The sequence below is a fragment of the Nonomuraea sp. NPDC048882 genome, assembly GCF_040649755.1.
Classification (GTDB): domain Bacteria; phylum Actinomycetota; class Actinomycetes; order Streptosporangiales; family Streptosporangiaceae; genus Nonomuraea; species Nonomuraea maheshkhaliensis.
Genome location: NZ_JBEZGB010000001.1, coordinates 113690 through 1036435 on the forward strand (window position 1 = coordinate 113690; position 922746 = coordinate 1036435).

A 922746-nucleotide genomic window follows, 5' to 3' on the forward strand; every position below is an offset into this window, starting at 1 on the left:
GCCGGTCGGACCGGAGCCGCCAGGCTCGGCGTCGCCCTGTCCGCCGTGCCAGTCGGCCAGCCGCCCGCCCCTGCCGACGGCGCGCAGCCGCTGCTCGACCCGGTCACGGGTGCCGGGCGTGGTGACGATCAGGACCTCGTCCCCTTCGCACAGGAGCGTTCCCGGCTCGGGTACGAGCGTGTCACCGTCGCGGACGATGAGGGTGACGATGGACGGTTTCGGCAGCCGCAGCTCGAAGATCTCCACGCCGTGCAGCCGCGAACCGGGCGGAATGGTGAGGGTGAGCAGCTCGGCGGCCAGGACGTCGAGCGGCGCGGACTCGATGTCGACCTCCCTGGCCTGGTGCGGCGCGGCGATGCCGAGCACGCGGGCGAGCAGCGGCAGGGTCGGCCCCTGCAGCAGCGTGAACAGGACGACCAGGACGAAGACGATGTTGAGCAGCTGATGACTGCCCGGCACCTCGGCGACGATCGGGTAGGTGGCCAGCACGATCGGCACCGCGCCGCGCAGCCCGGCCCAGGAGATGAAGACGTGGTCGCGCCAGCCGGTGCGAAAGGGGAACAGGCTGGCCAGTACGGACGCGGGCCGGGACACCAACAGCAGGACCGCGCCGATGATGACGGCGGGCAGCAGCACGCCGGGCAGCTCGTGCGGGGTGACCAGCAGGCCGAGCATGACGAACAGGCCGATCTGAGCCAGCCAGCCGATGCCGTCGGCGAAGGAGCGCGTGGCGGCGCGGTGCGGCAGGACGGCGTTGCCGAGCACGAGGCCGGCCAGGTAGGCGGCGATGAAGCCGGAGGCGTGCACGAAGCCCGCCGCGGCGAAGGAGATGATGCCCAGGCCGACGGTGGCCAGCGGATAGAGGCCGGTGGCGGGCAGGGCCACGTAGCGCAGCGCGAGGGTGCCGGCCCAGCCGCAGGTCAGCCCGATCGCGGCGCCCGCCGCGAGTTCGAACGAGATCTGCCCGGCGATGGAGAGCGGATCGCCCAGATTGTCGGGGGCGGCGGAGAACACCAGCACCAGGATGACGGTGGGGGCGTCGTTGAAGCCGGATTCGGCCTCCACGATGCCCGCGACGCGGCGGGGCAGGGGCAGCACGCGCAGGACGGAGAAGACGGCGGCGGCGTCGGTGGAGGAGATGATCGCGCCCAGCAGCAGCGCCAGTTGCAGGTTCATGCCGAGCAGGTAGTGCGCTCCGGCGGCCGTGATCACCACGCTGACCGTGACGCCGACCGTCGCCAGCAGGGCCGACGGCAGCAGCAACCGGCGGATGTCGGCCCACCGGGTGCTCAGCCCGCCTTCGACGAGGATGATGGCCAGCGCCGAGGTGCCGAGAGTCTGGGCCAGCTGGGCGTCGTCGAAGTCGATGCCGAGCACGTCTTCGCCGAGCAGCACGCCGAGAGCCAGGAACAACAGCAGGCTGGGCAGGCCGAGCCTGCTGGCGGTGCGTGCGGCGGCGATGCCGGCGAGCAGCACCATCCCGCCGGCCAGTAACACCCCGTACAGCTGCAGCAGACTCATCGTAAACCCTTACGTGACGGCGGAAAGTGTCTGGATCTGTGACGATACGGGGCATAGCGTCGCATCGGCACTTACCGGATCACGGTGTCGTGGATGCGATGCCGGCGCGCGGACGGCGTGACGTCGGCACCATCCCGGGGCTGTACCCATCGGGAGTGGAAGTGATGTCCACGGTTTTGGCCAGGTACGGTCTCGGAAATGATCGGGATGCGGGCGCGGTCCATGCGTACCGGGACAGGACGTGAGGTGGCCGGTGGAGATCGAGCAGACGGCGTTGCCAGGGATCGGACTACGACATTTGTTCGGGACGAGCTCCGGGCGGCGCATCGGGGTGGTCTCCTACCGCACCGGCCGCCGCGACCTGGTGATCTACGACGCCGACGATCCTGACCAGGCGGGCGCGGTCGTCGTGCTGAACGACGACGAGGCCGACGCCCTGGCCGAACTGCTCGGCGCGCCGCGCATCGTCCGGCGGCTCGATGAGCTGCACCACCAGGTGGAGGGGCTGGTCAGCGAGAAGCTCCCGATCCCGGCCGATTCCCCGTACGCCGGCCGGCCGATGGGCGACGCGCGGGTGCGCAGCCGTACGGGCGCGTCGATCGTGGCGGTGGTGCGCGGCGCGCAGATCGTCTCCAGCCCGGGGCCCGAGTTCACGCTGGACGCCGGCGACGTGATCGTCGTCGTGGGCAGCGAGGAGAGCGTGCAGGAGGTCGCGGACATCCTGACGCACGGGTAGACACGGAGGGACGGGGGGCACGGGTCCTGGTCGTGCCGGCGCCGCCTCGCATCCGTCCTACGATGTGCTGCGGCCGACACCCGACGTACGACGACCAGGAGTGCTTCATGGAGCTGGACCTCGGCGCCGTCAGGACCTTTCTCGCCGTCGTCGAGGACGGGCACTTCACCGACGCGGCCGCCCGCGTGGGCATGAGCCAGCAGGCCGTGTCCAAGCGGATCGCCAAGCTCGAATCCGACCTGGGCGTGGCCCTGCTGCTCAGGTCCCGTGCCGGGGTCAGGCCGACCGAGGACGGCGCGGCCTTCCTCCCGCACGCCAGGGCGCTGATCAGCATGGCCGACCAGGCCGCGGCGATGCTGCGGGCGCGCCGCCGCGCCCTGCGCATCGACGTGCTCGGCCGCGACACGGCCTCCATGGACCTGGTCAGGGCCTTCTACGAGGCGGGCGACGTGGACGTCGACATCGTGGTCTCCCGTGGCGCCGGCTCGCGGGGGTCGATGCTCGCCGACGGCTCGGTCGACGCGGCGTTCGGCCGCGCCATGGAGCCGCTCGCTCCGGGGATCCGGCGCGTCCCCGCCTGCCTGGAGCCGATCCCGGTCCTGGTCGGCCGCCGGCACCGGCTGGCCAGGCGCAGGCGGGTGCGGATGGAGGAGCTGTCGGGCTCGACGGCGTGGATGCCGGGCAACGCCGCCCACGACAGCGAGTGGTCGGACTTCTACCGGTTCCTCAGCGCCGAGTTCGGGGTGCGCATCGACAGCTCGGGGCCGTTCTTCGGGCGTGATCACATCGCGGAGCGGGTGGCGGGCTCGCCGGACGTCGTCACGTTCGGGAACAAGCGGCAGTATCCGACGCCTCCTGACGTCGTCGAGATCCCGATCATCGATCCCACGCCGGTGTACCCGTGGTCGCTCATGTGGCACGAGGCGAACCGGCATCCGTCGCTGCCGCTGCTCATCGCCTACGTGAAGGACCGCTTCCGCCCGTACTCCGCCGGGACCCACTGGCTGCCCGGCCCGGACCGCGCCTTCTTCCCCGTTTCGTGATCGATCGGGCGGCTCGGGCCGTGGGGGCATGGACATCGCGCGGTCCGGCGGGCTCAATGGTGCTCGGGACGCAGGTTCGGCGGAGGGGGCCGGGATGCCGTACGACGGAGATCAGCGGGTCGAGCCGGCTCCGGCATGGGCGGACGATCTCGACGCCTTACGCGGGATGGCCGCGCTGCTGGCCACGGAGCTGCGCTGCTCCCCCGCCGACCTGGACGCGAACCGGGCAGGCCTGCTGGCCCCCCGGCAGCGGCGCCGGTTGATCCGGCGCCTCGCCCGCCACGTGGCCGGGCTGGTCCTGAGCGGCGCGGTGGTGCTGGTGCTGCTCGTCATCCCCTTGGTGTCCGCCCTGATCAATGTGGTGACCGGCGCGCCGCGCACCGGCGACAGCCTGTTCGTCCTCTTCTTCTTCGGCCCGACCATCGTGCTCCTCCTCATGGGCATGGCCGCGGGCCTGCCCCAGAGCCAGGCCCGCGACCTGCTCGACGTGCTGCGCGCGGCGGCACCCGTCCAGCGGGTGGTGGGTGAGGTACGCGACGGGGACGGCGGGCGGGAGGTGCGGCTGGGCCCCTTGACGTACTCGCTGACGGCGAGGGTGGACGCGGGGCTGCTGGCCCCGGGGCGGTACGCGGCCTACCACGTCGGCTCCCCGTTCGACTCACCCATCCTGCTCGCGGCCGAACTGCTCGCGGCCGAGACACCCGACTGAGCGCCGGCACGGTGCGAAGCCCGGCACGGTCTGAGCCCTCGTCACTCCCGGAGCAGTTCGGCGAGCACGGCCGCCTCGCTGATCTCCGCCTGCTTGGTCGCGGTGAGCAGGGTCAGCACGCCGCCCTGCGCGAGCTCGCGCAGGTGCGCCAGCGCGGCCGCCCGTCCCGGCTCGGTGAGCTCCTCGCGGTAGCGGCGGCCGAACTCGGCGAACAGGTCGGGGTCGTGGTGGTACCAGGTACGCAGCTCCGTCGAGGGGGCGACCTCCTTGCACCACTCGTCGAGGTGCGCCCTGTCCTTGCTCAGCCCGCGCGGCCAGATCCGGTCCACCAGCACCCTGGTACCGTCGTCGTCGGCCGGCTCCTCGTAGACCCGGCGCACCCGGACTCTGCCGTCATGATGCGCCTCTTCCCGCCGGGGCCCGCCCGCCGTCGTTCCTCTCATGCCCCGACGCTACGCCGACGGACGTCAAGCCGAGTTCAGAGACTCCTCCGCGACGATGCAGCTCCCTGACAAGGGGGTCACCGTACGGCCTCACTTGGGATGGATCTCCTGTGGCGATCGGCTGACGCTGTCGGCGAACCAGCGGGTGATGGTCGTGGGATGGGTGATGGCGGTGCCGACGACGACGGCGTGCGCGCCCGCCTCCACGGCCGCGGCGGCCTGCTCAGGCGTGTGGATCCGGCCCTCGGCGATCACCGGGACAGGCAGGTCGTGGCTGAGCGCGGCGACCAGCTCAAGGTCGGGGCCCGCCCCGGGCCTGGAGTACGGCGTGTGCCCGGCCAGCGTCGTCCCGACCACGTCCGCGCCCGCCTCGGCGGCGGCGACGCCCTCCTCGTAGGTGGAGACGTCCGCCATGACGAGCCTGCCCGTACGGTCGTGCACGGCGACGACGATCTCCGCGAACGTCCGGCCGCCGGGGCGCGGCCGGAGGGTGCCGTCCACCGCCACGATGTCAGCCCCTGTTTCGGCGACGGCGAGGGCGTGATCCAGGGTCGGCGTGATGAACACCTCGCCGTCGCCGTCCTTCCACAGACCGATGAGCGGCAGGTCGAGCGCGGCCCTGATGCGGCGCAGGTCCTCGATCCCCTGAGCCCGGATCCCAGCGGCCCCACCGGCAGCGGCCGCCTGCGCGATGCGGCACATGGTGCCGGGGTCACGCATCGGCTCACCGGGGTAGGCCTGACCCGCCTCCGCCGGGCCTGCGGCTGTGGCCGTGGCTGTGGTGGTTGCCCAGGGCGTCGGTGTGGTGGTCAGGGCCAGGAGGGCGGCGGTCGCGGAGAGGGCGGCGGGCACGATCGGGACGTCGCGCAGGGCGGGCAGCGTTTCGGCGGCGATGGCCGCGCGTACCGGCTGCCACCAGGGGTCGCCGCAGCCGGCGACGCCTCCCCCGATGACCAGATCTCCGGGTCGATGACGTTCATCAGCCCGCCGATCGCCTGGCCCAGTGCGGTCCCGCCGGTGGCCAGGACGTCCGTGGCCAGCGGGTCACCGGCGGCGGCGAGCCGAGCAACCCCGGCGAGGTCGGTGGCCCGCGTCCCACCCCTGCGGCGGTACTCGGCGAGCAGCGCGGGGCCGGACGCGACCGCCTCCACGTGTCCTGTGCCGCCGCATGGGCAGGGCGCGCCGGCCGCCGCCGGCACGGGCATGTGGCCCGCGTGCCCGGCCACGGAGCGCGGCCCGTACCGTACCTTTCCGCCGAGCACGATGGACGCGCCGACACCGGTGCCGACGGCGACCAGCAGCACGTCCGCGCACCCGGCTGCGGCGCCGCGCCACTGCTCGCCGAGGGCGTGCGCGTGCACGTCGTTGCCGGTCGCGACGGGCAGGCCGCCGAGCCTGCGGGACAGGCCGCCGCGCAGATCGGTGCCCGCCCAGCCGGCCAGGGCGCTGGTGGCGGAGACCACCACCCCGCGTTCCGGGTCGATGACTCCCGCGCTGCCGACGCCGACCGCGGTAATGCTCCCCCATCGGTCGCCGGCGACGGAACGGACGAGCTCGGCGGCGGTGTCGAGGATTGCCTCGCGTCCCTCTGCGGCGGGGGTCGGCCGGGTTGCGGTGACCAGCACGACACCGGACGGATCGACCAGCCCGGCAGCGGTCTTCGTCCCACCGATGTCCACCCCGACGGCGGCCTCCATCCCCTCAACGACCCCTGCGACCGGGCCGGCCGCACGCCTCATCTCTGGGGCCTTCACAGCGGCGTCCTTCCTCCGCTCTTTTCGGAGCTCACGTCAGACGGGCGCATTCCGGGCACAGCGTCGGGGGGCGGGGTCATGGGGGTGATGCCGAGGGCGGCGAGGGCGGAGGTGCCGCGTTCGGCGTGGTCGCCGCCTGCGAGCAGCAGGGTTCGTGCGGACTGATACGGGCAGCCGGCGGCGGCGAACGCGTCCGCCGTGGCGACCAGCGCTTCCCCGTCGCCGCCGAGCAGGGCCTGGGCTCGGTGCACGATGGCGGAGGCGACCGGGTTGCCCGCGACGAGGTCCCCTGCCTCGGTCAGCCGGACGCGGGCGTCGGGGCTTCCGGCGAGTACGGCCGCTTCGGCCCGGAGCGCGACGTACCAGTGGAGCCAGATCCAGGTGACCCACTTCCACACCTGGTGGGGCTCAGGAGCCATCCGCTCCAGCGCTTCCGCTGCCTGTCCGTGGTGCAACAGGAGTATCGCGTCGAAGACCGCCCCGTAGCCGTAGGTGTGCTCCGGTGGGGTGCCGAGCAGTTCCAGGACCTCCTGCCATTCGCGCCGGGCGTCGTGGTCGCCGCGGAGGCCATGGATCATCGCCACGCCGGCCGCCGCCGGGGACAGTATCGACCGGGAGGGGCTGCCTGCCCGCCGCCATGAGTCGAGGAACCGGACGCTGCCGGTGAGCACCTCGCCGACGTCGCCCGCCAGAGCGTCGACCATCAGCAGCCGACAGGTGGCGCGGTGGCCTGCCTCCGCCAGCGACGGATGCTCGGCCAGCCGGCGCGCCCACTGGCGGGCGCCGAGCACGTCCCCCGCACCCAGACCGGCCTCGACGGCGATGCCGAGCGCGTCGATCATCTCGTGCGTCGCGGCCGGGGAGATCATCTCGTGGGTGCCCGACGACGACATCGGCTCGCGGGTACCGGTCGGCGAGAGCACCTCACGGGTGCGGCCCGGCGAGAACACCCCGCGCGTACTGGCCGGTGGGATCGGCAGGGACGACAGGAGTGCGATCCGGTGCCGGGCCGTGGCCGCTGTGGCGAACGTGTCGCCGGCCCAGCTCTGGGCGCCGGTGAGCGCGTCGAGTGCGGCCGACTCGGCGAGCGGGTCGCCGGTCTCGCGGGCCAGCTCGACCGCCCGCTCGGCGCGCGCGTTCGTCTCCTGTACGGCGTTGCCCGGCGGCCCCTGGGCGGCCCCGAACGCGTCCGTGAGCACCGCCGCCTCAGCCAGCGCCAGCGCAGCCCGCACGGCCGGATCCGCTCCGGCCAAGCTCTCGTAGGCCGCACCCGCACTGGCCGGACCCACGCCAACGAGACCCGCACCGGCCGAACCCTTGTCAGCCGGGCCCTCGCCGACCGCACGCCCACCGGCCGGTTGCTCGGTGACCGTCTTCCGGGCCTCGGCGATCAAGGTGAGGGCTTCGTCGCGGGTCGGGAGCCGGGTGAACGTGCTTGAGAAGCGGAACGCGATGGTGGCGGCGGTCGCCAGGTCGACGGCGGCGCCCGCCGTGTCCCCCGCCTCGCGGGCGGCCGTCGCGGCGGCGCGGCGCAGGCGGTACATGTCGTCGCCGGCGGTCCGGCAGCCGGCCACGGCCGCGGCCTGGCGGAGCATCGAGGCGGCGACGGCGGGGTCGGCCGCGAGTTCGGCCGCCTGTTCGTAGCGCCGCTGGGACTCACCGGTCAGGTTGCGGGTGAAGGTCAGCTCCGCCAGGCGCCGGGCCAGGTCGCAGGCGCCGGCGCGCTGCTCCGGCTGGTCGGCGGCCCATGCCAGGGCCGCGCGGAGGTCGTCGGCCACCAGGTCGAACCTGGCCCGCCAGTCCTGCCGCACTACGGCCAGTCCGGCGGCCTGGGCCAGGCACCAGCGCAGGTGCCGGGTTCGGGCGTCGGCCAGCTCGCCGGTCTCGGTGAGGCGTTCCGTTCCGTACTGGCGGATGGTCTCCAGCGCGCGGTACTCCGTGCCGGCGGCGGAGGCCGTCACCGTGAGCAGGCTCTGCTCGGCGAGCCGGGCCAGTCCGTCGGCGACCAGGCCCTCCTCCGCTCCGGTCACCTCGGCCACCGCTATGACGGTGAACGGCGACACGAACACCGACACCCGCCGCAGCAGCGCCCGGTCGGACGGCTCCAGCAGGGCATGGCTCCAGTCCAGCGCCGCCCGCATCGAACGGTGCCGCTCGTCGGCCCGCGAGCCGCCGGTGAGCATCCTGAGCGGATGGGACAGGGCCGCGGTGATGCCGTCCAGCCCGAGGGTGGGATACCGGGCGGCGGCCAGCTCGATCGCCAGCGCCATCCCGTCCAGGCGCTCGCAGATCACGGAGATCCGCTCCCTGAGCGACACACCCGGAACGTAGTCCGGCGCCGGATCATCGATCCTGGGATCCAGCCTGCGGGCCGGCTCGGGATCGGTTCCGGGGTTCGGGGCGGGGGTGAGGGTCAGGGGGTGGCCGGCTGCTGCGGCTCGTTCCAGGAACAGGGCGACCGCGTCCGAGCTGCCGTCGGTGCTCAGCGAGAGGCGCGGGACCGGATACACCCGTTCGAACGGGACCATCAGCCGCGCCCGGCTGGTGGCCAGGACCGTCACGCGGGGGCAGGCCGCGAGCAGTCGTTCGAGGAACAGGGCCACCCCGTCCACCACCTGCTCGCAGTTGTCCAGGATGAGCAGGGCGTGCCGGTCGCCCAGGGCGGCGAGGACGGACTCGGTGAGGTCGCGGCCGGGCTGTTCGCCGAGGCCGAGCGCGCCGGCGACCGCGGTGGCGATCATGCCGGGGTCGGCGACCGGCACCAGGTCGACGAACCAGACGCCGTCGGGGTGGTCGCCGGCGGCGTCCGCGGCCACGGCCAGTGCGAGCCGGGTCTTGCCCACCCCGCCTGGCCCGACGGCGGTGACCTGGCGGTGGGTTCTGATGAGTTCGGTCAGCTGGGCCCGCTCGTTCACCCGGCCGACGAACGAGGTCAGCGGGGCCGGCAGCACCGGGGCCGGGCGCGAGGGGCCGGAGCCGGGCGGCTCGGGTGCGCGCTGGGCCAGCGCCCGCCGGTCCGGCGCCTCCAGCTTGCGCAGCAGTGAGGAGACGTGGCTCTCCACGGTACGGACCGAGATGCACAGCCTGGCCGCGATCTCGGCGTTGCTGAGATGGGCACCGACCAGCTCCAGGACCTCGGCTTCACGAGGTGATATCTCCACTTCTGCCAGCACCGTCCTAGTTTGCCGTATCCGGCACTGACACTCCCTTCGCCCCGCCCCCGCCGCACGCCCCCGTGCATCCGTGGCCCCCATCCGTGGCCCCCACCCGTGGTGCGAATCCGTGGTCGATTCCGTGGTCGGTTCCGTGGTCGCCACGGATGTGGGACTACCGGCCCGGACGCCAGGCTGAGGACACGAAGACAGCGGGCCGGCGGCGGCCCCCGACCGCAAGGAGCGACCATGACCACCTCGTCCCCCCAGGGCATCAAGACCGTGCTGCACCCCGTCTCCGACCTGGCGAAGGCCAAGGCCGTGTACGCGGCCCTGCTCGGCGTCCAGCCGCAGACCGACGCGTCCTACTACGTCGGCTTCGATGTCGCCGGCCAGCACATCGGCCTGGTGCCGAACGGCGGGCCGCAGGGCATGACGGCGCCGGTGGCGTACTGGCACGTCCCGGACATCGAGGCGAAGCTGGCCGAGCTGACCGCCGCCGGCGCCACCGTGCGGGAGCCCGTGCACGAGGTCGGCGGCGGCCGGGTGACGGCTACCGTGACCGACCCCGACGGCAACGTCCTCGGGCTGCTCCAAGACCGCTAAATGCCCCCATATCACGACAAATCTGGAAGGACCAATCATGACCACCATGTTCGCCTCCGTCACCCTGGAGACCCCCGACCCCGCGGCCGCGGACGCCTTCTACGCGGCGTTCGGCCTGAGCCCGTACGTGAGCGTGCGCGCGTCGGACGCGCCGGCGGCCGGGTTCCGCGGATTCGCGCTGTCCCTCGTGGTCTCCCAGCCGGGAGACGTGGACGCCCTGGTCGGCGTCGCGCTCGACGCCGGCGCGACGACGCTGAAGCCGGCCACGAAGGGGTTCTGGGGGTACGGCGCCGTCGTCCGCGCCCCCGACGGCACGATCTGCAAGATCGCCACCTCGAAGAAGAAGGACTCCGGGCCCGTCACCCGGCGCATCGACCAGGTCGCGCTGCTGCTGGGCGTGGCGGACGTCAAGGCCAGCAAGCGCTTCTACGTCGATCGCGGCCTGGCCGTGGCCAGGAGCTTCGGCGGCAAGTACGTCGAGTTCGACACCCCGTCCTCGGCCGTCACGCTGGCGCTCTACCCGCGCCGCGCGCTCGCCAAGGACACCGGCATGCCCCAGGAGGAGGGCACCGGCTCGCACGGGATCGTGATGGGCGGAGCCGCCGGTCCCTTCACCGACCCCGACGGTTTCGTCTGGGAAGCGGAGACGGAGTACGCCCTCTGACGTGCGGTGATGTCTTCCGGGCTCGCCAGTGGGTAGGTGACCACGCGTTAGCGCGCTCCCCCCGCAGGCAGGGCCGGACGCCGTGCCCGCCGATCGGAGGGAACTTGAGATGACATCACCGGCTGACGGGCGGCCCGACGCCGAGCGGCGGATGCTGGGCGGGGCGCCGGGTGAGCCCGCGCTCGGGCGCGGGCCCGCCCCCGACGGCTACTCGCGCCACGACTACCACCATCCGGCCGCCGGCTGGGGTGCGTCGCGCAGCGTGGCGCACGTGTTGCGGCGCGCGGGCGAGCCCGTGGAGGGCCTGCGCGCCATGCTCGTGATGAACCACGAGGACGGCGGGTTCGACTGTCCCGGCTGCGCGTGGCCGGACGACCCGAGCGGGCTGCGGCTGGACATCTGCGAGAACGGCATCAAGCACGCGACCTGGGAGCTGGCGCCGGCCAACGCCGATCGTGACTTCTTCGCCGCCCACACCGTCGCCGAGCTGTCCCAATGGAACGACCACGACCTGGAGGCCGTGGGGCGGCTGGCCGAGCCGATGTCGTACGACCCCGGCAGCGACACGTACCGGCCCATCTCGTGGGAGGACGCGTTCGCCCTGGTCGGCGAGGCGTTGCGCGGGCTGGACAGCCCGCATCGGGCCGCGTTCTACACCTCGGGGCGGCTCGGCAACGAGGCGACCTTCCTCTACCAGCTCTGGGTCCGCGAGTACGGCACGAACAACCTGCCGGACTGCTCGAACATGTGCCACGAGGCGAGCGGCCGGGCGCTGACTGCGGCGATCGGCACCGGCAAGGGCACGGTCGACCTCAACGACTGGGAGCAGGCCGACGCGATCTGGCTGATGGGCGACAACGCCGCGACGAACGCGCCGCGGATGCTGACGTGGCTGGCCGAGGCCGACCGGCGCGGCGCGCAACTCATTCACGTCAATCCGCTGATCGAGGCGGCGTCGCGGCGGACGATCGTGCCGCACGAGTTCATCGACATGGCGACCTTCCGTACGACCAGGACCGGCACGATGAACGTCCAGGTGCGCATCGGCGGCGACCTGGCCCTGATGCGCGGTGTCGCCAAGGCCGTGCTGGAGCGGGCGGAGCAGTCACCCGAGGTCCTCGACCGCGACTTCATCGCCCGCTACACGCACGGCTTCGAGGAGTACCGCGCGGCCGTGGCCGCCACCCCCTGGGCGGACCTGGTCAGCGGGTCGGGCGTGGAGGAGCAGGCGATCCGCCGGCTGGCCGACTCCTATCTGTCGTCGGAACGGGTGATCATCGCCTGGTGCCTGGGCCTGACGCAGCACGAGCACGGCGTGGACACCATCAGGGAGATCGTCAACGTGCTGATGCTGCGGGGCAACCTCGGCCGCGAGGGGGCCGGGCCGTGCCCCGTCCGCGGGCACAGCAACGTGCAGGGCAACCGCACCTGCGGCGTCGACAACCGTCCCGGCGCGGCGTTCCTCGACCGGCTGGCGGAGGTCTGCGGGATCGATCCGCCGCGCGAGCCCGGTCTGGGCACCGTGGGCACGATCGAGGCGATGCGCCGGGGCGAGGTGAAGGTGTTCGTCGCGCTCGGCGGCAACTTCGCGCTGGCCACGCCCGACCAGGCGTACACGTTCGAGGCGCTGCGCGCGTGCGACCTGACGGTGCAGGTGAGCACCAAGCTCAACCGCAGTCACCTCGTGCACGGGCGGCGCGCGCTCATCCTGCCCTGCCTGGCCAGGACCGACGAGGACCACCAGGCCGGCGGGGTGCAGGGTGTCACGGTCGAGGACTCGATGTCGATGGTGCACATCTCGTACGGGATGAAGCCCCCGGCCTCGCCGCACCTGCGCTCCGAGTGCGCGATCATCGCGGGCATGGCCAAGGCGACGCTGCCGGGCAGCCGGACGCCGTGGCAGGACTACGTGGACGACTACGACCGGATCAGGGACACGATGGCCCGGGTGCTGGACGGGTTCGAGGACTTCAACGCGCGCGCCCGCCATCCGCACGGCTTCCGCATCCGGCAACTGGCCCGCGAGCGGGTCTTCCTGACACCGTCGGGACGGGCCGAGTTCGCGTGCCCGCCGCTGCCCGGCGACACCGATCCCGGCGAGGGGCGGCTGCTGCTGACCACGGTGCGCTCACACGACCAGTTCAACACCACCATCTACTCCAACGACGACCGCTACCGGGGCGTCAAGGGGCTGCGCACGATCGTGTTCATGAACGAAGGCGACATGCGCGAGCGCGGGCTCGGGGAGTTCGACCTGGTCGACATCACCAGCTTCTCCAAGGACGGATCGCGGCGGACGGTGCACGGCTACCGGGCCGTCCGCTACGAGATCCCGCCGGGGTGCGCCGCGGGGTACATGCCGGAGCTCAACGTGCTGTGCGGGATCGCCGACGTCAGTACGCAGAGCGCGCAGCCCGTCACGAAACACCTGGTCGTGGAGGTGACGCCCGCGCGCGAGGCCCCGGCACCGGCCGTCTGACGGCGGCGTTCCAGCTCGGGGCGGCGTGTCGCCGCCCCTGTCAGGGCTCCGCCGCTGCGAGGGTGAACGTGGCCACGGCGCAGGCGACCAGCAGGATCACGCCGACGGCGAGGACCCAGCCGGGACCGGCCAGGACGGTCATGGCCACGCCCAGGACCAGCGTGACCCCGGCGAACGCCGCGTGCCGGCGGCGCGGGACCACACCGGCGGCGGACCGTCCGGCGGGCTCGGCGGCGGTGGGGGCGGTGGGGGCGGCGCCGTGGTCGAGGTCGCCGCGCAGGAAGAGCCGGAACAGCAGGAAAAGCGCCGGAAACAACACGACCACCCCGATCACGGCCGTGACGACCACGGCCGTCAGGGTCGAGTGCCCGGCCGCGGCCTGGTCGAGCGTGAGCCCGCGCAGCACGTACGGCCGCTGCGCCAGAGCCCACCCGGCGACCATGGCCGCGACGGCGAGCGCCGCCGAGGCGCGGGCAGGGCCGAAGCGGTGCCGCCAGACCAGCGCCAGGGTGGCCAGGCCCGCCAGGCCGGAGACGGCGACCATCACCGCGCCTCCGTCGCTGGTCAGCCCGGCGGACAGCGCGGGCGCGTCGTACCGGACAACGATGAGCCCGGCCAGGGCGATCGCGCCCGCGCAGCCGCCCGCGACGAGGGCGCGGTCACGGAAGGCGAGCTCCAGCGACTTGGACCCCAGCCGGTCGGCGTCGGCGGCCAGGTAGACGGCCGACAGGTAGGCGCCGGCGGCGACGGCGAGCGCGCCGATGAGCACCGAGGTGGGGTTCAGCCAGCTGGTGACCAGGTCTCCCGCGGCGTTGCCGACGGGGACGCGCCCCGAGGCGATCCCGCCCGCGACCGTGCCCAGCGCGAACGGCGTCAGGATCGAGGAGAGGGCGAACAGGTACTCGACCGGCCGCTCGCCGGGAGCGCCTTCGAGCTGGCCGCGCAGCGCGTAGGAGGCGCCGCGCAGGATGATCCCGACGGCCGCGATGAACAGCGGCACCGCCAGCGTGGACATGATCGAGCCGAACGCGACCGGGTACGCCGTCCAGCACACGACCAGCACGAAGACCAGCCACACGTGGTTGGCCTCCCAGACGGGCCCCATCGCGTGCCGCGCGTAGTGTCGCAGGTCGTCGCCGCTCCCCCGTCCGCCGGCCAGCAGCGTCCACAGGCCCGCGCCGAAGTCCGCGCCGGCCAGCACGGTGTAGGCGGCGAGTCCGGCGAGGATGAGCAGCATCGGGATCTCAGTCATGGTGCTCCTCCAGCGGCACACGGCTGAACCGGTGCAGCAGCCACCAGACCCCGCCAGCGAGTCCCAGGTAGACGACGATCAGTGTGCCGTAGCCGATGGGGATGCCGGACGCGCCGGTCACCGCCTGGCCGGTGCGCATCACCCCGTACACGACCCAGGGTTGCCGCCCGACCTCCGTGGTGACCCAGCCGGCGAGGAGGGCGACGACCGACAGGGGCCCGGCCGCGACGACCGCGCGGTAGAACCAGGGCGAGCGGGGCAGCCGTTTGTGGCGCAGCCGTACGTAGAGGAAGACCGCGCCGAGCAGGGCCAGCAGCGTGCCGATGCCGATCATGCTCTGGAAGGCGATCCGGACCACGTTGACCGGCGGGAGGTCCTGCGCCGGCACCGTGTTCAGGCCGATGACCGTCGCGTCGGGGTCGTGGAAGGCGAGCAGGGACAGCAGCCGCGGGATCTCGATGCCGTAGACGACCTCGGAGCCGTTGTACCAGCCCAGCAGGTGCTCGGACGCGCCGCGCGTGGTCCGTCCGAGTCCTTCGAGCGCGGCCAGCTTCACCGGCTGGTGCCGGGCGATCTCGCGCGCGGCCCAGTCGCCGATGACGATCTGCAGCGGCGCGGCGACCGCCGCGGCCGACAGCGCGACCGTCAGGGCCGTGCGGTGGTAGCGGCTCCAGCGGCCGCGCAGGAAGCCCCACGCGTACGGGACGGCGATGAGGAAGCCGGCGACGATGTACCCGGCGAAGTACATGTGCACGAACTCGTGCCAGAAGAACTCGTTGGCGAACAGCGCCGCCCACGGGCGCGCCTCGACGGCCCGGCCGTCCCTCAGCACGAAGCCGCCTGGATGGTTCATCCAGCCGTTGACGGAGATCACGAACCACGACCCCGTGATTCCGGCGGCCACCACCGGGATGCCCATGAGGAAGTGCGTACGCGGACGCAGCCGGTCCCAGCCGTAGACGTAGATCGCGATGAAGATGGCCTCGATGAAGAACGAGAAGCCCTCCATGGTGAAGCCGAGGCCGAAGACGTTGCCGAAGCTCGCCATGAAGCCCGGCCACAGCAGCCCCAACTCGAAGCTGAGGATCGTGCCCGTCACGACGCCGATGGCGAACAGCGCCAGCATCACCTTCGACCAGCGCCGGGCCAGCGTGCGGTAGAGCTCGTCGCCGGTCCGCAGCCAGCGCCACTCGCAGAACAGCACCATCGCCGGGAAGGCGATGCCGAAGCACACCAGCGGGATGTGCACGACGAACGAAAGCGCCTGCATCTGCCGCGCCTCGAACAGGTACTCCTGGTCCACTGCCGCGAACGCGCCCGCGACGGCCGTGATCATCCGCATTCCCCCTCGCTGTGTGCCTGGCCGGCACGCGGGGGAGGTCAGAGCTGCGTACGGCCCCGTTTCCGCAGGTTACGCCGCAGGTAGGGGTGAGAGGGCGTTCTCGCGTGGTGTGTCGCGGTTCCGCTCAGCCGGACTGCGGGGCTTCGAGCGGGACGCGGCCCACGCCGCCCAGGATGCCGCCCTTGTCCAGGCCGGGGACGACGATCGGGTCGTCGTTGCGCCAGTCCTGGACCGGCACGAGGCCGGGTTCGAGCAGCTCCAGCCCGTCGAAGTAGGAGCGCACCATGGCGCGGTCGCGCCAGTGCAGCACGCCGGAGGTCGTGCGCCGGTAGACCTCCTCGGTGCCGGCCTTGCGCTCGCCGGAACTCTGCCCCTCCTCCACGTACGCGTGCGAGATGATCAGATGGCTGCCCGGCACCAGCGGCTCGCGCAGCGTCCTGACGATGCCGGCCACCTCGTCGTCGTCGGAGAGGTAGTGGAACAGCGCGACGGCCAGAACCGCCACCGGCTCGTTGAAGTCGAGGTGGCGGGCGGCGGCGTCGAGCAGGCCCTTGGGGTCGTGCGCGTCGCCTTCGACGATCACCGTGTGGGGGTCGCCGGTCAGCAGCGCACGGGCGTGGACCAGCACGACCGGGTCGTTGTCGGAGTAGACGACCTTGGCGTCGGGGATGATCCGGTGGGCGACCTGGTGCACGTTGTCCTGGGTGGGCAGGCCGGTGCCGATGTCGAGGAACTGGCGCACGCCTGCCTTGGCGGCCGCCTCCACCGCGCGGACCAGGAAGCCGCGGTTCGCCCGCGCCATCTCCCGTACGTCGGCGCCGCCCTTGCTGCTCAACTGCAGGATGCGCTCGGCGGCTTCACGGTCGGCGGGGAAGTTGTCCTTGCCGCCCAGAAAGTAGTCGTACATCCGGGCGACGGTGGGGACGTTCGGGTCGATCTTCCCCGCGGGTCGCTCACTCTCGGTCACGCGTCACCCTTCTCTGCCTTATGACCGCATCTTAGGGGGAATCGCCGTTCTGTGATCGGATCTTTCGCGGTCTTCCTCCCGGTTTTCCCGCCGGCCCCCAGGCGTTCAGGACGGGACCACCGAGACGGGCGCGACGCGATGGGCCGCTTCGGCGGAAGGCGGTGTCACACCTGTGATAGAGTTCTACGTGTTGCAGTTATGGCACCCATAGTGACTTTGCGCGCCTGACAGATGTGATCTGCAGGCGCGTTTTTCGTTTACCGGTCTTCTCCGGATGGGCTCATCGCGGCGACACGAGATCCGCGCGGTGCGGATTCTCTCGTTCCTGCAATTTCTGAAGGAGATCGACATGGCTACTGGAACCGTGAAGTGGTTCAACTCCGAAAAGGGCTTCGGCTTCATCGCGCAGGACGGCGGCGGCGCCGACGTCTTCGCGCACTACTCCAACATCGTCTCGAACGGTGGCTACCGCGAGCTGACCGAGGGTCAGAAGGTGTCGTTCGACGTCGTGCAGGGTCAGAAGGGCCCGCAGGCGGAGAACATCGTAGCCGCCTGATCGGGCGAGCAGCATGAGGGCGGGCCCGCTCCCTTCGGGGGGCGGGCCCGTTCTCGTACCTCAGCGGGACGTTCTCGTTCCTCCAGCGGGCCGCTCCAGGGGCCCGGCGGGCAACCGAAAGGTCTGCTTACCGGCACTTCTCGGCCGGCTCCGCCGGGCCAAGGTATGAATTCCACCAGTATCTGATGGTTTCGGTCGCTTTATCTCCCGGTAAGGACCATAATCAAGCCAATGAGGCCCTATCAAGCCGCCACCCGGCGCCAGCTGCCTACCAGCCCCTTCAAAGTCCCCGACGTACCCCCGCCGCCGCTGGAGCAATTCGTCACGGGCGACCGGGTGAGTCACGACAAATACGGCCTTGGCCGCGTGATCGCCGTGCACCAGGACGTCGCCGTGATCGTCGACTTCGGCTCGGAGACCTACCGGCTGACCGCACCGTACGCCAAGCTCGAGAAGCTGTAGTCACCGCGCGCGACCACTGAACGCCGTCGGCACCGCGCGATCCGCAGGCGCGGTGGCCAGCGCACCGCAGGCGACGGAGCCGGCGCAGGCGCGGTGATGCAGTGATGTCGTGGTGCAGTGATGTTCGTGATGCCGTGCGATTTGAGCTCCGAGCGAGCGAAAGGCGGGCACGGGCCGCAGCTCGCACCCGCCCCCAGTCGTCCTAGCCGCAGTGCTCGGACGGACTGTCGTAGACGTTCGTCCCGGCCTTACCGCCCCACTTGACGCACTGGCCGGCCGCCGAGGCGCGCACCGGGCCCGCGTAGTAGGCGAAGTTGCCGCTGTCGGTGACCCGAGCCTTGCCCTTGACCTCCAGGTACGCGCTGGTCGCGCTGGCCGTGCCGATCGAGGTCTTCTTGATCGTGGCCACGCAGTTGTAGCCGTTGGCCGTGTTGTAGAGCAGGTAGACCGTGCCGGCCGAGCCCAGGGCGGCCGAGTCGATCACCTTGTAGCCGCTGCCGCACACCGATTCCGGCGTGTGCGGGTTGGTGGGTCCGCCGCCGCCACCAGTGACGTACTGCATATACGTGTTCCAGTTCCAGTTGCCGCCCGGGTCCGTGTGGTCGGTGCCCGGGACCTGGCTGTGGCCGACGATGTGCGTACGGTCCTTGGGGATGCCGTACCGGTCGGCGATGTTGCGGGTCAGCGCGGCCGAGGAGCGGTACATCGCGTCGGTGAACCACGACGCGTCGTTCACGAAGCCCTCGTGCTCGATGCCGACCGAGCGCCGGTTGTAGTCGCCGGCGTGGAAGGCCCGGTCCTTCTCCCGCACCATCTGGGTGACGGCGCCGTCCGACGAGCGCACCACGTAGTGGGAGCTGACCTTCGCGGCCGGGTTCTGGAACCAGGAGATCGTCCCGGCGTAGGAGCCCTGCGCCACGTGGATGACGATCCGGTCGATCGTGTCGCTGGACGGGCGGCTGGACACCGCGTAGTTGGCGCTGTTGGCCGCCACCCACGCGGCCTGCGGGTAGTCGACCGCGGCGGCGGCGAGCGTGCTGGGGCCGTCCAGGTCCTTGGCCTTGGCGTACGCGCCGCGGTCGGGCTCGACGGTGCGCGGCTTGACCGTGACGCTCTCGCCGCCGGTCGTGGTGGCGCGCACGCCCTGCGCCATCAGGTCGTAGACGGTGTCGGCGTACAGGCGGGCCACGTCGGGGGAGGTGGCGCCGCCGTAGCGGGCGACGGCTCCGTACCAGCGGGCCGGGTCCTTGCGGGCGGCGGCGTCCAGCCCGGCCTCGTCGGCGTAGGCGCGCAGCACGGCGGCGCCGCCGGCGATGTTGGCGGCGTCGTCGCTCTTGAGCGCGGAGACGGGCCGCTCGGTGAGCTTGGCCGCGCTCTCCAGCGTGCGGGAGGTGACGAGGTGCATCACGCCGTAGCCGCCGCTGGCGCTGGGCTCGCCGGCATGTCCGTCTAAATGGGTCTCGGCGTAGGCGAGGGAGACCAGCAGGTCACGCGGCACCTCGTACGTGGCCGCCGCCTTGGCGAACGCCCCTGTCACGGGCTCCGCGGCGGACGTGGCCGCGGCGGGATGGCCGATCAGCAGCGAGGCGGGGATCAGCGCGCCGGTCAGCAGCACGGCTGAGCGGCGCAGTCGGGCTCGCACAGTGTTCTCTCCTCAGGAAGGAAGGGGGTGTCGTTCGGGAACGCCGGTGCGGGGGGCGCGCCGGCGCGTTTCGATCCGACGCTCCGCACCCGGGCGCGGAGTACGCGCGGGCGCGGCGCGCTGTCAATCGCAGTGCGGTGTCAGTCGCAGTGCGGTGTCAGTCGCAGTGCGGTGTCAGTCGCAGTGCTCGAACGCGCTGGTGTACGTGCTCGACCCGGCCTTGCCGCCCCACTTGACGCACGTGCCGGACGCGGAGGCCCGCACCGGCCCCGCGTAGTAGCCGAAGTTGCCGCTGTCGGTGACCCGGGTCTTACCCTTGACCTCCAGGAACGCGCTGGTCGCGGTGTTCTTGCCGAGCGAGGTCTTCTTGATCGTGGCCACGCAGTTGTTGCCGTTGCCCGCGTTGTAGAGCAGGTAGGCGGTGCCGGCTGAGCCCAGGGCGGCGGAGTCGATCACCTTGTAGCCGCTGCCGCACACGGACGCCGCGGTGTGCGGGTTGGTGCCGCCGCCACCGCCGCAGCTGTTCTTCGAGGTCAGCGTCTGGTTCGGGTAGCCGAACGTGACGCCGTTGAAGACGGCCTTGCGGATGTTGGCCGGGTAGCTGGCGCCGTTGCGGATCTCGAAGTGCAGGTGCGGGCTGATGTTGTTGCCCGGCTTGCTGGTGTTGCCGAGCGTGCCGAGCTTCTGGCCCTGGCGGACCTGGGTGCCGGCGCTGACGGAGCGCGCGTTCAGGTGCGCGTAGTACGACGTCCAGCCGCCCCCGTGGTCGAGCTTGACCAGGTTGCCGTAGCCGTTCGTGGAGCCCTGGTGGGCGGAGATGACCACGGTGCCTGCCGCGGCGGCCACGACGGTGTCGCCGAGGTCGGCGTTGGCGGTGCTGCCGCGGTTGAAGTCGATCTCGTACGAGCGGTGCGCGCTGCTGCCGCTGGAGTTGCCGGTCCAGCTCTGGCCGCAGGGGAAGGGCAGCTGGAAACTGGGCGCGGCCAGGGTGGAGACGTCGGGCACGTCCACCTGGTCCTGCGGGTTGTTCTGGTCCTGCCCCGGGCCCGTGGTCGGCGTAGCGGTCGTGGTCGCGCTCGGCGTTGGAGCGGGCGTCGGGGCGGCGGTGGCGGCCTGTCCGGCCATGAGCCCGCACGTTAAGACGAACCCCACCGTAAGCACCCTGCTGGCTCTCATAAGGATCCTTTCCGTACGGCTCCGGCGACGAGGCCGGCCCGGAGCCGAGCATGATCAAATGGATCTCAGGACGTGCGCTTGCTGGGGGTCAAGATTGCGAGTACGGCATACAGAGAACATCCAAAATCGGTATAAAGACGAAGCCAGCCCGAACGAACAACCCGGCAATGGTTGCAATACCTCCAGCTGAGGAGTAGGTGCGGTCATAGTGGTTGATCAGCCAACCTTCGCGGTCCTGGGCCCGTTACAGGTCAGGGCCGCGGACCAGAGCGTGCGCATCGCGGGCACCAAGCCGCGGCTGCTGCTCGCCACGCTGCTGCTCGACGCGAACCAGGTGGTCGCCTCCGACGCCCTGATCGAAGTGCTGTGGACCGGCAACCCGCCCTCGTCCGCCACGGCCAACCTGCGCACGTACGTCAGCTCCTTACGCGGCGTCCTCGGCGCGGTGGAGGCGCGCATCGCCGCCCATCCGTCCGGTTACGCCATCGAGGTGGAGGCGGAACGGCTGGACCTGCTGCTGTTCGAGGACCTGGTGGCCAGGGCGCGGGCGAGCGCGCGTACCGAGGAGGCGGCCGCCCGGCTGCGCCGGGCGCTCGCGCTGTGGCGCGGCACCCCGCTCGGCGACCTGCCCGCCAGCCCCGTGTGGGACGCGCGGCTGCGCTCGCTCACCCAGGCCAGGCTGGCCGCGGCCGAGGAGCTGATCGCGGTCAAGCTCGCCGCCGGCGAGCACACCTCCGCCGTCGAGGACCTGCGCGAGCTGATCGGCGAGCACCCCTACCGCGAGGACCTCTGGCAGCGGCTCATCCTGGCCCTGCACCACACCGGCAGGCGAGCCGAGGCGCTGCACGCCTACACCGCCGTCAGACGGCAGCTCATCGAGGATCTCGGCGTCGAACCCGGCCAGGACCTGCGCGAGGCGCACGCCCTCGTCCTGGCCGGAGAGCGCGTCCTGGCCGGAGAGCGCGTCCTGGCCGGAGAGTCCATGCTCGCCTCCATGCCCGTGCCCGTAGCCGTGCCCGCGTCCGTCGCGGGCCCTCCCCCGCCCTACCAGTTGCCTGCCGACATCCCCGACTTCACCGGCCGGGCCGCGGCCGTCGCCGCCCTGACCAGATCGCTGTCCGCCCAGGAGCTCGCGCCCGAGGGGCCGCCGTCGATCGCCATGGTCGTCGGGCCGCCCGGGGTCGGCAAGACCGCGCTGGCCGTGCACTGCGCCCACGCCGTACGGGGCGGCTACCCGGCCGGGCAACTGCACCTGTGTCTCGGCGGCACCGACGCGACCCCCGCCGACCCGGCGGAGCTGCTGGCCGAGGCGCTGCGCGCGCTGGGCGTCGGCGACGCCGCGCTGCCGCCCACCGTGCACGAACGCTCCGCGCTCTACCGCTCCTTGCTGGCCGAGCGGCCGATGCTCGTCTTCCTCGACGACGCGGCCGACGCCGCCCAGGTCCGCGCCCTGCTGCCCGGCAACGGCTGCGCCGTCCTGGTCACGAGCCGCCGCCGGATCACCGAGCTGCCCGGCACGCGGCTGCTGGAGCTGGACGTCCTGCCGCCCGAGGAGGCCGAGGAGCTGCTCGGGCGCATCGTCGGCCCGTCGCGGCTGGCCGCAGAACGGCAGGCGGCCCTGGCCATCCTCGACTCCTGCGGCCACCTGCCCCTGGCCGTCCGGGTCGCCGGCGCCCGCCTGGCCGGCCGTCCCGGCTGGCCGCTCAGCGTGCTCCAGCAGCGCCTGGCCGACGAGTCCAGCAGGCTCGACGAGCTGCGCGCGGGCGACCTGGAGGTACGCGGCTCCTTCGAACGCAGCACCCGCCGCCTGACCAGCGAGGCGGCCACCACCTTCCGCGCGCTCGGCCTGCTCGGCCCCGCCTCCGTGCCGGGCTGGGTGGCCGACGCCGTGCTCGGCCGGCACCGCAGCGAGGCCGTCGTGGACTCCCTCGTGGACGCCAACCTCGTCCGCCTGGACGGCACCGACGCCCTCGGCCAGCCCCGCTACCGGCTGTACGACCTGATGCGCTGCCAGGCCAGGCAGCAGAGCGGCGGCGAGGCGGAGCGGCAGGCGCTCGCCCGCGTGCTCGGCGGCTGGACCAGCGCCACCGGTCACGCCACGGCCCGCCTGCCCACCACCCTGTTCAGCCTGACCCCCGAGGAGCCGGCCCCCTGGAGCCTGCCGGACGAGACTCTGGCCCGGCTGACCTCCGACCCGCTGTCGTGGTTCGAGGCCGAGCGCCAGTCGCTGGTGGAGGCCGTGCAACTGGCCGCCGGGACCGGGCTGGCCACCTCCGCGTGGGGGCTGGCCGCCGCCCTCGTCCCCTACTTCGACCTGCACTGCCGCTTCGAGGAGTGGCAGCTCACGCACCGGCTGGCGCTCGACAGCGCCCGCGCGGCCGGCGACCGCCGCGGCGAGGCCGCCATGCTCCGCGGTCTCGGCCAGGTCTGCCTCTACCAGGACCGCTACGCCGAGGCCTGCGACATGCTCCAGCGCGCCCGGACGATCTTCCGCGAGCTGGGGGACGTACGCGGCGAGGCGATCTCGATCTGCGGGCTGGGCGCGGCCAGCCAGTTCTCCGGCGAGCACCTGCGGGCGCTCGGGTCCTTCCGGCACGCCCTGGCCATGTTCCTGGCCGTCGGCGACCGCAGCGGCGAGGCGTACGCGCGGCAGGCGATCGGGCGCATCTACCTGTCGCTGCAGGACCTGCGCCAGGCGTCCAGGTGGCTGTCCGAGGCGCTGCGGCTGGCCAGGGAGCTCGGCGACGCCCACCGCGAGGGCTGCGTCTCGATGCACCTGGGCCGGCTGCACGACCTGAAGGCCGACGCCGACGAGGCGATGCGCTGCCAAGGGCGGGCCCTGGACATCTTCGAGACGCTCGGCGACCGGCACTGCGGGGCGTACGCGATGCAGAGCCTGGGCGGCCTCCAGGTGGCCAGGGGCGAGCGGTCCGACGGCTCCGACCGCCTGCGGGCCTCGCTGGCGGTCTTCCAGCAGCTCGGCGACCGCAGCGGGGAGGCGGCCTCGTTCCAGACGCTCGGCGAGCTGTACCGCTCGGCCGGGCGGACCGCGCTGGCCTCCAACTACCTGCACCGGGCCGTCGAGCTGCGCCAGGAGCTGCGCGAGGGCGCCGGTCTGCGATGACGGCGCCCGGGGTCGCGTACGGCGCCGGCGCGAAGGCGGCGTGCTATGCCGGCGCGGAGCCGGCGTGCGATGCCGACGGGCGGTGGCGCCTGCCGGAGGGCCACCGGAAGCCGACGGGAGGTTACGTCAGGATCGTCCTCACGGCTCTGTACGCTGCCCCTCCGTCTCGCTACCGTAGGGATCGACAGCGGCCGGTCAGGCCGCTTCCGGCTCCTCATCTCAGGGGAGGGTGCACGTGCGGGAATTGACGTTCGCCACACAGAGACTGCCCGGGGTGAGCGTGATCTCCGTCGCGGGTGAGATCGACGCCATCACCGCCGGTCAGCTCGACCGCTACCTTCAGGCGAGCCGGCGCGCGCCGCACGAACATCTGGTCATCGATCTCAGCGACGCGCAGGTGCTGGGCAGCGCCGGTCTCCGGGTCCTGCTCAACACGCACGCCTTCGCCCGCCAGCACGGCGGAAGCCTGCGGCTGGCCGCGCCGCATCCCAAGCTGGCCAGCATGATGCGGATCACCTGCGCGCACACCGTGCTGAGCGTCCACGACTCGGTCGAGCAGGCCGTCCTGGCCGCGCTGCAGTCCGGCGAGCCCGCCGCCGCCGCGCAGGTGTGAGCGGCTACAGGTCCCGTACGACACGTCCGGACGCGTCCGGCCGGGAACACGCCAGACCCGCCGTCCCGGGGCGGATGTCATCCCGGTCCGGCGGGTCAGCGCACTGGCGTGGCAGCGAGCGTCCCTGACGAAGGTCAGTCCAGCTCTTCCGGCCACCACCAGTTACCGTCGTCCCACTTGTCCGGCTTGACCTCGTCCTTGACCGGCACTTCCTTGACCGGCACTTCCTTGACCGGCTTCACCGTCTTCACCGGAGTCGGCTTGACCGCCTCGTGATGACGCTCGAAGTGGTGCCTCGGGTTGCGGTTGCGCGAGTGGTTGCGGTTGTCGACGATGACGTCGATCCGCGGCGGGCGGTAGTGCGGGTTGCGCAGGATCGGCTTCTCCCGCGGGACGTACCTCGGCCTGTAGACGGGCTTGCTCGGCGCCGGCGGGCCTCCGGCCTGGACCGTGGAGAAGCCGGCGTTCGCGCTGGCCACCCCCATGCCCAGAGGCAGAAGCATGGCGGTGGCGGCCGCACCTGTCAGAGCTAGCGCCGCGAACAGCCCATGGCGCGGCGCGCGCGATTGCGGAATTCTAGTATTCACGTGCTCTCGTTTCCGTTCATGGATATTTCGGCCAGAAGCCGGCGTCCGCTTAATTCGCGGGCGCCCAGACGGAAGCAGACGTACCCATGCAGATGTTCTCAGTTACCTCCTTAAACCCAAACAACCCGTCAAAGCCCACAGACCCCATTCGTTGCGAGCGTCCCGCAGCGCCACGAACCGCCACTCTTGTCGCCCAGCGCATCGCCACTCGGGCGGGCCTGTCGTGCGCGTCGTCAGGCCGGGTCAGGCCGGGTCGTGAGGCGTGAGGCGTGAGGCCGGGTCAGCCGCCGGTCGACTCGCGGGCGACCAGGGAGAACGGGCTGACGAACTCGCGCGGCGCCTGCCTGGCCTTGCCCTTCTCCGCCATCCGCTTGACCAGGAACCCGACGGCCGTGCCGGCCATGAGCGCGTGGTCGGGGTCGATCGACGACAGCGACGGCACGCTGTAGGCCCCTTCGGCGATGTTGTCGAAGCCGATGACCTTGACGTCGTGCGGCACCCGCAGCCCGCTGTCGGCCAGGCCGCGCAGCGCGCCGATCGCGACCGTGTCGGTCACGCAGAAGACGCCGTCGAACCCGGCCTCCGACCCGGCCAGGCGGCGCGCTGCCGCCGCCCCCTGCTCCATGGTCAGCTGCTCGATGGGGGCCACGAGCCGCGGGTCGAACGGGATGCCCGCCTCGTCGAGCGCCTCGCGGTAGCCGTCGTAACGCAGGCTGGAGACGTCGACCTCGCCCCGCTGCGGGCCGTCGATGAGCGCGACGCGGCGGCAGCCCCGCTCGACGAGGTGACGGGTCGCGGCCCTGGCGCCCGCGCTGTTGGGCATCGCCACGTGGTCCACGGGCCCGTCGAAGATGCGCTCCCCCAGGATCACCACGGGATGGTCGACCCTGAGCAGGTCGGTGTCGGCCGGGCCGAGCCCGACCGTGCTGAGGATGAGGCCGTCGTAGAGCCGGTTGCGGGACAGGGCGAGGGCGGCGAGCTCGCCCTCGCGTGAGGCGCCGGTCTGCTCGATGGCGACCCTGAGGTGGTGTCCTGCCGCCACCTTGATGATCTCGGCGGCGAGCTGACCGTAGTAGGGGCGGTCGATCTCGGGGACGGCCAGGCCGATCGTCCCGGTACGCCCGGTGCGCAGGTTGCGGGCCGCGACGTTGACCCGGTAGTCGAGCTCGTCGATGGCCCGCAGCACGCGCTCGCGCGTCTCGCTCTTGACGTGCGGGTGGTCGTTGATGACGTGGGAGACGGTCATGGGCGAGACTCCTGCGGCCTTCGCCACGTCCTGTATCGTCACCACGCCAGCATCCTTTCACGCCCCCGGAACCCGCCCGCCCCAGCGCCGCTCTGCCGTCATTTAGGCGCGAATATCGGCCTTTTTTGCAGTAAGTTGCGATTTGTGATGTTGCGAGAGCTTTCATGAGTGCCCACGACATCGAGGTGATGCGGCAGGCGGTGCTGCGCTTTCTCGGCTCGCTCGACCCGGAGCGAAAGGCCGCGGCGACGGCGGCGTTCGGCTCGCCCGAGCGTACCGAGTGGTTCTACCTGCCCGGCCCCCGTCCGGGGCTGCCGCTGGTCGAGATGACCTCGGCCCAGGAGGAGCTGGCCCTCGCCCTGCTGGAGATCGGCTGCGGCGCCGGCGGCGCGCGTACGGCCATGGGCGTGATCGAGCTCGAACGCGTCCGCCGCCGCCTGGTGACCGGCGTGGACGAGATCGACGGCGACCGCTACTGGTTCCGGGTGTTCGGCGATCCGGCCGGCCCGGCCCCGTGGATGTGGCGGATCAACGGCCACCACCTCGCCGTGCACGTCACGGTCGTCGGCGACGCGATCACGGTCACGCCGAGCTTCCTCGGCGCCGAGCCGGCCATGGTGCCGTCCGGGCCGCAGCGGGGCCTGCGGCTGCTCGCCGAGGAGGAGGAGCTGGGCCGGGCGCTGCTCGCCGACCTCGCGCCGCACCAGCGTTCGATCGCGATCACCAGCGCGGTCGCTCCCGACGACGTCCTGACCCGCAACGACCCCGCGGCCGACGCCGCCCTCATCCCCTCCGGGCTCCCGTACGCCGACATGCAGGACTCGTCGCGGGGCATGCTCGAACGGCTCGTCCGCCGCTACTTCGACCGCGCCCCCGGCTGGTACGGCGAGACCTGCTGGCAGGACGCGCTCGACGCCGGGCTCGACAAGGTGACCTTCGCCTGGATGGGTTCGGATCAGCGCGGTCAGGGCCACTACTACTGCGTGACCGGGCCGACGTTCCTGCTGGAGTACGACAACACGCAGGACGAGGCCAACCACGTCCACTCCGTATGGCGCGACCTGCGCCACGACTGGGGCGGCGACCTGCTGGCCCGGCACTACGCCGACCACCACTGACCACCGCTTCGGTCAGAAAGGCCGACCCGGCGCAGTGGCAGGGCCCAGCCGCGCGGCACGCCGGGGGCGGCGGCGGGCAGGTGCAGCCGCCCCCTGGCCGCCTGCCAGGAGGCGACGATCACGAACGTGACGCTGACCAGCAGCGCCCACGCCCCGAACTTGGCCGGATGCACCAGTTGCCAGGTCTCCCGCTGGTACGGGTACTGCCAGGCGCCGAGGTAGGTCGCCAGGTTCTCGGCCACCCACAGGAAGAACCCGATGAGCGTCAGCGCCAGCGCCAGCGGCATCTGGTAGCGGTGCGCGCCCACGGTGAAGTGCACCACCGTCCCCCAGGTCACCAGGACGAGCAGGACGGCCAGCGGCAGCCGCAGGTCGATCCACCAGTGCTGGCTGACGAAGTTCACGTAGATCGCCACCGCCACCAGAGTGACCGGCACGGTGCGGTAGGCCACCAGGCGCAGCGAGAAGATCCGCCAGGCCGCGCAGACGTAACTGCCCACCGCCGCGTAGAGGAACCCGCTGTAGAGCGGCACCCCGCCGAGCTTGGTGTAGGCCGGCTCCGGGTAGCTCCACGACCCGAGCCGTACCTTGATCAGCTCGAAGGCCAGCCCGACCAGGTGGAACCCGGCGATGACGGCCGTCTCACCGCTGCTCTCCCAGCGCAGCGCGCGCAGCGTCACGGTGACGGCCACGGCGTAGATCAGCAGCGCGTCGTAACGCGGAACGGGCAGCGGCACGACGGACGAGGCGGCCAGACCGGCGAACATGGCCACCGCGAACACGCACGACCTGGCCTCGGCCCAGGCGAACCGGAACAGCTGCGCGACGAAGAACCTCACGCCCATATCCGACCATCCGCACCCTGCGAGAATTGCTCGGGTTTCGGGGAGGTCCTGTGAAGAAACGGACTCCGGATCGCGCCCCGTAGGAAAGCCTGAAGAAATCCGTAAACGGCCTGCGCCATGCTGGAGCCCTCCACCTCGGAGAGACCTTCACCTCACAGACAAGGAACAACGGACATGGCGAGCAGACTGGTGGTCGGCACCTTCGTGACCCTCGACGGCATCATGCAGGCGCCCGGCGGGCCCGGCGAGGATCCCTCCGGCGGCTTCGAGCACGAGGGCTGGCTGCCCCCGTACGTCGACGAGGGGTTCGGCCGCATCATGGGCCCGCTGCTCGACCGCGCGGACGGCATGCTGCTGGGCCGCAGGTCGTACGACATCCTCAGCGCCCACTGGCCGAACGTCCCGGACGAGGAGGGCGGCGCCAAGATCAACGGCATGCCGAAGTACGTCACCACGCGCACGCCGATGACCGCTGCCTGGCGCAACACCGAGGTCCTGGTCGGTGAGGCCGCCGAGACCGTGGCCGAGCTCAAGCGGCGCACCGACGGCACGATCCTCGTCCAGGGCAGCAGCGACCTGCTTCGCACCCTGCAGAGCGCCGAGCTGGTCGACGAATACCACCTGCTGGTCTTCCCCGTCGTCCTCGGGCGGGGCAAGCGGCTGTTCGCGGAGGGGGCCACGCCGGCCGGGCTGAAGCTGACCGGTTCGAGCGCGACGGAGGCCGGCGTCGTCTACGTCACCTACGAGTGGGCGGGCAAACCGTCCTACGGCACCGTCGCCTGAGCCGCCCCACGGCGCGCTCTACAGGCTGTAGAGTAAGCCGGGACATCGGACGGAAGGGTGGATCGTGCTGCGCTGGTTTCGACTCGTGGCGGTGGCCGAGGCGTGCTCGTGGGCGGGGCTGCTGGTCGGGATGTTCTTCAAGTACGTGACGGAGACCGGCGAGCTCGGGGTGAAGGTGTTCGGGCCGATCCACGGGGCGCTGTTCGTGCTGTACGCGGCCGGGGTGCTGCTGTCGGCGCGGGAGGCGGGCTGGAGCCGGGGCACGGTGGTGCTGGGCCTGGCCTGCGCGATTCCGCCGTTCACCTCGGTCTGGTTCGAACGCCGGATGGCGGCACGCACGGCGGTGGCGGCGGCCCCCGCCGCCTGACCGGAACACGACCCTCCGGCGGCGGCCGGCGCCTGACCAGTCCGCACCGACCGGCCGGCGCGGTGCCGCCCGTCCGGGCGAACGCCTCCGCCCGCCGGTTCCGGGTGCTAGAACATCTGGGACACGGCCACGATGATGGCGATCAGTGTGATCGGGCCCATCACGGCGGTCGAGACGACGATCGCGCTGCGGCCGGGCAGGACGCGGGCGAGCGCTCCCGAGGCGGCTCTGCGCACCGGCGCCGCGCCCGGCAGCACGAACAGCCCCAGCGTGAACAGGCCGGCGGCCAGGCTCTCGGCGTGGCCGGCGTTCAGTCGTCCGGCCATGTGGAGCAGCCCTCCTGCGGCCAGCCCGAACGCCACCGACAGCAGCAGGTGGCCCACGGTCACGAGACCGGCCGTGGACAGCGGCGGCCGCTCCTCGGCGAAGTAGTGGTCGGCGGCGCGCAGCACCAGCGAGAGCGCCGCCGCCCCGAGCCCGCCGGAGACCGGGTTCATCACGGTCAGCGCCATCAGCGTCACGAGCATGAGCACGCCGACGAACCCGCTGCCGTGCACGAACCGCCGCAGGTCGAACGGCTCCGCGGGAGGCGCGGGCCGGCGCCACCGCGCGGGCCGTTCGGACTGCTCGGACTGCTCGGACTGCTCGGACCAGTCGGAGTGCAGGGTCGGCGCGGGGACGAGGGACCGCTCCTCCTGCGGCCTGGCGTAAGTGACCGGCGGCAGCAGGTCGGAAAGGGTGTCCATGGCCTGGGTGCGGTCAGGGCGGCGCGGCGCGCCGCTCGCCGGGTCGAGCGCCCTGGCCGTGCGCAGCAGCTCGCGGGCGTCGGGCCGGGCGGTGTGATCGACCTGGAGGGCGCTGCTCAGCCACCCCCGCAGCCAGGCCGGCGCCTTGTCGATCTGCGAGCGCCCTTCCATGGTGTTGTAGCAGACCGACTCGAACGTCCCCGTGCCGAACGGCGGCAGCCCCGTGGCGGCGAAGAACACCGTCGAGGCCAGCGAGTGCACGTCGGCCGCCTGGGTGACGTGGGAGGCACGGATGATCTCGGGCGCCAGATAGCCGGGCGTCCCCACGACCATGCCGGTCGCCGTCAGCCGGGCCGCGTCCACCAGGTGCGCGATGCCGAAGTCGATGACCAGCGGCTGGCCGCCGACCAGCATGACGTTGGACGGCTTGAGGTCGCGGTGGATCACCCCGGCCTCGTGGATGTCCACCAGCGCCTGGGCCAGCCCCTGGGCGAGCGTGACGACCTCGTGCGCTGCCAGCGGGCCCTCGGTCAGCACGGTGTCCTCCAGCGTGCGGCCAGGGGCGAACCTGGTCACCACGTAGGGCTTGCCGCCGGCCAGCTCGGCGTCGATCACCTCGGCGACGAAGCGGCTGCGGACCCGCCGCATGGTCTCCACCTCGCGGAACAGCCGGTCGCGCGCCTTCAGGTCGGCCGCGACGTGCGGGTGCAGCACTTTGATCGCGACTTCCCGGCCCGCCGCGTCGAGACCGAGGTGGGCGACCCCCATGCCGCCCTCGCCGATCTTCCGGATCATCCGGTACGGGCCGAGTTGTTCCTGTGTCTGAGCACCCATTCCCGACTTCATCCTCCGTGTTCCCCCGGAACGCCGCGGTCCCGCCTCTCGGGACGGCCCGGACATTCTCCCGTAATGCATCCCCCGAGATGCACAGTAAGCGAAGATCTGCCCGGGTGCGGCGGGCTTGGCGAAGCCGGCCCCACCGAAGGCCCCGTCAGAAGGGTCCGCCCGACCTGTCCGCCCGACCTGCCCGCCAGAAGGGCCCCGTTCAGCCGGCGTAGGGGAAGTTGGCGCGGAAGGTGCCGTGCGGGTTGTGCCGGCGTTCGAGCTCGCGCAGGCGCCGGAGTGCGGCGGGAGCGAAGGCGTCGGCGGGCGTCTCGCCGGCGCTGAGGAACGTGAGGGGTTTGCGGCCGCTCACCGGGAGCGCGCCGGCGAGCGCTTGCTGCTTGACGGCGATGGCCGCGGCCGTCGCCGGGTCGGCCGGCACGCCGAACAGGTAGAGCGCGTACGGCTCGGTCAGCGGGCCGTGGGGGCTGTCGGACGGACGGGCGAACGCGCCGCCCAGATGGCGCAGCTGCACGTTCATCAGCGGCGCGATCGGGTCGGCCAGCAGGGTCTTGGCCACCGCGTCGTCCAGCTCGGTGAGCAGTTCGGCACGCGCGGCGCCTGGGCTGGGCTCGGTGGGCTCCGCGGTGATGGCGCCGAGCTCGGCCACCGTCATGGTCCGCCTGCTGTCGGCGAGGGGGCGGGGCAGCCGGTCCAGCGGGGCGAGCAGGTCGCGGGCCGCGTCGTCAGGGCCGAGGTAGGTGGCGTCGACGGCGACGAGGGGGTCGGAGCCGGGGAAGTGCAGCAGGTCCAGCCAGAGGGTCAGCTCGTCGGGCGCGGTCGCGGTGATCCGGCGGTAGGCGTCCATCACGTCCTGGGCGAGCTCGGCCGGCCACATCATCCGGCCGCCGTACAGATGCGGCGCGGGGTGCAGGGCGAGCTCCAGGGCGGTGACGACCGCGAACGACCCGCCGCCGCCGCGCAGGGCCCAGAAGAGGCCGGGGTCGGTGTCGCCGGTGACGCGCCGCCGCTCGCCCTCCGCGTCCACGACGTCGAACGCGGTGACGCTGTCGGCGACCCAGCCGTGCCTGCGGCCGAACCAGCTGAGCCCGCCGCCGAGCGCGACCCCGGCGACGCTGACGACCGGGGAGCTGCCGGGCAGGCCGGTCAGGCCGTGCGCCGCCGCGGCGGCCTGAAGGACGCCTGAGGGCACGCCCGCGCCGACGCGGGCCCGCCGGGCGGCCGGATCGATCTCGACGGAGTCCAGGCGGCGGGTGCGCAGCAGGATGGCGCCGCCGAGGCTCGTCGTGGCGCCGTGGCCGTTCGGCTGGGCCGCGACGGCCAGGCCGCGGGCGCGGGCGAAGCGGACCACGGCCGCGACGTCGGCGGCGTCGGCCGCCTCGACCACGGCGGGAACGAGGTGTTCGACGGCCCGGTTCCAGGGGCGCCCGGCCTCGTCGAACCCGTCATCCCCTGGGAGCAGCACCCGGCCGCTGACAAGGGTGCGCAGGTCGTGCAACGCGTCGGTCATCTGTCATCCCATCGTGAATTGGGGGGAACGGGGCAACGGGGGAACGTCGCCGTGCGGGTGGGCGCGTTCCATGGTGGTGGGTGAGAAGGCGCCGATCAATGTGATTCTGTGCGGGAATCGTCAAGCCGGCGCGCCGGACCGGGGTGCCTTCCCCGTCGGGACGTTCCGTGAATTAGGGGCCCGGCTGTAACGGCGGGCACTGGCAGGAGGGCGGGCGCTGCTCACGATGGGTGGCGGAATCCAGCACCCAACGGAAGGTGAAATCGTGCGTCTGCTCGCCGGGTTGACGATGAGTACCGTACTCGCCGCCGGGCTTCTGGCGGCCCCGCCCGCCCTGGCCGCCGCCGCCCAGGCTGTCCCCTTCTCCGCTGACTCGGGCGACTCGTGCCGCCGCGGGTTCACGGAGGGTCAGATCGAACGGTACGACGGGCCGGTGATCCGGCCCCGCGTCGACGTCGAAGGGTTACTCTCCGACGAAGCCACCCCGACCATCTGCACGCCCGACGACCTGCACTCCCTGGCCACCTTCAGCGCCTACCGAGGCAGCGAACTGATCGACAGCGTCACGCAGAAGGCGGACGACGCGCAGGTCAAGTTCGCGTTCTCGCTGTCCGACAGGGGGTCGGTGCGCACCATCGACCGGGTGGTCGTGCAGGTGTGCCGCCGGAGCAACTCGCCGATCGGGATCGGGTACTGCGGCAAGGCGCAGGAGTACAGGATCCCGTAGAGCGCCGGTCGGGTGACGAGCCCTCTCCCCTCCCGGGGAGGGGGCTCGCCTGTCTCCATGGGGGGGTGTCCATGGGGTGCTGCCCCATGCAGGCCGGCGTCGGGTCGCCGCACCGTGGTCGCCGCACCGTGGTCGCCGTTCCGTGATCACCGGGGTGTGATCGCGTAGCCTGGGGCGCATGGTGCGCTTCGCGGTCGGGCTGCCGAACCTCGGCGAGTTCGGGGATCCTCAGGTGTTGGTCGAGCTCGCCGTGGCGGCCGAGGAACGGGGCTGGGACGGCGTCTATCTCTGGGACCACCTGCTCTACCACGACCGCGACTGGCCCGTGGTCAACCCGACGGTGGTGCTGTCGGCCGTCGCGGCCCGTACCAGCCGGATCAGGATCGGCGTGCTCATGACGGCGCTGCCCCGGCGGCGGGTGCAGATGGTGGCGAAGGAGACCGCGACGCTGGACGTGCTGTCCGGAGGGCGGCTGGTCGTCGGCGCGGGTCTCGGATCGGTCGACGCGGAATACGCCGATTTCGGGGAGGACCCCGATCTGAAGGTCCGTGCCGCCAAGCTGGACCGGGGTCTGGAGGAGCTGACGCGGCTGTGGAAGGAGCTGCCGCCGTCGCCGGTCCAGCGCCCGCGCATCCCGATCTGGTGCCCGGGGCGCTGGCCGACCAAGGTCGGCTTCCGGCGGGCGGCCCGGTGGGACGGCGCGATGCCGACCTTCCACGAGTACGGGCAGGAGCTGCCACCGGTGCCCGTCTCCGAGTTCGCGCGGGTGGTGGACTTCCTGGCCGAGCAGCGGGGCTCGCTGGACGGCTTCGACATCGCGTTGGAGGGCCGTGCGGCGGACGGGCTGGTCGACGGGTACGCGGCGGCGGGCATGACGTGGTGGGTGGAGGCGATGGGCTGGTGGCGCGGCGGCGTCGAGGACGCCCGAGCCACCATTGCCGCCGGCCCGCCACGCTAGCGCCGGCTCCGCCACGGTAGCCGAGCGGCCCAGGCGGCCGGGCCAGGCCGGACGGTCCCAGGTAGGCAGATCGGGCCGGGCGGGTAGACCAGGTGGGCCCGGCGGTCAGTGGGCTCTGGCGGTGGTGCCTCGGGGGACGAGGACCGGGGTCGGTGCCGGGCCGTGCTCCGTCTCACCCCTGCCGACGAGGTCCATGAGGCGGCGCGTGACCTCGGCGCCGAAGGCGAACACGTCGTGGCTCATGGCCGACAGCGGCGGGTGGGTGAGCCGGCAGAGCTGGGAGTCGTCCCAGGCCAGCAGGGACAGCTCGGCGGGCACGGGCACGCCCATCTCGGTGGCCACCGACAGGCCGGCCACGGCCATGATGTCGTTGTCGTACAGGATCGCGGTGGGCCGCCGGGCGGAGGAGAGCAGCGCGCGGGTGGCGCGGGCGCCCTGCTCGCCCGAGAAGTCGGTGGTCAGGATGCGGGCGGGTTCGAGTTTCAGGTCCGCGACCGCCTGGGTGAACGCCTCGCTGCGCAGCGCCGTGTGCCCGAGCCTGGCGGGACCGCCCACGCGGGCCAGGCGCCGGTGGCCGAGCGCCGCCAGGTAGCGGACGGCCTCGGTGACGGCCGCGGCGTCGTCGGTCCAGACGGACGGCAGCCCGCCGGTCAGTGACGGATGCCCGACGGCGATCACCGGCAGGCCCAGCGCCGCCACGGCGGCGACGCGCGGGTCGTCGAGGGTGAAGTCGACCATGATGGAGCCGCTGATCTGCTTGCTGCGGCTCCATCCGTCGAGCACGTCGATCTCCTCCCGCACATCCCGTACGAGCCGCAGCAGCAACGAGTGGGACCGCTCGGCCAGCACGCTCTCGATGCCGGAGACGAACTCCATGTAGAACGGTTCGAGCCCGAGCATGCGGGCCGGCCGGGCGATGACCAGGCCCACGTTGCTCACCTGTGTGGTGGCCGACGAGAGCGACCTGGCGGCCTGGTTGGGCAGCCAGCCCAGCTCGCGGGCGGCCTCGCGCACCTTTTTCCGCGTGGCGGCGGAGACGCCCGGCTTGTCGTTCATGGCCAGAGAGACCGAGCCCTTGGACACCCCGGCCAGCTGGGCGACCTCGGCGATCGTCACCTTGCCCGCCGGCCGGGCGGCGCGCGTCATGGCCGGGCGGCCTCCTCCGCCGCGTTGACGCTGAACAGCGCCGCCCGCACCGCGGCCTCGTCGATCGCGTCGATGCCGCCAGGGCCGCCGGTTTCGCCGGTGCCGCCGGTTCCGTCGACGTCGCCCGCCGCCCCGGCCCCGTCGGTTCCCCGGGCGTCCAGGCCGGTCACGGTGATCGTGACGGTCTCGCCGGGCAGCAGCGTGACCAGCCCGCGGTCCGCCACCGCGCCGGGACCGAGCCGGTCGGCCTGCAGCAGCAGGTCGCGGACGAAGGCGCGGGCGGTGATCACGACGCCGAGCGTATCGCCCGAGGGGTCGAGCCGCAGGTCGAGGTCGGGCGCCGGGTAGGCGAAGTCCTTGTCCGGGCGGCCGAGCACGACGTCGCGCAGCCCGTCCGCCTCCGCCACCAGCAGTTCCTCGCTCGCGTCCTTGAACTCGGCGACCGTCAGGGGCAGCAGCGCGACCGTGCGCGCGGGCACGTCGAACGGCACCCGTTCCTCCGCCAGCGCCGTCCCGTCCGCGCGCAGCCTGCGGACGAGTGCGCTGCCCTGCCACGGCTCGGGCGACTGGTTGTCGACGGCGAGCACGCGGGCGTCGTCCCGATGCTGGAACGTCAGCAGCCGGTCGGCGTACAGGCGGCGCAGCTCGTAATAGAGCGGCTTGGGCCGGGCCTGGCCGTCGACGGCGGCCCACGAGGTGACCGGCCAGCAGTCGTTCAGCTGCCAGACGACGGTGCCCGCGCAGAGCGGCCAGTGAGAGCGCCAGTGCGCGACGCCGGTCGCGATGGCGCGGGCCTGATTGACCTGGGTGAGGTAGTGCCAGTGGTCGAAGCCGGCCGGCGAGGTGAAGTGGTGGGCCAGGCCCCGGTTCAGCTTGCCGTTGCCGTCCTCGGCCTTCTGGTGGTGCAGCATGGCGGGCGAGGAGGCGTCGAGCTGGTCGTCGCCGAGCCATTCGCGCAGCGTGGCGTGCGCGGGCGGCGCCTGCCAGCCGAACTCGGCGGCGAAGCGCGGCACGTCGTCGAGGTAGCCGCTGTAGTCGCGCCGGTTCCACACCTCCCAGGAGTGGGACGGGCCGTGCGCCGGGTCGTTGGGATGACGGTCCCATGAGCCGGACCAGGGGCTGCCCGCCTGGTACGGGCGGGTCGGGTCGAGGTCGGCCACCACGCGCGGCAGCAGCCCGAGGTAGTAGCCCTCGCCCCAGCTGGCGCCGGCCAGCTCCCGCTCCCAGCCCCAGTCGCGAAAGCCCCACAGGTTCTCGTTGTTGCCGTTCCACAGCACCAGACTGGGGTGGGGGGCGAGCCTGACGACGTTCTCGCGCGCCTCGGCCTCGACCTCGCCGCGCAGCGGCTGCTCCTCCGGGTAGGCGGCGCAGGCGAACAGGAAGTCCTGCCACACCATCAGGCCCAGCTCGTCGCAGGCGTCGTAGAAGGCGTGGTCCTCGTAGATGCCGCCGCCCCAGACGCGGACCAGGTCGACGCCCGCCTCGGCGGCCTGGGTGAGCCGGTGCCGGTAGCGCTCGGGGGTGAGGCGGGCGGGCAGGGCGTCGTCGGGGATCCAGTTGACGCCGCGGGCGAAGATCGGCCGGCCGTTGACGCGGAAGGTGAACGCGGTTCCGTGCTCGTCCTGGGTTCTGTCGAGCTCGATCGTGCGGAAGCCGACGCGCCGCCGCCAGGTGTCCAGGACCTGACCGGTGGTGGCGTCGGACAGGACCACCGCGCACTCGTACAGGGGCTGGCCGCCGTGCCCGCGCGGCCACCACAGGTCCGGCGCGGGGATCTCCAGGACCGCGACGGCGCTGCCCGCGCCGGCGGGGACCGTCTGGGTGGCCGTCTGGCCTCCCGCCTCGATCGTCAGCGTCAGCTCGCGGCCGGCGCCGGTCTCGGTGCGTTCCAGCTCGACGTGCGCCTCGATCCTGCCGTCGCCGCTGCCGGTTCCGCCGGTGACCGTGACCAGCGGCCTGACCTGCGCCAGGCGGGCGGTGCTCCAGTTCTCCAGCCGGACGGGCCGCCAGATGCCGGCGGTGACGAGCGTGGGTCCCCAGTCCCAGCCGAAGCTGGCGGCCATCTTCCTGACGAAGTTGAACGGCTCCGCGTAGGCGTTCGGCCGCGCGCCCAGCCGTTCCTGCTGCGCCTCGGCCTCGGTGTACGCGGAGGTGAACAGCACCGACAGGACCGAGCCCTCGCGTACCCGCCCGGTCACGTCGAACCGGTACGAACGGTGCATGTTCCTGGTCCGGCCCAGCTCCTCCCCATCCAGCAGCACCCTGGCGACCGTGTCGAGCCCGTCGAAGACCAGGTCCGTACGCTCGAAACCGGCCGGCGCCGCCGCCAGCGCCGTCTCGTAGCGCCAGTCGGCCCGGCCGACCCAGGCCACCTCCAGCTCGTTGAGCCCCGCGTACGGATCCGGGATCAGCCCCGCCGTCAGAAGGTCCGCGTGCACGCAGCCGGGCACCCGGGCCGGCACGGCCTCGTTCGTGAGCCGGCCGGCGGCTGCCTCACCACCCGCCAGGCGGAGCGTCCATCCCGAGTGCAACGACGTGCTCTGCTTCGCCAAGTCCTGCTCCTCAATCACGAGAATGGGGCAAATGTCCCGATAAGTCCTGATCAACGTACCGAGCCGCCCCTGAACCTGTCTAGACCGTTTCAGTCCAGCACGGAACCCTGGCCCAAGACACCCCCGTGCGCCGGTCCCCTTGACGCGCTTACCCGGTAAAGCGAATAACGGCCGCTACCCCACCCACACCCCAGCCCGCGCGGCGGCCAGCGCCGTCTCCGCCGCCCGCTCGGCCGCCGCCTCGTCCAGGGGTTCCCCGGTGTTCAGCAGCGCGTAGTACAGGGGCGCGGAGACGCCGGCGATCACGCGCCGGGGATCGGTCCCCGGGGGCAGCTCGCCCCGTTCGACGGCGTCCGCGACGCACCCGGCCCACTCGTCGATGCGCACGGCGTAGAAGCGGCGCAGCGCCATGGCCGCCTGCTCGTCGCAGAGCGAGGCGGCGATGAGCGCCTTGAACAGCCGCCCCTGGCGCGGATCCGTCAGGGTTCTGACCACCAGGCGGGCGTTCTCCCGCAGGTCGTCGCGGACGTTCCCGGTCCTGGACCGGGGCAGGGACTGCGCGGCCATGTCGTCGAGGAGGTCGGCGGCGAGCACCCCCGGGCTGCCCCAGCGGCGGTAGATGGTGGTCTTGCCCACCTCCGCCACCCGGGCGATCTCGGCCAGGTCGAGCGCGTCGAACCCCTTCTCCACCAGGGTGTCGGCGGCGGCCCGCAGCACGGACTCGCGCACGCGCGCCGTACGCCCACCGGGACGGACGGCCCCGCGCGGCGGCACGTCGTCGGCCATACAGGACTCCTTATCGGGACTCTAGTTCCATTAGTAGCCATCACAGTGCTACATTCACCCTAACGGAACCAGGGACCCGTTAAGGGCCGTCCCTGCGTCCGGCGACTCCCCCATGTCCAGGAAGGACGTCCCGTCATGTCCACCCTCGCCTCCGCCGACGGAATCACCCCCGCACCACCACGGCTCACCGGCCGGCTCAAACTCGTCCTCGCGGTCCTGCTGGTTGCCCAGTTCACGCTCGCCGTCGACTTCTCGATCCTGAACGTCGCCCTCCCCCTCATCGGCGACGGCCTCGGCTTCTCCCTGGCGAACCTGCAGTGGATCGCCACCGCCTTCGCCCTGTCGGCGGCCGGGTTCACCCTGCTCTTCGGCCGGGTCGGCGACCTCGTCGGCCGCAAGCGGATCTTCCTCGCCAGCCTCGCCCTGCTGGGCCTGGCCTCCCTCGCCGGCGGCCTCGCGCCGACCCCCGAGGTCCTCATCGCCGCCCGCGTCGCCCAGGGGCTCGCGACGGCCGCCGCCACCCCGGCGGGCCTGGCCCTGCTCACCACCGCCTTCCCCGAGGGACCGCTGCGGCAGAAGGCGCTCGGGCTGAACGGCGCCCTGATGTCGGCCGGGTTCACCACCGGCGCGATCCTCGGCGGCGTGCTGACCGACCTGCTCTCCTGGCGCTGGGCCTTCTTCGTCAACGTGCCCGTCGCGCTCGCCGTCCTGCTGGTCGCGCCCGCCGCCATCAAGGAGTCGCGCCCGGCCGACCGGCCCAGGATCGACCTGCCCGGCGCGCTGTCCGTCACCCTCGGCCTGCTCGCCCTGGTCTACGGCCTCACCCAGGCGGGCGAGCACGGCTGGACCCATCCCGCCACGCTCACGGGCCTGCTCGCCGGCGCCGTCCTGCTGGTGGTCTTCTACGCGGTCGAGAGCCGGGCGGCGCAGCCGCTCATCCCCCTGCACGTGCTGAAGAAGCGCACCGTGGCCTGGGGCAACGTGCTCGGCCTGCTGGCGTTCGTGACCGAGACGTCGCTGGTGTACCTGCTCACTCTCTACATGCAGAAGACACTCGGCTTCTCCGCCCTGGCCGCCGGGGTCTCCTTCGCCCTGCTCGGCCTCGGGACGGTGCTCGGCGGCCTGCTCGCCCCCAGGGTCATCGGCCGCACCTCCGCGCGGGCCGCGCTGATCGGTGGCGGGCTGCTGCAGGCGGCCTTCACCGCCGCCCTGCTCCTCCTCGGCGGTACGCCGGCCTCGCTGTGGCTGCAACTGCCCGCCACCTTCCTCGGCGGGGTCGGCAACATGCTGGTCATCGTGGGCTTCATGGTCACCGCCACGGCGGGGCTGCCCGATCGCGAGCAGGGGCTGGCCACCGGGCTGGCGTCGATGTCCCAGCAGGTCGGCATCACCATGGGCACGCCGATCATGTCGGCGATCGTCACCGCCACCACGGCGGGGGTGGTCACCGCCGGGGCGGTGCTGGACGGCGTCAGGGCCGCCGTCGCGGTCAACGCCGCCCTGGTCCTCCTCGGCGTGCTCATCGCCGCCGTCGCCCTCGGCGGGGCGGGCGACAGGGGCGCGACAGCGACGCGTTAACGTACATCTGTAGGCTATCTTTGCCGTCGGAACCACATCGAATGGGGAGAATTTTGACGATTGACCCCGCTGCGACGCTCGAAACCACCCGCGGCTGCCCGTACGCCCCACCCGAGCAGCACCTGCGTCTTCTGCGGGAGCAGCCGGTCGCCAAGGTCACGCTGCCGACAGGCGGCGAGGCCTGGGTCGCGGCCCGCTACGACGACATCAGGACGATCCTGACCGACCCGCGCTTCACCGCCGACCGCCGCCATCCGAGCATGCCGCGGCTGGCCGAGGACACCGGGAGCGGGCTGGCCGAGTCGCCGCTGCCCAAGATGATGCTGGAGATGGACCCGCCCGAGCACGGTCCCGCCCGGCGCGCCGTGGTCGGCGAGTTCACCGTCCGGCGCATGGCGGCGCTGCGCCCGCGCATCCAGCAGATCGTGGACGAGCACCTGGACGCCATGCTCGACGGCCCGAAGCCGGCCGACCTGGTGCGCGCCCTGGCGCTGCCGGTGCCCTCGCTGGTGATCTGCGAGCTGCTCGGCGTGCCGTACGCCGACCACGACTTCTTCCAGATCCACTCGGCGCAGCTGCTGAACCGCCGGGCCACGGAGGACGAACGCCGGCACGCCATCCTGGAGCTGGCCGTCTACCTGGACAAGCTGATCAAGACCAAGGAGCAGGAGCCCGCCGACGACCTGCTCGGCCGGCAGATCGCCAAGCAGCGCGAGAAGGACGGCGCGGTGGACGGCCCGGCGCTGCTCAGCCTGGCGTTCCTGCTGCTGATCGCCGGGCACGAGACCACGGCCAACATGATCTCGCTCGGCACGTACCAGCTGCTGCGCGACCCGGAGACGCTGGCCGCGCTGCGCGCGGACCCGGCCAAGACGGTGAACGCCGTCGAGGAGATGCTGCGGTACTTCACCATCGCCGAGTTCGCCATGGTGCGGGTGGCCACGGCCGACGTCGAGCTCGGCGGCACGGTCATCCCGGCGAACTCCGGGGTGTTCATGCTGGCCAACGCCGGCAACCGCGACCCGGAGGTGTTCGCGGACGCGCAGCGCTTCGACATCGACCGCGGCGCGCGCAACCACCTCGCCTTCGGCTACGGCGCCCACCAGTGCCTGGGACAGAACCTGGCCAGGGTGGAGCTGGAGATCGTCTTCGAGACGCTGCTGCGGCGGGTGCCCGGCCTGCAGCTGGCCGTTCCCGAGGAGCAGCTGGCGTTCAAGGAGGACTCGACGGTGTACGGCATGCACGAGCTGCCGGTCACCTGGTGATCCTGTCCCTTCGGGGTGAGGAACGCTAGTTTCAGCTAGTTTCCGATAGCTGTCGAAAACTCGCGGCACGTATGCCCTGCACAGCAACATGAGCTAGAGCCGGCCCTCCGAAACATTTCGGAGTCTCGTTGACACCTTTCGGAGGGCTTTCCACACTGATCGCCAACGCCCCCACCCGGGAGGGAGAGCTCTGGTGATCATCAGCTTGGCCCGCTCCACAATGCTGCCGCGAGTCGCCGCACTGGCGGCCGCGACGACGCTCTTGTTCGCCGGAGCGGCACCGGTGGCGGCGAACGTGACGGTGGACGTGACGGTGGACGCAGCGGCGCCGCCCGCCCTGGCCGCCGGGACGCACGGAGCCGCCCGGACGCACGGAGCCGGCGCGACCACAGGCGCCTTCGCGGACGCGGGTGACGAGAACGAGGGCGCCGACTGCGTGGTGCCCGGCCTGCCCGACGCCGGCTCCCTGCCGTCGAACTCCCGGCTGCCCGACCCGTTCAGAAAGCTGAACGGGTCGCGCATCACCAGCAGAGCCGACTGGCGGTGCCTGCGCGAGGAGACCAAGCGGCTCGCCGAGAAGTTCGTCTACGGCGAGAAGCCGCCCAAGCCGTCGAGCGTCACGGGGACGGTCACGAGCACCGGCATCACCGTGAACGTGAGCCACAACGGCAGAAGCGCCGGTTTCTCGGCGAGCGTCTCGCTGCCGAGCGGCACCGGCCCCTTCCCCGCCGTCGTCGTCATCGGCGGGTTCGGCGCGGACACGGCCGCCATCAGGGCCGCCGGCGCCGCCGTCATCAGCTACGACCCCTACGCGGTCGGCCGGGAGGGCACGCCGCGCAGCAACAAGCAGGGCGCCTTCTACACCATCTACGGCTCCTCCAGCAGCACCGGACTGCTGCTCGCCTGGAGCTGGGGCGTGAGCCGGATCATCGACGTCATCGAGCAGTCGGGTGGCGACCTGCTCAAGGCGGACGCCACCGGCGTCACCGGCTGCTCGCGCTTCGGCAAGGGCGCCTTCGTGGCCGGCGCCTTCGACCAGCGCATCGCGCTCACCATGCCGATCGAGTCGGGCAGCGCCGGCGCGCCGATCTTCCGTGGCATCCCCGGTGAGGGCGCCCAGAGCCTGAGCAGCGCGTACGGCGAGCAGCCGTGGCTGGGCGACGCGTTCGGCTCCTTCACCGGCAGCCCGGCCCGGCTGCCCGTGGACACCCACCAGATCGTGGCCATGGTCGCGCCGCGCGGCCTGTTCGTCATGGACAATCCGCAGATCACCAACCTCGGCCCCAGGTCCGCGAGCGTGGCGGCGCTGGGCGGGGCCGAGGTGTACAAGGCGCTCGGGGCGGGCGAGGACATCACGTACTGGTCCGACGTGCAGGACGGCAGCCACTGCGCCAACCGGCCCGAATGGCGGACCCCGCTGCAGCAGCACATCCAGAAGTTCCTGCTGCGGACGGGCAACGCGCCCGGCGCCATGCGGATCTCGTCCAGGGCGGCCGGCAACCTGGCGGAGTGGCGCGACTGGCAGACGCCCGCGCTCGGCGGCGGCTCCGGCGACACGACCGCGCCGAGCACGCCCGGCACGTTGGCCGCGTCCGGCGTCACCGCCACCGGCGCCACCCTGACCTGGGCCGCCTCGACCGACGACGTCGGCGTCACCGGGTACGACGTCCTGCGCGCGCCCGGCGCGAGCGGCGGCACGTTCACGCAGGCCGGCTCCTCGGCCACGACCTCGTTCAGCGACACGGGGCTGACGCCGAACACCACCTACCGCTACCAGGTCAGGGCGCGGGACGCCGCGGGCAACGCCTCGCCGGTCTCGAACACCGTCCAGGTCACCACCCAGCCCGGCCCCGCCACCGGGGGCTGCACGGCCCTCGCCACCGTGCAGACCCAGTGGGCCACCGGGTACGTCGTCCAGCCCCTGACCGTCACCAACACCGGCACGTCCGCCATCAGCGGCTGGACGGTCACCTTCACGCTGCCGGCCGGGCACACGCTGACCGGCTCGTGGAACGTCACCGCCACCGTCAGCGGGCAGAACGTGACCTTCAGGAACACCGGCCACAACGGCTCGCTCGCCCCCGGGGCGGCCACCACCAGCGTCGGCTTCCAGGTGAGCCGCCCGAACGGCGACACCACCCTTCCGTCCGGGTACGCCTGCACCTGACCATCCCCCGCGCTTCCGTTTTCCGGACCTCCCGGCCCGCCCGCCCGCGGGCCGGTGGGTCAGCTGGTGACGGTCACGTCGCGCAGCAGGAAGTAGCTCATGGAGTCGGCCTGCATGTACAGGTGGAACTTCTCGGCCCTGGCCTTGGCCGTCTTGTCCGCGGTGACGATGGTGACGACCACGTACTTCTTCGTGGGGTTCGTCCGGATCGCCCCGTAGGCGAACGTGGAGAAGGTCATGTCGCTGCGGATGTTCACCGCGTTCGAGGAGAGCTTGGCCAGCCGGGTCGCCGCGGCCTTGGCGGCCTCGTCCGTCGGGAACATCATCATGACCTGCACCGCCTTGAGGTGCCCGCGATAAGCGGTGTAGGCGACCTGGACGGCGCGCGTGCACTTGTTCTTGGCCAGCACGCCCCGCCCGTCCACGGGGTCGCAGCTGTCGTACGTCCAGCCGGCGACCTTGGCGGCGGAGAACCTGATCCCGGTCACGTTGAACTTCCAGTCGCCGAACTCGGTGTGCGCGATCGGCGAGCCCGGCTGGGCGCGGCCGGAGGCGGGCGGGGTGGCCGTGGGGTCGGTGGCCGGCTCCGACTGCTCGCCCGACGGCTCCCCCGACGGCTCGCCGGAGGCCCCGGCGGACGCCTCGTCCGCGGGTCCGCCCGACGGCTCGCCATCGGCCGCCTCGCCGGCCGCGTCACCGGACCCGTCGGAGGGGGCGTCGGACTGCCACGGGGCCGTGGTCGGGAACGAGGTCGCGCTGCTCGGCAGGGCGGCGGGGGTCTCCGGGGAGCCGAGGTAGGTCACCGCGCCCACCGTGCCGCCGGCCAGCAGGATCAGGCCCAGGCCGATGGACAGGCCGATGACCAGGGTGTTGCCGCGCCGGGGCGCCGTGCCGTAGTCGTGCTGGGGCAGCCCGTAGAGGTCGGCCTGCCCGTACTGGGTCGCCTGCCCGTAGGCATCGCCCCGCCCGTAAGCATCGCCGTGCCCGTAGGAGTCGGGCTGTCCGTGCTGGGCCGGTCGGCCGTATCGGTCCTGGGGTTCGTACGGGCCCGCCTGCCCGTGCCGGCCCGACCGGCCGTACTGGTCCCCCGGGTCGTACGACCCCGCCTGCCCGCGCCGGCCGTAAGGATCCTCCCGCTCATACGAGCCCGCCTGGCCATGACGGCCCGATCGGCCGTACTGGTCCGGCTGCTCGTACGGGCCCGGCGGGCCGGGTAAGCGGGGTGTGCCGAAGTCGGGGGGCGGGCCGCCCTGACGGGGCTGTGGGCCGTTGCCGGGCCGCCCGGGGCTCTGACCGGCCGACCGGGGCCCGTGGCCCGGCCATGGGGCGGCGGGACCAGGTTGCGGCCCGCCGTCCGTGGAGCCCTGCGAGGCCCTGGGATCTTGCGGATGTTGAGGTGGAGGGTAGGTCATGGCCCCATTGTGGGGCGGCGATCCGGCCTAGAACCGGCTCCACGGCAGTCCGGCATCAGAGTGAACCAGGCCCGCGCGGCCGTACGTACTAGAGCGATACCCGCACGCGACGGCGGTGGGAGATGCGGCGAGCGGCCGAGAGCACGGGAGGAATCCCGGCGATCCGTCCCGGCCGCCCGGCGCGGGTCAGGAGTTGCAGCCGCAGCTGCAACCGGCGGCACATGAGCAGGACGATCCGTGTCCGCAGGAGCAGGAGTTCTTCGTGGTTGCCGTCATGCCGCATTTATTGCGCGAAGTGAGGGCCGGCTAACTCTCCGCGAAGCGACAAACCCCCTCCCTTCCCGCGACAAGCCCCTGCACACCGCCGTCCTCCCCCATCCGGGCATCTCGCGGTCATCGTGACCGGAGGCGTCCCGTGTGAGGGCAGGACGCGCGGGCAGGACACGCCTCACGGCCCGCCGACGCGGGGGCCGACGCGGGGGCCAACGAGGGGGGATCCGTCATGAAGGGAAACGTCGGCAGAATGCGCGCGGTCGCGTACCGGAAGAGCCTTCCGGTGGACGACGGCGAGAGCCTGGTGGACGTCGAGCTGCCCGTCCCCGAGCCGGGACCGACCGACCTGCTCGTCCGGGTGGAGGCCATCGCGGTCAACCCCGTCGACTACCAGACGCGCCGGGACGTCGACCCGGGCGGCGAACCCAAGGTGCTCGGCTGGGACGCGGCGGGCACGGTCGTCGCGACCGGCGACCGGGCCGAGCTGTTCGGGCCCGGTGACGAGGTCTACTACGCGGGCGCGTTCGACCGTCCCGGCTGCGATTCCCAATACCACGTCGTGGACGAGCGGCTCGTCGCCCGCAAGCCCGCCACGCTGACCTTCACCGAGGCCGCCGCGCTGCCCCTGACCTCCCTGACCGCGTGGGAGGGCCTGTTCGAGCGGCTGGGCCTGCGCCACGCTCCGCTGGAGCGGACCGGGGCGCTGCTGGTCACCGCGGCGGCGGGCGGCGTCGGCTCGATGGTGGTGCAGCTCGCCGGGACACTCACCTCGCTCACCGTGATCGGCACCGCCTCGCGTCCCGAGACCGTGGAGTTCGCCAGGCGCATGGGCGCCCATCACCTGGTCGACCATCACGAGCCGCTGCCGCCGCAGGTGGCCGAGGTGGCGCCGGACGGTCTCGATCTCGTCTTCAGCACCGCCGGCACGGACCGGAACCTGCCGGCGTACGCCGAGATGCTCAGGCCGTTCGGCGGCATCGTCGTGGTCGACGACCACGACACGCTGCCCGTCGGAGTGCTGCAGTCGAAGTCGATCTCGCTCCACTGGGAGCTGATGTTCACCCGCTCGCTCTTCCGCACGCCCGACCAGATCGCGCAGCACCACATCCTGACCCAGGTCGCCCGGCTGGTGGACCGGGGCGTGCTGACCACCACGGCGACCAGGGACCTGGGCCGGATCGACGCCGCCCACCTGCGCGAGGCGCACCGGATCATGGAGTCAGGCACGGCCGTCGGCAAGGTGACGCTCACCGGTTTCGGCGACTGACCGGCCCTCCCGACGAGGCCGGCCCGCACAAAGCCGGCCGGCCCCACGAGGCCGGCCCGCACAAGGCCGGCCCGCGCAAGCGTCAGTCGACCTCCACGGCGGCCTGGGCGAACTGGGCCGAGTACAGCCGGGCGTAGGCGCCCTCCGCCGCCAGCAGCGACTCGTGCGTGCCCTGCTCGACGATCCGCCCGTTCTCCATGACCAGGATCAGGCTGGCGTCGCGGATGGTGGACAGGCGATGGGCGATCACGAAGCTGGTCCGCCCCTCGCGCAGCGAGCTCATCGCCCGCTGGATGAGCACCTCGGTCCTGGTGTCCACCGAGCTGGTCGCCTCGTCCAGGATGAGGATGGCCGGCTCGGCCAGGAAGGCGCGGGCGATCGTGATCAGCTGCTTCTCGCCCGCGCTGACCGTGTTGCCCTCCTCGTCGACGACGGTGTCGTAGCCGTCGGGCAGCGTGTGGGCGACGCGGTCCACGTGGGCGGCCCGCGCGGCGGCCTCGATCCGCTCCTTCGTGGCGTCCTCGGCCCCGTAGCCGATGTTCTCCGCGATGGTGCCGCCGAACAGCCAGGTGTCCTGCAGCACCATGCCGATGTTGGCGCGCAGCTCCTCCCTGGACATCTCGGCGATGTCGACGCCGTCCAGCGTGATGCGCCCGCCGGTCACCTCGTAGAAGCGCATGACGAGGTTGACCAGCGTCGTCTTGCCGGCGCCTGTCGGGCCGACGATGGCCACGGTCTGGCCGGGCTCGACGGTCAGCGACAGGTCGTCGATCAGCGGCCGGTCGGGCGCGTAGCGGAAGGACACGTTCTCGAACGCGACCCGTCCCCGCACCTGGGCGGGCCTGGAGGGCTCGGCCGGCTCGGCCGACTGCTCGTCGGCTTCGAGCAGCTCGAAGACCCGCTCGGCGGAGGCGACGCCCGACTGCACGAGGTTCGCCATGCCGGCCACCTGGGTCAGCGGCTGGCTGAACTGCCGCGAGTACTGGACGAACGCCTGCACGTCGCCCAGCGAAATGGAGCCCGAGGCCACCTTGAGCCCGCCCACCACGGCGACCAGCACGTAGTTGAGGTTGCCGATGAACATCATGGCCGGCTGGATCATCCCGGAGATGAACTGGGCCTTGAAACTGGAGTTGAACAGGTCCTGGTTGTGCTCGGCGAAGGTGTCGGCGGCCTCCTTCTGCCGGCCGAACACCTTGACCAGCGTGTGGCCGCCGTACATCTCCTCGATGTGGCCGTTGAGCTTGCCGGTGGAGGACCACTGCTTGATGAACTGCGGCTGCGACCGCTTGCCGATCACGGCGGTGACGTAGACCGACAGCGGCACCGAGATCAGCGCGATGAGCGCGAGCACCGGCGAGATCCAGAACATGACGACCAGCACCGCGATGACCGTCAGCAGCGAGGAGATGAGCTGGCTCATCGTCTGCTGCAGCGACTGGGCGATGTTGTCGGTGTCGTTGGTGGCGCGGCTGAGGATCTCGCCGCGCGGCTGGCCGTCGAAGTAGCTCAGCGGCAGCCGGCCCAGCTTGGCCTCGATCCGCTCGCGCAGCCGGGACGCGGCCCGCTGGACCACGATCGTGGTGAGCCTGAACTGCACGATGCCGAGCAGCCCCGCCAGCACGTAGACCGCCAGCACCCAGCCGAGCACCTGGGCCAGCGCGGTGAAGTCGATGCCCTGGCCGGGCACGACGCTCATCGCCGAGACCATGTCGGCGAAGGTGTCCTGGCCGCGGGCGCGCAGCCCGGCCACGGCCTGCGCCTTGGTGCTCCCGGCGGGCAGCTGGGCGCCGATGATGCCGGAGAAGATCAGGTCGGTGGCGTAGCCGAGGATCTTGGGGCCGGACACGGTCAGCGCCACGCTGGCCGTGCCGAGGGCCAGGATGACGGCCAGCATCGCCCGCTCGGGGCGCAGCAGGCTGACCAGGCGGCGCAGGGTGCCGCCGAAGTCGAGGGCCTTCTCGGCGGGCCCGCTCAGCATCCGGCCTGGGCCGAATCCTGGCTGGGGACGGCGCGGGGGCGCCTGGGTGGTCACGCCGCGGCCTCCTGTTCGGTGAGCTGAGACAGCACGATCTCCCGGTACGTCGGGCACGTGCTCATGAGTTCGGCGTGGTCGCCGCTGCCGATGATCCGGCCTTCCTCGATGACGAGGATGCGGTCGGCGTCGCGGATGGTGTTCACCCGCTGGGCCACGATGACGATGGTGGCGTCGGTGATCTCCTCGGCCAGGGCGGCGCGCAGCCGGGCGTCGGTGGCGTAGTCGAGGGCGGAGAAGGAGTCGTCGAAGAGGTAGATCTCGGGCCGGTGCACCAGGGTCCTGGCGATGGCCAGGCGCTGGCGCTGGCCGCCGGAGACGTTCGTGCCGCCCTGGGAGATGGGCTCGTCCAGGCCGCCGGGCATCGCCTCGACGAACTCGCGGGCCTGGGCCACCTCCAGGGCCCGCCACAGCTCCTCGTCGGTCGCGTCGGGCTTGCCGTAGCGCAGGTTGGAGGCGATGGTGCCGGAGAAGAGGTAGGGCGACTGCGGGACGAGCCCGACCGCGCGGGCCAGTGCGGCGGGGTCGAGGTCGCGCACGCTGACGCCGTCGACCAGGACCTCGCCGGAGGTCGCGTCGAACAGGCGGGGGATGAGGTTGAGCAGGGTCGTCTTGCCGCTGCCCGTACTGCCGATGATCGCGGTCGTCCGGCCGGGCCGGGCCGTGAAGGTCACGTCGCTCAGCACCGGGACCTCTGCGCCCGGGTATTGGAAGGCCACCGAGCGCAGCTCCAGCTCGCCTATCTGGCGGTCGGGGGTGACGGGCGTGGCCGGCGGGTGGACGGTCGGCTCGGTGCCGAGCACCTCCTCGATGCGCTCGGCGCAGACCTCGGCCCGCGGGATCATCATGAACATGAACATGGCCATCATCACCGACATGAGGATCTGCATCAGGTAGGAGATGACCGCGGTCAGCGCGCCGACCTGCATGCTCCCGTCGGCGATGCGATGGCCGCCGAACCACACCACGGCGACGCTGGAGAGGTTCACCACGAGCATGACGGTGGGGAACATCAGCGCCATCAGCCGCCCGACCCGCAGCGACACGTCCGTCAGCTGCTCGTTGGCCACCGCGAAGCGCTCGCGCTCGTGCCGGTCGCGGACGAAGGCCCTGATCACCCGGATGCCGGTGATCTGCTCGCGCAGCACCTGGTTGATCCGGTCGATGCGCTCCTGCATCGTACGGAACAGCGGCCGCATCAGCACCACGATGGTGCCCACGACGGCAATCATCAGGGGCAGCACGACGAGCAGCAGCGAGGACAGCGTCGTGTCCTGATTCAACGCCAGCACGATCCCGCCGACGCACATGATCGGCGCCGCCACCATCATCGTGAACGTCATGAGCACGAGCAGCTGGATCTGCTGCACGTCGTTGGTGGTCCTGGTGATCAGGGACGGCGGCCCGAACCGGCTGACCTCCTGGGCGGAGAAGTCCTGCACCCGGTGGAAGATCGCGGCCCGCAGGTCGCGGCCCAGGGCCATCGAGGTGCGGGCGCCGTAGTAGACGGCGACGATCGAGCAGACGATCTGGACCAGCGTGACGGCCAGCATCACCATCCCGACGCGCATGATGTAACCGGTGTCGCCCTTGACGACGCCGTCGTCGATGATGTCGGCGTTGAGGGTGGGGAGATAGAGCGTGGCCAGCGTCTGTACGAACTGGAAGAGGACGACGAGCGTGATCTCTTTCCCGTACGGCTTGAGCTGGGCCCGCAGCAGGCGGAGCAGCATCAGTGGGGGCTTTCTGTCAAAGGGGTGAGATCGGGCCGCGCGAGCAGCCCGTCGAGCAGCACGGAGACGATCTCCTCGTCGTCCATGCCGGCCAGGTCGTCTCCGCCGAGGCCGCCGAGGCCGTGGTGGACGGTGACGGCGACCAGCATGAGCAGCAGTTGTGCCGTGGCGCCAGGAGAGCGGCGCAGCCGCTCGCGGTCGGGCTCGACCAGGGCCACGATGGCTTCCATGATCTGCCGGCGGCTCTCCAGCATGCGCTCGCCGAACTCGGGGTCGTCGGCCAGCAGTGTCTTCGGCGCGGTGTACAGCTTGGCGTTGGCGTGCATGCCCTTACGCAGCATCGACACGGCCGCGCACAGCCGCGCGCGCAGCTCCAGTGTGGTGCCGACGGAGGCCAGGGCGGCCACCGCCGGCGCCGGGTCGAACGCGGCCATCAGGGCGGCGCGCAGCAGTGAGATCTTGTCGGGGAAGACGCCGAAGATCGTGCCCTCGGCCACGCCGGCGGCCTCGGCGATCTGGCGGGTGGTGACGGCGGTGCCGTGTTCGCGCAGGAGCGGGACGGTGGCGGCGATGAGCGCGGCCCTGCGGTCTTCAGGCGCCATGGCCGGCACCCTTCGCCTTCTGGTCATGGGGACGAATCGTAATGAGCGAGTACTCACTCGTTCAAATCGTTTTCGCGTGTATCGCCGTGCGCGCAGGGGGTCCCGCGTTAAAGTGACCAGGTCAGCGGGCTGATCGTGGGGGGAATGCCGATGCTGGACGTGGTGGGTTCCGGGGCAGAACTGACGGAAACGGACCGACAGGACCTGGCCGCCGCCGGGGTGGCCGGGGTCACGATCGTGTGGGCCGACAACAACGGCATCCCCCGCTCCCGTACGGTGCCGGCCGGCCAGTACGGCGCCGCCGTCGAGCGCGGGGTCGGGATCACGCCGCTGTTCGCGGTCTTCGACTCCCACGACGGCATCACCTTCGAGCACGCCCCGCTGGGCACCCCCTCGGGCGACATCCGGCTGATGCCCGTCGCCGACCGGCTCGTCCGGCTCGCCGGGCAGCCCGGGTTCGCGTGGGTGCCGGGGCGGCAGGTGGCGGCCGACGGCTCCGCGTGGCCGTACGACCAGCGAGGCGTCCTGGAACGGCAGGTCGCCAGGGCCGCGGCGCTCGGGCTCGACCTCCTGGCGGGCTACGAGATGGAGTTCCACCTCAGCCGGGCGAGCGACGAAGGCGACGGCGACGTGCGTCCCGTCTACGACGGCCCCTCCTACGGCCCGGCCAAGATGCTGGCCGTGGACGCCTTCGCCGACCAACTGCTGCGCGACCTCGACCGCAACGGCGTCCCCGTCGGCCAGTTCCACGGCGAGTACGGCCCCGGGCAGTTCGAGTTCAACATCGCCCCCGCCGACCCGGTCACCGCGGCCGACCGGCAACTGCTGGCCCGGCAGACCGTGCACGCGGCGGCCCGCGCCCACGGCCTGCGGGCCGGCTTCGCCCCGTTGGTCACGCTCGGCCAGGTGGGCAACGGCTGGCATCTGCACACGTCGGTGTCCCGCGCGGGAAGCAACCTGCTGTCGGGCGGCGACGGCCCCGGCGGCATGACCGCCGAGGGTGGCGCCTACCTGGCCGGCCTGCTGCGCGACCTGCCCGCGATCGTGGCCGTCACCGCGCCGAGCCTGTCGTCGCTGCAGCGCAGGCGGCCCGGCTACTGGTGTGGCGCCTACACCTTCTGGGGCATCGAGAACCGGGAGGCGTCGCTGCGGTTCGTACCGGCCACTCCCCTGCTCGGGGCCCGGCACGCCAACGTCGAGCTCAAGCCGTCCGACGCCTCCGCGAACCCCTACCTCGCGCTGGCCGCCGTGATCGCGGCGGGCGTCGCCGGCGTCGAGGACGGCCTCACGCCGCCCGATCCGGTGCAGGAGGACCCCGGCGGCTGGAGCGAGGACCGGCGTGCGGCGCAGGGCATCCGCCGGCTGCCCGTCACGGTCGAGGAGCAGCTCGCCGAGCTGCGGGACAACGAGCGCATCCGCGCGGCGCTGGGCGAGGAGCTGGTCGGCGCCTTCATCGCGGTACGCGAGTCCGACGCCGCCCGCGCCGCAGGCCGGGACGCGGCGGACGTGGTGCGCTCGTACCGCTGGCTCTACTGACGACGCCGACGGGGTGGCGCACCCCTACTGACCAGTGGGGTGCGCCTCTTCCAGGTCAGTGCGGGTGGGCCTCTTCGAGGGGCAGCCCGGCCAGCCTGGCCTCCAGGGCGGCGGTGAAGTTGCGGCAGGCGGGCAGTTCGTCGTGCGGGCAGCCGAGCGCGTGGGCGACGGCCTTCCTGGCGATCTGGGCCCTGGCGATCTGCTCGTCGAGCTCGGCGAGCTTGCGCCGGATCAGCTCCCGCCAGTCGTCGCCGCGCGTGTGCGTGGCGAGGAACTCCTTGCACTCGTGCAGCGTGAACCCGCAGTCGCGCAGCAGCAGGATCGTGCCGACGAGTGCCGTGGCCGACTCCGGGTAGCGGCGCTGCCCGGAGATTCGCGTGGGGGCCGGGATCAGGCCGAGCTCCTCGTAGTAACGCAGCGCAGAGGTGGCGACGCCGGTGCTCCTCGCCAGCTCGCCGATCGTCAGATGCCGTTCGCCCATGCCGCTTCCGAGCGTACGCCAGGAGGTGAGTCCGAACACTGCGGGCCGACGAGGAGCGCTCGCACATGCGCACCCGGGTGCTGGGTGACGGCGAGGCGGCGCTGACCCGGGGTGGCGATCTGGCAGGGCTGACGCCGGCGCCGCTCGGCCCCGGGCCCACCACGACGCTGATGATCGTTAGCCAGGACGACTTCGGATACATGGGGGCCAGTGGCGGGCTCATCGGACACTCCGAGGAGACCCCCGCCTTCAGACGGAGGAGGAATTGGTCGAAGGACGCTGCGGGGCGTTGGTTCGTGTCCCTGCTGATCGAGGAGAAGATCAGCCCGCTGCCGCCCGTCACGGCGATGGTGGGGATCGACGCCGGGATCACCGTGCTGGCCACCCTGTCCACCGGTGAGAAGGTCGTCAATCCTCGTCACGAGCGCCGCGACCGGCGCAGACTCGCCAAGGCTCAGCGGGCGCTGGCTTGTACCCACCAACGTGCCGTGCCGTACACACCCAGGGCGACGCCGAACTGTTCCCGCACACCCGGCACAAGGTGCGTCCCGCTGGGGCGCGGGCCGGTGCGTGCTGCTCGGTGACGCCGCGCACGGGATGCCGCCCTTCATGGCACAGGGCACGAACCAGGCGCTGGAGGACGTGGCGACCCTGGTGAGCTGCCTGGACACCGTGCCCGATCCGTCCCGGGTGGTCGGCGTCTACTCCGCGAAACGGAAACGGCGCGCGGCCCTCGCCTCCACGATGGCCACGCACGGCCTCGCGGTGTCGGGTCCGCGGGCGTTGATGCAGAGCGAGTACGTGATGCGGATGAACGCCGCCGCCTCACCCCGCCTGGCCACCCGCGCCTTCGGCCACCTGCTCAGCACCCTCAGCAACCGGCTCTGACACCTTCTCGGACTGTCCCGCGTCGAGGTGACGATCTACGATGCGGGCATGCGACTGGTCGATATCCGGATTTATCCGGTTAAGTCCGGGGCTGGGTTGCCCGTAGCGGACGCCGCCGTGGAGCCATGGGGGCTGGCCGGTGACCGCCGGTGGGCGGTCGTCGATGAGGCGGGTGCGCACATCTGGCTGGGCGACTACCCCCGGATGGTCTCGGTCCTGGCACGCAACCTCGACGGCGGCGGCCTCCTGCTCTCCGCCCCTGGACGGCCCGATCTGGAGGTCCCCCAGGCCACGGGCGAGCCGGTCCCCGTGAAGTTCAGCGGGCTGGATCGCGCGGTCGCCGCCGATGACGCCGCCTGCGCCTGGTTCACCGAACTGCTCGGCCGGCCCGCCCGGCTCGTCTGGCTGGACGATCCCGGCCGCCGGGCCATCGACCCCGCGCACGGCGGCCTGCCCGGCGAGGTGGTCAGTTTCGCCTGGGACGCCCCGCTGCTGCTGACGTCCGCCGCCTCGCTCCGCCTCCTGGACGAGCAGATCGGCGGCGACGCGCCGCTCGACATGGCGCGGTTCCGGCCGAGCGTGGTCGTGGACGGCGGCGAGCCGTACGCCGAGGACGCCTGGAAGGAGGTCAGGATCGGCGAGGTGGACTTCCGCGTCTCGGAGGCGTGCGACCGATGCGCGGTCACCACCATCGACCCGGCCACCGGCGCCAGGGGCAAGGAGCCGCTCAGGACGCTCGCCCGGCATCGCCTCCGGGACGGCAAGACGTGGTTCGGCATCCGCCTCGTGCCCAGGGGGCCCGGCCGGATCCGGCTCGGCGATCCGGTGACCGCCTGAGAGGACGGCGGCCGGGGTCAGGCGGTGGCCTGGTCGAGGAGTTCCAGCAGGTGCTGGTACGGCTTTCCGGTGGCCCGGGTCATGCCGAGCTCGCACGTACGGTTCACCGAGGCGTGCGCCGCGAAGTCCCCGGCCGTCACGGCGGCGGCCTCGGCGCGGGTGGCGGAGGCGGTGAGCTCGGGGTGGAGCAGGCCGCGGTCCCCGGCGAAGGCGCAGCACTGCCAGCCCTCGGGGATCACCACCTCGTCGGCGACCGCTCGCGCGATGCTCGCGATGGCGGCGTCCAGGCCCAGCCGGGTGGAGGAGCAGGTGGGGTGCAGGGCCAGCGACGGCAGCCGGCGGGCGGCCGGGAGGTGGGGCAGGAGGTGCTCGGCGGTGTAGGCGACCGCGTCGAGCACCTTCAGATCGGGGACGAGGTGCGCGTACCCCTCGGTGCACGAGGCGGCGTCGGTGACGACCGGGACACTGCCGTCCCTGGTGGCCCGCGCGAGGGCGTCGCGGACGCGTCCGGCCATCGTCTCGTGGCCGTCGGCGTACCCCTTGGACGACCAGGGGGTGCCGCAGCACAGGCCGGCGATCTCGGCGGGCACGCGCAGCGTGATGCCGGCTCGGGCGGCCAGGCGCTGGAAGGCGGTCATGACGCCGGGCCCGTCGCCGGCGGGGGCGAACATCGTGTTCAGGCAGGAGGGCAGGTAGACGGCGTCGGGATCGGCGGCGGGGACCGGGCGGCGCCGGGTGCCGCCCCTGGGCAGGTCGCGGGTCCACTGCGGCACCGTCTCCGAGCCCGCCAGCGCGCGGGTGGCCCGGCTGCCGGCCTCGGGGAGGGCGGGCGGGGTCGCCGCGGCGGCGTCCAGGGCCAGGTTCATCGCGCGGGTGAGGCCGTCCCAGTGCTTGGCGGCGCTGTTCCAGCCCTGCTTCGCGGCACGGCCGTGGCGTTCGGCGCGTAGACGTTTGGTCAGGTCGCCGGTGTTGATCAGGACGGGACAGGCGGTGGCGCACATGCCGTCGACGGCGCACGTGTCCACGGCGTCGTAGCCGTAGTCCGCCTCCAGCGCGCGGACCAGGGCGTGATCGCCGGCCGCCTCGGCGGCGGCCATCTCCCGGCGCAGCACGATGCGCTGGCGCGGGGTGGTGGTCAGGTCGCGGCTGGGGCAGACGGGCTCGCAGTAGCCGCACTCGACGCAGCGGTCGACCTCGGGCTCGACCGTGACGACCTGCTTGAGGTCGCGCAGGTGGGCGTCGTCGCGGTCGGTGAGCACGACGCCGGGGTTGAGCGTGCCCGCCGGGTCGCACAGGCGCTTGATCTCACGCATGACGTCGTAGAGCTCGTCGCCGTACTGGCGGCGGACGAACGGGGCCATGACACGGCCGGTGCCGTGCTCGGCCTTGAGCGTGCCGCCGCGGCCCAGTACGGCCTCGACCATGTCCTCGGTGAAGTCGGCGTAACGCCGCAGCTCGGTGCCGAAGCGCTCGTTCAGCATGAAGTGCAGGTTGCCGTCCTTGGCGTGGCCGAAGATGACGCTGCGCTCGTAGCGGTGCTTGGCGAACAGCTCGGTGAGGTCGTCGCACAGGTCCGCGAGCACGGGTACGGGGACGGCCACGTCCTCCAGCAGGGCGGTGGTACCGCTGGGCCGGGCGCCGGCCACGGACGCGTACAGACCCTTGCGGATGTGCCACAGCGCGGCCCTGACGCCGGCCTCCCTGCCGAGCCGGGCGGGGACGGACAGGCGCAGCCCGGCGAACGCCCGCTCGGCGGCGCGCTCGCGCTCGGTGAGCAGGTCGGCGTCGGACTCCTGCCACTCGACCAGCAGCGCGGCGTGCCCGGCGACGTCGAGGGAGCGCAGCACGTCGTCGGCCTTGGGGTCGGTCTGGGCCACCCGCAGCGACTCGGCGTCCAGCAGCTCGACCGCGGCCGGCCCGGCGGCGACCAGTTCAGGCATCGCGGCCATCGCCTCACGCAGGGTGGGCAGGACGAGCAGGCCGGTGGCGGCCAGGCGGTGCGCGGGGACCGTGCGGAAGACCGCCTCGGCGACGAAGCCGAGCGTGCCCTCGCTGCCGATGATCAGGTGGGCGAGGATCTGCGCGGGCGAGTCGTGGTCGAGGAGGCTGTTGAGGCCGTACCCCATGGTGTTCTTGAGCGAGAACTGGGCGGTGATACGGCGCACCGACTCGGCGTCGCCGCGCACGCGGTCGCGCAGCCGGGCCAGCCCGTCGGCGAGCGCGGGCTCCAGCGCCCGCAGCCGCTCGTCGGCGTCGGGGGCGCCGGTGTCGATCACGGTGCCGCTGGGCAGCACGACCGTCATCGACTCCAGCGTCCGGTACGTGTTGGCGTGCGTGCCGCAGGTCATGCCGCTGGAGTTGTTGGCCACCACGCCGCCGATCGTGCACGCCGACTCGCTGGCCGGGTCGGGGCCGAGCTTGCGGCCGTAGGGGGCCAGGCGGGCGTTGACCTGCCGCAGCACCGCGCCCGGCTGGACGCGGACGCGTTCGCCGCCGTCCAGCACCTCGATGCCGCGGAAGTGCCGGCGCGTGTCCACCAGCAGGTGCTCGCTGACGCCCTGCCCGCTCAGGCTGGTGCCGCCGGAGCGGAAGGTGAGCGGCAGGCCCGTCCGCAGCAGCGCGGCGACCTGCTCGGCGCTCTCCGGTACCAGGACGGCCTGCGGGGTGAGCAGGTAGTGGGAGGCGTCGTGAGCCATGCCGAGCCGGTCGCCGGCCCGGGTACGGGCGATTCCCGGCACGGCGGCCTCCACCGTGTCCAGGACTGCGGAATCCGGCGCTTTCATCACGTTTCCTACTCTTTCATCGGCACGAACGGCGACGAGCTCCGGCTCAGCGGTGCGGGTCTATGTGGATCTTGGGGCCGGGGCCGGCGCCGGGCGGGCGGTGGCCGGCCAGGACCCCGGGGGTCTCGGCCAGGCCGACCGTGGCGGCCACCAGCGGCCTGGCGTCCACCGAGCCGTCGGCATAGGCGGCCGCCGCCGCGGCCAGTCCGGCCGAGCCGCCCAGGATACCCACGGCCGTGACGTCCTTGAGCAGCAGGTCACGGGTGTCGAGGGTGCTCGGCGTACCGGCCAGGCCGATGTAGACCACGCGCCCGGCCGGCTCGACCAGGTCGAGGGCGAGCGCGGGTAACTCGGGCGCGTTGGAGGCGTCCACGACCGCGTCCCACGCCGGCGGCGGCAGCTCGGGCCTGGTCCAGACGCCGGCGAAGCCGAGCGAGGCGGCCAGGCGCAGCCCTTCCCGGTCGCGGCCCATCAGGTGCGTCTCGATCCCCTGGGCCCGCGCGAACAGTGCCGCCAGCAGGCCGATCGTGCCGGTCCCGAGGATGAGCAGCCGCTGACCTTTGCCGAGCGCGGCGGCGCCGACGGCGCGCAGGGCGTTGCCGCCGGGCTCCACCAGCGCGCCGAGCGCGGGGTCGAGCTCGGCGGGCAGCGGACGCAGGGCCGTGACCGGTACAACGAGCCGTTCGGCGAGGGCTCCGGCGAAGCCGCGGCTGATGCCGACCTCGGCCAGGTCCGCGCACACGTGGTGGCGGCCGGTCCGGCAGCGTTCGCAGTGCCCGCAGCCGAGCATGGTGTCGCCGGTGACCCGGCGGCCCAGCCACTCGCGCGCCACGCCCGCGCCGGTCTCGGTGACGATCCCGCACCACTCGTGGCCGGGGCGCAGCGGATACCAGGAGCGGCCGGTACGCAGGTAGCTCATCTCGCCGCTGAACAGCTCGACGTCGGTGCCGCACACGCCGGCCCGCTCCACGTCCACGACGACCTGTCCAGGCCCGGCGACCGGCGGCTCGACGTCGTGCACCGCGGCCTCGCCGGGGCCGGTGATGACCAGGGCGCGCACCTAGCGGGCTCCCACGACCCGCTGACGCTGGCTGCCCAGGCCGTCGATGCCCAGCTCCATCACGTCGCCGGGCTGGAGCCAGAGCTGCGGTTTGTGGCCCATGCCGACGCCGGGCGGGGTGCCGGTGTTGATCAGGTCACCCGGCTCCAGCACCATGAACTGGCTCAGGTGGTGGACGAGGAAGTACGGGTCGAAGATCATCGTCGCGGTGCTGCCGGTCTGGCGGCGGGTGCCGCTGACGTCCAGCCACATGCCCAGGTTCTTGACGTCGGCGATCTCGTCGGGGGTGACCAGCCACGGCCCGGCCGGGTTGAACGTCTCGGCCGACTTGCCCTTGCTCCACTGGCCGCCGCGCTCCATCTGGAAGGCACGCTCGCTGACGTCGTTGACCACGCAGTAGCCGGCGATGGCGGCGCGGGCCTCCTCGACGGAATCGAGGTAGGAGGTACGCCGGCCGATGACGATGCCCAGCTCCACCTCCCAGTCGGTCTTGGTGGCGCCGCGCGGGATGCGGACGTCGTCGTACGGGCCGATGAGCGTGTTGGGCGGCTTGGTGAACAGGATCGGCTCGTCCGGCACGGCCTGGCCGGTCTCGGCGGCGTGGTCGCTGTAGTTGAGCCCGATGCACAGGATCTGGTGCGGCCTGGCGATCGGCGCGCCGATCCGCTCACCGGCGAACGCGCGCCGCTCCCCTGTCGCCACCCGCTCGGCGAGCAGCGCCGGGCCGCCCGCGGCGAAGAATCGCTCGTCGAAGTCGGGGGTGACGTCCGAGACGTCGACGTAGTGGCTGTCGTCCACGCGGACGACGGGCTTCTCGGCGCCGGGCGGGCCGATGCGCATCAGGTACACGAAGATCTCCGCTGTCAGGAGTGCGGCGGGGTCGGCGAGGTCGGGCGAACCGGGACCGCCGCGCGACTGACGCCTGGCTCGTCCACCGTTTCGGGCATGTTCCGCACCTTAGACCACGGTTCAGGAAGCCGGAATACGGGGGTGATTCAGGCGAACCGCACCTCGGCGCTCACGAGCGCGCCGCCTTCGGCGTCGAGCACCCACAGCCGCGCCCCGTCCGGCTCGGGCCGCCCGGCCAGCCTGACGGGGGTCCCGAGATGGACGGGGGCGAGGGCGCGCATGGAGTACGTCGCCGGGGTCCGGCCCGGGTTTCTGCGCAGGGCGAGGTCGAGCAGCAGCATGCTGGTGAGCGGGCCGTGGACGAGCAGGCCCGGCTGCCGCTCCACCTCGCGCGCCCACGGGTCGTTGTAGTGGATGAGGTGGCTGTTGTAGGTCAGCGCGGAGTAGCGGAACAGGTGCACGGGGCCCAGGTCGAGCGGCTCGTCCCAGGCCAGCTCGGCCGGCTCGGGGCCCGGCTGGGGGCGGGCTGGGCCGGTGGGGCCGAGGAAGACGTCGTGCTGGCGCACGGTCACGGCAGGGCCGTCCGGCCCGGCGATCGTCCTTTCGATGGTGACGAACACGAGCCTGCCGCTGCGGCCCCGCTTGTCGTCCATCCGGTCGAGCGTGGCGGTCAGGTCGAGCGTCTCGCCGTAGCGGATCGGGCGGTGGAAGGTCATCTCCTCCCCCGCGAACAGCCGGCGCGGCAGGTCGATGTCGGGCACGACGCCGTCGCGGGCCGGGGTGCCGTCGGGACGCAGCGCGTCGAGCGCGAGGTCGGGCAGGAAGTAGAGCCCGTGCCGGCCCGGCGGCAGCACCCCGCCCTCGACCGGCTCGGGGTCCTCGCGCGCGAACGTGTCCCGATAGGCCCGCGCGGGCCACAGGCGGATGGTGTCGGTCCGGGTGATCGTGGTCACAGAGCTCTCCCGTGCGGGACGTCGGTCCGGATGGTGGTCACAAGGCCCTCGCGTGCGACACGCCCAGTCGCAGGACCCCCGTGCCGGATACCGGTCGCAGGGCCCCCTGTGTCGGACGCCCGGTCACAGGTTTCTCCAGGTCCAGCGGCCGGCGAGCAAGGTGCCCGCGACGGGCATCGTGCGGAGGTCGTCGCGGTCGGCGGTGGTCGGGTCGCGGTCGAGGACGACCAGGTCGGCGGGGTCGCCGACGGCGAAGCCGGTGCGTCCGCGGGAGGCGGCGGCCAGGGCCGCGCCGTGTGGCAGGCGCTGCTCGGGATGCCACGGCTCGCGCTCGCCGCGGCTGCGGCTGATCGCGGAGGCGACGGCCTGCCACGGGTCCAGCGGCGCGACGGGGGCGTCGGAGCCGAGCCGCAGGGCGACCCCGGCCTCGTGCAGCGAGGCGAAGGCGAAAGCGCGGCCCGTCCGCCCCTCCCACAGCCGGTCGGCGACGTCGCGGTCGTCCATGGCGTGCTCCGGCTGGACGCTCGCTACGAGCCCGAGCCGGGCGAAGCGGGCGAAGTCCTCGGCCCGGACGAGCTGCGCGTGCTCGATCACCCCCGGCCGCCCCAGCTCCTCGAACACGTCGATGACCTGCGTGTTCGCCCGGTCTCCAATGGCGTGCACGGCGGCCTCGATCCCGCCGGGCCAGGCCAGGACGAGCAGGTCGCGCAGCTCCGCGGCGGTGTAGCTCTCGATGCCGCACGCGTGCGGGTCGCCGGGGTCGAGCCCGGGGTACGGGTCCCAGCACAGCGCGGTCCTGGTGTTGAGCGAGCCGTCCACGACGACCTTCAGCCGCCCGACGGTCACCAGCCCACCGGGGTCCAGCGGCGCGCCGGTGCGCAGGCCCCGCGCGAGGGCGTCGTCCAGCCGGTCGGGCCAGATGGACGCCTCCACCCGCAGGCTCGTCACCCCGCCCGCGACCCGCTCGGGCCACAGCCGGACGTTGTCGGCGTGCTCGAAGTCGACGATGCCGACGACCCCGCGCCGGGCCGCCGCCCGCGCCGCGTCGCGGTAGTCGGCCACCGTCAGCGAGCCCTCCGCGTCCAGGCCGGGCGAGTCGATCCAGTCGCCCTCGCGCAGCACCCCCGACTCGTCCACGCTCACGCCCATCCGGGCGGCGGCGGCCGAGTTGATCCAGCCGCAGTGCAGGTCGCCGCTGACGAGGACGACCGGGGTGCCGGGGGCGGCCTCGTCGAGGGCGCGCAAGGTGGGCCGGTCGGGCCAGAGCGCGTCGCGGAAGCCGTACCCGGACAGGACTCCCCCTGCGGGCACGGGCGTGCGGGCGAGCGCCGCGCGGACGAGGGCGGCGGTCTCGGCGGCGCTGGTCGCGCCGGACAGGTCCACGCGGCGGCTCTGGACCACCCACTGGGTGAAGTGCACATGTTCGTCCCACAGGCCGGGCCCGAGGTGGCGCCCGCCGAGGTCCACCGGCTCGGCGCCGGGGGCGGGCACCGTGCCTGCCGGACCGGCCGCGACGATCCGCCCGCCGCGTACGTGCACGTCGGTGAGGGTGTCGTCACCGTAGCGGCGGGCGTCGCGCAGGAGCAGCCCGTTCGTGTCCGTCGCCGCGCCAGTCGTCGTGTCCATCGTCGTGTCCATCGTCGTGTCCATCGTCACGCCCGTCACCGCGCCATCACCATGCCTGCCCTCGCGTCCGTCATCCCCGGCTCTCAGATCGCGCCGGCGGCGCGTAGCGCGGCGATCTCGTCGGGGCCGTAGCCGGCCAGTGCGCCGAGGACCACCTCGGTGTCCCGGCCGAGCTCGGCCGCAGGCCGCCGTACGTCCGCCGGCGTGACGCTCAGCTTGATCGGCTGGCCGAACATCCGTACGGGCCCGAAACCGGGATGATCGACGCTCACCACCATGTCGCGTTCGGCGGTCCCCGGGTCCTCGACCACGTCCTTGATGGACTTGACCACCGTGAGCGGCAGCACCTCCCCGGCCATCCGCTCCAGCTCCTCACCCGTGCGCCCGGCCAGCCACCGCGCGATGACGGGCCGCACCCTGCGCTCGTAGACGCCCTCGTCGAAGCGCTTGCGCATGGTGTCGATCTCGGGGTCGGCGGCCAGGCCGGGTTCGCCGAACAGCTCGCACGCCAGGCGCCAGAACTTGTCGGTGTAGGCGCCGAAGAACACGTGCCCGTCCCGGCACGGGAACAGCTCGTACGGCCGCACCCACGGATGCCGGTTGCCGGTGTGCCGGGCGACGTCGCCGTCCACCGTGTAGTTGACGACCGCGTTCTCGGTGAGCGCGATGACGCTGTCCACCTGGGCGACGTCCACGAGCTGGCCCTGCCCCGTGGCCTCCGCGTGGCGCAGCGCCAGCAGCGTCCCGGTGACGGCGAACAGGGTCGCGGCGAGGTCGCCGAGCACGGTGCCGACCCGTACGGGCGGGCCGCCGGGGTCGCCGTTCATCGACCACAGGCCGCCGGCCGCCTGCGCGGTGCTGTCGAACGCGGGCCGCCGGCTGCGCGAGCCGGTCTGCCCGTACCCGGAGATGGCCGTGTAGACCAGGCGCGGGTTGACCTCGGCGAGGGTGTCGTAGCCGACGCCGAGCTTGGCCATGGTGCCGGGGCGGAAGTTCTCGACGAGGATGTCGGCCTTGGCGGCGAGGTCTTTGAGCGCCGTACGGCCCGCCTCGGTGGACAGATCGAGCGTGATGGTCAGTTTGCCGCGGTTGTACTGGGCGTAGTAGCCGCTCAGCTCCTTCTCCCCCGCCCGCACGTACGGCGGGAAGCCGCGCGTGACGTCGGGGTCCCTCGGGTTCTCCACCTTGATCACGGTCGCGCCGAAGTCGGCCAGGATCTGCCCGCAGTACGGCCCGGCGAGCACGCGGGACAGGTCGAGCACCACGACCCCGGACAGCGCGCCCGGCTGCTCCGGAAGCCCTGGAAACATCTCAGCGGTCACTGTCTCTCCCTGATGTCGTGTCGTCATCGCCCGGCGGCGGCGAGTGCGGTGGTGACCCGTGACGGCAGCCCGGTACGGCCCAGCCGGGCGCCGATCCAGCGCGCCACGGCGGCGAGCGCGTCCAGGTCGGCCCCGGTCGCGATCCCCATGCCGTGCAGCAGCCAGACCAGGTCCTCGGTGGCCAGGTTCCCGGTCGCGCCGCGCGCGTACGGGCAGCGCCCGAGCCCGCCGATCGAGGAGTCGAACTCGCGCACGCCCGCGTCGAGCCCGGCGACCACGTTGGCCAGCGCCTGCCCGTACGTGTCGTGCAGGTGCAGCGCGAGGTCGCCGGCGGGGACGCCGAGCGCGGCCAGGTCGCGCACGATCGCGTGCACGTGGCCCGGCGTGGCGACGCCGATGGTGTCGCCGAGCGCGACGGTCGCGCAGCCGGCCTCGAAGAGCGCGGCGGCGGTGGCGGCCACCACGCCCCGGTCCACGGGCCCCTCCCAGGGGTCCCCGAAGGCCATCGAGACGTAGCCGCGCACGCCGAGCCCGTGCCCGCGCGCCTCCCGGGTCACCTCCGTGGCGGTGTCGAGTGCCGCCTGCCTGGCGGCGTTGAGGTTGGCGCGGGCGAAGCTCTCCGTCGCGCTCACGACCACGGCGACGTGGCGGGCGCCCGCCTCGACGGCCCGTTCCAGGCCGCGCCGGTTGGGCACGAGCGCGACGGTGCGCACGCCGTCCAGGTCGGCGAGGGCGGGCAGCACCTCGGCGGCGTCGGTCAGCTGCGGGATCCACGCCGGTGGGACGAAGCTCGTCGCCTCGATGTCGCGCAGCCCGGCCGCGGCGAGCCGGCGGCACAGCTCGATCTTCGTCCTGGCCGGGACGACGGCCGGCTCGGCCTGGAGCCCGTCGCGCGGCCCGACCTCGTGGACGCGCACCCGCTCGGGGGCCCGCTCCATGCGCTCGACGATCGGCCGGGGCCGCCAGCGCTCGCCTGGCGGCGTGCTCACGCGCGTTCACCCCGCAGCGACGCCAGCACCTCGCGGGCGTACTCCTCCTGGATCTTCCCGTCCCGCACCAGCCGCTCCGCGACCCGCGGCACCTCGTCGGGCGTGGCGCCGGCGGTGGCCGCGATCGTCCTGGCGTGCAGCCGCATGTGCCCGTGCTGGATGCCTTCGGCGGCCAGGGCGCGGCAGGCGGCCAGGTTCTGCGCCAGGCCGACGGAGACGATGATCTCGGCCAGCTCCGCCGCCGAGGTGACGCCCAGGATCTTGAGCGCCGCCTGCGCCACCGGGTGCGCGCGGGTGGCCCCGCCGACGAGGCCGACCGGCATCGGCACCTCCAGCGTGCCGGTGAGGTTGCCGTCGCGGTCCTTCTCGAAGCGCGACAGGGCGGTGTAGGCGCCGTCGCGGGCGGCGTGCGCGTGGCAGCCCGCCTCGACGGCGCGGGTGTCGTTGCCGGTGGCGAGGACGACGGCGCTGATGCCGTTCATGATGCCCTTGTTGTGGGTGGCGGCGCGGTACGGGTCCGCCTCCGCGAACGCCGCGGCCGCCACGATGTCGTCCACGACCTGGGGGCCGCCGAGCAGCTCCGCGTCGAAGACCGCCCGCGCCCGTACGAGCCGGGTGTCGGCCTTGTTGCTCAGGATGCGCAGCAGCGGGCGGCCGCCCGCGCGCTCGGCGAGCACCGGTGCGGCCGCCTCGGCCATCGTGTTGACGGCGTTGGCGCCCATGGCGTCGCGCACGTCCACCAGCAGGTGCGCGATCACCTGCGCGCCCGCGCGGGTCTCCAGCACTCGGGCGGTCAGGTCGCGCGCGCCGCCGCCCAGCCGGACGAGCACGGGGTCCTGGGCGTCGGCCAGCGCCAGGATCTCCTCCCTGGCCTCCAGGACGCGGTTGCGCGCCCCGTGCGGGTCGGTCACGTCCACGACCTGGATCTGCGCGATCATCACAGGACCGGTCCCCGAGGCGTGGAAGCCGCCGTGCACGCGGGCGATGCGCGCGGCGTTGCTCGCGGCGGCCACCACGGACGGCTCCTCGGTGACCATCGGCACGAGGCGGTCGCGCCCGTTCACGGTCACGTTGGTGGCCACGCCGAGCGGCAGTCCGATCGTGCCGATGACGTTCTCGATCATGTGGTCGGCCTGCTCCAGGGCGAGGCCGCCGGTGTCGAGCGCGCTCAGCGCCGCGGCCGGCACGCCCGCGCCGTCCGCCACCAGGGCGCGCCGCTCGGCCACGCTCCTGTCCTTGATCCCGGAGATCCGGCTGTTGACCGCCACGTGTGCTCCTCGTCGTCCGGTGGACGCGCCGCGGGACCGATCACCGCGCGACGCCGCTGGTCCCGTCAACGTAGGCCGGGCCCGCCCGGCCGGGCCATGGGTGTTCACCCCAGCCCTCCGGGCTCTTCGTGTGCCGATGACCTGTGGGCCGCGCTCATCAGCTCCCGCAGGCGGACGGCCAGGGAGATGCGGAAGAAGCGATCGTCCTCGCGCCAGCCGGGGCCGAGCAGGGCGTCGAGGCGTTCGAGGCGCTGCAGGATCGTGTTGGGGTGGAAACCCAGCGTCCTGGCGGCCCTGGTGGGGCTGGCGTTGCAGCGGGCGAAGGCCCGCAAAGTGGCCTCCAGCTCGGTGCCGCGTTCTGCGTCGTAGTCGAGCACGGGGCCGATCAGCCGGGTCACGTACGAGGTCAGCGAGCGCGCGTCGGCGTCGAACACGCTCACGTACGGGAGGTAGTCGTCCGTGCCCGCCACCTCGTCGTCCACCCCGATCACGGCGAGCAGCCGGCTGGTACGCAGGGCGAGCGTGAAGCACTCGACAAGCCCTGCCACCGCCTCCTCGACCGGATCACCGGCCCCGGCCGGCTCAGTGGGCGGCAGCACCACCGCGAGGACCGGGCCGCCGGCGTGGCGGGCGATGTGCTCCCTGAGGGCGTGCGGGGCGGCGCCGGGCCGGCGCGAGTCCAGCAGCACCACCACGGCGTCGTGGCTCAGCCCCGCCAGCCCGGCCGCGCCGACGTGCCGCCGCGCCGCCGCCAGGGCGCGGGCCCGCCGCTCGCCGGGGACGACGTAGAGCTGCACGGTGTCGAGCCGGGACAGCTCGACGCCGAACGCGCGGGCGCGGCGCTCCAGGTCGTCGCGGCGGCCCGGCTGGCCGTCCAGGATGTCCGCGACGAGGTCGGTGAGCAGCCGGCCCTCGGCCCGCGCCACGGCCTGATGCTGCAGCTCCAGCAGGGAGCACACCTGGGCGGCGCGCTCGATCGTGCGGCGGTCGACCGGGCCCAGCTCGAAGTCACCAGGCCCGAACAGCAGCGCCCCGAAGTCCTGCGCCCCCGCCCGCATCGCGCCGACGGCGGCCACCTCGTGCTCCGCTCCAGCGAGCATCTCGCGGTCCGCGCCGGCGAGCACCTGGCAGTGCCCGGTCCGCGCGCCGGCCGCGACGGCGGCCCGTACCCGCGGGGGAAGCTCCACCGGGCCGCCCGCCCGCGCGCTCATGAACGGCGCGGCGGGCCCCGACGCGGCGATGACGCGGTCCTCCGCGTCGATCACGGTGACGCCGCGCCCCAGGGCCGAGGAGAGCGCCCGTACGAGCTGGCCGAAGCCGCCGCCGTCCAGCACGACCTGGATGAGCTCCCGGTGCACCGCGCCGGCGCGGTCCCGTTCGGCCAGGTGCTCGGTGAGCCGCTCCAGCGCCGCGCGCGCCTCCTCCTCGGAACGCCACAGGTCGCGCAGCGTGTGCGCGGTCCGCAGGACGACGGAGGCGTGGTCGGCCAGCGCCGACAGCAGCGCGATCTGGTCGGGGGTGAACGAGCGTTCCTCGCGTGTCGCCACGAACAGCACGCCGAGCACGTCGTCGCCGGACACCATCGGCACGCCCAGGATGGAGACGACGCCCTCCAGCTCGACGGCCCGGTCGATGTCCGGAACGCGCCGGTCCGCCAGGTATTCGCTGTAGCGCGGCACCCAGCGGGGCATCCGCAGCTCGATGACCTCGCCGGCCAGGCCGTAGCCGGCGGGCACGTTCAGGTGGCGGAACTCGCCGCTGTAGGCGCCGGCGGTCGTGCGCACGTTGAGCTCCCTGGTGCGCGCGTCGTACTCCGACAGGTACGTCACGTCGCAGCCGAGGATCTCGTGCGCCCGCTGGACCAGCCGTTCGAGCAGCGCCTTGCCGTCGCGTGCCGCGGCCAGCTCGCGGGCGCTGGCGAACAGGGCGGCCAGCTCGTGCTCGCGGCGGCGCAGCCGTACGTGCTCGCTGTGGGCCCGGTGGACGTGCTCGCGCGCCTGCTCCTGGCGTGGGGCGGGTACGCCCAGCGTCTCCAAGGCGGCGCCGAGGTCGCGGGGGCTGACGGCGCCGTCGCCGGTGACGGCGCCGAGCACGGTGGCGAGCGCCTCCGACCGCGCGGAGACGCCGTCTACGGTGGCCGGCGCCGAGATGTCGTCGCGCACGTTTCCTGCCTCCTCACGCGGCGGTCAGACCGCCTCCTCCCGGTCGAACGGCTCCCCCATGACCGGCACGGCGGCCAGCAGCTCGCGCGTGTACGGATGCCCGGGCGCGGACAGCACGCTCTCGGTCTCCCCCGACTCCACGATCCGGCCGTGCCGCATGACGCTGACGGTGTCGCACACGTACCGGACGACGGCGAGGTTGTGCGAGATGAACAGGATGGTCAGGTCCAGCTCGGCGCGCAGCTCGCGGAGCAGGTTGAGCACGATCCCCTGCACGGAGACGTCGAGCGCGGAGGTGATCTCGTCGGCGATGACGACGTCCGGCTCGGCGGCCAGCGCCCTGGCGATGGTGACGCGCTGGCACTGGCCGCCGGAGAAGGCCGAGGGGAGGTCGCCGGCCCGCTTCGGGTCGAGGTGGACCAGCGACAGCAGCTCCTCGACCCGGCGTTGCCTGTCCGCCTTGGACGGGCGGCGGCCGGTGGCGCGCATGGCCTCCGCGATCGAGGCTCCGACGGGCATCCTGGGGTCGAGCGCCGCGTACGGGTCCTGGAAGACGAGCTGAACGCGCCTGCGGGCGGCGCGCGCGACGGCGGAGCTGCCGGCGATGTCGGCGCCGTCCAGCCGGATCGTGCCGGAAGAGGGTCTGACGAGCCCCACCGCGGCGGCGGCCAGGGTGGACTTGCCCGAGCCCGACTCGCCGACGAGCCCGTGGATGCCGCCGGAGGCGACGGTGAGGTCCACGCCGTCCACGGCGACGTGCGCGCCGGCGCCGTGCCCGTACCGCACGCTGATGCCGGCGAATTCGAGAGTGCTCACGCTCGTGCCTCCTCGGCGACGCCGCCGCTCTCGTCGATGACGGGCAGCGGGCGGGATCGGTCGGTGCCCATGTGCGGCACGCACGCCACCAGAGCCCGCGTATACGGGTGCCGCGCCTCGTCCAGCCGCGCCGCGGCCACCTCCTCGACGATCTGCCCGTCCTTCATCACCAGCACCCGGTCACAGAACCCGCTGACCAGGGCGATGTCGTGGGAGATGAACAGGATGGCGCTGCCGGTCCGCCGCCGCGCGTCGCGCAGCACGCGCAGCACCTGGCGCTGCACGGTCACGTCGAGCGCGGTCGTCGGCTCGTCCGCGATCACCAGCCGCGGCCGGCCCATGAGCCCCATCCCGATCATGGCCCGCTGGCGCATGCCGCCGGACAGCTCGTGCGGGTACTGGCGGGCGCGGCGCTCGGGGCGCGCGATCCCAACCGAGGCGAGCACGTCCCTGGCCCGGCGGCGGGCCGCCGCCCTGGGGACGCCGTCGTGGGTCCTGCTGACCTCGGTGAGCTGCCGCCCGACGGTGAGCGAGGGGTTGAGCGAGGTGAGCGGGTCCTGGAAGACCACGGCCAGCTCCAGGCCCAGTTTGCGGCGGTCGGCGGTGCGCGGCGCGGCGGTCATGTCGATGCCCTGGAAGCTCAGCCTGGTGGCGTCGATCGTGGCCTCGGGGCCGAGCAGGCCGGCGATGGCCATGGCGGTGACCGACTTGCCGGATCCCGAGGCTCCGACGATGCCGACGGTCTCGCCGGGCCTGATGGTCAGGCTCACGCCGCGTACCCGCTCGACGAGGTCGCCCCGCCGGTCGGGGAAGCTCACCCGCAGGTCCTCGACCTCCACCAGCGCGTCCGGGTCGCCCGCAGCGCGTGCGCGCGCTTTGCCCGCCTTGTACGGCTTCGAGGGCGTCCTTGAAGCGGACTCGCCGGTCAGCGAGCCGATCGCGTTGAGGATCAGACCGGTGAGAATGATCGCGATGCCGGGGCCGAGCGCCGCCATCGGGTTGACGTAGATGCGCGCGATGCCCTCGCGCAGCAGCCGGCCCCAGTCGAAGTCAGGGGCCTGCACGCCGAGGCCGAGGAACGACAGCCCGGCGAAGGACAGCAGCGCGGTGGAGGCGTACGCGGCGGTGTTGACCAGCATCGGCGGCGCGATGTTGGGGATCACGTGGCGGACGATCACACCGATCGGCCCGACGCCGACGATCCTGGCGGCCCGGACGAAGTCGCGCCCGGTCACGGAGGAGGCCAGCGTGTACGTCAGCCGCGCGATCGACGGCACCCCCGCGAACCCCACCGCCAGCATGGCGCCGCTCGCGGTCGCGCCCCAGATCACCGAGAAGAACAGCGCGAGCAGCAGCCACGGGAACGACAGCAGGATGTCGATGAACGCGCTGACCAGCCGCCGCAGCGGCCGGGGCAGCACGGTCGCGACCACGCCGAGCACGATCCCGCCGGCCACGGCGACGGCCGTGGCCCCGAGCGCGAGCAGCACCGACAGCCGGGCCGCGATGAGCACCCGGGCCAGCACGTCGCGGCCGAGGTCGTCGGTGCCGAACGGATGCGCGGCGCTCGGCCCCTGGACCCGCTCGGCCACGGAGGTCGCGGAGGCGGCGTCGCCCCACACGTACGGCGCCAGCACGATGACGAGCAGCAGCGCGAGCACGCCGAGAACGGTCACGACGCCTTGCGGGCCGCGCAGCCCGCGCGGGAGGCCGGAGCGCACGATGTCAGCCCTCCATGATCGACGAACGGGGGTCGAGGGTGGCGAGAACCAGGTCGATGAGGAGATTGAGGCCGAGGACGAGGGCGGCGTAGACGAGGACGACCCCCTGGATCATCGGGTAGTCCTTCGCCGTGATCGACGAGACGATCGTCGACCCGAGCCCGGGGATGACGAACACGGCCTCGATGAGCACCGTGCCGGCCACGAGTCCGGTGAGGATGAGGCCTCCGGTCGTGAGCGCGGCGGTGATCATGTTGGGCAGCGCGTGCCGCAGGTAGAGCAGGCGCGCGGGCAGCCGTTTGCCGCGCGCGGTCGTCATGTACGGGGTCTCCAGCACGGCCAGCATCTCCACGTGCACGATGCGGGCGAGATAGGCCAGGGGCCCGACGGCCAGGGCGGCGACCGGCAGCACGGCCTCGGCGGCCCCGCCCCATCCGGCCACCGGCAGCGCGTTCAATGTGACGCCGAACAGCGCGATGAGGCCGACGGCGAGCAGGAAGTTCGGGACGGCGATCAAGCCGCTGAGCACCCAGGAGACCCCGGCGCCCGCGGCGCGCCTGCGACCGCCGCGCGCCGCGACCGCCGTGGCGACGCCGATGGGCACGGCGCCGAGCGCGGCCACGAGGAAGGAGAGCACGGAGAGGGCGAGCGTGGTGGGGAAACGGTCGGCGAGCGTGTCGGCCACCGGGCGGTGGGAGCGCAGCGAGACGCCGAGGTCGCCGTGGAGCAGGCCGGTCAGGTAGCCGGTGAACTGCCGCCAGGCCGGCTGGTCGAGGCCCAGCTCCGCCCGCGTGCGTTCGACCAGCTCGGGGGTGGCGCTGGGGCCGAGCGCGGCGCGAACGGGGTCGCCGGGCACGAAGTGCACGACGAGGAACGTGGCGACCACGACGACGGCGAGCGAGACCAGCGCCCGGCCGAGGCGGCGCAGCACGAACGAGGCGCGTGGCGACAACCTCGGGAGGGCGTGGCGATCCCCCCGGCGCGCCTGGTCCGGCCCGGCGGGCGCGGCCGGTCCTGCTGCCGGTCCTGCGGGCGTCGGCCCAGTTGACGGGCCTGTGGGGGTGGCCGGAGAGATCGCCATGGTGTCACCTCACCCCAGCATCCTGATCGTGGTGGGCGCGACGAAGTTCGGCTGCTCCAGCTCGACGCCCGACAGGAACGTACGCTGCTCGTTGTCGGCCAGCGGGAACACGTCCGTCCGCTCGACCAGCGCGGCCTCGGCCTGCTGCCACAGGTCGCACGTCGTCTCCGGCGTGGCGGTGGCGGCCTTCTTGGCCAGGGCCTCGTACTCGGGGTTGTCGACGAACATGAAGTTGTTGCCGCCCTTGTCCGGGGTCGCCCCGGCGAAGAACGTGGTCACCGTCACCGGCCCGCCGGGCGCGATCTGCACGAAGCCGGTGTCCCAGTCGAAGGTCTGGAACAGCTGCTCCGACCAGGCGTTGGCGTCGTTCGCCGAGAGCTTGGTGGTGACCCCGAGCTTGTCCCAGGTCTGCTGGACGAGCTCGGCGGCGGGGGCGTGCGTGCCCGTGGCCGCGTCGTAGATGAACTTCACGGTCAGCGGCTTGCCGTCCTTCTCCCGTTTGCCGCCCGCGCCGAGCCGCCAGCCGGCCTGGTCGAGCAGGGATCCGGCCTTGGCCAGGTCGGTGGCGGGAAGCGTCCACTTCGGGCCGCCGGCCACGCACAGGAGCGGGTTCTTGACCACCAGCGACTTGGAGTCCATCGCGGAGCCGTCGCTCACCACGTCGCCGATCGCCTTGCGGTCGAGCGCCGTGACGAGGGCCTGGCGGACGAGCGGATCCGAGGTGGGGCGCTCGGCGCGCTCGTTGAACAGCATCTCGCCGACCGGGTTGCGCACGCCGACCGAGCCGAGTTTGGCGCCGTCGAGGCGCTTGCGGTCGGTGCCGAGGACGACGGCCGCGTTGATCTCGCCGGAGAGCAGCAGGTTGGCCGCGGTGCTCTCGTCGGTGACCACGCGGATCTCCAGGCTGTCCGGCAGGCCCTTGGTCTCGCTGGTGACGCCCTTCGGGCCCCAGGCGTAGTCCTTGCGCTTGGTGTAGGAGTAGGTGGAGCCGGGGGTCGAGCCGCCCAGGGTGTACAGGCCGGTGCCGTCGGTCGTGGTCTTGAGCTTCGCCGGGTCGGCCAGGCCCGCCCCGCACACCATCTCGACCGTCCCCGTGTTGGCGAGCAGGAAGGGGTCGTTCTCCTTGGTGGTGACGGTGAGCGTGTTGCCCTCCGCCTTGGCCGAGACGCCCTTGTGGATCTGGGAGCCGTAGTAGAAGGTCGCGTGCTTGGGGTCGGCGTGGTAGTTGATGTTGTCGGCCGCCGTCTGCGCGGTGAACGGCTTGCCGTCGGAGCAGGTGACGCCGTCGTGCAGGGTATAGGTGATCTTCTTCTCGCCCAGCTCCCAGCGGGTGGCCAGCCAGGGCTCGAACTTCCCGTCGGGGGTGGAGTAGACGAGCGACTCGTACGCGTACCCCACCATCTCGCGGGCCGCGAGTGAGACGCCGGTCAGCGGGTCGAGGTGGCCGGGGTCGGCGGAGATCGCCTTGACGAAGACGCCGCCGGAGACGTACGTCCCGGCCCCCGTCTGCCCGGCCGGAGCGGCGGAACCGCCGCTCTGCGCGGAGCCGCACGCCGTCAGGCCGGTTGCGGCCAGGATGACGGCGACTGTCGCGGACGCCTTGCCGTGTCTGCTCATGTCGGTTCCTTTCGTCCGATGTGGGCCACCGGCCCCGCGGCCTTGACCGCGACCTTGAGCGTGGGCTGCGTCACGTACGTCACCGGCGTCTCCAGCACGTCGATGACCTCGACGCGGGCGGGGTCGGCCCCCGCCTGCACGGCCTTGTCGATCGCCGCCCTGCTGGCCTCCTCGATGGCGGCCACGCGGTCGGCGACCGCGCACAGCCGGTCCGCCCGGCCGCCGGCCAGGGCGATGGCGGCGCCGACCGCGTTCGCGACCGCGCCGCGCTCCGGCCTGACGACCTCGCTGGCGCCGAGGACCCGGTCGGGGACGAGGAACTCGCCGCCGCCGACCACCACCAGCGGCAGCCCGGTACGGCCGAGCGACATGCGCTCGACGGCCGACTCGATCCGGTCGTGCGCGACGGCCAGCGCCTCCGCGAGCCCCTTGCGTACCGGGCGGTCCAGCGGCGGCAGCTCCCTGCCCGCCACGACCGCGCCGGCCGTGGCCGCCGCGTCGGTGAGGGTCGGGGTGGAGCCGCCGAACAGCAGCGCCTCCTCCGCGATGCGGTAGCCGACCGAGTCGGTGCCCGGCGTGCCCGCGGCCACGTCCACGATGGTGCCGCCGCCGACGCCGAGGCTGAGGATGTCCGGCATGCGGAAGTTCGTCCGTACGCCGCCGACCTCGCGGGGCAGCGTCGACTCCCGGGGGAAGCGGCCGACCAGGACACCGAGGTCGCTGGTGGTGCCGCCGACGTCGATGACGATGGCGTCGTCCGCGCCGGACAGGGCGGCGGCGCCGCGGATCGAGTTCGCGGGGCCGGAGCCGATCGTCAGCACGGGGTAGCGGGCGGCGTACTCGACGGCCATGAACGTGCCGTCGTTCTGCGCGAAGAACGTGGCCGCGTCCAGCCCGTGCTCGACGACGACGGTCGTGAGCGCGGAGGTGATGTCGCGCGCAACCGCGTAGAGCGCGGCGTTGAGCACGGTCGCGTTCTCGCGTTCCAGCAGGCCCAGTGCCCCGATCTCGCTGCTGAGGGAGATCGGCACGTCCACGCCTACGTGGTCCTGGACGAGCGCCTCCACCTCCAGCTCCTGCTCGGGGAAGGACGGGCTGAAGATGCCGCACACGGCGACCGCGTCGAAGCGGCCCTCCAGCTCGTCGAGCAGCCGGCGGACGGCGTCGCGGTCCAGCTCGGCGATGGGGTAGCCGTCCACGAGGTGCCCGCCGCCGGCCAGCACGTACCCGGCCAGGACCGCCTGGCGCAGGTCCGCCGGCCAGCCGGCGAGCGGCGGGTGGACGGTGGAGGCCGGCGCCCCGAGCCGGATCACGGCGACCCGGCCCAGGTCGCGGCGGCGCACGATCGCGTTGGTGGCGTGCGTCGTGCCGAGCATCACGCGGGAGACCGCGTCCCGGTCGGGGCCGAGCTGGTCCAGCACGGAGGCCAGGCTCGACCTGATGCCGCCGGTGACGTCGCCGGTGGTGGGGCTCTTGGTCCAGGCGATGACCTCGCCCGACGGGGAGATCACCACGGCGTCGGTGTTGGTGCCGCCGACGTCGATGCCGACGGACAGGTCGGTGCGGGCGTTCATCGGCGTCCTCCGTCGAACGGGACGTAGTCGAGGTCGTATCCGAAGGCCCTGGGGCCGGTCAGCTCCAGCCCTCGCTCGGTCCGCCACAGCGGGTCGCACGCCCACGCCAGCACGCTGACCCGCTGGCCGAAGCGGAGCAGCTCGGTGGAGATCGCCTCGCCGGTCTCGGAGTCGACCACGGTGATGAGGTCGGGGACGCTGGCGACGACGACGCCGTCCTCGATGATCACCAGGTTCTCGTTCTGGATCTCGACCCGGGCGAGGCGGCCGCGGTCGGAGCCGACGCCCTCGACGGTCACCGACCCGCGGGTGAAGCCGCCCTCGGTGTTGCGCTCGACGTCGATCACCTTGCCGGAGACGACGACCGTGGCGGCCAGCTCGGCGGCCAGCTCGGAGACGGGCTCGGACGCGGCGAGCAGGCGGCGGCCGACCTGGACGGCGCGGCTCACCGTGCCCTCGATGACGGCGCCGGGGGCGGTCTTGGCGGTGAGCACGTAGTGGGCGCCGAGCGAGATCGCGCCGCTGGCCACGGTGATGGCGCGGGCGTGGCGCTCCAGCCAGGCGAGGTTGATCGTACGCAGCACCGAGACGTTGCCGATGGTGTCGGCCATGACGGCGAACTCGCTCGGCAGCCCGGCCACGTTCATCGAGATCATCGTGCCCTGGGGGAAGGCGCGGCCCATGCCGTCCGCGTCGAGGACCTTGAGCCCCATCCCCGCGGCCCAGCCCACGGGGGCCACACCGTTGCTGCCGCCGATCTCGGCCGCCATCACCGCCGTCATCGGGCGGCCCGTGATCCGCTCGACCTCGCGGACGATCGTCTCCGTCTGGCCCTCGGCGGGCAGCATCTCGATGCCGACGGACGGCGCCCCGATCGCCGACAGCACGATCACGGCGTCGTCCTCGGTGAGCTCGCCGACGGTGACGACGGGCACCGGGCCGTGCTTCTCGATCGCCGACTCGACGGCCAGCTGCTCGGTCTGGACGGCGCCGCCGCCGCCCGTGCCGAAGACGGCGGCGCCGGCCGCGAGGGCGGCGACGTCGGCCGCGGCGATCTCGCGCAGGCGCGCCGGCGCGGTGGTCCCGGTGGTCCCGGCGGTCGCGGCGGTCGCGGCGGTCGCGGCGGTCGATCTCGGAGACGCGGCGGTCGAGCGCGGGGACGCGACTGTCGAGCGCGGGGACGCGGTCGCGGCGGGCGGGTGCGCGGAGGTGGTCGTGGCGGCGGGCGGGTGCACGGGCGCGCCGCCGCCTCCGGTAGGCAGGTCCTGGTCGGGCATGTCTTGAGGCTAGGGAGCCGGGTCAAACCCAACAATGTGCCGAGCACCCAGAGAAACACGCCAGACTGTGCTCATGGAACAAGCCAGGCTGGCGGACATCGTCGCCCAGGGCGAGCGCATGGGCATCCGGTACGTCGCGGGCGATCCCGAGGGCGTCGCGGTGTCGGGCGTGCAGATCGTGGCCAAGGACGACCTGCGGCAGGCTTCGCCGGGCCGGCTGGTGATCGTGGCCATGCCTCATGGGGCGGTGCCGCGGCCGTACCAGGTGGACATCGCGATCAGGCACGCGATCGGCGCGCGCTGCGCCGGCATCGTGTTCGCCGGCGACTTCCCGATCGCCGAGACCGCCCGCGCGCTCGCCGAGCGCGGCGGGCTGCCGGTGCTGATGAGCGCGGTGACGCCGTCCGAGCTCGCGGTGCTGCTCGACCGCGCGATCCGCGGCGGCGCCGAGGAGGCGCTGTCCAGGGCCGAGTACGCCATCGCACGGGCCACGGCGGCGGCAGGAGACGCCCCTGGACGGCCGATGGAGGCCGTGCTCGACGAGGTCGGCGCGGCGCTCGGCGCCCGGCTCACCCTCGTCGAGGACCCGGGCGTGCCGTGGTCGGAGCCGCACGCCGTCTGCGTGGGCGAGGTGCCGGTCGGGCGCCTGGTCGCCGACCACGACGACGCGTCCGTCACGGTGGCGCTCCCGGTGATCGCCGCGATGCTCTCCCGCATCCTGCAACGGCAGCTCCAGGCCAGGTTCGGGCCGGTACGCTCGCGCGCCGACCTGATCGTCGAGCTCGTCTTCGCCGAGTCGGCGCGCATCGACCGGCTCGCCGTCGAGGCCACCCGCGCCGGGCTGCCGGTGTCGCTCTCCCACGCGGTCGCCTGGCTCATCCCCACCCACCGCCACGATCCCGAGCAGCGCCCGCCCGCCGTGCTCGCGTCCTCCGTCGAGCTGCACGCGCTGCAACTCGTGGACCGGCGCGACGAGGTGTGGCACCTGGCCACCTTCCACGACGACATCGTCATGGTGGCCTCGGAGGAGGCCGGCGCCGCCGACCACCAGCGGCGGCTGCGCGACGTCATGGAGGCCGTGGCCGCCCACGCCCGCTCGGTCGCGGGCGAGGAGTGGGCGTTCACCGTGGGGCTCGGCACGCCGCAGAGCGGCGCGGCCGGGCTGCGGCAGTCGGCGACGGAGGCGCACATCGCCGCCGACGCGGCCGTCGCCGGCGGCCGGGCGGGCGGGATCGAGGTCACCGACGTCACCGGGCTGCGCCGGGTGCTGCTCGACTTCTACGCCTCGCCGCTGAGCCGGTCGCTGCTGGACGACATCCTGGCCCCTCTCGACGCGCTCGGGCCTGAGCGCGCGACCATCGCCATGCGCACGCTGGTCGCCTACCTGGGTCATCGCAACTCGCTGGCGCGGGCGGGTGCGGAGCTCAACCTGCACGCGAACGCGGTCAACTACCGCGTCAGGCGGATCGAGCAGACGCTCGGCCTCGACCTCAACGAGCCGGACGTGCGCTTCTCCGTCGAACTGGCCTGCCGGGTCCGTCTCGCCGCCTCGGGCCGCTGACCCGGCTTGTCACGTTCGGGCCGCTGACCGGCTCGTCGCGTTCGGGACGCCGGCCCGGCGGCTCGTCGCGTTCGGGACGCCGACCCGGCGGCTCGTCGCGTTCGGGACGCCGGCCCGGCTCGGCGCGAGTTCGCCGGCTCTGTTCACGCTTCCCTCATTCGCCTGGTAGAGGTTGAGACCCATGCACGGACACACTGCGCGCGACCCCGAGACCGAACGTTCCCGCCGCTGGCTGCTGAACCGGGCGCTGCTGCTCGGCGGCGCCGCCGCGGTGGCGGCCATGACCGGCTGCTCCCCGAGCTCGCCCGGCGGCGCCCCGGCCAGCGCCGCCCGCTCCTCCGGCGCGCCTCCCCCAGGCGGGGCCGCGCCGAGGCCCGGCGAGCTCTCCTACGACGACTTCGTCGGCGTCACCACCGACGGCAAGGTGGTCGAGGACCTGTACGCGATCCACTCCACGGGTGTGTCGACCGCCGCCCTCGTCAAGGCGGCCAAGGCGTTCCTCAAGGGCCTGCCCGCGGCGCAGCGACGGGAGACGCTGTACGACGTACGCGCCGACGAGTGGCTGACCTGGAGCAACCTCGACGGCTTCGACCGCAAGGGCGTCCGCATGGGCGACCTGACCAAGGCCCAGCGCGCCAAGGGCTACGCGGTGCTGGAGGCGGCACTCTCCGCCGAGGGGCTCACCCAGACCCGCAACATCATGAAGCTCAACGCGTTCCTGGGCGAGCAGGCCGGCGGCGGCAGGGAGACCCTCACCGAGGGCCACTACTTCTTCACGGTCATGGGCACGCCGTCCGCCACGCAGCCATGGGGCTTCCAGTTCGAGGGCCACCACCTGGCCGTCAACTGCTTCGTGCTCAAGGACCAGGTGGTCATGACGCCGACGTTCATGGGCTCGGAGCCGACGTCGGCCACGTACCGGGGCGAGCGGATCACCGTGTTCACCAGGGAGACCGAGGCCGGGCTCGCGCTGCTGCACGCGCTCACCCCGGAGCAGCGCGCCGAGGTGATCTCCACGACGGAGGTGAAGCGCGGAGCCAACATGAAGGCGGGGGCGGGCGCCGACAACCTCCGGCTCCCCTACGCGGGCCTGGCCGCCTCCCGGTTCACCCCTGAACAGCGGGACACCCTGCTCGACCTGGTCCGCGTCTACGTCGGCTACCTGGACGAGGGGCACGCGGCCGTACGGATGAAGGAGGTCGAGGAGCACCTGGACCAGACGTACTTCTGCTGGCTCGGCGAGACCGGCGACGACTCCGCGTTCTACTACCGCGTGCACAGCCCCGTCGTGCTCATCGAGTACGACGCCCAGGCCCCCATCGCGTACGGCGACGACCGCGGCCCCGGCGGGGAGCCGACCCGGCAGCACATCCACACGGTCGTCCGCACCCCCAACGGCAACGACTACGGCGCCGACCTGCTCCGGCTGCACCTGGAGACCGACCACGGCTCCTAGAGTGGAGGCGAGGAGGGGGTTGCCGTGGACGTCGCCGAGCTGGGCTCGTTCCTGAAGTCACGCAGAGACCGGCTGGCCCCGGAGTCGGTCGGTCTGCCGCCCGGCACCCGGCGGCGGGTGCCGGGCCTGCGCCGCGACGAGGTGGCGCGGCTGGCCAGCCTGTCCGCCGACTACTACACCGAGCTGGAGCAGGGTCGCGGGCAGATCCCGTCCGAGCCGGTCCTGCACGCGCTCTCCCGCGCCCTGCGCCTCGGCCCCGACGAGACCGACCACCTGTTCCACCTGGCGGGGCGGCCCGCACCGTACGCGGCCCGGCCCCCGCACCTGCAGTCCGCACTGCGCCAGCTCATGGAGCGCCTGGAGGACACCCCCGCCATGGTGATCACCGACCTGCACGAGGTGGTGGTCCAGAACCACGCCGCGCAGGTCCTCGTCGGCCCGCAGGCGGGGCTGACCGGGGTGCGGGCGAGTTTCCTGCACCACTGGTTCACCGTCCCGGCGACCCGTGATCTCTATCCTCCCGAGGACCACGCGTACCACTCCAGGCTGCTCGTCTCCGACGTCCGCGCCGCGGTCGCCCGCCGCGGCCCCGCCGACCGGGCGAGCGGCGAGCTGGTCCGCCATCTGCTGGCCACGAGCGAGGAGTTCGCCGGGTTGTGGCGGGCGCGGGAGGTCGGGGCGCGGCACGAGGAGTACAAGCGCATCGTCAACCCGGCGCTCGGCGTGCTCAAGGTCACCTGCAACAGCATCGTCACGGCCGACGCCGCGCAGCGGCTGCTCTGGTTCGTCCCCGACGATCCGCAGGCTGTGCCCGCCCTGCACGCCCTCGACCCGGCCGACGTGTGGCGCGCCACCCCGGGCCCGGCCTTCGGCCTCCTCGGAAGCTGGGGTTGAGCACCCCAGGCTGAGGGCGTTCCCCGGTCCCCCTCCAGGGGCAGTCTGGGAGAGGCGGCGCGCGGGGGCCCTGCCTTTCTTCCACCAGGAGCTTCCGCGATGGGACCATCCGCCACATCCACGGCAGCCGAGGAGGAAACCGTCATGCGCGCAGCGCTCGCCACCGGGGTGAACGCCCCGCTGTCACTCACCGAACGCGACGTCCCCGAGCCGGGGCCGGGCGAGGTGCTGATCAAGATCACCGCCTGTGGTGTCTGCTACACCGACCTCAGCCTCGTACAGGGACATTTCCCGTTCGCCCGCTTCCCGATCGTCCCGGGCCACGAGATCACCGGCACGGTCGCCGCGCTCGGCGCCGGCGTCCCCGGCCTGTCCGTGGGCGACGCGGTCGGGGCGCAATTCCTGTACGACTCGTGCGGTCACTGCGACTACTGCGTGTCCGGCGAGCAGATCCTGTGCCCGTCCAAGCGCATCACCGGCATCGTCACCGACGGCGGGTACGCCGAGTACGGCCTGTTCAAGGGCGGCTACGTGACCCCACTGCCACCCGAGCTCGACCCGGTGGCGGCGGCGCCGCTGCTGTGCGCGGGGCTGACCGCGTTCAACGGCCTGCGCAGGGCCGGGGCGACGCCGGGTTCGCGGGTGGCGGTCATCGGCGCCGGCGGCGTCGGCGAGCTCGCCGTACGCTACGCCGTCGCGATGGGCGCCCGCGTCGCGGTGATCGGCCGCCGGGCCGACGGCGCGGCGATCGCCAAGGAGCTCGGCGCGGACCTGTACGTCGCCACCCGCGACACCGACCCGGCCGAGGCGCTCAAGGCGTGGGGCGGCGGCGCGGACGTCATACTCAACTCCGCCCCTTCCACCGAGGCCGCTGCCGCGACCCTCGGAGGGCTCGCCCCCGACGGCACGCTCGTGCTCTGCGGCTACGACGCCGCACCGCTCACCCTTCCCGTTCAGCCCATGGTGCTCAACCGGCTGCGGGTCATGGCCTCACCGTCGGGCTCTCCGCACGACACACGCGACACGCTGGCCTTCTCGGCACGGCACGGCATCCTGCCCCGCGTCACGCCCATCACCCTCGACCAGGCCCCGGAGACTTTGGCCTCCATGGCGGCCGGCTCCTCGGGCGGCGGCCGCCGCGTCATCTCGTTCGGCTGACGTACCGCGCGGTCACCGGGCGGTGTCGGGGGGAAGTGGTGCGCGGTGGTCGGCGCGCAGGCCGTCGAGGGAGATGCGCAGCAGCCTGTTCCACATCTGCGGGCGGCACTCGTCGGTGATCTGGACGGCGTGGCCCAGCGAGACCAGCAGGAGCAGCAGGTCATCAGTGGTCACGCCGGGGCGCAGCAGGCCCATGGCGCCGGCGCGGGCGCACAGGTGCTCGATGACGAGGCGAAGCTGGTGGATGCCCTCCAGATCGGGGTCGGCCCAGGTCAGCGCGAAGTTCTCCATGATCGCGCGGTGGCGGGCGTAGCCGGTCAGGGCCTGCTGGTAGAAGGTGGTCAGTGCCGCCCAGGGGTCCCCGGCCTCGATCGCCGCCTGGCGTGCTGATTCCGCCCATTTCGCGAAGTCCCTGCGCAGGACCGTGTGAACGAGATCTTCCTTCTTCGGGAAATGCCGGTAGAGGGTGCCCATGCCCACCCCGCTGCGGCGGGCGATCTCGCGTACGTCCACCGCGACGCCCTGCTCGGCCAGCACTTCGGCGGCGGCCTCGACGATCGCTTCCCGGTTACGGATCGCGTCCACGCGCGGCGGGCGGCGCCGGGCGGTGTTCTCCGGTTCAGCCACTGCCATAGGGCCGAGCATACCTTCTTATCCGGAGCGCATGCTCCGCCTTGTGCTACTTTGAGGAGCAAGTGCTCCGGATAGCAGAAGGGGATGCCATGTCCGACTCGTCCACGACCACCGCAGCCGAGGCTCCCGGCAACTGGAATGACCGGATCATCGCCGAGTTCCGAGCGAACGCCGGGTACGTGTCCTGGAGCAGCGAAGAGGACTTCGCCGCAGGCCGGCCCATCCCGCCCCGGATTCCCGGGTTCGACGAGCGGGGCATGCCGCTCATCCTGGTGCACCACACCGGGGCCAAGACCGGGCGCGAGCGGATCAGCCCGCTGTTCTACCAGCCGGTCGGCGACGGCTGGGCCATCTTCGGCACCCACGGCGGCAGTCCGCATCATCCGGTCTGGTACCACAACCTCATGGCGAATGCGCAGGCCACCGTCGAGGTGGGCACGGAGAGGGTGCCGGTCGTGGCCCGGCTCGCCGAGGGCGCGGAGCGCGAGCGGCTCTGGGCGCAGGAGGTGGCGCTCGTCCCGAAGTTCGCCGAGTTCGAGGCGGTCGCCGGCAGGCAGATCCCGGTCGTCGTGCTGGAGCGGGTTCACACCCCGCCCCTCCCCGAGCGCTGACTCCACGGCCTGCCAGGTTCGGCAACAGCGGTCGGCCGGCATCAGGCTCATCCGGAATCGGCGACCCGGTCACGCCTGAGCTCTTTGCAACTCACCATCACTCTGAATTCTTGTGGGGGAAGAATAGATTCCCGTTTACCGACGACGCCGTGTGCCGGAAGGCCGGCGGGGAAATTAACAGCTGGAGACGCCCCCCGTTTTTTGGTGAATTCATCGGGAGGCATCACATGAAAAGTGACACTTTCACTGCTTCGTCGGCTCCATTGCAGCTCGACGCCGGTGAGTCGAGCGAATTCATGGACATCGAGACGTCCAACGCGGACCAGACGGCACTGATACGAGTGACGACCTTCCCTGCCGACGGCCGCAAGGATGGCGGCAGGCCGCCGCTGATCCGTCTTAAGGCCGACGCGGGACCTACGGTGGAGGTCAAGGAATTCCCCGAGGAACAAGAGGTCATCGGCGCCGAGAACCGTACTGCGGGCTCGGCGACGTGGATGCGGAAGAACTCCGGCGTGTACCTCGTACGCGTCACACTCGCCCGCCCGGAAAGCAGTTGGCGCATTCAGATCGTCAACGACGGTCCGGATGACCGTATGTTCCACTTCATGAGCTTCGGAGACGCCAGGATTCGGGGTGAGGGCGACTGGCCGGACTTCGACCTTCGCTACTGCGGCTCCTTCCCGTGCGCGTGCACGCGCCACGATGGAAGTACCACGAGAGCCTGCACCTCATGCGGACACAGCAGCGAGGTCGCATGAGGCTCTGAGGTGCCCCGAACCTTCCGGACTCGGACCCAGGTCAAGGCCGTCGCGATGTCGGGCGATGGACGTTCGCCGGCTCGATGAGGCAGGTGTTGAGGGCACCCCGGGGTGCACATGACGAACGCGGCTCCTGATGATCGTTGGTTGTCCACGCCAGTCGATCAAGAACAGGGGCCGCGTTCGCGTGCCGTCATCCCCGATCGAGGTGCTCTCGCGGCCACTTGGAGCACCTCACCGTCGCCAGCCGCCTGCCCGCCGAGCCGCTCGATCCGCCCACGCTTGGCCGCCAGCACCCTGGGACGACTGTTCGCCCGCCCGGACGGCCACCCAGCAGACGGACTCCGACTCCTCGGTTTCACCACACGAGAAACGCATCGGCCCCGGTCGGGGAGTCGAACGCCTATGGATGAGATTTGAATCGAGCGGGCTTGAGGATCGCCGGCGGCCATGTCATAGAGTGGAGAGAGCGAACGGTAATCCGGCTGGTCAATTCACTTGTCCGGCAGCCGACCGCCGTTCAACCGTCGTTTATGCGCGCGCAAAATCCTCACCCTTTCCGGAGCAGTCGCCCGTACCAAGGTGGACATCGCCTTTCGAGAGAGGAGAAGCGCATGGCACGCATGACACGCATGGCTCGCCGCACCCGATCGATCATTCTCGGAGCCGCCCTCGTCGCCGGGACGGCGCTCTGTCCGATCGCAGCACACTCATCGGCCGGCCCGATCGCGGAGACAGGCGCCGCACCAGCGGTGATGGAGCCGCCGGACGACGGCCGCTCCTGGTATCAGAAGGGTCACGCCACCGGGCTTTCCGAAGGTTACCAAGAAGGGGAAGTCCGCGCCCGGGAACACTGCTCGGATGTCATGGGCTGGCCGAATTGGCCGCCGGACGCCTACGGCGTCGGATATGCCGATGGCTACATGCTCGGATGGGGAAGAGGACTTGAGGACGGGATGGCGAAATACTGCCGGCCCGCATAGGCCGTCGAGCGGCTGACGAAACGGCCCTGCCACTGCCAGGCCCCGAGAGTGGTTGACCGCGCCCAGCGTCATTTGGACCATTCGGCTGGACCGGCACCACATCACCGCCGTCCGATTCGCGCCGCCCTTCGCTTCACATCGCCGCCGCCCGCTGCGCGTCACGCGAGGTTACGCCACCTGCGAACCTCACCCGCATCACCTCGTGGCGGGTGATTGAGTGCTGGCATGAACGTACTCATTCTTGGCGGGACGGCTTGGCTGGGGCGCGAGGTGGCGCGGCAGGCGGCCGGGCGTGGTCACGCGGTGACGTGCCTGGCGCGCGGCGAGAGCGGCCCCGTGGCCGACGGCACGACGCTGGTGGCGGCGGACCGGCGGGCCGCGGACGCGTATGAGCAGGTGCGGCGTCAAGACTGGGACGCGGTCGTGGAGGTCTCGTGGCAGCCGGGCCAGGTGCGCGGCGCCTTGGCGGCCCTCGGCGAGCGGGCGAAGCACTGGGTCTACGTGTCCTCCGTCAGCGCCTACGCCGATCACGGGGTGCCCGGCGCCGACGAGTCGTCGCCGTTGCTGGAGCCGACCGACGTCGACGAGGCCGACAGGGAGCTCTACGGGGAGGCGAAGGCCGCCTGCGAGCAGGCTTCGGCCGAGGCGCTGGGCGACCGGCTGCTCATCGCGCGGGCCGGGCTGATCGGCGGGCCCGGCGACCACAGCGGGCGCTCCGGCTACTGGGTGGCGCGGGCCGCCCGTGATCCGCACGCGCCGCTGCTCGTGCCCGACTCTTCCGGCGATTCCACCCAGGTGATCGACGCACGCGACCTGGCGGCCTGGCTGCTTGACTGCGCCGAGACCGGCACCACCGGCACGTACAACACGGTCGGGCCGCAGGTGCCGTTCGGCGAGTGGATCGAGCTGTGCCGCACCATCGGGGGCCACACCGGGCCGGTGGTCACCGCCGATTCGGCGTGGCTGCTTGAGCAGGGGGTCGCCGAGTACATGGGGCCTGAGTCGCTGCCGATGTGGCTGGTCGAGCCCGGCTGGGAGGGCTGGTCGTCCCGTTCCGGCCAGGCCGCCCTGTCCGCCGGCCTGCGCCACCGCCCCCGGGCCGACCTGCTCACGGACCTGCTGGCGTGGGAGCGCGAGCAGGGGCTCGACCGGGAGCGGCGGGCGGGGCTCAGCGCGGGGCGGGAGCGGGAGTTGCTCGCCCTCCTCGGCGGTGGGCGCTGATAACCGGGAAGGAGTGCTCGCTTCTTCGGCAGTGGGCGCTGAGCACGCGGGAAGGAGTGCTCACTCTCCTCGGCGGGGCGCTCTGACGAGCGGGAAGCCCGAGGTCGTCTGAGCAGGTCAGCGTCATGCTGGGCGCTGTTTCTCGCGTGCCGCTGGGGGCAGTGGCGAGGTCGAGGAGGTGCCTGTGACTGCAGCCGACCATGCGGAAACCCGCAGCCACCTACAGCCGCGTGCTTGCCGGCTACACGGTGACTTGGCGCTTTGCGGTGACCCGGCGGATCGCGGTGACCCGGCGCATCGCGGTGACTGGTGGCAGCACGGCGATTCGGGGCAGCTTGGTGGTTACGGGCGATGCCGTGACTCCGCGCTATGCCATCGGCCTGTGCGACGCCGTGACCTCGTGCGACGCCATTACCTCGTGCGACGCTGGCAATGCCCTGCGCGATACCGCCGTCATGGCGGGTGGGATGGTCCGGGGGATGTGTGGGGGCGGCGGATGGCCCAGCGGAGGGTGTTGTGAGGCTGCCTGAGCCGCGTGGGCCGCTCACGTCGTTGCTGTTCGAGCGGCTGGCCCATCCACCGGAGCCGTACCCGTACCGGACGAACGGGCGAACGGCGGGTGCGCAGTTCAGCGCCGGGCACGCGCAGGACGGGCGGCCGGGTCAGGCGCGGTTCACGGAGCAGCACTCGCGGCCGCCGCACGGGCACCTCAGCGACCGGCGCTCGGCCGACGGGCGGGGGTCGCATGCGTACGCGCACCTCGCCGGGTGGCACGGGGCGGAAGGGTGGCCGTCGCCGTTGCAGGTCGCCGATGGTGGTCTGGCGGATGACGACTTCCAGTTGGCCCTGTTCGCCTGTTACGAGCTGCACTACCAGGGCTTCGAGGATGTGGACGACCGCTGGGAGTGGCACCCGTGGCTGCTGGCCGCGCGGGCCGTGCTGGAGGAGCGGCTGGAGGAGGCGCTGGCTCGGGCCGTGCCCCGGCCGCCGCTCGACAGGCCGGAAGGGGTGCGGCGGGCGCTCAACGAGCTGACCGCCGACGACGAAGGACCTTCCCTGTCCACGTTCCTGGCCCGTCAGGCCGATCGTGAGCAGTTCCGGGAGTTCGTCGTCCATCGGTCGATCTACCACCTGAAGGAGGCCGACCCGCACACCTGGGCGATCCCGCGCCTGCGGGGCGCGGCGAAGGCGGCGCTGGTGGAGATCCAGGCCGACGAGTACGGCGGCGGCCGGCCGGAACGCATGCACTCCGAGCTGTTCCGCGCCACCATGCGCGGCCTCGGCTTGGACGACTCCTACGGCGCCTACCTCGGGCGGGTACCGGGCGTCACGCTGGCCATCTCGAACGCCATGTCCCTGTTCGGCCTGCACCGTCGCCTGCGCGGCGCGCTGGCCGGGCACCTGGCCGCGCTGGAGATGACCTCCTCCCTGCCGAACCGCCGCTACGCGACCGGCCTGCGCAGGCTCGGCGGCGACGACGCCGCTGCCCGCTTCTACGACGAGCACGTGCAGGCCGACGCCGTGCATGAGCAGATCGCCGCCCATGACCTGTGCGCGAACCTGGACGCCGACGAACCCGCGCTCGCGGAGGACATCCTGTACGGCGCTGCCTGTGCCCTGGAGCTGGAACGCCTGTGGGCCGGGCACGTTCTCGACCGGTGGGAGCGGGGAGTCAGCTCTCTGGTCGAGGTACCGGCTGAGAAGGTGCCTGCGCGAGAGGGGTGCGATGCCGCCTCAAAACAGTGACGCCGCGATGAACCGCGATGGCGTGGCTGGGAACGACGATGGCGCGGCGATGGATCACGAGGGCGCGGTGATGGGCAACGATGACGCCACACCGCACTCGGGCGCAGGCTCAGGCCTGGACTCGGGCTCAGGGTCAGGCTCGGAGTTGAATCCGGGGCCGGGCACGGCGGCGGGTTCCGGCCGGGGGACGGTGACGGGTTCCGGCCGGGGGACGGTGACGGGTTCCGGGGGAAGGGCAGAGACGGGGGCCGGGGTGGGGGTGGTGACGGTGACGACGTGTGAGGATGGGCCGTTGCTGGTGCGAGGGGCGTTCGAGCTGGTGACTCAGGACGGTGAGTCCATTCCGGCCGGGCGGGCGACGGTCGCGTTGTGCCGGTGCGGGTTGTCGTCGGTCAAGCCGTTCTGCGACGGGTCGCACAAGGCGGCGGGGTTCAAGGCGGCGAGCGAGCCCGACCTGCCGGCCTGACCCGGTGACCGGCCCTCCCGACCCGGACGGTCCACCTCCTGCCGGTCCATCTTCCGGGCCGACTGTGTGTGCAGGTCGCGGCGGAGCCTGCGTACGGAGTGGGCCGCGCGGTGCAGTCTTCGGCCCGCGTACGGCACCCCGCCGCGCAAACAGGCGGCCAGGGCGAGCCAGCTGCAGGTTGCCCGTTCCAGCACCCAGATCGGGGCGCACAACGCGGCCGTGGCGGGGAAGATCCGGCTGCCCCCGGCTCGGCGACGGCCGACCTCGGCCAGGCCTACAGTCAAGGCGGCGCCGGCGGCCAGTGCGGTGTACTTGCGGCGTAGCAAACACGCGGCCACGGCGGGCAGCACGGAGAGGAACAGCGCCATGCGAACGGGCTGGGCCAGGTCGTCGTAGGCCTGCCGGACCCGTTGGTCCCAGAAGCGGGCGGCGTCGGGAGGCAGGCGGCGCACGTACAGGTCGAGCGGGCGGATCTCCCTGCCGCCGTGAGCCCTGACGGTGCGGATGAGCTCGAGGTTCTCGAAGAGAACGTCGCCGTCGTACCCGCCGCCCATCCGCTCGGCGAAGGAGCGGCGCAGGCCGAACGTCCCGGGGTAGTCGGCGCCGAGGCTGCGGTTGAGCAGCGTTCGGGCGGTGTCCCAGAGGGCGTGCCAGGGCAGGTGGGTGAAGTGGTTCTGGGGGCGAACGAGGTCGGCGCCGGCGAGGAGGGAGTTCATTCTGGCGAGGGTGTGCCGGTCGTACCTTACGTCGTCGTCGGCGATGATCACGTGCTCGGCGCGGGCCAGGCGCAGGCCGGTGATGACGCCGTTGACCTTGCCGTTGGCGAAGCGGAGGTCGGGAGCGGGGCGTACGTGCTCGGCGAGGCCGCGCCAGGCGGCGGCGTGCCGTTCGAACAGCGGCGTGGCGGAGCCGTCGACGACGATGATCCGCACGTGCCGGCTGAGGAACCGGAGGTAGGCGGTCAGCTCCGCGAGGCCGGAGTCGTCCTCCCAGCGCAGCGGCAGCACGTAGTCCAGATCGCGGTTCGAAGCACGGTCCGAATCGGAGTCCGAATCGGAGTCCGAATCGGAGTCCGAATCGGAGTCCGAAGCGCGGTCCACATCGCCGCCCACGTCCTCGTCCACATCGCCGCGCCTGCCCGCCTGGGGTGGCGCTAAACGGCTGGCTGTAACCGGGGTTCTGGACCGGCCCGTTTCTGGTGACGGTGTCCGGACATGCCGGTGGATGGTGAGGTCCGAATACCGCTGGCTCGACGTCGTGGGCGGCTGCGATGCTGCTCGCCGGCGACGTTGACACCTGCGGAAGGACCTGATCGTGACCTCCTCCTCTTCGATCGACCACGCGGCCCGGTTCCGGGCCATGCATCACGGTGCGGTCCTCGTGCTGCCCAATGCCTGGGACGCGGCCTCGGCCGCCCTCGTCGAGGCCGCGGGAGCCCAGGCGATCGCGACGACGAGCGCCGGCGTCTCGTGGGCGAACGGCGCCCCCGACGGCTCCGGGCTGGGGCGGGAGGCGATGGTCGGCGCGGTCGCGCGGATCGTGGCGGCGGTGCGCGTGCCGGTCACCGCGGACATCGAGGGCGGGTACGGCGACGTCGCCGCCACCGTGCGCGCGGTGATCCAGGCCGGCGCGGTGGGCGTCAACCTGGAGGACTCCCCCGGATCTCCCCTGCTTCCTGCCGCCGAACAGGCCGCGCGCATCGCCGCCGCCCGGGCCGCCGCCGACGCGGAGGGGGTCGACCTGTTCGTGAACGCCCGCACCGATGTCTACTTGGCGGGTGTCCCGGGGGATCAGGTGGCCGAGGTGGAGGAGCGGGCGCGGGTCTACGCCGAGGCGGGGGCGGACGGGCTGTTCGTGCCCGGGCTGCTCGACCTGGACGTCATCGCCCGTCTGGCCAAGGGACCGCTGCCGCTGAACGTGATGGCCGGCCCGGGAGCGCCGCCGGTGGCCGAGCTGGCGGCGGCCGGGGTGGCCAGGGTGAGCGTGGGCTCGGCCATCGCCCAGTCCGCGTACGCGGTCGCCGCGCGGGCCGCGGCCGAATTGCTGGGGGACGGCACGTTCGACACGCTCGCGGACGGCCTCGCCTACAGCACGCTGAACGACACCCTGCGCTGACCGGCCGACCCCACCACCCACCACGCCGAACGGCGCCGCGCGGCGAGCCGGTCGGCCCCCGCGCGCCACGCCCCCCGGCTTTTGCGGGGGGTTGATCGGGGGCACGACCCCTCCGGAGGGCTGCGGGGGGTTGATCGGGGGCACGACCCCTCCGGAGGGCTGCGAGCTGGAGGTTCGATGCGTCTCGACACGCTGTTCGTCAACGGCCGGTTCACCACCCTGGACCCCGACCTGCCGTACGCCACCCGCCTAGGCGTGTTCGGCGGCCGGGTCGCCGGGCTGGACGACGAGCTCGACGGCGTGGGCGCGGACGTGGTCGTGGATCTGGGCGGGGCGCCGGTGGTGCCGGGGTTCAACGACGCCCATCACCATCTGAGCCTGCGCGGCCAGCGGATGCGTGAGCTGGACCTGCGCGTGTCCACCCTGGACGAGTTGTACGCGCGCGTGGCCGAGCGGGCCGCCACGCTGCCGGAGGGCGCATGGGTGCGGGGCGGCGGCTACGACCAGTACAAGCTGGGCGCCCACCCCGACCGCGAGGCCCTGGACCGGGCGGCGGGCGGGCGGCCGGTCTGGGTGCAGCACACCTCGTGCCACATGGGCGTGGCGAGTTCGGCGGCGTTCGCGCTCATGGGGTTCCCCGGGCTGGAGGACGTGCCGGACGTGCCGGGCGGTTCGGTGAGCCGCGACGAGCGCGGGCTGCCGGACGGGCTGCTGGCCGAGCAGGCTCAGGAGCTGGCTCTGCGGCTGCTGCGGCCGCTGGCGCACGAGGAGTTCGTGGCGGGCATCGGGCTGGCCTCCAAGGCCGCCGCCGCCGAGGGCCTGACCAGCTTCACCGAGCCCGGCGTCGGCGTGGGCCTGGCGGGCAACGGACCCTGGGACATCGCGGACTTTCAGGACGCCGTGCGGCGCGGCCTGCTCCTGCAGCGGGCCACGCTCATGCCGGGCTCGGCCAACCTGCACGCCGTGGAGGCCAGGTTCGGGCTGGATCTGGGCGTACGCACCGGCCTCGGCGACGAGTGGCTGCGGATCGGCCCGGTGAAGCTGTTCTCGGACGGCTCCATGATCGGCAGGACGGCCGCCATGTGCCACGACTACGAGGGCGAGCCGGGCAACCGGGGCTACCTCCAGGAGGAGGAGACGGCGCTGCGTACGTTCATCCTGCACGCCCACGACTCGGGCTGGCAGGTGGCCACGCACGCCATCGGCGACGCGGCCATGGACGTGGTGCTCGACGCCTACGCCGAGGCCCAGGCGCGACATCCGCGCCCCGACGCCCGGCACCGGATCGAGCACTGCGGCCTGACCACCGACGCGCAGGTGGCCAGGATCGCCGAGCTCGGCGTCATCCCGGTCCCGCAGGGCCGGTTCGTGACGGAGCTCGGTGACGGGATGCTGGCGGCGCTCGGCCGCGAACGGATCCGCGGCTGCTACCGGCAGCGCTCGTTCCTGGAGGCGGGGATCGTGCTGCCGGGCAGCTCCGACTGCCCCGTGGTCGAGGGCGCGCCGCTGCTCGGCATCCACGACCTGGTCAACCAGACGACCGCGGCCGGGGCGCCGTTCAACCCGGACGAGGCGCTGACGGCGGAGCAGGCGCTGCGGGCGTACACGACGGGTTCGGCGTACGCGGTGCGCGAGGAAGGCCGCAAGGGCACGCTGGCCCGCGGCATGCTGGCGGACTTCGCGGTGCTCTCCGACGACCTGCTCGCGACCGATCCCGGGCGGATCGGGGAGATCGTGGTGATCGCCACGGTCGTGGGCGGCCGGCTGGTGCATGACCTGCGGTGACGGCGGTAGTGTCGGACCCGGCCTGGGCGGCGAACCTGGAGGATCTACGCGAATGGGGCTGGACATCGTCAGTCGGCCGTCCGACTCGCCGTACATCGACCGGGTCTGGCGCAGCCGCAGTGACGACGTCAGCCGGATGACGGCGGTGGCGGCGGCGAGCTGGGACCTGGTCTTCTGGGAACGGCACGGCGAGGTCAGCGCGGCCGTCGTCGGCCCGGAGACCGCGGCGAGCCCGGCTCCGGTGCCGGAGGAGGCCACGTTCTTCGGGATCACGTTCGCGGTCGGCACGATCATGCCGCATCTTCCGGCCGGGCGGCTGGTGAACTCCGCGGCGGAGCTCGCCGGCACCACGCGCCGGTCGTTCCACCTGAAGGGGTCGGCCTGGCACCTGCCCGGTTACGACGACGCCGAGGCGTTCGTACGGCGGCTGGTGCGCGAGGAGATCCTGGTTCGCGACCCGCTGGTGGCGGCGGTGCACCGCGCGGGATCGCCGGAGGTGTCTCGGGTGTCGGAGCGCACCGTGCAGCGGCGCTTCCTGGCGGCGACCGGGCTCACGCGTGGCGCGGCCCGCCAGATCGACCGGGCCAGGCGGGCGGCGGTGCTGATCCAGGCGGGCGTGCCGGCCCACGACGTGGTGCACCGGCTCGGGTACTTCGACCAGCCGCATCTGGCCCGCTCGCTGACCCGTTTCGTCGGCCGTACGGCGACGGAGCTGAGCCGCGGCGAGGGGTTCCCGGCCGAGCCGCTGTCACTCCTGTACGCGACCTGAGCTCTGCGGGTACGTAGCGGAGCCCTCCGACCTCGGCTGCCCCGACCGCGGCCTGGGCTCCGGATCGGCTGCCGTACGCGACCCGAGTCCCCGTCGGACAGACGGAAGGCCGCCTTCCCGCGGGCGAAGCGGGGAGGCGGCCTTCCGGGCTCCCGTGGCCTAGGCGGTGGTGGTGGCGACCTCCTGCTTGGGCGCCGGTCCCGTCCCCGGCTCCGGTTCCGCGATGTCGAGGCTGTCGCGGAGCTGGGCGGGCTTGAGGAAGATCGCGGCGATGAGCCCGACGACGGCGATGGCCGCCGAGACGAGGAAGATGTGCCCCGTGGCGTCCCCGTACGCGGCGCGGACGATCTCCCTGACGGGCTCGGGCAGGGCCGCGATGTTCAGGCTGCCGCCGGCCGCCGCGCTGTCCCCCGTGACCGGGATGCCGGCCTTGGCCAGGCCCTCGGTGATGTTGGTCGCGACCTGGCCGGCCAGGATGGCGCCGAGCACCGAGACACCGACGGTGCCGCCGAGCGAGCGGAAGAAGGTGACCGCGCCGCTGGCCGCGCCGATCTCGCGCAGCGGGACCGTGTTCTGGATGACCAGGACGAGGTTCTGCATGGACATGCCGACGCCGACGCCCACCGCGAGCATGTACGCCGAGACCAGCACGAGCGGCGTCTGGTGGTCGAGGGTGGCCAGACCGGCGAAGCCCGCCAGCAGGACGATCAGACCGGCCAGGATGTACGGCTTCGTCTTGCCGCTCTTGGAGACCATCCGGCCGCTGATGGTCGAGGAGAACAGCACGCCGACCATCATGGGGATCGTCAGCAGGCCGGCGGTGGTGGGCCCGTACCCGCGGCCGATCTGGAAGTACTGACCGAGGAAGACCGAGCCGCCGAACATGGCCATGCCGACCGCGAGGCTGGCCAGGATGGCCAGCGCGGGGGTGCGGCGCCGGATGACGTGCAGCGGCACGACCGGCTCCTTGACCACGGACTCGACGAAGACGGCCGCGACCAGCAGCAGCGCGCCGCCGCCCGCCATCGCCGCGGTCTGCCAGGACAGCCAGTCGAAGGAGTTGCCGACGAACGTGACCCAGATGAGCAGCACGCTCACGCCCAGGGCGATGAGGGTCGCGCCCCAGTAGTCGATGCTCACGTCGGAGCGGCGCACGGTCGGCATGTTCAGGGTCTTGGCCAGCATCGCGAAGGCGGCGACGGTGAACGGCACGGCGATGAAGAAGCACCAGCGCCAGCCGAGCCAGGAGGTGTCGGCGATGAGACCGCCGATCAGCGGCCCGCCGACCGTGGCCACGGCCATGACGGCGCCGAGGTAGCCGTTGTAGCGGCCGCGTTCCTTGGGCGAGATCATGGCGGCGATCACGACCTGGGTGAGGATCTGCAGCGCGCCCATGCCGAGGCCCTGGATGGCTCTGAAGGCGATGAGCTGGCCGGTGTTCTGGGCGAAGCCGCAGGCCAGCGAGCTGACCATGAAGATGACGATGGCGATCTGGAGCAGCAGCTTCTTGTTGAAAAGGTCGGCGAGCTTGCCCCAGATGGGCGTTGAGGCGGTCGAGGCCAGCAGGGATGCGGTGACGACCCAGGTGTACTGCGACTGGTTGCCCTCCAGGGCGCCGATGATCTGCGGCAGCGCGACCGAGACGATGGTGGCGCTGATCATGGCGACGAACAGGACGAGTAGCAGGCCGCTGAGGGCTTCGAGGATCTGGCGGTGGGTCATCGGCTCCGCCGCCGCGGACGGCGCTGCCGGCTGGGCACTCACACGCAACCTCCGATCAAGGGGGAAATGGATGCAACCTGGACACCATACATGCTCATGTGGCAACTTTGCGCATTGAGCATTTATTCCCCTTGGGTAAGCTTGGACACATCATGGGCATGACAGCAGGGCTGCGCGAACGCAAGAAGGCCGCGACCAGACAGGCGGTGCACGAGGCCGCGCTGCGGCTCACCGTCGAGCACGGCCTCGACAACGTCACCGTCGAGGCCATCGCCGACGCCGCCAACATCTCCCGCCGTACGTTCTCCAACTACTTCGACGGCAAGGAGGACGCGCTGCTGTACGGCGAGGCGCAGCGCCTCGGCACGCTGGTCCGGCGGGTACGCGAGCAGCCGCCCGACCAGTCCGCCTGGCGGGCGCTGCGCGGCGCGCTGGACAGCCTGAACGAGGAGAGCGGCGTCGCCGATCGCGCGCTGCACGTGCGCACCCGGCTGGCCATGAACCACCCCACGCTGCTGGCCCGGCAGCTGGCCTACCGGGTCCGGCTGGAGCAGGAGCTCAGCGCGGCGGTGGCCGGGCGGGAGCAGGCGGGCGACGCGGGGCCCGAGCTGCTCACCGCCGCGTTCCTGACCGCGCTGCGGGTCGCCGGGCAGTGGTGGTGCGCCGAGCGGGAGACCCGGTCGTTGCACCAGCTGAGCGTCCTCGCCCTGGACCAGATCGCCCAGCCGTTCACCTGACCCCTGACCTCGCCGAACCGAGCCAGGCCGGACCAGCGGAGGGCGGAGGGCGGAGGGCGGAGGGCGGATCTAGCGGGACGGCAGGGTGGTCAGGGTCTTTCTGCCGTCCGTCACGGTGATCCGGAAGTCGTCGGCGCCGGAGGCCAGGGCGAGTTCGTCGTCACCGTCGCCGTCGTAGTCGCCCGTCGCCAGCGGCCTGGATCCGGTCGTCGCGGCGAGCCGCTCGCCCTTACGCAGGCCGCCGGTGGCGCCCCAGAAGGTCAGGATCGTCCGGGACCCGCCACCCCAGGCGAGGTCGTCGCGGCCGTCGCCGTCGAAGTCGCCTGCCACCGCCGGGCCCGCGGTGCCCCTGAATGTGCCGGTGCGTCCGTCGCCGTAATAGACGGTCAGGGTTTCGGCGACGGAGGGCGGCTCGTTCTCGTAGCCGGGCTCGTCGTTGCGGCTGCCGTCGTCGCCGACGGCCACGTCTCTCAAGCCGTCGCCGTCGAAGTCGCCGAACGCGGCCGACATCCCCTTGTTGAGCCTGCGCCCCTGCTTGGCGAGCCCGCCGGACTCTGGGGTGAGCAGCCAGCCGGAGGTCTGCTCGCCGTCGTCGCCCTCGTACACGAGCAGGGCGGTGGCGTGGCCCGCGCCGATCCGGTCCACGCTCATCCGCCAGAACTCCGAGCCCGTCGGCGACGGCTGCACGCTCCGCCTACGCGGGGCGCCGTCGCGGGCGAACGGGCCGTACAGGACGGCGAGATTCGTGTCGGAGCCGCCGGGCGCGGGCGGGCTGGACATGGCCACGTCGGCGGCGCCGTCGCCGTCGAAGTCGCCCGCGACGGCACGGTAGTTGCCGACGTCGCTGGCCACGGGGATCGGCACCGGGGTCGGCGTCGCCGTGGCCACGATGCCGCGCGGCCCGCCCCAGAAGATGTGCGGGCCCATCCGGCGCTCGCTCTCGACGCCGCCCGGCCGGCCGTAGGCGAGGACGTCGCCGAAACCGTCGCCGTCGAGGTCGGCCCTGATGCCGTCGTCGATCAGCCAGGGGTAGAACATCTCGGAGGTGATGAGCGTACGCCTGCGGGGGTCGAGGCCCTGGGGCGAGCCGTGGACGATGGACAGGTAGCGCCGGTCCTCGCGCGGCAGGTCGATCTGGACGACCAGGTCGGCGCGGCCGTCGCCGTCGACGTCGTCGGCGCGCCGCGCACCCGGTGAGGTGGGCGGCGCATCCGGGGAGACGGGCGGCGCGGACGTCGCCGGAGTGGAGGTGGCGGGCGCCGGAGTGGCCAGAGGGCGAGGTGTCGTCCCGGGACCGCAGGCGGTGACCAGCAGGGCCAGCACCGGCCAGATCATCACCTTACGCGGCACGACAACAGCCTAGCCGCCGCCCCGCCGCGTGCACGGGTACGCGGCGGAGCGCCGGGTCACCAGTCGCCGCGGTAGAGCTGGCCGCGGATCGCGCCGCCGGGGAACGCGGCGGTGTGCAGGTTCACGTACCAGTTCTTCGGGTTGTTCCAGATGCGGCGCGAGGTCGCGTCGTCGGTCTTCACGCTGCCGGCGATGCCGTTGACGCTGGGCGGCAGGCCCTTGTCGGCGGCGAAGAAGGGCACCACCACGGGCCCGTTCTTGCCCTTGGGAGCCCGGTGGATGTGCGCGCCGACCGGCGCCCCGATCCGCTTCCATGCGGAGGCGAACCACACCCGGTCGCCCTCCGGCTGCACCAGCCAGCCGGCGCGGCCGTTGTGGTCGCCGACCTTCATGCCGGGCGCGGGCACCTCCTGCCGGCCGTTGGCCTGCGTGGTGAGCGTCTTGCCGAAGCCGTGGGACAGCACGGACTCCAGCTCGACCGGTCGGATCCGGTACAGCTGGGCGCGTACGGCCCCGCCGGCGAACTCGGCGTTGTGCAGGTTGGCGTACCAGTTGCGCGGGTTGTTGAGGATGCGCGCCAGCAGGTTGCCGTCCTTGACGAGGACCGTGCCCTTGACGGCGTGCAGGGAGGCGGGCAGCGCCTGGCCGATGAACGGGATCCTGACGTCGCCGTTCTCACCGGCCTGGCCCCGGTGGATGTGGAAGCCGCTGGGGGCGGACACCTTGTTCCAGCGGATGGCGTAGTCGACCCGGTGACCGTGGATCCGGAACACGGCGAGTGCGCTGCCGTCCGGATCGCCGACCTTGGTCCCCTGGGCGGGCACCTCGTTGTCGCCGTCGAGCGAGGCGGCCAGGTAGATGGGGGTGATGGCCTGCGCGGACACGGGGCTGAGCGCGGTCGCGATCAGTGCCGTGGCGGCGGTCAGGCCGGGAAGGACGAGGGTGCGCTTGGTCATGGTTACCCTTTCGGTGCTCTCTGGGCCTGGTACGGCTGCCTGGCTCGCCGGGTTCAACCGCCCCCTGTGACCGGGGCGGCTTCCCAGAGCGCCGGGAGGGGTGGCGCGTGCCGTTCATCAGGGCCGGAAGAGGGCTAGGCGGCACCGCGGCGGGCAGGGATCTGCGGTATGAACGTCCCGCTCGTGCTGGCCGTCGTCGCGCTCTTCGCCGGCGTCGTCGTGGCCCTCAGCCAGAAGGCGTGGCCCGTGGCCCTGCTGTGCGCCGCGCTGATCCTGGCGGCCCTGTCCGACGCCGGCGTGATCGCCGGTTGAACGCATCGGCCCGAGATCATTGATGGCCTCTGTAAACGATATCTATGGTTGCCCGGGTTGATCATTCTTTGAACCGGAGCGTTCGCATGCGGGTGGTTGCCGGCTTAGTCGTTGCCGGCTTAGTCGTTGCCGGCTTAGTCGTTGCCGGCTTAGTCGCCGGTGTGGCGCCTGCCGCACCATCGCCCAGCAGGAAGGCACCCGCCGTCGCCGCCGCCCCGGCCGCCACGCCCGCGCCGGAGGCGGTCAGCAGCCCCCGCCTGCTCACGCTCCCCACCGCGGCTCCCTTCGAAAGATCTTGACCCCATCCTGCCGCCGGGCAGGACCTCGGCGGGCCGGATTTCGTGATCGACGTCAGATCGGGCCCGACGTACGATGACGTGATCGTCGCGGCTGCGAGGAGGACCGATGAGTCCCGTAAGACCAGTCATGCGCACCACTTTCGCCCTGCTCACGGCCCTGGCCGTCACCCTCTCCCCCGGCACCGCCGCCGCCGCTCACGGGCAGCCGGGCGCCCCGGGGCTGACGGTCAAGGAGAGCCGGTTCCAGGTCAAGGCGGTCGGCCCCGGCTTCGTGCTGAGGCTCACCCCGCGCAGCCTCGACGTGCGGGTGGACAAGGACAGGTTCGGCGACCCCGCCACCGGCAACCCGATCGTGCGGCAGACGATCGACCTCACCGGGCTGACGCTGCGCCCGTTCGAATGCCGCAACGGCACGTACACGATCAGGACCGGCACCTTCAAGCGCACCTGGCGCGTCTCCCAGACCGCCGTGCGGCCGCCGCCCTACCCGCCGGGGTTCGCCGCCGGCGCGCCGGGCATCTTCACCCCGTTCCTGGGCGAACTGGACGGCACGGCGACCGACGCCGACGGCGCCACGGTGCGGTTCCTGATCTCCGACCTGGTGCAGGAGGTGCTGACCCCCGGCTCGTTCGCCGCGACCGCGCCGATCCACGGGTTCTTCGTGGACGAGCGGGGCCGGGTACGCGACCGCATCTCGCTCGTCGGCCGCTTCAACTCGGGCGCCGACGGACGGAACGCGGTCTACGGGATCGAGGACCGGGGCACCTGCCGCCAGCTCGCCGACCTGCCCTACGGGCCGGGCAGCAAGGGCGCCGTGGTGACGGGACCGCTCTTCGTGCTGCCGTTCAGCGCGCCGGTCACCGTGCCGAGGCACTGATCGCGACCCCGGCATGGCGGATTTGGCAAGGGTAGCCTAACCTTATCCCCATGACCGAGGAGATCTCTCTCCGCGGCGCGGAGCTATCCCTCAGTTACCACGGCACCACCGTGGTCGAGGACGGTCGCATCACCTTGCGGCCCGGCCACGTGACCGCCCTGGTGGGCCCGAACGGCAGCGGCAAGTCCACGCTGCTGCGCGCGCTCGCCAGACTGCACCGCCCCGACGGCGGCACCGTGACGCTGGCCGACGGCACGAGCGCGCTCGGCCTGCCGGCTCGCGACTTCGCCCGGCGGGTGACGCTGCTCTCGCAGAGCCGTCCCACGCCGGGCGGCGTCCAGGTGCGCGACGTCGTCGGGTACGGCCGCCATCCGTACCGGCGCCGCTGGAAGGCCGGTGACCCCGGCGGCGCCGCCGCCGTCGCCAGGGCGATGGAGCTGACCGGCGTCACCGCCATGGCGGAGCGGCCCGTGGACGAGCTCTCGGGAGGCGAGCTGCAGCGCGTGTGGCTGGCCACGTGCCTGGCCCAGGACACCGGCGTCCTGCTGCTCGACGAGCCGACCACGTTCCTCGACCTGCGTTACCAGGTGGAGCTGCTCGAACTGATCCGCGACCTGGCCGACGAGCACGGCGTGGCGATCGGCGTCGTCCTGCACGACCTCAACCAGGCCGCCGAGATCGCCGACCACGTCGTCCTGCTGCACCAGGGGCGCGTCCGCGCGGACGGGCCGCCCGCCCTGGTCCTCACCGAGGACCTGCTCACCGACGCGTACGGCATCCGCATCGAGGTCAGCGCCGACCCGGTCACCGGAACCGTCATCACCCGGCCGATCGGCCGCCACAACACCGGCGGACGCCAGGACAACAGCGTCTCCGCCACGACATGACAGGAAGCACCATGCGCAGAGCCTTGACGGCTGCCCTGACGACCGCCGCCGCCATGGTCGTTCTCGCCGCGTGCGGCACGACCGAGGCCCCCGTACCCGAGCAGACCGCCGCGAGTGGCACGCCTTCCGCCACCGCCGCTCCCGTGACCGTCACCGACAGCCGCGGCAAGCAGGTCACGCTCGACCGCCCGGCCACCCGGGTGGTCAGCCTGGAATGGGGTGAGACCGAGATGCTGGCCGGTCTCGGCGTCATGCCGGTCGGGGCGGCCGACGTGAAGGGCTACGCCACCTGGGACACCGCGGTCAAGCTCGACGCCTCGGTCAAGGACGTCGGCGACCGGCAGGAGCCCAGCGTCGACTCCATCAGCGCCCTGCAGCCCGACCTGGTGCTCATGGAGTCCGACGACGCCGGGCTGATCGAGCAGCTGGAGAAGTTCGTGCCGGTGCTGGTGGCCAAGGGCAGCGACGCCTCCGACAACCTCAAGCGCATGCGCGACGACCTCAACATGATCGCCACCGCCGTCGGCAAGACCGACGTGGCCACCAAGCAGCTCGCGGACTTCGACGCGGCCCTGGCCGCCGGCAAGCAGAAGATCGAAGCCGCGGGCGCGGGCGGCAAGTCGTTCGTCATGGCCGACGGCTGGAAGCAGGGCAGCACGATCTCCGTTCGCCTGTTCGGCAAGGGCGCGCTCGTCTCCGACGTGGCCGAGCAGCTCGGGCTCAAGAACGGCTGGACCGGCAAGGTCGACAAGGACTGGGGCCTCGGCACCACCGACGTCGAGGGCCTGAGCGTGCTCAAGGACCCCGACCTGCGCTTCTTCTACAACGCCTCCGACGGCGAGGACGTGTTCACCGACGGGCTGCAGGACAACGCCATCTGGAAGTCGCTGCCGTTCGTCGAGAAGAAGCAGGTCGTCAAGCTGCCTGACGGCATCTGGACCTTCGGCGGGCCCCTGTCCTGCCGGCAGTTCGCCGACGAGCTGGTGAAGGCGTTCTCGGCTTGAGCACGGACGTCCTGACCCCGGCGGCGCCGCCGGACACCCCGCTCCGGCGGATCGGCGCTGCCGGGGTCGTCCTTCTCACCCTGGCGGCCACCGTGCTGGTGGCCGCCGTGCACGTGACGCAGGGCACCTCCTCGGTCGGCGCGCTCGACCTGCTGGCGCTGCCGTTCGGCGGCAGTGACGAGGCCGCCCGCGTGCTGCTCGCCTCCCGGCTGCCCCGGCTGCTGGCCGGCGTCTGCGTCGGGCTCGCGCTGGGCGTGGCGGGCTCGCTGCTGCAGACGATCGCCCGCAACGCGATGGCCTCGCCGGACACGCTGGCCGTCAGCGCGGGCGCGTACCTGGCCGTGGCCGCCGCCGCGGCGTTCGGGCTGGTGCTGCCGGTGCCGGTGTCCGGCGGGCTGGCCCTGTTCGGCGGGCTGGCCGCGGCGGCCCTGGTGCTGGCGCTGTCGGCGGGCGGGCGCAGCGGGACCACCCGGCTGATCCTGGCCGGCTCCGCCACCTCGCTGGCACTCTCCTCGCTGACGAACCTGGTCATGATCCTCTTCCAGCAGGAGACGGTCGGGCTGTTCGCCTGGGGCAGCGGCTCGCTCGTGCAGAGCGACCTGAACGCCGTCACCCAGCTCGGCCCGGTGATCCTGGCGGCGCTGGCCGCCGCGATGCTGGCCGGGCCCCGGCTGGACATCCTCGGGCTGGGCGACGACACCGCCACCGTGCTCGGCGTGAACGTCCGGCGGCTGCGGCTCTGGCTGACCCTGCTGGCGGTGCTGCTGTCGGCGGCGGCGGTGACCATCGCCGGGCCGATCGGCTTCGTCGGGCTGTGCGCGCCGGTGATCGTCCGGCTGCTGCCCAGGTCCATCCCCGCCCTGCACAGGAACCGCACCATGCTCCCCCTGTCGGGGCTGGTGGGCGTGCTCATCGTGCTCGCCTCCGACATCCTGCTGCGTGCCGTGCTCGGCGCGCAGGCCGGCGTCGAGGTGCCGCCCGGCGTGGTCACCACGGTCATCGGCGCGATCGTCATGGTGTGGCTGGCCCGCCGTTACCGCGACGCGGGCCCCACCAGGCGGCCCCCTGCCGTGCGCACCGGCGCGGGCCGCTCGCGGACGGCGTTCCTCATCGTGGTGGGCGTCTGCGCGGCGCTGCTGGCGGGCGCGCTGGTGCTGGGCCTGCTGGGCGGGGACCGCTGGCTGCTCACCGGCGACGTCGCCAACTGGCTGCAGGCGCGCAGCGGGCGGGCGCTGACCTTCGTGCTCGACCAGCGCTGGCCTCGGGTGATGGCCGCCGCCCTGGCGGGCGCCGCGCTGGCCGTGGCCGGCGCGGCCGTGCAGGCCGTGTGCCGCAACCCGCTGGCCGAGCCGGGCGTGCTGGGCGTCACCGCCGGTGCCGGGGTCGGCGCGATCGGGCTGATCACGCTGGCGCCGATGGCCGGGATCTGGATGATGTCCCTGACCGCGGGCCTGGGCGCGCTGCTCGCCTTCGCCCTCGTGTACGGGCTGGCCTGGCGCGGCGGGCTGAGCTCCGACCGACTGGTGCTGATCGGCCTGGCCGTGCAGGCCGCCTGCACGGCGATCACCATCCTGATCATCGTCCAGTCCGACCCGTGGAACACGGCCAAGGCCCTGACATGGTTGTCCGGCTCCACGTACGGGCGCATGCCGGCTCAGCTGATCCCCGTCACGCTGGCGCTGCTGATCGTGGTGCCGCTGCTGGTCTGGCTGCGCCGCGACCTCGACCTGCTCTCCCTCGACGAGGACACGCCGCGCGTCCTGGGCGTGCCCCTGGAGCCGGTACGCCTCGGCGCGCTGGCCGGGGCCGTGCTGCTCACCTCTACGGCGGTGTCGGCGGTCGGCGTCATCGGCTTCGTCGGCCTGGTCGCCCCCCATGCGGCCCGCGCCCTGGTCGGCGCGCACCACACCCGGCTGCTCCCGGTGGCCGCGCTGCTCGGCGCCCTGCTGGTCAGCCTGGCCGACACGCTCGGGCGTACCGTGATCGCGCCCGCGCAGGTGCCGGCGGGGCTAGTGACGGCGCTGATCGGCACGCCGTACTTCATCTACCTGCTGTGGCGGGCGCGGGCCGGCGGCGAGGCCGCCTGAATTTCAGGTCCGCAGGAACTCCAGCAGGTCGGCGTTGAACCGCTCCTTGGTGCCCGGCACGTTGGCCAGCCCGTGCGAGCCGCCCTCGTAGACCTTGTACGTGCACGTGGGAATGATCTTCGATGACTTGGCGCCGGCCGCCGCGATGGGCACTATCTGGTCGTCGTCCCCGTGCACGACCAGGGTCGGGATGTCGAACTTCCTGAGGTCCTCGGTGAAGTCGGTGTAGCCGAACGCGTCCACGCACCGCACCGCCGCCTGGATGTTCTGGTGCATCGCCATGAACCAGAAGGCGTCCTTGTTGCCCTGGGTGACCCGGTTGCCGGGCCGGTTCGCGCCGAAGAAGGTCTCCGCGGTGTCGCGCCAGAACTGCGCGCGCTCGGCGATGATCCCCTCCTTGATGGCGTCGAACACCGTGTCGGGCGTGCCCTCGGGGTTGTCCGCCGACTTGACCATGACCGGCGGGATGGCCGCCAGCAGCACCGCCTTGGCGACCCGGCCGGTGCCGTGCCTGCCGATGTAGCGGGCCAGCTCGCCGCCGCCCATCGAGTGCGCGACCAGCGTGACGCCCCGCAGGTCCAGCTGGGTGATCAGGTCGTCGAGATCGTCGGCGAAGGTGTCGAAGTCGTAGCCGTCCCAGGGCTGGGAGGAGCGGCCGTGGCCGCGGCGGTCGTGGGCGAGGCCGCGGAAATGGTTGTCGGCGACCATCTTCAGCTGGTCGTCCCACGCGTCGGCGTTCAGCGGCCAGCCGTGGCAGAAAAGCACCGGGGGGCCGGATCCCCAGTCCTTGTAGTAGATCTCGTTGCCGTCGCGCGTGGTGACGTAAGGCATGGTCGTGCTCCCCCGTGCTCGGTGGTCGTGCCCTGTCCACGAGCGCGATACCCACCCCCAAGCGAACGCCTACCGCACGTCTCCCCAAAATCGGGTATCCAGCCCTTTACCGGACGCTGTGCCTGGCCGTGGCAGGGCTATACGATCTTGTTGATCGGTACGCCCTTGTTGATCCGTACGCCGACCCGAGGAGCCACGTGGGCTTATTTCCTGAAACGAGCCAGTGGGAGTTGCTGACCGCCGCCGGGCTGAGCGGAGACTTCCAGGCCGCCTGGATCGAAGGCGACGACGTCGAGACCATCGCCGCCGAGGCCGGCTGCGACCCCGGCGACACGTTCGACTGCGACCTGACCACCGCGCTGCGCTGGAGCGGGATCGGCTCGCGCGCCACCGTCGCCTGGATGGGCCCGCACGCGCCCGGCTGGACGTTCGCCCTCGTGCTCGGCGACGCGGATCCCAGCCTCGGCCTGTCGGAGCGGCGCGTCTTCGACCTGTGGTACGCGCGGGAGATCGACGAGTTCTCCGGCCCCTGCGCCCTGTACGAGGAGGAAGGGCTGGACGATCTGCAGCTCAACGACGACCTGGGCGACGAGGACGACCTCGAACCCCACCTGATCGCCATCGGGCGGATCACCGGCCGCTTCGTCGATGCCGGCTGGCTCGCCGAACGGCGGACGCTGCGGCGGGTGGTGTCCTCATGACGCACGAGGCACAGTCGCCCCTGACATGTGAGGCACAGTCATCCCTGACGCACGAGGCTCAGTCGAGCCTGACGCATGAAGCGCAGTGGCCCCTGCTCGCGGCGCGTGGGCTCGGCGACCTGTTCGCCGGGATCTGGATCGAGGGCGACCCCGCCGACGTCGCCCGCCTGCTCGGCGCCGACCCGGCCGCCGGGGTCGCCTGCGGGCTCGGCTCGGCGATGCGGTCGTACGAGCCGTACGCGTTCAAGGAGCTGCTCTGGATCGGCGAGCACTCCCCCGGCTGGACCCACGTCATCACCATCGCAGGACCGCCGCCCCGCACCGACCTCCCGGCCGCCGACGGGCGCCGGTTCGTACGGGTGGTGTGGGATCGTCACGGTATCGGCGTGCACGATCTGTCCTACTCGGACGGGACCACGGCCGGGGAGCTGAGCCCTCGGGACATCGCCACGCCCTGGGCCTTTCGCGAGCACGCCGACGGGCTCGCGCCGAGCCGTCCCGGCCTGATCGACTTCCATACGACGGGGCCGGCCAAGCCGGTGGGCAGCCTGGGGTTGTGGCTGGAGAACTGGCTCGTGGTGGCGGGGCGGCTGTCGGGGCGGTTCATCGACGCCCAGTATCTGGACGCGACCCGGCTGCTGTGCCGCGTCCCGCTGTGACAGTGGTCAGCGACCTGCGGGAGCGCGGCTCACGGGCTGCTTCCGGGTGCCGGGTCAGCGGGGCGGCGGGCGTAGGGAGGGCGGGTTGAGCGTCTCGCCGGTGACGTGGGCGGCGTCGTCCGAGCACAGCCAGACGACGACGGCGGCGACCTCGTCCGGCTCGCCTGCGGCCACCGCGTTGACCCGGATCCCCGAGCCGGCCAGCTCCCGTGCCGTCGCCCGGGTCAGCGCGATCCCGGCGGGACCTGGCGCCAGGTTGACGATGGAGCCGCCGGGGCGCATCGACGCGATCTCGTACCGCATCACCAGCGCCGGCCCGCACGCCCGGCCGCCGTTCGCCCCGGCGTCAGTCCAGGCGGCGTCGTTGCAGGCAGTGTCAGCGCAGGTGGCGTCGTTCCGAGCAGCATCAGCGCAAGCGGCATCAGCGCAGGTGGCGTCGTTGCATGCGGCGTCGTTGCATGCGGCGTCGAGTCGGCCGAAGGCGCCGAGGGTCTGCTCGACCAGCCGCCGTACCGCCACCTGGTCGGTCAGATCCGTGCGGACGGCGATGGCATGACCACCGGCCGCCGCGATGCGCGCGGCCTGCTCCTCCAGCGGCCCCGTGTCGGCGGCGGCGAGCACCACGCCGGCACCGGCCCTGCTCAGCGCCCACGCCACCGCCACGCCCGCACCCGTACCCGCGCAGGTGACGAGAACGGTGCGCCCACGAAGCGGCTCGCGCGCCACGCCGTCCACCACCCCGCGTGCCACCTCATGTGCCGCTTCCGGCACCGCCTCGTACGCCATGGAGATGATCCTCGCCCTCGGCTCGTCCGCTGGACTCCGTCTGAACCTCCGTCTGGACTTCCGTCGCCGACGCTAGGAGGCGGGCCGCCGCGCCCGCATCAGTGAAGTCGCCAGTCTGGCGGCCCGAAAGGCGTTGTCACCGGCACCGCGCGCTTTCTATGCTCGCCGTGTGCTGGGGAGAGACGGCGAGACCGCGCTGCTCGACTCCTTGCTGCGGCGGGCGCGCGAAGGGCGCGGTGGCGGGGTCGTCCTGCATGGGGAGCCCGGCATCGGGAAGACCGCGCTGCTGTCGTACGTCGAAGAGCGGGCCACCGGCTTCCGAATGCTCCGCGCCGTCGGCGTCGCGCCGGAGGCCGACCTCCCGTACGCGACCCTGCACCAGCTCCTGCTCCCCGCCCTCGACGCGGTGGACGAGCTGCCCGGCCCGCAGGCGCAGGCCCTGAGCGTGCTGTTCGGGCGGGCGCACGGCACGCCGCCGGACCCCTTCCTAGTTGGATTGTCCGCGTTGTCGCTGCTGTCCCTGTGGGCCGGCGAGCGGCCGGTGTTGTGCGTCATCGACGACGCGCACTGGGCGGACCAGCCGACGCTGAAGACGGTGGCGTTCGTCGCGCGGCGCCTGGACAACGAGCCCGTGGTGGTGGCGCTGGCCGCGCGCGCCGACGAAGGGCACGACACCGATCTGCCGGCGCTGCGCCGCGTACCCCTCATGGGTCTCAAACCGGACGCGGCCAGGGCGCTGCTGGCCGGGCGGCGGCTGAGCGACGGCGAGCAGCGCCGGCTGCTGGCCGTCACCGGCGGCAACCCGCTGGCCCTGCTCGAACTCGCCGGCCGGGAGTCGCACCCGGACGGGGCGCAGCAGCCGCCGGCCATGACCGACGAGCTGCAGCGCTCGTTCCTGGCCAAGGTCATGGACCGGCACACCGCGGAGCTGCCGCTGCTCCAGCTGATCGCGGCCGACGGCTCGGGCAGCGTCGACACCGTCGAGCGGGCCGCCGCCGCGCTGCGAATCCCGTCCGACGCGCTGCACCGGGCCGAGATCGACGAGCTGCTCACGTACGACGGGACGCGGCTGGTGTTCCGGCATCCGCTGATCCGTTCCGCGATCTACCACAGCGCCTCCGTGCACCGGCGCGCGGCCATCCACCGGGCGCTCGCCTCCGCCTTCGACGGGCAGGCCGACCAGCACCGGCGCGCCTGGCACCTCGGGCAGGCGGCCGTCGGGCACGACGAGCGCGCCGCCGGGGAACTGGAACGCTCGGCCGAGCACGCCGCCCTGCGTGGTGGTCCTGCGGCGGCCATGTCCGCGCTGTCTCGGGCCGCCGAACTCACCGCCGACGGCCCGCGCCGCGGACGCCGGTTCTGGGGCGCCGCCCTGGCCGCCGTCCAGGGCGGGCTCACCGCCGCCGCCACCGACCTGCTCGACCGTGCCGCACGCGAGCCGCACCTGGAGGAGGCCGACCGGATCGCCCTGGCGGCGGTGCGGGCCATCGTGGCGGAGTTCGCCGGCTCGACCGAGGACGCGCTGGAGCTCATCCGTCCCTGGATCCCGCGCGCGCTGCGCATCGACCGGCGCCTGTTCACCCCCACCATCGCGATGTACGGCGATCTCGGCCTGCGCGCCAACCGCCCGGAAACCTGGGCCGACCTGGCCGGCTGGCTCGGCGAGGTCCCGCTGAACGAACCAGAGGACGAGGTCCTGCGCCTCCTCCACCGCCTCAGCCTCCGCCGCACAGGCCACCTCCTCCGGCAACCGTCCTCCGGGCGTGCGGCGGGGTCCGACGAGGGCGAGGGCTCGACCAGCCTGGGTACGGCGGGGGCTCAGAGTGACCATGGCGGGTTCGAGGCGATCACCGATCCGGCCACGCTCACCCTGGCCGGAGGCGTTGCCCGGCAGCTCGGTGAGCATGAGCTGGGCCGGCGGCTCTACCGCGAGGCCGGGCGGCTGGCCCGGGCCGGTGGGTCGCTGGGTGCGCTGGCGTGGAACCTCGAATACCAGGCCGCCGACGAGCTCGCGCGGGGCAGGTTCGGGCTGGCAGAGGCTCATGCCGAGGAGGGCTGCCAGTTCGCCGCCGACGCCAGCCAGCCGAACACCGCCTGCCGCAACCGGGGGTTACTGGCCCTGTGCGCCGCACTCAAGGGACGGCCGGACGCCGCGCGGCTGGCCTCCGAGGTGCTGGCCGAGGCGAGCGACCGCAAGCTCTGCGACGCGATGGCGTATGCCAGGCGGGCGCTGGGGCTGATCGAGCTGGTGGCCGGCCGGCACCGCGAGGCTGCCCGGCACTTCGAGTCGATCGGCGACTGGACCGCCGATCCGCCGCCCGACCTGGCCATGGGGGTCCTTCCCGACCTCGTCGAGGCCCTCGTACGCGCCGGCGAGAACGACCGCGCCAGCGACGCGACAACCCGCTACGAGAAGTGGACCGGCCACACCCCCGAACTCGCACCGCCTACGACCGGCCCCGAACCGGCGGCGGCGAAATTCGTCGTCGCAGCGGACCTGGTGGTGGTGCCGGAGGTGGCGGCGCTTGTGGCTCGTTGCCGGGCGCTGGTCAGCACCGATGGTGGCGCGGACGGTCACTATGCCGAGGCGCTGCACCTGTACGCGATGGCCGACTCGCCGTTCGAGTGCGCCCGTACCCGGTTGTTGTGCGGCGAGCAGTTGCGGCGGGACCGGCGGCGCAACGAGGCCCAGGTGCACCTGCGGGAGGCCGCCGACAGCTTCCGCCGCATGGGCGCACACGCCTGGGCCGAGCGGGCGGAGGGCGAACTGCGCGCCACCGGCGAGTCGACCCGCCCCAGGACCGCCGGAGTGCCGTCACGTGGGAGGACCATCACTCGGGCGGCGCACGCGGACGCCGATGAGGCGGCACGGGCGCGGGCCGGCGCTGAGACCGCACACCCGAGAGCTGCCGGCGGGCCGACGCCGGTGGAGGTGAACGGGGAAGCGGCGTCTAGGGAGGCGGCGTCCAGAGCGGCTGCTGACGGGGATGCGCTGGGCCTGTTCACCCCGCAGGAGTTGCGGGTCTCGCTGGCCGTCGCCGAGGGGCTGACGAACCGTGAGATCGCCGCCCGGCTGTTCCTCAGCCCGCGCACCGTCGACTACCACCTGCGCAAGGTCTTCCAGAAAGCCGGCATCACCTCCAGGGCCGAGCTCATCCGCCTGGTCCTGGCCGAACGCCTCGCCTCGTGACCAGACGAACGCCTCGCCTTGTGGCTGAACGATCGCCTCGCCTCATGACCGGCCGAACGCCTCACCCCGCGAACCAGGACCGGCGACTTCACTGATTCGGCCGTGGTGCCCTGTTTCCTAACGTCGGTGACGTCACGATCCCCCGTACGTCAGGAGTCCGGTCATGACCGCCCCCGACCCCCATCCCACCAGAACCCGCCCTGTACTCCGATTCATCTGGCACTACGTCGAGATGGTCATCGCGATGTTCGCCGGAATGCTGCTGCTCGCCCCGTTATGGGGCCTGGTGCTGCCCCCAGACACAGGGACGGACGTGGACGTCCTGGTCATGGCCGCCGACATGGTCATCGGCATGGCGGTCTGGATGCGGGTGCGCCGCCACCACTGGGCCGCCGTCGCCGAGATGGGGGTGGCGATGTTCGCGCCGTTCCTGATCCTGCTCGTCCCCTACTGGTTCGGCGTGCTGGCGGGCCATGTGGTGATGTCGGCCGGCCACGTGCTCATGTTCGTCTTCATGGCGCTGGCCATGCTGCGGCGGCGTGAGGAGTACACGCGCCACTCCCACCGCCTCACCGTCAACCCGAAGTGGGCGAAAAGGGCGGCGGTGGTGCTGGTCGCGCTGCTCGTCCCGGGGGCGGTGGCCGCGGTGAACACGATCGGCAAGTTCGCCGACCTGTACGAGCGGCGCGAGGGCACCGTGTCGGTCAAGCCCGTGCCGCGCACGCACGACCCAGCCAAGCCCACGGTGGCCCTGCTGACCAGTAGCGAGGGCACGAACGTGGCCGACCTGCTGGGCCCGTACGAGGTGCTGGCGGGCACCGGCCGGGTGAACACCTACATCGTCGCGGCCGGCCCGGGGACGGCCCCCTTGACCGGCGGGCTGGACCTGGTGCCCGACCTGACGTTCCAGCAGCTGGCGGGCGTGCTGACCGATCACAACGACAGCCTGGACGCCATCATGATCCCGGCGCTGCAACAGCCGCCCGCCGCGGAGCACGCCGCGATCAACGACTGGCTGCGCCGCCAGTCGGCCGCGGGGACGCTGACGGTCAGCGTCTGCAGAGGCGCGCAGGCGTTCGCGGAGAGCGGGCTGCTCGACGGCAGGACGGCCACCTCGCACTGGCTGCGCCTGGCCGGGCTGCGCGCCGCCTTCCCCCAGGTGAAGTGGGTGGCCGGCACCCGGTACGTGGACGACGGCAACGTGATCAGCACGGCCGGCGTGCTGTCCGGCGTCGACGGCGCCCTGCGGATCCTCGAGCGGCTGGTCGACGGGGACACCGCGCGAGCGGCGGCGGACCGGGTGCACTGGCGGCACTACTCCCCCGGCACCGCCGGGAGCATCCCCGAGTCGGCCGTGGAGCCGCTGGACGCGGTCGTGGGCATCAACTCCTCCTACCTGACCGGGCCCTCGACCATCGGCGTCCAGGTCGTGGAGGGGGTCGGGGAGCTGGAGCTGGCCTCGGCGTTCATCTCCTACACCGAGCACGCCATGGTCGGCAGGACACTCGCGATCGGCGAGGCCACGGTGCGTTCCCGGCACGGGCTGACGTTCGTGCCCCGCGCGTCGACCGCCGCCGGGGTGGGCCGGCTGCTGGTGCCCGGCCTGGACGCGTCCCGCCGCAAGGTCGCGGGGACGGGTGGCGAGGTGCGGCCCGAGTACCTGCACACGACGGAGGAGTTCGCGTTCGACCCGGTGGTGCGCGACATCGCCCGTACGTATGACGTGCGCACGGCGCTGTGGACGGCGAAGACGCTGGAGTACCCGGTGATGGACGTCGAGCTGCGCGGCAGCGCCTGGCCGTGGGTGGCGACCGCGGTGCCGCTGGTGCTCGCGCTGCTGGGCGCGGCGGCGGCGATCGGTTCCTTCGCGCTGGTACGCCGCCTCCGCGCCCGCACCACGACCCAACCCGCATGACACGCCCGTACGACCCAACCCGCGTGACACGCATTCCCCGCCGGCCGGCGGATCCGGGCGGCGGGGAAGGAGGCCATATCTCTCCGAAGGGGAGGTAAGCACTCACCCCGCCCCGACGAGCCGCCCCCGCCCCAACCCCTCCCCACGGCTATAACGGAGCCGCATCGATCGGCACCACGAGGGCCCGGGGGACCAGGATGATCAGAGTGGGACGGATGGCCACGGGAGCGGGCCTGCTCGCCGCCCTGTTCGTGCCCGGCCAGGCGACCGCCGAGCCCGACCGGCCCGCGATCCCGCCGGCTCCCGTGCTGGGCCTGGCGCTGGACGGCAAGTCGTTCTCGCTGCGCGACGCGTTCGCGATCCTGGACGGCCGCCCGATCAACGCCCGCCTCGCCCCCGACGTGGCCGAGGCCATGGACAGGACGCGAGCGGGCGCGCTGGCCGCCCTGGACAGCCAGCGGGTGTACGGGTGGAACCAGGCGCTCGGCCCGCTGAAGGACCGCCCGCTCTCGCCCGAGCAGGCCGAGCAGTTCCAGCGCAACGTGCTGCGCTCCCACGCGGCGGGCGTCGGCGAGCCGCTGCCGGACGACGTGGTCAGGCTGGCCCTGGTCATCAAGGCGAACCAGATGGCCAGGGGCACGGTCGGCGTCCGCCCGGCGGTGCCTCAGCGGCTGCTTGCCATGATCAACGCCGGGGTCGTGCCCCGGATGCCGGGGATCGGCTCGCTCGGCACCGGTGACCTGCAGCCGCAGGCGGCGGCGGGGCTGGCGGCGCTCGGCGGGGAGGCGCCGGTGCGCTACCGGGGCATGGAGGGGCCGGCCTCCGCGATGTTGCCGAGGGCGGGGCTCCCGCGCGACTTCACGTTCCAGGCGGGTGAGGCGCTGCCGATCGTCAGCGGCAGCACCGTGGTGGCCGCCTTGCTGATGCAAGCCGTGCACCGGGCCACCGCGCTGGCCGACCAGGCGGAGGGGGCCTTCGCCCTGTTCATGGAGGCGACCAGGGCCGAGCGGGGGTCGCTGGACGCGCGTACGCACAGGGAGCGTCACATCCCCGAGGAGAACGCGGTCGCCGCGCGGCTGCGCGCGATGGTGGCGGGCTCGGGCTGGATGACGGAGGAGGGCCGCAGGCGGCTCGACCCGGCGAACTACGAGCCGCGCATCCAGGACGCCGTGTCGGTGCGGGCCGCGCCGCACATCCTGGCCGGGCTGCGCCAGGTGCTCGCCGAGGCCCGCCAGGCTCTGGTGCGGGAGGCCAACTCCTCGACCTCCAACCCGCTGATCTTCCGGCGCGAGAAGGGCCGCGGGTACGAGTTCGTGATGGGCGGCAACTGGGACGGCTCCGTCATGGGTCATCTCGCCGACAGCCTGAACGCCGAGCTCACCGACGTCGGCGTACTGTCGGAGGGGTTGTCGGGACGGCTGCTGTCGCCCAGGTGGAGCTACGGCCTGCCGGCCAACCTCGCGGGCGGGAGCGTCGGGCTGAACTCCGGGATGGTGCAGGTCCAGACGGTGGCCGCCGCCCTGGTCCCGGAGATGCAGGTCAGGGCGACCCCGGCGGGCACGCTGTCGCGGCCGGTCAAGGACGGCCAGGAGGACCACAACACGATGGCCATGGCCTCGGTACGGGACCTGCACGAGAACCTCGACCGGCTGGAGATCATCCTGGCGGTGCAGTACCTGATGGCGGCCCAGGGCATCGACCTCATCGCGGCGAAGATGGCGGGGCTGCCGCTCGGCCCGGTCACGCGTACGCTGCACGCGGAGCTCAGAAGGTACGTGCCGCCGCTGGCCGACGACCGCTACATGACTCCTGATCTGGAGCAGGTGATCGGGCTGGTGCGCGGGCGGCGGCTGGTCCCCGTCATCCCCCGCCCCGTCGTCCCGCGTCCCGCGCCCTCCGCCGCGACGCCCGGCCCGCGCGACCCCGGCGTCAGCGCTGCGGCGGCCCGGCGTCCAGCCGGAACAGCGCGCTGAACATCGGCCACACCAGCTTGGCCATCTCGGCCGGGGTGCGGGGGCAGCCGTGCTGGAGCCAGTCGGCGGCCACCCCGATGATCGCCCCGGCCGTGAACGCCGCCGGCACGTCGAGCGGCGTCTCCCCGGACGGCCCGGACGATTGCGGCAGCTCCCCGGACGGCCCGTCGAAGACCGTGCCGCTCGTGTGCACCTGGCCCAGCCGCTCGCGCACCCCCGCCGTGGCCCGCCGCCGGATGTGGTCGACGACTCTCGCACTGCCCTGCGGCCCCAGCAACGCCCGGTAGAGCCCCGCGTGCTCGGCCAGCGCGGCGAAGAACGCCTCAAGCGACCGGGTCGCCTCCGACTCGGGATCGGCCATGCCGGGCGCCGGGCTGGGCAGGGACTCGATCAGCCGGTCGATCATCGCCGTGCACGCGGCCTCGGCCAGCTCGTGCACGTCACGGAAGTGGTCGTAGAAGGTCGACCGGCTCACGCCGGCCCGCTCGGCGACGTCGGCGACGGTGATCCTGGACAGGTCCTGCTCCTCGACCAGCTTGATCAGCGCGCGCGCCAGCGCCGCGTGGGTGCGGCGTACGCGCCGATCGCCCGAAGGGGCGCGGTCGTCTTTCGTGGTGCCCACACCGTTCACCCTACCGCCTACCTACATGTGCAGGTTTTCCTACAGATGAAGGGTAAAGTGAGCCCAACACGACGCGAAAGGACCACATCCATGCCGACACGTGCCGGCCGGGCCGCCCCGCACCATCGGAGCGGGACGGCGTGACCCCGCCAGGGAGCATCCTGATCGTGGGCGCCTCGGCCGCCGGCCTGAGCACCGCCGAAGCGCTGCGGCGGCACGGCCACGAGGGCCGCCTGACGCTGCTGGACGCCGAGCCGCACCTCCCCTACGACCGGCCGCCGCTGTCGAAGCAGGTCCTGGCCGGCACGTGGGAGCCGGCCAAGGCCCAGCTCCGCTCGCCGGCGCAGCTTGAGGCGCTGGGTGCCCGGTTCGTCCGGGGCGAGCGCGCGGTCGCGCTGGACGCCGGGGCGCGCTCGGTCACCACGGCCTCGGGCCGCGTGCTCCGCGCCGACGCCGTGGTGATCGCCACCGGCCTGACCTCCCGCCACCTGCCCGGCCAGTACAGCCAGAACGGCCAACACGACCAGGACGGCCATGACGGGCAGAGCGGCCAGGACGGGCCGGCGGGCGTGCACACGCTGCGCGGCCTGGACGACGCCCTCACCCTGCGCACCCACCTGACCGGCGCCACGCGGCTCGTGGTCGCAGGCGAGGGCGTGCTCGGCGCGGAGATCGCCGCCACCGCGCGCGGCCTGGGCCTGGACGTCACGCTCGCCGGCCTGGGCCACACCCTGCTCGGCGACCAGCTCGGCGACGTGATCGGCGCCCTGCTCGGCCGCCTGCACGCCGATCGCGGGGTCCGGCTCCGGCTCGGCGCCGCCGTCGAGTCGCTGACCGGCGCGAACGGCCGGGTCACCGGGGTACGGCTGGCCACCGGCGAGCTGCTGCCCGCCGACGCGGTGGTGGTGGCCATCGGCTCCCGCCCGGCGACCGGCTGGCTGGAGGGAAGCGGGCTGAGCCTGGGCGACGGGGTGGAGTGCGACACGCGCTGCCGCGCCGCCGAAGGCGTCTACGCCGTGGGCGACGTGGCCGCGTTCGAGCACGAGGGGCTGGGCCGGCGGCTGCGGCTGGAGAACCGCACCAACGCCACCGAGCAGGCCCAGGTGGTGGCGGCCAATGTGCTCGGCGCCGACCGCCCGTACACGCCGGTCCCCTACTTCTGGACCGACCAGTACGACGTCAAGCTGCAGGCGCACGGCCTGCCCTCCCCGGACGCCGAGGTGAGCGTGACCGAGGGCGACCCCGAGCAGGGGCGTTTCGCCGCCGTCTACCGCGAGCGCGGCGAGATCACCGGCGTGCTCGGCTGGAACATGCCCAAGCAGGCCCGCGTCCTGCGGCAGCGCTCGCTCGGCGCCTGGCAGCGCCCACAGCCCCTCTCATCCGCATGACCGCCGTCCCGCGGACGGCCGATCATCTGTCGCACACGAGGAGATGCCGAATGACTATCGACGAGCAGGTCCTGAACTACCCGATCCCGGCCGCCGCGCCGCTCGACCCACCCACGGAGTGGGCGGAGCTGCGCGGCACCTGCCCGGTGGCGCACGTCCGGCTGCCCAGCGGCGACCAGGCCACGCTGCTGACCCGGTACGACGACGTCAAACAGGTGCTGGCCGACCCGCGGCTGACCCGCCAGCTGAGCGCCCCCGACGCGGCCCGGCTGACGGCCGAAGGCGGCGGGGTGTTCAACAGCGAGGTGTCCCAGATCATCCCCGACTCCGGCGAGGAGCATCTGCGCTGGCGACGCCTGGTCGGCAAGTGGTTCACCGCCAAGCGTATGGCGGCGCTGCGCCCTCGGATGGCGCGGATCGCCGAGGACCTCATCGACGAGATGGTCGAGCGCGGCGCTCCCGGCGACCTCAGGGCCGGGCTCGGGTTCCCGCTGCCGGTGTACGTCATCTGCGACATGCTCGGCGTGCCGGCCGAGGACAGGGAGCGCTTCTCGTACTGGTCCGACACCCTGCTCAACCTCACCCGCTACCGCCGCGAGGAGATCGAGGCCGCGCAGACGGAGTTCTTCGCCTACATGTCCGGCCATGTCTCGGCCAAGCGGGAGAACCCGGGCGAGGACCTGCTCAGCGAGCTGATCGCGGCCGGCGGCCCCGACGACGGCGGCCTGTCCGACCTGCAGATCCTGGTCACCGGCATGGCGCTGCTCGTCGCCGGGCACGAGACCACCGCCAACATGATCGGCAAGATGGTCTCCATGCTGCTGGCCGACCGTACCCGCTGGGAGGCGCTGCTGGCCGATCCGGCGCTGATCCGCACCGCGGTGGAGGAGACGCTGCGCCTGGACGCCAACTCCGGCTTCGGCCTGCCGCGCTACCTGCCCGTCGAGACCGAGGTCGGCGGCACGGTCCTGCCCAAGGGCACGACCGTCATCTGCAGCATGGCCGCCGCCAACCGCGACGAGAGCGCCTTCGAGGCCGCCGCCGAGATGGACCTGACCCGCAGCCCCAACGCGCACCTGTCCTTCGGCTCGGGGGCGCACTCCTGCCTGGGGCAGTCGCTCGCGCGTACCGAGCTGCAGGTCGTGCTGGAGGTGCTGCTGCGCCGGCTGCCCGACCTGGAGCTGGCCGTGCCGGTGGCGGAGCTGGAGCGCGTGGAGGGGCTCGCCGTCGGCGGCCTGCGCACCGTGCCCGTCCGCTGGTGAATCCGATCGATCACAGGGGAGTTCCCGCATGAAAGTCACCGTCGACGAGGACAAGTGCTGCGGCGCCGGCCAGTGTGTGCTGCTCGCGCCCGAGGTGTTCGACCAGCGCGAGGATGACGGCATCGTGCTCCTGCTCGACGCCGAGCCGGGCCCGGACCGGCACGCCCTGGTCCGCGAGGCGGCCGCCGTCTGCCCCGCCGCCGCCATCGAGGTGACCGAGGACGCCTGAGCGCCGGGGACCGGCGCCCTGAGGGCGCCGGAACCGTCCCGACCTGAAAGTTTCACTCGCGGAAATGCCGGGTGTCATGTCCTGACCGGGCATGACACCCGTTCCTCCGGTACGGCCGCGCGGCGCTTCGTTGACGCTTGGAAAGCGCTTTCCTACTCTCACAGGAGTTCTCCACCGGCCCGCCCCTCGCGCACCCGCGTGCACGAGGGGCCGCACACAAGGAGTCGAATGTGAGCAGGACGATCCTGACCCGGATGGCGGCGGCGATCGTCGCCGCCCTGGCCGTCGCGGGCGGCATCGGCAGCGGCCCCGCCGCCACCGCCGCCGTCTCGGACACGAACGCGACCGCCGCCGCCTGGCCGACGCCGAGCGGCCAGCGGGCGGTCGGCGCCACCATCAACGTGTCGGGCACGCTCGACGGCGGGATGGTCCGTTATTACGGCACCGGCGACCTGGGCAGCGGCGGCCAGGACGAGGGCCAGGACCCGATCTTCAAGCTGGCGAACGGGGCCGTGCTGAGGAACGTCATCCTCGGCTCCCCCGCCGCCGACGGCATCCACTGCTCCGGCACCTGCACGCTGCAGAACGTCTGGTGGGAGGACGTCGGCGAGGACGCGGCCACGTTCAAGGGCACCTCGTCGTCGCAGACGATGACCATCGACGGCGGCGGCGCCCGCTCGGCAAGCGACAAGGTCTTCCAGCACAACGGCCCGGGCACGATGTACATCAGGAACTTCGAGGTGAGCAACTTCGGCAAGCTCTACCGCTCGTGCGGCAACTGCTCCACCCAGCACAAGCGCAACGTCGTCATCTCCAACGTGACGATCACCGCCCCTGGCAAGTCGCTCGCCGGGATCAACACCAACTACGGCGACACCGCCCGCTTCTCGGGCGTCACGATCGTCGGCGACTCCAGCAGGAAGATCGTGGTCTGCGAGAAGTACCGGGGCGTGACCAGCGGCGAACCCACCAAGATCGGCTCAGGCGCCGACGGCGTCAACTGCCTCTACTCCAGCTCGGACATCACCTACCGCTGACCCCGCCGGGAACGGCGGCGCCTCCCCCAGGGCCGTGAGCGCGACCACGCTCACGGCCCTTCTCTGTCGAAGGGAGGCGGAGACTTGGCGCAACTTTGAGTCACTTGACTTAAGGTAAGCGACGTGACTTAGATACCATCGAGCCGGCGTCCATCAGGCGTCGGGCCACCACTCGACAGGGGGAACGACCGTGACCGGAGCACCCGAATACCCCTTCCGCAATCCCACCGCGCTGGAGCCGCCGCCCGAGTGGGCCGAGCTGCGCCAAGGCTGCCCGGTGGCGCCGATCCGGCTGGCCAGCGGTGACGAGGCGCTGCTGCTCACCCGGTACGACGACGTCAAACAGGTCCTGTCCGACCCGCGCTTCACCCGGCGGCTCGACGCCGAGGACGCGGCGCGGGTCACCGCGAACGAGTCGGGCGGCGTGTTCGGCGGCACCCTCACCGGCGCGAGCACCATGACCGGCGAGCACCACCGGGCCTGGCGGCAACTGGTGGGCAAGGCGTTCACCGCCAAGCGGGTGACCGCGATGCAGCCCAGGATCCAGGCCATGACCGAGCAGCTCGTGGCGCGGATGGTCGAGGCGGGGCAGCCGGCCGACCTGGTCTCCTTCGTCGGGTTCCCGCTGCCGGTGTGGGCGATCTGCGACCTGCTGGGGGTGCCCGACTCCGACCGGGACCGGTTCGCGTACTGGTCGGACACCATGCTGAGCATGACCAGGTTCACCCAGGAGGAGATCGACGCCGCACAGGCCGAGTTCGACGCGTACCTGGTCGCGCTGGTCGAGGCGAAGCGGGCGGAGCCGGGCGACGACCTGATCAGCGAGCTGCACTCGATGGTCGAGGGACTGGACGGGCGGCTGACCGAGCGGCTGCTGAGGGGCACGGCCAAGGGGCTGCTGGTGGCCGGGCACGAGACCACCGCCAACATGATCGGCAAGATGATGTCGATGCTGCTGGCCGATCCGGCCCGCTGGCAGGCGCTGCTGGCCGACCGCGCGCTGATCCGGCCGGCGGTGGAGGAGTCGCTGCGCTTCGACGCCAACCCCGGCTTCGGCATGCCGCGCTACCTCAGCGAGGAGGTGGAGGTGGCCGGCGAACGGCTGCCGGGCGGCACCACCGTGATCTGCAGCATGGCCGCGGCCAACCGGGACGAGCGGCAGTTCGAGCAGGCCGCCGAGATGCGACTGGACCGCTCGCCCAACCCGCACCTGGCCTTCGGCGTCGGCCCGCACTCCTGCCTCGGCCAGGCGCTGGCCCGCACCGAGCTGCAGACCGTGCTGAAGGTCCTGCTCGATCGGCTGCCCACGCTGGCGCCGGCCGTCCCCGCCACCGGGTTGCGGCGCCGCGAGGGCCTGATCGTGGGAGGGTTGGAACAGGTCCAGGTCCGATGGTGAGATCTTGGCGTCGGTCGGCTGCTCGGACGGGCCCGGCGTTGGGACAGGTCCGGGTCCGATGGTGAGGCGTCGTGGCAGATGAGCAGGGCAGGGGGCGGAGGCCGGTGGTGAGCGGGGCCGGGAGGGGCGAGCGGGCGCAGGAGACGCGGGAGGCCATCCTCGACTCCGCCGAACGGCTGTTCGCCGAGCACGGGGTCGGCGACGTCTCCAACCGCCAGATCGCCCAGGCGGCCGGGCAGGCGAACAACTTCGCCGTCGGCTACCACTTCGGCGCCAAGCCCGATCTCGTACGCGCGATCGTGCGCCGCTACACCACGGAGACCGAGGGACGGCGCCTGCGCATGCTGGCGACGCTCGACGACTCGGGTGACTCCGGCGACCTGCGCGCGTGGATCTCGTGCCTGGTGCGCCCGGCCACCGACCACCTCGACGCGCTGGGCGTGCCGTGCTGGCGGGCCCGGTGCCTGGCGCAGTTCGACACCGTTCCCGGCCTGCGCCGGATCGTCGTCGACGAGTCCGTGGCCACGCCCTCGATGCGGCGGACGCTTGAGGGCATGTTCCGCCTGCTGCCCGAGCTGCCGGAGGAGGTGCACCGGGAGCGCAGTGACATGAGCCGCCTGCTCGTCGTGCACACGCTGGCCGAGCGCGAACGGGCGCTGCACGAGGGCGACGGCACGGCGCGGAGGAGCTGGGAGGCCACCGCCACCGGGCTCGTGGACGCGCTGGCCGGTCTGTGGCCGGCCCCGGTGACGACGGAAACGGGCTGACGGGCAGCGTCGTTTCGCCGTGATGTGCGGTGCCGGGCGGGAGTCAGTGTGCGGTGGACTCCTGGTCATTTCCTGTGTGAATTCTGACAGCTCTGACGTGGGACAATACTTGCGCACCGCCTTACAAGTCGGCCTTTTTCCCAGTTATGTGCTTTAAAGTAAGGCGCCGTCCGTCCGGGCCGATCAGTAAGGAGCATTAGCGCGCATGTCCGTCACTCCTCTCGACCCGGCCGGCGGGGGCGACGTCCGGCGGGTGCGGGGCAACGACTACCGGGTGCTCCAGCCGCCCGAGCTCCTCACCCCCGAACTCCGGGTGAGCGTGATCATCCCCGCCTATGGCGCCCAGGAGAAGCTGGACCTGGTGCTGCAGGGCTTGGCGCGGCAGACGTACCCGGCGGAGCTGACCGAGATCATCGTCGTGGACAACGGCAGCTCGCCCCCGCTGCGGCTGCCGGAGGGCACGGCGGCCCGGCTGATCGTCTGCGACCGGCCCGGCCGGGCCAACGCGCGTAACGCCGGGCTGGCCGAGGCCACCGGCGACGTCATCCACTGGCTCGACTCCGACGTGGTGCTCACGCCCGGCGCCGTCGAGGCGCACATGCGCTGGCACCACGCCGCCCCCTACCTCTCCGTGACCGGCTACATCCGTTTCACCTCCGCGCCGCTGCCCGCCGAGCTGCCCGAGGACCTGGAGGCGGCGTTCGAGCCGGCGGAGCCGCACACCTGGCTGGTCGGGCTGGTCGAGCGGACCAACGGTCTCATCGGCCACACGGCCCGGCCGTTCAGCCTGCACGTGGGCGGGGCCACCTCGGTCGGCCGCCGCCTCGTCGAGGCCGCCGGGCCCATGGACGACGAGCTGATCCTCGGCCAGGACACCGAGATGGGCTACCGCCTCGCGCAGGCGGGCGCGGTGTTCATCCCGGAGCCGCGGGCACGCGCGTACCACCTCGGCCCGACCATGCGCATGCGCGAGCAGCAGCGCATCGACCGGGTCAGCCACGCCTTCGTCGCCGACCGCATCCCCGCCTACCAGTGGCTGCGCACGCATCCGGCGCGGCAGTGGAAGGTGCCGTACATGACCGCGGTCGTGGACGGCACGGCCGGCTACGAGGCCGTGCGCGCCAGCGTGGACGCCCTGCTCGCCGCCACGGTCGCGGACCTGTCGGTGGTCGTCGTCGGCCCCTGGGACACGCTCGACCGCGACCGGCGCGCCCCGCTCAAGGACCCGAACCTGGACCTGGTCCTGGTGCACGGCCACTACGAGCACGAGGCCCGGGTACGCCTGGCGACCACCGAGGAGCTGGACCCGTCCACGCCCTTCGTGCTGCGCCTGCCCGCGGGATGGGCGCCCGGCGAGGACAGCCTGGCCCGGCTGCTGGCGCTGGCCCGCAACGAGGCGCTCGGCCTGGTCGAGGTGCTGCTGCGGGAGTCGCCCGAAGGGGTCGTCTCGGCCCGGCTCGAACGGGTGTCCGCCTTCGCCCGCGCCCGGCTGGTCGCCCGGCCCGAAGAGTCCCTCGACGACGTCGTGGACGAGGTCTCCGGCGCGCGGTGGGTGGACGCCGAGACGTACGACTTCAGCGACGAACCGGGCGAGCTGGTGGGGCGGCGCTCGGCGTACAAGGCCAGGGTGCGGGCCGAGACCGAGGCGGCCCGGCTGGCCAAGGAGGCCGAGCGGCTGCGTGAGCAGGTGGCCAAGTGGCGGGACGAGGCCGCGCGCTGGCGCAAGAGCACGGTGGAGCTGCGCAGGGAGGTCGGCACGCTGCGCCGCGAACTCCACGCCGCCCAGCGCGACCAGCGGGCACGGCGCGGCATGCGCGCGATCCTGGCCGGCCGGATGAAACGCGCCCTCGGCCGCAGAACCCGCAACTGACCGGCCCCGTCCCGGTTGATCCCGGGGCAGGTCAGCGCGCCTGCGGGAGGTGGCGGGGCGGGCGGCGGAGCATGGGAGGATGCTGCACGGCAACCGGGTGCCCGTCCTGAGCCTGGCGCTGGCCTCGGGGGCGGTCGACGCCTTCACCTTCCTCGCCCTCGGCCAGGTCTTCACCTCGAACATGACCGGCAACCTGGTCCTGCTCGGCGTCTCGGCGGGCCACGGCCGGCTGGCCGACGCGGTCGGCTCGGTGGTGGCGCTGATCGCCTTCACCTGCGGCCTGGGCGCCGCCTTCCGCTTCCTCGGCCGGCTCACCGGCTGGTCGGCCCGCATCAGGGTGGCCGTCGGCGTCGAGCTGGTGCTGCTGACCGGCCTGGCCGTCGCCTGGGCACTGACCCAGGTCTCGGGTTCGGAGGTCGCCGATGAGGTGCGGCTGGTGATGATCGCCGCCGCCGCGGTCGCCATGGGCGTGCAGAGTGCGGTGACGCATCGGCTGCACACGTTCGTGGGCTCGACGACGTTCATCACGGGGGCGCTGACCAGCTCGCTCTTCCGCCACCTCACGCCCGGCACCGGGGAGCCGCACCTGGCCGGGCTGATCGCCGTGCTGCTCGCCGTGGTCTGCGGGGCCGCCGCCGCGACGATCTGCGTGTGGACGCTGCCCGCCGCCGCGCCCGTGATCGCGCTCGCGGGCGTGACCACGACCCTGGTCGCCAGCGCCTTCGTCCGGCCGCCGCGGGCGACCCCGCCATGAGCCGGCGGGCGGGCACACCGGGACCTCACCGTCCGGGGATGAGGCAGGGATTCGTACGAGGAGGATGCTGCGTAGGTGACTCCTCCGCTCCCTGAAGGGAGCGGCTTCTCGCTAGGCCGCTTCCGCAGCGTCGCGAAGGGCAAGCCCTGCCCTCAGGATGTTCTTGGCCGCGTTGACGTCGGCGTGCGCGGTGTGGCCGCATGCCGTGCATCGGAAGACGGCTTGGGTGAGGCGGTTCTCCTTCGCGCAGTGCCCGCAGCGCGAGCAGGTGCGGGAGGTGTTGGCAGGGTTCACCGCGATCAGCTCTCGACCGGCGCCTTCAGCCTTGTGCGACAGGATCGTCAGGAACACCCCCCAACCCGCGTCGTGGATGCTTCGGTTGAGTCCGGATTTCGCGGACCCGCCGTTGGGCAGGTAGCCGCCGTCGTCCTCCGGCTTGGGCGTGGCACGCCTGGTCATGCCCGCGACGTTCAGCGCCTCGTGCACGATCACGTCATACTCGCGAACCAGGCGCAGGGCGGCCTTGTGCGCGCCGTCCAGGCGCTGCCGTCGCACCGTGGAGTGCAGCGCGGCCACGCGTGCGGCGGCCTTGCGGCGACGCTTGCTGCCCCGCTTCTTGCGGGCCAGGTCCTGCTGCGCCGCGGCGAGACGGTCAGCGGACATGGCCAGGTGACGCGGGTTGGCCACGTGTTCGCCGTCGCTCGTGGTGACCAGCGAGGCGACGCCCATGTCGATCCCGTTGACCGCGCCGGTCGCGGGCAGCGGCTCGGCGGGTACGTCCTCGCACGACAACACCACGTACCAGCGGGAGCCCTCCCGCTTGACGCTGATCGTCTTCACCCGGCCCTTCACGGTCCGGTGCTGGTGGACGCGGATGTTGCCGATGCCCTGCAGCCGGACGTAGGTGGCGGTGGGGTGCTCGGGCTGGGAGCCCCAGCGGCAGCCGTCGCCGTCCTTGGGCCACTCGACCGTGTCGAACCAGCCGCGCCCCTTAAAACGGGGGAAGCCCGGCGTGCGGCCTTCGCGGACGCGCTTGAAGAACGCCGCGAACGCCTTGTCCAGGCGGCGGAGCGTGGCCTGCTGGGAGGAGAACGACCAGCGACCCTGACCGCCGGGGTTGTCGGCGCGGATGTGCTTCAACTCGCCCGACTGGTCGCCGTAGCGGACCGCGACACCGGCCTTGGCGTAGGCGGTGCGCCGGTGCTCCAGCGCGGCGTTGTACAGCTGCCGGTGATCCTCCAGACACTGCGTGAGCGCGGCGGCCTGCTTGCTGGTGGGGCGCAGCAGGAACGTGAACGACCTGCGCACTCCCACCTCCAACGTTCGGTAACGAGACGACCACGGTATCGGCCGGTACCGACAAACCCGGAAGGACAGCTGTGAAGCGCGGACCTGACTGGTCAGGGCACGCTCGGGCCTTGGCGGCCCTCCCGCTCCCGATTCCCCCGACGGCTAAAGCCGCCGGTCCCCTCGGGAGAATTTGATGGGAGTATCCCTGGTTCGCCGCCTGGGACCTGGCCTTCCACGCGGTCGCGCTGGCCATGGTGGACCTCGACCTGGCCAAGCACCAGATCGAGGTGCTGCTCGGTGAGCGGTACCTGCATCCCAACGGCCAGGTGCCGGCGTACGAGTGGGCGTTCGGCGACGTGAACCCGCCCGTGCAGGCGTGGGCCGCGCGCTTCATCAACAGCATGGACCGCGGGCTCGACGGTCACAGCGACCTGGACTTCATCGAGCGGGTGTTCCAGAAGCTGCTGGTCAACTTCACCTGGTGGGTCAACCGCAAGGACCCGGACGGCCGCAACGTGTTCCAGGGCGGCTTCCTCGGCCTGGACAACATCGGCGTGTTCGACCGCAGCGCGGCGCTGCCGACCGGCGGGACGCTCGACCAGGCCGACGGCACGGCGTGGATGGCGTTCTACACGCAGACGATGTTGCAGCTGGCCGCCGAGCTGTCGGACCGCTCGCCCGCGTACGAGGATCTGGCCGTGCGCTTCGCCACGCACTTCCTGCGCATCTCCGCCGCGACCGACCGGATCGGCGAGGTGAAGGAGGAGATGTGGGACGAGGCGGACGGGTTCTTCTACGACGTGCTGCGCCTGCCCGGCGGTGACGCCGTCAGGCTCAAGGTGCGTTCGCTGGTGGGGCTGCTGCCGCTCTGCGCGACGACGGTGTTCACGCCGCGCCCGGACGAGAGCGACGCCCGCCTGTACAACCGGGTCAGGGAGTTCGCGCGCCGCCATCCCGACCTGGCCGCGGGCATGTCGGCGGCCGACCGGCCCGGCGTCGGCGGCCGGCGCATGCTGTCGCTGCTGGACGAGCGGAAGCTGCGGCGGGTGCTGGCGCGCATGCTCGACGAGGAGGAGTTCCTGAGCCCGTACGGGATCCGCTCGTTGTCGCGGCACCACGCCGCGCACCCGTACACGTTCCACGTGGGCGAGCAGGAGTACCGGGTGGCGTACCTGCCGGCCGAGTCGGACAGCGGGCTGTTCGGCGGCAACTCCAACTGGCGCGGCCCGGTGTGGTTCCCGGTCAACGCCCTCATCGTCCGGGCGCTGCAGCACCTGCACGCCTTCTACGGCGACGACTTCACGGTGGAGTGCCCGACGGGCTCGGGCAACCGGATGACCCTCTACCAGGTGAGCGAGGAGATCTCCGCCCGCCTGGTCCGCCTCTTCCTGCGGGACGCGGGCGGGCGGCGGCCGGTGTACGGAGGGCAGCGGACCTTCCAGGAGGATCCGCACTGGCGGGATCTGATCCAGTTCCACGAGTACTTCCACGGCGACGACGGCGCCGGCCTGGGTGCGGCGCACCAGACGGGGTGGACCGCGCTCGTGGCCGTCCTGCTGATCATGAAGGACCGGCTCTCCGCCGCCGACGTTTACTGACGGATTTACAACAACCGGGAAAATCCCCATAAATCCGGATAAGTCAGGTGACTGGGTCGAACCTGGATACCCGCTCACCACTCCATCCCCCGCACCGCCTTGCCTCCCTTTAAGATCCTGTTGAACCTTGCATGGAGGTTGACTTTCGGACATCCTTAAACGAATGGAAAACACGCCCAAAACCCCGGCAGAAACTTCTCGGCGCCGCTCTCCGTTCAGCGGATAAGGAAACGGAACCTGTGAGGAAATGTGCGCGTCACTCCATCCCTCAGATCCCTCTTCACGCTGACCGCGTCCCTGACCGTCGCCGTCGTCACCGCCGCCGCGGCGCCGGTCCCTGCGGCGCAGGCCGCGCCGCCGGCCGACGACGTCAAGCCCGTCCGCGTCGTGATCCTGGTCGACGAGTCGGGCAGCCTGTCGGGCGCCGACGTCGCGCGTGAGCGCGCCGCCGCCCAGCTCATCGCGCTCAGCGAGCTGTCGCCGCGCTCGCAGGTGTCCGTGGTGGGCTTCGGCAGCTCCAACGGCCCAGGGCAGTCCGCCGTCGACATCGTGTGCCCGCTGACCGGGGTGCAGACGGCCCAGGACCGCGAGTCGCTGAGCCGGTGCGTGGAGCGGTTACGCCGCAGGGAGGGCTCAGACGGCAACGACACCGACCACGCCGCCGCCCTCGACCAGGCGCTGAGCATCATGAACGAGCCCGACGACCAGCAGCGCTCGAAGATCGTGTTCCTGCTGACCGACGGCGTGCTCGACGTCGCCCGCAGCCCTCAATACGGCGCCGACGCCGAATCCCGCAACCGCAACGCCCAGAAGCAGATCGACAGCGGCCTCAAGGACGCCGAGCGGGCGAAGGTGCAGATCTGGCCGCTCGGCTTCGGCTCGGCCGACAAGTCCAGCCTCGACGCCTTCGCCGCGGGCGGCTGGCGGGAGCCGTGCGGCGGCCAGGAGTCGGCCACGCCGCGCGCCCGGGTGGTCGCCGACTCGAAGGACGTCGAGCGTTCGCTGCTGGAGGCGTTCGCCTACGCCAGGTGCGCGGGCATCGGCGACTCGGTGACCGACTCGCTCGACTCGGGCGCCACCGTCGACCTCCACGTCACCATCCCGATCATCGCGACCGACGGCTCGATCGTGGTGGTCAAGCGCGACCGGCGGGTGCAGGTCACCTACTTCGACCCCCAGGGCACCCAGGTGCCCAAGCAGGGCGAGCAGAACGAGTCGACGTTCCAGGCCGCGGGCGAGGCCGGCCCGGTGGAGTCGCTGCGCATCCGCAACCCGGTGCCGGGCCAGTGGCGCATCCAGCTCAAGTCGCCGCCGGGCGTCGACCGCCAGGACGTCAGCGCGACCGTCGTGTGGCAGGGCGCGCTGCGGGCCTCGATCTCCCTGAGCAACCCGCGGCCCCGTCCAGGCGAGCAGGTGACGGTGCGGCTGCGCCTGCAGACCAGGACGGGCACGATCTCCGACCCGGGGGCGCTTGAGGGCCTGCGCTTCTCCGCCAGGCTCACCGGCGAGGGCTTCCAGGAGACGCCGATCGAGCTCGGCGACACGGGCGGGGGCGCCGACCGGGCCAAGGACGACGGCGAGTTCTCCGGTCAGGTCGCCGTCCCCGGCACGGCCACCGGCACGCTGTCCTTCCTGGGCAAGGTGACCGGGCCGGGCGTGGCGGGCGACGAGCGTCCGTACGAGACCAGGATCGCCGGTCCGGCCGACCGGCTGCGCGGCCAGGTGCGGCTCGAAGCGGCCACCGTCGAGCCGGGCGGGGAGGTCTCCGGCACGGTCGGCGTCACCAACGACGGCGAGCCCGCCCGGCTCGGCCTGCGGCTGCTCGACGCTCCCGGCACCGTGACCCTGTCGGCCCAGGAACTCCAGGCGCCCGCGGGCACGTCCGAGCACGCGTTCACCCTCCGGGTCGGCTCCGGCGCGGCCGAGGGGCAGGTCGGCGGCCAGGTGCAGGTGGTGGACGCGGCCGGGCAGGTGGTCGCCGAGGACTTCGTGCAGGTCGAGGTCCAGCGGCCCACACCGATGTGGCTGCGGGCGCTCCAGGCGCTGCTCATCCTCCTCGTCGTGGTGGCCGCCGGGCTGGCGTTCCTGATGGTCAGGCGGCGCAGGCGGCAGCGCGCGGCCGACCCGAGCGAGCTGACGCTGCACCTGTTCGAGCGGCCGGGCGAGCCGTACATCAGCCGGCTGCAGGCGCCGCTCGGCGAGGGCCCCGAGTTCGGCTTCGACGTCACCGGCGGGCGGCTCGTGCGCACGTACGGCACCGGCTACACCGTGCGGCGGGGCGAGGGCAGGTCGGTGCTGGTGACCGACCCGTCGGGGCGGCGGCTCGACCCGCTCTTCCCCGGCCGGCCGATCGCCCTGCCCGGCGAAAAGGTCTTCTACCTGGGCGTTGACGACCGCCGGGCCCAGGGCGCCGAGCAGCCCGCGTACGGCCCGGCCGAGCAGCAGCAGAAGCAGACCAGTACCCGCAGACCGATGCCAGGCGACGACCTGTTGTGAGGGGCGCATGAGGATCTTCGATCCGATGATGTTCGTTGGACTCGGCGGCACCGGCTGCCGGGTCGGGGTGGAGTTGGAACGCTGGCTGCGCGACGAGCTGTGCGGCCCTGACGGCATGGACCTGATCAGGAACTTCAGCTGGCAGAACTACCAGCCGTACGAGCTGCCCTCCTGCCTGCAGTTCGTCTACGTCGACCTCAACGAGGACGAGCTGAACCGCACCCGGCGGCGGGTGGTGCCGACCGAGAAGGAGTTCCCCGCGGCGGCCCGCACCGCCCATCTGATCCACGACGTGGTGCCGAAGTTCGACTCCTACCCGGAGGTGGCCCGCAGCCTGCGGGCCACGCTGGGCGACCACGTGAAGGACTGGCTGCCGCCGCGCGAGCAGGAGCCGCTGGTGGCGCCGCTGATGCGGGGCGCGGGCCAGCTGCCCACGGTGGCCAGGGCGGCCCTGTTCGAGCGGATGCGGCACGGCGTCGGGCCGGTCATCCAGGGCGTCGAGGACGCCATCGGCGCGATCAGCAACTCCGGCGGCGAGCTGGCCGCGCTCGGCGGCCGGCTGCGGCGGCGCTGCGACGTGTTCGTGGCCTACTCGGTCGCGGGCGGCACCGGCAGCGGCATCTTCTACGACTACCTGCACCTCATCGGCGACGCCTTCGCCCGCAGCGGCATCAGGGCGCGCATCCACCCGCTGGTCGTCATGCCGTCGGCGTTCACCGAGGGCAAGGGCGGCGGGCGCCGGGCCAGGCTCAACGCCGGTTCGAGCCTGCTGGACCTGTTCCGGCTGGTGGACGACCAGAACGCGCCGCACGCGGGCACGCAGGTGGACGAGCAGGGCATCGTCGGCGAGCTGGGCGTGCGCTACCCCACCAGGGGTGACGTGCGGCTGGCGACCGGCACGGTGCAGACCGCGTTCCTGTTCACGATGCCACCCGGCGTCCAGCGCGACGACCTGCACCGCTCGATCGCCTCGCTGGTCGTCTCGCTGGCCGGCACCCGGCCGAGCACCGCGGCCGATGCCGCCGGCGGCATGGAGGACCGGGGAGAGTCGTCCTTCGCCGACGACTTCATCAACCGAGCCGTTGAGCGCGATGTGCCCGCGGCCTCCGGCATCGGCAACCGGGGCGTCTCGACGGCCTTCGTCTCCTCCATGACCGTGCCCGTGGAGGAACTGGCCGACCTGGTCAGCTCCCGGCTGCTGGCCCGCGCGGTGACACAGCTCGACGCCGTGCCGCCGGGCGCGGCCGAGACCAACGTGGACGAGATCCGCCGCATGTTCACCACCACCAACCTGGAGCCGCTGCACACCCGCGCGCCGCTGCCGCCGCCCGAGGCCCGCCCGGCCACGGGCGCGGCCGACATCCAGAAGTCGCTGGCCAACCGGATGCGGGAGATGCAGGACAACCTCGTCTCCCTCGAACGGGCGCTCAGCCGCAGCGTGCCGCTCATGGCCCAGGAGATGGACGTGCGCAGGGGCGCGATGGAGGGGCTCGGCCACGTCGACCCGTTCCGGCTGCGGCGTGTGGTGGTCGGCCTGCCCGGCGACGTGCACGAGGCCGACCGGCTGGGCTTCGCCGGGCTGCTCGACCACCGCAGGGCGCAGCCGCGCAAGCCGTTCGAGGGCATGAGCGAGGCTCCCCCGCAGCCCGGGCCGATGCGCGACCGGCTGCTGCGCAAGGTGCAGTGGTCCGACCCCGTGGTGCAGGCCTGGCTCGCCGCTCAGGACGCCTGGTACCTGTGGAGCAGCCAAGCGCTCTGGCACCGGGCCTGGGCCGACCAGATGCCCCGCTGGGAGCCGCGGCGCAAGCAGCTCCTGCGCGAGGTGCGCGAGTTCACCCAGGTGTTCGTGGAGCACGCCGAGAACGACCCCGAGCGGTTCGCCCGCCGGGCGGGCGAGCTGTACGAGACGCGCGTGGGCGTCTACCACCTGCTGCCGCCCGCCGGGGCGGAGGCGTTCTACGACGCGGTCGTACGCCGCTTCGTGGACGTCTTCGTCGCCCGGCAGATGCTGCGCCCGACCGACACGGAGGCCGGCGTGGTCAACGCGCTGATCGGCCCCGAGGGCTGGCGGCACGCCTACGACCTGGCCTGGCGTACGGGCACGCCGGCCGACGCGCTCAACTGGGTGCGCGAGCGGCTCAAGCTGGAGGTCAAGAAGCTGTTCAAGGATCGCGACGAGGCGTCCGCGCTGGGCGAGCAGCCGCTGCTGCCCTCGCTGGCCGACATCCTGGCCCAGGCCGCCACGGGCGGCGGCGACGACCCGCAGGTGCGGCAGTTCCAGCTCAAGCTGGCCGACCTGGTGCCGGGCGGCTTCACCCCCGACGGCACGGGCGAGCTGAAGGTGCTGGTCTCCTACCCGGCGCCGGCCAAGGACCTCAACCTGGAGCGGTTCCTGCGCGACCGGATCGACCTGCCGGGCACGCCCGACTACCGCAACATCGACGCCGACTCGGTCACCGTCGTGCAGCTGCGCACCTCGATGAGCGTCACCCAGGTGCGCGAGCTGCGCGAGGTGCTGCACAGCTGGGCCGAGGCGCTGCACGACGAGCGCCCGCAGGACTACCTGAAGTGGCGCCAGCGGCTCGGCTACGACTTCGGCTACCTGGCCACCACCGAGGAGCACCGCGTGCGCATCCTGCACCGGCTGCTCTGCCTGCTGTGGAACGGGCAGGTCAGCGTGGTCGAGGGCGAGACGAGCTCGCCGGCGCGGATCAGGATCGACATCGAGGGCGGCTCGATGACGCTGCCGCTCACCGGGTACGGCAAGGCGTCGTCGTGGCCGAGCATGTTGCGCGCGTACGAGCAGTGGGTGCTCAGCGGCGACGAGGAGTTCCGCAGCCTGATCAGCGCGCAGCTCATGGACGCCACGCCGAACGGCCTGGCCGGCACGCTCAGCCTGCCCCATCCGCTCTACCACGAGGTCACCCGCATGGCCGCGGACCAGCTCGGCCTGCTGGAGATCATGGCGCCCAAGCTGCCCTCGGGCGCCCGCAACCGGGCCGACCAGCTGATCGCCTTCTGGGCGCACACCCTGCCGTCCGCGCTGGACCTGCCGTTCGAACGGGTCGCCGAGGCCGTCGCCTACAACCTGCGCGACCTGGACGCGCTCGTCGAGGAGTGAGCATGGTCGTCGTGCTCGACCTGCGCAAGGGTGAGCCGGACCGGCTCGGCGCCCGGGTCCTGGTGGTCGCCGACACCGAGCGGCTGGCCGCCGGTCAGCGGGTGCTCCAGGACGTGTTCAGCTCGCGCCTGGTCCGGTCGGTGCTCGTCGTGGCGGTGGGGCCGCAGCTGCGGCTGCCGCCGGCGCTGGACGGCGAGCGCCGGCGGGTGCTGTGGGTGGGCGACCCGCGCGGCATCCTCTGGGACGCCGACACCGGCGAGGCGGCGCTCGGGCCCGAGGTCAGCTCCGAGGCCATCCTCATCGACCTGCTCAGCCAGCCCGAGGTGTTCGACGAGGTGGTCTCGGGGCTGGGCGACATCCCGTACGGCACCGCCTCCCCGGGATGGCGCATCGTGGCCGGGCGGATCGACCCCGAGGTGCTCTCCCAGGCGTTCCGCGAGGTCTCCGAGCGCTTCCGCGGGCCCGCCCAGCAGGACACGGCCACCTTCAGCTCGCCGCTGGCCACCGCGCTGCCGGTGCTCAGCGGCACCGTCGACCTGCCCGCCGACCTGCTCGACCCGCTCGTCCCCGACGGCCCGCTCGACCGGATGCACCGCCGCGCGGCCGAGCAGATCGACCGGGCGGCCAGAGCGCTGGAGGAGCTGAGCTACTTCAGCCCCGCCCCCGCGCGGGCGGCCATCGTCGGCGAGGTGATCGCGGCGGGCAAGGCGCTGGCCGAGTTCCGCGACACGGTCGCGCGGCTGTTCGCCGACGTCGACCACTCCGACGAGGGCGCGAAGGAGACGCTGGCCGCGCACGGCGTCAAGTTCGCCACCCCGGCCGGCATGGGCGCCACCGAGATCGTCGCCGAGCTGCGCGCGGACGTGGAGTCGGCGCTGGCCGAGCGCAGGAGCCTGACGCGGCTGGTGTCCCGGCTGCGCCTGCTGGCCGACCACAGCGCGCCGATCGGCAGCGCCGCCTTCGTCGCCGACCTGTGGCGGATCTGCCCCGACGAGCTGCTCAACGCGCTCCACGCGCCCGCCGACTTCCCCGCCACGCTGCTCGACCGGTTCGTCTTCTGGCGGCATTCGCGGGCGTGGTGGCGCGAGCAGCTGTCGCTCGGCCCGGCCCGTACGGCGCTGGACGAGCTGCGTTCACGCCTGGAACGGGTGGCGGCCAGCGAGTGGATGCTCGGCCAGGCCCGTACGCACACCTCCGACGCCGCCCGCACCCTGGCGGCGGCGCTGAACGACGCCTGCGGGCAGGTGGCGGGGACGCTGATGGACTGGAGCCGGGCCGAGGCCGGCCAGGCCGCCGCCAGCCCGGCGCTGGACGAGGAGGTCACCGTGCGCCTGCGCGACCGGGGCGGCCAGCTGCGCGAGGTGATCACCGGTGACCTGCTGGACGCGGTGACGGGCTGGCTGGAGCCCGGCTGGACCGCACTCGAACACGGCGGCTACCGCGACGTCCAGGCCGGGCTGGATCGCCGGATCGACGAGACGCTCCGGCAGTACCGCTACCACCTGGTCCACCGGGGCGTGCAGGAGCGGCCCGACTTCGGCACCGGCGACGCGGGCCGCCAGGAGCTCGTGGACGCGGTGTGGCGGCAGTCCCAGCAGGTGGTGCGGGCGCTGCGGGCGCAGCCGGGCGGCCAGATGTTGCAGCTGTGCGGCGACCGCGACCTCGCGGTGCTGCTGCGGCAGGCGTCCGCGGTGCGGTTCGCGCCCAGGGCGGTCAGGGGCCAGGGCAACCCGCCCGGCGTCGTGTGGACCAGGTCCGGCCAGTACGCCGGCACCCTGCGGCTGGTGCCGCTGCGGCCGGGGACGGTGGAGGAGAACTGGAGTGGGGATGGAACCTGAGCCGCTGAGCTTCAACACCCCTGAGGGCGATCCGGTGACCTGGGAGGTGGAGGCGGAGCCGTGGCACGACCCGTTCGAACGCCGGCTCACCCTCGTCGTCCAGGGCACCCGCCTCGTGCAGCGGCGGGTCCCGCGCGCCGAGGGCCGTGACCGCGAATACCTCTACGACCTGCTGGAGAACGAGGCCCGCATGGGCGCCAGGCTGCTCACCCGGCTGCGCGGGGACTACCCGCCCGAGCTGCCCCGGCTGCTCGGCTACAGCCTCGACGCGGAGGAGCCGTTCGTGCTCCTGTCGGACCGCAGGGGCGAGCCGGTCACCCGGTACTACGGCGCGCTGCTGATCGCCGAGCAGCGGGGGCTGCAGGTCAGCCTCTTCCGCGCCGTGCGCATCCTGTCGGCCTGCGGCATCGTGCACCGGCGCATCGACCCGTCCACCGTGCGCTGGGACGGGACCACCGTGCAGCTCACCGACCTCAGCCACGCCACCCTGGCCGGCACCCGGCGGCTGCGCCTGGGCGAGGCCCCCTACGCCTCCCCGGCGCAGCGCGAGGGGGTGGGCGTGGCCTCCACCTCCGACGACCTCTGGAGCGCGGGCATGGTGCTCTACCGGACGATCACCGGCCGCGACGTGGCCGACCGGCCCGACCTCGCCGCCACCCCGGCGCTGCAGGCCGTCCACGACGTCTTCTCCGGCGCCCCTCCCACGGCCGGCGAGGTGCTGGCCCGGCTGCGGGCGCCCGACCCGATGCAGTCCATTCCCGTGGAGCAGGATCTGGCGCTGGAGGAGGGCCGGGTCGCCTTCGACCGGGCCCGCGAGGCGCGGCGCGATCCCTCTGACGCCACCGCCGCCTCGGCCGCCCCGGCCTTCGACGACCGCACGCGCGTCCAGCCGGCGCCGACCGGCGACGAGCCGCGGCGCACCTGGCTGACCCGCTGGCTGCCGCTGGCCGTGCTGCTCGTCCTGCTCCTCGTCCTGTGGCTGTTGGCATCCTCCTCCGCCTGAAGGCGGGGATTCCAACGACAACTACCCCACGAGGAGGAGGTCGTGTTGAGGTTCGCGGTTCACCGGCCCGCCCAGCGGCGAGCCTCCCCGCGCGGCGACGGCATGCCCTGCCGCCGTATCCCTGATGTTCTGGGCCGCGTTGACGTCGGCGTTGTCCTGATGCCCGCAGGCGAGGCAGCGGAATCGAGATTGGCTCTGTCTCGACTCCGCCGCGCGATGCCCGCAGGCGTTGCAGGTCTGCGAGGTGAAACACGGGTCGATCGTGCGGACACGGCCGGGAGCTTTGTGTTCCAGCCGCTCGACCAGCCGTCCCCAGCCGGCGGCCAGGACACCCCGGTTGAGCCCGGCCTTCTGGCGCACGTTGCGGCCCGGCGCATCGAGCGTCCCCTTGGCCGAACGGGTCATACCGACGATCTTCAGGTCCTCGACGGCGATCACATCGAAGCGGCGGGCCAGATGGGTGGAGGTCTTCTCCACCCAGCCCTTGCGGCGGTCGGTTTCGCGGGCCTTCAGCCGGGCGACGGCCGCCTTGACCTTGGCCCTGCGGCTGGATCCGCGCTGTGCCCTGGCCAGCCTGCGCGAACCCGCCCGCAACCACGCGAACTCCGCCCGAGCCTCCGTCAACTGACGGCACTGCTCGGCGAAACCCGGCGCGCCCTTACAGCCCGGCTTCCAGCGCGCGTGCTGCTCCACCGCCAGATTCCACACGAAACGGGCATGCCCGCAATGCTCCAGCAGCACCCGCTCCTGCGCAGGCGTGGGCTGAAGCCGATAGCGAGACACGCCGATCAATCTACCGATCAACACCGACAGAACCGGGAGACAGAAGTGCCCCACCGTTACGCGTTTCCTCCCCGCCCTGAAGGAACGGAGCTTTCACCCTGCTGGTACATGGTGAACCGGTGATCCTCTGCCCGATCTGCCTGCACGAGTTCGACTGGAGCGAGGACGAGCTCTACGAGCGCACCCCCGCGGGCCGCTACCAGCCGCTCTCCCTGGAGAACGTGACCGGGGCCCGCCGCGAGGACCTGCTGCGGGCCGCCCACGTGCGCTGCCCGGCCCCCGTCGCCGACCCGGGCCTCGAACACCACCTGCCCTACACCTACGTCCGGCACGGCAGGCCGCTGGTGATCGGCCTGGTCGGCGGGCCTGAGACGGGTAAGACGCACCTGCTGGCCTCGATGATCGGGGCCATCGAGCAGGGCGGGCTGCGTCCGTACGGGCTGACCACGGACGCCGTGGACATCGAGCGGCACGCCCAGTACGTCGACTCCTACGTCAACCCGCTGGTCGTCGAGCGGGAGGCCCTGTCGCGCACCGCCCACAGGTCCACCGCGGAACCCGTTGACGCGCTGCTGGTCAACGACGGCACGCACACCACGGCGGTGGCCTTCTTCGACATCGCCGGCGAGCAGTTGCGCAGCGCCACGCACGAGGCGACCAGGTTCGTGCCCGCCGTCGGCGGGCTGCTCTTCGTGATCGACGCCGCCACCAGGTCGGCCAGGCTGGGCGACGACTCCTTCCGCGCCGTGCTGGACCGGCTGCCCAAGTCGGGCGGGCGGCTCGACGTCCCGGCCGTCATCGCGGTCACCAAGAGCGACGCCGTACGCTTCCAGGACCCGGTCGACACCTGGCTGTACGCCGACCCCGACCGGCTCGACCCGGCCGACGTCCTGAAGGAGAGCAGGGACGTCTACGCCTTCCTGCACCGGCGGGGCGCGCAGGCGTGGCTCAGCCCGTACGACAAGTGCCGCAAGTGCACCCTGCACTTCGTCTCGGCCACGGGAGGCACCGCGGCCGACGGGCGCTTCCCCAGGGGCGTGCGCCCGCGGCGCGTCCTTTCGCCCCTGATCTCGCTGTTCGCCATGACCGGCGTCCTGCGCGGCTATCCCGAGGTGGGGACATGATGGGGCGTTATTCGAGCATCGACTGGATCCAGTTCGAATGGGACAACAAGCGCACGGGTCTCGGTCCCGTCCGCTCCTCCCTGCCGGAGACCGCGGGCTGGTACCACCAGCTCGGGCCCTGGCTCGACCCAGGGCCCGCGCCCGGCGTCAGCGTCTGCCGGCTCGTGGTGGACGGCCGGGTGGTGGTGCTCGCCCGGACGCGGACCGGCGGGTCGGACAGCAGGCGGACCATCCAGGTGCAGGCGTACCTCGGCGGCTCGGCCTCGCTGCCCTCGCCGATGCCGAACGTGCGCCAGGCGCTCGCGCTGGCTCCCGGCTGGGCCTCGCTGCTGCCCGCCGACGACGTGCCGCTCGACCTGGCCCGGATGATCGAGCCGTACTCCGAGGCGGGGGCGGCGCTCGACCGGCAGGCGCGGGCCGGGGCGGCGGCGCTCGCGCCGATCGTCTCCGAGGCGCTGCGCTCCCGGGGCAGGACCGCCCTGTCGGTGGCGTCGGGCGGGGACGCCGTCGTGCAGCTGTGGGGGCTGGTGGACATCCTGGACCTGCTGCTGGGGCACTATCCCGAGACGTTCTCCACGTACGAGAGCGACGATCTGCAGCAGGGGGCCGAGGTCGTCTTCCTCCAGGGCTGGCCGGGGCCGTCGTCGCGGGCCTCACGCCGGGCGCGGGTCGATCTGCGGGCGCCGGACCAGGCCGACCGGTACGGGGACATCGCGGCGATGGCGGTGGCGGCGTACGCGCGCAAGCAGCTGGTGGCGGTGATCAGGAGGGCGGGGATCACGGACGCGACGCCGGTGGAGGAGCGCATCCGGCTGCTGGAGACCGTCACCTACGACCCGGCGACCACCGACCGGTCCGAACCCGCGACACCCACGCGCCGCGCCGACCCGGCGACGCCCGCAGGTGGGGGCGCGTCGGCGGACACGTGGGCGCCCCGGCCGCCGGCGCGTGAGAGCCCGTACCCGGCGACGCGGACACCGGCCTCCGGCGCGCCCTCTTCGCCGCCTTCGGCCGGTTCGGCCGCTTCGTCTCCCCCGGCATCGGCCCCGGCTTCGTCACCGTCGCAGCCGGCGTCCCGGCCCGCGGCCGCCCGGTCCCAGCCGGCGCGAGCCGCCCGGTCCGGCGACGCCGAGCCCAGGAAGGTCCCGGCGACGAGCCCGCCGGAGGCCCAGACGGAGGCCCAGACGGAGGCCCAGACGGAGGCCCAGACGGAGGCCCAGACGGAGGCCCAGACGGAGGCCCAGACGGAGGCCCGGCAGCAGGAGAAGCGGGCGCAGGGGGCGCGGGGGCCGGCCGGGCGGGACGTCTTCGAGCTCTTCCAGGCCGACCTGGCCGAGGCGAGGACCGTCAAGGAGGCCATGGAGATCCTCACCGACGTCCGCGTCTGGACGGCCACCCGCCAGCCCTCGGAGGTGCGCAACCGGATCCCCGACCTGATCCCCGATCTGGAGCGCCTGCTGCCCGACAACCACATCAACCCGATCCTGCGCGACCTGCTGACCCCGGACGCCCCGCAGAAGAAGGGCCGCGGTGGGTCCGACTGGCTCGAACCCCGGTGGCTCATGGTCGCGGTGGCGCTGGCGCTCGTGCTCGTTCTCCAGATCGTTATCCTGTTCCGCTGACGCGAGTCCCCGGACTCCCCCGTAATCCCGCGTATTCCCCGTATTCCCGCGTGGCGGGGGGCGGTCACGGGGCCGAGAACCCACGAGTGAATCTTCAAATACCGTCACTGTCGGTGAGAGATGGGCAGTTACGGTCACGAACCGTATGTTGACAAAGAGTCAACCCACCATTCGCGATGAATCTTCGCATCTCTACCTTGAAGTACATCTGCCCCGTAGGCATAGTGGAGCAACCACAGGCGCACTCGGTCGTGGCGGGCAACCTCGGGGGGCGGAACCAAGGTCCACGACCGCCCAGCGACGCGCGTCACACGTCGAGAATTGGACACAAGGATGAGCTCGCCCCCGCCGATCCGTACGAAGCTGCTCAGGATCCTCCTGCTTCCGCTGGTCTCCATGGTGGCCCTCTGGGGGTTCATCGCCTACTCCAGCGTCGAAGAGATCATCACGGTGTCGCAGAACCAGAACCGGTGGGAGGCCATCGGTGAGCCGGTGCTGCAACTGATCGTCGAGCTGCAGAAGGAGCGCCAGCTCTCGGCGGAGGCGCCGGACGGCACCGCGGACTTCCGGCCGCTGGCCGACCAGCGGCGGATCACCGACACCCAGGTGACGCGGTTGCGTGAGATCATCGCCACCGTGGACGTGGACGGTGACGACAGCGAGACCCCGGCCCAGGTCCAGAGCATGGTGCAGGCGCTCGACGGACTGCAGGCGCTGCGGGCCTCGGCCGACGGAGGCGTGCTGGCGCCGCCGCTGACGATCATCCAGGCGTACGACAACCTGATCGCCACCGCCAACCGCCAGTTCACCGACCGCGACGCGCTGAGCGACGTGTCGTCCTTCCGCGGGGTGCGCGGCATGGCCGCCTTCTCCGCCACGGCCGAATACCTCGGCCGCGAGCACGCCGTGCTCACCACCACGATCGTGCACCGCAACATGACCCCCGCCGACCGAGGCGCGTTCGTGGCCGCGACGACCGCCCGCCGGCTCGTCTTCGCCAACGCCGAGCGTGACGCGGGGCCCGAGCTGCGCGCCGACTACGACCGGCTGGTGGCCAGCGAGCCGTACAAGCGGCTGGTCGCCGTCGAGGACATCCTGTTCAGCTGGGACACCGACGGCGCTCCGCCGGTCGACCCGGCCGCGTGGCGCAGGGACACCGAGGCGATCATCGGCGGGATCAACCGGGACACCCAGACCGAGCTGGCCAGGGTCGCGGCCGAGGCCGAGGCGCAGAAGACCGGGGCGTACTGGCGGATCGGCGTGGTCCTGCTGATCGGGCTGGCCGTGGTCGTCGCGTCGCTGACACTGTCGTACCGGTTCGGGCGTTCGCTGATCGACGAGCTCATGCGACTGCAGGGCTCCGCGGTCGAGCTGGCCGAGCAGCGGCTGCCGCGGCTGGTCGAGCGGCTGCGCCGGGGCGAGGACGTGGACCCGGCCACCGAGGCGCCGGGCCTGCCACCGGCCGAGACCGCCGAGGTCGACCGGGTGGTGCACGCCTTCTCCGCCGTACGCCGCACCGCGGTCGAGGCGGCCGTGGGCCAGGCCGCCCTGCGCAAGGGCGTCGGCCAGGTCTTCCTCAACCTCGCCCGGCGCAACCAGGCGCTGCTGCACCGCCAGCTCGCGCTCCTGGACACCATGGAGCGGCGGGTGGACGAGCCCCAGGTGCTGGAGGACCTGTTCAAGCTCGACCACCTGACCACCCGCATGCGGCGGCACGCGGAGAACCTGATCATCATGTCCGACTCCTCCCCCGCCCGCCGCTGGCGCGACCCCGTGCCGGTGTTCGACGTGGTGCGCGCGGCGGTGCTGGAGGTCGAGGACTACACCCGCGTCACGGTCACCCCCATGCCGAACGCGCCGCTGCTGCTCGGCGCCGCGGTCACCGACGTCATCCACCTGATCGCCGAGCTGGTCGAGAACGCGACCGTCTTCTCCCCGCCCAACACGACCGTGCACGTGCGCGGTGTGACGGCGGCCAACGGGCTCGCCCTGGAGGTCGAGGACCGGGGCCTGGGCCTGAACGACGCCGTGCTCAGCGAGCTGAACGCGCGGCTGGCCGACGTGCCCGAGTTCGACCTGGCCGACACCGACCGGCTCGGGCTGTTCGTGGTGTCCCGGCTCGCGGCCCGGCACGGGATCAAGATCGTGCTGCGGCGGTCGCCGTACGACGGGACCACCGCGATCGTGCTGCTGCCCGCCACCCTGCTCGCCGGCGCCGAGCCGCCGGCCATCGCCGCCGCTCCCGGCACCGGCCGGCCGGTGCGGGCGCTGAGCATGGCGCCGTCGGACGGGCGGGGGCGCGGGGTGACGATCGCGCCGGAGCCGGACCGCGCGACCTGGTTCGAGGCGGCTCCGGTGAACCCGCCGCATCCGGCGGAGTCCGGCCCGGTGCTCACGACCGGCCCGATCAGCGTCGCCGACGCCCTGCGCGCCGCCGACCCGCTCAGGGCCAGCGACCCGATGCGCACCGACCCGCCGGCGACCTCCGACCGGCCCCGCCCGGCCGACCCCGGCCCCGCCGCCCCTGGCGGCGCGGACCCGGCGCGGGCCACCGGCCCGACTGGAATGGCCGGGGCCGGGGAGTTCGGGAACGGCTCCGTTCCCGCGCGCGGCCCGGCTCCCGGAAACGCCACCGAGCAGCCGCGCAGGCCCGTTCACGGCCGGGTGCCGGGCAATGCGACCGTGCCTCCTCAAGGCGGACCTGGAGGCGGCGACGGCCCCTCCAGGACCGCCGGCCCGCCCACCGGCTGGAGCGTCACCGTTCCCGCCCAGGAGGCGGATGAAGATCTCGACGGCCTGCCGATGCGGATCCCGCAGGCAAGCCTCGCTCCCCAGTTGCGCGTCGACGCCCGCCCCGAACGCGGGGCACGGGCCGGACGCTCGCCTGAGGAGCTCGCACAGCTCATGTCGTCCATGCAACGGGGCTGGCAGCAAGGGCGCCGCCAGGCCAAGCAGGAGCGAGACATGCAGAACGGAAAGGACGACCAACCCCATGCCTGACCCCAGAAGTGAACTGAGCTGGCTGCTCGACGACCTCATCCAGCGCGTCCCCGGTGTCCGGCACGCCATCGTGCTGTCCGCCGACGGGCTGTCCATGGGCAGTTCCCGCGCGCTGACCAGAGAGGACGCCGAGCACTTGTCCGCCATCTCCGCCGGCAGCCACAGCCTCGCCATGGGAGCGGGGCGGCACTTCGGCATGGGCGGCGTACGGCAGACGATCATCGAGATGGACGAGGGCTTCCTGTTCGTCACCGCCGCCGGTCAGGGCGCCCGGCTCGCCGTGATCGCCACGGCCGACGCCGAGCTGGGCATGGTCACGTACGAGATGGCCCTGATGGTCAAGCGGGTAGGCGAGCACCTTTCCGCGCACCCGAGGGGAGCGGCACCGGCACCGGCCTGGAACGGCGTGAGACCATGACCGGGGAGGATCCCGGGCCGCTGATCCGGCTCTTCGGGCTGACCGGCGGCCGGGCGCGGCCGCAGGGGGAGGCGTTCGACCTGGTGGCCATCGTCACGACGGCCGCCGACGCCGGCGATCCCACGGACCTGATCCCCGAGCATCGCGCCGTGCTGGCCCTGTGCCGCAGGCCGACACCTGTCGCGGATGTCGCGGCGCACCTCAGGCTGCCGCTGAACATCACCCGGGTGATCCTGGGCGACCTGCGGGGCGAGGGGCTGGTCACCATCGACCGGCCGCGCCCCGCCGCCCAGACGATCGATGAACGCATCTACAGGGAAGTGCTGCATGGACTACGCAGCCTCTGAGCCGGGGACGACCGCGGTCGCCTCGGCCTTGGCCATCAAGATCCTCATCGCGGGCGGCTTCGGTGTCGGCAAGACGACCCTGGTCGGCACGATCAGCGAGATCCGGCCGCTGCACACGGAGGAACTGCTGAGCGACCGGGGCATCGGCGTGGACGACACCTCGGGCGTGGAGTCGAAGACCACCACGACGGTGGCTTTGGACTTCGGCCGCATCACCATCAGGGAAGGGCTGTGGCTCTACCTGTTCGGGACGCCCGGGCAGGACCGGTTCTGGTTCATGTGGGACGAACTGGCGCTGGGGGCGCTCGGCGCGGTCGTGCTCGCCGACACCCGGCGGCTGCAGGACTGCTTCCCCGCGGTGGACTATTTCGAGCAGCGCGGGATCCCGTTCGTGGTGGCGGTGAACTGCTTCGACGGCGCCCGCCGGTACGATCCTGGCAAGGTACGGCGGGCGCTGGGGCTGAACGAGGTCATCCCGATCGTGCTGTGCGACGTACGGCAGCGCGCGTCGGTCAGGGACGTGCTGACGACGCTGGTCACGTACGCGGTGAAGGGCCTCGGCGCCGGGGTCGGCTGAGCGCGGTTCCCGCGCGAGCCGGGGTCACCGGCTGAGCGGGCACCTGTGTGAGCGGGGGGGCACCGGCTGAACGGGGCGACTGCCCGATCCAGGGTCAGCGGCTGAGTGCGGCGGCGCGCAGTGCCTGGGCGAGCCGGGCGACGGGTTCGGGCAGCGGGCCCGGCAGCCTGGCCAGCAGGAGGCGGCGCTGCTCCCTCGGCCCCCCGCGTACGGGCAGGACCCGGACGCCGGGCGGCACGACGGCGGCGAGCATGGCGGGCACCGTGGTCAGCCCGCAGCCGGCCGCCACGAGGCTGAGCTTGGCCAGCCAGTCGCGGGCGGAATGGGCGATCTCCGGGCGCTCGTCGAGGCCCGGCCACGCGCCCATGCCGGTGCTGTCGCCCGCCCCTCCGGTGGCCGCGCTGCCTGGACCGGCGATCCAGCGCTGCCCGTGCAGGTCGGCGGCGTCGATGTAGTCGCCGCGGGCGAGGGGATGGGTGTCAGGAACGGCCACCCGCAGGGCACGCTCGGTGAGGGTACACACCTCCAGCGCGGGCGTCTCGGCGTCCGGCGGCCGGAACGGCGGCGCGGAGCCGAGCAGCGCCAGATCGAGCGCGCCGGCGCGCAGGGCGCGGACGAGCGCGGGCGAGCCGCCCTCCCGTGTGGTGACGGTGATCCCGGGATGGCTCTCGCGCAGGGCGGCGAGCGCGCGTGGCACCAGGACGGCGCCCGCGCTGGCGAACCAGCCGAGGCGGACCGTGCCGAGATCGCCGGGCAGGCCGGCCAGCTCGCGTGCGCCCGCGTCGACCTGGTCGACGACCACGGCCGCGTGGCGCAGCACGACCCGGCCCGCCGGGGTCAGCCGGACGCCGTCGTGGCGGCGTTCGAGGAGGGGCGCGCCCGCGGCGCGTTCGAGCGAGGAGATCTGGCGAGAGACGGCGGACTGCGTGTAGCCGAGGGCGGAGGCCGCCGCGGTGAGCGTGCCGCGCTCGGCCACCTCGCGGAACACCCGCAGGGCGGTGAGCGAGGCATCGGTGAGGGCCATGACGATTACGCATACCACAGGTGATGAACTCTCGTTGGACGCATGCCCTCCTGTGTCCTTAGCTTGTCCACCATGACGCGAACCACAACGAAACCCCCCAGGGTCGCCCTGGTCACCGGCGCGACGCAGGGCCTCGGCCTGGCCCTGGTCGAAGGGCTGGCCCGCCGCCTGACCCCGGCCGACACCGTCTACCTGACCGGCCGCGACGCCGGCCGGGTCGCCGCGGCCGCCGAGCGCCTGTCCAGGGAGGTCGGTACGGGGGCTCGCGTGCGCGGCGAGCTGTTCGACGTCACCGGGCAGGAGACGGCCGCGCGGCTGGCCGACCGGCTCAGAGAACGGCACGGCGGCGTGGACGTCGTGTTCGGCAACGCCGTCATGCGCATCGGCCCGGGCGACGACCCGCGCACCCTGATGGACGAGTACACCGAGGTGAGCAACTTCGGCACCACCCGGCTGCTGCGCGCCTTCGGCCCCCTGGTGCGGGACGGCGGGCGGCTGATCGTGGTGGCCAGCTCCCTGGGCACGCTGCACCACCTGGCGCCTGTGCTGCACCGCCACTTCGACGGACTGACGTCGCTGGAGGAGGTGGACAAGCAGGTGGCGGCCTGGCGCGACGCCGTCAAGGACGGGAGTGCCCGGGCCGGCGCGTGGCCCGCCTTCGTCAACATCCCCGCCAAGATCGCCCAGGTGGCCGCCGTACGGGCTTTCGCCGGCCTGCGTCGAGCCGAGGACGCCCGGCGGGGCATCCTGGTGGCCGCCGTCTGCCCCGGCATGATCAACACGCCGACCTCGGGCCTGTGGTGGGACGTCTCCGCCGCCGCCTCCCCCGCCCGGGCCGCCGGGCCCCTGCTCGACCTGGCCCTGGACCCGGTCGATCCGGCCCATTACGGGCAGCTCGTCCGCTACGGCAAGGTCCTGCCATGGAGCCCGTGAGCCGCAGGACGGCTCCTCCGCGCCCCCGCGGCCGCCGAACCGGTACCGCTCACAGGTAGGGGCCCGCGCCCGGACCGGCCGGCGGGCGGTCCTGGGGGCCGGTGGGCGGCGGGCCGGCCAGTTGCTGGAAGCTCAACCCGATCTTGATGCCCTGGAAGACGCCCTCCAGCCAACCGACGAGCTGGCTCTGCGCGATCCGGATCTCCGCCTGGCTGAGCACCTCGGACGACGGGGGCAGCAGGCGTTCGAGCTCGTCCCTCAGCTCCGGCGCGACCGCCTCGCCGATCTCCTCGACCACCCGCGCGTGGATGTGCCGTAGCTGGTCGCGGGCGTGCTCGTCGAGGGAGAGCCCGCGGGCCTCGTCCAGCAGCGAGCGCGCCATGGTGCTCACGCGCAGCAGTCTGGCCGGCTCCTTCACGCGCCCGAGCTCGGCCTGCGCAGCCTCGCGCGCGTCGGCAGGCCGGGCAAGCCCGCCCGGCCTGTCCGGCGGGCCGGGAACAGGTGCTGATGTCATGTCGGCGTCCTGTGGGTCGCTGATCGCTCGCAAGCGCGGTCACGAAGGACCCTGCCCACGTACGCGCCGCTCACGCCACGTGATCGTCAGCCGACTCTGCGCGCGTCGCCCCTGACTCCCGCGCGCTCGGCTCGCTCGGCCTCCAGCCGGCCGATCCTGCTCGGTCCCGCCGCGCCGGCGCCCGCGAGGCAGGTGGGCGCCACCTGCTTCATGGTGCCGGTGTGGACGAGCGCGTCGGCGACGTACCATTCCCGGTCCCTGTGGATCTTGTCCCACAGCCGGGTCGGCCCGTACAGCCCGACGATCTCCTCACGGGCGATCTGGCAGGAGATCCGCACCGTGGTGCCGTTCCGCAGCTGGCCGACGATCGCGTACGCGGTGCTCGGGCCCGTGCGGATGTTGAGCATCCGGCCGTCGGTCGCGACCGTCCCGTACTCGGCAGCGAGCGCGGGCGGCGCCGCGATCACTCCGGCGAGCAGGGCCGCCACCGCCGCGGTCCCGGCGACCCGGGCGGCCCGCCACGACCTCGCAGTACCCATCGGACGACTCCTCTCCAGTCCTCCACCATCGACACTCCGATCATTGACTCTCATCAACAAGTCCGTCATGTCGGCAAAAGGCACCACAGGGCGCTGTCCCCCATCCGGCCCGCGCCGCCCGACGGCGTGACCGCCACCGTGGTGCCTCGGTCCGCGCATCAGGCCTCAGGTGAGGCCGATCAGGTCGGTGTAGCCGTCGTCCCACAGGTCTTCGAGCCCGTCGGGCAGCAGCAGCACCCGGTCGGGCCGCAGCGCGTCCACGGTCTCCGGATCGTGCGTGACCATGATCACGGCCCCGCGATAGGCGCCCACGGCGGCCAGCACCTCCGCCTTGGACGCCGGATCGAGGTTGTTGGTGGGCTCGTCGAGCAGCAGCACGTTGGCCCGGGAGCTGACCAGCCCGGCCAGCGCCAGCCGGGTCTTCTCGCCGCCCGACAGCACCCCGACGGGTTTGTCCACGTCGTCGCCCCCGAACAGGAACGACCCCAGCACCGTCCGTACCTCCCCGTCGCTCAGCTGCGGGGCGGCCTCGGTCAGGTGCCGGCCGACCGTGCAGGCGGGGTCCAGGGTGTCGTGCTCCTGGGCGAAGTAGCCGAGCCGCAGCCCGTGGCCGGGCACGACTCTTCCTGAGTCGGGCCGCTCGTGCCCGGCCAGCAGCTTGAGCAGCGTGGTCTTGCCCGCGCCGTTGGGGCCGAGCACCACCAGCCTGCTGCCCCGGTCGACGGCCAGGTCGATGCCGTCCAGCACCGGCACGCCCCCGTACGACTTGGTCAGGCTGATCGCGCCGAGTGGCATCCGGCCGCTGGGGGCCGGGTCGGGCAGCCGCACGCGGGCCACCTTCTCGGCGCGGCGGACCGGCCGCGTGCCTGCGAGCATGCGGTCGGCGCGGCGGGCCATGTCCCTGGCGCGGACCGCGGTGGCGGACCTGGCCCGCATGCGGTCGGCCTGCGTCCGCAGCGCGGCGGCCTTGCGCTCGGCGGCGGCCCGCAGGCGTGTCCTGCGCCGCTCGTCGGCCTCGCGGTCGGCCAGGTACGCGTGCCAGCCGGTGTTGTGCACCTCAAGCGCGCCCTGCTCCACGTGCCAGACCCGGTTGATCACGTCGGCCAGCAGGCCGGTGTCGTGGCTGATGAGCACCAGCCCGCCGGAGTAGCCCGTCAGGTAGGAGCGCAGCCAGGCGACGGAGTCGCCGTCGAGGTGGTTGGTGGGCTCGTCGAGCAGCATGACGCCGGGCTCGCCGAAGAGCACCCTGGCCAGCTCGACCCGGCGCCGCTGCCCGCCGGACAACGTGCCCAGCCGCCGGTCGAGCAGGCGGTCGGGCAGGCCGAGCCCGGCGGCCACGCGAGCGGCGCCCGCCTCGGCCGCGTATCCGCCCCGGGCCTGGAACTCGGCCTCGGCGGCGGCGTAGCGGGCCATCGAGCGTTCGTCGCCCGACTCGGCCAGCGCGCTCTCGGCGGCCCGCAGGTCACGCAGGGCCAGGTCGAGGCCGCGGGCCGACAGGACGCGGTCGATGACGGTGAGGGAGGGGTCGGCGGCGGCCGGGTCCTGCGGCAGGTAGCCGATCGGGCCGGTGCGCACGATCTCGCCGGTGGCGGGCTGGAGCCCCCCGGCGAGGATCTTCATCAGGGTGGTCTTGCCGGCGCCGTTGCGGCCGACGAGGCCGACGCGGTCGCCGGGGGCGACGTGGGCGGTGACGCCCGACATGAGGAGGCCGGCGCCGGCGCGCACGACGATGTCACGGAAGGTCAGCATGGGATCTCGCTCCGGAACTACTAGAGGACACACGGGTGGCGGGGAGGCGTGTGTCCTGGCTAGGAGGTTCGGGGCGTAGACATGCCGTCAGTGTACGGACGGGCCGCGACGGCCCGCCACGCGATTTTCGTCAACGGTGCCCGTGCACCGCCCGGTCCGCGCCGGCGAGGATGGCGCCGTACTGGATGGCCACCAGGTGCCGGATTGGGATCGTCTCGTCGGCCGCGTCCGCCTCGGCCTCCGCGCACCACCGGTCGTACGTCTCCGCCAGCTCCCGCGCGCCGTCACGGACGGCCCGGGTGCCGTTGCCCACGGCCAGCTCGCCCTCAAGGGTGCGCAGCAGCATGCCGCCGAAGCGCAGCCGGACGCTGTGCACGGTGTCCCGGCAGGAGGCCAGCTCGGCGACCGTGGCGGGCCGCTCGTGCTCGGGCGCCCCGGCCCGGCCGCTGTGGGTGTCGGCCATCCCGGCCACCATGGGGATGAAGCACCGGCTGGCGCGCAGGAACGGCGAGCCGGTGACCAGGTCGGGCGTGACCGCCGACAGCACCCGTTCGAGCACGTCGGAGGTGTCCCGCAGCTCGGCCGCGTGCGCGTGCAGCAGGTCGCGGTAGCGGGTGGACGTCGGCGTGGTGTCGTCGGCGGCGGCGTCGGTCCAGTAGGGGATCTCGGCCGTCAGGCCCAGCGTGCCGTACTTCTTGATGTAGGAGTCGCTGGCGGCGCCGCCGATGTGCTCGACGGGGTCCTGGCCGAGCGCCTCGAAGTAGTCGTAGGCGTCCTCCATCGTCGGGGTCAGGTAGACGGCCTGCTCCAGCTGCTTGACCGACGGGTGCTCGGGCTCCCCCGCGTGCAGCGGCACGCCGTACCGGCCGGGCAGGGTTTTGAGCACGTCCTGGAGCTCGGGTTCCGGGCGGTTGAGGTAGTAGAAGACGCCGCCGGACTCGCCGTTGTGCAGCGTGGTCATGAACGCCGGCCGGACGTCGTCGATCAGCCGCATCAGCGCCAGCGTCTCGGGGAGCACGCGGTCGAAGTAGGCCCTCTTGTACGCGAACGGGAACGTCCACTCGACCTGCTCGTCACCGGCCGGCCGGTAGAAGTGCCTGCCGTAGTGGGTCTTGGTGAAGGGCCCGGCGAACCAGCCCTCGTTCAGCCGGGTGCCGTCCGGGTCGAGGCAGCCCACGATGTGCCAGGTCAGGCCGGTGGCGCGGCGCAGCTCCGCGTCCCGGCACAGGCGGCCGGCGAGGTGGGTGACGGTCAGGCCGCCGATGGGCTCGTTGGGGTGCGGCCCGGCGGCCACGATGGCGTGGCGGGGGCCGTCGCCGACGGTGAGGCAGAGCATGGGGTCGCCGAGCCGGGAGGTGCCGACGCGGCGTAGCGTGGCCACGTCGGGATGGCCGGCGGCGAGCCCGGCGAGGTGGTCGTGCACCTCGTCCACGGTGGCGAACCGGTCGAAGTCGGGAACGGTGTCGAGTTCTTCATCAAGGCGGTCGAGCACATCCCAGTGTGCGCATGACCGGCGCTGGTCGGCATCGTGGAGAAGCTCAAGGTCAAGCCCTGCTCCTTGTGGTCACCGTCAATGGTTGAATAAGGGCGCTCGTCGCGATAAGGAGTGGAATGTCGGTATTTGACCTGGCTGCTGGTCCGGTGCCCGACGCCTCGATGACGATCCCGTACCACCCGCCGCTGCGGCTCGTGCTCGAAACCCTGGGCGGCGACGCGCTCTCCGCCGCCTACGTGCCCGACGGAGCCGCGATCACGCTCGGCGAGCCCATCGTGCACGACCCCGACGACCCCCTCGACGAACGGCCCGGCGGCGTGCTGCTCGCCGTGGGCGCGCGGGTGGCCGACCCGGCCACCCACGACCTGCTGCGCCGAGCGGCCCGCCTGGAATACCACGCCGTGGTCGTCAAGGACAGGGGCGCCGACCTGGCCCCGCTCATCGAGTCGGCGCGGGCGGCCGGCATCGCGCTGCTCATCGCGCCGGAGGACCTGCCGTGGCGCCAGCTCGACGCGCTGCTGACGGCGGCGGTCTCCGGCCCCGGCGCCCCGGCCACCACCTATTCGAGCGTCGCCATCGGCGACCTGTTCGCGCTGGCCAACGCCATCGCCGCGACGATCGGCGGAGCCACCAGCGTCGAGGATCCGCAAGGTCACGTGCTGGCCTACTCCAACCTGCCCGGCCAGCAGATCGACGAGATCCGCCGGCAGGGCATCCTCGGGCGCAAGACGCCGCAGCGGCCGACCAACCGCAGCGAGTACACCCGCGTCTTCAAGGCCGGCGTGCCCGTGTGGTTCGAGAGCATGGGCCCGGGTCACATGCGCCGCCTGGCGACGGCGGTGCAGGCGGGGCCGCAGCTCCTCGGGTTCATCTGGATGCTCGACGGGGATCCGCCGCTGGTGCCCGACGCCGTACGGCTGCTGGAGGACGCGGGGCGGACGGCGGCGCTGCACCTGCTGCGTGCCCGCATCCCCAGCAACCCGCAGCGCTGGCACAGCTCCGAGACGCTGCGCGCGCTGCTCGACGGCGCCACCAGCGAGTCGGCCGCGGCCGTGCGGCTGGGCCTGCCGGCCGGGTCGCCGGTGTGCATCGTCGCCTTCGCGCCGGTGCACGGGCCGGCCGCCGAGGCGGGGACCGCGCTGGCGAGCATCGCCGACCTGGTCAGCCTGAGCTGCGAGTCCTGGCATCCGCAGGCCGTGTGCACGACGAGCTGGGGCCGGGTGTACGCGCTGCTGCCCGTCCCGCCGGGCACCCCCGCCGAGCGGCTGGTGCAGGTGGCGACCGGCGCGGCCGAGGCGGTGCGCAAGTCGATGCGGATCCCGCTGCACGCCGGCCTCGGCCCCGTGGTCGCGGGCCTGGGCGAGGCGCGTTCGTCCAGCAGGCTCGCCGAGCGCGTCCTGCGCGTGCTCGGCGAGACCTCGGCCGCCGCCGCGGCGGTCGCCACCGACGAGCAGGTACGCAGCCGCGTCGCCCTGTACGACCTGGCCGAGCGCGGCGGCGTGGCCGCCGAGCAGCTGCTGCTCCCGGTGCGCCGCATGCTCGACTCCGACAGGACCCAGTCCACCACGCACGCCGTCACCCTGCTCGCCTATCTCGACGCGTTCGGCGAGGCGGCCAGGGCGGCGGCCGAGCTGTCGGTGCACGAGAACACGCTGCGTTACCGGGTGCGCCGGCTGCAGGAGCTGTTCGAGGTCGATCTGGCCGACCCGGCCGAGCGGCTGGTGATCTGGCTCCAGCTGAGCCTGCTGCGGCTGCGCGGCGAGCTGTAGCGCGCCACAAGCGGACCACGAGCGGTGAGCTGTGGCGGCCCACAACGGGCGGCGGGTGAGATGTCCGGTTTCGACGATGAGGGCGCTCGGCCCCGGCCTCTAGCGTTCGTCGCATGCCTTCACTGCTGCTGCGCAACGCGCGGATCGGCCTGGGCGGCCCGATCCGCAACGTCCTGATCTCCGACGGCCGGATCACCGAGGTGACCACAGAGGTGCCCGCCGTCGAGCCGGCGGTCGAGTCGGTGGACGTGGCGGGCGGGACGTTGCTGCCCGGCCTGTGGGACTCGCACGTGCACATGCTGCAATGGGCGCAGATGCGGCGCCGGGTGGACGTCAGCGGCGCCCGTACCGCCAGGGAGGCCGTCGAGCTGGTGGTCCCGCACGACGGCTTCACCATCGGCTACGGCTTCCGCGACGGCCTGTGGCCGGACGCGCCGCACAAGTCGCTGCTGGAGGCGGCGGCGCCGGGCCGGCCCGTCGTGCTGCTCAGCAACGACCTGCACACCGGCTGGTTCAGCCCCGCCGCACTGGCCTCCATCGGCAGGGGCGAGCACGAGACGGGCGTGCTTCGCGAGCACGAGTGTTACGAGGCGATGGCCGCGCTGCCGCTGCCGCCCGAGCGGGAGCTCGACCGGTGGGTGGCCGAGGCGACCACGGCCGCGGCGGCGCGGGGCGTGGTCGGCGTGCTCGACTTCGAGTTCGCCGACAACGTCACCGACTGGAGCCGCCGGGTCGCCGAGCAGCGGATAGACGTGCGGGTCGCCTGCTCGATCCCGAAGGACCGGCTGGAGGAGGCCGTCAAGCGGGGCCTGCGCACCGGGGAGCCGGTCGCCGGGTCAGGCGGGCTGCTGGAGGTGGGCCCGGTGAAGATCTTCGTGGACGGCTCGCTCAACACCAGGACGGCCTACTGCGACGACCCGTACCCGGGCACCGGCGCCCGCGGCCTGCTGGAGACGCCGCCGGAGGAGCTGGCGAGCACGATGGGCCTGGCCTGGGCGCACGGCCTGCGTCCTGCCGTGCACGCGATCGGCGACCTGGCCACCAGCATCGCGCTGGACGCGTTCGAGCAGGTCGGCTGCCCCGGCCGGATCGAGCACGCGCAACTCCTGCGGCCGGGCGACTTCGCCAGGTTCGCCAGACCCGGGCTGGTCGCCGGCGTCCAGCCCGCGCACGCGCCCGACGATCGGGAGGTGGCCGAGCTGCACTGGCCGGGCCGCACCGGCCGCGCGTTCGCCTACGCCGGCCTGCTCGCCGCCGGCGCCACGCTCGAACTGGGCTCCGACGCGCCGGTGGCGCCGCTCGACCCCTGGGACGGCCTGGCCGCCGCGGTCGCCAGGACCGACGACGAGCGCGCGCCGTGGCATCCGGAGCAGGCCATCCCGCTGCCCGACGCGCTCGCGGCGGCGGCCAGGGGACGGCGCGGGATCCGCGCGGGCGACCCCGCCGACCTGGTGATCACCGCCGGTGACCCGGCCGAGGCCGACCCGGCCGCGCTGGGCGGCGTGGAGGTGCTGGGCACGCTGCTCGGCGGCCGGTGGACGTACCGGCAACACGGCTGAAACACGGGGTTGACGGCGCTGTTCCAGGTCACAAAGCCGCGGCGCCCGGTTGAACCATTCCAACAATGAACCGCAGGCAGTGCTGTGGGACGCTCGTCCCCAAGCACGGGCCCCCATCCACGGAGGTGTCAGCAGGTGTCCGTCAAGAAAGTTCTCGGAGCCGCCGCGTTGGCCGTCGCGCTGACGGCCTGTTCGGCCGGCTCCGGCGGAGCCGGCACCCCTCAAGGGGAGAAGTCCTTCTCGGTCGGCGTCACCACGTACTTCCTGTCCCACCTGACGCCCGGCAGGTCGGTGGCCAGCAACGTGGACTACGCCCTGTTCACGCCGCTGACCACGGTGGACGCGACCAGCGGCAAGGCCGTGAACGCCGTGGCCGAGTCGATCGAGACCGACGACAACGTGACCTGGACGATCAAGATCAAGCCGGGCTGGACGTTCCACAACGGCGAGCAGGTCACCGCGCAGTCGTTCGCCGACTCGTGGAACGCGACCGCGTACGCCCCCAACGCGTTCGAGAACAACTTCATGTTCGCGCCGTTCAAGGGCTACGCCGAGCTGAACCCGGCCGACGGCAAGCCGTCTGAGAAGACGCTGTCCGGGGTCGAGGTGGTCGATCCGGCCACGCTGAAGATCACGCTGGGCAAGCCGATGTCGCTGCTGCCGTACGTGCTGGCCCAGACGGCCTTCGCCCCCATGCCGAAGGCGGCCTTCTCCGACCTGGCCGGCTTCGACCGCAAGCCGATCGGCAACGGGCCGTACCAGTTGGACGGCGAGGGGCTGTCGGCCGGCGTGACGAAGGTCGCGCTGCGCAAGTTCGGCGCCTACAAGGGGCAGGCGGGCAACGCGGACCGGATCGAGGTCAAGTCGTACCAGGACGAGGGCGCGGCCTACCGCGACCTCCAGGCGGGCGCGCTCGACATCAGCCTGGTCACCGGCAACAACCTCACCGACGCCGCCGCCCGGTTCAAGGACCGGCTGGTGCGGGTGCCGTTCCCCGCGGTCATCTACCTGGGCTTCCCGCTGTGGGACAAGCGCTTCTCCGACCTGAAGGTACGCCAGGCGTTCGCCCACGCCATCGACCGCGAGACCATCGTCAAGTCGCTGCTGCGCGGCTTCGGCCAGCCCGCCAAGGGGCTGGCGGGGGCGAGCGTGCCGGGCGGCGGCGCGGCCGACTGCCCTGCCTGCACCTACGATCCGGCCAAGGCCAAGGCGTTGCTGGCCGAGGCCGGCGGCTGGAGCGGCCCGCTGAAGCTGTGGACGTACCAGGACCCGGTGAACACGGTGATCCTGGAGGCGGTCGGCAACCAGCTGCGGGCCAACCTCGGCATCGAGGCGGTGACGACGCAGACCCAGCCGGTCGACCAGCTCTACCCGAACCTGGCGGCGAAAAAGATCGACGGCCCGGTGCTGCTCTACATGGGCGCCGGCTACCCCCACCTGTACGCGCTGGCCGACCAGCTGTTCACCAAGACCTCGGCGTCGAACGTGACCGGCTACGACAGCCCCGAGTTCGCGAAGCTGATGGCCGACGCCGCGAAGGCGGGCCAGGACGAGGCGATGGGCCTGACCCAGCAGGCGGCCAAGGTCGCCATGGACGGGCTCCCGCTCACGCCGCTGTTCCAGCCCGTCGGCGGCCTGGCCTACTCCGCCAGGGTGAGCGGCGTGAAGCCGGAGTTCCTCGGCGCCGCGGTGCTGGCCGCGGTCAAGGTCGGCTGAGGCGGGGACGTGGGGAAGTACGCGCTGCACCGGCTGCTCATGGCGCTTCCCGTGCTGCTGGGCACCACCTTCCTCATCTACCTGGCCGTCTACGCCCTGCCGGGCGACCCGATCCAGGCGCTGGCCGGGCCCAACCGGGCGCTGTCGCCCTCGGTCGAGCAGGCGCTGCGTGAGCGGTTCCACCTGGACGACCCGCTGCTCGTGCAGTACGGGAGCTACCTCAAGGGCCTGCTCTCCGGCGACCTCGGCACGAGCTTCGCCGGCCGCCCGGTCTCCGAGGTCATCGCGGCCAGCTGGCCGGTGACGTTCCAGCTGGGCGTGACGGCGTGGCTGTTCATGACGGTTCTGGGCGTGCTGCTCGGCACCGTGGCCGGGCTGCGGCGCGGCAAGCTCACCGACGCGCTCGTGCTGGGCGGCACCACGGTCGTCATGGGCGTGCCGTTCTTCGTGGTCGCCTACGTCGCGCAGATCGTGCTGGGGGTCAACCTGGGCTGGCTGCCGGTCTCGGGCACGGACGCGGGCTGGCCGCTGGCGTACGTGCTGCCCGGCCTGGTCCTCGCCCTCTACGGCCTGCCGCAGGTGGCCAGGCTGACCAGGACGAGCGTGCTGGACAACCTGAACGCCGACCACGTCGACACCGCGACCGCCAAGGGCCTGCGCCCGCGCGCGGTGGTGGTCAGGCACGTCGTGCGCAACTCGCTGATCCCCGTCGTGTCGCTGCTCGGCGTGAGCCTCGGCTACCTGCTCAGCGGCACCGTCCTGATCGAGGGCATCTTCAACCTGCCGGGCCTCGGCTACCAGATCTTCACGGCGATCCCGCAGCACGACGGGCCGGTCGTCGTGGGCGTGGGTACCCTGCTCGTCCTCGTCTTCCTGCTGGTGAACCTCTTGGTGGACCTTCTCTATGGCATCCTCGACCCTCGTATCCGCCTCGGCTGAGGCTCCGCCCGCCGGCCGGCCGGGACTGCTCGCCAGGCTGCGCCGCCGTCCCGCCTTCGCGATCTCCGGTGCCATCGCGCTGGTCGTCTGCGCGATGGCGGCGGTGCCGCAGGCGTTCGCCGGCTGGTTCGGCAGCGGGGACCCGCGCAAGTGCGACCTGGTCAACAGCGGCCTGCCGCCCGCGCCGGGGCATCCGTTCGGCTTCGACATCCAGGGCTGCGACCTCTACAGCAACGTCGTGTACGGCGCTCGTTCCTCCGTCCTCATCGCGCTGCTCGTCACGGCCGGGATGATCGTCGTCGCCGTGCTGCTGGGCAGCCTGGCCGGCTACTTCAGAGGCTGGGTGGACGCGGTGATCAGCCGCGTGATGGACGTGTTCTTCGGCTTCCCCGCGCTCGTCGGCATGATCGTGCTGCTCCAGGCGGCCAGCACGCACAACGAGTGGACGGTGTCGGCGGTGCTGATCCTGTTCGGCTGGCCGGTGCTGGCCCGCGTCATGCGCGGCTCGGTGCTGGAGACGGCCACCAGCGAGTACGTGGCCGCCGCCCGCGGCGTCGGCGCCGGCACCGCGCGCATCCTGCTGCGCCACGTCCTGCCGAACGCACTCGGCCCCGTCGCCGTGCTCACCGGGCTCAACGTGGGCGGCGTGATCGCCTCGGAGTCGGCGCTGACGTTCCTCGGCGTCGGGCTGCAGACCCCGGCGATCTCGTGGGGCGTGCAGCTCAACACCGCGCAGCAGTACTTCGTCACCTCCCCGCACCTGCTGATCTTCCCGTCGATCTTCCTCACCGTCACCGTGCTCAGCTTCGTCCTGCTCGGCGACTCGCTCCGCGACGCCTTCGACCCCCGCCTGCGCCAGGAGGTGGCCCGCCCGTGACCCGTCTGGAATCCCTGCCCGGCTACGACGCCGGCGCGCCCCTGCTGGCCGTCTCGGACCTGCGGGTGCGCTTCGGCGCCACCACGGTGGTCGACGGCGTCGGCTACGAGGTGGACGCCGGTCAGACGCTCGCCGTGCTCGGCGAGTCGGGCAGCGGCAAGAGCGTGACCGCTCGCGCGATCATGGGCCTGGTCCGGCCGCCGCGCGGCGCCGTCACGACCGGCTCGGCGCGGCTGCGCGGGGTGGACCTGCTCACGCTGGCGGAGGAGGAGCGGCGGCGGCTGCGTGCCACCACGATCGCGATGGTCTTCCAGGACGCGCTGTCGGCGCTGAACCCGGTGCTCAGCGTCGGCTACCAGATCGCCGAGCTGTTCCGGGCGCACCAGGGGCTGTCGCGCAAGGAGGCGGCCGGGAAGGCCGTCGAGGTGCTCGACCTCGTCCGCATCCCGTCCGCGGCGCGGCGGGCCCGCGACTATCCGCACCAGTTCTCCGGCGGGATGCGCCAGCGCGTCGGCATCGGGCTGGCCATCGCGCTGAACCCGCAGGTGATCATCGCCGACGAGCCGACGACCGCGCTCGACGTGACCGTCCAGGCGCAGATCATCCGGCTGCTCGGCGAGCTCCAGCGCGAGCACGGCACCGCGCTGGTGCTCATCACGCACGACATGGGAGTGGTCGCCGGCATCGCCGACCGGGTCGCCGTCATGTACGCGGGGCGGGTGGTCGAGCAGGGCGCGGCGGCCGAGGTGTACGCGCGGCCTGCGCACCCGTACACCGAAGCCCTGCTCGGCGCGATCCCCCGGCCCGAGCTGCGGGGGCGGCGGCTGGCCGTCATCCCGGGCGCGCCGCCCGACCCGGCGCGGCCTGATCCGGGCTGCCGGTTCCGGCCGCGCTGCGGGTACGCCGGCGAGGCGTGCGGGCAGCAGCCGCCCGCGCGGGAGATCGGTCCTGGCCGGCTCACGGCCTGCCACGAGTGGGAGCGGGTGACCACGTCATGACGGCTGAGACGGTGCTCGACGTACGCGACCTGGTCAAGCACTTCCCCGTCAGGCAGGGCGCGCTGCGGCGGACCGTGGGCCTGCTCAAAGCCGTGGACGGGGTCTCACTGGAGCTCCGCAAGGGCGAGACGCTCGGCATCGTCGGCGAGTCGGGCTGCGGCAAGTCCACCCTGGCCAAGCTCCTGACCGCGCACGAACGGCCCACCTCGGGCCGGGTCACCGTGCTCGGCAGGTCACTGCACGACCTGCGCGGCGGCGAACTGCGCCGGGCCAGGCGGCACGTGCAGCTCATCTTCCAGGACCCGTACACCTCGCTCGATCCGCGCATGACCGTCGCCGCCACCGTGCGCGAGCCGTACGACGTCAACCCGGACCTCGCGCCGCGCGGCGACCGGGACCGGCTCGTGCACGAACTGCTGGAGGCGGTCGGGCTCAACCCCGACCACGGCGGCCGCTATCCGCACGAGCTCTCCGGCGGGCAGCGGCAGCGGGTCGGCATCGCCCGCGCGCTCGCGCTGCGGCCCGAGGTGCTGGTGTGCGACGAGCCCGTGTCCGCGCTCGACGTGTCGGTGCAGGCGCAGATCGTCAACCTGCTGGAGGAGCTGCGCGAGCGGTTCTCGCTGGCGTACGTGTTCATCGCGCACGACCTGAGCGTGGTGCGGCACCTGGCCGACCGGGTAGCCGTCATGTATCTGGGCAAGGTGGTGGAGACCGGGACTGAGGCCGAGGTGTACGAGTCGGCGGCGCATCCGTACACGCGGGCCCTGCTGTCGGCGGCGCCGGTGCCGGACCCGGCCGCGCGCGGCACCCGGCAGGAGATCGTCCTCGACGGGGAGCCGCCCAGCCCGGTGGACCCGCCGTCCGGGTGCTCTTTCCATCCGCGCTGCTTCATGGCGGAGGACTCCTGCGCGCGCTCGGCGCCCGTGCTTGAGCCCGTCGCCGCGGCCGGGCACCTGGTCTCCTGCCACCTGGCCCGCCGCCCCGGTCCCTGAGGTCGGGCGCCCGGTCCTTACGCGTGGCGGCCGCAATTCCCGCGTACCCCTGTGAAATACCAGCTTTCGGTAAAGCCTCCTCTCTTCTATCTTTACCGTGACCGAAGGTCGCGAAGGAGATGTGGACTGTGAAGAGACTTGTCGAACGTACTCCCCTGCGAGCAGGCGTCGTCGCGGCGGTCGCTCTGGCCGGTGGCCTGATCACCACCACCCCGGCCGGCGCGGCCCCCACGACCGGCCTGAGCGCGGCCACTTCGGTGACCGTCCAGGCCGAGACCGCCGCGCTCGCCCGCCCGTCGAACGGCCGGATCCTCTACCACCGCATCGGCGGCGGCGTGAACCAGCTCAAGATCAAGAACGGCACGTCGCGGGACGGCGTCGTCGCCCTGGTCAGGGGCAGCACCAAGGCGATCAGCATCTACGTCCGCGCCAAGTCCACCGCGACCATCAGGGACGTCAGGGACGGCACGTACCGGATCTACTTCACCACCGGCTCCCGGTTCAGCGTCTCCAAGGGCAGGTTCGGCCGCAACGCCGTCTACCAGCGCTTCAACGACCGGCTGCGGTTCCGCTCGCCCGGCACGCGCTACACCATCTACACCCTGACCCTGCACCCGGTCCGCGGCGGCAAGGCACGGACGAGCGGCGTCAACCCGAAGGACTTCCCGGCGTAGAAGGTGTTCCACGCCGGGGCTTGAGGTTCGGCTCTTCGGCGCCGGGGATCCGGGCTTCGGCGCCGCGGAATCGGTGCGCCACTTCGGCGCCTCGGAATCGGTGCGGCGCGGACCTGCGGCTCAGCGCCAGGGATGCGGGCGGCGGCGCGGACCTTCGGCTCAGCGCCGGGGGCCGTACCAGTGCGACGCCGCTGCGGCCGCCTGCGCCGGCAGGTCCGCGCCGGCGTCGCCTGCCCACGCCACATACCCGTCGGGGCGCACCAGGACGGCCGCCGGGAGCCCCTTCCGCGCCGGGCCCTCGTGCCGGACGACCATCGTGTCTCCGGCCGGCACCGCCTTGGCGACGTCCGCAGAGCCGGTCGCGTCCACCAGCACCGGACGCCCGTCGCGCAGGAGCTCGTACAGGCGGCCTCCCTCACACGGCACGTCCGGCATCCTGCGCCCGGTCCACGGGTGGGCGCCGCGTGCTCCCGCCGGGTAGCCGATGCCGAGGCCCGTCAGGCGTCCGGCCACGAGCCGCCGGGACGGGCCGAAGCGCAGGATCAACCGGATCATGACGGCGCGCAGCGCCCGGCGGATCGCGGAGCGGCCCAGCACCAGCCGGTTGAAGTTGTCGGTCAGCGCCAGCACCTGCGCGCCGACCGGGTGCCGCTCGCCCTCGTACGTGTCCAGCAGCCCCTTCGGGCCGTGCCCGCGTACGGCGGCGGCCAGCTTCCAGCCCAGGTTCATCGCGTCCCCGATGCCGGTGTTCATGCCCTGACCGCCCAGCGGCGAGTGCACGTGGGCGGCGTCGCCGGCCAGGAACACCCGGCCCTCGCGGTATCGCCTGGCCTGCCTGCGCTCGCTCAGGAACCGCGTACTCCATCGCTGCTCGCGCATGCCGAAGTCGGTGCCGGCGATCCGGTCGAACGCGTCGCGCATCTCCTCCATCGGCAGCGGCACGTCCAGCGGCACCTGCTCGCGCAGCCGGTCCCAGGCGATGGCGCGGAACCACCCGTCGCCGAACGGGATCATGAGCACCACGCCCTCACCACTGGCCGCCGCGAACAGCGCGTCCTGCGGCGGCTCGGTCACCCGCACGTCGGCGAGCAGGATGTGCGTCGCGTACTGCTTGCCGGCGAAGTCGATCCCGGCCTGCTCGCGCACTTTGCTGTGAGCGCCGTCGCACCCGACGACGTAACTCGCCGACTCGGTGCGGCCGTCGGCGAGCTCGACCATGACCCGCTCGGCGTCCTGACTGATCCCTGCGACCTCGGCACCCCTGACGATCTCCACGCCCAGCTCACGGGCGCGCGCCTCCAGCAGGCGCTCGGTACCGCTCTGCGGCACGATCAGCACCATGGGGTAACGGGTCTCCAGCGTACGCAGATCGAGCACGGCGCCGGGGGCGGGCTGCAACTCCTGCACGGGCCGGCCGAGCGGCACCAGATCGTCCGCCAGTCCGCGGGCGTCGAGCAGTTCGAGCGTACGGGCGTGCACGGCGAACGCCCGCGTCAGATTGGACTGCTCGGCCCGCCGCTCCAGCAGCCGGCAACGCACACCGGCCCGAGCCAGCTCGCACGCCAGCATGAGGCCGGTCGGGCCGGCGCCTATGACGATCACGTCGGTGGTGTTGTTCATCGGACTCTTCCCTCCGGGATTCGATGCCACCACGATGCGATCGGAGCCGGGGCCCTCGAATCGGTGAAGTACACAGTGGCCGTAACCAGTGCACCGGCCCCGCCTGCCGACCACCGGAGCTACACCGGCCCGACATCCCGGCCGCCAGCGATGCACCGACCTTGGCATGTCGGCCCCAGCCATGTGCCGACCTGGAATCCCCGCCATCAAGGGCACTCCGACCCGGCATCGCCGCCGTCACCGGACCGACGTCCCACCGTCAACGGAGCACCGTGACGGCCGGGCAGCGGTGACGGACCGGTGAAATCACGGATGCGAGCCCTCCGCCCCTGGGCGCAGAGTCGTCCGATGCGGCATGACGAGACGGTTATCCCCGTGGCCGGTTCCCTGGTCCGGGCCTATCGAGCAGGCACAGGCCCCGACCTGGTACTCCTGCACGGCGGCGAACCCAGCGAAGCCGGCGGCACCGGCTGGGCCGGCGCGGTCAGCCCAGCCGACACGATCGGCGGAACTGGCTGTGGCGGCGGGACCGGCCTGGCTGACCTTGCCGGAGAACCAGTGCTGACCGGCGAGACCAGTGGCTTGCCGGCAGGCGCGCGGTCGGCGTGGGAGCCGGTGTGGACGGCCTTGTCCGGGCGGGCGCGCGTGACAGCGCCCGATCTACCCGGCTTCGGCGGCACACCCCTGGGACAGGTCGTGCCGACACCGGCCGGTTACGCGGCCTGGCTCGCCTGCTTCCTCGACGCCTGCGGCATCGGCCCGGTCCGGCTCGCGGGCCTCTCCCTCGGCAGCGCGATCGCCCTGCGCGCCGCCCTGGACATGCCACAGAGGATCACCCGACTGGCCCTGTGCGACCCGTGCGGGGCCGAGCCAGCAGAACTCACCTGCCCGGTCCTGCTGACCCGCGGACTCCCTTGCCGAGTCCCCGACGTCCTGGTGACCTTCCTGACCTCAGCCTCCGATCAGCACGAACACGACATAAAGGCACGAACGCGTCTCCCCTGAACCGCCCGAACACTTAGCAACCAGCCCAAATCAGTCCGGAGCCCTCAGCGACCGACCCCCAGCACACCAGGGCCCTCAACAACCGACCCCGAGCGCACCACGACCCGCAACCACGGGCCCCAACCAAAAACCATGATCCTTGACCGCCCCAACCAGACCAGACAGCTCTCAGCGACCGGCCTCCAGCAGGCCAGGATCCTCGATACAGAGCCGTACCAGCTCCCCCCGCGACGAGATCCCCAGCTTCACGAACACCTTGTGCAGGTGGTAGTCCACAGTGCGCGGGCTCAGGAAGAGGTGCGCCGCGATCTCCCGATTGGTCCCTCCCTCCCCTACCAGCCGCGCGATCTGCGACTCCTGCGGCGTGAGATCCGCGGCCGTACTGGGATCCCGCTTGCGCGCGCTCTCACCGGTCGCCTGCAACTCGGCGCGGGCCAGCTCAGCCCAGGGCGCCGCGTCCAGCCGTTCGAACGTCTCGGACGCCGCCCGCAGGTGCCGTCGCGCCTCGGCCCGGCGACGACGACGGCGCAGCGCCTCACCGAACAGCAGCGCCGTCCTGGCCGCGTCGAACGGGCGCCCGGCCCTCGCGTGCAGGGAGAGGGCCTCCGTGAAACTGGCCTCGGCAAGACCGGCGTCATCACCCGCGACCAGCCCACGGCACCGCGACACCAGCGCATGCGCCCACGGCGACCCGGCCGGTCCCGCCCAGCTCTGGAGCCGTTCCAGGGCGGCCGTCGCCCGGTCCTGGCGCTCCATCCGTACGGCGGCCTCGACGAGATCGGCGGCGGCGAAGATCTTCACCAGCGGATGCCCCTCCCCCGGCCCGGCGTCCGCCATGGCGCTCAGCCGGTCGAACGCGTCCGCCATCCGGCCCTCACCCAGATCGAGCAGCGCCAGCGCCCAGGCCGCGATCCCCGCAGGTGGCCCGAGCCGCTGCCCGATGGCCTGAGCCAGCGCGGCACCCGCCTCCGTACGGCATTCCTCGGCCCGGCCCTGGACGGCGGCGATCCAGGCGAGCACGGAGCGGTGGTGCGCGGCGGTGTTGTCCTGGCGGGTGTCGAGCGACAGCCGCAGCCCTTCGGTGGCGGTGGCGCGAGCGGCCGCGAACCGCCCGGTCCACATCTGCAGCGCAGCAAGCGGCCCCAGCACCAGCGGCAACACGCTGACCGCGCCGGCCGCACGGGCGCGTACGGCCGAGGTGGTGAACAGAGCGAGCGCCGCAGCGTCCTCACCGATGAACATCGCCGCACCCGCAGCCAGTGCCAGACTCTGCGGATCAGCCCTCTCCTGCGCCAGCGCCCGCCCTTCCCGTAAGGACGGCGCCGCCCGCTCAGCGTCCCCACCCAGCAGCGCCGCCAGCCCGACAAGCAACAGCGCCCCCGCACTCACCCCATCATCCGGCACCCACCCCCGGCGGCCGGCAACCAACGCCTCGACGTCCACCACCCTCGCCCCGGGGCCCTCCGCCGTGACGGAGCCCTCGGCCGGCGAACCGGCTGGGCCCGCTTCCCTCGGCGGCGCCCCACCGGCGCCGGGGGCGTTGGCCGGAAGCAGGGAGGACAGGCGTCGGCCGGCTTCGGCGAGTTTGGGGAGGTCGGCGGCGGTCCAGGCCAGGCGGCCTGCCTCGGTGAGCATGACGGCGGCCTGGATCGGGTCCAGTTCGGTGATCGGCTCGGAGCCGGCGACGAGCGTCGCGTATGCCACATCGGGCCGCCCGCACAAGCCCTCGATCGCCCCGCGCAGATGCTCCCCCTGCGCCCGGAGCAGGGGTTCGGAGGCGTACGCCGCCGCCTCGTCCAGCAGCGAACGGGCCCGGTCGGGCTGGCCGCCGAGCCAGGCGGCCTCTGCGGCCAGCGTGAGAAGCCGGCCACGGGACTCCGCTTCGGCGGTGAGGGCGGCGGCGCGGTGGAAGGCGCTCGCGGCGGCGGCATGACCGCCGCGCCGGGTGGCTCGCCGGGCGGACTGCTCCAGCTCGGCGGCCGCCGCCTCGTCCTGGCCGGTAGCGGCGGCGGCCAGGTGCCAGGCGCGCCGGTCGGCGTCCCCGTTGCCGTCGAGCACGGCGGCCAGGGCCTGCTGTACGGCGCGGCGCTGCAGGAACGTCGCTCCCCGGTAGACGGCCGAACGTACGAGTGGATGGCGGAAGGCCATGATGTCGCCCTCCACCCGCAGCAGCCCGGCCACCTCCGCCTCATCGAGCGCGTCCGGCGCCACCCGCAGCTCCTGGGCCGCGCGCAACACGAGGCCGATGTCGCCGCTCTCCTCGGCGGCGGCCACGAGCAGCAGCGTCTGCGCCGCGGGCGCCAGCCGGCGCACCCTGTCCAGGAAGATCTGCTCGACCACCTCGCCGACCGGCAACCGCTCGGGCAGCGGCCGTACGCCGGCAAGCTGCTCGGCCGAGAGCGAGCCCGGCAGTTCGAGCAGGGCGAGGGGGTTGCCCGCGGTGCTGTCCACCAGCAGTGCGGCCACCTCGGGAGCGAGCGCCACGGACGTACGCTCGGCCAGCAACGCCCGCGCCGCCTCGGGCTCCAGCCCACGGAGTCGTAACTCAGGCAGCCCAGCAGCCGAACGCGAGGCCCCGGTCCTGATCCCAAAACCCGATGACGGGCCCGGCGACCCGGCAAGCGGATGCGACGGCCAGGTGAGCGAATCCGGTGCTCCGGTGAGCGGGTGTGGGGAGATGGTGTCGTCGCGGACTGCGAACAGCAGGGCGACGCCCTCGGCCTCCAGGCGTCGGGCCACGAACGCCAGCGCGTCCGCGGACGGTCCGTCCAGCCAGTGCGCGTCGTCGACCAGGCACAGCAGCGGCCCGTCCTCGGCCACCTCGGACAGCAGACTGAGCACCGCGACCGACACCAGGAACCGGTCCCCCTCCACCGGCGGCCCCAGTCCGAACGCGCCGCGCAGCGCCGCGGCCTGGCCGGCCGGGACCGCCGCGAGCCGGTCCGCGACGGGGCGCAGCAGCTGGTGCGCCGCCGCGTACGGGAGCTCGGACTCCGACTCGACCCCGCCGCCACGCAGCACCCGCATACCGTCGGCCCGTGAGGCGGCGAAGTCGAGCAGCGCGGACTTCCCGACGCCCGCCTCACCACGCAGGACAAGAACGCCGCTGCGCCGATCGCGAGCGCCGTCGAGCAGCTGGGCAATGATCCCGCATTCCCACTCCCGGCCATGCAGCATGCCCCGATGGTACGACCGCCACAGCTCACGACCAGGGGACCGCAACTCCCCCAGCCGGAAGTCCCCGGGCCCGGATCTCGCCGACCCACCGCCCGGCTGGCATCGGAGGGAGCGGCGCCGACGCCTCTTTCCCCGGCCCGAGCCCCGGTGATCACCCGGGCACGGGCTCCTCGGTTGGGGGCAAGGTCGCGGTATGCCGGTAATGCCGTACACTGCGGCAAATGCTTCTGGCCCCCGCCCGGCTGGCCTGGCTGGACGCCCTGCGGGGACCGGCAGCGCTGGCCGTCACCATGCACCACGCCGGATGGACGTTCATCCCGGGCGTCTGGGCGGAGGTGGATCGCAGGATCGATCTCGGCACGTGGGGCGTGTTCGTGTTCTTCCTGGTCAGCGGCTACATCATCCCCGCCTCTCTGGAACGGCGCGGCGACCTGCGCGCCTTCTGGACCGGCCGGGCCTTCCGGCTCCTGCCGCTGCTCCTGACCGCGTTCTGTCTGGCGTTCCTGCTCGTGGCGGCCGGATCGCTCCCGTCGCCTCCTGGGCTCGGTGAGCGGCCGCCGCTGCTCGTCGCGCTGGGCAACCTGACGATGATGCAGGAATTACTGAACCTGCCCGCGGTCATCAGCGTCACCTGGACGCTCTCGTACGAGATGGCCTTCTACCTGCTGTGCGTGGCGTTGTTCGCGGTGCGGCAGGCGCACAGGTCGGCGACGATCGCGATCGTGCTGGCGCTGCTGGCCGTGCCGCTCGGGCTGCTGCTGCCGAGGGCCGTCATCGGCGGTGGCGCCGATCTGACCGCCGCGCTGCTCGGCCTCGCCGTCATCGCCGCCATCGCCCTGACCGTGCTGGGGCGCGGCGCCGCGCGTACGGCGGGCGCGGTCGCGGGCGGGCTGCTGGGGCCGGCGCTGGTGATCCTGGGCAGCAGGGGCGGCACCTGGCAGGGGGTGATCATCCTGGCGACGATGTTCGCGGGGACGGCGGTGTACCGGGCGGAACAGGGGACGATCTCCCGGCCGGCCGCCACGGTCGCCGTGGCGGCGGCGCTCGGCTGCGGGCTGCCCGCCAAGGGCGACCCCGCCTGGGCGCCGGCGATCGTGCTCGCCTTCGGCGCGTTCGCGCTGGCGTACGCGCTGCGCCGGCGCCGCTTCCCGCGCTGGCTGGCGGGCCTCGGCGTGATCAGCTTCTCCGTCTACCTGCTGCATCCCCTGCTGCTGTACGCGAGCCCGAACCTGCCGGTCTTCTTCCTCATCCTGATCCCGCTCAGCCTGCTGACCTATCGCGTGATCGAGCTGCCCGCCCAGCGGCTCGGCAAGCGGCTCATCTCAAGCCGACGCGGCGATCCGGCCAAAGCCTGACTCATCGCACATGCCCCGCCGCGTCCGTGAGCGCCGGCCTGTGCTGCGCAGTCGTTCAGGTGCGGGCGCCCTTGCCGCTCAGGTAGCCGACGACCATCTCGCCGACCATGCGCCGCTGCCTGGCCCGATGCTCGGCGGCGGTCATGTCGCGCCCGAACAGCGCGCCGAACGTGTGCTGGTTGGCCACCCTGAACACGCAGAACGCACTGATCATCATGTGCACGTCGATCGCGTCGGCCTCGGTGACGAAGTCGCCCGACGCCTGGCCCGCGTCCAGGATGCGCTCGATGAGGTCGAGCACCGGCGTGCCCAGGTTGGCCAGCACCTCGGACTTGCGTATGTGCTCGGCGCGGTGCACGTTCTCGATCGCCACGAGCTGGATGAACTCGCGGTGCGCGTCGTGGTGGTCGAAGGTCAGCTCGGCCAGCGTGCGGATGGCCTCGACCGGCGCCAGGTGCTCCACGTCCACCGTGCGCTCCGCCGCGCGCACCTCGGCGTACACCTTCTCCAGCACCGCGATGTAGAGCCGCTCCTTGCTGCCGAAGTAGTAGTAGATCATCCGTTTGGTGGTGCGCATGCGGGCCGCGATCTCGTCGACCCGCGCGCCCGCGTAGCCCTCGCGGGCGAACTCGCGCTGCGCGACCTCGAGGATTTCCGCTTTGGTACGGTCGGCGTCCCGCTGGCGTTCGGCGGCGGCGGGGGGCGAGGTCATTGGCTCATCATAGATCCGCCCGCGGACCCGACGGCGAGCCGGCCGAGGGTGCCGGCCGAGGGTGCCGGGCCCGTTCCCGCAGCTCAGGCTTCCTGCTCCAGCTCGGCCAGCACGCTTTGGGCGACGGCGAACGCGGCGTTGGCCGCCGGGACCCCGCAGTAGACGGCGCTCTGCAGCAGCACCTCGCCGATCTCGTCGGGGGTGAGCCCGTTGCGTACGGCCGCGCGCACGTGCATGGCCAGCTCGTCGAGGTGCCCGCGGGCGACCAGCGCGGTGAGCGTGACGCAGCTGCGGGTACGGCGGTCGAGCCCGGGACGGGTCCAGATCTCACCCCAGGCGTAGCGGGTGATGAAATCCTGGAAGTCCCTGGTGAAATCGGTCGTCCGGGCCACGGCGCGATCGACGTGGGCGTCGCCGAGCACCTCGCGCCGTACCCGCATGCCGGTGGCGGCGGGCAGGTGGGCGAGGAGGGCCTGGGTGACGCGGGCCGGCTGGTCGACGTTCGCCAGGTGGGCGGCGGCCGGGAGCTCCACGAGCGTGGCGCCGGGGATGCCGTCGGCCAGCTCCCTGGCGTGCGGCGGCGGCGTCGCCGGGTCCTCGCGGCCGGCCACGATCAGGGTGGGCACGGTGATGGCGGCCAGCTCGCCGCGCAGGTCGTAGGCGCCCAGCGCGTCGCAGCAGGCGGCGTACCCGGCGGGGTCGGTGGTGGCCAGGTCGTCGAGGAGCTGGTCGTTGAGAGCCCGGCCGTTCCGGGGTTCGCCGGTCAGGGTCGCGTCGTTCGGGATCCCGGGGTCCGGTGTCTGTGCGAACCAGCGGCCGGGGGCGGTTTGCAGCAGTGGTGCGGTGCCCTGGGCGCGTACCAGGGCGGCTCGTTCGTGCCACGCCCGGGGGTCGCCGAAGCGGGCGCTTGAGCAGATCATGGTCAGGGAACGCAGCCGTCCCGGATGCCGGACCGCCAGAATGGCGCCGATCGCGCCGCCGATCGAGACCCCCGCGTAGTGGAAGCCGTCCATGCCCTCGGCGGCGGCCGCCTCCAGGACCAGCTCCGCCAGGTCGTCGATGGTGCTCGCCTTGGCGTCGGCGGGCGAGTCGCCGTGGCCGGGCAGGTCGTACCTGAGCACCCTGAAGGTGCGGGCGAGCGCCTGGAGCTGCGGTTGCCACAGGCGGGTGGAGGTGCCGAGCGACGGTCCGAGGATGAGCGGCTGCCCCTGCTCGGGGCCGTCCAGCCGGTAGTGCAGCATCAGTGAGGTGCCTCGTCCTGGTCGTGGGTGGGAGGGTGCTGGAATGAGAGAGCGCGATCCACGAGGGCGGGGGCAGGGGCGGCGTCGCCGGTGACGGTCAGGTTCGCGCGCATGCGCTCCGGGTGTACGCGGAGGTCGGCGACCAGTTCGGCGGTGTCCCTCGTGGCGCCCGCGACCAGGCGCAACGCCTCGCGCAGCGGCTGCCATTCGGCGTGCCAGGCGCCGGAGGGGCGCTCGTCCTCGGCGGCGAGCGAGCCGTACAGGATGGCGGCGAGCGCGGGCACCTGGCGGGCCGCGGCGGCGATCATCGTGGCCCGGACGGGGTTGTGCTTGTGCGGCATGGACGACGAGCCGCCGCCGACGCCCTCGGAGAGCTCGCCGATCTCGGTACGCGACAGGACCAGCACGTCGGCCGCCGGCTTGCCCAGCGCCCCCGCGGTGAACGCCAGCGCCCCGGCCAGGTCGGCGATCGGCGTGCGCAGGACGTGCCAGGGCAGCGGCGGCTCGGCCAGCCCCACCTCGGCCGCGAACCGCCCCGGCAGCCGCAACGCCACCTCCACCGCCTGCGCCCCTGAGTCAGGATGCTGGAAAGGGGCGAGGGTGCCCGCTGCGCCGCCGAGCTGGGCCGGGAGGGTTCGGCGGGCGGCGGTGAGGCGGGTGCGGGCGTCGGTGGCCAGCCGGTGCCAGCCCGCCGCCTTCAGCCCGAACGTCGTGGGTACGGCCTGCTGGGTGAGCGTCCTGGCGGCCATCGGGGTGTCGCGGTGCTCGGCGGCCAGCGCGGCGAGCCGGTCGGTCGTCCGTTCCAGATCGGCCAGTACAGGCCCCAGTGCGCGGTACGCCACGAGCATGAGAGCCGTGTCGACGATGTCCTGACTTGTCGCCCCACGATGGACGTACTCCCCGAAAGGGGCGGCCGCCGTGCGGAGGTCCGCCACGAGGGGGATGACGGGGTTGCCGCCGGAGCGCGCCCGCACCACCAGGTCCTCCAGACAGAACGCCTCCACGCGGGCGGCAGCCGTCACCGCGTCCGCCGCCTCGGGCGGAACGAGCCCGAGCGCCGCCTGCGCCCGGGCCAGCGCGGCCTCGGCGTCCAGCATCGCCCGCAGCACGGCGACGTCACCGGTCGCCTCGACCCCGCCCCGCATCGGCGAGAGCAGCCCGAGATCCGCCCCCGCAGGCGTGGAGGCCACGTCGCGCCCCGCCCCCGCGCCCGGTGGGTCGGGGTCAGCCGAAGTCAAGGAAGACCGTCTCCTTCTCTCCCTGGAGGTGGATGTCGAAGCGGCGTACCCCTTCCCGTTCCTCCACCGCCACCAACGTCCGGCCGCGCTCCGGCGGCAGCGAGTCGAGGAAGGCGTCCCGTCCGAGGTAGATACGCGTGTAGAGATGGCGCAGCAGCCCGCGCGCGAACACGCACACACTGATGTACCCGTTCGCCGGCTCCACCGTACGCAACGTCCAGTGCCCGTCCCGATCGGTGGCCACGCGGCCGAAGCCGGTGAAGGTGACGCCGTCGCGGCCGAGCACGGCGGCGCTGGTCGGGTCGCGGCGCAGCGTGCCGGGCGCCCCGCGCACCCGTCCCTGCTCGTCGGCCTGCCAGAACTCCAGCAGCGCGTCCGGCACGGGCTCCCCCGCGCCGTCGTAGACGTAGCCGTGCACGGCGACCCCTCCGAGGGCGATGTCGCCGCCGCCGGGGAAGGGCAGCGCGTACCCGTAGAACGGGCCCACGGTCTGTGAAGGGGTCGGGTTCATCGGCCTTCCTCCATCCAGGTCGCGGAAGGGCCGTCGAGGACGATGTCCCACCGGTAGCCGAGCGAGAATTCCGGCACCGACAACTCGTGCGCGTACGACGCGACCAGCCGCTGCCTGGCGCTCTCGTCGGTCACCGACTGCAGGATCGGGTCGTACGCGAACAGCGGATCCCCTGGGAAGTACATCTGGGTGACGAGCCGCTGCGTGAACGAGGTCCCGAACAGCGAGAAGTGGATGTGCGCCGGCCGCCAGGCGTTGACGTGGTTGCGCCACGGATAGGCGCCGGGCTTGATCGTGGTGAAGCGGTAGGAGCCGTCGTCGCCGGTCAGGCAGCGGCCGACGCCGGTGAAGTTGGGGTCGAGCGGCGCGGGGTGGTCGTCACGCTGGTGCAGGTAGCGTCCCGAGGCGTTGGCCTGCCAGATCTCCACGAGCTGGTTGCGTACCAGCCGCCCGCCGCGGTCGAGCACGCGCCCCTGTACGGTGATCCGCTCGCCCAGCGGCTCGCCCATGTGCTGTTTGGTGAGGTCGTTGTCCGCCGGCACCACGTCGGTGACACCGAAGACGGGCCCCGACAGTTCGACGGCCTCGGGGTCCTTGATGGGCACCAGCGGCTGCCGGGGGTGGCGCAGCAAGGTGCTGCGGTAGGGGGCGTAGTCGCGTGCGGGGTGGTCGGCCGCCGTGCCCGCGAGCGCGGCGATCTCCTGGTCGATGTCGGACTGCTGGAGGGGTTCAGACATTCCGCTACCTTTCGAGTACGACGGCCAGCCCTTGACCGACGCCGATGCAGAGGCAGGCGAGCCCGGTGCCCGAGCCGGCGGCGGCCAGCCGGTGGGCCACGGCGCCGGTCACGCGGGCTCCCGAGGCGCCGAGCGGGTGGCCGATGGCGATGGCGCCGCCGTCGGGGTTGACGATGGCCGGGTCGAGGTCGGGCAGTTCGGCCAGGCAGCCGAGCACCTGCGCGGCGAACGCCTCGTTCAGCTCGGCAGTGGCGAGATCGCCGAAGCGCCGGCCCGCCTTGGCCAGCGCCCTGTTCGCCGCCTCGACGGGGCCGAGACCGAAGTAACGCGGTTCCAGCGCGCTGACGCCGCTCGCCACGATCCTGGCCAGGGGCTCGCGCCCGCGCAGCCCCGCCTCGTCGGTCAGCAGCAGCGCCGCCGCGCCGTCGTTCAGCGGGGAGGAGTTGCCCGCGGTGACGGTGCCGCCGTCCTTGCGGAAGGCGGGCTTGAGCTTGGCCAGCGCCTCAAGGGAGGTGTCGTGGCGGATGCCCTCGTCGCGGGTGACGGACGCGATCGGGACGATCTCCCGCTCGAAGGTCGCCTTGGCCGCCTTCTGGTGGCTGGCCAGCGCGAACGCGTCCTGCTCCGGGCGGGTGATCCCGTGCTTGTCGGCGATCAGCTCCGCGCCCTCGCCGAGCGCGACCGTGTGCTGGGCGGGCATGGCCGCGTTGACCAGCCGCCACCCGAGCGTCGTGGAGACCAGCTCCTGGCCGCCGGCCGGGAACGCGCGTTCGGGCTTGGGCAGCACCCACGGGGCGCGGGTCATCGACTCCACGCCGCCGGCGATCACGGCCGAGGCGTCGCCGAGCGCGATGGCCCGGTAGGCCTGGATGATGGCCTCCATGCCGGAGCCGCACAGCCGGTTCACGGTGACGCCCGGTGTGGTGATCGGCAGGCCGCTCAGGATGGCGGCCATGCGGGCGACGTTGCGGTTCTCCTCGCCGGCGCCGTTGGCGTTGCCGAGCACGACCTCGTCCACGGACTCCAGTTCGTTACGCGTGACCAGCGCCGAGACGACGTGCGCGGCCAGGTCGTCCGGGCGGATCCCGGACAGGGCGCCGCCGTAGCGGCCGAACGGCGTGCGTACGGCGTCGGCGATGTAGACGTCCTTCATGTCGCGATGACCTCCGCGTCGGTACGATCGTGCGTCCCCTGCCTGCTCACCGTGCCGGTGCCGTCGCACGTCCACTTCCCGTTCACGCGCGCACCTCCGCGCCGGTACGGTCGCGCAGGTCGTCCAGGCTCACTCCCGGCGCGCGTTCCACGAGCGTGAGCCCCTGGTCGGTGATGTCGAGGACCCCGAGGTCGGTGATGACGCGGTGGACGCATTCCTTCCCCGTCAGCGGCAGCGTGCACTCCTCGACGATCTTCGCGGAGCCGTCCTTGGCGTTGTGCTCCATGATCACGATGACCCTGCGGGCGCCGTGCACGAGGTCCATGGCCCCGCCCATGCCCTTCACGAGCCGGCCGGGCACCATCCAGTTGGCCAGGTCGCCCTGGGCCGAGACCTGCATCGCGCCGAGCACCGCCACATCGATGTGGCCGCCGCGGATCATGCCGAACGACAGCGAGGAGTCGAAGAACGACGCGCCGGGCAGCACGGTGACGGTCTCCTTGCCGGCGTTGATCAGATCGGGGTCGACCTCTTCCTCGGTCGGGTAGGGGCCGACGCCGAGGATGCCGTTCTCGGAGTGGAGCACCACGTCCACGCCGGGCGGCAGGTGGGAGGGGATGCGGGTGGGCAGGCCGATGCCCAGGTTGACGTAGTCGCCGTCACGCAGCTCGGCGGCGGCCCTGGCGACCATCTCGTCACGGGTCCAGCTCATCGGCCGACCGTCCCCGGGGTGATCGTGCGCTTCTCGATGGATTTGTCGGCGGCCTGTTCGGGGGTGAGAACGATGACCCGCTGGACGAAGACGCCGGGCAGGTGCACCTCGTCGGGGTCCAGCTCGGTCAGCTCCTCGACCTCGGCGATCGTGATCCGCCCGGCCATGGCGGCGAGGGGGTTGAAGTTCCTGGCGGCCTTGTGGAAGACGACGTTGCCGTGCCGGTCTCCCCTGGCCGCGCGGACGAGGGCGAAGTCCGTACGGATGCCGTGTTCGAGCACGTACTCGCGGCCGTCGAACTCGCGCACCTCCTTGGCCGGCGAGGCGAGCGCGACGCTGCCGTCGGGGTTGTGCCGCAGCGGCAGGCCGCCGTCGGCGATGGGCGTGCCGACGCCCGCCGGGGTGTAGAAGGCGGGGATGCCGCTGCCGCCCGCGCGCAGCCGCTCGGCCAGGCTGCCCTGCGGGGTGAGCTCGACCGTCAGCTCACCGGCCAGGTATTGCCGGGCGAACTCCTTGTTGTCGCCGATGTAGGAGGCGGTGACGTGGGCGATGCGCCCGGCCGCCAGCAGGACGCCCAGGCCGCCGCCGTCCACCCCGCAGTTGTTGGACACGACGCCGATGCGGCGCACGCCGGTGTCGTAGAGGGCCTGGATCAGCACGTTGGGGATGCCGCTGAGGCCGAAGCCGCCGACGGCGAACGACGCTCCGTCGTGCACGCCGGCCAGCGCCTCCGCGGCCGTGGCGAGCACCTTGTCTCTCCGCACGACGCTCCGATCGACACGTGTTCGCTCTGCGAACTTTTGTTCACTAAAGTATCCCTGTCAGTATCTGTACGGGTGGCGCGCCTGTCAAAGGTCGTCCCTGAACGTCTCGGCGACCCGGAACCGGCGGAGGAACCCATGGAGCAGGCGTCGGAGCGGCCCGCGGAAGCCGCGGGGACGCTGGAGCGCGGGCTGGCCGTGCTGCGCGCCGTGGCCGCCGACCCGGCGCGGCCCGCCCGCGCGACGGACCTGGCCCGCGCGACCGGCCTGGCCAGGTCCACGGTCGACCGGGTCGTGAGCACGCTCGTCCACCTCGGCTACCTGCGCGCGGACGGCCGCGACGTGCGGCTCGCGCCGCGCCTGATGGAGCTGGGCGAGGCGTACCTGGCCGGCGACGGGCTGCGCGACGCCCTCGCCCCGCCGGCCGTGCGGCTGGCCGAGGAGCTGGACGAGTCCGTGTCGCTGGCCGTGCGGGACGGCGACGGGGTGCGTTTCGTCGTGCAGGTCACCCGGCGGCGGACCATGTCGGTCAGCTTCCGCGTGGGCGACGTGCTGCCGGTCGATCGCTGCGCGGCCGGGCTGGCGCTGCTCGATCCGGACGCGCCGTGGGCCGAGGACGACCAGCTCATCGAGCCGGGGCTGATCGCGGTGGCGGTGCCCGTGCGCGACGGTTCCGGCGCCGTGGTCTGCGCGATCAGCGTCGTGAGCCACACCAGCAGGCACACGGCGGCCGGGCTGCGCGACCACTGCCTGCCCGCGTTGCGCCGGACGGTCGAGCAGATGGAGGCGATCCTGCGCGACTGCTCACCCCTGCCCCTGCCTCTGCCTCCGGCGCGCCTCGAAGCCGAGCGTGGGGCGGTGGACGGTGCCGCCAAGCGGGAACTGGGCATGGGGTTCCTGCAGTCGCTGGCGCGCGGGCTCGCCGTGCTGGTCGCGCTCGGGTCGGCGCGCGGCGGGCTGACGCTCGCGGACTGCGCCAAGGTCACGGGCCTGCCCCGGGCGACCGTACGGCGTGCGGTGCAGACCCTGGAGCGCCTCGGCTACGCCACCGCCGCCGGCGGTGGCCGGTTCACGCTGCTCCCCCGCGTGCTGGAGTTCGGGTACGCCCACCTGTCCGGGCTGACGTTCGGCGAGATCGTCCAGCCGCACCTGGCCGACCTGGTGGCCCGGGTCCGTGAGTCGGCGTCGGTGGCGGTGCTGTCGGGCGACGACGTGGTGTACGTGGCCAGGGTCCAGACCGTGAGCCTCATGAGCGTCAACCTCACCGTGGGCACCCGGCTGCCCGCGTACGCGACCTCCATGGGGCGGGTGCTCCTCGCCGAGCTGCCCGAGGAGCGGCTGGCGTCGATCGTGCCGCGCCGTCTGTCGGCCAGGACCGTCGCCTCGCGCTCCGAGCTGCGGGCGCTGCTGCGCCGGGCGGCGGCCGACGGGTATGCCCTGGTGGACCAGGAGCTGGAGGAGGGCGTGCGGTCGATCGCGGTGCCCGTACGGGACCGGACCGGGCGCGCCGTCGCGGCCGTGAACGTCGCCACCCACGCCGGCCGCGCCACCCCCGCAGCCCTCATGAACGACGTGCTGCCCGCCCTCAGGGAGACGGCCGCCAGGATGGAGGCCGATCTTGCTTACACGCGGGCGGCGGTGGACGGGTGAAGCTCAGGAGAACGTGATCGGCGGACCGCCGCCGGGCGGCCGTCCGCTGGCTAGAATCCGGGGCATGAAAGCCGCAGTGCGCGCCAAATACGGCCCGCCGGACGTGGTGAGCATCGCTGAAGTGGATCGGCCGGTCGTCAAGGACGGCGACGTGCTCGTCAAGGTGCACGCGACGACGGTCAACCGCACGGACTGCGCGGCACGCGCGGCCAAGCCCTTCATCTGGAGATTCATCACCGGCCTCGTCACGCCGAAGGTGCCCGTCCTCGGCACCGAGTTCGCGGGCGAGGTCGAGGCGGTCGGCCGTGACGTGACCGCCGTCAAGCCCGGCGACCGGGTCTTCGGCTACAACGACGACGGGTTCGGGGCCCACGCTCAATACATGACGGCCTCGCCGAAGGTCGCGCTGGCGCTCGTCCCCGAGGAGCTCTCGTACGAGGAGGTCGTGGCCGGCACCGAGGGGTCGCACTACGCGCTCAGCCTCCTGCGGTCGGCGCGGATCACCGCCGGGAAGAGCGTGCTCGTGTACGGCGCGACCGGCGCCATCGGCTCGGCGGCGGTGCAGCTGCTGAAGAACGAGGGCGCCGACGTGACCGCCGTCTGCGCGACCGAGCACCTCGACCTGGTCGCCGAGCTGGGCGCCGACCGGGTCGTGGACTACACGACCACCGACTTCACCAAGGACGAGCGCACCTACGACGCCGTCCTCGACGCGGTCGGCAAGACCACGTTCTGGCGGTGCCGGCGGCTGCTCAAGCCACGCGGGATCTTCGTCGCCTCCGACGTGGGGCCCGGGTCGCAGAACCTGTTTCTAGCGCTCGTCACCCCGCTGCTCGGCGGCAGGCGGGTGCACTTCCCCATCCCCAAGGACGATCCGGGGATGGCGCAGTACTTCAAGGAGCTGATCGAGGCGGGGACGTTCCGGCCGGTGATCGACAGGCGGTATCCGCTGGACGAGATCCTCGAAGCCCACCGATACGTCGAGTCCGGGCGGAAGGTCGGCAACGTGGTGATCACCGTGTCGCATCCCGAGGAACCCGCCCCCTGAGCCCTGTGCCGCGCGGGCGGCCCGTGGTGCCGTGTGGATGGTGCGGCGGGCCGCTCTGCGGGCTCTTGACGTGCAGCTTCTTCTCGGCCAGGTAGCCGATGTGGAACCCGATCGCGGTACGGCTCAGCCCCAGGTCGGGCAGCCGTTCCATGATCTCGGGGACCGTCGGGCTGCGCGAGGTCGAGGGGTCGCGCAGGCGCGGCTCACACAGCGCGACCAGGATGCGGAAGTATTTGGCGTCCCCCACCCCCGTCCTCCCCGCCACGCCGGACGACGAACGCCCGGAGGCAGCGGCCGAACCACCCGGCGGCGGTGGGCGGGGCGGGAAGAGGCGGCGGGCGATGCTCGTCGGGGGTATCGCCGTGGGAGCCGCGGTCGTGGCCACCGCCACCACCGTGGGCGTCGCGATGGTCCAGCGGCCCGGCCCGCCCGGCGGCACCCCCTCCCCCGGCGCCACCGCGACCCCGTCACCCACCGGCGCGGACGCCGGCCGCTGGCTGCGCCCGGGCTCCGACGTCCCGGAGCGGTATCGCGCGCTGATCGTCGGGCCGGCTGGGCCCGCAGGTCGCCGACGTGCCCGGCGATCCGGCGATGAACCTGGCCGCGCTCTTCCGCAGCGGCGTCGACCCGGTCAAGCGCGCCGGCGGCGTACCGCCGAAGTGGCGCGACTACACGACCAAGGTCGCGCGCTACATGCGCGACTACGAGCCTTCGTGAGCCCGCGCGCGGGGCGGGAACAGTCGGGAGCAGGCGGAAGCGCGAGTATCCTTCGAGCGCTTCAGCTCGCTCTATATTGGGCACAGTTGTCCACACACCTTCGCGACACGCTCATCCGGGCTCGCGCGCGGGTTCCCAGCCTTATTGCACTATGCAATGATAAAGACGGCGAACCACCAGGAACGGAGGGGTGGAATGGCGAGCGCCGACCGTACCGGCTTCTCCTGGATCGTCACTCAGCGTGACAACACGGCTGTGCTGAGTCCCGCGGGAGAGCTGGATCTGTCCACGATGGGAGAGTTCCGTGACGGGCTCACCCACGCCATGGAGTGCACCCGGCCGCCCCTCGTGGTGGTCGATCTCCAGGATGTCCCCTTCTGTGACTCCTCGGGGCTGAACACGCTGATCTGGGCCGCCAACACCGTCGAGGCCGCCGGCGGCACCTTCAGCCTGAGCGGGGCCCAGCCGCGGATCACCCGGCTGCTGCGCCTGACCGGCCTCGACAAGCGCTTCTCCCTCTGCGACACCTCGTCCGGCTCCTAGCCGCCCACGGTCGCGGAGCCCCGCGAGGGTAAGGCTGCCCCTACCATCGCCCAGGGTGCGGCCTTCATGGTGTGCTCCGAAGGGCTTGGCCAGACTGATCTTGAAAGTTTGGCCGAGCGCCCGATTGACTGGAGCGACCCCCATGCGTGTTCAAGTGAACGGCACCTCCCTCTTCGTGGACGTCGAGGGCACCGCCCTGGAGCCCGACGGCTACGCGATGCGGGAGAAGCCGACCCTCCTGCTGCTGCGCCCGCCTGGAGGTGTTCGACCGCTCGGGCCACTTCATCCCGGACACCGAGGGCAACCGGTTCTTCCCCCTGCTGCGCTCCTTCATCACCGGCTGACGTCCCCGGAGCGGCAACGACACGTGGGCGGGGGCAAGGCGACCGAACCGGTATGGCGCGCCCCGGCCATGAACCCGCCCTGAACGCGACCGCGTACATCGTGGAAATCGGCATCCCCGGAGACCACGATGACCATCCGCCGGCTTTCTCTCGCACCCCTGGCCCTCGCTCTCGCCCTCGCCGCCGCCACCTCCGCCTGCAGCGGGCCGGGCGGTGAGCGGCCCGCCGCGGCTCAGCTCGCGAAACCCACGGGCCTGGTGACGGTCGCGCAGGCCAAGAACCTCCTCAAGCGCTGGGACGACGGTGTCAAGCGGGCGGAGCTGGCGGGCGGCACCGACTACGGCGCGGTCGAGGCGGGCCTGGCCGCCCGGATCGACAAGGCGAACAGCAGGCTGCGCGAGATGCTCGGCGAGAGCGTACGCACCTCGCACGCCACCATCGTCAAACCGCGCTTCGCCATCCCCGCCAAGGGGGCCGCGAACCCGCCGTGGTTCATGGCCGACTTCGCCCGTAAAGGCGAGAAGGGGTGGAACCAGCTGATCTTCCAGCAGACGTCCGGCGGCTGGAAGGTGGTGGCGATGTCCGGCACATCGGCCGGGGCCAGGCCGCCGGTCGCCGCCCGCGACGAGCACGGGCTGGCGACCGTGCTGCCCGCCGGGGAGCGTGGCGGGCTTACCGCCTCGCCGCAGGAGATCGTCCGCGCGCACGCCCGCGTGGAGGCCACGCTCGACCAGGACGAACGCGCGCGCGGCCTGTTCAGGTCGGACGCCCAGCCGCGCCGGCTGGGCCGGGCCAAGCTGGCCCTGCGGGAGCAGGCGCGCGGCCAATGGACCATGACCCGGCAGTGCCGGCCCACGTCGGGGCCGTTCGCGCTGAAGACCGCCGCCGGGGGCGCCCTCGTCTGGTACGGGGTCACCTCGAAGGAGAGGTTCGTGGCCCGGCCCGGCGCGGGCCAGCTCGCGTTCACCGACCGGCCGACGGCCGCCGTGACCCACGGCAGGCGCTACACCAAGCGGGTCACCGTGACGTCCGCCGCCTTCTACCTCGCCGTCGTCCCCAAGTCAGGACGGATCCGGGTCCCCTCCGAGACCGCCGGTTACCTGGGCGCCACCGGGTCGTGACACGGGCCCGGGGCGGCCGTCCGTCGTCGTGCGGGGCCTGGGGTGCGGGAGACTTGGGGGGTGAGTTCCGAGAACGACGGCCGGCCCAGCCCTCCCACGACGAGCGCGTCCATCGTGGTGCTCACGCTGGCGCGGCGGATCGAGACCGAGCTCAACGCCGCCCTCGCGCCGCTCGATCTCACGGTGCGGCGGCTGGGGCTGCTCGGGCACATCGCGGCGGTGCCCGGCATCTCGTTCAGCGATCTGGCCCGCATGTCGGGCATCACGGTGCAGAGCGTGCACGCGGCGGTGAAGTCGCTGGCCGGGGCGGGGCTGGTGCGCGACAACACCGCCCGCGCGGGCTCCGCCTCCACCATCGAGATCACGCCTGAGGGGGCGCGGCTGCTGGGCGCGGCCAGGGAGGCGGTGGGGCGGGTGGACGAGCTGATGTTCGGGGCCGCCGCCGACCCGATCCAGCGCAAGGTCGGCGAGACCATCCGCGCCGCCTTCGCCCCCTGATCCGGCGCCCGGACGGATGCGACGGCGCCGGTCAGGCGAGCGGCTCGTCGGCGAGGTACGGCGGCGCGGGGTCGTACTGCATGACGCGGCGGACGGCGCGGGCGTGCTCGCGGCCGTGCAGCCGCCCGACGAGCCACAGCGCGCTGTCGATGCCAGCCGAGATGCCCTGGCTGGTGAGCAGGCCGCCGTCCACGACATACCGGGCATCCCGCACGACCGTGACGTCCCCGCGCGCTTCGAGGTCGTCCTCGCGGCTCCAGTGCGTGGCCACCCGCCGCCCGCGCGCGAGCCCGGCGGCGTGCAGCAGGAACGTGCCGGTGCAGACGCTCGTCACCCAGTTCGCCCGGGCCCCGGTCTTGGCGATCCAGGCGACGACGTCCGGATGGTCCGCCTCGACCGTGCGCGTGCCGCGCCCGCCGGGGACGAGCAGCACGTCCAGCGGCGGATGGTCGCCGAGGGTGTGGTCGGGCAGCACGCGCATGCCCTTGGCGCAGCGCACGGGGCCGGGGTTCTCGGCGATCAGCACCGCGGTGTCGCCGCCCTCGCGCAGTTGCGCGGAGACGGTGAACACCTCCCAGGGGCCGGCGAAGTCGAGCTCTTCCGCCTGGTCGAAGATGAGAAGTCCGTACGTGGTCACAGGTCGCCTCCCATGGCGGTGGAGTGGAATCGGTCCCGGTAGTCGGAGGGGGCGACGCCGACCCGGCGGTGGAACGTCCGGCGCAGGGTCTCGGCGGTGCCGAAGCCGCAGCGGCGGGCGATGGCCTCGACCGGGTCGTCGCCCTCGGTGAGCGCGCGCTGGGCCGCCTCGATCCGGACGCGCTCGACGTACGAGCCGGGCGGGACGCCAAGCTCGGCGGTGAAGCGGCGCTGCAGGTGGCGCGGGCTGAGGCCGGCCCGCTCAGCGAGGTCCCTGATGTCGTGCCTGGCGCCGGGGTCGGCGTGGATGGACGACACGGCGGCGCGTACGGGGTCGCTGGCCGGCTGCCTGGACCACAGCCCCACGCTGAACTGCGACTGGCTGCCCGGCCTGCGCAGGAAGAGGACCAGCCGCCTGGCCACGCCGTGCGCGACGTCGCGGCCGAGGTCGTCCTCCACCAGCGCGAGGGCGAGGTCCATGCCGGCGGTGACTCCTGCCGACGACCAGACGCGCCCGTCCCTGACGAAGATCGGGTCGCTGTCGACGGTGACCTCGGGGTGCTCCGCCGCCAGGCGTTCCGCGCGGGCCCAGTGGGTGGTCACCCGGCGTCCGTCGAGCAGGCCGGCGGCGGCGAGCAGGAACGCCCCCGTGCACACCGAGGTGGCCCGGCGGGCTCCCGCCCCGGCGGCGGTGATCCAGGACAGCAGCGCGGCGTCGTTCCTGGCCTCGTAGACGCCGGGGCCGCCGGCCACGACCAGGGTGTCCACGCCTTCGGCGGACAGCGTGGCGGGCCCGTGGCCGGCGTGCACGGGCAGGCCGCTGCTCGCCCGGACCAGGCCGGGGGCGGGGGCCAGGAGCTCGCAGGTGTAGGCGCCGGCCTGGTGGAAGACCTCGTACGGGCCGGCCAGGTCGAGTGACTGGAATCCGTCGAAGACGACGAAGACGACGCGGCGCTGTTTCACCTTTCCAGCTTGTGGGCGGGCCGGAGATGGCGTCAACGACCGCCACCCCACAGATCGCGCCATCGCGATCACCCCCTTCAGGGACCCTGAAGGTGCTGTGTTAGGCTTCAGGCCACCTGAAGGTTGGAGGGAGAACGATGGAACACCTGCTGCTGTCGGTGCACGTGCTGGCCGGCATCCTGTTCGTGGGCGGCTCGGCCATCGCGACGAGCCTGTTCCCGCGCTACGTACCGGTGGCCGCACAGGTCACCGCACCGGTGACCCCGGTCGCCGATGACAGCGTGGACGACGGGCGGAGCCGGGCCGTGGCTCTGGCGCTGCACCGCATCACCCGCGGCTACAGTCTCGGCGGCCTGATCGTGCCCGCCGCCGGGCTCGTCCTGGCCGTCGTGCAGGGGCGTACCGGCGAGATCTGGATCATCCTCGCCGTCGTCCTCACCGCCGCCGCCGGCTTCCTGCTCGCCGTGCAGATCTATCCGCGCCAGCGCGACGCCCTGGCCACCCCCGGCGACCGCGCGAAGCTGCGGCCCCTGTCGATGACGGCGGGCTTCTACAACCTGCTGTGGACGATCGTCGTCGTGCTGATGATCGTGCGTCCCGGCGCGGGCGAGGGGGCCTGATGTCCGTCCGCGCGCTGCGGATCGCGGCCGCCTTCGAGACCCTCTCCCTGGCGGTCCTGCTGACCAACCTGGCGACCGTGCACGAGCCGGCGGTGGCCTCGCTCGTCGGCCCGGTGCACGGCGCGGCCTATCTGGCCGTCATCGCCGTCACCGTGCTGATCCCCGGCAGCGCCGTGACCGGCGCCCGCCGGCGCGCCGTCGTCCCGGTGATCGGCGGCCTGCTCGCCCTCTGGCGGCTCCGCACGTCCGCACACTAGGCGCTATTTCTAGATTTCTAGACAAGCAAGGTTTCGGATCCTACGTTCGAGGAGGTTCGCCGACCGCGCTCCCCGGATGAGGTGACGTCCCATGCCCCTGGACCAAGCGACGACCGCGCTGCTGGAGCAACTGGCCGCGATGGGAGGCCCGCCGCTGCACGAGCTCCCGCCCCAGGAGGCGCGCGCCGTCAGCGCCGGGCTGAACGAGCTGAGCGGCAAGGGCCCCGACGTGGCCCGGGTCGAGGAGGTCACGATCCCGGCCGAGGACGGCGGTTCGTTCCCGGCCCGGATCCTGGTCGCGAACGGCACCCCGCGCGGCGTCATCGTCTACTACCACGGCGGCGGCTGGGTCATCGGCTCCATCGACGAGTTCGACACCCTGGGCAGGGAGCTGGCCGTGCGCACCGGCTGCGCCGTCGTGCTGGCCGGCTACCGGAAGGCCCCCGAGCACCGTTACCCGGTCGCCGCCCGCGACGCCTACGCCGCGCTGCTCTGGGCCGCCTCCGACATGCCGGGCCTGCCGATCGTGGTGGCGGGCGACAGCGCGGGCGGCAACCTGGCGGCGGTCGTGGCCCAGCGGGCCAGGGACGAGAACGGCCCGGCCATCGCGCTGCAGGTGCTGGTCTATCCCGCCACCGACAGCGACCTGGACAACGGCTCCTACCGCGATCCGGACAACCAGCTCCTGCTCACCCGCGACGCGATGGTCTGGTTCTGGGACCACTACGCCCCCGACCCCGCCTCGCGGGCCAACCCGGACGCCTCCCCGCTGCGGGCGGCCGACCTGTCCGGCCTGCCGCCGGCGCTGGTGCTGACCGCCGAGTACGACGTCCTGCGCGACGAGGGCGAGGCGTACGCCGAGCGGCTGCGGCAGGCGGGGGTGCCGGTGGAGTTCCGGCGCTTCGAGGGCCAGATGCACGTCTTCTTCACGCTGGTGAACGTGCTGCCGGCCAGCGCCGAGGCCCTCGACCTGGTCGCCGCCGCCGTCGGGCGCAGCCTCAAATGAGCGAACGGGCCCGGCCTCAGTGCGCCGGGCCCGCCCGTTCGGTCGTCAGGAGAAGAGCTGGGTGAGCTTCAGGAACAGCTCGTAGACGCCGTACGCGAACGGCACCCCCACCCAGAGCCACGCCACCACCTTGAGCCAGGTGTGCCCCTCACTCATATCGCCTGTCCCTTCTCCTTCACCTGCGGGTCGAGCCGCTGCACGGGCTTCTCGTGGAATCTCTCGTGCACCGGCCGGATCAGCTCGTTGGCGAGGAAGCCCACCACGAGCAGCCCGATCATGATGAACAGCGAGGTCGTGTAGAGGTCGGGCCCCGCCCGGCCGGCCGCCTTCTGGCCGTCGGCGATGGCGTTGATGATCAGCGGGCCGAGCACGCCGGCGGTGGACCAGGCGGTGAGCAGGCGGCCGTGGATGGCCCCCACCTGGTAGGTGCCGAACAGGTCCTTGAGATAGGCGGGCACGGTCGCGAACCCGCCGCCGTAGAAGGACAGGATGCCGATCGCGCACAGGATGAACAGCGGCCTGGAGCTGTCGCCGGCCAGGGCGATGGCGAGGTAGAGCAACCCGCCGACGCCCAGGTAGACGCGGTACATGTTCTTGCGCCCGATCAGGTCCGAGGTGGAGGACCAGACGAAGCGGCCGGCCATGTTGGCCAGCGACAGCAGCGCGACGAAGCCGGCCGCCGCGCCCACGGCGACGGGCGCCTGCGTACCGGCGAAGAAGTCCCTGATCATCGGCGCGGCCTTCTCCAGGATGCCGATGCCGGCCGTGACGTTGCAGCACAGCACGACCCACAGCAGGTAGAACTGCGGGGTGCGGATGGCGTTGGCGGCGGAGACGTCGGCGCTGGTGATCAGCGGGCGCGCGCTGGCGGCCGCGGGCGGGCTCCAGCCCTTGGGCCTCCAGCCGTCGGCGGGCACGCGGACGAGGAGCACGCCCATCGACATGAACACGGCGTAGACGACGCCGTGCACGAGGAACGTCGTGGCGATCCCGCCGGTGTCGGTGCCGAAGGAGGACAACATCTGCGCCGACCACGGCGAGGCGATGAGCGCGCCGCCGCCGAATCCCATGATCGCGATGCCGGTGGCCATGCCCGGCCGGTCGGGGAACCATTTGATCAGTGTCGAGACCGGCGAGATGTAGCCGATGCCGAGCCCGATGCCGCCCACGAAGCCGTAGCCGAACACCACCAGCCAGTACTGCCGGGTGGCCACGCCCAGCGCCGACAGCAGGAAGCCGGAGGAGAAGCAGGCCATCGAGACGAACATCGCCCAGCGCGGCCCGTTGCGCTCGACCAGCGTGCCGCCGAAGGCGGCCGACAGGCCGAGCATGACGATGCCGAGCTGGAACGGGAGCGCGCTCTGGGTGCCGGAGAGCCCGAGCGAGGATTCGAGCGGGGGTTTGAAGACGCTCCACGCGTACGCCTGCCCGATGGCCAGGTGCACGGAGAGCGCGGCGGGCGGCACGAGCCATCGGCTCCAGGTGGGTGCCGCGATGATACGAGAACGACTGAGGAATCCTGCGGAGCTAGCGAACCTGGTCCTGTCTGCCACGCACCACGGGTACCACATACGGTATGCAGTATTTGAAACCCGTACAAGTTTTACGGCGAGCGGTCAGTTCCCGTCGACGAACGGCTCCTGACCCCGTGATCATTCATGAGCGGTGCGACCGCCTGACCTGCCCCGGCCCGGCGGCGTCCTAGGGAAAACCCTAGGTCACCCCCCGTGGCGACACCCGCGCGCCCGGTGGCAGGGTGCCGTCTGCGGGCTCGGGAACGTTCCCCGCGCCCGCACCGAGACGACACCGGGTGGGTGGACGACATGACCGAGCCAACGAGCGGGGTGGCGAAACAGGAGCTGCAGGACTTCCTGCGCACCGCGGACAAGCTGACGCTCGACGACCGCAAGCTCCTGGTCCAGCAGGCGCTGGTACTGATCGAGCAGAACTACGTGCACCTGCCGCTCAAGGCCGCGATGCACGCCGTCAACCCGGTGCAGCGGCTGCGGCTGCTCGCGGCACGGCTGAGCCGGCAGACCCCGGCGACCATGGGCCCGGAATGGCGCTTCCACGCCGAACTGTCGGAGATCTTCCACTCCGTACGCGACCTGCACACCAACTACCTGCTGCCGTCCCCGTACGCCGGCAAGATCGCCTACCTCCCGTACCTGATCGAGGAGTACTACACCGGCGACGAGCGCCACTACGTGGTCACCATGACCGTCGAGGGCTTCACCGCGCCCGGGTTCGGGCCGGGCGTGGAGGTCACCCACTGGAACGGCGTCCCGATCGACCGGGCGGTCGAGCGCAACGCGGCCAGGTTCGCCGGCAGCAACCCGGGCGCGCGGCACGCCCGCGGCCTGCAGTCGCTGACGATCCGGCCGCTGCTCCTGCACGTGCCGCCCGAGGAGAGCTGGGTCGTGCTCACCTACGTCGGCGCCGACGGGATCCGCAGGGAGCTGCGCGAGAGCTGGCGGGTCAGCGACAACCAGCCGTCGTTCGTGGACGCGGACCAGCTCAGCGTGGCCGCCACGGCCCAGGGCCTCGACCTCGGCGCGGACGAGATCGGCCGGGCCACGAAGATGTTGTACGTCCCCGAAGCCGTCACCCCGCTGGAGACGCTGGGCGGCGCCGAGCTGACCGCCGAGCCCGCCGGGCCAGGCGCGGACCTGCCCACGTCGATGCCCGGCTTCTTCCGGGCCAGGAGCGTCGTCACCCCGTCCGGCGTCTTCGGCCACCTGCGCATCTTCAGCTTCAGCGTCAACGACCCCGACGCGTTCGTGCGCGAGTTCGTCCGGCTGGTCGAGCTGCTGCCGCAGGACGGGCTCGTGGTGGACGTACGGGGCAACGGCGGCGGGCACATCTACGCGGCCGAGTTCCTGCTGCAGACGCTCACTCCGCACCCGATCACGCCCGAGCCGACCCAGTTCGTCACGACGGCGCTGAACCAGCGCGTCTGCGGGCAGCACAAGGAGAACCCGACCGGCGAGATCGACCTCGGCCCCTGGTGCCCGTCCATGGAGCAGGCGCTGGAGACCGGCGCGGTCTACTCCGGCAGTTTCCCCATCACCCCCGCGGACGGGGCCAACGCCATCGGCCAGCGGTACTTCGGCCCGGTCGTGCTGATCACCAATGCCCTCTGCTACTCGGCGACCGACATCTTCGCCGGCGGCTTCCAGGACCACCGGATCGGCCCCGTCCTCGGCACCGACGACAGCACGGGCGCGGGCGGCGCGAACGTGTGGACCCACGCGCTGCTCAAGCTCCTGCTCGAACTGCCCTCCCCCGCGCCCGGCAGCCCCTACCGGCCGCTTCCCCGGCAGGCGGGCATGCGGGTGTCGATCAGGCGCACGCTGCGGGTGCACGACCTGGCCGGCACGCCCGTCGAGGACCTCGGGGTGGCGTCGGACCACCGGCACCGGATGACCCGCGACGACGTCCTGCACGGCAACGCCGACCTGCTCGCCCGCGCGGGCGAACTGCTGGCCGGACGGCCGGTGCGGCGGCTCGACGTGCGGGTCACCGGTTCCGGCCTGACGCTGTCGACCCGGCTGATCGACCGGGCCGACGTGTACGTGGACGGTCGGCCGGCGGTGTCGGTGGACGTGACAGGACCGGACACGGAGGTGCCGGTGCCGGGGGCGGCGGGCGCGGGCGTCGTCCGGGTGGAGGGCTTCGAGCACGGCGACCTGGTCGCCGCCCGGACACTCAGGCCGAACGACTGACCGAACATCTACGACAGGCGGCTGACCGCGCCCGGGCTCCAGCAGCGCCATCGGAGGGCCACGGCCTTCCGCGCCTCGGTGCCGGCCGGTCAGCGAGCCCGGCCGGTCAGCGGGCCCGGCCGGTCAGCGGGCCCGGCCGGTGGGCTGGGGGCCGGTGGACATCGCGTGATCGGCCTCGGCGACGAGCGGGCTGTCGCGGAAGCGCTGCCAGCCCGCCCGCAGCCGGCGCAGCTCGGCGCCGACCCGGGCCGAGGCGGTCAGCCGGACGTCGTCGCCGAACCCGAGCGCCGTGACGGCGGCCTGCTCAGCGTCCCCCGCGCGCAGGTAGGCGTTGGCCGCCCGCAGGCCGATCAGCACGCGGGTGCGGGTTTCGACGGGACGGCGGGCGTTCATGGAGGCGGTGAAGTGGCGGGCCGCGGTGGCGTGATCGCCGAGCTGGGTGAGAGTGAGCCCGATCTGGTGCTCCAGAGATTCGTGCCGATAGTTGCCCCAGCCCGCCTCCTGTGGGGAGCCGGCCCGTTCGAGCTGGTTCTCCGTACGGCGCAGCAGGTTGAGCGCGTCCCAGCGGGTGCCGGCCGCCGCGTGCGCCTCGGCACGCATGCCGGTGATCCAGGCCAGCGTGCGCCTGGGGCCGTGCCCGCCGAGGGCGGAGGCGGCGGCGTCGGCCAGCGCCAGCGCCTCGCCGTCGTGGCCGAGCTCGGCCGCCTGCACGGCCATACTGCGTAACGCCGTCGCCCGTAACAGCAGGTCGCCGGCCTCGTCGGCGAGCCGCACGGTGCTGATGTAGTAGCGCTGGGCCAGCGCGTTCGCGCCGGCGTCCATGGCCATGTACGCGGCCAGGTAGCCCAGCTCGGCCGCCGCGGCGAACAGGTCCGGCCTGGTACGCCCGCTCGCCTCGCGCAGCAGCGGCGTGATCTCGCGCGACAGGTAGGCGGCGACCGCGACGCGGGCGTGGGCGCCTCCGAACCGGTCGTCCAGGTCGGCGAAGGCGGCGGTGGCGGCCCTGATGCGGGCCACGTCTCCCGCGCCCGGGCGGCCGGACGGACCGGGGACGCGGGCGTGCCGGGCGCTTCGGGCGGACGTTCCGGAAATGCCGGACAGGTTCGACAGGCTGGACAGGGCGGCGAGCGTGAACGTGCCGGCGGTCAGTACCGTACGGCGGTTGAGCAGGTCGTCCTCCCCCAGCGTGGCCAGCCGCGCGACCGGGTCGCCGCGCCACGGGTCGTCGGCCGGGGGCCCGGACCCGGGGTCCGGCCAGCCGAGGTGCGCGGGGCCGAGGTCGGGCCGGCCGAGCCGGCGCCGGAACGCCTCCACGGCCGCGTGCACCGCCTCCGGCCTGGGCACGGTGCCGGTCAGCCAGTGCCCGACGGCCGAGCGGTCGTAGTGGATCCGCTCCCCGGTCTCGGCGGCGACGGCGTTGACCTGCTGCGCAGTGGCGGCGTGGGTCCAGCCGGCCTGTTCGATGAGCGCGGCGAGGGCCCGGTTCACGACGGGACGGGTGCGCCGTGGCGGCATCGCATCTTCACATCGCTTCACATCGCGGTGCTCTCGACGATGCGCCGTACGGAGCGCACCGTCAATAGTGCGGACCGTGACGTGGCGGCCCGGTCGAGGCCGGAGGAGAGGAAAGACGGCATGACACTCAGGGACGGCGGCGGCGGGGCTGCGCACAAGGAGGGGGCGGCGGTCGATGTGGCGCACGCCGAGTTGCTGGCCGCGCTCGCGGGCCGGCCGCTGGTCACCGTCGACCGGTACAGCACCGCCCTGCGCACCGGCTACACCGGCCCGGCCCCCGTCGAGTCGCTGCGGCCCGCCCTGGGCATCGGCTGCTACTCGGCATGGGACCCGGCCCTGCCCGGCATGGTGGTGGCGGCCGAGGACCGTACCAGGACGCGTTCCGTCGCCGAGCGGCACGGCTGGTTGCGCCGCGTGCGGCACGACGCCGCCCGGCACCTGGTCAAGCTCGACCGCCCGCCCGTCATCGCCAGCAGGTGCGCAGGCGCCCGGCTGTCGGAGCTGGCCGGCCCCGGGGCCACGGTGGCGGCGATCGGCGAGGGCGTGCGGGCCACGATCGAGGCCAGGCACCTGCTGGACGACCTGCTGCGCGCGGCCGGGGTGCCCGCCGTGGCGCGGATCCGCTGCGTGCCGGCCGAGCGGCTGCCCGGCCTGGCCGAACTGCGCCGCGCGGTCGGCACCAAACGGGTCGTGGTGCAGGCGGGCGGCCTGGCCGGCGGGCGCGGCACGGTGATCGTGTCGGGTGACGCCGACATGTATCGTGCGGCCCGGCTGCTGGGGCCGTACCGGGTGGCCGCGTACGTGGACGGCTGGCCGTGCGCCGTCACCGCGCTCAGCGTCCCGGACGGCGAGGGCGGCGTCAGCGTGTACGTGGACCGCCCGTCCCACGGCGCCACCGGCGTCCCCGAGCTGGGCGTCGGCCCGCTGTGCCCGGCCGGGCGAGATTGGTCGCGCCCGTGGCCGGTGCCGGCCGCCGCGCTGCTCATCGAGTGCGCCGAGCGCATCGGTGTCTGGGGCTGGCGCCGGTACGGCGTCGCCGGGCTGTTCAGCGTGCACGCGCTGCTCACGCAGGGTGAACGGGTCCTGGTCTCGGCGATCAAGTGGCGGCACGACGAGAGCGCCGAGGTGTCGGCGGTCAACCAGCAGGCCGTGGGGGTGCCGCCGTTCACGCTGGCGCACCTGGTCGTGATGTTGCGCGGCCGGGTCGGCTGGCTGGCGGATCCGCAGGAGTTCAACCAGCTCAGCCTGCTGCGGGCGACCGAGCGCGGCGGGCCGTTCTCGGTCCGGGTGCGCCATCGGCACGAGGCCCCGGTACGGGTGGCGGCCGGCCGGGGTCCCGGCGTCTACCGGCTCGACCGCGACGACCGCCTGCGCTGGGCCCGCCCCGCCGCGAGCCCGGCCGAGGCCCGCGCCGACCAGGGCGAGTTTCTGCTGGCGGACCTGCCGGGCCCCGATGTCGTCTGTCATCCGGGGGCCGACCTGGCCACCATCGAGGCGGTCACGGACGGCGCCACGCAGCCCTTCCACGGCCCCGCCAGCGCCTCCCCGTTCACCCGCCGCGTGGCCGCCGCCATCGAGGACCTCTGCCACCCCTGCGACCCGTGACACCGACCCAAGCCCAGGCTGATGGCGTGTGACGTCAGCGCGGGCCCTGGAGAGCCGGCGCGCCTTCGTGGAGGTCAGCACGGGTCCATGGAGGCCGGGCGCGCCTTCGTGGGGGTCAGCGCAGGCCGTTTCAGCGGGAGGTCAGGACGCCGGCCAGGGCCTCGAAGGTCTCCACGGGGGTGCCGGGAGGCGGGGAGACGCGCAGCACCGGCTCGCGCAGGTGCAGCGGCGCCCGGGCCACCGGCACCACGCCGACCAGCAGGGACGCCTCGGCCGCCCGGGCGGCGGCGCGGACGGCGGTGTCGTCGGGCGGCGGCTTCAACGTGACGAGGGCGGAGGGCTCGTCCAGCGGCTCCGCGACCCGCCAGCCACCCGCCCCGTCGAGCAGCCCGCGCGCCGTGCGGCCGAGTCCGGCCAGGTGGTCGTGGATGACGGACGGGCCGAGCTCGTGGTGTTCCCGCACGGCCACCCCCAGCCCGACCCTCGCCGCGACGGCCGCCTCGGAGGTCTCATACCGAGCCGCTCCCGGCACAGGCCGAGGCTCATCCCCCACGGCGCCCCACGGCTCCGGCTGCTCGTCCCACGGTGAGCCAGGGTCGTTCCAGACATGGCCGGCGAGGGTCGGGGCCGGGGTGTCCATGGTGGCGGTGAGGCCGGGGACGATGAGGAAGCCGACCCCGCGCGGCCCGGCCAGCCACTTGCGCGACGTCCCCACGTACGCGCTCGCCCCCGCCCCCCGCACCTCCACGTGCCCCAGCGACTGGCAGACGTCCAGCACGAACGGCACCCCGGCGGCCCGGCACAGCGCCCCGGCCGCCTCGGCGGGCTGCACGACGCCATGGTGGGAGCCGAGGTGGGAGAGCACCACCAGGTCCAGCCCGGACCGCAGGCGGGCGCGCAGCCCGTCCGGGTCGAGCCGGCCGTCGGAGTCCACCGGCAGCTCGATCAGCCGCCACCCGCGCCGCTCGGCCAGCCGGCGCAGCAGCATGAACGTGCTGCCGTACTCGGCGCGGGTGCACCCGATCCGGCTGCCGGGCCCGAGCCGCCAGCCGCCCAGCAGCGCCGCCATCGCCTCGGTCCCGCTCTCCAGGAAGGCCACGTCACCGGCCTCCGCGCCGGCCAGCGCGGCCAGGTCCGTCCGGGCCCCGGTCAGGTCGGGCGCCGCCCGGTAGCCGCCGATCTCGCGTTCGCGCCGCAGATGAGCGATGACGGCGTCGAGCACGCGGTCGCTGGGCACGTTGCAGCCGGCCGCGTCGAGCAGGCCGGCGGGCGTCACGCTCCGTGCCGCCCGCCACGCCGCGCCGACGTGCCCGATCGCCGGCGAGGTCGTCACGCCTCGGCCAGGACCAGCGTGAAGTCCCCTGCCGGATCGGTGTAGCGGCGGCCGACGCGAAAGCCGGCCGCGGTCAGCTCAGCGCGCAGCCCCTCGGGCCGGAACTTGGCGCTGATCTCGGTCCTCATCTCCTCCCCGGCCTCGAACGACACCGCCAGCCCGAGCGCATCGACCCGCACCCGCATGGCCCGGGTCGCCCGCAGCCGCATCTCGATCCACTCGTGCCGCTCGTCGAAGACGGCCACGTGCTCGAACGCCTCGGGCTCGAAGTCCGCGTCCAGCTCGCGGTTGATCACCCGGAGCACGTTCCGGTTGAACTCGGCCGTCACCCCCGCCGCGTCGTCGTACGCGGCCACGAGCCGCCCGGTGTCCTTGACCAGGTCCGCCCCCAGCAGGAACGTGTCCCCCGGCCGCATCGTGGCCCGCAACTCCTTCAGGAAAACCGCGCGGGCGGCCGGTTCGAGGTTGCCGATCGTGCCACCGAGGAAGGCGACCATGCGCCGCCCCTCGCGTGGCAGCAGCGCCAGGTGGCGTTCGAAGTCGGCGCACACCGCGCGCACGTCCACGCCGGGGTAGCGGTCGGCCACCCGCCGCGCCGCGGCCTCCAGGGTGACCGCGTCCACGTCCACCGGTGTGTAGCCGCGCAGCCGGCCCGCCGTGGCGAGCGCGTCGAGCAGCAGCACGGTCTTCTCGCTGGTCCCCGACCCCAGCTCGACCAGTGTGTCGGCGCCGCAGGCGGCGACGATCTCGGCCGAGCGCGCCCGCAGGATGGCCAGCTCGCGCCGGGTCGGGTAGTACTCGGGCAGCCGGGTGATCTTCGAGAACAGCTCGCTGCCCACGGCGTCGTAGAACCACTTGGGCGGCAGCCACTTGGGCGAGGACGTCAGGCCGCTGGTGACGTCGTGTTCGAGCGCCTGGCGCAGGTAGTCGCGGTCGAGATGGTTGATCACACGCACGGTGGAGTGGCTGACGGGCACGAGGCCTCCTATAGAGAGATCACAACGGCTGGACGTTCACGTCACCGCCGGTGACGGTCAGCAGGCTCCGCTCGGGCACGGCCCGCCAGTCCGGCAGGTCGTCGAGCGGCTCGCTGGCCACCAGCACGCCGTCGTCGAGTTGGCGAAGGAACAGGGTGTCGCCCCAGACGGTCGCGACCACGGACGCGCCGTCGCAGGCGAGCAGGTTGAGCCGGGCGGCGGGGTCCTTCTCCCCGGCCCGGACGACGACGTCGGCCAGCGCCTCCCCCAGGCCGGCGCCGGCGCGACCGCGCTGGAACACGGCGGCGGCCACCCAGGCGGCGTCGCAGGTGCTCTCGGCGCCGTCGGCGAGGTCCTTGACCGCGTCGCGGGCGACGCGGCCGTTGTGGCTGAGCAGCCACCTGCCGTCGGCGAACGGCGCGGTCGCGGTCTCCTCGACCGGCATGCCCACGGTGGCCGAGCGCACCGCCGCCAGCAGGCAGGTCGAGCGGGCCACCGAGGCCAGGCCGGGCAGGTTGGCGTCGGTCCAGATGGGCACGGCGCGCCGGTAACGCACGGGCTCGGGGCGGGCGGGGTCGTACCAGCCCATGCCGAACCCGTCGGCGTTCACCAGGCCCGCGCGCTGGCGGCGGGGCTGATACGACTGCCTGAGCAGCCCGTACCCGGGCTCGTCGATGAGCGAGGAGAGCGGGCGGGCGGCGCCCAGCCAGGCGGCGTGCCGGCACATGTCAGACCAGCTCCGAGCGAGCGCACCGGAAACCGGTGAAGATCTGCCTGCGGATCGGATAGTCCCAGTTCCTGAACGTGGTCCGCACCGCCGCCGGATCGGCCGCCCACGAGCCGCCGCGCAGCACGCGGTATTCCTCGCCGAAGAACACCTCGCTGTACTCCTTGTACGGGAAGCTGCGGAAGCCCGGATACGCCTGGAACCAGGAGGAGGTCCACTCCCACACGTCCCCCACCATCTGCTCGGCCCCGTACGGCGAGGCCCCGCCCGGATAGGCGCCCAGCGGCGCGGGCCGGGCGGCGCGGTGGCCCAGGTTGGCCAGCGAAGGCCCCGGATCGTTCTCGCCCCACGGGTAACGCCTGGCCCGGCCCGCCTCCTGGTCCCAGCCGCACGCCTTCTCCCACTCGGCCTCGGTGGGCAGCCGCTTGCCGGCCCAGCGGGCGTAGGCGTCGGCCTCGTACCAGGAGACGTGCTGGACCGGCTCGTCCATCGGGACCGGCTCCGTGCGGCCGAAGCGGCTGCGGTGCCAGGTGCCGCCGTCCTTGGTCCAGAACAGCGGCGCGGTGATGCCCTTGCGCTGCCGCCACTGCCAGCCCTCAGGGGTCCAGAAGCGCTGGTCGTCGTAGCCGCCGTCCTCGATGAAGGCCGCATAGGCGGCGTTGCCGACGGGGAGCCGGTCGATCCAGTAGCCGGGCAGGTCGACCCAGGTGGCGGGTCGTTCGTTGTCGTAAGCCCACGGGAGCGTGTCGGTGCCCATGAGGAAGCGGCCCGCGGGCACGTGGACCTCGTCGGGGCCGCCGGGGCGCCCCGGCGGCAGCTCGCCCTCGCGGACGAGGCCGGGCTGCCCCGACAGTTGCAGCGTGGCCAGCATGGTCTCGTCGTGCTGGTGCTCGTGCTGGATCACCAGGCCGAACACGAAGCCGTCGCGGTGCAGCGGCGACGGGCCCTCCAGGTCGACCCGGTCGAGCACGTCGAGCACCCGGCCGCGGACGCCCTCGATGTAGCGGCGGGCCTCCGTGGGGCCGAGGAACGGCAGGCTGGGGCGGTCTTTGCGCGGCGTCTTGAACGCGTCGTAGATGTCGTCGATCTCGGGGCGCAGCGGCGTGATGCCGCCGGCCTCGCGCAGCACCCACAGCTCCTCGTAGTTGCCGACGTGCGCCAGGTCCCACACGAGCGGCGACATGAGCGGGGAGTGCTGCTTGATCAGCAGGTCGTCCTCCGCCTCCGTGTAGGCGAGGGAACGGTCGCGCACCGCGATGAGCTGCGCGGCGATGCGTTCCTTGAAGTCGTTCATAGCCATCCTTCGTTCGGTCCTTCGAGCCAGGGCGTGCCCGTGGGCCCCGGCTCCATCAGGTCGGTGGCCGGGGAGCGGCCCGTCGTCACGTGCCGGTCGGCGAACGCGGCCACCTCGGCCACCAGGCCGGGCTCGGCGCCCAGGCGCGGCAGGGCTTCGAGCGCGGCGCGGAAGCACGTCTCGGCCGCCCGGCGCAGCACCGGGTCGGCCAGCCCGCACCGCGCCGCCCGCTCCCACACCTGCGCGCCGGTTTCCTGGTCTCTCGCTCCTTCCGGCGGTTCCAGGTACGGCTCCACCGCGGCCATCGCGGCGTCGGCGGCCCGGTCGTCGGAGATGAGCGCGTGGGTCACCGCCACGCACACCGGCCAGGCCGCCGGGTGCTGCGCGTCCAGGTAGCGGATCTCCAGCCAGCCCCGCGGGCGTACCGGCGGGAACAGGGTGGTGGCGTGATAGGCGAGGTCCTCGGCGGTGGGCGGGCGCTGACCCTCTCCTCGGCCGTTCCCCGACCGGCCGCGCTCCAGCCAGTCGCGGAACGTCGAGCCGTCGCGAACGGGGCGGTAGCGCTCCTCGTCTTCGCGCACCAGCATGAGCCGGGCGTCCAGCAGGTATTCGGCCCAGTCCGCGGCCGGGTCGCCGCCGGCCGGGACGAGGGCGGTCCTGCTGGGGTCGAGGTTGTTCCACACGGCCTGGCGGCCCGACATCCAGCCGCACGGCCGGCCACCGCTCAGCGGGGAGTTGGCGAAGGCCGCCAGCAGCACCGGGCCGAGCGCGTGCGCGCGCTCCCACCGGGTCGCGGGTTGCGCGCCCAGGTCCAGGTTGACCTGGATGGACGCGGTCGAGCACATCATCAGCGCGCCGTACGGCCGCCCGAGGAAGGCGGCCATCGCGTCGTAGCGGGGGCGGTTGAGCTGGCGGCGCGCGGGGCGTACAGGATCGAGGCCCACCCCGCCCAGGACCAGCCCGGACGCGCGCAGCCCCGCCCTTACGGCGGCCATGTCGTCGGCCAGGGCGGCGAGCGCGGCGGGCAGCGGGCCCGCGGGACCCGACAGTTCGAGCTGGCCGCCCGGCTCGAACGTCACCCGGCTCCCGCCCGGCAGCAGCGCGGGCAGGGACCCCTCGACCTCGGCCAGCGCCACGTGCCTGGCGGGCTCGGCCCGGTCGAAGACCAGAAACTCCAGCTCCACGCCCACCCGGTCGGAGGTGGCGGGCTGGAAACAGCGGCGCGCGAAGTCCGCCACCTCCGAGGCATCGCGCAGCGGCGTGCTCTCGGCCGTGACCCCGATCATCGTCTTCCCTTCGCCGGCGACGCAGGTCACGACTACAGATCCGCGAGGCGCGCGATCGTTACAGACGAATTTCCGTGTAACGGATGCGGCCCGCCGGGCACTAGCTCTTATGGAGCAGGGACCATCGGAGTGCGACGCGGTGCTCGCGTCGCTCACCGACTACCTCGACGACGCGCTCCCGCCCGGCCGGCGCGCGGGCGTGGCGGCGCATCTGGGGTCGTGCCCGGGGTGCGCGGCCTGGCTGGCGCAGCTCCGCGCGACGATCGCGGCGCTGCGCTGCCTGCGTGACGGCGTCGTGCCGCCGCCGGTGCTGGCCGCGCTGCGCGACAGCTTCAGCAGGTAGGAGCTCCGGGAAGCGGGAGAACGTTCGGGCAGGAGGGCGTGAAGGCGCGAGAGACCACGAGCGGATGGAGGCGTGGCGGGCAGGAGCGGATCGAGGCAGGCGTGGATGGAGGCGTGGCGGGCCCGATCGGCGGGGCCACCGCCTCGGTCAGCCGCTGTGCCGCTCGCGGAAGGCGGACATCAACCGGTCGCGGACGCCGGTGGGCAGCTTCTCCGGGGGCTGGTCGCCCAGGACCCTGATCGTGGCGCGAAACTGCTCGAAGTAGCGCTCGCAGTGCTCGCAGCAGGAGAGATGTGCCCGTACGCCGTCGTGTGACGGCCGGTCGAGGGCGTCTTCAAGGTAGGCGGTGAGGAGTTCCACCAGTTCGTCGCAGGTGAACCGCTTCACGACGTTGACCGCCCTTGTCTCTGAGATGAACCGTTTCACTTATTGTCGCCGCTGAACGGACCGGATGGGGGCCGTCAGCCGTTCCGGTTACTGTTCGGCCTGCGTGACCGAGCCGTAGTAGTCGGCCAGCCAGCCGCGCACCGCCGTACGGGCGCGGTGGAGCAGCACCCGCTGGTTGGCCGCGGAGATCTCCAGGATCTCGCACACCTCGTCGGAGGAGTAGCCCTCCACGTCACGCAGGGTGATCACGACCCGCTGCCGCGGCGGCAGCCGGCCCAGGGCCTCGGCCGTCAGCGCGCGCACCTCCGCGGCCAGCGCCTCGCCCTCGGGCGAGGGCCAGGCCGCCCCCGGCTCGCCCCAGCCGCCGCCGTCGGGGAACGACACTCCGTCGGGGAACGCGACGCCGTCGGCCTCGAAGGCGCTCCACGGCAGGGTGCGGCTCTCGCGCATGCCGCGCTTCTTCGCGGTGTTGACCAGGATGCGGTAGACCCACGTCTTGATCGAGGAACGTCCCTCGAAGCGGTCGATCCCGTCGATCACCGCCAGCCACGTGTCCTGTACGACCTCCTCGGCGGACGGGTCGGTGGACACGTAGGATCTGGCGACCCTCAGCATGCCCCTCGACCAGGTGTCGAGCAGCGCCGCGAACATCGTCTCGTCGCCCGCGCGCAGTGCCGTGACGACGACGTCGTCCGGTGGCAGCCTCCCGCCCGCGAAAGCCCCCACGATCGCTCCCCCTCCGGTCGGACGCTGGGACAACTTCTCACCTCAGAACCAAACCGGGAGTCCGGTGTCTTCCTCGGTGGAAGGACTCGCTCAGGCTAGACTCCACCACTGACGTTTCCCCGATGGACGGGGCATAGCCATCCCCGGTGCGTATTGCCGCAAAAACGGGCAAACCGGTAGACGGAGGAATAAGCCCCGGCGAACGGGTGAGGAGCATCGCATGCGGTCCGAGAGACTGCTCTACGCGGCGAACGGGGTCGATCTCCGGGTCGCCGACGTCGAGCTGACCGGCGGTGAGCGCGTGGAGCGGCCCTTCATCCGCACGCCGAGTGCCGCCGGGGCGGTCGTCTTCCACGGCGGGCGGGTGCTGCTGCTGTGGCGGCACCGGCCCATCACCGGCACGTGGGGCTGGGAGATCCCGCTCGGCGAGATCGGGCCGGAGGAGGAGCCTGAGCAGGCGGCGGCACGACACGTCGAGGAGCAGACGGGCCTGCGGCCGGGGCCGCTGCTGCCGCTGATGCGGATCCGCCCGGCCGGCGACGTCGCCGACTGCGAGCACATCGTCTTCGCCGCCCACCAGCCCGAGCCCGCCCCGGCCCCGGTGACCGCCCCCGAGGCCCGCGACGACGCGAGCCAGGACGGCGGCGGTGAGGGGCGGGAGCGGGCCGAGTGGGTGCCGATGCTGCGGGTCCAGGGGCTGATCGAGGAGCAGGCGATCACCTCGGCGACCACGTCGGCCGCCCTCCTGCACTTCCTGGCCGACCTCCTCCAGGCCCGCACGGCTCACTGAGGGGCCCGCTGAGGGGCCGTTCAGGCTGTCACCGTTGATCACCCACCGGTTCCTGTGCCGGCTCCGCGCTCTCCGCCCGCTCTGGAGCGGCCCGCAGGCGGTCGCGGCGGTTGGCGAGCAGGCTTGTGATCGTCACGACGGTCAGGACGGAGACGATCACCCCGAGCGAGGCCAATGTCGGGATCTCCGGCACCTGGGCCCACACGCCGTGCGCCCAGTGCAGCAGCAGCTTGACCCCGATGAAGGCGAGGATGACGCTGAGCCCGTGGTTCAGGTGGCGCAGCTTGGTCAGCACGCCCTTGAGCACGAAGTACAGCGCCCGCAGCCCCAGCAGCGCGAACGCGTTCGTGGCGAACACCAGGAACGGGTCCTCGGTGACGCCGTACACGGCCGGTACGGAGTCCACCGCGAAGACGATGTCCGTGGCCAGGATCGCCACCGCCGCCAGCGCCAGCGGGGTCAGCGCCAGCCGCCCCTTCTCGCGTACGGCCAGCCGGGAGCCGCGGTAGTCCTCGGTGACCGCGACGAAGCGCCGTACCAGCCGGACCGTGCGCATGGAGGAGATGTCCACCTCCTGCTCGTGCCCGGTCATGACGTCCCTGAGGATCTTGCCGGCGGTCAGGATGAGGATCACGCCGAACAGCAGGAACGCCCACGTGCCGCTCTGCAGCGCGGCGGCGCCCAGCCCGATGAAGACGGCGCGCAGGACCAGCGCCCCGACGATGCCGTACAGCAGCACCCGCCTGGCCAGCGCCTGCGGCACCGCGAAGGCCGCCAGCAGCAGCATGAACACGAACAGGTTGTCCACCGACAGCGACTTCTCCACCACGAACCCGGTGAAGAACTCGGCCGCCACGACACCCCCGTGGCCGGCCCACAGGTAGACGCCGAAGAGCAGGGGCAGCAGCAGGTAGAAGACCGACCAGCCGACCGCCTCGCGCATCCGTTCCTCGCGCGGGCGGCGGGTGAGGATCAGGTCCAGCGACAGCAGCAGCACCAGGGCCGCGACCGTGATGGTCCAGAGAGCCGGTGAGGCGATGGTGGGCAGCGCGATGGCATGCGGAATCGTCCCCGCGGACATGGGTACCTCCCTCGAACGCACTTCTCGTTCGAGGTCTCCTTCACCCATGATCAGGCGGCCGCCCGGGGACGCGCGGGACGTCCGTACTGACCGGGTCGGCACTTGGGAAGTACTCCCCTCGCCGCTTCAGAGTAGATGAGATCCGGACATCGCGACACCCCGGCCGTCCCGGACGGCGGCGATCACGCGTACTCTGGTGCTGCCGTCAGGCTCGCGTGGGCCGGGCGTCACGTCGCTTTCGCCCGCGCCGGCGGCCGGGCGGCTTGACGGGCCAATTGAACGACTTTTTAAATTCCTTCATGGGACGCATCGCTGGGGTCACCGCCGCCGAGACGCGCGAGCGGCTGCTGCGCGCCGCCGCCGACGCCTTCGCCGAGCACGGCTACGACGGCACGCGCGTGGCGGACATCGCGGCGGCGGCGGGCGTGAGCAACGGCGCCCTCTACGCGCACTTCGGGTCGAAGGCCGAGCTGCTGGTGGCCGCGTTGCGGGCGCACGCGCGGCGCCGGCTGGAGAGCCTGTTCGCCGCCGACCCCGACCGGTCGGCCACGGACCTGCTCCTGGCCCTCGGCCGCGCCCTGCCCCGCGACCGCGACCCCGACGGTTACCTCATCGTGGAGGCGCTGGTCGCGGCGCGCAGGGACGAGAGCGTGGCCGGCCCCATGCGCGACTACATGAGCGAGCGCGCGGAGTGGATCTCCGACCTGCTGCGTGCCGGGCAGGGCGACCGCGAGATCGACCCGGGGCTGTCGCCCGCCGCGCTGGCCCACTTCTGCCTGCTGCTCGCGATGGGCAGCGCGGTCGTCACGCCGACGCTGCATCACGTGGACGACGCCGAGTGGACCGCGCTGCTGGCCCGGATCATCGCCGGGCTGGCCCCTCTGGACCGGCCCGCCGAGAACGGGCCCGCGTGCGAGCTTTCTGATGAGAACGTGGGCAGGCTCGTGAAAACCTACCTGGACGAGCCCGCTGAGCGGCTCGCCGACCCGACGGAGATCGCGTGAAACTGAACATCGACCCCGAGCGCTGCCAGGGCCACGGCCGCTGCTACGACCTCGCCCCCGAGTTGTTCGGCGAGGACGACGAGGGCTACGGGCGAGTGCTCGGCGACGGCCTCGTGGCCCCCGGCCAGGAGCGGGACGCGCGCCTGGCGGTGGTCAACTGCCCGGAGCACGCGATCGACGCCGGCTCGGCCTGACCCGCCGCGGAATCAGCGGTCCGCGCGCGATGGCGAGGCCGTCGAGGTGCGGACGATGAGGTCGGGCTGGAAGACGACCAGCCGGTGCTCGTGCCCGGCCGGCTCGTTCGCCTCTTCGAGCAGGAGCTGCGCCGCGGTGTGGCCGAGCTGCTCGCGCGGCTGGCGGATCGACGACAGCGGCACGGCCGCCGCGGCGGCGAAGTCGATGTCGTCGTAGCCGATGATGGCCAGATCCTCGGGCACCCGCAGGCCGCGCTGCGTCATCTCCTGCAGCACCCCGATCGCGACCAGGTCGTTGGCACAGAAGACCGCTGTGGGCCGCTCGGCGGCGGGCAGGCCGGCGATCTCCTGACCGGCCAGCCTGCCGGTGGCGACGGTGAGGTCGGGCAGGGGGATCACGGTGAGCGCGTCGCCGGGGCCGAGCACGCTCGCCAGGCCGTCGTGGCGCTCGCGCACCTGGCGGACGGTGAACGGGCCGCCGGCGTAGGCGATGCGGTGGTGCCCCTGCTCGCGTAAGTGCCGGCCGGCCAGCCGCCCGCCGAGCACGTCGTCCACCGCGACGGCGCAGCCCTGGCTGTAGCCGGCCGAGCTGTCGAAGCGCACCACCGGGATGCCGCGGGCGACGAGCCGGCGCAGCCGTTCCTCCTCGCCGCGGTCGTTGACCGGGGTGATCAGCACGCCGAGCGGCCGCTGCTCCTCGAACGTCTCCAGCAGCCCCGCCTCGCGGCCGGCGTCCTTGCTGCTGGTGAAGACCATCACGGTGAGGTCGGCGCCCTGGGCCACGCCCTCGACGCCGCGCAGCACGTCGATCACGAACGGGTTAGCCAGGTCGAGCGCCACCAGCCCGATGGTGCGGCTGCGGCCCGCGCGCAGCTGCCTGGCGGAGCCGTTGCGGACGTAGCCGAGCCGCTCGATCGCCTCGCGCACCCTGCGCAGGGTGTCGGGCGCCACCAGCTCCGGGCGGTTGAGCACGTTGCTCACGGTGCCGACGGAGACCCCGGCGAGCCGGGCGACCTCTTTGATGCTCGACATCGTCCCTCGCCGCGAGCCTTGTCGTCGCTGCGATCATAGCGCAGCCGGTCCTGACCGTCATGGAACGGTACACGACCGGACGGCCGCCGCCCGTGCCCGGTGCCGCACCTACAGTGATCTTCTTCGGTTCCGCTTGACCGGCGTGGACATCCATGCCTAGATCAAGTGCATCCGTCCCGCCCCACCCCCCGGAGGACCCGCCGCATGGCCTCGGCTGGAACGCGTACGCCGTGCTGACCCCGCCCCCCGACCCGGCCGTGGAGCGCAGGCGGCGCCGCGGGCTGGTGCTGCGGATCTCCACCGTGCTGGCGGGCGTCCTGCAGCTGGCCCTGGCCGGTTTCCTGATCACGCTGCCGGGCGGCTCCACCACGCTCGACCCCTTGCCCGGCTCCGAACGCGACCGCCGGCCCGAGGCCGTCCGCGTGCCGATGGCCGCCGCCACTCCGCGCCCCGCGGCCTCCAGTGCGCGTCCGTCCGCGCCGACCGCGCCGACCGCGCCGGCCGCGCCCACCACGCGTCCGACGTCGTCCCCGTACGGGTGGACGTCCCGTCCGAGCCCGGCCACCTCGCCGACGACCGTCCCCACGGGAACCGGCCCCACCACGACGGCCGATTCCGGCTCGACAACCGTGAGCCCGGCCGGCCCGGCCTCCACCAACGCCCCCGGCGCCTCCGCGCCGCCCGCCACGCGCCGCCCCGGGCCCGCCCGCAAGCGCGGCTACGTGCCGCCGGAACCGGCCCTCAGCCCGGCGCCGCGGATCGTCTCCACCTTGGCGCCCCTGGTCAGGCAGCCGAGACCGCGCGCCACCAGGACGACGCTCCCCGGCAGCGTCCCCGGAAGCGCGTCCGACCAGACCGGGTACTAGCCGGGGGTCGCACCGGCTCCACCCGCGGCTCCACCCTTCGGAGGTGCCGCTCCACCCACCGCCGTTCCTACCGTTCGAGGCATGGACAAACGGTTCGAACTGGTGAAGTGGCTGCTGGACGCCACAGGGGGAAAAGTGAACGGAAAATTCCTGATCACGCTCGTCGTCGTGGGCCTGGTGGTGGTGGCCGGGTTCATCGCGTTCCGCCTTATCTTGGTGGAGATGATTCTCAGCCTGAGGGACTCCCGCTAGGACATGCGCGACGTGTGGGCGCGGGTCGCGCGGCTTCTGGCCGCCGACGACCCCGAGACGGGGCGGCTGGCCAGGGTCCTGATCAGCTTCGCGCTGGCCTGGTCACTGGTGGTCGCCGCGCCGGTCCGCGCCCCAGTGCCGGTCTGGTCGGCGCTGGGCGTGGCGATGGCCTGCTGGCTGGCGTTCGTGCTGCTCGACGGGCGCCGGCCCCGGGTGGCCGTGGGGCTGCTCGGGGCCGGGTCCGCGGTGGCCTCGGCGGTGACCGGGTCGGAGTCGGCGGCGCCCACGGTGTTCATGTTCGCCATGCTGCTGCTGTTCGTGGCGCACCTGACGCCGAGCGTCAAGGCCGTCGTCGCCGTCGCCGCCGCCGATCTCGTGCTGATGACGGGGAACATGATCTGGTTCGGCCAGTCGTCGCGCTCGATCGCGGTGCAGGCGGCGGTGGTGGTCTGCACGGTGCTGTTCGCGGCGCAGCGGCGCCAGTACCGGCGCGCGCTGCAGGACCGGGCCAGGGCGCTGGCGCTGGACGAGCGCGCCCGCATCGCGAGGGAGCTGCACGACGTGCTCGCCCACTCGCTCGGCGCGCTGGGGGTGCAGCTCGACGTGGCCGAGGCGCTGCTGACGGAGCGGGGTGACGTGGCGGGGGCGGTGGCCAGGATCAGGCGGTCGCGCGGGCTCGCCCGTGACGGGCTGGTCGAGGCGCGGGCGGCGGTGGCGGCGCTGCGCGAGGACGTGCCGCCGCTGCCGGACGCGCTCAGGCTGCTGGTGACCGAGCATCGCCGTGATCACGACGTACGGGCCGAGCTGCGGGCGACGGGCCCGCGCCGCCCGATCACGCCGGCGGCGGAGGTCTGCCTGCTGCGCACGGCGCGCGAGGCGCTCACCAACACCGCCAAGCACGCGCCGGGCCACCCGGTCACGCTCGACCTGGCATACGGCGACCAGGCCGTCCGCCTGACGATCCGCAATCCCCTTCCGCCCGCTTCACCGCCGGCCTCACCGCCGACAGGGGATGATCCCATGGAGCCCGCAGCGTCCGGGTACGGGCTGTCCGGCATGCGGGAGCGGGTCGCGCTGGCGGGCGGGACGCTGCACGCCGGGCCGGTCGGCGGGTTCTGGGAGGTACGGGCGGAGGTGCCGGAGTGAGAGTCCTGGTCGTGGACGACCAGCAGGCGATGCGCGAGGGTCTGGTGGCCCTGCTCGGGCTGGTCGACGGCGTGGAGGTGGTCGGCGACGCGGCGCAGGGCGAGCGGGCGCTGGCGTTGGTGGCGGAGCTGGCGCCGGACGTGGTGCTGATGGACCTGCGCATGCCCGTCATGGACGGCGTGGAGGCGACCAGGCGGATCGTGCGCGACCATCCGGGGGTGGCCGTGGTGGTGCTGACCACGTACGACGACGACCGGTCCGTCGACTCGGCCCTGCTGGCGGGGGCGCGCGGCTACCTCACCAAGGACGCGGGGCGGGCGGAGATCGCGGCCGCGCTGCGTTCCGCCGTCGCCGGGCAGTCCACCTTCTCCGCCGCCGCGGCCAGGAGGCTGGTGGAGGCGCTGTCCAGGGGCGTGCCCGAGCCGGTGACGGAGTGCCCGGACGGGCTGACGGCGCGGGAGGTGGAGGTGCTGCGGCTGATCGCGCGCGGGCTGAGCAACGCCGAGATCGGCGCCCGCCTGTTCATCGCCGGGACGACCGTCAAGACGCACATCAACAACGCCTTCGCCAAGATCGGCGTACGCAACCGCACCGAGGCCGCGAACTACGCCCGCGACCGGCTCACCTGACGCCGGGGCGGTGGGGTGGGCACCGGTAGATTCATTTGTCAGGACATGCCCGACCTGAGGAGCCCCCGTGACCATCCCCCACCTGACCGGCGTCCATCCGGCCTGGCTGCCGCCCGAGGCGTTCCTGGCGATCGGCTCGCGCCGCACGCTCATCGTGGCCGACGAGTCGGCACTGGCCGGAACTGTCCGGATCGAGGTGGCCGACGCCTGTGCCCGCCACGGCGGCGCCGTCGTGGCTCCGGGAGAGGCGGCCGACCTGGTGTTCGCCCTCACCTCGGCCGGCCCGCTGCCGCCCGCTGCGCAGGAGGTCGCCGGGCAGGCGGTCGCCGGGCCGGAGCTCGGCGCCGAGGGTTTCCTGCTGGCCCGCCAGGACGGTGTCACGGTGGTGCTGGCCGACGACCCGGCGGGCCTGCTGTACGGGTTCTTCGAGGTGGTCAGGCAGGGTGAGGCCGCGTTCGGTGCGCCACGGCCGGCCGAGCCGCACCGGCCCGCGCTGCGCCGGCGCATGCTCGACCATTGGGACAACATCGACGTGCATCCGGTGATGGGCCAGGTCGAGCGCGGCTACTCGGGCGGCTCGATCTTCTGGCGGGACGGCGTCCTGCACGAGGACCTGTCCCGGGTGCGGGTCTACGCCCGGCTCCTGGCGGCGACCGGGATCAACGCGGTCGGGATCAACAACGTCAACGTGCACGCCACCGAGGCCCGCCTGCTCACCGACCGGCTCGCCGAGGTGGCCGCCATCGCGGCGGAGTTCCGTCCGTACGGCATCCGCGTGCATCTGTCGGTCAACTTCGCCTCGCCCGTCGCGCTCGGCGGGCTGGACACCGCCGACCCGCTGGACGAGCGGGTGCGGGAGTGGTGGGCGGGCACGACCGACCGCGTCTACAAGGCCATCCCCGACTTCGGCGGTTTCGTGGTCAAGGCCGACTCCGAAGGGCAGCCGGGGCCGTTCGCGTACGGGCGCAGCCACGCCGACGGCGCCAACGTGCTGGCCGACGCCCTCGCCCCGCACGGCGGCGTCGTGCACTGGCGCGCCTTCGTCTACAACCACCGCCAGGACTGGCGCGACCGCTCGACCGACCGCGCCCGCGCGGCCCACGACCACTTCGCGCCGCTCGACGGGGAGTTCAGGGACAACGCGATCCTCCAGGTCAAGCACGGCCCGCTGGACTTCCAGACGCGCGAGCCGGTCTCGCCGGTGATCGCCGCCATGCCGGGCACGCGGCTGGCGGTGGAGCTGCAGGTGACGCAGGAGTACACCGGCCAGCAGCGGCACGTGTGCTACCTGGCCCCAATGTGGAGCGAGGTGCTGGGGTTCCGCTTCTGGGGTCCTGACGGGCGTGCGGTGGCGGACGTGACCACGAGCGGCGGCCTGGTCGCGGTCTCCAACGTCGGCGACGACCCCTACTGGACCGGCCACCCCCTGGCCCAGGCCAACCTGTACGCCTTCGGCCGCCTGGCCTGGCAGCCGGGCCTCGGCCCGGCCGCCGTCCTGGACGAGTGGATCGGCCTGACGTTCCCGGTGGACAGTGAAGCGCTGCGCGACACGCTGCACGCGGTGATGGACGACTCCTGGCGCACGTACGAGCGCTACACCGCCCCGCTCGGCGTCTGCTTCATGGTCCGCCCCGGCCACCACTACGGCCCCGACGTGGACGGGTACGAGTACACGCAGTGGGGCACGTACCACTTCGCCGACCGCGACGGCATCGGCGTGGACCGCACCCGCGCCACGGGCACCGGCTACACCGGCCAGTACCCGGCGCCGTGGTCGGAGGTGTACGAGTCACTGGCCGAGTGCCCCGACGAGCTGCTGCTCTTCTTCCACCACGTGCCGTACGGGCACGTGCTGCACAGCGGCACCACGGTCGTCCAGCACATCTACGACACCCACTTCGCCGGCGCCGAGCAGGCGGCGGCGATGCGGGCGCGCTGGGCGGAGCTGGACGGGAGCAAGACGGTCGGCGCGGCCCTGCACGCGCGGGTGAGCGAGCTGCTCGACGAGCAGGTCCGCTCGGCGGAGGAGTGGCGCGACCAGGTCAACACCTATTTCCTCCGCAAGTCGGGCGTCCCCGACGCACACGGCCGCCGCATCTACTGACCGCTCGGCGGCCGCATCTACTGACCGCTCGGCGGCCGTGTCTCCTGACCGCACGGCCGCCGAGCGGTGAACCGCCGCTACTGACGGGTGAACCGCTGCTGGACCTCGGTGATCATCGGGCCGGCGTTCCACAGGAGCGTCGCCGTGAGCACCGAGGCCAGCAGGGCCAGCGCCACCTCGGAGGCGAACAACGTGACGCCCGCCGCCACGACGAGCAGGCAGGCGTCGGCCAGGGTGGCCCGGGGGAAGCGGCCCAGCGCGTAGGCGGCCAGCCGGGCCACGTCCACCGCCCTGAACGCGAACAACGACGTGATGACCAGCGCGTTGGCCACCCAGAGCGTGGACCCCGCCGCGACCGCGACCAGCAGCACCGCCCACCAGCCCGGCACCCCGGCGGCGGAGAAGTTGGCCACGCTCGTGCCCACGACGGCCATCCAGGCCAGCCACGGCGCCCAGATCTTCAGCACGCCGGCGAAGTTGAGCCGGTAGCCGCGCCAGAACGCGCCGGCCGGGCGCAGGTCCGCCAGCTCACGGCTGCGGTGACGCAGCGCGTACAGGGCGGCCGACAGTGCCGGGCCGGCGGGGAGCAGGCAGGCGGCGGCCAGCGGCACGTTGCCCGCGGACCGGTCGAGCAGCACGAGCGCCACCAGCCCAGGTACGGCGGTGAGCAGGATCAGCAGCTCGACCACGAGCAGGGTGTAGACGAACGCGGCGACCCGTGAGAGCGGTCCGGTGCCGAACCGCCGTGCCGCTCCCACGTCGCTCATCGTCCGTCTCCTTCAGGGCCGGGCATGCGATTCAGCCCTTTCGCGGAGAATAGCGGGATCAGCTGCCGTGCTCCTTCTTGAAGCGCTCGTAGGCGGTGTTGACGAGGTTGAGGTAGGAGGTCGAGTTCTTGGCCTCCAGCTCCTTGACGTAGGCGTCCCACTCGCTGAGGTCGCGCTCGCCCAGGATGAACTTGAGCGTGTTCTGGGTGACGTGGTCCTTCAGCGGCGTCTCCCACAGCGAGGCCTGCTCACGCTCCTCCTCGGTGAACGGCGCCGCCGGCTCGACCGGCCACGGCTTGCGGGTGTTCATCACCTTCTGGAACTCCAGCTCCTCCTCGGAGAAGGTGGATTCGAGCAGCGCGGTCGGGCCGCCGTAGGCGAACACGCCGTTGCCGAAGCCGAAGTCCTTCTGCAGGTGCTTGGCCGCCCCCGGGTTCAGGCCGACGTAGTCGACGTCCTTGGCGAGCTTGTACTTGCCCGAGGCGTCCTTCGTGAACGTCGTCCCCTCGACGCCCCACTTGCCGAACTCCTGGCCCGCGTCGGAGTACCAGAGCCAGTCGATGAACTGCATCATGGCGACGAAGTTCTTGCTCTCCGTGGCCTTCTTGGAGATCATGATGCCGTTCTCCAGCCGGGTGGCGATCTTGTACTCGCCGATCGGCCCGAGCGGGACCGGAATCTTGACGATCTTGGCCTCGGGGATGTTCTCGGTCAGCGGGCCCCGGTAGTCGTTGATCAGCGTCTGCGCGTTGGTGCTGATCACGAAGGACTTGCCGGAGACGAACTTCTGCTTGGCCGCGTCGTCCTGCTGGGTGAAGCTCTCGGGGTCGAGCAGCTTCTCCTTCACCAGCTTGTTCAGGTACTCCAGCGTCTGCTTGTACTGCGGCATCGCTCCCGTGTACGCCCACTTGCCGGCCGTGACGTCCCACATGGCGTGCTGGTACTCCCAGCCGCCCTTGGTGCCGTACGCCTGGGCGATCAGCTTGAGGATGTTGCCGCCCGGCGTGGGCACGCCCCAGCGGTCGGTCATCGGGTAGAGGTCGGGATACTCGGCCTTCATCGCCTTGAGCATGGCGTAGAAGTCGTCGAGGGTCTTGGGGATCTCGATCTTGAGCTTGTCCAGGATGTCGGTGCGCACCGCGAAGGAGTAGTCGACCCAGATGTTCTGGTGCAGGCCGGGCAGCAGGTAGACGCGGCCGTCCGACTGCATGATCGAGTTCAGCTCGGGCTGGAGCTGCCACTTGGCGACGCGGTCCTTGAAGTTCGGCATCAGGTCGAAGTAGTCGCTGACCGGCAGGACGGCGCCGGAGGCGACGAACGCCTCCTCCTGCGGGTGGTAGGTCTTCGGGATGATCAGCGGCGCGTCGCCGGCGCCGATGATCAGGGCGCGCTTCTTCTCGTAGTCGCTGAGCGGCACCGTCGTCGGGGTGATGGTGACGTTGGTGCGCTTGGAGAGCTCCTGCCAGAACAGCCAGTCGTTCTTGATCGGGTAGAACGGGTGGTTGTTGTAGAGCATGCTGAACGACACCGGCTCGGTGGCCTTGAACTGCTGGCCGACGCCGTAGCTCGCCATCGCGCCTGCCTTGTTGGCCGACATGTCCGCGCCCTTCGCGGGGGCCTCACCGTCGCTGCCGCAGGCGGTCAGTGCGAGGGAGGCGAAGGCGCTGAGGCCGATGATCGCCTGACGCCGCGAGATGTCACGCATGTGGGGGGATCCTTTCCCGTGATTCTGCTGGGTGGGGGGCGGAGGGAGGTCAGCCCTTGACCGCGCCGAGCATGACGCCGGAGACGAAGTAACGCTGGACGAACGGATAGACCACGAGGATGGGCAGGACGGTCAGGACGATCGTCACCGCCTGGATGTTGGCGGCCGCCTGCGTCACCTCGGTCGCCGCGGCGCCGTAGGAGTCGGAGCCGGTGGCGCCGGCGATGAGGTTGCGCAGGTAGACGGTCACCGGGAACAGGTCCGCCTCGTTCATGTAGAGGAACGCCTGGAACCAGGAGTTCCAGAACGAGACCGCGTAGAAGAGGATCATCGTGGCGAGCACCGCCTTCGACAGCGGCAGCACGATCTTCCAGAGGATGCCGTAGGTGTTGAGGCCGTCGATCGCCGCCGCCTCCTCCAGGTCCTGCGGCAGGCTCTCGAAGAACGCCTTCATCACCAGGAGGTTGAAGACGCTGATGGCGTTGGGCAGCACGATGGCCCAGATCGAGTTCTTCATGCCGAGACCGGTGATCAGCACGTAGTTCGGGATCAGGCCGCCGGTGAAGAACATGGTGAAAACCGCGATGCCGATGAGCGCCTTGCGGCCTTTGAGGTGCTTCTTGGAGAGCACGTACGCGTACGAGGTCGTCATCACGATCGCGATGAACGTCGCGACGACCGTGTAGACCACCGTGTTGCGGTAGTTCGTCCAGAACGTCGGGTCCGACGCCACGATCCGGTACGTCGTCAGGTTGAACCCCTTGGGGATGAGGTTCACCTCGCCCGCGCTGATGGCGCTCTGGCTGCTGAACGAGCGGGCCAGGATGTTGACGAACGGATAGAGCGTCACCACCACGACGCCGGTCAGGATGAGGCCGTTGAACCACTGGAAGACGCGGTAGCCCCGGGTCAGCTCGTGCGTTGTCACCACAGGCTCGTCCCAACTGTGCGGCGGGAGATCACGTTGGCCGAGAGGATCAGGACCAGCCCGACCAGCGCCTCGAACAGGCCGATGGCCGCCGCGTAGCTGAAGTTGCTGGACTCCAGGCCCATCCGGTACAGGTAGGTGGAGATCACGTCGGCGGTCGGATACGTCAGGGGGTTGTACAGCAGCAGGACCTTCTCGAAGCCCACCGCCATGAACGTGCCGATGTTGAGGATCAGCAGCGTGACCGCCGTCGGCCGGATGCCCGGCAGCGTCACGTGCCAGATCTGCCGCCAGCGGCCGGCGCCGTCGATCCTGGCCGCCTCGTAGAGCTGGTCGTCGATGGTCGTCAGCGCCGCCAGGTAGAGGATCGTGCCCCAGCCGACCGTCTGCCAGACCTCGGAGCTGACGTAGATCGTCCGGAACCAGCCCGGGTCCTGCATGAACGAGATCTTCTCGCTGCCCACGAAGTCGAGGAACGCGTTGATCGGCCCGTCCAGCGAGGTCATCTGCATGACGAGGCCGGCCACGATCACCATCGACAGGAAGTGCGGCAGGTACGACACCGACTGCAGGAACCGCTTCAGCGTGCGCCGCCTGACCTCGTTCAGCAGCAGGGCCAGGATGATCGGCAGCGGGAAGCAGAAGATCAGGGTCAGCGCGCCGAGCACCAGGGTGTTGGTGAACACGTTCCAGAACGTCGGGTCGTTCAGGAACAGCTTCACGTAGCGCAGGCCCACCCATTCCTCGCCGAAGATGCTGCCGCCCGGCTCGAACTTCCTGAAGGCGATGACGTTCCCGATCATCGGGGCGTACCGGAAGATCAAGAAGAACAGCAGCGGCAGGATCGCCAGCGAGTAGAGCTGCCAGTCGCGGCGGAAGGCGGCCCGCCACGAGCCGGCGGGCCTGCGCCTGCGCCGGCGCGGCGCCGGTCTCTCCTCGCGCGGCACCGGCCTGGCCGCGTCCAGCGTCTTGGGTGTGGTCATCCTCGGCCCTCCGGTGAGTCGCGGTCGATGTGCGCCGGCACTCGCAGTTGCCGCAGGTGGCCGACCTCGCGCTCGGCGCCGGTCAGGCGCAGCGGCAGGCTCGCCTCGAACGCCGCGCTGGAGCGGCCGAGGCGCAGCTCGACGTCGCCCGGCTCGACGATGCGCCGGCCGCGCGTGCCGGTGAACGAGGTGACGTCGGCGGGGACGGTGAAGCTCACCCGCGCGCTCTCCCCCGCCTCCAGCGGGACCCGGGCGAAGCCGATCAGCCGGACGACGGGCCTGGTCGTCTGCGCCACCGGGTCGTGCAGGTAGAGCTGGACGACCTCCGCACCGCCGCGCGCACCGGTGTTGCTTACCGTGACCTCGACGCTCACCTCGCCGTCCACCGGCCACTCCGCCGATTCGCCCGCGACGCGGGCGCCGCTCCACTCGAAGGTGGTGTAGCTCAGGCCGTGCCCGAACGGGTACGCGGGCGTCGGGTCCACGGACGACACCTGGGTGCGCAGGCCGAGCGGCGGCGACAGGTACGTCGAAGGCAGGCCACCGGCGTCGCGCGGGACGCTGACGGGCAGGCGGCCCGACGGGTTCACCGCGCCGGTCAGCACCTCGGCCAGTGCTTGGCCGCCGCGCTGGCCGGGGAAGAAGCCGTACACGACGGCCGCGGCCGCCTCCAGCTCCTGGCCCAGCGCGTACGGGCGTCCGGCCAGCAGCACCAGCACCACCGGCGTGCCGGTCGCCAGCACGGCCCGGACCAGCTCCGCCTGCACGCCCGGCAGGCGCAGGTCGGTGGCGTCGCAGCCCTCGCCGGACGTGCCGCGCCCGAACAGCCCGGCGCGGTCGCCGACGGCCACCACGCACACGTCGCTCGCCGCGGCCAGCTCGGCCGCCGCGGCGATGCCGGAGGTGTCGTCACCGGTGATGCCGCAGCCCGGCGCGTACGCCAGGCCGGGGACCAGCCCGCCGAGCGCCTCGCGCAGGGACGGCAGGTCCAGGCCCAGACCGTGCTCGGAGTGCGGGCCGACGTGCGCGGGGAAGGCGTAGCAGCCCAGCATCGCCATGGGGTCGTCGGCGACCGGGCCCACCAGCGCCACCCGGCGGCCGGGGGCCAGCGGCAGGACCTGCCCGGTGTTGCGGACGACGACGATCGCCTCGCGGGCCAGGCGCAGGGCGAGCTCCCTGCTCTCCTCGTCGTCCAGCCTGACCTGCTCGGCGGGCCCGGGCAGCGGCTGCCAGCCCGCGTCGAGCAGGCCGAGCTCAGCCTTCTGCGTCAGCACGCGGAGCAGGGCGCGGTCGATCAGCGCCTCGTCCACCGTCCCCGCCTTGACCGCCTCGACGAGCGGCGCGCCGAAGGTGTCCACCGTGGGCAGCTCGACGTCGATCCCGGCCCGCAGCGCCAGCCCCGCCGCCTGCCCCGCGTCGGCGGCGACCCGGTGCAGGCGCTCCAGGAACCGGATCGCGAAGTAGTCGGCGACCACCGTGCCGTCGAAGCCCCATTCGTCCCGCAGCAGCCCCGTGAGCAGGCTCTCGTCGGCCGCCACGGGAACGCCGTCGATCTCGGTGTAGGAGTGCATGACCGACCGGGCCCCGCCCAGGCGCAGCGCCATCTCGAACGGCGGCAGCACGACGTCGGCCAGCTCCCTGCGGCCCATCGGGACGGGGGCCAGGTTGCGACCCCCTCGGGAGGCGGAGTAGCCGGCGAAGTGCTTGAGCGTGGCCACCACCCCGGCGCTCTCCAGGCCGCGCACGTAGGCGGCGCCGAGCAGGCCCACCAGGTACGGGTCCTCACCGATCGTCTCCTCGGTGCGGCCCCAGCGGTAGTCCCTGGTCACGTCCACCACCGGGGCCAGGCCCTGGTGCACGCCCGCGGCCCGCATCGACCGGCCGATCCGGCCCGCCACCTCCTCCAGCAGGTCGGGGTCGAACGAGGCGCCCCAGCTCAGCGGCGCCGGATACACCGTCGCCCGCCAGGCCGCGAAGCCCGTCAGGCACTCCTCGTGCACCTGGGCCGGGATGCCGAACCTGCTGGCCGCGACGATCTCGGCCTGCGAGGCCGCCAGCGACCTGGCACCCGCCACCGGATCGACAGGCGCGGTTCCGAAGGGCCTGGTCAGCTGGCCGAGCCCCTGCCTGATCGCGTCGTCCCACTCGGGGCCGCCGCCCATGTCGGTCTGGTGCGGGGCGACGCCGCCCCCCGATGCGTCGGCGCCGACCCACACCCCGACGAGCTGGGCGACCTTCTCCTCAAGAGTCATGAGCGGAACGAGCGCTCCGGCCCGCTCCGCGGGTGACAGGCGCGTGTCCCGCCACCGTTCGCTCTCGCCTGAGGTCGAGCTCGCGTCGATCGGTATCTGGCCCCTCATGCCATCCCTTCGGCCGAACGACGGCGCCTGTCCGCGGCGGGAGCGGGTGGTGTTTGCGCGGGGGTGACGCCGAAAGTTTTCAGGTAAATCCATTTAATATTGCGGCAACATAAAGGGCTAGTCAGGGTGTGTCAAGAGTGCCGCCAACCTGCTGTGTTACAGGTTGGTTCGTTTCAGTCCAACCGCAGCTCACGGCGGGTCGGGGCGCGCGATCAACGTAAACTTGCCCGAAACTTTCGGAACCGCGGGACGCGCCGTTCTCACTCACGGGAACGATCCGGCCACGGAGGCGATGCGGCCTCGGGAGCCGTCCGGTTGCGGGGGCGAGGCGACCGGGGAAGCCGCCAGACCACGGACGGGATCCGGTCGCGGATGGAGCCCAGCCCGTGGGGGCCGCTCAGGCTATGGGAGCTAGGAAGTCGCCTTCCGGAAATGTCCGGCAGCCCGGAAATGTCCGGCGGCCTCGTCTGGCCGGCCGAGAGCCGCGGCCAGGTGGCCGAGGTACAGGGCCACGGGGCCCAGGGTGACCAGCCCGCTGCCCGCGCCGGCCAGCTCCCCTTCGGCCGGCAGCAGTCGTTCGCGGAGCCGTTCGAGCAGGAGGCGCCCGTCGGGGTCGAGCGGCCGCTCGGCGGTGGCCAGCACGGCCACGGCGTGCAGGCAGGTCCGCGCCTCCAGCAGCAGGTCGGACGGCGAGTCGGGCACCGCGCGGGCAGCCTCGGACGCCTCCTCGCGACGCCCCTGGGCGAGCAGGATCAACGGCCTGGCCCACCTCTCGTACGGCCCCCAATCGGCCCCGGCCAGCTCCACCACCCCGGCCGGCCCTTCACCCCTCCGGAACCCCGCCCCGGCCGGCCCCTCCCCCGGCCAGAACCGCACCCCGTCCGCCACTTCCAGGCAGAGGAGGGCGAGCGGCAGGATGCCGTCCTCCACGCCGGGCATGCCGGTGCCGCCGAGGCGGGCGGCGGCCGTGCGGTAGGCGGTGCGTGCCTCGTCCGTACGCCCTTCCACGGCGAGGCGGAGGGCGGCGTACCAGGTGGTGAAGACCCCCACCAGCGGCAGGTCATGACGCTCGGCGAGCCGGTCGGCGGCCTCAGCGTGCCGATCGGCCGCCTCCAGGTCGGCGAGCGCGGCACTGGCCTGGAGCAGGACCAGCCGCCCCAGCACCTCGAACGGCACCATCCCGTCGTCACCGGCGGACAGCCGGAGCAGCGCGGAGCCGATCGCGGCGCGCTCAGGCGCGAGCCCCGCCCGGTGGAAGCTCTGCATGTAGCGGCCGTTCAGCGCGTAGGCGAGCAGGGTGCGATCGTCCGACCTCCGCGCGATCTCCTCGGCCTCGCGCGCCGCCCGCACTCCGCGCTGCCCGGGGTCGGCGCGCCGTTCCATCGCGACGGTGACGAGCAGCCGGGCCCGCTCGCTCTCGTGCCCGGGAGGCAGGGCGGCCAGCGTGCGCTCGGCGGCGTCGACGAGCCGCGCGGACAGGGCCGGGTCGTCGTTGGCGGTCCAGATGGCGGGCACGTCGAACGACCCGATGACCTTCGCGGTCAGCACCGGATCCCCGATCGCCTCCGCCGCCCCGACCGCCTCGGCCCGGTAACGCCGCGACTCCTGCAGTTCCCCGCTCACCGCCAGCGCCCGCCCCAGCCCCATCACGGCCACCAGCCGCTCCGACACACCCCCGTCCCCGACACCATCGTCCGTCCAGGCATCACCGCCACGACCGCCTGGAACGGCCTGCGCGTCACCACCACGAACGCCCCGAACCAGTGGGACCTGCTCCAGAGCTGCCAGCGTCTCGCGCCACAGGCGGGCCGCCTCGTGCGGGGCCGACCTGCGTTCGGCGCGCTCGGCCGCCGCACGGGCGTAGCGGGCCGTACGGGCGGCGCCGGCCCGGCCCTGGGCGCGCAGGCAGTGGTGGACGATGGTCTCCACGTCGCCGGGACGCAGGCGTTCGACGATCCCGGCGGCCGTGGCGTGCCAGCGGGCGCGGCGGGCGTGCGGGACGTCCTCGTACAGCGCCTCGCGCACCAGGGCGTGCGCGAACCGCGACCGGTCGGCGTCCCGCTCGACCAGGAAGCCCGCGAGCAGGGCGGACTCCACCGAGTCCAGCACCCGGTCCTCCTCCGCTCCCGTCAGCGGGATCAGCACGTCGAGGTCGACCTCCTCGCCGAGCACGGCGGCCTGGCGCAGATGCGTGCGGGTGACGTCCGGCAGCGCGGCCAGGCGGTGCCGGATGACGTCCCGCACCCCGGCCGGGACCGCGTGCAGGGCCTGCTCGCCCTCGCTCTCCCACACCCTCGTGAGCTCCCGGACGAAGAACGGGTTCCCGCCGCTGCGCGCGTGGATCGTGCGGGCGTCGCCGTCGCTCATCTCACGGCTGGCGACGGCCCTGACCAGCTCGGCTACCTGCCCCTCGGTGAGGCCGCCCAGGTAGATCCGCACGGGTTCGGCCCGCGCGACCCGTCCCAGCGTCTCGGCCAGCCCAGGTGAGATCTCGGTCGCCCGGTACGTGCCCACGACGAGCACCGGAGCGGGGCCGAGGTCGGCGGCCAGCATGGTGAGCAGGGCCAGGGTCTCCTCGTCCGCCCAGTGCAGGTCGTCGAGGACGAGGAGCAGCGGGCGGTCGGCGGCGAAGGCGGCGAGGGAGGAGACGATCGCCCGATGCCGCCTGAACCGAGCAGCCTGCGGATCCCCTTCCGTTTCCGCAGCAGCGGTGGGGGTGGTGTCCGTCGGGGCGGTCGTGGCGGTCAGGTCAGCGTGGATCTGAGCCCATGGCCAGGCGGCGGGCGCGCCCGGGAGTTCGGGGCTGGCGCCCCACGCCGTGTGCCAGCCGCCGTCCTCAAGCCGCCGGGCGAGCGTCCGTACCAGCGCGGTCTTGCCGGCGCCCGCCGCCCCGGAGACCAGCACCAGCCCCGAGCGCCCCGCCACCACACCTGCCGCAGCCCGCTCCAACTCCCCCAGCTCCGCAACCCGCCCCACGAACGGCCGCCCACCGCGCCCCGGCTCCACGACCTCCTCCGCGAACGGACCCCCGGGAGACTCCACCCCACCCGGCTCCGCGAACGGGCGGCCGCCGGAGCCCAGCGCACTGTTCGAGCGCGGGTGGTGGTCGGGCGGACCGGCCGTGAGGTGGGGGGACTGGGCGAGGATATCGGCTTCGAGGTGGCGCAGGTCCTCCCCCGGGTCCACGCCGAGTTCCTCGCGGAGCACCTTCCTGGCCCGCCGCAACGTCCCCAGCGCATCCCCTTGCCGGCCCGTCCGGTACAGCGCCAACGCCAGCAGCCGCCAGCCGTCCTCGCGCAACGGGTGGCCGGTCACATGGGCCTCAAGGTCGGGGATCGCCTCGGCCGCCCGGCCCGAGCTCAGTGCCGCAGAGGCGCGGCGTTCCACGGCCAGAAGGCGCAGCTCGGACAGCCGAGCGGCCTCGCCGGCGGCCCAGCCCTGGTCGGCGAACTCGGCGTACGCGGGCCCCCGCCACAGCCCGAGCGCGACGTCGAGCGACTCGCGGGCCTGCTCGGCGGGCAGGTCGGCGGCCTGTGCGAGCAGGGATTCGAAGCGCAGGGCGTCCACATCGGAGGGGTCGGTGCGTAGTGCGTAGCCGGGAGGTGAGGTGATCAGGAGGCGGGAGGGGGCGCGGGGCGGGCGGTCGGGTTCGAGCGCCTTGCGCAGGTCGGCGACGAAGGTCTGCAGGGCTCCGAGCGCCCCCGCGGGCGGAACGGCCCAGAGATCGTCGATCAGCCACGACACCGGCACCACCCGCCCCCTGGCCACCAGCAGCCGGGCCAGGACGGATCGGTGCCGCGGCCCCTTGAGCCGGATCGGGCCCCGGTCATCACCGGCCGTCAACGGGCCCAGCACCCCGAATGTCACCATCGCCGTCCAACCTATCCGCCCAGCTGAAGCCGACTAACCACGCACCGGCCGACTGCATGGCAGCCGTCGAGACTGGTCGCAACCGGCCGAGAACGGGCGCTCGCACGAGCCGAGTCGCACGACGGCCCACCGGTGCACGGGCGGGGATCAGTCGAGACCGAGGCGAGGGGGATCGGGCTGATCTCGTGCTGACTGGCTGCTGAGTGGGGGCGGGCAGGGTGGGGCGCGTACCGAGACGAATTCGCGACGGCGAGGAGAGCCGACATGTCACTCACCATTCCGGGGTTCGCCGGGAAACGCGTCACCGTGGCCGACGATGTGGCGCTCAACGTCGCGGTCGGCGGGTCGGGCAGCCCGGTCGTGCTGCTGCACGGCTTCCCGCAGACGCACCTCATGTGGCGGCACGTCGCCGCGGACCTGGCCGCCGACCACACCGTCATCTGTCCCGACCTGCGCGGGTACGGCGACAGCGACAAGCCGCCGGCCGACGTGGACGGGGCCACTTACTCCAAGCGCACCATGGCCGCCGACGTCGTCGCCCTGGCCAAGGCGCTCGGATACGACCGGTTCGCGCTGGCCGGGCACGACCGAGGCGCGCTGGTCGCCATCAGGGCCGGGCTCGACCACCCCGGCGCCGTCACCCACCTGGCCTCGCTGGACGTCCTGCCCACCCTGGACACCTGGGACGTCATGCACGGCCGGGCGGCGGCGGTCGGCTTCCACCTGTATCTGATGGCGCAACCCCCGGGCCTGCCCGAGAGGATGATCGCCGCCGAGGCGGACGCGTTCTTCGGGCACTTCCTCGACCTGTGGGTCAAGGACCCGGACGCGATCCCGGCGGACGTGCGCGCGGCGTACCTGAAGGCGTCCCGGGAGGCGGTGCCGTCGATCGTGGCCGACTACCGGGCCACGGCGACCATCGACGTCGAGCACGACGAGGAGGACCGGCGGGCGGGCAGGAGGCTGGGCATGCCGGTGACGGTGCTGCAGCAGGACTGGGGGTCGGCGCTCGGGTTCGACGCCGCCGAACGGTGGCGGGCCTGGGCGTCCGACCTGGAGCACCGTACGGTCGGCTGCGGTCACTTCATGGCCGAGGAGGCCCCGGCCGAGGTGATCGCCGCCCTGCGGAGCCTGCTCGCACGGTGAATGTCCGATTGTTGGAGCTGAAGGCCTGCGCGCGGCCGGAAGCGGTCGCGCGCAGGCCGCACCGCTAGCCGGTCGTGGGCTTCACCTCGTCGTATTCGACGGCATAGTCCTGCTGCGAACGATCCTTCAGCGCGAACGCCGCCACAATGCTGATCACCGAGCAGATCGCCATGTAGACCGCGATGGCGAACGAACTCTGGTACGTCGCGTACAGCCAGACCGCGATCAGCGGCGCGGGCCCGCCGGCCGTGAGCGAGGCGAGCTGGTAGCCGAGCGAGGCGCCGCTGTAGCGCAGCCGCCCGGTGAAACTCTCGGCGATGAACGTGGCCTGCGGCCCGTACTGGATGTCGTGGATGGGCGCGGCCAGCACGATGGCCAGGAAGACCAGCGACGGGACACGGGTGTCGAGCAGCGGCCAGTAGATGAACGACCACACCACCATGAGCGCGGCGCCGATGATGTAGAGCCGCCTGCGGCCCACCAGGTCGGAGATGTAGCCCCAGAACGGCACCGTGACCAGGGAGACGAGGCCGGCCACGATGACGTACGTGTAGACGTCGCTGGCCTCGAAGCCCAGCGTCTTGGTGGCGTACGTGAGGATGAAGACGGTGAAGATGTAGAACGGCGCCTGCTGACCGGTGCGCAGCAGCGCGCTGAGCACGATCTCGCGCCAGTTCTTGGCCAGCACCTGCCGCACGGGCACCCGCTCGACCTTCTTCTCGGCGACGAGCTTGGCGAAGACGGGCGTCTCCAGGATGCCGAGCCTGATGTAGAGGCCGACGGCCGCCATCAGGATGCTGAGCAGGAACGGGATGCGCCAGCCCCAGTAGGGGTCGATCGGCTGGAACACCTGCAGCGCCAGGTAGCCGAGCACGAGCCCGACGGGCACGCCGAACTGCGGCCAGCTGCCGAGGAAGCCGCGCTTGCCGCCGCGCGACTTGCCCCATTCGGTGGCGAGCAGCACCGAGCCGCCCCACTCGCCGCCGACGCTGATGCCCTGGAGCAGGCGCAGGACGGTGAGCAGGATGCCGCCCCAGATGCCGATCTGCTCGTACGTGGGCACCAGGCCCACGAGGGCGGTGGCGATGCCCATGCTCAGGAGGGTGATGATGAGGGTGGCCTTGCGGCCGATGCGGTCGCCGTAGTGGCCGAAGATCGCCGCGCCGATGGGCCGGGCGGCGAAGCCGCCGAAATAGGTGCCGAGGGCGAGCAGCAGGCCCGTCGTGGGGTCGCTTGTGGGGAAGAACAGCTCCGCGAAGATGGTGCTGGCGGCGAAGCCGTAGAGGAAGAAGTCGTACCATTCGATCGAGGTCCCCACGGCGGAGGCGATCACCGCCCGGACCAGTTGCCGTCTGTTCTGCTGACCTGTCGCGTCGAGTCCTTGCTGGTCAACCATCTACCGCTCCTGGGGTAGGTCGCGCGTTAACGGTGACGGTACATCAAGGATCACCGACGGTCACGAGGCGAAGTGATCGCGAATCGGCGCCACGCGCGCGCCCGCGCGCGACGCATTCGCGACCGGATCGCGACGGGATCGCGACGGGATCGGCGGTACGCGTGCGCTCGCGGGCGATGCGGGTCGTGCCTGGTTGCAGGGGGTGTCCGGGGGTAGCGGGAGGGCTCTGCCGCTTGAGGAGGACCTAGCGATGCGTCCGCGTTCCATCCCGTGTTCCAGCCCGCGTCCCGTCTCGCGTCCCGTCCCGCGCCCGGTCCCGCGTCCCCTCCCGCGTCCCCTCCCGCGTCCCGTCGTCTCCGCTCTGCTCGTCGTGGCCCTGGCGGCCACCGGCTGCGCGAAGGCGGAGCTGGACGACGCCAACCGGATTCCGCAGAACGACGGGGCCAACGCCGACGTGGGCGACAGCCTGCGCCTGCGTAACGTCTTCCTGCTGCGCGGCGCCGGTCAGGACGCGTCCGCGCCACCGGAGGCCCTGTTCGGGGTGCTGATCAACGAGGCCGGGCAGCCCGACCAGCTCGAACGGATCACGGTCGAGGGAGGCGGCTCGGTGCAGCTCGCCGGGCCGCTCGCGCTGCCGCCGAACCAGGCGGTCGGGACCGGCAACCAGCCGCTCGGCACGGTCAGCGGCGTGCGGGCGGGGACGGTGCCGATGACGTTCACGTTCAGGGAGGCCGAGCCGGTGCGGATGATGGTGCCGGTCAAGACCCGGACCGGTCACTTCGCCGATCTGCCGGCCGCCCCGCCGGCCCAGCCGTCCCCGACGACCCCGGCCACCGCCCCGCCCTCACCGTAAGCCGAGTGAGTCGGTCAGCGTTCTGGCCGCCTGGGTGACGAGTTTGCCGTATTCGGCGCGCAGCGCCTCCGGCATGCGGCTGGCCGGGGTGGAGACGCTGAGGCTGGCGACCGGCCCGTCGGGGCCGAGCACGGCGGAGGCGACGGCGGCGATGTCGGAGCGCCACTCGCCCCGGTTGTCGGCGTAGCCCCGCGCGAGCACCGCGTCCAGCTCGGCCCGCAGCGCGTCGGGGTCGGTGATCGTGGTGCCGGTGTAGCCGAGCAACGCGCCGGCCGGGCGGTGCAGGTGGGCCAGGACGGCCTTGCCGTTGGCCGAGGCGTGCAGGGGCAGCCTGATGCCGAGCGGCAGCACGATGCGCAGCGGCTTGTCGGTCTCCAGCCGTTCGATCAGCACGACCGCGTCGCCCTCGGGCACCATGAGGTGGATCGTCTCGCCGGTACGCTGGCGCAGCTCCTCCATGACCGGCATGGCCGCGTCGCGCAGCCCCAGCTCGGTCGTACGCGCGATCTGCAGCGCCTTGCTGGTGACCTGCCAGCGCGTGACCTCGCCGCCCGCGGGCCTGATCCAGCCGGCCTCGTTGAGCGTCTTCAGCGAGCGCTGCACCGTGCTCTTGGGCAGGCCGAGCCCTCTGGCCAGCTCGCCAACCCCGATCGGCTGGCGCGCGGCGACCTCTTCGAGCACCCGGAGGGCGTTGATCACGTTCTGCATCATTGACTCCTCTACGGGCTGATTTTAATGTTAATGAACCGCACGGCGGCACACTGTGCCGTGTGATGGCACGGAAGGTGGAAAACCAGTGGGCCGGCACTTCCTGCAGATCCCCGGGCCGACGAACGTTCCCGACCGGGTGCTGCGCGCCATCGCCCAGCCCACCATCGACCATCGGGGGCCCGCCTTCGCCCTCCTGGCGAACGAGCTGCTGGAGCGGCTGAAGGGCGTGTTCGCGACGAGCGGCCCCGTCGTGGTCTATCCCTCCTCCGGTACGGGCGCCTGGGAGGCGGCGCTGGTCAACACGCTGTCGCCGGGTGAGAAGGTGCTGGCGTTCGAGACCGGGCACTTCTCCTCACTGTGGTGCGAGATGGCCGCCCGGCTGGGCCTGGTCGTGGACCTGGTGCCGGGCGACTGGCGTCACGGCGCCGACCCCGCCGCGCTGGCCGAGCGCCTCACCCCCGACGTGGCCGCCGTGATGGTGGTGCACAACGAGACCTCGACCGGGGTACGCAGCCGCGTCCCCGAGATCCGCGACGCCCTCGACCGGGCCGGTCACGACGCGCTGCTGCTGGTGGACACGATCTCGTCGCTGGGCTCGATGGACTACCGCCACGACGAGTGGGGCGTGGACGTGACCGTCGGCTGCTCGCAGAAGGGGCTGATGCTGCCGCCGGGGATCGGCTTCAACGCGGTCAGCGAGAAGGCGCTGGCGCGCCGGGGCCGGCTGCCGCGCTCGTACTGGGACTGGGATCCGATCATCGCGTCCAACCGGCAGGGCTTCTTCCCGTACACGCCGCCCACCAATCTCCTGTACGGGCTGCGCGAGGCGCTCGTCATGCTGGAGGAGGAGGGCCTGGCGGCGGTGTTCGCCCGGCACGACCGGCACGCCGAGGCGACCAGGCTGGCCGTGCGCGGCTGGGGGCTGGAGGTGCTCTGCGCCGACGAGCGCGAACACTCCAGCTCGCTGACCGCCGTACTGATGCCCGACGGCCACGACGCCGACGCGGTCAGGCGGCTGATCCTGGAGCGCTACGACATGTCGCTCGGGACGGGCCTCGGCCGGCTGGCCGGGCGCGTCTTCAGGATCGGGCATCTCGGCCACTTCAACGACCTCATGCTGGCCGGCACGCTGAGCGGGGTCGAGATGGGGCTGCGCGAGGCGGGAGTGCCGATCAAGGAGGGCGGCGTCAGGGCGGCGCTGGCTCACCTGGAGGGCGGCCGATGAGCCTGGGGCGTCCGGCAGGGCTGGGGCGTTCGGCGGACCCGGCGCGCCCGGCCGGCAGCCTGGCCCGCGAGCTGGCCCCGATCCTGTCCGGCGACGTCAGGGACGACCCCTACACCAGGCATCTCTACTCCTCCGACGCCAGCATGTACGCCATCGAGCCGCTGGCCGTCGCCTTCCCCCGCCACGCCGACGACGTGCAGGCCCTGGTCGCGGCCTGCGGCGAGCTGGGCGTGCCCATTCTGCCGCGCGGGGCGGGCACCAGCCTGGCCGGGCAGACCGTGGGCGCGGCCGTGATCGTGGACTTCTCCCGGCACATGAACCGCATCCTGGAGATCGACGGCCGCACCGCCCGGGTGCAGCCCGGCGTCGTCCAGGACCAGCTCAACCGGGCCGCCCGCAAGCACGGGCTGATGTTCGGCCCCGACACCTCCACCAGCAACCGGGCCACGATCGGCGGGATGATCGGCAACAACTCCGCCGGCAGCCACTCCGTCCTGTACGGCTCCACCATCGACCACGTGCGTGAGCTGCGGGTCGTGCTCGCCGACGCCACCACCCCCGACCTGGCCACCGACGCCCGGCTGACCACCGCGGTCGCCGAGGTGCTGGACGGGCTCGACCTGTCGGGCTTCCCGCGTTTCTGGCGGCACTCGGGCGGCTACCGCCTCGACGCCGCCGCCGGCGGCGACCTGACCAGGCTGATGGTCGGCTCGGAAGGCACCCTGGCCGTGGTCACCGAGGCCACCGTGGACCTGGTGGAGCTGCCCAGGGCCAAGGCCATCGCGGTCGGCCACTTCACCTCGACCCCGGCCGCCATCGCCGCCACCGCCGACGCCCTGTCCTTCGGCGCCGCCTCGGTCGAGCTGCTGGACAAGGCCATCCTCGACCTGTCCAGGCAGCGGGTGGACTACGCGGGCCTGGGCGACATCCTGGAGGGCGAGCCGCAGGCGCTGCTGTTCGTGGAGTTCTTCGGCGACGGGCCGGCCGAGGTGGCCGACCGGGTCGGCAAGCTCGCCGCCACCTGGAAGGCGAACGGCCACGGCTACCACACGCTCAAGGCCGTCACCGCGCGGGAGCAGTCGGCGGTGCTCAAGGTGCGTAAGGCGGGGCTCGGCCTGCTGATGGCCTCCAGTGTGGGCAGCCGCAGGCCGCTCGCGTTCGTGGAGGACACGGCCGTGCCGCCCGAGCGGCTGGTGCCGTACGTGGAGGAGTTCGCCCGGATCCTCGACCGGCACGGGCTGAGCGCCGGCTTCTACGGTCACTGCTCGGTCGGCTGCCTGCACATCCGGCCGTTCGTGGACCTGCGCGCGCCCGGCGGGGTCGAGACGATGCGGGCGGTGGCCGAGGAGGTCGCCGAGCTGGCCGCCAGGCACGGCGGCGTCAACTCCAGCGAGCACGGCGACGGGCTGGCCCGCTCCGAGTTCAACCGGCGGCTGTTCGGCGACCCGATCTACGAGGCGATGCGGCAGGTCAAGCAGATCTTCGACCCGCACGGCCGGCTCAATCCCGGCAAGATCGTGGACGCGCCGCCGATGACCGACCACCTGCGCGACCTCGCCAGGCCCGAGCCGAAGCCCCTGGCCACCACGCTGTCCTTCGGCCCGGGAGGCATGCACGCGGCGGCCGACCGGTGCATGAACATCGGCGTGTGCCGCAAGGACGACACCGGCGTCATGTGCCCGTCGTACATGGCCACCCGCGAAGAGGAGCACTCCACCCGCGGCCGCGCCAACGCCCTGGTCAAGGCGCTCTCGTCGCCCGATCCGAAGCGGGAGCTGGGCGGCGAGCGGCTGCACGGCATCCTCGACCTCTGCCTGGAGTGCAAGGCGTGCCAGTCGGAGTGCCCGCTCGGGGTGGACATGGCCGCGATGAAGAGCGAGTTCCTGCACCAGTACCAGCAGGAGCACGGCGTGCCGCTGCGCTCGCGGGCCTTCGGCGCGATCAGGACGCTCAACCGGCTCGGCTCGGCCACCGCGCCGCTGTCGAACTGGCTGGCCGGCACCGTACGCGGCCCGCTCCGGCTGAGCCCGCGCCCGCTGCCCCGATTCCGGCGTGACAACCTGCTGCGCTGGTTCGCCCGCCGCCCCGAACGCCACCCCGACCGCCTTTCCGACCGCCGCCCCGAGCTGGCGGGAACGCGCGAGGTCATCCTGCTGGCCGACTCCTTCACCACCTTCACCGAGCCCGCCGTCGGCCGCGCCGCCGTCGAGCTGCTGGAACGCGCGGGCTACCGGGTGCGCCTGGAGTCCAGGGGCTGCTGTGGGCGCTCCAGCATCTCCAAGGGCCTGCTCGACCAGGCACGGACGATGGCCGCCAACCTGGTCGGCCGCCTGGCCGGCTCCGACGCCCCCGTCGTCGGCCTCGAACCGTCCTGCCTGCTCACCCTCAAGGACGAGTACGCCGCCCTGCTCCCCGGCGACCCCCGGGTGGCCGCGGTCGCGGCCAGGGCCAGGCTCGTCCCCGAACTGCTGGTGGAGGCCATCGACGACGGCTCGCTCGTGCTCGGGGACGCGCTCAAGGATCGCCGGATCCTGCTGCACGGCCACTGCCACGAGAAGGCCGTCACCGGCACCACCGCCACGCACGCGCTGCTGTCCAGGATCCCGGGAGCGGAGGTGACGGAGATCGACGCCGGCTGCTGCGGAATGGCCGGATCGTTCGGCTTCGAGGCCGAGCACTACGACCTGTCCATGAAGATCGGCGGTCTCCGGCTCTTTCCGGCGATCGCCGCGTCCTCACCCGACACCCTGCTCGCGGCCACGGGGGTCTCGTGCCGCCAGCAGATCGCTCACGGCGCGTCCCGCACCGCTGTTCACCCGGTCGAGCTGATCCATCGGGCGGCCGGGCTGCCATAACACGTTCGGGGGAGATCGGAGTACGCAGTGTCCGCAGAGCTCCTGTCCATTCTCGCCCTCATCGTCATGTTCGTCGTGGCCACCCTCTTCCCCGTGAACCTGGGAGCACTGGCCCTCGTCGGCGCCTTCCTGGTCGGCACGCTGGCCGCCGGCATGGAGACCGACCAGATCCTCGACGCCTTCCCCGGCAGCCTCTTCGTGATCCTCGTCGGGGTGACGCTCCTGTTCGCCATCGCCACCAACAACGGCACCGTGGACTGGCTCGTACGGGCCGCGGTGCATCTCGTACGGGGGCGGCTGGCGGCCATCCCGCCCGTCGTCTTCGTCATCTCCGCGCTGCTCACGGCCGTGGGGGCGCCGGCGCCCGCCGTGGCGGCGATCCTGGCGCCGATCGCGTTCGGGTTCGCGGCCGACTACCGGATCCATCCGATGCTGATCGGGCTCATGGTCGCGCACGGGACGCAGGCGGGGGCGTTCTCGCCGATCAGTGTGCTCGGCGGGATCGTGAACGGCGTCACCGACGAGGCGAACCTGCCCGGGAACAACCTGGTGCTGTTCCTGTCCAGCTTCGCCTTCAACACCGCGGCCGCGGCGATCGTCTTCTTCGTCTTCGGCGGCCGGGACCTGCTGCGGCGCGGCTCCCTCGAATCCCTGCCCGGCACCACCCCCGCCCCGGCCGCTCCGTCCGGGCCTGCTTCGTCCGGGCCTGCCCCGTCCGGGAGCACTTCGTCCGTAGCCGGCTCGGAAAGCACCTCCGGCGGTGGCGGGGTGGGCACCGCCACGACCCAGGACACCGCGACCGGCGGCGGGCTGCGGCTCACCCCGCACCAGGCGCTCACGCTGACCGGCATCGTCGGCCTCTGCGTGGCCGTGCTGGCGTTCAAGCTGGACGTCGGCCTGACCGCCGTCACCGTCGCCGTCATCCTCTCGCTCACCTCCCCCAAGACGAACAAGGGCGCCGTCGAGCGGGTGGCCTGGCCGACCGTGCTGCTGATCTGCGGCGTCGTCACGTACGTGGGCGTGCTGCAGGAGATCGGCACCGTGGACTACGTCGGCTCGGCGGTGGCCGCGATCGGCATCCCGCTGCTGGTCGCGCTGCTCATCTGCTACGTCGGCGGCGTCGTGTCGGCCTTCGCCTCGACCGTGGGCATCCTCGGCGCGCTGGTGCCGCTGGCCGTGCCGCTACTGTCGCAGGGCAGCCTGGGGCCGATCGCGATGATCGCGGCGCTGTCGGTGTCGTCGGCCATCGTGGACGTCAGCCCGTTCTCGACCACGGGGGCGCTGCTGGTGGCCAACGTCAGGGGTATGGAGAGGGACGACTTCTACCGCAAGCTCCTGGCCTACGGCGCCGTGGTCGTCCTGGTCGGCCCGGTGGCCGCCTGGGCCGTCCTGGTCGCGCCCGGCTGGCTGGGCTGACTCGCGGGTTCGCCCGGGAGGTGGGCAGGCCCAGGCTCCGGGAGAAGGGCCTATCGCGTGGGCTCCGGGGGAGGTTTCATCGTAGGCACAACCCGATCGTGGAGGCAGACCGTGGCATTTCAGCTCATCGTTCTCTACAACCACCCCGAGAGCGCCGAAGCCTTCGACAAGCACTACGACGAGACGCACGCCCCGCTGGCGGCCCGGCTGCCGGGGCTGCGCTCGTACACGGTCACGCGTCCCGCCGCGGCGGGCGACCAGCCGCCCGCCTACCACCTGGTCGCGGTGCTGACCTTCGACGACGAGGCGGCGTTCGGCGCGGCCATGGCCGGAGAGGAGGGCAAGGCGGCCGTCGCCGACCTGGCGAACTTCGCCGGGGCGGGCGCCACGATGCTCACGGGCCCCGCCGGCGTGGTGGTCTGACGCCACGATGCTCACCCGGGTTCACCCGGGGTTCCCCCCGGCCCGCGGGGGCGATGGTCTGACGCGGGCCGGGAGACCGGCGGCCCCGCGAACTCAGTTGATCGAGGGGGCGGGTATCGGCACCCGCCCCTTGTAGGGGTCGACGCGGCTGAGCGCGCCGCGGGCGATCGCCTTCACGTCGGAGTCCGAGAACTCCTCCGCCAGCGCGATGCCCAGCGCCACGAACAGCTCCCGCGTCTCCGCCACCGTGGGCTGGGCGCTGAGCCGCGGCGCCCGGCCCAGCTCCAGCAGCCGGGTCTGGTCGAGGCTGTTCTCCAGTTCGACGTTCCACGGGTGGTAGTGGTCGCTGTCGCGCGGGATCGCCAGCCCGGGGAACTCGGGGCCGCGCTGGGTGATCACGAGGTGGGTCGAGGTGAGGTCGCAGCGGAACAGCGAGAAGGTGTCGGCGAGCCCGATCTTCAGGTCCAGCAGCCGGCTGTTGCGCTGCTGGTACCAGCAGGCCGCCAGAATGGTGGAATAGACGTCCTTCCGGGTGTCGAGCGGCGTCCAGCCTTTCTCCTCGGCCCCGTCGGACGACAAACTCTGGTGCAGCTGCGTGTACGCCGCGCACAACGTCTCATTCGTCGGGTCGAGCAATTCGAGCAGAAACCGCATCCGCCGCCGCGTGGATTTCGCGCGCTCCACGCATTCCGGCAGGGTGACCCCCCGGATGTAGGTTCCGGTGCCACCCTTGAACAGCCACAGATCGCTGTCCTTACGCGCCTCGGCCAGTAACCGGGTGATGGCCGCCCCGTTCAGCGACTTGACGGAATCGCCGCTGGACAGCAGTTTCCACATGCCGTCGGTCGCCCGCGTCACCGCGGCGATCTGCTCGGCGACCCGGGCCTGCCGGTTCCTGTCCCTGATCCACACGTACGCGAGCAGCGCCAGGACCGGCAGGATCAGCTTGTCGGACTGACCGTCCTCGAACACCTCCAGCAGATCGAGGATGCTGACGGCGGCGGCCACGAGCAGCACGATGCCGAGGTCGAGGTTGGACATTGCGTTGCGGAGCCGCGTCGTTACCGTCGTCATAGCTTGTCGTTTAACCGGCCGGACGCTTCCCGTCAAGCGTTCATCACCGTCCGGCACCGCCCGCCGCCCGTTGAAGCGGCAATGGGGCGATTTTCTCGCGGAAATGACGGCCGCCACTTCCACCGCCGTTTCCGCCCTCGTTTCCACCGTCGCTCCCGCCCTCGTTTCCGCCGTCGCAGAGTCACCACAGAGTCACCCCAGGGCCGGCGCAGGGCAGTCGCACACTCTGACCCGCCGTTTGGTAGCCTCCGTTGCTCTTGATGTGATGCGATGGAAGCCGTAGCGGGGCGGTCGATCGAAGCAGGGGTGTGATGACGGAGTCGCCCGAATCGCGGGACGACAGTACGGGAACCCGGCGCGGGCGCAAGCCCATCCGGCCGGATCCCGAGTCCGGCCCCGTCGCGCTGTTCGCCCATCGTCTCTGGGAGCTCAAGGAACGGGCCGGCGACCCGTCCTTCGCCGACATGGCCTCCCGCCTCGGGGCGGCGGCCTCGAAGTCGTCCCTGGCGGCGGCGGCCCGGGGCAGCGCGCTGCCGAGCTGGGAGACCACCTGGGAGTTCGTCCGGGTCCTGGCGGTCGACCGGCTGGGCGGCGACCCGGAGGAGGTCAGACGCGAGTGGCGGACCCACTGGGAACAGGCCGCCAACCTCGGCTACCGGGACGACCTCCTCGCCGGGCAAAGCGGAAGCGCCGCACCTGACCATCCCGTCCACGGGCCGCCGCCGTCCACCGGCGCGCCCGCGCGGGAGCACACCCCCCTGGCATCCGAGCACCGGCCTCCGTTCACGGACCGGGAACCCTCGTCCGGGGAGCCGCAATCTCCGCCCGCCGGCCACCTGCCCCCGTCGGCGGACGACCGGGCACCTGGGTCCGATCACGAATCGTCGCCCGCCGACGGTCCTCGGCCCGCACCCGCCTCCCCCGGTCGTCCCGCGTCGGGCAAGCGGCTGACCGTGCTGGCGGCCGTCACCGGCGTGGTGGGCGTGGCGGCGATCCTCATCGGATGGGTGCTGCCGCTCATCACGGGCGACGCCAGGACCGGGACCGGCACCGCGACCAGCCCGAGCCCGTCCGCCCCCCAGTCCCTCACGCCGTTCGACGACTCGAAGTTCGAGAAGGACGTGACCTACCCCGACGGCACCGTCGTCCAGGCGGGCGAGTCCTTCGACAAGACCTGGCGCATCCGCAACGCGGGCAATGTCCCGTGGCACGGCCGCTACCTGACCCGCATGAACGACACCCCGTGCAAGGCGCCCAAACGGGTCGGGATCGGGCCGGTCGCCCCGGGCGAGTCGGTCGACATCACCGTACGCGTGCGCGCCGCTGACTCCCCCGGCCGCTGCAAGATCTACTGGAAGATGACCGACGAGGACAGCACTCCGCTGCTCGCGGGCAAGCGGCCGATCTTCCTCGACGTCACCGTGGCCTGACTCTCACATTCCATGGCCACCGCGGCCGCATGCGCCGGTCAGGGCCAGCTCGGCGCCGGTCGGGGCAGGGGGTTGGCGCCCTCGGGGCGCAACCCGTCGAAGATGATGGCGAGGTAGCGCCGCCACAGGTCCGGCTCCGGATTCGCCAGGAACCCGATCGCGTGCACCGGCGCGCAGATGAGCAGCAGCACATCGGTCCCGGTGATGTCGGCCCGGACGGCGCCCGCGTCGCGGGCCCGGTCGACCAGCGATCCGATGCTCGCGTGGAACTCGTTGCGGAGTTCGCTCACCTCGGAGTCGCCCTCGGCGACCGTCTGCAGGAACGCCAGGTCATGTTGCCGCTGCCCGCCCGCGGCCACGGTCAGGAACTCCAGCAGCGCCGCCCCGGGATCGGCCGAGTCGAGCAGTCGCCGGGCGACGGCGGTGAGCGCGGCGAAGTGATCGCCGACGATCGCGGCGATCAACTCCTCCTTCGTGGCGAAGTGGGCGAAGACGGTGCCCTTCGCCACACCCGCCCGGCGGGCGATGTCGGCCATCGAGGCTTCTATGCCCCGCTCCGCGAACTCGTCCGCGGCCGCGGCCAGGAGGAGCTCGCGGTTACGTGCCGCGTCCGCGCGCAGGGGGCGGCGATCAGGCCTAGTCACAGGCGAGATTCTAGCAAGTTGACCGAGAGGTCATGTTGTGGATAGGTTCACGAAGTCAACTTGACCCAGCGGTCATTTTACGACCACTGGGGTCAGCGGGTCCGATCTCAGGAGAGTCACCGATGGAACTGCACGGCGCCACCGCACTCGTCACCGGCACGAACCGCGGCATCGGCCACCACTTCGCCGTCGAGCTACTGCGGCGCGGGGCGAAGGTCTACGCCACCGCCCGCCGTCCCGAACTCGTGGACGTCCCCGGCGCCGAGGTGCTGCGCCTGGACATCACCGACCAGGAATCCGTCGAGGCGGCCGCCGCCGTCGCCACCGACGTCGACCTCCTGATCAACAACGCCGCGTTCACCGCCGGCGGGAACCTCGTGACAGGCGACCTCGACGCCATCCGGCTGACGATGGACTCGAACTACTACGGCACCCTCGCCATGATCCGGGCGTTCGCTCCCGTGCTGGCCCGCAACGGCGGCGGCGCCATCCTCAACGTCCTGTCGGCCGTGGCCTGGACCACCGTCGACGGCAACACGTCCTACGCCGCCGCCAAGTCGGCGCAGTGGGGCCTGACCAACGGGGTCCGGGTGGAACTGGCCGGCCAGGGAACGCACGTCGCCGCCCTCGTCCCCGGGCTCATCGCCACGGAGACGTTGCGGGACTTCGCCGCGAACGCCGGAGTCGAATTCCCCGAAGGCACGCTGCTGGACCCGGCCGACCTCGTCCGGCTCGCCCTGGACGGGCTGGAGGCCGGGGAGATCGAGATCCTCGACCGGATCGGCGCCGAGGCGAAGGCGACCCTCACCGGCCCGCCGCGCGCCTTCAGCCTGGAAGCCGCCGCGGCCGCCTGACGCGGCCGCCACGCCCAAGCCGTCCCGCCCACCGCTTGGACCAGCCGACGTGTCAGGGCAGGGACGGTGTGTCAGACAGGGCCGGCGCGGCAGGCGGCGCGTCGGTCCAGCCGACCTCGATCAGCGTCTTCCGGTACGACCACTCCGCGGACGCCTTGCCGCCGGACGTGCCCAGCTGGTCCTGTGCCAGCAGCACCATCCTGCCGGTGTCGACGATCATCCGCACCCTGGTCGACGGCGCCCGCTTCGCCTTCCCGCCCGGCCTGTCGATCACGAGGGCGGCACCGGATCTGCCCAGTTCGTCCTTGGCCTCGCCGTGGACGCGGGCGCCCGGCAGGGACAGCAGGGCCTGGTAGGCCGCGGCACGGACCTGCTTCGGCGCGGGAATGTCGTGCAGGAGCATCGGCAGGGTCTCCTCGACCCAGGCGGTCAGGTCCATCTCCCGGCCGACCCGGCCCGCCTTCATGAGCCACGCCTTCAGCCGGGCCGGGTCGGCGGGCAGGCGCTGGATCTCGTCGTAGGTCAGCCGCTGCCCGGCGAACTCGAACTGGTCACGGCCCTTCGGCGCCGCGGTCAGTGAGCCCCTGCCGGGCGGGGTGGACAGCTTCACCGTCTTGCCGTCGAGCGTTTCGCTCCACGTGGAAGGGGAGCCGTCGCGCTGCCACGCCTTCCGGTCCGCCGCGGTCTTGGGCCGCACCCCCAGGAGCCGACCACCGAACCAGGCCCTGCCGTCGGGGGCGTTCCACCGTACGCCGACGAACCGCTCGACCAGCGAATAGGGGTGCGCTCTGGTGCCGAATCGCCCAGGATGGGTTTCCGTCATCAGCGTTCTGGTGTGCCAGTAGGCCCCCTCAGGAGGCGTGGCCGCGACGGCCGGCGGCGTGCCGAGGACGGCGGCGCCCGCGGCCAGGGCGACACCCAGAGTGATCAGCCGCCGGGTCGGCGTGGTCGTGGACGTCATCGGTTCGCTCCATCGATTCGAAGTCACAACCATGCACACAGCTGAGCCGTGCGAACGGTTGCCCGCGAAATGTTCGCACGAGCGGGCAACCGTCACGAGGGACGAAGTGTGTTAGGAGGCGTGAGATCGGACGGAGAACCGTGAGTGACCTGGAACATGACTTCGGCGCTTTCGTGGCCGCGCGTGCCACGAGCTTGTTACGGGTCGCCTACCTCGCCTGTGGTGACGCGACGGAGGCCGAGGATCTGCTGCAGACGGCGCTGGAGCGTACCTACCGCAAATGGGATCGGGTGGCCCGCTACGACAATCCGGATGCCTACGTGCGGCGCGTCATCGTCAACGCCGCCATCAACCGCGCCCGCCGCCGGGCCATCCTCACCATCATCCCCATGCACAGCCCGCCGGAGACGGCGATCCGGGCGGGCGACCCCGACCTGTTCCAGGTGCTCATGGGCGCGCTGCGCGCGCTGCCGCCCCGCCAGCGTGCGGTGATCGTCCTGCGGTACTGGGAGGACCTCACCGAGACGCAGACCGCCGAGGTGCTCGGATGCTCGGTCGGCACGGTCAAGAGTCAGGCGTCGAAGGCCATGGCCAAGCTCCGTTCGGCGCTCGGCCGGGAAACACTGGAAGGAGCGATCACCGATGCCCACGCTTGAGGAGGAGATCCGCCGGCTCATGGCGGAGGGGACGGCGGGACTGCACGCCGCGCCTGACCTGACGGGCCGGGTGGTGCGCTCCACCAGGGAGAGGAGGCGCAGGGTCAGGATCGCGGCGGTGGCCGCGTCCGTGGCCGCGTGCGTGGTCGTCACCCCCGCCGTCGCCTTTTTCACCATCGGTACGACTCCCACGGCCGGTGAGCGGAGCACGTTCGCCACGGCACCGGATCCGCCCGCCATCGACGACACCCCGCCCATGCCGTCGGCCCCGCCGAGCCTCGGGGACCTGGGCGACGGCAGGGAGTTCGGGCGGATGAAGGTGGGATACCTGCCCGACGGGCTGGAGTGGTCGGGCCGGTCGGCGGACTGGGGCGACACTTACCAGGTCACCTACGCCTACCGGGGCGACGAGAAGGGCTCCTACCGGCTCGTGATCATGGTGTACGAGGGGAGCGCCGTCCAGGAGGTCGAGCAGCGGATCACCGCGTACCGCGACGAAGCGGACGGCAAGGCGGTGACCGTCGGCGGCCGGAGCGGCTATCTGGTCGTGCAGCACGTCGGCGAGGACGGCATGAAGGGCACCCCCACCCTGTTCCTGCGGACGAGCGACAGCCAGTGGGCCGAGATCGGCTTCAGCCCGGTGTACGCCGCGGAGTACTCCGGCGCCGAGGCGGTCAACGCCGAGTTGCTGCGGATCGGGCAAGGGCTCACCTCCACGTTGTGAGCGCGTTGTTGAGCACGTTGTTGAGCACGAGGGCCGCCGCGTGCGGCCACCGGCCTGAACGGTGGCCGCCCCTCATGGCGGCGGGGGTCAGCGGTAGGCGTCGGCTTGGAGGGTGTAGAGCTCGGCGTAGAGGCCGTTGTAGGTCATGAGGGTGTCGTGGTCGCCTTGTTCGGTGATGTGGCCGTGGTCGAGGACGTAGATGCGGTCGGCGTAGCGGACGCTGGCCAGGCGGTGGGTGATGAGCAGGACGGTGCGGCCGTCGGCGTGGGTGCGGATGCGTTCGAAGAGGGCGTGTTCGGCGCGGGCGTCGAGGGCTGCGGTGGGTTCGTCGCAGATGAGCAGATCGGCGTCGCGGTGGAAGCCGCGGGCGACGGCGATGCGCTGCCATTGGCCGCCGGACAGTTCGCAGCCGTCTTTGAAGCGGCGGTCGAGCAGGGTGCGGTAGCCGTGGGGGAGTTCGGCGATGACCTCGTCGGCGCCGGCGACGGTTGCGGCGGCGTGCAGGGCGCTCTCGCCGCGGTCGGTGCCCATGGTGATGTTGTAGCGGGCGGCCAGGGGCCAGCGGGTGTGGTCCTGGGCGATGACGGCGGTGCGGGTGCGCAGCTCTTCCGGGCTGACCTGGGACAGGTCGGTGTCGTCCCAGCGCACGGTGCCGGTGCCGGGTTCGTACAGGCCGGACAGGATCTTGGCCAGGGTGGTCTTGCCCGAGCCGTTCTCCCCCACGAACGCGATCACCTCGCCCTGCTTGATCTCGACCGACACACCACTGAGCGCCGGGGACTCGGCTCCCGGGTAGGTGAAGGTGATGTCCTCGGCGGTGATGCGCTCGAAGGAGTCGGGGACGGGCAACGGCCTGGGGCCCGTCAACCGTCTCTCGGCGTCGGCGCAGAAGTCGAGGAAGTCGGTGAAGTAGAGGCCCTGCTCGTAGAGGCGGTTGGTGGCGTACATGAGGCTGAGCAGCGACGACTGGCCCGAGCGGATGGCGAGTACGGCGGTGCCTGCCACGGCCAGCGGGATCGCCCCGACGGTCAGCAGCACGCCGAGCGCGACGTAGACCAGGCCCGTGCCTAGACCGCCGAGCGCCTCGCCCACCAGCCTGGCCGTCATCTGCCGCCGGGCCAGGCGCAGCATGACCTCCTGCTCCGCGCGGGCGACGGTGTCGTAGACGCGCAGCAGGAAGCCGCGCATCGTGAACGCGCGCACCTCGGCCGCGTTTTCGCGCTCGGCGAGCAGGCCCGCGAGGATCCACTTGCGGCGGCGGGCGGGGATCAGGGAGTACATCGTCGAGTAACGCATCCGCGCGCTGCGCACGGCGGCCCAGGCGTCGGGCAGCACGGCCAGCAGCAGGAGCGGCAGCAGCACCGGGTGCAGCACGCCCAGCACACCGGCCGCCGCCGCGATGCCGACGCCCGCGGTGACCACGCCGACGGCCGAGCCCACCACCGGGTCGGCCACGGACACGCCACGGCTGCCCGCGCGTTCGAGCGCGTCGTGGAAGTCGGGGTCGTCGTAGGCGACCAGCTCCACCTGGCTGGTCAGGCCGTAGAGGCGCTCCTCGGTGTGGCGGGTGATCTGCGGGGTGAGGCGGGACTGCGCCCAGCCCGCGCCCGCCTGCGTCGCCGTGCGCAGCACCGCCGCGCCCGCCACCAGCGCCAGGCTGGGCAGCGCGGCCACGACGCGGTCGGGGGTCGGGCCCTCGCTGAACAGCGCCGTCAGCACCCCCGTGGTGGCCAGCAGACCGAACGCGGTGAACACGCCGCCGAGCAGGTTGAGCGCGACCGTGGCCAGCGTGTCGCGCGGGCTCGCGGCCCAGGCCATCCGCAGCGCCTGGCCGACGAGCGAAGGGAGCCTGCCCGCGATGGTCAGGAAGCCGACCTCGGCCATCTTGTCGGTGTGGGCGTTCCAGCCGGTGAGAGCGATCTCGCCGAACTCGAGCGGCTCGGGCTCCTCGTTCTGCATGCATCGAGTCTGCACGCGGCCACTGACAGTTCCGCAAGCCACGGTGTCGCCAGTGCGCCATATCACCGTGATAGGGGCAATCTGACAGCTCTTCGGGAGGACGGAGCGCGCATACCGTTCACAGCACCCCCCACTCCCCCAGGAGGATCCGTGTCACGACCGCTCCGCCTCATGCTCAGCGCCCTGCTGTCCCTGGCGTTCCTGCTGGTCACCGCGCCCGCGCAGGCCACCGCGCTGGTCACGGTGCTCAGGTACGACGCCGGCCGGGCCGCCGAGTTCAGCGCCACCGTGGACCAGGCCGCGCAGGTGTGGAACTCCAGTGTCGCCAACGTCCGGCTGGTCAGAGGCACGCCCGCGCACTTCGTCGTGCTCGCCGACAACGGCTGGCCCAGGGCCCTGCCCACCAGCCTGGGACGCGGCACGATCTGGATGGGCCGGCAGGCCGTCGACCAGGGCTACTACCCGCTGCGGATCGCCACCCACGAGATCGGCCACATCCTGGGCCTGCCCGACCGGCGGACCGGGCGCTGCACCGACCTGATGTCGGGCTCCAGCGCGCCCGTGAGCTGCACCAACGCCAACCCCAGCGCCGCCGAGCGGGCCGAGGTCGACGGCAACTTCGCCGGTGGGACGCCGCTGGTCGAGTTCGGCAGGATCCACACCGACCGGTGATCTACGTGAGCCCGTGCCCCTGCGCGAACAGCGGCGCCTTGCCGTCCCCCGCGTTGATCGGCTGCTGGGACGAGGCGCGCATCCACGTCATCGGCAGCCGCCCGGTCGGCGGGACGAGCCCGAAGAGCACGTCGGCCACGCCCTGCCCCTCGGTGCCCGGCAGCCAGGCGGCCACGGCGGCGTTCCAGCCGGGCAGCTCGGCGGCGATGTCGAGGGGGCGGCCGGAGACGAGCACCACGACGACGGGCACGCCCGAGGCGCGCAGGGTGGCGATGGTGTTCAGGTCGGCGGCGTCCAGGCCGAGCCCGCCGGGCCGGTCACCCTTGGTCTCGGCGTACGGGGTCTCGCCGACGACGGCGACGGCCACCCGGTAGGAGCCGTCGATGCCGCTGCCGTCCCTGCTGTAGGTGACGGTGGCGGCGGACCCGACGGTGTTCCTGATGCCTTGCAAGATCGTGGTGCCGGGGGTGATGGCGCCGGACGAGCCCTGCCAGGTGATCGTCCAGCCGCCGCTCTGGTTGCCGATGTCGTCCGCGTTCTTGCCCGCCACGAAGATCTTGCCGCCGGTCCTGGCGAGGGGCAGCACGCCGCCGGCGTTCTTCAGCACGACCTGCGACCTGGCCACGGCCTCGCGGGCCAGGGCCCGGTGCGCGGCGCTGCCCACGCTCGCCGTGTACGAGCGGTCGGTGAGAGGCTTTTCGAACAGGCCGAGCTCGAACTTCTTGGTCAGCACGCGCCGTACCGCGTCGTCCACCCGTTCCGTGGTGACACGTCCGGCCTGCACCTCGGCGCGCAGCAGGTCGATGAACCTGCGCCATTCGACCGGCACCATCACCATGTCGATGCCAGCGTTGACGGCGGTGCGCACGTCGAGCGCGGAGGTGCCGGGGACGCCGTCGATCTGGTCGATGCCGTTCCAGTCGGAGACCACGAACCCGCCGAAGCCCAGCTCCTCCTTGAGCACCGTGGTGATCAGGTAGCGGTGTCCGTGCAGCTTGACGCCGTTCCATCGGCTGAACGAGATCATCACCGAGCCGACCCCGCGCCGTACGGCGGCGGCGAACGGCGGCAGGTGCACGGCCCGCAGGTCGGCCTCGGACAGCCGGGTGTCGCCCTGGTCGGCGCCGCCGGTGGTGCCGCCGTCGCCGACGTAGTGCTTGGCGGTGGCCATGACGGAGGCGGGCCCGTCCAGCCTCTCGCCCTGCAGTCCGGTCACGATGGAGGCCATCGACGCGGGCAGGTCGGGGGTCTCGCCGAACGACTCGTACGTACGCCCCCACCGGTCGTCGCGAGCCACGCACAGGCAGGGCGCGAAGTTCCAGTCGATCCCGGTGCCGGACACCTCCTCGGCCACCGCCCGCCCGATCCGCTCGGCCAGGCCGGGGTCACGGGTGGCGCCGAGGCCGATGTTGTGCGGGAAGATCGTGGCCCCGGCCACGTTGTTGTGACCGTGCACGGCGTCCACGCCGTAGACGAGCGGGATGCCGAGCGGCGTCGCCAAGGCGGCGTTCTGGTAGCTGTCGTACATGTCCGCCCAGCCGGCCGCCGTGTTGACCGCCGGCGCGGAGCCGCCGCCCGACAACACCGAGCCCAGCCGGTACGCGGTGACGTCGGCGGCACCGGCCGAACCGCGCTCGGCCTGGGTCATCTGGCCGAGCTTGTCGTCCAACGACATCCGGGACATGAGGTCGGCCACCCGGGCGGGCACCGAGAGGGCGGGGTCCTGGTAGGGGAAGGCCGCCCTGGCCGTCGCCGGTGACGGGGAGACCGCCCCGGCCGGTGACGGGGAGATCGCCCTGGCCGATGGTGGGAAGGCGGCCGTAGCCGTCGCCGGCGGCATGACCAGGCCGGCCGCGACGAGCGTGAGCACCGCCGCCACCCTCGTCCATCTGCTGCTCGGGTTGCTCATCGCAGGCTGCTCCAACCGGCTCGAAGGGGCGGTCCCAGGGGCACTGTAAGCTCCCCTGCCCGAGTTTCCCGGCCCGGCCCGCCGCACCGCCCGGCGCGGTGACCGGCACCGGCGGAAACGGGCCGGGAGCCGGTGAAACTTTCACCGCCCCTTGACCCGGCCGCGCGCCCCTTCCGCGGCGAGCTGTTGCACGGGCCTTTAAGCGGCCATGGGGTTACCGGAACCCGCCCCCGGCTAGGTCCGCAGCGTCAGCTCGATCAGCGCGAAGGTCAGCGCGGAGATCAGCGCGGAGAAGGAGTGGCGCATGGCGTACGGATCTCTGGCCGGCTTCGGCGGCGGCGTGGCCGTGGCCGCGCTCGCGGGCGGGCACCCCTGGCTGGTCGCCGTCTGCCTGTCACTCGTGCTGGCTGGGGCCTTCCTGGTACGCGCCGGCTTCCGGCGCGGCCGGGGCCCGATGTCCCGCTGACGAAACGGGCAGGACCAACGAAAGGGCCAGGACATGGTCGCACCCAGGAAGCTCACCGCCCGCTACGCCGGATCGGGAAGGCTCCTCGTCCTCGGCGCGCTCGCGGTCGCGGCCTGCTCGGCCTGGGCCGTCACCCAGCTGGCCACCCTGACAGGAGCGGCCGGCCACCTGCCCATCGTCTGGCTCACCGCATTCCTGCTGTTGTGGTGGCTGCCGCTGTCCTGGCTGGAGCGGCCGGTCAAGGTCCCGCCCGGCGCGCGGGAGCGGATCGACGCCCTGCGGGTGACCGTGCAGATCCCCGTCTACAACGAGGACCCGGAGGCGCTGCGCGCGTGCCTGCGCTCGGTGCTGACACAGAGCCGGCCGGTGAACCGGGTGCGGGTGGTGGACGACGGGTCGGCGCTCGCCGGCGAACCCGTCCGCTACGACGACGTACGCCGCGACTTCGAGTGCGAGGCCATGCTCCGCGGCATCGAGACGACCTGGGACCGTACCGGCAACCGGGGCAAGCGCTTCGCCCAGATGCACGTGCTGGCCGAGGACGACGGCGACGTCTTCCTCACCCTCGACAGCGACTCCGTGCTCGACCGGCACGCCGTCAGGGAGGGCCTGGCCCCGTTCGCCGATCCGCGGGTGCGCTCGGTGGCCGGGCACGTGCTGGTGCTGAACCGCACCGCCGGCCTGCTCACCCGGCTGACCGGCGTGCTGTACCTGCCCTTCACCAGCGGCCTGCGCAGCGCCCAGTCGGTGCTGCGCCGGGTGACGATGAACTCGGGCGCGCTGGCCTTCTACCGGGCGGACGTCGTCCGCGCCTGCGCCGGCGCGTACGAGAACGAGAGCTTCCGCGGGCGGCCGATGCAGATGAACGACGACTCCCTGCTCACCTTCTACGCCTCGCTGTCCGGGCACACGGTGCACCAGCCGTCGTCCATGGTGTTCACGCTGGCGCCCGAGCGGTTCGGCCACTACGCCAAGCAGCAGCTGCGCTGGATGCGCGGCACCGCCGTGCGGCACCTGTGGTGGCTGCGGTACCAGCCGCTGACCGGGCCGGTCTTCTGGACCACGGTCGCGGAGTACCTGCACCTGCTGCTCGCCCTGGCCGTCCCGGTCGTGCTGGTCGCCGACCCGGCGTACCGAGGGCGGCTGGGAGAGCTGGCCCTGGCGGCGGCGCAGGTCGGGGTGGCGATGAACTACCTGATGGCGCTGCGGCTGTTCACCGTGCGCCGCTCGGACGAGAGCGCGGGCGCGCGGCTGCTGGCGTTCGCGCTGGCCCCGCTGGCCTCCGTCTGGCGGTCGCTGGTGCTGCGCCCGATGTACGTCTACGCGCTGCTGACCTGCCGGCGGGTCAACCGCTGGGGCACGCGCGGCTCGGTCGAGGTGTCGCTCGGCGCGGCGGCGTAAGTCAACCCCTTTCCTGACAAGATCGCGCGTTGTATGTTCGATCCGAAAGAAAGTTTCGGCCATGGAGGAACTGTGGGCAAGAAGTTTCAGATTCTGGCGTTACCGCTGGCTGTCGCGGCCATGACAACGGCCGTGACAGTGGCGCTGACTGGGCCGGCCCAGGCCGCCGACGGGTACGACCGATGCCAGGAGGGCTACTACTGCATGTTCTCCGGCCTCGACGGCACCGGGGACATCATCCAGATCCAGGGCAACACGCCCGACCTGGCCGCGCTCGGCATGGCCGACCGGGGCAAGTCCGACTGGAACCGTACGGGCTCCTGGATCCACCTCTACTCCGAGGCCGCCTACGGCGGCTGCACGGCGGTGACCAGCCCGCGCGGCAAGGGCAACTTCTACATCGACTTCCGCGACTTCTGGGACTCCGTCCGCTTCGACGGCCCGAACGGACCTTCCTGCGGGATCACCCTCAAGGGCTCGGTGCCCGACTCCCACGGCTGACCGGCATCACCCGGGGCGGCCGGGCCCTGACAGCGGCTCGGCCGCCCTCCCGGTTTCTCGCTCATTTATTCGGATTCTCATTGACTCGGTGGGAAATTTCCGAACATAGTGACGTAAAACCGAGGAGTTGTAGCCATGTCATCACCGCACATCGCCGTCTACGGCGCCACCGGCCACACCGGGCGCCTTGTGGCGGCCGACCTGCGCGCCCGAGGCCGGGACGTCATCCTGGCCGGCCGCGACGGCGGCGCGCTCAAGGCCCTGTCCGACGAGCTCGGCGGGGCGCCCGTGCACCAGGCCGCGCTCGACGACCCCGCCGCCTTACGCGAGCTGGCCGGCCGGGCGGCGGTGCTGATCCACTGCGCGGGCCCGTTCACGCACACCGGCAAGCCAGTCGCCACGGCCGCCGCCGAGGCCGGCTGCCACTACGTGGACCACGCCCTGGAGCAGCACCACACGAAGTGGATGTTCGACACCATGACGGAGCCGGCGCGGGCGGCGGGCGTCACCATGGTCACGGCGATGAGCTTCTACGGCGGGCTGGGCGACCTGCTGGCCGGGGCCGTGGCCGCAGGGACGGCCGGGATCGAGCGGGTGGTGACCGCGTACGCGGTGAGCGGCTGGCGGCTGACCAGGGGCGCCAAGGCGACCGCCGAGCTGCTGTTCGCCGACACGCAGCGGATCACGTTCGCCGACGGGGTCCAGCGGGTCGGGTACGTCGAGCCGCGCAACGCCGTCTTCCCGTTCCCGCCGCCGCTGGGGCCACGCACGATGATCGCCCCCGTACCGTTCTCCGAGGTCGTCACCGTGCCCAGGCACGTACGGACGGCACGGGTGGAGGCGCAGCTCACGGCGGCGACGTTCGAGGAGGAGCAGGCGTTCACCAGCGAAGACGCCGACGCGGCCACCCGGGCGGGCTCCGAGTTCACGGTCGCCGTGCAGGTGATCACCGAGGGCGGCGGCCGGGCCGGGCAGGCGCGCGGGCGGGACCTGTGGCGCATGAGCGCCCTGACCTCGGTCGAGGCCGCCGTCCGGCTGGCCGACGGCCTGGGCCCCGGCGAGCCGGGTGTGTACGCCCCGGCCGAGGCGTTCCCCGCCGAGCCGTTCCTGCGCGACCTGGAACGCCTCGGCCTGCTCACCCTGACCCTTGGGGAGCGGCGATGATCCTGGTCACGGGAGCGGCCGGCGGGCCGCAGGGTTCGACCGGGCGGCACGTCGTGGACCTGCTGCTGCGCCGCGGCGAGGCCGTGCGCGCCTTCGTGCGCACCGACGATCACCGGGCACGGGAGCTGCGCGAGCTCGGCGCCGAGGTGGTGGTCGGCGATCTGTGCGAGATCTCGTCGGTACGCCCTGCCATGCGCGGGATCAGGCGGGCGTTCTTCACCTACCCGGTGACGGCGGGCCTGCTGGAGGCCACCGGCGCGTTCGCGGCGGCGGCCAGGGAGGAGGGGGTCGAGCGCGTCGTCGAGGTCTCCCAGCTCGACGCCTCCCCCCAGGCGGGCACGCCCAGGATGCGCCGCCACTGGGTGTCGGAGCAGGTCTTCGACTGGGCCGGGGTGGGCGCGGTGCACCTGAGGGCGGCGGTGTTCTTCGAGAACCTCGCCGTCGTGGCCGCCGCGGCGGGCCGGCTGGCGCTCCCCCTCGGCCCTGCGGACACGTGGATCCCGCTGGTCGCGGCCGAGGACGTGGCCAGGGTCGGCGCGGGGCTGCTGCTCGATCAGGCCCCCGCCGACCCGGTGTGCCTGGTGACGGGACAGCTGGCGACGGCCGGTGAGGCGGCGGACGCGCTCGGGGTGACGTACGAGAACGTGCCGCCCGAGGAGTGGGAGGCGTGGGCGGCGGACGTGTACGGCGACGCGGTCACCGTCGAGCACCTGACCCACCTGTGGGCGCTCTTCCGCTTCATCGGCGCCGGCGACCACCCGCTCTACCGCGTCACAGAAAGCATCGAACGGCACGGCGGCCGGCCGCCGATGACGATCCAGGAGTTCGCGAAATAGACGAAAGACCCCCGGCCGGAGCGGCCGGGGGTCCCTGGTGTCACTGCTGGGTGGAACGTCAGCCGGTGAAGCCGACGGCCGTCCAGTCGTAGTACTTGTAACCGCGGGCGCCCCAGTTCGCCACCGTCTTCTTCGTCGCGAAGATCTCAGGCCGCTGGTACAGCGGGATGGTGTGCACCCGGTCCCAGATCAGCTTGTCGGCCTCGTTGGCCTTCGTGATCGCCGCGGCCGGGTCCATCTCGTCCACGGCCGCCTGGATGGCGGCGTCGACCTCGGGGTCGCTCATCTTGGGGAAGTTGCTCTCCGAGCCGGTCTTGTAGATCTGCGGCAGCGAGCCCAGCGGCAGCGGCGTGCCGATCCAGGAGAACGGCACCAGGTCGAAGTCGCCCTTGATGATGAAGTCGTTGAAGAACTTGTCCACGGGGACCGGGCGGATCGTGACCTTGATCCCGGCCTCCTTGAGCATGGCCTGGGTGAGCTCACCCTCCGTCTGCGAGACGGGCGTCGCCGTCGGGATGACGAAGGTGAGCGCGAGCTCCTTGCCGTCCTTCTTGCGGTACTCGCCCTCCTGCTTCCAGCCGGCCGTGTCGAGCAACTGCTTGGCCTTGTCCAGGTTGTACTTGCCAAGGTCGCCGGAGTTGTCGACGTAGCCCTTGTGGTTGTTCATGAAGACGTGGTTGCCGAGCGTCTGCAGCGGCCACTCCATGTCCTTCAGGTCCGACTGCGTGATCACGTCACGGTTGATCGCGTACTGAACAGCCTGGCGAACTTCCTTCTCCTTCAGGAACTCGCTCTGGTTGTTCACCGTGATGTGGCGCCAGTTCGGGCTGAGAGCCTTGCGGATCTCGGCGCCCGGCACCTCCTTGGCCCGCTTCAGGTCGGCCGGGGCGCCGGCGGCGATCTCCGCGGCGTCAAGCTCGCCGTTGGCGAAGGCGTTCACCTCGGCGGCCGGGTCGGGGATGGCCCGGTAGATCAGCTTGTCGAGCTTGGCCTTCTGGCCCCACCAGTTCTCGTCGCGCACCAGGGTGAGCGTCTTGGTGCCCTCGTCGAGGGACTCCACCTTGAACGGACCGGCCGTGACCGGGAGCTTCTGCAGGTAGTCCTTCTCGTACTTCTCCGGCGTGTCGATGTGCTCGGCCGGGAAGAGGTGCGAGGTGCCGCGGTTGAACAGGCCCTGCCACTCCGAGTACGGCTTCTTGAAGGTGATGACCGCGACCTTGTCCGTGTCACCCTTGGCGACGGACTCGATCTTGTCCCACCCGTCGGTGGAGGCCGGCTTGAACTTCTTGTTCTCGCCGTTGTTCGCCTTCCACGCCGCCTCAAGGTCCTTCCAGGTGATCGGCGTGCCGTCCGACCACTTGGCCTTGTCGTTGATCGTGTAGGTGATGACCTGCTTGCCCGAGGACATGTCGTTCTTGACGTCGGTGACGTAGTCCTTGTTCGGGGTGAACGTGGCGTTCTCGTCCGCCATCATCAGCTGCGGCATGATCGGGTCCAGCATCGTCGCCGTGTCGGCCTGGTTGCCGTCGACGTGGTTGCCGTTCCACTGCGTGGGCCACTGCCCGATCGCCAGGGTGAGCGTGCCGCCGTCCTTGACCTGCGCGTACGGGACGGAGTTGATGCTGATGATCGGGGTCTCCGTCATCTGCTGCTGAGCCTGCTTGGACTGCTCGGCGTTCGGCTGCTTGTTCTCGGTGCCGCCGCCACCGCCACAGGCCGCGACGGCCATGGCCAGGACCGCCAGCCCAGCGGCCGCACGGTAATGAACCTTCACTCTTCCTCCTGATTTTCCGAGGCCGTGATGACCTCGATCTCCTCCGCGTAATGGCAGGCGGCACCGTGGTCCACGGCACTCGTCAGCCGGGCAACCGAGGGCTCTTCGTCCACACACCGCTGCTGCTCGGCCTCGCTCAGCCGGGCGAACTTGGGGCATCTGGTGCGGAACCTGCATCCCGACGGCGGATCCGCCGGGCTGGGCAGGTCACCTTCGAGCAGGATCCGCTTGCGGGTGCGTTCCATCTCGGGGTCGGGCAGCGGGATCGCCGACAGTAGCGCCTGCGTGTAGGGGTGCGCCGGACGGTCGTAGACGTTCTTGACCGCCCCGATCTCGGCGATCCGGCCCAGGTACATGACCGCCACGCGGTCGGCGAGATGCCGTACCACCGCCAGGTCGTGCGCCACGAACAGGTAGGACAGGCCCAGCCTGTTCTTCAGCTCCTCCAGCAGGTTGATCACGCCTGCCTGGATGGACACGTCGAGTGCCGAGACCGGCTCGTCCAGCACCAGCAGCTTCGGCTCCAGCGCGAGCGCGCGGGCGATGCCGATGCGCTGGCGCTGGCCGCCGGAGAACTGCTGCGGATAACGTTCCGCGTGCTCAGGCGCCAGCCCGACGAGCCGCAGCAGCTCGGCGACCTTGCCCGCCACGTCCTCCTTGACGCCGTGCGCGCGCAGCGGCTCGGCGATGATGTCGCCGATCGGCATGCGCGGGTCGAGCGCGGCCATCGGGTCCTGGAAAACGATCTGCAGGTCGCCGCGGAGCGCCTTGCGCGCCGCCTTGTCCAGTTCGGCGCTGTTCTTGCCGAGCACGACCACCCGGCCGCCCTGCGGCGGCTGGAGCTGCATGATCTGCTGCAGCGTGGTGGTCTTGCCGCAGCCGGACTCCCCGACCAGGGCCAGCGTCTCGCCCTGGGCGATGTCGAGGCTGATGCCGTCGACGGCGTACACCGTGCCGACGCGGCGCTTGAAGACCGCGCCCTTCATCAGCGGGTAGTGCCTGATCAGCTGATCGAGCTCCAGCACGGTCGGCCGCTCGGCGCGCGGCACGCGGACCACGTCGCTCGGCGGGATGACCGGCACCGGGAACACGTCGGCTCCGGTCAGGTTCTTGTGCTCGATCTCGTGCGCGCGGATGCAGGCCACGTGCCGCCCGCCGCCGAAGGCCGTCAGCGGCGGCTCCTCGTCGTCGCACATGTCCACCTTCATCGGGCAGCGCGGCGCGAACGGGCAGCCGGGCGGCAGCGCCGCCGGCGACGGCGGATTGCCGTCGATGGGCACCAGCGGCCCCTCCTCGCCGTCGACCCTGGGGATCGAGGCGAGCAACCCCATCGTGTACGGCATCCGCGGCCGGTAGTAGATGTCCTCGACGGGCCCCTGCTCGACCGGGCGCCCCGCGTACATGACGAGCACCCGGTCGGCCATGCCGGCGATGACGCCCAGGTCGTGGGTGATCATCACGATGCCCGCGCCCGTCTCCTGCTGCGCGGTCTTGAGCACCTCCAGCACCTGGGCCTGGATGGTGACGTCGAGCGCGGTGGTCGGCTCGTCGCAGATCAGCAGGTCGGGGTCGTTGGCGATGGCCATGGCGATCATCGCGCGCTGCCGCATGCCACCGGAGAACTCGTGCGGGAACGCCTTGGCCCGCAGGCTCGGGTTGGGGATGCCGACCAGGTCGAGCAGTTCGACGGCCCGCTTGGCGGCCTTATCCTTGCCCATCTTCTGGTGGATGCGGACGGCCTCGGCGATCTGGTCGCCGATGGTGAAGACGGGCGTGAAGGCCGACAGCGGATCCTGGAAGATCATGCTGATCGCCTTGCCGCGCACCTTGACCAGGTCGTCTTCCTTCATGCCGAGCAGTTCCTGCCCGTGCAGGATGACCGAGCCGTCCACCACGGCGTTCTTCGGCAGCAGGCCCATCACGGCCAGCGAGGTCACCGACTTGCCCGAACCGGACTCGCCGACGATGCCGAGCACCTCGCCGCGCTCGACCTCGTAGCTGACGCCGCGCACGGCTTCGATGCCGCCGGGGAAGGTGACGGTGAGGTCCTTGACCTCCAGAATGCTCACGTGTTGCTCCCCGGGTCGAGTGCGTCGCGCAGGCCGTCGCCGATCAGGTTCACGCTGAGCACCAGGGCGACCAGCAGGCCGGCGGGGAAGGCGAACAGCCACGGATAGCCGGTGGCGTTGCCGGAGCCGGTCGCGATCAGCGTGCCCAGCGAGACGTCGGGCGGCTGGATGCCGAACCCGAAGAAGGACAGCGCGGCCTCACCGATGATCGCGCCGCTGACGTTGAGCGTCGCGTCGATGATGAGCAGAGAGGACAGGTTGGGCACGATGTGCCGGAAGATGATCTTCCAGCGGGGGATGCCCATGTAGACGGCGGCCAGGACGTACTCCCGCTCGCGGAGCGAGAGCGTCATGCTGCGCACGACCCTGGAGGTGATCATCCAGGAGAACGCGGCGAGCAGCGCCACGAACCAGAGCCAGGTGCCCTCGCGCAGTCTCGGCGAGATGATCGCGATGACCAGGAAGCTCGGCAGGACCAGCAGCAGGTCCACACCCCACATGAGCACCCGGTCCACCCATCCGCCGAAATATCCGGCGAACGCGCCGACGATGGCCGCCAGGCCGGTCGAGATCAGCGCCACCAGCAGGCCGATGATGATGGACTTCTGCATGCCGCGCAGCGTGACCGCGTACATGTCCTGGCCGATCGAGGTGGTGCCCCACCAGTGGTCACCGCCCGGTGGCGACAGGAAGGACATGAAGTCCTTCTCGGTCCACTCGTACGCGCCGAAGTACGGCCCGACGTAGGCCAGCCCGACCAGCAGGACCAGGGCGACGAACCCGTACCGGGCCTGGTTGTTGCGCAGCAGGCGCCTGAGGACGACTTTCGAACGCATGTCAGCTCACCCGGACCCGAGGATCGAGCGCCGCGACCAGCAGGTCCGACAGGAAGGAGGCGAACAGGATGCAGACCGCGGCGAAGAAGGTGACCGCGGCGACGGAGTTGACGTCGTTCTGGTTGATCGAGTCGACCAGCCAGGCGCCCATTCCGTGCCAGGCGAAGATCTTCTCGGTGAACGTGGCTCCCGTGAACATCGTCCCGAACGCGAAGGCGAAGTAGGTGGCCGACGGGATCAGCGCGGTGCGCAGCGCGTGCTTCGTCAGCGCCGTCCGCCGCCGCAGCCCCTTGGCCATGGCCGTGCGGACGAAGTCCTGGCCCAGCACGTCCAGCATCATGTTGCGCTGGATCCGGCTGTAGAAGGCGATCGAGCCGAGGCTGAGCGAGATCGTCGGGAGGATCAGGTGGTTGAGCCGGTTGACGAACTGGTCCCAGCCGGACAGCCGCGGGTTGTACTCGCCGGTGTACTCGATCAGCGTGAACCCCAGCCCTCTGTTCAGGTTGTACGTGGCGATCGCCAGCAGGGTCGCCAGCACGAACACCGGGATGGCCATGATCACGAAAGAGCTGACCCCGATTAACCGGTCGCTGAACTTGTACTGCTTCACCGCGGAGACCGCCCCCAGCACCACCCCCAGGGCGAACCCCAGGACCGTGCCGATCAGTAGGAGGCGCAGGCTGACCATGATGCGCCGGCCCATCTCGCCGTTGACCGAGCCGCCGTTCCAGGTCTTGCCGAAGTCCCCGGTGACGACCCCCTTGGCCCAGGTGCCGTAGCGCACGAGCACGGGGGTCTTGTCGTTCAGGTTGTAGGCGTCAAGTGTGGCGTCGATGACCGCCTCGGGCACCGGCGGCTGCCGGCCCTCGTACGCGGCTCGCGGGTTCATGGTCGTCGCCGCGAGCATGTACGCGAGGCTTGCCGCGATGGCTACCAAGATCACATTTATTGCCAACCTGCGGAGCAGGTACTTGCCCATTACTCTCCGTTCGCGCTGATCGAGGGCGCGAACTCACAGGCGGAGCAGCGCCCCCTCAACGTAAACCCGTCCCACGTCGTGAAATTCACATGTCAGCGGGATGGCGATCAACGCGAACAATATAAGAAAAGGGATAACAGGCAGAAACGGAGCCATATAACGGTCAGGTCACTCACAAAAGATCGACGAGCCCTGTCAGACGAGTTCACTTCCTGGCCTCGACCTGCGGAAATATCGCCTACCAGATCCCCTTTCGGACGTCTCGCAGATGCCCTGTGTCACAGGATCCGTACACGAATGAGGACGAACCGGCGTGATCCACACCATATTCGCTGAGGGGTGAGTGCGCGCCGTCAAACGCCGCCCCGGCTCTCCCGCCCGCAGGCGGTGTCCTGTCCGTCATGGCATCCACTTGCCGCCGGCCACGTCGATCGTCAGGCCGGTCAGCCAGGAGGAGGCGTCCGAGGCGAGGAAGGCCGTCACGTTGGCCACGTCCAGCGGCCGGCCGAGCCGTCCGAGCGGGTGCTCGGCCAGCACGCGCTCGGCGAACTCCGGCGGCATCCGCCCCTCCAGGCGCTCCGTCATGATCGTCGAGGGCGCGACGTTGTTGACCCGCACACCGGCCGGGCCCAGCTCGTACGCCAGCTGCCTGGTCAGCGCGATCACCCCGGCCTTGGCCGCCGTGTACGCCACCGAGGCGGGGGTGGGGGTGCGGGCGGCCAGGGACGACATGGTGATGATCGAGCCCTGTCCACGCTCTCTCATGCTCGGCAGGAAGGTCCTGATGACGAGGAACGTGGAGGTGAGGTTGGCGTCCACGGTGGCGTGCCAGTCCGCCGCGCTCGTCTCGTCGATCGGCCGCGGCCGGCCTGTGCCGCCGCCCGCGAAGACCGCCAGCACGTCCACCGGGCCCAGACGCCGCTCGACCTGCTCGCGCATCGACTCGACCGCGGCCTGGTCGGTGGTGTCGGCCGGCACCCCGATGGCCCGGCCGTCCGGGACCTCGTTCACGGTGGCCTCGATGGCGGCGGGGTCACGGCCGTTGACGGCGACACGCATGCCCTGAGCGGCCAGCACCCGTACGGTCTCGCGCCCGATGCCACCCGAACCACCGGTGACCAGCGCTACCTTGCCCTGCAAATCCGGAAACATCATGCCTTCACGGTGCCGGTCGGGGCCCGCCACCGGCATCCCGCCCGAGGCGCGTCCCCGCCTCCACCTCCCGTGGTGCACGCCCCTCCCCAGACATACCGCCCTGGTCGTACGGCCCCCGGCCCGGCTACGAACGAACCCCCGCCACGGGAGCAACGGCCTGGCTTGTATCAGAGGCGGCACCCAGGCCGAGCTGGAGACCAAAGGCCCGAGCCGGAGACCGAAGGCCCGAACCGACTCGCGGCCCGCCGCTCGGGCCAGGGGGCGGGCCAGTCACGTCGCGATCCGGGACTACGGCGCAATCCGGGCCCGATCTCACGTCGCGGGCCAGGGATACGTCGCAACGCGCGACCGACCTCATGTCGCAAGCCTGGCAAACCTCGCGACCCACGGCCAGCCTCACGTCGCAAGCCTGGCAAACCTCGCATCGCGCGCCCGATCTCACGTCGCAAGCCAGACATACCTCGCATCGCGCGACCGACCTCACGTCGCAAGCCGGGGATCTGTCACCACCTGCGACCAGTCTCACGTCGCGGATCGCAGGAAGTAGTCGTCGTCGCCCACCTGGCCGCCCTTGAGGGCCACCTCCAGTCCGTCGCACGCCGGATCGTCCGCGGTCAGCACGCACACCGGGCCTCCCACCGCGAGCGTGCCGATCACGTCGAGGGCGCGGGCGCCGAGCGCGGCGACGACCTGGCCGGAGGTGTCGCCGCCGGCCACCACCAGCCGCCGTACCAGCCCGGCCTGCACCATCGCGGCGGCCACCCGGCCGAGCAGCTCACCGATCCCGGCCGGATCGCGGGCCGGGCCCCTGGTCGACTGCACGATCGTGTGGCAGCCGGCGCGCAGGCTCTCTTCGGCCTGGACGATCGCGTCCTGACCTGCGGAGACGTCCACCACCTTCCAGCCAGCCCGCTCCGCCGCGCCGATCTGTCGGACGGTGACCGGCGACCGGCTCCCGGACACGACCAGCACCGCCCCCGCCTTCGCCGTCGCTCCCGCCTTCGCTGTTGGCCTCGCCACCGGCCCCTCTGTTGGGCTTGCCATCGCCTCCGGCCCCGGCCCGGCCTCCAACCCCGCCATCACCACTGACCCCGGCTCGGCCTCTGCCTCCGGCATGGCCTTCGACCCCGGCCCGGCTTCTGGCGGTGCCGGTGGGTGGGCCGGTGGGTGGGCCGGTGGGTGGGCCGGTGACTGGGTGGGGTGGGGGGTTAGAGCTGAGGCGAGGGCGTAGCTCAGGCCTCCTGAGCCGGCGCAGAAGAGCACGTCTCCACGGGCGGAGTCGGTGAGGAGCAGGCGGCCGAGGGCGCGGAGGTGCTGCTCGGTCGAGGCGTCCGCGATGAAGGCGGCGTCCCGGCTCCGCGCCCGGTACGCCTCCTCCGACGCCCCCGCCGGCAGCAGGCCGGTGCGCCCCGCGCTCTGCTCCTCCAGACGTACCCGCAGGTCGGCCTCGGTCGCGGGGGTGACGGGGTGGTCGCGGGCGGGCGGATGCCGGTCGAGGCGGACGACCTCGTCCCCGGCCTGGACGAAGTGGTTGCCGTACACCGTGTAGCGCCCGAACTCCGGCTGCGCCGCCAGCACCGGCACCGCGCGCCGGGCCAGCCCTTCCCGGTGCAGGGCCGCGATGACCGCGCCGATGCTCCCGTGCGCGGGCGAGGAGTCGAACGTGGAGCAGATCTTGTACTGGACGGCCAGCGGCCCGAGCGCCGCCACCGCCCTGAGCGCCGGGAGCGCGACCGCCACCGGGTCGGCCGACGCGCGGGCGGTGGTGGCGACGCCGATGACGTCGTCCCGATCGTGCAGGTGAGCCACGTCCGTGACCAGCGACCCGCTCAGCCCGAACCGCCTGAATTGCCACAACGCGTCGGTCGCCCCGGTGAAGTCGTCAGCCACGAAAGCGATCAACGTCATGACACCGGTTTCATCTCGTCACCACGCCGCCGAAGTGTTCGAGGGCTCTGGACAGTTCCGGCGAGTCGACCTCCGTCAGCGGCACCCCCGCGGCGGTGGCGGTCCAGGCCTGGCGGATGCTGGTGATGCCGGCCGCAGGTCCGTCCGGGTGGCCGAGCACTCCCCCGCCCGCCAGCACCAGCAGGTCGTCGGTCCCCGTACGTTCCCGTGTGACCGGCGCCGTTCCCGCCCACTGCGCCGACGACAGCACCGGCAGGCACGGGAAGCCGCCGAGCAGCGGCGCGCGCACCGCCCCGACCATGGCCGCCACCTCGTCGTCGCTCACGTAGAACTTGCTGTGGAACCCGCCGCAGTGCAGGTGGTCGACGCCGGTCAGGCGGGCCAGCTTCTGGTACGCCGCCGGCCCGATCCCGAGCCCCGGATGCCGGGCCAGCGCCCCGATGCCGGTGACGTGGGCGTGGATCGGCACCCTGGCGTGCCGCCGCAGCATGGCCACGGCCGGGAAGCCGACCACGTTGAGGTTGACCATGACGCAGGTTCCGCCGGCGGCTACCACCATGTCGTGGTGGCGCAGCATCCGGTCGGGTTCGTCGCTGATGTTGAAGGCGTACATCGGCCGCCGCCCCGTACGCCGCTCCACCTCGTCCAGCGCCCCCGTCACGGCCCTGACGCGCTGGGCGAGCGGGGCGGGCGGGCAGTCGGCGTTGACCTCGTCGTCCTTGATGAAGTCGGCCCCGGCCAGGCCCAGCTCCAGCACCAGGTCCACGTAGTGGGACGGGCGCAGGCCGACGTTGGGCTTGACGATGGTGCCGATGAGCACGCCCTCCGGCCGCCCGGTCAGCCGTCGGGTGCCTTCGACGGCGTACGCGGCCGGCAGGTACGCCCGCCCGAATGCGTCCGGCAGCTCCAGGTCGACCAGCTTGAGCCCGGCCAGCTCGCGCAGTTCGTACAGGTTGCCCGCGACCACCGGGAACAGGTTCGTCAGCGACGGCCCGGTGTTGTCCAGCGGGAAGCCGATCCGGACGAGGGCGGCGTGCAGCGGCCCCGACCCACGCGTGCCGGGCAGGGCCTCCCCGATCGGCGCGGGGATCTCCGTCATGCCGAGCACCACGGCGCTGTGGCGGGCGCGCAGCTCGTCGGTCTCGCCCGCGACGCTGACGAACGTGCCGGTGCTCTGCTCGCCCGCGATGGCGCTGACCGCCTGCTCCAGCGGCAGGCGGGTGACCACTCGGTACGTGGCCACCGTCATCTCACGCATGCAGCTCCTTCGCCAGGTGTTCCATGGCCAGCGGAGGGCTGGCCAGGATGGGCACCGGTGACTCGACGGCCCCGGCGACCCGCGCCATCGACGCCTGGGCCAGCACGATCACGTCCACCTGCCCGCTCAGCTCGGCCAGCGCGGCGCCCACGCGGGCGTCGTGGGTGGCGGCGTCACCGCTCATGAGGGCCTCGAAGGCGCCCTCGCACAGCCTGGCGGTCAGCTCGATCTCGGCGCCGGCCGCCGCGGCGCGCCTGCGTACCAGATCGGCGGTGGGGTCGAGGGTGGTGGGGAGAGTGGCGCACACGCCGATGCGGCGGCCGAGCGCCACGGCCCTGTCGGCCATCGGGCGATCCACCCGGGTCACCGGCACGCCGGTCAGCGGCTCGGACGCCTCCACGGCCGCGCCGATGGAGGAGCAGGTGACCAGGATGTGATCGGCCCCGGCTTCCTCGGCCGAGCCGATGTGGCCGGCGACCCGGCGCGCGGTGCTCGGCGTGAGGTGGCCGGCGGCCACGGTGTTCTTGATCAGGCTGTCGTCGACGATGTTGAACGTCTCGACGCCCGGCAGGTGTTTCGCGCACAACTCGGCGAACACCGGCACGAGCGTGGCCGAGGTGTGGATGAGTCCCAGGGTTGTCGTCATGGTCTGTCTCCGTGAGGGGTGTGTCCTGGTGGCGTCCTCAAGGGCCGCGCCTCTGTCAAGGGTGTGTCCCGGCCGTGTCGTCCGGCCCCGTCGTCCGGCCCCGTCGTCCGGCCCCGTCGTCCGGCCCCGTCTGGCGCGGGCCCGTCGTCATGGCCGTTGCATCTCGGGTTGGGTGAACAGGTCGTGCCAGACCTGGAAGTGGTCGTCGCTGGCCTGCCCGGCGGCGTCCTCGTCGCCGGCCAGCAGCGCCTCGTACAGGGGCCGGTGGGCGGCCAGCGAGAGCTCCTTGTCGCGCGGGTGGGTCTTGAGCCGGTCGCGGCGCTGGCGTACGGCGCGGAACAGCACGCCGGTCATCGCGTCGGCGAAGAAGGTCAGGGCGGCGTTGCCGGTGGCGTGCAGCAGCGCCTGGTGGAAGGCGAAGTCGGCCCGGTCGATGTCCTCGGCGGTGGCGGCGGCCTCCATGTCGGCCAGGGCCTTGCCGACGTGGCCGATCGCGACCGGGTCTCCCTTGCGCGCGGCCTCCCTGGCGGCCTGGCGTTCCAGCGCCACCCGTACGGAGTGGAGGGACTCGATGCTGAGGTGGCTGGCCGACAGGGCCAGGTCGAGGGCGAATTCGAGCCCTTGCGGGGCCAGCCGGCGCACGTAGGTGCCGGAGCCCTGGCGCCGGCTCAGCACGCCGAAGCCCTCCAGGAGTCGCAGGCGGTCGCGCAGCGCGCCGCGGCTGACGCCCAGCCGCTCGGCCAGCTCCCGTTCCGGCGGCAGTCTGGCGCCTTCCCCGAGGTCGCGGATCAGGTCGGACAGGGCGTCGGAGAGCGCATCCGACAGGGAGCCGGAGGCGAAATCGGCGGCGGCGACGTCGGAACCGGCGCCGGCTCCAGACGGGGAGCCAGGGCCGGTGGCGGGGTCGGTGGTCATGGTGGGTACCTCGGCGCGATTGGTCGTACCACTTGCCGGAAAGGTACTACCAATATCCCGAAAAGTCACTTCATCTGATGAAAAAGCAACTTCATCAGATGAAAGCCTAGGAATTCCAGCCCGCTCGGGATAGCGTGCGGTGCCGTGGCAAACGATCCCCAGAGGGACTCGGCCCGGCACGTCCAGGTCGTCCAGGCCCTCGGCGCCCGCATCGTCGGCGGCACGCTGCCCCCGGGCACGTCCATCCCCATCGAGGAGGAGCTGGTCGGCGAGCTCGGCGTGGGCCGCTCCGCCGTACGGGAGGGCGTGAAGGTGCTGGCCGGCAAGGGCCTGCTGGAGACCAGGAGGAGCGCGGGCACGATCGTGCGCCCGCGCGAGTCCTGGAGCCTGCTCGACGCCGACGTGCTGAGCTGGCGCTTCGAGCCCGAGCCCACACCGCGCGACATCCGGGTGCTGGCCGACCTGCGGGTCGCGCTGGAGCCGGGCGCGGCGCGGGTGGCCTCCGAGCGGGCCGACGCCGCGGCCGTGCGCCGCATCGACGAGGCCATGGAGGCGCTGTACGCCACCGCCGACGACCCCGAGCCGTTCATCGAGGCCGACCTGGCCTTCCACAAGGCGGTCTTCGCCGCGGCCGACAACGATCTGCTGCTCTACATCTACGACATGATCAGCATCGCCCTGCGGTCCGTGCGCCAGGTGCACACCCGCTCGGTGGCGCACAACAAGGAGACGCTGCCCGGTCACGAACGCGTGGCCCAGGCCATCGGGCGACGCCACCACAGCGAGGCCGAGGAGGCCATGCGCACGGTGGTCGAGGTCGCCCGCGCCGACGCCGAGCAGCACGTACGCCTCTGCTGCTGAACGCCCGGCCGGAAGCCGCTGGAACAACCCGCGGGAACCGGCCGCAAGCCGCTGGAACTACCCGCAAGAAAGGGCTCCCTTGGACGTCCTCCTCGACGTCGACGGCCCGGTGGCCGTCGTCACCCTCAACCGACCCGCGAAACTCAACGCCGTCACCCCGGACATGGCCGCCGCGCTGCGCGCCTGCCTGTCGCGGATCGACGCCGACCCCGGCCTGCGCGTAGCGGTGCTCACCGGAGCGGGCGAGCGCTCGTTCTGCGTGGGCAGCGACATCCGCGAGCTCGACGAGTACGCCACCGCCTGGGAGTTCCGCAACCGCGGCGACTACGGCGACGCCGTCCGCGCCCTGCGCAAGCCCATCGTCGCAGCCGTCAACGGCTACGCCTACGGCGGCGGCCTGGAGCTGGCCATGGCCTGCGACATCAGGCTGGCCGCGGAGACGGCCACGTTCGCCGCACCGGAGATCAAGCTGGGCTGGATCGGCGGCAGCGGCCAGTCGGCGCTGCTGGCGCACGCGGTCGGGCCGAGCAACGCGGCCACCATGCTGCTCACCGGCGACCCCATCGACGCCGCCAAAGCCCGCGCATGGGGGCTGGTCACCGACGTGCATCCGCGCGAGGAGCTGCTGAAGGCGGCCAAGGAGCTGGCGGCCACCATCGCCAGGCGCGCGCCGATCGCCGCCCAGACGGCCAAGGCCAACCTCAAGGCCGCCTACTCGATGCCGCTCGACCAGGCCATCCAGTACGAGCGCGACCTGCAGACCGTCTGCTTCGCCACCGCCGACGCCGCCGAGGGCAGGGCCGCCTTCGCCGCGCGCCGCGAGCCCGCGTTCGAGGGCCGCTGACATGGGCGTGCTCGACGGATACCGCGTGGTGGACCTGTCCATCGCGATGGCGGGCCCGCTGGCCGCGATGCGCCTGGGCGACCTGGGCGCGGACGTGGTCAAGGTGGAGCCGGTCAGCGGCGAGTGGCAGCGGCACGCCCCCGCCGGCGGCGCCACCGGCAGGCGGGTGAACGCTTCGTTCCTGTCGCTCAACCGCAACAAGCGCAGCCTGGCCGTCAACCTCAAGGCCGACGCGGGCCGCGAGATCGTGCACCGGCTGGCCGCCACGGCGGACGTGTTCCTGCAGAACTACCGGCCCGGCGTGGCCGAGCGGCTCGGCATGGACCACGAGACGATCAGCGGGCTCAATCCGCGGATCGTGTACGTCTCGATGTCCGGCTACGGCGAGAGCGGCCCCTACACCTCGCGCCCCGGCCAGGACCTGCTGCTGCAGGCCATGAGCGGCGCCATGCTCAGCACCGGCCGCGAGGGCGACCCGCCGGCGCCCGCCGGCTCCTACGCCATCGACGCCATCACCGCCTACAGCGCGTTCGAGGGCGCGCTGGCCGCGCTGCTGCACCGCGAGCGCACCGGCGAGGGCCAGCGGGTGAGCGTCAACATGCTGGACGCGGCCGTCGCCGTGCAGATGCAGGAGCTGTCGATCTACACGGTCGGCGGGGTGCCGCAGCGGCGCGGGCGCGAGCCGCACGGCCACACCTACATCCGCGCCCCGTACGGCGTCTTCGCCACCAAGGACGGCTACATCGCGCTCGGCATGCCCAGGCTGGACGGGCTGGCCGTGGCGCTGGACCTGCCGGAGCTGGCCGCGATGGACGGCGACGCCGACGGCCACACCAGGCGCGACGAGATCACCGCGCTGGTGGCGGCCCGCCTGCCCGCGCGCACGACGGCGGAGTGGCTGGAGATCTGCGCCCGCCACGACCTGTGGGCGGGCCCGGTCTACGGCTACGCCGACCTGGTCGAGGATCCGCAGGTCAAGCACAACGGCTCGTTCGTCACCTACGAGCACCGCACCGAGGGCACGGTCACCACCCCCGGCTTCCCCTACGGCTTCAGTGCCACCCCGCCCGAGGTCCGCAGGGGCGCGCCGCTCGTGGGCGAGCACACCAGGGAGCTGCTCGGCGAGCTCGGCTACTCGGCCGGTCGGACGGAGGAGCTGGTGGCGGAGGGCGTGCTGGCATGCGAGGACTGACCTGGGACCATCCGCGCGGGTACGCCCCGCTGGACGAGCTGACCCGGCTCGACCACACGGGCGCGAACCCGTACGGGGCCGTGCCGGAGCCGATCGAGTGGGACCGGCAGCCCTTGGAGGGGTTCGAGTCCGAGCCGATCGCGCGGTTGTGCGAGACGTACGACGTGCTGGTGATCGACCATCCCGGACTGGGCGCGGCACTGGACGCGCTGGTGCCGATGGAGGAGCTGTTCGAGCCGACGGAGCTGGCCGAGCTCGCTGGGCCGGCCGGGCTGCGGTTCGCGGGCCGTTCGTACGAGAGCTACCGCCTGGACGGCCGCCAGTGGGCGCTGCCCCTGGACGCCGCCACCCAGGTGGCCGCCGCCAGGCCCGGCGTGCGGCTGCCGCGCACGTGGCCGGAGGTGGCCGAGCTGTCCGCCGGCACGCGGACGGCGCTGTGCCTGGGCGGGCCGCACGCGTTCCTGATGTTCTGCGCGCTGTGCGGCCCCACTCGTCCGGGGGACTTCCTCGACGAGCGGGCCGGTGAGCGGGCGCTGGAGCTGATGGCCGAGCTGCTGGCGCTGTCGGACCCCGAGGTGTCGCTGCTCAACCCGATCGGCGTGCTGGACGCGATGACGGCCGGCCGGGTGGACTTCTGCCCGCTTCTGTACGGCTACGTCACCTATCCCCTGGCCTTCGGCGACGCGCCCGCCTGGCCCGGCCACCCGCCGGGCAGCGTGCTCGGCGGCACCGGGCTCGTGGTCTCGCGGCAGCGCCTCAGTGCCAATCTCAGTGCCAATCTCAGTGCGAATTCCGGGGCCGGCTCCGGGGCGAACCGCGACGCGATCCGCGCGCACCTGCTGCGCCTGGTGTCGGAGCCGGTGCAGGCGGAGCTGTTCCCGTCGGCCGGGGGGCAGCCGGCCGCCCGCTCGGTCTGGACCGAAGGCGGCACCGGCTTCTACCGCGACACGCTCGCCACCATGGAGGCCGCCTGGATCAGGCCGCGCTTCCCCGGCTACATCGCGGCGCAGGAGCGCTCGTCGGCGCTGATCCGCGACGGGCTGCTCGCCCGCACCCCCGCCCGCGACCTGCTGAAGACCCTGCACGAGGAATGGAGGACCCCTTGACATCCTCCCCCTCCCAAAGAAGGGGGATTCCCACGGTCGCCCGTGAGGCTTCCTGCTTCACTGCCGGTCGCCCGCCCGAGAAAGGAAATTCTCGTTGAGGTCTTACACCAGCTCCACAGGCGTTTTGCCTCTCCGCCAGCCCGGCGGCGAGGGTGTTCCTGATCGTTCGTCCGGCGGCTTGGTTGTCGCCACCGCCGAACAGATTAACGGATCGTGCCGTGTCGCGCGGCGTTTTGACGCCGGTTCGCCTGACGGCGAATCGGCTGCCTCTGTCCTGCTCCGCAGGGGTCCAATTCCTCCCCCGCCTGAAGGCGGGGGTTTCCTCGGAGGTATCTGATGACCACGGCGCTCGTCACCGGCGCCGCCGGGGCGCTGGGCCGCGCGATCGTGCGCCGCCTGGCCGCCGACGGCCACCAGGTGGCCGCACTCGACGTCGACGCGGACGGCCTCGACGGCGCACTCAACCTGAAGACCGATCTGCGCGACCCGGCGGCGATCGAGGCCGCCTTCACCGAGACCGCGGCCAGGCTCGGCCCGGTCGGCATTCTCGTCAACAACGCCGCCGTCTATCCGGCCCGGCCGTTCCTGGAGGTGGCGCCGGAGGAGTACGACGAGGTCGTCGCGGTCAACCAGCGCGCCTACTGGCTGTGCGCCCAGCACGCGGCCAGGCAGATGCTCGGCCAGGGCGGCGGGGCGATCGTCAACGTCGCCTCGATCACCATGCACGGCGGCTGGCCCGACCTGGCCGCGTACGTCTCCACCAAGGGCGCGGCGGCCGCCTTCACCAGGGCACTGGCCCGCGAGCTCGGACCGAGGGAGATCCGGGTCAACTGCGTCTCCCCCGGCGCGTTCCCGACCGCGGCCGAGGAGATCCACGAGGACCTGGAGGCGTACAACCGGATGGTCCTGGAACGGCAGGCGCTGCGGCGGCGCGGCACTCCCGAGGAGCTGGCGGCCGTGGTGTCGTTCCTGACCGGGCCTGACGCCTCGTTCGTCACCGGCCAGTGCCTCGAAGTCAACGGAGGGTGGGTGATGGCATGACGCGGGACCGCAGGCGGCTGGCCGAGCTGACGGGCGATCTGAGCGCGGCCGGCGGGGTCCGGCTGGTGACGCTGGCCGACGGCGTGGAGCGCGGGGTCAGGGCGCTGGAGTTCCGCACCGGGTCGGGGCTGGCGTTCGACGTGCTGGTGGACCGGTGCATGGACATCGGGCCCGCCGAGCACGCGGGGCGCTCGTTCGGCTGGCGCTCCCCCACCGGCTTCCGTCATCCGGGGCTGCACGAGAACAACGACGAGGACGGGCTGTCGTGGCTGCGCTCGTTCTCGGGACTGATCGTCACGGCCGGGCTGGACCACACGCTGTTCGGCGGCGACGTGCCGGCCGACGGCTACCGGTATCCGCCGCGCGAGTCCGTACGGCACGGGCTGCACGGCCGGGCCGGCAACCTGCCCGCCCGCCTGAGCGGCTACGGCGAGCGGTGGGACGGCGAGCGGTGCGTGCTGTGGGCCGAGGGCGAGGTGCGCCAGGCGGCGGTCTTCGCGGAGAACCTGCGCCTGGTGCGCCGGATCGAGGCCGATTTGGGCGGGAACGAGATCCGCCTGATCGACACGGTGACCAACGCCGGGTTCGAGCCGGCGCCGCACATGTACCTGTATCACATCAATCTGGGCTGGCCGCTGCTCGACGAGGGCGCCAGGCTGGAGGCCGACATCCGCGAGACGCTCTGGCAGAGCGACAGCGTGGCCGAGCAGAAGGCCGATCACCTGACGTTCCCCGGGCCCGTGCCGGGGTTCGTGGAGCAGGTGTACGAGCACGCGCTCGTCCCCCGCCCCGACGGCCTGCACCGCGTGGCCGTGGTCAACGAGCGGCTGGGCATGCGGGTGGCCGTGGAGTGGCGGGCGGAGGAGTTCCCGTACTTCTTCGAGTGGCTGAACCTGCGCTCGGGCAACTACGCGGTCGGGCTGGAGCCGTCCACGCACCACGTGTCGGGTGACGCGGCGGCCAGGCGGGACGGCAGCATGATCTGGCTCGGCGCGCAGGAGTCGCGGACGTACCACACGACCTTCCGGGTGGAGGCCGCATGAGATGACGGCCCCCGCCGGGGTCTACCCCTCCAGCCGGTACGCCCTGCGCGCCGTCCCGGCGAACACCTCGGCCCGCTCCGCGTCCGACAGGCCGGCGCAGAGCTCGTCGGCGGTCGCGGCCACCTGGCCGTACTCCGCCGCGAGCAGGCAGACCGGCCAGTCGGAGCCGAACATCACCCGTTCAGGCCCGAACGCCTCCAGCACGACCTCCGCGTACGGCCGCAGGTCGGCCACCTGCCAGCCGGTCCAGTCGGCCTCGGTGACCAGGCCGGACAGCTTGCAGTAGACGTTGGACCGGGCGGCCAGTTGTTCGATCCGGCCGCGCCACGGCTCCAGCTCGCCGGCGGCGATCGGCGGCTTGGACAGGTGGTCGAGCACGAACGTCAGCTCGGGCAGCGCGGTCACGGTGTCGATGGCGGCGGGCAACTGGTGCGGCAGCGTGAGCAGGTCGTAGGCGAGCCCGGCCGCGGCCACGGCGGCCAGCCCGCGGCGAACGTCGGGCCGGTTGAGCCAGGCCGGGTCGGGCTCGGACTGCACGCCGTGGCGCACGCCGACCAGCCCGCCTGGCAGCGCGGTCAGCTCGGCGAGCGCGTCGGCGGCGTCGGGCGCGGTGAGGTCGGTCCAGCCGACGACCCCCGCGACCAGCGGCGACCCGGCGGCCAGGGCGAGGAACTCCCTGGTCTCGGCGGCGTCGGCCACCACCTGCACCAGCACGGTGCGGCTCACGCCGGCCGCCGCCGCGGGCCCGGCGAGGTCGTCGAGGGTGAACGTGCGCCGCACGGGCGCCATCTTGCGCTGCTCCAGCCAGGCGTGCGGGCGGGCGGACAGATCCCAGACATGGTGGTGGGCATCGATACGACTCATCCCAAGACCTCCAATGTTTCCCAGAAATTACGCGAACTATAGACAGAAAACCAGGACAAGCGTAGAGATACATCCGACGTATGGCGACCCCCGATCTCGGGCGAGTGCGCCAGAACCCCCCATCGGAACAGGAGCGACCGTGACCGATCACGGGACCATCAGGACCCTCAGGACCGGCGACACCGACGACGGCTACACACGACGAGGCGTACTCGCGACCGGGCTCGGCGCCGCGGCCGGATCCCTGCTCGTGAACGGCGTCGCCGCCAAGCCCGCGCGGGCGGGCACGCGGGGCAACCCGCTCACCCTCTGGTACACCCGCCCGGCCGCCCAGTGGCTGGAGGCGCTGCCGGTCGGCTGCGGCCGGCTCGGCGCCATGGTCTTCGGCGGTGTCGAGACCGAGCGGCTGCAGCTCAACGAGGACGGCATCTGGGCCGGCGGGCCGCACGACTACGACAATCCCGAGGCGCTGGCCGCCCTTCCGCAGATCAGGCAGTGGGTCTGGGAGGACAAGTGGCAGGCCGCGCAGAACCTGGCCGACCAGAAGTTCCTCGGCCGGCCCAGCGAGCAGGCGCCGTACCAGGTGCTGGGCGACCTCACGCTGACCTTCCCGGGCCCCGCCGAGTTCACGGACTACCGGCGCGAGCTCGACCTCACCAGGGCCGTCACCACGGTCACCTACGTCCGTGACGGCGTGCGGCACACCCGTGAGGTCTTCGCCAGCAACCCCGACCAGGTCGTCGTGGTCCGGCACACGGCCGACAAGCCCGGCTCCGTGACGTTCACGGCCGCCTTCTCCAGCCCGCAGGCCACGACCACGTCCGCGGCCGGCCGCGCCACGATCGCGATCGACGGCGTCAGCGGCGACACCCAGGGCATGAAGGGCGAGGTCCGCTTCCGTGCCCTGGCCGAGGCGAAGGCGAAGGGCGGCACGGTCGGCACGGACGGGGGCACGCTGTCCGTCGAGGGCGCGGACGAGGTCACGCTGCTGATCTCCATGGGCTCCAGCTACCGCAGCTTCAAGGACGTGGGCGGCGATCCCGCCGAGGTCGCCGGCCGGCATCTGACGAAGGCGAGCGGGCGGCCGTACGAGGTGCTGCGACGCCGGCACCTGCGCGACTACCAGGAGCTGTTCGGCCGGGTCGAGATCGACCTGGGCACCTCGGAGGCCGTCGCGCTGCCGACCGACGAGCGCATCGCCCGCCAGAAGCTCGACACCGACCCGCAGCTGGCCGCGCTGTACTTCCAGTACGGCCGCTACCTGCTCATCTCCAGCTCCCGCGCCCCCGGCCACGCCGCCAACCTGCAGGGCGTCTGGAACGACTCGCTCGCGCCCGCCTGGGAGTCGAAGTACACGATCAACATCAACTGCGAGATGAACTACTGGCCGGCCGCGCCGGGCAACCTCATCGAGTGCATGGACCCGCTGTTCGACCTGATCAAGGACCTGGCCGAGACGGGCGCGCGAACCGCGAAGACGCACTACGGGGCCGCCGGCTGGGTGGCACACCACAACACCGACGGCTGGCGCGGCACGGCACCCGTGGACTTCGCCTTCTACGGCGTGTGGCCGACCGGCGGCGCGTGGCTGTGCCTGACGTTGTGGGAGCACTATCTCTACACCGGTGACGAGCGGCGGCTGCGCGAGCACTTCCCGCTGATCAAGGGCTCGGTGGAGTTCTTCCTCGACACGCTGCAGACCGATCCCAGGACCGGCTACCTGGTGACGAACCCGTCGCACTCGCCCGAGGTCGGCCACCACGAGGACGGCGGCGAGAACGTCAGCATCTGCGCGGGCCCGACCATGGACATGCAGATCCTGCGCGACCTGTTCGGGGCCTTCGAGCAGGCTTCCGAGGTCCTCGGCACGGAGGCCGGCCTGCGGGCGCGGGTCAAGGAGGCGCGGGCGCGGTTCGTGCCGAACCAGGTGGGCCACCTCGGGCAGATCCAGGAGTGGCAGGAGGATTACCGGGGCGACGCGGCGCTGTCGCGCAGCCGGCACATCTCGCACCTGTGGGGGCTGTTCCCCGGCCACCAGATCGACCCGCGCCTGTCGCCCGAGCTGGCCGCGGCCGCGCGGCGGACCCTGGAGCTGCGCGGCGAGGCGGGGGCCGGGTGGTCGCTGGCCTGGAAGATCAATTTCTGGGCGCGGCTGCTGGACGCGGCGGAGGCGTACAAGCGGCTGTCGAACCTGCTGATCCCGGCCCGTACGGCGCCCAACATGTTCGACCTGCATCCGCCGTTCCAGATCGACGGCAACTTCGGCGGCACCTCCGGGATCACGGAGATGCTGCTGCAGAGCCACGCCGACCAGGTGCACCTGCTGCCCGCGCTGCCGGCCGCCTGGCCCGCCGGGTCGCTGCGCGGGCTGCGGGCGCGCGGCGGGTTCGAGGTGGACCTGGAGTGGGCGGGCGGCGCGCTGCGCCGTGGCCGGATCCGCTCCGATCTGGGCCGCGAGCTGACGCTGCGCACCGCGGGAGCGGTGACGGTGACCGAACGCGGGCGGCCGGTCAAGGTCGAACGCCCTGAGGCGGGCGTCGTCGTCTTCGGCACCCGGCGCGGGGCGACGTACGAGGTGGTGCCGTCGGCCTGAGCCGCCCCTACGGCTGGGCGGAGGGCCGGACCCTGGGACGGGTGCGGGAGGCCTCGCCACGGGCGTGGGCGGCGAACAGGCGGGCGGCCTCCTCGGGGTCGCCCGCGGCCAGCGTGGCCACCAGGTCGTCGTGGTGGCCCGCCATCGCCGTCCAGTCGCCGTCGTAGAGGGGGTTGCCCACCACGTGCAGGCTCCAGAGGTTGGACTCGATCGTCCGCCACAGCCGCAGCAGGAAGGAGTTGCCGCAGGCCGCGCAGACCCGGCGGTGGAAGGCGAGGTCCGCGTCGCGGAAACCGCCGATGTCGCCGTCCTTGGCGGCCTTGCGCATGGCCATCACATCGGCCGCGAGCTGCCGCAACGTGTCGGGCTGGATGCGGGCGGCGGCGCCGCGTGCGGCATACTCCTCCAGCAACACCCTGATGTCGCGGACCTCCCTGGCCTGCTCGTCGGAGATCTCCGCGACGTAACTTCCCCGGTTGGGATAGGAGATGACCAGCCCCTCGTGCGCCAACCGCTTGATCGCCTCCCTGGCCGGGGCCTGGCTGGTGCCGACCCGCCGGGCTATCTCCGCCTCCACCAGCCGCTGTCCGGCGAGCAGCTCGCCGGAGACGATCCAGCCGCGCAGGAGCGCGTAGACGCGGTCGGACAGCAGCTCTCTGGGCAGCAGCCGGGCCGCGGGCGGGGCGATCTGCTGCTCCTGCCAGATGCGCGCCACCGTGGACTGCGACAGCCCGAGCTGGGCGGCCATGGTCCTGGTGGAGGGCACGGCGGCGCCTTCGGCCGCGGCGGCGATCACCCGTTCGGCCTCGGCCCGCTCCGCGCTGCGCGGGCGGCCGGGTCTGGGCGCGTCGGCGAGCCCGTCGAGGCCGCGCTCCACGAAGCGGGCCCGCCATTTCGCCACCGTCGCCGGGCTCACCGCCAGGCTCGCGGCGATCTCCTTGCGGGACAAGCCTTCGGCGCAGGCCAGCACGATGCGGCTGCGCAGCGCCAGCCCTCCCTCCGGCGTGCGTCCCGCCCACTCCCGAAGCGTCGCCAGCTCCTCCGCGCCCAATGTCAGCCGGTTGTCGGCTTCACGTCCTGCCACGGGTCGATCTTAACGTACTTATGACTCAGCAAGGCACCGTACACATATTTGTAGCGTCACGTTTCCCCTTGACGGGCCCATGTGACCAACGTATTAAATAATCGCTAATCGAGTAACGACCCATTAAAAGGCGTCGCAGATCTCGCCCCCTTGGAGGTGCGATGCGTTCCCCCCGTCCATCCCTCGTCCTACCGGTTCTCGGCTGCGTGCTCCTGCTCACCGGCTGCGGCGGGGGCGGCTTCGCCGGCGACTCCCAGGCCCAGCAGAGCGAGGGCGGCCAGGTCACCCTCCGGATGCTGGTCAACATCAGCCCCAACCTCACCCAGGCGTACTGGGACGGGCTGGTCAAGCCGTTCGAGCAGGCCAACCCCGGCATCGACGTCAAGATCGAGGCGCCGACCGGCAAGGGCGTGGCCGACACGCTGCCGCAGCAGCTCGCCGCCGGCAACGCGCCCGACGTGGTGGAGACGCTGATGGCGGACGAGACGCTGGCCAAGCAGATGCTCGACCTGACCGATCAGCCGTGGGCGAAGGACACCCCGCTGGCCGAGCAGGCCAAGCTGGGCGGCAAGATCTACTCGGTCGGCGTCGGCGTGCAGGCCCAGTCGCTGGTCTTCTACAACAAGGCCGCCTTCGCCAAGGCCGGGATCGAGCAGCCGCCGACCACGTTCGACGAGTTCGACGCGGCCATGGCCAAGCTGAAGAAGTCCGGCTACCTGCCGCTGCAGACGGGCGGCGACTTCCTCACCGGGCTGCAGGTGCTGCAGCTGTCCAACCCCAGCCGGGCCCAGACCCATCCGGCCTGGCAACAGGACGTCAAGGCGGGCAAGATCAAGGCGGGCGAGTCGCTGCTGCCCTACCTGGAGCGCTACCGCACCTGGATCGACAAGGGCTACGTCGACAAGAACGCGCTCGGCATGAAGTACGCCGACGCCGAGACCCAGTTCCTGTCCGGCAAATCCGGCATGTACGTCATGGGGAGCTGGTTCACCGCCACCGAGGCCAAGGCCCAGAAGGACTTCGAGATCGGCGTCTTCCCCGCCCCCGTCGACAAGGGCCAGACCTACCCGGGCCCGCAGGGCGCGACGCTGGCGGCGCCGTACATGATCCTCAAGTCCACGCCCCAGAAGGACGCGGCGCTCAAGCTCGTCCAGTGGCTGGTCACCGATCCGGCGGCGGTCAAGAGCCAGCTCGCCCAGGACGGCAACTTCCGCACCGGTGTCGAGCGCGAGTTCACCCCGCTGGAGAAGCAGGTGCAGGAGATCCTCGACCAGGCCCCGCAGGGCGTCCCCCAGGGCGAGGGCTACGGCGACGCCACCCTGCCCAAGGGCTTCAACTCCGCCTGGAACACCGAGGTCCAGGGCCTGTACGTGGGCAAGTCGCCCAAGGACGTGGCCGAGGGCGTCGACCGCTGGCTGGCCGGACGCGCATGACCCGGCTCGCCGACGAACGCAGCACCCCGGCCATGAGGCCGGCGGAGGAGTTCTCATGACCCTCACCAGGCAAGCGCCCCCGGTCACCGGGGCCGCGGCCCCGGAGCGGCGCAGACGTCACGACGGATGGGCCAACGCCCTCATGGTGGCGCCCGCCACCGTCCTCTACGTCGTGATGCTGATCATCCCGGTCGGCCTGGCCCTCTACCTGAGCCTGACCGACTGGGACGGCTTCAGCGCCGACCCCGCCTTCGTCGGCGCCGCCAACTACGTCAAGCTCCTCGACGACCCCGAGCTCCAGCGCGCCTCCCTGGTGACGCTGCTGGTCGCGGCGGCCGGCACGGCCGGGCTCAACCTGCTCGGCCTCGGCTTCGCCCTCCTGGTCAACGGGGCATCGAAGGCCAACACGTTCTTCCGGATCGTGCTGTTCTACCCGCACGTGCTCAGCGCCCTGGTGGTCGGCTTCCTCTGGTCGGCCATCCTGGGCACCACCGGCGCGGTCAACAACCTGGTGACGACGTGGGGCGGGCAGGTCATCCCCTTCCTGTCCGACCCCGTCTGGGCCACGGTCACCATGATCGCGGTGCTGGTCTGGGCCGGGTTCGGCGTCAACGTGGTGCTGTACCTGGCCGGGCTGCAGGCGGTGCCGCACTCGCTGATCGAGGCGGCGCGGATCGACGGCGCCACCCGCGCGCAGGTGTTCAGGAACGTGACACTGCCCGCGCTGGGGCCGTCCGTGACGGTGAACATCGTGCTGTCGCTGGTGACGCTGCTGAAGACGTACGACCTGGTGGTCTCGCTCACGGCGGGCGGGCCGGCCGGTCAGACGCAGACCGTCGCCTACCTCATCCTCTGGAACTCCTTCCACGACGCCCGCCTCGGCTTCGGCTCGGCACAGTCGGTGATCCTCATGCTGGTCACGGCGGTGCTGGCGTTCGTGGTGACGAAGCTGCGCAGGCGCGGCGAACTGGCGGTGCACCAGTGAGAAAGACCTTCCTGTGGGCGAGCGCCGCCTTCATGCTCATCCCCCTGTACGTGCTCACCGCGAACGCGTTCAAGGGCCAGCAGGACATCCTGGCCAACCCGTTCGGCCTCGGCGGCCTGACCCTCGAACCGCTCGGCAGGGCGCTGACCAACCCGCAGTTCAACGTGGTCAAGGGGTACGCGATCACACTGCTGTTCGTGGTGGCGGTCAACGTGCTGTCGGTGGGGCTGGCCGCCCCGGCCGCGTACGTGATCGCGCGCAGCCCGAAACGCAGGTTCCGCGTGCTCATGCTGTTCTTCCTGGCCGGCACGTTCATCCCGGGCCAGGTGCTGGTCATCCCCGTCGTGTACGTGCTCAAGACCCTCGGCCTGATGGGCACCATCCGCGGCTTCGTGCTGTTCGAGACCACGCTCACGATCCCGTTCTCGATCTTCCTGTATGCCGGCTACATCGCCACCATCCCCGCCGTCCTCGACCAGGCGGCGGCCGTGGACGGGGCGGGCAGGCTGCGCACGTTCTGGCAGATCGTCTTCCCGCTCATGCGGCCCGCGGTCGCCACGATGGTCATCCTCAACACGTTCTCGGTGTGGAACGACTTCGTGAACCCGCAGATCATCCTCGGTCCCGGCAGCGGCCTCTACACCGTCACCACCGGCGTCTACGCGGCGGTCAGCCAGTACTCCACCGACTACACGGTGGTCTTCCCGACGCTGCTGCTGGCCATCGCCCCGCTGCTGATCTTCTTCGTCTTCATGCAACGGCACATCATCAGCGGCCTCACGGCAGGAGCTACGAAAGGGTGAACATGCGCGAGATCAAGGCGACCGTGCCCCTCGGCGTGCCGCCGGCCTGGGCGGTCCTGGAGCGCCGGCTGTTCGACGCACTCGACGAGGCGTGGCGGGCCTTCTCCGCCCGCTACTGCGGGCCGGACGGACGGCTGATCTACCACGGCCCGGCCGCGGACCGCGACGGCGCCGACGACTTCTACGAGGCGTTCTTCAACTGGCCCGCGCTCTACCAGCTCGGCGGCGCCGACGACCTGCTCGACGCGGCCAAGCACCACTGGGAGGGCGTCACCACACAGCTCACCGAGCTGGGCTACCTGGTGGAGGAGTACGAGCGCGGCTACGACTGGTTCCACCAGGGCGAGTCGATGCTGCTCTTCTACGGCATCTGCGCCGCCGACCCGCGCGACGAGCGCTTCCGCGAGCGCGCCCGCCGCTTCGCCGACCTGTACCTGCCCGGCTCGGCCAACTACGACGCCGAGCACGACATCATCCGCGCCCCGCACAACGGCGCCGGCGGCCCCCGCTACGGCCTGCAGTGGGAGTGGGCCTCCTACCACACCGACCTGACCAGCATGCGGCCGTTCGGGCTGCCGCTGCGCGACCTGCCGGGCATCTCGTCCTGGGAGGACCTGGGCGACCCCAGCAACGCCGCCCGCATGGGCGCGGCGATGAGCGAGCGCATCGGCCGCGGTGACGTGGCCGTCAACCTGGCCGCGACCAGCCTGGCCGTCAACGCCTGGCTGTACGACGGCGACGAGCGCTACCGCGACTGGGCGCTGCGCTACATCGGCGCCTGGCAGCGCAGGGCCGAGGCCAACGGCGGCGTCATCCCCGACAACGTGGGCCCGTCCGGCGTCGTCGGCGAGCTGCACGACGGCCGCTGGTACGGCGGCAACTACGGCTGGCAGTGGCCGCACGGCCTCTACAGCGTCGGAGCCGCCGCCGCCGTCGCCGCGGTCAACGCCCACCTGCTGACCGGCGACGACGCCGCCCTCGCCATCGGCCGCGACCCGCTGGAGGCCGTGTACGAGCGCGCGATCCAGGCGGGCGTCACCGAGACCGAGATGAGCATCAGCGACCGCTGGCTGGCGGAGCTGGGCGACGAGGCCGGCAAGCCGACCATGCTGGTGCCCAACCGGCACGACGACGACGGCTGGTTCGACTTCCAGCCGCCGCAGCTCGGCCTGCCCGTCTGGCTCTGGCACATGAGCCTGGCCGGGGGCGACGCCGACCGGCTCGACCGGGTGCGCAGGGGCTCCGGCTACGACTGGACGGCCGTGCGGCCGTTCCGCAACAAGGAGGAGGCCGGGCACGAGGCCCCGTGGCTGGAGTACCTGCGCGGCGCCAACCCCGGCTTCCCCGAGCACATGCTCACCACCGCGCTCGGCCAGGTGCAGCGCCGCATGGCGCTCATCGACGCCGACCAGGCCGACCTGGCCACCATCCACGTGCACCACTGGCAGCGGCTCAACCCCGTGGTCACCGAGGCGCTGCTGCAGCTCGTCACCGGCACCCCGCAGGTGCTCTACAACGGCGGCCTGCTGCCGGCCCGGCTGGCCTACTTCGACGCCGACCGCCACCGTCCCGGGCTGCCCCAGGACGTGGCCGCGCTGGTCGGCTCCGTCCGCCCCGGCGGCGTCGAGGTCGAGCTGGTCAACCTCAGCCTGACCCGCACCCGCAGGGTCGTGCTGCAGGCGGGCGCGTTCGGCGAGCACCGCATCGACCGCGCGACCGTCACCCGGGCCGGCGACGGCTATCCGGGCGACCCGCGCGGCTACACCCCGCCTCCCATCGCCGAGACCGAGCACGACGTGCCCGTCGAGGGGCCGCGCCTGCTCGTGGAGCTGCCGCCCGGCCGCCGCATCCGGCTCGACCTGCACACGACCGCGCGCGTCCGCACGCCGTCGCACCAGCACTACTGAGGAGTTACATGGACGACGCCATCTGGGATCTCCCCGTTCGGGGGTCGCTGCCCGCCGCACCCGATCCCGCTCTCGTGGCGGGGCTGTCCCGGATCAGCTCGGCCACCGCCTGCGCCAAGCTGCACGCCCAGGGCATCAGGCGCACCTTCATCGAGGGGCCGCGCCCCATCGCGCCGGGCCAGAAGCTGGCCGGACGGGTCCGCACGCTGCAGTTCATGCCGCAGCGCGAGGACATCGCCTCCGGGCTCGGTCAGGAGTACGTCGAACGGCACACGGCCCTGTGGCACGTGCTGGAGGACATCCGGCCCGGCGACGTGCTCGTGGTGCAGGCGTACGGCAGCGCCTACACCGGCTGCTTCGGCGACATGCTGGTCCGCTACTTCAAGCGCAGGGGCGGCGCCGGCATCGTCGTGGACGGCCGGATCAGGGACCTGCCGCGCGTCAGCGGCCTCGGCGTGCCCATCTGGTGCACGGGCGCCACCCCGCACTACGCCTCGCAGGCGGAGCTGTTCCCGTGGGCGTACGACGTGCCCGTGGCCGTCGGCGGCTCGCTCGCGCTGCCCGGCGACCTGTGCGTGGCCGACGACGACGGCGCCGTGGTGGTGCCGCTGCGGCGGGCCGCGTCGGTGCTGGAGGCCGCGGCCGACCACGAGCAGTGGGAGCTCTTCAGCCGCGGCCGCATCGAGGAGGGCGCGACCCTTTCCGACTACTACCCCCTCACCCCCGAGACCCGCGCCGAGTTCGAACGGTGGCGGGATGTTAAGGAGAGCCAGTGATCCTCAGGTCCATAGGCGCGGTGGTCTTACTGCTGGGCGGCTTGACGGCTCCTACGCCGGCCACGGCCGCCGCCAAGACCTGCGACTTCTACGTGTCCCCGTCCGGCGGCGAACGCGCCGACGGCAGCGAGAAAAGGCCGTGGAAGTCCATCGAGCAGGCCCGTGACCAGCTCAGGACGAAGAAGAACCTGACGAACTGCGACGTCGTCGTCAACGTCAAGGCCGGCGACTACGTGGTCGACAAGACCATCGAGTTCACCGAGGCCGACTCGGGCCGCGACGGCCACAAGATCACCTATCGCAGCGCCGACGGGCCGGGCAAGGCCCGCCTGCTCGGTGCCAGGCCGCTGACGGGCTGGCAGAAGTACAAGGACAACATCTACAAGACCAAGGTCGACCGTACCTTCTACACCCTGTTCGAGGACGGCGCCCGCGCCACCACCGCCCGCCACCCCAACCGCACCGCCGACGACCTGTGGTCGCCCTACCTGTTCTCGGTGACGCCGGAGGCGGAGTACCAGGCCCAGCACACCTGGCTGTTCTTCGACCCCAAGGACATCCCGCAGGAGTGGGACCCCGACTTCGACAAGAACTCCCAGATCGTGGTCTGGTCGGGCGGCTCGTGGAGCTGGTTCAGCGACACCATCCCGCTGGGCGGCGCCGACTTCCGCAAGAACTTCTTCACCTTCAACTACTCCTCCCGGTTCGCGCTGGTCAACAGCCGCAGCGGCTCGCGTTACTTCCTGCAGAACACGCTGCGCTTCCTCGACCAGCCGGGTGAGTACTACTTCGACTTCGCCAACAGCGAGGTCTACTACTGGCCGAAGACCTCGATCGACAAGGTCATGGCGCCCACCGTCAAGACCCTCGTCTCGCTCAAGGGCTCCTCGCCGGACCAGCGGGTGCGCAACCTCGCCTTCGACGGGCTCGCCCTGCAGTACTCCGACTTCGTCGACTGGTACCGGTACGGGTGGAACGACGCGGGCGACTCCGGCGTCGTGCACAAGTACCCCGTCTACGACCGGCAGATCGAGCTGCCTCGCAACCGGTTCGGCATGATCACGCTGGAGAACACCCGCGACATCGACCTGAGCAGGCTGAGCATCTCCGACAGCGGCTACACGGGCGTCTTCATGCTCTTCGCCAACGAACGGGTCAAGGTGAGCGACAGCCTGCTGGCCAACCTCGGCGGCGACGGCATCAAGGTGGAGGGCGGCTATCCCGGCGAAGGGGACATCTCCGGCCACCACACGATCACGAACACGTACATCGACCACGTCGGCGAGCTGGTGCCCGGCGACGCGTCCGGCATCGAGCTGATGAGCACCGGCCACAACACGGTCAGCAACGTCGTGGTCAAGCACAGCGCCCGCTACGGCATCAGCCTGGAGGTCCGCCCCGAGATCGCCAACGCCGACAACTACGCCCGCGGCAACCGCTTCTCCTACATCCGCCTGGAGGAGACCGGCCTGGACAGCGGTGACATGGGCGCCTTCTACACCTACGGCGTGCACAACATCGAGCCGCACCCGATCGACAACTACGTGGACCAGATGGTGATCGGGGACGTGATCAACGACCCCGCCGGGCAGATGCCCGACTCCGGGACGCGCGGCGTGCACATGGACGCCGGCGGCTGCGGGTTCGCCATCAGCAACGTGCAGGTGGGCAAGGTCAGCGACCAGAAGTACCAGGCCTACCAGTGCAACGAGGTGAGCAACTCCGACTGGCAGGACGGGTTCGACAGCTCGAAAATGGAGTACGACAAGATCGGCGTCACGAGCGCGTTCCCGTACCCGATCCCGGCCTGATTCGTGGGGGCGCCGGGCCGGCCCGGCGCCCCCGTCCCACCGGCGACCCCCCTGTCAGGAACGGCTTCCTGGAGCGCCCGTGAACGACCCGACCCGGCACGATCTCCCTCCGTCTGAGCCGCCCCACACTTTTCCGCTGACGCGCCGTGGTTTTCTCTCGCTCGGCGTCCTCGCCCCCGCCTTCCTGGGTGCTGTCCCGGGCCCGGCCTCTCCCGCCGTCTCGGCCGGCCGGTTCGCCCGGCCGCCGGTGGGTGTGCGGCCGATGGTGCGGTGGTGGTGGCCGGACGGGCACGTCGATCCGGCCGAGATCCGGCGTGAGGTGGACCAGCTCGCCGACGCCGGCTTCGGCGGCGCGGAGATCGCGGCCGTGCACCACAGCATCCGCGACAAGTCCCTGCTCGACCCGGCCGGACACGGCTGGGGCACCCCCGCGTGGAACGCCGGCGTCGAGGCCGCGCTGGACCAGGCGGCCAGGCGCGGGCTGTCGATCGACCTGACCATCGGCCCCTCCTGGCCCGCCGCCGTGCCCACGATCACCCCCGGCCACCCAGCGGCGGCCAAGGAGCTGGCCCACGGATCCGTCGCGGTGGCCGCCGGCGCCACCTACGCGGGGCCGGTCCCGCCGCCCGCCATCGATGGCGAGCCCGTCCGTGAGCTGCTGCTGGTCCAGGCGGCCAGGATCGAACCGGCCCATTCCACCCGCGACGAGACCGGCCTCGACCCCTCCTCCGTCACCACCGTCCCGGTGAACGGGGACAACGTCACGTGGACCGCGCCCGCCGAGGGCGAGTGGCTGCTGATCTCCTACTGGCAGCGCGGCACCGGCCAGCGCCCCGAGTCCGGCCCGCACACCGCGCCCGAGTCCTACGTCGTGGACCACTTCAGCCGGGCCGGCACCCAGGCGGTGATCGACTTCTGGACGTCCGAGCTGCTCACCCCTGCCGTGCGCGGCCTGCTGCGGCGTTCGGGCGGGGCGCTGTTCGAGGACTCCATCGAGATCGAGAGCGACGCGCTGCCGTGGACGCCGGACCTGCCCGCCGAGTTCGAGCGGCGGCGCGGGTACGCGCTGGCGCCCTATTTGCCGGTGGTCATGCTGGCGGACGAGGACCCGGTCTTCGCCTACGATCCCGTCCTGACCCGGCACGCCCGCAAGGACTTCTGGGACACGGTCTCCGAACTGCTCAACGAGCACCACTTCATCCGGCTGCGCGACTGGGCGCACTCGCTGGGGCTGCGGCTGCGGGCGCAGCCGTACGGGCTGCGGACCGACGCCATCGAGGCGGCGGCCATCCTCGACGTGCCGGAAGGCGAGTCGCTGGGCTTCAAGAACCTCGACGACTACCGCTGCCTGGCCGGAGGCCGGGATCTGGCGGGCGGTGAGGTGCTGTCCTGCGAGGCGGGGGCGTACCAGGGCGGGGCCTACACGACGACCTGGCGCAAGCTGCTGCTGACGATGAGCGGGGCGTACGCGGCCGGGCTCAACCAGACGGTGCTGCACGGCTTCTCGTACGCGAGCGCGCCGGGGGCGGCGTGGCCGGGGTTCGCGGCGTTCACGCCGTACGACGGCAAGGCGGGGTACGCGGAGTCGTGGGGGCCGCGCCAGCCGACCTGGACCCACATCCACGACATTTCCCGATATTTCGCGCGAATTCATTTGATCATGCAACAGGGAGTGCCGCGCGTGGACGTGGCCGTGCTGCGGCAGACCGGCTACACCAAGACCGGGATCGGCGCCTCCTGGTTCACCGCGAGCGGCGTGCCCACCGGGTGGACCCACCAGTTCGTCAGTGGCCCCCTGCTCGACCTCCCCACGGCCCGGGTCAGGGAGGGGCGGCTGGGCGGGCCCGCGTACAAGGCGCTGTTCGTCGAGGGCGACCGCTTCTACGCCGGCGAGTGCACGATGACGCTCGCGACGGCCCGGCGGCTGCTGGAGCTGGCTCGCGCGGGCCTGCCCGTCGTCCTGCTCGGCGACTGGTCGGCGGCCTCGGTGCCCGGCGTGCCGCGCGACGGCGACGACGACGAACGGCTCCGCGCCCTCGTCGCGTCGCTGACCGCCGAGCCCACGGTGCGGACGATCGCGGCCCAGACGGACGTGCCCGCCGCGCTCGCCTCGCTCGGCGTGCGTCCCGACGTCCGGTACGCGACGCCGTCCACGCTGCTCACCCTGCGCCGGGTGGACGGGGAGGTGGACTACTACTACCTGTGCAACGGCAGGCACCAGGAGAACGTGAAGCCTCCCGTCGCCCCGATCGACCACGAGGTCACGCTGGCCCGCGCCGATCGTGACGGGGTGCCGTACCTGCTGGATCCGTGGACGGGACGGGTCACGCGGGTCGCGCTGTACGCGGACGACGGGGACGAGGGGGTGCGCCTGCGGGTCGCCCTGCGCACCGGCCAGGCCCGGATCATCGCCATCGCCCGCCCCGGCCTGTTCAGCACGCACCCCTCGCCCGGATCGCCCGGATCGTCGGCTTCGTTCAACACGTCGGGCTCGTCCGGCTCCGGCCCTTCCGACTCGCCCGACTCGCCCGACTCGTCCGACTCGCCCGCCGACAGGACGATGGGTGCCCGTACGCACGCCACCAGCACCGACGCCGACCAGGTGACCTTCTCCCCCGCCGGACGCCTGCTCGTCCGCGCCGCCCGGCCCGGCACCTACACCACCACCCTGTCCGACGGCCGCACCGTCACCACCGTCATCGGCCCCGTCGCCGCCCCCGTCGAGCTCACCTCGTGGCGGCTGCGGGTCGAGTCCTGGGGCCCCGGACCAGCGGGAACGGCGAAGACGGTGCACACGGTGCGCCTCGACCGCCTGGTCCCCTGGCCGGAGATCCCCGAGCTGGCCGACGCCTCGGGGGTGGGGACGTACACGGCGCGGCTGGACTGGGACGGCTCGCCGGCGTACCTGGAGCTGGGCGAGGTCACCGACACCTGCCGGGTCACCGTCAACGGCCGCCGGCTCGACCCGGTGGACCAGCTCCACCCGGTGATCGATCTCGGCTCCCGTCTCCGGCGCGGCTCCAACACCGTCGAGGTGGAGGTGGCGACCCCGCTCGGCAACCGGCTCAGGGTGGCCGATCCGGAGGTCTACGGCGGGCTGACCCGCCAGCCGTACGGTCTGCTCGGCCCGGTCAGGCTGGTGCCGTACGGGGAGGCCGCCGCCGGCTGAACGGACCGCCGGATCAACCTTTCGCGCTCCGAACGGGGCCGGCCGGATCGACGCTTCGTAATCGTGACGGCCGAATCGCGTGACGTTTCCCGGTCCGGCCGCACGGTAATGTTGACGTTTCGCGGCCGGACGCGCGCATTCGGTAACGCATGGCGCGTGCTTTCTTCCCCGAACCGACCGTATCGAGCCCTCCGCGTGGAATAGCCGCGAAAGACGGAATGGCCGGCCGAAAACCGGCCATTGCCGTCTCCATACGGGTTGCGGGCGGTCTGCTCACCCCCTAATGTTTCTGACACATCTTCACGTGCTCGGAAAATCCGGTGGTTAAGAGCCGGCACAGGTAAGGGCCCGGCGCAGAGTCCGCATCATGGGGGCATGAATGGCACTCGGACCAGACGCGGTCGCCGCCGCGACGGCGAGGTCATGAGCGTACGGGCCTGGCCCGGAACCCGCGTACGCCTCAAGGTCGAGGCTTCCGCCGAGGAGGGTACCCAGGCACCCGACTGAGGAGAGTCCAGTCGGAAGGGATTTCGGCGACACCACAGAACCGGCGAATTAACCGCGCGTTGATACGCAGGAAAATGTCGTTTCATTCAGGAGGTTTGCAGTTCTCATGGCTTCGTACTACGAGCAGGTCGGCGCTTCGACCATTCGCGACGTGGTCGACCGCTTCTATGTGGTCGTGCTTGACGACGCCGAGCTCAAGCCGTATTTCGACGGCGTCGACATGGTCCGGCTCAAGCGGCACATGGTCATGCTGCTGTGTTCCGTCCTCGGTGGCCCGGAAGTTTACGAAGGCCACGACCTGGGCGACGCCCACCGCGGAATGGGCGTCACCGGCGAGCATTACGAGCGGGTCGGCCAGATCCTGGTCACCGTGCTGCGCGAGGACTTCGGCGCCGACGACGGCCTCATCGAGCATGTCGCCACCGTGCTGGGCCAGGTGCGCGGCTCCATCGTGGAAAAGCCCGTAGGGGCAGCGGGATAAGTGGACACGCAAGCCCTGAAGGGCAGCTGGCAGCTGGTCGCCCAGTCGGGTGACCAGGTGCCGCTGTTCTTCTACTCCGCCTTATTCCTCATGTACCCGGAGACCCGCGCCCTGTTCCCGGTGTCCATGGCCACCCAGCGCGACCGGCTCGTCAACGCGCTGGGGCACGTCGTCAGCAACGTCGACCGGGTGAACGAGGTGGTGCCGTTCCTCCAGCAGCTCGGCCGCGACCACCGCAAGTTCGCCGTGGTCGCCCAGCACTATCCGGCCGTCGGGCAGGCGCTGCTCGCGACGCTGGAGCACTTCCTCGGCGACCGCTGGACGCCGGCCCTGGCGCGTGACTGGACGGCGGCGTACGGGCTGGTCGCGAAGGTGATGACCGAGGCGGCCGAGGAGTCCTCAGCCGTCACGCCTCCCTGGTGGGAGGGCGAGATCATCCTGCACGAGGAGCGCGCGCCCGGCATCGCGGTCATCCGCGCCCGCCTGAACTACCAGTACGCCTTCCGCGCCGGCCAGTCCGCCTCCATCTCGGTCGCGCTGCGGCCGAAGCTGTGGCGCTTCTACTCCTTCGCCAACGCCCCGCGCCGCGACAACACGATCGACCTGCACGTACGCGTGGTCGACGGCGGCGTGGTCAGCACCGCCCTGGTCCACGGGGCGCAGCGCGGTGACATCCTCAAGGTCGGCGCCCCGGTGGGCGACCGGCTGACGCTCGGCCAGAACCAGTCCAAAGAGCTCCTGCTCATCGCGGGCGGCACCGGTCTGGCGCCGCTCAAGGCGCTGGTCGAGCAGGTGGCGTACGAGGGCCCGCCCCGGGGCGTCCGCCTCTTCGTCGGCGCCAGGACCTCCCGCGAGCTGTACGACCTCGAGGCCCTGTCCAAGATGGAGGCCGAGAACCCCTGGCTGAGCGTGGTGCCCGTCGTGTCCCGCGACGCCTTCTACAGCGGTGAGCACGGCCATGCCGTGGACGTCGCGCTGAAGGCGTGGCGCGGCCAGGACGTCTTCGTCTGCGGCTCCGAGGAGATGGTGCAGAACTCCGTCGCCCGGCTCCTCGACGCCGGCGTGCCGCCCGAGCTGATCCGCTTCGACGAGTTCACCACAGCTGGAGGTAGGGAGCCGTGACGGCAGAGACGCCATGGGGAGAGCGCCCGTCGAACGACCAGCGGCGCCTCACCCCTGATCGCGTGCGGAACAAGGACTTCTCCCGCACCAAGCTCGGGCACCGCGGATACAGCGAGGACGAGGTACGGGCCTTCCTGTATCGCGTGGCCGACGACATCGCCACCGGCGACATGGAGAAGGCCGACCTGCGCGCCGAGGTCGAACGGCTGAAGAACTGGTACAAGGAACGCGGCACCGACGTCGACAACTCCGGCGCCAAGAAGCTGAACGTCGACGCGGTCAACCTGCTGTCGCGCGCCCAGCAGACCGCCGACGCCCAGATCGCCGAGGCCGAGGACTACGCCCGCCGCCTGGTGGGCCAGGCGCGCCACCAGTACGAGCAGATCCTGCACGAGGCGCAGCAGCGGGCGGAGGAGGCCGGCAACCAGGCGGTCAACGTCTACCGGTCGAGCGGCGCGCAGCAGTCGGCCGACGCCGAGGAACTCGAACGGCGGATCGCCTACCTGCGCACGTTCGCGGAGGTCACGCAGGTCCAGTTGCGGGCGGTGCTGGAAGGGCTGACGAACGAGGTGAACAAACTCGGCAAACTCCCGGACACGGGCCGGCCCGCCGCGTACTCCTCATCGGGCCAGGACTGAGCCGGCACAGCCTCACGCGGCCTGGACGGCCCGGCTTCACCTCGCGCGGCCCTGAAGGGACCGGTGGACCGTAAGCTGTGCTCGTGAGAGCCGGGGTGGGACGAGCATGGTGACGCGCAACGACGTGGCGCGCCTGGCGGGCACCTCCCCCGCCGTGGTCAGCTATGTGATCAACAACGGGCCCAAGCCCGTCTCCGAGGCGGCCAGGCGACGGGTGCTGGCGGCGGTGGCGGAGCTCGGCTACCGGCCCAACGCGGTGGCCAGGTCGCTGCGTGCCCGCCGTACGTGGACCATCGGCGTGATCGCCTCCGGCAACACCGGCGGCACCAGCCCGTTCTTCAGCCAGTTCACCCGGGCCTGCGAGGAGGTGGCCTGGCAGCGGGGCTACTCGGTGCTGCTGGGCAACTCCGCCGAGGACCCGATGCGGGCGGAGGGCTACGTCAGGCGCTTCATGGAGCACCAGGTGGACGGGCTGGTGCTGATGCGCGTACCCATCACGCCTGAGCGGGCCGAGGAGATGCGGGGCCGCGTCCCGGTCGTCACCATCGACCATACGGCGCCGCCCCACTTCTCCCGGCTGGCGGTGGACGACGAGGAGGGCGGCTACCAGGCCACCCGCCACCTCGTCCAGCACGGCCATCGGCGGATCGGCTACATCGGCGGCCCTCTCGACATCACCCCCGTCCGCCTCAGAGCCATCGGCCGGCGACGAGCCCTGCGCGAGTCCGCCCTCCTCCCGCCCGGACCGGCGACGAGCCCGCTCACCCCGGCCGAACCGACGGCGGCCGACCTGAGGGCGGACGACCTGATCGCGGAGGGGGAGTTCAGCCTGGAGGGCGGCTATGACGCGGCGCTGCGCCTGCTCTCCTCGGCCGAGCGCCCCACGGCCCTGTTCGCCTCCATAGACACCCAGGCCATCGGCGCCATGCGCGCCGCCGCCGACCTCGGGCTCCGGGTGCCGCAGGACGTGGCGGTGGTGGGGTTCGACGGGGCGAGGGAGGCGGCGTACACGGTGCCCGGCCTGACCACGATCAGCCAGCCGATAGCCGAGATGGCCCGCCGCGCCACGGAAACCCTGGTGGCGGCGATCGAGAAGGAGAACGAGGAGCCCCTGACGGAGATCTTCTCCGCCACCCTGGTCACCCGAGGCTCCTGCGGCTGCCCGGAACCCCGCCTCCACCGCTGAACCCCACGTCCATGCCGCCCCGATCCCGGCCGAAGACTGCTCAGTGAGAGGCGATCCGGCCCCGCGGAGCGACGAGCCGCCTTCGCGGGAAAACGTCGGTCGATCGAGGTAATCTGCCTGTCGTAGTGATGCGGCCCGACGGGCTTCCGCGGATCGGCTGATCTCCGGACACGCCCCCATACCGCACGAGTCTCTCGTGCTGCCTGGGGGTAGGTCCGTGACGGCGTTTCGGCACTCCGCCGAAAGCCTGGTCAAGCTCGTGACCAGTGCTTCGATCCCCGAGCGGCGGCTCAGCGAGGCCATCGCGGAGCACCTCGGGAGGACCGCGCACATCAGCCCCTCCCCCGCGGAGTCGCGATCCTGGGACCGCAGCCTTCCCGTGCTCGCACGTGACCTGCTCGACGCCGGGCTGGGCGCGGTCGAGATGCTCATCGAATACCAGCTTCCGCTGACCAGCAAGCGCGCCGACGTCGTGCTCGCGGGCGTGAACCCGCACACCGGGCGCGACGCCTACATGGTGGTGGAGCTCAAGCAGTGGAGCCAGGCTGAGCTGTACGAGGACGATCCCGAGCTCGTGCTGGTGGAGGGATGGCCGGGCGCTCCCCGGCTGCATCCGGCGCTCCAGGTGCAGGGCTACTGCGATTACCTCGCCGACTTCACCGAGGTGCTCGATGGGCGCGACGACGCCCTCACCGGTGTGGCGTACCTGCACAACGCGGCCGACCCGGACGTACGGGATCTGTACCCGGCGGCGGGCGATGGGCGGGCCCGGATGTTCTCCAGAAGCCGGCGCGCGGACTTCCTCCGGTTCCTGCGTGACCAGTTCGCGCCGCGACCCGGCACCGACGCCGCCGACCGCTTACTCGAAAGTGCGATCCGTCCGTCGAAGCGGTTGCTCGCGCTCGCGGCCCAGGAGATCAAGGAACGGGAGCAGTTCGTCCTCCTCGCCGAGCAGCGTCTGGCCTACGAACTCGTCCAGCACGCCGTCGAGCGGGCACGGCGGGCGGGTGCCAAGGAGGTCGTCATCGTCACCGGCGGGCCGGGCAGCGGCAAGAGCGTCATCGCCCTATCCCTGCTGGGCGAGTTGTCGCGGCAGGGGCGAGCCGTCCTGCACGCCACCGGGTCCCGTTCGTTCACCGAGACGCTGCGACGGGTGCCTGGCAGGGGATCGTCGAAGGTGAAGAGCCTGTTCAAATACTTCAACGGCTTCACGAAGGCCCGTCCCAACGACCTCGACGTGCTGATCTGCGACGAGGCCCATCGGATCCGGGAGACCTCGCAGACCCGCTACACCGCCGCCCATCTGCGCGGCGACCGCCGCCAGATCGACGAGCTCATCGACGCGGCGCGGGTGCCGGTCTTCCTGCTCGACGAGCATCAGGTCGTACGGCCTGGGGAGATGGGCACCGTCGCCGAGATCAGGGCGCACGCGCGGGCTCGCGGGGTGCGCGTCCAGGAGATCTCCCTCGGCGAGCAGTTCCGCTGCGGCGGCAGCCGCGCCTACGAGAACTGGGTGCTGCGCCTGCTCGGGCTGGGACCCGGCCTCCCCGAAGTGTGGACGGGGGACGATCACTTCACGGTCGCCGCGGTCGATTCGCCCCGGAGACTCGAAGACCTGCTCCGCTCGAAGCTGGACGCGGGCTACTCCGCTCGGATGACGGCCGGTTTCTGCTGGCCGTGGAGCGAGCCGCGCAAGGACGACACGCTCGTCCACGACGTCAGGATCGGCGACTGGACCCGCCCCTGGAACGTCAAGGGCGACCGAGCCGTGGGCCAGGCTCCCGCGAGCGCGCTGTGGGCGACCATGGACGGCGGTTTCGAGCAGGTCGGCTGCGTCTACACGGCTCAGGGCTTCGAGTACGACTACAACGGCGTGATCATCGGGCCCGATCTGGTCGCGCGGAACGGCCGGCTGATCACGGTCAGAGCGGCGAGCAGGGACCCGGCTCTCACTCGCGGCACCGATGACGAGGAGGCCGACCGCTTGATCAGGAACACCTACAAGGTCCTGCTGACCCGCGGAATGCTCGGCACTCTCCTCTACTCGGCCGACGCCGAGACCCAGACGTTCCTGAGGCGGCTGCTGCCCGCCGCATAGCTCAGCACCACTGTCAGAAGCGGCCCGACGGGCTTCCGGTGATCCGGACACGCCCCCACACCGCACGAATCACTCGTGCCTTGGGGGTATCGCATGGCCAAGCCACCCGCACCCGCCTACGTGGGGTCGGTGGACCAGCTCTTCGCCGCGTTGACGGCGCCCACCTCGGAGATGGAGAAGGCGTTCACCGCCTCGCTCGCCGAGGCGACGAAGCGTCAGACGGGGCGACCGGCGACCAAGAGCCAGCTGCGGGCGTGGACCAACAGCGTGTCCGCGCTGGTCCGGGACCTGCGCGACGCCGGGCTCGGCCGGATCGAGGTGATGCTCGAATATCCAATGCCCCACAACAGGCGCAGTTCGGCGGACGCCGTGCTCGCCGGCACCGATCGGCGCACGGGCAAGGATCTGTTCGTGGTCGTCGAGCTCAAGCAGTGGAGCGAGGCCGAGCTGTACGAGGAGGACGAGAAGCTGGTGGTCGTGCCGGGCAGCCGGAACGAGTACGACACCCATCCCGTCATCCAGGTGTCCGGCTACCGCCGCCGGCTCGTGGAGAACTGCAGCGCGCTGGACGGGGATCCGCAAGCCGTGGAAGGCGTCGTCTACCTGCACAACGCGACCCGGCACAGCGTGCGCGACCTGTTCAAGCTGGCCCTGGACGAGAACGTGCGGCTTTACACGAAGACGGAGCGCAGCGCGTTCATCGACTACCTCAGCGGCCGCTTCGGTGACGGCGAAGGACGGCAGGCGGCGGAGCGACTGCTCAACGGACGGGTCCAGCCGAATCAGCCGCTGCTCAAGAAAGCCGCGGAGGTGCTCAAGGGCCGGGACGCCTTCATCCTCCTCGACCAGCAGCAGACGGCGTTCGACATCGTTCGCCACGCGGTCGAGAGCGCCTTCGCCGCGAACACCAAACGCGTCGTGACCATCACCGGCGGTCCCGGCAGCGGCAAGACCGCGGTGGCCATGGAGCTCCTGCGCCACATGACCCAGGACAAGCGCAAGACGTGGTACGCCACCGGGTCCAGGGCCTTCACCGAGACGATGCGCCGCTTCGTCACGGGCGGCGACAAAGAGCTGCGGAACCTCTTCAGGTACTTCAACGACTTCGCGCAGGCGCGCCCCAACGAGGCCGAGATCCTGATCGCCGACGAGGCTCATCGCGCCCGGCTGAAGTCCTTCGACCGTTTCCGCAGGGAGAAGTGCAGTGACAACCCGCAGATCGAGGACCTGATCAACGCCGCCCGGGTGCCTGTCTTCTTCCTCGACGAACATCAGGTGGTCAAGCCCGGTGAGGTGGGCACCCTGGCCGCCATCAAGGCTCACGCCCAGCGGCTGAACGTGCGCCACCACCACATCTCGCTCGAAGGTCAGTGGCGGTGCGGCGGCAGTGTCGCCTACGACCTGTGGGTCCGGCGGCTGCTCGGTCTCGGTGGCGAGGACGCGGAGTGGGACGGCGACGCCCTGCCCGAGCCGTGGGAAGGGGACGAGAATTTCGAGGTGATCGTGGCCGAGTCGCCGGCCCACATGGAGTCCGTGCTCGGGGCCAAGCTCGCCGACGGCTGGACCGCGCGGATGACCGCCGGCTACTGCTGGCCGTGGAGCAAACCGAACGCGGACAAGAGCCTGGTCCCCGACGTGAAGATCGACGGCTGGGAACATCCCTGGAACGCCAACAGCACCTCCAGGGTCGGGCAGGCGCCGCCGAGTCACATCTGGGCGACCTCCCCGGGCGGCTTCGGCCAGGTCGGCTGCGTCTACACCGCCCAAGGGCTGGAGTTCGACTGGGCCGGCGTGATCATCGGGCCCGATCTCCTCGCTCGCGGCGGGCGGATGGTCCCCGACCGCGCGGGCAGCCACGACAAGGATCTGACGAAGTCGACCGTGACCCACGAGCAGTTCGACCGGCTCGTCCGCAACACCTACAAGGTGCTCCTGACCCGAGGGCTCGCGGGGGTGGTGCTCTACGCGGTCGATTCCGAGACCCAGGAGTTCCTACACAAGCTCGTGGACGGGCCGCCGGCCTGACCGGCTGACCGGAAAGGGCCTGCGACGTCGGTCAGGCCGGAGTGGTGGCGGAGATGATGCGGTGGACGATCTCCTGGGCCACTCGTTCCGCCGGCGCGGCCGTGGTGATGCGGGTGCGGCCGCCTCCTGCTGCGAAGCTGCTGGTCCCGTCCGGCTCCACCGTCACCCGGCCTTCCGGGCTGAACGTGAACAGGTCCGGTGCGAGCAGGGTCAGCACCGTGATCGGGTCGTGCGGGCAGTTCCACTCCTCGTTCCAGAACCGCCACCACTGCTCGATCTCCGCCTTCAGCGCCTCCCCCAGCGGCCCGGCCGCGGCGATGGCGGCGACGTCGGTGGCGTCCAGCCGGACGGTGGTGGTGATCTCCAGGCCGGTCACCGTGATCGGCGCGCCGGAGCCGAAGACGACGGCCGCCGCCTCCGGGTCGCACTTGAGGTTGTGCTCGGGCTCGGCGACGTCGAAGCGGCCGCCCATGATCCACAGGTGCCGTACGTCGCGGGCGAAGGTGGGAGCGGAGGTGATCGCCTTGGCGATGTTGGTGAGGGGGCCGACCGCGACCACGTCCACCTCGCCGGGCGCGGCGGTGACCCGGTCGACGAGGTACGCCACCGCGTCCCCCGGGTCGGCGGTCTCCGTGTCCAGGTCGCTGAACAGCCGGCCCTCGTGCCCCGCCCACCAGACGGGCCTGCCGGTCAGGGTCTCGGCGGCGCCGGGGACGACGGTCAGGGAACGGCCGGCCAGGCTGGCCAGGCGCTTGGTCAGGCGGGCCCTGAGCAGCGTGTCTCCGTACACGGTGGTGGCACCGAGCAGGTCCGCCTCCGGCGAGCCGAGCAGGACGGCGAGTGCCAGCGCGTCGTCCACGTCGGAGCCGATGTCGGTGTCGAAGACGACGTGGGTGGGGGTCCGGGCAGTCATGGAGACCTTTCGTGGAATGAGTATGGGTGGTCGAGTCAGCGTTGCCGTCCCCGCCGGGACGCTACTTGAGGCCGGTGGTGGCGATGGACTGGGTGAAGTGGCGCTGGAAGCGGAGGATGATCAGCAGCGGGATGACCGTCAGCACGATCGAGCCGGCGAAGAGCTGACCGTAGTCGATGGTGAACTGGCCGCGCATGTTCGCCAGCGCGATCGGCCCGAGCTGGTGGTCGGTGCCGGTGCCGATGAGCAGCGGCCAGACGTACGACTGCCACTGGAAGATGAACAGCGTCAGGCCGGCGCTCACCAGGGCGGGCCGGGAGAGCGGCAGGTAGATCCGGGCGAACACCCCGAACCAGCCCAGGCCGTCGATGCGGGCGGCCTCCACCAGGTCGCCGGGGATGGCGAGGAAGAACTGGCGCAGCAGGAAGATGGCCAGGCCGTGGCCGAGGCCGGGCAGGATCAGGCCGGCGTAGGTGTTGGTGAGGTCCCAGTCGCGGAAGAGGGTCGCCAGCGGGATCGCGATGGCGTCGAACGGGATGAGGAAGCTGAGCACGACGATCGCGAACAGCGCCCCCTGTCCCTTGAAGCGCAGCGCCGACAGGCCGAACGCCGCCGCGGCCGAGATGAGCAGGCCGGCCGCCACCGTGACCAGGGCGACGAAGAGGGAGTTGAGAATGGCGCGGCCGAAGGTGCCGGTGGCCAGGGCGCCGTAGTTGGCGAGCGTGGGCGAGGCCGGTACGAGCGTCTCCCACGACAGCCGCGAGATGTGCTGGAAGATCTCCGACCCGCCGCGCAGCGAGCTGGACAGCGCCCACAGCAGCGGCAGCGCGAAGGCGAGCCCGATGGCCGTGGCGAGCAGGGTGTAGAGGCGTCTGGACACGGGGGCTCAGTCCTTCCCGCGCAGGAGCCGGAACTGGACGACGACCACGGCGAGGACGAGCAGCACCAGCAGCATCACCTCGGCCTGGGCCAGGCTCAGGTCTCCCACGGTGTAGGCGCGGGTGAAGATGTCGTACATGGTCACGTTCGTGGAGCCCTCCGGGCCGCCGTTGGTCAGCATCTGTACGGGAGCGAAGACGAGGAAGTTCGCCACGGTGTCGGCCACCAGCACGAACGCCAGCGGCCGGCGCAGCAGCGGCAGGGTGACGTGCCAGAAGCGGCGCCAGGCGGAGGCGCCGTCGATGGCGGCGGCCTCGTACAGGGAGATCGGGATGTCCTGGAGACCGGCGATGAGGAACATCATCCAGTAGCCGACACCGATCCACGACAGCAGCACGATCAGCGACCACAGGGCCTGGCCGGGTGAGGTGAGGAAGGGCTGCGGCGGGAGGCCGAGCACGGTGAGCAGGGAGTTGAGCAGGCCGTCGGGGCGGTAGGCGACGCTCCAGACGGCCGCGGAGACGGCGGGCGGGACGGCGATCGGCAGGATGACCAGCACGCGCAGGAACCGCACGCCGGCGAAGCGCCGGGTGAACAGGACGGCGAGGGCGAGGGCGGCGGCGATCTGCAGCGGGTTGACGATCACGCTGAACAGCAGGGTGACGCGGACGCTCTGCAGGAACGTGGGGTCGGAGAAGAGCGTGGCGTAGTTGCGCAGGCCGACGAAGTAGGTCTCGCCGGTGAGCAGGCTGGTGTGGTTGAGGCTGCTGACGAACGCGATCCCGGCCGGGAGGAGGCGCAGGACGAGCAGGGCGACGAGGGCGGGGGCGAGGAAGGCCAGCGCGACCGCCGCCGGGCGGTCGGCGAGCCGGGGCCTCCTCGGGGCGTCGGGTCGCCCCGGGATGGAGGACTGCGGGGTGGGGGGTGGGGTGGTCATCGGAGCTGGGCCCAGGCGGTGGTGGCCTCCCGCGCGGCCTGCTCCAGCCGCGGCTTGGGATCGGCGCCGTTGCGGATGTCGGCGAACGTCTTGGTCATGATGTCCTCGAACTGGATGTAGCCGACCGAACGGGGCCGCGCCACGGCCGTGTGATCGGCGTCGTAGGTCAGGATCGCGCCCGCGCCTCTGCTCTTCTCGCCGGCGAGGGCGTCGAGGGTGGGGACGTACTTCTCGAAGGCCGCCCGGTTCGCCGGGATGATCGGGCTGGCCTTGGTGGTCAGCAGGTTTCCCTCGGGGTCGAGGGCGGCGTACTCCAGGAACTCGCGGGCCAGCCGCTGCTTCTTGGAGGCCGGGTTGATGCCCCAGGACCACGAGCCGGTCGGCGTGACCTGCTTGCCGCCCTCGAAGTAGGGGTACGGCGCCACCCCCCAGTCCAGGTTTTCGGCCGCCCCGAACGTGCCGACGTCCCACGGCCCGCCGGCGAAGAAGGCGACCTTGCCCTCGGTGAACAGCGGCGAGGTCTGGAACGAGCCGACCCCGCGTGGGGCGAGCCCGCCCGCGAACAGGTCCCGGTACCAGGTCATCGCCTTGAGCCAGCCGTCGGTGGTCAGGGCGGGGGTGAGCATGTCGGCGCCGGTGATGCCGGATCCGCCGCCGAGCGACTCGGGCAGGCTCTGGAGCTGGTAGTACTGCTCGATCTGCTCGGGGATGAGCGCCCACTGGGCTCCGCCCCTGGCCTGCGCCTGCTTGCCCGCCTCGACCGTACGCTCCCAGGTCCAGCGCTCGGCGGGGTCGCTGGACGGCGGGGTGACGCCGGCCCGCTTCAGCAGGGTCTTGTTGTAGAAGAGGAACTGGTCGGAGGTCCAGATGGGGACGGACCAGAGCTTGCCCCTGAACTCGTTGACGTCGTACTGGGCGGGCAGCGCCGCCTGCTTGACGCGCTCCTTCCAGTCGCTGAGGTCCACGAGGAAGCCGCGGGCGGCGAGGGCGGAGACGCGCGGCTGGTCGACGGTGTAGACGTCGATGGTCTCGTCCTCGGCCGCCAGCCGCTGCTGGAGCGTGCTGTTGAGCTGGTCGAACGGGATCTGCGTGTACGCGATCCGGGCCCCGGGATGCTTGGCCTCGAAGCCGTCGATCACCGGCTGGAACGTCTTGGGATCTTCCGGGCCGAGGAAGCTGAGCGTGTTCGCGCCGGCGTCTCCCGATCCGCATCCGGCCGCCGCGAGCACGGCCAGGAGGCTCATGAGGGCCAGGCTCTTCTTCATGGCTGCTCCTTCTGGCCGCTGACCAGGTCGTTCCCGGAGTCTACACGTGTCACTTCAGGCGTGGCCGACAGCATGCCACGAAGGTGCGGGCACAGACAAGGCTCATCACCCTTGACCGATCTTGTCAGCAGGTCTACATATATATTCAAAGCCAACTATCCATTCGCGCATAGAGAGGCCGAATGTGAAGGCAAAGATCCCGGTTCTCGTGACGGCGGCGGTGACCGCGCTCGCCTTAGGGACGCCGCCCGGCACGGCGTCCGCGTCCTCCTCCGCACCCCAGCGACCTGCGACATCACCGCCCTCCCCCACCTCCCAGACGACGGCCGCCTCCGGCGGCGGCCCCCGGTTCTCGGTCCCCGGGCGGGGCGGCGGGACGTGCGTGGACGCGCCGCTGACGATCACCTTCCCCAGCACCTTCCCGGGCGGCGCGCCCGCGCTCGGCGCCTCGGGGGCGATCGAGATCCGCCGCGCGGACGGCACGCTCGCCGACCGCGTCGAGGCGGCCACGGCGAAGACCGACAGGAAGAACATCGGCGCCGCCGTCTCGGACACGGGGCTGCCGCACGACTTCTCGTACGAGTCGATCATGATCGACGGCACGCGGGCCTCCGTCTACCCGCACCACCCGCTGGAGTACGGCGAGGAGTACTACGTCACCGTCGATCCCGGCGTCTTCCCCGGATGGGACGGCGTGCGCGACCCGGGCGACTGGCGGTTCAGGACCAGGAAGCGCCCGCCGCACGGCGACCCCCGCCGCCTCAAGGTCTCGGCCGCGGGCGACGGTGACTTCTGCACCGTGCAGGGCGCGATCGACGCCGTGCCGACCGGGAACCGGCGGCCGGTGACCATCGACGTCAAGCCCGGCGTCTACACCGAGATCGTGTACGTCCGCGAGGACCGGCCGCACCTCACGGTGAAGGGCGCGGGCGCGGGACGCACCGTGATCGCGTACCCGAACAACGACCTGCGCAACGGCGACAAGGCGCTGGCCGACGGCGGCCCGGCGGACGTGTGCCCGCGCCGCGTGCTGGAGACCTCGGACCTGCACAACTGCTGGCGGCAGACGTTCGGCGTGGACGCGGCCGACTTCCGGCTCGCCGACCTCACCGTGCACAACACGACGCCGGACGGCGGGTCGCAGGCGGAGGCGTTCCGCGGGAACAACGAGCGCATCGTCCTGGAACGGGTGGATCTGCGCAGCAATCAGGACACGCTGCGGCTCCAGGGCAAGGGGTTCGTCACCGACAGCCGCATCAGCGGTGACACGGACTTCATCTGGGGCACCGGGACGGTGTTCATCCAGGACTCGGTGCTGGAGTCGACCGACTCCGGCTACATCACGCAGAGCCGCAACGACGAGACGCGGCCGGGGATCGTGCTGGTGCGCACGCGGCTGACGCAGGCGCCCGGCGTGCCGGCGGGGTCGGTGATGCTCAGCCGGGCCGCGGTGTGGCGGTTCACCCACAGCCAGGCGGTGTTCATCGACACGAAGATGGACACCCACATCGCGCCGGTGGGCTGGCAGATCGACCCGAACGACTGCGCCCAGGCCCAGTCGGCCTCGTTCTGGGAGTACCGCAGCACCGGCCTGGACGGCGAGCCGGTCGACCTCTCGCAGCGGCTGCCCTGCTCCCGGCAACTCACCGACGCCGAGGCGGCTCAGTGGAGCGACCCGGCGTACGTGCTGGGCGGCTGGAACCCCGAATCGGCGGACGGAGCGGCGAAGTGACGAACGGACAGAACACCCCGGAGGCGGGCATAAGTGCGGGCGCGAGCGCCGGTGCGGGCGGGGACGCGGGCGTGAGTGCGAGCAGGCGCAGGGTGCTGGGGGGCGTGCTGGGCGGGATCGGCGCCGCTCTGGTCACCACCGCCGCGCCGGCCGCGGCGGCGCAGGCCATCGAGACCGGAGCCGGCAGAACGGGCACCGGCGGCAAGCCGGCCCCCCGCCCGGTGGCCCCGGTGAACCAGGAGGCGGCGGCCAGGTTCGGCCCCGAGTACAAGACCCTGCCCCCGGCCGTCGCCGGCGTCGACATCGAGCCGCTGATCGGCATCGCGTCGGCCGGCGACATCGAGGCCAGGCGCGCGGCCATGGCCGGCTACATCTGGAAGGGCGCCGGCCCGCCCAGGACCCTGCCCCGGGTCGAGACGGGCGTGGCCGCCCCGGCGGAGCTGAAGGACCTCACCGGCGTGCGCCGGATCGACCTGCTGACGGTCCCGCTCAGGTATCAGGTCACCGCCAAGGTGTACGACCTGCTCCCCCGCACGGGCTGGAACCGCCGCCTGGCGCTGTACCACAACGGCCACGGCGAGCCGCCCGAGACGATGATCCGCACCACGCAGGCCCTGCTCGACCGGGGTTACCGCGTCATGGTGTACGCGATGCCGTTCCACCACTGGAACGCGCAGGGCATCGAGGACCCGAACAATCCGGGCACCATGCTGCCACCGCCCTCGCACCGCGAGCTCGTCCCGTGGGAGACGGCGGAGTTCTCCACGCTGACCTTCTTCCTGGAGCCGCTCACGGTCACGCTCAACCACACGGAGCGGACGTACCGGCCGGAGTCGGTCGAGATGATCGGGCTGTCCGGCGGCGGCTGGACGACGACCGTCTACGCGGCGCTCGACCCCCGGATCACCCGCAGCTACCCGGTGGCGGGCTCGCTGCCGTTCTTCCTGCGGCCGGCCTCGCCGAAGCCGAGCCCCACGATCGGCGATTTCGAGCAGACGAAGGCCGCGTTCCCCGGCTTCTACGCCTCGAGCTCCGACGACTTCCTCGACATGTACGTGATGGCCTCGATCGGCGCGAACCGGAGCCAGGTGCAGATACTCAACCGGTTCGACGAGTGCTGCTTCAACGGCGTGAGCCACCGGGTCTATCAGGCCCCGGTGCGCGACCGGGTGCGGCTGCTGGCCGGCGGGCGGCCCGAGCGGGGGCGGTGGGACCTGCTGGAGGACGCCACGCACGACGACCACACGATCTCGCCGCACGCCCTTTCCTTCATCCTCTGGGATCTTGACACGGCAAATGTCACAACCTAATATCGGAATATAGATACAGTATTGAATAGTTATTCACGCTCGGGAGGGCCCATGGCGGGCAGGACGTTTTCCCACCGGCGCAGAGTGATCGTCGACACCGATGCCAAAAACGAGGCCGACGACCAATTCGCCATCGTGCACGCGCTGCTCTCCCCGAGCCTGGATATTCGCGGGCTGGTGCCCGCGCATTTCGGCAACCGTCGCTCCAGGCGGAGCCTGGAGGAAAGCCGCGAGGAAATCGAGCTGCTGCTGCGGCTGATGAAGCTCGACGGCCGGGTGCCGGTGGCGGACGGGGTGCCGTACGCGCTGCCCGACGCCGGCACCCCGGTCCGCTCCCCCGGCGTGGACCTGATCATCGAGGAGGCCCTGCGCGACGTGGCCGAGCCGCTCTACGTCGCCTTCCTCGGCCCCCTGACCGACATGGCCGCGGCTCTGCTGCTCGAACCGCGCATCGCCGAGCGGGACGTCACCGTGATCTGGATCGGCGGCGGCGGATACGACGGGCGCGGCCCGCAGGACGGCAGGCCCGAGTTCAACCTGTCCAACGACATCGTGGCGGCCAACATCGTCTTCTCCTCGGCGGTCAAGGTCTGGCAGATCCCGGCGCCGACGTACCGGATGATGGCCGTCGGCTACGCCGAGCTGGACGAGAAGGTCGCCCCGTGCGGCGAGATCGGCGAGTACCTCGTCCGTCAGCTGGTCGAGTGGAACGAGCGGCAGCACGGCGGGTCGATCGAGTTCCGCGTGCTCGGCGACTCCCCCGCGATCGGGCTGATGCTGCACCCCGACTGCGGGACCTGGGTCGAGCGGCCCGCGCCGAACTTCCGCTTCGACGGCGGCCTCGACTTCTCCGCCGCCAACCGCCCGATCCGCACGTACGACTCGATCGACGCCCGGTTCATCCACGAGGACTTCTTCGCGAAGCTGCGCGCCTTCGCCGGGCGCCAGGCACATCACACGACAGGAGGCGATGCACCATGAGTGCGCTGACGTTCGGCGCGGGGATATGGGCGTTCGGGCAGATCGTCGACAGGTACGCCACCGACGGCTACGGCCCCGCCAGGACCATGACGGAGATGCTGGACCTGGCGGCGTCCGTGGACGGGCTGGAATGCCTGGACATCAACGTGCCCTTCGCCGACGGGATCTCCAAGGCGTCGGAGCTGGCCGGGGCGCTGGCCGAGCGCGGGCTGCGGGCCAGGGCGATCACCCCGCACCTCTACACGCGGGAGTTCGTGAAGGGAGCGTTCACCAACCCCGATCCGGCGGTGCGCCGGCGCGCCGCCGAGCGCGTGCACGAGGCCGTCGCGGTGGCGCGGGAGCTGGGCGCCGACTACGTGAAGTTCTGGCCCGGTCAGGACGGGTTCGACCTGCCCGGCCAGGCCGACTACGCGCGGCTGTGGGAGCTGACCGTGGACGCGCTGCGCGAGCTCGCCTCCGCCCATCCCGACGTGCGGTTCGCCATCGAGTACAAGGCGAAGGAGCCGCGGGTGCGCATCACGCTCGCCGACGCGGCCCGTACGCTGCTGGCCATCGACGAGTCGGGCCAGCCCAACGTGGGCATCGTCATGGACTTCGGCCACTCCCTGCTGGCCGGGGAGACGCCGGCCGAGGCGGTGCAGCTCGTGCACCGGCGCGGCAAGCTCGTCTCGGTCGAGCTGAACGACAACTGGCGCGGCTGGGACGACGACCTGCCGGTCGCCTCGGTGCACCTGTTCGAGACCATCGAATACCTGCTCGCGGTGCGGCGGATCGGGTGGAGCGAGCCGGTGCTGCTCGACCAGTTCCCGTTCAGGGAGGATCCGGTACGCGCGCTCTCGCAGAGCATCAGGACCATCCGCGCGCTGGAGGAGGTGTGCGACCGGATCGACCTGGACGCGCTCAAGGACGCCCAGGAACGGCAGGACGCCCTCGCGGCGCAGGCGCTCCTCTGGTCGGCGATCGGGATGGCACGTGCGACCTAGCGACACGACGATCACGACACCCGCCGACCCGGCCTCCGGCGGCACGGCGGCCACGGGAGCGCGGACGGGAAGCGGCGGGTTGCGGCCCGATCAGGACGCCATCGGCGAGTGGCGCCGGCTGCGCGAGCGGCTGGCGCACTCCGACCGGGCCGCCTCCGCCGCCGCCCTGGCGGCGCTGGCGGCCGGGATCCGGCGTACCGTCATCGGCACCATCAGCGGCGCGGGCCTCGGCCACGCCGGCGGCGACCTGTCGGTGACGGACATCCTGGCCACCCTGTACGGCGCCGTGCTGCGCGTCGATCCTGCCGACCCGGACTGGCCCGAGCGCGACCGGTTCATCCTGAGCAAGGGACACTGCTCGGTGGCCCTCTACACCACGCTCACGACCTGCGGTTTCTTCCCCGCCGAGCGCCTGCGGACGTTCGCGGCCCCGCTGTCGCCGCTCAACGGCCACCCGAGCCGCAGGGCGGTGCCCGGCGTCGAGACCAGCACGGGCCCGCTCGGCCACGGGCTGCCCGTCGGCGTGGGCGTCGCGGTGGGCCTGCGACTGCGCGGCTCGGCGGCCAGGACGGTCGTGGTGCTGGGCGACGGCGAGCTGCAGGAGGGCAGCAACTGGGAGGCCGCCATGACGGCCGGGCACAGGAAGCTGGCCTCGCTGACCGCCGTGGTGGACCGCAACGGGCTGCAGCAGGGCGCGCGCACCAGCGCGACGAACGACCTGGAGCCGCTGGCCGACAAGTGGCGGGCGTTCGGGTGGGAGGCGGTCGAGGTGGACGGTCACGACCATCTGGCGCTGCTGGACGCCGTCACCGCGCCACGCGCCGGCCGGCCGCGCTGCGTGATCGCCAGGACCGTGAAGGGACGAGGGGTGTCGTTCATGGAGGATCGGGTGGAGTGGCATCACCGGGTGCCGGACCCCGAGCAGACCCGCCTCGCGCTAGAGGAACTGCGTTGATCGTCGAGGAGCGGCACGACTGCAGGGACGCCTTCGCCGAGGAGCTCGTCCGGCTGGCCCGCGCCGACAGCCGGATCGTGGCCGTGTGCAACGACTCGGTGGGGTCGAGCAAGCTGGGCGGCTTCGCCGCGGAGTTCCCGGACCGGCTGGTCAACGTGGGCATCGCGGAGCAGGACATGGTCGGCATCGGCGCCGGACTGGCCAACGCGGGGCTGGTGCCGTTCGTGTGCGGGGCGGCGACGTTCCTGACCGCGCGGGCGCTGGAGCAGATCAAGGCCGACGTGGCCTACAGCGTGGCGAACGTCAAGTTGTGCGGGATGAGCCCCGGGCTCTCGTACGGGGCGCTGGGGCCCACCCACCACTCGACCGAGGACCTGTCGTGGCTGCGTGCCATCGCGGACCTGCCCGTGATCGTGCCCGCCGACCCGGCCCAGACGCGGGCGGCGATCCGGTGGGCGGCGCGGACGCCGGGGCCGGTGTTCCTGCGGATCGGCAGGTTCCCGGTGCCGGACGTGTCGCCGCCGCAGGGCCCCGCCTTCACCTACGGCCGGGCGGTGCGCCTGCGCGAGGGCGTGGACGCCACGATCGTGGCGACCGGCACGCTGGTGAGCCGGGCGCTGGAGGCGGCCACGCTGCTGGCCGAGCACGGGGTGCAGGTCAGGGTGGTGAACGTGTCCACCATCTCCCCGCTCGACCGGGAGGAGATCATGGCCGCGGCGCGGCAGACCGGGGCGGTCGTGACGGCCGAGGAGGCGGTGCCCACCGGCGGGCTCGGGGCTGCGGTGGCGGAGGTCGTGCTGGAGACGCGGCCGGTGCCGATGCGGCTGCTCGGTCCCCGTACGTTCGCGCCGACCGGGGAGACGGAGTTCCTGCTGGAGTACTACGGGCTCACCGCGGCCGGGATCGCCAGGTCGGCCTTGGAGGTGCTGGGCCTTGACCAGCACATCTGACGGGGCCGCCGATCGAACCGACGGCGGGATCGCCGGTCAGGGCGCTGATCCGGGCGCCGGCCGAGCCGCCCGTGGCGGGGCCTTCGTGCTGGGGGTCGACCAGGGCACGAGCGCGACCAAGGCGATCCTCGTCGACACCTCGGGCGAGCCGGTGTCCGTGGCCTCGGCCCCGCTCTCGCGGCGGGATCCGGGCCCAGGACGGGTCGAGCAGGACGGCGAGGAGCTGTGGCGCGGTGTCCTCGACGCGGTGGCGAAGTGCCTGGCCGGGCTCCCGCCGGGCGGCCGGGTCGCGGCGGTCGGGCTGAGCGTGCAGCGCGAGTCGGTGCTGCTCTGGGACCGCGCCACGGGCGAGCCGCTGGGACCCCTGGTGAGCTGGCAGGACCGCAGGGGCGCCGAGCTGTGTGCCCGGCTGGCCGCCGAGGGCGCCGCCCGGCGGGTCCGCCGGATCAGCGGCCTGCCCCTGGACCCGATGTTCTCGGCGGCGAAGGCGGCCTGGCTGCTCGACCGGCACGACCCAGGCCGGGGCCGCGCGGCGCGGGGTGAGCTGTGCCTGGGCACGGTGGACTCGTGGCTGCTGCACCGGCTGGGCGGCGGGCACGTCGCCGAGGTGGGCTGCGCGTCCCGTACCCAGTTGCTCGACGTGCGGCGGCGGGCGTGGAGCCCCGAGCTGCTCGCCCTGTTCGGCGTGCCGGTGGAGGCGCTGCCCCGCGTGGTCGCCTCCACCGGGGAGCACGCCGGCGCGGGCGGGCTGCATCCGTCGCTGGCCGGGATCCCGGTCTCGGCGGTGCTCGGCGACTCGCACGCCGCGCTGTTCGCGCACGCGGCGGGGCGGCGGGGCCGGGTCAAGGTCACGTACGGCACCGGCTCGTCCGTCATGGGCCTCGCGGAACCCGAGGCGGCGGCCGGCGAGGAGTTGTGCCTGACGATCGGATGGGACGACGGCGAGCCGGCGTACGCCCTGGAGGGCAACGTCCTGTCCACCGGCGCCACGATCACCTGGCTGGCCGGGGTGCTCGGCACGGAGCCAGGCGAGCTGGCGCGGCTCGCGGCCCGTGGCCGCCGGGGTAGGCTGCACATCGTGCCGGCGTTCGGTGGCCTCGGCGCACCGTGGTGGGACGACCGTGCGCAGGCGGTCATGACGGGCTTCGGCCTCGACACCCGCAGGGAGGACATGGCGAGGGCGGCGATCGACTCGATCGGCCTTCAGGTCGGCGACGTCGTGTCGGCCATGGAGCGCGCGGCCGGTCCGGTCGAGGAGCTGCTGGCCGACGGCGGGCCCACCGCCAACGCCGACCTGATGCAGTGGCAGGCCGACGTGAGCGGGCACGCGGTGCGGGTCGCGCGGCGGCCGGAGCTGTCGGCGCTCGGCGCCGCGCATCTGGCCGGGGCGGCATCCGGTGTATGGTCCCGCCGGGAGCTGTCCGGGCTGCCCCGCCACGGCCGGCGCTACACACCCGTTCTCGCGGTGTGCGAGCGGCGCCAAGCCCTAGCACAATGGCACTCGGCAGTGGCCCGGGCTCGCCACCGGACCAGCAAGAGCGGCGGAGCCGAAGCGGAGGCCAGCGATCGTGGGAGCTGAAGGTCAGTTCGAGAAGGGCCGTGCCGTCGGCGAGCCCGTGAGATACAGCGGCCGCCGGCTCAGCCAGGAGTCCGAGCGCATGCGGCTGCTGGTGCGCGTCGCCCGGCTCTATCACGAGCACGGCGTGCGGCAGCCGCAGATCGCCGCGCAGCTGCGCATCTCGCAGCCGCGGGTGTCGCGGCTGCTCAAGGAGGCCGCGGAGATCGGCATCGTGCGCACGGTGGTCGTGGTGCCCAGCGGCGTGCACGCGCTGCTGGAGGAGGACCTCGAACGCAAGTACGGCGTGGAGCAGATCATCGTCGTGGACGCGGCGGGCGAGAACCACGACGTGGTGGCCGCGCTCGGCTCGGCCGGGGCGACCCACCTGGACGCCACGCTGATCGGCGGCGAGCACCTCGGCATCTCGTCGTGGAGCGCGAGCCTGCTGGCCACCGTGGAGGCCATGCAGCGCCGTCCTGTGCGGGTGGCCGAGGAGGTCGTGCAGCTCATCGGCGGTGTGGGCAAGGGCTCCGCGCAGGTGCAGGCGACCAGGCTGGCCGCCCACCTCGCGGATCTGACCGGCGCCGAGCCGGTCTTCCTGCCCGCGCCCGGGCTGGTCGGCTCGGCGGTGGCGCGGCAGGCGCTGTCGGACGACCATGTGGTACGTCAGGTGGTCGACGCGTGGTCGCGGCTGACGACCGTGCTGGTGGGGATCGGCAGCCTCAACCCGTCGCCGCTGCTGCAGGAGAGCGGCAACGCGATCTCCGAGGACGAGCTGGAGACGCTGCGCGGGCTCGGCGCGGTGGGCGACGTCTGCCTGCGCTTCTTCGACGCCGAGGGGCGGCTGATCGACTCGCCGCTGGAGGAGCGCATTCTCGGCATTCCCGCCGCCGACCTGCTGCGGGTGCCGCGGCGCATCGCCATCGCCGGGGGCCGGCGCAAGACGGCCGCGATCAGGGCCGCGCTCAAGGGCGGCTGGGTCAACACGCTCATCACGGACGTGGGCGTGGCCGAGGAGCTGCTCAAAGACTGACCCTGTCTCATCCGGCGCCCGTCCTGGGCGTCCCCCAGGACCGGGTGCCTATCCATCGAGGCCGTCGTGCGCCGCGCACGGCGGCCTTCTTCGTGCCATGAGACGGCTCGGTTGTTTACTGGCGCGTCATCTGCCGGGAAACCGCTCTTGACACTGACATGCGTGTCGTTCACGATGTGATGAATCCACTCCATTCATGGCTGAATAAAAATTCTCACCTAGCGACAGCGTGGGTCCGGAGTGTGCCGAAAGACGGCACAGCCCTGCCTTTTTCCGGGGCGGAAAGCGAGCGTTTCGATGACCGAGGCCCTTGGCTTCGATCCCCAGCAATCAGCATTCAGCCGGCGCACTTTCGTGCGTTCGGCCGCATTGGCCACGCCCGGAGTCGCGTTGGCCGGAATTCCGGGCACGGCCGGCGCGGAGCCGGCGCCGAGCTCCACCCCCACCCCCGCGCCAAGCGCCCAGGCGGCGAAGAAGATCCCCGCCTTCCCCGGGGCCGAGGGCGCGGGCATGTTCACCACCGGCGGCCGGGGCGGCGCCGTCTACGAGGTGACCAACCTCGACGACGACGGTCCCGGCTCGCTGCGCGCGGCCTGCGCCAAGTCGGACGGCACGATCGTCTTCCGGGTGGCCGGCACCATCAAGCTCAAGGGCGGGCTCGACGTCACCGGGTCGAACCTCACGATCGCCGGCCAGACCGCCCCCGGGCACGGCGTCACCGTCACCGGCAACGAGACGCAGATCAAGGGCAACAACATCATCCTGCGGCACCTGCGCTTCCGCGGCGGCGACGAGCTGGGCACCCCGATCGACACGTTCGGCGCCCGGGGCGTGCGTGACCTGATCATCGACCACTGCTCGTTCAGCTGGGGCGTGGACGAGTGCTTCTCCGTCTACGGCAACACCAACGTGACCGTCCAGTGGTGCGTCATCTCCGAGGGCCTGACGAACTCGGTGCACGACAAGGGCCGGCACGGCATGGGCGGCCTGTGGGGCGGCGACACGATCACGTACCACCACAACCTGCTCATCCACCAGAACGCGCGCAACCCGCGCTTCAGCTTCGAAGAGGGCATGGCCCTGCTGGTGGACCACCGCAACAACGTGATCTACAACCCCGGCATCACCTCCTGCTACGGCGGTGAGTGGTCCAACGGCATCAACCTGGTGGGCAACTACTACAAGCCGGGCCCCAACACGCTGCCGAAGATCGCCAGGGAGATCGTCGCCCCGGGCCGGTTCGGCCAGTGGCACGTCAGCGGCAACGAGATCGCCGGCCACGCCGACATCACGGCCGACAACACGCTCGGCATCACCTACCCGATCGGCGGCATCACGCTGCTGCCGCAGCCGGTGGAGTTCCAGAACGGGATCACCGAGCAGACCCCGCAGCAGGCGTACGCGGCCGTGCTCGACCAGGCGGGCGCCACCCTGCCGCGCCGGGACGCCATCGACGCCCGGCTGGTCAACGAGGCGCGCACCGGCACAGGACGGCACATCAACTCGCAGAAGGACGTGGGCGGCTTCCTGCCCTTACCGTCCGAGGTGGCCGCGCCGGCCGACACCGACAAGGACGGCATCCCGGACGAGTGGGAGACCGCCCAGGGCCTCGACCCGGACGACGCCGCGGACGCCCAGGCGCTCGGCGGCGACGGGTACACGAACCTGGAGCGCTACCTGAACTCGATCCAGCGGGCCGGGGCGCCCAACCCCGAGGTGGCGATCACCTCACCCACGATCGACCAGGTGTTCGCAGCGAACAAGGACAAGCAGCAGGTCACGGTCACGGCCGAGGCCACGGCCGCCGGGGGCGCGAGCATCGCCAGGGTCGAGTTCTTCCACGGCGACGAGAAGATCGGCGAGGCGACGGCGGCGCCGTACCAGGCGACCTGGCAGGGCGTCACCGACGGCACCTACTTCCTGACCGCCAGGGCCACCGACAGCACCGGCTCGGCCACCACCTCCTCGCTGGTGCCGATCCACGTCAACCGCACCAGGACGCACTCCGGGTGGCAGGTCAAGGACATCGGCGAGGTGCCGATCCCGGGTAACACGGCGCTCAAGGACGGCGTGTTCACCATCAAGGGATCCGGCAAGATCGCCGGCTGGAAGGACTCCTTCCACTTCGCCTACAAGGCGGTCGGCTTCAGCAAGCGCGGCGAGGTGCTGGAGATCACCGCCCGGGTGGACGACGTGAGCAAGAACCATGTGGACGCCGTGGCCGGGATCATGATCCGGCAGGACCTGGAGCCCGACTCGCCGTTCATGATGGCCGGCATCGGCTACGCGGCCAGCAACGAGGACGGCTCGCGCAGGCGCGCCAAGGCGATCAGGGTCGCCTCCCACGGCACGACGCCGAGCGTCGGCGTGTTCCCGCCGGCCGGCGACGATCCGCTGGACGACAAGCCGTACTGGCTGCGGCTGGTCTGCCGGAGCCTGCCGACCGGCGGCGACATCGAGTTCGAAGCCTTCCTCTCGGACAACTCGCTCAACTGGGACCGCATCGGCTACGAGCGCATCGTCATGCGGACCGGCCGGTTCTACGTCGGGCTCGCCGTGGACGGCAACCAGGAGGCGAACGGCGTCCACGTCTACACCACGGCGACCTTCCGCCAGGTCAAGGTCAATCGTTAGACCCGAACGGAGCACCACCCATGACAGAGCACGTGTTCACGAGGAGGAGCCTGCTCCGCGGCGGCGGCCTGCTGATGCTGGCCACAGCCTCCGGCTGCAGCTTCTTCGACACCAGCCCGGACTCGGGCTCCGCCGGCGCCGCGCGGGCGGCCGACCTGTCCGCCAAGGAGGCGCCGGCGCTGGCCGAGCTGGTCAAGGCCGGCAAGCTGCCGCCGCTGGAGCAGCGCCTGCCGAAGAACCCCCTGGTCGTCAAGCCACTGCGGGAGCCCGGAGCCTACGGTGGCACGTGGAGCTCGGCGATGGTCGGCGAGGACGACATCGACTGGCTGTACTACACGCTCGCCTACGAGCCCGTCGTCCGCCTCAGACCGGGCACCAACGGGCAGAAGGGCCCGGACGACATCATCGCGAACGTGGCGGAGTTCGAGGTGAAGGACGGCGGCCGCGAGTACGTCTTCCGCCTGCGCGAGGGCCTGAAGTGGTCCGACGGCGAGCCCTGCACGGCCGACGACCTGCTGTTCGCCTTCGAGGACGTGGCCGTCTACAAGGACCTGCACACGACCGGCGTCTACGACCTCTACCTGGAGAACGGCAGCACGGACGAGCTGGTCAAGGTGGAGAAGCTGGACGAGCGGACCGTCCGCTACGCCTACAAGGAGCCGAAGGCCGGCCTGCTGTTCCAGCTCGCGGTCTCGACGCTGGAGCGGGGCGGGGCGTCCGGGTTCCTGCTGCCCAAGCACTACCTCAAGCAGTTCCACAAGAAGTACAACCCGGACGCCGACAAGCTCGCCAAGGAGCAGCAGCTGGAGGACTGGACGCAGCTGTTCATGAACAAGAACGACGTCCCGCACAACGCCGACATGCCCACGCTGCACCCGTGGAAGATCTCCAACGCGCTCGGCCGGGGCACGGCGGTGGTGGCCGAGCGGAACCCGTACTACTGGAAGGTCGACGAGCAGGGGCGCCAGCTCCCCTACATCGACCGGTTCAGGGCGGAGGTCCTCGGCGACGTCGAGGTGGAGCTGCTGAAGATCATGAACGGCGAGATCACGATGCAGACCCGCAACTTCAACACGCCGGAGAACAAGCCGCTGATCGCGCAGAACGCGGCCAAGGGCAAGTACCGGATCTTCGACGTGCCGAGCCGGCTCAGCAACACGATGATCATCCAGTTCAACCAGACGATCGGCGACGACGACCTGCGCGAGCTGTTCAGGAACAAGGACTTCCGCGTCGGGCTGTCGTACGCGATCAACCGCAAGGAGATCATCGACGGCGTGTACGCGGGTCAGGGCGAGCCCTGGCAGGCCGCGCCGTCGAAGACCAACGCGCTCTACGACGCGGACTTCGCCAAGCAGCACACCGAGTACGACGTGGCCAAGGCCGGCGAGCACCTGGACAAGGCGGGGCTGAAGAAGGACGCGAGCGGCAGGCGGCTCGGCCCCGACGGTAAGCCGCTGACCGTCACCATCATGTCCAACACGGACTTCCCGCACCACGTGCAGGCGCTGGAGTTCGTCAAGAAGCACTGGGAGGCGGTCGGGGTCGGGCTGCGGGTCGATCCGGTCGCCGACACGCTCTTCACCGAGCGCTCGATGGGCAACGAGCCGCAGGCGTCCACGTACACGTGCAGCGACTTCGACCTGATCACCGGCACCGGCGGCGACCACTACTACGTGCCGAGCAACTCCGGCAGCGCCCGCTACGCCATCCGCTGGGCCCTGTGGTACGGCAGCAAGGGCAAGAGCGGCGAGGAGCCGCCCCAGGTGGTGCGCGAGCAGCTCGACGCGTTCACCGCGATGCGCAACGAGCCGGACTTCACCAAGGCGCTCGCCCACGCCAAGGAGGTCGTGCGCATCGCCAAGGAGCAGTTCTACAGCATCGGGATCAGCTCCTACCCCGCCGAGTACGGCATCGTCTCAGAAGCGGTCAAGAACGTGCCCGACACCATGGCGAGTGCGCAGGTGACCCCCGGGCCGACCATGCCCGAGCAGTACTCGTTCTGAGGGGCCGACGTGCTGGGTTACTTCGGCCGCCGGCTGATCTACGTGGTGGTGACGTTGTGGGCGATCTCGATCGTCACGTTCGTCATCATCAACCTGCCGCCGGGCGACTACGTCTCGACGGTGATCGCGAACGCGCAGGCGGGCGGGCAGAGCCTCACCCCGGCGGAGATCACCAACCTCAGGCTGCGCTACGGCCTGGACGATCCGCTCATCGTCCAGTACTGGCGCTGGTTCTCGGCGATCATCTTCCACGGTGACTTCGGTCAATCGTTTGCCTGGAACCAGCCGGTCTCGACGCTCATCGGCGAGCGGGTGCTGCTCTCGGCGATCCTGTCGGTCAGCTCGCTGCTCATGGTCTGGGCGATCGCGTTCCCCATTGGGATCTACAGCGCGGTCAAGCAGTACTCGTGGGGTGACTACGGCTTCTCCTTCCTCGGCTTCATCGGGATGGCGATCCCCGAGTTCATGCTGGCGCTGATCCTCATGTACATCGGGTTCCGCTACTTCGGGGCGAGCGTGGGCGGGCTGTTCTCGCCCGAGTTCCAGGACGCGGCCTGGAACCTGGGCAAGGTCCTCGACCTGCTCGGCCACCTGTGGGTGCCGATCGTGGTCATCGGGGTCTCCGGCACCGCCGGCATGATCCGGGTGACCCGCGCGAACCTGCTCGACGAGCTCTACCGGCCGTACGTGCACACGGCCAGGGCCAAGGGCCTGCCGGAGTGGAAGCTGCTGCTGAAGTACCCGGTACGGATGTCGCTCAGCCCGTTCTTCAGCACGGTGGGCTGGCTGCTGCCCGGCCTGATCGGCGGGGAGACCATCGTGTCGGTCGTCATGAGCCTGCCGACCGGCGGCCCGCTGCTGCTCAGCGGCGTCATGAACCAGGACATGTATCTGGTCGGCAGCTTCGTGCTGATCCTCAGCGTGCTGACCGTGGTCGGCACCGTGGTGAGCGATCTGGCGCTGGCGTGGTGGGACCCGCGAATCCGCAAACGGTACAAGAGAGAGTAGCGCCCCATGTTTCTCAGGCGACCCACGACGAAGGAAGCGGGGACGCTGCCGCAGTGGCGGCTGATGTGGCGGCAGTTCCGCAGGCACCGGCTCGCGATGGCCGGCGCGGCGATCCTCATCCCGGTCTACTTCGTGGCGATCTTCGCGGAGTTCTTCGCGCCGATGTCCAGCTCGACGGCGAACACGTCGATGACATACGCGCCGCCGCAGGTGCTGCGCCTGTCGGGTGAGCACGGCCTGCACGTGTACGGGTACACGACCGAGCGCGACCCGAAGACGTACGAGCAGACCTACACCGAGGATCCGTCCCAGGTGGTCGAGGCCGGGCTGTTCGTGCGTGGGGACGCGTACAAGCTGCTCGGGCTGATCCCGTCCGACATCCACCTGATCGGGCCCGTGCAGAAGGGCGCGCCGTTCTTCCTGCTGGGCTCCGACCAGAACGGGCGTGACCTGCTGTCCAGGCTGATCCACGGCGCCCGCGTGTCGCTGTCGATCGGGCTGGTCGGCGTGGCGGCCAGCTTCTTACTCGGCATGCTGATAGGCGGCATATCAGGGTATTTCGGGGGCGCTGTCGACAACATCGTGCAGCGGGTCATCGAGTTCCTGATGGCGATCCCGACCCTGCCGCTGTGGATGGCGCTGTCGGCCGCGCTCCCCACCGACTGGGGGCCGCTGACCCGGTACTTCGCCATCACCGTGCTCCTGTCGCTGATCGGGTGGACCGGGCTGGCCAGGGACGTGCGCGGGCGGTTCCTGTCGCTGCGCGAAGAGGACTTCGTCACCGCCGCCCGGCTGGACGGCGTGGGCCGGCTGTCGATCATCTTCCGGCACATGATCCCCTCGTTCGCCAGCCATATCATCGCCTCGCTGTCGCTGGCCATCCCGAGCATGATCCTGGGCGAGACCAGCCTGAGCTTCCTCGGCCTGGGGCTGCAGGCGCCGGCGGTGAGCTGGGGCGTGCTGCTGGAGGGCGCGCAGAACGTGCGCGTGGTCGCCAACGCGCCGTGGCTGCTGGCGCCGGGCGTCGCGGTGGTGGTCGTCGTGGTCGCGATGAACTTCTTCGGGGACGGGCTGCGTGACGCCGCGGACCCGTACGGATCGGCGGGCCGGCCCCGCGCCAGGACGCCCTTCTGGCGCAGGCGCCCGCGGCGACCGGCCCCCGTGAGCACCGGTACGGCCACCAACGCGGCGACCGGAGCAGCAGGCGACACCCCGGGCGACACCCCGATCGACACGGCAATCGACACGGCAAGGGGGCGGTGAGGCGTGGGCGCGGACGACGTGCTGCTGGAGATCGAGGACCTGCGCACGCACTTCCTCATGGACGACGGCGTGATCGCCGCCGTGGACGGCGTGGACCTGCGCGTGCGCAGGGGCGAGACGCTGGCCATCGTCGGCGAGTCGGGGTGCGGGAAGAGCGTCATGGCCCGCTCGATCCTGCGCCTGGTCGACCGGCCGGGCCGGATCGAGGGCGGAAAGATCACCCTGCACCGCGACGGCGGCCCCGTCGAGCTGGTCGGCGCGCCCGCCCGGCTGCTGCGGGAGATCAGGTGGCGGGACATCGCGATGGTGTTCCAGGAGCCGATGGCCTCGCTGAGCCTGGTGCACACGATCGGCAGCCAGATCGTCGAGGCGGTCCGGCTGCACGAGAACGTGGGCAAGGCCGCCGCCCGCAGGCGGGCGATCGAGATGCTCGACCGGGTCGGCATCCCGATGCCGCAGCGGCGGGTGGACTCCTATCCGTTCGAGCTGAGCGGCGGCATGCGGCAGCGGGCGATGATCGCCATGGCACTGTCATGCCGGCCGAGCCTGCTCATCGCCGACGAGCCGACGACCGCCCTGGACGTGACCACGCAGGCGCAGATCCTGGAGCTGCTGCGTGACCTCCAGGACGAGTTCGGCATGGCGATCATGCTGATCACGCACGACCTCGGCGTGGCGGCGCAGGTGGCCGACACGATGGCGGTGATGTACCTGGGCCGGGTCGTCGAGTACGGCACCGCCGAGCAGGTGCTGGGCGAGCCCCGCCATCCGTACGCGCAGGCGCTGCTGCGCTCGATGCCGCGGCTGGGGCGCGCCTCACGCACCCGGCTGACGGCGATCAAGGGCATGGTCCCGCCCCCGTACGCGCGGCCCGCCGGCTGCTCCTTCCACCCGCGCTGCGACCGGGTCGTGGCCGGTCGGTGCGACGTGGCGGAGCCGCGCCTGATCCCGGTGAGCGAGCCCGCGGGCGACCGCGAGGTGTCCTGCCTGCTCTACGAGGAGGACAAGTGAGTACGGAACCCCTGCTGCGGATCGAGGGGCTGACCAAGCACTTCCCCGTCCGCAGCGGCCTGCTGGGCCGGCAGGTCGGCGCGGTGAAGGCGGTCGACGAGGTCGACCTGGACCTCGTCGCGGGCCGCACGCTCGGCCTGGTCGGCGAGTCCGGCTGCGGCAAGACCACGCTGGGCCGGTGCATCGTGCGGGCGCACGACCCCACCGGCGGGCGCATGCTCTACCGGCGGCCGGACGGCTCGGTGATCGACGTGGCGGGGCTGAAGGAGAAGGAGCTCACGTCGTACCGGGCGGAAGTGCGGATGATCTTCCAGGACCCGCACTCGTCGCTCAACCCACGCAAGACGCTGCGCGAGATCATCGGCGAGCCGATGCGGGTGCACAGAACCGGCACCAAGGAGGAGATCGAGGCGCGGGTCGGCGAGCTGCTCGAGCGCGTCGGCCTGCGGCCCGAGTACGCCGACCGCTACCCGCACGCCTTCAGCGGCGGGCAGCGGCAGCGGGTCGGCATCGCGCGGGCGCTGGCGCTCTCGCCCCGGCTGGTCGTCGCCGACGAGGCGGTGAGCGCGCTGGACGTGTCGGTCCGGGCCCAGATCCTCAACCTGCTGACGGACCTGCGGGAGGAGGAGGGGCTCGGGTTCCTGTTCGTCAGCCACGACCTGGGCATCATCGAGCACGTCGCGGACGACGTCGCGGTGATGTACCTGGGCCGGGTGGTCGAGCAGGGCCCGACCGAGCGGCTCTACCAGCGGCCCATGCACCCCTACACCGAGGCGCTGCTGTCGGCGGTGCCCGATCCCGATCCGGCGGCCAGGAAGCAGCGCGAGCGGATCAAGCTGCTCGGCGACATCGCCGACCCGGCGCACGTGCCGCCGGGCTGTCCGTTCCATCCCCGCTGCGTGTACGCGCGGGACGAGTGCCGTACAGAACGGCCGCCGCTGCGCGAGGTCGAGGGGCGGCGGGTGGCCTGTCACTTCGCCGGGGAGCTCGACCTGCGCGGCGTCCCCGACCCCGACGTCCGAGAGGTGAGCGCGTGAACGAGGCGCAGTCGAAGGATGCCGTACGCGAGCGTGATCCGCGTTTCGACGGTGTCGTCCGCCCTACCGGCGGCCCTGCCGGCGGCCCCGCCGGCGGGCTGCCGGGCGCCCGTGAGGCGCTGCTGCCGGCGCCGCACGGGCCCGACAACCACGCCGCCAACCTGCTCCGCACCGGCGGCGGCGAGCTGCTGTGCACCTGGTTCAGCGGCCCCCAGGAAGGCGACCCCGGCACGAACGTGGTGCTCTCGCGGCTGACCGGCGACCGCTGGGAGCAACCGCTGCTCGTGGCGGCCGACCCGCTGCGCAGCGAGCAGAACCCGGTGCTGTTCGAGGACGGCGGCGGGCGGGTGTGGCTGCTGCACACCTCCAGCGAGCCGCACGACCAGACGACCGCGCACGTCGTGGCCCGCGAGTCGGCGGACGCGGGCCGCACGTGGAGCGAGCCGCGCGTGCTGTTCTCCCGGCCGGGCGTCTTCGTCCGGCACCCGCCGGTGGTCCTGGACGACGGCACGTGGGTGCTGCCCGCCTACCACTGCACGGCCGGCGGTGACCACAGCGTGGTGGAGGTCAGCGCGGACGGCGGGCGTACGTGGAGCGAGCACGAGGTGCCCGCGAGCGCGGACCTGGTGCAGATGACGATCGCGCGGCGGCCGGACGGCCGGCTGCTGGCGATGTTCCGCGACCGGCGGGCGGGGCGGATCCACGCCGCCACCTCCTCCGACGGCCGCGCCTGGTCCGCCCCTGAGCGGACCGGCCTGCCGAACAACGACTCCTCCGTCCAGCTCACAAGGCTCGGCGACGGACGGCTCGCGCTCGTCTACAACGACGCGAGCCTGGAGCGCGGCCAGTTCAGATGGGTGACCAAGCACGGCGAGCGGCGCAAAAAGGCACTGCGCACCCCGCTGGCCGTCGCCGTCTCCGAGGACGGCGGCGCGACCTGGCCGCACCGGCGCATTCTGCAGGACGCCGACGCCGAATATCGGCGAAGCGAGCTCGGCTATTCCTATCCGAGCGTCACCGAGGGCCGGGAAGGACGGCTCGACGTCGCCTTCTCGTATTTGCGGAAGACCATCAAGTATCTGGAGATCGACGCTTCATGAAAATCCGGCAGAGCCTTTTATACGGCGCCTTGGCGGTCGCCGTCGGCGTGCCCTCCTACCTGGCGGGCGGGCCCGCCGGCGGGGCTGACGGCGGCGACGTGCGGGTGGATCCTCCCACCGGCGCGTACGCCTGCCGCCAGGACGTGGCGGCCCCCGACCCGGCCGTGCCCAAGGTGCACGCCGCCGCCGTCACGCAGGCCCCGACGGGAGACCTGCTGACCGTCTACTACGGCGGCACCTCGGAGGGCGCCGCCGACCAGGCGCTGTACCTGTCACGCCTGGAGCCGGGCAAGAAGACCTGGTCGAAACCCGAGGTCGTGTTCGACGAGGCGGGCAAGGCCGACGGCAACCCCGTGCTGTGGTCGGACGGCGAGCGGGTCTACCTGTTCTTCGTCGTCATCGAGGGCCACGGCTGGGAGCAGTCCTCGATCCGGCTCATCACCTCAGGCGACGGGGGCCGCACCTGGAGCGAGCCCGCCACCATCCGCTCCGAGTGGGGCTGGATGGTCGGCACCAACCCGATCCGCATGTCGAACGGCGAGGTGCTGCTGCCCATCTACGACGAGGAGAGGTCCACCTCCGGCTTCTACGTCTTCAGCCAGGACATGAGCACGTGGAAGTCCTATCCGGAGGACACCGGGGCCTGGATCCGCACGCCGAACGGCTCGATCCAGCCGACCGTGGCGGAGGTGGAGCCGGGCCGGCTGGTGGCGTACCTGCGGACCGGTGACCAGGCCGTCTACAAGAGCGAGTCCACCGACTTCGGCCGCACCTGGAGCGCTCCGGTGGCCGAGCCGATCGGCAACCCGAACTCGCGGGTCGCCGCGCTGAAGCTGGCCGACGGCAAGCTCGTGCTGGCCTACAACCCGTGGGTGGAGCACCGCTCCCCCATGCGGCTCTCGCTCTCGCCCGACAAGGGGCGCACGTGGGAGAACTCGGTGGACGTCGAGGCGCAGTCGGGCCCGCAGTTCACCTATCCGGTGCTCACGCAGAGCTCGGACGGATTCATTCACCTGGTCTATTCCTACAACCGCAACAACATCCGGCACGTCGTCTTCAACGAGGAATTCCTCCGTAATTCGGTGGGGCTGCTGTCGAACTGGCCCGAGCACACGATCACCGAGTTCAGGAAGGGCGTCCGGCGAAATGTCGTGCGCCAGTGCGGCTACACCCCCTCCAAATAGCCCGGCTGAAGGAGATCCCCTGTGAACAAGGTGCGTGCTGTCGCGCTGCTCGCCCTCGCTCTGTCCGTCCCCGCCATCCCCGCCGTCCCCGCCAACGCCGCCTCCGCCGCGGCCTGCAAGGACGTGCCGAACAAGTACAACCTTCCGTTCAGCGTCTGCGACGACGAGCTGTTCATCTTCGCGGCCAACTACAAGCCGTTCGAGTCGACCGTCCAGGATGAGCAGGGGGCCGCGACCAGGGTCTTCGACGAGCTCATCGGGAACAAGCTGCGCGCGGCGTTCCCCGACGTCAAGATCAAGTACGCGACGTGGGACTACCCCGTCCGTTACGAGGACCTGAAGAAGGCCGGGGTCACCCCGGACATCGTCATCGAGGACCCGAAGAACCGCATCGACCGCGACCTCGAACCGCTCGGCTGGGTCGGCGACCTCACGGCCGACCTGGAGCGGGCCGGCATCGACCTCAGCACGCTGAACCAGGCGGCGGTGGAGCTGACCAGATCGCGCTCCGACGGCGGCATCTACGGCGTGCCGCTGTTCATCGACGAGCATGTGTTGCTCTACAACAAGAAGATCTTCGACAAGTTCCGGGTGAAGTATCCCGAGCCCGGCATGACGTACGACGAGGCGTACAAGAAGGCCAAGCAGCTGACCAGGGACGACGGCCTGGATCACTACAAGGGCTACATGCAGCACCCCGACCAGTACCTCGACTTCAACCAGGCCGGGCTCTACCCGTTCCTGCCGACGTCGAGCGAGGAGCCCGCGCCCGAGGACGTCAAGGTCGACATCAGCGGGGACGCCTGGAAGACGTACGTCGACAACCTGTACCGCTTCCTGGAGATCCCGCGCAACGACTTCACCACCGTCACCGACTTCTTCAAGGGCGACATGAGCCAGCCGGGCCACCTGGCCATGGCGGTCGACACGCTCTCGCGGCTCAGCATGTACGCCGGCAGCGAGCTGTTCATCGAGGACGGCGACGAGGCCGCCTTCGCCGAGCAGGCCAAGAGCGTCGACATCGGCGTCAGCGCGATCCCGGTGCTGAAGAACGGCGCCACCACGACCTACCAGCCGAACACGCGGGCCGCTTTCGTTCCGCCGTCCTCGCCCAAGAAGGAGCAGGCGCTGGCGATCGTGAAGTGGCTGGTCTCCGAGGAGGGCCAGACGGAGCTGTCCAGCCACGGCGTCAAGGCGGTGCTGGAGACCGACCAGGTCGTGGCGAGCTTCGGCAAGGCCGTCCCCGAGCTGGCCAAGATCGACACCTCGGCCGTCTACTGGGGCGAGAACGCCGCGATCTCCAATTACGCGAACACCGAGTACTGGGACCTGCCGCTGTGGTCGGTCTACCGCCAGCACATCCTGCGTGACGGCGGGACGCCCGAGCAGGCGCTGACCCTCTCCCAGCAGCAGGACATCCCCAACTACATCAAGGCTCAGTCCGAGTCAGGGAAGGATTGGTAACACTGTCCCCCACCGTGGAACGCTGGGGCGTCCACGAGATCGAACTGGCCGGGCCCTCCGGCGGCAACCCCTTCGCGGAGGTTCGCCTGTCGGCCCGGTACCGGTTCCGCAATCGCGTCGTCGAGGCCGAGGGCTTCTACGACGGCGACGGCGTCTACCGCGTCCGGTTCATGCCGGACGCGGTGGGCTCGTGGGGCTACACCACCGTCAGCAACGTGACCGAGCTGGACGGGCACACGGGCGGCTTCGAGGCGGGGCCGCCCGCTCCCGGGAACCACGGCCCCGTGCGGGCCACCGGCACCGACTTCGAGTACGCCGACGGCACCCCGTACCTGCCGTTCGGCACGACCGCCTACCACTGGACGCACGACATGGACGCGGAGCGCGAGCGCAGGACGCTGGCCACGCTCGCCGCCTCCCCGTTCAACAAGCTGCGCATGTGCGTGCTGCCGACCGGGCCGATGCGGCCGCCCGAGGTGCCGTTCGCCGGCGAGGACCCCGGCGGGCTGGACAGGACCCGGTACAACCCGGTCTTCTTCCGCCATCTCGAAGCCAGGATCAGGGATCTGCTGGAGCTGGGTATCGAGGCCGACGTCATCCTCTTCCACCCGTACGACGGAGGGGTGCGGGGAGTCGAGGACATGGGGCGCGAGGCCGATCACGCCTACCTGCGGCACGTCGTCGCCCGCCTGTCCGCCTACCGCAACGTGTGGTGGTCGGCCGCCAACGAGTACGACTTCAACCGGGCCAAGACCGTCGCGGACTGGGACGACATCCTGCGCACGATCCAGCGGCTGGACCCGTACGAGCATCTGCGCTCGATCCACAACGGCACCCGCATGTACGAGGTCGCGACCCTGTACGACAACACCAAGCCGTGGATCACCCACCACAGCGTCCAGCACTGGGACGTCACGCCGGCCTCCGAGTGGCTGCGCGCCTGCCCGAAGCCGGTGGTGCTGGACGAGATCTCCTACGAGGGGAACATCGGCAAGCGCTGGGGTAACGTCACCGGCCCCGAGCTGGTGGACCGCTGCTGGGAGGCCATGGCGCGCGGCGCGTACGCGGGGCACGGCGAGTCGCTGGCCGGGCACGAGGAGCGGGCCTGGATCGGCAACGGCGGCGGCCTGTACGGGGAGAGCCCGGCCAGGATCGCGTTCCTGCGCGAGGTCATGGAGGGGCTGCGCCGCGACGGCGGCGCCCTGCGCTACCTGGGCCGGCGGCGACCGGCCCGCGTCACGGTGGAGCCTCCCTCGGACGGCGGCTCCCGCGAAGGCGTCCGCGAAGGCGTCCGCGAAGCCAGCCACGAGGGCGGCCACGACGACGGCGGCTACACCGTGGAGATCATCGACGCCTGGAACATGACGCGCACGCCGGTGGCGGGGGTGCACCGGGGACGGGCCGAGATCGTGCTGCCGCGCCGCCCGTACCTGGCGCTGCGGATGACGGAAGTGGAGGACCGATGAGGATCGGGCCGATGGCGACCACCGCGCTCGGCTGGCACCTGCACGGCGAGAAGCGGCGCGCGCGGACGCTCGCCGCCCTGGAATCCTCGCCGTTCGACCGGGTGCGGATGGCGGCGGCCGCGACCCGGTGCACGCTGGACGAGCTGGAGGAGCGGATCTCGGAGCTGGCGGCGATCGGCGTGACCGCCGAGATCGTGCTGCTGCGCGCCGAGGACGGCATCGACGACGCCGGCGCCGCCGCCCGCTACGTGACGGAGGTGGTCCCGCGGCTGGCCGCGCACGGGAACGTGTGGTGGTCGCTGTCGGACGACCCCGCCGCGCTGCCGGGCCTGTCCGAGCACGACTGGGTGGCGCTGGCGCGGCTGGTCGCCGAGGAGGACCCCGGCCACCACCCGCTGTCGATCACGACAGGCCCGGACGACCCGCTGCTGTGGCGGCACGGCTTCACCCACGGCAGCGTGATCGCGCCCCGCCCGCGCGACGCCTGGGTGCGGACGCGCGGCCACCACCGGCCGGTGCTCATGGACATGTGCGGGTACGAGGGCGACGCGGACGACCCCTGGCGCAGCCTGCCCCCCGAGGAGGTGGTCACCAGCGCGTGGGACGGCGCGATCCGGCGGCGGTACGTGACGCACGGCGAGGCGTACGCCGACGACGAGGGCCTGACCTGGTCACGGGACGGTGGGACGCTCACCGGCGAGGCCGTGCCCCGGCTCGCGCTGCTGCGGCACGTCTTCGCCGGCACGCCGGACGAGGCGACCTACCGCGACCGCGACGCGCCCATGCTGGAGCTGCCCGGCGAGTTCTACCTGGAGTTCTGCGGCGAGCACCGCTTCCCGCAGCGGGAGTACGAGGTGCCGGAGGGCCGGTACGAGGTCGAGGTGATCGACACGTGGGAGATGACGGTCACGCCGGGCGGCGTGCGGGAGGGCCCGACAGTGACGGTCGACCTGCCGGGCACGGTCGGCCAGGCCGTCCGGCTGAGGCGGTGCCCGTGACCGTCTCCGCGCGGACCGCCGGCAGCCCCGGCATCACTGGCAGTCCCGGCAGCCCCGGCAGTCCCGGCATCGCTGGCAGCGCCGCCATCGCCGCCATCGCCGAGCCGGGCGGGAAGTACGTCGAGGTGGTGGCGGGCCGGGACGGGCCGGAGATGCTGCTCGGCCGCCGCGACGCCGGCGCCCCGCACCTGCGCGTCCCGCTGCGCGGCCTGCTCACCGCCTCGGCGGGCCGGCCGTGGCGGGTCGAGCCCGCGCGGCCCGGCGGCGTGACGGTGACGGACGGCGGGACCCTGGTGGTGACGGCCCTGGCCGAGGCGCTGAGCGCGCGCCTGGAGCTGGCCTTCACCGCCGACGGCCGGCTCACGCTCACCACCACGTGGCGCAACGACTCGGCCGAGGAGGTCGCCGACGTGGCGGCCGGCCTGCTGATCCCGCTGCCCACCGAGGACGCCCACGTGACCGTGCCCGGCGTGCTCTACAACGACAACCCCTCGTCCGACCCGGCCCGTACCGTCCCGCACATCGCGGGCGGGCTCGTGGTCGAGGAGCACCGGCTGCCCGTCCCCGCGGTCAACGCCGCGTGGGACGGCCGTTACGTCAGCCTCTTCGCCCACCCCGAGCCCGACCGGTCGCCCGAGGACGGCACCGTCGCCTACGGCTCGCTCGGCCTCCTGCGCTCGCCGAAGCTCACGGAACAGGGGCTGACGGAACCGGGGCTGACGGAACCAGGGCCGGCGGCACAGGGGCCAACGACACAGAGGCCGGCGACACAGAGGCCGGCGGCGCAGGGGTCGGCGGCGCAGGGGTCGGCGGTGCAGGGGCTGATGGTGACGGCCATGTCCGGCGTGATCATGTTCGACGGGCGTCCCGACGTCTGTTACGTCAGCAAGGCCGAGGTCGCGGACCGGCCGGTCGGCTACCGTGACCTCGCCCCCGCGGCGACCCTCACCACCCGGCACACGCTGGACTGGGGGCCGGTCGAGCCGCGCGGGCTCGGCTTCACCACGCTCGTGCGCACCGGCCTCTACCAGGACGAGGGCGCCAGGCCCCTGTCCGCGGACGAGCTGGTCCGGCTCAAGGCCAACGCCATGGACGCCCGCTGGAACGGCGACGGCTACCTCGCCTACGACGGCGTACGGCACGGCCGGCCCCGGTCGTACCTGTACGGCTGGACCGGGCAGTGCATGAAGCTGGCCCGCTGCGACGCCCTATTCGGCCTCCAGGAGGGCCGGCCGGAGCGGATCGAGCGGGCCCGGCGGGCCGCGGACTTCTACGTCGCGGGCAGCGCGACGCAGGTGCGCGGCCTGCGGGCCGCCCGCTATCTCGTCGACGACGGCGCGTGGGAGCTGTTCCGCAGGGACGGCGCGGACTTCGTCTCCAGCCGTGCCCACGGCGAGACCATCGCCGATCTGGCCGGCCTGGCCGCCGACTTCAGGGACGCGGGTCTCGACGTGCCGCAGGAGTGGGAGGAGACGGTGGCGCAGGCCGCCACGCTCTTCTGGCACTCGCGGCTGCCCGAGGGCGTCGTCCCGCTCGGCTGGACCTCGACGGGCGCCTCGGTCAGCACCATGGTCACCGCGGCGGGAATCGCGTGCGTGCAGGCGATGCTGGGGGCCTACCGGCTCGGCGGCGAGCGCGTGTGGCTGCTGCGGGCCGAGGAGGTGCTCGGCCAGTACCACCGGCTGCACGCGGCCACGTTCGAGCGGCCGTTCGCGCACGCCACGCTCGACGCCTCAGGGGAGGACAAGGAGGCCGGGATGTACTACTTCCTGGCCGCATTCGAGCTGTACCGGCTCACCGGCAAGGAGCTGTACGCGGGGTGGGCGCGGACGGCGGCCGACTGGCTGCTCACGTTCGTCTACGTGTGGTCGCCCGAGTACGACATGGGCACCACGTTCGAGCGGCGCGGCTTCAAGGCGTGCGGCTGGCCGTCGGTGAGCGTGCAGAACCACCACCTCGACGTGTTCTTCCCGACCTCCGAGCTGATGGAGTTCGGCCTGGCGACCGGCGAACCCCGGTACGCCGAGCGCGCCTGGACGATTTTGCACGCCATGGGCCAGGGCGTCTGCGCGGAGCCCGGCGACTGGGGCTTCGAGGTGCCCGGCGAGCAGGGTGAAGGGTTCTTCCAGACGAACTGGCAGCGTACGGGCGAGGCGAACACGTGGAACCCGTCCTGGGTGATCGCGCTGCCGCTCTACCACGCGCTGCGGATGAGGAAGGCGGCATGAACTTCGCCGACGAGGAAGCGGCCTGGCGGTACGCGGACGAGCTGAAGGACCGGGTGCGCCCGCCCGCGTTCCCCGACCGCTGGTTCGACCTGACGAACTACGGCTCCGGCGGCCCGTGGACGGAGGCGTTCCGCGCCGCCGTCGCGGCCTGCCACGAGGCGGGCGGCGGTCATGTGCGGGTGCCGCCGGGAACGTACGAGACCGGCGCCATCCACCTGCTCAGCAACGTGGACCTGCACGTCGAGGCGGGGGCGACGATCCGGTTCAGCACCGACCCGGCCGACTACCTACCGGTCGTCTACACCCGGTTCTCGGCCGTCGAGTGCTACAACTACTCCCCCTTCGTCTACGCCTACGGCCAGGAGAACATCGCGATCACCGGCGCCGGGACGCTCGACGGCTCGGCCGGCCCCGAGCACTGGTGGCCGTGGGTGGGCACGCCCGAGTTCGGCTACCGGGAGGGCGCGCCGCACGAGGCGGCGGACTGGGCCGAGCTGCAGCGGATGGCGGCCGACGGTATCCCGGTGGCGGAGCGGGTGTTCGGGGCCGGGCACTACCTGCGGCCGAACATGATCCAGCCGTACCTGTGCCGCAACGTGCTGGTGGAGGGCGTGCGGATCGTGCGCTCCCCCATGTGGGAAATCCATCCGGTCCGGTGCGAGAACGTGCTGGTCAGGAACGTGTCCATCCACTCGCGCGGCCCCAACAACGACGGCTGCGACCCCGAGTCGTGCCGCTCGGTGGTGATCACCGGCTGCGTGTTCGACGTGGGCGACGACTGCATCGCCATCAAGGCGGGACGCGGGCCCGACGGGCGGCGGGTCGGGGTGCCGTGCGAGGACGTGCTGATCGAGGACTGCGACATGCGCTACCGGTACGGCTCGGTCGCCATCGGGACGGACACGACCGGCGGCATCCGCAACGTGTTCGTCCGCCGCTGCCGGTGGGGCGGTCCCGGGCTGTACTTCGGGCTCTACATCAAGACGAACTCCGTGCGCGGCGGCTACGTGGAGAACGTCTACGTCAAGGACGTCGAGGTCAGCGAGCTGACCAAGGAGGTCGTCTCGATCGACCTCTACCACGGGGACGGGCACAACGGCGACGATCCGCCGCCGATCAGGAACGTCCACGTGTCGGGGGTGCGCAGCGACCGCACGCGCAGCGCGTACCTGCTGCGGGGGTATCCCGAGCAGCCGCTGCGGGAGATCACGATCAGGGACAGCTCGTTCGCGCGGGTGCTGCGTGCGGACGTGGCCGGCGACGTGGAGGGCCTGTCGGTCACGGGGGTGACCGTGGGCGAGAGCTGATCGCGGGCTGGGGCTGATCGCGGGCTTGCGCTGATCGCGGGCTCTGGGCTGGTCGCGGGCGGGAGCTGACCGCGGGCGGGATCGACCGGCGAGCCGGCCTTACCGCCGGCGTCGGCGGCGGCGCCGGCGTCAGCAGCCGAGGATCCGGCCCATCGCCTCGTGCCGGGACGCGTCGGTCAGCGTGTAGCGGGCCGCGGCGTTGGCGAAGCGGCGGACGAGTTCGTGCAGGCGGTAGCGGCCGGGCGCGGACTGCTCGATCAGGTGCACGTCGAAGAGACCTTCGAGCAGCCGCTCGGCCCAGTCCACGCCGACGTCGGCCAGCGCCGCGGCCATGCAGGCGTCGACGCTCGTCGGGGGCAGCAGGCTCAGCAGCCGTAGCAGGTGCCGTTCGTCCGGGGTCAGCCGCTCGTACGAGAGCGTGAGCGCGTCCGCGACGCTGCGGTCACCGGTGACGAACTCCTCCAGCCCCGGCCAGCTCTCGCGCAGCCGCCGGGCCAGGTAGCCGATCGACCAGGCCCGCCTGCCGCGCAGCCGGCTGCCGACGATGCGGACGGCCAGCGGCAGATGTCCGCAGCTCTTGACCACCTCGGCGACCTCGGGCACTACATGCTCGGCGCGACCCACGTCCGCGACGGCGTACGCCCCCTGATGCCGGCGACCGTGCACGTGGACGGCACCGCGCGCCCGCAGTACGTCCGCCGCGACCGGACGCCGCGCTACTACGACGTGATCGAGTCCTTCCGCGACATGACCGGCACGCCGGCCGTGCTCAACACGTCCTTCAACCTGGCCGGCGAGCCCATCGTGTGCTCCCCGGAGGACGCCCTGTCCACGTTCATGCGCAGCGGGCTGGACGTTCTCGTCCTCGGTGATCACGTGCTGGAGCGCACCGGCCAGGAGAGCGCGGCCGGCTGAGCGGCGGGACGGGTCAGTTGCGGTACTTGCAGAGGATGTGCGACTTGCCCTTGAACAGGACCCACTTGCAGGTGCTGAACGCCGGGCTGAGCCGCCGGTGCGTCATCGTGGTGTGCCCGGAGCTCCCCTTCGAGCTGTACGTCGCGTCCGAGACGTTCGAGTCGGTGTAGAGGTACACGTCCATCCCCCTTCCGGCCTCGACCGAGCCTCCCGTGATCGACAGGTAGGACGCGCTGCCGCATTCCACGTTGTTGCCGATCTCGCGGTTGCAGTACGTGATGAGGGCGGCGTGCGCGGTCCCGGTCGTGGTGGCGAACAGCGGGACCGACAGCAGGACGGCCAGAACGAGCGGCAGCGGCCTCTTGCGGAGTGACATGGCCTGACTCCTCGTGCTCCTCGTGCTCCTCGTCTCTGAAGGGCTCATCGCGCCACGGTGGGCGACAGGTCGGAGAGGGTGAAGGTTCCGCTCGTACCGGCGACGCTCCGAGGGCCGGCGGCGACCAGGACATAGGGGATGTACTGCAGCGCCTGGGCCTCGCCCATCCGGTCGCCGAGCTCCTGGAACAGCCGTACGGCCTTCGTGCAGCACGCCTCGGCCAGGTCGAAGCGGCGCCGCATGAAGTGCACCCCGGTCAGCGAGGCCAGCAGCGCGGCCTCGCCGCGCTTGTTCCCCGCCGCCTCGGTCAGGGCGAGCGCGGGGCCGTAGGCGTTCTCCCAGCGATCGAGCGAGCGCCTGGCCTGGAACAGGGTCTCGGTGCCGAGAGCCAGCTCCCAGCAGATCTCGTCCAGGCCGAGGTCCGCGGCCTGCCCGATGGCGGCCAGCAGCGCCGGGCCCTCCGCCGCCAGCAGGGACAGCGGATCGGCCGACGCGGGATCAGCGCCAGCAGCGCCGAACGCCCGGATCAACGCCTCTTCGCGCCGTTCCGGCGTCTCCTCCGCCTCCACGCACTCTCGTGCGTACGCCCGGATCAGGTCGTGGAAGCGGTAACGCGCCGGTGGCTCGAACGCCGTCACGACGTCGAGAAGATTGACGTCCACCAGCTCGTCGAGGAGCTCCTGGGCCCGGTGCGTCTCGACGTCGAGCACCGCGGCGGCCGTCCACGCCGGGAAGTCCGGCGCCTCCAGCAGCCCGAGCAGCCGGAACAGGCGCCGGGCAGGGAGCGCGTCGGCCCGGCGGCCGGCCGGCCCTCGTGATGCGTCACCGCGGTAGACGGCAGCTTACGTGCCGGGGGCCGGGGCGTCAGTGCATCGGGGCCCAGATCGTCATGGGGCCGGCGCCCCTGTTGGCCCAGGTGTGGTACGGCACGAAGGTGAGCTCGACCGGGCCCGCGTGCTCCGGCTCACGGGGGGCGGTGGCGGTGCGGTAGGGGAAGCCGCCGTCCTCCTCGCGGTGCGCGTGGGCCCGGCCGCGCGCGAGGACCGGCACCACCTCGGCGGGCAGGCCGGGCAGCGGGCTGCCGTCCCTCAGGTCGGGCCCCGCCAGGCACAGGTCGTCCACGATGACGCCCGGGTGGTCCACCTGCTCCAGGCAGTAGACGAGCGGGCCGCGCTCGACCGCGACCTGCCCCCGGGCCACGTCCAGCCGGGGCACGGCGGCGGTCAGGCGGGGGCGGACGGCGAGGTCCAGGCTGACGCGGTCACCGGGCCGCCAGGCCCGGCGGACGCGGTGATACCCACCGGGCCCGCCCTCACCACCGCCCGCCCCTGCGCCCGCCTCGCCACGCCCGCCCGTCATGCCAGGTCCATCCACGAACGTCCGAGCGTTCGCGCCGGTCGTGGCGGTCGTCGCGGTCGTGGGGAGCGCTGTGGGGTTCGCGGGTTCGCCGTCCACGCCGGCCGTCCCGTCGGCCCACGCCGGGATGCGCAGCGCGAGGGTCCACGGCAGGTCCGGCGTCTCCCTGACCACGATTTCGACCCGGCCGTCCCACGGGTAGTCCGTCTCCACCTCCAGCAGGACGTCCCCCGCCCGGATGGTCCCGTTCGCGTACAGGTGCAGCTGGACGCCCTCGTCGTCCCGGGTGGCCAGGTAGTGGCCGAGCGAGGAGAGCAGGCGCATGACGTTGGGCGGGCAGCAGGCGGTGCCGTACCAGTCCTGGCGGCCCCGGGCGGCGGCGCGCCGGTCGTCGGGGTTGGCGCCGGCGCGCACCCGCAGCGCGTTGACGTAGAAGAAGCGGTCGCCGGCGAGGGAGATGCCCGGCAGCACGGCGTTGTGCAGGGTGCGTTCCATGAGGTCGGCGTACCGGGCGGCCCCGGTGGCCAGGAGCATGCGCCAGGACCACTGGACGCTGCCGATGGCGGCGCAGGTCTCGCAGTAGGCGGTCTCGGGGGCCAGCTCGTGGGGGCCGCCGAACTGCTCGCCGTACCAGACGGAGCCGAGCCCGCCGGTCAGGTACGTCCTGGTCGCCACCATGTCGAGCCACTGCCGTTCCAGCGCGTCCAGCAGGCCGCGGTCGGAGGTCTCGGCGGCGACGTCGGCCGCGCCGGCGGCGAGGTACATGGCGCGGACGGCGTGCCCCTCGACGGCGGTGGCCGCGCGCAGCGGGACGCGGTCCTGCCGGATGCCGGGCCCGTGGTGGCCCTTGAGCGGGAGCCGTTCGTGGCCGCGTCCGGTGATCATGCGGGCGGCCAGGTCGAGGTACGGCCGGACGCCGGTCTCCCGGTACAGCTCGGCCAGGCCCGTCTCCACCTCGGGATGCCCGTCGAGCGCGGCGCCCGGCAGGTCCTTGACGAGGTGGTCGGCGAAGCGGGCGGCCACGCCGAGCAGCGTGGCGTCGCCGGTGGCACGGCGACCGGCGACGGCGGCCTGCATGAGGTGGCCGGCGCAGTAGAGCTCGTGGCTGGAGGCCAGGTCGGAGTAGGGCGGGCGGCCGGTGAGCTGGGTGTGGGTGTGCAGGTAGCCGTCGGGCCGCTGGGCGGCGGCGACGATCCGCACCGCCTCGTCGTACGACCTGGCCAGGCTCTCGTCCTCGGCCCTGCCGCGCTCCCAGGCCACGGCCTCCAGCCACTTGTAGACGTCGGAGTCGGCGAAGACCTTGCCTCGGTGCTCCCCTCCCGCGCCGCCGGTCCGTTCGAGGGCTGCCAGCTCCAGGTTGGTGAAGGCGCCCGACTCGCGGATCCGTTCGCCGCCCAGCGGGATCGTCACCTCGCGGTTGACCCGCTGCCGCGCGCCCCAGAAGCCGCCCTCGACGCGCCCGCCCGAGGCGGGCCGCAACGTCACCGCCGCGTCAGGGCGCGGCCGCACCACCGCATCATCGCTCATGTCAGCCATCCTGCCTCAGCCTTCACATATCCAACAAGATACGAATATCTATGCACACCTTGACGTCACGCCGGACGCGAAGGAGTCTGAATGAGACATCTATGCACACATGAATATTTATGTGCGACGAAGGGATGGCGATGTCCGAGATCCCCGACACGGTGCTGCTCGAAGAGCGGGCCGCGCTGGCGATGAACGCGGTGACCGGATTGCCGGACGACGACATGGGCGGCATACCGTACTTCAGCGCCGACCTGCTCGCCCGTCCTGCGGTGCTGCGGCACGGCGACTGGGACTGGGGCTCCAGCCACGGCCGGCTGCTCGACGCCTGCGTCCTGGCCAGGCAGATGACCGGCCAGGAGACCTGGCGCGAGGCCGAGGAGGGCTTCCGGCGGCGGCTGATCGGCTTCTTCGGCGACGACGGGCTGAGCTACCGGCTGGCCCGGCCCGAGGTGGGGTGGGCGGCCAACGCCAACCTGATCGACCAGCGGGCCGTGTTGCTCGCGCTGACCACCTGGTTCGTCTCCGACGGCGACCCCGAGGCGCGCAAGCTGGCCGACCGGCACGTGGCCGCGCTCAAGCGGATCGCGATCAAGGAGCGGGACGTGTGGTTCTACCCCGCCTCCGAGTACACGCCGGCCGGCTGGCCCTCGCCCAACGCGATCGCGCTGCACCTCGCCCCAGACCCCGCCTCGTTCAGCGGGCGGCTGATCATGCCGCTGCTCCGCTACCACCAGGCCACGGGCAACGAGGACGCGCTGGAGCTGTGCGGCTGGTTCGCCCGGCTCATCGTGTACAAGAGCGGCATCTATGGGGAGAACGGGAGTTTCAACGCGGCGCGCGCCTACCGCAGCGGCCACTTTCACACCCGGCTGGGCACGCTCGAAGGACTCGCCAGGTACGCCGCCCACACCGGCGACCACGAGCTGACCGCGTTCGTGCGCCGCGCCTACGACTGGGCACTCGGCCAGGCCACGGCGTTCGGCTGGACGCCCGGCGACCTGGCCGACCAGCGTTACGAGCACGAGAGCTGCTCCCTGGTCGACCTCATCGGCACCGGCACCACGCTGGCCCGCTCGGGCCACACCGCGTACTGGGGGGTGGTGGAGCGGTTCCTGCGCAACCACCTCGTGGAGTCGCAGCTGCTCGACCTCAGCTGGGTGGAATCCGCCCAGGACACGTCCGGCGACGAGCCCGGCTGGACGACACATGTACGGGTGGGCGAGCGCGTGCTCGGCGCCTTCGCCGGCTACGGCGCGCCCAACGACTACGTCTGCGACGTCGAGCTGGGCCGCGGGCACACCGCCGACGTGCAGGCGTGCTGCGTCGGCTCCGGCGTGCGCGGCCTGTTCTGGGGCTGGAACTCGATCGTCACCGCCGACGACCGGGTGACCCGCGTCAACCTGCTCCTCACCCGCGCCACCCGGAGCGTCACCGTGCTCAGCCACCTCCCCCACGAGGGCCGGGTGGACCTCGACGTGCACGAGGACCTGCCCGAGCTGCGGCTGCGAATGCCCGATTGGGCCGGGTACGCCAAGGTCCGCGTCTCCCGCCCGTCCGGCGACCACGACGGCGCGGAGGCAGGGGTGTGGGCCCCCGACGGCTACCTGTCGATCCCCGCGCCGCGCCGGGGTGAACGCGTCACGGTCACCTTCCCCGTGCCGGAGACGACGAGCACCGAGGTCGCGGCGGAGCGCGAGTACCAGGTGCGCTGGCGCGGCGACGACGTGATCGGCATCAGCCCGGAGGGGACGGCCCGGCCGATGTACAGCGGGCGCAAGGTCCATCCGACCGCGCCACGGCGCGACTACGCCCTGGCCCGGCCGGAGCGGGAGTGGGCCTGGTGAGCGGCTGGAACCTGGCGGACGTCCCGTCCGCGGAGACGCTGACCCCGTACGCGCTGCGCTGCGAGCACCTCGACACCCCGCAAGGGATCGGCGTGCCCGTGCCCAGGCTGAGCTGGCGGCTCGCCTCCGACCGGCGCGGCGACACGCAGGCCGCCTTCCGCGTGACTGTCCGCGGCGGCCCAGCCGACGGCCCGGCTGGCGGCGCTGCCTGGGACAGCGGGTGGATCGACGGCCAGGACGTGAGCGTGGACTACGGCGGCGCGCCGCTGACGTCGTTCGCCCGGTATGCCTGGCGGGTCGAGGTGCGGGCCGCCGACGGCACGACGCGGGCGGCGGAGTCGTGGTTCGGGACCGGCGTCCTGCACGCCGACGAGTGGGCCGCAGCCTGGATCGGGCACGACCCCGAGACCGAGCCGCCCTTCGAGCCGCCCACGGACGACCGCGAGCCGCGTACCGTCCGCACGTCGCACCTGCCCGCGCCGCGCCACTTCCGGCGCGAGATCCGCCTGCGCCCGGCCACCGCGATCAGGATCGCCTGCACCGCGCGCGGCCTGTACGAGCTGCGCGTCAACGGCCACCGCGTCGGCGACGGCGAGCTGACCCCCGGCTGGACCGAGTACCGGCGGCGCATCCCCTACCAGGTGTACGACGTCACCGAACTGGTAGGGAACGCCGCCCTGGCCGGCGGGGGCGGCCCGCTGTGCGTCGGGGCGGTGCTCGCGGACGGCTGGTGGTCGGGCAGCCTGGGCTGGGACGGCCGGCAGCAGGCCCAGCGGTACGGGCGGCATCCGCAGCTGCTGGTCCAGCTCGTGGCCGAGCACGCGGACGGCTCCCGTACCGTGATCGGCACCGACGGGAGCTGGCGCGAGACGACCGGGCCGCTGCGCTACGCCGACCTGCTCATGGGCGAGTGGTACGACGCCCGGCTGGAGCACGACGGCTGGGACCTGCCGGGCTTCGACGACTCCTCCTGGGCGCCCGCCCGCGTGGCGGACACCGACCTCTCCGTCCTGGTGCCGTCGGCCGCCGAGCCCGTCCGGGTGACGCAGGACCTCGTGCCCGTCGAGACCGTCGTGAAGGACGGCCGCACCATCGTCGACCTCGGCCAGAACATCGCCGGCCGGGTCCGCCTGACGCTGCGCGGCGCGGCATCCGGCACCCGCGTCACGCTCAGGCACGGGGAGGCCCTGACCGCCGGCGGCGACCTCTACACCGACAACCTGCGCTCGGCCGAGGCCACGGATCATTATGTGGCGGCGGGGCGGGCGGAGGAGACGTTCGAACCGCGCTTCACGGTGCACGGCTTCCGTTACGTCGAACTCACGACCCATCTGCCCGGCGACCGTACGGACGGGCGCACCGCCGGCAGCGCCGGTGATGTCGAGGTGACCGGCGGCCGCGCGGGCGAGATCGAGGTAACCGGGCGGGCGATGCACTCGGACACACCGGTGGCGGGCGATTTCACCTGCTCCGACCCCACCGTGAACCAGCTCATGAGCAACATCCGCTGGAGCCAGCGCGACAACTTCGTCTCCGTGCCGACCGACTGCCCGCAACGCGACGAGCGCCTAGGCTGGACCGCGGACGCGCAGGTGTTCCTGCCCACGGCCTGCTACAACGCCGACGTGGCCGCGTTCTTCACCGGCTGGCTGGCCGACCTGCGCTGCGCCCAGGACGCCGTGGGCGGCGCGGTGCCCGACGTGGTGCCGCACGTCATGACCGAGCGGCACGGCACCCCCGGCTGGGGCGACGCCGCGACGGTCGTGCCGTGGCACCTCTACCGCGTGTACGGGGACGAGCGCGTGCTGCGCGACAGCCTGCCCAGCATGCGCCGCTGGGTGGACCACGTCGAACGGCACAACCCCGGCCTCGTCTGGCGCCACCGGGTCGGCAGCCATTACGGCGACTGGCTGCAGGCCGGGGTGCGGACCTCCCGCGACGTGATGGCCACCGCGTACTTCGCGCTGAGCGCCGACCTGACCGCCAGGGCGGCGCACGTACTCGGGGACCTCGACACCCACTCCCACTACGCGGGGCTGCGCGCCCGCATCGGGGAGGCGTTCGCGCGGGAGTTCGTCTCGCCGGACGGGCGGATCACCGGCGACACGCAGACCGGCTACCTGCTGGCGCTCGCGCACGACCTGGTGCCCGCCGGCCTCGTGCCGGCCGCCGTCGGGCACCTGGTGGCCGACCTGGAACGGCGCGGGCGGCGGCTGACCACCGGCTTCGCCGGCGTGGGCCTGCTCGGGCCGGTGCTGTCGGCGCACGGGCACGCCGACCTGGCGTACGCGCTGCTGCACGACGACCGGTACCCGTCGTGGGGGTACTCCATCAAGCGCGGCGCCACCACCATCTGGGAGCGGTGGGACGGCTGGACGGAGGAGGCGGGCTTCGGGCCCGTCGCCATGAACTCCTTCAATCACTACGCGCTCGGCTCGGTCGGGGCGTGGCTGTACGGCGGGGTGGCCGGGCTCGGGCAGCGGGACGACTCGGCCGGTTTCCGCCGCCCGATCGTCCGTCCGCTGGTCGGGGGGCTGCTGCGGTGGGCGTCCGCCGAGTACGAGACCCCGCTGGGGCGGCTCGGCAGCCGGTGGGAGGTGGACGGGGACACGCTCCGCCTGGAGGTCCGCGTCCCACCCGGCGCCCTGGCCACCGTCCACGTCCCCACCACCGACCCGGCCTCGGTCCGCTCATCGGGCCGCCCGGTGACAGGGGTGCTCACCGACCTGGCGTCGAGCCACCCGGTGACCGGCGTACCCACCGACCTGACGACGGGCCGCCCGGTGACCGGGGCACCCACCGACCTGACGTCGAGCCGCCTGGCACCCGCGACCGATCCGGCGTCGGCACAACCGTCCGACCCACCAACCACCGGGCGGGCGCTGGTGTGCGAGGCGGGCTCAGGCCTCCACTCCTTCACCGCGACGTGGCGCCCCTGACCGGCGGCGGCCGCCCGGTGACCACCTGGGCGGCCGCCGCCGAACGCCTCCCCGGCTCACTGCACGACCTGACCGTACGGAACGTGGTGCGCACGACGGTGGGCGGCACGGGCCTCCGGGTCCGGCTGACCAACGCGTTCGGGGACCGGGAGGTGACGTTCGGCCACGTGTACCTGGGCGTGGGGCGGGCGGGGGCGGCGCTGGTGCCGGGTTCCAGCCGGCGGCTGACCTTCGGGGGCCGGGCCGAGGTGCGGCTGGCCCCGGGGGCGACGGTGCTCAGCGACCCGCTGCCCGGCCCCGTGCCTGCCCGGCAGCGGCTCGCCGTCAGCCTCTACCTGCGGGGCGACAGCGGCGTCCTGACCGGCCGCAACCGTGCCACGGCCCCGGCGTACGGACAGCAGGCCGCCTTTTCACCCGTGTACCGATCGACGCCCGGCGACCACGCGGCCGACGAGGACGGCGGCGCGTACACGGAGGAGGCGGCGGTCTGGCACTGGCTGGACGCGCTGATCGTCGTCGCGCCCGAGCCGGTGTCCGCCGTGGCCGTCCTCGGCGACTCGCTCACCACCGGGGTGGGCTCAGAAACCGGCCACGGCTGGACCGACCTCCTGGCCTGGGGCACCGAACTCACGCCCGGCCCCGGGCCCTGGGCAGACAACGGGCTCACCGCCGCCGGCTGGCTCGCGATCGGCAGCGGGATCGCGGTCGTCAACGAGGGCGTGTCGGGTGGGAAGGTGCTGGCGGCGGGCACCGGCCGTGCGGCCGAGGATCGGCTCACCGCCGAGGTGCTGACCAAGCCGGGCATCGACGTCGTGATCCTGGCGGCGGGCGTCAACGACCTCGGGGCGGGGGCGCGGGCCGAGGACCTCATCGCCGCCTACCGCCGCATCGTCACTGCCGCGCACGCCGCCGGGGTGCGCGTGATCGGCGCCACCATCACCCCGTTCACCGGTGCGGTCTTCCACAGTCCCGATGTGGAACGGGCCCGTCAGGAGGTGAACGCCTTCATCCGCGAGGCCGACGCGTTCGACGGGCTGATCGACTTCGACGCGGCCCTGCGCGACCCCGCCGACCCGGCCCGCCTCCTGCCCCGCCACGACAGCGGCGACCACCTGCACCCGAGCATCGCCGGCCATCAGGCGATGGCCGGCGCAGTGGACCTAGACTCACTCCGCCCGAACCACCCGCCCACGCCATGACCCCGCACCGGTAGCCGACACGACCGGTCAGACCAGGAGACGGATCACCGCTTCCAAACCGCCTGGACAGGCCACCCACCGCTCAGACCGGGAGGTGGATGGCCGGTTCTGGGCGGTGGACCCCGCGGGGCCGGTAGCCGAGGGTGTCGGAGAGGCCGAGGTAGTCGGACAGGAGCCAGATGATGGCCAGCCACATCTCCGTGCCCTGGAGCCCAGGCGTGCGGGTCTCGCCCGGCCCCACGGTCAGGGCGAAGCTGAGTCCGGCCCCGTCCTGCCAGCCTCCGAGCGCGCGGCCGAGCTGCTCCCTGGCCCACGCCTCGCCTTCGGCGCGCCTGTGCCGGGTCTGGCGGGCGGTCAGCCAGAGCGGGTGGATGACGTCGAGCACATTGCAGGCGTTGCCGGTGCCCGGGCCGAAGTAGCGGGGGTCACGGGACTGGGCGAGCACCGTGTCAACGGCCCGTTCCGGGTACGGCAGCGGCAGCCCGAACTGGGCGAACGTCCCCCTCGTCAACCGGTAGAAGCCGTTGACCACCTGCAGCCAGCCGGCGTCCCCGTCCGGTTCGCCCCACATTCCGTGGGCCTGGCGGCAGCGGGTCAGCAGCCAGCCGTACAGGGTCTCCAGGTTCGGGCCGCGTACCCCGAAATCGGAGAGGTTGCGATAGAGCCCGGTCCCGAACGCGTCCACCCACGACCCGGCCGTCCAGGCGTTACGCGCCCAGTCGAGCCCGTCGAGGGTGGCGAGCAGCTCCCCGGGGGCGAGGTCCGAGACCGCCGCGATCGGGTGCTCGAAGCCGGTGCCGAGCAGGTCGAGCGCGTACCCGACGGACAGGACGTGGTAGGCGGTGATGCCCTCCAGCTCGGGCCGCCCGGCGTCGGCCGCCTCGGGTGAGCCGGGTGCGCCTATCTCGGGGACCAGGCCCGTCGCCGGGTCCTGGCGGTCGCGCAGGAAGGCGACGATCTCCTCACGGGCCGGGGTCGGCGGCGGACCGCCGAGCAGCAGGTCGGCGATCTCGACGGCGTCGGCCCAGGCCCGCACGGTCGGCCGGGCCCCGGGACGGTCGACATATCGTTCGCCGGTCCAGCAGCGGGCGAGCACCTCCCCCGCCTGCTCCCGCGCCCGCTCGGCGAACGCACCCAGCCGCCCCTCCAGCCCGCCCCCTGAGGTGGTGGACGGGCGGGGGTGGCGGCGGTCGCGGAGGGGGCGGGCCGGGTTGCCGGCCATCATGGCCCAGGCGGGGACGTCCTTGGTGACGACGGAGCCCGCGCCGATGACGGCGTGGTCGCCGATCGTCACCCCGTCGAGCACGACGACGTTCGAGCCGATCCACACGTCGTCCCCGACGCGGATGCCCCGGCTGGTGATGGGCTGGCGGAAGACGGGCTGGTCGGGGGCGGTGGAGTGGTTGAAGCCCAGCAGGGACGTGTGCGCCCCGATCCGTACGGCATCCCCCAGCGACACCTTCCCCCGCACCACCGCGTACGGGTTGACCGTGCAGTCCGACCCCATGGAGACGTCGTCGGTGACGTAGGCGTGGGCGGCGATGTAGCAGAAGTCGCCCATCCGCAGCCGGTCGGTGTGCACGGCGGCCAGCGGCGAGATGAACACCTTCCCCGCCGCGTCGAGCCCGATCACCTCGCGGAGGCCGGCCAGGTGGGCCTCCTGGGCGCGGCGGTCCTCCTCGGTCGCGTGGTCCCAGAACAGCCACGGGCGGAAGTCGAACTTGGACGGTCCTGTCATGGGGTCGGCGTCCTCTCGGTACGGGGTCGGCGTCAGCGACCAGGTGCGGCGTCGGGTCTGGGTGGTCTCAGTGTCATCGGCCGGCTTCGGCATCGGGTCCGGGCGGTCTCGGCGTCAGCGACCAGGTCCGTGCGGGGATGGTCAGTGCAGGGTCAGGGTCATGGACCAGGTGTAGCGGCGGACGGCCAGCCGGTAGCGTTCGGGCAGCGCGGGGCCGCACGACGCGCTGCCGATGCCCTGCTGACCATGATCCAGGTTGAGCCACACGCGCCCCGAGTCGCTCAGGTCGTGCGGGCGGCGGGCGGCCTGCAGTGCCTCGCTCGTCCAGCGGCGGGCGGTGAAGTCGAGCTGCGGCTCGCCGTCCACGCGCAGGGTGGGCAGGCCCGCGCCCGACAGCTCCAGCCAGCGGGTCTCGACGTGGTTGCCGTTCTCCTGGGGCACGACGTACGGGGTCTGCAGGGCGTCGATCGACCGGGCGTGCCGGCCGACGCGGGCGGCGGCACGGCTGTCGGCGTACGACTCCCCCGGGCCCCGGCCGAACCAGGTGACCTCGCTGTAGCCGCCGGGCAGCGCGAACCTGGCGCCCATCCGGGGCGGGTCGACGTCGAGGTGGCCGTAGGCGGTGTCGTGCCAGTCGCCCACGGGGTCGGCCTCGATCAGCAGGTGCAGCCCGCCGTCGCGCAGCCGGTAGGTGAACGTGGTGCGGAAGCCGAGGGTACGGGTGGCGGGGCCGCTGCGTCCCCTGACGACGATCGTGCCGTCGTCGGGGCGTTCGACGGCGGCGCACCGGTGCAGGAACCGGTCCAGGCCCACCGCCTCCCAGTCGGCGGCCAGGGCGTTCCTGGGGCCCTGGCCCCGGTCGTTCTCGGTGGGGGCCCGCCACACGTCGAACACCGGCCCGTCCAGCTCCAGCTCACCGATGCGGATCAGGCGTCCGGTCCGGCCGTCGAAGGCCGCCGGTCCGAGCCGCAGCACCTCTCCCCCACCCGCCCGGCCGGCCATCTCGCCGTCCTGCCCGCACCGAGTCCCGGCACCCGGCTCGCCGGCCGATCCCATGTCCGGCCCGATCGCCGGAGTGGTGCCCGGCTCGATGATCGGGGCGGGAGGGGGCGGGGGTGGGGCGGGCTGGTCGAGGCGGGTCTGGCCCCAGGCGATCACGTGGCCGGCCGGAGCCCAGCGGGTGTCGTCGGCCAGCACCGCCTCCACGGTCAGCCACGTCTCACCGTCCACCGCCGCACGCGACAGACCGCCCGACGCGGCGATGGCCGCGTGTGGCAGGGGGAGGCGGGTTTCCGAGCGGGCCGGGCAGTCGGGGACGGTCAGGACGCCCGAGGCGATCCGCACCCCGTCCCGCTCGACACACCACCGGAAGCCGAGATGCGCGAGCGACAGGAAGTCGTACTTGTTCAGCACCACGACCTCCCCACCCTCCACCGTGATCCGCACCGGCTCGATCGCCTTGCGCAGCTCGGCCAGCCCGGGCGACGGCGTCCGGTCGGGGAACAGCAGCCCATCAAGACAGAAGCGCTCCCCGTTCGGCTGATGGTCGATGTCCCCGCCGTGCCGGTAGTACCGCCGCCCCAGCGCGTCGCGCCCGGCCAGCCCGTGATCGATCCACTCCCACACGAACGCCCCGCAGAACCGCTCGTACGACTCCAGAATCGCCTGGTAGTCGGCAAGCGACCCGGGCCCGTTCCCCATGGCGTGGGCGTACTCGCACAGCAGGAACGGCAGCCCCCGCCGGCGCACGTCCTCCGGCGAGTCAGGCTCGATCCCCGAGGGGGGCTCCTCCGCCCGTCGCCCGATACGTTCAAGATCGTCCAGGGACGGGTACATGAGGCTGTGGAAGTCGGAGTGCCGGTAGCTGGGGTCGCGCTCGTAGTGCAGCGGCCGGGTGGGGTCGCGGTGGCGGATGTAGTCCTCGATGTCGCCGAAGGCGGAGCCGGCGCCGCTCTCGTTCCCGAGCGACCAGATGACCACGCTCGGGTGGTTCTTGTCGCGTTCGACCATGCGCCGGGCACGGTCGAGCAGCGCCTCACGCCACATGGGCTCGGCGGGTGGGTTGCCCTCCCAGCCGGCGTAGATGAAGCCGTGCGTCTCGATGTCGCATTCGTCGACCACCCACAGCCCGTACTCGTCGCACAGACGCAGGAACTCGGGGTGCGGCGGGTAGTGGGCGGTGCGGACGGCGTTGACGTTGTGCCGCTTCATCAGCTCGATGTCGCGGATCATGGTGGCGCGGTCGAGGGAGCGGCCGCGGTCGGGGTCGTGCTCGTGCCGGTTGACGCCGCGGAACAGCACGGGGGCGCCGTTGACGAGGAGCCGTCCGCCGTCGATCTCGACGGTGCGAAAGCCGATGGCCAGCTCGATCGTCTCGCCGGCCGCCGTGAGCGTGCCGCGGTAGAGGCGGGGGTGTTCGGCGCTCCACGGCTCCACCCGGGGGATGGTGACCTGCTCGCCGGTGGCGGCGGCGACGCCGAGTTCGGGGACCTCCACGTGGCCGGGAGCGTCGGCGGTGACGAGGAGGGTGCCGGCGCCGTCGTGGTAGGAGGCGCGTACGGTGAAGTCGTCGATGCCGCCCTCCGGCCGGGACAGCAGTTCCACGTCGCGGAAGATGCCCGGCAGCCACCACATGTCCTGATCCTCCAGGTAGCTGCCGGAAGACCAGCGCTGCACGCGTACGGCGAGCTGGTTGTCCCGGGGTTTTACCAGCCCGGTGACGTCGAACTCGAACGGCAGCCTGCTGCCCTTGGAGTGCCCGAGCAGCTCGCCGTTGAGCCAGACGGTGCCGCAGGAGTCGACCCCCTGGAAGCGCAGCACGCTGCGCCCGGCGGGCCAGCCGGGCGGCAGGTCGAAGCGGAGGCGATGGTCGCCGGTGGGGTTCTCGTCCGGCAGGTACGGCGGATCGATGGGGAACGGGTACGCCGTGTTGGTGTAGATGGGCCGGTCGTGGCCCTCCAGCACCCAGTGGGCGGGCACCCGGATCGTGTCCCAGCCGCTGTCGTCGAGGTCCGGGTCGGGCAGCGAGGGGCCGGTCCCTTCGGCGGTGCCGGAGAGCCGGAAGCGCCAGCGGCCGTTGAGCGAGAGCCGGGGCGCGTCGGAGACGAAGTCCGAGCGGGCCGGCCGTCGTCCGGAGCCGGGCACCGGGTCCTCGTGGAAGGGCAGAGGGGAATCGGCCATCCGAACGGGTCCTCCCGAGTGAGACAAAACGTTTTAACCCTATAAGGCCGCCCCGCACGACACCAGATCTCACAGGCATTGACATACGCTCGTGAATAAATATATCATTCGGTAAATCGTTTTAACACTCGCTGGGGATCTCATGACGCCTCCACCCGGCATCCGATTCGGCACCGCCTACTACTGGGAATACCAGCGCGCCCCCGACCTCGGACGCGACCTCGACCTCATGGCGCGGGCGAAGATCGACACCATCCGCGTGGGCGAGTCCGTCTGGTCCACCTGGGAGCCGCGCGACGGCGTGTTCGCCCTCGACTGGATGACGCCGATCCTGGACGCGGCGCACGAGCGCGGCATGAAGGTGCTGCTCGGCACGCCCACCTACGCCGTCCCGCCGTGGTTGCAGCGCAAGCACCCCGAGCTGGCCGTCGAGCGGGCCGACCGCCGCCGGATCCCCTGGGGCGCGCGCCAGGAGGTGGACTTCACCTCCCCGGTCTTCCTCCGGTACGCCGAGCGGGTCGTCCGCGCCGTCATCGGCGAGCACGGCGGCCACCCCGCCGTGCTCGGCGTCCAGCTCGACAACGAGCCCGGCCTGCACCTCATCCACAACGAGCCGGTGTTCAAGCGGTTCAAGACCTGGCTGGCGCAACGGTACGGCGACGTCGAGCGCCTCAACGAGGAGTGGGGGCTGACCTACTGGTCGCACCGCCTGGCCGGCTGGGACGAGCTGTGGCGCCCCGAAGGCAACACGACCCCCTCCTACGACCTGGCCTGGCGCACGTTCCAGGCCGAGCTGACCACGGAGTTCATCGCCTGGCAGGCCGATCTGGTCCGCGAGCTGGTCCCCGGGGACCGCGCGCTGACCACGTGCCTGGCCTACCAGCGGCCCGCGCTGCACGACGTGCGGCTGTCGGAGCACCTGACGGTGACCAGCGGCAACGCCTACTACCTGCCGCAGGACGCGCTGGTCCACGACGACGCGGACGCGCCCGCCGAGATCTCCTGGTTCACCACCACGCCCGCCGGGCTGTTCCAGGCCGCCGACCGCATGTACGCCTCCCGGCAGGACCGGTTCTGGGTGACCGAGACCAACGCCACGTCGATCGCGGGCTCGCAGCTCAATCTGCCGCCGTACGACGGGCAGCTCCGCCAGGCGGCCTGGGCCCTGGTGGCGCGCGGGGCTGAGATGATCTCGTACTGGCACTGGCACACGCTGCCGTACGGCGCGGAGACATACTGGGGCGGCATCCTCGGCCACGCCCTCGAACCAGGCCGGATCTACGACGAGGTGGCGGCGCTGGGCGCGGAGCTCGACCGGGCCGGCGACGACCTCACGGGGCTCACGCCGGACGCCGACGTCGGATTCGTGTACGCGCACGAGAGCAAGTGGGCGCTGGGCTTCCAGCCGCCGCTCACCCTCGACGGCCGCTCCCCCGACCCCGACTCCTACGAACGCGTCGTGGCCGCCTTCTACCAGGGCGCGGCCGACGCGGGACGGCAGGCGGCGTTCATGGCGCCCGCGCAATTCAAACGTTTGCCTACGATCGTGGTGCCCGCCCTCTACTGCCTGTCCGAGGAGTTCGCCGGGGAGCTGGAGGCGTACGTACGCGACGGCGGCCACCTGATCCTCACCTTCCGCACCGGCTACGCCGACGAGGAGGCCAGGGCCCGCACCGAGATCGCGCCCGGCCCGCTGCGTGCCCTGGCCGGGGTGCGTTACCTCGAATACTCGACGCTGCTGGAGCCGGTCCCCGTGCGCTGGCCCGGCGGGCAGGACGTGGCCAGGCACTGGGCCGACGGCCTGGAGCCCGAGGGCGCCGAGCCGCTGGCGCACTACGACCACCCCCACTTCGGCCGCTGGCCCGCGATCACCCGGCACCGCGTGGGCGCGGGCACCGTGACCTACGTGGGCACGCTGCCCGGCCGCCGGCTCATGGCGGAGCTGTTCCATCAAGAAGCCCCGCACCCAAGCAAGCTTGTGGTAGCGGGCGCGCCGCAGGTCAGCGTGCACTCGGCGGTCAACGTACGCGGCGAGCGGCTCTGGTTCGCGCACAACTGGTCCGGCCACGAGAGCACGGTGACGATCACCGGCCCGGCGACCGAGGTCACCGGCCGCCGCGAGCCGCTGCGGCCTGGCCCGCTGCGGCTGGCCCCCTACGACGTACGAGTGGTGAAATGACGACGTTCCAACCCGATTGGCGGTCGCTGCGCGGCCATCGGATCCCCCAGTGGTTCGGCGAGGCGAAGTTCGGCATCTGGTCGCACTGGGGCCCGCAGTCCGTGGCGCGCTCCGGCGACTGGTACGCCCGCCACCTCTACGGCGCCCAGCCCTGGTCGGAGCCCTGGGAGAGCCGGCGGGCCACCCGCCAGCGGGCCCACCACCGCGCCCACTTCGGCCGGCGCGAGGGCGCCAAGGACCTGTTCCCGCGCTGGCGGGCCGAGCGCTTCGACCCGGACGAGCTGATCGACCTCTACGCCGCCGGCGGCGCCCGTTACTTCGTCGCCCTGGCCACCCACTGCGACAACTTCGACCTGTGGGACTCGGGCGAGCGCGGCTGGCATGCCGCCCGCGTCGGCCCGGGCCGCGACATCGTGGGCGCGTGGGAGCGGGCGGCCCGCGCGGCGGGGCTGCCGTTCGGCCTCAGCTTCCACCAGAACTGGACCTGGCGCTGGCTCGACGTGGCCCACGGCCGGGACCAGGAGACCGGCGAGCCGTACGACGGCGCGCTGACCGCGCGCGACGGCGCCGGAACCTGGTGGGAGGGCCTCGATCCGGCCGAGCTCTACCCCCGCCGGCACGACCCCGGCGCCAGGCCGCCCGCCGGGGAGTCGGAGCGCTTCTACGCCCGCGTCCGCCAGGCCCTCGACCGCTACCGCCCTGACCTGGTCTACCTCGACGACGGCCGGCTGCCGTTCGACGAGGGCAGCGTGGTGGAGTCGGAGCCGGTCAGCAAGGCCGGGCTGGACCTGCTGGCCCACTACTACAACACGTGCCCGACCGGCGGCATCGTGACGATCAAGGACGTGCCGGAGAGCGACCGCACGGCGGTGCTGCTCGACAGCGAGCGCCGCCAGCTCGACACGGCGCAGCCGTACCCGTGGCAGTTCGACACCAGCGACGGCGAGTGGTTCGACTGCTCGGACGACGACCCGATGTTCCATCCGCGCAAGTCGGCCCAGCAGGTCATTCACACGCTGATCGACGTGGTCAGCAAGAACGGCTGCCTGCTGCTGAACATCCCCCAGCACGCCGACGGCACGGTGGACGCCCGTGCCCGCGACCTGCTGGCGGAGGTGGGCGCCTGGCTGCGGGTGTGCGGCGAGGGCGTGTACGGCACGACGCCCTGGCTGCGCGCCGCCGAAGGCACGACCGGCCTGGGCGAGGTCAAGGGGTACGAGCACTACAACGAGGCCGACCGCGCCTACCGGGCCACGGACGTGCGCTTCACCCGGCGCGGCGACGCCGTCTACGCCACGCTGCTCGCCTGGCCGCAGGACCGCCGCGCCGCCATCACCAGCCTGGGCACGGCGGCCGGGCTGCTGGAGCGCGCCCCCGGGCGGGTCGAGCTGCTCGGCCACGGCCCCGTCCCCTGGCGGCTGGAACCGGAGGCCCTCTACGCGGACCTGCCGCCCGAGCCGCCCACCCGAGCCGCCCACATGATCAAGATCACCTGACGAGGAGCTCCTGCATGGTGACGACCCTCCGCACCTGCGACCTGACGGATCCGCTCGGCATCGAGCTCACCCGCCCCCCGCTGAGCTGGCAGCTCGCCGGCACCCCCGCGCAGACCGGCTACCACGTGCGGGCCGGCACCTCCCCCGGCGCGGCCGACCTGTGGGACGGCGGCGAGGTGGACTCCCCCGATCAGCGCGTCACCTACGACGGCCGCCCCCTGACCAGCCGCGCCACCGTGCACTGGCAGGTGCGCGTGCGCGACGCGGACGGGACCTGGTCGGGCTGGAGCGAGCCGGCCCGCTTCGAGCTGGGGCTGCTGGAGGAGACCGACTGGAGCGCCGAGTGGATCACCCACCCGGACTGGTACGACGAGCGGAACGACCCGCGGGCCGGAGAAGGGCACCCGCTGCCGCTGCTGGCGGGCGAGTTCACCCTGGCCGGGCCGGTCGAAGGGGCCCGCCTGTACGTGGCGGGCCTGGGCGTCTACGTGGCCTCGGTGAACGGCGCGCCGGTGACGGACGCCGTGCTGGAGCCGCCGTACTCGGACTTCACGAGGCGCGTCGTGTACGCCACCCACGACGTGACGGCGCTGCTGCGCGAGGGCGCGAACGCGATCGGCGTCGCCCTCGGCCCCGGCATCGCGCACGTCTTCCCGCACCAAGACCGCTACATGAAGTTCTACGGCTCCCAGGGCGCGCCCAGGGCCATCGCGCAGCTGGAGGTCCGCTACGCCGACGGGACCTCGGACCGCTTCACCACCGGCGCGGACTGGCGGGCCACGCACGGGCCGGCCACCCGCTCGCACTGGTACGGCGGCGAGGACCACGACGCCCGCCTGGAGCTTCCCGGCTGGGACGCCCCCGGCACGGACCGCTCCGGCTGGCGCCCGGTGACCGTCAGGCCCGAGGGGACCGGCATGCTGCGCGCCAGAGCCTGCCCGCCGATCAGGATCACCGAGGAGCTGCCCGCCACGGCCAAGCTCGTCGCCACCGACGGCACCCCCGTCTTCGACGTCGGCGCGGTCGTGGCCGGCTGGCCCGGGCTGCGGCTCGACCTCCCGGCCGGCCGGTACCTGCGGCTGCTGCCCGGCGACCAGCTCGACGCGTTCGGCCGCGTGGTGCAGTCGAAGCCCACGACCGGCGCGCCGATCTTCAACACGTACGTCACCAAGGACGGCCCGCAGACCTGGCACCCGAGCTTCCGCTACGACGGCTTCCGCTACGTCGAGGCCCAGGGCCTGCCCGAGCACGTCGGCGCCGAGGCGCTGACCGCGCTGGTGCTGCGCGCGGACAACGAGCACATCGGCACGTTCGAGACCTCCGACCCGCTGCTCGACGACATCCACACGATCATCGACCGCGCGGTGCGCGGCAACATGTACAGCGTCCTGACCGACTGCCCGCACCGGGAGAAGCTGGGCTGGCTGGAGCAGGCCCACCTGCTGTTCGACGTCGTCGCCTACAACTACGACGTGGCCGCCTACTGCCGCGAGCTGCTGGTCACCATCGCCGAGTCCCAGACGGAGGACGGCCTCGTCCCCGACATCGCCCCCGAGTACCTGGTCTTCGACGGCGGCTTCCGCGACGACCCGAACTGGGGCGGCGCGATCGTGCGCATGCCATGGCAGCTCTACCGCCGCTACGGCGGCACCACCGCGCTGGTGACGCACTACGACGCGATGCGCCGCTACGTCGGCTACCTGACGAGCCAGGCCGAGGACGGCATCACGAGCCAGGGCCTCGGTGACTGGCTGGCCCCCGACTCCACCACGCCCGTCGCGCTCCCCTCGACCTGGGGCTACTGGCGCGCGGCCGCCACCATGGCCAGGGCCGCCGCCGTCCTGGGCCGCGACGACGACGCCAAGCGTTACACGGCGCTGAGCGAGGACATCGTGGCCGCCTTCGCCCGGCGGTTCGCCGGCTGCCGCACGCAGGCGGCACGGATCCTGACCCTGGACATGGGCCTCACCCCGGACGAACCGGACGCGCTCGACCGGCTGAGCGACGCCGTGCGCGCCGGGGAGATCACGGTCGGCGAGGTGGTGCTGCCCGCGCTGTTCCGGGTGCTCGGCCGGGCCGGGCGGCACGACGCGCTGTGGGCGTGGGCGACCTCCACCAGCCACCCCAGCTACGGCTACCAGGTGCGCCACGGCGCCACCGCCCTGACCGAGGCATGGGACGGCCCCACGTTCGGGCTGTCACAGAACCACTACATGCTGGGCGCCATCGACTCCTGGTTCTACCGGGGGCTCGGCGGCCTCGGCCAGGCCCCGAACTCGAACGGCTTCCGCCGGCTGCTCGTCGCGCCCGCCGCGCCGGGCGACCTGGAGTCGGTGCGGGCGAGCACGAAGACCCCCTACGGGCGGGCCGCGGTGTCGTGGCGGCGCTCCGAGGAGGAGTTCACCCTGGAGGTGGAGGTGCCGCCCGGCTCGTCGGCCGAGGTGCGCCTGCCTGACTCGCTGCGCGGCGACGGCCTCGAACGGCACCGGGCGCCCGCCGAGGCGGTCGCGACTGGCACCGGGGCCTGGGACGTGCCCGCCGGGCGCTGGACGTTCGAGGCCCGCCGATGAGCGGCTACGACCCGGCCCGGATCAGGACCCCGTACAAGGCGGACCGCCTGCTGGTGGCGCCGTCGGGCGAGCCGGGCAGCTTCGACGAGCTCTTCGTGGACTGCCCGTTCGTCTGCTCCGACGGCGGCGAGTACCTGATGACGTACGTCGGCTTCGACGGGACCGGCTACCAGACCGCGCTGAGCCGCTCGCGCGACCTGGAGTCCTGGTCGCCAGGGCGGGTAATCCTCCCCCGCGACCCCGATCACCCCCACCGCCGCTACAACGCCGCGCTGACCTCGATCGTGCGGGACAACCGGCTGCACTCGTCCGGCCAGGTGAGCAGGATCGGCGGGCGGGCGGTCGGCACGTACCACGCCTATCCGGAGCCCGGCATGGAGACGGGCGCCGCGATCATCGGCTTCTGCGTCAGCGACGACCTGCTGAGCTGGACGGACACCGGCTCGGTGCTGCGCCCGCAGGACGGCGGCGCGTGGGAGCGCGGCGGCCTGTACAAGTCGTGGCTGCTGCGCCACGACGGCCTCTACTACTGCTTCTACAACGCCAAGAACCGCACCTACGACGGCTGGCGCGAGCAGATCGGCTACGCCGTCTCCCCCGACCTCGAACGCTGGGACCGGCCGCGGCGCACGCCGGTGATCCCGAACGGCGGCGCGGGCGCGTTCGACGAGCGCTTCGCCTCCGACCCGTGCGTGCTGCGCGACGGCGACTGGTGGGTGATGTTCTACTTCGGGCTCTCCTTCGACGGCCACGCCCGCGAGGGGTACGCGGTCTCGCGCGACCTGCGCACCTGGGAGAAGGGCACGGAGATCCTGGTCGACGTGGGGCCGCCGGGCTCGGCCGACGACACCTACGCGCACAAGCCCGCCGTCGTCGCCCGCGACGGGCGCCTGCACCACTTCTACACGGCGGTGCGGCGGGCCGAGCCGTACCCGGTAGGCGCGCACACGATGACCGAGCGGCGGGGGGTGTCGGTGGCATGGTCGTGAGCAGGCGCGCGGCGCTGAAGACGTTCGCCGGGGCGGCCGGGCTGGCCGCGCTGTCCGGCTGCCGGGTGGTCGAGGGCGGCCCGCCCGCCAACACGCAGGGCCTCAGCAAGAAGCCCGCCCCTGGACGGCGGGTGAACATCACCTTCTACAGCCTGTTCGGCGGCGTGGACGGCCAGGGCTGGGTGGAGCTGGCCAGGCGGTTCGAGTCGGTGCAGGACGAGATCGGGGTCGAGGTGGTGTACGCGCCGCCGACCGGCCAGGGCGAGCAGCAGAAGCTGCTGGTGTCCATCGCCGCCGGCGACCCGCCCGATCTGGCCATGGTCATCCCGTTCCAGGTGCCGCAGTGGGCGGAGCTGGGCATCATGACCGACCTCACCGACCTCGTCCGCTCGGCCGGGCTGGGCGAGCGGGACTTCCTGCCGGCCGTCTGGCAGGGCATGCGCTGGCGGGACCGGGTCTGGCAGCTCCAGTGGGACGTGGACCCGAACTTCCCCTTCTACTGGAACAAGCGGCTGTTCCGCGAGTGCGGCCTCGACCCCGAGCGGCCGCCGCGCACGATCTCCGAGGTGAACGAGTTCTCCCGGCACATCACGCGGGTGGGCCGCGCCGGCGCCGACCGCGCCGGGCTGGTGCCCTGGCAGGTCGCGGGCTTCGCCAACGCCGCCTTCACCTGGGGCTTCGCCTTCGGCGGCGACTTCGTGGACCCGCGGACCGGCCAGGTGACCCCCGACGACGAGCGGGTGGTGGCGGCGGTCGACTGGATGGCCGGGTACGCCCGCTCGCTGGGCGGCGCCGAGCGGCTCAACGTGGCGCCGCCGACCCTGCAGATGAACCCCTTCGGCTACGGCCACATGGGCATGGCCCCGCTCGGGCCGCGCAGCGTGACCCAGATCCTGGAGGCGCGGCCGGACTTCGAGTACGGGTCGACGCTGCTGCCGTACGAGCCGCCAGGCGCCTCCAAGCCGGGCGCGGGCACGTGGATCGGCGGCTGGGGCGCGTTCATCCCGTCGGAGGCGCGGCATCCGGAGGCGGCGTGGGAGTTCCTGCGCTGGTTCTCGGCCACGCCCGAGGGCACGCTGGCCGAGTTCGAGACCGTCAACTACCCGCCCGGCTACCTCGGCTCGCCCGCCATGGAGCGAATGCGGGCCGACCCGATCCTGCGACCCTCGTACGACGCGATGCTGGCCGCCACCCACATCAAGCCGTCGCTGCCCGAGACCAACTACTTCAGCCAGCAGCTGGAGATCCACGTGGCGCGGGCGGTGTACGGCGAGGTGTCCGCGAAGGAGGCGCTGGGCGTGGTCAAGGAGAACACCCGCCGCGAGGCCGAGCGGTTCAAGAACCAGATGGGACTGTGAGATGCGGAGAAACGTCCTCTGGGGGCTGGTGTTCACCTCGCCGGCGATCATCGGGCTGCTCTGGTTCACCGGCTACCCCGTGCTGGCCTCGCTCTACTACAGCTTCACCTCGTACACGATGGTCAACCCGCCCGAGTGGATCGGCCTGGCCAACTACGCCGACCTGCTGACCGACCAGGTGTGGTGGGAGTCGCTGGGGAACACGCTCTACATCGTGCTCTGGTCGGTCCCGCTCGGGATCGTCGTGGCGCTCGGGCTGGCGCTGCTGCTCAACCTGGGCGTGGGCGGGCGCTCGGTCTACCGCACGGTGTTCTACCTGCCCACGATCGTGCCGGCGGTCGCCTCGGGCGTGCTCTGGATGTACATCTTCGACCCCCAGTACGGCCTGCTCAACGACGCCCTGGCCAAGATCGGCGTCACCGGGCCCGGCTGGCTGTCCGACCCCGCCTGGGCCAAGCCGGCGCTGATCGTGATGAGCGCGTGGGGGGTCGGCAACCTCATGGTCATCCTGCTCGCCGGGCTCCAGGACGTGCCTGTGACGCTGCAGGAGCAGGCCGCCTCCGACGGAGCAGGCCGGCTGTCCAGGTTCCGCCACGTCACGCTGCCGTACGTCAGCCCGCACCTGCTGTTCGCCCTGGTGACCGGGCTGATCGGCGGCTTTCAGTTCTTCACGCCGGTGTTCGTCATGACCGGCGGCACGGGCAGCCCGGCGGGCTCCACGCTGGTGTCGGGCCTGTACCTGTACCAGAACGCTTTCCAGTACTTCAAGGTCGGCTACGCCTCGGCGATCGCCTGGGTGCTCTTCGCGATCGTGGCCGCCATCACCGTCGCCACGTTCCGGCTGGCCGGGCGGCGCGTCTACTACGGAGGCCGATGATGTACCGGCGGCTCATGCGGGCGATGGCCGCGCACGCGGTCCTGATCACGCTCGGCATCGTGTTCCTGCTGCCGTTCGTGTGGATGGTGACGACGTCGCTGAAGACGGTCGACGTGCTGAACACCTTCCCCGTCGTCTGGTTTCCCGACAAGATCACCTTCTCGAACTACGTGGACGGGCTGCAGGTCTTCCCGTTCGCCCGCTACTTCCTCAACACGATGGTCGTGTGCGCGTTCTCGATGCTGGGGGCGGTGCTGTCGAGCTCGTTCATCGCGTACGGGCTGGCCTGCATCGACTGGCCGGGGCGCAACGTCGTCTTCGTGGCGCTGCTGGCCACGATGATGATCCCGTTCTACGTGACGATGGTGCCGCTGTTCTCGCTCTTCCGCGAGATGGGATGGACGAACACCTACCTGCCGCTCATCGTGCCGCACTTCTTCGGCGGGCCGTTCTTCGTCTTCCTGCTGCGCCAGTTCTTCCGCGGCATCCCCCGCGACCTGCTGGACGCCGCCCGCGTGGACGGCGCGGGCGAGCTGCGCATCTACGCGCGCATCGTGCTGCCGCTGGCCAAGCCGGCGCTGGCGGCCGTGGCGCTGTTCCAGTTCCTGGCGGCGTGGGGGGACCTGCTGGGGCCGCTGATCTACCTGTCCGACTCCGACATGTACACGCTGTCGCTCGGGCTGACCTATTACTCCACCCAGTACAGCACCCAGTTCGGGCCGCTGATGGCGGCCAGCACGGTGATCCTCATCCCGGTCATCGTGCTGTTCTTCCTGGCCCAGCGCACCTTCATCCAGGGCATCACGCTCACCGGGGTGAAGGGCTGAACCCCCCCATCCAGACGGAGGACCTCGATGGAACAGTCCCGCAGGAGATTCCTGGCCGTGGCCGCAGGCGGCTTACTGGTGACGCCGGCCGTGGCCGGTCGCGCCGAGGCCGGCACGGCGTGGAGCCGGGTGCCGGCGATCAGGCGCCGGATCAGGCCGCCCCGCTTCCCCCGCCGCGTCTTCTCCGTCACCGGCCACGGGGCCGTCGGCGACGGGAGCACCACGTGCACCGAGGCGTTCGCCAGGGCCGTCGCGGCCTGCTCGGCGGCGGGCGGCGGGCGCGTGCTGGTGCCGGCGGGGACGTACCTGACCGGCGCCATCCACCTGGCCGACAACGTGGACCTGCACCTGGAGGCCGGTGCCACCATCCGCTTCAGCCGCGACCCCGCCGACTACCTGCCCGTCGTCGCCACCCGGTACGAGGGCATCGAGCTGATGAACTACTCCCCGTTCATCTACGCCCACGGCCGGACCAACGTGGCCATCACCGGCGAAGGCGTGATCGACGGGCAGGCCGACGCCACGCACTGGTGGGACTGGTCGAGCGACCCCGCCCCGTCGGAGGGTCCCGACAAGAAGCTGCTCGCCCAGCTCGCCGAGGACGGCGTGCCGGTGGCCGAGCGGGTCTTCGGCGAAGGCCACTACCTGCGGCCGAACCTCATCCAGCTCTACCGCTGCCGCAACGTGCTGATCGAGGGGGTGACGGTCAAGGACTCCCCCATGTGGAACATCCATCCGGTCCTGTGCGTCAACGTGACCGTGCGCGGGGTCACCGTGGACAGCCCGAACGGCCCCAACAACGACGGCTGCGACCCCGAGTCGTGCGTGGACGTGCTGATCGAGCAGTGCGAGTTCAACACCGGCGACGACTGCGTGGCCGTCAAGGCCGGCAAGAACGCCGACGGCCGCCGGGTGAACGAGCCGTCCATGAACATCCTGGTGAACTCGTGCGTCATGCGTGACGGCAACGGCGGCGTGACGGTCGGCAGCGAGACGACCGGCGGCGTGCGCTGGGTGTTCGCCTGGAACTGCACGATGAGCAGCGCCCGGCTGGAGCGCGCGATCCGGATCAAGACCAACCCCGAGCGCGGCGGTTACGTCAGGGACCTGTACTTCAGGGACATCACGGTGGGGCAGGCCGCCGACGCGGTGGTGGAGGTGGCGCTGAACTACGAGAACAAGCACACCGGCCCGTACTTCCCCGACGTGGGCGGCATCGACATCCGCCGGCTGCGGGCCGGGCGGGCGCCGCGGGCGTTCACCCTGATCGGCAATCCGGGCAACCCGATCAGGGGCGTGCGGGTGAGCGACAGCGTCTTCGAGGAGATGGCCGAGCCGGACGTGGTGACCGACGTGACCGGCTTCGAGCTGCGGAACGTGCGGGTCAACGGCCGGCGCGTCTAAAAGGCGGCCGTTCAGGGCCGGCCGGCGGGGGTGAGCTCCCTGGGCGGGGTGCTCACGCCTGCCTCGGCCGAGGTCCCCCGGCCGAGCAGCAGCGTGCCCAGCCACACCACCGCCATGCCCACCGCGACCAGGTTCGAGCCCTTGCCGTCCATGAACGTGGCCGCGGCCAGCAGCACCACGCCGCCGGCCGTGACCGCCGCGCTGACCGGCGTCACCCGGCGCAGCACGCCGAGGAGCACCGCCTGGACGAGCAGCGCGGCGTAGAACAGCTGCGCCCCGGGGCCGTACACCAGCGGGTCCACCCCCGGGTAGCCCTGCACCCGCTCCAGCAGCGCCCGCATGGCCTCCCCGTCCGTCGCGGCGAACCCGGCGTACAGGTCGATGCCGAGCTGGACCAGGTTGGCGGCCACGCTGAACAGGGCGAGCCCGGTCAGCGCCGTCACCGCCACCCGCCGCCCGCCCGTCACCGGCCCGGCCAGGCCGCGCATGGCCGCCGTCATCAGGCCGAACATCAGGAACGCCGCCAGCCAGAGCGCGTGCGCGGCCGTCCACCAGGGCCCGGGTTCCAGGTCCCCGTGAATGGGACGCATGAGGAACCAACCGGCCAGCAGGGCAGCGGGTCCGGCGGTGAAGGAGATCTGGGCCAGGCGGTTCGCGGGGTTCATAGCTGCCACGATGCCCCGCGCCGCCCGCCCGGATCATCGGTGATCGTCCCTGATTTACCCCTGGCCCGCACTCAGGGACGGGCTCAGGTGTGCGGGGCCAGAATGTACGGCTCGACGGCTCGACGGCTCAGGTGAAGTAACGCATCCAGACGTACAGCCAGGCCATCAGCGTGCTCAGGATCGTCACCACGATGCCGTACCTGGTGAACTGCCAGAAGGAGATCTTGTGCCCGTTGCGCGCGGCGATCCCGATGGCCACCACGTTGGCGCTGGCCGCGACCGCGGTGCCGTTCCCGCCGAAGTCGGCGCCCAGGGCGAAGGCCCACCACAGCGCCTGCCCGATCTGCGGGTCGGGGGCCGCGGCGACCACGCCCTCGACGATGGGGGCGGTCGTGGCGACGTACGGGATGTTGTCGAAGAAGGCGCCCAGCGCGCTGGAGCCGAACAGCAGCGCCGTGGCGGCGACGAAGTAGTTGTCGCCCAGCGTCTCCACCGCCCACGTGCCGATCGAGGCGATCAGGCCGGTGTGCACGAGGCCCCCGACCATGACGAACAGCCCCATGAAGAAGACCAGCGTGGGCCACTCGACCTCGTCCAGCACGTCGGACACGCCGGCCCGGGAGACCAGCAGCATCACCCCGGCGCCCACCAGCGCCACGATCGACGGCTCGACGTGCAGCACCGCGTGCAGCCCGAACCCGAGCACGACCGCGCCCAGCACCACCAGGCAGCGCACCAGCAGCCGCGGGTCGGTGATCGCCCGCCGCTCCTGCAGCGCCATCACCTCGGCCACGTGCTCGGCGTTGTACTGGAACGAGCTGCGGAACAACCACCGCGTGAGCAGCACGAACACCGCGAAGACGACCACCACGATCGGGGCCATGTGCGCGAGGAAGTCGTTGAAGGTGAGCCCGGCGCGGCTGCCGATGATGATGTTCGGCGGGTCGCCGATGAGCGTGGCCGCGCCGCCGATGTTGGAGGCCAGCACCTCTGCGATCAGGTACGGCTGCGCCGCGATCCGCAGCCGGTTGCACACCACGATGGTGACCGGCGCGACCAGCATGATGGTGGTGACGTTGTCGAGGAAGGGCGAGGCGACGGCGGTGATCGCCATCAGCATGACCATCAGCCGGTACGGCCGCCCTTTCGACCGCTTGGCCGCCCAGATGGCGAGGTAGTCGAAGATGCCCGTCTGCTTGATGATCCCGACGATGATCATCATGCCGAGGAGCAGGAAGATGACGTTCCAGTCGATGCCCTCGTGCTCGGAGAAGAACACCTCGGCGCCGGGGATGAGGCCCAGCACGGCCATCAGCCCGGCGGCGATGAGCACCACTTTGACCTTGTTCGCCTTCTCGGTGGCGATGAAGAAGAAGGCCACCAGGAAGATCGCCAGTGCGACGAAGGCGCTCATCCGTCCTGTCCCGGCGGTCCGGCCTGCACGGTGCTCCCGGCGGGACAGAGGTGACGTTCGGGACATGACATCATCGAACGGCACGGACGGGACAGACGGTACGGCGAGTACGGCGAGCACATGGCAAGGGCCTCCGAGCGGTGAACATGCGGCGACCCGGACGCGGCCGACGGCGCACGCCCGGTCAGGGAAAAGGGGGTCAGTCGTCCGAGCCGGACAGGACCAGGGTGGTCAGCAGCCGCTCCAGGGTGATCGCCCCGGCGAGGACGCCGTCGCGGCCGACGACCGCGACGATCGGGCTGCGCAGGCGGGCCATCAGGGCCGCCACCTCCAGCAGGGTCGCGTCGAGCCGTACCGTCGCGGGCGTGGCGGGCCGGCGCGGCAGGCAGTCGCCCACCGACAGGTCGCCCAGCTCACCCCAGAACAGGTCGGCGTGCGCCTCGTCGATCGTCCGGCAGAGCGCCGGGTCCTCCTGGTACGCCCCCGGCACCGCCAGCCGCAGGACCTGCGTGCCCGGGAGCACGCAGGACGGGCGCCCCTGGTCGTCCACGACGATCAGGCCGGGCATCCGGCCGAGGGCCATGAGCCGCACGGCCTTGGTGACGGGGTCGTGGACGGTCACCGTGGGCAGGTTCACGGCGATATTGCTGGCGTGCATGACATCATCCCGTTCGACGAGTCGACCGGGTGTCCCCGGCGACGTCATGGCGTCGCCCCGGTCAACCGGGCGACGCGGCGTTCCAGGTCGGCCAGCCGGTCGGGCAGGGACCTGCTGTGCAGCAGGTCGGCGATCTGGTCGGCTTCGTCCTGGTCGAGGACGATGGTCTGCACCGGCTCGTCCGCGTCGGCGGAGTCGTAGACGAGGAACCGCCGCCGTCCGCCGCTCTCCACGAGCAGTCCGAAGCGCTGGCCCGCGCGGGTGACGAGGTGGTGCACGATGTCTCTTCCGGGGCCGTTGCCCGGCACGGTCGTGCGAGTGACGTCCATGTCGCTGCCTCCCATCCGGCTCTGCTCCAGTCTTCAGAAAGCGACACTTCGGGACTATTGGGCATGACACCCATCTGTGCAGGGATACAACATGTAGGACGGTCTGCCGGATGAGGGCCAGACCGGATGGACAACCAGGTCGGACAACGAAGAGGCTGGTGGCATGAACGACCGCGCAGGGGGGCGGCCGGCTGACGTGAGCGGCCCGGGAGCGCCGCGTCCTCCGGCTCAGGCGTTGTTCCGACGGCTGATGGTGATCAACGGGCTGGTCTTCGCCGTCGGCACATTCGTGCTCGCGATCTCTCCCGCCACCGTGTCCTCACCGGTGCTGCTGGCCGAGGTTCCGGTCCTGCTGGTGGGGCTGGCGGTGATGCTCTTCGCCAACGCGCTGCTGCTGCGCCGCAGCCTGGCCCCGCTGGACGCGCTGACCACGCTCATGCAGCGGGTGGACCTGCTGCGCACCGGCGACCGGCTGGCCGACAGCGGCAACAGCGACCTCACCCATCTCATCGACACGTTCAACGCGATGCTGGACCGGCTGGAGGCCGAGCGCAGCGCGAGCAGCGCGCACGCGCTGGCCGCGCAGGAGGGCGAACGCCAGCGCATCGCCCGCGAGCTGCACGACGAGATCGGCCAGAGCCTGACCGTGGTGCTCCTCGGCCTGAAGCGGGTGGTCGACCGCGCGCCGCCCGATCTGTGCGAGGAGCTGCACGCCGTGCAGGAGACCGTACGCGCCAGCCTCGACGAGGTCCGCCAGGTCGCCCGCCGCCTGCGCCCCGGCGTACTGGAGGACCTCGGCCTGCACGCCGCGCTCAGCGCGCTGGCCGCCGACGTCTCCCGGATGGGCGGCATCCCGGTCACCCGCGCCATCGAGCCCGACCACCCGGCGCTGGGCGCGGACGTCGAGCTGGTCCTCTACCGGATCGCGCAGGAGAGCCTGACCAACATCGCCAGGCACGCCCGCGCCACCCGCGCCGAACTGTCGCTGACGGCCGGGGACGGCTGCCTGGTCCTGCGCATCTCCGACAACGGCCGGGGCGGCGCGCGCGAGGACGGCGCCGGGATCCGGGGCATGCGCGAACGCGCCCTGCTCATCGGCGCCCGGCTGACCGTCGACTCCCCGCCAGGCGAGGGCACCCATGTGCGCCTGGTCATCCCGGATCCCGCGAATCGGAGCACACTCTCGTGAACAAGACCCGGATCCTGCTGGCCGACGACCACGCGCTCGTCCGCCGGGGGCTGCGGCTCATCCTCGACGCCGAGCCCGACCTGGAGGTCGTCGCCGAGGCCGCCGACGGCGCCGAGGCCGTGGCGGCGGCCTCCGAGGAGACGGTGGACCTGGCCATCCTCGACATCGCGATGCCGCGCATGACGGGCCTCCAGGCCGCCAGGGAGATCTCCCGCCGGGCGCCCGGCGTCCGCATCCTGATCCTGTCCATGTACGACAACGAGCAGTACTTCTTCGAGTCGCTCAAGGTCGGCGCCTCCGGCTACGTGCTCAAGTCGGTCGCCGACCAGGACCTGCTGGAGGCGTGCCGGGCCACGATGCGCGGGGAGCCGTTCCTCTACCCGGGCGCGGTGACCGCGCTGATCCGCGACTACCTGCAGCGGGACCGGGAGGGCGACCGCATGCCGGAGAGCATCCTGACGCCGCGCGAGGAGGAGATCGTCAAGCTGATCGCGGAGGGCAACTCGGCCAAGGAGATCGCCGAGACGCTGGTGATCAGCGTGAAGACGGTGGACCGGCACCGGGCGAACATCCTCGCGAAGCTCGGCATGCGCGACCGCCTCGACCTGACCCGCTACGCGATCCGGGCCGGCCTCGTCGAACCCTGACGCGTTCCGCGCTCCCCGGCATCCCCTGGCATTCCCGGCGTCCCCGGCATTCCCGGCGGCGGCGCGAACGCCGGGAGGGCCTTGATCCGGTGGCGGACCGCGGTGTTACGTTGAAGAAGGCGTGCACGAACCCCGGTGAAGGATGTGGTCTCCCGTGCTCTACCTCTTCGGATTCGATCGGATCGGCGTGGCCGTGAGCGACATCTACTTCGTCGACCCCGACCCGCTCGCCGGCCAGGAGGGAGCGGAGCGCGGGGTGCGGCTGGAGCTGCGCCGCCTCGACCAGGGCGAGCTCAAGGGCTCGATCTACTCGGCCAGGCCCATCACCGTGGACCGCCCGATCTGGCGGGTCGACCTGCTGGAGTCGGTCTCGGGGACGCCGGGCAGCTTCGACCGCACCCACCACCATCCCGGAGTGGACGGCTGGGAGCCGGGGCGGCGGGTGTTCGACCGGCAACTGTCGCAGGAGCCGCTCAAGTGGCTCGGCGAACGGCTGGCCGACCTGGAGACGGTGCTGGATCAGGCCGGGGTCGAGCCGGACGAGGTCAGCCCGGCCGACGTGACGGGCCTGCGCGAGCGGACGCCGGAGATCGTCGAGACGGTCGCCCGCCTGCTCGACGCCGTACGCGCCGGGCAGGCGGGGCTCCCCGAGGGCGACGGCTCTGGCACCAGCGTGCGGGCCAGCTGGCTGTAGGAGGGTGGTTCGGCGGGCCGCCGGAGAGACGCCGGCGGCCCGCCTGCCGACTCGGCAGCAGGAAGTGAGCCCGTCAGAGGAACTTGTCGGCGGACCTGCACGTCATGAGCGCGTTCACGGCCAGGCCCCCGGTGAGCGGGTTTTCCAGCACTCCACATCCGGCCAGGTAATTGCCTCGCCTGGCAATCGCGCCGAACACCGCTCCGGAGTACAGCTGCCTGCCGGTGGGATTGGAGATCCGTGGCTGGACGCTGCATCTGATGGCGTTGTCGCAGGTCTTCGTGGCGCGCACGCTTCTCAACGGGACACTGTGACGGGTGACGTCCGCCACGACGATGATGCGGCTCTGTACCCGGTCGCAGACGATGACGTACGAGGCCACGACGGCGGAGCCGCTCGTGTAGATGCTGGAGACGTTTCCGCGGCAGTTGTCACGGTTGGCGGCCTGCGCCGGCATCGCTCCGACGAACATGGAGCCCACGGCGACCGCCGACACGAGGGCGACTCTCGTCAGCTTGTTCATGAAACCCCTTCGCGAGTGATCGTGCGGGGAGTCCGATCACAGCGTCAGGTCTGGAACTGGAACGATCCGCGCAGGATGGTGCCGCGACCGCTCCAGAAGCTCTCGTAGTCGGCCCGGTAGGTGACGTTGTCGAACGCGGAGACCTGCTTGCAGGTGGCGCCCGGGTGCTTGACGTTGTCGTCCCTGATGACGATGGGCGTTCCGATCACTCCCGGGCGGCTGAGTGACACCTCCACCCAGGCCGTCCCGGTGGTGTTGTCCGCAAGGACGCACAGCTCGTTGGTGGTGTCGTTGTAACGGACGATCCCGTCCCCGACGTCGCGCTGGAAGCTCGCCGCCAGGGCCGGTTGAGCCAGAATGACGCTCGCCGCCGCGACAGCGGCGCCGACGATGACTGACTTGAGGTATTTCATCGTGCCTCCTTCTCCCGGACGGAGATCACTCCTCCGCAATGCCGGAGATAGGGCCTCCGGCAGAAGAGATCCCTGGCCCAGGTCACTGGCGTGATCGTCGCACGCACCGGCATCAGCCTGGAATACGACGGGAATACGCCCGAGCGCCGCCCGGTGGGTCAGGAGTGGTCGCCGGCGGTGGGGCGGCGGTGGAGGAGGCCGAACTTGGCCCACATCGCCTCGGCCGCCTCGATCGAGGCTCCCGTACGCGCCGGATCCACGGCGGCGAGCTGGGTGACCAGGGCCTGCGCGACGGCGATGCCGGCGGTGAGCGAGGGGAAGAACGCCTCGCCCTCCGCCGGCACGATCACCACCTGCTCGGCCGCGCTGGCCAGGGCCGGGCTGGCCGCGTCGGTCAGGGCGAACACCCGCACCCCGCGCGAGCGGGCCTCGTTGGCGGCCAGCACCGTGCTCTGGTACAGGCGCCAGAAGCTGATCGCGATCAGGACGTCGCCTTCGCCGATCGCGGCCATCGCGTTGGCCAGCTCCGCGTCGCCCGCCGTCACCGCGCGCACCGGATAGCCGGCCAGCCGGGCGTTGTGTGCGAGCGCCAGCCCGACGGCGGCGTAGCTGCCGTCGGCGACGATCACCGTGTGCCGCGCCGCCGCCATCGCCTCGGCGATCGTGAGCAGCACGCTCTCGTCCAGGCGCCGGTTGAGCAGCGCCAGGCTGTCGAGGTCGCGACGCAGCGAGCGGGAGCTGGGCGAGCCGGTGCCCCGGTGCTCGGCGGCCACCTGGCCGGCGCTGAGCGAGGACAGGTAGCGGGCGCGCAGCTCCTGCTGGAGCGCCGGCCAGCCGGCGAAGCCGAGCGCCTGCGCGGTGCGGGTGACGGTGGCGACGTTGACGCCGGCGATCTGGGCCAGCTCCCCCGCCGAGCCGAACGAGGCACGGCGCGGCTGCGACAGCAGGACTTCGAGCACGGCGGCCGCCTTGCCGCGCAGCCCGCGCACCGGCAGCCGCTCCCGCAGCCAGTCCTCGTAACTGTCCGCACTACTGGCCGCACTACTGGCCGCACTACTGGCCGCACTACTGGCCGCACTACTGGCCGCACTGCTGGCCGCACTGCCCAGCACCTCCGACCCGGCCGCGTCAGCGCAAGCCGCGTCGTCAGCGCTGGTCGCGGCGCCGGGCGCGTCGTTCGCGCTGGTCGCGGTGCCTGTGGCGCCCTCTGTCACCTGTCCCCTTTCGCCCTTCCTCCAGGGCCCGGATCCGAGCGTGAGCGCGTCCCCTGGCCCGGAACATGCTACGCGGTGGCAATAATCCAAACTTGCAAAGACCATTGCAATTTTAGCTATTCGCACTATATGTTGCTTCGAATTCGACCTACAGGGCCAGGACCTGGGGAAAGGTGTGTCAGATGACCTTGTTGGCCCGGCTGGACCGGCTCCCCCTGAGCCGTCCGCACTATCTCCTCCTCCTGATCGGCGGCCTCGGCTACACCTTCGACGGCATGGACTCCGCCGTCGTCGCCTTCCTGCTGCCGAGCGCCCAGGAGGCATGGGACCTGTCCAACGGCCAGCTCGGCTTCATCGGGTCGGCGACGCCGTTCGGGTTCCTGTTCGGCGCGACCGTGGCGGGCCTGCTCGGCGACCGCATCGGCCGCAAGAAGGTGATGATGTACGCGCTCGCCTTCTACGCCGTCTTCTCCGTCGTCGCCGCGTTCGCCCCCAACTACGAGATCTTCCTCGGCTCCCGCGTGCTGGCCGGAGCCGGCGCCGGGGCGGAGAGCGCGATCATCGCGCCGTTCCTGTCGGAGTTCGTGCCCGCCAACCGGCGCGGCTGGTTCATCGGCGCGCTGGCCGGCTTCTTCTCGTTCGGGTTCGTGATGGCGGCGCTGATCGGGCGGTTCGTGGTGCCGACGTTCGACGACGGCTGGCGGATCGCGCAGGTGATCACCGCGCTGCCGATCGTCATGCTGCTGTGGTGGCGCCGCTCGCTGCCGGAATCGCCCCGCTTCCTGCTCCAGCAGGGCCGTACGGACGAGGCCGAGGCGGTGGTGGCCGACCTGGAGCGCCGCGTCGAACAGGCCACCGGCGCGCCGCTGCCACCGGTGCCCGAGAGCGCCGTCGCACCCGTGACGCACACGCCGAAGGTGAACCTGCTCAACGCGCTGAAGTTCCTGTGGAGCCCGGCCATGGCCAGACGCACGGCGGTGATCTGGCTGGTGTGGTTCGTGATCACGTTCTCGTACTACGGGTTCTTCTCCTGGATCCCCACCCTCCTCGTGCAGCGCGGCATCACCGTCACCAAGAGCTTCGAGTTCTCGATCATCATCTATCTGGCGCAGATCCCCGGCTACTTCTCCGCCGCCTGGCTCTCCGAGCGGCTGGACCGCAAGAACACGATCGCGATCTACCTCGGCGGCTCGGCGGTCAGCGCGTTCTGGCTGTCGCAGATGGACTCGCCCGTCGCCATCACGGTCGCGGGCGCGGTGCTGTCGTTCTTCCTGAACGGCACGTACGCCGGCGTCTACTCCTACACCCCCGAGGTCTTCCCCACCTGGATCCGGGCGACCGGCTCCGGCCTGTCGAGCGCGTTCGGGCGGGTCGGCAGCATCCTGGCACCGACGATCATCGGACTGTCGGCCGCCAGCCTCGGCTTCGCCGGCGTGTTCGGGCTGACCACGGCCGTGCTGGTGGCCGGGGTGGTGTGCGTGGTCGTGTTCGGCCTGGCCACGGCCGGGCGTTCACTGGAAGAGCTGACGGAGTCCACCGCCGAGGAGGCGACGAAGTGATCGACGACCTGAACGAGCTTGAGCAGACGGTGCGCAGGGAGGTGGGCGTGCGGCTGTTCACCGTGCTGGCCTGGGTGCCGGAGCGGCGGGCGCTGCGCCGCGTGCACAGCAGTCACCCCGTGGAGTACCCGGTGGGCGGCGAGAAGACCGTCGAGGTCGCCCAGGGCTGGCTGGCCACCTGCATCGAGCGGCGTGAGCCGTACTTCGGCCGTGACCGCGCCGCCGTACGGGAGATCTTCGCCGACCACGAGCTGATCGAGAGCCTGGGCTGCGGTTCGATCGTCAACGTGCCCGTGATCGGGACGGACGGCGAGGTGCTCGGCGTGCTCAACATCCTCGACGCCGAGGGCAGCTACGACGACGACTCCGTGGCCGCCGCCCAGGCCATCGCCGCGAAGGCCGCTCCCGCGCTGTCCGGAGGTGCCGCATGAGCCTGCTGCTGCGTAACGCGCTGCTGCTCGACATCACGACCGGCGAGTACGCCGAGGGCGACCTGCGCTGCGCGGACGGCCGCGTCGCCGAGACGGGACGCGGGCTGCGCGCCCCCGACGGCACGCGGGTGATCGACCTCGCGGGCGCCCACGTCGTGCCCGGCCTGATCGACGCGCACGTGCACGTCACCGCCTCGACCGCGAACCTGGGCCTGCTCGGCTCCATGTCGCCCTCGTACGTGGCCGCCCACAGCGCCCGCATCATGGCCGGCATGCTCGATCGCGGTTTCACCACGGTCCGCGACTGCTCGGGCGCCGACTTCGGGCTCGCCGACGCCCAGGCGGAGGGCCTGATCCGGGGCCCGCGACTGCTGTTCTGCGGCAAGGGGCTGAGCCAGACCGGCGGCCACGCCGACCTTCGCGGCAGGGGCGAGCACCTGACCGACGACCACCCGTGCTGCGCGGGCGTCGGGCGGATCGCCGACGGGGTGGACGCGGTGCGCGTCGCCGCCCGTGACGAGCTGCGCAAGGGCGCGGACCACATCAAGGTGATGGCCTCCGGCGGCGTCGCCTCGCCGACCGACCGGGTCGACTCGACCCAGTACTCGATGGACGAGCTGCGCGCCGCCGTCGAGGAGGCCGAGGCCGCCAACCGGTACGTCGCCGCCCACGCCTACACCGCCCGCGCCGTCAACCGGGCCCTCGAAGCCGGGGTGCGCTCCATCGAGCACGGCAACCTCATCGACGACTCCAGCGTCGAGCTGTTCCGGCGACACGAGGCTTACCTGGTGCCGACCTTGGTGACGTACTGGGCGCTCAAGCAGGAAGGGCGCGAGTTCGGGCTGTCCGAGAGCAGCTGGCGCAAGGTGGACGACGTGCTGGAGGCGGGCCTGGTCGCGCTGGAGCGGGCGGCGCGCGGGGGTGTGCGGCTGGCGTACGGGACGGACCTGCTCGGCGGCATGCACCGGCACCAGAGCCACGAGTTCCGGCTGCGGGCCGAGGTGCAGCGGCCGATCGACGTGCTGCGCTCGGCCACGACCGGCGCTGCGGAGCTGGCCGGGCGGGCGGGCGAGCTCGGCACGCTGGCCGTGGGGGCGCACGCCGACCTGCTCGTGCTCGACGGGGATCCGCTGGCGGACATCGGCGTCCTCGCCGACCCGGCCAAGCACCTGCGCCACGTCGTCCAGGCAGGCGCCGTCGTCTCCTAGGTCGTGATCGCCGTCGGACGTGTCCTTCCGTGGGTGATCGTCGTCGGACTCGTCTCGGGCGGGTTCCTGGCGGTGTGCGTACCGTGGTTGTCGTGACTACGCTGACGCGCACCGCCCTGGTGGTCGTAGTCGTGCTGCTCCTGCTGCTCGGCCTGCTGTGGGTGTTCCAGCGGCGGCTCATCTACCTGCCCGACCGGGGCCCGGTGCCGCCGGCCGCCGAGGTGATTCCGGGGGCGCGCGACGTCTCGTTCACCACCCGTGACGGGCTGCGGCTCGCCGCCTGGCACGTGCCCGGTGACCGCGACGTGACCGTGCTGGTCACCGGCGGCAACGCGGGCAACCGGCTGCACCGCGCGCCCCTGGCCAGGGCGCTGGCCGCGTACGGGCTGCCGGTCCTGCTGATGGACTACCGCGGCTACGGCGGCAACCCGGGCAGCCCGACGGAGGAGGGCCTGTTCCTCGACGCCCTGGCCGCGCGCGACCTCGTCCGTACCTCGCGGGTGATCTACTTCGGCGAGAGCCTGGGCGCGGCGGTCGCGACCAGGCTCGCGCTGGAGCGGCCGCCGGACGGGCTGGTGCTGCGCTCGCCGTTCACCGACCTGGCCGCCGCCGGCCAGGCCAACTACCCGTTCCTCCCGGTACGCGCCCTGCTGCGCGACCACTTCCCCGTCGCACGCGACATCGGCCGGGTACGCGCCCCCGTCGTCGTCGTGTACGGCACCCGCGACACGATCGTCCCCCCGAGCCTGAGCCGGGCGGTCGCCGAGGCGGCGGACGCGACGACGACCGTGGAGGTGGCGGGGGCCGGGCACAACGACCTGGTCATGCTGGACGGCCCCGGCCTCGTCAACGCGGTGACCGACCTGGCCGAACGCGTCCGGTGAGCGCCGTGCGCACGGGCGGCCCGGTCGGGGACGTCCACGCGGCAGCGAGGTCAGGCAAGCTCCGTGGCCGGGTCAGCCGGAGCAGGCGGTGCCGCCGCCCGCGTGGTGGATCATGTCCTGATACGTGACGCTCGCCCTGATGGGCGTCGAGCTGCGCAGCGTCTGGACGGTGTCGCCGCCTCGCCGCAGTTCGAAGACCGGCGTCGTCCCCGGCACCATCGGCACCTTGAACGACACGACCCCGGCCGCGCGCACCCGCTTGCTCCGCACGTCGGAGCCCTGCGTGATCACCAGCTTGCCCGGCCCCTTCACGAACGCCAGCAGCTCCACCTGGTCCACCGGCCCCGGACCGGCCGGGATGGTGAACTTGCCGGCGGTCTGCTTGCTCGTGTCGTAAGGGGCGCCGGCCTTGTGACCGCGGTGGAAGTAGTACAGCGCGTCCCGCACGATCCGCGGCGCCTCGCCGGTCTTGAACCAGGTCGTGTAGTAGGCGTTGACGTCGGCGAGCGCGTGGCCGCGCGCTTTCGAGGGCGCCTGGTGCGACGCGCCGTAGTCGTTCCAGGTGACGAGCTGCACCCAGTCGGCGTCACCCTTGATCGCCGCCCGCCACGAGCCGCGCAGCGTGCTGCTGTTGCGCGCCTCCCAGTAGTGCAGTTCCTTGGCCCTGGTGTCCTCGAACCCGATCGGCGCCATGTACGTCAGCTTGCGCTTGTGCGCGGCCTTGGCCGCCTTGACGAAGCTCCCGGTCACCCCGGGACGGTTGGCGCCCCAGGAGGAGTGGCCGTAGACGTACTTGTCCCACTCGGTCCTGCCGCGGCCGTCCCAGTAGCCGAAGATCGACATCAGCGACGTCTTCATGCCCCTGGCGGCCAGCGCCGCCCGGGCGGCCCGCCACCAGGAGGGCGGCTGGCGCTCGATCGTGTACGGCGCGAGCAGCACGCTCCCGTCGGGCAGCGTGAACAGCGACGGGTGGCCCTTGACCAGCAGAATGTCGGTGACCATTTTGGCGTACGGGGCTCCGGCGGCGGCCGGGAAGCCGGGGCTGAGCACGATCTTGAACTGCGGGTCCACGGCCTGGGCTGCGTCGAGGAGCTGGGGCAGCTGGTTCCAGCGCTGGTCGCTGGAGGTGTGATGCTGGTAGATGAACCCGTCGAGCCCCTGCGCGATGGCCTGGCGCACCTCGCGCTCGAAGTCGAGCCGCCGCCAGCCGGCCTCGGGCCGTACGGGCCTGGTCAGCGGCCGGTCCCGCAGGTAGCCGCCCCTGTTCTGGTAGAGGCCGCTGGAGCCGGCCGGGTCGAGCCAGGAGGCGTACTGGTCCTTCGCCGGGTCCTTGTTGTCGACCGAGACGGGGAAGGGCGGGAAGTAGAACGCGAACGCCTTCTTGGCCGAGGCGCGCAACGCGGCGGCCGAGGGCTTGTCGAAGGGCAGCGTGGCGCAGGGCGTGGCGCCCGTGGTGTAGGTGATCGTGAGCTTGGGGCCGCGGTCGCCGGGCCGGCGCGAGGAGTACAGCACCGTGGGCGTGGCGTCCGGCTGCGTGAAGGCGAAGGAGTAGGCGCCGTCGCGGGTGATCGCCGGGGAAACGTCGAGGCGGACCGGCCGGCCGGCGGTGAAGCCGGTGTGTTTCGCGAGCACCTTCCCGAGCTTGGGACGGGTCTTCCACGTGGTCGCGGCCTCGGTCCAGGAGCCGGACACCTCGCGCGCCGACAGCGTGGTCGCGGCGGTCCTGGTCGGGGTCAGCTCAAGGGTGGCGGTGAGGTTCCCGGCGCCGGCCGGGATGCCGGAGACCTTGAACCTGGCGAGCGCGACCCGCCGGCCGCCGGCGGAAGATGCGCAGGTGGCGCCGCAGACGGACATCCACGTCGCGGCGCCGAAGCTCTTGGCCGGCTCCGCCTGGCTGACGAACACGTCGTCAAGGGCGGGCACGACCACTTTCGTGGGCGTTCCTGAGAACGCCGGAGACGTTCCTGACAAGGCCGGGGAAGCCGTGGCCTGTCCCGCGACGGACGCGGGAGGAGGGGACGCGGCTTCGCGCACGGCCGCGGATAACGGCGCCGTCGCACCGGTCGTGCCGACGGACACGACCAGCGTGAGCAGCGAGATGATGCCCACCCGTCGAGCCTGGGGGAACATTGCCCTCCTAGTAGGGGTCCAATTTGAAGATCATCACAAGCTACTGCGGCGGAGCCGACAAAACGAGTGACTTTTCGAAATGAGATGAGTCAGACACCCGGGAGTGACGCCGGCCCCAGGTGACGGCCCCGGGTGGTGGCACGGGGCGGCGAAGGGGACTCAAACGTTCAGGTACGGCTCCAGCTCGGCCACCGCGTGGTCGCGGTGCACGTTGAGCGTCGTCACGGCCTCGTCGGCGGACCCTCGGCGCAGGGCGTCGAGGGTGGCGCGGTGCTCCTTGACCACCCGTTCCCTGTTGCCGGCGTCGCCGTAGTACATCGACCGGTAGGCGTCGGTCGTGTCCCAGAGCGTGCGGATCATCCGGGCCAGGCGCGGCATGCCCGCACAGTCGAACAGGGTCATGTGGAAGACCCGGTTGGCGGTGGCCATGGCGAGCACGTCATCCGCCGCGGCGGCCCGCTCGACCTCGTCCTGCGCCGCCGCCAGCCGGCCCAGGTCGGCCTCGGTGAGGCGGGCCACGGCCCGGCGCACGGCCTCCTCCTCCAGCAGCTGCCTGATGCGGTAGACCTCGCGCAGGTCGTCGAGGGAGAGCGTCTCGACGAAGTAGCCTCGGTGCGCCTCGTAGGTGACCAGCCCCTCGCCCTGCAGCGTCTTGAGCGCCTCACGCAGCGGGACGCGGCTGACCTGGAACTCCTCGGCCAGCGCGTCCTGCCTGATGGGGGCGCCGGGCCGCAGCCGGCCGGTGGTGATGGCGCGGCGCAGCTCGGCCAGCACGAACTGCTGGGCCGTGGGCGGCCTGCGTCGTGCCTCGTCCGGACTCACGGCCCCAATATCTCACGAACCCACGCGTCGTCCTGCCCGAGCGCGGGCGGCGGAAGGCGGTAGGAGGGCGGGGTGGCGCTCATGCGCAGCGGATTGGCGACCTGGCCGACGCCGCCGAGCTCGACGGCGGGCTCCAGGCCCAGATCCTCGGCGAGGGCGAACGCGGCGGCCAGGTCGTTGATCGGGCCGCACGGCACTCCTGCGGCGGTCAGCCGCTCGAACCACTCGTCGGCCGTCCGCCCCGCCAGGGCCGCGTTCAGTGCGGGCACGAGCATCTCCCTGGCGGCCACCCGGGCGGCGTTGGTGGCGTAAAGGGGGTCTTCTGCCAGGTCGTCCCGGTCGAGGACGGCGCACAGGGCGCGGTACTGGCGGTCGTTCCCCGCCGCGATCACGATCGGGCGGTCGGCGGCCTGGAACACCTCGTACGGGACGATGCTCGGATGCCGGTTCCCCATCGCGCGCGGCACGACGCCGGCGGCGGCATAGGCGGAGGAGTGGTTGGTGAGCGCCGACAGGAGCGACGACAACAACGACACCTCGACCCGCTGCCCGACCCCGCCGCCAGGCGCGCCGTCGGGGACGCCCGGCCCGCCGACGCGGCCTCCCTGGCCGGTGGTGTCGCGGTGGTGGAGGGCGGCCAGGATGCCGAGGGCGGCGTGCAGGCCGGTGATCACGTCCACCAGCGCCACCCCCGCCTTGGTTCCGGGGCCGCCTGGCTCGCCCGTGACGCTCATCAGCCCGCCGACCGCCTGCGCGATCAGGTCGTATCCGGGCAGACCGGCCCCTGTCCCCGACCCGAATCCGGTGATCGAGCAGTAGACCAGGCCCGGATTGAGCTCCCGCAGCGTGTCGTAGCCGAGCCCGAGCCGTTCCATCGTCCCCGGCCTGAAGTTCTCCACCAGCACGTCGGCCCGCGCCGCCAGGGCCCGCGCGACCTCGGCGTCCGCGCGCAGGTCCAGGGCGATCGAGCGCTTGTTGCGGTTGACGCCGAGGAAGTACGTCGCCTCCCCCTCCGCGTACGGCGGCCCCCACGCCCGCGTGTCGTCCCCGGCGCCGGGCCGCTCGACCTTGACCACCTCGGCCCCCAGGTCGGCCAGGAGCATGGTGGCGTAAGGCCCGGCCAGCACCCGGCTGAAGTCGGCCACGAGCAGCCCCGACAGCGCCCCGCTCACGCCGGCGCCCCCAGGTAGACGGTGACCGACCTGGTGTAGAACTCCCTGGCCGCCCGCCCCTGCTCCTTGGGCCCGAACCCGCTCTGCCTGGCCCCGCCGAACGGCACGTGCGGGAACGTCCCCGCCGACTCGGAGTTGACGTGCAGCACGCCCACCTCCAGCCGGTCGACCGCGCGCAGCGCCGCTCCGAGGTCCCTGGTGAAGATGGCCGCGGACAGGCCGTGGTCGCTGAGGTTCGCCAGCCCGAGCGCCTCCTCCGCGCTCCCCGCCCGTACGGCGCCCACCACGGGCCCGAACAGCTCGGTCCGCCAGAAGTCCACCCCGGTCCCCGGCAGGTCCAGCAGGGTCGGCGGCGCGAACCAGCCGTCGCGCTCCAGCGGCGCGGCGCCCGCCAGCGGCTTGGCCCCCTCCCCCACGGCCCGCGCGACCCCGGCCGTGACGCGCTCGCGGGCGGCCGAGCTGACCAGGGGTCCCATCTCGACGCCGCTGTCCAGCGGGTCGCCGACGACGAGCCGCGCGGCCCGGTCCGCGACCCGTTCCAGCAGCTCGTCCGCCACCTGGTCGGCCACGATCAGCCGGGAGGTGGCCGTGCACTTCTGCCCGGTCGAGCGGAAGGCGCCGAGGCAGACCTGCTCGGCGGCGTGGTCGAGGTCGGCGTCGGCGAGCACGATGGAGGCGTTCTTGCCGCCCATCTCGGTCTGCACCGGTTTGCCCAGTTCGCCGCAGCGGGCGATGACGGCCCGGCCGACGCCGGTGGAGCCGGTGAACGACACCGCGTCCACACCTGGATCGTCGACGATGGCCGAGCCGGCATCGGCCTCGCCGTACACGAGGTTGAGCACGCCGTCGGGCAGCCCGGCGGAGGTCAGCGCCCAGGCCAGCCGGTAGGCGAGCAGCGGCACCAGCGAGGACGGCTTCCACACCACGGCGTTCCCGTACGTGAGCGCGGGCGCGATCTTCCAGGCCGGGATGGCGATCGGGAAGTTGAACGGCGTGATCAGCCCCGCGACGCCGACCGGCCGGCGGACGACGAGCACGTTCTCGCCGGGGCGCGGTGAGGCGTAGACCTCGCCGCTCTCCCTGTCGGCCTCGCCGGCGTAGTACCGCATGATCCTGGCCGCGCCCTGGACCTCGGCGACGGCCTCCGGCAGCGTCTTGCCCTCCTCGCGGGCCAGCTCGGCGCCCCATTCGTCGGCGTGCCGCGCGACGACGTCGGCGGCGGCGGTGAGCACGGCGGCGCGGGCGTGGTGCGGGGTCGCCGCCCAGCCGGGCGCGGCCGCGCGGGCCGCCGCGACGGCCCGCGCCACCTCGGGCACGGACGCGAACCGCCCGCGCGCCACGACCTCGGCGGGCCGTGCGGGGTTGGTGTCGGCGAACTCCTCGCCCGCGCCCTCGACCCAGCGGCCACCGATGAGATTCAGAACGTCCATGGTCAACGCACCCTAACTGTGCCATATTGGATTTTCAATATTGGATCCAAAATACGGAGCGGGAATGATCGCACCCACCACCCTCTTCGCCCTCGACACCCTGCTGACCGAGGAGGAACGCGAGATCAGGAACACGGTCAGGCTCGTGTGCGACCGGGAGATCCGCCCGCACGTCGCCGGCTGGTTCGAGGCCGGGGAGCTGCCCGCGCGGGAGCTGGCCCGCACGCTCGGCTCGCTCGGCGTGCTCGGCATGCACCTCGACGGCTACGGCTGCGCCGGCATGGGCGCGGTCTCGTACGGGCTGGCCTGCCTGGAGCTGGAGGCGGCCGACTCCGGCCTGCGCAGCCTGGTGTCGGTGCAGGGCTCGCTGGCGATGTACGCGATCTGGAAGTACGGCAGCGAGGAGCAGAAGCAGGAGTGGCTGCCCGCGATGGCGGCCGGCGAGCGCATCGGCTGCTTCGGCCTGACCGAGCCCGACTTCGGCTCCGACCCCGGCGGCATGCGGACCACGGCCAAGCGCGAGGGCGGCGACTGGGTGCTGAACGGCACCAAGCTGTGGATCACCAACGGCTCGGTGTCGGACGTGGCCGTGGTCTGGGCCCGCACCGACGAGGGTGTCAGGGGCTTCCTGGTCCCGGCGGGCACCCCGGGTTTCACCGTCAACGACGTCAAGCACAAGATCTCGCTGCGCGCGAGCGTCACCAGCGAGCTGGTGCTGGACGGGGTGCGCCTGCCCGGCGAGGCGATGCTGCCCGGCGCCAGGGGTCTGTCCGGGCCGCTCGGCTGCCTGAACGAGGCCAGGTTCGGGATCGTGTTCGGGGCGATGGGGGCGGCGCTGGACTGCCTGGAGACCACCCTCGCCTACACCGCGCAGCGGGAGGTGTTCGCCAGGCCGCTGTCGTCGTACCAGCTGACCCAGGAGAAGCTCGCGGACATGGCGCTGGAGCTGGGCAAGGGCCTGCTGCTCGCCGTGCACCTGGGCCGGCTGAAGGAGGCCGGCACGCTCACCCCCGAGCAGGTGAGCCTGGGCAAGCTGAACAACGTGCGCGAGGCCCTGGAGATCGCCAGGAAGTGCCGCACGCTGCTCGGAGCGAGCGGCATCACCCTCGAATACCCCGTGATCAGGCACTCGGTGAACCTGGAGTCCGTGCTGACCTACGAGGGCACCTCGGAGATCCACTCCCTGGTCATCGGCAAGGCGCTCACGGGCATCGCAGCGTTCAAATAGGGGTTCGAATAGGGGTTCAAGTAGAACTCTCAGAAGGTCTGCCAGGTCGCCTCGGTGACCTGGCACGGCCCGCCCTGGTGCACCCGCAGCCGCCCGGCGGGCAGGTCGAGGCCGATCGTGGCGAGCGTCTCCCAGCGCTGGTTGAGCGGCTGGGTCAGGTCGGGATGGGCGCAGACCGGCGCGTCGTCGGGCGCGTGGGCGAGCATGGCCAGCGCCCGCGCGTTGAGGTCGGCGTCGCTGAGCGCCTCGACGTGGTCGTGCAGGTGGCGCAGGCGGTCGTAGGTGCCGGGCCGCTCGCTGGCGTGCCGCTCCCCCGCCGCCAGGTCCGCGTCCAGGAAGTGGTTGCAGTGCTGCAGGACCCCGTCGGGCCCCGGCGGGATGACGGCCACCCCGGCCGGTGAGATCTCGATCGAGGCGGCGTCGCCGTCCGTCACGGCCGTGATGACGCTGGAGGCGGAGACCGGGGCCGAGCGGGCGATGTCCGCGGCCTCCTCGACCGTGGCCGCCTCGTCGAGGATGCGGCGGGCGATCAGGTGGACGGGCACGCCGGTCTCGGCGGTGTCGGTGACGTGGCGCAGGATGTTGAAGTGCACGCCGAGGCCCGCCGTGTTGACGCCGATCTTGGCCAGCACCCCTGCCTCGGTGAACGTGCGCACGACGTGGCCAGGCCGCGGCTCCAGCTCCCACAACATCGGCGCGTCACGCAGGTGGTCGTGCCAGTCCCAGGTCTGCACCGTGCGCGGCGGGCCCTGCTTCGGCAGCACCACGGAGGTCGAGCACTCGCCGTGGCCGACCGCGTCGATGCCGGCCAGGATCTCGGTGCGGGCGTTGACCACGGCCACCTGCCACGGGTCCAGCCCGGCGCCGGCCGCGATCCCGGCCATCTCCTCCGCCAGCGACGGCGCCCAGGCGGCGCTGCGGTCGAGCGCCCGTTCGCCCCACGCGCGCACCTGCGCGGGCCTGGCGCCGGCGACCGCGAACAGCTCGGTGTAGCCGGTGAGGTTGGCGACGATGCGCTTGCGCAGGTGAGTGCCCAGTTCTTTGCCGCGGGCCCTGGGATCGGTCTGGCTGGACGTAAAGCAGGGAAATGTCATGACCTGTCCATCAAATCGGCGAGCCGCGGGTTCGCCGCGGCGAAGGAGTCGCGGACGCGGGCGTACCGCTCGGCGTCGATGTCCTGGCTCAGCTTGAACATGCTCCGCACGGTACGCACGTGCACCCTGAAGGCCACTACCCCCGGCAGCAACACGCGGAACCTCTCCCTGGAGGCCGGGGTCGGCTCCCAGGACGGGCGGCGGGCCGACTCCACGGCCTCGACCGTGCGCTCCACCACCTCAAGGGCATCGTCGAGCAACTCCAGCCGGCCGGTCACGTGCACCGCCGCGTAGTCCCAGGTCGGGACGGCCGGGTCGGTGGCGTACACGGTGGGTGAGACATAGCCGTGCGGCCCCTGGAAGATCACCAGCACCTCCGGCGAGGACTCCCATGAGCGCCAGTGCGGGTTGGCGCGGGCCAGGTGCCCGAGCAGCGTGCCGCCCTCGACCCGGTCGCTCTCCAGGATCACCGGCACGTGCGTGGCCACCGGCACGCCGTCCGTCGCGCTCACGACCAGCGCGAACGGGTTCTCTTTGACCAGCAGGTCCACCTGCGCCGGATCCTGGGCCGCGTAACGGGGAAACGTGTGCATCGCGGTTACTCCGCCGCGCTCAGGATCGCGTCCCACGCCAGCTCGGAGGCCAGCGTGCCGAGACCGGTCGGCTTGACGCCGGTCAGCTCGACCTCGTCCGTCGTCATCGCGAACATCGTGTCGCCGTCCGTCAGTGTGTGAAACGGCTGGATGCCCCGGTGCATCGAGCTGTGCACCTGGCGGCCGACCTGGAGCAGCTCGATGTCCGTCAGCCGCACGTTGGTGATCATCACGGTCAGCGTGGTGTTGCCCATGACCGACGGCGCGCCGTCGCCGATCGCCTCGGCGTAGTCGGCGCTCGGGTGGCGGCGCTGCCCGAGGCCGGCGTGGTAGTTGCCGCGCACGACCCGGCCCTGCCGGTCGATCACCGCGCCCACCGAGTTGACCACGGTCGCCACCAGCACCTTCGCCTCGCCGAACGTGCCGAACGCGGCCCCCTGACCGGCGAACTCGGCCCGGCCGAAGTCCACCTTGCCCGCGCTCGCCGTCCGGCCCGCGCCGCACCGGCCCACCGGGAACTCGCCCTCGACCGCGTTGCGCAGCGCGGCCCGGCCCAGCTCGGCGTCCGGGTAGACGGCGGTGTCGCGGCAGGAGAAGTCGTAGATCACCGCCCCGGACACCAGTTGCAGCTCGTCCCACTTCGTGCGGTTGTCCCGGCGGGCGAGCAGTTCGTCGCTGACGCCCGCCGCCGCGGCCAGCCCGTACACCGAGCCGCCCGCCAGGCAGATCGCGTGGTTGAAGTCGTAGCCGCCGCTCATGCCGACCGCGCCGCCGCGCGCGTCCACGGCCGTGCGGGCGCCCGCGGGCAGGTGGACGACGGTGCAGCCGGTGGGGCCCTCGCCGTACTCGGCCGTGCCGACGTACACGCCGGGCAGGTCGAACGCGACCGAGGCGCGCCCGGGGCTGGGCTGCGGGGTCAGCGGCAGGTCCGCGTTACGCGGCCCGCCCGGGGCGAACGCGGACGGGGTCGCGAGCCGCGGGCCCGCGCTCCCCGCGTCGTTCATAGCGTCGGTCATAGGGCCTCCAGCAGTTGCTTCGAGTACTCGTGGGAAGGGGCGGAGTAGAAGGTGGCCGTCTCGGCGGTCTCCACGATCTCGCCCGCGCGCATGACCGCGATCCGGTCGGCGATGTAGCGGACCGCGCCCAGGTCGTGGGAGATGAACAGGGCGCTGAAGCCGTACTCGGACTGCAGGTCCTTGATCAGGTTGAGGATCTGCACCTGGACGGAGACGTCCAGCGCGCTGACGGCCTCGTCGAAGACGATGAAGCCCGGCCTGGTGACCAGCGCGCGGGCGATCGAGACGCGCTGGCGCTGGCCGCCGGAGAGCTCGTGCGGGTAGCGCCCGGCGAAAGCCGCCTCCAGGCCGACCTGCTCCAGCACCTCGGTCACCGCGGCCCCCGCCGGTCGGCCGAGCACCGCCAGTGGCTCGGCGACGCTCTGGCCGACGCGCATGCGCGGGTTGAGCGACCAGTGCGGGTGCTGGAGCACGGCCTGCATGCGTCCGGCCAGCTCGCGCCGCCGTTTGGGGAACGGGCGCCCGCCGAACCTGACCGTGCCGGCCGTGGGGCGCTGCAGGCCGAGCGCGACCCGGCTGGTGGTCGTCTTGCCCGAGCCCGACTCGCCGACCAGGCCCAGCGTCTCGCCCTCGGCGACCGACAGCGTGACGTGCCGCATCGCGTCGAGGTGGATGCGCCGGAACGGCGGGCCCGCGGCGAAGGTGACGGTGACGTCGTCCAGTTCGAGGATCACGCCTTCACCTCCGACACGGCGTCGTCCCGCGGCACAGCGCCGCCCGGTGACACTTCGCCGCCCTGCGGCACTGCGTCGACCGGCGACAGGCGGCCCTCCAGCTCGCCCGCCCGGTGGCACAGGACGTCCTGCTCGCGGACGCGGACCGGGACCGGACGTTCGTGCTCGCAGCGTTCCTCCGCGAACGCGCAGCGCGGCGCGAACGCGCAGCCGGCCGACGGGCCGTCGAGCATGGGCGGCCGGCCGGGCACCGGATGGAGACGGACGCCGTGCGGCGCGGCGGCGGGAGCCGAGCCCGCCAGCGCCGCCGTGTAGGGGTGGGCCGGGTCGCCCAGCACCTCGCGGGCGGGGCCGCTCTCGACGACGCGCCCGCCGTACATGACCGCGACCCGGTCGCAGCGGCGGGCCACGGCGGGCAGGTCGTGGCTGAGCCACAGGATGCTCGTGCCCGCCTCGGCGGCCAGCGAGAACACCACGTTCGACACCTCCTCGCGCACCTGGCTGTCCAGGGCGGCGGTCGGCTCGTCGGCGACGAGCAACTCGGGCGAGGTGGCCATGGCCATCGCGATGGCCACCCGCTGCGCCATGCCGCCGGAGAGCTGGTGCGGGTAGGCGCGCGGCACGCGCGGGTCGTCGAGCCTGACCCGCGCCAGGTGGAAGCCCACGTCGCCGCCGCGCCCGAGCACCAGCCGCAGCTGGGCGCCGACGCGCATGGTGGGGTCGAGCGAGGCGATCGGATCCTGGAAGACGAACCCGAGGTGCTTCCTGCGCAGGTGACGCAGCCGGGCGGCGGGCAGCTCGAACACCGGCTCCCCGGCGACCAGCACCTCCCCGTCCGTCCGCCGCGCCGTCGTGGGCAGCAGCCGGCCGACGGCGGAGCCGAGCGTGGACTTGCCCGAGCCGCTCTCGCCGACCAGCCCGAGGCTCTCCCCCGGCTCCAGGGTGAGATCGGCGCCGTCGAGCGCCCGGGTGCGCGGATAGTCGATCACCAGATTCCGTACCGAGAGCAGGCTCATGTCAAGGTCCTCGTCTCCCTGGGTTCGAGCCGGTCGCGCAGCCCGTCGCCGACCACGTTGATCGCCAGGATCGCCGCCACCAGCACGACCCCAGGACCGAGGATCAGCCACGGCGCGGCGATCATGTACGTGCCGCCCTGCTGGATGAGCACCCCGAGCGAGGCCTGCGGCGGCTGCACTCCGAAGCCGAGGAAGCTCAGCCCGCCCTCGACCGCGATGCCGACCGACAGCGCGTACGTGCCCTGCACGGCGATCGTGCCGGCCACGTTCGGCAGCACGTGCCGGACGAGCACGCGCGGCAGCCGGGCGCCGCTGATGACGGCGGAGGTGACGTAGTCGCGCTGCGAGACGGCCACGGCGGCGGCCCGCACCAGCCGGGTCATCAGCGGGATCGTCACCAGCACGATGCTGGCCAGCGCCGCCGTCTGGCCGGGGCCGAGCACGGCGGCGACCAGGATGGCCAGCACGATGGCCGGGAAGGAGTAGAGCACTTCCACCAGGCGCATCACCAGCTCGTTCAGGTAACCGCCACGGTATCCGGCGACGATGCCGAACGTCGCGCTCAACGCGGCCGTGACCAGCACCGCGACGGACGACAGCAGCAGCGTCGTGCCCACGCCCTCCATGACGCGCGGCAGCAGCGAACGGCCCAGGTTGTCGGTGCCCAGCCACCAGCCGGGACCCGGGGGCTGCAGCCGTGGGCCGACGATCGCGTCCGGATCGCCGCCGATCCCCACCGGGGAGCCCAACGCGAACACCACCAGGACCAGCAGCGTGACCAGCCCGCCGATCGACAGCCGGTCCAGTCTCCTCACGAGCGCCTCCCCGCCATGACGCCGAGCCGGGGGTCGAGCACCCCGACCAGCAGGTCGATCAGCACGTTCATCACGATGAACACCCCGGCCGCCAGCAGCACGCCCGCCTGCACCACCGCGTAGTCGCGGCGGCCGACGGCCTGCACGATGTAGGAGCCGACGCCGGGCAGGTTGAACACGTGCTCGACGATCAGCGCGCCGCCCAGCAGGTACGCGATCGTGGTGCCGACCAGCGTGACCACGGGGGTGGCGGCGTTGCGCAGGATGTGGTGCCTGACGATGAACCACGGCGACTCCCCACGCCCGACGGCGGCCGTCACGTACGGCTCGACCAGCACGTTCATGACGGCGTCGCGGGTGGTCCTGGCGGTCACCGAGATGGAGAAGATCGACAGGACGGCCGCGGGCAGGATCATCGTGGCCAGGTTCGCCGCCGGGTCCTGGGTGAACGGCACCCAGGAGCCGACCTTGAAGCCGAGCGCGTACCGGGAGAAGACGAACACCACCAGGCTGCCCAGCACGAACTCGGGCACGCTGACGCCCAGCCCGCTGAGCAGCCGCCCGGCCGTGCCGCCGCCCTCGGGGCGGGCGCGCACGGCGGTCAGCACGCCCAGCGGCACCCCGGCCAGCACGCTCGCCAGCACGGCCAGCACCGTCAGCTCGGCGGTGACCGGCAGCCGGGCCAGCAGCTCCGCGCCCACCGGCTGGCGGCTGATCATGGACACGCCGAAGTCGCCGCCGGAGACGGCCGCGAGCCAGTGCCCGTACTGCATGAAGACCGCCTGGTCGAGCCCGTAGCGGGCGGCCAGCTCGGCCTTCTGCTCGGCGGTGGCGAACGGCCCGAGCACGGTCTCCGCGAAGCCGCCAGGCATCAGCCGCACGGCGGCGAAGATGAGGACCGAGACGCCCAGGAGCGTGGCGGCCGAGCTGAGCGCCCGGCCGGACCACCACATCAGCAGCCGCATGGCTACTGGGTCTTCTTCACGCGGGCGTCGGCGACCAGGCGCAGCACGTTGCCGTAGCCCTCGGTGGCGTACAGGCTCGGGCTGAGCGCGTCGGTCCTGAACGCGACCGTGGCCGGGCGGGTGACCAGCGGGATCATCTGCGCGTCCGCGTCCGCCTTGGCGCACACGGCGGCCAGCGCCTTGTCCCTGGACGGGCCGGCCGGCTCCTTGCCCGCCGCGTCGATGAGGGTGTTCAGCTCCTTGTCCGGCTTCATGAAGCCGACGTTGAAGCCGGCCGTCTCCGGGTTCCACCACTTGGTGACCATGCCGGGGTCGGCGTATCCGGCGAACCACGACAGGGCGGCGTCGAAGTCGGCGGGCGCCTTGCCGTACACCTTGCCCGACCAGCTCGCCTCGTCCATCTGCTCGATCTTGACGGTGATGCCGGCCTGCTGGAGGTTCTGCTGGATCACCTGCGCGACGGCCGGGGCCGGCTCGGTGGAGAAGATGGTGAGCGTGAACGACAGGTCCTGCGCGCCGGCCTCGGCCAGCAGCGCCTTGGCGTCGTCCACGCTCTTGGCCGCCGACGGCAGCGCGGCCGGGTCGCAGGCGCCGGGCAGGCCCGCCGGGGTGATCGCGGTCGGCTTGCCCTGGCCGCCCAGCGCCACGTCCGCGATCTGCTGATTGTCCAGCGCGATGGCGATGGCCTGGCGCACCTTCGGGTCGGCCAGCTTCGAGCCCGGCTTCAGGCTGTTGAGCATCAGGTAGTAGAAGTCGGTGGTGGCCTGCGTCTTGACCTGCACGTTCCGGGCCCCCGTCAGCATCGTGGACGAGTCCACGTTGCCCAGAGTGGCCAGGGCGGCGCTGCCGTTCTGCAGCGCGGCGATGCGCGCGGCCTCCTCGGGGGCGATCGTGATGTTGAGCGCGTCGGCGGCCGGCTTGCCCTTGTTCCAGTATTCGTCGTTGCGCTTGAACGTCCACGACACGTCCTGGCGGTGGTTCTCGACCACGTACGGGCCGGTGCCGAGCAGCGTGGTGGCCGGATCGACCGACTTGTCGTCGATCTCCTTCATCGGCAGCACCGCCGCGGGCACGTTGGCCAGCGCCGCCAGGAACGGCGTGTACGGCTCGCTCAGCGTCACCTTCACCTTGGCGTCACCGTCCGCGGCCACCGACTTGACCGGGCCGAGCTGGCCGCGCCACACCGACTTGGAGGCCAGCAGCCGCTTGAGGCTGCCCACCACGTCGCCGGCCGTCATCTCCCTGCCGTTGGAGAAGCGGACGCCCTTACGCAGGTGGAAGACGTACTCGGTGGGGCTCGGCGTCTCCCACTTCTCGGCCAGCAGCGGCTGCACGGAGAAGTCGGGGCCCACCGTGACCAGCGTCTCGTAGGACAGCGACAGCAGCTGCCAGGTGGTGGCGACGTCGGCGAGCTGCGGGTCGTACCCGGTGGCGGCGCCGCTGTCGATGTGGACCTGGAGGTTGAGCGTCCCTCCCGAGGGGAGCGACTGGTCGGCGAGGGCGAGGTAGCCGGGAGCGGCGCTCTCCTGCGCCGCGGCCGTCGGGCTGGTGGTCGTTCCGGTGGCGGCGCAGGCCGAAGCCAGCAGGGCGGCCGCGACACCGCAGGCCAGGCGTAGGTTACGCATGGGCCTCTTCTCCTCTAGTGACAGGAACGTTCGGCGGCGCTCGGCGGAACGTCGAGCGTGGGGTTGCGGTCGAAGAACCCGACCGGCTTGAGGACGAACCCGCACGTGTCGACCGGCATGATCGGCCAGTCCTCGGTGCGGGGGAAATGCGTCAGGCCGAACGTGTGCCACAGCACGATGTCCTGCCCGTCGATGTCGCGGTCGGCCCTGGTGTAGGCGGGCAGGCCCGCGCCGCCGGGATGCTGGTTCACCAGGTCTCCGGCGGGATAGCGCTCTGCGGGGTGGTAACGGGTGACCCACAGATGTCTGGTGGCGAACTCGGCCCTGCTGTGGATGCTCGACCCCGGCGTGGCCAGCAGCGTCGGCTTCCCCTCGGGGTGCAGGGCGTAGCCGACGGGGCGGCCCAGGCGGTTGCGTACGTCCGGGTTGACGACGTGCCAGGTGCGCTCCGCCTTCAGATCGGCGTCGCGGACGGCCTCGCGTTCGGTGCGCAGGCGGGTGACCGCGCGGCGGACGGCGCTCCCGTACGGGTTGTCCGGACCGGCCGGAGGGATGTCCACCTCGACCTCGTCCACGGCGTTGGCCACGCCGTCCACCGTCATGTCCAGCCGAGCGCCGAACAGGTGCTGGTGGTAGGGCGCCGCCAGTCCCGGCGCCACCTCCGACGCGTACGGGGCGGCCCGCTCGTCGTAGGCGCCGGTGAAGACGATGCCGGTGGCCTTGACCTCCAGCTCGATGGTGCCGTCGAGGTAGAGGTACCAGTAGAAGCCGTAGTCGTAGTTGCCCACCGTCACGAAGAACGAGATCACCAGGCGGCGCTGCCTGCGCGTCTCCCTGGAGCCGTTGGCCGGGTCGGTGTGCTTCCACAGCACGCCGTAGTCCTCCTCGTGCATGCAGATCGCGTTCGTGATCACCTTGGGCACGCCGGCGCCGTCCGTGACGACGGCGTCGAAGTAGGTGATCTCGCCGAGGCAGTCGCAGCCGAGTTCGAGGGAGTTGGCCAGCTTGCCGAGCTGGTATTCGCCGGTGTCGAAGTAGTTCTGCCAGAAGCGGATCGGGCTCGGGTCGCCGTACGGGACCACCATCTCGGCCACCGAGGCCCGGTAGACGATCGGGCGGATCCGGCCGCCGTCCTCGAACCCGATCTGGTGCAGCGTCAGGCCCTCGCGCATGTCGTAGCCGAGGCGCAGGCTCCACTTCTCCCAGGTCACCAGCGGGCCGTCCACCGTGAAGCTGGGGCCGTCCGGCTGGGTGATGTGGATGGGCTTCTGCGTGGTGCGGAAGGGGCCGTGGCCGTAGTCGCCCGACTCCTGCGGGATCGGCTGGGGGCCGGTGTCCACGATCTCCAGGACCTCGCCCTTGACCAGGTCCACGTACGCGACCAGGCCGTCCACCGGGTGGGCCCACGGAAGGCTCTCGGGCGTGGGCATGACGTGCGCCAGCACCCTGGCCACCCGCCGGCCCTCCTCCTTGGCCAGCCCGAAGTGTCCCGCGCTGAGCGCGGCCAGGTAGACGCCCTGGGGGTCGTCGATCCCGCGCCTGGCCAGTGCCTCGGCCCAGCCCGCGTCCGCGCGCAGCACCCGCCGGACCAGCGCGTGCTCCTCGTCCAGCATCGGCACCTGGCCGTCGATCGCGGGGTCGATCGGCTCGCGGGACTCCACCCTGCCCGCGCCGATCGAGACGATCACGTCCTGCGCCGCCTCGGTGGCCAGGTCCAGCAGGAACGCGCGGGCCCTGCGTTCGACGGGGGCGCCCGGCCGGTAGGCCAGCACCTCGCTTTTCCGCGGCTCCTCCAGCCCCAGGTAAGCCACCCGAACCGTCTCCGTGAGCAGCCCTTCGGCCATCAGGATGCGTCTGACCTCGTCGATCTCCTGCGCGGCGAGCGGGTCGAGAGGATGGGGGTGCTTCCCGGTGGACAGGTGCAACGTTCCGCCCCTTTCTGCTGCCGGAACGTTCCGGCAAGTTTCGCGCTAACTTAATTGCGCGGGTCGCGCGACACAACCCCTGAGCCCCAGGCGAAACAGATCCTTAACGCAAGCCGGGGCGGATGTGGAGGACTGATGCACCAGTACCATCAGGGCGTGCAAGCAGACGAGCCGGTCACGATCCTCACCGTCGCCAGGGAAGCGGGCGTCTCCAAGACGACGGCCTCCGACGCCCTGCGCGGCTCGGGCCGGGTCTCGGAGCGCACCCGCGAGACGGTCGCGCGGGTCGCCGAACGGCTCGGCTACGTACCCAACGGCTCGGCCCGCCACCTGCGCAAGGCCAGCACGGGCACGATCGGCCTGCACGTGCCCGAGGTGCTGACCCGCTCCTCCTACTACATGTCGTTCGTGTTCGGCGTGGTCGAGCAGGCGGCACGGCACGACTACGACGTCACCCTGATCACCTCCGGCCAGCGCCGCGCCCGCCCGCCGCGCGTGGACGGCCTGGTGCTCGGCGACCCGCTCGGGGGCGACCCGGTGGTGGAGAGCCTGATGGCGACCGGCCTGCCGACCGTCTCCTGCGAACGCTTCCCCGGGGCGCGGCAGGCGGACGGGGTGGTCTGGTCGGAGCACGCCCCGATGCTGCACCGCCTGCTCGACCACCTCGGCTCGGCCGGCTCCACGCGTCCCGCGCTCATCGTGGCCGGCGACGAGAGCGACTGGGCGGCCAGCCTGCACCGGGGCTACCTGGAGTGGTGCGCCGCGAAGGGGGTCACGCCCCGGGTGCGGCGGGTCTCGTTCGACGCGACCGGCGAGGAGATCCGCGCCGCCGCCCGCACCCTGCTCACGCCGGGACCCGGGGCGGTGGACGCGCTGGTGTGCGCCCCCGCCGGAGCGGCCACCGAGGTCGCACCCATGGTGCGGGAGGCGGGGGCGCTCCTCGCGTCCTGCGTCGACAGCGCCGCCACCCGGATGGCCGACCCCCCGATCACCTCGATCGACCTACGCCCCCGCGAGGCCGGAGCGAGCTGCGCCGAGCTGCTGTTCGAACTCCTGTCAGGAGCCGCCGAGCCGGGAACGGAACGCGTACACCCCATAGAACTCGAACTCCGCGCCTCCACCCGCCCGCGCCACTAGGGAGCGCGCACGCGAAGGAACGCGGGCGTGGCGCTCGAACCGGGCTCGGTACAGGCTTCCTCCACCGAAGTGACAGACGGAGCGCATCGGCCCGACTACAGTCCGGCTATGACCGAGCACGGTGACGACGAAGAGACGTCTCCGGCCTGCGGAACCTGTCTGGACGCCCAAGGGGAGTGGTTGGAGCTGAACGGCAAGAAGAACGAGCAGCGCACGTGGGCGCTGTGCACGACGCGCCGCGGGACCGGCCGGGCGTGACCGATCCCATCACCTGCCCGGAATGCGAAGGCAGCCGCGGGGAGCGGCTGGGACCGCTGTTCCTCGCCTGCCGGTTCTGCGCCGGCCTGGGCATCGTCGGCGCCGCCAACGAGCCCGCGGAGCGCCGCGCCAAATCGCTACTCCGTCGACTGCCGGTGGCCCTCCACTGGGTGTGGTTTGACCCCTACGTCGCGTCCGTACTGCGCTGCCGCATGTGCATGGGGGCGCGCACGGTGGTGCATCTCGACGAAGAGGCGGGCACCCTGATCACGGTGCCGTGCCTGTGCACCGGCACACCGCGTTGCGGACCGGGCTGCATGTGACGCCGGACGCGGCTGGGCCGCGTCCGGCGGGTCGCTTCTTCAGCTGAACGTGACGTCGCTGCAGAAGTAGTACGTCTGGTCCATGTGGGAGGCCTTCCAGATCGTGTAGACGATGTGGCGGCCGGTGCGGGAGCCCTTGTTGAGGTTGTCGATCAGGTAGACGTTGGCGGGTGCGTACCGGGGCGTCTCCCTGATCAGTTCGAGGTGGTTCCAGCCGAGCCGGGTGGTCGTGGCGTCGTAGCCCTGGCGGGTGATGTAGACCTTGATGTAGTCGGCGCCGTGGTACGCCTGGTCGGTCAGGCGGACGCTGAACGTGCTGCCGAGCGGCGTCGTCTTCCACGCGCCGGGCGTGTCCATGGAGCGGTAGCGCCCGTCCTGGGTCTGGCCGGCGCTGCAGAGCTGGCCGTTGGGGACGGCGGCCTCGTGGTTGCCGCCGACGTTGTCGCGGTAGAGCCCGTTCCAGTTCCACATGGCGTTCGTGTTGTCCTGCCAGGCCTGCCAGCACATGGGGTCCTGCTGCTGCATGGCGGGGTTCTGGAAGTCGCTGCCCCAGCGCAGCCAGCAGCCGTAGTTGCGGGAGGCGGGGTCGGTGGTCGAGCCGTGCGCCGAGGCGGTGCCGCTCAGGGGCATGACGCAGAGCATGGTCAGGGTGGTCAGCAGGATCAGGGCGCGCTTCGCCCAGCGTCGTGGTGCTCGTCGGGGCATTGTGCGGTCTCCGTGTTCCGGTCGGGGTCCGGGGGTGGGGAGCACTCCGGTGCGCGACGGTATCTGACGGCGGGGGTGCGGCCAAGTGATGGGGTTCGGTCAAATGGGGATGGTGTACGGCGCTGGAGTGGGTGAGCAGCGGAAAGGGCTTTCCGGAGTTATGTCAGAGACTTGAAACTTTCAACTCCGCTGGATTACTCCGCTTCTATGGGTAATTGCGGCGAACCTTAAAGTGAGGGAATAGGGGGAAGTAGCATGTGAGCGAGGGCGAGACTCCCGATACTGAGCGGGTGACCACATTGGCGGCGATCGAACCGGGCAGGCCGCAGCCGTTCCTGCCCACCGGGCGATCCTTCACGGTCGACGATCTGCTCGAATTTCCCGCAGCCCCCTGCACCAGCGGGTCGTCTGCCGTCTGCTCGGCATTCTCGACGACGCCCTGCCGGACGAGCTGGAGCCGTTGCCGGCGGTGAACGTGCGCGTGTCCGGCAGTGACTTCTCCATTCCCGATCTCGTCGTCGTGCCCACGGCGATGACGGAGAAGGTGGAGCTCATGTTCGCGCCCGCGCACCTGCTGCTCGTCGTGGAAGTCAGCAGCCCGAGCACCGCAAAACAGGACGAAAGCCTCAAAGCGGTCGCATACGCCCAGGCGGGTATCCCCTCCTACTGGCGGGTCGAGCCGGACGAAGGGCCCGCGCTCTACGTCTACGAGCTGAACGGTGACCGCTACGATCCGCCGGTCGTGCACAAGGCCGGTGTCGTGGCGAGGATGGCGGTGCCTGTCGTGGTCGGGTTCGATCCCGCTGTGCTCTGCGCGAGGCGTTGACCTGGACCCCGGCACTGCCGGCCCCCTCCTGCCGGGAGTGCCCGAGGTCCAGGGGCTTCACTGGTCGCCGGGTGGGCCCTTGGCGGCCAGGGAGGTGTAGACGGTCACCTCGTCGGGGCTCACCAGGCCGTCCTGGATGGCGCAGATGAGCAGTTTCTCCTTGGTGGGCGCGGGCCTACCGGCCGCCGCGTATTTGACCCGCGCCCGGTCGATGTACTGCCGGACCGTCCGCTCCTTGATCCCCATGCGCGCCGCCACCGACGCCTTGGACATGGACTGGAACCAGTACAGCAGCGCCGCCCGCTCCTTGTCGGACAGCTGGGGCCGGTGCGGGCCCTCGTCGGTCGCGATGGCCTGGGCCATCGGCGGGGTGACGGAGGGCCGGTCCGCGGCCACCTCCAGGATGGTCTCCAGGCAGGAGTCCCGGGTCGCGCGGCCCTTGCCGATGAAGGCCGACGCGCCGGCGTCCAGCACCTTGCGGACGATCTCCGGCTCCTCGTGCTCGGAGAAGACGATCACCCGCTGACCGCCCGCGCACAACTCGCCGACCCGGTCGATGACCATGGTGCCGTTGAGGTTGAGGTCGAGCAGCAGCACGTCGGCGGCGGCGCCGCGGACGGACTCGATGGTCGGCCCCTGCGCGACCAGTTCGATCGGGCCCGGCGGGCCGAACCATGACCGTACGCCGTCCACGACGACCTGGTGATCTTCCACCAGGGCGACCGTCACGGGCCCTCCCAGATGCTGTTGACCCATATCTCGCCTCCCTGCCGCTGGTAGCTGACGACGACGCCGCTGGCCTCACGTACGGGGGTCGAGCTGATGGGCAGATCCTCGTTGTCGGCCACGACCGCCACGCTCACCATCGTGGACATCGCGGAAACCGTTACCCTGGCCCGCGATCTGGCTCCGTCGAGGGCCCTGACGGGGGCTCTGAGGAGGTCCTCGCGCACGCCGTTCGGCAGGGCCGGCAGGTGCTCGCCGAAGGGTGGCGCGGTGACGAGGACCTGCCGCCGTTCGGCCGCGTCGATGCGTTCGCGCAGCACGGCGACGAGCTCGTCGGGTACGTCCTCCCGCTCGGTGATGAGCCGGCGCAGCCGCATGGCCCCCGCGGTGCAGTCCTCGCGTACGCGCGGATCGCCCGGGTCGGCGCCGTCGGCGAACTGGGTGAGCAGGGATTCGGCCACGTCGCGGATGGCCTCGTAGCGGCGCAACCGGTCGGTGTGGATGCGCTGGGCGGACTCGCGCCAGGCGTCGTCGGCGGCCAGCTTGCGGGCCAGCAGCACGGTGTCCTCGGCGCGGGCGCGCAGCATGTGGCAGCCCGCCATGTAGCCGAGCTGCATGGTGACGCCCCCGGCGATGACGACGAGGTATTTGGCGATGGAGACGCGGTCGAGCGAGCCGGACACGGCCATCGCGGCCAGCATGATGCCGGCGTTGGCGGCCAGGAAGGCGACGATCTCGGTCCGCCAGCGCGGCCGGTTCCAGGTGAGCATGACGCCGATCCAGCCGATGGAGCCGAACCCCCAGTCGCTGATGCCGAGCAGCTCGTCCGGGCGGGAGGCGACGATGACGGCGACGTCCACGGCCAGGGTGGCGAGGGCGAGTTCGAGGATCCGGTCGGGGCCGCGGGAGGTGCGGGAGAGGGCGAGCGCGCCGACGGCGAAGACCAGGGAGTAGACGATCCAGGCGGCGAGCGCCAGCAGCGGCCAGCGGAAGGAGCTCCAGCCGGTGATGGTCACGGTGAGGTCGTAGCCGAGGTGCCAGACCCCGGCGATGACGACGGCGCCGAGCGCGGTGTAGCGGGCGTAGCGCTGGGCGATCTGCTCGATCTCCTCGGTCATGGCCGCCACCAGAGGCTCACCCGGGTGCCCCGGTCGCCGGAGGAGATCTGGGCGCCGCCGTTCGGCAGGGAGCGCATGGTGTCGAGGATGGAGCCGCGCACGCCGAACCGGTCGGGTGGCAGGCGGTGCTGGTCGAAGCCCCGGCCGGCGTCGGCGATCTCGACGAGGATCTCCCCGTCGCGCCGTCCCGAGCTCAGGTCGGCCTCCCGTACGCCGGCGTGCAGGGCGACGTTGGCCAGCGCCTCGGTGACGGCGCGGGCGAAGCGCTCGGCCACGTCGCCGGGCACGGTCTCGGGGGTCAGGCGGCGGTGCACGTCCAGGCCGGTGACGCGGCCGGCCACCTCGTCGAGCAGCGCGTCCAGGGCGATGGGGGCGGAGACGGCGGCCGGCTGGTCGCGGAGCCGGTCGAGGGCGGCCAGGTCGGTGGCCACCTGGGCGCGCAGGGTCGGGGAGGGCGCGTCGTAGGTGCCCAGGCCGACCATGGTCAGCGTGTGCAGGAAGGTCTCGTGGATGCTGCCGACCTGGCGCAGTTCGTCCTCGCGGCGCAGTCGTTCCACCATGAGGGAGATCTCGGCGCGGGCGCTCTCGCGCAGGAACGTGTCGGCCGAGGCGGCCGAGCGGCGCAGCAGCGTCATGAGCAGCACGATCGCCAGCAGCTGGACGAGGTGGATGCCGAGGGTGGTGTGCACGTCGCCGGTGGGGGTGGCCAGCCGCACGCCGACGGCGAACGCCGCGGCCACGGCGAACCCGACGGGCAGGGCCGTGCGCGGCCTCCAGGCGGCTCCGGCCATGACGACGGTCATCGTGACCAGCCCCGCCACCCAGCTGGACCCCGTGAGCAGCGCCTCAGGCGCCACGAGGTGGAGTTGTGCCAGGCACAGCACGACGGTGATGGCCACATCACCGGCCACCAGCCATCGGGGCAGTGGCCGCTCGCGCAGGAACACGCGGGCGAACAGCGCCGTCCAGGTGAAGTGGACCACGAGCATGGGCGTGAGCCAGCGGAAGTCGACCGGCGGGACGGCCCCGAACAGCGCCGCCACGACGGCCACCGAGCCCACCGCGCTCCGTGCGCCGGCCGCCGTCCGCGCGACGGCCTGGTCCAATTGCCTGCTGGCCGAGTCGTATCTCGTGGAGCCGGTATGAACCATGAGCCGTCCGCACGCGATATGGGCATAAGACGGGTCTCACGATAACGCAGGGAAGCATGGGTAAAAAGCTACGGAAAAGGGTTTCTCCGCGTTTTACCGAAATTCCGGTAAATGGCGTCATGGGTCGCATGGCTGTTTGTCCTCGGGCCGGCTCTGTTGCGGTCTTCACCGCCCTCCTCGAACCCTGTCCCGGGCCGCCCCCACCAGCATGACGGCTGATCGGCCGTCATGGCCGCTGACGGCCGATCGGCCGTCAGTCGCGTCCCTTCTCACAGGCGTGTACTGGGACGCGTGTGGCCGCGAATGATCGCGGCGGGGAGGGGACCTCATGACGGTGTTCGTGATCACGTTCCTGCTGGGCTGCCTGTCCGTGATGACGGTCAGGGGCCGGAAGGGGAACTGGCCGGCGGGGATGCCGGTGGCACGGCCGCGCCTGGTGGCGGTGGGGGGCACGTACGAGGGGACGCGCGGCCGGCCGTCCGACGCGTACGTCGTCCAGGAGCGGTTGATCGCGGCGGCCAGCGGAGCCGTCGGGGCTGAGGCGGCTCATCCGGCCGCCGCGCTGGCCCTGGGGGCGGTCGTCACCGAACGGCCGCAGCACGCCGGCACGATGGAGCGGGACCTGCGCGCCTGCGCGCAGGCGGCGCACCGGGCCGTACGGGCCGCGGCGCTGCGCGACCCCGCCTCCCCCGAGCTGGCCAGCACGCTCGACCTGGTCGTGCTCGACCGGACCGAGATCCCCCAGCTGCGGTACGCCCACATCGGCGACGGGGGGATCTGGCACTGCCCGAAGGGAGGGGAGCCGCGCCTGATCACCACGGCGTGGCGGGGCACGGGGCCGCGCGGGGTCGGCCTCCCTGCGGCCGAGCCGGAGATCGGCACCCTGATGCTGCGTCCAGGGGACCGGATCGCGCTCGTCAGCGACGGCGCGGTCAGGGCGCTCGGGGAGGGACGCATGAAGCAGCTGCTGGGGGGCGGCGCGTCGCCGAGCGCCTGCCTCGACCGCCTGTACGACGAGATGGCCGCCGTGGAGCCCAAGGACGACGCCACGGTGGTCGTCGCCGAGTTCGTCACCGCCTGAGCCGCGCGAACCGCGTGAACCGTACGAACCGCGTGAAGCGCCTGAAGCGCGCGAACCGCGTGAAGGGGACGTGAACAATACGACCAAATGGGGGCGGCGATCGTGCCGAAGATCTGGTTTGACCTAGGATCGCTCATGTGAGCGCACCACACGGCATCAACCCGAACATTCCTCACTCCGCCCGGGTCTACGACTACTGGCTGGGCGGGAAGGACAATTTCGAGGCCGATCGCCGGGTGGCGGAGCAGACCATGGCCGCGGTGCCGGGCATCCGCGAGAGCGCCCGCAACAACCGGGCCTTCCTCGGACGAGCGGTGCGCCACCTCGCCCGGCTGGGCGTGCGCCAGTTCCTCGACCTCGGGACCGGCATCCCCAGCCAGGGCAACACCCACGAGGTGGCGCAGGCCGAGGCGCCTGACGCCCGCGTGGTCTACGTCGACAACGACCCGATCGTGATGGCGCACGCGCGGGCGCTGCTCACCAGCACGCCCGAGGGCAGGACGGCCTACATCGAGGCCGACGTCCGCGAGCCGCGCACCATCCTCGAACACCCCGACGTGCTCGACACCCTCGACTTCGACCAGCCGATCGCGCTCGTCATGGTGGCGATCCTCATGCACATCTCCGACGACGACGATCCGGCCGGGCTGGTCAAGACCTACACGCAGGCACTGCCGCCGGGCAGCTTCCTGGTACTCAGCCACCTGACGCTCGACCTGATCTCCAAGGAGACCGCGGAGGACTACCTGGAGGCCACCCGGCCGCAGGCGATGCACAGGACGCCCAGGACGGGTGAGCAGATCGCGCGCTACTTCGACGGGTTCGAGCTGATCGAGCCGGGTCTGGTCCCGGTCTCCGAGTGGCACGACACGCCGCTCTTCCCCGACACGGCCGCCTGGATGTACGCGGGGGTCGGCCGCAAACCGTGACGGCGGGCCGCGCGCCGTCACGTTCCAAAGCGGTTTAAGGTTCAAGCTGTGGATCAGTTCGAGGACAGGACGGCGCGGTGAGCGCGGCGGTCGAGGTCGAGCAGCCCGTGGCCGGTGAGCGGCCGAAGCAGAAGCGGCGCCGCAGGCGGTGGTTCGGCTGGACGGTCGTCACGCTGCTCGCGCTGTGGGCCGTCATCAGGGCCGGCGGCTGGGAGCAGGGCTCGTTCCTGACGCAGCTCATGACCGTGACCCCGTACGGCGCGGGGCTGGCCGCCCTGACCGGGCTGCTGTCGCTGCTACGGCGCAACCGCCGGGCCGCGCTGGCCGCCGCGCTCGTGTGCGTGGCCATGGTGGCGATGCTGGTGCCGCGTACGGTGAGCGCCGAGCAGCCGGCGACGCGGGGCGCGCCGCTGCGGGTGCTGACGGTGAACCTGTTCGGGCGCGGCGACGCGGCGACCGTGGTCGACCTGGTCCGCCGGTACGACGTCGAGGTGTTCAGCGCCCTGGAGCTGACCTACGCCGAGGCCGAACGGCTGGACGCGGCCGGGCTCAAGCAGTTGCTCCCCTACCGGGTGCTGCAGGCCGAGTCCGGGGCGACCGGCAGCGGCATCTACGCCAAGCATCCGGTGACGAAGCTTTCCGGCCTGTTCACGCCGATCGGCCACAACATGCCGGCCGCCACCGTCTCACTGCCCGGGGGCGGTGAGGTGCAGTTCGTGGCCGTGCATCCGAACCCGCCGCTCGGGCGCATGGAGCGGGAGTGGAACGCCGCCCTGCGCGCCCTGCCGCCCGCCTCGCCCACGGCGATCAGGGTGCTGGCCGGCGACTTCAACGCCAGCCTCGACCACCGCGCCTTCCGAGACCTGCTGGACCGCGGCTACGTGGACGCGGCCGACCAGCTCGGCAAGGGGCTCACTCCGACGTGGCCGAACTTCCGGCCGATGCCGCCGATCATCTCCATCGACCACGTGCTGGCGGACCGGAGGGTGGCGGTGCGCCGGGTGGAGGTCCTGGACGTGCCGAGGACCGACCACCGGGGCGTCTTCGCCGAACTCCGCCTCCCCTGACGCCTGACGCGCAAGACAGTGCGGTGTCACCTCAAGGTAAGTTAGAAAACGTGTTCGAGCATGGCATCGTCTCCTGGTGCCCGGGGCCCGTCCCGTTTCCAGGAGGAGATCGCTCATGCCCGCACGCACGTCCTTACGCACGCTGGCGCTCGCGCTGGTGAGCGCCACCGCGCTCGCCGTCCCCGCCCTGCCCGCCACCGCCCTGCCCGCCACCGCCACTACAGAAGCCGCGACTGCCGGCCCCAATGTGGTGGTCCGGTGGAACCAGGCGCTGCTGTCGGCGATCCGTACGGGGACGCTCGGCCCGCCGATGGTGGCCAGGGCCCTCGCCGTCACCCACACCTGCGCCTACGACGCCTGGGCCGCCTACGACGCGGTCGCGAACGGCACCCGGCTCGGCGGCTCGCTGCGGCGTCCCCCGGCGGAGCGCACCGAGGCGAACAAGGCCGAGGCGATCAGCTTCGCCGCCCACCTCGCCGCGGTCGACCTCTATCCGGCGCAGCGGGCCGGCTTCGACGCCCTGATGAACGAGCTGGGCTACGATCCGGCCGACCCGTCGAGCCAGGCGGCGCGGACCGGCGTGGACGCGTGCCAGGCGGTGCTCGACCACCGGCACGCCGACGGCTCCAACCAGCAGAACGGCTACGCCGACACCTCGGGCTACGCGCCCGTCAACGCCCCCGTCGTGGTAGCAGAGCCGCTGACCACGCTGAACGCTCCGGGCCGGTGGGCGCCGCTGACGTACGTCAACCGGGCCGGCGCGGTCGTGACGCCGCCGTTCCTGGCCCCGCACTGGGGCGGGGTGGCCTCCTTCAGCGGCGCCGCGAAGGACCTGGCCGACCAGGTGCCTGCGCCGCACGCGTACGGCTCGGCCGGGTTCCGCGCGCAGGCCGCCGAGATCGTCTCCGGCACAGCCGCGCTGGACGACAGGCAGAAGGCGATCTCCGAGTACTGGTCCGACGGGCCCAGCAGCGAGACGCCGCCCGGCCACTGGTGCCTGTTCGCCCAGCAGATCTCGGCGCGCGACCGGCACGGGCTCGACCAGGACGCCAAGCTGTTCTTCGCGCTGGCCAACTCGGTCATGGACGCCGGCATCGCCTCGTGGGAGGTCAAGCGGGACCGCGACTCGGCCCGGCCGATCACCGCGATCCGCTTCCTGTACCAGGGGCAGACCATCCCGACGTGGGGCGGACGGACGGTCGAGGGGGCGCTGTGGGTGCCGTACCAGCCGCCGACGTTCCCGACGCCGCCGTTCGGCGAGTACGTGTCGGGGCACAGCACGTTCAGCGCGGCGGCGGCCGAGGTGCTCAGGCGTTTCACCGGGAGCGACGCGTTCGGCGGGCAGGCGGTGGTCGCCCAGGGGTCGTCGCTGATCGAGCCCGGGGTGACGCCCGCGCGGGACGTGACGTTGCGCTGGCGTACGTTCACGGACGCCGCCACGGAGGCCGGGCTGTCGCGCCGGTACGGCGGCATCCACTTCCGCCTCGGTGACGAGCAGGGCCGCGCCCTGGGCCGCGCGGTCGGCACGGCGGCGTGGGACCGCGCCAAGAGCTACTGGTCCGGGCGCCACTGAGCGGCGGGGACCACGCGACGAACCACTGTTGAGCGCCGTAGGAGCTGCGGCTGAGCGGCGGGCGCCCGCTTCCCGGGTCCGGGGAGCGGGCGCCTTCGTGCTGCGGAAGGTCAGGCCGCGCTCTCCTCGGCCTGCCTGTTGAGCGTTTCGAGGTCGAACGCACCCGACTTGACGGCCGCGGTGAACGCCTCCCAGTCACGGCGAGGAACTTCCAGCACCGTGTCCGGGTTGTCCACGTGAATGATCTCCACGTGGTCGTTGATCCGCTTCGCCGCGACGCGGCTGGCGTCTTGTGTCATCTGCAGCACTCCTTCCGGTGCATTGCGGGCTCCACCCCGGTCCTCCATTCGCAGGAGAACCGGGGCGGTTGCGGGCAGCCTTCCATCTCCGCAAGGGCGTCTGCCACCGCTCCACCCAACCCGCCGGAGAGAAAACCCCACTCCGGGGTGACGATCTATTGACCTCGGTACAAGAAATGACCCCCTTGGCCAGGGCGGGCGGCCGGCGCAGCCCCTCTGCGAGCCGGACGGGGCAACGGGAGCTTGTAAGGGATTTTCAAGTCGGAAGTTAGTGAAGAGGCGTAGCTTCCCCGCTCGAAAGAGGGACACCGCTTTACAGAAGAGGACAAGGCATGAACTTGACCGCAGAGGCGACACTCCCCCTCGAAAGCCGCACGGTCCGCATCACATAGGACCGCCTTTTGGGATGTTTCTAGCATTGTTGAAGCATTCCTCCGGCGATGTCTTACCTGTCTACAGTCCTACCTGTGGGGGCCCAAGTACCAAGGACCAACGTGTGGAGTGAGCTGCGCCTGAGCTCCACGCCGAAGCTGAACATCTCGATCTCGCCGAGCCTCACCGCCCTTGCCATGCTCCTCGACGCCGCCGCCGGCCGCCGCCGCGGCCTGCCCGAGCTGTGGCGGCGGGCGATCGGCTCCAGGATCGGCCCGCTCGGCCACGAGGCCGTGCGCCCGCTGGCCGCCGCCGGCTGCTCGCTCGGGCCGGACAGCCTGGTGCCGCACTCCCCCATCGGGGGTGACGTCTCCGTTCAGGCCCAGGTCGCCGCCCTGCACGACCTCTCGCCCGACGCCTTCCTCGCGGACCTGGAGCGTACGTACGGGATGGACGCGCCGCCCGTGCAGTGGCGGGCGGCGGCCGAGCGGCCCGCCCGCTGGCTGCACGGCTACGCCAGTGCCCTGGCCGACGTCTGGAACACCGTGGAGCCTCTGTGGAAGCGCGCCCGCCCGCTGCTCGACAAGGAGGTCGAGCGGGTCGGCGTGACGACCGTGCGCGGCGGGCCGGAACTGCTGCTCGGGGCGCTCGGCGAACGCATCGTGTACGGCGAGCGCGGCCTGCGCTTCTCCGGCTCCCACTCAGGGACGTACGAGCTGGGCGAGCGCACGCTGGTCCTGACGCCGATGCTGGCCGGCCGGGACGCGCTCGTCCTCGGTCTGGACGACCCCGGCGCGGTGTGGATCGCCTACCCCGTGCCCGGTGCGGACTCCCTGTGGCGCAAGCCCGTCGCCCCGTCGGTGGACGAGCTGTCGGCGCTGGTGGGGCCGGTCCGCGCGGACCTGCTCTGCGCCCTGGACCAGCCGATGACGATGTCCATGCTGGCCACGGACATGAAGATCGCGCCCAGCGGGCTCACCTACCATTGCGACCGGCTGCGCGCCGGGCGGCTGATCACCCGGGAGCGGCGCGGCCGTGAGGTGTGGATCGCCCGCACCCACCGGGCGGACGAGCTGCTGGAGCTGTTCCGGTGCTGAGGCGCCGGAGGGAAGGGAGCCGGGCATGGTGCTCACGTTCCACCGCGACGCGCTGGCGGGCCGCGCCGCCGCGGCCAAATCGGCGGCGGGGGCGTTCTCGGGGCTGAGCGGCCCGGCGCCGGACGTCTCGGCCTGCGGGAACGTCTCGGGCTCCGCGGCGCTGGCCGCGGCGATGGGCGACCTGGCGCGCGTGTCCGGCGAAGCGGCCAGGACGCTGGGCGGACGGCTCGCGTCGGTCGAACGCGCGCTGGACGCCGTCGAGCGCACGGTCACCTCCGCCGACGCCGGCGCGGTCACCCGATGAGCCCGATTGACGATGTCAGGGCCGCTCCCGGCGGCGGCGAGCTGGCCGGCCTGGCGCTCAAGGTGATCGGCGACCCGGCGGCCATCACGGCGGCCGCCAAGGCGTGGCGGGCCGCGGCGGGCACCGCGCGGGAGCACACCGGCGCGCTCACGACCGCCGCGGGCGGCGTGGACGGCGCCTGGCAGGGGGCGGGCGCCGACGCGTTCACCGCCTACCTGACCAGGGCGACCGGCTGCGGTGGCCGGCTGGCGCAGGTCATGCACGACTGCGCGGGCCACCTCGACACGGCCGCGCGGGCGCTGAGCGGCGCCGAGTCGGAGGCGCTCGGGATCTGCGCCCAGTACGCCGCCGCCGCGCACGAGCTGCGCTCGGCCACCCCGCCGCCCACCGAGGCGCAGGTCACCGAGCGCCTGGCACCGGCCCTGGAGACGGCCAGGGCGGACCTGCGCCGGATCGTCGCCGACACCGGCACGGCCCTGTCGGGCGCCGCCGGGCTGATCCAGAACGCGCTCGCCACCGTCCCCGACGTCGCCGGCGAGCTGCCCGAGCCGGACACACAGCCGTTCACGCCCACTCCGGGAAGACCGCTCGGCTGGTCACCCGAGCACCAGGCCCCGACCACCTTGGCCGCCGCCACGCCGTCCTCGGGCGCCGCCCACGGCCCGGGAGGCTTCGGCGGCTACGGCCCCAGCGGCCCGCCACCCTCCGGCGGCGGCCCCGCGCCGCCCGCGCAGGTGGCCGAGTGGATCAGCCAGGCGGTCGCGATCCTCAAGGCGAACGGCGTCCCGGCCGGCAAGATGAACCCGGACGACATCTGGACGATCATCCGCCACGAGTCGAACGGCAACCCCCACGCCATCAACAACTGGGACTCCAACGCGGCCAAGGGCACGCCGTCCAAGGGCCTGATGCAGACCATCGACCCCACGTTCGAGCGGTACCGGCTGCCCGGCCACGGCGACGTCTACGACCCGGTGGACAACATCATCGCCGGGGTCCGCTACGCCATCGCCCGCTACGGCTCGGTCTCCGACGTGCCCGGCCTGGTGGGCATGCGAACCGGAGCGGGCTACAGCGGCTACTGATCGGCCGCGAACCTGCCGGCTACCGATCCGGCACGCGGCCGGCGGCTACTGATCGATCGCGGGCCTGGCGGCCCGTGCCGGGTCCAGCACCGGGCCCTCGGGGATGAGCTGGAGCACGTTCATCGGCACCGGGGCGGCCTGGGCGGCGGTGTAGCCCAGCCTGGTCAGCACGTCGGCGCCGGGCACGGCGTAGCGGCGCCCCTCGGGGGTGATCAGGTAGTAGGACTGGACGGCCTTGAGCTGGCCGTCGCCGGGCAGCACCCCGGCCAGGACGGCGCGGCCGGGCGGGAGGCGGACCAGGTCGGTGGCGTCGCCGTGCGCGGCGGGCAAGGTGGCGCCGGTGGTCAGGCGGACGCGGGTGGAGCCCGTGCCGGTCTCGGCGTAGACCACGCAGATCGGGCGGGCGGGGTCGTAGGCGGTCATGCGCGGCAGCACGGCGGGCAGCCCGTCGGCGGGCAGGGTGGTGCGGGAGCGGGGGGCGGCGTTGGCGGTGGCGGCGTCGACCCGGATCTCCTTGACCGCGCCGCCCCCGTAGGCGGACCTGCTGTCGGGGTCGCTCAGCAGCAGCGCGGCCTGCCCCTGGGTGATGGCGGCCAGGCCGTCGGAGAGCAGCACGTACCAGTGGTCCTCGCCGCCCGCCACGGCGCCGGCCAGGAAGACCTGGCCGACGGTCGCGGCCCTGCCGCCCGGCCCGCTCACCGGGCGGCCCCGTCCGGGGATGGCGGGGGCGGCCAGGTCGGGCCCTTCTGGCAGCGCGTTCAGCCAGGCCACCGGCACGGCGGCCGGGTCGGCGGCGGTGAGCCCGCCGGCGATGCCGGCCGGCACGCGCATGCGGGTGCCGCGCCAGATCGCCCACGTCTGGCCGCCCACGTCGACCAGCGTCGCCTCCCCCTCGGCGACCGGCTTGCCGCCGAGGTCGCGTCCCGCGACCAGCATCACGTACGGCTTGCGCCCGGTCGGCTCGGCCCGCTCCTGCACGCACGCCGACCAGGGGCCCTTGGCCAGGTGCGCCGGGTCGGGCAGGGAGTCGGGCGCGCCGGGGATGCCGATGGCCGCCCCGCGCTCGTACGAAGCCAGCGCCTGCCTGGCCACGACCCGCTCCTTGACCTGCCGGGCGTTGAGGACGAGCCGGGCGGAGGCGTAGTTGGCGACGGGGATGAGCCGGCGCTGCTCCTGGCTGTAGACGAAGCGCGCTCCCGTCTCGCGCTCGATGATCAGCGTGCCGGGGTCCTCCAGGAACTTGCCGCCGCCGGGGCGCAGCAGGCCGTAGACGGCGAAGCCGACGCAGAGCAGGACCGCGACCATGATTCCGGCCAGGAACCCGATGTTCTGCCGGCGCAGCGGCCACTCCGGCTGGTTGGGCCGGGCGCGCAGCAGGGCCAGCCCGATGCGCTGCACGGTGAGGCGGTAGGCCTGGTAAAGGTCACGCTGGTTGTGCACTCCGCCCCTCCCGGCGCGGGCCGGGTCAACTGACCAGGCCGCGGATGGTCTCGTACAGGTTCATCACGGCCAGGGAGAGCGGCACCAGGGCGATCATCAGCAGGATGTCGGCGATGTCGCCCATGCGGCCCCAGAACGGGGACGGCCGCCCGGTCGTGAGCCACAGCGCCGTGCCCGTCACGGCCAGGGCCAGCGCCACGAGGATCGGCACGATCACGTACAGCACGGTCCCGTCCGTGGCGGCGAGCGTGGCGGCCCCGGCCGGCAGGAGCACGCCGAGCAGGGTCGCGGCCGTCAGCCAGGCCCGCTGGCCGCGTCCCTCGAAGACGCGCGCCCGCATGAGCAGCGACAGTGACAGCGCCGCGCTCATCGCCAGCGCCGCCCAGGTGCCCTCCAGCACGAGCAGCACCTGCGCGCCCAGCACGACCAGCGCCACCGCGCCGAGCAGCCCCGAGCAGAAGCGGTCGGCGACCACGGTCTTGTCGATCACCAGCGCGCCGTCCAGGTCGCCGCTCTCGCGGCGCAGCTCCTCCGCCGTCGTCGGCAGCGCGGGCAGCGGCATCCCGGCCAGCCGGAACGACAGCGAGGGGATGGTCGTGCTCAGCCCGACGACGAGCGCGGCCAGCACCGCCGCCACCCCGGCCGCGGGCAGGTCGAAGGCCATGACGACGCCGGCGCCGAGCAGCCCGCAGAGCGCGGCGGCGGCCACGCCGAGGAACGCGGGCAGCCCTCGTGCCACCGCGAACCCGGTCGCCGTGGCCAGCATCAGCGTCACGCCGCAGGCGGAGAGCAGGTTGTCCGGCTGGAAGAGCGACCGCTCCGAGGCCGGGCCGACGAGGCCGGCCACGAAGCCGTAGGGCAGGGCCGCGTACCCGATCACCGCTCCGGCTCCCGCGTCGCCCATGGCCCGCGACAGCGCCGCGGCCACCAGCAGCAGGACCAGCGCCACGACCCCGGCGACCAGCGCGGCGGGCGGCCAGGGCGGGCCGGCCGTCAGCAGCGCCACCGTGCCGAGCCCGAGCAGGGCGACCGCCGCGCGCAGGCCGTAGTTCCTGGTCGCGGCCGGCTGCCAGCGTGCCGTGCGCTCCAGCACGCCGGTCGCGACCGCGTCGGCGACGTCGTCGAAGACGGCCTCGGGCAGCTCGTGGCCGCGCGGGCGGAGGTGCAGCAGCTCGCCGTCGTGCACGGTCAGCTCGGACAGGGTCGCGTTCGGGTCGAACGGGGGCTCGCCGAGCCGCTGGAGCACCCAGCCGCCGTGGGCCAGGCCCGCCTCGGCCAGCCCTTCGCCCGCGATGCGCAGGAGGGTCGGCAGCAGGTTGCCCAGCGGGATGTCCGGCGGCAGGCCCAGGTCCAGGAAGCCGCGCGGGGTCACGACGGTGACCCGGCACAGGTCGGTTCCGGTGGCGCTCACCCGGATGAGTGTATGGAGCGGGCTCGCGCCGTGACGGGCCAAAAACGTTCAGGAATTTTGAAATGTCGCCTATATCCCTACGTCAGCGGCTTTCATGAGGCTGGTGAGCGGCAGCCTGATCGTGGTCCGCCGGCCGGAGCGGCGCAGGCCGCCGGAGCCGCCGGCGGGAGAGGTCCTCCTCGAACCCCCGCCCGAGATCCCGGAGACCGTGACGGGCGGCGGGCTGACGCAGTTGCTCACGTACCTGCCGATGATCGCGGGCGCGGGGGCGATGGCGCTCATGTTCACCGGCGGCTCCACCGGCAACCCGATCATGCTGGTCTCCAGCGGCCTGTTCGCGATCTCGATGGTCGGCATGGGCGTCGGCCAACTGCTGCGCACCGCCGGGGAGCGCAAGAACCAGCTCAACGGCCAGCGCCGCGACTACTACCGCTACCTGGAGCAGGTCAGGCAGCGGGTCCGTAAGGCCGCCGAGCAGCAGCACCGCGCGATGACCTGGAACCATCCCGACCCCTCCGCGCTGTGGTCCCTGGTGATGACCACCCGGCTGTGGGAGCGCGGGCCCCGCGACGACGACTTCGTCCAGCTCAGGATCGCCACCTCGGCGCAGCGGCTGGCGCTGCCGCTGATCCCGCCGGAGACCAGGCCGATCGAGGACCTCGACCCGATGACGGCGGGCGCATTGCGCCGGTTCGTGCGCACGCACGCCACCGTCCCCGGGCTGCCGGTGGCGCTGGCGCTGCACTCGTTCGCGCGGATCGTGCTGGGCGGGGACCTCGTGGTGGGGCGCGACCTCGTCCGGGCCGCGCTGGCCCAGGCGGCGGCGCTGCACGCGCCGGACGACCTGCGGATCTCCGTGTGCGCGGGACCCGGCGAAGCGCGGGAGTGGGAGCCGGTGAAGTGGCTGCCGCACGCGCTGCACCCGTCGGAGGAGGACGGCGCCGGTCCTGTCCGGCTGGTCGTGGGCGACCTGGGCGAGCTGGACCGGCTGCTGGGGTTCGAGCTGAAGGACCGGCCCCGGTTCACCAAGGGGCTCTCGGCGGACGCGGCGCCGTACCACGTCGTGGTCGTGGACGGCGGCACGGTGCCGGCGGGCAGCCAGCTCGCGCTGGACGCCATCGAGGGCGTGACCGTGATCGACCTCGGCGGCGCCGTCCCGCCCGCGCCCGCGCAGCTCACCCTGCGCCTGGAGGCCGGGCCGGAGGAGCTGGTCAGGATCGGCGCGGACGAGCTGGGCAAGGAGGTCAGATCCGGGCTCGGCCGCCCCGACCGGATGGCCGCGCCCGCGTTCGCCGCGCTGGCCAGGCAGCTCGCGCCGATGCGGACCGGCGCGGGCGGCCAGGAGGAGCGGCAGGACGTCCTGGCCACCAACACCACGCTCACCGACCTGCTCAGGATCGGCGACGCGCGCCGGCTGTCCACGGCGGTGACCTGGCAGCCCCGCCCGGTGCGCAACCGGCTGCGGGTGCCGATCGGCCTCGGCGCGGACGGCCGGCCGGTGGAGCTGGACATCAAGGAGGCGGCCCAGGGCGGCATGGGCCCGCACGGGCTCGTGGTGGGGGCGACCGGCTCGGGCAAGTCGGAGCTGCTGCGCACGCTCGTGCTCGCGCTGGCGATCACGCACTCCTCCGAGACGCTGAACTTCGTGCTCGTCGACTTCAAGGGCGGCGCCACGTTCCTCGGACTGGACTCGCTGCCGCACGTCTCCGCCGTGATCACCAACCTGGAGGACGAGCTGCCGCTGGTCGACCGCATGCACGACGCCCTGCACGGCGAGATGGTACGCCGGCAGGAGCTGCTGCGCTCGGCCGGGAACCACGCCTCGGTCCGCGACTACGAGCAGGCCCGCGAGCAGGGGGCCGACCTGCGGCCGCTGCCGACGCTGTTCATCGTGCTGGACGAGTTCAGCGAGCTGCTGGCGGCCAAGCCCGAGTTCAGCGAGCTGTTCGTGATGATCGGGCGGCTCGGGCGCTCGCTCGGGGTGCACCTGCTGCTGGCCTCGCAGCGGCTGGAGACGGGGCGGCTGCGGGGGCTGGACACGCACCTTTCGTACCGGATCGGGCTGCGCACCTTCTCGGCGGCCGAGAGCCGGGCGGTGCTGGGGGTGGCGGACGCGTACTCGCTGCCGCCCGAGCCGGGCAACGCGTACCTGATGTTCGAGACGACCGGGATGACGCGGTTCAAGGCCGCGTACGTGTCGGGGCCGTACCAGCCGGCCGAGGCGCGCGGCCCGGCCGTGCCGGCTCGCACGGGACATCGCGGCAAGATCGTCTGGTACGGCGCGGAACGGGTCCCGCTGCCGCCTGTCGCCGTCGCGCCCCCGGTCGTGGCCGACCACAAGGGCAGGCAGGACAGCCTGCTGGACATCGTGGTCGAGCGGCTGGCCGGCCAGGGCGCGCCCGCGCACCGGATCTGGCTGCCGCCCCTGAAGGAGCCCGCCTCGCTCGACCAGCTCCTGCCGCCCGTCGAGGCCACGCCCGAGCACGGGCTCACCGCGGCGGGCACGTCCGGCGACCGTCCAGGACGGCTGCACGCCGTGGCCGGGATCGTGGACAGCCCGTTCGACCAGCGGCGGGACCCGTACTGGCTGGACCTGTCGGGCGCGGCGGGCAACGTCGCGATCGTGGGCGCGCCGCAGACCGGCAAGAGCACGCTGCTGCGCACGCTGATCGCCTCGCTCGCGCTCACCCACACCCCGAAGGAGGTCCAGTTCTACGGCCTGGACTTCGGCGGCGGCACCCTGTCGGCGCTGTCCGGGCTGCCGCACGTCGGCGGCGTGGCGGCCCGGCTGGACGCCGACGCGGTGCGCAGGACCGTGGCCGAGATGAAGGCGCTGCTGGAGCGGCGCGAGCGGCTGTTCGTGGAGCGCGGGATCGATTCCATGGCCACCTACCGCAGGATGGTCGCCTCCGGCGCCTACGAGGGCGACGGCTGGGGCGACGTGTTCCTCGTGGTGGACGGCTGGGCGACGCTGCGCCAGGAGTACGAGCTGCTCGAAGCCGTCGTCGGCGACCTGGTCACGCGGGGCCTGGGCTTCGGCATCCACGTCGTCGGCACCGCCAACCGGTGGCTGGAGTTCCGCGCCGGGGTGCGCGAACTGCTCGCCACCCGGCTGGAGCTGCGGCTCGGCGACGCGTTCGACTCCGAGATCGACCGCAAGGCCGCCGCGAACGTGCCCGAGCGCACCCCCGGCCGCGGCCTCACCCGCGAGTCGCTGCACTTCCTGGCCGCGCTGCCGCGCATAGACGGCCGCTGCACCATCGACGATCTGGCCGACGGGGTCTCCGCCCTGGTACGGGACGCGGCGGCGGCCTGGCACGGCCATCCCGCGCCGCCCGTACGGCTGCTGCCGGCCCTGCTGCCCGCGCACACACTGCCCGCTCCCCCGGCCGAGGGCCCCATGCGGATCCCGGTCGGCATCGACGAGGCCGCGCTCGCGCCCGTGCTGCTGGACTTCGACGCCGACCCGCACTTCGTGGTGTTCGGCGACACCGAGAGCGGCAAGAGCAACCTGCTGAAGGTGATCGCGCGCGGCATCGCGACCGCGCGCACGCCGCTCGGGGCGCGCTTCGTCGTCATCGACTACCGGCGCTCACTGCTGGACGCCACCGACACCGAGCACCGCGTCGGCTACGCCGCGTCGAGCGCCGCCGCGACGACGCTGCTCAAGGGGGTGCAGGAGGTGCTGGCCGAACGGCTGCCGCCACCCGACCTCACCTCCGAGCAGCTGCGCACCCGCAGTTGGTGGACCGGGCAGGACCTGTACGTCATCGTGGACGACTACGACCTGGTGGCCACCTCGGCCAACCCCCTGGCCCTGCTCGGCGACCTGCTGCCGCAGGCCAGGGACATCGGGCTGCACCTCGTGCTGGCCCGGGCCATGGGCGGGGCGGGGCGGAGCATGCTGGACCCGGTGGTGCGGCGGCTGAAGGAGATGAACTCGCCCGCCGTGCTGCTGTCGGGGCCTCGGGAGGAGGGGCAGCTCTTCGGCAACGTACGGCCCCGGCAACTACCCGCGGGGCGGGGGCTCTACGTGGACCGGCGTTCCGGCGAGAAGCTGATCCAGACCGCTTACCTGGCCTCATGAACGGGTGGCGCCGTTCAGGTGCCCCAGCGGCGGACGTTGGCGTTCTCCGCGTCGCGCATGATCGCGGTCGCGTCGTGCAGCGAGGGCCCGAGGCGCTGCATGGTGTCGCCCATGGCCTCGACCGCCTGGTTCCACTGGATCTTGGCGTCGAGGTAGACGGCCTTGGCGGGGCCGTCCCAGGTCTCCAGGACCTTGAGGTCGTCCTCCAGGTCGGCGAGTTCGCCGACGAGATTGGCGTAGGCGCGGCCGAGCTCGGCCGCGATCTCCTCCATCTCGTCGAAATTGGCGAGGATGATGTCGGGACCGGTCATGGTGAGCTCTCCTTCGCCCTAGATCGCGCCGCCGTTGAGTGAGGACCTCAGTTTCGCGGCGACCTCGCTCGCGCTGGTGCTCGCCTCGGTGTACTGGACGTCGGTCGCCTTGAGGTTCTCGCCGATCCTGGCCAGCGCCTCGATGACCTTGGTGAACTGCGGGGTCCACTCGTTGAGCACCTGCGTGTAGACGGTGGCGGCCTCGCCCATCCAGGCGCCGCCGAGCGTCTCGGGGATCAGGGCGAGCCGGTTGCGGATCTGTTCCACGTTCCCGACGGCGATCTGTACGCGTTCCGCGGCGCTGTGCTGGCTGCCCTCGGCATAAGTGGTCCTGTCGGCCACGGTTCACCTCTCGGATCTCGTGAACCCGCTTTCGACCGGGTTCCGGAATTCTGGATCAACGTAGGCGGCGCTCGACGCCAGGGGTTGCGATTTCAACTTTCCTGGAAATGTTTCCGGCCCGCAGGCTCCGCCGTCTGGCTCTGGGCAGCGTCAGCGCCACGAAGACCACCAGTGCCGTCACCCCGCCCGCGCCGGCGGTGATGCCGATCGCCAGGCCGCGCGTCCGTTCGTCCGGGACCGGCGCCCTGGCCAGGACGACCGGCGGCGCGGCGGCCGCGCTCTCGTCCGCCACGGGCAGCACGGAGGTGACCGCCTGCAGCGGGCTGACCAGCCCGGCCCCGGTGCCCGCGGCTCCCCCGCCCTCGGCCGTCCGTTCCAGCCGGCGCTTGACCTGCCAGTGGTCGAGATCGGGGTGGCGGGCTCTGACCAGCGCGGCGACGCCCGACACGAAGGGGGCGGCGAAGCTGGTGCCGTCCAGCCCCGTACGGTAGCCGCCGCCCGTCCACGCGCTCGTGACCCCGGCGCCCGGCGCGGTCACCGAGACGCGGGTGGCGCCGTTGGAGAAGCCGGGCTTCGTGCCGTCGGGCGAGGCCGCGCCCACCGCGATCACGCCGGGGTACTCGGCCGGGTAGGCGGGCGTGACCGCGCCGTCGTCCTGCTTGACGTTGCCGGCCGCCGCCACGATCACCGCGTCCTTGTCCTGCGCGTACGTCACCGCCGCCTTCAGCTCGGGGGCGTCGTGGGCCTGCACGGACACGTTGATGACGTCCGCGCCCAGGTCGGCCGCCCGCCTGATCCCCTGCGCCAGCCGCGACACGTCCCCCGAGCGGCCTTCCGTCTGCTTGATCGACACGATCGCGGCTTCCGGCGCGACGCCCGTCACCGGCACGCCGCGCGAGGTGAGGTCGCGTCCCGCGATGATCCCGGCCACCGCCGTGCCGTGGCCGACGCAGTCGCGCAGGTCCGTGGCGGTCAGGTCGACCTGGCGGGTGACGGCGCCGGCGAGCTGGGGATGCGTGGCGTCCACGCCGCTGTCCACGACGGCGACCGTGACGCCTTCGCCCTTGGTGAGCCGCCACACCCGCTCGAAGCGCAGCCGCTCCTGCGGCCATGGCGTGCCGGTGACCTCCGCGACGCCCGGCTCGGGGGCACAGCTGACCGGCCGGCCCGGGGCGGGCGTGGGGGTCAGGGCGAGCAGCAGGGCTGCGACACCGCACCAGAGGAAGGGCACGGTAGTGCAGTCTGCCGACACTACCGATCTTTCGTAGCTCTCTTCCAAATACTTTGAAATGACGCGTCATCGGGAGGGACGCCCGATAGGCAGGTGTCGGCATGTCCGGCGACGTGTGGACGCGGGAGAGAGCATGACGACACCTGAGGACCGCGGGGACAGCCAGCGGCCGACCGTCGGCAGGTCGTACCTGGACCGGGAGCAGATCACCCGGAGCTACGAGGACGGGAGCTCGGGCGCGGAGTACGACTTCGAGGCGCACACCGTCGAGGACGCCTACGCCGACCACCTCGTCGACCACGGGAAGGGCGCCTACCCCGGCCGGAGCCCGCTCACGCCGCCCGACCCGGACGGCGGGCACCTGCTCGCCGCGCACCCGATCGACCCCGGCGCGCCGAAGAGGGCGCTGTTCGTCGACCTCGACGCCTACGAGGACCCGGCCACCGGCACGCCGCGGCCGTCGTCGCCGGTGGAGCGGCTGCGCCAGGACCTCGACCGGCTCAAGGGCGCCGGCCGGGACACGGGCCTGAAGATCCTGCTCGACCGCGCCGCGCTCGACCAGCGCGCGCTGGGGGCCTGGCAGGCCGCCGACGACCTGCGCGCGACCACGGACAAGGCGCACGCCGCGCTGGGCGGCGCGATCGAACGGCTGTGGACCGTGTACGCGTCCGTCATCCAGGCACTCGACGCGACCGTGCAGACGGCCAAGGGCGCGGACCGGTCCCTCGCGAGCGACCGGCAGGCGCGTACATGAGCGACTTCTGGGAGGAATCACTCAGGGACGAGTCCCGGGCGCCGCACCCCGACGGCACCCAGTCGCTCAACGGCGCGGACTCCGAGGACGCCGACGGCGTCGCCTCCCTCCTCCAGGCGACCGAGCCCGAGCAGGTCGCGCAGGCGGGGCGTAACTACCTGGAGATCGCCCGCATGTGCGGGGAGTCGGTGGCGGAGCTGAGCGCGCAGGCGCGCGCCATCTCCGAGACGCTCGGCGGGGAGTCGCTGGAGGGCATCTTCAAGACGCTCGGGGAACTGCAGCGGGACCTGGCCAGGATCAACGCCGCCGCCACGTCCGTCGGCACGCCGCTCGAATGGTACGGCGACAAGGTGCTGCGCTGGTTCAAGGACAACGTTCCGGGGACCGGGTCCGTCGGGCTCGACGACGACCTCTTCGACGCGTTCGGCAGCGTCGAGGACAACGGCCACGTCCTCGCGCGGCATCACCTGCGGCTGCTCAACGGGTACATGGGGGACGTGTACGGGGCCATCGCCCCTACGGTCGAGCAGCGCACGTCCGCGCCGGGGACGGACGTGACCGGGATGTCGCCCGGGCGAGGGCTGGGGTTGCCCGGGGGCTTGACGGGTGATCCGTACGCGGGCGGCGGCCTGACCTCCCCCTACGGGAAGACTCCTGGCTTCGGCTCTCCTTACGACCCGGACGTCCCCGGCCTCCAGCAGCCGCCGGACCCGTCCCTCACGGACCCGTCCCTGCGCGACCCTTCGCTTCAGGACCCGTCGCTGCGTGACCCCTCACTCCAGGACCCGTCGCTCTCCGGCGGTCAGAACCCGGGCGTCCAGCCACCGGGCGTTCAGCACCCCTCGCTGCGGAACCCGGACATTCCCGGCATGAACCCGCCCTTGCTCGACCCGCCCACCGGCCTGACGCAGCCCCCGTCCACGACGAACCTGTCCAGCCTGCCACCGTCGAACCTGCCGCCGACCGGCCCCGGCACCACCACACTCACGCCCACCGGCAACGGGTCCGGCATCACCACAGGCACCAGCCCCGTGACCCCGTTCGGCGGCAATGTGCCCAGGCTCGGGGCGGCCGGGGCGGGGCTCGGGCCGAACGGGATGCCCCTGGGCATGATGCCGCCGTTCGGCGCGGCCGGGACCGGGGCCGGGCAGGAGCGCGAACGGGAGCGGACCAGGATGGCGCTGGTGGAGGACGAGGCGTTCGAGTCCGAAGACCTAGGCGGCCCGCCGGTGGTCGCATGAGCGCGGCGGCATGAGCGACGGATCGCGTAGACCTGGCAACGCGTGGGTGGTCGCATGAGCGTGATCGCCGAGCGGGTGCGCGGTTACCGGCTGCTGGAGCGGGCCGGGCAGGACGGGCCCTGGACCACGTACCTGGCGCGGGCCGAGGCGACGGGCGCGGAGGTGCTGGTCAAGACGCTCGCGTGCCACCGGGTGGACAAGCGGGCGCTGAAACGGATCGTGCGCGGCTTCGGCTTCCCCGAAGAGCTGGCGGCGCTCGGCTCGGTGGTCCCGGTGCTGCAGGTGGGGGCTACGGGGGACGGGCGGCCGTACCTGGTGACGCCCCCGCACGAAGGGCTCACGCTCGCCGAACGGCCGGGCCGCGGCCTGCCTCTGCCGCTGGAGCAGGCCATGGGGCTGCTGCGGTCGGTGGCGCGCGCGATCGCGGCCACACACGCGGCGGGCGGGGTGCACGGGCGGGTCAAGCCGGAGAACGTCGTCATGACCGGCGGCGGAGTGGTGCTGACGGGGTACGCCATGTCGGCACTGACGTCGATCGTGGAGCTGCCGGACGGGACACTGCCCTCGGTGCACGCCGCGCCGGAGGAGCTCGAAGGACGTCCACCGGTGCCCGCTTCCGACGTGTACGCGCTGGCGTCGATGACGTACGAGCTGCTGGCGGGCCGGCCCGCGTTCGCGCTGGACGGGCCGGGGAGCACGGCCAGGTTCGCACTCGGCGTCCTGACCGAGGAGCCGCCCCCGCTGCCCGCCTCGGTACCGTCTGACCTGGCCAGCGTCCTGCTCGCGGCAATGTCCAAAGACCCGGCGACCCGCCCCCCGGCCACCGCCCTCATCACCGCCGCCACCCCCCACGGCCACCCGTCCCCGGCTTCGCCCAGCGAAACCAGCCACCCCGCCCTCCCCCACCCCACTCCCGGCCCCACGAGCGGAACCGGCGGGATGGGGCAGCAGGTCGGCTTAGGTCTCCGAGACGGCGAGGTGGATCACGATCCCACCGTCCGCGTCCCCAAGGCACGCCCCGGCCAAGCACCCACTGCACGGCTCGCGACGCCGTCGGCCGAGGGCGCAGCGGCCGGCACCACCGGCTCATCCCTCAGTGGTCAGGAGCGGTCGGGGCCTCGGGAGCTGGTGTGGACGGTGGACCCGGATCGCTCGCGGGTCAGGCCGCCGGCCGGACCGCAGCCGTTCCTGCCGCCGCCTCCTGAGGTCACCGCGCCGCCGCACGCGCCCGCGACCCCCGGGCCGGGCAGCCGGGACCGTAAGGTGCCGCTGGTCATGGCGGGGGTGGCGGCGCTGGCGGTGCTGGTGGGCGCGGGCAGCGTCGCCCTGGCGATGAGCGGCGGCACCGGAACCACGACCGCGCGACAGCAGGCCACGACCACGGAGCCCACCGGCGCCGCCACCCCACCGGACGGCTCCATCAGCCTCGCACCACCAGACGCCTCCACGGTCGCACCCCCGAACTCCTCCACCAGCGTCGCGCCGCCCCGCGCCGACCGGCAGCCGCCGCAAAAGCTGCGGGACCAGGAGCCGGGTGACTCTGGAACGCCGTCCCCGCCAGCCGTGCGACGGAGCGCCGACCCGGCCACGGTCGCCACGTACCGTCCCAAGAGCCTCAAACTGGTCACCGACAGCGGCACCACGGTGACGCTGGCCTGGAAGGCCGTGCGCAAGAACGGCTACCCCATGATCATCCAGCAGTCCCCCGGCGACCGCCTGATGTCGGCGACCGCCGGCGGCAGCACCTACACCGTCGGCGGCCTGGACCCGTCCCTCGGCTACTGCTTCAAGGTCGGCAGCGTGGTCACCCTGGGCCGCCCGTCGTCGGTGGCCTGGTCGTCCCCGCTGTGCATCCGGGGCGCGGCGGAAACGGGCACCCGGGACGACAACCAGGTCCAGCCCCCGCTCGTGCTCCCCTTGGCCACCCCACCCCCGGCACCGACCGAATAGCCACCAAGTCAGGTCGTCAGCCGAACAGTGACACCGGCGACAACCGTCTGACGAGCCTCCGCCCCACCCCTGCGCGTCTTCTGACCAGCGCGTCCACCGTGGCGTGGTGCCGCCAGGCCAGCTCAGCGTCAGCCCCGTCCACGGGCGCCCCGCCGAAGGCGGCCAGGTTCGCCAGGTCGGCGAGGGCGGTCAGCGGCTCTCGCGCGCCGGGCCCGAGCGTCTCCTCCGCCAGGCACGCCACCTCCCCGGCGGTCAGCGTCCCCGAGGCGACGGGGATCCCGGCCGCGCGCATGCGGCTCACCGTCTCCCGCCACGCCCCCATCACCCGGACTGCGGCCGAGGCGCCCCGCCGACGGCGGCGCGTCCTGCGGACGAACGGCACCACGCCCGCCGCGAGCAGGTAGAACGCCAGCAGGACGGCAGGAACCGCCCATACGAGGGTCCAGGGCGTCCCATCCGGGGCGGGTCGCTGCTGCTGACCCACCCGACCAGTGGGCGTTTTGTCCGGTTTGGGCTGGGAGGAGTCGCTGTTGATGGCCTGCTCGATCTCCTTGGCCTGCTTGGGAGCCCCCTCGGCCACGTCGCCACCCTCGCCGGCGCGCGTACGCGAGGGCGTCGGATAGAACGGCACCCACCCGATCCCCTTGAACTCCACCTCGGCCCAGGCCAGCACGTCACCACCCCGCACCTGCCGCACGCCACCGCCCCGCCCCTCCACGCGCCCGGGACGGAACCCGACGACGATCCGGCTGGGCAGCCCGATCGAGCGCGCCAGCAACGCGAACGACGCCGCGAACTGCTCGGTCGTCCCCCTCTTCGACTCCGTCAGGAAGAACTCGACGCTGCGATAAGAGTGCCCCGGCGGGGCGTTGACGTCGTTCACGGCGAGCTTGCGCAGGTAGGCCGCCAGCTTGGCGGCCTGCTGCGTCGGGCTGCGCGCCCCCTCGGTGGCGCGGCGGGCGATGCGCCCGAGCCGAGCCCGCTGCGGCGGCGTGCGGCCGTCGGGCCCGTCCGGCAGGGCGCGGGCGGCCGGGTCGTCGGCCGGGGTCGCCCCGCGCAGCTCCTCCGTCGTGAACCGGCGGATCCCCGAGGTCACCTGGTACGTCAGCCCTTCGCGCGTCTGCGTGCCGGCCAGCATGCCGGTGGCGGGGTCGACCATGATGCCGGGGCCCGTGGCCAGCAGCGGCCGGTCGGCGGCGGGCAGCCACGGCCCCGGCAGCTTCTGGACGGTGAACCGCTGCACGACGCTGTCACGCTCGCCCGGCTGCCCGGGCACCCGGCCGCCGGTGGGGACGAAGCCGGCGTTCGACGTCCAGCTCACCCCGTCGAAGGTGTCCAGGACGGCCAGCCGGAGGTTCGCCTCGGAGGTCGTGCTGACCGTGAACAGCTCGCGCTGGGGGTTCTGCAGCCACGCCGACACCTGGTCGAGCGCGCTGACCCCGCGGATCGGACGGGGCGGCGGCTGCTCGACCAGCTCGCGCACGTCGTACGGCCGCCCGGCCATGGGCAGCACGGGACCGGCGACGGCGGCCACCAGCACCAGCCCGGCCAGCAGCGGCATGCCCGCCGCGATCGTCCCCGCCGACCTGCTCGACCTGACCAGCGCGAGCAGCAGCGCCAGCCCCGCGAACCCGGCCGCGTACGGCACCACGGAGCCCGCCCCCGCGACCCCGAGCACGACCGCGACGCCCAGCACGGGCAGGCCGGCCACGGCGGGCAGCAGCACGGCCCGCGAGCGCAGCGCCAGCTCGGCCCCGGCGGCGGTGGCGGCCCAGACCAGGAAGCTGACCAGCACGATCGCGGTGCTGCCCGGCGCGGCGGGCAGAATGGTGGTCAGCAGCCAGCCGCCCGCTTCACGCACGCCGGTCAGCGCCGTACGGACGGCGGCCGGGCCGGGCAGGAACCCGAGCCACGCCTCTTCCCTGAACAACGTGGCCGACACCGCCGTCAGCCAGGCCAGCGCCTGTACAGGGACGACACCCCAGAGCGGCAACCGCCCGGAGACCAGCAGCGACAGCACGCACGGCACCCCGGCCGCCACCGCCACCACGGGCAGCAACGCGTCCATCGGGAACACCCCGTCGAACGCCAGCCCGGCCGCCGCCACCAGCAACGCGACCACCACGACGGAAGCCACTCGCCGCCGCCCCGGCCCCGCCCCTGAAGGCCCCGAGTCCCTGGCCGGCCCCTCCTCCGCCCCGGCACCATCGCGAGAACCGGCCGCACCGGCGCGAGGACCGGGGCCGCTGGGGTGCGGGCCAGGAACGGCGGGGTGCGGGCCGGGGGCAGGCGGGTCGGCGGGGCCGCTGCCCGGTGGGGTGGTCAGCGTGGCCATAACGCGGCCAGCTCCCCGAGATCCCCCACCTCGATCACCGTGACCCCCGCCGCCTGCGGCACCCCGCCCGGCGACGCCGCCCCCACCCGGACGAACACCACCTGGTCGAACCGCCGCCGCACCGCCGCCGCCCCCGCCAGAGCCGCGTACGTGCCGCTGACCAGTACCAGCGCCCCACCGGCCCCCGCCTGCCTGAGCGCCCGGGCGGGCGGCTCGGCCGCGTCGGAAAGCTCCACCAGCGCCAGCCGGTCGAGCACCTCCTCGTCCTCCCCCGCCCCGCCCCTGACGTGCACCAGCTCCCCGGCCCCCGTGAACACCCGCACCGGGAACCGGTCACGCGTCACCGCGCAGGCCGCCGACGCCGCCACGTCGACGGCCAGCTCGAACTCGTCGTCGCCCTCGTACGACGAGGTCCGGGTGTCGAGAACGGTGACGGTGGCCGGCAGGTTGACGTCGGTCAGCTCCTTGACCATGAGAATCCCGGTCCTGGCGGTGGACCGCCAGTGGACGTGACGCAGGTCGTCGCCGATGACGTACTCGCGCAGCCCGTTGAAGCTGCTCGTCCCGGCCGGCGCCGAGCGCGACGCCAGCCCGTCGAGGTGCCGCTGCCGCCCCGCGCGCAGCGGCGGCAGCGGGACGGTGCGGGGCCGGACGAGGAGCAGGTCGGCCCGCCCGTACGCGACCGAGCGGCGCGCGAGCCCGAACGGGTCGCCCCGGTCCAGCAGCAGCGGCCCCACCGGCGTCTCCCCCCTGCGGCGCGTGGGCAGCCGGTACGACACCGTCCGCGCCGTGTTCCCGGCCAGCGCGGGCACCTCGACGGTCACGGTCGTGTCCCGGCATGTGTCCCTGGCGACCAGCCCCGAGCGCCGCCATCGGCCGGCGTTGCGCACGTGCAGCACGGCGATGGCCGGCTCCCCGCGCGTCACCTTCACGGGCGTCACCTCGCGCCGCACCTCAAGCGACGCCCCCATGAGCGTCCACAGGGCGCCGGCCCCCACGGCGGCGAGCCCGGCCACGGCCAGCACCGCCGCCTGGGCGTACCCGAACGGCGCTCCCACCGCGTACACGAGCACCGAAAAGGCCGCCAGGCCCCACCCCGCCCTCGTGATCATTCACACTCCCAGAGCGGGGCCGCGGGGAAGCCCCCCTTCGGGGTGTCCATGAGCACGTCGTTGAGCCAGCCGTTGCCGTTGGCGGATTCGACCTTGTTCCAGACGTCGCTGCTCATGCCCGTGTCGGTGTCGGTGAAGCCGGCGCCCTTCTGCTGGCAGAGCACGGTCATCGTGATGTACGCGCCCTTCGGGATCCGGCCTGCCTCGGCGCCCGCGCTCGGCCCCGAGCGGATGAGCGTGTCGCGGTGGTCGTTGTTGGCGTTCCTGAACTGGGCGGACGGCGGGCGCAGCTCGGCAGTGGCCTCCGCGCGGTCCTGGCTCTCGCCGGCCTCGTTCTTGGCGCGCAGCGTCCAGGTGTAGGACTGGCCGTTCTTCAGTCCGGTCACCTCCGCGCTCGTCCCGTCGGGGGCTGCCGGGTGGGTGCCGGGGCCGTCCAGGAGGTACGTGACGCCGTCCTTGGCGTTCTCGGGCGGCGACCAGGTGAGGTCGGCGCCGTGGTTCTTGCCCTTGGCGGTGAAGCCGGCCGGGCTGCCGGGGGCGACGCAGGGACGTACCGGGATGGAAGGGGCCGATTCCACCTCGCCGCCGGCGTACTGGGCGGCGACGCGGAACGTGTACTCCTGGCCGCAGCCGCCTCCCGTCACCCGGAACTGGAACGGGCCGTCGGCCTGGACCCGGTTCGGGCTGACGTCGGCCCCGCCGGGCGCACCCTTGAGCGTGTAGCCGGTGACGTCGCCCTTGCCCGACGGCGTGAAGACGATCTCCATCCACCCGGGCCCGGAGTTCGCGGTGACCGTGCCCGGCGGGTCGGGGGTGACGGTCGGGGTCGGTGTCTGCTTGGGCGTGGGGCTCTGGGTGGGGGTCTGAGTAGGGGTCGCGGTGACGGTGACGGTGGGCACGGCGGTCTTCGTCTGTGTGGGTACGGACGTCTGCGTCGGTACGGACGTCGGCACGGAGGTCGGCTGCCTGGTCGTGCGGGTCGGCACGGTCGTCGGCCGCACCACCGTGGGCACGCTGGTGGGCACGGGCAGCGGTGTCGGGGTGTCCTTCTGACCGAGCGCCTCGTCGTACTTGCCGACCCGGTGGCCTCTGCCGTCCTGCTCGATGACCAGGGCGGTCTCGCTGAACTGGTCGTTGACCCAGAGCAGCCCGTCCTTGACGAACACGTCCAACGGCCCGGCCTTGCCGGTGACCACCTTGTCGGCCTCGAACCGTTTGGCCACGGTGTCGTACACGATGAGCTTGCCCGTGCTCTCGTCGGCGATGTAGACGCGCCGCCCGAGCGCCTGCGGCGCGCCGAGCTTGCCGCCCTTCACCGAGACCGTCGTCAGCGCGCCGCTGGCGGTGTCGACGAGGACGAGCGCGCCCTGCTTGGGCGCCAGGATCGGCACCACCTGGCTCTCGGCCACGGCGGGCACCCGCAGCCCCGCGCCGCCGGCCTCGGTGACCGTGCTGGGCAGGCTCACCTGCAGCCGGGTGCCGGTCGCGCCGATCACCATGGCGCTGGCGGCGGCGGAGTTGGTGACCAGGGGGACGCCGTTCGCGATCGTCAGCGTGAGCGGGTCGCCGGGCTCGCCGACCGTGACCGCCTTACCCTTCTGCGCGCCGGCCACCTGGACGAGCGTGCCCTCCTCCGGCACGGGCACCCAGAGCGTGCCGCTCTTGTCGATGCCCGCCTGCCCGAGCGGCGGCTTGAGCGTGATGGGGGCGCCGATCGTGTCCACGGTCAGCGGGTCGAGCTGCTGCACGGTGCCGCCGCGCGGGTCGATCCCGTACGCCTTGCCCGCGCCCATCACGATCTGCATGCCGCCCGCGCCGATCGTGCCGGTCTGCGCCACCTCCAGCTGGGTGGGGTCGATGCGGCTGACCTTGCCGGTGGACTCGTCGACGACGAGCACGTTGTCGCCGTCCTGCACGACCGTGAGCGCCTGACCGCCGGCGGAGGCCAGGTCCACCCGGCCGTCCACCTGCCCGGACAGGCCGTTGGCGTGCACCACCTCGCCGTTGAGCGCGCTGGCCAGCCAGGCGCCGACGTCGGCGAGCTTGGGGCGCGCGCTGGAGACGCCCGTGCCCAGGAACAGGCCGGCTCCGACCAGCACGGCTGTCAGCACGCCCGCGACGATCCCCGCCGCCCGCCGCCCCGCCGCGCTCCGCCACCGAAAGGCCACCGATTCACATCCCGCGAGATCCCATGCGTATACGCGTCCGCGGACACACTAGGGCGGGTCACCCGGGTCCCGATGTTCCTTCAAATAACCTAGAAATATCCGGCTCAGCGACCGTCCCGGCGCTCATCTGGGCGCTGGTCATCAGCCTTCGGAAACCGCTCGCCGTTCGGGAACCGCTCAGCGGTCGGGAGCCCTTCAGCCGTCAGGAGCCGCTCGGCCATCGACGCCTCGAAGGCCTCCAGCATGACGGCGAAGCGCGCCTCGTCATCCACCACAGTCTCGGGCCCCGGGGACCCACCGGCCATGATCTCGTCCACCTTCCCGGCCACCTCGTCCTGAGCCTCCTGCGCCGCCCGCAACACCGCCTCGGCCAGCTTCCGACTGTCCATGCTCAGGACACGCGGCGAGAGTACGACGTCGATGAGCCGCCCCGAGGCCCCGGCCGTCACCCGCACCTGCCCGTCCGCCGCCTCACCCCGTCCGACGACCACGTCCAGCTCGTCCTTGAGCTGCTCGACGTGAGCCAGCATCTCCTCGGCCCGCGCGGTGATCCGTCCCAGGTCTTCCGGCTGAAATCCGCTCACCCTACCTCCCGGCTCTCCTCCGGGGAGAGTAAGGGGCAAACACCTCACTTCGAAAAAAGTCGAAGCGGGCGGCTGGTATCGGCCGTGCTCAGTGACCGCGTACGTCAGCGATCAGGGGCAGCGACCTCAGCCGCTGCTCGACGTGCGCGGCCACGAAGGAGGGGATGGTCGGCTCCGCCCTGACCTGTGGCCAGGTGTCGACCATCGCCGCCACGGTGTCACGGACCACCTCGGTCACCTGATCGGCTTCGAGATGGGCGCGCCGGGCGAAGCTCCGGAAGTTGTCGAGCGTGATGAGCCCGGCCACCTTGCCGCCGTTCACCGGGAACGCCAGTTCCTCGGCGCGGAAGTCGTCGTACGAGGATACGGAGACGAAATCGTAGGCCGGGGAGAGGCGCGCGTTCACGCCGTCCGGATATCGCAGCGTCCAGTTCTTGAGATGAGCGTCGAGGTTGCCCATGACCACGATCGCGGCCAGCCGGCGCAGGTATTCGGTCATGTCCTGCGGACAGACCGCGTTGATGACCCGGGCGAGGCCGGCGTACGTCGCCTTCTCGTACTTCGACGCGACAGCGACCTCTCTGACCTGCGCGAAGTCCTCCTGATGCACCCGCCCTCCGGCGAGCCGGTCGAAGCGCCGCACCGCGAACACCATCTCATCGGGACGGACGAGGCCGTCGGGCAACCCGGTCAGATGCGTTCCTTCGATGAGCTGGATCTCCGGCACGCCGATCCCGACGAGCTTGGCCCAGGTCAACATCGCGTGCTCGTTCGCGGGAACCTCGGGAAAGCGCCGGTCGGGGAGCTTGACGATCCAGTCGCCGCCTTGGCCCGACATCGGCAGGACCAGGCCTTTGCCCTCCCACCGCATGGAGAACTTCGCCTGCACCCCGGCCAGGGAGAACCGTACCGTCCCCAGGCCGTCATCATGCGGCTCGACGGCCGACTCCGGGATCACGGGAGTGTCGGATTCCAGCGCCACCCGGACGTTTCCCGGCAGGTCCTCCCCGAGGTACAGGAGAACCTGGAAGTCGTGCGGGCTCGATCGGCCGAGCTCGCGTCCCGAGATGGACCCCCGCCGTCGCCTCGTCAGTCAAGCTCTTCACCTTCATCGAACAACGCGGCCACAATCAGGTCCGTCGCGGAAACCGAACAGCGCACGGCTCTGGACGTGATCGTGAATGATCGCCTCGACCTCCGCGGCGCGTCGTTTCAGAAAATCATCCGCTCGCCCTTGCCGCAGCAGCCGAACCAACTCGGCGTCCAGGCAGTGACTGGCCAGCACGCGTTCGTCCAGGTCCTTCTCCACCAGGAGCCTAGCGATGTCCACCTCTCCAGGCGGCTGAATCAGACGGTTCGCCAGCCCTCTGCCGAGCACACTCCTGTCATCGAGAACGGGCGTCAGCGGCCCCCCTGATTCGAGCAGCTGAGCAGCGTCGATCGGCTCACCGAACCGGTCGTGCGAAAGATGTCTCGGAGCCAGCGACAGCAGGCCGAGAATGTTGACCTTCGCCTGAGCCCGATTCAGCGGGATCTGCGAGATGTCCGGCTTCCACTGGCCAGGCGGAGGCAGGAGTTCGAGCAGTCGCTGCGCGCTCTTGAGCGGATCCGTGTGCACGGCGGCCGCTCCTTGCCGCAAACCGACCGTGTTCCCCTGGGGCGCGACCCCGAGCACCGCACCTCGCCAGATCCAGCGCCGGAGCAGCTCGGCCGCGCGTCCCTGCGGCGGCCCCAGAACCGCCATGAACCGGGCCAGCACCGGGATGTACAGAGCATAGGGAACGAGCTTCACATGGGGAATGCCGGCTTCGTCCCGCAAATAGTCGATGACGTGTCCCAGAGCCGCCTCCGTGCGGACGAACGCCTGATGGCGATCGTCGTCGTCGGCGAACTCGTTGCGGAAATCCCGATCGACTTTCGGGTCACGGATGGCCAGCAGGCTCTGCATGAGAACCTTCCGACAACTCACCGAAACCGAAGGTGCGCACGCTCGCGCTCAACGTCCGCAGATCCCCGGGTTTCTGGTCGCCGGTGATCGAATGCAGTGCATTGAACACCTCCGCGCTTTTCAGCGGTTTTCCGAAGGTGTTCATGCGGTCGAAGATGTCCCGCAGGGAATGGTCGTCCTCACCTGTGACGACGTACATCGGAATCTTGTAGTCGCGAATCGCGGCCACCACTTGGTCGGCCAGCGCGATCTGACCATCGCTCAAATGGCTGCGGGCGCGGATCCACGCGTTGGTGCCGGCCGTGTCGAGAACGAGGGACATGGGGAGCTGGTCGTCGCCCGGTTGGTGACGGCGCGGCAGCGAGACGAAAACTTCGCGTGCCAAGTCGAAATAGACGCGGAAACGAGGGTCCACGGTGTCGTCGCCGGCCGTCAAAGCACCCACCAGACTGGTGATGCGTTGCTGACCGTCCACGACCCAGAAGGCGTCCCCGACCGCTTCCGCCTCGATCCGCAGATGACCGATCTCCACCGTTCCGGCGGGGGCGGGCCGCTGCCAGACGAGCACGTTTCCGATCGGGTAACCACGCAGAATGCTGTCGAACAACTGCGTCACATCATTGCGCTCCCACCGATAAGAGCGCTGGAACGAGGGCACCCGAATGTGGCCCTTGAGGGTGAGCTCCACCAATTCTTTCAGCGAAATGCTGTCGACCTTCGGCCGAGTCACTGCAGCCACCACGGCCTCCCCTCGCTCCTACCTTATGGCTTTTCGCCGCGGATCTCCGCTGCGTCTCGCCCGTGGCCGCCCGCGCCGTCGGCACGTGCGGCGTTGATCTTACGAGTACGTGAGCCGTCAGCGGGTGGCCAGCAGGGCGAAGCGGTGGGCTGTGGCTCGGAGGGGGTGGCCGTGTCGCATGGACTCGTGCAGGGCGCGGAGTCTGGGCTCGTACGTGTGAATGTCGAAGTCGGGCACCTGCCATGAGATGACGCGCAGGAACAGGACGAGGGCGCCGATGTCGTGGAACGTCGTGGTGAACGTGCCCTCCCGGCTCCAAGTGACGTTCAGGTCGGTGGACGCCTGGTCGAGGTTCCAGGAGCGGTCCTCGTGGGGTGGGGCGGCGAGGGTCGTGTTGATCTCTTCCAGGTCGCGGCCCCCGACCTGCTGGGTGAGGAACGTGCCGCCTGGGGTCAGGAGGCGGTGCAGTTCGTGGGGGTCGTACGACTCGTGCCGGTTGATGATCAGGTCGAAGGAGGCGTCGGGGAACGAGCGGGTGTCCTCGGCGACCTCGACGCCCAGGGGCTCCAGGCGGGCGCGGGCGAGGGGGAGGTTGGGCGGGTGGGCCTCCGTTGCCGCGGTGCGGGGTGGGAGCGGGGTCAGGGAGGACAGGAACTCGCCGCCTCCCGTTCCCAGGTCGAGGAGGGCGGAGGAGCGGGCCAGATGATCGCGGGCCAGGCGCTCGTAGTCCCATGGCAGGGTGCCGTCGCAGGTGACGCGGTCGCCGAAGACGGAGAAGTCCCAGCCTTCGAACGGCGTGGTCAGCGCCTCGTCGATCAGTGCCTCGTAGCCCATGGCGTGATCATGCCCGGTGGATCCGGTACCGCGCATCCGGTTATGGCGCAGGCTTCTGGGGTGTGCTGGCGCGGAGGGTTACCTGGGCCGGGAGGGGGAGGTGGGCGGTCGTGTCGGCCGAGAGGGCCAGGCGCATCGCGTTCAGGCCGGCCTCCCGCAGCGGCACGGCCACCGATGTGAGCGCCGGCCCGACGTCCACCGCCGGGCCGATGTCGTCGAAGCCGGCCACCCCGATGTCCCGTCCCGGGAGCACGCCGGCCTCGCGGAAGGCGGTCATCGCGCCGATCGCCATCACGTCGTTGACCGCGAACACCGCCTCCACGTCCCCGGCCCCCCGCTCCACCAGCCGCCGCGCCGCCTCGTAACCGCCGTCGCGGGTGAAGCCGGTCTCGAACGCCAGCGGCGCGGGCGCGCCGGACCCGTACAGACCGGACAGGAAGCCCTCGTGCCGGTCTCGGGACGTGCGCAGCGACGGCGTGGCGTGGAAGACGGCGAAGCGGCGGTAGCCGCGGGCGAGCAGCGCGCAGGCGAGCGCGGCCGAGCCGCCCCGGTCGTCGATGGTGACGGTGCCGAACGGCAGGTCCCGCTGGCTGATCAGCACCACCCGCCCGCCTGCCGTACGGTACTGGGTCAGCTCCTCGATGAGCGCGTCCCTGGTGGCGGTCCCCTCGATGCGGCTGCCGGTGACGATGATGATGCGCGGGCGCTGACCGCGCAGGGTTCTGACGATCTCCAGCTCGCGTTCCGGCGAGCCGTCGGCCACCGCCATGGTGACGATGAGGCCGGCCTCCGTGGCGGCCTGGGTGACGCCGGCCGCGATGGAGGAGAAGTAGGGGTCGGCGACGTCGCGGACCACCAGCGCGACGGTCCTGGTCGAGCCCTTGGCGATGGCCTGGGCCGACAGGTGCGGCTCGTAGTCGAGCTTGGCGGCCGCCGCGCGTACCCGGGCGACGTTCTCCGCCCTGACGTTGCGCGCGCTGCCGTTGAGTGCGCGGGAGGCGGTGGCGATGGAGACGCCCGCCTCCCTGGCGACGTCATGCAGGGTCGCCGCACCTACCGGGGTTGCAGGAGGCGGCGGCTCTTCCATGGCGGTCATCCTGTCACCGCCGTCAGGGGGTTCGCTCCCGGTCGCGGTGGTCTCGTTCGTCAAAGGGGGTCAAGGGGGTCAAGGGGACGGTGTGCGCACGATGGGGTGGGCGACGTCGTGGGCGCGCAGGTTGCCGCACATCCCCCACCGCTCGTCCGGCGGGCTCTCCATCAGTGCCGACTCCATGAGGTGCGCGCCGTCGCCGCGTTCCAGGGCGTCCAGGACCGCGGCCGTGCGACCGGTCTCCGCCGCGACCGTGCTCTCCCAGATCTTCCGCCAGGCCACGGCCTTGGGCCTGACCAGGGCGATCGCGCTCTCGTAGAAGGTGCGCAGCGCCTCGGGGCCGCCCTCGGTGAGGCGGTGGAAGCCCTCCACCGCCAGGTCCCTGCGCCGCCGTACCGCTTCCTCGACGCCGTCGGCGGGCAGGGTCGCGGCCTCGCGGTAGCGCTCGGGGTCCGCCACGATCTCGGGCGGGAACGTCATGACCGCGTCGCCGGCCTCGGGCAGGCCGGCGTTCGACATGACGACCACCACCTCCAGGCCGCCGTGGTTGACGGCCCGGTGGATGGTGCCGGGCGTGAACCACACGGTCGAGCCCGCGCTCAGCGCGGTCTCCCTGAGGCCGTGCGCGTCCAGCGTCTGCAGCGCGCCGTGGCCCGCGATCACCACGTACGCCTCCGTCGAGGCCGTGTGCAGGTGCGGGGTCCCGCCTTCCAGCCCGTCGGCGCACGCCTTGCCCGAGTAGACCGTCAGCCGGCTGATCGACGTACCGCCGGGAAAGGCCCCATGGCTGGACACTCCTGGGGAGGAGGCGTCGGGAGTGGTCATCGCAACGCGTTCCTTCCGTGTTCCGCCAGCAGGGCCGTGCCGGACTCGCCTCGGTCACCGTCGGCGATGACGACCGCGTACCGGAAGCCGAGCGTCTCCCCGTCCGCCAGCGGCACCTCCTCGCTGAAGAACGGCGCGGGGTTGAGGCAGGCGAAGTTCTCCGTGCGGGCGAACCACTGCGGCGGATGCCGCGGATTGGCCGCAGCGTCCACCATGACGACGGTGGAGTGGTCGCCGCTCTCGTCGTGCCGGCCACGGAAGCCGAACCACTCGGCCCGCCGGCCGCGCAGCTCGTCGCCGCCCGCCCCATCGGGCGACTGGATGACGCCGTCGGTGAACGAGCGGGGGCCGCGCCAGAACAGGCCGCCGTAGCCGGCGTTCTCCCTGCCCTTGGTGGTCGGCGAGCCGAAGTCGATCGTGGCGCCGGACACGTTCGTCATGGCCGTCTCGAAGACCAGCGCCCAGGTCGCGTCGTCGATCAGGGTAGCGGCGAGCGAGCGCCGCTCCTCGATGACCGGATCGCCGCTCTGCGCGGTCCAGTCGAGCGTGTGGCCGAGCTCGACCCGGTCGCCGGTGGCCGCCAGCGTGGTCATCTCGCGGTGGACGGCGCTGCCGTTGTTGTCGCGCTGGACGTACCGGCCGTCGGTGTACGTGGGCCCGCCCCAGAAGTTGTGCTCCCCCACGTGCGGCAGCGACCAGGCGATGCCCTTGTGCCAGACGTGGTCGTGCGGCCGGTAGAGCGACACGAGGGCGCCGCCACGGGTGCGGATCGGGTGCAGGTACGGCTTGGGCGACTCCAGCACCGGCGTGTCCGGGCGGTAGACGTAGGTGAACAGCTCGGTGGCGCCGGCGCTGACGGCGACCGACCGGCCGAGTTCGTGGGTGGCCCGCAACGTCACGTGGTCCTCCAGGGGGCGCCCGTGCCGTCCATGCGATGGGCGAACGGGCTGTCTGCGGTGATCTGACCGGCCCGTACGCGTTCGCCGGTGAAGGCGGAGGCGTACAGGGCGGCGATGAACTCCATGGTCCTGCGGGCGTCGGCGGCGGTGACCGGCGGCGCCTGGCCCTGGTCGAGCGCGTCGAGCACGGCCGTGAACCAGTCGCCGTGGCCGCTGGACCCGCCGCCGGGGTCGGCCTTCCACAGGGAGCTCACGCCGTCGTGGCCGGGGGCGGTGGTGACGGTCCAGTCGTCGTCGGTGTAGCCGTACAGGTGCTCGACCTCGACCGTGGCGCGTTCGAAGTCGAAGCGCAGCTCGGAGGTCTGTCGCGGGGACAGGACGGAGTTCACCACCGTCGCCGTCGCGCCGCTCTCGAACGTCACCAGCGCCATCGACACGTCCTCGGTGTCCACCGGGCGGGCCTGGCGGGCGGCCACGGCGGTGACCTCGCGCCAGGGGCCGAGCACCGACAGCAGCAGGTCGAACTGGTGGATCCCGTGGCCCATCGTGGGCCCGCCGCCCTCCGACTCCCACGTGCCGCGCCACGGGACGGCGTAGTAGTCGTCGTCGCGGTACCACTGGGTCAGGCACGTGGCCAGCAGCGGGCGGCCCAGATCGCCGGCCTGCGCCAGCCGCCGCAGCCGTACGGCGCCGGCGCCGAAGCGGTGCTGCAGGACGGTCGCGACGTGCCCGGCCGAGTGCCGCTCCGCCTCGATCAGGGTGTCGAACTCGGCGAGCGACAGCGTGGGCGGCTTCTCCACCAGCGCCGTCACCCCGGCCTCCAGGCAGGCCAGGGCCAGCGGGGCGTGCTGCTGGGGCGGGGTGCACAGGTGCGCGACGTCCAGCCGCTCCTCGCGCAGCAACTCCTCGGCGCTCGCGTAGGCGTGCGGGATGCCGTACGTGGCGGCGAACTCGCGAGCCCGCCCGGCGTCCACGTCGGCCACGGCGACCAGCTCGGCCCGGCCATGCGAGACGCCGCCGTCCGAGGCTCTGTCGGCCGAGGCCAGCACGGCTTTGGCGTGCGCGTGGGCGATCCCGCCGGTGCCGATGATGGCGGCCCGGTACGTGCGTTCAGACATGTGTTCCTTCGCGATTCGGTGGGGGCCGGGCGCCGTCGATCTCGGCGCGGCGCTCGGGGACGAACGACGTGACCGGCCTGCTCCGGCGTCCGCCGGTCGGACCGCACCTCTTCCGTACGCCACGGGAAAACGTATTCCGCAGTTTGCCCGCCCATGACCCGGAGCGTCAAGACACCCGCGTCACGGACGGGGCCGGACGCTGTCCCTGATGATCAGCCTTCCCTCCAGGACCAGCCGCCTGGCCGGCCCCCGCTCCCCCACCGCGAACCGGATCGCCTCGGCCCCCGCCCGCGCCAGCGGCAGCGCCACCGTCGTCAGCCGCGGCGTCACGTCGGAGGCCAGCGGGATGTCGTCGATCCCCGTCACCGAGACGTCCTCGGGCACGCTGAGACCGGCCGCACGGAAGGCCGACATCGCGCCGATCGCGATGGCGTCGTTGCCGGCGAGCACCGCCTGCCTGCCATCCATCCCCGCCTCGGCCAGCTCGCGCGCGGCGGCGAACCCGCCGTCCCTGTCGGCCCGGCAGGGCACGAGCTCGATGTCGCTCTCACGGACGCCTTCCGCACGCAGGCCCGCCACGAATCCGGCCGCGCGGTCGCTCATGTTCCGCCGGTCCCCCGCGCCCACGAAGATCGCCACCCGCCGGTGCCCGGCACGGCCGACGAAGGCACCCATCGCGCGGGCGGCGCCAGCGTTGTCGAAGACGATCGTGTCGAACGTCAGGTCCGTCTCGCCGACGACCGCGACCCGGCCGCCCTCCCGTTCGTACGCGAGCAGCTCCTTCACCAGCCGGTCCTCCGCGGCGGCGGCCAGCAGCCGGTTGGAGGTGAGCACGAGGGCGCGCGGGCGCAGCGACCTGAGCACGCGGACGGTCTCCGACTGGCGCTCCGGATCGCCCATCGTTGACGACACCGTGACGAACGCCCCCTCGGTGCGGGCCTCGCGTTCCATCGCCGCGACCACCAGGCCCATGCTCGGGGTCGTGAGATCGTCGGCGACGAGCGCGATCGAGTCGCTGGCCCGGCGCATCGCCCTGGCCGAGGCGTCCACCGTGTAGCGCAGGGCCGCCGCCGCGGCCAGCACGCGGGCCTGGAACTCGGGGGCGACCTTCCTGGCGCTGCCGCCGAGGACCCGGGACGCGGTGGCGACCGAGACGCCCGCCGCCGCGGCCACGTCGTGCAGCGTGACCGTGGGCCTGGCCGCGTGGGGCATCCGCTGCGTCCTCTCCTCAGGGGAACGACCGGCAAACGACCGACCGGCACGCGATCGGCACGCGATCGGCACTGCAGCGTAGCGCCTGCCACCCGCCCGAACCGTCCCGTACGGCGCGGTCGGTCGCGCGGTGGCCGGTCGAGCGGTGGCCGTGTCGCGCGGTGGCCGGTCGAGCGGTGGCCGGGCGAGCGCCGAGGTGTGTCGGCGGTCACTCTTGATGTGTGGATTCCTCCGCAGTTGGGCGGCGCGGATCTCCGTACTGTCCTGTTTGCCGGACCACCCGGCAGCACCGACAGGGGAGGACACCCACATGCGTAAGCTCTTCGCGATCGCCGCCATAGCAGGCTCGACGGCCCTCACCGGCCTCGCCCTCGGCCCGGCCACCGCCCAGGCGAGCACCAGCGCCGCCGCCGGCTCCGCGGCGGCCACCGTCAGCAGCACCGCGAACTTCGGCAACTGGGGCAAGTACTTCTCCAGCGACCGCAAGGCCTACACCTTCGGCAAGACCTGGAAGTCGCACGGCAAGGTCTACACGAAGTGGTACGGCGTGGAGAAGCGCGGTGGCAAGAAGGGCTGGATCTGGTTCGAGTTCTACCAGAACGGCGGCTGGCACAAGTTCAACCGGTCCTGGGACGACAAGACCGTCGGCAGCTGGAACGGCAAGGGGATCAAGAAGGTCTACACGTTCACCTGCTGGGGCGGCAAGTTCGACCACTGCGGCAGCAAGCACCGCATCTACTGAGCGTGATCTCCTGGCCCTGCCCCACGGCGCCCGATCTCCCGCGCCCGATCTCCCGCGCCCGATCTCCCGCGCCCGATCTCCCGCGCCCGATCTTCTGCGCCCGATCTTCTGCGCCGGATCTTTTGGGCCCGGCTTACCGGGCGTGATCCCAGGTCAGGCGAGCCCCGGGGCCCGGCGGTCGTCCGCCGGGCCCCGGCTCTGTTCCAGCGCCTCCAGTACGGCGGCCAACTGGGCGGGGGCCGGCATGATGCGCAGCGCCTCGTCGATCTCGCGCTCCGCCCACGCGCGGTGCCGCGGCTCGGCATCCTGGTCGAGCGCGATGCGCGTCTGGAGCAGCAGGAAGTTCAGCCGGGAGGCGACGAGCATGGAGAAGTCGGCCGGGCGGGTGATCCGGCCTGGCCCGCCCTCGCGCAGGTAGGCCCGGTACATGCGACGCATGGCGTCCAGGTCGGGCGCCGGGTCGCAGAACCAGTCGAACAGGGCCATGGCCAGCTCCCGCCCCGGTTCGGCGGGGCCGAGGCGGTCCCAGTCCACGACCACGAGCGCGCCGTCTGGGCCGGTCAGGACGTTCTCCGGGTGCAGGTCGCGATGGCAGAGGATCAGGGCGGCCGGCTCGGGCGGGCCGACCACGGCACTCAACTCGGGCACCATGGCCAGCCGCTCCCGCAGCCGATCACCCCACGGAACATCCGCCGCGCTGAGGGCGGGCGCCCGCTCAGCGGCGCCGGCCTCGCTCGCCTCGTCCCATGCGCCGGGAGCGGGCGGGCGGTGGTACCAGGGGTCAGGGGCCTGGCCGTCGGGTTCGGTGGTGACGGCGGGTGCGCAGCGGTGCAGCCGGGCGAACAGCGCTCCCAGGTCCTCCGGTGTGGCCGGGGCCGCCGGGTCGAGCGGGCTCAGGTCGATCCAGTCGTACAGCCGCAGCCACGTCCCACCAGGCGTCTCCACCAGGTAGCGGCCGTCGCGGCTCGGGTGGCTCGCCGGGAGCCGCACCCCATGCGCCGCCGCTCGCCTGGCGAAGGCGAGTTCGGCCGCGACCAGCGCCTCCGCCGGCGGCTCGCCGAAGATCTCCTTCAGCGCGTACGACGCCGCCCCGGTCTCCACCCGCCAGACCTGGCCCAGCGCCCCCCGCCGCCCCTCGGACACCACGACGCCGTCATCCCAGCCGAACGCCGCCCCCGCGCACGCCATCAGGTCCATGCCCCCAGAGTGCCGCACGCACCCCGGCCACCGCCGCCCCCATCGCCCTAGCCCCCGTCGCCCTAGCCCCCGTCGCCCTAGCCCCCGTCGCCGCCCCCATCGTCTCGGCCACCGCCGCCCCGATCACCCCTGCGACTGGCGTACGCCGGCCCGCCACACGTCCGCGATGGCCCTGGTCGCCGTGATGTCGCTGGTCGGGTCGCCGTCCACGAGCAGCAGGTCCGCCCGGAGCCCCGGCGCGATCCGGCCCCGGTCGGACAGGCCGAAGCAGCGCGCCGTGAGGCTGGTCGCCGCGCTCAGCGCCTGCTCGGGCGTCAACCCGGCCTCGGTGAGCATGAGCAGTTCGTGGTGCAGACCCGCCCCGTGCACGGGCCCGAACGGCGTCGCGTCCGTCCCGGCGAGGAGCGGCACGCCCGCCCGCAGCAGCGCGGACGCCGCGTGCGAGGCGTTGACGACACCCTGCGCGTGCATGGGGATGCCGGTGAACTCCCGGCTGAAGGTGGCCTTCGACCGCTCCGACATCCGCGCCGCGACGCGCGGATCGCGCAGCAGCTCGGCTCCGTAGGGGTCGCCTGAGACGGCCTCGATGTAGGTGATCGTACTGGCCACGAACACGTCGTACGCGGCGACCCTGGCCGCCATGTCCTCGGTGCCCTCCTCGTCCACGTCCGTGTAGAGATGCGCAAGCCCGTCCACGCCGGCGTCCAGCGCGATCAGCGCCTCCCTGGCCGTCACGGTGTGGGCGATGACCTTGAGCCCGGCGGAGTGCCCGGCCTCCACCAGCACGGCGGCCAACTCGGGGCTGATGACCGGCAGCCGCATGCCGGAGACCGCCCCGTCGTCCACGGCGATCTTCAGGTAGTCGGCGCCCTCGTCCACCCGCGCCGCCACGAACGCCTTGGCCTGGTCGGCGTCGGCGACCGTGTCGAGGCCGGTGTCGCTGCCGAAGGCGCGCAGCACGTCCTCGGTCATGATCTGGGTGGGGTGCCCGCCTGGCGCGGTCGCGACCATACCGGAGCTGCGCAGGTCGGCGACGTCGTCACGCTCGGCGGCCAGGCGGCGCTGGACGGCCAGGGTGGGCGGCAGGTTGTTCATGTCCAGCTCGGTCGTGACGCCGAACCGCAGCGCCTCGGCCAGGTCGCCGTCGAAGGCGTGCGCGTGGGCGTCGATCAGGCCGGGCAGCAGCGTCTTGCCCGTGCCGTCCACCTTCACGTCCACCTTCACGCCCGCCGGCGCGTCCGGCTCCGCGATGCGGGCGCCGTCGATCAGGACGTCGGCGCCGGTCACGGTCCGCTCGCCGTCGAAGACCCGGACGTTTCTGATCAGAGTACGCATGACTCATCCCGTCGATAGTTCGATATCTGACTAACCATGCCCAAGATAGTACGACCTCTAACTATCAGACGCAAAAAAGGGCCCGCGCCCCGGTTCGGGACGCGGGCCGTACTGCGGAAAGGATCAGTGGGAGAAGGCCTGGAACTCGGCCGCCCTGACCTGGTCCCGCTGCGGGCTGGCCGTGGCGCAGTCGGTCGCGGAGTTCGGGTCGGCGTCCTGCTCACCGGCGAACAGCGGGTTGCCGGTGCACTGCGTGCTGAGCGCGCGCAGCATCAGGTGCGTGGCGTTCGTGTCCCTGACGTCGAACGACTTGATCAGCATGTCGGCGCCCCTCGGCCTGGGCAGGGAGGCGTCGAACGCGTTCGTCCGGCTGGTGTAGACCTTCCGGAAACTGGCCGGGTCGGCGCAGTTCGCGCTGCAGGCCAGCACCTCGAACGAGCGCAGGCTGGAGAAGCGGTTCTGCGCGCCCGGGTCGGCCGGGTCGCCGACGTTCGGCCGCAGCAGGGCGCTGACCTGCACCCGGCGGATCTTGACCGGACGGTCGCCCGCCAGGTCCACCACGACCGACTTGCCCGCCGGCGCGCCGGTGAGCGAGGCCCAGTTCGTGGCCTCGGTGTCGTCGATCAGCCTGGCCTGGTTGACGCCGTCGCCCGTCGCCGCCGCCCCGTTCGCCGCCGAGGCGTGGTTGCGGGTCAGCGCCAGCGGCAGCAGCAGCTTCACGCCCGGGATGACCGCGTACTTCAGCCGCTTGTGGCCGAAGCCGGCGCCCACGACGACGAAGTCGTACTGGCCGGGGGTCATCTCGACCGTGTCACCGAGCGGGGTGGCCGGGTCGGTGTCGGCGACGGGGACCACGCGGCCCTCGTAGTCGCCCACGTACAGCCGCAGCGCCGCGCCCTTCGCCTCGCCCAGGGGCTTGAGCTGCAGCGAGCCGTTCCTGCCCGCCGGGTCGACGAAGCTCGGCGTCGCGTCGGCGTCGTTCGCGCCGTTGCTCGCCGCGCCCTCGCCCAGGCCGTGCTCGGCGAACGCGCCCCACATGATGTCCTGGTTCGCGCCGCCGAAGCGGATCGCGTCGGCCGCCAGCAGCGCGTCACGGTGGTCGACGTAGCTGACCGCGCCGGTCGCCATCAGCAGCAGCGCGTCGAACGAGAGCTGCGCCCAGCGCCGGTTGCCCGGGCACTTCTCGACCGGCGTCCGGCCGTCCGCGCACGCCTTCTGCTGCTTGGCCGAGCCCTGGCCGTACCGCTTGACGAAGGCCGCGCGCACGTCGAACTGTGTGGCCGACCAGATCTCGCCGTCCGCGTGTGGCTGGGTGCCGACGATGTCGTAGGCCAGGTCGCTGTAGTTGAGCGGCGACTTCGACATGTCGTAGTTCCTGATGCCGCGCCCCTTGTCGCCGGTGACGTAGCCGCCGGTGACGTACGGGGTCTGGCCCGAGGGGCGGAAGCCGTACTCGTAGAGGTACTCCATGGCGAACAGGTCGGAGGTGCTCTCGTTCATGGCCCCGGGCTGGGTGCCGCTCCAGCCGGCGTTGGGCCCGCCGATCATGCGGCCGGAGATGGCGTGCGTGTATTCGTGCCCGATGACCGACATGTCGTAGTCGCCGTCCACGCACGGCGCGTAGAAGGAGCCGGCGATCGGCTGCCACAGGTACATGTTCGTGATCGGCGCGACCCCGTCGGGGCCGGTGATCTGGTTGGCGTTGTCGCGTACGGACAGGACCCGTGCGCCCGCCTGGGCGTTGCCCTGCTCGGGGTCGTTGCCGAGCCCGCCGCGCGTGCCGTTGTCCACCTGCATGTTCCAGGCGGTCTCGGTGAAGCCGAGCCGGTAGGACCAGTCGTGCATGCGGTTGTGCATGGCGTTCAGGTTGGCGATGGCGGCCTCGAGGTCGGCCTCGCCGGGCCGGTCGAGCTCCGCCGGGTCACACTTGGCCTTGTACCAGGCGTTCTTCCACGGGTAGGCGTAGTTCCTGCTCGGGGTGGCCACGTTGGATCGGGTGCCGACCGAGAACGGGTCGCCGTTCGCCCGGTTCTCGAAGGTCTTGGCCGCGTTGCCGAGGCTGGTGTTCGTCGGCTCGTTCGTGGCGTGGTCCACGTCCCACGCCTTGCCCGTGCCGGGGTCGCCGCCGCTGACGTAGTCGCAGCCGGGGCCGGGCGCGTAGCACCAGGTCTGGCGGGTGTCCTTCGAGCTGTAGTCGTCGCGCGGGTTGGACGGGAACGCCTCCCAGTGCGGGTTCTCCGGGTCGAAGTGGTCGACCAGGTTCTCCCGGGTCAGGATCGCGCCGCTGACCGCGTCCACGTGCGTCGTGTACCCCGCCTCGGCGCCCTGCGCGCCGCCGATCAGGACCACCTGGAACGCGTTGTGCACGCCGTCGGGCGCCGGCACCGCCACCGGGGTGGCCTGCTTGGTGATCGCCGTGGCCAGGTCGATGCCGCCGTCGGCGGCCGCGATCTCCATGGCCCGCTCCGCGGTGATCGCGGCGGCCGGAGGCGCTTCCGTGCTGCGTGACAGCGTGGACGTCACGTGCCTGATCTGGCCGCCGGAGACGCCGACGGCGACGAGGCCGTCCACGCCGGCGGGCAGGTCGCCGAAGCGCTGGCGCAGCAGTACGGCCGCGCCCGCCCCGATCGGGTTGACCGCGACCGTCTCCAGGGCGTCCACGGACTCGGCCGTCAGCCCGAAGATGCTCTCGTTGTCCTTGAGGTAGGTCTTGGCGGCCTGGACGGGGTCGGAGCCCAATCCCTCGGCCAGCGGTTTCGCGCTGACGACGGCGGCGGGGGTGCCGAGAGCGTTCCAGGTGATGCGCGCGTCCGGGGCCGCGCCGCGCCGGTTGGCCGCCGCCGGGGGCGGCACCCGGCCCTGGCGGTTGTCCACGTCGGGTTCGCCGTGGTTCTCGGCCTGGAAGTCATGGACGACGGCGGCCTGCCCGCCGGGTTCTCCCCGGGCCGCCCCCGCTACGGGCAGAGCCGACGCTGTGAGCGCGGCGACGATGAGTGTGCTGCGTAACCAGGGCTTGGTCGACACGTTTTCCCTCCTGCGTGTCAGGGATGCGCAGCTTTCGCGCATCTCCCGACAGAGGTAACATCACCGACCCTGGCTGACAAGATCTTGTAAAACGAGAAATATCAGCGTATAAGCAGTTGAAAAGTGCGGGACAGATGTCCGGCGCCTCGGCGACACGAAGAGTCGTCCGTAGCGACCATCCCTTACATGGAATGAGGGTTTTTGCCGCCGCGCCCGGAGCAGTTCCCGCACCGATCATTCAACGCCGCCCCCGCGAGCGTCGCAACCGGTTTTACGCTGTGGCGAAGACACCGGTTTCACGCTGTGGCGAAGACGGAGGCGTACACCGGCCGCCCGTGCTCGGTGACCACCTGCCCGGCCAGCCCGTCGGCGGTGAGCGTGGACAGCCGCAGGTCGAGGTAGCGCTCCTCCTCGGCCAGCCGCACGTCGCGGGCCGGCGCCGGCATCCAGGAGGCCACCTCGGCCAGCCGCACCGCCCGGTCGCGCGCCAGCTCGGCGCGCAGCTCGGCCAGGCTCTCCGCCTCGTACGGCCGCGCCTCCTCCGGCTCGGGCTCCAGCCGCCAGGCCGCCACTCCGTACGCGAAGCACACCAGAGCCGTCCACACCTCGGCGAAGTAGGCGGAGTCGGGCGCCAGCTCCAGCCCCGCGAACCGGTCACCGACGAAGAAGAGCGCGCCGAGCTGCCCCGGCATCAGCTCCAGCCGGCTCTGGAACTGCGTCAGCGTGGCCCGCCTGCGCGACAGGATCTGCTCCAGGTGGCCCCTGGACGGCAGCCCGCACGCGCGGTTGAGCTCGCTGATCTCCTCCCACAGCTTCGCGTAGTTGCGCTGCCCGCGCAGCGCCAGCGCACTGGCGCGCAGCTCGGCCGGCAGCACGAAGAACCACTGGTCGCGGCCCTCCAGGTAGCCGCCCTGAGCGGCCTGGACGCAGCAGGCGTCGTCGAAGCGCCTGGTCTGCCCGGCGCCGAGCAGCGCCGAGGCGCACAGGGCGTGGTTCTGGGCGGCGTCCTGGATGTAGCCGATGTGCAGCGGCACGATCGCCACGCCCTCGCGGGCGCCGTTCGACAGCTCCACCTGGCCGTAGCCGACGACCCGCTTGAGCTTCAGCCCGGAGCGGGGCGGCACGATGCCGGGACGGGCCGGCCCGTAGACCGGCACCATGGTCAGCGCGCCTGCGCGCTGCGGGGTGCCCGCCCGGTAGCCGCCCAGGTCGAGCGGCTCGGGCAGGAGTGTGGCAAGGCTCGTCATGTCCTTCCTCCTTCCAGTCGGCCGAGCATCGTCGCGCGGAGCCATTCCACGCCGGGCGCGCAGTGGGCGAACATCCACGCCAGCAGCCCGGCGAAGTCGTCCTGGTGCCAGAACGCCTGCCCGGGCAGGGCGGGCGCGGGGTCGCGCAGGGTCAGGTCGTCGCCCCTGGTGAACGCCGCCAGGCAGCGCACCACGGGCGTGGTGACGCCGGCGCGGGGCAGCGTGGACGCCACCCGCGCCAGGTCGCCCGGCAGGTGGTTCTCGTAGCCGTCGGTGACGACCACCACCAGGTCGGGGCCGGTGCCGAGCGCGTCGAGCAGCCCGCAGGCCAGGTCGGCCGAGCCCATCGGGGCCCGCTCGCTCCCGCCGGTCTCGACGACCGTGAACCGGTCGCAGATCTCGGCCAGCACCAGCCGCAGCGCGACGGCCTGCGACATGACGGCCCACTCGCGCTCGCCGTACCCGCGCATGGAGCCGGACGTGTCCAGCACCATGGCCACGCTCGCGTCCAGCCTGGGCAGCCCGCGCGTCGCCGCCGCCACGTATCCGGCCAGGGCCGGGCCCAGCTCGGCGGCCGGTCCGCCCTGGTAGAGGTGGACCAGCGTGGCGGCGATGTCGCCCCGGTTGGTGGGGGTGACGATCGGCGGGTACTCCCTGACCGGGTCGAGCGGCGCGGGCGGCTCCTGCGGGGCCGGCACGCCGTACGTGCCGGGGGCGTAGAGCGCGCGCAGCCGCTTGGTCGCGAGCACGGGGTCGGCGGTGAAGCGCAGCAGACTCCTGTGCAGGTACCGGCCGCCGTCGCCCTTGGCCGTTTCCGTGATTCCGGCGGTTTCGCCGGCTTGGGTGGCTTCGGTGGCTTCGGTGGCTTGGGTGGCTTGGGTGGCTTCGGCCGTTTCGGCGATCAGGCGGGCGCAGGCGCGGGCGGTCGTCTTTCCGAGCGCGTGCTCGAAGCAGTCGACCAGCGCGGGACGGCGTGCCTCGATCAGCGCGTCCGCCTCCGGGTGCTCCAGGACGAACGCGACGACGGCCCGGGTGACGTGCTTGTGGTTGGCCCGCAGCCGCCGCAGCGCCAGCAGGGCGGTGAGCGCGTACGCGGGCGGCAGGCCGAACATGAGCGCCCTGGTGACCTTGGCCAGCGCGGCGCGGGTCCGCTCGTCCAGGCCGTCCTGCGTGGCGGCCAGCGTCCGCAGCAGCACGCGGGCGCGCTGCCAGGGGAGCACACCGGGCACCAGCGCGAGCAGCGCGTACCCCTCCGGGTCGCTCAGCTGGGCAGTCCGGTGGAGCTCCGCGTCGTCCCAGACCGGCTCGCCGCTCCTGGCCAGAACCAGCGGAACGTCATGAGTCCGGAAATGGTGGAGAAGAGTTGGGGTGTCCACGAAATTCGAGTTTAGAAATGAAGATCGGGAAAAGAAACTGATTTTCCGGTCAGGCCATTTCCGGTCGCATCTCGAATAACGCGCGGAGGACTATGCGCCGCTCCGGGAAACGGCGGCCGGAGCCGCGTTCCCGAGTGCGGTGATCGCGCGTACCTGGGGGGCGATCCGGTCGGCCCAGGCCGCCGCGACCTCCTCCAGCCGGGAAAAGTCCGACTCCAGGAACGCCAGTCCCGGCGTGGGCACGCTCGCGCCCAGCTCCACCAGCAGCGGGCGCAGGTGCACCTCCACCGCCAGGGCGTGCTTGGCGTCCCCCATGACCAGCAGCGGCAGCGCGGCCGCGCCCGCCAGCGCCTGCGGGGGCAGCCGGTCGAGGAACGACTTGAGCAGGCCGGTGTAGGTGCCCTTGTACGTCGGGCTGGCCACCACCAGCACGCTCGCCGCCCGTACCAGCTCCAGCGCCACCTCGACGCCGGGGTGGGCGCCGGGGGCGAGCAGGTGCGGCCCGAGCGCCGACAGATCCACCACCTCGTACGGCCGGCCGGCGTGCGGATCCGCGGCCCCGAGCTCCGCGGATCCGCCGCCCGCCGTCCCGTTCCCGGATGCGCCGCTCCCGGATGCCCTGCTCCCGGATGCGCCGCTCCCAGATGCACGGTTCGCAGGCGCGCCGAGCGGCGAACCGGGCTCGTCCGTCGTGAGGCGCAGGGCGACGGCGCGGGCCGCCTCGGTGGCCGCGGTCAGGGTCCTGGAGCCTTCGCGGGGGTTGCCGACCAGGGCGACCACGGTCATCGGGTCACCGCCTCCTCACTCTCCACGACGGCACTCTCCAGGACAGCACTCTCCACGACGGCGGGGAACAGCTCCTCCGCCTCGTCGTCCGGCAGGTCGTACCAGTGGACGTCGCCCTCGCGCGCGTCCTGCGCCGCGTACCGGCGTGTCGTCTCAGCCATGGTGGGCCGCCACCTTCCGTTCCCTCGCGACGAAGGCGATGGTTGTGCCGGTGTGCTGCCGGACGCGAGCGAGGGTCTCCTGCAGCCTCTCGCGCGTCCGCACGTCCAGCCCGGCGAACGATTCGTCCCATGACAGCACACCGGAGTCCTCATGCGTACGAAGCTACGAGCCCCGCGCAGCAAAGTCAACATTTCCTACATGAGATATAGAGAATTATCCGTCGCTAGGCTCGTCCGGTAACGCCGCCGATCAAGGGAGCCGATTCGATGATCTTCATCACCGCGAAGTTCCGCGTCCTGCCCGAGTACGCCGAGCGCTGGGCCGAGATCACCGCCGAGTTCACCGCCGCGACCCGCACCGAGCCGGGCTGCCTGTGGTTCGACTGGTCGCGCAGCCTCGACGACCCGGCAGAATACGTGCTGGTGGAGGCGTTCAGGGACGGCGAGGCGGGGGCGGCGCACGTCCAGTCGGCACACTTCAAGCAGGCCCAGCAGACGCTGCCGCGACACCTCGCCGAGACTCCCCGCATCGTCAACGCCACCCTCGACCAGGACGACTGGTCCGAGCTGGGCGAGATGGCGGTCCCCAACCGCGACTGATCCCACCACACCCCGAGCCCGAGCCCGAGCCCGACCCACGCGTCGCTCGGGCTCGGAGCGTCACAGAGCTCCCGTTACGCGAACGTTACGATCGTCGCAAACCGCCCCGAATCCCCCGCCATCCCAGCTCACAGCGCCCACTCCCGAGACGGAAATGTTTTTTCCGGGTTATTGACGAAAAAGCTCGGGCGTCGGCAGACTCAGCGTCATGGCACAACCCCATGGCCCCTTGTCGCAACTCCGGCGCGGGCACGAAGAGCTCGTGCTCGGGCTGCTGCGCAAGCACGGCCCGCTCAGCCGGGGCGAGCTGGGCAAGCACTGCGGGCTGTCCCGCACGACCCTCTACGACATCCTCGCGGAGCTGGTCGCCGAGGGCGCCGTCGTCACCGCCACCTCGCAGGACGCGCCGCGCGGGCGCGGCAGGCCGGCCGAGACGCTGACCCTCAACCCGGACGCCGGGCAGGCCATCGGCATCGACTTCGCCCGCCGCGGGCTGCACGTGGCGGCCGTCAACGTGGCCCACGAGATCGTCGGCTCGGCCAGCGAGCCGCACGACGCCGACCTGCCGTGGGAGGAGCGGGTCGCGCTGGCCGAGCGGCTGGTCGGCTCGCTCACCGGGGCCGGCTCCGGGGCGCTGCGGCTGGGCGCGCTCTCCGCGATCGGCGTCGGCGTGGTCGGCGCCCAGGTCGAGGACCGCCCAGAACAGTACGGCGAGCAGGACGAGCCGGACTCCGCGCCACATCCCGCGCAACTGCTGCTGCGCCAGAGGTTCGGCGTCCCCGTGCTGCTCGACAACAACACCCGGCTGGCCGCGCTGGGCGAGGCCATCTGGGGCGCGGCCGCGGGCGGCCAAGACGTGCTCTACCTGCGCCTGTCCCACGGCGTCGGCGGCGGGCTGGTGGTCGGCGGATCCCTGCACCGCGGCGCGTACGGGCTGTCCGGCGAGTTCGGCCACATCACGGTCGAGCCGGGCGGCTCCCGCTGCGACTGCGGCGGCACCGGCTGCCTGGAGACCGTCGCGTCGATCAGAGCCGTGCTGGACGCCTACCGCGGCGCCGGTGGCCAGGCCGCGGACATCCCTGAGCTGGTCAAGGCCGTCAGGGCGGGCGAGACGGCCGCGCTGACCCTGCTGAGCGGGGTCGGCGCCAGGATCGGCGAGGTGCTCGCCGCCGTCTGCAACGCCATCGGCCCCAGCGTGATCGTGGTCGGCGGCGAGCTCACGGAGACCGGCCCCGCGCTGATCGGCCCGATAGAGCGGGCGCTGCACGACCACGTCATGCCGGTCTCCCGGCACCGCGTGAGCCTGCGCCGCGCCACGCTCGGCGAAGTGGCCGGCGCGCTCGGCGGCATCGCCCTCGTCCTGCACGAATCCCCCCTGCTCTCCCGCTATCCGGCCGGGCCCGACCTGGCGGAGGTCCCCTCCATGACGCAAACGAGGCACCCATGACCCAGCTGACCGCGCTGGGCAAGTCGTCGCCGGCCCCGGTCGCGCGGCGCGGCCCCAAACGCTCGCGGCGCGCCGTCGCGCTCAACCTGATCGCGGTCGTCATCGGCCTGGCCGTCTGGACGCTGCTGGCCGGCATCGGCGTCCAGGGCCTGCCAGGGCCGGTGGAGGTGGCGGGCAAGGCCGCCGAGCTGCTCTCGGACGGCACCCTCCCGCTCGACGCCCTGGCCAGCCTGCGCAGGGTGCTGCTCGGCTTCCTGCTCGGCACGCTGCTGGCGGTCCCGATCGGCTTCCTGATGGGCTGGTACGCCACCGCGCGCGGCCTGCTGGAGCCGTACGTGCAGTTCTTCCGCACCATCCCGCCGCTGGCGATCATCCCGCTGGCCATCGTGCTCATGGGCATCGGCGAGGTGCCGAAGGTCTTCGTGATCTTCCTGGCGTCGTTCCTGTCCAGCGTCGTGGCCACGTTCCAGGGTGTGGTGGACGTGGACAAGACGCTGATTAACGCCGCCAGGGTGCTCGGCGCGTCCGACCGCACGATCTTCCTCAAGGTCGTGGTGCCGGCCTCGACGCCGTTCATCCTGGTCGGGATGCGGGTCGGGCTCGGCTCGGCCTGGGGCACGCTGGTCGCCGCCGAGCTGATCGCGGCCCAGGAGGGCCTGGGCTTCCGGATGCAGCAGGCCCAGCTCTACTACGACCTGTCCACGATCTTCGTGGGCCTGATCGCCATCGGCGTGCTCGGCCTGCTGATGGACCGGCTGCTGCTGCTCGCCGAGCGCCGCCTCACCGACTGGCAGGAGCGACGATGAACGCCAAGATCTCGTTCAGGGACGTGGTCAAGACCTACCCGATGAAGGACGGCACCTTCACGGCCCTGGACCACGTGTCGCTGGACATCGCCGACCGCGAGTTCGTCACGGTCGTGGGCCCGTCGGGGTGCGGCAAGAGCACGCTGATGAGCATGGCCGCCGGGCTGGTCGAGCCCAGCGCGGGCGAGACGCTGGTGGACGGCAGGCCCGTCACCGGCCCTGGCCCGGACCGGGGGGTGATCTTCCAGCAGTACGCGTTGTTCCCGTGGCTGACCGTGCGCAAGAACGTCGAGTTCGGGCTGAAGCTCATGGAGCTGCCGGCCGAGGAGCGCAGGCGGCGGGCCGAGCGGGCGATCGAGCTGGTCGGGCTGTCCGACTTCGCCGACGCGCTGCCGAAGACGCTGTCCGGCGGGATGAAGCAGCGCTGCGCCATCGCCCGCGCGTACGCGGTGAACCCGCAGGTGCTGCTCATGGACGAGCCGTTCGGCGCCCTGGACGCGCTGACCCGGGTGCAGCTGCAGGACCAGCTGCTCGACACCTGGAGCCAGGACCAGCGCACGGTCATGTTCATCACCCACGACGTGGACGAGGCCGTCTACCTGGCCAGCCGGGTGATCGTGATGGCGGCCAGGCCCGGCCGCGTCCAGCGGATCATCGACGTGGACCTGCCCTATCCGAGGACCGAGGAGATGCGGCTCTCGCCCGAGTTCGGGCGGATCCGCAACGAGGTCTGGCACGCCGTCTACCACCAGGCGCCCGCCGCGTCCGCGGCCTGAAACCCGCCGCGTCCCAGCCTGAAACCCGCCGCGTCCGGCCTCAGACACCCGCCGCGTCAGCGGCCTGAACGACCCCCCGAGAAAGGACTGATCCGCCATGCGTTCTCTTCGCCGCGCCCTGATGGCCGCCGCCGCGGTGAGCCTGTTGACACTGTCCGTGACCGCCTGCTCCGACGACGGTTCCACGGTCAGGTTCGGCTACATCAGCGACTACAACGGCGCGAGCCTGCTCGCCATCGCCGACAAGCAGGGCCTGTGGGACAAGCAGGGCCTCACCCCCGAGATCAAGGTCTTCACCAACGGGCCGCTGCAGATCCAGGCGCTCGGCGCCGGCGACCTCGACTTCGGCTACATCGGCCCGGGCGCGATGTGGCTGCCCGCCACCGGCAAGGCCAAGGTCGTCGCGATCAACACGCTCGCCTACGCCGACCGCGTCATCGGCCGGCCCGGCATCACGACGATCCAGGACCTGAAGGGCAAGAAGGTCGGCGTGCCCGAGGGCACGTCCGGCGACATGGTGCTCAACCTGGCGTTGCAGAAGGCCGGCATGACGGTCAAGGACATCCAGAAGGTGCGGATGGACCCGGCCACCGTGGTCTCGGCGTTCGCGGCCGGGCAGATCGACGGAGCGGGCATCTGGTATCCGCTGATCGACAACATCAAGCGACAGGTGCCGGACATGGTGGAGCTGGCCAGCACCAAGGAGTGGCCCGACAGCTCGTTCCCGACCGCGTTCGTGGGCGGCACGAAGGTGGACGACGCGCTCACCAGCAAGGTGATCAAGGTGCTGCAGGAGGCGAACGACTGGCGGGCCGCGCATCCCGAGGAGGCGATCACCGAGTCGGCCGCGCTGCTCAAGCTGGACCCGGCCAAGGTCAAGGCCGACGCGGCGAACGTCCAGACGATGACGACCGAGGACCTGGTCGCCAAGACCAAGGACGGCACCGTCGCCAAGTGGCTGAACAGCCTGGGCGACTTCTTCGTCAGCACCGGCCAGCTCAAGTCGAGGCCCGACCCCGCGACGTACTACACCGGCGATCTCTACACGAAGGCCTTCACGAAGTGAACCTGCTGTTCCTGATGACCGACCAGCACCGTGTCGACACCCTCGGCTGCTACGGCAACCCGCACGTCGCCACGCCGAACCTGGACCGGCTGGCCGCCACCGGCACCCGCTTCGACCGGTTCTACACGCCGACGGCCATCTGCACGCCGGCGCGGGCCAGCCTGCTCACCGGGCAGGCGCCGTTCCGGCACCGGCTGCTGGCGAACTACGAGCGCAACGTCGGCTATCTGGAGGACCTGCGGGAGGACGCGTTCACCTTCCCCGAGGCGCTGAAGGAGCGCGGCTACCAGCTCGGGCTGATCGGCAAGTGGCACGGGGGCACCACGCGCAACGCCGCCTCGTACGGCTTCGACGGCCCCGACCTGCCCGGCTGGCACAACCCGGTCGACCACCCCGACTACCTGGCCTACCTGGAGGAGCGGGGGCTGCCGCCGTACCGGATCTCGGACCTGATCCGGGGCACCACGCCCAACGGCAACCAGGGCAACCTGCTGGCGGCGCGGCTGCACCAGCCGGTGGAGGCCACGTTCGAGCACTACCTGGCGACCAGGGCGATCGAGCACCTGGAGCGGTACGCGGCCGACGGGCGGCCGTTCTTCCTGGCCACCCACTTCTTCGGGCCGCATCTGCCGTACCTGCTGCCGGACGAGTACTTCGACATGTACGACCCCGCTCTGGTGGAGCTGCCTCCGTCGATCGCGGAGACGTTCGAGGGCAAGCCGCCGGTGCAGCGGAACTACAGCGCGCACTGGACGTTCGACACGATCCCGATCGAGGTCAGCCGCAAGCTGATCGCGGTTTACTGGGGTTACGTCACGCTCATCGATCAGCAGATCGGCCGCATCCTCGACCGCATGGACGAACTGGGGCTGACCGATCGGACGTCGGTGTTCTTCACCTCCGACCACGGCGAGTTCACCGGCGCGCACCGGCTGCACGACAAGGGGCCGGCGATGTACGAGGACATCTACCGCATCGCCGGCGTCATCCGGATCCCGGGTGCGCCGCCGCAGGTCAGGGACGAGTTCGTGTCGCTGACCGACTGCACGGCGACGATCCTGGAGCTGGCCGGCTGCGACACGGGGCCGGCCGTGGACAGCCGCAGCCTGGTGCCGCTGGTGCGCGGCGAACGCCCCGAGTGGCCGGGCGAGCTGCTCGCCGAGTATCACGGCCACCACTTCCCGTACCCGCAGCGCATGATCAGGGACGACCGCTACAAGCTCGTCGTCAACCCGGAGTCGGTCAACGAGCTGTATGACCTGCGTACCGACCCGCACGAGCTGAGCAACCGGTACACCCATCCCGAGCTGGCTCCGGTCCGGCGGCGCATGATGCGGCGGCTGTACGACCTGCTGCGGGAGCGGGGGGACAACTTCTACCACTGGATGACTCCGATGTACGACATCGGCGCCCTCGACTACGACCCCACGCTGAGCTCGTTCGAGAAGGAGAGCGCATCGGGATGAGCACGGGCGTCCAGAGACGCGGCGCGGCTCGGCACGGTTGGCTCAGCGCGGCCGGCTCGGTGCGTGATCTGAGGGCGGCGATTCCCGTTCTGTGAAACGCGTGTCGTGCGGCGCCTCTGATGTGCTTGACTCCCGCCTGGCAAATAGCCCCTCTGGGAGGGTTCATGGGGGAGTTCGTAGGGATCGACCCCCGCTGGGCACAAGAGCTGATCCGCCGGTTGGAGGCGGGAAAGGGGGTCCTGGGCCGGACGCGACCCGGGCTGGACGCCGCCATCGCCGAGGCGGGCCAGGACTGGGCCGGTCACCGGGGCACCACGGCCATGCGCCGCGCCTGGGAGTTCTACCACGAGTCCCAGCAGGACCTGAAGTGGCGCGTCGACACGTTGGAGCAGCTTGTGCCGGTGCGGGAAAGAGGCATGCTCACCGGCACGTTCCCGTTCGGCAGCGCGACCGAGGCGGTGCTGGCCGCGGAACGGACCGCGCGCGCCGTCCTCCAGGCCCTGGACCAGCCGGCGACCGGGGCTGAAGTGAGCGGCGAGGAGGCGGGCGGCGTGGTCGATCGAGCCTTGGCCGGAGCCGAGGGCAGGACCGGTGATCCCGCCTACGCGGCGGCGCTGCTGGCGGCCATCGGACCCGACGCCTTCACCCGCCTGCTGTCGGGCCACGCCACCTCGGACAGCGGCGGGCCTGCGGACGGCGCCGGCCCGGCCGACCACGCCGTACCGCCCCAAGGCGGGCCGGTCACTGACAGCGGATCGGTGGGTGGGCGGGTGCTGGCTGAGGCGTTCGCCAGTGCGGAGCGGACCGGGCGGCTTGGGGACGAATGGTATGAGCTGGTGGACAGTGCCCCTCCCGATGTCCTGACGAACCTGGTCACCCTCGCGGGGCAGTCGGGCGCGATGCTGAACCGGGTGGCGACGGGCCTGCTCGGCCGGCCGCCCGCCCCTGGCTGGAGCCCGCGTGCGCTGGTGCGGGCGTACGAGGGCGATCCGCTGGCGTTCCAGCAACTGCTGGCCGAGCACCAGGACGAGGCCCGCGTCCTGCTGGACGCCGCGACCGGCGATCCCGGCTGCGCGGAGCCGCTGGCGAGCGCGGTGCACGAGGCACTGAAGCCGGGCGCCGGCGTGGACGGGCTGCGGGAGCGGGCCTGGCGTACCGTCGTGCGCGGGCTCGGCGCGGCGCTGGAGATCGAGGGCCGCTGAGCATGCTCACCAAGCACCAACTGCTGCGCGACGCGGCCGAGAAGGAGTCGCTGGCGGCTGCCTTCACCCGCTACGCGCGCGGGCTCGCGGACGCCTTCGAGGGGATCCCGGCCGAGCCCGGCGACTGCGAGCCGTACTGGAGGGGGCCCGCGGCGCAGCGGTTCCTCACGCGGGCGCGCTCGCTCCGCCGTGAGCTGGGCGAGCTGGAGGACTCGTGCCTGGCCACCGCCGAGAACCTGCGCGACCGCGCCGGACGGTTGCGCGAGGAGGCGGCCCAGTTCGGTCCCTCGTCCGAGAACGATCCGTGGGGCTGGTAGTCCGACGTAATTTCCGCAAGCTGTTTGCGTCGCTGACGCAAGAATTTGAGGAGTAGCCGAAAGTAGTTCACAGGGTCTTGTCGAGGGGTGTGCGAGCGGCCTACTGTCGCCTCACCCCCCGAGAGAAACGAGGACGCGATGCGTCGCACCCTCACCGCGGCCACCGTCGCCGCCCTGACCTTGAGCCTCACCGGCCCCGTCGCGGCCAGCCCGATCGCCGCCGAGTCCGCCGCCGAGTCCGCCACAGAGTCCGCCACAGAGTCCGCCACAGAGTCCGCCACCGAGTCCGCCACAGAGTCCACTGCCGGGTCCGCCCCAACGGCGCCCGTCGTCACCAGGGCTGGACTCGATCCCGCCCTGGTCGCGGGCCGGGGCGCCCGGGTGGCCTTCGCCGAGCAGGAGGCGGAGAACGCGACGACGAACGGCACCGTCATCGGGCCGGGCCGCGACGCGTACACGCTGCCCGCCGAGGCGTCGGGGCGCAGGGCGGTCCGGCTGGAGCCGGGCCGGCACGTGGAGTTCACCCTGCCGGCCAGGGCGAACGCGATCACCGTCCGCTACAGCATCCCCGACGCGCCCGGCGGAGGCGGCATCACCGCGCCCCTCGACGTCACGGTCAACGGCCGCGACCGCACCACGATGACGCTCACGTCGCAGTACGCCTGGCTCTACAACCAGTACCCGTTCTCCAACGACCCCGGCGCCGGCCTGCTGCATCCCGACTGGTGGATCACCGAGTGCTCGTGCGTGCCCGCCGCCACCACCCCGCCGCCCGTGATCCCCAAGCCGTTCCGGCCCAGCCACTTCTACGACGAGCAGCGCCTGCTGCTGAAGCGGACGTACCGGGCGGGCGACAAGGTACGGCTGACCGCCCCGGCCGGGAGCGCGGCCGCGTGGACGGTCATCGACCTGCTCGACTCCGAGCTCGTCGGCCCGCCCCGGATCGAGCTGCTCGCGGCCAACGTGCTGGCCTTCGGCGCCGACCCCACGGGGCGGCGGGACGCGGCCGGGGCGTTCGACCGGGCCATCGCCTTCGCCAAGCGCAAGCGGCTGAAGGTGTACGTGCCGCCGGGGACGTACCAGATCAATCGGCACATCATCGTCGACGACGTGACCATCACCGGCGCGGGCAGCTGGTACACGATCATCAAGGGCCGCGAGACCGCCCTGCCCGGCCCGGCCCCCGACGGCTCCACGCACACCGGCGTCGGCTTCTACGGCCGGGACGCCGCCGACGGCGGCAGCAGGAACGTGCACCTGTCGGGGTTCGCGATCGAGGGCGACGTACGCGAGCGCATCGACACCGACCAGGTCAACGGCATCGGCGGCGCGATGAGCGACTCCACGATCGACGGCCTGCACCTGCGCCACACCAAGGTCGGCATGTGGTTCGACGGCCCGATGAGCAACGTGCGGATCACGAACAACGTCATCGTCGACCAGATCGCGGACGCGATCAACTTCCACACCGGCGTGACGAACTCGCTCGTGGCGGACAACTTCCTCCGCAACACCGGTGACGACGCCCTGGCCATGTGGTCGGAGAAGATCCAGAACACCGGCAACACGTTCGCCCGCAACACCGTGCAGAGCCCCGTGCTGGCCAACGGCATCGCCGTCTACGGCGGCGGCGACAACACGATCTCCGGCAACCTGATCGCCGACCCGGTCAGGGAGGGCAGCGCCCTCCAGGTGGGCTCCCGCTTCGGCGCGGAACCGTTCACCGGCCGGCTCGACATCACCGGCAACACGACGGTCAGATCCGGCACCTACGAGCTCAACTGGAACATCGGCCTGGGTGCCATCTGGTTCTACGCGCTGGAGCGGGACATCGCCGCCGACGTCCGGGTGACCGGAAACGACTTCCTCGACAACACCTACAACGCGATCATGCTGGTCAGCGAGTGGTCGGTGAAGGATCTGTACGCGATCACGAACGTGCGCTTCAAGGACATCCGGGTGGACGGCACCGGCACCTCCGTGGTCAGCGCCCGGGTGAAGGGGTCGGCCACGTTCGAGAACGTCGACGCGCGCAACGTCGGGGCAGTCGGGGTGAACAACTGCGGCTCGTTCGGCTTCCCCGCGACCGGGTCGGAGTTCTCGCTGACGGATCGGGGCGGGAACGACGGGGGCTGGCTGGCGCCGTGGCTGCTGCCGAACACCATCACCTGTGACGACCGCCCGCCGGTGGTCCCGCCTCCGGCCCCGTCACCCTGGTGAGAGGGCACGCTCCCGCCTCCGAGCGGGAGCGTCCCCGCGCTCAGCTCATGGCGGCCAGGCCCTTGACCACGGTGGTGGTCAGGGTGCCGATCTCGCCGATGCCGATGGTCACCGTGTCGCCGTCCTGGAGCGTGAAGGGCAGGTCGGGCACCAGGCACGTCCCGGTGGCGAGCACCGCGCCGTCGGGGAAGGAGTCGGCGCGGAACAGGTAGCCGGCCAGGTCGTCGAGGCGCCGGTTCAGCTGGGAGGTGCTCGCCTTGCCGTCCCACACCGTCTCCCCCGCCCTGGCGATGCTCAGCGAGATGTCCAGCGCGTACGGGTCCGCGACCTCCCACGCGGGCCTGATCGCAGGCCCCACCGCGCACGCGCCAAGGTAGATCTTGGCCTGCGGCAGGTAGAGCGGGTTGACCCCCTCGATGGTGCGCGAGCTGACGTCGTCCACGACCGTGTAGCCGACGATCTCCCCGTGCGCGTTCAGCACCAGCCCGAGCTCCGGCTCCGGCACGTCGATGCCCGAGTCCTCGCGGACCGAGATGCGCCCGCCGTCGCCGGACACCTTCCACGCCACCGACTTGAAGAACAGCTCGGGCCGCTCGGCGTCGTAGACCAGCTCGTACACGTCGGCGGCCCGCTCGCTCTCCAGCACCCTGGCCTCGCGCGAGCGCCGGTAGGTGACGCCGGCCGCCCACACCTCCATCCGCCCGTCCACGGGAGCCAGCCGCCGCACCGACCCGGACGGGTGCCGTGGTCCGTCCGCCTCCGCGCAGCGCCGGCGCAGCTCATCGGAGGACAACCGGAGCAGCTCGCCCACGGTGGTGATCCCGGCCAGCTCCACCACCTGCTCGCCGTCATCGATCCCGACAGCGTCGGCGCTGGTCAGAGGGCTGGTGAACCGTACGATCTGCATGCCTGCTCCTAGCTCCATCAGACGAGGGGGCATTGGTCATCCGATGAATAGTCCCCTATGGGATCAACTTAGTAGTTCGACGGGTTGATCGGGAGGGGCCCCTACGGTCATATCCCCTCAGATCACCTCGAAGTCGGCCATCATCGCCATGTCCTCGTGTTCGAGGTTGTGGCAGTGCAGCATGTACGTGCCGCGGTGGCCGTCGAAGCGGGCGAGCACGTCCACGACCTCGTACGGGCGCACGTCCACAGTGTCCTTCCAGCCCGCGTCCGTGGCGGCCGGCGGCCGGCCGTTCCTGGCCAGCACCTGGAAGTGAGCCAGGTGCACGTGCACGGGATGGCGGAAGTCCCCGGTCAGCCGCCAGATCTCGGCGGTGCCCAGGCGGGGGCGGGCCAGCGGCACGCCGGGGCGGTAGCGCTGCCCGTTGATCGTCCACGCGCCGTCCGTCGCGCGGAAGTCGAAGCGGCGGGTGGTCACGGGGCGCACCCGCTGCGGGGGACGGGACAGGACGGCCGGCACGGCGCCGTCGTCGGGCGCCCGCCGAGTGACGACGAAGCGCATGACGTTCCCGGCCGGCCCGTCGGCCAGGGCGTTGACCAGGGTGACGGCGGTGCCGACCGGGTAGGCGGAGAAGTCGACGACGACGTCGTACCGTTCGCCGGGGGAGATCGGGATCGCGTCGTGCGCCACCGGGGCGGCGAGCAGCCCGGAGTCGCTGCCGATCTGCGTGAACCGGCCGCCGGGGGTCAGCCTGAGCAGGTATCTGCGGGCGTTGGAGGCGTTCAGCAGGCGCAGGCGGTAGCGGGTGGCCGTGACCTCGGCGACCGGCCAGGGGGCGCCGTTCACCAGGATCACGTCCCCTTCGACCCCCTCCATGTAGTCACCGCCGAGCTTCCCCCAGCCGTTCGGCGGGCCGTGCCGCCCGTGCCCGGTCGGCGGGGTGTGTCCGGCCGGCGGGGCGTCGAACGGCTGCGGGTAGCGGAACGAGCCGTCCTCCTCGAAGGCCCGGTCGCAGATCATCAGCGGCAGTTCCCGCTCGCCACGCGGCAGCGGCAGGGCGTCCTCCTCGTCGTCCCGCACCAGCGCCATCCCGGCCAGCCCCCGCCACACCTGCGGCGCGGTGAAGTCCATCCGGTGGTCGTGGTACCAGAGCGTGGCGGCGCGCTGGCCGACCGGGTAGCGGTACTCGTTGACCAGCGGATGGTGCACCTCTCCTGGGTGATCCGGCCGTAGCGCGGAGCCGGCGGGCACGACGAGGTCGGTCGGGTAGCCGTCGGAGCCGGGCGGGGTGACGCCCCCGTGCAGGTGGGTGGAGGTGGGCACGGGCAGCTCGTTGCGCACCGCGACCGTGGCGGGCTCCCCGCGCCGCAGCTCGAACGTGGGCCCGGGGAAGGTGCCGCCGTATCCCCACACCTCGGTACGCAGCCCTGGCAGGATCTCGGCCGCCGCCACCCGCTGCGTCACCTCGTACCGGCCGGGAGCCACCGGCCTGGCCACGTCCGGGATCGGCAGCGGCACCGTGAACGGCTTGGGCAGCCGCGCCCTGCTCCGCAGCAGTTGCCCGGCCACCTCGGCCGTCGTCCTGCACCCCGCCACGCCCAACGAGGCCCCGCCCAGCACCCCCAGGAACGCCCGCCGCGAGAACCCTCCGGCCCCGACGCGGCTCATGCGCCACCCCCGGCATCGCCGCGCCCGCCCGCAACGCCACCGGCCCCCGTGCTTCCGGCCCAAGCGCTTTCCGCCCCCGCGCTTTCCACCCCCACGTCGGAGGCACCGCCGTCCCCCACAGGCGCGGGGCGGCGGAACGCTCGCCAGGTCCACGCGGTGAAGACGGCCGACAGCCCGAAGATGGCCACGCCGAGCGGAAAGTGCCCCGCGATGATCCGCGCCTGGCCCAGCCCCACCTGCGCCGTCTCCAGCACCACGAGCCCCACCCCGGCCAGCGCCGGCCATCCGGGGCCGCGTCCCGGCCGCCACAGCAGCACGGCGGCCACCAGTTGCAGGTAGAGCAGCGCGTGCGTGTAGCCGGCGTTGTCGCGGTGCCAGGCCAGCAGATCGACGTCGCCGGTGACGAACAGCCCGGCGAGCGCCGCCTGGACGAGCACACCGGCCAGGTGCCCGGTGGCCGTCACCCGCAACGACCAGACGATCCAGCCGCGCGGTCGCGGAACGGAGTTCGAGGAGGTCATGCCGGGAATGCTCCTCGGATCACCCCTCCGTCCACATCCCGCACCGGACGACTCTGTTCCGTACTCCCGGGGTCGTACGCGGGACGCCCGGTACGCGAAACGTACGCCCCCGGGATGACGCCCCGTCCGAGCCGGTCCCCTACCTTGAAGGCATGGACACCCGCGGGAAGGACGCGCTGGTCGCGGCGGGCGTGCTGACGGCGATCGTGGCGGGCACGTACGCGAACCTGTCGTGGTCGGGCCCCCAGGAACGGCCGCTCGACCCGGCGGGCCTGGCGCTGATCGTGGTCGCGGCGCTGTCGCTGGCCTTCCGCCGCACCGCCCCGCTGGCGGCCGGGATCGTCTCAGCGGCCTCCGGGGTCGTGTACTACGCCGCTCACTACCCGGGCGTGTTCACCGCCGCGCCCGCGCTGGCCTCGATCTACACCCTCGTCGTGCTCGGCCGGCGCAAGGCGGCGATCTGGCTGGCGGCGGCGCTGGCCGTGTCGATGTACGGCCTGATGGCCCTGGCGCCCGACGACCCGCCGCCGGGCAGCTGGATGGCGCTGCTGAGCGGCTGGCTGGTGGCGATGGTGCTGGTGGGCGAGGTGACCAGGAGCGGCAGGGCGTACCTGCGGGCGGTGGAGCAGCGCGCGCAGGCGATGGAGCAGCGAGCGGAGGCCGTGGAGCAGCGGGCGCTGGAGGCCGAGCGCACGCGCGAGGAGGCGGCGCTGCGCCAGGCGGGCGAGGAGCGGCTGTGGATCGCGCAGGAGCTGCACGACTCGCTCACGCACAGCATCTCCGTGGTCAATGTGCAGGCCGTCCTGGCCCTTGAGCTGCTGGAACGCCGGCCCGAGCGGGTCAGGGAGGCGCTGCTGGCGATCAAGGAGTCGGGGCACGAGGCGATGAACGAGCTGCGTGCCACCCTCGGCGTGCTGCGTGCTCCCGAGGAGGTCGAGGCGGGGCTGTCCGGGCTGCCGCGCCTGGTCGCCAGGGCCGAGGGGGCGGGGCTGCGGGTGACGCACACCGTCCGCGGCGTCCCGTACGCGCCGTCGCCCGAGGTCGACCGGGCCGCGTACCGGATCGCCCAGGAGGCGCTGACCAACGTGCTGCGGCACGCGGGCGCGGCGGCGGTCACGGTGAGCGTCGACTACGCCCCCTCGGCGATCGTGCTGCGGGTGGAGAACGACGGCGAGCCGGGCGTGGCCGGGCCGGGGATGGGGCTGATCGGGATGCGCGAACGCGCGGTCGCCGCCGGCGGCTCGCTGACGGCGGGCCCCGGCGAGCACGGCGGCTTCGCGGTACACGCGGAACTCCCCGGAGGGCAGCCGGCCGCGCTCCCCGCCCGAGCCGGAGGAGAGCCGGCCGAGCTCCACACCCAGGCTGGGGAGCGGCTGTGATCCGGGTGTTGCTGGCCGACGACCAGCCGCTGATCAGAGCCGGCTTCAGGGCCCTGCTCGAACTCACCGACGACATCGCCGTGGTCGGCGAGGCGGGCGACGGCGCGCAGGCGGTGGCGCTGGCCGAGCGGCTGCGGCCGCACGTGGCGCTGCTCGACGTGCGCATGCCGCTGATGGATGGCATCCAGGCCACCCGCAGGATCGGCGCCACCCCGGAGCTGAACGACGTCCGCGTGGTGATCCTCACCAACTACGCCCTCGACGAGTACGTCTTCGCCGCGCTACGGGCCGGCGCCAGCGGCTTCCTGCTGAAGGACATCGAGCCGGGCGACCTGCTGCAGTCGGTGCGGGTGGCGGCCAGGGGCGAGGCGCTGCTGTCGCCGTCGGTGACGCGCCGCCTGATCGAGGAGTACGTGAGCACCCCGCCCCGCCCGGCGCTCCCCGCCCCTGGGCTCGACCGGCTGACCGGCCGCGAACGCGAGATCGTCGCCCTGGTCGGCAGAGGGCTGTCGAACGAGGAGATCGCCGAGCACCTGGTGATCAGCGCTGCCACCGCCAAGACCCACGTGAGCAGGTCGATGATCAAACTCGGCGTCCGCGACCGGGCCCAGCTGGTCGTCTTCGCGTACGAGTCGGGCCTGGTGGTCCCGGGGGCGAGCGCCTGACCACCGGACAGCGAGGGCTCAGATGGTGAGCAGGAATTCGTAGCAGTTGAGCAGCCAGATCAGCAGCCACAGGGCGACGGCGGGCAGCCGGGCCGGCCTGCGCCACCTTCCGTCAGTCGGCACCTGATATCACAACGCCTTCCATGAACGGCGATGTCGTCCTCCCAGTCTGCGTCTTCATCGCCGCCGGCGCGCATTTCCCGCGTACCGGAGAACAGGCGAAGGAACGGGCGGCGCCCGACAAAGGATTTCCCGAATTCGCTCCTTCGCGGGGGCCGGTTTATATGCTCCATTGCACGGCCGACCGCGCACGCCCGCAAAGGAGCATTCATGGACAAAGACATTCCGGTCCTGTCCGACGCTCCGGTCGGGCTGGAGCAGGACGAGCTGGGCTTCGGCCGCTACGTCGACCCCCTGGTCCGGGTGATCACCGACGCGGCGACCGAGACCCCGTTCACGATCGGCGTGTACGGCCCCTGGGGCAGCGGGAAGTCGAGCCTGCTGCGCATGGTGGACCAGCGCCTGGCCGAGGATCATCCGGGCCGCACGATCAGGGTGCACTTCAACCCGTGGGTGCACCGGGGCGAGCCCCACCTGCTGCTGCCGCTGCTGCACGCGCTGCAGGACACTCTGGAGCAGGACGGACGCCACCGCCTGCGCGAGGCGGCGGGCCGGCTCGGCCACGTGATCGCCGGGCTGACCTCCGACACGCTGCTGCGCAAGGTCTCGGGCGGCGCGGTCACGCTCGACCGGATCGGCGAGCTGTCGAGGCAGTACGCCGAGCAGCGCGGCAAAGTGCACAGCGAGCTGCGCAACCTGCGGCGCACGCTGCAGGAGCAGGCCGACCGCGCCGCGGCCGACGGAGCCCGGCTGGTGATCTTCATCGACGACCTCGACCGCTGCCAGCCGCACGAGATCGTCGATCTCCTGGAGTCGGTCAAGCTGTTCCTCGATCTGCGCCACGTCGTCGTCATTCTGGCCGTCGCCAAGAATGTGGTCGATCAGGGCATTGCCGTGAAATATCGGGAATTCGGATTCGATGCCGCCCGAGTCGTGGAAATTGGCGACGAATATCTGGACAAGATTGTTCAGCTGCCGCTCACGCTGATGCCGATCGACCCCGGCTCCTTCCTCGACCGGCTGCCGCTGCCCGGCGCACTGGCCGCGTACCGGGAGCTGCTGGCCGGGATCGTCGCCCCCAACCCGCGCCGGATCAAGCGGGTGCTCAACACCTGCGCCGTCATGAGCGTCGTCGGCGGCCCGCCGCTGCGCGCCGACATCGTCATCAGGCTGGTCGTCCTGCGCGTCCAGAGCCCCGACCTGTACGACGCCATCGTGGCCCGCCCCCGCCTGGCCGCGGCGCTGGAGGACATGTACGCCGGCCGCCTGCCCCTCGACCGCCCCGACCGTCTCGTCGAACGCTACGGCCAGGCCGAGGCCGAACCGATGGCGGCGGCCGTACGCAGGTTCCACCGGTCGCAGGACTACCTCGGCGGCGTCTTCGGCGGCACGGCGTTCACGGAGGTGAAGGACGAGCTCCCCGGCTATCTCACGATGCTGGGCCGCTGACGATGTTGTCGGAGCCGCTGCGCTACGAGCTGTACGGGCTGCGTCACGGCAACCCGTACCGGATCGAGCCGCTGGACCCGCTGGCCCGCGCGGGCGACCGCTCGCTGCTGGTCGACATCGACGGGTTCGTCTCGACGGACGCGCTAAGGACGTACCTGCGCCGGACCGTGGAGGCGGGTGAGTCGGCGTTCGTGGTGGTCAGCGGCCGTGACTACACCGGTCGTACGACGATCGCCAACCACGTGCTCGACGTCTACCGGCAGGTCAGCGAGCTCGACGACCGGCTGCTGGTCAGCCGGATCAAGGTGGGCCACAACCGCGACTTCGAGTGGGTGAAGGAGGCGATGGTGGAGCTGCAGAACGAGATCGAGGAGGCCGACCTGACGCTCTCCCCCGCGTTGACCGAGTCGCTCAACACGATCGAGGGCATCGACGAGGGCGTCTACCAGAGCCGCTACCGGGGGCTCGCCCGGCGGTTGCACGGGGAGCTGGCGGGGCAGGCCAGAGGACGGTGCTCGTTCGGGGTGGTGTTCGAGGGCCTGCGGCAGACGAGCCTGGTGGACGCGATGCGGAAGGTGTTCAAGAGCAGCCGGTCGATCGCGGTGTTCACGCACGGCGACTACAAGCACGCCAACACGCCCTCGTACGAGGAGCTGAGCCGGTTGGACGTCCATCTGATCAAGCTGGAGCCGCTGAAGGGCGAGCAGGTCCGCTGCCTGGCCGAGGAGCGGTGGCGGGCGGCCTCGGCGCTGCCGAGCCCGTTCCCGCCCGACAGCCTGGAGACGGCCTGGCCCGCGCCGACGCCGATCAAGTCGGTGGTCAAGACGCTGAGCCTGCTGCTGGACATCCGGCTCGGCTCGGCCGCCGACCACGGCCCCTGGCCGAACAACACCGAGCTGGAGATCCCGCACCGGTTCATGTTCTTCATGATCAGGATGCTGAACGAGCTGGGGGCGTCATGAGGACGGCCACCGGCAACCCGTTCCCCGCGCGCGGCACCATGAGCATGGAGGAGCAGGTCAGGGACGCCGACATCCTCGACGCCCAGATCACGGGGCCGACCGTCGAGCTGCCCGCCGTGGCCGGCCTGACCGCGCTGGTCCGGCAGTACCTGGAGCATCCGTCCTGCGGGCAGGTGGCGTTCCTGCACGGCGAGCACGGCACCGGCAAGACCCACACGATCAGGTACGCGCTCGGCGGCGAGACCGGCGCGCTCCGGCTCTACGCCAAGGCCCAGGACGGCGACTTCCGCGCCCTCTACCAGCGACTCATGAGCCAGGTGGGCCGCGACCGGCTGCGCGAGCTGAGCCGGGGCTTCCAGGCGGTGCTGGCCGGCGAGGAGGCGGGCCTGCGCCGGCCGCCCGATCCCGGGCGGGCGGAGCTGCTGTTCACGGAGCTGCTGGTGGAGCCGGGCGCGGTGCTGGAGGCGCAGGCCGACGAGCTGGGCCGGGTGACCGACGACGGGCAGGAGTTCCAGCGGGCGCTGACGTCGCTGCTGGAGCCCGCGATGGAGGAGGCCGCGTTCGCGTGGCTGGCCGGGCGGGAGATCACGCCGACGGACGCGGCGCGGCTGGGCGTGTCAGGACCGATGACCGACGCCAACCAGTGCCGCCACGGGCTGCAGTTGCTGACCGCGCTGTGCGCCAGGGTCGGGCGGCCCGTCATCATCGTGGTGGACCAGTGCGAACGGCTCGTCCTCGGCCGGCCGTCGAACCTGGGGGTGCTGCACTCGCTGGTGGAGCGAGTCCCGCAGGAGGGCGGGATGCTGCTGCTGTCGGGGAGCGGGGCGGGGTGGGAGGCGCTGCCTGACGACCTGCGGCAGCGCTTCGGGGCCAACCACCTGGAGACGGGCGTGCTCAGCCCCGATCAGGCATTCGCCCTGCTCGGCGCGTACCTGGAACGGGCTCGCGTCCCCGGCATCGGGCCGGCCAGGCCGAACGGCGGGCTGGGCGGCGGGCCAGGCGGGTGGACCGGCCGGCCGGGCGGGTCGGCCGGACCGGGCGGTTCGGTCGGCTCGGGGAGCGGGATCGGGCCGTTCACGGAGGAGGGGGTGCGCGCGTTGCTGCGGCTGAGCGGCGGCAACGTGCGGGCCTTCCTGCAGCTGGCCTGGCGGGCGTTCCGGCTGGCCACGGCGGGGGGTGATCGCGGCACGATCGACGGCCGCTTCGCCGACCGCGTGCTCGGCACGGGAGCCGCTGCCCGGCAGGCCGCGGACCGGGCGGTGGAGGCGTGGCTGCTGGACGAGCGGGCCGGATACCGGCGCGACTGGCGGGACGGCGACGTCGCGGCCGACTACGCGGTCCTGTCGGCATCCGGACCCCGGCTGCTGGTGCGGATCGTGGACGCCGTCTTCACCGCACGGGAGGCGGCGGACCTGGCCGGCCTCATGGAACGGGTGCGGGCACGGGGCTGGCCGGCCAGGATCGTGCTGGTCGTCGCCGGGTACGCCGCCCCCGAGGCGCTGGCGCTGCTGGAGCGGGCCGCCCACGAGGTCGTGGTGGTGCGCGGCGAGCGGGACCTGGACCGGCTGCGCGGGACGGTCAGGCCGCTGGTGCCCGACGCGGGCGAGGTGTTCGACGGGCTGCCGTATCCGGGCGCCGAGCCGTTCTCCGAACGGGACGCGAAGGTGTTCTTCGGGCGCGAGGAGGCCGTCAGGGAACTGGCCGGCCTGCTGTCGGAGGCACGGGAGCCGGTAGTGGTGACCGGGCCCACCGGTGTGGGGGCATCGTCGCTGGTCCGCGCCGGCCTCCTGCCCGCCCTGGCCGAGAGCGGGCCACGGGGCACGCGATGGCACGGCCTGGTCCTCACCCCCGGCACCGCCCCACTGAACGAGCTCGCCGCGTCATTGGCCGGCCTGGTCGATGGCCTGGACACCGCGACCGTGCTCGCCTCACTCCGCGAACGCCCAGCAAGCGCCCGCTCCGTCGCCACCCAAGCCATCACCGCCCTCCCGAACGCCACCCTCCCCAGCACCGCGCTCCCGGGCGGCAGACTGTCCGGCGATGGCCGGCCGGGCAACGGACCGACGGGCAGGGAGCTGCGTGGCGAGCTGCCGTCGGGCGGCGAGCCGTCCTGCCAGGGGCTGGTGCTGGTTGTGGAGCGGTTCGAGGAGGTGCTGGCCGGGGCCGTGTCCGGTGATCCTGACACGGCCGCGTTCGTCGCCGCGCTGCACGCCATCGCCACCGGCCCGCACGCCGCGCTGGTCGTGGTCGTGGTGAGCGCACCCTTTGCCGGTCGGTGCGCGGCCTTCCCCGAGCTGGCCGGCCCCGCGTACGTGCTCGGGCCGATGGGGCGCGGCGAGTTGCGGCGGGCGATCACCGGCCCGGCGGAGGTGGCGGGGCTGGCCCTGGAGGAGGGGCTGGTCGACGCGGTGCTCGACGACCTGCGCACCCCGCGCGGCGCACCGGAGCCGGGTGCGCTGCCGCTGCTGGCCAAGGCGATGCACACGACCTGGTGCCACCGCGAGGGCCACCGGCTCACCCTGCGCGGCTACGCCCAGACGGGCGGCATCCGCAGGGCGGTGGTCGACGCCGCCGAGTCCGCTTACCTCGCGCTCGACGTCCCGCGCCAGGCCGTCGCCCGTACGGTGCTGCGCCGGCTGGCGGCGATCTCCCGTGACGGCCGGATCCTGCCCCGGCGGGCCACGCTCGAAGGGCTGCGGGCCGAGCACGTGGACGCGCCCGGCGACCTCGACGCGGTGCTGCGGGCGCTGGCCGCCGCGCGCGTGGTCGTGGTGGACGCGGACGCGGTGCGGATGGCGCACGGGTGCCTGGCCGAGGACTGGCCGCGGCTGCGGGAGTGGTTCGAGGAGGACCTGTCGGGCCAGATCCTGTACGACCAGTTGCTGGACGACGCCGCCGCCTGGATGGACAACCGGCGCAATCCGGCGTTCCTCTACCGGGGCACCAGGCTGGCCACGGTGATGAAGGCACGCGGGCGGTGGGAGGAGAGCGGCGAGCTGCCCCTGGACGACCGGGCCCGCCTCTTCCTCGAGGCCGGCGACCGGGCCCGCAGGAGGCGCAGGACGGTGCGCGGGACCGCGCTGCTGGCGTTGCTCGTGACGGTGCTGGTGGCCGGCCTCAACGTGGCCAGCCTGACCACGGCGGAGCGCCGGTTGCGGATCGTGCGGGACGACGAGGTGTCGCAGGGGCTCGCCGAGCAGAGCGCGCTGGTCAGCGATCCCGCGCTCTCGGCGCTGCTGGCCGCGCTGGCCTGGCGGGTCAGCCCCACCCCCGAGGCTCGTTCCGGGCTGCTGCGGGTGCTCGGCTGGCCGGCCAGGAGGTCGTCCTACCGTCTGGGTGAGCAGGCGCTGGCGCTGGCGTTCGACCGGGCGGGTGACATCGTCGCGGCCGAGGCGGGCAAGGACGGCGTACGGCTCACCGGGGTGCAGGTCCGGCGGAAGCCGGCCAGGATCGGCGGGGCCGGCTCGGTGGCGGCGTTCAGTCCCGACGGGCGCACGCTGGTGGTCGGCGGCGGCGCGGGCGTGCGCGTCGTCGACCGCCGCTCCCTGGACGTGCGCGACCGCATCGCCACCCGCGCCAAGCCGTCGTCGCTGGCGCTCAGCCCCGACGGGCGCACGCTGGCGCTCGCCGTCGCCGGCGGGGTGCAGCTGGTGGACCTGGGCACGAAGGAGGTCTCGATGCGCCTGAACGACAACGAGCCCGTGCTCGCGTCGGCCTTCAGCCCCGACGGCAGGACCCTGGCGACCGGCAACGCGGCCGGCGTGGTGCGCCTGTGGCACGTCCGTGGCGGCGACCAGCCCAGCGCGGCGCTGCTCGGCCACGTCAACCCCGTCACCTCGCTCACGTTCAGCCCCGACGGCAGGACGCTGGCGACCGGCGGCGCGGACGCCACCGTCCGGCTCTGGGACCTGGCGAGCAACCGTGCGATCAGCGTCTCCCCCACCGGCGAGCGCAGGACGGTGACCGCGCTGGCCTTCGCCCTGGACGCGCGGACCCTGGCCGGCGCCGACGACGGGGGCCGCGTACGACTGTGGGACGTCGAACCGCCGGCCGACCTCGTCGGCGGCGCCTGCGCACTCGCCCGCCGCGACCTCACGCCCGTGGAGTGGGCGAAGTACGTCCCCGCCGAGGTCGAACGCCGCAAAGCCTGCCCTACCCGTTGATCGGCTTGCCCAGGGCGCTGCCCGCCAGCCACGCCTCCCACGACTTGGCCCACGGCGTCGGCCCGTTGCCGAAGCGCAGCTTCCTGGAGGTGCCGGTGACCTCGATGATGTCGCCGCGCTGGGTGAAGTCGTAGAACCACCGGGCGTTGGCGGGGCTGGCGTTGACGCAGCCGTGGCTGACGTTCGAGCTGCCCTGCGCGCCGGTGGACCAGGGGGCGGCGTGGAAGAAGGTGCCGCTGTAGGTCATCCGGACGTTCCACTTCGTCTTGATGCGGTATTCGCCCGGCTCACCGATGGTGGCCGAGTCCATGACGATGTCGGCGGCCTTCTCCTGCGCGATCATGACGCCGGAGTAGCTGTCGTCGCCCGGCCTGCCCAGGCTGACCGGGATGGTCTTCACGACCTCGCCGTCCTCCCGTACGACCGCCCGGTGGGTCTTCGCGTCGACCTTGGTGATGTGCTCGGGCCCGACGGTGAAGCTCAGCCTGCGGTCCTTGGTGCCCCACACGCCGGCGCCCGCGCGCAGCCCGGCCAGGTGCGCGACGACCGTCACCTTCTGCCCGACCGGCCAGTACTCGCGCGGCCTGAACTGGACCTCGCGGTCGCTCACCCAGCTCCACGCGCCCTCGACGGGCCGCGACATCGTGACGACCAGCGACCGCTCGATCGCGGCCCGCTCCCTCTGGCCGGGGATCGGCCGCGACAGCAGCAGTTGCACGGGCATCCCGACGCCCACCTTCTCGCCGTCGAGCGGCGACATGCCGCTCTCCAGCACCCGCCTGGGCTTGAGCGTGGTGAACGTGGAGCGCCCCGTCACCTGCTTGCCGTCGGTGCCGGTCGCCTGGGCGCTGACCGTGTACGCCGTCGAGGGCCGCAGCGGCCATCGGGGCCGCCACAGGCCGTCGGCGCCGACGGCGCCCTTGACCGGCCGGCCCCTGGCATCGGCGACGGCCAGCTCGCCCAGTTTGCCACCGGTGACCTTGACGCCGATCGCGGTGTCGGGGGCGACCTTCTTCGTGCCGTCGGCGGGCGTGATCGACAGCTTCGCCACCGGGGCGCTGACCTGCGGGGGCCGGTCCGGTGATCCGCCGCCCGACGAGGTGCATCCCGCGGTGACGAGCAGCGCCGCCGCCATGATGCTCGCGAGTGTCTCTCTGGTCCGGCCGTTCCGCATCCCTGATGCCTCCCGCGCCTGACATATAGGCAGTTATCCACATTAGTTCGTTATCGGAGATCCGGCGGACTCCTGCCCGTATCGGCTTCAGCCATGCGGACCGGGGGCGCGGCGCGTGTCAATGATCTTGATCCGGTGTTCGGCCGCCTACAATCATGGGCCGGTGGACTACTACCTGATCTCCCCGACGGCGGGCGACCCCTCGCCCGCGGCCCTCCTGGTGGAGGAGTTCGTCCTGTGCGACGACTACACGGCGGCCGGCATCGACGGCGCCGAGTGGCAACCGGAGATCGGTGCCTGGTCCGCCTCCGCGGAGCTGAGCCGGGCCATCAGGGCCGACAGCTCCCTGCGGGGGCGGGTGACCCCGGTGAGCAGGCAGGAGGCCAGCGCCGCCTTCGCCCGCCTCGGCGGCGGCGGGCTGCCGGAGGAGGCCGGGCTGCGCACCCTCTTCCAAGAGCGCCGGCACCTGCCGACCACGGCCCCGCTCAACCTCGGCTCCGGCTCGGGGGCGCGCCGCTACCGGATCCTGTTCGCCGGGGAGCTGGGCGAGGACGGCCTGGCCAACGCGCGCACGGCCCTGCGCCTCGAACCCACCGACCATCCCCGCGTGGTCGGCAAGGCCAGCGCCAGCTCCGGCGGCCACGGCTTCACCTGGGAGCTACGCCGCATCGGCGCGGGCATCGCCTGGTGCGTGGACGTGACCGCACGGCTCGGCTCCGGCCCGGTCACCGCGCTCGGGGCGCTGCTGCACCATCACCGGCAGGTGGTGCGCGAGCAGGGCCTCATCCCCGTCACGGTCGAGCGGTTCGCCTGAGCGGAAAATTTCACCGGCCGGTGAGTGTCACATTCGCGGCGTCTATCCCGTCTTGTTGCTGAAGGAGCAATCAAGTCGTATGCGGGGTGGCGATGAAGGGCAGCTCACTGGCCGGAGCCTTGGACGACCGGCTCGGCGGAGCCGGATTCCTGAAGAAGGCGATGCGGAAGATCTTTCCCGACCACTGGACGTTCCTGCTGGGCGAGATCGCACTGTACGCGTTCGTGGTCATCCTGCTCACCGGCGTCTTCCTGACGTTCTTCTTCAAGCCGTCCATGCAGGAGGTCGTCTACAACGGCAGCTACGTGCCGCTGCGCGGCGTGACGATGAGCGAGGCGTACGCGTCGTCGCTGGAGATCAGCTTCGAGGTGCGCGGCGGCCTGCTGATGCGGCAGATGCACCACTGGGCCACGCTCATCTTCCTGGCCGCGATCGTCGTGCACATGCTGCGCAACTTCTTCACCGGCGCCTTCCGCAAGCCGCGTGACCTCAACTGGCTGATCGGCGTGGCCCTGTTCGCGCTGGTGCTGCTCAACGGGCTGTTCGGCTACTCGCTGCCGGACGACCTGCTGTCCGGGGCCGGGCTGCGCATCCTGCACGGGGTGATCATCTCGGTGCCGCTGGTGGGCACGTACGTGGCGACGTTCCTGTTCGGCGGGGAGTTCCCCGGCGAGGACATCGTCTCCCGCCTCTACAGCCTGCACGTGCTGCTGATCCCCGCCCTGCTGCTCGTGCTGCTGCCGCTGCACGCGGTGATCCTGACGTGGCGGCAGACGCACACGCAGTTCCGAGCCAAGGGGCTGCGGAACGAGCAGGTGCGCGGCGCGCCGTTCTTCCCCGCGTTCCTGGCGAAGACGACGGTGTTCTTCCTGTGGGTGACCGGGGTGGTCGCGCTGCTCGCCACGGTGTTCCAGATCAACCCGATCTGGCTGTACGGGCCGTACCTGCCGAGCACGGTCAGCGCCGGCTCGCAGCCCGACTGGTACATGGGCTTCCTGGAGGGCGCGCTGCGGATCATGCCGCCGTGGGAGTTCACCGTCTTCGGCTCCACGGTGACGATGAGCGTGCTGATCCCCGCGCTCGGCGCGCCCGGCCTGCTGTTCACCGTGCTCGCGCTCTACCCGTTCGCCGAGCGGTGGATCACCCGCGACCACGCCGTGCACCACCTGCTCGACCGGCCGCGCGACGTGCCCAAGCGGGCGGGGCTCGGGGTCGCGGGGATCATGTACTACGGCGTGCTCTGGCTGGCCGGGGGCAACGACCTGATCGCCTCGAACTTCCACATCTCGCTCAACGCGACCACCTGGATCTTCCGCGTCCTCATCGTCGCCGGGCCGGTGCTGGGGTACGTCGTCACCCGGCGGATCTGCCTGGGGCTGCAGCTGCGCGACCGGCACACCGTCGCGCACGGGGTGGAGACCGGGGTGATCGTCCGCGGGCCTGAGGGTGGCTTCACGGAGATCGAGCGGCCGGTGACCGAGGAGGAGACGGCGGTGCTGGTGCCCGCGGCCCTGCCCGCGCTGCCGCCCGCCCCTTCCGCCGACGGCGACGTGCCGCCCCCGGCCGGGGAACGTGTCCGCCGCACACTCCAGCGCTCGTGGCCCGGCTGACCATCCGGGACCGGCCACCGGCGTTCCGGATCACCGGTCCCGTGAGACGTCCCCGGGCGGCAGTCCCGGCCGCCGCCCGGGGGCCAGTCCGGTCCGAGCGGCGGTCCCAGGCGGCTCAGGGCACGGTGACGGCGGGCACCTCGACCGGGCCCGCGAGCGGGTTCAGCACGTCGGCCTGCGACTGCCCGTCCGGTACGAGCACGTCGAGCGCCTTCGGCACCGTCCCGGGATCGACCGCGCACAGCGGATCCGTGCCGCCCTCGGCGCAGACCCCGAACTGGAACGGCTGCGGCGTGGCGGCGAACCCCCTGGCCTGGTCGGCGCTGAACCCGTCCTGCCCGGTGAGCACCACGGCGAAGCGCCACCCGGGCCCCGGCGTGCCGAAGACGGCCCTGGGCAGGGCGATCGTGATCGTCCGCGTCGTGCCGGTGGCGCGGACCGCGGCCCCGGCCCGCGCCACGCCGTCGGCCGTCACCCAGACGGGAGCGGCGAAGCCCTGCGCCTCCACCCGCTGCGTCCACGCGTCAGGCCCGGCGATGCGATGGTTGCGCTGCGGGAAGGCCGGATCCGTCGAGCGCGCGGCCACCGCCGGGTCCTGGACGTACACGTCGAGCAGCTGAGCCCCCATCTGGTTGCCGAAGGTGGCGGTCAGGTCGCGCACCTCGGCCCGCAGGTAGACGGTGGTGTCGTCGGTGATGACCTGGAATCTGCGCAGGTCGAACGCGCCGTCGTGGAAGTCGGCGGCCGTCGGGTAGACGTACGTGCCCGGGCCGTCGTCGTCCCCCTCCGGATCGCTCACGTCGAGCACCGTCGTGGCGCCCGCGATGTCACCGACGACCGAGCGCCGCGCGTAGGCGTTCCTGCCGTCCGGCGTGGCGGCCGTCACGGTGAGCACGACCTCCCCGAACGAGACCGGCGCCGCCACGCTGAAGGCGCCGTCGGAGCCCGCACGAGCCGAGACCACCTGCGTCGGCGCGCCCGTATCGACGGGCGTGGCGGCCACCTCGACCCGCGCGCCGGGCGCCGTGGTGCCCTCGACCTGCACCGACGCGCCGGCCACCGCGGTGCCGTCGGCCGGGGCGGTGACGGTCAGCGGGACCGTTCGCGGCATGGTCGCGTAACGCTCGCGTACGACGCCGGGCTGCTCGACCGGCCTGCTCGACCCGAGCGACAGGATCAGCCGCACGGCCTGCGCCTGCGCCCACGTCAGCGGCGAGGCCGAGCCCGCCGGGCCGCCGTCGCGGAAGCCGATCGAGGCGACGGCGGGATCGCTCCCGTACGGGGAGGCGGGCAGGTCCTGGTTCTCCCACGCCTGCTCGGGGATCAGCCCGGTACCCGAGGACATGGCGCGCATGGCCGACAGCAGCGCGGAGGCGGTGCCCTGGTCGCGGGTCTGCAACGCCTGCTCGGCCCGCTCGCCGGCCAGCACCGGCCACACGTGCCCCGAGCCGGCGTTCCCGGTCGGCCATGGTTTGCCCGACGGCGTACAGGAGGTGGGGTCGGGCTCGTGGCAGTCGCCGTAGCCGTCCTCGGTGCCGGGAGTGTCGGATCCGTACCGGTACCAGCCGGGGCCGCGGGCGGTGTCGCGCCTGATCACCCGGTCCACGACGGGCAGGCTGGCCAGCACGTCGGGGTCGCCGGGCGGCAGGATGCCGAGGCGGGTCAGCTCCAGGAAGCCCGCGTCCACCACCCGGCGCTGGTCCTCGGTGGGGCCGCCGTTGCCCAGGTTGTACGGCGCCGCCGCGTCCGGATCGCCGGTGCGCGACAGGCGCAGGAAGTAGCGCGGCGCGTACGAGCCTGTCGTGGTGACCGTCCATGCCTTGACCGAGCGGGCGAAGTGGTCGGCGGTCGAACGGTAGAGCGCGGCCCTGGCCCGGTCGCCCTGCCTGGCGGCGATCTCCCCCGCCGCGACCAGCCCGGCGATCTCGGCCGCGATCGTGGACGGCGAGTAGCCCGACTGCTCCTCCCAGCGCTCCACGCCGAACGCGGGCCCGCGCGAGAGCACGAAGTCGGCCGCCGCCCGCACCCTCGGCCAGAGCTTCGCGTCGCCCGCCAGCCCCGCCTGGTAGGCCATCAGCAGCGGGTAGGCGGTCTCGTCGAGCTGGTCGCCGCCCGAGTCTGGGGCGAGCTCCCCGTTGAGCAGCGAGTTGCGCGGCAGCCGTCCGTCCGGCAGTTGCTGGCGCTCCAGCAGGAAACGGACGGTGTCGCGGGCGGTCGCCACGTCGCCGGCGGCGAGGAAGCCGGTGAACGCCTCGTACAGGTCGCGGGCGAACACCTCGCGGTAGGAGCCGAAGTAGATCGCCTTGCCCCCGACCAGCTCACCCGCCGAGATCGCCTGGCCCCACGGGCTGGCCAGCGAGGCCACGACCGCGCCGGGGAACGTCTTGTCCTCGCTGGCCTTGAGCACGTTGGCCGACAGCCGGTAGAAGTCGCCGAGCGCGTTCGGCGGCCGGCGCAGCCCGGCGTCGTAGGCGGCCCAGCCGGACTCATAGCGGGCGCGGGTGGCCTCGAACGAACGGCCGGCCGCCTCGCCGGCGATGCGCAGCGCGGCGGCCTTGGTGCGGCCGAAGCCGAGCGCGAACGTCACCTCGCCCCTGCCGTCGATGGGCAGGCGGGCGGTGGCGACCACGTTGCCCGCCGGGGCGTCGGTGTAGGGGGTGAGCCGGCGGTCCGCGTCGAGCTGGGCGGCGCCGTCGCCGGGGGTGCCGGCGTACGCGACGCTCGCCTCCTGCAGCCGGCGTTCGGCCCGCAGCGCCAGGTGGGTGGGCACGGCGTAGTCGCGGGCCGGGGCAGAGGTCTCGGTGCCCTCGTCCCAGATCACGGGCGCGCCGGTGGCGCCGTCGATCGTGCCGCTGTCGGCGCCGCCGTTCGGCCGGCCGCCGCCCCCGTTGCCGTTGACGCTCGCGTCGAGCCGGACGTAGAGCCGCAGTCCGGCGGGCTGGAGCCGGGTGCGCACCACGACGGCGTCGCTTCCCGGATCGGTCACGTAGGTGGTGGTCAGGCGGTAGCGGCCGTTCCTGCTGACCGAGGTGATCGTGCAGGTCATGCCGGAGCGGTCGGTGCTCACCTGGTAGGTGGTGTCGCGGGCCTGCAGCTCGGTGAACGTCCTGCCGTCGGTGACGACGAACTGCATGGTCTCGACGTTGGTGTTGTCGATCGTCGGCTCGTACACGTCGGACAGGACGCCGCCCGCGACCGTGTACCAGACCTTGGAGGCCCGGCCGGTGGCGGTGCCCACGCAGTCCTTCCTGGCCAGGCCGAAGTGGGAGCCCGCACCCGGCCCGCCCGGCGCGGGGGCCCGGGCGAGCACGGGCTCGACGGGGATCGTCACGAGGGCGGCGGTGACGAGCAGGGCAAGGACGGTGCGGCGGATCGCGAGCATGCCAGGGCTCCCCTCCCGACCCCGATGGAACGAGACAAGACCAGCCCCGGCCCCCTGTCAAGCCCGCACGCCGCGATAGGGACGTCCACGGACGAACGGACGGCCTTCGCCGAGGCGGGGTTGCGCGAGGTCGGCCACACCTGAGCGAGTTCAGTCGCCGGAGGGGTCCGGCAGGAGCTGGGCCGCGAGCGATCGTGCCGTGGCCAGGAGTGTCTCCGTGTCCATCCCGGTCCTGCTCATGAACACGAGCCCCTGTTGCGCAGCGAGCAGGGCCCGTGCCAGGGCGATCGGATCCGCGTCGGCCGGCAGGTCGCCCTCGCGCTGGGCGCGGGCGACGCAGTCGGCGATCAGCGCGGTGGACGTCTCGTAGGTGCGGTGGGCGTGGTCGAGGACGTCCTGATCGTGGTTGCCGAGCTCGCAGGTGCTGTTGGCCATCAGGCAGCCGCGCCGCGTGCCGGCCGGGTCGTCGACCGGTGACTCGATGAGCATGCGCAGGGCGTCCAGGGCCCGTGGCGTCTCGGCGAGGGCGCGCCGCAGGTACCCATGGCTTTCTTCGGTGTAGCCGCGCAGCGTCCGGAGGAAGAGCTGACGTTTGTCGCCGAAGGCCGCGTACAGGCTGCCTTTGCCCAGGCCGCTGACCCGCATCAGGTCTTCGAGGGAGGTCTCGGCGTAACCGGCGTCCCAGAACTGATCACGGATCGCGTCGAGCACCTGTTTCTCGTCGAACGATCGCGGACGTGCCATGTGAACAGGATACGAGTTCTTGACCGTGCGGTCCACCATCCTTATTGTGGACTGCACAGTCAAGAAAACCGTTATTTGAGGAGTGGCGAAGCACATGGGGAAGCTGGACAACAGAGTGGCCATCGTGACCGGCGGATCGCGGGGGATCGGGGCGGCGTCGGCACTGGCGCTGGCCGACGAGGGAGCCGACGTGGCGATCAGCTATTCGTCCTCGGCGGATCAGGCCAAGGCCGTGGTCGCCGAGCTGGAGGCGAAGGGCGTGCGCGCGGCGGCCTTCCAGGCGGACCAGTCGGACGCGGCCCAGGCGGCCGGCCTGGTCCACAGCGTGGTCAAGCAGTTCGGCAGGCTGGACATTCTGGTCAACAACGCGGGCGTCACCGTGGGCGTCCCGATCGACAGCGAACTCGCCGACGAGTCCGCCTTCGACCGCCAGCTCGCCGTCAACTACACCAGCGTGGTGGCGGCGATCCGGGCGGCGTTCCCGCTGCTGCCCGACGGCGGGCGGATCATCAGCATCAGCTCGGGCGTGGGAACGCGGGTGGGCTTTTCCGGGATGACCGACTACGCCGGCACCAAGTCGGCCCTTGAGGGCTACAGCCGGGGCGCGGCGCGCGACCTGGCCCACCGGGGCATCACGGTCAACGTCATCCAGTCCGGGTTCGTCGACACCGCGATGAACCCCGCCGACGGCCCGGCCGCGCCCGTCTTCCTGCCGACGACGGCGATGGGGCGGTACGGCAGGCCGGAGGAGATCGCCGCGGGCGTCGTCTTCCTCGCCAGCCCGCAGGCCAGCTACGTCACCGGGGCGGTGCTGCGGATCGACGGCGGTTACGGCGCCTAGCCCGGCCGCGACGCCGACGGCTTCCCTGGTCGAGATGTCGTCCCCTCCCCGACCGCTTCATCCGGAAAGCGGCCTTCCGCGAACCAGGTGCGAACGGCGACAGTCCAACACCTTGGAACGATCCTGGCGCTCGCCGGGGTCGTCGCTCAGGGGGCGCACCGGGGGCGGTGCGCGAGGGGGCAAAAATGAACATCGGCACAAACCCGCGCCCGCCCGCAGGGGCCGGGGCGCGACGGGGGACGGCGGGGTGGTTCGCCACGACCGCCTTGCTGACGGCGGCCTGTGGTTACCTGACCGCCACTCCGGACCCGGCACAGGCCACGTCCGGAACGGCACAGGCAGAGCGGCGCGTGGTGGGCGCGACACCGGATTCCGCCCAGCCCGAGACCCGGGAGGCCGGAACAGAGGCCAAAGCTGGGACCTGGACTGAGGCCAAAGCGGGGGCCGGGGTGTCGCCTGCGGCCTTATCGGTCGCTGTGCGGGAGGCGTGGGCGAAGGCGGCGGGGGCGGTGGAGGCCGCGGGGGCGGCCTCGCTGGCGCCGGTGCTGGCCGCGATCAACGGCGCCACCGCTGAGCAGGCCAGGCCGGTCGACTGCCGCCGGGCCAAGTGCGTGGCGCTCACATTCGACGACGGGCCGGGCAAGTACACGGACGCGCTGCTGCGCCACCTGGCCGCCTACCGGGCGCGGGCCACGTTCTTCGTTGTCGGCCAGAACGTCGCCGCTAGCCCGGGCGTCGTGCGCAGGACGTACGCGGCGGGGCACGAGATCGGCAGCCACACCTGGTCGCACCCGGACCTGACGAAGCTGTCCGCCGTCCGGGTGCGGTCGCAGCTCGCCCGTACCGACCAGGCGATCAAGGCGGCCATCGGGGTCCGGCCGAAGCTCGTCCGGCCGCCGTACGGCGCGTTCAACGCGACCGTCCGCCACCAGACCAGGCGGCCCATGGTGATGTGGAGCCTGGACACTCTGGACTGGCGGTCGCGCGACAGCGCCAAGGTGGCCCGCAAGGCGCTGCGGTCGGTGCGGCCGGGCAGCGTCATCCTGTTCCACGACATCCACCCGTCGACGGTCCGCGCGATGCCACGGGTGCTGCGTGGCCTGTCCAAGCGCGGCTACCGCTTCGTCACCGTCAGTCAGCTTTACGGAGGTCACCCGCCCAGGTTGGTGTACGGCGCCCAGTGAGCATACGGGCTCCCACCTGCGGCTTCGATCCACCGGCCGCGCCGTGGGCGGGCGTTGACCCGAAAGTTCGTCGCGTTCGGTGAACCGCACCCGCGAACCCGCCGTATCTGTCGGTGTGAGCGGTGAACGCGCATGAGCCCCGACCAGAAAGGACGCGGCACCGGCAGCAGGGACACCGCGCAGGCTGGCCGGCCCGGTCTGCGCGGGCTGCGGGCGGCGGTGTTCGCGGCCGTCTGTGTGCTCGCGGCCCTGGGCATGCATGTGCTGGCCGGCGGCCCGATCGCCGGTCTCGGAACCGTGCTGGCGGCCACGGCGGTGACGGCGGCGGGCGCGTACGTGCTGGCCCGTCGCAGACGCTCCCCCGGCACGCTGCTCACCGCCTCCTTCGCCGCCCAGTACGGGATGCACCAGCTGTTCACGGCGGGCGAAGCCTCCCTTTCCTCCGTGCTCTCCTCCGGCGGCGCCGAGCACGACTCGCACCTGTTCACCGGCCATCATGAGGACGGCTTGTTCGCCTGGGCGGGCATGCTGCTGGCTCACGCCCTGGTAGCGGCGGTGTCGGCGTGGTGGCTCGATCGCGGTGAGACGGCGCTGGCCGCGCTGCTGCTGTTGCTCGGCTGCTCGTTGCGCGAGCTGCTGTGGGCGCTGCTGATCGCCCGCGACGCCGCGCCCCCGGCGTACTCCCGCATCGCCCGCCCGATCACGGCGGACCGCGCGAACGTCCGCGATTCCCAGGTGCTGGCCTGGGCTCTGTGCCGCAGGGGACCGCCCTGCCCGGGACTGGACTGACCCGACCTCTCATCGGTGCCCGGCCGCACATTCTCGCCGGGTACGTCCGTCGGCGGCGCAGGCACGGGCCTGTACGCGCGCCGCACGGTTCCCCTGCCTGGATTCGGCGCATATGCCGGCTCCGCGCGACTCCCTGTCGCCCGGTTCTGGCGTCCCCGCCAGTTCTGCGCGACCCCTTGTCGCCCGGTTCCGGCGCGCACGCCGGTTCCGTGCGGCCCCTTGTCGCCCGGTTCCCGGGCATACGCCCCTTCCACGCGGTCCCCCCTTGCCCGATCTCGGCGCGCCCTCGTTCAGCTACGCGCGCCGGACGGAACGGAGCCCTTCATGACCTCGGTCGAAACCCGTACGGAAGCCACCGCCCCCGTCCCCTCACCCCCGCCCACCTCGTCCGCCTCCCAGCGCTACCGGGTCGTCTGGCGCTGGCACTTCTACGCCGGCATCTTCGTCGCCCCCGTCCTGCTCGTGCTGGCGATCACCGGCTCGATCTACCTGTTCAAGGAGCCCTTCGAGGAGTGGCGCTACCAGGACGTACGCACGCTGGCCGAACCCGCCGCCACCGCGCGTCCCCTGTCGGAGCAGATCGCCGCCGCCCAGCAGGTACGTCCGGGCACGCCCGTCATGTCCGTCATCCCGCCCACCTCCCCCGACCGCACCACCCGCGTCATCCTCCAGGGCTCCGACACCGGCCCGTTCGCGCAGGGCGTCTCGGTGTACGTGAATCCGGGCACGGCGCAGGTGGTCGGGGAGATCGACGACGCGGCCACGTTCATGCGCGTCGTACGCACGATCCACGGCGAGCTGATGTCAGGGACGATCGGTGACCGGGTGGTGGAGATCGCCGCCTGCTGGGCCCTGATCCTGGCCGCGACCGGCACGTACCTGTGGTGGGGCGGCCGGCGCAAGCGGGTCAAGGCGGCGCCGGTCAGGAAGGTGCGGACCGGTCGCGCGAAGCTGCGCCGGCTGCACGTCACGGCCGGGATCGGCGGGGGCGCGGTGGTCGTGTTCCTCGTGCTCTCCGGCCTGCCGTGGTCGGGCGTGTGGGGCGACGGGCTCCAGCGCATCCAGGACAGCACCGGCTCGACGACCCCGAGCGCCGACGACTACCCCCACACCTCCACGCCCCTGTCCGGCGACCTGTCGGCCAACCCCGACGCCAAGGTGCCGTGGGCGGCCGAACGGCTGCCCGTGCCCCCCTCCGATGACGCGCACGCCGGGCACGGCGCGACGCACGGCGGGCTGCAGCCGGGAGCGCTGCCCGTCGAGAACGCCCTGGCCGCCGCCAGGCCGGCGATCCGGAGGTGCCCGCCGAGCGAATGTGACGTCAAGGTCCTGCTGCCGGACGGTCCCAAGGGCGTCTACACGATCGTGACCGACCCGCGCCGCGACCCCGCCGACGCGCAGACCCTCCACGTCGACCAGTACAGCGGGAAGGTGCTGACCTCGTACGGCTGGAACGAGTACGGCGTGCTGGCCAAGGCCGTCGAGCAGGGCGTCGCGCTGCACGAGGGCCGCCGGTACGGCGTGGTGAACCTGCTGGTGATGCTGGGAGCCTGCCTGACGATCATCACGCTCGTGGTCACCGGGACGTGGATGTGGTGGAAGCGCCGCCCGCGCGGCCGCGCCGGCGCCCCCGCCCGCGCCACGGACCGGCGCACGGCCTACGGGGTGATGGTCATCATGGCGGTGCTGGGACTGCTGTTCCCGCTGGCCGGGATGACGATGATCGTGGTGCTGCTGGTGGACTGGCTCCTGGTACGCCGGATCCCCAGGCTGTCCCGCGTCTTCGGCTGACGCCCCTCCTGAGCGCGTACCGGCTCATGACAGTGCTGGGCGCGACCCCGTTCTGAACGGGATCGCGCCCAGCGCTCGTGCGCTACGGCAGGTCAGGACAGCAGACCGGCCACCGCCAGCGCCGCCTCCGGATGCCCGGTCAGCAACGCGCCCACCTCGGGATTCCCGACCGGGCCGCCGTCGGCGCCGGGTGCAGACCACTCACCCGCACACCCGAGCACCCCGGCCACCGCGTCGCACGCGGCCGGATGCGCCAGGAGCAGCTCCGCCACCGGCCCCGACGCCACCGGAGCGGCGCCGGCAGTGGCGGCGGGCTTGGGACGGGCCTCCCAGGGCGGCGTCCAGGTGTCGGCGGCGGTCAGCGAGCCGGGGAACGTGCGCCCGGCCTCGCGGACCAGCACCGGCACCAGCTCCGCCGCCCCGTCGCGGAGCGTGGTGATCAGCTTGGGCAGCCAGGGCAGCAGCACGCCGTCGGGCAGCCGTCCGAACGCCTTGGAGATCACCTCCACCACGAACCCCGACAACTGCGGCACCGGCTCCATGGCCTGCACGAACCCGATGATGTACTGCGGGAACGACGGGATGACCAGCGGGTTGGCCAGCAGGTCGTCCGCGCGGGAGCGCAGCTCGGCCAGCGGCAACAGCCCGAGCTGGTGCCGGGCCGCCCACAGCAGCGCCACCTTGGCCGGCGCCTCCGGGTGCGACTGCTGCACGGCCAGCTCCAGCTGGGCCCGGTCGCAGCCGAGCGCCAGCGCGAGGCTCTCCATCGAGAACAGGAACCCGAGCATGGCCGACACCTGCCGCACCCCGGTGTCGTCGTCCACGAAGGCCGTCGGCAGCAGCGTGCAGTAATGTGCGTATCCGCTGGTCGCGAACGCCTCGCACCAGGCGGGCAGCTCCGGCTCGGCCGTCCGGTAGTAGGCCATCAGCCGCCGGATCCGGCGCAGCACCTCCGGCGCGTCGTCCACCGTGCGCTCGGCCGCGAGCAGCTCCACCGCCCGCGCGCCGAGCTCGTCGGCGAAACGCCGGCTGCCGAGGAACAGGATCGCGTCCTCGACCGCCGCCAGCGCGACGGCCGCGGTGGCCTTCTGGTCCCACACCGAGCGCCGCAGCCGCTGCTCCAGCACCTGCTCGATGGTGACGCCCTCGTAGCCGAGCTCGATGATCGAGCGCTGGTGCTTGCCGAACGACAGGTCCCAGCTCTCCTGGATCGAGCGTTCGCCCAGCTTGCGCTCGCCCATGATGGGCCGTACGGCGTCGTCGGGCAGCAGGTGACGCAGCATCCACAGCAGGTCGGAGCAGGGCACCAGGTCGGGCTCGGCCTGCAGGTTGAGCAGCGCCCGCTGGATCGTGCGCTTCTCCAGGTCGAGCCCGAGCGGCGCGAGCCGGTCGTAGACGTTCCTGGCCAGCGGCGGCAGCGCGTCGTAGCCGACCTCGCCGACGCGGTCGCCGCCGAGCAGGATCTCGCACAGCCGCCGCACGTCGCGCCGACCCGGCACGGAGTCCTTCTCGATGCAGGTGACGGCGGCGTCCTGGAAGTCGTACGGGGTCGGCCTGGCCCGGTTGCGCATGCCCGCCAGCAGGATCGAGGTCTCGTAGACCGCGATGGCGTCGGCGGTGCTGGCCAGGTAGCCGTTGCGCCGGGCCAGCCGGACGATGTCCACCGACCAGCCGAGCAGCTCGGCCTCGTCGAGCGCGTCGAGCGCCGGCGGGCTGGACAGGAACCCGGTCAGCTTGTCGGCCACGTCACCCTGCGGGACGGGCGCGGGCAGCTTGGCCGGGCGCTTGCGCGCGCTCTTCTGACCCTGGAGCTGGAACGGGGTCAGCTTGCCCCGCGTGAGCGCCTTGGCCCAGGTCGCCGCCGCGATCGACACCGAGCCGGGAGCCAGCCCGAACTGCGCCTCGATGGCCGAGTGGCTGGACGGGATGAGACCGTACAGCCATTTGGTCTCGGTGCGCGGGCTGATCTCGAACGGCGCCTCGGACCTGACGCCGAACTGCTCGACGTGGCTGGCGGCGTGGAAGGCGCCGCACACGTACAGGCAGTCGGCGGGGTCGGCGCCCGAGGCGGACAGGTGCTCGCGCATCCTGGTCCACATGTAGCGCTCGCGGTCCTCGTCCACGGCCAGCCGGTCGCCGCCGGGGCCGAGCCGGCGGAACAGGCTGCCGATCAGCACCATGACCTGGCGGTAGGTGTCGTAGTCCGCCCCGGACAGGGGCTGCTCGACGTACTGGTCCCACCACTCCGACCAGTGGCGCACCTTGCCGTGGTGCAGCAGGTGCTCCTCCAGCTCGGCGAAGCGGGGGCGCAGGTCGCCGATCTCGACACCGACCGCGTCGCCGTGCAGGCCCGCCTCCTCCTCCTTCTTGCCGGCGGCCTGCGGCTCCTCCCCGGGAGCCCACTGGAAGACGTGGTCGGTCGAGCGGTCCACCAGCACCAGCTCGACGCCCGGGGTCTCCAGCGCGTACGAGATGGCCTGGTATTCGGCGGACGCCTCCGTGATGGGCGCCACCACGCTGAGCGGCGCCCACGACTTCGGGAAGCCGTCGATGTCGGTCGCGAACGCCTGCAGCGCCACCGGCAGCCGGCAGTTGCGCAGCTCGGTCAGCAGCGGCTGCAGGTCCTCGCAGAGCTCCAGATAGATGACCTTCGGCTGCTTCTCCCTGAGCCTGCGCACCATCGCCAGCGCCGAGGCCGGCGAATGGTGGCAGACCGGGAAGATCTCCAGCTCCTCGCGCAGCGCCCGGTCCACGTCGTCCACCAGGCCCGACAGGATGCCGGGCACGGCGACGGGACCCTCGGCGAACTGCTCGGCCGCGCCGAGCAGCTGCTCGCGGAGCGAGCCGAAGGGGCTCGGCTGGCCGATCATGAGAGCGTGGCGATGGCCTCGCGGCCGCCCTCGAGGAACTCCGGCCACTCGCCGCCGTCCTTCTTGCTGCGCGGCTCGACCACCCCGTGCCAGTACTTGTTGAGGATCGCCAGGTCCTCGGGGCTGCGCCGGGCCAGCGAGCCGACCAGCGACCCGGCCAGCGTCTGCGCGCGCAGCACGCGGTCGCCGAAGAAGTGGCTGTGCAGGATGGCGTCCTCCAGCACGCCGATCTGCTCGGCCGTGGACAGCGCCGACTCCAGCTTGTCGTCGTCGCTGGTGGCCGAGGACGCCGCCGAGCGCAGGTCGGCGAAGCTCTGCAGCAGGATGTCCAGCAGCGTGGGCGGCAGGTCCAGCTCGATCCGGTGCCTGCGCAGCAGCTCCTCGGTACGGAAGCGGACGATCTCCGCCTCGCTCTTCTTGTTCGTCACGACCGGGATGCGGACGAAGTTGAAGCGGCGCTTGAGCGCGGAGGACAGGTCGTTGACACCCCGGTCGCGGCTGTTGGCGGTGGCGATGATGGAGAAGCCGGGCTGGGCGAAGACGATGTTGTCGTCGTCGAGCTCGGGGATGGAGACGTACTTCTCCGACAGGATCGAGATGAGCGCGTCCTGGACGTCGCTGGTGGAGCGGGTCAGCTCCTCGAAGCGGCCGATCACGCCGCCCTCCATCGCCGTCATGATCGGCGAGGGGATCATCGACTCGCGCGACTGCCCCTTGGCGATGACCATGGAGACGTTCCACGAGTATTTGATGTGGTCTTCGGTGGTGCCGGCGGTGCCCTGGACGACGAGCGTGGAGTTGCGGCAGATGGCCGCGGACAGCAGCTCGGCCAGCCAGCTCTTGCCGGTGCCCGGATCGCCGATCAGCAGCAGGCCCCGGTCGGAGGCCAGGGTCACGATGCTGCGCTCGACGAAGCTGCGGTCACCGAACCACTTCTGCGGGATCTCCCTGTCGATCCCGTCGGCGCGCTCGGAGCCGAGGACGAACATCCGGATCATGCGGGGGCTGAGCCGCCACGTGAACGGCTTGGGGCCGTCGTCGATCGACTCCAGGTAGTCGAGCTCCTCGGCGTACTTCACCTCTGCGGGGGCACGCAGCATATCGTCACTCATTCGCGGTCTCCTAGGCGAGGAAGTTCTTGAGCTCGAACACGAGCTTGCGGACATGGCCGGAGAGCACAGGCGTGCCCATGGCCTTGAGTTTCTGGCGGTACCACGGGTCGACGCTCTGACTGCCTGAGCTGTTGACCGAGCCGACGGGGATGAACTTGACCCCCGACCGGTGGATCGCCTCGAAGTCGGTGATCAGTGAGCGGTTGTCGTAGAAGTCGGAGATCCACACCATCGCGGTGTTGCGCGGATCGGCGATCTTCGGTCTGGCCAGCGCCATCGCGACCGTGCCGTTGGTGCCGCCGCCCAGCGTGGTGCGCAGCAGCACCTCGAACGGGTCGCTCACCCACGGGGTCAGGTCGAGTGCCCTGGTGTCGTAGGCGATCAGGTGCACGTCGACCTTCGGCAGGCCGGCGAAGATCGAGGCCAGGATCGTGCAGTTGACCATGGCGTCCACCATCGAGCCCGACTGGTCGACGACCACGATCACGCGGGCCGGGGTGGTGCGGCGGGCGGTCTGCTTGTAGAAGAGCCGGTCCACGTAGAGCCGCTGGTCGTCGGGGCTCCAGTTGGTGAGGTTCTTCCAGATCGTCCGTTCGATGTCGAGGTTGCGGTAGACCCGCTTCGGCGGCACCGACCGGTCGATGACGCCCGCGCTGGCCTTCTCCACCTGGGTGCGCAGCACCTCGGCGACCTCGTCCACGAACCTGCGGATCAGCGCCTTGGCGTTGGCCAGCGCGACGCCCGACAGGTTGGACTTGTCGTGCAGGAGCTGCTCGATGAGCGACATGCTCGGCGTCAGCTGCTTGGCCAGGGCCGGATCGGCCAGCACCTCGCGCAGGCGCATGCGCTTGACCAGGTCGCCCTCCAGGCCGGCGAGGACCTTGGCCAGCTCTTCGTCGCCGACGCGGTGGCGCAGCCCGCCAGGCTCGCAGCCCATGCCGCGCTCGAACCAGCCCGCGTCCTGCTTCCAGCTCTGCAACTGGCTCGCGCTGACGTTGCCCGAGCCGGTCGCGAACACGTTGAGCAGCAGCTTGGAGACCAGGGCCGCGCGGCGGACCTCGTCGCCCTCCTCGTGCTCCCGCTCGGTCATCAGGCCGTCGAACTGAGCGGCCAGCTCGGGGAAGCGCTGCACCAGGTTGTCGACCGACACCCCTGGGTCGAGCAGCGCGGGCGGCAGGCCCAGCTCGCCGACGATGCCGACGCTGGCGTTCTCCAGCGAGGGCTGCTCGTCGGGGCTGAACAGCCGCGACAGCAGCCGCCAGTAGAGCACCTGACGCTTGGTCTGGTCGGCGCTCTGCGTGACGGGGGTTGCGGGGGTCTCGGTCATTTGCGCAGCAGCCGTCCCGCTCGTTCCCGCAGTACGGCGACCACGTCACCGTTCTTGGTCTCGGCCTTGGCCGCCTTCGGGTCGGTCGGGCCCTTGGCCCAGTCGCCGTTGTGCGCCGCGACCGGCTCCTTCTTGACCACCGACTGCACCGCGAGCGGCTGGAGCGACCACTGCCCGCCGTCCCAGCGCAGCAGGCCCACGCAGGCCGTCGAGGCCTTGAGCAGCGCGGGGGTGAGCGGGCCGCAGGACGGCAGCCGGTCGAGGTCGAACGCGAGCTTGCCGCCGCCCAGGGTCAGCGTGCGCCCGTCGGTCTTGTAGCCCTCGACGAAGACGGGCTCGGCGATGCGCACCGGATGGCGGTCGAGCGGCGTCACCGGCGCCGCCGTGGCCCCGCCGAGCTGGAGCCGGGCCGTGGCGAACGGGTCGGCCTCCGCGCCGGGACGGGCACGGTCGTCGTGCCACACCAGGTCGCCGCCGGGCAGCAGCGGCATGTCGGTGATCTCCACGCTGCGGTGCTCGGCCAGCGCGGCCAGCAGCGCGGGGTGGCCGCCGAGCAGCCGCCACACGGTCGGGCCGACGATCGTGTCGACCTTGGCGGCGGCCACGCTCGTACGGACGAGCCTGGCGGGCGCGCCTCCCGACGGCTCCAGCACGGCGTGCACCTGGACGCGGACGACGGTCGCGTGCTCGTGCACGTCGGCGCCCAGGATCAGCAGCCGGCCCGACACCTGCTCGGCGCCGCCCGGCCACGGGCCCTGCTGCGACAGCAGCATGGCGCGCGTCCACAGGTCGGCCCAGCGGCGGGCGGGCAGCCGCTCCATCGTGGCGATCGGGCTGGAGGCCCGCAGCTCTGTCGCCAGGCCGTCGAGCAGCACCGCCAGTCCGCGCAGCCCCGGCACGGCCAGCAGCGCCTCGATGGTCTGGTCGGCGGAGGCGACCAGGTCGTGATCGACGCCGCGCCAGCCCACGATGGCCAGCTCTCGCAGCCAGATGCGGCATCCGGCGAGCAGGTTGGCCGGCGCCTCGCTCTCGCCCGCGACCGGCTCCCAGGCGGCGCGGGTGCGGCCCAGCGCCGTGTCCAGGCGGGCGAGCAGCGCGTCGTGCACCGCGCCGAACAGCGCGGCCCGGGCGCCGGCCAGCGCCGCCAGATGCTCGTCCGCGACGGAGCCCGCGCTCACCTTCTCCACGGCCTCGCTCACGCGCCCGGCCAGCGGGGTGCCCGCCAGCGCGCCCGCCAGGGCGGCCAGCGCCGCCGCCGGCTCCTCGCCGATCCTGGCGAACCCGTGGGTGAGCGCCGCGTCGAACCCGGCCACCACGTCCAGAGCCGCGCCGGCCCCTGCGGGACCGTCCGCGATCAGCTCACTCAGCTGTACGTCGAGCATCAGCGCACCGCCCCCGTCGCCGGGAACCAGTGCAGCTCGGTCAGCGGGTCGGTGCTGTCGGGCACCTCCAGGTAGGCCAGGTGGCGCAGGAACCGGCTGAACACGACGGCCGCCGGCGTGCGCTCGACATGACCGTTGATGTGCTCCATCAGCCGCTCCCCCTCAGGGACCTCGACCCGCAGGTAACGGGCCACCCGGTCGAGCCCGTACTGCACGACCGCCTCGTCGGCCAGCGACCTGATGTGCTTGCACGCGTAGCCGTGCAGCGCGCCGCACGGCCGGTTGTTGTTGGTGCTGCAGCTCAGCGCGTGATCACCGGCGCTGATCGACGAGACGTAGACCCGCTCGATGTCGGATCCGCTCGACACGACGCCCTGCAGCCGGCCGTCGGCCAGCTCGACGAAGGGCACTTTCGCGAGCTTGCGCGGCTCCACGGGTGGCACCACCCGGAGCACACTGCGCTCTTCCCACGCGGCATTGTCCGCGTCCACGGCCTCAGAACCTCCCGCCCCTGCCGGCTCGCGGGACGGGCGGACATGCCCGTGCTCTCCGCGACCGGCTGATCGAATGATCCGGGAACTTACTAGAGGGCACCGACAGATCGGGGCCAAACGATCAAAGCGCCAGGCCCGCGCGGCCGGGGGCTGTCGCGCCGCGTCCGGAGCCGGCGATCGCGCGATCCGGCGGCCGTCCTGGCCAGCACGACCACGGGTGGATTGTTCATAATATTGTCGAACCAGATCTGTCCGTACGGCACCGGGAGAACGTCGTGACCGCAGGGTCCCCGCAGGAGGAGACACTGACCGACCGGGTCAGGTCGGCCATACTCGAGGGGGACTTCGTGCCCAACCAGCGGCTGGTCGAGGCCGACGTGTGCGAGCAGTTCGGCGCCGCGCGGGCGGCGGTGCGCGAGACGTTCAAGGAGCTCGCGGGGGAAGGTCTCGTCGAGATCCTGCGCAACAAGGGAGCCCGCGTCCGGGCGATCTCGCGGGAGGAGGCCGTCGAGATCACCGAGGTGCGGATGGTGCTGGAGGGCCTGTCCGCGGCCAAGGCCGCCGAACGGGTCACGCCCGAGCAGGCCGCGCGGCTGCGCGAGATCGTGGGCGACATGCGAGAGGCCGTGACGGTCAACGACCTCGACCGCTATTCGGAGCTGAACGCCGCCCTGCACGCCGAGATCCGCGCCATCGCCGGGCACCGCACCTCGGCGGCGATCATCGAACGGCTGGGGGCGCAGGTGGTGCGGCACAAGTTCCGCCTGGCCAGGCAGCCGGGGCGGGCGGCGATCTCGCTGCCGCAGCACGAGCTGATCGTGGCGGCCATCGTGGCCCGCGACCCCGAGGCCGCGCAGACGGCCATGCAGCAGCACCTGCGCAGCGTCACCAAGGCTTTGGAAGCCGGCCCCACCTGACCCCGGCCCCGCAGCCACTCCCGCTGAGCGCCCCTTCGGGGAAGGCGCACCACCTCGGAGACGCCGCCCGGCGGGACCGCCGGCAGCCGTTACGGTGTCTTGTCCGGGGTGGGTGGGACGCCGGTGCGGGTGGCGTGGTCGAGGGTGGCGGTGGTGGCCTCGGTCATGGTGGCGGACACCCCGAGCTCCGTCAGCATCCGCGTGGCCGCCTCCATCTCGTGCACCCGCCGCACCCCGTGCTGCCCCGCGCCCTGAAGCAGCCGGACCACGAAGGCCTCGTCGGCGTTCTCGACGGTCTCCAGCAGATGCCCCCAGAACCACTCCCCCAGCCCGGCCGCCTCCGCCGCCCGCCGGGACTCGATGAGCAGGGCGCTGAGCCCTTTCACCAGCACGCTGCGCAGCAGTTTGCGGGCCGCGGCGTCGCCGGGCACGCCGCCGATCGGCGTCACGGCCATGCCGTACGCGCCGGCGAACGCGGCGAACCGCTCCGCCTGCTCCCCGCTGGCCAGGACCGGCGTGGCCAGGCCGCGCAGCGGGATGGGCGCCATGATCGCCCCGTCCACGACGGCCGCGCCGCCCGGCTCCAGCACCTCGGCCAGGCGGCGCTTGTCGCCGGGCGCACCGGTGGACAGGTCGGCGTACAGGGCGCCGGGCTTGAGGTGGGGCAGCGACTCGGTGCCCGCCGTGAGACTGTCGGCCCCGGTGGTGACCGCGATGACGACGTCGGCCCCGCGTACGGCGGCGGCATTGGACGCGACCAGTTCACCGGACGCCGGTCCGCCGGGCGGGCAGGCCGGGTCGTACACGCGCAGCCGGACACGTCCGGCGAGTCCGCCGGCCAGGATGCGGCCGACCTCACCGTAGCCGAGCAGCGCGACCTGAGGGTCCTGCATGGACGTCCTTCCTGATCCGACACTCCTTGTTGTTGACAATATTGTCCATATTCAGCCAAGGCTAGCGGGCGCAGTCGGCGACCGTGCGTGGATTGCGAGCGAAAGTGTTGACAATCTTGCCGATCGGCTTTTAGCGTCGGCTGGGTGACCTCGGCAAAGACCTCATCCCGCACCCTTCTGGTGATCAGTGCCCACGCGGGCGACTTCGTCTGGCGCGCGGGCGGCGCGATAGCCCTCGCCACCAGCCGTGGCGAGCGCGCCAAGGTGGTCTGCCTCAGCTTCGGCGAACGCGGCGAGTCCGCGAAGGCGTGGCGGGCCGGCCGTACGCTCGACGAGATCAAGGCGATCCGCCGCGAGGAGGCGCAGAACGCCGCCGCGGCGCTGGGCGCGGAGATCGAGTTCTTCGACGCCGGCGACTACCCGCTGATCGAGAGCACCGAACTCGTCGACCGGCTCGTCCGCGTCTACCGGGAGCTCGAACCCGACGTGGTGCTGACCCATCCGCTGGCGGACCCGTACAACGGCGACCATCCGGCGGCGGCCCGCATGGCGCTGCAGGCGCGCGTGCTGGCGCAGGCGGCCGGCTACGACGCGCCCGGCGCGCCCCTCGGCGCGCCACCGGTGTTCTTCTTCGAGCCGCACCAGCCCGAGCAGTGCGACTTCAAGCCGGACCTGCTGCTCGACATCACCCCGGCCTTCGACAGGAAGCGCAAGGCCATGGAGTGCCTGCCGGCCCAGCAGCACATGTGGGACTACTACACCGACCTGGCCAAGCGGCGCGGCGTGCAGCTCAAGCGCAACGCGGGGCCCAACCTGGGGCTGGCGCACGACACCATGGGCGAGGCGTACATGCGGCTCTACCCGCAGGTCACGGACGTGCTCGCATGAGGAACGTGGTCGTCACCGGCATCTCGCGGGCGCCCGTCGACCGCATCGACACCCTGGCCGCGTACGGCGTCGCGACCGTGCACGAAGCCCTCGGCCGCACCGGCTACCTCGGCCCCGGGCTGCGTCCCGCCTGGCCGGGCGCGCGGACCGGCGGCAACGCGGTCACCGTGGTGTGCTGGCCGGGCGACAACCTGATGATCCACGTCGCGGTCGAGCAGTGCCAGGAGGGCGACCTCCTGGTCGTCACCACGACGTCGCCGTGCACGGACGGCATGTTCGGCGAGCTGTTCGCGACCGCGCTGCGTCACCGCGGCGTGCGCGGCGTGGTGATCGACGCGGGCGTACGCGACGTGGCGGAGCTGCGGGCGATGGGCTTTCCCGCGTGGAGCTCGGCGGTCAGCGCGCAGGGCACGGTGAAGGCGACGCCGGGCGCGGTCAACGTGCCGGTCACGATCGGCGGGCAGGTCGTCCGGCCCGGCGACGCGATCATCGCCGACGACGACGGGGTGCTCGTGTGTCCCCGGCAGGACCTGGAGCGGGGCATCGAAGCCTCCGCCGCGCGGGCCGCAAAGGAGGCGGCGACGCGGGAGGCGTTCGAGAAGGGCGAACTCGGCCTCGACCGCTACGGGCTGCGCGAACGCCTGCCCGGACTCGGCATCACGTACGTGAGCGCGAAGGAGTACGACGGTGACTGATGACGGCGGTCAATGAGGGTGTGCCCTGCATGTTGATGCGGGGCGGCACCTCGAAGGGCGCCTACGTCCTGGCCTCCGACCTGCCCGCTGACCCGGCCGAGCGCGACGACCTGCTGCTGCGCGCCCTCGGCAGCCCCGACCCGCGCCAGATCGACGGCATCGGCGGGGCGCACCCGCTGACCAGCAAGGTCGCCGTGGTGTCACCGAGCGCCGACCCGTCGGCCGACCTCGACTACCTGTTCCTTCAGGTGGCCGTGGACGAGCCGGTGGTCTCGGCGGCGCAGAACTGCGGCAACCTGCTGGCCGGCGTCGGCCCGTTCGCCGTCGAGCGCGGGCTGGTCACGCCGGGCCGCGAGCACACCGAGGTGCGCATCCGCCTGCTGAACTCCGGCGGCGCGGCCACCGCGAGCTTCCCCACGCCCGGCGGGCGCGTCGACTACCGGGGCGGCACCGCCATCTCCGGCGTGCCGGGGACGGCCGCCGCCGTCGTGCTCGGGTTCGAGGACACGGCCGGCTCGGCCACCGGCGGCCTGCTGCCGACCGGCCGCGAGGTGGACGTGATCGACGGCGTCGAGGTGACGTGCGTCGACAACGGCATGCCGGTCGTGGTCGCGGCGGCTTCGGACCTGGGCATCACCGGGTACGAGCCGCACGAGGAACTGGCCGCCGACGAGGGGCTGCGCGAGCGGGTGCAGTCGCTGCGCCTGCAGGCCGGGAAACTCATGGGGCTCGGTGACGTGACGCGCCGGCCGGTGCCGAAGACCACGCTGGTGGCGCCGCCCAGGGACGGTGGGGCGCTGTGCACCCGTACGTTCATCCCGCTCAGGCCGCACGCGGCGATCGGGGTGCTGGGCGCCATCAGCGTCGTGACGGCGGCGCTGCTTGAGCACGGGGTGGCGCGCCGCCACGCCCGGCTGCCGGCGGGCAGCCGGGTGGACGTCGAGCATCCCACCGGTCATCTGCAGGTGGAGGTGGAGCTCGACCTGTCCACGAGCCCGCCCACGGCGGTGCGGGCCGCGAACGTCCGCACCGCGCGCAAGCTCTTCGACGGCACTCTCTTCCCCCGTTCCTGACCCGGCTCCCGCGCGCGCCGGGGCTTACTTCGCCGGGCCGACCGTCCAGGTGGGGTGCTCGCCGGGGGCCAGTTCGACGAAGTCGGGCAGGTCGCGCAGCGCCTCCTCCTCACCGCCCGGCGTGTACGTGGCGATGATCCGCAGCGGCCGCCAGCCGGTGTTGAACGTCGAGTGCAGCGTCCCCATGGGGATCCAGACGGCGTCACCGGCCTTGACCGGGAACTCCGGGTCGTCTCCGACCGTCTGGCACCCCTCCCCTTCGATGATGTAGAGGATCTCGTCGGAGTGGGGGTGCAGGTGGCGGTCGTGCCCCTTGTTCGGGTTGATCACCACCTCACCCAGCGTGGACGAGGCGCCGGGCACGCTGCCGGGCGTCACGTGCCATTTGATGGAGCCCCAGTCGAAGAGCATCGTGGGGACGGAGTCCGGTTCGCGGTGCATGTGACCCTTTCCTAGGCGGGCAGGCCCTTGAAGGCCCTGAGCTGGTCGGCGATGGCCCGTTCAGCGGGCAGGCGTTCCATCGAGGAGGCGCCGAAGAAGCCGGCGACGCCGGAGGTGCGCTCCTGGATGTAGCGGACGTCGTCGGGCTCGGCGATGGGGCCGCCGTGGCACAGGACGATGACGTCGGGGTTCACCGCGACGGCGGCGTCACGCATCTCCTGGACGCGGACGGCCGACTCGTCGAGGGTCAGCGCGGTCTTGGCGCCGATGCTGCCCTTGGTGGTCAGGCCCATGTGCGGCACCAGGATGTCGGCGCCCGCCCGTGCCATGGCCTCCGCCTGCTCGGCGGTGAACACGTACGGGGCGGTGAGCAGGCCGCGCTCGGCGGCCAGCCGGATCATCTCGATCTCCAGGCCGAACCCCATGCCGGTCTCCTCCAGGTTCGCCCGGAAGACGCCGTCGATGAGGCCGACTGTGGGGAAGTTCTGCACGCCGGCGAAGCCCATGGCGGCCAGCTGGTCGAGGAACTGCGGCATCAGCCCCGCCAGCGAACCGCGCCCGGCCATCCTGAACCGGCCGGAGTTGTAGATGTTGACACCTCCCCCTCTGAAGGAAGGGGATTCCCACGGTCGCCCATGGGCCTTCCTGCTTCACGGCCAGTCGCCCGCCCGAGAGGGGTCTCGTTGAGGTCTTACACCGGCTCCACAGGCGTTTCAGCTCTCCGCCAGCCCGGCGGCGAGCACGTTCCTGGCCGCGTTCACATCCCGGTCATGGGCCGTGCCGCAGGCGCACTGCCACAGCCGGACGTTCAGCGGCATCGTCTCTTGCACGGTGCCGCAGGCCGGGCACAGCTTGCTGGAGGGGAACCAGCGGTCCACCACCACCAGCGTGCGCCCGTACCAAGCGGCCTTGTACTCCAGCATCGACCGCATCTCGCGCCAGCTCGCGTCCGAGACGGCGCGGGCCAGCGACTGATTGCGAAGCATGTTCCGAACAGCCAGGTCTTCCACGGCGATCACTTGATTCTCGCGAACGAGCCGTGTCGTGACCTTGTGCAGATGATCCCTTCTCCGGTCGGTGATCCGCGCGTGAGCGCGGGCCACCTTCAGGCGAGCCTTGGCCCGGTTGGCGCTGCCTTTCTCCTTGCGGGACAGCGCCCGCTGGGCTTTGGCGAGCTTGCGCCGGTCGCGGCGCTCGTGCCGGGGGTTGACGATCTTCTCGCCGGTGGAGAGTGTGGCCAGGGCGGTGATGCCCGCATCCACACCGACGTTCCGCGCGGTAGGAGGCAACGGACTGACGTTCTCCTCCACCAGGATGGACACGAACCAGCGCCCCGCAGCGTCCCGGCTCACGGTCACCGTGGACGGCTCGGCGCCCTCCGGCAGCGGACGCGACCACACGATCGCCAGCGGAGCGTCCATCTTCGCCAGCGTCAATTCGCCCTCGCGCCAGCGGAACGCCGAGCGGGTGTACTCCGCCGACGCCCGCGACTTCTTGCGGGACTTGAACGTCGGGTACTTGGCGCGTTTGGCGAAGAAGTTCGCGAACCCCGCCTGCAGATGCCGCAACGCCTGCTGAAGAGGGACCGACGACACCTCGCACAGAAAGGCGAACTCGCCACTGCGCTTCCACTCGGTGAGCATCGCCGACGACTCGGCGTAGGAGACCCGCTTGCCTTCCAGGTTGTAGGCGCGGGTGCGCTCTTCGAGGGCTTTGTTGTAGACGAGACGGACGCAGCCGAACGTCCGGGCAAGCTGCGAGGCCTGCTCGGAGGTCGGGTAGAAGCGGTATTTGTAGGCCCGCTTGCGGTATTTGTAGGCCCGCTTCACGATCTGCGCCACGCCCTGCATCCTACCAAACGATCAAGGACAATTCGCGCGCTTGTTCGATACGACGGTTCGGCTGGTGGCGAATCATCTGTTCCTGCGCTGCTCCGCAGGGATCCGGTTTCTCCTCCGCCTGAAGGCGGGGGTTTCCTCGGAGGTTTCTGATGATCAGGTCCACGCCGCCGGCCTCGGCCGCCTTGGCCGACAGGCCGGTGGTCTGTCCGGCCGCCATGATCAGGTCACGGACGTGGGCGTACTCGGCGCCCTTGGTGTCGAAGGTCCCCAGCAACAGCACGGCCATGTCCGGCCTCCTCGCGGTCTCGGGTTCTCCGCCACCCTGTGGCCTCCCCCGCCACGCGCGCGGTCACGCCTCCACGTGCGGTCAACGGTCAGCGGGCGTGGACGATGAGCCAGGTCGCGACCGCCGTGACGGTGGCGGAGCGGTTGCCGATGCTGTGCGGCCGGTCGCACGGGAACGTGATCGAGTCGCCCACCCCCAGGGTGACCACCTCCGACTCGAACTCGATCGTCAGCTCCCCCGCCGTGACCGTCCCGACCTCGTAGCCCTCGTGCCGCAGGAAGCTCCCGTGGGCGGTGGAGACCGCGTGCGGCGGGTACGTGGACTCGAAGAACTCGACATCCGGCGTCGCCCCGGGCGACAGCCGGCGGAACGTCACCCCGCCGCCGAGCACGATCGGCGCCACCTCCCCGGCCCGCCGCACGGCCAGACCGGGCACGGACCCGGACCCTGAAACAGCGGCACCCGAAAAAGCGGACCCCGATACAGCGGCACCCGAGCCAGCGGACCCCAAGGCGGGCTCGTGCTCGTCGAAGACGGCCGACAGCGGCACGCCGATGGCGGCCGTGTAGGCGATCAGCCGGCTGACGGACGGCCGCATCGTCCCGCGCTCGATCTGCGACACCGCGCTGGCCGAGATGCCCAGCTCACGGGCCACCGCCCGCAGCGACTTGCCCGACCCGGCGCGCAGCTCGCGCAGCCGCCGGCCGAGATGTTCGCCGCCGAGCGCTTCCAGGTCCATGGGCCCCCATCGCCAACTGTTAACACGGACGCAATCAGCGCCCGGGTGTCCGGGCATACATTCGACCTAAGTGTTAAGCCATCACTTAACACTCCGGCGAACCCACCCCCCAAGGATGCCGCAGATGACACAACCCGCCACCACCACGTCCCCGCCGTCCTACGACCCCCGGCTCACCAACGAGGACCTGGCCCCGCTGAAGAAGCAGAGCTGGTCGTCGTACAACATCTTCGCCTTCTGGATGTCCGACGTGCACAGTGTCGGCGGCTACGTGACCGCGGGCAGCCTGTTCGCGCTCGGCCTGGCCAGCTGGCAGGTGCTGTTCGCGCTGCTCGCGGGCATCGTCATCGTCAACGTCTTCTGCAACCTGGTGGCCAAGCCGAGCCAGGTGACCGGGGTGCCGTACCCGGTGATCAACCGCGCCGTCTTCGGCGTGCTGGGCGCGAACATCCCGGCCATCGTGCGCGGCGCCATCGCGATCGCCTGGTACGGCGTGCAGACGTACCTGGCCTCGCAGTCGCTCATCATCATCTTCCTGAAGTTCTGGCCCGCCACCGCGGCGCTGAACGAGCCGACCTTCCTCGGCCTGTCCGTGCTCGGCTACATCTGCTACGCCATCCTGTGGGTGGCGCAGGCGGCGGTGTTCTGGCGCGGCATGGACGCGATCAGGCGCTTCGTGGACTGGGCCGGACCCGCCGTGTACGTGGTCATGCTCGTGCTGGCCGGCTACCTGGTCAGCCAGGCGGGCTGGGAGAACATCAGCCTGGACCTGTCGCAGGGCGACAGCCTCGGCTTCGCCGAGTCGATCCCCGTGATGCTGAGCGCCATCGCCCTGGTGGTGTCGTACTTCTCGGGGCCGATGCTCAACTTCGGCGACTTCTCCCGGTACGGGCGCAGCTTCGAGGCCGTCAAGCGGGGCAACTTCCTCGGCCTGCCGATCAACTTCCTGTTCTTCTCCCTGCTCACGGTGATCACGGCGTCGGCCACGGTGCCGGTCTTCGGTGAGCTGATCACCGACCCGATCCACACCGTGCAGCGCATCGACACGCCGTTCGCGATCCTGCTCGGCGGCCTGACGTTCGTCGTCGCGACCGTGGGCATCAACATCGTGGCGAACTTCATCTCACCGGCCTTCGACTTCTCCAACGTCAGCCCGCAGCGGATCAGCTGGCGTACCGGCGGGATGATCGCGGCGGTCGGCTCGGTGCTGCTCACGCCGTGGAACTGGTACGGCAACCCCGACGCCATCCACTACACGCTCGGCCTGCTGGGCGCGCTGATCGGGCCGCTGTTCGGCATCCTGATCGCCGGCTACTACGTCTGCGCCCGGCAGCGGGTGTCGGTGGACGAGCTGTTCACGATGGACCCGGGCGGGCGCTACTGGTTCAGCCGCGGCTACAACCCCAACGCGATCTGGGCCACGGTCGCGAGCGGCGGGCCCGCCATCGCGTCGGTGCTGGTGCCGAAGCTGATCACGGCGGTGGACGTGACCTGGATCGCCGACTACAGCTGGTTCATCGGCTGCGGGCTGGGCTTCGCGGCCATGATCGTCCTGGAGCGCCGCAACCCCAGGATCACCGCCGCATGACGCACCTCAAAGTGATCAACCCGAACACCGCCCTGGCCATGACCGACGCGATCGGTCGTTGCGCCAGGGCGGTGGCGTCCCCGGGGACCACCGTGACGGCCGTCAGTCCCTCCATGGGCCCGGAGTCGATCGAGAGTCACTACGACGAGGCGCTGGCGGTGCCGGGAGTGCTGGCGGAGGTGGCGGCGGGCGAGCGGGAGGGCGTGGACGCGTACGTCATCGCCTGCTTCGGCGACCCCGGCCTCGACGCCGCCAGGGAGCTGGCCACCGGGCCTGTGCTCGGGATCGCCGAGGCCGCCATGCACGCCGCCACCATGCTCGGCCGCGGCTTCAGCGTGGTGACGACCCTGTCCAGGACCATGGGCCGGGCCTGGGACCTGGCCCACCGCTACGGCTTCGCCACCGCCTGCAAGGGCGTGCACGCCTGCGACATCCCGGTCCTCGACCTGGAGCATCCCGACGCCCGCGCGGCGGTGATCCGGCTCTGCGCCGAGGCGGTCGAGCGGGACGGCAGCGATGCGGTGGTGCTGGGGTGCGCGGGCATGGCCGACTTCTGCGCCGAGGTGTCGCGGGCGACGTCGGTACCGGTGATCGACGGCGTGAGCGCGGCCACCCGGTTCGCCGAGTCGCTGGTGGCGCTCGGCCTGCGGACCAGCACGCGCGGCGAGTACGCGCCCCCGCCTCCGAAGCGATACTCCGGCTTACTACGCGACTTCACATATTGACGGCATCCCAGACAGGAACTACGGTCGGTCTCATAACTTAAAGGAAACTTTCCTAATAGTTGGCATCCTTCACCCCCTCACACCCCCCAACCGGATGTCGGAGCGTCATGAGACACAAGATCCTGAGCAAGCTCCTCGCGGTGCTGGCGGCGCTGGCACTTCCCCTCACGGCCCTGGCCGCCGCGCCGCCGCAGGCGCTGGCCTCCGCCCAGGCCGTCTTCGCCGACTGGGCGGCGTGGACGGCCTACTCGGCGGGCACGCGCGTCACGTACAACGGCGTCGAGTACGAGTGCGTCCAGAGCCACACCTCCCAGCCCGGCTGGGAGCCCCCGAACGTCCCGGCCCTGTGGCGGCCCACAGGCGGCGGAGGCGGCGACACCACGGCGCCGTCCGTGCCCGGTAACCTGCGCTCGACGGGCGTCACCAACAACAGCGTGGCCCTGGCCTGGAACGCCTCCACCGACAACGTCGCCGTCACCGGCTACGAGGTCTACCGAGGCGGCACCCTCGTCACCACCGTCACCGGCACCACCTACACCAACACCGGCCTGAACGCCGGCACCGCCTACACCTTCACCGTCCGCGCCCGCGACGCCGCCGGCAACCGCTCCGGCGAAAGCAACAGCGTCAGCGCCACCACCACAGGCGGCGGAGGCGGCGACACCACGGCGCCGTCCGTGCCCGGTAACCTGCGCTCGACGGGCGTCACCAACAACAGCGTGGCCCTGGCCTGGAACGCCTCCACCGACAACGTCGCCGTCACCGGCTACGAGGTCTACCGAGGCGGCACCCTCGTCACCACCGTCACCGGCACCACCTACACCAACACCGGCCTGAACGCCGGCACCGCCTACACCTTCACCGTCCGCGCCCGCGACGCCGCCGGCAACCGCTCCGGCGAAAGCAACAGCGTCAACGCCACCACCACGGGCGGCGGAGGCGGCGGGGGCAACAAGGTCCTCGGCTACTTCGTGCAGTGGGGCGTCTACCAGCGCGGCTACCACGTCAAGAACATCGACACCAGCGGCTCGGCGGCCAAGCTCACCCACATCAACTACGCCTTCGGCAACGTGCAGAACGGCCAGTGCACGATCGGCGACAGCTACGCCGACTACGACCGCTTCTACCAGGCGAACGAGAGCGTGGACGGCGTCGCCGACACCTGGGACGCGGGCGCGCTGCGCGGCAGCTTCAACCAGCTGCGCAAGCTCAAGCAGAAGTACCCCCACCTGAAGGTGCTGTTCTCCTTCGGCGGCTGGACCTGGTCCGGCGGCTTCGGCCAGGCGGCCCAGAACCCGGCGGCCTTCGCCAACTCCTGCTACAACCTGCTGGAGGACCCGCGCTGGGCGGACGTGTTCGACGGCATCGACATCGACTGGGAGTACCCGAACGCCTGCGGCCTGACCTGCGACAGCAGCGGCCCGGCCGCGTTCAGGAACGTCATGTCGGCGCTGCGCTCGCGCTTCGGCTCCAACTACCTGGTCACCGCCGCGATCACCGCCGACGGCACGAACGGCGGCAAGATCGACGCGGCCGACTACGGCGGCGCGGCGCAGTACCTCGACTGGTACAACGTCATGACTTATGACTACTTCGGGGCTTTCGCCCCGCAGGGCCCGACGGCTCCGCACTCGCCGCTGACCTCCTACAACGGCATCCCGACCCCGAACTTCCACTCCGACGCCGCGATCCAGAAGCTCAAGAGCAAGGGCGTGCCGGCCAGCAAGCTGCTGCTCGGGATCGGCTTCTACGGCCGCGGCTGGGCCGGGGTCTCACAGGCTGCGCCGGGCGGCTCGGCCTCCGGGCCGGCACCGGGTACGTGGGAGCAGGGCATCGAGGACTACAAGGTGCTCAAGACGCGCTGCCCGGCCACCGGCACGGTCGGCGGGACGGCGTACGCGTACTGCGGCAACCAGTGGTGGAGCTACGACACGCCGGCCACCATCGGCGGCAAGATGAGCTACTCGAAGAACCAGGGCCTCGGCGGCGCGTTCTTCTGGGAGCTCAGCGGCGACACCACGAACGCCGAACTGCTCACGGCCATGAAGAACGGCCTGGGCTGACCGGATGTACCGTTCGGCCGGCCACGAGCCGGCCGAACGGCGGCACCGGCTGACCCGGCCGACCAGCCCACCGGCTGATCGGCCGGCCGGCCGGTCGCGGGATCGGCCGACCAAGCGATCGGCCGATCCCTATACGGGCCGGCCCTCCGTCCGGGGAGGGCCGGCCCGCCCAGCCGAGCCCGCCCGAGCCCGCCCGAGCCCGCTCAGCCCAGCTCGCGCAGGTGCTCGTCCGTCAGGGTCACGGTCGAGGCGCCCAGGTTCTCCTCCAGGTGCGCGATCGACGAGGTGCCGGGGATCGGCGCGACCACCGGCGACCGGGCCAGCAGCCAGGCCAGCGCGACCTGCGAAGGCGTCGCCCCCACGGCCTTGGCGACATGCTCGACGGGGCTGCCGGACCCGGCCAGCGCCCCCTTGGCGACGGGGCTGTAGGGGATGAACACGAGCCCCTCCCGCTCGCAGTGCTCCAGCACGTCCTCGGAGTCGCGCAGGGTGAGGTTGTAGCGGTTCTGGACGCTGGCGATGCCGACGACGCGCCGCGCCCGTTCCAGCACCTCGACGGTCACCTCCGACAGCCCGATGTCGGCGATCTTGCCTTCGTCGCGCAGCGCCTTCAGCTCGCCCACCTGGTCCTCCAGCGGCACTTGCGGGTCCACGCGGTGCAGCTGCAGCAGGCCGAGCCGCTCGGCGCCGAGCCGGCGCAGGCTCATCTCGACCTCCTGCCGCAGGTACTCGGGCCGCCCCACCGGATGCCACTGGCCCGGCCCCGTGCGCACGAACCCGGCCTTCGTCGCGATCAGCAGGTCCTCCGGGTACGGGTGCAGCGCCTCGCGGATGAGCTCCTCGTTGACGTAGGGCCCGTACGAGTCGGCGGTGTCGATGAAGTTCACGCCCAGCTCGACCACCCGGCGCAGCACCCTGACGGCCTCGTCGTGATCACGCGGCGGCCCCCAGACGCCGGGCCCGGTGAGGCTCATGGCCCCGTAGCCGAGGCGGTGCACGGTCTTGCCGCCGAGGGCGACAGTGCCGGTGGACGAGAGGGAGATGGACATGCGGTTCCCCGTTTCGAGTGCGACGTTCCAGGTCCGTGATGCAACGGATACGCGGTCAATCTTCCCTATCACCCCGCGGATGAATACGTTTCGGGAGCACGTGCGCATTTTGACCCGATTCACCGTCCACGTTCGAGGAGCAAGCATGCGTTCCCGCTTACGCAAGGGCGTGCTCGGCGCCGTCACCGCCGCCGCCGTGGCCCTGTCGCCCCTGGCCATCGCCTCCCCCGCCGACGCCCGCGTGCCTGGGCATGGGCCCGGACACGGGCCCATGGACGCCGTGGACAAGCTGGTCAAGGCGGTCTCCGGCAAGAACGTCAAGAAGCACCTGAAGGCGTTCCAGGCCATCGCCTCCGCGAACGACAACACCCGTGTCTCCGGGACGCGCGGCTTCGACCGGTCCCGCGACTATGTGGCCGGCAAACTGCGCCACGCCGGGTACGACGTGACGATCCAGCCCTTCGAGTTCACCTTCGAGGGCTACATCACGCCGCCCGTGCTGCAGAAGACGAACGGGACGCCCAAGTCCTACACGTACGGGTTCTTCAGCGACTACGTCGCGATGGTGGACTCGCCCGCCGGTGGCGTCACCGGCACCGTCCAGGGCGTGGACCTCGTGCTGCCGCCTGGGGCGCCGAACTCCTCGACCTCGGGGTGCGAGGCGAGCGACTTCGCCGGGTTCACCGCCGGCAACGTCGCGCTCATGCAGCGCGGCACCTGCAACTTCCGCGTCAAGGTGGACAACGCCATGGCCGCCGGCGCCTCCGCCGCCATCGTCTTCAACGAGGGGCAGGAGGGCCGTACGGAGGTCGACCTCAACCCGACGCTGGGCGGGCCCGGCGTGACGATCCCGTCGTTCTTCACCAGCTTCGCCGTCGGCCAGGAACTGGCCGCGGCCGGCAGCACGGTCAAGATGAACTGGGACCCGATCGTGGAGACCAGGACCACCTACAACGTGATCGCGCAGAGCAGGAAGGGCGACCCTAACAACGTCGTCATGCTCGGCGCGCACCTGGACAGCGTCCAGGAGGGGCCCGGCATCAACGACAACGGCTCGGGCAGCGCCGGCACCCTGGAGGTCGCGCTGCAGATGGCCAAGATCAAGCCGAAGAACCAGCTGCGCTTCGCCTTCTGGGGCGCCGAGGAGTTCGGCCTGCTCGGCTCGCAGCACTACGTGGACTCGCTGACGCAGGAGCAGCGGGACAAGATCACGTTGTACCTGAACTTCGACATGATCGGCTCGCCCAACTACACGTTCGGCATCTACGACGGCGACGGTGACGCCTTCGGCACCGCCGGGCCGCCCGGATCCGACGTGATCGAGGAAGACTTCGAGAAGTTCTTCGCCAGGCGCGGGCAGCCCTTCACGGCGACGGCGTTCACCGGGCGCTCCGACTACGGGCCGTTCATCGCGGTCGGCATCCCGTCGGGCGGTCTGTTCACCGGGGCCGAGGTGCGCAAGACCGAAGAGGAGGCGGCGATCTTCGGCGGCACGGCCGGCATCCCGCTCGACCCCTGCTACCACAGCTCCTGCGACACGATCAAGAACATCAACGACAAGGCGCTGGACGTGAACTCCGACGCCATCGCGACCCTAGCGGGCCGCTACGCCTTCGACACCGGCACGATCGGCATCACCCCGCCGGCGCCGACGGCACGCAGCGGCGACGCCCGGGCCCACACCCACGGGCCCGCGATCTCCGCGAGCTGACCCCCGGCTGCCCCGCGCCTCCCCCATCCGGAGGCGCGGGGCGGCTCCCCCCAGCGGTGCGGCTGTCAGGGGCGGGGCTGGTGGCCGTAGCGGACCGGTTTCGGGCCGCGCAGCCGTACCTCGGGATCGGGCATCGCCTGCTCCCGCCCCGCCCGCACCACGGCCGGCTCGACGACCGGCTCGGCCTCCCCCGCCGCCACGATCCGCCGCACCAGCCGCTCGCGCAGCCCGGCCGCGACCTCGGCGTGCGAGCCGTACCCCGCCAGGTTGACCAGCTCGTACGGATCATGCTCCAGGTCGTAGAGCGCCTGCTCGCGATACCGATCGGCGGCAGGGACGTCCCACGGGTCGGCGCCCTCGGCCACGGCGTAGTACTTCCACCGCGACGTACGGATGCCGCGCCCCACCTCCGACTCGCTCACCTGGAAGAAGACCTCCTCGGGCCAGTCCGCGCGGGAGTCGCGCACCAGCGGCAGGAACGAGCGGCCCTGCATCTCCTCGGGCACGTCAAGCCCGGCGGCGTCCAGCAGCGTCGGCGGCAGGTCGAGCGTGCTGACCGGCCGGCCGATCGCGCCGCCGCCGTCGAAGCCGGGCCCGCGCAGCGCCAGCGGCACCCGCAGGGAGGCGTCGTGGCAGGAGCGCTTGTACTCGCCGTTGCGGGTCTTGAAGTGGTTGCCGTGGTCGGAGGTGTAGGCCACGATCGTGTCGTCCAGCAGGTCCATGCTGCGCAGCGCGTCGAGCAGCCGGCCGAGCCCTTCGTCCAGGCGTTTGACCTGACCCAGGTAGCCGCCCATGTGCCGGTGCGCGGTGCCGCCGAGCGCGGCCAGGTCCGGCGGCATCCAGCGGCCCTGGTAGCGCTCCTCGTAGCCGTCGGGGGCCGGGTAGTCGTCCGTCTCGTTCTGGTGGTGCGGCTCCAGCAGCGACAGGAAGAGGAAGAACGGCTCGGCGGCATGATCAGCGTGGTCGGCGACGAACCGCACGGCCGCGTCGAACAGCGCGTCGGAGCGGTAGCCGGGTAGCAGGACGGGCTCGTTCGCCTCGTCGTAGACGATCGTCCGGTAGGCGTCGGAGGTGTGCTCAAGCGCGTTGGCGCCGAGCCACGACCGGTAGCCGCCGCGCCGCTCCTCGGGCACCGGCTCGGTGCCGGCCAGGTGCCACTTGCCGATGTAGCCGGTGGCGTAGCCGGCCGCGCCGAAGTGGTGCGCCAGCGTGCGCTCCTCCGGCGGCAGGACGCGGCCGTTGCGGTGCACGCCCGTCGTGGTCGGGTAGCGGCCGGTCTGCAGGGCCGCGCGGGCGGGCGCGCACACCGGCTGCGGGGTGATCGCCACCGTGGCCTGGGTGCCGTGCCTGGCCATCCGGTCGAGGTTCGGGGTGAAGGGACCGACGGTGTCCCACCGCTGCTGGTCGGTGAAGACGACGATCACGTTCGGACGCAAGAGTGAAAGCTCCTTGTGTGGGTTACTTGAGGCCGGTCAGGGCGATGCCGCGGACGAAGTAGCGCTGGGTCAGGACGAACAGGACGGCCGTGGGAACGAAGAGGATCACCGAGCCGGCCGCCGTGAGGTGCCACAGCGTGAAGTACTCCTGGTTGAACAGAGTGAGCCCGACCGGGATGGTGCGCATCTCGGGCGTGCTGGTGGCGACCAGCGGCCAGAGGAACTCGTTCCACTGGAAGACGAACGTGAACAGCCCGAGCACGGCGAGGGCCGGCCGCGTCTGCGGCAGGATGACACTGCGGTAGATCCGCAGCTCGGAGGCGCCGTCGATGCGGGCCGCGCTGATCAGGTCGTCGGGGATGGGCTGGATGAACTGCCGCATCAGGAAGATGCCGAACGCGTCCATGAGGAACGGCGTGATCAGCCCCTGGTACGTGTCGAGCCACCCCAGGTTGGCCATCAGCACGTACAGCGGGATCATCCGCACGAAGAACGGCACCATCAGCGTGGCCAGCAGCGCCACGAACAACGTGTTGCGCAGCGGGAAGCGGAACTTGGCGAAGACGTACCCGACGAGCGGGTCGAACAGCAGGTGCGCCAGCGTGATGCAGCCGGCCACGACGAGGCTGTTGACGATGAAGTTCCCGAACGGCGCGCGGACGAACAGCTCGGCGTAGTTGCCCCACTGCGGCGAGTCCGGCCACAGGACGGCGTCGGCCGACAGCGTCTCGGCCTCCGTCTGGAGCGACAGCGAGACCATGTAGAGCAGCGGCAGCACCGTGGCCAGGCAGGCCAGGCCGAGCAGGGTGTAGAGCAGCGGCCTGCGCATCAGTACGTGACCTCCCCGCGCCGCCCCGCCCTGAGCTGGATCAGGGTGAACGCCACGATCACGATCAGCAGCAGCACCGACTGCGCCGAGGAGTAGCCGAAGTCCCTGGTACGGAAGGCGACGTTGAAGATGTGGAAGACCGACAGGTCGGTGGCGTCGCCCGGCCCGCCGCCGGTGATGATGTACGCCTGCCCGAACGCCTGCAGCCCCGAGATGACCGCCATCACCGACACGAACAGCGTGGTCGGGGCGAGCAGCGGCAGCGTGATCCGCCAGAAGCGGCGCCAGGCGTCGGCCCCGTCGATCTTGGCGGCCTCGTGGTAGGTCTCGGGGATGCCCTGCAGCCCGGCCAGGAACAGCACCATCGTGTAGCCGACGCTCTGCCAGAGGGTGACGGCGGCGATCGTGAGCAGCGGCGCGGTGTTGAGCCAGGCCTGTCCCGGCAGCCCCATCGCGCCCAGCACCCGGTTCAGCACGCCGAGGTCGGGGTCGAGGATGTTGCGCCACAGCAGGCCGACGATGGCCACCGAGGTCAGGTACGGCACCAGCAGCAGCACCCGGAGCACCACCCGGCCCCTGAGCGGCTGGTCGATCGCCATGGCCAGGGCCAGCCCGAGCACGATCGACCCGATCACCACCAACACCGCGAAACCGGCCGTGATCAGGAACGAGTGCCGGACGGCCGGATCGGACAGGGCCTGACCGTAGTTGCCCAGACCCGCCCACTGGTCGGCCATCGGGCCCGTGCGGAAGCCGGTGGCCACCACGTTGCCGATCGGCAGGTAGAAGAAGGCGGCGAAGAACAGGATCGCGGGCAGCAGGAACAGGTAGGCGGTCCTGGCGTACCGGCCCTGCAACGTGCGGGGCGTTGCAAGGCTTCGCAGGGTGCGGGGGCTCACTTCAGGAAGCCCTCGGCGTTCGCGGCGAACCTGCGCAGCGTCTCGTCCGCCGGCCGGTTCTGGATGAGCACCTGCTGGTACATGACCTTCAGCTCCTCCTCCCATTTGCCCAGCTTGCCGGTCAGGCGTACCTGCTGGGAGGAGTCCTTGGCGCCCGGGAGCGCGTCGGCGAAGACCTTGAGCGCCGCGTCCGAGCGCACCTCGGGCAGCTCGGCCCAGGAGACGCGCGGCATGAGCATGCCGGTCTCCTTGGTGGCGGCCCGTTCGACGTCGAGGGTGGTGATGCGCTTGATGAAGTCCCACGACAGGTCGGGCCTGGTCGCCTTGGCCGGCACGAACATGCTGACCCCGGCCGCCTGCGTGGCCGCCACCTTGTGCTTGAGCGGCGGCGCGACGCCCAGGTCGATGTCCGGGCTGGTCTTCCTGATCGGCTCCAGGTCCCAGGGGCCGGTGAGGATCATGGCGGCGCGCCCGGCGGAGAACAGCTTCTGCGGGCCCGAGTAGTCGGTGCCCGACACCGGCACGGGGGCGACCTTGTGCTTGTGCACCAGGTCGGCCTGGAACTGCAGGGCGGCGACCGCGTCCTCGATCGGGGTCATCACCTTGCCGGTCTGCGGGTCGTACGGGGTGACGCCGGCCTGCACCATCCACGGCCACAGGTAGGTGTAGTCCTGGTTGAGCGCGACGCCGTGGACGCCGTCCTTGGTCAGTTTCTTGGCCGCGTCGAGGAACTCCTCCCAGGTGGCGGGCACCTCCACGCCCGCGTCGCGGAGCATCGCCTTGTTGTAGAGCAGCGTGTTGCAGGTCAGGTGCAGCTGCACCCCGTACACCTTGCCCTGGTAGGAGTTGCGCTCGACCGTCACCGGCTGCCAGTCCGAGGGGAAGCCCATCGCCGCGCCGTCGCGGTCGACGTAGTCCTGCAGCGAGCGGGCGTTGCCCGAGACGGCGAACTCCTGCACCCACCCGCCGGGCTCCTCCACCAGGTCGGGAACGGTCCCGGAGGCGAAGTCGGCCAGCAGCCTGGTCCGCAGGTCGGGCCACTGGTACTTCTGCAGGTTGACCTTGACCTTGTTGGCCTGCTCGAACTCGGCGATCATCTTGCGGTAGGCCTGGTAGTCGTGGCCGGCGTTCCAGTAGACGGTGAAGGTGCCGGGGGCGGCGCTCTGCGTGGTGGGCGCTCCCGCGCAGGACGCCAGCACCGGCACGGCGGCGGCCGCCCCGGCGAGACGGAACAGGTCACGGCGTGAGGGGTGGGAATGCATCTCGGGGTTTCCCTTCTAGGACGAGCCCCGCCGGATGAAGGTCCACGAACGGACGATCTCGCGGGCGGGTGGCGGCTCCTCGGCCTGGAGGCGGTCGAAGAGCAGGCGTACGACGTCGGTGTAGTCGTGCCGGAGCGGGCCGACGGTGCTGAGCGGCGGATTGCTGATGAGACCCTCGTCGATGTTGCCCGCGCCGACGATCGCGACGTCCTGCGGCACGCTCAGCCCCAGGTCCCTGGCCGCCCAGATGGCGCTGATCGCCGCCCGGTCGGAGGCGGCGAAGATCGCGTCGGGCCGGTCGGGCGAGCTCAGCAGCTCGGTCGCCGTCTGGTACGCCGAGACGCGGTCGTCCGCGCCCCCGGTGACGATCCGCTCCTCGACGCCGTGCCGGTCGAGGGCCGTGGTGTAGCCGAGCAGCCGCCCGGCGGGCTTGTCGCGGTAGACCTCGTGCCGGTGCGCCATGAACGCGACGCGCCGGCGCCCGCCCGCCAGCAGGTGCTCGACCGCCTCCGCGGTCGCCTCGGCCTCGGGGGTACGGACGACGTCGCAGCCTTCGAGCCCGCTCTCGTTGCTCATCACCACCATCGGCAGCCCGGTGGCGGCCAGGCCGGAGAGCAGGTCGCGGGTGAGGTGGTCGCCGACGAGGTTGATCAGGACGCCGTCGGCGATGCCGCCGCGCAGCACCTCGACCGCGGCCTTCGCGCGGGCCTCTGAGTAGACGGACAGCGACACCACGGAGTAGCCCCGCGCGTCGGCCATCTCGTGCAGGTCCGTGGCGAGGCGCTCGTCGCTCGGCACGCCGCCGAACGAGCTGAGCACCAGGCAGACCCGCTGGGTGCGGCGCTTGCGCAGGCTCCTGGCGGCCTGGTTGGGGGTGTAGCCGAGCTGTCTGGCGGCGTCGAGCACCCGCTGCCTGGTCTCGGCAGCGACCGGACGGTCTTTGCCGCTGAGCACGTAGGAGACGGTCGCCACTGACACGTTCGCCAGTTCGGCCACTTGTCGCGCTGTTGGTCTCATGTTAGTCGAATAACCTAGCATTCCCTACAGGAGATTAGGGTAATTTCGGAGGCTGGATCTCGGCGGGCAGGTCAGCGCGTGGAGGGATGTCACGCCTCGGCTCGCGACCGATGTGAATCGATTAACACCGTATGCCGCACCCTCCACCCGGATCAAGAGCCGATTCCGGATGAGCGTCACCGGCCGGGGGCGGAGGCGGCCCGCGTGCCGCTGAAGCGTGGCGCGCGGATTTCTTGATCACTTTCGGTTACCTTGCCAGGTGGATGGGGGGATCTGTTGTGAATGGTTCGGCACGCGCGCGGGGTCCGGTTTCTCGCAGGTTGTTCGTCACCGGCATGTTCGCCGCCCTGGGCGCCACACCGGCCGCCGCAGGGGCGGCCACCGGGGGCGTCGGGGGCGTCCAGGGCGTCCAGGGCGCCGGCGGCATCGGCAGCAGGGTGGCGCGGCCGTCGCGCGGGGTGACGTTGCGGGCGCGTCCCGCGTCGGTCTCGCTGGGGCGGCGTACCGTCTCCACCTGGGCGTACGGCGAGTCGCTGCCCGGGCCGCGCATCGATGCCACCGCCGGCGGCGTCGTCAGGGCCAGGCTCGTCAACGACCTGCCCGCGCCGACCACCGTGCACTGGCACGGCATCAGGATCGACCCTCGGATGGACGGCGCCCCCGGCTACACCCAGCAGGCGACCCGGCCTGGCGGCACATTCGACTACGTCTTCGAGGTGCCCGACCCGGGCACGTACTTCTACCACTCGCACGTCGGCATGCAGAACGACCGCGGCCTGTACGGGCCGCTGATCGTCGAGGACCCGCGCGAGCCGCTCGGGTACGACGAGGAGTTCACGGTCCTGCTCGACGACTGGCTCGACGGCGTCTCGGGCACACCCGACGACGCGCTGCGCCGGCTCAACGCCAGCACCGAACACGACGACACGCTGCGCAGCGACCTGCTGGGCGGGGTCGTGGGCGAGTTGCGCCATCCGTACCACCTGGTCAACGGCCGCACGCCGGACGCGCCCGCGGTCTTCACCAGCCGTCCGGGGCGGCTCGTCCGGTTCCGGGTGATCAACGCGGCGGCCGACACCCCGTTCCGGGTGGCGCTCGGCGGTCACCGCATCGCCATCACCCACACCGACGGCTTCCCGTGCCGGCCGGTCACGGTGGACACGTTCCTCATCGGCATGGGCGAGCGGTACGACTTCCTCGTCCGGCTGGGGCCGGGGGCGTTCCCGCTGGTGGCGGAGGCGGAGGGCAAACGGGCGCGGGCGTTCGCCGTCGTCCGTACGACGAAGCTCGCCTCCACCCCGAACAGGAACGTCCGGCTGCCCGAGCTGAACGGCCGCATCCTCACCTACGCCGACCTGGAGGCCCGCGACTCCGACGAGCTCCCGCGCCCGGCCAGGAGGGTGACCGTCACGCTCGGCATGCGGCCGTCGGGCAACGAGTGGACGATGAACGACCGGCTCGCGAACGACCCGATGCGGCTGCGCGTGGAGCGGGGCGAGACGATCAGGATCGTCCTGGACAACCAGTCGCCGATGTGGCACCCGATGCACCTGCACGGCCACACCTTCCAGCTGCGCGGCACCGGGTGGGGCGGGCCGCGCAAGGACACGGTGAACATCAAGCCGCGCGAGCGCCTGAACATCGACGTCCAGGCCGACAACCCCGGCGAATGGATGTTCCATTGCCACAACCTGTACCACCAGGAACAGGGCATGATGGGCACCTTCGGCTACGGCCCCCAACCCCCCGGCCTCGGCCACAGCACCCACGGCAGCCAAGGCAGTCGAAGCGACCGCGGCGGCAATGGCTCCCCTGCCGGTCACGGTGGCAAGGACGCTCACGGCGGCCGATCCGGTCGCGGTGGCAACGGCGGTCGCGGCGGCGACGATGGCCGCGGCGGTCGAGGTCGCAGCGGCCAGGGCGCTCGCGGCGATCGCGGCGGCGATGGCGGCGGCGATGGCGGCGGCGATGGGGGTCGCGGCGATGGCGCGCGGGGCGGTCAAGGCGGTGCCGGCAGTCGTGGCGCGAGCCGGCCCGACCAGCCGGCCGAGCGTCCCGCATCCCGCCGTCACCGGGGCGAAGGCGGCAGCTGAGCCGCCGGCATCTCCCGCCGTCCCCCCGCACTGCGGCGATACACCGTTCTGTCCATGGACCGCCGCGTCCCGGCGGGTTACGCTCCGCTGGCGACCTGTCGGGGGACGAACCGATACCGATGGGGGGCCATCATGACTTACACCCTGATCCGCGGCAGCTTCGTGATCCGGTATCCGGACCGGCCGCGTCAGGGCCCCGAGCCCGACGGCGACACCGTCAAGTTCCTGCCCGACACGCCCGCCCTGGTCGAGGCGCTGCCACGGCGCTCCGGCCGGCCGGCGGCGCTCACCGCGCGCGGTGTCTCCGCGCGGCTGGAGGCGATCGACGCCCTGGAGACGCACTTCGCGGAGAGCCATCAGGAGGAGGACGGCGCCTACGCGGCCCGCGACGAGCTGCTGCGGCTGCTCGGCTTCACGAACGTGACCTTCTGGGAGGACCTGCCCAACCAGGTGCGCTCGGCCGACCAGGACTCCCTGCGCGGCCACGTGCTCTCCAACGGCATCGACGCCAACGGCCGCATGATCGCGTTCTGCTACGCCGGGGACCATCCGGACCCGGACGGGACCAGCGTGTTCGTGGACGTCCCGCTGGCCGATCGTTCCGTGAACGCGCAACTGCTGGCCGCCGGGCACGCCTACCCGGCGTTCTACGCGACGTTGCCCGCGGACCTGCGCACGCACCTCGCGGAGGTGTCACGGACGGCCAGGCGCAAGGGCTCAGGGCTGTGGCCGCGCTCGGACGCCGACCCGGAGGGCGCGGCCACCGTGCGGGACCTGGCGGAGCTGGAACGGCTGGTGATGTGGCCGAAGCTGTTCCGGCGCATCGTGCCGTACCTGGCGGCGGGGTTCGCCACCTTCGACGGCTTCGACGGCTGGCTGCGCGCGGACCCGGTCAACCGGGACGACGAGCTGTTCCTGATCCCGAAGCTGGAGCGGGGCAACCTGCACGACGTCGTCATCGGGGCCGGGGCCGGGATCCAGCTCACGATGTGGCCGGAGGACTTCATCATCAGCCCCGACCCGCCCGCACCAGGCACGCCCGTCACCCCGCCACCGGACGCACTCCCCTGACCGGCACGTCTGTGGCGCCACCGGGCACGCCGCCCCGGCCCGGTCCACTCGTGGCGCCGACGCCGTGGTGCGCCGGTCGCGGGTGCCGGGTTGATCCGGCGCGGGACCCGTCGGAGACTGGGCGTTCCGACAGCCGACCGAAGGAGTCCGTATGTTCTCGCTCGTGCCGCGCTCGGTGTTCAGGCTCGCCGCCGGAGCGGCGGCAGGCTACCTGTTCGCACTCCGGCCCTGGCAGCTGCGCTGGGGCGCCGACGAACGCGAGGTCCACGCGGAGATGCCCGGCGACGACCTGGCCGGCCGCGCGCAGTACCAGGCCACCCGCGCGATCACGGTGGCGGCTCCGCCGGCCGGCGTCTGGCCCTGGCTGATCGAGCTCGGCGGCCACCGCCCCGGCGCCGCACCCGACCGGCCCGCCGCCTCGGCCGGCGCCGCCGGGGAGGAGGCCGCCGGTCAAGGGCTCAAGGTCGGTGACGTGCTGCTCGGCCGGAACGACGGCAGCGCGTTCATCGTGGAGCAGCTCGACCCCCCGCACACGCTCGTCCTGGCCATGCGCGGCGCCGACGCCACCACCACCTGCTCCATCTCCCTGCGCGAGGTGGACGGCGCGACCCGGATGATCTTCCGCACCCGCGTCCGCGCCGAGCCGGGCGTGCGCGGCACCACCTACCTGGCGACGACGGACCTCGGCGACTTCCTCATCACGCGCCGCCAGATGCTGGCCATCAAGGAACGCGCCGAGTCCACGCACCACTAGACGGCGAGTCAGGAAAAGGCCCTCGGGGCGGCCCGGCCGCCAATCCGCACTTGACGGCACTTATTGACGGGGGCGCCTTCGCGAGTTTACGGTTCCGGCGATCGACGAAATCTATCGGTCACGACCCCGAAACTTTCGGAGGCGCCATGTTACGAGGACTCGTCGCCATCTCGCTGCTCGGCCTGCCCGCCGTGCACCCCACACCCCCCGCCGGCCCGCCGGCCATCACCGTGAACGACCGCGTCCGGCACCAGGAGATCGACGGCTTCGGCATCTCCCAGGCCTTCCGCCGCAACGAACTGCTCGCCGCCCTGTCGCCCGCCCAGCAGCGGGAGGTCCTCGACCTGTGGTTCGACCGCACCAAGGGAGCGGGGCTGAGCATCCTGCGGCTCGGCATCGGCTCCTCCCCCGCCGGCAGCCCGTACGACCACATGGTGTCGATCCAGCCCGAGAACCCCGGCGGCCCCGACGCCCCGCCGGAATACGTGTGGGACGGCGACGACAACAGCCAGGTCTGGGTGGCCAAGGAGGCCAAGCGGTACGGCGTCGAACGGTTCTTCGCCGACGCCTGGAGCGCCCCCGGCTACATGAAGGACAACGGCGACGACAAGAACGGCGGCACCCTCCTGCCCGAGTGGCGCCGCGCGTACGCGAACTACCTGGTCGCCTACACGAAGTTCTACCGCCGCGAGGGCATCAAGATCACCGACCTGGGGTTCACGAACGAGCCCGACTGGACGGCCACGTACGCCTCCATGCGCTTCACCCCCGAGCAGGCCGCCGAATTCGTGAAAGTCCTCGGCCCGATCGCCAAGGACGTCAAGCTGACCTGCTGCGACTCCTTCGGCTGGACCGAGTCGAAGGCGTACACGGCGGCGATCGAGGCCGACCCCGAGGCCCGCCGCTGGGTGAAGACGCACACGGGCCACACCTACGCCAGTCCGGTGGACGGCCCGCTGCCGACCACCAGGAAGACCTGGATGTCGGAGTGGAACCCCAACGGCGACACCTGGAACGAGAACTGGGACGACGGCAGCGGCTACGACGGCCTGACCATCGCCCAGGCCGTGCACGACGCGCTCACGCTCGGCCAGGTCAGCGCGTACGTCTACTGGCTGGGCGGCTCGCGCGGCGCGACCAGGGCGCTGCTGCAGCTCGACGACGAGGCCAAGCAGTACCACGTGTCGAAGCGGCTGTGGGCGCTGGCCGGTTACAGCAGGTTCATCCGTCCCGGCGCGGTGCGGCTGGAGGCGTCGGCGGCCGATCCGGCGGTGAAAGTTTCAGCGTTCCGCAACCGTGACGGCTCGCGGGTGGTCGTGGCGCTCAACACCGGCACCGCTCCCGTCACCTGGCAGGGCGTGCGCGGCCGGGCGGCGGCGTACGTGACCGACGAGACCCGCTCGCTCACGCCCGCCCCGGTCAAGGGCCGCACGGTGACGCTGCCACCGCGGGCCCTGACCACGATCGTCACCAGGTGAGGCGCGCGCCCACACCGAGCGGAGCCCGGCTCAGCCCTTGCTGCCGGTGTGGGCGACGCCCTGGATGAACTGCCGTTGCAGGAACACGAAGACGGCGATCACGGGCAGCGAGGCGATCAGCGAGCCGGCCATCAGCACGGGATAGTCGGTCTGGTACTGCCCCTGGAGCGCCGCCAGCCCCGCCGACAGCGTCATCTTCTCCGGATCGGTGTTGACCACCAGCGGCCAGAACAGGTCGTTCCACGCCCACAGCAGGGTCAGAATCCCCAGCGCGATCAGCCCTGGCCGGGCCAGCGGCAGCATGACCGACCAGTAGATGCGCACGGGGCCGGCCCCGTCGAGCCGGGCCGCCTCCTCGATCTCGCGCGGCAGGCCGAGGAAGAACTGCCGCAGCAGGAACACCCCGAACGCGCTGAACAGGCCGGGCACGATGATCGCCTGGAGGCTGTTGAGCCAGCCGAGCGAGGACATGATCTGATATTGCGGGATCACGAACAGCTGCGGCGGCACCATGAGCACCGACAGAAAGACGCCGAACAGCAGGTTCCGGCCGGGAAAGCGCAGCCGGGCGAAGGCGTAGGCGGCCATCGAGCAGAACAGCACCTGCCCGGTCACCCGGCCCGCGGCCATGATCACGGTGTTGAGGAACTGCTCGCCGAACGGCAGCAGATCGAAGACCTTGCCGTAGTTGTCCCAGCGCCCCTCAGGCAGGAACGTCGGCGGCACCGCGGTGGCGCTGCTGAGCGTCTTGAGCGAGGTGATGATCTGCCAGGCGAACGGCGCCACCATCAGTAGCGACGAGATGGTGAGGACGGCGTGCACGCCCAGCGGGCGGCGCTCAGACATAGTGCACCCACTTGCGCTGGAGGCGGAACTGCGCGATCGTCAGCGCCGCGATGAGCACGAGCAGCGCGATCACGATGGCGGCGGCGTAACCGCGGTCGTTCGTGACGAAGGCCCGCTCGTAGAAGAGCTGCACGACGGTCTGCAACCGCGAGTACGCCGGGTTGGCCCGCGCCGACTGGCCTGACCCGGTCATCACGAAGACCAGGTCGAAGAGCTGCAGCGAGCCGATCACGGACACGATCGAGATGAAGAACGCGGTCGGCGACAACATCGGCAGCGTGATCTTGAAGAACTGGCGGACGCGGCCGGCGCCGTCCATGGAGGCGGCCTCGTACAGCTCCTTGGGGATGCCCTGCATGCCGGCCAGGAAGATGATCAGGTTGTAGCCGACGCTGCTCCAGATGCCGACCACGACCAGGGCGTACATGGCGGTGGCCGGGTCGGCGATCCAGTTGGGCCCGTCGATGCCGGCCACCGAGAGCACCTGGTTGACCAGGCCGTAGTCGCCGTTGTAGAGCCAGCGCCAGAGCATCGCGACCGCGACCGGCATGGTGACCACCGGCAGGAAGAACGCCGTGCGGTAGACGCTCACCCCGCGCAGCCCCCGCCGGTTGATCAGCGCGGCGAACACGATGGCGACGGGGATGCCGAGCAGGCCGAGCACGGTGTACATGAGGGTGTTGAGCACCGCCCGGCCGACCTCGGGGTCGGCGAACAGCCGCGTGTAGTTCTCCAGGCCGACCCAGGTGTGCCCGCCGAACGCGCCCCACTCGGTGAAGGAGAAGTAGACGGTCTGCAGGACGGGCCACAGGTAGAAGACGGCCAGGCCGAGGCCGGTGGGGGCGATGAACGCGTACCCCCACAGGGCCTCGGTGCGCGGCCCGCGCCGCTTCGCCGCGTGGGCGGCTCCCGCGGACGAGCGCGGGGGCCGCGTTCCGGCGGTGGTGGTCACGTCACTCCTTGGCCAGCAGGTCGTTCATGCCGGCCGCGAGGTCCGCGGCGGCCTTCTCGACCGGCACCTCGCCGGTCCACGCCTTGGTGAGGTGGGTGAGCTCGGCCTCCTGCCAGGCGGCGGTGTTCTTGGAGACGGGGTACGGCACCGCGTACGAGACCGCGTCGAGGAACGTCTGCAGCTTCCACTCGGGATGGGCGGCCACCCAGTCGTTCTGGGTGTCGTTGTAGGCCGGGATCGGGCCCTTCTTGCCGAGGATGTCGGCGGCCGGCTTGGAGCCGAGGAACTTGACGAACTCCAGCGCCTCGGCCGGGTGCTCGGTCTTGGCCGACACCACGTTGGCGACGCCGTGGATGATCGTGGCCTGCTTCTCGCCCTTGGGCAGCGGGGCGACGTCGACCTTGTCCTTGGTGTAGTCGTTCTTGCCGAACTCGGCCACGTTCCAGGACCCGCCCCAGTACATCGCCAGCTTGCCGGCCTCGAAGAGCTGCAGCGGGGCGGTGTCGGTCATGGTCTTGAGGTCGGGCGACTGCTTGGCGGCGATGAGGTCGGTCCAGAACTTCAGGCCCGCGATCGTCTTGGGGTCGTCGTAGCCGGACTTCTTGCCGTCGGGAGAGATCACGTGGCCGCCGGCCTGGTAGATGGTGTTGTACTGGTATTCCTGGAAGCTGGTCAGCTCGGCCCCGACGGCGTAGACGCCCTTGGCGGGGTCGGTGACCTTGGCCGCGGTCTCCTTGAAGTCGGCCCAGGTCCAGTCGTCGGCCGGATATTTCACCTTGGCCTGGTCGAAGAGCGTCTTGTTGTACCAGACGCCGACGGTGTCCATGTCCTTGGGCAGGCCGTACAGCTTGCCCTCGTAGGTGTAGAGGTCCACCAGCGCCTTGGGGTAGACGGAGGTGTCGATCTGCTCCTCGATCGGCTTGATCACGCCGTTGGAGGCGTAGAGCTGGAAGTTGGGGCCGTTCATCCAGAAGACGTCGGGCGCGGCGCCGCCGGTGACGGCGGCCTTCATCTTCGTCCAGTAGTCGGCCCACGGCGTGAGCTGGACGTTGACGGTGACGTTCGGGTGCGTCTTGGTGAACTCCGCGGTCAGTTCCTGCATGACCGCCTGCTGGGTGGCGTCCCAGACGCCGTAGGACAGCGTCACCTTTTCTCCGGGCTGCGCGTCCGTGCCGCCGGCCTGCTCACCGCCGCCGCAGGCGGAGGCGAGCAGTGCCGCGCAGAGGAGGGCCGCACCGCTCCGTGCCGACTTCCACATCTCCCAGTCCTCTCCTAGAACGTGGGAGTAATGATGGAGTCCAGTGAAATAGTTGGCAAGAGCTGGGCGTGTTACAGATGGCTCACGAGCGGGCTGCGGCCGTCGAGCACCCGGTCCTCGACGTCGTCGAGCGCCAGCCGGACGGCGCCGAGCACCACGGCCTCGTCGCCCAGCGCCGACATGCGCACCTCTGGGGTGCGGATGCACCAGCGGTCGAGCTCCCGCTTGAGCGGCTCGATGAGCACGTCGGCCGAGCGCGAGTAGCCGCCGCCGACCACGACCATCTGCGGATCCAGCGTCAGGACCAGCGCCGACGCCCCGAGCGCGAGGTCCTTGACGTAGCGGCGCACGGCCGCGACCGCCGCCTTGTCGCCCTCCCGCGCGGCGGCGAACACGTCGCCCGCCTCGCCGCTGGCGGCCACCAGGTGCTCCTGGGCGCGGATCCAGCCCAGCACCGGCAGCGCCCCGATCTCGCCGGAGGCGTTGGCGAAGCCCCTGTGCAGCTTGCCGTCGATGATCAGGCCGGCTCCCGTACGCAGCCCGGCCAGCAGGAACACCAGGTCCTTGGCGTAGCGGGCCACGCCGCGCCAGCACTCGGCCAGGGCGGCGAGCTTGCCGTCGTTCTCGACCAGCACCGGGGCGGGGCACATCCGGCGTACGTGGGCGGCCAGGTCGACGCCGGTCCACTCGGGCAGCGCGTCCGACAGCAGCACCCGGCCGGCGCCGTCCACCAGGCCGGTGGTGCCGACGCCCGAGGCCCACACGTCGCCGCCGGTCAGCCCGGCGCCCTCCAGGCACTCGGCGACCGCCCGGTCCACCGCCGCCAGGCGTTCGAGCCGGCCCATCTCGGGCGGCACCGCGACCCGCGCGCTGTGCAGCACCTCGCCGTCGAGGTCGGCGACCACCGCGCGGATCTTGTGCCCGCCGATGTCCACGCCGAGCACCCGGCCCGCCTCGGACCTGAACCGATAGCGCCTGGCCGGACGGCCGACCCCGCCCGCCGTGGCGCCCGCCTCGGCGACCCAGCCCTTCTGCAGCAGCTCGCGCACCACGTCCTCGGTCGACGCGCGTGACAGCCCCGTGCTCCTGGCCACCTCGGTCAGCGTGAGCGACGAGCTGCCCTGCAACACCTTGATCACGGCCTGCGCGTTGAGCTGCCGCAGCCTGGACAGGTCGCCGCCGGTCACATCCCCGGCCATCGGCCCCCCTTGCTGTCAGCTATCCAGAACCGAATAATGATGGTCTCCATGATATTTGTTCGGGGGGAAGGTTCCAATGACTGAGGTGACTCTAGCCGTCGTCGGCGGCGGCCTGCGAGGGCTGACGTACGCGCGCCGCGCGCACGCGACGGGAGCCGGGCGGGTGGTCGCCGTGGCGGAGCCCGATCCCGTGCGGCGGGCGGCGTTCGCGGCCGAGTTCGGGATAGCGCCCGAGCGGGTGCACGAGGACTGGAAGGACCTGGCGGCGGCCGGCCGGCTGGCGGACGCGGCCGTCATCGCCACCCAGGACCGGATGCACACTGACCCCGCCGTGACGCTGGCCGGCCTCGGTTACCACATCCTCCTGGAGAAGCCGATGGCCACGGAGGAGCCGGAGGCGGCCGCCATCGCCGCGGCGGCCGTGCGCAACGGCATCATGCTGGCGGTCTGCCACGTGCTGCGCTACACGCCGTACACGCGGGTGGTGAAGGACCTGCTGGACGAGGGCCGGATCGGCCGGCTGGTCAGCGTGCAGCACCTGGAGCCGGTCGGCTGGTGGCACCAGGCGCACTCGTTCGTCCGCGGCCACTGGCGGCGCGCGGACACCTCGGCGCCGATGCTGCTGGCCAAGGCCTGCCACGACGTGGACTGGCTGGTGCACCTGTTCGGCCGGCCGCCGGTCCGGGTGTCGTCGTTCGGCTCCCTGTCGCACTTCCGCGCCGAGGAGCGGCCCACCGCCGCGGCCGACCGGTGCCTGGACTGCCCGCTGGAGCCGTCCTGCCCGTACTCGGCGCCGCGGCTCTACCTGGGTTGTCTCGGTGACCCCGAGAGCGAGTTCTGGCCGCTCGGGGCCGTCACGCCGGGGCGCACCGAGGCCGACGTGCTGGAGGCGCTGCGCACCGGCCCGTACGGACGCTGCGTGTACGCCTGCGACAACGACGTGGTCGACCACCAGGAGGTGGTGATGGAGTTCGACGACGGCGGCACGTGCTCGTTCACGATGAGCGCGTTCACCCCGATGGAGCACCGCCGCACCCGCCTGTTCGGCACCCACGGCTACATCGAGGGCGACGGCGGCACCCTGCGGGTCGTGGACTTCCGCACCGGCGAGGAGGAGACCGTCACCGTCGCCGAGGCCGGCGGCCCGTCGGCGGCCGACGGCCACGGGGGCGGCGACGAGGGGCTCACCGACGCCTTCCTCGCCGCCGTCGCCTCGGGCGACGCCACGCTCCTGCGCTCGGACGCGGAGCAGAGCCTGATGACGCACCGCGTCGTCTGGGCCGCCGAACGCGCCCGCCTCAGCGGCACGGTGGTGACGCTCTAAGCGCTGCCCCACACCTCCTGGGCGATCTCGACGATGAGGCGGAGCTTGGCGAACTGCTCGTCGGCGGTGAGCTCGTTGCCCTCCAGCGTCGAGGAGAACCCGCACTGCGGCGACAGGCAGAGCTGGTCGAGATCGACGAACTTGGCCGCCTCGTCGATCCGCCGCTTGAGCGTGTCCTTCGACTCCAGCTCGCCGCGCTTGGTCGTGACCAGGCCGAGCACGACCATCTTGCCGGGCGGCACGTACCGCAGCGGCTCGAAGCCGCCCGAGCGCTCGTCGTCGAACTCCAGGAAGAACCCGTCCACGTTCAGCTCGCCGAACAGCGCCTCGGCCACGAAGTCGTAGCCGCCGGCGGCGGCCCACGAGGAGCGGAAGTTGCCCCGGCACATGTGCGTGGTGATCGTCATGCCGGCCGGCTTGGCGGCGAGTGCCGCGTTGATCTGCTTGATGTAACGCAGGTGCATGTGCTCGGCGTCGTCGCCGCGCTCGCTCAGCTCCGCGCGCTGCGCCGGGTCGTTCAGATAGGCCAGGCTCGTGTCGTCGAACTGCAGGTACGTGCAGCCCAGCGCGCCGATCCTGCGTACCTGCTCGGCGTAGGCGGCGCTCAGGTCCCGCCAGAACTCCTCCACGTCGGGGTAGACGCCGGGGTCGATGGAGGCGGGGCCGCCGCGGTAGTGCACCATGCTCGGCGACGGGATGGTCAGCTTGGGCGTCACCCCCGGTTCCACCGTGTCGCGCAGGAACGCGAAGTCGTCGGCGAAGATCGGCTCGTTCAGCCGGATCCGGTCGTGCACCCGCAGGGCGGCCGGGGTGAACTCGATGTCGCCCTGCTCGTTGTGGAAGCGCACCGTGATCTGCTCGTCGGCGGCCTGGCCGATGCCGCCGAGCTGGTAGATGAAGTCCATGTGCCAGGAGGCCCGGCGGAACTCCCCGTCGGTGGCGCTCTGCAGGCCCGCCTCACGCTGGCCGCGGACGACCGCCCTGATCGCCTCGTCCTCCACCTCGCGCAGCGCCTCGCCGGTGAGGGTCTGCCGGGCACGCAGCAACTCCGGCGGGCGGAGCAGGCTTCCGACGTGGTCGGCACGGAAGGGCGGTGAGGTACGCATGGGCGATCATCCTCCGTAGAGCTCTCTCAGCGGGGCCTTGAGCAGCTTGCCCGCCGCGTTCTTAGGCAGTTCAGCCACGAATTCAACATATTTCGGGATCTTGTAGCGGGCCAGGCGGCCGTCCAGGTGCTTCAGCAGTTCCTCCGGCGCGGCCGTGGCGCCGGGGCGCGGCACCACGAGCGCCTTGCCCACCTCGCCCCACTTCTGGTCGGGCACCCCGATCACCGCGCACTCGGCCACCGCGGCGTGCTCGTACAGGGCGCCCTCCACCTCGGCGGGGTAGACGTTCTCGCCGCCGGAGATGATCACGTCCTTGATCCGGTCGGAGATACGCACGTAGCCGTCCTCGTCGGCGACGCCGACGTCGCCGGAGCGGAACCAGCCGTCGGCCGACAGCACCTCGGCGCTCGCCTCGGGCCGCCGCCAGTAGCCGGGCATGACGTTGGGGCCCTGCACGTAGAGCTCGCCCGGCTCACCGGGCCTCGCGGGCGAGCCGTCGGGGGCGACCAGCCGCACGTCGGAGAAGAAGTGCGGCACGCCGGCCGTGCCGGCCTTCTCGACGGAACGCTCGGCGCCCAGGAAGAGCGCGCCCGGCGCGGCCTCCGTCATGCCGTAGCCCTGGAGGAACAGCAGCCCGCGCTCCTGGTAGGTCCTGATCAGCGGCTCGGGCACGGGCGCGCCTCCGCACAGCAGGTGCCGCAGGCTCGACAGGTCGGCCTTGTCCCAGCGCGGAGAGCCGGCGAGGAAGCCGAACATCGACGGCACCCCGAACATCACCGTCACCCGTTCGGACTCGATCAGGTCGAACGTGCGCTCCACGTCGAACGACGGCTCCAGGACGACCCGCCCGCCCTTGAGCACGCTCGGCACCAGCGTCTGGGCCAGCGCCGCGATGTGGAACAGCGGCGCGCTGATCAGCACCACCTCGTCGTGCGCCAGCGGCACGTCCACGAGCAGGTTGAAGGTGTTCCAGGTGAGGTTGCCGTGGGTGAGCACGGCGCCCTTGGGATGACCCGTGGTGCCCGAGGTGTACATGATCAGGCACACGTCGTCGTGGCCCACGGGCTCGTCGACGGGCTCGGGCGACCCCGACGCCAGCAGCGCCTCGTAGTCGCCGGCGGTCAGGTGCCGGCCCGGCAGTCCGTCGCCGTCGCGTTCCTCGCCCAGCACGAGGACCGACGGCTCGGCGTCCTGGAGGACGTAGCGCAGCTCGGGCGGGGCCAGCCGGGTGTTGAGCGGCACGAACACGGCCCCCAGCAGCCCCGCCGCGAAGAACGTCTCCACCGCCGAGGGCTGGTTGACGCCGAGGAAGGCGACCCGGTCGCCGCGCCGCACCCCGAAGCTCGCGGCCAGCGCGGAGGCCAGCCGGTTCACGCGTTCGCACAGCTCGCGGTAGGTGTGATCGCGCCCCCGGTACGACAGCGCGACCCGCTCCGGCGTCATACGTGCCCTGCGCGCGGGCCACGACCCCATCCCCTGATTCCGCATCGGCACTCCTCCGCGCTCAAGCCCTCAAGTTAGGCCACTATGCGATCGCTGTCACCGTTCTGCCCAAGTTTCATCGGGCACGGTGTCGAGGAGCCCCGCCACCACCCGCGCCGCCTCCGGCCGGAACCGCTCGTGCAGCGTGTGGCACACCCGCTGCGCCTTCTCGGCCGGCCAGTCGTGCGGCAGGTGCCGCAGCGGCAGCCGCGGATCGGTCCTGATGATCTCCAGCCAGTCGGTGAGCAGCGTCAGCGACCTGGCCAGGTCGTCGGGGGCGTCAGACGCCGGATCGGCCTGGTCCCAGCGGCGCAGGAAGTCGCGGTAGCGGGCGCCCAGCCCGGCCAGGTCGTAGGCGTCGGCGACCAGGGCCTGCATGTCCGTCGGCGAGCGCGGCTCGGCGGAGAAGACCCGGACGTTCGCGCCCAGGTCGTCGATCACGCCGGCCGCGTCCACCTCGCCGGGAGCGATCCACAGCCCGTTCCGCAACGGGCCGAACCCGGCCCAGACCAGCCGGGAGCGCAACTCGTGCCGCTGCCGCTGCCAGGACTCGGGCAGCGAGAAGCCGATCAGCGTCCACCGGTCCTCGTCGGCGTCGTTGACCACACCGCTGTGCCAGATCCGCCGCTCACCGTCCTTGAGCACCTCGGTGCTGGTCGGGGTGAGACCGAAGTACATGCGCCGGCCCGAGCGCTGCCGGCGCAGCAGGCCGCGCCGCACCATCCGGGTCAGCGTCGAGCGGGTGGCCTCCTCCGAGATCCCGACCCTGGCGAACGCCTCGATGAAACTGCCCGACGAGACACAGACCCCGCGGCCGTATACGTGGTCCCCGAGGAAGGTCAGAATCACCGATTGGGGCCTCATAACAGCTTGTCTCCCGAAATTCGGCACTCTATTGACAGCCGTAATGTACCTGCCTACATTCGGGGCCACATCGCCCGGTCCAGGAGGTCCAGATGCGCAGGCTTCTACCGTCCCTGGCCTGCTTGCTGCTGGCCGTGACCGCGTGTGGCGGAGGCGGAGGCGAGCAGAGCTCCGGCGGCGCCGACCCGATCAAGGTCGGTCTCATCGTCTCCCTGACCGGCAACTACACCCCGCTCGGCAGCGAGGACAAGAAGGCCGTCGAGCTGGCGGTCGAGCAGGTCAACGCCCAAGGCGGGCTGCTGGGCCGCAAGGTCGAACTGGTGACGCGCGACGACAAAACCGCTCCCGACCAGGGCATCGTGGCCTACAACCAGATCAAGGGCGAGATCGACGCGGTGATCGGCCCGGTGTTCTCCAACTCGGCGCTGGCGGTCGAGCCGCTCGCGCAGCGCGACAAGATGCCGTACCTGTCGCTGGCGCCGGCACAGGAGCAGGTCGAGCCGATCAAGTCCTACATCTTCGTCACCCCGGCCCTGTCCAGCATGTACGCCGAGCGCTACCTGCAGTACATCCAGGCCGAGGGCATCAAGACGATCGCGGTCGGCTGGGACTCCAAGAGCGCCTACTCGGTCTCAGGACACAAGGCGATGGTGGCCCTGGCCCCCAAGTACGGCGTGACGATCGCCGTGGACGAGCCGTACGAGACGACCACCTCCGACTTCAGCCCCATGTTCACCCACGTGCGCGACTCCAAGGCCGAGGCCCTGGTGTTCTGGGGCTCGGGCGCGCCCGGCGTGACGGCGGCCAAGCAGTACGTGGCCTCGGGGCTGAAGACGCCGCTGTTCCTGACCGCGTCGCAGGCGAGCAAGCTGTGGCTGGAGCCGATGGGCGCCGCGGCCGAGGGCATGACCGTGCAGAGCGCCATCGGCGTGGTGGGCGACCACCTGCCGGAGGGCAAGCAGAAGCAGGTCATCGACCAGATGGCCAAGCCGTACCAGGAGAAACACGGCTATCCGCCCCCGCAGTTCGCCCAGGACGGCTACAGCGCCTCGCTGCTGCTGTTCGAGGCCATCAGGAAGGCGAACAGCACCGACAAGACCAAGATCCAGCAGGCGCTGGAGAGCATGGACCTGATCACGCCCAACGGCCGCTTCCGCTACTCCGCCACCGACCACTCCGGCCTGTCGCCCGAGTACATCTCGGTCAACACGGTGAAGAACGGCCAGTTCGTCCCGACGGAGTGGGCCAAGGAGCAGCTCACCAAGACCGTCAACGCGGCGGGGTGAGGCGTGCCGGACGAAAGCGCGCTCTCGGTCAGTGGGGTCTCCCGGAGCTTCGGGGGCGTCTACGCCGTCCGCGACGTCTCGCTGAGCGTCGCGGACGGCGAAGTCTGCGGGGTGATCGGCCCGAACGGGGCCGGGAAGTCCACCCTGTTCAACCTGATCACCGGGCATCTGGCGGCCGACCACGGCCGGATCACGTTCCTCGGGCACCGGGTGGAACGGCTCGCGCCGCACCGGCGGGCCCGCCTCGGCATGTCGATCGTCTTCCAGGCGGCCCGAGTGTTCCGCGGCATGACGGTCAGGGAGAACGTCATGGTGGGCTCGCACGGGCGCACCACGGCCGGGTTCGTCTCCGCCGCGCTGCGGCTGCCGCGCCACCGGCGCGACGAGCGCGAGATCGCCGCCGAGGCCGACGTCGCGCTCGAACGCGTGGGGCTGGCCGAATGGGCGGACCGGCCCGCCGACCGGCTCCCGATCGGCCAGCAGCGGGCCCTGCAACTGGCCCGCGCCCTGTGCGCGCGGCCCCGCCTGCTGCTGCTCGACGAGCCCGCCTCCGGGCTGCGCGGCGAGGAACGCGAACGGCTGGCGACGCTGGTGGAGGAGCTGCGGGCGAGCGGGCTGACGATCCTGCTGGTCGAGCACGACGTGGCGTTCGTGACCCGGCTCGCCGACCGCGTCGTGGTGCTCGACCTGGGCCAGGTGATCGCCGACGGCCCGCCCGCCGAGATCCGCGCCGATCCGCTGGTGCTGGCCGCCTACCTCGGACAGGCCTCATGATCGAGGTCCAGGACCTGGTGGTCTCGTACGGCACCGCGACCGCGCTCGACCACCTCACGCTCACGGTCGGCGACGGCGAGATGGTGGCCCTGCTCGGCCCGAACGGCGCCGGCAAGTCCACCCTGGCCAATACGCTGGCCGGCCTGATCGCCCCCGCGTCGGGCATGGTGCGGATCGGCGGGCGGCTCGCGCTCATCCCCGAGGGCCGCCAGCTCTTCCCCGACCTGTCCGTCGCCGACAACCTCGCCCTCGGCGGCTGGCGTTCGGGCCTGCGCGACCCCTCCCACGTCTACGAGTTGCTGCCCCGGCTGGCCGAGCTGGCGGGGCGGCGGGCGGGCGTGCTGTCCGGCGGCGAGCAGCAGATGGTGGCGTTCGGGCGGGCGATGATGTCGCGCCCGGAGGCGCTGGTGGTGGACGAGCTGTCGCTCGGGCTCGCCCCCAACGTCACCGCCGACCTGGCCGCGCACCTGGCCGAGCTGAACCGGACGCAGGGGCTGACGGTGCTGCTCATCGAGCAGAACGCGCGGCTGGCGTTCGAGCTGTGCTCGCGGGCGTACGTGCTGGAGTCCGGGCGGCTGGTGACCGAGGGGGCCTGCGCCGAACTGGCCGGGGACCCGCGGGTGGCGGCCGCCTACCTGGGCGGTGCCGTCACATGAGCGCGTTCCTGAGCTATCTGCTGAACGGTCTGGCGGTCGGCTGCGCCATCGCCCTCATCGCCAGCGGCCTGGTCACCATCCACCGCGTCACGGGCGTGGTGAACTTCGCCCAGGGCACGTTCGCCGTCGTCGCGGGCCTGTGCACCTCCTCCCTGCTCGGGCTCGGCTTCCCGCACGGGCTGAGCGAGCTGGCCGCCGTGCTCGCGGCGGCGGTGGCGGGCCTGCTGACCGGGCTGGCCGCCATCGGCAAGCCCGGCACCACGCCGCTCGCCTCACTGATCGTCACGCTCGGGGTGGGCGTGCTCGCGTACGCCGTGGAGATCGTCCTGTGGGGCGACCAGCCGCGCTCGGCCCCCGGGCTGGCCGGCTCGGTGACCGTCGCGGGGGCCCACATCCAGACCCAGCACCTGCTCGTCATCGGCGTCACGGCGGCCACGTTCGTGCTGCTCGCGCTCTTCTTCGGCCGCACCTACCTGGGCAAGGCGCTGACCGCCTGCGCCTCCAACCCCTACGCCGCCCGCGTCGTCGGCATCGACGTCCGCAAGATGGGGCTGCTGGCGTTCGCGCTCGGCGGGCTGCTCGGCGGCATCGCCGGGGTGCTGGTGACGCCGCTGCGGCCGATCTCGTTCGACACGGACGTGACGCTCATCGTCAACGGCTTCGCCGCCGCCGTCTTCGGCGCGCTCACCCGGCCGGTGATCGCGCTCTTCGGCGCACTGCTGCTCGGCGTGGCCGAGACCATGGCCGCCGGGTACGGCTACGGCTCCCACCAGTTGGAGGTGGCCCTCGGCTTGATGATCATCGTCATGATCGTGCAGGCCGGTCGCCGCTCCGCCATCTCGGAGGAGACGGTATGACCAGGTATGTCAGACCGGCCGCCGTCGTCCTGGTCGCCGCCGTGACCCTCGTGCTCCCCGCGACGCTCGACGACAGCGCGCTGGCCGTCTACATCCTGCTCGGCCTGGCCGCCATCGTCACGGCCGGGGTCTCCCTGCTCATGGGGTACGCCGGCCAGGTCTCCCTCGGGCAGGGCGCCTTCTACGCCATCGGCGCCTACACCGCCGCGCTGCTGTCGCTGGGCGGCGTGCCCCCACTCGTCGGTCTGCTCGCCGCCCCCGTGGCCGCGGCCGTCTTCGCCCTCGTCATCGGCACGCCGCTGCTCCGCCTGCGCGGCCACCACCTGGCCTTCGCCACGCTCGCCATGCAGCTCATCCTGCTGTCGCTGGCCGGGCAGCTGGAGTTCACCGGCGGGGACATCGGGCTGCAGGCGATCCCGCAGTTCAGCGTGGGCTCGTTCGAGGCCGACGGGGCGGCGGCGTACGCGTACCTGACCTGGGGCGGGCTGGCGCTGGTCATGCTGATCACGCACAACGTGATCTCCTCCCGCCCCGGCCGCGCGCTGCGCGCGCTGGCCACCAGCGAGACGGCCGCCGCCTCCTCGGGCATCCCGGTGGGCCGCTACAAGCTGGTGGTCTTCGCCCTGTCGGCCACCTTCGCCGGACTCGCCGGGGGCATCTACTGCTTCTACACCGGGTACGTCGCGCCCGGGTCCTTCCCCGTGCTCATCTCCATCCAGTACATCGTGATGGCGGTGGTCGGCGGGCTGGGGACGATCTGGGGCGCCGTCGTCGGGGCCACCGCGATCACGCTGCTGGTGCAGGGGCTGGACCGGCTGGCCTCGCTGCCGGGGATGCCGACGTACGCGCCGAGCGTGCTGTCGTACGCGGTGTACGCGCTGGTGCTCATCGTGGTGGTGCTCTTCATGCCACGCGGCCTGGTGCCGGCCCTGTCACGCCGTCCGGACCGGAAACCGCGCCGCTGACGCATCTCATGACAAGGAAGACGGGGTGCCTGGCCGCCTCCGGCCGGCGCGCCGCCCAGACCGGGTCCGGCTCGGGCTCGGCCAGCTCGTCCAGCCACAGCTCGTGACGGCGGAACGTGTTGACGTACGTCGCCAGCGTCCGGTGGTTGGCGCCCACCTGGCGGCGCAGCGACGAAAGCTCGCCGTCGGCCCGCCACCAGCCCTCGGCCCGGTAGCTCGCGTGGGCGGGCCAGGAGCCCGAGACGCCGGGGCCGCCCGGGAAGCACGGGTGCAGGATCGAGCAGACGAAGAGCCCTCCCGGGCGCAGCGCGGCAGCGGCGGTGACGACCGCGCCGTCCAGGTCGTCGATGTCGGACAGGCCGAAAGCGCACACCACCGCGTCGAACGTGCCCAGCTCGCGCAGCCTCCCCTCGGCGGTGACGTCGGCGTGCAGGTAACGCACGCCCAGCGGGGCCGCGTGCTCGGCGGCCTCGGCCTTGCCGATCAGGGCGGCCGAGATGTCGGCCCCCACGACCTCGGCGCCCCTGCGGGCCAGCTCGCGGCTGATCCGGCCGTGCCCGCAGGCGAGCTCCAGCACGCGGCGGCCCGCGATCGGCTCCAGGAGGGCGAGCAGGCGCAGTGAGGCCGGGTCGTCGATGGTGTCGCTCCAGCCGGACGCGTAGAAGTCGGCGATCTCGTCGTAGCGCGCGACACCCTCCATGGCTCTCACGGTACGCGTGCCGTGCCCGGCCGGAGGAGAGCTGTTCGTCCAGCGCTGAACCCGGCGGGCAAAGATCACGTCATGGAGGCGCATGATTGCGGTCTGACCGGCCTTTTCGCCCGTCCGGAGGGAGGAGGATCGGCCCCGGGCCGAGCACGTACGACGTCGGGGGTAGGACATGGGCACGCCCAGATTCGGGGCGATCACCGCACTGGCCGCGCTGGCCGCCACTTTCTGGCCGGCCCCGGTCACAGCGGTGGCCCCACGGCCACCCGCCCCCGTCGCCGACGACTCCCGGCTGCTCTGGCCCTCCGTCCGCGATCCGCGCGAGCCTGGGCCGCCCTCCATCCGCGAGCCGCGCCAACCTGGGCCGCCCTCAGCCCGTGACTCGCGGCGTCCCGGGCGGCCGGGCGGTGAGGCGGGGAACTCCGGGCGTTCGGCCGCCGACCTGGCCGTGCCCCCGCCGCCGCCGCCGGACAGGAACGCCATCCTGCGCGTCACCGACGTCCTCACCCCCGACCCCCTGATCGCCGGCGCGAGCGCCGTCTACGCCGTGACCGTGGCGAACACCGGTGACCGGGACGCCGACGACGTCCTCGTCACCGGTCTGCTCGACCAGGACCTCGCCCTCGGCCTGCTCCCCGCCGACTGCTCCGCGACCGGGCACACCGTCGTCTGCGGCGGCTCCGGCCTGACGATCGCGCCGGGCCGCGAGATCACGTACGAGATCCCGGTCACGACCGGCCCCGAGCTCCCCGACGGCACGAACCTCACCAACCGCGCCTACGTCACCTCCCCGAACGCGACCGCCGACGAGGCGCAGCTCATCGTCCGGGCCCGGTCCGTGGCCGACGTCGAGATCGTCAAGCACGCCCCGGCCACGGCCCCCGCCGGCAACCATGTCGCCTACCGGCTGACGGTCGTCAACCACGGCCCTTCGCAGGCGGTGGACGTCACCGTGCAGGATCATCCCGGCGGCGACGGCTCCACGATCGCGGAGCGGCCCGCCGAATGCCCCGCCACGGGGCTGGCCCTCATCTGTCCTCTCGGCGAGCTGGCCCCGAACGAGCGCAGGACGTTCACGTACACCGTCATTCCGGGTGTCTCCGGACTGATCGAGAGCTGCGCCACCGTGCACACCGGCGGGCGCGAGGAGAACACGGCGGACAACCGTTCCTGCGCCGGCACCACCGTCATCAGCACCGCGCCGTCACCGGACCCCACACCCACCACCGACGGGGTCGCGGAGGAGGAGACGGGTGACGGGGCGGCGCGCAGCCGCGAGCACCATGATCGCGAGGAGCACAAGCAGGCCGGGCCGATCGGGTCCGAGATCGCCGACGGCCAGGGCGAGCCGATGGCCCCCGCCGCCGGTGCCGAGGTGCCGGCCCCCGCGCACCACCGGACCCAGTCCCTCCCCCTGACCGGCGCGTCGCTCTGGATGCTCGGCCTGGGCGTCGCCGTGCTGCTCGCGATCGGCCTGCTCGTACGCTCGTTCTCCCGCCGCGACCCACGCCCCGGGCGAACCCGCTGACCTGCTCAGGGCACCTCCCGGAGCCCTCAGGGGACCGGCGCGTCCCTGGTCCACGAACCGAGCACCAGCAGCGTCTTCGTCCCCGTGACGTCCCCCGCCCGGCGCAGCCGGTCGATGACCTTCTGCAGGTGCCCCAGGTCCCGCACCCGTACGTGGATCAGCGCGTCCGGATCACCGGCGATGGTGAAGACGGCCTGCACCTCGGCCACGTCCGCCGCGGTGCGGATGATCTCGCTGACCGGCGTCGTGCCCGGATAGCGCAGCTCGGTGAACGCCTCGATCCCCCACCCGAGCTTGGCGTAGTCGATCTGCACCGAGAAGCCGGTGATCACCCCGAGCTCGCGCAGCCGGTCCACCCGCCGCTTGACCGCCGCCACCGACAGCCCGATCCGCTCGGCCATCTCGGAGAACGTCCTGCGCCCGTCCTCCCGCAGCAGCCGCAGCACATGGTGATCGATCTCGTCGATCTCAGGCACGGAGAACGCCTCCTTCGGGCGCAAACAAATCGAGCCGGACACCCCGTCAACTCATATTGTTTGCGTCTTCGACCTACTTTCCCATCTAATACTTGCGCACATCCTGCCCGGGTTGCTGTGCTGAGAATCTCACGTAAGCGCCCAGCACGTACGACAGCCAGGAGGTTCGAGCGTGAGCGAGACTCCCGCCCCCGTATCGCTCGACGACAAGTACACCTCGTCCGACGGCCGGGTGCTCATTTCCGGCATCCAGGCCCTGGTCCGCCTGACGCTGGAGCAGCGCCGCCTCGACGAGGCCCGCGGGCTGGACACCCGGGCGTTCGTCTCCGGCTACCAGGGCTCGCCGCTGGCGGGCGTCGACCTGGAGATGGGCCGGGCGAAGCCGTACCTGGACGAGGCGGGCGTGGTGTTCCAGGCCGGGCTGAACGAGGAGCTGGCCGCCACGGCGGTGGCCGGCACCCAGCTGCTCGGCCAGGTCCCCGGCCGCAGGCACCAGGGCGTCACCGGCTTCTGGTACGGCAAGAACCCCGGCCTCGACCGCGCCGCCGACGCGATCAGGCACGCCAACGTGGCCGGCACCGCACCGCTCGGCGGCGCGGTGGCCTGGATCGGCGACGACCCCGGCTGCAAGTCCTCCACGCTGCCCAGCTCGTGCGAGCCGATGTGCCAGAGCCTGTCGCTGCCGCTGCTGGCGCCCTCATCGGTGGCCGAGATCATCGAGTACGGGCTGCACGCGGTGGCCATGTCGCGGGCCACCGGCCTGTGGGTGGGCCTGAAGATCGTCGCGGACATCGCCGACGCCTCGGCCACCGTCGACCTCGGCCCGCTGCGCGCCGGCGTCCCCGTCCCCGGGCAGGAGTCCAGGGGTCCCTCCCCCATCCTGCTCGGCGCCGCCGCCCTGGACGCCGAGCACGACCTGCTCACCCGCCGCCTCGACCTGGCCCGCGCCTACGCCCGCGCGCACGGCCTCAACCGGATCATGTCCGGCGCCGGCAACACCACCCTCGGTGTCCTGGCCTCGGGCGCCACGTACGCCATCGTCGAGCGGGCGCTGTCCGACCTCGGCCTCGACGAGGCGGCCCGCGACGAGCTGGGCCTGCGCCTGATCAGGCTGGCGATGCCGTTCCCGGTCGACGCCGGCGAGCTGGCCGCCATGACCTCCGGCCTGGACAAGGTGCTGGTGGTCGAGGACAAGGTGCCGTTCCTGGAAGGGCACCTGAAGCAGGCCCTTTACGGCGGCGAGCGCGTCCCCGCCGTCGTGGGCCGCGAGCTGCTGACCGCCAGAGGCACGCTCAGCGCCGAGGACGTGGCCAAGGCCATCGCCACCTGCCTCGGTCTCACCCCGCCGCGCCGGGAACGCCGGCGCGGCCTGCTGCCGGTGGTCGCCGCCCGCACCCCGTACTTCTGCTCCGGCTGCCCGCACAACACCTCCACCCGCACCACGGACGACACGCTGGTCGGCGTCGGCATCGGCTGCCACGCGATGATCGCGCTGGACGGGCACGGGCGCGGCACCCAGGTCGGCATCACCCAGATGGGCGGCGAGGGAGCCCAGTGGATCGGGCTGGCGCCGTTCACCGAGGACCGGCATTTCGTGCAGAACATCGGCGACGGCACCTACCACCACTCCGGCTCCCTGGCGATCAGGGCCGCCGTCGCGGCGGGGGTGACGATGACGTACAAACTGCTCTACAACGACGCCGTGGCCATGACGGGCGGGCAGCGCGCCGAGGGGCGGCTGGACGTGCCCGCGCTCGCCGAGGAGCTGGCCGTCGAGGGCGTCCGCAAGATCGTGATCACCACGCCTGAGCCGGAGACGTACCGCGGGGTGCGGCTGGCGCCGATCGCCTCCGTACGGCACCGCGACGACCTGCCCGAGGTCGAGAAGGAGCTGGCCGCGGCCGGCGGCGTGACCGTGCTCATCCACGACGATCGCTGCGCCGCGGAGGAGCGGCGGCTGCGCAAGCGCGGCAAGGCGCCCGTTCCCACCGAGAAGGTGCTGATCAACGAGCGGGTCTGTGAGGGCTGCGGCGACTGCGGGGACGTCTCGACGTGCCTGTCCGTGCAGCCGGTCGAGACCGAGTACGGCCGCAAGACCCGCATTCACCAGGCGTCCTGCAACACGGATTTGAGCTGTCTCAAGGGCGACTGCCCTTCGTTCCTCCTGATCGAACCGGGCACCAGCAAGCCGCGGCCGACCCCGCCTCCCCTCACCGTCCAGCTCACCGACCCCGCGACCCAGCATGGGGACGAGGTACTGGTCAGAATGCCCGGCATCGGCGGCACCGGCGTCGTCACCGTCTCGCAGATCCTGCAGATGGCCGCCCACCTCGACGGCCTCCATGCCGCCGGGATCGAACAGACCGGCCTCGCGCAGAAGGGCGGTCCCGTGGTCAGCGACGTACGCATCTCCAAGGATCCGATCTCCGGCTCCGTACGCGCCTCGCAGGGCGGCGTCGACGTCATCATCGGCTTCGACGTGCTCGGCGCGGCCGCCGACGCCACCCTCGCCGTGGCCTCCCCCGAACGCACCGTCGCCGTGCTCAACACCGCCGTCGTCCCCACCGCCGCCATGGTGACCGGCCGCGTGCCGGTGCCGGGACACGCCGACGCGGTCACGCGGGTGGCCTCGGCCACCAAGGAACAGGTCTGCGTGGACGCCCACGCCCTGTCCGAGGCGCTGTTCGGTGACCACATGCCGGCCAACCTGCTGCTGCTCGGGGCCGCGTACCAGCGTGGCTGCCTGCCGGTCGGTGCCGACGCGATCGAGCGGGCCATCACCCTCAACCGGGCCTCCGTCGAGCAGAACCTGGCCGCCTTCCGCTGGGGGCGGGCCGCCGTGGCCGACCCGGAGGCCGTCCGCCGGGCGGCGCTGCCCGGCTCGGAGCCGGAGGCGCCCCAGAAGCTGGAAGAGCTCGTGGCCACCCGGGTCGCCGACCTGACGGGCTACCAGAACGCGACCTACGCCCGTACGTACGCCGACGACGTCCGCCACGTGACGGCGCTGGCCGTCGAACGCGCGGGCGCCGAGCCCGGCGCCGCCATCGCCACCGCCTACGCCCGCGGCCTGCACAAACTGATGGCCTACAAGGACGAGTACGAGGTCGCCCGCCTCCACCTCGACCCCGCCGAGGTCGCGCGGCGCGAGCGCGAGTTCGGCGCGGACGCCGTCGTGTCGGTGCTGCTGCACCCGCCGGTGCTGCGCGCGATGGGCATGAAGCGCAAGATCCGCCTGCGCCGCTCGGCCGGCGTCCTGTTCCGCGGCCTGCGGGCGGCGCGGGTGCTGCGCGGAACGGCGTTCGACCTCTTCGGCCGGGCGGAGGTGCGGCGGGTCGAGCGCGAGCTGGTCACCGAGTACCGCGACCTGGTCCACACCGCCCTGACCCGCCTCAACCCCGGCAACGCGGTGGCGGTCGAGGAACTCGCGGGGCTGCCGGAGCTGATCCGGGGGTACGAGGACATCAAGCTCGCCCGCGTCGCGGAGTTCCGCGACCGCGCCAAGAAGACCCTGGAAACCCTGTAGCCCCGCCGGCGGACCGACGGAGCACAGCCGAGGCCCTCCACCGCACCGACCAGAACAGCTAACCTCCACCCATCAGCCCAGAACACTCGACGTACTACCCCACAAGAGTTGACCTCGACCGCCACCAGGAGCTCGAACCGTGACATCTGCCCCAGTTGACCGGCTGCTACCCGACCAGGACTCCCGCGACCTCATCGAGCTCACCAGGGAGATCGCCGACAAGGAGCTGGCGCGCCGGGTGGACGAGCACGAGCGGGCGGAGACGTACCCCGAGGGCCTGTTCGCCACGCTGGGCGCGGCGGGCCTGCTCGGCCTGCCCTACCCGGAGGAGCACGGCGGGGGCGGGCAGCCGTACGAGGTGTATCTCCAGGTCATCGAGGAGCTGGCGATGCGCTGGGCCGCCGTCGCGGTGGCGACCAGCGTGCACACGCTGGCCTGCTTCCCGGTGGCGACGTACGGGACGCCCGAGCAGCAGGAGCGGTGGCTGCCCGACCTCCTGGCCGGCCGCCTCATCGGCGGCTACAGCCTCTCGGAGCCTCAGGCCGGCTCCGACGCCGGCGCGCTGACCTGCAAGGCGGAACGGGTCGAGAGCGGCTACCGGATCACCGGCAACAAGGCGTGGATCACCCATGGGGGCATCGCCGACTTCTACGCCCTGTTCGCGCGGACGGGTGAGGGCTCCCGCGGCATCTCCTGCTTCCTCGCCCCAGGCTCTGCCGACGGCCTGACGTTCGGCCGCCCGGAGGAGAAGATGGGCCTGCACGCCATCCCCACGACCAGCGCCCACTGGGGCGGGGCCATCCTGGACGCCGACCGCCTGATCGGCGAGGAGGGCCAGGGCCTGCAGATCGCCTTCAGCGCCCTCGACTCGGGCCGCCTCGGCATCGCCGCCTGCGCGACCGGCCTGGCCCAGGCGGCCCTGGACGAGGCGGTGGCGTACGCGAAGGAACGCCAGACGTTCGGCAAGAAGATCATCGACCACCAGGGCCTCGGCTTCCTTCTGGCCGACATGGCCGCGGGGGTGGACACCTCCCGCGCCACCTACTTGGACGCCGCCCGCCGCCGCGACGCCGGCCTCCCGTACAGCCGCCAAGCCAGCGTCGCGAAACTGGTGGCCACGGACACGGCGATGAAGGTGACGACGGACGCGGTGCAGGTGCTGGGCGGGTACGGGTACACGCGGGAGTTCCGGGTGGAGCGCTACATGCGCGAGGCCAAGATCATGCAGATCTTCGAGGGCACCAACCAGATCCAGCGCCTGGTGATCAGCAGACACCTGGCCAAGTAGCCACTGACCCAGCAGCCCCGAAACCGACACGACACCACGAACAATCGCATACGGTGCGTATACCTTCAGCTTACAGATCGTGACCGTTCGCGGTAGAATGAAGACTCGACCATGCCCCCACATCGCCATTCAGGTTGGCGGGGTCCTGGGCGGCGAGGTATCCTGTGGTCATTGCTCCCCGCCGTCCTCCGGGATTGGCGGGGCTTTTTCATGCCGGGAGGCGTGATGACAGACCGCGTTGTGGTCTTCTTGGACTATCAAAACGTCCATCTTGGAGCGCATGAGTGCTTCGGCGCAGGCCTTGAACCGTACACGACCTTGGTCCACCCACTGTCTGTGGCCGAACGGATCGTCGCCAAGAGGAAGCACGGCGGAACCCTCCAAGAAGTGAAGGTGTTCCGGGCACAGCCGAACCCTCAGCATGAGCCGACGCTTGCCGCCGCCAACGATGCCCAGAGCGCGGCCTGGAGTCGCGATCCACGTGTCACGATGGTGCGTCGCCCGTTGAACTATCGGGGATGGCCCAGCGAGAGGCCGCGCGAGAAGGGCGTGGACGTCGCCCTAGCCATCTCACTTGTTGAGACTGCCCTGCTTGCCCAGTATGACGCCGCGGTGGTCTTCACTAACGACACAGACCTGCTTCCGGCTATCGAGATGGCTTTCCGCAGGACACGGCCGATGATCGAAATCGCAGCCTGGGTCGGGAAGAAGCCCTTGTGGTTCCCTGAGGAACTGAAGATGAAGCGCTATCTGCCCTTCTGCCACTTCCTGTCTCGAGGTCGACTTCGAGGACGTACGCGATCGCGCTACGTACATCTAGCATCCATCCTGAACCGTCGACCTGGTGATCGCTTGCCACTGATCACCAGGTCGACGGCTTTTGGGAAGCCGTGCGATCAGGCGTCTGTCAGCCGTCGCCGTTCGCCGTGCCGCAGTTGCTCGCCCAGTGCCCGCAGATTGGTCAGCCCGCCCTCCGCCGGTTCGCTCGCGGCCACTTCGTCGTCGGCCACGGTCAACTCGAACTCGGCGTCGATCCCGGAGAGGTCCACATCCAGCATGGTGACCACCAGGTCGCGCGCCATCTCCTCGGCCTGCTCCAAGTGCTTCACCTGGGTGTGGTGACTCCGCCTGAGGCCGGGTCCGGAGACGGTCAAAGGGTGGCGCTGCCGGTGTATTCGGGGAGTTCGGCACCAGGATGGCGATGTCGGGGGCGGTGGCGTCGCGGCGGCGGTGGATTTCGGCGATCTTGGTGCCGATCTCCGGGTCCGGGTCGTCGGTGATGTCGAACGAGGCGAATCTGTCGACCAGGGCAGCCCGTTGCGGTCAACCTCGAGGTGGACGGGGTGGCCCATCATCTCCGCGTAACCTTCCAGGTCCTCGATCACGGAGATGGAATCGCCACTCCGCGCGACGGCTTGGGGCGACCGTCCGCCCTGGGGTGCGCCCCTCCATTGCCCATCTTTCGACCTCCTCCATCCAGAGCCGTGCTCCGTTTAGTTATAAGCCAGCGCCATCGAGACGGCCCGAGCCCTGGTCGCGACCGGGACCCGGCTGCGCAACGACGTCGTCTTCCTCATCACCGACGCCGAAGAGACGGGGCTCCTGGGATCGGAGGCGTTCGTCAAGGAGCACCCGCTCGCCCAAGGGCGGAACGTCGTGCTCAACAACGAGGCCCGCGGCTCCAAAGGGCCGGTGCTGATGTTCCGCAGCACGGAACCGAACGCCGGCCTGATCTCCACGTTCGGATCGGCGGCGCGCATGCCGGTGGCCGACTCCGTGTACGCCGAGCTCATGAAACTGCTCAACAACGACACCGACTTCACCGCCTTCAAGCCCGGCGGGATGGCCGTCCTCGACTCCGCGTACGCCAACGCCGGCACCCTCTACCACAGCGTCCTCGACGACCCCGCCCACGTCGACCTCGCCGCACTCCAGCAGATGGGCGACAACACGCTCGCCCTCGTTCGCGCCTTCGGCGACGCCGACCTCGCACAGCTGACCACCAGGAACGACAACCTGGTCTACTTCAACCTCCCACCCGGCCTGCTGATCCGCTACCCGGCCTGGGCGGCCACCGGACTGGCCGCCCTCGCCCTGCTGGCGGCACTCGCACTCATCCTCCTGGCCCGCCGCCGCGGCGTCGTCACATTGCGGCGCACCCTCCTCGGCACCGCACTCGCCCTGATCCCGATCACGGCCGGGGTAGGCGCCGGCGTCTACTTCTGGGACCTGCTCAAGACAATCCGCCCCGCACTCAACGGCACCGCCACCACCACGCCCTACCGCCCCGAACTGCTGTGGCTCGCCGTCCTGACCCTCGCGACCACCATCCTGATCACCTGGTACGCCCTGCTCCGCCGCCGCATCGGCACCACCGAACTAGCGCTCGGCATCCTGACCTGGACAGCCCTGATCGCCCTCGCCCTCGGCATCGTCTCCCCCGGAGCCGCCCACCTCGCCACCTGGCCCACCCTGGGCGCAGCCCTCGGCGGACTGACCGCACTCCATTGCCCGCCGCGCTGGCGCACCCTCGCCCTCACCACCGGCCTCATCCCAGCCGCCCTCATCCTGCTGCCCACCGCATGGAACACCCTGCCCACGGGCCTGCAGTACGTCGGCTACGCCCCCATCCCCCTGATGATCCTCTTCACCGGCCTCCTGCTGCCGCTGATCGAGATGACGTGGCCACGCAGACGTTCCCTGCTGATCCCCCTGACCGCGCTGGCCATGTCCATCGCCCTAGTGGCAGCGGGCCTGCTGGCCGAACCCTTCGACAAGGATCACCCCCGGCGCACCAGCCTCGCCTACGGCCTCGACACCGACACCGGCCAAGCCGTCTGGCTGACCTCCAAGAACCCCGACCAATGGGCCCGCCGCTACAGCAGCACCAGCCACCCGCCGACCGGGCCATGGGCCGACGAACCCAAGCTCTCCAGTCCGGCAAAAGCCGCCCCTCTGCCGCCACCCTCACTACAGGTGCTCACGGACACGACCTCCAACGGCGAACGCACCCTCCGCGTCCGCATCCGTTCGGAACGCGGAGCGAACACGATCGCCCTACGAGTGGACGGGGACACCACGACAGTGCGCGCCCTGACCGTCGAAGGCCGCACCATCACCACCGACCCAGCCGGCTTCGCCTTCCACACCCCCGACCCAGCAGGCGTAGAGGCAACACTCACCGTAGCCGCCACCAACGACAAGATCCGGCTCCGAGTCACCGACATCAACCCGAACCCCAGCGAAATGTCCACACTCCCCGGCTTCATCCCCCCACCGGACTGGCTTTTCCTCGGCGACACCAAAATCTCCGTCACCAAGGCCTATCCCCTGTGACAACTATCGCGCCGCACAGAGCCCATCCCCGCCAACGAACAACTCGAAAGTCTCGCGCTTGCTCACTGCTCCCCCTGCTCCTTCGCCACCTCAGCAAGGATGCTGTGGATCATCACCGCAGGCCCCCGAAATCGCCCAGTCCAAGGCGGCTAGGGTCGCAGAGCCAGGCCGCTGGCACACATCTCGACCGGCGGGCGGCGCGACTGCTCACCGACCCAGGGTTCGCAGACTGGTCCCACGCCATGTCCACGGTGACCGGAAAGCACGAGTTCCTCATCCACCGCCTGCGGGAATGGACCCTGCTCAGGGCGATCGCCATGGACGCCCCCTGGAGACCGGAGGAGGTCGTCGCTGCCTCCGACTGGTGCCAGCGTACGGCCGTGCAGTTCCTCACCTCACCGGCCGCACTGCGCCTGCTCGCCGGGGAGGGCAGAACCCGACGCGTCCGCACGGCCGCCGACCGCTGCGCTGACCCATCGTGGCCGGGTGACCGGGACCACGGTGAGCAGGTGGTCCAGGCCCTCGAAGTCCTTGGGATTGCAGGTGTAGAGGGGGAGGCGGTTTGCGATGGCCACGCAGGCGATCATCAGGTCGGCTGTCCGCGGCCGAGGTTTGCGTCCTGAGGCGATGACGGAGGTCCACAATTGGCCGTACTCGCGGGCGGCGGTGTCGTCGAAGGGAAGAGGGTCGAACTCGGCCTCGACAGCTTGCAGGGTCTTCATTCGCTGGGCGAGTTCCTGCGTCCCGGCGGCCACCAGCACACCGACCGACAGTTCGGCGGTGGTGATGGCGCTGATCATCATCTCGTCGGGCAATTCGTCAGGGTTGATGTCAGCCCGCAGGATGAGGATGTTGGTGTCGAGCAGCCCATGAGTGAGGGTCATTCCCCGCCCTCTGCGAACTCGCCCCTGCCGTAAGCGCGGTCGTAGGGGTCATAAAGGTCGTCGTTGACGTAGCGGTTCATGTCCTCGCGGTATTTCCGGTCGTCCAGCCTCGGCATGCCGCGGGACATGGCGGCGAACTCGGCGCGCGAGACGGCCCGGCGGCGACGGCGAATGGGGACCAAGTCGCCGATGTGGTGGCCGTTGCGTGTGACGGCGTACCGCTCGCCGCGTTCAAGGCCGTCCATGATCTCCGCTGACCGGTTGCGCAAGTCGCGTTGGGAGATCTCGTGCGAGTGGTCGGCTTCAGGAGTGCTCACTCGTCAACTCTATCTCGACGTGCTATCAGGTGCCACCGGGTGGCACCTCGTCGACGCACCGGATCGACACGGTTGGTTCGGTGTGGTAGTGGACTCCTTTGGAGGGGCCGCGTCATTGTCGGGCAACCGTCGTTCTTACGGTGTGGTGAGCAGTTCGTTCTGGTGCGCCGAGTGCAGCAGTCGCACACCACCTACCCCTGGTACGGCGGCAGGTTGAAGCGGGTGCGGATGGCGCGTTGGACGGTGGTCTTGTCGGCCCGGGCGTCGATGGTCATGACGTACTCCTTACGCCGGAACAGCTCCAGCACCGGATCCGTCTTGCTGTGATAGTCACGAAGCCGCCGGGCCAGTGCGTCCGGGGTGTCGTCCTCCCTCGTGACCAGGTCCCCGGCGCACACATCGCACCTGCCCTCCACCTCCGGACGGTGGGCGATGAGGTTGTAGTCCATGCCGCACCGCGCGCACAGCCGTCTGGCCAGGACGCGGCGGCGGACCTCGTCGTCCGGCAGGTCCAGGTGGATCACCCCGTCGAGGTCGTAGCTCTCCAGGAAGAACTCCGCCTGGGGGCGGTTGCGGGGGAAGCCGTCGACGACGAAGCCGTAGTTCCAGTCGTGAAGCTGGAGCCGGTCCTTGACCACGTCGGCCACCAGGTCGTCGCCCACCAGCTCGCCCGCCGCCACCAGGCGGCGGACTTGGGCGCCGAGTTTGGTGTGGTTTTTCACGTGCCAGCGGAAGATGTCGCCCACGCTGATGTGCACCAGGTCGAGGTCGGCGGCCAAGAGAGCGGCTTGTGTGCCTTTTCCGCTGCCTTGGACGCCCATAATCACATATTTCCGCATTCGTCCAAACTCCTTGCCTCGTAGTCATGCCACCCTCCCATCGAGGCCCGTACGACGGAACCGCGCCGATACGTAGATCTGCGGATGCTTTGCCAAGCCCGTCGTGCCTAATCTCGGCGGCGACGACCGGGTTCGGAGAAGGTGGGTCCATGCGTGCGCTGACCGTGTTCCTGTCCACCCTCGCCCTGGTCACGACGGTGGCGGCCCCGGCGGGCGCGAAGCCGGCCGCCGCCGTCCCCGACGTCGTCTTCCACCGGGCCGACTTCGCCACCGGCACCCGGGAGGGCACGACCCATGCGGACGGGCTGGCGTTCGGCTCGGCGGCGGGCACGGTCACCCACACCGACGCGCTCGGCACCAAGACCTGGGAGTACGCCCGCTGGACCGGCCCCGAGCGGGCCATCGGCTTCGCCGCCACCGAGCTGATCGCCTCCTGGACGGCGGACGTCCCCCGGGGTAGCTGGCTGCGGGTCGAGGCCCGGGTCAGGAACGCGGAGGGGCTGACGAAGTGGTATTCGCTGGGCCGCTGGTCCTACGCCGAGGGTGACGTGCTGCGTACGTCGGTGCCCGGCCAGGGCGACGCCGACGCCAAGGTGGCGGTCGACACGCTGGTCGCGGCGGCGGGCAGGCCGATGAGCGGCTACCAGCTCCGCCTCACCCTCTACCGCCTGCCGGGCTCGGGCGTGACGCCGCGTGTGCGCACGTCCGGCGTGATGAGCTCCAACGTGCCCAGCCGTAAGACCGTGCCGGTCAGCCCGGGCGGGGGCGCCTGGGGGAAGGAGCTGGCCGTGCCGCGCCGCTCCCAGAACGTGCACCAGGGCCACTACCCCGAGTGGAACGGCGGCGGCGAGGCGTGGTGCAGCCCGACCTCGACCACCATGGTGATGGGCTACTGGGACGTGTGGCCGAGCGAGCGCGACACCGCCTGGGTCGACCCCGCGGACCCGAACCCCGAGGTTGATCACGCCGCCCGGCACACCTACGACCACGCCTACGCGGGCACGGGCAACTGGCCGTTCAACACCGCCTACGCGGGCCGTTACGGCCTCGACGGGTTCGTCACGCGGCTGCGGTCGCTGACCGAGCTGGAGCTGCTGATCAAGGCGGGCGTCCCGGTCATCACATCGCAGTCGTTCAAGAAGGCGGAGCTGCCGGGGGCCGGGTACGGCACCGACGGCCACCTCATGGTGGTCGTGGGCTTCACCGCGACCGGCGACGTGATCGCCAACGATCCCGCCTCGCCGAGCAACGATGCCGTACGGCGGGTCTATCCGCGGGCGGCGTTCGAGAACGTGTGGCTGCGGAGCTCCAGCAGCGGTGGCGTGGCCTATGTCATCCATCCGCCGGGTCGCCCGTTGCCCGCCACGACGCCCGGTCTGCCCGCCAACTGGTGACGCTCCGTCAACCCCTCGACGCGCGGCCGAGATCTGCGTACCGTAACAACCGGGCAACGGGGGGTTGACCGCGCCCTGACCTTCCCTGCCACCATGGCCGCAAGCATTCCCACGTTGTGGAGCGCCGGATGAGCGAGGACGAGTCGACGACGATCGAGAAGACCCGGCTCGTGCGGCCCCCCCGGTGGAACGGTCCACCACTGCTGCTGTCCGCGGCGGAGGCCAGGGTCGTGGTGGCGGGCACCGGCGCGCATCGGCCCTCCTCACGACTGCCGCAGGTGCCGGCCGTGCCGGCCACCGTCACCGATCTCGGTCATGCTCTGGTCGAACGGGCGGGCCTGGCGCCGGCCAACCTGTCCGTGCTGCTCGATCCGGCGACCCCGGCGAATCTGGGCGAGGCGCTGGAACGGGCGGCGAGCGAGGCCACCGGCGTGCTCATGTTCCACTATGTCGGGCACGGGCTGTTCGGTCCCGGGAACGAGCTGCACCTGGCCACGCGGGCCACGACGGATCTCACGGAGGGGGTGCCGGGCTACCAGGCGCTGCCGTACTCGATGGTGCGCCGGATCCTCGCGTCGTCGCGGGCCGAGCTGGTCGTCGTGATCCTCGACTGCTGTTTCACCGCCGGCCCCAGGCCGGTGCCGGCCAAGGCCATGGAGCAGGCGCTCGACGTGTCCGCGCGGGGGGCGTACGTGCTGGCGTCCTCCAGCAAGGACGAGAACGCGTGGGCGCTGCCCGGCGTCAGGCACACCGCGCTGACCGGCGCGCTGCTGCGGCTGCTGAACGAGGGCGACCCGTCAGGGCCACCGGCGTTCACCCTCGACCACGTGCACCACCACCTGTCCCGGGTGCTGCCCGAGGCCGGGTTCCCCAAGCCGCGGCGGCAGGCCGGAGCGCTCAAGGAGCTGCCGCCGCTGGCCGTCAACGCGGCCCACGACGCGCCCGCCGGCCGGACGGGCCCGCCGACCGGCTCCCCCGGCGACCTCAACAGCCCCTACCGCGGGCTCGCGGCCTTCGGGCCCGAGCACGCCGGGCTGCTCTTCGGCCGCGAGGAGCAGACGAGGTCGCTGGTGACGCGGGCGCGCCAGGCGCTGCGGACCCCGGGGCCGCCGGTGGTGATCGGCTCGCAGGCGTTCGAGACCGGCGGGCCGCTGGTCCTCACCGGCCCTTCAGGGTGCGGGAAGACCTCGCTGCTGCGCGCCGGGCTGATCCCGGCGCTGGCGAAAGAGGGCGGCCGGCAGGTCGTCATGACCCCGGGCGCGCGGCCGGTGGCCGGGCTGGCGCGGGAGCTGTCGGCCCTGACGGGCAACGATCCGGAACGGCTGCGCGCGGTCATCGAGTCCGACCCCGGCGCGGCCGGGCGCGGGCTGCCCGCCCGCACGCTGCTGGTGGTGGACCAGTTCGAGGAGCTGTTCACCGTCTGCACGGACGAGCCCGCGCGGCGGCGTTTCGTCGAGGCGCTCGTCGCGGTCTCGCGCTCCGCGGCCGTGGTGATCGCGGTCCGGGGCGACTTCTACGGGCGCTGCGCGAACTATCCCGGCCTGCTGGAGACGATGCGGCGGCCCGAGATCGTCGCTCCCATGACCCCGGCCGAGCTTCGGGCGGCGATCGAGGAGCCGGCCGTGCGCTCGGGGCTCTCGCTGGAGCCCGGGCTGGTCGAGCTGATCATGGAGGACGTCCAGGCGGTCGAGGACGACCTGCTGCCCAGGCTCTCCCACGCGCTGCTGGCCACCTGGCAGCGGCGCAGCGGCGGCGTGCTCACCATGGCCGGCTATCGCTCCGCCGGCGGGGTGGCGCGGGCGGTGGCGATGAGCGGCGAGGAGACGCTGCGGCGGCTGGGCGCGGAGTCCGAGCCGGTGGCGCGCGGCCTGCTGGTCCGGCTGGTGCACGTGGACGAGCGGGGCGGTGGGCTGCGGCAGCGGGTTCCGGTGAACGAGCTGAGCCCTGGGCCGTCGTCGATCGAGGGGCAGGTGCTGGCGGAGTTCGTCCGGGCGCGGCTGGTCACGCTGGACGGCGCCCAGGCCGAGCTCGCGCACGAGGCGCTCATCCGCGCCTGGCCCCGGCTCGCCACCTGGGCGGAGACCGGGCGGGCCCAGCTGCTGGTACGGCGCCGGCTGGCCGAGGACGCGCTGATGTGGCAGCGCGACGGCCAGGACGCCACTTACCTGTACGCCGACGACCGCCTCGCCATCGCCCAGGCGGCCGTGACCGCGTCGGCCCCCGGTGTCCAGGCCGGCGTGACCGCGACCGAACCCGGCCGAACCGCGCAAGCCCCCATGGCCACGAACGCCCCCGCGACACCCGCCGCCGGCCGAACCGCGCAAGCGCCCGCGGCACCCGGCGCTGCCCCTCCCCTCACCCCCGTCGAGCGGGACTTCCTGGCCGCGTCGCGGAGCCGGCAGGCGCGGCGTTCGCTGATCGCGCGTGCCGCCATCGCCTCCCTCGCCGTGCTGTTCCTCGTGGCGGCGGCGGGCGGCGTGGTGGCGCTGGTGCGCAGCGGGCAGGCCAACCGGCTGGCGAACGAGGCCGCCGCGCAACGCGACCAGGCCCTGTCCCGGCAACTGGCCGCGTCCGCGAGCACCGTCAGGGACACCTCGCTCGGGTCCCAGCTCGCCCTGGCCGCCTACCGCGTCTCGGCCACCCCCGAGGCCAGGGGCGCGCTGCTCGGCTCCCTGTCCCGCCCGGTCGGCGCCCGCATGATCGGGCACACAGGCCCGGTCGAGCGGGTCGCCTACCGCCCCGACGGCCGCGTCGCCGTCACCGCCTCCGGCGACACCACCGCGCGGCTGTGGAACGTCACCGACCCCCTGCGCCCGAAGGCCATGGGCGTGGCGAAGGGGCACACCGGCGGCGTGCTCGCGGCGGCGTTCAGCAAGGACGGCAAGACGCTGGCCACGGCGTCGGCCGACGGCACGGCCCGGCTGTGGAACGTCTCCGACCCGGCGAGCCCCCGCGCCCTGTCCACGCTCAAGGGGCACAAGGAGCAGGTCACCTCGGTGGCGTTCAGCCCGAAGGGCGACGTGCTGCTCACCGCGTCCGCCGACGGCACCGGCCGGCTGTGGAACGTCAAGGACACCGCCAAGCCCGCCGCCGTCTCCGTGCTGAGCCGGCAGTCGGCCCTGACCAGGGCGGTCTTCAGCCCGGACGGCCGCCTGGCCGCGCTGGCCGGCACCGGCGGCACGATCGCCATCCTCGACGTGCTCACCCCCGCGCAGCCGAAGAGCCTGGCCACGCTGACCTCGCAGGAGGGCGCCGTGCGCGGCGCGGCCTTCTCGCCCGACGGGCTCAACCTGGCCACGTCCTCCGCCACGGGCGCGGTGCAGGTGTGGGACATCACGGCGACCAAGCTGCTCGGCACGGCGCGCGGCCACTCCGCCTCCGTGGACGACGTCGCCTACAGCCCCGACGGCAGCGTCCTGGCCAGCGCCTCGGCCGACGCCACCGTGCGGCTGTGGAGCATGGAGTCGCCGAGCGAACCCGAGCTCACGGCGACGCTGGCCGGGTTCCCCGATCCGGTGACGGGCGTGGCGTTCAGCCCGAACGGCCAGAACCTGGCCACCTCCGCCACCGACGGCATCGCCCGCCTGTGGAACGTCCCCAACGCCTCCCGCGTCGCCCCGCGAGCCAGGCTCGACCGGCACACCGCGCCGGTCAACGGGATCGCGATCGCCAAGAGCGGCCGCGTCCTGGCCACGACCTCGGACGACATGAGCGTCAAGCTCTGGGACCTGGCCGACCCGGCGGTGGCCGTCCCGCAGTCCACGCTGTCGGGGCACACCGGGAAGATCATGGCGGCCTCGTTCAGCCCCGACGGCCGCCGCCTGGTCACGGCCTCGCTCGACAAGACCGCCAAGCTCTGGGACGTCTCAGAGCCGGCCACCCCGAAGCTGCTCGGCACGCTGAGCGGGCACACCGACGGGCTGCGCTCGGCCGCGTACGGACCGGCGGGCAAGACGGTGGTGACGACCGCCCGCGACGGCCGGACGATGGTGTGGGACGTCGCCACTCCCGCCACCCCGAAGCGGCTCTCCACGCCGGGCGCCGCCGACCGGCGGCTCAACACCGCCGTGTTCAGACCTGACGGCCGCGTGGTGGCGACGGGCTCGGGCACCTCGTCGGTACGTCTCTGGGACGTCTCCAAGCCCGCCAAGCCCGTGTCGCTGAAGACCTTCTCGGCGGCCTCCGGCGGGGTGCTCGACCTGAGCTTCAGCAAGGACGGCAAGACGCTGGCCGTGGCCGCCTCCGACGGCACGGCGCGGCTGTGGGACGTGTCCCGCCCCGCCCAGCCCAAGGCGCTGGCGAGCCTGCCCGGGCACACCGCCGACGTCTCCGCCGTCGCGTTCGCCGCCGACGACCGCACGCTCGTCACCGCCTCCCAGGACCGTACGTTGCGCGTCTGGAACGTCGCGGACCTCGCGCGGCCCTCGCTCTGGGCCGTGTTCGCCGGCACCGAGGCGGCCGGCGACGTGGAGCTCGGCCCCGACGGGACCGTGCTGGCCAGCGCGTCCGGCACGGCCGCCCAGCTCTGGGGACTGAACGTGGAGCAGGCGAGCGCGAACGTCTGCGAGGCCGCCGGCACGCCGGTCACCAGGGCCGAGTGGGCCCAGTACGTCCCCGGCCGCCCCTACACGCCGCCCTGCCCTGCCACGACCGCCACCCCGGCCGCCGGCTCGTAACGCCACCCGGGCGGGGCCCGCCGGACAGCGCCCCCGCCTGGACGGCACCCACGCGCGATGCTCTGCTGTCGAATGCGAGTGTCGAATGCAACCGCTTGCCGAGCTCTGCCGAGGTTGCGCATGCGACGCCTCATCCTCCCCCCACTGATCGCCCTGACGGCACTCGCGACGGCCCCTCCCGCGACGGCCTCCCCGGTGCCGGCACCACCGGCGGCTCGGCCGCCCGCCCCGAGGACGTGCACGTCGTACGGACCAGGGCGCAACTGCTGGCCGCGCTGAGCGATCCGGCCGACAACACGCCCAAGATCATCTACGTGGAGGGCTCCACAGACGCCGACACCGACGCCGCCGGCAACCCGCTGACCTGCGACGACTACGCCGCAGACGGCTACAGCCTGCCCGCCTACCTGGCCGCCTACGACCCGGCCGTCTGGGGCAGGACGACCGTCCCGTCAGGGCCGCTGGAGGAGGCGCGCAAGGCGTCGTACGCCAGGATGGCCGAGCACGTCACGATCACCGTCGGCTCCAACGTCACCCTCATCGGGGCCGGCCGGGACGCGGCGCTGAAGAGCTTCGGCCTGCGCGTCATCGGCGCCGACAACGTGATCATCCGGAATCTCACCATCACCGACACCTCCGACTGCTTCCCGCAGTGGGACCCGAGCGACGGCGCGGAGGGCAACTGGAACGCCTCCTTCGACAACATCGAGGTCTCCGGCTCCACTCACGTCTGGATCGACCACAACACGCTGAACGACGGCGACAACCCCGACTCCGGCCAGCCGTCCTACTTCGGCCGCCCGTACCAGGTGCACGACGGCCTGCTCGACATCGTCCGCGGCTCGAATCACGTCACCCTCTCCTGGAACCACCTCAGCGGCCACGACAAGGTGACCCTGATCGGCAACACCGACAACCCGGACAGGTACGGCGAGCAGGACAAGCTCAAGGTCACCCTGCACCACAACCACTTCGAGGCGCTCGGGCAGCGCACGCCACGGGTGCGCTTCGGGCAGGTGCACGTCTACAACAACTACTACCGAGGCGGGGACGGGCACGGCTACAGCATCGGCGTGGGCTTCGGCTCCCAGGTGTACGCCGAGGGCAACGCCTTCGAGGGGATCGAGGCGGCGAAGGTGCTGACGGTGTTCAACGGCACGGCCATCACGGCCAGGGACAACCTGGTGGACGGCGTGCCGGTGGACGTGGTGGCCGCGTACAACGCCGCCAACGGCACGACGCTCGGCGACGACGCCGGCTGGATCCCGACGCTGGTCCCCCGGCGGCATCCGGCCGAGGTGCTGCGGCACCTGGTCCCGGCTGGCGCGGGAGCGGGCCGGCTCCGCTAGCGCCGGCGCCGCCGCGCCGGGAGCCGCGCTGCCGGAGGGTGGGTGTGGCGCGGCCACCCTGAGCCTCCCGACCTGCTCTTTTCTGGCCTAGCCTCGAAGCATGGACACGGAGAACCTGCTCGGGCAGTTCCTGCGGGCCCGCCGCGAGCTGCTCCAGCCCGAGGACCTGGGCCTGCCGGTCGGCGTCCGCCGCCGGGTGTCGGGCCTGCGCCGTGAGGAGGTCGCCCAGGCCGCGGGCGTGAGCACCGACTACTACGTACGGCTGGAGCAGGGCCGCGAGCGCCACCCTTCCGCGCAGGTGATCGACGCGCTGGCCCGCGCCCTGGAGCTGGAGGAGGACGCGGCCGCGCATCTGCACGAGCTGGCCCGCCACCGCGACGGCCGGCAGCGCGGACAGGGCGGCTCAGGTCAGGGTGGCGGCCCCGAACAGGTGAGCCTTCGCCTGCTGCGCATGATGGACGCCTGGCCGCACACGCCCGCCGTGGTGATCGGCCGCCGGATGACCGTCCTCGCCGCCAACATGCTGGGCGAGGCCCTGTTCGCGGGCCACGCCCACAGCGGTGACCTGGTGCGGCTGGTGTTCCTCGACCCGGACGCGCGTACGTTCTACCCCGACTGGGACCGGGTGGCGCTCAACACCGTCGCCGGGCTGCGCCAGTCGATCGGCACCGACTACGACGACCCCGCGCTCGTCGAGCTGGTCGGGGAGCTGTCGCTCAAGAGCCGGGAGTTCCGCGAGCTGTGGGCCCGGCACGACATCCGCCAGAAGACCCACGAGACCAAGCGTTTCCGCCATCCGCTGGTGGGCGAGCTGACGCTGCACTACGAGTCGCTGACCGTCAACAGCGCGCCGGGGCAGCAGCTCGTCGTCTACCAGGCCGATCCGGGCAGCGCGTCGGAAGAGGCACTCGGCCTGCTGGGCAGCCTCAGCGCCTGAGCCCACCGCGGGGCGGCCGCACCGCCTGAGCCGGGCGGCCGCAACCGCCTGAGCCATCCCGTCCACCGCGCGGCGACCTTCGCCGGCGCGCCATACGACCATGCCGCGAAACCATCAGAAAGCACCTCACACCATGCAGGACACCCACGTCTGGTTCATCACCGGTTGCTCGACCGGCCTCGGCCGTGCGCTGGCCGCCGCCGTCCTCGATCGCGGCCTGCGTGCCGTGGTCACCGCCCGAGACCCTGATCAGGTGGCCGACCTGGTCGAACGCCATCCCGGCCGCGCCCTCGCCCTGCCGCTCGACGTCACCGACGCCAAGCAGATCGAGTACGCCGTGGCCGAGGCGCACCGGGCGTTCGGCCGGATCGACGTGCTGGTCAACAACGCCGGCTACGGCTATCTGGCCGCGATCGAGGAGGGCGAGGACGAGCAGGTGCGGGCCCTGTTCGACACCAACGTGCACGGCCTGGTGGACGTCACCAAGGCCGTGCTGCCCGGCATGCGCGCCCGCCGCTCCGGCCACGTCGTGAACCTGTCCTCGCTCGGCGGCCTGGCCGCCTTCGGCGCCACCGGCTACTACCACGCGACCAAGTTCGCCGTGGAGGGGCTGTCGGAGTCGCTGGCGGCCGAGGTCGGGCCGCTGGGCATCAGGGTCACGATCGTGGAGCCGGGCGCGTTCCGTACGAACTGGTCCGGGTCGTCCATGCGGCAGTCCGGGATCAGCATCGGCGACTACCTCAAGACCGCGGGCGCGCGCCGCGCGTCGACCCTGGCCACCTACGGCCACCAGCCCGGCGACCCGGAACGCGGCGCCGCGGCGATCATCGCCGCGGTCCAGGCCGACGAGCCGCCGCTGCGGCTGCTGCTCGGCAAGGTCGCCTACGACGTGGCCACGGCCCGGCTCGGCACGCTCGCGACCGTCTTCGACACCTGGCGCGAGCTCACGCTCAGCGCCGACTACCCCACCCAGGAGGGAACATCATGAGCAAGGTCGTTCTGATCACCGGCGCGAGCAGCGGCATCGGCGAGGCCACCGCGCTGCGCCTGGCCGCCGACGGCCACCGCGTGGTCCTCGGCGCGCGCCGCGAGGACCGGCTGGCCACGATCGCGAAGGCGATCGAGGCGGCGGGAGGCGAGGCCGACGTGCGCCGCCTCGACGTGACCGACCGGCGCGACGTCGCCGCCTTCGCCGACGCCGCCGCCGAGCGGCACGGCCGCATCGACGTGATCGTCAACAACGCCGGCGTGATGCCGCTGTCCCGGCTGGACGCGCTGCTGGTCGAGGAGTGGGACCGGATGATCGACGTGAACGTGCGGGGCCTGCTGTACGGGATCGCCGCCACCCTGCCGCACTTCCAGCGCCAGGGCGAGGGTCACTTCGTCACCGTCGCCTCGGTCGGCGCCCATGAGGTGGTGCCGACGGGGGCGGTCTACTGCGGGACGAAGTACGCCGCCTGGGCGATCACCGAAGGGCTGCGGCAGGAGCTGGACCCGGGCATCCGGGTCACCACCCTCTCCCCCGGCGTGGTGGAGTCGGAGCTGGCCGACTCCATCACCGACCCGCTGGCCCAAGGGGCGATGCGGGACTTCAGGAAGGACACGATCCCGCCCTCCAGCATGGCGGACGCCATCGCCTACGCGATCGGCCAGCCGGCGGACGTGGACGTCAACGAACTCGTCATCCGCCCGGCCCGGCAGCGCTGAGCGGGCGCGGGCGCGGGTCTGCCGGTCCTGGGCCGACCGGAGAGCCGGGGCGAGGGTCAGCTCAGCGGGCCGCCGTTGTGCAGGCCCTCGCCTTCGGGTTCGAGCGCGTACGCGATGCCCGCGTCGATGTCGCTGTCGAACCCCGTCTGGTAGGCCACCGTGTACGCGTTGTCGCCGAGCAGGTCGCGGGCCTGCGCCTCGCAGCCCTTCCTGGCCGCCACCCACGCCGCCACACTGGCCTGGGCCTGGCCGTGGGTGCTCCAGATCCGCTGGGCCAGCCCGAGCAGCCGCGCGGCGCGCATGGCCCGCCCGGCCGCGCCCGCCGCCAGGGCCAGCAGGTCGACGGTCATGCCGATGCCGAAGCTGTCGTGCAGCCGCCGCTTGGTGCGCAGCGCCGCCTGCCCGTAGGAGACGGCCGCGTCGAGCCGCCCGGCGCTCAGCTCGGCCTGGCCGCGCAGCAGGTCGCCGTGGGAGCGCATCAGCTGCTCGCCGCGTTCGTCGCAGAGCGAGCGCAGGTCCTCCAGCACGGCGATGGCGTCGTCGATGCGGTTGTCGACGGTGTAGGCGTGGCCCCGGCACAGCAGCGCCAGCAGGCCGGCGATGGTCAGCGGCTCGCCGCTCCAGCGAGCGGTGTACGAGGGCTCAGACTCGGCCATCGCCTGCACCAGGTTGCCCCTGATCACCCCGGCGGAGGCGCGCAGGGCCCTGACGCACGTGGCGGCGTAGGGGTCGCCTTCGGGGGCGGCCAGCTCGCACTCCGCGGCCCTGGCCTCGGCCGCGTCGGCGTCACCCTGCGTGGCCGCGAGCAGGCCGTCGGCCCACAGCGCCTGCGCGAGCGCGGGTCCCGGCCTGGTGTCCAGGTCGAGGGCCTGGCGCAGGTAGTGGCGGCCCTCCTTGGCGTAGCCGCAGCCGTACCAGAAGAAGGCCAGCGTCCCGGCCAGCTCCAGCGCGGGCAGGCCGTCCTTGACGCCGAGGGCGACCTCCATGGCGGCGCGCAGGTTGTCGTGCTCGCCGACCATGCGGTCGTACCAGGAGATCTGGCCGGGGCCGAGCCAGCCGGCGGCGCCCTTGCTCGCCAGCGACAGGTAGTGCTCGCGGTGGCGCTGCTTGAAGCGCTCTTCCTCGCCGAGGCCGCGCAGCCAGCCCGCGCCGTATTCGCGCAGCGTGTCCAGCATGCGGTAGCGCTCGCCCGCACCGGTCGGCAGCCAGGTCAGGATGGACTCCTCGGCCAGCGCGTCGAGCAGCTGCCCGATGTCGGCCTCCGCGAGCAGCTCGTCCGCGCACACCCGGCGTACGGCCTCGGCGTCGAAGTCGCCGGCGAACACCGACAGCCGCGCCCACAGCAGCCGCTCGGCGGGCTCGCACAGCTCATGGCTCCATCCGATGGCGGTACGCAGCGCCTGGTGCCACGGCGGGCCGGTCTCGCCGGACGCGCCCGGCGTGGCGGGATCCGCTAATGCGGCGGGATCGGCTGACGCGGCGGGATCGTCGCGGAGCGTGGCGAATCGGTCGTCGAGCCGGTCGGCCAGGTGCTCGACCGGCATCTCGCGCAGCCGCGCCGCCGCCAGCTCGATCGCCAGCGGGATGCCCTCAAGCCGCCGGCACAGCCGGATGACGGCGTCCTGGTCCTGGTCGGCGAGGTCGAAGCCGGGCACGGTCTCGGCGGCGCGCTCGGCCAGCAGCGCCACCGCGTCACCGAGACCGGCGCTCGTGCCGGGCGGCGGGACCGGCAGCGGGTCGACCACGTGGACGAGCTCGCCGGTCACGTCGAGCGGGCGGCGGCTGGTGGCCAGCACGCACAGCCCCGGCACGGCGTCGAGCAGCGTCTCGACCGTTGTGGCGCAGGCGCCGACGAGGTGTTCGCAGGTGTCGAGGACGAGCAGGACCTCCCGGTCGAACAGGTGCTCGGCCAGCACCTCGACCATCGGGCGGGTGGTCTGGTCGGTGAGCCTGAGCGCCTCGGCGATGGCGTGCGGCAGCAGCGAGCCGTCGACGAGCGGCGACAGCTGCACCAGCCAGGCTCCGCCGCTGAACCGGGGCCGCAGGTCGGCGGCGGCGCGCAGCGCGATGCGGGACTTTCCGACACCGCCCACCCCCGTGAGGGTGACCAGGCGGGATCGCCGGGCGGCCTGGCGCACCTGTTCGAGCTCGGCGCGGCGGCCGATCAGGCTCGTCAGCTCCGCCGGGAGGTTGCCTGCCTGCCACTTGCCCACCATGCGATCGCCACCTATCGGCCGGATTTGTTACAGCAGCTTGCCCGACGACGCCGCGCCATGTCACCGAAAGTGAGAATGTCATTACCCCGATGCACGCGATCGTGCGCCCGCAGCGCGGGTGCCGTCAAGAGGAGGAGCGCCCCCGATATCGGGAGCGCTCCTCGCGTTGGCACCTCAGGTTCCGTAGGCCCTGACCTCCAGCAGGCCGACGGAGCTGGTGCCGGTCCCGGTGAGCAGCACCCGCAGGCGGGTGGTGCCGGTGGCGGTGAAGGTGACGGAGTTGTAGGCGTTCTTGGTCAGCGGGTACGCCGAGGCGCCGGGCACGTCCACGTACGCGCTGCCGTTCCAGTACTGCAGCTTCCACGACGCCGGCATGTCGATGCCCTGCTCGTCGTCGAAGAAGTACACCTCGGCCCGGTTCAGGGTGCGGGCCGAGGACCAGGTCAGGTCCACCCACTGCTGGCCGGTCTGCGGCCAGCAGCCCCAGCGCGGGTTGACCGTGTCGTTGGAGGAGGGCGGGTCGATGCCGTCGTTGACTGCGGCCACGCTCTCCCACGACGAGGTGTAGGACGCGGTCGGCGTGGCCGCGGCCGCCAGGTTGGCCGGCGGTGGCGTGCCGCCCCGGTTGTGCGCCTTGATCTCGGTGAGTCCGGTCCGCGCGCCGGAGGCGGCCGTGGCCAGCACCCGTACCCGCTGGGCAGTGACGGCGGGGAAGCGCACGAGGTTGTAGTTGGCCCGCGGCGCGGCCGGGGTCTTGGTCTGCGCGGGCACACTGACCCAAGCCGAGCCGTTGTGGTATTGGATGTCGTACGACGCGGGCGCCCGGTAGGTCGAGTTGGCCGGGCGGCTGTCCTTGAAGTGGAGCCGGATCTCGTCGAGGGTGCGGGCCGTGCCGAAGTTGAGCTCGTACCAGTCCTGCCCGGCGGTCGTGCCGCCCCAGAACGGCTCGTTGATCGGGAAGCCGTCCACGGCGCCGGCGGCCGAGCTGCCCGAGGCGGTGGTGGAGGCCGTGGCGGTGGCGCCGGCGGCCAGGTTGGGCAGGTCGGCGGTCAGGTCGACGCCGGCCTTGGCGAGCAGGTCGACCATGCGGGCCCCGCTGTGGACGACCTGGGCCGGCGAGCGCAGGCCCGGGACGGCGACGTGGTGGGTGACGGTGCCGCTCGTGGTGACCGTTCCGGTGGCCGGGTCCCAGGTGAAGGGCACGAGTGAGGAGACCGTGGCGGCGCGGGTGCCGTTGACGTAGATCGAGTAGCCCTCGGGCACGCCGGGGTAGCGGACGACGCCGTCGGCCGGGTCGTCCCAGACGATGGTCAGGTCGGCGCCGCGGTAACGCAGGTTGTTGACGGTGAAGTGGGTCCAGCCGATGCCGATCGGCGAGAGCTCCACCTTGGCGTCGTTGCGTGGCCGCAGCCCGGCGACGTCCTCGATCACGGTCCAGTTGCCGCTGCCGAGGATGTTGTGGTGGATCCAGGAACGGTAGGTGATAGAGGAGCCGTTCCAGTCGGCCCAGAACTCGTTGGCGTCCGGCCACTGGGTGTTGCCGCCCACGTACTGGGCCCAGACGTTCCAGTAGAGGAGCTTCTTGTACCAGGTCGCGTCGATCCACTCGTTCGGGTAGTTACGCAGCACCGAGGAGAGCAGGCGGAACTGCACGGTGGAGTTGATCGTGGAGAAGTTGTTGCTGCCGGTGCCCGAGGCCGCCTTGTCGGCCTGGTTGGCGGTGTAGAAGGGGAAGATCGGATACTGGGCCGGGTCGTCGAAGAGGCGCAGCGCCTGCTTGTAGGTGCTGGTGTTGGGGATCGCGCCGACAGCGAACGGGTAGTAGTTGTTGATCTCCTTCCACGGCACCCATTCGTTGGTGGACTTCAGCCGGTGCTCGAAGAGCTGCCGGCCCGGGTTCCACAGCACGTTGACGATGGCGTTCTGGATCTGCGTGGCGAGCGTGCGCATCTCCGCGGCCTTGGCGGTGTTGCCGACCGTCTCATACGCCTGGGCGGCGGCCAGCGCGCCGCTGTACTGGTAGGCGCTCTCGGCCCGGTCCATCCGGCCCGGCTTCCAGTGGAAGGAGACGGCGTCGGCGTCGTTGCCGGTCAGGGCGCCCCAGTCGTACTCGATCAGCTTGTTGTTGTCGGTGTCGTAGTGGGACAGCTGGCCCTTGACGTCCTGCTCGGCGTAGCGGGCCAGGTTGGCGGCGATGCCGGGCTGGCCGCCGTGGATCTGGTAGCTCTTCCAGGCGGCCTCGCCGATGTACTGGGTGTAGCTGTTGGACCAGTTCTCCGGATCACCGGGGTTGTCGAGGAAGCGGCCGTTCTTGGAGGTCTGCCCGACGCTCAGCCAGTCGCCGTAGGAGTAGATCGGGTCGCGCAGGTACTTGAGGTCGTCGATGTGCATGGGCTGGGTCAGCGCGATGGCGTTGTTGTAGCCGAGCACGCCCTCGGTCGAGGTGGGGAACTGGAAGGTCTGGCCGGGGATGTCGGCGTCGAGGTGGTTGAAGCGCATCAGCCACCAGCGGTAGTAGATGTTCTTCTTGATGGCCGGCTCGGGCACGTCGATGTAGGGGACGTTCTCGGCCCACCAGCGGTTGTAGGCGCGCACGTGGGTGGCGAACGCGGTGGCGGCGGAGTAGCCGGCGTAGGCGTCGTACTCGGTGCGGGAGGCCGGGATCTCACTGGTGACGAAGCCCATGACGACCTTGACCGTGACGGTGGCGCCGGCGGCGATCGTGAGCGAGCGGTTGAGCCCGCCGCTGGAGACCGCGCAGCCGTCGCAGGTGAGCCGCGGGTAGAGGGTGGTCAGGTTGTTGTAGGCGTTGACCTGGCCGGTCAGCTCGGCGCCCGAGCCGGTGGTGGCGTACGGGGAGGTGGCGCGCAGCTGCAGCGTGGTCGTGCTGGCGCCGCCGTTGGTGACGGCCAGGTTGGCCACGGCCACGTTGTTGTCGGTGATGAACTTCGTCTGGTTGACGGTGATCGAGCCGCTGGTGTGCCGGCTCTTCCAGTGGCTCGGCGCCTGCCAGCGCGAGCTCACCTGTTCGGTGAACGTGCCCGGCGTGAGCGCGACGGTGAAGGCGTGGTTGTTGCTGATGCTCTCCCAGTACGCGGCCTGCCCGGCGAACCCGAGCGTGCCCGGCGTGTGCGTCTTCATGAACAGCGCCCGGCCGCGCGACATGAGCCAGGTGCCCGCCGGGTCGTTGCCGGGCCTGGCCAGCAGCCGGTCCATCCAGAAGTCCGTACCGGAGCTCTCCGCGTCGTAGATGGCTCTCATCATGTCGCCGGTCGTGTACGCCCCCGGCGGCGCGGGGACGGCGGGGCCGCCGAAGGAGGGGTAGCCGATGGTCTGGTCGGCGTGCGCCGGGGCGCCGGCGACGAGTAAGGCCGCGATCAGCAGCAGAGCGGACAGGACGCGCCTCATGAGAAGGCCCTCCATTCGAGCACGCCGGTCGAGTAGCCGGTTCTGGAGGTGATGTTCAGCCGCAGCCTGGTCGTGCTGACCGGGCTGAACGTGGTCGGGTTGAACGTGTTGCCGGCCACGCCGCAGCCGGGCAGGTCGACGTAGGCGCTGCCGTTCCAGTACTGGAGCCGGCAGGAGGCGGGCAGGTCGATGCCGAGGTCGTCGTCGAACCAGTACACCTCGGATCTGGAGATCGTCCGGGCGGCCGGCCAGCGGTATTCGAGCCACTCGGTGCCCTGGTGGTTCCAGTTGCCGTAGGCGCCGTGGCTGTGGTCGGCCGAGCTGACCGGGGTGTGGCCGTCGTTGATCGCGCCGAGCGTCTCCCAGGGCGAGACGTACGAGGTGGACGGGGTGGCGCTCGCGGCCAGGTTGCCCGGGGTGACCGGGCCGCCGGTCTGCACGACCTTCCGCATGGTGCCGTCGGCGTTGAAGAAGAGCTGGTCGATCGTCACCGAGCGGCGGAAGTCGCCCCCGCCCTGACTGGCGGCGTTGTGGTAGACCATGTACCACTGGCCCTTGAACTCGATGATCGCCGGATGGTTGGTCGTCGAGCTCACCTGGTCGAGCACGATCCCGCGGTGGGTCCACGGGCCCATCGGGTTGCTCGCGGTGGCGTAGCGCACGCACGCGTAGCCGGGCGCCGAGCAGGCCGAGTCGTTGGCCGCGTAAGCGAGGTAGTAGACGCCGGCGCGCTTGAACATCCAGGGGGCCTCCCAGAAGTTCGACACGCCGCTCGGGGTGATGACCGGGCCGTTGATCGAGGTCATGTCGGCGTTGAGCCTGGCCGCGCGCAGCCCGTAGTAGGAGCCCCAGTAGAGGTAGACCTGGCCGTCGTCGTCGGTGAAGACGGTCGGGTCGATGTTGAGCGGGGAGGAGTTCGGGGTGCTGTCGCTGACCAGTGGGCCGCCCTTGGCGTCGGTGAACGGGCCGAGCGGGCTGTCGCCCACGGCCACGCCGATGTCCATCCAGCCGGGGCCTCTGCCGTTGACGGAGGCGTACCAGTAGTAGCGGCCGTCGGCGCCGCGCTCGACCTCACTGGCCCAGGCGTCCCCGCCCGCCCACGGGAAGGTCGCCAGGCTCAGCCGGGCGCCCTGGTCGGTGAAGGTGGTGGCGTCGGAGGTGGTGAAGACGTGCCAGTCGCGCATGACGAAGTTCGTGCCGCCGGTCGGGGCCTCGTCGTGGCCGGTGTAGAGGTACAGGATGTCGCCCGCGACCAGCGCGGCCGGGTCGGCCGTGTAGATCGCGGTGGTGATCGGCGGGCCCGCCAGTGCGGGCCGCGCGGTGCCGGGGAGGAGCAGGAGTGCCGCGGCGAGGGCCGCCGCCCATCGTCGTCTCATGAGTGGCCCCTTGTGGATGTGAGCGCTAACATGATGAGCCCGGGACTACCTAAAAGGTTTTCGGGAACGTAGATCGCCGAGGCCGGGTCTGTCAATCGACTCCTGCACGTTGTTGCAAGTGTCATGACCTGCGGAGAGGCGAACGCGGCGGCGCTGATCAGCTCAACCGTTTTTGGTTACAGTTTCGTATCATCGAAAAGGGTTTCGGCGACTTTCTTCGTCCGATGTCATGACGTGGCCGTGCCGCGCGCCTGCGCGGAAAGTCCACCGGCGCATGAGAGGTTCCGAGGAGTAGCTCCTGATCTCCAAGGAACTTCCGTGGTACACGAACGCGAAGACCGGCGGGTCAGCCGGCGACGGCTCATCACCGGAATCGGCACCATCGGCCTCGGCGGCCTGCTCACCGCCGGCGATCCCAGCTTCGGCGTCACCCTGACGGACGACCCGGCCACCGTCTTCGACCCCGACACCCACGCCAAGGCGGACGCGTTGTTCGCCAAGGCCAGGACGTGCCGGCTGGCGCCCAGCACGATGCAGGGCCCCTACTACTTCGAGACCGGCGCGATCCGCAGCGACCTGCGCGAGGACCGGGAGGGCGTCCGGCTGCGGCTGGCGATCAAGGTCCAGGACGGCTCCTCCTGCCGGCCGCTGCCCAGAGCCGTGGTGGAGATCTGGCACTGCGACGCCGCCGGGCTCTACTCGGGCGCCGAGTCCGAGTCGCTCGACGCGCTCAAGGACAGGGGCAAGGACGGCAAGGCGAAGATCAATCCGGACACGAAGTTCGCCGACCTGCGGCCCACGGACCGCAAGCGGTACCTGCGCGGGGTGCAGATCGCCGACGCGGGCGGGGTCGTCCGCTTCACCACCATCTGGCCGGGCTGGTACCCGGGACGTACCGTGCACATCCACGCGATGGTGGTCGTGGACGATCGGCGTGCTCTGTGCACGGAGCTCATGTTCGACGAGAGCCTCAACCGGCGGGTGCTGACTCAGGCTCCTTACCTTGGGCACGACCAGGCGCGCGACACCTTCAACGGCAACGATCCCGTCTTCAAGGACGACATGCTGGCTCATGTCGTGCAGGACGGAGACGGGTACCTCGCCGTCGTCGTGGTGGCCACCGATCCCGACCTGCGGCAGGTCTGACCGTCCGCCGCCCCCGAGCCGCCCATGGGGTGCGGGCGGCACGGGGGCTCTGGGGGACGGGCCTGGGCGCGTCAGACCCGGCGTGCCACGTGCAGCAGGTACTCCTTCCGGTCGAGCGGGTTGTGGTCGGAGCGCGGGCGGCGCGGGATCGGGCCGCGCACGGGCTCGTACCGGTCGAAATCCGACTCCAGCACGGCCTCGCCCCTGGTCAGCCCCGGCAGCCGCCGCTCCAGCTCGTGCACCCTTGCCGCCGGGATCAGCCCCTCCACCAGGGAGGAGCGCTGGGTGCGCGGGGTCGCGCCGAGCCGGGCCAGCACGGGCAGCACCGGGCCCAGCGTGTCGGGCGGCAGTTCCAGGCGGAAGCGGTGCATCGGCTCGTACACCGTGCTGCCCGCCCGCCTCAGCGCGTCCATCAGCACCAGCGGGACGAGGTTGCGGAAGTCGGCCGCGACGCTCGACGGAGGCGAGTATCCCGCGTGGGTCAGCGTGACCACGCAGTCCAGCACCTCCCAGCCGTGCAGGCCCTGGTGGAGGGTCTCGTGCACCGTCTCCTCGATCGCGCTCATGAACGCGTACGGCAGCGACCCCAGCTCCACCTCCAGCCGGAACTCCACTCCCCCGCCCGTCGGGTCACCCGCCCCGCCCGGCTCGACGCGCAGGCCGACGGTCGCGACGAACGGGTTGGGGTCCTTGCCCAGCACCTCCAAGGCCGCGCCCGTGCCGGCGGGCCGTTCGACGCAGATGGTGGTGGTCTCGCGGAAGGTGACCTCCAGGCCGAAGTCGTCCAGGAGCGTGGCCTGGATGACCTCCTTCTGCACCTCGCCGTAGAGCGAGACCGACACCTCCTGGCGCAGGTCGTCCTGGCGCAGGCCGATCAGCGGGTCCTGCTCGGCGAGCCGGCTCAGCGCGAGGTGCAGCGCGGCCCGGTCGGCGGCGCGACCGGGCGACACGACGGTCTCCAGCGTGGGCGGCGCGAAGTGCCCTGCGGAGGCTCGCCTGGCGCTGGGGCCCGCGTCCGCCGTGTCCTGGTCCTCCGGGCGGGTCAGCCGGTCGCCGATGCGGACGTCGGTCAGGCCCCAGAGGCGGGCGATCCGGCCGGCGGGCACGTCCTGGCAGCGCACGGACGTGCCGCCGTCGAAGACGCTGATCGCAGTGACCCTACCCTCACGTCGGTCGTCGAAGTGGAGCCGGTCGCGGGTGTGCAGGGTGCCGCCGAAGATGCGGGCGTAGGCGACCTTCTCCCCTGCGGGACCCCGTTCGATCTTGAAAACGGTGCCCGAGACAGGATCGTTCGGGTCGTCCTGGGCGGGTGGCAGCAGCTCCCTGACGCCCGCCATCAGCGCCTCCACGCCTGCCCCCATGACGGCCGAGCCGAAGAACACCGGGTGGACCAGCGTCCGGCCGGTCTGGTCGGCGAGTTCCGCGCGCAGGCGGGCGGTGGAGATCGAGCTCTCGTCGTCCACGTACGCCGCCAGCAGCGCGTCCTCCTGCGCGGCGAGCACGTTCACCAGGTCCTCGGCGAACGCGGCCTGGCCGTCGAACGGCGTGAACGCGGCGGAACCCGTACCGAGGCCGGAGACCGCGCCCATGGCGACGACGGAAGGGGACAGCTTGGCGGCGAGCTCGCGCAGGACGCCGTCGTAACGGGCGCCACGGCGGTCGATCTTGTTGACGAAGACGAGCGTGGGGATGCCGAGGCGGCGCAGCGTGCGCATGAGCACGCGGGTCTGCGCCTGCACGCCCTCCACGGCGGACACCACCAGGACGGCGCCGTCCAGCACGCTCAGCACCCGCTCCACCTCGGCGATGAAGTCGGGATGGCCCGGCGTGTCGATCAGGTTGACCGTGGTGTCGCCGACGGCGAAGGACACGACCGCCGACTTGATGGTGATGCCGCGCCTGCGTTCCAGGGCAAGGGTGTCGGTCTGAGTGTTGCCGTCATCGACGCTGCCGACCTCGTCGATGACCCCGGCGGCGTGCAGCAGCCGCTCGGTCAGGCTGGTCTTACCGGCGTCTACATGCGCCAAGATTCCCAAGTTGAGCATACGCAACGAACGTCATGTCCTCTGATCGGCCGACTCCTTCTTTCGTGTGGGACATGGACGCCTGGCGCATCGGGGCTCCTCCGGGTCGTTCGGCCACGACAGTGATCGCCACGGTCGCGGCAATGGGCGTTCGGCCGCCGGAAAGCACATCAGACCGTCTCCCCGAACGGCAACCGATTTACGCAGCGCCGGTCTGCCATGGGGTAATGTTTGGACAGTTGCCCAAGTCGATCGCCCAAGCCATCCGTCCAAAGAGGAGACCATGGCGACCCACTCCGCCGAACGCGGCAGAACCACCCGGCAGCGGTTGCTCGACGCCGCCGTCGCCCTCGTCCCCGAGGTCGGCTGGGGCGGCGTCACGACCAGGATGGTCGCCGAGCGGGCGGGGGTGGCGCCCGGCGTGGTCCACTACCACTTCGCCTCCGTCACCGACCTGCTCGTCGCGGCCGGGCTCGGCTTCGCCGCCGGCCTGCTCGACGGCCTCGCCGCCGAGCTGGCCGCACGACCGGACATCGGCGAGGGGATCGACTGGCTGCTCGGCGAGCTGTCGCGGTACAGCGGCGCCGACCCGGCCTCGCTGCTGATCCTGGAGATGTTCCTCGCCTCGACCCGGCTGCCGGAGCTTCGCGAGCGGCTCGGGGTGCAGATCGGCGGCTTCCGCGCGGTCGTGGCGTCCTGGCTGACCGCACGCGGCTACCGGGGCGACGCGGAGGCCGCGGCCGCGCTGCTGGCGGCCTCGCTCGACGGGATCATGCTGCACCGCGCGCTCGACCCCGGCCTCGACCCGGCCGCGCTGACCGGGCCGCTGCGCGCCATGTTCACCGCAGGACAGACCGCTCCCGACCCGGCGAGCGGTCCCCGTACCAGCACGAGGAGGACGGAAGCGTGAAGGCTCTGATCTGCGGCGCCGGCATCGCCGGGCTGACGCTGGCCTGGCATCTCGAACGCTCCGGCTGGGAGGTGGAGCTGGTCGAGCGGGCGGGGGCGTTCCGCGAGGGCGGCTACCTGATCGACTTCTACGGCCCCGGGTCTTGAGGTGGCCGGGCGCATGGGGCTGAGGGAGCGGCTGACGGAGGCGCGCCACCCGGTCGACGAAGTCCGTTACGTCGACCGTTCCGGGCGGCCCAGCAGCCGGCTCAAGCTCGGGGCCGGGCTGGAGGGAGTGCTCAGCCTGCTCCGTGGCGACCTGGCCCGGATCATCGCCGACGACGTGCGCGCGCCCGTCACGTACGGGACCAGCGTCGAGGCCGCCGAGCAGGACGGCCGCCGGGTATCGGTGCGGCTGACCGACGGCACATCGCGCGAGGTGGACCTGCTGGTGGGCGCGGACGGCGCGCGTTCGCGGGTGCGCGAGCTGGCGTTCGGCGACGTGGCCCCGCGCTATCTCGGGCATCAGGTGGCGGCCTGCGTCCTGACGGACGCGGAGCTGAGCCGCCGGGTGGGCGTCCGCTACCAGATGCTCACCGAGCCGGGTCTCATGGCGGGCGCGTACGCGCTCGGCGACGACCGGCTCGCGCTGCTGTTTCTACGCCGCGAGCCCGAGCCCGAACTGCCCGCCGACCCCGCCGCCGCGCTGCGCCGCCACTTCGGCCACGTCGGCTGGATCCTGCCGGACGTGCTGGCGCGCTGCCCCGAGCCGCCCGATCTCTACCACGACCTGGTGACGCAGGTGGTGATGGGACGCTGGCACCGGGGCCGGATCGTGCTTCTGGGCGACTCGTGCCAGGCGGTGTCGCTGTTCGCCGGGCACGGGGCGTCCATGGCCATGGCGGCGGCGTGGGTCCTGGCCGACGAGCTGACGTCTGCCGAGGTGGATCCGGCCGACGCGCCGGCCCGTTACCAGGAGCGGTTGACGCCGGTCATCTCGGAGGTGCAACGGTTCGGCCGGCGGTTCATACAGTGGATGGCCCCCTCACACCGCTGGCGTATCGTGGCCCGCGACCTGATCCTCAGGCTGGCCGGGCTCCCCGGCGGCGAGCGCCTGTTCGTCAACGCGCTGAGCCAGGGCGGGCACAACCTCATCCCGCCACGCCACACCACCGTCTCACCCTCCTGAGCCCGCGCCGCACCCCCGGTCTCGCCCTCCTTCGCCCGCCGCCCAGCGGATGCGGAGCCAGCTCAGTGTGGCTCGCCGGGAGTGTTCGCGTCGCTGCTGGAGGTGCGGGGCGTGTGCGGGGCCCGGGAGGGCGGCCGTACGGGTCCAGTAGCCGGCCAGCGCCACCAGCAGCGCGTCCACCCGCTCGGGGTCGGCGGCCCGGCCGAGCGGGTGCGCGGTGAAGATCTCCTCCGGATCGGGGGTGCCGAGGTCGGACTCCAGCAGCAGGCAGACCAGGTCCGTCCAGGCCGGTCCGACGCAGGCGCGGCCCCAGTCCACATAGCGGGCCGTGCCGTGCGCGTCGATGACGATGTTGTCGAAGCGCGGGTCGAAGTGGAGCAGCGTGTCGCCGGTGACCAGCGACGTCCAGGTGCGCTCGACCGCCGCCAGCCGGTCCAGGTGCGCACGCTCCCAAGCACCCATCTCCGGAGCGGCGCCGATCCCCGGAGCCCCGGCCCGAGCCCGGTCTCCGTCGCCTGCCGCCCCGCCGTTCGTGGCGAGGGCGTGCCAGAGTTCGCAGCGGCCCGCCATTCGCTCGGCCACCGTCGGCAGGCCGTCCACGGGTGCGGGGGTGAGCGGGGCCGCGCAGGCGGTGAGCAGGTCGAGCGCCGCCGCGAGCTCCGCGGGCCGCCAGGGCTCGTGCGGCACCCGGCCCGGCGCCTCCTCCGAGCAGAGCAGCACCCAGCCGTCCCGTTCGCAGGAGAACAGCAGCCGCGGCGTCGGCACCTCGGCGGGCAGGGCGGCGCTGATCACCGCCTCCGACCGGTAGTCGCCCGCGTGGTCCGCGTCCGCCGGCGTCGCCTTGACGAACACGCGCCGCCCGCCGTCGAGGGTGAGCACGCCGAGGACGCCGTACGAGAAGCCGCCCCGCCGCGGCTCGAACCCCCGTACGGCGCCCAGCCGGCGCTCGGCCTCCGCTACCAGCGGGGCGGGCAGGTCGGCCCAGTCACGCCGCGGGCCCCATCTCGCCGGGCCGCTCAACCGCCTCCTCCCGGTCCTTGTGCTCCAGCGCCTGCTGGGCGTTCCTGAACCGGGCACAACGCGCTTCGAGTTCGCGCTCGTCTTCGAGCATCCACTGTTCGATCATGGTCCTCGACGGGATCACACGCCACCCGGCCCGCGCGAGCGACTTGGCGGGAACTTTTCACGCCAGCAACTCGACCGTGCCGCGTTCCCCGTCCACCCTGATCCGGTCGCCGTCGCGCAGCCGCATGGTGGCGTTGCCGGTGCCGACCACGGCGGGGATGCCGAGCTCGCGGGCCACGATCGAGGCGTGCGACAGCGGGGCGCCCATGTCGGTGACGACGGCGGCGGCGCGCGGGAACATCGGGGTCCAGCCCACGTTCGTCAGCGTCGTGACCAGGATCTCGCCCGGTTTGAGCCGGTCGCCGTCCTCGGGTCCCGAGAGCACCCTGGCGACGCCCTCGACCACGCCGGGCGCGCCGGGGAAGCCGGTCACGGTGTCGCTCACCGGCGCCCCCGGGCCGCGCGCGTCGTAGACGTCGGCCCGGCGTCCCGGGTCGGCCGCCCAGCGCACGGGGTCGAAGTGGCCGACGATCAGCACGGGGTAGGGCGGCAGGGAGGCGTAGCGCTCGTGGGTGACCCGCCGCGACGGCACCCGCTCCAGCGCGGACCGGTCGCCGCGCAGCAGATCGAGCAGCTCCTCCAGGTAGAGGTGGAACACATCGTCGCCGGCCCCGGTCAGCTCGCCGGCCCGGACGGTGAAGGCCCGCAGCACCCAGAACGCCCGTATCGTCTCCGACCGGGTGCTCTCCCGATCGCGTACGACAGCGTTCCAGCGCCGCACCCTGGCCCGCATCCGGGCCTCCTTGCCCGGATGACGCCGGGCGAAGCGCGCCCAGGCCGCCTCGCGCGCCTCCCGCTGCCGGGCGAGCAGGGCCTGGGTGTCGGCCCCGAGGTCGCGCAGGCCCGCGAGCTGGGCGTCGATCCAGCCGGGGTCCTCGCCGGGCCGCGGCACGGAGACCTCGAACTCGTGGGGTCCGCGATGCCCGTACGCGCGGGCGAACTCGTCCCTGGTGATCTCGCCGCGCGCCAGCCTGGACAGGCCGATGACCGGGCCCATGCTGGCCAGCTCGCCCTCGGCGTTGACGCCGGTGAGCATGGCCTCGGCGTCCGCCTCGCCCATCATCCGGTAGAGCCGGTCGCGGGTGTAGACGAGGGTGGCGCCGCCCTGGCGGCCGGCCGCCTCCAGCATGCGGCAGGCGGTGATCAGGTGCGGCCTGATCTCCCGTTCCCACAGCTCGGCCAGCTCGGCGCCGGACGTGGTGCGGGCCACGCGCTCGCGCAGCTCCTCGCAGCGCTGCTGCGAGGTGTCGAGGAACGCGCGCATGCCCTTGAGGTTGCGCCGCACCCGGAGTCGCAGGCGTACGGCCATGGGCAGGACGCGTTTGACGATCTCCCAGCGGGACGCCGGCACGCGCGGCACCTCCAGGCCGGGCGGCAGCTTGCCGAAGACCTGCTCGACGGCGGAGAGCCGGCCGCTCATGCCCAGCGCGCCCGCGATGGAGTGGACGACGCTCAGGTTCATGTAGAAGCGGCCGCCGATGTTGCCCACCAGGTCGAAGCCGGGGATCGAGGCGGCCGACATGGCCTCGTGGATGAACAGCCGCACGTACGACCAGGTGATCGGCGTCATCACGTCGGGGATGGCCTCGCCCAGGTTGCCGCCGGTCCACAGGTAGTCGCCCTTGAGGCTGTCGTTCCACTCCTCGAACTGCGGCTTGATGCCGGTGATCGGGCGGGCCTGGACGATGGCGAACGCGCCGTCGCGCCGGACCCATTCCACGTCCATGGGGGTGCCGTACAGGGCCTGGATGCGTGCGCCGAGCGCGGCCAGCCGCACGGCCTCGGCGTCGTCGAGCACGGCAGCGCCGCGCAGGCCGGCGGGGACCGGCCGTTCCTCGGTACCCGACTCGGTCCGTACGGTCATGACCTGTTTGTCGCCGACCCGCGAGGAGGTGACCGCGCCGCCGGACACCACGATCGTGTCGGGCGTGACCTGGCCGCCGACGACCGCCTCGCCCAGCCCCCACGAGGCGTTGATCACCGTGTCGTCGCGGGCGCCGGTGACGGGGTCGGCGGTGAACATGACGCCGGCCGCGTCGGCGTCGACCAGCTCCTGCACCACCACGGCCAGGGCCACGTCGTCGTGCGGCACGCCGTTCGTGTCGCGGTAGGCGATGGCGCGCGGGTTCCACAGGGAGGCCCAGCAGCGCCTGACCGCGTCGAGGAGGGCGTCGCCGCGGATGTTGAGGTAGGTGTCCTGCTGGCCGGCGAACGACATGTCCGGCAGGTCCTCGGCGGTGGCCGACGAGCGCACGGCCACCGGGACGTCCTGGCCGAGCTCCTCGTACGCCCGCAGGATCTCGTCGGCGATCGGGCCCGGCACCTCGTGGGCGGCGAACAGCGCCGGGATGGAGCCGGGGTCGGTGACGGCGGCGCGCAGGATCGCGTCCTGGAACCCGGCCACGAACGCCCGGTAGGCGGCGGTCGTGACGTGGAAGCCGCCGGGCACGGGCAGCCCGGCCCTGGTCAGCCTGGCCAGGGAGGCACCCTTGCCGCCCGCGGTCGCGAGGTCGGCGGCGGCGTCGCCGAGGGGGATGACGGTCTTCACTTCGCCCGCCTCCCTGTGCTCACGGGCTCGGTGCCCAGGGACGCCGCGAGCTTGCGGCCGGCCAGCTCGGCCGCGGCGTCGAGGAAGGCGAGAGTGGCGTCCGCGACGGCCTTCTCGGCGGCGGCGTCCAGTGGCTTGCCCGTGCTCATGGTCCGCTCGATGGTGTCGGCCACCAGGTCGGCGACGCGGTCGTCTGACGGCCGGCCCCCATCGGCCGGCCCGTCAGACAACTCGTCTGGCGGCCCTGCGGTCAGTCCGCCGGGCAGGAACAGGAACCCGTAGACGATCGAGGTGATCACCCGCACATGGTGGCCGGGCTCCTCGCGCACCGCGCCGAGCTCGATCAGCCGGGCCACGTACGCCTCGAAGGGACCGTCGATCCGCAGCCGCGCCGCGTTCTCGCGCTTCTGCCGGGTGAGCTTGCCGAGCACCTCGGAGTCACCGCTCAGCACCACGTGCAGCAGCGGCCGGCGCAGCAGCGCCCGGGAGAACTCGCCGAACAACTCGCTCAGCGTGGCCGGCTCCCGGTCGCGGACCGCCTCGACCAGGCCCACCCGCTCGCGCCGCAGCAGCGCGGCGAAGATGTCGTCGCGGGTCTTCCAGTGCAGGTAGATGGTGCCCTTGGCGACCCCGGCCCGCTGCGCGATGTCGTCGATCGTGGTCTTGTCGTAGCCCCAGCGCAGGACCAGTTCGGCGACCGCGTCGAGGATCCGGTGCGCCCGCTCGATCTGGCGCGCCGGATCCTGCGGCGGTCTTCCCGCTCGTGCCATCCGTCTCACCCCATTTGTTTGACTGGATGAGACTATTTGGTCATTTAATTAACGGCAAGTTTGCCCAGCAGCGCCTCGGCCTGAGGAGCGAAGGAGGCGTCCCCGGTGTCGACGGCCGTGGTCAGCAGCCGGCGGGCCAGCTCGAGGTCGCCGCGCTCGTACCGGATCTCGCCGAGCCGGTACGCGGCCTCGGCCACCAGGTCGTCCTGCCGGCTCAGCCCCAGCGTGAGCTCGTAGTACCGCAGTGCCCCGTCGCGGTCCCCCAGCCAGTAGCACAGCTCGCCCAGGTGCGCCGCGGCCATCCCCGACTCCGAGTCGCCCGAGTCGATGACCCGCTGGTACCAGGTCAGCGCCTCCGGGAAGTCCCGTGCCCGCTTGGCCAGCGCGCCCAGGTACATCGCGGCCACCGCGCCGGTGTGCCCCTCGCCCTCCTCGACGGCCCTGCGGTACCACCCGCGCGCCTGTTCCTCGTCCTCGTCGTGGTAGGTCTGGCCGAGCGCGACCATCGCCCGCGCGGCGAGGTCGGCGTCGCCGGCGTCCAGCACCCGCAGGTACACCTGCCGGCCCTCCTCCACCTCCCCGGTCTCGACGAGCGCCTGCGCGAAGAGGCTCAGCGCGGTCGGCTCGCCGCTCTCCGCCGCCGCGCGCAGCGTGCGCAGCGCCGCCTCGGTGTCACCCTGCTGACCTTGCAGCATGCCGAACAGGCTGCCGAACACCCCCTGCCCGGGGCTGTCGGCGTCGCCCGCCTGCCGCTCGGCCAGGTCGTAGAAGGCCGCGGCGTCGCCCTCCTCGTCGAGCAGCGACAGCAGCCTGCCGCCGGCCACGAACCGCACGTCGGCGTCGTCGTGGTCCTTCAGCCCCTCGTAGATCGCGCGGGCCTGGTCCGTCTGCTCCAGCTCCTCCAGCCGCTCGGCGATCCGCAGCTCGGTGAAGGGTCCGGAACCGGCCAGCTCGTAGTACGCCCGCACGGCCACCGGGTCCTCGCACATGTCGCCCAGCTCCCTGGCCTGCTCCCTGAGCTGCGCACCGGCCTGTTCGCCCGTCGGGCCGGCCATCGACAGCACCTCGACGGCCAGCGCGTGCTCGCCGCGCCGGCACGCCTGGTAGGCGAGCGCGTCGAGGTTGTTCATGGCGGTCTGGGTGAAGTCGCCGTCGCCGCTCACGGCCACGGCGGCGAACGCCCGTGCCGCGCCGAGGTGGTCGCCGTCCTCGTGCAGCCAGACCCCCAGCAGGACACCGGCTCGCGCCGCGGTGCCCTGGTCGCCGGACTCCACGGCCAGGCGCACCTCCCGGTCGGCCCCGGCGGCATCGCCGAGCTGGCGCAGGGTCAGCGCGAGGTCCACCCGGATGCGCGGCGTGATGCCGGGGAATCCGGTCTCGACGCCCCTGACGTACAGGAGGGCCGCGTCCGGCAGGTCGCCCATGGCCTTGCGGGCGTCGGCCCAGGTCCAGTAGCCCAGCGCCACGGTCTCGGGGTCGCCGGTGCCGACCGCCTGCTCGGCCTGGGCCACGAGAGCGTCGAAGTCCTCCCGCTGGAGCAGGTGGACGAGCAGTCTCTGGTGGCAGTCCAGGTCGCCGGCCGCCGCGCCCTCGGTCAGCAGCCACCGTGCCTCGTCGTACTCGCCGCGTTCCTCCAGCAGCTCGGCGACGAGCGAGGCGGTGGCGGGCAGGGCGGCGCGGGCGGCCTCGATCGCGCCGCCGAGGTCGCCACGACGGCGGCGGACGGTGGCGAGGTAGCGCCAGGCGGACTCGGCCGTCGCCTCGACCTCGGTCGCCGGCAGCAGCCACAGCTCGGCCCGGCACTGGTCGCCGGCGTCCGACAGGATCTCGCTCAGCCGGATCCCGGCCATGGCCGCGAGCTCGGGCTCGCCCAGCTCGGCCACCAGGCGGAAGATCGGCTCGGCCGTGCCGGCGTCCGACTCCAGCGCGTGCGCCAGCAGCTCGCGCAGGGCCTCCGTCCGGTCCTGCACGGGCAGCTCGGACAGCGGGCCGCGCAGGTCTCCCACCTCACCGGCCTGGATCGCGAGCAGCACCTTCGCCACGAGCTCGGACCCGGTCCGCTCGGTCAGCGCCGCCAGCGCGCCCTCCCTGTCGCCCTCCGCCGCCAGCACCCAGGGCAGGTCCTCCTCGTCACCCCGGCCCAGCAGGTACGCGGCCACGGCGGCGCGGAACGGATCCTCCTCCTGCGCCGCGGCCCGCTCCAGCGCGAAGCGCGCGGCGTCGGCCTCCGGCGTCTCCATCAGGCAGCGGCCGGCGGCCAGCATCGTCTCGGGCTCGGACCCGGGATCGACGGCCGCCCCCAGCTCGAACGCCGCCTTCGCCCCTTCCAGGTCTCCCGTCTCGGCCAGCAGGCCGCCGAGCAGCCGCTGGGACTCGCCGCTCACACGCGGCGGCGCGGCCTTCATCGCCGCCAGCGCCGCCTGGGGGTCGCCGTGCTCGCGCAGGAAGGTGGCCAGGTGCAGCGTCGCGTCCGCGCCGAACGTCTCGGTCAGCAGCTCGCGCGCCTCCTCCGCCCGGCCGCAGGCCACGAGCGAGTCACCGATCATCAGGGTCAGGCCGGGGTCGCCGTCCGCTCCCCGCAGCCGGGTCAGCGTCTCCACCGCCTCGGCGTGCTCGCCCAGCTCCCGCAGGACCTGACCGGCCGAGCGCAACGCCACGTCGTTCAGGCGCTCGTCCTCGCCCAGAGCCCCCAAGAACGCCGCCACCGAGCCGCGCTGGTCCCCCGCTTCGCCGCGCAGCGCGCCGAGGAAGCAGCCGGCCCGCTGCCGTTCGTCCCGCGGCTCGCCGACCGCGGCGACCAGCGCGAGCGCCCCGTCGGCCGCGACCGCCGCGCCCGTGCGCTGCCAGGCGTGCGCGCTCTCCATGGCCAGCGCCGTCGCCATCGCGGCCGGGGCGTCGTCCTGCGGGAACGCCCGCCGCGCGGCCTCGAAGTCCTGGTCGAGCAGCAGCGCGCCGAACGCGCCGACCTCGTCGGAGGTCAGGGCGAGCGCGGCCCGCGCGGCCTCGACGTCGTCGAGCCTGACCCGGGCGAACGCCAGCGGCAGCGCGGCGCGGTCCTGCCTGCCCTCGGCGATCAGCCGCTCGTGCAGGCGGCAGGCGGCCAGCAGGTCGCCCTGCCTCTCGTACACGCCGACCAGCCCGGCGGCGGCCTCGACACGCAGCCCCTGGTGCGCGCACTCCAGCACCGACTCGTACGCGGCCCGCGCCTCGGCCGGGTCGTCCTCCTCGACGAGCCCGCCGAGCTGGTACGCCACCCACGGCGCGAGCACGGGATGCCCCTCCGCCCTGGCCCGGCGCAGCAACTCGACCGGCTGGTCGGCACCCGTGGGCAGGTCCTTGCGAATCAACGCCGTGTACGACAGCGCCAGCGGGTCCCCGCTGTCCGCCGCCCGCGCGAACATGGCCGCCGTCTCCGACAGGTCGTACCCGAGCACGGCCAGCATCTGCGCGAACACGGCGGTGCCGATCGCGGAGACCGACAGGTCGGGATGCTCGGTGGCGGCCTCGTAGCGGGTCAGGCCCTCCTCCCTGCCGAGCCGCTGGTGGGCGAAGATCGCGGCCAGCACGGGGTGCGGCTCCTCGCCCGACTCGCGCAGCAGGTGCAGCAGGAACGTCGCGTGCAGCCCCTGGGCCACGTCGTCGCCCTCGGCCACGTACGTCAGCAGCTCGTCGGCCTGCTCCCGGTCGCCCTCCCCCAGCTCCAGCTGGGCCAGCGCCACCATGGCCCGCGACGACTCGGCGGGCGCCTCGGAGTCGACGGCTCCGCGCAACAGCCGCCTGGCCTCGCCCAGGTCTCCCTCGCGCAGCCGGGCCAGGCCGTCGTCGATGTCCTGGAGCGCCTGCTCCGCGACGGGGTCGGCCAGCGGCTGCTGCCTGGCGGCGTGCTCGAGCAGCAGCGCGGCCTTGAAGGAGGTGTCGGGGTCCTCGCTGGCCGCGGCCAGCCCGGCCAGCTCCACGACCTCGTCGCGTACCTCCTGATGAGCGTCGTGCAGCATGCCGAGCAGCGCGACGCAGATCGAGGTCCACTCGTTCTCGCCGGCCTCCAGCACGGCGCGCAGCTCGGCCAGTGCCTCGGCGCTCTCGCCCGCCTCGGTGTGCATCTGGGCCAGGCAGGCGTGCGCCTGGACGGCGTACTCGCGCTGGCCGCTGGCGATCACCCGGTGGAAGATCGCCTTGGTCTCGGCCACGTCGCCGAGCTGCGCGGTCGCCTTGGCCAGCTCGATCAGCGCGGGCAGCCGGAACTCGGGCCTGGGGTCCTCGGCGGCCACCCGGTAGGCGGCGGCGGACTCGGCGTACTCGCCCAGATCCACCAGCACCGCGCCGAGCAGGCTGTGGGCCATGGCCAGGTGATCGGGATGGCCGACGGCGATGGCGTGCTCGCACACCTCGCGGGCCGCGCCGAACTCCCCTTCGTCGGCGTACGCCTGGTAGAGCTTGAACGCCGACAGCGACACCACCTCAGGGTCGCCGCAGGTCAGCAGCGCCCGGTAGTCGTCCTCGGTCTCGGCCACCTCGTACAGATCCCTGGCCGAGGCCGGGTCCTGCTCGAAGTCCGGCAGCTCCAGCCGGGCGGCCAGCTCCGCCACGGAAGGGCTGTCACACCTGCGGGCCCGCTCCAGCGCCTCCTGCGCGCCCGGCTCGTCGCCGAGCTGCGTGAGCACGAGCACGAGGGCGGTGTCCGCGAGCGCGGCCACCTCGAAATCCGCCCCGTCGGAGGCGATCATCAGCACCCGGTGCGCCGCCGCCCACTCCTTGGCCGTCACGAGCATCATGCCCATGGCGATGGCCGAACGCTGCCCGAACACGGGGTCGCCCGACTGGATCACCGACCTGTGCGCCGCCTCCGCACCCTCCAGGTCCCCCTGCTCCATCAGCAGCCCGGCCAGCAGATGGGACGCCTCCGGGTCACCCGTGGCCGCGATCTGCCTGAACAGCACGGCGGCCTGGTCGAGGTCTCCCGCTTTCCAGTGGCTCATGGCCGCGTCAAGCTGCTCCGACGCCATCATTCACTCCAAGGTCATCCAACAATGTGAAAAAGCTACACATGTGTCACGCGCGTCACAGGGCATTCCGAGATCTCCCGTCCTCACGCGTAGAACCCGGGGAGCGCCGTAGCGTAGTGCTCATGGGCAAGGCGTTCTGGATCGATCAGGAGTTCGACAGGGACCGCGACGGGCGCTATGCCGTACACGTCCGCAAGAACCTGGACGAGTTCGAGTGGGGTGACATCGCGCCGGTGCGTTTCGCCTGCACGGCGTGGCGGCTGGCCGCGCCGCCGTTCCTCGACCCCGGCTACGTGCGGTGGGACCGGCGCATCCTGGAGGCGACCTGCCACCGCAACACCTGGGACGGCACGCTCTACGCGCGGGTCAGGGTCGTCTCGCCGCTGCCGGAGGAGCTGCGGCGCTCGCGGACGTGGTGGCGCGACCGCGGCTGGCTGGGCTGGCAGGAGACCTTCGGCCAGTACGTCGAGCCGACCCAGCAGGACCTGGCCAGGATCCCGTTCCTGCGCGCCTCCCTCCTCGTCGAGGCGCCGGTGCCGCTGGACGACCTGCCGCCCGAGCCCGAGGGGCCGCACGAGGAGGTCGAGCAGAGCGCGCACCGGGCGGTGACGGTGCTGGCCCGCGAGCTCAACGCGCTGGTGTCGCCGGTGCTCGACCAGCTCGGGCCGATGTACTGAGCCTGTTGCGAGGACCCGGCGGCGAGCATGCCTGATGCTCCTGTGGGTAACAGAGGCCCATGAGAACGCCTCTCGTGGTGCTGGCGCTGCTCCTCGTGCCGGTCTCGGCCTGCGCCGTGGACACCGCGTCCCCCGCACGAGCGGCCGAGCGCTTCCACGCCGCGATCTCCGCCCACCAGGAGCGGGCCGCGTGCGCGATGCTCACCCGCGAGACCGCCGACAGGTTGCCCGCCCGCGGTCAGACCTGCGCCGACGCGCTGAGGGAGCTGGGGCTCGGCCCCGGCGGCGGGGTCACCTCGGTGAGCGTGTGGGGCGACGAGGCTCAGGTCCGTCTGCGCGGCGACACGCTCTTCCTGCGCCGCTTCACCGACGGCTGGCGGATCAGCGCGGCGGGCTGCAGCCCGGTGCGCGACCTCCCGTACGAGTGCGAGGTGGAGGACTGATGCGGGTGATGTTCGGGCTGACCCTGCTGGTGATCGTGCTCGGGCTGGCGAGCTTCTTCGCGATCGGATGGTCGAGGCTGTGAGATGGGTCAGGGAGAACGCGCTGTCGCTGACGTTCCTGGTCCTGTTCCTGCTGGCGCTGGGCGGGCAGGCCGTGGCCGGACTGCTGCAGTTCAACGACCAGCAGCTGGCCGAGGGCGCCGAGCCGGTCTCGCTGCTGCGGTTCGTGACCTCCTCGTCGTTCGCGGTGGACGTGGCGGAGAACTGGCAGTCCGAATACCTGCAGTTCTTCCTGTTCATCATGCTCACCGTCTGGCTGGTGCAGAAGGGCTCGCCCGAGTCCAAGGAGCTCGGCGAGGAGGGGCCGGAGTCGGACGAGGAGCAGCGGATCGGGCCGCACGCCGGGCCGGGATCGCCGCGCTGGGCCAAGGTCAAGGGGATGCGGCTGTGGCTGCTCAGCAACTCGCTCGGGATGGTGATGGGCGCCGTCTTCCTGCTGTCGTGGCTGGCGCAGTCGGTGGCGGGGCAGGCGGCGTACAACGCGGAGCGGCTCAGTGACCTGCGCGATCCGGTCACCTGGGGCTCGTACGTGACCTCGCCGGAGTTCTGGAACCGCAGCCTGCAGAACTGGCAGTCGGAGCTGCTGGCCGTGCTGTCGATGGTGGTGCTGTCGATCTATCTGCGTCAGCGGGGCTCACCGGAGTCGAAGCCGGTCGGGGCGCCGCACGCCTCCACCGGGGTCGAGGGCTGACCGGTGACCACGGCGACGACGCGTGTGCCCGGCGCGAGGACGCCCCGCCGGGCGAGGTCGACGATGCCGTAGAGCATCTTCGCCACGTAGATCCGCTCGACCCGATGCCGCTCGGCGAACGCGTCCAGGGCCGGCGTCGATCTCGCGTACCCGCCGAAGTGGTAGCCGAGCTCGATCGACCAGTTCGGCCACGTACGGCCGAAGGCCTCCCGCTGCAACCTGGCCACCTCCTCCCGCAGGAAGGCGCCGCCCTTCAGCACCGCGAACCCGAGCGCCCGCCGCCCCCCGTCGAGGCCCGCCGAGATACCCGCCAGGGTGCCGCCGGTGCCGACGGGGCAGCAGATGACGTCGTAGTCGCCGTCGATCTCGCCAGGCAGCTCGGCGCATCCGCGTACGGCCGCCGCGTTGCTCCCGCCCTCCGGCAGGATCACCACGTCCTCGCCCCACCGCGCCCGCAGTCCCGCCTGCACCTCCTCGGCGTGCTTGCGCCGGTAGGTGGCCCGGTCGAGGTAGGTGAGCGTCATGCCGCAGGCCGCGGCGCGGGCCAGTGAGGGGTTGAGCGGCAGATGCTCCTCGCCCCTGATGACCCCGATCGTCTCGATGCCGTGGCGCGCCCCCGCCTCGGCCACGGCCCTGATGTGGTTGGAGTAGGCGCCGCCGAACGTGAGCAGCCGCTTGTGCCCGAGGTTGTACTTGAGTTTGCGCGGTTTGTTGTCGTCGTGCCGCAGGAACACGCGGACCTGACCGAGCCCTGGGTCCAGCAGCTCCTCCATGGCGCTAGTCTACGGTCGGGCCTTTGTTGAGGAGTGTTCGATTATGAGCGTTGTTGAAGCTTTCCGTGCCGCGTACGGCGCGTCCCCCCAGACCGTCTGGCGTGCACCGGGACGGGTCAACCTCATCGGCGAGCACACCGACTACAACGACGGCTTCGTGCTCCCGTTCGCGGTGCCGTGGGGCGTGACGGCGGCCCTGACCCCGCGCACCGACGGCACCATCCGCCTGCTCTCCCTCCAGGCCCCCGGCGAGCCGGTCACCCTGGCCACCCGCGAGGAGTCCAAGGGCTGGACCCGCTACGTCGTCGGCGTCCTCGCGATGCTCGGCGACCGGGTCGAGGGCGCCGACATCGCGATCGACGGCGACGTCCCGAGCGGCGCGGGGCTGAGCTCCAGCGCCGCCCTTGAGGTGGCCGTCGCCTCCGCGCTCAACGACGTGCACGAGCTGGGCCTGACGCCCATGGAGCTGGCCCTGCTCAGCCAGAAGGCGGAGAACGACTTTGTCGGCATGCCCTGCGGCATCATGGACCAGGCCGCCTCGGCGCTGGGCAAGGAGGGGCACGCGCTGTTCCTCGACTGCCGCTCGCTCGGCTCCCGCAACATCCCGCTCGACCTGGCCGCGCACGGGCTGAGCATCCTCATCATCGACACGCAGGTGCACCACGAGCACGCGGGCGGCGAATACGCCAAGCGCCGCGCCGAGTGCGAGTCCGCGGCCCGCAAGCTCGGCGTCCCCGCCCTGCGCGATGTCACCGACCTGGCCGGCGCCCTCGACCAGCTGAAGGGCGACGAGCGCAAGCGCACGATGCACGTCGTGACGGAGAACCACCGCGTCGAGGCGCTGATCGGACTGCTGCGGGCCGGCCAGGTCACCGAGATCGGCGCCCTGCTCAACGCCTCCCACCTGTCGCTCAGGGACCAGTACGAGGTGTCGTCGCCCGAGCTCGACCTGGCGGTGGAGGCCGCGATCCGGGGCGGGGCGCGGGGGGCGCGGATGACGGGCGGCGGGTTCGGTGGCTCGGCCATCGCGCTGGTGCCGGACGAGCGGCTGGAGAACGTCCAGCGGTCGGTGTCGGACGCGTACGCGGAGCGCGGGTTCCAGGCGCCGCGCTTCCTGCCCGCCATCCCGTCCGTCGGCGCCCACCGCCTCTCCTGACGCCGCCTTTCCTGATCGCCCGCCTCTCCTGGCGCCGGTTCTCTGATCGGTGTCCGGTTTCGCCTAAACTAAGTGGAGCGTCGTTCCGATCGATCGATTGATCGCCGGAGCCCGTTCCGCTTCGTCGGCGAAGGAGAGCACGGTGCCCACCACAGGCCAGCCCACCCCCGCGCAGCCCGGCTCCGAGCGGTTCGGAGCCGAGCGGCCCGGCGCGGCGCCGGTCAGGAACAAGCGGGCCGACGCGCGGCGCAACCAGCAGACGCTGCTGGCCGCCGCCGCCGAGGTGTTCGTCGCCTCGGGCGTCGACGCGCCGATCAGGGAGATCGCGGCCAAGGCGGGCGTCGGGGTGGGGACGATCTACCGCCACTTCCCGTCCCGGGCCGACCTCATCGTCGCCGTCTACCGTCACCAGGTCGAGGCCTGCGCGGAGGCCGGCCCGGCGCTGCTGGCGGAGACCGGCTCCCCGTACGAGGCGCTGCGCCGGTGGATCGACCTCTTCGTGGACTTCCTGGTCACGAAGCACGGGCTGGCCAAGGCGATGCAGTCCGACAGCAGCGGTTTCTCGACGCTGCACGCCTACTTCCTCGACCGCCTGGAGCCGGTCGCCGCCCACCTGCTCGACGCCGGGGTGGAGGCGGGCGAGATCGAGCCGGGCACGCGCGCGTACGAGCTGATGCGCGGCGTCGGCGACCTGTGCGTGGACCACGGCGGCGACCCGCGCTACAACCCCCGCCACCTGATCGACCTCGTCTTCAGAGGGCTGCGGCGCACTCCCTGAGCACCGCGGTCACGGCACGGCGAGGCGCCGGCCGCAGCGGTCACGGCACGACGACGAGGCGCCGGCCGCGCAGGTCGGTGCGCCGCCAGGCGGACTCGACCGCGCTCAGCGGGACCCGCTCGATCTCGAAGGTGAGCTCGCCGGAGCGGGCCCAGTCCACGATCCGCCCGTACGCCTCGCCCATGCTGTCGGGGGTGAGGTTTCTGGCCGCGCCGTAGATCTCGACCCCCGAGGTGCGCAGGCTCTCGGCGGAGAGGGTCAGCCCCGCCCCGGCCGACTCGCCGACCTGCACCACCCGGGTCGTCTTCGGGAAGGCGAAGGAGTCGGGCGTCAGCGCGCGCAGCAGGATCTCGGTGGGCCGGCCCCAGAGGAAGTCCACGACGACGTCGTAGCCGTCGCCCCTGGCCTCGGTGAACGCCCGCGCCAGCGCGTCGTCGGGGACGGCCGTGTTGATCACCGTGTCGGCGCCGAGGTCCCGCACTTCGCGCAGTTGCCCCTCGTCGCGGCCGGTGGCGACGATCCGGCCGGCGCCGAGCAGCCGGGCGAGCTGGACCGCGAGCCGCCCGGCCACTCCCGTGGCGCCCTGCACCAGCACCGTCTCCCCCGGCACGAGGCCCGCCGCGGTCGCCATGGACATGCCGGTGACGGCCGAGCCCAGCACGGCCGCGACCACCGGCTCGATCCCCTCGGGGACGGGGACGTACGCGCCGCGCGCCACCACGGTCCGCTCGGCGAGCGCGCCGTAGGGTGCGCGCGGGCCGCCGAAGCCGACGAGGGTGCCGTCCGGCAGCGTCCCGATGCCGTCGAAGACGGGGATGAGCGGGAGCCGGGCGAGGTATCCCCCGCCGGCGTAGTGGGTCCCGGCCGCGAACGCCTTGTCGACGTTCTCGATCGCGGCCGCCTTGACCTCGACGATCACCTCGTCCGCGCCGGCCACGGGGTCGGGGAAGTCCTCGAACCGTGGCACGCCGCCGATCTCGTGGAGTACCGCTGCCTTCATGTCAGCTCCTCTCTATCACTGATAGGGATGACCCTAGCACTGATAGAGTGCGCTGGGAGGTGCCTACTTTGGCCTTGGACAGACAGCGGATCGTCACCGAAGCGATAGCACTGTTGGACGCGGAAGGTCTCGACGGCGTGACCACCCGCAAACTGGCCACCCGGCTCGGGGTGAAGTCACCGACCCTCTACTGGCACTTCCCGAACAAGGCGGCCCTCGTCACCGCGATCGCCGAGGAGATACTCGGGCAGCAGTTCCCCGAGCTGACGCCGCCGGAGCCGAAGGAACGCTGGCAGGACTGGCTGAGCGGCCTGGCCGCCCGGCTGCGCCGTGCGCTGCTGGCCCATCCCGACGGCGCCAGGATCGTCTCGGCGGCCCAGCTCTCGCTCAAGATGGCGGCGATCTCGGAACTGGCGATGAAAACTCTGGTCGAACGCGGCTTCGCGCTGCGGCAGGCACGCCTGATCGTCCTGACGGTGGAGCGCTTCACCATCGGGTTCGTCCTGGAGGAGCAGTGGCCCCGGCCGGAGCCGGGCAGCGGGGAGGAGGTCGACCTGGCCGCGTACCGGGAGATGTTCCCGACCGTCATGGCGGGTGTGACCGACTACTTCCAGCCCGGCCGCACCGTGGACGACCTGTTCCACGACTGCCTGCGGATGGTCGTCGAGGGGCCCCCGGCAGCGCCCGACCCCGCACCCTGACCGGCGGCACCGTCGCAGGGCCGTCGCAGGGCCGTTACAGAGCCGTTACAGGGGCGGGAAGTTCGGCGGGCGGCGCTCCAGGAAGCTCGCCACACCCTCCGCGAAGTCCGGCCGCTCGAAGGAGGCGAGCATCTCCTGGGTGGCCGCCTTGGCCGACTCCTCCAGCGTGGTGTCCCAGTCGTGCCACACCTGCCGCTTGATCACCGCCATGGACGCCGGCGAACTGTGCACCGCCAGTTCCCCTGCGTAGGCGCGGGCCTGCTCCAGCAGTTCCTCCCCCGGCACGGCCCGGTTGGCCAGCCCCAGCTCGTACGCCTCCCGCCCCGAGAACACCCGCCCCGACAGCAGGATGTCCATGGCCCGCTGCTGCCCCATGACGCGCGGCAGCACCCAGGACAGCCCGTACTCGGCGACCAGCCCGCGGCGCGGGAAGGCCGTCGTCCACTTGGCCTCCTCGGCCGTGAAGACGAGGTCGCAGACGAGGGCGTGCACGATGCCCAGGCCGGCGCAGGCCCCGTTGACGGCGGCGATGATCGGCTTGGCGATGGTCGTGGGGAAGGTGGTGGGACGGGGGTCGGGGGCCTCGTCGTACGAGCCGGTCTGGATGGCGGTCAGCGTCTTGAAGTCGGCTCCCGAGCAGAACCCCTTGCCCGCGCCGGTGACCACCACGGCCCGCACCCCGGGGTCCCGCTCCGCCTCCGCCAACAGGTCGAAGTAGCGCCGCCCCATAGCGTCGGTCCACGCGTTGAGCGTGTCCGGCCGGTTGAAGGTCAGCGTGAGCACGCCCTTGTCGTCGAGCGTCGAGAGCACCAGTTCCGCCATGCCCTAACAGAACCATGTTCTAGCCTGGGAAGGCAAGGATACGGTGGTCCCATGGAGCGGCATCTGGCGTGGGAGGGCTGCCACAACGTCCGCGACCTGGGCGGCCTGGCGACGGCTGACGGGCGGCGTACGCGCTGGGGGGCGGTGGTGCGTTCCGACACGCCCGACCGGCTCACCCCGGTCGGCTGGGCGGCCGCCGCTGCACACGGCGTACGGACGATCGTCGACCTGCGCACCCCCGGCGAGCATCGCGCCGCCCCCGGCCACCGCCCTCCCGGGATGACGATCGTCAGCGTGCCCCTGCACCGCCACGACGACCCCGCCCTCGCCCGGTACGGCGGGACCCCGCTCTACCTGGGCCCGTTCCTCGACCGGCGGGCCGACCTGTGCGTCCTCGCCCTGCGCGCCGTCGCGTGGGCCGAGCCCGGCGGCGTGCTCGTCCACTGCGTGGCCGGCCGCGACCGCACCGGGCTGATCGCCCTGCTGCTGCTCGCGCTGGCCGGGGTCGGATCCGCCGACATCCTGGCCGACTACGCCTGCTCGGCGGCCCGGCTGAGCCCTCTGTACGCCCTGCTGGGCGAGCCCGACGACGACCTGCGCGTACGGGCACGCCTGGAGGAGGCCGGGACCACCACGGAGGAGGTCGTGCTGGCCCTGCTGGCGCGCCTCGACGTGGAGGCGCGCCTGACGGCGGGCGGCCTGACCGCCGCCGAGATCACCGCACTCCGCGACCGCCTGACCGAACCACCCGCCTGACACCTGGCGAGCGCCCCGCGACGACGGACGACTCGGGGCGGAGGACTCGGGGCGGAGGACTCGGGGCGGACGACTCGCGGCGGACGACTCGCGGCGGAGGACTCGGGGCGGACGACTCGCGGCGACGGGCGGCGGACGGGCGTGGGGCCTGCCCTGCCTCCGCTCCCGACACACCTCCTACCGATGGTGGACGAAGGCGGGGGTCAGGACGCGGGTGTCGTAGTAGCGGTGGAAGACGGGCGTGGCGCTGCCCGACAGCGGTGGCACGATCCACGACCAGTCCGCCGGGCAGACCCGTCCCGCCTGCTCCTCCCGCGACAGATGCGTCAGGAAGCGCCGCGACTCCGTGTGGTGATCGGTCATGCTCACCCCGGCCCGCTCGAACGAGTGCAGCACCGCCACGTTCAGCTCCACCAGCGCGTGGTCGCGCCACAGCGTCCGCTCGCTGGAGGTGTCCAGCCCGAGCCGCTCCGCCACCACCCCGAGTTGGTCGTACCTGTCCGCGTCCGCCAGGTTGCGCGCGCCGATCTCGGTGCCCATGTACCAGCCGTTGAAGGGCGCGCAGGGGTAGCAGATTCCACCGATCTCCAGGCACATGTCCGAGATGGCCGGTACGGCGTGCCAGCGCAGGCCGAGCTCCTCGAACCAGGGATAGTCGGGATGCGTCAGCGGCACCTCCAGCACGGCGTCCCCCGGCAGGTTGCACAGGAGCGGCTCGCCCGCCGGGGGCCGGATGACGAGCGGCAGCACGTCGAACCGGCCGCCCCGGCCGCGCCAGCCCAGACCGGTCGCCGTCTCGGTGAGCGCGACGTTGGCCGGATCGCCGCGCACGCCGTCCGGAGTGCGGTATCCGGCATAACGGATGAGCTGGTCGTTCAGAATGCGGAAGCCGGGCAGGGCGGGGGTGTCGGGCGGCAGCACGGTGACCGTGGGCCTGATCTTGCCTTTGCCCGTGGCCTCGCGCAGGTGGGCCACGCATTCGAGGGCGACCCCCTCGGCCGTGCCCACCTGACGGCGGTCACGTACCTTGAGCGAGCGCCAGTACAGCCGCCCGATGCACCGGTTGCTGTTGCGCCAGGCCACCCGGGCCCCGAACTCCAGTTCTTCGTACGTGTGCGTGTAGGTCCCGCGCCGGGCCACCTCCCTGGCGACGTCGCGCAGGCGGGCGTAGGCGTTGCCGGCGGAGGGGTTCTCGGCGTGGAAGAGCCTGATGAAACGCTCGGCCTCGCCGAGGTCGGTGGTGCGCCTGACCACCGTGCGGGCGGCGGGCGCGTCGAAGGGTCGAAGAGATTTGATCCAGGTAGGCACGCGGCAGTCAGCACTTCTCCGTCAGCGGAGCGCCCCGCCGATTCCGGGTCGGCGACACGTCCTGGTGGCGCCCTCTCCACGCCTCCGTCACGGTTCCCGCGGCTCCGGCCCGAACGACCGGCCCTTCCATCCTTGCGTGCCATGCCTGCCTTGTCCCAGGAACGGGAAAACGGGTGATGGTCGAGTCACATAGCGTGAAATGCCACGCGCCCCCGGGAACCCTGCCGGGGGCGCGTGACAACGGCCGGGTCACCGGCGGGCGCGGCCCTCCCACACGCAGGTGAGTTGGATGACGCGCGTGTCACGCCACCGCTTGCCGGCCTTCCCGCGCCCGATCTCGCGTGCCGGAACGCGGATCGTCAGCCGCTCGGACGTCCCACGTACCTCGTCCTCGACCGCCCGCGCGGGCCGTACGTCATCCTGCGCGGCCCGCGCGGGCACGACCTCGGCGTACTCGCCGTCGATCAGCTCGACCGCCCTGGCCCTGGACAGACGCACAACCTCACCGTCACTCGTCCAGCACACGAGCCTGGCACCGCGCGGCGCACGCTCGATGTGCCGGTCGCGCCGGTCGTACTCGCCGTGCCCGTCGTGCCCGTCGTGCCCGCCGAGCACCCTGACGGGCCCGTCAAGACGCTCATCGGCCAGCGCGGGCCCGGCCATGCCACCGAGCCCGAGCGCCGCCACCGTGGCGACGATCGCCAGGTGTCGCTTCATCATTGGGATCTCCCTCCCCGAAGGGTTTCGACACCCCCGAGGGTCGCCCGCGGCACCTGAAGCGAGCCTTAAGACACCCGAAGCGACCTTCAGCTTCAGGGCCGGCGGCGGGCCACCACGATGGCCACCACCGCCTGCATCAGGGCGAAGAACACGCCGAGCAGAATGAACGCGAAGCCGACGAGCAGGTTCCAGTTGCCCAGCTCGGCGATGCCGGGGAGAGCCGGGTTCACGTAGAACACAACGATCCACAGAACGCCGACGATCCAGGACAGACCCATCGCCAGCGACGGCCACATGGGGGTGCGCTGGGGACGCCGCGACGAGCGGCCGGGCGAATCGGGCGAAGAGGCCACTCGTTCACTCCTCTGGTGGGGAGTCGTCGGGGAACGCACCAGTCCGAACCAACGCCATCAAAGCACGGCGCCTGCGGTTCCGTCCCCCTCCGGCTTCACGCGTCTCGGGGGTACCCGAGCAGCTCCATGGCCGCGGCGTTGTCGGGGCGGGACCAGAAGAGCCGGTGCAGCTCGTCCGGCAGTTCGTCCGCGTGCGTACGCGTATGACCTCTCCTGAAGAAGCCGCCGTCGAGCTGGCGCAACTCCGCGAAGGTCGGGATCCGGGCGTCGGGCAGCGGCCGCAGGGACGGCACCAGCGTGGCCACCAACCGCTCGACGGCCCGGCGCGGCTCGCGGATCAGGTCCTCGTAGCGGAGCGGCACGCGATGGGGCGCGGGTGGCCGGAGCCAGCTCAGCACGTTCCGCCCCCAACTGCCCGTGCCCACCGTGTCACGGCGGTCGATGATCCTGCGCACCTCGGCCTCGAAGTCGGGCGCGCCGTTCAGCCGGGCCCATGAGGTGATGGAGTCGCGGCCGTCCCGGACGAGGCAGATCGCACGGTCCTCCTCGCCTGCGCGCTGCCGGTGCGTCTTGACGAAGTGCGGCCGCTCGGACGCGCGCATCTCCTCGATCGACGAGGGCCGCTTCTCGAACCCGATCAGCTCGGGCCCGAGCCGCTCGGCCACGCCGTCCACGTCGTAGACGGTGGAGGTACGCACGCCGTACAGGTGCTTGAGGACGATGCGTAGGAACGTGTTGCCCGACCGGGGAAACGAGGCGACCCAGATGATCACGCCTCCGACCGTACATTCCGCCCCCGCCGCGCGTCGCGCATCCGGCCGCGCCTCTACGATCGCCATCGTGGGCGCGGGCTTCATGATCGGCGCGGTGGCCCTGGCCATCGGATCGGACCCCCGGGACCGCAGGCGCCCGCAACGCAAAGACCGGCCGACGCACCCGAGCCATGGCGTGAGGCTGTGAGCCCCCCGACGATCACGGGTTGACCCGCCGGGCTCCCGTAACGACTCAGGCCCCCTTCCGGAGGAAGAGGGCCTGGATGACTGGCTCCCGCGATAGGACTCGAACCTATAACCTGCCGGTTAACAGCCGGCTGCTCTGCCGTTGAGCTACGCGGGATCGATCTGTTTGCCCACCTCGCCGGGGGTCTGTGCCCCCGTCGCTGTGCGCAGGAATAGATTAGCGCACTCCGGGAGTGCGTGTCGCATCGCCAGCGGGGTAGGCCCGGAGACAGCGGAGGTGCGAAATGCGTTATCGACTGACATTCGCTGTCGGGCTGGCTGTCGGCTACGTGCTGGGCAGCCGGGCCGGGCGCGAACGGTACGAGCAGATCAAGCGGACCGCGCAGCGCGTGGCCGACAATCCCCGGGTGCAGGAAGCGGCCGGGGTGGTCGGGGCGCAGGCGTCGAGGTTCGCGGGAATGGCCAGGGCGAGGGTGGGTGACACGCTGCAGCAGCGGATCCCGTTCCTCCATTCGGAAGAGCACGGCACGGGCAACGGCACCGGCTGGCCCGACGAGGAGGCCGCCGAGCGGAAGGCTCGCGAGAGCGGCATCCCCTACTGAGGCGTACACACGCGCCTCAACAAACGCGCCGCAGGCGCACACCTGAGGCGCACATCGATCGGTAGGGGATTGAGCGGCCGTACACCCCCGCGAGCCTGCGGCCGCCCCCGCACCGGCGCAGAAGATCAGACGCCCATGCTGCGGCGTACGCCTTCCAGAGCCTGTTCGGCCTGGGCGCGCAGGCCGGGGTCGGCGGGGTCGAGGCCGTCGTCGAAGACGAGGGTCCAGCCGAGCATCTCGCCGCCGGGCCTGCGCCTGGCCACCAGCCGGACGCCGCCCCTCCCGGGCAGTTGCACGTGCTTGTTGACCACGATCGTGGAGTTGACGCGCTCGCGCACGGTCTCGGGCATCATGCGCGGCTCGGTGACCCGCTCGAAATGCCGGACGCCGCCCGTGGTGATCACGAGCAGGCCGTCCTCGTCCCACGAGGCCCGGTCGATCTCCTCGTACGGCAGGCGGGTGCCCCCGGGCAGGTGGAGCGCGAGGTTGGTGGCCACCAGGTGGCCCGCCTCGGCGGCGGCGAACGTCAGCACCCGCTCCCCCTTCGCAATGTCCAGGGAACGGCGCACGTCAGCGGGCAGCCGGCGGAAAAGGCTCATTCGACCACAGTATCCGCGAGCAGATCCAGGGTGAGCGCCGCACTCCAGGAGAAGTCCCTGCAGCCCCGCCCGCTGCCGTCGAAGGGGTCGAAGCACTCGCGGAAACCAGCCTGGCGGACCAGACGTAAGGTGCCGTTGGTGAGCTGCTGGCCGAGCTGGTCGAGCGAGTGCACGGCCGCTGCCCTGCGCAGCAGCCAGTTGGTGTTCACCCAGGAGGGGCCGCGCCAGTAGCGGGTGCGGTCGAACTGGGTGGCGCGAATCTCGCAGCTGGGCACCGGATAGCCGGTCGCGCCCATGAACCTGGCCGACTCCAGCACGTCCACGGCGGCCCGCAGCCGGTCGGCGGGCAGGCCGGGGTCGAGCAGCGGCCCGAACGCGCCGACCGTGCAGACCCGGATGAGCCGGTCCGCGCGCAGGTCCCTGGCGTAGAAGCAGCCGTCCCAGAGGCGTTCGAGCAGGGCCCGCCTGATGCGTTCCGCCTGCTCGGCGTGCGGCGCGGGATCGACGCCCGCGAGCGGGGCGAGCTCCGCCATGGCCTGGCAGGACGCGAGCCAGATCCCGTTGAACATCGGGTCCTCGATCGCGAACGGGTGCTCGTCGCGCAGGTAGTCGGGGCTGTAACCGGCGTCCCGGTAGCGCATCGCCAGCCAGACGTAGCGGTCGTGGTCGCTGTCGGGGTGGCGTTCCTCCATCTCGACGTGGTGGTAGCCGTACCGGATCGAGGGCAGCGCGTTGAGCGGCTCGTCCCAGGCCGGACTGTCGTCCATGCCCGACTCCCAGGGGTGCACGATCGCGGCCAGCCCGGCGCCGCCCAGGTCGCGGGCGGAGGCGAGGTAGTCGTGCTGGGCGGCCAGCGCCGGGTACGCCTGCCTGACGAACGCGGCGTCGCCCGTGTGGCGGTAGAGCCACCACAGCGCCAGCCCGTGCAGGGGCGGCGCGGTGAGTCCTGAGGTGAGCACGCGGGGCGCGGCCTTGTGCTCCTGCGATCGCCACACGGAAGGGCCGGGGAAGTACGCTTCGCGGGTATGGAAGACGATGTGCGGCACCATTCCGGTGGCCCACTGCCCGCGCAGCAGGCTGAGCAGCTCGTCGCGGGCCCGGTCCGGCCGGTGTCTGGCCAGGCCGATGACGACGAACGCGGAGTCCCAGCTCCATTGGTGCGGATACAGCCCTGGCGCGGGCACGGTGCCGGTGCCCGTCCAGTTCGCCTCGAGCACGGCCAGGGCCTCGCGCCCGAGCGCGGCATCGTCGACCGCGGGCCGCGCCTCCATCACCTCACTATGACTGCGGATGCCTCAGGAAGCTATGTCCGCTTGAGCCACTTCGAGGCGAACATGACGGCGAACGCGACGGCGCCGATGACGAGCCCCCACTTGAGCAACGTCAGGGCGAAACCCACGAGGGGGCCGAGCAGCACGAGCGCGGCGATGACGGCCGCGACGATCAGAAGAATTCGTCCCATGACCACCACGCTAAGAGATCGTTAAGTGCTTTGCAGGCGAGGCAGGGTTGAATCAGGGACAAGTCAGGGGTCACCCCGAGCCAAAGGAACTAAAGCCCTTCAACCCGCCGTTGAGGCGGTATAAACGGGGCAGCGGGGGGCCTCTTCACGGGGAGCGTGATGAGCCTGGGACCACCAATGAGCAGGGAGGGCGCCGAGCACGCGCTGCGCGCTCGGGCCGACGAACGTGACCGGATCTCCGGCGACCTGCTCGATCTCGAATCCCACACCACCTACCAGTTGCTGCGCGGCGCCTCCTTACGCGGGGCGACCGAGCGGCGCTGGGCCGCCGCGCAGGAGGCACTGGCCGGGCTGTGGGCGCTCAACGACGCCTACCGCGCCGTGCTGCGCGACGCCGAGCAGATCCGGGCCTCCCGTCCCCGGCTCGGCGCCGACCAGCTCGCCCGGCTCACCGAGCTGCTGTCGGGCCCGTCCGTGGTGCTGCGGGCCGCCGCCAAGCCGGTCGAGCAGCGTTCGCTGCGCCCGCAGGCCGACACGCGCCTGACGCTCGACGAGACCGTGACCCGGATGGACGCCGCGTTCGGCGAGGTCACGGCCGCCCTGAACGACATCGACGCGGTGTGGAACGCCGTGCTGCCCCGCCTCGACGAGGCCGACGCCCGCCTGCGCCGCATCCGCGAGCTGGAGAGCCGGCTGGGCGAGAGCTCCGACCTGGCCGCCCAGGAGGCGGAGCTGCGGCGGATGCGCGCGGCGGCGGTCGAGGACCCGCTGGGGCCCTCCGTCGCGCAGGAGCTCGACCGGATGGCCAAACTGCTGGCCGGCTCGCTGGCGGAGGTCGAGCTGGCGCTCGTGGTCAAGGACGAGTACGCCAGGCGCAGAGAGGACCTGGTGGCCGCGCTCGACCGGGTGCGGGCCGCCGAGAGCGAGACCCGGCTGGCCCACGGCTCGGTCGTGGTCAAGATCGCCCTGCCGCCGCAGGCCCAGCCGCGCAGCAGGGTGGAGGCGCTGGCCGGGGAGCTGGACGCGCTCGACGCCTCCGCCGATCCCTGGGTGTTACGGGCCAAGCGGCTGGCGGCCCTGGAGGAGGAGACCCGCAAGGCCGCCGACCAGGCGTACGCCACCGCCAAAGCGCTTTACGGCCTCGTCGCCCGGCGCGACGAGCTGCGCGGCCGGCTCGGCGCCTGCCAGGCGATGGCGGTGCGCAAGGGCCTGGCCGAGGACCCGGTGACCTCGGAGCTGTACGAGCGGGCGCGCGTGCTGCTGTGGAGTGCCCCCTGCGATCTGACGAGGGCGGCCGAGGCCGTCGAGAACTACCAGCGCGCGATTTCCGGAGGTAGGCGATGACCCGCTGCGCGCAGCCCGGCTGCACAGGGACGATCGAGGAGGGCTACTGCGACCAGTGCGGGCACGCGGCGAGCCCGTCACCGCTGCCCCCGTCGTCGGCCCCCTTATCGGCACCGTCGTCGGTGCCGTCGTCGGGTCCTCTCAACACGCAGCCGGTCAGCAGATCGATGAGTTCCCCGTCGAGCAGCGGCAGGTCGCGGGCCGGGGTGCTGGCCACGATCGCCGACCTGCCGTCGGTCCCCTACCGCGACCCGTCCACCGCGGTGATGGCCAACCCCGAGGTGCCCGAGGAGAAGCGCCACTGCGCCAACCCCGACTGCGGCAAGCCGGTGGGCCGCTCGCGCGAGGGCCGCCCCGGGCTGACGGACGGGTTCTGCCCGCACTGCCGCACCCAGTTCTCCTTCGCCCCGAAGCTGGCCAAGGACGACATGGTCGCCGGCCAGTACCGGGTGCTGGGCTGCCTGGCGCACGGCGGTCTCGGCTGGATCTACCTGGCCTCCGACGAGAACCTGGACGGCCGGTGGGTGGTGCTCAAGGGCCTGCTCAACACCATGGACGCCGAGGCGCTGGCGGCGGCCGAGGCCGAGCGGAAGTTCCTGACCACCGTCGACCATCCCAACATCGTCAAGATCTTCAACTTCCAGCGCTCGGCCGGGCTGGGCTACATCGTCATGGAGTACGTCGGTGGCCAGTCGCTGCACGAGCTGCGCCGCCAGGGCCCGCTGCCGCTGCGCGAGGCCCTGATGTACGGCAGGGAGATCCTGCACGCCTTCGGCTACCTGCACGAGAACGGCCTGGTCTACTGCGACCTCAAGCCGGCCAACGTGATCAGGGTCGGCCGGCGGCTCAAGCTCATCGACCTGGGCGCGGTGCAGCCGTTCGGCTCGCCGGTGGGCTCGTCCTGGGTCACCGTCGGCTACCACGCCCCCGAGCTGGAGACGCAGCCGTCGTCGATCGCCTCCGACCTCTACACCGTGGCCAGGACGCTGGCGGTGCTGGCGATCCCCGGGTTCAGCCCGGCCTCGGGCGGCGTGGCCAACCCGCTGCCGGCCGACTGCGGGCATCCGTCGTTCACCCGGCTGCTGCGCAAGGCGACCGCGGCGAACCCCGCCGACAGGTTCCAGAGCGCGTGGGAGATGGAGGAGCAGCTCGTCGGCGTGCTGCGCGAGGTCAGCGCGCTGGAGAGCGGGGTGCCGCACCCGGCGCTGTCGACGCTGTTCGGGCCGGAGCGCACGGCCGTCGGGACGGCGCTGTCGCAGCGCGAGGGCGAGGTGTTCGAGCCGCTGGACCCGGTGGCGGTGGCCCGCGCGCTGCCGGTGCCGCTGGTGGATCCGGCCGACCCGGCGGCCGGCGCACTCGCGGGACTGCTCGGACGCGACGGCAAGGAGCTGCTCGACCAGCTCGCCGCGATGCCGGCGACCCCCGAGACGAAGCTCATGCGGGTCAGGCTGCTGGCCGAGTCGGCCGCGGCCGAGACCCCCGTCGCCCTGAACGAGCTGGACGGGGAGCTGCCGCGCGACTGGCGGCTCACCTGGTACCGCGGGGTGCTCGCGCTGGTCACCGGGCAGGCGGACCAGGCGATGTCGCTGTTCGAGGCGTGCCTGTCGCACCTGCCCGGCGAGACGGCGCCGAAGCTGGCGCTGGCGTTCGCGCTGGAGTGCGCGGGCAAGCCCGCCGCCTCCTGGTACGACCTCGTCTGGCGCACCGACCACACCTACGTCAGCGCGGCGTTCGGGCTGGCCAGGTCGGGCCGGATCGGCGTGCTGGACGAGGTGCCCGCCTCGTCGGTCCACCGGGTGGCGGCGCAGGTGGCGCTGGCGGCCTCGGTGGTACGCAGGGCCGACCTGAGCGTGCTGAAACCGGACGAGCTCGTGGGCGCCGCCGACCGGGTCGCGAAGCAGGCCGACCTCGACCCGCGCCGCCGCGACCTGCTCACGGCCGAGGTGCTGGGCGGGGCGCTGGCCTGGCTCGACAGCAACCCGCCGCCGCAGGGCTCGCCGCGGCTGGCCGACGCGCCGTTCACCGAGCCGGGGCTGCGCAAACGGCTCGAATCCATCTACCGCAGGCTGGCCGTGGCGGCGGAGACGCGCCAGGAGCGCCACGCGCTGATCGACCAGGCCAACGCCGTACGACCGAGGACGTGGTTGTGATCTGTCCCGTTTGCGAGGCTCCCGTGGTGGCCGGAGACACATACTGCGAGGCGTGCGGCCACGCGCTGGGGGCGCCCACCTGCTCCTTCTGCGCCGCGAAGGCCGTGGACGTGGAGGGCTACTGCGAGCGGTGCGGGCTGCGCCAGCCCACCGGCCGCGACCACGCCGAGATCGTGCTGGCCGGCGGCGCCGCCGCGGTGACCGACAGGGGGCTGCGGCGCGGCCGGAACGAGGACGCGGTCGCGCTGCTGGAAACCGGCAGCCGAACCAGCGACCAACCCGGCGGCCAACCCGGCGACCCCACCGGCAACCTCTCCGGCGGTGCCACCGGCAGCCCCATTGGCAGCCCCATTGGCGGCCCCACCGGCGGAACCGTGGTGACCGTCGTCTGCGACGGCGTGGGCAGCTCGCCCAGGGCCGACGAGGCGTCGGCGGTGGCGGTGGAGACCGCGGGCGCGGCGCTGGCCAGGGGCCTGTCGCAGGAGGAGGCGTTCGAGCTGGCCGGGCGGGCCGTGGCCAAGCTGGCGACGTCGGTGGACGACGCCCCCGCCTGCACGTACGTCTCGGCCGCGGTGGCGCCGGACGGCCGGGTCACGCTCGGCTGGGCCGGCGACACGCGGGCGTACCTGCTGCCGGGCGGCGACCTGCTGACCGAGGACGACGTGGTGGAGACCGGCGAGATCACCGCCTGGCTCGGCGCCGACGCCGGCGACGTGGACCTCCACCTGCGTGCTTTCACCCCGCAGCGGCCGGGGCTGCTACTCGTCTGCAGCGACGGCCTGTGGCGCTATCTGGACGGCTACGCCTTCCCCGCCACCGGCACCCCCATCGAGATGGCCCGTGAGATGCTGCGCCACGCGCTGGACTCCGGTGGCCAGGACAACGTGACGATCGTTTTGATCCCTCTAGGAGAGTCGCATGGCTGACCAGCCCGTTTTCACGCTGAACGTCGACCAGAACAAGTACCTTCCGCTGGACGGCCGCGAGGTGCACGCCATTCTCACCGTCACCTCCCCTGGCGGCTCCACGGGCGGCGCGACCGTGCAGGCCGCGCCCACCGAGGCGGCCGAGGTGATCATCATTGACACGTCGGGCTCGATGAGCGGCAGCAAGATCCGTGAGGCGCGGCAGGCGGCCGCGACCGCCGTGCGGACGCTGCGCGACGGCGTCTACTTCGCCGTGATCGCCGGTACGGAGTCGGCCAGGGTCGTCTTCCCCGGCGGCCACGCCAACCTGGTCAAGGCGAGCCCGGCCACCAGGGCCGAGGCCGAGCGGGCCATCAGCCGGCTGACCGCGCACGGCGGCACCGCGATGGGCGAGTGGCTCAAGCTGGCCGGTCATCTGCTGACCGCACATCCGTCGGCGATCAGGCACGCGCTGCTCATGACCGACGGGCAGAACAACGAGCGGCCCGAGGTGTTCGCCTCCGTGCTGGCGGGCTGGAGCGGCAAGTTCGTGGCCGACTGCCTCGGTGTCGGCGACGACTGGGTGCCCGCCGAGCTGCGGAAGGTGGCCGAGGCGCTGCTCGGCACGTTCGACTTCGTGCGCAATCAGGGTGACCTGCCGGAATACTTCCGCAGGCTCACGCAGACGTCGATGAGCAAGACGGTGGCCGACCTGTCGCTGCGGGTGTGGGTGCCGCAGACGGCGCGGCTGAAGTTCGTCAAGCAGGTCTCCCCCACGCTGCTCGACCTCACCGGCAAACGCGCCGACGTCAATCCGCTGACCGGCGACTATCCCACCGGCTCCTGGGGCGCCGAGGAACGCGAATACCACATCTGCGTCGAGGTGCCCCCGGCGCAGGTCGGGCAGGAGATCAGGGCGGGCTGGGTCAAGCTCGTCCGCCCCGACACCCAGGAGACGGTGGCCTCCGGCAACGTGCTGGCCCAGTGGACCGACGACCTGGCGCAGTCCACCCGGATCAACAGGAAGGTCGCCCACTACACCGGCCAGGCCGAGCTGCACGAGCTGATCCAAGAGGGGCTCAACGCCCGTTCCATGGGCGACGTCGACACCGCCACCGCCCGCCTGGCCAAGGCGCGGCAGATCGCCACCGACTCCGGCCGGGAGGACACCGCGAGGCTGCTGGAGAGGGTGGTGGAGGTCGATCCGGCCACCGGCACGGCCCGGCTGCGCAGGAACGTGGACAAGGCCGACGAGATCGAGCTGGACACCGGCTCCGTGCGGACGAGCCGGCTGCGTAAGGAAGGAAGCTGATGGCGACCTGCCCGCAGGGGCACGCGTCGGGCGCCGACGACTACTGCGACACCTGTGGCGCCCAGATGGCCGGCCCGCCCCAGGCCGTGTCCCCCCAGACCGTGTCCCCCCAGACCGTGTCCCCCCAGGTCACCCACTCCGTGCCCCAGCACGGATCCCCGTCCCAGGGGCAGGCCGCGGAGTCGTGCCCCGTCTGCCAGACGCCGCGCGCCGGGCAGTTCTGCGAGGTGTGCGGCCACGACTACAGCGGCAACAGCGCCGCCGTCCCCCTGCCCGCCACGGGAGCACGATACGAGGCCGTCACCGGCGCCGACCGCACCTACTACGAGAAGGTCATCGCCGAGGGCGGTCCCGACGCCGCCGCGATGGCGTTCCCGCCGTACTGTCCCGAGCGCTCGTTCGCGCTGCACGGCGAGCAGGTACGCATCGGCCGGCGCAGCCGGGCCAGGAGCGCCTCCCCCGAGATCGACCTGGCCGGGCCGCCCGAGGACCCGGGCGTCTCCCACCTGCACGCCGTGCTGCTGGGCCAGCAGGACGGCTCGTGGCTGCTGGTGGACCCCGGCTCGTCCAACGGCACCCAGCTGAACGGCCGGCCCCTCGCGGTGAACGTCCCGGTCAGGGTCGGCCCGGGCGACCGCATCCACCTGGGGGCGTGGACCGTGATCACGATCAGGGAGGGCACGCCGTGACCATGGTGCAGGTGCGGCCGGCCCCCGCCCCGGCCCGCCGGAGCGTGCCGGGCCGGATCCGCGTCATCTCCGGCATCACGGTCGCCTCGCTGGCCCTGCTCTTCGCGGCGCTCGCGGTCGGCAGCTCCAGCGCCCGCGACGGGCTGCGCGTCATCGGCCGCGACGCCGGCCCGCAGGTCGTCGCCACCGCCGGGCTCTACCTCGCGCTGAGCGACATGGACGCGCAGGTCGCCAACCTGCTCGTGATCGGCAAGGACTACGAGGCGCAGCGGGCCGAGGCGCTGAAGCAGTACGACGCGCGGCGGGTCGAGGCACACCGGGCCCTGCTGGAGGCGTTCGAGCTGTCAGGCGACAACGAGGCCGAGCGCAGGACCGTCCAGTCGGTGCTCGACGGGCTCGGCCGCTACGAGCGGCTGGCCGGGCAGGCCCTGCTGCTGAACGACCAGGCCGATCACGCCGCCGGGCCGCCGCCGGACAACGTGGTGCGCACCTACCGCACGGCCACCGACCTGATGCGGCTGGTGCTGCTGCCGCAGGCGTACAACCTGACCCTGGAGAGCGGCACGATCGTGCGCCGCACCGCCGACGAGAAGAGCCTCATGGTGCCGCTCGTGCGGCTCGCGGTGGTGGTGGCCGGGCTGGTCGCGCTGGGGTGCCTGATCTGGCTGCAGGTCTTCCTGGCCCGGCGCTTCCGCCGGGTCTTCGGGCCCGCGCTGCTGGCGGCCACGGTGACGACGGCGGTCGCGCTGATCTTCGGCGTGAACGTGCTCTCCCGGGACGACCAGGCCCTGCGCACGGCCAAATCGGACGGGTTCGACTCGGTGCTGACACTGGCCAGGGCGCGGGCGATCAGCAACAGCATGCAGGGCGACCAGAGCCGCTACCTGCTGGACAAGGATCGGGCCGACACCTACGAGCACACCTACCTGGACAAGTCGCTGTCCGTCATCTACTACGAGGCGGGCAATCTGAGCACCTACCACCAGCGGGTGTCCAGCGGCTCGACAGGAGGGCTCGGCATGCTGGGGCCGGAGCTCGTCGGCAGGGAGGGCGAGAAGGTGATGCGGGCGTACCAGGACTTCCAGCGCGCCGACGCGGCCTTCCGCCGGCTCGCCGCGAACGGCCAGACCAACGAGGCGGTCGCCGAGCGGCTCGGCCGCACCATGACGGCCTTCGCCTCCTACGACGAGGCACTGCAGTCCATGGCCGCCTCGCACCAGAAGGTGTTCGAGCGGGCGATCGGCACCGGCGAGAGCGCGCTGGACAGCCTGTGGCGGCTGATGCCGTTCGCCATCGGCGCGATCGGGGTGCTGGTGATCGCCGGGGTGTGGCCACGACTCAAGGAGTACCGGTGAAGCGGGTGCTGGCAGTGGCGCTGGTCCTGGTCGCCCTGGCGGCCGCGGGCTGCGGGATGAACGGCCGGGAGTCGATCCTGGACAAGGACGAACTCGTCATCGCGGTGCGGACGGACCTGCCCTCGGTCGGGTTCCGCGCCGGCGGCACGTTCGACGGCTTCGACGTGGACGTGGCCCGCTACGTCGCCGGCCGGCTGGGCAAGGAGGTCTCCTTTCTGGGCGTGCTGGCCGCCGACCGGGAGAAGGTGATCTCCCAAGGGCGGGCCGACCTGGTGGTGGCCACGTTCACGATCGACCAGGACCGGAAGCAGCGAGTGCTGTTCGCGGGGCCGTACCACATCTCCTACCAGGACATCCTGACCCGCGGCGACGACACGATCACCAACGTGCGCGAGCTCAAGGGCCGCAAGATCTGCGAGGTGGAGGGCGCGAACGCGGCCAAGCGGGTCGTCGAGGAACGCGGGGTGGCGGCGCAGGTCGTCCCGTTCCCCGACTACAAGAGGTGCCTGGCGGCGCTGAAGGACCGGCAGGTGGACGCGGTCACCACCAACGACATCATCCTGGCCGGGCTGGCGGCCGAGGACGGCTCGGGGCTGCGGCTGGCCAACGCGCAGTTCAACGAGCAGCGCTCGGGGATCGGGATGGCCAAGGGCGACGTGGCCGGCTGCGAGGCGGTGAACCGCGCGATCACCGACATGTACCAGAGCGGGACGGCCGAGAAGCTGCTGACCAAGTGGTTCGGCAGGTCCGGGCTTGATCTGTCCACGATCGCGGTGCCGCAGTTCGAGGGCTGTTCGTGATCGGTGAGCATGAGTCTGGGGACTGAGTGTGGGGACGACCGATGGCCGTCCCCGCACTTCGCGCTCAGTCGAGGTAGTCGCGCAACATCTGCGCCCGCGTCGGGTGGCGGAGCTTGGCCAGGGTCTTCGACTCGATCTGGCGGATGCGCTCCCGCGTGACGCCGAACTCCCTGCCCACCTCCTCCAGCGTGCGCGGATGCCCGTCGGCCAGGCCGAACCTGAGCTGGATGATGCGCTGCTCGCGGTCCGACAGGGTGGCCAGGATGTCGTCGAGCTGGTCCTGCAGCATGATGAAGGCCGCGGCCTCCATGGGCACGACGGCGTCGGCGTCCTCGATGAAGTCACCGAGGTCGGAGTCCTCCTCGCCGATCGGCGACTGCAGCGACACCGGCTCCTGGGCGATGCGCTGGATCTCCACCACCCGATCGACGGGGAGATCCATCTCCTTGGCGATCTCCTCCGGGATCGGCTCGCGGCCGAGGTCCTGGTGGAGCTGGCGCTGCACCCTGACGAGCTTGTTGATGGTCTCCACCATGTGCACGGGGATGCGGATGGTCCGCGCCTGGTCGGCGATGGCCCGCGTGATCGCCTGACGGATCCACCAGGTCGCGTAGGTGGAGAACTTGTAGCCCTTGGTGTAGTCGAACTTCTCCACGGCCCGGATGAGCCCGAGGTTGCCCTCCTGGATCAGGTCCAGGAACAACATCCCGCGGCCGACGTAGCGTTTGGCGATCGACACCACGAGCCGGAGGTTGGCCTCGATGAGCCGCTGTTTGGCCCGGGTGCCCTGCCAGACGAGCTCCCTGAACTCCGGGAAGGCCAGACGCGAGACCCCGTTGGCCAGCTTGTCCTCGGCGAACAGGCCGGCTTCGATCGACTTGGCGAGCTCCACCTCCTCCTCGGCGGTCAGCAGGGGCACCCGGCCGATCTCCCGCAGATAAATCCGGACGAGATCACTGGTCGGCGCCCGCTTGCCTACGTCTTCCTCATCGGCGCGGGAGGTCTCCTCGTCGCCCTGGGGCTCAAGGACCTCCACACCGTTCTCGGCGAGCATCCGCACGACGCGTTCCAGCGCGTCGGACGGCAACTCGGATCGGTCAAGCGCGGCTGCGACGTCATCGACGGTTACGCTCCCGCGCTCCCTTCCCTTCGCGACGAGGTCCGCCACCTGATCTACCGATGGCGGTCCGCTTGGCAGCACCGATGCACCCACGGGAGACAGTCTGCAGTATTGGTTCCATCAAATGGCAGACCCATTTTTGTCACCGAAGGTAAGACGATCGTCCTTACCGAATTGAGATCGCAATAAGGTTTAGCCCGAGTTTGATCAGGAAAGTAAAGTCAATTACGCGGTCTGGATTCACGCGCCCGGCGACACCCCCCGGTCGGACGCCGCCGTTTCGCTGCCCCGACGTGGCCGTCCTCGCCTTGTGGCGGATTTTGGACCGGGCCAAGTTTCCGGGCCAACCACCCTGATTTGTGGCTGCGATCGCGTCCTAACTGTTACCGAACGCGAGTGATGAGACGGCCCGGCAGAGCCGTTCCGACGGCGTTCCGGAGGCGCTGCGGCGGGCGTCCAAGCGGCGTCGCGGCGGGCCGTCGTGGGCCGGCCGCCGGCCGCGGAACAGCGCGCCGTCGCCGGTCAGCTGCCGGCGGCGCGGTCGCGCAGGACGCGGCGCTGCTGCTCCAGCGCCACCAGCTCCCCGAACAACTTGTTGTACTCCTGCTGCTCCTCCACCGGGTTGAGCCGCTGGATCCGCGACTTGACCTGGGCGATGGCCCGGTCGACCGCGATGGCCTCGATGGCGGCCAGCATCGCCCCGGCGTAACGCTCCTCGGCGTGGGCGTCGGCCTGGATCGGGTCGACCGCGAACCGGGTCACCAGCGCCCGCGCTCCCTCCTCGTGCGCGTGCTCCAGCAGCCGATCGACCCACTCGCGGCCGCCGTGCCCGGCCGCCGCGAGCCCGCCCGCGGCGGCGATGACCTTGTGCAACATCACGTGCTCAGGAGCGGTGAACGCCTGCGCGTCGAGCGCGTCGAAGCGCGGCCCGATCAGCGCGGGACGCTGCACGGCCAGCTTGAGCAGCTCGCCCTCGACCCGCACGCCCGGGTCGTGCGGGGCCGCCTTGGGGGCCTGCCTGCGCCGGCCCTGCTGCTGGGCGCCGGACACCTCGGAGATGCGCTGCATGACGAAGCGCTCGTCCATGAACCCCAGCCACCGGTCCAGGTCGATGGCGTAGCGCTTGCGCAGGCCCACGTCCTTGATGCCGGCCACGATCGGCGCGGCGGCGTCGAGGGCGGCGATCTTGCCCTCGTTGCTGCGCAGGTCGTAGCGGGAGATCGTGCTCCTGATCGCGAACTGGAAGAGCGGCTCGCGGCTGGCGATCAGGTCGCGCACGGCCGCGTCGCCCTGCTTGACCCGCAGATCGCACGGGTCGAGCCCGTCGCCCTGCACCGCCACGTAGGTCTGGGTGACGAACTTCTGCTCGTCGGCGAACGCGCGCAGCGCCGCCTTCTGGCCGGCCGCGTCGCCGTCGAAGGTGAAGATGACCTCGCCCCGGAATTCGGCCTGATCGAGCAGGAACCGGCGCAGGATCTTGATGTGCTCCTCGCCGAAGGAAGTGCCGCAGGTGGCCACGGCGGTCGGCACGCCGGCGAGATGGCAGGCCATCACGTCGGTGTATCCCTCGACGATCACGGCCTGCGCGCGCTTGGAGATCTCCCGCTTGGCAAGATCAATTCCATAAAGAACCTGGCTCTTCTTGTAAAGCGGGGAGTCAGGCGTATTCAGGTATTTCGGGCCGTCGTCGGAATCGAGCAACTTGCGCGCGCCGAAGCCGATCACGTCGCCGGTGGCGTCCCTGATCGGCCAGATCAGCCGCCCGCGGAACCGGTCGATCGGGCCGCGCCGCCCCTCCCTGACCAGCCCGCCCTTGACCAGCTCGTCGGCGCTGAAGCCGCGGCCCAGGAGATGGCGGGCCAGCGCCTCCCATTCGGCCGGCGCGTAGCCGACCCCGAACGTCTCGGCGTCGGCCCGCTCGAACCCCCGCTCCGACAGGAACCGCCGCCCCACCGCCGCGTCCGGCGACATCAGCTTGTCGGCGTAGAACTCCGCCGCCACCCGGTGCGCCTCGATCAGCCGGGCCCGCTCGCCGTGGTCGCGCCTGGGCACGTAGCCGCCCTGCTCGAACTGCAGCTGGATGCCGGCCCGCTGCGCCAGCCGCTCGACGGCCTCGCTGAACGACAGGTGCTCGATCTTCTCGACGAACGTGATCACGTCGCCGCCCTCGGAGCAGCCGAAGCAGAAGTACATCCCCCGCTCGGGGGTGACGTTGAACGACGGGCTCTTCTCGTCGTGGAAGGGGCACAGGCCCTTGAGGTTGCCCCCTCCGGCGTTGCGCAACTGGATGTGCTCGCCGATCACGTCGGCGATGGGGGAGCGCTCGCGTACGAGGGCGATGTCGACATCACGGATCCGGCCAGCCACGCCGGGAAGTCTATTCCGCCCCACCGACGGTTCCCGACCGGCCGGGTGTCCCCGGTATGGGGAGCGGGGAGGAAGCCGGAGGTTACCTCTCGGCTGCTAAAGGGGGAAAGCGGCCATGCGGGGGCTCCCGGTCGGCTACAAAGGTAAAGGTTGTCGGTGGAAAACGGTGACACGGGTGGAGAACATGCGATCGGGGCATATCGGACGATGGGCGGCCGTCACAGGCGCCGTGCTGCTGACCGGCGCGTGCACCCAGGCCACCGGGCTGGCGGGCGTCGGCGCCGGGGCCGGAGGAGTAGCCGGATCGCCCTCCGCGGTCGCCGTCTCGGGCACTCCGTCGGCCACCGCCACGACCCCGAGCCCGACCCCGCAGCCGCAGGCGGCCGAGCAGCCGCCCCAGGCCGACGACCCGGTGAACGTCCCGCCGCCAAAGTTGTCGAAGTACAGCTACGCCTTCCCGGTGAAGGGCTGCAAGACCACCTACCAGCGCAAGCTGCTCGTGCTGCCCAAGACGACGATCTGGGCGCCGCAGGGCTGCTCGTTCGTGGCGCCCGTCGAAGGCGTCGTGGACGAGGTGAACACCCAGGACAGGTGGCAGCCGGGCACCGACGCGGGCGCCGACCGCGAGGGCAGGTTCGTCACGATCATCGGTGACGACGGCGTTCGCTACCTGGGCGGCCACCTCGACTCGATCGCCGACGGCGTCAAGCCGGGCGCCAAGGTCAAGAAGGGCCAGCTGCTGGGCAAGGTGGGCCGCACGGGCAACGCCCGCGACACCGGGTCCAACCTCTACTTCGCGATCTCGTGGAAGACCGGCCCGGCCTTCTGGTGGGTGCGCAGGGGCATGGTCGAGCCGTGGGACTACCTCGACGCCTGGAAGAAGGGCAACCGCACGTACTCCCCCCGGGAGGAGACGATGAAGCTGCGCGGCAAGCTGGGCGAGACGCCGCCCTGCTCCGTGCAGTGCGCGTCGCGGCAGGCGACGACGCCGCAGAGCGGCAAGCCGACCAAGACGCCGAGGCCGCGCAGGAGCTCCGACAGCGACGCCGAGCGCAACCCGACGGCGACGGACCCCCTGACCGACGGCGGCGTCTCGGCCGGCTGAGCACGGCTGAGCACGGTTGAGCACGGCTGAGCACGGCTGAGCACGGCTGAGCACGGCTGAGCACGGCCGGGGGTGCGATGAACAGGGCCGGCCGGGGCGCATAGGGTGTGCTGGTGACTGCCAGCCGAGGCCGCCGTGACCAGCTCAAGGAGTTCCTGCGGGCCAAGCGGGAAGCGCTCACCCCGGCCGAGGCGGGCATGCCCTCCGGAGGGCGTCGCCGTACTCCCGGTCTGCGCCGGGAAGAGGTGGCGGTGCTCGCCGGTGTGGGGGTGTCCTGGTACACCTGGCTGGAGCAGGGACGCGACATCAAGGTCTCCGATGCCGTGCTCGACGCGGTCGCCCGCGCGCTGAGGCTCGACGAGGCCGAGCGGGCGCACCTGTACGTGCTCGCCGGGCTGAATCCACCCGACCCCGCGGGCCGGCCGGGCGCGCCGGTGAGCGAGCAGCTGCGCGCGGTGCTGGACGCGTGGATGCCCAATCCGGCCCACGTCCTGGACCGGCACTACAACCTGGTGGCGATGAACGACGCGGCCAGGTGGGTGTTCGGGTTCGACGACGACGTACGGAACTGCATGGTGGCGTTCTTCACCCACCCGACCTACCGCGGCAGGTTCACCGAATGGCACGAGTTCGCCCCTGACATGGTGGCCGACTTCCGTGCGAGCGCGGCCCGATATCACGACGATCCGGTCTTCGGGCTGATCGCCGCCGACCTGTGCGCGGCCAGCGCGGACTTCGCCGAGCTGTGGGCGCGGCCGGACGTCCGTTCCCGCTCCCAGGGGATCAAGGCGATCACCCACCCCGAGGCCGGGGAGCTCACCTTCGAGTACTCGCTGCTGCGGCTGCCGGACCGCGCCGACCTCAACGTGGTGCTGCACACGCCGCGTCCCGGCACCGGCGCCAAGGAGAAGGTGGAAAGCCTGGTGGTGGCAGACCCAGGATGAGCTGACACTGCCATGACGGAGGCCGTCCCAGCACGATGGACGGCATGAGAGCGATCACGATTCCCGAGTTCGGCGGCGCCGACGTCCTGCGCCTCGACGAGGTCGAGGTTCCCGAGCCAGGACCGGGGCAGGTCTCCATCGACGTGGCCTACGCGGGCGCCAACTTCGCCGAGATCCTCTACCGGCGGGGCGTGGTGGACGTCCCGCTGCCGTTCGTTCCCGGCATCGAGGTGTCCGGCCGCATCAGGGCGCTCGGCCCCGGCGTCGAAGGGCTGCGCGGGGGGCAGCCGGTCGCCGCGCTGACGATCGTCGGCAGCGGCGGCTACGCCGAGGTGGTGACCACCTCCGCCGCCCTGGTGGCCCCGCTGGACGGCTACGACCTCGGGCTGGGCCTCGCGGCGGCGCTGCCCTCCAACAGCGCCACCGCGTTCCTCGTGCTCGACCGCGTGGCCCGCATCGCGCCCGGGGAGGACGTGCTGGTGCACGCCGCCGCCGGAGGTGTGGGCAGCCAGCTCGGCCAGGCCGCCAAGCTGCTGGGCGCGGGCCGCGTGGTGGGCGCCGTGGGCAGCCCCGCCAAGATCGAGGCGGCCAGGGCGTTCGGCTACGACGAGGTGGTGCTCCGCGATGAGGTGGCCGCGGCCGGTCGGTTCGACGTCGTGGTGGACATGGTCGGCGGTACGGCCCGCCGCGGCAGCCTGGACCTGCTGGCGCCGATGGGCCGGATGGTGGTGATGGGCAACGCCTCCGGCGCCGAGGACGTCGGGATCTCGGCCAATGAGCTGTGGTTCACCAACAGGACCGTTTCCGGGTTCAATCTCGCCGCGTTCTCCGCCGCCTTCCCCGAAGAGGCGGGCCGGGCGCTGCACCGGGCCGTGGCCGCGGCCGCGAGCGGAGAGCTCCGGGTGCGGGTCGAGTCGCTGCCGCTGGAGCAGGCCGCGCAGGCGCACCGCCGCATCGAGACCGGCCGCACCACCGGCAAGCTCGTGCTCGAAGTCGAACGACTCTGAGGCGGCCGGCCGGCGGTGGCCACCGTGCTCAGCCCGACGACAGCTCCTTGACGTCGACCTGGGCGCCTGACCTGATCAGCTCCTGGATGCCGTCCACGACGTCCCACGTGTTGACGTTCATGCCGGCCACCACCCGGCCGTCGCGCAGCCAGTAGACGATGAACTCCAGGCTCTCGGGGTCGCCCCGGTAGACGATCTCGTCGTGGCCCTCGATGTCGCCGGAGAACTCCATGCCCAGCTCGTACTGATCGGTGAAGAAGTAGGGCAGCCGGTCGTGGACCACTTCCTGACCGAGCATGGACCGCGCGGCCACGGGGCCGCCGTGCAGGGCGTTGGCCCAGTGCTCGACGCGGATGTGCCGGCCGTACACCGGGTGCAGGAACTCGGCCACGTCGCCCGCCGCGTACACGTCGGGGTGGGAGGTGCGCAGGGAGGCGTCGGTGCGGATGCCCTGGCCGACGTCGAGGCCCGCGTTGCGGGCCAGGCCGACCTCCGGTGCGGCTCCGATGCCGGCCACGACCAGGTCGGCGCTCAGGCGCTCGCCCGAGCTGAGCCGCACGCCGTCCTCGGTGATCTCCGCCGCGGCGATGCCGAAGCGCAGGTCCACGCCCTTGCTCGCGTGCAGGCGGGCGAAGAGGGCGCCGAGCTCGGGGCCGAGCGCCCGGTTGAGCGCGGTGGGCTCGGGCTCGACGACGGTGACCGCGCAGCCGGCCGCCCGCGCCGCTGCGGCGGTCTCCAGGCCGATCCAGGACGCGCCGACGACCAGCACGGAGCCGCCCTCGGCGAAGCGCCGCCGCAGCGCCTCGCTGTCTCCGACCGTACGCAGGTAGTAGGCGGGTCCGGGCAGCCGCCTGGGCACGGCGCCGGTGGCGATCAGCAGCTTGTCGTACGGCTGCCGGGAGCCGTCCCCGAGCCGCACCAGGTGGTGACCCAGGTCGATCTGGGTGACCGGCGTGCCGAGCCGCAGATCCACGCCGTTGTCGGCGTACCACTCGGGGGCGTGGACGAAGATGTCGTTCCGCTCGCTCCTGCCCTGGAGGTACTCCTTGGACAGGGGTGGTCTCTCGTAGGGCCGTTCGCTCTCGGCGCCGATCAGCACGACCTCGCCGTCGAAGCCTTCTTCACGCAGCGTCTGCGCCGCCTTCGCCCCGGCCAGTCCGGCACCGACGATCACATATGTGGCCATGGGCGCAGTATCCGCCCGGCGGGGGTCCTCGCGAAAGCGGCTCGTCCCGGAGAGCCCGGCTCGTTGACGAAGCCTTAACCAGAAGATCGGCCGCAGAGGCCCGATCAAGGGCCTGATCAACGGCCTGATCAAGGGGGTCGGTCAGAGTGGATCGGTCAGTGGGAGAGCCGGCGGTGCCAGCTCACCGCCGAGGTGTCGGTGAGCGAGGCGATCTGGTCGATCACCACGCGCACGCGGGCGGCGTCGTCCGGCGCCTCCAGGAAGGCGGGCCTGAAGGCGGGCTCAAGCGTGTCCGGCGCGCCGAGCGTGATCAGCGAGGCCAGCTCGGTGATGAGGTCGCGCTGCCTGGCCTGCTTGGCGTGATGGTCGTCGGTGGTCATCACGTAGTGGGCGGTGACGCCCTTGAGCAGCGCGCACTCCAGCCTGGTGGCGTGCGGCACGACCAGGTCGGCGCGGTGGCGCGAGCCGTGCACCTCCCTGGTGGCGGCCTGCGCGGAGCGGCAGAAGCGGCCGATGAGACCGCTGGTGAGGGCCTTGAGGCCGGCCAGGTCGGCGATCGTGGCGGCGAAGCGGCGCGGCCAGAGGGGGTCGTCGATCAGCTTGGTGAAGACCTCCTCCAGCTCGCCGAGGTCGGCGCCGGGGGCGTACCAGGTGCGGGTGATCTCGCACACCTGGGCGCGTTCGGCCGGCGACTGGAGCGCCTCGGGGGTGACGTGGCCGGAGTGCAGGGCGTCCTCCAGGTCGTGCACGGAGTAGGCGACGTCGTCGGCCCAGTCCATGATCTGCGCCTCGAAGCTCACCCGCCCGGCCGGCGCGCCCTCCCTGATCCACTCGAACACCGGCAGGTCGTCGTCGTACACCCCGAACTTGGGCGATTCGCGGCAGGTCCACGGATATTTGATGGAGGCGTCCAGGACGGCGCGGGTCAGGTTGAGACCGGCGCTGCGCCCGTCCTCGGTGAGCACCTTGGCCTCCAGCCTGGTGAGCAGGCGCAGGCTCTGGGCGTTGCCCTCGAAGCCGCCGCACGAGCTCGACAGCGCGTTGAGCGCCACCTCCCCGTTGTGCCCGAACGGCGGATGCCCCAGGTCGTGCGCCAGGCAGGCGGTCTCGACCAGGTCGGGGTCCACACCGAGGGTGGCGCCCATCTCCCTGCCGACCTGGGCGCACTCCAGGGAGTGGGTCAGGCGGGTGCGGGGGATGTGCTGGCCGCCGCCGAGCGTCTCTCCCGGGCCGACGACCTGCGTCTTCGCGGCCAGTCTCCTGAGCGCGGCGCTGTGCAGGACGCGGGCACGGTCCCGCTCGAACGCGGACCGTTCCGGATTGCCGGGAAGTTCCGGAACCCAACGCTCTTGGTCATGCTCGTCGTAGTACGGCATCAGTGAAGCGATTTTATCCAGTTTCCCGTCTCCGCTAGTGTCGAGCCTCGCGAGAACCCCTTCCCCGGGAGCCCTCCCCCATGACGACAGCGTTTCGAGCAGTGCTGGCTTTTACCCTGCTCGCCGGCTTCTACATCCTGGTCGGCCTCATCGTGGCCGCCGCCATCTTCCTCGACGTCCTGCTCATCATCGACTTCCACGCCACCGCGCTCAAGTTCGCGATCGTGCTCACGCTGGCGGCGGGCGCTCTGGTCAGGACGCTGGTGATGGTCAGCCGCCGCCGTGACGGCGAGCAGCCCGGCGTGCCGGTGGGACGCGAGCACGAGCCGGTGCTGTGGCAGACGGTCGAGGAGCTGGCCCAGCGCGTGCGCACGGCCCCGCCCGACGAGATCCGCCTGGTCCCCGAGGTGAACGCTGCCGTCTCGGAGGACACCCGCTTCCTGGGGCTGAAGGCGACGCGGCGGCGCATGTTCATCGGGCTGCCGCTGCTGCAGACGCTCACGGTGAACGAGCTGCGCGCGGTGCTCGGGCACGAGCTCGGCCACTACAGCGGCGCCCACACGCGCCTGGGCGCGCCGGTCTACCGGGGCCGGGTCTCGCTCATCGCCACCGTCCAGGGGCTGCGCAACCATCCGTTCGTGCAGCGCCTGTTCACCTGGTACGCCAAGCTCTACCTCCGGGTCTCGCAGGCCGTCTCGCGCAAGCAGGAGCTGGAGGCCGACCGCTTCGCCGTCGCGATCGGCGGCCGGCAGGCCACGTCAGGGGCGCTGCGGAAGATCCGCCTGACCGCGGCCGGCTGGGAGACCTACGTCGACAGCTACCTGATCCTGACCGGCGCGGGCGGCACCAGGCCGGCGACGGTGTTCGGCGGCTTCCACGCGCTCATGAGCGACCCCGAGCGGCAGGCCGAGCTGGCCAGGCTGAGCGAGCAGCCCGAGGAGGTCTCACCGTACGACTCCCACCCCAGCATGGCCGAGCGCCTGGCCGCGATCGAGCACCTCGACGAGCCGCAGCAGGTGCCCGACCCGCGCTCCGCCCTGACTCTGCTCATCGACCCGAACGTGGCGGTGCAGGCCGTGGAGCAGTCGATGTGGTCGCCCGACGCGGCGGCGACGCTGCGGCCGGTGCCGTGGGAGGAGCTGGTCTCGCACGCCATGTACGCCGGCCGCAACGCCGACGCCCTGCACGACCTGGCGGTGGCCGGGCAGCAGGTGATGGGGGCCTCGCGGCCGTACCTGGACGCGGCGTTCGAGGCCATCGCGCGGGGGCGGCAGGCCGAACTGGAGGCCAAGCTGCTGGAGAGCGGCTGGAACCCCTCCCCTACCCTGCTGGCCGGGGTGCTGGGGCAGGCGCTGGAGGCGGTGCTGATCCAGCTCGGCGAGGCCAAGTGGACGCTGTCGTGGTCGGGGCCGGCGCGGCTGCTGTTCGACGACGGGGAGGAGGTGGCCCTGTCGGAGTACGCGGCCCAGGTGGCGACGAACCCGGAGGCCGTGGGCGGGCTGCGGCAGTGGCTGGGCGACCACGGGATGCGCCACGACTACGTACCGATCGAGGAACCGCCCGCCCCTGACCCCGCCGCCCCGCAACCGGCCCCGGCGCCACCAGCCCTGGCGCAACCGGCCCCGGCCGACCTGCACCACCTGCCGAGCTGACCGGCCGCCCGGAGCCGGCGGAGGACTCGTCCGAGAGCCCCGCCGCGCTCGTCGGGCGTCAGCGGAGGGCTCGCCCGAGAACCAGGTCGGGCTCAGCGGAGGGCTCGTTCGAGGTCGGCGCGCTGTGCGGCGACCCAGTCGCGGGCGGCGCCCACCCGCTCGACGACCCCGTCCGCGACCAACCGGACGGCGTGCGGCAGGCCGGCCGCCGCGTCCGCCACTATGCCGTCGCGGCACCGCTCCTGCCACCACAGCACGGTCGGCACCACCTCACCGCGCTCCGCCAGTCCGTAGCCGTCGCAGATCACCCGCATCCGCCGCGCGGCCACGCCCGGCTCCGCGCCGGGCCCGAGGCCGGCGTACTGCCAGCACACGTGGGCCACGTCGTGGATCCGCCGCCCCGGCCCGGCGAGGTCCCAGTCGATGAACGCCACCGGCCGCAGCCCCGCCCCCTCGTCCCGGTAGACGGTGTTCTTCGGCGACAGGTCGTTGTGGCAGACCACCTCGTCGTCGCCGGCCTGCGGGGTGCCCGCGGTCAGGTCGTGGAACTCGCGGACGAGGGCGGCCACCCGGGCCAGGCTCTCGTCCGAGCCGACGCCGTCCGGCTGGACCTCCTCCCACGCGACGTGCCCGTCCACGTACCCCAGGATCTCGCGGCCCTCGCCGTCGAGGCCGAGGAAGCGCGGCGCGCCCCGCCAGCCGCTCCGCTCGAACAGGCGCAGCACCTCGTGCACGTACGCGGCCCGCTCTGAGGGACGGCGGCGGACGGTGTCGCCGACGCGGACGACGGCGTTGACGAACCCTCCCGGAAGTGGTGTCTCAGGCATGAGTCCCAGCCTGCCCGATCACCACCCGCCCGCGCGACGCCCGCTCATCCTCGGCCGATCGTGCCAAGATCGATCACCTCAGGTGACGAGTCTGTGGCATCGCGGCGGATGAGGCGGAAAGTCGCGCGCGGGAGGGCCGCGCGGCAAGAGTTTTTCCCGACCGTCTTGCCACACTCCGATCAGTGGCCTTACGGTCACCCTTAGCATTCGCCCGGACCAAGGAGGCGCTGTGAGCAGGCATGACGGCGGAACCCGGCAGGGCTCTTCGATGCTGCCCCACATCGCCTGGCGGCTGGAGGCGATGATCGCGGCCATCGCCGAGCGCCGCGCCCCCGCCACCGGCCCGATCGCGCAAGCGCTGCGGAAGGTGCCGCGCCACTGGTTCGTCCCCTCGCAGGGCCTCGCGCTCGACGACGACGGCGGCGCCGTGCCGATCGACCGCGACACCGATCCGCACGGCTGGTGGGACGCCGTCTATTCCGGCAGCCCGATCGCCACCCCGCGCCCCTCCGAGCGCGGCGGCACCGCCTACACCTGCGTCAACCCCGCCCCCAGCGCCGTGGCCGACCTGCTGGAGCTGCTCGAGGTCGGCCCCGGACAGCGGGTGCTGGAGGTCGGCACGGGCAGCGGCTGGGTGACCGCGCTGCTGTGCCGGCTGACGGGCGAGGCGGGCGGCGTCACGTCGATCGAGAGCGATCCGGCGGTGGCGGAGGCGGCGGGCCGCAACCTGGCCGCCGCGGGGATACGGCCGCACCTGTTCGTCGGCGAGGGGGCGCGCGGGTGCCCGGAACGGGGGCCGTACGACCGCGTGCTCGTGCTGGCGGGCTCGCCTGAGTCGTGGACCGGGCAGACCCGGCCGGGGGCGGTGATCGTGGACGCGCGCGACGGGCACGCGGGGCACACGGGGCACGCGCACAGGACCGTCACCCCGTCGGCCGAATATTACTCGGGACTCCCTGATTATTAAAGCTCCACCCCCGACTACTACCAGCGCGCGCTGACCGGGGTCTTGACTTAATTCGCATGGATTCCATGATTAGTCGCAAGCAATCCGCGAACATCCCGCCGGCCTGCCTGCCTCTAGGAGCGCCATGCCCAAGCTCGCACGCGGTCTCACCCTCCTCCTCTTCCTGTGCGCGTCGGTCCTCGTCGCGCCCTCCCCCGCGCTGGCCGCCATCACCGGCCATTCGGCCACCGACACCGCCACGACGGTGACGTACCAGTTCGGCTACACCGGCAGCCCCGCCTACACCCGCACGTACGTCGACACCGACCGCAATCCCGCGACCGGCTTCGCCCAGGGCGGAGCCGGCGCCGACTTCTTACTGGAGAACGGCTCCCTCTACCGCCACAACGGCGGCGGCTGGAGCTGGACGCTCGTGGGCACGGTCACCCACTCGGCCACCGGCGGCACGGCCAGGTGGACGGTGCCACGCGCGAGCCTCGGCGAGAGCGCCACCCCCAACGACGCCGACCTCGTCTTCCAGGTGGAGTCGCCGCTGGAGACGTCCGCCAAGTACACCCACGTCTACAGCGGAGGGGGTGGCGGCAACGGCACCGTCACCTACACCCCCACCAGCGCCGACTTCGCCAACCCCGAGCGCGGCCTCTACCACCACACCGGAGACTGCGACAAGAACGACTTCTCCCTGGCGACCCTGCAGAGCTACCGCACGAGCCAGAACATCTCCCTGGTGATGTGCGTGTTCTACCTGGCCGAGTTCAAGACCACCCCGATCGGCGCGGCCGCCCTGCAGCAACTGCAGCAGCAGCTCGACACCGTACGGGCGGCGGGCCTGAAGATGATCCTGCGCTTCGCCTACACCACCTCGACCGACGGCGCCGACGCCGCCAAGGACCGGGTGCTCGCCCACCTCGACCAGCTCGCCCCCTACCTGAGTGCCAACAGGGACGTCATCTACCTCATGCAGGCCGGCTTCATCGGGGCCTGGGGCGAGTGGTACTACACCCAGAACTTCGGCAACGCCGGCACGGTGACCGCGGCCGACTGGGCCAACAGGAAGGCCGTCGTGGACAAGCTCCTCAGCGTCCTGCCGTCGACCCGGATGGTGCAGCTGCGTACGCCGAAGTTCAAGCGCACGATGTACACCACCAGCCCGGTGACCTCCGGCCAGGCCTACGGGGGCTCGGCCGTGGCGCGGCTCGGGCACCACAACGACTGCTTCCTGGCCAGCCCGGACGACTACGGCACGTACGAGGACCCGGCCGTCGAATATCCCTACCTCGGCTCCGACACCGCGTACGTCGCCATGGGCGGCGAGACCTGCAACCCCAACCCGCCCCGCTCCGACTGCCCCACCGCCATGGACGAGCTGTCGCGCTTCCACTACTCCTACCTGAACACCGACTACCACACCGGCGTGCTCGGCAGCTGGAACACCGGCGGCTGCCTGGCCGAGATCACCCGCCGCCTCGGCTACCGCCTCGCCCTGACCACCGGCACCTACCCCGCCACCGCCCCCCGTGGCGGCGGCCTGCCGGTCAGCATCACCCTGCGCAACGACGGCTACGCCGCCCCCTTCAACCCGCGCGGGCTGGAGCTGGTGCTGCGCAACACCGCCACCTCGGCCCTGCACCGCTTCCCGCTCACCGCCGACCCGCGCAGGTGGCAGGCCGGCGCCACGAACACGATCACGCAGACGATGCCGCTGCCCGCGTCCCTGCCGGCCGGCACGTATGCACTGCTCCTCAACCTGCCCGACCCGCAACTGCCGTCCAGGCCGGAGTACGCGATCCGGCTCGCCAACGACGGCGTCTGGGAGGCCACGACCGGCCTGAACAGCCTCCGCCACACGGTGACCGTGAACTGACCCTCACCCGCCGGCCCGTCACCCTCCGGGGCGGTGACGGGCCGGCCCTCACCCAACGCCTGCCGACGCCGGCGGCGGGCTCCACAGCCGATCGGCGGGACGAGCGCGTTCTGGCCCATCGACCTCGCGAAGTGTAATGATCGTCGGGTGGTGAAAAGGGTTTGACGGGGTGTGGTGGGGGTCTGGACGATCGGGTCTGTGAACGTTGAATTCTCTCGGTTCTCCCCCGACGACGCCGATGCCCTGGTCGAGTTTCTGACCGGCGAGGAGTGGCCCTTCCATGCGAGCGTCCAGGAGGAGACGGCCATCCGGCGGCGGGTCGCCGACGGCGTCTACGACGACGCGGACAACCGTACGTTCTGGCTGGTCTCCGACGGGGAGCGGGCCGGGCTGGTGCGGCTGCACGACCTGACCGACTGGACGCCCATGTTCGACCTGCGGATCCGGGCCGCGTGGCGAGGGCGGGGGCTCGGTACGGCGACGCTGAAGTGGCTGACCGGCTACCTGTTCGAGCAGTTCCCCGCGTTCAACCGGATCGAGGCGAACACGCGGCAGGACAACCTGGCCATGCGGGCCGTCTTCCGCCGCTGCGGTTACGTGAAGGAGTCGCACTACCGGGAAGCCTGGCCGGCGCCGGACGGCCCGGTGTACGACTCCGTGGGGTACGCGATCCTGCGGCGGGACTGGGTCTCCGGGACGACCACCCTGCCCGACTGGGACGACGAGCCGACGAGCGTCGCCTGATCAGGCGGGCAGGGTGAGGTGAGGGAAGCGTCCGTCACGTGACGGCTCAGGTGCCCCAGTGGTCGGCAGGGCGTCCGTCACGTGACGGCTCAGGCGGCCCCAGTGGTGGCAGGGTGGCGGGCAAACGCCCCTGACGTGACAGCTCAGGCGGCGGGCAACGTGGTGAGGAAGACGTCGCCGTTGCCCGGTGCGGTGCCGCCTGCCGGGGTTCCGTAGGTCAGGCCCGTGACGGCCACCTGGCCCGAGGGGGTCGGGGTGGCGTACAAACCGGGCTCGGCGAACGGGTCCACGCCGTCGTCGCGGGCCGTCCCGAGCTGGGTGGCGGCGCGCTGGGCCCCCTTGGCGTCCAGACGCAGCACCAGTACGTCGGCGCCGCCCGCCGGCACGCCGACCCGGCCCCGCGTATAACCGACGACCTGCACCTCCCCGCCCGCGAGCGGGGTCACGGCGGCGCCCTCGTCGGCCTGGGGCGTGGCCAGTACGTGCTGCCAGCGGCGCGCGCCCTTGCCGGTGTAGGCGACGGTGAGCGCGTCCCCTGCCGACAGGCCCGTGGCGACGGCCAGGCCGGTGGTGGTGACGGTGACCGCGTTCAGCCGGTCGTCCTCCGGGCCGCCGGCGGTGGTGGCCCACTGCCGGGTGCCGTCCGTGGTGTAGGCGGCGATCCAGCCGTCCAGGCCGCCGAGGGCGGTCGTGCCGGGCAGGGCGGCGGAGGCGCTGCCGGTCACGTGGACGGCCGAGGTGCCTACGGCGATGCCGGCCGCCTTGTCCTCGCCGGGGCCGCCGTACTGGCGGATCCAGGACAGCGCGCCGTCCGGGGTGAGGCGGGCGACGATGGCGTCCTTGTCGCCGGCGTTCTGGCCGTCGAGCGACCCCTTGGTGTAGCCGGCGACGTACGCGCCCCCGTCGGGAGCGGCGCTCAGCGCGTAGAGGCGGTCGGCTGCCGCCGGGTCGCCGAACTGGGTGAGCCAGCGCACCTCGCCGGCGGCGTCCAGCCGGACCACGAAGGCGTCGTCGGCGGCGTTGCCCGGATGGCGGCCGTCCAGGTCGCCCTTGGTGTAGCCGGCCGCGAGCACGCCCCCGTCGGGCAGGGCCGCGACGCCGTACAGGCGCTCGTCCGCCGCCGTGCCGAGCTGCCTGGTCCAGCCGCCGGTGTCGCCGGCCTCGTCAGGCGGGGCAACGGCATCGTCCGTCACCGTGCCGGGCTGCGTGCCGGTACGGGTCAGGACGGCGTCCAGGCGGCCGGCGTGCGGCTGCCCCTCGACCGGGCCGCCGGCGGCGTACCCGAGGGTCAGGGAGCCGTCGGCGTGGGCGGCCACGCCGCCGGCCCAGTCGGCGGCGGGCGTCCCGTGCAGCGGGGCGGGCAGGCCGGTCGGCGGGACTACGCTGAGGCCGGGGCCCAGCTCGGCCATGGCCTGCTCGAAGGCGGGCGCCCAGACCGTCCAGTCGTGGCCGCCGTCCATGACGCGCAGCTGCGCGGAGATCGCGGGCGAGCGCCTGGCCGCGTTGTAGAGGGCGGCGGACTCGAAGTCGAGGTCGTGGCGGGCGTCGGCGGGGTCGGGGTTGGCGTACTCGTCGTCGCCGACCGCCACGAACAGCCGGACGGGCAGGTCCTGGTCCAGGCCGGGAAGCAGGGACGGGTAGTTGAGCTCGCGGTAGACGTCCTCCGAGAACTTCGAGCCGCCTTCGCCGAAGGCGCCGTAGTCGCGGGCCGAGGAGTCGGACGGCGGCAGCGGCGCGTACACGGCTGGGCTGAGCACCGCGGCGGCGCCGAACAGGTCCTGGTGCGCGAGCGCGAACCGCAGCGCGCCCGCGCCGCCCATCGAGTAGCCGCCGACCAGGCGGGCCTGCCTGATGGGCGCCGTGCGGTAGGTGGCGTCCACGTGGGCGATCAGGTCCCTGGTCAGGGCGGTCTCCACCGGGCGGCCGGGGAGGTCCGTGCCGGTGTAGCGCGAGTCCACGTACCAGTTGCCGCGCTCGTTCCACGGCGCGTCCGGCATGACGGCGATGACCGGCGGGATGCGCCGGGTGCGGATCATGTCGTCCAGCGTGGTCTTGACGCGGGTCCACGCCTGCATGGTGTCGCCGCGGCCGTGCAGCAGGTAGAGCACGGGGTGGCGGTCCTTGGTCCGGTCGTAGCGGGCCGGGAGGTAGACGTTGTAGGCGATGTCCTCGCCCAGGGCGGGCGACGGGGCCGAGCCGGTGACGATCCGGCCCTCCGCCCGTACGCCCGTCTCACCGGGCCCGGCCGTCAGGCTGAGCGCGGCCACGACCGTGAGCGCGGTGGCGGCGATCCATCGGGGTAAGGGCATCGGACTCTCCTGTAAACGTTTACCGCATGCTGGCGACCGCACGCGTGTTTCGGGAGAGTTTCGTGGGGTTTGTGGGGCTCTGTCAACAGCCCCACCAACCCCACGGGAACGTCAGCGGGTGTCGGAGTCGGTGTCGGTCAGGGCGGCGCGGCCGGCTTCCAGCCGGGCCACCGGGATGCGGAACGGGCTGCAGGAGACGTAGTCGAGGCCCACGTGGTGGCAGAAGTGGATCGAGGCAGGGTCGCCGCCGTGCTCGCCGCAGATCCCCAGGTGCAGATCGGGCCGGGCGGCCCTGCCCTCCTCGACGGCGATCTTGACCAGGCGGCCCACGCCCTCCTCGTCCAGGGACTCGAAGGGGGAGACGCCGAAGATGCCGAGGTCGAGGTAGCGGGAGAAGAAGGCCGATTCGACGTCGTCGCGCGAGAAGCCCCACACCATCTGGGTCAGGTCGTTGGTGCCGAAGGAGAAGAACTCGGCCGCCTCCGCGATCTGGCCCGCGGTCAGCGCCGCCCTGGGGACCTCGATCATGGTGCCGACCAGGGCCTGCACGCCGGTCTCCGCGAGGATCCTGACGGACTCCTCGCGGACCGCCTCCAGCTCCTGTACGGCGGCCACCAGCGGGATCATGATCTCGGGCCTGGCCCCCGGCACCTCCTTGGCGGCCTGGGCGATGGCCCTGACCTGCATCGCGAACAGGCCGGGGATGACCAGGCCGAGGCGGACGCCGCGCAGGCCGAGCATCGGGTTCTGCTCGTGCAGGCGCTTGACCGCGGCCAGCAATTTGCGGTCCTTGTCCGTGGCAGTGTCTGTGGCGGCCTTGACCGACAGGTCCACGATGTCGGGGAGGAACTCGTGCAGGGGCGGGTCGATCAGGCGGATCGTGACGGGCGCACCGTCCATAGCCTGAAATATGCCGATGAAGTCGGCTTTCTGGAGCGGCTCCAGGGCGTCCAGGGCCTGCTGGCGGGCCTCGTCCGTGGTGGCCAGCACGAGGTCCTCGACCAGCTGGCGGCGCTCGCCGAGGAACATGTGCTCCGTACGGCAGAGCCCGATCCCCTCACCGCCGAAGCGGCGGGCGCGGGCCGCGTCCTCGTTGGTGTCGGCGTTGGCCCTGATGCCGAGCCTGCGCGCCCCGTCGGCGTGCCGCATGATGCGGTCGACCGCGCGGACGAGATCGTCGCCCGGCTCGGAGGCGCCCTCGAAGTACTCCACCACGGCCGAGTCCACGACGGGCACCTCGCCGAGGTAGATCTCGCCGGTCGTCCCGTCGATCGAGATGACGTCGCCCTCGGAGACCACCACGCCGCCGGGGGCGGCGAAGCGGCGCTCGCCGGTGTGCACCTCCAGCTCCTCGGCCCCGCACACGCACGTCTTGCCCATCCCCCGCGCCACCACGGCGGCGTGGGAGGTCTTGCCGCCCCTGCTGGTCAAAATGCCCCTGGCGGCGATCATCCCGGCCAGGTCGTCGGGGTTGGTCTCGCGGCGGACGAGGATGACGTCCTCGCCCTGCCCGGCCAGCTCGACGGCGCGCTCGGAGGAGAAGACGACCTTGCCGACGGCGGCGCCGGGAGAGGCGTTCATGCCCTTGGCGATCTTCCGCTTGGGGGCACCCGCGTCGAAGCGGGGGAACATGAGCTGGGCGAGCTGGTCGCCGGTGACCCGGGTGACGGCCTCGTCCATCGTGATGAGGCCCTGGTCGACGAGCTGAGTGGCGATGCGGAACGCGGCCGCCGCCGTGCGCTTGCCGACCCGCGTCTGCAACATCCAGAGCTTGCCGCGCTCGATGGTGAACTCGATGTCGCACAGGTCGCGGTAGTGGTTCTCCAGCACTTCCATGATCCGCAGCAGCTCGTCGTACGAGTGCCGGTCGATGTTCTCCAGCTCCTGCAGCGGGATCGTGTTGCGGATCCCGGCCACCACGTCCTCGCCCTGGGCGTTCTGCAGGTAGTCGCCGTAGATGCCCTGCTGTCCCGTGCCGGGGTCACGGGTGAAGGCGACGCCGGTGCCGGAGTCGTCGCCGTAGTTGCCGAAGACCATGGCCATGATGTTCACGGCAGTGCCGAGGTCGGCGGGGATGCGCTCCTGGCGGCGGTAGAGGATGGCGCGCGGGGCGTTCCACGAGTCGAAGACGGCCATGACGGCCAGGCGCATCTGCTCGCGCGGGTCGGCCGGGAAGTCCTTGCCTGTCTGCTCGCGGACGATCCCCTTGTAGGTCTCCACCAGCCCCTGCAGCTCGCCCGCGTCCAGGTCGGTGTCCTGGCGCCGGCCCTTCAGCGTGTCGAGCGCCCGTTCGAACAGGTCGCCGTCGATGCCGAGCACGGTCTTGCCGAACATCTGGATGAGCCTGCGGTAGGAGTCCCAGGCGAAGCGGTCGTTGCCGCCGGCCTGCTTGGCCAGCCCGTGGACGGACTCGTCGTTGAGCCCGATGTTGAGCACGGTCTCCATCATCCCCGGCATGGAGAACTTCGCCCCTGAGCGGACGCTCACCAGCAGCGGATCGCCGGCCTGGCCGAGCTTCCTGCCCATCCGGGCCTCCAGCGCCTCCAGTTGCCCGGCGACCTCCTGGTCCAGCCCCTCCGGAACGGAGCCTTCCGTCAGGTAGTGGCGGCAGGCCTCGCTGGTGATCGTGAATCCAGGGGGAACGGGCAGCCCGAGGTTCGTCATTTCGGCGAGGTTCGCACCCTTACCGCCGAGAAGATCTTTCTGATTCCTGTTGCCCTCGGTGAAGTCGTAAACGTACTTGGCCACCACACGCTCCAATCAAACGCCTCTGTCCCGGACTCTACCGGGGGAATTGATGATGAAACTGCACTCCCCTCTTAAGTCACCGTTTGCGCTGGTAAAGGGCACATGAAAGGTCTAATCCAATTATACGACCAGCAGGTATGAAATTGGATTAGACCAATTGGTTTAAACCAATTCTTGAGAAAGGCGGCCCCCGGGTGCAGAATCGGATCACACCCCCACCAGGAGGCCCCCATGGCCACTCCTACCAAGCCCGGACGGCGGGCCCGCGTGCTCACCGGCTCCGCCAGGGCCGCCGTCGGCTCGGCGCGCTACCTCGACGACCGGCTGCCGTTCGGGCGCTGGTTACGGCCGCAGCTGCGCAAGCTCTTTCCCAGCCACTGGTCCTTCCTGCTGGGCGAGCTGGCGCTCTACTCGTTCGTGCTACTGATCCTCACGGGCACGTTCCTGACGCTGTTCTACAAACCGAACCCCGACGTGGCCTACGAGTCGGTCGTGGAGATCAGCGTGCAGGTGCGCGGCGGGCTGCTGATGCGCCAGCTGCACCACTGGGCGGCGACGGTGTTCGTGCTGGCGATCGTGGCCCACATGTGCCGGGTCTTCTTCACCGGGGCGTTCAGGAAACCTCGCGAGCTGACCTGGATGCTGGGGGCGCTGCTGTTCGGGCTGGCCCTGTTCGAGTCGTTCCTGGGGGTCTCGCTGCCCGCCGACCAGCTCGCGATGACGGGGCTGCGGCAGGCGCAGGGGCTGCTGCTGTCGATCCCGCTGGTGGGGACGTACCTGTCGGCGTTCGCGTTCGACGGCGGCTTCCCCGGCCAGGTCATCCCGCGCGTGTTCGTCACCCACGTGCTGCTCGTGCCCGGCATCCTGCTCGCCGTGGTGCCGCTGCACGCGCTCATCCTCACGTGGCGGCAGAAGCACACCGAACGGCGCGCCACGGCCGCCGGCGAGCAGACGGTGACCGGCGGGCCGTTCTTCCCTTACTTCGCGGTCAAGAACGGCGCGACGGCGCTGTTCACGATCGGGTTCATCGCGCTGCTGGCCACGTTCGTCCGGGTCAACCCGGTGTGGGAGCACGGCGCCTACCGTCCGGGCGGCGCGCCGCCGTCGGCGCAGCCGTTCTGGTACGCCGGGGTGCTGGAAGGGGCGCAGCGGCTGGTTCCCGCTTGGGAGGTCACGGTCGGCGGCTACGTGCTGCAGTTCGGGCTCTGGGTCCCGCCGCTGGTTCTGACCGTCTTCTTCGGCGTGCTGCTGTTCTACCCGTTCCTGGAGCGCCGGTTCACCGGCGACCACGACGTCCACCACCTGCTCGACCGGCCGGCACAGGCGCCCGCGCGGACGGCGCTGGGCGTCGGGGTGATCACGTTCTTCACCGTGCTCTGGGCGGGCACGTGGGTCTCGGCGCCGCCGCCGGTGATGAGCTCGGCGCCCGGGTTCCCCGCGCCGCCGCCGCCCGCGCCCGCGCTGCTGACGGTCCCTCCTGAGACCTACGAGCTGGTCGTGCTCGGCCTGCGGATCGCGGTGGTCGTGCTGCCGGTGGCGGCCTTCCTGCTCACGAGGGCCTGGTGCCGCCGCAGGCCGGACTAGGGTTTCCCGAGCTTCAAGTGTTCCCGAGCAGGCCCGTCTCAGGCGTTCCCGAGCAGGCCGGTCTCACGCGTTCCCGAGCAGGTCGGCGAGGGGGTTGTGGCCGGGCGGCGTGCCGGGCACGCCGCCGCGCGGAGGCAGCCAGAGCACGAACGTGGACCCCTGGCCCAGCTGCGAGAACACCGCCACGCGGCCCCCGTGCGACTCCACGATCTGGCGGACGATGGCCAGGCCCAGGCCCGTGTGCCGGTCCCTGCGGCTGGACTCGCCGCGCCAGAAGCGGTCGAACACCCGCGCCTGGTCGGCCTCCCGTAGCCCGGGGCCGTCGTCGCCGACCGCCGCCCAGAGCCAGCCCTCGTCCCGGCCCGCCGAGGCCCTGATCGTGCCGCCGGGCGGCGAGAGGCGTACGGCGTTGGAGAGCAGGTTGGCCACGGCGCGGCGCAGCGCGTCGGCGTCGCCGGTCATCTCCAGCCCCGAGCCCAGGTCGCGGACGATCGCGATCCGGCGCGCCGCGGCGGGGGCGGCGTACTCCTCGCACGCCTCCCCCACCACCCTGGCCAGGTCGAGATCGGCGTCGGCGAACGCGGTGCCCTGCCGCCTCGCGGTGGCCAGCAGGTCCTCGACCAGCCGGGTCATGCGGGTGGTCGCGCGGTCCACGATGGCCACGGCCCTGACCCGCTCCTCCTCGCTGGCGTCGGGGGCGGCCAGCACGGCGTCCACGTTCGCCCTGATGATGGTCAGCGGGCTGCGCAGCTCGTGCGAGGCGTCGTCGATGAGCTGGCGTTGCGCGCTGAACGCCTCCTCCAGCCGGTCGAGCATGGTGTCGATGGTGTCGGCCAGGTCCTTCAGCTCGTCGCGCGGTCCGTCCAGCTCGATGCGCCGCTTCAGGTCGGTGGCCTGGATCTCCTCCGTCGTACGGGTGATCGCCCTGACCGGCCGCAGCACCCGCCCGGCCAGCACCCAGCCGATGCCCAGGCTGGCCACGTACAGGGCGGCCAGGGTGTAGAGGGAGTAGTCGCGCAGCGTGGCCATGGTCTGGACGTTGACCTGGTTCTCCACCTCCTCGACGAAGACCACCTCGCGCTTGCCGAGGTATTGGTTGCCGCTGTACGCCTTCGCGAACTCGGTCGTGACCGGCCGCTGGTCGGTGGTCTTGGACACAGCGAGGTAGATGCCGCCGAGCACGAGCGCGGCCAGCACGAACAGCAGCCCCGAGTAGAGCACGGTGATCCGGAAGCGGATGGTGTGGATCACGACGGCTCCTTCAGCCGGTAGCCACGGCTGATCACGGTCTCGATCAGGCCCTCTTCCTGCAGCTTGCGGCGCAGGTTGCCGACCGTGACGCGGACGGTGCTGGTGAACGGGTCGGTGTGCTCGTCCCAGACGTGTTCGAGCAGTTCCTCGGCGGACACGACGTGGCCCGGCCTGGTCATCAGGTAGTGCAGCACGCCGTACTCCTTCGGGGTCAGCGCCAGCGACCGGCCGTCGAGCGACACCTCCAGCCTGGCGGTGTCGATCCGCAGCCCGCCGACCTCCAGCACGGAGGTGCCGCCCCCGGTGTCCCTGCGCAGCAGGGCCCGTACCCGGGCCAGCAGCTCGGGGAAGGCGAACGGCTTGACCAGGTAGTCGTCCGCGCCCTCGTCGAGGCCGCGGACCCGGTCGTCGAGGCGGTCGCGGGCGGTGATCATGATGATGCGTACCCCCTGGCCGGCCGAGCGCACGGTCCGGCAGAGCTGGAAGCCGTCGCCGCCGGGCAGGTTGAGGTCGAGCAGGACCAGGTCGTAGGTGTTGACCTGCAGCTTCTCGTGCGCGGAAGGGGCGTCGTAGGCCACGTCCACCGCGTACCCGGCCCGGACCAGGCCGACGCGCAACGCGTCGACCAGGTCTTCTTCGTCCTCCACCACCAGCAGTCGCATATTTCGAGCCTAGTTTCGGATGATGCGGTCCGCGATGGGCGCCGCCCGGTCGATGGGGATGGCGAACCCGATGCCGATGTTGCCGCCTCCCCTGCCGGACGCGATCGCGGTGTTCACGCCCACGACCTCACCCCGGGCGTTCACCAGCGGGCCGCCGGAGTTGCCCGGGTTGATGGAGGCGTCGGTCTGCACGGCCGTACGGGAGAAGCCGCCCAGGCGCACCTCCCGGTCCAGCGCGCTGACGATGCCGGCGGTGACCGTCCCCGACAGGCCCAGCGGCGAGCCGATGGCCAGCACCTGCTCCCCCACGGACAGGTCGGAGGACCGGCCGAGCGTAGCCGGGGTAAGCCGGCTCGGGTCGTCCAGCTCCAGCACGGCCAGGTCCTCGCCGTCGTCGGCGCCGGCGACGCGGGCGGGCAGCCGGCTGCCGTCGCTCAGCACCACCGTGACCTGGCTGCTGCCCCTGACCACGTGGGCGTTGGTGAGGATGTGTCCGCGTTCGTCCACCGCGAAGCCGGAGCCGCCGCTGCTGCGCGTCTCGATCTGGACGACGCTGGGCAGCACGCGGGCCGCCGTCGCGCTCAGGCCGGTCAGCCCGGCGGAGGGGACGGGTGCCGCCCTCGGGAGGGCGGCGACGGGGGCCGGCGCGGGCCCTTCGAACAGCCCGGCGCCGGCCGTGGCCACCGCCGCCCCGCCGAGCGCGCCGGTCAGCGCCGCCACGAGCCCGGCCGCCACCAGCAGCCGCCCCCGGGGCGACTCGGGCGCGCTCCGCCCACCGTCCGTCCCCGGGACGGACACGGCCGGTACGGGACGCGGCGGCGGCCCGATCAGCGGCGGCAGCACGGGCGGCGGTGAGACAGGCGGCGGGCCGCCGGCCGGGGGCTCCAGCCGGGCAGGCGGCGGGCCGCCGAAGGCCCCCCGCCGGGTCGGCGGCGCGTCGTCGGGCTCCGGCCGGGCGCCCGGTGCCGGGCTCAGGAAGTCGGGCCCCTGCGGGTTGCCCATGCCTCTCACGGCAGCCTCGAGAACCACAACATCGACGTCATCGCCGCGATGAGCGCGAAGATCAGCCCCGCTCCGACGAACCACTGCCAGACCTCCTGACGCTCGATCCGATACCCGACCGACGTGCCGATGTCCTCATAGACCGCCTGCAACTCGTCGCCGCTGGCCGCCTCGTAGAAGCCGCCGCCGGCCGCGTCGGCCAGGCCGCGCAGCGCGGGCCCGTCCACCGGCACCGGCACCTCCTGTCCGCCCAGGCTGATGGTGCCGTCCGCCGTTCCGTAGGCGATGGTCGTGACGGGGACGCCCCGCGAGGACGCCTGCGCCGCCGCGTCGGGCACCGTGCGGCCGGTGGTGTTGGAGCCGTCGGACAGCAGCACGATGTGCGCGGGAGGCGCCTCCTCCTCCGAGTCGAGTGCGGCGATGGCGTCGAGAGAGGAGAAGACGGCCTCGCCGATGGCGGTGCCGGAGCCGGTGCTGAGCCGGTCGAGCGCGCTCAGCACCGTACGCCGGTCCGTGGTGGGCGGCACGGCGACCGAGGCCGACGCCGAGAACGACACCAGGCCCAGGTTGAACCGCTCCGGCAGGCCCTGGACGAACTGCCTGGCCGCCTGCTTGGCCGCCTCGAACCGGTTGGGCAAGACGTCGGTCGCCCCCATGGAGGCCGAGACGTCGAACGCCACCATGATCGTCGCCCGTTCGCGCGGCACCCGCACCTCGGCCGTCGGCCGGGCGAAGCCCACCACGAGCAGGGCGAACATGAGCAGCAGCGCCGCCGCGGGGACGTGCCTGCGCCAGCCGGGCCGCCGCGGCGCGACCTTGTCCAGCAGGTCGAGGTTGGTGAAGCGGACAGCGTAGGAGGTCCTGCTCCGCAGCGCCATGACCACGTACGTCACCGCCAGCAGGGCCACGGGGACGAGCAGCAGCAGCCACAGGGGCGCGAGGAGGCTCACGCGGCGTCACCTCCGCCCTCCGGCGGCCGCCCCTGCCGGGTCGGCCCCGTCGCCAGCGCGGCGAGGCGCCGCTGGCGCATGACGTGCCTGACCAGGTCGCGCACCCAGTCCCGGTCCGTACGCAGCCGCAGGTGGGCGGCCCCGGCCCGGCGCAGTCCCTGGGTGACGGCGTCGCGCTGCCCGGCCGCCGCCTCGGCGTACCTGCGCCGCAGCCGCGCGCTGCCGGTGGCGACCTCGCGCCGCCGTCCCGTCTCCGGGTCGACGAGCGTCAGGATCCCCACGTCGGGCAGGCTCAGCTCACGCGGATCGACCACCTCCACGGCCAGCAGCTGGTGCCGGGCGGCGAGCGCGCGCAGCGGCTGCTCCCACGTCGGCGGCGGGTCGAGGAAGTCCGAGACGACGACGACCAGGCCGCGCCGGCGTGCCGTCCGGCCGAGCTGGTCGGCCGCCACGCCGATCAGCGGCTCGCTCACCCCCGGCTGGGTGCGCGGCAGCGCGAAGGCCGCCTGGAGCAGCGCCATCAGGTGCGGCCGGCCCGTCCTGGCGGGCAGCGCCTTGACGCCGCCGCCGTGCAGCAGGTGGACGCCGATCCTGTTGCCGGTCCGCTGGATGAGGAAGCCGATCGCGGCCAGGGCCGACAGGGCCAGCTCCCGCTTCTCCATCGCCACGGTGCCGAAGTCCATGCTGGCGGTGGCGTCGAGCAGGGCCCAGATCTCCAGTTCCCGGTCGGCGACCAGGTCCCTGACGTGCGGTTCGTTCGTGCGGGCGGTGACGTTCCAGTCCATCCGCCGCACGTCGTCGCCCGGCTGGTAGGGCCGCGACTCGGCCGGCTCGCTGCCCGGACCTGGCACCAGGCCGAGATGTTCGCCCTGGAGAAGTCCATCGAGTCTCCTGGTGATCGTCAGTTCGAGCCGGCGCAGCGCGGGCTCGGCCATCAGGTACGGCCTCATGCCACGGCCTCCTGCTGCGGGGCGATGACCGGCATCGGCACGGCCGCGAGCACGCGGTCCACGATCTGCCGGGGCATGACCCCGTCGGCCAGGGCGTCGAAGGAGAGCACGAGCCGGTGTGCCATGACGTCGTGGGCGAGGTCGCGTACGTCCTCGGGCAGCACGTACTCGCGCCCGCGCATGAGCGCCAGCGCCCGCCCGGCCGCGAGGAGGCCGAGTGTGGCCCTGGGGCTCGCCCCGAAGGCCAGCAGCCGGTCCACGTCCTGCACGCCGTAGCGGCCGGGGTCGCGGGTGGCGTAGACGAGGCGGACGGCGTACTCGGCGACCGCGTGGTGCACGAAGACCTCCTCGGCCCGGCGCTGCAACGCGACGACCTGCGCCGGGCCGAGGATGTTCTGGGGCACGGGCGGGTCCACGCTCATGCGGTAGACGATCGCCAGCTCCTCCGACTCGCTGGGATGGTCCACGTCGATCTTCATGAGGAAGCGGTCCCGCTGTGCCTCGGGCAGGTGGTAGACGCCCTCCGACTCGATCGGGTTCTGGGTGGCCAGCACCAGGAACGGATCGGGCACCCGGTGCGTGACCCCGCCGATGCTGACCTGGTGCTCGGCCATGATCTCCAGCAGCGCGGACTGCACCTTCGCGGGCGCCCGGTTGATCTCGTCGGCGAGCACCAGGTTGACCATGACCGGGCCGAGCTCGACGTCGAACGACTCGGTGGAGGGCCGGTAGATCCGGGTGCCGATGATGTCGGACGGCACCAGGTCCGGCGTGAACTGGATGCGGGCGAACGTCCCCCCGACCACGGTGGCCATGGTCTCGGCGGCCAGGGTCTTCGCGATCCCGGGAACCCCTTCGAGCAGGCAGTGCCCCTTGGCCAGCACCGCGACGAGCAGCCGCTCGACCATGTGGTCCTGGCCCACGATCACCCGCTTGACCTCGAACAGGGCCCGTTCGAGCAGCGCCTGGTCCGTCATGGCCGCAGGCTTCCGTAGTGGCAGTCGTCCATGACGACCCGCAGCTCCAGAGCGGTCGGCTCCGGATCGGCGAACGCGGCGCTCCCCGTCGTGAACGACGTCATGAGCAACGCGACGGCCGCGAGAACCACCAGAGCGAAACGTGATGTACGCATTGGATTCCTCGTCCCTCGTATCGGCTTACGACGAATGTCATCAAGAGACCGCGAAAACCCGCGTAACCGCCGCCTTTACACGATCTTTCGGTCTCTCACCGCACGAAACGGCCACCCCCTGAGCGGAGGTGGCCGTTCCGTGTGGTGCTCAGCCGATCAGCCGTTCGGCAACGCGGCCGCTCAGCCGATCAGGTACCGCAGGATCTTCCGCAGTGACGCACTACGCGCCGCGTCGCTGCCGAGCTGCTCCAGCCCGAAGCCGAGCAGCACCGTGTCCTTGGTGGTCACGGCCGCCGTCCGGTCGGCGGAGGCGCGGACGAAGTCGCCGCCGCCGGTCGGGCTGCCCGCCGGAGGTCCGGGGGTCGCCCAGGCGCCGAGCCCGGTCTCGAAGCCCTCGGCCTGGGTGGTGCCGCCGGTCGTGGTGAGCCGGGTGTCGTCCACGAACGCGCCGACGCCGCCGGTGGCGGGGTCGGTCACGTAGCTGATCGACACCTCGACCTGCTGCCCGGCGTAGGCGGACAGGTCGAACGCCACCTGCTGCCAGCCGCCCGAGTCGCCGGTGAACCGGTTCCACGATCCGCTGCTCCCCGTCGGCTGACAGGGGTTGCCGCGGGTCAGGTAGTGCTCCAGCCACGGGTGCTCGTCCAGGTAGAAGTCGGCCTCGCACTCGGACGGGACGCCGGTGTCGGTGCCGCCGTTGAGGTCGGGCAGCGTGGTCCAGTTCTCCTGGCCGACCGTGTGGGCCTCGACGATGACGTTGTCGTAGCCGGGCTCGGTGTCGAAGGAGAGCTGGAAGGCCAGCCGCGGCTGCTGCGCCGCCGTCACGGAGCCCAGGTCGATCGTCCTGGTCAGCCGCATGTACGAGTCGTCGGCGTGCGGCCCGGCCATGTACCAGGCGCCTTCGACGGGGTCGAACGGTCCCGGGGCGCCGAGCGCGTAGTCGGCGGCCGGGGTGCCGGTGAACCTCGGGAAGTCCGTGCCCATGGGGAACAGCACACCCGCCTCGTCCACCGGGTTGTCCACCGTGGCGGGGCCGCCGAACGTGCCACTGGTCCCGGCCAGCGGGCCGGTGCCGGTGAAGCCGCTGGGGTTGGCCCGCGGCAGCCGGCCGGCCAGGCCCATGTAGTACTGGGTGAAGTCGTCGGCCAGCAGCAGGCACTCGTCGAACAGCCCCTGGATGGTGGTGACCACGCAGTCGCCGTCGGGGTTGCCGTCGATGCCGTAGTAGATGCCGCCGACGATGGTGTCGAGAATGCCGTAGTACGCGGCGGTCTCGCCGGTGTAGAGGAGCTTGCCGCCCTCGTTCAGGTAGTCGCGGACGGCGATGGTCAGGTCCTGCTGCGAACGCTTGACGTCGGCGTCCGGCAGGTTGCCGAGCGGGGTCACGGTGACCACGTCCTGCTGGTCCATGGACAGCCGGTTGTCGCCCAGCTCCCACACCAGGCCCTTGAAGTGCGACAGCACGCCGAGGTGGTGCGGCACGCCCTGGGCGTCCACGTCCCACGTCTCTGAGGAGTACCCGGCGGCCTGGAGGGCCTGCTTGTACCGGGTGGCGTACTTGGGCGCCGTGACGCTGTCCGGATAGTCCGGGTTGAAGCCGGTGTAGTCCTCGTTGGCCAGCACCAGCACCTTGGCTCGCGAGTCCGTGGCCAGCCGGTAGGTGAAGTGCTCGCTGGAGACGACGCCGGCGCCGGGCTTGACGCCCTGGAACCAGACCTCGACCCGGTCACCCGGTCGCGCGCCGGTCACGGTGGCGCGGTACTCGGCGAAGTAGAGGTCGTTCTCGTCGCCGTAGCGCTCGCCGCCCTTCCACTCACTCAGCGGCTTGACCCGCGCGGGGCCGCCGTTGATGCGGTAGCGCAGCACCTTGTCGCGCAGGGACCGGCGGGCGGTGACCGCCACCGGCTGCGGGTCGCCGTATGAGACGGAGAAGGAGTCGGGCTGGAAGTCGGGCACGGTGCGCCCGACCACGGAGACCGGCTTGTCCGGCGTGTGCACGGACTTGGCCGCGGCCAGTGCCAACGGCACGTTGCGCAGGAACTCGTCCTGGATGAGCGCCTCGCTGTCGGGGAAGGTGAAGCCGAGGCCGCCCGCGCAGTCCGCCAGCGTCCACTCGTCGTTCGGGTCGCGCTCGACGGCGTCCTCACACGTGGACATCTCGGGCGTGATGGACATGATCTTCCGTACGTTCGTCATGTGCCCGTCGAGCTCGCCGTTGGTGGTGTAGAGCTCGGCGCCGATGTCGGGGTCGTAGCCCTGGACGGCGGGGTTGGCGTCGTCGCCCAGCAGGGCCTCGAAGATCAGGTCGTCGGGCGACGGGGTGGCCTGCTGCCAGCCGACCCCGTACAGGAGCAGCATGGCGGCCGAGTGGTAGTTCAGCAGGTACGTGAACCGCACCCGCTTGGCCAGGTTGTCCAGCGCCACGGTCTCCGGCTCCGACTGGGCGGCGGCACCGCGGTAGGTCTGGCTGGAGGCGAGGCTGGAGGAGCCCTCGTCGTCGTAGCGCCACTTGTAGGAGAAGTTGCGGTTGAGGTCCACGCCGTCGTTGCTGGTGAGCTGCCCGTCGCCGTCGTTGTCGCGCAGGTTCTTGCGCCACAGGCGGTTGTCGGGGGTGAAGGTGTGGTCGTAGCCGTCGGGGTTGGCGACCGGCAGGAACCACAGCTCGGTGGTGTTGATCAGCTTGGTCAGCTCGGCGTCGGCGCCGTAGCCGTTGAGGAAGTGGTGCAGCAGGCGCCGCACCATCTCGGGCGTGATCCACTCGCGGGCGTGCTGCGCGGCCGAGTACAGCATGGCCGGGCGCTTGCCGTCGCCCAGGGTCCTGGCGTTCTTGGTCACCTTGATCGCGGTGATCGGCGTGCCGTTGAGGCTGTTGCCGAGCTCGACGACCTTGGCGATGCCCGGCTTGGCGTTCGCCGCCGCGACGATCTCTTCGCGGATGCCTCCGGCGCCCGCGTACCGCTTGAAGACCCCGTCCGCCTGGAGTGACCGGCGGGCGGCGGTGTTCTGGGCGCGGAGGGTGACGCCCTGGCCGGCGAGGGAGTCGGCCAGCGCGGAGGCCAGGATCACCTCGACGGTGACCTTGCCGCCCGCCCGTTTGACGATCCGCATCTCCTCGCGGTCCACGCCCGCGGCGACCAGCTTGGCGAGCTGGTCGGCGGTGAGCTCACCGCTGTAGACGAAGACGCCGTCGGGCCCGCTCTGGGGTGGTTTCGGCACCGCCGAGGCGGGCGGGATGGTGAACGAGCCGAGTAACAGGAGCATGCCGGCGAACATGATCAGTGCGCGCTTCATCGCGCCTCCGAAGAGTCAGCCCCCGAATTGCCGCTAAGGATGCCCGCAATGTCCGCGTATGCCGGGGGCTTGTCAATCATGACGGCCACATCCGGTCAAACATTTGACGACTTGGCCCGCAGCACACTCGCCCGGACGGACAGCGCGACCGGAACGCGGCGCACACGCCGACGGGCCGCCCGCCGAGAAGTCGGCGGGCGGCCCGTCAGGTCAAGCGTGGATCAGTCGTTGAGGTGCTGGCGGAGGTAGGCGTCCACACCGTCGATGGAGATGCGCTCCTGGGCCATCGAGTCACGCTCGCGGATGGTCACCGCGTGGTCCTCAAGGGTGTCGAAGTCGACCGTGATGCAGAACGGCGTGCCGATCTCGTCCTGGCGGCGGTAGCGGCGGCCGATCGCGCCCGCGTCGTCGAACTCCACGTTCCACCGGCGACGCAGCTGCGTGGCCAGGTCGCGGGCCTTGGGCGACAGGTCGGCGTTGCGCGACAGCGGCAGCACCGCGGCCTTGACCGGCGCGAGCCGGTGGTCGAGCCGCATGACCGTGCGCTTCTCCAGCACGCCCTTGGCGTTGGGCGCCTCGTCCTCGCTGTAGGCGTCGAGCAGGAACGTCAGCGTGGCGCGGTCGACACCGGCAGCCGGCTCGATGACGTAGGGGACGTAACGCTCTCCCGTGTCCTGCTCGAAGAAGCTGAGGTCGGTGCCCGACGCCTTGGAGTGGGCGGTCAGGTCGAAGTCGGTGCGGTTGGCGATGCCCTCGAGCTCGCCCCACTCAGAGCCGGTGAAGTTGAAGCGGTACTCGACGTCGACCGTGCGCTTGGAGTAGTGGGAGAGCTTCTCCTTGGGGTGCTCGTAAAGGCGCAGGTTGTCCTTGTTGATGCCCAGGTCGGAGTACCAGCGGAAGCGCTCGTCGATCCAGTACTGGTGCCACTCCTCGTCGCTGCCCGGCTTGACGAAGAACTCCATCTCCATCTGCTCGAACTCGCGGGTGCGGAAGATGAAGTTGCCCGGCGTGATCTCGTTGCGGAACGACTTGCCGATCTGGCCGATGCCGAACGGGATCTTCCTGCGCGCCGACTGCTGCACGTTGAGGTAGTTGATGAAGATGCCCTGCGCGGTCTCGGGCCGCAGGTAGGCCAGGCCCGACTCGTCCTCGACCGGGCCGAGGTAGGTCTTGAGCAGGCCGCTGAACTGCCGGGGCTCGGTGAAGGTGCCCTTGTTGCCGCAGTTGGGGCAGGTGATGCCGGCCAGGCCGCCCTCGGGCTCCTTGCCGTTCTTCTCCTCGTAGGCCTCGATGAGGTGATCGGCGCGGAAGCGCTTGTGGCAGGACAGGCACTCCGTCAGCGGGTCGGTGAAGGTGTCGACGTGGCCGCTGGCCCGCCACACCTCGGGGGCCAGGATGACGCAGGAGTCGAGGCCCACCACGTCGTCGCGCGACTGGACCATCGACAGCCACCACTGCCGCTTGACGTTGTTCTTCAGCTCGACGCCCAGAGGACCGTAGTCCCACGACGCGCGCAGTCCGCCGTAGATCTCGCTCGACGGGTAAACGAGCCCGCGGCGTTTGGCGAGGCTGACGATGGTGTCCATGACGTCGGTGCGTCGTGCCATTTGGTTGGTTCTCTTTCCGGCTGGAGGTCGGCGAGTGAAATCGGTGAGATCCCAGCTTAGGGGACGGGCGCCGCTCTCGCGCGCGACTAGGGCTATGCCCCGTCGCGGAGGTAGACGTCCTCGTATGCGCTGGGTTCGTGGACCATGAGGATCATCAGCGGATACATCACCATCCTGGACGCGGAAAGCGCTCTTCGGTAGAACCCCGCGCCCTCCCATTCCGACACCAGCGCCCACAGATTGGGCTCGTCCACCGAGCGGGCCAGCCTGCCCCGCTGGTAGCCCGGCTGGGTGGCGAACGCGTCGAGAATCGTGTGGCCCTGCTTGACGAAGTCCTGCGACTGGGACTCTGGGACGGTGTATCGGATCACGGCGAGCACCCGACCAGCCTAAAGGCGCTCATCCCCCCTGGCGCCCCATCTCCCGTAGGCTCTGGACGTGGCCCCTCAGAACAAGCGCGGCGGCAAGCGTCCCATCCCGCAGGGCGAGCAGTTCTTCACGCCCGGCGCGACCGGCCTGCGCGCGGCGGTGGAGCGGCGCAGCGCCGTGCCGATGACGTTCCTGTTCACCCAGGTGCCCCGGTGGGTGGCGCCGGTTCTCCTGGTGATCCTGCTGCTGGTCGGGTTCGCCGTGGCCAATCCGCTGGGCGGCGTGGCCGTGCTGCCGGTGCTCGCGTTCATCGGGTGGCTGGGCTACCTGTCGTGGCCGTCGCTGAGCGTGGGCGGCAAGCTGTTGCGGGTCGCCATGCTGACGTTTCTCGTCCTGCTCGTGGCGACCCGCTTCGGGGCCTTCTGAGCCCGTCAGCCCGTCTCTGAGCCTGCCCGTCGATAAGCCCGGGTCACGGGAGCAGGGTGTAGTGGGGGAAGTTGCCCGGCAGGCGCTCCGTCTCGCCGTCCCCGCCGCTCGTGGCGGCGCGGACGAGCAGGTCGCCGCCGACGAACGCGCCGCGCCACGACGCGCCGAGCCCGCCGAAGAGCTCCTCCCTGTCCCCGCGCGAGCGCGGCCTGTTGTGGCCCACCTTGAACGCGCGGATCTCGGGCGCGAGCCGGGCGAAGGTCTCCTCCCGCTCGCAGGACAGGGTGGCCACCAGTGCGCCGTTACTGGCGTTCATCGCGGCCAGCAGCTCCGCCTCCGTGTCCACCAGCACGATCGTGTCGACCGGGCCGAACGGCTCGGCGTGGTGGAGGGGTGAGGAGGGCGGCGGGTTGAGCAGCGCCGTCGGAGCAAAGTAAGCGGAAATATCCTGACCGGGGAGGAAGTGTCCGGACTCCAGGGACGCCCGATGGATCGGCACGCCGCCCCTGGCCACCGCCTCGTCCACCTGGTCGGCCAGTTCCTTGGCCTTCGAGGCGTTGACCAGCGGCCCGAAGTCCAGCTCAGGCAGCGGGTCGTCCGGATCGGCCACCGCCAGCGGATGCCCGAAGCGCAGCGAGCCCACGGCCTGGAGGTAGGCGGCCAGGAACTCGGGGAAGAGCGAGCGCTGCACGACGAAGCGCGGGTAGGCGGTGCAGCGCTGCTTGGCGTAGTCGAAGGACGCCCTGATCTGCCTCGTGAGCAGGTCCCAGTCGCCGTACTCCCACACGCCCCAGCAGTTGAGCCCCTCCTGCTCCAGCACGTGCCGGCGGCCGAGGTCGGCCAGCGAGGTGGCCACCTTGGCCCCGGCGTCCCTGCCGCCCACAAACGAGACGCACCCGAGCGAGCGCCCGGCCACCAGCACCGGCGACAGCTCCGCCCCTCCCCCGCTCACCAGCGTGAACGGCAGCCCCTCACGGACGGCCAGGGCGCTGGCCAGGGTGAGGCAGCACAGCCCGCCGTCCGTGGGCGTCTTGGCGATCACCGCGTTGCCGGCCAGCGCCTGGATCAGCATGGCGTGCATGAGCACGCTCATCGGATAGTTCCAGCTGGCGATGTTGCTGACTGGGCCGGGCAGCGGCACCCGGCCCTCGACCATGCGGTCGATCTCGCCGACGTACCAGCGCACGCCGTCCAGGCAGCGGTCCACGTCGGCGCGGGCCGTCTTCCACGGCTTGCCGATCTCCCAGACCAGCAGCAGGGCCAGCAGGTCGCGGTGCGCCGCCATGGACTCCACCGCCGCCGACACCATGGCCTTGCGCTCGGCGAGCGGCAGGTAGCGCCAGCGGTTGTGCTCCTCGACCGCGCCCGCCGCCGCGCGGCTCGCGCCCGCCCGGTCCAGCCGGGGCAGGCCGGCGATGGCGGTGCCGTCCAGGGGTGAGAACGCCGGAACCGGGCGCCCGTCGCGGTGCCAGATGCCGCCCCAGTGGTTCAGCACCCGCTCGTCGTGGAAGGCCTCGGGAGCCACCGAGCAGCACTGCTCGTAGGCCTCCCGCCAGGATGTGCCCGGCTTGAGCCGCATGTGCATCCCTCCTCAGTCGGACCAGTCGGCGGTGATGAGCTCGGGCAGCGGCTCGAACTCCTTGATCGCCTCCAGGGACGGGCCCATGGCGGCGTTCGCCTCGCGTTCCACCATCACCTCCACCAGCACGGGCAGCCGCTCGCGCGCCGCCTCCGCGCTCGCCCAGGCCAGCGCGTCGCGGATGTCGCCGGGCAGTTCGACCCGGCGCGCCGGGCAGCCGAACGCCTCCATGGCCTTGACGTGGTCGATGCCGCCCTCGCCGTAGTGCAGGTCCACGGCGTAGTTCATGTCGTACGGAAGCTCCGCCTGCCTGATGAGCCCCAGATACTCGTTGTTGATCATGACGATGACGAACGGGATCCGGTACTGCGCCGCCACCGCCACCTCCTCCATCAGGAACTGGAAGGAGTAGTCGCCGACCACCGCCACGACCTGCCGTTCCGGATGAGCCAGCTTGACCCCCATGGCGGCCGGCACCTCCCAGCCCAGCGGCCCGGCCTGCCCGCAGACCAGGTAGCGGCGCGGCAGGTACGTCGTCTGGAACTGGCCCGACCAGATCTGGTAGAGCCCGATCGCGGTGACGAACGTGGTGTCCCTCGGGAAGTAGTCGTTGATCTCCTTGAACACCCTGGGCGGCTTGATCGGCACGTCGTCGAAGTCGTCCCTTCGCCCCAGCGTGCCGCGCAACTCCCCGACCTTGCGCACCCACTTGCCCGCGTCGCGCGGCTCGCTCCTGCGCCGGGCCTCGTCGCGCAGCGCGGCCAGCACGGGCCTGGCGTGGCCGACGACGCCGAGATCGGGCTGGAAGACCCGGCCGATCTGCAGGGGGTCGATGTCCACGTGCACGAACTTGCGCCCGCGCCGGTAGACGTCGAGGTCGCCGGTGTGCCGGTCGCCGAACCTGGCGCCCACGGCGAGCACCAGATCGCTCTCCAGGAACGCGGCGTTGCCCCACCGCGTCTGCGTCTGGATGCCGGCCATGCCGGCGAAGAGCGGGTGGTCCTCGGGGAAGGCGCCCTTGCCCATGAGCGTCACCTGCACGGGGATCTGAAGGTGCTCGGCCAGCGCGCGCAGCTCGTCGCACGCCTCGGCGCCGATCACGCCGCCGCCGGCCAGGATGATCGGCCGCCTGGCCCCCTCCAGCAGGTCCATGGCCGCGCTCACCGCCCTGGGCAGGGGCTGCGGCACCTCGACGGGCAGCGGCGCGTCCACGTCGGGGTCGTACAGGCACAGGCCTCGCTGGACGTCGATCGGCAGGTCGATGAGCACGGGTCCCGGCCGACCTGAGCGGGCCCGCCTGAACGCCTCCCTGAACACCCACGGCGCCTGAGCCGGCTCCTTGAGCTGCACCGCCCACTTGGTCACCGGCCGGGCGATCTCCACGATGTCGACCGCCTGGAACGCCTCCTGGTGCAGCTTGGAGGTCATGGCCTGGCCGGTGATGCAGATCATCGGGATGGAGTCGGCGAGCGCGGTGTAGAGGCCGGTGATCATGTTCGTGCCCGCGGGGCCCGAGGTGCCGATGCAGACGCCGACGTTCCCCGTGACCCTGGCCCAGCCGTCGGCCGCGTGGGTGCCGCCCTCCTCGTGCCGTACGGTGATGTGCCGGATCGAGCTGTGCTGGAGCGCGGCGTAGAGCGGCAGGATGGCCGCGCCGGGGATGCCGAAGACGGTGTCCACGCCCTCCGACTCCAGCACCGACACCACTGCCTCCATGCAGGGCACCTTCTTCATCCGTTCAGCCTTTCGATCACCTTGAGCAGGGCGGAGTGGTCGAGCGAGCCGTGGCCCTGGGCCCTGGCCGCGGCCACGAGCTGGGCGACCTGACCGGTGAGCGGCAGGCTGACCCCGGCCTCGCGGGCGGCGGCGACGGCGATGCCCATGTCCTTGTGGTGCAGGTCGATGCGGAAGCCTGGGGCGAACTCCCGCTTGAGCATGGTGTGCCGCTTGAGGTCGAGGATGCGGGAGCCGGCCAGGCCGCCGGCGAGCACGTCCAGGCCGGGCCCCGCGTCCACCCCCGATGCTTCGAGCAGCACGATCGCCTCCGCCACCAGGCCGTAGATGCCGCCCACGACGAGCTGGTTGGCCGCCTTGACGGTCTGGCCCGAGCCCGCCGGGCCGACGTGCACGACGGTGGTGCCGAGCCGGCCCAGGACGGGCCTGGCGGCCTCGACGTCCTCGGCCTCGCCGCCGACCATGATCGACAGGGTGCCGTCGATGGCGCCGCGCTCGCCGCCGCTCACGGGGGCGTCCAGGGCCCGTACGCCGGCCGCCTTGGCCTGCCTGGCGACCTGGCGGGAGGTCTCGGGCCTGATGGTGCTCATGTCGACGTACAGCAGGTCGGGCTTGCCGTACTCGACGACGAGCGGCGCCACTTCCTCGACCTGGGGGGAGTCGGGGAGCATGGTGATCACCACGTCGGCGCCCGCGACCGCGTCCACGACGCCGGTGGCGGGCTTGCCGCCCAGCTCCGCCAGTTGTTCGACGCGGGCGGCGCTCACGTCATAACCGGTCACGACATATCCGGCTTTGAGGAGGTTGGCCGCCATCGGGCTGCCCATGATCCCCAAACCGACGAACCCGATGTTCATTCCTGCCTCCAGTCGAACGCGTCCGGCCCCTCGTGCCGGTACTCCAGGCCGACGTGGCCGCGGTAGCCCGCCGCCTCCAGCCGGGCGAGGATCTCCGGGTACGGCATGTCCCCGGTCCCCGGCCGTCCCCTCCCGGGGTTGTCGGCGATCTGCACGTGCCCGAAGCGCGCGCTGTGCCCGTCGATGAGCGCGAGCACGTCCTCGCCCATCCGGTGCAGGTGGTAGAGGTCGGCCAGGAAGGCCACGTTGGGCCGGTCCACCTGGTCGATCAGCTCGAACGCCGCCTGCGACGAGGTGATCGGATAGTCCGGGTTCTCGTAGGAGTTGAGGGCCTCGACCACCACGGTCGCGCCGATGCCCGCCGCCGCGTCGGCCGCCCGGCGCAGGTTCGCCACGGCCAGGTCCCTGTCGGTGCCGGGGTCGTTGCCGTACAGGGCGTTGAGCACCGTGCAGCCCAGCTCCCCCGCGAGCCGGACCGCGACGTCGATGTTGGCCTGGAAGCGGGCCGAGCCGCCGGGCCTGGCCAGCAGGCCGCGCTCGCCCGCCGCCATGTCCCCGGCGTCGAAGTTGAGCCCGGCCAGCCGCACGCCGGCCTCCTCGATCGCGCTCCTGAGTGCGCCCAGCTCGGCGGCGCCCGGATCGGGCGAGCCGAACGGCCACCACAGCTCGACCGCGTCGAACCCGGCCTTGGCCGCCGCCGCCGGACGTTCCAGCAGCGGCAGGCCGGTCAGCAGGATGGAGAGGTTGACGTCGAAACGCACCGCGCTCACGTCCCGGTCCCGCGCGGCACGCGGTTCAGCTCGGACCGCATCAGCCGGGCCGTCTCCGAAGGGGTGCGCCCGACGCGGACCCCGACCGCCTCCAGCGCCTCCTTCTTGGCCTGGGCGGTGCCGGACGAGCCGGACACGATCGCGCCCGCGTGCCCCATCGTCTTGCCCTCGGGCGCGGTGAACCCGGCCACGTAGGCGACCACGGGCTTGGTCACGTTCGCGGCGATGTAGGCGGCGGCCCGCTCCTCGGCGTCGCCGCCGATCTCGCCGATCATCACGATGGCGTCGGTGCCGGGATCGTCCTGGAACGCCTGGAGGCAGTCGATGTGCGTGGTCCCGATGACGGGGTCGCCGCCGATGCCGACGGCGGTGGAGAAGCCGAGGTCGCGCAGCTCGTACATGAGCTGGTACGTCAGCGTCCCCGACTTCGAGACCAGCCCGATCCGCCCGGCCGAGGTGATGTCGGCGGGGATGATGCCGGCCGACGACTGGCCGGGGCTGATCAGGCCGGGGCAGTTGGGCCCGATGATCCGGGTGCGGCCGCCGTTCGCCAGGGCGCGGAAGCGCACGGCGTCGTGCACGGGCACGCCCTCGGTGATCACCACGCAGAGCGGCACCTCGGCCTCGACCGCCTCCTGCACGGCCGCGGCGGTGAACCGGGGCGGCACGAAGATCACCGACACGTCGGCCCCGGTCTCCGCGACCGCCGCCGCGACCGAGCCGAACACCGGCACCGTCCGCTCACCGAAGTCCACCGAGGTGCCGCCCTTGCCCGGCGTCACCCCGGCCACGATGTCGGTGCCGGCGGCGAGCATGCGGGCGGTGTGCCGGGTGCCCTCCGCGCCGGTCATGCCCTGGACGAGCACCCGGCTGTCCTTGGTCAGAAAAATCGCCATTTACGCACCTACCGCGAGTCGAGCCGCCGTCTCGGCGGCGCCGTCCATGGTGGAGACCTGGCGCACCGCCGGGTGCCGGGCGTCACTGAGGATGCGCCGGCCCACCTCGGCGTTGTTGCCGTCCAGCCGTACGACGATGGGCCTGCCGTGGCCGCGCTCGCCGAGGAGTTCGAGCGCGGTGACGATGCCGTTCGCCACCGCGTCGCACGCCGTGATGCCGCCGAAGACGTTGACCAGCACCGAGCGCACGTCGGGGTCGGCCAGGATGATCTCCAGCCCGTCGGCCATGACCTTGGCCGAGGCGCCGCCGCCGATGTCGAGGAAGTTGGCGGGGTCGGCGCCCGCGCCCGCGACCACGTCGAGCGTGCTCATGACCAGCCCGGCGCCGTTGCCGATGACGCCGACGGTGCCGTCCAGCTTGACGTAGTTGAGCCCTTTCGCCTTGGCACGGTCCTCCAGGCTGTCGGTGCTCTCCTCGTAGTCCTGCCAGGTGTGCCGGAAGGCCGCGTTGTCGTCCAGGGTGACCTTGCCGTCGAGCGCCACGATCCGCTGGTCGGTGGTGCAGATCAGCGGGTTGACCTCGACGAGCAGCGCGTCCTCCTCGACCAGCACCCGCCACAACTGCTCCAGCACCCCTGCCGCCTGCTCGGGCAGCCCCGCCTTGGCCGCCAGCAGCCTGGCGGTTTCGGCGTCCACGCCCGTCGCGGGGTCGATCGGCAGTCTCACGATGGCGTCGGGGTCGGTGGCGGCCAGTTCCTCGATCTCCATGCCGCCCTGGGCCGACACCATGGCCAGGAACGTGCCCTCCGCCCGGTCCACCAGGAAGGCGGCGTAGTACTCCTCGAACGGGACCGTCGCGGCCTCCACCAGCACGCGGCGCGCGATGTGTCCCTTGATGTCCATTCCGATGACGCGATCGGCTTCCGTGGCGGCCGCGGCCGGGCCCGCCGCCGGTCTGATCCCGCCCGCCTTGCCCCGTCCGCCGGTCTTCACCTGGGCTTTGATGACCACGGGCGCGTCCAGCTCCGCCGCGATCTCGCCGGCCTGCGCCGGAGTGGTCGCGATCGCGCCGGCTGGTACGGGGATCCCGTGACGCCCGAAGAGCTCCTTCGCCTGGTACTCGTACAGGTCCATTCGAGCCTCCTTTGTAGACGGTATACCGTATGGAGTATCCTTCGTCTAGGGCCTCGACAGCGGTCGGTCGGCGGGATATTCCATACAGTATGGAGAATGCAATTAAGGATTGGCGGGGGCGTTCGTACTGCCCTGGACCCGTCCCGGCCGACCGTGCCCGCATGTTCCGGCTGGCCCTGGCCGCCATGGCGGCCATCGCGCCCCTGCAGTACGGCTACGCGGCCCTGCTCGCCCGCGACGCCGGCGGGCTGACCCTGCTGGCGGTGTGGATCGCCTGCCAGGCCGCCGGCGCCCTGCCCGCGCTCCACCTCGTGCGGCGCGGGCGCCTGGGCGTCCGCGCGTGCCTGGCAGCCGGCGCGGCGCTGAGCGGCCTCGGCCTGGCCACGGCCGCCCTCACCACCCCCGGACCGGCCGCACTCATCGGGTACGCGCTGCTCGGCGGGCTCGGCGGCGGGCTCGTCTACGGGGTCTGCGGGGAGGTCGTCTCCTCCTGGTATCCCGAGCGCCCGGCCGCCCGGGTCGGCCTGATCACCGGCGCCTTCGGCTACGGAGCCGTGCCGCTGCTGCTCTGGACCGGGATCGCCCCCGGCGCCACGTCCGCCGCCCTCCTGGTCTGCGCCGTGCTCGCCACGGCCGTCGTCGGCCTGGCCGCCTGGCACCTGCGGCTTCCGCCGGCCCGCTGGTGGCCCGGCGACGTCGATCCGCGCAGCCACGCCCTCGACGCCGCCCGGCTGCGCACCAGCCCCGAGGCGGTCAAGCAGTTCGGGCTGGCCCAGGCCGTGCGCACCCGTACACTGCCGGCCCTGGCCCTGCTGCTGACGTGCGCGGGGGCGGTGTCGGTGTTCGACGTGATCGTGGTGGCGGGCACGGGCGCGTGGGGCGCGCTGGCCCTGCTCGTGGCGCTGAACGGCGCGGGCAGGTCGGTGGCGGTGCGGGCGTCGGAGCGGTTCGGCCGCCGCCGCGTGCTGGCCGCCGTCTTCGCCGCGCTCGCGCTCGGCCAGATCCTGCTGGCCGTGGCCGTCCAGAACGCGTCAGTGCAAGGGGCGACGTCCGCGGGCAGCCCGCTGCTGTGGCTCGGGGCCGTCGCGGCGGGGCTCGGCGGTGGCGCGTTCTATCCCCTGCTGGCCAGTCTCGTCCGCGAACTCTTCGGCACCGAGCGGGCCACGGAGATCCACGCGGTGGTCTACAGTGCCAAGGCCGTGGCCGGAGTGGTGGCCGCCGTGCTGGCCCTGGTAGCGCTGACCGCTCCCGGTGCCGCCCTGCTGGCCGCCGCCGCGCTGGCGGCCCTGCCGGCCCTGGCCACGCCCCGGCTGCGCATCCCCGGCCTGCCCGTCACCATCCCGCTCTGAGGGTCTTCGGTGAATTCCCCCTAAAATCCCCCCGTTATATCCCCCTGTGATGAGTCTCACGACCATGGAGAACCCCTCCACGGTATGCTGTAGGCAGTCGACCAAAAACCTTAACTTGTCCTGGAGACGTGTCCCATGTTGCTGTCGGATCAGGCCGGTCAGACGGCGGCCGCCAAGATTCCCCGTCCGACGACGCTCCGCGAGAGCGTCATCGAGGCTATCCAAGAGCTCATCGTCTCCAGCCAGCTCAAGCCAGGCCAGCATCTCGTCGAAAGTGAGCTGGCCGAGCTGCTCGGCGTCTCCAGGCAGCCGGTCCGCGAGGCGTTGCAGCAGCTCAGCGGCGAGGGATGGGTCGATCTCCACCCGGGGCAGGGCGCGTTCGTGCACGTCCCGACGGTGGAGGAGGCCGACCAGCTGCTCGCCGTGCGCACGCTGCTGGAGACCGAGTCCGCCAGGCTCGCCGCGCAGCACGCGGGCGAGGAGGGCGTCAGGCGGCTGCGCGCGCTGTGCGCGCGCGGCATCGCCGCCGTGCAGTCCGACGACGTCGACGACGCGGTGGCGACCAACTCCGAGCTGCACGCCCTGGTCACGGACCTGTCGGGCAACAAGGTCCTGGCCGAGCTGGCCGCCCAGGTGGCCAGGCGGGTGCGGTGGTACCACACGCCGGTGGCCCGCCAGCGCGGCATGGCGTCCTGGGACGAGCACACCGCGCTGATCGACGCCATCGAGGCCGGTGACGAGCGCACGGCCGCGAAGATCATGCGCGATCACACCGAGCACACCCGGGCCTCCTACATGGAGCAGCGGGAGCACCAGCCGGCCGAGCCGGCGCCCAAGCCCGTACGCAGGCGCCGCCCGCGCCGCCTGGGCTGAACCCTCGCCGAACTTCCCTGGGCCGGTCGCGTCTGGACCGGTCCGATCTTCAGGGCGGTCTCCCTTGGGGTGGTCTCGTCCGAGCCGGCCTGGCTTGGACCGATCCCGCCCGGGTTCGACCTGCCCGGGAACACGCACGCCCGGATCCACGCCGTCCGGGGGTCGACCAGCGGTTTCCGGGTTTTGACACGGCGTTCACGTAAGTCCACATGCTCCGAAACACCTCGGGTAGAGGGTGGAGCTGTTACCGAATGGAGGTGCACGACATGAAAGCGTTCATCCGCTTTCTCTTGGGTGATCCCCTGGGCCAGTCCGCGGACGGCGGGACCATCGGCGCCGGCCTCAGTGCGGCGCTCAGGAAGCACTACTCCGCGCAGGACGCGGAGCACTACCTGCGCCAGTGGAGCGCCGAGCGGCACGACGTGCGCGACAACACGCGCCACTGAGCCGCCGGATCGGGCATGCATGCGCATGCCGATGAGCCGCGACAGGGGGGGCGGCCACCCATGAGCAGCCACCGCCCCCGCGCGGCCCACGTCAATCCACCGGTGCCGGCTCCACCTCCTCGGCCTCCTTCTTGGCCGCGGCCTTGGCGTCGCGCGACGACTTGATCAGGCTCAGCACCGTGGTCACGGCGAGGGTGCCGATGATGACCCCCAGAGACACCAGGATCGGGATCTCCGGCGCCCACGACACACCGTCGTGGTGCAGCGCCTCCATGATCAGCTTCACGCCGATGAAGGCCAGCACCACCGACAGTCCCTTGCTGAGGTAGACGAGCCGGTCGAGCAGTCCTCCGATCAGGAAGAACAGCTGCCGCAGCCCCATGAGGGCGAAGGCGTTGGCGGTGAAGACCAGGTACGGCTCCTTGGTCAGCCCGAAGATGGCCGGGATCGAGTCCAGCGCGAACAGCAGGTCGGTGGTGCCGATCGCGACCATCACGATGAGCATCGGGGTGACCATCCTGCGCCCGTGGTGCACGGTGAGACGGGCGCCGTGATAGGTGTCCGTCGTCGGGAGCACCCGGCGAACGGTGCGCAGCGCGAGGTTCTCGGAGAACTCCGCCTCCTCGTCCTCGTGCCCGATCAGCTTCCACGCGGTGTAGACGAGGAAGGCGCCGAACACGTAGAAGAGCCAGTCGAACCTGGTGACGGCCTCAGCGCCGGCCGCGATGAAGCCGCCGCGCATGAAGAGGGCCAGGATGATGCCGATGAGCAGCACCTTCTGCCGGTACTGCCGGGGCACCTGGAACCTGCTCATGATCAGCAGGAAGACGAAGAGGTTGTCCACGCTGAGCGAGTACTCGGTGATCCACCCGGCGAAGAACTCCCCTCCGTGCGCCGGGCCGGACAGCAGGAGCAGGCCGGCGCCGAAGGCCACGGCCAGCCCCACGTAGAAGGAGACCCAGGCCACGCACTCCTTGAAGCTGGGTTCGTGCGGGTTGCGGGCCACGAGCCAGAAGTCGAACGCGAGCACGACGCAGAAGCCGCCGATCGTGACCAGCCAGATCCACAGCGGCAGTTCCATCGCCGGCGTCATCTACGCGCCCCCTTCCGCGCGTTTCTGCGCTTGTCGACCACCCGGGCGAAGCGCAGGTACGTGCCGAGCAGGTCCTTGGCGAGCGGGTTGTCGCCGGCCCGGCGTACCAGCCAGTGCGGCATGAGCCGCTCGTGCATCCAGAGAAAGCCGATCGCGAAGCCGAGGGCGATCATCGCCTGGTAGGCCAGGAACGCCGGCACCCCTTCGGCCAGGCCGCCCGTCGGGGCCAGGACCTCCTGCGCCAGCCTGGACACCGGGAAGGCGGCCATCCAGTACAGGCCCACCGGCCCGAAGGTGCCGGGCCGGAAGACGCCGTGACCGAGCAGCATGCCGTACAGGCCGCCGAAGAGGCCGAGCGGCATGGCGAGCGCCAGGGCAGCCAGCGCGGCCATCCCGGTGGGCTGCCCCGCGAGCAGGGTCAGCCCACCGGCGATGGCACCGGCTACGGCTCCGATCGACGCCCCTGGCAGGGCGAGTTCGAGGCTGTGCCGTCCACCCATCAGCCCACGACCACGCCGTAGGCGAAGAGGCTGTAGAACAGCATCCCGAGATAGAACACCGCGCCGAAGCCGATGATCAGGTTGGTCCACCACTTGGGCCTGATCGGTTTCGGCAGCATGCGGTTGTTCACCAGGAGCAGGGTCACGCAGTACGCGCCCATGGCGAACGTCGACAGGAACGCCAGCGTGTCCAGGATCCCGCTCGGCCCGTCAGCCGGCCCGAACAGCAGGATCAGGATGCCGAAGATGATGACGCCCCAGAGGAAGATCCCGTACAGCTTCGACATGCCCAGCTTCTTCGCCCCGGGGACGAAGTGGAAGGACATGTCGGCCTGGCCACGGGAGAAGGAGTCGAACAGGCCGAGCGTGGCGTTCAGGCCGATCAGCGCGATGAACCCGAGGAAGACGGCCCCGAGAACCGAGCTGCCCGCCGACGAGACGGCGTCGGCCATCGCGGACAGCGCCACCTCCCGGTCGTCGCCCTGAATGGCCGTGCGCACGGCCGGGTTCTGGCGCACCGCCGACTGGGCGATCACCGTGAAGGAGATCGTGACCAGCATGGTGATGCCCCAGAACAGCAGCAGCGCGTCGAACGTGACCCAGCGCCGCCACCCCTTCCACTTCGCCATCTCGGCGGGGTCCTCGGTGTCGAACATGAACCCGCGCGAGGGCATCTCCTCTTCCTCGCCCGCGTGCCGCAGCCCGCGCACCTTCGGCAGGTGCACGCCCATGCCGGCGCCGGAGTCGCGCAGGTGCAGCGTGTACCACATCTGCTGCATGCCCGAGGGACCGGCGAAGGCGCACGCCCCGACGATGACGGGGAACCAGGCGGCCGACATGGCCTCCGGCGGCAGGTAGCCGAAGGAGAGCATGCCGGAGATGGTGGAAACCACGTCGCTCCACGATCCGACCATGGCCGCGACCACGGCCGTGCCGAGCACGAGAGCGCCGATGAGCAGCGACAGCACGTTCTCGAGCAGGTTGTAGATCACCTTGGCGAGGGTGAAGACCACGCCGACGAGGATCAGCCCGGCGACCGCGGTCACCACCCAGGGTATGCCGGTGATCTCCTCGAACGCCGCCGCTCCCGCCGACAGGTGTCCCGGCCAGATGTAGACGGCGATCGCCACGATGAAGAAGAACCACATCAGCGGCTTGAACACCCTGGCCGCGCCGGAGAAGATGCTCTCCCCCGTGGCCATGGCGTAACGGGCCATCTCCAGCATCACCACGGCCTGCAAGGTGACGCCGATCAGGAACAGCCACCGGATCTCCGGTCCGAACAGCAGGACCAGCCGGGGCCACATGTACGACTCGCCCATGCCCACGCCCAGGGCGACGAGGAACACCGTCGGCCCGAGAATGTGCACCGAGGGAGGCGCGTCGGGGAGCTTCCTGATGGGCATCGGCTCAAGCCGGCCCGCTTTCCATACTCGTTCATCCTCGACCGGCGGCGTGGCCGTCGCCGGTGGTGTGTTCGATGTGTCCACCTACGGACCTCCTGGGGGGTTGTTGCCTTCCTCGTGCGCCCCGAATAAGCCCCCTCGCCTGCTGCTGTCGCGCTCGGCTCTTAGCGCAACAGCCCGGCTGCCCTGGCCCAGCGGTACTTCGCACCTAGGACCGCCACGGGCTTCTCCGTCGTGTACGGGTACGCGACCACGCCATGCTCGTACAGGTACTCGCTGGCCTCCTCAACCTCGGTGTCGCCGGCGAGCGATGCCACGACCGGCTTGGTGTTGCCCTTCGCCCGCTCCTCCGCGACCACTTTCGCGATGAGCTCGGCGAAGACCATCGGCGGCGTCACGATCGTGTGCCAGTAGCCCAGGACGAGCGCGTGGATGCGGTCGTCCTGAAGGCCGAGGCGGACCGTGTTCTCGTAGGTCGAGGGGGGTTCGCCGCCGGTGATGTCGATGGGGTTGCCCGCCGCGCCGAACGGCGGGATGTAGGCGCGGAAGGCCGTGTCCAGGTCGTCGGGGATGTCCATGAGGGTCAGCCCGGCGTCCACGACGGCGTCGGAGAGCAGCACGCCCGAGCCGCCCGCCCCGGTGATGATGACGACGTTCTCGCCCTTGGGCGTGGGCAGGACGGGCAGCGCGCGGGCGTACTCGAGCATGTCGTTGAGCCCCGGCGCGCGCACCACCCCGGCCTGGCGCAGGATGTCGTCGTAGACCTTGTCGTCGCCGGCCAGCGCGCCGGTGTGCGAGCCCGCGGCCCGCGCGCCCATCGCGGTGCGGCCGGCCTTGAGCACGATGACCGGCTTCTCCTTGACGACCCGGCGGGCGGCCTCGACGAAGCCGCGACCGTCCTTGAGGTCCTCCAGGTGCATGGCCACGGCCTTGGTGTTGTCGTCCTGCTCGAAGAAGGTGAGCAGGTCGTCCTCGTCCACGTCGGCCTTGTTGCCGACGCCGACGATGGCCGAGACGCCCATCTTCGAGGTGCGGCTGAAGCCCAGGATGGCCATCCCGATGCCGCCGCTCTGCGAGGTCAGCGCCACGCTGCCGCGCACGTCGTACGGGGTGCAGAAGGTGGCGCAGAGGTTTTCCGGCGTGTAGTAGTAGCCGTAGATGTTCGGCCCGAGCATGCGCACGCCGTGCCTGCGGGCGATCTCGACGATCTCCTTCTGGCCCTCCACGTTCCCGGTCTCGGCGAACCCGGACGGGATCATGACGGCGCCCGCCGCGCCCTTCTGCCCGACCTCCTCCAGGGCGGGGGCGACGAACTTGGCCGGGATGGCGAAGACGGCCACGTCCACGTCGCCGGGCACGTCGGTGACGCTCTTGTACGCCTTGAGCCCCATGATCTCGTCGGCCTTGGGGTTGATCGGGTAGATCTGCCCCTGGTAGCCGCCGTTGATGAGGTTCTTCATGACCGAGTTGCCGATCTTGCCGTTCTCGGCCGAGGCACCGATCACGGCGACCGAGCGCGGCTTGAAGATCCGGTTCATCTGCCGCAGGATCTCCTCGCGCGACAGCCTGGTGACCTCGGGCTGCGGGGTCCCGATGATGACGCGCACGTCGGCGGCGACCGCGCCGTTCGCGTCGGCGAAGACGGGGTTGAGGTCCACCTCGACGATCTCGGGGATGTCGGTGACGAGCCGGCCGACGCGCTCGATCAGCGCCGCCAGCGCCTCCCGGTTGGCGGGTTCCGCCCCCCGGACCCCGCGGAGCACTTCCGCCGCCCTGATGTCGTCCAGCATCTTCAGCGCATCATCGCCTGAAACCGGGGCAAGACGGAAGGTCACGTCCTTAAGTACTTCAACCAGGACACCGCCCAGGCCGAACGCGATGACCTTGCCGAAGGTCGGATCGGTGACCGCGCCCACGATGACCTCGTGCCCGCCACCGACCAGCTGCTGCACCTGGATGCCGTCGATCTTGGCGTCGGGGTTGTAGGCGCGGGCATTGGTCAGGATCGTGTCGTAGCCGGCGCGTACCTCCTCGGCGCTCTTCAGCCCGACGAGCACGCCGCCGGCGTCCGTCTTGTGCAGGATGTCCGGCGAGACGATCTTCAGGACGACGGGGAACCCGATCTCCCCGGCCAGCCGGGCGGCCTCGTCGGCCGAGGTGGCCAGGCCCTCGCCGGGGGTGGCGATGCCGTACGCCTGGCAGAGCTCGCGGCCCTCGGGGGCCGTCAGGGCCGTGCGCCCTTCCGCCAGCGCCTTCTCGATGACTTCCCTGGGGCCCACTTAGATGACTCCGTTCGACTTGAGTTCAGCCAGCTCGTCAGCGCTCACGCCGAGCTCGCCGTAGATCTCGTGGTTGTGCTCGCCGAGCAGCGGCGGGGTGCGCACGTCCACCGGCGAGTCCGACAGCTGCAGGGGGCTGCCCACGGTGACGAACTCGCCGCGCTGCGGGTGATCGACCGAGACGACGATGCCCTCCTCGCGCAGGCTCTGGTCCTCCACCAGCTCCTTGGTGGACAGGATCGGCCCGCAGGGGATGTTCTCGGCGTTGAGCCGGTCGAGCACCGTCCACTTGTCGTGCCGGATCGTCCACTCCTCGATGAGCTGGAACATCTTGTCCAGCTTCGACAGCCGCGCCTCCGGCGTCGCCCACTCGGGGTCGTCGGCCAGCTCGGGCCGGCCGATGATGGCCGAGATCGGCTTCCAGCCGACCGGCTGGACGATCACGTAGATGTAGTCGTTCGGGCCGCCGGGAGCGCAGCGCACCGCCCAGCCCGGCTGGCCGCCGCCGCTGGCGTTGCCGGAGCGCGGCACCTCGTCGCCGAACGTCCTGTTGGGGTATTCACGCAGCGGGCCGTGCGCCAGGCGCTGCTGGTCGCGCAGCTTGACGCGGCACAGGTTCAGCACGGCGTGCTGCATGGCCACCTGTACGCGCTGGCCGCGGCCGGTCTGGCCCCGCTGGTAGAGGGCGGCCAGGATGCCGGCCACCACGTGGATGCCGGTGCCCGAGTCGCCGATCTGGGCCCCGGTGGCCATCGGCGGGCCGTCCTCGAAGCCCGTGGTGCTCATCGAGCCGCCCATGGCCTGGGCGATCACCTCGTACGCCTTGAACTTGGCGTACTTGCCCTGGCCGAAGCCCTTGATCGAGGCGTAGATGAGGCGGGGGTTGAGCTCCTGGAGGCGATCCCAGGAGAAGCCCATGCGGTCCACCGCGCCGGGACCGAAGTTCTCCACCAGGATGTCGGCGTTCTTCACCAGCTCGGTGAAGATCTCCTTGCCCCGCTCGCTCTTCATGTTGAGGGTGATGCTGCGCTTGTTGCAGTTGAGCATCGTGAAGTAGAGGCTGTCGACGTCTGGCACGTCGCGCAGCTGCTGCCGGGTGATGTCGCCGGTCGGCGCCTCCAGCTTGATCACGTCGGCGCCCAGCCAGCCGAGCAGCTGGGTGGCCGACGGACCCGACTGGACGTGGGTCATGTCGAGGACGCGAACACCTTCGAGAGCCTTCATCTCAAGCTTTCCCCTACTTGTACATGGTCTGGTTCATGGTTCCGGGGGCGTACACCTCTGGGTCGACCCAGACGTTGATCAGGGAGGGCTTGCCCGACTGCCTGGCCCGCTCAAGGGCGGGACGGATCTCGGCCGGGTCGCGCACCTCCTCGCCGTAGCCGCCGAGGAGCTTGGCGAACTCCCCGTAGCGGATGTCGCCGAGCGTGTTGCCCACGCGGGCGCGGTCCTCGCCGTACTTGGCGGCCTGGCCGTAGCGGATCTGGTTCATCGAGGAGTTGTTGCCGATGACCCCGATGAACGGCAGGTCGAAGCGGACCATGGTCTCGAAGTCCCAGCCGGTCAGGCTGAAGGCGCCGTCACCGAACAGGCACAGCACCTCCTTGTCGCGGCGGGCCTGCTTGGCGGCCATCGCGAAGGCCATGCCGACGCCGAGCGTGCCCAGGGGGCCCGGGTCCATCCAGTGGCCCGGCGACTTCGGCTGCACGACCTGGCCGGAGAAGGTGACGATGTCGCCGCCGTCGCCGATGTAGATCGTGTCCTCGGTCAGGAACTCGTTGATCTCGTGCACGAGGCGGTACGGGTCGATCGGCTGGGCGCCGGAGAGCTGGCGGGGCAGGCGCTTCTCGTACGCCTTGGTCTCGACCGCGCGCAGCTCCTCCAGCCACTCCTTGCGGCGGGCGGCGCCGTTCTCGACCCGGCCGCTGGCGGCCTGGGCCGTCGCCGCCAGGATGAGGCCGGCGTCGCCGACGATCCCGAGGTCGATGTCGCGGTTCTTGCCGACGGTGCGGTAGTCGAGGTCGATCTGCACGACCTTGGCCGTCGGCGACAGGCGCTTGCCGTAGCCCATCCGGAAGTCGAACGGGGTGCCGACGATGATGATCAAGTCGGCCTCGGTGAAGGCGTACCTGCGGCTGAGCTGGAAGTGGTGCGGGTCGCCGGGCGGGAGCGTGCCGCGGCCGGAGCCGTTCATGTACGCGGGCACGTTCAGAGCCCTGACGAAGTCGATGGCCGCGTCCGTGGCGCGGCACGTCCAGACCTGGTTGCCGAGCAGGATGCACGGCTTCTCGGAGTGCGCAAGCAGGTCCGCCAGCCGCTCGATGGCCTCGGGGTCGCCCTGCTGGCGGGTGGAGGCCCGGTAGTGGCCGGCCTCGGGGATGCGCGCCTTCTCGACCGGCACCTTCGCGTCGAGCACGTCGCGCGGGATCTCCAGGAACGACGGCCCGGGAGCGCCGTGGTAGCACTCGCGGAAGGCCATCGACACGATGTCGGCCACCCGTTCCGTGCTGGGCACCGTGGCCGCGAACTTGGTGATCGGGGTCATCATGTCGACGTGCGGGAGGTCCTGCAGCGAGCCCATCTTGTGCTGGCTCAGCGCCCCCTGACCGCCGATGAGCAACATCGGGCTCTCCGCCCTGAAGGCGTTGGCCACGCCGGTGACGGCGTCGGTCGTGCCCGGCCCGGCGGTGACGACCGCGCAGCCGGGCTTGCCGGTGATGCGCGCGTAACCGTCCGCGGCGTGCGCGGCCACCTGCTCATGGCGTACGTCGATGACCTCGATGCCCTCATCGACGCAGCCGTCGTAGATATCGATGATGTGGCCGCCGCAGAGCGTGTAGATCACGTCCACGCCCTCGGCCTTGAGTGCCTTGGCTACGAGATGACCGCCAGAGATCGTTTCCGACATCATGCCACCCTTTCCCGGCGACTGAACTGCCCACTGTCTGTCTTCCGCATACTGCATACCGTATGAACGCAATGGTTACCCCCTCGCGATGGGCCTGTCTAGCCCCCTGGGGGCAACTCGATCAGCTCGACCCGCTCTCCCGACCACCCCGGAGGGACCACCGCAAGTGCCCCGGCCAGGGCCGCACCCCACAAAGAGCCCGGCCGATCGTGTCCCACGGGAATCGCTCCCCGCTCGGATCCGAGCACCGGAACCAGCCGGGTGTCACGGGGATGCGGGTGCACGACCCCGTGCAGCGCGCTCGTCTCCACGGCCGCCGGCGTCCCGGTCAGCTCGCGCAGGATCGGGGCGAGCAGCGTCAGCGAGGCGGCCAGGGCCGCGAACGGGTTGCCCGGCAGACCCACCACGAGCCGGCCGTCGCGGAGACGGGCGAGGAGCTGGGGGTGGCCTGGGCGGACGGCGACGCCGTCGACGAGCACCTCGGCGGCCAGGCCGTCGAGCACGGCCCGCAGGTGGTCGGCGGGGCCCTTCGACGAGGCCCCGCACACGACCACGATCTCGGCCGCCGGCTCAGCCGAACGGCCGTCAGCGACCGCGGCCGACTCAGGCGCGCGGCCGTCAGCGACGAAGGCCGCCGGCGAATGACCGACCGCGGGAGCGGCCTGCTCCGGTGAACGGCCGCCCTCCTCGGGGGGATGTTGCCATGCGCCGGCGGTCTCGCGCCAGCCCCCGGTGAGCGCGGCGCGCAGGGGGTCGGCGCCGTCGGGGAGGCGGTCCACGGTCGTCACGCGCCCCCCGGCCCACTCCACCAGGCCCGGCAGGAACGGCCCGATCGCGTCCCTGACCCGGCCAGGGCCCGGCAGCCCGTGATCGACCACCTCGTCCCCAGTGACCAGCACGGCGACGCGCGGGCGGGGCCGTACCGGCAGCTCGTCGTGGCCGAGCGCGGCGGCCAGCCCGAGCGCCGCCGGCGTCACCACGGCGCCCTCCGGCAGCACAACCGCCCCCTCGGGGACGTCCTCACCGCGCCGCCTGATGTGCCTGCCCTCCTCGGCCGGGCCGCGAACCCGCCCGCCGGTCGCGTCCGCCCGCTCGTACGGCAGCACCGAATCGGCGCCGGCGGGCACGGGAGCGCCGGTCGCGATCTCCACCGCCTCCCCCGCCCGCAGCGGCCGGTCGTGGGCCGCCCCGCCGGCGAGCACGCGCGCCACCACGCGCCACGGCCCAGGACCGGCCACGGCGTAGCCGTCCATCGCCGAGACGTCCGTCCCCGGCACGGCGACCAGCGCCGTCAGCGGCCCGGCCAGCCGGCGTCCGAGCGCCTCCCGCAAGGGGACCGTCTCGGGCTTGGCCGGGCAGGCCGCACCGGCCGCGAGGGCCCGCGCGGCGGGCCAGGAGATCGCTTCCACCACTGGTCCATGCCACGCAACGGCCACGGGCACACTCCTTGACCCTCGTTTTTCCATACTGTATACCGAATGCACGACGGGCCGCGATTTTGCGGCCCGTCGCAAGTTACGGGCCCGTACTTGTCATCCGACGCGAGAACGGAGCGCAGCATGAAGGTCGCTGTTCTTGGCGCCGGCGCCATCGGCGCTTACGTGGGCGCCGCCCTGCACAGGGCGGGAGTCGAGGTGCACCTCATCGCGAGAGGTCAGCACCTCGAAGCCATACGTAGCGCAGGTGTGCGGGTGCTCACCCCCAGGGGCGATTTCATCGCCCATCCCCATGCCACCGACGACCCCACCCAGGTCGGTCCGGTGGACCACGTCTTCCTGGGCCTCAAGGCGAACAGCTACGCCTCGGCCGGCCCCATGATCGAGCCGCTTCTGCACGAGACCACCAGCATCATCGCCGCGCAGAACGGCATCCCGTGGTGGTACTTCCACGGACTCAAGGGCCCGTACGAGGGCTACCGCATCGAGAGCGTCGACCCCGGCGGAGCGGTGACATCCGCCTTACCCCTCGACCGCGCGATCGGCTGCGTCGTCTACGCCGCCACCGAGATCGAGGAACCCGGCGTGATCCGTCACCTCGAAGGCACCCGCTTCTCCATCGGCGAGCCCAGCGGCGAGCCGACCGAGCGGTGCGCCGCCTTCAGCGAGGCCGCCATCGCGGGCGGACTGAAGTGCCCGGTCGAGCGTGATCTCCGCCGGGACGTCTGGATCAAACTCATGGGCAACATCGCCTTCAATCCGATCAGCGCCCTCGCCAGGGCGACGATGGCCGGAATCTGCCGTCATGACGGCACCAGGGAACTGGTCGTGGCCATGATGACGGAGACCGTGGAGGTGGCCAGGCGCGTGGGCTGCGATCCGGGGATCTCCATCGAACGCCGCCTTCGGGGGGCCGAGAAGGCGGGCGAGCACAAGACGTCCACACTCCAGGACCTGGAGAAGGGCAAACCGCTGGAGCTCGACGTGCTGCTGGCCGCGGTGGTCGAACTGGCCGACCTCACCGGGGCCGAGGTGCCGACGCTGCGCGCGATCCACGCGGTCAGCGACCTGCTCAACGAGAATGTTGTTCGTGCGGTCTGACTCGGTATACCGTAGCCCGTATACACTACGGAGCCATCGTGAGCCATGACCGCCTGACCCGTCCACCCGCCTCCGTACGCGTCGAGCCGCCCGCGACCTCGCCGCACGGCAACCCCGTCACGAAAGGCGACCACAACGACAAGGAGCACCTCGGGCACCGCCATGTCTGAGGCGGTACGCACAGTGGCCCGCCGGAGCGTTGCCGACGACCCCGTCGACCTGGCGCGGCCGACCGTCGCGAGCCCGCCGGACCGGCCCCGCGCCGCCCGGCGGGCCTCCGACCGGAACGGGGGCCTGCACACGGCCGGCCTGTTCCCGGCGGACGGCGAGCCACTGTGCGTATGCGAGCACGTCGGCCGGCACGACACCATCGATCAACTGCCTGACCGATCCGAAAGACGACCACTACAAGACACCACCCTGACGGTGCCGATCCGGGGCACCGCCCCGGCGGTCCCACCGCAGTGCACCGTCCACACAGGCGACCGGCGGCACCGCACCGGCCAGAACGTCACCCCGGGCACCGGCAACGGCTCTGCCGGCGCACGACCACCGGGGTGATGACGGGACGCCGCACGGCACACCTGGCCCCCAGTGTGGCCGTGCGGCGGGCCCTGTCTAACTTGCCGCCCGTCGGGCGGCGGAGGCTCGGTCGCCTCAATGCCGCCGCCTTGCGACGATCGAAAACCTCGCACTTCGTGCGTTGGCCCTACTCGGGGGCTGCGGGCGCCATGGAGATGGTCCAGAAGGCGGCATAGCGGCCGTCGCGGCTGAGCAGCTCCTCGTGGGTGCCTTCTTCCAGCACCCGGCCGTCGTCCAGGAAGGCGATGTGGTCGGCGTCGCGTACCGTACGCAGCCGGTGTGCGGCCATCACCACCGTCCGGCCCGCCATCAGCCGTTCGATGCCCTCGTGGACGGCCGCTTCGTTGACCGGGTCGAGGGCCGAGGTCACCTCGTCCAGCAGCACGATGGGGGCGTCCTTCAGCAGGGCGCGGGCGATGGAGACGCGCTGGCGTTCGCCGCCCGACAGCAGGGTGCCGCCCTCTCCGACTGCGGTGGACCAGCCGTCCGGCAGGCGTTCGATCACCTCGTCCAGGCGGGCCGCGGTCGCCGCCGCACGGACCTCGGCTTCTGTGGCGCCGGGGCGGCCGAGGCGGATGTTGTCCTCGATGGTGCCGTCGAAGAGGTAGACGTCCTGGAAGACGATGGCGATCCGGGACATGAGCGCCTGCGTGGCGATGTCGCGGACGTCCGTGCCGCCGATGCGGATCGCACCCGTGTCCACGTCGTGGAAGCGGGCCAGGAGCTGCAGCAAGGTGCTCTTGCCCGCACCCGAAGGGCCGACGACGGCCAGCCGCCGGCCTTCTGGGAGGGTCAGCGAGAGGCGGTCGATCACCGTGCGGTCGCCGTGGCGGAAGGTGACGGAGTCAAACTCCAGGTCGTGCCGGGCCGGTTCGACCGGCTCGCGGGGTTCGGGGAGCGGCGGGGTGCGCAGGAGCGTGTCGAGCTTGGTCAGCTCGGCGCGGGCGCCCCGGAGCTGGCCGCCGATGTCGCCGAGGGAGAGGAGGGGGTCGGCGCAGCGGGTGGCCAGGACCAGGATGGTGAGCACCTCGGCGGGGCCGATGGTGCCGCCCAGCGCCAGGTAGGTGCCCAGGACCAGCAGTGCGGTGAAGATCGCCTGCACGGTGAGTGACAGGCCGAGGATGCCGGGCAGCGCCGAGATCATGGAGCGGCGGGAGGCGCGCTGGAGCTCTCGCAGGGAGTCGTCGAGCAGGCCGAAGCGTTCGGTGGTGCGGCCGCCCGCCCGTAGCACCGGCTGGGCCTGCAGGTATTCGATGACCCGGCCGGCGGCCTGCTGGTCGCGGTGGTGGCGTTCGGTGTCGGCGGCGGCCGTGGCGCGTCCCGTCCAGAGCTGGATCCCCGTCACGACGGGGACGGCGAGCAGTGCGGCCAGCCCGAGCTGCCAGTTGAAGGCGAGCATCACCGCGACGATGGTGAGGGGGGTGACGGCGGCGGAGATGTAGGGCGACAGCACGTGTGCGAGCACGCTCATCGCCTGGAGCACGCCTCTGCTCGCCAGGAGCGAGACTTCGCCGACGCGGCCGGGGGCGTACCAGCCGATGGGCAGGCGGGCCAGGTGGTCGCCGAGCCGCCGGTACGTACCGCGCAGCAGAGTGGTTCCGACGCGGAAACCGGACAGGTCGCCGGCGTAGCGGAGCACGGCGTAGAGCGCGACCGCCGCGCCGAAGGCGATGAGCCAGGGGCGGGCGGCGGCGGTGTCGTCGCCGAGCAGGGCCCGCAGCACGGGGACCAGCAGGGCGTAGGACAGTCCTTCGGCGATCGCGGTGGCCGTCATCAGGGCCACGGTGCGGCGCACCGGTCGTGCGTACTGGTGTCCCAGGACGCGCAGGAGCATGCGGATCATCGGGGCTCGTCTCCTCGGTGGGATCGCCAGAACGCGGCGAACCTGCCGTCCTGGCTCAGCAGTTCCGCGGGGGTGCCGCGCTCGACGATCGCTCCGTCGTCCAGCATCACGACGGTGTCGGCGTCGGCGATCGTCTCCAGGCGGTGGGCGATGACCACGATGGTGCGATCGCCCTGCGATGTGGTCAGCGCCTGCCGTACCGCCTGCTCGGTCTGTGGATCGGCGAACGCGGTCGCCTCGTCCAGCACCAGCACGGGGGTGTCGGCGAGCAGCGCGCGGGCGATGGCGATCCGTTGCGCCTCACCGCGCGACAGCCCGGCCTCCTCGTCGAGCACCGTGTCGTAGCCGCGCGGCAGCCGCAGGATCCGGTCGTGGACATCGGCCAGTTTTGCGGCCCTGACCACCTGGTCGCGGCCGGCCCGCGGGACCGCGAGCGCGATGTTGTCGGCGACGGAGGCACGCAGGAGGCGGATGTCCTGGAAGACGAAGGAGATCGTCCGGTAGAGCTGCCCGCTGCCGAGCTCGCGCAGATCGACGCCGCCCAGGGTGATCGAGCCGTGGGTGGGGTCGAAGAACCGGGGCAGCAGCTGGACCAGGGTGGACTTGCCGCTGCCCGAGGGGCCCACGATCGCGGTGGTCGTGCCGGGTTCGAGCACCAGGTCGACGCCGCGCAGCACCGTGCGGCCGGCGTCGTAGCCGAAGCTCACGTCCCGCAGCTCCAGCCGGTGCCCGCGCGCCGCGGCCGGGCGGGCGGGCTCGGGCAGGGGCTCCACCGCCAGCACGTCCTTGATCCGGCCGACCGCGCGCCAGGCCGCCCGCATGTCGTCGAACCCGTGCCCCAGCGCCGCCACCGGAGCGGTCAGCCCCAGGCCGAGCAGCAGGAACGGCAGCAGGTCTGCCGGCGCCAGGCCGCCGCCGGCGATCAGGACGGTGCCGCCGGCCAGCACGACCAGCAGCACGAACGGCGGCGCCAGCGCCGTCTGCATCCCGGCGGCGATCGGCGCCAGCCCGCGCGCCCACCGCAGGAACGTGCCGGCGAACTCGTCCGTGGCCGTCAGGAACCTCCGGTGCGTACGCTCGGCCCCGCCGAACGCCTTGACCACCGCGATGCCCTGCACGAACTCCACGACCGAGTCGGCGATCCGCCCCATGGCCGCGTCGAACTCGCGCTGCTCCCGCTGCCGCGCCGGGGTCATCATCAACGGGACCAGCGCCACCGCCAGCAGCACCGGGATCAACGTGATCAGCGTGAGCCGCCAGTCCACCGTGAACAGGTAGACCAGCGACACCAGCGGCACCACGAACGCCGAGACCAGCTCGCCGGGCGTGTGCGCGATGAAGGGATGCACCGCGCTCACGTCCTCGCCCACCACCTTGGCCAGCTCGCCCGTCCCGCGCCGGGAGAACCACCCGATCGGGACGCGGCCCAGGTGTGCGGCCAGCCGCCGCCGGAAGGCCAGCTGAACCCGGCCGTCGAGCAGATGCCCGATCCCCGACGACGCGGCGGTGAACAGCAGCCGGACCAGCAGGCCGGCCACGCCGGCGAGCACCGCGGACCAGACGTGAGCGCGATCGAGCGGGCCGGGCGACAGCAGGGCGCGCCCCACCTCGGCCACCGCCAGGAGCGGCGCCAGGCCCGCCACGGCGCCGATCACCTGAAGGATCACCAGGGCGGCGAAACCGCCCGCGTGCGGACGGAGCAGCCCGGCCACGGTGCCGGAGTCCGGCCGGATGTCGCTCACCGGGACGCTCCCGGAGGAAGGCGGAGCACGTCCCCGCCGTGCCGCATCGTGGTGACGTCGTTCATAATCCTCTCCCCAAGTTTCGCTACCTCAGGTTTCGAAACCTACGGTAGCGCAACTTGGTATCGTGTGAGCGTGAGCACGACTTCGAGCACACCCACCCGGCCGCCCGGCCGCCCGCGCTCCGGCATCAACGACATGGTCTTCGCCGCGACGCTGAGCACGGTCCACGAGCTGGGCTACGCGCGGGCCACGGTGGAGCGCATCGCCGCCGCGGCCGGCATCGCGAAGACGACGATCTACCGTCGCTGGCCGACGAAGGGGGCGCTGATCGTGGACTGCCTGCTCGACGCGTTCGGCCCGGTGCCGATGGAGGGCGGCAGCCGGGCCGAGATCATGTCCTCGGCGGTCCGCTGGGCCGCGGGCAAGATCGCCGAGCCGGGGGTGGGCGACGCGTTCGCGGGCGTGTTCAGTGACGGTGTCAGCGATCCGGAGCTGCGCGAGATCCTCTCCTCGCGGCTGCAGGACCCCTACCGGCTCGCGCTCCAGGACGCGCTCGGCGAGCCGGAGCACCGGGTCCTGTTCTTCATCGACGTCGTCGTCGGGACCCTGCTCCACCGCATGGGCATGACCGGCGAGCCGATGGTCGACGACGACGTGGACGCGCTGGTGGAGCTGGTCCTGCCGTTCTTCCGCTGAGGACGCGAAGCCGGGCCGGAGCCCCCGGCGCCCCCGGAAGACAGCACCCCGCACGGCAGGATGGAGCGATCCAAACATTAAGGACTTTGACAACCGTTTTCATTTTGGCGCATACTGAGTTCCATGATGTCAGGATTTTCCCGGTTGCGTGCCGGCGGTCTGCTGGCCACGGCCGCGCTGTTCGCCACTGCTGCCTGCGGCGCCGGCGCCGCTGAGACCGCCCCCGACGGCAAGCCCGCGGTGGTCGCCGCCTTCTACCCCCTGCAGTGGCTGACCGAGCAGGTCGGGGGATCCGACGCGCAGGTGAGCGGGCTGACCCCGCCCGGTGTCGAGCCGCATGACGTGGAGCTGGGCATCCAGCAGGTCACCGAGCTCAAGAACGCCACCCTGGCCGTCTACGTCAAGGGCGTCCAGCCGGCCGTGGACGAGGCCGTCGAGCCTGACACGAGCTTCGACGCCGCCACCGCCGTGGCGACCATCCCAGTAGGTGAGCACGCCGGTGAGCACGCCGAGGAGGGTGCGGAGGAGGGTGCGGAGGAGCACGGTCACGAGGAGCTCCCGTACGACCCGCACCTCTGGCTCGACCCCTCCCGCCTGGCCACCGTCGCCACCAAGCTGGGCGAGCGCCTGGCCACGGCCGACCCCGCGCACGCGCAGGGCTACAAGGACCGCGCCGCGAAGACGGCCGCCGCTCTCACCACCCTCGACCAGGAGTTCACCAAGGGGCTCACCACGTGCACGACCAGGACGCTGGTCACCGCGCACGAGGCGTTCGGGTATCTGTCGGACCGTTACAAGCTCAAGCAGATCGGCATCACGCTCGACCCCGAGACCGAGCCCTCCCCCGCCCGCCTGTCCGAGGTCGCCAAGCTGGCCAAGGCCGAGGGCGTCACCACGATCTTCACCGAGGCCCTGGTCAGCCCGAAGGTGGCCGAGGTGCTGGCGAGCCAGGTCGGCGCCAAGACGGCCGTGCTCGACCCGCTGGAGAGCAAGCCCTCGGGCGATTACCTCTCCGCCATGCGCGATAACCTCAAAACCCTACAAACAGCACTGGGGTGTACAGCATGAACGAAACGGCCTTCGCGATGACCGACGGCCGGGTCTCCTTCGACGGCAAGCCCGTCCTGCGAGGAATCGACCTGACCGTCTGTCCCGGGGAGGTCGTCGCCCTGCTGGGCGCCAACGGCTCGGGCAAGTCCACGCTGGTGCGCACCCTGCTCGGCCTCACGCCGCTGACCGGCGGCAAGACCCTCGTGTACGGCACCCCGCCCGGCCGCTTCCGCGACTGGTGGCGCATCGGGTACGTGCCGCAGCGGCTCCAGGTCGGCGGCGGCGTGCCCGCGACCGTGCGCGAGGTCGTCGCCTCGGGCCGGATCGCCAGGCAGAGCCGGCTGCGCAGGACCAGCGCGGCCGACCGGGCGGCGGTGACCGGCGCGCTGGAGGCCGTCAGGCTGGCCGACCGGGCCGGCGACCCCGTCCAGTCGCTGTCCGGGGGGCAGCAGCAGCGGGTGCTCATCGCCCGCGCGCTGGCCGGCGAGCCGGACACGTACGTGATGGACGAGCCCACCGCGGGCGTGGACGCCGAGACCCAGCAGTTGCTCGCCGACACGCTGGCCGGGCTGGTGACCGGCGGCAAGACCGTGGTGCTCGTGGTGCACGAACTGGGCCCGCTGGAGCCGATCATCACCCGCGGCGTGGTGATCCGCGAGGGCCGCGTCGCCCACGACGGCCGCCCGCCGCGCCCCGAGGGCGAGTGCGCGCGACCGGGGCACGAGCACCAGCACCCGCACGCCGACGAGGCCGCGGCGGGCCCGCTCACCGGGTGGCAGGGGGAACCAAGGTGATCTTCGAACTTCTGCAGGAGCAGCTCTTCCAGCTCGCGCTGATCGCGGCGCTGCTGGTGGGGCTCTGCGCGCCCGCCGTGGGCACGTTCATCGTGCAGCGGCGCCTGGCGCTGCTCGGCGACGGCGTCGGGCACGTGGCGCTGACCGGCGTGGCGCTGGGCTTCCTGACCGGCACCGCGCCCGTGCTCACCGCCGTCCTCGTCTCCATCGCCGGCGCCGTGGCCATCGAGCTGGTCAGGGCACGCGGCAGGACCAGCGGTGACGTGGCGCTCGCGCTGCTGTTCTACGGGGGCATCGCGGGCGGCGTGATGCTCATGGCCGTCGCGCCCGGCGGCAGCAACGCCAAGCTCAACTCCTACCTGTTCGGCGCCATCGCCAGCGTCACCCCCCTGGACATCTGGATCGTCGCCGCGCTGGCCGTCACCGTGCTCGGGGTCGTCGCGATCTTCGGCAGGGAGCTGTTCGTGCTCTGCCAGGACGAGGAGATGGCCAAGGCCAGCGGCCTGCCGGTGCGCTTCCTGAGTCTGCTGATCGCGGTCACGGCCGCGCTCACCGTGGTCATCGCCATGCGGGTGGTCGGCCTGCTGCTCGTCAGCGCGCTGATGGTGATCCCGGTGGCGACGAGTCAGCAGCTCACGCGCGGATTCAGGACCACGATGGGGCTGGCCATGCTGTTCGGCGTGCTGGCCTCCGTGGGCGGTCTGCTCGCCTCCACCTACTCCCCCAAGGTTCCTCCTGGCGCCGCGATCGTTCTTCTTGCGCTCGCCGGCTTCGTCCTGGCCCTCGGTGTCGGTAAATTCGTACGCCGAGGCCGTACTCAGGAGTCAACTTTGAGCGAGCGACCAAAGCTGCGCGTGGAGGAGGTCGCATGACGACGAGGCGCGACGCTGTGCACGACACCCTGCGCGGGAGCTCCGGCTTCCGCAGCGCGCAGGACGTCTATGCCGAGATGCGCCTGCACGGGGCGAAGATCGGGCTGACCACCGTCTACCGCGCGCTGCAGGCGCTGGCCGACGGCGGCAAGGTCGACGTGCTGCGCACCGACGACGGCGAGTCCGTCTACCGGGCGTGCGCGACCGACGCCCATCACCATCACCTGGTGTGCCGCAAGTGCGGGCAGACGGTGGAGGTGGCCGGTCCTGCCGTGGAGCGCTGGGCGGAGATGGTGGGCAGCGAACACGGCTTCACCGAGATCACCCACACCGTCGAGGTCTTCGGCACCTGCTCGTCCTGCTCGACGCCGTCCAGGACCGCCTGAAGCCGGTCCCGTGGCGGCCGGCGGCGACGGCGGGCGCTTCCGCTCAGACGACCGGTGCGCGTTCCCCGGCCGCGGCCGGTTCCGCCGGCGGGGCCGGGGCGGGCTTGGCGCGGCGGGAGCCGTACAGGACGCCGAGCACGATGACCGCGCACCCGGTCAGCTGCACCGGCGACGGCCGCTCCCCCAGCGCCAGCGCGGAGATCGCCACCGTGGTCAAGGGCTGGATCAGCAGCAGCAGCGCGGTGAGCGCGGCGGGCTGGCGCGGCAGCGAGAACGTGATCAGCGACCAGCCGAGCACCTGCGGGCCGAGCGCGAGCAGCAGCAGCCACCCGTGACCCGGCCAGGTGGGCATCAGGTCGGCTCCGCCGAACAGCGGGCTGAGCGCGGCGATGGTGAGGGTGGCCACCACGGTCGCGTGCGCCAGCGGCCCCGCTCCCCGCTCGGACCCGCCCTTCATCAGCAGCAGGAACGCCGCGTACGACACCGACGTCGCCACCCCGGCGAGTACCCCCAGCACGGGATCGCTGCCGTACGCGGCGCTGTCGAACACCCCGGAGATCAGCACGACCCCGGCGAACACGACCGGCGTGCCGACCATCAGCCGCGACGACGGCCGCTCGCCGAAGACCGCCCACGCGGCGAACGCGACGATGAACACCTGCAGGTTGCCCAGCACGGTCGCCAGCCCCGCGCCCACGTAGTCGATCGCGTGATGCCAGAACAGCAGGTCGAGCGCGAACACCACGCCCGCGAGCCAGGCCGCCACCATGCCCCTGCGTGGCAGTGGCCCGAGCCTGCGCCGCTCCAGCCAGGCCAGCAGCAGCATGGGCGGCACGGCGTACGCGCACCGGAACAGGGCGGACGTGGCGGGCGACACCTCGGACAGCCGCACCAGAGGAGCGGAGGTGGAGATGATGAGCGCACCGGCCACCGCGATCAGCACGATACGGCGATGTGCACTCACAGAAACCCCTACAACTGCTGACAGGAGATACGCTGCGACCACGCTAGAACCCGGTGCGGACAGGAGTCAACATGACGTTTGGCCATGACATGGTGCATTCTCTGGCCACCGTTGTCGAGCTGGTCAACACCTCGCCGTCCACCGGCGGCGACGAGGGTCTGCCGGGTCTGCCGGAGCTCGCGGCGTTCATCGACGCCCGCGAGATCAGCGGCATCGGCGCGGTCACGGCCCGCGACCTGGGTCAGGTGCGGATGGTGCGCGAGGTCTTCCACCGCGTCTTCACCGCCGCCGACCAGCCTGCGGCCGTGCGCACCCTGAACGCGTTGCTGTCGGACACGCGGATCACGCCCCGGCTGGTCGAGCACGACGGGCATCCGCTGCACGTCCACTATCACGCGGCCGATTCGACGCTGGCGGAGCACCTGGCGGCCGACTGCGGGGTGGCGCTGGCCCATCTGCTGGTGGAGGGGGAGGTCGAGCGCCTGCGTACGTGCGCGGCCCCCGACTGCGACCGGGTGTTCGTGGACGAGTCGCGCAACCGGTCGCGGGTCTACTGCGACAGCCGCACGTGCGGCAACCGCATGCACGTGGCCGCCTACCGCGCCCGCCGCCGCGCCTGAACGACCCCGCCTCCATACGAGCCCGCCTGGGACGCGGTGCGACAGGCAGGGTTGCGGGTCAGCGGCCGAAGTCGCGGCGGCGCAGCGCGAGCAGCCCGGCCGACGCGAGCAGCGCCGTGACCGCGAGCAGGGCCGTGGTTGGCCCGGCGGCGAACGGCGGCCCCGTCATCGCGTTGCCGACGAAGTGGAACGGCTCCACGGGCAGCCCGCCCCACACCCCGTACAGGGGACCGGCGACCTGACCCAGAGCGGCGGTCAGGACCCACACGAGCCACGAGATCGCCACGCTCGCCCGGGGCAGCAGCCCGTACGCCAGCACGCAGAGCGCCCCCACGCACCAGGCCGCGGGCACGGTGCTCAGCGCCCCCGCCAGGAAAGCCGGCAGGTCGCTCGCCAGGTCCCCGACGAGCAGGGAGTAGACCGTGCCGAAGACGAGCCCGGCCACGGCCATGAGGCCCGCGGTGCCGAGCGCGGTCACGACGAGCTGGCCGGCCGCCCAGCGCAGCCGGGTCAGCGGCGTCGACTGCACATTCTCCGCCCGGCCCGAGAGCTCCTCCGCGCGCAGCCGCAGCGTCATGAGGACCGGGTAGAGGGCGACGGCGTAGGCGAGGATCAGGATCAGGTACCACGAGTACGCGCCCAGCGCCGCGGGGCCTGACGCGATGCCGAGGGTGCGCCGCAGGTTGTCGACCACGACGCTCGGCCGGGACAGCAGGTCGCGCGTCAGCGGGCTCAGCGCGCCGCCCGCCGCCGCGAAGACCGCGACGCCCGCCGCCCACTTCGCCAGCAGCCCCCTGTGCAGCCGCCAGGCCAGGCTGACCGGGCCGCGCAGCTCGGGGGCCGACTCCCGTCCCTGCCGCTCGGGGAGCAGGCCGGAGCCGAGGTCCCTGCGGCCGAGCAGCCGGTACGCGAGCCCGTACAGGATCGCGGCGGCCGCGATCGACACCCCGAGCAGCCACCACCGCTCCTCCTGGTACGGCCGCACCAGATGGCTCCAGCCCACCGGCGAGAGGTACGCCGTCCACGACGCCCCCGCCGCGTCGCCCGCGTAACGCAGCACGTAGGCGGCGGCGAGCGTGGCCAGGGCGGCGGCGGTGGCCATGCGGGCGCCGCCGGCGATCTGGGCGGCCACCGCCCCGACGCCGCCGAACACCCAGCCGGCCACGGTGATGGCGGCCCCGTAGGCGAGCGACCCGACGGGCTCCAGGCCGATCCCCGTCAGCACGGCGGCGGTCAGCGCCCCGCCGAGCAGACTCACCGCGCCCGAGACCAGCATCGCCGCGGTCAGGGGCGCGTACCTGCCGACCGAGCCCGCCAGGACCAGCTCACTCCTGCCCGCGTCCTCCTCCGCGCGGGTGTGCCGGATGACGGACATCAGGGCGGCGAAGGCGCTCGCCACGTAGAGGAAGCCGCCGCTGCGCCACGTGGCGAGCACCTCCAGCCGGGGCTCGACGGTGCCGCCGCCGAGGCCGCGCAGGAAGGCGTTGCGGCCGATCACCTCGACGTAGGTGGCCTTCAGCTCGGGGGTCGCCATGTTGGTCTGGATGTACTCGACCATCACCAGGGCCAGCGCCACAAGCGCCAGGATCCACCAGGGCGCGATGCCCCTCTCCCGGCGCAGCGCCAGGCGGACCAGGGCGGCGAGGCCGGGCGGCCGGGCGGTGCGCGATCCGTTCACCACGACCAGCTCCTATCCATGAGTGCAACTGACTGTTCGCTAGGATAGGACGCTATACCTGTGTATAGCCGCACGGCAATCCGGGGCCGGCGACACCTCAGGGAATCGGGGACCGCGCAAGGGAAAGGCCCGCACAGAGCGCGCGAATCACGGCGCCGGGCGGGCCAAGGGGCGGCGAGCTGGTCAGGCGGGCGTCACCTGCCAGGTGACGCCGTGGAGGGGTCAGGTGGTCCGGGGGTCCGCTGAGGACCGCGCGTCAGACCTGATTGGGGATCGCGCCGCCGTAACGCCGGTCGCGCTTGGCGTAGATCTCGCACGCCTCCCACAGGTCGCGCCGGTCGAAGTCGGGCCAGAGCCGGTCGAGGAAGACCATCTCGGCGTACGCCGACTGCCACAGCAGGAAGTTGGAGAAGCGCTGCTCGCCCGACGAGCGCAGGAACATGTCGACCGGAGGGATCTCCGGCTCGTCCAGGTAACGGGCGAACACCTTCTCGCTGACCTTGGACGGCTTGACCCGGCCGGCCGCGATGTCGGCCGCCAGCCGGACCGCCGCGTCGACGATCTCGGCCTGCCCGCCGTAATTGACACAGAACTGCAATGTGAGCTTACGGTTGGTGAGCGTCATCTGCTCGGCGGTCTGCAGCTCGGAGATGACGCTCTTCCACAGCCGCCCGGGCCGCCCGGCCCAGCGCACCCGCACGCCCATCGCGTTGAGCTCGTCGCGCCGCCGCCGGATGACGTCGCGGTTGAACCCCATCAGGAAGCGCACCTCGTCGGGCGAGCGCTTCCAGTTCTCGGTGGAGAACGCGTACGCGCTCAGATAGGGAATGCCCAGCTCCAGCGCGCCCTCGATGACGTCGAACAGCGAGGACTCACCCGCCTTGTGCCCCTCGGTGCGCGGCAGCCCGCGGGCCTTGGCCCAGCGCCCGTTGCCGTCCATGACGATGGCGACATGCTGGGGCACCAGCTCTTTCGGGATGGACGGCGGAGTCGCTCCCGACGGATGCGGAGTAGGCGGTCGTACGTTCACGCGGGCTCCCTTTCGACGTGTCGGAGAGAGCGTATTCCGTGTTCGAGGTGCCATTGCAGATAGGCGGCCACCAGGCCGCTGCACTCGCTGCGATGGCGCGGCTCCGAGGCGTCGGCGGCGGCCCAGTCGCCGCGCAGCAGCGCCGTCATGAGCCCGAGCGTCTCCCCGGCCGGCACGGCCGCGCCGGCCGGCTTGCACCCCCCGCACACCACGCCACCTGCGACGATGGCGAACGCCCTGATCGCCGGCGCCTGGCACTTGGCGCAGGCCTCCAGCGCGGGCGCGTAACCGGCCACGGCCAGGGAGCGCAGGAAGTAGGCGTCGAGGACCAGCCTGGCCTCGTGGCCCCGGTCGGCGAGCGTGCGCAGCCCGCCCACCAGCAGCAGGAACTGCCGCAGCGCCGGCTCCTTCTCCCCGTGCGTCAGCCGGTCGGCGGTCTCCAGCATCGCGCTGCCCGCGGTGTAGCGGGGATAGTCGGCGGCCAGCGCCTCGCCGTAGGGCCTGATCGTCTCGGCCTGGGTGACCACGTCGAGCGTGCGGCCGGTGTGGAACTGCACGTCGACATGGGTGAACGGCTCAAGCCTTGCCCCGAAGCGCGAGGTCGTGCGGCGCACGCCGCGCGCCACCGCCCGGACTTTTCCTGTGCGCTTGGCCAGGACGGTGATGATCCGGTCGGCCTCCCCGAGCTTCTGAGTGCGCAGGACCACGCCTTCGTCACGGTAGAGACTCACTCGGACATCTTACGGCCACCCCTATACCGGCGGACGGGACGTTACGGGCATGCTCTGTTGACGCGACTTTGCGTCACTCTCACTAGACTTTGACGCCTGTCCCCGCATCACCCGTTGTTCAACCCCCCGCTACCGCCTCGAAAGGGAGTCATGACCCGCGTGGTCCTGCTGGGTTCCTCGCCCGGCCCCGACATCTCTCCGACCGGCCTGAGGCTGGCCGCGCTGCCCGGCACCCCCACTGTTGCCGAGCGGCTTCACAGCCAGCTCACCTCGATGGATCCGCGCTTCGCCACGATCCAGTCAGGCGACGTGGCCACCGCCCTTCGTGCCCTGGCCGACGTTGCCGAGTCCGCAACGGAGAACCTGTTCATCATCCCGGAGAACTCGGTCGTCCACGACGAGCTGATCTACCAGATCACCAAGTCCAAGCGCGGTGCGCTGGCGCTCGTCGCGAAAGAACCACGGGTGGGGGTGACGGAGGAGCAAGAGGACAACGGGCAGGACGACAACAGTCCTGAAGACCGCATCCCGATCGACGAGGCCGACCCCGAGATCGGACTCAACCGCGTCGAGGGGCTGCCCGTACGCGTCCGCGTCGGCAAGTCGCGCGTGGTCTCGGTGGGCACCGCCAACCACGCCGTGACCAGGCCCAACGCGGTGATCCTCGGCCCGATGCACATCAGCGCGCGCAACGCGCCGACGCTGGCCGCCACCTGCCGCGAGCTGGCCGACATGGCCGACCGGTTCGGCGACGACGACGACCTGATGCAGCTCGTCGTGTTCGGCCTGGTGCGCAACGGCGTGTCGGTCGGCATCAGGGGCCGCCGCGACCTGTTCTACCGCCGGGTCACCACCCAGGAGGAGATCAACGAGGCCGGCGCCGAGATGGCCGGCATGGACGAAGACCGCGCCCGCCTCAACAACGCGGTCAAGGGCGCCGACGGCTTCTTCACCACCTACTTCGTCTCCACCTACTCGCGCTACATCGCCCGCTGGGCCGCCCGGCGCGGGCTGACGCCCAACCAGGTGACGCTCATCTCGATCATCCTCGGCGTCGCCGCGGCCGCCTGCTTCGCCACCGGCGACCGGCCCTGGATGATCGCGGGCGGCGCGCTGATCTACTTCGCCTTCGTGTTCGACTGCGTCGACGGGCAGGTGGCCCGCTACGCGCGCAAGTTCGGCGTGCTCGGGGCCTGGCTGGACGCCACGTTCGACCGGTTCAAGGAATACGTGGTCTTCGCCGGTCTGGCCGTCGGCTGGGTCGTCTCGGGCAACGGCGACGACATCTGGATCCTGGCGCTGGCCGCGCTCGGCCTGCAGTCCGTACGCCACCTGCTCGACTTCTCCTTCGGCATCGCCAACCGCCGGAACAAGACCCCCAACCCGCTGCCCACGACGCCGCTCGACGCCCCCGACGACCGCGAGCTGCGCCAGGCGCTCACCCGCCGCAAGGTCGAGCGGAGCCAGGGGCTCCGCGGCGTGCTGAAGATGTGGACGAAGGCGGGCAAGTACCGTGCGGTCCATTGGGCGCGTAAGATGATCGTCTTCCCCATCGGCGAGCGTTTCGCGGCCATCGCGATCACCGCCGCCCTCTTCGACGCCCGGATCACCTTCATCACCCTGGTGATCTGGGGCTCCGTCGCCGCCGCCTACACCCTCACCGGACGCCTCATGAGGTCGCTCGTATGATCACCCACCCGCAGGCCATGGCCACCCCCACGCCGGACCCCGACGAGGAGCGCCGCCGCCTCCAGACCGCCCGCCTCGTCGCCTACCGCGACGACGGGCCCCTCGCTCACGCGCTGTCCACCAAGATCGGCGGCGGCGTTCCCCCTGTTCCGGCCACGCTCGTGGCCCTGCTCGCCGTGGTCGGCATCACGGCCGCCGGGCTGCTCGACCGCGGGCCCATCCTGCTGCTGCCCGTCGCGATCGTGCTGCTGCTCGTGCTGCCCACGACGCCGCGCGACCACCTCGGCCGCTTCGACTGGCTCACGCCGCCGCTGCTGCGCGGCGCGGAGTTCCTCACCGTGATCGCGGTCGGCCTGGCCGCCGACGCGCCGAAGTGGCTGCTGTTCGTGCTGGTGTACGTGGTCGGCTACCACACCTACGACACCGTCTACCGCACGCGGCAGAGCATCTGGCCGCCCGCCTGGGTGTTCCGGGCGGGGCTCGGCTGGGAGCTGCGGCTGCTCATCATCGGCCTCGGCGCGGCGCTCGACGTGCTGACGCCGGTGCTGGCGGTGCTGACGGCGTACCTGTTCGTGCTGTTCGCGGTGGAGAGCGTGACGAGCTGGGTGCGCCTGGACAAGGCGTCCGCCCAGGCCGGCGCCGACGCCGAGCAGGACCTGGAGGCCTCTCCTGAAGACGCCCTTGAGCAGGCCACGGGCGAGGCGGAGAAGGGCTGACCCGCCGCTCATCCGCGTCGCGGCGCCGCGCACTCGTGCGGCGCCGGGCCCTTCGACCCGCGCCGCGGCGCCGCATCCTGGTGCGGCGCCGCGCGCTTTTGTCTTTCGGGCTTTGTCTTTCTGGCTTGGCTTTCTGGCTTGGCTTTCTGGCTTTGGCTTTCCGGCGCGCCATCGGGGGCACTGACTCCTTAGTCTGGGTTTCAGTGACACCTCGGACCGGGGTGCCGGTCCGGGCGGAGCCAGGAGACGCGGATGGCGTTCTTGTCGCGGCTGTTCAAGCGGGCCGATCCGCCGGCCGAGCGCGAGGAGGCGCACCGGCGGGGGATGCGCGACGCCCGCGAGCATCCCCTGAGCGAGTTCACCGATCCCGACTTCCAGCCCGCTTACGTCACGGAGATCCGGGCCCTGGCCCGCGAGGAGATCACGCGGGTGGACCGGCGGCTGGCCGCCACGCGTACGGCGCTGCTGGAGCGGGCGCTCGGAGAGCGGGAGACGATCCTGCGCGAGCTGGGCCGGGCCGACACCCGCCCGCCCGTGAACGGCCACGCGCCCCCGCCCTCCGGGAACGACCCGGCGCAGGCGGACCCGTTCATCTCGATCGCGGAGTCGAGGGCGCGGCGGGAGGAGGCGCGGCGGCGGATCCTGGTCGAGGAGTCGAACGCCGGCGTGCAGCGCTCCAGGGCCCGCATCGAGCACCTCACCCAGGAGTGGGAGAGCGCGCTGATCGAGCGCGACCACGAGGTGGAGGCGGTGCACGCCAGGGCCGAGCGGCTCATCGCCGCCTACAAGAGCGGCGTGCTGCGCGCTCATCCGCGCAGGGAGGAGATCCCGGCCCTGTGGAAGGGCGAGGTCGTCGCGATGGACGCCACCGGCGACCGGCCGGCGGCGGTGTCGGGGCGGGAGGAGATCAGGCGGATCCTGCGGGAGGTGGAGGCGCGGATCGAGGTGTGGCACGCGGAGGTGTTACCCCGTGAGCTTCCAGCGGGCCAGGACATCAGGTCCGCCCCAGAGCTCACCCGGCAGGAAGCACCGGAGCGCACGCCGGAGGACGCCCGGGAGTTCCCCTCGGCAGCCGCCTCGAACGGCGCCGCAGGCCTTGCCCCGGAGGACGCTCCGCGCCCCGGCTCGGAGGGCGGCTCGAAAGGCGGCGCTGCCGGGGGCGGTGCCTGATGGGTGGGGGCGGGAGAAGCGCATGTCGGCTGGTCGCGACGCGCGGGGCGCTGGGGCTCGGTGCCGCCGGGAAGGGCGCGCGTCGGGTGGTCGCGGCGTTCGGCGCGCTGGTGCTCGGTGCCGCCGGGAGAGGCGCGCGCCGGATGGTCGCGGCGTTCGGGGCGCTGGTGCTGGTCGGTGCCGGGCTGGCGGGGTGTGGCACCGAGGCGAAGGCCGTCTGCGGCGTAATCGTGGACTCCACCAGCTACGCCGACCCGGCCACCTCCAGGAACGACGTCACCTCCAAGCTCCCGCCGTTCACCGAGGGCTGCGACTGGATCGCCTTCGCCGCGGTCACCGGCAGCTCGGAGAGCAGCACGTGCCGGCAGGACCCGGTCGCCCTGGCCGCCACCAGGGCCGAGAACCCGAACGACAACCCCGTCGTCGAGGAGCGCGTCAGGGAGCACCGCGTCACCGAGGTGCTGCCGAGGGCGGTCAAGCTGTTCGACTGCCCGGCCGAGGGCGAGGGCTCCGACGTCCTGGGAGCGCTGCGGTACCTGGCCAAGCAGCTCGGCGCGCGCCGGCAGCCCGACAGCGCGCACCAGATCATCGTGTTCAGCGACCTGATCAACAACCGCGGCGACCTCGACATCAACCGGCTGGACCTGAGCGAAGCTGCGCGGCAGCGGAAGATCAAGGAACTGAGGGACGCGCGGCTGCTGCCCGACCTCAACGGGTACGCGGTGGTCGTCCACGGCTTCCTCCGGGAGAAGGCGTCGAACCCCGACCGCTTCCCGCTGCTCGAAGGCTTCTGGAGGGAGTCGTTCGAGGCGGCGGGAGCGGCCACGGTGGACCTGCTCTGACCCGCGCGGAGAGCGCTCTCTGACAGCTCGTTCGGCGCCTTGTGCGGATTGTTGACAGGAAGTCACGCCTGTGTTCACATCTGGTGAGAGCGCTCTCTCACCTCAGCCTCAGCACCCCCTGGAGCGATGATGACAACAGAACTCAGGTACAGACGCCGTCTGGCGGCTGTGGCCGTGGTGCTCGTGGCACTCAGCGGCCTGCTCGTCAAAGTGGCCGTGAGTGCCTCCGCCGCCGTCCCGCCCACTCCCTCGGGCTGGTCGCTGGTCTGGTCGGACGACTTCAACGGCTCGGCCAACACCCTCCCCTCGTCGTCCAACTGGATCATCGACACCGGGCACGCGTACCCAGGAGGACCCGCCAACTGGGGCACCGGCGAGATCCAGAACTACACCTCCAGCACCAGCAACCTGAGCCTCGACGGCTCGGGCAACCTGCGCATCACGCCCCTGCGCAGCTCCTCCGGCGAGTGGACCTCGGCGCGCATCGAGACCAGGCGGGCCGACTTCAAGCCCGCCGACGGGCGGATGCTGCGCATCGAGAGCCGGATCCAGATGCCGAACGTGACCGGCGACGCCGCCCTCGGCTACTGGCCGGCGTTCTGGGCGCTCGGGGCGCCGTACCGGGGGAACTACTGGAACTGGCCGGCCATCGGTGAGTTCGACATCATGGAGAACGTCAACGGGCTCAACTCCGTGTGGGCCGTGCTCCACTGCGGCGTCAACCCCGGCGGGCCGTGCAACGAGACCACCGGCCTGGGCGCCAGCCGCGCCTGCCCCGGCTCGACCTGCCAGTCGGCGTTCCACACCTACCGCTTCGAGTGGGACCGCAGCGTCAGCCCGAACCAGCTGCGCTGGTACGTGGACGGCCAGCAGTTCCACAGCGTGAACCAGGCCCAGTTCGACGCGACGACCTGGAGCAACATGACCGGGCACGCGGGCTACTTCCTGCTGCTCAACGTGGCCATGGGCGGCGCCTTCCCGAACGCGCTCGGCGGTCAGACGCCGACCGCGGCGACCGTGCCCGGGCGGCCGATGGTGGTCGACTACGTGGCGGTCTGGCAGAGCGGCACCACCACCGACCCGACCAACCCGCCCGGCGGGGTCGACGCCCGCTCGACCATCCAGGCGGAGGCGTTCCAGGCGCAGTCCGGCACCATCACCGAGGCGACCACCGACTCCGGCGGCGGCCAGAACATCGGCGCCATCACCAACGGCGACTGGCTGCGCTACGACGGGGTCAACTTCGGCTCGACGGCCGCCACGCAGTTCCGCGCCCGGGTCGCCTCAGGGGCGGGGGCCGGGGTGAGCGGGCTCGTGCAGGTACGCCTGGACAGCCCCACGGCCACGCCCATCGGTGACTTCGCGCTGGGGAACACGGGCGGGTGGCAGAGCTGGCGTACGGTGCCGGCGAACATCTCAGGGGTGACGGGGACGCACACCGTCTACCTGACCTTCTCCTCCGGCCAGCCGGCCGACTTCGTCAACGTCAACTGGTTCAGCTTCTCGACCTCCTGAGGGGACTCGGGCCTTCAGGAGCCCCGCCGAGCCCGGTCACCTTCCCGGGCTCGGCCCCCCCACATGAGGGGCGGTCAGGGGCGGGTGGTGCGGCGGTGGTGGACGATGCGTTCGGCCCAGCTGGCCGCCTCCGGATCCCTGAGCCCTTCCACGACGCCCCCGAGGTAGGCCGTACCCAGGCTGTCGAACCCGCTGTCCAGCTGCCGCACCCGCCCGGCCCGCCGCCGTTCCACGCCTTGCAGGTACTGCGCGATGCTCTCCGCGTACGAGGCGTCGCGCTGGTACGCGGCCTGCGCGGCGGCGCAGGCGCGGGACTCGGCGTCGCGCTTGGCGCGCAGCTCCCACAGGCGGCGGTCGTTCGGGTTGTGCATGCGCCGGCCCAGGTCGGCGGCGATGAGGGCGGTGGCGATCAGCAGCGCGAGGAGCAGGATCATGGTGGGCAGCTGCCCGACCCCGTCGGAGGTGGGACCGATCTCCTGGCCGTCCACCACCAGCGGCCTGACCAGGGCGTCGCGGCGCAGGACGGCCACGGCGGCGATCAGGCCGAGCCAGACGAGCGCCGCGCCGATCAGCAGCACGCGCCCCTTGACCGGGCTGCCGTGCTCCTGCCACGAGCGGAACGCCCGCCCGTACATGTGCGGCGCGACGAGCATGATCAGGGCGGCGCCCGCGGCCAGCAGCGCGGTCATGGCCACGCTGTCACCCCAGCTCAGGATGACCTGGTAGAGGATCGGGACCTCGACGATCAGCAGCAGGAGCAGCAGCAACGCGGCGGGCAGCCAGCGGCGCACGACGGGCCAGCGGCTGCCCGAGACGGCGATGGAGCTGGGCCGGCCGTCGCCGGGGCGCCTGCTGGGCTGCTCCAGCTCGGCGACCCGGCGCTGACTGTCCTCCAGGGCCTTCCTGGCCTCCCCGAACGCACGCTGCGACTCCGCCAGGCTGATCTTCTGGCCTTCGAACTCCGCCCGCGCCCGCTGGATCTCCTGCTCCGTGCGCTCCTCGATCCTGGCCAGCTCCTCCAGCCGCTCGTCCTCCAGCTCGTGGAAGCGGGGCACGCTGCCGGTCTGCAGGGTGAGCGTGTCGATCTGGCCGTCGGCGGCGTGCGCGCGCCCCAGCTCGCGCTCCTCGCGCCGGCGCGCCGCCCAGTCGGGCAGGTGGTAGAGGTCGCCGTCGTAGGCCACGGCGGGCGCCCGGCGGACGACCTCGCCGTCCTCGACGCTCTCCGTACGGTCGCGGCTGAGGCGGGAACGGTTGCGGCGTAACAGGCGCATCGGGCCTCCCCGGCGGGGTTCTCCCTTCGATGCTAAGTCGCGCATCCGGCACGGCCATGGCTACCCGGGCGATTTGGGGAACAATGGTGCGGGTGAGCGCATTGCCGGTGATCGACGTGTCACCCCTCCTCGCCGCCGGAGCCGGATCCGAGTCTGAAGCGCGGAGACGGCGGGTCGCGGAGGAGATCGGGGCGGCCTGCCGGGAGAACGGCTTCTTCTACGTCTCAGGTCACGGCGTGCCGGCCGAGCTCATCGACCGGCTCGACGCGGCCGCCAGGCGCTTCTTCGCCCTTCCTGAAGAGGTCAAGGACGAGATCCGGATGGAACGGGGCGGACGGGCCTGGCGCGGCTTCTTCCCGGTCGGCGGCGAGCTGACCTCCGGCCGCCCCGACCTGAAGGAGGGCGTCTACTTCGGGGCCGAGGAGCCGGCGGGCACGCTGCCGCTGCACGGCCCCAACCTGTTCCCCGAGCGGGTCCCCGAGTTGCGGGAGGCGGTGCTTGGGTATCTGCGCCGGATGACGGGGCTCGGGCAGGCGGTCATGAGCGGGATCGCGCTGAGCCTGGGTCTGGAGGAGGACTACTTCCGTACGGGATACACCGCCGACCCGACCATCCTTTTCCGGATATTTCACTATCCGCCGAGCCCGCCTGACGACGACGGCTGGGGCGTGGGCGAGCACACCGACTACGGCCTGCTCACCCTGCTCCTCCAGGACGCCAACGGCGGCCTCCAGGTCCGTACGCGGGCCGGATGGATCGACGCGCCCCCGGTGCCGGGCACGTTCGTGTGCAACATCGGCGACATGCTCGACAAGCTCACCGCCGGCCACTACCGCTCCACTCCCCACCGCGTACGCAACCGCAGCGGCAACGAGCGCCTCAGCTTCCCGTTCTTCTTCGACCCCGGCTGGGACAGCGAGGTCCCGCCCCTCCCCTACGCCCCGGGGCGCCGGTGGGACGGCCAGGTGGACTTCACCGGCACGTACGGCGAGTACCTGCTGTCCAAGGTCGCCAAGGTCTTCCCCCGTCTCTTCGAGCAGCAGCTCTGAGCGGCCCTGAGCGGCCCTGAGCGGCTCTCTAAGCCGACTCGCGCACGACCAGCCGGGCCGGCAGCACGACGGAGGTGGTGTGCCGTCCCTCCAGGCGCGACAGCAGCAGCCGGGCCAGCGCGAGCGCCTGGTCGGCGACCGGGACGCGGACGGTGGTCAGCGCCGGGGTGGTGGCCGAGGCGGCGTCCACGTCGTCGAAGCCGACGACCGCGAGGTCCTCGGGCACCCGCCGGCCGGCCTCCCGCGCCGCCGTGAGCGCCCCGATGGCGAGCTGGTCGGTGGCGGCGAAGACGGCGTCCAGTGACGGGTCGTCTTCGAGGAGACGGCGGGTGGCCGCCGCGCCCGCCGCGCGGGTGAGGTCGTCGGCCACGGCCAGGTGCGGGCTCAGGCCCGCCCGCCGCAGCGCCGTACGGTGGCCGGCCAGCCGGTCCTGGACGGCGACCAGGTCCATGGGACCGCAGATCATGCCGATGCGCCGCCGGCCGAGCGCGACGAGGTGGTCGGTGGCGGCTCCCGCGCCGCCCGCGTTGTCCACGTCCACGTACGGGACCAGCGACGCGATGGGCGGCTTGCCCAGCAGGACGACCGGCACCTCGGTGCGCGAGAGCCGCTCGGCCAGCGTGTCGCCCCGGTCGGGCGGCAGCAGCACGACCCCGTCCGCCAGCCCGCTCTCGACGTGCGCGACGATGCGGCGATGGCTCTCGGCCGTGTCGGCGAGCATGAGCGTGATCTGCTTGCCCGCGCCCTCCAGCAGGCTCGTGACGTACTGGACGACGGACTGGACGACGGCGGCCGTCAGCGCGTCGCCGCCCTGGCGGGGCACGGACAGCACGAGGGCGACGGCGTTGGTGCGGCGGGTGACGAGGCTGCGGGCGGCGGCGTTGGGCACGTAGCCGATCTCCCTGACGGCCCGCATCACCGCGGCCCTGACCGAGGAGCTGACCGACGACTCCCCGTTGACGACGCGCGAGACCGTGGCCCGCGACACTCCGGCGCGGGCGGCCACCGTCTCCAGGGTCGGGCGTTTCGGCCGGGTCTCGGTCAGGCCGTTGCGGCGGATGACGTCGCGGTACCACAGCGCGCTGTCCTTCGGCCGGCGTTTCTGGGTGGCGAAGTCGACGTGCACGAGGCCGAACTTGCGCTGGTATCCGTCGGCCCATTCGAGATTGTCGAGCAGGGTCCAGACGAGATATCCGCGCACCTTCGCGCCGTTCTCGACGGCGCCGCGCAGGGCCCGCAGATGTTCCTCGACGAAGTTGATCCGGTCGACGTCGTGAATGCCGTCGCCGGTCACCACGTCCACGAAATCGGCGCCGTTCTCGGTGACCATCAGGTCGAGGCCGGGATAGTCGCAGGAAAGGCGGTCGAGGAGCAGCGCGAGGCAGTTGGGCACGATCGGCCAGCCCATCGCGGTGACGGCCGTGGGAATGGTGCAGAAGAGAATTCCCTCGCTGCCGGGAAAGGCAGGGTCGGCGGGCTCGCTCGGCTGGGCCTGGACGACCAGCGGGGTGTAGTAGTTGACGCCGAGCAGGTCGAGCGGCTGGGCGATGACGTCGAGGTCGCCGTCGCGCACATGATCGAGGCCGCCGTGGCGCTCGGCGATGGCCAGCAGTTCGGCGGGGTAGGCGCCGCGCAGCATCGGCTCCAGGAACTGCCGGTTGGCCAGGGCGTCGATCCGCGCGACGGCCTCGGCGTCCTCGTCCGACAACGTCCTGCCGAAGTCGCTGACCTGGGCCGGCGTCATCACCGGCGAGATGTTGAGCACGGCGCCGACCTCGGCGGCTCCGCCGTCGCGCAGGGCGCGCGCGCCCAGGCCGTGCGCGAGCAGCATGTGGTGTGCGGCGCGGAAGGCGTCGGCGGCCGACGCGCGGCCCGGGGCGTGCACGCCGGAGCCGTAGCCGAGGAAGGACGCCACCCACGGCTCGTTCAGCGTGAACCAGGTGCCGACCCGGTCGCCGATCCGCTCGTGCACGGCGGCGGCGTAGTCGGCGAACCGGTGGGCCGTGTCCCGCGCGGGCCAGCCGCCCAGATCCTCCAGCCACTGCGGCAGGTCCCAGTGATAAAGGGTGGCGTACGGCGTGATGCCCGCGCCGGTCAGCTCGTCGGCCAATCTGTCGTAGAAATCGAGCCCGGCCTGGTTGACCTTTCCCGACTCGTCGGGAAAGACGCGCGTCCAGCTCACCGAGAACCGGTAGGCGGCCATGCCCAGCTCTTTCATCAGCCGCACGTCTTCCGGATAACGGTGGTAATGGTCGCACGCCTCGGCCCGGTCGGCGGTGAAGGTGTCCCAGATCGACGGGGAACGGCCGTCGGCGGCCGTCGCCCCCTCGATCTGGAAGGCCGAGGTCGATACTCCCCACACGAAATTCGGGGGAAAGCTGGCGATATTCGTGCTATTCATGCTGCGAATAACCTTCCGGTGACAAGTCGAAGGGGCGGCGCTCGACGGGGGTCGCGGCCGGGCCCCGCCCAGTGTCCCGCGTGCCGCTCGTCGCGCGCCAGCCTGGCCAGGCGGTATACAGAGCGCGTGGAACTGGACCGGCTCGATCGTGACATCATCGCGGCGCTCGTGGACGACGCCCGCCAGACCTACGCCGAGATCGGCCACCGGGTCGGGCTGAGCGCTTCGGCGGTCAAGCGGCGGGTGGACCGGCTGCGCGAGCTCGGGGCGATCACCGGGTTCAGCGCGCGGGTGGCGCCGCAGGCGCTCGGCTGGACGACCGAGGCGTACGTGGAGCTGTTCTGCCAGGGCAAGACGAAGCCGTCGGACATCGCGCTGGCCGTGGCCAGGTTCCCCGAAGTGGTGGGCGCTGCCACGATCACCGGCGAGGCGGACGCGCTGCTGCACATCAGGGCGACGGACGTGCGCCACGTCGAGCGGGTGATCGAGCGCATCGCGGCCGAGGCGTTCGTGGTGCGGACCAAGAGCGCCATCGTGCTGTCGCGCCTGGTGGACGCAACTCACAACCCCTCTGTGCCCGAGGTGCGCAACGAATCCCCCTCAACCGGGTGAAAGACGCAACCGATCGGCGGCAAGACGCAATGTCAACCCCTTGGCTTGCCCAATCGGGAATTCCTAGGCTTGCTCCGTCCCCCTGAAGAGGGGTTTTCCCTGGTTACGACACGTTGGAGCGTTGCATGCCCAAACACTTCCTCATGTGCCGCCCGGACTTCTTCACGGTCGAGTACGCGATCAACCCGTGGATGCGTCCCGAGGCCGGAGCGGACCGCGACGTTGCGGTCCGGCAGTGGGAGGGCCTCAAGACGGCGTACGAGGAGCTCGGACACCAGGTCAGCCTGATCGACCCGATCGAGGGCCTGCCCGACATGGTGTTCGCCGCGAACGGCGCCCTGGTGGTGGACGGCCGCGTCTACGGCGCGCGCTTCGCCTACCCGCAGCGCGCCGCCGAGGGCCCGGCCTACCTGCGCTGGTTCACCGACCGCGGCTACGAGGCGCTCGAACCCTCCCAGGTCAACGAGGGCGAGGGTGACTTCCTCACCCTCGACGACGTCATCCTGGCCGGTACGGGCTTCCGCACGGACGTGGTCGCCCACCAGGAGGCGCAGGAGTACCTGGGCCGGCCCGTCGTCTCGCTGACGCTGGTGGACCCGCGTTTCTACCACCTCGACACGGCGCTGTTCCCGATCGACGGGCGCAACGTCGGCTACTACCCCGCCGCCTTCTCGCCCGGGAGCCTCGCGGTGCTGCGCCGCATGTTCCCCGACGCGGTGATCGCGACGGACCGCGACGCCGAGGTGCTCGGGCTGAACGCGGTCAGCGACGGCACGAACGTGGTCATCAACGCCGAGGCCTCCGATCTCCACCTGGAGCTCAAGCGGCGCGGCTACGAGGTGATCCCGGTCGATCTGTCGGAGCTGCGTAAGGCGGGCGGCGGCCCCAAGTGCTGCACACTGGAGATCAGGGGGGAGATCTGATCATGACCACCAGCGCAGAACTGATCGAAGTGAGCGAGCGCCGCAGCGCGCACAACTACCATCCACTGCCCGTGGTGATCCACGAGGCGCACGGCGCCTGGGTCACCGACGTCGACGGCAAGCGGTATCTGGACTGCCTGTCCGGCTACTCCTCGCTCAACTTCGGCCACGGCCATCCGAAGATCATCGAGGCCGCGAAGGAGCAGCTCGAACGGCTGACGCTGACCAGCCGCGCCTTCTACCACGACCAGTTCGCGCAGTTCTGCGCCGGGCTCGGCGACCTCACGGGCAAGGACCTGGTCCTGCCCATGAACACCGGCGCCGAGGCCGTGGAGACCGCCATCAAGGTGGCGCGCAAGTGGGGCTACGAGGTCAAGGGCGTCGAGCCGGACCAGGCCAACATCATCGTGATGGAGGGCAACTTCCACGGCCGTACGACCACGATCGTCAGCTTCTCCACCGACCCCGAGGCGCACGACAACTTCGGCCCGTACACGCCGGGCTTCCGCGTCGTCCGCTACGGCGACGTCGAGGCGATCAGGCAGGCCCTCGACGCCAACACGGTCGGGGTGCTGGTCGAGCCGATCCAGGGCGAGGCCGGGGTGCTGGTGCCGCCGGACGGCTACCTTGGCGAGGTGCGGGAGCTGTGCACGGCCGAGGGCATCCTGATGATCGCCGACGAGGTCCAGTCGGGGCTGGGGCGCACGGGCCAGACGTTCGCGTGCGACTTCGAGGGCGTCGTGCCCGACATCTACGTGCTGGGCAAGGCGCTGGGCGGCGGCGTCGTACCGGTCTCGGCCATCGCCGCGAACCGGGACGTGCTAGGGGTCATCCACCCCGGCCAGCACGGTTCCACGTTCGGCGGCAACCCGCTGGCGTGCGCGGTGGCCAACGCGGTGATCGAGATCCTCGGCACCGGCGAGATCCAGGCCAGGGCCGCCAAGCTGGGCGAGGTGCTGCACACGCGGCTGCGCGACATGGTCGGCAAGGGCGGCGTGGTCGCGGTGCGCGGGCGCGGGCTGTGGGCGGGCGTGGACATCCACCCCGACCTGGGCACCGGCCGTGAGGTGTCGAAGGCGCTGCTGAAGCGGGGCGTGCTGGCCAAGGACACGCACGGGTCCACGATCCGGCTGGCGCCGCCGATCGTCATCTCGGAAGAGGACCTGCTCTGGGCGATCGACCAGTTCACCGACGCCATCTACGACCTGCAGCACCCGCAGAACTCGTAGAACCCGCAGGACCCGCAGGTCGAGCCAGGCCCGGCCACCCGTGGTGGCCGGGCCCTGGGCGTCAGCCGGGCAGCGACCACACCTGTATGCCGTCGGGCGCGTCCTCAGCGACGAACCCGTGCTCCTTCAGCTCAGCCACCAGCACCTCCCCTGCCGGCCAATGGCTGGTGGAGACCACCTCGTCCTCGGTCACCACCACCCCGCGCTGCCTGGTCCGGTAGACGAAGCGCGAGGTGACGCTCTCCCCTTCGGCGGCGAGCACCTGCCCGGCCACCTCGTACGTGTGCCGCCCCACCGGATAGGAGCCCATGGACACGAGCTCCCCCGGCACGGCCGCGGCCCGCTGCCGCCAGTTGAACAGCAGCCGCCCGCCCGGCTCAAGCTGCCTGGCCAGCACCCGCCACAGCTCGTCCCGCTCGGCGGCGGAGAAGCTCTGCAGCACCGAGATCATCACGACGGCCTCGACCGGCTCGTCCACGTCCACGTCGAGGGCCCCGCACGGCAGCACGGTCACCCGCCGCAGCGCCGGCGGGTCCTGGGCCAGCCGGGAGATCAGCACGGAACGCATGCCGAGCGACGGCTCCACGGCGTAGATCTCGGCCGGGGTGACGCGGGCGATCAGCTCGGTGATCAGGCCCGTGCCCGCGCCGATCTCGATCAGACTGCGCCGCACCCCGGCCAGCAGCGGCGGCAGCAGCTCGCGGATCAGGGGCACGTGCCCGTCCTCGTGCCAGAGGTCGTAGAAGGGTACGGCGACGGCGTTGGCATCCATGGGGATCAGCGTAGGCGGGCGGAGTCGATCGGCTTGACCACCTCGCCGGTGGAGCCGTACCAGGTGACCTCGTCGGGCAGGGTCAGCACGGCGAGCGCGTTCTGGAACAGCGGGCCCTTGGTGACCCGCCAGCGAAACGGCGGGCGCGGGATGCCCGCCGACCGCGCCAGCAGGCCGCCCACCAGGGTGGCGATCGAGAACTGGGTGAAGACGTTGGCCCAGCGCAGCATGCGGCTGAGCGGGTTGCGGATCGGCGAGCAGACGATCTGGAAGACCGGCCCCCGGTCGGCCTGGGCCAGGTAGGAGTAGTGCACGTCGCCCGACAGGATCAGCACCGGCTTGCCCAGCCCGATGAGCAGCCGGGCCAGGTCCTCGAACGAGCGCCGGAACGCCGCCCAGTGCTCCAGGTCGATGGCCTGCCGGAACTTCTCCGACCACCGCCGCACCACGGGCCCCCACTTGCCGTCGCTCAGGGCCTCGTTCCAGTTCTGCACGCCGTGGACGCCCTCGGGCAGCAGGAACGGGATCGACGAGCCGATGATCAGCTGCTCGGTCGGGCGGCTGACCTGCTCCTCCAGCCAGGCCCACTCGTCCGCGTCGAGCATGCGGCGGTCGCCGGGCGTGAGCTGCCTGGCGCACCGGGTGTCGACCATGATGAGGCGGGCCGGGCCGAGGTCGCGGGCGTAGCTCCAGCGGTTGCTGGTGGGCTCGGCGTCGGCCTTGTCGGCGAAGGCGTCGAGCGCCTGGCCGCCGTCGCCCTCCATCAGCTTGCGCAGCAGCGGGTCCTCCGCCCGCTCGGCGGGTGAGAGGTTGCCGAGGTGCTGGTAGATCCAGTACGCCCCCAGCCCGGCCACCACCCGGCGGCGCCACCACGACGTCCTGGCCATCTGCTCGCGCCAGGGCTGGGAGGTGTTCCAGTCGTCGCGCAGGTCGTGGTCGTCGAAGATCATCGCGGTCGGCACGGTGGACAGCAGCCAGCGGATCTCGGTCTCGGTCCACGCCTGGCGGTAGAGCTCGGCGTACTCCTCGAAGTCGGCGATCTCGCCCTGCGGCTCGGTGTCCCTGCGGGAGCGGATGTAGGCCAGCATGTCGGGCGAGGGGTTGTCGGCGTAGACCTGGTCGCCGAGGAGCAGCAGCAGGTCGGGCCACTCCTCCTCGGCCGCCTCGGGGAGGTGCTCGCCGAAGGCCCGCAGCACGTCGTCACCGTGGGAACGCACGTGCGCCGCGTCGTGGGGCACGCTGGTGCGGCACGATCCGAACGCCAGCTTGCGCACCCCTTCCCTGGGCAGCAGCCTGATCCGGGACGGCGGGCGACCCGCCATCGGCCAAACCTGCTCCCCGTCGAGCTCCACCGTGTACGACGCGATATCCTGGGACAACTCGACGAGATCGACGATCGCGTAGTGGTGACCGTGCACAGTGAAGGTAGGCGACCGGTAAGTCCTGCCTCCCGCCTCGACGGCGACTGTGCAGGGCTCGGCGGTCTCCACCCAGATCGACGCGCTGTCGAAGGCGACGTACCGCAGCATCGGCCCCACCACCAGTGCGGGCAATGGAAAAACCTCCTGGTTCGACGTTCCTTCACACTCTCGTGCGCAAGCCTGCCAGAGTGGCGCTGTCCGCCACATCCGATCAACGGCTTGGATTTCTACCAAAACTCGGCAAGGTCAAACGCCCCGCTCTAGGATGATCGTGACATCAACGCCCAAAAGGGAGAGGCAACGGCGCCTGTTCCCGTAAAAGGGCGTTACATATCGGGAGGAAGTTCTTCCATGAGCATCATGGTGCCGTCAACGACGCCGGCCCTGATCACCCCGGGCCGTCAGGCCCTCGACTCCGCGTTGCACCAGCTCGACCGGGCCGCCGAACATCTCGGCCTCGACGACGGGCTCCGCACGATGCTGGCCACGCCCCGCCGCTCCCTGACCGTCTCGGTCCCGGTGCGCCGCGAGGACGGTCGCCTGGACGTCGTCCAGGGCTACCGGGTCCAGCACAACGTCTCACGCGGCCCCGCCAAGGGCGGGCTGCGGTTTCATCCCGCCGTCGACATCCACGAGGTCACCGCGCTCGCGATGTGGATGACGTGGAAGTGCGCACTGGTCGGCATCCCGTACGGCGGCGCCAAGGGCGGCGTGGCCGTGGACCCGGCCCAGCTCACCACTCGCGAGCTGGAACGGCTGACCCGCCGCTACGTCAACGAGATCCTGCCGCTGATCGGCCCGGAGAAGGACATCCCGGCCCCCGACGTCGGCACCGACGAGCGGACCATGGCCTGGATCATGGACACCTACAGCGTCAACACCGGCTACTCGGTGCCCGGCGTGGTCACCGGCAAGCCGACGACGCTGGGCGGCTCGCTGGGACGCGCGGGCGCGACCTCCAGGGGCGTGCAGATCGCGGCGCTGGCCGCGCTCGGCCGCTCGCCCGAGGGCGTGACCGTGGCCGTGCAGGGCTTCGGCAAGGTGGGTGCGCCGGCCGCGCGATACCTGGCCGACGCGGGCTGCAAGGTGGTGGCGGTCTCCGACGTCAGCGGGGCCGTCTACAACGCGGCCGGCCTCGACATCGCCCGCCTGCGCGCGTGGGTGGCCGAGTCGGGCGGCGTGCGCGGGTTCCACCAGGCCGACGACCTGCCTCGCGAGGACCTCTTCGAGCTCGACGTGGACGTCCTGGTCCCGGCCGCGCTCGAAGGCGCGATCACCGAGGCCAACGCGCCCAGGGTGCGCGCCCGGCTGATCGTCGAGGGCGCCAACGGGCCCGTCACACCCGAGGCGGACGAGATCCTCGCCGCCGGCGGCACCACGGTCGTGCCCGACATCCTGGCCAACGCCGGCGGGGTGATCGTGTCGTACCTGGAGTGGGTGCAGAACATGCAGGCCTACTCGTGGAGCTCCGGCGACGTCGAGCTGAAGCTGCGCGAGCTCATGCTGGCCGCCTACGCCGAGGTCACGGCCACGGCCGCGGACCGCGGGCTGACGCTCAGGCAGGCGGCGCACGTCATCGGCGTGAGCAGGGTGGCCGAGGCGCACCAGATGCGCGGCCTCTACCCGTGACGACCCGCGTGTAGGTCCTGAGCAAGGCACGACTTAAGTAGCACGCGGCCCGCCCAAGGTTCGATGCCCTGGGCGGGCTTCGTGCTGCATCGTGATGGGCATGAGAGGAATCATCAACATCGTCGGCGTGATCGCCATCATCCAGGGCGTCGTCGGATTCGTGGGCCAGATGTGGTTCGACAGCAACTGGGGGTTCCTGCACCGGCTCGTGGACCTGCCGCTGTGGGCCTACCTGGGCGTGGCCGCCGCCGGGCTGGTGGCGCTGCTCGCGGCCGACTCCACCAAGAAGCGCGAGGACCGGTGATCAGAGCTTCAGTGCAGTGCTGTCGAGCGCCTCGACCAGGTCCTCCAGGTCGCGCATGAGCTGCTCGGTGCGCTCCTGCCCGAACGCCCGCGCGATCTCCCCCTGCTGTTCGGCCACCGCGCCGTCCACCCGCGCCAGCAGCTCGGCGCCGCGTTCCGAGACGAACACCGCCACCCGCCGCCGGTCGCCCTTTGCCGGCCCCCGGTAGACCAGCGCCCGGTCGATGAGCCGGTCGACGGCCTTGGTCAGCGTGGGGTGCGGCATGAGCACGGCCGCGGCCAGCTCGCCCATCGACTCGCCGCGGCCGTCGGCCAGGGCCCGCATGATGCGCCACTGCTCGACCGTGACGTCCTCGCCGGCGAGCACCGCGGCCAGCCCGCGGTTGACGCCCCGCTCCGCACGGCTGAGCAGGTAGGCGAGTGAGGACCCCAGCCCGGAGGTGGTCATCGCAAGGTCCTTTCGTCGGGGAGCTTGAAGGGAGGATACTCGTCGGCGTGGCGCCGATGGTCGATCCCTTCGAAGCACGACTCCTCCCGTCGGGCTCGGTCAGGGTCGCGCTGATCGTGCCCGTCTCCGGCGTGCTGGGGCTCATGGGGCCGTGCGCGATCAACTGCGCCGTGCTGGCCGCCGAGGAGGTCAACGACCGGGGCGGCGTGCTGGGCCGGCCGGTGGAGCTGGTCCTCGTGGACGGCGGGCGTCCCGCCCGGGTGGTGGCGGCCGAGGTGGCGGGGCTGGTCCGGACGGGCACGGTGCAGGCGGCGGTCGGGGCGCACGCGAGCGACGTGCGGGTGGAGGTGGTGGCCGCCATCGCGGGGCGGGTGCCGTTCGTGTACGCGCCGCCGTACGAGGGCGGCGGCCGCGCGCCCGGCGTCTACTTCCTGGGCGAGACCCCCGACCGGCAGCTCGCCCCCGGCATCGAGTGGCTGGCCGGCACCCGGCGGGCGCGCAGATGGTACCTGCTGGGCAACGACTACATCTGGCCGCGCCTGGTGCACGCCAGCGCCCGCAGGAGGCTGTGGGAGGCGGGGGCGAGCGTGGTCGGCGAGAGCCTCGTCGCGAACGGCCAGGCGGTGCGCCGGCTGGAGCGGGTGGCCGAGGCCAGGCCGGACGCCATCCTGCTGACGCTGATCGGCAGCGACCTGATCGACTTCAACCGCGCGTACGCGGACTCCGGCCTGACCGCGGCCCGGCTGTGCGGCGCGCTGGAGGAGCACGGCCTGCTCGGCATCGGCGGCGACGCGACCGGCGGCCTGTACGCCTCCATGGGCTACTTCCGCGGCCTGCCGACCACGGCCAGCCTCGACTTCGCGCAGCGGTACGCGGCCAGGTTCGGCCAGGACGCCCCCTCGCTCAACGCCCACGGCCACGGCTGCTACGAGGCGGTGGCCATGCTGGCCGCCCTGAGCGCGCGGGCCGGCTCGCTGGCGGTGCCGGCGCTGGACGCGGCGGCCGACGGGGCCACGATCACGAGCGCGCGCGGCACGGTCACGCTGCTCGACCGGCAGGTCCGCCATCCCGTCCACCTGGGCAGGGCCGACGGCCTGAGTTTCTTTCTAGAGAAACCTTTTCAATAGAAAGCTTTGGCTCTAAGGTGCGAAACGCCCCCCGGGCAGCCCCCAAGCACCCCGTGCATGCCCCAAGCGCATGCCCCCCGCGCAGCCCCCCAGGCAGCAAGGAGCCGTCCATGAGCACCATCGAACAGTTCGGCTACCGGCAGGAGCTGAAGCGTACCCTCGGCTTCGCCGACCTGATGATCTACGGCTTGATCTTCATGGTGCCGATCGCGCCCTTCGGCATCTTCGGCTACGTCTTCTCCACCTCGCACGGGATGGTGGCGCTGGCGTACGTGATCGGGCTGCTGGCGATGGCGTTCACGGCGCTGTCGTACGCGCAGATGGCGCGGGCCTTCCCGATGGCCGGGTCGGTCTACACCTACGCCGGGCGCGGCATCGCGGCCCCGGTCGGGTTCATGGCCGGCTGGGCGATCCTGCTGGACTACGTGCTCGTACCCTCGCTGCTCTACCTGATCGCCAGCGGCGCCATGAACTCCTTCGTGCCCGCAATCCCCGTCTGGGCGTGGCTGGTCATGTTCGTGCTGCTCAACACCGGCATCAACTACCTCGGCATCCAGATGACGGCCAGGATCACCCGGGTCATGCTGGTCGCCGAACTGGCCGTGCTGGCGATCTTCCTGGTCGTCGGCGGCGTCGCGCTGGCCCAGGGCAAGGGCCAGGCGGGCGCGTTCTCCCCGATCTTCGAGTCCTCCTCCTTCACCTGGAGCGTCGTGTTCGCCGCCGCGTCGGTGGCGGTGCTGTCGTTCCTCGGCTTCGACGGCATCTCCACGCTGGCGGAGGAGAACCGCGAGGACGCCAGGCGGCTCGGCCGCTCCATGGTCGCCGCGCTCGGCGTGGCGGCCGTGCTGTTCGTGGTGCAGACGTGGGTGGCGGCGCTGCTCACCCCCGGCAGGGACAAGCTGATCGCCGAGGGCGACCTCACCGGCAACGCCTTCTACGACACCGCCGCGTTCGCCGGCGGGCAGTGGCTGGCGGTGCTCACCGCCGTGGCCACCGCCATCGCCTGGGGCTTCGCCAACTCGCTGGTCGCGCAGGCGGCCACCTCGCGGCTGCTGTTCGCCATGGCCCGCGACCGGCAGCTGCCCGGCTTCCTGGCCAAGGTGGACCCGAAGCGGCAGGTGCCGGTGAACGCCACGTTCGTGGTCGCGGGTATATCGCTGGCCGTGGGCCTGTTCATGAGCACCAGGGAGCAGGGCGCCGGGGAGCTGACCTCGCTGGTCAACTTCGGCGCCATGACCGCCTTCCTGCTCCTGCACGTGGCCGTGGTCGTCCACTACGCGATCAGGCAGGGCAGCCGCAATTACTGGGCGCACCTGGTCGCGCCCGTGATCGGCTTCGGCATCCTGGTGGCCGTGGTGATCAACCAGAACGTCGCGGCCCAGTGGGCCGGCGGCATCTGGCTGGCCGCCGGTCTCGTCGTGCTCGGCCTGTCGTACCTGTCGGGCCGCGGGCCCGTCCTTCCCAAGGAGGTCATGTGAACGTCGTCTCGTACCATCCCTCGCCAGAAGAGCTGAGCTACACCTTCGGTGGGCGCCCGGCCGTCGGCAAGGTGCGGCCGGGCACGATCATGGAGCTGTACACGGAGGACTGCTTCGGCGGCCTGGTCAGGAGCGTGGACGACCTGCCCTCGCGGGTGTGCGAGTTCCCCTACCTCAACCCCGTGACCGGGCCCTTCCACGTCGAGGGCGCCGAGCCTGGCGACACCCTGGCGCTGCACTTCGTCTCCATCACCCCGGCCAGGGACTGGGCGGTGTCCACGACGTTCCCCCACTTCGGCGCGCTGACCGGCACGCACACCACGGCCATGCTGCAGCCGCCGCTGGAGGAGCGCGTCTGGCGCTACGACATCGACCTCGACCGGGGCGTGGCCGTCTACCACGCCCGCAACAGCGACTTCAGCGTGGCGCTGCCGCTCGACCCGATGCACGGCACGGTCGGCGTGGCCCCCGCCGCGAACGAGGCCCGCATGACGATCACCCCCGACGCGCACGGCGGCAACATGGACACCCCGGAGCTGCGCGCGGGCGTCACCGTCTACCTGGGCGTCAACGTCGAGGGCGGCCTGTTCTCGATCGGCGACGGCCACGGGCGGCAGGGGCACGGCGAGGTGTGCGGCACGGCGGTGGAGTCGGCCATGAACACCGTGGTCGCGGTCGAGCTGATCAAGGGCATGGCCACGCCGTGGCCCCGGCTGGAGGACGACCTGCACCTGATGTCCACGGGTTCGGCCAGGCCGCTGGAGGACGCGTACCGGATCAGCCAGCACGACCTCGTCACCTGGACCTCGGAGCTGACCGGGCTGGACACGCTGGACGCCTACCAGCTCGTCAGCCAGGCCGGGCAGGCGCCGGTCGGCAACGTGTGCGACACCAACTACACGATGGTCGCCAAGATCCCCAAGGAGTTCCTCGGCCGGGCGGCGGTCTACGAGTCGGCGCACGAGCGGCTGCGGGCCCTGGGTTCGGCGTACACAAGATAGGTTGACTTGCTCTCCGCCCTGAAGAACGGAGGTTCCCGTGCCGCTCACGCGGCAGTTCGTGCCGCTGGCGCGGCCCGTGCTGTGGAACGGGGTGCTTGGCGCTTCACGGACCCGGATGGGTCTCCACGCCCTGAGACGACCAGCCCGGCCGCCTGATACTTCGCTAGCGTGTTCTTGGCCCCGACGATGTCGGCGTGCTCGGTATGCCCGCAGGCGGTGCAGGAGAAGAGTGCTTGGCTCTTGCGGCTCTTCCCATCCACCACCCCGCAGGCCGGTGCCGGGCAGGTCTGTGAGGTGTACGGGGCCGGAACCTCAGCGATCACCGTCCCGGTGTAGCGAGCCTTGGACCGCAGCGCTATCTCCAACCCGTACCAGCCCTTGTCCAGGATCGCCTTGTTCAGGCCGGACTTCGCGGCCCGCCCGTTGGGCAAGAAAGCGCCAGGGCGGCCGGGGTCGGGTTTCGGCCGCGCGGCGCTGGTCAGGTTCGTCGTCTTCAAGTCTTCGAGGATCACCACGCCGTAGTCGCGGGTAAGTCGGTGCGCGGTCTGGGCGTTGAAGTCGCTGCGCCGCCATCTGACCCGGTGCATGATCTCACCCAGCCGAGCGATGATCGCCTTGCGCCGCTTGGAGCCCTTCGCGCTGCGGGCCAGCCGGCGCTGCAGCCGCAGATACCGTTCTGCTTCACCACGAGTGAGATAGCCCAGATCGGATGTCCGGTCCTGCTTGGCGGCCGGGGGTATCACCCAGCTGGAGACACCATCGGTGGTGGCGTGGCGACGATCGAAGAACTCCCCGTCGAGGGAGACGGTCGCCGATTTCACCACTCCACCCAGCGGACGCGACATCCGGAACTTCACCCACCCGAATTTGGGCAAGAACACCCGCCCCCACGTGCGGTTGATCCGCTCCACGGGGATATGTTTCGCGGTGGGGAACCGAAAGGACGGCTTCCATCTGGTTTTCGACTTCCAGTTGACCTTCCAGGTGCCGTGCCGAGAGCACGCCTGATCCAGGTCTTTGAGGATCTGCTGGATGACCTGGGCGGGAGCGTCGGCCAGCCAGGCGCAGTACGGGTCCTTTTTCGCGTCGGCGAGTTGCGCGCACTGCTCGGCGTAGCCGAGGCGCCCGCCCCGCTTGCGGTACTCGCGGCGCTGCTGGAGACCGGTGTTCCACACGCTGCGGCAGATCCCGCCCAACCGCTCCGCGAAGATCCGCTGCCCGGGGTCGAACTCCACGCGATACTTCCGCCCCGCCAGCACAGCCAGACCATGCGACAACTTTGAAGCCGAACTACGCGAGTTCAACGGCGCAGACGACCACGTCCACCTGCTCGTCCACTACCCACCCAAGATGGCCGTCTCCAACCTCGTCAACTCCCTCAAGGGCGTCTCATCCCACTACCTGCGCAAAGAGTTCACCGGCCGCCTCAGCCACGTCCCCATGAAGGACCCCCTCTGGTCGCCGTCCTACCTCGCCGCATCCTGCGGCGAAGCCCCGCACACCCTCATCAAGGCATACATCGAACAACAGCGCCGCCCCACCTGACCGCTTCAAGCTCCGCGCCACGCGCCCCGCCACGCCACGCCTCCGGCGGGCCACCCCCTTCGAGGACCACATCCATCCCGGTCTGAAGGCCGAGGCTTTCTGCAGACCTTCGGCAAACATTGATGTCGCAGGTCAGAACATTGATCATCTTCCCCTTAGAGTGGAGCGGTGCTCAGGTTGGTGCTCTCTCTGGTCCTGCTCGATCCAGCCGCCCTCACCGAGGTGTCCCAACGCAACGTCCCCGTTCCCCGCGTGCTGACGCCTGACGGCGACCGCCTGGGCTACGCGCCGGTCCCGCGTCCCTACACGGGGGCGCGGCGGCTGACCGGGGTGCTGCTCGGCCACGATCCCGTCGCGAAGACCGACGTGCTGTGCGGGGGCACGGTGATCGGCTCGCGCAGCCGCAGCCTGGTGCTGACGGCGGCCCACTGCCTCTATCACGACGGCCGGCTGCTCGAACGGCTGGCGTTCCTGCCGGGCTACGACAGGGGCCGGCCGCCGCTCGGGGTCTGGCCCGTCGTGCGCACGTGGGTGCCGGCGCGCTGGCGCAGCAGGCCGTTCTCCTCCGAGCTGCTGCCGTACGACGTGGGCCTGGTCGGAGTCGTGCGCCGCAAGCGCCCGCTGGAGGACGTGACCGGGCGGGGGCTGCCGCCCATGCCCACGGCCAGGGGCACCAAGTTGCGCGGGCTTGAGCTGCTCGGCTATCCGGTGGGCCGGGGTTATCCGGGCACCAAGATGTACCGGTGCGTGGGCGACACCGTCGAGGGCGTCTCGGAGGGGCCCGGGCTGATGGTGACCCGCAACTGCCACGCCGCCGCCGGCGGCAGCGGCGGGCCCGCGCTGTACGGGGGCTCGGTGGCGGGCGTCGTGTCGTCCTCCAGCCCGCTGAGCGACGCCAAGGGCTACACCGTGCTGACCCGGCTGGGCGACAGGTTCGGCCGGATGCTGGCCAGGGCCGACCGCGCGATGCGCCTGCTCACCCCGACCGGCTGACCCGCGCTCCCTCTGAGCCGCACGGCCGAGCCGGAGCCGCGCCGCCGAAGCAGAGCCGCGCGGCCGGGGCGGATCAAGTCGCCTGGGCGACGATCTGCTCACAGAGGGCGTGGGTGGCCAGGGCGTCGCCCGGGTCGATCCGGCGGTCCGCGCGCACGGCGGCCAGGAACTCCAGGCAGATCTGCTCGATGCCGCGCTGCCTGGCCACCGGCACCCAGTCAGGCCGCCTGGCCAGCTCCTCGCCGCCCTGGTAGTCGACGACGTCGCCGAGGTTGACCACGCGGCGCTTGCGGCCGTCGCCCATCGCCTCGCAGGTCTCCTCGCTCGCGCCGCTCACCCGGTTCATGACGCCGAGGGCGGTGAAGCCGTCGCCCGACAGCTCCAGGACGATGTGCTCGATGAGCCCGTCACGAACGCGGGTCCTGATCGTGGTGCCGGTGACCTCGCCCGGGGCGAGGAACCTGAGCGTGTCGGCCACGTGGATGAAGTCGTCGAAGACGGCCCGGCGCGGGGTGTCGGGCAGATCGTGCCGGTTCTTCTGCATGACGACGAGGTGCCGGGGGTGGGCGGCCAGCGAGACGTAGCCGGGGGCGTGGCGGCGGTTGAAGCCGACCATCAGCGACCTGCCGGCGGTCCTGGCCAGGCGCACCAGGCGCTCGGACTCGGCCAGGGTGTAGGCGATGGGCTTGTCGACGTAGACGTGGATCCCGGCTTCGAGCAGCGCCTCGACGATCTCGGGATGGGCCTCGGTGGCGGCGTGCACGAACGCCGCCTCGACCCCGGCCTTGATCACCTCGTCGACGCGGGTGAACCGGGCCGCGATGCGGTGGGCGTCGCCGAGCCGGTCGAGCCTGGCCTCGTCGCGGGTGCACAGGTGCAGGTCGAGGGCGGGCTGGGCGGCCAGCACGGGCAGGTACGCCTTCTCCGCGATGTCGCCCAGGCCGATCATGGCTGTCTTCACGGGTCGAGCGTAGCCGTACCGGGAGCTCAGCTCTGATTCCAGACGAGGCGCAGGACGGCGTTGAGGACGAAGAGCGCGGCGAAGACGGCGGCGGAGGTGAGCATCCCGGAGGCGTAGAGCGCCAGAGCGCCGCCGCCGAACCAGAGGATCTCCAGGGCGGCACGGGCCAGGCCGGTCAGCGGGTAGACGGCGTTCTCGCCGCCACCGGCCCCGAACAGCGCCCACGCGGCGATGAACAGGGCCGGGCCACCGATCCCGGCCAGCAGCTTGACGGCCCAGTTCGGGCTGAGCGTGAACCCCCAGTACGCGACGGAGGCCAGCACGCCGAGCTCCAGCAGGAACATCAGCAGGGCGTTGGCGTGCTTGGCGAGGGCGAGCATGGGGGCCTCCGGCGTTCAGGCGTTCAGGCGTTCACTTACGAGAGCAATGCTCTCTCAAGAGAGCGCCAGTCGTCAAGAGCAGTGCTCTCGTTTGCTTGCGCCGCTCTGGTAACCTGCCGAGCATGACAGCCAGCCGTACCGCCAGAGAACGCGTCAGGGCCGAACTCACCAGAGAGATCACCGACATCGCGCGGCGCCGGCTCGCCACGGAAGGGGCGGGCGGCCTGTCACTGCGGGCCGTGGCGCGGGAGATGGGCATGGTCTCCTCGGCCATCTACCGCTATTTCCCGAGCCGCGACGACCTGCTCACCACGCTGATCATCGACTCCTACAACGCGCTCGGCGAGGCCGTCGAGCAGGCCGAGGCGGCGGCCCCGCGCGCCGACCATCTCGGCCGGTGGCTGGCGGCCTGCCACGGCGTGCGCGACTGGGCGGTGGCCCACCCGCACGAATACGCGCTGATCTACGGCTCCCCCGTGCCCGGCTACCAGGCGCCACAAGACACGATCGCGGCCCGCGTACGCGACCTCACCGTGCTGGCCGGCATCGTCCGCGACGCCTGGCAGGCGGGCGCGGTGCGCGCCCCCGAGGCCGGGCCGCCGGACGAGCTGGAGCCGGACACGGCCGGCCTGCGCGCCCTCATGCCGGAAGTCCCCGACGCGGTGATCTGGCGCGCCGTCACCGCGTGGACCGCGACGTACGGCTGGGTCAGCTTCGAGGTGTTCGGCCAGTTCAACAACACGATCGAGCACAGGCGCACGGCCTTCGGCCACTCGATGCTGACCATGGCCGAGACGATGGGTCTTGCCCGGTGACCCTCACTCACTTTTACTGAGGGGATGGCTCGCGGGAACCAAGCGCTCAGCCGCTTCACGGACGTGGCGCTGCTGGTGCTCATCAGCCTCGCGGAGGGGCAGAAGCACGGATATCGCATGATCGGCGACATCGAGGAGTTCTCGGGGACCTCGCTGGAGCCGGGCACCCTGTACGGGGCGCTGATGCGGCTGGAGGAGGACGGCCTGATCGAGGCCGTGCAGTCGGTGGAGCGGCACAGTCCGTACCGGATCACCGAGACCGGGCGTGACGCGCTGCGCGAGCAGCTCGGCATGCTGCGCCGGATCGAGCAGGCGGGGGTCAGCCGCGTGGTCTGAGCAGCGGCATGAGCACCTGGTCCACGATCTCGACCACGAGCCGCTCCGGGATGGGCGGCCCCTCGAAGAGGAAGTGGTGGCGCAGCAGCGCGTGCCCCGAGTCGAGGCGGAGCGGGGTGACGTCGCCGGGATCCACCTCGCCGCGCTCGACCGCGCGCCGCACGACCTCCTCCATCAGCCGCCTGGCCGTTCCCTGGGAGTTGCGCCGCAGCGTGCCCAGCGGCGACTCGCCTCTCAGCGCCTCGCCGAGCAGCCCGCGCATGGCCTCGCCCGCGGGACCCGACAGGGCCTGCGCCGTGAGGCTGAGCATGGCCACCAGGTCGTCACGGAGGTTGCCCAGGTCGGGCGAGCACCCTGGCGTCGGCAGGCTCTGGTAGACCGCCTCCATCACCAGCTCGATCCGGGTGGGCCAGCGCCGGTAGAGCGAGGCCTTGCTGGCCTTGGCCCGCTCGGCCACCCCCTCCATGGTCAGCCCGGCGTAGCCCACCTCGGCCAGCTCGTCGAGCGTGGCCTGGTAGATGGCCGCGTTGAGCGCGTCGCCCCGGCGGCGTGGCAGCTTGCGGTGGTCGGTGACCATGGCATGCATTCTAAGGAGCCGCGGTGACCGCGCCGGTGTCGCCGTTCACGGTCACCACCTGACCGTCCTCCAGCACCGACGTCGCCGTGCCCGTGCCCATCACGGCCGGGATGCCGTACTCCCTGGCCACGATGGCCGCGTGCGAGGCCGCGCCGCCGGTGTCGACGACCACCGCCGCCGCCTGCTGAAAGAGCGGCGTCCACGAGGGGTTCGTGTACGGGCACACGAGCACGTCGCCGGCTGCGAGCCGGCCGAACTCGGCGGGCTCCCTGATCACCTTGACCGGCCCGGTCGCACTGCCGCCCCCGGCCGGCGCGCCCGTGATCAGCGCGTCGCCGGTGTCCCCCGCGCCGAAGACCTCGGCGGGGTCGATGAGCCGCACGCCGGACAGCTGCTCGCGCTTGACCGCGCGCGCCCTGGCCGTCTCGCGCAGCCGCTCGGCGTCCTCGGGGCGCAGGGCGGCGATGTCCTTGATCTCCTCCAGCTCCTCCAGCCGCAGGTGGAAGAGGGCCTCCGGCCGGTCGAGCACGCCCCGCTCGGTCAGCCGGCGGCCCATCTCCAGCAGCGACCTGCGCAGGATCGGATGCGGCAGCATGAAGGCGAGGTGGCTGTCCTCGCGGAAGGCGATGCCCGCGCGGGCCGCCACCACCCGGCGCGTCATCCGGGCGCGCCGGCGCTCCGAGCGCAGCCGGGGGTGGGTGAGCAGGCGTTCCAGCGGGTCCTGCGGCCTGTCCTTGGGCGGCTCGGCGGCCAGCACCTCGACCAGGCTGAGCACGATCTCGGGGGCCTCCGACCAGGTGGGCGGGGTGATGAGGATGGGGCTCGCGCTCTCGCGGTGGCCGTACTCGGTCAGGAACGCGGCGAACTCCCGCTGGAACTCCTCCGGCTGCGGGCCGCCCTTCAGCGCTCCCGTGCGCCTGGCGACCTCCGCCAGCCGTTCCAGTGCCTGGTTGGCGTCGCTCGTCCTGGTACGCGTCCCACCCATCAGCGGGCCGTACCACTCCGCGAGCCCGAGCAGCCGCAGCGCCAGGATCAGCCGCAGCAGCGCGAGCCCGGTGCCGGGCAGGTAGTCGATGCGCAGGTCGGCCACCGGGTCGACCAGGGCGAGCGCCTGCCTGGGCATGCGGACGAGCTCGGGCCACGACATCGCTGTCAGGTCGCGGGCGCGCAGCCGCTCGGTCGCCACCAGGTAGTCGCGGAAGCGCGGGTCCTCGGTCCAGCAGGCGGGGTCGTACTTCCTCGCCTTGCTCATCACCTTGAACGGCGTCGCGAGCATCCGCGGGCTCGGGCTCGGGGACGGCGGCACGATCCGGTAGACGACGCCGTCCTCCTCCACCAGGAACCCCTCGAACGCCTGCCGCAGGCCGAAGTAGCGGGTGACCTTGCCCATCAGCCCCGCCGGCCCGTACGGGAGCCAGGTCGTCATGTCGATCGGGTAGGGCCGCACCGGCAGGTACTCCATCAGCACCGTGGCGAGGCGGCGGCGGATGGGGTTGAGCGGGCCCACCGGAGGCGGCGGCAGCGCGGTCATCGGGCGGGCCTGCAGCAGGTGGACGCGGCCCTTGGCGTAGGCCCACTCGATGTCCTGCGGCCGGCCGAAGTGCCCGGCCACGCGCCGCGCCAGCCCGCCCAGCTCCGTCAGCACCGCGTCCGGCAGCCGCTCCGCGCTCTCCGCGCCCCCGCTCTCGTGCACGACCCCGCCGCCTTCCACGCCGCGGATGACCACCTCGCGCCGTCCGGGGGTGAAGTCGATCTCCCCCGAGCGGCGCAGCACGTAGTGGTCCGGCGTCACCAGGCCGGAGACGACCGCCTCGCCCAGGCCGCTGCTGGCGTCGACGACGATCCTGGTCCGGTCGCCGCTCACCGGATCGGCGGTGAACATCACCCCCGCCGCCTCGGCCTGCACCATGCTCTGCACGACCACCGCGATCCGCACCTCGGCGTCGTCGATGCCCAGCCGGGCCCGGTAGGCGACGGCGCGCTCGGTGAAGAGCGAGCCCCAGCAGCGGCGTACCGCGTCGAGCAGGGCCTGCTCGCCGACGACGTTGAGGTAGGTGTCCTGCTGGCCGGCGAACGCGGCCCCCGGCAGGTCCTCTGCGGTTGCGCTCGACCGCACGGCCACGGCCCCGCCGCCGAGCTCCGCGTAGGCGCCGACGATCGCCTGCCGCAGGTCGTCCGGCAGCTCGGCCTGTTCGAGCTGCTCGCGGCTGTTACGGTCCTGGGCGACCTGTTCGTACGCCTGCGTGGTGACGACGAAGCCGTCAGGCACCGGGAAGGCGTTGTTGACCAGCTCTCCCAGGTTGGCGCCCTTGCCACCGGCCGTGGCGAGGTCGCCCCGGTCGAAGGCGCTCAGGGGTGCGACGAGTTTCACGACTTCTCCTCGGCATAGGCGGTGGTACGAAGGGGACGCGCCGGCAGCGCCAGCGCGAGCAGGAACGCCACGGCGAGCAGCGGCGCCATGGCGGCGAACACCGGCGGCACGGCCTCGGTGAAGGCCACGCGGACGCTCTCCGGCAGGTCGGACGGCACGGAGGCCGGGATCCCCGCCGGAAAGCGCACCGTGATCAACGCGCCCACCAGCGCGACCCCGGCCGAGGCGCCGATCTGGCGCAGGAACGTCACCGACGAGGTGGCGGTGCCCAGGTCGGCGTACTCGACCGCGTTCTGCGCGGCCAGCACCATGACCTGCATGACCAGCCCGACGCCGAGCCCGGTCAGCAGCATGGCCAGGGCCAGCCCGAGCGGCGATTCCGCCGCCAGGCCGAGCGCCCCGAGCCCGGCCGCCGCCAGCGCCGTGCCCGCGACGGGGTAGGGCTTGTAGGTGCCGGTCCTGGTGATGAGCCGCCCGGACGCGATGGTGGTGAACAGGACACCGCCCATGAGCGCGGTGACCAGCAGGCCGGCCTGGGTGGCGCTCGTGTGCAGCGCGATCTGTACGTACGCCGGCATGTACGTGATCGTGCCGAACAGCGCGAACCCGATGAGCAGGCTGATCAGGACCGGCACCGCGAACGCCCGGTCCCTGAACAGCCGCAGCGGCAGGATCGGATCCTTGGCGAAGCGTGCGCTGACCAGCCACCCGGCCACGCCCGCCGCAGCCGGCAGCAGGTAGAGCGGGTTCCTGGTCTGGCCGACCATGACCACGCCGATGACGGCGACGGCCAGCGTGACGGCTCCCGCGACGTCCAGCGGCGCCCGTGACCGGGGGCTGGGCAGCTTGAGCGCGACGCTCAGCACGACCAGCGCCACCAGGCCGAGGGGCGGGTAGAGGGCGAAGATCCACCGCCAGCTCAGCCGGTCGATGAAGAACCCGCCGATCAGCGGCCCGCCCACGGCGGCGACGACGTACGCGGCGCCGATGAACCCGAGGTAGCGGCCCCGCTCACGCGGGCTGACGATCTCGCCCATGATCGCCTGCGCCCCGATCATCAGCCCGCCCCCGCCCAGCCCCTGGACGGCGCGGAAGACGATGAACTGCGGCATCGACGTGGCCAGCGCGCACAGGACCGCCCCGGTGACGAAGACGACGATGGCGACCTGCATGGTGGGCTTGCGCCCGTATCGGTCGCCGAGCTTGCCGTAGACGGGCATGACGACGGTGGCGGCGACGACGTAGGCGGTGACGACGGCTGGCATCTGGTCGATCCCGCCGAGGTCGCCCGCGACTGCGGGCAGGGCGGGCGCCATGATCGTCTGGTCGAGGGCGCCCAGCAGCATGGCCAGGATCAGGCCTGACAGCACTAGGCCCATGCGATCGCTCCTTAGAGAACGAGGCGTTCTCTAAGGAGCATAGGTTTCTTCGCGTAGATACGCAACGTTCACTATGCGGGCAGCCGTCGGCCATCTGAGCGAACGAGCGATGGCCCGCCTCCACCGAGCGCACTCGGCAGGGACGGGCCCGTCAGCGAAAGGGTGGTGAAGGTGTCAGCGGGAGGCGCGGTTGACGGCGGAGATGATGGCCTTGAGCGAGGCCGTCGTGGTGTTGGCGTCGACGCCGACACCCCACAGCACCTGCCCGTCGACCTCGCACTCCAGGTAGGACGCCGCCTTGGCGTCGCTGCCCGCGCTCATCGCGTGCTCCACGTAGTCGAGCACCCGCACCTGGATGCCGATGCCCGCGATCGCGTCGACGAAGGCCGAGATCGGGCCGTTGCCGGTGCCCTCGATCTCGCGGATCTCCCCGTCGAGGCGAACGTCGGCGCCGATGCGGTCCTTGTCGTCCACCGTGGAGGCGTGGCGGTGGGCCATGAGGCTCAGGCGGCCCCAGCGGTTGGCCGGGTTGGGCAGGTATTCGTCGCGGAAGATCTCGAACATGGCGGCGGAGCTGATCTCGCCGCCCTCGCTGTCGGTGCGCGCCTGCACGACCTTGGAGAACTCGATCTGCAGCCGGCGCGGCAGGTCGAGCTGGTGGTCGGCCTTCATGATGTAGGCGACCCCGCCCTTGCCCGACTGGCTGTTGACCCGGATGACCGCCTCGTAGGAGCGGCCGATGTCCTTCGGGTCGATCGGCAGGTAGGGCACCGCCCAGGTGAACTGCTCGACCGGCACGCCGGCCGCCGCGGCGTCGCGTTCGAGGTGCTCGAAGCCCTTCTTGATGGCGTCCTGGTGGGAGCCGGAGAAGGCGGTGTAGACCAGCTCGCCGCCCCACGGGTGGCGCGGGTGCACGGGCAGCTGGTTGCAGTATTCGGTGACGCGGCGGATCTCGTCGATGTCACTGAAGTCGATCTGCGGGTCGACGCCCTGGGAGAACAGGTTCATGCCCAGGGTGACCAGGCAGACGTTGCCGGTGCGCTCGCCGTTGCCGAACAGGCAGCCCTCGATGCGGTCGGCGCCGGCCATGTAGCCCAGCTCGGCGGCGGCCACGGCGGTGCCGCGGTCGTTGTGCGGGTGCAGCGACAGGACGATCGAGTCGCGGTGGGCGAGGTTGCGGTGCATCCACTCGATCTGGTCGGCGTAGACGTTGGGGGTGGCCATCTCGACGGTGGCCGGCAGGTTGATGATGACCTTGCGGTCGGGGGTCGGCTGCCACACCTCGTTGACCGCGTCGCACACCTCGACCGCGTAGTCCAGCTCGGTGCCGGTGAACGACTCGGGCGAGTACTGGAAGCGCACGTCGACGTCGGAGGCGTCGGCGAGCTTCTTGACCAGCTTGGCGCCCTCGACCGCGATGGCGGTGATGCCGTCCTTGTCCTGGCCGAAGACCACGCGGCGCTGGAGGGTTGAGGTCGAGTTGTACAGGTGGACGATGGCCTGCTTCGCGCCCTGGATCGACTCGAAGGTGCGCTCGATGAGCTCGGGCCTGGCCTGCGTCAGCACCTGGATGACCACGTCGCCGGGGATGCGGTCCTCTTCGATGATCTGGCGGACGAAGTCGAAGTCGGTCTGCGAGGCGGCGGGGAAGCCCACCTCGATCTCCTTGTAGCCCATGCGTACCAGCAGCTCGAACATCTGGAGCTTGCGGTGGGAGTCCATCGGGTCGATCAGGGCCTGGTTGCCGTCGCGCAGGTCGACGGCGCACCATCGGGGCGCCTCGGTGATGACCTTGCCGGGCCAGGTGCGATCGGCCAGCCTTACCGGCTCGAACGGCTGGTAGCGGTGGATCGGCATGCGGCTGGGCTGCTGAGCGGTCATGTCTGCTGCTCCTCGTCGGTCTCAGAAAAGAAAGCGGCCGACGCGCACGACTCGCTCCGCGGCGAGGGAGCCGGCCTTAGAGGCCCCCGCCGCGGCAGCTAAGAAGGAGACCGCGCAGCATGCCATGAACGGTATCAGACGTCTCGCCGTGGACCGTCCAGGATCTCAGATCCTGAGAAACGCCTGAGCCAGGCCCTGCGCCCAGGTTCTGAGCCCAGGTTCTGAGCCCACGTTCTGAGCCGGGTCAGTCCGCGACGAGGACGCTGAGGCAGGTCACGCAGCCTTCCAGCTTCTCGTACTCCGAGATATCCACCTTCGTCACGAAAAATCCGCGCTTTTCGAGCATCGCGGCGGTCTGTGGGGCCGACACGGCCAGCAGCACCCGGTCCTCGCCCAGCACCACCACGTGCGCGCCCGCCTCCTCCTCCGGCACGAGCAGGCCGGGCAGGTCCACCTGGTCCGGGTCCCCGATCAGCGTCCCGTCGGGCAACGCGGTCACCGCCGACTTCAGGTGCAGCACGCCGCGCAGCTCGACAGGCACGACGCTGCGCTCGGGCAGGAGGGCGGTGAGCTGCCTGATGCCGTCGTCGTCGGTGCGGGCGGACCTGCCGACGTACACGGTGGGGCCGACCTGGAGCACGTCGCCGCCGTCCAGCGTGCCGGGCGCGGCGATCCGGACCGACGGGACGCCCAGCTCCCGCACGGCCTGAGCCACCGACTCCACCTCGGGCCGCCGCTCCGGCGCCCCTGGCCTGGTCAGCACGGCCAGCCGGCCCGACATCACCAGCGTGTCCTCCACGAACGGCCCGTCGGGCAGGTCGTCGGCGGGCGCGACGTAGGTCGGCCGCCATCCGTTCGCGGCCAGCGCCGCCACGTAGGCATCGTGCTGGACGGCGGCCCGCTCGTGGTCCACGGGCTCTCTCGCCAGATGCGTGACGATGCCCTCGGCGATTCTGGGGCCGGGCCTTCTTACCAGCGCGATACCAGACATAGGGCGCTTTCTATCACGAGGTGACTAGAGTCTTGGGCATGCGGGACGACGAAATTCTCACCACGATCAGCGCACTGGTCTCCGAGGAGCACGACCTGCGCGACAAGCTGCGGGCCGGCGACGTGACCACGGATGAGGAACACACACGCATCAAGGAACTGGAGACGGCCCTCGACCAGTGCTGGGACCTGCTCAGGCAGCGCCGGGCCAGGCGCAGCGCGGGCGAGGACCCCGACGGCGCCGCCGCCCGCCCCGCCGGCGAGGTGGAGAACTACCGCCAGTGAAGCCTCAGCCGGACCAGCCCCCAGGTGAACCGGATGCGGCTCTCCCCAGTAAGACCACAGGTGGGCAGCCACCGCCGGTGAACGGGTGGTGGGGCACCACGCGGTAAAACCATTCGCCCCGGCCGGTGGGCGTGCGTTTGGCTGAGGGCATGCGGATCCAGCCCATCGCCATCGCCGACCGGCCGGGCCCCACCGGCGCCCGCCGCCCGGAGGACGACCTCGTCGCCGGCCTGTACGCGGCGCACACGGCGGCCTCCACCGACGTCCCGGGGCCCGAGCTGTCCCTCGCCCGGTTCCGCCGCGACGTCTGCGCGCACGCCCCCTCCGCCCGGGCCGAGGCCTGGGCTCTAGTCGACGGCGACGGCGACGGCGACGGCAAGGTCGCCGGCGGCTACGCCCTGTCGCTGCCCCAGTCCGACAACCGGCACATGGGCTCGATCTTCCCCCTCGCCGTCCGCCCGGAGCACCGCGGCCGCGGTCTCGGCTCCATGCTCTTCGGGCACGCCCTCGACCGCATGCGCGCGCACGGCAGGAGCCTGCTCCTCACCGTGACCCCCGTCGCCGGCACGGGCACCCGATTCGCCCGCGCGCACGGCATGACCGTGGCGCTCGCGGAGGCGCGCCGCGTCCTCGACCTCCGCGACGCCGACTGGGCGGCCCTGCGGGCCATGTACCCGCCGGTCGAGGGCTACAGTTTGGAGAGCTGGGTCGGCCCGGCGACGCCGGAGTTGCTACCCGATCTCTCGGCGGTCAAGGCCGGCATGAACGACGCCCCGCGCGACAGCGGCGTCGGTGCCATCGACTATGGCATCGACCTCGTGCGCGCTTACGAAGAACGCATCCCGTACGCCGACGAGACCTGCTACACCACGATCGCCCGCCGGGACCGCGACGGGGCTCCCGCCGGATACACCCGCATCTTCGTCCCGACCGACCGCGCCGGCGGCTGGGCCGAGCAGGGGGACACGGCCGTGCTGAGCGAGCACCGAGGCCACCGCCTGGGGTTGGCGCTCAAGCTCGCCAACCTGTTCCTGATGCGGGCGAACGAGCCCGCGATCGACCGCGTCATCACCTGGAACGCCACCTCCAACGCCCACATGGTCGCCATCAACGAGGCCATGGGGTTCGTGCTCTTCGACGAGTGGACCGGATGGCGGCTGTCGCTCTAGCCGGGCGGACGGCATGGATCATCCGTCGCCTCCTTGGCTAACCTGACGGTCTATGACCGTGCGGGCACTGAGGGACGAGGATCCGCGGCAGGCAGGGCCGTACGCGCTGCTCGGGCGGCTGGGCGAAGGCGGCATGGGCGTCGTCTACCTGGGGCGGGGGCCTGACGGCACCCGGGTGGCGGTCAAGCTGATCCACGCCAGGATGGACGCGCACTCCGACTTCAGGCGGCGGTTCGCCCGCGAGGTGGAGGCGGCCAAGCGGGTGGCCCGCTTCTGCACCGCGCCCGTGCTGGACGCCGACGTGGAGGGTGAGACGGCCTACCTCGTCACCGAATACGTCGAAGGTCCCAGTCTCGCGGACGCCGTGCGCGACTCGGGCCCGCTGACCGGCTCGGCCCTCGACGGGCTGGCCGCCGCGATGGCGATGGCCCTGCACGCCATCCACGGGGCCGGGGTCGTGCACCGCGATCTCAAGCCGTCGAACGTGCTGCTGTCGCAGGTCGGCCCCAAGGTCATCGACTTCGGGATCGCACGGCTGGCGGACGCCGAGGTGAGCAGCGCGATCGTGGGGACGCCGTCGTACATGTCGCCCGAGCAGGTGGCGGGCTCCGACATCGGCCCGGCCTCCGACATCTTCTCCTGGGGCTGCACGGTCGCCTTCGCCGCGGGCGGCGTGCCGCCGTTCGGGTCGGGCTCGATCCCGACGATCCTGCTACGCATCGTCAACGAGCCGCCCGAGCTGCGCGGCCTGTCGGGGCCGCTGCGTGAGCTGGTGCTGGCGTCCCTGACCAAGAACCCCGGCCGGCGCCCGACGGCCCAGGAGCTCATGGACCGGCTGAGCGCCGCCAACATCACCGCCCCCGGCCCGGAACCCACCCCCTCCGGCCTGGCAACCCCGGCACCACCATCGCCCGTCGCCGGCAACCCGGCACCGGCACCCGGCGGCACCGGGACCACCCCACCTCACGGCGCGGGCGCCACTCCGCCTCCAGGCACCGGTGCCTTGCCGCCTTCCGGCACCGCCCCTTCACCGTCCGATACGACCCCACCGCCTCCCGGTGCACCGCTGCCGCCCCCTGCCACCGAGCCGCCCGCCTCCTCGCCGGTGCGGCGCAAACTTCTGGTCGCGGGCACCGCCGTGGTGCTGGCCGTCACCGGTGTCTCGGCGGCCGTCGTGCTGCGCGACCGGGGCTCGTCGGCCGCCAGGACCACCCCCGCCGCCGGCGACACCCCCGCTGTTCAGACCGAGCCGGCCGTCCAGGCCACGACGGCCGCAACGGGCACCCCGCAGTCCCCGGCCACCCGTCAGAACCCCCTCAGAGCCGCCGGCAACGTGACGTTCTACGCCCCCGACGAGCCCAACGCCTCCCGTCAGGCCGAACTCTGGGAGAAGGACCGCCCGCAGGACGCCGCCCTGATGCGGAAACTCGCCGCGGTCCCCTACGCCATCCGGCTCGGCGAGCCGGAGGTCCGCGCGAAGGTGGACGACACGATCACGAACGCGCGGCAGGAGGGCGGCGTCCCCGTCTTCCTGATCAACCGCATGCCCGGCAGCGACTGCCGCCGCCCGGCGACCACCGCCGAGATGCGGACGTACCAGGACTGGATCAGCGGCATCGCGCGCCAGATCGGCCCGGCCCCGGCGGTGGTCGTCCTGGAGCCCTCCAGCCTGGTCAAGCTCCCCGGCGCCGCGAACTGCCCGGTCCCCGACGACGGCGGCCGGCGCTACCGCGACCTGCGCCAGGCGGTACGCAGCCTGAAGGCCGGCCCGCGCACGGCCGTCTACCTCGACGGCGGCCAGGCGCTCTACCCGGGCACCGAGACCATGGCCGGGCGGCTCATCGGCGCGGGCGTGGACGAGGCGGACGGCTTCATCGTCAACACCTCCGCCTACACGGCCACGGACAAGAGCGTCGCGTACGGTGAGGAGCTGTCGGCCTGCATCGCCGTCCGCCTGAAGACGAAGGGCGCAGACTGCCCGAAGGACGCCGACGTCGACCCCGCGTCCATGCCGCACTTCGCCGTGGACACCTCGAGGAACGGCCGCGGCTCCTGGCGCACGGACAAGCCCTACAAGGACCCGCAGACGTGGTGCAACCCGCCGGGCAGAGGCGTCGGCGAGCGGCCGACGACGGAGACGGGCGAGGAACTGGTGGACGCCTACCTGTGGGTGGCCAGGCCGGGCACCTCCGACGGCCGGTGCCGGCGCGGCACGAACGGGGAGAAGGACCCGGAACGCGGTGTCGCGTCCCCGGAAGCGGGCCAGTGGTGGGACGCCCTGGCGCTGGAACGGGCGAAGAACGCCAGCCCCCCGTTGCGCTGAGGTAGCGGGAGGATGCCGGCCCAGCGTCGGTCTGAGGTAGCGGGAAGACGCCGGCCGAGCGTCGCGCTGAAGCAGCGAAACCGCCGGCCCCGCGTAGCGCTGAGGTAATGCACGCGTAAGAACGCCATGTTAAGCGCACGTTAGATCTGACGCCCGCTCCCTTGTCCGAACATCCTTCTGACGTAAGGCTCTGGCCAGCAGCTACTCCCCCCAGAAGCCCCCCGGAGGTATTTCGTGAGCAAGGCCCGCGTGCCGTGGAAAGCCGTGCTCGGCGGCTCGATCGGCAACATGGTCGAATGGTATGACTGGTTCGTCTACAGCAGTTTCGCCATCTATTTCGCCGCTTCCTTCTTCCCCGACGGCAACGACACGGCGAAGCTGCTCAACACCGCCGCGATCTTCGCCGTCGGCTTCTTCATGCGCCCGCTCGGCGGCTGGCTGCTCGGCCGCTACGCCGACAGGAAGGGCCGCAAGGCGGCGCTCACGCTCACCGTCACGCTGATGTCGGCCAGCGCCCTGCTGATCGCCATCGCCCCGACGTACGAGGCGGTCGGCTACTTCGGCGCGCTCGTGCTGGTGGTGGCGCGCCTGCTGCAGGGCCTGTCGGTCGGCGGCGAGTACGCGGCCAGCGCCACGTACCTCACCGAGGCCACCCCGCGCGGCCGGCGCGGCTTCGCCTCCAGCTTCCAGTACGTCTCCATGACCGCCGGTCAGCTCGTCGGCCTCGGCCTGCAGATCATCCTGCAGAACTCGATGTCGAAGGAGGCGCTGAGCTCCTACGGCTGGCGCATCCCGTTCGTGGTCGGCGCGCTGGCCGCCGCGGTCGTGTTCTACCTGCGCCGCAGCCTGCTGGAGACGGAGGCGTACGACGAGGAGGAGCGCGAGACCTCGCAGGGCCGCGGCACGATCGCGCAGCTGCTCGCGCACAAGAAGGAGGCGCTGCTGGTCATCGCGCTGACGATGGGCGGCACGGTCGCGTACTACACCTACACCACCTACCTCACCAAGTACCTGTCGAACACGGCGGGCCTGGCCAAGGAGACGGCCACGCTGGTGAGCTTCTGCGCGCTGTTCATCTTCATGTGCCTGCAGCCGCTGGCGGGCGGGCTGTCGGACCGGATCGGGCGCAGGCCGCTGCTGATCACGTTCGGCATCGGGTCGATGGTGGGGACGGTGCCGCTGATGACCGCGCTCGGCGGCGTGCAGGGCTTCGGCGGCGGCCTGGTGCTGTCGCTGATCGGGCTGATCATCGTCACCGGCTACACCTCGATCAACGCCGTGGTGAAGGCCGAACTCTTCCCGACGCACGTGCGCGCGCTCGGCGTGGCGCTCCCGTACGCCATCGCGAACGCCCTGTTCGGCGGCACCGCTGAGTACGTGGCGCTGTGGTTCAAGGACAGCGGCATCGAGTCCGGTTTCTTCTGGTACGTCTCCGGCTGCGCCGCCGTCTCCCTCGTCGTCTACCTCTCCATGCGCGAGACCAGGGACGCCGCGCTCTCCCGCGCCGAGCAGGCCACGGCGGAGTCGGTGCCGACGCGCGTCTAACCTGACGGCATGCGAGTTCTCCTGGTCGAGGACGACGATCGGCTCGCGTCCGCGCTCACCACGGCCCTCGACCGGCACGGCCACCAGGTCACCAGGGCGGGCCTGGCCGTCGACGCCCTCCGCCTGGCGGGGGGCGCCGACTTCGTCCTGCTCGACCTGGGACTGCCGGACATGGACGGGCTCGACGTGCTGCGCCGCCTGCGCCGGGTGTCGGCGGTGCCGCTGATCGTGGTCACGGCCCGTACCGAGGAGCGTGAGGTGCTGCGCGGCCTGCGGTCGGGGGCGGACGACTATCTGGTCAAGCCGTTCCGTACGGTCGAGCTGATGGCGCGCATGGAGGCGGTGGTCCGGCGGGGCACGCGCCCGCGCCCGCCGCGCGATGACGTGGTGAGCGTCGGCGACGTCCGCATCGACCTGGAGTACCGGCAGGTCACGGTGGCCGGGCGGCCGGTGACGCTGACGCGGCGCGAGTTCGACCTGCTGGCGATGCTGGCCCGCGAGCCCGGCGTGGTGCGCGGCAGGGAGGAGATCCTCGACGAGGTCTGGGGCGACCCGCTGCTGTCGGCCTCGCGCTCGCTCGACGTGCACGTGGCCAACCTGCGCTCCAAGACCGGCCGGCCCGGCCTGGTGGAGACGTTGCGCGGGACCGGCTACCGGCTGGGCTCGACGGCGTGAACTCGCGGCTGGTGGTCACGTTCACGACGCTGATCGTGTTCCTGGTGGCGGCGCTGGCGGTGCCGCTGGGCCTGGCCTACGCCTCCCACAGGACGAACCGCCTGCTGCTCGACCGCCGCGCCGACGCCACCCGCTTCGCGGAGCTGGCCGACCAGGCCGCGCGGGACGACGACCGCACGGGGCTGCTGTCCGAGATCACCCGCTACGCCGACCTGTACGGCGCCGCCGTCCGCGTACGTGACCGCGACGGCTCCATCCTGCTGACCGCCGGCAGTTTCACCGCCGACGACGGCGACGCCCTGCGCCTGGCGTTGTCCGGCCGCACGACCGAGGACCTGCCCACGATCAGCCCGTTCGGCCCCGACACGGTGCTGCTGGCCGAGCCCGCGGGCCGGGACGCGCAGTTGTCCGGGGTGGTGTTGCTGCAGGCCCCCGCCGGCCGGGCCCGCCTGGAGGTGAGCCTGGTGTGGGCCGCGCTGGCGCTGGGCGCGCTGCTGATGCTGGGCGTCTCGACGGTGGCGGCCAGGCGGCTGGCGCGCTGGATCCTGCGGCCGGTCACCGAGCTGGATCGCACCACGCGGGCCATCGCGCAGGGCCGGATGGACGCGCGGGCGCATCCCGGCGCGGGCCCGTCCGAGCTGCGGCGGCTGGAGGAGCGCTTCAACGCGATGGCGGACGCGGTCGCGGGCGCGATGGAGCGGCAGCGGGCGTTCGTCGCCGACGCCTCGCACGAACTGCGGACGCCGCTCACGGTGCTGAGCCTGCGGCTGGAGAATCTGGAGCCGCATCTGCGCGCCGAGGGGACGGCCGAGTTCGAGGAGGCGATGGCCGAGCTGGACCGGCTGGCGCTGCTGGTCGAGGATCTGCTGGTGCTGGCCAGGGTGGAGGCGGGCGCGGGGGTCGAGGGCAAGGAGGTCGCGCTGGAGCCGCGGCTGGGGGTGTGGCGGGAGGTGTACGCGGCGAAGGACGTACGGCTGACGACCGACATTCCCGAAATGTCGGTCGTGCCGGAGGCGGCGGCCAGGATCGCCGACATCGCCCTCGACAACGCGCAGAAGTTCGTCCCCGCGGGCGGCACCGTGACCGTCACCCTGCGCGAGGGCGTGCTGCGGGTGGCCGACGACGGGCCGGGGCTGAGCGAGGAGGAACGCGCGGAAGCGCAGGCGCGCTTCTGGCGCTCAGGAGCGCACGCGAACGTGCCCGGCAGCGGCCTGGGCCTGGCCATCGCCGCCGAATTGGCCAGAGCCTGCGGGGCCACGCTCGAACTGCGTCCGGCAGACCCGCACGGGCTCGTGGTCGAACTCCGCCTGCCCGAGCCGTAACCGCCTCCCCGCCCGGGTCCCGCCGCTCAACCGCGAACCTCACCCGTAGACGGCGCGGTAGTAGCGCGCGGCGCCGGCGTGCAGCGGCACGACCCCGGTGCCGATGGCGTAGCGCCGGTCCAGTCGTCCCCCGGGGGCCGACGGGGCCTGGAGCCGGTCGCGGGCGGTGAAGAGGGTCTCGGTGATCGTGTACGCCAGGTCGTCCGGCAGCGAGGTCCGGCACATCAGGTAACTGGGCGTGCCCACGGTCGGCACGGCCCTGGGTCCGCCGTACGCGCGGGCGGGCACGGTGGCGTCCTCGTACACGGGGCCGAACTCGCGTCGCAGCACCGGCACCAGCGACTCCAGCGGCAGCAGCCGGATGTCGTCGAGCTCGGCCAGCGCGGGCGTGGGCACCCCGCCCGACCAGAAGAACGCCTCGACCCGGCCCGCGCGCAGCGCGCCGATGGAGGCGTCCAGCCCCAGCCTGGTGATCCTGGGCGGACGCCGGAGCCGGGCGGCGGCCAGCACGCGGGTGGCGGTCACCGCCGTCCCCGAGCCCTCCACCCCGATGGCCACGGCCCGCCCCGCCAGCCCGCCGATCGCGCTGATCTCTGAGTCCGTGCCGACGACCAGGTGCACGTAGTTCATGTACATCCTGGCCAGCGCGGAGACGGGCTGGTGGCGTACGCGTACGGCGTCGTCGGCACTGTCGGCCAGCGCGAACCCGACGTCGGCGCGCCCGTCGGTCATCATCGTGAGGTTCTGCACGCTGGCGGCGGTCGGCAGCACCCGCACGCCCAGCCCGCCGCGCCGCAGCTCCTCGGCGAGCCGGTCGCCGAGCGCCCCGTACGGCCCGCCAGCGAGCCCCGTCGCCAGCCGCAGTTCGGGCTGCCCGTCGTCGCCGCCCGAACACCCGGCGGCGGCCAGGGCGGCGATCCCCGCCAGCCCGGCGAACGAGCGGCGGGATATCGGCATGAATTCACGGTACTCGGTGTCACAGAATGGACATTGTGACGACCGCACGCCTGCGCATCTCCTCGGAGCTGAGGATGTTCCTGCCCGCGAACCGCCGCCACGAGTGGCAGGAGGTGACCCCCGACGGCACCTCGACGCTGGGCCACCACGTGGAGTCGATCGGGGTCCCGCTGACCGAGGTGGGTCCCATGGTGGTGAACGGCAGGGGTGTGCCGCCCTCCTACCAGCCGGCCGGCGGCGACGTGGTGGAGGTGCATCCGATCCCCCGGCCCCAGCAGCTGCCCGAGGAGCCCCGGTTCCTGCTGGACGTGCACCTGGGCACGCTGGCGCGGCGGCTGCGGCTGCTGGGCGTCGACACCGCCTACCACAACGACATGGACGATCCGGCGCTGGTGGTGCAGGCCAACGAGGAGCGTCGGGTGCTGCTCACGCAGGACCGCGGCCTGCTGCGCCGCCGCGCGCTGTGGCTGGGAGCGTACGTGCGCGGCTCCGCCCCCGCCGACCAGCTCCGCGACCTGCTCGACCGCTTCTCCCCGCCGCTGCGCCCGTGGACGCGCTGCACCGCGTGCAACGGCGTGCTGGCGCCGGTGCCGAAGGAGGAGGTCGAGCCGCGGCTGGAGGCGGGCACGCGGCGCAGCTACGACGCCTACGGCCGCTGCGCCGACTGCGGCCAGGTCTACTGGCACGGCGCGCACAGCGACCACCTTGAGGAGATCGTCCGCACGGCCAGAGCCTGGGCGAGCGGCGCCGGCTCCGGTCAGGAGCAGAGGGCGAACGGGTCGACGCCGGGCAGATAGTCCCTCCACTCGGCGGCGGTGAGCGCGCGACCGGCCCGCTCGCACACCGTCACGGCCAGGCGCGCGCCGTCGAGCTCGTGCGTACGGAACGTGCCGTCCACGCCGAGGCTGTGCAGCTTCGTCCCGTCGGCCGAGAAGCCGAGCCACGAGTTGTCGATCTGCGGCGCCGCCAGCCCGTCGTACACGACCCCGATCTGCCGCCCGCTCGCCACGTCCCACAAGCGCAGCCGCGGCCCGCCTTCGTACGAGGCGATCCAGCGGCCGTCCGGCGACCACGTCAGCAGGGTGGCTTCGCCCATCCCGGCCGTCACGGGGAAGGCGCCGAGCCGGGTGCGCAGGTCACGGTCCCAGATGGTGATCCGGTCCGGTCCTGAGAAGGCGATCCTGCGCCCGTCGGGGCTGTAGGCGAACGTGCCCCCGAGCCGTGCGGCGTCGGCGGACACGGGTACGAGGGTGTCGCGTCCTGGGTCGTAGAGCCGCGGTCGCGGGTCCGCGACGAACAGCCGGGCACCGTCAGGGGCGAACTCCATGGGCCCGTCGCCCGGCACGAGGTTTCCCGCGGACGACCTGCGCTTGAGGTCCCGCAGGTCCATCACGAAGAACGCGCCACCGTCCGGCTGCACGGCCAGCGTCCGGCCGTCGGGCCCGAAGGCCAGCTCGGAGACACTGACGGGCTGCTCGGAGGCGCTGCCGGCCGGTTCTGAGTCACTGTCGGCCGGTTCGGGGATGCTGTCGGCCGGCTCGGGAGCGTTGTCGTCCTCCTCGGAGGCGCCGCCGGGCGGTTCAGAGGCACTGCCGGGCTGCTCGGAGGTGCTGTCGACCTCATCGGTGACGCTGTATTCCGGTCCTGAGGCACTGTCGGTGAGCCCGAACTGCCGCATGATCCGCCCGGAGGTGACGTCGAGCACGCGCACCACGTCGCCGTCGCCGAAGGCCAGCCGGGTGCCGTCCCGGCTGAAGGCCATCGCCTTCCCCTCGCCCTCCCAGGCGATCGGGCCGGCCTTCCGCGCGCCGGTCGCCGGGTCGAGCAGTTCCAGGGTGCGTAGCTGGTGGGCGGTGAGCGCCGAGGGCTCTCGCTTGACGGCCAGCATCCGGCCGCCGGGCGCCACTTCGAGGGTGACGACGTCGTGGTCGAGCGGCGGGTCGAGCCTCATCGGCCGGTCGAACATCATGGAGACGTCCAGGGTGACGACGCCGCCCTGCCCGTTCAGCACGCGTACGGCCTTGCCTGCCAGGTCGTAGCGGACCTGGACGGGATCGGTCGGCAGCGGGACGGTCAGCATGGTCGTCCAGCCGTCCCACCGCGCCACGGTGAGCTCCCCCGGTGCCCACATGCCGACGTACCCGCCGCCGAAGACGAAATCCGCGGCCTGCAGCGCATCGCCCTCGATGGGCTGCTTCGCCCTACGCGTGACCAGGTCGTACAAGTGCACGATGGGTTTGTCGTGGCGGGGCACGTCCTCGATGAGCGCCAGCGCCCGGCTGTCCTCGCTGAAGGCGGCGGCGATCGTGGTGCCGCTGCCCGGCAGGGAGGGCAGGCTCAGCCGCCGGCCTCGTCGCAGGTCCCACACCTCGGCCGTCCGCTCGCCCGCCGCGACGACCCCGTAGCGGCCGTCGGGGCTGATCCCGGTGAGCGCCGCCCCGCCCGGAGCGGTGAGCTTGGCCCGCCCGGCCACGTCCCACCATTCCACGCCGCCCGACGCGCGCGGCACGGAGAGCAGCCGGCCGGACCGGTCGAACTCCAGCCCGCCGAACCCACCCGCATCCTTCGCGAACGGCTCGCCGAGCGGCCGGCCGGTGACGGTGTCCCACACCCGCACGCCGTCGTCGTCCAGAGCGGCCAGTCGTCGGCCGTCGCGGCTCACGGCCAGCCGGGTCACGCCCGGGTCGAGCCCGGTGACCTCGCGCAGCCGCCGTCCGCTCGCGACGTCCCAGAGCCGGGCGGTGTCGCCCGCCACGGAGGCCAGGACGCGGCCGTCCGGGTCGAGCGCCTGCACGCTCGACGAGTCCACGGACGGGGCCACGAAGACGTCGCTCACGTGCTGGGACGCCGAGTCGAGCAGCGCTCCCCACGCCTCCGTCGTCTCCGGCGACAGCCGCCAAGCCGCCACCGACAGCAGTAGTGCCAGCTCCGGCTCCACCTCGCGCAGCCCGGACGCGCGCAGCGCCAGCTCCTTGGCCCTGGCGTCGTCCCGCTGGCGTACGGACTCCCTGCGCAGGTACTCGGCCGCCCCCAGCCCGCCCAGCGCGACGACCAGCAGCACGGCCAGCGCCGCCGCGATCAGACCGCGCCTCCTGCCGCGTCTGCGCACCTGGGCCGCGGCGGCGTCGAGGTACTCGCGCTCCCGCCTGGCCAGTGTGAGGTCCCTGCGCTCGGCGGCGGCCCAGCGCAGGGTGCGGTCCAGCGGGGTGCCCTGCATCAGGTCGGCGGGCCGCCTGCCGTGACCGTCCCACTCGGCGGCGGCGTCGGCCAGCCGGCGGTGCACGGGCAGCCCGTCGCTGTTGGCCCCCACCCAGTCCCGCAACCGAGGCCAGGCGCGCACCAGCCCGGGCGCGGGCAACTCGAACGTCTCCTCGCGCCGCGTCACGAGGCCCGCGGCGGTGAACAGGTCGAGCATGGCGTCCAGGCCCTCGATCTCCGGCAGCTCGTCACGCCGCACCGGCCGCAGCGCGTCGCCGTCGAGCATGCGCAGGAACACCTCGGGCACGCAGGCCCGCTCCGCCTCGCTCAGCTCGCGGTAGAGCTCCTCGGCCACCGCGCCCAGGCCGGGACCCGCCTCACCGGTGAGTTCAGCGGCCACCCCGCTGCCGCGAACCAGCGGATCGTCTTCCGCACCGGAGCCGTCCCCTGCAGCACCATCACCGTCCCCTGGCAGCTCCGGCAGCCCCAGCAGGCCGAGGAGCACGTCCCTGGCTGCAGGACGGGCGGCGGGGTCGTGCGCCGTGGCGGCGGCCACCAGCGGCGCGATCCCGTCCGGCAGCCCCGAGACGTCGGCGGAGAACTCCAGCACCCGCCCCACCACCGCCATCGGCTCACCCGCCGGAATCGCGTCGCGCCCCCGCGCCGCGAACAGCAGCACCATCCCCCACGCCCACACGTCCGCCGCCCCGGTGGCGGCGCGGCCGGTGAGCACCTCGGGCGCCATGTAGCCGGGCGTGCCCATGGCCGGTCCCGTCGTGGTGGGCCCGCTCTCGCGCGCCACACCGAAGTCGATCACGCGCGGCCCGTCGGGGCCGAGGATGATGTTGTCCGGTTTGAGGTCGCGGTGCACGATGCCGGCCTGGTGGATGGCGGTCAGCGCGGTGGCCACGCCGATCGCGAGCCGGCGCAGCGCGCCGGCCCCGTACGGCCCGGATTCGGCCACCGCCTGACGCAGGCTGGGCCCGGGGACGTACTCGCTGACGATGTACAGCGGCGCCGTCTCGACCTGGGCCTCGATCACGGCGGCGGTGCAGAAGGAGGCCACCCGCCGGGCCGCGGCCGCCTCCTTGGCCAGCCGGGCGCGCGCCTCGGGGCCGTCGAGGGTGGGCACTTTGACGGCGACGCGCTCGCCGCTCTCGCCGTACGCCTCGTACACGACACCCTGGCCGCCCGCGCCGAGCCGGCCGGCCAGCCAGTAGCGGCCCAGCCGTCGTGGGTCTGCGGGAGTGAGGGCAGCCATCAAGTGTGCCATTCTGATCGAGATCTCCTCCCCGAAGGAAGGCCGCGTGGAATTTCGCATCATGGGGCCGCTTGAGGTACGCGACGGCGAGGGGCACGACCGCACCCCGACCGTGCCCAAGCACCGCGACCTGCTCGCGATGTTCCTGCTGAACGCGGGCCGCCCGCTGACGGTCGAGCGGCTGCGCAGGCTGCTGTGGCCGCGTGAGGGCGGCGACCGCTCCGACTCCCTGGTCCGCGGCTACGTCGGCGAGCTGCGCAGGCTCGTCGGCAAGGACGTGATCAGCACCGTGTCCGGCTCGTACGTGCTGGCGCTGGGCGACGAGCAGCTCGACGTCGACCGCTTCCGGCTGCTGGTCGACAAGGGCGCCTACGAGGAGGCGCTGAGCCTGTGGCGGGGCGACCTGCTGGAGGACGTCGATCCCGAGGGCGAGCGCTGGGCCGAGACACGACAGCTGCGCGAGGAGCTGGAGGAGCTGCGGCTGCTGGCCCTGGAGCGCAGGCTGCAGGCCGACCTCCACGCGGGCCGGCACCGCGAGCTGCTGGTGGAGTTGCGCCGGCTGACCAAGCAGCACCCGACGTGGCAGCGCTTCCGCGGCCAGTACATGCTGGCCCTCTACCGCAGTGGCCGCCGGGTGGACGCGCTGGCCGCGTACGCGGTGCTGCGCGACCAGCTCGACGGCGGGCACGCCATCGAGCCCGACTCCGAGCTGCAGCTCCTCTACCACCGCATGCTGCACGACGACGTCTCGCTGCACGTCTCGGCGGGGCCGCCGGTGCTGCTGCCGCCGGACGTGCCCGACTTCACCGGCCGCGCCGGCCTGCTCGACCGGGTGCTCGGCGACCAGGTGGTGGTGCACGGCCAGGCGGGCGCGGGCAAGTCGGCGCTGGCCGTGCGCGCGGCCTGGCGCGGGCGCGAGGCGTACCCCGACGGCATCCTGTACGCCGACCTGCGCGAGACGACGTCCCCCGCGGCCGTCCTTGAGGACTTCCTGCGCTGGCTGGGCTGCCCGGCCCAGGCCATCCCCGCGACGCTGGAGCAGCGCGAGCGCCTCTTCCGCGCCTACTGCGCCAACCGGCGGCTGCTGGTGCTACTCGACAACGCCGCCGACGAGGCTCAGGTACGCCCGCTGCTGACCTCCTGCCCGACGGTCGTGACCAGCCGTTCCCCGCTCGGCGGCCTGGCCGGGGCGACCCGGCTGTCGGTGGGCGTGCTCGGCCCTGAAGAGTCGCTCGACCTGCTGACGGCCGGGTCCGGGCGGCCCGCCGACGCGGCGATGGGCCGGCTGGCCAGGTTCTGCGGCGGGCTGCCGATCGCGCTGCGCATCGCCGCCTCCAGGCTGGCGGCCCGGCCGGAGTGGACGGTCGACTACCTGGTGGGCCTGCTGGAGGACGAGCACGGGCGGCTCGACCGGCTGCACGCGGGCGACCGGACGGTGCGCAGCGTGTTCACCGTCGGCTACGACGGACTGCCCGAGCCGGCCAGGCTGACGCTGCGCGGCCTCGGCGCGCTGTCCGCGCCGGACTTCGCCGACTGGCTGACCGAGCGGCTCGGCGGCGGGGCCGAGGCGCTGGTGGACGCGGGCCTGCTGGAGACGGCGGGCGTGGACGCGGCGGGGCAGGTCCGCTACCGGATGCACGCCCTGACCAGGCTGTTCGCCCGCGAGCAGCCGGTGCAGGGCGTGCTGGACCGGGTGTCGGCGGTGGTGCTGGCCAGGGTGCGGGCCTCCCGGTTCTCGCTGGTGTCGGGCGATCCGGCGACGGCGGTGGCGACCCGTGACATCAGGGAGTCGGTCGAGTGGCTGGACGCCGAGCGCTCGTTCCTGGTGAGCCTGGTCGCCGACCTGCACGACGCGGGCTTCGACGACCCCTGCTGGCGCCTGGCGCATCTGCTGGCGCCCTACCTGGAGCGGCACCGCTTCCTCGACGACTGGCGTGAGGTGTCGCGGCGGGCGCTGGAGTCGGCCCGCCGCTCCGGGGACGACCAGGGCGAGGCGCTCGTCCTGCTCGACCTGGGCGACCTGCATCTCGCCGAGCGCGAATGGGACCTGGCGCACGAGAAGCTGCGGCTCGCGCTGGGCATGTTCCTGCGCCAGGGCCGCACCCGCAAGGTGAACCACGCCCGGCGCCGGCTCGGCCGGGTGCACCTGGAGCGGGGCCGGCTGGACGAGGCCGAGCGGGCGCTGGTGTCGTGCCTGGAGGCGGCGGGCAACCAGCGTGACGCGGCCGACGCCGAGAGCGTGCTCGGCGCGGTGCTGCGCCGGGCCGGCCGCCTCGACGAAGCCGCCGCCCACCTGACCCGCGCCGTCGATCACCTCACCGAGCTGGGCGACCGGCACCGCCAGGCCGACACTCTGCTCGACCTGGCCGCGGTACGCCTGGCGCAGGGCGCCAAGCCCGAGGCCAGGGCCGCCGCCGAGCGGGCCCGCGGCATCGCCGTCCGCCTCGGCGACCGCCTGCTCGACGCCCACGCCCTGCTGGGCCTGGCCCGGGTGAACCGGGCGGAAGGCGCGGCGGAACGGGCGCGGGAGCTGGCCGGCACGGCGCTGGAGGTCTTCGAGCGGGCAGGCGACCGCCAGGCCGCCGGCAACGCCCGCGCCCTGCTCGCGCAGGTGGCCCGCTAGACGCCGGGCGCTCAGTCGCCGCCCGGCCCTGCTCGCCCGGCCCTGCTCGCCCGGCCCTGCTCGCCCGGCCCTGCTCGCCCGGCCCTGCTCGCCCGTCAGACGGCCAGCAGCCGGCGGACGTCCTCCTTGTGCAGGTCCCCTGCCGCCCCCGTGCGCACCACGTGGCCGCCGTCGAGGATGACGAACGTGTCCGCCAGCCGGAGCGCGATGTCCAGATACTGCTCCACCAGCAGCACGGCCAGCCCCGAGGCGTGCAGCCGCTCGATGGCCGCCTCGATCTCGACGATGATCGACGGCTGGATGCCCTCGGTCGGCTCGTCGAGGATGAGCATCCTGGGCCTGGTCACCAGGGCGCGGGCCATGGCGAGCTGCTGCTGCTGGCCGCCCGACAGGTGCCCGGCGCTCCGCTTGAGCAGGGGCTTGAGCGCGGGGAAGACGTCGAGGGCCTCGTCGACAGCGCTCCTGGGCTGCTTGGCGGCCTCGACGGTGACGAGCAGGTTGCCCAGCACCGAGAGCTGGGGGAAGCACTGGTGGCCCTGCGGCACGTACCCCATGCCGAGCCGCACCCGCTCGTGCGGCTTGAGCCTGGTGACGTCGCGGCCGTCGAACGTCACCGTGCCCGCCGTCGCGGGCAGCACGCCCATGACGGTGTTGAGCAGCGTGGTCTTGCCGACCCCGTTGCGTCCCATGACGCACACGAGCTGGCCGGGGCCGACCTCCAGCGACACCCCGAACAGCACGCGCGCCCTTCCGTACCCCGACTCAAGGCCGGTTACCGACAGCATCGCTGGCCCTCCTCCCCAGATAGACCTCCTGCACCCGGGGGTCGGCGCTGACCTGGTCGACCGACCCCTCGACGAGCACCTTGCCCTCGTGCAGCACGGTCACCACCGAGGCGTGCCGGCGCAGGAAATCCATGTCGTGCTCCACCACGATCACCGTGTGGTCGTCGGCGATCTCGGTGAGCAGCTCGCCCGTACGCTCGCGTTCGTCCTTGGACATGCCGGCCACCGGCTCGTCCAGGAGCAGCAGTTTCGGCCGCTGCGCCAGAAGCATGCCGATCTCCAGCCACTGGCGCTGGCCGTGCGAGAGAACGCCCGCTGAACGCTCGGCGAGCTCTTCCAGACCCGTCCTGGCCAGGGCCTCCTCGACGGCCTCCGACACGCCGTCGCGCCGCCGGGTCAGCGACCACAGGGGTTTGCGGAAGGTGGCGGCCAGGTCGAGGTTCTCGACCACGGTGAGCGCCTCGAACACCACCGAGGTCTGGAACGTGCGCCCGACGCCCATCCGGACGATCTGGTGCTCCTTCCTGCCGACCAGGTCCGCGCCGCCGAACCGCACGCTGCCCGCCGCCGGCTTGGTCAGGCCTGTGATCACGTCGATGAGCGTGGTCTTGCCGGCCCCGTTGGGCCCGATGAGGAAGCGCAGCTCGCCCTCGGGCACGGTCAGGTCGACGCCGTCGAGCGCGCGGAAGCCGTCGAAGATCACCTGGACGTCACGTAGCTCTAGCATGGCGCAGCCTCCCGGCGATGCTTCGGCTGATTCCGGCGATGCCCTTGGGGGCGAGTGTCATCACCAGGATGAACAGGGCTCCTTGCAGGTAGAGCCAGCCGTCGGCGAACTGCTCGCTGAACGCCGTCTTGGCGTACCCCATGACGACCGCGCCGAGCACGGCGCCGGCCAGTGCGTGCCGGCCGCCCACGGCCACCGCGACGACCAGTTCCAGCGAGGGCACGACGCCGAGCAGCGCGGGCGAGATAATGCCGACGACCGGGACGAACAGCGCGCCCGCCAGCCCGGCCATGCCCGCAGAGACGGCGAAGGTGACGGTCTTGACCAGGGCCGGGTCGTAGCCGAGGAAGCGCACCCGGTCCTCGCCGTCCCTGACCGCGACGAGCAGGCGGCCGTAGCGGCTGTTCACGAGCTGGCGGGTGGCCAGGTAGAGCACCCCGAGCACGCTCGCCACGACCAGGTAGAGGCCGCGCTGGGTGGAGTCCTCGGCCAGGTCCTGGCCGAACAGCTCGAAGAAGTTCGTCATGCCGTTGGTGCCGCCGGTCAGGCCCTGCTGCCCGACCAGCAGGATGACCATGGCGGCGGCCAGCGCCTGGGTGAGGATCGCGAAGTACGCCCCCCGTACCCGCTGCCGGAAGACGAGCGTGCCCAGGATCAGCGCGATGGCCACCGGCCCGAGCACGGCCATGCCGAGCGCGAAGACCGGGTTCGCGAACGGCACCCACAGGGCGGGCAGCGTCTCCACGCCGCTCCACACCATGAAGTCGGGCAATCCGCCCGCTCCGGCCTCGTTGAGCTTGAGGTACATGGCCATGGAGTAGCCGCCGAGCCCGAAGAAGACGCCCTGGCCGAGCGTGAGCATGCCGCCCTTGCCCCAGGCCAGCCCGATCCCGAGCGCGACGATCGCATAGCACAGGTATTTCGCGAGCAACCCCAGCCGGAACGGCTCCAGTAGCAGCGGCGTGGCCACCAGCGCGATCACGGCCACGGTCGCGAAGGGCAGATGACGTCTGATCACGTGAGCACCCCTCTGACGCCCGATCATGTGAGCGCCCTCTGACGCCCGATCATGTGAGCACCCTCGACCTGAGCACGAACATGCCCTGCGGCCTGATCTGCAGGAACGCGATGATGACCGCGAACACGATCACCTTGGCCAGCGAGGCGTCCGACCAGAACTCGGCGTAGGAGTTGAGCAGCCCGAGCCCGAGCGCCGCGAGCACGGCCCCGCGCAGCTGCCCGAGCCCGCCGGCCACGACGACGAGGAAGGCGTCCACGATGTAGTAGTCGCCGAGCGCGGGCCCGACCGGGCCGATGAGCGTCACCGCCACGCCCGCGACGCCGGCCAGCCCCGATCCGATGAAGAAGGTCAGCATGTCGACCCGGCCGGTGTCGATCCCGCTGGTGGCGGCCAGTTGCCGGTTCTGCACCACCGCCTGGGTCCTGCGGCCGAGCCCGGTGCGGGTGAGGTAGAACCAGACCCCCACCACGCCGGCCACCGCGAGCCCCATGATGAACAGCCGGTTGTAGGGCAGGATGCCGACGCCTCCCGACAGCCAGGTGGGCGCACTCACCTGCACGTTGGGCGCGCCGAACAGGTCGCGGGCGAGCTGCTGCAGCACCAGGCTGACGCCCCAGGTGAGCAGCAGCGTGTCCAGCGGCCGGCCGTACAGGTGCCTGATCGCGAGCCGCTCCAGGACTAGCCCCATGGCGCCGGCGACCACGAAGGCCGCCGGCAGGGCCAGGACGAAGTCCTGCAGCAGGTACGCGGTGTAGGCCCCGGCCATGATGAACGACCCGTGCGCCATGTTGATCACGCCCATCTGCCCGAACGTGAACGTCAGGCCGAGTGCGATGAGCAGCAGCACCGCCCCGATCGAGAGCCCGATCGGCAGCTGGTTGACGAAGGCCGTCATCGTCAGCCCGCCGCCAGGCTCGCGGCCCAGGGGTAGCCCTTCAGGTACGGGTCCGGCTTGATCGGCTTGCCGGAGTCCCACACCTGCTTGATCAGGCCGTCGGGCTGGATGATGCCGATACGGGCGGTCTTGTACATGTGCTGGTTCTCGCCGTCGATGGTGACCAGCCCTTCGGGACGTTCGAGCGCGATGCCCGGGGCGGCCTTCTTGACCGCCTCCACCTCGGTCGTGCCCGCCTTCTTGACCGCCTCGGCCCACAGGTAGACGGCGTTGTAGCCGGCCTCCATGGGGTCGCTGGTGACCTTGCCCGCGCCGTACCTGGCCTTGTACGCCTTGACGAACGCCTCGTTGGCCGGGGTCTCGGTGGTCTGGTAGTAGTTCCAGGCGACCGGCTGGCCGACGATGTTGTCCACGCCGATGCCGGTGACCTCCTCCTCGGCGATGCTCACCGACAGCACCGGCATGCTCTCCGCCGTGGCCCCCGCGCTCTTGAGCTGCTTGAAGAAGGCCACGTTCGAATCGCCGTTCAACGTATTGAAGACCGCGTCCGGCTTGGCGCCCATGACCTTGTTGACCAGAGTGGAGTATTCGGTGTGGCCGAGCGGGGTGTACTCCTCACCGAGGATCTCCATCCCGTTCGCGGCCGCGTACGCCTTGATGATCTTGTTCGCGGTGCGCGGGAAGACGTAGTCGCTGCCGACCAGGAACAACTTCTTCTTGCCCTGCTCCTTGAGGTAGTCGAGGCCGGGGATGATCTGCTGGTTGGTGGTGGCGCCGGTGTAGAAGATGTACGGCGAGCTCTCCAGCCCTTCGTACTGCACCGGATACCACAGCAGCGCCTTGTAGCGTTCGAAGACCGGCAGCATCGCCTTCCTGCTGGCCGAGGTCCAGCCGCCGAAGACGGTCGCGACCTTGTCCTGCCTGATCAGTTTGGTGGCCTTCTCGGCGAACGTGGGCCAGTCGGAGGCCCCGTCCTCCACGACCGGGACGAGCTTCTTGCCCAGGACGCCGCCGGCCTTGTTGATCTCCTCGATGGCGAGCAGTTCGGCGTCGCGCACGGTGACCTCGCTGATCGCCATCGTGCCGCTGAGCGAGTGCAGGAGTCCGACCTTGATCTCGCTGGACTGGGCGGCGGGTTCGGCGTCGGACCCGCAGGCCGCGAGGGTTAAGAGGAGGATCGCGGAGACAATCGGGCGGGAGATGCGCACAGCCGTTCCTTCCTGCCGACCGGTTCTGCGAGAAAGGTGACTCGGCGACATTTCGCCAGAAGATCCCGATTGTTAATTGGCGATTGCCAAGCGTTCACAATCGCACAAAAACCGTCATGCCCTGCTTCACCGCAGGGCGAAACCAACACGACATGCTCCGGCAACGCCGTGGAAACGGCCGGTTTCTATGGTCCGGGCCATGCGGCTAACCCCACACGAGCAGGAACGGCTGCTCATCCACGTCGCCGCCGGGGTCGCGCGCGAGCGCCAGGCCCGGGGCCTGCGGCTCAACCACCCCGAGGCTACCGCCGTCATCGCCTCCTTCCTCATGGAAGGGGCCAGAGACGGGCGCAGCGTGGCCGACCTGATGGAGGCCGGGCGGTCGGTGCTCGGCCGGGCCGACGTCATGGAGGGCGTACCGGAGATGCTCGACAGCGTGCAGATCGAGGCCACCTTCCCCGACGGCACGAAGCTGGTCACCGTGCACAGGCCGATCCCGTGATCCCGGGCGAATACGTCCATCCGGAGGGCGTGATCGTGCTCAACCCGGGGCGCGAGCGGGTGAGCGTGCGCGTGGTCAACACGGCCGACCGGCCGGTGCAGGTGGGCTCCCACTACCACTTCGCCGCGGCCAACCCGGGGCTGGAGTTCGACAGGAAGGCGGCGTGGGGGATGCGGCTGGACGTGCCGGCGGGGACGGCGATCAGGTTCGAGCCCGGCGTCGAACGGGACGTGACGCTGGTGCCGCTGGCAGGGAATCGGGTGGTGCCGGGGCTGCGGCAGGAGTGGGCGGGGCCGCTCGATGACTGACCAGCCGACCGCACACGGGCCCACCGCCGATGGGCCGGCCACGCACGGGCCCGTCACCCAGGGGACCGCCATCACGCGCGCCCGTTACGCCGCACTCTACGGCCCCACGACCGGCGACCGGATCCGGCTGGCCGACACCGACCTGTTCATCGAGGTCACCGAGGACCGGTCCGCGGGCCCCGCCGGGCACGGCGACGAGGCCGTCTTCGGCGGCGGCAAGGTCATCCGCGAGTCCATGGGCCAGGCCAGGACCACCCGCGCGGAGGGCGCGGCCGACCTGATCATCACCGGCGCGGTCATCCTCGACCACTGGGGCGTGATCAAGGCCGACGTCGGCATCCGCGACGGCCGGATCATGGGCATCGGCAAGGCGGGCAATCCCGACACGATGGACGGCGTCGACCTGGTCATCGGGCCGTCCACGGAGGTGCTGGCCGGCAACGGCAAGATCCTCACCGCCGGGGCCGTCGACTCGCACGTCCACCTCATCTGCCCGCAACTGCTCGACGAGGCCATCGGCTCCGGCGTCACCACGATCGTCGGCGGCGGCACCGGGCCCGTCGAGGGCACCAAGGCCACCACCGTCACCGGCGCCTGGTACCTCGCCCGCATGCTGGAGTCGCTCGACGCCTACCCGCTGAACTTCGCCCTGCTCGGCAAGGGCAACACCGTCAGCGAGGAGGGCCTGCGCGAGCAGCTGCGGGCCGGCGCCTCCGGCTTCAAGCTGCACGAAGACTGGGGCACCACGCCGGCCGCCATCGATGCCTGCCTGAGCGTCGCCGACGCCGCCGGCGTGCAGGTCACGATCCACACCGACACGCTGAACGAGGCCGGCTTCGTCGAGTCGACGCTCGCGGCCATCGGCGACCGGACGATTCACGCTTACCACACCGAAGGGGCGGGCGGCGGGCACGCGCCCGACATCATCCGCGTCGCGGCCTATCCCAACGTACTGCCGTCGTCCACCAATCCCACCAGGCCCCACACCGTCAACACGCTCGACGAGCACCTCGACATGCTGATGGTCTGCCACCACCTCAACCCGTCGATCCCCGAGGACCTGGCGTTCGCCGAGTCGCGCATCCGGCCGACGACGATGGCGGCCGAGGACATCCTGCACGACCTCGGGGCGATCTCCATGATCGGCTCGGACTCGCAGGCCATGGGCAGGATCGGCGAGACGATCATCCGTACGTGGCAGACGGCGCACGTCATGAAGGCGCGGCGAGGCTCGCTGGGTGGGCCGGCCGACAACCTGCGCGCCCGCCGCTATATCGCGAAATATACGATCTGCCCGGCCATCGCCCACGGCCTGGAGGCCGACGTCGGCTCCGTCGAGCCCGGCAAGCTAGCCGACCTGGTCCTCTGGGACCCGGCCTTCTTCGGGGTCAAGCCCGACCTGGTGCTCAAGGGCGGCGTGGTCGCCTGGGCGCAGATGGGCGACGCCAACGCCTCGATCCCGACGCCGCAGCCGGTGCTGCCCCGCCCCATGTTCGGCGCCGCGCCGGTCACCGCCGCGGCCACCTCGCTGCACTTCGTCTCGCCCGCCGCCGTGGAGTCGGGGCTGGCCGACCGGCTCGCGGTGCGCCGCCGCCTCGCGCCGGTGGCGGACGTACGGGGGCGCGGCAAGTCCGCGATGCCGCTCAACGACGCGCTGCCGCGGATCGACGTGGCGCCCGACACGTTCGAGGTCCGCATCGACGGCGACCTCGTCGAGCCCGCGCCCGCCACCGCCCTGCCCATGGCCCAGCGTTATTTCCTCTTCTGATGCGGCCCGCCCTGCTCCTCCTCACCGACTCCCGGCTCCCGGCCGGGGGTCACGCCCACTCCGGCGGCGCCGAACGCGCCGTCGCGTCGGGGGCGGTGCACGACGTGCCCTCACTGGCGCACTTCCTGCGCGGACGACTGCGCACGGCCGGCACGGTCGCCGCCGCCCTCACCGCCGCCTCCTGCGCCCACGCCTCCATCGGCACGGCCTCGCCAGGCGCGGCCTCACCCGGCACGGTTCCCTCCGGCACGGCCTGCCCAGGCGCGGTCTCCTCCGGCACGACCTCCTCGGGCTCAACCTTCCCAGGCGCGGCCCCCACCGGCGCGGTTTCGTGGGAGGCGCTGGACGCCGAGATGGACGCCAGGACCGCGTCCCCTGCGCAGCGGGAGGCCTCGCGCACTCAGGGCCGGCTGCTGCTGCGGGTGGCCCGCCGGATCTGGCCGTCCCCCGTGCTGGACGAGCTCGCCCGGGCGATCCCGAGCCCGCATCACCCGCTCGCCCTCGGCGCAGCGGCGCACGCGGCCGGGGCCACGCCCGAGGAGGCGGCGCTGGCGGCGGCCTACCACGCGGTCACCGGGCCGGCCACGGCGGCGGTCCGGCTGCTGGGCCTCGACCCGGTGGCCGTGCACGCCGTCCTGGCCGGCCTTGATTCCGACCTGACCGCCGTCGCCACCCAGGCCTGCCTGCCGTCCGACCTCGCCGCCGCCGACGCCGGCCCGGCGACCGGCCGCACCACCGACGCGACCCGAGCCGATCCGGCGTCCGGCGCCGGACACTCCACGGCCGCCGATCCCTTCGCGGCCCTGGCGGCGCTGGAGGCGCTTCCCGCCTGCTCGGCGCCGGCCCTTGATCTTCTCGCGGAACAGCACGCCCGAGCCGAGGTACGGCTGTTCATCTCCTGAGACGAAAGGACCCCTTCATGGGAGCCAATCACGACGACCACCACCACGCCCCCGACGGCCGCGGCCGCGCGCTGCGCCTGGGCGTCGGCGGGCCGGTTGGCAGCGGTAAGACGGCCCTGGTGGCGGCCCTCTGCAGGACCCTGGGCCCGTCGCTGTCCCTGGGCGTGGTGACCAACGACATCTACACCACGGAGGACGCCGACTTCCTGCGCCGCGCGGGCGTGCTCGACCAGGAACGCATCCTCGCCGTCGAGACCGGCTGCTGCCCGCACACCGCCATCCGCGACGACATCGCCGCGAACCTCGACGCCGTGGAGACCCTGGAACACCACTTCGGCCCGCTCGACCTGGTGATCATCGAGAGCGGCGGCGACAACCTGACGGCCACGTTCAGCCGTGGGCTGGCCGACCGGCAGATCTTCGTGCTGGACGTGTCGGGCGGCGACAAGGTGCCACGCAAGGGCGGCCCCGGCGTCACGAGCGCGGATCTGCTGGTGATCAACAAGACCGACCTGGCCCCGATGGTGGGCGCCGACCTCGACGTGATGGCCCGCGACGCGGCCGCGGTGCGCGGCGACCGGCCGGTGCACTTCACCTCGATCCGCCAGGAACCCACCGCCGCCGAGGTCGCCGCCTGGGTCTCCGAGCAGGTACGCGACTGGTCTCACGCCCACGCGGCCCCCGTCTCGTAATGCCACCACCATCGGCCGACCACCCACCCCCCACCCCGACACTCGCCGCCCCCACGACACCCGCACCACCCGCGAGCACCCGGCGGGTGATGCGGGCGAGTGCCGCCGTGGCGACCGCGCGGGCCGGTGACGGCCGTACCGTGGTGAGCCGCCTGGCCTCGGCGCCGCCGCTGACGCTGCGCCAGACCGGGCCGCACACCGTCCACCTCGTCTCCACCGCCGCGGGCCCGCTCGGCGGCGACAGGCTCGCGCTCGACCTGTACGTCGCCCCCGGCACCACCCTGGAGCTGGGCTCGGTCGCCGCCACGCTGGTCCTGCCCGGCCCGGGTGAGTCCGAGCTGCTGGTCACCGCCCACGTGGGCGCGGGCGGCACGCTCCGCTTCGCCCCTGAGCCGACCGTGCTGGCCGCCGGCTGCGCGCACCGCCTCGTGGTCCGGCTCACGCTGGAGGACGGCGCGAGCGCGTTCTGGCGGGAGGAGATCGTCTTCGGCCGCCACGGCGAACCGTCCGGCCGCTGCCGCTCGCGCTTCGACGTCACCCGCGACGGCCTGCCGCTGCTCAGGCAGGAGTTCACGGCCGGCGACCCGGTTTTCGACTCCTCCCCCGCCGTGTACGGCCCCGCGCGCTGCGTCGGCACCACCTTCCTGACCGCCCGCGCCAAGGAGCCGGCCGTGGCCGAGGGCGTCGCGGTGCTGCCGCTGGCCGGTCCCGGCACGCTGGTGTCCGCGCTCGCGAAGGACGCCGTACAGCTGCGGTCACGGCTGGAGTGGGGCGAGCGCACGGCTGTGGCGGATGAGCCGGCCACCGGCGCCACGCCGTGGTGACGACTCCGTTGCGTACGGTGGAGAGCGGCGCGTCTCCCGGCTTACAGTGATCGTATGGCCGTCGCACCCGCCCACCCGAAGCTGCGCCGTGGTTATCCGCTGGCCGTGATCCTCACCGGAGCCCTGCTTGTGTTCTGCGCGGTCCTGCCCTGGGCCGGGCTGCAGGCGACGAGCGGCCTGATCGGCGCCGGGGTGGCCAGTGACGTGCGCGGGATCGACGACGCGTTCGGCGTCTACACGCTGATGGCCGGGCTGGCGGCGCTGGGCTGCGGCCTGGCCGGCCTGCTGTCACGCCCGAGGCTGGCGGCGCTGGCGATCCTGCCCGGCGGGGCGGCCGTGCTGGTGCTGGTGCTGTTCGTGACCGAGGGCAGCGGGCTGCGCGACCGCGTCTCCATCAACCTCGGCGAGCTGCTGTCGATCGAGCCGGTGATCAGGTTCGGCTGGTTCGCCGCGCTGGCCTGCGCGCTGGCGATCGTCCTGCTCGCGTTCATGGCCCTGATCGGCCGCCGCTGATCCCGGCCGGGATCAGTCGTAGAAGCCCAGCCGCCGCAGCTGCTTGGGGTCGCGCTGCCAGTCCTTGGCCACGCTGATCCGCAGGTCGAGATAGACCCGGGTGCCCAACAGGGCCTCGATCTGCTTGCGGGCCCTGGTGCCGACGTCGCGCAGCCGCTCCCCCTTGTGCCCGATGACGATCGCCTTCTGCGAGGGCCGTTCGACGAACATGTGGGCGTAGATGTCGAGCAGGTCGTCACGCCCCTCGCGGGTCATCATCTCGTCGACGACCACGGCGATCGAGTGGGGCAGCTCGTCGCGTACGCCCTCCAGCGCCGCCTCCCTGATCAGCTCGCCGACCAGCACCTGCTCCGGCTCGTCGGTGAGCTGGCCGCCCTCGTAGAGGGGCGGCGACTCGGGCAGATGCTCGATGATCACGTCGCCCAGCACGTCGAGTTGCTCGCCCGACTGCGCCGACACGGGCACGACGGCGGCGAACTCGGCCACCTGCGACACCGCCAGCAACTGCTCGGCGATCTGCTCCCTGCTCGCCAGGTCGCACTTGGTCACCACCGCGATGACCGGGGTCTTCTTCACCGCGGACAGCTTGTCGGCGATGAACCGGTCGCCCTTGCCGATGGGCTCGTTGGCCGGCACGCAGAACCCGATCAGGTCCACCTCGGTCAGCGTGGACAGCACCAGGCTGTCGAGCCGCTCACCGAGCAGCGTGCGCGGCCGGTGCAGGCCGGGGGTGTCGACGATGATGATCTGGGCGTCGGGCCGGTGCACGATGCCCCTGATGACGCGTCTGGTCGTCTGGGGCTTGGACGAGGTGATCGCCACTTTCGTGCCGACCAGGGCGTTCATCAGCGTGGACTTGCCGACGTTCGGCCTCCCCACGAAGCAGGCGAATCCGGCGCGATGGTTGTCTGGCGAAGTCACATGTGCATTCTGTCCCATCATCGAGCCTGTTCACGCCACCAGGCGAACGCCGTCGGCGCCACCCCGGGCGTCCACGCCGTCGTCTCGTAGCCGGGCAGCTCGCTCTCGGACACCCACCGGTAGTCGTTGATCTCGTCCCCGTCGGGACGCGGCTCGCCCGAGCCGGGGGCCAGCGCGCAGCCGTAGGCGGCGATGACGTAGGCGACCTGGTGGCCGTTGGGGTAGCGGGTGCGGAACTCGGGCCCGCCGTACACGCCGATCAGGCCGCGCACCTCGATCTCGACGCCGAGCTCCTCGCGCAGTTCCCTGGCCACGGCCGCCTCAGGCCGCTCGTCCGGATCGATCCCGCCGCCGGGAGCGGCCCAGAGGCCCACGTCACCATGGCGGGCCAGCAGCAGCCGGCCCTCGTCGTCGAACACGAACCCGGACACCGACGGCAGCATGAGCAGATCGTTGCCGATCTTCTCCCGCAGGCTCGCCAGAAAGGGCGACATCGGCACGTCAGCCTCGCAGAGTGCCGTCGGGACCGGCCACGAGCAGCTTGCCGACGCCCAGCTCGGCGGCCACCGCCTCGTCGTCGGGGCTCGGCGTGCCCTCGCTGACCAGCGCCGCCGCCTCCAGGGACCGCGCGCCGCTGGAGATCGCCATGGCCGCCGCCACCTGCACCGCCGACAGCTTGAGCGCGGTCAGGGAGACGTCGGTCGCCGCGTAGGTGCGGCCGGTCTCGTCGCGGACGGCCGCCCCCTCGGCGGAGCCGTTGCGCGCCCTGGCGGCACGGGCCAACGTGATGATCTTGCTGTCTTCAGGGTTCACTGGTCCAGATTAGGCGCTGACCAAGGAGATCGCCGCCTCGACCACCTTGCGGGTACGCGCCGCGTCCACGTCGTTCATCCCGGTGTGCACCACGGACACGAGCGTGTCGCCGACGCGGGACACGACGACGTCCATCGCGTACGGGTAGCCGTTCAGCCGCCCGTGCAGCCGCGCCCCCACGGCCTCGTCACCCGCGTCGCGCACGGGAAGCGTCCGCACGCTCAGGTCGGTGCCGCTGGAGGTGTGCACGGAACGGCAGGAGTCGATGGCCTTGGCCAGCTTGTCGAGGTGCCCGCGCGCCTCCTCGTTCGCGTACCTGGCCAGGCCCACCCCGGCCTGCTCGCCCAGCCCGTCGCCGTCGTAGCTGACCGCCGCCTGGGCCTTCAGCGCCTGCGCCGGCGCATGTCCGCCGGCCGGCTCCAGCACGGCCCTGCAGTTCCTGTCCGCCTGCCCGAACGGCATCCGCCAGGCCTGCTCGGGTCGCGGCGTGAAGCCGTCGGGCAGCGGTGGCTTCTTGGTGAGCACCTCGCGCAGCTGTGCCATGGCCCGGGCGTCGAGGAAGCTCTCGGCTCCCCCGCCGCCGCATCCCGCCAGGACTCCGGCCAGCAGTGCGCAGGCGATGACCCCCGGTACGCGTTTCATGATCCCTCCTGCTTCGCAGCCTCCCCCACCTGCGAAGACGGCAATCCACCGGAGTGGCCACCGAAGCGCAAAAAGGGTGCCCTCATCCGGTTTCCGGATGAGAACACCCTTTAAGCCGATCAACGTCTCGGCCGGTGACCCGGCCAGGACGTTGTCGTCCCCCCGGGAAGTCTCCTTCTGCCGCGAACCCCACCCGGCGTTCGGACACTTCCCCTTTGACACCCACCGCACTGGATGTCGTGAAATGAGAATGGCGGACGCGGCTTGCAGAAGACTTGTAGAACGCTTGCCGCACCACCCTGAGGTGATGCGGGAATGGTCATTCGCGTTCGGCGGCGGCCGGGACCGCCTCGTCCTCGGGCGGCGTGACCCGCCGCGCCACCACCGTGCTGATCCGGTTGCGCCGCCCGGCCAGGCTCTCGGCCGTGAGCGACAGCCCGCCCACCTCCGCGTGCGACCCGGCGATCGGGACCCGGCCGAGCGCGTGGGCCAGCAGCCCGCCCACGGTCTCCACGTCGTCCACCTCGATCTCGGTGTCGAACAGCTCGGCCAGCTCGTCCACCGGCATGCGGGCCGTCACGCGCAGCGCGCCGTCCGGCATGGACTCCACGCGCGGGGCCTCCTGGTCGTACTCGTCGGTGATCTCCCCGACGATCTCCTCCAGGACGTCCTCGATCGTGACCAGGCCGGCGGTGCCGCCGTATTCGTCGATGACGATGGCGATGTGGATCTGCCGCGCCTGCATCTCGCGCATGAGCTGGTCGATGGGCTTGCTCTCGGGCACGTACGCGGCCGGCCGCATGATCGACTCGACCGGTTCCTTGCCCCCGCTGTCACCCGACTCGTGGATCTTGCGGGCGATGTCCTTGAGGTAGGCGATGCCGATGACGTCGTCCTGGTTCTCGCCCACGACCGGGATGCGGGAGAAGCCGCTGCGCAGCGCGAGCGACAGCGCCTGGCTGATCGTCTTGCCCCGCTCGATGTAGACCATGTCGGTGCGCGGCACCATGACCTCGCGCACCAGCGTGTCACCCAGCTCGAAGACCGAGTGGATCATCTCGCGCTCGTCGGGCTCGATCACCCGGCGCTCCTCGGCCAGGTCGACCAGGTCACGCAGCTCGGCCTCCGAGGTGAACGGGCCGTCGCGGAAGCCCTTGCCGGGGGTGAGCGCGTTGCCGAGCAGGATGAGCAGCTTGGGCAGGGGGCCGAAGATGCGGGTCAGGCCGTACACGATGGGGGCGCTGGCCAGCGCGACCGGCTCGGCGTGCTGGCGCCCCAGCGTGCGCGGCATGACGCCGACCACGACGTAGCTGATCACGATCATCACGACCGCGGCCCAGAAGTAGGCCCAGCCCTGGTCGTCGAGGAGATCGATGAAGAGCAGCGTCGCGATCACGGTCGCGACCAGCTCACAGCTCAGCCGCAGCAGCAGGAGCAGATTGAGGTAGCGCGGCGGGTCGGTCACGATCGCCTGCAACCGCGCGGCACCACGTCTGTCTTCACGCACGTATTCCTCGGCACGCACCCTGGAGATGCGCGTCAGCGCCGTTTCCGCGCTGGCGATCAGGCCACCGATGATCACAAGGGCGATGACCGACAGCAACCAGGCGTTCACCGCGGGTTGCGCACCTCCTGCCACGACTCGAGGAGCCGGGACTGCAGTCCGAACATCTCCTTGTGCTCCTCCGGCTCGGCGTGGTCGTAGCCGAGCAGATGGAGGATGCCGTGGGTGCACAGCAGCTCCAGCTCGTCGGCTGCGCTGTGACCTGCGTCCTCCGCCTGCCTGGCCGCGACCTGCGGGCAGAGCACGACGTCACCGAGCAGGGCCGGATCGGCGGGACCGTCGCCCTCGCCGCGCGCGCCGCCCCCAGGACGCAGCTCGTCCATCGGGAACGCCAGCACGTCGGTCGGGCCGGGCTCGCCCATCCACTTCTCGTGCAGCTCGGCCATGGCGTCCTCGTCGACGACCACGATGGACAGCTCGGCGAGCGGGTTGATGCCCATCTCGGCGAGCACGTGAGCGGCCAGGGTGGCGATGCTCTCCTCGTCGACCCCTACGCCGGACTCGTTGTTGATCTCGATGCTCATGGCCGTCGCTTCCCCCGCTGCTGGATCGCCTTCGGCTCCTGGGCGGCCTGCGTGGCATCGTAGCGCCCGTAGGCGTCGACGATCTCGCTGACCAGCTTGTGGCGGACCACGTCGGCGCTGCTCAGGCGGGCGAAGTGGATGTCGGGGATGCCCTCCAGGATCTCCTGCACCACCCGCAGGCCGCTGACCGTACCCGAGGGCAGGTCGACCTGGGTGACGTCACCCGTCACCACGATCTTGGAGTTGAACCCCAGCCGGGTGAGGAACATCTTCATCTGCTCGGCCGAGGAGTTTTGCGCCTCGTCGAGGATGATGAAGGCGTCGTTGAGCGTGCGGCCGCGCATGTAGGCCAGCGGCGCGACCTCGATCGTGCCCGCGGCCATGAGCTTGGGGATCGAGTCGGGGTCGACCATGTCGTGCAGGGCGTCGTAGAGCGGGCGCAGGTAGGGGTCGATCTTCTCGTAGAGCGTGCCGGGCAGGAAGCCGAGCCGCTCACCGGCCTCGACCGCCGGCCGGGTGAGGATGATGCGGTTGACCCGCTTCTCCTGCAGCGCCCGCACGGCCTTGGCCATCGCGAGATAGGTCTTGCCGGTGCCGGCCGGGCCGATGCCGAACACGACCGTGTGGTTGTCGATCGCGTCGACGTAGCGCTTCTGGTTGACGGTCTTGGGGCGGATGGTCCGCCCACGCGAGGAGAGGATGTCGAGGGAGAGCACCTCGGCGGGACGGTCGGAGGTCATGCGCAGCATGGCGATGCTGCGCTCGACCGCGTCGGGGGTGAGCTCACCGCCGCTGCGCAGGATCTCGACGAGCTCCTCGAAGAGGCGCACGACGGCGCCGCTCTCGTCGGGGCTGCCGGTGACGGTGATCTCGTTGCCACGCACGTGGATGTCGGCCCTGAAGGCGCCCTCGATGACGCGGAGCAGCTCGTCACGGGAGCCCAGGAGGCTGACCATCGGGTATTCGTCCGGAATCAGCACCTTCGCCTGAGTGCGCGAAGGAGGTGCTGTGCGTCGGGATTCGTGTAGTTCGGACATGGGCAGGCCAGCGGCCTGATGCCTCCCGGTCTCTTTCGGTGTGCTTCTCCGCCCATCGTAGCCGGGACCTGGCCGATTGCTCGCGCCAATATCACCGCCTGCGGCCGGAGGTGTCCGTTATCCGGGCGGCCAGCCCAGATCGCGCCCGCCCAGGACGTGGGCGTGGACGTGGAAGACGGTCTGCCCGGCGCCCGCCCCGGTGTTGAACACGATGCGATAGCCGCTTCCGGACACCCCGTCCAGCACGGCCACCTCGTGCGCCGACTTCAGCACCTCGTCGGCGAGCCCGTCGTCGGCCGCGGCCAGCGCCGCGGCGTCGGCGTGATGCTCCTTCGGGATGACGAGCACGTGCGTGGGAGCCTGCGGATTCACGTCGCGGAAGGCGAGGGTCCTGCCGGTTTCGTAGACGATCTCAGCGGGAATCTCGTTGGCGACGATTTTGCAGAAGAGGCAATCGCTCACCCGATCACCCTATCGAGCGCTCACCGCCGGCAAGTCCGTTGCGAATCGGTAATCAGCTGTGTCGTGCGTAGGAAGATCAACGAGGTTAGGGTGAGTGTGCGACACTACAGCTAAAAGAAGACGATTCAGGGTCGGGCGAGCGCCACCTGGCGAGGACACGACTGGGTAATGCACCCTAAGGAACCGGGGAAACCTCAAGAACCGGAAGAGCGTAAACCCTCTGGGAAGGCCGCGCGTCCCACTGATGTGACCACCGAAACCCTCCTGGCCGACAGGTCGATGGGGGCGGTGCCGGTCGGGTGGGATGCCGACATGGCCGTGACGGCGCTGTACAGCGCGCACTTCCGGTCATTGGTGCGTCTCGCCGTGTTGCTGGTGCGCGACATTGCAACAGCCGAGGAAGTCGTGCAGGATGCGTTCGTCGCCATCCATGGCGCCTGGCGCAGACTGCGTGACCCCGACAAAGCACTCGCCTACCTGCGTCAATCCGTCGTCAACCGGTCCCGGTCCGTGCTGCGTCACCGCGCGGTCGTCGAGAAATACGCCCCCAAGGGCCTGCCTGACGCTCCGAGCGCCGAGAACGGCGCGATCGGCGAGCTGGAACGCTCCGCCGTCATCGAGGCGTTACGAGCCCTGCCGACCCGACAGAGAGAAGCACTGGTTCTACGCTACTACGGTGATCTGTCCGAAGCTGAGATCGCCCACGCCATGGGGATCAGCAAAGGCGCGGTCAAGAGCCACACGGCACGTGGTATGGCCGCGTTGCGATCGGTCCTGGAGAAGATGTCATGAGCCAGCCCCCCGACGAGTACGGCGACCTCCTGCGTCGTGCGCTCCGCGCGGAGGCGGACGCGGTCGTACCCTCGCCGGAAGGACTGGAGATCATCCGTGGCCGCATCGAGCGGCGTGGAGTGCGCAACCTGTTCTGGTGGCGAGCGGGCGCGGCCGCCGCCAGCGCCCTGCTGGTGGCGGGAACGATCGTGATGGCCGTTCCCTCGCTGCGCTCCCAGATCATCGACCAGATCCCGGTCGGCCCCATCGACAACGAGACGACCTCCGAGGCTCCTTCCAACTCCTCCACCACCCGTTCCGTGCAGCCTCCGCCGCCGGAGCGGACCAGCGACCCGCCCGCGGCCGTGATCCCCGAGACCCCCAAGCCGCCGACCCCGCGCACCAGCCGTAAGGCCGACTCGACCAGCAGGCCGTCCCCGTCGCCCAGCCCGACGCCGACCTCCTGCCCCTCGACCCTGGCCGAGCAGGCCGAGCCGCCCGCCGACTGTCCTACGCTGTCACCGACGCCCACTCCGACGCCGACGTCGGAGGAGACGAGCGCGCCGCCCACGGCCTGCCCGCCCGAGGAGTGCCCGCCGTCAGACGACGCGATGGAGACACCCGCGGAGCTGGCCAGCCCGCTCCAGGACACCTCCGACGCCACGGTGCCCTGACCCGGCTGAGCCGGCCGAACCACCCGCACGTCTTCACGACCGCAACGTCGCGGTCACACCCCCATGCCCCGCCCGCAGCGTCGCGGGCACGCTCGCACGGCCTGCGCGGTTCGCGCGGTCTCACCAGCGTCCGGTACGGCTGAGCAGCACGGCCGCCGCCGCGACCCCCGCCGTGGACGTACGCAGAACCGTCGGCCCCAGCAGCACCGGCGCCGCCCCGGCCGCCCCGAACCGGGCGAGCTCGTCCTCCGAGACGCCGCCCTCAGGACCCACGACCATCACGATGTCGCCGCTCGCCGGCAGCGGAACCTTCGACAGCGGCCCTGCCGCCTCCTCGTGCAGCACCAGGCCCAGGGCCGCGCCGGCGAGCAGCTGTTCGACCTGGGCCGTGGTGGCGAGGTCCGTCACCTCGGGCAGGTGGAAGCGGCGGGCCTGCTTGCCCGCCTCGCGGGCCGTGGCACGCCACCGGCCCAGCGCCTTGGCGACCTTGTCGCCCTTCCACTGCGTGATGCTGCGCGCGGCCGACCACGGGACGATCACGTCCACGCCGGCCTCGGTCATCATCTCGACCGCCAGCTCGCCCCTGTCGCCCTTGGGCAGCCCCTGGACGACGACGAGCCGGGGCCCTGGCGCCTCGACCTGGTAGCGGCGCAGCACGTCGAGCCTGAGCGCGTCCTTCAGGGTCTCGCGTACGACGCACTCGGCCACCGTGCCGGCGCCATCGGTCAGATCGACCCGCTCACCGGCGCGCAGCCGTCGTACGGAGGCTGCGTGCCGCCCCTCGGGCCCGTCGAGCGTCAGCTCGGGGCCGTCGAGCGCGTCGGCCAGGAAGACGGGCGCCGTCACCGGCCGTTGAACGCGTCACGCAGGCGGGAGAAAAAACCCTGCTGACCCGGTGCGAACTTGCCAGGCGGGCGCTCCTCACCCCGCTGCCTGGACAGCTCGCGGAGCAGTTCTTCCTGGGCGGTGTCGAGGCGGGTCGGCGTCTCGACGTTGACGTGGATGAGCAGGTCGCCCCTGCCGGACTCGTTGAGCCGCTGCACGCCGCGGCCGTACATGGTGATGACCTGGCCGGACTGGGTGCCGGGGCGGACGTCGATCTCCTCGGAGCCGTCGAGCGTCTCCACCGCCAGCACGGTGCCGAGCGCGGCGGCCGTCATCGGGATCTGCACGGTGCAGTGGAGGTCGTCGCCGCGCCGTTCGAAGATCTCGTGGGCCCGTTCGACGATCTCCAGGAAGAGGTCTCCCGGCGGGCCGCCGCCTGGACCGACCTCGCCCTCGCCGGCGAGCTGGATGTGGGTGCCGTCCTCGACGCCGGCGGGGATGCGGACCTTGATCGTACGGCGGGTGCGCACCCGGCCGTCGCCGGAGCACTCCTGGCAGGGATGGCGGATGATCGTCCCGAAGCCACCGCACTGGGGGCACGGCCGCGAGGTCATGACCTGGCCCAGGAAGGAGCGGGTGACCTGGGAGATCTCACCGCGCCCGTTGCACATGTCGCAGGTGTCGGGGTGGGTGCCCGCCGCCGCGCCGGCGCCGTGGCACACCTCGCACAGCACGGCCGTGTCGACGGCCAGCTCGCGGGTGGTGCCGAACGCCGTCTCGCGCAGGTCGAGCTCCACCCTGATGGTGGCGTTGCGGCCTCTGCGGGCGCGTGAGCGCGGCCCGCGGGCGCCGGCGGCCGTGCCGAAGAAGGCGTCCATGATGTCGCTGAACGGGAAGCCCGCGCCGAACCCGCCCGCGGCGCCCGCGCCCGCTCCCGCACCGCCGAAGGGGTCGCCACCCAGGTCGTACATCTGGCGCTTGTTGGGGTCGGAGAGCACCTCGTAGGCCTGCGTGATCTCCTTGAACCGCTCCTGGGTCTCAGGATCGGGGTTCACGTCGGGGTGCAGCTCACGGGCGAGACGGCGGTAGGCCTTCTTGATCTCGTCCTGACTCGCGTCACGGCGCACCCCGAGGGTGGCGTAGTAGTCGCTGTTTGCCACTTATCGACCTCTTATGATGCAGCCAGGATCTGGCTGACGTAGCGTGCCACCGCGCGTACGGCGCCCATCGTCACGGGATAGTCCATCCTGGTCGGCCCGAGTACGCCGAGCCGGGCCAGTTGGTTGTCGCCAGAACCGTATCCGGTCGCGACGATGGATGTCCCCCGCAGGTAGGGGTTTTCCGCGCCGATGCGCACGGTGAGCGCGGACGGGGTGTCTGAGGTTGTCTCGCCGAGCAGCCGCATGAGGACCACCTGCTCCTCCAGCGCCTCCAGCACGTCACGCAGGCCGGTGGTGAAGTCGGCGCCGGCGAGGTTGGCCGCGCCGGCGAACACGATCTTCTCGTCGTGCCGCTCGACCAGCGTCTCGAGCAGGACCGACAGGACCGTGGCCACCACGGGCCGGTCTTCGAGGGGCAGCCGCTCGGGCAGGTCGGCGACCAGGTCGGGCACGCTGCTCAGGCCGCAGCCGTCGAGGCAGGAGTTGAGCACCGCGCGCAGGTGCGCGATGCGGGCGTCCTCCACCACCTCGGGCAGCTCGACCACGCGCTGCTCGACGCGGCCGGTGTTGGTGATCAGCACGAGCATGACCCGCCGGTCGCTCAGCGGGACCAGCTCGACGTGTCTGACCGTCGAACGGGTCAGCGTCGGATATTGCACGACCGCGACCTGCCGGGTCAGCTGCGCGAGCAGCCGGACCGTGCGGGTGACCACGTCGTCGAGGTCGACCGCGCCGGCCAGAAACGTCTCGATGGCTCTGCGCTCGGCCCCGGACAGCGGCTTCACCTGCGAGAGCCGGTCGACGAACAGGCGGTAGCCCTTGTCCGTCGGCACGCGGCCCGCGCTGGTGTGCGGCTGGGTGATGTAGCCCTCCTCCTCCAGCGCGGCCATGTCGTTTCTGACCGTCGCGGGGGAGACCTTCAGGTTGTGGCGCTCGGCGAGCGCTTTGGAGCCCACCGGTTCGTTGGTGGACACGTAGTCTTCGACAATGGCTCTGAGCACAGCCAGCTTACGTTCGTCGAGCACGTGCTCACCTCCTGCCTCTGTCTCTGTCAGGAACGCGGTGTCTAGCACTCTGTGTTCCCGAGTGCCAAGTGTACGGCTCTCGCCCACAAGGTGCGATAACAGCGGGTCCCATCCTGCTGCTGGCGTGGTGTGAGCGACAGGCCTCAGACTGGCGAACATGACCGACGATTCTCAGCCCCCGCCGTACGGCCCCCCGTCTGAGCAGGGGCCTCACCACGGTCAGCCGCAACCTCCTCAGTACGGGCCGCCTTCCGGGCCGCAGCCCGGCCCTGGCCCCGATCAACCTTACGGACAGTCACCGTACGGACAGCCACCGTACGGGCAACCGCCTTACGGGCCGCCGCCGCAGGGACAGCAGCCCCCGTACGGACAGCCTCCGCCCTACGGGCAGCAGCCGCAGTACGGTGAGCCCACCCAGTTCGGCCCGCCACCTCAGTACGGACAATACGGCCAACAGGCCCAATTTCCACCACGAATCGACTCCAAAGCCATAAAGCCCAGCCTGTGGTGGCTCGCCGCCGCCTGGGGCGTGTTCCTGGTGTGCGTGGTGGCGGGTGTGGCCCTGTTCGGCGGCGGCCTGGTGAGCAGCGTGGCGGACATGGCGCCGACGAAGACGTTCGCGCCCGGCGAGAGCATCACGGTGTCGGTCGATCCGGCCGACAAACCGGCCGTCTACGTCGCCAGCGACGCCCGTATCTCCTACGACTGCGCCATCTCCGGCGGCCCCGGTCAGGCCAGGCTCGCCAAGGTCCCCGGAAACCAGAGCGTCACCTGGGACAACACCGTCTGGCAGGAGATCCTCGTGATCAACGCGCCGGCCAAGGGCGACTACCAGCTCACCTGCACCAACCAGGAGCAGGCCACCGTCCGCTACGGCGTGGGCCGCGACGTCCTGTCCAGCCTGGGCGGCGTCACCGGTGGGCTGGCGGGGCTGTTCCTGCTGCCCGGCGCGGGCCTGCTGGCCGCCGTCGCCGGCACGGTCGTCGTCCTGGTACGCCGGAGTGGCGCCCGCAAGCGCCTTGCGGTCAGCGGGTGATTTGCTACGGTCCCCGTGTGTACGAGGGCGATGTTCTGGCGGGAAACTGGCGTCGGCCGGGCAAGGGGAAGATCCCCAAGGTGCCCGCCGAGATCGATCTGGTCGTCGAGGACGCCGACAGCGGCTTCTGCGGCGCCGTGGTGGCCTGCGACAAGGAGGCCGTCACGCTCGAAGACCGGTTCGGCAAGCGCCGCCTGTTCCCGCTGGCGCCCGCCGCCTTCCTGCTGGAGGGCAAGCCCGTGACCTTGGTACGCCCCGCCGCCGCCCCCGCCGCGCCCCGGCGCAGCGCCTCGGGCTCCGTCGCCGTGGAAGGGCTGCGGGCCAGGGTCGCCAGGCAGAGCCGGATCTACGTGGAAGGCGTCCACGACGCCGCCCTCGTCGAGAAGATCTGGGGCCATGACCTGCGGGTCGAGGGGGTCGTGGTCGAATACCTCGAAGGCGTGGACGACCTGCCCGCCATCGTGGCCGAGTTCGGCCCGGAGCCGGGGCGGCGGCTGGGCGTGCTGGTGGACCACCTGGTGCCCGGCTCCAAGGAGAGCAGGATCGCCGCCGAGATCACCTCGCCGGACGTGCTCGTGGTGGGGCATCCGTACATCGACATCTGGCAGGCGGTCAAACCGTCCGTGCTGCGCATCCCCGCCTGGCCCGACGTGCCGCGCGGGGTGCCGTGGAAGGAGGGCGTGATCGCGGCCCTGGGCTGGCGCATGGAGCCGGCGCAGGCGTGGCGGCGCATTCTCGGCGCTGTCTCGACGTACACGGACCTGGAGCCGGAACTGCTCGGCCGGGTCGAGGAACTGATCGACTTCGTTACGGAGGCACCATGAGCCAGGACCCGCCCCAGCCGCCGCCCGATGACGACGCCACCAAGAAGATCTCCCCCGCCGACATCCCACCCCCGGCGTCCGGCCCCCAGCCCGGCTACGGCCAGCAACCCAGCTCGCAGCCCGGCTACGGGCAGCAGCCCAGCTCCCAGCCCGGGTACGGGTACGGCCAGCAGCCCGGCTCCCAGCCTGGTTACGGTCAGCCCGGGTACGGCCAGCAGCCCGGCTCGCAGCCGGGGTACGGCCAGCCCGGGTACGGCCAGCCTGGTTACGGGCAGCAGAACCCGTCCGGCCAGCAACTCCCCTACGGCCAGCTGCCCCACTCGGCCCCGGGCTACGGCCAGCCCCCACCCGGTTACGGTCAACCCGGCTATGGTCAACCGAACTACGGTCAGCCCGGCTACGCGCCGGGCCGCGGCGAGCCGTACGTGCCCGGCAGGTTCGGCCCCCGCCCCGGCACCGACGACACCACCATGGCCATGCTGGCGCACCTGCTCGGCCTGCTGGTCTCCTGGATCGGCCCGCTGATCATCTACTTGATGAAGAAGGACGAGGCCCCCTACGTCAGAGACCAGGCGGCGGAGGCGCTGAACTTCCAGATCACGATGTTCATCGGCTACCTCGTCGCCGGCATCCTGACCGTCATCTTCATCGGCGTCCTGCTGCTGCCGGTCATCTGGGTGCTGTCGCTGATCTTCCACATCCAGGCCGCGGTGGCCAGCAACAAGGGCCAGCCGTACCGCTACCCGTTCTCCATCCGGATGATCTCCTAGACCAGAAGGTCCCTGACGAGGGCGTCGGCGAGCAGCCGTCCCTGGAGGGTGAGCACCATCAGGCCCGCCTTGAACGGCTCGGGCTCCAGCAGCCCGCGCGCCAGCGCGCTCGCCACAGTGGGGCGGGCTGCGGGCGCCACCCGCGCCAGCGGGTAGCCGGAGGACAGCCGCAGCTCCAGCATCAGCCGCTCGGCGTCGCGGTCGTCCTGGCCGAGCACCTCGCGCGCGTGGGCGGGCGAGGCACCGCCGGCCAGGCGTTGCGCGTAGGCGGCCGGATGTTTGACGTTCCACCAGCGGGTGCCGCCGACGTGGCTGTGGGCGCCGGGGCCGGCGGCCCACCAGTCGCCGCCGGTCCAGTAGAGCAGGTTGTGCCGGCAGCGGGCGGCGTCGTTCACTGCCCAGTTCGACACCTCGTACCAGCGCAGACCGGCCCCTGAGAGCAGCTCGTCGGCGATGAGGTAGCGGTCGGCGGCCACGTCGTCGTCGGGCATCGGCAGCTCACCGCGCCGGATCCTGGCCGCCAGACGGGTGCCCTCCTCGACGATCAGCGAGTACGCGGACACGTGGTCGGGCCCGGCCTCGATGGCCGCGGTCAGCGAGGCCCGCCAGTCGTCGTCGCTCTCGCCCGGGGTGCTGTAGATCAGGTCGAGGTTGACGTGGTCGAACCCGGCCTGCCGGGCCTCCTTGACGGCCGCCGCGGCCCGGCCGGGCGTGTGCTGCCGGTCGAGGACCCGCAGCACGTGCTCGCGCGCGCTCTGCATGCCGAAGCTGATCCGGTTGAACCCGCCCTGGCGGAGTTTCTCCAGGTATGACGGGTCGACGGACTCGGGGTTGGCCTCCGTGGTGACCTCCGCCCCCGGCGCCAGCCCGAACTCGGAGTCGATCGCCGCCAGGATCCTGGCCAGGTCCTCGGGCGGCAGCAGGGTGGGCGTGCCCCCGCCGAAGAACACCGTCTCCACCGGCAGCTCGGTGGCGCCCAGGACGCGGCGGGCCAGGCGGATCTCCGTCACGACCGTGTCGGCGTAGTCGTGGTGGGAGGCGCCGGGACCGAGCTCGGTGGCGGTGTAGGTGTTGAAGTCGCAGTAGCCGCAGCGGGTCACGCAGAACGGCACGTGCACGTAGAAGCCGAACGGGCGCTCGCCGAGGCCCCGGAGGGCGCTGTCGGGCAGTTCGCCCGAGGTGGGCGCGGGATCGCCGTCAGGCAGGGTGGATGGCACACCACCAGTTTGCCCGCCTCCCAAGAGTGCTCCAATCCGACTGCAAGTCACACCATGTCCACTGATGTCATACCGGCGAAGGGGGAAACATCATGGCGGGCATCGGCATCGTGGGGGCGGGGATCTCGGGGCTCACCCTCGCGCTGCGGCTGCAGCAGCTCGGCGTCGAGACCACGCTCTACTGCGAGCGCGGGGCCGAGTCGATCCGTACGGGGCGGCTGCCCAACACCGTGGCCAGGATGGGCCACACGCAGGAACGGGAGCGGGAGCTGGGCAGCGTCCACTTCCGCGACCCCGGGTGCCTCATGAACTCCGCCACGCTCTCGATCAAGGGCGATCCGCCGCTGGAGTTCACGGGATACGTGACCGAGCCGTTCCACGCCGTCGACTTCCGGCTGCTGCTGCCCGCGTTCATGGACGACTACGCCGAACGGGGCGGCGAGATCGTGGTGGCGGGCGCGGAGCCGGACGCGGCGCAGGTGGATCGCTGGTCGCGGGGGCACGAGCTGATGGTGGTGGCGGCGGGACGGCGCTCGGTGGCCGAGCTCTTCCCGCGCGATCCGGAACGTTCTCCGTACGACAGGCCGCAGCGCAGGCTCGCCGCCGGGCTCTGCCGCGGCATCGACCTGCCCACCGGCTTCTCCAACAACATCGCCGCCGGGGTGGGCGAGATCTTCCGGCTGCCGATGATGACACGGGAGGGCGTCATGTCCACCCTGCTCGTCGAGGCGATCCCCGGCGGCCCGCTGGAGCCGGTCACCCACATGCCGTGGCACGAGGTCTCCTCCGCCCTGCCAGGACTGATCCGCGAGTACGCGCCACGGCTGGCGGAAGGGCTGGACCCGGGCGAGTTCGGCCTGCTGGGGCCCGACGACCTGCTGCAGGGCGCGATCACGCCCACGGTGCGCCGGCCGGTGGCCGAGCTGCCCCGCGGCCGGATCGCGCTGGCCGTCGGCGACGCCTGGATCGTCAACGACCCCATCACCGGCCAGGGCGCGAACCTGGGCTCCAGGTGTGCCTGGATCGCGGCCGACGCCATCGCGGGCGGCGGTCCGTACGACGCCGCGTTCGCCCGTGCCACGGCCGAGCGCATGTGGGAGGCGGCGGCACCGGTCACCGACTGGACGAACGCGTTCCTGCAGCCGCCGCCCGAGCACGTCGCGCGGCTGCTGATGGCCGCCACGACCAGGCAGGACCTCGCCGACCTGGTGGTGTCGCTGTTCTCCGACCCCGCGTTCGCCTGGGGGCTGCTGTCGTCCCCCGAGGAGATCGCGCGGATCGTTGACGGGGAACCGGAGCCGCTCTACGATCGCGTCTAAATTTATAGGAAAGTTTCCTATACAAGTGGCGCAGTCCCCGGGAGCCGCTCCGTGCGCAAGAAGGTCCTGATCACACTGTCGCTCTTACTCGGCCTCTCGGCGCTCGCCGTGCCCGCCGAGGCCCATACCGGCTTCAAGCGGGTCGCGTACTTCATCCAATGGGGCATCTACGGCCGGAACTTCCACGTCAAGGACATGGACGTCTCCGGCGCCGCCGCGAAGCTCACCCACCTCAACTACGCGTTCGGCTTCGTGAACGCCGAAGGCGGCTGCTACTCGGCCGACCCGTGGGCGGACTGGCAGCGTCCCGTACCGGCCGAGCAGAGCGTCGACGGCGTCGCCGACGCTCCGGGCCAGGCGCTCAACGGCAACCTCAACCAGCTGCGCAAGCTCAAGGCCAAGCACCGCGGCCTCAAGGTGATGATCTCGCTCGGCGGCTGGACCGGCTCCGCGCACTTCTCCGACGCCGTGCTCACCCCCGAGTCCCGCTCCGCACTGGCCGCCTCCTGCATCGACCTGTGGCTGCGCGGCAACCTGCCCGGCCTGGAGCCGGGCGCGGGAGCCGGCGTGTTCGACGGCATCGACCTGGACTGGGAGTGGCCCGGCTCTTCGGGCGCCGACGGCAACGTCATCAGGCCGGAGGACAAGCGCAACTTTACCCTCTTCGTCCGCGAACTCCGCAAGCAGCTCACCGCCTACTCGGCGAAGGCCCAGCTCACGGCCTTCCTCCCGGCCGCCGCCGCCAAGATCGACGCCGGCTTCGAGGTGCGCGACGTCTTCCGGCAGCTCGACTTCGCCACCGTCCAGGGGTACGACCTGCGTGGCTCCTGGGAGCCCATGACCGGCCACAACGGCAACCTGCTCACCGACCGCCGCGACCCGAACCCGGTCAAATACAGCGTCGACCAGACCGTCCGCGACTACCTCTCCCGAGGGGCGCCGGCCCGCAAACTCGTGGTGGGCGTACCCGCCTACGGCCAGGGCTGGACCGGCGTCACCGCCGGCGGAAACGGCCTGTACAAGCCCGCCACCGGCCCCGCCCCCGGCAAGTGGGCCCCCGGCACCGAGGACTACAAGGACCTGGTCACCAAGCCCGGCCAACGCCACCGCGACCTGCGCACCGGGACGATGTGGCTGTACGACGGGAACGAGTTCTGGTCGTACGACGATCCGGCGGTGCTGCTGCAGAAGGCGGCCTACATCCGGCTCAAGGGGCTGGGCGGGTCGATGATGTGGTCAATCGACCAGGACGACTCCCGCGCCTCCCTCACCTCGGCCCTGTACTCGATCCTCCGCTAGCTCTGCAGGCCGCGCCCACCCATTCCCCCGGGCGCAGCCTCCCCACATTCCAGACACACTTCCACATAACCCGCCCATCCCCCAGCCACCCACCACGACGGCCCAGACGCCACCAAGCCGCGCACGACCCGGCCTCACTCCCAGCACGACCTGGTCCAGCGCGGCTACACGCCCAGCTACGCCCTGACCACGCCGCCAGGCGCAGCCCGACCACACGACCCCACTCGACGAGACCGCACGACCGGGCCCAGCGCAGTCACACTTCAGGCCCAGCCTGACCCCACAACCGGGTGCGACCGAAGACCCAGGTGGGCACTCCACCCCAGGGTGGAGACCCGGGGTCTCAACCCGCAGGTCGATCCGATTCCGGCGGTGTCTCCCTACGGTCGGACCTCGTGAACACCGTGGAGATTTCCCTTCTCGTCCTTCTAGCCCTCCTCCTTTCCGTCTACCGCCAGACCCGAACCCGGCCCGCCTCCCGCATGACCGGAACCCTCGTCACCGCCGCCGCCCTGGTGGTGCTGGGCGTCAATTCCGGCGGGCTCCTCGACACCGGGCAGCCCGCGCTCAGCCTGGCCCTGTTCGCCGTGGAGGCGGTCGCCGCCGTGGCGCTCGGCGCATGGCGGGCGAGCAGCGTGCGGGTGTGGCTGGACGACGCCGGGATCGCCTGGTCGAAGGGCACAGCCGGGACGATGCTGGCCTGGCTGGCCTCGATCGCGATCCGGGTCGGCCTCTACTTCGCGGGAACGGCCGCCGGCCTCTCCGTCTCGACCGGCGGCGCCCTGCTGTTTCTCGGCCTGACGCTCGGCACCCAGGCGTACCTCGTCGCACGCCGGGGCCGTGCGCTTATCGGCGACCGGATACTTTCGAAAGGTGATGCGTGAGCTGTCCAGGTTTGTCCCGGTCGCATTGCGACTGGGGGTGATCGTGCTCCTGGTTGTGGCGCTGGTGCGGGCGACACCCGCGCCGGGCCTGACCGGCATGCCCCTGGTCGTCACCCTGCTGACCGTCGCGCTGGCCCTCTCCCTCCTGGCCGTCCTGTTCCTGTCACACCCTTGGAACCTCCACCGCAAGGAGAACGACAGCTTCCACCGCGAGGGGAACGGCGGCTTCCACCGCGAGGGGAGCAACGGCTTCCCCCGGGTCGCACGGCGCAGCACCAGCACGTCCCCGCCGTCCCCGTCGTCCGGAAGTCCGCTCCCGACCACAGGCCAGGAGCTCCCGGCCCCAGGGCAGAAGCTCCCGATCGCAGGGCAGGACACCCGCCCGCACCGACTCACCGGGCATCCCCTCCCAGTCGTGTGGCGCACTGTACGCACGCACTTGCAGACCGGACGCTCGCTCCCAGCCGCGCGGCGGACCCTGCGCACACGCTTCCCGGCCGCCGTTTCCGCCGCATGGCGCACCCTACTCACAAACCTCCCGGCCAGAATTTCCGCCGTATGCGCCCGCTTCGCGGTCAGCCTCCAGAGTGCATGGCGCAGCGTACGTACACGGCTCCCGTCCAGTCGCCCGAGCGTGTGGCCGAGCGAGGGCACGGAGGATCGGCCGGCCGGAGGTCTTCTCTCGGAGGCGTGGCGGAGAATGCGCCGGCCGGGGGCGAGCATGTCGCAGCTCGCCACGACGATCGCGCTCGGCCTCGCGGTGCTCCTCTCCATCGCCCTGAACTCGATCACGCACAGCGGGGCCACGATCGGCTCGCTGCTCGTGTGCGTCAGCCTGGCGGTGAGCCGCCTGCCCTTGGGGCGGGCGCTGGCGATCGCGCTGCTGGCCGTCGCCGGGCTGATCGTGGCGGGCGGGATCTCCGGCGCCCCGGTGCAGGATCTCACGCTCGTTCTCAGCGTCTGCCTGATCTTTCTGGTCACGTACGCGGGTAAACAGCGCAAAGCCGCCAGGGCCGCCGAGGCGAGAGAGGCTGTGCTCGCGGAGAGAGCCAGGATCGCCAGGGAGATCCACGACATCCTCGCCCACTCCCTCTCCGCCCAGCTCGTCCACCTGGAAGGGGCCAAGCTGCTGCTGCGCGCGGAACGTACGGCCGAGGCGCTCGACCGCGTCACCCACGCCCGCGACCTGGCCAAGTCGGGGCTTGAGGAGGCCGGCCGGGCGGTGTCGGCGCTGCGCGAGGACCCTCCGGAGCTGCCCGTGGCGCTGCGCTCGCTCGCGGAGAACTTCGAGAGCATCACCCACAGACCATGCACGTTGCGCATCTCGGGCCCGCAGCGCCGGCTCCCTCCGGAGACGGAGCTCGCGATGCTGCGCACCGCCCAGGAGGCCCTCACGAACGTACGCCGCCACGCGCCGGGCAGCCCGGCCGAGGTCGAACTCGACTTCGGCCCGGCCTGGTGCGACCTGCGGGTCATCAACCCCTCCTCCTGGACAGAACCCCCAGAGAGGGGGTCACCCCGGACAGAACCCCCCGAGACGGGGGCGTACCAAACGGGCTCGTCCCAATCGGGATCGCCCGAGACGGGATCGCCCGAGACGGGATCGCCCGAGATGGGATCGCCCGAGATGGGATCGCCCGAGATGGGGTCATCCCCGACGGGATCGCCCGCGATGGGATCGTCCCCAACGGGGGCGTCCCGGACGGGATCACCTGAGACGGGATCGCCCGGGACGGGATCGACCCGAGGCGGGTATGGCCTGGTGGGTATGCGTGAACGCGCCGAACTTCTCGGCGGCACGCTGTCGGCGGGCGAGCGCGACGGCGTCTTCCTGGTGCACCTGAGGGTGCCGGCATGAGTTCTCCTCCTCAGGGTGCTGGCATGGGCTCTTCGCCTCACGGTGCCGGCATGAGCTCTTCTCCTCGGAAGCGCGTCTGCCTCCTCCACCGCCTCTCCTCTCCTCGCCTCGGATGTCGCGCCCCGATCGGCACCGGGGCCAGGGATGACGATGGAGCTAAAGGGTCTGGGCATGGGTGTCGAGGTATGAGCGGCAAGATCGTCGGTGGCGGAATCGGGGTCGAAGGGAACGGGATCAAGGAGGTGCTCCACCGGTGATCAGGGTGGTGGTGGTCGACGACCAGGCGGTGGTGCGTGAAGGGCTGGTGTTGCTGCTCGGGCTGTTGCCGGGGATCGAGGTGGTCGGGTCGGCGGGCGACGGTGAGGCGGCGCTGCGGCTGGTCGGGGCGGAGTCGCCGGACGTGGTGCTGATGGATCTGCGCATGCCGCGCATGGACGGCGTGGAGGCGACCAAACGCATCCGCGCCTCCCACCCCGGCACCCAGGTCGTCGTGCTCACCACGTATTCGGACGACGAGTCGGTCTTCGCCGCGTTGCGTGCGGGCGCGCGCGGCTTTCTCACCAAGGACGCGGACGCCGACGACATCGCCTCGGCCGTGGCCACGGTGATGCGCGGCGACGCCCAGCTCGACCCCACGGTGCAACGCCGCCTCCTGGACACGATCTCCCCTCCCTCCCCGGACCACGACGCCACCTCCCAGAAGTCGTCCGGCGAAACGGTCCACACCGCTTCCCAGGAGCCTTCCGACGAGCCGGCACACGTCACTCCCCAGAAGCTGTCCGACCAGCCGCCCCACGTCACTTCGCAGAAGCCTTCCGACCAGTCGACCTACGCCTCCTCCCAGCCATCGTCCGAGCCGGCCGAGCCTGCGAGCAGCACGAAACCCGGCCCGGCGGACCGCCGAAGCGGCGAGTCGCCGGACGGGCTCACCCCGCGTGAGAGCGAGGTGCTGGCCCTCATCGCCGAAGGCCTGTCGAACGCCGAGATCGCCCTCCGCCTCTACATCACCGAAGCCACCGTCAAGACGCACATCAACAACCTCTTCGCCAAGGCCCACCTCAGGGACCGGGCCCAGGCCGTCACGTACGCCTACCGTCACGGCCTGGCCGGCCCGGGTTGAGCTGCGACTCCTCGTCGAACCCGGCCAGCTGTAACAACGTCTCCAGCGCCGCCTGCCTGGTCTCCTCGACCGAGTCTCCCCGTTCGCCGAAACACTCGGCCGCCACGTCGAGCAGCGCCGTGACCACGGCCGCGTCGGGGTAGGGCACGTCAACGAGAACGGTGCCGTCGTCACCCTCCTCGCCCTCGCCCACATGGAGCTTCAGCAGCCGCCGAGTCTCCTCGGCCACAGCCACCCCCAGCACCGCGGCCCGCTCGAATCGCTCAGAAGCAATCACGTCACCCTCCAGTAGCACAGGTGTTCGGAATGAAAAGGTAGAGGGTGGCACCGACAGAATCCCTTGCGTCGCCGGGGATCCCGCCTTTCACCCTCCGTCCCGGCCCGTCATCCGCGCCCCGCCGAGCCCCGTTCGCCGACCGCCGAAACCCAGAAGGCTCGCGCGCGCTCCACCGAGACGATGGATACGCTCGAACGATGTACGACCCGATCATCAGCACCGACGGCCTCACGGTCGAGCTGGGCGGCAACCCCGTGCTCCGAGACCTGCGCCTGACCGTCTCCCCCGGCGAGATCGTGGCGGTGGTGGGCCCCAACGGCTCGGGCAAGTCCACCCTCCTGCGCTGCCTGGCCGGTCTCCAGCCGGCCACCTCGGGAGAGATCCGGGTGTTCGGCGCGCCTCCGGCCGACGACGCCGCCTTCTGGGGGCGCGTCGCGCTGCTGGGTGACGAGCCCGCCTGGTATCCGGGGCTCACGGCGCGCGAACATCTGGAGCTGATGGGGGCCGTGCACGCCCGTTCCAGGATGACGGTGGACGCGGCGATGGAGGCGTTCGCGCTGACGGAGCGGGGCGACGCGCCGCCGCTGAACCTGTCCACCGGCCAGCGCCAGCGCCTCTGCCTGGCCGCCGCGCTGCTCAGGCCGAGCACCTTGCTGCTCCTGGACGAGCCGGAACGCGGCCTGGACGCCGCCTTCCGCGACCGCCTGACCCGCCTGCTAGGGGCATACGCGGACGAGGGCGGCACCGTCGTCATGGCCACGCACGACCAGGGCCTGGCCGCCCGGGCCCGGCAGATCTCTCCGGCGGGGGCAGACGCATGAACCGGCAGAGCGGCATGAGCACGTACGGCCGGACGGACCCGTACAAGCGCATGGACCAGCACAGACGCATCCGGCGCCAGAGCACGTGCGGGCGCCTGAGCGTGCGGCGGGAGGTGGCCGCGTGAGCGGGGCGGAGGCGAGTGTACGGGCGGTGCGGGCGTACATCCGCTCCCGAGGCCGCACCCCCGCCACCCTGATCGACCGCTACGCCGCCGTCTTCGGCCTGGCCATGATCGTCGCCGTGCTCGGACGCCCGCTGTCCGGCCTGCTCACCGGCCTGGCCGGGCCGATCGACCCGGTGCGGGCGGGAGCGGGTGCGGCGCTGCTCGCGCTGGCCGTGGCGGGCTTCCTGGCGGCGGCCCGCGCGGCGGGGCCCGTGCTGCTGCCCGCCTCCGACGCGTCCTGGCTGCTGCTCTCCCCGCTGAACCGGCGTCACCTCCTCGGCCGGACGGCCCGCGCGCTCAGTGTGGTCGCTCTGGTGGCGGGCGTGCTGCTGGGCGTGGGGCTGCTGGCCGTGCTGGGCGCGCCCGACCAGCTCGTGTGGCGGCTGCTCGGCGCGCTGGTGCTCGGTGTGTCGGTGACGGCGGGCGGGATGGCGCTGGCCGTGCTCGGGCAGGTCTCCCAGTCCTGGCAAGTCTGGCTGACCGGCGCGGTGGCGGCGCTGCTGGTGCTGGCCGTGGTGGCGGTGAGCGGGCAGCTCCGTACGGTGGCGGCGATCGCCGCAAGCGCTCCACTCACCGCTCTCGCCGCCGCCGCGTCGGGGGCCGCGGTGCTCTCCGCATTGCTGGTACGGCAGGCGTGGACCTCGCTCGATCGCATTCCCACCCGTACCCTCGCGAACGCCTCGACCAGGGCCGGCCACGTGGCGAGCGCGACCGTGTCCCTCGACCCCGGCGCGCTCACCTGGATCGCCGAGGACAACCGCTGGCGGGCCAGGCGGCTCGGCTCCAGGCGGTGGCCGTCGCTGCCCGCGCCGTTCGCGCTGGCCTGGCACGACTGGCGCAGGCTGGCCCGCACGCCGGGACGGCTGGCGGCCGTCGCGGCGACGACGGCGCTGCCCGCGGTGCTGGCTCAGGCGGGCGGCCCGCCCCCAGCGCTGGGGGTGGCCGTGCTGGCCGGCGCGCTGGCCGTGGCGTCGATGGGTACGTCAGGCGCCCGCAGGGACGCCGACAACCCGGCCCTGGCCCGGCTCATCGGCGTGGGCCGCCGCCCCGCGCTGGCGGCCCGCGCGGTCCTGCCCGCCCTGCTGGGCGGCGTCTGGGCAGCCACCGCCCTCACCGCCCTGACCCTGGCCCTGACCACGCCCAGCACACTTTCCGCCCTGCCCGAGGCGGTACCGGCGGCTACGACGGCGACGGGCGCGGCAGGCCTCAGCGCGACGGCCACAGCGACAGGCGCGGCGACAGGCACAGTGACGATGGCCGGCGCCGGCGGATGGTGGGCGCTGGGGCTGCTGGCCGGGCCGGCGCTGGCCGCCGCCGCGTTGCGGATGGCCAGGCGCGCCCCGGTCGACCACTCGATGCCGACCATCGACACCCCGGGCGGCTCCATCCCGACGGGCCCGCTGTTCTGGGCGGCCACCGGCCCCGACCTGGCCCTGCTCGGCTGCCTCCCCACCGCGATGGCGCTGCTCACGCAGCCGGCCGCACTGGCACCGTTCATCGCAGCTCAGGCGATCATGGGAGTGGTGGTACTCGCGGGATACGTGTGGCGGACGGGTCAGGTGACGTAGACGTCGCTGGGCACGCCTCCGTACGGGATCGTCCGGTCCTTCTTCATGCCGATCCGCTCGGCCACCCGGTGCGAGGGCAGATTGATGTCCCTGATCACCGCCACGACCTCCCCCAGCCCCGTACCGACGTCGAGGGCGGCCCTGGCCAGTTCGGCCGCGTACCCGTGGCCCCAGGCGGCAGGGCGGAAGCGGTAGTACAGGTTGAGCACCTCGCGCCCGTCCAGGATCGCGCGGCGCAGCCCGCCGAACCCGAGCACGAGCGGCTCGTCCACCGGCCGGGCCGCCCAGTAACCGATCCCCCGCTCCTCCCAGTCGGCCAGCCACAGATCGAGCATGGCGCGGCTGGACTCCAGGTCGGTCACGGGGCCGCTCGGGTGGTAGACGCTCGTACGCGGGTCGGCGTGGATCTCATGGACGGCGTCGAGGTCATCGGCCGTGACCCGAGATAGGACCATACGCGCCGTATGTACCACTTCCATGCTTTCAGCGTAACCGCCACCGTCACCTAGCGATCGGACGAAGACATCACGAGAAGACATCACGAAGGGCCCCCGGCGAACGACGCCGGAGGCCCTCGGACCGCGGAAAACTACTTCTTGGCCTTGTCGGCGGCGCTGGAGTCGGTGGACAGCGCGGCGACGAAGGCCTCCTGGGGCACCTCGACCCGGCCGACCATCTTCATCCGCTTCTTGCCTTCCTTCTGCTTCTCCAGCAGTTTGCGCTTACGCGAGATGTCACCGCCGTAACACTTGGCCAGGACGTCCTTGCGGATGGCCCTGATGTTCTCGCGGGCGATCACCCTGGCCCCGATGGCGGCCTGGATGGGCACCTCGAACTGCTGCCGCGGGATCAGCTCGCGCAGCTTCTTGGCCATGTCGACGCCGTAGCCGTAGGCCTTGTCCTTGTGCACGATCGCACTGAAGGCGTCGACCGCCTCACCCTGCAGCAGGATGTCGACCTTGACCAGCTCGGCCTCCTGCTCGCCCGCGGGCTCGTAGTCGAGCGAGGCGTAGCCGCGGGTGCGCGACTTCAGCTGGTCGAAGAAGTCGAAGATGATCTCGCCGAGCGGCAGCGTGTAGCGGATCTCGACCCGGTCTTCGGACAGGTAGTCCATGCCGAGGAGCTGGCCGCGCCGCCCCTGGCAGATCTCCATGATCGCGCCGATGAACTCGGCCGGCGCCAGGATCGTGGACTTGGTGACCGGCTCGAAGACCTGCGCGATCTTGCCGCCGGTGGGGAACTCCGACGGGTTGGTGACGGTGAGCTCCTTGCCGTCCTCCATGACCACGCGGTAGACCACGTTGGGCGCGGTGGAGATCAGCGACAGCCCGAACTCGCGCTCCAGCCGCTCGCGCACGATCTCCATGTGCAGCAGCCCGAGGAAGCCGACGCGGAACCCGAACCCGAGCGCCGCCGAGGTCTCCGGCTCGTAGACCAGCGCGGCGTCGTTGAGCTGAAGCTTGTCGAGCGCCTCGCGCAGCTCGGGATATTCGTCGCCGTCGATCGGGTAGAGGCCGGAGAAGACCATCGGCTTGGGGTGCTCGTAGCCCGCCAGCATGCCCTTGGCCGGCTTGACCGCCGAGGTGACGGTGTCGCCGACCCGCGACTGACGCACGTCCTTCACACCGGTGATCAGGTAGCCCACCTCACCCACGCCCAGACCCAGGTCGGCGACCTTGGGCTCGGGCGAGATGACGCCGATCTCCAGCGTCTCGTGGGTGGCGTTGGTCGACATCATCAGGATGCGCTCGCGCTTGCCCAGATGGCCGTCGAACACGCGGACGTAGGTGACCACGCCGCGGTAGGTGTCGTAGACGGAGTCGAAGATCAGCGCCCGGGCGGCGGAGTCGGCGACGCCGACGGGCGCGGGCACGGTCTGCACGACGTGGTCGAGCAGCTCGCGCACGCCCACGCCGGTCTTGCCCGACACCCTGAGCACATCGGACGGGTCGCAGCCGATCAGCCCCGCGAGCTCCTCGGCGAACTTCTCCGGCTGCGCGGCGGGCAGGTCGATCTTGTTGAGGACGGGGATGATGTGCAGGTCGGCGTTCATGGCCAGGTAGAGGTTGGCCAGCGTCTGCGCCTCGATACCCTGGGCCGCGTCGACCAGCAGGATCGCGCCCTCGCACGCCTGCAGCGACCTGGACACCTCGTAGGTGAAGTCGACGTGCCCCGGGGTGTCGATCATGTTGAGCACGTGGCCGTCCCACGGCAGCCGCACGGCCTGCGACTTGATCGTGATGCCGCGTTCGCGCTCGATGTCCATCCTGTCGAGGTATTGGGCACGCATGGAACGGTCGTCGACCACGCCGGTGATCTGCAGCATGCGGTCGGCAAGCGTCGACTTGCCATGGTCGATGTGCGCGATGATGCAGAAGTTGCGGATCAACGCGGGGTCGGTCTGGCCAGGCTGAGTGCGCACCGAAGTCCGTTTCGACAGGGTTGAGGTCGAGCAGTCTTTTATGGTGACATGCCCGGGTGATAGCCCGGACCGTCATCCGCCGCGGCCTGCGCCTGATCGCGCTGGCCTTGGCCATCGTGGTCGCGCTGGTCGGCCTCCTCGCCGTGGCGCTCCGCCTCCAGTTTACCGGTGCCCCGGCGGCCTGGGCGAAGAGCACGGGCAACGACGCACTCTGGCTGGGCCACGCGTGGGTCGACGGCCGCCGCACGGGGCGTGATGTGGAACGGCTCGCGGTACGGCTGCGCGCCACGGGCATCAAGGACGTGTACGTCCACTCCGGCCCGTTCGAAGCCGACGGCCGCTTAGATCCCGCTAAATACCCCAACGCCGGAAATTTCATCTCGTGGATGCGTGAGCAGCTGCCCGGCATCCGCATCTCCGCCTGGCTCGGCCAGACCGTCGACGCCGACCTCGACGACGACCTCGACCTCGACGACCCGAAGTCCCGCGCGAACGTCCTGACCGGCGTGGCCGCCATCATGAAGACCGGCTACGACGGCATCCACTACAACTTCGAGCCGATCGGCGACGCGGACACGGAGTTCCTCGACCTGCTCGACCGCACCAGGCGGCACACGAGGCTCCTGTCCACTTCCACCCCGCAGATCGAGCCGTACCCGGGCATGCGCCTGACGGCCAGAGCCGTGCTGGGTCACGACAAATACTGGTCCGAGGGATATTTCCGTGAAGTCGTGAACCGGGTGGATCAAGTGGCCGTCATGACGTACGACTCCTACACCCCGCTCCAGTCGCTCTACGGCGGCCATGTGGCCCGCCAGGCCCGCCTCGCCCTGGACCTGGTGCCCGCCGAGAAGTCCCTGTTCATCGGCGCCCCCGCCTACCACGATCACGGCGTAGGATGGCTGGACGCCGCCGAGAGCGTCGAGATGGCGGCGGAGGGCGCCAGGCTGGCGCTCTCCGATCACGGCCGCCGCGAGCGCTTCGGCCTGGCCCTCTACGTGGACTTCGCGGCCACGGAAAGAGATTGGCACGAGTACATGACACGATGGCGTTGATTTGAGCAGCGGCCTGGGTTATTGGTAGCCTGGGCAACTGCGTGTGGCGCGCCCTCTCTCGAGCCCGCGCGCCCCGTCCAATCACTTCAGACTTCACCGAGGCTTCTTCGTGGCGAACATCAAGTCCCAGATCAAGCGCAACAAGCAGAACGAGAAGGCTCGTCTGCGCAACAAGGCAGTCAAGTCCTCGCTGAAGACTGCCGTCCGCAAGTTCCGCGAGGCCGCCGAGCAGGGCGACGTCGAGCAGGCCACGGCCCTTCAGCGGGTCGCTGCCCGTCAGCTCGACAAAGCCGTCAGCAAGGGCGTCATCCACAAGAACCAGGCCGCCAACCGCAAGTCCGCGATCGCCAAGCAGGCCGCGGCCCTGGCCGCCAAGTAAGCGCGACCGGTACAGCAACGCCGCACTCCACGAAGGAGTGCGGCGTTCTTGTTTTTCCGGCCCGGTTCCGTCAGCACTTTGTCACGGTTTCGATATCACACTGCCGTATCGGGTGAGTCACCGTTGCAGAGATCGCCTTGCCCCTCGCTCCGCGCGTGCTCGAAGGTGCACTAAACGGGGTTAAGGGGGACACATGCGGGGGCCGCTCGTCGTCAAACGGGCGTTCAGTGAGCCGTTGCTTCTCCTGGCCGCGTTCGGGTCGATCCTGCTCGCCACCACCACGCTGGTGGCGCTGACCATGTACGCCTCCTCCATCGCCGAAGCCGGTGTCCGCCGGACGATGGAGACCGCCTCGTACGAGCAGACCGCCGTCACCGTCAGCGCCTCCGTGACCGCGGAGACGTTCCCGAAGGACGACGCGTCCATCCGCGCCGAGCTCGCCAAGGCGTATCCCAGCACGCCCGCCGTCACCACCAGCCTGCGCTCCGACTCCTACACCATGCCCGGCCAGGAGGACAGGAAGCTGCCCGAGCTGCTGCGGTTCGGCAGCTACGACGGCCTCGACCGGCAGGCCAGGCTGGTCTCCGGCGCCTGGCCGAAGCCCGCAGCCACAGGTGACGAACCGGTCGAAGCGGTGATCTCGCTGCCTGCCGCCACCGCGACCGGGTTCGAGACGGGCCGCGAGTACACGGTGCGGGGGCGGCTCGACCCGCGTCCGGTCAAGGTCCGCGTGGTCGGCGTCTTCCAGCTCGACGACCCGTTCGGCGCACGCTGGGCGGGCGAGCAGCTGCTCAGCACGGGCGTCGAGCGCCGCGACTTCACCACGTACGGGCCGCTGATGGTCGCGCGTGAGACGTTCGTCGGCCGGTTCGCTACCAGCGTCAACGCGACCTGGACCGCTGTGCCCGACCTGCGCGCCATCACGCCGGAACGGCTGCGCCCGCTGGCCGGCGCCGTCGCCGAGCTGGGCGACCGGCTCAAGGCCGCCGGGTGCACCGGCTGCGAGACGGCCAGCCGCCTGCCCGAGATGCTCACCCAGCTCGACACCGCCTCGCTGGTGGCCCGCTCCACCATGCTGATCCCGGTGCTGCAACTGCTCTTGCTGGCCGCGTACGCGCTGATGCTGACGGCGCGGCTGCTGGCCGACCACCGCCGGATGGAGGTGGCGCTGCTGCGTTCGCGCGGCGCGGGCACGGTGCGGCTGGCGGCACTGGCGGGCGGGGAGGCGCTGCTGGTGGCGCTGCCCTGCGCGATCGTGGCGCCGTTCCTCGGGCCGCCGCTGCTCGCGCTGGTCACCATGCTGCCCTGGATCAGGGCCTCGGGAGTGCGCCTTGCGCCGGTAGCGGATCTGGGCACGTTCCTCGTGTCGGGTGGGGTGGCGCTGGCCGCGGCCGTGCTGCTGATGCTGCCCGCGCTGGCCGGCGCGCGGCGTACGTACGTGGAGGAGCAGTCATCGCGCGGGCGCGGCGGCGGGCGCGGGCTCATCGAGCGGGCGGGCGCCGACCTGGCGCTGCTGGTCGTGGCCGGGCTGGCCATCTGGCAGCTCCAGCGCTACGGCGCGCCCGTGACCGCCACCGCGCAGGGCGGGCTGGGCATCGACCCGCTGATCATCTCCGGGCCCGCGCTGGCCCTGCTGACGGGCGGCATGCTGGGGCTGCGGCTGGTGCCGCGCGTCTCCAGGCTGGCCGAACGGGTGACCTCCAGGCGGCCCGCCCTCGCGCCCGCGCTCGGAGCGTGGCAGGTCAGCAGGCGGCCGCTCAAGTACGCCGGGCCCGCGCTGCTGCTCACCATGGCCATCGCGATCGGCATCGTCTCCCTGGCCACCACCGCCACCTGGCGTTCCTCGCAGCTCGACCAGGCCCGTCACCAGGCCGGCGCCGACCTGCGGCTGTCGGGGCCGCCGGACGGGCCCGAGCTGGGCGCGCTCGGGCGCGGCACCGCGTTCACCGCCCTGCCCGGCCTGACCGCCGCCTCCCCCGGATACCGGGGGCAGATCGAGGTCGGCGGCGAGAGCGCGCTGCTGCTCACGCTGGACGCCGCGAAGATGGGGCAGTTGTTCCACCTTCGTGCGGATCTGTCGGCGCAGACCACCGCCGAACTGTCGCGGAGCCTGGCCGGTGACCGGGCGGGCAAGCTGGACCTGCCCGGCCGACCCGCCACGCTCACCCTGACCGCCCGGGTGAGCGCGGACCTGCCGCTGCGGCTCGTCCTGTCCGACGCGCTCGGCGTGTGGCGCGAGGTCTCGCTCGGCGTGCTCAAGCCCGGCGACAACCAGGTCGAGGTGGACCTGCGGGCGCTGGCAGGGCGGAGCGGGGCGCTGTCGTACCCGATCTCACTGCGCGGCCTGCTCGCGGGCGCGCCGGAGAGCGAGGCGAGCCTCACCCTGACCGGCCTGCGCGCCGACGGCCGCGACGTGGCCGCGCCGCCGCTCACGATGACCGTCGGCGACGGGCCGGGATCGGCCGCGTTCGTGGCGCCGCCTCGGCTCGGGCCACTGCCCGTGGTGCTCACCGCCGACCTGGCCGCCTCGCTCAAGCTGGGCGTCGGGCAGGTCGGGAAGGCCAGCATCGACCGGCGGGTCCAGACGGTCAAGGTCGTCGGCGTCGTCGCGACGATGCCCACCGCGCCGGCCGGGCAGAAGGCCGTACTGGCCGACTGGAGCACGGTGCAGGCGCACGAGCTCGCCGCGGCGCAGTCGCCGCGGCCGGCCACCGAGTGGTGGCTGGCCGGTGACGGCGCGGCGGCGGTGGCGGCGCTCGGGAGACATCCGGAATGGGACGTCTCCGTGCTCGACCAGCGGGCGCTGGCCGCGACGCTGCAGAACGACCCGCTGGCCAGCGGGCTGCAGGGGGCGCTGATGCTGGGGTTCCTGGCGGCGCTGGTCTTCGCCGTGCTGGGGTTCCTGGTCAACGCGGCCGTCGCGGCACGGGAGCGGATGGCCGAGTTCGCGATCCTGCGGGCGCTCGGGGTGAACTCGCGGCAGGTGTTCGGGATCCTGGCGATGGAGCAGACGTTCGTGGTCGGGCTGTCGCTGGTGGCCGGGACCGGGCTCGCGATCGTCGTCGGGGTGCTGGTGGTGCCGCACATCGTGCTGACCGGCCAGGCGGCGGCCGTCACGCCGGGGGTGCTGCTCGACATCCCGTGGGCGGCGACCGGGGTGATGCTGGTGCTGGTGGCCGGGGTGCTGTTCGCGATCGTCGCCGGGCTGACGCGCAACCTGCGCCGGCAAGGGCTCGCCTTCCGGGAGGAACAGTGACGATTCCGGCCGCTCGCCGTCCGGCGGGGTTCCGGCTGCTCGCCTTCCGGGAGGAACAGTGAGGATCCGGCTGCTCGCCCGGGAGCACCTGGGCACGGTCGCCGTGCTCTTCGTGCTGACGCTGGGCGCCTGCCTGCTGGTCGCGGGCCTGCCCAGGGCGACGCAGGCGGCGTACGACGAGGCGCTGCGCCGCGACCTCCAGGCCGCGCCCGCCGTCCAGACCGACCTGGCCGTCACCGTCAACTCCGGCTCGCGAGCCGAGGACCTGCACGAACGCGCCCAGTTCGACTCCCGCGAGCGCCTCTGGCGCGAGATTCTGCCGCCCCGGCTCCGCCCGGTGACCGCGCCCTCCAGCGCCGGCCACATGAGCGCCAAGACCACCCTGACGCCGATCACCGGCACCGGTGGCAAGTCCTTCCTCAACCTGGGCTGGCTCTCCGACGCCGACCGGCGCGTGGACTGGGTGCGCGGGCGCGCGCCCGGCGCGCCCGCCACGACGCGCTACGAGGGTGAGACGATCCCGGTCTTCGAGGTGGGCGTCGTCGAACAGGCCCTGGACAAGATGAACCTGCGGCTGGGCCAGACGGTGTTCGTCGGCGAGAACGACTACGCCGCCGTCAAGATCGTCGGCATCTTCCGCGCCAAGGATCCCGGCGACCGCTACTGGTCCCACAACTCCGACATCCTGCGCATCCTCGAAGAGCAGCCGCCCGGCCGCCAGGACTTCGTCCGGCACATCACCACGCTCACGTCCGACGCCGGGCTCACCGCGCTCAGCGGCGAGGGACGTAACCTGACCTACCGCTGGATCCTGCCCCTCGACCCGCGGGCGGCCGACGCGCTCGACGTGCCCGGCCTGCGGGCAGCCGTGCACGAGTTCGACCGGGTCGTGGCGCTGCAGACCGTGGGCACGGCCAGCCCGTACCGGCTGGTGAGCGGGCTGCCCGAGCTGCTCAGCGGCTTTCTCGCCGAGCTGTCCACCGCGCAGACCGTGATGTACCTGGTGCTCGGCGGGCTGCTGGCCGTGGCGCTCGGCGTGATCGTCCTCGCCGTACAGCTCCTGGCCGACAAGCTCGACCACACACTGAGCCTGGCCCGCGCGCGGGGCGGATCGTTGCCGCAGGTGGCGGGCACGGCGGCGGCGCTGACGGCGCTGGCCGTGGTGCCCGCCGCGCTGATCGGGTACGCGCTGTCGTACCTCGTGCCCGGCCCCGTCCTGCCCGTCGTGCACGCCGGGCCGGTGGTCGTGGTGGTCGTGGCCGTCGGGTTCGCCGCCGTCGGGCCGGCCCTCGCGCACCGCACGCCGCTGCACGAGCGGCGCGAGGACGTGGCCACCGCCCGGCCGTCCGCCAAGCGGATCACGCTTGAGGTGCTGGTCGTGGTGCTGGCGCTGGCGGGGGCGTACCTGCTGCGGGCCCGCGGGCTGAGCGCCTCGGCCGGGCAGGATCCGTTCCTGCTGGTGGTGCCGATCGCGCTGACCGTGGCGGCGGCGCTGATCACGTTGCGCTGCTATCCGTACCCGCTGCGGCTGTTCGTCCGGCTGAGCGCGCGCGCCCGCGCGGCCGTGCCGTTCCTCGGGCTGACCAGGGCGGCCAGGTCGCGATCCGGCAGCGTGCTGCCGGTGCTGATCCTGCTGCCCGCGCTCGGCGTGTCGGTGTTCGCCGCCGTCGTCTCCGACGGGATCGCGAGCACGCAGCGGCTGGCCGCCTGGCAGCAGGTGGGCGCGCCGGTCAGAGTGACCGCGGAGAGCGAGATCCCGGGCGACGCGATCGAGCGGGTGCGCCGCCTGGCCGGGGTGGAGCAGGTGGTGCTCGCCCAGACGGGACGGGTCCAGGTCGGGTACGGCGCCGAACGGGCCGAGGCCATCGCCGTGGACGTGGCCCAGTGGCGCGCCATCCTCGGGGACGCCCCCGTCGGCCTGCCCGCGCTCTCCGACGGCGTACTCGTCTCGCCGGAGCTGCGTGGACGGGGAACGCTGGAGATCGGCTGGCAGTCGCGGTTGAAGCTGGCCACGCGCGGCGTGATCGAGTCGGTGCCCGGCTTCTTCACCACCGGCAAGTTCGTCGTCGTGCCCATCGGCGTGCAGTTGCGGCCCGCCGTGAACACGCTGCTGATCAAGGGCGATGTCTCACTCCCCGAGCTGGCGCGACTGGTCCCGTCCGCCCGCGTCGTCTCCCAGGAGAGCGCCATGGCGGCCATCCAGGAGGACCCGCTGACCAGCACCGTCCGCTCGACGCTTGTCGTGGTGACGGTCGCGCTGGCGGCGTACGCGCTGGTCGCCGTCGTCCTGTCGCTGGTCGTCGGGGCGGCCGAGAGGGCCAGGGCGGTGTCGTTCCTGCGTACGCTGGGGCTGTCCGAACGCCAGGCGCAGCGGCTGACCGTGCTGGAGATCCTGCCCATGATCCTCGTCACCGCCCTGGTCGGGCTCGGCCTGGGCCTCGGCCTGCCGGCCGCGCTCGGGCCCGGCGTCGACCTGTCGTCCTACGCCGGTGACCTGGCCGTCGGCGACTACTCGCTCGACCTGTTCCTGCCGAGCGCGCTGGCCGCCGGCCTGGCCGTCGTCGCCGTGCTCGGCGCGTACGCGCACACCGTCATCAGCCGTCGTCGCAGCCTCGGCGCCGTCCTTCGAGTGGGGGACCTCACATGAATCCGACCCTGTCAGAGCTGGAAGCCAAGGCCACCCGCCAGAAGGCCGCCTTCGGCGGTGACGCGCACATCGTGTGCGACAACCTCGTCCGCATCTACAAGACCGAGGGCGTCGAGGTCGTCGCGTTGCAGGGCCTCGACCTGGTGATCGACAAGGGCGAGCTGGTGGCCATCGTCGGCGCGTCGGGCTCGGGCAAGTCGACGCTGCTGAACGTGCTGTCCGGGCTGGACGTGCCGACGGCGGGGGTGGCCAGGGTGGCGGGCATGGACCTGCTGTCGATGAGCCCGCGCGACCGGCTGCGTTACCGGCGTTCCGTGGTGGGGTTCATCTGGCAGCAGACCGCGCGCAACCTGCTGCCGTACCTGACCGCGCGGGAGAACGTCGAGCTGCCGATGAAACTCGCCTCTCGCGGGAAGGCGCGGCGGGGACAGGCGGAGGAGCTGCTGGAGCTGCTCGGCGTCGACTCCTGCGCCGGCCGCAAACCCCCCGAGCTGTCCGGCGGCCAGCAGCAGCGCGTCGCCATCGCCGTCGCGCTGGCCAACTCCCCGCAGCTCATCCTGGCCGACGAACCGACGGGCGAGCTGGACAGCGAGACGTCGGAGCAGGTGTTCGACGCCCTGCGCACGGCCAACAGGGAGCTTGGGGTGACCGTGGTCATCGTGACCCACGACCCGCTCGTGTCCGAGCAGGTGGACCGCACGGTGGGCATCCGCGACGGCCGTACCAGCAGCGAGACGCTCCGGCGCGAGGGCGCCGAGGGCCAGATCATCGCCGAGGAGTACGCCGTGCTCGACCGCGTCGGACGGCTGCAGCTGCCCCGCGACTTCACCAGCGCCCTCGACATGGAGCGGCGGGTCCGCCTCGAACTCGAATCCGACCACATCGGCGTGTGGCCCGCCCGAGAGGAGCCCTCGAATGACTGACTCGCCTCTGGTCGTGGTGGAGGGTCTGCGCAAGGTCTACCGGACCGGGCCGAAGGAGGTCGTCGCGCTGCGAGATGTGACGTTCTCCATCCATCCCGGCGAACTGGTCGCCGTACGGGGCCGGTCGGGCTCGGGCAAGACCACCCTGCTCAACCAGATCGGCGGCCTGGACAAAGCGGACGCCGGCCGGGTCGTCGTGGACGGGCACGAGGTCACCGCCATGTCGGAGAACGAGCTGCTGACCCTGCGCCGGGACGTGGTCGGCTTCGTCTTCCAGTCCTTCGGCCTGATCCCGGTCCTGTCGGCGGCCGAGAACGTCGGGGTGCCGATGCGGCTGCTGCGTACACCCGCGGTGGAACGGGAGGCTCGCGTCCGGATGCTGCTCGCGCTCGTGGGGCTGGAACAGCACGTCAACCAGCGGCCGTACGAGCTGTCCGGGGGGCAGCGGCAGCGGGTGGCCATCGCGCGCTCCCTGGCCAACCGGCCCCGGCTGCTGGTGGCCGACGAGCCAACGGGGCAGTTGGACTCGCAGACGGGGCGGCAGATCATGGAGCTGCTGCGGGCGCTCGTACGGAGTGAGGGGGTTACGGCGTTGGTGGCCACGCATGATGAGAGTCTGATGACGGTGGCGGACCGGGTGCTGGAGATCAGCGACGGCGTCATCCACGAAACCGCCCGCACCTGACCGCTCCGCGGCGCGGCATTGGAGAGCCCACACGTGCCGAGAAGGCGCTCAGAAGGGATGGCCGTGACCTTCATCCCGAGCCCACTGTCCTGGTTGAGCCACAGCTTTCTATGATCGGCTGCGTGCAGCGCCTAGCCCTCTTCGACCTCGACAGAACACTCCTCGACCATGACGCCGGATTCCTCCAGTGGGCCGCCGAGTTCGCCGAACACCAGCACCTGGGCCCCAAGAGCCTGGCCTGGCTCATTGCCGAGAATCGAGCCACACACCCCAATCGCGAGACCTTCTTCACCAGAGTCCGTGAACATTTCGCCCTGCCCGACCCAGTCGAGGAACTATGGGCGGCCTACCGCCGGCGCATGCCCAACCTCGTCAGCTGCTACCCCGGAGTCCTCGCCGGAATTGCCGGCCTGCGCGCCGCGGGATGGCGCGTGGGCATCGTGACCAACGGCATGGCAGACACCCAACTCGGCAAACTCCACCGAACCGGCCTGGCCGACGCGGTAGACGGTTACGCCGTGTCGGGAGCCGAGGGCATCAGGAAGCCCGAGACCGGCCTGTTCGAGATCGTCGCTGAACGGTGTGGGACCAGCCTCGCCCAGGGCGGCTGGATGGTCGGCGACAACCTCATAGCCGACATCGCAGGAGCCCAAGCAGCCGGTCTGCGTACGATCTGGATCGACCGGGGGACGTGGCCGGCCCACGAACACGCGGCCGATCACGTGGTCGGCGACGCCACCGAGGCCATCGCCATCCTGCGCGGGCATATGCCGCTTGAGCAGCCCCCCTCGACCACACCTTGATTCCTCGCGAGACCTCGTACTACTGCTCAGCACGTTCAGATCGCGAGGATTTCTTCGTGAGAAGCATCGAGTGACATCCGCCGACCTCGTTCAGCGACGGTCGGGCGAGCCTCAGTCACGGTACGACCTCGCGATCGGGCGCATCTCAACCCGGCTCCGTTCAGGGATGAGCGCGTCCCGGTTCATGCGATCGGACGCTTTCTCCCCAGTCTCAGCGAGCGCGCCCCGTCGGCGTTGTCGCGCCTGCGGGCGTTCGGGTCGGATGTCGTGGGCGACCAGGCCATCGCCATCAGGTTGGCGGCGGCGACCAGTACGCCCCCCACCACCGCCAGAGCCGTGACCCCGGTCAGCCCGGCCAGCGGTGCCGCCACCGCCAGCCCGAACGGTCGCGACGCGAACGAGATCAGCGTGTCGAACGAGCGCACCCGCCCCAGGGCTCCCTCCGGGATCTCCTCGGCCACGACCGTCTCCCACAACGGGATGAGCACCCCCAGCCCGAACATCGCCAGGAAGTACGCTCCCGCCAGCACCGCGACAGGCCCCGGGATGGCCAGAGCGACCATGGGCAACAGATAGGCGGCGGCGCCGACCTGTATCAGCGCCAGCGGGCGCCGGATCGGCAGCCTCGGTGCGGCGAACACGCCGAGCACCATCCCGACGGTGCCGCTCTGCACGATCACCATCCAACTCGTCTCACCGCCCAGGTCCTGTACGACCGTCACGGGGGCGAGCGTCAGGAAGAGCCCGGCGACGAAATGCCACACACCATGACCGAACACGCATGCCAGGAACCAGGGCCTTTGCCTGATCTCGCGCCACCCATGCCCCAGATCCCGCCCGAACGCCGAGAAAGTGCCCCGCCCCTTGGCCTCAGGGCTCTCGAGGCCCCGATTCGCCGCGACGCCCGCAGCGCCCTGGGCCACCACGCTCTGGCCTCTCAGGCTCTCCCCGCCCCCAGCACCCCGGGCCGCCACGTTCTGGCCCCTCGGACCCTTCTCAGCTCCTTGGTAGCCCTCCACGGCCCGAGCGGTCGACGTTCGGATGCCGCCCAACGTCAGCGCCGAGCCGGCGAACAGCACCGCGGTCAGCCCCGCCGCCCAACCAGGCCCGGCGGCGACCGTGACCGTGCCGGCGATCGCCGGGGCCGCCACCGACGACAGGCTCGTCACCACGCCGATGCGCGCGTTCATCCGCAATCTGGCCGGCCCGGGCACGACCGCGACCACCAGCCGCGGCACGGCCGGGCTGCCGAACGCGATGGCCGCGCCGGCGATCGCCGACAACAGTGCGAGGTCGACCAGCCGGTACAGCCCGAGGAGCAGCTCCACGGCGATGGCCGCCTGCGACAGGCCCCGGGCCAGGTCCGCGAACAATGCCACCCGCTCGGGCCTGAGCCGGTCGGCCAGTACGCCGCCGACGGGGAGGAGCAGGAGCATGGGAACCAGTTCGCTCGCCAGCACGATCCCGAGCGCCCCGGCGTCGTCGGTGGCACGCAGCACCGCCAGGGTCAGGGTCGTCGGGATGAGCGCCGTGGCCAGCGCCGACAGGCACCGTCCGATCAACAGCCGAGACATCATGTTCAGAGACGGTATTTCGTCAGCGAATGTTTCGTCAACAAAATACTTGCTGGCATAGGATCTCGCGCATGGAGGACTCCGTCGATCGTCACCTGGCCCGCTGGCGCGGCAAGGCGCCCTTCGACGAACGGGTGGAGGCGATCGTCACCCGCCTGCAGTTCCTGGTGAAGCACCTGGGCCACACCAAGGAGGCGGCGCTGTCGGAGGTCGGCATGCAGGACTTCGAGTTCGAGACGCTGCACCGTCTGGTGGCGCGCGGCGGTTCGGCGACGCCGTCGGAGCTGGCCGCGGATCTCCTGCTCTCGCCGGCCGGGATGACGGGGCGCCTGGACACGCTGGAACGGGCGCAGCTCGTGCGGCGCGTACGCAGCACCGAGGATCGGCGTCGCGTGGACGTCGAGATCACCCCCAAAGGGAACGACCTGTGGACGGATGCGATGACGATCCGCGCCGAGGTGGAGGCCGCGATGATCGACACCCTGTCACCCGAGGATCAGATCGTCCTGAACGAACTCCTCAAGCGCCTGCTCCTCAACGCGGAAAATCCGGGCTGACCCGCCCGCCTCTAATCGGCCACGCCGACCCGTGACCTTCGGACGTCGTCGCCCCACTCAGTTGGCCGAGCCGACGTACCCCTCCTCGATCGCCCGGTCACACCAACTCACCTCTTGAACGTCATCGGCCCGTTCGGCTGGCCACGATGACCTGCACCGTGTGCTCCAGCGCGTAAGCCGGATCCGCGCCCCCGCCCTTGACCTGCTCATCGGCACTGGCCACAGCCTGGATCGCCCGGGACAGCCCTTCCGGGCCCCACCCGTTGAGCTGCCGTCTCACCCGGTCCACCTTCCACGGCGGCATGCCGACATGACTCGCCAGCTGCCCGCCCCGCAGGTTGCGCGGCGCACTGCCGACCTTCGCCAGCGATCGCAGCCCACCGGCCAGAGCACTCACCAGCAGCACGGGGGCGACGCCCGTGCCGAGCGCCCATCGCAGTTGCTCCAGTGCCTCCGCCAGCCGCCCCTCGACCGCCGAGTCGGCCACGTTGAACCCGGTGACCTCCGCGCGCCCCTTGTGATAGCGGGCCACCGCCGTCGCGCTGATCGTCTTCTCTTCGCTGTCGAACACCAGCTGGCTGCACGCCGCAGCGAGCTCCCGCAGGTCATTGCCCACGGCGTCGAGCAGCGCCTGCGCCGCGTCGCCCGAAATGTTGCGCCCGGCCCGCTTGAACTCCCCCTTGATGAACTCCAGCCGCTCCCCCGCCTTGGTGACCTTGCTGATCGTGATCACCTTGGCCCCGGCCTTCTTCACCCCGTCGACCAGCGCCTTGCCCTTCACCCCACCCGGGTGTGCCAGGACCATCACCGTGTCCTCGGACGGCTGCTTGGCGTAGGCCACGATCTCGGCGATGACGTCCTTCGCCAGATCCTGCGCCGACCGGATCACCACCACGGAATGATCGCCGAAGAGCGACGGCGAGGTCAGCTGGGTGAGCTCGCCGGTGGTGACCTTGCTCCCCAGCAGGTCATGCACCTCGGTGGCGGGATCAGCCGCCCGGGCCGCGGCGACGACGCCAATCACCGCCCGCTCGGCCATCAACTCCTCATCGCCGACGACCAGGGTCACAGGTGCTGGATCGGTTCCCGCCATGTCAGGCAGCATGCCATGCCCCACCGACAACCCGGTACTCAACGCCTCCGCCGTGGCTGTGGGCGCTGGATGCAGGGTGAGGAACGTGCCTCTCAGGCGGCCTCCGGCGCGTTCGGAACGCGCCGTGGCACAGTTTCATTGTGCCGCTCGACGATCTGCCGGACTGGCTACCGGCCTGGTGCCTGGACCACCTGGGAGAGCAACCCGCCGACGTGCTGTTCCGGCAGCAGTCGATGTCGGCGGTGCTCGGTCTCCGGCTGGCCGACGGTACGGATGTCGTGGTCAAGGCCCGTCCCGACGACGGCCGGGCGGGGTCGTGCGTCGCAGCGCAGGCCCGGCTGGCCGAGAACGGGTTCCCCTGCGCCCGTCCGCTCACGCCGGTCGTCGGTGTCGGTCCGCTTGCCGTACACGCGGAGGAGCTCCGCCCTGGAGGAGAGGTGCTGCATGGGGACACACCGGACATCGCCGTACGCTACGCGGAGGTCTTCGCCTGGTTGATGACCGCGCTCGCGGACGTCGCCGTCATGCCACCGCTTCCCAATCCGCGCTGGGTACGCTGGGATCACCCGGACCCTGGGCTGTGGCCTTCGATCGAGTCACTCGACGAAAAGGACCAGAGCCTCGTACCTGCTTATGTCACTGACATAGCCGACAGGGTCCGTCGGCGCATGCTGGCCGCCGACCTGCCCCGCGTGCTGGGCCACGCCGACTTCGAGGCGCACAACCTCGGATGGCGCGGGCGGCAGGTATGGATCGTGCACGACTGGGACAGCCTGGCCTGGCAGCCGGAGGCCGCCCTGGTGGGAGCCGCCAGTACGGTGTTCCCCAAGCTGGGACCGGCCACTTTGCCACCGATCGAGAGCACCGAGGCGTTCCTGGCCGCGTACCAGGATGCTCGGGCCCGCGCGTTCACCACCGAAGAACAGCAGATCGCCTGGGCGGCGGGGCTGTGGCCGGCGGCCCATGACGTTCGGTGGGAAGCACTCCACGGCTACACCGCGGTGTCCGGCAGAGCGCTCTGGGCCCAAGCAGCCGAACGCCTCCGCCGAGCCGACGCGTGACAGCACCGATCGGCGCATCATCTCTTGTCCAGCAGCGTGTATCCCCCCTTGATCACCGGCGCATCGGCTGCGGGAGCCATGCAGGCGCTCAACTCGCCTTCCCCAGGCAGAGGTGCCCCGCTCAGACCGATCCGGCTCGGGCCACGGCCTTTCCCCGCGACGTAGAAACTGAGGCCCATGCGTGTCCGGTCCTTCAGCAACTGCTCCCATGGGCCGCCGGGTGTCACCTTGGTGAGCCTGCCGGTGACGGTCGCGGTGGGTCCACCAGTGGTCAGGCAGTCGACCGCGAAATCACCCCAGTTGGTGAACCATGTCCCGTCCGGCATCTTGTACCGGTGCGAGATCCGGAACGTCCCCCATGATCGGGTAGGTCTCCATGCACCGCTCGGGTCGAACGTGGCATGGGCGTCGGCCGTGATCTCGATGTCGTTGTCGGGCGCCGGAAAGTACATCGTGGCCCGCCCCTTGAGGTGGGCGGTCTTCGCGGCGGACGTGGTCGGGCTCGGCACGGCGGATGCCTCCGATCTGGCCGTACCATCCGCAGTCCGGCCCCCGGATGGCGTCGATCCGACAGCACCATCCGACACCCAGCCCCCGAACGGCGCCGAAGCTGCAGCGCCGTCCAACGCCCAGGCCCCGGAGGGCGCGGCCGCAAGGGCCACCGCGGCGATCAGGCTCATCAGGGATGTGCGGTTGTTCATCGGGAACGTACGGTGGATCCGATTGCTCACGTTTGTACCCCGGTCGGAAGAGGTCGTGCATGCTGACCTTCCGAGCCTTCCAATCTCCATGGAGCCGCGACTCCCTCTGGCGAGGGAAAGCATGATCGCCGAGCTCCCTCGGATGGGGGAAATAGGGCTTGAGACGCGAGGTGAGGGGCGCAACTGATCGGCTACGTGCCTCGTGCGACGACCGCCATTCCTCCTTCTTCTCGTTCCACCACGGCGAGGTCTCCGTCCTGGTCGGTCCGGTAGATGGTGAGGCCGAGCCGTCTCAGCAGGTTCAGCGTGGACTCGGCCGGATGGCCGTAGTCGTTGTCGGCTCCGACGCTGATCAGCGCGGCTCGGGCGCCTAGCGAGGACAGGAAGGCCGGGGACTGCCGGTTCGACCCGTGGTGCGGGGTTTTGAGAAGGTCCGCCCGTACGGTCAAGTGGTGGTGCAGTTGTTCCTGCGCTTCCGTTTCCAGGTCGCCGCTGAGCAGGATCGAGCCGGCGCGCCAGCGTACGTGCATGACCACGCTGGAGTTGTTGATCGCGCTTCCCTCCCCGTATCCGTGCATGTCATCGGCTGTGACCTCCGGGGCCAGTACGGTCAGCTCCGATGGACCGAACCGCCAGCGGGTCCCTGGTGGGGCGGTCCATTCGGGGATCCGGTGGTGTGCGAGGGTGGAGGACACACGTGCGACTGATCGTGCGTCCGTTCGTTGCGGACTGACCACCACCGCGCCGACCCGCCGGTTTCTGAGCACGCCTGTCAGGCCGTTCACATGATCGGCGTGGGGGTGGGTGAGAACGAGCAGCGGTACGTCCTCGATGCCGATCCTCCTCAGGCAGCGGTCCATGGTCACGGGGTCCGGCCCGGTGTCCACCACGACGCCGCGTCCCGGCCCGGCCGAGATCACCAGGCCGTCGCCCTGACCCACGTCACACATGACCATCAGCCAGTTCCTCGGCGGCCAGGCTCCGGTGATGGGCCGGATAACCAGCACCGTCAGGAGCGCGGCACCGGCCGCCGTGAGCGCCATCGCCCGCCAGGCGCGACGTCGCAGGAGGAGGGCCGCCACGACCAGCGCGAGCAGGAGCAGGCCGAGACCCGCAAGGCCGGCGGGCCATGGGACGTTGGCGAACGGCAGGTTCACCGCCCAGCGGGCTACCGTGATGATCCAGCCGACCGCGTATCCCGCCGGGATCACCAGCAGCCTCGCGCCGTCCGGCCAGACGGGGGCTATCAAAGCGGCGCCGAAGCCGAGCAGGGTGGCGGGAGCCACGGCCGGGGCGACGAGCAGGTTGGCGATCACAGCCACTGGGGTCAACTGACCCGCCATCAGCACCAGGACAGGCGTCACCGCCAGCTGAGCGGCCGCCGGAACGGCAACAGCCTCAGCCATCCAGCGTGGAACCCGCCACGAGAACCCAGAATCAGGGCCTTGATGCCTGAGCTCTGAGCCATGCGGGTCTGAGTGGGGCGGACCTGAGCCATGCGGGTCTGAGTGGCGTAGATGCGTGTGGCGCGGGCTGGGGTCGTCAACGTTGCGGCGATCGGGAGCGGGCGTACTCGGGTCGTAGGCGTCAGGGTCACGGCGAGCAGGCTCACAGCGGTCAACAACATGGTGTCCGGAGCAGACGCGGTCGGCGTTGCAGCTGTCGGGGTCGAGGCGGCCGGAATCCGAGTGATCCGAACCGTGGCGATGCAAGCCGGAGCTGTCGGGGCTGGGACGGTCTGCGGCGAAGCGGCTGAGGTCGGAGTGGTCGCTGCCGAGGTGGCCCCATTGGGAGTGGCCCCATTGGAAGTGGCCCGGGTTGAGGGGATACGGGCTGGGGTGATCGAGGTCGAATGGATCGGTGCTGATGCGGTGGATGTGGTCGCGATCGGCGTAGTCACGATCAGGGAAGGCCTGATGGGCGTGGTCGTGATGAGCGTGGTCGTGATGGAGGCGGTCCGGATGAGGGTGGGCTGGATGAGGGTGGGCTGAATGAGGGTGGGGCTCAGTTTCTGGTGAAGGGGTTTCCCTGGTTGTTCCGGTTAGCTTGTCTCGCCAGCGAGGGGCCAGGATGAGGATGCCGGCGGTGGCGGTTACCGAGAGGGCGAAGCCGTAGGAGCGGGCGAGTTCGGGGGCGAAGAGGATCAGGAAGAGGACGGTAGCGGTCAGGGCCGCGAAGCCGTCCTTCGAACGGCCCGTACCCATCGCTATGGCTGCTGCAAGGCCCATGAGGAGGGCGCGCAGGACGCTCGGGGACGGGCGGGCGACGATGGCGAACGCGAGCATCGCGACTGCGGCGAATATGGCCCTCAGTGGCAAGGAGAGGCCGATGAGGCGGGAGATCGCTAGTGTGGCGCCTGCGACAATTGCCAGGTTTGCCCCGGATACCGCGTTCAGGTGGCTGAGGCCCGCTTCCTTGAAGTCGGCGGTCACCTGCGGGTCCATGCGGGAGACGTCGCCGACGACGAGGCCGGGGAGGAGGCCGCGCTGGTCGGGTGGGAGGACGTCGGCGGCCGATCGCAGGCCCGACCTGAGCGCGCCTGCTGCCGTCTGGAGTCCTGAGGGCTGGGTCAGCACTCTTGGCGGGCCTCGGACCAGGAGAGTCGCGGCTATCAGGGAGCCTGGGATCGGTTTGGCCAGGCGGCCGGTGACTTCCACGTGCTGGGTGGGCAAGAGCGGGCCCCAGGCTTGGCCGGTGGCGAAGACGGTGATGGGGACGTTGACTGCTTGCGTGGTGGCGCCGGTTCGGATGGTCTTGAGGTCTGCGGAGATCACGTAGCTGGCGGGTTGGAAGTGTCCGCTTCTGTCCGGTCGGCGTTTGGGGTCGTCGGTCAGGGCGATCTGGGCGGTGATGAATGCGTTCGCCTCTGCGAGTTGGGCTGCTGGGCCCGTGGTGAGGGCGTGGACTCTGAAAGCGACAGAGGCCGAGGCTGCTGCAGTGCAGATGAGGGTGGCTATGGTGACGTTTCGCCATGCGGTGCGTCTGGCGGTGGAGCTGTCGGTTTGTCCGTCTGCGAGTCGAGTGAGGCGGAGCAGCACGATGGCCGCCACGGCTGCGGATGTGGCGACCATCATGCCGGTGAGGGCGGAGCAGGCGGGCAGGATCAGGGCGGTGGCCCAGGCCGCCAGGGCAGGTAGGGCGAGGGGCCAGGTGTGTTCGCGGGGGACGGAGATCGGGTCTTTCTGGCTGTCCGCGGTGCGTTTTCTGGGCATGTCAGACGCGGACCTTCGGCTTGATCTCGGCGAACTTTCTGGGGCCTATTCCACTGACTTCGCGTAGTTGCTCGACTGAGGTGAAGCCGCCCCGGCTGGTACGGAACTCGAAGATGCGTGCGGCCAGGACTTCTCCGACTCCTGGGAGTTGTTCGAGTTGGTCGGTGGTGGCGGAGTTCAGGTCCAGGATGGCGGCGGTCGGGTCGGAGATTGGCGAACCGGGGGCGAGAGGTGTCTGGGGTGAGGTGGCGCCCACCACTATCTGCTCGCCGTCTATCAGGCGTCTGGCCAGGTTGAGCGGCCCCGTCGAGGCGCCGCGCGTCACGCCACCCGCGGCTGTCACCGCGTCCGTCACGCGGGCGCCTGAGGGGAGCAGGTAGACGCCGGGCTTACGGATCTTGCCTGCGATGTGGACGGTCACTTTGGCGGAGGGGGATTGGGTCAAGGGGGTGATCGACGTGTTGGGGGTCATCGGGGTGGGGGCTGCGAGGGGTTGGGGTGACGGGTTCGAGCGCCAGACGAAGAAGGCGGCTGCGGCGACTGCGAGTGCGCCGATGGCGAGGAGGACACGGAGACCTGGTTTGCCCGGATCGAGGGTGGAGCTCTTGGAGGCGAGCAACTCTCGAAGTGATCGCAATGAGGAAGGGGGGAGGGTGGCTGGGGAGGAGGTGGGCGCACCGGAGGTGGGTGGGTTAAGGGTCCTGGGCGAGATGGTGGTAGGTGGGTCAGAGGTCCAGGGCGTGCCGGCCGTAGGTGAATTAGCGGTCCTGGGGGTGTCCGCGGTGAGTGGGGTGGTGGGTGTAGAGGTCGAGACCTCTGGCATCGTGGAGGTCGAGGGAGTCGCAGAGGTGGGGGAAGGTGCAAGGGCCAGGGGCGCGGCGCCCGCAACCGTTGGGGCTGCGAACGTGGGGGCCGTGCCGGTGGTGGTGGAGGCTGTGGCGGCAGTGATGGTGGTAGAGGTGGAGAGATCGGCAGCGGTGGAGGAGGGGTCAGCGGCGGCGGTGGAGGGGTTGGCGGTGGCGAAGGGGTAGGGAGGACCGGGGATCCGGCGAGGGCTACGGCTGGAGCTGATGCTGTGGTCAGGGTCAGAACCATGGCCAGCGTCGTAGTTGGCGACCGGTGCAGGACTGCGAGCAGGTGCCGACCTGTGACCGGAACCGAAGCCGAGGCGGTGTCCGTGGTCGGGGCCGGGGCCGGGGCCGGGGCCGGGGCCGGGGCCGGGGCCGGGGCCGGGGCCGGGGCCGGGCTCAACGCCGTAGTTGTGAACGGGTGGAGAGCTGCGAGTGGGCGAAGGGCTGTAGCCGGGATCGAGGTCGAAGCGGTGTCCGCGGTCGCGGTCGAAGCCGGGCTCAACGTCATAGCGGGGGACGGGTGCGGGTGCTGCTCGTTGCGCGGCCGTCCGTGTGGATGCCCACTCCCCCTGCTCCGGGCTTGGGCTTACCTGCTGTGGTTTCGTGGGGGGTGCGGTTGTGGGGGCGGGGGTGGGTTCCCGGGATCCGGGGGGCTTTCGCGTGCCCCAGGGAGGTCGGCCGATGAGGCGGCGGGGGCGGCGGGCAGGGGCGGTGATCGACCGTAGCCGGGCTTCGGCTATGGCGCGCTCTGCCTTCGGATCGGGGGTTCGCACGTCGGCGACGGTATGGGGTGCGTGGCCGTGGCGATGGGGCCGAACGGCGTTCTGGGGATAGTGGTGGGTGGGGAGGGGCCGGCTGTGGATAACGTGCCGAGGGCGGGATCGTTATCCGTCTGCTGGTGTTACGGTGAGGCCGAGGAAGCCGGGGCCCACGTGGATGCCGAGTTCCGCGCCTACCTCCACCACCTGGAGGTCCACCGCGTCCGGCAGGCGTTTCGGGAGGCGTTCCGCCAACGCTTCGGCTCGTTCGCTTGCGTTCAGGTGTTGTACCGCGATCCGTACGGGGCCCGATCCCGCCGCGTGCACGGCCAGGTCTTCGAGGCGGGCGATGGCGCCTGAGGCGGTGCGGACCTTCTCCAGGAGGGAGATGCGGCCGTCCACGAAGTGGAGCAGTGGCTTGATCATGAGGGCGGAGCCTACGAGGGAGGCTGCCGTGCCGATTCGGCCGCTGCGGCGGAGGTAGTCGAGGTTGTCCACGTAGAAGAACGATTGCGTGGTTTGTAGGCAACGATGTGCGGCCGCTGCTACCTCGTCCAGGGTGCCACCGCTCTCGGCGGTACGGGCGGCGGCCAGGACGGGGTATCCCAGGCCCATGGCGATCGAGCGGCTGTCGATCACCTCTACGGGTACGGGTGCCTCGCGCGCGGCGGCTCGGGCGGAGTCTATGGTGCCGGACAGTTCGGCGGAGACGTGGATCGAGACGATGGCCGTGGCGCCGGCGGCGGCCAGCTCGGCGTAGCAGGAGGCGAAGCGGGTGGGGGAAGGGCGGGAGGTGGTCGCGTCGGTGAGGTCTCCGGTGAAGGAGTTCTCGGCTGACGACACTACTTCTGCCAACACTTCTGGCTGCGCTCCTGGTGACGCTTCTGACGGCACTTCGGCGGTGGAGCTGCTCGTCGGCGGGCTCGCGCCGAGGTAGGCGCTTCCGGACGATCCCCCGACGGGCGAGGACTCACCAGGCGGCCCGTCGCCGGGGTGGGCGTCCCCCGACGGTCCCGCCGCACCTACGTGGCCGTCCCGAATCGGCCCCTCGTCGGCCGAGGAGTCTCTCAAGGTGTCGCTACCCATACGGCTACCTGTTGGGCCGCCCATTGAGGTGGGTGCGGCCGTGACAGGCGGTCCAAGGGCTGATGCGGCGGCTGGCTCGACAGGCGGCGGCTCCGGGGCCGATGTGGTGCCGGACGCGGTGGAAGGGCCAGACGTGGTCGGCCGAGCCGAACAGAGGCCGAACGTAGTGGGAGGGCCGGGCGTTGTTGGTCGGGCTGGAGGGAGGCTGGGAGTGGAAAGTGGGGCGAGGGGGGTGCCGTGGCGGGGGAGGACTTGGATGGGGACGATGGTTATGCCGGGTTCGTCCCCGAGGCAGGCGGTGGAGTCTGTGACGATGGCGATCCAGGGTGACATGTCCGGACCCTGACTACTGGACCGGCGTCCCACCCCGCCACACCCGCCGCGGCTTCAGGCCGAAGGACCAGGCGAAGGCGCCCTCGTGGTCGGCGTCCCACTGGACGATGTCGGCCAGGCGGCCCGGCGCGAGGACGCCGCGGTCGGGGGCGCCGAGGACGGTGGCTCCGCCCAGGGTGGCGGCGCGGAGGGCGTCGTTGACGCTCATGCCGAACGCCGACACCGCCATGGCGATCACCAGGGACATCGAGGTGATGCCGCAGTAGCCGGGGTTGTGGTCGCTGCCGAGCGCGATCTGGACGCCGTGCTTGATCATCTGGCGGACCGGCGGGAGGTGGCCGCGCTGCAGGGCGGTGGCGGGGCAGACGACGGCGGGGACGCCGTAGCGGGACATGATGGCGATGTCCTCGTCGGACATGTGGTGCAGGCCGTCAGCCGACGCGCAGCCGAGCTCGGCGGCCAGCTGGACGGCGCCGCGGCGGCTGTACTGACCGGCGTGGACGCGCGGCAGCAGGCCCACGTTGCGGCCGGAGGCGAGGACCCAGCGGGACTCCTCGGTGGTGAAGTAGCCCTCGTCGCAGTAGACGTCGACGCTGTCGGCGCCGGCCGCGGCCGCGTCGGCGCACCAGGCGCCCACGGCCTCGACGTATTCGCGCTGCCTGCCGAAGTATTCGGGCGGCACCACGTGCGCGGCCAGGAACGTGACGTGCACCCGCGGCATCATCGGCTCCTTCTCCAGCTCGCGCAGGAGCCGCACGTCGGCGAGTTCGCCGTCGCGGGTGAGGTGGTAGCCGGTCTTGGCCTCGACGGTCGTGGTGCCGCTGAGCAGCCAGCCGCGCAGCCGCTCGCGTACGCCGTTGCACAGGGTCCACGGGTCGGTGCCGCGGGTCACGGTGACGGTGGAGCCCACGCCGCCGCCCGCCGCGGTGATCGAGGCGGACGTGGAGCCGCCGGTGCGGATCGCCAGCTCGGCGTAGCGGTTGCCGGCGTAGACGGGGTGCGTGTGGGCGTCGATCAGGCCGGGCGTGACCAGGGCGCCGCCCAGGTTTTCGACGTGGTCGACGTCGACGATGTCGTCGACGACTCCGGGAACGCTCTGCGGCAGATCGGGCGCACGCCCGACCCACGCGATGCGGTCGTTGTGCACCAGAATGGCGGCGTTGCTCAGGACCTCGTTGCCGGTCCAGAGGCGGCCGATGTTGGTCAGCAGTCGAACGGTCACCGCATCACCACCCAGCACGGCCCACCGCATGAGCGCAGAGCCCAGCGCACGGCCTGGGCCGCGCCCACTGAGTCCGCTCCGGGTCCGGACGACATGGGGGGTCTCCTGCTCTTTTCCGCACCTCGTTGGTGCGGTGACCGTATCGCCGGGGGCATGATCCGGCGATTTCAGTTCAGTTACGTTATTTCACATGTTGGGCTGCTGTACAGGGTTATTCGGAAGAAAGACCACTCATCCCAATCGTCACGCAGCCCTACCGCGTCCCCAGGGCTCCCGCTGACGACTCGAACGCGCACGACCCTCATCCGAAACTCAGAACCGAACCCAAATCCAGACCAAAGTTAGGTCTGGCCAATCGTAGCAACCCCTGGGTTCGGGGACCACTGCCGCTTTTAGGCAGGTCTGCGCGCTTTGCGGCGAGAACTGACCCACCATGCCAGGAAGAGCCCCGGCATGGTGGGTCTGTTCTCCGGTTTTCATGGGCGCCCACGCGTGTTCATGCACGTCCATGGCCTACATGAGTCCCATGACGCATCCATGAGCGCGCCCCGCCGGACAGCCCTCCGCCGCGTACGCATCCCCAAGAAGCCCAGGCAGAGCCTAGGAGACGTGCTCCACCGGCTTGCCCACCTTCTCCAGCTCCTGCGCCAGACTGGGCAGCACCCGCGCGTGCAGCACGGTCCCGTCGCCCACGTGGTCCACCGAGAGCACCTCGCCCTCCTTGTGGGCCCGCGAGATCAGGTCTCCCCTGTCGTACGGCACCAGCAGCTGCACCTCGTGGTCGAGCCGCGGCAGCCGCTCCTCGATCAGCGCCATCAGCTCGCCGATCCCCTTGCCCGTGCGCGCCGACACCACGATGCTGTCGCGCTCGCGCCTGGCGATCCGGTCGAGCACCTCCTGGTCGGCGGCGTCGGCCTTGTTGATCACCACGATCTCGGGCACCTCGGAGGCGCCCTCGATGTCGGCGAACACCTCGCGCACAGCCGCCAGCTGCCCCTCGGGGTCGGGGTGCGAACCGTCGACCACGTGCAGGATCAGGTCGGCGTCGGCGACCTCCTCCAGCGTCGAGCGGAACGCCTCGACGAGCTGGTGGGGCAGGTGCCGGACGAAGCCGACGGTGTCGGCGATGGTGAACAGCCGGCCCTCCGGCGTGCGCGCCCTGCGCACGGTCGGGTCGAGGGTGGCGAACAGCGCGTCCTCCACCAGCACGCCCGCGCCGGTGACGCGGTTGAGCAGCGAGGACTTGCCGGCGTTGGTGTAGCCGGCGATGGCCACGGCCGGGACCTCGCGCCGCTGGCGGCGGTTGCGCATGGTGTCGCGGGAGGTGGACATGCCGCCGATCTGGCGGCGCAGCTTGGACATGCGCTCGCGGATGCGCCGGCGGTCCAGCTCGATCTTGGTCTCACCGGGGCCGCGGCCGCCGATGCCGACGCCGCCCGCGGCGCGACCGCCGACCTGACGGGACAGGTTGCCGCCCCAGCCGCGCAGGCGCGGCAGCAGGTAGGACAGCTGGGCCAGCTCGACCTGTGCCTTGCCCTCACGGCTCTTGGCGTGCTGGGCGAAGATGTCGAGGATCAGCGCCGTACGGTCGATGACCTTGACCTTGACGATCTCTTCGAGCTGGCGCAGCTGACCGGGGGTCAGCTCGCCGTCGCAGATCACGGTGTCGGCGCCGGTGGAGTCGACCACGTCGCGCACCTCCAGGGCCTTGCCCGAGCCGATGTAGGTGGCCGGGTCGGGCTTCTGGCGGCGCTGGACGAGCCCTTCGAGCACCTGGGATCCGGCCGTCTCGGCCAGGAGCTTGAGCTCGAGAAGGGAGTTGTCGGCGTCCTCGGCCGTGCCGGAGGTCCAGACGCCGACGAGGACGACCCGCTCGAGCCGCAGCTTCCGGTACTCGACCTCGGAGACATCCTGGAGTTCGGTGGAGAGGCCCGCCACGCGGCGCAGCGCCTGGCGCTCCTCGAGGTCCATGTCGCCGGTCTCGAACTCGTCGAGCGCGGTGTATTCGTGCATTCGTGTCATCTCTATGAGGGAACGTCTGGACACCCCGATGTCTTCCCACGATGGTGGCATGACACCCGCGGCGCAATCACCTGGTTATCCAGGTGCGCCCCGGCCCTGTCAAGAGGCCGCGACGGTGATGTCGCCGGAACCCGCCGTCAGCGAGAGCTTGTGCGGCGAGGAGTTGTCTTTCTTGACCGAGATGTCGGTGTCGCCCGAGCCGACGTCGCTCTTCACGTCATAGGCGCCGTCGGGGACGTTGAGCGTGATGTCGCCCGACCCGACCTCCAGCTCCACGCTGTCGGGGACGGAGACGTACTTCAGCTCGATGTTGCCCGAGCCGGCCGTGGCCAGCACCTTCTTGCCGCCCAGGCCGGCCGCGTCCACGTCGCCGGAGCCGACCCGCAGGTCGAGCGGGCCGGTCAGCGCCCTGAGCGTCAGGGTGCCTGAGCCGCTCTCCAGGTCGGCGGACAGCCCCTTGGGGATCTCGATCTTGTAGTCGACGCTGCAGCTCCCCCAGTTCGACGGGCACTTGTAGGAGAGGAACAGCGAGCCGCCCTCGACCTTGTGCTCGGGGACGGGCTTGTCGTCGCCACGCCAGCGCAGCTTCTCGACCACGCGCACGCTGGTGCCGTCGGTCTCGGTGATCACGGCGTCGCCCGCGTCGCTCTCCAGCCGGAGCGTGGAGACCTTGTCCTTCACCTCGTACGAGGCCGTGTCCTCATTGCTGGGACCACCCAGGCTCTGGAGTCCGCAACCCGCCATCAAGAAGGCGGAGGCCAGCAGGCCGCCCGCGATCGCCATCGTCTTCATGGCGGAAATCCTGTCGCGTCCGGGTCCGGCACACATCGGGGATCCCCCGGGGGGAACCCCAACCTTTGACCCTCGGACACCAGGGGAGTAACTTCACTTCCACAATCCAGAATCGATTTTCCACACTGCGGAAAGGCGTCCTGATGGAGATCACCGGCCCGATGCTCGACCGGTTCGACGAGATCCTCACGCCGGAGGCGCTCGCCTTCGTGGCGGCGCTCCAGCGGGAGTTCGGCGCCAGGCGGCTGGAGCTCCTGGAGGCCCGCCAGGCGCGCCAGGCGGAGCTGTCGGCGGGCGGCATGCTCGACTTCCTGCCGGAGACCAAGGAGATCAGGGAGGCCGACTGGCAGGTCGCCGCCCCCGCGCCCGGCCTGGAGGACCGCCGGGTGGAGATCACCGGCCCGGTCGACAAGAAGATGACCATCAACGCGCTCAACTCCGGCGCCAAGGTGTGGCTGGCCGACTTCGAGGACGCCAACTCCCCGCTCTGGGAGAACTGCGTGGCCGGCCACCTCAACCTGCGCGACGCGCTCGACCGCACGATCGACTTCGAGACCGGGGGCAAGTCGTACACGCTGCGGCCCGACGCCGAGCTGGCCACGGTCGTGGTCCGCCCGCGCGGCTGGCACCTCGATGAGAAGCACGCCCTGGTGGACGGGCAGCCGGTCTCGGGGTCGCTGTTCGACTTCGCGCTCTACTTCTTCCACTGCGCCCAGCGGCAGATCGACAAGGGCAGGGGCCCGTACTTCTACCTGCCCAAGATCGAGTCGCACCTGGAGGCCAGGCTCTGGAACGACGTGTTCACCAGGGCCCAGGAGCTGCTCGGCATCCCGTACGGCACGATCAGGGCGACCGTGCTCATCGAGACCTACCCGGCGGCGTTCGAGATGGAGGAGATCCTCTACGAGCTGCGCGACCACTCGGCCGGGCTCAACGCGGGCCGCTGGGACTACCTGTTCAGCGTGATCAAGAAGTTCCGCACCAGGGGGCGCGAGTTCCTGCTGCCCGAGCGGAACGCGGTGACGATGACGGCGCCGTTCATGCGCGCGTACACCGAGCTGCTCGTGCGCACCTGCCACAAGCGCGGCGCGCACGCCATCGGCGGGATGGCGGCGTTCATCCCCTCGCGCAGGGACCCCGAGGTCAACGCCGTCGCGCTGGAGAAGGTGCGGGCGGACAAGACGCGCGAGTCCAACGACGGGTTCGACGGGTCGTGGGTGGCGCACCCCGACCTGGTGCCGGTCTGCCGTGAGGTGTTCGACGGCGTGCTCGGCTCGCGGCCCAACCAGCTCGACCGGCTGCGTACGGACGTCAGCGTGTCGGCGGCCGAGCTGCTGGCCGTCTCCGAGACGCCGGGCGAGATCACCGAGGCGGGGCTGCGCAACAACGTGGACGTGGCGCTGCGTTACCTGGCCGCTTGGATGGGCGGACTGGGCGCGGTGGCCATCCACAACCTCATGGAGGACGCGGCCACGGCCGAGATCTCGCGCTCGCAGATCTGGCAGTGGATTCACAACGACATCACGCTGGCCGACACGGGCGCGCAGGTGACCAAGGAGCTGGTCGAGCGGATCATCTCCGAGGAGCTGGCCAAGATCGCGCAGGAGCCCGGCTACGACGAGAAGCTGTTCGGGCAGGCGACCGAGCTGTTCAAGGAAGTGGCGCTGGACGACGACTTCGCGGAGTTCCTGACGCTTCCGGCCTATGCTCAAATGCCATAAGAAGGGGGATCGGTGATGGACACCCTGATAGCGGCTCTCCGCTCGCTGCTGCCCCACGACTCGGTGATCACCGATCCGGTACGCCTGCGCACCTACGAGTGCGACGGCCTCACCTATCACCGGGCGACCCCCGGCGTGGTCGTGCTGCCGGACACGGCCGAGCAGGTCGCCCGGGTGGTGCGGCTCTGCAACGACTTCGGCGTGCCGTTCGTGGCCAGGGGCTCGGGCACGGGCCTGTCGGGCGGCGCGCTCCCCCGCGAGGACGGCGTGCTGATCGTCACCTCCAGGATGCGCGCGATCCTGGAGATCGACCTCGCCGACCGCAGGGCCGTCGTGGAGCCGGGCGTCACCAACCTGGCGATCACCGAGGCCGTGCGCGACCGCGGCTACTACTACGCGCCCGACCCCTCCAGCCAGCAGATCTGCTCGATCGGCGGCAACGTGGCGGAGAACTCGGGCGGCGCCCACTGCCTCAAGTACGGCTTCACGGTCAACCACGTCGAGGCGTGCGAGATCGTCACCCCGGACGGCGACCTGGTCACGCTCGACCGCATGGACCCCGGCTACGACCTGCTGGGCGCGTTCATCGGCTCGGAGGGCACGCTGGGCATCGCCACCAAGATCACGGTACGGCTCTGCCGCGCGCCCGAGGCCGTGACCACGGTGCTGGCCGCGTTCGAGAGCATCGAGCAGGGCGGGCAGGCCGTTTCGGCGATCATCGGGGCGGGCATCGTGCCGGCCGCGATCGAGATGATGGACGCGCTGGCCATCGAGGCGGCCGAGGCGGCGGTGGCCTGCTCCTATCCCGAGGGCGCCGGCGCCGTGCTGATCGTCGAGCTGGACGGCCCCGCCGCCGAGGTGGAGCGGCAGTTCGCCCAGCTTGAGGAGATCTGCTCGGCGGCGTTCGAGCTGCGGGTGGCGGCCGATCCGGCGGAGCGGGCGGCGATCTGGAAGGGCCGCAAGTCGGCGTTCGCCGCGGTGGGGCGGATCAGCCCGGCCTACATCGTCCAGGACGGCGTGGTGCCGCGTACGTCCCTGCCCGCCGTGCTGGCCGCCATCGACCGGCTCTCCGCGGAGCACGACATCAAGGTGGCCAACGTCTTCCACGCGGGCGACGGCAACCTGCATCCGCTGGTGCTGTTCGACGACGGGGATCCGGGGGCGGGCGAGCGGGCCGAGGTGGTCTCCGGCGCGATCCTGGACCTGTGCATCGAGCACGGCGGCTCCATCACGGGCGAGCACGGCGTCGGCGTCGACAAATCCCGATATATGCCGAAGATGTTCAGCGCGGACGACCTGGACACGATGCAGCTCGTCCGGTGCGCGTTCGACCCCCAGGGCCTGGCGAACCCGGGCAAGGTCTTCCCCACCCCGAGGTTGTGCGGCGAGGTGCCGGGCGTGCGCAAGGGCGTGCACCCGCTGGTCGAGTCAGGAAAGGCCGATCAACTGTGAGGGGGCGGATGTGTTCGGCGAGGTGACGACCAGGCAGGCCGGCGACGACGACGCCGTGTGCGGCGTGCGGCCGCGCTGGGTCGCGCTGCCCGAGACCGTCGAGGAGATCGCCGCCGTCATGCGCGCCTGCGCCGAGCGCGACCTCGCGGTGGTGCCCGCCGGCGGCGGCACGAAGCTGCACTGGGCTCCGCCGCCCGAGCGCTGCGACGTCCTGCTCGACCTGTGCTGCATGAACGAGGTGCTGGAGCACGCCGCCGGCGACCTGGTCGTGCGCGCCCAGGCCGGGGTGACGATGGCGGCCCTGTACGCGGCCCTCGCCGGCGAGGGGCAGGAGCTGGCCCTGGACGTGCCGTTCGGCGAGGACGCGACGGTCGGCGGCACCCTGGCCGCCCCGCTGCCCGGGCCGCGCGCGTTCCGCTACGGCACCGCCCGCGACCTGCTCATCGGCATCACGGTCGTGCTCCCCGACGGCACCGTCGCCAGATCCGGCGGCAAGGTGGTCAAGAACGTCGCGGGCTACGACCTGGGCAAGCTCTTCACCGGCTCGTACGGCACCCTCGGCGTCATCGCCGAGGCCACGTTCCGCCTGCACCCGACACCGCCCGAGCGCCGCTGGGTCGTCGCCGAGCTGAGCCGCGCCCGGGTCCCGGCGGTCGCCGCGGCGCTGGCCGCCTCGCAGGCCGAGCCCAGCGCGGTGGAGGTGGACCGGCCCGATCCCACGGGGCCGATCACGCTGGCCGCGCTGGTCGAGGGCACGGCGGCGCAGACGAGGGCGGAGGCGCTGCGCGAGCTGATCGGCACAGGGTCGGTGACCGGCGATCCGCCCTCGTGGTGGGGGCAGGTCTTCGGTGACGAGGTGCTGGTGGAGGTGCGGTTCCCGGCTTCGGGCGCGGCGGCCGTGCTGGACGCGGCGGCCGGGTGCGGGCTGTCGCTGCGCGGCTCTCCCGTGGCCGGGCGCGTGCTGCTGGAGCCCGGACGCGAGCTGAACGAGGACGAGCTGGCCGCGACGGTGTCGGGGCTGCGCGAGAAGGTGGAGGCGGCCGGCGGGCGGGCGAACGTGCTCGCCGCGCCGTACGCGGGCGTGGACCGGTGGGGGCATGTGAGCGGGCTGCCGCTGATGCGGCGGGTCAAGGAACGCTTCGATCCCGGGCGCAGGATGTCTCCCGGACGGTTCGTGGGAGGCATCTGATGCGACGGCGAGGGGGGAAGGGAGTGCGGCCATGAGCTTGGATCCCGAGCTGATCAACGACTGCGTGCACTGCGGGTTCTGCCTGCCGACGTGCCCCACGTACGCGCTGTGGGGCGAGGAGATGGACTCGCCGCGCGGCCGGATCCATCTGATGAAGCAGCACGTCGAGGGCACGCCCATGACGCCGGAGATGGCCGGGCACTTCGACGCCTGCCTCGGCTGCATGGCGTGCGTGACGGCCTGTCCCTCGGGCGTGCGTTACGACCGGCTGATCGAGCAGACCAGGGTCGTGGTCGAGCGCGAGCACGTACGCGAGCCGCGCGAGCGGGCCGTGCGCGGCCTGGTGTTCAGCCTGTTCCCCTACCCGCGCCGGCTGCGGCTGCTGCGCCCGGGGATGTGGCTGGCGGATCGGATGGCGCCGTTCCTGGCTCGGGTGCACCCCAGCCTGGGCGCCATGGCCGCGCTCGCGCCGCGCGTGGAGCACCGGCAGCGCATGCCGCGCGTGGTGCGGGCCAGGGGCGAGCGCAGGGCCGTGGTCGGGATGCTGACCGGGTGCGTGCAGGGTGAGTTCTTCCCGCAGGTCAACGCGGCCACGGCGCGGGTGCTGGCGCTGGAGGGCTGCGACGTGGTCATCCCGCGCGGCCAGGGCTGCTGCGGGGCGCTCAGCGTGCACTCAGGGCTCGACAGCCAGGCCAAGCGGCTGGCGAGCAGGACGGTACGGGTGTTCGAGCGGGCCGGCGTCGACACCGTCGTGGTGAACGCGGCCGGCTGCGGCTCGTCGATGAAGGAGTACGCCGAGCTGCTCGGGCGTGAGCCGGGGTTCAGGGTGATGGACCTGTCGGAGTATCTGGCCGAGCTGGGTCCCGTGGCCAAGCGGCATCCGCTGCCGGTCACGGTCGCCTACCACGACGCCTGTCACCTGGCCCACGCCCAGGGCGTGCGGTCGCAGCCACGCGAGCTGCTGGGCGCGATCCCCGAGCTGGAGCTGCGTGAGATCCCCGAGTCGGCCATCTGCTGCGGCTCCGCGGGAACGTACAACCTGCTGCAGCCGCAGGCCGCCCGCGACCTCGGCGACAGGAAGGCCAAGGCGGTCGGGACGACCGGCGCGCAGCTGCTGGTCTCGGCCAACCCCGGCTGCACGATGCAGATCGCGGCGGCGATGCGCCGCGCGGGCGGCGAGATCAGGGTGGCGCACACGGCCGAGGTGCTGGACGCCTCGCTGCGCGGGGTGGGCCTGTGAGCGTCCAGTCGGTCGAGCGGGCGCTCGATGTGCTGGAGGCCCTGGCCGAGCACGGGGGTGAGGCGGCGCTGTCGGAGATCGCCGCCAGGACCGGGCTGCCGTACGGGACCATCCACCGGCTGCTGCGCACGCTGCTCGCCCGCGGCTACGTGCGTCAGGAATCCGACCGGCGTTACGCGCTGGGCGGCGGGCTGGTGCGGCTGGGCGGCATCGCGGAGAGCATGGTCGGCGTGTGGGCGCAGCCGTACCTGGCCAAAATGGTGGAGCTGTCCGGCGAGACGGCGAACCTGGCCGTGCTCGAAGGGGACTTCATCGTCTACGTGGCGCAGGTGCCCTCGCCGCGCAGGCTGCGCATGTTCGCCGAGGTCGGGCGGCGGGTGCTGCCGCACAGCACGGCGGTCGGCAAGGTGCTGCTCGCCGGGAGGCCCGCCGCCGAGGCGATGGCCGTGTTCGAACGCACCGGCATGCCGCGCCGCACCCCCAACACGATCACCGACCTGCCCGTCATGCTGGCCGAGCTGGGCGCGGTCAAGGCCCGCGGCTACGCCATGGACCTGGGCGAGGAGGAACTCGACGTGCACTGCCTGGCCGTCCCCGTGCTGGACGGGGAGCGCGTCGTGGCCGCGATGTCGGTCTCGGGACCGGCCGGGCGGATCGACGCCCTCGACCGCGACGAGCTGGCAGAAGGGCTGCGGAAGATCGCCCTCGACTTCGGTAACGAGCTCAGTCCTGTCGGTAACTGAACTATCGTTGCGTCATGGGCAACAGCACGTCGGTTCAGTCGGTCGACCGTGCCATCGCGATCCTGGAGATCCTGGCCCGCGACGGCGCCACCCGGGTCACGGACGTCGCACAAGAGCTGGACGTGCACAAATCCACCGCCTCCCGGCTGCTGGCGGCCCTGGAGCACGGCGGGCTCGTGGAGCAGAGCGGCGACCGCGGGCGCTACCGGCTCGGCTTCGGCGTCGTCCGGCTGGCCGGCGCCGCCACCGCCCAGCTCGACCTGTCACGCGAGAGCAGACCGGTGTGCCTGCGGCTGGCCGAGGCGGTCGGCGAGACCGTCAACATCGCGGTCGCGCGGGCCGGCGACACGGTCAACATCAGCCAGGTACGCGGTCCCGCCGCCATCAGCGGCCACAACTGGGTCGGCCAGCGCACCCCCTCCCACGCCACCTCCAGCGGCAAGGTGCTGCTGGCCTTCGGCGCGCTGCGGCTGCCGGCCGAGCTGGAGCGCTACACGGCCCACACCGTCACCTCCCCCGACGAGCTGGGGCTGGAGCAGATCAGGGAGCAGGGCTGGGCGACCACGGTGGAGGAGCTGGAGGTGGGGCTGAACGCGGTGGCGGCGCCGATCAGGGGCTCCGACGGCTCCGTGGTGGCCGCGGTCAGCGCCTCGGGGCCCTCCTACCGGCTGACCAGGGACCGGCTGCCGGACGTGGGCGCGCTGCTCGCCGAGGCCGCGAGGGAGATAAGCCAGCGCATCGGCCATTACGGTTAGGGCATGTGTAGAAGCATCAAAACCCTCCGGCCGCCGTACACCGAGGACGTGACCGAGGAGGACGTACGGGCCGCCGCGCTGCAGTTCGTCAGGAAGATCTCCGGCTTCCGCGCGCCCGCCGCGCACAACGCGGAGGCCTTCGACCGGGCGGTCGAGACGATCACCAGGGCCTCGGAGGAACTGCTCGGGGCGCTCGAAGTTCGCGGGAGTCGTTGACAGGGTCATTCCGCGGGAGAAGTCTCCCGGGTATAACCCCAGCGATCCCCAGGAGCTCCCATGATCAGCGGGCTGTACCAGGGACAGGACGGCGATTCGCGGCTGGCGCTCCGCGTCGACGTGGACGGGGCCAGGCCCACGGGGCGGGTGAGCGGCGACCTGTTCACGGTCGCGGGCGCGACCACCTCGTACGCCGGCTCGTTCGTGGTGGACGCCCCGGCGGTGCGGGCCGAGGGCGGGCGGACGCTGATCGAGGGACGGGCCGCGTTCAGCGGCGGCACCCCGGCCGGGGACGTGAGCGTGATGATCGGCGGTGGGGGCGGGACGGCCTCCGTCGCGGGGCGTGCCTATGAGGTGTCGTTCGCCTCGCCGTTCTTCCGCAGCGTGGTGCTCGAAGTGGACTCCGTGATGGGCGCCGAGCCGTTCACGGCGTACCGGACCGGCTCGCTGCCAGGGCCCGCAGGGTCGCCGGACCGGGAGCTGACCGTGGCGGCGGCGTACGCGGAGGCGGGCGTCGAGCTGCGGCTGAACGAGCCGGAGGTGATCCCGGTGACCGGCTCGGGCGCGGACCTGGCCTGGGACGACGCCGAGCTGCACCACGCGATGACCCGCCACTTCAGCGCCTTCGCCGACCAGCCGGCCTGGCGGGTGTGGCTGCTGGTGGCGAGCAAGCATGTGGGCGGCTACCGGGGGATCATGTTCGACTACAACGACGCGCACCAGCGGCAGGGCGCCGCGGTCTTCCACGACGCGATCATGGGGACGACGCCGCAGGCGCAGAGGGCGCAGTTACGCACGTACGTGCACGAGCTCGGCCACGCCTTCAACCTGCTGCACTCCTGGCAGAAGAACCTGGCCAACCCGCCCCAGCCGCTCGGCCCCGACGGCGGCTTCGGCGACCTGTCGTGGATGAACTACGTGCATAACTACTCCCAGGGTGGCGAGGAGGGCTACTGGGCCGCCTTCCCGTTCCAGTTCACCGACGCCGAGCTGGTCCACCTGCGGCACGGCTTCCACCGGAACGTGGCCATGGGCGCGGACGCCTTCGGCAGGGGCGCCGCCGAGATCGCCCCCTTCGAGCCGCCGGTCGAGGACCACTCGGGTCTGCGCCTTGAGGTGCGCGCCAAGGAGTCGTTCGAGCTCGGCGAGCCCGTCGTGGTGGAGTTCAAGCTCTCCTACGCTGGAGAGCCGCGGGACACCCACGGCCATCTGCATCCGGACACGGAGTTCACCCAGGTGTCGATCACGCAGCCGGGCGGCAGGACGCTGCTCTACCGGCCGATGATGCGGCACTGCGTGGACACCTCACCGCGGATCCGCCTGGACGAGGGCAATCCGGCGCTCTATCGCAGCGCGTACATCGGGCACGGCCGCGACGGCCACTACTTCCAGCAGCCCGGCGAGTACCAGGTACGCGCCCAGTACATCGCCGCCGACGGCTCCCGCATCGTCTCCCCCGTCTGCCCGGTCAGGGTGCGCTTCCCCGTCTCCCGTGACGACCATCAGGTGGCCGAGCTGATGCTGGGCGAGGAGCAGGGCATGCTGTTCTCGCTGCTCGGCTCGGACTCGCCCCGGCTGAGCGCGGGCAATCAGGCGCTGGACGAGGTCATCGGCCGGCACGGCGAGCACCCGCTGGCCGTCTACGCCCGGCTGGTCAAGGGGCTGAACGCGGAGCGGGAGTTCAAGGAGCTGACACCGGACAACCGGCTGCGGGTACGGCCACCGGACCCCAAGCAGGGCGTCGAGCACCTGAGCGCCGTGGCCCGCGACGCCGGCATCGACAACATCACCCTCAACCTGGTCATGCGCCGGCTGGCCAGGGCGGAGGCGCGGCAGGGCGACCTCGTACGGGCGAACGCGGTGATGGACCGGATGGTGGCCACGTTCGCCGCCAAAGGGGTGAACGACATCGTCATGGGTCAGATCCGGCGCCAGGCCGAACTGACGAAGACGGCACTCGCGGCCGAGGTCTCCTGAGGCCGCGAGCTTCTGGCGTCCGGCCGCGCGACGCCGAGGTCTCCTGACATCCCCGTCACGGAGAGCGGACGACGGGCGAGCCGCCCGAGCAGACGATGGTCAGCTCGACGTCCTCGCCCTCGTCCGGCTCGAACTCCACCTTCGCCTCGCGGGCCGGCCCCGCGTCCACGCCGTCCACCGAGTAGTCCTGCGCCGGGCTCCACGAGCGCAGCGTGACCAGATCGCCGTCACAGGAGGCGATCACCGTCCCGCCGGCGCTGCGGATCAGCTTTTCGCGGGACGTCCGCGACGGCGTCACGCTCGGCGCGCCCGTGCTGGTGGGGGCGGCGGTAGGGGCTGCGGTGGCGGTCGGGGTGCGGGTGGCGGCGGTGGCCAGGGCCGAGCGGACCTCCCCCGCGTCGAGCACGTGGCCGTCGGTGCCGGTGATGCCGTTGCCGAGCAGGCCGATGACCGCCACGGCGGCGCCGGTGGCGGCGAGCGCGGTGGCGGCCCAGGCCACGACGAGTCTCTTCATCGCCCTCACCTTCCCCCATGTACGGCTAACGCCAGGTTAAGGCGGCGCTAAGGCTGCTCTATGCAGGGCGGAAAAGCGTCTACGTTCTTGCTATGGCTGACATTCTGCTCATCGAGGACGATGCGGCGATCCGCACGGCGCTCAGCCGCGGGCTGCGGGAGCTCGGCCATGCCGTCTCCTCCTCCCCCACGGCGCTGGACGGGCTACGGCTGGCCGTACAGGACCGCCCCGACCTGATCGTGCTCGACCTGGGGCTGCCCGACCTGGACGGGGTGGAGCTGCTGCGGATGTTGCGGGCGGTCAGCAAGGTGCCGGTCATCGTGGCCACCGCCCGCGACGGGGACGCCGAGATGGTGCCCGTGCTGGACGCGGGGGCCGACGACTACGTGGTCAAGCCGTACAGCGCGGCGCAGCTCGACGCCCGCGTACGGGCCGTGCTGCGGCGCTCGGGCGAGTCGGCGCCGGAGCCGCTGGCGGTGGGGACGCTGCGGGTCGATCCGCGCGCGCGTACCGCCACCCTCGACGGCGCGGCGCTGGACCTGACGCCGCGCGAGTTCGACGTGCTGCACTATCTCGCGGCCCGCCCCGGCGAGGTGGTCACCAAACGCGAGCTGCTGACCGAGGTGTGGCAGCTCCCCTACGGCGGGGCGGACAAGACGGTGGACGTGCACCTGTCGTGGCTGCGCAGGAAGCTGGGCGAGACGGCCGCCGAGCCGCGCTACCTGCACACGGTGCGCGGCGTCGGCGTCAAGCTGGTCGAGCCGTCGTGAGGCGCTGGCTGGCGCTGCTCGTGGCGGCGACGACGTCCCTGGTGCTGATCGCGCTGCTGGTGCCGATGGCGCTGCTGATCCGCGCCGTGGCCGAGAACGGCGCCATGAGCCGGGCCACGACCGCGGCCGAGTCCGTGGCGGTCGCGGTGGGCACGGACGAGCTGGCCGTGGCGGTGGAGCAGGTGTCGCGGCCCGTCACGGTGTTCCTGCCCGGCGGGGGCCTGCTGGGGGCCAAGGCGGCGCGCTCCGACGCGGTACGCCTGGCCGCGACGGGCCGCAGCGTCACCGCCGAGGCCCCCGGCGGCAGGGAGGTGCTGGTCTCGGCGCAGTCGCCCGAGGGGACGGCCGTGATCAGGGTGTTCGTGGCGGACGCGGAGCTGATGCGCGGCGTGCGCGAGGCGTGGCTGGCGCTGCTGCTGCTCGGGCTCGGGCTGGTGGTGCTGGGCATCGTCCTGGCCGACCGGCTGGCGCTGGCCGTGACGCGGCCGGTGGACGGCCTGGCGCGGGTCTCGCACCGGCTGGCGGGCGGCGATCTGAGCGCCAGGGCCGAGCCGGGCGGGCCGCCGGAGGTGCGTTCCGTGGCGCTGGCGCTCAACCATCTGGCCGCGCGCATCGACGAGCTGCTGGTGGCGGAGCGGGAGTCCGTCGCCGACCTGTCGCACCGGCTGCGCACCCCGCTGACGGGCCTGCGGCTGGACGCGGAGTCGCTGCGCGACCCGGAGGAGGCGGCGCGCGTCCAGGCCAGGGTGGACGCGCTGGAGCGGGCGGTGAGCTCGGTCATCACGGAGGCGCGGCGCCGCTCGGCGGGCCGCGAGTCGTGCGACGCGGCGGCGGTGGTGCGCGAACGGGTGCGGTTCTGGTCGGTGCTGGCCGAGGACCAGGGGCGCGAGGTGACGGTCGCCCTGCCCGACGGCCCGCTGCCGGTCGCGGTGGGCGCCGAGGAACTGGCCGCGGTGGTGGACGCGCTGCTCGGCAACGTCTTCGCGCACACCCCAGAAGGCGTCTCGATGGCGGTACGGCTCCAGCCGCGCCCCACAGGGGCCCTGCTGACCGTGGCGGACGCGGGCCCCGGCTTCGAGCCCGCGCTGCTCGAACGGGGGAACAGCGGGGGCGGCTCGACCGGGCTCGGCCTGGACATCGCCCGGCGCACCGCGGAGTCGTCCGGCGGCGACCTGACCGTATCCCGGTCCCCGGACGGCGGGGCCCGCGTCGAAGTGCTGCTCTCCCGCCCCTGAACGCCTTCTCCTCGCCTTAACCGCCGTTTAGCGCGCGGTTACCGGGGCTCGCGGTTTCGTGGAGTCATGCAGATCACGAAGAAGTTCATCGTCGCAGGTGCCGGGATCGTCGCGCTGATCGGTGGCGGTGGCGCCGCCTACGCGGCCACCACGTCCGCCACGACCGCCGCCCCCAAGGTCACGGCCGAGCAGGCCATCGACATCGCCCACAAGACCGTGCCGGGCGCGTGGGTCAGCGAGCTCGACTTCGACGCCCGGGGCAGCCGGGCGGACGTGTGGGAGCTGGAGCTGACCAAGGGCTCGCAGCGTCACGAGGTGGACGTGGACGCGTCCTCGGGCAAGGTCGTCAAGAACCAGATCGACAAGAACGACCGGGACGACGACAACGACGGCGACGACGACTGATCCCCCGTCCCCCGCCACGCCGGCCCGCCTCAGGCGGGCCGGCGTCCTCATGCCCGGCCCGCCACGTCGTGGGCCGGCGCTCTCGTGCCTGGGCCGCCTCATCGTGGGGCGGCGTTTCCGTGTCCGGGCCGGGTCACCCCTTGGGGGTGATCCGCAGGGTGACCGTGCGGTTTCTCGGGGCCTGGCGGTGCGGGTTGTCCGACTGGTCGGCGCTGACGAGCGTGAACGACGTGCGCGGCAGGCCACCGCCCTCCGCCAGGTGGCGCGCCGCCACCAGGGCGCGTCCCAGGGCCACCACCGAGCCGCCGCGCGTCCGTCCGCCGGGCACCGGCACCGCGTGGCCCACCACCGTGATCCGCACGTCCATGCCCGCCATCCTGCGGCCAAGCCCGCGCAGCACGGCCCTGCCTCGCGGGCTGACGTCCGCGCCCTGCGGGAACAGGCCCGTGTCGAAGCGTACGTGCACGTCACGGGAGCGGCGCCGTACGGTGAGGCCCGGCATGGACAGCCGCCCGGCGATGGCGGCGAGCCGCGCGTCCAGACGGGCCTCGGCCGCAGTACGGCGCCCCTCGGCGGCCTCCCGCTCCTTCTCCGCCTCCGCCCGCTCCCTCTCCACCACCGCGCGTTCCTTCGCCACCGCCGTACGCTCGGCCGCCACCGCCGCGCGCTCGGCCTCCAGCGCGGCCACACGGCCGGTCAGGGCGTCGGCCCGCGCCGGGGTGGCGGGGGCCCCCGCGCCCCGCCCGGCCCCGCCCAGCGCCACCACAGCGCTCCCCGCCAGCACCACGGCCGTCACGGCCGCGGCGGCCGACGCGAGCCGGCCCGGCTGGACCAGCGGCCGCGTCCGGCGCCGGCCCGCGGTGATCCGCGCGATCGTGCGCCGCCCCTCGGCCGCCGCCGTGTCGCCGGGCGACCGTTCCTGCACGGCGGCCCAGCACCGATCCGCCTCGTCCAGCTCCCCACACTGAGCATGCACCCGAGCCCGCAGATCCAGCACCGCCACAGGACCTGTCCCGGCACCCGCCTCGGTGCCCGTGACAGCGTCCGTGGCGTCCGTGGCGTCCGTGGCGTCCGTGGCGTCCGTGGCGTCCGTGGCGTCCGTGGCCGGCGGTTCCAGGCTGTCCAGGAGGGCGAGGGCGGTGTCCAGGTCGCCGCTGCGGGCGGCGGTGCGGGCGCGGTCGAGGGTCAGGCGGGTGCGCAGGGCGTCGCTCATCGCCTGACCAGACCGATGATCTTGTCCTGCTCGCCCTTCGGCAGCATGCGGATCATCCGCTGGTTCACCCCGTCGAGCCCCTGCCGGTCGCCCGCGGCGATGGCCCGTTCGCCCTCCTTGATCAGCGCCTGGGCCCGCCCCGTCGGCTCCAGCATGTCCCGGAGCCCCTGGAACAGGGTGAACGGCCAGTCCGGGCTACGCCGTTCCAGCTCCACCAGCAGCCGCCCGGCGCGGTCGATCTGGGCGCGTACGGCCGTGATGTCCCGCGCCCTGATCGCCTCGCGCGAGCGCCCGCGCAGCCCGGCCAGCTCCGCGCGGTCCGCGGCGTCGCCGAGCGCGTCCACGAGCCGGTCCGCCTCGTCTAGCAGCCCCTCCAGCTCCTCGGCCAGCGCGGGCAGCAGCGCGGCATCCTCGACGTCGTCCAGCTCCGCCTGCAGCTCGCGCAGCCGCTCCTCCGCCGTGGCCGCCGCGCCGACGTCCACCCTGGCCGCGCGCACCTGCTCGCGGGCGGTCGTGATCGTGCCCTCCGCCTCGATCCTGGCCAGCCGGCCGGCGACGTCGGCGGAGCCTCCGCTCGACGCGCGCAGCGTGTCCAGGCGCCGCTCGGTCTCGTCGAGCAGCGTCTCCAGCACCTCCGCGTCCGGCGTGCGCACGTCGTTCAGATTGATCTCGCCCTCGAACTGGGTCTGCACCAGCGGCACGTCCGCCACCACCGTGACCAGGCTGGAGGCGTCCACCTCGAAGGTGACCTCCACCTCCGTCCCCGGCGGCAGGTCGATCGTGACGTCCTTGGGCCTGATCTCCAGCTGGCCGACCACGCGGTTGCGCTCGCCCCTGCTGCGCTCGCCCTGCAGCACGGGGATGCGGATGACCGCGTCAGTGTCGGAGCGGCGCAGGGCGGCGGCGGTGTGGAACACCTCGCGTACGGAGGTCGGCAGCGTGACGCCCTTGCGCAACATCGGCGCGAAGGCCCGGTCGGCGAGCTGGATGCCGAGCGAGTGCGCCAGCCGCACCCCACCGAACTCGACCTCACCGTGCTTGATCGACAGCGAATCCGGCGTCAGCGGCCTGGGCGCGCCCCGGTCGTCGATCAGCTCGACGCGGAAGCGCGAGGTCCTGCCCTGGTCGATGTCCACTTCCGCGACGAAGTGACCGGTGTCGCTGAGCGGGATCCTGCCGGTGGTGAACGGCGGGCGCCCCTCGGGGTTGCTCAGCGTGACCGAGTAGCCGCTCCAGCCGGTGGCCGGCCCGCTCACCCGGCCGGCGACGGTGGGCCTGGTCGTGGTGACGATGGGCTCGTACGCCAGATCGACCGCGAACTCGCCCTCGACCCTGGTCTGTGTCCTGGGCCGACGCAGGGTGGCGGCGAAGACGGCCGCGCCGCGGGCGACCACGGTCGTGGGGTCGAGGCTCACGTCGAGCTCGATGCCCAGGCCGTGATGCGGATCGGCGAGCCGCTCCCTCAGCCCTGGCGACAGGGTGACGCCGCCGACCAGGAGCAACCGGTCGATGTCGGCCGGGCCCAGCGCGGCCTCCTTGAGCGCCCTGCGGCACAGGTTGATCGCCCGCTCGTAGAACGGCTCGGCGGTCGTGTCGAGCTCGCCGCGGCGCAGCACGTACTCGAAGGTCTCGGTGCCGCCGTCCGCGCCCGTCAGGTCGACGACAACGTCCGCCTGCTCCATCCTGGACAGCAGGATCTTCGCCTCTTCGGCGGCGCCCTTCAGCTTGGCGAAGTTGTAGCGCCATCTGGGGTTGTCCCGGCGAAACCCCTCCAGCCCGAGCTCGCGGGCGGCGGCCGGGGCCAGGATGCGCTCCACCAGCGCCCAGTCGATCAGCTTGCCGCCCAGGTACGGGTCCCCCGAGTGGTCGAGCACCCGCAGGTCCCCGTCGCGCTTGCTGACCACCGCCGCGTCGAAGGTGCCGCCGCCGAAGTCGAACACCATCCAGTACGCCCGCTCGTCGGCGTCGTCGAACCCGTACGCGAACGCCGCCGCGGTCGGCTCCTGCACCAGCGGGCAGGCCGTGGTGAACCCGGCCAGCAGGGCGGCGTCGGTGGTGGCCTTGTTCTGGTTCAGCGTGAACGCGGCCGGCACGGTGATCACGGCGGCGTCCGGCGGCGTGCCGGTGTAGTGGGCCGCGTCGGCGCGCAGCGACTTGAGCACCTCGGCCGACAGCTGCGGCGGCGACAGCCGCACCCCGGCTCTGGCGAAGCTCGTACGCGCGTCGGCCAGCCCCATCTCCAGCTTGAACTCCGCCGCCGCGTTCTCCGGGTCGCTCTCCACCCGCTCCCGTGCCCGCCGGCCGACGTGGACGAGGTCCGGCTTCGGCATCCAGACAGCCGAGGGCGTGGTGTCCCAGCGCTCGTTGTTCTTGATCACGGTGACCGTGTCGTCGTCCGCCACCGCGATGGCGCTGTTGGTGGTGCCGAGGTCGATGCCGAAGTCGATGGTGTCACGCATTTCCGTTCCTCAGGTCGTCTCTGGTGGGGCGGCCGACGATCACCTGGCCCAGCTGGATGTGCCGCTCCCGCAGGTAGATCGAGGGCCGCACGGTCTCCAGGACCGTCTCCGCGCTGAGCGACGGGTCGTCCTGGAACAGCAGGACCTCGATGGAGCGGCCGGAGTGGAACGCCTCGCCGTCGTGGTCCTGGAGGACGAGCCCGGCCTCGGCCAGCGCGGCGCGGGTCGTACGCAGGTGGCGGGCGGCCTGCCGGCCGGCGGCGTCCGCGCCCGGCGCGGACAGCCTGCGCTCGGCCCGCCACAGGTGGGTGGCCGCGGTGGCCAGCGACTTCTCGTCCAGCGGTTCCGGCGGTTCTGGGGCGTCGAGCAGCGCGGCGAACTGCTCCATGACGGGGTCGTCCCAGACGGGCGGCGGGATGCGGAAAGCCCGATGGTGCCGCAGTTGCCCGAGCTCTTCCCGAACCGCACGACGGAGCCACGACCGGCCCGCACTCTCGCCGGACGCGCAACGCGGGCGGAGCTGAACCAGCCGTTCGCGGAACGTACGACGCGGCTCACGCCGGGAGCTCACATGATCACCCCCCGGCGCCAGAGCACGAGCCGGGACAGGTGAAGTTCGCGCAGGGGCGGCCACAGTTCGACGGCTTCCTCCATGAGTTCGGTGGCGCGCCCCAGTTGTCCTGGAACGCGGTAAAGGCGCAGCGCCTCGGCGGCGATCCGGCGGGCGCGCTCGTCCGGCGGGCCCTCCACGGCCGCGCGCCGCTCGCTCAGGGCCGCGCTCAGCTCTCCGGCCGTGGCGGGACGGTCGCGGGGGTCGAGCGCGAGCGTGGCCACGATGATCTCGTCCAGGCGGCGGTCCACGTCGTCGTTGTACCGGCTCGGCGGCAGCAGCATCCGGTCGAACCTGGACAGGCCGAGGTCCTCCCCGTACGGCAGACGGCCGGTGAGCAGCAGGTACGCGATCGTCCCCACCGACCACACGTCGCTCGCGCACGAGTGGCCCCGATAACCCAGTACCTCGGGGGCCATGAACGCGAGCGTGCCCCGCCCGCTGGCCAGGCGGGTGACCGGGTCGGCCCGCTTGGCCAGGCCGAAGTCGCTGACCCGGATCCGCACGGCGCTGCCCTCGTAGCCGATCAGCACGTTGGCCGGGGTGAGGTCGCGGTGCACGACGGGCGGGTCCTGCTCGTGGGCGAGCGCGAGCCCGCCGGCGAGCTGCTCCGTCACGCGCACCGCGAGGTCCATGGGGATCCCGCGCGGGTAGGCGGTGTAGAGGCTCTCCAGACTGCCGCCGGGGACGTACTCCATCGTGAAGTAGCCGCGCAGCCCCTGCGGCGTGCGCACGGTGCCGGCGTCGAAGAACCGCACGATGTTCGGGTGCCCGAGCGTTGACAGCAGCCGGGCCTCGTCCAGCATCTCGTGCGTCTCCTCCAGCGAGGCGACCCGCTTGAACAGCTTCATCGCCTGCAGCCCCAGGTGCTCGTGCCGGACGCGGTGCACCTCGGCGAACGCGCCTTCGCCGAGCAGCCGGTCGATCACGAGGGTGGCGGTGACCCGGTCACCGCTGTTGAGGAGCGCCATCGTCCCGCCTCACCAGACCTGGGACACGGCGGGAGGCACGGGGGCCGCGGTGCCGGAGGAATCGGACGAGCACTCGTTCAGCATGAAGATCGCGCCGGCCACCAGGACCGCCCAGAAGGCGAGCCTGAACGCGGTGCGGCTCCGCCTGGGCATCGGCACGGGCCTGATGCCGCCGCGGTCGGTGCCGAGGTCGCGGCGCAGCTTGTCGATCAGCGCCACGCCCGGCGTCCCCGCCGCCTGCCGCCGGAGGTCACCCAGGAACCCGTCGGCCACGGCGGGGCCGTAGGCGGCCATCAGGGACCGGGCCTGGTTCGTGATCTGTTCGAAGGTCTGCACGAACTCGGTCACCTGGTCCTCGTTCGTCTCGATGGCCTGCCTCATGTGCTCGTCGGAGGCCAGCTCCAATCCCGTGGCGAGCCAGTTGAGCGCCGAGGACTCCCCCACGGGACCGGCGCTGTCCATCAGCGTCATCGCGCAGTTGTTGAGCAGGATGGCGGTGTCGTTGCGCACGCCGGCGGTGCGGCGGTGCCGGTCGTGGGGCACCAGGGTGTCCAGTCTCCGCAGCTCGGGCAGCACGTCCGTGTAGACCATGGCGGCCGCCAGCGCGGTCTCGCCCTCCTGCAGCCGGTCGTTCGCCGCCGTCAGGGCCGTGTTCACCGCTTCGTAGCACGGTGCGGCCACCGTCTCCAACTGGTCGTCGATCGCGATCGACGGCGCCGGCCAGCGGCGGGCCAGGTTCGCCAGGCGCGCCTGGTCCCGCTGGTTCCTGGCCGCCAGGTCGGTGATCGGCCGCAGCAGCGCGGTCGCGAACTCCTTGCGCAGCTCGTCCACGGCGGACTCGCCGAGCTGCCGGTCGTCCAGCGCGGTGATCCGGTGGCGGACGTGGTCCCAGAACGCGGCCCGGCGCAGGACGGCCTGCCACGACCGCGCGGCCGACTCCCACAGCCCCTTCAGCTCGGGATCGGCCACTTCCGGGCCGTCGGCCTCCCGGTCGAGCGCGGCGCAGTGGGCGCGTACGGCCTCGTCGTGGTCGGCGTGCAGGGAGCTGAGGCAGGCGCAGGTGGCGTCGCCCGTGTCCCAGAGCCAGAACAGCTCGTCGACCAGGCGCCGGCGGGGGTCGTCGAGCAGGCGGTCGAAGGCGGCGCGCACCTCTTCCGGCCCGACGGGCAGCGTGTGGCCGAGGTCGAGGTCGGCGCCCACCTGGAGCGCGGTGGTGACCCGCTGCCTGCGCTCCCGTACGGCGCGGCGGTTCGCGTACGTGGAGACCCCGGTGATCCGGAACGCGTTGCGCCGGTAGAGGTCCGCCCCGGCCACGTCCCGCAGCGCCGCCACCGTCGCGTCGCCGGCTCCTTGTGCTGCCCAGTCCGCCTCGCCTGCCCCGAACATGACCTGCCCATCCAGATCGAAGGACCGCCTGTCCCGAGCCTGGCGCAGGGCCGCGTCAGGCTCCATGACAGGCGGATGAAAACCAGATGGGCGCCGATTCACAACGGCGTCACAGACAGGGCAGGATCAGCCGGGCAGATCAGTCGGGCAGAGTCAGTCGGGCGGGGTCAGCCGGGCAGAGTCAGCGGACCATTCTCATGACGAGGGGGCGGTGGTCGGACAGGGTGGATGACAGCACGGACCCGCTGGTCGTCGTGATCCCGCGGGTGTAGACGTAGTCGATGCGGGCGTCGCCGTGGGTGGGCTTGTTCGCGTACCTGGCGCCGGTGTCCGTCCAGCCCGCGCTCACGAACCGTTTCGACAGCGCGTCGGTGGGCGGCGCGTTGAAGTCGCCGGTGAGGATCACCCCGGTCCTGGTGCCGAAGTAGCCGAGCACCTTGGCGGCCTGGGCCTCGCGGCGGCTGACCGAGGTCGCCGACAGGCCGGGCGACAGGTGCGTGGTGAACACCCGGACCTGCGCGCCGCCGCCGAGGTCGAGCTTGACGCCGGCCATGGAGCGGTTGACGGGGCAGGTGGCGAAGTTCGAGATCGGCAGCGTCACCCGTTCGACGACCCGGTACGACGACAGGATGGCGTTGCCCGCCTTGCCCGGTTGCGGATCGTCACAGGGCCCGACGTCGTCGCCCATGCCGAAGTGGGCGTTGGCCGTGATGTCCCAGCCGAGCTCGTCGGCCAGTTCGCGGACCTGGTCGGCACCGGGCCGGCGGTGGATCTCCTGGAGCGTGACGACGTTCGCCCCGCTGTCCTTGACCACCTTGGCGATGGCCTTCATGTCGGCGCTCTCGCCGTGGATGTTCCAGTCGAGGACGACGACGTTGACGGCCCTTGCGTGAGCGCTCTGGGCGGTCTGGGCAGCGGGGACGGCGGTGGCGATGAGGACTAACGCGACGGTCAGGTGGCTACGCTGAGTCACTCGCATATTTCGTGATCTTACGTAGCCTTTCCCGTGAAGTCAGCAGCCGTCCAGGATGCCCTTCATGGCGTCCTTCTCCGCCGAGGTCACCCACAGTTCGTACTTCGCCTTGACGTCGATCTGCTTGGCGATGTACGTGCACCGGTAGGCCTTGCGCGGTGGCAGCCAGGTGGCGGCGTCGGAGTCGCTCTTCTGCCCGTTCAGCGGGCCGTCCACGGCCATGAGGTTGATCGGGTCGTTGGCGAACTCCTTGCGCTTGGCGTCCGTCCACTGCTGCGCGCCCTTCTGCCAGGCGTCCGACAGCGGGATCACGTGGTCGATCTGCACGGCCGTGCTGGTGGTCTGGCCGCGCTTGAACCTGATCGTCTTGCCGCTGTACGGGTCGTCGAGCGTGCCGGTGAGCACGATGCAGTCGTGGGTACCCGCTTTGAACGTCTCGTCCGTCAGGTCGCGCTTGAGGATGTCGTTGCGGGTGTCGCAGCCGTTGTGGTCGACGTCGGACCAGGCCGGGCCGAACTCGTCGCGGTCGAAGCCCGTCTTGGGCGCGCGGCCCTTGACGTCCAGCTTGGCCAGCTTCGTGCGGGCGTCGGCGATGGCGGCCGAGTCGGTTTTCGAGCTCTTCCCACCACCGTCTCCCGAGACCTGCGCTTCCAGCCCACCGCAACCGGCCAGCATCGCCACTGTGGCCAGACCGGCCATGAACGCCCGAACTCGCACGCCCGCTCCCCAGACTTCACCCAATGAATCCCTAAAGTCTAGGTAATGCCCGTTTAAAGGGTTATAACGCGCTAATGGCGTCCAGTAGCCACTCCGCGAGATATCGGGTGAAGGACGACCTGACGAAGACGCGGTAGTCGCCGGGGCCGCGCCGCTCCAGGACGACCGAGGTCTTGCCGAGCAGGGTCTGGGCGTGGCCGGGGAGCGTGTCCAGGTCGAGGGGACAGCCGGTGATCAGGACGTCCTCCGCCCTGGGGCCGGTCAGCTCCAGGATCGTCCGCTGCCCCGAGACGTCCACCCAGCCCTCACGAGGCACGATATTTCCGGACACGAGCCACCAGGACGGTCCCAGCCGCAACCCCACGCCCGGATCTTGCCCGCGCACCTCCCACATCGGCTCGAACGCCACCTCCCGCAGCCTCAGCTCGGGCCCGCTCGCGGCCTCGAACCGGGCGGCGAACGAGGCGGCCGGGCTCTCAGCCCTCGCCTCCCCCGGCGGACGCCCGTGCGGCGGCCCACCAGATCGCCCGCCGGCCGGTGGCTCGGCGTCGTCAGGCAGCGGCTCCCGCAGCGGACCGGCGTGCGGATGTCCTTCGGGCAGCGGCTCGCCGTCGCGGCGGGCGTTGTCCGGGTCGTAGAAGACGGGCGCCACGACGGTCACCGGCTGCGTCACACCCCCGGACACGGCGGTGAGCCGGTCCCCCGGCTCGACGCCCCTGGCCAGCGCCAGCCCGAACGTCCGGCCCAGCACCGCGCTGTGATAGGCGGAGGTCACGTGGCCGAGCATGGGCACCCTGCCCTCAGCCGGGCCCTCCGCCCTGCTCTCCACTGGGCCCCCCGCTGGGCCCTTCACGGGCCGCCCGGCCGCGACGAGCTGTGCGCCCTCCTCCAGCCGGGCCCCCGGATCGTCGGGCAGCAGGCCGATCAGGCGCTTGCGATCGTCACGCGAGGTGTCGGGACGGGCGTGCGACCGCCTGCCGACGAACTCCGGCTTGCGCCGCGAGACGATCCACGACATGCCGAGGTCCTGCGGGGTGACGGTGCCGTCGGTCTCCTGCCCGACGATCGGGAACCCCTTCTCCGCCCGCAGCACGTGCATGGTCTCGGTCCCGTACGGCACCGCGCCGGCCTCCAGCACCGCCTCCCACAGCGCCCTCCCGTACGCCCAGGGCACGTTCACCTCGTACGCCAGCTCGCCCGAGAAACTGATCCGGAACACCCGCCCCGGCACGCCGAGCACGTCCGTGGCCGCGTACCGCATGAACGCCAGCTCCACCGCGCCCGGCGCGACCGCCGCGACGACCCGCCTGGCGTGCGGGCCGGCCACGGCCACGGTCGCCCAGTGGTCGGTGACCGACGTGAACGACACGTCCATGCCCGGCCATTCGGTCTGGTGCCACTCCTCCAGCCAGTCGAGCACGGCGGCGGCGTTGCCCGTGGTCGTGGTCATGAGGTAGTGGTCCTCGGCCAGCCGCGTCGTGGTGCCGTCGTCGAACACCATCCCGTCGGCCCCGCACATCAGCCCATAACGGCAGGCGCCGACGGCGAGGGTGGAGTACAGGTTCGTGTAGATCAGGTCGAGGAACGCGCCCGCGTCCGCACCCCTGATGTCGATCTTGCCCAGGGTGGAGGCGTCCATGGCGGCCACGGCGGTGCGGGCGGCGTGACACTCGCGCCGCACGGCGGCCTCCATCGGCTCGCCGTCCTTCGGGAAGTACCACGGGCGCTTCCACTGGCCGACGTCCTCGAACACCGCGCCCATGGCGACGTGCGCGTCGTGCATCGCGGTCGTCCTGACCGGGTCGGACAGCTCACCCCGGTCGCGTCCGGCCAGGGTGGCGAAGGACACCGGCGTGTACGGCGGCCGGAAGGTCGTGGTGCCGACCTGGCCGGGGGCCGCGCCGAGAAGGGCGGACATGACGCCGACGACGACCGCGCCCGAGGTCTTGCCCTGGTCGGCGCCGGTGCCCGCGGTGGTGTAGCGCTTGACGTGCTCCACCGAACGCATCCCGGCGCCGGTCGCCCTGGCGAGGTCGGCGACGGTGACGTCCCGATGCAGGTCCGCGAAGGCGGGCTCGTCCGAGCTCCCCTCGACCGCCCACAACACGGCCGGCCGGCCGAGCGGCCGCTCATCACACTCGGGCACCCGCAACCCGTCCGCGCCTGCCACGCGAGGCTGCGCCGCGCCGGGATCCGCCACCTCACGGTCCATCGGGTCGGAGCCCGTCGCACCCGTGCCCGCCGCGCCGAAGCCCGCCGCGCCTGTGCGGGACCGCGGCGTAACCTGGGCGGCCTCGGCGGCCTCGGTGCCTGCGGCGTAGCCGTCCGCGATGGCCTCGCGGGTGCCGTACCGGCCCGCGCACGCCCCCACCGACCGCTCCGCCTGCGCCGACGTCCCCGGGACGAAAGCCTGGAGGTCCTCGTCGAACCTGACCCGGCCCTGCGACTGGCTGAACAGGTGCACGGCGGGGTTCCAGCCGCCCGCCACCGCCAGCAGATCGGCCTCGACGTGCCGCGCGCCCACCTGGACGCCGTTCAGCACGCCCTCCGCGTCGCCCGTCGTGCCGGTGACCACCTGCCCGTCCACCCGGGGGTCGACGATCTCCGCGATCTCCACCCCGGCCGCCGCAAGGTCCCGCGCCGCCTCGTGGCCGGAGTCCGTGCACGCGAACACCACCGCCCGCCGCCAGGGCGCCACCCCGTACCGGTTGGCGTAGGCGCGGGCCGCCGAGGCCAGCATGACGCCGGGCCGGTCGTTGCCGGGGAAGGCGAGCGAGCGCTCGTGCGCGCCCGTCGCCAGCACCACCCACCGCGCCCTGACGTGCCACAGCCGCTCGCCGCGCGCCCGCCGCTCCACGGCCACCACGTAATTGTGGTCGTAGTAGCCGACAGCGGTCGTCCTGGTGAGCACCCGGCCGGTCAGGTCGAGCGAGTCCACCCAGTCCGTCGCGGGTCGGCCGTCCAGGAGTGTCCTGGAGTTCAGCAGGTCGCCGCCCAGCCGGGGCTGGTCGTCCATGAGGATCACGCGCGCGCCGGCCTGCCCCGCCGCCGTGGCGGCGGCCAGCCCGGCGGGCCCGCCGCCGATCACGAGCACGTCGCAGTGCAGGTACCCCTTGTCGCAGCGACGCTCGTCCGTAGCATTGAGGTCCACCCGCCCCTTGCCGCGCAGGCTCCACGCCTCCAGCCCGTCGTACAGCTCCACGGTCGTGGCCGCCAGCATCGGATCGGCGCCCACCCGGACCAGCGCGTTCGGCTCCTCGGGACCGGCCGTGAAGACGCCGCGCGGCCGGCCCAGCTCCACGCTGCGGCCCACGATCCGCACCCGGTTACGAAGGAGGGCGGCGGCCAGCGTGTCACCCGGCTCGCCCTCCAGGGGACGGCCGTCGAAGGTGAACCTCATCTCGCCTTCCTCACCTCATGAGTGGCAGTGTGCCGTTCGACGTCGAACCAGGTCCGGCAGCCGTGCACGTGGAACCAGCGCTCGCGGAACCAGCCCTTGGGGTTGTCGCGCAGGAAGACGAAGGCGGCCCACTCCGCGTCGGTGGTCTCCCCGAGGGGGTAGGGGATCCCGGCCTGGCCGCCGTAGTGGTACTCGTTCTCGTCGCGGGGCCCGCAGTGGGGGCAGTCGATGAGCAGCATCAGTGCGCCACCGCCGCCGCGCCGTGCTCGTCGATGAGCGCCCCCGTCGTGAACCGGTCCAGCCCGAACGGCTCGGCAAGCGGATGGGGCCGCTCCTCGGCGATCGTGTGGGCGTACACCCAGCCGGCGCCGGGAGTGGCCTTGAAGCCGCCGGTGCCCCAGCCGGCGTTGACGTACAGGCCCTCGACGGGGGTGGGGCCGATGATCGGCGAGGCGTCCGGGGAGACGTCCACGATGCCGGCCCAGGTGCGCAGCACGCGTACCCGGCTGAAGAGCGGGAAGAGCTCCAGCGCCGCCGCCATCTGCGCCTCGATCACGTGCACGCCGCCGCGCTGCCCGTAGGAGTTGTACGCGTCGATGCCCGCCCCCATGACCAGCTCCCCCTTGTGCGCCTGGCTGACGTAGACGTGCACCGCGTTCGACATGACCACGCAGTCGAGCACCGGCTCCAGCAGCTCCGACACCAGCGCCTGGAGCGGGTGCGACTGCAGCGGCAGCCGGAGGCCGGCCAGCGCGGCGAGCACCGAGGTGTGCCCGGCCGCCGCGAGCGCGACCTTGCCCGCGGCGATGAGGCCGCGCGAGGTCCGCACGCCGGTCACCCGGCCGCCGCTGAGCTCGAACCCGGTGACCTCGCACCCCTGGATCAGGTCGATCCCGTACGCGTCCGCCTTGCGGGCCAGCGCCCAGGCCACGTGGTCGTGCTTGGCGATGCCCCCGCGCCGCTGCAGGGTCGCGCCCATGACCGGGTAGCGCACGCTGCCGGAGACGTTGATGATCGGGCAGAACTTCTTGACCTCGTCGGCGTCCAGCCACTCGGCGTCCACGCCGTTCAGCCGGTTGGCGTTCACCCTGCGCCTGCCCTCACGCACGTCGCCGAGGCTGTGGGCCAGGTTGAGCACCCCTCGCTGGCTGAACTGCAGGTCGTAGTCCAGCTCCGCGCTCAACCCCTCCCACAGCTTCAGCGAGTGCTCGTAGATCGCGGCGCTCTCGTCCCACAGGTAGTTGGAGCGGATGATCGTGGTGTTGCGGGCCATGTTCCCGCCGGCCAGCCAGCCGCGCTCCAGGACGGCGGCGTTCGTGATGCCGTGATTTTTGGCCAGGTAGTAGGCGGTGGCCAGGCCGTGCCCGCCGCCGCCCACGATCACCACGTCGTAGGCGGGCTTCGGGTCGGGGTCGCGCCAGAGGAAGTCGGGGTGGGTCAACGCCTGATCTTCTCCATCCCGGGGTCGTACAGCGGCTCGGCGGCGACCACCGCGGGCACGCGGCGGCCGAAGTAGGAAATGTCGACATACGTCCCGGGCTCGGCCAGCTCGACCGGCAGCCAGGCGTAGGCGATGGGGCGCTGGATGGTGTGTCCGTAGGCGGCGCTGGTGACGTAGCCGACCGTGCGCCCGCCGTGCCTGACCGGCTCCTTGCCCATGACGACCTCGGTGCTCAGCAGCGGCACCAGCTTGCGGGTGACGTCCTTGGTCAGGGCGTCGCGGCCGACGAAGTCCTTGTCGTCCTTGACGGCGAAGGCCAGCCCCGCCTCGTACGGGCTGTGCTCGGTCGTCATGTCGACGCCCCAGAGCCGGTACCCCTTCTCCAGCCGCAGGCTGTTGAACGCGGCCCGGCCGGCGGCCACGGCCAGCCCCGGCGCCCAGAGCGTGTCCCAGAGCTTGAGCCCCATGTCGGCCGTGGTGTAGAGCTCCCAGCCCAGCTCGCCCACGTACGAGACGCGCAGCGCGAGCACCGGCACCTGCCCGACATATCCGGACTTGCAGCCGAAGTAGCGGAAGTTCTGGTGCGACAGGTCCATGTCGGTCAGCCCCTGCACCAGCTCCCTGGCCCGCGGCCCCCACACGCCGACGCAGCAGGTGCCGGGCGTCAGGTCGCGCACCCGTACGCCGCCCGGCGCGTGCCCGGCCAGCCAGTCGAGGTCGAGGTTGCCGTTCGCGCCGACCTGGAACGTGTCCTCGTCCAGCCGGGCCACGGTGAGATCGGACCGGATGCCGCCCTTGACGTCCAGCAGCAGCGTGTAGGTGACCGATCCGGGCTTCTTGTCCACGTTGTTGGTGGTCATCCGCTGCAGGAACGCCGCCGCGCCAGGCCCGCTCACCTCCAGCCGCTTGAGCGGGGTCATGTCATAGAGCGCCACGCTCTCCCTGGTCGCGTACGACTCGGCCGCGGCGACCGGCGACCAGTAGCGGGTGGCCCATTCGTCCCGCAGCGCCGCCCCGAGCAGCGGCTCGACGGCCGCACCGCGCGACTCCTCCGGCACGTCGGCGTGCTCGTCCCTGCGCCGGCGGACGAGGTCCTCCAGCAGCGGCACGTTCGCCTCGAACCAGTGCGGCCGCTCCCACCCCGCCCCCTCCAGGAAGAACCCGCCCAGCTCCTGCTGCCGCGGATGGAACGGGCTGGTGCGCAGCGGCCTGGGCGACTCCATCGGCTGCAGCGGATGGATGATGTCGTAGACCTCGACGAAGTTCTGCCTGCCGCGCTCCTCGACGAACGCGGGCGAGAGCTGGGCCTGCTCGAACCGGTTGAGCTCGCATTCGTGCAGGTCGATCCGGGAGTGCCCGTCCACCAGCACCTCGGCCAGCGCCCTCGCCACCCCGGCCGAGTGCGTCACCCAGACGGCCTCGGCCAGCCAGAACCCGTCGAGGTGCGGCGCCTCGCCGATCAGCGGGAAGCCGTCGGGGGTGAAGGAGAAGATGCCGTTGATGCCGTCCTCGTACTTGGACTCGGCCAGCACGGGCAGCAGCTCGACCGCGTCGCGCCAGGCGGGGTCGAAGTCCTCCTCGGTGAACGCCTGCACCGACGGCATCGTGGTGGATCTGGGGCCGATCTCGTCCTGGGCGACCGGCATGGGGCGGTGGGCGTAGGAGCCGATGCCGATGCGGTCGCCGTGCCGGCGGAAGTAGAGGTCGCGGTCCTGGTGGCGCAGGATCGGGCCCTCCTCGCCCAGCTTCAGCGGGCCCGACTTGGCGTACTGGTGGGCCAGGGGCAGCAGCGGCACGTTCAGCCCGGCCATCCTCCCGATCGAGGGACCCCAGAAGCCCGCCGCGCACACCACCACGTCGGCCGGGACCGTGCGGTACTCGCCGGCGCTCGTCACCGTGACCCCGGTGACCCGGCCGCCGCGCTGCTCGACGCCGACCACGGTGTGCCCCGGCAGGAATCTGGCCCCGCGTTCCGTGGCCCGTTCGGCCTGCGTCTGCCCGCACGCGACCGCCGCCGCCAGCCCGTCGCCCGGCACGTGGAACCCGCCGAGCACCTTGCCGGGGTCGAGCGAGGGCCACAGCTCCAGGCAGGCGGCCGTGTCGAGCAGGCGCGCCTCGACGCCCCACGACTCGGCCCAGCCGTGCTTGCGGTGCAGGTCGTGCCAGCGTTCGGGGGTGGTGGCCACCTCCAGGCCGCCGACCTGGCGGAAGCAGTGCTCGCCGAGGCCGGTGTACTTGCGCACGGTGTAGGCGGCGAATTCGGTCATGGTCTTCGACGGGTTGGTCTGGAAGACCAGGCCGGGGGCGTGGGAGCTGGAGCCGCCGGCGGCGAAGAGCGGCCCCTGTTCGAGCACGGTGACGTCGGTCCACCCCCGCTCGGTGAGCTCGTCGGCGAGGGCGCAGCCGACGATGCCCGCCCCCACGATCACCAGACGGGGCCGACTCATGACGCCTCCGGTTGTTCCTTAATGCGCAACATGTCCCGGACTACGCAACGAACATAGATCCCCGCGTCCCCGCGAACAAGGGCCCCTTCACCGCCGGGGGCGGCCCCCATACTCTTTACTTCGGATCATGGCAGGTCAGGAAGAGGGGACATGGCGCAGCGGCGCTTACTCGAAGGGCTCGGTGTCACCGTCGCCGAGGAGAACTCGTACCGGGCCCTGCTCAGACACGGGCCCGCGACGCTGAGCGAGCTCGCCGCCGAGACCGGCACCTCCGCCGCCGCCATCCGCCGCATGCTGCCCCGGCTGGAGGACCTCGGGCTGATCTCCCGGGTCGCCGGCCGGCCGCTGCGGCTGGTCGCCACTCCCCCGAACGTCGCCATCGACATCCTCGTCGCGCGCCGCCAGGAGGAGCTCACCCACAGCAGGGCCGCCGCCGCACTGCTGGCCACCGAGGTCGCCGACCGCGGCGGGCCGCACCCCGAGGAGGTGCTGGAGGTGGTCAGCGGGCGCGACGCCGTGGCCAGGCGCTATCTCCAGCTCGAACGCAACGCCACACGGGAGATGCTGGTGCTGGTGCATCCGCCGTACGCGGTGGACGTCAGCGACGACAGGGAGAACCGCCGGCGCGCGGCCCGCCAGGGCGCGCCCACCCGCGGCATCTACAGCCCGCTGGCCTTCGAGCACCCCGGCATGCTGGCCCACACCCGCCGCGCCATCGCCGACGGCGAGCAGGCCAGGCTCGGGCAGGTGCCGGTCAAGCTCGCCATCGCCGACGCCCGCACCGCCATCCTGCCGCTGGTCTCCGACGAGGACCGGGCCGTGGAGAGCGCGCTCGTGGTGCACCCGTCGGCGCTGCTCGACGCCCTGGTGGGGCTGTTCGAGACGTTGTGGCGGGCCGCCGTGCCGCTGCGTCTGTCGGACGAGTCCCTCGAACCCGAGGCGTGGCCGCAGGCGTCCGACGCCGAGGTGCTGACCCTGCTGGCCGCCGGCATGAAGGACGATGCCATCGCCAGGCAGCTCGGGCTGAGCCCGCGCACGGTCCAGCGCCGCGTCCAGGTGCTGTGCGAACGCCTGGGCGCCAGGACCCGCTTCCACGCCGGCTTCCTGGCCGCCCAGCACGACCTGCTGGACTAGGGTGACCGGACCCCGCCGCCCACTCCGAGCCGCGCTCCCGAGGTCCACCGCAGGCTGAGGCTACGTGATCAGCGTCGCGCCGCCCGCCCCGAGCCGCGCTCCCGAGGTCCACCGCAAGCCGGGCTAGGTGATCAGGATCCCGCCGTCCACCGCCAGCGTCACCCCGGTGATGTACGAGGCCGCGTCGCCGGCCAGGAACACCGCGGCGGCCACCAGCTCGGCCGGATCCCCCGCCCGTCCCATGACCACCCGCTGCTCCGTCATCCGCTCCAGGTAGCCGGGTGGGTACTGCTCGGTCATCTCCGAGGCGAAGAACCCCGGCTCCAGGCAGTTGACCCGGATGCCGCGCCGCCCCGTCCACTGCTGGGCCAGGTCACGGGTGAGCCCGGTGACCGCCGCCTTCGAGGCGCTGTAGGCGGCCTGCGGCAGCCCGGCCGTGGTCTCGCCGAGCACGCTGCCGATGTTGACGATCGACGAGCCGGGCCGCATGACCCGCGCGCACGCCTGCGCCATCCAGTAGGTGCCGTGCAGGTTGACGTCGACGACCTGGCGGAACTCCTCGGGGGTCTCGCGCAGCGCGGGCACGGCCGTGCCGATGCCGGCGTTGTTGATCAGTACGTCGACCCCGCCCAGGCCCTCGACGGCCGCGGCCACCAGCCGGTCGCAGTCTTCCGGCCGGGCCACGTCGGTCTGGACGGCCAGGCACGCGCGGCCGGTCTCCTCGACCAGCCGACGCGTCTCCTCCAGCCGATCCGCGCGCCGGGCGCCGATCACCACGTCGGCGCCCGCCTCCGCCAGGCCCCTGGCGAAGGCCACGCCGAGGCCCGATGAGGCCCCGGTGACGATCGCCACCTTGCCGTCGAGCCGGAAGCGCTCCAGCACGTCACACCTCGCTTCTCGGAACGAAGACCCGGCTGTTCGGAACGGAGGGCCCCGGCCGCCCGACCACCGGCTCGGCGATCACGACCTCGTGCGGCCGAGCCGGACAGGACGGGCCGGATGCCCCTACAGGCCGTATTCCTTGACGATGCGCTCGTGCCGTTCGATCTCAACGTCGATCTCGCGGGCCAGGTCGAGCCAGGCCAGCGGATGCACCCACCGCTCGGTGGCGTCGTCGAGCAGGGCGTCGACCTCGGAGGGCGACACGTCGGGCGGCACCGCGACCCAGCCGAACACGCCCGGCAGCGGCTCGCTGCTGGTCGGGTGGGTGACGGTGTAGTTTTCGTCGCTGTAGACCCACATCGGCCAGCCGCGCTCGGCCATGACCTCGGTGAACTCGGCCCAGTCCTCCTCGCTCGGCGCGGCGCCGTCGAAGAAGTAGCTGGTGTAGCCGCCGGGCCGCAGGATGCGCACCGCGCCGAACGGCGGCACGAAGTTCTGCTGCTCCTCCGGGTCGTCGGGGACGGGCTCCAGCAGCTGCGGGTCGAACACGACCAGGTCGCCGGCGTTGTAGTCCATGCCGCGCGGCTGCGGCAGGGCCAGCCTGGCGGTGGCCGGGCCGGTGCGGATGGACAGCACCTGGCGCTGGCCGCCGTCGGGGGCGGGCAGGATGAGCCTGATGAGGCCCATCTCCTCCTCGATCGGGCCCTCCTTGGACTTGATCGGCATGCCGATCTTGGCCGCGCCCTTGCGCACGGTCTCCCAGTCCTCGGCCGAGGTGGCCATGACGATCATGCGCCAGACGTCCTCCTCGGCCAGCTCGTCGAGCACCTCGAGCAGCACTTCGGCGGCCCTGGCGTTCTGGTCGAGCTGCTGGGCCGCGCCGGACAGCAGGCGGCGGGCGTCGAGCCCGGCCCCGGCCGCGAGGGCGTGCTCGCCCGCTTCGACCGTCTCCTGCCAGCGCTCGCGGGCGCTGTGGAGGCGGGCCAGCGCGAGGTATTGGGCGGCGTGCGGCAGCAGCCCGGCCATCTGCTCCAGCCGCTCGTCCTGGCGGGCTTCGATGAGCAGCGTGGTCAGGTAGGCCACGTCCTCGGGGTCGGCGGTGGCGATGTCGCCGGTGTCGACGAGCAGCTTCCAGTAGATGTCGGCGCCCGTGGCGGGGTAGCCGAGGAAGCCCAGCGTGGTGGTGTGGCGGCGGGTGGCCTCCAGGTCCTCGCCGGACAGCGGCGCGAGCCAGCCCACCCACTTCTCCGGGTCGGCGTTGAAGCCGTCGGCGGCGTCGAACAGGCCCACCCGCTCGGCGAGCGGACCCGGCGGCGTCGCCTCGGTGGCGGCGTCGGCTGCGGTCCGCAGCGCGGCGATGCGCTCGGCCAGGTCGCCGGCCTCGCGCAGCTCGGCGGTGCCGGACTCGGCCACGTCGGCCAGCAGCCTGGCCTGCCAGACGCCCTGCCTGGCGATGGCCAGCTCGCCCGCGACCAGGGCCAGCTCGACCCGGGAGCGGTAGCCGCCCATCATGCCGAAGTAGTCGGTCCACTGGCGCAGGACCCGGCCGAGCTGCCAGGTGTTGGTGATCTGCGAGGAGCCGGCCAGCTTGTTGACGGCGTGGGCCCACTCGACCCACACGCGCGGGTGGTCGCCCACCACGTCGAGGTCGGGCAGGGCGTCGACGGCCTCGGCGGTGCGGCCGAGCGTGGCCAGGATGAGCGAGCGGCGCACGCCGTCGCGGTGCTCCTTGGCCACCGGGTCGTCGGCCTGGAACTCGGCCGCGGCCTGGAGCGCGGTCAGCGCGTCCTCCGCGCGGCCGGCGGCCAGCAGCGCGCGGGCGCTCTCCGCACCCAGCTCCCAGCTGGCCTCCCGGCCGGCCGTCTTCAGCCGCTCGACGGCGGACTCGGCGTAGGTCACGGCCTCGCCCGGCTTGCCCGCGTCGACGAGCGCGGCGACGTACTGGGTCACCAGGCCCGTGAAGGAGGGCCGCTCGGGGCTCATGCCCTCAAGCGCGGCGGCCAGCGTCTCCAGCCGCTCGGCCGCGTAGCCGGGGCCGTCGGTGTTGGCCCACACGACGGCCAGCGCCTCGACCGCGGCCGGGGTGGCCGGGCAGTCACGCACGTCTTCGCGCTGGGCGAACGCGAGCAGCTGCTCCACGTCGGCCAGGGCCACCGCCCCCTGCGCCCGGTCGCCGATCCGGCCGACCAGGTGCCAGTAGCGGGCGTAGAACTCGAGCCAGGGCAGCTCAAGGGTCTCCGCCTGCTGCGCGATGGCCGGGGCCATCACGTCGAGCTGCGGATATCGGCCCTCATAGGCCTGTGCGGGGAGGTCTCCCAGCGCCATGGCGAGGCCAACGTTGCCCGCCTCAGAAAGCTGCTGCTGGGTGTCGCCGACCCAGGCCCAGATGTCCACGTCCATGGGCAGTCAGTCTGCCAGGTCAACGAGCGTCCCCAAAACGCAGAAGCTCGATCAGCTCGTCCGACTCGGTCTCGGTGAGGACCGAGAACGCGGGCGCCATGAGGTCGTCCGTCGTCTCCTCGACGGCGGCGCGGCGCGCGACGAGCTCGGGACCGGGCGTGGCGTACGGCTCAGGCCACTCGAAGAACCTGGCGATCGCCTCGCCTGCCGACGTCCCGAGCGGGGCTCCGCGGTGGTCGGCGGCCAGGGTGGCGTCCAGAGGATGCATGCCCGCCGCGATCACGGCGTTGGCGTGCAGGCCGCCGCGCAGCTCGCGTACGACGTGCATGAGCTGGGCGGCCCTGGCCGGCGGGTCGCCGGGCAGCGGAACGGCCCGCCACCCCGCGAACAGCGGCGCGCCCACCGGCGACGCCTGCTCGACGACCGGCTGCAGCAGCTCGGCGATCCTGGCGCAGCCGTCGTAACCGCCCAGATTGCGCCGGCCCCACGCCTGGCACGCCTGCGCGTAGAGCTCGACGGCGTGCTCGGCCGTGAGCTTGCGGCCGCCGTTCCAGTTCGGCTCCACGTGCCGGGAGGGGAAGAAGACGGCGACCGACGTGACCACGTCGGCGTCGCACTCGCCGAGGACGCCGCAGCGGCCCCTGAAGTAGAGCTCGCGCGGGCCGAGGCCGTGCTCCTCGCAGAGCGCCTTGGCCTCTCTGGAGATCATGAAACCGCCGCCGAGCCGGCCGATCGGCGTCTTGACCTGCGCCGCCGTGGTGCGTGGGTCAGCCATGTCCACCTCTCAGTGCGTGAAGTGAACCCAGCATCCCCTACCAGAACATCATTCTGCAAGCAGGAGTTCGCCGCTGGCGACGATGGTCGCGGGACCGGACAGGTAGCTGGTCTCCTCGTCGAGGATGACCGTCAGCGTGCCGCCCAGCACCTCGATCGTCCATGTGCCGGTGGTGTCGCCCGACAGGTGGGCGGCGGCCACGGCGGTGGCCACGGCGCCGGTGCCGCAGGAGCGGGTCTCGCCGGAGCCGCGCTCGAAGACGCGCATGACCGCGCGGCTGGTGCCGACCGGGTTGAACAGCTCGATGTTGACCCCGGCGGGGAAGACGCCGGTGTCGAAGCCCGGCTGGTGGGTGAGGTCGAGCTGGGCGACGGGGTCGCCGATGGCGCAGGCCAGGTGGGGGTTGCCCATGTCGACGGCGAGCCCGGTGTATTCCTGGCTGCCCACGGTGGCCACGCTCTCGCCGGAGACCACGGGCTTGCCCATGTCGACCGTGATGTCGCCGTTCGGCTCGACGCGGATCCGCCGCACGCCGCCCCGCGTCGCGATCTCGAACTCCGAGGCGCTCACCGCGCCGGTGTCGATCAGGTAGCGGGCGAACACCCGCACGCCGTTGCCGCACATCTCCGCCATGCTGCCGTCGGCGTTGCGGTAGTCCATGAACCACTCGGCGGCCGAGGCCTGGTCGGCGACCTCGGGGCTCTGCTTCGTGCGCACCACCCGGAGCACCCCGTCGGCGCCGATGCCGGCTCTCCTGTCGCAGATCTTGGCGACGAGCGTGGCCGGTACGTCGGCCACCCCGTCGGGATCAGGCAGGATGACGAAATCGTTCTCGGTGCCGTGCCCCTTGAGAAAGCGCATGCTAGGAGTTTATTAGCGCCAGAGATCGCTCCAGGATGTCGGGGGCGTCGTACGGCAGCCAGTGCACCCGCGGGTCCCTGCGAAACCACGACTCCTGCCGCCTGGCGAAGCGCCTGGTCAGCCTGACCGTCTCGGTCATCGCCTGCTCCTCGCTCCACTCGCCGGTGAGAAAGCGGATGACCTGCGCGTAACCGAGCGCCCGCCCGGCCGTGCGCCCTTCGGCCAGCCCCTGGCCGAGCAGCGCCCGCACCTCGTCGACCAGCCCCGCCTCCCACATCCTGGCGACCCTGAGCTCGATCCGCTCGTCCAGCACCGGCCTGGGCACCTCCAGCCCGATCTGCACGCTCGGGTAGACGGCGTCGTACGACGGCATGGTGGCCGAGAACGGGCGGCCGGACAGCTCGATCACCTCCAGCGCGCGCACGATGCGCCGGCCGTTGCTGGCCAGGATGGCCGCCGCGGCGGCCGGGTCACGCTCGCGCAGGCGCTCGTGCAGGGGGCCGGGGCCCAGCTCGGCCAGCTCCTCCTCCAGCCGGGCCCTGATCTCCGGGTCGGTGCCGGGGAACTCCAGCTCGTCGATGGCCGCGCGCACGTACAGGCCGCTCCCGCCGACCAGCACCGGCACCTCGACGGCGTCGATGACGGCCCTGGCCAGTTTCTGGTACTCGGCCACGCTGGCGGTGACCGTCACGTCCCAGATGTCCAGCAGGTGGTGCGGGACCCCCCGCCGCTCGGCCTCGGTGAGCTTGGCCGTGCCGATGTCCATGCCCCGGTAGAGCTGCATGGAGTCGGCGTTGACGCACTCGCCCCCCAGCCGGAGGGCGAGGTCGACGGCGAGATCGGACTTTCCTGCGGCCGTGGGACCCACGACGGCGATGACTGGCTGCTGGCGCACGGCGACAAGTCTGCTAGAGATCGAGGAGCGTCGGCTGCAGATAACCCTCGTGGGTCAGCAGCCAGCGCTTGGTCTCCACGCCCTCGCCGCCGCTGAAGCCGCCCAGCCCGTTGCCGGCCGCGACGACCCGGTGGCAGGGCACCACGATGGGGATCGGGTTGGAGCCCATGATCGAGCCGATGCCGCGCGCGGGCACGCTGGAGCCGCTGAGCGTGGCCAGTTCGCCGTAGGTGACGGCGCTCCCGTACGGGATCCCGTGCAGGGCGCGCAGCACCCGCAGCCGCGAGCCCGACATCAGCCGCCAGTCGATCGGCGTCTCGAACCGCTTCAGCTCACCGGCGAAATAAGCATTCAGCTCGGCGACGGCGAAGGCCGTACGATCCGCATCATGAACCTCAGCCAGGTCGAGCCGGCCGGACACCCGGGCGCGGGAGCCCCAGCCCGACGCGACGAGCCCGGTCTCGGTGACGGCCAGCACGAATGGCCCCACCGGCGTCTCCACCTCGGCGAAGGCGACCGTCTCCTCGTTGGCGGTCATCATGTCCTCACGTGAGCTCGTGGTGCTGGGCACGTCCAGCGCCGTTCCTACCCGACACCGTAACCACAACGGCTACCTCCTGCGCTGGGACGGCCAGGGCTTCCTGTTCGACCCGGGCGAGGGCACGCAGCGGCAGATGGTGCACGCCGGCCTGAGCGCCAACGACGTCCACTGGCTCTGCGTGACCCACTTCCACGGCGACCACTGCCTGGGCCTCCCCGGCGTCGTCCAGCGCATCGCACGCGACAAAGTACGCCATCCGGTGCGCGCCGTCTTCCCCGCCTCCGGCCAGACCTACTGGCGGCGGCTGCGCCACGCCGCCGTGTTCGCCGACACCTCGGTCATCGCCGAGCATCCGCTCACCGGCGACCTGGCCGGCGTCGGCCCGCTCATCGCGCGCCGCCTGTCCCACCCCGTCGAGTCGTACGGCTACCGCGTCCAGGAGCCGCCCGGCCGCCGCATGCTGCCCGACAAGCTGGCCGCCCACGGCATCCGCGGCCCCGACATCGGCGAGCTCCAGCGCACCGGCTCCGTGCGCGGCGTCACCCTGGCCGAGTGCAGCGTCCCCAGACCGGGGCAGAGCGTGGCCTTCATCATGGACACCCGGCTCTGCGACGCGGTCTTCGAGCTGGCCTCAGGGGTCGACCTGCTGGTGATCGAGTCCACGTTCCTGTCGGCGGAGAGCGCGCTGGCCAAGGAGTACGGGCATCTGACGGCGTTCGAGGCCGGGGTGGTGGCGGCGGACGCGGGGGCGCGCAGGCTCGTGCTCACGCACTTCTCCGAACGGTACGGCTTCGACGACGAGCCGACCTTCGTCGCGGAAGTACGGCGCAACTTCGACGGCGAGGTGGTGACGGCCCGCGACCTGATGCGGATCCCGGTGCCGAAGCGTCAGACCGTCCACGTCCCGACGAGATAGCCGACCCCGTACGGGGCCGTCTCCATGAGCAGCCGCCCCTCGTAGTCCCGCCCGTCCGCCGCGCCCGCCAGCACCTGGAAGGCGGACCGGCCGCTCACCCACAGCCGGTCGGCCTCCTCCGGATCGAGGGCGGCCAGGGGCGTGGGGTCGCCGCCGGCGACGGCCTGGGCGATGCGGTCGTTGCAGGGGCCGGCCGCTTCGTCGTACTTGCCGGGGGCCTTCGGGCTGAGGCAGGCCGAACCGTCGGCCATGACCAGCAGCGCCACCCTGTCCGCGCGGTCGGCCAGTTGTTCACCGAGCTTGGCGCAGTCCTCGCCCGGGGCGTCCCAGGCCACCGACTGAAAGGCGTCGGGTCCGTGCGCTCCGAGCAGCAGCCGGGCCACGGTCAGCGACAGCGGGAGCACCGGCTCGCCTCGGCCCGCCGCGAGCTCCGGCCCCCAGGGGCGCAGGCTGCCCGCCGCGTCGCCGTCGTACGCGCCGGTGGCCGGCGCGCCGCCCACCACGATCAGCGCGTCGGGCCGCGCGTCGCGCAGCGTGGCGATCGCGGTGTGGCAGGCGGAGCGGAGGTCGGGCATCCCCAGGACGACCAGCGGGGTGAGCGGGCACACGGCCGCGGCGACAAGCACGAGCGCAAGCGTACGTCCGGCTCCTGCCTTGCCCGGCACGGCCCCTGCTGTTGTCAGTACGGGTCGTGGCCCGCGCGTATCTCGGCGAGCAGGCTCTCCGTGAAGGTCTGGGACGCCTGGTGCAGGCCGCTGCCGAAGCTGATCCTGGCCACCCCCAGCGCGGCCAGCCCGCCCAGCCCGGGGGTCCCCGGTCTGAACAGCACGTTGACCGGCCCGCCGAGGCCCTCGACCAGCGCCCGGATCTCATCCGCGTCGGCCAGCCCGATCGGGTACACGCAGTCGGCCCCCGCCTCCAGGTAACGCCGCCCGCGCGCCAGCGCCTCCTCGCGCGTCACCTGCCCGCGCAGGTAGAGGTCCACCCTCGCGTTGATCACCAGCCCGTCGCCGGCCGCCGCCCGCACCTCGGCCAGGAACCCGGCCTGTTCGTCCTGATCCACCATCTCGCCGCCGCCCGGCAGGGAGTCCTCCAAATTGCAGCCCACGGCCCCGGTCGCGAGCAGCCGTTCGGCCAGCTCCGCGGGCTTGAGGCCGTAGCCGCGCTCCACGTCCGCCGTGACGGGCCGGTCCACGGCCCTGACCACCCGGGCGATGGCCGCCATCATCTCCCCGACGGGCGTACGCTCTCCGTCCTCGTAGCCGAGCACCCGCGCGACCGCGGCGCTGCCGGTGGCGACCGCGGGGAACCCGGCCGCCTGCACAGCGCGGGCGGAGGCGGCGTCCCAGACGTTGGGCAGCACCAAAGGGGTTCCCGGCACGTGCAGAGCACGCAGCTCGGACGCTCTGTCAGTCGTCATACCCCGACCCTACGGACGGCACCGGCTCCTCCGAAGGGCCAGTAAGCCCCATAAACGGCAAGCCACTTCGCCGGACGCCCGACCACCACGAGCCGTCCTTGCCGCCGACATCAGGACCGGCCACCACAAACCCACTTGGCCGCCCGTCGTCAGGACCGCCGTCTCGAGTCCTTGCCACCCGGCGTCAGACCGGCCGCCGCGAGCTCACCCTGGCGCCCATCACCGGAGACGTGCTCAGCAGCCGCTCTTCGAGCACTGGCCGGGGACGAGGCCGCCGGGGCCGTCCGCCGGGCTGTCGGCCTCGGAAGGGGTGCCGGCGCCTGAGGACTGGGGCGACTTGGTGGGCGAGGTCGTCGCGGGCTTCTTGTTGGTGCCGGTCTTGGCGGAGTCGGTGCCCGTGTTGCCCGTCGTGTCCCCTGCCCTGTCACCCGTACCGGGTTGGTCTCCGCCGTCCGGGACCCCGGCGGCGACGTCGCCCATGCTGCCGTCGTCCTCGGGAGCCTCGCCCGTACGGTCGTCCCCAGGGGAGTCGGCGGGAGAGTCGGCGGTGACGTCGCCCGCCGTGGCGTCGTCGTCGCCGCCCTGATCCTGGTTCGCGTCGGCGCTCTGGGAGGTCGCGGGGCCGCCGCCCTGCTGGGCGCTCCCGAAGGGGTTCGAGGCCAGCATGTAACCGGCGCCACCGGCCACGAGCACGGCGATGAGCGCCGAACCGGCGATGAGAAGGGTCTTGTTGCTCTTCTGCCTCGGTCGTCTGTTTCCCGACGCCCTGTTTTCCAGGCGGGTGTCTCCCGGCCCGGTGAGGATCTCCTGGCGATCCGCCTCGGTCGGATCTTGCATGGCGTTACAGCTCCCTGCGGTCGTATCGGGGAAAGCTCGCCGGCTTCCGCGGGTGATGGACCACACTAGCCGCAACAGCTGAATGCTCGCACAACAATCACAAAGGAATCACGACTTGTCCCCCCTTAGATCCATTAGCCCAGGTAGCCGCGCCAACCTGGCACCCGTGGCCGGAGCCACCGGGGTGCTCGCCACAGCGGCGCTGGGAATATTCCTGGCATTCACCAACAGTAAGGAACCGTCACCGCAAACACCTCAGGAAATGGATCAGGAAACCCCGCTTTCCCCAAGATCAATACCACTCTCGGCATCGAATACGCCACCGACGGCGACCGTCCTTCCGCCGTCGGTGGCGCCTATGGCTGGAACGCTCCAATTCCCGACGGCCCAGCCCGCCGACGTCATGCTCGGCCCGCTGACGCCCCCGTGGATCGAGACCGTTCCGCCCCCGAATGCGAGCCTGCCGCCCTGGGGAGCGCACCTCCCTCCTGTGGGCGCTGAACTGCCGCCCGTGGGCGCCGACCTGCCAGCCGTGGGCGCGGATCTGCCGCTCATCCCCTCGGCGACGGCCGGCCCGCCGGTCACCCCCGTCGCCGAGGACGCGGGTCCGCGCCGACCAGGCAGGGACGGGAACCGCCCCCCGAAGGTCCGACCCGCCCCACGGGCCACCCCGCAGGTGCCCCCTGAGGAGCGCCCGTCACCCAGCGGCCTCGCCCCACCGCCCCTGCCGTCCCAGCCGCTGCGGCCCCCGTCGTCACGGCCGATCGCACCCCAGCCGTCCCACCCGCCGTCCCACCCGGCGTCCCACCCGGCGTCCCGGCCGGCCCCGCCGGGCCGCGCGGGCCCCGACCCCTGCGCCACCATGCACGACTTCCGCCGCCGCCCCTGCTACGACATGCTCGACCGCCTCACGCGGTAGACCCCCGGCACAGCGAAGGGCGGCCCCGGATGATCCGGAGCCGCCCTTCCCAGCAGTACGCAGAAGAGCCCGGCGAGACGGGCAACGGCATGGGCCGCCCGTCGTCAGCGGTACCGGCCAGACCCGGCGGGACCGGCGACGGCGCGGGCCGCCCGACCGTCGTCAGTGCGCCGTCAGTGCGCCGTCAGTGCGCCGTCAGTGCGCCGAGCAGGCCCCTGTCGAGGCCGGCAGCGGGGCGGGCCGTCCGACGGTGGGCATGCCCAGCAGCACCCCCGAGCCGCCGCCCGAGCTCCCGCCGCCCTGGCGGGCCTCCCAGGCGTCTCCCGCCCTGGTCCGCCGCAGCCCCAGCACGGCCCCGTCGGCCACCAGGTGGTGCGGCGCCGCGTACGTCACCTCGACCGTCACCATGTCACCGGGCCGCGGCGTCTCCTCGCCCACCGCGAAGTGCACGAGCCGGTTGTCCGCCGCGCGCCCCGACAGCCGGCGGGTGGCCTCGTCCTTGCGCCCCTCGCCCTCGGCCACCAGCACTTCGAGCGTCCGCCCGACCTGCTTCTTGTTCTCCTCCCATGAAATCTCCTCCTGCAGCGCCACCAGTCGTTCGTAGCGCTCCTGGACGACCTCCTTGGGCACCTGGTCCGCCATCGTGGCCGCGGGCGTGCCGGGGCGGATGGAGTACTGGAAGGTGAAGGCGTTGGCGAAGCGGCTCTGCCGGACGACGTCGAGGGTCGCCTGGAAGTCCTCCTCGGTCTCGCCGGGGAAGCCGACGATGATGTCGGTGGAGATGGCCGCGTCGGGCATGGCGGCGCGTACGCGTTCGATGATGCCGAGATAGCGCTCGGCCCGGTAGGAGCGGCGCATCGCCCGCAGCACCCGGTCGGAGCCCGACTGCAGCGGCATGTGCAGCTGGTGCATGACGTTGGGCGTCTCCGCCATGGCGGCGATCACGTCGTCGGTGAACGCGGCGGGGTGCGGCGAGGTGAAGCGGACCCGTTCGAGCCCCTCGATGTCGCCGCAGGCGCGCAGCAGCTTGCCGAAGGCCAGCCGGTCGCCGAACTCCACGCCGTAGGTGTTGACGTTCTGGCCGAGCAGGGTGACCTCCAGCACGCCCTGCTCCACCAGCGTGCTGACCTCGGCGAGGACGTCGCCGGGCCGGCGGTCCTTCTCCTTGCCGCGCAGCGACGGCACGATGCAGAACGTGCAGGTGTTGTTGCAGCCGACCGAGACCGACACCCAGGCGGCGTACGCGGACTCGCGCTTGGTCGGCAGCGTCGAGGGAAAGACCTCGAGCGACTCCTTCAGCTCGACCTGCGCCTCACCCTCGACGCGGGCCCGCTCCAGCAGCACCGGCAGCGAGCCGATGTTGTGCGTGCCGAACACGACGTCGACCCACGGCGCCTTGCGGACGATCTCGCCCTGGTCCTTCTGCGCCAGGCAGCCGCCGACGGCGATCTGCATGCGCGGATTGCTCACCTTGGCCGGTCTGAGGTGGCCCAGGTTGCCGTAGAGGCGGTTGTCGGCGTTTTCCCGCACGGCGCACGTGTTGAACACGACGACGTCGGCCGCCTCCCCGTCGGGAGCGGCCACATAGCCGGCGTCCTCCAGCAGGCCTGACAGCCGCTCGGAGTCGTGGACGTTCATCTGGCACCCGTATGTGCGCACTTCGTAGGTGCGGGCGCCCTCCTGAGTCACAGTCATGGCATGTTCAAGGGTAGTCGGTGTCAGCCTTGGGACTGCCCGGACCGATCTAAAAGGCCTGCTTGATGGCACGATGTGATCGGATCGGTACCGCTCGGTTAGTGCACAGCGTTCTAACGCCCTCTACGTTTTACTCCATGACGGAGAACGGCGACGCCACTCCACTTGTGCAGTTGGAGAACGTCAACAAGCACTTCGGGGCGCTGCATGTCCTGAAGAACATCAACTTGACCGTCTCTCGTGGCGAGGTATTGGTCGTCATCGGTCCCTCGGGCGGCGGGAAGTCGACGCTCTGCCGCACGATCAACCGGCTGGAGACGATCAACGACGGCAAGATCATATTTGACGGCCAGGTGCTGCCCGACGAGGGCAAGGCGTTGGCCAGGCTGCGTTCCGACGTCGGAATGGTCTTTCAGTCGTTCAACTTGTTCGCCCACAAGACCATCCGGGAAAACGTCACGCTCGGCCCGATGAAGGTGCGCGGCAAGGCCAGGGACGCCGCCAACCAGCGGGCGATGGAACTGCTCGAAAGAGTGGGCATCGCCGCGCAGGCGGACAAATATCCGGCCCAGCTCTCCGGCGGTCAGCAACAACGTGTGGCGATCGCCAGAGCACTGGCCATGGACCCGAAAATGATCCTGTTCGACGAGCCGACCTCCGCACTCGACCCCGAGATGGTGCAAGAGGTCCTCGATGTCATGATCGGGCTGGCACGTGACGGGATGACCATGATGGTCGTCACGCACGAGATGGGGTTCGCCCGCCGGGCCGCGAACCGGGTGGTGTTCATGGCCGAGGGGCAGATCGTCGAGGAGAACACTCCCGACGAGTTCTTCACCAATGCGCAGACGGACCGGGCGCGAGACTTCCTTTCGAAGATCCTCACGCACTGACTATTGAGGCAGGTACACATGCACATGCGTCGAACGGGAGCAGTGCTCTCCATTGCGGCTCTGGCCGCGGGCCTGACCGCCTGTGGCGGTGGCGGCGGTGAGTCGTACGCCAACGTGGCCGACAAGATCGCGGGCGGCGGCACGATCGTGGTCGGCACCAAGTGGGACCAGCCCAGCCTGGGCCTGAAGATGGGCAACGAGCCCGAGGGCTTCGACGTCGACGTGGCCAAAGCCGTGCTCAAGGAAGTGGCCGGCGGCAAGGACGTGAAGATCGAGTGGAAGGAGTCGGCCTCGTCCAACCGCGAGCCGTTCCTCCAGAACGGCACGGTCGACATCATCTTCGCCACCTACTCCATCACGGAGGAGCGCAAGGGCAAGGTGACCTTCGGCGGCCCCTACGTCGTGGCGCACCAGGACGTGATGGTCCGCAAGGACGACACCTCGATCAACAGCCCTCAGGACCTCAAGGGCAAGAAGATCTGCAAGGCCGCGGGCTCCAACTCCTACAAGCGCATCACCGACCCGCCCCCGGACGGTGAGCTCGACATCGACGCGACCACCGTCGACGCCGGCAACTACTCCGAGTGCGTGCAGAAGCTCACCGGCAGCAACCTCGACGCCGTCACCACCGACGACCTGATCCTGGCGGGCTTCGCCAAGCAGGCGGGCGGCAACTTCAAGGTGCTGGGCCAGGGCTTCACGGACGAGAAGTACGGCATCGGCCTGAAGAAGGGCGACACCAAGACGTGTGAGGCCCTCAACACCGCGGTGAAGAAGCTGTGGGACAACGGCACCATGAAGCAGCTGCTGGACAAGTGGTTCGGCGGCATCCAGGGCCTGAAGTTGTCCGAGACCGCGCCTCCCGCCGAGGGTTGCGCCTGATCACACCAGGGGCGGCGGCCGGTGACCCGGCCGCCGCCGTCCTATGCGGTGGAGCACGATGGACGAACTAATCAAATACGCCCCGGATCTCGGGCTGGGATTCCTGGAGAACGTCAAGCTGTCCCTCGTGGCGGCCGTCGCCTCCCTGATCCTCGGCACGGTCCTGGTGGCGATGCGGGTCTCACCCACGCCGGTCCTGCGCGCGGCCGGCACCATTTACGTCAACGTGGTGCGTAACACCCCGCTCACGCTGGTGCTGGCGTTCTCCGCGCTGGGCCTGAGCGACCAGCTCGGCCTGGTGTTCTCGGACGTGCCGTCGACCAACTCGTTCTGGATCGTGGCGATGGGCCTGTCGGTCTACACCGCGGCCTTCGTGTGTGAGTCGCTGCGCGCCGGCATCAACACCGTGCCGATGGGCCAGGCGGAGGCGGCCAGGGCGATCGGGCTCACGTTCATGCAGTCGCTGCGGATGATCGTCCTGCCCCAGGCGTTCCGCGCGGTCGTCGCGCCGCTCGGCAGCGTCATGATCGCCATGATCAAGAACACCACGGTGGCCACCGCGGGCGGATACCTCGCCGACGCCGCGGCGGTCATGAAGATCACCTTCGACACGACCGGCGCGTCGATCCCGATCTTCCTCGGCATCGTCGTCGCCTTCATGGCGCTGACCATGCCCATCGGCTTCTTCACCGGCTGGTTGTCGCGACGTCTGGCGGTGGCCCGATGAGCACGTCCGTACTGTTCGACGCGCCCGGCCCGCGCGGGCGGCTGCGCAACCACGCGCTCACGGTGATCAGCGTCCTCGCCGTCATCGCCGTCCTGTACGGCGTCTATCGCGGCTTCGACGCCAAGGGCCAGTTCGAAGGCAAGATCTGGCAGCCGTTCCTGCAGTGGGAGACGTGGGAGTTCTACATCTTCCCCGGCCTCATCGGCACCCTGGAGGCGGCGGCCGTCTCGGCGGTGCTGGCACTGGCCTTCGGCTCGGTCTTCGGTCTGGCCAGGCTCTCCGACCACGCGTGGGTCCGGATCCCGGCCGGTGCGGTGGTCGAGGTGTTCCGGTCCATCCCGCTGCTGCTGCTGATCTTCTTCATCTTCTACCTGGCGCCCATGCTCATTGGCGGCGGCGACTACGCCTTCTTCGCGGTCGTGCTCGGCCTGACCCTCTACAACGGCTCCGTGCTGGCCGAGGTCGTCAGGGCCGGCGTGTACGCCGTGCCGAAGGGGCAGTCGGAGGCCGCGTACGCGGTCGGCATGCGCAAGAACCAGGTGATGCGGCTGGTGCTGCTGCCGCAGGCCATCACCGCGATGATGCCGGCGATCGTCAGCCAGCTCGTGGTGCTGCTGAAGGACACCGCGCTCGGCTACATCATCGCCTACGTCGACCTGCTCAACACCGGCTTCAAGATCATGCCGGCCCGCTTCTTCGGCTCGCTGATCCCGGCGGCGATCGTCGTCGGCATCATCTACGTGGCGCTCAACATGGCGCTGAGCTACCTGGCCACCTGGCTGGAAAGGCGCAGCAGGCGCAGCCGCAAGACGGCGGCCGTCCCGATCGCGGCGCCCGGATCGGCCGAGGTCGGCATCGGCGCCGGTCAGGGCACGGCTGGTGGCGGCCTGGGTCCTGACAAACCCCTCGAGTGACCGCGGGGCGGCGGGCGTGCTGGCGCCCGCCGCCCTGACGGGCTCTCGGGCTTGGTCTCGGGGGCTCGTTCGCCTTGAGGGGCCTCAGGCTTGGCTTCGGGGGTTTGTCACCTTGATGGGCCCCCAGGGGTTTGTCACCTTGGCGGGCCCTCAAGCTTGGCCTCAGGCGTTTGTCACCTTGACGAGCCCTCCACTTTGTCGCCTTTCTCCCCATAGATCGCCAAGAAACACCCACGACTGCGTCGAATCCGCGTTCCGCACGGCTCGCGTGGGTTACCCATAGTCGTGGGGAAGTTCAGGGTGACCAGGCGCGCGGCGGCACTCGCCGTGGCCGTGGCCGTGACAGCGGCACTGGCCGGGTGCGGCGGCGGAGGCTCGTACACCACCGTCGCCGACAAGATCAAGGGTGCCCGCACCGTCGTCGTCGGCACCAAATGGGACCAGCCGGGCCTGGGCATGCGCTCCGGCTCGGGCGATCCCCAGGGTTTCGACGTGGACGTCGCCCGCTACATCGTCGCCAACCTCGCCGGCGGCGCCAAGGTCAAGATCACCTGGCGCGAGTCGCCGTCGTCCACCCGCGAGGCGCTGCTTCAGAACGGCACCGTGGACATGATCGTCGCCTCCTACTCCATCACGGAGTCCCGCAAGCCCAAGGTCACCTTCGCCGGCCCGTACGTGATCGTGCCCCAGGACACCATGGTCAGGGCCGGCGACATGAGCATCAAGAAGGTGGAAGACCTGCGCGGCAAGCGGATCTGCCTGGCCGAGGGCTCGAACTCGTACCGGCGGATCGTCGACCCGCCGCCGGACGGCATGCTCGACCTGCCGGCCCAGCTGGTGCCCGCCGCGAACTACTCCGACTGCGTACGCAAGCTCGTCGAGGCCCGTCTCGACGCGGTCAGCACCGAGAACCTGACCCTGGCCGGGTACGCCGAGCACGACCCCGGCATGTTCCGGCTGCTCAACCAGCCGATCAGCTGGGAGAAGTGGGGCGTCGGCCTGAAGAAGGGCGACATCGAGACGTGCCAGGCGGTCAATCGCGCCATCGCCTCGATGTGGCGCGACGGGACGACGACGCGGCTGCTGAACAAGTGGTTCGGCCGCGCTGGCGTCGCACTCCCCTCCTCCCTGCCCCGCCCGGCCGGCTGCCCCTGAACCGCTCACGCGGGCTGAACTGTGGGGACAGCACCTCACGCCCGGCGATCTTCCGGCAGGATGCGGGGTATGCCTTTCTGGCCCTCCCCCATTTCGACCAGAGACGTGGCCGGCTCCGCCGTACGTCCCGGCTGGCCCACGCTCATGGACGGCCGGACGTGGTGGACCGAGGACCGTCCCGACGACGGCGGGCGTACCACGATCGTGTGCCGCGCCGCCGACGGCACCCGTCGTGACCTGCTACCCGCCCCCTGGTGCGCGCGCACCCGCGTTCACGAGTACGGCGGCCGCCCGTACGCGGTGACCCCCGAGGGGGAGGTGGTCTTCGCCAACCTGCAAGATCAGCGCCTCTACCTGTTGCCGGAAAACGGCGAACCGAAACCCGTCACTCCCCCGGGTTGCCGCTACGCGGATCCGTTGGTGCGCGACGGACAGGTGTGGTGCGTACGCGAGCACCACGCGGAGGACGGCAAGGTCACCAGAGCCGTCGTCTCCGTCCCCCTCGACGGCGGCGAGATCCGCGAATGGGCCACCGGCTGCGACTTCTACGCCTCTCCCACCATCTCCCCCGACGGACGACATCTCGCCTATGTCTGCTGGGATCACCCCCGCATGCCCTGGGACGGCACCGAGCTACGCGTCATCCGCCTCTCGGACGGCGACTCCTGGAAGGTGCGGGGCAGCGTCACCGAATCCGTCCTGGCCCCCGCCTGGAAGGACGACACCCGGCTCTACCTGGTCTCCGACTCCTCAGGCTGGTGGAACCTCTACGAGATCGGCGTGCACGGCGACGGGGCGCGAGCGCTCCACCCGGCCGAGGAGGAGTTCACGCTGCCGCCGTGGCGACTGGGCGGGATGCCGTACGCGATCCTCGCCGACGGCCGGCTCGCGGTCCTGCACGGGCGCGGCGACCTGCGACTCGGCCTGCTCGACCCCGCCTCAGGCACCCTCACCGACGTCGAGGCCCCGTACAGCGGCTGGGACGCCGACCTGGCCACCGACGGCACCGCCGTGACCGGCATCGCGTACGCCCCCACCACGCCTCGCTCGGTCGTGACCGTGAACCCGGCGACAGGCTCCCACCACCCCCTCGCCCCCACACCCTCCGCCCTGCCCAACCCCGCCTACCTGCCCGTCCCCCGCCCCGTACGAATCGGCGGCCCCGCAGATCAGACCGCACAGATCAGCGACACCACCCACCAAGACACACAGATCGGCTCCACCGCAGACCAGGCCACACGAATCGCCAGCACCACCCACCAGGACAGACGGAGCGGCGACACCATCCACCAAGACGCACGAATTGGCGACACCGCAGACCAAGACGTGCACGCCTTCCTTTACCCACCCCACACCGAAGCCTCGCCGCAGTCCGGCCCACCCCCTTACGTCGTCTTCGTGCACGGCGGCCCGACCGCTCACGCCGACACCGCGCTCGACCTGGAGAAGGCGTTCCTGACCTCGCGCGGCATCGGCGTCCTCGACCTCAACTACGGCGGCTCGACGGGTTACGGCAGGGCCTACCGCGACCGGCTCAAGGGCCAATGGGGGCTCGTGGACGTCCACGACACGATCGCCGCCGCACGGTGGCTGGCCGAGCAGGGCCTGGCCGACCCCGCCAGGATCGCCGTACGCGGGGGCAGCGCGGGCGGCTGGACGGTGATGGCGGCCTGCTGCAGCTCCGACGTGTTCGCCGGCGGCGTCTCCTACTACGGCGTCAGCGCACTCGCCCCGCTGGCCGCCCACACCCACGACTTCGAGTCACGCTACGTGGAGTGGCTGGTGGGTCCGGAAGATCCCCAGGTGTACGCCGCCAGAGAGCCCCTGGCCCTCGTGGACGGAGCCACCCGCCCCATGCTGCTCCTCCAGGGCCTAGACGACCCGGTGGTGCCACCCGAGCAATCGGCCGCCTTCGCCGACGCACTGTCCGAACGCGGGGTGCCGTGCACGTACCTGGCCTTCGAGGGCGAATCCCACGGCTTCCGCCGCACCGAAACCCGAGCAGCGGCCCTAGCCGCAGAACTTGCCTTCTACCAGCAAATCTTCATCTAACCCAAACCCCAAACCCCAGACCCCGAACCTCCGGCCCCCTGAACCTCGGCCCCGCAACCCCCGCGCCCCGAACCTCGGACTCGCGATCCTCGGACCCGCACCCCCCGCACTCCGAATCTCGCCCCCAAACCTCTCAGCCCCGCCCCCAACCACCCTGACCTCGAACCCTCGAACCTCGGACTCGCGACCCCCAAACCGCCAAACCTCGGATCCCGAACCTCTCAGACCCACGATCCCTAGACCCCGGAACCTAGGACCCGCGAACCTCAGCCCCCGCACCCCATACCCCCGGACCTCTAATCCCGGAATCCCGAACCTCTCGGCCTCGCACCCCCGAACGTCGGATCCCCAAACCCCGGACCTCGGATCCCTGAATCCCGGATCCCCGAACCGCTCAGACCCTTGAACCCCCAGACCCCCGACCCTGGCTACGCAGAACCCGACCATTCACGCGCACCCACACAAACACCTGCACCTAGCGGGCGAACTCGGTTGCCCGTGACTCCCGTACCACCGTGATCCGGATCTGCCCAGGGTAGGTCAGCTCCTCCTCCACCTGCTTGGCCACATCGCGCGCGATCACCTGAGCCTGGATGTCGTCGATCGCGTCGGGCTTGACCATGACCCGGATCTCCCGGCCCGCCTGCATGGCGAACACCTTCTCCACGCCCTCGTACGACTGCGCGATCTCCTCCAGCCGCTCCAGCCGCTTGACGTAAGCCTCCAGGGACTCGCGCCGCGCACCGGGACGGCTGCCGCTGATCGCGTCGGCGGCCTGCGTGAGCACCGCCTCGACGGTACGCACCTCGACCTCGTTGTGGTGCGCCTCGATGGCGTGCACCACGTCCTCCTCCTCGCCGTACCGGCGGGCGATCTCCGCGCCGATCAGCGCGTGACTGCCTTCGACCTCGTGCGTGAGCGCCTTGCCGATGTCGTGGAGCAGGGCGCAGCGCTTCATCAGCGTCTGGTTCATCTTCAGCTCGGCGGCCATGATCCCGGCGATGTGCGCGGACTCGATGAGGTGCTTGAGCACGTTCTGTCCGTACGAAGTCCGATAACGCAACTGCCCGAGCAGCAACGTCAGCTCGGGATGCATCTCGGTGATCCCCAGCTCGACGAGAGCGTCCTCACCGGCCCGCGCGCACAGGTCCTGCACTTCCTGGCGGCTGCGGTCGTGCGCCTCCTCGATGCGCTGCGGGTGGATGCGGCCGTCCAGCACTAGCTTCTCCAGCGTCAGCCGCGCCGTCTCCCTCCTGACCGGATCGAAGCACGACAGCAGCACCGCCTCCGGCGTGTCGTCGATGATCAGGTTGACCCCGGTCGTGGACTCGAACGCGCGGATGTTGCGCCCTTCGCGCCCGATGATCCGGCCCTTCATCTCGTCACCGGGCAGGTGCAGCACGCTGACGACCGACTCGGCCGTCTGCTCCGCCGCCAGCCGCTGCACGGCCAGCGTCACGATCTTCGTGGCTCGCTTCTCGCCCTCCTTGCGGGCGGCGCCCTCGATCTCCCTGATGATCAGCGCGGCCTCGCGCTTGGCCTGGTTCTCGATCTCCTTGACCAGCTCGTTCTTGGCCTGCTCGCCGGTGAGCCCGGCCACCCGCTCCAGGATGACCCGCCGCTCGTCCTCGACCTGGAGCAGCTCTTCCCGGCGGTCGGCCAGCTCGACCTCGGTCTCGGCCAGCTTCCTGTCCCGCTCGGACTGCCGCCTGGCCTCCTCGTCCAGCCGCTGCTCCCGCTCGGCCAGCCTGGCCTCGCGGCGTTCGAGGTCGGAGCGGAGCTCCTTGAGCTCGGACTTGAGTATCCGGCTCTCCTCCTCGACCTCCCGCCGCATCTGCGCGGCGCTCTCGGCGGCCGCCTCCGACCTGCGCAGAATCTCCTCGGCGTCGGTCTCCGCCTTGTGCCGGATCTCCCGCGCCTCTTCACGTGCCTGTTCAAGCTCCTCGTGCACGACGTGCACCTGCTCGGCACTCGGCTTGCCGGCGCGGGGCTGGCTGCCCGAAGTGCGCCGTATGACGACGAGGAGCGCCGCGATCATCCCGAACGCGAGCACGAGCACCGCCACCATCAGCACCACGACCAGCGGCCCCATGTACGCCCCGCCCTCCTCGCGTCGTCAAGAACTCATAACGCGGCCACAAAACGGGAGGGGTCACAGGCGCGCTGCGCAGAGCCCGGTCGGCGTCTTCACCAGTATCGATGTCAAGCCAAGACTGACCGGGCGTCGACTGCTCCAGCCGACACCTCGTCCGCCTCGATCATCCAAGCTCGTTCGTCCGTCGTTCACCGGTATGGCAATCCGCGCTGCGCGGAGTAACTCCTCACTGCCGTCGAGGTTATGCGTCGAACAGGTCACGAGCAAGCAAACGCGTCATCAAGCGTGTCTTACAGGCCCGCATCTCCACATCCAGCCCGATATCCCCCATTAGTGCCCGAATAGCCCAGTATGCGCCCCCGCTCCACCTCCCAATCCCCACCAACCCCGATAACCCACGCAACCCCGGCGGTGGTACGGCTTCTGCGGCCGCCGCACTCCCTTCAAGTCACCTCAAGGAACGACGCCCGCCGAGCAGAACGGCTCACACCCCACAGAACAGCGCGTCTCCACCCACTCCCCCTGATCCCGCCCAGGTCAGCAACGCGCAACACGACCGTTCCTCCCCACTCGGCACAACGCAACCCCGGGTCCGCCGGTACGGGACCCGCAGAGGCCCATGCAGCACTCGAACCACCACACAAAACGACCGACCAGCAGGGGGACGCCCGGAAGCGGAAGGTCGAGAAGCAGAAGACTGAGAGAAGCGGGGGCCGATCCCAAGCCCGGAGCCCGGAGCCCGGAAAATGTGGGAGAAGTGGAAGAAGAGGAGGACCGGAGGGCTCAAGGGTCAGGAGAAGTCTTCCTCGATCTCGATGCCCTCCTGCTCAAGCGCCTCCCGGATGACGCGGAAGGCCAGTCCGGAGGGATAGCCCTTGCGCGCGAGCATGCCGGCCAGCCGTCGCGTCCGTACCTGCGGGTCGAGGGACCGGGTGGAGGCGAGCTTACGTTCGACCAGCTTCCGGGCCGTCTCCGCTTCCTGGTCGGGGTCCAGTCGCTCGACGGCTTCGTTCACCGTGTCGCTGTCGACACCCCGATGACGCAACTCGGCCGCCAGCGCGCGCTTGGCCAGACCGCGACCGTGATGCCGCGAATCAACCCAAGCCTCGGCGAAGGCCTCATCGTTGATCAGCCCAAGCTCGGAGAACCGGCTCAGCACCGCCTCAGCGGCCTCCTCCGGCACGTCCCGCTTACGCAACGCCTCGGCGAGCTGAGCGCGGGTCTTGGGCGCCATGGTGAGCAGGCGCAGGCAGATGGCCCGAGCGACGGACTCCGGATCGGCATGCGCCTGCGCCCCGGCCGCACTCCCCTCATCCGGCCCCTCAGGCAACCACCCCCGCTTCCGACCACCGTTCCCATTCCGTCTACCGCCCCGACGCCCACCACCACGACCCCGAGCATTACCGCCACCGCCATAGGGCCAAGCATCGCCACCGGATGACCCGCCATCACCACCAGGCGGTCCACTTTCACTGCCACGCGGCCCAGCGTCGCTGCCGCGTAGTCCGCCTACACCACCGCCATACAGGCCGGCGTCACCGCCGCTAAACCCGCTCCCTTCGCCAGACGGCCAAGCTTCGCCACCGGATGACCCGGCTTCACCGCCATGCGGCCCAGCCTCGCCATCACGCGATCCGCCTACACCGCTGCTAAACCCGCTCCCATCGCCGGACGACCACGCGCCGCCACCAGACAGCCCGCTTTCACCGGCGGTCGGTTCACCTTCACCGCCATACGACCACCCAGCTTCGCCACCGTGCGGCCGGCCTGCACCGCCGTGCAGGGCGGCGTCACCATCGCTGGACCCGGTCTCACCGCCGTACGGCCGAGCATCGCTGCTGGACGACCCGATTCGGCCCCCGCGTGGCTCGGTTTCGCCGTCGTGGAAGCCGGCTTCGCTGTCGTGTGGTTCGGGTTCGCCGTTGCTTGATCTGCCAGAGCGGTTGCGGATGCGGCTTGATCTGCCGCGTTTTCCGTAAGCGTTGCCGAGTCGGTCCGTTCCTTCTTCGGGATCAGGCTCCCCCGAGCTTCCGCCCGAGCGTCCGGTCTCCTCACCAGGCCACCCGGCTGTGCCTTCGGGTCCGTCAGGTTCGCGATCGGACCATCGGGACCTCTTCCCGGAACGACCGGACTTTCTGCCGGATCCGCCGGAGCGGCGTCCCTTGGTCGGCCAGCCCGTGCCGCCGTCGTTCTGGTCGGGTGCGAACCAGCTGCTTCCGGCCAGCACCTTGGAGTGCCAGTCGTCCGCGGTTCCTGCCTTGGACCGGGCTTCGGCGGAGGGAGTGTCGCCGCGTGGATCTTGTGAGTCGTCCGGATGCGGCGGACCGTTCTGGGGACGTGGCAGGACGTCCTGGGCGCCCTCCTCATCACCGCCGGGATCCAGGGATGTGCTGGGTTCCGGGGATGGGCTCGTGGGAGTGGTGTCAGGAGCGGCCTGTTGGGTTGGGGGGGCTTCGTGGGGAGTGTCTGATTGTGGTTGTGAGGGCTCCGATGGTGGGGGGTTTGTGTCCGGCGGGGCGGCGGCGGAGGGTTCCGCCGCCTCGGCGGCGCGCAGGCGGATGCGTTGCTCGCGCCATTCGTCCACCGACGGCCAACCGTCCGTGGCCGAACGGGCCAGGTCGCGCCTGTGTGACGAAGTGGGCTCGGGCCGAGCGCCCCGGTCTGACGGAGGGGGCGCCTGCGAGCGATCCGTGCTGCTCATGCGTGGTCGATCAGACGTCACCCGGCTTCGGGGTGGACTTCGAGCCCCGACCCGAAGGAGCGGCGGCGGCCGGAGCCGGAGCGGCGGCCTCTGCGGCGGGAGCGTCGAGACGCGGGCCCACGCCCAGCTTGTCCTTGATCTTCTTCTCGATCTCGTTGGCCATGTCGGGGTGGTTCTTCAGGAAGTTGCGGGCGTTCTCCTTGCCCTGGCCGAGCTGGTCGCCCTCGTAGGTGTACCAGGCGCCGGACTTGCGGACGAAGCCGTGCTCCACACCCATGTCGATGAGGCCGCCCTCGCGGGAGATGCCCACCCCGTAGAGGATGTCGAAGTCGGCGACGCGGAAGGGCGGGGCCATCTTGTTCTTGACGACCTTGATCCTGGTGCGGTTGCCGACCGCCTCCGTGCCGTCCTTGAGGGTCTCGATGCGGCGGATGTCCATCCGGACCGAGGCGTAGAACTTCAGCGCCTTACCGCCGGTCGTGGTCTCGGGGCTGCCGAACATGACGCCGATCTTCTCGCGAAGCTGGTTGATGAAGATGGCGGTGGTGCTGGTGCTGCTGAGGGCGCCGGCGATCTTACGCAGCGCCTGGGACATGAGGCGGGCCTGGAGACCGACGTGGCTGTCGCCCATCTCGCCCTCGATCTCGGCCTTGGGCACCAGGGCCGCCACCGAGTCGATGACGATGATGTCGACGGCGCCGGACCTGATCAGCATGTCGGCGATCTCAAGCGCCTGCTCACCCGTGTCGGGCTGGGAGACCAGCAGAGCGTCGGTGTCGACCCCGAGCTTCTTGGCGTATTCGGGGTCGAGGGCGTGCTCGGCGTCGATGAACGCGGCGATGCCGCCGGCCCGCTGGGCGTTGGCCACCGCGTGGAGGGCGATCGTGGTCTTACCCGAGGACTCAGGACCGTAGATCTCCACGATGCGGCCGCGTGGCAGGCCGCCGATGCCGAGGGCGACGTCAAGGGAGATCGACCCCGTGGGGATCACCTCGATGGGAGCTCGGGCGTCGTCGCCCAGTCTCATGACGGAGCCCTTGCCGAACTGCCGCTCGATCTGAGCGAGCGCGGTCTCGAGGGCCTTCTCGCGGTCGTTGATAGCCATGGAACTCCCCCTGGAGGGTCGTGGTCCGATCAGTCGAGTGAAAGCTACGGCCTGCCACCGACAATTTCTGCCGCAGTCGGGGAAGACGTGACCCGGCTTTCATATCGTAGCCGAACGGCTGTTCGATCTCAGCAGGAACACGCAGGTCGTCATTGATCATCAGGCTCCTGGACCCCATTCGACTCGACACACACCGCTCAACGAACTGGTCGAGAGACTGGTGGATGAACTGGTCGAGGGCCAGGGCATGAGCTTGGGCTTGGGCTTGGGCTTGGGCTTGGGCTTGGGCTTGGGCTTGGGCTTGGGTGACATAGGTCCGGGTCGGCGACGGAGCTGGGGAGTGACTCTCGAAGGCTCGGGCTGTGGGTCGCAGGTCGAGGTCGGGTCGTGGGGCCGGGACTGTGCGGGTCCGGTGCTGGGGTCCTGGTCGGGTGGGCGGTCCTGGAGCCCTGGTCGGGTGGGCGGTCCTGGGGGTGGGCGGTGCTGGGGTGAGCGGGGGTGAGGGTGAACGGGCGCGGATGAGCGGGCGATTCGGACAGGTGCTGGGGGTGGAGGGCGGGGTGAGGACGGATGCGCGTCTGTAGAGAAACGGCGCTCCGATGATGTACGCGGGCGGTTGGGCACCGCGTGTTGTCAGGCGCGATGAGCTGGGGAGACTCAGTGCAGGGCGACAGTTGGAGGCGGCACGTGGCGAGCGGCTTCACCGGGGAACGACGTGTCCATCTCGAGGCTCTCGCCGACCTGCTGCCCGCCTACGGCCTGGTCAGCCGGATGGTCGGCGGTGAGGATCCGGTGTTGTGGGTGTGGCATCCCCGCACCGGCCGCCAGACGATCGTCTTCGCCACCCCCTCGAACAACGGATGGCAGCTGTTGTGGTCACCAGGCGGGCAGGGCTCCGCGGACGAGCTGGACCGTGCGGCCACCGCCCTTCGCCGGACGCTCGCCGTGGACGAGCCGGACCACGAAGACCACCCGGATCACGAAGACCACCCGGATCACGAAGATCGCCCGGACCGCCCGGACCGCTCCGGCCACCCTGACTAGCCTGACTAGAGCGTCGGTGGCCTTGCCGGCACCGCCGGGCGCCCATGTAGGTCGCGGTGCGCAGTCGGCGCGGCCGCCCCTCCGATACGGTCGCCCCTGCCGGTACGTGCCCCCACCAGTGCGGCCGACCGAGCCGATTCGGCCGCCCGCGTCCGTTCAGTCACCCGAGCGGTGCAACACCACCCGAGGCCCCAGAACGACTACAACCCGCCCCGATCACCGCAGCTTGGGCGACACGTCCTCCACCTGGCAGACCGCGCGCCACACCGTCTTCACACTCTCCCCGTCAGCCAGCGCCTGCATCACGGTCCGCCCGCCCAGAGGCGCGAGGACGTAGTCGCGGGCCCACGACTCGGCGTACGTCTCGCCGAAGTGGGCGTTCATCCGTCTCCAGAACTCCGTCAGGCGCATGGACTCAAGTATGGAATCCCCGGAGGTGTGGGTAGGACATCCTCATGCCAAAGACCCCCAAGTCTTCACCCCCGAAGACAGCCAGAACCAAGGCCAACAGAGCCAGACGCCGCCGGTTACTGCGCGCGCTGCGCCAGACCGTACATGAGGAGAAGGCGGAGCGCGCCGAGCGGCACGCGGGCATCAGACAGGCACCACGTGCGGGCAAGCCGCGTACGCGCAGGGCGTCGCGGCGTTAGGTCACATCACCCGCGCGCCGTACATCTCACCGAGATGGTCGGCGAGCAGTTCCAGGCGGGCGCCGTCGGGGTCCTTGAAGTAAATGGAGGCGCCGCTCTCTATCTGGTGCGGCACGCCGGCCATCTCCAGCTTCCCGCGCAGCCGCTCCCACGTGGCGGGGTCGACGGAGATCGCGATGTGGTGGAGCCCGCCGAGCACTTCCTGGTACGGCCCGAGGTCGAGGCCGGGGAAGTCGAAGAAGGCGAGCAGGTTGCCGTTGCCGATGTCGAAGAAGAAGTGGTTGGAGCCCTTGTAGTCGCGGTTTTCGATGATCTCCGTCAGCGGGAACTCCAGGAGTTCCTGGTAGAACGTGATGGTCCGTTCCACGTCGGAGGAGAGCAGGGCCATGTGGTGGAGACCGCGCGCGCTGCTCGATGGCCGGTGCGGTAACACGTAACGCTCTCGTATGTCCGTACGGCGGGCTTCGATGGCCGCGTAATCGATGGTCACGGTCGCTGTATGTCCACGCGGGCGGCCCCTCAATCGCACGGCGCCGGGCCAAATGGTTTTCTGTCGGTGGCGCGAGGCAGGATGGCTGGGTGAGCTCGCTAGCCCAGTTCAGCCAGGTGACCAGGCAATGGTTCACCGGAGCCTTCCAAGCTCCCACGGCCGCCCAGGAGGGGGCGTGGGAGTCGATCTCGCGTGGCGACAACACCCTCGTCGTCGCGCCCACCGGGTCGGGCAAGACGCTGGCCGCGTTCCTGTGGTCGCTCGACCGGCTGGCCGCCGAGCCGCGGCCCGAGCCCGGTCCGGGCGTTAAGGCGGGCACGCGCGTGCTCTACGTGTCGCCGCTCAAGGCGCTGGCCGTCGACGTCGAGCGTAACCTGCGCGCGCCGCTGGCCGGGTTGAAGCAGACGGCGCGCAGGCTGGGGCTGCCGGTGCCGGAGATCTCGGTGGCGATCAGGTCGGGCGACACCCCGGCCGAAGACCGCAGGCGGTTCGCGGCCAGGCCGTCCGACATCCTGATCACCACGCCGGAGTCGCTGTTCCTGCTGCTCACCAGCCAGGCGCGGGAGGCGCTGCGGAGCGTGGAGACGGTGATCGTGGACGAGGTGCACGCGGTCGCGGGCACCAAGCGCGGCGCTCACCTGGCCATCACTCTCGAACGGCTCGACGCCCTGCTCGACCGGCCGGCGCAGCGGATCGGGCTGTCGGCGACCGTGCGGCCGGTGAGCGAGGTGGCCGCGTTCCTGGGCGGGGCGCGACCGGCCACCGTGGTGCAGCCGCCGTCGGACAAGCGGATCGAGGTCGAGGTCGTCGTTCCCGTCGAGGACATGACGGAGATGGAGGGGCGGCCGCGCGGGGAGCCTGCGGAGGAGGAGTTCGCGCCCGAGCCGGCCAACCGGTCGATCTGGCCGCACGTGGAGGAGCGGCTGTTCGACCTGATCGAGGCGCACAGCTCCACGATCGTGTTCGCCAACTCGCGGCGGCTGGCCGAACGGCTGTGCACCCGGCTCAACGAGCTGGCCTACGAACGCGAGCACGGCGCCGCCGCCGAGGCCGTCGACCTGTCGATCTGGGAGACGGGCCCGGCCGTTGAACCGGGCCTGAACGCGGGGCCGACCGACGGCGACTCGATGGGCAGGACCGACTCGAAGGGCGGGGTCGGGTCGAGAACTGAGGGTGGGGCCGGGAACGCGGGCGACCGGGGGCCGCGGGAGCCGTCTCAGAGGTCCGGGCCGGTCAGGCGGATGCCCGCCGACATGATGGCGCAGGCCGGATCCGGCGGGGGCGTCGTGTCGGAGATCGTACGCGCTCACCACGGCTCGGTCTCCAAGGAGGAACGGGCGCAGATCGAGGAGGCGCTGAAGTCGGGCCGCCTGCCGGCCGTGGTCGCCACCTCCAGCCTGGAGCTGGGCATCGACATGGGCGCGGTCGACCTGGTCGCCTGCGTGGAGGCGCCGCCGAGCGTGGCCAGCGGGCTGCAGCGCATCGGGCGGGCGGGCCACCAGGTGGGCGCGGTGTCCAGGGGGGTCATCTTCCCGAAATACCGTGGCGATCTGGTGCAGACGGCAGTGGTGGCCGAACGGATGAAGAGCGGGCTGATCGAGGAGCTGCGCTATCCGCGTAATCCGCTCGACGTGCTGGCCCAGCAGATCGTGGCGATGACCGCGCTCGACGAGTGGACGGTCGACGAGCTCGAAGAGGTGGTCAAGCGGGCCGCCCCTTATGCGACGCTGCCGAGGAGCGCGCTGGAGGCCACGCTCGACATGCTGGCCGGGCGTTACCCGAGCGAGGAGTTCGCCGAGCTGCGCCCGCGCATCGTGTGGGACCGGGTGACCGGCACCCTGCAAGGGCGGCCGGGCGCGCAGCGGCTGGCGGTCACCAACGGCGGCACGATCCCCGACCGCGGCCTGTTCGGCGTCTTCCTGGTGGGCGAGCGGGCCTCCAGGGTGGGCGAGCTGGACGAGGAGATGGTCTACGAGTCGCGCGTCGGCGACGTGTTCGTGCTGGGCGCGACCTCCTGGCGGATCGAGGACATCACGGCCGACCGGGTGCTCGTCTCCCCCGCGCCTGGCCAGCCGGGCAAGCTGCCGTTCTGGCACGGCGACGCGCCGGGCCGGCCGGCCGAGCTGGGGCGGGCGATCGGGCAGTTCCTGCGCGAACAGGCCAAACAGGATTCCACCGAACGGATGCGCGCCGCGGGCCTCGACGAGTTCGCCTCGGGCAACCTGCTGTCCTACCTCAAGGAGCAGCGCGAGGCGACCGGCTATGTGCCCGACGACCGTACTCTGCTGGTCGAACGCTTCCACGACGAGCTCGGCGACTGGCGGGTGGTGATCCACTCCCCCTACGGCGCGCGGGTCCATGCCCCGTGGGCGCTGGCGATCAACCGGCGGCTGCGCGAGCGTTACGGCATCGACGTGCAGGCCGTCCACTCCGACGACGGCATCGTGCTGCGCATCCCCGACACGCTGGCCGAGCCGCCGACCGACGTGGCGGCGTTCGACGCCGAGGAGATCGAGCAGATCGTCACCGAGGAGCTGGGCGGATCGGCCATGTTCGCCTCCCGGTTCAGGGAGTGCGCGGGCCGGGCGCTGCTGCTGCCGCGCCGCACGCCGGGACGGCGCAGCCCGCTGTGGCAGCAGCGGCAGCGCGCCGCCCATCTGCTGGGCGTGGCCTCTCAGTACGCCTCGTTCCCGATCGTGCTGGAGACGATGCGCGAGTGCCTCCAGGACGTCTTCGACGTGCCTGGCCTGGTGCGGCTCATGCGTGACATCGCCGCGCGCAGGGTGCGGCTGGTGGAGGTGGAGACCTCGCAGGCCTCACCGTTCGCGGCCTCGCTGCTGTTCCACTACGTAGGCGCGTTCATGTACGAGGGAGACGCGCCGCTGGCCGAACGCCGGGCGCAGGCCCTGGCGCTGGACACCACGCTGCTGGCCGAGCTGCTCGGCCAGGCCGACCTGCGCGAGCTGCTCGACCCCGACGTGATCTCCGACAGCGAACGCGAGCTGGCCAGGCTCGACCGGCCGCTGCGCGATCTGGAGGACCTCGCCGACCTGCTGCGCTCGCACGGGCCGCTGCTGGCGCCCGACGTGAGCGTGCGCGGCGGCGATCCCGCCTGGCTGGAGGAGCTCGAACGGGCCCGGCGGGCGATCAGGGTCCGCATCGCGGGCGAGGAGCAGTGGGCGGCCATCGAGGACGCGGCCCGCATGCGTGACGCGCTGGGCGTGCCGCCGCCCGTTGGGGTGCCGCACGCCTTCCTGGAGCCGGTGCCCGATCCGCTGGCCGACCTCGTCGCTCGGCACGCCCGCACGCGCGGGCCCTTCCACGCCGACACGGCGGCCGCCAGGTTCGGGCTCGGCGTGGCCGTGGTGAGCGACGCGCTGCGGCGGCTGGCCGCGACCGGGCGGGTCGTCAACGGCGAGTTCCGGCCGGGCGGGCGCGGCGAGGAATGGTGCGACGCGGGCGTGCTGCGGATGTTGCGCCGCAGGTCGCTGGCCAGGCTGCGCAAGGAGGTCGAGCCGGTCGCCTCCGAGACGCTCGCGCTGTTCCTGCCCGCCTGGCACGGCGTCACCGGCTCCGGCACGGGAAGCGGTGGCGGCGGGCCGCGCGGTGAGGCGATCGGCGCGGCCCGGGCCATGGACTCCCTCGTCCGCGCCATCGAACAACTTCAAGGTGCCGCCGTGCCCGCCTCGGCGCTGGAGACCCTGGTGCTGCCGTCGCGGGTGCCCGCCTACCATCCGGCGCTGCTCGACGAGCTGACCTCGGCGGGCGACGTGATGTGGGTAGGTCAGGGCTCGCTGCCCGGCGGTGACGGATGGGTGTCGCTCTACTTCGCCGACACGGCGCCGCTGCTGATGCCCGAACCCGCCGAGATCACCGTGACGCCGGTGCACGAGCGGGTGCTGGAGCTGCTCGGCGGGGGTGGGGCGCTGTTCTTCCGCGGGATCTCCGACCAGGTCGGCTCGCTGGACGACGCGACCTTGGTGTCCGCGCTGTGGGACTTGGTGTGGGCGGGGCGGATCTCCGGCGACACCCTCGCACCGCTGCGGGCCACGCTCGGCACCGGACGTCCCGCGCACCGGCCGGCCACGACGCGGCGGCGCCGGGCCGTACTGCCCAGCCGCAGCGGGCCGCCGACGGTGGCCGGCCGGTGGTGGCTGCTGCCCTCCCCCGCCGACGACGCGACCCAGCGCGCCCACGCCCAGGCCGAGGTGCTGCTCGAACGGCACGGCGTGGTGACGCGGGGGGCGGTGACGTCGGAACGGTTGCCCGGCGGGTTCACGCCTGTTTATCAGGTGCTGCGGGCGTACGAGGAGAGCGGGCGGTGCCGCAGGGGGTACTTCGTCGAAGGGCTCGGCGGCGCGCAGTTCGCGTTGCCGGGGGCGGTGGACCGCATGCGCGCCATGGCGCCGGGCATAGCACCGACCTCCCAGCCCGCCCCCGGGACGGCCAAGGCGGGTGGCGGGCGGCGGGCCGTGGTGCTGGCGTCCGCGGATCCGGCCAGCCCGTACGGCGCCGCGCTTCCCTGGCCGCAGCGTCCCGGCGACGTCGGGCACAAACCGGGCAGGAAGGCGGGCGCGCTCGTCGTGCTGGTGGACGGTCATCTGGTGCTCTACGTGGAACGTGGCGGCAAGACGCTGCTGTCGTTCACCGATGGCGACCGGCTGCAGCCGGCGGTGGACGCGCTGGCCCTGGCCGTACGTGACGGGGCGCTGGGGAAGCTGACGGTGGAGCGGGCCGACGGCGCCTCCATCGTGGACTCCCCGCTGGCCGCGGCCCTGGAGGCGGCCGGCTTCCATCCGACGCCACGCGGGCTGCGGCTGCGGGCCTGAGCGAAGGGGCGGCGCCCAGTGGTGGTGGGCGCCGTCCAGTGCCGCGGTCGCCCTGGCTGAGGCATTCGCCGGCGAACCTGCGGACCAGCGCGTATCCGCCTTGACGGCGTGACTTCTCGGACCTGATCATCCCGATGGCTGGCTGCTCTTCCAAAAATTTGAATGACCGTTTAAAGTTCTGCCTGTGCAGCCAGAAAGTCGCACGTTCATTGAAGAGGCCCGCCGGGCCCAGATCATCGCGTGTGCCATCGAAGTGATCGCCGAGCACGGCTACGCCCACGCCACCATGGCCAGGATCGCCAAGCAGGCGAAGATCAGCAGCGGCGTGATCTCGTATCACTTCGGCGGGAAGGACCAGCTCATCCAGGCCGTCGTCGCGGAGGTGGCCAAGCTGGCCATCGACCTGATGCTCCCGCGCATCCTGGCACAGCCCTCCGCGACGGAGGCGCTGCACGCGTACATCGAGGGCAACCTCGAGTTCATGCGGCTGCACCGCAAGCCCCTCCTGGCGCTGGTGGAGATCGTCACGCACGCCCAAGGCGGGGAAAGCGGCCAGGGGCCGTACGCCGAGCAGGCCGAGGTGGCCATCACCGACCTGGAGAAGATCCTGGACTGGGGCCGACGGACCGGCGAGTTCCGCGACTTCCACCAGCGGACCATGGCCATCGCCATCCGGGGAGCCATCGACGCCGTGCCGGGGCGTCTCCTTCACGACCCCGACTTCGACCTCGACCTGCTCACCCGTGAGCTGGTCACCACCTTCACCATCGCGACCAGGAGACAACCATGACAGCGGCCTTGCAGATCAAGGGCTTAGCCAAGACCTTCGGCGACAAAACCGCCGTGGACCACATCGATCTGACCGTCCCCCAGGGTTCCTTCTACGGCCTGGTCGGGCAGAACGGCGCGGGCAAGACGACCACGCTGTCCATGGCGGTCGGCCTGCTGCGGCCCGACGCGGGAGCGGCGTGGATCTTCGGCTCGAACGTCTGGTCCGACCCGGGGAAGGCCAAGCAGCTCGTCGGCGTGCTGCCGGATGGCCTGGCGATGCCCGAGCGGCTCACCGGGCGTGAGGTGCTCACCTATCTCGGCCTGCTGCGCGGGCTGAGCAAGGAGGTGGTGGCCGAGCGGGCCGAGGAGCTGCTGTCGGTGCTGGAGCTGGACAGCGCGGAGAAGACACTCGTCATCGAGTACTCCACGGGCATGCGCAAGAAGATCGCTCTGGCCACGGCACTGTTGCACGCGCCCAAGTTGCTGGTGCTGGACGAGCCGTTCGAGGCGGTGGACCCGGTCTCGGCGGCGACGATCAAGACGATCCTGCGCGGCTTCGTGGCAGGCGGCGGCTCGATCGTGCTGTCCAGCCACGTGATGGCGCTGGTCGAGCAGCTCTGCGACCACGTGGGCGTGATCGACAAGGGCCGGGTGGCGGCGGCCGGCACGCTGGACGAGGTACGCGGCACGGCCACGCTCGAGGACAGGTTCGTGGAACTGGTCGGCTCCGGCACCACCGCGACCAAGGGGCTGTCATGGCTGTAGCCGTCACCATGGCCCAGATGAAGCTCGCGATCCTGCGCCATTCGCTGAAGGGCGACAAGGGCACCATGATGGCCTCGGGCGGCACGCTCGGCCTGGTGCTCGCTGCGGGCACGATCTACCTGGCCTTCCTGGAGGGCGACTGGCTGGCCGCCGCGCTCGCGGTGTGGATGCTGGGCTGGATCATCGGCCCCGTCTTCTCCGGCGGCGGTGACGAGACGCTGCGCCCGGAGTTCTTCTCCCTGATAGGGCTGCCCCCGTGGCGGCTGGCGACCGCGCTGCTGGTGTCGGCGTTCGTGGGCGTGGCCCCGGTGATCGGCCTGATCGCGCTGGCCGGTCTTGTCGTCGCGGCCACGTCACCGGTGAACGCGCTCGTGGCGGTGCCGGCGATGGTGTTGCAGCTGGCGGTGTTCGTGCTGCTGTCGAAGGTGGCGGTGGCGCTGCTGGGCATCGCGCTGCGTTCGCGGGCAGGGGCGATCGGCGCGGGCCTGCTCAACGGTGTGGTGCTGGCCTTCCTGGGCCAGGCGTGGGTGTTCGCGGTGGCGTTCGGGCAGGGCGCGCAGATCCCGGAGTTCGTCCGCTACCTGCCGTCCGGCTGGGGGCTGCTCGCCGTCCAGGGCGACTATCTGGCGCTGGCCGCGATGGTCGTGCTCATCGCGCTGCTGCTGGCGACGTGGGCGGGGCTGCTGACCCGCCGGGCGGGCGCGAACCGGCCCTCGACCCGCGGCCGGCGGCCGATGCGGGCCCGCAACGGCCGGGAGGCGGTGGTGGCCAAGGAGCTGCGTACCTGGTCGCGGGACCTGGTGCGCAACCACCAGCTCACGTTCGCCCTCGCCTACGGGGTGTTCTTCGCGAGCGCGCCGCTCGTGCTGGGCTGGACGGACATGCTGCCCTGGGCGGCCCCGATCTTCATCGTCATGGCGGCCTCGATGACCTCCAACCTGTACGGCACCGACGGCACCTCCCTCTGGCTCGCCCTGATGACGCCTGGTTCGTCCGACGTGCGGGGCAGGCAACTGGCCTGGCTGGTGATGGTGGGCCCGGTGGCGGTGCTGGTGGCGGTGGCGTGCACGCTGATCACCGGCGGCCCGTGGGCGGTGATCCTGACGGCCACGGCCGCGCTGCTCGGCGGCGGCGCGGGGCTGGTGCCGCTCATCTCGGTGTACGCGCTGGTGCCCGGCACCGACCCGCAGAACCGGGGCGGCAACCCGCTGCGTACGAGCGAGGAAGACGGCGCCCTGACGGGGCTCGCGTACCTGATGATGGTGCTCGTAGCCCTGACCGGCGCGCCGGCCATCGCCGTCGCGACACTGTACGGCTGGTGGGGTGTCGCGGCCGGGCTGGCCACCGGCGCGCTGTGCTACTGGGGCCTGGGCCTGCTGGCGGATCGGCGGCTGGCGGCCCGCGGGCCGGAGCTGCTGCACCTCATGCGTACGGGACGCAGGCCGGAGAGCCCCAAGCCGTCCGCGTTCAAGCTGCCCGACATGCCGACGTCGCATCGGGCGATCGTGATGATCTGCTGGTCGCTGGGCGCGATCCCGCTGTTCCCGCAGGGCGTCGTGGCGGCGGTCATGGTCTCCAACGGGCAGCTCCGGCACTCCTGGTTCCTGGCCACGTACATGGAGCCCGGGTTGCGCTGGCCGGTGGCGATCGGCTTCGTCCTGCTCGGCCTGACCATGTACGGCACGGGCCTGTGGCTCCCGCACCGGGCGAAGAAGAAGGCGGCGGCCGGGTAAGAAGTTCGACGGTCTCCGGGAGGCGGCCAGGGAGGTGACGGACGCCGACCGGTACCCCGGCGCAGCGCAGATGACCTCCTGTATACGATTAGTCCGATATGACTGATCTCACGCTGGGCGCGGCCCACCGGACCTTGCGGGACGAGGTCACCAACGAGCTGCGCCGGCGCATACTGTCCGGCGAGCTGGCCCAGGGTGAGCGGTTGGTCGAGGATCGGCTGGCCGCCGCGCTCGGTGTCTCCCGCAACCCGGTGCGCGAGTCCATCAGGGTGCTGGCCGCCGAGGGCTTCATCCGGGTCGTCCCCCGGATCGGCGCCACAGTCGCGCGGCTGTCGGCGGAGGAGGGTGAGGAGCTCTTCGACGTGCGCATGGCGGTCGAGGGGCTGGCGGCGCGGCTGGCGGCGCGCAAGCGAGGCTCGGCCTCGGCCGCACGGCTGCGGCAGGTGCTCGACCAGGCCAAGGAGGCGGTGGAGAGCGGCCGGCTGGAAGAGGTGGCCGATTTGAACACCGCGTTCCACCTGGCGGTGGGCGAGGCGGCGGGGAACTCGTACCTCGCCCTGATGATGAAGCCGATGCTGCAGCGGGCGCAGTGGATCTTCAGTCAGACGGCCGCCGTCCGGGGCCCGCACTCCTGGCAGGAGCACCTGAGCCTGTGGGAGGCGATCGAGGCGGGCGACGAGGACGAAGCGCAGGCCAGGGCGGTCGCGCACGTCGCGGCGGCCCGGCGGTCGTTCCTGGCCGCCACCCGCGAGCCAAAACCGGCAAACGATTAGGAAACACTCAGATAACGACATAGGGTCACGAAGCATCCCTGAAATGTCAGATCTTGTATACAGTCTCCTAAACGTTTTCAACGGAGGCCCCCATGCGACCGTCACCCAAGGTCGTCGCGGCGCTCGTGACACTCCCCCTCGCCCTGACGGCTTGCGGCGGCGGCGGATCGAGCACCACACCCGCGGCACCTAGTTCCATAGCCAGCGCCTCGGCCGACCACCGAGCGGTCAAGAGCGGCGGCACGCTCAACATCGCGCTCAACGCCGACCCCGACGCGCTGGACCCGAGCATCTCGACCACGCTGGTGGGCCGCGAGGTGTTCGCGAACATGTGCGAGAAGCTCTACGACATCGACGCATCCTCCGCCCTGGTGCCGCAGCTCGCCTCGGCCCTGCCCGAGCTGTCGGGCGACGGCAAGGAGGTGACGATCAAGCTGCGCGAAGGCGTGAAGTTCAACGACGGCACGGCGCTCGACGCCGACGCGGTGAAGAAGTCGCTGGACCGCCACCGTACGTGGGAGAAGTCGGCCCGCCAGGCCGACCTGGCGGCGGTCTCCAAGGTGGAGGTCGTCGACCCCGCGACGGTGAAGCTCACTCTGACGCAGGCGTTCACCCCGCTGACCGCGCAGCTCGCGGACCGCGCTGGAATGATCATGTCGCCGAAGGCCCTGGACGCCGAAGGCGACAACTTCGGCGCGAGCCCGGTGTGCGTGGGGCCGTTCAAGTTCGCGAGCCGGACGTCCGGCAGCCAGATCTCGCTGGAGAAGGCGCCGGACTACTACGACGCGGCCAAGGTCAAGCTGGACAAGCTCGTATACAAAATCATCGTCGACCCCAACGTGCGGGCCGCGAACCTCAAGTCCGGCGACGTGCAGGTGGGCGACCAGCTCGCCACCAACACCGTCAAGGGCGTGCAGGACGACCCCAACCTGACCGTGGTCTCCGGCGGCGGGCTGGGTTACTACGGCTTCCAGATCAACATCGGCAACGCGAACGGCTCGACCAAGAAGCCAGGCCCGGTGGACACGGCGCTGGGCAAGAGCCCGCAGCTGCGTGAGGCGTTCGAGCTGGCGCTCGACCGGGACGCGATCAACAAGACCGTATACAACGGCCTGCACGAGGTCGACTGCTACCCGGTGCCGAACGACAGCCCGTTCCGGCCGAAGGATCTGACCTGCCCGAAGCATGACCTGGCCAAGGCCAAGCAGCTCGTGCAGGCATCCGGTGTGCCGACGCCGATCCCGGTCTCGATGGCCACCCCGAACGACGCCGTCAACCAGCGTCTGGCGCAGGTCATCCAGTCGATGGTCAAGGAGGCCGGCTTCAACGTGAGCGTGCAGACGGCCGAGTTCGTCAGCGTGCTGGAGCAGGGCAAGGCCGGCAAGTTCGACACCCTGCTGAGCGGCTGGTCGGGCCGGGTCGACGCCGACGGCAACCTGACGAACCTGGTCACGACGCAGGGCAGCAACAACTACGCCGGCATGTCCGACCCGGGCATCGACGACCCGATCAAGCAGGCCGCCGCCGAGACCGACCTGGCCAAGCGCGCCGAGCTGTACGGGGCCGCCATGAAGAAGGCCGCCGAGCTGCGGGGCGTGGTGTACCTGTACCACAACAAGTACTACCTCGGCATGCACAAGACGGTCGCCGGCGTCCAGTACTTCAAGGACGGCCTGCCGCGCTTCGTCACCGCCGGGTTCGCCGCGTAATGCTCTGGTTCATCCTCCGGCGCTGCGGGTCGGCGGTGATCGTGCTCTTCCTGTCCAGCGTCCTGATCTTCCTGGGGATCAGGGCGCTGCCGGGAGATCCGGCCACGGTCATGGCGGGCCAGGAGGCCTCGCCCGCCGCGATCGAGGCCATCCGGCACGAGTTCGGCCTGGACAAGCCGCTGCCCGCGCAGTACGTGGACTACGTCGCCCAGACCGTCACCGGCAACTTCGGCCGCTCGACGCAGGACCAGCTCCCGGTGATCGACATCCTGGCCGAGCGGATCCCCGTGACGCTGGAGCTGTCGGCGCTGGCCATGCTGGTCGCGATCGTCGTCGGCGTGGGCGCGGGCATCGTCGCGGCCGTGCGCCGCGGCAGGTTCGCCGACTACGTGGCCACCGGCTTCGGCCTGGCCGGGCTGTCGGTGCCGCACTTCTGGCTGGGCCTGCTCGGCATCCTGCTGTTCGCGGTGACCTGGCGGGTCCTGCCCGCCTCCGGCTACGTCCCCTTCACCGAGGACCCCGGCCAGAACCTGCAGCGCATGATCCTGCCCGCGCTCGTGCTCGGCACCGGCTTCGCGGCGATCCTCATGCGGCAGACCCGCTCGGCGATGCTGGGCGCGCTGTCGGCCGACTATGTCAGGACCGCCAGGTCGAAGGGCCTGCCGGAGGTCAAGGTCGTCGGCGCGCACGCGCTGCGCAACAGCCTGACGACCGTGGTGACCGTGCTGGGCCTGCAGCTCGGCGCGCTGATCAGCGGCGCCGTGGTGACCGAGCAGATCTTCGTCATCCCCGGCTTCGGCAAGCTCACCGTGGACGCGGTCCTGACCAGGAACTATCCCGTCATCCAGGCGGTCGTGCTGGTCACGGTCGTCGGCTACGTGGTGGTCAACCTGCTGGTCGACATCGCCTACGCCTTCCTCAACCCGCGGATCCGGCTCTCGGGAGGCGGCCATGACTGAGGTGATGAGCCGGACGCGGCTGTGGCGGCGCTTCCGGCGCAGGCCCATGCCGATGGCCGGTCTCGTGCTGGTGATCGCGTTCGTGCTGCTGGCGCTGGTAGGGCCCCTGGTCACCGGCGACCCGGCCGCGCAGGACTACATGGCCACCCTCGCTCCCCCGTCGGGCGCGCACCCGATGGGCACCGACGACCTGGGCCGGGACGCCCTGGCCAGGATCGCGCACGGCGCCCAGGTCTCGCTGCAGGCGGGCGTGCTGTCCACACTGCTGGCGATGGTCATCGGCATCCCGATCGGGCTGGTCGCCGGGTTCTACCGGCGCTGGCTGGACCCGATCGTGATGCGGCTGGTGGACGTGACGCTGGCCTTCCCGTTCCTGGTGTTCGCGGTCGGCCTGGCGGCGATCATCGGGCCGTCGCTGAAGGGCGTGGTGCTGGCACTGGGCTTCGCGCAGTTGCCCGCCGTCATCCGGATCACCCGCGGCGAGGTGCTGGCGGTCAGGGAGATGGACTACGTGGCCGCGGCCATCGCCGACGGTGCGGGCGACGGGCACATCATCTTCAGGTACGTGCTGCCGAACTGCGCCAGCCCTCTCATCGTGCAGGCCACGGTGGCGATCCCGGCGGCGATCATCGGCGAGTCCACGCTGTCGTTCCTGGGCCTGGGCGTGCAGCCGCCGACCCCGTCGTGGGGCGTGATGCTGACGACCGCGCAGCAGTACCTGAGCGACGCGCCCTGGCTGGCGATCTGGCCGGGGCTGATGATCGCGCTGGCCACGCTGGGCTTCAACCTGCTCGGCGACGGGCTGCGCGACGTACTGGATCCGAGGAGCGCCCGATGAGCCTGCTGGAGATCACCGACCTCCGCGTCGGTTTCAGGACCGAGGACGGGCTCGTCCAGGCGGTCAGGGACATCTCGCTCACCCTGGACGAGGGCGAGATCCTCGCGCTGTGCGGCGAGTCGGGCTGCGGCAAGTCGGTCACCGCGATGTCGGTGCCGAGGCTGCTGCCGCCCGACACGACCGAGCTGAGCGGCTCGATCAAGCTGGACGGCCGCGAGCTGACCACGCTGCCCGAGTCGGAGCTGCGGCGCGTGCGCGGCAAGACGGTCTCAGTCGTCTTCCAGGAGCCGATGACCTCGCTGAACCCGTCGTTCACCGTCGGCTACCAGATCGCCGAGGTGCTGCGCCGGCACGAGCGCCTGTCCAGGCAGGCCGCTGCCAGGCGGGCGGAGGAGCTGCTGGAGCTGGTCGGCATCCCGGCGCCCGGGCGCAGGATGAAGGAGTATCCGCACCAGCTCTCCGGCGGCATGCGGCAGCGGGTGATGATCGCCATCGCGGTGGCCTGCTCGCCGCGGGTGCTGATCGCCGACGAGCCCACCACGGCGCTCGACGTGACGATCCAGGCCGGCGTGCTGGACGTCTTCCGCGACCTGCGGGACCGGCTGGGCACCGCGATCATCCTCATCACGCACGACCTGGGCGTGGTGGCCGACATCGCCGACCGCGCCGTGGTCATGTACGCGGGCCGCGCGGTCGAGCAGGCCCCGGTGGCGCAGTTGTTCGCCGAGCCGCGGCACCCGTACACGCTGGGGCTGATGAAGGCGCTGCCGTCGGCGGCGGTGAACGGGCGGCTGGCGGAGATCCCCGGCATGGTGCCCTCGCCGATGTCGGACCCCGACGAGTGCGCCTTCCATGACCGCTGCCCGCGCGCCCAGGACGACTGCCGCCTGTCCAGGCCCCAGCTCGTACGCCAGGCCGACCGCCACCTGGCGGCCTGTTTCCACCCGGGAGGCGGCAAGTGATCCTGCGGATCGACAACCTGGTCAAGCACTACGGCCCGGTACGCGCCGTGGACGGCCTGTCGCTGGAGATCGGCCAGGGCGAGGTGCTCGGCCTGGTCGGCGAGTCGGGCAGCGGCAAGTCCACGGTCGGCAAGTGCGTGCTGCGGCTGACCGAGCCCACCTCGGGCTCGATCGAGCTGAACGGCACCGACATCACCCACCTGTCGCGCCGGGCCATGCGGCCGCTGCGCCGCGAGGTCCACATGGTCTTCCAGGACCCGTTCTCCTCGCTCAACCCGCGCTTCACGATCGAGCAGATCGTCGGCGAGCCGCTGCTGCGGCACAAGGTGAGCGACCGGCGCGAGACGGCCGGGCGCGTGGCGGCCATGCTGGAGAAGGTCGGGCTGCGCCAGGAGATGCGCAAGCGCTACCCGCACGAGCTGTCCGGCGGGCAGCGGCAGCGGGTGGGGCTGGCCAGGGCCCTGATTCTGGAACCCAAGCTGGTCGTGGCGGACGAGCCGGTGTCGGCGCTGGACGTGTCCGTGCAGGCGTCGGTGCTCAACCTGATCACCGACCTGCAGCGGGACATGGGCTTCTCGTGCCTGTTCATCACCCATGACCTGTCGGTCGTGGAGTTCCTGGCCGACCGGATCGCGGTCATGTATCTGGGCCGGATCGTCGAGTCGGGGCCGACGGCCGAGATCTTCGCGCAGCCGCGGCATCCGTACACGCAGGCCCTGCTGTCGGCCGCCCCGGTGGCAGATCCGGTCGCGCAGCGGGAGCGGCGCAGGATCGTGCTCGGCGGCGACGTGCCGAGCCCGGTGGACCCGCCGGCCGGCTGCCGCTTCCACACGCGGTGCCCGCTGGCGTACGACGAGTGCCGCACGTCCGAGCCCCTCTTGCGAGACCCACGTGGCGCGGCCCATCCGGCCGCCTGCCACCTGGTAACGGCGGACCGCGTCCCCGACGCGGCCGCACCCCTAGTGAAGGAGTGAGTTTGTTCACCACCAGGCCCGAGCTGAAGGGCGACTTCGGCATGGTCGCCGGTACCCACTGGCTGGCCTCGGCCACCGGCATGAGTGTGCTGGAACGCGGCGGGAACGCCTTCGACGCCGCCGTGGCCGCCGGATTCGTGCTGCAGGTCGCCGAGCCGCATCTGAACGGCCCCGGCGGCGAGGTGCCGATCCTGCTGTGGAACGAGGCCGAGCAGAAGGTCTCGGTCGTGTGCGGTCAGGGCGTGGCCCCCGCGGCGGCGACCATCGAGCGCTTCACCGAGCTCGGCCTGGACGTCGTGCCCGGCACCGGGCTGCTGGCGGCGACGGTGCCGGGGGCGTTCGGCGGCTGGATGCTGATGCTGGAGCGCTGGGGCACCTGGTCGCTGGCCGACGTGCTGGCCCCGGCGATCCACTACGCCGAGCACGGCGTGCCGGTGCTGGAGCGGATCTCGGCCACGATCGAGTCGGTGCGCACCCTGTTCGAGCAGGACTGGCCGACGTCGGCGGCGACCTGGCTGCCCGGCGGAGACGTGCCCGAGCCCGGCGCCAAGCTGGCCAACCCGGTGCTGGCCGCCACCTACCGGCGGGTGATCGCCGAGGCCGAGTCGGCCTCCGGCACCCGCGAGGGCCAGATCGAGGCCGCCAGGAAGACCTGGTACGAGGGCTTCGTCGCCGAGACGATCGCCGAGTTCAGCCGGACCACAGCCTGGCGGGACAGCTCGGGCGAGGTGCACGGCGGCCTGCTGACCGGCGACGACCTGGCCGGCTGGGCGGCCTCGGTGGAGGAGCCGGCGACCTTCGACTACCGCGGTCACACGGTGGCCAAGACGGGGCCGTGGGGCCAGGGACCGGTCTTCCTGCAGCAGCTCGCCCTGCTCGACGGGTTCGACCTGGACGCGATGGACTTCCTCGGCGCCGACTACCTGCACACGGTGACCGAGGCCGCCAAGCTGGCCTTCGCCGACCGCGAAGCCTGGTACGGCGACACCGACGTGCCCATGGCCGACCTGCTGAGCCCGGCGTACAACGCCGAGCGGCGGCGGCTGATCGGCGCGCAGGCCAGCCTGGAGCTGCGGCCGGGCGCGCCCGGCGGGCGCACGCCCCGGCTGCCCGTCTTCCCCGAGCCGGGCACGGGGAGCGACGCGCCGGGTCTGTCGGGCTCGCGCAAGCCGCAGGGGGTGGGCGAGCCGACCGTGGCACGTGACGGCATGGTCAAGGGTGACACGTGTCACATCGATGTCGTGGACCGGTGGGGCAACATGGTGTCGGCCACGCCCAGCGGCGGCTGGCTGCAGAGCTCCCCGACCATTCCCGGGCTGGGCTTCTGCCTGGGCACGCGGGCCCAGATGTTCTGGCTGCAGAAGGGCGTGGCAACGGCGCTGCGTCCTGGCGCGCGCCCGCGTACGACGCTGTCGCCGTCGTTCGCGCTCAGGGACGGCAAGCCGTGGCTGGCCTTCGGCACCCCCGGCGGCGACCAGCAGGACCAGTGGAGCGTGAACTTCTTCCTGTCGATCGTGCACGGAGGGCTGAACCTCCAGGAGGCCATCGACGCCCCCATGTTCCACTCCGAGCACTTCCCCAGCTCGTTCTTCCCGCGCGCCTCCCGTCCCGGCGTCATGCACCTCGAGGACCGCGTGGACGCGGGCGTCATCGCGGAGCTGCGGCGGCGCGGGCACGAGGTCGAAACGCCGGGCGCGTGGGCGCTCGGCCGGCTCAGCGCGGTCGCGCGCGACGGCGCCTTCCTCAAGGCCGCCGCCAACCCGCGTGGCGCCCAGGGCTACGCAGCCGGCCGATGACGGTCACCGATCTGCTCTTCCTGGTAGGAGCCGGTCTGCTGGCCGGCGTGGTGAACGCCCTGGCAGGGGGAGGAACGCTCGTCTCCTTCCCCGCGCTGCTGGCGCTGGGGCTTCCCGGCCTGACCGCCACCGTGACCAACGCGGTGGCGCTCTGGCCGGGCTACCTGGGCGGCGCGGTGGGCTACCGCAAGGAGCTGCGCGGCCAGCGCAGCAGGACGGTGAGCCTGGCGGTCACCGCGGTGCTGGGGGCGTGCGTGGGCAGCTCGTTACTGCTGCTCACGCCGGGGAAGTTGTTCGAGTCGATGGTGCCGTGGCTGGTGGCCTTCGCCAGCCTCGCGCTGCTGGCCCAGCCGTGGCTGCGCCGCCTGTTCGGGGGCGAGGCGGACGAGCCGGTCAGCCGCATGGTGTACGCCGGGGTGTTCCTCGGCGGCTGCTACGGCGCCTACTTCAACGGCGGGATGGGCGTGGTGCTGCTGACCGTGCTCGGCATGTTCCTGCACGACAACCTGCATCGCGTGAACGCCGTGCGGGCCGTGCTGTCGCTGGTCGTCAGCTCGGTCTCGGTCGTCGCCTTCTCGCTGTTCGGCCCCGTGAACTGGCGGGCCGTGGCGGTGATCGCGCCGGCCAGTCTGGCGGGCGGGCTGCTCGGCACCCGCCTGGCCAGGCTCATGCCGCCGAAGGTGCTGCGCGGCGTGGTCGTCGCCTTCGGCCTGGGTGTGGCCGCCGCCCTCGCGCTGCGCTGACCACACCCGTCTCGCCTCAGGCCACGGTGGCCTCGATGAGGTCGTCCACCACCTCGACCAGATCATTACCCCTCTCGTACGCCCTGCGCTGGCGCATGGCCCCCGACCCCTCGCGCAGCAACCGGTCGAGGCCCTCCTGGATGAAGGTCAGGTCACCGGCCTCCGCCAGCGCCGGGCGTACGTGCTCCAGCAGGCGCCCGGCCATCACCGCGGCCGGGACCAGCGTGCCGTGCCGTACGTCGAGGCTGTCGCCGCGTAACCCGTCGCGGGCGGCCCGCCAGTAGGCGGCGCGCAGCACCTCGGCAGGAATCGGCAGCCCGCGGTCCCCTCGCCGGACAGCGGTCAGCGCGGTGACGACGAGCGCCCTGATCAGCCCGATCAGGGTGAGGCTGTCGGCCACGTCGAGCGGCACGTCGGCCACCCTGATCTCCACGGTGGGCAGCCGGGGCGACGGGCGCGCGTCCCAGTAGACGGTCTTGGCGTCGAGCAGCGCGCCCGACTCCGCCAGCGCCTGGAGGGCCAGCTCGTAGTCGCCGAACGAGCGGAAGTAGGGTGGCGCGCCGGAGACCGGCCAGCGGCCCCAGCTGATCACCCGCCACGAGGCGTAGCCCGTGTCGCGGCCCACGAAGAACGGCGAGTTGGCGGCCAGCGCGATCAGCGTGGGCAGCCAGGGCCGCAGGTGGTTGCTCACGTAGACGGCGTGCTCGGGGTCGGGCACGTCCACGTGCACGTGCAGGGCGCAGATGCTGATCTCGTCCTGAAGGGCCCGATAGAGGGTCCTGCCCCGGAGATAACGGTCGTCGTCGGTGAGCGGTGAGGGCACCACGGCACCCAGGACCGGGATGCCGCTCGCGACGACGGCCAGCCCGCACGAGCGGGCCGCAAGGGCCACCTCCTTTCGCGCTGCGCGGAGCTGGAAGCCCAGCTCGCTGAGGTCGGCGGAGGGCGGTGTACGAGCCTCCACCTGGAATCTGGTGATTTCATGCACCACGTCCAGCACGTCGGTCGCCGCGGCCAGGACTTCGGCCGCTCGGGGAGCTACGTGGCGGGTGCGGGGATCAACGATGAGGTATTCCTCTTCGATCCCGATGAGCGGAACCATGCCGGCACCTCACTGGGGGAGTCCACAGTCTCCGCATCATGTTGTGCCCGTCCCACGCCCGTCGGAAAACCTTTCGACTGAGCGGTGTCAGACGGTAAATTCCACGGGGCCGTAGCGCGCGTGCTCTGCCTGCGTGGACATCGCCCAGTAACGGTCCCCGTACGACCAGTGCCACCATTCGGTGGGGTAGTTGACCAGCCCGGCGGGCTCCAGGGCGGCGGCCAGGAGCTTGCGGTGGGCGCGGGCGTCGTCGGAGATGCCGGGGGCGGCGGTGTAGCAGGCGCCGTCGCTCTGCTCGGGGTTGTCGTTGACCTGGGTGCCCATGTCGTATTCCGTACCGTCGGGCGAGCACAGGGTCAGGTCGACCGCCGCACCGGCGGTGTGGGGGGCGACCTCGACCGGGGAGACGTAGCGGCTGGCCGCGACATACGACTCCTCGGGCGTCAGCCCGGTGAGCGTGGCCCGGTATTCGTCGAAGATCCGGCGCTGCGTGGCGACCGGCCGGTAACCCTCGACGACCAGCAGGTGGTAGCCGTCGGGCAGCAGGCCCTGGGCCTGCTCCAGCCGGCGCAGCACGCCCTCCCGCAGGTGGGCGTAGGCGCCCTGCTCGTCGGCCAGCCGTGAGTCCACGCGCAGCCGCCCGCGTACGTCGGCCAGCGGCTCGCCGCATTCACGCACGGGGATCGAGGTCACACGCGGGTCGGAGATCAGCACGACGTCGTTCGAGGACTGCCACATGGGCAAGAATTCTCACACAGTGTCGGAGAAGACCTGCTCCCGGGCCTGCTCAAGGGCGGCCACCAGAGCGCCGCGCAGCACGGGGTTGCCGGCCACCCGGCTGACGACGACGCTCGGCCTGCTGGGGCACATGCGGGCCACGGCCTCCTCCACCTTGGCGGCCAGCCGCTCGCCGCCGGCCCTGCCGATGTCGCCGCTGAGCACGATGAGGCCGGGGTCGAGCACGACGGTCACGGCGGCCACGCCCAGGGCCAGCCGGGCCGCGACGGCGTCGAGGTAGTCGTCGTCGCCGCCGCGTACCAGGTCGGGCACGCTCGCGCCGGTCACGCCGCGTTCTCCGGCCAGGCCGCGCAGGGCGTCGTGGCCCACCAGGCGCTGGAACGAGCCGGTCTGCGGCCGGCGTACGTCGCTGGGCAGCGGCTGCCCGGGGACCGGCAGCCAGCCGATCTCGCCCGCGCCGCCGCTGATACCGCGGTGCAGCCGGCCGCCGAGCATGACGCCGAGCCCCTGGCCGACGCCGGCCCAGACGAGCACGAAGTCGTCGACGCCTTCGGCGGCGCCGTATCTGTGCTCGGCCAGGGCGACGAGGTTGACGTCGTTCTCTATCGTCACGGAGGCGCCGAGGGTCTCGCGCAGGCTGGCCAGCACGCCGACGTGCCAGGAGGGCAGGTCGACCGAGATGCGCACGTCGCCGGTGAGCGGGTCGACCACGCCCCTGGTGCCGATGACGAACGCGCGCAGCCGCGACAGGCTGACGTTGGCCGTGTCGCAGGCCCGCTGGACGGCCGCGTGCACCGCCTTGACGGGGTCGCGGCCGTCGGCGGGGTTGAGGGTGACCTCGACCACCACGCGGCCTGTGATGTCCGCCACAGCGACGGTGAGGCTGTCGGGCAGGACTTCGAGGCCGGCGACGTACGCGCTGGAGGGGACCACGGCATAGAGGGCGGCGTGCGGCCCCCTGCCTCCCGCCCGCTCGCCTGCCACTTCGACCAGGCCCCGTTCCTCCAATCGCGCGAGAAGCTGACCTGCCGTTACCTTGGAGAGCCCGGTACGCGCACCGAGCTCGGCCCGCGTCAGTGGGCCGTCGCCGAGGAGCAACTCGAGTGCCGCGCGGTCGTTCAGCCGGCGCAGCAGACGGGGGACTCCCGGGTCTCGGCTCATCTGCGCACCCTTCTCGTCACGATCGGCTAACGGGCGTTTCTTTTAAGAAAGTTTCTTGTTAGTTTAACACCATCGTTCGGCATATGACGATCAGCCTGGTGCGGACCGTAGGCCAGCACCCGGGAAGGGAGAACCCTGTGAGGATCGCGAAGATCACGGCCACTACGGTCACCACGGCCGCGCTGGCCCTGGGACTGGCCGCCTGTGGCGGTTCGAGCGAAGAACCCGCCACGTCCTCACCCAGCGCCGCCGCTGCCTCCGGCCCCAAGTTCGCCGGCAAGACCTTGAGCGTGTGGCGTCTTGGAGACAGCAACCCGGCCGCCGCCAAGTACATGGAGGAGCTCAACGCCGAGTTCAAGACGCAGACCGGCGCCGAGGTCAAGCTTGAGTGGATCCCGTGGCCGCAGGTCGCCGACAAGTTCGCCGCCGCCGCGACCGGCACAGGACCCGACGTGACCGAGATCGGCAACGACCAGGTCCCGATGTGGCAGAGCCAGGACGCGCTGGAGCCGATCACCGACATCGCCCGCGAGGGCGACAGGTCGCAGATCCCGCAGAACCTGTACGGCTACGAGACCGTCGACAACGAGGTCTACGCCGTGCCGTGGGGCGCGGGGGCCCGCGCGGTGCTCTACCGCAAGGACTGGTTCGACGACCTCAAGATCGAGGTCCCCAAGACCTGGGACGAGCTCGTCGCCGCGGCCAAGAAGATCCAGGGCGAGAAGAAGGGCGTCGACGGCTTCGCCTTCAACGGCGGCTCGGACGCCAACCACCTGCTCGCGGCCTTCGCCTGGTCCGAGGGCGGCGAGTACGCCGTCAAGGAGGGCGACAAGTGGGTCGGCAAGCTGACCGAACCCGGCTTCGCGGCCGGCTTCAACACCTACACCGGCCTGGTCCAGGACGGCCTGTCCAGCAAGGCCAACCTGACGCTCAACACCACGGACATCCGTAAGCGCTTCGCCAACGACAAGGTCGCGATGTACCTCACCGCCGCCTGGGACCTGCCCGGCATCGAGGAGGACTCCAAGGGCAAGCTGAAGGGCGACAAGCTCGGCTTCTTCCCGCTGCCCGCCAAGACCGGCGGCGTGGCCGCGTCCTTCTTCGGCGGCAACGACATCGCGCTGTGGGGCGGCACCCAGCAGGCCGACCTCGGCAAGGAGTACATCAAGCTGGCCACCAGCAAGACCTGGGCCGATCGCTACGCCAAGGAGGGCGGCCTGCTCCCGGTCTACCCCGACACCCTGGCCGCGATGAACGAGGACCCCGCCCAGGGCGCCTTCGCCCAGGCCTTCGCCAAGGCCAAGGCCTTCCCCGCCGACCCCAACTGGTCCGAGGCCGACGCGACCAAGGCCGTGCTGCAGAACGCGGCGCGGGAGGTCATCGAGGGCAAGAAGGACGCCACCGCCGCCCTCGCTGACGCCAACAAGGAACTCGAAGAGATCCTGAACCAGTAACGATGGCGAACCCGACAACGGTCGCCCGGGGCAGGGACTCCTCCCCTTCCCCGGGCCGCCGGCGCAACGACCGGGCCGCCCGCGCGAGCGGGCTGCCGGTCTGGAGCATCCCGTACGTGCTGCTCATCCCCGGCCTGGTGGTCATCGCGGGGCTGCTGCTGTATCCGATGGTCCAGCTCGGCATCATGGCCTTCCAGAAGGTCGGCCTGGCCCAGATCCGCGGCACCAGACCCGCCGAGTGGGTGGGCCTGGACAACTTCGACAAGGTGCTGTCCAACGACATCTTCTGGTCGGCCCTGCGCAACACCGTGGTCTTCGCCTTCGTCGCCGTCAGCCTCACGCTGATCGTGGGCACCGCGGTCGGCGTGCTGCTGCACCGGCTGGGCAGGAAGATGTCGCTGTTCGTGGTCATCGGCTGCATGTTCGCCTGGGCCGTGCCCCCGGTGGCGCAGGGCGTCATCTGGCGCTCCCTGTTCGACGCCGAGTCCGGCATCATCAACTGGGCGCTCAACCTCGTGCCCCACTGGCTGCTCTCGCCGCCGGACGGGCAGGAGAGCTGGTCGGGCACGCCCTGGCTCAACGACACCATCCCCCTCTACATCGCGCTCGTGGTGTGCGTCGTGTGGGCCGGCTTCCCGTTCATCGCGGTCTCGGTCCTCGCCGGGCTCAAGGGCATCCCCGCCGAGCTGTACGAGGCGGCCAGGGTCGACGGCTCGGGCGCCTGGCGCACGTTCAGAAAGATCACCCTGCCGCTGCTCAAGCCGGTCTTCGCGGTCCTGACGATCCTGTCGATCATCTGGGACTTCAAGGTGTTCAGCCAGCTCTACGTGCTCATGAACGGGCCGACCAACCGTGACGGCTTCAACCTGTCCATGTACGCCGTCGCCGAGGCGTTCAAGCCCCCGCAGAAGCTGGGGACGGGCGCGGCGATCTCGGTGGTGCTGACGATCATCCTGCTCATCATCACCGTCGTGTACGTCAGGCAGATCGTGAAGCAGGAGGAGATGTGACCCCGCTCGCACGCAAGAGGCTCGGCAAGATCCTCCTGAACACGGCCGGGATCCTCGTCTTCCTCTACGCCGTCTTCCCCGTCTACTGGATGGTCGCCACCGGCTTCAAGGCCAACGACCAGATCTTCACCACGGAGTTCATCCCGTTCCCGACGCACTTCACCTTCGAGCACTTCGAGCGGGTGCTGACCGAGGGCGTCGCGAACAACTCCATCTGGCTCTACATGCGCAACAGCGCCGTCGTGGCGCTCGGCACCGTGCTCATCGGGTCGGCCTTCGCGCTGCTGTCGGCCACCGCCATCGCGCGCTTCCGGTTCAAGGGCCGCGGCACCTTCCTGGTCACGCTGCTGATCGTGCAGATGCTGCCGTCGGAGGGCCTGCTCATCCCGCTCTACATGATGGTCAAGCGGGCCGGGCTGGGCGACCAGCTGATCGGCCTGATCATCACGCAGGTGGCGCTGACGCTGCCGTTCGGCGTCTGGATGCTGCGCACGTTCGTCGCCGCGGTGCCGAAGTCGCTGGAGGAGGCGGCCTGGATCGACGGCGCCGGACGCATGACGACCTTCTGGAAGGTGCTCTTCCCGCTGGTCGCGCCGGGCCTGGTGGCCACCAGCATCTTCTCGTTCATCACCGCGTGGAACGACCTGATCTTCGCCCTCTATCTGATGTCGGGGTCCGAGGGCTACACGATGCCGGTCGCCCTGCAGTACTTCTTCGGCCAGAAGGGCGTCGACTGGGGCGCGATCATGGCCGGCTCGACCCTGATGACGATCCCGGTCGTCATCTTCTTCCTGCTCGTCCAACGCCGCATGGTCTCCGGCCTGGTCGCCGGGGCCGTGAAGGGCTGACACCGTACGACGTCGTGGACGCCGTGCGCAGAACTGATGAGGAGCCATGAGTCAGAGTGATCGGGGGCTGCGCCGCCTCGCGGCCGGCACGCTGCTCGTCGCCTTCCAGGGCACCACGGCGCCCGAGTGGGTGCTGCGCGAGCTGGAGCAGGGTCTGGGCGGCGTGACGCTCTTCGGCTTCAACGTGGCCGACCCCGGCCAGGTGCTCGACCTGACCACCGCGCTGAGGGGAGCCGGTGATCCCGTCATCTCGCTCGACGAGGAGGGCGGGGACGTGACGCGGCTGGCGTACCACGTCGGCAGCCCGTACCCCGGCAACGCGGCCCTGGGGGCCGTGGACGACGTCGAGCTGACCCGCCGGGTCTACCGGGCCATCGGCTCAGAACTGGCCGCCTGCGGCATCAACCTGGACATGGCGCCCAGCGCGGACGTCAACACCGAGGCCGACAACCCGGTCATCGGCACCAGGTCGTTCGGCACCGTGCCCGACCTGGTCGCCCGGCACACGGTGGCCGCCGTCGAGGGCCTGCAGTCGGTACGGGTGGCCGCCTGCGTCAAGCACTTCCCCGGCCACGGCGCCACCCGGGTGGACTCCCACCTGGACGTGCCGGTCGTGGACGTCAGCCTGGAGGTGCTGCGGGCGCGCGAACTGGCGCCGTTCCGCGCGGCCATCGGCGCGGGGGCCAGGTCCGTGATGACCGCGCACGTGGCGGTGCCGACGCTGACAGGCGACACGCCTGCCACGCTGTCGGGGGCCGCGCTGACCGGGCTGCTCAGGGGCGAGCTCGGCTACGAGGGCGTGGTCGTCACCGACGCGCTGGACATGCGCGCGATCACCGAGAGCGTAGGGCTGGCCGGTGGCGCCGTGCTGACCCTCGCGGCCGGGGCCGATCTGCTCTGCCTGGGGCCGCTGCCGACGTACGACGACGTGCTGGCGATCATCGCCGGGATCGAGGCGGCCGTGCGCGACGGGCGGCTGCCGCTCGACCGGCTGGAGCAGGCGGCGGCGCGGGTGGCCGCGCTGCGGGCCTGGGCCGCCGGGGCGCCCGAGGAGGTCACGGCCGAGCAGAACGTCGTCGGCCTGCACGCCGCCCGCCGCGCCGTCCGCCTGAGCGGCTCGGCGGAGCCGCTGGTCGAGCCGCTGGTGATCGAGGTGGACACCCCGCCGACGATCGCCGTGGGCGACGTGCCGTGGGGGGTGGGCCCGTGGCTGCCCGACGCGGAGATCGTCCGGGTCAAGCCGGCCGCGGCCGACGTCGCCGGGCTGCTGGCCAAGGCGGTGAACCGGTCGCTGGTCGTCGTGGTCAAGGACGCCCATCGGCATCACGAGAGCAGGAACCTGCTGTCGGCGCTGGTGGCGGCCCGGCCCGATACGACCGTGATCGAGATGGGCCTGCCCGTGTGGCGGCCCGACAGCGCGGCCTACATCGCGACGTACGGCGCCGCCCGCGCCAACGCCCAGGCGGCCGTGGAGCTCCTCACCGCCTGAGCCGGGCATCTGCACACCCGGCATCCTGTTTGTGGCCCGTAGGGCGCGTCCTGAGTCCCCGTCAGCGGGTCGCCGTCGGGCGGGAGGCCCGTCGCCGGGTAGCCCGTCAGGCCAGGAGTTCCTCGCGGGCCTGGTCCAGGGCTGCCAGAACGGCGCCGCGCAGCACCGGGTTGCCCTCCGTCACCGTCGTCGTGACCACCTGGGGCCGTACCGGGCAGATCCCGGCCACGGCCTCCTCCACCCGGGACGTCAGCGCGGACCCGCCGGCGAGCCCCACCTCCCCGGCCAGCACCACCAGGCCGGGATCGAGCACCACGCACACCGCCGCCACCCCGAGCGCCAGCCGGTGCGCGATCTCGTCGAGCAGCGGCTCGCCCTCGGCGCCCGCGGCCACGGCGACCTTGACGGCCTCGGTGGCGCTGCCGGCCGCGAAGCCGTAGCCCTGGGCCAGCTCGGTCACCGCCTCGGCGCTGACCAGCGACTGCAGGCCGCCCGCCAGCGACGGCAGCCGCCCGGGCAGGGTGCGGATGTCTTCCGGCAGCGGCACGCCGGGCACCGGCAGGTAGCCGATCTCCCCCGCGCTGCCGGAACGCCCCCGGTGGAGCCGGCCGCCGAGCATGATGGCCAGGCCGAGGCCGCGGCTCGCCCACAGCAGCACGAAGTCGTCGGCGCCCTGGGCGGCCCCGTCGGCGCGCTCGGCGATGGCGGCGAGGTTGACGTCGTTCTCGATCGTCACCTCGCGCCGCAGGTCGCCGGCCAGGGCCTCGTGGATGCCCTCGTGCCAGCCGGGCAGGTCGAAGGAGAAGCGGATGTCGCCGCTGCGCGGATCGACCACGCCCGGGGTGCCGATCACCACGCCGCGCAGCCGGGAGATGCTGATCCTGGCGCCGCGGCAGGCCTTGGCGATGGCGCCGTGCACCACGGAGACCGGGTCGTCGTGCCCGTCGGGATCGACGGTGACCTCGGCGATCGTCCGGCCGTGGATGTCGGCCACGGCCGCGGAGAGCCGTTCAGGGCCGACCTCAAGGCCAGCCACGTAGGCGCTGGAGGCGATCACCGAGTAGAGGGCCGCGTTGGGCCCCCGCCCGCCGGCCTGGGCGCCCACCACCTCGACCAGGCCGCGCTCCTCCAGCCTGGCGAGAGTCTGCGAGGCCGTGACCTTGGACAGGCCGGTCAGCTCGCCGATCTGCCCGCGCGTCATGGGACCGGTGGCCAGCAGCAGGTCGAGCGCGGCCCGGTCGTTGATCTCCCTGAGCAGTCCGGGCACACCAGGGCGTCGCTCCGCGCTGTATCCCACCGTGAATCCCACCGTCAAAATCGAAAAGGTTGTTGGAAGTTTAGCGCTCCGGCTCTTGCGCGCCGCGTCAGGCGAACACGAGGATGCCTCATGACCATCCCGCGTGGCCATGCCGTCATGCTGGCGCTCGGCATCGTAGTCCTGTTCGACGTCCTGCGGGTCTTCCTGCCCTCTTTGATCACGCTGTTCGGCCGCGCGGGCGAGACGCCCGCGGAGCTGATGGGCCTGTACGCCGCCGCCTGGTTCATCCTCCCCTTCCTGGCCCTGCTCGCAAAGCCGCGCCACGCCCTGATCGCCGGCGCGGCCGGGCTGGTCGCGGCACGGCTGCTGCTCCAGGCGGGCGTGAGCCAGCTGTACGTCTCCTCCGCCGGCGTCACGGCCGGCCTGGTCTTCCTGTACGGCTGCGCCTGCGCGGTCCCCCGCAGGGCCGTGCCGGTCGGCATCATGGGCGGCATCGCGCTGTCGTCCCTCGTCCACCTGCTGCTGGACGGGGTGGACCTGGTCTGGCGGGCGGGCCCGCTGTCCTGGGCGGCCACGCTCGCGCTGTGCCTGGCCCTGTTCCTGGCGCTGCTCCCCACGCCGCCTGCGGAGGGCGCGCCCGCTCCCGCGCGGGTCTGGTTCCTCTTCGGGCCCACACTGCTGCTGGCCGGGATGGCGGCCACGTCGTGGGCCAAGCCGGAGCAGGGCCCCGAGCCGCTCGGCACGCTCGCGCTCACCTCCGGCCTGCTGGCGCTGACGCTGGTCGCGGCGACCGCGGCGGCGCTGGGCCCGGCCACGTCCCCGCTGATCGAGCTCGGGCTGGGTATCGCGCTCGTCGCGATCACGGTGGTCACCTACCTGCCGGGCGCCGGGGTTCCTGGGCTGTCGATCGGGTTCCTCGGCAGCATGCTCGCCGCGGCGGGCACCGGGCCCGCGGGGCGGCGCCAGGGCCTGGCCCTGCTGTGCGGCGGGCTCGTCTTCCTCGTCGGGACGTTCGCCTATTACGCGGCCTACGACCTCGATCTCGGCGTGCCCAACTCCGTGGTGCCCGTGGCGGTCTCCGTGCTGGTCGCCGCGGTGGCCGTGGTGCCGCGGCTGGTCCGCGACCCGCCCGTGGAGCTGCCCGCCCGCCGCCGGACCCTACCCGCCGCCCTGGCCGCCGCGCTCGTGCTGGTGCCGCTGGTGGTGGTCGTCTCCTGGCAGCCCGCGCCCGCCGTGGCCGCCCGGCGCTCGGACGACCTCACGCTGATCGCGTACAACATCAGGATGGGATTCGGGCTGGACGGGCGGCTGTCGCTCGACCGCATCGCCTCGTGGGCCGCCGCGCGGCGGCCCGACATCGTCCTGCTCAGCGAGGTGGACCGGGGCTGGCTGCTCAACGGCGGCCACGACGACCTGGACCGGATCGCGCGCGGCCTGGGCATGCGCCACTACTTCGCGCCGGCGGCCGACAACGTCTGGGGCGACGCGCTGCTCACCAACCTGCCGGTCAAGAGCGTGCGGTCGTACGGGCTGGGGCGGCACGGCTATCCCACGGGGGCGCAGGCGCAGGCCGCCGTCGTCGAGGTGAACGGCAGGGAGGTCGGCGTGGTCAACACCCACCTCCAGGCGCCCGCCGGGCAGGCCCCCGAGGTCGCCGCCATCGTGCGCGACCTGGCCGCGAGCCGGCCGGTGATCCTGGCCGGCGATCTGAACATCACGCCGGACGACCCCGAGATGCGCGTGCTGCTCGCGGCGGGGCTGTCGGACCCCCTGAAAACCCTGGGCGACCCGCCCACCTCGCCCGCCGGCAGGCCGGTGAGACGGATCGACCACGTGCTGATCAGCGCGGGTTTGACGGCCGTTTCAGCCCAGGTACCGCGGTTGCCGTATTCAGATCACCTGCCCGTTCTGACGACCTTGCGCCTAACCAGTGTTGACCAGGAGGGATAATCGAGAACATGCGCCTATCCGCTCGTGTCGACTACGCCCTTCGCGCCGCCGCCGAACTCGCCGCAGCCGGTGCGGGTCCGACCACTGTGGGCGAGCTCGCCAAGGAGCAGGACATGCCGCCCAAATACCTGGAGAACATCCTGCTCCAGATGCGCCGCGCCGGGCTCGTACGCGGCCAGCGCGGCCCCGAGGGCGGCTACGTGCTGGCCCGGCCCGCCGCCGAGATCTCCCTGGCCGACGTCATCAGGGCGGTGGACGGCCCGCTGGCCAACGTCCGCGGCGAGCGGCCCGAGCACGTCGGCTACCGGGGGCCCGCCGAGTCGCTGCAGCAGGTGTGGATCGCGCTGCGGGCGACCGAGCGGTCGATCCTGGAGGAGGTCACGCTGGAGCAGGTGGCCTCGGGAGCGCTGCCCGAGCGCATCCGTGTGCTCGCCGCCGACCCCGCTGCCTGGGACTGACCGCTCCCCTCGTCGCCTGGGGCTGACGCCTCCCCCGGCCCCTGCCCGGAACCGGCCTGTTCCCCGGCTTCCCAGGCCCGGCGGCCCGTCCTCACTTCCTCGTGTACCAGAACCTGACCTTGTCGATCACGGACGCGGGGCCGGTGGCCAGGGTGCGCACGGTCCGGCCGGTCACGTCCGCCATGACGACGTTCAGGTCGTCGCCTGAGGGGATGGTGACCAGCAGATGGCGATCGTCCAGCCAGCCGCGGAAACCGGACCCCTTCGGCAACCGGGCCTCGCCCTTCTTCGCGCCGGTCATCTCGTCGAGGAAGCAGATGTCACGCGAGCGTCCGGGGCACTCGGTGGCGAAGACCGTGCCGATCGGCGTGGTCGCGACCCCGCCGATCGCCAGCTTCCCCTTGAACTCACGCAGCCGCCCGCCCTGAAGGTCCAGCGCCCTGATCACCCCGCCGGTCGCCTGATACAGCACGCTGTCGCCTGAGCCCCACATGAACCTGGTGTCGGCCACGTCAGGAACCTTCATCACCTTGACGGCTCCCGTGATCACGTCGATCACCGCGAAGCCCTCGGCCTTGCCCTTCCGGTCGGCCAGGGTCGCGACCAGCCGCCGCCCGTCGGCGGACCAGACCGGCTCGAACAGCGTGGCGGGCTTGTCCACCGTGCGCAGCTCCCGGTCCTGGCCGGTGGCCCGGTCGCGGATCCGGATGAACTCGAAGCCGGAGCGCCGGAAGCGGGTCACCGACAGCGAGGCCACGTAGCGGCCGCCCGGCGCCACGATCGGCTCCTCCCAGGCGCCGAAGAAGCCGAAGGTCCCGGCGGCGGGGTCGCGTGTGTAGGTCGTGTAACCGACCCCGTCGCGCTCGTCGCGGTAGGAGGAGACCCAGAGGGGGTCGGCGGGGTTCTCGTGCAGCGTGATCCCGGTGCCGGGGATCTTCGCCTCGGTGGTGGACGTGAGTGCCATGTCCCCCGCGCGCGGAGTCGGCAGCGGCACCGACGCCGACCCCGAAGCCGACCCCGAAGCCGACGGCGTGGCGGCGAGCGGTCGCGGCCCCGGCTGGGATCGCGGGATCAGCAGCACCGCCGCCACGACGGCGACCAGAGCCGTGGCCACCGCCGCAGCCACCACCGGCCACCTCCTGCGCCACGCGGAAGCCTGCTCCCCGACAACCGGTGGCCAGTTCCCGAGCCGCGCAGGATCCTCCGCCCCGCCCACCAGCGGCCATCTCCTGCGCCGCGCAGGAGCCGCGGGGTCCTGCGCCCCAGCTGCCGGAAGTCCCCCGGCGCGCCGAGGGACCTGATCGCGTCCGCCGGACGGCGGCGCGGCCGACTCCTGGCCCTCGGCCAGCAACTCGCCCGGGTGGCGTGGCGCCTGCTCCGGCACGCGGTGCCCGAGCAGGGTGAGCAGCGCCTGCGCGGCCGTGGGCCTGGCCGCGGGGTCCTTGGCCAGGCAGCGGGCGGCCAGCTCACGCAGGTCGCCGTCGAGCTCGCCCAGGTCGGGCTCCTGGTGCAGGATCCGGGTGATCAGCGCGGCCAGGTCGCCGGTGCCGAACGGCGGCCGCCCGGTGGCGGCGGCCACCATGGTCGAGGCCCAGGCGAACAGGTCCGCGGCCCGGCTCACCGGCCGGTCGGCGAACTGCTCCGGCGCCATGTACGGCGGCGTCCCGACCAGCTCCCCGCCGGCCTCGGTCTCCTCCAGGGCCCGGGAGATGCCGAAGTCGATCACCCGTGGCCCGTCCCTGCTGAGCAGCACGTTGCCCGGCTTGAAGTCCCGGTGCACCACCCCGGCCTGGTGGATCGCGGCCAGCGCGGTCAGCGTCCCGATCGCCAGCCGGCGCAGCTCGGCCCCGCGCAGCGGCCCCCTGTCCATGATCACGCCGGCCAGGGAGGGGCCGTCCACGTACTCGCTCACCACGTACGGCGTGCCGTCGAGCTCACCGCTGGCCAGCACCTGCGCGGTGCAGAACGCCTTGACCCGCCGCGCGTACCCGATCTCCTGCCGGAAACGCGAGCGGGCCTCGGCGTCGGCCGGCTCCGCCCCCAGCATCTTGATCGCCACCCGCCCGCCGCCGGGCGACTCGCCCAGGTAGACGACGCCCTGCCCGCCCACGCCGAGCCGCCCGACCACGCGGTGCTCCCCCACCTGGACGGGATCGTGCGCGAGCAGCGGCCTCACGATCGCGGCACGCGGGCGAACTGGAGCAGCACCGGGCCGTCCGTCGCCAGGTCGGCCAGCACCCGCTTGACATCGCCGATGAAGTCGATGATCTGGATTTGCTGGGTTTTCTTCTTGCCGGGATCCTGCACCATCAGGTGTTTCTCGTTGAACCAGCCGAGGAAGGAGCCCTTGGCGTCGCCGAAGTCGACCGTCGCCTGCCGCGCGCCGGTCGCGAGATCCCACACGCACAGCTCCTTGCCGTTCGGGCAGACGGTGGCCAGTCGTTTTCCGGACGGCGAGAACCACTCGCCGCCGCGCGGCAGGCCCACCCAGTGCATGGTCTTGGTGACCTGGCCCGACATGTCGTAGAACTCGATCCCCGAGTTCTTGCCGTCCCAGAACCCGCGCACGACCGTGCCGTCAGGGGCGAAGTTGTAGTACAGGGAGGAGTTGTCGGTGTATTCGGTCTCGACGTGCACGGCCTTCCTGGTGGCCAGTTCGATCACCACGAAGCCGACCAGCCTGCGGTCCTTGTCCTGGTTGTAGACCGACAGCAGCAGCTTGCCGCCGTCCCTGGACCAGACGGGCGTCAACGTCTGCAGAGGCTTCTTGACGGTGCTGACGACGAAGGACTCACCGGTGGACATCCGGACGAACCTGATCTGGTCCAGCTCGGAGGTCTGGAACTTGAGCATGGGGTTGAGCGCCACCCAGTCGCCGCCGGGGGAAAGGGCGGGCTGCTCGTAGTTGCCCACCTCCTTGAACTCCCCACCGGGCGGCCTGGCGAAGCTGGAGAACTGGCCGCCGGAGCCCAGGTAGGAGACCAGCCGCATCGAGTCGTCGGCATGCTCGTGCAGGGTCACGGCGACGTCCTTCAGTTTCGTGTCGCTCAGGCCCTTCTTCTCCACATCGTCCGACGGCGCCTCGGTCTGGACCGTGGTGATCGTGGGCGTGGGGGCGGCGCCGGGCGCGGGGGTGACGGCGCTCGTCGGCGTGGCGGCGGTGGCGGCCGTGCTCCTGGTCGCGGGGCCGCCGGACAGGACCTGGAACCCCGCGGCCGACACCAGCGCTCCCGCGACGAACGCGGCGGCCAGCGCGAGCACGCTCCTGCCCCGCCGGGGCGGCGGGGCGGCCGCCACGGCGCCGCTGTCCACCCGCCCGGTCAGCAACGAGGTCTGCCCGACCAGCCGCAGCAGCACCTCGCTGGCCGCCGGCCGCGCCTCGGGATCCTGCTCCAGGCAGGCCACGATCAACCCGTGCAACTCCCCCAGCTCCGGCAGATCCGCCTGACCGCCGGTGATCCTGGCCACGGTCGCCGCCATCGACCCGCCCTCGAACGGCGAGGCTCCGCTGACCGCGAACACCATCGTCGCCGCCCACGAGAACACGTCACCCGCCGGCGTGGCCGCGCCGCCCGCCAGCCGCTCGGGAGCGGTGTACGCGGGCACCGCCACCTTCCGCGTCGACACCGACGCCTGCGCCATCGCGTGTTCCAGCCCCGCGTCGGCCACTCTGGGCCCGTCGGGGCCCAGCAGCACGTTGCCCGGCCGGATGTCGCCGTGCACCAGCCCCGCCTGGTGCAGCGCGACCAGCGCCGTGATCGTCCCGGCCGCCAGCCGGTGCAGCCCCACCCCGTCGGCCGAACCGCCGACCTCCGCCAGCGAGGGTCCGTCCACCCACTCGGCCACCAGGTACGCCTGCTCGCCCTGTACGCCCGCGTCCAGGACCTGCGCCGTGCCGACCGCCGAGACCGCCCGCAGCGGCTCCATCTCCCGCAGGAACGCCTCCGGGTCCACCTCGGCCGGTAATAATCGCACCAGGACCGGCTCCCCGGCCCTCGACCGCCCGGCGAACACCCCGGGCGCCAGCCGCCCGCTCAGCCGATATCCCGCGACCTCCGCGGGATCTCCCGCACGTAACTCAGTGATCTCCGGCATGCCCTGCACAAGCCTTCCGTCAAGGCCGTCTCCTGATCGCCATTATGGCCACGAACCCCCTCAAAACGCAGCGAATCATTGACGCAAGGCTCTGCCGGAGACGCCCCCGTGCCGGTCAAGCGGGCCCGCGGCCGTGACGGCGGACGCGCAGCCATGACAGCGGACGCGCAGCCGTGACAGCCGCGCACCCATGACAGCGGACGCGCGGCCGTGACAGCGGCTTCTTAGACTGGACAGGTGCCTGAGGGAGATGCCGTCTACCGCACCGCCGCCCGCCTGCGAGGCGCGCTCGACGGGCGGACGCTCACCCGGTCGGACTTCCGGGTCCCGCGGCACGCCACCGCCGACCTCACCGGCCGCGCGGTCGTCACCACGCTCTCGCGTGGCAAACACCTGCTCACCCGGGTCGAGGGCGGCCTGACCGTGCACACCCACCTGCGCATGGACGGAAGCTGGCTGGTCACGCCCGCAGGCCGGCGCACCGCCCCCGGCGACCGGGTACGGCTGATCCTGGCGAACGCGGAGTGGCAGGCGGTCGGCGTCAGGCTGGGAATGGTCGACCTGGTCAGGACCGACGACGAGGCACGGCTGGTGGGCCATCTGGGGCCGGATCTGCTGGGTGCGGACTGGGACCCGGAGGAGGCCGTGCGGAGATTGCGAGCGGAGCCCGGCAGGACCATCGGGGAGGCGCTGCTCGATCAGCGCAACCTGGCGGGGATCGGCACGATCTATCGCACCGAGACCCTGTTCCTGCGCGGGGTCTGGCCGTGGAAGAAGGTCGGGGAGATCGAGGATCTCGACGGGCTGGTGTCACTGGCCCAGCGGCTGCTGGACGCCAACAAAGGACTTGCGGGCACGGTGACCACAGGTGATCGCCGCCCGGCGAACGCGACGTGGGTCTACGGCAGGGCGGGGAGGCCCTGTCGCCGATGCGGCACCCGCATCAGCCGCGGGGAGATGGGGATGCGGCCACAGGAACGGCTGATCCTGTGGTGTGCGGGCTGCCAGCCGCGTTAGGCGGCCACCATGTCCTTGACTTCGGGGAACACGGAGTCGGAGATCGCCCCGGGAACCGTCTCGGAAAGGGCGAGACGCTCGTGCTCGGGCACGTCGGCGAGCACAGGGGCAGCCTGGAGCTCCGCCAGCGCGAACTGGTCGGAAACCTCACGCAGCACCTGCGAAAGCGGCACCCCGAGCGCGCCGCAAATGGACGCGAGCAGCTCGGACGAGGCCTCCTTCTGGCCACGTTCCACCTCGGACAGGTAGCCGAGCGAGACACGTGCCAGTGTCGACACCTCGCGCAGCGTGCGCCCTTGCCGCACCCGCAACCGCCTCAGCACGTCGCCGAGCAGCTGACGCAGCAGAATCATCTGTCGCTCCCTCCCCGGCGCGGATGTCTTCACCACGCCCCGCGCGATCGGTTCGTGCCGCACATTTTGCTTCTTCGCTTCGTACATACTCCTCGCCGTCATCACTGGGCGACTCCGCCCCTGGACCGCCGCTCGTGCCTCGTTGCGCGACTCATCAGGCCCGCCTGCCGGGCGCTCGGTGCTTGCAGTTGGCTCACGGACCTCACTCACAGCTCCACCGTACCCGTATCCACCGACACCGCGTCAGACCGTGCCTCGGATGTTCGCTCGGGACGTAACACGGTAATCACCCGGAATGTTCCCCTATGTTCGCCTTCAGCACACCTGACAGTAGATCGACTGCCTCGTCCACCGTCTCTACCCTGATACGTTCGCGCGACCCTTCAAGTCTCAATTCCCGGGCCCAAATCTGCCCGCCGGGCCCGGCGACGGCCGCGTAGACGGTGCCGACCGCCTTGCCGTCCTGCGGCTCGGGCCCGGCCACCCCCGTCACCGCCAGCCCGTACGTCGCCCCGCACACCCGCGCGACCCCCGCCGCCATGCCGGCCGCGACCTCGGGATGCACGGCCCCCTCGCGCTCCAGCAGCTCACCCGGCACCCCCAGCAGCTCGTGCTTGAGATCGGTGGCGTAGGAGATCACCCCGCCCCTGAACGCCTTGGAGGAGCCGGACACCGCCGTGATGGCGGCGCCGATGAGCCCGCCGGTCAGCGACTCGGCCACCGCCACGGTCTCCTGCCGCTCCACCAGCATCGCCAGTACCCCGGCCACATCCGCCATCGCTCACTCCCCGCGCGCCCGCTTGGCCACTTTACGCAGTCTCACGGCCCTGAAGACGTAGTCGACGCCCGTGCCCACGGTCACGACGACCGCTCCGCCCATCACCACCCACTTGACGGGATCGGGGATGCCGGGCAAGAGGTAGAGCACGATCGCGGCGATCTGCAGCACGGTCTTGACCTTGCCGCCGTAGCTGGCCGGGATGACCGCGTGCCGTAGCAGCACGAACCGCAGCCCCGTGATGGCCACCTCGCGGCCGAGGATGACGATCGTGACCCACCAGGGCAGCTCGCCGAGGATCGACAGGCACACCAGCGCCGCCCCGGTGAGCGCCTTGTCGGCGATCGGGTCGGCGATCTTGCCGAAGTCGGTGATGAGGCCGTAGCGCCGGGCCAGCTCGCCGTCGAGGTGGTCGGTCAGCGAGGCCACCCCGAACAGCGCCAGCGCGCCCAGGCGCCAGCCGGTGCCCGGCAGGAAGAGACAGACGACAAAGAAAGGGACGAGCACCAACCGGAGGACCGTGAGGACGTTGGCGATGTTCCACGGGCTTACCACGCGGCGCTCGTCCCTTTTCATGGACCGGCCTTGATGCGCGCGATCAGGTCAACCCCCTCGGCGTCGACCACCACCGCGCGTACGATCTGCCCCTTGACCAGGCCGATGCCCTGCACCGTGACCGAGCCGTCCACCTCGGGGCCCTGGTGCGCCGCCCTGCCCTCGTAGCCGCCGTCGCCGAGGTCGTCGTCGATCAGCACGTCGACCTCGGTGCCGATGCGCTCCTCCGCGCGCTGGGCGGTCAGCTCCTCGGCCAGTTCGGTGAGCACGCGCACGCGCTCGTCGACGACCTCCTGCTCCAGCTTGCCGGGCAACCCGGCGGCCTCCGTGCCGTCCTCGTCGGAGTAGCCGAACACACCGATCACGTCGAGCCTGGCCTGCTCAAGGAAGCCGACCAGCTCGCCGAACTCCTCCTCCGTCTCGCCGGGGAAGCCCACGATGAAGTTGGAGCGCACACCCGCCTCGGGGGCGCGCTCGCGGACCGACTCCAGCAGCCCGAGGAAGCGCTCGGGGTCGCCGAAGCGGCGCATCCGGCGCAGCACCGTGCCGCTGGCGTGCTGGAAGGACAGGTCGAAGTAGGGGACGACGCCCTCGGTGGCGGTGAGCACCTCGATCAGGCCCGGACGCAGCTCGGCCGGCTGGAGGTAGCTGACCCGCACCCGCTCGATGCCCTCGACGGCGGCCAGCTGCGGCAGCAGCTTCTCCAGCGCGCGCAGGTCGCCCAGGTCCTTTCCGTAGGAGGTGGAGTTTTCGCTCACCAGGACCAGCTCGCGCACCCCCCTGTGGGCCAGCCAGTCGGCCTCGGCCAGCAGGTCGCCGGGCTTGCGCGAGACGTAGGAGCCGCGGAAGGCGGGGATGGCGCAGAAGGTGCAGCGCCGGTCGCAGCCCGAGGCCAGCTTGAGCGAGGCCACCGGGCTCTCGTCGAGCCGTTTGCGCAGCACGCGCGGCCCGCTGGCGGGCGCCAGGCCCGTCGGCAGGTCGCCGTGACCCGGGATGCTCGTCGTGGCCGCGCTGGCACGGTCCACCGGCGAGATGGGTAGCAGGGTGCGGCGGTCGCGTGGGGTGTGCGGCTTGAGCGGCCGGCCTTCGAGCACGTCGTCGAGGCGGCCGCCGATCTCGGCGTAGTCGTCGAAGGAGATGACCGCGCTGGCCTCGGGCAGTGCCTCGGCCAGCTCGTTGCCGTAGCGCTCGGCCATGCAGCCCGCGGCGACTACCTTGACGCCCGAGTCGGCGGCGGCCAGCAGCGTGTCGATGGAGTCCTTCTTGGCCGAGTCGATGAAGCCACACGTGTTGACGACGACGACATCGGGGTCGTCGTCGCCCAGCTGCCAACCGGCAGCCTCGAGTCGCGCGGCCAGCTCCTCGGAGTCGACCTCGTTGCGTGCGCAGCCCAGAGTGATCAGCGATGCGGTTCGGCGGGATGACATGGTGAACACTACGGTATCGGGAGTTGGCCACCACCTGTTGCACGGGCTCCCCCGCGCGACCCGCGCGCTGCTACCGCGACTGCGGTTTCGGCGGCCCGAACGAGCGCCGCACCATGTCCCCGCTGCCTCCCAGACCCTTGACCTTCTTGCCGTTGACGTGCAGCGTTACGGCTCCGACGTCGGAAAGCAGCACGTTGACCTTCTCGGGCGCCTTCCAGGTGGACGTCTTGCCCGCCTTCAGCGTGCCCGAGAACAACTTCTGCCCCTTGGCGTCGTGCACGTTCACGTACGACGACCGCTTCGCCTTGATACGCACCGTCACCAGGTTCTTGGCACTGACCTTCGACGGCGCCGCCCTGGGCGCCTCGGTGATCGGCGTGTTCGGCGGGACGCTGGGCCGGGCCGAGGCCGCCCGCACGTCCCCCGTGCGCACCTGGTCGCTCGCGCCGCCCAGCACCCGCATGGTGCCGAAGACCACGACGATGGCCAGGGCCACGCCCAGCGCCATCGTCCAGTTGGGCCCCCGGCGCTCGGGCACGTTGATCTTGCGGTCCGCCTGGAACACGGCCGAGGCCCGCACCGGCTGCGGCACCCCTCCGTGTTGCTGGTCGTAGAGATGGACCGTGGCCTCCGGGTCGAGCCCCACGGCCCCGGCCACCGCCCTGACATGCCCTCTGGCGTAGAAGTCACCCCCGCACTGGCGGTAATCATCCTGCTCCATGAGATGGATGATCGCTTCGCGAATCCTGGTTGCCGCACTGACCTGCGCGACCGTTAGCCCGGCCGACTGCCTGGCCGCTGCCAGCATGGCCCCGATGCTCTGCTCCTGCACAGCGAACGCCCCCCACCACACCGACTACTCTTCGTGGTGGTACATATTCAATCAGTTATCGCCAGGCAAGCACGCATTGGGGTCATTCGCCACGCAGATCGGCCAGCAAACCAGGCAGATCGTCGGGCTTGACCAGCACCTCGCGGGCCTTGGAACCCTCGCTCGGACCGACCACGTTGCGGCTCTCCAGCAGGTCCATCAGCCGCCCCGCCTTGGCGAAGCCGACCCGCAGCTTGCGCTGCAACATCGAGGTCGAGCCGAACTGCGTGGTCACGATCAGCTCCGCCGCCTGGATCAGCACGTCGAGGTCGTCGCCGATCTCCTCGTCGATCTCCCGCTTGACCGGCGCCGCCGCGACGTCGTCGCGGTATTCGACCTGCATCTGCTCCTTGCAGTGCGAGACGATCCCGGCGATCTCCTTCTCCGAGACGAACGCGTTCTGGATGCGGATCGGCTTGCTCGCGCCCATGGGCAGGAACAACGCGTCACCCTGGCCGACCAGCTTGTCGGCGCCGGGCTGGTCGAGGATGACCCGCGAGTCGGTGAGCGAGGACACCGCGAAGGCCAGCCTGGACGGCACGTTGGCCTTGATCAGGCCGGTGACGACGTCCACAGAAGGCCGCTGGGTGGCGATCACCAGGTGGATGCCGGCCGCGCGGGCGAGCTGCGTGATGCGCACGATCGAGTCCTCGACGTCGCGCGGGGCCACCATCATCAGGTCGGCCAGCTCGTCCACGATCACCAGCAGGTACGGGTACGGCTGGTAGACCCGCTCACTGCCGGGCGGCGGCTGCAGCTTGCCCGCCCGCACGGCCTTGTTGAACTCGTCCACGTGCCGGAACCCCGAGGCGGCCAGGTCGTCGTAGCGCCGGTCCATCTCGCCCACGACCCATTCCAGGGCCTCGGCGGCCTTCTTCGGGTTGGTGATGATGGGGGTGATGAGGTGGGGGATGCCCTCGTACACGCTGAGCTCGACCCGCTTGGGGTCGACCAGCACCATGCGCACCTCGTCGGGGGTGGCCCGCATGAGGATGCTGGTGATCAGCCCGTTGACGCAGACCGACTTGCCCGCGCCGGTGGCGCCCGCGATGAGCAGGTGGGGCATCTTGGCGAGGTTGGCCACGATGGTGCGGCCCTCGACGTCCTTGCCCAGGCCGACGATCATCGGATGGTGGTCGGCCTGCGCCACCTGCGAGCGCAGCACGTCGCCGAGGGAGACGAGGTCCTTGTCGGCGTTGGGGATCTCGACGCCGATCGCCGACTTGCCGGGGATCGGCGACAGGATGCGCACGTCCGCCGACTTGACGGCGTAGGCGATGTTCTTGGTGAGCGCGGTGACCTTCTCGACCTTGACCGCGGGCCCGAGCTCGATCTCGTAGCGGGTCACGGTCGGCCCCCGGGTGAAGCCGATCACCTGCGCGTCGATGGCGAACTGCTCCATCACGCTGGTGAGCGCGTTGACCACGGTCGTGTTGGCCTTGGTCTGCGGTTTGGGCGCCGTGCCCATCTTGAGGTGCTGCAGGTCGGGCAGCCCGTACGGGCCCGCCTGCGGCGACAGCACGAGCTGCTCGACCTTGCGCGGCGCGGGCGTCGGCTGCGGCGGCTCAGGCTTGCGCTCGGCCTCGGGAACAGGCGCTTCCTCCTCGTCCGTCAGCCCCGGCACGATCTCGGGCGAGTGGTCCTGCCGCTTGTCCTTCTCGGCCAGCACCGGGGTGTCGTACGGCTTGACGATGTCGCCGACGTCCTCGCCGCTCTCGCCCTTCTTGGTCCTGACCCGCTTCTTGGCCGGCTGCCGCGGCGTCTCCTGCTCGGCGTGCCGTTCGAACAGCAGGTGCTTGAGCTCGGCCAGCCGCTCGGGGATGCGGTGCACCGGCGTGGCGGTGATCACCAGCACGCCGAACCCGGACAGGAGCAGCAGCAGCGGGATCGTCACCCACGGGGGCAGGATGCTCATCGGCGGCGCCGACACGATGAACCCGACCATGCCGCCGGCCTGCGACACCTTGTCCATGCCCTGGCCCTCGCCGGCCGGGTAGGGCGTGTCGTTGGCCACGTGGATGACGCCGAGCACGCCGACCATCAGCGCGGCCCAGCCGATCACCATGCGGCCGGTGTCGGCGTTCTGGTCGGGATGGCGCAGATAGCGCCAGGCCAGCAGGCCGAGCAGCAGCGGCAGCGCCCAGGCCAGCGAGCCGAACACGGCGTGCACGGTCGCGTTGACCACCCCGGCCACCGCGCCGTCGGAGGTGCGCCAGGTCATGGCCGCGAGCACGATCGCGCCCGCGAGCACCGTCAGGCCCACCCCGTCGCGCCGGTGCGCGGGATCGAGCTCCCTGGCGTTCTTGCCCAGCGCCCTGGCCGTGCTGCCGATGCCGTTGGCGAGCAGCATCCACAGCCCGACGATCAGCTTGCCGATCATGGTGAAGACCCAGCTGATGGGGTCCTGATGGGTCACCGATGACTTGCGGCCGGACGTGGTCGTCCTGGCCCTGGACCGGCCCGCCGGCGTGCTCCCGCGCTTGGCGGTGGTCGAGCGAGACGAGGCCGACCGCTTCGCCGGCCCCTTCGATGCGCTTTTCGGCGTACGGGTGGCCATGATGCCAAAGGTACGACGGAGACACCGCTGAACGCGCGCAGCCACGCCGGTGTCCTGGCACGAACCTCACCCGGCCCGCTCAGCCCGGCCTGCTCATTCCCGCCCCCGTACGGACGACACCGCCTCGAACGCGGACTGCATGGCCCCCACCCGGTCCGCCAGATCCTTGATCGCCTCCCGCAGCCCCTCGTCCTCCCCCTCCACCTCGGCCAGCCCCGCCAGCCGCGACTCCACCGCCCCGAGCCGGCGCGCGAAGCCCGCCAGCGCCTCGTGGTCGCGGACGAGCTGGGCGAGCAGCGCCGCCTGCTCCTTCAGCACCGTGGTCTTGCGGAACAGCTCCATGAACACCGTCACCTTGGAGCGCAGCACCCAGGGGTCGAAGGGCTTGGTGAGGTAGTCGACCGCGCCCACCGCGTATCCGCGGAAGGCCGATCCCGCGCTCGGCTCGGTGCCGGTCAGGAAGATGATGGGCACGTCGCGGGTCTGGTCGAGCCGCTTGATGTGGGTGGCGGTCTCGAACCCGTCCATGCCCGGCATGAGCACGTCGAGCAGCACGACGGCGAAGTCGTGGCGCAGCATCAGCTTCATCGCCTCGGCCCCCGACCTGGCCTTGAACAGCACCTGCTGCAGCGGCCTGAGCACGGCCTCCAGCGCGACCAGGTTCTCCTCGTTGTCGTCCACCACGAGGATCTTGACCTGCCGGTTCATCCGCCGGCCTGCCGTTCGCCCGTGAGCCACCCCCGCATCACCTCCAGGAGCTGGTCCACGTCCACGGGTTTGGGCACGTAGTCGGAGGCGCCGCACGAGATCGTCTTCTCCCGGTCGCCCGGCATGGCCTTGGCGGTGAGCGCGATGATGGGCAGGCTGGCGAAGGCGGGCATCTGGCGGACGGCGGTGAGCGTCTCGTAGCCGTCCATCTCGGGCATCATCACGTCCATGAGGACGAGGGCGATGTCGTGCTCGCGTTCGAGCGCCTCCAGCCCCTCCCTGCCGTTCTCCGCGTAGACGATCTCCATGCCGAGGCGGCCGAGCACGTGGCTCAGGGCGTAGACGTTGCGGATGTCGTCGTCCACGATGAGCACCCGCCGGCCCGCGAAGATCTCCCCGGCCGGGCTGTCCTTCAGCCGGGTGAGCGTCGCGCTCCACGAGTCCTCGCCATCGGCGGCCGGCCACTCGGCCGGGACGGTGAGCGCCTCGGGCACGGGCTCCTCGGCCCACTCCGGCTCGCCCGCGAGCGCGGCCGCCGCCCGGCCGGCCGGCACGTAGAGGGTGAAGGTGCTGCCCCTGCCGGGGCTGCTGGCGGCGTGGATCTCGCCGCCGAGCAGGCGGGCGATCTCGCTGCTGATCGACAGGCCCAGGCCGGTGCCCCCGTATTTACGGCTCGTGGTCCCGTCGGCCTGCTGGAAGGCCCCGAAGATGGCGGGCAGCTTGTCTGCGGCGATGCCGATGCCGCTGTCGCTGACCGCGAACGCGAGCATCGGGCGGCCCTCGGGGTCGGGCCTGTCCCCGGCGACGGAGACGACCATGCGCACCTCGCCGGAGGAGGTGAACTTGACCGCGTTGGACAGCAGGTTGCGCAGGATCTGCTGCAGCCGGCGCTCGTCGTTGCAGCTCGGCCTGCTGGCGCTGCAGCTCGTCCGAGCGGCCCTGGAGCTGCTGGGCCAGGCGCTGCGACTCCGACAGCAGCGCCTCGGTGCGGGCGTTGGCGATGATGGTGTTGATGGCCACGCCGATGGTGACCACGAACTGGTCGAAGAAGGCCAGGTGCACGTCGCTGAACCGGCTGAACGAGGCCAGCTCGATCACCCCGAGCACCTTGTCCTCGAACACGATGGGCAGCACCACGACGCTGGCCGGAGCGGCCTCGCCGAGCCCGGTGTGGACCTTGATGTAGCCGGCCGGCACGTCGCCGAGCAGGATGCGCTTGCGTTCCAGGGCCGCCTGCTACATGAGCCCGGGCCCCGGGGTGCCCTGGCCGGGCAGCACGTCGTGGGCGGCGCCGTAGCCGGCGATGAAGGCGAGCGAGCCGTCGAAGGAGGCGGCCTCGGCCAGGAAGAAGGCGCCGTACTGGGCGCTGACCAGCGGCGTCAGCTCGCGCAGGATCAGGTCGGCGACCTCGACCAGGTCGCGGTGCCCCTGCATGAGGCCCGCGATGCGGGCCAGGTTGCTCTCCAGCCAGTCCTTCGCGCGGGTGGTCTCGCGCAGGTTGGCGACCATGAGGTTGACGTTGTTCTCCAGCTCGGCGACCTCGCCCTTGGCCTCGACGCTGATCGAGCGGCTGAGGTCGCCCTGGGCGACGGCACTGGCCACCTCGGCGATGGCGCGCACCTGGGTGGTGAGGTTGCCGGCCAGCTGGTTGACGTTCTTGGTCAGGCGCTCCCAGGTGCCGTAGACGCCCTCGACCTCGGCCTGGCCACCCAGCCTGCCCTCGGTGCCGACCTCGCGGGCCGCCCGCGTCACCTCGCCGGAGAACAGCGCGAGCTGCTCGACCATGCGGTTGACCGCCTTGCCCATCAGCCGCAGCCCGCCGCGCAGCGGCCGGTCGTCCTCCTGCAGATCGACCCGCTTGGACAGGTCGCCGTCCGCGACCGCGTTGAGCACCCTGGTGGCCTTGGCGGCGGGGATGACGAGCGCGTCGATGAGGGTGTTGACGGCGGCCACGTTGACCGCCAGCCGCCGGTGCCTGGGCTGGGGCTGAGCCGCTCGTCGAGCCGCCCGCGCCTGGCCACCTCCGTGCGCAGGCGGGTCAGCTCGCCGCAGAGGTGCTCGTTGCGGTCGAGCACCTGGTTGAGCGTCGTCGCCAGCTCGGCCAGGAAGGGGTCGCCGGGCAGTTCGAGCCTGGCCTTGAAGTTGCCGTCACGCAGCCCGCGCAGGGCCACGAGCAGCGGGCGGAGATCCGCCGGGTGGAGCGGTCCATGTGCATTAGAGGATTCCAACTGCGTGACCATCGCGGCCTTCTTCACAACTGGAGGCATCAACGGCATCAGTCTGCCACTCTGAGAGTGACCGAACTGCCACATCGAGTGATGTTCTAGGACGCAGAGTGGACACGACCAAGGTGTCGAGCACGGCCTTCGACGGCAGTCCCCACGCACCGGCGCACGCCCGCAAGTTCGTACGCCAGGTGCTCGCCGAGTGGCGGCTGGCCCATCTGGCCGAGGACGCCGTCCTGCTGACCAGCGAGCTCGTCACGAACGCGGTGGTCCACGCCGGCACCGGAGTCGAGCTGACCTGCCGCCTCGACGTGGACGCGTGCCCGGCCAGGCTGGAGATCGAGGTCGACGACCACCACCCCGGCCGGACCATCTCCGGCGCCCCGCCGCCCGCCACCGACGAGGACGAGCAGCCGGCCACCTCCGGCCGCGGCCTGGCGCTGGCCCACCTGCTCGCCGACGCCTGGGGCGTGACGTACACGAGGACGGCCAAGCGGGTCTGGGTGCGGCTGGAGATCGGCGAGGGCTGCGAGCAGCAGGAGAGCCTGCCGGGCCCGGCGGGCCCGGTCGCCGCGCCGGTCGTGGCGCCGCTGGAGACCCTGCACGTCGGCGTGGTGGTCTGCGACCTCGACGGTGTGGTGAAGTCGTGGAACTCCGAGGCCGCCCAGTTGCTCGGCTGGGCGCCTGAGCAGGTCGTCGGCCGGTCGCTGAAGGGGCTGGTGGCCTGGCGCGGCGCGGGCCCGTACGCGCTGTCGCTGGCCGACACGCTCGGCCTCGGCCGCTGGCGGGGCGAGACGCGGATGCGGCACCGCGACGGCGGGCTCGTCCCCGTCTACGTCTCCCACCTGCGCACCCGCGGGCACGCCGGGGAGCGCAGGACGATCTGGATGATCGTGGCCGGCGACCACCGCCACGTTTTGACACCGCCGCCCCAGCCGCTGCGCAGGGAGGCGGGCCGGCGGATCAAGGACCTGATCGACCACGACATGCCGCTCGCCGACCTGCTCACCACGATCGTCCAGATCGTGCAGGTGTCCAGCGCGGGCGACGCCTCCTACGTGCTGCTGGCCGCCGACACCGGCGGCCAGTTCGGCGTGGCCGCCGGCGCGGGCGACACGGCGGGGATGGTCGGGGTGCTGGCCAAGGGCGTGTTCTGCGCCGAACGCAAGGCGCCCGCGCTGATCGACGACCTGCTCGCCGCGGACGTGGAGCTGGCCGAGCAATTGCGCGCCAGGTCGCTGGCGTGCGCGCCGTTGCTGGTGTCCGGCGAGGTGATCGGCTATCTCGTGGTCACGGCCGCGCGGCCGGCGCGCTTCGACCAGGAGCTGACGGTCAGCCTGCAGCACATCGCCGACCAGGTGGCGGTGCCGGTGCAGCGCGAGCGGCTGGCCGAGCGGGACCGGGCGCACCGGGGACGGCTGTCGTTCCTGGCCGAGGCGGGCGAGCTGCTGGCGGGCGTGCACGACGAGGAGCTGATCTCGGCGCTGACGGCGCAGCTCGTCGTGCCGAAGATCGCCATGTGGGCGGCGGTCTACCTGACCGATCTGGCGGGCATGACCAGGCTCGCCCACGTCTGGCACAGCGAGGAGAGCCGCAACTCCGCGCTGCGCAAGTCGCTGCCCGCCCTCCCCCGCACCGCGCTGCACGAGGTGGCCTGGCCGATCGGCCCCGAGACGGTGCTGGCCTTCCCGCTGCTGACGCAGGGCAGGTCGCACGGCGCGCTGGTGATCGGCCGTAAGGAGCCGACGCTGCCGCTGGAGCTGGCCGACCTGCTGGCCGATCTGTGCCGCCTGGTGGCGCTCAACCTGCACACGGCCATGCTGTACGCCAGGCAGGCGACGACTTCCCGCGTGCTGCAGCGCAGCCTGCTGCCGATGCGGGTGGCCCCCATGCCGGGTCTGGAGTCGGCGGTGGTCTACGAGCCGGCCGAGGAGGGCGCCGACGTCGGGGGCGACTTCTACGACCTGTTCACGGTGGCCGACCACTGGTGCTTCGCGCTCGGCGACGTGTGCGGCAGCGGCCCCGAGGCGGCCGCGGTCACCGGCCTGGCCAGGCACGCCGTACGCCTGCTGGCCAAGGAGCGCTACACGGTGGCCGACATCTTCGGCCGGCTCAACCAGGCGCTGCTCGACGAGGGGGACGAGGGCAGGTTCCTCAGCCTGCTGTGCGGCGAGCTGACCCCGCTGCCGCAGGGCGGCGCGCTGTGCACGATCGCCTCGGCCGGCCACCCTCCGCCCCTGCTGCTGCGGGCCAGCGGCGAGGTCCAGGCCATGGCGACCCCGCAACTGCTGCTCGGCATCGAGTCCGGCGCCAGGTTCTACGTGGAGACGTTCGAGCTGGCGCCGGAGGAGGTGCTGCTGTGCGTCACCGACGGCGTGACCGAGCGCCGCGACGGCGACCGGCTGCTCGACGACGGCGACGGGCTGGCCGAGCTGCTGTCGGGCTGCACGGGCCTCAGCGCCCACGCCGTGGCGGAACGGGTGCGCCACGCCGTCGAGACGTTCGCCGCCGGGCCGGCCCAGGACGACATGGCGCTGCTGGTGATCAAGGCGTCCGGCGCCCTGCGGCCGGTCAGATGAACCGGTACGTCGTGGTCGAGGTGCGCCGCTCGCCGGGACGCAGCACGGTGGAGGGGAACTGCGGCTGGTTGGGCGCGTCGGGGAAGTGCTGCGTCTCCAGGCACAGCCCCGCGAACGGCCCGTACGGCGTCTGCACCCCGTCGAGCATGCCACCGGCGTAGAACTGCACGCCCGGCTCGGTCGTGGTGACCTCCATGGTCAGCCCGCCGCCCTTGACCTCGATGCCGCCGCCGTCGAGCACGAAGCAGTGGTCGTAGCCGCCGTCGTAGCGCTCGCCCACCGCGTGCGGCTCGGTGAAGTCGAACGGCGTGCCCTTGACCGGCGCCGGCTCCCCCGTGGGGATCTTGTCGTCGTCCACCGGCAGGTAGTGGGCGGCGTCCATCCTGATCACGTGGTCGAGGACGTCGCCCTCGCCCTTGAGGTTGAAGTAGGAGTGGTTGGTCAGGTTGACCACGGTGGGCGCGTCGCTCTCGGCCGCGTAGTCGATCCGCAGCGCGTCGCCGTCCAGCGTGTAGGTGACCGAGGCCGTCAGCGTGCCGGGGAAGCCCTGGTCGCCGTCGGGGCTGGTCAGCGTCAGGGTCACCGACGCGTCGCTCTGGGCGGCGATCGTCCACACCCTGCTGTCGAAGCCCTCGGTGCCGCCGTGCAGGCAGTTGGGGCCGTTGTTGGCGGGCAGCCGGTATTCGGTCCCGTCGAGGGTGAAGCGGGCGTGGGCGATGCGGTTGCCGTAACGGCCGACGACCGCGCCGAAGTAGCGGCTTCGGGTCAGGTAGTCGTCGATCGTGTCCAGCCCGAGCACGACGTTGACCCCGTCGACCTCCAGCCTGCGGATGACGGCGCCGTAGCTCAGCACGTCGGCGCGCAGCCGTCCCGACGCCAGCTCCACCTGCTCGACCTGCCGGCCCGACGGCAGCGTTCCGAAGTTCATGACGGCGCTCATTTATGGGGCCCTTCCCGTGGACTCGCGGACGATGAGGTCGGTGTCGAGGGTCACTGTCGCGCCCTCTCCCCCCGACTGCAGCAGCAGGTCGACGGCCATCCTTCCCGCCGCCGCGGCCGGCATGGCCACCGTGGTCAGCTTGGGCCGGTTGAGCCGTCCCGGAAGGATGTCGTCGAACCCGATCACACTTATCTGGTCTGGTACCCCTATCTCCATCGCCGACAGCCCCTCGATGAGCCCGAGTGCGAGGAGGTCGTTGTAGGCCAGCACCGCGCTCGCCCCGCAGGCGGCCACCTCGGGGGCCACGGCCAGGCCGCCGCCCTCCGTGGGCTGGTTGGGGCCGAAGAAGACCAGGTCGAGCCCGACCGCCTCGGCGGCCGCGCCCTGCATCTCGTTGCTGGTCCACGAGCCGATCGGGCCGGACACGAGCGCGATCCTGTGGTGGCCGAGCGCGGCCAGGTGGTCGAGGGCGAGCTTGGTGCCCTGGGCGACGTTCATGAGCACGGCGGGCATGCCCTTGATGCGCCGGTTGACCACCACGAACGGCACGTCCTCCGCCAGCCGCTCGATCATCTTGTTCGACAGCCGGGGGCTGCACAGCAGGACGCCGTCCACCTGCTTGGCGAAGGTCCTGATCAGCTCTTCCTCGACCCGCGGGTCCTCGTCGGTGTCGGCCACGAAGACGTGGTAGTCACGGCCTCTGGCCTGCGCCTGGGCGGCCTTGATGAGCGGCGGGAAGAACGGGTTGGCGATGTCGGCCACGATCAGGCCCATGTTGTACGTGCGCCCCGTGGTGAGCGCCCTGGCGGCGCGGTTGGGCCGGTAGCCGAGGTCGTCGGCGGCGGCCAGCACGCGGGTCCTGGTGGCCGGATTGACCAGGTGCGGCGCGGAGAACGTCCGGGACACGGTGGAGACGTGGACACCGCAGGCGCGGGCCACGTCCTTGATCGTCGCCGCCATGGCCGTCCTCCCATGCAAACGGTTGCCAGATCAAACCTTGGCGTTCATAGCCGGCGCCGTCAAGGTTCTTGCAACCGGTTGCCCCGGCAGGCGGGTCAGCTCACCACTTCCCGCCGAGCTCGTTCAGCGTGAAGACGCCGCCCGCGCGGTGGTGCAGCGGCTCGGACAGGTCGGGCTCGCCCTGCGCCTCGATGAGGGCGGCGGCGAACGGCTCGGAGCTGTCCTTCGACTCGAACCCGATGGCCTTGGCCTCCTCCAGCGACCACCAGCGGCGCGGGCTGTCGGAGACGCCCCAGACCACGTGGTAGCCGGTCGCGCTCAGCCCGGCCTCGACCAGGCGGGTCAGGTCGTCGGGCGAGATCCAGGTGGCCAGCCCGCGCGTGTCGGCGGGGGCCTCGCTGCAGGTGCCGAGGCGGACCACGGTGACGTTCATGCCGAACCGGTCGTGGTAGAGGCTGCCGAGGGCCTCCATGACGACCTTGCTCACGCCGTAGAAGGTGTCCGGTCTGGGGAAGGCGTAGTCGGGCAGGTCCGCGCCCGACTCGGGACGGGTCTGGTAGCCGGCCGCGTGGTGGCTGCCCATGAGCAGGACGTGCTCGACCCCCTCCTTCCGCGCCGCCTCCAGCAGCACCTGGGTCCCGTTGATGTTGGCCTGCACGATGTCGGCCCAGGGGTGCTCCCTGCTCTGGCCGCCCAGGTGCAGCACGGCGTCCACGCCCTTCACGGCCTCGGCCACGGCGGCCGGGTCGGTCAGGTCGGCCGTCACCCATTCCTCGCCGGGCCCGGGCTCGACCGGCTGGATGTCGGAAAGCCGCAGCGTACGGCCCTCACGCGCGAGTCGCGGCCGGAGCAGCGTCCCGACCTTTCCCGAGGCCCCTGTCATGAGAATGCGCATGCCTCAATGATGTACACGAATCTGACTGAAATTCACATCCTTGAATATTGACCGTGAGCCATGCCACTAGTTACGTTCACAGGCACACATCCAAGTCCACGACTCATGTCCACATATGTGAACAGGAGGCGGTCTGATGTCACGTCGTCTGCTGGGAGCCGCGATGACCGCGGCTCTGGCCTTAGGAGTGACAGCCTGCGGGTCCGGGGGATCATCGTCTAGTTCCGACAACGCCTTGGAGATCTGGATCAGGCAACCACCCGATTCCGACTCCGCCAAGACCGCCGTAAAGCTGGCCGAGGGTTTTACCAAGGCCAGTGGCGTACAGACGAAAGTCGTCGCCCTTTTCGACGACTTCGAGACCAAACTGAACCAGCAGGCGGCGCAGAAAGACCTGCCCGACATCGTCATCAACGACACCGCGCAACTCGGCAACATGGTCACCCAGGGCTGGCTGGCGCCGGTCGACAAGGCCGCGCTCAAGGGCGGTGACCAGATCGCGGAGACCGCCTGGACGGCCGCCACCGGGGCCGACGGCAAGTTCTACGCGGCCCCGTTCTCGGCCCAGTCGTTCGCGCTGATCGTGCGCAAGGACTGGCGCGAGAAGGTGGGCATGGAGCCGCCCGAGACCTGGGAGGACCTGGCCAAACTGGCCGTCGCCTTCACCGAGAAGGACCCCGACGGCAACGGCCAGAAGGACACCGCCGGCTTCGTGGCCCCCGCGGGCACCAAGCGCGGCTACGCCTCCTGGTACGCCTCCTCGCTCATCTACGCCAACGGCGGCGACTTCATCAAGGCCGCAGGTGGCGGCAAGTACGCCGCCACGGTGAACGACCCCAAGACCGTGGAGGCCGTGCAGTTCCTCCAGGACCAGTTCTGCAAGACCAAGACCGTCAACCCGGGCGCCGTCAGCAACGACACCACCGTCACGCACGAGGTGTTCGAGAAGGGCCAGGGCGGCATCTACCTGGTCGGGCCGTACGTGCTGGCCAGGTTCGTCAACAGCATCGGCACCGACAAGATCGAGGTCCTGCCCGTGCCCAAGGGGCCCTCCGGCGGCCCCGGCACGCTCGGCGAGGGCGAGAACGTCTACATGATGGCCGGGTCCCCGAACCCGGACAACCAGAAGAAGTTCGCCGAATTCGCCATCTCGCCCGAGGGCCAGAAGATCGGCATGAACAAGGACGCCAACGGCGCCATCGTGCGTCTGCCGGTCAACACCACGGTCGACATGGCCGCCGAGCGGCAGGACCCGCGCTGGAAGGTGTTCCAGGAGTCGTACGCGAACGCCGTCTACGCCCCGCCGGTGCCCAACTGGGCGCCGATCCGCCAGACCTCCGCCGACACCATCAACGCGGTCTGGGCCGACTGCTCCGCCAACGTCAAGACGGCGATGGATGAGCTCAACACGAAACTCACCCAGGAACTGCAGAGCCAGAAAGCGTCATGACCTCCACACTCGCCCCGGCGTCCGGCCGGACGGTGGCTCCCGGCCACCCGCCGAAATCGGCGCGGTGGCGGGGACCGCTGATTGCCTGGCTGTTCCTGGCGCCCGCGCTGCTGCTCTTCCTGTATTTCAAGTTCATCCCGATGTTCGTGGGCCTGTGGAAGAGCCTGTTCAAGGTCCAGACGTTTCTCGGTGACGAGTGGGTCGGCTTTCAGAACTACCAGACGATCATCACCGACGACGAGTTCGGCGCGGCGATCTGGCACAGCGTCGTGCTGGCCCTCGGCACCACGCTCGGCTCGATCGTGCTGGGCCTCGGGCTGGCGCTGCTCATCGAGGGGCCGGCGCGTTACCTGTGGTTCGTCAGGACCGCGGCCTTCCTGCCGGTCGTCACCACGATGGCGGCCGTGGCCGAGGTGTGGCGCATCATGTTCCACCCGGCCGACAGCGGGATGCTCAACATCGTGATCGGCTGGGCCGGCGTCGATCCGCAGCCGTGGCTGGCCAGCGAGGACTCCTCGCTGTTGTCGATCATGCTGATGAGCATCTGGCGCGGCACCCCGTACGACATGATGATCTTCCTGGCCGGTCTGGTCGGCGTGGACCGCAGCCTGTACGAGGCCGCGGCCGTGGACGGCGCCTCCACCTGGCGGCGGCTGCGGCACATCACGCTGCCCGCGCTGCGGCCGGTGTTCTGGATCCTGTTCACGCTGGCGGCCATCCGCGGCCTGCGGGTCTTCGTCGAGGTGTACGTGCTCACGAACGGCGGCCCGAACGGCTCCTCCGAAGTGCTGATGACCTTGATCTACAAGCTCGGGTTCCAGAAGAACGAGCTGGGGGTCGCCTCGGCGGGCGGAATCGTGCTGTTCCTGGCCACGCTGGCGCTCACCGTGATCGTGCAGATGTTGCGCAGGAGGCAGGCGACATGAGGTTCGACAGCGCGCTGGGCCTGGAGTCGCGGCGCGGCCCGCTGGCCACCACCGGAAAGTTCCTGATTTATGGGGCTATGGTGGTCGTTTTCACCGGGCCGCTGGTCGGGCTGCTCATCAGCGCCTTCAACAAGACCCTCGACCCCACCTCTTTTTCCCTGTGGCCGGACGAGTTCACCCTGGAGAACTTCATCAAGGCCCAGGAGAAGAACGTCTACCTGTACCTGCTCAACTCCTTCATCGTCGTGGGCTTCGGGCTGCTGCTGCAGGTGCTGGTGAGCGTCTTCGCGGCGTACTCGCTGGCCCGCAAGAAGTTTCGCGGCATGACGTTCGTGATGCTGCTCATGCTCGCCACGATGATGCTCCCCGAGGAGATCATCGCGATCCCCCTCTCCCTCGTCCTGGCCGACATGCCGCTGCTGCACGTCAACCTCATCGGCACGTACGCCGGCATGATCCTGCCCGTCGGGGCCTGGGGGTTCTCCATCCTCGTCATGACCGAGTTCATGAAGGAGGTGCCGGTCGAACTGGAGGAGGCCGCGCGCATCGACGGCGCGGGAGAGCTGCGCATCTTCGCCACGATCATCCTGCCGCTGTGCCGCCCGGCGCTCGGCGTCATCGGCGTCTTCGGTTTCACGATGATCTGGGACCAGTACCTGCTCCCCCTGATCGTCGCGCCGCAGTCGGACATGTGGACGCTGCCCATCGCGCTGCGCTCCCTGCGCTCCGACGAGGAGGTCGGGATCGGCGTGCTGCTGGCGGCCTCGTTGCTGGCGCTGCTGCCGTCGATCATCGCGTTCCTGGCGTTCCAGCGGCAGTTCATGCGCGGTCTGACAAGCGGCGCGGTCAAGGGCTGAGCGTCCATGTATCTGGACGGCATCCCATATCCTGGATGCCCGAGCCCGCCGATGGATACGAGATGGGATGAGCATGGAGCCCCAGCTGGTCAAGTCCGCCGAGCGGACCGTACGCATCCTGGAAACTCTCGCAGATTCACACGACCACCTGACGTTGTCCGAGCTCCAGCAGCGCACCGGATTCCCGCGCAGCAGCCTGCACGCTCTCATGCGCACCCTGGTCGAGCTCAACTGGGTCGAGACCGACGCGGCCAGATCGGCGTTCGGGATCGGGCCCCACGCGCTGCTGACCGGCACCGCCTACCTCGACAAGGACCCCGCGCTGCCGTTCGCCCAGGAGAGCCTGGAAGACCTGCGCGACGAGATCGGGCAGACCGTGCACTTCGCCCGCCGCGACGGGGCCCACGTGCTCTACCTCGCGACCCGCGACTCCCGCGAGGCCGACCACATCATCCCCCGCGTCGGCCGGCGCCTGCCCGCCCACGTCACCGCGCTCGGCCAGGTGCTGCTCGCCCAGCTCACCGACGACGAGGTCGGGGCGCTGCTGCCCCAGCCGCTGACCGGACTGACCGACCACACGATCACCGACCTGACCAAGCTCACGGGCGAGCTCGACCAGGTCCGCACGCGCGGCTGGTCCTACGAACGCGAGCAGGGCACGCCCGGGGTGGCCTGCGTGGCCGTGGCCGTCGACTACCGCATCCCGGCGACGGACGCGATCAGCTGCTCGATGCCGGCCGGGCTGCCGCCTGCCGACGTGGAGCGGATCACCGAAGCGGTGATCAGACATACGCGGAAGCTGGCCGCCACTCTCCGCAGGGAGGGCATCCGCTAGCAGCGTCCTGTTCTTCCCGGCCCCTTGAGGTAGGAGGCGTTGATGCGGCTTGACGGCGTTCTGTTCTTCCCGGTCACCCCGTTCGGCTCCGACGGCCGCCTCGCCGAACCCGTCCTCGCCCGGCACGTGTCCGACGGGGTCGCGGCCGGGGCCGGCGGAGTGTTCGCCGCGTGCGGCACCGGCGAGTTCAACGCCCTCGACCTCGACGAGTACACCCGCGTCGTGGCCACCGCGGTCACCGCCACCGCCGGCCGCGTCCCCGTTCTCGCCGGCGCCGGCGGCCCGCTCCCGTCCGCGCGCGCCCTCGCCAGCGCCGCCGCCGACCAGGGCGCCGACGGCCTGCTGCTCATGCCGCCGTACCTGGTCACCGGCCCCGCCGCCGGCCTGGTGCGCTACGTCCGCGAGGTGGTGGACGCCGCCGGCCTGCCGTGCGTCATGTACCAGCGCGGCAACGCCCGCTTCACCCCCGCCGCCGTGGCCGAACTGGCCCGCCACCCCGGCGTGATCGGCTTCAAGGACGGCCTGGGCGACTTCGACCTGCTGCAACGCATCATCCTGACCGTCCGCGCGAGCGCCGGCGAGGACTTCACGTTCTTCAACGGCCTCCCGACCGCCGAGCTGACCGTCCCCGCCTACCGGGGGATCGGCGTCAACCTCTACTCCAGCGCCGTCTTCGCCTTCGCCCCCGAGATCGCCCTCGCCTTCAACAAAGCCGTCACCGGAGGCGACGAGGTCATGGTCCGGCGCCTGCTCACCGACTTCTATCTGCCGCTGGTGGAGCTGCGCGATCTCGTGCCCGGGTACGCGGTGTCGCTGGTCAAGGCGGGGGTGCGACTGCGGGGGCTGGAGGTGGGCGGGGTACGGGCGCCGTTGGCGGACCCGGTTCCCGAACACCTGCGCGCCCTGGAACGCCTCATCGCCACCGGTCTGGGGCTCGTGGACGCCTGAAGGGGTCGTGCGTACGCGCTGGGCCCCTCGTTCCCCACGATCAGCCGACAGCACTGACGACGGAGACAGGACCCCGTGACCACGGGCCATAAGGCCGCAGCCCCGTCGCTGCGGATCACGAGCCCGGTCGCCACAGGTCACGGGGCTGTCCGCCACGGCGCCACCAGCCCCGTCACCACACGCCACCACTTAGGGAGGACCTAGGGACGGACGGGAGAACTCAGGCCCGCCCTGGCCCTGCACATGTATGCCTGCCTAGCCCTGCATACGTCCATCCACCCTGCGCGGAATGGACAGCGGATTGGCTTCCTTGAGCTCGTCCGGCAGCAGCGCCTCCGGCCAGTCCTGGTAGGCCGTGGGCGCGAGCCAGCGCTCGATCGCCGTGGCCCCCACGGACGTGGAGGTGGTCGTCGCGGCGGGCCAGGGCCCACCGTGATGCATGGCCCAGCACACGGCGACCCCGGTCGGCCAGCCGTTCCAGATGAGCCGCCCGGCCTTGCGGCCCAGCACGCCGGCGACCTCCGCGGCCTCGTCGGCCTCGGTGCCGTGCACGGTCGCGGTCAGCGACCCTTCGAGCCGCTCCAGCACCGGCGGCAGGTCGGAGACGTTCCGGTACGTCACCACGATCGACGCGGGCCCGAAGCACTCCTCGCCGATGTTCGGCAGCTTGCCGGCGAACGTGTCGAGGTCGGCCGTGAAGACCTTGGGCGTGACGGCCAGGCTGCCCTCTCCCGGCTTGCCCTCGGCCAGCAGCCGCAGCTCACCCAGGCGCTCGACGCCGCCGAGGTAGCCGTCCCTGATCCGCTCGGCCAGCATGGGGCCGCCGCTGGTGCCCTCGACGGCCTCGACGATCGCCTGGCGCAGCTCGTCGTTCTCGGGCACGAACAGCAGCCCGGGGTTCGTGCAGAACTGCCCCACCCCGAGCGTCAGCGACCCGGCGAACCCCGTGGCCACCTCCTTGGCGGGCGCGGAAGGCAGCACGACCACCGGGTTGACGCTACCGAGCTCGCCGAAGAACGGGATCGGCACCTCTCGGTCGTCGATCAGCTTCTGGATGGCCTTGCCCCCGGACACGGACCCCGTGAACCCGGCCGCGACCACGCCGGGGTGCTGGACGAGGTCGGCGCCCGCCTGCATGCCCTGGACCAGCCCGAGCAGGTCCGGGTTCGGCAGCGCCTCGCGTACGATCTTGGCCACTCGCTCGGAGGTGTTGGGGTGCCCGGGATGCGCCTTGACGACCACGGGGCAGCCGGCGGCCAGGGCGGAGGCGGTGTCACCACCGGCCACCGAGAACGCGAAGGGGAAGTTGCTGGCCGCGAACACGGCCACGACGCCCTGCAGCGCGTTCTTCATCCGCCGCACGTCCGGCCTGGGCGGTGCGAGCGAAGGGTCGGCGTGATCGATGATGGCCTCCAGGTAGCCGCCATCCCTGATCACCTCGGCGAAGAGCCTGAACTGCCCCGCCGTCCGCGCCACCTCGCCGCGCAGCCGCGCCTCGCCGAGCGCGGTCTCCTGGTCGGCGAGCTGCCACAGTTCGTCCACGTGGGCGGTGAGCGCGTCGGCGACGGCCTCCAGCGCGACGGCCCGCTCAGCCGCCGGGGTCGCGCGCCAGGCCGCACCGGCCGCCGCCGCGGCAGAGACGATCAAGTCGACCCCGGCGCTGTCGGTCTCGGGCAGGGCGGCGCCCACGGTCTCGCCGGTCCTGGGGTCGTGTCCGTAGATCATCGAATGGCCCTTCGGAGTCTTGACACTTATTCAGCCCAATTCTTACAGTTGCGACAACTTGTCCACAAATCTGGCTATTGTTCACATATATGGACGGCGTTGCGAATGATCATTAGGCAGATCCACGTCACCCCCGTCGCCTTCCGGGATCCGCCTCTGCTCAACGCCGCAGGAGTCCACGAGCCGTGGGCCCTCCGTACCATTGTCGAGGTCGTCACCGATCAAGGTCTGACCGGGTTGGGCGAGACCTACGGAGACCTCGACCATCTCGGCAAGGTACGCACGTGCGCGCAGGCCCTGATCGGCCTCGACGTCCACGCCACGAACACCATGTACGCCCGCATCGCCGCATTCCTCGGCGCCCCCGAACCCGGCACCACCGCAACCGAAACCGGCACCACACCTGGCCCTTTCACTGTCGCCACCAACCCCAAGGAAAGGACCGGGAAGAGAACCGGGGCGAGGACCGGGGAAAGGACCAAGGAGAGGACCAGGGAGAGGACCAGGGAGAGGACCGTCGACCGGGTCTTCTCCCCCTTCGACGTCGCCTGCCTCGACATTCGCGGCAAAGCAGCCGGCGTCCCGGTCTCGGACCTGCTCGGCGGCAGGGTCAGGGACGCCGTGCCGTACAGCGCGTACCTCTTCTACAAGTGGGCCGGCCACCCGGACGAGCAGCAGCCCGACAGATTCGGCGCCGCACTGGACGCGGCCGGCATCGTCGAGCAGGCGAGACTCCTCATCGACGAGTACGGCTTCGAGTCCATCAAGCTCAAGGGCGGCGTTCACCCTCCCGACGAAGAGATCGCCGCGATCCGCGCCCTACACGAGGCGTTCCCCGGCGTACCACTCCGCCTCGACCCGAACGCCGCCTGGACCGTGGAGACCTCGATCCGCGTAGGCCGGGAACTCGACGGCGTCCTCCAATACCTGGAGGACCCCACGGCCGGCATTCCGGGCATGGCCGAAGTCGCCGCCGCCGTCCCCATGCCCCTGGCTACCAACATGTGCGTGGTCACCCCCGAACACTTCCCGCCCGCGATGGCCGCCACCCGCGCCATCGGCGTCCTCCTCCTGGACCACCACTATTGGGGCGGACTCGTACGTTCCGCACACATCGCCGCCATGTGCGACGCCTTCGGCCTGGCCATGTCCATGCACTCCAACTCCCACCTCGGCATCAGCCTGGCCGCCATGACCCATCTGGCCGCCGCCACGCCAAACCTCACCTTCGCCTGCGACACGCACACCCCCTGGCAGGACGGCCAGGACGTGATCCAGCCCGGCACCCTCCACTTCACGAACGGCGCCGTCCCCGTACCCACCGCCCCGGGCCTGGGCGTGGACCTCGACCGGGACGCACTGGCGGTCATGAACGAGCAGTACGAGAAGTGCGGCATCGTCGCCCGCAACGACACCTCGTACATGCAACGCTTCACCCCCACCTTCACCGCAAAGCGCCCCCGCTGGTGACCACCCCGCACCCAGCCATCAACCACCCACGCCCCTGCCCACCACCGCCCTGCCGCCAGCCACCCGCACCACCATCGCCCTGCCGCCAGCAAACTGCCCCACCACCTTGCCCTCAGCCACCCACACCACAGCCCCACCAGCGCCCTCGGCTCTCGCCACCACCCAGCCGCATTCACCGCGGCCAGCCCAACCCTTGGCTCCGCCCCCGCCTAGCCGACACGCGACCCCACTCACAGGCCCCCGCTCCAACCTCAATTCCTCCACCGCCCAGCCGCCAACCGCTACGCCACCGCGCCCCGGCCCTCACCACCACCACATGACCACTCCACCAGGGCTCTCCCCACGTCAGCCCTCGGCCACCCAACCGCCCCACAACACCCCACCCAGCCTCAGCCCTAGTCACCACCCAACTGCCGACCGACCGCCCCACTGGAACGCCCGACCCGAAAACCGCCTTCACCTTGCTGCCCACCCACCACCTCCAGCCCCGGCTACCGACCTCCCGGACAAGCTGCCCGCAAGACTGAAGCTCCGACCACCCACACTCACCACCACCGACAAGAAGACCCGCCGATCAACGGCGGCAAGGAGATGCCCTGATGAACCTCGCCTACCTCTACCCATGGGACGTGGTCGGGGACCCTTCGGCTCCAGGCCGCCTGGCGGACCTCGGCGTACAAGCGGTCGCCCTGGCAGCCAGCTATCACTCGACAAGGGCCGCCACGCCGTACCACCCCGCCCACCGGGTACTCGACGTACCGCACCCCGCCTTCTACCTCCCGATCCGCCCGTCATCCTGGGCTCGCCTCGTCCCCGCCGCCCCGACGTGGACCCCCGCAGACGCCTACCTCCAGGCCAGAGACGCCTTGAAGGCCGCCGGCCTCCAGGTGCACGCCTGGACCGTCCTCACCCACAACTCACACCTGGGCACGGCCAACCCCGACCTGGTCGTACGCAACGCCTTCGGCGACCCGTACCCCTATGCCCTGTGCCCGGCCCACGAGGACGTCATCGAGTACTGCGAACGGATGGTCCAGGAGATCCTCGAGGTAGGCGAGCCCGACGGCCTGATCCTGGAGGCCTGCGGCCCGATGGGTTTCGGCCACCAGAGCGTCCACGAGAAAACGTCCGGCGCGGACTGGACCCCAGTAGACGCCGACCTCCTTTCGCTCTGCTTCTGCACGAATTGCGCCCCCCGCTACCCCGAACCGACCGCAGCAGCCGTACGCGCCGCCATAGACCGCACCCCGCAGGCGAACCCCACCACAGAAAACGCCACAGCCTCTTCACCCACCCCCGGAACCATCGAGTCGGCCCTCGGCAACCTGACCGACGAAGTACGCGAGATCCGCGTCGCCCTCTCCACCACCCTCCGCCAACGCCTGACAACCCTCACCCGCACAATCGCCCCAAACACCCCCATAACCCTGCACGCCAACCCAGACCCGTGGGCCACCGGCGCCTTCGCCCCTCTCCCCACAGGCGAACCGGCCGCCGACGTCCTGGTCGCCAACTGCTGGGGCGACCCCGCCACAGACGCCATCCGCCTGGCCCGCCTGAAGGAACTCACCACACCAGGCCAGCGAGTAGGCGCCTACGTCCTGGCCCTCCCACCCCGCCCCGCCGACCCGAACGTCCTGCTCGACCACCTCAGGACGTACGCCAAAGCAGGAGCCTCTGAGTTCCACCTGTACCACGCGGGCCTGGCCTCCCCCCAACGCCTGACCACCCTCGCCCAAGCCCTACGCCTCCACACCTAATACCACCCGAGAGAGCACCCACGGCTGCCGACCAACACCGCACCGTCAATCACCACAGGCAGCCACACCCCGAACAGCTCCTGCTAGTCCTGGATCGCCCCTTCTTCCACATGCCGGTAGATGCCATCAACGCAATGCGCGCCCGCCGACGCACCCTGGAACTGGACCCCGACCAACTGGCCGCCACGCTGACCCGAACCCGGGCCGGCTTCCACCGCGCAGCCGCAGGCATGGCCCAAGCAGGCAACGACCTCGTCGTCGATTACGTCCTCAGCGAGCAGTGGCGCCTGCTGGACTGCCTCACCGTCTTCAGCGGCCTGGACGTCGTCTTCATCGGCGTCCGCTGCTCGGAACAGGAACTGGCACGCCGGGAGAAGGCGCGCGGCGACCGGCACTCCGGACACGCAGCAGCCCAACTCCGGCAGGTCCACTCCTACGGCGCTTATGACATCGAATGCGACACGACCACAACCAGCCCCCGCGACTGCGCCTTGACCATCAAGAAGTCCCTTGACCAACTCCCCACCCCTCGCGCCTTCGACCGCCTCAGAACCGAATTCCTGCGCTACAGGAATTAACGCGTCGGGGTGGCTCGCTCTGCTCGTCTACCTGCAGAAACGTGACCCATAGGCGTGACCCCTGCCTTTGAATCCTCTGATTCGTCTACACACGACCCAAAACCCTGGAGCCACCGGCCCCCAGAACCCGGTCCACTCCGCGCACCCGAGATCACGACCTCACCCGCATGCGTGCTCAGCTCACGAGCAACTACGGCCAGCTGTCAGGAACGAAACCACTCCACCACGCGGCCGAACCCACTCCACCCCACGGAACCTGACCCCACACACCAGCGGAACATCACCTCCGCCTCCACTCCAAAGGACACCAACCCGCGCGCCACACGAACCGCGCGTCAACGGAAATCACTTCCACCCCCACCAGATCCATCACTGATCACCAAGCCGCCCAAGTCTCGTGATGAGTTGTCGCGCCCACAACCGTCACACCTATGACAGGACACACCGAGGCGGAAGGATGACGTGATGAGCACGGACGCACGACCGACGAAGCCGAGCGCAGGCGGTCTGGGCCCGAAAGGTGCGAGCGAAAGCAGCCTGGACGCAAGGAGCCTGGCCGAGGTCGACGAACCGACGTTCTCGGGGCTGGCGGAGCGACACCGGCGGGAACTCCACGTCCACTGCTACCGGATGCTCGGTTCGTTCGAGGACGCCGAGGACACCGTACAGGAGACGTTCCTGCGCGCCTGGCGGCGGCGGGAGACCTTCGAGGGGCGGTCGACGTTCCGGGCCTGGCTGTACCGGATCGCCACCAACGCCTGCCTGGACCTGCTCGCCAAGTGCCGTCCTGAGCCTGCGACCGGCGGCGAGGTGCTGTGGCTGCAGCCCTACCCGGACCGGCTGCTCGACGAGCTGCCCGCCGGCGACGCGGACGAACCGGAAGCCGTTGCCCTCGCGCGGGAGACGATCGAGCTGGCGTACCTGGTCGCGGTCCAGCACCTCGCACCGCGCCCCCGGGCCGTGCTGATCCTGCGGGACGTACTCGGCTGGCCGGCGAAGGACGTCGCGGAGCTCCTCGGGGACTCCGTCAACTCGGTCAACAGCGCGCTGCAACGAGCCCGCGCCGGCATGCGCGAGCACCTGCCCGCCGAACGACAGGACTGGACCGGCGGCGAGGATGACGCCGGAGCGCGCGAGCTGGTGCGCCGCTACACGGACGCCAGCGTGGCGACGGACATCGACAAGCTCGCCGCACTGCTGCGCGACGACGTCCGCTGCTCGATGCCACCCACCCCGGGCCTGTACGTCGGCCGCGACGCGGTGGTGAAGGACTGGATCGAGAGCGGCTTCGAGCACCTGACCCACCTGCGCACCATCCCTACCTCTGTGAACCGTCAGCCCGCCATCGCCTTCTACGAGTGGCGACAGGGAGAGGGCGCGTACCTGCCCCTGACCATCGACGTCCTGCGCATCACCGGCGGAGCCATCACCGAGATCATCACGTTCCACGACGACCAGTTCCCGCACCTCGGCCTGCCGCAGCGCCTCCCGGTGAACGACCCGAAGTAGCCCCACCACGAACGCCCACACGGGGCCGCGCGCACACATCCCGAAACCACAAATTTCACCCAACCGGAGCGCGCAGCCCCGCAACCACGAACGCCTACACCACCGCAGCGCGAAGCCCCGTTAACCAGAAACGCCCGCATGACCGCAGCACGCATCCCATGACCGCAAACACCCGCACAACCGCAGCACACATGCCCGAAACCACCAACACCTGCACAAGCACGGCACACATCTCCAAGACCCCAAACGGCCGCACGGCCGCGGCACACATCCCCAAGATCGAAAACACCCGCACAGTCACGGCACGCATCCCAACCCGAAACGGCCCCGCCGAACACGTGACACTGAAGCCACCCCGACCCAGACCACCCGACACCCCGAAGTGGCACCTCCAAGCCGTCCTCGACAAAGGCCCGGGTTGGGGGCAAGGACCGGTTCTAACCATCACGAACCACGCCTGAACAGCAGTCATCAGGAAACCCGGTCGGCTATCAGTGACCACGCCGGTAGCCGTAGCCGGTAGCCGGTCTGAGTCGCAGACGGACGGCCGTAAGAGATGCCGACGGCCGTATCCGTCGCCCGAGCACCCGGCACCACGCTCACCGAGCCGCCACCCAGCAGAACAACATCTGCCGGGTGGCCGGCGATCCAGGGAGCACGGCTTGTGAGGCGGAGGTCGGAACGGCTCCCCCAGCGCAGCACTCACCCTGACCTCGCGGCGGGGCACCTCGTGTGAGCCCCATGCGGCCTGGATAAATTCTCCCTATGACTGATGTGCGAATCGTCTTTCGAAAGTACGGCGGCGCATTGCACTGGAACCACCCCGGTCGTGTGCTCGGCGAGGATGAGTACGGCATCTGGGTGACAGTCCCAGGTGGAACGGTCGCCCGCAAAGGCGACGGCCCACCTGTCACCTGGGAGACAACCGCGATCATGCTGTTCCCCCGAGACGCCTGGTGGACGGCCTCCTTCAACACCCCGCCCCACAAGTCGGAGGTCTACGTCGACGTCACCACCGTCCCCGAGTGGAGAGACGACGAAGTCACCATGCTCGATTTGGACCTGGACGTGATCCGCCTGCGAGACGGCCGGCTGATCCTCGACGACGAAGACGAATTCGCCGAACATCAACTCTTGCTGAACTATCCGACCGATCTGATCACCCAGGCTGAATCAACTGCACAGTGGCTGCTCGACGCGGTAGGTGAGAGAAAAGGCCCGTTCGGCGGCGCCCATCTGGACTGGCTGTCAAAAGCTGAATAAATCCAAGAAATCACACTTGTTCGGCGCTCATCCCCATAATTGTGCTACTCCTCGAGAGAACGTCCCTTTTTCACAGTAACCCAGCGGCAGAGACCAGACCGCTTTCGTAGGCTGCGATGACGAGCTGGGCCCGATCCCGAGCCTCCACCTTGGCCAGCAGCCGGGTGATGTGTGTCTTCACCGTAGCCAGACTCACCTGCAGATGAGCGGCGATCTCATTGTTCGACAATCCTCGCGCGATCAGCGTCAGCACTTCACGTTCCCGCTCGGTGACCCCGTCCAAGCCCTTGACCCGAGGCATCGCAGGAGTGCGGGTGAACTCCTCGATCAGCCGCCTCGTCACCTTCGGAGCCAGCAACGCCTCTCCGCTCGCCACCACCCGGATAGCAGCAAGCAGATCCACCGGTGGCGTATCCTTCAACAAAAATCCGCTCGCGCCCGCCCGCAGTGCATCATAAACATAAGAGTCAAGATCGAACATCGTCACCACCAGCACCCGGCAGATATCTCGAATTCGACGAGTGGCCTCGATCCCATCCATTTCCGGCATTCGTACGTCCATAAGAACCACATCCGGACGCTCCTGCACCGCGAGAGCCACGGCCTCACTTCCCGTCGCCGCCTCCCCCACGACCTCCAGGTCAGGCTCAGAGTCCACCAGCACCCTGAAACTGCCCCTGAGCAGTGCCTGGTCATCGGCCACGACCACGCGAATCATGCGACCTCCCGGTAGGGCAGTCTCGCAAACACCCGAAATCCCCGTCCGGCAACGTTTCCGGCCTCGAACGCGCCACCGTACAGCGCGACCCGCTCCCGCATCCCGATCAGGCCGTGACCGGCACCGTCAGAGGGCGTGGTGCGCCTCCCCGGGCCGTCATCCACGACCTCGATCCGGACATTCTCGCCATCCGCGACCACCGACACACGGCAACGCGTGGGCGCGGCGTGCTTGACGACATTGGTGAGCGCCTCCTGCACGATGCGGTAGACCGACAGCCCCACACCGTCAGGCAACCGCTCCCACTCCCCTGCCCCCTCATGCGGGCCATCTTTCTCCGACACACCGAGCTCGAGATCCACCTCGACCCCGGCCAGCCGAGCCTGCCCCACCAACCCCCGAATGCCTGCCGGACCAGGCGCGGGCACCCGCTCGGGCGCCTCCGTCGATCTCAGCACGCCGAGCAGGTGGCGCATCTCGACCAGCGCGCTCCTGCTGGCAGTCTCGATCACCCGCAGCGCGTCGTGCGCCTCCTCCGGCTTGGTCGCCATGACATGGTTGGCGACCCCCGCCTTGACCGCGATCAGCCCCACGCTGTGCGTGACCACGTCGTGCAGCTCGCGAGCGATCCTTAACCGCTCGTCGGCCACCGCCTGCGCTGCCAGCCGCTCCGCGTCGCGGGCCGCGAAGGACCTGCGCTCCTGCACGGCCCGGCCGACGGTCCACGCCGCTCCGAGGGATCCGATGCCGAGCAGCGGCTGGTCGAGGTGCAGCAGCCAGCCGGGCGCCTGATCGCGCGGCGCGCCGGCCATCACCAAGCCCAGCACCGTGACCAGGCTTATCACCCCGATGCCCATCGTCGGAATCACCGTGCCACGTCTGTCGGACAGGGCGACGACGTAGAGAGCATACGCCGGCGCCAGGTACGCGAAACCCATGGCGTCGGCCAGCACGGCGAAGACCGCGAGAGCGAGTGTGAGGCAGAAGACGCTCAGCGGCCACAGCCTGCGCAGGGCCAGTGGCAGCCCCAGACCGAGAGGAAGGGCGATCCGCATCCACGGGGGTATCGCCGTGGCGTGAACCGTCACCGTCAGGGCAACGAACGCGAAGCACAGCGCTGCCACCGCGTCGAGCATGATCAGCTCGCGACGGCTCCTGCGTCGGGCGAAGAAGGGATGCGTGTCGTCCACGCGTTGAAACGTAGCCGGTGAAGCGGTGCGCGCACGTCAACCCAGGGTTTGACCTTGAGATTCGAACCGTGGTCCGACGCGCCGGCGACCCGCCGTCCCGCATCCTTTACAGCGTGATCGAACTCCAACACCTCACCAAGCGCTACGGCGCCACACTCGCCGTGGACGATCTGTCCTTCGCGGTCGAGCCCGGGCATGTGACCGGGTTCCTCGGTCCCAACGGCGCGGGCAAATCGACCACGATGCGTCTGATCCTCGGACTGGACGCGCCGACCTCCGGCCAGGCCCTGGTCAACGGGCGTCGATACACCTCTCTCAGCAAGCCGATGCGCGAGGTCGGCGCCCTACTCGACGCCGGCGCCGTCCATGGCGGGCGCAGTGCCTACAACCATCTGCTGTGCCTGGCGCGCACCAACGACATCGGTCCGAAGCGGGTGACGGAGGTGCTGGAGCAGGTCGGGCTCGCGGACGTGGCCCGTAAACGGGTGGGTGGGTTCTCCCTCGGCATGAAACAGCGCCTCGGCATCGCGGTCGCGTTACTCGGCGATCCAGGGATATTGATGTTCGACGAACCGGTCAACGGCCTCGATCCCGACGGCGTGCGCTGGATCCGCGACCTGATGCGCGCGCTGGCCGCCGAGGGCAGGACGATCCTGCTCTCCAGCCATCTCATGAGCGAGATGGCACTCACCGCGGAGCGCATCGTCATCGTCGGCCGCGGCAAGCTCATCGTCGAGGCCACGGTCGCCGACCTGACGGCGCGCTACCCCTCGCTCGAAGACGCCTACATGGCCTTGACCTCCGGCAGCGTTCAATTCGGGGCGGCCCGATGAAGGCAGTTCTCTCGTCCGAATGGGTCAAGCTCCGCTCGGTGACCTCGACCTTCCACACGGTCGGCGCCGCCGCCGCGATGGTGGTCCTCGGCATCGCCTGGACCGTCTACGTGAGTGTCCTCGCCGACGAGAGGGGGATGCTCCGCGCCGCCGCTCCGGAGGAGGGCTTCCTGCCGCTCGTCCAGCTGAGTCTCGCCGTGCTCGGCGTGCTCACGATCACCTCCGAACACGCCACCGGCATGATCCGCACCAGTCTCGTCGTCGTCCCGCGACGCAGCACCCTGTTCCTGGCCAAGACCGGCATCGTCGCTCTGGCCACGTTCGCGACCGCCACATCGATTCTCCTGCTGACCTACGTGACGAGCCGCCTCATCGCCGGCGAGCGCCAGCTCGGCTTCAACGAGTCCGCCTTCACCGACGACCTGCCCGCCCTTCTCGCCTCCGGCCTGTCGGTGACCGCACTGGCGCTCGTAGGGCTCGGCCTCGGCGCCGCCATGCGATCCACGGCGGGAGCGCTCGTGTCGGTCGTCTCCTTACTGTTCGTGCTGCCCGGCGCGGTCAACTACCTGCCAGCACCGTGGAACACGCGTATCGCCACACTTCTCCTACCGAATCTCATTCCGCAGATAGCAAGCGAGCGCATGTCGTCCCGTCTCGGCGACGGTTTCCTACCGCCTTGGGCCGCGCTGGCCGTGCTCTTCGCCTATCCGCTCGTCACCCTGACCATCGGCTATTACGCACTCAAGCGGAAAGACGCATGACCATCCGCACACTTGCCACCAAACCCGGCTGCGAACGCCACGAGCCATCGTTCGCCCACCCCGGCAGCCCCACCGCATCGGCCATCAGCTCTCGCCTGCTGCGAACAGTCGCCCCCACAGCCTGTACGCAACTCGGACGCGTGCTTCCACACCGCTCGGCGAGGCTGCTAAGCGCCAACTCGGCCAACGACGCAGTCTCCGATAGGAGAGCCGCCACACGTCCGTTCACGCCCCAACCGAGCACCGACGCCCAACCGCTCTTCTCAGGCCACCTGAACATCATCCGCAGCCGCACCGACACCTACAGCACCGGCACCGGCACCGGCACCGGCACCGACCGAAGCCCCCACACCGAAGTTGGCGCTTCCGCCGACACCGACGGCAGCATTGCCACCCGAATCGGCATAGTCACCCGAACCGGCACTGGCAAGAGCAGCGGCAGCGGCAGCGGCAGCGGCAGCGGCAGCGGCAGCGGCAGCGGCAGCGGCAGCGGCAGCGGCAGCGGCAGCGGCAGCGGCAGCGGCAAATCTAACTTCGACCGGCCCGAGAACACCACCACCAACAATACGAAGAGTCATCACGATTGCCGACGGAGGAGCGCATGAGTGTTCTCGCTTCCGAGTGGGTGAAGATCCGCTCGCTCCGCTCGACCTACCTGGTTCTGGGGCTCGCGCTCAGCGCCATTGCCATAGGCCTGGCACTCGCCGTGATGGCGGCCGGCATGTACGACACGGCGTCCGCCGCTCAGCGATCCCGCGCCAGGATCGCGGACCTGGAGGAGGTGCTCGTCATGGTGCCCCAGCTCTGCATGGGCATCCTGGGCGCCCTCACCATCACCTCGGAATACACGACCGGCTTGATCAGGACCAGCCTGACCCTGGTCCCGCGCCGATGGCCGGTCCTCGCCGCCAAGTCCGTCATCGTCGGCGCGCTGGGCTTGATCGTCGGCACTCTGACGGTCTTCGGCACCTACTTCCTGGCTCGGGAGGTGCTGGGCGACCGTTTCGCGGGCGCGTACACCGCTCCTTTCCAAGACCGCCTGCCGCTTTTGCTCGCGCTCAGCCTCACGGTGCCGGTGCTCGCGCTGCTCGGGACAGCCTTCGGTGCCCTGCTCCGCTCCGCCGCAGGTGCGATAGCCCTCATTGTGGGGCTCGTCTACGTGATCCCCATGATCATCGGCAACATCCCCGAGCCGTGGAGTGAGCGCCTCGGATCACTGATGATCGGCGCGTTGCCCCGGGAGATCACAGGTGACACCATCACCACCTCGGTGTACGGCTCTCTCCTGTCCTCCATCGCCGCCGCCCTGGTCATGATCGCGTACGCGATCCTCCCCTTGATCGCCGCCACGTGGCTGGTACGCCGAAGGGACGTTTGACCATGCAACTCCCCGGGCTCCCGCCCCGCTCCGACCACTCCGGCACGGCGGATCAAGCCCTCACACGCCACAAGCCCGAAGGGTCGGCTTTCATCCGGAAGTGGGGCCTCGCCGGGCGACGAGGCGACGAGCTCGCCGCACATCGCCGACCTGGACGAACCAGGCCAAGCTGGTGGGGAAAGTACGCCGCCCTGTGGGACATCATCATCCGGACGTCGCTGTATCGCCTGCTCCGGCCGCGACCCACGACATCGGCGGGCACGCCGGAGCCGGATGACGGCCTCGTGCGCGTACGCCCGCAGGTACGGCAGGCAGGGACGCCTGCCGTACCCTCACCAAGGTCAGACTTCGACCACCACGGGGATGATCATGGGCCTGCGGCGATAGGTGTCGCTGACCCAGCGGCCCACCGTGCGACGTACGACCCGGCGGATCTCCTGCATGTCGACCACACCATCCGCGGCCTTCTCCTCGAGGGCCCTTTGGATCTGCGGAATGAACTCGTCGAACTGCATCGGATCGATGCCCGACCCTCGCGCGTGGATCTCAGGGCCGGCGGTGAGCTTGCCCGTGTTGGAGTCCACGACCACGACGACGGAGATGAATCCTTCGTCGCCCAGGATCCGGCGGTCCTTCAGCGAGGTGTCGGTGATCTCACCCACCGACGAGCCGTCCACGTAGACGTAGCCGGCGTGAACCGCGCCCACGATCTTGGCGCGTCCGTCGACCAGGTCGACCACGACGCCGTCCTCGGCGATGACGATGTGATCCTCGGGCACGCCGGTGAGGGCTGCCAGCTTGGCGTGGGCACGCAGATGGCGCCATTCGCCGTGCACCGGCATGAAGTTCGACGGACGCGTCAGGTTGAGCACGTACAGGAGCTCGCCGGCGGCCGCGTGGCCGGAGACGTGCACCTTGGCGTTGCCCTTGTGCACCACCCGGGCGCCCCACCTGGTCAGCCCGTTGATGACCTTGTTGACCGCCGTCTCGTTCCCCGGCACCAGCGACGACGCCAGCAGCACGGTGTCGCCTTCGGCGATGCGGATCGGATGGTCGCGGTTGGCCATCCTGGACAGCGCTGCCATCGGCTCGCCCTGGGATCCGGTGCAGATGAGCACCACGTCCTTGGGCGGCCACTCCTCGATGTCGCGCGAGTCGACGATCAGGTCCGGCGGCACCTTGAGGTAGCCGAGGTCGCGGGCCACGCCCATGTTGCGCACCATCGACCGGCCGACCAGGGCCACCTTGCGGCGGTGCTTGGCGGCGGCGTCCATCACCTGCTGGATGCGGTGTACGTGCGACGCGAAGCTGGCCACGATGACCCGCTGCTCGGATGTCCGGATCACCTCGTCGATGACCGGCCCGATCTCGCGCTCGCTGGTGACGAATCCCGGCACCTCGGCGTTGGTGGAGTCGGACATCAACAGGTCGACGCCCTCGGTGCCGAGCCTGGCGAAACCGCCGAGGTCGGTGAGCCGGCCGTCGCTGGGCAACTGGTCCATGCGGAAGTCGCCGGTGTGCAGGACGATGCCTGCGGGGGTCCTGATGGCGACGGCCAGCGCGTCGGGGATCGAATGGTTGACCGCGAAGAACTCGCAGTCGAACGGCCCGAACGTGTGCCGCTCACCCTCGACGACCTCGACCTTGGTCGGCTGGATCCTGTGTTCGGTCAGCTTGGCCTCGATCAGGGCAAGCGTGAGTCTGGAGCCGATGAGCGGGATATTGCGTCGCTCGCGCAGGAGGTACGGCACCGCCCCGATATGGTCCTCGTGAGCGTGCGTCAGCACCACGGCTTCGACGTCGTCGAGCCGGTCCCTGATGTACTCGAAGTCGGGCAGGATCAGATCGACACCCGGCTGGTCGGGCTCGGGGAACAGCACCCCGCAGTCAACGACCAGCAGGCGACCGTCATATTCGAAGACGGCCATGTTTCTGCCGATTTCCCCCAACCCACCGAGCGCAACGATGCGCAAGCCGCCTTCGGGCAGCATCGGCGGGGGGCCAAGCTCAGGATGCGGATGGCTCATGCCTGGCCCCCACGGTCAGATCTTGTTCTCAAAACTCCCGGTTCCTCCCCGTTCCTATGCGTCTGTCAACTTCACCCCGCCGGCTACCAGGCAAGCACGCAGCTCGGCGATTTGCTTCTCTGTCGCGTCCACGAGCGGCAGGCGTACCGGACCGGCCGGCACCCCCACCATGCTCAGTGCCGCCTTTGCCATGATCGCGCCGCCGGCGCGCAGCATGATCCCGTCCACCACGGGCGCCACCTGGCCGTGTATGGCCATCGCCTGCTCGACGTCCCCGTTCTTGTGCAGGTGGATCATGCGCGCCAGTTCCGCGCCCACCACGTGCCCGACGACGCTGACGAACCCGGCCGCGCCGAGGGACAACCAGGCCAGGTTGAGCAGGTCGTCGCCGGAGTAGAAGGCGAGATCGGTCGAGCTCATCACCTGGCTCGCGGCGAAGAGGTCGCCCTTGGCGTCCTTCACGGCCACGATACGGTCGTGCTGCGCCAGCCGGATCAAGGTCTCGGTCTTGATCGGCACGCCGCTACGACCGGGAATGTCGTACAGCATCACCGGCAGCTCGGTCGCGTCGGCGACGGCGGTGAAATGCCGGTACAGCCCCTCTTGCGGAGGCTTGTTGTAGTAAGGCGTCACCACCAGCAGACCGTGCGCGCCGGCGCGGGCTGCCTGCTTCGCGAGTTCGACGCTGTGGCGAGTGTCGTTGGTGCCGGCTCCCGCCACCACGGTCGCGCGATCACCTACCGCCTCGAGGACGGCGCTGACGATGCGCTGCTTTTCCTCATCCGAGGTGGTGGGCGACTCACCCGTCGTCCCGTTGACGATCAAGCCGTCGTTGCGCTGCTCATCCACCAGATAAGCGGCAAGACGTCGCACAGCCACATAATCGACCTCGCCGTCGGAGGTGAACGGCGTGACCATCGCGGTCAGCATACGGCCGAAGGGCGCGTCAGTGGTTCCAGTTGGCGATGCCATAGTGCGAACGCTACCTGGATTCAGAAAACCATTGGACGTCGCCACCCCGCTTTGCCTGCCTGGAGCCGCCTTTTGCCCCCTTTCGCCGGACGTTGCCGCCCAGCACCTCAACGGTAAGCGATGAAACCGACTCCCCCGACCGTCGCCGATGAGCCGGGCGACGCGGATCCGGCGGCGTATCGGAGGCGATCATGAGTCCGGAGAAGAGTGCGCCCAAGGACCAGGGCCGCTTGATCGTTCGCCGCCCGCAGCCGTCCCGGGTCGAGGACGCATTCTCGCCGCTCAAGGGCAGGGCGTTCCGGAGACGCGGCGCGAATCGCAGCACGCGGGAATCGTCGATCCAGCAACAGGCCGAGACGCCGTCGACTGTGCCGCCCGTGAACCATTGGTGTCCGCCACCGGCTGAAGTGCCCCCATGTACGCAGTCTCGGCGTCACGAACCAGCACGCCCACCGGGCCGACCACACCGCCGAAGCACCGACATCTCAGCCCAATACGGCCGTGGCACTGCGCTTCGCAAGATCCCAGGCCCGACGACTCATGAGCCTGCAAGCGCCTCGAACCCCTGCCCGGGCACGACGCTCAGCTACGGAAGTGCCACCGATAGGGGCACGCACCGGAGCCACACCTTGAACGGCCGGGACAGCTTTACGGAACTCGATGGCCTATGAGCGATGTCCTCCGACAGCCACCGCTTGGCCACCTACGACGACAGTTCGATCTGGTAGCGGATGAAACCCCGGTTCTCGGCGACCTTGTCGTACAAGTGCCGTGCGGTGCTGTTCGACTCGTGCGTGTTCCAGTACACCCGCGAGCAGCCGCGACTCCGAGCCCAATCCGCCACGGCCTCGATCAGGGCGCGGCCCACACCCTTGCCGCGGACATCTGGAGCGGTGAACAGGTCTTGCAGGTAGCAGACGTCCGTACCGGGTGTCGAGGTGTTCCCATGGGTGAGGAAGTGTGTGATGCCGACCAACCGCCCGTCGATCCTCGCCCCGAGCGCGTGCAGCGTGGCATCGGTCTGGAATTCATGCCACGCCCGGTCGTACATCTCATCTGGCTCGACCCGCTCGTAGAAGTCGATGTACGAACGGAACAAGCCTTCCCACACATTCCGGTCAGACGGGAGAAGCTTGCCGATATCGAGCATGATGCACCTCTTGGATGTTCGACGTCATGGGAGCACGGTTGCACGCGAACCCTGCGGGAGGGAGCTTCACAGGGAGGCCGGCAACGCCTTCGAGCTCGCAACTTAGGAGAAATGTCACCTCTCCTGAACAGCCACTCAACGGCGGTACCCGAGGACCACTTGTGCTCCATGCTCAGCGGCCCGCCGCGGGCGGCAAGCGGCACAGCGCACCCGACCTTTCACGAGCTCACGAGACGCAGACCGAGCACCCTGCGTTCACGAAGCGTGAGGACCGCGACTGAAGATGGCAGCGATCTGCCCGAGCAACAACCAATTGCGCAGACTGGACGGGGATCCAGTCAGCGGGGGGCCTGGACCGCCATGGGTTGGGGAGGCCGCTGAACCGGCGTTCGAGCGCCTCTTCCCGAGCCCCGAAAAGCAGGACTGACCAGGGGTTCTACACCCGGCAGACGGCACCGCCTCCTGAGGCGGACATGGAAGAGGTCGCCGATATGTGCTCGGGGGTACACACATCGACGACCTCTATCGGAGAATCGGCACCCCTTACATCGGCGTTACAGGGTTTCTCCGATAATTTTCCACCATCGCAAAGTTGGGGCTCCAGCAGTCATCGATGACGGTCGGTTACCTGTCGAATACGGCAACATGGGGCAACGCCTCACACGAACCCCCAGGGATGCACTAGTGGCCACCTCAGATCCGGTCTACCTGCGTGTCGTCGAAGACATCCGGCGACAGATCACCGACGGCACCCTTCCCCCCGGCGCGCCTATTCCTTCGCGGGCGCAGCTGACCCGTAAATACCAGGTCGGCGAGACCGCCGCCCGTCACGCGCTACGTGTGCTCGCGGGCGAAGGCCTCATCATCGGCCGAGTGGGCTCGGGCCATTACGTCAGAGAACGCCCCGATCTCACCCCGCTCTACCGATGGCGTTTTCTTGATCATCCCGCCCCGTTCGCCGCCGACCTGCAGTCCCAGGGCCGGCGCGTGACCTGGGATTGGCACAGCGAGCCGGCCGAAGCGGGCCCCGACATCGCCAGGCGGCTCCGCCTGCCCGAGTCGGCCACGCTGACCAGAACGCATTACGTCTTCCGCGGGGACGGCAAACCACTCCAACTGGCCACGTCCTACGAGTTGCGGGAGTTCGCCGCCCATTCGGACGAGGAGCGGCGGAGCCTGGTCGCGCGGATGTACGGGCACGGGATAAAGATCACTGAGATCGTCGAAAGCGTGCATACCCGCATTCCTCGCCCGGTGGAGAGCGATGCGCTCGATCTGGCGGCGGGCGTGCACGTCTTGCATGTCGAACGTACGCACTGGGCGGGCGACCGTCCGGTGGAGACCAGCGACATCGTGATTCCCGGCGATCGCTTCCGGGTGATGTACAGCATGCCTGTTTAGGGCGGGAAGCTCCGGGCGAGTGGCCCCGTCTCGCCCGGAGCTTCCGTACTGGCGAGGCGTCTGAGCCGGCGGCGGCCCGTACGCTGAACGCAGGGGCGATTCGGCGGGGTTTGCACCGCCTTGGACCTATGTACGTGTGCGGAGATGTGCGGCCTGGGCACGACTCGACTGAAGAGCAAGCGTTCCGTCGACCGGAACACGATCACGACAGGGCGGCGGATCAGGCCCGGGACGTGTTACCCGAAGACCTGCCGTACGCCGCTCACTACGAAATTCGTGCGACTGAATCGTCCCTGGGCCAGGCTCGGGCCGGGTGTCTACTCGGCGATCCGGCGGAACTGATCCTCGGAGCGGCGTCGACACCGTGGCCGGCGCGAGCGTCGACCAATGGCCACCACGTCGCGCAGAACGGCTTCCCTCTGACGCTTTCGCCTCTGCAGTCTTCTCCGTCGGCTGCCCGGACGCGGAAGTCGGCAGGTGGTTTCCCACCCGAATAGAACAGTTCCGCCCGTACGTTTCTGTTCAGCCAGGTTATACACGCGAAGAGTCTTCGTCCGTTACTCGGCTGGACGTCATCAAGTCAGCATTTCCCGTACATTGCGCGAATCAACGAGACATTGGGGCCCCAGCCGCCTCCGGCAAGCACTCGGAGAAGTGAAAAGCAGTACCCCGCCGCCGGTTACGGATTACTCTTCTGTCGGGCAGGGGCGCCATGCAGAGATCCACCCCCTTCAATTGGCCGCTCCTGCCTCCATTCGTTCACGCGTCCTGAATTCGCTGCTGCCTCTGGCCCTTCAGAGCGGCTATCCGACCACGAGTGTCTGGGCGTTCCCCGCGAACAGCAAGCTCCGCCACCCACGCGCTTGTCCGGATATTTCCGATGTCCACGAATCGGGTGTCGTCCCTCTGAAGCGCGACTCGCTCGAAGCCATGCAGTGCCCCGACTCAGCCAGTTCACCCAGGCAAACGGCGCGCAGCAAGATCATTGACTTCCACTCGGTGAGATGCAGCCACCACTGCCGCCTCCGCCCGCTTCATCAGGGGCCGACCACCGCAGGCCGGACCGTGGTCGCGTTACCGCTGGCCGGAGCCACGACCGCGCCGACGCACGCCAGGCCATGACCGTGCGGCCACGCGCCGGACCATGAAGTTGTAGTCACGTGCCGGGCCATGCCGTGCCGCCACACACCGGCCGTGACCGTACCGACGCACGCCGAGCAGGTAACCGTGCAGCCACGCGCCGAGCCGTGACCTTGTCGCCGCGCCATGCCACGGCCCTGTCGCCACAGGCCGGTCCATGGCCGGGTCGCCACCATCGACCCGGACCGTGCCGCCACACGCTGGGCCATGACCGTACCGACGCCGGACGGCACCACCGGGCCGCCTGTCGGTCGGGGGGCGCGGACCGCCTGGCCGGTTCCGCACCCGTGTGAGAGCCGCGGCCCACGCACCCACCCCCTCCCAACAGATGGGGACGTTGCGCGCATATCGTGCGATCGATCTCGGCGAATGCGCAGGTCAGAGATTGTCGGTGCGGGTTGATACAACGGTTGCGGAGGTTGCCGATGCGAGTCAAAGACCTGTCCGAGCGCGACCGACCGCGCGAACGTCTGATGGCTTCGGGTGCCGCCGCCCTGGCGGACCGAGAGCTGCTGGCTGTCCTGCTCGGCTCCGGGTTCCGCGGGGCGAGCGCCCTCGACCTGGCCAGCCAAGTGATCGAGCACTGTGGAGATCTCGACGGGCTCGGCCGTTCCGACCCACACCGGTTACTGGCGCTGCACGGCATCGGGCCGGCCAAAGCCGCGCGCGTGACGGCGGCCTTCCATCTGGCGCGCCGGGCCGGAGCCTGTCCTGAGCGTACGCGGATCACCAGCACGTCCGATCTGGCGTACGCATGCGAGCCGCTGTTGCGCGACTGCACCCATGAACGGCTGGTCCTGGTCGTCTGCGACACCGGTGGGCGGGTGCTGAAGCGCGCGGTGCTGACGGAGGGCGGGAGCGATCACACCGTGATGCCCGTACGGGAGCTCATCACGGAAGTGCTCACGGCCGGCGGGGCGATGTTCGGGCTTGCCCACAATCATCCCGGCGGGTCGCTGGAGCCGAGCATGGCCGACCTGGAGGCGACGGCCAGGCTCATCGAAGCCACAGAGACCGTCGGGCTGAGGCTCCTCGACCATCTGATCATCACGGATGGAGCCTGGAGGCGGATTCCCACCTAAATCAATTGCAGCGCACATCAGGAGGTCGGCACGCTGCAAACGGAATGATCCTGGATATAGCGTCGAACGGTGGTTTTCCAAGGGGTGCCCATGAGAATCTAATGGCGCGGGTAGGCCGTTATGGACGTCAGCCGGCCACAACTCGTCATGGCGTGGCACCATGCCCCTGGTAAGCACGGGGCCACGTCCATGGTCTTGCACGATCCCGTTGAAGCCCATTCTCGCCATATTGGAGGATATGGAGGGTTCGGGTGGACACATGAGCTGGATCAGGCAAGACGCACGGTACGTCAGCGATGGCGCCCCAAAGCGGGTCATTGCCAACGGTGTCCGGTTCGCAATTTGCGATGGCAATGGCGCAAATTGGGCGCTCGCTCGTACCTGCGCCACCGAGCGGGGACGTGTTTCCCGTTCGGTGGCGCGTGGGGGCAACAGCTTGTGTTCGTCAGGTTGCGACCCATGGCCTTCACCAAGGGTCGCAACAGAAAGTCGGAGCCACCGGTTAGGAACCCCTTCACTAAACGGTGGCTCAGGCGGCACACTGTTGTCTGCGGCCATCGCGATGACATCCCTTGAACTGCGTCTTCAAGGGACCGCGATGGCCGTCACCATTTCCAGGCCCGGCTCCAGCACGGCGTCTCTCCGGCGGATGGGCGATCGGATCGCCTGCGGGTTTCGGTGGTCCACGGGCTCGCGTCCGCGGTTCATGGCCGACGTCCGCACGTGCATCCCACAGGTAGTGCCACTTCCGCTCCGGCAGCCCACTGGGATCAACCGCCGCAGGTGCTCCGGGTGCTGCAAGTCCCCCAGGCGCCGTCGATAGACGCTGCCGGCGCCCCGGCGTAGACAACACACAAGGTCACCGGTGCTGCCTGCGCGGAGGGTCCACAGGGCCGCCCCGGAGGGTGCATAGGGCTGCCTGCGCAGACGGCATGCCGGTGCCGCTGACACTGAGGCGCTGCCGATGCGGACGACGCAGAAGGCCGCCACGGCTGCCTGCTCGGACGACACGCGGGGCTATCAGTGCTTACTGGCGCGCAGAGCTCCTGGTGCTGCCGGTGCGGAGGGTGCACAGGGCTGCCTGCGAGGACGGCGTGCAGGACTACGCGTCGGTGAGGGGGTACGCAGAACTGCTGGTGGGTGTTACCGGTGCTGCTGGCGCTGAGGTGCTGTGGGTGCGGACGGCGCACGAGATTGCCGGCGGTGCCTACGTGAGCGGTATGCCGGTGCTGGTAGCGCGGACGGCACGGAGGACCGCCGATACTGCCTGCGCGGACGGCACGCGGGCTATGCCGGTGCTGCTGGCGCGCGCGCCAGTGCGGGAGGCGCACAGGGCCGCCGATGTTGCCGAAGCGGACGACACGAACGGCGCTCAGGGCTGCCGGCGCTACCTGCTGCTGGCGCCGGTGCGAACGGCGTGCCGGGCTGCTCGTGCCGCTGCTGCCGAACGCGCCTTTGACGCCTCGCCATCTCGCGGCTCATCGTTCGCGCTCGGCAAGGCTCCCCTTCGTGACGCTGAGTCGCGAGCAGGGGTGTCTTTGAGTCGGTGACGATCCAGAGGAATAGCACCCGGGGCGACACCCCGCAGAGCCGCCGATGCTACCGGCGCAACGGTGCTCCTGGCGCTGCTGGTGCGGAACGGCACGCAGGCTGCCGGTGCTGCTGGCGTTGACAGCGCACAGGGTGCCGGGGCTGCCTGCTGCTGGCGCGCCGGTGCGAACGGCACGCGAGGTCGCCGGAGCGGACGGCATACGGGCCACGGTGCTGCTGAGGCGCTAGCGCGGACGGCACGCAGGACTGCCGGTGCTGCCGACGCGGACAGCGCACAGGGTCGCCGGGCTGCCGGCGCCGGTGCAGACGGCGTGCAGGGCCCAGGGGGCTGCCTGTTGCCCGTGCTGCTGGCGCCAGTGCAGACGACGTACAGGGCCGCTGGTGCTGCTGGTGGCAGACGTGCCCACGACGCCCTGATCTCATCGCTACTTTGCCGGTGTAGGTCGACTGGGGCGGCTGGGGTGAAGGGGTGGCTGTGGGGCGGTGAGTCAGGACTGTTGAAATGTTTATAATCCGGGCGTGCTCGATCGTACGGGTCCCGTGCCGCTCTATCAGCAGGTCGCCGGCCTGATCCGCGATCAGATCGACAGTGGGGTGCTTCGACCTGGCGATGTTCTTCCGAGTGAGGCCGCGCTTGAGGAGCACTATGGCATCGCTCGGACGACCGCGCGTCGCGTCGCCAGGGAACTGCGGGAGCGGGGGCTGGCGTACACGGTTCCGGGGGAGGGGACGTACGTCGGTCAGCCGGGCATTCCTCGCACGCCACGGAAGGTGCCTATATATCAGAGAATCGCTGGTGAAGTTGTCAAACGTATCCAGCGAGGTGAGATCACGCCAAACAGTGCCATTCCCGGCGAGAAAGTGATGATACGACAATATGGTGTGGCGAAGGTGACGGTACGGCAGGCCGTCGCGCATCTGCGGGAGCAGGGGTGGGTCTTCACCGTGCCGTATAGGGGTACGTTTGTGGCCGATCCCGAAAAGTGGCCGGGGAATCGGGGCTCTTGATTGCCCTGTGTTTGACGGGGTCGTTGGATAACCTTGTAGCGTGCCGAATCGCGAGGGCGGGACGTACCTGTATCTCCAGATCAGCGAGGTCATCAAAGCGCGCATCATCGCCGATCTTTCGCCTGGAGATCTTGTGATCAGCGAGGCGGGGATCCAGCGGGAGTTCAAGGTCGCGCGCACGACCGCGCGCAGGGCGATTCGTGTGCTGCGCAACCAAGGGCTGGTTCATACGCGGCAAGGAGAGGGGACATTTGTCAACGCTCCCGGCCAGACCGGGCCATCAGGCAGGCAGACGCCGTTCTATCGACACATTGCCGATGAGCTCAGAAAGCGGATCAGAAGTGGCGCCTTGGTGCCGAGTAAGCCGCTGCCGAGCGAGGTCGATCTGGTGCGTGAATTCCGTGCGGCACGGGAGACCGTACGGCGGGCTCTTACGTTGCTACGGGAGGAGGGATGGGCGTACAGCATTCCGCATCGTGGCAGTTTCGTCGCCCCTGTGGAGCAGTGGCCCATATCGGAGTGATGCGGCGGATATGGGGATGCGGCGACTGAAGGGGCTGCAGGCGATACAGAGGATGCGGCGTACTGGGGTCGAGGGTTACGGCTCAGCCGCTATGGGATGTCAGGCGCCCCGACAGGTGTCCGTATGTCCTCCGTATGTCCTCCGTCTGTCCTTCTGTTCTCCGTCTGTCTTACTTTCCCCGCCGGCCGGTACAGACGCCTTGGCCTGATGTAGGTGCCGCTGGCCGGATGTAGGTGCCGCTGGCCGGATGTTTGATGCCGCCGGAGATGGTGGCGGTGGTCGCGGCGAGAAGGTGGATCGGCGGTGTCGGCGCGCATCATCGCCGATGTGGGCAGGGCGGATAAGGCTGAGCGGGTCGGAAACTCGCTCGGATCTGTGGACGTCATCCCGGGCATGTGGGAGGTCATTCCGGGCGAGAGGGGTAGGCAGGCCAGTGAGTGGCGGGGTGCGCGGAGTTGAGGTGCCGGTGGATGGGGACGACGGGATGTCTCCGGAATGCGGACGAAGTGGTGTCGCCAGTGGTCGGTAGCGGACGTCTCCGACGAGTAGAGGGGTCGGGGTTACGCCTGTTCGATGGTGATACGTCTCTTGCGAACCCGGCGAGAGGATGCCGTGCTGTCCGGCGGCCAAGCCACGGTCACGTCCACGGACGAGCCGAGCAACGGGTACGCCTCCTTTCATAGCGCGGGACGTCTCACGCGAACGTGCGAGACGGTGCCGCGCCTGCCCGGCGGCTAGGCCTCCATCGAGTAGAGCAACCGGGTTACACCGGTTCCATGGCGGGACGTCTCTCGCGAACCCGACGCGACGACGTCGTCCTCCCCGGGTGGCCGAGCCTCTGACGAGCCGAGGAACGGGGTTACGCCTGTTCCATGGCAGGCTCGCTCTCAGGGGTGATCGCCAGGGTTGGGGCACGCTGCCGTCTCGGGGAGGCGGTGTCGCACCTGCACGGTGGCGGGCCTCGCCGACGAGCGTGAGGGGCGGTGTCTCAGTGCTGCGAGCGGGGCGGCGTCATGCGGGTGGGGCTGGATTTCCGTTTGGCGGCCCGCCTACGCGTGACACGACCCGGTACCACAGGCACACCACCGTGGTGTCGTGGCTCACCTCGTACCCCTGCTCCGCCCAATAGCGGCGGTGCGTCTCCCGCCAGTCCTCCACCGAGCTGTACCCCTCCCCCTCCGCCTGGGCGAACTCCCAGCTCACCTCGGCGAACGGCGTCAGTTCGACTCGGGTGATCTCGATCTCCGCGGTGCGTTCCCCGGAGGAGTTCACCAGGACGAGTCTCTCCCCGACCTGCTCCAGTTCCTCGCCTTCGGCCTCGTAGTCGAGGGGCAGGAGGCCGGCTGTGGCCGTCTTGGCGCCCGACAGTGTCAGGTCGGTGAGCCAGGTGCGGAGTTTGCCGGGAGTGCCCAGTTCGAGGACTCTGAGTCCGTCTATGCGCGGCCACATGAGGTCATCCTAGAAGTCGCCAGCCATACGACGGCGTCGTGTGGCCGTCACATGACGTGACGGCACCCGGGTGACCGCCGTACGACGTGCTGCTTGATGTCGTTCCGAAGTTCTCAGCCGGCGGCTTCGGAACGGGGCGTCAGAAGACCGGGATGATGTCCTCCGGGTCGATGAAGTCCACGGGGACTCCTTCCAGGTCCAGCTCGGGAATGGCGGGAAAGGCGATCCCCCACCGTTCGACGATGGCTCGGACGCGGGCCATCGCCACCCGCCAGTTCTCCGCCTGCTCCTCGTACGACAGCAGCCCCAGCCCCGCCTCCCGCGCATGGTCCATGAGGACGCGATGGTTGGGCAGGAAGTAAGGGGGAAGCTCCCAGAAGCCCTCCGGCGGCTCCCAGAGAATCATGCTGAGGAAGACGAAACCGGCCCTCAACTGCCGGGTGATCAAAGTACGGGTCTCGTCGGTGAGGCCGGGCCATTCGGTTTCGAGAATGGTCATGCAGATCTGCAGGTGGCGTGACTCGTCGCGGCCGATCCGCTGGAACATCTCGCCGAAGACGGGATGACTCGTGCCCGAGGCCATGCCTCTGAACAGGGTGGAGGCGGCCATCTCGCCCATCATGAAACTGGTGAAGAGAACGGGCAGCGAATACTTGCCCACGGCCGAGGTGTAGCCGGTCCAGTAGCGGCCGCCGTTGTGGTAGAGCCAGCCGATGTTGTTGTGGGCGGCCGATTCGAGGTCGTCCGCCGGTGTCCAGTCGAGCGGGCCGCCCGGCCAGAGTCTGGCGATCGTACGCTGGCAGCATTCCTCGTGGTTCATCTCGTCGCGGGTGATCGAGAAGAAGCACTTTCTGACCGGGTCCTCTTCGTGTTTCTCGAAGGCCTGGATGGTGGCGCGGGCGAACACCGCCGGCCCCGAGGCGTCGAAGTTCGCCAGGACCGCGAACCAGTACATGATGCCCAGGCGCTGCTCCCGCGTGAAGTCGTCGGGATTGAGGCCGTCCCAGGGCAGGTCGGCCGGGTTCCAGACCACGCGCTTGGATTTCTCGTATATGGCGGCGAGCTTCTCGGTCTCCACTCGCCATTCCATGGGATAGATATTGGGCTGCGGGATTTCCGGCGCCGGCCAGAATCCGCCTTCCGGGATCGTGAGGTCAGCCATTGGTGTGACACCTCCACTCCCATCCTGCGGCGCGGCGTCACGGCTTTCAAGTACGGGCGCGCTGGGTGACGGCCACGCAGACGAGCACGGCCACGGCCGCGAGCACGGTCGCCGGGCCGAAGCGCTCGCCCATCAGGAACCAGGCCCACACCAGGGTGAGGAGCGGCTGGGTGAGCTGGGTCTGGCCCGCTCTGGCGATGCCGCCTCTGGCCAGGCCCGCGTACCAGGGGATGAAACCGAGGAACATCGAGATCGCCGCCACGTACGCGAGCCCGGCGACGGCCTCGGGGGTGATGGTGATCGGGGTGGTGAGGGCCAGGACCGCCGTCACGGGGAGCGTCACAGGAAGGGAGAGCACGAGGACGTGCGAGATGACCTGCCAGCCTGGCGTCTGCCTGGTCAGGCGGGCGCCTTCGGTGTAACCGGCCGCCGCCGACAGCAGGGCCGCGACGAGGAGCAGGTCGGGCCAGGACGCGCCGCCCTGGTGCTGGATGAGGGTGAAGGCCGTGATGGCGGCGGCGCCGGCCGCGCAGGCGACCCAGAACAGCGGGCGGGGGCGTTCTGAGGCTCTCAGGACGGCGCAGGCGGCCGTGGCGGCCGGGAGCAGGCCGATGACGACGGCGGAGTGTGCGGTGCCGGCTCCGAGGGCCAGGGCCAGGCCGCTGAAGACGGGGAAGCCGAAGACGACGCCGCCGGAGATCAGCGCGTACGAGGGCCACTCGGCTCTGCGTGGGAGGAGTGGACGGCCGCTGGCTCGCAGGCAGATCAGGGCCAGTACGCCTGCCAGGGCGGCCCTGCCCACCGCGACGAGCCAGGGGTCGAAGCCCTGCATCGCGTAGACGGTGGCGGGGAAGGAGCCGGAGAAGGCCAGCACCCCCAGGAAGGCCAGAGCTGTCCCCCGCCGACGATCACGTCCACGGTCGTGATCTCGCTCCCGACCATGGTCATGGTCGCGGGACTGCGGCTGCGGCTGTGGTGGGGTCTCGGGCTCGGTGCCGGGCTGGGGCGTGGGTGGGGAGTCAGGGTGAAGGTCGGGTTGGGGGAGCGCTACTGCGCCGGTGACGATAGCGCTATCATCCGATCTCATGAACAACGATAGCAGTATCGCTCAGATCACCGCGATACTGCGCGAAGAGGCCGAACGCCTCGGGCCGGGCGCGCGGTTGCCGTCCAGTCGGGAGATCATGCGCCGGCACAACGTCAGCCCCGTCACCGTCTCCAGGGCGATCGGGCAGCTGGCCGCAGAAGGGCGGGTGGTGACGCGGCCGGGCAGCGGTGCCTTCGTGGCCCCGCCTGTGCGGCCGGCGCGGGACGCGGCCGATCTGTCCTGGCAGACCGTCGCGCTCGGGGATCGGGTGGTGGACGACGGGCCGATCACGGCCCTGCTGGGGGCGGCGCCCGAGGGGGTGGTGCCGCTGACCGGTGGATATCTGCGGCCCGGGCTGCGGCCGGACAAGCAGCTGGCCGCCGCGGCGGCGCGGGCCGTACGCAGGCCGGGCGCCTGGGCCAGGCCGCCTCTGACCGGGCTGCCTGAGCTGCGGCGCTGGTTCGCCACGCAGGCCGGCGGCGACGTGACAGGGGCCGACGCGTTGATCGTGAGCGGCGGACAGGCGGCGCTCACGAACGCGTTCAGAGCGCTGGCGGCTCCCGGTACGCCCATCCTCGTCGAGACGCCCACCTATCCGGGAGCGCTGGCCGCGGCCAGGGCGGCGGGGCTGCGGGCCACGGCGGTGCCGATGGACCGCGACGGCGTGCGGCCCGAGCTGCTGGCCGAGGCGTTCGCGATGACGGGGGCGCGGGTGTTCTTCTGCCAGCCCACCCTGCACAACCCCACCGGCGCCACCCTGCCCGTCGAACGCCGCGAGCAGGTGCTGCAGGTGGCGCGGGCGGCGGGCGCGTTCGTGGTGGAGGACGACTACGCCCGCTACCTGACCGGGCAGGCGCCCCCGTCGCTGGCGTCGATGGACCGCGACGGCACGGTGGTGCACATCGGCTCGCTGACCAAGATCCTCGCGCCGAGCCTGCGGGTGGCGGCCGTGATCGCCAGGGGGCCCGCCGCGCACCGGCTGCGTGCCGCCCAGCTCGTGGAGTCGTTCTTCGTGGCGCGGCCGTTGCAGGAGACGGCGCTGGAGTTCGTGGGGTCGCCGGCCTGGCGGCGGCATCTCACGGCCGTGCACGCCGAGATCGTGATCCGCCGCGACGCGCTCGCGGCGGCGCTCGCCGAGCACATGCCCGCGGCCGAGCCGCATCTGCTGCCGATCGGCGGCATGCATCTCTGGGTACGGCTGCCCGCCGACGTCGACGAGGGCGCCCTCGTGGAGACGGCCAGGCAGAACGGGGTACTGGTGAGTCCGGGCCGGATGTACTACCCGTCGGAGCCGCCGGGGCCGCGCATCCGGGTCACGCACATGGCCGCCGCCAACCTCGCGGAGCTGCGTGAAGGGGTCAGGCGGCTGGCTGAGGCCCTGACGATCACAAAAGTGCGGGCAGCCCAGTAGATGGCCGGGTTCGAGTCCAGTAGATCAACCCGGGAGATCGGCCAGTAGAGTGACGGCATGCCGTTGCCCACGGAGCTCGTACGAGACTTCGTGAACACCTTCGACGTCGAAGCCCAGGCGGACGAGCTGTCCTCCCCCGCCGACCTGGCCCTGTGGCTGCGCGAGCGCGGCCTGGCAGGCCCGCGCGACCGTGCCTCCGACGACGACCTGCACACCGCCCACGCCCTGCGTGAGGGCCTCAGAGCGGCACTCAGACGGCGCCCGGCCGAGCGTTCGCCCGAGCGCCTGTCCGAGCGACCGGCGCAACAAAGGCGACCGGCCGAGCTTCCCTCGCTGCCCCTCCTCGTCACCCTCGACGCCGACGGCGGCCCCCGGCTGACCCCTGCGGCCACCGGCGTGGCGGGCGGCCTGGCGCGCATCGCCGCGGCGGCAGTGGCCGCGTCGTGGGACCGGCTCAAGGTGTGCGCGGAGGAAAGCTGTCGGTGGGCGTTCATCGACTCGTCGAAGAACCGTTCCCGCTCGTGGTGTTCCATGCGTGTATGCGGCAACCGCACCAAGACGCGGGCTTACCGGGCGAGGAAGCGGGGTTCGCGTCGTCTCCAAGGCTCAAACACCGATACGGTGTAACTCGTGCCTTGTGGCATGGACGGCAGGCGAAGGAGCGGGCCGAGATGGCAGACGTAGGCGTCCGGGCGGCCCGGCGCGAGGATGTTCTCCAGGTTGCGAACACTCAGATCCGCGCCTGGCGCTACGGCTATCGGGACTTCCTCCCCGAGGGCCCACTCGAGCAGATGACCGGCGCGGCGGCGGAGAAGATGTGGCTGCGCCAGTGGGACGAGGCGATCGTCGCCCCGCCCTCCCCCATGCATCGGGTGCTGGTGGCGGTGGAGACGATCCTCGACACCGAGGGCTTTCCCGCGCTGGGCGCGGGCGGCGCCGGAGCCGCCCTCGTGACCCCGCGCGGCGGTGAGCGCGTGGTGGGGCTGGCTTCCCACGCCCCCGCGGAGGACCCCGACCTCGACCCCGGGGTGGCGGCCGAGATGCTGACGTTGCTGGTCGACCCGGACTTCGTCCGCAGGGGCCATGGCAGCCGGCTGCTCAACGCCACGGTCGACTATCTTCGTGACGACGGGTTCCGGCAGATCGTCACCTGGGTGTTCGCCGACAACTACGCGGTGCTCGGCTTCCTGGAGTCGGCGGGCTGGGGTGAGGACATGGCCGAACGCGTCCTCGACATGGGTCGTCCGATCCGGATGGTCAGACTCACCACCGACATCAGCTAGAGGTTCAAGCAGGACATGGCAACCCCTTCCCAGTGGATCGCCGGCGCTCGCCCCCGCACCCTTCCCAACGCCGTCGTGCCGGTCATGGTCGGCACGGGCGTGGCGATCGGCGAAGGCGGTTTCGTGTGGTGGCGGGCGGTGCTGGCCCTGTTCGTGGCGCTGTCGCTGCAGATCGGCGTCAACTACGCCAACGACTACAGCGACGGCGTGCGCGGCACCGACGACCAGCGGGTCGGGCCGATGCGGCTGGTGGGCTCGCGGGCGGCCACCCCGCGCGAGGTGCTGACGGCCGCGCTCGGCTCGTTCGCGCTCGCGGCGGTGCTGGGGCTCGTGCTCGTCGTCGTCACGCGGGCCTGGTGGGTGCTGCTGGTGGGCGCGGCGGCGATCGCGGCCGCCTGGTTCTACACCGGCGGCAAGCACCCGTACGGTTATCGCGGGCTCGGCGAGGTGGCCGTGTTCGTGTTCTTCGGCATCGTCCCCGTGATGGGCACGGCCTACGTGCAGACGGAGCACCTGAGCTGGGCGGCGCTGATCGCCTCGATCCCGGTGGGGCTGCTGTCGTGCTCGATGCTGGTGGTCAACAACCTGCGCGACGTCGGCACCGACGGGCAGGCGGGCAAGCGCACGCTGGCGGTGCTGCTGGGCGCCGAGCGCACCCGTACGCTCTACGTGGCCTGCCAGATCGTGCCGTTCGTGGTGGCGCTGGCGATGATCCCCATCACGCCCTGGGCGGCCCTGGTGCTGCTCGCGGCGCCGCTGGCGGTCTCCCCCATCAGGGCGGTGCTGAGCAAGGCGGTGGGCCCGGCCCTGATCGCGGTGCTGCAGCAGACGGGCAAGCTGCAACTGGCGTACGGGTTCCTCTTCGCGGTGGGTCTGGCGATCATCTTCTAGCCGTCTTCTACAGTGGGACGGTGAAGGAATTCATCGCCGGTCTGCCCAAGTGCGAGCTGCACCTGCACATCGAGGGCACGCTGGAGCCGGAGCTCAAGTTCGAGCTGGCCGCCCGCAACGGGCTGGAGCTGCCGTACGCGACCGTCGAGGAGATGCGGGCCGCCTACACCTTCGACAGCCTCTCGTCCTTCCTGACGATCTACTACGAGGGCATGCGGGTGCTGCGCACCGAGCCCGACTTCTACGACCTGGCGATGGCCTACCTGCGTAAGGCCGCCGAGCAGAACGTCCGCTATGCCGAGATCTTCTTCGACCCCCAGGCGCACACCTCGCGCGGCGTGCCGTTCGACGTGGTGATCAGGGGGCTGCGGCGGGCGCTGATGGACGCGCACGCCCAGCTCGGCGTGCGGGCCCAGCTCATCATGTGCTTCCTGCGCGACTTCCAGGCCGAGTACGCGATGGCGACGCTGCTGGAGTCGCTGCCGTACAAGGAGTGGATCGTCGGGGTCGGGCTCGACTCCGACGAGAAGGGCAACCCGCCGGCCAAGTTCGCCGCGGTCTACGAGCGGGCCAGGCAGGAGGGCTACCTGCTGACCATGCACTGCGACGTGGACCAGGACGACGCGATCGAGCACATCCGCCAGGCCGTCGAGGAGATCGGCGTCGACCGGATCGACCACGGCGTCAACATTCTTGAGGACCAGCGGCTGGTGGAGGTGGTGCTGGCTCGCGGCACGGGGCTGACCTGCTGCCCGGTGTCCAACGGCTACGTCACCGACTCGATGAAGGCCGAGGGCATCCGCAAGCTGATGGACCTGGGCGTGCGGGTGACGATCAACTCCGACGATCCGGCCTACTTCGCCGCCTACGTACAGGAGAACATCGAGGCCCTGCAGGACTCCCTCCAGCTCAGCCGCGAGGAGCTGGCGCAACTGCAGCGCAACGCCTTCGAGATCACCTGGCTGCCGCGCCACGTCAAGGACGCCTACCTGACAGAGATCGACGCCTACCTCTCGTGAGCGTCCCGCCGAACCGCTAGCCTGGAGGTCTCGAAGGCAAGGCCCCAGTGACCCCCGACGCAGCGATCGCGAGGGATCGTGGCAGATCGGCCCAGGGTGTCCACGGACATCGAGGAGTTCGAGCGGGCACTCGCTGAGTGCGTCGCCATCGCCGGACGGGCGATGCCCGGCCCGACCGCGCCCGTCTCACCCCTGACCGGGCCGACCGCGCCCGTCTCATCCCCGACCGCAGCCGAGGCGACGATCGCCGCCTCGGCGATGCCCTGCTCGCCGATGCTGAGCGTCGTGCTGTGCTCCGCGGACGGTCTGCGCACCGCGGCCGCGTCCCACGCGCGGGCCAGGCTCTTCGACGACCTGCAGACGGCCGTCGGACAGGGGCCCGTGCTCGACACGATCGGCAGCGGGCGGTCCGTGACGACCCGCGACCTGGCCGCCGACTCCCGCTGGTCGAAGTTCGCCCAGCAGGCGCCGGAGATCCGCACGGTGCACTGTGAGCCGCTGGAGTCGGAGGGGACGCTGCTCGGCGCGTTCACGCTCTACTCAGAGGACGACGGCTCCCCCGACGCCACCGTTCTCACCGCCACGCAACCGGACGCCACAGAACCGGACTCCACAGAACCGAACGCCGCCGAACCGAACGCCGGAGGACTCGCCGCCACCATGCTCGCCATGCGGGTCAGCGCCGCCCACGTCGGCGTCCTCTACCGTACGACGCTGGAAGCGGCCAGGATGCGTGAGGTGGCGGCCCAGCTCAAGGAGGCGCTCACCACGCGCGCGATCATCGACCAGGCCCTCGGCATCGTCATGGCGCAGCGCCGGTGCACCGCGCAGCACGCGTTCGAGCTGCTGCGGCACGTCTCCCAGGACCGGAACGTCAAGCTGCACCAGCTCGCCGCCTCCATCGTGGAGCAGGTCAGCGGCGAGCCGGCCCAGCGCTCCCGCTTCGAGGAGCCGCCACCGCACATCACCAGCCGCACCGTCCGCGAGCCGTCGTGACAACGGCGCACGCTAGGGACGGCGGCGCATCACCACGCGCGGGGCGATCTCGATGCCGAGCTCCCGTTCGTGCTCGACCAGCGCCCGCAGCTGCGGCCCCCACTCGGCCTCGGGCATCGGGGTGAAGCCGTGGCGCGCGTACCAGGGCGCGTTCCACGGCACGTCGCGGTACGTCGTCAGCGTCACGCCCGGCGCACCGGCCGCCCGCGCGTGGTCGATGACGGCTGTCACCAGCCGCCCGCCGATGCCCTGGCGCATGCTCTCGGGACGGACGGCGAGCTGATCGAGGTGGAGGCCGCCGTCGACCCAGCCGATCAGCGCGAACCCGTCGGGCGGCTCGCCCTCGACCAGCACGGCGCCTGGGCCGGCCGCCTCTTCGATCATGGTGGTCCCGGGCGGGAAGACGATGCCCACCTGCTCGAACAGCCGGTCGGCGGCCAGCTCTATGGAGACCAGCCCGGGAAGTTCGTCCGCTCGCGCCCATCGCACCATGGCGACACGATCTCATTTTTCCGGACGAGCTCGCCGCTCATATTAGGGTTGAAGATCGTAGGCCTGGCTGTGCGGAGCCGGGACCCTCTCCTCACCACGTGCCCACGGCCGAGTACGGACGTGGGCACGTCGTGTTGAGAGGCGAAAAGGCCGCGTCAGAGGTCGAGCAGCGGCTCAAGGCCGAGGGTCAGGCCGGGCAGCTCGCGCACCCTGCGCACGCCGAGCAGCACGCCCGGCGTGAACGCCGACCTGCTCATCGTGTCGTGCCTGATGGTGAGGATCTCGCCGTCGCCGCCGAGCAGCACCTCCTGGTGCGCGATCAGCCCGGACAGGCGCACCGCGTGGACGTGCACGCCGCCGACGTCGGCCCCGCGCGCGCCGTCAAGCGCGGTGCTGGTCGCGTCGGGCATCGCCCCGGCCCCGGCCTTGGCGCGCGCCTCGTAGATCAGCTCGGCGGTGCGCCGGGCCGTGCCGGAGGGCGCGTCAGCCTTGTTGGGGTGGTGCAGCTCGATGATCTCGGCCGACTCGAAGTAGCGGGCCGCCTGCTGGGCGAAGTGCATCATGAGCACGGCGGCGATGCCGAAGTTGGGGGCGATGAGGCAGTTGGTGCCGGGACTCGCGGCCAGCCAGCCGCGCACGGTCTCCAGGCGGCCCTCGTCGAACCCGGTCGTGCCCACCACGGGATGCACGCCGTGGCCGATCGCCCAATCGAGGTTGCCCATGACCACGTCGGGATGGGTGAAGTCGACCACCACCTCGGCGCCCTGGAGCCCCTCGATGGAGTCGTCCTTGTCGAGCGCGGCCACCAACTCCATGTCGGTGGCCGCCTCGACCGCCTTGCACACCTCGACGCCCACGCGCCCCTGGGCGCCGAGCACACCTACCCTGATCACAGGGCGAGCCTATCCCAACCGGCGCGGGCCGCCGTTCACGCGATGGCGTCGGAGAAGTCCTTGTCGCCGTACGGGCCGATCACGGCCAGCGTGAGCGGCCGGTTGAGCACGTCGCGGGCGACCTCGGAGATCTCCTCAGGGGTGACGGCCTCGATGCGGGCCAGCACCTCGTCGACCGACATCAGCTCGTCGTAGACCAGCTCGTTCTTGCCGATGCGCGACATGCGCGAGCCGGTGTCCTCAAGACCGAGCACGAGCCCGCCACGCATCTGGCCCTTGCCGCGCATGATCTCGTCGGCGGTGATGCCCTCGGTGATCACCCTGGCCACCTCGTCCCGGCAGATCTTGAGCACGTCGTCGATCTTGGACGGCAGGCAGCCCACGTAGATGCCGAACTGGCCGGTGTCGGCGTAGGCCGAGGTGTAGCTGTAGGCGGAGTAGGCCAGGCCGCGCTTCTCCCTGATCTCCTGGAAGAGCCGGGACGACATGCCGCCGCCGAGCGCCGCGTTGAGCACGCCCAGCGCGAAGCGGCGGTCGTCGGTGCGGGCCAGGCCGGTCGTGCCGAGCACCAGGTTGGCCTGCTCGGTGGGCCGGTCGAGCACCGCCAGGCGGGAGCCGGACGTGGCGCCGGGGCCGCTGGTGCGCGGCGGCGCGAACTCGGCAGGACCGGTCAGCGCCCCCGCCCGCTCATAGGCCCTGGCCACCAGCTCGACGACCTCTTCGTGCCGGATGTTGCCCGCCACGGACACCACCGTGCAACGAGGCCGGTAGTAGCGGTGGTAGTACTCGGCGATCCGCTCGCGCCCGAGGGCGTTGATCGAGTCGACCGTGCCCAGGATGGGCCGGCCGATCGGCGAGTCGCCGTAGAGGGCGGCGGCGAACTGCTCGTGCACCACGTCGGAGGGATCGTCGTCGTGCATGGCGATCTCTTCGAGGATCACACCCCGCTCGGACTCGACGTCCTCGGCGGTCACCAGCGAGCTGGTCACCACGTCCGCGAGCACGTCGACCGCGACCGGCAGGTCCTCGTCGAGGACCCGCGCGTAGTAGCAGGTGTACTCCTTCGCGGTGAAGGCGTTGATCTCACCGCCGATGCCCTCGATGCTGGCGGAAATCTCCATCGCGTCGCGCGTCGGGGTGCCCTTGAACAGCAGGTGTTCGAGGAAGTGCGTGGCCCCCATGTGCTCGGGGGCCTCGTCACGCGAGCCGATGCCGACCCACATGCCGACCGCGACGCTGCGCACGGTCGGCATGGTCTCGGTCACCACGCGCAGCCCACCCGGGAGGACGGTGCGCCTCACCACCCCGGCTCCGTCCTTGCCGGGGTGGAGCGTGGTCGTCGTCACGAGTTCCGGTCGTCCCCATCGGAGCGGGTGTTACGCACGCGCGTACGGGTGCGCCGGGGCCGCTCGGACCGCTCCTCGCCGGCCGGAGCCGCCTCGGACGGGGCCGGAGCGTCGGAGTCGTCGCCGTCGGCGCCCTTGGCCTCCTTCTCGGCGGCCTCCTTCTCGATGACCTCGACCGGCACCAGGGAGAGCTTGCCCCGGCCGTCGATCTCGGCGATCTCGACCTGGATCTTCTCGCCGACGCCCATGACGTCCTCGACGTTCTCGATCCGCTTGCCGCCGTGCAGCTTGCGGATCTGCGAGACGTGCAGCAGACCGTCCTTGCCGGGCATGAGCGAGATGAACGCGCCGAACGCGGCGATCTTCACGACCGTGCCCAGGTAGCGCTCGCCGACCTCCGGCATGTGCGGGTTGGCGATCGCGTTGATCGCCGAACGGGCGGCCTCGGCGGCGGGCCCGTCGGTGGCGCCGATGTAGATCGTGCCGTCGTCCTCGATGGTGATCTCGGCACCCGTGTCGTCCTGGATCTGGTTGATCATCTTGCCCTTCGGGCCGATGACCTCGCCGATCTTGTCGACCGGGACCTTGATGGTGATGATGCGCGGCGCGGTCGGGTTCATCTCCGCCGGAGAGTCGATCGCCTCCTGCATCACGTCGAGGATCGCCAGGCGGGCGCCCTTGGCCTGCTTGAGCGCGGCGGCCAGCACGCTGGCGGGGATGCCGTCGAGCTTGGTGTCGAGCTGCAGGGCGGTGATGACGTCCTTGGTGCCGGCGACCTTGAAGTCCATGTCGCCCATGGCGTCCTCGGCGCCGAGGATGTCGGTCAGCGTGACGTAGTTGTCACCCTCGCCGATCAGACCCATCGCGATGCCCGCGACCATCTCCTTGAGCGGCACACCGGCGTCGAGCAGCGCCATGGTGGAGGCGCAGACCGAGCCCATCGAGGTGGAGCCGTTGGAGCCGAGCGCCTCGGAGACCTGCCGGATCGCGTAGGGGAACTCCTCACGCGTGGGCAGCACCGGGATCAGCGCCCGCTCGGCCAGCGCGCCGTGACCGATCTCGCGGCGCTTGGGCGAGCCCACTCGGCCGGTCTCACCGGTGGAGTAGGGCGGGAAGTTGTAGTTGTGCATGTAGCGCTTGGTCCGCTCGGGGTTGAGCGTGTCGATGACCTGCTCCATGCGCAGCATGTTGAGGGTGGTGATGCCCATGATCTGGGTCTCACCGCGCTCGAACAGGGCCGAGCCGTGCACGCGAGGCACCACGTGGACCTCCGCCGACAGGGCGCGGATGTCCTTGGTGCCGCGGCCGTCGATGCGGATGCCCTCCTTGACGACCCGCTCGCGCATGAGCTTCTTCATCACCGAGCGGAAGGCGCCGGAGATCTCCTTCTCGCGGCCCTCGAACTCGGGCAGGAGCTTCTCGGCGGCCAGCGCCTTGACCTTCTCCAGCTCGGTCTCGCGCTCCTGCTTGCCGGCGATGGTCAGCGCGGCGGCCAGCTCGTTCTTGACCGCGGCCTCGACCGCGTTGAGCACGTCGTCCTGGTATTCCAGGAAGACCGGGTATTCGGCCGTCTCCTTGGCCGCCACCTGCGCGATGCGCGACTGCGCCTCGCACAGCACCTTGATGAAGGGCTTGGCGGCGTCGAGGCCCTGCGCGACAGTCTCCTCGGTGGGCGCGACCGCGCCCTCGGCGACCAGCTTGAGCGTGTCCTTGGTGGACTCGGCCTCGACCATCATGATCGCGACGTCGCCGTCGTCGAGCACGCGGCCCGCCACGACCATGTCGAACGTGGCCCGCTCCAGCTCGTGGTGCGTCGGGAAGGCCACCCACTGGCCGTCGATCAGCGCGACGCGCACGCCGCCGATCGGGCCGGAGAAGGGCAGGCCGGCCAGCTGCGTCGACAGGGACGCGGCGTTGATGGCGACCACGTCGTAGAGGTGGTCGGGGTTGAGCGCCATGACCGTGGCCACGACCTGGATCTCGTTGCGCAGGCCCTTGACGAACGACGGGCGCAGCGGCCGGTCGATCAGCCGGCAGGTGAGGATGGCGTCCTCGGAGGGACGGCCCTCACGGCGGAAGAACGAGCCGGGGATGCGGCCCGCGGCGTACATGCGCTCTTCGACGTCGACCGTGAGCGGGAAGAAGTCGAACTGTTCCTTCGGAGACTTCGACGCGGTGGTGGCGGAGAGCACCATCGTGTCGCTGTCGAGATAGGCGACGGCGGAGCCCGCCGCCTGGCGCGCGAGGCGACCGGTCTCGAACCGGATCGTGCGCGTGCCGAATGAGCCGTTGTCTATGACGGCTTCAGCAGTGTGGACACCCTCCACGGGGGACCTCCTTGTGGTCGGTCTCCCGCGCCCTTTTCTCACCGGCACCCTCGTTAGGTGCAGCGCCGGTCTTCGATCGAAGCGCCCGGTCAAGTGTGTTTGTTACCGGAAGCCACTACCGAGGACCGGCCCGCAGGCGTCGCGGGTCGCATGGTGCTGAGCGGACGCGGGGGCTGTGTGTCTCGGATCTTCAGTTGTACGTCAAGCGCGGGGCGGTTTTCAGCTCGCCACGCCTCCTGACCGTATGGGGTTCTACCCCAATATGAGAAGGGAGCGGCGCGAGCGCCGCTCCCTTTCAGACTATCGGCGCAGGCCGAGCCGCTCGATGAGCGTACGGTAGCGCTGGATGTCGACCTTCTGCAGGTACTTCAGCAGGCGGCGCCGGCGCCCGACGAGCAGCAGCAGACCACGACGGCTGTGGTGGTCGTGCTTGTGCGTCTTCAGGTGCTCGGTCAGCTCGCTGATGCGCTTGCTGAGCAGCGCGATCTGCACCTCGGGCGACCCGGTGTCGCCGTCGGCCGTCGCGTACTCCTCGATGATGGTCTTCTTGGCAGCGGTGTCGAGGGACACGGCTCTCCTTCGATCTACGGACACGCGCGAATGTGATGTGAAAGCGCGAACGACCGTGCGTGCCTACAGTCGCCGCGTGAAGGCCGTCATGGGCAGCGCGCAGCACCGCCGCTACAGAGCCGACATGCAAGGTTACCACCAAGCGTCCAGTGCTCGGGCGGGGTCGCGACGTGCCCGCGTACAGAGGGCTTACACGGGTCAGGGCGGGGTCAGTTCGTCAGACGGCGGGTGGCCTCCACGTCGGCGTGGATCTGGTCGATCAGCGCCTCGATCGAGTCGAAGCGGGTGTTGCCGCGCAGCCGCGCGGCGAACTCCACGGCCACGTGCACGCCGTAGAGCTCCAGGTCGTCGCGGTCGAGCGCGTACGCCTCCACCGTGCGCGGCACGCCCTCGAACGTCGGGTTGGTGCCGACCGAGATCGCCGCCGGCCAGCGCTCCCCCTCGTAGAGAGCGGGCAGGTTGGCCATCGGGACGCACTCCATCCACCCGGCGTAGACCCCGTCGGCGGGAATGGCGGTGTGCTGCGGCGTCTCGACGTTGGCGGTGGGGAAGCCGAGCTGGCGCCCGCGCTGGTAGCCGCGGACGACGACGCCCTCCACACGGTGCGGCCGGCCGAGCTGCCGCGCGGCGCCCTCCACGTCTCCGGTGGCGATCCGCTCACGGATCGAGGTGGCGGAGACGTCGTCGAGGCGGGGCACGGTCTCGACCTCGAAGTCGTATTTATCGCCCAGCGTCCTCAATATCTCCACGCCGCTGCCTTCGTCGTGGCCGAACCTGAATTGCTCCCCCACCACCACGACGACCGCCCGCAGCCGCTCGGCCAGGACGTTCCGCACGAACTCACCAGGATCCGCCGCACCCGGCAGATCCGGCACCACGTCGACCTCGTCGACGCCGAGCCCGGTCAGCAACTCGGCCCTGCGCCGCGGGCCGGTCAGCACCTGCGGCCGCGCCCCTCGCCGCCCCGCCTCGTCGGGCCGCTCGAACACGACCGCCACGGCACGCAGCCCACGCTCACGCGCGACGGCGACAGCCCGCTCGGCCACCCGACGGTGCCCGCGGTGAACCCCGTCGAACACGCCGATGGTGACGACAGACCTCTCCGAACCCTGCACGCCCCGGCCCCACATTCGCTCGTTCCCGGATCAACGCGTACAAGCCTGCCATGCGCTCCGGCATTCCCTCCAATCGAGGGGGCTATCATCGGGCATCATGCCTCGTTACGCGCTACTGATCCTGCCTGCCTTCAACCGGGTCTACGGAGAGAGCTCCGTCCGGCTGACCCGTAACGAGCTGGCCGTCTTCAGCGCGCGGGCCCTCGGCAATCAGGTGCTGAGCAGCGACGAGACGCGGATCGGCGGCGTCCCCTACGTGACGTTCGAGACCGCCGGGCCGCTGAGCGAGGCGGACGTCGCGCTGCTGTCCGACCTCTCCTCCGTCTACGCCGTCTTCGGGATGGAGGGCGAGTTGCTCAGGCCGCTGGCCATGAGTCCGCGCGACCGGCTCAGCAGCGACCTGATCACGATCCAGAAATACGCCGGCAAGACCAACGAGCACTTCACCAAGCTGCTGCTCAACGTCACGGCGCTGGCCCGCGACGAGGGGATGGGCGGGCGGTTGTCGGTGTTCGACCCGATGTGCGGGCGCGGCACCACCCTCAACCAGGCCCTCATGTACGGCTACGACGCTTACGGCATCGACGTGGACAGCAAGGACTTCGAGGCCTACACCGGCTTCTTCAAGACGTGGCTGCGCAACAAGCGGCTCAAGCACACGGCGGAGATCGTGCCGGTGCGCCGCGAGCGGGCCCTGGTCGGCCGCCGCTTCAATGCCACCTTCGGCCTGTCGAAGGAGGCGGTCAAGGCGGGCGACACGCAGCGCCTGACCGTGGTCAACGCCGACACCCTCAAGAGCCGCGACTTCTTCAGGCCGCGCTCGTTCGACATCGTGGCGACGGACGCGCCGTACGGTGTCCAGCACGGCAGCAAGGGCGGCGGCGGGCTGTCCCGCAGCCCGCTGGAGCTGCTCGGCCGGGCGGTGCCGGTCTGGGCCGAGCTGCTGCGCCCCGGCGGCGCGATGGGCATCGCCTGGAACACCTACGGGGGCAAGAGCTCCGAGCTGGCCAGGATCCTCACGGACGCGGGCCTTGAGGTGATGGACTATCCCGACTTCGAGCACTGGGTGGATCAGGCGATCGTGCGCGACATCATCGTGGCCCGCAAGCCCCACTGACCGGCGGCTGGCAATCCAGAAGAGAAGCGGCTGGCGGCTGGCGATCCACAGAAAAAGCGACCGCCGACCGGCGATCTGCGGTTGCCGACCGGCGATCCGCGGCTGGCGGCCGGCGATCGGCGATCGGCGGAACGTCTGTCAGTGGGCGCTAGCCGACGAACACGGCGAGCGGCCTGGCCGTTTTGCCCTGCTCCTCCACCAGCGCCAGCAACTCCCCCTCCGGCCCGAACACCCCGATCGGCCCCGGTCCCAGCCCGGCCGCCGGCAGCCGCCCGCCGTGCCCGATGACACGCGCCTCCTCGGCCGTGACGTCCCTGCGCGGGAACGCCGCCGCCACCGCCTCGCCGATCGGCAGGATCACGCACTCCTCGGTCAGCTGCTCGATGCTCCTGGCCAGGGACAGGTCGTACGGGCCGACACGGGTGCGCCGCAGCCGCGTCAGGTGACCACCGACCCCGAGCCCGGCGCCCAGGTCGCGGGCCAGGGCGCGGATGTAGGTGCCGCTGGAGCAGGTCACGACAGCGTCCACGTCCACCACGTCGCCTTCGGCCCTGATGTCGAGCACGGCGAACTCCCGTACGGTGACGGGCCTGGCGGCCAGCTCGACCTCCTCGCCCGCCCGCGCCATCTTGTAGGCCCGCTGGCCGTTCACCTTGATCGCGCTGACCTGCGGCGGGATCTGCATGATCTCCCCGGTCAGCGCGGCGACGCCCTTGTGGATCTCGCCGGGCGTGACCGCCGACGCCGAGGCCGTGGCGGTGACCTCGCCCTCGGCGTCGTCGGTGTTGGTGGTGACGCCGAGCCTGATCGTGGCCTCGTAGACCTTCTCGGTCAGCGTCAGGTGCCCGAGCAGCCTGGTCGCCTTCTCCACACCGACGACGAGCACGCCCGTCGCCATGGGGTCGAGCGTGCCGGCGTGGCCCACCCTGCGGGTGCCCGCGAGGCGCCGCATCTTGGCCACCACGTCGTGGGAGGTCCACTCGCCCGGCTTGTCGACGATGATCAGACCGCTCTCGGCCATCAGGAGACCTTCCTCAGCTCGTGCCGGAACTTCGCCATGGTCTCCTCCACGGTGTCGTGGGAGGTGTAGCCGGCGGCGTTGTGGTGGCCGCCGCCGCCGAGCGCCGTACACACGGCCGCCACGTCGACGCTGCCCTTGGACCTGGTGGACACCTGCCAGTCGCCCTGATCGTCCTCTTTGAGCACGACCGCGACCTCGGCCTCGTCGGTGCGGCGCACGATGTCGATGAGCCCTTCCAGCTCGGAGTACGGCAGCCCGTGCTCCGCCCGGTCGACCCGGGTCACGTACGTCCACACCAGGCCGCCCGCGGGCCCGTTCTCCAGCGTCACCCGATCGAGGGCCCCGGCCAGCACCTTGAGGTAGCCGAACGGCGAGCGGTCCCACAGCTCGCGGGCGATCTCGTCGGTACGCAGCCCGGTCGCCACGAGCCTGGCCGCCATCTGGTGCACGGCGGGCGTGGTCGAGGAGTAGCGGAAGGACCCGGTGTCGGTCACCAGGCCCGCGTACAGGCAGGTGGCGATGTCGCGGTCGAGGCGTCCGCCGAGCCGGTAGACGAGCTGCTCGGCGAGCACGGCCGTGGCCGCGGCCTGGGCGTCGATGAGGCTGAGCGTGCCGAAGCCGGCGTTGGACGGATGGTGGTCCACCACGACGAGCTCGCGCGCCATGGCGGCGTTGGTGCCGAGCACCCCGAGCCGCTCGAACGTCGAGGAGTCGAAGACGATCATCAACTCGGGCGCGGCGGGATAGGCATCCGGTGGCACGAGCATGTCCTGGCCGGGCAGGAAGCGCAGCAGCCGCGGCACCGCGAACTGCCGGTCGCCGAAGGAGGCCACCACGCGCTTGCCCATCGAGCGCAGCACGAACGCGACGGCCAGCATCGAGCCGAGCGCGTCACCGTCGGGGGTGACGTGGCAGGCCAGCGCGACCTCGTCGGCCTGCCCGATCAGGTGCAGCGCCCGGTCCCACGACGTGGCGGGGATCGGGCAGTCGTCCGCCTGCCCCGCCTCGACCCGGGCCGGGCGGCCGGCCCGGTCCCGAACGTCGGGCGTCACGCCTGCTCTTCCCTGGCGACGTCGGCGCGCTCCTCCGCTTCCTCTTCCTCGTCCGGCTTCCTGTAGGGGTCTGCCTCGCCGGCGTAGGAAGCGGTCTCGGCCCGCCGCGCCACCTCGGCGTCACGCGCCCTGGCGGCGTTGATCAGGTCGTCCAGGTGACGAGCGCTGTCGGGCAGCGGGTCGTGCTTGAACGTCAGCGTCGGGGCGAAGCGCACCCCGGTCTGGCGGCCAACCTCGGAACGGAGGATCCCCTTGGCGCTTTCGAGGGCGGCGGCGCTGTCGGCCCGCTCGGCGTCGGAGCCGAACACCGTGTAGAACACCGTCGCGTCGCGCAGGTCCGCGGTGACACGCGTGTCGGTCACGGTCACGAAACCCAGGCGCGGATCCTTGATCCGGCGCTCCAGCATCTCGGCGACGATCTGCTGGATGCGGTCCGCGAGCTTGCGCGCTCGTGCGGCATCCACCATGTTCGCTCCCCCTCACGCACGACCTGGCCGTGCAGTTGTTCAATCTTCGTCGTTGTAGAGCCGGTGCCGGGCCGACAGCAGCTCGATCTCGGGGCGGAAAGCCACCATCCGCTCGCAGGCGTCCAGCACCTCTTTGCAGTTACCCGCGGAGGCTGAGACCACCGCGACGCCGACCTCCGCTCTGCGGTGGAGGTCGAGATGGCCGGTTTCAGCCACCGCGATGCTGGGATAACGGCGCTGCAGCTCGGCGATCAGAGGCCGGATGGCAGAGCGCTTCTGCTTCAGCGATCTGACGTCGCCGAGCAGGATGTCCAGGGTGAGAGAACCCACATACATCGTTGGCAACCACCGCTTGACCTGGTGAGGTGGACGCACGCCCGGCCTGCTGCGGTGGGGACCAGGCCAGGGCGTGCGAGAGGCGCCCGGCGGATGTCCCGCCGGGCGCCCGGCCGCGTGTCACACGCGCGGCTTCTCCCGCATTTCGAACGTCTCGATCACGTCGTCGAGCCTGATGTCGTTGTAGCCGACACCGATACCGCACTCGAAGCCCTCGCGGACCTCGGTCGCGTCATCCTTGAAGCGACGCAGGGACGAGACGGTCAGGTTGTCCGCGATGACGACGCCGTCGCGGATGACCCTGGCCTTGCTGTTGCGGACGATCACGCCGGAGCGGACCAGCGAACCGGCGACGTTGCCGATCTTCGGCACCTTGAAGACCTCGCGGACTTCGGCGGTGCCCATCTGGACCTCTTCGAACTCGGGCTTGAGCATGCCCTTGAGCGCCGCTTCGATCTCCTCGATCGCCTGGTAGATGACCGAGTAGTAGCGGATGTCGACGCCCTCGCGCTCGGCCAGGTCGCGCGCCCGAGGCTCGGGGCGGACGTTGAAGCCGATGATGACCGCGTTGTCGTCGGCGACGGCCAGGTTGACGTCGTACTCGGTGATCGCGCCGACCGCGCGGTGCAGGACTCGGAGCCTGACCTCGTCGCCGACGTCGATCTTGAGCAGGGCGTCTTCCAGGGCCTCCACCGAACCGGACACGTCACCCTTGATGATGAGCTTGAGCTCGTCGACGCGGCCCTTCTCAAGGTCGCTGAACAGCTCTTCGAGGGTGCGGCGACGGCTCGACTTCGCCATGTCGGCGCTGCGCTTGCGCGCCGCGCGCTGCTGGGCGATCTGCCGGGCCATCCGGTCGTCGGTGACCACGATGAAGTTGTCACCGGCGCTCGGCACGGCCGTCAGACCCATCACCAGGACCGGACGCGACGGCGTGGCCTCTTCGACCGCGTCGCCGTTGTCGTCGAGCATCGCCCGGACGCGGCCGAAGGCCTCGCCACAGACGATGGAGTCGCCGACGCGCAGCGTGCCGCGCTGGACCAGGACGGTCGCGACGGGGCCGCGGCCCTTGTCGAGGTGTGCCTCGATCGCGATGCCCTGAGCGTCCATCGTCGGGTTGGCGCGCAGGTCGAGCTCGGCGTCCGCGGTCAGCAGGATGGCCTCGAGGAGCTGGTCGATGCCCGTGCCGTTCTTCGCCGAGATGTCGACGAACAGCGTCGAGCCGCCGTATTCCTCCGCCACCAGGCCGTATTCGGTGAGCTGGGCCCTGACCTTGTTGGGGTCGGCGCCCTCCTTGTCGACCTTGTTGACCGCGACCACGACCGGCACCTCCGCCGCCTGGGCGTGGTTGAGTGCCTCGATCGTCTGCGGCTTCACACCGTCGTCGGCCGCGACCACCAGCACCGCGATGTCGGTGGACTTGGCGCCTCGGGCACGCATGGCGGTGAACGCCTCGTGACCCGGGGTGTCGATGAAGGTGATGCGGCGCTCTTCGCCCTCGTGCTCGGCCGAGACCTGGTAAGCGCCGATGTGCTGGGTGATGCCACCCGCCTCGCGCGCCACCACATTGGTCTTGCGGATGGCGTCGAGCAGCTTGGTCTTACCGTGGTCGACGTGACCCATGACGGTCACGACCGGCGGACGCGCGGCCAGGTCGGCCTCGTCGCCCTCGTCCTCGCCGAACTCGATGTCGAAGGCCTCGAGAAGCTCGCGGTCCTCCTCCTCCGGGCTGACGACCTGGATGTTGTAGTCGAGCTCGGCGCCGAGCAGCTGCAGCGTCTCCTCGTTGACCGACTGCGTCGCGGTCACCATCTCGCCCAGGTGCAGCATGATCTGCACCAGAGAGGCGGGATTGGCGCCGATGCGGTCGGCGAAGTCGGAGAGCGAGGCGCCGCGGGGCAGCCGGATCGTCGCGCCGTTGCCGCGAGCGACCTGCACGCCGCCGATCGCCGGCGCCGACATGTTGTCGAACTCCTGGCGCCGCTGACGCTTCGACTTGCGGCCACGCGCGGGACGGCCGCCGGGACGCCCGAAGGCTCCCGCGGTGCCGCCGCCACGGCCGCGGCCACCGCCGCCGGGACGACCGCCGAAGCCGCCGCCACCACCGGGACCACCGGTGCCGGTGCGCTGGCCGGTGCCGCCGCCACCCGGGCGACCGGCGAAACCGCCACCGCCGCCACCGGGACGACCGCCACCGCCACCGCCGCCAGGACGACCGCCGCCGCCACCGCCGGGACGGCCACCGCCGCCACCGCCGCCGGGACGACCGCCACCGCCGCCGCCACCTCCGGGACCGGAGGGACGACCCTGGGGCATCATCATCGGGTTGGGCCGCGGGCCACCAGGACGGGGACCACCGGCACCAGGACCGGGACGCGGGCCGCCGGGAGGCGGACCAGGACGCGGACCGGCGCCGCCGGGCCTGCCCTCGCCGCCGCCACGACCCTGCGGCGGACGCGGCATCGCGCCGTCGCGCGGCGGACCGTCACGACGCTCACGCTGGCCGGGACCGCCACCGCCTTCGCGGTTGCCGCCCGGACGCGGCGGCCGGGACTGACCCATGCCGCTGGCGTTGGACGAGAACGGGTTGTTGCCGGGACGCGGACCACGCGGGCCGGGCTTGGGACCCGGACCAGGACGCGGGCCACCGCCGCCACCGGGACGCGGAGCCTGCTGCTGGCCACCGCCGCCGCCACCCTGGGCCCCAGGACGGGCCGCGGGGCCGGGCCTGGGCCCGGGACGCGGAGCGGGACCGGGCCGCGGGGCCGGAGCGGGACGAGCGGACGGGCCGCCCTCCTGACGGGCCGGCGCGCCGCTCTCGAAACGCGCCTGCGGAGCCCCCGACGTCTCGCCGCGGGCGGCCTCAGGCTGCTGCTGAGGCTGGTGCGGCATCGCCACCGGCGGGCGCGGCTGCGCGCCGCCACCGGCGGGGCCCGCTGCGGGGCCGGGACGCGGACCGGGCTTCGGGCCCGGACGCGGGGGGGCTGGAACCGGCGCCTGCCCGGCGCCGTTGGCGGCCTGGCCATCGGCCGGCCGCGGCGCAGCCCTTGGCGGCTGCGGCTTGTTGGACGACTGACCGCCGCCCCTTGAGGGGCCGCCCTTGGACGCCCCCAACGCTTCGGTGAGCCTGCGGACCACCGGCGCCTCGATGGTGGAGGACGCCGAACGGACGAACTCCCCCATCTCCTGGAGCTTGGCCATGACGACCTTGCTCTCTACGCCGAACTCCTTAGCGAGCTCGTATACCCGGACCTTCGCCACTGCACTCCCTTACTCGGCCCGGGAGGCTGGCTATGCCGTCCGGACCGTCGCTACCTTGACGTCTTCATCGCCGCGTGCTCATCAGGCGCTCATAGCAATCTGACTCCGCCCATCAACTCGGCGTCCTACATGACATTTCGTGGTTCTCCTTCTAGATGCGCCCGTACGGGCGACACGTCAAGCGGCCCCGGCACGCGGAACGCGCGCGGAAACGCTCGACGCCGCTCGGCGAGCTCCAGACAACTCAAGGACGGATGCAGCGATGCACCGCGGCCTGAAAGCCGTCCTCGCAGGTCGGGGACCACTTGATCCTCGACCCGCACCAGTCGGAGCAGCTCGGACTTAGCCGTGCGAACCCTGCAGCCCACACAGGTGCGCTGTGGGACCGCGTGGCCACCATATTCCAGCTTACCGTGTTGACGCATCTACGGAACCGGCGGCGTCCTCGGCTTGGGTATCGGGCCGGATGTCGATCCGCCATCCGGTCAGTCGTGCGGCGAGCCGGGCGTTCTGCCCCTCTTTGCCGATGGCCAGCGAGAGCTGGTAGTCGGGCACGGTCACCCGCGCGACGCGTCCGTCGAGATCGAGAACCTCGACATGGGAAACGCGTGCGGGAGACAGGGCATTCCCCACGAACTCGCCGGGGTCCTCCGACCAGTCGATGATGTCGATCTTCTCGCCGTGCAGCTCGGTCATCACGTTGCGCACCCGCGAGCCCATCGGCCCGATGCAGGCGCCCTTGGCGTTGACGCCGGGCCTGCGCGACCTGACCGCGATCTTCGTGCGGTGGCCGGCCTCGCGGGCGACCGCGGCGATCTCGACGGTGCCGTCGGCGATCTCCGGGACCTCCAGCGCGAACAGCTTCTTCACCAGCCCGGGGTGGGTGCGCGACAGGGTGACCGACGGGCCCTTGTGGCCCTTCTTCACCTGCACCACGTAGGCGCGGATGCGCTCGCCGTGGGTGTATTCCTCACCGGGGACCTGCTCGGCGTGGGGCAGCACGGCCTCGATCTTGCCGAGGTCGACCAGGACCACGCGCGGGTCCTTGCCCTGCTGGATCACGCCGGAGACCAGCTCGCCCTCGCGGCTGGCGAACTCGCCGAAGTTGATCTCGTCCTCGGCGTCGCGCAGCTGCTGCAGGATGACCTGCTTGGCGGTGGTCGCGGCGATCCGGCTGAAGTTGCCCGGGGTGTCGTCGAACTCCCTGACGACCTCGCCCTCGTCGTCCAGCTCCGCCGCCCAGATCGTGACGTGACCGCTGCCTCGGTCGAGCTCGGCCCGCGCCTTGGGGGCCGCGCCCTCCGTGCGGAAGTACGCGATCAGCAGCGCGTCCTCGATCGCCTTGACGACCAGGTCGAAGGAGATGTCCTTCTCCCGCTCCAGGCTGCGCAGGACGCTCATGTCGATGTCCACGACGGCTCCCCCTTAGCCTTCGTCGCCGTCGACGTCGTCGAAGCGGCGGAACTCCACCTGCACCCGTCCGCGGGTCAGGCTCTCGTAGTCAAGTCTGCGCGCCGCGCCCTCGACGTCGAGGTCGACGCCGGTGTCGTCGGCGGTCATGATGCGGCCCTCCATCACGGTGCCGTCTCGCAGCTCGGCCTTCACCAGCCGTTTCGCCGCGCGGCGCCAGTGACGCGGCTCGGTGAGCGGGCGGTCGACGCCGGGCGAGGAGACCTCGAGTGTGTAAGCGGCCTGGCCCATCGCGTCGGTGTCGTCGAGGGCCGTGGAGACGGCCTGGCTGACGTCGGCCACGTCGTCGAGGCTCACGCCGCCGTCACGATCGACGATCACCCGCAGCAGCCGTCTCTTGCCTGCCTGGGTGACGGTGACGTCCTCCAGGTCGAGACCCTCCGCGCTGACCACGGGCTCCAGGAGCTTCATCAGGTGGTCGCGGGGTGATGCGCTGCCCATATCGACCTCCCCTATTGTCATGTCTCAGCCGGGCGGACCTCGCCTCTGGCTCTCCGCCGTCTGGCCGCTCAGCCAGCGACGACAGTTGACACCCTATCCGTATGAGGGCACAGAAAGAGCGCCACTCGTCACGGCCGGACGGCGGGTCGAACGCCAGGCCGGATCACAGGCTGGATCACGGGCCTGATCCGGAGCCGGATCACGGGTCTGATCACGAGCCCGATCACGGGGCGTCGCCGGGCGGCGATCCCGGGCACTGGCCGTACGATGCTAGCGAGGTCCGCGACAGGGGTCAGAGACATGTGGAGGTTCGAGTCCGTGCGCCCGGTTCAGCTCTCCAGGCGAGCCTTGCTGGCGGGCGGGGCGGCCGCCCTCACCGCATGCAGCGCCTCCGGCCCCGATCGGCCGGCCGCGCCGGCCCCCGACTCGCCCGAGACGGTCATGCTGAAGGGCCTCATCGCGGAGAAGGAGCGCACGATCGCGCTCTACTCGTCGCTGATCTCGGGCGGGGCCGACAAGCTCGTGCCGTTCAGGGACCGCCATCAGGCCCATCTCGACGAGCTGCGCAAGCACGTGACCGTCCCGCCCACGCCGGTCGCCGCGTCCGGGCCGGTCTCGCCGTCGCCCACGTCGCCCACGTCCACCGGGAGGGCGCGTAAACCGTCGCTGGCGCGGCTGCGCGAGCTGGAGCGCAGGGCCGCGGCCGGGCGGGCGCGGGCGCTCGGCGGGCTCTCGCCCGGGGTGGCCCAGCTCGTGGCCAGCATCGGGGCCTGCGAGGCCGCCCACGTCGTCGCCCTGCCGAGGTCCCTGTGAGCGGCGACGCGGGCGACATCGACAAGTTGCGCAAGGCGCTGGCGGCGGAGCACGCGGTGCTGTTCGCCTACGGGCTGCTCGGGGCGCGCACCTCGGGCACGCTGCGGTCCAGGATGAGCGCGGCCTACGAGGCCCACCGGTCCAGGCGCGACCATTTGCGCGCGCTGATCACGGCGCGGGGCGGCCGGCCGGTCGAGCCCGACGCGTCGTACGCGCTGCCGTTCTTCCCCTCCAACGCCACCCTGGCCGCGAACCTCGCGGTGCACCTGGAAGGCGGTGTCACGGCCGCCTACCTGGAGCTGGCCGCGGCCACCGAGGAGCCGCTGCGCCGGCACGCCGCGCTGGCCATGCAGGAGGCGGTGGCCCGCTCCTACTCCTTCCGCCCGGCCCAGCCCGCGGCCTTTCCCGGCATGCCGGCGAAAGCCACGCCCGCCGCCTCACCCGCGGCCTCGCCCGGGGCATCGGCCGTCCAGGACGGGGAGTAGCGCCCTCCGGGAGCCGTGCGTCAGCGGTAGAGGACGGAGAGCAGGTCGGGGCCGAGGCGTTCGACCGCGTCGGCGTCGAGCTGGTAGTAGACGACCGAACCGCGCCGGTGCGTGTGGACGAGCTGGGCCTCCCTGAGCCGGCGCAGGTGCCTGGAGACCTGGGGCGCGGTCATGCCGAGCTGAGTGGCGAGCTCGGCGGTGGCGACCGGGTTGCGCAGGATCGCGTAGCACAGCCGCAGCCGAGTGGGGTCCTGGAGGGCGGCGAGCCTGCGCCTGGCGGTCTCCAGCGTGGGCGTGCCGGCCCCGTCGGCGCTGTACTGGATGACGACCGGATAGCCCGGATAGTGCTTGATCACGAAGTGGGGGCGGCCGTGCACGGTCGGGACGAGCAGGCAGGGGCGGTCGTCGTCCACCCGGGCGGTGGCGTTGTAGAGCTTGTCGAACACGACGCGCACCCGCCGGCCCGACGGCTGGACGGCTGACGCGGTCGGGAAGTCGGCCAGCGACAGGGCGCCCTTCCTGCGCAGGTCGCGCTCGCGCAGCGCGCCGTCGCGGTCGAGGACGCTGCGCAGGGCGGGCCATTCGGCGTCGAAGGCGGCGGCGGCGAAGGCGGCCAGGAAGCCGAGCAGCTCGGCGCGCACCCCCTCGGGGTCGGCCAGCAGCCGGGCGCCGATCTCCATCCGGCTGGAGGAGATCAGCCGGAGCCGGTGCAGCACCTCGTCGCTGAGCCGGGGCGCGAGCCCGGTGTCGTTCTTGCCGATCAGCGCCTGCACGCTCATGTCCGTGAACTCGCCGATGGGCAGCCCCGCCACCTCCTCCAGCTCGTCGTCGAGCGTGCGCCGCCCGTCAGCCGACAGCGGCAGCAGGTAGCGGGCGCGGAAGGCACCCCAGAGCGGCGCCCAGACGGCGGCCTGGGCGAGCAGCGCGGTGTCGAGGTCGGCGTGGGCCCTGGCCACCCAGGCGGCGCTGGCGGGGTGGTGGCCCGGCTCGTCGAACGCGTGGAGACAGGCGCACAACTCGGCCAGGGGCGACTGGCGCACGACGACGGATCCGGTGCCGGGCGGATCGAGGAGGAGCGTGACGGCCACCCTGCAGATTACCGCGTTCGCGGCAATCTCCTTGTGGAGCCCTCCGCGTTTGCGCAGGCTGTCGCCTCATGGCTGAGGCACTGCACGTGGTCAAGCATCCGACGGGCTTCTATTCGGCGGGCGCGACGACCGTCTTCGCGTCGAGATACGACCAGAGATTCTCCTACTGCCTGTACGTGCCGTCCGCCCACGACCCGGACGGCGCTCCCCTGCCGATGGCCGTCCTGCAGCACGGGACGGGGCGGCGCGGACCGCAGTACCGCGACAACTTCGCCGGCTGGGCCGAGGAGCACGACTGCCTGGTGCTGGCGCCGCTCTTCCCCGCCGGCATCGGCGACGACCCCCAGGACCTGCACAACTTCAAGTTCCTCCGGTACGACGGCATCCGCTTCGACCTGGCCCTGCTGGCCATGGTCGAGGAGGTCGGCGAGCGCTTCAACGTACGGACGGAGAAGTTCCTGCTGCACGGCTTCTCCGGCGGCGGGCAGTTCGTGCACCGGTTCGCCTACCTGCACCCCGACCGTCTGTCCGGATTGTCCATAGGGGCGCCGGGGCGGATAACGTACATCGATCCCGACAGCCCTTGGTGGATCGGGCTGAAGGGGTTCGAGGAGGAGTTCGGCTGCGCCCCGAGGATCGGGGAGCTGCGGGACGTGCCGGTCCAGATGGTCGTGGGCAGCGCCGACGTGGAGACCTGGGAGATCAACAACCAGGGCGACTCCAACTGGATGGACGGCGCCGACGCCCACGGCGTGACGCGGCTCGAACGGCTGACGGCGTTGCGCGACGACTTCGAGGCCCACGGCATCGGCGTGCGGTTCGACGTCGTGCCGGGCGTGGGGCACGAGCCGATGCAGGTGCTCGGCCCCGTCAAGGACTTCTTCGCATCGATCCTCACCCCCCGGGAGTCATCATGAAGATCAGACTGGTGGCCGCCGTCGCGGCGGCCGTGACGCTCAGTGGCGGCTGCGCCGTGGGCGAGAGCGCCGACGCGGGCGGCGAGTACCCGAGCAAGGCCCTGTCGATCATGGCGCCGGGCAGTCCCGGCGGCGGCTGGGACACCCGGGCGCGCGGCATCGCGAGCGCGCTCGGCGAGTGCAAGGTGGCCGACGTGGACGCCACGGTCACGAACGTGCCGGGCGCGGGCGGGACCATCGGGCTGGCGCAGTTCGCCAAGCGGAACGGCGACCCCTACCAGCTCATGGTCATGGACAGCGTCACCATGCTGGGCGGCATCGTGAACAACAAGTCGCCGGTCGACCTGTCCACGCTGACGCCGGTGGCCGGGCTGAGCCGGGGGCCGAGCGCCATCGTGGTGGCCGAGAAGTCCCCGTACGAGGACCTGAAGGCGCTGCTCGACGCGATGCAGGCCAAGCCGCACAGCGTCAAGTGGACCGGCGGCTCGCTCGGCGGCCCCGGCCAGATGACGGTGGCCGGGCTGGCCAAGGGCCGCGACATCGCCGCCAAGGAGATCAACTTCGTGCCCACCGCCGGTGGCGGCGAGTCCATGAACCTGCTGCTCAGCGGGGCCGCCACGGTCGGCATCGACACCGTGGCCGAGCTGCGACCGCAGATCGAGGCGGGCGCGCTCCGGGTGCTGGCGGTCGACTCCGAGCAGCGGGTACCCGGCATCGACGCGCCGACCATGAAGGAGCTGGGCCTGGCCGACGAGGCGGTCTCCACGCTGGCGGGCGTGCTGGCCCCGGCTGGGCTGTCGAAGGAGCAGCAGCAGGACGTGATCGGGCTGATCGACAAGGTCCGCCAGTCGTCGTGCTGGAAGCAGGTGCTCAAGCGCAACAACTGGACCGAGGACTGGAAGCCGGGCGACGAGTTCGGCAAGGTGCTGGCCGAGCAGCGGACGCAGGTCACCGCCATCCTGGGTGAGCTGGGGCTCGGCAAGTGACGCAGCGGATCGTCTCGCTCGGCTTCCTGGCGGCGGCCGTGGTCGTGCTGGCCCAGGCCTTCTCCATCCCCCAGGGCACCGGGTACCAGACGGTGGGGCCGCGTGCGTTCCCGCTGCTGGTGGGGGTGGGGCTGGCCGTGGTGTCGGTGATCGGGGTGATCCAGGCCTTCCGGCCCGGCTCCACCCCGGGCGAGGTCGCGGCGGGCTCGGTCGCGGCGGGCTCGGTCGCGTCGGGTGAGGACACGTCGGGCGAGGTCGCGCCTGGTGAGGACGCGTCGGTTGAGGACGGCGAGACGCATTGGCCGTCGGTGCTGATGCTGCTGGGGGCGCTGGCCGCGTACGCGCTGCTGCTCGTCCCCGCGGGCTACTGGCAGGCCACGACCCTGTTCTTCGTGGCCGTGGCCAGGGTCCTGGGCAGCCGGCGGCTGGTGCGCGACGTGCTCGCCGGGCTGGTGCTGGCGCTGGCCACGTACTTCCTGTTCGACCGGCTCCTCGGCATCACGCTGCCGCCGGGCCTGATCAGATTGGCGTTCTGAGATGGACGTGCTGGGCAACCTGCTCGACGGGTTCGGCCACGCGCTGAGCCTGCAGAACCTGCTGCTGGCCATGCTCGGGGTCACCGTCGGCACGCTCGTGGGCGTGCTGCCGGGGCTCGGGCCCGCCACGACGATCGCGTTGCTGCTGCCGCTGACCTTCGTGTTCGACCCCGTCGGGGCGTTCGTGATGTTCGCCGGGATCTACTACGGCGGCATGTACGGCGGCTCGACCACCGCGATCCTGCTCAACATCCCGGGCGAGACGGCCTCGATCCCGACCACGCTGGAGGGCTATCCGATGGCCCGGCGCGGCCGGGCGGGGGCGGCGCTGGCGACGGCGGCCATCGGCTCGTTCGTAGCCGGCACGATCTCCACGGTCGTCATCACGTTCCTGGCTCCCGGCATGTCGAACATCGCCAAACTGATCCAGCCGGCCGAGTACTTCTCGATCATGGTGCTCGCGTTCGTGACGGTCACCTCGCTGATGGGCGACTCGATCGTACGGGGGCTGTCGAGCCTGTTCGTCGGGCTGACGATCGGCCTGGTCGGGATCGACCAGATGACCGGCCAGCCGCGCTTCGCCTTCGGGGTGCCCGAGCTGTACGAGGGGCTGTCGGTGGTGGCGGTCGCGGTGGGGCTGTTCGCGGTGGCCGAGGCGGTCTCCACGGCGGCCGCCCGGCACCGGCCCGCGCAGGCGCCCGTCACCGTGGACGGCAGGGTCGGCATGACGCGGGAGGACTGGCGGCGGTCGTGGCGGCCGTGGTTGCGCGGGACGCTGTTCGGGCTGCCCATCGGCTCGCTGCCGGCGGGCGGGGCCGAGCTGCCCACGTTCCTGAGCTACAACGTCGAGAAGCGGCTGTCGAAGCACAAGGAGGAATTCGGGCAGGGGGCCATCGAGGGCGTGGCGGGGCCTGAGGCGGCCAACAACGCGGCGTTCTCCGGGGTGCTGGTGCCGCTGCTCACACTGGGCATCCCGACCTCGGCGACGGCCAGCATGCTGCTGATCGCGTTCCAGATCTACAACGTGCAGCCCGGGCCGCAGCTCTTCGACCAGCAGCCGGTGCTGGTGTGGACGCTGATCGCCAGCCTCTACATCGGCAACGTGATGCTGCTGGTGCTGAACCTGCCGCTGATCCGGGTGTGGGTGAAGCTGCTGAGCGTCCCGCCCGCGCTGCTGACGGCGGCGATCCTGACGTTCGCCACCCTGGGCGTCTACTCGATCTCGCAGAGCGTGTTCGAGGTGCTGATCGCGTACGGGTTCGGGCTGCTGGGGTGGGTGTTGCACCGGGCCCGGTATCCGGTGGCGCCGCTGATCCTGGGGGCGGTGCTGGGGCCGTTGATGGAGGTGCAGTTCCGGCGGGCGCTGGCCTTCAGCGAAGGGGATCCGACGGTGTTCGTGACGCGGCCGGTGTCGCTGGTGATCCTGCTCGTCGCGGTGGCGTGCCTGGTCGGGCCGGTGGTCGTACGGCGGCGGTCGAAGTCTCCCCTGCCCGTCGCCTGATCCACCTGGCCCGCCCGGCGAGCATGTGTGCCGGGCGGGCTGAGGCTGTGCCGGCTCAGGCGGTGGCGGGTCAGGTGGTGGCGGGTCAGGTGGTGGCGGGTCAGGTGGTGGCGGCGATCACGCGATCGGCGGCCTCGGCGAGGGGGATCTCCGACTTCTCGCCGGTCACCCGGTCGCGCAGCTCCACCACGCCCTGCGAGAGCCCGCGCCCGACCACCACGATCGTGGGCAGGCCGAGCAGCTCGGCGTCCTTGAACTTCACGCCGGGCGAGACCTGCGGCCGGTCGTCGACCAGGACCCGCAAGCCGCGCGACTCCAGCTCGGCCCCCAGCTCCAGGGCGGCCTCCACCTGGTTTTCCTTGCCGGTGCCGACGATGTGCACGTCGGCGGGCGCGACCTCGCGCGGCCACACCAGCCCGAGCTGGTCGTGGGCCTGCTCGGCGATGACGGCCACCGCGCGCGAGACGCCGATGCCGTAGGAGCCCATGGTGACGCGGATGGGCTTGCCGTCGGGGCCGAGCGCGTCGAGGCCGGCGGCGTCGGCGTATTTGCGGCCGAGCTGGAAGATGTGGCCGATCTCGATGCCCCGGTCGATGGACAGCTCGGCGCCGCAGCGGGGGCACGGGTCGCCGGCGCGCACCTCGGCGGCCTCGATCGTGCCGTCGGGGGTGAAGTCGCGGCCGGCGACCACGTTGACGGCGTGCTTGCCGGGCTCGTTGGCGCCGGTCACCCAGGAGGTGCCGGTGACGACGCGGGGGTCGACGAGGTAGCGGATGCCGAGCTCGCGCAGGACCTGCGGGCCGATGTAGCCGCGGACGAGACCCGGGTGCTTGGCGAAGTCGGCGGCCTCGAAGATGGCCGGCTCGCCGGGCGCCAGCGACGCCTCAAGGCGCTTGAAGTCCACCTCGCGGTCGCCGGGCACGCCGACGACCAGCGTCTCGACCTTGTCGGAGCCGGGCGTGGTCACCTTGATGACGACGTTCTTGAGCGTGTCTGCGGCGGTGACGGACAGGCCGTGGTGCTCGTTGACGTGGTTGACCAGGGACTCGATGGTCGGGGTGTCGGGCGTGTCGAGGACCCGCAGCGGCGCCGCGTCCTCGACGGGACGGGCGGCGGGCGCGGTGGTGACGACGGCCTCGGCGTTGGCCGCGTAGCCGCAGGAGTGGCAGGCCACGAACGTGTCCTCGCCGGTGGGCGTGGGGGCCAGGAACTCCTCGGAGGCCGAGCCGCCCATGGCGCCGGACGTGGCGAAGACGATCTTGTAGGAGATGCCGAGGCGGTCGAACGTGCGGATGTAGGCCTCACGGTGCTGCTCGTAGGAGCGCTTGAGCCCGTCGTCGTCGAGGTCGAAGGAGTAGGAGTCCTTCATCAGGAACTCGCGGCCGCGCAGGATGCCCGCCCGGGGCCGCGCCTCGTCGCGATATTTGGTCTGAATTTGGTAAAGGGTGACCGGATAGTCCTTGTAGGAGGAGTATTCGCTCTTGACCATGTCGGCGAAGAGCTCCTCGTGCGTGGGACCGAGCAGATAGTCGGCGCCCTTACGGTCTTGGAGACGGAAGAGCGTGTCGCCGTATTCGGTCCAGCGACCGGTCGCCTCGTAGTATTCGCGGGGCAGCAGCGCGGGGAAGAGCACTTCCTGGCCGCCCATGCGGTTCATTTCCTCGCGGACGATCCTCGCGACGTTCTCCAGCACCATCTTGCCGAGCGGGAGCCAGGAGTAGATGCCGGGGGCCACGCGGCGGACATAGCCGGCGCGGACCAGGAGCTTGTGGCTCGGGACTTCCGCGTCTGCCGGGTCGTCCCGCAGGGTGCGAAGAAACAACGACGACATGCGCAGCAACACGGCTACTCCTTGCTCGAACCTGGATGTGAAGGACTACAGGCTATCGAGTCGGAGGAGCGCCGCGCTCGGGCTTATCCCGTGTGGGGGCACGGGAGGATTCGGACGGCCCAGAAGACGGCCCAGAAGACGGCCAGAAAAACGGCGCGGAAGACGGTGCGGAAAGGATCAGGCGGCCAAGGGGAACCATCCCGCCACGAAGGCCGCAAGGCAGAACGTGAACAGCGCCGCGAACACCGCCGACATGGCCAGCGCGCGCACCCGTCCGCCCGCGTTCCTGCGCAGGAAGAACACCAGGCCCAGGGCGAGCAGCCCGACCGACACCGCGGGTCCCGGCCAGAACGACTGGTCGCCGTCGATGAAGCCGGGGGTGCAGCGGTCCACCACGTCGGTGATCAGCGCGGCTCCGATCGCGCCCGCGGCCACGTCGCCCCAGCCGTCGTCCCTGCGTGTGACGTACGCCAGCAGGCCCAGCACGACGAGCAGGCCGAGCGTCCAGTTGAGCCCGACGGCGCTGCCGCCGATGACGTCGAAGGCCTGGTCGCCGCTCAAGGCGGTCGCGCCGAGCGCGGCGACCAGCGTGGAGACCGCCGCGAGGAACGTGGTCACCAGCGCCCAGCCGAACCCGGAAGCACTCACGCCCACGGCGAGGGAGAGGGCGAGATAGACGTAAGGATCGTAGATCTGCCCGAACCATCGCGGACCGATCCCGGAAAGCAGCATTCCCAGCACTCCGACGACCAGTCCACCCAGGAAGGCCGTCACCAGGTGCCGTTCGATGGCACGTTGTCGCCGGTCGTACTCGGCGAAGTCGACGTAGTCGATGGTGGTGTTGTTCATCTCCGATTCCCTGGTCAACCCCTCACCGGCTAAATCTGGGGATAACCGCAATCAGACTATGTAACCCTACAGAAAAGGCAAATTTCGGTCATCCGCATTCCAAAACAAGCAATCGCTTGGTTATGGTGGAGCACGTGACGCTCGCCGACGATCTCCGCGCCGTGGTCCGCGACTATCTCGACGCCCGTCCCGCCGCCTCATGGCGGGCGTTCGCGGACGACGTCGGGATCGCCGGGCTGCTCGTTCCCGAGAAGTACGGCGGCGCGGGCTGCGGCCCGGCGGAGATGGCCGCGGTGGCCGAGGAGCTCGGACGCGCGCTGTCCCCTCACCCCTTCCTGCAGTCGGCGGTCATGGCCGTCGAGGCGGCCAGGGCGTGCGGGGCGGACGGGGTGCTGGCGGCGCTGGCCGGCGGGGAGACGACGGCGACCGTGGTGCTGCCGGGCGACGGCGAGCTCAGGCTGGAGGGCGGCCTGCTCACCGGGGTGGTGCCGTACGCACTGGAGGGTGAGCTGGTGCTCCTGTACGCCGGCGGATCGCTGGTCGAGGCGGTGCCGGAGGAGCGGGAGACGTACCGGACGATGGACGAGAGCCGGCCGCTGCAGCGGCTCTCCTTCCGCGACACCCCGGTCCGGCGACTGGGCGACGGCGGCTCGTGGGCCCGCGTGCGCGACCTCGGGATCGCCGCCCTGGCGGCCGAGCAGGTGGGCGGGGCGCAGCGGTGCCTGGACATGGCGGTCGAGCACGCGCTGCGGCGGCACCAGTTCGGGCGGCCGATCGGGTCGTTCCAGGCGATCAAGCACAAGCTGGCCGACCTGCTGCTCCTGGTGGAGTCGGCCAGGTCGGCGGCGGGGGCGGCGGCCGAGGACGAGGTGTCGGCGGCGGTCGCGGGGTCGTACTGCACGGAGGCGTACCTGACGGCGGCCGGGGAGAACATCCAGGTGCACGGCGGGATCGGGATCACCTGGGAGCATCCCGCGCATCGTTACTTCAAGCGGGCGACGTCGGACGCGCAGCTGTTCGGCCCGCCGCAGGCGCATCGCGCCCGCCTCGCCGCGCACGTCTTCGACGGCGCCTGAGCCGGAAGCCACAAGCCGGGGCGGCGGCAGGGAGCCGGGCCTCGATCGGCGGCGCATGAGCCGCGTCCTCGGGGTCAGCCGCCGAGGAGTTCTTCCCAGGGGTGGCGGGTGTTGGTGCGGCGGGTGGTGTCGAGGGCCTCGGTCAGGCGCCAGAAGCCGGGCCTGGCGCGTACGCCGGCCCGTCCCATCGGGTCGATCGCGCGCAGCTCGAACCGCACGCCCATCACGTCGAGCACGGCCGACCCCGCACCGGCCGGCCCTGCCCCGGTGACCAGCGAGTCGTCGTAGGCGGGGTCGCGTACCTGCTCGGCGAGCAGATCAGCCACCTCGGACGCGAAGGGGCCGTCGCGCCACTCGATGTGCCAGCCGTGGTCGGCGCCGGGCCACCAGGTCAGGTCGCGGCACGACTCGATGAAGTCGGCCTCGGCGGCCAGCGCGGCCATCACCCTGCCGAACGCTTCGTACCGGCGGGCCTCGGTGAGCGAGAGCCCGTCGCCGTGGTCGGAAGGCGTGCCGCTCTTCGGCCGCCGCAACGCGTGCTTTCGCTTCACGAGCATCACTCTGATCGCCGCCGCGCCCTTCCCGCAAGTCTTTGCCGCTGATACGCTCTACCAAGCGAGCGCTTGGTTTCCTATAACGCCGGAGGCGCGATGACGTCCCTACGGATCAGCCTGGGGTACGAACTGGAGGTCCGCGGCCGCACCCGCGAGGTCGAACAGCGGGCGTTCCAGAACGTGATCGACCAGGTCGTCCTGGGCGACAGGCTGGGCTTCGAGGCGGCCTGGTTCGTGGAGCACCACTTCACCAGGGGCTTCTCCCACTCCTCCGCCCCCGATCTGATCCTGGCCGCCATCTCCCAGCGCACCGAGCGCATCAGGCTCGGGCTCGGGGTGGTGCTGCTGCCGTTCCAGTCCCCGATCCGCACGGCCGAGCGCGTGGCCACGCTGGACGTGCTGAGCGGCGGCCGGGTGGACTTCGGCACCGGGCGCGGGGCCTCCCCGCTGGAGTACCAGGCGTTCCAGCGGCCGTTCGAGAAGTCGCGGCAGATCTGGGAGGACTCCCTGGAGGCGACGCTCGCCATCTGGGAGGCCGACGGCGAGCCGGTCAGCCGGTCGAACGAGTTCTTCGAGATCCCCGACGTGGCCGTCTATCCGCGCCCGGCCCAGCGGCCCCATCCGCCGGTGTGGGTGGCCTCGACCTCCCTGGAGGGCTACCTGGCCGCCGCCCGGCGCGGGTACAACCTGCTCGGCATGACGATGCTCAAGGGCATCGACGACGTCGCCGCCGACATCGCGAAATATCGGGAGTGTCTGGCGGAGCACGGTTTCGACCCCGCCACGCGCCGGGTCGCGCTCATGATCCCCTGGTTCGTGGCCCCCACCAGGGACGAGGCCACCGCCACGGCCGCCGACGCCGTCCTGTGGTACATCCGGCGTCAGGTCAACCTCGTCACCCCGCCCGACTACTACGACGCCCGCCACGCCACGCACCGCGTGCTCGGGCAACTGGCGGCCGGGATGCCGCCCGAGGAGTCCATGGCCACGCTGCGCGAGCACCTGATGGTGGTGGTGGACGACGTCGAGGGCTCGCGCAAGGCGCTGGCCAGGATCGCCGAGGCGGGCGCGACCGATCTGATCATCCAGGCGCAGGTGGGCGGGCTGGCGCACGAACGGGTGTGCGACTCGATCACCCTGTTCATGAAGGACGTGATGCGCTGATGGCGCGCTGGCTGACCCGCGACGACCTCGGGTCCGCCGCGGGATCCGCCACCGGCCTGCTGCTGGTCTCCCCCGACGTGTCGAGCGTCCTGCCCCTCGGTCCCGGCGACCGGGCGGCCGCCGCCGAGCTGACCGGGGCTGCGCTTCGGGAAGCGGGGGTGGGTGACCGCGACCGGGTGGTGGTGGCGCTCGCCGAGCCGGCCGGAGCGCTGTGGACCGCGGCGGCGGCGGACGTGGCCGCGGCGGCGGCGTCCGTGGGCCCGCGCGGGCGGATGCGGCTGCACCACGCCCTGTCGGCGCTCAAGGCGACCACGCTGGTCGCCACCCCGACGGGCGCGATGGACCTCCTGGCCCGCCTGCATCTGGAGTTCCTGCTGGACCCGCTGGACCTCGGCCTCAGGAACATCGTCCTGACCGGGGAGATCGCCTCCAAGCGCACGCTCGGGCACCTGGCGGGCGAGTTCGGCGCCACGGTCACGGAGGTGCTGGCCAGCCCGTTCGGCGGCGGCGCGCTGGCGTGGCGGACGGCCGAGGAGGATCCGCTCAAACCGCTCGTGGACGGCCTGCTCGGGACCGCGGCCCTGGCCAGGGACGACGCGGCCGACCCCGCCGCCGGGCTGGCGGAGCTGGTCGTCACCCCGCACGCGCACTCCACGCTCGGCGACGCCGTGCTGCGGACCGGCCTGGTGGCCGGGACGTCCGGCTCGGCCATCCCCGCGCCGGCCCACACCGTGGGCGAGCACGTGCTGGTCAGAGGCGTGTGGCTGGCGCTGCCGCGCGTCGACAGGGCGCTGTCGAAGATCGACGGCGTGACCGGGTGGGAGCTGGCCGTGAGCCGCCATGGAACGCTGGACACGGCCGTGCTGACGGTGACGTTCGGCCGGGAGAGCCTGGTCGGCAACCCCATGTGGAAGGCGCGGATCGAGCAGTCCGTACGCGCGCTCACGCCCGTCTCGATCGCCGTGGAGATCGCCCCCGAGATCTCGGAGACCGCGACGTCCGGCGCCGTCGCCGACGCACGCGGCCACCACCTGGGAAGGGACCGGAGCGCGCTCGCCTGAGAAGGGGCAGCCGATGGGATCGATGCCGGACTGGGGGACGCTCCCCCGCATGCTACGTGACCAGGCCAAACGGTACCCCGGCGCCGTCGTGGTCGCCGAGCGGGACGGCCCGCGGCTGACGCTGGCGGACCTGAGGGAGCGGGCGTCCGGCGTGGCCCGCCGCCTGATGGCGCTCGGCGTGGCCCCCGGTGACCGGGTGGCGATGTGGGGGGTGAACTCGGCGGCCTGGGTGACGCACGCGTTCGGGATCTGGGACGCGGGCGCGGTGATCGTGCCGCTGTCGGCGCGCTACAAGGGGATCGAGGCCGCCCAGCTGATCGAGAAGACGGGCGCGAAGGTACTGATCGCGGGGGCGGGGCCGGCGGATCCCCGGCCGGCGGAGCTGCTGCCCCCGCTGCCCGGCCTGCACCACGTCCTCACCTCGGGCGACCTGGGCGCGGCGCCGGATCTCCTCGGCGCCGGCGCAGAGGCGGTTTCTGCCAGGGCGGTGTCTGCCAGGGCGGTTTCCGCCGAGGCGGCCGAGGAGCGGGCGCTGTCGGTCCTGCCGGGCGACCTGTGCGAGATCATGTCCACCTCGGGCACCACCGGCACCCCCAAAGGCGTCATGATCGACCACTCCCAGGTCCTGCGCGGCTACTGGGACTGGTCGGAGATCGTCACGCTGGACGAGAACGACCGCTATCCGGTGATCGCCCCGTTCAGCCACGGGTTCGGGCTGAACGCCGGGCTCGTGGCCTGCGTGCTGCGCCGGGCCACGATGGTGCCGATCCCGGTGTTCGCGCCGGAGTCGCTGATGTCGCTGATCTCCTCCGAGCGGGTCACGGTGCTGGCCGGGCCGCCCACGCTCTTCCACCGGGTGCTGGACGAGCTGGACCGGGGCTCCTGGGACGTGTCGTCGCTGCGGGTGGCCATCTGCGGGGCGGCCGCCGTGCCGGCGAGCCTGATCACGCGGCTGGTCGAGCGGGTCGGGCTGGAACGCATGATCAACGCGTACGGGCTGATGGAGGGCACGGTCGTCTCCATGACCAGGGCCGGCGACCCGATCGAGGTGGTCGCCGCGACGACCGGCAGGCCCGTGCCGGGCATCGAGGTGAAGATCGTGGACGACGACGGCAAGGAGGTCGCGCCCGGCGAGCGCGGCGAGATCCTCCAGCGCGGCTACGGCGTGATGCGCGGCTACTGGGACGACCCCGACAGGACGGCCGAGGTCGTCGACGCCGGCGGCTGGCTGCACACCGGCGACGTCGGCGTCCTGGACGAGGCCAGCAACCTCGCGATCGTGGACCGCAAGAAGGAGCTCTACATCGTCAACGGGTTCAACGTCTCCCCCGCCGAGGTCGAATCGCTGCTGCTGCGGGAGGGCTCGCTGGCGCAGGCCGCGGTCGTGGGCGTGCCCGACCCGGTCTCGGGCGAGGCCGGGCTGGCCTACGTCGTCCCCCGGCCCGGCCAGAAACCCGACCCCGAGGCCCTGCTCGCGTGGGCGAGGGCCAACATGGCCGGCTACAAGGTGCCCAAGACGATCACCGTGCTGGACGCGCTGCCCACGAACCCGAACGGAAAGGTGGACAAGCTGGCATTACGCCCCCGATAGACGCGCCTGGCTGACAAGGTGAGGTGCTTCTCCCCACCGGCGCGGTGATGAGCGGCTACGTTGGCAAGAGCCCCGATCATGCGGTAATCGCCGGACACGGGTTCATCCGTACCGGCGACCGGGGATACATCGATCACACTGGCCGGTTGTATCTGGTGGGACGCACGTCCCGTGGTGCACGATCACCGGCATAGGGAGGCGACGTGGCGTTGCGCGTGGCGGTCATCGGGTCGGGCCCAGCAGGCATCTACACGGCCGAGGCACTGGTCAAGCAGTCGGCGGAACCGGTCGAGGTGGATGTCCTGGAGCGGCTGCCGACTCCGTACGGGCTGGTCAGATACGGCGTGGCGCCTGACCACACCTCGATCAAGTCGATCGCCAACTACCTGCGCAGGGTGCTGGAGCTGCCCGAGGTGCGCTTCCTCGGCGGCGTCACGCTCGGCGCGCACCTGTCGGTGGACGACCTGCTCGGCGCCTACGACGCGGTGGTCTACTGCACGGGAGCGATGGTCGACAGGAAGCTCGGCATCCCCGGCGAGGACCTGCCGGGCAGCGTGGCGGCGACCGACTTCGTCAACTGGTACTGCGGGCATCCCGACGTCGATCCCGGCCGGTTCACGCTCGACACCTCCGAGGTCGCGGTGATCGGGGTCGGCAACGTGGCGGTGGACGTCGTACGCGTGCTGGCCAAGACCTCGCAGGAGCTGCGCGCCACGGACGTGCCCCACGAGGTGCTCGAACGCCTGGAGGCGAGCCAGGTCAAGGCCATCCACATGATCGGCCGGCGCGGCCCCGAGCATGCCAAGTTCACCCTGAAGGAGCTGCGCGAGCTGGGCGAGCTGGCCAACGCCGACGTCTGCGTGCGGCCCGAGGAGGCCGTCGTCCTGGGCGCCGACTTCTCGCGCCAGGTGCAGGGCAACATCAAGATCCTCCAGGAGTGGGCAGGCCGCGAGCCCGTGGGCCGGCCGCGCCGGCTCGACGTGCGCTTCTGGATGCGCCCGGTCGAGATCCTCGGCGCCGACCGGGTCGAGGGGATCAAGCTGGAGCGCACCCGGCTGTCGGAGGAGGGGCGCGTGGTCGGGACCGGCGTGTACGAGACGCTGCCGGTCGGCATGGTGCTGCGCTCGGTCGGCTACCAGAGCGTGCCGTTGCCCGGGGTGCCGTTCTCCGAGGCGACCATGACCGTCCCGAACGAGGCCGGGCGGGTGCGCGAGCGCGAATACGTGGCAGGCTGGCTCAAACGCGGGCCCACCGGGGTGATCGGCACGAACAAGTCAGACGCGGCCGAGACTGTCCGCACGCTCCTGGCCGACTCCGCGGGCGGGGCGCGGGCCGAGGGGCCCGGCATCGACGCGGTGCTGGCCGAGCGGGGGGTGCGGCCGGTGACGTACGAGGAATGGCTGGCGATCGAGGCCGCCGAGGCCGAGCTCGCCCAGTCGCTCAACCGGGGCGAGCGCGTCAAGCTCGTCGGTCTGGAGGCCATGCTCCGTGCCTGCCGTCCCTGAGGGTTTCGCCGGGACCTACCGGCTGCAGCAGGCCCGATACCCCATGACCACGCCCGGCTGGCAGCCGGTGCACACCGTCTACGTGCCCGCCGACCGGTTCTCCGCGCGTACCGTCCAGGAGTGGGGCGATCACGCGCTCGCCCTGGTCAAGGCGCACCTGTCCGGGCCCGACGAGCTGACCGAGGTGTTCGGCGTGCCGGGCGCGCTGGGCGCCGCCGTGCACGAGCGGGTGCTGCGCAAGCTGTCCACCGAGCCGGTCGAGGACCTGCGCGTCGACTTCGAGGACGGCTACGGCGTGCGTCCGGGCGCCGTCGAGGACGAGCACGCGGAGCGGGCCGCCGAGGCCGTCGCCTCGATGTACGCGGCCGGGACGCTGCCGCGGCGCTGGGGTCCCCGGGTGAAGTCGTTCGCCGACGGCGATCCCGAACGGTCGGTGCGCACGTTGCGCACGCTGCTGGCCGGGGTGATCACGCGAGCGGGGGAGCTTCCGGGCGGTTTCACGGTAACTTTCCCAAAGGTCCTGATGGAGGCCTATCTCGGGCAGTTCGCGGCCGTGCTGGCGGAGCTGGAGGCCGAGTTCGGGGTGCGGCTGCGGTTCGAGATGCAGGTGGAGGCGCCGCAGACGCTGCCGTTCCTGCGCGGGGACCTGAACGAGTCGCTGGGCGGGCGGCTGGCGGCGGCGCACTTCGGCGTCTTCGACTACACCGCCGCGATCGGGCTGCCGCCGCACGAGCAGCGGCTCGACCATCCGGCCTGCGACCACGCGCGGCACGTGATGCAGACGGCGTTCGCGGAGACGGGGGTGGAGCTGTCGGACGGGTCGCTGGCGGCCTCGCCCGCCTCCGAGCTGACGAGCGACGTGCACGCCCTGTGGCGGCGGCACGCCGAGCTCGTCAGGCATTCCTTGCGGTACGGGTTCTACCAGGGCTGGGACATGCACCCGTCGCATCTGGTGAGCCGCTTCGCCACCGTCTACGCCTTCCATCTGGCCAGGTACGACGCCTACCAGGAGCGGGTGCGAGCCTGGGAGGAGCGGCGCTCGGCCGGGGGCGGCGTGATGGACGAGCCCGCCACGATCCGCACGCTGAGTGCCGCGCTGCGTCGCGCGGACGCGGCACTCCCCTGACCCCGCTGTCGCTTGCCCGGGTTCAGTCGCGTTCGACGAGGGCCCGCCACTGGCGTACCAGGCGCCAGTCGACGGGGTCCGACCAGCTGCCTCGCACCGCCGTGCCGACGTGGAAGGCGCGGATGCCGTAGTCGAGCAGGGCCGGCACGTGGACCGGCTTCAGGCCGCCGCCGGCCAGCACGATGGAGGCGTCACCGGCGTCGGCGCGCGTCTTCAGCACCCGCAGGCCGTCCCCCACGCCGCTGGGCGAGCCCGAGGTGAGCACGGTGGCCAGGTTCGGCAGCAGCCGAACCGCCCGCCAGGCTGCCTGGACGTCGGCGGCGTGGTCCACGGCGCGGTGGAACGTCCACGGCAGCGGGGAGACGGCGTGGATGAGCGCCTCGGTGGCGGCCAGGTCGACGGCTCCCCCGCCGTCGAGAAACCCGAACACGAACCCCGCCGCACCCGCCTGCGCCAATGCCTTGGCGTCGCGGCTGAGCCTGGCCAGCACGTCGGGGTCGGCGGCGAAGCCGGCGTCGCAGCGGAGCATCACCATCTGGGGCAGGGGGCATTCCGCGGCGATCGCGGCAACCGTCTCCGGGGAGGGGGACAATCCGTCGGCCGCCATGTCGGCGACGACCTCCAGCCGGTCGGCTCCGCCCTGTTCGGCGGCCACGGCGTCGCGCACGTTGAGCGCGATCACCTCGAGCAGGGATCCGGTCATGGAGGAGAGGTTATAGGGTACTTTGCGCCTTTGTGTCAGAAAGTGCCGCCTGACCTCGGATGGAGCGCGGACGGGCCTTGCTGGTAGGGGAATCGGAACGCGCACGGAAGCCGTTACGGAACGCACGAGACCTTCGCACGCGGAGAGCCCTCGGGAGGTCCCTCGCCTCGCTTTTGTCGGTGGCGTCCGGCAACCTGCTGTTCCATGACCGCGTCCCTCACGCTTTCCCCCGAGGCCCAGCGGGTGCTGCTCCACCTGACCGGGCAGGACCCCGCCTACCCCGATCCGTGGCCCGACGGCTCCCGGCTGACCGCTCGCGATCTGGGCCACCTGCTGCCCCTCGCCTACCGGACGCCGGGCAAAGGGAGCGCGGCCTTCTCGATGCGCCGCCTCGTGGAGGACGAGGTGCGGCAGCGGCAGCCGGAGTTCACCCCCGAGTCCTGCCTGGCGCTGTATGAAGCGCTCGTGGCCGGTCTGGAGAGGCGCAAGTGGGCCGATCTGTGCCTGGCGGCGGGCGCGTTGCTGCGGTGTCCCGACGGTGTGCCGACGGCCGAGCTGGCCGGGCCGGCCCGAGTCCTGACCGAGTTCATGATCGCCGCACAGCGGCTGGAGGCGCCGTGGGCACTGCTGGCCGTGGCGGCGGTGGCGGGAATGGGAGAGGTGACGCTCTTGGCGGACGAGCCGGCGGCGTCGCTCGCGGCGGCCGAACGCGACCTGGTGCTGAGCTTCGATCCGGTGGACCGGGCACTACTGTCCGAGACCGGCCCCGGCTCGTTCGGAGCGCCGCCCGAATCGCCCGACACGTGGGAACGGCTGGCGCAGCTGCCCGCCTACGCGGCCTTCGCCCGTACCGCCCTGGAGAGCGCCGGGGAGAGGCTGGCCGCGATCCACGCCGGGGAGCTGCCTTTCCGCGCCGACAAGGCGTTCGGCCGGGCCGAGGTGGAGACGCTCGGCCGGGCCGCGCGGCTGGCCCTGTTCCGCGACGAGCCGTGGCTGCCCGAGTTGCTCGGCAAGCTGCTGTCCCTGGTCGCGGTCGCCCCCACGCAGGCGAAGACGCCGCCGTCGCAGGCGCTGCTCTTCGAGATCGCCAGAGCGGCCGAGCGGTTCCCGACCCCCGAGGTGATCACGGCGCTGCGCGCGGCCCGCGCGGCGACCCGGCACGCGGGGGTGATCAAGCAGCTCGACCGCATGATCAAGCGGGCCGAGCCGGGGCTGGCCGACCGGGTCGAGGTCGCCCTGCGCATGCCGTCCCTGGGGTTCGGGCCCGGCGGGCGGATGGAGGTGGCGCTGGGCTCGCACCAGGCGGTGATCGCGCCGGGCGAGAGCGGCGAGTTCGCGCTGACCTGGCGGCAGGGCGAGCGGCCGGTCAAGAGCCTTCCCGCGGCGGTGCGCAAGGAGCACCCGGAGGAGGTCAAGCGGCTGCGTGAGCTGGTCAAGCAGGTCAACCGGCAGGTGAGCACGATGACCAGGGCGCTGGAGGCCGGGTTCGCGGCGGAGAGCACGCTGCCGTACGCGACGTGGCTGGCGCAGGTGGCCCGGCATCCCGTCGCCGAGCCGGTGGCGGCACGGCTGATCTGGGAGATCGAGCACGCCCCCGGCGAGTGGCAGGCCACGCTGGGCGCGCCGGAGGAGCCCGGCGTGCCCGAGGACGCGCAGGTGCGGTTGTGGCACCCGGCTCGCGCGACCACGGACGAGGTGTTCCGCTGGCGCGAGCGGATCACCGAGGAACGGGTCAGGCAGCCGTTCAAGCAGGCCTTCCGCGAGGTCTACCTGCTGACTCCGGCGGAGGAGGGCGCGGCCCTCTCCGAGCGCTTCGCCGGTCATGTCGTCGACTACCGCCGCCTCTACGCCCTGCTCAAGACCCGCGCCTGGCAGACCCCGATGCTCGGCCCCTGGGACGGCGGCGTCGAGGGCGAGGCCACGCGCGAGCTCGGCACACGGGTGGCGGGTGATCGGTGGCGGGTGGCGTTGCACCACGAATACCTCCACGACGACCCCGGCGAATACGCCCTCACCGGCCGGATCCGCTTCGACCGGCACGACGGCGGCGGCTGGCGGGAGGCGCCGCCGGCGGAGGTGCCGCCTCTGGTGTTCAGCGAGGCGATGCGGGACGTGGACCTGTTCGTGGCGGTGACCTCGATCGCCACCGATCCCGAGTGGGCCGACCGGGGGCAGGGCCGCCATCTCGACTACTGGCGCGAGACCTCCTTCGGCTCGCTCGCGGCCTCGGGCGAGGTGCGCCGCGACGCGCTGGCCCGCATCCTGCCGCGCCTGGCCGTGGCCGATCGCTGCACGCTCGACGGGCGGTTCCTGGTCGTTCGCGGCGACCTGCGTACGTACAAGATCCATCTGGGCAGCGGCAACGTCCTCATGGATCCGGGCGACGTCTACCTGTGCGTCGTGCCCGAGCGGAAGACCGACGCGCGGCTGTTCCTGCCGTTCGAGGACGACAGCCGATTGGCGCTCATCCTCAGCAAGGCGCTGCTGCTGGCCAGGGACACCGAGATCACCGACGAGAGCATCCTTAGACAGATCAAGGGCTGACCGCCCGGCCCGCGATGCGGGAAGGGCCGGCGCCCCCGACGGGACACCGGCCCTCGGCATGCCGAGCGCGCTCACGTGGCCGCTCACATAACCGCTGCCACGTGCGCGGACTCACGGTGGGCGAACCGGCGTCCGCCCACCGTTCTCACATGAAGCCCACTGTGCTCACGTGAAGCCCATCGTGCTCACGTGAAGCCCATCGTGCTCACATGAAGTAGTAGACGTCCACGGAGCCGTCGCTCCGGGTGGAGAAGGAGGCCTCACCCGCGCCTTGCGGCGGTGTCTTGTTGACCCACTCGGCCGCCTTGGCCGCGTTGGGAACGGTCTTGGTGTGCCAGATCTTGGT

Annotated in this window: 783 protein-coding genes, 1 tRNA gene and 7 pseudogenes (2 of these 791 only partly in view); 416 read left to right on the top strand and 375 right to left on the bottom strand. The window is 71.6% G+C overall.

What is annotated here, in order from left to right; translation table 11 throughout:
• Window positions 1-1521 carry the 5' portion of a potassium/proton antiporter gene (locus AB0C27_RS00515; protein WP_357835543.1) on the bottom strand. Its footprint begins 243 nt before the window's first position, so 1521 of the gene's 1764 nt are visible here — the first part of the coding sequence; it begins with the start codon at window positions 1519-1521; its stop codon lies off the left edge, out of view.
• Between the two features lie 253 nt (window positions 1522-1774).
• Between AB0C27_RS00515 and AB0C27_RS00520 the strand changes: the two genes are divergently transcribed.
• From AB0C27_RS00520 to AB0C27_RS00530, 3 genes are all read left to right on the top strand, one after another.
• Window positions 1775-2257 carry a cation:proton antiporter regulatory subunit gene (locus tag AB0C27_RS00520; protein ID WP_357835548.1) on the top strand — a complete coding sequence of 161 codons (483 nt, stop codon included), beginning with the start codon at window positions 1775-1777 and terminating at the stop codon, window positions 2255-2257.
• Between the two features lie 107 nt (window positions 2258-2364).
• Window positions 2365-3300 (top strand): LysR family transcriptional regulator, encoded by a 936-nt coding sequence (locus tag AB0C27_RS00525; RefSeq protein ID WP_357835550.1) that lies wholly within the window; start codon window positions 2365-2367, stop codon window positions 3298-3300.
• 94 nt (window positions 3301-3394) lie between these two features.
• A complete protein-coding gene (locus tag AB0C27_RS00530; RefSeq protein WP_357835553.1) occupies window positions 3395-4009 on the top strand; it encodes a hypothetical protein in 615 nt (204 codons plus the stop codon).
• Window positions 4010-4050: 41 nt separating this feature from the next.
• Here the strand turns inward: AB0C27_RS00530 and AB0C27_RS00535 are convergent, their stop codons facing one another.
• The 4 genes from AB0C27_RS00535 to AB0C27_RS00550 all read right to left on the bottom strand — a co-directional run bounded on the left by AB0C27_RS00535 (window position 4051) and on the right by AB0C27_RS00550 (window position 9379).
• Entirely contained in the window at window positions 4051-4452 is a 402-nt protein-coding gene (locus tag AB0C27_RS00535) for a DUF488 family protein (protein ID WP_357835556.1), read from the bottom strand.
• 90 nt (window positions 4453-4542) lie between these two features.
• The gene (locus AB0C27_RS00540) at window positions 4543-5304 is read right to left on the bottom strand and encodes a putative N-acetylmannosamine-6-phosphate 2-epimerase (RefSeq protein ID WP_357835559.1); all 762 of its coding nucleotides are present in this window, start codon (window positions 5302-5304) and stop codon (window positions 4543-4545) included.
• Window positions 5262-6206 carry an ROK family protein gene (locus AB0C27_RS00545; RefSeq protein WP_357835562.1) on the bottom strand — a complete coding sequence of 315 codons (945 nt, stop codon included), beginning with the start codon at window positions 6204-6206 and terminating at the stop codon, window positions 5262-5264. Before AB0C27_RS00545 ends, AB0C27_RS00540 begins: the two co-directional genes overlap by 43 nt.
• Entirely contained in the window at window positions 6203-9379 is a 3177-nt protein-coding gene (locus tag AB0C27_RS00550) for a LuxR C-terminal-related transcriptional regulator (protein ID WP_357835565.1), read from the bottom strand. Before AB0C27_RS00550 ends, AB0C27_RS00545 begins: the two co-directional genes overlap by 4 nt.
• Window positions 9380-9607: 228 nt before the next feature.
• On the opposite strand from AB0C27_RS00550, the gene AB0C27_RS00555 reads away from it, so the two are divergent.
• From AB0C27_RS00555 to AB0C27_RS00565, 3 genes are all read left to right on the top strand, one after another.
• A complete protein-coding gene (locus AB0C27_RS00555) occupies window positions 9608-9964 on the top strand; it encodes a VOC family protein (protein ID WP_346114394.1) in 357 nt (118 codons plus the stop codon).
• A gap of 37 nt (window positions 9965-10001) precedes the next feature.
• Window positions 10002-10628 carry a glyoxalase gene (locus AB0C27_RS00560; RefSeq protein WP_357835569.1) on the top strand — a complete coding sequence of 209 codons (627 nt, stop codon included), beginning with the start codon at window positions 10002-10004 and terminating at the stop codon, window positions 10626-10628.
• 109 nt (window positions 10629-10737) lie between these two features.
• Window positions 10738-13107 carry an FdhF/YdeP family oxidoreductase gene (locus AB0C27_RS00565; protein WP_357835573.1) on the top strand — a complete coding sequence of 790 codons (2370 nt, stop codon included), beginning with the start codon at window positions 10738-10740 and terminating at the stop codon, window positions 13105-13107.
• Between the two features lie 40 nt (window positions 13108-13147).
• Here the strand turns inward: AB0C27_RS00565 and AB0C27_RS00570 are convergent, their stop codons facing one another.
• The 3 genes from AB0C27_RS00570 to AB0C27_RS00580 form a co-directional block, all read right to left on the bottom strand.
• On the bottom strand, window positions 13148-14359 hold the full coding sequence (locus tag AB0C27_RS00570; protein ID WP_357835576.1) for a cytochrome d ubiquinol oxidase subunit II: 1212 nt from the start codon (window positions 14357-14359) through the stop codon (window positions 13148-13150).
• The gene (locus tag AB0C27_RS00575; RefSeq protein ID WP_357835579.1) at window positions 14352-15695 is read right to left on the bottom strand and encodes a cytochrome ubiquinol oxidase subunit I; all 1344 of its coding nucleotides are present in this window, start codon (window positions 15693-15695) and stop codon (window positions 14352-14354) included. Before AB0C27_RS00575 ends, AB0C27_RS00570 begins: the two co-directional genes overlap by 8 nt.
• 130 nt (window positions 15696-15825) lie before the next feature.
• A complete protein-coding gene (locus AB0C27_RS00580; RefSeq protein ID WP_357835582.1) occupies window positions 15826-16668 on the bottom strand; it encodes an SAM-dependent methyltransferase in 843 nt (280 codons plus the stop codon).
• Between the two features lie 349 nt (window positions 16669-17017).
• Here AB0C27_RS00580 and AB0C27_RS00585 point away from each other — a divergent pair, with 349 nt between their 5' ends.
• Window positions 17018-17224 (top strand): cold-shock protein, encoded by a 207-nt coding sequence (locus AB0C27_RS00585; protein WP_106245888.1) that lies wholly within the window; start codon window positions 17018-17020, stop codon window positions 17222-17224.
• Between the two features lie 231 nt (window positions 17225-17455).
• Complete coding sequence (locus AB0C27_RS00590) at window positions 17456-17686, top strand: hypothetical protein (RefSeq protein WP_357835587.1); 231 nt, start codon at window positions 17456-17458, stop codon at window positions 17684-17686.
• Between the two features lie 202 nt (window positions 17687-17888).
• Here AB0C27_RS00590 and AB0C27_RS00595 read toward each other — a convergent pair whose 3' ends face one another.
• Complete coding sequence (locus tag AB0C27_RS00595) at window positions 17889-19328, bottom strand: N-acetylmuramoyl-L-alanine amidase (protein ID WP_357835590.1); 1440 nt, start codon at window positions 19326-19328, stop codon at window positions 17889-17891.
• Window positions 19329-19502: 174 nt separating this feature from the next.
• Window positions 19503-20480 (bottom strand): M23 family metallopeptidase, encoded by a 978-nt coding sequence (locus AB0C27_RS00600; protein ID WP_357835593.1) that lies wholly within the window; start codon window positions 20478-20480, stop codon window positions 19503-19505.
• A 232-nt stretch (window positions 20481-20712) separates the two neighbouring features.
• Between AB0C27_RS00600 and AB0C27_RS00605 the strand changes: the two genes are divergently transcribed.
• Both AB0C27_RS00605 and AB0C27_RS00610 read left to right on the top strand, forming a co-directional pair.
• On the top strand, window positions 20713-23628 hold the full coding sequence (locus AB0C27_RS00605) for a BTAD domain-containing putative transcriptional regulator (RefSeq protein ID WP_357835596.1): 2916 nt from the start codon (window positions 20713-20715) through the stop codon (window positions 23626-23628).
• Between the two features lie 235 nt (window positions 23629-23863).
• Window positions 23864-24241, top strand: a complete 378-nt coding sequence (locus AB0C27_RS00610; RefSeq protein ID WP_357835599.1) for an STAS domain-containing protein — start codon at window positions 23864-23866, stop codon at window positions 24239-24241.
• A gap of 134 nt (window positions 24242-24375) precedes the next feature.
• Here the strand turns inward: AB0C27_RS00610 and AB0C27_RS00615 are convergent, their stop codons facing one another.
• Together AB0C27_RS00615 and AB0C27_RS00620 are read right to left on the bottom strand one after the other, a co-directional pair.
• A complete protein-coding gene (locus AB0C27_RS00615; protein WP_357835602.1) occupies window positions 24376-24744 on the bottom strand; it encodes a hypothetical protein in 369 nt (122 codons plus the stop codon).
• Between the two features lie 364 nt (window positions 24745-25108).
• Window positions 25109-26119, bottom strand: coding sequence for a LacI family DNA-binding transcriptional regulator (locus AB0C27_RS00620; protein WP_357835605.1), 1011 nt, complete (start codon window positions 26117-26119; stop codon window positions 25109-25111).
• Window positions 26120-26238: 119 nt separating this feature from the next.
• Between AB0C27_RS00620 and AB0C27_RS00625 the strand changes: the two genes are divergently transcribed.
• Complete coding sequence (locus tag AB0C27_RS00625) at window positions 26239-27192, top strand: DUF3500 domain-containing protein (RefSeq protein WP_357835608.1); 954 nt, start codon at window positions 26239-26241, stop codon at window positions 27190-27192.
• On the opposite strand, the gene AB0C27_RS00630 is transcribed toward AB0C27_RS00625, so the two are convergent.
• On the bottom strand, window positions 27174-28031 hold the full coding sequence (locus AB0C27_RS00630; RefSeq protein ID WP_357835611.1) for a DUF817 domain-containing protein: 858 nt from the start codon (window positions 28029-28031) through the stop codon (window positions 27174-27176). The genes AB0C27_RS00625 and AB0C27_RS00630 overlap by 19 nt on opposite strands.
• A gap of 180 nt (window positions 28032-28211) precedes the next feature.
• Here AB0C27_RS00630 and AB0C27_RS00635 point away from each other — a divergent pair, with 180 nt between their 5' ends.
• Together AB0C27_RS00635 and AB0C27_RS00640 are read left to right on the top strand one after the other, a co-directional pair.
• The gene (locus AB0C27_RS00635) at window positions 28212-28820 is read left to right on the top strand and encodes a dihydrofolate reductase family protein (RefSeq protein WP_357835615.1); all 609 of its coding nucleotides are present in this window, start codon (window positions 28212-28214) and stop codon (window positions 28818-28820) included.
• A gap of 64 nt (window positions 28821-28884) precedes the next feature.
• Complete coding sequence (locus tag AB0C27_RS00640; protein WP_357835618.1) at window positions 28885-29187, top strand: DUF3817 domain-containing protein; 303 nt, start codon at window positions 28885-28887, stop codon at window positions 29185-29187.
• 107 nt (window positions 29188-29294) lie between these two features.
• On the opposite strand, the gene AB0C27_RS00645 is transcribed toward AB0C27_RS00640, so the two are convergent.
• Together AB0C27_RS00645 and AB0C27_RS00650 are read right to left on the bottom strand one after the other, a co-directional pair.
• On the bottom strand, window positions 29295-30767 hold the full coding sequence (locus AB0C27_RS00645) for a serine/threonine-protein kinase (protein ID WP_357835621.1): 1473 nt from the start codon (window positions 30765-30767) through the stop codon (window positions 29295-29297).
• 211 nt (window positions 30768-30978) lie between these two features.
• Window positions 30979-32286, bottom strand: a complete 1308-nt coding sequence (locus AB0C27_RS00650; protein ID WP_357835624.1) for an FAD-binding oxidoreductase — start codon at window positions 32284-32286, stop codon at window positions 30979-30981.
• Between the two features lie 265 nt (window positions 32287-32551).
• On the opposite strand from AB0C27_RS00650, the gene AB0C27_RS00655 reads away from it, so the two are divergent.
• Together AB0C27_RS00655 and AB0C27_RS00660 are read left to right on the top strand one after the other, a co-directional pair.
• Entirely contained in the window at window positions 32552-33013 is a 462-nt protein-coding gene (locus AB0C27_RS00655; RefSeq protein WP_357835627.1) for a hypothetical protein, read from the top strand.
• Window positions 33014-33191: 178 nt separating this feature from the next.
• Window positions 33192-33971 carry an LLM class flavin-dependent oxidoreductase gene (locus AB0C27_RS00660; protein WP_357835629.1) on the top strand — a complete coding sequence of 260 codons (780 nt, stop codon included), beginning with the start codon at window positions 33192-33194 and terminating at the stop codon, window positions 33969-33971.
• A 105-nt stretch (window positions 33972-34076) separates the two neighbouring features.
• On the opposite strand, the gene AB0C27_RS00665 is transcribed toward AB0C27_RS00660, so the two are convergent.
• From AB0C27_RS00665 to AB0C27_RS00675, 3 genes are all read right to left on the bottom strand, one after another.
• Window positions 34077-35117, bottom strand: a complete 1041-nt coding sequence (locus AB0C27_RS00665) for a LacI family DNA-binding transcriptional regulator (RefSeq protein WP_357835631.1) — start codon at window positions 35115-35117, stop codon at window positions 34077-34079.
• Window positions 35114-37669 (bottom strand): glycoside hydrolase family 2 protein, encoded by a 2556-nt coding sequence (locus AB0C27_RS00670; protein WP_357835634.1) that lies wholly within the window; start codon window positions 37667-37669, stop codon window positions 35114-35116. Before AB0C27_RS00670 ends, AB0C27_RS00665 begins: the two co-directional genes overlap by 4 nt.
• Window positions 37670-37843: 174 nt before the next feature.
• Entirely contained in the window at window positions 37844-38455 is a 612-nt protein-coding gene (locus AB0C27_RS00675; RefSeq protein ID WP_357835637.1) for a TetR/AcrR family transcriptional regulator, read from the bottom strand.
• A gap of 135 nt (window positions 38456-38590) precedes the next feature.
• On the opposite strand from AB0C27_RS00675, the gene AB0C27_RS00680 reads away from it, so the two are divergent.
• The 3 genes from AB0C27_RS00680 (at window position 38591) to AB0C27_RS00690 (ending at window position 43465) form a co-directional block, all read left to right on the top strand.
• A complete protein-coding gene (locus AB0C27_RS00680) occupies window positions 38591-40033 on the top strand; it encodes an MFS transporter (protein ID WP_357835640.1) in 1443 nt (480 codons plus the stop codon).
• 53 nt (window positions 40034-40086) lie between these two features.
• On the top strand, window positions 40087-41298 hold the full coding sequence (locus AB0C27_RS00685) for a cytochrome P450 (protein WP_357835643.1): 1212 nt from the start codon (window positions 40087-40089) through the stop codon (window positions 41296-41298).
• A 193-nt stretch (window positions 41299-41491) separates the two neighbouring features.
• On the top strand, window positions 41492-43465 hold the full coding sequence (locus tag AB0C27_RS00690; protein ID WP_357835646.1) for a cellulose binding domain-containing protein: 1974 nt from the start codon (window positions 41492-41494) through the stop codon (window positions 43463-43465).
• A 59-nt stretch (window positions 43466-43524) separates the two neighbouring features.
• On the opposite strand, the gene AB0C27_RS00695 is transcribed toward AB0C27_RS00690, so the two are convergent.
• A complete protein-coding gene (locus AB0C27_RS00695) occupies window positions 43525-44877 on the bottom strand; it encodes a hypothetical protein (RefSeq protein WP_357835649.1) in 1353 nt (450 codons plus the stop codon).
• Window positions 44878-45379: 502 nt separating this feature from the next.
• Between AB0C27_RS00695 and AB0C27_RS00700 the strand changes: the two genes are divergently transcribed.
• Window positions 45380-46417 (top strand): zinc-binding alcohol dehydrogenase family protein, encoded by a 1038-nt coding sequence (locus tag AB0C27_RS00700; RefSeq protein WP_357835653.1) that lies wholly within the window; start codon window positions 45380-45382, stop codon window positions 46415-46417.
• Between the two features lie 82 nt (window positions 46418-46499).
• Here AB0C27_RS00700 and AB0C27_RS00705 read toward each other — a convergent pair whose 3' ends face one another.
• From AB0C27_RS00705 to AB0C27_RS00715, 3 genes are read right to left on the bottom strand one after another with little or no spacing between them, the layout of a single operon-like run.
• Complete coding sequence (locus AB0C27_RS00705) at window positions 46500-48452, bottom strand: ABC transporter ATP-binding protein (protein ID WP_357835656.1); 1953 nt, start codon at window positions 48450-48452, stop codon at window positions 46500-46502.
• Window positions 48449-50185, bottom strand: coding sequence for an ABC transporter ATP-binding protein (locus tag AB0C27_RS00710; protein WP_357835659.1), 1737 nt, complete (start codon window positions 50183-50185; stop codon window positions 48449-48451). The genes AB0C27_RS00705 and AB0C27_RS00710 overlap by 4 nt, the downstream gene beginning before the upstream one ends.
• Window positions 50185-50787 (bottom strand): TetR/AcrR family transcriptional regulator, encoded by a 603-nt coding sequence (locus AB0C27_RS00715; protein WP_357835662.1) that lies wholly within the window; start codon window positions 50785-50787, stop codon window positions 50185-50187. The genes AB0C27_RS00710 and AB0C27_RS00715 overlap by 1 nt, the downstream gene beginning before the upstream one ends.
• A gap of 144 nt (window positions 50788-50931) precedes the next feature.
• Between AB0C27_RS00715 and AB0C27_RS00720 the strand changes: the two genes are divergently transcribed.
• Window positions 50932-52323: a glutamine synthetase family protein gene (locus AB0C27_RS00720; protein WP_357835665.1), complete on the top strand. Its 1392-nt coding sequence runs from the start codon at window positions 50932-50934 to the stop codon at window positions 52321-52323.
• Between the two features lie 55 nt (window positions 52324-52378).
• Here the strand turns inward: AB0C27_RS00720 and AB0C27_RS00725 are convergent, their stop codons facing one another.
• Window positions 52379-52804 (bottom strand): MerR family transcriptional regulator, encoded by a 426-nt coding sequence (locus tag AB0C27_RS00725; RefSeq protein WP_357835668.1) that lies wholly within the window; start codon window positions 52802-52804, stop codon window positions 52379-52381.
• A gap of 269 nt (window positions 52805-53073) precedes the next feature.
• Between AB0C27_RS00725 and AB0C27_RS00730 the strand changes: the two are divergent.
• The 3 genes and pseudogenes from AB0C27_RS00730 to AB0C27_RS00740 all read left to right on the top strand — a co-directional run.
• Window positions 53074-53388, top strand: a pseudogene (locus AB0C27_RS00730) (transposase); the annotation flags it as partial.
• On the top strand, window positions 53375-53692 hold the full coding sequence (locus AB0C27_RS00735; RefSeq protein ID WP_357835670.1) for an FAD-dependent monooxygenase: 318 nt from the start codon (window positions 53375-53377) through the stop codon (window positions 53690-53692). The pseudogene AB0C27_RS00730 and the gene AB0C27_RS00735, both read left to right, overlap by 14 nt.
• A gap of 48 nt (window positions 53693-53740) precedes the next feature.
• On the top strand, window positions 53741-54529 hold the full coding sequence (locus AB0C27_RS00740) for an MOSC N-terminal beta barrel domain-containing protein (protein WP_357835673.1): 789 nt from the start codon (window positions 53741-53743) through the stop codon (window positions 54527-54529).
• 17 nt (window positions 54530-54546) lie between these two features.
• Here the strand turns inward: AB0C27_RS00740 and AB0C27_RS00745 are convergent, their stop codons facing one another.
• The 15 genes from AB0C27_RS00745 to AB0C27_RS00815 form a co-directional block, all read right to left on the bottom strand.
• Entirely contained in the window at window positions 54547-57312 is a 2766-nt protein-coding gene (locus AB0C27_RS00745; RefSeq protein WP_357835675.1) for an FAD-binding and (Fe-S)-binding domain-containing protein, read from the bottom strand.
• A 46-nt stretch (window positions 57313-57358) separates the two neighbouring features.
• Window positions 57359-58372, bottom strand: coding sequence for an alcohol dehydrogenase catalytic domain-containing protein (locus tag AB0C27_RS00750; protein WP_357835678.1), 1014 nt, complete (start codon window positions 58370-58372; stop codon window positions 57359-57361).
• Complete coding sequence (locus tag AB0C27_RS00755) at window positions 58373-59221, bottom strand: fumarylacetoacetate hydrolase family protein (protein ID WP_357835681.1); 849 nt, start codon at window positions 59219-59221, stop codon at window positions 58373-58375.
• A 146-nt stretch (window positions 59222-59367) separates the two neighbouring features.
• The gene (locus AB0C27_RS00760) at window positions 59368-60174 is read right to left on the bottom strand and encodes a MaoC family dehydratase N-terminal domain-containing protein (protein WP_357835684.1); all 807 of its coding nucleotides are present in this window, start codon (window positions 60172-60174) and stop codon (window positions 59368-59370) included.
• 123 nt (window positions 60175-60297) lie between these two features.
• Window positions 60298-61839: an amidohydrolase family protein gene (locus AB0C27_RS00765; RefSeq protein ID WP_357835687.1), complete on the bottom strand. Its 1542-nt coding sequence runs from the start codon at window positions 61837-61839 to the stop codon at window positions 60298-60300.
• 44 nt (window positions 61840-61883) lie between these two features.
• Window positions 61884-63122 carry a CoA transferase gene (locus AB0C27_RS00770; protein ID WP_357835690.1) on the bottom strand — a complete coding sequence of 413 codons (1239 nt, stop codon included), beginning with the start codon at window positions 63120-63122 and terminating at the stop codon, window positions 61884-61886.
• Between the two features lie 23 nt (window positions 63123-63145).
• Window positions 63146-64111: a hydroxymethylglutaryl-CoA lyase gene (locus tag AB0C27_RS00775; RefSeq protein ID WP_357835693.1), complete on the bottom strand. Its 966-nt coding sequence runs from the start codon at window positions 64109-64111 to the stop codon at window positions 63146-63148.
• Window positions 64108-65379, bottom strand: coding sequence for a hydroxymethylglutaryl-CoA reductase, degradative (locus AB0C27_RS00780; RefSeq protein ID WP_357835696.1), 1272 nt, complete (start codon window positions 65377-65379; stop codon window positions 64108-64110). The genes AB0C27_RS00775 and AB0C27_RS00780 overlap by 4 nt, the downstream gene beginning before the upstream one ends.
• 104 nt (window positions 65380-65483) lie before the next feature.
• Window positions 65484-67541 carry a GAF domain-containing protein gene (locus tag AB0C27_RS00785; RefSeq protein ID WP_357835699.1) on the bottom strand — a complete coding sequence of 686 codons (2058 nt, stop codon included), beginning with the start codon at window positions 67539-67541 and terminating at the stop codon, window positions 65484-65486.
• Window positions 67542-67565: 24 nt separating this feature from the next.
• Window positions 67566-68357 carry an ABC transporter ATP-binding protein gene (locus AB0C27_RS00790; RefSeq protein WP_357835702.1) on the bottom strand — a complete coding sequence of 264 codons (792 nt, stop codon included), beginning with the start codon at window positions 68355-68357 and terminating at the stop codon, window positions 67566-67568.
• Window positions 68354-70078: a dipeptide/oligopeptide/nickel ABC transporter permease/ATP-binding protein gene (locus AB0C27_RS00795; protein WP_357835705.1), complete on the bottom strand. Its 1725-nt coding sequence runs from the start codon at window positions 70076-70078 to the stop codon at window positions 68354-68356. The genes AB0C27_RS00790 and AB0C27_RS00795 overlap by 4 nt, the downstream gene beginning before the upstream one ends.
• Window positions 70079-70082: 4 nt before the next feature.
• Entirely contained in the window at window positions 70083-71159 is a 1077-nt protein-coding gene (locus AB0C27_RS00800) for an ABC transporter permease (RefSeq protein WP_357835708.1), read from the bottom strand.
• Between the two features lie 9 nt (window positions 71160-71168).
• Window positions 71169-72776, bottom strand: a complete 1608-nt coding sequence (locus AB0C27_RS00805) for an ABC transporter substrate-binding protein (protein WP_357835711.1) — start codon at window positions 72774-72776, stop codon at window positions 71169-71171.
• Window positions 72773-74350 (bottom strand): hydantoinase/oxoprolinase family protein, encoded by a 1578-nt coding sequence (locus AB0C27_RS00810; protein ID WP_357835714.1) that lies wholly within the window; start codon window positions 74348-74350, stop codon window positions 72773-72775. The genes AB0C27_RS00805 and AB0C27_RS00810 overlap by 4 nt, the downstream gene beginning before the upstream one ends.
• Window positions 74347-75627 carry a DUF917 domain-containing protein gene (locus AB0C27_RS00815; protein WP_357835717.1) on the bottom strand — a complete coding sequence of 427 codons (1281 nt, stop codon included), beginning with the start codon at window positions 75625-75627 and terminating at the stop codon, window positions 74347-74349. Before AB0C27_RS00815 ends, AB0C27_RS00810 begins: the two co-directional genes overlap by 4 nt.
• A gap of 73 nt (window positions 75628-75700) precedes the next feature.
• Between AB0C27_RS00815 and AB0C27_RS00820 the strand changes: the two genes are divergently transcribed.
• From AB0C27_RS00820 to AB0C27_RS00835, 4 genes are all read left to right on the top strand, one after another.
• Entirely contained in the window at window positions 75701-77188 is a 1488-nt protein-coding gene (locus AB0C27_RS00820; protein WP_357835720.1) for a helix-turn-helix domain-containing protein, read from the top strand.
• 181 nt (window positions 77189-77369) lie between these two features.
• Complete coding sequence (locus AB0C27_RS00825; protein WP_357835723.1) at window positions 77370-78644, top strand: DUF3500 domain-containing protein; 1275 nt, start codon at window positions 77370-77372, stop codon at window positions 78642-78644.
• A gap of 24 nt (window positions 78645-78668) precedes the next feature.
• A complete protein-coding gene (locus AB0C27_RS00830; RefSeq protein WP_357835725.1) occupies window positions 78669-79538 on the top strand; it encodes a helix-turn-helix transcriptional regulator in 870 nt (289 codons plus the stop codon).
• A gap of 144 nt (window positions 79539-79682) precedes the next feature.
• Complete coding sequence (locus tag AB0C27_RS00835; protein WP_357835728.1) at window positions 79683-80696, top strand: alcohol dehydrogenase catalytic domain-containing protein; 1014 nt, start codon at window positions 79683-79685, stop codon at window positions 80694-80696.
• A gap of 12 nt (window positions 80697-80708) precedes the next feature.
• Here the strand turns inward: AB0C27_RS00835 and AB0C27_RS00840 are convergent, their stop codons facing one another.
• The gene (locus AB0C27_RS00840) at window positions 80709-81329 is read right to left on the bottom strand and encodes a helix-turn-helix domain-containing protein (RefSeq protein WP_357835731.1); all 621 of its coding nucleotides are present in this window, start codon (window positions 81327-81329) and stop codon (window positions 80709-80711) included.
• 89 nt (window positions 81330-81418) lie between these two features.
• Between AB0C27_RS00840 and AB0C27_RS00845 the strand changes: the two genes are divergently transcribed.
• From AB0C27_RS00845 to AB0C27_RS00870, 6 genes and pseudogenes are all read left to right on the top strand, one after another.
• Window positions 81419-81940 (top strand): nitroreductase/quinone reductase family protein, encoded by a 522-nt coding sequence (locus AB0C27_RS00845; protein WP_357835734.1) that lies wholly within the window; start codon window positions 81419-81421, stop codon window positions 81938-81940.
• Window positions 81941-82167: 227 nt separating this feature from the next.
• The gene (locus AB0C27_RS00850; protein ID WP_357835737.1) at window positions 82168-82701 is read left to right on the top strand and encodes a hypothetical protein; all 534 of its coding nucleotides are present in this window, start codon (window positions 82168-82170) and stop codon (window positions 82699-82701) included.
• Window positions 82702-83315: 614 nt separating this feature from the next.
• On the top strand, window positions 83316-83684 hold the full coding sequence (locus AB0C27_RS00855) for a hypothetical protein (protein ID WP_357835740.1): 369 nt from the start codon (window positions 83316-83318) through the stop codon (window positions 83682-83684).
• A 225-nt stretch (window positions 83685-83909) separates the two neighbouring features.
• Window positions 83910-84905, top strand: a complete 996-nt coding sequence (locus AB0C27_RS00860; protein ID WP_357835743.1) for an NAD-dependent epimerase/dehydratase family protein — start codon at window positions 83910-83912, stop codon at window positions 84903-84905.
• A 516-nt stretch (window positions 84906-85421) separates the two neighbouring features.
• The gene (locus AB0C27_RS00865) at window positions 85422-86651 is read left to right on the top strand and encodes an iron-containing redox enzyme family protein (protein WP_357835746.1); all 1230 of its coding nucleotides are present in this window, start codon (window positions 85422-85424) and stop codon (window positions 86649-86651) included.
• A gap of 70 nt (window positions 86652-86721) precedes the next feature.
• Window positions 86722-87012 (top strand): annotated as a pseudogene (locus AB0C27_RS00870) (hypothetical protein); the annotation flags it as partial.
• On the opposite strand, the gene AB0C27_RS00875 reads toward AB0C27_RS00870, so the two are convergent.
• Window positions 86976-88124 (bottom strand): glycosyltransferase family 2 protein, encoded by a 1149-nt coding sequence (locus AB0C27_RS00875; RefSeq protein WP_357835749.1) that lies wholly within the window; start codon window positions 88122-88124, stop codon window positions 86976-86978. The pseudogene AB0C27_RS00870 and the gene AB0C27_RS00875 sit on opposite strands and share 37 nt — an antisense overlap.
• A gap of 307 nt (window positions 88125-88431) precedes the next feature.
• Between AB0C27_RS00875 and AB0C27_RS00880 the strand changes: the two genes are divergently transcribed.
• From AB0C27_RS00880 to AB0C27_RS00890, 3 genes are all read left to right on the top strand, one after another.
• Window positions 88432-89232, top strand: coding sequence for an isocitrate lyase/phosphoenolpyruvate mutase family protein (locus AB0C27_RS00880; protein WP_357835752.1), 801 nt, complete (start codon window positions 88432-88434; stop codon window positions 89230-89232).
• 177 nt (window positions 89233-89409) lie between these two features.
• The gene (locus tag AB0C27_RS00885) at window positions 89410-91017 is read left to right on the top strand and encodes an amidohydrolase (protein WP_357835755.1); all 1608 of its coding nucleotides are present in this window, start codon (window positions 89410-89412) and stop codon (window positions 91015-91017) included.
• Between the two features lie 52 nt (window positions 91018-91069).
• Window positions 91070-91786, top strand: coding sequence for a helix-turn-helix domain-containing protein (locus tag AB0C27_RS00890; RefSeq protein WP_357835758.1), 717 nt, complete (start codon window positions 91070-91072; stop codon window positions 91784-91786).
• A gap of 159 nt (window positions 91787-91945) precedes the next feature.
• On the opposite strand, the gene AB0C27_RS00895 is transcribed toward AB0C27_RS00890, so the two are convergent.
• Entirely contained in the window at window positions 91946-93508 is a 1563-nt protein-coding gene (locus tag AB0C27_RS00895; protein WP_357837980.1) for an MDR family MFS transporter, read from the bottom strand.
• A 152-nt stretch (window positions 93509-93660) separates the two neighbouring features.
• On the opposite strand from AB0C27_RS00895, the gene AB0C27_RS00900 reads away from it, so the two are divergent.
• On the top strand, window positions 93661-94245 hold the full coding sequence (locus tag AB0C27_RS00900; protein WP_357835760.1) for a helix-turn-helix domain-containing protein: 585 nt from the start codon (window positions 93661-93663) through the stop codon (window positions 94243-94245).
• Window positions 94246-94314: 69 nt separating this feature from the next.
• Here the strand turns inward: AB0C27_RS00900 and AB0C27_RS00905 are convergent, their stop codons facing one another.
• Both AB0C27_RS00905 and AB0C27_RS00910 read right to left on the bottom strand, forming a co-directional pair.
• On the bottom strand, window positions 94315-95595 hold the full coding sequence (locus AB0C27_RS00905) for an FG-GAP and VCBS repeat-containing protein (RefSeq protein ID WP_357835763.1): 1281 nt from the start codon (window positions 95593-95595) through the stop codon (window positions 94315-94317).
• Between the two features lie 56 nt (window positions 95596-95651).
• Entirely contained in the window at window positions 95652-96551 is a 900-nt protein-coding gene (locus AB0C27_RS00910) for a CHRD domain-containing protein (protein ID WP_357835766.1), read from the bottom strand.
• A 168-nt stretch (window positions 96552-96719) separates the two neighbouring features.
• Between AB0C27_RS00910 and AB0C27_RS00915 the strand changes: the two genes are divergently transcribed.
• The 5 genes from AB0C27_RS00915 to AB0C27_RS00935 all read left to right on the top strand — a co-directional run bounded on the left by AB0C27_RS00915 (window position 96720) and on the right by AB0C27_RS00935 (window position 102017).
• On the top strand, window positions 96720-96863 hold the full coding sequence (locus tag AB0C27_RS00915) for a hypothetical protein (protein WP_181307945.1): 144 nt from the start codon (window positions 96720-96722) through the stop codon (window positions 96861-96863).
• Between the two features lie 426 nt (window positions 96864-97289).
• Window positions 97290-98039: a hypothetical protein gene (locus tag AB0C27_RS00920; RefSeq protein ID WP_357835769.1), complete on the top strand. Its 750-nt coding sequence runs from the start codon at window positions 97290-97292 to the stop codon at window positions 98037-98039.
• Between the two features lie 50 nt (window positions 98040-98089).
• Window positions 98090-98926 (top strand): ABC transporter ATP-binding protein, encoded by an 837-nt coding sequence (locus tag AB0C27_RS00925; protein ID WP_357835771.1) that lies wholly within the window; start codon window positions 98090-98092, stop codon window positions 98924-98926.
• Window positions 98927-98937: 11 nt separating this feature from the next.
• Window positions 98938-99930, top strand: coding sequence for an iron-siderophore ABC transporter substrate-binding protein (locus tag AB0C27_RS00930; RefSeq protein ID WP_357835773.1), 993 nt, complete (start codon window positions 98938-98940; stop codon window positions 99928-99930).
• The gene (locus tag AB0C27_RS00935) at window positions 99927-102017 is read left to right on the top strand and encodes an iron ABC transporter permease (protein ID WP_357835776.1); all 2091 of its coding nucleotides are present in this window, start codon (window positions 99927-99929) and stop codon (window positions 102015-102017) included. The genes AB0C27_RS00930 and AB0C27_RS00935 overlap by 4 nt, the downstream gene beginning before the upstream one ends.
• 3 nt (window positions 102018-102020) lie before the next feature.
• On the opposite strand, the gene AB0C27_RS00940 is transcribed toward AB0C27_RS00935, so the two are convergent.
• Complete coding sequence (locus AB0C27_RS00940) at window positions 102021-102848, bottom strand: alpha/beta hydrolase (RefSeq protein WP_357835779.1); 828 nt, start codon at window positions 102846-102848, stop codon at window positions 102021-102023.
• A gap of 197 nt (window positions 102849-103045) precedes the next feature.
• Here AB0C27_RS00940 and AB0C27_RS00945 point away from each other — a divergent pair, with 197 nt between their 5' ends.
• On the top strand, window positions 103046-103549 hold the full coding sequence (locus tag AB0C27_RS00945; protein ID WP_357835782.1) for a hypothetical protein: 504 nt from the start codon (window positions 103046-103048) through the stop codon (window positions 103547-103549).
• Window positions 103546-104208 (top strand): hypothetical protein, encoded by a 663-nt coding sequence (locus AB0C27_RS00950; protein ID WP_357835785.1) that lies wholly within the window; start codon window positions 103546-103548, stop codon window positions 104206-104208. The genes AB0C27_RS00945 and AB0C27_RS00950 overlap by 4 nt, the downstream gene beginning before the upstream one ends.
• 54 nt (window positions 104209-104262) lie before the next feature.
• Here the strand turns inward: AB0C27_RS00950 and AB0C27_RS00955 are convergent, their stop codons facing one another.
• A complete protein-coding gene (locus AB0C27_RS00955; RefSeq protein ID WP_357835788.1) occupies window positions 104263-104994 on the bottom strand; it encodes an SDR family oxidoreductase in 732 nt (243 codons plus the stop codon).
• A 169-nt stretch (window positions 104995-105163) separates the two neighbouring features.
• On the opposite strand from AB0C27_RS00955, the gene AB0C27_RS00960 reads away from it, so the two are divergent.
• The 3 genes from AB0C27_RS00960 (at window position 105164) to AB0C27_RS00970 (ending at window position 112072) form a co-directional block, all read left to right on the top strand.
• Window positions 105164-108184, top strand: a complete 3021-nt coding sequence (locus AB0C27_RS00960) for an AAA family ATPase (protein ID WP_357835791.1) — start codon at window positions 105164-105166, stop codon at window positions 108182-108184.
• A gap of 163 nt (window positions 108185-108347) precedes the next feature.
• Window positions 108348-110099, top strand: a complete 1752-nt coding sequence (locus tag AB0C27_RS00965; RefSeq protein ID WP_357835794.1) for a DJ-1/PfpI family protein — start codon at window positions 108348-108350, stop codon at window positions 110097-110099.
• A 215-nt stretch (window positions 110100-110314) separates the two neighbouring features.
• Window positions 110315-112072, top strand: a complete 1758-nt coding sequence (locus AB0C27_RS00970; RefSeq protein ID WP_357835797.1) for an aromatic amino acid ammonia-lyase — start codon at window positions 110315-110317, stop codon at window positions 112070-112072.
• Here the strand turns inward: AB0C27_RS00970 and AB0C27_RS00975 are convergent.
• Window positions 112029-112694: a TetR/AcrR family transcriptional regulator gene (locus AB0C27_RS00975; protein ID WP_357835800.1), complete on the bottom strand. Its 666-nt coding sequence runs from the start codon at window positions 112692-112694 to the stop codon at window positions 112029-112031. The genes AB0C27_RS00970 and AB0C27_RS00975 overlap by 44 nt on opposite strands.
• Before the next feature lie 140 nt (window positions 112695-112834).
• Here AB0C27_RS00975 and AB0C27_RS00980 point away from each other — a divergent pair, with 140 nt between their 5' ends.
• The 8 genes from AB0C27_RS00980 (at window position 112835) to AB0C27_RS01015 (ending at window position 121397) form a co-directional block, all read left to right on the top strand.
• Window positions 112835-114082: an FAD/NAD(P)-binding oxidoreductase gene (locus AB0C27_RS00980; protein WP_357835803.1), complete on the top strand. Its 1248-nt coding sequence runs from the start codon at window positions 112835-112837 to the stop codon at window positions 114080-114082.
• Between the two features lie 50 nt (window positions 114083-114132).
• A complete protein-coding gene (locus AB0C27_RS00985) occupies window positions 114133-115344 on the top strand; it encodes a cytochrome P450 (protein WP_357835806.1) in 1212 nt (403 codons plus the stop codon).
• Between the two features lie 28 nt (window positions 115345-115372).
• The gene (locus AB0C27_RS00990) at window positions 115373-115573 is read left to right on the top strand and encodes a ferredoxin (RefSeq protein ID WP_357835809.1); all 201 of its coding nucleotides are present in this window, start codon (window positions 115373-115375) and stop codon (window positions 115571-115573) included.
• Between the two features lie 230 nt (window positions 115574-115803).
• Window positions 115804-116610, top strand: coding sequence for a pectate lyase (locus AB0C27_RS00995; protein WP_357835812.1), 807 nt, complete (start codon window positions 115804-115806; stop codon window positions 116608-116610).
• 190 nt (window positions 116611-116800) lie between these two features.
• Window positions 116801-118006, top strand: coding sequence for a cytochrome P450 (locus AB0C27_RS01000; RefSeq protein ID WP_357835815.1), 1206 nt, complete (start codon window positions 116801-116803; stop codon window positions 118004-118006).
• Between the two features lie 71 nt (window positions 118007-118077).
• The gene (locus AB0C27_RS01005; protein WP_357835818.1) at window positions 118078-118773 is read left to right on the top strand and encodes a TetR family transcriptional regulator; all 696 of its coding nucleotides are present in this window, start codon (window positions 118078-118080) and stop codon (window positions 118771-118773) included.
• 205 nt (window positions 118774-118978) lie between these two features.
• A complete protein-coding gene (locus AB0C27_RS01010) occupies window positions 118979-120643 on the top strand; it encodes a glycosyltransferase (RefSeq protein WP_357835821.1) in 1665 nt (554 codons plus the stop codon).
• A gap of 79 nt (window positions 120644-120722) precedes the next feature.
• Entirely contained in the window at window positions 120723-121397 is a 675-nt protein-coding gene (locus AB0C27_RS01015) for a YoaK family protein (protein ID WP_357835824.1), read from the top strand.
• A 111-nt stretch (window positions 121398-121508) separates the two neighbouring features.
• Here AB0C27_RS01015 and AB0C27_RS01020 read toward each other — a convergent pair whose 3' ends face one another.
• Window positions 121509-122705 carry a transposase gene (locus AB0C27_RS01020; protein WP_357835827.1) on the bottom strand — a complete coding sequence of 399 codons (1197 nt, stop codon included), beginning with the start codon at window positions 122703-122705 and terminating at the stop codon, window positions 121509-121511.
• A 233-nt stretch (window positions 122706-122938) separates the two neighbouring features.
• On the opposite strand from AB0C27_RS01020, the gene AB0C27_RS01025 reads away from it, so the two are divergent.
• The 5 genes from AB0C27_RS01025 to AB0C27_RS01045 all read left to right on the top strand — a co-directional run bounded on the left by AB0C27_RS01025 (window position 122939) and on the right by AB0C27_RS01045 (window position 132743).
• A complete protein-coding gene (locus AB0C27_RS01025) occupies window positions 122939-124285 on the top strand; it encodes a hypothetical protein (RefSeq protein WP_357835830.1) in 1347 nt (448 codons plus the stop codon).
• Between the two features lie 249 nt (window positions 124286-124534).
• The gene (locus AB0C27_RS01030) at window positions 124535-126781 is read left to right on the top strand and encodes a vWA domain-containing protein (RefSeq protein ID WP_357835833.1); all 2247 of its coding nucleotides are present in this window, start codon (window positions 124535-124537) and stop codon (window positions 126779-126781) included.
• Window positions 126782-126806: 25 nt separating this feature from the next.
• Window positions 126807-129902: a tubulin-like doman-containing protein gene (locus AB0C27_RS01035; RefSeq protein ID WP_357835836.1), complete on the top strand. Its 3096-nt coding sequence runs from the start codon at window positions 126807-126809 to the stop codon at window positions 129900-129902.
• A 2-nt stretch (window positions 129903-129904) separates the two neighbouring features.
• Window positions 129905-131740, top strand: a complete 1836-nt coding sequence (locus tag AB0C27_RS01040; RefSeq protein WP_357835839.1) for a hypothetical protein — start codon at window positions 129905-129907, stop codon at window positions 131738-131740.
• Window positions 131724-132743, top strand: a complete 1020-nt coding sequence (locus AB0C27_RS01045; protein WP_357835842.1) for a hypothetical protein — start codon at window positions 131724-131726, stop codon at window positions 132741-132743. Before AB0C27_RS01040 ends, AB0C27_RS01045 begins: the two co-directional genes overlap by 17 nt.
• Before the next feature lie 21 nt (window positions 132744-132764).
• Here the strand turns inward: AB0C27_RS01045 and AB0C27_RS01050 are convergent, their stop codons facing one another.
• Window positions 132765-133526 (bottom strand): RNA-guided endonuclease TnpB family protein, encoded by a 762-nt coding sequence (locus tag AB0C27_RS01050; protein ID WP_357835844.1) that lies wholly within the window; start codon window positions 133524-133526, stop codon window positions 132765-132767.
• A 119-nt stretch (window positions 133527-133645) separates the two neighbouring features.
• On the opposite strand from AB0C27_RS01050, the gene AB0C27_RS01055 reads away from it, so the two are divergent.
• The 6 genes from AB0C27_RS01055 (at window position 133646) to AB0C27_RS01080 (ending at window position 140614) form a co-directional block, all read left to right on the top strand.
• A complete protein-coding gene (locus tag AB0C27_RS01055; protein ID WP_357835847.1) occupies window positions 133646-134650 on the top strand; it encodes a hypothetical protein in 1005 nt (334 codons plus the stop codon).
• Window positions 134647-136272, top strand: a complete 1626-nt coding sequence (locus AB0C27_RS01060; protein WP_357835850.1) for a hypothetical protein — start codon at window positions 134647-134649, stop codon at window positions 136270-136272. Before AB0C27_RS01055 ends, AB0C27_RS01060 begins: the two co-directional genes overlap by 4 nt.
• 333 nt (window positions 136273-136605) lie before the next feature.
• Window positions 136606-139272, top strand: coding sequence for a nitrate- and nitrite sensing domain-containing protein (locus tag AB0C27_RS01065; RefSeq protein ID WP_357835853.1), 2667 nt, complete (start codon window positions 136606-136608; stop codon window positions 139270-139272).
• Complete coding sequence (locus AB0C27_RS01070; protein ID WP_106245737.1) at window positions 139265-139690, top strand: roadblock/LC7 domain-containing protein; 426 nt, start codon at window positions 139265-139267, stop codon at window positions 139688-139690. Before AB0C27_RS01065 ends, AB0C27_RS01070 begins: the two co-directional genes overlap by 8 nt.
• Window positions 139687-140037, top strand: coding sequence for a DUF742 domain-containing protein (locus tag AB0C27_RS01075; RefSeq protein ID WP_346115520.1), 351 nt, complete (start codon window positions 139687-139689; stop codon window positions 140035-140037). Before AB0C27_RS01070 ends, AB0C27_RS01075 begins: the two co-directional genes overlap by 4 nt.
• Window positions 140018-140614 (top strand): ATP/GTP-binding protein, encoded by a 597-nt coding sequence (locus AB0C27_RS01080; protein WP_357835856.1) that lies wholly within the window; start codon window positions 140018-140020, stop codon window positions 140612-140614. Before AB0C27_RS01075 ends, AB0C27_RS01080 begins: the two co-directional genes overlap by 20 nt.
• Window positions 140615-140708: 94 nt before the next feature.
• On the opposite strand, the gene AB0C27_RS01085 is transcribed toward AB0C27_RS01080, so the two are convergent.
• Window positions 140709-141638, bottom strand: a complete 930-nt coding sequence (locus AB0C27_RS01085; protein WP_357835859.1) for a LysR family transcriptional regulator — start codon at window positions 141636-141638, stop codon at window positions 140709-140711.
• A gap of 72 nt (window positions 141639-141710) precedes the next feature.
• On the opposite strand from AB0C27_RS01085, the gene AB0C27_RS01090 reads away from it, so the two are divergent.
• Window positions 141711-142571, top strand: a complete 861-nt coding sequence (locus AB0C27_RS01090) for an SDR family NAD(P)-dependent oxidoreductase (protein ID WP_357835862.1) — start codon at window positions 141711-141713, stop codon at window positions 142569-142571.
• A gap of 49 nt (window positions 142572-142620) precedes the next feature.
• Here AB0C27_RS01090 and AB0C27_RS01095 read toward each other — a convergent pair whose 3' ends face one another.
• The 4 genes from AB0C27_RS01095 to AB0C27_RS01110 all read right to left on the bottom strand — a co-directional run bounded on the left by AB0C27_RS01095 (window position 142621) and on the right by AB0C27_RS01110 (window position 146865).
• Window positions 142621-143085, bottom strand: coding sequence for a proteasome activator (locus tag AB0C27_RS01095; protein ID WP_357835865.1), 465 nt, complete (start codon window positions 143083-143085; stop codon window positions 142621-142623).
• A gap of 86 nt (window positions 143086-143171) precedes the next feature.
• On the bottom strand, window positions 143172-143624 hold the full coding sequence (locus tag AB0C27_RS01100; protein ID WP_357835868.1) for an SH3 domain-containing protein: 453 nt from the start codon (window positions 143622-143624) through the stop codon (window positions 143172-143174).
• Between the two features lie 165 nt (window positions 143625-143789).
• Window positions 143790-145373, bottom strand: a complete 1584-nt coding sequence (locus AB0C27_RS01105; protein WP_357835871.1) for an ABC-F family ATP-binding cassette domain-containing protein — start codon at window positions 145371-145373, stop codon at window positions 143790-143792.
• Between the two features lie 130 nt (window positions 145374-145503).
• Window positions 145504-146865 (bottom strand): M14 family zinc carboxypeptidase, encoded by a 1362-nt coding sequence (locus AB0C27_RS01110; RefSeq protein ID WP_357835874.1) that lies wholly within the window; start codon window positions 146863-146865, stop codon window positions 145504-145506.
• Between the two features lie 119 nt (window positions 146866-146984).
• Here AB0C27_RS01110 and AB0C27_RS01115 point away from each other — a divergent pair, with 119 nt between their 5' ends.
• The 8 genes from AB0C27_RS01115 (at window position 146985) to AB0C27_RS01150 (ending at window position 156392) form a co-directional block, all read left to right on the top strand.
• Window positions 146985-148637, top strand: a complete 1653-nt coding sequence (locus tag AB0C27_RS01115; protein ID WP_357835877.1) for a helix-turn-helix domain-containing protein — start codon at window positions 146985-146987, stop codon at window positions 148635-148637.
• Between the two features lie 113 nt (window positions 148638-148750).
• Window positions 148751-150196: an amidohydrolase family protein gene (locus AB0C27_RS01120; RefSeq protein WP_357835880.1), complete on the top strand. Its 1446-nt coding sequence runs from the start codon at window positions 148751-148753 to the stop codon at window positions 150194-150196.
• A 135-nt stretch (window positions 150197-150331) separates the two neighbouring features.
• Window positions 150332-151912, top strand: a complete 1581-nt coding sequence (locus AB0C27_RS01125) for an ABC transporter substrate-binding protein (RefSeq protein ID WP_357835883.1) — start codon at window positions 150332-150334, stop codon at window positions 151910-151912.
• 9 nt (window positions 151913-151921) lie between these two features.
• Window positions 151922-152851: an ABC transporter permease gene (locus tag AB0C27_RS01130; protein WP_357835886.1), complete on the top strand. Its 930-nt coding sequence runs from the start codon at window positions 151922-151924 to the stop codon at window positions 152849-152851.
• Window positions 152817-153728, top strand: coding sequence for an ABC transporter permease (locus AB0C27_RS01135; protein ID WP_357835888.1), 912 nt, complete (start codon window positions 152817-152819; stop codon window positions 153726-153728). The genes AB0C27_RS01130 and AB0C27_RS01135 overlap by 35 nt, the downstream gene beginning before the upstream one ends.
• Complete coding sequence (locus AB0C27_RS01140) at window positions 153725-154726, top strand: ABC transporter ATP-binding protein (RefSeq protein WP_357835891.1); 1002 nt, start codon at window positions 153725-153727, stop codon at window positions 154724-154726. The genes AB0C27_RS01135 and AB0C27_RS01140 overlap by 4 nt, the downstream gene beginning before the upstream one ends.
• Complete coding sequence (locus tag AB0C27_RS01145) at window positions 154723-155718, top strand: oligopeptide/dipeptide ABC transporter ATP-binding protein (protein ID WP_357835894.1); 996 nt, start codon at window positions 154723-154725, stop codon at window positions 155716-155718. Before AB0C27_RS01140 ends, AB0C27_RS01145 begins: the two co-directional genes overlap by 4 nt.
• A 128-nt stretch (window positions 155719-155846) precedes the next feature.
• Window positions 155847-156392 carry a hypothetical protein gene (locus AB0C27_RS01150; protein WP_357835897.1) on the top strand — a complete coding sequence of 182 codons (546 nt, stop codon included), beginning with the start codon at window positions 155847-155849 and terminating at the stop codon, window positions 156390-156392.
• Window positions 156393-156551: 159 nt separating this feature from the next.
• On the opposite strand, the gene AB0C27_RS01155 is transcribed toward AB0C27_RS01150, so the two are convergent.
• Window positions 156552-158012, bottom strand: coding sequence for an FAD-dependent monooxygenase (locus AB0C27_RS01155; protein WP_357835900.1), 1461 nt, complete (start codon window positions 158010-158012; stop codon window positions 156552-156554).
• A gap of 348 nt (window positions 158013-158360) precedes the next feature.
• On the opposite strand from AB0C27_RS01155, the gene AB0C27_RS01160 reads away from it, so the two are divergent.
• Window positions 158361-159017, top strand: a complete 657-nt coding sequence (locus tag AB0C27_RS01160; RefSeq protein ID WP_357835903.1) for an alpha/beta fold hydrolase — start codon at window positions 158361-158363, stop codon at window positions 159015-159017.
• A gap of 168 nt (window positions 159018-159185) precedes the next feature.
• Here AB0C27_RS01160 and AB0C27_RS01165 read toward each other — a convergent pair whose 3' ends face one another.
• Window positions 159186-162194 (bottom strand): AAA family ATPase, encoded by a 3009-nt coding sequence (locus AB0C27_RS01165; protein WP_357835906.1) that lies wholly within the window; start codon window positions 162192-162194, stop codon window positions 159186-159188.
• Between the two features lie 221 nt (window positions 162195-162415).
• Here AB0C27_RS01165 and AB0C27_RS01170 point away from each other — a divergent pair, with 221 nt between their 5' ends.
• Window positions 162416-163549, top strand: coding sequence for an acyltransferase (locus AB0C27_RS01170; protein ID WP_357835909.1), 1134 nt, complete (start codon window positions 162416-162418; stop codon window positions 163547-163549).
• 55 nt (window positions 163550-163604) lie between these two features.
• Here AB0C27_RS01170 and AB0C27_RS01175 read toward each other — a convergent pair whose 3' ends face one another.
• The 8 genes from AB0C27_RS01175 to AB0C27_RS01210 all read right to left on the bottom strand — a co-directional run bounded on the left by AB0C27_RS01175 (window position 163605) and on the right by AB0C27_RS01210 (window position 170617).
• A complete protein-coding gene (locus tag AB0C27_RS01175; protein WP_346113301.1) occupies window positions 163605-164261 on the bottom strand; it encodes a TetR/AcrR family transcriptional regulator in 657 nt (218 codons plus the stop codon).
• An 83-nt stretch (window positions 164262-164344) separates the two neighbouring features.
• Window positions 164345-165502: a 4-carboxymuconolactone decarboxylase gene (gene pcaC / locus AB0C27_RS01180; protein ID WP_357835912.1), complete on the bottom strand. Its 1158-nt coding sequence runs from the start codon at window positions 165500-165502 to the stop codon at window positions 164345-164347.
• Complete coding sequence (gene pcaB, locus AB0C27_RS01185) at window positions 165502-166740, bottom strand: 3-carboxy-cis,cis-muconate cycloisomerase (RefSeq protein WP_357835915.1); 1239 nt, start codon at window positions 166738-166740, stop codon at window positions 165502-165504. Before pcaB ends, pcaC begins: the two co-directional genes overlap by 1 nt.
• Window positions 166727-167251, bottom strand: coding sequence for a protocatechuate 3,4-dioxygenase subunit alpha (locus tag AB0C27_RS01190; protein WP_357835918.1), 525 nt, complete (start codon window positions 167249-167251; stop codon window positions 166727-166729). The genes pcaB and AB0C27_RS01190 overlap by 14 nt, the downstream gene beginning before the upstream one ends.
• Window positions 167248-167988: a protocatechuate 3,4-dioxygenase subunit beta gene (pcaH, locus tag AB0C27_RS01195; protein WP_357835921.1), complete on the bottom strand. Its 741-nt coding sequence runs from the start codon at window positions 167986-167988 to the stop codon at window positions 167248-167250. Before pcaH ends, AB0C27_RS01190 begins: the two co-directional genes overlap by 4 nt.
• A 4-nt stretch (window positions 167989-167992) precedes the next feature.
• Window positions 167993-169141 (bottom strand): thiolase family protein, encoded by a 1149-nt coding sequence (locus AB0C27_RS01200; RefSeq protein ID WP_357835924.1) that lies wholly within the window; start codon window positions 169139-169141, stop codon window positions 167993-167995.
• Window positions 169142-169223: 82 nt separating this feature from the next.
• Window positions 169224-169853, bottom strand: a complete 630-nt coding sequence (locus tag AB0C27_RS01205) for a CoA transferase subunit B (RefSeq protein WP_357835927.1) — start codon at window positions 169851-169853, stop codon at window positions 169224-169226.
• Window positions 169850-170617 carry a CoA transferase subunit A gene (locus tag AB0C27_RS01210; protein ID WP_357835930.1) on the bottom strand — a complete coding sequence of 256 codons (768 nt, stop codon included), beginning with the start codon at window positions 170615-170617 and terminating at the stop codon, window positions 169850-169852. The genes AB0C27_RS01205 and AB0C27_RS01210 overlap by 4 nt, the downstream gene beginning before the upstream one ends.
• Window positions 170618-170689: 72 nt before the next feature.
• Here AB0C27_RS01210 and AB0C27_RS01215 point away from each other — a divergent pair, with 72 nt between their 5' ends.
• Together AB0C27_RS01215 and AB0C27_RS01220 are read left to right on the top strand one after the other, a co-directional pair.
• Entirely contained in the window at window positions 170690-172264 is a 1575-nt protein-coding gene (locus AB0C27_RS01215) for an IclR family transcriptional regulator C-terminal domain-containing protein (RefSeq protein ID WP_357835933.1), read from the top strand.
• A gap of 64 nt (window positions 172265-172328) precedes the next feature.
• The gene (locus tag AB0C27_RS01220) at window positions 172329-173312 is read left to right on the top strand and encodes an NAD(P)-dependent alcohol dehydrogenase (protein WP_357835936.1); all 984 of its coding nucleotides are present in this window, start codon (window positions 172329-172331) and stop codon (window positions 173310-173312) included.
• Here the strand turns inward: AB0C27_RS01220 and AB0C27_RS01225 are convergent.
• Window positions 173278-173787 carry a hypothetical protein gene (locus AB0C27_RS01225; protein ID WP_357835939.1) on the bottom strand — a complete coding sequence of 170 codons (510 nt, stop codon included), beginning with the start codon at window positions 173785-173787 and terminating at the stop codon, window positions 173278-173280. The genes AB0C27_RS01220 and AB0C27_RS01225 overlap by 35 nt on opposite strands.
• Window positions 173788-173885: 98 nt before the next feature.
• Here AB0C27_RS01225 and AB0C27_RS01230 point away from each other — a divergent pair, with 98 nt between their 5' ends.
• The 4 genes from AB0C27_RS01230 (at window position 173886) to AB0C27_RS01245 (ending at window position 176535) form a co-directional block, all read left to right on the top strand.
• Complete coding sequence (locus tag AB0C27_RS01230) at window positions 173886-174029, top strand: hypothetical protein (protein WP_357835942.1); 144 nt, start codon at window positions 173886-173888, stop codon at window positions 174027-174029.
• 195 nt (window positions 174030-174224) lie between these two features.
• On the top strand, window positions 174225-174572 hold the full coding sequence (locus AB0C27_RS01235; protein ID WP_357835945.1) for an STAS domain-containing protein: 348 nt from the start codon (window positions 174225-174227) through the stop codon (window positions 174570-174572).
• A gap of 472 nt (window positions 174573-175044) precedes the next feature.
• Window positions 175045-176037 (top strand): hypothetical protein, encoded by a 993-nt coding sequence (locus tag AB0C27_RS01240; RefSeq protein WP_357835948.1) that lies wholly within the window; start codon window positions 175045-175047, stop codon window positions 176035-176037.
• Window positions 176038-176097: 60 nt separating this feature from the next.
• Window positions 176098-176535 (top strand): MarR family winged helix-turn-helix transcriptional regulator, encoded by a 438-nt coding sequence (locus AB0C27_RS01245; RefSeq protein ID WP_346113317.1) that lies wholly within the window; start codon window positions 176098-176100, stop codon window positions 176533-176535.
• A 31-nt stretch (window positions 176536-176566) separates the two neighbouring features.
• Here the strand turns inward: AB0C27_RS01245 and AB0C27_RS01250 are convergent, their stop codons facing one another.
• Both AB0C27_RS01250 and AB0C27_RS01255 read right to left on the bottom strand, forming a co-directional pair.
• On the bottom strand, window positions 176567-177172 hold the full coding sequence (locus AB0C27_RS01250; protein ID WP_357835951.1) for a DJ-1/PfpI family protein: 606 nt from the start codon (window positions 177170-177172) through the stop codon (window positions 176567-176569).
• Window positions 177169-178134, bottom strand: a complete 966-nt coding sequence (locus AB0C27_RS01255) for a helix-turn-helix domain-containing protein (RefSeq protein WP_357835954.1) — start codon at window positions 178132-178134, stop codon at window positions 177169-177171. Before AB0C27_RS01255 ends, AB0C27_RS01250 begins: the two co-directional genes overlap by 4 nt.
• A gap of 137 nt (window positions 178135-178271) precedes the next feature.
• Between AB0C27_RS01255 and AB0C27_RS01260 the strand changes: the two genes are divergently transcribed.
• The 3 genes from AB0C27_RS01260 to AB0C27_RS01270 all read left to right on the top strand — a co-directional run bounded on the left by AB0C27_RS01260 (window position 178272) and on the right by AB0C27_RS01270 (window position 180017).
• Window positions 178272-178754, top strand: a complete 483-nt coding sequence (locus AB0C27_RS01260; RefSeq protein WP_357835957.1) for a hypothetical protein — start codon at window positions 178272-178274, stop codon at window positions 178752-178754.
• Window positions 178754-179011 (top strand): hypothetical protein, encoded by a 258-nt coding sequence (locus AB0C27_RS01265; protein WP_357835960.1) that lies wholly within the window; start codon window positions 178754-178756, stop codon window positions 179009-179011. The genes AB0C27_RS01260 and AB0C27_RS01265 overlap by 1 nt, the downstream gene beginning before the upstream one ends.
• Before the next feature lie 91 nt (window positions 179012-179102).
• Window positions 179103-180017 carry an alpha/beta hydrolase gene (locus tag AB0C27_RS01270; protein WP_357835963.1) on the top strand — a complete coding sequence of 305 codons (915 nt, stop codon included), beginning with the start codon at window positions 179103-179105 and terminating at the stop codon, window positions 180015-180017.
• A gap of 152 nt (window positions 180018-180169) precedes the next feature.
• Here the strand turns inward: AB0C27_RS01270 and AB0C27_RS01275 are convergent, their stop codons facing one another.
• On the bottom strand, window positions 180170-181588 hold the full coding sequence (locus AB0C27_RS01275) for an OFA family MFS transporter (RefSeq protein WP_357835966.1): 1419 nt from the start codon (window positions 181586-181588) through the stop codon (window positions 180170-180172).
• Between the two features lie 252 nt (window positions 181589-181840).
• Here AB0C27_RS01275 and AB0C27_RS01280 point away from each other — a divergent pair, with 252 nt between their 5' ends.
• Entirely contained in the window at window positions 181841-183742 is a 1902-nt protein-coding gene (locus tag AB0C27_RS01280; protein ID WP_357835969.1) for a S41 family peptidase, read from the top strand.
• 123 nt (window positions 183743-183865) lie between these two features.
• Here AB0C27_RS01280 and AB0C27_RS01285 read toward each other — a convergent pair whose 3' ends face one another.
• The gene (locus AB0C27_RS01285) at window positions 183866-185257 is read right to left on the bottom strand and encodes a hypothetical protein (RefSeq protein WP_357835972.1); all 1392 of its coding nucleotides are present in this window, start codon (window positions 185255-185257) and stop codon (window positions 183866-183868) included.
• 120 nt (window positions 185258-185377) lie between these two features.
• Here AB0C27_RS01285 and AB0C27_RS01290 point away from each other — a divergent pair, with 120 nt between their 5' ends.
• Window positions 185378-186862, top strand: coding sequence for a hypothetical protein (locus AB0C27_RS01290; protein WP_357835975.1), 1485 nt, complete (start codon window positions 185378-185380; stop codon window positions 186860-186862).
• A 130-nt stretch (window positions 186863-186992) separates the two neighbouring features.
• Here the strand turns inward: AB0C27_RS01290 and egtE are convergent, their stop codons facing one another.
• From egtE to egtA, 5 genes are read right to left on the bottom strand one after another with little or no spacing between them, the layout of a single operon-like run.
• Window positions 186993-188195 carry an ergothioneine biosynthesis PLP-dependent enzyme EgtE gene (egtE, locus tag AB0C27_RS01295; protein WP_357835978.1) on the bottom strand — a complete coding sequence of 401 codons (1203 nt, stop codon included), beginning with the start codon at window positions 188193-188195 and terminating at the stop codon, window positions 186993-186995.
• Window positions 188192-189172, bottom strand: a complete 981-nt coding sequence (gene egtD, locus AB0C27_RS01300) for an L-histidine N(alpha)-methyltransferase (RefSeq protein WP_357835981.1) — start codon at window positions 189170-189172, stop codon at window positions 188192-188194. Before egtD ends, egtE begins: the two co-directional genes overlap by 4 nt.
• Window positions 189173-189191: 19 nt before the next feature.
• Complete coding sequence (gene egtC / locus AB0C27_RS01305; RefSeq protein WP_357835985.1) at window positions 189192-189899, bottom strand: ergothioneine biosynthesis protein EgtC; 708 nt, start codon at window positions 189897-189899, stop codon at window positions 189192-189194.
• Window position 189900: 1 nt separating this feature from the next.
• Window positions 189901-191193 (bottom strand): ergothioneine biosynthesis protein EgtB, encoded by a 1293-nt coding sequence (gene egtB, locus AB0C27_RS01310; protein WP_357835988.1) that lies wholly within the window; start codon window positions 191191-191193, stop codon window positions 189901-189903.
• Window positions 191190-192479, bottom strand: a complete 1290-nt coding sequence (gene egtA / locus AB0C27_RS01315) for an ergothioneine biosynthesis glutamate--cysteine ligase EgtA (protein WP_357835991.1) — start codon at window positions 192477-192479, stop codon at window positions 191190-191192. The genes egtB and egtA overlap by 4 nt, the downstream gene beginning before the upstream one ends.
• Before the next feature lie 109 nt (window positions 192480-192588).
• Here egtA and AB0C27_RS01320 point away from each other — a divergent pair, with 109 nt between their 5' ends.
• Window positions 192589-192822, top strand: a complete 234-nt coding sequence (locus AB0C27_RS01320) for a zf-HC2 domain-containing protein (protein WP_357835994.1) — start codon at window positions 192589-192591, stop codon at window positions 192820-192822.
• Window positions 192823-192969: 147 nt separating this feature from the next.
• Here AB0C27_RS01320 and AB0C27_RS01325 read toward each other — a convergent pair whose 3' ends face one another.
• Together AB0C27_RS01325 and AB0C27_RS01330 are read right to left on the bottom strand one after the other, a co-directional pair.
• Window positions 192970-193209: a zf-HC2 domain-containing protein gene (locus AB0C27_RS01325; protein ID WP_346112389.1), complete on the bottom strand. Its 240-nt coding sequence runs from the start codon at window positions 193207-193209 to the stop codon at window positions 192970-192972.
• An 87-nt stretch (window positions 193210-193296) separates the two neighbouring features.
• Window positions 193297-193935: an RNA polymerase sigma factor gene (locus tag AB0C27_RS01330; RefSeq protein WP_357835998.1), complete on the bottom strand. Its 639-nt coding sequence runs from the start codon at window positions 193933-193935 to the stop codon at window positions 193297-193299.
• Between the two features lie 220 nt (window positions 193936-194155).
• Between AB0C27_RS01330 and AB0C27_RS01335 the strand changes: the two genes are divergently transcribed.
• Entirely contained in the window at window positions 194156-194725 is a 570-nt protein-coding gene (locus tag AB0C27_RS01335) for an NUDIX domain-containing protein (protein WP_357836001.1), read from the top strand.
• A 28-nt stretch (window positions 194726-194753) separates the two neighbouring features.
• Here AB0C27_RS01335 and AB0C27_RS01340 read toward each other — a convergent pair whose 3' ends face one another.
• Complete coding sequence (locus AB0C27_RS01340) at window positions 194754-195806, bottom strand: TerC/Alx family metal homeostasis membrane protein (RefSeq protein ID WP_357836004.1); 1053 nt, start codon at window positions 195804-195806, stop codon at window positions 194754-194756.
• A 299-nt stretch (window positions 195807-196105) separates the two neighbouring features.
• Here AB0C27_RS01340 and AB0C27_RS01345 point away from each other — a divergent pair, with 299 nt between their 5' ends.
• Window positions 196106-196810, top strand: coding sequence for a TetR/AcrR family transcriptional regulator (locus AB0C27_RS01345; RefSeq protein ID WP_357836007.1), 705 nt, complete (start codon window positions 196106-196108; stop codon window positions 196808-196810).
• Window positions 196807-197004, top strand: a complete 198-nt coding sequence (locus AB0C27_RS01350; protein WP_357836010.1) for a ferredoxin — start codon at window positions 196807-196809, stop codon at window positions 197002-197004. The genes AB0C27_RS01345 and AB0C27_RS01350 overlap by 4 nt, the downstream gene beginning before the upstream one ends.
• Before the next feature lie 12 nt (window positions 197005-197016).
• Here the strand turns inward: AB0C27_RS01350 and AB0C27_RS01355 are convergent, their stop codons facing one another.
• Complete coding sequence (locus AB0C27_RS01355) at window positions 197017-198036, bottom strand: LacI family DNA-binding transcriptional regulator (protein WP_357836013.1); 1020 nt, start codon at window positions 198034-198036, stop codon at window positions 197017-197019.
• 152 nt (window positions 198037-198188) lie between these two features.
• On the opposite strand from AB0C27_RS01355, the gene AB0C27_RS01360 reads away from it, so the two are divergent.
• The 5 genes from AB0C27_RS01360 (at window position 198189) to AB0C27_RS01380 (ending at window position 203033) form a co-directional block, all read left to right on the top strand.
• On the top strand, window positions 198189-198902 hold the full coding sequence (locus tag AB0C27_RS01360) for a hypothetical protein (protein ID WP_357836016.1): 714 nt from the start codon (window positions 198189-198191) through the stop codon (window positions 198900-198902).
• A gap of 81 nt (window positions 198903-198983) precedes the next feature.
• The gene (locus tag AB0C27_RS01365; protein ID WP_346112398.1) at window positions 198984-199154 is read left to right on the top strand and encodes a hypothetical protein; all 171 of its coding nucleotides are present in this window, start codon (window positions 198984-198986) and stop codon (window positions 199152-199154) included.
• A gap of 3 nt (window positions 199155-199157) precedes the next feature.
• Window positions 199158-200300, top strand: a complete 1143-nt coding sequence (locus AB0C27_RS01370) for a histidine kinase (RefSeq protein ID WP_357836019.1) — start codon at window positions 199158-199160, stop codon at window positions 200298-200300.
• On the top strand, window positions 200297-200929 hold the full coding sequence (locus tag AB0C27_RS01375) for a response regulator transcription factor (RefSeq protein WP_357836022.1): 633 nt from the start codon (window positions 200297-200299) through the stop codon (window positions 200927-200929). The genes AB0C27_RS01370 and AB0C27_RS01375 overlap by 4 nt, the downstream gene beginning before the upstream one ends.
• Before the next feature lie 67 nt (window positions 200930-200996).
• Window positions 200997-203033 (top strand): alpha-glucuronidase, encoded by a 2037-nt coding sequence (locus AB0C27_RS01380; protein WP_357836025.1) that lies wholly within the window; start codon window positions 200997-200999, stop codon window positions 203031-203033.
• 77 nt (window positions 203034-203110) lie between these two features.
• Here AB0C27_RS01380 and AB0C27_RS01385 read toward each other — a convergent pair whose 3' ends face one another.
• The 6 genes from AB0C27_RS01385 to AB0C27_RS01410 all read right to left on the bottom strand — a co-directional run bounded on the left by AB0C27_RS01385 (window position 203111) and on the right by AB0C27_RS01410 (window position 213646).
• Window positions 203111-203800 (bottom strand): hypothetical protein, encoded by a 690-nt coding sequence (locus tag AB0C27_RS01385; RefSeq protein WP_357836027.1) that lies wholly within the window; start codon window positions 203798-203800, stop codon window positions 203111-203113.
• A gap of 58 nt (window positions 203801-203858) precedes the next feature.
• Window positions 203859-205505: an extracellular solute-binding protein gene (locus AB0C27_RS01390; RefSeq protein WP_357836030.1), complete on the bottom strand. Its 1647-nt coding sequence runs from the start codon at window positions 205503-205505 to the stop codon at window positions 203859-203861.
• A gap of 49 nt (window positions 205506-205554) precedes the next feature.
• Window positions 205555-206433, bottom strand: a complete 879-nt coding sequence (locus tag AB0C27_RS01395) for a carbohydrate ABC transporter permease (RefSeq protein ID WP_357836033.1) — start codon at window positions 206431-206433, stop codon at window positions 205555-205557.
• Window positions 206430-207416: an ABC transporter permease subunit gene (locus AB0C27_RS01400; RefSeq protein ID WP_357836036.1), complete on the bottom strand. Its 987-nt coding sequence runs from the start codon at window positions 207414-207416 to the stop codon at window positions 206430-206432. Before AB0C27_RS01400 ends, AB0C27_RS01395 begins: the two co-directional genes overlap by 4 nt.
• Complete coding sequence (locus tag AB0C27_RS01405; RefSeq protein ID WP_357836039.1) at window positions 207413-209776, bottom strand: glycoside hydrolase family 3 N-terminal domain-containing protein; 2364 nt, start codon at window positions 209774-209776, stop codon at window positions 207413-207415. Before AB0C27_RS01405 ends, AB0C27_RS01400 begins: the two co-directional genes overlap by 4 nt.
• Window positions 209777-210187: 411 nt before the next feature.
• Window positions 210188-213646, bottom strand: a complete 3459-nt coding sequence (locus tag AB0C27_RS01410) for a BTAD domain-containing putative transcriptional regulator (protein WP_357836042.1) — start codon at window positions 213644-213646, stop codon at window positions 210188-210190.
• Window positions 213647-213910: 264 nt separating this feature from the next.
• Here AB0C27_RS01410 and AB0C27_RS01415 point away from each other — a divergent pair, with 264 nt between their 5' ends.
• Complete coding sequence (locus AB0C27_RS01415; protein ID WP_357836045.1) at window positions 213911-214792, top strand: alpha/beta hydrolase; 882 nt, start codon at window positions 213911-213913, stop codon at window positions 214790-214792.
• 64 nt (window positions 214793-214856) lie between these two features.
• On the opposite strand, the gene AB0C27_RS01420 is transcribed toward AB0C27_RS01415, so the two are convergent.
• Window positions 214857-216188: an MFS transporter gene (locus tag AB0C27_RS01420; RefSeq protein WP_357836048.1), complete on the bottom strand. Its 1332-nt coding sequence runs from the start codon at window positions 216186-216188 to the stop codon at window positions 214857-214859.
• A 250-nt stretch (window positions 216189-216438) separates the two neighbouring features.
• On the opposite strand from AB0C27_RS01420, the gene AB0C27_RS01425 reads away from it, so the two are divergent.
• Window positions 216439-217041: a hypothetical protein gene (locus AB0C27_RS01425; protein WP_357836051.1), complete on the top strand. Its 603-nt coding sequence runs from the start codon at window positions 216439-216441 to the stop codon at window positions 217039-217041.
• Here AB0C27_RS01425 and AB0C27_RS01430 read toward each other — a convergent pair.
• On the bottom strand, window positions 217033-217749 hold the full coding sequence (locus AB0C27_RS01430) for an IclR family transcriptional regulator (protein ID WP_357836054.1): 717 nt from the start codon (window positions 217747-217749) through the stop codon (window positions 217033-217035). The two genes, AB0C27_RS01425 and AB0C27_RS01430, sit on opposite strands and share 9 nt — an antisense overlap.
• 88 nt (window positions 217750-217837) lie before the next feature.
• Here AB0C27_RS01430 and AB0C27_RS01435 point away from each other — a divergent pair, with 88 nt between their 5' ends.
• From AB0C27_RS01435 to AB0C27_RS01450, 4 genes are all read left to right on the top strand, one after another.
• Window positions 217838-218977 (top strand): aminotransferase class V-fold PLP-dependent enzyme, encoded by a 1140-nt coding sequence (locus tag AB0C27_RS01435; protein WP_357836057.1) that lies wholly within the window; start codon window positions 217838-217840, stop codon window positions 218975-218977.
• Window positions 218974-221832, top strand: a complete 2859-nt coding sequence (locus tag AB0C27_RS01440; RefSeq protein WP_357836060.1) for an FAD-linked oxidase C-terminal domain-containing protein — start codon at window positions 218974-218976, stop codon at window positions 221830-221832. The genes AB0C27_RS01435 and AB0C27_RS01440 overlap by 4 nt, the downstream gene beginning before the upstream one ends.
• Before the next feature lie 27 nt (window positions 221833-221859).
• Entirely contained in the window at window positions 221860-223248 is a 1389-nt protein-coding gene (locus tag AB0C27_RS01445; protein ID WP_357836063.1) for an SLC13 family permease, read from the top strand.
• 111 nt (window positions 223249-223359) lie between these two features.
• Complete coding sequence (locus tag AB0C27_RS01450) at window positions 223360-223671, top strand: EthD family reductase (RefSeq protein ID WP_357836065.1); 312 nt, start codon at window positions 223360-223362, stop codon at window positions 223669-223671.
• A gap of 93 nt (window positions 223672-223764) precedes the next feature.
• Here the strand turns inward: AB0C27_RS01450 and AB0C27_RS01455 are convergent, their stop codons facing one another.
• Window positions 223765-224745, bottom strand: a complete 981-nt coding sequence (locus tag AB0C27_RS01455; protein ID WP_357836068.1) for a hypothetical protein — start codon at window positions 224743-224745, stop codon at window positions 223765-223767.
• A gap of 311 nt (window positions 224746-225056) precedes the next feature.
• Here AB0C27_RS01455 and AB0C27_RS01460 point away from each other — a divergent pair, with 311 nt between their 5' ends.
• Window positions 225057-226175, top strand: coding sequence for an NBR1-Ig-like domain-containing protein (locus AB0C27_RS01460; protein ID WP_357836071.1), 1119 nt, complete (start codon window positions 225057-225059; stop codon window positions 226173-226175).
• A 38-nt stretch (window positions 226176-226213) separates the two neighbouring features.
• On the opposite strand, the gene AB0C27_RS01465 is transcribed toward AB0C27_RS01460, so the two are convergent.
• Entirely contained in the window at window positions 226214-226819 is a 606-nt protein-coding gene (locus tag AB0C27_RS01465) for a helix-turn-helix domain-containing protein (RefSeq protein WP_357836074.1), read from the bottom strand.
• Between the two features lie 122 nt (window positions 226820-226941).
• Here AB0C27_RS01465 and AB0C27_RS01470 point away from each other — a divergent pair, with 122 nt between their 5' ends.
• Window positions 226942-227673, top strand: coding sequence for an SDR family NAD(P)-dependent oxidoreductase (locus tag AB0C27_RS01470; protein WP_357836077.1), 732 nt, complete (start codon window positions 226942-226944; stop codon window positions 227671-227673).
• A gap of 52 nt (window positions 227674-227725) precedes the next feature.
• Here the strand turns inward: AB0C27_RS01470 and AB0C27_RS01475 are convergent, their stop codons facing one another.
• Complete coding sequence (locus AB0C27_RS01475; RefSeq protein ID WP_357836080.1) at window positions 227726-228634, bottom strand: hypothetical protein; 909 nt, start codon at window positions 228632-228634, stop codon at window positions 227726-227728.
• Between the two features lie 140 nt (window positions 228635-228774).
• Here AB0C27_RS01475 and AB0C27_RS01480 point away from each other — a divergent pair, with 140 nt between their 5' ends.
• Both AB0C27_RS01480 and AB0C27_RS01485 read left to right on the top strand, forming a co-directional pair.
• A complete protein-coding gene (locus tag AB0C27_RS01480; RefSeq protein WP_357836083.1) occupies window positions 228775-229290 on the top strand; it encodes a SigE family RNA polymerase sigma factor in 516 nt (171 codons plus the stop codon).
• Complete coding sequence (locus AB0C27_RS01485; protein ID WP_357836086.1) at window positions 229277-230014, top strand: hypothetical protein; 738 nt, start codon at window positions 229277-229279, stop codon at window positions 230012-230014. Before AB0C27_RS01480 ends, AB0C27_RS01485 begins: the two co-directional genes overlap by 14 nt.
• A gap of 87 nt (window positions 230015-230101) precedes the next feature.
• On the opposite strand, the gene AB0C27_RS01490 is transcribed toward AB0C27_RS01485, so the two are convergent.
• A complete protein-coding gene (locus AB0C27_RS01490) occupies window positions 230102-231973 on the bottom strand; it encodes an ABC transporter ATP-binding protein (RefSeq protein WP_357836089.1) in 1872 nt (623 codons plus the stop codon).
• A 150-nt stretch (window positions 231974-232123) separates the two neighbouring features.
• Between AB0C27_RS01490 and AB0C27_RS01495 the strand changes: the two genes are divergently transcribed.
• Entirely contained in the window at window positions 232124-232645 is a 522-nt protein-coding gene (locus AB0C27_RS01495; RefSeq protein WP_357836092.1) for a snapalysin family zinc-dependent metalloprotease, read from the top strand.
• Between the two features lies 1 nt (window position 232646).
• Here the strand turns inward: AB0C27_RS01495 and AB0C27_RS01500 are convergent, their stop codons facing one another.
• On the bottom strand, window positions 232647-234554 hold the full coding sequence (locus tag AB0C27_RS01500; protein WP_357836095.1) for a glycoside hydrolase family 3 protein: 1908 nt from the start codon (window positions 234552-234554) through the stop codon (window positions 232647-232649).
• Window positions 234555-234858: 304 nt separating this feature from the next.
• On the opposite strand from AB0C27_RS01500, the gene AB0C27_RS01505 reads away from it, so the two are divergent.
• The 5 genes from AB0C27_RS01505 (at window position 234859) to AB0C27_RS01525 (ending at window position 238922) form a co-directional block, all read left to right on the top strand.
• On the top strand, window positions 234859-235020 hold the full coding sequence (locus AB0C27_RS01505; RefSeq protein WP_357836098.1) for a hypothetical protein: 162 nt from the start codon (window positions 234859-234861) through the stop codon (window positions 235018-235020).
• A 33-nt stretch (window positions 235021-235053) separates the two neighbouring features.
• Window positions 235054-236421 (top strand): glycosyltransferase family 2 protein, encoded by a 1368-nt coding sequence (locus tag AB0C27_RS01510; protein ID WP_357836100.1) that lies wholly within the window; start codon window positions 235054-235056, stop codon window positions 236419-236421.
• Window positions 236422-236553: 132 nt separating this feature from the next.
• Window positions 236554-236922, top strand: a complete 369-nt coding sequence (locus tag AB0C27_RS01515) for a peptidase inhibitor family I36 protein (RefSeq protein ID WP_357836103.1) — start codon at window positions 236554-236556, stop codon at window positions 236920-236922.
• Window positions 236923-237057: 135 nt separating this feature from the next.
• Window positions 237058-238086, top strand: a complete 1029-nt coding sequence (locus AB0C27_RS01520) for a saccharopine dehydrogenase NADP-binding domain-containing protein (RefSeq protein ID WP_357836106.1) — start codon at window positions 237058-237060, stop codon at window positions 238084-238086.
• Window positions 238083-238922, top strand: coding sequence for an NAD(P)H-binding protein (locus AB0C27_RS01525; protein ID WP_357836109.1), 840 nt, complete (start codon window positions 238083-238085; stop codon window positions 238920-238922). The genes AB0C27_RS01520 and AB0C27_RS01525 overlap by 4 nt, the downstream gene beginning before the upstream one ends.
• A gap of 58 nt (window positions 238923-238980) precedes the next feature.
• On the opposite strand, the gene AB0C27_RS01530 is transcribed toward AB0C27_RS01525, so the two are convergent.
• The 9 genes from AB0C27_RS01530 to AB0C27_RS01570 form a co-directional block, all read right to left on the bottom strand.
• On the bottom strand, window positions 238981-240696 hold the full coding sequence (locus AB0C27_RS01530) for an ABC transporter family substrate-binding protein (RefSeq protein WP_357836112.1): 1716 nt from the start codon (window positions 240694-240696) through the stop codon (window positions 238981-238983).
• Window positions 240693-242765 carry an ABC transporter ATP-binding protein gene (locus AB0C27_RS01535; RefSeq protein ID WP_357836115.1) on the bottom strand — a complete coding sequence of 691 codons (2073 nt, stop codon included), beginning with the start codon at window positions 242763-242765 and terminating at the stop codon, window positions 240693-240695. Before AB0C27_RS01535 ends, AB0C27_RS01530 begins: the two co-directional genes overlap by 4 nt.
• Window positions 242762-243601, bottom strand: coding sequence for an ABC transporter permease (locus tag AB0C27_RS01540; RefSeq protein ID WP_357836118.1), 840 nt, complete (start codon window positions 243599-243601; stop codon window positions 242762-242764). Before AB0C27_RS01540 ends, AB0C27_RS01535 begins: the two co-directional genes overlap by 4 nt.
• 1 nt (window position 243602) lies before the next feature.
• Window positions 243603-244580, bottom strand: coding sequence for an ABC transporter permease (locus AB0C27_RS01545; protein WP_357836121.1), 978 nt, complete (start codon window positions 244578-244580; stop codon window positions 243603-243605).
• A gap of 399 nt (window positions 244581-244979) precedes the next feature.
• Window positions 244980-245735, bottom strand: coding sequence for an SDR family NAD(P)-dependent oxidoreductase (locus AB0C27_RS01550; protein WP_357836124.1), 756 nt, complete (start codon window positions 245733-245735; stop codon window positions 244980-244982).
• A 522-nt stretch (window positions 245736-246257) separates the two neighbouring features.
• Complete coding sequence (locus AB0C27_RS01555) at window positions 246258-247643, bottom strand: four-carbon acid sugar kinase family protein (RefSeq protein ID WP_357836127.1); 1386 nt, start codon at window positions 247641-247643, stop codon at window positions 246258-246260.
• A gap of 10 nt (window positions 247644-247653) precedes the next feature.
• Window positions 247654-248901: a RuBisCO large subunit C-terminal-like domain-containing protein gene (locus AB0C27_RS01560; RefSeq protein WP_357836129.1), complete on the bottom strand. Its 1248-nt coding sequence runs from the start codon at window positions 248899-248901 to the stop codon at window positions 247654-247656.
• Window positions 248894-249547 carry an aspartate/glutamate racemase family protein gene (locus AB0C27_RS01565; RefSeq protein ID WP_357836132.1) on the bottom strand — a complete coding sequence of 218 codons (654 nt, stop codon included), beginning with the start codon at window positions 249545-249547 and terminating at the stop codon, window positions 248894-248896. Before AB0C27_RS01565 ends, AB0C27_RS01560 begins: the two co-directional genes overlap by 8 nt.
• A 147-nt stretch (window positions 249548-249694) precedes the next feature.
• Entirely contained in the window at window positions 249695-250462 is a 768-nt protein-coding gene (locus tag AB0C27_RS01570) for a FadR/GntR family transcriptional regulator (RefSeq protein WP_357836135.1), read from the bottom strand.
• Window positions 250463-250606: 144 nt separating this feature from the next.
• On the opposite strand from AB0C27_RS01570, the gene AB0C27_RS01575 reads away from it, so the two are divergent.
• The 6 genes from AB0C27_RS01575 to AB0C27_RS01600 all read left to right on the top strand — a co-directional run bounded on the left by AB0C27_RS01575 (window position 250607) and on the right by AB0C27_RS01600 (window position 256549).
• Window positions 250607-251323 carry a FadR/GntR family transcriptional regulator gene (locus tag AB0C27_RS01575; RefSeq protein WP_357836138.1) on the top strand — a complete coding sequence of 239 codons (717 nt, stop codon included), beginning with the start codon at window positions 250607-250609 and terminating at the stop codon, window positions 251321-251323.
• A 79-nt stretch (window positions 251324-251402) separates the two neighbouring features.
• The gene (locus tag AB0C27_RS01580; protein ID WP_357836141.1) at window positions 251403-252167 is read left to right on the top strand and encodes an enoyl-CoA hydratase/isomerase family protein; all 765 of its coding nucleotides are present in this window, start codon (window positions 251403-251405) and stop codon (window positions 252165-252167) included.
• 1 nt (window position 252168) lies between these two features.
• Window positions 252169-253359 (top strand): CoA transferase, encoded by a 1191-nt coding sequence (locus AB0C27_RS01585; protein WP_357836144.1) that lies wholly within the window; start codon window positions 252169-252171, stop codon window positions 253357-253359.
• Window positions 253347-254465 (top strand): hypothetical protein, encoded by a 1119-nt coding sequence (locus AB0C27_RS01590; RefSeq protein ID WP_357836147.1) that lies wholly within the window; start codon window positions 253347-253349, stop codon window positions 254463-254465. Before AB0C27_RS01585 ends, AB0C27_RS01590 begins: the two co-directional genes overlap by 13 nt.
• 336 nt (window positions 254466-254801) lie before the next feature.
• Window positions 254802-255506 (top strand): SDR family oxidoreductase, encoded by a 705-nt coding sequence (locus tag AB0C27_RS01595; protein WP_357836150.1) that lies wholly within the window; start codon window positions 254802-254804, stop codon window positions 255504-255506.
• Entirely contained in the window at window positions 255503-256549 is a 1047-nt protein-coding gene (locus AB0C27_RS01600; protein WP_357836153.1) for an aldose 1-epimerase family protein, read from the top strand. The genes AB0C27_RS01595 and AB0C27_RS01600 overlap by 4 nt, the downstream gene beginning before the upstream one ends.
• Before the next feature lie 21 nt (window positions 256550-256570).
• Here AB0C27_RS01600 and AB0C27_RS01605 read toward each other — a convergent pair whose 3' ends face one another.
• Complete coding sequence (locus AB0C27_RS01605; RefSeq protein ID WP_357836156.1) at window positions 256571-257413, bottom strand: amidohydrolase family protein; 843 nt, start codon at window positions 257411-257413, stop codon at window positions 256571-256573.
• A 139-nt stretch (window positions 257414-257552) separates the two neighbouring features.
• Between AB0C27_RS01605 and AB0C27_RS01610 the strand changes: the two genes are divergently transcribed.
• A complete protein-coding gene (locus AB0C27_RS01610) occupies window positions 257553-260006 on the top strand; it encodes a glycoside hydrolase family 95 protein (RefSeq protein ID WP_357836159.1) in 2454 nt (817 codons plus the stop codon).
• A 7-nt stretch (window positions 260007-260013) separates the two neighbouring features.
• Here AB0C27_RS01610 and AB0C27_RS01615 read toward each other — a convergent pair whose 3' ends face one another.
• Entirely contained in the window at window positions 260014-261090 is a 1077-nt protein-coding gene (locus tag AB0C27_RS01615) for an FCD domain-containing protein (protein ID WP_357836162.1), read from the bottom strand.
• Between the two features lie 161 nt (window positions 261091-261251).
• Between AB0C27_RS01615 and AB0C27_RS01620 the strand changes: the two genes are divergently transcribed.
• The 14 genes from AB0C27_RS01620 (at window position 261252) to AB0C27_RS01685 (ending at window position 280031) form a co-directional block, all read left to right on the top strand.
• Window positions 261252-262523 carry an extracellular solute-binding protein gene (locus AB0C27_RS01620; RefSeq protein ID WP_357836165.1) on the top strand — a complete coding sequence of 424 codons (1272 nt, stop codon included), beginning with the start codon at window positions 261252-261254 and terminating at the stop codon, window positions 262521-262523.
• Window positions 262524-262578: 55 nt separating this feature from the next.
• Complete coding sequence (locus AB0C27_RS01625) at window positions 262579-263508, top strand: sugar ABC transporter permease (protein ID WP_357836168.1); 930 nt, start codon at window positions 262579-262581, stop codon at window positions 263506-263508.
• Window positions 263505-264311, top strand: coding sequence for a carbohydrate ABC transporter permease (locus tag AB0C27_RS01630; RefSeq protein WP_346111196.1), 807 nt, complete (start codon window positions 263505-263507; stop codon window positions 264309-264311). Before AB0C27_RS01625 ends, AB0C27_RS01630 begins: the two co-directional genes overlap by 4 nt.
• A 2-nt stretch (window positions 264312-264313) precedes the next feature.
• The gene (locus AB0C27_RS01635; protein WP_357836171.1) at window positions 264314-266218 is read left to right on the top strand and encodes a hypothetical protein; all 1905 of its coding nucleotides are present in this window, start codon (window positions 264314-264316) and stop codon (window positions 266216-266218) included.
• Window positions 266219-266226: 8 nt separating this feature from the next.
• Window positions 266227-266994 carry a hypothetical protein gene (locus AB0C27_RS01640; protein ID WP_357836174.1) on the top strand — a complete coding sequence of 256 codons (768 nt, stop codon included), beginning with the start codon at window positions 266227-266229 and terminating at the stop codon, window positions 266992-266994.
• Window positions 266991-268805, top strand: coding sequence for a right-handed parallel beta-helix repeat-containing protein (locus tag AB0C27_RS01645; RefSeq protein WP_357836177.1), 1815 nt, complete (start codon window positions 266991-266993; stop codon window positions 268803-268805). Before AB0C27_RS01640 ends, AB0C27_RS01645 begins: the two co-directional genes overlap by 4 nt.
• Window positions 268806-269067: 262 nt before the next feature.
• Window positions 269068-271974, top strand: coding sequence for a glycosyl hydrolase (locus tag AB0C27_RS01650; protein ID WP_357836180.1), 2907 nt, complete (start codon window positions 269068-269070; stop codon window positions 271972-271974).
• 375 nt (window positions 271975-272349) lie between these two features.
• Window positions 272350-272481, top strand: a complete 132-nt coding sequence (locus AB0C27_RS01655; protein WP_357836182.1) for a hypothetical protein — start codon at window positions 272350-272352, stop codon at window positions 272479-272481.
• 106 nt (window positions 272482-272587) lie between these two features.
• Window positions 272588-272962: a group 1 truncated hemoglobin gene (locus tag AB0C27_RS01660; protein ID WP_357836185.1), complete on the top strand. Its 375-nt coding sequence runs from the start codon at window positions 272588-272590 to the stop codon at window positions 272960-272962.
• Window positions 272963-274084 (top strand): globin domain-containing protein, encoded by a 1122-nt coding sequence (locus AB0C27_RS01665; RefSeq protein WP_346111205.1) that lies wholly within the window; start codon window positions 272963-272965, stop codon window positions 274082-274084.
• Window positions 274081-274722 carry a DivIVA domain-containing protein gene (locus tag AB0C27_RS01670; protein WP_357836188.1) on the top strand — a complete coding sequence of 214 codons (642 nt, stop codon included), beginning with the start codon at window positions 274081-274083 and terminating at the stop codon, window positions 274720-274722. The genes AB0C27_RS01665 and AB0C27_RS01670 overlap by 4 nt, the downstream gene beginning before the upstream one ends.
• A gap of 106 nt (window positions 274723-274828) precedes the next feature.
• Window positions 274829-275908, top strand: a complete 1080-nt coding sequence (locus AB0C27_RS01675; RefSeq protein ID WP_357836191.1) for a LacI family DNA-binding transcriptional regulator — start codon at window positions 274829-274831, stop codon at window positions 275906-275908.
• Window positions 275909-276125: 217 nt separating this feature from the next.
• The gene (locus AB0C27_RS01680; protein WP_357836194.1) at window positions 276126-278006 is read left to right on the top strand and encodes a DUF2075 domain-containing protein; all 1881 of its coding nucleotides are present in this window, start codon (window positions 276126-276128) and stop codon (window positions 278004-278006) included.
• A 93-nt stretch (window positions 278007-278099) separates the two neighbouring features.
• Entirely contained in the window at window positions 278100-280031 is a 1932-nt protein-coding gene (locus AB0C27_RS01685) for a DUF2075 domain-containing protein (RefSeq protein WP_357836197.1), read from the top strand.
• A 31-nt stretch (window positions 280032-280062) separates the two neighbouring features.
• Here AB0C27_RS01685 and AB0C27_RS01690 read toward each other — a convergent pair whose 3' ends face one another.
• The 4 genes from AB0C27_RS01690 to AB0C27_RS01705 form a co-directional block, all read right to left on the bottom strand.
• The gene (locus AB0C27_RS01690) at window positions 280063-280944 is read right to left on the bottom strand and encodes a nucleoside hydrolase (RefSeq protein ID WP_357836200.1); all 882 of its coding nucleotides are present in this window, start codon (window positions 280942-280944) and stop codon (window positions 280063-280065) included.
• 61 nt (window positions 280945-281005) lie between these two features.
• Window positions 281006-281824 carry a carbohydrate ABC transporter permease gene (locus tag AB0C27_RS01695; protein WP_357836203.1) on the bottom strand — a complete coding sequence of 273 codons (819 nt, stop codon included), beginning with the start codon at window positions 281822-281824 and terminating at the stop codon, window positions 281006-281008.
• Window positions 281825-281830: 6 nt separating this feature from the next.
• Window positions 281831-282760 carry a sugar ABC transporter permease gene (locus AB0C27_RS01700; protein WP_357836206.1) on the bottom strand — a complete coding sequence of 310 codons (930 nt, stop codon included), beginning with the start codon at window positions 282758-282760 and terminating at the stop codon, window positions 281831-281833.
• Window positions 282757-284025: a sugar ABC transporter substrate-binding protein gene (locus tag AB0C27_RS01705; RefSeq protein WP_357836208.1), complete on the bottom strand. Its 1269-nt coding sequence runs from the start codon at window positions 284023-284025 to the stop codon at window positions 282757-282759. The genes AB0C27_RS01700 and AB0C27_RS01705 overlap by 4 nt, the downstream gene beginning before the upstream one ends.
• Window positions 284026-284209: 184 nt before the next feature.
• On the opposite strand from AB0C27_RS01705, the gene AB0C27_RS01710 reads away from it, so the two are divergent.
• The 21 genes from AB0C27_RS01710 to AB0C27_RS01810 all read left to right on the top strand — a co-directional run bounded on the left by AB0C27_RS01710 (window position 284210) and on the right by AB0C27_RS01810 (window position 312233).
• Window positions 284210-285757, top strand: a complete 1548-nt coding sequence (locus AB0C27_RS01710; protein ID WP_357836211.1) for a pectinesterase family protein — start codon at window positions 284210-284212, stop codon at window positions 285755-285757.
• Entirely contained in the window at window positions 285754-287067 is a 1314-nt protein-coding gene (locus AB0C27_RS01715) for a hypothetical protein (RefSeq protein WP_357836213.1), read from the top strand. The genes AB0C27_RS01710 and AB0C27_RS01715 overlap by 4 nt, the downstream gene beginning before the upstream one ends.
• 51 nt (window positions 287068-287118) lie before the next feature.
• Window positions 287119-288048 carry a nucleoside hydrolase gene (locus tag AB0C27_RS01720; protein ID WP_357836216.1) on the top strand — a complete coding sequence of 310 codons (930 nt, stop codon included), beginning with the start codon at window positions 287119-287121 and terminating at the stop codon, window positions 288046-288048.
• A complete protein-coding gene (locus AB0C27_RS01725; protein WP_357836219.1) occupies window positions 288045-289031 on the top strand; it encodes a TIM barrel protein in 987 nt (328 codons plus the stop codon). The genes AB0C27_RS01720 and AB0C27_RS01725 overlap by 4 nt, the downstream gene beginning before the upstream one ends.
• Window positions 289021-289986 (top strand): transketolase, encoded by a 966-nt coding sequence (locus tag AB0C27_RS01730; RefSeq protein WP_357836222.1) that lies wholly within the window; start codon window positions 289021-289023, stop codon window positions 289984-289986. Before AB0C27_RS01725 ends, AB0C27_RS01730 begins: the two co-directional genes overlap by 11 nt.
• Entirely contained in the window at window positions 289983-290936 is a 954-nt protein-coding gene (locus tag AB0C27_RS01735; RefSeq protein WP_357836224.1) for a transketolase C-terminal domain-containing protein, read from the top strand. The genes AB0C27_RS01730 and AB0C27_RS01735 overlap by 4 nt, the downstream gene beginning before the upstream one ends.
• On the top strand, window positions 290920-292515 hold the full coding sequence (locus AB0C27_RS01740; RefSeq protein ID WP_357836227.1) for an FGGY family carbohydrate kinase: 1596 nt from the start codon (window positions 290920-290922) through the stop codon (window positions 292513-292515). Before AB0C27_RS01735 ends, AB0C27_RS01740 begins: the two co-directional genes overlap by 17 nt.
• Complete coding sequence (locus tag AB0C27_RS01745; protein ID WP_346109519.1) at window positions 292505-293527, top strand: sugar-binding transcriptional regulator; 1023 nt, start codon at window positions 292505-292507, stop codon at window positions 293525-293527. Before AB0C27_RS01740 ends, AB0C27_RS01745 begins: the two co-directional genes overlap by 11 nt.
• 390 nt (window positions 293528-293917) lie before the next feature.
• Entirely contained in the window at window positions 293918-296161 is a 2244-nt protein-coding gene (locus AB0C27_RS01750; protein ID WP_357836230.1) for an Ig-like domain-containing protein, read from the top strand.
• A 20-nt stretch (window positions 296162-296181) separates the two neighbouring features.
• Window positions 296182-298167 (top strand): ABC transporter substrate-binding protein, encoded by a 1986-nt coding sequence (locus AB0C27_RS01755; protein ID WP_357836234.1) that lies wholly within the window; start codon window positions 296182-296184, stop codon window positions 298165-298167.
• A 9-nt stretch (window positions 298168-298176) separates the two neighbouring features.
• Window positions 298177-299175, top strand: a complete 999-nt coding sequence (locus AB0C27_RS01760; RefSeq protein WP_357836237.1) for an ABC transporter permease — start codon at window positions 298177-298179, stop codon at window positions 299173-299175.
• Window positions 299176-299181: 6 nt separating this feature from the next.
• Window positions 299182-300438, top strand: coding sequence for an ABC transporter permease (locus AB0C27_RS01765; RefSeq protein ID WP_357836240.1), 1257 nt, complete (start codon window positions 299182-299184; stop codon window positions 300436-300438).
• Between the two features lie 3 nt (window positions 300439-300441).
• Window positions 300442-301449 carry an ABC transporter ATP-binding protein gene (locus AB0C27_RS01770; protein ID WP_357836243.1) on the top strand — a complete coding sequence of 336 codons (1008 nt, stop codon included), beginning with the start codon at window positions 300442-300444 and terminating at the stop codon, window positions 301447-301449.
• Entirely contained in the window at window positions 301446-302486 is a 1041-nt protein-coding gene (locus tag AB0C27_RS01775) for an oligopeptide/dipeptide ABC transporter ATP-binding protein (RefSeq protein WP_346109513.1), read from the top strand. The genes AB0C27_RS01770 and AB0C27_RS01775 overlap by 4 nt, the downstream gene beginning before the upstream one ends.
• Window positions 302483-303586, top strand: a complete 1104-nt coding sequence (locus tag AB0C27_RS01780; RefSeq protein WP_357836246.1) for a sialidase family protein — start codon at window positions 302483-302485, stop codon at window positions 303584-303586. Before AB0C27_RS01775 ends, AB0C27_RS01780 begins: the two co-directional genes overlap by 4 nt.
• A complete protein-coding gene (locus AB0C27_RS01785; protein ID WP_357836249.1) occupies window positions 303583-304770 on the top strand; it encodes a sialidase family protein in 1188 nt (395 codons plus the stop codon). Before AB0C27_RS01780 ends, AB0C27_RS01785 begins: the two co-directional genes overlap by 4 nt.
• 21 nt (window positions 304771-304791) lie before the next feature.
• On the top strand, window positions 304792-306234 hold the full coding sequence (locus AB0C27_RS01790) for an ABC transporter substrate-binding protein (protein WP_357836252.1): 1443 nt from the start codon (window positions 304792-304794) through the stop codon (window positions 306232-306234).
• Between the two features lie 14 nt (window positions 306235-306248).
• Window positions 306249-307700, top strand: a complete 1452-nt coding sequence (locus AB0C27_RS01795) for a DUF5060 domain-containing protein (protein ID WP_357836254.1) — start codon at window positions 306249-306251, stop codon at window positions 307698-307700.
• Entirely contained in the window at window positions 307697-308698 is a 1002-nt protein-coding gene (locus tag AB0C27_RS01800) for a DUF5605 domain-containing protein (RefSeq protein ID WP_357836257.1), read from the top strand. The genes AB0C27_RS01795 and AB0C27_RS01800 overlap by 4 nt, the downstream gene beginning before the upstream one ends.
• Window positions 308695-310926 (top strand): hypothetical protein, encoded by a 2232-nt coding sequence (locus AB0C27_RS01805; RefSeq protein WP_357836259.1) that lies wholly within the window; start codon window positions 308695-308697, stop codon window positions 310924-310926. The genes AB0C27_RS01800 and AB0C27_RS01805 overlap by 4 nt, the downstream gene beginning before the upstream one ends.
• A complete protein-coding gene (locus AB0C27_RS01810; protein WP_357836262.1) occupies window positions 310923-312233 on the top strand; it encodes a glycoside hydrolase family 28 protein in 1311 nt (436 codons plus the stop codon). The genes AB0C27_RS01805 and AB0C27_RS01810 overlap by 4 nt, the downstream gene beginning before the upstream one ends.
• A 129-nt stretch (window positions 312234-312362) precedes the next feature.
• Here the strand turns inward: AB0C27_RS01810 and AB0C27_RS01815 are convergent, their stop codons facing one another.
• The gene (locus AB0C27_RS01815; protein WP_357836265.1) at window positions 312363-312818 is read right to left on the bottom strand and encodes a hypothetical protein; all 456 of its coding nucleotides are present in this window, start codon (window positions 312816-312818) and stop codon (window positions 312363-312365) included.
• Between AB0C27_RS01815 and AB0C27_RS01820 the strand changes: the two genes are divergently transcribed.
• The gene (locus tag AB0C27_RS01820) at window positions 312798-313148 is read left to right on the top strand and encodes a carbamoyltransferase C-terminal domain-containing protein (RefSeq protein WP_357836268.1); all 351 of its coding nucleotides are present in this window, start codon (window positions 312798-312800) and stop codon (window positions 313146-313148) included. The genes AB0C27_RS01815 and AB0C27_RS01820 overlap by 21 nt on opposite strands.
• 13 nt (window positions 313149-313161) lie before the next feature.
• Here AB0C27_RS01820 and AB0C27_RS01825 read toward each other — a convergent pair whose 3' ends face one another.
• From AB0C27_RS01825 to AB0C27_RS01835, 3 genes are all read right to left on the bottom strand, one after another.
• Entirely contained in the window at window positions 313162-313524 is a 363-nt protein-coding gene (locus tag AB0C27_RS01825) for a hypothetical protein (protein ID WP_357836271.1), read from the bottom strand.
• Window positions 313525-313568: 44 nt separating this feature from the next.
• Window positions 313569-314234, bottom strand: a complete 666-nt coding sequence (locus AB0C27_RS01830) for a hypothetical protein (protein ID WP_357836274.1) — start codon at window positions 314232-314234, stop codon at window positions 313569-313571.
• Window positions 314235-314388: 154 nt separating this feature from the next.
• Window positions 314389-316407, bottom strand: a complete 2019-nt coding sequence (locus AB0C27_RS01835; protein WP_357836277.1) for a beta-L-arabinofuranosidase domain-containing protein — start codon at window positions 316405-316407, stop codon at window positions 314389-314391.
• A gap of 140 nt (window positions 316408-316547) precedes the next feature.
• Here AB0C27_RS01835 and AB0C27_RS01840 point away from each other — a divergent pair, with 140 nt between their 5' ends.
• Genes AB0C27_RS01840 through AB0C27_RS01850 form a run of 3 tightly spaced genes read left to right on the top strand, consistent with a single transcriptional unit; the run spans window position 316548 to window position 322392 of the window.
• Window positions 316548-318254, top strand: coding sequence for a hypothetical protein (locus AB0C27_RS01840; protein WP_357836280.1), 1707 nt, complete (start codon window positions 316548-316550; stop codon window positions 318252-318254).
• Complete coding sequence (locus AB0C27_RS01845) at window positions 318251-321193, top strand: family 78 glycoside hydrolase catalytic domain (RefSeq protein WP_357836283.1); 2943 nt, start codon at window positions 318251-318253, stop codon at window positions 321191-321193. Before AB0C27_RS01840 ends, AB0C27_RS01845 begins: the two co-directional genes overlap by 4 nt.
• On the top strand, window positions 321181-322392 hold the full coding sequence (locus AB0C27_RS01850; RefSeq protein ID WP_357836286.1) for a GDSL-type esterase/lipase family protein: 1212 nt from the start codon (window positions 321181-321183) through the stop codon (window positions 322390-322392). Before AB0C27_RS01845 ends, AB0C27_RS01850 begins: the two co-directional genes overlap by 13 nt.
• An 82-nt stretch (window positions 322393-322474) precedes the next feature.
• Here the strand turns inward: AB0C27_RS01850 and AB0C27_RS01855 are convergent, their stop codons facing one another.
• Together AB0C27_RS01855 and AB0C27_RS01860 are read right to left on the bottom strand one after the other, a co-directional pair.
• On the bottom strand, window positions 322475-324130 hold the full coding sequence (locus tag AB0C27_RS01855) for an acyltransferase (RefSeq protein ID WP_357836289.1): 1656 nt from the start codon (window positions 324128-324130) through the stop codon (window positions 322475-322477).
• Between the two features lie 141 nt (window positions 324131-324271).
• Window positions 324272-327310, bottom strand: a complete 3039-nt coding sequence (locus AB0C27_RS01860) for a glycoside hydrolase family 2 TIM barrel-domain containing protein (protein WP_357836292.1) — start codon at window positions 327308-327310, stop codon at window positions 324272-324274.
• Between the two features lie 142 nt (window positions 327311-327452).
• Here AB0C27_RS01860 and AB0C27_RS01865 point away from each other — a divergent pair, with 142 nt between their 5' ends.
• From AB0C27_RS01865 to AB0C27_RS01900, 8 genes are read left to right on the top strand one after another with little or no spacing between them, the layout of a single operon-like run.
• Window positions 327453-329489 (top strand): beta-galactosidase, encoded by a 2037-nt coding sequence (locus tag AB0C27_RS01865; protein WP_357836295.1) that lies wholly within the window; start codon window positions 327453-327455, stop codon window positions 329487-329489.
• Window positions 329486-330985: an alpha-L-fucosidase gene (locus AB0C27_RS01870; protein WP_357836297.1), complete on the top strand. Its 1500-nt coding sequence runs from the start codon at window positions 329486-329488 to the stop codon at window positions 330983-330985. The genes AB0C27_RS01865 and AB0C27_RS01870 overlap by 4 nt, the downstream gene beginning before the upstream one ends.
• Before the next feature lie 14 nt (window positions 330986-330999).
• Window positions 331000-333555, top strand: a complete 2556-nt coding sequence (locus AB0C27_RS01875; RefSeq protein WP_357836300.1) for a family 78 glycoside hydrolase catalytic domain — start codon at window positions 331000-331002, stop codon at window positions 333553-333555.
• Window positions 333552-334544: a hypothetical protein gene (locus AB0C27_RS01880; protein ID WP_357836303.1), complete on the top strand. Its 993-nt coding sequence runs from the start codon at window positions 333552-333554 to the stop codon at window positions 334542-334544. The genes AB0C27_RS01875 and AB0C27_RS01880 overlap by 4 nt, the downstream gene beginning before the upstream one ends.
• Window positions 334535-335902: an ABC transporter substrate-binding protein gene (locus AB0C27_RS01885; protein ID WP_357836306.1), complete on the top strand. Its 1368-nt coding sequence runs from the start codon at window positions 334535-334537 to the stop codon at window positions 335900-335902. Before AB0C27_RS01880 ends, AB0C27_RS01885 begins: the two co-directional genes overlap by 10 nt.
• Window position 335903: 1 nt before the next feature.
• Complete coding sequence (locus AB0C27_RS01890) at window positions 335904-336779, top strand: sugar ABC transporter permease (protein ID WP_357836309.1); 876 nt, start codon at window positions 335904-335906, stop codon at window positions 336777-336779.
• The gene (locus AB0C27_RS01895) at window positions 336776-337606 is read left to right on the top strand and encodes a carbohydrate ABC transporter permease (protein ID WP_357836312.1); all 831 of its coding nucleotides are present in this window, start codon (window positions 336776-336778) and stop codon (window positions 337604-337606) included. Before AB0C27_RS01890 ends, AB0C27_RS01895 begins: the two co-directional genes overlap by 4 nt.
• A gap of 27 nt (window positions 337607-337633) precedes the next feature.
• Window positions 337634-339010 carry a glycoside hydrolase family 28 protein gene (locus tag AB0C27_RS01900; protein WP_357836315.1) on the top strand — a complete coding sequence of 459 codons (1377 nt, stop codon included), beginning with the start codon at window positions 337634-337636 and terminating at the stop codon, window positions 339008-339010.
• Between the two features lie 11 nt (window positions 339011-339021).
• On the opposite strand, the gene AB0C27_RS01905 is transcribed toward AB0C27_RS01900, so the two are convergent.
• The 4 genes from AB0C27_RS01905 to AB0C27_RS01920 all read right to left on the bottom strand — a co-directional run bounded on the left by AB0C27_RS01905 (window position 339022) and on the right by AB0C27_RS01920 (window position 342076).
• On the bottom strand, window positions 339022-339675 hold the full coding sequence (locus tag AB0C27_RS01905; protein ID WP_357836318.1) for a hypothetical protein: 654 nt from the start codon (window positions 339673-339675) through the stop codon (window positions 339022-339024).
• A gap of 127 nt (window positions 339676-339802) precedes the next feature.
• Complete coding sequence (locus AB0C27_RS01910; protein ID WP_357836321.1) at window positions 339803-341089, bottom strand: ArsB/NhaD family transporter; 1287 nt, start codon at window positions 341087-341089, stop codon at window positions 339803-339805.
• 199 nt (window positions 341090-341288) lie between these two features.
• Window positions 341289-341747, bottom strand: a complete 459-nt coding sequence (locus AB0C27_RS01915; RefSeq protein WP_357836324.1) for a CBS domain-containing protein — start codon at window positions 341745-341747, stop codon at window positions 341289-341291.
• A 44-nt stretch (window positions 341748-341791) separates the two neighbouring features.
• On the bottom strand, window positions 341792-342076 hold the full coding sequence (locus AB0C27_RS01920) for a hypothetical protein (protein WP_357836327.1): 285 nt from the start codon (window positions 342074-342076) through the stop codon (window positions 341792-341794).
• Between the two features lie 235 nt (window positions 342077-342311).
• Between AB0C27_RS01920 and AB0C27_RS01925 the strand changes: the two genes are divergently transcribed.
• From AB0C27_RS01925 to AB0C27_RS01935, 3 genes are all read left to right on the top strand, one after another.
• Window positions 342312-343265 (top strand): sensor histidine kinase, encoded by a 954-nt coding sequence (locus AB0C27_RS01925; RefSeq protein WP_357836330.1) that lies wholly within the window; start codon window positions 342312-342314, stop codon window positions 343263-343265.
• Window positions 343262-343912, top strand: coding sequence for a response regulator transcription factor (locus tag AB0C27_RS01930; RefSeq protein ID WP_346109450.1), 651 nt, complete (start codon window positions 343262-343264; stop codon window positions 343910-343912). Before AB0C27_RS01925 ends, AB0C27_RS01930 begins: the two co-directional genes overlap by 4 nt.
• A gap of 154 nt (window positions 343913-344066) precedes the next feature.
• Complete coding sequence (locus tag AB0C27_RS01935; protein ID WP_357836334.1) at window positions 344067-344606, top strand: hypothetical protein; 540 nt, start codon at window positions 344067-344069, stop codon at window positions 344604-344606.
• Between the two features lie 73 nt (window positions 344607-344679).
• Here the strand turns inward: AB0C27_RS01935 and AB0C27_RS01940 are convergent, their stop codons facing one another.
• From AB0C27_RS01940 to AB0C27_RS01950, 3 genes are all read right to left on the bottom strand, one after another.
• On the bottom strand, window positions 344680-345129 hold the full coding sequence (locus AB0C27_RS01940; RefSeq protein ID WP_357836337.1) for a hypothetical protein: 450 nt from the start codon (window positions 345127-345129) through the stop codon (window positions 344680-344682).
• Window positions 345130-345173: 44 nt separating this feature from the next.
• Window positions 345174-345542 carry a hypothetical protein gene (locus tag AB0C27_RS01945; RefSeq protein WP_357836340.1) on the bottom strand — a complete coding sequence of 123 codons (369 nt, stop codon included), beginning with the start codon at window positions 345540-345542 and terminating at the stop codon, window positions 345174-345176.
• Between the two features lie 158 nt (window positions 345543-345700).
• Window positions 345701-346756 (bottom strand): MurR/RpiR family transcriptional regulator, encoded by a 1056-nt coding sequence (locus AB0C27_RS01950; RefSeq protein WP_357836343.1) that lies wholly within the window; start codon window positions 346754-346756, stop codon window positions 345701-345703.
• Between the two features lie 182 nt (window positions 346757-346938).
• Here AB0C27_RS01950 and AB0C27_RS01955 point away from each other — a divergent pair, with 182 nt between their 5' ends.
• The 4 genes from AB0C27_RS01955 (at window position 346939) to AB0C27_RS01970 (ending at window position 350838) form a co-directional block, all read left to right on the top strand.
• Window positions 346939-348315 carry an MFS transporter gene (locus tag AB0C27_RS01955; RefSeq protein ID WP_357836346.1) on the top strand — a complete coding sequence of 459 codons (1377 nt, stop codon included), beginning with the start codon at window positions 346939-346941 and terminating at the stop codon, window positions 348313-348315.
• Window positions 348312-348746 carry a GAF domain-containing protein gene (locus AB0C27_RS01960; RefSeq protein ID WP_357836349.1) on the top strand — a complete coding sequence of 145 codons (435 nt, stop codon included), beginning with the start codon at window positions 348312-348314 and terminating at the stop codon, window positions 348744-348746. Before AB0C27_RS01955 ends, AB0C27_RS01960 begins: the two co-directional genes overlap by 4 nt.
• Window positions 348743-349954: an amidohydrolase family protein gene (locus AB0C27_RS01965; RefSeq protein ID WP_357836352.1), complete on the top strand. Its 1212-nt coding sequence runs from the start codon at window positions 348743-348745 to the stop codon at window positions 349952-349954. The genes AB0C27_RS01960 and AB0C27_RS01965 overlap by 4 nt, the downstream gene beginning before the upstream one ends.
• 92 nt (window positions 349955-350046) lie before the next feature.
• Window positions 350047-350838 (top strand): alpha/beta hydrolase, encoded by a 792-nt coding sequence (locus tag AB0C27_RS01970; RefSeq protein ID WP_357836355.1) that lies wholly within the window; start codon window positions 350047-350049, stop codon window positions 350836-350838.
• 72 nt (window positions 350839-350910) lie between these two features.
• Here the strand turns inward: AB0C27_RS01970 and AB0C27_RS01975 are convergent, their stop codons facing one another.
• From AB0C27_RS01975 to AB0C27_RS01990, 4 genes are all read right to left on the bottom strand, one after another.
• Window positions 350911-352761, bottom strand: coding sequence for an endo-1,3-alpha-glucanase family glycosylhydrolase (locus tag AB0C27_RS01975; RefSeq protein WP_357836358.1), 1851 nt, complete (start codon window positions 352759-352761; stop codon window positions 350911-350913).
• A 366-nt stretch (window positions 352762-353127) separates the two neighbouring features.
• Window positions 353128-353790, bottom strand: coding sequence for a GntR family transcriptional regulator (locus tag AB0C27_RS01980; protein WP_357836360.1), 663 nt, complete (start codon window positions 353788-353790; stop codon window positions 353128-353130).
• A complete protein-coding gene (locus tag AB0C27_RS01985; protein WP_357836363.1) occupies window positions 353787-354962 on the bottom strand; it encodes a CoA transferase in 1176 nt (391 codons plus the stop codon). Before AB0C27_RS01985 ends, AB0C27_RS01980 begins: the two co-directional genes overlap by 4 nt.
• Window positions 354959-356392: an aldehyde dehydrogenase family protein gene (locus AB0C27_RS01990; RefSeq protein ID WP_357836366.1), complete on the bottom strand. Its 1434-nt coding sequence runs from the start codon at window positions 356390-356392 to the stop codon at window positions 354959-354961. Before AB0C27_RS01990 ends, AB0C27_RS01985 begins: the two co-directional genes overlap by 4 nt.
• Window positions 356393-356456: 64 nt before the next feature.
• On the opposite strand from AB0C27_RS01990, the gene AB0C27_RS01995 reads away from it, so the two are divergent.
• Entirely contained in the window at window positions 356457-357620 is a 1164-nt protein-coding gene (locus tag AB0C27_RS01995) for an acyl-CoA dehydrogenase family protein (RefSeq protein WP_357836370.1), read from the top strand.
• Window positions 357621-357649: 29 nt separating this feature from the next.
• Here AB0C27_RS01995 and AB0C27_RS02000 read toward each other — a convergent pair whose 3' ends face one another.
• The 9 genes from AB0C27_RS02000 to AB0C27_RS02040 are packed head-to-tail and all read right to left on the bottom strand — an operon-like array spanning window position 357650 to window position 367403.
• A complete protein-coding gene (locus AB0C27_RS02000; RefSeq protein ID WP_357836373.1) occupies window positions 357650-358714 on the bottom strand; it encodes a C45 family peptidase in 1065 nt (354 codons plus the stop codon).
• Entirely contained in the window at window positions 358711-359307 is a 597-nt protein-coding gene (locus AB0C27_RS02005; RefSeq protein ID WP_357836376.1) for an FMN-binding negative transcriptional regulator, read from the bottom strand. Before AB0C27_RS02005 ends, AB0C27_RS02000 begins: the two co-directional genes overlap by 4 nt.
• 5 nt (window positions 359308-359312) lie before the next feature.
• Window positions 359313-360323: a P1 family peptidase gene (locus tag AB0C27_RS02010; RefSeq protein ID WP_357836378.1), complete on the bottom strand. Its 1011-nt coding sequence runs from the start codon at window positions 360321-360323 to the stop codon at window positions 359313-359315.
• A complete protein-coding gene (locus AB0C27_RS02015) occupies window positions 360320-361057 on the bottom strand; it encodes a dipeptide/oligopeptide/nickel ABC transporter ATP-binding protein (protein ID WP_357836380.1) in 738 nt (245 codons plus the stop codon). The genes AB0C27_RS02010 and AB0C27_RS02015 overlap by 4 nt, the downstream gene beginning before the upstream one ends.
• Window positions 361054-362073 carry an ABC transporter ATP-binding protein gene (locus tag AB0C27_RS02020; protein WP_357836383.1) on the bottom strand — a complete coding sequence of 340 codons (1020 nt, stop codon included), beginning with the start codon at window positions 362071-362073 and terminating at the stop codon, window positions 361054-361056. The genes AB0C27_RS02015 and AB0C27_RS02020 overlap by 4 nt, the downstream gene beginning before the upstream one ends.
• Window positions 362070-362888 (bottom strand): ABC transporter permease, encoded by an 819-nt coding sequence (locus AB0C27_RS02025; protein WP_357836385.1) that lies wholly within the window; start codon window positions 362886-362888, stop codon window positions 362070-362072. The genes AB0C27_RS02020 and AB0C27_RS02025 overlap by 4 nt, the downstream gene beginning before the upstream one ends.
• A complete protein-coding gene (locus AB0C27_RS02030; RefSeq protein ID WP_357836388.1) occupies window positions 362885-363853 on the bottom strand; it encodes an ABC transporter permease in 969 nt (322 codons plus the stop codon). The genes AB0C27_RS02025 and AB0C27_RS02030 overlap by 4 nt, the downstream gene beginning before the upstream one ends.
• 2 nt (window positions 363854-363855) lie before the next feature.
• Window positions 363856-365478, bottom strand: a complete 1623-nt coding sequence (locus AB0C27_RS02035) for an ABC transporter substrate-binding protein (RefSeq protein ID WP_357836391.1) — start codon at window positions 365476-365478, stop codon at window positions 363856-363858.
• Window positions 365479-365492: 14 nt separating this feature from the next.
• The gene (locus AB0C27_RS02040; RefSeq protein ID WP_357836394.1) at window positions 365493-367403 is read right to left on the bottom strand and encodes a primary-amine oxidase; all 1911 of its coding nucleotides are present in this window, start codon (window positions 367401-367403) and stop codon (window positions 365493-365495) included.
• A gap of 156 nt (window positions 367404-367559) precedes the next feature.
• On the opposite strand from AB0C27_RS02040, the gene AB0C27_RS02045 reads away from it, so the two are divergent.
• From AB0C27_RS02045 to AB0C27_RS02055, 3 genes are all read left to right on the top strand, one after another.
• Window positions 367560-368540: a LacI family DNA-binding transcriptional regulator gene (locus tag AB0C27_RS02045; RefSeq protein ID WP_357836396.1), complete on the top strand. Its 981-nt coding sequence runs from the start codon at window positions 367560-367562 to the stop codon at window positions 368538-368540.
• 108 nt (window positions 368541-368648) lie between these two features.
• Entirely contained in the window at window positions 368649-368798 is a 150-nt protein-coding gene (locus tag AB0C27_RS02050) for a hypothetical protein (protein ID WP_357836399.1), read from the top strand.
• Window positions 368795-369121 carry a hypothetical protein gene (locus AB0C27_RS02055; protein WP_357836402.1) on the top strand — a complete coding sequence of 109 codons (327 nt, stop codon included), beginning with the start codon at window positions 368795-368797 and terminating at the stop codon, window positions 369119-369121. Before AB0C27_RS02050 ends, AB0C27_RS02055 begins: the two co-directional genes overlap by 4 nt.
• A gap of 39 nt (window positions 369122-369160) precedes the next feature.
• Here AB0C27_RS02055 and AB0C27_RS02060 read toward each other — a convergent pair whose 3' ends face one another.
• Window positions 369161-369826 (bottom strand): lytic polysaccharide monooxygenase, encoded by a 666-nt coding sequence (locus tag AB0C27_RS02060; protein WP_357836405.1) that lies wholly within the window; start codon window positions 369824-369826, stop codon window positions 369161-369163.
• 391 nt (window positions 369827-370217) lie between these two features.
• Between AB0C27_RS02060 and AB0C27_RS02065 the strand changes: the two genes are divergently transcribed.
• Window positions 370218-370652, top strand: coding sequence for a Uma2 family endonuclease (locus AB0C27_RS02065; RefSeq protein ID WP_357837983.1), 435 nt, complete (start codon window positions 370218-370220; stop codon window positions 370650-370652).
• Between the two features lie 57 nt (window positions 370653-370709).
• Here the strand turns inward: AB0C27_RS02065 and AB0C27_RS02070 are convergent, their stop codons facing one another.
• From AB0C27_RS02070 to AB0C27_RS02080, 3 genes are read right to left on the bottom strand one after another with little or no spacing between them, the layout of a single operon-like run.
• The gene (locus AB0C27_RS02070; RefSeq protein ID WP_357836408.1) at window positions 370710-371381 is read right to left on the bottom strand and encodes a response regulator; all 672 of its coding nucleotides are present in this window, start codon (window positions 371379-371381) and stop codon (window positions 370710-370712) included.
• A complete protein-coding gene (locus AB0C27_RS02075) occupies window positions 371378-372496 on the bottom strand; it encodes a hypothetical protein (RefSeq protein ID WP_357836411.1) in 1119 nt (372 codons plus the stop codon). The genes AB0C27_RS02070 and AB0C27_RS02075 overlap by 4 nt, the downstream gene beginning before the upstream one ends.
• Window positions 372493-373647 carry a hypothetical protein gene (locus AB0C27_RS02080; RefSeq protein ID WP_357836414.1) on the bottom strand — a complete coding sequence of 385 codons (1155 nt, stop codon included), beginning with the start codon at window positions 373645-373647 and terminating at the stop codon, window positions 372493-372495. Before AB0C27_RS02080 ends, AB0C27_RS02075 begins: the two co-directional genes overlap by 4 nt.
• A gap of 328 nt (window positions 373648-373975) precedes the next feature.
• Here AB0C27_RS02080 and AB0C27_RS02085 point away from each other — a divergent pair, with 328 nt between their 5' ends.
• The 4 genes from AB0C27_RS02085 (at window position 373976) to AB0C27_RS02100 (ending at window position 378297) form a co-directional block, all read left to right on the top strand.
• Window positions 373976-374728 carry a SpoIIE family protein phosphatase gene (locus AB0C27_RS02085; RefSeq protein ID WP_357836416.1) on the top strand — a complete coding sequence of 251 codons (753 nt, stop codon included), beginning with the start codon at window positions 373976-373978 and terminating at the stop codon, window positions 374726-374728.
• A 137-nt stretch (window positions 374729-374865) separates the two neighbouring features.
• Entirely contained in the window at window positions 374866-375657 is a 792-nt protein-coding gene (locus AB0C27_RS02090; RefSeq protein WP_357836419.1) for an SAM-dependent methyltransferase, read from the top strand.
• Between the two features lie 77 nt (window positions 375658-375734).
• A complete protein-coding gene (locus AB0C27_RS02095; RefSeq protein ID WP_357836422.1) occupies window positions 375735-376724 on the top strand; it encodes an endonuclease/exonuclease/phosphatase family protein in 990 nt (329 codons plus the stop codon).
• Between the two features lie 115 nt (window positions 376725-376839).
• Window positions 376840-378297: a vanadium-dependent haloperoxidase gene (locus AB0C27_RS02100; protein ID WP_357836425.1), complete on the top strand. Its 1458-nt coding sequence runs from the start codon at window positions 376840-376842 to the stop codon at window positions 378295-378297.
• A 110-nt stretch (window positions 378298-378407) separates the two neighbouring features.
• Here the strand turns inward: AB0C27_RS02100 and AB0C27_RS02105 are convergent, their stop codons facing one another.
• Complete coding sequence (locus AB0C27_RS02105; RefSeq protein ID WP_346114164.1) at window positions 378408-378596, bottom strand: hypothetical protein; 189 nt, start codon at window positions 378594-378596, stop codon at window positions 378408-378410.
• 494 nt (window positions 378597-379090) lie between these two features.
• Here AB0C27_RS02105 and AB0C27_RS02110 point away from each other — a divergent pair, with 494 nt between their 5' ends.
• Genes AB0C27_RS02110 through AB0C27_RS02120 form a run of 3 tightly spaced genes read left to right on the top strand, consistent with a single transcriptional unit; the run spans window position 379091 to window position 381454 of the window.
• A complete protein-coding gene (locus AB0C27_RS02110; protein ID WP_357836429.1) occupies window positions 379091-380065 on the top strand; it encodes a winged helix-turn-helix domain-containing protein in 975 nt (324 codons plus the stop codon).
• Window positions 380066-380090: 25 nt separating this feature from the next.
• Window positions 380091-380369 (top strand): hypothetical protein, encoded by a 279-nt coding sequence (locus AB0C27_RS02115; protein ID WP_357836432.1) that lies wholly within the window; start codon window positions 380091-380093, stop codon window positions 380367-380369.
• A complete protein-coding gene (locus tag AB0C27_RS02120) occupies window positions 380366-381454 on the top strand; it encodes a transglycosylase SLT domain-containing protein (RefSeq protein WP_357836435.1) in 1089 nt (362 codons plus the stop codon). The genes AB0C27_RS02115 and AB0C27_RS02120 overlap by 4 nt, the downstream gene beginning before the upstream one ends.
• 45 nt (window positions 381455-381499) lie before the next feature.
• Here AB0C27_RS02120 and eccB read toward each other — a convergent pair whose 3' ends face one another.
• Together eccB and eccD are read right to left on the bottom strand one after the other, a co-directional pair.
• Window positions 381500-382894, bottom strand: coding sequence for a type VII secretion protein EccB (gene eccB, locus AB0C27_RS02125; RefSeq protein ID WP_357836438.1), 1395 nt, complete (start codon window positions 382892-382894; stop codon window positions 381500-381502).
• Window positions 382895-382919: 25 nt separating this feature from the next.
• The gene (gene eccD, locus AB0C27_RS02130; RefSeq protein WP_357836440.1) at window positions 382920-384305 is read right to left on the bottom strand and encodes a type VII secretion integral membrane protein EccD; all 1386 of its coding nucleotides are present in this window, start codon (window positions 384303-384305) and stop codon (window positions 382920-382922) included.
• Window positions 384306-384408: 103 nt separating this feature from the next.
• On the opposite strand from eccD, the gene eccCa reads away from it, so the two are divergent.
• Window positions 384409-388392, top strand: coding sequence for a type VII secretion protein EccCa (gene eccCa, locus AB0C27_RS02135; RefSeq protein ID WP_357836443.1), 3984 nt, complete (start codon window positions 384409-384411; stop codon window positions 388390-388392).
• A gap of 14 nt (window positions 388393-388406) precedes the next feature.
• On the opposite strand, the gene AB0C27_RS02140 is transcribed toward eccCa, so the two are convergent.
• The 3 genes from AB0C27_RS02140 to mycP are packed head-to-tail and all read right to left on the bottom strand — an operon-like array spanning window position 388407 to window position 390276.
• Complete coding sequence (locus tag AB0C27_RS02140; protein ID WP_346114998.1) at window positions 388407-388703, bottom strand: WXG100 family type VII secretion target; 297 nt, start codon at window positions 388701-388703, stop codon at window positions 388407-388409.
• Between the two features lie 18 nt (window positions 388704-388721).
• On the bottom strand, window positions 388722-389045 hold the full coding sequence (locus tag AB0C27_RS02145) for a WXG100 family type VII secretion target (protein ID WP_346114999.1): 324 nt from the start codon (window positions 389043-389045) through the stop codon (window positions 388722-388724).
• A 55-nt stretch (window positions 389046-389100) separates the two neighbouring features.
• Window positions 389101-390276: a type VII secretion-associated serine protease mycosin gene (mycP, locus tag AB0C27_RS02150; protein ID WP_357836448.1), complete on the bottom strand. Its 1176-nt coding sequence runs from the start codon at window positions 390274-390276 to the stop codon at window positions 389101-389103.
• A 133-nt stretch (window positions 390277-390409) separates the two neighbouring features.
• Between mycP and AB0C27_RS02155 the strand changes: the two genes are divergently transcribed.
• The 3 genes from AB0C27_RS02155 to AB0C27_RS02165 are packed head-to-tail and all read left to right on the top strand — an operon-like array spanning window position 390410 to window position 394221.
• Window positions 390410-391030: a hypothetical protein gene (locus AB0C27_RS02155; RefSeq protein WP_357836451.1), complete on the top strand. Its 621-nt coding sequence runs from the start codon at window positions 390410-390412 to the stop codon at window positions 391028-391030.
• The gene (locus tag AB0C27_RS02160) at window positions 391027-392271 is read left to right on the top strand and encodes a hypothetical protein (RefSeq protein WP_357836454.1); all 1245 of its coding nucleotides are present in this window, start codon (window positions 391027-391029) and stop codon (window positions 392269-392271) included. The genes AB0C27_RS02155 and AB0C27_RS02160 overlap by 4 nt, the downstream gene beginning before the upstream one ends.
• A 54-nt stretch (window positions 392272-392325) precedes the next feature.
• The gene (locus AB0C27_RS02165; protein ID WP_357836456.1) at window positions 392326-394221 is read left to right on the top strand and encodes a protein kinase; all 1896 of its coding nucleotides are present in this window, start codon (window positions 392326-392328) and stop codon (window positions 394219-394221) included.
• A gap of 16 nt (window positions 394222-394237) precedes the next feature.
• Here AB0C27_RS02165 and AB0C27_RS02170 read toward each other — a convergent pair whose 3' ends face one another.
• From AB0C27_RS02170 to AB0C27_RS02230, 13 genes are all read right to left on the bottom strand, one after another.
• Entirely contained in the window at window positions 394238-396358 is a 2121-nt protein-coding gene (locus AB0C27_RS02170; RefSeq protein WP_357836459.1) for a transglutaminaseTgpA domain-containing protein, read from the bottom strand.
• A gap of 185 nt (window positions 396359-396543) precedes the next feature.
• Window positions 396544-397668 carry a DUF58 domain-containing protein gene (locus AB0C27_RS02175; protein WP_357836462.1) on the bottom strand — a complete coding sequence of 375 codons (1125 nt, stop codon included), beginning with the start codon at window positions 397666-397668 and terminating at the stop codon, window positions 396544-396546.
• On the bottom strand, window positions 397665-399836 hold the full coding sequence (locus tag AB0C27_RS02180) for a hypothetical protein (RefSeq protein ID WP_357836465.1): 2172 nt from the start codon (window positions 399834-399836) through the stop codon (window positions 397665-397667). The genes AB0C27_RS02175 and AB0C27_RS02180 overlap by 4 nt, the downstream gene beginning before the upstream one ends.
• A gap of 104 nt (window positions 399837-399940) precedes the next feature.
• A complete protein-coding gene (locus tag AB0C27_RS02185; protein WP_357836468.1) occupies window positions 399941-400420 on the bottom strand; it encodes a YbaB/EbfC family nucleoid-associated protein in 480 nt (159 codons plus the stop codon).
• An 88-nt stretch (window positions 400421-400508) separates the two neighbouring features.
• Window positions 400509-401402 (bottom strand): HipA domain-containing protein, encoded by an 894-nt coding sequence (locus AB0C27_RS02190; RefSeq protein ID WP_357836471.1) that lies wholly within the window; start codon window positions 401400-401402, stop codon window positions 400509-400511.
• 126 nt (window positions 401403-401528) lie between these two features.
• Window positions 401529-402368 carry a hypothetical protein gene (locus AB0C27_RS02195; protein ID WP_357836474.1) on the bottom strand — a complete coding sequence of 280 codons (840 nt, stop codon included), beginning with the start codon at window positions 402366-402368 and terminating at the stop codon, window positions 401529-401531.
• Window positions 402343-403107 carry a DUF262 domain-containing protein gene (locus AB0C27_RS02200; protein WP_357836477.1) on the bottom strand — a complete coding sequence of 255 codons (765 nt, stop codon included), beginning with the start codon at window positions 403105-403107 and terminating at the stop codon, window positions 402343-402345. The genes AB0C27_RS02195 and AB0C27_RS02200 overlap by 26 nt, the downstream gene beginning before the upstream one ends.
• A 117-nt stretch (window positions 403108-403224) precedes the next feature.
• The gene (locus AB0C27_RS02205) at window positions 403225-403941 is read right to left on the bottom strand and encodes a class I SAM-dependent methyltransferase (protein WP_357836480.1); all 717 of its coding nucleotides are present in this window, start codon (window positions 403939-403941) and stop codon (window positions 403225-403227) included.
• 40 nt (window positions 403942-403981) lie between these two features.
• Complete coding sequence (locus AB0C27_RS02210) at window positions 403982-405037, bottom strand: LacI family DNA-binding transcriptional regulator (protein WP_357836483.1); 1056 nt, start codon at window positions 405035-405037, stop codon at window positions 403982-403984.
• Between the two features lie 69 nt (window positions 405038-405106).
• Window positions 405107-405856 (bottom strand): cupin domain-containing protein, encoded by a 750-nt coding sequence (locus AB0C27_RS02215; RefSeq protein WP_357836486.1) that lies wholly within the window; start codon window positions 405854-405856, stop codon window positions 405107-405109.
• Window positions 405853-406755: a PmoA family protein gene (locus AB0C27_RS02220; RefSeq protein WP_357836489.1), complete on the bottom strand. Its 903-nt coding sequence runs from the start codon at window positions 406753-406755 to the stop codon at window positions 405853-405855. The genes AB0C27_RS02215 and AB0C27_RS02220 overlap by 4 nt, the downstream gene beginning before the upstream one ends.
• Window positions 406752-407873, bottom strand: coding sequence for a Gfo/Idh/MocA family oxidoreductase (locus tag AB0C27_RS02225; protein WP_357836491.1), 1122 nt, complete (start codon window positions 407871-407873; stop codon window positions 406752-406754). Before AB0C27_RS02225 ends, AB0C27_RS02220 begins: the two co-directional genes overlap by 4 nt.
• Window positions 407874-408053: 180 nt before the next feature.
• On the bottom strand, window positions 408054-409085 hold the full coding sequence (locus AB0C27_RS02230) for a LacI family DNA-binding transcriptional regulator (RefSeq protein WP_357836494.1): 1032 nt from the start codon (window positions 409083-409085) through the stop codon (window positions 408054-408056).
• A gap of 310 nt (window positions 409086-409395) precedes the next feature.
• On the opposite strand from AB0C27_RS02230, the gene AB0C27_RS02235 reads away from it, so the two are divergent.
• Entirely contained in the window at window positions 409396-409827 is a 432-nt protein-coding gene (locus tag AB0C27_RS02235) for a hypothetical protein (RefSeq protein WP_357836497.1), read from the top strand.
• Between the two features lie 153 nt (window positions 409828-409980).
• Here the strand turns inward: AB0C27_RS02235 and AB0C27_RS02240 are convergent, their stop codons facing one another.
• From AB0C27_RS02240 to AB0C27_RS02270, 7 genes are all read right to left on the bottom strand, one after another.
• A complete protein-coding gene (locus tag AB0C27_RS02240; RefSeq protein ID WP_357836500.1) occupies window positions 409981-411024 on the bottom strand; it encodes a phosphotransferase in 1044 nt (347 codons plus the stop codon).
• A 123-nt stretch (window positions 411025-411147) separates the two neighbouring features.
• Window positions 411148-412359, bottom strand: coding sequence for an amidohydrolase family protein (locus tag AB0C27_RS02245; RefSeq protein WP_357836503.1), 1212 nt, complete (start codon window positions 412357-412359; stop codon window positions 411148-411150).
• A gap of 123 nt (window positions 412360-412482) precedes the next feature.
• Window positions 412483-415383 carry a M36 family metallopeptidase gene (locus AB0C27_RS02250; protein WP_357836506.1) on the bottom strand — a complete coding sequence of 967 codons (2901 nt, stop codon included), beginning with the start codon at window positions 415381-415383 and terminating at the stop codon, window positions 412483-412485.
• A 296-nt stretch (window positions 415384-415679) separates the two neighbouring features.
• A complete protein-coding gene (locus AB0C27_RS02255) occupies window positions 415680-416630 on the bottom strand; it encodes a DUF6569 family protein (protein ID WP_357836508.1) in 951 nt (316 codons plus the stop codon).
• Window positions 416627-418006, bottom strand: coding sequence for a hypothetical protein (locus AB0C27_RS02260; RefSeq protein ID WP_357836511.1), 1380 nt, complete (start codon window positions 418004-418006; stop codon window positions 416627-416629). Before AB0C27_RS02260 ends, AB0C27_RS02255 begins: the two co-directional genes overlap by 4 nt.
• A gap of 90 nt (window positions 418007-418096) precedes the next feature.
• Window positions 418097-418792, bottom strand: coding sequence for an NAD(P)H-dependent oxidoreductase (locus AB0C27_RS02265; RefSeq protein WP_357836514.1), 696 nt, complete (start codon window positions 418790-418792; stop codon window positions 418097-418099).
• Entirely contained in the window at window positions 418789-418953 is a 165-nt protein-coding gene (locus AB0C27_RS02270) for a hypothetical protein (RefSeq protein ID WP_357836517.1), read from the bottom strand. The genes AB0C27_RS02265 and AB0C27_RS02270 overlap by 4 nt, the downstream gene beginning before the upstream one ends.
• Before the next feature lie 267 nt (window positions 418954-419220).
• Here AB0C27_RS02270 and AB0C27_RS02275 point away from each other — a divergent pair, with 267 nt between their 5' ends.
• From AB0C27_RS02275 to AB0C27_RS02315, 9 genes are all read left to right on the top strand, one after another.
• Window positions 419221-419553: a putative quinol monooxygenase gene (locus AB0C27_RS02275; protein WP_357836519.1), complete on the top strand. Its 333-nt coding sequence runs from the start codon at window positions 419221-419223 to the stop codon at window positions 419551-419553.
• Window positions 419554-419761: 208 nt separating this feature from the next.
• On the top strand, window positions 419762-421000 hold the full coding sequence (locus AB0C27_RS02280; RefSeq protein ID WP_357836521.1) for an ROK family protein: 1239 nt from the start codon (window positions 419762-419764) through the stop codon (window positions 420998-421000).
• Window positions 420997-421806 (top strand): ABC transporter permease, encoded by an 810-nt coding sequence (locus AB0C27_RS02285; protein ID WP_357836523.1) that lies wholly within the window; start codon window positions 420997-420999, stop codon window positions 421804-421806. The genes AB0C27_RS02280 and AB0C27_RS02285 overlap by 4 nt, the downstream gene beginning before the upstream one ends.
• Window positions 421803-422582 (top strand): ABC transporter ATP-binding protein, encoded by a 780-nt coding sequence (locus AB0C27_RS02290; RefSeq protein ID WP_357836525.1) that lies wholly within the window; start codon window positions 421803-421805, stop codon window positions 422580-422582. Before AB0C27_RS02285 ends, AB0C27_RS02290 begins: the two co-directional genes overlap by 4 nt.
• 97 nt (window positions 422583-422679) lie before the next feature.
• The gene (locus AB0C27_RS02295) at window positions 422680-423648 is read left to right on the top strand and encodes an aliphatic sulfonate ABC transporter substrate-binding protein (RefSeq protein ID WP_357836528.1); all 969 of its coding nucleotides are present in this window, start codon (window positions 422680-422682) and stop codon (window positions 423646-423648) included.
• Entirely contained in the window at window positions 423645-425114 is a 1470-nt protein-coding gene (locus AB0C27_RS02300; protein WP_357836531.1) for a sulfatase-like hydrolase/transferase, read from the top strand. Before AB0C27_RS02295 ends, AB0C27_RS02300 begins: the two co-directional genes overlap by 4 nt.
• A 164-nt stretch (window positions 425115-425278) precedes the next feature.
• Window positions 425279-426316: a hypothetical protein gene (locus AB0C27_RS02305; protein ID WP_357836534.1), complete on the top strand. Its 1038-nt coding sequence runs from the start codon at window positions 425279-425281 to the stop codon at window positions 426314-426316.
• A gap of 2 nt (window positions 426317-426318) precedes the next feature.
• Window positions 426319-426633, top strand: coding sequence for a hypothetical protein (locus tag AB0C27_RS02310; protein WP_357836537.1), 315 nt, complete (start codon window positions 426319-426321; stop codon window positions 426631-426633).
• A gap of 138 nt (window positions 426634-426771) precedes the next feature.
• On the top strand, window positions 426772-428853 hold the full coding sequence (locus tag AB0C27_RS02315) for a glycosyl hydrolase family 28-related protein (RefSeq protein WP_357836540.1): 2082 nt from the start codon (window positions 426772-426774) through the stop codon (window positions 428851-428853).
• A 40-nt stretch (window positions 428854-428893) separates the two neighbouring features.
• On the opposite strand, the gene AB0C27_RS02320 is transcribed toward AB0C27_RS02315, so the two are convergent.
• From AB0C27_RS02320 to AB0C27_RS02330, 3 genes are all read right to left on the bottom strand, one after another.
• Window positions 428894-429760: a fumarylacetoacetate hydrolase family protein gene (locus tag AB0C27_RS02320; protein WP_357836543.1), complete on the bottom strand. Its 867-nt coding sequence runs from the start codon at window positions 429758-429760 to the stop codon at window positions 428894-428896.
• A 117-nt stretch (window positions 429761-429877) separates the two neighbouring features.
• Window positions 429878-431428, bottom strand: a complete 1551-nt coding sequence (locus AB0C27_RS02325; protein ID WP_357836547.1) for a multicopper oxidase domain-containing protein — start codon at window positions 431426-431428, stop codon at window positions 429878-429880.
• Window positions 431425-431949: a hypothetical protein gene (locus tag AB0C27_RS02330; RefSeq protein WP_357836549.1), complete on the bottom strand. Its 525-nt coding sequence runs from the start codon at window positions 431947-431949 to the stop codon at window positions 431425-431427. The genes AB0C27_RS02325 and AB0C27_RS02330 overlap by 4 nt, the downstream gene beginning before the upstream one ends.
• A gap of 152 nt (window positions 431950-432101) precedes the next feature.
• Here AB0C27_RS02330 and AB0C27_RS02335 point away from each other — a divergent pair, with 152 nt between their 5' ends.
• From AB0C27_RS02335 to AB0C27_RS02355, 5 genes are all read left to right on the top strand, one after another.
• The gene (locus AB0C27_RS02335; RefSeq protein ID WP_357836552.1) at window positions 432102-433328 is read left to right on the top strand and encodes a sensor histidine kinase; all 1227 of its coding nucleotides are present in this window, start codon (window positions 432102-432104) and stop codon (window positions 433326-433328) included.
• Window positions 433325-433993: a response regulator transcription factor gene (locus tag AB0C27_RS02340; protein ID WP_357836554.1), complete on the top strand. Its 669-nt coding sequence runs from the start codon at window positions 433325-433327 to the stop codon at window positions 433991-433993. Before AB0C27_RS02335 ends, AB0C27_RS02340 begins: the two co-directional genes overlap by 4 nt.
• Before the next feature lie 330 nt (window positions 433994-434323).
• Entirely contained in the window at window positions 434324-435562 is a 1239-nt protein-coding gene (locus tag AB0C27_RS02345; RefSeq protein WP_357836557.1) for a P-loop NTPase fold protein, read from the top strand.
• 2 nt (window positions 435563-435564) lie between these two features.
• Window positions 435565-436524 (top strand): hypothetical protein, encoded by a 960-nt coding sequence (locus AB0C27_RS02350; protein ID WP_357836560.1) that lies wholly within the window; start codon window positions 435565-435567, stop codon window positions 436522-436524.
• Complete coding sequence (locus AB0C27_RS02355; RefSeq protein WP_357836563.1) at window positions 436521-440687, top strand: hypothetical protein; 4167 nt, start codon at window positions 436521-436523, stop codon at window positions 440685-440687. Before AB0C27_RS02350 ends, AB0C27_RS02355 begins: the two co-directional genes overlap by 4 nt.
• Here AB0C27_RS02355 and AB0C27_RS02360 read toward each other — a convergent pair.
• Window positions 440677-441861, bottom strand: a complete 1185-nt coding sequence (locus tag AB0C27_RS02360) for an Ig-like domain-containing protein (protein ID WP_357836566.1) — start codon at window positions 441859-441861, stop codon at window positions 440677-440679. The genes AB0C27_RS02355 and AB0C27_RS02360 overlap by 11 nt on opposite strands.
• Before the next feature lie 163 nt (window positions 441862-442024).
• Between AB0C27_RS02360 and AB0C27_RS02365 the strand changes: the two genes are divergently transcribed.
• Both AB0C27_RS02365 and AB0C27_RS02370 read left to right on the top strand, forming a co-directional pair.
• Window positions 442025-442675 (top strand): hypothetical protein, encoded by a 651-nt coding sequence (locus AB0C27_RS02365; RefSeq protein WP_357836571.1) that lies wholly within the window; start codon window positions 442025-442027, stop codon window positions 442673-442675.
• A 92-nt stretch (window positions 442676-442767) separates the two neighbouring features.
• The gene (locus AB0C27_RS02370) at window positions 442768-444285 is read left to right on the top strand and encodes a ubiquinol-cytochrome c reductase cytochrome b subunit (protein WP_357836574.1); all 1518 of its coding nucleotides are present in this window, start codon (window positions 442768-442770) and stop codon (window positions 444283-444285) included.
• 115 nt (window positions 444286-444400) lie between these two features.
• On the opposite strand, the gene AB0C27_RS02375 is transcribed toward AB0C27_RS02370, so the two are convergent.
• Together AB0C27_RS02375 and AB0C27_RS02380 are read right to left on the bottom strand one after the other, a co-directional pair.
• The gene (locus tag AB0C27_RS02375; protein WP_357836577.1) at window positions 444401-447667 is read right to left on the bottom strand and encodes a glucodextranase DOMON-like domain-containing protein; all 3267 of its coding nucleotides are present in this window, start codon (window positions 447665-447667) and stop codon (window positions 444401-444403) included.
• A gap of 150 nt (window positions 447668-447817) precedes the next feature.
• The gene (locus tag AB0C27_RS02380) at window positions 447818-448411 is read right to left on the bottom strand and encodes a TetR/AcrR family transcriptional regulator (protein ID WP_357836580.1); all 594 of its coding nucleotides are present in this window, start codon (window positions 448409-448411) and stop codon (window positions 447818-447820) included.
• 94 nt (window positions 448412-448505) lie between these two features.
• Between AB0C27_RS02380 and AB0C27_RS02385 the strand changes: the two genes are divergently transcribed.
• The 4 genes from AB0C27_RS02385 (at window position 448506) to AB0C27_RS02400 (ending at window position 453016) form a co-directional block, all read left to right on the top strand.
• Complete coding sequence (locus AB0C27_RS02385) at window positions 448506-449252, top strand: SDR family oxidoreductase (RefSeq protein WP_357836583.1); 747 nt, start codon at window positions 448506-448508, stop codon at window positions 449250-449252.
• A 185-nt stretch (window positions 449253-449437) separates the two neighbouring features.
• Window positions 449438-450436 (top strand): polysaccharide deacetylase family protein, encoded by a 999-nt coding sequence (locus AB0C27_RS02390; RefSeq protein ID WP_357836586.1) that lies wholly within the window; start codon window positions 449438-449440, stop codon window positions 450434-450436.
• Between the two features lie 132 nt (window positions 450437-450568).
• The gene (locus tag AB0C27_RS02395) at window positions 450569-451225 is read left to right on the top strand and encodes a hypothetical protein (protein WP_357836590.1); all 657 of its coding nucleotides are present in this window, start codon (window positions 450569-450571) and stop codon (window positions 451223-451225) included.
• 324 nt (window positions 451226-451549) lie between these two features.
• Window positions 451550-453016, top strand: coding sequence for a PepSY domain-containing protein (locus AB0C27_RS02400; protein ID WP_357836592.1), 1467 nt, complete (start codon window positions 451550-451552; stop codon window positions 453014-453016).
• A 92-nt stretch (window positions 453017-453108) separates the two neighbouring features.
• Here AB0C27_RS02400 and AB0C27_RS02405 read toward each other — a convergent pair whose 3' ends face one another.
• Genes AB0C27_RS02405 through AB0C27_RS02425 form a run of 5 tightly spaced genes read right to left on the bottom strand, consistent with a single transcriptional unit; the run spans window position 453109 to window position 460198 of the window.
• The gene (locus tag AB0C27_RS02405; RefSeq protein ID WP_357836595.1) at window positions 453109-455886 is read right to left on the bottom strand and encodes a DUF5682 family protein; all 2778 of its coding nucleotides are present in this window, start codon (window positions 455884-455886) and stop codon (window positions 453109-453111) included.
• A complete protein-coding gene (locus AB0C27_RS02410) occupies window positions 455883-456998 on the bottom strand; it encodes an AAA family ATPase (RefSeq protein ID WP_357836598.1) in 1116 nt (371 codons plus the stop codon). Before AB0C27_RS02410 ends, AB0C27_RS02405 begins: the two co-directional genes overlap by 4 nt.
• A 10-nt stretch (window positions 456999-457008) precedes the next feature.
• Window positions 457009-458325 carry a VWA domain-containing protein gene (locus AB0C27_RS02415; protein ID WP_357836601.1) on the bottom strand — a complete coding sequence of 439 codons (1317 nt, stop codon included), beginning with the start codon at window positions 458323-458325 and terminating at the stop codon, window positions 457009-457011.
• Window positions 458322-459707: a hypothetical protein gene (locus AB0C27_RS02420; protein WP_357836604.1), complete on the bottom strand. Its 1386-nt coding sequence runs from the start codon at window positions 459705-459707 to the stop codon at window positions 458322-458324. Before AB0C27_RS02420 ends, AB0C27_RS02415 begins: the two co-directional genes overlap by 4 nt.
• Window positions 459707-460198 carry a hypothetical protein gene (locus tag AB0C27_RS02425; RefSeq protein WP_346103759.1) on the bottom strand — a complete coding sequence of 164 codons (492 nt, stop codon included), beginning with the start codon at window positions 460196-460198 and terminating at the stop codon, window positions 459707-459709. Before AB0C27_RS02425 ends, AB0C27_RS02420 begins: the two co-directional genes overlap by 1 nt.
• A 278-nt stretch (window positions 460199-460476) precedes the next feature.
• On the opposite strand from AB0C27_RS02425, the gene AB0C27_RS02430 reads away from it, so the two are divergent.
• Window positions 460477-461118 carry a GntR family transcriptional regulator gene (locus AB0C27_RS02430; protein WP_357836607.1) on the top strand — a complete coding sequence of 214 codons (642 nt, stop codon included), beginning with the start codon at window positions 460477-460479 and terminating at the stop codon, window positions 461116-461118.
• A gap of 89 nt (window positions 461119-461207) precedes the next feature.
• Here the strand turns inward: AB0C27_RS02430 and AB0C27_RS02435 are convergent, their stop codons facing one another.
• Window positions 461208-462011: a DUF1932 domain-containing protein gene (locus tag AB0C27_RS02435; RefSeq protein ID WP_357836610.1), complete on the bottom strand. Its 804-nt coding sequence runs from the start codon at window positions 462009-462011 to the stop codon at window positions 461208-461210.
• Window positions 462012-462155: 144 nt separating this feature from the next.
• On the opposite strand from AB0C27_RS02435, the gene AB0C27_RS02440 reads away from it, so the two are divergent.
• The 3 genes from AB0C27_RS02440 to AB0C27_RS02450 are packed head-to-tail and all read left to right on the top strand — an operon-like array spanning window position 462156 to window position 464667.
• Window positions 462156-462899, top strand: coding sequence for a PIG-L deacetylase family protein (locus AB0C27_RS02440; RefSeq protein ID WP_357836613.1), 744 nt, complete (start codon window positions 462156-462158; stop codon window positions 462897-462899).
• On the top strand, window positions 462896-463594 hold the full coding sequence (locus AB0C27_RS02445; RefSeq protein ID WP_357836617.1) for a 4-carboxy-4-hydroxy-2-oxoadipate aldolase/oxaloacetate decarboxylase: 699 nt from the start codon (window positions 462896-462898) through the stop codon (window positions 463592-463594). The genes AB0C27_RS02440 and AB0C27_RS02445 overlap by 4 nt, the downstream gene beginning before the upstream one ends.
• Complete coding sequence (locus AB0C27_RS02450) at window positions 463594-464667, top strand: 4-oxalomesaconate tautomerase (RefSeq protein WP_357836620.1); 1074 nt, start codon at window positions 463594-463596, stop codon at window positions 464665-464667. The genes AB0C27_RS02445 and AB0C27_RS02450 overlap by 1 nt, the downstream gene beginning before the upstream one ends.
• A gap of 24 nt (window positions 464668-464691) precedes the next feature.
• Here the strand turns inward: AB0C27_RS02450 and AB0C27_RS02455 are convergent, their stop codons facing one another.
• From AB0C27_RS02455 to AB0C27_RS02475, 5 genes are all read right to left on the bottom strand, one after another.
• Entirely contained in the window at window positions 464692-465108 is a 417-nt protein-coding gene (locus AB0C27_RS02455; protein ID WP_357836623.1) for a cupin domain-containing protein, read from the bottom strand.
• A gap of 11 nt (window positions 465109-465119) precedes the next feature.
• Window positions 465120-465674 (bottom strand): phosphoenolpyruvate hydrolase family protein, encoded by a 555-nt coding sequence (locus AB0C27_RS02460; RefSeq protein WP_357836626.1) that lies wholly within the window; start codon window positions 465672-465674, stop codon window positions 465120-465122.
• Window positions 465675-465821: 147 nt separating this feature from the next.
• A complete protein-coding gene (locus tag AB0C27_RS02465; protein ID WP_357836629.1) occupies window positions 465822-466949 on the bottom strand; it encodes an RNA-guided endonuclease TnpB family protein in 1128 nt (375 codons plus the stop codon).
• A gap of 10 nt (window positions 466950-466959) precedes the next feature.
• Window positions 466960-467235 carry a hypothetical protein gene (locus AB0C27_RS02470; RefSeq protein ID WP_357836632.1) on the bottom strand — a complete coding sequence of 92 codons (276 nt, stop codon included), beginning with the start codon at window positions 467233-467235 and terminating at the stop codon, window positions 466960-466962.
• A gap of 88 nt (window positions 467236-467323) precedes the next feature.
• Window positions 467324-467974 (bottom strand): XRE family transcriptional regulator, encoded by a 651-nt coding sequence (locus tag AB0C27_RS02475; RefSeq protein ID WP_357836635.1) that lies wholly within the window; start codon window positions 467972-467974, stop codon window positions 467324-467326.
• 124 nt (window positions 467975-468098) lie between these two features.
• Here AB0C27_RS02475 and AB0C27_RS02480 point away from each other — a divergent pair, with 124 nt between their 5' ends.
• The 3 genes from AB0C27_RS02480 (at window position 468099) to AB0C27_RS02490 (ending at window position 472350) form a co-directional block, all read left to right on the top strand.
• A complete protein-coding gene (locus AB0C27_RS02480) occupies window positions 468099-469562 on the top strand; it encodes an NCS1 family nucleobase:cation symporter-1 (protein WP_357836638.1) in 1464 nt (487 codons plus the stop codon).
• Window positions 469559-470287, top strand: a complete 729-nt coding sequence (locus tag AB0C27_RS02485; RefSeq protein WP_357836641.1) for an aspartate/glutamate racemase family protein — start codon at window positions 469559-469561, stop codon at window positions 470285-470287. Before AB0C27_RS02480 ends, AB0C27_RS02485 begins: the two co-directional genes overlap by 4 nt.
• Window positions 470288-470394: 107 nt before the next feature.
• Window positions 470395-472350, top strand: a complete 1956-nt coding sequence (locus tag AB0C27_RS02490) for a glycosyl hydrolase family 18 protein (protein WP_357836644.1) — start codon at window positions 470395-470397, stop codon at window positions 472348-472350.
• Between the two features lie 203 nt (window positions 472351-472553).
• Here the strand turns inward: AB0C27_RS02490 and AB0C27_RS02495 are convergent, their stop codons facing one another.
• On the bottom strand, window positions 472554-473399 hold the full coding sequence (locus tag AB0C27_RS02495; RefSeq protein ID WP_357836647.1) for an aldo/keto reductase: 846 nt from the start codon (window positions 473397-473399) through the stop codon (window positions 472554-472556).
• A 145-nt stretch (window positions 473400-473544) separates the two neighbouring features.
• On the opposite strand from AB0C27_RS02495, the gene AB0C27_RS02500 reads away from it, so the two are divergent.
• Window positions 473545-475110, top strand: a complete 1566-nt coding sequence (locus tag AB0C27_RS02500; RefSeq protein ID WP_357836649.1) for a M28 family metallopeptidase — start codon at window positions 473545-473547, stop codon at window positions 475108-475110.
• A 65-nt stretch (window positions 475111-475175) separates the two neighbouring features.
• Here the strand turns inward: AB0C27_RS02500 and AB0C27_RS02505 are convergent, their stop codons facing one another.
• From AB0C27_RS02505 to AB0C27_RS02525, 5 genes are read right to left on the bottom strand one after another with little or no spacing between them, the layout of a single operon-like run.
• Window positions 475176-476546 carry a sulfatase-like hydrolase/transferase gene (locus tag AB0C27_RS02505; protein WP_357836652.1) on the bottom strand — a complete coding sequence of 457 codons (1371 nt, stop codon included), beginning with the start codon at window positions 476544-476546 and terminating at the stop codon, window positions 475176-475178.
• A gap of 22 nt (window positions 476547-476568) precedes the next feature.
• On the bottom strand, window positions 476569-477375 hold the full coding sequence (locus AB0C27_RS02510) for a carbohydrate ABC transporter permease (protein ID WP_357836655.1): 807 nt from the start codon (window positions 477373-477375) through the stop codon (window positions 476569-476571).
• The gene (locus tag AB0C27_RS02515; protein WP_357836658.1) at window positions 477375-478274 is read right to left on the bottom strand and encodes a sugar ABC transporter permease; all 900 of its coding nucleotides are present in this window, start codon (window positions 478272-478274) and stop codon (window positions 477375-477377) included. The genes AB0C27_RS02510 and AB0C27_RS02515 overlap by 1 nt, the downstream gene beginning before the upstream one ends.
• Window positions 478271-479536 (bottom strand): extracellular solute-binding protein, encoded by a 1266-nt coding sequence (locus AB0C27_RS02520; RefSeq protein ID WP_357836661.1) that lies wholly within the window; start codon window positions 479534-479536, stop codon window positions 478271-478273. The genes AB0C27_RS02515 and AB0C27_RS02520 overlap by 4 nt, the downstream gene beginning before the upstream one ends.
• 15 nt (window positions 479537-479551) lie before the next feature.
• Complete coding sequence (locus tag AB0C27_RS02525) at window positions 479552-480574, bottom strand: LacI family DNA-binding transcriptional regulator (protein ID WP_357836664.1); 1023 nt, start codon at window positions 480572-480574, stop codon at window positions 479552-479554.
• Between the two features lie 314 nt (window positions 480575-480888).
• Between AB0C27_RS02525 and AB0C27_RS02530 the strand changes: the two genes are divergently transcribed.
• The 4 genes from AB0C27_RS02530 (at window position 480889) to AB0C27_RS02545 (ending at window position 485949) form a co-directional block, all read left to right on the top strand.
• Window positions 480889-482646 (top strand): multicopper oxidase family protein, encoded by a 1758-nt coding sequence (locus tag AB0C27_RS02530; protein ID WP_357836667.1) that lies wholly within the window; start codon window positions 480889-480891, stop codon window positions 482644-482646.
• Between the two features lie 132 nt (window positions 482647-482778).
• Entirely contained in the window at window positions 482779-483717 is a 939-nt protein-coding gene (locus AB0C27_RS02535) for a hypothetical protein (RefSeq protein ID WP_357836670.1), read from the top strand.
• A gap of 151 nt (window positions 483718-483868) precedes the next feature.
• Entirely contained in the window at window positions 483869-484471 is a 603-nt protein-coding gene (locus AB0C27_RS02540; protein WP_357836673.1) for a hypothetical protein, read from the top strand.
• Between the two features lie 146 nt (window positions 484472-484617).
• On the top strand, window positions 484618-485949 hold the full coding sequence (locus tag AB0C27_RS02545) for a glycoside hydrolase (protein WP_357836676.1): 1332 nt from the start codon (window positions 484618-484620) through the stop codon (window positions 485947-485949).
• A gap of 30 nt (window positions 485950-485979) precedes the next feature.
• On the opposite strand, the gene AB0C27_RS02550 is transcribed toward AB0C27_RS02545, so the two are convergent.
• The 4 genes from AB0C27_RS02550 to AB0C27_RS02565 form a co-directional block, all read right to left on the bottom strand.
• Entirely contained in the window at window positions 485980-486795 is an 816-nt protein-coding gene (locus AB0C27_RS02550; RefSeq protein WP_357836679.1) for a carbohydrate ABC transporter permease, read from the bottom strand.
• Complete coding sequence (locus tag AB0C27_RS02555) at window positions 486788-487747, bottom strand: sugar ABC transporter permease (RefSeq protein ID WP_357836682.1); 960 nt, start codon at window positions 487745-487747, stop codon at window positions 486788-486790. Before AB0C27_RS02555 ends, AB0C27_RS02550 begins: the two co-directional genes overlap by 8 nt.
• Before the next feature lies 1 nt (window position 487748).
• On the bottom strand, window positions 487749-489005 hold the full coding sequence (locus tag AB0C27_RS02560) for a sugar ABC transporter substrate-binding protein (protein ID WP_357836685.1): 1257 nt from the start codon (window positions 489003-489005) through the stop codon (window positions 487749-487751).
• Window positions 489006-489076: 71 nt separating this feature from the next.
• On the bottom strand, window positions 489077-490204 hold the full coding sequence (locus AB0C27_RS02565) for an ROK family protein (protein WP_357836688.1): 1128 nt from the start codon (window positions 490202-490204) through the stop codon (window positions 489077-489079).
• Between the two features lie 76 nt (window positions 490205-490280).
• On the opposite strand from AB0C27_RS02565, the gene AB0C27_RS02570 reads away from it, so the two are divergent.
• Complete coding sequence (locus AB0C27_RS02570) at window positions 490281-491528, top strand: Gfo/Idh/MocA family oxidoreductase (protein ID WP_357836691.1); 1248 nt, start codon at window positions 490281-490283, stop codon at window positions 491526-491528.
• Here the strand turns inward: AB0C27_RS02570 and AB0C27_RS02575 are convergent.
• The 3 genes from AB0C27_RS02575 to AB0C27_RS02585 are packed head-to-tail and all read right to left on the bottom strand — an operon-like array spanning window position 491525 to window position 494965.
• Window positions 491525-492634, bottom strand: coding sequence for a 5-methyltetrahydropteroyltriglutamate--homocysteine S-methyltransferase (locus AB0C27_RS02575; protein WP_357836694.1), 1110 nt, complete (start codon window positions 492632-492634; stop codon window positions 491525-491527). The genes AB0C27_RS02570 and AB0C27_RS02575 overlap by 4 nt on opposite strands.
• Before the next feature lie 6 nt (window positions 492635-492640).
• The gene (locus AB0C27_RS02580; protein ID WP_357836697.1) at window positions 492641-494122 is read right to left on the bottom strand and encodes a long-chain fatty acid--CoA ligase; all 1482 of its coding nucleotides are present in this window, start codon (window positions 494120-494122) and stop codon (window positions 492641-492643) included.
• 51 nt (window positions 494123-494173) lie between these two features.
• Window positions 494174-494965: a PaaX family transcriptional regulator C-terminal domain-containing protein gene (locus AB0C27_RS02585; protein WP_357836700.1), complete on the bottom strand. Its 792-nt coding sequence runs from the start codon at window positions 494963-494965 to the stop codon at window positions 494174-494176.
• Between the two features lie 107 nt (window positions 494966-495072).
• On the opposite strand from AB0C27_RS02585, the gene AB0C27_RS02590 reads away from it, so the two are divergent.
• Genes AB0C27_RS02590 through AB0C27_RS02610 form a run of 5 tightly spaced genes read left to right on the top strand, consistent with a single transcriptional unit; the run spans window position 495073 to window position 499518 of the window.
• Window positions 495073-496266 carry an ABC transporter substrate-binding protein gene (locus AB0C27_RS02590; RefSeq protein WP_357836703.1) on the top strand — a complete coding sequence of 398 codons (1194 nt, stop codon included), beginning with the start codon at window positions 495073-495075 and terminating at the stop codon, window positions 496264-496266.
• A 3-nt stretch (window positions 496267-496269) separates the two neighbouring features.
• On the top strand, window positions 496270-497040 hold the full coding sequence (locus AB0C27_RS02595) for an ABC transporter ATP-binding protein (protein ID WP_357836706.1): 771 nt from the start codon (window positions 496270-496272) through the stop codon (window positions 497038-497040).
• Window positions 497037-497696, top strand: a complete 660-nt coding sequence (locus AB0C27_RS02600; RefSeq protein WP_357836708.1) for an ABC transporter ATP-binding protein — start codon at window positions 497037-497039, stop codon at window positions 497694-497696. The genes AB0C27_RS02595 and AB0C27_RS02600 overlap by 4 nt, the downstream gene beginning before the upstream one ends.
• The gene (locus tag AB0C27_RS02605) at window positions 497693-498553 is read left to right on the top strand and encodes a branched-chain amino acid ABC transporter permease (protein ID WP_357836710.1); all 861 of its coding nucleotides are present in this window, start codon (window positions 497693-497695) and stop codon (window positions 498551-498553) included. The genes AB0C27_RS02600 and AB0C27_RS02605 overlap by 4 nt, the downstream gene beginning before the upstream one ends.
• Window positions 498550-499518, top strand: coding sequence for a branched-chain amino acid ABC transporter permease (locus tag AB0C27_RS02610; RefSeq protein WP_357836713.1), 969 nt, complete (start codon window positions 498550-498552; stop codon window positions 499516-499518). The genes AB0C27_RS02605 and AB0C27_RS02610 overlap by 4 nt, the downstream gene beginning before the upstream one ends.
• On the opposite strand, the gene AB0C27_RS02615 is transcribed toward AB0C27_RS02610, so the two are convergent.
• Entirely contained in the window at window positions 499457-500218 is a 762-nt protein-coding gene (locus tag AB0C27_RS02615) for a class I SAM-dependent methyltransferase (RefSeq protein WP_357836716.1), read from the bottom strand. The two genes, AB0C27_RS02610 and AB0C27_RS02615, sit on opposite strands and share 62 nt — an antisense overlap.
• 178 nt (window positions 500219-500396) lie before the next feature.
• Here AB0C27_RS02615 and AB0C27_RS02620 point away from each other — a divergent pair, with 178 nt between their 5' ends.
• Window positions 500397-501752 carry a DUF11 domain-containing protein gene (locus tag AB0C27_RS02620; protein WP_357836719.1) on the top strand — a complete coding sequence of 452 codons (1356 nt, stop codon included), beginning with the start codon at window positions 500397-500399 and terminating at the stop codon, window positions 501750-501752.
• A 26-nt stretch (window positions 501753-501778) separates the two neighbouring features.
• Here the strand turns inward: AB0C27_RS02620 and AB0C27_RS02625 are convergent, their stop codons facing one another.
• Window positions 501779-502228: an Lrp/AsnC family transcriptional regulator gene (locus AB0C27_RS02625; RefSeq protein ID WP_106236084.1), complete on the bottom strand. Its 450-nt coding sequence runs from the start codon at window positions 502226-502228 to the stop codon at window positions 501779-501781.
• Between the two features lie 172 nt (window positions 502229-502400).
• Between AB0C27_RS02625 and AB0C27_RS02630 the strand changes: the two genes are divergently transcribed.
• The 3 genes and pseudogenes from AB0C27_RS02630 to AB0C27_RS02640 form a co-directional block, all read left to right on the top strand.
• Window positions 502401-505751, top strand: coding sequence for an indolepyruvate ferredoxin oxidoreductase family protein (locus AB0C27_RS02630; RefSeq protein WP_357836722.1), 3351 nt, complete (start codon window positions 502401-502403; stop codon window positions 505749-505751).
• Between the two features lie 139 nt (window positions 505752-505890).
• Complete coding sequence (locus tag AB0C27_RS02635; RefSeq protein ID WP_357836725.1) at window positions 505891-507039, top strand: acyl-CoA dehydrogenase family protein; 1149 nt, start codon at window positions 505891-505893, stop codon at window positions 507037-507039.
• 225 nt (window positions 507040-507264) lie between these two features.
• Window positions 507265-507699 (top strand): annotated as a pseudogene (locus AB0C27_RS02640) (NYN domain-containing protein); the annotation flags it as partial.
• Between the two features lie 236 nt (window positions 507700-507935).
• Here AB0C27_RS02640 and AB0C27_RS02645 read toward each other — a convergent pair.
• Window positions 507936-508139 (bottom strand): hypothetical protein, encoded by a 204-nt coding sequence (locus tag AB0C27_RS02645; protein WP_357838031.1) that lies wholly within the window; start codon window positions 508137-508139, stop codon window positions 507936-507938.
• Window positions 508140-508551: 412 nt separating this feature from the next.
• Here AB0C27_RS02645 and AB0C27_RS02650 point away from each other — a divergent pair, with 412 nt between their 5' ends.
• Complete coding sequence (locus tag AB0C27_RS02650) at window positions 508552-510375, top strand: M28 family peptidase (RefSeq protein WP_357837986.1); 1824 nt, start codon at window positions 508552-508554, stop codon at window positions 510373-510375.
• Between the two features lie 395 nt (window positions 510376-510770).
• Here the strand turns inward: AB0C27_RS02650 and AB0C27_RS02655 are convergent, their stop codons facing one another.
• From AB0C27_RS02655 to AB0C27_RS02665, 3 genes are all read right to left on the bottom strand, one after another.
• A complete protein-coding gene (locus AB0C27_RS02655) occupies window positions 510771-511259 on the bottom strand; it encodes a type II toxin-antitoxin system VapC family toxin (protein WP_357836728.1) in 489 nt (162 codons plus the stop codon).
• Complete coding sequence (locus AB0C27_RS02660; protein ID WP_357836731.1) at window positions 511256-511576, bottom strand: prevent-host-death protein; 321 nt, start codon at window positions 511574-511576, stop codon at window positions 511256-511258. Before AB0C27_RS02660 ends, AB0C27_RS02655 begins: the two co-directional genes overlap by 4 nt.
• Window positions 511577-511767: 191 nt before the next feature.
• Window positions 511768-512415 (bottom strand): nucleoside monophosphate kinase, encoded by a 648-nt coding sequence (locus tag AB0C27_RS02665; RefSeq protein ID WP_357836734.1) that lies wholly within the window; start codon window positions 512413-512415, stop codon window positions 511768-511770.
• Between the two features lie 149 nt (window positions 512416-512564).
• On the opposite strand from AB0C27_RS02665, the gene AB0C27_RS02670 reads away from it, so the two are divergent.
• The 6 genes from AB0C27_RS02670 (at window position 512565) to AB0C27_RS02695 (ending at window position 522478) form a co-directional block, all read left to right on the top strand.
• Entirely contained in the window at window positions 512565-513809 is a 1245-nt protein-coding gene (locus AB0C27_RS02670; protein WP_357836737.1) for a peptidase C39 family protein, read from the top strand.
• Between the two features lie 128 nt (window positions 513810-513937).
• Complete coding sequence (locus tag AB0C27_RS02675) at window positions 513938-518485, top strand: hypothetical protein (RefSeq protein WP_357836740.1); 4548 nt, start codon at window positions 513938-513940, stop codon at window positions 518483-518485.
• A gap of 236 nt (window positions 518486-518721) precedes the next feature.
• The gene (locus AB0C27_RS02680) at window positions 518722-519834 is read left to right on the top strand and encodes a polysaccharide lyase family 1 protein (RefSeq protein WP_357836743.1); all 1113 of its coding nucleotides are present in this window, start codon (window positions 518722-518724) and stop codon (window positions 519832-519834) included.
• A gap of 100 nt (window positions 519835-519934) precedes the next feature.
• The gene (locus AB0C27_RS02685; RefSeq protein WP_357836746.1) at window positions 519935-520771 is read left to right on the top strand and encodes a helix-turn-helix transcriptional regulator; all 837 of its coding nucleotides are present in this window, start codon (window positions 519935-519937) and stop codon (window positions 520769-520771) included.
• A 133-nt stretch (window positions 520772-520904) separates the two neighbouring features.
• Window positions 520905-521759: an oxidoreductase gene (locus AB0C27_RS02690; RefSeq protein ID WP_357836749.1), complete on the top strand. Its 855-nt coding sequence runs from the start codon at window positions 520905-520907 to the stop codon at window positions 521757-521759.
• Window positions 521756-522478 carry an SDR family oxidoreductase gene (locus tag AB0C27_RS02695; RefSeq protein ID WP_357836752.1) on the top strand — a complete coding sequence of 241 codons (723 nt, stop codon included), beginning with the start codon at window positions 521756-521758 and terminating at the stop codon, window positions 522476-522478. Before AB0C27_RS02690 ends, AB0C27_RS02695 begins: the two co-directional genes overlap by 4 nt.
• A 56-nt stretch (window positions 522479-522534) precedes the next feature.
• Here the strand turns inward: AB0C27_RS02695 and AB0C27_RS02700 are convergent, their stop codons facing one another.
• The 3 genes from AB0C27_RS02700 to AB0C27_RS02710 all read right to left on the bottom strand — a co-directional run bounded on the left by AB0C27_RS02700 (window position 522535) and on the right by AB0C27_RS02710 (window position 529478).
• Window positions 522535-524694 (bottom strand): ATPase, encoded by a 2160-nt coding sequence (locus AB0C27_RS02700; RefSeq protein ID WP_357836755.1) that lies wholly within the window; start codon window positions 524692-524694, stop codon window positions 522535-522537.
• Window positions 524695-524868: 174 nt separating this feature from the next.
• Window positions 524869-528102, bottom strand: a complete 3234-nt coding sequence (locus AB0C27_RS02705) for a hypothetical protein (RefSeq protein ID WP_357836758.1) — start codon at window positions 528100-528102, stop codon at window positions 524869-524871.
• Window positions 528099-529478: a glycoside hydrolase family 43 protein gene (locus AB0C27_RS02710; RefSeq protein WP_357836760.1), complete on the bottom strand. Its 1380-nt coding sequence runs from the start codon at window positions 529476-529478 to the stop codon at window positions 528099-528101. The genes AB0C27_RS02705 and AB0C27_RS02710 overlap by 4 nt, the downstream gene beginning before the upstream one ends.
• Window positions 529479-529796: 318 nt before the next feature.
• On the opposite strand from AB0C27_RS02710, the gene AB0C27_RS02715 reads away from it, so the two are divergent.
• Window positions 529797-530624: a hypothetical protein gene (locus AB0C27_RS02715; protein WP_357836763.1), complete on the top strand. Its 828-nt coding sequence runs from the start codon at window positions 529797-529799 to the stop codon at window positions 530622-530624.
• A 71-nt stretch (window positions 530625-530695) separates the two neighbouring features.
• Here the strand turns inward: AB0C27_RS02715 and AB0C27_RS02720 are convergent, their stop codons facing one another.
• Window positions 530696-532669: a translation factor GTPase family protein gene (locus AB0C27_RS02720; RefSeq protein WP_357836766.1), complete on the bottom strand. Its 1974-nt coding sequence runs from the start codon at window positions 532667-532669 to the stop codon at window positions 530696-530698.
• A 262-nt stretch (window positions 532670-532931) separates the two neighbouring features.
• Here AB0C27_RS02720 and AB0C27_RS02725 point away from each other — a divergent pair, with 262 nt between their 5' ends.
• From AB0C27_RS02725 to AB0C27_RS02735, 3 genes are read left to right on the top strand one after another with little or no spacing between them, the layout of a single operon-like run.
• Window positions 532932-533558, top strand: a complete 627-nt coding sequence (locus tag AB0C27_RS02725) for a TetR/AcrR family transcriptional regulator (protein WP_357836769.1) — start codon at window positions 532932-532934, stop codon at window positions 533556-533558.
• Complete coding sequence (locus tag AB0C27_RS02730) at window positions 533555-533704, top strand: FAD-dependent oxidoreductase (RefSeq protein ID WP_357836772.1); 150 nt, start codon at window positions 533555-533557, stop codon at window positions 533702-533704. The genes AB0C27_RS02725 and AB0C27_RS02730 overlap by 4 nt, the downstream gene beginning before the upstream one ends.
• Window positions 533705-533717: 13 nt before the next feature.
• Complete coding sequence (locus AB0C27_RS02735) at window positions 533718-534725, top strand: FAD-dependent oxidoreductase (RefSeq protein ID WP_357836774.1); 1008 nt, start codon at window positions 533718-533720, stop codon at window positions 534723-534725.
• Here AB0C27_RS02735 and AB0C27_RS02740 read toward each other — a convergent pair.
• From AB0C27_RS02740 to AB0C27_RS02760, 5 genes are read right to left on the bottom strand one after another with little or no spacing between them, the layout of a single operon-like run.
• Complete coding sequence (locus tag AB0C27_RS02740; protein WP_357836777.1) at window positions 534714-535745, bottom strand: phosphotransferase; 1032 nt, start codon at window positions 535743-535745, stop codon at window positions 534714-534716. The two genes, AB0C27_RS02735 and AB0C27_RS02740, sit on opposite strands and share 12 nt — an antisense overlap.
• Window positions 535711-535851: a hypothetical protein gene (locus AB0C27_RS02745; RefSeq protein WP_346103869.1), complete on the bottom strand. Its 141-nt coding sequence runs from the start codon at window positions 535849-535851 to the stop codon at window positions 535711-535713. The genes AB0C27_RS02740 and AB0C27_RS02745 overlap by 35 nt, the downstream gene beginning before the upstream one ends.
• 57 nt (window positions 535852-535908) lie before the next feature.
• Window positions 535909-538398 (bottom strand): PEP/pyruvate-binding domain-containing protein, encoded by a 2490-nt coding sequence (locus AB0C27_RS02750; protein WP_357836781.1) that lies wholly within the window; start codon window positions 538396-538398, stop codon window positions 535909-535911.
• Complete coding sequence (locus AB0C27_RS02755; RefSeq protein WP_357836784.1) at window positions 538395-539168, bottom strand: TetR/AcrR family transcriptional regulator; 774 nt, start codon at window positions 539166-539168, stop codon at window positions 538395-538397. Before AB0C27_RS02755 ends, AB0C27_RS02750 begins: the two co-directional genes overlap by 4 nt.
• 44 nt (window positions 539169-539212) lie before the next feature.
• A complete protein-coding gene (locus AB0C27_RS02760; RefSeq protein WP_357836787.1) occupies window positions 539213-544144 on the bottom strand; it encodes a tetratricopeptide repeat protein in 4932 nt (1643 codons plus the stop codon).
• Window positions 544145-544293: 149 nt separating this feature from the next.
• Here AB0C27_RS02760 and AB0C27_RS02765 point away from each other — a divergent pair, with 149 nt between their 5' ends.
• From AB0C27_RS02765 to AB0C27_RS02775, 3 genes are all read left to right on the top strand, one after another.
• On the top strand, window positions 544294-544848 hold the full coding sequence (locus AB0C27_RS02765; RefSeq protein WP_357836790.1) for a hypothetical protein: 555 nt from the start codon (window positions 544294-544296) through the stop codon (window positions 544846-544848).
• A 59-nt stretch (window positions 544849-544907) separates the two neighbouring features.
• Complete coding sequence (locus tag AB0C27_RS02770; RefSeq protein ID WP_357836793.1) at window positions 544908-545291, top strand: hypothetical protein; 384 nt, start codon at window positions 544908-544910, stop codon at window positions 545289-545291.
• A gap of 79 nt (window positions 545292-545370) precedes the next feature.
• Window positions 545371-546042: a DUF6766 family protein gene (locus AB0C27_RS02775; RefSeq protein WP_357836796.1), complete on the top strand. Its 672-nt coding sequence runs from the start codon at window positions 545371-545373 to the stop codon at window positions 546040-546042.
• On the opposite strand, the gene AB0C27_RS02780 is transcribed toward AB0C27_RS02775, so the two are convergent.
• Entirely contained in the window at window positions 545976-546815 is an 840-nt protein-coding gene (locus AB0C27_RS02780; protein ID WP_357836798.1) for a pyridoxal-phosphate dependent enzyme, read from the bottom strand. The genes AB0C27_RS02775 and AB0C27_RS02780 overlap by 67 nt on opposite strands.
• A gap of 43 nt (window positions 546816-546858) precedes the next feature.
• Between AB0C27_RS02780 and galK the strand changes: the two genes are divergently transcribed.
• The gene (gene galK / locus AB0C27_RS02785) at window positions 546859-547971 is read left to right on the top strand and encodes a galactokinase (RefSeq protein WP_357836801.1); all 1113 of its coding nucleotides are present in this window, start codon (window positions 546859-546861) and stop codon (window positions 547969-547971) included.
• A gap of 142 nt (window positions 547972-548113) precedes the next feature.
• Window positions 548114-548749, top strand: coding sequence for a TetR/AcrR family transcriptional regulator (locus AB0C27_RS02790; protein ID WP_357836804.1), 636 nt, complete (start codon window positions 548114-548116; stop codon window positions 548747-548749).
• A 40-nt stretch (window positions 548750-548789) separates the two neighbouring features.
• Here AB0C27_RS02790 and AB0C27_RS02795 read toward each other — a convergent pair whose 3' ends face one another.
• The gene (locus tag AB0C27_RS02795; protein WP_357836807.1) at window positions 548790-549749 is read right to left on the bottom strand and encodes a zinc-binding alcohol dehydrogenase family protein; all 960 of its coding nucleotides are present in this window, start codon (window positions 549747-549749) and stop codon (window positions 548790-548792) included.
• A gap of 68 nt (window positions 549750-549817) precedes the next feature.
• On the opposite strand from AB0C27_RS02795, the gene AB0C27_RS02800 reads away from it, so the two are divergent.
• A complete protein-coding gene (locus AB0C27_RS02800; RefSeq protein WP_357836810.1) occupies window positions 549818-550450 on the top strand; it encodes a TetR/AcrR family transcriptional regulator C-terminal domain-containing protein in 633 nt (210 codons plus the stop codon).
• A 45-nt stretch (window positions 550451-550495) separates the two neighbouring features.
• On the opposite strand, the gene AB0C27_RS02805 is transcribed toward AB0C27_RS02800, so the two are convergent.
• Entirely contained in the window at window positions 550496-551272 is a 777-nt protein-coding gene (locus AB0C27_RS02805) for an enoyl-CoA hydratase-related protein (protein ID WP_357836813.1), read from the bottom strand.
• A gap of 51 nt (window positions 551273-551323) precedes the next feature.
• Between AB0C27_RS02805 and AB0C27_RS02810 the strand changes: the two genes are divergently transcribed.
• Complete coding sequence (locus tag AB0C27_RS02810) at window positions 551324-552028, top strand: tyrosine-protein phosphatase (RefSeq protein ID WP_357836816.1); 705 nt, start codon at window positions 551324-551326, stop codon at window positions 552026-552028.
• A gap of 177 nt (window positions 552029-552205) precedes the next feature.
• Here the strand turns inward: AB0C27_RS02810 and AB0C27_RS02815 are convergent, their stop codons facing one another.
• The 5 genes from AB0C27_RS02815 to AB0C27_RS02835 all read right to left on the bottom strand — a co-directional run bounded on the left by AB0C27_RS02815 (window position 552206) and on the right by AB0C27_RS02835 (window position 555525).
• Window positions 552206-553336: a nitric oxide synthase oxygenase gene (locus AB0C27_RS02815; protein ID WP_357836819.1), complete on the bottom strand. Its 1131-nt coding sequence runs from the start codon at window positions 553334-553336 to the stop codon at window positions 552206-552208.
• A 249-nt stretch (window positions 553337-553585) separates the two neighbouring features.
• Window positions 553586-554056, bottom strand: a complete 471-nt coding sequence (locus AB0C27_RS02820; protein WP_357836822.1) for a hypothetical protein — start codon at window positions 554054-554056, stop codon at window positions 553586-553588.
• A gap of 92 nt (window positions 554057-554148) precedes the next feature.
• Window positions 554149-554409 (bottom strand): cell division protein CrgA, encoded by a 261-nt coding sequence (locus AB0C27_RS02825; protein ID WP_357836825.1) that lies wholly within the window; start codon window positions 554407-554409, stop codon window positions 554149-554151.
• Between the two features lie 95 nt (window positions 554410-554504).
• Window positions 554505-555182, bottom strand: coding sequence for a sulfotransferase domain-containing protein (locus tag AB0C27_RS02830; RefSeq protein WP_357836828.1), 678 nt, complete (start codon window positions 555180-555182; stop codon window positions 554505-554507).
• Window positions 555183-555450: 268 nt separating this feature from the next.
• A tRNA-Asn gene (locus AB0C27_RS02835) sits at window positions 555451-555525 on the bottom strand.
• Between the two features lie 127 nt (window positions 555526-555652).
• Between AB0C27_RS02835 and AB0C27_RS02840 the strand changes: the two genes are divergently transcribed.
• On the top strand, window positions 555653-555970 hold the full coding sequence (locus AB0C27_RS02840; RefSeq protein WP_346112168.1) for a YtxH domain-containing protein: 318 nt from the start codon (window positions 555653-555655) through the stop codon (window positions 555968-555970).
• Between the two features lie 125 nt (window positions 555971-556095).
• Here the strand turns inward: AB0C27_RS02840 and AB0C27_RS02845 are convergent, their stop codons facing one another.
• From AB0C27_RS02845 to AB0C27_RS02855, 3 genes are read right to left on the bottom strand one after another with little or no spacing between them, the layout of a single operon-like run.
• Window positions 556096-556569 carry a hypothetical protein gene (locus AB0C27_RS02845; RefSeq protein WP_357836832.1) on the bottom strand — a complete coding sequence of 158 codons (474 nt, stop codon included), beginning with the start codon at window positions 556567-556569 and terminating at the stop codon, window positions 556096-556098.
• Window positions 556566-557840 carry a hypothetical protein gene (locus tag AB0C27_RS02850; protein ID WP_357836835.1) on the bottom strand — a complete coding sequence of 425 codons (1275 nt, stop codon included), beginning with the start codon at window positions 557838-557840 and terminating at the stop codon, window positions 556566-556568. Before AB0C27_RS02850 ends, AB0C27_RS02845 begins: the two co-directional genes overlap by 4 nt.
• A gap of 32 nt (window positions 557841-557872) precedes the next feature.
• A complete protein-coding gene (locus AB0C27_RS02855; protein ID WP_357836837.1) occupies window positions 557873-558031 on the bottom strand; it encodes a hypothetical protein in 159 nt (52 codons plus the stop codon).
• 177 nt (window positions 558032-558208) lie between these two features.
• On the opposite strand from AB0C27_RS02855, the gene AB0C27_RS02860 reads away from it, so the two are divergent.
• Entirely contained in the window at window positions 558209-559375 is a 1167-nt protein-coding gene (locus AB0C27_RS02860) for a hypothetical protein (protein ID WP_357836840.1), read from the top strand.
• A gap of 43 nt (window positions 559376-559418) precedes the next feature.
• Here AB0C27_RS02860 and AB0C27_RS02865 read toward each other — a convergent pair whose 3' ends face one another.
• The gene (locus AB0C27_RS02865) at window positions 559419-559592 is read right to left on the bottom strand and encodes a hypothetical protein (protein WP_357836843.1); all 174 of its coding nucleotides are present in this window, start codon (window positions 559590-559592) and stop codon (window positions 559419-559421) included.
• Here AB0C27_RS02865 and AB0C27_RS02870 point away from each other — a divergent pair.
• The 6 genes from AB0C27_RS02870 to AB0C27_RS02895 are packed head-to-tail and all read left to right on the top strand — an operon-like array spanning window position 559582 to window position 566586.
• Window positions 559582-561525 (top strand): tetratricopeptide repeat protein, encoded by a 1944-nt coding sequence (locus tag AB0C27_RS02870; RefSeq protein WP_357836846.1) that lies wholly within the window; start codon window positions 559582-559584, stop codon window positions 561523-561525. The genes AB0C27_RS02865 and AB0C27_RS02870 overlap by 11 nt on opposite strands.
• Window positions 561526-561551: 26 nt before the next feature.
• Window positions 561552-562451: a protein phosphatase 2C domain-containing protein gene (locus AB0C27_RS02875; RefSeq protein ID WP_357836849.1), complete on the top strand. Its 900-nt coding sequence runs from the start codon at window positions 561552-561554 to the stop codon at window positions 562449-562451.
• Window positions 562444-563742 (top strand): VWA domain-containing protein, encoded by a 1299-nt coding sequence (locus AB0C27_RS02880; RefSeq protein ID WP_357836852.1) that lies wholly within the window; start codon window positions 562444-562446, stop codon window positions 563740-563742. The genes AB0C27_RS02875 and AB0C27_RS02880 overlap by 8 nt, the downstream gene beginning before the upstream one ends.
• Entirely contained in the window at window positions 563742-564431 is a 690-nt protein-coding gene (locus AB0C27_RS02885; RefSeq protein ID WP_357836855.1) for an FHA domain-containing protein, read from the top strand. The genes AB0C27_RS02880 and AB0C27_RS02885 overlap by 1 nt, the downstream gene beginning before the upstream one ends.
• Window positions 564428-565786 (top strand): hypothetical protein, encoded by a 1359-nt coding sequence (locus AB0C27_RS02890; RefSeq protein ID WP_357836858.1) that lies wholly within the window; start codon window positions 564428-564430, stop codon window positions 565784-565786. Before AB0C27_RS02885 ends, AB0C27_RS02890 begins: the two co-directional genes overlap by 4 nt.
• Window positions 565783-566586 carry a transporter substrate-binding domain-containing protein gene (locus AB0C27_RS02895; RefSeq protein WP_357836861.1) on the top strand — a complete coding sequence of 268 codons (804 nt, stop codon included), beginning with the start codon at window positions 565783-565785 and terminating at the stop codon, window positions 566584-566586. Before AB0C27_RS02890 ends, AB0C27_RS02895 begins: the two co-directional genes overlap by 4 nt.
• 64 nt (window positions 566587-566650) lie before the next feature.
• On the opposite strand, the gene rpoD is transcribed toward AB0C27_RS02895, so the two are convergent.
• Both rpoD and dnaG read right to left on the bottom strand, forming a co-directional pair.
• Complete coding sequence (gene rpoD, locus AB0C27_RS02900; RefSeq protein ID WP_106235648.1) at window positions 566651-567787, bottom strand: RNA polymerase sigma factor RpoD; 1137 nt, start codon at window positions 567785-567787, stop codon at window positions 566651-566653.
• Between the two features lie 441 nt (window positions 567788-568228).
• Window positions 568229-570073, bottom strand: a complete 1845-nt coding sequence (gene dnaG, locus AB0C27_RS02905) for a DNA primase (protein WP_357836864.1) — start codon at window positions 570071-570073, stop codon at window positions 568229-568231.
• Between the two features lie 184 nt (window positions 570074-570257).
• On the opposite strand from dnaG, the gene AB0C27_RS02910 reads away from it, so the two are divergent.
• The 3 genes from AB0C27_RS02910 (at window position 570258) to AB0C27_RS02920 (ending at window position 573129) form a co-directional block, all read left to right on the top strand.
• Window positions 570258-571178 carry a M23 family metallopeptidase gene (locus AB0C27_RS02910; protein WP_357836867.1) on the top strand — a complete coding sequence of 307 codons (921 nt, stop codon included), beginning with the start codon at window positions 570258-570260 and terminating at the stop codon, window positions 571176-571178.
• A 113-nt stretch (window positions 571179-571291) separates the two neighbouring features.
• Entirely contained in the window at window positions 571292-572122 is an 831-nt protein-coding gene (locus AB0C27_RS02915) for a helix-turn-helix transcriptional regulator (RefSeq protein ID WP_357836870.1), read from the top strand.
• Window positions 572123-572166: 44 nt separating this feature from the next.
• Complete coding sequence (locus AB0C27_RS02920; protein WP_357836873.1) at window positions 572167-573129, top strand: zinc-binding dehydrogenase; 963 nt, start codon at window positions 572167-572169, stop codon at window positions 573127-573129.
• Window positions 573130-573157: 28 nt separating this feature from the next.
• Here the strand turns inward: AB0C27_RS02920 and AB0C27_RS02925 are convergent, their stop codons facing one another.
• Entirely contained in the window at window positions 573158-574315 is a 1158-nt protein-coding gene (locus AB0C27_RS02925; protein WP_357836876.1) for an FAD-dependent oxidoreductase, read from the bottom strand.
• A 155-nt stretch (window positions 574316-574470) separates the two neighbouring features.
• The gene (locus AB0C27_RS02930; RefSeq protein WP_357836879.1) at window positions 574471-575691 is read right to left on the bottom strand and encodes a deoxyguanosinetriphosphate triphosphohydrolase; all 1221 of its coding nucleotides are present in this window, start codon (window positions 575689-575691) and stop codon (window positions 574471-574473) included.
• Between the two features lie 101 nt (window positions 575692-575792).
• Between AB0C27_RS02930 and AB0C27_RS02935 the strand changes: the two genes are divergently transcribed.
• On the top strand, window positions 575793-577343 hold the full coding sequence (locus AB0C27_RS02935; RefSeq protein WP_357836882.1) for a M48 family metallopeptidase: 1551 nt from the start codon (window positions 575793-575795) through the stop codon (window positions 577341-577343).
• Window positions 577344-577435: 92 nt separating this feature from the next.
• On the opposite strand, the gene AB0C27_RS02940 is transcribed toward AB0C27_RS02935, so the two are convergent.
• Window positions 577436-578170 (bottom strand): phosphotransferase, encoded by a 735-nt coding sequence (locus AB0C27_RS02940; RefSeq protein ID WP_357836883.1) that lies wholly within the window; start codon window positions 578168-578170, stop codon window positions 577436-577438.
• Window positions 578171-578399: 229 nt separating this feature from the next.
• Between AB0C27_RS02940 and AB0C27_RS02945 the strand changes: the two genes are divergently transcribed.
• The 3 genes from AB0C27_RS02945 (at window position 578400) to AB0C27_RS02955 (ending at window position 581745) form a co-directional block, all read left to right on the top strand.
• Window positions 578400-579137 (top strand): hypothetical protein, encoded by a 738-nt coding sequence (locus AB0C27_RS02945; protein WP_357836886.1) that lies wholly within the window; start codon window positions 578400-578402, stop codon window positions 579135-579137.
• A gap of 124 nt (window positions 579138-579261) precedes the next feature.
• Window positions 579262-581001 carry a DUF4832 domain-containing protein gene (locus tag AB0C27_RS02950; RefSeq protein ID WP_357836889.1) on the top strand — a complete coding sequence of 580 codons (1740 nt, stop codon included), beginning with the start codon at window positions 579262-579264 and terminating at the stop codon, window positions 580999-581001.
• 198 nt (window positions 581002-581199) lie between these two features.
• Window positions 581200-581745: a GNAT family protein gene (locus tag AB0C27_RS02955; protein ID WP_357836892.1), complete on the top strand. Its 546-nt coding sequence runs from the start codon at window positions 581200-581202 to the stop codon at window positions 581743-581745.
• A gap of 143 nt (window positions 581746-581888) precedes the next feature.
• Here AB0C27_RS02955 and AB0C27_RS02960 read toward each other — a convergent pair whose 3' ends face one another.
• Window positions 581889-584054, bottom strand: coding sequence for an alpha/beta hydrolase-fold protein (locus AB0C27_RS02960; protein ID WP_357836894.1), 2166 nt, complete (start codon window positions 584052-584054; stop codon window positions 581889-581891).
• 111 nt (window positions 584055-584165) lie between these two features.
• Window positions 584166-586802, bottom strand: a complete 2637-nt coding sequence (gene ppdK / locus AB0C27_RS02965; protein ID WP_357836897.1) for a pyruvate, phosphate dikinase — start codon at window positions 586800-586802, stop codon at window positions 584166-584168.
• Between the two features lie 231 nt (window positions 586803-587033).
• On the opposite strand from ppdK, the gene AB0C27_RS02970 reads away from it, so the two are divergent.
• Entirely contained in the window at window positions 587034-588386 is a 1353-nt protein-coding gene (locus AB0C27_RS02970; protein WP_357836900.1) for a cytochrome b N-terminal domain-containing protein, read from the top strand.
• 63 nt (window positions 588387-588449) lie between these two features.
• Here AB0C27_RS02970 and AB0C27_RS02975 read toward each other — a convergent pair whose 3' ends face one another.
• The 10 genes from AB0C27_RS02975 to AB0C27_RS03020 form a co-directional block, all read right to left on the bottom strand.
• Window positions 588450-589637, bottom strand: a complete 1188-nt coding sequence (locus AB0C27_RS02975) for a HAMP domain-containing sensor histidine kinase (protein ID WP_346115336.1) — start codon at window positions 589635-589637, stop codon at window positions 588450-588452.
• Window positions 589634-590299, bottom strand: coding sequence for a response regulator transcription factor (locus tag AB0C27_RS02980; protein ID WP_357836903.1), 666 nt, complete (start codon window positions 590297-590299; stop codon window positions 589634-589636). Before AB0C27_RS02980 ends, AB0C27_RS02975 begins: the two co-directional genes overlap by 4 nt.
• A gap of 9 nt (window positions 590300-590308) precedes the next feature.
• Window positions 590309-591301, bottom strand: coding sequence for a trypsin-like peptidase domain-containing protein (locus tag AB0C27_RS02985; protein ID WP_357836906.1), 993 nt, complete (start codon window positions 591299-591301; stop codon window positions 590309-590311).
• Window positions 591302-591306: 5 nt separating this feature from the next.
• Complete coding sequence (locus AB0C27_RS02990) at window positions 591307-592251, bottom strand: VWA domain-containing protein (RefSeq protein WP_357836909.1); 945 nt, start codon at window positions 592249-592251, stop codon at window positions 591307-591309.
• Window positions 592248-593201 carry a DUF58 domain-containing protein gene (locus AB0C27_RS02995; RefSeq protein ID WP_357836912.1) on the bottom strand — a complete coding sequence of 318 codons (954 nt, stop codon included), beginning with the start codon at window positions 593199-593201 and terminating at the stop codon, window positions 592248-592250. The genes AB0C27_RS02990 and AB0C27_RS02995 overlap by 4 nt, the downstream gene beginning before the upstream one ends.
• On the bottom strand, window positions 593198-594178 hold the full coding sequence (locus tag AB0C27_RS03000) for an AAA family ATPase (protein WP_346106267.1): 981 nt from the start codon (window positions 594176-594178) through the stop codon (window positions 593198-593200). The genes AB0C27_RS02995 and AB0C27_RS03000 overlap by 4 nt, the downstream gene beginning before the upstream one ends.
• Window positions 594175-594333 carry a hypothetical protein gene (locus tag AB0C27_RS03005; protein ID WP_346106269.1) on the bottom strand — a complete coding sequence of 53 codons (159 nt, stop codon included), beginning with the start codon at window positions 594331-594333 and terminating at the stop codon, window positions 594175-594177. The genes AB0C27_RS03000 and AB0C27_RS03005 overlap by 4 nt, the downstream gene beginning before the upstream one ends.
• Window positions 594334-594513: 180 nt before the next feature.
• Window positions 594514-597624 (bottom strand): M14 family zinc carboxypeptidase, encoded by a 3111-nt coding sequence (locus AB0C27_RS03010; RefSeq protein ID WP_357836916.1) that lies wholly within the window; start codon window positions 597622-597624, stop codon window positions 594514-594516.
• Window positions 597625-597845: 221 nt separating this feature from the next.
• Entirely contained in the window at window positions 597846-599231 is a 1386-nt protein-coding gene (locus AB0C27_RS03015; protein ID WP_346106273.1) for a glycine--tRNA ligase, read from the bottom strand.
• A 92-nt stretch (window positions 599232-599323) separates the two neighbouring features.
• On the bottom strand, window positions 599324-599611 hold the full coding sequence (locus AB0C27_RS03020; RefSeq protein ID WP_357836919.1) for an antibiotic biosynthesis monooxygenase: 288 nt from the start codon (window positions 599609-599611) through the stop codon (window positions 599324-599326).
• Between the two features lie 58 nt (window positions 599612-599669).
• Here AB0C27_RS03020 and AB0C27_RS03025 point away from each other — a divergent pair, with 58 nt between their 5' ends.
• The gene (locus tag AB0C27_RS03025) at window positions 599670-600026 is read left to right on the top strand and encodes a DUF6703 family protein (RefSeq protein WP_357836922.1); all 357 of its coding nucleotides are present in this window, start codon (window positions 599670-599672) and stop codon (window positions 600024-600026) included.
• Between the two features lie 43 nt (window positions 600027-600069).
• Here the strand turns inward: AB0C27_RS03025 and AB0C27_RS03030 are convergent, their stop codons facing one another.
• From AB0C27_RS03030 to sucC, 6 genes are read right to left on the bottom strand one after another with little or no spacing between them, the layout of a single operon-like run.
• On the bottom strand, window positions 600070-601611 hold the full coding sequence (locus AB0C27_RS03030; protein ID WP_357836925.1) for an aldehyde dehydrogenase family protein: 1542 nt from the start codon (window positions 601609-601611) through the stop codon (window positions 600070-600072).
• A gap of 6 nt (window positions 601612-601617) precedes the next feature.
• Window positions 601618-603339 (bottom strand): glyoxylate carboligase, encoded by a 1722-nt coding sequence (gene gcl / locus AB0C27_RS03035; RefSeq protein ID WP_357836928.1) that lies wholly within the window; start codon window positions 603337-603339, stop codon window positions 601618-601620.
• On the bottom strand, window positions 603336-604196 hold the full coding sequence (locus tag AB0C27_RS03040) for an NAD(P)-dependent oxidoreductase (RefSeq protein ID WP_357836931.1): 861 nt from the start codon (window positions 604194-604196) through the stop codon (window positions 603336-603338). Before AB0C27_RS03040 ends, gcl begins: the two co-directional genes overlap by 4 nt.
• A complete protein-coding gene (locus tag AB0C27_RS03045; protein ID WP_357836933.1) occupies window positions 604193-604966 on the bottom strand; it encodes a TIM barrel protein in 774 nt (257 codons plus the stop codon). Before AB0C27_RS03045 ends, AB0C27_RS03040 begins: the two co-directional genes overlap by 4 nt.
• Entirely contained in the window at window positions 604963-605862 is a 900-nt protein-coding gene (gene sucD / locus AB0C27_RS03050) for a succinate--CoA ligase subunit alpha (RefSeq protein ID WP_346106285.1), read from the bottom strand. Before sucD ends, AB0C27_RS03045 begins: the two co-directional genes overlap by 4 nt.
• Complete coding sequence (gene sucC, locus AB0C27_RS03055) at window positions 605863-606996, bottom strand: ADP-forming succinate--CoA ligase subunit beta (protein ID WP_357836937.1); 1134 nt, start codon at window positions 606994-606996, stop codon at window positions 605863-605865.
• Window positions 606997-607157: 161 nt separating this feature from the next.
• Here sucC and AB0C27_RS03060 point away from each other — a divergent pair, with 161 nt between their 5' ends.
• From AB0C27_RS03060 to AB0C27_RS03070, 3 genes are all read left to right on the top strand, one after another.
• Complete coding sequence (locus AB0C27_RS03060) at window positions 607158-608345, top strand: MFS transporter (protein ID WP_357836940.1); 1188 nt, start codon at window positions 607158-607160, stop codon at window positions 608343-608345.
• A gap of 135 nt (window positions 608346-608480) precedes the next feature.
• Window positions 608481-609218 (top strand): GntR family transcriptional regulator, encoded by a 738-nt coding sequence (locus AB0C27_RS03065; RefSeq protein ID WP_357836943.1) that lies wholly within the window; start codon window positions 608481-608483, stop codon window positions 609216-609218.
• Between the two features lie 266 nt (window positions 609219-609484).
• Entirely contained in the window at window positions 609485-609664 is a 180-nt protein-coding gene (locus tag AB0C27_RS03070; protein WP_357836946.1) for a hypothetical protein, read from the top strand.
• A gap of 91 nt (window positions 609665-609755) precedes the next feature.
• Here the strand turns inward: AB0C27_RS03070 and AB0C27_RS03075 are convergent, their stop codons facing one another.
• The 7 genes from AB0C27_RS03075 to AB0C27_RS03105 all read right to left on the bottom strand — a co-directional run bounded on the left by AB0C27_RS03075 (window position 609756) and on the right by AB0C27_RS03105 (window position 619262).
• On the bottom strand, window positions 609756-610745 hold the full coding sequence (locus AB0C27_RS03075) for a TerC family protein (RefSeq protein WP_357837989.1): 990 nt from the start codon (window positions 610743-610745) through the stop codon (window positions 609756-609758).
• An 8-nt stretch (window positions 610746-610753) separates the two neighbouring features.
• Window positions 610754-611257 (bottom strand): hypothetical protein, encoded by a 504-nt coding sequence (locus AB0C27_RS03080; RefSeq protein WP_346106293.1) that lies wholly within the window; start codon window positions 611255-611257, stop codon window positions 610754-610756.
• Entirely contained in the window at window positions 611257-612663 is a 1407-nt protein-coding gene (locus tag AB0C27_RS03085) for an Nramp family divalent metal transporter (protein ID WP_357836949.1), read from the bottom strand. Before AB0C27_RS03085 ends, AB0C27_RS03080 begins: the two co-directional genes overlap by 1 nt.
• Window positions 612664-612827: 164 nt before the next feature.
• Complete coding sequence (locus tag AB0C27_RS03090; protein ID WP_357836952.1) at window positions 612828-614942, bottom strand: acetate--CoA ligase family protein; 2115 nt, start codon at window positions 614940-614942, stop codon at window positions 612828-612830.
• Window positions 614943-616166, bottom strand: a complete 1224-nt coding sequence (gene frc / locus AB0C27_RS03095; RefSeq protein WP_357836955.1) for a formyl-CoA transferase — start codon at window positions 616164-616166, stop codon at window positions 614943-614945.
• Between the two features lie 13 nt (window positions 616167-616179).
• On the bottom strand, window positions 616180-617853 hold the full coding sequence (locus AB0C27_RS03100) for a thiamine pyrophosphate-binding protein (protein ID WP_357836958.1): 1674 nt from the start codon (window positions 617851-617853) through the stop codon (window positions 616180-616182).
• 95 nt (window positions 617854-617948) lie between these two features.
• Window positions 617949-619262 (bottom strand): molybdopterin molybdotransferase MoeA, encoded by a 1314-nt coding sequence (locus AB0C27_RS03105; protein ID WP_357837992.1) that lies wholly within the window; start codon window positions 619260-619262, stop codon window positions 617949-617951.
• A gap of 147 nt (window positions 619263-619409) precedes the next feature.
• Here AB0C27_RS03105 and AB0C27_RS03110 point away from each other — a divergent pair, with 147 nt between their 5' ends.
• From AB0C27_RS03110 to AB0C27_RS03120, 3 genes are read left to right on the top strand one after another with little or no spacing between them, the layout of a single operon-like run.
• The gene (locus tag AB0C27_RS03110; RefSeq protein WP_357836961.1) at window positions 619410-620387 is read left to right on the top strand and encodes a 2-dehydropantoate 2-reductase; all 978 of its coding nucleotides are present in this window, start codon (window positions 619410-619412) and stop codon (window positions 620385-620387) included.
• A 38-nt stretch (window positions 620388-620425) separates the two neighbouring features.
• Entirely contained in the window at window positions 620426-620557 is a 132-nt protein-coding gene (locus AB0C27_RS03115; protein ID WP_357836964.1) for a hypothetical protein, read from the top strand.
• Window positions 620550-620948 carry a formate dehydrogenase accessory sulfurtransferase FdhD gene (locus AB0C27_RS03120; protein WP_357836967.1) on the top strand — a complete coding sequence of 133 codons (399 nt, stop codon included), beginning with the start codon at window positions 620550-620552 and terminating at the stop codon, window positions 620946-620948. The genes AB0C27_RS03115 and AB0C27_RS03120 overlap by 8 nt, the downstream gene beginning before the upstream one ends.
• Before the next feature lie 148 nt (window positions 620949-621096).
• On the opposite strand, the gene AB0C27_RS03125 is transcribed toward AB0C27_RS03120, so the two are convergent.
• Entirely contained in the window at window positions 621097-622812 is a 1716-nt protein-coding gene (locus AB0C27_RS03125; protein WP_357836970.1) for an ABC transporter ATP-binding protein, read from the bottom strand.
• Window positions 622809-624554, bottom strand: a complete 1746-nt coding sequence (locus tag AB0C27_RS03130) for an ABC transporter ATP-binding protein (protein ID WP_357836973.1) — start codon at window positions 624552-624554, stop codon at window positions 622809-622811. The genes AB0C27_RS03125 and AB0C27_RS03130 overlap by 4 nt, the downstream gene beginning before the upstream one ends.
• A gap of 135 nt (window positions 624555-624689) precedes the next feature.
• Here AB0C27_RS03130 and AB0C27_RS03135 point away from each other — a divergent pair, with 135 nt between their 5' ends.
• The 5 genes from AB0C27_RS03135 to AB0C27_RS03155 all read left to right on the top strand — a co-directional run bounded on the left by AB0C27_RS03135 (window position 624690) and on the right by AB0C27_RS03155 (window position 628355).
• Window positions 624690-625253, top strand: coding sequence for a TetR/AcrR family transcriptional regulator (locus AB0C27_RS03135; protein WP_357836977.1), 564 nt, complete (start codon window positions 624690-624692; stop codon window positions 625251-625253).
• A gap of 123 nt (window positions 625254-625376) precedes the next feature.
• On the top strand, window positions 625377-626321 hold the full coding sequence (locus AB0C27_RS03140; protein ID WP_357836980.1) for a metal ABC transporter substrate-binding protein: 945 nt from the start codon (window positions 625377-625379) through the stop codon (window positions 626319-626321).
• Window positions 626318-627097, top strand: coding sequence for a metal ABC transporter ATP-binding protein (locus tag AB0C27_RS03145; RefSeq protein ID WP_357836983.1), 780 nt, complete (start codon window positions 626318-626320; stop codon window positions 627095-627097). The genes AB0C27_RS03140 and AB0C27_RS03145 overlap by 4 nt, the downstream gene beginning before the upstream one ends.
• On the top strand, window positions 627097-627969 hold the full coding sequence (locus AB0C27_RS03150) for a metal ABC transporter permease (RefSeq protein ID WP_357837995.1): 873 nt from the start codon (window positions 627097-627099) through the stop codon (window positions 627967-627969). The genes AB0C27_RS03145 and AB0C27_RS03150 overlap by 1 nt, the downstream gene beginning before the upstream one ends.
• Complete coding sequence (locus AB0C27_RS03155) at window positions 627966-628355, top strand: transcriptional repressor (RefSeq protein ID WP_357836986.1); 390 nt, start codon at window positions 627966-627968, stop codon at window positions 628353-628355. Before AB0C27_RS03150 ends, AB0C27_RS03155 begins: the two co-directional genes overlap by 4 nt.
• A gap of 43 nt (window positions 628356-628398) precedes the next feature.
• Here the strand turns inward: AB0C27_RS03155 and AB0C27_RS03160 are convergent, their stop codons facing one another.
• A complete protein-coding gene (locus tag AB0C27_RS03160) occupies window positions 628399-629319 on the bottom strand; it encodes a DMT family transporter (RefSeq protein ID WP_357836989.1) in 921 nt (306 codons plus the stop codon).
• Window positions 629320-629390: 71 nt separating this feature from the next.
• Between AB0C27_RS03160 and AB0C27_RS03165 the strand changes: the two genes are divergently transcribed.
• Entirely contained in the window at window positions 629391-629939 is a 549-nt protein-coding gene (locus AB0C27_RS03165) for a CGNR zinc finger domain-containing protein (protein ID WP_357836992.1), read from the top strand.
• Between the two features lie 58 nt (window positions 629940-629997).
• Here the strand turns inward: AB0C27_RS03165 and AB0C27_RS03170 are convergent, their stop codons facing one another.
• From AB0C27_RS03170 to recO, 3 genes are all read right to left on the bottom strand, one after another.
• A complete protein-coding gene (locus tag AB0C27_RS03170; RefSeq protein ID WP_357836995.1) occupies window positions 629998-631620 on the bottom strand; it encodes a polyketide antibiotic transporter in 1623 nt (540 codons plus the stop codon).
• A 253-nt stretch (window positions 631621-631873) separates the two neighbouring features.
• Window positions 631874-632701 carry an isoprenyl transferase gene (locus AB0C27_RS03175; RefSeq protein ID WP_346106318.1) on the bottom strand — a complete coding sequence of 276 codons (828 nt, stop codon included), beginning with the start codon at window positions 632699-632701 and terminating at the stop codon, window positions 631874-631876.
• On the bottom strand, window positions 632644-633378 hold the full coding sequence (gene recO / locus AB0C27_RS03180) for a DNA repair protein RecO (RefSeq protein WP_357836999.1): 735 nt from the start codon (window positions 633376-633378) through the stop codon (window positions 632644-632646). Before recO ends, AB0C27_RS03175 begins: the two co-directional genes overlap by 58 nt.
• Window positions 633379-633528: 150 nt before the next feature.
• On the opposite strand from recO, the gene AB0C27_RS03185 reads away from it, so the two are divergent.
• The 5 genes from AB0C27_RS03185 (at window position 633529) to AB0C27_RS03205 (ending at window position 639310) form a co-directional block, all read left to right on the top strand.
• Window positions 633529-635067, top strand: a complete 1539-nt coding sequence (locus AB0C27_RS03185; RefSeq protein WP_357837002.1) for a CDP-alcohol phosphatidyltransferase family protein — start codon at window positions 633529-633531, stop codon at window positions 635065-635067.
• Window positions 635064-635783 (top strand): DUF5941 domain-containing protein, encoded by a 720-nt coding sequence (locus AB0C27_RS03190; RefSeq protein ID WP_357837004.1) that lies wholly within the window; start codon window positions 635064-635066, stop codon window positions 635781-635783. Before AB0C27_RS03185 ends, AB0C27_RS03190 begins: the two co-directional genes overlap by 4 nt.
• A 252-nt stretch (window positions 635784-636035) precedes the next feature.
• On the top strand, window positions 636036-636953 hold the full coding sequence (locus AB0C27_RS03195) for a hypothetical protein (RefSeq protein WP_357837007.1): 918 nt from the start codon (window positions 636036-636038) through the stop codon (window positions 636951-636953).
• A gap of 86 nt (window positions 636954-637039) precedes the next feature.
• The gene (locus AB0C27_RS03200) at window positions 637040-637795 is read left to right on the top strand and encodes a hypothetical protein (RefSeq protein WP_357837009.1); all 756 of its coding nucleotides are present in this window, start codon (window positions 637040-637042) and stop codon (window positions 637793-637795) included.
• Window positions 637796-637963: 168 nt separating this feature from the next.
• Window positions 637964-639310, top strand: coding sequence for a glycoside hydrolase family 16 protein (locus tag AB0C27_RS03205; protein WP_357837012.1), 1347 nt, complete (start codon window positions 637964-637966; stop codon window positions 639308-639310).
• Between the two features lie 74 nt (window positions 639311-639384).
• Here AB0C27_RS03205 and AB0C27_RS03210 read toward each other — a convergent pair whose 3' ends face one another.
• On the bottom strand, window positions 639385-640581 hold the full coding sequence (locus AB0C27_RS03210) for a hypothetical protein (RefSeq protein WP_357837015.1): 1197 nt from the start codon (window positions 640579-640581) through the stop codon (window positions 639385-639387).
• 92 nt (window positions 640582-640673) lie between these two features.
• Here AB0C27_RS03210 and AB0C27_RS03215 point away from each other — a divergent pair, with 92 nt between their 5' ends.
• A complete protein-coding gene (locus AB0C27_RS03215; protein ID WP_357837018.1) occupies window positions 640674-641630 on the top strand; it encodes a 2-oxoglutarate and iron-dependent oxygenase domain-containing protein in 957 nt (318 codons plus the stop codon).
• 28 nt (window positions 641631-641658) lie between these two features.
• On the opposite strand, the gene AB0C27_RS03220 is transcribed toward AB0C27_RS03215, so the two are convergent.
• Window positions 641659-644031, bottom strand: coding sequence for a GH1 family beta-glucosidase (locus tag AB0C27_RS03220; protein ID WP_357837021.1), 2373 nt, complete (start codon window positions 644029-644031; stop codon window positions 641659-641661).
• Between the two features lie 126 nt (window positions 644032-644157).
• On the opposite strand from AB0C27_RS03220, the gene AB0C27_RS03225 reads away from it, so the two are divergent.
• From AB0C27_RS03225 to rocD, 3 genes are all read left to right on the top strand, one after another.
• Window positions 644158-644643 carry an Lrp/AsnC family transcriptional regulator gene (locus AB0C27_RS03225; RefSeq protein ID WP_357837024.1) on the top strand — a complete coding sequence of 162 codons (486 nt, stop codon included), beginning with the start codon at window positions 644158-644160 and terminating at the stop codon, window positions 644641-644643.
• Window positions 644644-644768: 125 nt separating this feature from the next.
• The gene (gene ddaH / locus AB0C27_RS03230; protein WP_357837027.1) at window positions 644769-645566 is read left to right on the top strand and encodes a dimethylargininase; all 798 of its coding nucleotides are present in this window, start codon (window positions 644769-644771) and stop codon (window positions 645564-645566) included.
• Window positions 645567-645568: 2 nt separating this feature from the next.
• The gene (gene rocD, locus AB0C27_RS03235; protein WP_357837030.1) at window positions 645569-646795 is read left to right on the top strand and encodes an ornithine--oxo-acid transaminase; all 1227 of its coding nucleotides are present in this window, start codon (window positions 645569-645571) and stop codon (window positions 646793-646795) included.
• A gap of 61 nt (window positions 646796-646856) precedes the next feature.
• On the opposite strand, the gene AB0C27_RS03240 is transcribed toward rocD, so the two are convergent.
• Window positions 646857-647567, bottom strand: a complete 711-nt coding sequence (locus AB0C27_RS03240) for a class I SAM-dependent methyltransferase (protein ID WP_357837033.1) — start codon at window positions 647565-647567, stop codon at window positions 646857-646859.
• A gap of 5 nt (window positions 647568-647572) precedes the next feature.
• Window positions 647573-649120, bottom strand: a complete 1548-nt coding sequence (locus AB0C27_RS03245) for an alkaline phosphatase D family protein (protein WP_357837036.1) — start codon at window positions 649118-649120, stop codon at window positions 647573-647575.
• A 219-nt stretch (window positions 649121-649339) separates the two neighbouring features.
• Here AB0C27_RS03245 and AB0C27_RS03250 point away from each other — a divergent pair, with 219 nt between their 5' ends.
• On the top strand, window positions 649340-650617 hold the full coding sequence (locus AB0C27_RS03250) for a Glu/Leu/Phe/Val dehydrogenase (protein WP_346106343.1): 1278 nt from the start codon (window positions 649340-649342) through the stop codon (window positions 650615-650617).
• 100 nt (window positions 650618-650717) lie between these two features.
• Entirely contained in the window at window positions 650718-650921 is a 204-nt protein-coding gene (locus AB0C27_RS03255) for a hypothetical protein (RefSeq protein ID WP_357837039.1), read from the top strand.
• Here AB0C27_RS03255 and AB0C27_RS03260 read toward each other — a convergent pair whose 3' ends face one another.
• Window positions 650922-651368, bottom strand: coding sequence for a MarR family transcriptional regulator (locus AB0C27_RS03260; RefSeq protein ID WP_357837042.1), 447 nt, complete (start codon window positions 651366-651368; stop codon window positions 650922-650924).
• 56 nt (window positions 651369-651424) lie between these two features.
• On the opposite strand from AB0C27_RS03260, the gene AB0C27_RS03265 reads away from it, so the two are divergent.
• The 3 genes from AB0C27_RS03265 to AB0C27_RS03275 all read left to right on the top strand — a co-directional run bounded on the left by AB0C27_RS03265 (window position 651425) and on the right by AB0C27_RS03275 (window position 654974).
• Window positions 651425-652495 carry a substrate-binding domain-containing protein gene (locus AB0C27_RS03265; protein WP_357837998.1) on the top strand — a complete coding sequence of 357 codons (1071 nt, stop codon included), beginning with the start codon at window positions 651425-651427 and terminating at the stop codon, window positions 652493-652495.
• A gap of 110 nt (window positions 652496-652605) precedes the next feature.
• On the top strand, window positions 652606-653973 hold the full coding sequence (locus AB0C27_RS03270) for an APC family permease (protein ID WP_357837045.1): 1368 nt from the start codon (window positions 652606-652608) through the stop codon (window positions 653971-653973).
• A complete protein-coding gene (locus AB0C27_RS03275; RefSeq protein WP_357837049.1) occupies window positions 653970-654974 on the top strand; it encodes an acetamidase/formamidase family protein in 1005 nt (334 codons plus the stop codon). The genes AB0C27_RS03270 and AB0C27_RS03275 overlap by 4 nt, the downstream gene beginning before the upstream one ends.
• A gap of 44 nt (window positions 654975-655018) precedes the next feature.
• Here the strand turns inward: AB0C27_RS03275 and AB0C27_RS03280 are convergent, their stop codons facing one another.
• On the bottom strand, window positions 655019-656233 hold the full coding sequence (locus tag AB0C27_RS03280; protein ID WP_357837052.1) for a transposase: 1215 nt from the start codon (window positions 656231-656233) through the stop codon (window positions 655019-655021).
• A 10-nt stretch (window positions 656234-656243) separates the two neighbouring features.
• On the opposite strand from AB0C27_RS03280, the pseudogene tnpA reads away from it, so the two are divergent.
• A pseudogene (tnpA, locus tag AB0C27_RS03285) lies at window positions 656244-656519 on the top strand (IS200/IS605 family transposase); the annotation flags it as partial.
• Window positions 656520-656687: 168 nt separating this feature from the next.
• On the top strand, window positions 656688-657512 hold the full coding sequence (locus AB0C27_RS03290; RefSeq protein WP_357837055.1) for a hypothetical protein: 825 nt from the start codon (window positions 656688-656690) through the stop codon (window positions 657510-657512).
• A 73-nt stretch (window positions 657513-657585) separates the two neighbouring features.
• Here AB0C27_RS03290 and AB0C27_RS03295 read toward each other — a convergent pair whose 3' ends face one another.
• Complete coding sequence (locus AB0C27_RS03295; RefSeq protein ID WP_357837057.1) at window positions 657586-658473, bottom strand: Gfo/Idh/MocA family oxidoreductase; 888 nt, start codon at window positions 658471-658473, stop codon at window positions 657586-657588.
• 26 nt (window positions 658474-658499) lie between these two features.
• On the bottom strand, window positions 658500-658853 hold the full coding sequence (locus AB0C27_RS03300) for a YrdB family protein (protein WP_346106355.1): 354 nt from the start codon (window positions 658851-658853) through the stop codon (window positions 658500-658502).
• 122 nt (window positions 658854-658975) lie between these two features.
• Here AB0C27_RS03300 and AB0C27_RS03305 point away from each other — a divergent pair, with 122 nt between their 5' ends.
• Both AB0C27_RS03305 and AB0C27_RS03310 read left to right on the top strand, forming a co-directional pair.
• Window positions 658976-659668, top strand: a complete 693-nt coding sequence (locus tag AB0C27_RS03305; protein ID WP_357837061.1) for a TetR/AcrR family transcriptional regulator — start codon at window positions 658976-658978, stop codon at window positions 659666-659668.
• Window positions 659669-659692: 24 nt separating this feature from the next.
• Entirely contained in the window at window positions 659693-660004 is a 312-nt protein-coding gene (locus tag AB0C27_RS03310; protein ID WP_357837064.1) for a PadR family transcriptional regulator, read from the top strand.
• Here the strand turns inward: AB0C27_RS03310 and AB0C27_RS03315 are convergent.
• The 5 genes from AB0C27_RS03315 to ddaH (AB0C27_RS03335) form a co-directional block, all read right to left on the bottom strand.
• Window positions 659988-660581, bottom strand: a complete 594-nt coding sequence (locus AB0C27_RS03315) for a TetR/AcrR family transcriptional regulator (RefSeq protein WP_357837067.1) — start codon at window positions 660579-660581, stop codon at window positions 659988-659990. The two genes, AB0C27_RS03310 and AB0C27_RS03315, sit on opposite strands and share 17 nt — an antisense overlap.
• 10 nt (window positions 660582-660591) lie before the next feature.
• Window positions 660592-662952: a PEP/pyruvate-binding domain-containing protein gene (locus tag AB0C27_RS03320; RefSeq protein WP_357837070.1), complete on the bottom strand. Its 2361-nt coding sequence runs from the start codon at window positions 662950-662952 to the stop codon at window positions 660592-660594.
• Window positions 662949-664331, bottom strand: coding sequence for an MFS transporter (locus AB0C27_RS03325; protein ID WP_357837073.1), 1383 nt, complete (start codon window positions 664329-664331; stop codon window positions 662949-662951). Before AB0C27_RS03325 ends, AB0C27_RS03320 begins: the two co-directional genes overlap by 4 nt.
• Window positions 664332-664505: 174 nt before the next feature.
• On the bottom strand, window positions 664506-666212 hold the full coding sequence (leuA, locus tag AB0C27_RS03330) for a 2-isopropylmalate synthase (protein ID WP_357837076.1): 1707 nt from the start codon (window positions 666210-666212) through the stop codon (window positions 664506-664508).
• A gap of 244 nt (window positions 666213-666456) precedes the next feature.
• Window positions 666457-667203: a dimethylargininase gene (gene ddaH, locus AB0C27_RS03335; RefSeq protein ID WP_357837079.1), complete on the bottom strand. Its 747-nt coding sequence runs from the start codon at window positions 667201-667203 to the stop codon at window positions 666457-666459.
• Between the two features lie 38 nt (window positions 667204-667241).
• Here ddaH (AB0C27_RS03335) and AB0C27_RS03340 point away from each other — a divergent pair, with 38 nt between their 5' ends.
• The 6 genes from AB0C27_RS03340 (at window position 667242) to AB0C27_RS03365 (ending at window position 674521) form a co-directional block, all read left to right on the top strand.
• Entirely contained in the window at window positions 667242-667487 is a 246-nt protein-coding gene (locus AB0C27_RS03340) for a DUF2630 family protein (RefSeq protein WP_357837082.1), read from the top strand.
• A 149-nt stretch (window positions 667488-667636) separates the two neighbouring features.
• Window positions 667637-668656: a GNAT family N-acetyltransferase gene (locus AB0C27_RS03345; RefSeq protein WP_357837085.1), complete on the top strand. Its 1020-nt coding sequence runs from the start codon at window positions 667637-667639 to the stop codon at window positions 668654-668656.
• 52 nt (window positions 668657-668708) lie between these two features.
• Window positions 668709-670979, top strand: a complete 2271-nt coding sequence (locus tag AB0C27_RS03350) for a glycoside hydrolase family 6 protein (RefSeq protein ID WP_357837088.1) — start codon at window positions 668709-668711, stop codon at window positions 670977-670979.
• Window positions 670980-671213: 234 nt separating this feature from the next.
• Window positions 671214-672524: an MFS transporter gene (locus AB0C27_RS03355; protein WP_357837091.1), complete on the top strand. Its 1311-nt coding sequence runs from the start codon at window positions 671214-671216 to the stop codon at window positions 672522-672524.
• A gap of 9 nt (window positions 672525-672533) precedes the next feature.
• Complete coding sequence (locus AB0C27_RS03360; RefSeq protein ID WP_357837094.1) at window positions 672534-673199, top strand: response regulator transcription factor; 666 nt, start codon at window positions 672534-672536, stop codon at window positions 673197-673199.
• Window positions 673196-674521 (top strand): HAMP domain-containing sensor histidine kinase, encoded by a 1326-nt coding sequence (locus AB0C27_RS03365; RefSeq protein ID WP_357837096.1) that lies wholly within the window; start codon window positions 673196-673198, stop codon window positions 674519-674521. The genes AB0C27_RS03360 and AB0C27_RS03365 overlap by 4 nt, the downstream gene beginning before the upstream one ends.
• A gap of 39 nt (window positions 674522-674560) precedes the next feature.
• Here AB0C27_RS03365 and AB0C27_RS03370 read toward each other — a convergent pair whose 3' ends face one another.
• Window positions 674561-675478: a TAXI family TRAP transporter solute-binding subunit gene (locus tag AB0C27_RS03370; RefSeq protein ID WP_357837098.1), complete on the bottom strand. Its 918-nt coding sequence runs from the start codon at window positions 675476-675478 to the stop codon at window positions 674561-674563.
• A gap of 26 nt (window positions 675479-675504) precedes the next feature.
• On the opposite strand from AB0C27_RS03370, the gene AB0C27_RS03375 reads away from it, so the two are divergent.
• The gene (locus tag AB0C27_RS03375) at window positions 675505-676275 is read left to right on the top strand and encodes a Mut7-C RNAse domain-containing protein (RefSeq protein ID WP_357837101.1); all 771 of its coding nucleotides are present in this window, start codon (window positions 675505-675507) and stop codon (window positions 676273-676275) included.
• Here the strand turns inward: AB0C27_RS03375 and AB0C27_RS03380 are convergent.
• The gene (locus AB0C27_RS03380; RefSeq protein WP_357837104.1) at window positions 676236-679937 is read right to left on the bottom strand and encodes a protein kinase; all 3702 of its coding nucleotides are present in this window, start codon (window positions 679935-679937) and stop codon (window positions 676236-676238) included. The genes AB0C27_RS03375 and AB0C27_RS03380 overlap by 40 nt on opposite strands.
• Window positions 679938-679983: 46 nt before the next feature.
• Between AB0C27_RS03380 and AB0C27_RS03385 the strand changes: the two genes are divergently transcribed.
• On the top strand, window positions 679984-682560 hold the full coding sequence (locus tag AB0C27_RS03385) for a BTAD domain-containing putative transcriptional regulator (protein ID WP_357837107.1): 2577 nt from the start codon (window positions 679984-679986) through the stop codon (window positions 682558-682560).
• Window positions 682561-682655: 95 nt separating this feature from the next.
• Here AB0C27_RS03385 and urtE read toward each other — a convergent pair whose 3' ends face one another.
• Genes urtE through urtA form a run of 5 tightly spaced genes read right to left on the bottom strand, consistent with a single transcriptional unit; the run spans window position 682656 to window position 687196 of the window.
• Window positions 682656-683345, bottom strand: coding sequence for an urea ABC transporter ATP-binding subunit UrtE (gene urtE / locus AB0C27_RS03390; protein ID WP_346106387.1), 690 nt, complete (start codon window positions 683343-683345; stop codon window positions 682656-682658).
• Window positions 683323-684072 carry an urea ABC transporter ATP-binding protein UrtD gene (urtD, locus tag AB0C27_RS03395; RefSeq protein WP_357837111.1) on the bottom strand — a complete coding sequence of 250 codons (750 nt, stop codon included), beginning with the start codon at window positions 684070-684072 and terminating at the stop codon, window positions 683323-683325. Before urtD ends, urtE begins: the two co-directional genes overlap by 23 nt.
• The gene (gene urtC / locus AB0C27_RS03400) at window positions 684056-685090 is read right to left on the bottom strand and encodes an urea ABC transporter permease subunit UrtC (RefSeq protein ID WP_357837114.1); all 1035 of its coding nucleotides are present in this window, start codon (window positions 685088-685090) and stop codon (window positions 684056-684058) included. The genes urtD and urtC overlap by 17 nt, the downstream gene beginning before the upstream one ends.
• A 49-nt stretch (window positions 685091-685139) precedes the next feature.
• Window positions 685140-685988 carry an urea ABC transporter permease subunit UrtB gene (urtB, locus tag AB0C27_RS03405; RefSeq protein ID WP_357837117.1) on the bottom strand — a complete coding sequence of 283 codons (849 nt, stop codon included), beginning with the start codon at window positions 685986-685988 and terminating at the stop codon, window positions 685140-685142.
• 2 nt (window positions 685989-685990) lie between these two features.
• The gene (urtA, locus tag AB0C27_RS03410) at window positions 685991-687196 is read right to left on the bottom strand and encodes an urea ABC transporter substrate-binding protein (RefSeq protein ID WP_357837120.1); all 1206 of its coding nucleotides are present in this window, start codon (window positions 687194-687196) and stop codon (window positions 685991-685993) included.
• Between the two features lie 199 nt (window positions 687197-687395).
• Here urtA and AB0C27_RS03415 point away from each other — a divergent pair, with 199 nt between their 5' ends.
• Genes AB0C27_RS03415 through AB0C27_RS03445 form a run of 7 tightly spaced genes read left to right on the top strand, consistent with a single transcriptional unit; the run spans window position 687396 to window position 692705 of the window.
• Window positions 687396-687698: an urease subunit gamma gene (locus tag AB0C27_RS03415; RefSeq protein WP_106236048.1), complete on the top strand. Its 303-nt coding sequence runs from the start codon at window positions 687396-687398 to the stop codon at window positions 687696-687698.
• Entirely contained in the window at window positions 687695-688006 is a 312-nt protein-coding gene (locus AB0C27_RS03420; protein WP_357837124.1) for an urease subunit beta, read from the top strand. Before AB0C27_RS03415 ends, AB0C27_RS03420 begins: the two co-directional genes overlap by 4 nt.
• Entirely contained in the window at window positions 687999-689774 is a 1776-nt protein-coding gene (locus tag AB0C27_RS03425; RefSeq protein WP_357837127.1) for an urease subunit alpha, read from the top strand. The genes AB0C27_RS03420 and AB0C27_RS03425 overlap by 8 nt, the downstream gene beginning before the upstream one ends.
• On the top strand, window positions 689774-690676 hold the full coding sequence (locus tag AB0C27_RS03430; RefSeq protein WP_357837130.1) for an urease accessory UreF family protein: 903 nt from the start codon (window positions 689774-689776) through the stop codon (window positions 690674-690676). The genes AB0C27_RS03425 and AB0C27_RS03430 overlap by 1 nt, the downstream gene beginning before the upstream one ends.
• 17 nt (window positions 690677-690693) lie before the next feature.
• Window positions 690694-691368 carry an urease accessory protein UreG gene (gene ureG / locus AB0C27_RS03435; RefSeq protein WP_357837133.1) on the top strand — a complete coding sequence of 225 codons (675 nt, stop codon included), beginning with the start codon at window positions 690694-690696 and terminating at the stop codon, window positions 691366-691368.
• Window positions 691368-692192 carry an urease accessory protein UreD gene (locus tag AB0C27_RS03440; RefSeq protein WP_357837136.1) on the top strand — a complete coding sequence of 275 codons (825 nt, stop codon included), beginning with the start codon at window positions 691368-691370 and terminating at the stop codon, window positions 692190-692192. The genes ureG and AB0C27_RS03440 overlap by 1 nt, the downstream gene beginning before the upstream one ends.
• Window positions 692193-692246: 54 nt before the next feature.
• On the top strand, window positions 692247-692705 hold the full coding sequence (locus AB0C27_RS03445; RefSeq protein WP_357837139.1) for a hypothetical protein: 459 nt from the start codon (window positions 692247-692249) through the stop codon (window positions 692703-692705).
• Between the two features lie 12 nt (window positions 692706-692717).
• Here the strand turns inward: AB0C27_RS03445 and era are convergent, their stop codons facing one another.
• The 8 genes from era to AB0C27_RS03485 all read right to left on the bottom strand — a co-directional run bounded on the left by era (window position 692718) and on the right by AB0C27_RS03485 (window position 698668).
• A complete protein-coding gene (gene era / locus AB0C27_RS03450; protein WP_357837142.1) occupies window positions 692718-693626 on the bottom strand; it encodes a GTPase Era in 909 nt (302 codons plus the stop codon).
• Between the two features lie 17 nt (window positions 693627-693643).
• The gene (locus AB0C27_RS03455; RefSeq protein WP_357837145.1) at window positions 693644-694120 is read right to left on the bottom strand and encodes an NUDIX domain-containing protein; all 477 of its coding nucleotides are present in this window, start codon (window positions 694118-694120) and stop codon (window positions 693644-693646) included.
• Window positions 694121-694127: 7 nt separating this feature from the next.
• Complete coding sequence (locus AB0C27_RS03460; protein ID WP_346106410.1) at window positions 694128-694439, bottom strand: cytidine deaminase; 312 nt, start codon at window positions 694437-694439, stop codon at window positions 694128-694130.
• Between the two features lie 9 nt (window positions 694440-694448).
• Complete coding sequence (locus AB0C27_RS03465) at window positions 694449-695081, bottom strand: hypothetical protein (RefSeq protein ID WP_357837148.1); 633 nt, start codon at window positions 695079-695081, stop codon at window positions 694449-694451.
• A gap of 319 nt (window positions 695082-695400) precedes the next feature.
• Complete coding sequence (locus tag AB0C27_RS03470; RefSeq protein ID WP_357837151.1) at window positions 695401-696696, bottom strand: hemolysin family protein; 1296 nt, start codon at window positions 696694-696696, stop codon at window positions 695401-695403.
• Window positions 696693-697169: an rRNA maturation RNase YbeY gene (gene ybeY / locus AB0C27_RS03475; protein WP_357837154.1), complete on the bottom strand. Its 477-nt coding sequence runs from the start codon at window positions 697167-697169 to the stop codon at window positions 696693-696695. The genes AB0C27_RS03470 and ybeY overlap by 4 nt, the downstream gene beginning before the upstream one ends.
• On the bottom strand, window positions 697166-698206 hold the full coding sequence (locus tag AB0C27_RS03480; protein ID WP_346106417.1) for a PhoH family protein: 1041 nt from the start codon (window positions 698204-698206) through the stop codon (window positions 697166-697168). The genes ybeY and AB0C27_RS03480 overlap by 4 nt, the downstream gene beginning before the upstream one ends.
• Before the next feature lie 117 nt (window positions 698207-698323).
• Complete coding sequence (locus AB0C27_RS03485; protein ID WP_106235463.1) at window positions 698324-698668, bottom strand: histidine triad nucleotide-binding protein; 345 nt, start codon at window positions 698666-698668, stop codon at window positions 698324-698326.
• 279 nt (window positions 698669-698947) lie between these two features.
• On the opposite strand from AB0C27_RS03485, the gene AB0C27_RS03490 reads away from it, so the two are divergent.
• On the top strand, window positions 698948-699460 hold the full coding sequence (locus tag AB0C27_RS03490; protein ID WP_080047132.1) for a SigE family RNA polymerase sigma factor: 513 nt from the start codon (window positions 698948-698950) through the stop codon (window positions 699458-699460).
• Complete coding sequence (locus AB0C27_RS03495; RefSeq protein ID WP_357837158.1) at window positions 699457-700113, top strand: hypothetical protein; 657 nt, start codon at window positions 699457-699459, stop codon at window positions 700111-700113. Before AB0C27_RS03490 ends, AB0C27_RS03495 begins: the two co-directional genes overlap by 4 nt.
• Before the next feature lie 120 nt (window positions 700114-700233).
• On the opposite strand, the gene AB0C27_RS03500 is transcribed toward AB0C27_RS03495, so the two are convergent.
• The 4 genes from AB0C27_RS03500 to AB0C27_RS03515 all read right to left on the bottom strand — a co-directional run bounded on the left by AB0C27_RS03500 (window position 700234) and on the right by AB0C27_RS03515 (window position 703577).
• Window positions 700234-700959, bottom strand: coding sequence for a 16S rRNA (uracil(1498)-N(3))-methyltransferase (locus tag AB0C27_RS03500; RefSeq protein ID WP_357837161.1), 726 nt, complete (start codon window positions 700957-700959; stop codon window positions 700234-700236).
• Window positions 700956-702098: a molecular chaperone DnaJ gene (gene dnaJ / locus AB0C27_RS03505; protein WP_357837164.1), complete on the bottom strand. Its 1143-nt coding sequence runs from the start codon at window positions 702096-702098 to the stop codon at window positions 700956-700958. The genes AB0C27_RS03500 and dnaJ overlap by 4 nt, the downstream gene beginning before the upstream one ends.
• An 11-nt stretch (window positions 702099-702109) precedes the next feature.
• Entirely contained in the window at window positions 702110-703123 is a 1014-nt protein-coding gene (gene hrcA / locus AB0C27_RS03510; protein ID WP_106235455.1) for a heat-inducible transcriptional repressor HrcA, read from the bottom strand.
• A gap of 295 nt (window positions 703124-703418) precedes the next feature.
• Entirely contained in the window at window positions 703419-703577 is a 159-nt protein-coding gene (locus tag AB0C27_RS03515; RefSeq protein ID WP_357837167.1) for a hypothetical protein, read from the bottom strand.
• A 93-nt stretch (window positions 703578-703670) separates the two neighbouring features.
• On the opposite strand from AB0C27_RS03515, the gene AB0C27_RS03520 reads away from it, so the two are divergent.
• Genes AB0C27_RS03520 through AB0C27_RS03530 form a run of 3 tightly spaced genes read left to right on the top strand, consistent with a single transcriptional unit; the run spans window position 703671 to window position 705753 of the window.
• Window positions 703671-704159, top strand: coding sequence for a hypothetical protein (locus AB0C27_RS03520; protein ID WP_357837170.1), 489 nt, complete (start codon window positions 703671-703673; stop codon window positions 704157-704159).
• Window positions 704160-704176: 17 nt separating this feature from the next.
• Entirely contained in the window at window positions 704177-704983 is an 807-nt protein-coding gene (locus AB0C27_RS03525; RefSeq protein ID WP_357837173.1) for a DUF3097 domain-containing protein, read from the top strand.
• Complete coding sequence (locus AB0C27_RS03530) at window positions 704980-705753, top strand: DUF4870 domain-containing protein (protein ID WP_357837176.1); 774 nt, start codon at window positions 704980-704982, stop codon at window positions 705751-705753. The genes AB0C27_RS03525 and AB0C27_RS03530 overlap by 4 nt, the downstream gene beginning before the upstream one ends.
• Here AB0C27_RS03530 and hemW read toward each other — a convergent pair.
• Window positions 705750-706970 carry a radical SAM family heme chaperone HemW gene (hemW, locus tag AB0C27_RS03535; RefSeq protein WP_357837179.1) on the bottom strand — a complete coding sequence of 407 codons (1221 nt, stop codon included), beginning with the start codon at window positions 706968-706970 and terminating at the stop codon, window positions 705750-705752. The genes AB0C27_RS03530 and hemW overlap by 4 nt on opposite strands.
• 92 nt (window positions 706971-707062) lie before the next feature.
• Here hemW and AB0C27_RS03540 point away from each other — a divergent pair, with 92 nt between their 5' ends.
• From AB0C27_RS03540 to AB0C27_RS03560, 5 genes are all read left to right on the top strand, one after another.
• A complete protein-coding gene (locus AB0C27_RS03540) occupies window positions 707063-708289 on the top strand; it encodes a styrene monooxygenase/indole monooxygenase family protein (RefSeq protein ID WP_357837182.1) in 1227 nt (408 codons plus the stop codon).
• Window positions 708290-708340: 51 nt separating this feature from the next.
• Complete coding sequence (locus AB0C27_RS03545; RefSeq protein WP_357837184.1) at window positions 708341-709588, top strand: glycoside hydrolase family 18 protein; 1248 nt, start codon at window positions 708341-708343, stop codon at window positions 709586-709588.
• 395 nt (window positions 709589-709983) lie between these two features.
• The gene (locus tag AB0C27_RS03550; protein WP_357837187.1) at window positions 709984-710472 is read left to right on the top strand and encodes a hypothetical protein; all 489 of its coding nucleotides are present in this window, start codon (window positions 709984-709986) and stop codon (window positions 710470-710472) included.
• Between the two features lie 721 nt (window positions 710473-711193).
• Entirely contained in the window at window positions 711194-712330 is a 1137-nt protein-coding gene (locus AB0C27_RS03555; RefSeq protein WP_357837190.1) for a histidine kinase, read from the top strand.
• A gap of 253 nt (window positions 712331-712583) precedes the next feature.
• Window positions 712584-713450, top strand: coding sequence for a response regulator (locus tag AB0C27_RS03560; RefSeq protein WP_357837193.1), 867 nt, complete (start codon window positions 712584-712586; stop codon window positions 713448-713450).
• Here AB0C27_RS03560 and AB0C27_RS03565 read toward each other — a convergent pair.
• Window positions 713410-713727, bottom strand: coding sequence for a hypothetical protein (locus tag AB0C27_RS03565; protein ID WP_357837196.1), 318 nt, complete (start codon window positions 713725-713727; stop codon window positions 713410-713412). The two genes, AB0C27_RS03560 and AB0C27_RS03565, sit on opposite strands and share 41 nt — an antisense overlap.
• 197 nt (window positions 713728-713924) lie before the next feature.
• On the opposite strand from AB0C27_RS03565, the gene ccmA reads away from it, so the two are divergent.
• Genes ccmA through AB0C27_RS03580 form a run of 3 tightly spaced genes read left to right on the top strand, consistent with a single transcriptional unit; the run spans window position 713925 to window position 716280 of the window.
• Complete coding sequence (gene ccmA / locus AB0C27_RS03570; RefSeq protein WP_357837199.1) at window positions 713925-714548, top strand: heme ABC exporter ATP-binding protein CcmA; 624 nt, start codon at window positions 713925-713927, stop codon at window positions 714546-714548.
• On the top strand, window positions 714545-714673 hold the full coding sequence (locus tag AB0C27_RS03575; RefSeq protein WP_357837202.1) for a hypothetical protein: 129 nt from the start codon (window positions 714545-714547) through the stop codon (window positions 714671-714673). The genes ccmA and AB0C27_RS03575 overlap by 4 nt, the downstream gene beginning before the upstream one ends.
• On the top strand, window positions 714670-716280 hold the full coding sequence (locus AB0C27_RS03580; RefSeq protein ID WP_357837205.1) for a DUF6297 family protein: 1611 nt from the start codon (window positions 714670-714672) through the stop codon (window positions 716278-716280). The genes AB0C27_RS03575 and AB0C27_RS03580 overlap by 4 nt, the downstream gene beginning before the upstream one ends.
• Here the strand turns inward: AB0C27_RS03580 and AB0C27_RS03585 are convergent.
• Both AB0C27_RS03585 and lepA read right to left on the bottom strand, forming a co-directional pair.
• The gene (locus tag AB0C27_RS03585) at window positions 716268-716735 is read right to left on the bottom strand and encodes a GNAT family N-acetyltransferase (RefSeq protein WP_357837208.1); all 468 of its coding nucleotides are present in this window, start codon (window positions 716733-716735) and stop codon (window positions 716268-716270) included. The two genes, AB0C27_RS03580 and AB0C27_RS03585, sit on opposite strands and share 13 nt — an antisense overlap.
• A gap of 134 nt (window positions 716736-716869) precedes the next feature.
• Complete coding sequence (gene lepA / locus AB0C27_RS03590) at window positions 716870-718702, bottom strand: translation elongation factor 4 (RefSeq protein WP_357837211.1); 1833 nt, start codon at window positions 718700-718702, stop codon at window positions 716870-716872.
• 56 nt (window positions 718703-718758) lie between these two features.
• Here lepA and AB0C27_RS03595 point away from each other — a divergent pair, with 56 nt between their 5' ends.
• From AB0C27_RS03595 to AB0C27_RS03625, 7 genes are all read left to right on the top strand, one after another.
• A complete protein-coding gene (locus tag AB0C27_RS03595) occupies window positions 718759-719757 on the top strand; it encodes a glycoside hydrolase family 18 protein (protein ID WP_357837214.1) in 999 nt (332 codons plus the stop codon).
• Between the two features lie 109 nt (window positions 719758-719866).
• Window positions 719867-720136, top strand: coding sequence for a 30S ribosomal protein S20 (gene rpsT / locus AB0C27_RS03600; protein WP_346115452.1), 270 nt, complete (start codon window positions 719867-719869; stop codon window positions 720134-720136).
• Window positions 720137-720329: 193 nt separating this feature from the next.
• A complete protein-coding gene (locus tag AB0C27_RS03605; RefSeq protein WP_357837217.1) occupies window positions 720330-723392 on the top strand; it encodes an ABC transporter permease in 3063 nt (1020 codons plus the stop codon).
• Window positions 723393-723450: 58 nt separating this feature from the next.
• On the top strand, window positions 723451-726039 hold the full coding sequence (locus AB0C27_RS03610) for an FtsX-like permease family protein (protein ID WP_357837220.1): 2589 nt from the start codon (window positions 723451-723453) through the stop codon (window positions 726037-726039).
• Window positions 726036-726962, top strand: a complete 927-nt coding sequence (locus tag AB0C27_RS03615; RefSeq protein ID WP_357837223.1) for an ABC transporter ATP-binding protein — start codon at window positions 726036-726038, stop codon at window positions 726960-726962. Before AB0C27_RS03610 ends, AB0C27_RS03615 begins: the two co-directional genes overlap by 4 nt.
• Window positions 726955-727647 (top strand): ABC transporter ATP-binding protein, encoded by a 693-nt coding sequence (locus AB0C27_RS03620; RefSeq protein ID WP_357837225.1) that lies wholly within the window; start codon window positions 726955-726957, stop codon window positions 727645-727647. Before AB0C27_RS03615 ends, AB0C27_RS03620 begins: the two co-directional genes overlap by 8 nt.
• Window positions 727648-727769: 122 nt before the next feature.
• Complete coding sequence (locus AB0C27_RS03625; RefSeq protein WP_357837228.1) at window positions 727770-728450, top strand: HAD family hydrolase; 681 nt, start codon at window positions 727770-727772, stop codon at window positions 728448-728450.
• Window positions 728451-728632: 182 nt separating this feature from the next.
• Here AB0C27_RS03625 and AB0C27_RS03630 read toward each other — a convergent pair whose 3' ends face one another.
• On the bottom strand, window positions 728633-730027 hold the full coding sequence (locus AB0C27_RS03630; RefSeq protein ID WP_357837231.1) for an MFS transporter: 1395 nt from the start codon (window positions 730025-730027) through the stop codon (window positions 728633-728635).
• A gap of 68 nt (window positions 730028-730095) precedes the next feature.
• Between AB0C27_RS03630 and AB0C27_RS03635 the strand changes: the two genes are divergently transcribed.
• Window positions 730096-730581, top strand: a complete 486-nt coding sequence (locus AB0C27_RS03635) for a MarR family transcriptional regulator (protein ID WP_357837234.1) — start codon at window positions 730096-730098, stop codon at window positions 730579-730581.
• 121 nt (window positions 730582-730702) lie between these two features.
• Here the strand turns inward: AB0C27_RS03635 and holA are convergent, their stop codons facing one another.
• Entirely contained in the window at window positions 730703-731686 is a 984-nt protein-coding gene (gene holA, locus AB0C27_RS03640; RefSeq protein ID WP_357837237.1) for a DNA polymerase III subunit delta, read from the bottom strand.
• Between the two features lie 128 nt (window positions 731687-731814).
• Here holA and AB0C27_RS03645 point away from each other — a divergent pair, with 128 nt between their 5' ends.
• Entirely contained in the window at window positions 731815-732735 is a 921-nt protein-coding gene (locus tag AB0C27_RS03645) for a hypothetical protein (RefSeq protein ID WP_357837240.1), read from the top strand.
• A 17-nt stretch (window positions 732736-732752) separates the two neighbouring features.
• On the opposite strand, the gene AB0C27_RS03650 is transcribed toward AB0C27_RS03645, so the two are convergent.
• The 3 genes from AB0C27_RS03650 to AB0C27_RS03660 form a co-directional block, all read right to left on the bottom strand.
• Window positions 732753-733466 carry a hypothetical protein gene (locus AB0C27_RS03650; RefSeq protein WP_357837243.1) on the bottom strand — a complete coding sequence of 238 codons (714 nt, stop codon included), beginning with the start codon at window positions 733464-733466 and terminating at the stop codon, window positions 732753-732755.
• Between the two features lie 161 nt (window positions 733467-733627).
• A complete protein-coding gene (locus AB0C27_RS03655) occupies window positions 733628-736648 on the bottom strand; it encodes a ComEC/Rec2 family competence protein (RefSeq protein WP_357837246.1) in 3021 nt (1006 codons plus the stop codon).
• A gap of 1 nt (window position 736649) precedes the next feature.
• Window positions 736650-737069 carry a ComEA family DNA-binding protein gene (locus AB0C27_RS03660; protein WP_357837249.1) on the bottom strand — a complete coding sequence of 140 codons (420 nt, stop codon included), beginning with the start codon at window positions 737067-737069 and terminating at the stop codon, window positions 736650-736652.
• Here AB0C27_RS03660 and AB0C27_RS03665 point away from each other — a divergent pair.
• Complete coding sequence (locus AB0C27_RS03665; RefSeq protein ID WP_357837252.1) at window positions 737056-737679, top strand: hypothetical protein; 624 nt, start codon at window positions 737056-737058, stop codon at window positions 737677-737679. The two genes, AB0C27_RS03660 and AB0C27_RS03665, sit on opposite strands and share 14 nt — an antisense overlap.
• A 704-nt stretch (window positions 737680-738383) precedes the next feature.
• Here the strand turns inward: AB0C27_RS03665 and AB0C27_RS03670 are convergent.
• From AB0C27_RS03670 to AB0C27_RS03685, 4 genes are all read right to left on the bottom strand, one after another.
• On the bottom strand, window positions 738384-739115 hold the full coding sequence (locus tag AB0C27_RS03670; RefSeq protein ID WP_357837255.1) for a DegV family protein: 732 nt from the start codon (window positions 739113-739115) through the stop codon (window positions 738384-738386).
• 574 nt (window positions 739116-739689) lie between these two features.
• Window positions 739690-740898, bottom strand: a complete 1209-nt coding sequence (gene hutI / locus AB0C27_RS03675) for an imidazolonepropionase (RefSeq protein ID WP_357837258.1) — start codon at window positions 740896-740898, stop codon at window positions 739690-739692.
• 600 nt (window positions 740899-741498) lie between these two features.
• On the bottom strand, window positions 741499-742911 hold the full coding sequence (gene hflX, locus AB0C27_RS03680) for a GTPase HflX (RefSeq protein ID WP_357838001.1): 1413 nt from the start codon (window positions 742909-742911) through the stop codon (window positions 741499-741501).
• Window positions 742912-743019: 108 nt separating this feature from the next.
• Window positions 743020-743712: a DUF4097 family beta strand repeat-containing protein gene (locus tag AB0C27_RS03685; RefSeq protein WP_357837261.1), complete on the bottom strand. Its 693-nt coding sequence runs from the start codon at window positions 743710-743712 to the stop codon at window positions 743020-743022.
• 143 nt (window positions 743713-743855) lie between these two features.
• On the opposite strand from AB0C27_RS03685, the gene aceB reads away from it, so the two are divergent.
• Genes aceB through AB0C27_RS03725 form a run of 8 tightly spaced genes read left to right on the top strand, consistent with a single transcriptional unit; the run spans window position 743856 to window position 753005 of the window.
• Window positions 743856-745433, top strand: coding sequence for a malate synthase A (gene aceB, locus AB0C27_RS03690; protein WP_357837264.1), 1578 nt, complete (start codon window positions 743856-743858; stop codon window positions 745431-745433).
• A 15-nt stretch (window positions 745434-745448) separates the two neighbouring features.
• Window positions 745449-746885, top strand: a complete 1437-nt coding sequence (locus AB0C27_RS03695) for an FAD-linked oxidase C-terminal domain-containing protein (RefSeq protein ID WP_346108717.1) — start codon at window positions 745449-745451, stop codon at window positions 746883-746885.
• Between the two features lie 10 nt (window positions 746886-746895).
• Window positions 746896-748074, top strand: a complete 1179-nt coding sequence (locus AB0C27_RS03700) for an FAD-binding oxidoreductase (RefSeq protein ID WP_357837267.1) — start codon at window positions 746896-746898, stop codon at window positions 748072-748074.
• Between the two features lie 31 nt (window positions 748075-748105).
• The gene (locus tag AB0C27_RS03705) at window positions 748106-749314 is read left to right on the top strand and encodes a heterodisulfide reductase-related iron-sulfur binding cluster (protein ID WP_357837270.1); all 1209 of its coding nucleotides are present in this window, start codon (window positions 748106-748108) and stop codon (window positions 749312-749314) included.
• Window positions 749311-750057: an IclR family transcriptional regulator gene (locus AB0C27_RS03710; RefSeq protein WP_357837273.1), complete on the top strand. Its 747-nt coding sequence runs from the start codon at window positions 749311-749313 to the stop codon at window positions 750055-750057. The genes AB0C27_RS03705 and AB0C27_RS03710 overlap by 4 nt, the downstream gene beginning before the upstream one ends.
• A 14-nt stretch (window positions 750058-750071) precedes the next feature.
• Complete coding sequence (locus AB0C27_RS03715) at window positions 750072-750812, top strand: IclR family transcriptional regulator (RefSeq protein WP_357837275.1); 741 nt, start codon at window positions 750072-750074, stop codon at window positions 750810-750812.
• Window positions 750813-750815: 3 nt separating this feature from the next.
• Window positions 750816-751028, top strand: a complete 213-nt coding sequence (locus tag AB0C27_RS03720) for a DUF2277 domain-containing protein (RefSeq protein ID WP_346108727.1) — start codon at window positions 750816-750818, stop codon at window positions 751026-751028.
• A gap of 60 nt (window positions 751029-751088) precedes the next feature.
• Window positions 751089-753005 (top strand): hypothetical protein, encoded by a 1917-nt coding sequence (locus AB0C27_RS03725; RefSeq protein WP_357837278.1) that lies wholly within the window; start codon window positions 751089-751091, stop codon window positions 753003-753005.
• Between the two features lie 55 nt (window positions 753006-753060).
• Here AB0C27_RS03725 and AB0C27_RS03730 read toward each other — a convergent pair whose 3' ends face one another.
• On the bottom strand, window positions 753061-753519 hold the full coding sequence (locus tag AB0C27_RS03730; RefSeq protein ID WP_357837281.1) for a hypothetical protein: 459 nt from the start codon (window positions 753517-753519) through the stop codon (window positions 753061-753063).
• A 92-nt stretch (window positions 753520-753611) separates the two neighbouring features.
• On the opposite strand from AB0C27_RS03730, the gene AB0C27_RS03735 reads away from it, so the two are divergent.
• The 3 genes from AB0C27_RS03735 (at window position 753612) to AB0C27_RS03745 (ending at window position 755929) form a co-directional block, all read left to right on the top strand.
• The gene (locus AB0C27_RS03735) at window positions 753612-754289 is read left to right on the top strand and encodes a response regulator transcription factor (protein ID WP_106235382.1); all 678 of its coding nucleotides are present in this window, start codon (window positions 753612-753614) and stop codon (window positions 754287-754289) included.
• Complete coding sequence (locus AB0C27_RS03740; RefSeq protein WP_357837284.1) at window positions 754286-755524, top strand: HAMP domain-containing sensor histidine kinase; 1239 nt, start codon at window positions 754286-754288, stop codon at window positions 755522-755524. Before AB0C27_RS03735 ends, AB0C27_RS03740 begins: the two co-directional genes overlap by 4 nt.
• A 66-nt stretch (window positions 755525-755590) precedes the next feature.
• Complete coding sequence (locus AB0C27_RS03745) at window positions 755591-755929, top strand: PepSY domain-containing protein (protein WP_357837287.1); 339 nt, start codon at window positions 755591-755593, stop codon at window positions 755927-755929.
• Window positions 755930-756062: 133 nt separating this feature from the next.
• On the opposite strand, the gene AB0C27_RS03750 is transcribed toward AB0C27_RS03745, so the two are convergent.
• The 11 genes from AB0C27_RS03750 to AB0C27_RS03800 form a co-directional block, all read right to left on the bottom strand.
• The gene (locus AB0C27_RS03750; protein ID WP_357837290.1) at window positions 756063-757142 is read right to left on the bottom strand and encodes a hypothetical protein; all 1080 of its coding nucleotides are present in this window, start codon (window positions 757140-757142) and stop codon (window positions 756063-756065) included.
• Window positions 757139-759601, bottom strand: a complete 2463-nt coding sequence (locus tag AB0C27_RS03755; protein WP_357837292.1) for an Hsp70 family protein — start codon at window positions 759599-759601, stop codon at window positions 757139-757141. Before AB0C27_RS03755 ends, AB0C27_RS03750 begins: the two co-directional genes overlap by 4 nt.
• On the bottom strand, window positions 759594-760172 hold the full coding sequence (locus AB0C27_RS03760) for a hypothetical protein (protein WP_357837295.1): 579 nt from the start codon (window positions 760170-760172) through the stop codon (window positions 759594-759596). Before AB0C27_RS03760 ends, AB0C27_RS03755 begins: the two co-directional genes overlap by 8 nt.
• Window positions 760169-761182 carry a serine/threonine-protein kinase gene (locus tag AB0C27_RS03765; RefSeq protein WP_357837298.1) on the bottom strand — a complete coding sequence of 338 codons (1014 nt, stop codon included), beginning with the start codon at window positions 761180-761182 and terminating at the stop codon, window positions 760169-760171. Before AB0C27_RS03765 ends, AB0C27_RS03760 begins: the two co-directional genes overlap by 4 nt.
• Window positions 761183-761191: 9 nt before the next feature.
• Entirely contained in the window at window positions 761192-762634 is a 1443-nt protein-coding gene (locus AB0C27_RS03770; protein ID WP_357837301.1) for a hypothetical protein, read from the bottom strand.
• Between the two features lie 115 nt (window positions 762635-762749).
• Complete coding sequence (locus tag AB0C27_RS03775) at window positions 762750-763547, bottom strand: endonuclease/exonuclease/phosphatase family protein (protein WP_357837304.1); 798 nt, start codon at window positions 763545-763547, stop codon at window positions 762750-762752.
• Between the two features lie 33 nt (window positions 763548-763580).
• The gene (locus AB0C27_RS03780; RefSeq protein WP_357837307.1) at window positions 763581-764258 is read right to left on the bottom strand and encodes an HNH endonuclease family protein; all 678 of its coding nucleotides are present in this window, start codon (window positions 764256-764258) and stop codon (window positions 763581-763583) included.
• 61 nt (window positions 764259-764319) lie between these two features.
• Entirely contained in the window at window positions 764320-767658 is a 3339-nt protein-coding gene (locus tag AB0C27_RS03785) for a 2Fe-2S iron-sulfur cluster-binding protein (RefSeq protein WP_357837310.1), read from the bottom strand.
• On the bottom strand, window positions 767655-767897 hold the full coding sequence (locus tag AB0C27_RS03790; protein WP_357837313.1) for a sarcosine oxidase subunit delta: 243 nt from the start codon (window positions 767895-767897) through the stop codon (window positions 767655-767657). The genes AB0C27_RS03785 and AB0C27_RS03790 overlap by 4 nt, the downstream gene beginning before the upstream one ends.
• Window positions 767897-769099, bottom strand: coding sequence for a sarcosine oxidase subunit beta family protein (locus tag AB0C27_RS03795; protein WP_357837316.1), 1203 nt, complete (start codon window positions 769097-769099; stop codon window positions 767897-767899). Before AB0C27_RS03795 ends, AB0C27_RS03790 begins: the two co-directional genes overlap by 1 nt.
• Entirely contained in the window at window positions 769096-771546 is a 2451-nt protein-coding gene (locus tag AB0C27_RS03800) for an FAD-dependent oxidoreductase (protein WP_357837318.1), read from the bottom strand. The genes AB0C27_RS03795 and AB0C27_RS03800 overlap by 4 nt, the downstream gene beginning before the upstream one ends.
• A 150-nt stretch (window positions 771547-771696) precedes the next feature.
• On the opposite strand from AB0C27_RS03800, the gene AB0C27_RS03805 reads away from it, so the two are divergent.
• On the top strand, window positions 771697-772680 hold the full coding sequence (locus tag AB0C27_RS03805) for a helix-turn-helix domain-containing protein (RefSeq protein ID WP_357837321.1): 984 nt from the start codon (window positions 771697-771699) through the stop codon (window positions 772678-772680).
• 123 nt (window positions 772681-772803) lie between these two features.
• Here the strand turns inward: AB0C27_RS03805 and AB0C27_RS03810 are convergent, their stop codons facing one another.
• From AB0C27_RS03810 to AB0C27_RS03835, 6 genes are all read right to left on the bottom strand, one after another.
• Window positions 772804-773562 (bottom strand): glucose 1-dehydrogenase, encoded by a 759-nt coding sequence (locus tag AB0C27_RS03810; RefSeq protein ID WP_357837323.1) that lies wholly within the window; start codon window positions 773560-773562, stop codon window positions 772804-772806.
• A gap of 123 nt (window positions 773563-773685) precedes the next feature.
• On the bottom strand, window positions 773686-775962 hold the full coding sequence (locus AB0C27_RS03815) for a tetratricopeptide repeat protein (protein WP_357837326.1): 2277 nt from the start codon (window positions 775960-775962) through the stop codon (window positions 773686-773688).
• A 19-nt stretch (window positions 775963-775981) separates the two neighbouring features.
• A complete protein-coding gene (locus tag AB0C27_RS03820; RefSeq protein ID WP_357837329.1) occupies window positions 775982-776737 on the bottom strand; it encodes a hypothetical protein in 756 nt (251 codons plus the stop codon).
• Window positions 776738-776785: 48 nt separating this feature from the next.
• A complete protein-coding gene (dapF, locus tag AB0C27_RS03825; protein ID WP_357837332.1) occupies window positions 776786-777598 on the bottom strand; it encodes a diaminopimelate epimerase in 813 nt (270 codons plus the stop codon).
• A 1-nt stretch (window position 777599) separates the two neighbouring features.
• Complete coding sequence (gene miaA / locus AB0C27_RS03830; RefSeq protein WP_357837335.1) at window positions 777600-778493, bottom strand: tRNA (adenosine(37)-N6)-dimethylallyltransferase MiaA; 894 nt, start codon at window positions 778491-778493, stop codon at window positions 777600-777602.
• 13 nt (window positions 778494-778506) lie between these two features.
• Complete coding sequence (locus AB0C27_RS03835; RefSeq protein WP_357837338.1) at window positions 778507-779034, bottom strand: methylated-DNA--[protein]-cysteine S-methyltransferase; 528 nt, start codon at window positions 779032-779034, stop codon at window positions 778507-778509.
• Between AB0C27_RS03835 and AB0C27_RS03840 the strand changes: the two genes are divergently transcribed.
• Window positions 779033-779950 carry a ribonuclease Z gene (locus AB0C27_RS03840; protein WP_357837340.1) on the top strand — a complete coding sequence of 306 codons (918 nt, stop codon included), beginning with the start codon at window positions 779033-779035 and terminating at the stop codon, window positions 779948-779950. The two genes, AB0C27_RS03835 and AB0C27_RS03840, sit on opposite strands and share 2 nt — an antisense overlap.
• On the opposite strand, the gene AB0C27_RS03845 is transcribed toward AB0C27_RS03840, so the two are convergent.
• The 3 genes from AB0C27_RS03845 to AB0C27_RS03855 form a co-directional block, all read right to left on the bottom strand.
• Window positions 779923-780576: a hypothetical protein gene (locus AB0C27_RS03845; RefSeq protein WP_357837343.1), complete on the bottom strand. Its 654-nt coding sequence runs from the start codon at window positions 780574-780576 to the stop codon at window positions 779923-779925. The two genes, AB0C27_RS03840 and AB0C27_RS03845, sit on opposite strands and share 28 nt — an antisense overlap.
• Before the next feature lie 53 nt (window positions 780577-780629).
• Window positions 780630-781370 (bottom strand): isocitrate lyase/phosphoenolpyruvate mutase family protein, encoded by a 741-nt coding sequence (locus tag AB0C27_RS03850; RefSeq protein ID WP_357837346.1) that lies wholly within the window; start codon window positions 781368-781370, stop codon window positions 780630-780632.
• Window positions 781371-781604: 234 nt separating this feature from the next.
• On the bottom strand, window positions 781605-782207 hold the full coding sequence (locus AB0C27_RS03855) for a hypothetical protein (RefSeq protein WP_357837349.1): 603 nt from the start codon (window positions 782205-782207) through the stop codon (window positions 781605-781607).
• Window positions 782208-782565: 358 nt separating this feature from the next.
• On the opposite strand from AB0C27_RS03855, the gene AB0C27_RS03860 reads away from it, so the two are divergent.
• On the top strand, window positions 782566-783126 hold the full coding sequence (locus AB0C27_RS03860; RefSeq protein ID WP_357837352.1) for a hypothetical protein: 561 nt from the start codon (window positions 782566-782568) through the stop codon (window positions 783124-783126).
• A 195-nt stretch (window positions 783127-783321) separates the two neighbouring features.
• On the opposite strand, the gene miaB is transcribed toward AB0C27_RS03860, so the two are convergent.
• On the bottom strand, window positions 783322-784821 hold the full coding sequence (gene miaB, locus AB0C27_RS03865; RefSeq protein ID WP_357837355.1) for a tRNA (N6-isopentenyl adenosine(37)-C2)-methylthiotransferase MiaB: 1500 nt from the start codon (window positions 784819-784821) through the stop codon (window positions 783322-783324).
• 137 nt (window positions 784822-784958) lie between these two features.
• Between miaB and AB0C27_RS03870 the strand changes: the two genes are divergently transcribed.
• The 6 genes from AB0C27_RS03870 to AB0C27_RS03895 all read left to right on the top strand — a co-directional run bounded on the left by AB0C27_RS03870 (window position 784959) and on the right by AB0C27_RS03895 (window position 791444).
• Entirely contained in the window at window positions 784959-785714 is a 756-nt protein-coding gene (locus AB0C27_RS03870; protein ID WP_346108779.1) for an amino acid ABC transporter ATP-binding protein, read from the top strand.
• A 42-nt stretch (window positions 785715-785756) separates the two neighbouring features.
• Complete coding sequence (locus tag AB0C27_RS03875) at window positions 785757-786596, top strand: glutamate ABC transporter substrate-binding protein (protein ID WP_357837358.1); 840 nt, start codon at window positions 785757-785759, stop codon at window positions 786594-786596.
• 58 nt (window positions 786597-786654) lie between these two features.
• Window positions 786655-787323: an amino acid ABC transporter permease gene (locus AB0C27_RS03880; protein ID WP_357837361.1), complete on the top strand. Its 669-nt coding sequence runs from the start codon at window positions 786655-786657 to the stop codon at window positions 787321-787323.
• Window positions 787320-788237, top strand: a complete 918-nt coding sequence (locus AB0C27_RS03885; protein WP_357837364.1) for an amino acid ABC transporter permease — start codon at window positions 787320-787322, stop codon at window positions 788235-788237. Before AB0C27_RS03880 ends, AB0C27_RS03885 begins: the two co-directional genes overlap by 4 nt.
• A 300-nt stretch (window positions 788238-788537) precedes the next feature.
• A complete protein-coding gene (locus AB0C27_RS03890; RefSeq protein WP_357837367.1) occupies window positions 788538-789392 on the top strand; it encodes a glutamate ABC transporter substrate-binding protein in 855 nt (284 codons plus the stop codon).
• Window positions 789393-789461: 69 nt separating this feature from the next.
• On the top strand, window positions 789462-791444 hold the full coding sequence (locus AB0C27_RS03895) for a prolyl oligopeptidase family serine peptidase (protein WP_357837371.1): 1983 nt from the start codon (window positions 789462-789464) through the stop codon (window positions 791442-791444).
• A 475-nt stretch (window positions 791445-791919) separates the two neighbouring features.
• On the opposite strand, the gene rny is transcribed toward AB0C27_RS03895, so the two are convergent.
• The 3 genes from rny to recA form a co-directional block, all read right to left on the bottom strand.
• On the bottom strand, window positions 791920-793536 hold the full coding sequence (rny, locus tag AB0C27_RS03900) for a ribonuclease Y (RefSeq protein WP_357837374.1): 1617 nt from the start codon (window positions 793534-793536) through the stop codon (window positions 791920-791922).
• A 793-nt stretch (window positions 793537-794329) separates the two neighbouring features.
• Window positions 794330-796240, bottom strand: a complete 1911-nt coding sequence (locus tag AB0C27_RS03905) for a RecX family transcriptional regulator (protein ID WP_357837377.1) — start codon at window positions 796238-796240, stop codon at window positions 794330-794332.
• A 10-nt stretch (window positions 796241-796250) separates the two neighbouring features.
• Window positions 796251-797345, bottom strand: coding sequence for a recombinase RecA (gene recA / locus AB0C27_RS03910; RefSeq protein ID WP_357837380.1), 1095 nt, complete (start codon window positions 797343-797345; stop codon window positions 796251-796253).
• 660 nt (window positions 797346-798005) lie between these two features.
• Between recA and AB0C27_RS03915 the strand changes: the two genes are divergently transcribed.
• The gene (locus AB0C27_RS03915) at window positions 798006-798389 is read left to right on the top strand and encodes a hypothetical protein (RefSeq protein ID WP_357837382.1); all 384 of its coding nucleotides are present in this window, start codon (window positions 798006-798008) and stop codon (window positions 798387-798389) included.
• 216 nt (window positions 798390-798605) lie between these two features.
• On the opposite strand, the gene AB0C27_RS03920 is transcribed toward AB0C27_RS03915, so the two are convergent.
• Together AB0C27_RS03920 and AB0C27_RS03925 are read right to left on the bottom strand one after the other, a co-directional pair.
• Window positions 798606-798800: a DUF3046 domain-containing protein gene (locus AB0C27_RS03920; RefSeq protein ID WP_357837385.1), complete on the bottom strand. Its 195-nt coding sequence runs from the start codon at window positions 798798-798800 to the stop codon at window positions 798606-798608.
• A 240-nt stretch (window positions 798801-799040) separates the two neighbouring features.
• Window positions 799041-799529 carry a VOC family protein gene (locus AB0C27_RS03925; RefSeq protein ID WP_357837388.1) on the bottom strand — a complete coding sequence of 163 codons (489 nt, stop codon included), beginning with the start codon at window positions 799527-799529 and terminating at the stop codon, window positions 799041-799043.
• 89 nt (window positions 799530-799618) lie between these two features.
• Here AB0C27_RS03925 and AB0C27_RS03930 point away from each other — a divergent pair, with 89 nt between their 5' ends.
• The 12 genes from AB0C27_RS03930 (at window position 799619) to AB0C27_RS03985 (ending at window position 816381) form a co-directional block, all read left to right on the top strand.
• Window positions 799619-804358, top strand: coding sequence for a DEAD/DEAH box helicase (locus AB0C27_RS03930; protein WP_357837391.1), 4740 nt, complete (start codon window positions 799619-799621; stop codon window positions 804356-804358).
• A 184-nt stretch (window positions 804359-804542) separates the two neighbouring features.
• Window positions 804543-805148: a TetR/AcrR family transcriptional regulator gene (locus AB0C27_RS03935; RefSeq protein ID WP_357837394.1), complete on the top strand. Its 606-nt coding sequence runs from the start codon at window positions 804543-804545 to the stop codon at window positions 805146-805148.
• Window positions 805145-805894: an ABC transporter ATP-binding protein gene (locus AB0C27_RS03940; protein WP_357837397.1), complete on the top strand. Its 750-nt coding sequence runs from the start codon at window positions 805145-805147 to the stop codon at window positions 805892-805894. The genes AB0C27_RS03935 and AB0C27_RS03940 overlap by 4 nt, the downstream gene beginning before the upstream one ends.
• Window positions 805885-807627 carry a hypothetical protein gene (locus AB0C27_RS03945; protein WP_357837400.1) on the top strand — a complete coding sequence of 581 codons (1743 nt, stop codon included), beginning with the start codon at window positions 805885-805887 and terminating at the stop codon, window positions 807625-807627. Before AB0C27_RS03940 ends, AB0C27_RS03945 begins: the two co-directional genes overlap by 10 nt.
• A gap of 98 nt (window positions 807628-807725) precedes the next feature.
• Window positions 807726-808400 carry a GntR family transcriptional regulator gene (locus AB0C27_RS03950; RefSeq protein WP_357837403.1) on the top strand — a complete coding sequence of 225 codons (675 nt, stop codon included), beginning with the start codon at window positions 807726-807728 and terminating at the stop codon, window positions 808398-808400.
• Window positions 808401-808492: 92 nt separating this feature from the next.
• A complete protein-coding gene (locus AB0C27_RS03955) occupies window positions 808493-810109 on the top strand; it encodes an ABC transporter substrate-binding protein (RefSeq protein ID WP_357837406.1) in 1617 nt (538 codons plus the stop codon).
• Window positions 810109-811068 carry an ABC transporter permease gene (locus AB0C27_RS03960; protein WP_346110060.1) on the top strand — a complete coding sequence of 320 codons (960 nt, stop codon included), beginning with the start codon at window positions 810109-810111 and terminating at the stop codon, window positions 811066-811068. Before AB0C27_RS03955 ends, AB0C27_RS03960 begins: the two co-directional genes overlap by 1 nt.
• Window positions 811061-811906, top strand: coding sequence for an ABC transporter permease (locus AB0C27_RS03965; protein WP_357837409.1), 846 nt, complete (start codon window positions 811061-811063; stop codon window positions 811904-811906). The genes AB0C27_RS03960 and AB0C27_RS03965 overlap by 8 nt, the downstream gene beginning before the upstream one ends.
• Complete coding sequence (locus tag AB0C27_RS03970; RefSeq protein WP_357837412.1) at window positions 811903-812868, top strand: ABC transporter ATP-binding protein; 966 nt, start codon at window positions 811903-811905, stop codon at window positions 812866-812868. Before AB0C27_RS03965 ends, AB0C27_RS03970 begins: the two co-directional genes overlap by 4 nt.
• Window positions 812865-813842 carry an oligopeptide/dipeptide ABC transporter ATP-binding protein gene (locus AB0C27_RS03975; protein ID WP_357837415.1) on the top strand — a complete coding sequence of 326 codons (978 nt, stop codon included), beginning with the start codon at window positions 812865-812867 and terminating at the stop codon, window positions 813840-813842. Before AB0C27_RS03970 ends, AB0C27_RS03975 begins: the two co-directional genes overlap by 4 nt.
• Window positions 813839-815638: a gamma-glutamyltransferase family protein gene (locus AB0C27_RS03980; RefSeq protein WP_357837418.1), complete on the top strand. Its 1800-nt coding sequence runs from the start codon at window positions 813839-813841 to the stop codon at window positions 815636-815638. The genes AB0C27_RS03975 and AB0C27_RS03980 overlap by 4 nt, the downstream gene beginning before the upstream one ends.
• Entirely contained in the window at window positions 815635-816381 is a 747-nt protein-coding gene (locus AB0C27_RS03985; protein ID WP_357837421.1) for a sulfite exporter TauE/SafE family protein, read from the top strand. Before AB0C27_RS03980 ends, AB0C27_RS03985 begins: the two co-directional genes overlap by 4 nt.
• 16 nt (window positions 816382-816397) lie before the next feature.
• Here AB0C27_RS03985 and AB0C27_RS03990 read toward each other — a convergent pair whose 3' ends face one another.
• The 3 genes from AB0C27_RS03990 to AB0C27_RS04000 all read right to left on the bottom strand — a co-directional run bounded on the left by AB0C27_RS03990 (window position 816398) and on the right by AB0C27_RS04000 (window position 819382).
• Window positions 816398-817483: a glutamate--cysteine ligase gene (locus AB0C27_RS03990; protein WP_357837423.1), complete on the bottom strand. Its 1086-nt coding sequence runs from the start codon at window positions 817481-817483 to the stop codon at window positions 816398-816400.
• An 87-nt stretch (window positions 817484-817570) separates the two neighbouring features.
• Window positions 817571-818221 carry a M15 family metallopeptidase gene (locus AB0C27_RS03995; RefSeq protein ID WP_357837426.1) on the bottom strand — a complete coding sequence of 217 codons (651 nt, stop codon included), beginning with the start codon at window positions 818219-818221 and terminating at the stop codon, window positions 817571-817573.
• Between the two features lie 12 nt (window positions 818222-818233).
• Window positions 818234-819382: an ROK family transcriptional regulator gene (locus AB0C27_RS04000; protein ID WP_357837429.1), complete on the bottom strand. Its 1149-nt coding sequence runs from the start codon at window positions 819380-819382 to the stop codon at window positions 818234-818236.
• 137 nt (window positions 819383-819519) lie between these two features.
• On the opposite strand from AB0C27_RS04000, the gene AB0C27_RS04005 reads away from it, so the two are divergent.
• The 4 genes from AB0C27_RS04005 to AB0C27_RS04020 are packed head-to-tail and all read left to right on the top strand — an operon-like array spanning window position 819520 to window position 824183.
• Window positions 819520-820836: an extracellular solute-binding protein gene (locus tag AB0C27_RS04005; protein ID WP_357837432.1), complete on the top strand. Its 1317-nt coding sequence runs from the start codon at window positions 819520-819522 to the stop codon at window positions 820834-820836.
• A gap of 2 nt (window positions 820837-820838) precedes the next feature.
• Window positions 820839-821846, top strand: coding sequence for a sugar ABC transporter permease (locus AB0C27_RS04010; protein WP_357837435.1), 1008 nt, complete (start codon window positions 820839-820841; stop codon window positions 821844-821846).
• Window positions 821843-822694 carry a carbohydrate ABC transporter permease gene (locus AB0C27_RS04015; protein WP_357837438.1) on the top strand — a complete coding sequence of 284 codons (852 nt, stop codon included), beginning with the start codon at window positions 821843-821845 and terminating at the stop codon, window positions 822692-822694. Before AB0C27_RS04010 ends, AB0C27_RS04015 begins: the two co-directional genes overlap by 4 nt.
• Window positions 822695-822740: 46 nt before the next feature.
• Window positions 822741-824183, top strand: coding sequence for a glycoside hydrolase family 3 N-terminal domain-containing protein (locus AB0C27_RS04020; RefSeq protein WP_357837440.1), 1443 nt, complete (start codon window positions 822741-822743; stop codon window positions 824181-824183).
• Window positions 824184-824289: 106 nt separating this feature from the next.
• Here the strand turns inward: AB0C27_RS04020 and AB0C27_RS04025 are convergent, their stop codons facing one another.
• On the bottom strand, window positions 824290-825492 hold the full coding sequence (locus AB0C27_RS04025) for an ROK family transcriptional regulator (RefSeq protein ID WP_357837442.1): 1203 nt from the start codon (window positions 825490-825492) through the stop codon (window positions 824290-824292).
• 78 nt (window positions 825493-825570) lie between these two features.
• Between AB0C27_RS04025 and AB0C27_RS04030 the strand changes: the two genes are divergently transcribed.
• Together AB0C27_RS04030 and AB0C27_RS04035 are read left to right on the top strand one after the other, a co-directional pair.
• Window positions 825571-827391 carry an endonuclease/exonuclease/phosphatase family protein gene (locus tag AB0C27_RS04030; RefSeq protein ID WP_357837444.1) on the top strand — a complete coding sequence of 607 codons (1821 nt, stop codon included), beginning with the start codon at window positions 825571-825573 and terminating at the stop codon, window positions 827389-827391.
• A gap of 8 nt (window positions 827392-827399) precedes the next feature.
• On the top strand, window positions 827400-827849 hold the full coding sequence (locus AB0C27_RS04035; RefSeq protein WP_357837447.1) for an Rrf2 family transcriptional regulator: 450 nt from the start codon (window positions 827400-827402) through the stop codon (window positions 827847-827849).
• Between the two features lie 91 nt (window positions 827850-827940).
• Here AB0C27_RS04035 and AB0C27_RS04040 read toward each other — a convergent pair whose 3' ends face one another.
• Both AB0C27_RS04040 and AB0C27_RS04045 read right to left on the bottom strand, forming a co-directional pair.
• Window positions 827941-830025 (bottom strand): serine/threonine-protein kinase, encoded by a 2085-nt coding sequence (locus AB0C27_RS04040; protein WP_357837450.1) that lies wholly within the window; start codon window positions 830023-830025, stop codon window positions 827941-827943.
• On the bottom strand, window positions 830022-831944 hold the full coding sequence (locus tag AB0C27_RS04045) for a serine/threonine-protein kinase (protein WP_357837453.1): 1923 nt from the start codon (window positions 831942-831944) through the stop codon (window positions 830022-830024). The genes AB0C27_RS04040 and AB0C27_RS04045 overlap by 4 nt, the downstream gene beginning before the upstream one ends.
• Window positions 831945-832181: 237 nt before the next feature.
• Here AB0C27_RS04045 and AB0C27_RS04050 point away from each other — a divergent pair, with 237 nt between their 5' ends.
• Complete coding sequence (locus tag AB0C27_RS04050; RefSeq protein WP_357837456.1) at window positions 832182-832961, top strand: DNA-formamidopyrimidine glycosylase family protein; 780 nt, start codon at window positions 832182-832184, stop codon at window positions 832959-832961.
• Here AB0C27_RS04050 and AB0C27_RS04055 read toward each other — a convergent pair.
• From AB0C27_RS04055 to AB0C27_RS04105, 11 genes and pseudogenes are all read right to left on the bottom strand, one after another.
• Window positions 832958-833314 (bottom strand): helix-turn-helix transcriptional regulator, encoded by a 357-nt coding sequence (locus AB0C27_RS04055; RefSeq protein ID WP_357837458.1) that lies wholly within the window; start codon window positions 833312-833314, stop codon window positions 832958-832960. The two genes, AB0C27_RS04050 and AB0C27_RS04055, sit on opposite strands and share 4 nt — an antisense overlap.
• A gap of 286 nt (window positions 833315-833600) precedes the next feature.
• On the bottom strand, window positions 833601-834092 hold the full coding sequence (locus AB0C27_RS04060) for a nicotinamide-nucleotide amidohydrolase family protein (RefSeq protein ID WP_357837461.1): 492 nt from the start codon (window positions 834090-834092) through the stop codon (window positions 833601-833603).
• Between the two features lie 3 nt (window positions 834093-834095).
• Window positions 834096-834668, bottom strand: a complete 573-nt coding sequence (gene pgsA / locus AB0C27_RS04065; RefSeq protein ID WP_357837464.1) for a CDP-diacylglycerol--glycerol-3-phosphate 3-phosphatidyltransferase — start codon at window positions 834666-834668, stop codon at window positions 834096-834098.
• On the bottom strand, window positions 834665-836074 hold the full coding sequence (gene rimO, locus AB0C27_RS04070) for a 30S ribosomal protein S12 methylthiotransferase RimO (RefSeq protein WP_357837466.1): 1410 nt from the start codon (window positions 836072-836074) through the stop codon (window positions 834665-834667). Before rimO ends, pgsA begins: the two co-directional genes overlap by 4 nt.
• A gap of 70 nt (window positions 836075-836144) precedes the next feature.
• Window positions 836145-836882, bottom strand: coding sequence for a RodZ domain-containing protein (locus AB0C27_RS04075; RefSeq protein ID WP_357838003.1), 738 nt, complete (start codon window positions 836880-836882; stop codon window positions 836145-836147).
• Window positions 836883-836988: 106 nt separating this feature from the next.
• On the bottom strand, window positions 836989-839502 hold the full coding sequence (locus AB0C27_RS04080) for a DNA translocase FtsK (protein WP_357837469.1): 2514 nt from the start codon (window positions 839500-839502) through the stop codon (window positions 836989-836991).
• A 93-nt stretch (window positions 839503-839595) separates the two neighbouring features.
• Window positions 839596-840210, bottom strand: coding sequence for a response regulator (locus AB0C27_RS04085; RefSeq protein ID WP_357837472.1), 615 nt, complete (start codon window positions 840208-840210; stop codon window positions 839596-839598).
• Complete coding sequence (locus AB0C27_RS04090) at window positions 840207-840764, bottom strand: response regulator (protein ID WP_357838005.1); 558 nt, start codon at window positions 840762-840764, stop codon at window positions 840207-840209. The genes AB0C27_RS04085 and AB0C27_RS04090 overlap by 4 nt, the downstream gene beginning before the upstream one ends.
• A 3-nt stretch (window positions 840765-840767) precedes the next feature.
• Window positions 840768-841097: pseudogene (locus tag AB0C27_RS04095) on the bottom strand (ATP-binding protein); the annotation flags it as partial.
• A 181-nt stretch (window positions 841098-841278) separates the two neighbouring features.
• Window positions 841279-841407: pseudogene (locus AB0C27_RS04100) on the bottom strand (hypothetical protein); the annotation flags it as partial.
• Between the two features lie 39 nt (window positions 841408-841446).
• Window positions 841447-842163, bottom strand: coding sequence for a HAMP domain-containing protein (locus AB0C27_RS04105; RefSeq protein ID WP_357837475.1), 717 nt, complete (start codon window positions 842161-842163; stop codon window positions 841447-841449).
• A 382-nt stretch (window positions 842164-842545) separates the two neighbouring features.
• Between AB0C27_RS04105 and AB0C27_RS04110 the strand changes: the two genes are divergently transcribed.
• A complete protein-coding gene (locus AB0C27_RS04110) occupies window positions 842546-845014 on the top strand; it encodes a SpoIIE family protein phosphatase (RefSeq protein ID WP_357837478.1) in 2469 nt (822 codons plus the stop codon).
• On the opposite strand, the gene AB0C27_RS04115 is transcribed toward AB0C27_RS04110, so the two are convergent.
• The 3 genes from AB0C27_RS04115 to AB0C27_RS04125 all read right to left on the bottom strand — a co-directional run bounded on the left by AB0C27_RS04115 (window position 845007) and on the right by AB0C27_RS04125 (window position 847809).
• Window positions 845007-845942 carry an aldose epimerase family protein gene (locus tag AB0C27_RS04115; protein ID WP_357837481.1) on the bottom strand — a complete coding sequence of 312 codons (936 nt, stop codon included), beginning with the start codon at window positions 845940-845942 and terminating at the stop codon, window positions 845007-845009. The genes AB0C27_RS04110 and AB0C27_RS04115 overlap by 8 nt on opposite strands.
• Window positions 845943-845954: 12 nt before the next feature.
• Window positions 845955-846914, bottom strand: coding sequence for a LacI family DNA-binding transcriptional regulator (locus AB0C27_RS04120; protein ID WP_346110177.1), 960 nt, complete (start codon window positions 846912-846914; stop codon window positions 845955-845957).
• A 100-nt stretch (window positions 846915-847014) separates the two neighbouring features.
• Window positions 847015-847809, bottom strand: coding sequence for an NAD(P)-dependent oxidoreductase (locus AB0C27_RS04125; RefSeq protein WP_357837484.1), 795 nt, complete (start codon window positions 847807-847809; stop codon window positions 847015-847017).
• Window positions 847810-848044: 235 nt separating this feature from the next.
• On the opposite strand from AB0C27_RS04125, the gene AB0C27_RS04130 reads away from it, so the two are divergent.
• The 5 genes from AB0C27_RS04130 (at window position 848045) to AB0C27_RS04150 (ending at window position 852825) form a co-directional block, all read left to right on the top strand.
• Window positions 848045-849259 carry a sugar ABC transporter substrate-binding protein gene (locus tag AB0C27_RS04130; protein WP_357837487.1) on the top strand — a complete coding sequence of 405 codons (1215 nt, stop codon included), beginning with the start codon at window positions 848045-848047 and terminating at the stop codon, window positions 849257-849259.
• Window positions 849256-850185: a sugar ABC transporter permease gene (locus AB0C27_RS04135; RefSeq protein WP_357837490.1), complete on the top strand. Its 930-nt coding sequence runs from the start codon at window positions 849256-849258 to the stop codon at window positions 850183-850185. Before AB0C27_RS04130 ends, AB0C27_RS04135 begins: the two co-directional genes overlap by 4 nt.
• Window positions 850182-851042 (top strand): carbohydrate ABC transporter permease, encoded by an 861-nt coding sequence (locus AB0C27_RS04140; RefSeq protein ID WP_357837493.1) that lies wholly within the window; start codon window positions 850182-850184, stop codon window positions 851040-851042. Before AB0C27_RS04135 ends, AB0C27_RS04140 begins: the two co-directional genes overlap by 4 nt.
• Before the next feature lie 67 nt (window positions 851043-851109).
• Entirely contained in the window at window positions 851110-851877 is a 768-nt protein-coding gene (locus AB0C27_RS04145) for an IclR family transcriptional regulator (protein ID WP_357837495.1), read from the top strand.
• A 42-nt stretch (window positions 851878-851919) separates the two neighbouring features.
• Entirely contained in the window at window positions 851920-852825 is a 906-nt protein-coding gene (locus tag AB0C27_RS04150) for a 5-dehydro-4-deoxyglucarate dehydratase (RefSeq protein ID WP_357837498.1), read from the top strand.
• A gap of 255 nt (window positions 852826-853080) precedes the next feature.
• Here the strand turns inward: AB0C27_RS04150 and AB0C27_RS04155 are convergent, their stop codons facing one another.
• The gene (locus AB0C27_RS04155; RefSeq protein ID WP_357837501.1) at window positions 853081-854550 is read right to left on the bottom strand and encodes an aldehyde dehydrogenase (NADP(+)); all 1470 of its coding nucleotides are present in this window, start codon (window positions 854548-854550) and stop codon (window positions 853081-853083) included.
• A 105-nt stretch (window positions 854551-854655) separates the two neighbouring features.
• Here AB0C27_RS04155 and AB0C27_RS04160 point away from each other — a divergent pair, with 105 nt between their 5' ends.
• From AB0C27_RS04160 to AB0C27_RS04180, 5 genes are all read left to right on the top strand, one after another.
• A complete protein-coding gene (locus AB0C27_RS04160; RefSeq protein WP_357837504.1) occupies window positions 854656-856020 on the top strand; it encodes an enolase C-terminal domain-like protein in 1365 nt (454 codons plus the stop codon).
• A 599-nt stretch (window positions 856021-856619) separates the two neighbouring features.
• A complete protein-coding gene (locus tag AB0C27_RS04165; RefSeq protein WP_357837507.1) occupies window positions 856620-857780 on the top strand; it encodes a hypothetical protein in 1161 nt (386 codons plus the stop codon).
• Window positions 857781-857869: 89 nt separating this feature from the next.
• Window positions 857870-858358 (top strand): chloramphenicol phosphotransferase, encoded by a 489-nt coding sequence (locus AB0C27_RS04170; protein WP_357838008.1) that lies wholly within the window; start codon window positions 857870-857872, stop codon window positions 858356-858358.
• A gap of 465 nt (window positions 858359-858823) precedes the next feature.
• Window positions 858824-859867: an RNA polymerase subunit sigma-70 gene (locus AB0C27_RS04175; protein ID WP_357837510.1), complete on the top strand. Its 1044-nt coding sequence runs from the start codon at window positions 858824-858826 to the stop codon at window positions 859865-859867.
• A 765-nt stretch (window positions 859868-860632) separates the two neighbouring features.
• Window positions 860633-861130: a DUF402 domain-containing protein gene (locus AB0C27_RS04180; RefSeq protein WP_357837513.1), complete on the top strand. Its 498-nt coding sequence runs from the start codon at window positions 860633-860635 to the stop codon at window positions 861128-861130.
• A gap of 70 nt (window positions 861131-861200) precedes the next feature.
• Here AB0C27_RS04180 and AB0C27_RS04185 read toward each other — a convergent pair whose 3' ends face one another.
• Complete coding sequence (locus AB0C27_RS04185) at window positions 861201-861848, bottom strand: response regulator transcription factor (protein ID WP_357837516.1); 648 nt, start codon at window positions 861846-861848, stop codon at window positions 861201-861203.
• Entirely contained in the window at window positions 861845-863038 is a 1194-nt protein-coding gene (locus AB0C27_RS04190) for a histidine kinase (RefSeq protein WP_357837519.1), read from the bottom strand. Before AB0C27_RS04190 ends, AB0C27_RS04185 begins: the two co-directional genes overlap by 4 nt.
• 113 nt (window positions 863039-863151) lie before the next feature.
• Between AB0C27_RS04190 and AB0C27_RS04195 the strand changes: the two are divergent.
• The 4 genes and pseudogenes from AB0C27_RS04195 to AB0C27_RS04210 form a co-directional block, all read left to right on the top strand.
• Window positions 863152-863790: pseudogene (locus AB0C27_RS04195) on the top strand (ATP-binding cassette domain-containing protein); the annotation flags it as partial.
• Window positions 863791-863867: 77 nt separating this feature from the next.
• Window positions 863868-864632 carry an ABC transporter permease gene (locus AB0C27_RS04200; protein WP_357837522.1) on the top strand — a complete coding sequence of 255 codons (765 nt, stop codon included), beginning with the start codon at window positions 863868-863870 and terminating at the stop codon, window positions 864630-864632.
• The gene (locus tag AB0C27_RS04205; protein WP_357837525.1) at window positions 864629-865237 is read left to right on the top strand and encodes a hypothetical protein; all 609 of its coding nucleotides are present in this window, start codon (window positions 864629-864631) and stop codon (window positions 865235-865237) included. The genes AB0C27_RS04200 and AB0C27_RS04205 overlap by 4 nt, the downstream gene beginning before the upstream one ends.
• Window positions 865234-866010 carry an ABC transporter permease gene (locus AB0C27_RS04210; protein ID WP_357837528.1) on the top strand — a complete coding sequence of 259 codons (777 nt, stop codon included), beginning with the start codon at window positions 865234-865236 and terminating at the stop codon, window positions 866008-866010. The genes AB0C27_RS04205 and AB0C27_RS04210 overlap by 4 nt, the downstream gene beginning before the upstream one ends.
• 341 nt (window positions 866011-866351) lie before the next feature.
• On the opposite strand, the gene AB0C27_RS04215 is transcribed toward AB0C27_RS04210, so the two are convergent.
• From AB0C27_RS04215 to AB0C27_RS04225, 3 genes are all read right to left on the bottom strand, one after another.
• The gene (locus tag AB0C27_RS04215; RefSeq protein WP_357837531.1) at window positions 866352-868037 is read right to left on the bottom strand and encodes a ribonuclease J; all 1686 of its coding nucleotides are present in this window, start codon (window positions 868035-868037) and stop codon (window positions 866352-866354) included.
• A 54-nt stretch (window positions 868038-868091) separates the two neighbouring features.
• Window positions 868092-869009 carry a 4-hydroxy-tetrahydrodipicolinate synthase gene (dapA, locus tag AB0C27_RS04220; RefSeq protein WP_357837534.1) on the bottom strand — a complete coding sequence of 306 codons (918 nt, stop codon included), beginning with the start codon at window positions 869007-869009 and terminating at the stop codon, window positions 868092-868094.
• A gap of 703 nt (window positions 869010-869712) precedes the next feature.
• Window positions 869713-870159 carry a GNAT family N-acetyltransferase gene (locus AB0C27_RS04225; RefSeq protein ID WP_357837537.1) on the bottom strand — a complete coding sequence of 149 codons (447 nt, stop codon included), beginning with the start codon at window positions 870157-870159 and terminating at the stop codon, window positions 869713-869715.
• Window positions 870160-870843: 684 nt separating this feature from the next.
• Here AB0C27_RS04225 and AB0C27_RS04230 point away from each other — a divergent pair.
• From AB0C27_RS04230 to AB0C27_RS04250, 5 genes are all read left to right on the top strand, one after another.
• On the top strand, window positions 870844-871560 hold the full coding sequence (locus AB0C27_RS04230; RefSeq protein ID WP_357837540.1) for a GntR family transcriptional regulator: 717 nt from the start codon (window positions 870844-870846) through the stop codon (window positions 871558-871560).
• A 1565-nt stretch (window positions 871561-873125) separates the two neighbouring features.
• Window positions 873126-873782, top strand: a complete 657-nt coding sequence (gene radC / locus AB0C27_RS04235) for a DNA repair protein RadC (RefSeq protein WP_357837543.1) — start codon at window positions 873126-873128, stop codon at window positions 873780-873782.
• Between the two features lie 1094 nt (window positions 873783-874876).
• Complete coding sequence (locus tag AB0C27_RS04240) at window positions 874877-875332, top strand: hypothetical protein (protein ID WP_357837546.1); 456 nt, start codon at window positions 874877-874879, stop codon at window positions 875330-875332.
• Window positions 875333-875852: 520 nt separating this feature from the next.
• Entirely contained in the window at window positions 875853-876341 is a 489-nt protein-coding gene (locus AB0C27_RS04245; RefSeq protein WP_357837549.1) for a GntR family transcriptional regulator, read from the top strand.
• Between the two features lie 40 nt (window positions 876342-876381).
• Window positions 876382-876864: a GntR family transcriptional regulator gene (locus tag AB0C27_RS04250; protein ID WP_357837552.1), complete on the top strand. Its 483-nt coding sequence runs from the start codon at window positions 876382-876384 to the stop codon at window positions 876862-876864.
• 1011 nt (window positions 876865-877875) lie between these two features.
• On the opposite strand, the gene AB0C27_RS04255 is transcribed toward AB0C27_RS04250, so the two are convergent.
• The 3 genes from AB0C27_RS04255 to AB0C27_RS04265 form a co-directional block, all read right to left on the bottom strand.
• Window positions 877876-878313, bottom strand: coding sequence for an ASCH domain-containing protein (locus AB0C27_RS04255; protein WP_357837555.1), 438 nt, complete (start codon window positions 878311-878313; stop codon window positions 877876-877878).
• 139 nt (window positions 878314-878452) lie between these two features.
• Window positions 878453-879403, bottom strand: a complete 951-nt coding sequence (locus AB0C27_RS04260; protein WP_357837558.1) for a hypothetical protein — start codon at window positions 879401-879403, stop codon at window positions 878453-878455.
• A 118-nt stretch (window positions 879404-879521) separates the two neighbouring features.
• Window positions 879522-880364, bottom strand: coding sequence for a DMT family transporter (locus tag AB0C27_RS04265; protein WP_357838010.1), 843 nt, complete (start codon window positions 880362-880364; stop codon window positions 879522-879524).
• Between the two features lie 196 nt (window positions 880365-880560).
• On the opposite strand from AB0C27_RS04265, the gene AB0C27_RS04270 reads away from it, so the two are divergent.
• The 6 genes from AB0C27_RS04270 to AB0C27_RS04295 all read left to right on the top strand — a co-directional run bounded on the left by AB0C27_RS04270 (window position 880561) and on the right by AB0C27_RS04295 (window position 886162).
• Entirely contained in the window at window positions 880561-881973 is a 1413-nt protein-coding gene (locus AB0C27_RS04270; RefSeq protein WP_357837561.1) for a PLP-dependent aminotransferase family protein, read from the top strand.
• 57 nt (window positions 881974-882030) lie between these two features.
• The gene (locus AB0C27_RS04275; RefSeq protein ID WP_357837563.1) at window positions 882031-882600 is read left to right on the top strand and encodes a CGNR zinc finger domain-containing protein; all 570 of its coding nucleotides are present in this window, start codon (window positions 882031-882033) and stop codon (window positions 882598-882600) included.
• A gap of 44 nt (window positions 882601-882644) precedes the next feature.
• Window positions 882645-883256 (top strand): GNAT family N-acetyltransferase, encoded by a 612-nt coding sequence (locus AB0C27_RS04280; RefSeq protein WP_346110147.1) that lies wholly within the window; start codon window positions 882645-882647, stop codon window positions 883254-883256.
• A gap of 15 nt (window positions 883257-883271) precedes the next feature.
• Window positions 883272-884147, top strand: a complete 876-nt coding sequence (locus AB0C27_RS04285; protein ID WP_357837566.1) for a 1,4-dihydroxy-2-naphthoate polyprenyltransferase — start codon at window positions 883272-883274, stop codon at window positions 884145-884147.
• A 20-nt stretch (window positions 884148-884167) separates the two neighbouring features.
• Complete coding sequence (locus AB0C27_RS04290) at window positions 884168-885166, top strand: adenosine deaminase (protein ID WP_357837569.1); 999 nt, start codon at window positions 884168-884170, stop codon at window positions 885164-885166.
• 78 nt (window positions 885167-885244) lie between these two features.
• A complete protein-coding gene (locus AB0C27_RS04295) occupies window positions 885245-886162 on the top strand; it encodes a GAF and ANTAR domain-containing protein (protein ID WP_357837572.1) in 918 nt (305 codons plus the stop codon).
• 12 nt (window positions 886163-886174) lie between these two features.
• Here AB0C27_RS04295 and AB0C27_RS04300 read toward each other — a convergent pair whose 3' ends face one another.
• The 6 genes from AB0C27_RS04300 to AB0C27_RS04325 all read right to left on the bottom strand — a co-directional run bounded on the left by AB0C27_RS04300 (window position 886175) and on the right by AB0C27_RS04325 (window position 892920).
• Window positions 886175-886654 (bottom strand): GNAT family N-acetyltransferase, encoded by a 480-nt coding sequence (locus tag AB0C27_RS04300; RefSeq protein ID WP_357837575.1) that lies wholly within the window; start codon window positions 886652-886654, stop codon window positions 886175-886177.
• 155 nt (window positions 886655-886809) lie between these two features.
• Window positions 886810-887547, bottom strand: coding sequence for a 4-hydroxy-tetrahydrodipicolinate reductase (dapB, locus tag AB0C27_RS04305; protein ID WP_357837578.1), 738 nt, complete (start codon window positions 887545-887547; stop codon window positions 886810-886812).
• A 35-nt stretch (window positions 887548-887582) separates the two neighbouring features.
• Entirely contained in the window at window positions 887583-888893 is a 1311-nt protein-coding gene (locus AB0C27_RS04310; protein ID WP_357837581.1) for a pitrilysin family protein, read from the bottom strand.
• Window positions 888890-891220 (bottom strand): polyribonucleotide nucleotidyltransferase, encoded by a 2331-nt coding sequence (locus AB0C27_RS04315; protein ID WP_357837584.1) that lies wholly within the window; start codon window positions 891218-891220, stop codon window positions 888890-888892. The genes AB0C27_RS04310 and AB0C27_RS04315 overlap by 4 nt, the downstream gene beginning before the upstream one ends.
• 300 nt (window positions 891221-891520) lie before the next feature.
• A complete protein-coding gene (gene rpsO / locus AB0C27_RS04320) occupies window positions 891521-891790 on the bottom strand; it encodes a 30S ribosomal protein S15 (RefSeq protein ID WP_106235181.1) in 270 nt (89 codons plus the stop codon).
• Window positions 891791-891999: 209 nt separating this feature from the next.
• Window positions 892000-892920, bottom strand: coding sequence for a bifunctional riboflavin kinase/FAD synthetase (locus AB0C27_RS04325; protein WP_357837587.1), 921 nt, complete (start codon window positions 892918-892920; stop codon window positions 892000-892002).
• 82 nt (window positions 892921-893002) lie between these two features.
• Here AB0C27_RS04325 and AB0C27_RS04330 point away from each other — a divergent pair, with 82 nt between their 5' ends.
• Entirely contained in the window at window positions 893003-894022 is a 1020-nt protein-coding gene (locus AB0C27_RS04330; protein ID WP_357837589.1) for an SAM-dependent methyltransferase, read from the top strand.
• Between the two features lie 148 nt (window positions 894023-894170).
• Here AB0C27_RS04330 and truB read toward each other — a convergent pair whose 3' ends face one another.
• From truB to rimP, 8 genes are all read right to left on the bottom strand, one after another.
• Window positions 894171-895043: a tRNA pseudouridine(55) synthase TruB gene (gene truB / locus AB0C27_RS04335; protein WP_357837592.1), complete on the bottom strand. Its 873-nt coding sequence runs from the start codon at window positions 895041-895043 to the stop codon at window positions 894171-894173.
• A complete protein-coding gene (locus tag AB0C27_RS04340; RefSeq protein WP_357837595.1) occupies window positions 895043-896095 on the bottom strand; it encodes a DHH family phosphoesterase in 1053 nt (350 codons plus the stop codon). The genes truB and AB0C27_RS04340 overlap by 1 nt, the downstream gene beginning before the upstream one ends.
• Window positions 896092-896562: a 30S ribosome-binding factor RbfA gene (gene rbfA, locus AB0C27_RS04345; RefSeq protein ID WP_357837598.1), complete on the bottom strand. Its 471-nt coding sequence runs from the start codon at window positions 896560-896562 to the stop codon at window positions 896092-896094. The genes AB0C27_RS04340 and rbfA overlap by 4 nt, the downstream gene beginning before the upstream one ends.
• A 39-nt stretch (window positions 896563-896601) precedes the next feature.
• Window positions 896602-896898, bottom strand: coding sequence for a DUF503 domain-containing protein (locus AB0C27_RS04350; protein ID WP_357838013.1), 297 nt, complete (start codon window positions 896896-896898; stop codon window positions 896602-896604).
• A gap of 120 nt (window positions 896899-897018) precedes the next feature.
• On the bottom strand, window positions 897019-900159 hold the full coding sequence (infB, locus tag AB0C27_RS04355; protein ID WP_357837600.1) for a translation initiation factor IF-2: 3141 nt from the start codon (window positions 900157-900159) through the stop codon (window positions 897019-897021).
• A 125-nt stretch (window positions 900160-900284) separates the two neighbouring features.
• The gene (locus tag AB0C27_RS04360) at window positions 900285-900584 is read right to left on the bottom strand and encodes a YlxR family protein (protein ID WP_357837603.1); all 300 of its coding nucleotides are present in this window, start codon (window positions 900582-900584) and stop codon (window positions 900285-900287) included.
• Window positions 900568-901572 (bottom strand): transcription termination factor NusA, encoded by a 1005-nt coding sequence (gene nusA, locus AB0C27_RS04365; protein WP_357837606.1) that lies wholly within the window; start codon window positions 901570-901572, stop codon window positions 900568-900570. The genes AB0C27_RS04360 and nusA overlap by 17 nt, the downstream gene beginning before the upstream one ends.
• A gap of 12 nt (window positions 901573-901584) precedes the next feature.
• A complete protein-coding gene (rimP, locus tag AB0C27_RS04370) occupies window positions 901585-902070 on the bottom strand; it encodes a ribosome maturation factor RimP (protein ID WP_357837609.1) in 486 nt (161 codons plus the stop codon).
• Window positions 902071-902388: 318 nt separating this feature from the next.
• Between rimP and AB0C27_RS04375 the strand changes: the two genes are divergently transcribed.
• Both AB0C27_RS04375 and AB0C27_RS04380 read left to right on the top strand, forming a co-directional pair.
• Window positions 902389-902883: a hypothetical protein gene (locus AB0C27_RS04375; protein WP_357837612.1), complete on the top strand. Its 495-nt coding sequence runs from the start codon at window positions 902389-902391 to the stop codon at window positions 902881-902883.
• Window positions 902880-903368 carry a ferritin-like domain-containing protein gene (locus AB0C27_RS04380; protein ID WP_357837614.1) on the top strand — a complete coding sequence of 163 codons (489 nt, stop codon included), beginning with the start codon at window positions 902880-902882 and terminating at the stop codon, window positions 903366-903368. The genes AB0C27_RS04375 and AB0C27_RS04380 overlap by 4 nt, the downstream gene beginning before the upstream one ends.
• A 20-nt stretch (window positions 903369-903388) precedes the next feature.
• Here AB0C27_RS04380 and AB0C27_RS04385 read toward each other — a convergent pair whose 3' ends face one another.
• On the bottom strand, window positions 903389-904456 hold the full coding sequence (locus AB0C27_RS04385; protein WP_357837616.1) for a DUF5937 family protein: 1068 nt from the start codon (window positions 904454-904456) through the stop codon (window positions 903389-903391).
• Between the two features lie 68 nt (window positions 904457-904524).
• Between AB0C27_RS04385 and AB0C27_RS04390 the strand changes: the two genes are divergently transcribed.
• From AB0C27_RS04390 to AB0C27_RS04405, 4 genes are read left to right on the top strand one after another with little or no spacing between them, the layout of a single operon-like run.
• The gene (locus tag AB0C27_RS04390; protein WP_357837619.1) at window positions 904525-905373 is read left to right on the top strand and encodes a hypothetical protein; all 849 of its coding nucleotides are present in this window, start codon (window positions 904525-904527) and stop codon (window positions 905371-905373) included.
• Window positions 905370-906359, top strand: coding sequence for a tripartite tricarboxylate transporter substrate binding protein (locus AB0C27_RS04395; RefSeq protein WP_357837622.1), 990 nt, complete (start codon window positions 905370-905372; stop codon window positions 906357-906359). The genes AB0C27_RS04390 and AB0C27_RS04395 overlap by 4 nt, the downstream gene beginning before the upstream one ends.
• Window positions 906356-906895, top strand: a complete 540-nt coding sequence (locus AB0C27_RS04400; RefSeq protein WP_357837624.1) for a tripartite tricarboxylate transporter TctB family protein — start codon at window positions 906356-906358, stop codon at window positions 906893-906895. Before AB0C27_RS04395 ends, AB0C27_RS04400 begins: the two co-directional genes overlap by 4 nt.
• A 1-nt stretch (window position 906896) precedes the next feature.
• Entirely contained in the window at window positions 906897-908396 is a 1500-nt protein-coding gene (locus AB0C27_RS04405; protein WP_357837626.1) for a tripartite tricarboxylate transporter permease, read from the top strand.
• Window positions 908397-908496: 100 nt separating this feature from the next.
• Here AB0C27_RS04405 and AB0C27_RS04410 read toward each other — a convergent pair whose 3' ends face one another.
• Together AB0C27_RS04410 and AB0C27_RS04415 are read right to left on the bottom strand one after the other, a co-directional pair.
• Window positions 908497-910239: a proline--tRNA ligase gene (locus tag AB0C27_RS04410; RefSeq protein ID WP_357837627.1), complete on the bottom strand. Its 1743-nt coding sequence runs from the start codon at window positions 910237-910239 to the stop codon at window positions 908497-908499.
• Window positions 910240-910404: 165 nt separating this feature from the next.
• Window positions 910405-911076 (bottom strand): hypothetical protein, encoded by a 672-nt coding sequence (locus AB0C27_RS04415; RefSeq protein ID WP_357837629.1) that lies wholly within the window; start codon window positions 911074-911076, stop codon window positions 910405-910407.
• A gap of 134 nt (window positions 911077-911210) precedes the next feature.
• On the opposite strand from AB0C27_RS04415, the gene AB0C27_RS04420 reads away from it, so the two are divergent.
• Window positions 911211-912152, top strand: coding sequence for an acyl-CoA dehydrogenase family protein (locus tag AB0C27_RS04420; RefSeq protein ID WP_357837632.1), 942 nt, complete (start codon window positions 911211-911213; stop codon window positions 912150-912152).
• Window positions 912153-912226: 74 nt separating this feature from the next.
• Here the strand turns inward: AB0C27_RS04420 and AB0C27_RS04425 are convergent, their stop codons facing one another.
• Complete coding sequence (locus AB0C27_RS04425; RefSeq protein ID WP_357837635.1) at window positions 912227-912709, bottom strand: hypothetical protein; 483 nt, start codon at window positions 912707-912709, stop codon at window positions 912227-912229.
• A 93-nt stretch (window positions 912710-912802) separates the two neighbouring features.
• On the opposite strand from AB0C27_RS04425, the gene AB0C27_RS04430 reads away from it, so the two are divergent.
• From AB0C27_RS04430 to AB0C27_RS04450, 5 genes are all read left to right on the top strand, one after another.
• Window positions 912803-913870, top strand: a complete 1068-nt coding sequence (locus tag AB0C27_RS04430) for an LLM class flavin-dependent oxidoreductase (RefSeq protein WP_357837638.1) — start codon at window positions 912803-912805, stop codon at window positions 913868-913870.
• Complete coding sequence (locus AB0C27_RS04435; RefSeq protein ID WP_357837641.1) at window positions 913870-914931, top strand: hypothetical protein; 1062 nt, start codon at window positions 913870-913872, stop codon at window positions 914929-914931. Before AB0C27_RS04430 ends, AB0C27_RS04435 begins: the two co-directional genes overlap by 1 nt.
• Window positions 914932-914980: 49 nt before the next feature.
• Window positions 914981-916522: an AMP-binding protein gene (locus AB0C27_RS04440; RefSeq protein WP_357837644.1), complete on the top strand. Its 1542-nt coding sequence runs from the start codon at window positions 914981-914983 to the stop codon at window positions 916520-916522.
• 203 nt (window positions 916523-916725) lie between these two features.
• Window positions 916726-918027 (top strand): FAD-dependent oxidoreductase, encoded by a 1302-nt coding sequence (locus AB0C27_RS04445; RefSeq protein WP_357837646.1) that lies wholly within the window; start codon window positions 916726-916728, stop codon window positions 918025-918027.
• Window positions 918011-919153, top strand: coding sequence for an aldolase (locus AB0C27_RS04450; protein WP_357837649.1), 1143 nt, complete (start codon window positions 918011-918013; stop codon window positions 919151-919153). Before AB0C27_RS04445 ends, AB0C27_RS04450 begins: the two co-directional genes overlap by 17 nt.
• Window positions 919154-919175: 22 nt before the next feature.
• On the opposite strand, the gene AB0C27_RS04455 is transcribed toward AB0C27_RS04450, so the two are convergent.
• Window positions 919176-919856: a copper homeostasis protein CutC gene (locus AB0C27_RS04455; protein WP_357837652.1), complete on the bottom strand. Its 681-nt coding sequence runs from the start codon at window positions 919854-919856 to the stop codon at window positions 919176-919178.
• A 204-nt stretch (window positions 919857-920060) separates the two neighbouring features.
• Between AB0C27_RS04455 and AB0C27_RS04460 the strand changes: the two genes are divergently transcribed.
• The gene (locus AB0C27_RS04460; protein ID WP_357837654.1) at window positions 920061-922400 is read left to right on the top strand and encodes a DUF4132 domain-containing protein; all 2340 of its coding nucleotides are present in this window, start codon (window positions 920061-920063) and stop codon (window positions 922398-922400) included.
• A 205-nt stretch (window positions 922401-922605) separates the two neighbouring features.
• Here AB0C27_RS04460 and AB0C27_RS04465 read toward each other — a convergent pair whose 3' ends face one another.
• Window positions 922606-922746 carry the 3' portion of a hypothetical protein gene (locus AB0C27_RS04465; RefSeq protein ID WP_357837657.1) on the bottom strand. The gene runs 75 nt beyond the window's last position, so the window shows 141 of its 216 coding nt (coding positions 76-216); the start codon falls outside the window, past its right edge; its stop codon occupies window positions 922606-922608.

Coding starts and splice junctions, on each gene's coding strand:
- AB0C27_RS01490 (WP_357836089.1), bottom strand. CDS start 231,973: ATGCAGAACGAGGAGCCCGAGCCGCTCGAGTTCGGCGAGATCGCTCTC.
- AB0C27_RS03970 (WP_357837412.1), top strand. CDS start 811,903: ATGAGCCTGCTGGAGATCACCGACCTCCGCGTCGGTTTCAGGACCGAG.
- AB0C27_RS00850 (WP_357835737.1), top strand. CDS start 82,168: ATGAAAAGTGACACTTTCACTGCTTCGTCGGCTCCATTGCAGCTCGAC.
- AB0C27_RS02140 (WP_346114998.1), bottom strand. CDS start 388,703: ATGACCGGTCCCGACATCATCCTCGCCAATTTCGACGAGATGGAGGAG.
- AB0C27_RS01570 (WP_357836135.1), bottom strand. CDS start 250,462: ATGACCACCGACCCCGCCACCGGCCCTGGCTCCCCGTCTGGAGCCGGC.
- AB0C27_RS00820 (WP_357835720.1), top strand. CDS start 75,701: ATGGAACAAGCCAGGCTGGCGGACATCGTCGCCCAGGGCGAGCGCATG.
- aceB (WP_357837264.1), top strand. CDS start 743,856: ATGGAGATCACCGGCCCGATGCTCGACCGGTTCGACGAGATCCTCACG.
- AB0C27_RS02475 (WP_357836635.1), bottom strand. CDS start 467,974: ATGGACCTGGAAGCGCTCGGCGGCGAACATCTCGGCCGGCGGCTGCGC.
- AB0C27_RS01555 (WP_357836127.1), bottom strand. CDS start 247,643: ATGACGTTGATCGCTTTCGTGGCTGACGACTTCACCGGGGCGACCGAC.
- AB0C27_RS02285 (WP_357836523.1), top strand. CDS start 420,997: ATGACCCAGCTGACCGCGCTGGGCAAGTCGTCGCCGGCCCCGGTCGCG.
- AB0C27_RS03015 (WP_346106273.1), bottom strand. CDS start 599,231: ATGGCACGACGCACCGACGTCATGGACACCATCGTCAGCCTCGCCAAA.
- AB0C27_RS03125 (WP_357836970.1), bottom strand. CDS start 622,812: ATGATCCGCATGCTCCTGCGCGTCCTGGGACACCAGTACGCACGACCG.
- AB0C27_RS02810 (WP_357836816.1), top strand. CDS start 551,324: ATGGAGCGGCATCTGGCGTGGGAGGGCTGCCACAACGTCCGCGACCTG.
- urtB (WP_357837117.1), bottom strand. CDS start 685,988: ATGACGGCCTTCGTCAACCAGCTGCCGATCGGGCTCTCGATCGGGGCG.
- AB0C27_RS03840 (WP_357837340.1), top strand. CDS start 779,033: ATGTCCTCACGTGAGCTCGTGGTGCTGGGCACGTCCAGCGCCGTTCCT.
- AB0C27_RS02530 (WP_357836667.1), top strand. CDS start 480,889: ATGTTCGCCGCCCTGGGCGCCACACCGGCCGCCGCAGGGGCGGCCACC.
- AB0C27_RS02735 (WP_357836774.1), top strand. CDS start 533,718: ATGGGGCTGAGGGAGCGGCTGACGGAGGCGCGCCACCCGGTCGACGAA.
- AB0C27_RS01240 (WP_357835948.1), top strand. CDS start 175,045: ATGACCATCCGCCGGCTTTCTCTCGCACCCCTGGCCCTCGCTCTCGCC.
- AB0C27_RS03120 (WP_357836967.1), top strand. CDS start 620,550: ATGTCTGAGGCGGTACGCACAGTGGCCCGCCGGAGCGTTGCCGACGAC.
- AB0C27_RS04175 (WP_357837510.1), top strand. CDS start 858,824: ATGAGCACGGACGCACGACCGACGAAGCCGAGCGCAGGCGGTCTGGGC.
- truB (WP_357837592.1), bottom strand. CDS start 895,043: ATGGCCGAGAGCGGTCTGATCATCGTCGACAAGCCGGGCGAGTGGACC.
- AB0C27_RS02310 (WP_357836537.1), top strand. CDS start 426,319: ATGCTCACCAAGCACCAACTGCTGCGCGACGCGGCCGAGAAGGAGTCG.
- AB0C27_RS02085 (WP_357836416.1), top strand. CDS start 373,976: ATGACGGTGTTCGTGATCACGTTCCTGCTGGGCTGCCTGTCCGTGATG.
- AB0C27_RS04285 (WP_357837566.1), top strand. CDS start 883,272: ATGGCAACCCCTTCCCAGTGGATCGCCGGCGCTCGCCCCCGCACCCTT.
- AB0C27_RS02920 (WP_357836873.1), top strand. CDS start 572,167: ATGAGAGCGATCACGATTCCCGAGTTCGGCGGCGCCGACGTCCTGCGC.
- AB0C27_RS03720 (WP_346108727.1), top strand. CDS start 750,816: ATGTGTAGAAGCATCAAAACCCTCCGGCCGCCGTACACCGAGGACGTG.
- AB0C27_RS02795 (WP_357836807.1), bottom strand. CDS start 549,749: ATGAAGGCAGCGGTACTCCACGAGATCGGCGGCGTGCCACGGTTCGAG.
- AB0C27_RS00950 (WP_357835785.1), top strand. CDS start 103,546: ATGACGCACGAGGCACAGTCGCCCCTGACATGTGAGGCACAGTCATCC.
- AB0C27_RS02940 (WP_357836883.1), bottom strand. CDS start 578,170: ATGCCTGAGACACCACTTCCGGGAGGGTTCGTCAACGCCGTCGTCCGC.
- AB0C27_RS02235 (WP_357836497.1), top strand. CDS start 409,396: ATGCGTAAGCTCTTCGCGATCGCCGCCATAGCAGGCTCGACGGCCCTC.
- AB0C27_RS00810 (WP_357835714.1), bottom strand. CDS start 74,350: ATGAACGCCCGCACCGACCTGTCCGTCGGCATCGACGTCGGCGGCACC.
- AB0C27_RS03430 (WP_357837130.1), top strand. CDS start 689,774: ATGCGGCCCGCCCTGCTCCTCCTCACCGACTCCCGGCTCCCGGCCGGG.
- AB0C27_RS00930 (WP_357835773.1), top strand. CDS start 98,938: ATGCGCAGAGCCTTGACGGCTGCCCTGACGACCGCCGCCGCCATGGTC.
- AB0C27_RS02460 (WP_357836626.1), bottom strand. CDS start 465,674: ATGGCCGGGCGCGGTTCGCTGGCGGGGCTGATGCCGCAGTTCCTCGAC.
- AB0C27_RS03065 (WP_357836943.1), top strand. CDS start 608,481: ATGTTGCTGTCGGATCAGGCCGGTCAGACGGCGGCCGCCAAGATTCCC.
- leuA (WP_357837076.1), bottom strand. CDS start 666,212: ATGACCGCTCAGCAGCCCAGCCGCATGCCGATCCACCGCTACCAGCCG.
- AB0C27_RS01425 (WP_357836051.1), top strand. CDS start 216,439: ATGCGTCCGCGTTCCATCCCGTGTTCCAGCCCGCGTCCCGTCTCGCGT.
- AB0C27_RS01525 (WP_357836109.1), top strand. CDS start 238,083: ATGATCCTGGTCACGGGAGCGGCCGGCGGGCCGCAGGGTTCGACCGGG.
- AB0C27_RS01705 (WP_357836208.1), bottom strand. CDS start 284,025: ATGAAGAAGAGCCTGGCCCTCATGAGCCTCCTGGCCGTGCTCGCGGCG.
- AB0C27_RS02930 (WP_357836879.1), bottom strand. CDS start 575,691: ATGCCGTACTACGACGAGCATGACCAAGAGCGTTGGGTTCCGGAACTT.
- AB0C27_RS02215 (WP_357836486.1), bottom strand. CDS start 405,856: ATGACCACTCCCGACGCCTCCTCCCCAGGAGTGTCCAGCCATGGGGCC.
- AB0C27_RS02610 (WP_357836713.1), top strand. CDS start 498,550: ATGACCAGGTATGTCAGACCGGCCGCCGTCGTCCTGGTCGCCGCCGTG.
- AB0C27_RS03340 (WP_357837082.1), top strand. CDS start 667,242: ATGCGGGACGACGAAATTCTCACCACGATCAGCGCACTGGTCTCCGAG.
- AB0C27_RS00855 (WP_357835740.1), top strand. CDS start 83,316: ATGGCACGCATGACACGCATGGCTCGCCGCACCCGATCGATCATTCTC.
- AB0C27_RS04060 (WP_357837461.1), bottom strand. CDS start 834,092: ATGGCGGATGTGGCCGGGGTACTGGCGATGCTGGTGGAGCGGCAGGAG.
- AB0C27_RS02455 (WP_357836623.1), bottom strand. CDS start 465,108: ATGCACCGCGAACCGGACTCCGTCCCCACGATGCTCTTCGACTGGGGC.
- AB0C27_RS01755 (WP_357836234.1), top strand. CDS start 296,182: ATGACAGAGCACGTGTTCACGAGGAGGAGCCTGCTCCGCGGCGGCGGC.
- AB0C27_RS01835 (WP_357836277.1), bottom strand. CDS start 316,407: ATGAGCGATGATGCGGTGGTGCGGCCGCGCCCTGACGCGGCGGTGACG.
- AB0C27_RS03850 (WP_357837346.1), bottom strand. CDS start 781,370: ATGACGACTGACAGAGCGTCCGAGCTGCGTGCTCTGCACGTGCCGGGA.
- AB0C27_RS02850 (WP_357836835.1), bottom strand. CDS start 557,840: ATGGAGGCGCGGCCCGCGGTCGACGATGCCGCGCTCGGGCGCGAGGCC.
- AB0C27_RS02545 (WP_357836676.1), top strand. CDS start 484,618: ATGTTACGAGGACTCGTCGCCATCTCGCTGCTCGGCCTGCCCGCCGTG.
- AB0C27_RS00555 (WP_346114394.1), top strand. CDS start 9,608: ATGACCACCTCGTCCCCCCAGGGCATCAAGACCGTGCTGCACCCCGTC.
- rimP (WP_357837609.1), bottom strand. CDS start 902,070: ATGGGCAGCGCATCACCCCGCGACCACCTGATGAAGCTCCTGGAGCCC.
- AB0C27_RS00940 (WP_357835779.1), bottom strand. CDS start 102,848: ATGCCTTACGTCACCACGCGCGACGGCAACGAGATCTACTACAAGGAC.
- AB0C27_RS02950 (WP_357836889.1), top strand. CDS start 579,262: ATGCCCAAGCTCGCACGCGGTCTCACCCTCCTCCTCTTCCTGTGCGCG.
- AB0C27_RS01785 (WP_357836249.1), top strand. CDS start 303,583: ATGAAAATCCGGCAGAGCCTTTTATACGGCGCCTTGGCGGTCGCCGTC.
- AB0C27_RS02175 (WP_357836462.1), bottom strand. CDS start 397,668: ATGATCACGAGGGCGGGGTGGGGCCTGGCGGCCTTTTCGGTGCTCGTG.
- AB0C27_RS02925 (WP_357836876.1), bottom strand. CDS start 574,315: ATGGCCACATATGTGATCGTCGGTGCCGGACTGGCCGGGGCGAAGGCG.
- urtD (WP_357837111.1), bottom strand. CDS start 684,072: ATGCTAGAGCTACGTGACGTCCAGGTGATCTTCGACGGCTTCCGCGCG.
- AB0C27_RS02725 (WP_357836769.1), top strand. CDS start 532,932: ATGGCGACCCACTCCGCCGAACGCGGCAGAACCACCCGGCAGCGGTTG.
- AB0C27_RS03785 (WP_357837310.1), bottom strand. CDS start 767,658: ATGAGGTTCACCTTCGACGGCCGTCCCCTGGAGGGCGAGCCGGGTGAC.
- AB0C27_RS00800 (WP_357835708.1), bottom strand. CDS start 71,159: ATGGCGATCTCTCCGGCCACCCCCACAGGCCCGTCAACTGGGCCGACG.
- egtA (WP_357835991.1), bottom strand. CDS start 192,479: ATGATCGGGGTCACGGCCGAGAGCACGCCGCTGCGCGATGCCTCGGAG.
- AB0C27_RS02315 (WP_357836540.1), top strand. CDS start 426,772: ATGCGTCGCACCCTCACCGCGGCCACCGTCGCCGCCCTGACCTTGAGC.
- AB0C27_RS02035 (WP_357836391.1), bottom strand. CDS start 365,478: ATGCGTAACCTACGCCTGGCCTGCGGTGTCGCGGCCGCCCTGCTGGCT.
- AB0C27_RS00895 (WP_357837980.1), bottom strand. CDS start 93,508: ATGACCCACCGCCAGATCCTCGAAGCCCTCAGCGGCCTGCTACTCGTC.
- AB0C27_RS02485 (WP_357836641.1), top strand. CDS start 469,559: ATGACGCACCTCAAAGTGATCAACCCGAACACCGCCCTGGCCATGACC.
- AB0C27_RS01280 (WP_357835969.1), top strand. CDS start 181,841: ATGACCGAGCCAACGAGCGGGGTGGCGAAACAGGAGCTGCAGGACTTC.
- AB0C27_RS00530 (WP_357835553.1), top strand. CDS start 3,395: ATGCCGTACGACGGAGATCAGCGGGTCGAGCCGGCTCCGGCATGGGCG.
- AB0C27_RS01365 (WP_346112398.1), top strand. CDS start 198,984: ATGGACAAACGGTTCGAACTGGTGAAGTGGCTGCTGGACGCCACAGGG.
- AB0C27_RS04200 (WP_357837522.1), top strand. CDS start 863,868: ATGAAGGCAGTTCTCTCGTCCGAATGGGTCAAGCTCCGCTCGGTGACC.
- ddaH (WP_357837027.1), top strand. CDS start 644,769: ATGCCCAAACACTTCCTCATGTGCCGCCCGGACTTCTTCACGGTCGAG.
- AB0C27_RS03540 (WP_357837182.1), top strand. CDS start 707,063: ATGGCGGGCATCGGCATCGTGGGGGCGGGGATCTCGGGGCTCACCCTC.
- AB0C27_RS01175 (WP_346113301.1), bottom strand. CDS start 164,261: ATGACCTCGCCCCCCGCCGCCGCCGAACGCCAGCGGGACGCCGACCGT.
- AB0C27_RS02570 (WP_357836691.1), top strand. CDS start 490,281: ATGACTGAGGTGACTCTAGCCGTCGTCGGCGGCGGCCTGCGAGGGCTG.
- AB0C27_RS01725 (WP_357836219.1), top strand. CDS start 288,045: ATGAGTGCGCTGACGTTCGGCGCGGGGATATGGGCGTTCGGGCAGATC.
- AB0C27_RS02605 (WP_357836710.1), top strand. CDS start 497,693: ATGAGCGCGTTCCTGAGCTATCTGCTGAACGGTCTGGCGGTCGGCTGC.
- AB0C27_RS03665 (WP_357837252.1), top strand. CDS start 737,056: ATGTGGACGGTCACTTTGGCGGAGGGGGATTGGGTCAAGGGGGTGATC.
- AB0C27_RS01655 (WP_357836182.1), top strand. CDS start 272,350: ATGAATGGCACTCGGACCAGACGCGGTCGCCGCCGCGACGGCGAGGTC.
- AB0C27_RS00535 (WP_357835556.1), bottom strand. CDS start 4,452: ATGAGAGGAACGACGGCGGGCGGGCCCCGGCGGGAAGAGGCGCATCAT.
- AB0C27_RS04160 (WP_357837504.1), top strand. CDS start 854,656: ATGATCATTAGGCAGATCCACGTCACCCCCGTCGCCTTCCGGGATCCG.
- AB0C27_RS02390 (WP_357836586.1), top strand. CDS start 449,438: ATGAACATCGGCACAAACCCGCGCCCGCCCGCAGGGGCCGGGGCGCGA.
- AB0C27_RS03575 (WP_357837202.1), top strand. CDS start 714,545: ATGAACCGGCAGAGCGGCATGAGCACGTACGGCCGGACGGACCCGTAC.
- AB0C27_RS04135 (WP_357837490.1), top strand. CDS start 849,256: ATGACCTCCACACTCGCCCCGGCGTCCGGCCGGACGGTGGCTCCCGGC.
- AB0C27_RS03195 (WP_357837007.1), top strand. CDS start 636,036: ATGGCGTTCTTGTCGCGGCTGTTCAAGCGGGCCGATCCGCCGGCCGAG.
- AB0C27_RS03000 (WP_346106267.1), bottom strand. CDS start 594,178: ATGACGGACCAGGCGCTGCTCGAACGGGCCCTGTTCGAGGTCAAGCGG.
- AB0C27_RS04120 (WP_346110177.1), bottom strand. CDS start 846,914: ATGGCGGCGACGATCAAGGACGTGGCCCGCGCCTGCGGTGTCCACGTC.
- AB0C27_RS01820 (WP_357836268.1), top strand. CDS start 312,798: ATGTCCGCAGCTCTTGACCACCTCGGCGACCTCGGGCACTACATGCTC.
- AB0C27_RS01345 (WP_357836007.1), top strand. CDS start 196,106: ATGGGACGCATCGCTGGGGTCACCGCCGCCGAGACGCGCGAGCGGCTG.
- AB0C27_RS02665 (WP_357836734.1), bottom strand. CDS start 512,415: ATGCGGAAATATGTGATTATGGGCGTCCAAGGCAGCGGAAAAGGCACA.
- AB0C27_RS00680 (WP_357835640.1), top strand. CDS start 38,591: ATGTCCACCCTCGCCTCCGCCGACGGAATCACCCCCGCACCACCACGG.
- AB0C27_RS02290 (WP_357836525.1), top strand. CDS start 421,803: ATGAACGCCAAGATCTCGTTCAGGGACGTGGTCAAGACCTACCCGATG.
- AB0C27_RS01660 (WP_357836185.1), top strand. CDS start 272,588: ATGGCTTCGTACTACGAGCAGGTCGGCGCTTCGACCATTCGCGACGTG.
- AB0C27_RS01720 (WP_357836216.1), top strand. CDS start 287,119: ATGGCGGGCAGGACGTTTTCCCACCGGCGCAGAGTGATCGTCGACACC.
- AB0C27_RS02690 (WP_357836749.1), top strand. CDS start 520,905: ATGCAGGACACCCACGTCTGGTTCATCACCGGTTGCTCGACCGGCCTC.
- AB0C27_RS00910 (WP_357835766.1), bottom strand. CDS start 96,551: ATGACCAAGCGCACCCTCGTCCTTCCCGGCCTGACCGCCGCCACGGCA.
- AB0C27_RS02620 (WP_357836719.1), top strand. CDS start 500,397: ATGGGCACGCCCAGATTCGGGGCGATCACCGCACTGGCCGCGCTGGCC.
- AB0C27_RS00710 (WP_357835659.1), bottom strand. CDS start 50,185: ATGCTGCTCCGCCTGCTGCGGGCCCAGCTCAAGCCGTACGGGAAAGAG.
- AB0C27_RS03270 (WP_357837045.1), top strand. CDS start 652,606: ATGAGCACCATCGAACAGTTCGGCTACCGGCAGGAGCTGAAGCGTACC.
- AB0C27_RS01025 (WP_357835830.1), top strand. CDS start 122,939: ATGGTGGACCTCGACCTGGCCAAGCACCAGATCGAGGTGCTGCTCGGT.
- AB0C27_RS03425 (WP_357837127.1), top strand. CDS start 687,999: ATGACTGACCAGCCGACCGCACACGGGCCCACCGCCGATGGGCCGGCC.
- AB0C27_RS03960 (WP_346110060.1), top strand. CDS start 810,109: ATGCTCTGGTTCATCCTCCGGCGCTGCGGGTCGGCGGTGATCGTGCTC.
- AB0C27_RS02575 (WP_357836694.1), bottom strand. CDS start 492,634: ATGCGTACCTCACCGCCCTTCCGTGCCGACCACGTCGGAAGCCTGCTC.
- AB0C27_RS02500 (WP_357836649.1), top strand. CDS start 473,545: ATGCGTTCCCGCTTACGCAAGGGCGTGCTCGGCGCCGTCACCGCCGCC.
- AB0C27_RS00915 (WP_181307945.1), top strand. CDS start 96,720: ATGAACGTCCCGCTCGTGCTGGCCGTCGTCGCGCTCTTCGCCGGCGTC.
- AB0C27_RS00570 (WP_357835576.1), bottom strand. CDS start 14,359: ATGACTGAGATCCCGATGCTGCTCATCCTCGCCGGACTCGCCGCCTAC.
- ybeY (WP_357837154.1), bottom strand. CDS start 697,169: ATGAGCATCGAGATCAACAACGAGTCCGGCGTAGGGGTCGACGAGGAG.
- holA (WP_357837237.1), bottom strand. CDS start 731,686: ATGCTGCCTGACATGGCGGGAACCGATCCAGCACCTGTGACCCTGGTC.
- AB0C27_RS00675 (WP_357835637.1), bottom strand. CDS start 38,455: ATGGCCGACGACGTGCCGCCGCGCGGGGCCGTCCGTCCCGGTGGGCGT.
- AB0C27_RS02760 (WP_357836787.1), bottom strand. CDS start 544,144: ATGAGCCACTGGAAAGCGGGAGACCTCGACCAGGCCGCCGTGCTGTTC.
- AB0C27_RS00990 (WP_357835809.1), top strand. CDS start 115,373: ATGAAAGTCACCGTCGACGAGGACAAGTGCTGCGGCGCCGGCCAGTGT.
- AB0C27_RS00565 (WP_357835573.1), top strand. CDS start 10,738: ATGACATCACCGGCTGACGGGCGGCCCGACGCCGAGCGGCGGATGCTG.
- AB0C27_RS02325 (WP_357836547.1), bottom strand. CDS start 431,428: ATGAGCCGCGTCGGGGCCGGAGGGTTCTCGCGGCGGGCGTTCCTGGGG.
- AB0C27_RS03190 (WP_357837004.1), top strand. CDS start 635,064: ATGATCACCCACCCGCAGGCCATGGCCACCCCCACGCCGGACCCCGAC.
- AB0C27_RS03815 (WP_357837326.1), bottom strand. CDS start 775,962: ATGGACGTGGACATCTGGGCCTGGGTCGGCGACACCCAGCAGCAGCTT.
- AB0C27_RS01650 (WP_357836180.1), top strand. CDS start 269,068: ATGGTGCGGTGGTGGTGGCCGGACGGGCACGTCGATCCGGCCGAGATC.
- AB0C27_RS04415 (WP_357837629.1), bottom strand. CDS start 911,076: ATGAACAACACCACCATCGACTACGTCGACTTCGCCGAGTACGACCGG.
- AB0C27_RS01955 (WP_357836346.1), top strand. CDS start 346,939: ATGACCTTGTTGGCCCGGCTGGACCGGCTCCCCCTGAGCCGTCCGCAC.
- AB0C27_RS02745 (WP_346103869.1), bottom strand. CDS start 535,851: ATGATCGAACAGTGGATGCTCGAAGACGAGCGCGAACTCGAAGCGCGT.
- AB0C27_RS03165 (WP_357836992.1), top strand. CDS start 629,391: ATGACGTTTGGCCATGACATGGTGCATTCTCTGGCCACCGTTGTCGAG.
- AB0C27_RS02700 (WP_357836755.1), bottom strand. CDS start 524,694: ATGGTGGGCAAGTGGCAGGCAGGCAACCTCCCGGCGGAGCTGACGAGC.
- AB0C27_RS01865 (WP_357836295.1), top strand. CDS start 327,453: ATGACGCCTCCACCCGGCATCCGATTCGGCACCGCCTACTACTGGGAA.
- AB0C27_RS03075 (WP_357837989.1), bottom strand. CDS start 610,745: ATGGAACTGCCGCTGTGGATCTGGCTGGTCACGATCGGCGGCTTCTGC.
- AB0C27_RS01405 (WP_357836039.1), bottom strand. CDS start 209,776: ATGAGGGGCCAGATACCGATCGACGCGAGCTCGACCTCAGGCGAGAGC.
- AB0C27_RS03110 (WP_357836961.1), top strand. CDS start 619,410: ATGAAGGTCGCTGTTCTTGGCGCCGGCGCCATCGGCGCTTACGTGGGC.
- frc (WP_357836955.1), bottom strand. CDS start 616,166: ATGAAGGCTCTCGAAGGTGTTCGCGTCCTCGACATGACCCACGTCCAG.
- AB0C27_RS01085 (WP_357835859.1), bottom strand. CDS start 141,638: ATGGCCCTCACCGATGCCTCGCTCACCGCCCTGCGGGTGTTCCGCGAG.
- AB0C27_RS04165 (WP_357837507.1), top strand. CDS start 856,620: ATGAACCTCGCCTACCTCTACCCATGGGACGTGGTCGGGGACCCTTCG.
- AB0C27_RS04360 (WP_357837603.1), bottom strand. CDS start 900,584: ATGCGTCAACACGGTAAGCTGGAATATGGTGGCCACGCGGTCCCACAG.
- AB0C27_RS01920 (WP_357836327.1), bottom strand. CDS start 342,076: ATGGACGTCACTCGCACGACCGTGCCGGGCAACGGCCCCGGAAGAGAC.
- AB0C27_RS03005 (WP_346106269.1), bottom strand. CDS start 594,333: ATGCGTACATCACGTTTCGCTCTGGTGGTTCTCGCGGCCGTCGCGTTG.
- AB0C27_RS04145 (WP_357837495.1), top strand. CDS start 851,110: ATGAGCATGGAGCCCCAGCTGGTCAAGTCCGCCGAGCGGACCGTACGC.
- AB0C27_RS03255 (WP_357837039.1), top strand. CDS start 650,718: ATGAGAGGAATCATCAACATCGTCGGCGTGATCGCCATCATCCAGGGC.
- AB0C27_RS02470 (WP_357836632.1), bottom strand. CDS start 467,235: ATGGCCGTGCTGTTGCTGGGGACCTTCGACACCAAGGGCGCCGAGTAC.
- AB0C27_RS01010 (WP_357835821.1), top strand. CDS start 118,979: ATGTCCGTCACTCCTCTCGACCCGGCCGGCGGGGGCGACGTCCGGCGG.
- AB0C27_RS04435 (WP_357837641.1), top strand. CDS start 913,870: ATGGCGCGCTGGCTGACCCGCGACGACCTCGGGTCCGCCGCGGGATCC.
- AB0C27_RS01035 (WP_357835836.1), top strand. CDS start 126,807: ATGATGTTCGTTGGACTCGGCGGCACCGGCTGCCGGGTCGGGGTGGAG.
- AB0C27_RS02855 (WP_357836837.1), bottom strand. CDS start 558,031: ATGGGACGAATTCTTCTGATCGTCGCGGCCGTCATCGCCGCGCTCGTG.
- AB0C27_RS04455 (WP_357837652.1), bottom strand. CDS start 919,856: ATGACCGGATCCCTGCTCGAGGTGATCGCGCTCAACGTGCGCGACGCC.
- dapA (WP_357837534.1), bottom strand. CDS start 869,009: ATGGCATCGCCAACTGGAACCACTGACGCGCCCTTCGGCCGTATGCTG.
- AB0C27_RS04325 (WP_357837587.1), bottom strand. CDS start 892,920: ATGTGGGGCCGGGGCGTGCAGGGTTCGGAGAGGTCTGTCGTCACCATC.
- AB0C27_RS04150 (WP_357837498.1), top strand. CDS start 851,920: ATGCGGCTTGACGGCGTTCTGTTCTTCCCGGTCACCCCGTTCGGCTCC.
- AB0C27_RS03495 (WP_357837158.1), top strand. CDS start 699,457: ATGAGCCAGCCCCCCGACGAGTACGGCGACCTCCTGCGTCGTGCGCTC.
- AB0C27_RS03155 (WP_357836986.1), top strand. CDS start 627,966: ATGACGACGAGGCGCGACGCTGTGCACGACACCCTGCGCGGGAGCTCC.
- AB0C27_RS03755 (WP_357837292.1), bottom strand. CDS start 759,601: ATGCGTGACACCATCGACTTCGGCATCGACCTCGGCACCACCAACAGC.
- AB0C27_RS02885 (WP_357836855.1), top strand. CDS start 563,742: ATGGCGACCTGCCCGCAGGGGCACGCGTCGGGCGCCGACGACTACTGC.
- AB0C27_RS04035 (WP_357837447.1), top strand. CDS start 827,400: ATGCGCCTATCCGCTCGTGTCGACTACGCCCTTCGCGCCGCCGCCGAA.
- AB0C27_RS03730 (WP_357837281.1), bottom strand. CDS start 753,519: ATGAAGAGACTCGTCGTGGCCTGGGCCGCCACCGCGCTCGCCGCCACC.
- AB0C27_RS04010 (WP_357837435.1), top strand. CDS start 820,839: ATGGCGAACCCGACAACGGTCGCCCGGGGCAGGGACTCCTCCCCTTCC.
- AB0C27_RS02100 (WP_357836425.1), top strand. CDS start 376,840: ATGCCCGCACGCACGTCCTTACGCACGCTGGCGCTCGCGCTGGTGAGC.
- AB0C27_RS03265 (WP_357837998.1), top strand. CDS start 651,425: ATGGTCGATCCCTTCGAAGCACGACTCCTCCCGTCGGGCTCGGTCAGG.
- AB0C27_RS02520 (WP_357836661.1), bottom strand. CDS start 479,536: ATGCATTCCCACCCCTCACGCCGTGACCTGTTCCGTCTCGCCGGGGCG.
- AB0C27_RS03240 (WP_357837033.1), bottom strand. CDS start 647,567: ATGGATGCCAACGCCGTCGCCGTACCCTTCTACGACCTCTGGCACGAG.
- AB0C27_RS03735 (WP_106235382.1), top strand. CDS start 753,612: ATGGCTGACATTCTGCTCATCGAGGACGATGCGGCGATCCGCACGGCG.
- AB0C27_RS04125 (WP_357837484.1), bottom strand. CDS start 847,809: ATGCGCATTCTCATGACAGGGGCCTCGGGAAAGGTCGGGACGCTGCTC.
- AB0C27_RS02710 (WP_357836760.1), bottom strand. CDS start 529,478: ATGAGACGACGATGGGCGGCGGCCCTCGCCGCGGCACTCCTGCTCCTC.
- AB0C27_RS01635 (WP_357836171.1), top strand. CDS start 264,314: ATGCGCGAGATCAAGGCGACCGTGCCCCTCGGCGTGCCGCCGGCCTGG.
- AB0C27_RS01545 (WP_357836121.1), bottom strand. CDS start 244,580: ATGGGCAAGTACCTGCTCCGCAGGTTGGCAATAAATGTGATCTTGGTA.
- AB0C27_RS01075 (WP_346115520.1), top strand. CDS start 139,687: ATGACCGGGGAGGATCCCGGGCCGCTGATCCGGCTCTTCGGGCTGACC.
- AB0C27_RS01015 (WP_357835824.1), top strand. CDS start 120,723: ATGCTGCACGGCAACCGGGTGCCCGTCCTGAGCCTGGCGCTGGCCTCG.
- AB0C27_RS01370 (WP_357836019.1), top strand. CDS start 199,158: ATGCGCGACGTGTGGGCGCGGGTCGCGCGGCTTCTGGCCGCCGACGAC.
- AB0C27_RS02615 (WP_357836716.1), bottom strand. CDS start 500,218: ATGGAGGGTGTCGCGCGCTACGACGAGATCGCCGACTTCTACGCGTCC.
- AB0C27_RS00575 (WP_357835579.1), bottom strand. CDS start 15,695: ATGATCACGGCCGTCGCGGGCGCGTTCGCGGCAGTGGACCAGGAGTAC.
- AB0C27_RS04205 (WP_357837525.1), top strand. CDS start 864,629: ATGACCATCCGCACACTTGCCACCAAACCCGGCTGCGAACGCCACGAG.
- rocD (WP_357837030.1), top strand. CDS start 645,569: ATGACCACCAGCGCAGAACTGATCGAAGTGAGCGAGCGCCGCAGCGCG.
- AB0C27_RS01940 (WP_357836337.1), bottom strand. CDS start 345,129: ATGAACAAGCTGACGAGAGTCGCCCTCGTGTCGGCGGTCGCCGTGGGC.
- AB0C27_RS03945 (WP_357837400.1), top strand. CDS start 805,885: ATGGCTGTAGCCGTCACCATGGCCCAGATGAAGCTCGCGATCCTGCGC.
- AB0C27_RS04330 (WP_357837589.1), top strand. CDS start 893,003: ATGCCTCGTTACGCGCTACTGATCCTGCCTGCCTTCAACCGGGTCTAC.
- rbfA (WP_357837598.1), bottom strand. CDS start 896,562: ATGGTGGATGCCGCACGAGCGCGCAAGCTCGCGGACCGCATCCAGCAG.
- AB0C27_RS01360 (WP_357836016.1), top strand. CDS start 198,189: ATGCCTAGATCAAGTGCATCCGTCCCGCCCCACCCCCCGGAGGACCCG.
- AB0C27_RS03605 (WP_357837217.1), top strand. CDS start 720,330: ATGCGGGGGCCGCTCGTCGTCAAACGGGCGTTCAGTGAGCCGTTGCTT.
- AB0C27_RS03905 (WP_357837377.1), bottom strand. CDS start 796,240: ATGAGCAGCACGGATCGCTCGCAGGCGCCCCCTCCGTCAGACCGGGGC.
- AB0C27_RS00970 (WP_357835797.1), top strand. CDS start 110,315: ATGGCCACGGGAGCGGGCCTGCTCGCCGCCCTGTTCGTGCCCGGCCAG.
- AB0C27_RS01890 (WP_357836309.1), top strand. CDS start 335,904: ATGCGGAGAAACGTCCTCTGGGGGCTGGTGTTCACCTCGCCGGCGATC.
- AB0C27_RS01040 (WP_357835839.1), top strand. CDS start 129,905: ATGGTCGTCGTGCTCGACCTGCGCAAGGGTGAGCCGGACCGGCTCGGC.
- recA (WP_357837380.1), bottom strand. CDS start 797,345: ATGGCTATCAACGACCGCGAGAAGGCCCTCGAGACCGCGCTCGCTCAG.
- AB0C27_RS01875 (WP_357836300.1), top strand. CDS start 331,000: ATGGTGACGACCCTCCGCACCTGCGACCTGACGGATCCGCTCGGCATC.
- AB0C27_RS03635 (WP_357837234.1), top strand. CDS start 730,096: ATGGAGGACTCCGTCGATCGTCACCTGGCCCGCTGGCGCGGCAAGGCG.
- AB0C27_RS03585 (WP_357837208.1), bottom strand. CDS start 716,735: ATGGTCCTATCTCGGGTCACGGCCGATGACCTCGACGCCGTCCATGAG.
- AB0C27_RS02705 (WP_357836758.1), bottom strand. CDS start 528,102: ATGAGGCGCGTCCTGTCCGCTCTGCTGCTGATCGCGGCCTTACTCGTC.
- AB0C27_RS03100 (WP_357836958.1), bottom strand. CDS start 617,853: ATGATGTCGGAAACGATCTCTGGCGGTCATCTCGTAGCCAAGGCACTC.
- pcaH (WP_357835921.1), bottom strand. CDS start 167,988: ATGTCTGAACCCCTCCAGCAGTCCGACATCGACCAGGAGATCGCCGCG.
- AB0C27_RS03750 (WP_357837290.1), bottom strand. CDS start 757,142: ATGAGCGACGCCCTGCGCACCCGCCTGACCCTCGACCGCGCCCGCACC.
- AB0C27_RS02160 (WP_357836454.1), top strand. CDS start 391,027: ATGAGCGACTTCTGGGAGGAATCACTCAGGGACGAGTCCCGGGCGCCG.
- AB0C27_RS02985 (WP_357836906.1), bottom strand. CDS start 591,301: ATGGGCAACCCGCAGGGGCCCGACTTCCTGAGCCCGGCACCGGGCGCC.
- AB0C27_RS00740 (WP_357835673.1), top strand. CDS start 53,741: ATGCGACTGGTCGATATCCGGATTTATCCGGTTAAGTCCGGGGCTGGG.
- AB0C27_RS01895 (WP_357836312.1), top strand. CDS start 336,776: ATGATGTACCGGCGGCTCATGCGGGCGATGGCCGCGCACGCGGTCCTG.
- AB0C27_RS01840 (WP_357836280.1), top strand. CDS start 316,548: ATGTCCGAGATCCCCGACACGGTGCTGCTCGAAGAGCGGGCCGCGCTG.
- AB0C27_RS01560 (WP_357836129.1), bottom strand. CDS start 248,901: ATGCGTGAGATGACGGTGGCCACGTACCGAGTGGTCACCCGCCTGCCG.
- AB0C27_RS03655 (WP_357837246.1), bottom strand. CDS start 736,648: ATGCCCAGAAAACGCACCGCGGACAGCCAGAAAGACCCGATCTCCGTC.
- AB0C27_RS00615 (WP_357835602.1), bottom strand. CDS start 24,744: ATGCTTCTGCCTCTGGGCATGGGGGTGGCCAGCGCGAACGCCGGCTTC.
- AB0C27_RS00745 (WP_357835675.1), bottom strand. CDS start 57,312: ATGAAAGCGCCGGATTCCGCAGTCCTGGACACGGTGGAGGCCGCCGTG.
- radC (WP_357837543.1), top strand. CDS start 873,126: ATGCGAGTCAAAGACCTGTCCGAGCGCGACCGACCGCGCGAACGTCTG.
- AB0C27_RS01415 (WP_357836045.1), top strand. CDS start 213,911: ATGTCACTCACCATTCCGGGGTTCGCCGGGAAACGCGTCACCGTGGCC.
- AB0C27_RS03895 (WP_357837371.1), top strand. CDS start 789,462: ATGCCTTTCTGGCCCTCCCCCATTTCGACCAGAGACGTGGCCGGCTCC.
- AB0C27_RS02400 (WP_357836592.1), top strand. CDS start 451,550: ATGACCTCGGTCGAAACCCGTACGGAAGCCACCGCCCCCGTCCCCTCA.
- AB0C27_RS03555 (WP_357837190.1), top strand. CDS start 711,194: ATGTCGCAGCTCGCCACGACGATCGCGCTCGGCCTCGCGGTGCTCCTC.
- AB0C27_RS02020 (WP_357836383.1), bottom strand. CDS start 362,073: ATGAGCCTGCTCTCGGTACGGAATCTGGTGATCGACTATCCGCGCACC.
- AB0C27_RS01700 (WP_357836206.1), bottom strand. CDS start 282,760: ATGACCACCCCACCCCCCACCCCGCAGTCCTCCATCCCGGGGCGACCC.
- AB0C27_RS01190 (WP_357835918.1), bottom strand. CDS start 167,251: ATGAACCCGACCCCTTCACAGACCGTGGGCCCGTTCTACGGGTACGCG.
- AB0C27_RS04270 (WP_357837561.1), top strand. CDS start 880,561: ATGAACAACGATAGCAGTATCGCTCAGATCACCGCGATACTGCGCGAA.
- AB0C27_RS03375 (WP_357837101.1), top strand. CDS start 675,505: ATGGACATTGTGACGACCGCACGCCTGCGCATCTCCTCGGAGCTGAGG.
- AB0C27_RS03950 (WP_357837403.1), top strand. CDS start 807,726: ATGACTGATCTCACGCTGGGCGCGGCCCACCGGACCTTGCGGGACGAG.
- AB0C27_RS02275 (WP_357836519.1), top strand. CDS start 419,221: ATGATCTTCATCACCGCGAAGTTCCGCGTCCTGCCCGAGTACGCCGAG.
- AB0C27_RS01520 (WP_357836106.1), top strand. CDS start 237,058: ATGTCATCACCGCACATCGCCGTCTACGGCGCCACCGGCCACACCGGG.
- AB0C27_RS02565 (WP_357836688.1), bottom strand. CDS start 490,204: ATGGCCGGGGATGTGACCGGCGGCGACCTGTCCAGGCTGCGGCAGCTC.
- AB0C27_RS01470 (WP_357836077.1), top strand. CDS start 226,942: ATGGAACTGCACGGCGCCACCGCACTCGTCACCGGCACGAACCGCGGC.
- AB0C27_RS01605 (WP_357836156.1), bottom strand. CDS start 257,413: ATGAGTCGTATCGATGCCCACCACCATGTCTGGGATCTGTCCGCCCGC.
- AB0C27_RS01260 (WP_357835957.1), top strand. CDS start 178,272: ATGGAACACCTGCTGCTGTCGGTGCACGTGCTGGCCGGCATCCTGTTC.
- AB0C27_RS02280 (WP_357836521.1), top strand. CDS start 419,762: ATGGCACAACCCCATGGCCCCTTGTCGCAACTCCGGCGCGGGCACGAA.
- AB0C27_RS02695 (WP_357836752.1), top strand. CDS start 521,756: ATGAGCAAGGTCGTTCTGATCACCGGCGCGAGCAGCGGCATCGGCGAG.
- AB0C27_RS03315 (WP_357837067.1), bottom strand. CDS start 660,581: ATGGTCACCGACCACCGCAAGCTGCCACGCCGCCGGGGCGACGCGCTC.
- AB0C27_RS03140 (WP_357836980.1), top strand. CDS start 625,377: ATGATGTCAGGATTTTCCCGGTTGCGTGCCGGCGGTCTGCTGGCCACG.
- AB0C27_RS03175 (WP_346106318.1), bottom strand. CDS start 632,701: ATGGCACCTCGAACACGGAATACGCTCTCTCCGACACGTCGAAAGGGA.
- AB0C27_RS03380 (WP_357837104.1), bottom strand. CDS start 679,937: ATGGCTGCCCTCACTCCCGCAGACCCACGACGGCTGGGCCGCTACTGG.
- AB0C27_RS03870 (WP_346108779.1), top strand. CDS start 784,959: ATGACGGAGAACGGCGACGCCACTCCACTTGTGCAGTTGGAGAACGTC.
- AB0C27_RS02675 (WP_357836740.1), top strand. CDS start 513,938: ATGAGCGAGGACGAGTCGACGACGATCGAGAAGACCCGGCTCGTGCGG.
- miaB (WP_357837355.1), bottom strand. CDS start 784,821: ATGACTGTGACTCAGGAGGGCGCCCGCACCTACGAAGTGCGCACATAC.
- AB0C27_RS00890 (WP_357835758.1), top strand. CDS start 91,070: ATGGGGCTGGACATCGTCAGTCGGCCGTCCGACTCGCCGTACATCGAC.
- AB0C27_RS02410 (WP_357836598.1), bottom strand. CDS start 456,998: ATGAGTGACGATATGCTGCGTGCCCCCGCAGAGGTGAAGTACGCCGAG.
- AB0C27_RS03820 (WP_357837329.1), bottom strand. CDS start 776,737: ATGGCTGACCCACGCACCACGGCGGCGCAGGTCAAGACGCCGATCGGC.
- AB0C27_RS03185 (WP_357837002.1), top strand. CDS start 633,529: ATGACCCGCGTGGTCCTGCTGGGTTCCTCGCCCGGCCCCGACATCTCT.
- AB0C27_RS04210 (WP_357837528.1), top strand. CDS start 865,234: ATGAGTGTTCTCGCTTCCGAGTGGGTGAAGATCCGCTCGCTCCGCTCG.
- AB0C27_RS02345 (WP_357836557.1), top strand. CDS start 434,324: ATGGACAAAGACATTCCGGTCCTGTCCGACGCTCCGGTCGGGCTGGAG.
- pcaC (WP_357835912.1), bottom strand. CDS start 165,502: ATGCTGCACTACCGGCTGGACGGCCCCGAGCAGGGGCAGCCGCTCATC.
- AB0C27_RS03030 (WP_357836925.1), bottom strand. CDS start 601,611: ATGCACATGCGGCTCAAGCCGGGCACATCCTGGCGGGAGGCCTACGAG.
- AB0C27_RS04440 (WP_357837644.1), top strand. CDS start 914,981: ATGCTACGTGACCAGGCCAAACGGTACCCCGGCGCCGTCGTGGTCGCC.
- AB0C27_RS03745 (WP_357837287.1), top strand. CDS start 755,591: ATGCAGATCACGAAGAAGTTCATCGTCGCAGGTGCCGGGATCGTCGCG.
- AB0C27_RS04225 (WP_357837537.1), bottom strand. CDS start 870,159: ATGCTCGATATCGGCAAGCTTCTCCCGTCTGACCGGAATGTGTGGGAA.
- AB0C27_RS02080 (WP_357836414.1), bottom strand. CDS start 373,647: ATGGTTCATACCGGCTCCACGAGATACGACTCGGCCAGCAGGCAATTG.
- AB0C27_RS02030 (WP_357836388.1), bottom strand. CDS start 363,853: ATGCGGCTGCTGATGTGGTGGTCCGGCCGGGCGCTCAGCTCGGCCGCC.
- AB0C27_RS01270 (WP_357835963.1), top strand. CDS start 179,103: ATGCCCCTGGACCAAGCGACGACCGCGCTGCTGGAGCAACTGGCCGCG.
- AB0C27_RS03305 (WP_357837061.1), top strand. CDS start 658,976: ATGACAGCCAGCCGTACCGCCAGAGAACGCGTCAGGGCCGAACTCACC.
- AB0C27_RS04155 (WP_357837501.1), bottom strand. CDS start 854,550: ATGATCTACGGACACGACCCCAGGACCGGCGAGACCGTGGGCGCCGCC.
- AB0C27_RS00725 (WP_357835668.1), bottom strand. CDS start 52,804: ATGGGCGAACGGCATCTGACGATCGGCGAGCTGGCGAGGAGCACCGGC.
- AB0C27_RS01170 (WP_357835909.1), top strand. CDS start 162,416: ATGCTTCTGGCCCCCGCCCGGCTGGCCTGGCTGGACGCCCTGCGGGGA.
- AB0C27_RS03465 (WP_357837148.1), bottom strand. CDS start 695,081: ATGAAACGCGTACCGGGGGTCATCGCCTGCGCACTGCTGGCCGGAGTC.
- AB0C27_RS01135 (WP_357835888.1), top strand. CDS start 152,817: ATGGCATCCTCGACCCTCGTATCCGCCTCGGCTGAGGCTCCGCCCGCC.
- AB0C27_RS02540 (WP_357836673.1), top strand. CDS start 483,869: ATGTTCTCGCTCGTGCCGCGCTCGGTGTTCAGGCTCGCCGCCGGAGCG.
- AB0C27_RS03885 (WP_357837364.1), top strand. CDS start 787,320: ATGAGCACGTCCGTACTGTTCGACGCGCCCGGCCCGCGCGGGCGGCTG.
- AB0C27_RS02580 (WP_357836697.1), bottom strand. CDS start 494,122: ATGCGGAATCAGGGGATGGGGTCGTGGCCCGCGCGCAGGGCACGTATG.
- AB0C27_RS00695 (WP_357835649.1), bottom strand. CDS start 44,877: ATGACCTACCCTCCACCTCAACATCCGCAAGATCCCAGGGCCTCGCAG.
- hflX (WP_357838001.1), bottom strand. CDS start 742,911: ATGCACGAATACACCGCGCTCGACGAGTTCGAGACCGGCGACATGGAC.
- AB0C27_RS02510 (WP_357836655.1), bottom strand. CDS start 477,375: ATGCGCAGGCCGCTGCTCTACACCCTGCTCGGCCTGGCCTGCCTGGCC.
- AB0C27_RS03300 (WP_346106355.1), bottom strand. CDS start 658,853: ATGCTCGCCCTCGCCAAGCACGCCAACGCCCTGCTGATGTTCCTGCTG.
- AB0C27_RS00835 (WP_357835728.1), top strand. CDS start 79,683: ATGCGCGCAGCGCTCGCCACCGGGGTGAACGCCCCGCTGTCACTCACC.
- AB0C27_RS03040 (WP_357836931.1), bottom strand. CDS start 604,196: ATGAACATCGGGTTCGTCGGTTTGGGGATCATGGGCAGCCCGATGGCG.
- AB0C27_RS03705 (WP_357837270.1), top strand. CDS start 748,106: ATGAGCTTGGATCCCGAGCTGATCAACGACTGCGTGCACTGCGGGTTC.
- AB0C27_RS01945 (WP_357836340.1), bottom strand. CDS start 345,542: ATGAAATACCTCAAGTCAGTCATCGTCGGCGCCGCTGTCGCGGCGGCG.
- AB0C27_RS03965 (WP_357837409.1), top strand. CDS start 811,061: ATGACTGAGGTGATGAGCCGGACGCGGCTGTGGCGGCGCTTCCGGCGC.
- AB0C27_RS02755 (WP_357836784.1), bottom strand. CDS start 539,168: ATGGCACGAGCGGGAAGACCGCCGCAGGATCCGGCGCGCCAGATCGAG.
- AB0C27_RS04460 (WP_357837654.1), top strand. CDS start 920,061: ATGACCGCGTCCCTCACGCTTTCCCCCGAGGCCCAGCGGGTGCTGCTC.
- AB0C27_RS01080 (WP_357835856.1), top strand. CDS start 140,018: ATGGACTACGCAGCCTCTGAGCCGGGGACGACCGCGGTCGCCTCGGCC.
- AB0C27_RS04020 (WP_357837440.1), top strand. CDS start 822,741: ATGAGTCAGAGTGATCGGGGGCTGCGCCGCCTCGCGGCCGGCACGCTG.
- rimO (WP_357837466.1), bottom strand. CDS start 836,074: ATGTCATCCCGCCGAACCGCATCGCTGATCACTCTGGGCTGCGCACGC.
- AB0C27_RS03070 (WP_357836946.1), top strand. CDS start 609,485: ATGAAAGCGTTCATCCGCTTTCTCTTGGGTGATCCCCTGGGCCAGTCC.
- AB0C27_RS01455 (WP_357836068.1), bottom strand. CDS start 224,745: ATGACGACGGTAACGACGCGGCTCCGCAACGCAATGTCCAACCTCGAC.
- AB0C27_RS04045 (WP_357837453.1), bottom strand. CDS start 831,944: ATGCCGGAGATCACTGAGTTACGTGCGGGAGATCCCGCGGAGGTCGCG.
- AB0C27_RS01595 (WP_357836150.1), top strand. CDS start 254,802: ATGACCACGGCGCTCGTCACCGGCGCCGCCGGGGCGCTGGGCCGCGCG.
- AB0C27_RS03325 (WP_357837073.1), bottom strand. CDS start 664,331: ATGGGCCTAGTGCTGTCAGGCCTGATCCTGGCCATGCTGCTGGGCGCC.
- AB0C27_RS01590 (WP_357836147.1), top strand. CDS start 253,347: ATGCGAGGACTGACCTGGGACCATCCGCGCGGGTACGCCCCGCTGGAC.
- AB0C27_RS02075 (WP_357836411.1), bottom strand. CDS start 372,496: ATGACCGAGGAGATCGAGCAGATCGCCCAGCGCTACGCCCGCTACACC.
- AB0C27_RS02780 (WP_357836798.1), bottom strand. CDS start 546,815: ATGGAGGAGCTGCTGGACCCAGGGCTCGGTCAGGTCCGCGTGTTCCTG.
- AB0C27_RS01145 (WP_357835894.1), top strand. CDS start 154,723: ATGACGGCTGAGACGGTGCTCGACGTACGCGACCTGGTCAAGCACTTC.
- AB0C27_RS01965 (WP_357836352.1), top strand. CDS start 348,743: ATGAGCCTGCTGCTGCGTAACGCGCTGCTGCTCGACATCACGACCGGC.
- AB0C27_RS01065 (WP_357835853.1), top strand. CDS start 136,606: ATGAGCTCGCCCCCGCCGATCCGTACGAAGCTGCTCAGGATCCTCCTG.
- AB0C27_RS00700 (WP_357835653.1), top strand. CDS start 45,380: ATGAAGGGAAACGTCGGCAGAATGCGCGCGGTCGCGTACCGGAAGAGC.
- AB0C27_RS01165 (WP_357835906.1), bottom strand. CDS start 162,194: ATGCTGCATGGCCGGGAGTGGGAATGCGGGATCATTGCCCAGCTGCTC.
- AB0C27_RS01160 (WP_357835903.1), top strand. CDS start 158,361: ATGCGGCATGACGAGACGGTTATCCCCGTGGCCGGTTCCCTGGTCCGG.
- AB0C27_RS00635 (WP_357835615.1), top strand. CDS start 28,212: ATGGCGAGCAGACTGGTGGTCGGCACCTTCGTGACCCTCGACGGCATC.
- AB0C27_RS02355 (WP_357836563.1), top strand. CDS start 436,521: ATGAGGACGGCCACCGGCAACCCGTTCCCCGCGCGCGGCACCATGAGC.
- AB0C27_RS02380 (WP_357836580.1), bottom strand. CDS start 448,411: ATGGCACGTCCGCGATCGTTCGACGAGAAACAGGTGCTCGACGCGATC.
- AB0C27_RS01860 (WP_357836292.1), bottom strand. CDS start 327,310: ATGGCCGATTCCCCTCTGCCCTTCCACGAGGACCCGGTGCCCGGCTCC.
- AB0C27_RS01105 (WP_357835871.1), bottom strand. CDS start 145,373: ATGCTGACCTTCCGTGACATCGTCGTGCGCGCCGGCGCCGGCCTCCTC.
- AB0C27_RS04055 (WP_357837458.1), bottom strand. CDS start 833,314: ATGATTCTGCTGCGTCAGCTGCTCGGCGACGTGCTGAGGCGGTTGCGG.
- AB0C27_RS03985 (WP_357837421.1), top strand. CDS start 815,635: ATGACGGTCACCGATCTGCTCTTCCTGGTAGGAGCCGGTCTGCTGGCC.
- ddaH (WP_357837079.1), bottom strand. CDS start 667,203: ATGTCTGGTATCGCGCTGGTAAGAAGGCCCGGCCCCAGAATCGCCGAG.
- AB0C27_RS02120 (WP_357836435.1), top strand. CDS start 380,366: ATGAGCCCGATTGACGATGTCAGGGCCGCTCCCGGCGGCGGCGAGCTG.
- AB0C27_RS04215 (WP_357837531.1), bottom strand. CDS start 868,037: ATGAGCCATCCGCATCCTGAGCTTGGCCCCCCGCCGATGCTGCCCGAA.
- AB0C27_RS01810 (WP_357836262.1), top strand. CDS start 310,923: ATGAACTTCGCCGACGAGGAAGCGGCCTGGCGGTACGCGGACGAGCTG.
- AB0C27_RS01320 (WP_357835994.1), top strand. CDS start 192,589: ATGGAGCAGGGACCATCGGAGTGCGACGCGGTGCTCGCGTCGCTCACC.
- AB0C27_RS02685 (WP_357836746.1), top strand. CDS start 519,935: ATGGACACGGAGAACCTGCTCGGGCAGTTCCTGCGGGCCCGCCGCGAG.
- AB0C27_RS01510 (WP_357836100.1), top strand. CDS start 235,054: ATGGTCGCACCCAGGAAGCTCACCGCCCGCTACGCCGGATCGGGAAGG.
- AB0C27_RS02335 (WP_357836552.1), top strand. CDS start 432,102: ATGGACACCCGCGGGAAGGACGCGCTGGTCGCGGCGGGCGTGCTGACG.
- AB0C27_RS03530 (WP_357837176.1), top strand. CDS start 704,980: ATGAGCCAGGACCCGCCCCAGCCGCCGCCCGATGACGACGCCACCAAG.
- AB0C27_RS03490 (WP_080047132.1), top strand. CDS start 698,948: ATGGGGGCGGTGCCGGTCGGGTGGGATGCCGACATGGCCGTGACGGCG.
- AB0C27_RS02820 (WP_357836822.1), bottom strand. CDS start 554,056: ATGATGAAGCGACACCTGGCGATCGTCGCCACGGTGGCGGCGCTCGGG.
- AB0C27_RS01265 (WP_357835960.1), top strand. CDS start 178,754: ATGTCCGTCCGCGCGCTGCGGATCGCGGCCGCCTTCGAGACCCTCTCC.
- AB0C27_RS02415 (WP_357836601.1), bottom strand. CDS start 458,325: ATGACCGAGACCCCCGCAACCCCCGTCACGCAGAGCGCCGACCAGACC.
- AB0C27_RS02305 (WP_357836534.1), top strand. CDS start 425,279: ATGGGGGAGTTCGTAGGGATCGACCCCCGCTGGGCACAAGAGCTGATC.
- AB0C27_RS01385 (WP_357836027.1), bottom strand. CDS start 203,800: ATGAGCGACGTGGGAGCGGCACGGCGGTTCGGCACCGGACCGCTCTCA.
- AB0C27_RS03630 (WP_357837231.1), bottom strand. CDS start 730,027: ATGATGTCTCGGCTGTTGATCGGACGGTGCCTGTCGGCGCTGGCCACG.
- AB0C27_RS01675 (WP_357836191.1), top strand. CDS start 274,829: ATGGTGACGCGCAACGACGTGGCGCGCCTGGCGGGCACCTCCCCCGCC.
- AB0C27_RS03220 (WP_357837021.1), bottom strand. CDS start 644,031: ATGAATAGCACGAATATCGCCAGCTTTCCCCCGAATTTCGTGTGGGGA.
- sucD (WP_346106285.1), bottom strand. CDS start 605,862: ATGGCGATTTTTCTGACCAAGGACAGCCGGGTGCTCGTCCAGGGCATG.
- AB0C27_RS03955 (WP_357837406.1), top strand. CDS start 808,493: ATGCGACCGTCACCCAAGGTCGTCGCGGCGCTCGTGACACTCCCCCTC.
- AB0C27_RS02165 (WP_357836456.1), top strand. CDS start 392,326: ATGAGCGTGATCGCCGAGCGGGTGCGCGGTTACCGGCTGCTGGAGCGG.
- AB0C27_RS03790 (WP_357837313.1), bottom strand. CDS start 767,897: ATGCTGCTCATCGACTGCCCCCACTGCGGGCCCCGCGACGAGAACGAG.
- AB0C27_RS02880 (WP_357836852.1), top strand. CDS start 562,444: ATGGCTGACCAGCCCGTTTTCACGCTGAACGTCGACCAGAACAAGTAC.
- AB0C27_RS04260 (WP_357837558.1), bottom strand. CDS start 879,403: ATGGAATGGCGAGTGGAGACCGAGAAGCTCGCCGCCATATACGAGAAA.
- AB0C27_RS03620 (WP_357837225.1), top strand. CDS start 726,955: ATGACTGACTCGCCTCTGGTCGTGGTGGAGGGTCTGCGCAAGGTCTAC.
- AB0C27_RS03080 (WP_346106293.1), bottom strand. CDS start 611,257: ATGGGTGGACGGCACAGCCTCGAACTCGCCCTGCCAGGGGCGTCGATC.
- AB0C27_RS02860 (WP_357836840.1), top strand. CDS start 558,209: ATGAGCAGGGAGGGCGCCGAGCACGCGCTGCGCGCTCGGGCCGACGAA.
- AB0C27_RS03855 (WP_357837349.1), bottom strand. CDS start 782,207: ATGCAAGATCCGACCGAGGCGGATCGCCAGGAGATCCTCACCGGGCCG.
- AB0C27_RS04000 (WP_357837429.1), bottom strand. CDS start 819,382: ATGAGCCGAGACCCGGGAGTCCCCCGTCTGCTGCGCCGGCTGAACGAC.
- AB0C27_RS04030 (WP_357837444.1), top strand. CDS start 825,571: ATGACCATCCCGCGTGGCCATGCCGTCATGCTGGCGCTCGGCATCGTA.
- AB0C27_RS01870 (WP_357836297.1), top strand. CDS start 329,486: ATGACGACGTTCCAACCCGATTGGCGGTCGCTGCGCGGCCATCGGATC.
- AB0C27_RS02210 (WP_357836483.1), bottom strand. CDS start 405,037: ATGACCGCCATGGAAGAGCCGCCGCCTCCTGCAACCCCGGTAGGTGCG.
- AB0C27_RS04390 (WP_357837619.1), top strand. CDS start 904,525: ATGGCTGAGGCACTGCACGTGGTCAAGCATCCGACGGGCTTCTATTCG.
- AB0C27_RS04395 (WP_357837622.1), top strand. CDS start 905,370: ATGAAGATCAGACTGGTGGCCGCCGTCGCGGCGGCCGTGACGCTCAGT.
- AB0C27_RS03860 (WP_357837352.1), top strand. CDS start 782,566: ATGGCTGGAACGCTCCAATTCCCGACGGCCCAGCCCGCCGACGTCATG.
- AB0C27_RS02960 (WP_357836894.1), bottom strand. CDS start 584,054: ATGCCCTTACCCCGATGGATCGCCGCCACCGCGCTCACGGTCGTGGCC.
- AB0C27_RS01285 (WP_357835972.1), bottom strand. CDS start 185,257: ATGCCGCCACGGCGCACCCGTCCCGTCGTGAACCGGGCCCTCGCCGCG.
- AB0C27_RS02395 (WP_357836590.1), top strand. CDS start 450,569: ATGAGCCCCGACCAGAAAGGACGCGGCACCGGCAGCAGGGACACCGCG.
- AB0C27_RS01900 (WP_357836315.1), top strand. CDS start 337,634: ATGGAACAGTCCCGCAGGAGATTCCTGGCCGTGGCCGCAGGCGGCTTA.
- AB0C27_RS02050 (WP_357836399.1), top strand. CDS start 368,649: ATGACCGAGCACGGTGACGACGAAGAGACGTCTCCGGCCTGCGGAACC.
- AB0C27_RS03990 (WP_357837423.1), bottom strand. CDS start 817,483: ATGGTTCCGCTCATCGGGATCGAAGAGGAATACCTCATCGTTGATCCC.
- AB0C27_RS00955 (WP_357835788.1), bottom strand. CDS start 104,994: ATGGCGTACGAGGCGGTGCCGGAAGCGGCACATGAGGTGGCACGCGGG.
- AB0C27_RS04180 (WP_357837513.1), top strand. CDS start 860,633: ATGACTGATGTGCGAATCGTCTTTCGAAAGTACGGCGGCGCATTGCAC.
- gcl (WP_357836928.1), bottom strand. CDS start 603,339: ATGAAGAAGGTGCCCTGCATGGAGGCAGTGGTGTCGGTGCTGGAGTCG.
- AB0C27_RS02375 (WP_357836577.1), bottom strand. CDS start 447,667: ATGCTCGCGATCCGCCGCACCGTCCTTGCCCTGCTCGTCACCGCCGCC.
- AB0C27_RS02295 (WP_357836528.1), top strand. CDS start 422,680: ATGCGTTCTCTTCGCCGCGCCCTGATGGCCGCCGCCGCGGTGAGCCTG.
- AB0C27_RS03060 (WP_357836940.1), top strand. CDS start 607,158: ATGTTCCGGCTGGCCCTGGCCGCCATGGCGGCCATCGCGCCCCTGCAG.
- AB0C27_RS01825 (WP_357836271.1), bottom strand. CDS start 313,524: ATGTCACTCCGCAAGAGGCCGCTGCCGCTCGTTCTGGCCGTCCTGCTG.
- AB0C27_RS00665 (WP_357835631.1), bottom strand. CDS start 35,117: ATGACGCGCGCCGCCCGGCCGGCGGGCAAGGTGACGATCGCCGAGGTC.
- AB0C27_RS03480 (WP_346106417.1), bottom strand. CDS start 698,206: ATGTCCGAACTACACGAATCCCGACGCACAGCACCTCCTTCGCGCACT.
- AB0C27_RS01505 (WP_357836098.1), top strand. CDS start 234,859: ATGGCGTACGGATCTCTGGCCGGCTTCGGCGGCGGCGTGGCCGTGGCC.
- AB0C27_RS02230 (WP_357836494.1), bottom strand. CDS start 409,085: ATGCCCCACGCGGCCAGGCCCACGGTCACGCTGCACGACGTGGCCGCG.
- AB0C27_RS01155 (WP_357835900.1), bottom strand. CDS start 158,012: ATGAACAACACCACCGACGTGATCGTCATAGGCGCCGGCCCGACCGGC.
- AB0C27_RS04140 (WP_357837493.1), top strand. CDS start 850,182: ATGAGGTTCGACAGCGCGCTGGGCCTGGAGTCGCGGCGCGGCCCGCTG.
- ccmA (WP_357837199.1), top strand. CDS start 713,925: ATGTACGACCCGATCATCAGCACCGACGGCCTCACGGTCGAGCTGGGC.
- AB0C27_RS04405 (WP_357837626.1), top strand. CDS start 906,897: ATGGACGTGCTGGGCAACCTGCTCGACGGGTTCGGCCACGCGCTGAGC.
- AB0C27_RS00805 (WP_357835711.1), bottom strand. CDS start 72,776: ATGAGCAGACACGGCAAGGCGTCCGCGACAGTCGCCGTCATCCTGGCC.
- AB0C27_RS03445 (WP_357837139.1), top strand. CDS start 692,247: ATGGCCGTCGCACCCGCCCACCCGAAGCTGCGCCGTGGTTATCCGCTG.
- AB0C27_RS01550 (WP_357836124.1), bottom strand. CDS start 245,735: ATGATGTTTCCGGATTTGCAGGGCAAGGTAGCGCTGGTCACCGGTGGT.
- AB0C27_RS03880 (WP_357837361.1), top strand. CDS start 786,655: ATGGACGAACTAATCAAATACGCCCCGGATCTCGGGCTGGGATTCCTG.
- AB0C27_RS02450 (WP_357836620.1), top strand. CDS start 463,594: ATGACGGCGGTCAATGAGGGTGTGCCCTGCATGTTGATGCGGGGCGGC.
- AB0C27_RS01880 (WP_357836303.1), top strand. CDS start 333,552: ATGAGCGGCTACGACCCGGCCCGGATCAGGACCCCGTACAAGGCGGAC.
- AB0C27_RS01905 (WP_357836318.1), bottom strand. CDS start 339,675: ATGAACCCCGCGAACCGCCTGGCCCAGATCTCCTTCACCGCCGGACCC.
- dapF (WP_357837332.1), bottom strand. CDS start 777,598: ATGCGCTTTCTCAAGGGGCACGGCACCGAGAACGATTTCGTCATCCTG.
- AB0C27_RS02445 (WP_357836617.1), top strand. CDS start 462,896: ATGAGGAACGTGGTCGTCACCGGCATCTCGCGGGCGCCCGTCGACCGC.
- AB0C27_RS00885 (WP_357835755.1), top strand. CDS start 89,410: ATGCGTCTCGACACGCTGTTCGTCAACGGCCGGTTCACCACCCTGGAC.
- AB0C27_RS03310 (WP_357837064.1), top strand. CDS start 659,693: ATGGCTCGCGGGAACCAAGCGCTCAGCCGCTTCACGGACGTGGCGCTG.
- AB0C27_RS03345 (WP_357837085.1), top strand. CDS start 667,637: ATGCGGATCCAGCCCATCGCCATCGCCGACCGGCCGGGCCCCACCGGC.
- AB0C27_RS03715 (WP_357837275.1), top strand. CDS start 750,072: ATGGGCAACAGCACGTCGGTTCAGTCGGTCGACCGTGCCATCGCGATC.
- AB0C27_RS00845 (WP_357835734.1), top strand. CDS start 81,419: ATGTCCGACTCGTCCACGACCACCGCAGCCGAGGCTCCCGGCAACTGG.
- AB0C27_RS02330 (WP_357836549.1), bottom strand. CDS start 431,949: ATGACCTCCTCGAACTCCGTTCCGCGACCGCGCGGCTGGATCGTCTGG.
- AB0C27_RS01275 (WP_357835966.1), bottom strand. CDS start 181,588: ATGTGGTACCCGTGGTGCGTGGCAGACAGGACCAGGTTCGCTAGCTCC.
- AB0C27_RS00815 (WP_357835717.1), bottom strand. CDS start 75,627: ATGCCCGACCAGGACCTGCCTACCGGAGGCGGCGGCGCGCCCGTGCAC.
- AB0C27_RS04075 (WP_357838003.1), bottom strand. CDS start 836,882: ATGCTGGCAGCGGCCAGGCAGTCGGCCGGGCTAACGGTCGCGCAGGTC.
- AB0C27_RS01390 (WP_357836030.1), bottom strand. CDS start 205,505: ATGCGTGACATCTCGCGGCGTCAGGCGATCATCGGCCTCAGCGCCTTC.
- AB0C27_RS02405 (WP_357836595.1), bottom strand. CDS start 455,886: ATGATCGGCCAGCCGAGCCCCTTCGGCTCGCTCCGCGAGCAGCTGCTC.
- AB0C27_RS02005 (WP_357836376.1), bottom strand. CDS start 359,307: ATGCACACGTTTCCCCGTTACGCGGCCCAGGATCCGGCGCAGGTGGAC.
- AB0C27_RS02195 (WP_357836474.1), bottom strand. CDS start 402,368: ATGCAGAGCCTGCTGGCCATCCGTGACCCGAAAGTCGATCGGGATTTC.
- AB0C27_RS03210 (WP_357837015.1), bottom strand. CDS start 640,581: ATGCGCCTGTTACGCCGCAACCGTTCCCGCCTCAGCCGCGACCGTACG.
- AB0C27_RS03770 (WP_357837301.1), bottom strand. CDS start 762,634: ATGGAGCCTGACGCGGCCCTGCGCCAGGCTCGGGACAGGCGGTCCTTC.
- AB0C27_RS02590 (WP_357836703.1), top strand. CDS start 495,073: ATGCGCAGGCTTCTACCGTCCCTGGCCTGCTTGCTGCTGGCCGTGACC.
- AB0C27_RS02435 (WP_357836610.1), bottom strand. CDS start 462,011: ATGCAGGACCCTCAGGTCGCGCTGCTCGGCTACGGTGAGGTCGGCCGC.
- AB0C27_RS01460 (WP_357836071.1), top strand. CDS start 225,057: ATGACGGAGTCGCCCGAATCGCGGGACGACAGTACGGGAACCCGGCGC.
- AB0C27_RS02720 (WP_357836766.1), bottom strand. CDS start 532,669: ATGCTCAACTTGGGAATCTTGGCGCATGTAGACGCCGGTAAGACCAGC.
- AB0C27_RS02840 (WP_346112168.1), top strand. CDS start 555,653: ATGCGTTATCGACTGACATTCGCTGTCGGGCTGGCTGTCGGCTACGTG.
- AB0C27_RS04280 (WP_346110147.1), top strand. CDS start 882,645: ATGGCAGACGTAGGCGTCCGGGCGGCCCGGCGCGAGGATGTTCTCCAG.
- AB0C27_RS02370 (WP_357836574.1), top strand. CDS start 442,768: ATGAAGGGCAGCTCACTGGCCGGAGCCTTGGACGACCGGCTCGGCGGA.
- AB0C27_RS03350 (WP_357837088.1), top strand. CDS start 668,709: ATGACCGTGCGGGCACTGAGGGACGAGGATCCGCGGCAGGCAGGGCCG.
- AB0C27_RS01585 (WP_357836144.1), top strand. CDS start 252,169: ATGGGCGTGCTCGACGGATACCGCGTGGTGGACCTGTCCATCGCGATG.
- AB0C27_RS01440 (WP_357836060.1), top strand. CDS start 218,974: ATGAGCCTGGGGCGTCCGGCAGGGCTGGGGCGTTCGGCGGACCCGGCG.
- AB0C27_RS02245 (WP_357836503.1), bottom strand. CDS start 412,359: ATGCGTACTCTGATCAGAAACGTCCGGGTCTTCGACGGCGAGCGGACC.
- AB0C27_RS03615 (WP_357837223.1), top strand. CDS start 726,036: ATGAATCCGACCCTGTCAGAGCTGGAAGCCAAGGCCACCCGCCAGAAG.
- AB0C27_RS01990 (WP_357836366.1), bottom strand. CDS start 356,392: ATGGACGTTCTGAATCTCATCGGTGGCCGCTGGGTCGAGGGCGCGGGC.
- AB0C27_RS03145 (WP_357836983.1), top strand. CDS start 626,318: ATGAACGAAACGGCCTTCGCGATGACCGACGGCCGGGTCTCCTTCGAC.
- AB0C27_RS02115 (WP_357836432.1), top strand. CDS start 380,091: ATGGTGCTCACGTTCCACCGCGACGCGCTGGCGGGCCGCGCCGCCGCG.
- AB0C27_RS02350 (WP_357836560.1), top strand. CDS start 435,565: ATGTTGTCGGAGCCGCTGCGCTACGAGCTGTACGGGCTGCGTCACGGC.
- AB0C27_RS04300 (WP_357837575.1), bottom strand. CDS start 886,654: ATGGTGCGATGGGCGCGAGCGGACGAACTTCCCGGGCTGGTCTCCATA.
- AB0C27_RS02560 (WP_357836685.1), bottom strand. CDS start 489,005: ATGTGGAAGTCGGCACGGAGCGGTGCGGCCCTCCTCTGCGCGGCACTG.
- AB0C27_RS03940 (WP_357837397.1), top strand. CDS start 805,145: ATGACAGCGGCCTTGCAGATCAAGGGCTTAGCCAAGACCTTCGGCGAC.
- AB0C27_RS02225 (WP_357836491.1), bottom strand. CDS start 407,873: ATGTCTGAACGCACGTACCGGGCCGCCATCATCGGCACCGGCGGGATC.
- AB0C27_RS03725 (WP_357837278.1), top strand. CDS start 751,089: ATGATCAGCGGGCTGTACCAGGGACAGGACGGCGATTCGCGGCTGGCG.
- AB0C27_RS02420 (WP_357836604.1), bottom strand. CDS start 459,707: ATGCTCGACGTACAGCTGAGTGAGCTGATCGCGGACGGTCCCGCAGGG.
- AB0C27_RS01500 (WP_357836095.1), bottom strand. CDS start 234,554: ATGAGCAACCCGAGCAGCAGATGGACGAGGGTGGCGGCGGTGCTCACG.
- AB0C27_RS00965 (WP_357835794.1), top strand. CDS start 108,348: ATGACCGCCCCCGACCCCCATCCCACCAGAACCCGCCCTGTACTCCGA.
- AB0C27_RS01335 (WP_357836001.1), top strand. CDS start 194,156: ATGCGGTCCGAGAGACTGCTCTACGCGGCGAACGGGGTCGATCTCCGG.
- AB0C27_RS02360 (WP_357836566.1), bottom strand. CDS start 441,861: ATGCGGAACGGCCGGACCAGAGAGACACTCGCGAGCATCATGGCGGCG.
- AB0C27_RS02265 (WP_357836514.1), bottom strand. CDS start 418,792: ATGACCGTGGTCGCCCTGGTCGGCAACCCCCGCGAAGGCTCCAGGACC.
- AB0C27_RS01475 (WP_357836080.1), bottom strand. CDS start 228,634: ATGACGTCCACGACCACGCCGACCCGGCGGCTGATCACTCTGGGTGTC.
- AB0C27_RS00715 (WP_357835662.1), bottom strand. CDS start 50,787: ATGGCGCCTGAAGACCGCAGGGCCGCGCTCATCGCCGCCACCGTCCCG.
- AB0C27_RS04080 (WP_357837469.1), bottom strand. CDS start 839,502: ATGGCCACCCGTACGCCGAAAAGCGCATCGAAGGGGCCGGCGAAGCGG.
- AB0C27_RS00825 (WP_357835723.1), top strand. CDS start 77,370: ATGCACGGACACACTGCGCGCGACCCCGAGACCGAACGTTCCCGCCGC.
- AB0C27_RS01620 (WP_357836165.1), top strand. CDS start 261,252: ATGCGTTCCCCCCGTCCATCCCTCGTCCTACCGGTTCTCGGCTGCGTG.
- AB0C27_RS03415 (WP_106236048.1), top strand. CDS start 687,396: ATGCGGCTAACCCCACACGAGCAGGAACGGCTGCTCATCCACGTCGCC.
- AB0C27_RS03250 (WP_346106343.1), top strand. CDS start 649,340: ATGAGCATCATGGTGCCGTCAACGACGCCGGCCCTGATCACCCCGGGC.
- AB0C27_RS02155 (WP_357836451.1), top strand. CDS start 390,410: ATGACGACACCTGAGGACCGCGGGGACAGCCAGCGGCCGACCGTCGGC.
- AB0C27_RS02805 (WP_357836813.1), bottom strand. CDS start 551,272: ATGGCGGAACTGGTGCTCTCGACGCTCGACGACAAGGGCGTGCTCACG.
- AB0C27_RS02010 (WP_357836378.1), bottom strand. CDS start 360,323: ATGACCGACGCTATGAACGACGCGGGGAGCGCGGGCCCGCGGCTCGCG.
- AB0C27_RS03775 (WP_357837304.1), bottom strand. CDS start 763,547: ATGCGAGTGACTCAGCGTAGCCACCTGACCGTCGCGTTAGTCCTCATC.
- AB0C27_RS01685 (WP_357836197.1), top strand. CDS start 278,100: ATGGCCAAGCCACCCGCACCCGCCTACGTGGGGTCGGTGGACCAGCTC.
- AB0C27_RS01565 (WP_357836132.1), bottom strand. CDS start 249,547: ATGACGACAACCCTGGGACTCATCCACACCTCGGCCACGCTCGTGCCG.
- AB0C27_RS00560 (WP_357835569.1), top strand. CDS start 10,002: ATGACCACCATGTTCGCCTCCGTCACCCTGGAGACCCCCGACCCCGCG.
- AB0C27_RS04275 (WP_357837563.1), top strand. CDS start 882,031: ATGCCGTTGCCCACGGAGCTCGTACGAGACTTCGTGAACACCTTCGAC.
- AB0C27_RS03695 (WP_346108717.1), top strand. CDS start 745,449: ATGGACACCCTGATAGCGGCTCTCCGCTCGCTGCTGCCCCACGACTCG.
- AB0C27_RS02535 (WP_357836670.1), top strand. CDS start 482,779: ATGACTTACACCCTGATCCGCGGCAGCTTCGTGATCCGGTATCCGGAC.
- AB0C27_RS01690 (WP_357836200.1), bottom strand. CDS start 280,944: ATGACTGCCCGGACCCCCACCCACGTCGTCTTCGACACCGACATCGGC.
- AB0C27_RS04115 (WP_357837481.1), bottom strand. CDS start 845,942: ATGAACTTCGGAACGCTGCCGTCGGGCCGGCAGGTCGAGCAGGTGGAG.
- AB0C27_RS02765 (WP_357836790.1), top strand. CDS start 544,294: ATGGGCAAGGCGTTCTGGATCGATCAGGAGTTCGACAGGGACCGCGAC.
- AB0C27_RS03765 (WP_357837298.1), bottom strand. CDS start 761,182: ATGGCGCTCCTCAACAGCGGTGACCGGGTCACCGCCACCCTCGTGATC.
- sucC (WP_357836937.1), bottom strand. CDS start 606,996: ATGGACCTGTACGAGTACCAGGCGAAGGAGCTCTTCGGGCGTCACGGG.
- AB0C27_RS01410 (WP_357836042.1), bottom strand. CDS start 213,646: ATGGTGACATTCGGGGTGCTGGGCCCGTTGACGGCCGGTGATGACCGG.
- AB0C27_RS01915 (WP_357836324.1), bottom strand. CDS start 341,747: ATGCACGCCAGCAATATCGCCGTGAACCTGCCCACGGTGACCGTCCAC.
- rny (WP_357837374.1), bottom strand. CDS start 793,536: ATGGGGCCGCTGGTCGTGGTGCTGATGGTGGCGGTGCTCGTGCTCGCG.
- AB0C27_RS02105 (WP_346114164.1), bottom strand. CDS start 378,596: ATGACACAAGACGCCAGCCGCGTCGCGGCGAAGCGGATCAACGACCAC.
- AB0C27_RS03455 (WP_357837145.1), bottom strand. CDS start 694,120: ATGTCGCCCTTTCTGGCGAGCCTGCGGGAGAAGATCGGCAACGATCTG.
- AB0C27_RS02655 (WP_357836728.1), bottom strand. CDS start 511,259: ATGACCCTCACTCATGGGCTGCTCGACACCAACATCCTCATCCTGCGG.
- AB0C27_RS01430 (WP_357836054.1), bottom strand. CDS start 217,749: ATGCAGAACGTGATCAACGCCCTCCGGGTGCTCGAAGAGGTCGCCGCG.
- AB0C27_RS02205 (WP_357836480.1), bottom strand. CDS start 403,941: ATGGGCTACGAGGCACTGATCGACGAGGCGCTGACCACGCCGTTCGAA.
- AB0C27_RS01540 (WP_357836118.1), bottom strand. CDS start 243,601: ATGCGTTCGAAAGTCGTCCTCAGGCGCCTGCTGCGCAACAACCAGGCC.
- AB0C27_RS00840 (WP_357835731.1), bottom strand. CDS start 81,329: ATGGCAGTGGCTGAACCGGAGAACACCGCCCGGCGCCGCCCGCCGCGC.
- AB0C27_RS02600 (WP_357836708.1), top strand. CDS start 497,037: ATGATCGAGGTCCAGGACCTGGTGGTCTCGTACGGCACCGCGACCGCG.
- AB0C27_RS01800 (WP_357836257.1), top strand. CDS start 307,697: ATGAGGATCGGGCCGATGGCGACCACCGCGCTCGGCTGGCACCTGCAC.
- AB0C27_RS01060 (WP_357835850.1), top strand. CDS start 134,647: ATGATGGGGCGTTATTCGAGCATCGACTGGATCCAGTTCGAATGGGAC.
- AB0C27_RS02670 (WP_357836737.1), top strand. CDS start 512,565: ATGCGTGCGCTGACCGTGTTCCTGTCCACCCTCGCCCTGGTCACGACG.
- AB0C27_RS04085 (WP_357837472.1), bottom strand. CDS start 840,210: ATGAACCGGCAGGTCAAGATCCTCGTGGTGGACGACAACGAGGAGAAC.
- AB0C27_RS03800 (WP_357837318.1), bottom strand. CDS start 771,546: ATGAGTCGGCCCCGTCTGGTGATCGTGGGGGCGGGCATCGTCGGCTGC.
- AB0C27_RS02550 (WP_357836679.1), bottom strand. CDS start 486,795: ATGTCTGAGCGCCGCCCGCTGGGCGTGCACGCCGTCCTCACCATCTCG.
- AB0C27_RS01765 (WP_357836240.1), top strand. CDS start 299,182: ATGTTTCTCAGGCGACCCACGACGAAGGAAGCGGGGACGCTGCCGCAG.
- AB0C27_RS01115 (WP_357835877.1), top strand. CDS start 146,985: ATGTCGGTATTTGACCTGGCTGCTGGTCCGGTGCCCGACGCCTCGATG.
- AB0C27_RS01205 (WP_357835927.1), bottom strand. CDS start 169,853: ATGAGCTGGACCCGTGACGAGATGGTCGCCAGGGCCGCCGCCGAGCTG.
- AB0C27_RS03835 (WP_357837338.1), bottom strand. CDS start 779,034: ATGATGACCGCCAACGAGGAGACGGTCGCCTTCGCCGAGGTGGAGACG.
- urtE (WP_346106387.1), bottom strand. CDS start 683,345: ATGCTGTCGGTAACCGGCCTTGAGTCGGGGTACGGAAGGGCGCGCGTG.
- AB0C27_RS04350 (WP_357838013.1), bottom strand. CDS start 896,898: ATGTATGTGGGTTCTCTCACCCTGGACATCCTGCTCGGCGACGTCAGA.
- AB0C27_RS00645 (WP_357835621.1), bottom strand. CDS start 30,767: ATGGGTGCTCAGACACAGGAACAACTCGGCCCGTACCGGATGATCCGG.
- AB0C27_RS02480 (WP_357836638.1), top strand. CDS start 468,099: ATGACACAACCCGCCACCACCACGTCCCCGCCGTCCTACGACCCCCGG.
- AB0C27_RS02240 (WP_357836500.1), bottom strand. CDS start 411,024: ATGGACCTGATGGCGTGCGCGGGGGCGGCGTTCGGCTGGGATGACGGC.
- AB0C27_RS01640 (WP_357836174.1), top strand. CDS start 266,227: ATGGACGACGCCATCTGGGATCTCCCCGTTCGGGGGTCGCTGCCCGCC.
- AB0C27_RS01340 (WP_357836004.1), bottom strand. CDS start 195,806: ATGTCCGCGGGGACGATTCCGCATGCCATCGCGCTGCCCACCATCGCC.
- egtB (WP_357835988.1), bottom strand. CDS start 191,193: ATGAACGACTTCAAGGAACGCATCGCCGCGCAGCTCATCGCGGTGCGC.
- AB0C27_RS02980 (WP_357836903.1), bottom strand. CDS start 590,299: ATGCGACTGCTGGTGGTGGAGGACGAAGAAGACCTGGTCGACGCGTTG.
- AB0C27_RS02970 (WP_357836900.1), top strand. CDS start 587,034: ATGGCCACTCCTACCAAGCCCGGACGGCGGGCCCGCGTGCTCACCGGC.
- AB0C27_RS04185 (WP_357837516.1), bottom strand. CDS start 861,848: ATGATTCGCGTGGTCGTGGCCGATGACCAGGCACTGCTCAGGGGCAGT.
- AB0C27_RS01625 (WP_357836168.1), top strand. CDS start 262,579: ATGACCCTCACCAGGCAAGCGCCCCCGGTCACCGGGGCCGCGGCCCCG.
- AB0C27_RS03360 (WP_357837094.1), top strand. CDS start 672,534: ATGCGAGTTCTCCTGGTCGAGGACGACGATCGGCTCGCGTCCGCGCTC.
- galK (WP_357836801.1), top strand. CDS start 546,859: ATGAGCGTTGTTGAAGCTTTCCGTGCCGCGTACGGCGCGTCCCCCCAG.
- AB0C27_RS02845 (WP_357836832.1), bottom strand. CDS start 556,569: ATGAGCCTTTTCCGCCGGCTGCCCGCTGACGTGCGCCGTTCCCTGGAC.
- AB0C27_RS02385 (WP_357836583.1), top strand. CDS start 448,506: ATGGGGAAGCTGGACAACAGAGTGGCCATCGTGACCGGCGGATCGCGG.
- AB0C27_RS03085 (WP_357836949.1), bottom strand. CDS start 612,663: ATGCCCATCAGGAAGCTCCCCGACGCGCCTCCCTCGGTGCACATTCTC.
- AB0C27_RS02770 (WP_357836793.1), top strand. CDS start 544,908: ATGAGAACGCCTCTCGTGGTGCTGGCGCTGCTCCTCGTGCCGGTCTCG.
- AB0C27_RS01885 (WP_357836306.1), top strand. CDS start 334,535: ATGGTCGTGAGCAGGCGCGCGGCGCTGAAGACGTTCGCCGGGGCGGCC.
- AB0C27_RS02270 (WP_357836517.1), bottom strand. CDS start 418,953: ATGGCTGAGACGACACGCCGGTACGCGGCGCAGGACGCGCGCGAGGGC.
- AB0C27_RS02000 (WP_357836373.1), bottom strand. CDS start 358,714: ATGACATTTCCCTGCTTTACGTCCAGCCAGACCGATCCCAGGGCCCGC.
- AB0C27_RS01485 (WP_357836086.1), top strand. CDS start 229,277: ATGCCCACGCTTGAGGAGGAGATCCGCCGGCTCATGGCGGAGGGGACG.
- AB0C27_RS01400 (WP_357836036.1), bottom strand. CDS start 207,416: ATGACCACACCCAAGACGCTGGACGCGGCCAGGCCGGTGCCGCGCGAG.
- AB0C27_RS01910 (WP_357836321.1), bottom strand. CDS start 341,089: ATGAGCGCCTTCGTCGCACTGGCGATCTTCCTGGTGGCCTTCTTCTTC.
- AB0C27_RS00660 (WP_357835629.1), top strand. CDS start 33,192: ATGGTGCGCTTCGCGGTCGGGCTGCCGAACCTCGGCGAGTTCGGGGAT.
- AB0C27_RS04255 (WP_357837555.1), bottom strand. CDS start 878,313: ATGTGGCCGCGCATAGACGGACTCAGAGTCCTCGAACTGGGCACTCCC.
- AB0C27_RS01995 (WP_357836370.1), top strand. CDS start 356,457: ATGATCGCACCCACCACCCTCTTCGCCCTCGACACCCTGCTGACCGAG.
- AB0C27_RS02060 (WP_357836405.1), bottom strand. CDS start 369,826: ATGCCCCGACGAGCACCACGACGCTGGGCGAAGCGCGCCCTGATCCTG.
- AB0C27_RS03805 (WP_357837321.1), top strand. CDS start 771,697: ATGGCGCAGCGGCGCTTACTCGAAGGGCTCGGTGTCACCGTCGCCGAG.
- AB0C27_RS00720 (WP_357835665.1), top strand. CDS start 50,932: ATGCCGATGCTGGACGTGGTGGGTTCCGGGGCAGAACTGACGGAAACG.
- AB0C27_RS01600 (WP_357836153.1), top strand. CDS start 255,503: ATGACGCGGGACCGCAGGCGGCTGGCCGAGCTGACGGGCGATCTGAGC.
- AB0C27_RS03920 (WP_357837385.1), bottom strand. CDS start 798,800: ATGCGCCTGACGGAGTTCTGGAGACGGATGAACGCCCACTTCGGCGAG.
- AB0C27_RS00585 (WP_106245888.1), top strand. CDS start 17,018: ATGGCTACTGGAACCGTGAAGTGGTTCAACTCCGAAAAGGGCTTCGGC.
- AB0C27_RS03260 (WP_357837042.1), bottom strand. CDS start 651,368: ATGACCACCTCCGGGCTGGGGTCCTCACTCGCCTACCTGCTCAGCCGT.
- AB0C27_RS02910 (WP_357836867.1), top strand. CDS start 570,258: ATGCGATCGGGGCATATCGGACGATGGGCGGCCGTCACAGGCGCCGTG.
- AB0C27_RS01855 (WP_357836289.1), bottom strand. CDS start 324,130: ATGACAGGACCGTCCAAGTTCGACTTCCGCCCGTGGCTGTTCTGGGAC.
- AB0C27_RS00925 (WP_357835771.1), top strand. CDS start 98,090: ATGACCGAGGAGATCTCTCTCCGCGGCGCGGAGCTATCCCTCAGTTAC.
- AB0C27_RS01095 (WP_357835865.1), bottom strand. CDS start 143,085: ATGACATCAGCACCTGTTCCCGGCCCGCCGGACAGGCCGGGCGGGCTT.
- AB0C27_RS01090 (WP_357835862.1), top strand. CDS start 141,711: ATGACGCGAACCACAACGAAACCCCCCAGGGTCGCCCTGGTCACCGGC.
- pgsA (WP_357837464.1), bottom strand. CDS start 834,668: ATGAAAAGGGACGAGCGCCGCGTGGTAAGCCCGTGGAACATCGCCAAC.
- AB0C27_RS03685 (WP_357837261.1), bottom strand. CDS start 743,712: ATGAAGACGATGGCGATCGCGGGCGGCCTGCTGGCCTCCGCCTTCTTG.
- AB0C27_RS00650 (WP_357835624.1), bottom strand. CDS start 32,286: ATGACCGACGCGTTGCACGACCTGCGCACCCTTGTCAGCGGCCGGGTG.
- AB0C27_RS02255 (WP_357836508.1), bottom strand. CDS start 416,630: ATGACGAGCCTTGCCACACTCCTGCCCGAGCCGCTCGACCTGGGCGGC.
- AB0C27_RS03995 (WP_357837426.1), bottom strand. CDS start 818,221: ATGTGGCAGTCCTCGAACGACGTCGTGCTGATCTCCGACCCGCGTGTG.
- AB0C27_RS02495 (WP_357836647.1), bottom strand. CDS start 473,399: ATGTCCATCTCCCTCTCGTCCACCGGCACTGTCGCCCTCGGCGGCAAG.
- AB0C27_RS01200 (WP_357835924.1), bottom strand. CDS start 169,141: ATGAAGGACGTCTACATCGCCGACGCCGTACGCACGCCGTTCGGCCGC.
- AB0C27_RS03010 (WP_357836916.1), bottom strand. CDS start 597,624: ATGAAGCGCGCACTGATCATGTTCGCCGGCATGCTCCTGTTACTCGGC.
- AB0C27_RS01290 (WP_357835975.1), top strand. CDS start 185,378: ATGACACTCAGGGACGGCGGCGGCGGGGCTGCGCACAAGGAGGGGGCG.
- AB0C27_RS01070 (WP_106245737.1), top strand. CDS start 139,265: ATGCCTGACCCCAGAAGTGAACTGAGCTGGCTGCTCGACGACCTCATC.
- AB0C27_RS02320 (WP_357836543.1), bottom strand. CDS start 429,760: ATGCAGATCGTACGGTTCACCAGCCCTCTGACCAGCGCCGACGCTGTC.
- egtC (WP_357835985.1), bottom strand. CDS start 189,899: ATGTGCCGGCACGCCGCCTGGCTGGGCGCCGCCCGCCCGCTCTCCTCG.
- AB0C27_RS03440 (WP_357837136.1), top strand. CDS start 691,368: ATGCCACCACCATCGGCCGACCACCCACCCCCCACCCCGACACTCGCC.
- AB0C27_RS01220 (WP_357835936.1), top strand. CDS start 172,329: ATGAAAGCCGCAGTGCGCGCCAAATACGGCCCGCCGGACGTGGTGAGC.
- AB0C27_RS01100 (WP_357835868.1), bottom strand. CDS start 143,624: ATGGGTACTGCGAGGTCGTGGCGGGCCGCCCGGGTCGCCGGGACCGCG.
- AB0C27_RS00985 (WP_357835806.1), top strand. CDS start 114,133: ATGACTATCGACGAGCAGGTCCTGAACTACCCGATCCCGGCCGCCGCG.
- AB0C27_RS03370 (WP_357837098.1), bottom strand. CDS start 675,478: ATGCCGATATCCCGCCGCTCGTTCGCCGGGCTGGCGGGGATCGCCGCC.
- AB0C27_RS01420 (WP_357836048.1), bottom strand. CDS start 216,188: ATGGTTGACCAGCAAGGACTCGACGCGACAGGTCAGCAGAACAGACGG.
- AB0C27_RS02995 (WP_357836912.1), bottom strand. CDS start 593,201: ATGAGGCCGTACCTGATGGCCGAGCCCGCGCTGCGCCGGCTCGAACTG.
- AB0C27_RS00590 (WP_357835587.1), top strand. CDS start 17,456: ATGAGGCCCTATCAAGCCGCCACCCGGCGCCAGCTGCCTACCAGCCCC.
- AB0C27_RS00900 (WP_357835760.1), top strand. CDS start 93,661: ATGGGCATGACAGCAGGGCTGCGCGAACGCAAGAAGGCCGCGACCAGA.
- AB0C27_RS00920 (WP_357835769.1), top strand. CDS start 97,290: ATGCGCACCACTTTCGCCCTGCTCACGGCCCTGGCCGTCACCCTCTCC.
- AB0C27_RS01355 (WP_357836013.1), bottom strand. CDS start 198,036: ATGTCGAGCATCAAAGAGGTCGCCCGGCTCGCCGGGGTCTCCGTCGGC.
- AB0C27_RS00860 (WP_357835743.1), top strand. CDS start 83,910: ATGAACGTACTCATTCTTGGCGGGACGGCTTGGCTGGGGCGCGAGGTG.
- AB0C27_RS04430 (WP_357837638.1), top strand. CDS start 912,803: ATGACGTCCCTACGGATCAGCCTGGGGTACGAACTGGAGGTCCGCGGC.
- AB0C27_RS02490 (WP_357836644.1), top strand. CDS start 470,395: ATGAGACACAAGATCCTGAGCAAGCTCCTCGCGGTGCTGGCGGCGCTG.
- ureG (WP_357837133.1), top strand. CDS start 690,694: ATGGGAGCCAATCACGACGACCACCACCACGCCCCCGACGGCCGCGGC.
- AB0C27_RS01120 (WP_357835880.1), top strand. CDS start 148,751: ATGCCTTCACTGCTGCTGCGCAACGCGCGGATCGGCCTGGGCGGCCCG.
- AB0C27_RS00625 (WP_357835608.1), top strand. CDS start 26,239: ATGAGTGCCCACGACATCGAGGTGATGCGGCAGGCGGTGCTGCGCTTT.
- AB0C27_RS04425 (WP_357837635.1), bottom strand. CDS start 912,709: ATGCTCGTGAAGCGAAAGCACGCGTTGCGGCGGCCGAAGAGCGGCACG.
- AB0C27_RS00525 (WP_357835550.1), top strand. CDS start 2,365: ATGGAGCTGGACCTCGGCGCCGTCAGGACCTTTCTCGCCGTCGTCGAG.
- AB0C27_RS02525 (WP_357836664.1), bottom strand. CDS start 480,574: ATGCTAGGTTATTCGACTAACATGAGACCAACAGCGCGACAAGTGGCC.
- AB0C27_RS01235 (WP_357835945.1), top strand. CDS start 174,225: ATGGCGAGCGCCGACCGTACCGGCTTCTCCTGGATCGTCACTCAGCGT.